The organism is Sphingomonas kyeonggiensis (assembly GCF_014204495.1).
GTDB lineage: Bacteria > Pseudomonadota > Alphaproteobacteria > Sphingomonadales > Sphingomonadaceae > Sphingomonas > Sphingomonas kyeonggiensis_A.
The window spans coordinates 345,287-1,253,269 of sequence record NZ_JACHLN010000002.1 but is presented as its reverse complement, the minus strand read 5'-3'; the positions used below and the strand labels follow the sequence as shown (position 1 = coordinate 1,253,269).

Here is a 907,983-nt window from a genome sequence, read left to right as displayed (position 1 = left end):
TGATGGCGCCCAATGTCGGCGCCAAGGGCAACCAGGTCGCCGTGCCGTCGCTGCCTGTGCCTGCGGGCGAAGCGGGGATTCCGGCCGAGGCGGTGAAGGCCGCGATGGCGGTGCTCGCCGACATGCAGGCCAAGGTGCTGGAGGGCTCGAAATGGGTCGGCTCGGCCTTTGCCGACAAGGCGCGCGCCATGCATCTGGGGGAGACGCCGCACGCGCCGATCCACGGCCAGACCAGCCTTGCCGAGGCGCAGGCGCTGATCGAGGAAGGTGTGCCAGTCGCGCCGCTGCCGCTGCCGGTGGTGCCGCCCGAGGCGTGCAACTGATCGCCTGCACGAGGCAGTTCCCCGGCGAAGGCCGGGGTCCAGCTTCGGCGCATCCGGTTAGGCGCGCGAACCTCTCGAACGACATTGCAACTGGGCCCTGGCCTTTGCCGGGGAACTGAGTTGGATCGGCTTCGGTCCCTTTCCGCCTTCACCGTTGTAGCCCAGTGGTACACTGGTTAAGCTCCCCGGGAATCGGGGGAATCTTGCAATGGATGCTTTGCGCCTGGACGGCGTGGTCAAGCGCTTCGGCGACTTCACGGCAGTCGACAATCTGAGTTTCGCAGTGGCGCCCGGGGAGGTGTTCGGCTTTCTCGGCGGCAATGGCGCGGGCAAGACGACCTCGCTGCGCATGGTGCTGGACATCCTGCGCCCCGACGCGGGGAACATCTCGGTGCTCGGCCGCGCGCCGGGCCGCGCGAACAGCGCGATGCTGGGCTTCCTGCCCGAGGAACGCGGCCTCTATCGCTCGATGACCGCGCTCGACACGATCGTCTATTTCGGCCGGCTCAAGGGCATGACGCCCTCGGATGCGCGGGGCGAGGGCAAGGCGCTGCTTGAGCGCTTCGGCCTGCAGGATTTCGCCAAGACCACGGTGGACAAGCTCTCCAAGGGCATGGCGCAGAAGGTCCAGCTGGCGACCGCGGTGGTCAACCGTCCGCAATTGCTGATCCTCGATGAGCCTTTCTCAGGCCTCGATCCGGTCAACCAGGGGCTGCTCGAGGACGAGATCGTCCGCGCGGCCAAGGGCGGGGCGGCGGTGGTCTTCTCCACCCATGTCATGCAGCATGCCGAGCGGCTCTGCGACCGGCTGCTGCTGCTCGCGCGCGGCAAGAAGCTGTTCGAGGGCACGCAGGACGAGGCCCGCGCGACGCTTCCCGTCGAGCTTCACCTTTCCGCGAAACAGTCACCCACGGGTCTGCCGGGTGTGATCGACGCGCAGCCGTTGGGCGAGGCGGGCGCTTGGCGCGACTGGTCGGTGCGGCTCGCGCCGGGTGGCGATCCGGGCGACCTGCTCGAACATTGCACCGCGCAGGGCTTCGCGCTGCGCCGCTTCGAACAGCGCCGGGCGAGCCTGCACGAAGTCTTCCTTCACATCGTCGGCGGGGAGGCACGCTAATGCTCCAGCACATCCTCCTCGTCGCCGGCCGCGAATATCGCCAGATCGCGATGACCAAGAGCTTCTGGATCACGCTGCTGATCCTGCCGCTCGCCTTTGCGCTGGGGCCGCTCGCCTCGCGCTTCATCGACAAGTCGGACACCGAGACGGTGATGCTGATCGACCAGGCCGGCGGCGCGCCCTCGGCGGCGATCCGCCAGCGGCTGACGCTCGACGAGCAGCGTGCCGCGCTCGATGCGCTTGCCCGCTATGTCCGCCGGCATGAGCTGCAAAAGGCGAACCCCAACGCGCTCTGGGCGCAGCAGGGCCGTTGGTACAGCGACGCCGATGTCGCCCGCTTCCTCGCCGAGGGCGGGGTGGAGGGCGCGCGCAAGCAGATCGCCGCGGTGTCGAAGGAAGACGCCGCGGGCTTCAAGGCGCCCGAGGCCAATTACCGGATCGTCGAGACCCCGGCCAATGTCGCCACCGCCGCGCCGGGCCAGATCGACAAGGCGCTCCAGCCGCTCCTCCATCCGGACGACAAGTCCAGCGCCAAGCCGATCGACTATGTCGTGCTGATCCCGCGCGAATTCGGCGCCTCGCCGGCGGTGCGGCTCTGGGCCAACGGTCGTCCGCGCGCTTCCTTCGTGGGGACGTTGCAGACGGTGCTGACCCAGGATCTGCGCACCCGCTATCTCCAGGCCAATGGCGTCGCGCCGGCCGCCGCAGCGACCGTGGGCGCGATCGCTCCGGCGATCCAGGTGACCACCCCGCCCGAGGGCAGCGGCCGCGAGCGCGTGCTGGTCCGCTCGATCCTGCCGCTGGCCTGCGCCTATATCCTGATGATGTCGCTGATGCTGTCGGGCAGCTGGATGCTGCAGGGCACCGTGGAGGAGCGTGGTAACAAGCTGCTCGAGACGGTGCTCGCCTGTGTCTCGCCCAACGAGCTGATGTACGGCAAGCTGGTCGGCACCGTGGCGATCGGCCTTTCGATGATCCTCACCTGGGCGGCCTGCGGGATCTTCGCCGCCTATGCCACGCACGGCGCGATCGCGGACATCATCCGTCCGGCGCTGGAACCGGTCTCCACGGTCGGCAGCGTCGCGGCGATCCTCTATTTCTTCGTCGCCGGCTATCTGATGGTGTCGATGCTGTTCCTGGTGATCGGCGCGATGAGCGACTCGATGCGCGATGCCCAGGGCTATCTGACGCCGGTGATCCTGCTGATCATGATGCCCTTCACCCTGCTGGTCCAGGCGGTGGTGAACGGTGCGGGTGGGATCGGCGTGCAAGTGCTCACCTGGGTACCACTCTATACTCCGTTCACCGTGATGGCGCGGCTGGGCAGCGGCATCCCGTTCTGGGAGATGATCGGATCGGGCATCACCCTGGCGCTGTTCATCGCACTGGAGATCTGGCTGCTCGGCCGCGTGTTCCGTGCCAGCCTGCTCAGCGGTGGACGGCGCAGCATCGGCGAGATCATCGGCCTGATGCGGCGGGAGGCCTAGCCGGTTGACCCTCGGGCGCGGCCCCGATACCAACCGCGCCCGTGCCTCCGTAGCTCAGCAGGATAGAGCGACGGTTTCCTAAACCGCAGGTCGTGAGTTCGAATCTCGCCGGGGGCACCACCGAAACCCGCGGAATTCCGCGGGTTTCGCGATTGTGCGGACCGAATCCCGATCGTTGCGTTCGTGTATCCACGGCCTGCCTGGCGTCGGCCTGGTGAGGCCGGTCGCGGTCGCAACCGCGTCGATCAGGACGCAGCGATTCATTTCAGCATTCCTCGTCTTTTGGAAAGAAGGCCGGCGCGCTGGGCAGCTAGCGCCTCGTGGTCGATGTCTCGGCGCAGCAGCGTTGACCGGGTTAAATTATATTATATAAGTGATTTAATAAGATTAAGTGCCTTGGGAGAGTGGCCGGTGGCTGACGAAGCGAGAGGGATGAACCGCCGTCAGGCGTTGAAGGGCGGCTTGTCGCTTGGCGCGATGGCGGCCGCGGCGTTCGGTGCGGGCAAGGGGCTCGCCTGGGCGAGGCGCCGCGATACTCGGCCCAACATGATCGTCATCATGGGCGACGACATCGGCTATTCGGACCTTGGCGCCTATGGCGGGGACACCGACACCCCGCATCTCGACGCGCTGGCCGGCAGGGCGGTGCGGTTCGACAATTTCTACAACATGTCACGCTGCTGCCCATCGCGGGCGAGCCTGCTCACCGGGCGCTATCCGCACCGCGTGAACATGACCGGCAATGGCACCAGCCTGTCGCTCGACACGCCGACGGTGGCGGAGCAGCTGCGAGCGGGCGGCTATGCGACGGCCATGATCGGCAAGTGGCACCTGACCGCCGCCGAGCCGCTCACGCCGCCGGCCGAGCATCTCAAATGGCTCAACCACCAGGGCCATTTCGACCGCGATTTCGGGGACAGGCGCACCTATCCGGTATCGCGGGGCTTCGACTATCACTGGGGCATCATCTGGGGCGTCTGCGATTATTACGACCCGTTCTCGCTGGTCGAGAACTACACACCGGTTCGCGAGGTGCCCAAGGACTTCTACCTGACCGATGCGATCAGCGATCACGCGGTCGAGCAGGTGAACACGCTCGGCAAGGGCGACAAGCCCTTCATGATGTACCTGGCCTATACCGCCGCGCATTGGCCGCTGATGGCGCCCGAGCATGTCATCCAGAAATACCTGCCGCGCTTCGAGGATGGCTGGGATGCGATGCGCAAGCGCCGCTATGCGCGCCAGGTGAAGCTGGGCCTGGTCGATCCCAGGATTGATCCCTTGCCGCCGCTCGACGACGACTATGCCGAGAATGCCAGGACCACGTGGGAGGCGCTCACGCCCGAGCACCGCGCCGAGCAGGTCCGCAAGATGGCGACCCATGCCGCGATGATCGACATCATGGACCAGGGCATCGGCCGGGTGGTCCAGGCGCTCAAGGACAGCGGCGCCTATGAGAACACCGTCATCATGTTCCTGGTGGACAATGGTGCCTCGCCCGAGATCATGGTGCGCCCGGGCTATGACCGCCCGAGCGAGACGCGCGACGGCCGCAAGATCGGCTATGGCGAATATCCCGGGGGCATCGGCACCGAACTCAACCAGACTGGGATTGGCGCGCATTGGGCGAGCGCCGCCAACACGCCGTTCCACTGGTGGAAGGCCGAGAGCTATCAGGGTGGCACCCATACGCCTTTCTTCATCAGCTGGCCTGCCGGGATGAAGCGGCGCGAGGGCAGGGTGGTCGCGCAGGGCACCCATATCGTCGACGTCACGCCGACCCTGCTCGAGCTGGCGGGCATCGCACCGTCGCAAAAGGGCGCGCCGATGGACGGCAGGTCCTTCGCGGGGGCGCTGACCGGGAAGGCGCTGCCGAATCCGAGACCCTTCTTCTTCGAGCATTATGGCGCGCGCGCGGTGATCGACGGACAGTGGAAGATCGTCTCGCTGGCGCCGCATGGCGGCGATCAGAGCTATCGCCAATGGGCGCTGTACGATCTCGCCAGCGACCGTACCGAGACGAACGACCTGGCGGCCCGGCATCCCGAGATCGTCGGGCGCCTTGCGAAAGCGTGGCGTGACTGGGCGATGTCGGTGGGCCTGAAGCTGCGTGCCGAGGGGGGCGTCGGTGGCGGCTCGCCCGACAAGGCGGACACCTTTTCGGACTAGCCCGGGCAGTCGTCTCCCGCAGCGCATGGCGCGAGATCCGGTTCCACCTGGGTTGAGATAGGGCGCCGGGACATGCATCCCGGCGCCCTTCGTGTCGGCGGTTACTTCTTCTGCAGCGCCTTGTAGTCGTCGATCCAGGCATAGTTGAACGCCGAGCTGCCGTCCGCATTGGGCTTCACGGTGCGGCCGGCGAACACGCTGTTGAGCAGCCAGGGCGTCGAATCCGGCCCGAAATTGTTCACCATCGAGCTGCCCTGCTTGAAGCCATAGGTGGCAACCGCGAGACGGCCGGTGTCGCGAAAGAGCTTCATCTGGTTCCGGAGATAATGTTTCCGGCTTTCGAACCATGGGCTCTGCGACAGGAACTCGTCCCATTGCGGCTTGGAGAAGGGCGTCTCCAGCGCGGCCTTGATGACCTGCCAGGTCTGGGCGTTGGCGGGAGCGCCATATTTGGCGGCGAACGCGGCAGGGACGGGATCCTTGAGGTGCTGCTTCCACCACCAGACCAGCGAGAATTCCAGCACGAGGAACTTCTGGTCGGAGCGCATCCGCGGCAGGATATAGTCGAGGAACGCCTTGGACTCCTCGATCGTCGTGATGTGCGGATGGATGTCGAGCCCTTCGAGCTCGGGCGTCTGCTGGATGAACGCGAGCCAGCGATCGGTGGTCTTGTTCCGCCACACCGGGTTCTGGGTCTGGTTGAGCGCGCCCATGTAGAGATGGGTCTTGCAGGCGCTGCCGCCGCAATGTTCCGCTCGATACTGGATCGCGGCCTTGGCCAGCGCTTCGTAATAGGCGTTGAAATTGGGGTTCCAATCCTGCTGGCGGCTCTCGATGAAGGGCTCGTTGCCGATCACCAGGATGTCGACCTTGCCCATTACCAGCGGCAGCACCGCCTCCAGCCGGGCGAGGTCCTTCCTGAAGGTTTCGCTGTCGGCCTTGGGGAAGGCTACGCGATTATAGGGGAATTTGAGCGTCAGCACGGTCTTGTATCCGTGACTTGCGACGTCGAGGATCGTCTTGACCGCGCCGTGATCGGCGGCGGGGCCGCGATCGAGCTGGAACATCGGCAGGAAGATCCGGACCCACTGCGTGTCGCTCTTCTGGAGGTCGCGATAATCGACATCCTCGAAATGCTCATTGTAGTTCGCGCCGAGCGCGCCCTGCGCCAGTGCCGCGCCGGGCAGGCTGAGCAGCGCCGCAGCGCCGATTGCCAGAAGTTTACGCATGATTTCCCTCTTCCCTGTCTTCGCCCTCGCATGGGTCAGTTGGCTGGTAGTTGTCGTCCGCTCAGGGGCGGCTGCGGCCATCGCGTTCGATCTTGTCGAGCCAGGCGGCCATGCGCGCGGTGCGCTGCGGCTCCTTCCCGGCGAGATTGACCTTCTCGGCCGGGTCGTTGGCGACGTTGTAGAGCTGGTGGACGGGCAAGGTGCCGATCGGATTGCCGTGGAACTCGTGCGGCTCCACGCTGGCGCGGATCAGCTTCCAGTCGCCGGCGCGGATCGCGAAGATGCGCGCACCGCTGCCCGCCACCTTGGTGCCGGTGGTGACCATCAGCTTGGTGTCCTCGACCACATGGTCGCGCCCGCGATCGGTCTGGCCGAGCAGGGGGGCTAGCATGTCGAAGCTGTCCACCGCCGCATCCCGGGGGAAGGTGCCGCCGACCAGCTTCGCCAGCGAAGCGAGCAGGTCGACATGGTCGACGACCGCGGCCGAGACCTTGCCGGCGCGGACATGGCCTGGCCACCAGCTGATCATCGGCACGCGGGTGCCGCCTTCGTAGATGCTGTACTTGCCGCTGGTGAACGGGCCGGCCGGACGGTGCTTGCCGGCAAGCTCGACAGCCTTGTCCTGATAGCCGTCGAACAGGATCGGGCCATTGTCGCTGCTGAACACCACCAGCGTATTGTCGGCGATGCCGAGCGTCTCGAGCTGGCGCATCAGCTCGCCCACGGTCCAGTCGAGCTGGAGGATCGAGTCACCGCGTGGTCCCATGCCCGACTTGCCGACGAAGCGCGGATGCGGCGCGCGCGGCACGTGCGGTTCGTTGACGGCGTAGTAGAGGAAGAACGGCTTGTCCTTCCGGGCGCGCATGAACTCCACCGCCTTGCCGAGCAGCACGTCGCTCAGCTCCTCGTCCTTCCACCGCGCCTTCTTGCCGCCGGTCATGTAGCCGATGCGGCTGATGCCGTTGACGATCGTGTTCGAATGTTCGGGATCGGCGCCGAACTTGAGCATCTCGGGATGGTCGAATCCGGTCGGCTCGTCGCCGATCTTGTCGTGATAATTCACTTCGATCGGGTCGGCGGGGTCGAGGTTCACCACGCGCCGGTTCTCGATCAGTACGGTCGGCACCCGATCGAGCGTCGCCGGCATGTAGAAGCCATAGTCGAAGCCGATGTCGAGTGGGCTGGGGGCGATGTTGCCGTTCCAGTCGACCTTGCCGTCGCCCAGGCCGAGGTGCCACTTGCCGACCAGCCCGGTGGTGTAGCCGGCGCTCCGCAACATCGTCGGCAGGGTGAACTTGCCCGGCCGGATCAGCGCCGGCGCGTCGCCCGGCAGGATCTGCACGCCAGAGGCGCGCCACGCATAGTCACCGGTCAGCAGCGCATAGCGCGACGGCGTGCAGGTGGCGGAAGGCGAATGGCCGTTGAGGAAGCGCGTACCGCCCGCGGCCAGCCGATCGATGTTCGGCGTGTGGATCGTCTTCGATCCGTAGCAGCTCAGGTCGCCATAGCCGAGGTCGTCGGCATAGAGGATGATGATGTTCGGTCGGCTCGGGCCCGCGAGCGCAGCTCCCGGCATGGCCAGTGCCGCGGCGCCGGCCAGCAACATGCCGCGACGCGTTATTGCTGCCTTCATCGTCTATCCTCCCAATATTCATTCGTTCTGCCGCCTATCTAAGGATAGGATTTATCAGATCACAAGCAAATTATCGCATTGAAGGAAAGCTTGCTTGGGCGGGCGGAGCGGGATCGGCAGATTGGTCTCTCCACGCTCATGCATAAGCGAAGCGTGAACTCGTGATGGCAGGACGCCGAGCCAAGGAGCGTCAATCGCTCGGATCGGTGTCTGCGTGCCTTTCGGCATGCTAACGCGGTAGCCTTGGGGAGTCGCCTTGGCCAAGGCGGCCCGGCCAACTAATGCAACCTGTTGAGATCATGCGGAACTTCTGGTCCGAAATGGGTCGGCTTGTCATATGGATTCTGGTATGATAATTCAGATAGATAAGTTTGAAAAAGAATGATAATGGGGAGGCATAAGTGATTAATCTCAATCGTTATTTCCTGTTCGCAACCAGCTCCGCGGTGGCCCTGGCAACGATGCCGGTCGCCGCGATGGCGCAGGATAGCGCGCCGGACACCGCCGAGATCGGCGTGCAGGAGCAGGAAGATCCGGCCACGAACCAGATCATCGTCAGCGGTATCCGCCGCAGCCTCGAGTCCGCCCAGTCGGTGAAGCAGGACTCCGATCAGATCATCGATTCGGTCGTCGCCGAGGACATCGGCAAGCTGCCTGACGTCACGGCCTCGGAATCGCTGGCCCGCATCCCCGGCGTCACCGTGACCCGCGATGCCGGCGTGGCGCAGGGCGTGCGCATCCGCGGCCTGCCGGATCTCGCCACCACCTATAACGGCCGCGAAGTGTTCACCGCGGAAGGCCGCTTCGTCCAGCTGCAGGACTTCCCGTCGAACAGCATCGCCCGCATCGACGTCTACAAGTCGGCCAGCGCCGATCTGCTCGAGGCGGGGCTGGCCGGCCTGGTCGACGTGAAGTCGCGCAAGCCGTTCGACTTCAAGGGTACCCGCGTCACCGGTTATCTCGGTGGCGTGCACTGGTACCAGTCGCAGCGCCTGGGCATCGAGGCCAACGGGCTGGCCAGCACCCGCTGGAAGACCGGCATCGGCGAGATGGGCTTCCTGATCGAGGGGTCCTACGCCGACACCAAGTACATCGATTCCTCGCGCGCGGTCGCGCAGGACATCCGCAACCGCACGAACATCACCGGCTATCCGCAGCTGCGCTACCCGAACTTCGTCAACACCGACTATGCCTCGGCGACGCGCTGGCGCCCGAATGTCGATGCGGCGTTCCAGTGGCGGCCGAGCAGCACGCTCGAAATCTATCTCGACGGCCTGTACCAGGGCTATCGTGGACGCGGCGACGGCCACAACCTCCAGGTCGTGTCGGGGGATGCCGCCACGCTGACCAACATCACGCTGATCCCGGGCACCAACCAGGCCGCGAGCTTCGACGCGGCGGCGGGCACCGGTGCGGCGCCGACCGGCGCGCAGCAGATCAACGACCAGTCGACCGACACCTATCAGGCCGGCGGCGGCTTCATCTGGAAGAGCGGCCGGCTCAAGCTGACCGGTGACGTTGCCTATACCGAGTCGACCTTCATCAACCGCAACGTCGCGTTCAACTACACGCTGACCTCGTCGCCGGCGCGCCATTTCGAGTTCGACACGTCTGAGGGCGTGGGCGGCGGCACCGTCAACCTGATCAACTACGACCTCTACAATCTCGGCAACTATCGCTGGACCGGCCTGACCCAGAGCGGCAACCGCGGCCATGGCCAGAGCTGGCAGGGGCGCCTGGACCTCGACTACAAGCTCGACAACTTCATCCTGACCAACCTGCAGGCGGGCCTGCGCTTCTCGAACCGCGACGCGGATTCGTACAGCTATGCCCAGTCGACCTATGCCGCGCCTGCGGGGCAGACCTATTCCGTGCTGGCGTCGATGCTGAACATCCAGCCGGCGGCGGGCGGCTTCCGCAACGACAGCGCCGCGTCGATCCGCACGTGGCTCTCGCCGACGCGGGAGAGCCTGATCGCCAATCTCGATACGCTGCGTTCGATGACCACGCTCACTGTCAACGGCGTGACCACCACGCTGGCCAAGGGTGACCCGACCTGGGGTTCGCCGGTCTATACGAGCAACGAGAAGCTCTACACCGGCTATGTCCAGGCGCGGTATGCGTTCGAGATCGCGGGCGTTCCGTTCGACGGCCTGATCGGCGTGCGTGCCACCCAGGCCGATGTCGCGATCAACGGCCTGCGCCGCTCGACCACCGGCACCGGTGCCACGGCGGTGACCACGGTGACGCCGATCTCGACATCATCGAGCAACAGCGACTTCCTCCCGAACGTCAGCATGCGGATCAAGCTCGATCCGAAGCTGCAGATGCGCATCGCCTATACCGAGACGCGGACGCGTCCCGGCTTCGGCCAGCTCAACCCGACGATCACGATCGGTGCGCTGCCGACCGGCAACACCTGCGCGGATCCGAACGGGGCGGACTGCATCCGCTCGGCCAGCTCGGGCAATCCCGACCTGAAGCCGACCACCTCGAAGAACTATGACGCGTCGGTGGAATATTACTTCAGCCGCAGCGGCGCGCTTACGGTCGGCGGGTTCTACAAGGACGTGAACGGCTTCATCAACACGTTCACCACCGACGTGGCGGATGCCGAGTTCGGTCGTCTGCGCATGAGCCAGCCGCAGAATGGCGGTGCGGGCCGGATCAAGGGCATCGAGGCGGGCGTCCGCAGCTTCCTGCGCGCGCCGTGGCTGCCGGACTGGATGAGCAACTTCGGCGGAATGGTGAATTACACCTATCTCGACGCGAAGTCGGTGCTGGCGCCGAGCCTTGCGGCGACGCTGCCTGGCCTGCAGCGCATCGCCGGTACGTCGAAGCACACCATCAACACCTCGGCCTGGTACGAGAACAAGGTACTCTCGCTCCGTCTGTCGTATAATTGGCGCAGCGACTTCATCGACAGCTATGGCCAGGTTGCCGATCCGGCGCTGGGCAACCCGGCACCGCTGGGCCCGACGCTGCCGATCACGGTCGATGCCCGCGGCACGATGGACTTTGCCGCGACGCTCCAGCCGACCGACAACATCACACTAAGCTTCAACGTCAACAACCTGGCCGGCGGCGCCTACCGCAACTACCGCACGTTCAATGCGGCGGGCCAGGCCTATGCATGGCAGACGCGCTTCCTGGAGAGCGTCTATCGTGCGGGCATCCGCTTCCGGTTCTGATCGCCGGGACGACGTAAGCCTGACCTAATGGGCGGCGTCGCGACGGAAGGATTTTCCCGAGCGCCGCCGCCCTTTGTTTTGACGGACACGAGGACGACATCGTGAAGCATTTCCTGGCCGCGGCGCTCGCCGCGACTTCGCTGATCCCGGCACAGGCGCTCGCCCAGCAGGCGGCGCCGGCCAACCGGCCACCGGCGGACGACATCTTCATCGACCACCCCTCGCAGGACCGGAACGCCACGGTGATGCCGGCGGCGGACGCGATGCCGGTGAAATCCTTCTTCGCCGCGCATGCGATCACCGATGCCTCGGTGGCCCAGGCCGCGGACGGGCGCTGGTTCGTCACCGGCACGGTGATCCGTGACGGTCGCCGCGATGGCATCCAGCTCTGGTCCTCGTCCGATGACGGCAAGAACTGGACCGCGCTTGGCGTCGTCCATGGTGCCGGGCACCGCTATGTCGCGCCGGACATCCAGATCCGGGGCGATCTGGTCCAGCTCGCCTTCGCCGACGACAATGGCTGCGCGCACATCGCCCGCGGCTCGCTCGCCAATCTCAAGGGCGGTTTCACCGAGAGCCCGTGCCTGGTGAGTGACGTGGCCGACGTGTCGTCCTTCATCGACACCGACGGCACCAGCTACCTGCTGTGGAACGGCGGCATGATCGCCAAGGTGGCCGCCGACGTCTCGAAGCTCGCCGACGCGCCGCGCTTCCTCAAGCCCGATCCCGCGCTGTTCAAGGTCGATCCGCCGGCGGGCAAGGACTGGCCCGTACGGTTGCGCGTCGGCAAGGCCGGCGCCTCGATGTTCAAGGACGGCGATCAATATGTGATCACCGCCAGCGAAGTGACGGGTCGGATGCGCACCGCCACCGACGATCTCTACATGGCGACCGGTCCATCGCCCTATGGCCCGTTCAGCAAGCGCATGCTCGCCGTGCCGCATGCGGGGCAGGGCAATGTCGTGCGCACCAGGGCCGGCGGGCTCGTCGCCAGCTACAATCCGCGCTGCGAGGACGATTTCGCGATGTTCTGCGAGCAGGTCGGCCTCGTCCCCCTGGAGCGCGCCGAGGATGGCCGCATCCGCCAGGCCGCTTCGGTGCTGACCGAGAATAGTGCCGTGGCGGATCGGCGGCCGTTGGTGACAACCGAGATGATGCGCGACCCTTCCGTGATGATGGGTGGGGATGGGGCCTATTATCTGGTCGGGACCCAGAAGGGGTTCGGCTTCCAGTATCCCGAGGGTGGGGTTACCCTGTATCGCTCCACCGACCTGAAGAGCTGGTCCCCTTCGAAGATGATCTTCGACTGGAAGGGGCTGGGCTACGAGTTCAAGAACGTCGCCGAGCTCTGGGCGCCGGAGATCCATTGGTCGGCCCGGGACAAGACCTATTACCTCGCCTTCTCGGTGATGGAGCGCGGGGTGGGGGGCAAGTCGTGGCTGTTCAAATCGACCAGCGGCAACGCCATCGGGCCGTACGTCAACACCCGCTCGAGCTACTTCTTCGAGGGTATCGATGCCTTCCCGTTCGAGGATGAGAGTGGCTTCTACCTGCTTTGGGGTGGTGGCAAAATCGGCAAGCTGGGCGCGACACGGGAGGGATTCGAAGGGCCGGTGAGGAAGCTGGTCGATACCGACGGCGAAAATGTCGGTTACGAGGGCAACGGGCTCATCAAAGTCGGCGATACCTATTTCCTGACCGGCGCCGAATGGAACGGGCCGCTGCGCACCGACGGCACCTATGACATGATGTACGGCACCTCCAAGTCGCTGTTCGGCCCATACACCAAGCGCCGCCTCGCCGTACCGCATGGCGGCCACGGCACCGCCTTCCGCGACGCAACGGGCCAGTACTGGTACACGATGTTCGGCAACGACACGACCGCCCCCTGGCGCCGCCATTTCGGCCTGGTGCCGATCCTGATCGGCGAGGACAGCATCCGCGTGCCCCCGATCGAGCGCTGATCTTTCTGGGGTGGGGATTCCTACATTGCAAGCGGAGGCGCGGTGCGGGGAAAGCGCCGCATGAGATCCCGGCTTTCGCCGGGATGACGATAAGGGCCTAGAACGCGAACGCCTCGATCTCGCGGCGCTCGGCCAGCAGGAACGCGTCCGCCACGAGGCGCATCGGGCGCAGGTCGACATCGCTGCCGCCGGTCGCGAGCAGCTCGGCGAAACGGGCATAGAGGCGCGGATATTCCTGGTCCGGCTCGGTGCACTCGGCCTCGCCCGGCAGCTGGAGCACGCTGCCGCCCAGCGACAGGCGGAGCGTGCCGGCATCGGTATCGACTTCGATGTCCCAGGTCTGCGGGCCGGTCTGGAGGAAATCGAACGAGGCATGGCCCCTCGCACCGCCGCAGCGCAGCTGCAGCTCGGCGGCGAGCGGACCGGCGCGGCCGGCGGGCACGTCCATCGTCGCCGCTTCGACGAAGAGCGGGGCGGGGAGGATCGCCGTGGCGATCGACAGGGCGTTGATGCCCGGATCGAACACGCCGAAGCCGCCGGCGGCAAGGATCCACTCCTGGCCCGGGTGCCAGCGGCGGATATCCTCGCGCCAGTGGATGCGCACGGCCTTGATCTCGCGGCGCGACAGCCAGTTGCGGGCGGGGCCGACACCGGCGGCTTCGCGCGAATGCCAGCTGGTGAACAGCGTCACGTTCCGCGCGCGGGCGAAATCGGCCAGCGCCTCGATCTCCGAAAGCGTCGCCGCCGGCGGCTTCTCGAGCATCACATGCTTGCCGGCCTCGATCGCGATCCGCGCCAGCTCGTAGCGCCCCTCGGGCGGGGTGCAGAAGGAGACCGCATCAAGTGCGGTCCCCGCGATCATCGCCGCGGTATCGAGGTAATTCGGCACGCCATCGACCTGGCCATGACGGCTGGCGATTGCCGCCAGCGTAAAGCGGTCGTTGCTGGCGACGGCCGGAAGATGCTGATCCCGTGCGATTTTTCCAATGCCAACCAGGCCGAGCCTAAAGCGATCCACCCCTAACTCCCTTTTATACGATATATATGCTTCCTATCCGCCGTGATCCGCTCTATCAAGTGCGCCGTTACGTGCGAACGCGCCAGTGAACGGCTGCGGTTTCAGGAAGAGGGTTTTGTATGTCCGGCGGTGGTAAAGTCGAGGGTGAGCGCCCGAATCTGCGGTCGCGCGCCTGGTTCGACGATCCCTCCAACCCCGACATGACCGCGCTCTATGTCGAGCGCTACCTGAACTTCGGCATCAGCCTGGAGGAGCTGCAATCGGGCCGGCCGATCATCGGCATCGCCCAGACCGGCAGCGACCTGACCCCGTGCAACCGCCACCATCTCGAACTCGCCAAGCGCGTGCGCGAGGGCATCCGCGACGCGGGCGGCATCGCGCTCGAATTCCCGACCCACCCGATCCAGGAGACCGGCAAGCGCCCTACCGCCGGGCTGGACCGCAATCTCCAGTATCTCAGCCTGGTCGAGGCGATCTTCGGCTACCCGATGGACGGCGTCGTCATGACGATCGGCTGCGACAAGACCACCCCGGCCTGCCTGATGGCCGCCGCCACGGTGAACATCCCGGCGATCGCGCTGTCGGTCGGCCCGATGCTCAACGGCTGGTTCAAGGGCGAGCGCACCGGCTCGGGCACGATCGTGTGGAAGGCGCGCGAGATGCTCGCGGCCGGCGAAATCGATTACAAGGGCTTCATCGAGCTGGTCGCCAGCTCGGCGCCGTCGACCGGCTGGTGCAACACCATGGGCACCGCGACGACGATGAACTCGCTGACCGAGGCGCTCGGCATGTCGCTGCCCGGCTCGGCGGCGATCCCGGCGCCGTACCGCGACCGCGCCGAATGCGCCTATCACACCGGCGTGCAGATCGTCGAAATGGTGCATGCCGATCGCAAGCCTTCGGACGTGCTGACCCGCCAGGCCTTCCTCAACGCGATCCGGGTGAACTCGGCGATCGGCGGCTCGACCAACGCGCCGATTCATCTCAACGCCATCGCCCGCCATATCGGCGTCGAGCTGAGCCTGGCCGACTGGGAGGAGCACGGCGCCGAGATCCCGCTGCTGGTGAACCTGCAGCCGGCGGGCAAGTATCTGGGCGAGGACTTCTACCGCGCTGGTGGCGTGCCCGCGGTGATGGGGCAGCTGCTCCGCGCCGGGCTGATCGACGGCAGCGCGCTGACCGTCAACGGCAAGACGATCGGGGAGAATGTTGGGGCCGCGACGGTGGAAGATGCCGATGTGATCTTCCCGCTCGATGCGCCGCTGAAGCAGGCCGCGGGCCTGACCGTGCTTTCGGGCAATCTGTTCGACAATGCGGTGATGAAACTCTCGGTGCTCTCCGAGGAGTTCCGCAACCGCTATCTATCCGATCCCGAAAATCCCGATGCGTTCGAAGGCACGGCGATCGTGTTCGACGGGCCCGAGGACTACCACAGGCGGATCGACGATCCGGCGCTGGGTGCCGATGACCATTCGATCCTGATCATGCGCGGGGCAGGGCCGGTCGGCTATCCGGGCGGCGCCGAAGTGGTGAACATGCGCCCGCCGGTCGCGCTGATCCGCGCCGGGGTGCATGCGCTGCCCTGCCTGGGCGATGGCCGCCAGTCGGGCACCAGCGGATCGCCTTCGATCCTCAACGCGGCGCCGGAAGCGGCCGTCGGCGGTGGCCTGGCACTGGTGAAGACCGGCGACCGTATCCGTATCGACCTGAAGAACCGCACTGCCGACATGCTGGTGGACGAGGCCGAACTCGCCGCGCGCCGCGCTGCGCTCGCCATCGATTATGTGCCCGAAGCGCAGACCCCTTGGCAGGAAATCCATCGCAGCCTGGTCGGCCAGTTCGATGGCGGCGCGGTGTTCGAGAATGCGGTGAAGTATCAGCGCATCGCCCAGAAATACGGCGTGCCGCGGGACAGCCACTGATGAGCCTGGTCCGCATCGTCGAGCGTGACCGTCGCGATGTCCTGGGCGAGGGGCCGCTCTGGTCGGCGCGCGAGAACGCGCTCTACTGGACGGACATCCTTTCTCGCCGGCTCAACCGGCTGTCGCTTGGAACCGGTGCGATCAGTGCCTGGGTGTTCGACGACTATCTCGGCTGGGCAATCGAGCGCGAGCGGGGCGGGTTCGTCATCGGGCTGGGGCGCCGCCTGCTTCGCTTCAATCCCGAAACCGGCGCCACACGCCTGCTCGCCAATCCCGAGCCGGACCGGGTCGAGAACCGGATCAACGATGCCAAGGCCGATACGCAGGGCCGCATCTGGGCCGGCACCATGTCGATCAACTGCAGCGATCCGACCGGCAGCTTCTACCGGCTCGATACCGACGGCACAGTGACGCGCGTTGACGGGCCCTATACGATCGCCAACGGTCCGGCGGTCGCCGCCGATGGCAGCTTCCTGCTCCATACCGACACCGCGCTGGCGACGATCTTCCGCTTCGACATCAACGACGACGGATCGCTGGGGCCGCGCACGCCCTTCATCGCGTTCCAGCCCGAATGGGGCAATCCCGACGGCATGACCTTCGATGCCGAGGGCTGTTTGTGGGTCGGCTGCTGGGGTGCGGGCTGCGTCACGCGTTTCTCGCCCGAAGGCGCGCGGATGCGCAGCATCGCGCTGCCGGCGAGCCAGATCACCAGTTGCACCTTTGCGGGCGAGGGGCTCGACCGCATGTTCGTCACATCGGCGGGCGATGGGGTGGACGAGCCCCATGGCGGCGCATTGTTCGAGGTCGATCCAGGCTGCCGCGGCCTGGCGACCCAACTCTATCGCGGTTGAGGAGAAGAGGGATGACGCTGAACAAGAGCGCGCTGCTGCTGGGCGCAGCGCTCGTCTGCGCACTGGCGAGCAATGCCGAGGCGGCGACCGCCAAGCGCGGCACCTTCGGCAAGCTGCCCGACGGGCGCACGGTTGAATCGGTGACGCTGACCAACGGCAAGGGCGTTTCGGCGAACATCATCGGCTGGGGCGCGACGATCCAGTCGCTCATCATGCCCGATCGCAACGGCAAGAAGGCCGATATCGCGCTCGGCTATGACAATCTCGAACAGTATCTCGCCAAGCCGCAATATTTCGGCCCGATCGTCGGCCGCTTCGGCAACCGCCTGGCGGCGGGCAAGTTCACGCTCGACGGCCAGACCTACCAGACCCCGATCAACAACGGGAAGAACGCGCTGCACGGCGGCACCACCGGCTTCGACAAGGTGTTGTGGACCATCACCTCGGTGAAGGACGGCCCGACCGCCTCGGTCACGCTGCGCTATGTCAGCCCGGACGGCGACATGGGCTATCCCGGCACGCTGACCGTCGACGCGACCTATTCGCTCGACGAGCAGAACCATCTGACGATCGACTATCGGGCGACCACCGACAAGACGACGATCGTCAACCTGACCAACCATGGCTGCTGGAACCTGTCGGGCGAAGGCTCGTCGAACGGCGCGATGGGGCATGTCGTGACGATCCCGGCGCAGACCTATCTGCCGACCGACGACGGGGCGATCCCGACCGGCGAGTTCCGCCCGGTGGCCGGCACCGTGTTCGACTTCCGCACCCCGCGCGCGATCGGCGACCGGGTGCGCGACGCCAGCGACCAGCAGATCATCTGGGCACGCGGCTACGACCATAACTGGGTGATCGGCCGCGAAGTGACCAAGGACCAGCATCTGATGGCCAGGGTCCGGGATCCGGCATCGGGCCGCGGCTTCGAGCTGTGGTCGAACCAGCCGGGGCTGCAATTCTATTCGGGCAACTTCCTGGACGGCACCTCGCACGGCAAGGCCAAGAAGGTGTACCGCGAGGGCGACGGCTTCGTGATGGAGCCGCAGCTCTTCCCGGACTCGCCCAACCAGAAGGGCTTCACCAGCGCCCGGCTGGAGCCGGGCCAGACCTATCACAACGTGATGACCTATCGCCTGACCACGGGTCAGGCCGGCCGCTAAGGGGAGCAGCAATGAAGGCTATCGTATTCCTGGCCGCCAGCACGATGCTGGCGGCGACGCCGGCGCTTGCCCGCGATCAGTGGACCGCGGCGCAGGCGAATGCCTGGCACGCCAAGCAGCCCTGGCAGGTCGGCGCCAACTACACGCCGGCAACCGCGATCAACCAGCTCGAGATGTTCCAGGCCGAGACCTGGGATCCCAAGCGCATCGACCTGGAGCTCGGCTGGGCCGAGGCGATGGGGATGAACGTGATGCGGGTGAACCTGCACCACCTGCTGTGGGAAACCGATGCCGCCGGGCTCAAGCGCCGGATGGACGAGTTCATGACGATCGCGGCGAAGCACAAGATCAAGACCCTGTGGATCTTCTTCGACAGCTGCTGGGATCCGAACCCGGTCGCCGGGCCGCAGCATCCGCCGATCCCCGGCGTGCACAATTCGGGATCGGTCCAGTCGCCGGGCGAGGCGCGGCTGAAGGACGCGTCGCAGTACGACAAGCTCGAAGCCTATGTGAAGGACCTGGTGACGACCTTCGCCAGGGACGAGCGGGTGATCGGCTGGGACGTCTGGAACGAGCCGAACAATGGCGGCGGCGGCAACTACAAGCCGACGGTCGACAAGAAGAAATATGTCGCGACCTTGCTCCCGCGGATGTTCGCCGCGGCGCGCTCGGCCGATCCGATCCAGCCGCTCACTTCGGGCGTGTGGATCGGCAATCACTGGGACGACCAGACCAAGCTCGATGCGGTCGAGAAGATCCAGATCGCCGAATCCGACGTGCTGAGCTTCCACGACTATAGCTGGCCGGAGAAGTTCGAGGCGCGGGCCAGGCAGATGCTCAGCTATGGCCGCCCGGTCTGGTGCACCGAGTACATGGCGCGCGGCAACGGCTCGACCTTCGAAGGCTCGCTGCCGATCGCCAAGCGGCTCAACATCGCGATGTACAATTGGGGTTTCGTCGACGGGAAGATGCAGACGCGGCTGCCCTGGGACAGCTGGAAGAAGCCCTATACCTATGAGGAGCCGACGATCTGGTTCCACGACATCCTCTATCTCGACGGCAGGCCCTATCGCCAGGCCGAGGTCGACCTGATCAAGCGCATGGCGACGGCACCGAAGGGCGTGGTTCCTGCCACGCCGATCGCCAAGTGATGCGGCGGGGGATTGCCGCGGCGCTGGCGGGGCTCGTCCTCGCCGCGCTGCCGGCGCATGCCCAGGACGCGCCGTCCTTCTTCGACGGCGCCGATCCCGATTTCGAAGTCGCGGAGGGGCAGTACTGGCTCTACCCGACCTTCGGGGGGAAGACGCTGGTCGCCTGGCATTCGCTCGACATGCGGAAATGGGAGAAGGGGCCGGTCCTCCTCGATCATTCGATGATCCCGTGGATCACGGACGACAAGGCGCCCGAGCACCGCCTGTGGGCGCCGGACATGGTCCGCGCGAACGGGCGCTATTATTTCTATTACTCGATCGGCCCGCAGAACCCGACGCCGAGCCGCATCGGCGTGGCGACCTGCGAAGGTCCGGCGGGTCCCTGCAAGGACAGCGGCAAGCCGCTGGTGAACGATGGCGGGCACGGCTTCGAGGCGATCGACCCGGCGGTGTTCACCGATCCGCGGACGGGCCGGAGCTACCTCTATGCCGGCGGCAGCGCCGGGGCGACGCTGCGCGTCTGGCAGCTCAGGCCCGACATGGTCAGCATCGACCATGAGGTGAAGGTGCAGACGCCGGCGCACTTCACCGAGGGCTCGTTCATGTTCGAGCGCAAGGGTACCTATTACCTGTCCTATTCCTCGGGCAATTTCCGCGACACGACCTATTCGGTCCACTACGCCACGGCGAAATCACCGGTGGGGCCGTGGAAATATCGCGGGGCGATCCTGGTCAGCGACGCCAGGTACAAGGGGCCGGGCCACCATGCGTTCCTGCGCGATCCCCGGGACGGGCGCTGGTACATCGCCTATCACCGCTGGGAAGGGCAGCCGCATGACGGCCCCTATACCGGCTCGCGCCGGGTGGCGATCACGTCGGTGGCGTTCGGCAAGGACGGGTCCATCCTGCCGATCAGGATGGACTGAGGATCAGGCCGGCGTGTTCTCGTGGGCGTCGATCAGCTCGAGCACGTCGGAGATCAGCGCGCGCATCGCGACGCGTGCCGAATTGGGGTCGCGTGCCTGGATCGCATCGAGCACGCGGCCGTGATCCGCGACATTGGCGGTGCGCCCCTTCACGCGGTTGGTGAAGCGGATCGAGGTGCGCAGCGCCGTGCCCACCACGTCGCGGAACTGGACGTAGAAGGGGTTGCCCGAGGCGCGGAGGATCGAGACGTGGAAGGCGATATCCGCCTCCAGCGTGTCGTCCATGCCCTTCTCGGCGGCTTCCATGCGGGCAAGGCCTTCGCCGATCGCCTCGATATCGGCACTGGTGGCGAAGCGCGCGGCGAGCGCGGCGGCTTCGGGCTCGATCGCGACGCGCAGCTGGTTGAACTGCTTGAGCAGCTCGACCGAGAATTGCCGCTCGAGCAGCCAGCGCAGCACGTCGGTGTCGAACAGGTTCCAGGACGTGGTCGGCTCGACCACCGTGCCCTGGCGCGGACGGGCGCTCAGCAGGCCCTTGGCCGTGAGCATCTTGACCGCTTCGCGCGTCACCGAACGGCTGACACCGTGCTGGGTGGTCAGCTCGGCCTCGGTCGGGAAGGGCTTGTTCTCGTAATGGCCGGTGACGATCGCGCGGCCCAGCCGGTCGAGCAGGCCATAGGTGAGGTTGCGGCCAAGCTGCGGACGGAGTTCGTCTGACGACTTGGATAGAGACGTTGCCACGCGCGGGTATTCCTTTTCTGTCGAGGCGACGGTCGTCGCTTGCCCTCTGATTTCTAGCTGTATCCCAAACGCGTGGCTAGACAAGCCCAATTAATAAGATAAATGAACCATTCGACCGCCCCGTTTGAGCGCGCGGTACCTAAGGGAGGGATAGCGTGACGAGCCTGTCGCAGATCGACCTGATCGTGGTCATCATATACGCCATCGGCATATTCGGCCTGGCGCAGTGGGTCAGCCGGGAAAAGGCGGGCCACGCCAAGGACACGTCCGACTATTTCCTCGCGTCCAAGTCGCTGCCCTGGTGGGCGATCGGCGCGTCGCTGATCGCGGCGAACATCTCGGCCGAGCAGATCGTCGGCATGGCCGGCTCGGGCTACAAGATCGGCCTCGCCATTGCCTCGTACGAGTGGATGGCGGCGCTCACGCTGTTGATCGTCGGCAAGTACTTCCTGCCGATCTTCCTCAAGAACCAGATCTACACGATGCCGCAGTTCCTCGAGCAGCGGTACGGCAAGGTGCTGCCGGTGCTGATGGCGGTGTTCTGGCTCGCGCTCTACGTGTTCGTGAACCTGACCTCGATCATCTGGCTCGGCTCGATCGCGGTGCACAAGGTGGCGGGTATCGACCAGAACGCGGCGCTGATCGCGCTCGGCCTGTTCGCGCTGCTCTACCAGCTCTACGGCGGCCTCAAGGCAGTGGCGCTGACCGACATCGTCCAGGTGACGCTGCTGGTGATGGGCGGCCTGATCGTCTCGTATCTGACGCTCGACCAGATCGGCGGCGGGCAAGGCGTGTTCGCCGGCTTCCACACGCTGATGAACGCGCATCCCGAGAAGTTCGACATGATCCTCTCGCCCGACAATCCCTATTACAAGGACCTGCCCGGCATCGCCGTGCTCGTCGGCGGCATGTGGATCGCCAACCTGAGCTATTGGGGCTTCAACCAGTACATCATCCAGCGCGCGCTGGCCGCGAAGAACCTGGGCGAGGCGCAGAAGGGCATCACGCTCGCCGCGTACCTCAAGCTGCTGATGCCGGTGATCATCGTGCTGCCGGGCATCGCCGCGGTGATGCTGGCGCCGAACCTGGCGGTGGGCGACGAGGCCTATCCGACGATGCTCAAGCTGCTGCCGCCGGGCCTGCTCGGCCTGGTCTTCGCGGCGCTGGTCGCGGCGATCATCGCGTCGACCGCCTCCAAGATCAATTCGATCGGCACCATCTTCACGCTGGATCTTTACGCCAAGGCGCGCGGGATCAACACGCGCGGCGAGAATGGCGAGGGCAAGACCGGCCAGGAGAAGCATCTCGTCCTCGTCGGCCGTATCGTCGCGGCCGCCGCGGTGGTGATCGCGATCCTCGCCGCCAGGCCGCTGATCGGCCAGTCCGACCAGGCCTTCCAGTTCATCCAGGAATTCTCGGGCTTTTTCACGCCCGGTATCACCGTGATCTTCCTGCTCGGCCTGTTCTGGAAGCCGGCGACCGAGAATGGCGCAATTACCGCGGCGATCATGTCGGTGTTCATGTCCTGGTTCATGTGGGTCAACTGGGCCGTGCCGCATGACTTTCTTGGCATGCACATCCCGGTGAACGTACTGGGTACCAGTGTGGCGGCTTTCCAGGATGCCCTGGGGCTGACGGGCATGCCGTTCATGAACCGGATGATGGTGGTCTTCTTCGTCAGCCTGGGGCTGGCAGTGGTTGTCAGCCTTGTGTTCAAGGGTAGTGGCAACGCCAATCGCGTGACCATGGAGGGTGTCAGCTTCAAGACTCCGAACGTGTTCAACATCGCCGGCATCGGCGTGATCCTGATCCTCATCGCGCTGTACTCGGTCTGGTGGTGAGCTTCTCCGGCACCTTCCTCGCCATCGACTGGGGGACGACCAACCGGCGCGTCTTCCTGGTCGAGGGCGGCCAGGTCGTGCGCACCGAGCGCGACGACCGGGGCGTCACCTCGGTCAGCGACTTCGCGGCCGAGGCGGCGGGCATCCGGGAGCGGTTCGGCGACCTGCCGATGCTGATGGCCGGGATGGTCGGGTCGAACATCGGCTGGCAGGCGGCACCCTATGTGCCGGCGCCGGCCGGGGTCGAGGACCTTGCGGCAAACCTGCTGCGGATCGACGAGCGCACGGCGATCGTCCCCGGCGTCTCGGTGACCGGGCCGGCGGATGTGATGCGGGGCGAGGAGGTCCAGCTGCTGGGCGCGGTCGCTGCCGGGCTGGTGCCGCACGACGCGCTGCTCGCCCAGCCGGGCACGCACTGCAAATGGGCGCTGATGGAAGGCGGGCGGATCGCCGGCTTCACCACCGCGATGACCGGCGAGCTGTTCGCCATGCTGCGCAAATATGGCCTGCTTTCCTCGCAGCTTACCGAGGAAGTGACGCTGGGCCAGGCGTTCCTCGACGGGGTGGAGGAGGGGCGCAAGCGCGACCTCGCCGCTTCGCTGTTCGGCATCCGCGCGGCCAAGCTGCTGGGCGAGCGCGAGGACGCCGACGCGGCGAGCTTCGCCAGCGGCCTGCTGATCGGCAGCGACGTCGCGGCAAGGCTCGAGCGGGTGGGGCATGACACGGTCCACATCCTCGCCGACCCGGTGCTCGGGGCCCTCTATGCCGCCGCGATCGAGGTGCATGGGCGCCGCGCCGTGCGGGTCGACAGTCACGCCGCCTTCGTGGCCGGCATCATCGCAATCGGGAGTATCATGTGAGCCATATCGCCGCCTTCGACGCCGCTTTCAGCCGTTGCCCGCTGGTCGCCATCCTGCGCGGCGTGAAGCCCGACGAGGTCGAGGAGATCGGCGAAGCACTTGTTTCGGCTGGCTTTACCCTGATCGAAGTGCCGATGAACTCGCCCGAGCCGCTCGACAGCATCGCGCGGCTGGCCAAGCGCTTCGCGGGCCGGGCCCAGATCGGCGCCGGCACGGTGCTGACCGAGGCGCAGGTGGCCGCGGTCGAGGCGGCCGGGGGCACGATGATCATATCGCCTAACGCCAACCTCAAGGTCATCGCCGCCAGCGCCGCCCGGGGGCTGGTGTCGCTGCCCGGCATCTTCACGATGAGCGAGGCCTTTGCCGCGCTGGAGACCGGCGCCACGGCGCTCAAGCTGTTCCCCGCCGAGGCGGCGAGCCCCAATGTTCTCAAGGCGATGCGGGCGGTGCTGCCCAAGGACGCGCGGGTGCTGCCGGTGGGCGGCATCGCGCCCGACACCATGGCCCCGTGGCGGGCCGCCGGAGCCCCCGGCTTCGGGCTCGGCTCGGCGCTGTACAAGCCCGGCATGACCGCCGAGCAGGTGGGCTCCAATGCCCGCGCCTTCATCGCCGCGCTCGCGGACTGAACCAGATACGAACCGTGGCAAAGGTTGCGCGCTGAGGCTTGTTTTGCGCCCTAAATTATATGATAAGTCATCTCATATAAATGGGAGAGAAGCCTTGAAGAAGCGTGACCTCTGGAGCGGGGCAGTGATCGCCGCTGCCCTGTGCCTCGGCTCCGGAAGTGTATCCGCGCAGACGGCTCCGGCCGCGGAAGCTGGCACCTACACCAATCCGCTGCTCCCTTCGGGTCCCGATCCCTGGATCACCCAGGTCGACGGCACCTATTATTACATGCACACCCAGCGGACGGGCATCACGCTGTACCGGACGCGGAACATCGCGGACCTGGCCCATGCGGAGCAGAAGCAGGTCTGGACGCCGCCCAAGGAGGGGCCGAACGCCCATCTGATCTGGGCGCCCGAGCTGCACCGTATCGGCAAGAGCTGGTTCCTCTACTATACCGCCACCGCGAGCGGCTTCGGCGACGACGCCCACCGGGCCGTGTTCGCATTGGAGAACAAAGCGTCCGATCCGCTCAGCGGCACCTGGATCGACCGCGGGCGGATCAACACCGCCCATGCCGGGATCGACGGCACCAGCTTCGAATATCGCGGCAAGCGCTACTTCGTCTATTCGCCCTATCTGGGCCCGGACAGCGGCCTGGCGATCGCCGAGATGGCGAACCCCTGGACGCTCAAGGGCAAGGAGCAGGTGATCGCCATGCCCGACCAGCCCTGGGAGCGGCTCGACGGGCGCCAGATCCTGGAAGGGCCGGAGTTCCTGCTGGGGCCCAAGGGCGACCTGTTCCTGACCTATTCGGCGAGCCCCTGCTGGTCCGACGATTACGCGCTCGGCCTGCTGCGCGCGGCGCCCGGCGCCAACCCGCTCGATCCCAAGGCCTGGAGCAAGTCGCCGACGCCGGTGCTGCACAAGGGGAATGGTGTGTTCGCAACCGGCCATAACGGCTTCTTCAAGTCGCCCGACGGCAAGGAGAACTGGATCATCTACCACGCCAATGCGGCGGCGGGGATGAAGTGCACGCTGAAGCGTGCACCGCACATCCAGAAGTTCGGCTGGACGGCGGATGGCCGGCCCGATTTCGGCCTGCCGGTGCCCGAGGGCGCGCCGCAAAAGGTGCCGTCGGGAACACGCTGATTAGGATACGATAACCGTCAATAGCCTGGAGGGGACCTATGCACTGGATGTCACGTGGAGCCTTGATTGCCGCTTTCCTGATCGCGGCCCCCGCAGGGGCACAGCCGGGACCGGACGGCTGGACGCCGGCCTGGACGGCCAGCATGTGGCAGGCGAACCAGCCCGCCCAGCGCGTTTCGGTGGAGAATGCGACGCTGCGCATGCAGGTGCGCGTCGGCGCGGCGGGCAGCAAGGTCCGCATCCGGCTGGCCAACGACTATGGCCCGGCGATGCGGATCGGCGCGGCGAGCGTGCGGATCGCCGGCGGCAAGCCGGTGCGCGTCACCTTTGACGGGCACGGCCAGGGCCAGCTGCGCAACGGCGCGCCGCTGGTGAGCGATCCGGTGGCACTGCCGGTCAAGGCGTTCGACCTGATCGACGTGTCGCTCTACATGCCCGACAAGGTCGATATCGACACGGTGCACGGCGCGGGCGGGGCGAAGACCGCGATCTCGCCGTCGGGCGACTTCACCGACAAGGACTTCACGCCGCTCCTCCAGTCGGGCCCGCGCCCGCTGCTCGCCGAGGTGGATGTGCTGGGCGCGAAGCAGCGCCCGGTGATCGTCGCCTATGGCGACTCGATCACCGACAATACCGGCTGCGCGAACGACGCGGTGCCGGCGTGCCGCTGGGGCGATGTGCTCGGCCGGCGGATCGCCGCGGCGGGGATGCCGCATGTCGTGGTGACCCAGGCGATCTCGGGCAACCGCATCCTGTCGAGCGGCGCGGGGCCCAATGCGCTCGCGCGCTTCGACCGCGACGTGCTGGCGCTGCCGGGCGTGACGCATGTCGTGGTGCTCGAGGGGATCAACGACATCGGCGGATCGGGCCGCAACAATGGCCCGGTGGTCAGCGCCGACGACCTGAAGTCCGGTTTCCGCCAGCTCGTCCAGCGCGCGCATGCGCATGGCATCAAGGTGATCGGCATGACGATCCTGCCGTTCGAGGGCGCGGGTTACCAGACCCCGGCGGGCGAGGCGCTGCGGAGCGAGGTCAATGACTGGATCCGCACCTCGGGCGTTTTCGACGCGGTGGTCGACATGGAGAAGGTCGTCGCCGATCCGGCCAATCCGAAGCGGCTCGCCTCGGCACTGCAGGGCGGGGACAATCTCCACCCGAACGGCGCGGGCGAGACCAGGATGGGCGAGGCGATCCCGCTCAAGCTGTTCAAATAGGCTTCGCGTTCCCGCAAGGGGAGGCACGCGGCCGCCGGCACCGGGACATTCCCGTGCCGGCGGCCGCAATCATGTCGGGGAGACCACGCGGCGGAAATAGACCACAAAGGCTTCGCGCACGCGGCCGGTGCCGAAGGTCGTGGCGTCGCGCGCCAGCCCCTCGGCCTCGAGGCTGGCGCTGGCGGTGTCGCGCTCCAGCGTTTCCCAGGCCGGGTTCATCGACCCGCCGGGATCTTCCTCCGCCAGGCCCGAGACTTCGCACAGGCTGGTCGTGCACCGGGCGGTGAGCGAGCGGGTGTCGACATGGGCGAGGCCGCGCATGAAGGCGAGAAGCCGGGTCTCGCTGCGGCTTGCCCAGGCGCGATCCCGCGCCTCGCGGGTGACCAGATACTGGTTCGCGTCGGCCAGCTCCGAATTGCGCTGCGGGGTGAGTGGCGGGCGTTTCGTGGCGGGGGGCGCCGGAAGGGGCGCGGCTGCCGGCTGCGGGGTGCCGGCAGCGATCGTCACCACGCCGGCTTCGCTGGATGGGGGTTCGGACGGCCACGCCATCCAGGCCAGCGCGAGCCCGGCAGGCAATGCGAGTGCCGCACTCCCTATCCAGCGGCGGCCGCGCGTCTCGTTCGTCAGGCCAGGCATGATTGCTCCTCCTGCGATGGATCGTGATGCGACAGGGGACCGGCCGCCGGCGGGCGGCGGCCGGTCCCGATTTGCGGGCCTCAGTTGCTCGGGCCGCTCGCGAAATAGACGTTGCACACGCCGTTCACGTTGCGGGTCTGCAGCTCGACAAAGGTCGCGCCGGTGCCCACCCATTGCAGGCCGGGCGAGAAGCCCTCGCAGCCATTGGTGACCGGCGCCGGCAGCGTGACCGGTGCGGCCAGCGTGGTCCAGGGGCCGTTCGGATTGCCGCTCGCGCTCTTGAACATCACGGTGCCGTTCAGGCCCGAGGGCGAGCCGTCGGCGACGCGCATATACTGGCCGATCCACAGGATCGAGCCGTCGGGCAGCACCTTGTTGACCGGGGTGTTCGAGAAGAACCGGTCGAGCGAGTCCTTCATCCGCGTGCCCATCACGTTGACCGGGCCATAGTTCCAGCCGTCGGTCGAGGTGCGGTAGTAGCTCGCGCAGTTGAGCGGCGCGGCCTGGCCGCAGATCTCATAGGTCATCAGCCGCGTGCCGTCGGCCAGGTTCGACACGACCGGCATGCCGGGGCGAAGCGGCCAGGTGGCGTCGGCATTGCTGTTGGACAGCTGGACGTCGTTGGTCTGGTCGATCCAGTGGACGCCGTCATAGGTGCGGCGGCGGGCGATCTTCTGGCTGCAGCAGGGGCTGCTCTCGTCCGCATAGTGCATCACGATCGCACCGTCGGTGGCCATCGAGAAATCGGGCTCCCACAGGCCCTGGCTGTTGGCCGACTGGACCGCGATCGACACGAAGCTCCAGTTACGGCCGTTGTCGGTGCTCTTGTAGATGTTGATCTTGGCCAGGCTGGTCGCGGTCTTCTGGGTATCGACCACGACGCCGAGGATCAGCGTGCCGGCGGTGAGCGAGCCGATCGTCTGCGGCACGCGGAACAGGCTGGGGCTGCTTGCCTTCAGCGTCTGGAATTCCGGATCGTTGATCGTGCCGACCTGGGTGAAGGTGGCGCCGCTGTCGGTGCTCGAGAAGATCTTGATGTGATCGTCGCCGGTGAACGAGAGGACCGAGGCGACGAGCTCGCCGCTGGGGAGCAGGCGGATGCGGGGATAGCGTGAATTCGCAGCAAGCAGGGTCTGGGCCTGGGCGACGACGGTCGTCATGCCGACCAGGGCCAGGCCGGCGAGGAGCCGCGTGGTGCGGCCGAGCATGCGCTTATGGATGTGCTGATTCTGTGATCGCCTAATCATATCGCTCTCCTGTTTCCCGCTGTTCACATCGGGCGGCAGGAGCGGGGGCCTGGCGCCTGTCCTTGAAATCACCTGGGTCTGGTCACCTCATTCTCGTGCCGGGCGCGCGGGCCCCCTGCGCCGGAAGCGCGGGGCTTCGGCGGGGTTCGGGTTTCTGGAAAGGACGCCGCATGGAGGAGGCCCCATGCGGCGCCAAAGTTACCGACGGGGAGTCGGTTCTCAGAAGCGGAAGCGGACCCCCATGCGATAGACGGTCTCGAGATAGCGGACCTGCGCGGCGTAGGTGTCGCCCTTCGCGTTGAATGCACGGTAGGTGCGCTGCTGCGAGCCGAGCAGGTTCGCGATGGAGAAGTTCAGCGAGACATTGTCCGTCGGATTGAGCGAGCCCGAGAAGTCGAGCGTGCCGCGGCCCTTCTCGACCGTGGGCAGGGTGAGCTGGGTGGTCACCGCCGGATCGGTCACCACGCCATAGGTCTGGAAGCTCGAACGGTAATTGTACGAGAGGCGCAGCGACAGCGGCTTGCTGTCATAGAAGAACTGCGCGTTGGCGAGGTGCGACGACACGCCGCTGAGCGGCTGAATGCCGGGCAGCGTGGCGGCGGCGCTGGGCGACAGTTCCGAGCCGTGGTCGAGATAGGTGTAGTTCGCCAGCACGCCGAAATTCTGCATCCATTGCGGCAGCGACGGGATCTTGAAGAAGGTGCGGAAGCCCGCCTCGATGCCCTGGATATAGCCCTTCTGCCCGTTCTCCGGCCGGTCGACGCGCAGCGGGCCGAGCTCCGGGTCGTTGAGGAAGACGGTGGCGTTGTTGATGAAGCCGATGATGTCGCGGCGGAACACCTGGACGGTCGCCGAGCCCGAGCGCGAGAAATAATATTCGAGCGAGGCGTCGTAGTTGGTGGATTCGACCGGCTGGAGATCGGGGTTGCCGCCGCTCGCGGTGCGATAGTTGCACACCGGCGGGGTGACGCTGTTGTCGCAGGCCAGGGTGGCGTTGACGGTCAGCGTCGGGTTCAGCGAGCCGAAGCCGGGGCGGGTGCGCGTCTTGGTGAAGGACATGCGCGCCTGCAGCGTGCGCGACAGCTTCAGCCGGGCGCTGACATTGGGCAGATAGTCGAGATACTCGTTGGTCTTCGCATAGGGCGTGCCGGCGCCCGAGCCGATCTTGAGCGTGCCGCTGATGTCGTTGGTGGTGCGGACGACGCGCAGGCCAAGCTGGCCGTCGAGCTCCATCGATCCGATCGGGAACTTGTAGTGCGTCTGGAGATAGGCGGCATAGGCCTTCTCGTTGGCGCTGTAGACCCAATCCAGCTTCGGATAGCCGGCCGGCTGGCCGACCAGCATGCGGAGATAGTCCGCATTGTGGATGATGCTCTGCCGGGTCGGCGTGATCCAGGTGCGGGGATGGGTGGTCGGGTCGCCGCGGAAGCCGATCATCGACATCTCGAAGTCGAGCGGCAGGTTGACATACTGGATGCGCGGATCGGTCGCGCCCAGGGTCGGCGTGCGGTTCTCGGCCGGGTCATTGTAGGAATCGGCGTCGCGGTTGCTGTAGCGGACGCCGGCCTGGAGCCGGTCGAAGATCGCGAAGTCGATCGGCAGGTCGGCGTCGAGCCGGCCCTGGAAGCTGCGGCCGTGATTGTCCGCGCCGTTCTCCGCGAAGTTCAGCATGCGCCACGAGGCGGGATCGGCCAGGTTGATGTCGGTCACATAGGCCGAGGCGCCGCCGCCGCCCGACCGGTCGTCGAAGTTGAAGACGCGGGTGCCCAGCGAATTCGTGAAGATGTTGAACTGCATGTTGCGGTTCCAGTTTCGCGAATCGGTGAGCGCGACGTCGCCGGTGATGCGGCCGCCGCCGGGCACCTTCCAGATGAAGCCGGTGCCGCCCTGATAGGTGTCGGTCTTGTTCCACTGGGCGACCTGGTAGCCGGTGATGCCGTTGCCGGCGCCGCGCATGGTCATCTGGCAGACCAGGTCGGTGCTGCCCTCGCACATGGTCACGTCGTAGAGCGGCGCGTTGCTGCCCGTGTCGAAGTGCAGCGCGCTCGACTCGCCGGCGGCGCGGAAGCCCTGGAACAGGAAGTCGGCGTAGAATTCCAGGCTCTGGCTGGGGCGCCACTGGAGCGCCGCCGAGGCCGAGGGGCGGAAGCGGTTCGAGCTCGGATACTGGAAGGAGACTCGGGTCGGGTAGCGGACATTGGGATAGTTCGCCACGCCGCCGACCACGACGTTCGCCGCGTGGCGCAGGATCTGGGTGTTGTTGTCGCGGTAGGAATCGACGAACTTGTTGTCGGTGTAGCTGCCCTCGACCAGCAGGCCGATCTCGCCGATGCCGGTCTCCCAGCGGTTGCTGATCAGCAGGTTGGCGTCGATGCCGAACTCCTGCGACTGGCGCCAGTGCAGCCCGGTGATGCCGCCGACGATGCGGCTGCCCTTGAAGTTGAACGGCTTGTTCGACTTCACGTCGATCTCGCCGGCGATGCCCGCCTCGACCAGGTTGGCGCCCGCGGTCTTGAACACGTCGAAGCGCGAAACCGAGGCGGCCGGGAAGTCCTGCAGCGCGACGTTGCGGCCCTCGGCGGTGAAGATCTCGCGGCCGTTATAGGTGGTGGTGATGTCGGGCAGGCCGCGCAGGCGGACGCCGCCGGCCTCGCCGTTCAGCCGGTCGACCTGCACGCCGGTGATGCGCGCGAGCGATTCCGCGCCGGTGGAATCGGGCAGCTTGCCGATATCCTCGGCGACGAGCGAATCGACGATGTCGTCCGAGTCCTTCTTGATCGCCTGCGCGGTCTCGAGGCTGCGGCGGAAGCCGCTGACGATGATCTCGTTGGGATCGATCTCGGTATCCTGCGTGGCTTCCGGAACGCTGGCCGCGGGCTGCTCCGCGGTCTGCGCGGCGGCGATGCCCGGCAGCGCGGTGAGCGCGAGCGCGGAAGCGCCGATCAGGAACCGATTGTTGCGACGATTCATTCTTTCCCCTCCCATATCGTCCGAGTTTCTTACTCGGGGCTTATCTATCCGAATTATCATATCAAAATTGGCCTGACAATATCCCGTTGGAGGCCTGACCTGAATCGGCGCAAGTCCTTCATGTCGGGCGTAGATTCAGGATTTACCCGCCAAGGGGTGCTTCGACTCGGGTTGGCCGGACCTGTCGTCGGGGGTGAAAATGCCGGTGACGATGCCGTGCATCGCCGCCCGCGCCTGCTCCCAGTCGCCGCTGGCGATGGCGCCGCGGACCGTCGCATAGGCGGCCAGTTCGTCGGCCGGATCGCCGGTCCTGCGCCGCATCCGGTTCGCGATGCGCAACGCGGCTTCCACCGCGTCCTGGAACTGGGCGTAGAAGGGATTGCGCGCTGCCTGGAGGACCGCGGCGTGGAAGGCGATCCGGGCGTCGATCGGATCCTCGTCACGCCGTTCGCAGAGCTGCATGTGCTCGAGCGCGTCGGAGATGCGCTGCACGCCGCGCGGCCAGGCAAAGCGCGCCGCGAACTCCGCCGCCGCCGGCTCGATCGCGACCCGCAGCTGGTTGAACTGGCCCAGCGCGTCCGCCGCATGGCGCCGCTGGAGGAGCCAGCGCAGCACGTCGGTGTCGAGCAGGCTCCAGCAGGAGAGGGGTTGCACGTTCGTGCCCAGACGCGGGCGACTCGCCAGCAGGCCCTTGGCGGTGAGCATCTTCACCGCTTCGCGCGTCACCGAGAGGCTGGTGCCGTAATGCCGGGCCAGCTCGGCCTCGGGCGGGAAGGGCTTGTCGTCATAATCGCCGGCGGCAATCGCCCCGCCGATCGCGTGCAGCAGCCCGAAGGTGAGGCTGTGCCCGAGCTGCGGGCGATCGGGCGCGCCGCCCCTTGGCAGCCCCGCGAAGCCGAGGCCCGGCTGGGCGACCGCGAAGTTCGCGCGGGCGTTCACGGCCTGGTCGCCCGGGTGAAATTTCGCGGCATCCAGCACTCCCCCTTTTTCCCGACATCCGATCGGTGCACGATTTCGGTAGATTGGTCAGATAAATGTTACTATATTGGCCTGACCAAAACAAGGAGGGGGACCGAATGGGTACCGAAAAGCGCCGAGTGCATGTTTTCCTGGCGGGCGCGGGGTTCGCGGCAATGCTGGCGGCGCCGTTCGCCGCGCTTTCGCAGCAGGCGCCGAAGCAGGATCCGGCGGTTCGGGAGGCGAAGCTCGTCGCGACCTATTCGGACACCAGCCGGCTGGGCACGCCCTGGGCCAAGGACCCGTCGGTGGTCCGCTTCAACGGCAAGTTCCTGATGTATTATACGGTGCCCGCGCCGCGCGAGAATCCGGTGGGGGTGAAGGACTTCCCCAAGGGGCTGGCGATCGGCATCGCCGAGAGCACCGACCTGAAGACCTGGACCAAGGTCGGCGAGATCCTGCCCAGGCAGCAGGTCGAGGCGAACGGCATCGCGGCGCCGGGCGCCGTGGTGATCGGCGGCAAGGTCCACCTGTTCTACCAGACCTATGGCAATCGCGAGAAGGACGCGATCAACCATGCCTGGTCGTCGGACGGCATCGTGTTCGAGCGCGATCCCGGCAACCCGGTCTTCCATCCCGATCCCGCCACCGCCAAGTGGAGCGTCGGCCGGGCGATCGACGCCGAAGCATTCGTCCAGGGCAACCGGCTGATGCTCTATTACGCTACGCGCGATCCCGAATTCAAAGTGCAGAAGGTCGGGGTGGCGAGCGCGCCGATCGGCTCGAAGTTCACCAGGGGCGACTTCACCAACCTCAACAACGACAAGTCGATCCTGGAGCCCGAGCTGGCCTGGGAGCGCAACTGCATCGAGGCGCCGAGCGTCATCCGCCGCGGCGGCAAGCTCTACATGTTCTACGCCGGCGGCTACAACAACGAGCCGCAGCAGATCGGCGTCGCGGTGAGCACCGACGGCGTGAAGTGGAAGCGGCTTTCCGACAAGCCGTTCCTCGCCAACGGGCCGAAGGGCAGCTGGAACGCTTCGGAATCGGGCCATCCCGGCATCTTCCAGTTCGGCAACCGCACCTTCCTGTTCTTCCAGGGCAATAACGATCGCGGGAAGAGCTGGACGCTGGCCGCCACCGAGATCGGCTGGAACGCCAAGGGACCGTATCTGAAGTAACTCCGGCCACGCCGCGCATAAACATAAGAACAGGAGAGTAGAATTGGCCCTTGTCCGCATCCTGGCCGCGCTGAGCCTTGCCGCCATGGTCCCCGGCCTGGCCCCGGCCGAGGCGCTGGCGCAGCAGGCGCCCGCCGCATCCGCATCGTTCGACCTGGTCGCGGAGGGCGCGGCGCCGACGATCTTCGTGAGCGCCGGCGACGCCCCGGTGGTCGGGATCGCGGCGCGTGCCTTTGCCGGCGATGTCGAGCGTGTGTCGGGCGTGAAGCCGCAGGTTTCCGAAGCGGCGCCGAGCGGGCGCCTGGCGATCCTGGCGGGGACGATCGGCGGCTCGCCGGTGATCGACAGGCTGATCGCCGACAAGCGCATCGCGGTCGACAAGGTGGCGGGCCAGAGCGAGGCCTATACGATCGCGCTGGTCGACAAGCCGGTGCCCGGGGTCGATCGCGCACTGGTCGTGGTCGGGGCGGACCGGCGGGGCACCGCTTATGGCATCTTCCGCCTTTCCGAGCAGATCGGCGTCTCGCCCTGGGTGTGGTGGGCCAATGTAACTCCGGCCCGGCGCGGCAGCGTGCGACTGAACGCCGGCACGGTCGTCCAGGGCTCGCCCTCGGTCCGCTATCGCGGCCTGTTCATCAATGACGAGGACTGGTCGATCCGCCCCTGGGCGACCCGGATCGACCCGACCGGCGACATGGGGCCGACGACCTATGCGCATGTATTCGAACTGCTGCTGCGGTTGCGCGCCAATTTCCTGTGGCCGGCGATGCACAAGGTCAGTTCGGCGTTCAACCAGGTCGCGGGCAATGCCGAGATGGCGGACCGCTATGCGATCGTGATGGGCGCCAGCCACGCCGAGCCCATGCTGCGCGACAATGTCGCCGAGTGGAATTTCGAGCAGCGCGGCGAATTCAACTACGCCAAGAACGGCAGGAACATCCTCGACTATTGGCGCGACCGGGTGAAGGCCAACCACCAGTATGAGAATGTCTACACCGTCGGCATGCGCGGCATCCACGACAGCCCGGCGGAGATGAACAAGGGCTTCGACGGCGTCCGGCTGCTCGAGAAGGTGGTAAGCGACCAGCGCGGTCTGCTCAGCGAAGTGGGGCAGGACCCCACAAAGGTCCCGCAGATCTTCGTGCCCTACAAGGAAGTGCTCGACATCTACCGCAAGGGCATGAAGGTGCCCGACGACGTCACGCTCGCCTGGGTGGACGACAATTACGGCTATATCCGCCAGCTCTCGACCAAGGCCGAGCAGCAGCGCCCCGGCGGCGGCGGCGTCTACTACCATATCTCCTATTGGGGCGTGCCCAACGACTATCTGTGGCTCGACACCACGCCGCCCGCGCTGATCGGCGAGGAAATGGGCAAGGCCTATGCCACCAATTCCCGCCGCCTCTGGGTGGTCAATGTCGGCGACATCAAGCCGGGCGAGAAGGGCCTGAACTATTTCCTCGACCTGGCCTATGACTATGAGGGCACCGCGAAGCTGGGCCAGCAGGGCTGGCTGAAGCGCTGGGCGACCGGGAATTTCGGGCCCGAACAGGCCGATGCGATCGCGGCGCTGCTCGGCGATTTCTACCGGCTCAACTATGACCGCAAGCCCGAGCATATGGGCTGGAACGACGCCGAGACCGCGCCGCGGCCGACCGAGTTCTCGCCGGTCGCCTATGGCGACGAGGCGGGCCGGCGCACCGCCGAGTTCCGCGATCTCGACAAGCGCGCCGAGGCGATCGCCGCGAAGCTGCCGGCGGAGAAGCGCGACGGCTTCTACCATCTCGTCCTCTATCCGGTGCGCGGCAGCGCGATGATGAACGTGAAGATGCTGAACGCGGATCGCAGCTTCCTCTACGCGCATCAGGGGCGGGCCAGCGCCAATCTCCACGCCGATGCCGCGGTTGATGCGTACAAGCGGATCAAGCAGGCGACCGAGGCGTATAACGCCGTGGGTGGCGGCCAATGGTCGCACTTCATGAACGACGAGCCGCGCATGCAGGCAGTGTTCAACATGCCGCCGCTCGGCCGGGTGACGCCGTCCGCCACGCCGGGGCTGGGCGTTGCGGTCGAGGGATCGATCGACGCCTGGGCGGAGCATCCCGCCAGGGCCGCCGATGCCGCGGACGCCAGCCTGCGCGTGCAACGCTGGCGGACCGCCGCGGCTCCCGCCGACCGGCTCCCGGTGTTCGAGCGGGCGACCGATGCGCGCCACTTCATCGATGCGTTCAACACCGGCACCGGTACGCTCGATGTGTCCGCCACGGCCTCGGCGCCGTGGATCCGGATCGAGCGCGAGGACCAGCCGGGCGGCGACCAGCGGCTGTGGGTGTCGATCGACTGGCGCAAGCTCAAGGCCGGCGAGAGCGCGAGCGGCAGCGTGACCGTCTCCGCCGCCGGCGCCAGCCGCAGCATCGCGGTCTCGGCCCGCAATGTCGCGGTGCCCAGGGGCATGCTGGTCGAGGACAATGGCATCATCGCCTTCTCGGCGCAGCGTTATGCGAAGCTCCAGCCGGTCGGCGGGCTCGGCTGGCAGGTGATGCCGGAGCTCGGCCGATCGGGACAGGCGCTGCAGAGCAGCGTCGCACTGGCCAGCGCGGCGGACCCGGCCGGAGCGCCCTATGCCGAATATCGCTTCCGGGTGACGCATGCGGGCGATGCGAAGCTGCGCGCGACGCTGATGCCGAGCTTCGCGCTCACTGCCGAGAACAAGCTGCGCTACGCGGTGTCGATCGACGGCGGGCCGATCCAGCTGGTCGATGCCGAAGCCAGGCGCGACTGGAGCGACGGGGTGGAGCGCAATGCGATCACCTCGGTCACCAGCTGGCCGGCGCTGGGGGCGGGCGAGCATCGCCTGCGCATCTATGCGCTCGATCCGGGCGTGGTGCTCGATTCGCTGGTCCTCGATCTGGGCGGCCTCGCCACCGCCTATCTCGCGCCGCCGGAGACCGTTGCGAAATGAGCCGCCGGATCCAGGGGTTGCTCGCGCTCGGCGCGGTGCTGCTCGGCACGGGCGCGGCGCAGGCGCAGGGCGCGCTGGGCGCGAACTACAACGAGCATTTCGAGGATGTGGACTATCGCGATCTCGACAAGGCCGGCGCGCACTGGGTCCGGCTGTTCCTCACCATGCCCGAGCTGGAGCGGAGCCCGGCCGCCGGGCACGGCGCGGTCCGGACGATCCTCGACGTGGCGAAGCACGGCTATGGCACGATCCTCTCGCTGAAGTTCCCGCGCAACCGGCAGGATTTCCCCAAGCCGGGCAGCGCCGGGATGGCGCGGGAGATGGCCTGGCTCGACCAGGTGCTGCCGCTGGTGATGGGCAAGGTCGATATCCTGGTGATCGGCAACGAGCCCTATATCGAGAGCCGCCGCGAGGATCGCGACCTCGACCTCAACGCCTATTACGAGGTGATGGCGAACCGGGCGATCGCGTACCGGAGGGCGCATTGCGCCAAGGGGTGCCGCACGCGGCTGTACATGGGGGCGCTCAACCGGCTCGACCTGGAGATCAACCGGACGCCCTCGACCGAGCGCTGGATGGCGTTCGTCAAGGCGACGCCGGAGATCGACGGGGTCGACATCCACCCGCATCTGCCGGCGATCGAGGGCTCGCAGGTCTTTGTCGACTATGTCGTCGCGCGGATGCGGCCGGACCAGAAGTTCCTCGCCACCGAATTCTCGATCGTCCGCTGGTGGGAGCAGAACATGCAGGCGGCGATCCCGCCGGGCTTCGCCGATGCCCGGCACCTGCCGCGCGAGACGAAGAACTGGCAGGTGATCAAGGCGGCGCTGGAGAGCCCATTCCCCAAGGCGGAATGGGACGCGTTCCTGGCGCAGAGCCCGTGGTTCGAGAGCCGGAAGCACTATCTGCGCAACCAGATGGCGATCTTCCGCAATTCCGGCCGGCTGGCGGTCGCCAATTACGGGTTCAGGCAGGGCAGCTCGATGAGCCGCAATTTCGGGCCGGCTACCACGCCCTGGCTGCTCAACAGCGTCTTCGCCGCGCGCACCGTCCGGCCCAATCCGGATGGCAGCGCCGCGTTCAACTATGCCTGGATCGAGGATTTCAGGGCGCTGCAATAACCGACCGCGGATCGCGCGGCTTCTCGACGTCATCGCAAAAGGGGGAGGCAACATGTTGAAGGTCCTGACGATCGGCGCCGCGCTGCTGGGCGCCGCCACCGCCGGTGCGGCGCATGCCCAGGGCGCGCTGGGCGCCAGCTACAACGACCAGTTCGGCGAGCTCGACTATCGCGACCTGGAGAAGTCCGGGGCGAAATGGGTGCGGATGTCGCTGCCCTTGCCGCAGCTCGATCGCGGCGTCGGCAGCAACGGCGTGCTCAACAGGATCCTCGAGGCTTCGGAGCGGGGATACAGCACCGTCCTGTCGCTCAAGTTCGGCTATGTCGGCACCATTCCACCGCAGGTGGGGAGCGATGCGTATCTGAAGGACGTGGCGCGGCTCGATGCGGTGCTGGGGCTGGTGACGGGCAAGGTCGATGTGCTGGTGATCGGCAACGATCCCTTCCTTGAGGTCCCCGAGAAGAACCGGGACGACAGCTTCAACGCCTATTACGAGGCGGTCGCGCGGCAGGTGATCGCGCACCGAGCGAAGACCTGCGCGACGAACTGCCGGACGCGCCTCTACATGGGCGCGCTGGTCCGGCTGGAGATGCCGGCGGAGCGGAACAAGGTGGTCGAGCGCTGGATGAGCTTCGTGAAGGCGACCCCGGAGATCGAGGGGGTGGCGATCCAGACGCATGTCGCCGAAGTCGAGGACTCGAAGGCCTATCTGAAATACATCCTGCCGCGCATGCGCCCCGAACAGAAGTTCGTCGTCACCGACTTCTCGCTGGTGAAGACCTGGACGGAGAACATGCAGGGGGCGATCCCCAAGGCGTTCGCCGAGAAATATGGCGCGCCGCGGACCGCGCAGAACTGGCAGATCGTCAAGGCGTCGTTGGAGACGCCCTTCTCCAAGGTGCAGTGGGACGAGTTCCTGTCGCAGAGCCCCTGGCTGGAGAGCCGCAAGCATTTCCTGGCGAACCAGATGCAGGTCTTCCGCGACACCGGGCGGCTCGCGGTCGCCACCATTGCGTTCACACAGGGCGCCGCCCCGGCGGACAAGCTCAGCCCCGGCGCGGCCGCCTGGCAGCTGAACAGCGTCGTCGTCCGGCGCTCCGCCAAGCGCAATCCGGACGGCAGCGCGGCGTTCAACTATGCCTGGATCGACGACTTCAAGGCGCTGCAGAAATAATGGACATGGACCTCACCCGCCGGACCCTGATCGCCGGATCGGCGCTGGCCGCGACATTGCCGCTCGGCGCGGCGGCGGCGGCACCGATCGAACGCTTCCCGATCTGGCCCGGATCGCCGCCGGGCGGAGAGGGGCTCAGCGTGCGCGACGAGACGGTCCGGCGCTCGGTCAACGGGCCGGCGGACGACATCGCCTGGCCGCATGTCGCGACGCCGATGCTCAATGTCGTGCCCGCGACCCAGCCCAATGGCGGCGCGATCCTCTATGTCCCCGGCGGCGGCTATGCCCGGGTGGCGGTGGGGCGCGAGGGATCGGGGATCGCCCGTGCCTTCGCCGCCCGGGGCTTCACTGTGTTCGAACTGCTCTACCGCCTGCCGCGCGACGGCTGGGCGGCGGGGCCGGACGTGTCGCTGCAGGACGCGCAGCGCGCGATGCGGCTGATCCGGGCGGGAGCTGGCAAGTGGCGGATCGACCCGGCCCGGGTCGCGGCGATGGGCTTCTCGGCCGGAGGGCATCTCACTGCCCGGCTCGCCAGCCGCGCGGCGCTCAGGACCTACGACCCGGTCGACGCCGCCGACGCGCAATCGGCGCGCCCCATCGTCGCCGGGCTGTTCTTCCCGGTGATCACCATGGCCGATCCCGTGGCGCACGCCGCCTCGAAGCGCGAGCTGCTGGGGAGCGATGCCAGCCCGGCGCGGATCGCGCGCTTCTCGGCGGAGAACGACCTGCCGGCGGACATGCCGCCGACCCTGGTCGCGCATGCCGCCGACGATCCGGTGGTAAGCCCGGGCAACAGCCTGGCGATGTTCGCCGCGTTGCAGGCGGCCAGGATCCCGTCCGAGCTGCATATCTTCGAGAAGGGCGGCCACGGCCTGCCGCTCAAGGAAGCGGGCAGGGACCATCCCTGGCCGGCGCTGTTCGAGCGCTTTGCCCGCAACCACGGGATGTGATCCGCCGGGCAAGGAGCATGCGCGAGAAGGCGGTGGCCTGGGTAATAGGAGGATGGGCCATGCGCCCGTCCAGTACCGCTCCGGATCGCCCGAGCCCCGCCAGAGTCCGCGCCCTCTATGCGATGCTGACGCTCGTGATGCTGCTCTGGGCGGGCAATTCGATGGTCGCCCGTGCCGTTCATGCCGAGATCCCGCCCTTTGCCCTGGCGCTCGGGCGCTGGGCCGGTGCCTTGCTGGTGGTCGCACCCTTTGCCTGGCGGCGCGTGATCGCCGACTGGCCGGTGGTGCGGCAGCATTGGGGGAAGATCCTCCTGCTCGGGCTGATCGGCATCGGCGCGTTCAACGCGCTGCTCTATTCGGGCCTGCGCTACACGACCGCCACCAACGGGCTGCTGATCCAGGCAGCGATACCGGCGCTGGTGCTCTGCTTCGACGGGCTGTTGTTCAAGGCCCGGCCGCGCGCCGCGCAGATCGCCGGCGTCTCGATCGCCGCGATCGGCGTGCTGACGATCATCCTCAAGGCCGATCCCGCCGCGCTGCTGTCGCTCAGCTTCAACATCGGTGACGTCCTGGTGCTGTGCGCCGTCCTCGCCTGGTCGCTCTACACCGCCCTGCTGCGCCTGCGGCCTCCGATCGATCCGCTGAGCTTCCTCGCGCTGACCTTCGCGATCGGCGTCCTGGCGATGCTGCCGTTCGCGATCGCGGAGCTGCGGAGCTTCCCGCTGCACTTCACGCCGCGCGTGCTGGGGGCCTATGCCTATGTCGCGGTGCTGCCGTCGGTGGTGGCCTATTTCCTGTACAACAAGGCGGTGAGTGAGCTCGGCGCCGGCGCAGCGGGGCAGGTGATCAGCCTGCAGCCGCTGTTCGGCGCGTTGCTGGCGGTGCCGCTGCTGGGCGAGGCGCTGCACGGATATCACCTTGCGGGGATGGCGATCATCCTTGCGGGAATCCTGATCCCGGCGATGGCAGGGCGGCGCAGCCGGCAGGCGACCGCGAGCCCATAGTCCGCGCCGCTAGCCGAGCCGCTTCGTGCTGGACCGGATGACGAGTTCGTGGGGGAGGGTGATCTGGCTCACCGGACTGTCGTCGCCGCGCAATATGTCGACGAGCAGCTCGACCGCCTGCTGCCCGATATGCCCCTTGGGCTGGGCGATGGTGGTGAGGCCGGGCTGGAAGAAGCGGGCGAGCGGCAGATCGTCGAAGCCGACGACCGAAATGTCGTCGGGGCAGATGCGGCCGGCCTGGCGGATCGCGCTGATCGCCCCCATCGCCATTTCGTCGCTGAAGCAGAACAGCCCGGTCACGCCCTGCGCGATCAGGTCCGGCACATGGTCGGCGGCGGACTGGGCGGAATAGTCGCCGACATGGATCCGCAGCCGGTCGGCAAGGCCATGGCGTTCGGCCGCCTGCATCGCGCCGGCGAGGCGATCGCGGCTGATCGGGCTGACATGCGGACCGGTGATGACGCCGATGTCGCGATGCCCGAGCGCGATGAGATGCTCGAGCGCGTCGCAGCCGGCGGCGGCATTGTCGATATGCACGCTCGGCACGCCGATATCGGGGCTGTACTCGCAGCCATTGACCACGGGCGCGTGAGCGCCCTGCTTCGACATCAGCGGGCGCAGATTGTCCGGCAGGCGGTGCCCGAGGAAGATCAGTCCGTCGACCTCTCGGCTGGAGAGCATGGCGGCATATTGATCCTCGATCGACGGATCGTGCCGCGTGTCGCCGACGACGACCGCATAGCCGGCGTCGCGCGCCGCTTCCTCCGCGCCGCGGATCACGCTGGCGAAGAAGGGGTTGGAGATGTCGGGGACGGTGACGAGGATCTTGGCGGCGCGGAGCGTGCGCAGCGTCCGGGCGGCGACGTTCGGCTTGTAGCCGAGCGACTCGACCACCTCGAGCACGCGCAGGCGGGTCGGCTCGGCGACGCGGTCCGGGTGGCTCAGGACGCGCGACACGGTGGCCGTGGAGACGCCCGCCATCGCGGCGACCTGGATGATGGTCGGCATTGACATTGATGTAACTCGTTACAGCGACATGTCGAGTAATGTAATCCTTTACATCGGCTTTTGACCTGCGTAGCCTGAGTCCCGACAAGCAGGAAAACTGCAGCAAAAAATGGGAGAGGGGCTTCGTGGCCACTTTGGGCAATGACGCGCTTGCGGCATCGCAGCGCCCGGTATCGGGGCTGCTCATGGGGCGTCTCAGCGCGCTCATGTTCATGCAGTTTTTCGTCTGGGGAGCGTGGAACGTCACGCTTGGCCTGGTCATGCAGACCGTCGGCATCGGCAGCCTCATCGCCAACGCCTTCTCGGTCGGCCCGATCGCCTCGATCGCCGGTTCCTTCCTGCTCGGCATGGCGGCGACCCGCTATCTGAGCCCCAGGGCGCTGATGGTGATCCTGCACCTGGTCGGCGGCGCGATCCTGCTGGTTATGCCCGCGCTGGTGACGCCGGAGAACGGCACCACCTTCGTCTGGGTGCTGCTCGGCTACATGATCCTCTACATGCCGACGGTCGGCCTTGCGAACACGATCGCGCTGAAGAGCTTCGGCGAGCGGGCGGACCGCTTCCCCTTCGTCCGCGCCTTCGGCACGCTCGGCTGGATCGTCGCGGGCCTGATCATCGGCTGGGTCGGCCTGTCGGCCAGCCCCGAGATCTTCCGCGTCGCCGCGATCGTCTCGATCGCGCTCGGCCTGTACAGCCTGACGCTCCCCAACGTGGCGCCCGATGCGCCGCGCGACGAGAGTCTGGTCCGCCAGGTGCTGTGCGTCGAGGCGTTCGGCCTGATGCGGCAGCGTTCCTATCTGATCTTCATCCTGGCGGCGACGCTGATCTCGGTCCCGCTGGCGATGTATTATGCCTATGCTTCGGCCTATCTCGGCGTGGCGGGGATCGAGAATGTCGGCGGCACCATGGCGATCGGGCAGATGTCCGAGCTGGTGTTCATGTTCTCCATGCCCTGGCTGTACCGCCGCTTCGGCGTGAAGCCGCTGCTGCTCGTCGGCATGATCGCCTGGGCGCTGCGCTATGCGCTGTTCGCGATCGGTGACGGCGGCAATTCGCTCTGGGCGATCTATCTCGGCGTGGCGCTGCACGGCGTGTGCTATGACTTCTTCTTCGTCGCCGGCGCGATCTACACCGGCACCATCGCCTCGCCCAAGGGCGTCAACGCGCAGGCGCAGGGCATGCTGACCCTGTTCACCTACGGCGTCGGCATGCTGCTCGGCTCGCAGATCGGCGGACTGCTCTATGCTCAGTTGCCCGAGGCTTCGACCATCGCCGACTGGCACCAGATGTGGTGGTATCCGGCGATCGCCGCCGCGGTCATCGCGGTGCTGTTCCAGCTCTTCTTCCGCGACGACAGCCGGACGGAGGCCGCGGCATGAAAGCGATGAAGGGTCCCGCAATCTTCCTGGCCCAGTTCCTGGGCGACAGCGCGCCGTTCGACACGCTCGACGGCCTGGCGGAATGGGCCGGCGCGCTCGGCTATGTCGGCGTCCAGATCCCCTGCGACCCGCGGCTGATCGACCTGAAGCTCGCCGCCGAGAGCAAGGCCTATTGCGACGACCTGCGCGGCAGGCTTGCCAAGTTCGGCGTCGAACCGACCGAACTCTCGACGCATCTGCAGGGCCAGCTCGTCGCGGTGCATCCGGCCTATGACCAGCTGTTCGACGGCTTCGCGCCGGCCGCGCTGCACGGCAAGCCGGCCGAGCGACAGGCCTGGGCGGTCGACCAGGTCAAGCTTGCCGCCAGGGCGAGCGCCAATCTCGGGCTGAACGCGCATGCGACCTTTTCCGGCGCGCTCGCCTGGCCCTATGTCTATCCCTGGCCGCAGCGGCCGGCGGGGCTGGTCGAGGAAGCCTTCGCCGAGCTCGGCCGGCGCTGGACCCCGATCCTCGACGTGTTCGAGGAAGCCGGCGTCGATTGCGCCTATGAGATCCATCCCGGCGAGGACATCCATGACGGCGCGACCTGGGAGCGGTTCCTGGAGGCGGTCGGCAATCATCCCCGCGCGCGCATCCTGTTCGATCCGTCGCACTATGTGCTGCAGCAGCTCGACTATCTCGATTTCATCGATCGCTATCACGACCGGATCTCGTGCTTCCACGTCAAGGATGCCGAGTTCAACCCGACCGGGCGGACCGGCGTCTATGGCGGCTATGAGAGCTGGGTGAACCGCGCCGGCCGCTTCCGCTCGCTGGGCGATGGCCAGGTCGATTTCGTCGGCATCTTCAGCAAGCTGGCGCAATATGGCTATCGCGGCTGGGCGGTGCTCGAATGGGAATGCGCGCTCAAGCGATCCGAGGACGGTGCGCGCGAAGGCGCCCCGTTCATCCGCGATCACATCATCCACGTGACCGACCGGCCCTTTGACGACTTCGCCGCGAGCGGAGTCGATCGGGCGGCGATCCGTGCGCTGCTGGGGCTTTCGCCGCAGCGGGACTGAACTCGAACTCGTCGGTTGAGGGAATAGGCGTTCCATGGTTCGACACGCGCTTCGGCTCGGCATGGTTGGCGGCGGGGAGGGTGCCTTTATCGGCGCGGTCCACCGCATGGCGGCGGCGCTCGACGGCGACTGGCGGCTCGTCGCGGGGGCGTTCAGCACCGATGCGGGGCGCAACCAGCGGACCGGCGATGCCCTCGGCCTGGCGCCGCAGCGCGTCTACGCCTCGTTCGATGCGATGCTTGCGGGCGAGCGGGCGCTGCCCGAGGGCGAGCGGATCGACGCGGTTGCCGTCGTGACGCCCAACCATCTCCATGCCCCGATGGCGATCGCGGCGCTGGAGGCGGGCTTCCACGTCTTCTGCGAGAAGCCGATGGCGATGAGTGTCGCGGAGGCGGAGGCGATCGGCGCGGCGGCCAAGGCCAGCGGGCGCCATTTCGCGCTCGCCTTCACCTATAGCGGCTATCCGCTGGTCGAGGAGGCGCGGGCGCGGATCGCGCGCGGCGACCTTGGCGCGATCCGGCTGGTCCAGGTCGAGTATCTCCAGGGCTGGCTCAGCCGGCCGATCGACGAGCAGGGCAACAAGCAGGCGGAATGGCGCACCGATCCGGCGCGCGCCGGGCTTGGCGGGTGCCTGGGCGATATCGGTACCCATGCCTTTCAGCTTGCCGAGCATGTCTCGGGGCTGCGGGTGGACTCGGTGTCCGCCGATCTCGCCATCCATGTGCCGGGCCGCCGGCTCGACGACGATGTCAGCGCGCTGCTGCGCTTCGCCGGCGGTGCGCGCGGCGTGCTCAAGGCGAGCCAGGTCGCGGCGGGCGAGGAGAATGGGCTCAAGCTGCGCATCCATGGCGAGCAGGGCGGGCTGGAATGGGCGCAGATGGAGCCGAACACGCTGACCCTGCGCTGGCTCGACCGCCCGGCCGAGATTGTGCGCGCCGGCGGGCCGGGCCTGCAGGACAGCACGGCGGCGCTGCTGCGCACGCCGTCGGGCCATCCCGAGGGTTATGTCGAAGCCTTTGCCAACCTCTATCGCGCCTTTGCCGCGGCGATCCGCGGCGGTGGCGACCGCTGGTTTCCCGGCGTCGCCGATGGACTTCGAACAATGCGTTTCATCGAGGCCGTCGTCGCCAATGCGGCGTCGGACGCGAAATGGACAATGGTTGATCCGGGAGAGAAAGAATGAAGCTTCTCGTGTGCCTGGGAGCGTTGAGTGCCGCTGGGGCGGCCCAGTTCTTCGTCAGCGTACCCACTGTCGCGCAGACCGCGGCCCCCACCGCGCCGCCGCCGGCATTCAATGCCTGCCGCGCCTGCCATACCGTGGAGAAGGGCGGCAAGAATGGTGTCGGCCCCAATCTCTATGGGGTGGTCGGCCGGACCGCCGGCACCACGCCGGGTTTCAACTATTCGCCGGCGATGAAGGCCTCGAAGCTGCGCTGGGATGAGGCGACGCTCAACGAGTATCTCGCCGGGCCGGGCAAGAAGGTCCCCGGATCGCGGATGCCGATCGGCATGCCCGATCCGGCCAAGCGCGCCGCGATCATCGCCTATCTCAAGGCGGGAAGCGGCAAGTGACCGGCGCGGTCACCCGCAGGACGGTGCTCGCGGCAGGGGCCGCGGGCGCTGCATCCTCGGCGATGGCGATGGGCGGAAGCGCGGGCGGCCAGGGCTCGAACGCCGCCTATTTCTCGCTCGGCTATGCGCCGCACGAGGGCAGCTTCGCCAGCCGTGGCGGCCTGTTCGAGCAGATCGCCTATGCCGCCGACCAGGGCTTCAGGGCGTGGGAGGACAATGAGGCGCGCAGCCGGCCGGTGGCCGAGCAGGAGAAGATGGCCAGGGCCTTTGCCCAGCGCGGCATGAAGATGGGCGTCTTCGTCGCCAGCATGCCGAAATGGGCGCAGTCGCGTCCGCTGCTCGGCGGCAATGACGATGCCGAGCGCGAAGCGTTCCTGGCGGACATCCGCACTTCGATCGACGTCGCCAAGCGGCTCAACGCCACGCGCATGACGGTGGTCACTGGCTTCCTCGATCAGAAGGTGCCGCTCGACATCCAGACCGCGCGGGTGATCGACGTGATGCGCAAGGCCGGCGACATCGTCGCGCCGCACGGGATCGCGATGGTGATGGAGCCGCTGAACACCCGGACCAACCATCCGGGCGTCTACATGCAGACGATCGCGCAAGGCTTTGCGGTGGCGCGGGGGGTGAACAGCCCGGCAGTGAAGATCCTGGCGGATCTCTATCACGAGCAGATTCAGTCGGGGAACCTGATCCCGGCGCTGGAGATGTGCTGGAGCGAGATCGGCTATCTGCAGTTCGGCGACAATCCGGGCCGCAACGAGCCGGGGTCGGGCGAGATCAACTATGCCTCGATCGTCCGGTGGCTCCGCGCGCGGCGCTATGACGGCGTGATCGGCATGGAACATGGCAATTCGGTGAAGGGCCGGGCCGGCGAGGACCGGTTGATCGCGGCCTATCGCAGGATCGATACACAGGGAGAGGGACTATGACGCGCATGCGCATGGCGGGATGCGTTGCCGCCGGCTTGATCGCGATCACGGGCGCATTCGCCTTCGCGCAGGAAAAGCCCGGCTTCAAGGACACGCCGCAACTGCCGGACGGCAAGTGGCTCGTCCATGACGCCGACCGGCCCGCGCCGACGGTGACCACGCCGGCGGCGGCGCCGGGCGGCGCGCCTTCCGACGCGATCGTGCTGGCGCCCGATGCCTGGCAGGCCGAGACGGCGCCCTGGCAGGTCGCGGGTGGCGTGATGACGGTGCCGGCGCGCGCGGACGGCGCGAAGGAGAGCAACCTCGTCTCGAAGCAGAGCTTCGGCGACGTCCAGCTCCATCTCGAGTTCCGCTCGCCCAATCCGCCCAAGGGCAATTCGCAGGATCGCGGCAACAGCGGCGTCTGGTTCATGCAGCGCTACGAGGTGCAGATCCTCGATGGCTATCAGAACCCGACCTATGCCGACGGCACGGTCGGTGCGGTCTATGGCTGGAAGCCGCCGCTGGTGAATGCCGCGCGCAAGCCCGGCGAGTGGCAGAGCTACGACATCATCTTCGAGCGGCCGCGCTTCGCGGCGGACGGCAAGCTGGTGCGCCCGGCCTATGTCACCGCGCTCCTGAACGGCGTGGTGGTGCAGAACCACCAGGCGCTGCTCGGCACCACGATCTGGCGCAAGGTCGCCAGCTACCAGGCGCATGGCGACGCGGCGCCGCTGCAGCTGCAGGATCACGGCTCGCCGGTCTCCTACCGCAATATCTGGGTGCGCCCGCTGCCCGAGGCGGCGATCGCGCAGGACCTGCCGGGAGGCGCGAAGTGATCGACCGGAGAACCGCGCTTGCCGGGGTCGTCGCCATGTTCGGCGCGGCGGCCTTCGCGCCGCTCGCCCGCGCCGCCGGTGCGGGCAAGGCTTCGAACATCCCGGTGATCAGCGAGGGGCCGCCGAGCGTGGCGGTGTTCACGCCCGCGCAGCGCGCGCTGATGACCGCGCTCAGCGAGCGCATCCTGCCGACCACGGATACGCCGGGCGCGATCGCCGCCGGGGTTCCGGCGTTTATCGAGAAGATGCTGGCGGACTGGGCGCGGCCGACCGACCGGGTGCCGATCCTCGCCGGGCTCGACGCGATCGAGGCGCGCAGCCAGCAGGACTACAAGGTTGCCGGCGCGCAGGCGACGGCGGAGCAGCAGGACGCGCTGCTCACCCTCGCGATGAACGGCCAGCTGCCTTCCGGCGGCGTGTTCTTCGAAGCGTTCCGGCAGCTCGTCATCGCCGGCTACTACACGTCCGAAGTCGGCATCACGCAGGAGCGCGAATATTTGCCGGTGCCGGGCGAGTATAACGGCCAGTTTCCCTATTCTCAGGTCAACAAGGTGTATTCCGCATGATGATCAGCCGTAGGAATCTGCTCGCCGGCGCGGGCGGTGTCGCAGCGCTTTCGCTTGCCGACTTCGCGATCGCACCGGCATCCGCCGCGCAACTGAAGGCGATCGGCCTCCAGCTCTACACGGTCCGCGACATCTTCCAGAAGGACCCGGTCGGTACGCTCGAGCAGGTCGCCCGGATCGGCTATCGCGAGGTCGAGTTCGGCGGTGGCGGCTATGACGCCATGGATCATGCGCTGCTGCGCAAGACGATGGACCGGCTCGGCCTCAAGTCGCCCTCGCTGCACATCGGCTATGACGCGCTGCTCGGCCAGTTCGACAAGTCGGTGACGATGGCGAAGACGCTCGGCGCCGGCACGGTAGTGCTGCCTTATATGACCAACGAGCACCGCACCGAGCAGGGCTGGAACGCGGCGCTGCCGAACTTCAACCGTTTCGCCAAGGACTTGAAGAAGGCCGGGCTCGGCTTCGCCTATCACAACCATGATTTCGAGTTCACCATCAAGCCGGGCGGGGTCAGCCTGTACGAGCGCTTCCTCAAGGAGACCGATCCGGCGCTCGTGAAGGTCGAGCTCGACCTCTACTGGGCGGCGCATGCCGGCGAGGATCCCGGCGCGCTGATCGATCGCCTGTCGAAGCGGCTCTACGCCTATCATGTGAAGGACATGCGTGCCGATCGCAGCATGACCGCAGTGGGACAGGGGACGATCGATTTCGCCGGGCTCTTCAAGCGGAAGGGTAGTGCGGGCGTGCAGCATTTCTATGTCGAGAATGATCAGGCGCCGGCGCCCTATCTGCCCGACATCACCACCAGCTTCCAGACGCTGCGCGCGCTGCGTTTCTGATCAGGGTTCGGGAGGGAAGAACATGGCTTCGACCAACAGGTTCGATGCGATCGTCATCGGTTCCGGCGTAAGCGGCGGGTTCGCCGCCAAGGAGCTTACCGAAAAGGGACTGCGCGTGCTCATGCTCGACCGGGGCGTGATGGTCGAGCATGGCGAAGGCTATACCTATGACGGCAAGCCGGCGTTCGAGGTGCCGGCGCGCAACATGATGCCGCCGGGCCTGCGCGACAGCGACTATTTCATCGCCAAGCACGGCTATGTGCAGCCGAGCAACCGGGCCTTCTACAATGACGACCGGCTGAACCCCTATGCCTTTGACGAAGGCAGCAAATTCTACTGGATCCGGCCCGGTGCGGTCGGCGGAAAATCGCTGATCTGGGGGCGGTGGAGCTTCCGCTGGAGCCCGGCCGATTTCGAGGCGAACAAGCGCGACGGCATCGATGGCGACTGGCCGATCCGCTATGACGACCTCGCGCCCTGGTACAGCTATGTCGAGAAATATATCGGCGTGTCCGGATCGCGCGAGAACCTGCCTTACCTGCCGGACAGCGAATTCCAGCCGCCGATGCCGATGAACATCGCCGAGAAGTGGCTGAAGCAGCGGCTCGAGACCGAGTTTCCGGGGCGCAAGCTGATCAACACGCGCCTGTCCAACATGACCGAGGACAAGCCCGATCAGAACCGGACCAAATGCCAGTTCCGCAACCAGTGCGGCAATGGCTGCTCGTTCGGCGCCTATTTCTCGACCCAGGCAGTGACGCTGCCGGCGGCGCGGGCGACCGGACGGCTGACGCTGCGCGCCGACGCCGTGGTGACCAACCTAGAATATGACGCCGCGAAGAAGCGCGTCACCGGGGTCCGGTTCATCGACGCGAAGACCGGGCAGGCGGAAGTGGTCAATGCCGGGCTGGTCTTCCTCTGCGCCTCGGCGATGGCGTCGAACCAGATCCTGCTCAACTCGCGGCCGGCGGGCAGCGGGCGCAGCCATTTCGACAGCAGCGGGACGCTCGGCAAATATGTGATGGACCACATCTTCCGGGTGTCGATCGACGGCGACATCCCGGGGATGGAGGAGTTCATCGAATATGGTCGGCGGCCCGGCGGCGTCTATATTCCCCGCTTCCGCAACAATGGCGGGGACGAGGGCGTCGGCTTCAAGCGCGGCTATGGCTATCAGGGGAGCGCACGGCGCGAGCCGTCGCCGCCGGTGGGCTTCGGCGCCTCCATGAAGCACGGGATGCGCAAATATAGCGGGTGGAAGTTCGGCATGGGCGCGTTCGGCGAATGCCTGCCCTATGAGGACAATCACGTTTCGCTGCACCCGGACAAGGTCGATCGCTTCGGGGTGCCGCTGATGCGCTTCGACGTGCGCTTCCGCGAGAACGAGCTGCGGATGATGGCGGATGCGCGGACGCAGGGTGAGGCGATGCTCAAGGCCGCGGGGCTGACCAACGTCAAGAGCTATGAGGACGAGCATGTCCCCGGCGACGCCATCCACGAGATGGGCGGCGCGCGCATGGGTGCCGATCCGCGTTCCTCGGTCCTCAACAAGTGGAGCCAGGCGCACGACGCCGAGAATCTCTACGTGACCGACGGCGCCCAGATGGCGTCCGTATCCTGCGTGAACCCCTCGCTGACCTTCATGGCGCTTACAGCGCGGGCGGCGGATCACGCCGTCAAGCAATTCGCGAGCGGGTGAGGTTGCTCCCTTCCGGCTCGCGTTGAGGGCCGGGAGAACTCTGCCAATCTAGTTGATCTGTGCCGGCGCGCTTCCCTGGAGCGTGCCGGCGGGGATCGTTTTGGGATGCGGCCAGGCCGGCCGCGCCGAATCTCGCGCGTCCCTTTGCGACGGATGCTTTGCGCCATTCGATCCGGCAGGAAGTGGCCGAAATCCGATTTTCGCCGAAGCCGAAAACCAGCGGCGAAAATGTCCGTCGCGGCGCGATTGGGCATCGATCTGATTTATCAGGAGAATTGGCAAAGCGGATAACCGGGGGCGCCGGCCTGCGTCTCGAGTGTGCGAGTTCATTTGACAAAATGATTTATTTAATCGAAGTTCCGACTCGTTACCGCCGCAAAGGCGGAACGCAATGAACGGTGGAGATGCCGTTCTCTTGGAGAGGATAGATGGGGCCTTCCGTTCTGCGGGCCGGGGATCGCGTATGTCGCCGCGCGATCGGCATTCTCGTACATCGCCGTGTAACGCGTTTCGCCGCATTGGCCGGAGCGGCATCGCTGCTGGCCATCGGGTCATCGGGGATGGCGCAGGATTCCGGACGTGCGGATGCGGGGCAGGCCCCCGTGGACATCGCCAACCCGCTGGTGGGTACGGCGCCGCTGGACAATCCCGAGTTCATTGGCAACGCGCCGCCCGCAGGCGAGCCACTCTATTCCGGCCTGACTTCGCCCGGTGCGCGCCTGCCGCACAGTGCAGTCGAGGCCGCACCGGTCAATTCCAATGTCGAGCTGAGCTATCCCTGGGGCGTAGCGACCCCGTACTATTACACCAATCCCACGATGATCGGTTTCACCGGCGGCGGCGGCCCCACCTATGGTGCGCGCGCCACGCCGATGCTGATGCCGATCGTCGGCGACTGGACGGTGCCGCCGGTCTATACCGAGGCCTGGTACGACAAGGCGCATGAAGTCGCGGCGCCGGGCTATTATTCGGTGTTCCTCGACAGCTTCAAGACGAAGGTCGAGCTGACCGCGACCCAGGCGACGTCGCTGATGCGGTTCACCTTCCCGGCGACCGAGCGGGCGCATGTGATCCTGAACCTGCAGGGGCGGGGCGGCCAGGTCGAAGTGGTGGGCGACCGTACGGTGCGCGGCATCATCGGCGACCGCAACGACAATGATGCGCGCGATGGACGCTATTTCGTCGCGGAATTCTCCAAGCCCTTCAAGCGCTTCGGCACCTTCCGCAAGGCGCCGGGCAACGCCCGTGGCTATGGCATCGGCGACAAGGATGTGCAGCCCGATACCCGGCCGATCGAAGGCGCGTTCGCCGGCAGCTATGCCGATTTCACCACGCGTGACGGCGAGCAGGTGCTGGTCCGCATCGCCTATGGCCCGAGCTACGAAGCGGCGACGCAGCGGCTGCGGCAGGAAAGCCCGGACTGGAATTTCGACCGCATCCGCGGTGCCGCGCGCGCCGAATGGGCAAAGCTGCTCGACCGCGTCCAGGTGAGCGGCGGCACCGAGAAGCAGCGGATGCTGTTCTATTCGACGCTGTTCCAGTCCTTCGCCAGCCCCCGGCTGGTGGCGCGCAAGGGCGAGCATTTCACCGATACGAACGGCAAGACCCAGGTCGCCAGCTATGATCGCTACGGCCCGGTGCCCTTCTGGGATACTGGCCGCAACCAGATCGTGCTGCTTGAACTGCTCGAGCCCGAACTGACCCGCGACGTGATGCAGTCCGAGCTCGACATGGCCCGCGAGCGCGGGTTCATGAACACCTCGTTCCACGGCGACAATGCGGTGTTTCTCTATCTCGGTGCGATGCGGCGCGGCATCGCGTTCGACTATGCGGCCGCCTATGAGTATCTGCGCAAGAACGCGCTGGATCCCAAGGGGCCGCGCCACTTCCTCGACGAATATATGAAGCGCGGCTGGATCTCGGACGTGGTGCCGGATCACGACCCGAGCCCGCCCCATGCCGATGGCAAGGCGGGGGCTGCCAAGACGCTGGAATATGCCTGGGACGACGCCGCGCTCGCCGATCTCGCCGATCGGCTGGGCAAGCCGCAGGACGCCGCGCTGTTCCGCAAGCGCGCGGGCAACTGGCGCAACGTGTTCGACCGCTCGATCGGCTTCGTCCGCGGGCGGACCGAGGACGGCAAGTGGTTCACGCCCTTCGATCCGGCCGAGCCCTATTACAACCACATGATGAAGGAAGCCTCGGGCTGGTCGACGCTGTGGCTGGTGCCGCAGGACGTGCAGGGGCTGATCACCGCGCTGGGTGGCCGGGCCGCGTTCAACGCCAAGCTCGATGCATTCTTCACCAAGCCCTACAACCCCAAGGGCATCTGCCGCGACTGCACCGGTGTGATCGGTCAATATGTGCAGGGCAACCAGCCCGACCAGCAGGCGCCCTATCTCTATGCCTGGAGCGGCCAGCCCTGGAAGACCCAGGAGCTGTCGCGCCGCATCCTGCGCGATCTCTATGGCAGCGACGCCGCCGGCTATGGCTATCCCGGGATGGACGACCAGGGCGCGACCTCGTCCTGGTACGTGCTGAGCGCGCTGGGCTTCTACACGGTCGATCCGGCGAGCGACGTCTATGTGCTCGGCAGCCCGATCTTCGATCGCGCCGCGCTCAGGATGGGCAATGGCAAGACGCTCGAGATCGTCGCGAAGAACAATTCGGCGACGAACCTCTACATCCAGTCCGCCACGCTGAACGGCAAGCGCTGGACCAAGCCGTGGTTCCGCCACGCCGACATCGCGAACGGCGCCGTGCTGGAACTGACCATGGGCGCGAAGCCCAATCCGGCCTGGGGCAGCAGCCCGGCCGATGCGCCGCCTTCGCTGAGCCGGCGCTGAGGAGTTTGATGATGCGTACCATGATGCTCGCCCTGTTGCTGTCGGGTGCCGCGACCGAGGCGCTGGCCCAGCAGGCGCCGGCTGCCCGTGCAGATGCGACCTATACCGGCGGTGCGATGATCACCCGCTGGGGGCGCGAAGTGACGCCGGAGAATGCCTGGCGCAGCTATCCGCGCCCGCAGCTCGAGCGCGAGAAGTGGCTGAACCTTAACGGCCAGTGGGACTATGCGATCACCAGGGCGGCGGCGCCGATGCCGCAGCCGACGCAGATGGACGGCAAGATCCTGGTGCCCTTCGCCCTCGAATCCCGCCTGTCGGGCGTGGCGCGCAAGGTGCAGCCCGAGGACCGGATCTGGTATCGCCGCAGCTTCACCGTGCCGGCCGACTGGGCCGGGCAGAATGTGATGCTCAATTTCGGCGCGGTCGATTTCGAGGCGCATGTCTGGGTGAACGGCGCGGTCGTCGGGGCGCACAAGGGTGGATCGAGCCGCTTCGGCTTCGACATCACTCCCTATCTGAAGCCCGGCGCCAACGAGTTGGTCGTGCAGGTGGCGGACCCGACCAGCGCCGGCAGCCAGCCGCGCGGCAAGCAACTGCTGAACCCGGACGGCATCTGGTACACGCCGGTCAGCGGCATCTGGCAGACGGTGTGGCTCGAGCCGGTGCCGGCGCTCCACATCGCCGATGTGCGTGCGACGCCGGACATCGACCGCGGCACGGTGGAGGTCGATGTCGCGCTTTCGGCCTGGGCAAACGATACCGATGCAGTGCGCCTGAGCGTGCGTTCGCAGGGCAAGACGATCGGCTCGACGATCATCCGCGCCAATCGCCACGCCAGCATCGCCATCCCCGACGCGCATCTCTGGTCGCCCGAGGATCCGTTCCTCTACGACCTGGTCGCCGAGCTGGTGACGGTGCGCGATCCCTATGCCGACCGGAAGGAGCGCGACCGGGCCGCCTATGACTCGCGCTTCACGGTGGGCGAGGGGCAGGCCTATGCCGCCGCGCAGGTGGAAGGCGCCGCGCGCGACACCGCCAAGGCCTATTTCGCGATGCGCAAGGTCTCGGTCGGGCCGGGCAAGGTGCATGGCCAGCCGGCGCTGCTGCTCAACAACAAGCCCTATTTCCACAATGGCGTGCTCGACCAGGGCTGGTGGCCGGACGGGCTGCTGACTCCGCCCTCCGAAACCGCGATGCGCTATGACCTGGAGTTCCTGAAGAAGGCGGGCTTCAACATGGTCCGCAAGCACATCAAGGTCGAGCCGGACCGCTATTATTACGACGCCGATCGCATGGGCATGCTGATCTGGCAGGACATGCCCTCGGGCGGCGGCGAGGACCAGTTCCTCGCCGGTACCAGCCAGAGCCAGGCGGTACTGTCGTCGGAGGTGATGGCGCAGCAGCAGTTCGAGCTGTCGCACATGATCGGCGACCTGCGCGCCTTCCCGTCGATCGTCCTGTGGGTCGTCAACAATGAGGGGTGGGGGCAATATGACTCCGCCACGCTCACCAGGTTCGTGCGCGGGATGGACCCGAGCCGGCTGGTCAATTCGGACAGCGGCTGGCTGGACGTGGCGGGCCGCGATTCCGACGTGTTCGACATCCACACCTATGAGGACGTGCCGCACACGCCGGCGCGCCATAGCGACCGCGCCATCGTGCTCGGCGAATATGGCGGGGTGGGCTGGCCGATCGAGGGGCATCTGTGGCGCGACGACAAGCGCTGGAGCTACCAGGTCACCACCGATTCCAACGACTATCTCGCCCGCTATCGCCGCAAGTTCGACGAGGTGGTGCGACAGGCGAAGGAGAATGGCCTGAGCGCCTCGGTCTACACCCAGACGACCGATGTGGAGGGCGAGATCAACGGCCTGCTCACCTATGATCGCGCGGTGGCCAAGGCCCCGGCGGAGGCGTTCGCCCGAATGGCCGCGCCGCTGTGGGACAAGCCGGAGCCGGCGGCAAGGGATGTGCCGCCGCCCAGGAAGCGCAAGCGCGGCTCATAAGGGCGCAAACGCGCAACAGCTGGTCGGGATAACGCCACGACTGCAACCGGATACAATTGACAAATTGATTTTAGTATTCTGATTTTGAAGCGCCTCAAGGGAATACCCAGGGCGCATAACATCGGGCCAGCGCCTGGCCCGAACTTGGAGAGGGAATAGGGGATGACTTTTCGCGCACGCACGCCATTGGCCGGTCGTAACCGGCTGATATGCCAACTGCTTGCATCGGCCAGCATCGCGATCACGATGAGCGGTGTGGCCCATGCCCAGGATGCCGCCCCGGCCGCACAGGACGCGGGGCAGGCACAGCAGGATGCGGGTGCCCAGGGTGGCGACATCATCGTCACCGGCTATCGCGGCTCGATCGAGAAGAGCCTCAACCAGAAGCGCGAGGCCAACGCCTTTGTCGACGTGATCACGGCCGAGGACATCGGCAAGTTCCCGGACAAGAACGTCGCGGACTCGCTGCAGCGCGTGCCGGGCGTCATCATCGATCGTGACGGCGGCGAAGGCAGCCGGGTCAGCATCCGCGGCCTCAGCTCCGACCTGACGCTGACCGAGCTCAACGGCAACTTCATCGCTTCGGCCGACAGCGGGGACCCCTCGCGCTCGTTCAACTATCTGCTGCTGCCCTCGACGCTGATCGGCAGCGTGGAAGTGTACAAGTCGCCCGAAGCGCGCCTCGACGAAGGCGGCGTGGGCGGCGTCATCATCAACCGCACGCGCAAGCCGTTCGACCTCAAGCCCTGGTCGGGCACCGTCTCCGCCGAGGGCACCTATTCGGACGTGACCAAGAAGGTCGAGCCGAACGTCTCGGGCCTGCTCTCCTGGCACAATGAGGACAAGACGCTGGGCTTCCTGGTCGGTGCCACCTACCAGGTGCGCACGAACCGCTCGCTCAGTGCGTCGGGCGACAGCTGGCACTGGTGGACCGACGACAAGGCCACCGATCCGGCGACCGACGTCAACGGCAAGACCTTCGCCAATGATTCCGCCATCGACTATTGGAACAGCGGCAACAACGCCGGCACGACCACGCGCGACGGCAAGCATTACAGCGGCTATTGGGCACCCCAGTCGGTCAGCGAAACGATCATGGAGCAGAAGCGCAAGCGCCTGGGCATCCAGGCGACGGCGCAGATGAAGCCGTTCGACAATCTCGAGATCACGGCGAACTATTTCCGCTTCCAGCTGAACGGCGACTACACCCGCAGCAGCATCAAGATCCCCGAATGGGGCTATGGCAATTTCTTCACCGGCGCGACGTTCGACAAGAGCGGCACGGTCCTGACCGGTGCCACCTTCGAGGTTCCGCCCGAAGGCACGGGCTGCCGCGTTCCCGGCAACATGTGCACGATGGAAACCCCGGCACCGCAGGACACCTATGTCCGCGAGAAGAGCGTTTCCAACACCTATGAAGTGCGCGGCAACTGGGAACTCGGCCACCTGAACGTCGACTTCGTCTTTGGCAAGACCAAGGCGACCGGCGGTCCGTCGTTCCAGTTCTATGCCCAGGCCAAGCCGCGCAACGGCTCGGTCAACGGCAACTCGCTCAGCGCCTGGAACTTCACCGATCAGTCGATCGCGATGAACTTCTCGCCCAACGTGATCCAGAACATGCTGAACGGCGTGGCGCAGATCGACCTGGGTTCGACGGGCTCGGGCTTCACCAACAGCTCGCTCTCGCAGCGCTATGCCCAGGTCGATCTGACCCGGAAGTTCGACTCGCCCTTCTTCGACTCGATCCAGGTCGGTGCGAAGTGGCGCGATGCCGCCATCCACCGCGAGACCGGTCGCTTCGAATGGTATTCGGACGCTGCCAACACCCTGCGCTTCCAGGATACGCCGGGTGGCGCGCTGGCGCTGCCGGAGATCTTCTACCCGAGCTCGCTCGGCAACATCGCCGGCGGGTTCCAGACGAGCGCTTTCCCGGCGATCAACATCCGCAACTATATCGACTATCTGAACAAGACCTATAACGGCCCGGTCCGCGTTCCCGAGCCGCAGAACGTCTACAACATCGGCGAGCGCATCTGGGCCGGCTATGGCCAGTTGAACTTCAAGACGAGCACGGTTCGCGGCAATATCGGCCTGCGCGTGGTGAACACCAAGCAGGACGGCACCTCGACCGACCGCATCACCTACGAGAACGAGTATTGCGTCAACGGACCGGGTGGCGCGTTCGATCCGAACAAGCCCGTGGGCGCGGACGGCAACTGCTCGGTGATCCCGGAATCGCAGCGCCAGGTCCGCGTGTTCAGCCCGAACTCGGAGAGCAAGACCTACACGGACTTCCTGCCGAGCTTCAACATCTCGTGGGACGTGACGCCGAACCTGCTGCTGCGTGCGGCGGCGTCGAAGGTGATCGCGCGGCCGGGCTATGGCGACCTGGCGGGCTCGCGCGGCCTGACCTTCAACTCGGATGCGTTCGTGTTCGACCGTGCCCAGTTCGGCGCGCGACCGGGCTGGTTCGGCGATGGCGGCAATTTCGACCTGAAGCCGTTCAACGCCTGGCAGTATGACTTCGGCGTGGAATGGTATTTCCACCGTGGCTCGGTGCTGGGTGCGACCCTGTTCCGCAAGGATGTGAAGGACTTCATCGTGCCGGTTGTGATCGACCTGCCGCAGGAAGTCGCCGGCCAGACCGTCACGGTCCAGCAATATGCGACCCAGGCCAATGGCTCGAGCGCCGTGTCGCAGGGTGTCGAAGTCTATGCCCAGCACACGCTGGACTTCGGCCTCGGCGCGCAGGTGAACTTCACCTACAACGACACGTCGATGGCGGACGTCGCGCTGAACGGGAAGAAGCTTGGTGAATCGCCCCTGGTGGGCAGCGCCAAGACCCAGCTCAATGCGTCGATCTTCTACGAGCACGGCCCGATCCTGGTGCGCGCTTCGTACAATCGCCGCGGCGAGGTGGTGCGCGGGCTGTCGTCCGGCCTGAACGTCTATGACGATCCCTATGAGCAGGTCGACCTCAACGCTGCAGTCGACGTCTTCAAGAACTTCCAGATCACCGGCTCGGTCATCAACCTGACCAAGTCGGAGCAGCGCCAGCACCTCGGCAACGACACGAAGGACCGGTTCATTTCGAACGTCTATTCGGGCCGTCGCTTCTATCTCGGCATGGCATACAAGTTCTGATCATCGAATGAGTCAGCCCCCTGACTCAGGAGGTGGCCCTTTCCCCCCGGGCCACCTCCACCCCCCGTTTCAGTGGGAGGCAGGGGAGAGGGCGACACTCATGCAGCCGCCGGGTCCTTCGCGGTCCGGCGGCCCATGACTTCGGGGTGGAGGAATAAGGGGACGGTCGCGTGAACAAGATCCGGGCAGGCATCATCGCCGCCGCTGCCACCATGATGACCGCGGGTATCGCCTGGGCGGCGAATCCGATCGTGAAGGGCTGGTACGCCGATCCGGAGATCCGCGTGTTCGGCGGGAAATACTGGATCTACCCGACCTATTCCGACGATTACGGCGCGCCCGACGTGACCAGGCGCTTCACGCCGCACCAGATCGAGCTGCGCAAGCAGAAGACGGTGCGTCCGTCCTATGTGCAGCAGACCTTCTTCAACGCCTTCTCGTCGCCCGACCTGGTCCACTGGACCAAGCACAGCCATGTCCTCGACGTCGAGAACATCGCCTGGGCGGGCTATGCGATCTGGGCGCCCTCCGTGCTTGAGCACAAGGGGCGCTATTACATGTTCTTCAGCGCCAACGACATCCAGAGCGATGCGGAGGTCGGCGGCATCGGCCTGGCGGTTTCGGACAAGCCGGGCGGGCCGTTCAAGGACGCGCTGGGCAAGCCGCTGATCGGCAAGTTCCACAATGGCGCCCAGCCGATCGACCCGTTCGTCTACCGCGACGACGACGGGAAGGTGTACCTCTTCTACGGCGGCTGGAAGCACTGCAACGTGGTGCAGCTGAGCGACGACCTCCGCTCGGTCGTCCCCTTCGCGGACGGCAGCACCTACAAGGAAATCACGCCGCCCGGCTATGTCGAGGGATCGTTCCTGATCAAGCGCAAGGGCGTCTACTACCTGATGTGGTCGGAGGGCGGCTGGACCGGCCCCGACTACAGCGTCGCCTATGCCACCGGGCCGACCGCGCTCGGGCCGTTCACCCCCAAGGGCAAGATCCTCGAGCAGGACTTCAAGATCGCGCGCGGCGCGGGCCATCACTCGGTCGTCAACGTGCCCGGCACCGACGACTGGTACATCGTCTATCACCGCCGCCCGCTGGGCGACGACAAGGGCGAGCATCGCGAGATGGCGATCGACCGGATGGAGTTCGCCGCGGACGGCTCGATCAAGCCGGTGGTGATGACGAATGAAGGCGTGAAGCCGCGGCCGTTCAAGGCGCGGTAACGGACACAAGCAGCTACGAAATCGAGCAGGGGAGTATTGGGATTGTGAGGAAGTTCATCGGCGCGTGCTGCATCTCGGCAATGCTGCTCACCAGTGCGCTCGGCACGACCATGGCGCCGGCACTGGCGCAGACGGCGGAGCCCGCCCTGGTCGACCTGATCAACCCGCTGATGGGCACCGACAGCAGCTATGAGCTGTCCTATGGCAACACCTATCCGGCGGTGGCCGTGCCCTGGGGCATGAACTTCTGGACGCCGGTCACCGGCAAGATGGGCAATGGCTGGGGCTACACCTACAGCGCGCACAAGATCAACGCGATCAAGCAGACCCACCAGCCCAGCCCCTGGATGAACGACTATGCCGCGTTCGGCCTCTTCGCCGAGACCGGCCCGCTCAAGGTCAAGGAAGACGAGCGGGCCTCCTGGTACAGCCACAAGGCAGAGGAAGCGCGCGCCTATGGCTACAAGGTCTATCTCGCCGACTATGACGTGACTGCGGAGGTCACGCCGACCAACCGCGCCGCCAGTTTCCGTTTCACCTTCCCCAAGGCGGATGACGCGCACATCCTGATCGACGGCTATGCCGGCGGCTCGATGGTGAAGATCGACGCCGCGAACCGCCGCATCATCGGCTATGTCCGCAACAATCACGGCGGCGTGCCGAGCAACTTCCACAATTACTTCGTTGCCCAGTTCGACAAGGATTTCGAAGTCACCCGCACCTGGGACGACAACGGCCAGGTCTCGGGCGCCAACGCCAGCGAAGGCGATCATGTCGGCGCGGTGGTGAGCTTCAAGACGCGTGCGGGCGAGCAGGTGAACGTCAAGGTCGCCTCGTCCTTCATCAGCCCCGAACAGGCCGCGCTCAACCTCGATCGCGAGCTGGGCAAGGACAGCTTCGACCAGACCCAGGCCAAGGCGCGGGCGGAATGGGAGAAGGAACTCTCCAAGGTCCAGGTGAGCGATCCGAACCTCGACAACCGCGGGACCTTCTACTCGGCGATGTACCGCATGCTGCAGTTCCCGCGCATGTTCCACGAGGTCAATGCCGCCGGAAAGACCGTCCACTACAGCCCCTATGACGGCAAGGTGCACGACGGCTTCCTCTACACCGACAACGGCTTCTGGGACACGTGGCGCGCGGTCTTCCCCTGGTTCGCGCTGATGAACCCGGAGCGCGACAGCGAGATCATGCAGGGGCTGGTCAACACCTACAAGGAATCCGGCTGGCTGCCCGAATGGGCGAGCCCGGGGCACCGCGACGTGATGATCGGCTCCAACTCGGCCAATCTGATCGCCGACGCCTATCTCAACGGCGTGGGCGGCTTCGACGTCGAGACGCTGTACGAGGCGATGGTCAAGAACGCGACCACCTCGGAAGGACGTCCCCGGGACAAGCGCGGCAACGTCGTCGGCGCGGTCGGCCGTGAGGGCGTCGAATATTACAACAAGCTCGGCTACGTCCCCTATGACGTGGGCATCAACGAGAATGCCGCGCGCACGCTCGAATATGCCACCGCCGACTTCTCGCTCTCCCGCCTCGCCGCCGCGCTGGGCAAGACCGAGGACGCGAAGAAATACGCCGCGCAGGCGCAGAACTATCGCAAGCTGTTCGACCAGGAGAGCGGCTGGATGCGCGGCCGCAACCAGGACGGCAGCTGGTCCAAGCCGTTCAATCCCTACAAATGGGGCGATGCGTTCACCGAGGGCAATTCGCTGCATTACAGCTGGTCAGTGATGCAGGACGTGCAGGGCCTGATCGACCTGATGGGCGGCGACCGGAAGTTCACCGACCGGCTGGACTCGATCTTCTCGACCCGACCGATCTTCGACGACAGCTATTATGGCCAGGTGATCCACGAGATCCGCGAGATGCAGATCGTCAACATGGGCCAGTACGCCCATGGCAACCAGCCGATCCAGCACATGATCTACCTCTATGACTGGGCCGGCCAGCCATGGAAGGCGCAGGCGCATGTCCGCGACGTGATGAAGAAGCTCTATTCGGCAGCGCCCGATGGCTATCCGGGCGACGAGGACAATGGCCAGACCTCGGCCTGGTACGTCTTCTCGGCGCTGGGCTTCTACCCGGTGACGCCGACGGTGGGCCAATATGCCATTGGAAGCCCGCTGTTCCGCAATGTCCGTCTGACCATGCCGGGCGGCAAGGTGCTCAACATCGAGTCCGCCAACAACAGCGACAGGAACGTCTACATCCAGTCGGTCACGCTGAACGGCAAGGCGCATGACAAGCCGTTCTTCACGCGTGAGCAACTGCAGGGCGGCGGCACGCTGCGCTTCGTGATGGGGCCGAACCCGAACACCAAATGGGGCATCGCGAAAGCCAATGCGCCCTTCTCGATGAGCGCGCCGGCGGCGCGCTGAACAACAAGAACAGGAGAGGGTGATGAAGCGTCGTGAGGTGATGATGGGGGCAGGGGCGCTGGCGATGTCGGCGTCCCTGCCGGTGCGGGCACTGGCGGCCGGGCAGGTGGAAGGTTTCGCGTCGAAGCGCCCGCCGGTCGGCCAGCGTGGGTTCGTCAGCAAGGCGGTGGAGGCAGAGATCAAGGCGGTGAAGGCGAAGATCGCCGATCCCGAACTCGCCTGGCTGTTCGAGAATTGCTACCCCAACACGCTCGACACCACCGTCCGGCTCGGCACGGTGGACGGCAAGCCCGATACCTTCGTCATCACCGGCGACATCGATGCGATGTGGTTGCGCGACAGCTCGGCCCAGCTCCAGACCTATGTCCACCTCACGCCCAGGGACGCGGACCTCCGCCGCGTCTTCCAGGGCGCGATCCAGCGCCAGGCGCGCTGCATCCTGATCGATTCCTACGCCAACGCCTTCACCCCGGACCCGACCGCCAAGTCGAACCTGTCGGCGGTGAACGACAAGACCGATATGAAGCCCGGCGTCGCCGAGCGGAAATGGGAGATCGACTCGCTCGCATATACGATGCGCCTCGCCCACAGCTACTGGACCGCGACCCGCGACAAGACGCCGTTCGACGCGCTCTGGGCCCAGGGCGCGGCGCGGGCGGTGGCGACCTTCCGCGAGCAGCAGCGCAAGGACGGACCCGGCCCGTACCATTTCCAGCGCGTCGATCCGTCGCCGACCGAGACGCTGATGTTCGGCGGATTTGGCGCGCCGACCCGCAAGGTCGGGCTGATCCATTCGGGCTTCCGCCCGTCGGACGATGCCTGTGTCTTCCCCTTCCTGATCCCGTCCAACCTGTTCGCGGTCTCCGCGCTCAAGATGCTCGCCCAGGTGCACCATGAAGCACGCGGTGACACGGCCGCGGCGCAGGATGCGCTGGCGCTCGCCGCCGAAGTCCAGGCCGCGCTCGACGCGCACGGCAAGATGCCCGACGGGAAGGGCGGCGAGGTCTGGGCCTTCGAAGTCGATGGCTATGGCAATGCCATCTTCATGGACGATGCCAACGTCCCCAGCCTGTCGGGCCTGCCGCTGCTCGGCGCCGCCGACAAGCGCGATCCGCTCTATGTCCGCACCGCCGCGCTCGCCTGGAGCGAGCGCAACCCCTATTTCTTCAAGGGCAAGTTCGGCGAAGGCATTGGCGGGCCGCATATCGGCATGGACATGATCTGGCCGATGTCGCTGATCACCCGCGCGCTGATCCACGACGATGACGCGACGGTGGCCCAGTGCCTCAAATGGCTCAAGGCCTCGCATGGTGGCACCGGCTTCATGCACGAGAGCTTCCACAAGGACGATCCCGCCAACTTCACGCGGAGCTGGTTCGCCTGGGCCAATGGCCTGTTCGGCGACCTGATCCTCGACATCGCCCGGCGCAAGCCGGCGCTGCTCGCACAGAAGCTCTAGGGAAGGGCAGGACCCGCATGATCACCGCAAATCGCCGCCAGCTGCTCGCCGGAGCCGGCACCATCGCGCTCGGCTCCGCGCTCCCGGGGGCCGCCGCCGCCCAGGGCGCCGCGCCGGGCAAGCCCAATCTGTTCGTCGGCACCGGCGGGCACGGCCACACCTTCCCGGGCGCCTCGCTGCCCTTCGGCATGGCGCAGCTGAGCCCGGATACCGACAATGCCCGCTGGGATGCCTGTTCGGGCTATCACCGCGGCGACACCTCAATCATGGGCTTCTCGCACACCCATCTCTCGGGCACCGGCATCGGCGACATGCTCGACGTGCTGGTGGTGCCGACGCGCGGGCCGCTGCAGCTCGATCCCGGCACGCTCGAGAACCCGGACCTCGGCTATCGCCAGCGCTTCTCGGAGGAAGCGGCCGAGCCCGGCTATTACCGGGTGAAGCTGGAGAGCGGGGTGCTCGCCGAGCTGACGGTGACCGAACGCACCGGCCTGCACCGCTATCATTTCCCTTCAGGCGCCGGGCACATCCTGGTCGACTTCGCGCACATGATCCGCGACGTCTGGGACAAGGGCGTGACGCTCGACAATGCCTCGCTCCAGCTTGACGCGAACTTCATGCTCACCGGCAGCCGCCGCGTGCACCGCTGGGCGAAGGGGCGGATGATCCACTTCGCGATGCAGCTGTCGCGCAAGCCCGACCGCGTCGAGTTCTTCGGCGACGACAACAAGCCGGCGGCCAAGGGCGCCCGGTCGATCGCCGGCAACCGGCTCAAGGTCGCCCTGTTCTTCGACGACGCGGGCGGCGAGCCGATCCAGATCAAGACGGGCATCTCCGCGGTCGATGTCGCCGGCGCGAAGGCGGCGCTGGCGGGCGAGGCGCCGGGCTGGGACTTTGACGGCGCGGCGAGCAAGGCGCGGCGGCTCTGGGCGAAGGAGCTCGACCGCGTCCGCGTGGCGGGCGGCAGTGCGGACCAGCGCACGATCCTGGCGAGCGCGCTCTATCACTGCTTTCTCGCGCCGACGCTCTTCACCGATCGCGACGGCCGCTATGTCGGGATGGACCAGCAGGTGCATAAGGTGCCGGCGGGCGAGGCCTCGTTCAGCACCTATTCGCTGTGGGACACCTATCGCGCGCTGCATCCGCTGCTCACTTTGGTGCAGCCCGATCGCGCCGCCACCTTCACCCGCGACCTGATCCGCCAGACCCAGCAGAGCCCCTATGGCCCGCCGGTGTGGCAGCTCCAGGGGATCGAGACCGGCTGCATGATCGGCTGGCATTCGGTCTCGGTGCTCGCCGAGGCGCATGCCAAGGGCATCAAGGCCGATTATGCCGCCGCCTGGCCGAACATCCGCCGGCGCGCCTTCGATCGCGACTTCAAGGACAGCGACGGCTCGCTGGGCCGCGGCTATTATTACGACCTGGGCTATATCCCCGCCGACAAGATCTGGGAGTCGGTCAGCCGGACCCAGGAATATGCCTATGACGACTGGGCGATGGCGGTGCTCGCCGATGCCGCGGGCGCAAGGGACGACGCAGCGGCGCTGCGCAAGCGCAGCCTCAACTATCGCAACGTGCTCGATGCCTCGACGCGCTTCGCCCGGCCGAAATTCTCGGACGGGAAATGGTGGGCGGCCTATGATCCGATCCAGATCGGCCATGATCCCAAGCTACACCGCGACTATACCGAGGCGAATGGCTGGCAGGCGACCTTCCTCAACCAGCATGACGTGCACGGCCTGATCGCGCATTTCGGCGGTGACGCCGCCTTTGTGGAAAAGCTCGACGCACTGTTCAACGCGCCCTCGACGCTGCCCGACAATGCGCCGCCCGACATCTCCGGCCTAGTCGGCCAGTACGCGCATGGTAACGAGCCGAACCACCATGTCGCCTATCTCTACGCCTATGCCGGCGCCCCGGCGAAGACCCAGGCGATGGTCCGCCGCCTGTGCCTGGAGATGTACAAGAACGATCCCGACGGCGAGATCGGCAATGACGATTGCGGCCAGATGAGCGCCTGGTTCGTCTTCTCGGCGCTCGGCTTCTATCCGGTCGATCCGGTCAGCGCGCTCTATGTGTTCGGTTCGCCGCTGTTCGACCGTGTCGAGCTCGATCTGGGCGGCGGCAGGACGCTGCGGGTGGTGGCGAACGGCAATGGTGCCGACCGTCCATACATCCAGTCGGTCCGCTGGAACGGCAAGCCGTGGACCAGGAACTGGATCGCCCATGTCGATCTGGCGAAGGGCGGCGAGCTGGTGTTCGAGATGGGCGACAAGCCGTCCAGCTTCGGCACCGCCAGGGCCGATCGCCCACCTTCGTTCGGGCACACCGGTTAGGGCATCTCGGTTCCCCGGCGAAAGCCGGGGCCCAGGGTAACAAAGCGATACGGCAGAGAAACCCTGGGCCCCGGCTTTCGCCGGGGAACGGCTAAACCAGCCGCTGCACCTGGACGGCGGCCAGATTAGGCGTCGATTCCGTCCATCTCCGCATCGGCGCTGCCTTGCGCCTTCCACAGCGCGCCCGGCTTGGGCAGCAGGAAGTGGCTGAACGGCAGGATCGCGGCACCCACGGCGGGCGCGTCTTCCGACAAAGCGGCGCGGGCGACCGGCGCCACGGCCGGCAGTTGCGGCGCCCGCTCGCGCATCAGCGCGTCGGTGCGGGCCGCCAGCGCATCGAGCTGCGCGGTGGGCAGCCGGCCGCCGAGCAACACGACCGCGGGGTTGATCAGGCAGTTCACCGCGTCGAGCGGCACCGTCAGCTGATGCGCCGCGCGCTCGGTCCAGTCGGCGATGCAGTGCTGCACCGATGCCTCGGGCGTCCGGCTGCGGGCGTCGGCCAGGCTGTGGCCCGCCGCCTCGAGGCTGCGGGTCAGGCCGGAGAGCGACACCAGGCTCTGGATCTGCTCGCCGGTCTCGCCCTGCGCGCGCATGAAGCCCAGCTCGCCGCTGCGCCCGTCCGCGCCGCGGATATAGGTGCCGTCGATCACCAGGCCGCCGCCCAGGCCCGAGGACAGCAGGATGTAGAAGAAGCTGTTGTTGCTCTGGCCGTGGCCAAGCTGCATCTCGCCCATCGCGGCGGCCGCGGCGTCGTTCTCGACGAACACCGGCAGGTTGAACGGCTCGTCGAACAGCGCGGCGATGTCCGTCTGTTCCCAATCGGCATAGTTGGCCGGGCGGCCCGGCAGGTCGACCAGCCCAAGATCGTCGGGCATCGCCACGCCCAGCCCGACCACCTTGGCCACGTCGACATCCGCCCGGCGCAGCATGTTCTTGATCGAACGGCGATAGAGCGCGCGGACCTGGCCGGGCAGGGCGAAATCGACATCCTCGGTGGTGCGCATCAGCGTCTCGCCCGAGAAGTCGACCAGCACGATAGTGATATGGTCGCGGTCGATATTGACCCCGATCGAATAGCAGGCGTCGCGCTTCACGATCAGCGCGGTCGGTGGCTGGCCGCGGCCGCCACGGCGCTGGCCGGCTTCCTCGATCAACCCGTCCTGGAGCAGGCGCTTGGTGATGTTGGCGATCGCCGGGCCGGTGAGCCCGGTGATCCGTGCCAGCTCGACGCGGGTCAGCGGCCCGAGCACGCGGATCGCGTGCAGCGTCACGCGCTGGTTGTGATCGGCGGCACGTTCGAGATTAGTACCGGAAAGGCGCGGCCTGGCGCGGCGGGCACTGCTCGTCATGCCAAGCTCATCTCCATCACGTGCCCTCATTTCCCTTCGAGCGTTCCTTCCAGCCGCTCGAGCGAAATGCCGCGCGTTTCAGGGAAGTATCGCCATACTATGACAAACTGCACCAGCATTGCACCGGCGAACAGCCAGAAAGGCAAGGCCTGCGTATATTGCGCGACGATCGGGAAGCCGAAAGCGAGAAGCGCATTCATTCCCCAATGGGTCGCGCTGCCGATCGCCTGGCCGCGGGCGCGCACCGCGGTGGGGAATATCTCCGACAGATAGACCCAGATCACCGCGCCCTGCGAGACCGCGAAGAACAGGATGAAGGCGATCAGCGCGGGCAGCAGGAACATCTGCCCTTGGCCCAGTGTGTAGATCGTCGCGACGGCGGCGAGCGCCAGCGCGGTGCCGATCGCGCCGATCAGCAGGAGAAGCTTGCGGCCGACCTGATCGATCACCGCCAGGCCGAGCAGGGTGGCGAGCAGGTTGGCGACGCCGATCGCCACCGCCTGCAGGTCCGCCGATACCGCGCTGAACCCGGCGGCGGCGAAGATGTCGCCCAGATAATAGAGGATCGCATTGATGCCCGAGAGCTGGTTGAACAGCGCCAGCGCGAATGCGAGCAGGATCGGGCGGCGGTGGAGCGTCCAGCTAAGCCGGGCGGCGCTGCCCGGCACGGACGCCGCGCTGAACTGGGTGAGCAGCGTTTCGGGATCGCCCATCCGCAGCGTGCGGATCGCGTTGCCGGCCTCGGCGAGGCGGCCGCGCTGCGCTAGCCAGCGCGGGCTGTGCGGGATTCGCAGGAGCAGCAGCAGGAAGAGCAGGGCCGGCGCCGCCGCCACCGCCAGCTTCACGCGCCAGGCCAGCTCGCCGTCGATCGCGCGGGCGATCAGGAAGTTGCTCACATAGGCGGCGAGGATGCCGATCACGATGCTGAGCTGGAACAGGCCGACCAGTGCCCCGCGCCGCTCGGCCGGGCTGACCTCGGCGATATAGACCGGCGCCAGCACCGAGGAGCCACCGATCGCGAGCCCGCCGATGAACCGGAAGGCGACGAGCATCGCCAGGCCGTCCGCCGCCGCCGAACCGATGGCCGAGAGGATATAGGCGCCGGCGATCCAGTAGAGCATCGTGCGGCTGCCGAAGCGGTCGCCCGGCGGTCCCGCGCCCAGCGCGCCGACCAGGGTGCCGACCAGTGCGGCGGACACGGCCGCGCCCAGTTGCGCCGGGCTCAAATGGAAACTGTGCCGCAAGGCGTCGGTTACGCCGGCGATCACCGCCGTGTCGAAACCGAACAACAGGCCGCCCAGGCTGGCGGCGCCCACGGCCGATCGATTGAGCGTGCTCGCTCCCTTATCCATCGCAGACCCCTCTCCGGATCATTGAATTATCTAATTTGAAATATTAATGCAGCGGAAGCGCGTGACAAGAGACTCGTATAGATACGTGCCAAGTTATTGATGGGAGAGGGGAATGCAGTCGCTATCTGGTCCGTGCGCAGCAGCGTGGACGCTCTCGGCGTGACGATTCCCGATGGAAAGTCGACGCTTCGGGCCGGAATCGAGCTAGGCGGAACCAAGTGCGTCTGCACGCTGGCGAGCGGTCCGGACGACATTCGCGACCAGCGCACCGTGCCGACCACCCGGCCGGAGGAGACACTGCCGGCGATCCTCGCGATCCTGCGCGAATGGGATGCGGCGCACGGCTTTGCCGCGCTCGGCATCGCCTCTTTCGGCCCGATCGACATCAATCCGCAATCCGCCACCCATGGCCAGATCCTGGCGACGACCAAGGCGGCATGGCCGGGCACCGACGTGCTCGGCATCCTGTCGGCGCCCTTCGATGTGCCCGTCGGGTTCGATACCGATGTGAACGGTGCGGCGCTCGCCGAGATGGCCTGGGGCTCCGCGCAGGGGATGGATGACTTCGCCTATGTGACCGTGGGCACCGGCGTGGGGGTCGGCCTCGTCGTGCACGGCCTGCCGACGCGCGGCTTCGCGCATAGCGAGCTTGGCCATATCCGGGTGCCGCGCCTGCCCGGCGACGACCTGCCGAGCTTCTGCAGCTTCCACGACGATTGCGTGGAGGGGCTGGCCTCGGGCTCGGCGCTGAAGCTGCGCCTGGGCGGTCGATCGGTCGGCGAAGTGGCGGAGGACGATCCCGTCTGGGCGCCGATCGCCCATACGCTGGCAATGATGTGCCATGCGATCGTCTCTTCCACCGCGCCGCATCGCATTGCGATCGGCGGCGGCGTGGTGACCGGTCAGTCGCATTTGCTCGGCCGGATCGAAGCGGCGCTCCGTGCGAGCCTCAACGGCTATATGACGTTGCCGGACGACGGGCCGTACATCGTGGCACCTGCGCTGGGCGACAAGGCGGGGCCGCTTGGCGCCATCGCCGTCGCCGACCTCGCGCTTTCCAAGGCAGCTCCTGCCAGTTGAGCGGGCCGGGGCGGTCTTCGGCGGCCGCCCGCAAGCTCCCATCGATAGCCGTTCTGAGCCTGTACTTCGTGTACTTTCGATCTCAGAGCGCCACGCCGAACCCGCGGCCGATCGCCCGCACCCGGCCGATCAGCGGCGAGATCAGGCGGTCGGGGTCATTGGCGGGCAGGTGCACACTCTCCGGCAACACGCCCATCGCCTCGCGCATCGTCACCGCGCCCTGGCGGAGCGCCGGTCGAGCGACCAGCCACCACAGCCTGGCATGCTCGCCGTCCACCTCGATCCGCTCCTGCGGGGTCAGCGGGGTGCGGGCGACATGGTCGGCATGCAGGGTTGCCAGGATGCGCGACAGGCGGCTCAGCGTCTCGAGATCCGGTGCGGGGTCGCGCTGCATGAAATAGCGGACCACCAGCGCGGCATTGGCGGCTGCCTCGTCGCCGAACACCGGCAGATAGCGCTCGGTCAGCACTCGGCCGGCGCTGGCCGCCATCATCTCGGCAAAGCGCTTGGAGGCACCGCCGGGGTGGCAGCGATAGAGGAGCTGGGCATCGTCGAGTCGGGCGATCTGCCCGAAGCGGCCGAGCCGGTGATAGAGGTCGAAGTCCTCGGCATAGCGCACTTGGGGGCGCTCGAAGGGGTCGAGCAGCCGTGCCGCCTCCGCGCGGAACATGACGGTCGACCAGACCAGCGGGTTCTGGGTGAGCAACAGCCAGTCGATCATCGCCGGCGTGAGCGGGCGGTCGCCTGGCCAGGGGCTGACAATGCCGTTCTCGAGAAACTCGGCGGCGGTGCCGACCAGCACGGTCCCGGGATTGGCATCGAGATAGCCGACTTGCGTGGCGAAGCGGCCGGGCTTGCAAAGATCGTCCTGGTCGAGCCCCGCGATGTAGCGCCCGCGCGCCGCGGCGAAGCCGATATTGCGGGCGACGACCGGGCCGCCATTGGTCTCGGCATGGAGCACGGTGATGCGCGGATCGGTCAGCGTGGCGAGCAGGGCGCGCGTGTCGTCGGTCGAGCAATCGTCGACGATCACCAGCTCCCAGTCGCTGAAGCCCTGGGCGAGGACGGAGTCGATCGTCGCGCCGATCCAGGCCGCGCCGTTATAGGCGGGCATGACGACCGAGACAGTGGGAGCAGGCAGGCCGTTCACGCGGCGAGGCTCACGCTCTGCCCAAGCAGCTGGTCGACGATCAGCTGGCCGACATCGTTCTGCCACTGCCACAGGCCATTGGCCTTGCCCTTGAAGCTACGTTCGCCGCCGAGGCGCCCTTCGGGCACGAAGCCGGCGGCGAGGCCGATGCCATAGGCGCCGGGGATCGGCTGGCCCTCGGCATCGGTGACGCGGCAGAGCTGGTCGGCGAGGCGCGGCCGGCCCGGGGCGTGGGCGCTGAGCGCAATGCGCTGGCCCTCGGCATCGAGCAACGGCAGCGCGTGGGGACGATAGCCGAGCGCGGCGACGACGACGTCTGCCTCGGCGAGGATGCGGCTGGTCTCGGGATCGGGACCGCTGAGCTGCTGCAGCCGAACGCGCGGATCGGGCGTGCGCCCGCCGATGCGGAGCATGCGCAGGACCAGCTCGCGCGCCTCAAGCCGGAAGCCGGCAAGGCGATAGACGAAGCCGGAAAGCGAACAGATGTCGTCCGGGCCGAAAGCGGTGAAACCGTCTTCGCGGGCAGCCTCGGCCGAGGGGTACCAGGGGCGCAGGTCCTCCCGGTGGAGCAGGCTCAGGCTCTCCGCGCCAAACGCGATGTCCGACTTGAGCAGCAGTACGGCGGAGGCGATGGCCGAGGTGGAGGCGCCGATGATCGCGATCCTGGGCGCGCGCTTGCCGGCGATGCGGGTGCGCAGCCGGTCCATGCCGCCGGTACGCAGCATGTCGTCGCACAGCATCAGCCGCTCGCCGACCAGCTCGCCGAGCGGCGTGCCGGCGACGGGTGCCGCGGCGATGTCGCTGGCGGATTGGTAGCCACCGGTGGCGATGACGATGTTCTCGGACAGCAGTTCGCGTTCGGCGCCGGTGGCACGATTGCGAATCCGGGTGTGCCACAGGCCGGTGGCGGAGCGGCGGCTGTCGATGACCTCATGGCCGGTCAGCATCTGGCCGCCTGCTTCCGTCACGACGGCGCCGACGCGCTGGCCCATCGCCTCGAGGAATGGGCCGGTGCGGTGCAGCGGCACGCCGAGCTTGCCGATATAGGCGGCGATCTCGCGGGCAGCTGGGTGGTCGATCAGCGCGGCGATGCCGGGCTCGGGATTGTCCTTTACCGCGCTGAGGAAGGTCTCGGCGGTGCTGTCCGACGTGATGGCATAACCCGGCAGCTCGCCGGCGCCGAGACAATCGCCGCGCTCGACCAGGGCGAGGCCCGCGCCAAGCTCGCGCAATTTGCCCTTCTTGCTGGCCGAGATGAGGAAGGCGATGCCTGCCGGGCCGCCGCCGACAAGTACGGTGTTGAGGATGGGCTCGGGTGCGGACGGCACGACGATGCGCGGCTTGCGCAGCGCGGCATGCAGTGCGTCGCAGATGGTGGCGACGTCGCTTTCGCTCATCCGGTCGGTGACCGGGAGCGAGAGCATGCGGGCGGAGAGATCGTCGGCGACCGGAGTCGGTCCGGTGATGCAGGCTTCGCGGAAATAGGGCTGCTGGCCGATGTGCGGGCTGAAATAATGGCCGGAGCCGATACCCTGTTCGGCCAGGCTGGCCATGACCGCGGCGCGGTCCGTGCCCGCTGGGAGCAGCATCGGCATGAACTGCGCGACTTGCCTGCGGGCGTTGCCGCGCTGGAAGGTGACCGTGTCGCCGAGTTGCTCGCGATAGGCGCGGTCGAGCGCGGCGCGGTGCTCGGCCACGGCATCGATCTCGCTCAGCTTGGCGCGGGCCATCAGGCCGAGCAGCTCGGGAAGCTTGGCGTTGATGCCTTCCTGCGTCGCGGTGCGCGGGGCGCCGAAGCCGAAATTCTGCATGCGGCGCAGGATCTGGATGCGGTCCGGATCGGCGCTGTAGATCAGCCCGCCTTCCGCCGTGGCGAAGGTCTTGGTGGCGTGCATCGAGAAGATGCAGGTGAGGCGGCTGCCGGTGCCGAAGCCGCGGCCGGCGCAGTCGAGGCTGCCCAACGAGGCGGCGGCGTCGATCACCACGCCGACATTGTGGCGTTCGGACAGGGCCTCGTAATAGCCCAGATCGATGCCGGTGCCGAAGGTGTCATAGGGGACGACCACCGCCACTTCGTCGCCGTGGCGGGCGAGCTGGGCTTCGATTGCTTCCGCCGAGGCGGCCCAGTCATGCGGATCGCTGTCGACCAGGATCGGAGTGAGCCCTGCCCAGATCGCCGCATGCGCCGTGGCGGCGAAGGTGAAGGCCGGGACCAGGGCGTAGCGGCCGGATCTGCCGGCCTTGGCTTCGCGGATCGCCAGCAACAGGCCCAGGGTTGCGTTCGACACTGCCAGTGCCAGGCCTTCGCCGCCGAAGAGCTGGGCCACGGCCCGGCGCTCGAAATCGCGGACGATGGGGCCGCCGTTGCTGAAATAGCCGCTTGCCTCAAGCGCGCGCAGCTCTTCGGCCATTTCACTCAGCCTTGGCGGCTGTGGAGCGATCAGCGGTAGTTTCAGCATAGGTCCCTCATCCCCGATGCGGAACTATGCCTGCACGTCTCCTAAGATTAGGTAAGTCGCTTCAACGCGACCAGCTCACGGTCCAGCGCCTGCAAAAAATTCGAGCGGTCCGCGCTAGAGAAGGGATTCGAACCTCCGACCTGATCGCCGCCCGCACGCAGGTCCGCCATGATCGCGCGGGTGGCTATCGCCGCGCCGATCGAGTTCGCCGTGAAGGGCCGGCCGTTGGGCGCCAGCACCTTCGCGCCTGCCTTCAAGGCGCGATCCGCGAGCAGGATATCGGAGGTGATCACCACCGACCGCGCATCCGCGGCTTCCGCGATCCAGTCATCGGCGGCGTCGAAGCCGTCGCTGACCACCTGGCGGCTGACCAGCGGATGCTGGGGCACGCGCAGCCACGAATTGCTCACGATCACCACCGGCACCGCATGGCGCCAGGCGACCTTATAGACCTCGTCCTTCACCGGGCAGGCGTCGGCGTCGACGAGGATCCTCACCGGTGCGAGGGACCCCGGGCCGGCGGCGCCTTGCGATAGGGCCGGGCCTGATGGCGCGGCGCGCCCGGGCCACCCGGACCCCCGGCAGGACGGTTCGGACCGTTACGCTGCGGACGGGCACCCTGCGCCGGAGGCGCATCCGACGCCTCGATGCGGACGTCCTCGTCGCCCTCGGCGGTGCGTGCCACGGCAGCCATGAACTTGCTCGCCAGCGCGCGCGGAATCTGGAACGCGGTCTCGTTCGGCCCGATGCGGATCGCGCCGACCTCGTTCTTGGTGATGTGCCCGCGACGGCAGATCAGCGGCAGCACCCAGCGCGGATCGGCATTCTGGCGACGGCCGATATCCATGCGGAACCAGACGACGTCGTCGAACCCGGCGCGGTGTTGCCCGGCCTGGCGCTCCTCGCGGCGATCGCCCTGGCTGCTGAGCTCCTCGGGCGCCGGCATCGACGCACGGTGCGCACGCACGAGCGCGGCGGCGATCTCGGCGGGCGTCCGCTCGGCGAGCAGGCGCTCGGCGATGGCGGCATCCTCCTCGTCGACCTCGACCGGGGCAAGCAGTGCGGCGATCAGGCGCTCGCGGTCCTGGGCGCGGATCGCTTCGGGGCTCGGCACCTCGGTCCACTCGACCGGGATGCGGGCGCCCTTGAGCATCGATTCGACACGGCGGCGGCGCTGATAGGGGACGATGAGCACCGCGGTGCCCTTCTTGCCGGCGCGGCCGGTGCGGCCCGAACGGTGCTGGAGCGTCTCGGCATCGCGCGGCAGCTCGACATGGACCACCAGCGTGAGCGTCGGCAGATCGATGCCGCGCGCGGCGACGTCGGTGGCGACGCAGACCCGGGCGCGCTGATCGCGCAGCGCCTGCAGGGCGTGGTTGCGCTCGTTCTGCGAATGCTCGCCCGACAGCGCGACCGCCGAGAAGCCGCGCTCGACCAGCGTGGCATGCAGGTGGCGGACATTGTCGCGCGTCGCGCAGAACAGGATCGCCGTCTCCGCTTCGTGGAAGCGCAGCAGGTTGATCACCGCATGCTCGATGTCCGACGGGCTGACGGTGACCGCCTGATAGCTGATGTCGCCGTGGCCGCGATCCTCGCCCACGGTCGAGATGCGCAGCGCGTCCTTCTGGTAGCGCTTGGCCAGCGCCACGATCGGCTTGGGCATGGTCGCCGAGAAGAGCAAGGTGCGGCGGGTATCCGGCGCCCCGTCGAGGATCGCCTCGAGGTCGTCGCGGAAGCCCATGTCGAGCATCTCGTCGGCCTCGTCGAGGACGACGGCGCGCAGCGCGGTCAGGTCGAGCGCGCCGCGCTCGAGATGGTCGCGCAGACGCCCCGGGGTGCCGACGACGATATGCGCGCCATAGCTGAGCTGGCGGCGTTCCTTGGCGGCGTCCATGCCGCCGACGCAGGTGGCGATGCGCGCGCCGGTGGGGCCATAGAGCCAGATCAGCTCGCGGCTCACCTGGAGCGCCAGCTCACGGGTGGGGGCGATGATCAGCGCGTGCGGTTCGCGCGTCGGGATGATGCGGCCATCCTCGCCGAGCAGCTCGGGATGCATGGCGAGGCCGAAGGCCACGGTCTTGCCCGAGCCCGTCTGGGCGGAGACGATGAGGTCGCGGCCGGCGGCTTCCGGTTCGATGACGGCGGCCTGGACGGCGGTGGGCGCGGCATAACCACGCGCTGCGAGCGCTTCGGCGAGAAGCGCAGGGAGATCGGCAAATGACATGAGACCCCGCACATGGGCTCGCAAAGGCCGTATCGCAAGGGAAAAGAGGGTTGATTTGTCTCGACGTGGCTTTGTGTCGTGTGGGGAGAGGGGTGCGCAACTTAATGGCGGGATTGCGGGGTTTTTGGTTGCGCTATCATTTCGTCATCCCCGCGGAGGCGGGGATCCATTGGCGCTGAGCTGGTTGAGACTCGCTCCTGCCAGCCGGAATGGATCCCCGCCTTCGCGGGGATGACGGTCGGGGATGAAGTCTTTTGCGCTTCGTTACGGCGCTTGAGGGCGGTTGGGTTGCGAGGCCTCTTTCCCCGGCGAAGGCCGGGGCCCAGTCCCGGCGCACTATCGATGGCGCTGGAGACTCACCAACGAGGTTGCAACTGGGCCCCGGCCTTCGCCGGGGAACTGCTGAGTATTAGTGCCGCACTCGGCTCTCCCCCTCCCTGCAGGGAGGGGGAGTTATGGTCAGCCGATCAGCGCCTTTACCGCGTCCGCGAGGCTGATCGTCGGGTGGCCGGTCAGCTTCGACAGGGTGTGGCTGTCGTCGAACAGCACGTCCTTGGCGATTTCCACGTCCATCGCGGCGAGCAGTTCGGCGAAATGGGCGGGAACGCCGGCGCCGAGCAGGGCGGCGCCGTATTCGGCCGGGGCGAGGTTGTGGAACGGGATGTCGCGGCCGGTCTGGCGCGAGATCTCGGCGGCGAGATCGGCGAGGGTGAAGGCGGTGTCGCCGGCCAGCTCGTAGGTCGCGTTGTCATGGCCGGTGCCGGTGAGAACGGCGACCGCGGCATCGGCATAGTCGGCGCGCGACGCGGCGGCGATGCGGCCTTCGCCCGACGCGCCGATCAGCGCGCCATGCGCGACCGCGCCTTGCACGCCGGCGGCGTAGTTCTCGGTGTACCAGCCGTTGCGCAGGAAGGTGTAGGGCAGGCCCGAGGCGGCGATCGCCTTTTCGGTGAAGAGATGCTCGCCGGCCAGGCCGAGCGTGCTCGTGTCGGCGTGGAGCAGGCTGGTATAGACGATGCGGCCGACGCCGGCCTGCCTGGCGGCCTCGATCACGGCGGCGTGCTGGGCTTCGCGCTTGCCGATCTCGCTCGACGAGATGAGCAGCAGCGTATCGATCCCGGCAAGGGCGGCGGCCAGCGTCTGGGGCTGGTCATAGTCGAAGGCGCGGGCGGGAACGCCCAGGTCGGCGGCCTTTTCGGGGCTGCGGACCAGCGCGACGATCTGCTCGGCGGGCAGCTTTGGCTTGAGCTTCTCGACAGTGAGGCGGCCGAGCTGGCCGGTGGCTCCGGTGATGGCGATGGTCATGTGTCCGTTCCTTCTTGGCGGGTGACGGACATCCAGATATTGGCCTTGCTTACTATTCGTAAGTACATACATTCAGGTAAGTATGGAAAAAAGCCCGGAGCCCTTCTCGACCCGCGTGCGCCGTGGCGCATTGCTCGAGCGCAACTGCCCGTCGCGCGAGGTGCTGAAGCATATCTCCAGCCAATGGGGCGTGCTGATCCTGATCGTGCTGGAAGGCGGCACGCACCGCTTCAGCGAGCTGCGCCGCAAGGTGGACGGGGTGAGCGAGAGGATGCTGGCGCAGACGCTGCAATGGCTGGAAGGCGACGGGCTGGTCGAGCGGATCGCCTATCCGGTGGTGCCGCCGCATGTGGAATACAGCCTTACGCCGATCGGGCGCGAGGCAGCGGGGCATATCCGCGCGCTGGCCGACTGGATCGAAGTGCGGCTGCCGGACATCTGCGATGCGCAGGCGGCGCGGGCGGCGGCGGAGTAGGGGGGGGGCTTCTTTCACTCCCCTCCCTGCAAGGGAGGGGCTGGGGGTGGGTTGCGAGCGTAGCGAGCCCAGCTGACCGGTGGGGATAAAAGAAAAGGCCGGGCATCGAGCCCGGCCTTTCCTAACCCACCCCTAACCCCTCCCTTGCAGGGAGGGGAATCTGAAGGTGGCATCTCCACGCAATCAGAAGCTGGCCCAGTCGTCGCTGGAGGCCGGTGCCGCCGGGCGGGCCGCGGCGAGCGGCTTGACCGGGGAGACATAGCCGCGCTGCTTTTGCGGGCGCGACGGGACCTTGGCCGGCGTGCGGGCGCGGACGGTGGTGGCGCCGACGTCGAACTTGCCGGCCTGCTCGCTGAGCGCATCGACTTCGCTGCTCAGGTTGCGGGCCGCCGCCGAGGATTCCTCGACCATGGCAGCATTCTGCTGGGTCGACTGGTCCATTGTGTTGATCGCCAGGCTGATCTCGGTGATCGCGTTGGCCTGGGCCTGGTTGTCGCTGGCCATCTCGCCGAGCAGGGTGTGGACCTCGGCGACATCGCTCGAGATGTTGGCGAAGGCGCCGTCGACCTTCTGGACCATCTCCACCGCGGCGACGATGTCGGTCTGGGTGGCGGTCAGCTGGTCACGGGCGCGGCCGGCTTCTTCCTCGGCGCGCATCGCGAGCGCGGAGACGAGATCGGCGACGACCGCGAAGCCACGGCCGGCTTCACCGGCACGGCCGGCTTCGACGGCGGCGTTCATCGCGAGGACGCGCGTCTGGAAGGCGATCTTGTCGAGGCCTTCGATGACGCTGTCGATGCCCTTGGCGCTCTCGCTGACGCGGGTCATCGCCTGCACCGCTTCCTCGGCGATCTCGCGGCCGCCCGAGACGGTGGCGATGGCGCCGTCGGCGCGCTCGACAGTGCGGCCCGCGGCGGCGGCGGTCGCCTTGAGGCGGCCGTCCATCTGGCTGACCGCGGCAGTGGTCTGCTCGAGGCTGGAGGCGTTCGCCTCGGTACGGCGGGCAAGATCTTCAGAGGCCGAGGCGATCTCGGCCGAGCCGGTCTGGATCGTCTCGGCGCTCTGCATCACCGAGCCGATCAGGTCGCGCAGCGCGCCCAGCGCGGCGTTGAAATGGTCCTTGAGCTCGGCATAGCCGGCCGGGAAGCTGTCACCGATGTTCGCGGTAAGGTCGCCGCGGCTCAGCTGCTCGAGGCTGGCGCCGAGATGCGAAACGGCGATCGACTGCTCCTCCGCCTGGCGCTGCTGCTCGACCGCGTTGTCGCGGAAGGTGTGCATCGCCTTGGTCATGCGGCCGACGCAATCCTGATAGTTGGTGAACTCGATCGGGCTGTTGAGGTCGCCGGCGGCAAGCGCTTCCATGCGGACCACGGTGGCGACATAGGGATTGGCGATCGCGGCGCGGTAGCGGACGCACTGGATGGCGGCGCCGCCAATCAGCAGCGCGACCAGCGGCAGCGCGACCATCAGCGGCGCGAGGAACGCGACGAGGGCGACCAGCGTCATCACGCCGATCAGCGAACTGAATGCTACGTAGAGCTTGAGACGAATAGGTGCCGTGGCTTCAAACCAATGCATCGAAAGACCTCCTGAAGGTTCCAAAAGGCTCGAAGCCGGGAACCATGTCCCCGCGTGGTGCAAAGTCTGCACGATCGGGCAATGATCCCTTTGTAGAGGACACAATGGCGCAACATTCGTCATTGGCGAATATTTCAATACGTGAAAATACCGTAATAAAACCGCCACGATGGTGCGAACTGGCGGTTTCCGCTACGGAAACTGCGCAAAATTACCCGCAATATGTGATAAATCAGGCGGTTGGGGAGAGTGCCAGACCGGCCGCGCGGCCGCTCGCCCAGGCCCATTGGAAGTTGTAGCCGCCCAGCCACCCCGTAACGTCCACGGCTTCGCCGATCGCGTAGAGGCCGGGCAGCTTGCGGGCCTCCATCGTCTGCGAACTGAGTTCGGCGGTGCTGATCCCGCCGACGGTGACTTCGGCCTTGGCATAGCCTTCGGTGCCGTTCGGGCTGAAGCGCCAGTCGGCGAGGCGGCGGGCGGCGTCGTCGAGCTTGCGATCGGGGGTGTTGGCGAGCTCGGTGGCGAGGGCGAGCTTCTCGGCCAGCGCGTCGGCCAGGCGATCGGGCAGGGCTTCGCCGAGCAGCTTGCGCAGGGTGACGCGCGGGCGCGCACGCTTGGCGGCGAGCAGCCAGCCGGGCTCGGCTTGCGGCAGGAAGTCGATGCCGATGCTCTCGCCGTGGCGCCAGTAGCTGGAGACCTGGAGGATCGCCGGGCCCGAGAGGCCGCGATGGGTGAACAGGGCGGCTTCGCGGAAGGCTGCCTTGCCGGCGCGGGCGACCACCTCGGTCGAGACGCCGGAGAGCTCGCGGAACAGGGCTTCCTCGCCGCTGAGGGTGAGGGGCACGAGGGCGGGGCGGGGCTCGACCACCTTGAGGCCGAAGCGGCGGGCCAGGTCATAGGCGAAGCTGGTCGCGCCGAGCTTGGGGATGGAGGGGCCGCCGGTGGCGATCACCAGCGCGGGCGCCTCGGCGGTGCGCTTGCCGCAGGTGACGCGGAAGCGGGCGTCGGCATGCTCGACCTGGGGCGCGTGGCCAAGCCAGAGCTCGACGCCGCCGCGCTCGCACTCGTCGAGCAGCATGTCGACGATCTGGCGGGCGGAACCGTCGCAGAAGAGCTGGCCGAGGGTCTTTTCGTGCCAGGCGATGCGGTGCGCCTCGACCAGGTCGAGGAAGTCCTGCGCGGTGTAGCGGCCGAGCGCCGACTTCATGAAGTGCGGGTTCTGCGAGAGGTAGCGTGCCGGATCGGTGCCGATATTGGTGAAGTTGCAGCGGCCGCCGCCGGAGATCAGGATCTTCTTGCCCGGCGCCTCGGCATGGTCGACGAGCAGCACGCGCTTGCCCCGCTGGCCGGCGGTGAGCGCGCACATCAGCCCCGCGGCGCCGGCTCCCAGGATGATCGCGTCATACATTGCGCTGCGCCTAGCAGGTGTTCAGGCTGCGGCAAGCCGGGGTGGGGGATGTTCCGGGCCCGGAAGGAGATTGGGGATGCATCTTCTGCTTGGGTTTGCGCTGGTGGCGGCACCCTTGGTCCAGGACGATCCGATCTGTGCGGACCTGCAACGGTTGTCCGCGGCGGTTGCCGATCCGGTGGCGTACAAGGCGCTGTACCGCTCGGACTTTGCGCCGCGGCTGTTGCGGGCGTGCTATCGCAGCCAAGGCTATGCCTGCCACCAGAGCATGCTGCCGCCCGAGATCACCCACGAGACGATGGCCCAGCGGATCGCTGCGTGCCTGCCGGGGGCGGTGGTGACGCCGGGCGCGCCCTGGCCCGGGCTCAAGCGCAGCGTGGTCACCGGGGGCGGGCTGGTGTTCAAGCTCGAGGAGAGCGGTAGCGAGCGCGCCCATGTCGGGCGGATCCTGCACATCGAGATCGGGCCGAAGCCCAAGCTCTAGTGGAGCTTGGCGATGCTCAGCCCGTCGAGCTTGGCGCGCTCCTTCACCGATTCCTCGCTGCGGGTGAGCGCCTTCGCGATCGCCTTCAGGGCCATGCCCTTCTTGGCGAGGGTGTGGAGCTTCTGGATCTCGTCGGCGCGCCAGGGCTGGCGGTGACGCTCGAAACGTTCGGCCATTCTAGTCCTTCCTAAGCAAAGGGGCGGGCTCCGTCCGGAACCCGCCCCAAGCGCTTTCAGCGGCGGGGCATGCGCCCCGGCCCGGCTTACTTGACGTGCTTCGCGATGTGCTTGTTCATCTCGAACATCGTCACCTTGTCGGCGCCGAAGATCGGACGCAGCACGTCGTCAGCGAGGATCTCGCGCTTGTTCGCCGGGTTCTGCAGGTTGTTCTTCTTGATGTACTCCCACAGCTTGCTCACGATCTCGCTGCGCGGGAGGTCCGCAGTACCAACGATCTTGGCCAGCTCGGGCGAAGGGGTCACCGGCTTGGCGATGCCGCCGCGTGCTTTGGTCTCGGCCATAAAGTCTTCTCCTGTTCCTGCCCTGGACGGGCCATGCCTTCGTCTGCGCCAGCGGCTTGTGCGAACCGTTCCGCCGCCTTTTGCGCCTACGATGTTCCGTGGTGAGGGCGTTACTCCTCACCTGACAACCCTTTGATCGTGCCAAATCGCGTCTGTCTAGAGAGCAGATGCGCCGAGACGCCCCCTGAGAGCGACATTTTGGGGATAAGTCGGGTTAAACGGCCGGTAGGAGAGGGGAAACTGCCATGCTAAGGAGCGTTTTCACGGCAAAAGGGGAGAGCGGGATGCGCGTTCTGGTGGTTGGCGGATTGCTGATTCTGGCAGGCTGTGGCGGCAGCGGCACCACCGGCACCAACTATTCCGATCCGCCGCCCATGGCCGAGATCGTCGCCACGCCGAGCCCCAAGGCCAGCGAGACGCCCGAGGCCGATGCCGTGGCGGTCAATGCAGCGGAGGCCATGGGCGAGACCGATGAAGCGACCGCCAATAGCGACGCTACGGCAGTCACAAACGTAATGTGAGTGGACAAGGCGGCGCGGGCTTGTCTAAAGGCATGCCCAACATGATGACCCGCGCACTTCTCGGCCTGCGACTTATCCGCCCTTAGGGGCCGGACGCACATGCGCACGCCCCTAAGGGCACTTCACAATTGAAATCGAAGTCTCCAGCCGAGAGAGAGCTGTCATGTTGCGCGATCCGTCCATCAAGTACCGTCCCTTCCCCCAGGTAAACCTGCCCGGCCGCCAATGGCCGAGCCGGACCATCACCAAGGCGCCCCGCTGGCTGTCGACCGACATGCGCGACGGCAACCAGGCGCTGATCGATCCGATGGACGCCGAGAAGAAGACCCGCTTCTTCGAGCTGCTCTGCAAGGTGGGCGTGAAGGAGATCGAAGTCGGCTTCCCCAGCGCCGGCGCCACCGAGTTCGACTTCATCTCGGGCCTGGTCCAGCAGGACAAGATTCCGGACGACGTGATCGTCCAGGTGCTGACCCAGTCGCGCCAGGACCTGATCGAGACCAGCTTCCAGTCGCTCAAGGGCGCGAAGAAGGCGATCGTCCACCTCTACAACGCCGTATCGCCGGCGTGGCGCCGCATCGTGTTCGGCATGAGCCGCGAGGAGATCAAGCAGATCGCCATCGCCGGCGCCAAGGTGCTGCGCGACGAAGCCGCCAAGCAGCCCGATACCGACTGGCATTTCGAATACAGCCCCGAGACCTTCTCGACCGCCGAGCTCGATTTCTCGGTCGAGGTCTGCGAGGCGGTGATGGACATCCTGCGGCCGACCACCGACAAGCCGTTGATCCTCAACCTGCCGGCGACGGTCGAGGCGGCGACGCCGAACATCTATGCCGACCAGATCGAGTGGTTCTGCCGCAACATCCGCAGCCGCGACACCGTCGTCATCAGCCTGCACACGCATAACGATCGGGGCACCGGTGTCGCCGCGTCGGAGCTGGGCCTGCTCGCCGGCGCGGACCGTGTCGAGGGCTGCCTGTTCGGAAACGGCGAGCGCACCGGCAATGTCGACCTGGTGACGCTGGCCCTCAACATGTACACGCAAGGCGTTGATCCGGGGCTGGATTTCTCGAACATCGACGAGGTGATCCAGACGGTCGAATATTGCAACCAGATCCCCGTCCACCCGCGCCACCCCTATGCCGGCGATCTGGTGTTCACGGCGTTCTCGGGCAGCCACCAGGACGCGATCAAGAAGGGCTTCACGGCGCAGGAAGCGCGCAACGACGAGCTGTGGGACGTGCCCTATCTGCCGATCGACCCCAAGGATCTCGGCCGCGATTACGAGGCCGTGATCCGGGTGAACTCGCAGTCGGGCAAGGGCGGTGTCGCCTGGGTGATCGAGCAGGACAAGGGCCTGAAGCTGCCCAAGCGGATGCAGGCCGATTTCTCGCGCCATGTGCAGGCGCTGGCCGACGAGACCAGCCGCGAGCTCAACGCCGCCGACATCTGGGGCCGGTTCGAGCAGACCTATCTGCCGGGCGACAAGGACCGCTTCGTGCTCGAGGATTATGAGGAGACCGGCGCCGCCGGGCAGCGCGTGTTCGTCGGCCGCATCGCGGTGGACGGCGAGACCCGTTCGATCTCCGGGCGCGGCAACGGCCTGATCTCGGGTGTGATCGACGCGCTTGCCGGCACCACCGGCCCGGCGCTCGACGTGGTCGACTATAGCGAACACGCGATCGGCCACGGCGCCGACGCGCAGGCCGCCGCCTATGTCGAATGCCGCACCGCCGATGGGCGGACGGTGTTCGGCGTCGGCATCGACGCGGACATCGCGACCGCTTCGGTGCGCGCGGTGCTCAGCGCGGCGAACAGGGTCTGAGCGAACTCAGTCCCCTTCGCGGTCCTTGTCTTCCCCGAGAGTGATCAGCGCGATCGCTTCGTCGATCTTGCCCTCGTCGATCAGGGTGATCACTTCTCGCGGGATGTTCCGGTCGCGGCGGCGGTGCGGTGCAAAGGCAATCGGCTGGAGCAGGTCCCGGGCAGTGGCGGCGTCGCGCTCGATAAGCTTCTGCCGCGCCGCCGCGTGGCGGATGTCACGGCTTTCCGGCGCCAGCACCGCCGCGCGTAGCAGCGCATTGACTGCCCCGGCGCTGGGCTTTTCTTTTGCTGCGACGAAGCTCGAATAATAGAGATAGAGGGGCATCACGGCGTTGGGCTCGGCGCGATTGGCCTTGAGGAACCAGCTTCGCGCTGTGCTCCATGCCTTGGCATCGGCGGGCTTGACGCCCGCGGCGCGCTCGCTGGCGATCATGCCCTTACGGACCAGTGCATCGATGCCGTTCGGCTGGATAGCAAGTGCGCGATCCGCGGCTGCGTCGGCTCGATCGAGACGGCCGGCATATTGCTCGATCTCTGCCAGTTGGGTCTGCACCACTGCATCGTCCGGGTAGCGGCTAGCGATCTTCGCCGCAGTCATCGCGGTTCCCAATCGATAATTCCTGGCGATGCCGTCCTTGATGAGAAGATAGCTTGGCAGGATCTCTGCCGCGCCCGGGGAATATGGGGTGATGGTGACGTTTAGCGGGGCAGCCGGCGGCGGAATCCGCAGCGGCGCGGCCAGTGTACCCTTTCGATAGGATTCCAGTTCGTCCCGCAGCGTATCGAGGTTGCCGAAAGCTTGCTGCGCGGCGGCATAGCTGCGAGCGCCTTTGTTCATTGCTGCGAGATAGGTAGCCAACTGGCCCTTACGCTGTGGTCCCAGCATGAGATAGTTGGTGAGCAACCAGCCACGACCGTAAAGAAGGTCCATGTCGTCCGGATAGCCATAGGTATCCGGTTCGAAGAGCTGCTTCATCCCCAGGCCGCCGCTGCGCAGGCCTTCGGCGCGATAGTTGGCGGGATAGCCGATGATCAGCGAGCCGTCCTTCTCGTAGGACGCATTGGCGTTGAACTCGGCAAAGCCTTCCGAATACCAGAAGGGATAGGCGAGCGGGAAATTCGAATACATGAAATGATGGCTGTATTCGTGACGCAGGAGCGTCTGGGTGCTCCATCCGCCGATCTGCGACTTTTGATCCACCTTCGGCACATATTGGGTGAGGATGAACGAGCCTGTCGCGCGAGGGCTGTAATAGGCAAGGGTGAGGCCGCAGCGGCAGGTCTCGGCGAAAAGCTGCTGCGACAGGGCATAGACATGGATCGGCCGCGATCGCCGATCTGGCGTGTCGGTTACGCCGTAAAGCAGTTGCAGCCCCTGATCGAACTGCTCGAGCCGGAGTGCGAAGGCGCGCGCATCTTCCTCGCTGGCGTCGATCGTAAGGACGAAATGGTCAGTACGGGCCTCAAGCCAGGCGGCATTGGCCAGAGCCGGCGCAAGGAGCGACACGGCCAGTGAAAAGATCACAGCAAAGATCCGCATCCAATCCCCCCGAAGCGAACTTCCCGGCGATATCCTCCAATCGCATGGCTTCGCAACTGCTCCCTGCCTTCGCGAAAACTAGCGCAGGAGGGATTGAGGGGGATGGGATGTTATTCGGGAACTACCGGCTCGGGTCGATCAGGTATTTCTCGCCGGTCGCCTTCTTCGCATAGGCCTGGACCACATCCGGATCGAGCGCTTCGGCGAGCGAGATCGTCTGGGTGTAGGTGCTGGCGAAGGTGGTGGTCAGCTCGGCGGCGACGCGGGCGCGCAGGCGCAGCGTGCCTTCGAGGCCGAGCTTCATCAGGAAGGGCGTGACCAGGAAGCCGCTGACGCCCCAGGCGAGGCCATAGCCGCGATCGAGCTCGGTCGGCGCGGTGTCGAGCATGCCGTAGATATAGACCTGCTTCCAGGTCGAAGAGCCGTAGCGGCTATAGGCGGTGGCGGTGCGGTTGGCGGCCGCTTCCATCGCGTGGAGGATCGAGTTGACGATCTTGCCGCCGCCGATCGCGTCGAAGGCGAGGGTGGCGCCGGTCTCGGCGATCGCATCGGTGAGCGCCTCGCGGAAATCGGGGGCGCTGCTGTCGACGATGTACTTCGCGCCGATGTCACGCAGGATCTGCGCCTGGGCTTCGCTGCGCACGATGTTCACCAGCGGCACGCCGTCGGCGATGCAGACGCGGTTGAGCATCTGGCCGAGGTTGGAGGCGGCGGCGGTGTGGACCAGCGCCTTGTGGCCCTCCATCCGCAGCGTCTCGACCATCGACAGGGCGGTCAGCGGATTGACGAACATCGAGGCGCCGTCGGCGGCGGTGGCGCCTTCGGGGAGCGCGATGCAGTCGCGCGCGGCGAGCTTGCGATACTGGGCATACATCGCGCCGCCGAGCATGCCGACCTTCTTGCCGAGCAGATGGGCGACGTTCGTGCCGGCCTCGACCACCGTGCCGGCGCCTTCGTTGCCCACCGCCATCGACTCATCGAGCCGCGGCTTCATCGCGCCCATCCGGCCGGCGAGGATATCGGCGGTGAGGGTGGGGCGGTCCGGCGTGCCGCCGGTGGCGAGCGTCGCCATATCGGCCGGGCCGAGCAGCAGGCCGAGATCGGACGGGTTGATCGGCGCGGCCTCGACCCTGACGATGACTTCGTCGGGGCCGGGGGCTTCCAGCGTCACGGGCTCGAGCGAGAGCGTGAGCTTGCCGTCGCTCGATACCGTGGAGCGAAGTTCGAGGCTGGTCAGCGGGGCCGTCATTGCACTCTCCTGTGATCGATCGCGTCCGATCCGTGTCGGGCCCCAGATATCGATCTTCCCGCTCGCGCGCAAAGCCGGTGCTGCGGGAAAATACGGAGGGCGATAAGGGCCTCGTTAACCCCTTTCCGGCCATGTTCGGGGCTCGGGGGTATCGGGATTGTTCGTCAGCCTATCACTGGTGCATGCGTGCGTCTTTGCGACGCTGGCATTGCTTGTCGGCGCGATCCGGATCGGCATGCGGAGCGAGTCCGCGCTGTCCTGGATGGTGGCGGCGCTGCTGTGCGGCACCACCGAGATGCTGGTGCTCTCGCTGGCGCAACATGGCGAGAGCGAGCTGCTCGCCGCGACCCTGCTCGTGCCGCCGGCCTATCTCTGCTTCAGCCAGGCGGTGCGCATCTCGACCGGGGGAAAGCAGAACTGGCGGGTGATCGGCACGAGCATCGCGCTGGTGATCTGCTCGCTGGCGCTGCTTGCGGTGCGGGCGCCCTTCGTGGTGATGACCATGCCGTTCCAGCTGGCCTGCGCGCTGTCGCTGGGCGACGGGATCGTCCATCTTTCGCGGCGGCCGCGGGGCTGGGTCGATCGTGCGCTGCTCGGCTGCATGGTGGTGATCGCGACGCTGTTCCTGGTGCGCATGCCGCTCTATCCGGCGCTGTTCGGGTTCGAGGTGCAGTATGCCGAGATCATGCCGACTGCGTTCGAGCGCGGGCTGTTGCTCGTGTCGGCGCTGCTGACGCCGCCTTCGGTGTTCCTGCTGCTTGCCAAGATCATCGCCGGGATCATCACCGAATATCGCCTGCGCTCGGAGCGCGACCATTTGACCGGGGTGCTCAATCGCCAGGCGTTCGAGCAGGCGGTGCGGGGCGAGGCGCCGCGCGGCGGCGCGGTGATCTATTGCGACATCGATCATTTCAAGCGGGTCAACGACCGCTACGGCCATCATGTCGGCGATGAAGTGATCCGGCTGTTCGCCGATGTGCTGGCCGCGACCGGCTTCAAGGTCGGACGGCTGGGGGGTGAGGAGTTCGCGATCTTCCTGCCGGGCAACAGCGCGAACGACGCGGCCGGGCTGGCCGAGGTGCTGCGGATGCATTTCCATGCCAGCACGCATGCGGCGATGGCGCCGGACCATCGGCTGAGCGCGAGCTTCGGGGTGGCCGACTACGGCCCCGGTGAGCTGCCGAACGAGGCGCTGATCCGGGCGGATGTGGCGCTCTACCGGGCGAAGGGCGAGGGGCGGAACCGTGTCGCGCTGTTCCATGCCTTCGGGCTGGTGCCGGTGGTGTGGCAGCCGCCCCGGGCAGTGGCGGCCTGATCAGCGCTCCCGGACGATCTCGCAGCCGATGCGGGCGTCGGGATAGATGTCGAGCTTCATCGAGCGGACGGTGACCTTCGCGACGCGCGGGTCCTCGAACGCCAGCGCGGCGACCTGCTCGCACAGGGTTTCCTGCAGCTCGAAATGCTTCGATTCCACCAGCTTGCGGATGCCAGCTCGCAGGAAATCGTAATCGACGACCGCGTCGATCCGGTCTTCGGGCGGGGTGGGGTAGCGGCAGGTCATCGCGACGTGCAGCGTCACCCGCTGGGGCGCGGCGCGTTCCTCGGGGTGGATGCCGAGGCCCATCGCGACCTCGAGGCCGTCGAGCAGGATCGTGTACTCAGCCAATGGGACGCTCCCGGCCTTCGAACATCACGTCGCCGTCGCGTGCAAGGAAGCGCTGGCCGCAATCGACGAAGATGTTCTGCCCGGTGATGCTCGGCGTCGTGAGCAGCATCTCGACCGTGGCGGCGATGTCCGCCAGCGCGACCGGGCGCTGGAGCAGGTTCTGCCGGGCATGCTCGGCGAATTCCTGCGCGGTCTGGTCGAGGCTGGGCAGGGTGAGGCCGGGCGACACGGCGTTGACCCGGATGCGCGGGGCGAGGCCGCGGGCGAGCAGCTCGGTCGCGGTGGCGAGCGCGGCCTTGCTCAGCGTGTAGGTGAGGAAGTCCGGGTTGAGATTGGCGAGCTTCTGGTCGAGCAGGTTGACCACCGCGCCCTGGTCGAGATCGTCCTGCGCGGCGAGGGCCGAGGCGAGCGCGACGGGGGCGCCGCAGTTCACCCGCATATGCTGGTCGAGCAGGGCGAAGTCGGCGAGCGGCAACGCGTCCCAGGCGAATTGCGAGGCGTTGTTGACCAGGCCCTCGATCGGGCCGCCGAGCCCTTCGCGGGCGGCGGCGATCAGGGCGGGAGCAGTGGCGGCTTCCGCCAGCTCGCCGGTCACCACGCAGGCGGCGCCACCCTCGGCCGCGATCTGGGCGCGCAGGGCCTCGGCTTCGTCAGGGGCGTGGTGGTGGTGGATCGCCACCTGGTGGCCGCGCAAGGCGAGCCGGCGGGCGATCGCCGCGCCGATCCTCTTCGCGCCGCCGGTAACCAGTATGCGCATCAATAGCCCATCAGCTTGAGCACTTCCTGGCGGCTGCGCTCGTCGTCGCGGAACACGCCCATCATGCGGCTGGTGACCATGCCGACGCCGGGGGTGCGCACGCCGCGGGCGGTCATGCAGCCATGCGTCGCTTCGATCACCACGGCGACGCCCTGGGGCTGGAGCCGCTCCCAGATGCAGTCGGCAACCTGCGCGGTCAGGCGCTCCTGCACCTGCAGCCGGCGGGCGAAGCCGTGGAGCACGCGGGCGAGCTTGGAGATGCCGACGACGCGGTCCTTGGGTAGATAGGCGATCGAGGCCTTGCCGGTGATCGGCGCCATGTGGTGCTCGCAGTGCGACTGGAAGGGGATGCCGTTCAGCAGGACGATGTCGTCATAGCCGCCGACTTCCTCGAACACCCGGCTGAGATGGTGCGCCGGGTCCTCTTCATAGCCCGCGCAATATTCCTTCCAGGCGCGGGCGACGCGCTGGGGCGTGTCGAGCAGTCCTTCGCGGCCGGGATCGTCTCCGGCCCAGCGGATCAGCGTGCGGATCGCGTCGGCAACTTCCTCGGGGACCGGAATTTTGGGCGGCGATGCGACAATATCGCCATCTTCGGGATCCTCGTGATCATGCACCATTTTCGTCTCTTCCTGACCGCGTTCGGCCTTTACGCTACGGCATCTGCGCTTCTTGCAGAAACCGGGTGTGGCTCAACTGTATCTCCCCGGGAAAAAGGGCCGAAAACCGCAGAGTTCCGACGCTTATCCCCGTTGACGGGCTCAAAAATGCAGCGTTAGTTTCGTCCCCGATAAAAGCAACGTCGCGACCGGTACAAGCCGGCCGGCACCCAGAGGAGGGGGATTGCACCCGATGAAGAAGCTCGACTTGCTCGCGGCGACTGCGCTTACGCTGTTTTTCGCGACGCCCGCCTTTGCCCAGCAGCAGACCACGCCGGCGCCCGCGCCGTCGGACGACAGCCAGGAATATCAGTCCTCGAACGAGATCATCGTGACGGCTACCCGCCGTAACGAGACCGTGCAGGACGTGCCGATCGCGATCACCGCCATCGGTGCGCAGGAACTGCAGAATTCGGGTGTCGACAACGTCCGCGACCTCGAGCAGCTCGCTCCGTCGATCCAGAGCTCGACCGGCCAGTCCTCGGCGACCGGCACCACCATCTATCTGCGCGGCATCACCACCGGCGGCGACAATCCAGGCTTCGAGCCGGCGGTTGGCGTGTTCATCGACGGCGTGTTCCGCGCCCGCGCCGGCGTCGCCATCTCCGAGCTTCCCGAGCTGGAGCGCGTCGAAGTGCTGCGCGGCCCGCAGGGCACGCTGTTCGGCCGCAACACCTCGGCCGGCGCGCTGAGCATCTACACCGCGCTCCCGCAGTTCGAGACGCACGGCTATGTCGAGGGCTCGTACGGCAACTACAACGCCTATGGCGTCAAGGGTGCGATCACCGGGCCGGTGAGCGAGTCCCTCGCGCTGCGCCTCGACGGCAGCTACCGGAAGCGCGACGGCTATATCAAGGACGCCAACAGCAACCGCCGCTTCAACGACGTCGATCGCTGGGCACTGCGTGGCCAGGCGCTGCTCGACAAGGGCGACATCACCTTCCGCCTGATCGCCGACTATTACCAGACCGACGAAGTCTGCTGCGCCACCGTGTCGGTGGTCCGCGGGCCGATGGCACAGGTCATCAACGGCATCGCCGCCTCGCAGGGCCGCACCGGCATCTATACCGGCCCGCCCAGCGACCGCATCCAGGCGGCCTCGCCCAACCGCAACTATGGCGAGAAGGTGAAGGACTGGGGCTTCTCGGGCGAGCTCAACTGGGATCTGGGCGACGTCAAGCTGACCTCGATCACCGCCTATCGTGACTGGCGTGCCCTGCGCAGCCAGGACATCGACTTCTCGGGCATCGATCGCGCCTATCGCGACAATTACCGCACCGAGCTCAAGGACTTCACCCAGGAAATCCGCCTCCAGGGCTCGGCCTTCAACGGCAAGCTCGACTGGCTGGTCGGCGGCTTCTACCTGAACGAGAAGAACGACCTGACCGACACGGTGCGCTTCGGCAACGACGCCAACCTCTATGTCGACTCGGTGTTCAACGCGCTGGCCGGCCCGTCCTTCGGCGGCAAGGTGCAGTTCTACGGTTCGCTCGGCCCGACGGTGCCGACGCCGGGCGCGGTGTTCCTGAACCCGGCGGTGCCGAACTCGCTGGCGGCGCTGACCTCGGTCTATGGCGCGACGCTGGCTCCGCTGGTCGGCTGCTTCCGCGCCCAGGCGGGCACGGCACCGGCCGGGCTCTGCGTGATCCCGGGCTTCCCGTCCACGCCGATCCCGGGCCTGGCGGCGCTCGCCGCCTCGCCGCTGCCGGGCGCTACGCCTGGCCAGGGCAACAATAACGACGTGTTCGGCGTGAAGACCGACGCGATCGCGCTGTTCACCCACAACATCGTCAACGTCACCGACAATCTGTCGCTGACCCTCGGCGCGCGCTGGAATCACGAGCGCAAGACGATGAACGCGTCGATCAACAGCAACACCGGCAGCTGCACCTTCTTCAACAATGTGCGCGCGGGCCAGCCGGCGGCGACCGCCTATGCCAACCTGCTCAAGCAGCTCGGCATCTTCAACAACCTGTACCTGCTGAGCTGCAACCCGGCCGTGAACAGCGAGTTCAACGGCAACTATACCGACAGCTTCACCGACGACGAGATCACCGGCACCGTCAAGCTGGCCTACAAGTTCTCGCCGAAGCTGATGGTCTATGGCAGCTACGATCACGGCTACAAGTCGGGCGGCTACAATCTCGACCAGGCGACCTTCGACTCCGTGCTGCTCGGCGGCAACGGCGCCCAGGGCCGTGACCTGCGCTTCGGCGCGGAGACCAACGACGCCTTCGAAGTCGGCTTCAAGGCGAGCCCGAGCCGTGCGTTCACGCTGAACCTCGCGGCGTTCTACATGAACTTCTACGGGCTGCAGTCGCTGGTCTTCTCGGGCAACAACTTCGTCGTCCAGAATGTCGACAAGAGCATCTCGAAGGGCGTCGAAGTCGAATCGACGATCCGGCCGACGAGCAAGCTGACCTTCCAGCTCGCCTACAGCTATATCGACGCGCAGTACGCCAAGTCGAACAACTTCACCGGCACGCCGCTGCAGGGCCAGGAAGGCCGCCAGTTCCAGAACCAGCCGAAGCACACGGTGACCGGCGCGGTGACCTGGGAGCCGCGGGTTTCGGACAACCTGAAGGGCCTGATCCACCTCGACTTCCGCTACAACAGCGAAGTCAACATCCCGTCGAGCAATCCGGACCCGGCCAGCGGCCGCACCGCGATCCGCAACGAGGGCTATGGCCTGCTCAACGGTGCGATCGGCCTGCAGACCAATGACGGCAAGATCCGCGGCGAGATCTTCGTCGAGAACATCACCAACACCTTCTACTTCATCTCGGGCTTCGCCGTGCCGGAGCAGACCGGCAACTATAACGGCTATCCGGGCTATCCGCGCTTCTACGGCGCGCGGTTGCGCTTCGGCTTCTGATCGAGACGCCTGCGGGCAGGGATGGGGCGCTCCGGGAAACCGGGGCGCCTTTTCTTTTGGGGGGGGGCGCATTTCCCTCTCCCGCTTTTGCGGGAGAGGGAGGGAGCCGCGAAGCGGCGGAAGGGTGAGGGGCAGTGGGAGCGGCAAGCGCCGTATGTGCGTCCAGCACTCACCCTCACCCTGGCTCCCCCGGCATTCGCCGGGAAAGCCGTCCCTCTCCCGCAAAAGCGGGAGAGGGAGATTAGATATCTACCCTCCGAACAGCGCGTCGATCGGGCCCTTGGGGAGGAACCACAGCACTGCGACCAGCGCGGCGCAGGCGAGGCCTGCCCAGGGGCTGGAGAAGGTGAGGGCGATGCCGCTGGCGTAGATGGCCGAGGCGACCAGCCCCTTGCGCAGCGAATGCTGGTGATAGTCCTGCGCCGCCGCGTCCTGCCGACCGGTGCGGCGGATCACGGACTGGAGCCACACATAGGCGAAGCTCGGCAGCATCATCACGCACATATAGACCAGGGTCGCATCATGGCTGAAATGCTGCTCGCCGAGATAGGCCGTGGCGAAAGGGACCAGCGAGAGCGTGAACAGCAGCGCGATGTTCGACCAGAGCAGTGCGTTGGTGATGCGGCTGGCATGGGCGAACAGCCGGTGGTGGTTCACCCAGTAGATCGCGACATAGGCATAGCTGAGCACATAGGCCGTGAAGACCGGCCAGAGCGACCAGAGATGCGCCAGGCCATGTTCCTCCGGTGCCTTCATCTCGAGCACCATGATCGTGATGATGATGGCGATCACGCCGTCGGAGAACGCCTCAACCCGATTGACGCCGCCCCGACCTTCTTCCGTCTCGCTCATTGCCCCTCCGTCGATAATGGAGGGCATGATGCAGCCGAATGCGCGCCGGCTCAACTATTCCGAAGATGAGGGGGGCAGGGTGCCCGCCCAGCCACGCACCGCCGCCGCGCAGAGCCGCAGGATCCTCGCCTTGTCCGCGCATTGCTCGAGGAGCGGCCGGTTGGTTTTCTCATTCTCTCCCCAATAGCTGCCGCCGTCGCGCCAGCTGTCCTGCTGGGCGGGGTAGATGAACAGATATTCCTTGAACAGCTTGGCACCGGCTTCGAGCGGGCCATCCACTTCGTGCCCGCGAATGCGATACTCGTCCGGCCAGTCGTCTTCGAACCAGCTGCCGGACTGCTCCTGCTTGCGCACCAGCTTGTCCAGGCGGACGGTGAGCGCCTGCAATTCCTCGGCTGCGGCCTCCAGTTGCGCGGCCGCCGCCATGGCAGTTCGATAGTCATCGATCATCGAGATGCTCCCGCGGCACCGTATATCATGCGCCACGGGAGCAGTCGATTGGATCGGAAGGGGGTTACTGCGCGGTGAATGCCGCGTTGATCTCGAGCGCGACTTCGTCCGAGACGAAGGGGACATACTTGTCCATGCCGAAATCGCTGCGCTTGATCTTCGCAGTCGCCGAGAAACCGAAGTTGAGCTTCTTGGTCATCGGATTGTCGCCGGCGCCGACGAACTTCGTGTCGAGCACCACCGGGCGGGTGACACCGTGCAGCGTGAGGTTGCCGGTGATCCTGGCGCTGGTGCCCTGAACGGCCACGCTGGTCGAGATGAAGCGGATATCCGGATATTTCGCGGCGTCGAAGAAGTCGGCGGTGCCGAGATGCTCGTCGAGCGCCTTGACGGTGGTGACGATGCCCGAGGCCGGGATGGTCACGTCGAGCTTGGCGTCGGCGGGCTTCTTCGGATCGATGGCGAGCGTGCCGGTGGCCCCGCCGGCCTGGCCGGTGAACTTGCTGAAGCCGAAGTGATCGACGGTGTAGCTGACCTGGGTGTGGCCGCCATCAACGGCATAGGTGCCGGCCGCGATGCGGGCGGTGTCGGGCTGGCCGGGGAGCTGGACCGCCTGCTGGGCGGCGTAGGCGGCGAGCGGGGTGGCGGCAAGCAAGGCAACGGCGATGAGAACGCGCATGGAAACTCCTCTGTGGGGAAGGAGTGCGCTTTGTGGGGATGCCGGCGTGGCGGGAAAATCCCGAAGGCGGCAACGCATGGTTTCCGAAACGGAGCGGGCGGCGCGGGGACAGGGTGAACAGAAGGCTAAAAGCGGGTTCCGGAAGCCTCCCAACCGGGGAGTTCCGCGCTGGCGCCGGCGCCATGCCGGTGAGACGCTGTCCCGACGCTTTCGGGAGATGCGCCATGGGATACTTCTTCCACTTGCCCCAGCCCCGCCATGACAGCACGCAGGCCTGCCTGGCAGCGATTGCCGCACGCATTGCGGCACCGGAGAAAAGGGCCGAGGCCGGCGCGCACCGCCGACCTCGGCAAAGCGATTAGTTCTTGGTCTGATCGACCAGCTTGTTGGCGCCGATCCACGGCATCATCGCGCGCAGCTCGCTGCCGACCTGCTCGATCTGGTGACGCTTGGCGGCGATGCGGCTGGCCTTGAGCTCCGGCTGGCCGGCGCGGTTGTCGAGCACGAAGTCCTTCACGAAGCGGCCCGACTGGATGTCGGCGAGGACGCGCTTCATTTCCTTCTTGGTCTCTTCGGTGATGATGCGCGGGCCGGTCTTGATGTCACCATATTCGGCGGTGTTCGAGATCGAGTAGCGCATGTTGGCGATGCCGCCTTCATACATCAGGTCGACGATCAGCTTGAGCTCGTGGAGGCACTCGAAATAGGCCATTTCGGGCGCGTAGCCGGCCTCGACCAGCGTTTCGAAGCCGGCCTGGACCAGCGCGGTGGCGCCGCCGCAGAGCACAGCCTGCTCGCCGAACAGGTCGGTCTCGCATTCCTCGCGGAAATTGGTCTCGATGATGCCCGAGCGGCCGCCGCCGACGCCCGAGGCATAGGCCAGCGCGATGTCATGCGCGTTGCCCGAGGCGTCCTGGTGGATCGCGATCAGGCAGGGCACGCCGCCGCCGCGGGCATATTCGCTGCGCACGGTGTGGCCGGGGCCCTTGGGGGCGATCATGATCACGTCGACATCCGAGGGCGCCTCGATCAGGCCGAAGTGGATGTTGAGGCCATGGGCGAAGGCGAGGGCGGCGCCGGGGCGCAGGTTGCCCTTGATGTCGTTCTCATAGATCGCGGCCTGGTGCTCGTCCGGCGCGAGGATCATCAGGATGTCGGCCCAGGCGGCGGCTTCCTTGTTCGGCAGCACCTTGAAGCCGGCACCTTCCGCCTTGGCGGCCGAGGGCGAACCCGGGCGCAGCGCGATCGCGACTTCCTTGACGCCGCTGTCGCGCAGGTTCTGCGCATGGGCATGGCCCTGCGAGCCATAGCCGAGGATGGCGATCTTCTTGTTCGAGATCAGGTTCAGATCGGCGTCGCGATCATAGTAAACGCGCATTGATTTTATTCCCTTTTTCGATCTCCGCTCCCCGCTCGTGCAGGGTGGCGGCTAAGATGTTCAGGCCGCTTCCGCGCCTCTCGCAATCGCGACGATGCCGGTGCGGGCGATCTCGACCAGGCCGAGGTCGCGCATCAGCTCGACGAACTTGTCGATCTTCTCGGTACCGCCGGTCACTTCGAAGACGAAGCTGGAGGTAGTCGCATCGACCACCCGGGCGCGATAGACCTCGGCGAGGCGCAGCGCCTCGATCCGGTGTTCACCGGTGCCCGCCACCTTAACCAGCGCCAGCTCGCGCTCGACATGCTGCCCGAAGGCAGTGAGGTCGGTGACCTTGTGCACCGGCACCAGCCGCTCGAGCTGGGCGATGATCTGCTCCATCACCGGCGCCGAGGCGTGGGTGACGATGGTGATCCGGCTGATCAGGTCGTCGTCGGTGATCTCGGACACGGTGAGCGAGGAGATGTTGTAGCCCCGCGCGGTGAACAGGCCCGCGATCCGGGCGAGGATGCCCGGCTCGTTGTCGACGATGACCGCGAGCGTATGCCGCTCGACTGCTTCTTCCTTGATATGCATGGGTTCAGACCAGTGCCTTGGCTTCATCGTCCATCTCGCCCGAGACTTCGGCCGACTGGAGCAGCATTTCGGTATGGGCCGCGCCCGACGGGATCATCGGGAAGCAGTTGGCGAGCTTGGCCACGCGGCAATCGACCACCACCGGCCCATCATAGGCGAGCATCTCGGCGATGCCGGCGTCGAGCTGGTCGCGCGTCTCGATGCGGATGCCCTTCCAGCCATAAGCCTCTGCCAGCCTTACGAAATCCGGGAGGGCGTCCGAGTAGCTCTCCGAATAGCGCGACTGGTAGGTCAGCTCCTGCCACTGGCGGACCATGCCCATATATTCGTTGTTCAGGATGAAGATCTTGACCGGCAGCCGGTACTGGGTCGCGGTGGCCAGCTCCTGGATGTTCATCTGGATCGAGGCTTCGCCGGCGATGTCGATGACCAGCCGGTCCGGGTTGCCGAGCTGGGCGCCGATCGCGGCCGGCAGGCCATAGCCCATCGTGCCCAAACCGCCCGAAGTCAGCCACTTGTTGGGATCATCGAAGTGGAAGTGCTGCGCCGCCCACATCTGGTGCTGGCCGACTTCGGTGGTGATGATCGGGGCCTGGTCCTTGGTCGCCTCCCACAGCGCGCGGATGGCGCGCTGGGGCATGATGACCTGGGGATCGCTCTCCTGGAACTCGAGGCAACCGACCTGGCGCCAGCCATGGATGCGGCTCCACCATTCGGACAGGTCCGGCTTCGGATGTTTGCGAAGGTGCCACGTATCGAGCATCGCCCGCATCGCCGAACCGACGTCCGCCACGATGGGCAGGTCGACGCGAACGTTCTTGTTGATACTCGAACGGTCGATATCGACGTGGATCTTCGCACTGTTCGGCGCGAAGGCATCGAGACGGCCGGTCACCCGGTCGTCGAAACGGGCGCCGAGCGCGATGATGAGGTCGGCCTGGTTCATCGCCAGGTTGGCCTCATAGGTGCCGTGCATCCCCAGCATTCCCAGCCACTTGTCGTCGGAAGCTGGGAAAGCGCCGAGGCCCATCAGCGTCGATGTAACAGGCGCGCCCGTTACATCGGCGAGCTGGCGCAGCAGGCGCGAAGCTTCGGGTCCGGAATTGATGATTCCGCCGCCGGTGTAGAAGATCGGGCGCTCGGCCGCGGCCAGCATGTCGACCGCCTTCTCGATCGAGACCATGTCCGGCTCGGTCTGCGGGCGATAGGTCTTGTGCGAGATCGGCGCATTCTCGCCGCGCCGCGCGGTGGCGACCTGGACGTCCTTGGGGATGTCGATCACGACCGGGCCGGGACGGCCGGACGTGGCGATATAGAAGGCCTCACGGATCGTCGGCTCGAGCCGGGCGGGATCCTTCACCAGGTAATTATGCTTCGAGCAGTGGCGGGTGATGCCGACCGTGTCCGCTTCCTGGAAGGCATCGGTGCCGATCAGCGCCGTCGGCACCTGGCCGGTGATGACGACCATCGGGATCGAATCCATCAGCGCATCGGTGATCCCGGTAACGGCGTTGGTCGCGCCCGGGCCCGAGGTGACGAGGACGACGCCCGGCTTGCCGGTGGCGCGGGCATAGCCCTCCGCCGCGTGCGTCGCCGCCTGCTCATGGCGGACAAGAATATGTTTGATGCGGTCCTGCTTGAAGATCGCATCATAGATCGGAAGCACCGCGCCGCCCGGATAGCCGAACACGACTTCCACACCGAGATCGCTCAGCGTCTCGATCAGGATGTCTGCTCCACTCTTCTCGGTCGTCACATCGGCCTCCGTTTGTTGCGGTGCGGGAAACACCGCCGAAGGGCGCTGCTACCCGCACGAAAACTACGCGTCAAGCCGAATTATAGTAATTTTGTTTCGAATTGCTCGACGAGTCTGTTTGTTTGTGTCTCGTCCGTGCGCTCCCACTCCGGCGGAGGCTGGCGGCGGAACCAGGTGTATTGCCGCTTGGCGTACTGGCGGGTGGCGAGCGAGCCGGCGAAATGTGCTTCGTCCATGTTGCTCTCGCCGGCGAGCGCCAGGCCGATCTCGCGCACCCCGATCGCGCGCAGCACGGGGGCGTCGTCGGGCACGTCGGTGCGGGCGAGCAGCGCCTCGACCTCGCCCTTGGCGACATTGACCATATGGCGGAAGCGGCGATCGATCCGGTCGGCGAGCCAGGTGCGGTCGGGCAGGAGGATCGTCGCGGCGACACGGATCTCGTGGCCGATCCCGCCATGCCGCTCGGCCTGCCACTCGGCGAGCCGCTTGCCCGTGGAGCGGACGACTTCGAGCGCGCGCGAGATGCGCAGCGTGTCGATCGGGCCGAGGCGAGCGGCGGCATCGGGATCGAGCCGCATGAGCTCGGCGCGGGCCTGTTCGACGGTAAGGGCGCGGACCTCGCTGCGGATCAGCGAATCGATCTCGGGCACCGGGGCGATGCCGTCGAGCAGGGTGCGCATGTACATGCCGGTGCCGCCGACCAGGATGGGGAGGCGGCCGGCTGCATGCGCTTCGTGGATCGCAGCCCGCGCCTCCGCTGCCCAGCGCCCGGCCGAATAGGCTTCGGCGCCGTCGACATGGCCGAACAGCAGGTGCGGCGCGCGCTTCTCTTCCTCGACGCTGGGCCGGGCGGTGAGCACGCGCAGATCGGCATAGACCTGCATCGAATCCGCATTGATCACGACGCCGTCATGTTTTTCCGCAAGGGCGAGCGCGAGCGCGGACTTGCCGCTCGCGGTCGGCCCTGCGATGAGCGCCACCATTGGCAGTTCAGGGGATCCGATGTTCATCGCGACGCTTATAGCAGATGGTCTGGCCGCAGGGCAGCTTTCGGAAGCCGCTGATCGGCTGGCTTCGGTGCATTGCGGACCCGGAAGCGTGCGCTGGATCGATGAGGGCCGCGCGGCGGACCTGGAATTCAGGATGCATCCCGATGCGGCGCGAGCGGCGCTGGAGGGGGCGTTTCCCTTCACCGATGTGGCGGTGCAGCCGGCCGAGGGGCGCGCGAAGAAGCTGCTGATCGCCGACATGGATTCGACGATGATCACCGTCGAGTGCATCGACGAGCTGGCCGATTTCGCAGGGATCAAGGCGCAGGTCGCCGAGGTGACCGAGCGGGCGATGCGCGGCGAGCTCGATTTTGCCGAGGCGCTCGATGCGCGGGTGGCGCTTCTGAAGGGACTTTCGGAAAGCGCGATCGAGCAGTGCCTGCGCGAGCGGGTGAAGCTGATGCCGGGCGCCAAGGCGCTGGTGCGGACGATGCGGGCACGGGGCGCGACCTGCGTGCTGGTCTCGGGCGGGTTCACGCGGTTCGCCGAGCCGGTGGGCAGCGAGATCGGGTTCCACCGGATGATCGCCAACAAGCTGGTGATCGCGGATGGCGTGCTGACGGGCGAGGTCGAGAAGCCGATCGTCGACAGCGCGACGAAGCTGGATACGCTGCTGGCGGTGCGGGACGAACTGGGGCTGAGTGCTTCGGACACGCTCGCGGTGGGCGACGGCGCCAACGACCTGGCGATGATCCGCGAGGCGGGGCTGGGGGTTGCGTACCACGCCAAGCCGATCGTCGCGGCGGCGGCAGGGGTTCGGGTGGATCATGGCGACCTGACCGCGCTGCTGTATGCGCAGGGGATTGCGAAGGCGGAGTGGGTGGAGGTTTAGGAAATTCCCCTCCCTGCAAGGGAGGGGTTAGGGGTGGGTTAGAAAAGGTCGGGCTCGATGCCCGGCCTTTTCTATTTCGCGGGCCGGTAGCTCGGCTCGCTGCGCTCGCAACCCCTCCCTTGCAGGAAGGGGAGTAAGCGGGATCAGCTCCAGCGTGGCTTTCTTGTCCTTCCTTCTCTAGAAGGCATGGGTTCCGGATAGACGCCATCCAAACGCTCTGCCGTCCGTTCCAGAATATGCTGAACCGCGCCTTCCGGATTCGACAGCACCTCGGAATTCCAGAGACGGATGATGCGCCAGCCTTCTGCTTCCAGATATGCCGTGCGGCGCTCGTCCTGCTTGGCGTTTGCGATGTGCTGGCTGCCGTCGAACTCGACGCCAAGCTTCGCTTCCCGACAGGCCAGATCGATGATGAAAGGCGCGAGTATATGCTGGCGCGTGAAAGCTGGGCGATAGCGCGAAATCAGGTGCCAGACGGCGAGTTCGGTGAGAGTCGGATTGTTACGCAGCTCCCGGGCGCGGGCGAGCAGCGCTGGATCGATGCGGCGGACCATAGGGCGAGCGTATCAGAAGCGAGCTGTGCTCGCTAACCCACCCCTAGCCCCTCCCTTTCAGGGAGGGGAATCAGGTTGTGCCGCACGAAAGCGGGAGAGGGCTAAGAAGGCAGAAGAGGTTGCTCAGCGCACACCCTTGCCGAAGGTGAAGCTCAGGCCCAGGCCGCCGGAGAACTGGTCGCGGCTGCCATAGGGCTTGGTGGTCAGAGGGCTGTCGGCGCCGTCGCCGGTGAGGCGGTCGTAGCGGGCATAGCCGTAGACGCCCCAGTGGCGGCTGAACTGGCGGGTGGCGGTGCTGCTGACCCCGAGCGCGTGGACCGCGCTGCCGTCTGCCCGGTAGACCGGCAGGCCGGTGCGGGCCGCGACCGCGGGGGTGACGTCGAAATAGGCGCGGCGGTATTTCGCGTCGGACAGGGTGACGCGCGGGCCGATCGCGACCAGCCATTTGTCGCCGTCGCGCATGACATAGTCGAGGCCGGCGCTGCCGATCAGGCCCTTGTGGCCGTTGATACCCTGGCGCAGCTCGGTGTGGAGGCGCAGCGAGCTGGCCAGCCAATATTGAGCATAGCCGCCCAGCTCGACCGTGGTGCCGACCTCGTCGATCTGGGCGCCGGCTTCCTTGCGGTGGCGCGAGCCCTGGAAATTGGCGGCGGGGCCGATCTCGAACCCGCCCGACTTGAACGCCGCGAAGCCGAAGCTGTCATCTGCTGCCTCGAAGGGGAAGGGATCGTCGCCGCGCGCGATCGCGACATCGACCAGCGGGCTTAGCTGGACCTTGTCCGAACCCGGATAATTGGGCGAGAGCTGCGGGCCGAGCGAGACGCGGTAGCGCTTGGGCGGCTTGCTCTCTCCCTCCTGCGCATGGGCGGGAAGGGCGAGGACGAGCAAAGGCGCGAGCGCAAGGAAGCGGATCATGGCGCCCTAACGCCACGATCCGGCTTTTGTTGCAACTGCGATATGACCGAAGCGGTGTGGGTTTGCGGTGGGGCGCACTCTCGAGGGTGTCGTTTCCCAAATCTCCACCGTCATCCCCGCGAAGGCGGGGATCCAGGGTAATGGAGCGATGTTCCTTGCAACTCTGGATCCCCGCCTTCGCGGGGATGACGGAGAATGGAAGGGGCAGGAAGGCCCTAGTTGCTGACCGGCACGCAGGGGCTGATGCCGCGACAGGCACCCGCTGCCTCGGCGCGGCTGGCGAACGGGCCGACCAGCACCTTGGTGAGGCTGCCGGCCTTTACATAGCTGACCGAGCGGCCGGGGAAGCGGTTGCCGACCTGGCTCCACAGCTTGCGGGCATTGCCGGGATCGCCGAACGCGCCGAGCTGGAGGCGCCAGCCGCCGTCGCGGATCGCGGTGGTGGCTGGCGCCGGCTGGGTACGGACCGGCACGGGCACCGGGCTGGGCGTGGCGCGCGGCGGCGTGCGGACCGGGACGGTGCGAGGCGGCTGGGCGCTGGCGACCTCGACCGGCGGGTTGCTGCCGGGCAAGGGCGCGCGATTGGCCTCTTCCTCGTATTTGCGTGCGAGGGCGAGGCCGGCCTGGCGGTCCTGCACGGTCATGTACTTGTCCATCTGGGCGATCGCGCCCGAGGCCTCGGCGAGGCCCGACTGCGAGGAGCGGGTGACCAGCGCATAGGCGCGGATCCAGTCCTTCTGGACGATGTCGCCGTTGAAATACATCGTGCCGAGCACATACTGGGCGCGGGGATCGCCGCGGCCGGCGGCGCGCTGGAGCCACGACGCCGCGGCATCGCGCTTGCCATTGGCGAAGAGGGCGAGGGCATAGCTGGCCTGGGCCTGCTCATGGCCCTGGGCGGCGGCCTTGCCATACCAGGTCTCGGCCTGGTTGAGATCGGCCTTGACGCCGCGGCCGAGCTTATAGGCCTGGCCGAGATTGAACTGCGCGTCGGCATCGCCCTTCATTGCCGGGCCGCGCCAGCGATCGACTGCGGTCTTGTAATCGCCGCGCTCCCAGGCCTCCACGCCCGCCTTGACCGGATTGTCCTGCGCGAGCGCAAGCGGGGTGGCCAGCGCCAGCCCGGCAACAGCGATCAACCCCAGCAGCTTCATGCGACCTTCGACTCCCACCCCGGATGAATGGCTAAATGGCAGTTAACCATCATTTGTGAAAGAAATCCTTAGCCCGTCTTCTCCGGAGAATCCCGGGGCGGAACGCTGTTAACGCATTCTTAGACGACCGCATGGCATCCCCACGCTCGGGTAACTGGTATTTCGAGGGGGTTCATGCGCGTTCTCGCGTTGGCATCGCAGAAAGGCGGATCCGGCAAGACGACCTTGTCGGGCCATCTCGCCGTGCAGGCGGAACGGGCGGGCTGCGGCCCGGTCGTGCTGATCGACATCGACCCCCAGGGCTCGCTGGCCGACTGGTGGAACGAGCGCGAGACGGATCTTCCGGCCTTCGCGCAGACCACGGTCGCGCGGCTCGCCTCGGACCTCGAGATCCTGCGCCAGCAGGGTTTCAAGCTCGCGGTGATCGATACCCCGCCGGCGATCACGATGGCGATCCAGAGCGTGATCGCGGTGGCCGAGCTCATCGTCATCCCGACCCGCCCGTCGCCGCATGACCTACGCGCCGTGGGCGCCACGGTCGACCTGTGCGACCGCGCGGGCAAGCCGCTGATCTTCGTGGTCAACGCCGCGACGCCCAAGGCGCGGATCACCAGCGAGGCCGCCGTCGCGCTGTCGCAGCACGGCACGGTCGCGCCGATCACGCTGCACCACCGCACCGATTTCGCGGCCTCGATGATCGACGGCCGCACCGTGATGGAAGTCGACCCGAACGGGCGCTCGGCCGGCGAGGTCGAGGCGCTGTGGACCTATATCAATGACCGGCTGGAGAAGAACTTCCGCCGCACCGTGTTCGCGGCTCCGACCGCGGTCAACCAGTTCGGCGCGGCGCGCCCGGGTGGCGGCTTTGGCCGCCGGGTGGTGAGCTGATGTTCGGCACCCCGAAACCCACCGCTTCGCTCTCCTCGAGCTTGCTCGCCCGCAAGGGCCAGGCGCGGCCGGCGATGCGCCCGCAGGGCTTTGTCGGGATGAACCCGGCGACCGCCCAGGACGATCTCGGCTGGAACGACATGGGCGACGAGAGCGCCCAGCCGCAGCAGTTCGTGCCCGAGCCGGCGCCGATGCCCGCGCCCAAGCCGCAGGTGCTTCGCCAGATCGAGCAGCTCGACGAGCGGTTCAGCCAGCCGGCCCCGGTCCCCGCACCGGTGCCGGTGACCCGGCCGCGCGTGCCGGCACTGCCGCCGGTGGTGGAGGAGGTCGCCGAGCCGGCTCCGGTCGTGGCTTCGGTTCCCGCTCCGCAGGCTCCTGCGCTGGCTCCGGCCGCTGCCGAGCGGCTCGCCCGCGAAGTGGCCAAGAAATCCAAGGCGGCGTTCACGCTCCGCCTCGACAATGACCGGCATTTGCGACTGCGCCTCGCATCGGCCGTAACCAACCGTTCGGCGCAGCAGATCGTGACCGAGGCGCTCGACGCCTTTCTCGAATCGCTGACCGAGGTCGAGACGCTCGCGCGTCAGGTCGGCCCGGCCGGGAACCGGTAAGGACTGGATGATGAAGATCCGTAGCAAGCTCGTGATCGGCCTTTCGGCGCTGGCCGCCGGCGGTACGCTGGCAGCCGGCATTACGACCCAGGGCTTCGCGCTCTCGGCCTTCGCGACCGACGCGCCCAACGCCAAGAAGGCCGCGCAGGAAGCCGGGGCCGCGCGCAAGGCGATTGCCAAGCGCAAGGCGGGCGATGCCGTCGCCCATGCCGAGGCCGCGGTGGCCAACGACCCGCAGAACGCCGAATATCGCGCGCTGCTGGGCCAGGCCTATCTGCTCGCCGGCCGCTTCGCCTCGGCGAACCAGGCGCTGGCCGACACGCTGACCCTCAACCCGGGCGACGGGCGCGCCGCGCTCAATCTCGTGCTCGCCAAGATCGCCGGTGGCGACTGGCCGGGTGCGCGCGCGATGCTCGACAGCCATGAGGATACGATTCCCGCCGCCGATCGCGGCCTGGCCTATGCGCTGGCCGGCGACCCGGTGAAGGCCGTCGAGATCCTGGGCCCGGCCGCTCGCGCCGAGGACGCCACCGCCAAGACCCGCCAGAACCTGGCGCTCGCGCTTGCGCTTTCGGGCCGCTGGGCCGAGGCCAAGCAGGTCGCGTCGGTCGACGTCGCGCCGGATCAGCTCAACGCGCGGATGATGCAGTGGGTGAACTTCGCCCGCCCGACCAACGCCTATGACCAGGTCGCCGCGCTGCTCAACGTCACGCCGGTGCAGGACCTCGGCCAGCCGGTACGCCTGGCGCTGGCGCAGCAGAATGTGATGCTCGCCGCCGCGACCGTCCAGCCGGTGCAGACCGCGCCGGCGCCGGAAGCGGTCGACACCTATATGCCGGGCGTGCCCGCCAACGCCGAAGCGGTTGCCGCCGAGGCCGGCGTCTCGACCGCGGTTGCTGCGGCGGCTCCTGCCGTGGCGGTGACCGAGGCCAATCCGGTCGCCGGCACCAATGCCGGCGTCGTGTTCGGCCCGCGCGCGGAAGTGGTGCAGTCGGTTCCCGTCGCCGCGGTGCGGGCCTCGGCGCCCAGCGTCGCCGTTGCCGCCAAGGCGCCGCGCCTGATCGAGAAGAGCGCGGTGGCCGCCAAGCCGTCGCGCGGCAATTTCTATGTCCAGCTCGGCGCCTATGTGAGCCCGGCGGTGGCGCGCGATGCGTGGAACCGCATGGACGACCGCGTTCCGGGCCTTGCCGGTCAGACGCCCTATGGCGCCAAGGTCTCGACCAAGGCGGGCAATTTCTATCGCCTGTCGGTGGGCGGCTATGACCGCAGCGGCGCCAACGCGCTGTGCCAGCAGATCAAGTCGAGCGGCCAGACCTGCTTCGTCCGCGCGGGCGCGGGCGATGCGACTGCCGCCTGGGTGAAGCCGGGCACGCGCCTCGCCGCACGCTAACGAATTTTCCCACTCCCATCGGGAAATAGGAAAGGCCGGGGCGGCGACGCTCCGGCCTTTTTCGTTGGGCTTGACGAATGCATAACCCGATGGTTATGAGAAATGCATAGCCGGAAGGTTATGTATTCGAGGGAGGATATGCCATGCTACGTCAGGTCCACCGCTGGAGCGGGTTCATTTTCAGCATCGCCGCGGTCGTGAACATCATCGCGGTGATCCTGCAGGCCAACGCGCAGTGGCTGGGGCTGCTCGCGGTGCTGCCGCTGCTGGTGCTGTTGCCGACGGGGCTCTACATGTTCGCCAAGCCCTATTTCGCGAGGAACGCATGAGCGAGGACAAGACCGCCGCCGAGCAGATCGACGCCCGCATCGCGGCGCTGGACGACTGGCGCGGCGCGACGCTGGCGAAGGTGCGCGCGATCATCCACGCGGCCGATCCGGAGGTGGAGGAGACGTGGAAATGGCGCGGCGTGCCGGTGTGGGAGCATGCCGGGATTATCTGCACCGGCGAGACCTACAAGGCGGCGGTGAAGCTCACCTTCGCCAAGGGCGCTTCGCTCGGCGATCCGAGCGGGCTGTTCAATTCGAGCCTGGACGGGAATGTGCGGCGTGCGATCGACATCCATGAAGGCGAGGCGATCGACGAAGCGGCGCTGACGGCGTTGATCCGCGAGGCGGTGGCGGCGAATCTGGCGAAGCCGGCGCGGGCGAAGAAGTAGGGGAGGCGCTGTTTCTCCTGTTCCCCGGCGAAAGCCGGGGGCCAGAGCCAAGCAGGACATCGCCAGTGACCCTGGGCACCGGCTTTCGCCGGGGAACAGCCAGGCAATCATCGCCGCGCGGCGTCGGCCTCGTCGTACATCGCGCCGATCCGGCGGCGGAAGCCCTTGAAGCCCGCTTCACGCGTGGCGCGGTCGATACAGGCTTTGGCGATCGGCTCTAGGGTGGCGAGATCCTGGCGGGCCAGTGCCAATGCCTGCTTCGCCTCGGGCGTTTCCAGCGTGCGCTCGGGCAGGCGCTGCGTGTACCAGGAATTGCCGACGAAGAACGCGCGCCGCGCCTCGGCGGGGGCATTGGTGCGCTCGGCATTCTGGCCGGCGACGCCCAGCACGACCGCGCAGTGGAGCTTGTTCTTCGGGTTGAGACCGTCGGCTCCCCCGGAGGCGCAGCCCGCAGCGAAAAGCGATCCCGTGAGCAGTGCGGCGGTTTTTATAGGAATAGCCATGACAGGCTGCCTAGGCCGAGGCGATTAATGCATGGTTGCACTGTGCGCCGCCTGATAGGACCAGAGTACAGGTTTACGGGAGTCTTCAGGTGCAGATCGCGGTGCTGACATTCGACGGGTTCAACGAGCTCGACAGCTTCGTCGCGGCGGCGATCCTCAACCGGATGAAGGCCAAGGGCTGGATGGCCCACATCACCTGCCCAAGTGCGCAGGTCACGTCGATGAACGGCGTTACGGTCACCGCGCAGAAGCCGCTGGCGTTCGCGGCCGAAGCGGATGCGGTGCTGATCGGCAGCGGCATCCGCACGCGCGAGATCGCGGCGGATGCGGAGATGCTCGCGCGGATCCGGCTCGATCCGGCGCGCCAGCTGATCGGGGCGCAATGCTCGGGCACGCTGCTGCTCGCGAAGCTCGGGCTGATCGGTTCGCTGCCGGCCTGCACCGACCTTACCACCAAGCCCTGGGTGATCGAAGCGGGCGTCGAGGTGATCGACGCGCCGTTCGTGGCGCATGGCAATGTCGCGACCGCGGGCGGCTGCCTGGCCTCGCAATATCTGGCGAGCTGGATGATCGCGCGCGGTTCCTCGCTCGCCGATGCCGAGGCGGCGATCCATTACGTCGCGCCGGTGGGGGAGAAGGAACTCTACGTCGAGCGGGCGATGGGGGTGATCGCGCCGTTTGTCGAGGCGGGCGAGAGGGTTGCTGCGTAACCGTCATCCCGGCGAAAGCCGGGATCTCGTGCGGCTCTTTCCCCGCGCCTTCGCCTGAGATCCCGGCTTTCGCCGGGATGACGGGGAGGGCCGGGGTCTACGGCTATTGCGTCACTCGATCTCGCGCCCGCCCTTGAACACGCGGTGGACCTTGCCCTGGACGGGCAGCCCGTCGAACGGGGTGTTGCCGGCGCGGGCCTTCATCTTCGTGCCGTCGACCAGCCAGGGGGCGTCCGGGGCGAAGAGGATGAAGTCTGCGGGCTTGCCGGGCTCGAGCGTGCCGGCGTCGAGGCCCAGGATCCGCGCCGGATTGGCGGCGAGCAGTTCGAACAGCCGCTCCATCGTCAGCGTGCCGTCGCGGACGAGGCCGAGCGAGAGGGCGAGCAGGGTCTCGGCGCCGGACATGCCTTCGTCGGCGTCGATGAAGGGCAGGCGCTTGCCTTCCGGCCCGCGCGGGTCATGGCCCGAGGCGATCACGTCGATCGTGCCGTCGGCGAGCGCGGCGAGCACCGCCTGGCGATCGCTTTCGGCGCGCAGCGGCGGCGAGACGCGGGCATAGGTGCGATAGTCGCTGACCGCGATGTCCGACAGCAGCCAGTGCGCCGGGGTGACGCCGCAGGTGACCTTGACGCCGCGGCGCTTGGCCTGGCGGACCAGGTCGAGACCGGCGGCGGTGGTGACCTGGCGGAAATGGATCCGAGCGCCGGTATCCTCGGCGAGCATCGTGTCGCGGGCGATCGCCAGTGCCTCGGCGATGGCGGGGGCGGCCGCCAGGCCCAGGAGCGTGGCGGTGAGACCTTCGGTGGCGACGGCGTCGCCCGCGAGGCCACTATCCTCGGCATGGATGATCACGGTGAGGCCGCAATCCCTGGCATAGGCGAGGACCTTGCGCATCACGCCCGCATTCGCGATCGAGCGGCGGCCGGTGGCGACAGCCTTGGCGCCGGCGCTGGCGTTGATCGCCATTTCGGCAAGGTCGGTGCCCTGGAGCCCGCGCGTGGCGGCGGCGAGGGGGTGGACCCAGAGGTCCGGCTTCCCCATCAGCGCGGCGCGGCGGATGATGCCGGGATCATCGAGGATCGGTGACTGATCGGGCATCAGCCCGACGCGGGTAATGCCGCCGGCGCGGCAGGCGGCGCGATCGACCGCGAACACGCCGAGATCGATGATACCGGGAGCGAGGGTGAGGCCCTTGCCGTCGATGGTCTCGATGCTGTCGGTTGGCGTGGCGATGGTCTCGCCGGAGAAGGCGAAGCTGGTGGCGCCGCCGAGCACGCGGACGTTGTTGAACAGGCGGGTCACGCGGTAATTCCTTCGGCCTTCCAATTACCTTCGTCATCCCCGCGAAGGCGGGGATCCAGGGTCATTGAAGACGTCGCTTTGTTACCCTGAATCCCCGCCTTCGCGGGGATGACGGGGAAGGGGGGCGGGGTGACGGAGGGGAGAAGGATGCAGGTCATGCCCAGCCCTCCACGCCGCGTTCGGCTCGGGTCAGGACGTCGAGGCAGGCCATGCGGACCGCCACGCCCATCTCGACCTGCTCGGTGATCGCGCTGCGATCGGGATCGTCGGCGACCGAGGAGTCGATCTCGACGCCCCGGTTCATCGGGCCGGGGTGCATGACCAGCGCATCGGGCTTGGCGCGGGCGAGGCGCTCGGGCGTCAGGCCGTAGCGGGCGTGGAACTCGCGGGTCGACGGGATGAAGCCGCCGGCCATGCGCTCATTCTGGACGCGGAGCATCATCACGACATCGGCGCCCTCGAGCGCGGCGTCGAAATCGGTGAACGGCGTGACGTAGAGCCCCTCGATCGCCGGGGGCATCAGCGTGGAGGGGGCGACGACGCGGACCTCGGCGCCGAGTGCGGTCAGCGCCAGCATGTTCGAGCGGGCGACGCGGCTGTGGAGCAGGTCGCCACAGATCACCACGCGCTGGCCGGCCACCGAACCGCGACGGCGGCGGATCGTCAGCGCGTCGAGCAGTGCCTGGGTCGGGTGCTCGTGCCAGCCGTCGCCTGCGTTGAGCACCGGGCAATCGACCTTGTCGGCGATCAGCTGCACCGCGCCCGAGGCCATGTGGCGGATGACGATCACGTCGGCGCGCATCGCGTTCAGCGTGACCGCGGTGTCGATCAGCGTCTCGCCCTTCTTCACCGAGCTTTGCGCCGCGTGCATGTTGACCACGTCAGCGCCCAGCCGCTTGCCCGCGATCTCGAAGGAGAGGAGCGTGCGAGTGGAGTTCTCGAAGAACGCGTTGATCTGGGTGAGCCCCTCGAGCCGGCGGTCGCTGCGGGCGCGCGAGCGGTTCGCTTCGATCCATTGTTCCGCTTCGTCGAGCAGGAACATGATCTCATGGGGCTGGAGACCCGCAATGCCGGTGAGGTGCCGGTGCGGGAAGACGGCGCGGCCCTGTATCTGGGCCGCGGGGCGATGATCTGAGGCTTGCATTAAAGCCGTCGCCTAGACCCCCGGACGCGGTGGCGCAAGGAGTCTCGCATCTGCCGCAAATCGCAGATAGGAATGCGCCCGCGTATCGTTTCGGGGGGAGCGTTCGTGCAGGGCTGGTGGGTTTCGTTTCTCGGCTGGATGACGCGCGATCCCGCGTGGTGGGCGGCGTTCCAGGCCGGGGCCTTCTTCTTCGCATTGGGATTGGTGCTGGTGCTTGCGCTGCTGCCCTGGTGGCTGGCGCGGGTCGAGCGGGCGCGCTGGCGGCCGATGCGGCGCATGCTGGCGCTGGCGGCGCTGCAGGCGCACCGCGATTGCGGGGAGAATGTGCTGGCGCTTTCGCGCGAGTTCTTCCGCGAGAATGGCGCCGCGCCGCTCGACCGGCTGGTCCGTGCACGGGCGACGATCGAGCGGCAGGCGGCGGACGGAGCGCGGTTCGGGCGGACGATGGCGGTCTATGCGCCGGCGGTGGATGCCCGGCATGCGGCCCTGCTCGCCGATACCGCGGCGCTGGCGGAGCTGGCCGGGCGTACGCTTGCGGGGCTCACGCGCCTTTATCTGGGGCAGGCGACGGTGCGGGTCGGCGCCAATGCGGTGCATGGCGACGATGCGCTGGGCTATGCGCCGGCGCAGCTGGTGTCGCTGTCCTATGTCGCCGAGATGGAAGCGCTGGCGGACGGCTTTGCCGAAGCGGCGGCCGGGCATCGCATGGGCCTGGAGAAAGTACTGGGGCGGCGGGCGCGCAAGGCGGTGCGGCCGGAGCTGGAGCGGATCGATGCCGATGTCGCGATGCTGAGCGCGGACGTGCAGCGCTTCTGCGGCAGGTTGCAGCCGGTCGATGCGGGGGACGTGACCTACAAGACCCGGGCACAGGGCGAGCGCGGGAACCGTACGCTCGACGCGCTGATCGCCCGGTTCGACCGGCGCTAGACGTTCACCAGCGCGTCGATCGCCGCCTGCAGGATGTGCGCGGCGGCCATGTTGTCGATCATCTCGGCACGGCGGGCGCGGCTGAAATCCTGCTCGATCAGCGTGCGTTCGACCGCGACGGTGGACCAGCGCTCGTCCCACAGCAGGATCGGCATGCCGATATCGTCCATGTTGCGGGCAAAGGCGCGGGTGGACTGGGTGCGCGGACTGTCGGTGCCGTCGAGATTGAGGGGGAGGCCGATCACCAGCCCCTTCACCTGCTGCGCGGTCATCAGCGCCTGGAGCGCCGCCTTGTCCTTGGAGAATTTGGTGCGGCGGACGAGCTCGGCGGGGCTGGCGAAGCTCCAGCCGGCATCGCACAGGGCGGTGCCGATCGTCTTGGTGCCGACGTCGAGGCCGATCAGGCGGCCGCCGGCGGGCAGGGCGGCGCGGAATTCGGCGGAGGCGGTGGTGATCATCGCCCCCCTCTACGCCGCGCCGATCAGAACGGCCAGAACTTGCGCTTGGCCTTGAGCCGCCGCTCGGCATCGGCGCGGACATTGGCCCAGAACAGGCTGTAGTCGAACACATGGTAGTTGTTGCCCGGCAGCACATAGGGGCCGAGGTCCGGCGGGCTGTTGCCGATCATCAGGATGCCGCGGCCCTCGCAGCGGGCGGGGACGAGGTTCTTGCGGAGGACGGCGCTGGTCAGGTCCTTGCTGGGGAGCAGGCCGCCGAGATTGGCCTCCGCGCCGACGCTGTCGTCCGGTTTTCCGGTGAGCGGGTTGGTGCAGAGCATCGGCGTGCCCTTGCGCGGCTGTCCGGTGAAGCCGCTGCTCTGGTCGAAGGTGTCGAGGATCAGCGAGGGATCGGCGGGATCGGAGAAGCTCTGCCAGGAGAGGATGCAGCCGGTCTCGTCCGGGCCGGAGCAGGCGGGGAGGCCGAGCTTCGGCAGGTCCGCGGTCATCGAGACGGGCCAGCCGACGACATAGGCCGCGACGATGCGCTTCGCGAGCGGCTTGCCCGCCACGCGATCGACGAGCAGCCGGGTGAGGTGGAGCGCGCCCTGGCTGTGGCCGGCCAGGATGATCGGGCGGTTGCCGGCTTCCTTGAGGAACTGGTCGAACGCCGCCAGCACGTCGCGATAGGCGAAGTCGAGCGCCTGGTGCGCCTGTTCCTTGCTGGTGAGGAAGGCGCCGAAGGTCGCCTGGCGGTAGCGCGGCGCCCAGACCAGCCCGGCGCCGTTGAAGGCGCTTGCCTGGCCGCGCAGGAACAGCTCGGCGCGGGCGTTGGCGGCCATGTCGCTTAGCGGCGCGTTCCAGGCCGAGCGATCGAGGAACGAAGTCGGGTGGACGAAGAACACCGCGGCGGGCGGGTTCTCGGCGGGTTTGAAGCCTTCGGGCGTCCACAGCGCGGGGTTGCCGGGCTTGTCCGGCCGGGCGAGCCACAGGTCGGGCCTGGTGTAGTCGCCGGGGGCGGAGAGCTGCACGATGTTCGCGCTGGGCACCATGGCCTGGCGGAGCAGTTCGATGCCCCAGAATCGATAGGCGAAGGTGGCGGCCAGTGCGAGCACGATAAGTCCTACGATGACGTAGAGGAATTTACGGGCCAAGCCCCACTCTCCATTGTGCAATGCAGCATAAAGCCATTTTGTTGCAATCGCATTCCCGGCGGGCGCGATTTCGCCCGGCGCAACTGCGCTTGCAGGCACCACCATAAAGCACCGGAAATTCACTTTACCACCCCGCACGGACGGGAGCCGCGCAAGCCAGCGCTTGAAGGCGCGGGGCGCGGCTGTTAGGCGCCTCCCATGTCCGTCGATACCGCAACCGTGAAGAAGGTGGCGAGCCTGGCTCGCATCGCGATCAGCGATGCCGATGCCGAGCGCCTCGCGCCCGAGCTCAACAACATCCTGGGCTGGATCGAGCAGCTCGGCGAGGTCGATACCTCGTCGGTCGAGCCGATGACCGCCGTGATCCCCAACAAGCTGCGCCTCCGCGAGGACGTGGTGACCGAGGGCAACCAGCGCGACGCCGTGCTGCAGAACGCACCGCAGGGCGAGCACGGGTTCTTCACCGTGCCGAAGGTGGTCGAATAATGACCGAGATCACCGATCTGGGCGTAGCCGCCCTGCGCGACGGCGTGCGCGCCGGCACCTTTTCGGCCCGCGAAGTCGCCGATGCCTTCATCGTCAAGGTGAGCAAGGCCAAGGCGCTCAACGCCTTCATCGTCGAAACCCCCGAGCATGCGCTCGCCGCCGCTGCCGCCGCCGACGAGGCGCTGGCCAGGGGCGAGGCGCTCAAGCCGCTCGCCGGCGTGCCGATCGGCATGAAGGACCTGTTCGCTACCAAGGGCGTGCAGACCACCGCCGCCAGCCACATGCTGGAAGGCTTCAAGCCGGTCTATGAATCGACCGTCTCGCAGAAGCTGTGGGACGCGGGTGCCGGCATGCTCGGCAAGCTCAACCTCGATCAGTTCGCGATGGGTTCGTCGAACGAGACTTCGTATTTCGGCAACGTGATCTCGCCCTGGCGGCGTGGCGGCGGCGACAATGCCCCGCTGGCCCCCGGCGGCTCTTCGGGCGGCAGCTCGGCGGCGATCTCGGCGCGGCTGGTGCCGGGTGCCACCGGCACCGACACCGGCGGCTCGATCCGCCAGCCCGCGGCGTTCACCGGCATCAGCGGCATCAAGCCGACCTATGGCCGCTGCTCGCGCTGGGGCGTGGTCGCCTTCGCCTCGTCGCTGGACCAGGCCGGGCCGATGGCGCGCGACGTGAAGGACTGCGCGATCCTGCTTGAGAACATGGTGGGTTTCGATCCCAAGGACTCGACCTCGCTGAACCTGCCGGTGCCGAAGTGGGAAGAGCTGCTTTCGGGCGACCTCAAGGGCAAGAAGATCGGTATTCCCAAGGAATATCGCCTCGACGGCACGCCCGAGGAGATCCTGAAGCTCTGGGACCAGGGCATCGCCTGGGTGAAGGACGCCGGCGCCGAGGTGGTGGAAGTCAGCCTTCCGCACACGAAGTACGCGCTGCCGACCTATTACATCATCGCGCCGGCAGAGGCTTCTTCGAACCTCGCCCGCTATGACGGCGTGCGCTACGGGCTGCGCGAGCTGGCCGATGGCCAGAACCTGCAGGAAATGTACGCGGCGACGCGCGCGGCGGGCTTCGGCCCCGAAGTGCAGCGCCGCATCCTGATCGGCACCTATGTGCTGTCGGCGGGCTTTTACGATGCCTATTTCACTCAGGCATCGAAGGTGCGCACGCTGATCGCGCAGGATTTCGAGAACGCCTTCACGCTGTGCGACCTGCTGCTGACCCCGACGGCGCCGAGCGCGGCGTTCGCGCTGGGCGAGAAGTCGGCCGATCCGCTGGCGATGTACCTCAACGACGTGTTCACCGTGCCCGCCAGCCTGGCCGGCCTGCCGGCGATGAGCGTGCCCGCCGGGCTCGACAGCGCCGGGCTGCCGCTTGGTCTGCAGATCATCGGCAAGCCGCTCGACGAGCAGGGCGTGCTGGGCGCCGGCCTCGCGATCGAGCAGCGCGCCGGGTTCACGGCGCGGCCGGAGCAATGGTGGTAAGATGAGTTGGTTCGCCGACATCCTGATCCAGGAGATCGCCAGCTGGTTCGGCGATCTCGGCAGGAAGCGGCGGGATATGGCGCCGGACCCGGATTTCAGGTCCCGGCACAAGCGAATGAAGCGCTCGCCACGGCGGGCGGAGAAGGTCGGTAAATGAGCGAATCCACGTACCGCATCCAGGGCGAAACCGGCGAATGGGAGGTCGTGATCGGCCTTGAAGTCCACGCCCAGGTCACGTCCAACGCCAAGCTCTTCTCGGGCGCGGCGACGGCGTTCGGCGCAGAGCCGAACAGCCAGGTGAGCCTGATCGACGCGGCGATGCCGGGCATGCTGCCCACGCCGAACCAGGAGTGCATCCGCCAGGCGGTGCGCACCGGCATGGCGATCGGCGCGGTGATCAACAAATGGTCGCGCTTCGACCGCAAGAACTATTTCTACGCCGATCTGCCGCAGGGCTATCAGATCAGCCAGCTCTTCCACCCGCTGGTGGGCGAGGGGCAGATCGAGATCAGCCTGGACGACAAGGATCCCGAGGCCAACGTCAAGACGATCGGCATCGAGCGCATCCATGTCGAGCAGGACGCCGGCAAGCTGATGCACGACCAGCATCCGACGCGCTCGTATGTCGATCTCAACCGCGCCGGCGTGGCGCTGATGGAGATCGTGTCGAAGCCCGACATGCGCTCGCCGCAGGAGGCTGGGGCCTATCTCAGCAAGCTGCGCGCGATCCTGCGCTATGTCGGCTCGTGCGACGGCAACATGGATCAGGGCTCGATGCGCGCCGACGTGAACGTCTCGGTCCGTAAGCCGGGCGCCGAGTTCGGCACCCGCACCGAGACCAAGAACGTCAACTCGGTCCGCTTCGTCATGCAGACGGTGGAGATCGAGGCGCGGCGCCAGGTCGAAGTGCTCGAGGCCGGCGGCAAGATCGTCCAGGAAACCCGGTTGTTCGATCCGGACAAGGGCGAGACCCGGTCGATGCGCTCGAAGGAAGACGCGCACGATTATCGCTACTTCCCCGATCCCGACCTGCTGCCGCTCGAGCTGGACGATGCCTTCCTCGAGGAGTGCCGCGCCAGCCTGCCCGAGCTGCCCGACGCCAAGCGCCGCCGCTATGAGCAGGCGCTGGGGCTGAGCGCGTACAATGCCGCGACGCTGACGGCCGATGCGGACACTGCCCGCTGGTTCGAGGCGCTGCTCGCCGAGGGCGCGCGCATCCAGAAGAAGGGCGAGCAGGAAGTCGCCCGTGCTTCGGCCAACTGGCTGCTGTCGGACCTGTATGGCGCGCTCAACCGCCTGAACAAGGATCTCGACACCTCGCCGGTGAGCCCGGAGCAGGGCGCCGAGCTGCTGGCGCTGGCCGCAGACGGCACGCTGTCGGGCCCGCTCGCCAAGCAGGTGTTCGAGATCATGCTCGAGACCGGCGATGCCGCAGGCAAGATCGTCGAGGAGCGCGGGCTCAAGCAGACCAGTGACACCGGCGCGATCGAGGCGGTGATCGCGGAGATCCTCGCCAAGAACCCCGGCCAGCTCGAGCAGTATCGCGGCGGGAAGGAAGCGCTGTTCGGCTTCTTCGTCGGCCAGACGATGAAGGCGATGGCGGGCAAGGCCAATCCGGCGGTGGTCAACGAGTTGCTCAAGAAGGCGCTCGCGGGCTGAGGTTGCGAAAGGGGAAAGCGATGATCACGATCCTTTCGGCATTGCTTTTCCTTTCTCCCGCGCAGGCGGCGGACTGCAGCTATGACCGCGCGGCACTGATCGCGCTCGATCAGGACCGGTTCGACCAGGACCTGGACGGTGGCTGGCGGGCGCTGGCGAATCGGGGCTGCGAGCATGCGGCGGCCGAGGCGATTCGCGACTGGCGCGAGGCGCACAAGGCGGAGCTCTCGACGCTCTTCTGGCATGAGGGGCAGATGCGCGCCAATGCCGGCGAGACCGATGCAGCGATCGGGCTGTTCCAACGGGCGCGTAAGCGCACCGGCGGGGACCAGGGGGGTGCCTGGGCGCTCTATGTCGATGGCAGCATCGCGTTCCTGCGCGGGGACAAGGACGGGCTGGAGGCGGCACGCGCGAAGCTCGCCGCCACGCCCAAACCTGCCGATTTCGACGAAGTGGCGCGCGACGACAAGGGCAAGCCGATCCTGATGCCGGACGGCAACCCGTGGCGCATCCAGTGGCCGCTCAACCTGAACGTGCTCGATGCCTTGCGCCGCTGCTGGGGCCAGACCTACAAACAGGCCTATGCCTGCCCGCGGGTCGCTGCGACGAAACAGGAGGGATCATGATCCGGACGCTGACCGCCTGCCTGCTGACCCTGTCGGCGCTTCCGGCCATGGCGCAGACCGCGCCGGCCCCGGCTCCCGCGCCAGTGCCGTCGGCGACGCCCGCCAAGCCGCTGCCGCGCGTGGCGCTGACCACCAGTGCCGGGGTGATCACGGTCGAGGTGGACAATGTCCACGCGCCGATCAGCGGGGGCAATTTCCTGCGCTATGTCGACCAGAAGCGGCTCGATGGCGCGCCCTTCTACCGGGTGGTGAAGGTGCAGGACCATTTCGGCTTCGTGCAGTTCGGCGTGAACGGCGCGCCGGGCAAGGTGCTGCCGCCGATCAAGCATGAGCCGACCACGGTTACCGGCATCAAGCATACCGATTTCACGCTTTCGACCCCGCGCCGCGCGCCGGGGACCGCGCGGGGCGACTTCACCATCCTGCTCGGCGACCAGCCCTCGTTCGATGCCGATCCGAGCAAGCCGGGCGACAATCTGGGCTTCGCGGCCTTTGCCCATGTCGTCGACGGCAAGGATGTCGTTCTCAAGATCTTCGACGCGCCCAACTCGCCCACTGCGACACTGACCGGCGGCTATTTCAAGGGCGAGATTCCCGCCGCGCAGGTGAAGATCCTCACTGCGCGGCGGGTGGCAAACTAGACCGCATTCGCCACCAGAAGGCGCAGCCGCCGGCGATCCCTGCTGCGGCATACCAATAGGGCGTTGCGACAAGCGGGTGGCTGGCGAACGGATCGTCTAGCCAGAACATGCCGCCGATTCCGGCGAGCAGCCCTGCCAGCGGCGCTATCCAGCCGCGTTGGATGCCGAATCGGTGGAGCAGCCAGTAGAGCGGCAATGCCACCAGCGCGCCGATCATGGCGGTTGGTAGATAGGCGATCGGGAAGACGACAAGGCCGAACGTCCCGAACGGGATGCTGAGGACGAGCGACGCTGCCAGCGCGGCGAGCAGCACGCCACCAATGACGCGGCCAAGCGGGAAGGATGTTCTCATGCATGCGCCTCCACCAGTTCGGCGCGGGGCGGCAGGCTAGCCGGGGTGCGGATGTCCCAGGCCAAGCCGAGCGTTTCGAGCAGGCGGATGAAGAGGAAGCCGGGATCGCTCTGGCCGGGATAGAGGCCGATCCGCGCCGAGCCGGGAAAGGCGTGGTGGTTGTTATGCCAGGCCTCGCCCATGGTGATGAAACCGGCCCAGGGCACGTCATGCGCCTGTACGCCGGCGCCCTGGACGATCCAGCTCTGCGGGCCGCGCGTATGGGCGAGGTGGCCGACCAGCCAATGGCCGTGGACGCAGATGAACACCCGGGCGCAGACGCCCCAGACCACGAAGCCCCAGCCGCCGGCCCAAAAGAGCACGGCTGTGATCGGAAGCTGCTGGGCCATCCAGCTCGCCTCGAGGAAGCGATAGAAGCGGTCCTGCCCGGCGCGGCCAAGATCGAAACGGGGCGGGTGAGCAAGTTCGAGCCGGCAATGGAGCTGCCACCAGGCGTCGCGGACGATGCCCCCGGCATGACTGAGATAGGGATGGCAGTGCGGCTGGCGCTGGGCCCAGTCGCGCAGGTCGTGGGTGCGGATGATCCAGTGCGGGCCGCTCATCCCGACCGCGGTGCCGAACCAGACCAGCACGCGCTCCAGCCAGAGCGGGCAGGCGAAGCTGCGATGGATCAGGCGGCGGTGGAAGCCGACCGAATGGCCGAGCAGCAGCGTCGCACCGGTAGTGAGGGCGAACGCTGCGAAGGCAGCGGGTGTGAAGGTGAGCGGCCCGAGCACCAGCGCTCCCGCCATCATCCCGCCGTTCCAAAGCGAATGGGCGGGGTCCCAGACCACGCGTCCGTGCTTAGGGTCGGCGTCGGGCGTCTCGATCAAGCTGTTGACGGCATGGGCGTCGCTTCGGGCGGCATCGATTGCGGCTTCGGACATGGAATCACCTTTTAGGTAATTAAGTCACTGCCTAATCGATATCGTGATTCGGCTGGAAAGCAATGAAGAAATCACTTAAATAGTCCGATATGCAACGCGTCTTCGAAGCCCTGTCGTCCACCGTTCGGCGCAAGATCCTCGCCTATCTCAGCCATGCGGAGCTGACCGCGGGCGAGATTGCCGCGCGGTTCGAGATTTCCAAGCCGGCGGTTTCGCAGCATCTGGCGGTGCTGGAGAATGCCGGGCTGGTGACCAGCGAGAAGCGTGGCCAATATGTGCATTACCGGCTGGTGCCGGACAGTCTGGCCAACACGCTCAACTCCTACCTTCAGGAAGTCTGCCCGGTGTCGAAGCCGCTCAAGGGCGAAAGCGCCGAGATCGCGCGCAAGCGGGGCGAGGGCGCCGCCGAAGACTAGACGGGGCATGCCTCCAGGTGTTCCCCGGCATGGGCCGGGGAACGTGGATTCCGATCAGTTCGCCGGCTTGTCGAGATAGAGGTACAGCGCGTCGAACTCGGCGAGTCCTTCCAGCGCACCCCGATCATGGACGGTTACCTTGCCGCCGCGGAAATCGGCCAGTCCGGCTTCGCGCAGCTCGCGCAGCACGCGGTTCACATGGACCCCGGTCAGGCCCAGGCATTCGGCGAACTGGTTCTGGGTGATCGGCAGGCGGAAGCTGTTGCCTTCCGCCGCGCCGACCACGAGCAGGCGCGACTGGAGCTCGCACAGCAGGTGCGCCGCGCGCTCGATCGCGTTGCGCCGGCCCAGCGACACTTCCCATTCACGGTGGATGCTCGCGTCGAGATTGGTCGAGAACCAGAAGGCGCGGGTGAGGCTGGGGAAGCGGTTGGTCAGCTCGAGCACGCGGACGTGCGGGGCGCGGGCGAGGCGGCACGGCGTCAGCGTCATCACATTGTGATCGAGATAGCCGAGCGTATAGCCGTGCAGGTCGGCGAAATCGCCGGGCACGTGGATGTGGGTGATCTGGCGCTGGCCGTCGCTCAGGTCCTTGTACCGCGCGAGCAGACCGTCGAGCAGCAGGATCGAGCTGTTGAGCCGCTCGCCCCGACGCACCACCACGGTTTCCGCAGGGAAGTCGATCGGGCCGATCAGCGCAGCGCGCAGGGCTTCTTCCTCCGGCTCGCCGATTTCGCAGCGCAGCCGAAGCTTTTTCATGTGCTTGTCTATCATGGGCGCCCGGGCGTTACTGCGCGTCCGCGTCTTGGTTCCTGACGTCACCGGCGGTGCCGCCGACTCCGTCCGGGGCTCCGGCATCCGCCAGCGGCGAATGGCCGTCGCCGCCTTCGCCGCGCTTCACGGCGTCAGCGCGCGCCTCGACGATCTGCTGGAGATCGGAGCGCGGGTCGTCACGATTGCTGTTGCTGTCGTTCATCCTCTCTCTCCTTGTTCTAAGCGATGGGCTGCCCCGGCGCCGGGACGGTCGGCGTGGACGGCTGGGGCGAGGGCACGTCGATATCCGGCGCCGGCGGATCGAGTTCCGGTGGCGGGCTGATCGGCTGGCCCGGCTGCGGCGCGGGCGGCTGCTCGGGGGGCGGCACGGTCGGCTGGACAGGGGGCTCAACGGGCACGTTCGGTCTCCTTGTTTCGCCTGACCAACGCTTCGTGTCGCGATGAAGTTTCTTGCGCCCTTGCGATGAAGCCCCTGACTGCTATAGAGCCCGCCGACCGGCGGTGCCCTGTGCGGGCGTGGCGGAACTGGTAGACGCGCCAGATTTAGGTTCTGGTATCGAAAGGTGTGGGGGTTCGAGTCCCTTCGCCCGCACCAGCATCGCCGCTCGTTTGCCCGCGTCACCGGACGCCGCGACTCCTTTTCTTGAAGTTTGGAAGCCTGAGAAAAATGCAGACTGTCGAGACGTTGAACGAGGGCCTGAAGCGCGCCTACACGCTCAAGATCACTGCCAAGGACATCGACAAGAAGGTCGATGCCGAGGTCAAGCGGGTTGCTCCGCAGGTGCGCATGCCGGGCTTCCGCCCGGGCAAGGTGCCGACCAACCTGATCCGCAAGATGCATGGCGAGGCGATTGCCCAGGACGCGCTCAACAGCTCGATCCAGGAAGGCGTGCAGAAGCTGATCGCCGACAACAAGCTGCGCCCGGCCGTGTCGCCGTCGGTGAGCCTGGAAGGCGAGTATGCGCCGGGTGGCGACGCCGAGATCAAGGTCGAGCTGGAAGTCCTTCCGGACGTTCCGACTCCTTCGATCGACGGCCTGAAGCTCGAGCGCCTGACCGTTCCGGTCAGCGACGACGAGGTGAACGAGCAGCTCAAGCAGCTCGCCGGCCAGCAGAAGGCATGGACCGACGCTCCGGCCAAGCACAAGGCCGCCACCGGCGACCAGGTGACCATGGACTTTGTCGGCACCGTCGACGGCGTCGCCTTTGACGGCGGCACCGGCGAGGGCATGTCGGTCGAGATCGGCACCGGCCGCCTGATCCCGGGCTTCGAGGACCAGCTCGTCGGCGTGAAGACCGGCGACGAGAAGACGATCGACGTCACCTTCCCGGCCGATTACGGCGTGGCCGACCTGGCCGACAAGCCGGCGCAGTTCGCGCTCAAGATCACCGCGGTGAAGACCGCCGGCGAGACCGAGATCAACGACGACTTCGCCAAGACGCTCGGCCTGCAGAGCCTCGAGCAGCTCACCGGCCTGCTCAAGGGCCAGCTCGAGCAGCAGCTGGGTGGCCTGACCCGCACCTATATGAAGCGCAAGCTGCTCGACCAGCTGGCCGCCGGCCATGACTTCGAGGTTCCGCCCTCGATGGTTGAGGCCGAGTTCGACCAGATCTGGCACCAGCTCCAGCACGAAGCCGAGCATGAGGCCGATCCGGCCGCTGCCAAGGCCGAGCTGGACGCCGAGCGCGAGGACTATGTGAAGATCGCCGAGCGCCGCGTGCGCCTGGGTCTTCTCCTGTCGGAGATCGGCACCGCCAACGGCGTCGAGGTCACCCCGAACGAGATGAACCAGCTGATCGCCCAGGCCGCTGCCCAGTACAGCCCGAACGATCGCGAGCGCTTCTACCAGTATGTCCGCAACGAGCCGATGGCCGCCGCCCAGCTGCGCGCGCCGCTGTTCGAGGACAAGGTGGTCGACTTCCTGTTCGACAAGGCCGAGATCTCGGATCGCGAAGTGACTCGCGAGGAGCTGGAAGCCGCGATCGAGAGCGATGACGGTTTCGACACCGGCACGCACACCCACGACCACGACAACCACAAGCCGCGCAAGTCGAAGAAGGCTGACGCAGGCGAGAAGGCCGAGAAGAAGCCGGCCAAGGCCAAGAAGGCCGACGCCGAGCCGGCTGCTGAAGCCGAGGCCGAGCCGGCCAAGAAGCCGGGCGCCAAGAAGGCGCCGGCCAAGAAGGCCGAAGCTGCCGAGGGCGAGGCGGAAGCCAAGCCCGCCAAGAAGGCTCCGGCGAAGAAGAAGGCCGACTAAGGCTTTCCGCTTCGGAAAAGTTCAGGCCCTCGCTCCCGGGTGGAGCGGGGGCCTTTTTCTTGCGCCGCAGATTGCTGTCGAAACGCAGCCGTTTCGGCCCTATGGCTGGCGCATGACCATGCCCAAAGTCGCCGTTCTCCTGCCCTGCTACAATGAAGAAGCCGCGATCGCCCAGACGATCGAGGGGTTCCGCAAGGCGCTGCCGGACGCGACCATCTATGTCTATGACAACAACAGCCGCGACCGCACGATCGAAGTCGCGCGGGCGGCGGGCGCGGTGGTGCGCAGCGAGCGGATGCAGGGCAAGGGCAATGTCGTCCGCCGGATGTTCGCCGATGTCGATGCCGACATCTATGTGATGGCCGATGGCGACGCGACCTATGACCCGGCCTCGGCGGCGGCGATGGTCGCGCGGGTGGCGGAAGAGGGGCTCGACATGATCGTCGGCACCCGCGTCCACGAGGCGGCCGAGGCGTATCGCCGCGGGCACGTGCTCGGCAACCGGATGATGACCGGCATCCTGGCCAGCCTGTTCGGCCGCAGCTTCACCGATATCTTCTCGGGCTACCGCGTCTTCTCGCGCCGCTTCGTGAAGAGCTTCCCGGTGCTCTCGGCCGGTTTCGAGATCGAGACCGAGATCAGCGTGCACGCGCTCGAGCTCAAGATGCCGGTGGGGGAGGTGGAGACCCGCTATTTCGCCCGGCTCGAAGGCTCCGAATCGAAGCTCAACACCTATCGCGACGGCTGGCGCATCCTGAAGACGATCGCGGTGCTCTACCGGATCGAGCGGCCGATGCTGTTCTTCGGCTGGATCGCCGCGCTGTTCGCGCTGCTGGCGATCGGGATGAGCATTCCGCTGGCCTTCACCTGGTTCGAGACCGGGCTGGTGCCGCGCTTCCCCACCGCGATCCTGGCGACGGGGCTGATGATCCTGGCGTTCCTCAACCTGTTCACCGGACTGATCCTGGACACGGTGGTGCGCGGACGGCGCGAGGTGCGGCGGCTGGCCTATCTCGCCCAGCCCGGGCCGCTGAAATAACATCCGTCATCCCGGCGAAAGCCGGGATCTCAGGCGATGGCGGGTAAGGAGCCGCATGAGATCCCGGCTTTCGCCGGGATGACGGTTACTGGTTCTGGACCAACCCCAGCTCGATCAGGCTCTTCGCGGACGCCAGGATCGCCTCCTCGTTGCTCCGCGGCTGCCAGCCGAGCAGCTTGCGCGCCTTGGCGTTGCTGGCGTTGGACTGGATGCCGAGGCGCGGTGCCGCCTCGCGGGCCATCGGGTTGAAGATCGCCATGATCCGCACCAGCCAGCTTGGGATCCGGCGGCGGGTGATGCGGGCGCCAGCCGCGCCGAGGTTGGCGCGCAGCACATCCGCCATCTGCGGAATCGACATCGCCGGGCCGGCGACTGCGAGGAAGCGTTCGCCCGAAGCATCGGCATGGGTCATCGCTTCGATCTGCAGGCTCGCGACGTCGCGGACATCGACCACGCCGAACCACAGGTCGGGCAGGCCGGGCATCTTGCCTTCGATCATCGACTTCACCAGCCAGATCGAGGTCGAGAGATCGTCATTCAGCGCCGGGCCGAAGATGCCGACCGGATTGACCACCGCCAGCTCCAGCCCCTTGCCCCCGGCCGCGACAAAGTCCCAGGCGGCACGCTCGGCGAGCGTCTTGGATTTCATATAGGGCTGGACGGCGGGGCCGTTCACATCGGTCCAGTCCGCTTCGCTATAGTCGCCGGAGCGGTTGCCATGGCCATAGCCGATCGCGGCGAAGCTGGAGGTGACGACGGCGCGCTTCACGCCCGCCGCATGGGCGGCGCGCAGGACACGGAGGGTGCCGTCCACCGCCGGGCGGATCAGCTCCTGTTCGTCCTCGGGCTGGCTCTGCGGAAAGGGCGAGGCGACGTGCTGGACATAGTCGCAGCCGGCCACGGCCTCGGCCCAGCCATCGTCCTTCTCCAGATCGGCGGCGAAGAAGCTTAGGCGGCTGGTATCGGCACCTGCCTTTTCGAGCGTGGCGCGGACCTGGGGCTCGCGGGCGAGGTTGCGCACGGTGGTGCGGACATTGTGCCCCGCCGCCAGCAGCTGGAGGATGACATGGCTGCCCACAAAGCCGGAGCCGCCGGTGACCAGGATCGTGTGCGTCGTCATTGCGCCATCATGGGTGTGCGCCCCCGCGCCTGCAAGCGGGCGAAGATTCCGACGAGCAGGCCGGCGGCAAGAAAGGCGAGCAGCGGCCAGACGGCATAGGCGTATCGGGGCACGGGCTGGACCAGCGCATAGGGCAGGCCGGCGACCGCGATGTAGAGCGCGAACAGGCCGTGGAAGCGCCGGCGCCGGATCAGGCCGACGAGCAGGCCGGCCAGCCCCAGCGCGGCGACCAGCCGGATCATGTCGATCCGCGGCGTGGGAAATGCCTCCCAGTTGGTCAGCGCGCCCTGCCAGCGATCGGGGAAGTAGAATTGGCGATAGTGCCGCAGCGCCAGCCGGGCGAAGTCGAGCGGGTTGGCGCGAATCCAGGCGCCGGTTTCCCGGGCAAGTGCGCGCGAATAGGCGGCTTCGCCGCCGGCGGCGCGCAGCCGGGCCTGGGTCGCTTCATTGTCGTTGGGGTGGATCGCCTGCATCCGCGCCTGCGATTCGGCGAGCGGATCGGCGGGATCGAGCGCGCCGGGATAGTTGGCCAGCGCCATTTCCAGCCCGACATTGTCGCGCAGCAGGATCGGGCTGCCCATCACCTGCGCGTTGCGCAGCACCCAGGGCGCGAGGACCAGCGCCAGCGCGGCCGCGGCGGTCGCCGCGAAGGCGAGGGTTCGGCGGAAGGGCAGGCGGCGCAGCGCGAGCCACGCCCAGCAGGCATCGACCGCCAGTCCGGTGGTGGGGCTGACGAAGAAGGTCGCGGCCGACAGCGCGGCGCCAACCAGCAGCGGCTGGCTCGCGATCGTCTCGCGCTGGTCCAGCGTGACGATCAGCCAGAGATTGGCGAGCGCGAGCAGCGTGGCGAGCCCGCCTTCCCAGACACGGAAGTCCGCGGCTTCCTGCACGATATGGCCGGGCAGCAGGCAGAGCAGTGCAAGCCCGCCGATCAGCGCGGCGGGTTGCCAGCCGGCCCGTTCGAACAGCTTGCGGGCAAGCAGCCAGGTCGCGCCGAGCAGGGCGAGGGTCCACAGGCTGAGGATCAGGCTGGCCGCCGCCGAATCGCCGAACACGCGCGCCACCGCGGCGGCGCCGACGATCGTCGTGGGCATCAGATGCGCGGTCGGGCCGGTGCCCGGTCCGAAGGCATCGGCCAGCGTGCCGGTCCGGGCGAGCGCGGTTACCGCGCTGCTTGCCTCGCCCAGGTCGAACGGGGCGAACAGGCCGCGCACCAGCACCAGCCAGGCGAGGCGGATCGCCAGCCCGGCGATCACCAGCCAGATCGCCGCGTCGCGCATCGTCACGCGCGCGCTTCCTGCTTCGTCTCCGCTGATGCCGTGTCTCCCCTGGCCGGTGTCGAACCCGCTTGTCACAGACTAACCATAACCAAGGCTTGAACTCCGCTCGTCAAGCGCCGATGTTGCAGCGGGCAAACAGACATAATGAGACATTCACCCATGCATCCGCTTTCCGGTCAGATGACCATCGACCCCGTCACCGGCGGTCTCGTTCCCATCGTCATCGAGCAGTCGAGCCGCGGTGAGCGCAGCTTCGACATCTATTCGCGCCTGCTGCGCGAGCGAATCGTTTTCGTGACCGGCCCGGTCGAGGACCATATGGCCTCGCTCATCACTGCCCAGCTGCTTTTCCTCGAGTCCGAGAACCCGAAGAAGGACATCTGGATGTACATCAACTCGCCGGGTGGCGTGGTGACCGCCGGCATGGCGATCCACGACACCATGCAGTATATCCGTCCGCGCGTCGGCACGGTCTGCATCGGCCAGGCAGCGTCGATGGGCAGCTTCCTGCTCGCAGCCGGTGAGCCGGGCCTGCGCGTGGCGCTGACCAATGCCCGCATCATGATCCATCAGCCCTCGGGCGGTGCGCAGGGCATGGCGTCGGACATCGAGATCCAGGCCAAGGAAATCCTGCGCATCAAGCGCCGGATGAACGACCTGTACGTGAAGTACACGGGCAAGTCGCTCGATGAGATCGAGCGTGCGATGGACCGTGACACCTTCCTCGAGGCCGACGAGGCCAAGGCTTTCGGCCTGGTCGACGAGGTTTACGAGAAGCGTCCGATGCCGACGGATGGTGAGGCTCCGGCAGCCTGATCCGTCAGTAGGTACTTAAGGAGTCTGGCGTAATAGCCAGATTCCAGTTTGCCGGATAATCTCCCGCGTGTAGGATAGCGGGTGGCGTAACGTGCGCGCGACGCACGAAGGATGGAATTGAATGACCAAGCTTAGCGGCGGAGACTCGAAGAGCACGCTCTATTGCTCGTTCTGCGGCAAGTCGCAGCACGAAGTGCGCAAGCTCATCGCAGGACCCACCGTGTTCATCTGCGACGAGTGCGTGGAGCTCTGTAACGATATCATTCGGGAAGAGACCAAGTCCGCGCTCGTCAGCAAGAAGGACGGCGGGGTTCCGACGCCGCAGGAGATCTGCGACGTCCTCGATGACTATGTGATCGGCCAGAAGCGCGCCAAGCGCGTGCTGTCGGTGGCGGTGCACAACCACTACAAGCGGCTGAACCACGGCGCCAAGGGCGCGGACGTCGAGCTTTCCAAGTCGAACATCCTGCTCGTCGGCCCGACGGGCTGCGGCAAGACGCTGCTGGCCCAGACGCTGGCGCGCATCCTCGACGTGCCCTTCACCATGGCGGATGCCACCACGCTCACCGAAGCCGGCTATGTCGGCGAGGACGTGGAGAACATCATCCTCAAGCTGCTCCAGGCTTCCGACTATAATGTCGAGCGGGCGCAGCGCGGCATTGTCTACATCGACGAGATCGACAAGATCAGCCGCAAGGCCGAGAACCCGTCGATCACGCGCGACGTGTCGGGCGAGGGCGTGCAGCAGGCACTGCTCAAGCTGATGGAAGGCACCACGGCTTCGGTTCCGCCGCAGGGCGGCCGCAAGCACCCGCAGCAGGAATTCCTGCAGGTGGACACGACCAACATCCTGTTCATCTGCGGCGGTGCCTTTTCGGGCCTCGAGAAGATCATCGGCGATCGCCTGCAGGGCAAGTCGATCGGTTTCGGCGCGCATGTCGCCTCGCCGGACGAGCGCCGCACGGGCGAGATGCTCAAGCAGGTCGAGCCGGAGGATCTCCTCAAGTTCGGCCTGATCCCCGAGTTCGTCGGCCGCCTGCCGGTCATCGCGACGCTCGAGGACCTCGATGTCGAGGCGCTGATCAAGATCCTCACCGAGCCGAAGAACGCGCTGGTCAAGCAGTACCAGAAGCTGTTCGACATGGAGGGCGTGAAGCTCGGCTTCAACGACGACGCGCTTACTGCCGTCTCGAAGAAGGCGATCGAGCGCAAGACGGGCGCACGCGGTCTCCGCTCGATCCTGGAGGGCATCCTGCTCGACACGATGTTCGACCTGCCGTCGATGGACGGGGTGGACGAGGTCGTGGTCGACAAGGACGTGGTCGCCGGCACCAAGGAGCCGGTCCGCGTCTATGCCAAGAAGGAAAAGGCGGGCTGAGCGTAGCACGCTAGCTCCGGCTGGAATTTGGAAGGCCCTTTCCGCGAGAGCGGGGAGGGCCTTCTGCTATCTGCCTTCCCGTTCCCCGGCGAAAGCCGGGGCCCAGGGTCACAAGCGAGACGTCGGAGAAACCCTGGCCAGGCTTTCGCCGGGGAACTTGTACTCTTTGTGCGATGCGCCATCATGCTGCCCGATGGCGATCGGGGGCACGCTTTGACCAGCACGGACGCGCATGCCCGGCGCCGCAACGTTCGTTTCTGGCATGCCTTTGTCTGGCTGCTGGTCGGGGCGGTGACCTATGCGGTGGCGCTGGCGGTCGCGGTGCTGCTCTATCCCGATCCCAAGGACGTGCTGGCGCCGGTGATCGGGCCCAGCCTGTATCTCACGCCGTTGTTCGGCATGCCCTATCTGTTCGCCAGCGCCCGGCAGCGCGGCTGGGTGCGAAGGGTGGTCTATTTTTCCGTGGTGCTGACTTGCGCGCATGTCGCGGCCAACTATCTCGCGTGGCGGCATGCGATGCTGAGCTACTCGTTCGAGCCGGGCACCCAGACCTGGGTGCGCGACCTGGGCACCGGGGCAGTGGGTGGCTTTGCCGGCGGTGTGCTGGCGCTGATGCTGCTGGTGTCGTTGCGCCTGGCGCCGTTCACCGCCGCGAGCCGGGCGATCATCCTGTTCGGGATCGCGGCGCTGACGGCTTTGGGGGCGCTGGGCATGGCTGAGGGGCTGCAGCTGACCAATGCGCTCGAATATGAGCTCAGGTCCTCGCGTTTCGTCTTCTGGTTCGAGTGCGTGCATCTGCCCTGGCAGGCCTGTCTGGCGTTTTTCCTCGCCTGGCTGATGCGGCTCGGGCGGCGGGCCTAGTTGGTGTGATAATGATGGAGAAGGAAGCGATTCCACCCGCGTTTCGTCCGGCTCTCCACCGCAAAGTCGAATCCCTCCCCCAAGCCGGGCCAATATGCAAAGCGCGCCAGCCCGGCCGGCATCTCCGCCTCAAAGGCGATGGCGTCGGGATGGATATCGCTGGCGTCGGCGAGCTTTCCCTGGGATCGCTTGCCGTCCGAGGTGAACGACCAGAAGGCAAGGGTGCCGTCACTATCCTTGCCGAACAGCGCCATCTCCTCATAGCCCATGCCGCTCCACTGTGCGTCGAGGCGGATGAAGGCGCCGTTCCAGATCCGCTCGAAACGGCGGGTGCACTTCGCCTGGCTGGCGGGTTCGGGGCCGCCCGGCCGTGCGGTCCAGCTGCCGATCAGCGGCGCGAGGACGCCCAATGCGCCGCGACCCTTTTTCCAGCCGTTCATCCCCGCTTCCGCATCAACAGGGTGTAGATTGCCAGGGCGATCGCCAGGCCGATGAACCAGGCCCAGGTGTAGATCGCCATCCACAGCGCCCCTGCCGAGAAGATCGAAGGCGCGGCGGTGGCCAGGAAGCCGGGCAGGTTGGGCAGCAGGCCGGCCGCGAAGGCGATCAATGCCGCCGGGTTCCAGCCGCCGCGATAGCGATAGGCGCCGTCGGTGCGGTAGAGATCCGGGACCACCAGCTCGGTGCGCCGGATCAGCCAATAGTCGGCGATGAGGATGCCGGCGATCGGGCCGAGCAGCGCCGAATAGCCGGTTAGCCAGACGAAGATATAGCCGCCGCTGGAGGCAAGCAGCTTCCAGGGCATCATCAGGATCGCAATGGTCGCGGTGATCATGCCGCCAGCGCGGTAGTTCACCTTTGACGGCCAGACCGATGAGAAGTCGTAGGAGGCGGAGACAAGGTTCGCGGCGATATTGCACGAGATCGTGTCGATGCTGATCACCAGGAGGCCGAGCAGCACCAAAGGCCCTTCGAATCGGCCGGCGAGCGCAACCGGGTCCCAGATCGCCTCGCCATAGATGGTCACGGTCGCGCTGGTGGTGATGACGCTGGCGAGCGCGATCAGGCCCATCATCGGCGGCAGGCCGATCGACTGGCCGATCAGCTGGTCGCGCTGGGAGCGGGCGAAGCGGGTGAAGTCCGGGATGTTGAGCGCCAGCGTTGCCCAATAGCCGACCATCGCGGTGAGTGCGGGCCAGAACACCGTCCAGAACTGGCCCTGCTTCGCGCCGCCGGGAGCGAAGGCGGAGGGCGCATTGAAGATCGGGCCGAGGCCGCCCGCGGCGTCCACGGCCCACCAGACCAGCGCGATGCAGACCAGGATCTTCACCGGCGCCGTCCAGGTCTCGAGCCGACGGATGGTCAGCAAACCCTTGCGCACGAAGAAAAGCTGGAATGACCAGAAGGCAAGGAAGGCGATCAGCTGGCCGATCCCGATGCCGAGCAGCGGTAGCTGAGCGCCGCGAAGGTCGCTGCCGAGTGCCACGCCGAGCAGGGTGAGCAGCGCCTCGCCACCGATCCAGGTCTGGATGCCGTACCAACCACAGGCAACCAGAGCGCGTGCAAGGGCAGGAAGCCGCGCGCCGGCGGTGCCGAAAGAGGCGCGGACCAGCACCGCATAGGGAATGCCGTGGCGGGCGCCGGCATGCCCGATCAGCAGCATCGGAATGAGGACGACAACATTGCCCAGCAATACGGTTAGCGCGGCCTGGCCTGCGGACATGCCTTGCTCGACGAGCCCGGCTGCGAGCATCCAGGCCGGTACCGCGACGATCATTCCGATCCACAGTGCGGCATAGTGATACCAGGCCCAGCTGCGCTGTTCCGGCCCGGTGGGCGCAAGGTCACTATTCCAGAGCTTCTCGTCCGCCACGCTTCCCCCCGAAATGCTGGCTCCAACGCGCTGGAATGTCGCCCGATCTTCGCTGCGCTGCAAGATCGACTTTTGTTGACGCGACTCAAGATGAGGCGCACCCTCGCTGTATTAGCCGGATAAAGGAGTTGTCCTATGTCTGATGCTGCAATCCTCGCGGACGAAGACCCCCGCGAGTATCATTCGTCGTTCAATCTTGCGCTCGATTCCGCTGCGGGCACGGCTTTCAAATGGCTCGTCCTTGGCCATCTGTTCTTCATAGCGGCGTTGTGCGTGCTCACCTTGGCGAATGTCGCCAACGGAGCGGTGTGGATCACGCCGTTGCTTACCTTGCCCCTCGTCTGGGCCGGGCGAGGCCACAAGCTGGTGATGAAGGTCGCCGTGCTGATCGTCGGGCTCACCTTCGCACATTGGGCAGCCGCCCAATTGGCGAACCAGGTCAGCCTGTCGACCGATCCGATGCGGTTCGGCCTGATCGGCGGCGGTGTCGGCTCCGGGTTGGCGCTGCTGTTCGTACTGGGCAGCGGACTTGGCCGGCCGGGGATCGCCACGGCAATCTTCGCGGTGTTCGGCACTGCGTTGCTTGCGGGCCTCGGTGCGCTGGTCGTCTATCTCTACATGACGACCGTTACGGCAAACCAGGGCTTCCCGGGTGACTGGCTCCAGCTGCTCAAGATCTATGTGCCCTGGCAGATCGCCTTCGGCTTCGTGCTGGCCAAGGTGCTGCGGCCCGACGGCGGACTGATCGAGGAGTAACCTTCCCCCGGGCTCAAAGGAGCCCGGGTACGAAGCGCTTCACGCGCGCGGCATAGGCGTCATAGTCGGCTCCGAACTGCGCGCGCAGAAGCGCTTCTTCGCGCCGCACGCGCATCCAGGTTCCGATCCAGTAGAGCGGCACCGCGATCAGCAGGCCGCGCCAATGGCCGAGTGCCAGCGCCATGACGAGAATCCAGGCGAACAGCGCGACATAGATCGGGTTGCGGATCACCGCGAACGGCCCCCAGGTCACGAGCTGGTGATCGTCGCGGGTGCGCGCGACGATCGCCCAGTTGCGGCCCATCGCTCGCGAAGAGGCGAAGAACAGCGCCAGCACGGCGCCGGCAAGCAGCAGTACCGCGATCACTTCGGCGATCGCGGAGCCGTCCGGCGCCCCGAGGATCAGCTTGAGCGGACCAAATCCCACCGCGAAAAAGGCGAGGCCCTGGACCGCCACGCCCAGCATTGAGCCCGAATCGCGTTCGCTGGTGACCTCGCTGCCCGCCGGGCCGCGCCTGGCCTTCGCAATCAGCAGCATCACGATCCAGACGAGCAGACTGCCGGATAGGATGGCGACCGCATAGACGCTGGTGGGCTCGGGATGGACCAGTCCGATCATCGATTACCTCCGATAGGCGTAACGCTGAAACGCATCGACCGCGGCCGAATATTTGAGGATGCGCGAATCCGGATCGACGATGACATGCGCGCCGGCGGGCACGGTCAGCGTCGCGGTGCCGCCCGGCATCTCGACCTTCTTCACCTTGCCGTCGATCGACACTTCGACCGGCAGCGGGAAGGACTTGTTGTTCTGCACTTCCCATTTGAGCGTCAGCGTGTCGCCCTGGCGCTGCTCGATCAGCTTCGGCAACTCGGCCTGATAGAGATAGACGTCGAAGAACCATTGCAGGTCCTGGCCGGTAATCTGCTTCACATAGCCGATGAACTCGGGCGTGGTCGCGAAGCGCGGCTTGAAGTTGCCCGGCTTGGGATCGGTCCGGCCATAGACGAGCAGGCGCGTGGCATCGAGGAACTTGTCGTCGCCGATCAGGTTGCGCAGCGTGTGGAGGATCCAGGCGCCCTTGACATAGATGTCCTGGCCGGGGCCGCCATTCTCCTCCTCATAGACCTGCTCCTCGGTGCGGATCTGGCCCGAGACGATCGGCGCATGGTTGGTGATTGAGAGACGGAAATCCTCCATCATGATCGCATAGCGCGCCTCGCCCTCGCGCCAGCGGCCATAGAGCGGCTGCATGTACTGGGCGAAGCCCTCGTGGAGCCAGTAATCGTCCCAGTTGCCGGCCGACATCTGGTTGCCGAACCACTCATGGCCGAGTTCGTGCTGGAAGATTTCGTCGAAGCCCGACGGGTATTGCTTGTAGTTGTTGCCGTACGCGTTGATCGTCTGGTGCTCCATGCCGAGATGCGGGGTCTCGGCGACGCCGACCTTCTCGTCGCCCCAGGGATAGGGGCCGATCACGCTCTCGTAGAAGTCGAGCGACGGCGCGAACTCGTCGAACAGCTTCTTGGCCTTCTCGTCGCGGCCCGGCAGATACCAATATTGCATCGGGATCGTATTGCCGAAGCGGCTCTTATAATCCGCCTGGAGCAGCTTGTAGGGTGCGATCTGCAGCGTGACCGAATAGGGATTGGGGCTGCGGGCGGACCAGTTCCAGGTCGAGCGGCCATCGGCAAGCTCGTCCACCTTCACCAGCTTGCCGTTGCCGGCAGCCTTCAGTCCCTTGGGCACGGTGATGTGCAGATCGACCGTGTCCGGCTCGCCGCGCGGGAAATCGAGGCAGGGCCAGAACAGGTCGCAGCCATAGCCTTCGGCGGTGCTGGCGATCCAGGGCTGGCGGTCCGCCCCCGGCGTCTTCGCCCAGACCATGCCGTCATCCCAGGGCGCGCGCACGGCGACGTGCGGCGTGCCGCTATAGGTGATCTTCACGACCGCCTTGCCGCCGGCCTTGAGCGGGTGGGGCAGGGTGATGCTGAGCCGCCCTTCCGGATTGCTCCAGTCCGCGGCGGTCAGCGCCTTGCCGTCCACGCTCACCGCGCTGACCGGCAGGTTCCTGTCGAGATCGATCTGCAGAGCCTTCTGCGCGATCGCGCTGGTGATTGTCAGCGTGCCGGTGCCCTCGATGCGCTGCTTGTCGGGAAACACTTCGATCGCGAGATCGGCATGGTCGAGGTGCAGCGCGGCGCGCTCGGGGCTGATCGGGCCGCCCGATTCCTGGGTAGTCGGGGTGATCGGCGGCTCGCCGGGCTTGATCGTCTGCGCGCCCGCGGAAGTGGCGGCAAGCGCCAGGGCTGAGGCGGCAAGGAACAGGGACGTACGGATGAGAGCCTCCTTCAGGCGAGTTCGACGTCAAAGGCGTCGATCCGGAGATCAAAATCAAATGCTTTTTGCAGCACCTGGATGCGGGCAGGCCACGCGATCCCGGTTGACGAGCGCACGCGACCCTCGAAGATCAGGTTCTCTTCGATCGGCGGGCCTCCGTCGGGAGACACGACCTGGTAGGTGCCCGTGGCAGGGCGGCCGTCGGCGCCCAGCGTGAAGCGGATATCGGGGAAGCCCTCTCTCCGTGCGATCACATCGCTACCCTCGGCGCGTAATCGTGCACCGACGAGAAGCAGATAGCCGTAGATGCCGAACTGCTGCAGCTCGTGCAGCGCCTGAGCAGCGGGCAGGGGTGTCCGCTTTCCCGCCTGTTCCACGAACCCGCCGCTCGGTTCGACCGTCATCGTCCTGGCGGTCCAGGAGCCGTGGAGGGGCAGCCAGCTGCGGGAAATCGCCTGGCTAAAGGGGATGACTCTCGTCTCGACTGCGATTTCCACAGGATTGTCCCGCATGCCAGTGTAGATGGTTGCCCGGCCATCCCACTTTAACATCCTGACTCGGCTCAATAATTTGCGTCCGCCCATTGCTTCGATGGCCTGTTCGGCCAGGTCGGGGGCAGGAAAAATGCTTGCCCGTGCCGCAATGGGAAGCAACACTCCGCATCCTAAGAGCGTTCGCCGATTGATGCGGGCTCCGCGGCCACCATATAATGGAGGATAGGAGCCCTGTACGGGCTCAGGAGTATTCATGAAGCAGTCCTACCCCGTTCTTCCCCTTCGGGACATTGTCGTCTTCCCGCACATGATCGTGCCGCTGTTCGTGGGCCGCGACAAGTCGGTCGCCGCGCTCGAGGCAGCGATGGCCGACGACAAGGAGATTTTCCTCGTCGCGCAGCTCGATCCGGCAGAGGATGATCCCGGCCGCGAAGACCTGTATGATACCGGCGTCTCTGCCGAAGTCCTCCAGCTGCTCAAGCTGCCCGATGGCACCGTGCGTGTGCTCGTCGCCGGCAAGGAGCGCGGCTCGCTCGTCACGATGCAGGAGGGCGGCGCCTTCCTGACCGCCGAGGTCGCGCCGATCGACGACGATGCCGTCGAAGGCAGCGAGATCCAGGCGCTGATGCGCTCGGTCGTCGACCAGTTCGAGAATTACGCCAAGCTCAACCGCAAGCTGCCGGCCGAGACCGCGGTGCAGCTCGGCGAGCTGGATGACGCGTCGCGCCTGGCGGACGCGGTTGCCGCCAATATCGCGGTGAAGGTTTCCGATAAGCAGTCGCTGCTGGTCGAGACCAATCCGATGAAGCGCCTCGAGATGGTGTTCGCCTTCATGGAGGGCGAGCTCGGCGTGCTGCAGGTCGAGAAGAAGATCCGCAGCCGCGTGAAGCGCCAGATGGAGAAGACGCAGCGCGAATATTATCTCAATGAGCAGCTCAAGGCGATCCAGCGCGAGCTGGGCAATGAGGGTGAGGAAGGCGATGGCGACGAAGTCGCCGAGCTGACCCAGAAGATCGCCACGCTCAAGCTGTCGAAGGAAGCGCGCACCAAGGCCCAGTCGGAGCTCAAGAAGCTCAAGACCATGGCGCCGATGAGCGCCGAGGCGACGGTGGTTCGCAACTATCTCGACGTGCTGCTCGGCCTGCCCTGGGGCAAGAAGTCGAAGCTCAAGAAGGACATCGCCGAGGCGCAGGGCGTGCTCGACGAGGACCATTACGCGCTTGAGAAGGTCAAGGACCGGATCGTCGAATATCTCGCGGTCCAGGCGCGCACCAACAAGCTGAAGGGGCCGATCCTGTGCCTCGTCGGTCCGCCGGGCGTCGGCAAGACCTCGCTAGGCAAGAGCATCGCCAAGGCGACCGGGCGCGAGTTCATCCGCCAGTCGCTCGGCGGTGTGCGTGACGAGGCCGAGATCCGCGGCCACCGCCGCACCTATATCGGCTCGCTGCCGGGCAAGATCGTCACCAACCTGAAGAAGGCCGGCACGAGCAACCCGCTGTTCCTGCTCGACGAGATCGACAAGCTCGGCCAGGATTTCCGCGGCGATCCCGCCTCGGCGCTGCTCGAGGTCCTCGATCCGGAGCAGAACAACAAGTTCAACGATCACTATCTGGAGATCGACATCGATCTTTCGGACGTGATGTTCGTGTGCACCGCGAACTCGCTGAACCTGCCCCAGCCGCTGCTCGACCGCATGGAGATCATCCGTCTCGAGGGCTATACCGAGGACGAGAAGGTCGAGATCGCCGAGCGGCACCTGATCGAGAAGCAGATCGAGGCGCATGGTCTCAAGGAAGGCGAGTTCACCCTCACGCCCGAGGGCCTGCGCAAGCTGATCCAGAACTATACCCGCGAGGCGGGCGTGCGTACGCTGGAGCGCGAGATCGCCAAGCTCGCGCGCAAGGCACTGCGCAAGATCCTGGAAGGCAAGGCCGAGAGCGTGACGATCACGCCAGAGAACCTGGCCGAGTTCGCCGGGGTGCAGAAATATCGCCACGACATGGGCGAGGAAGAGAACCAGATCGGTGCGGTCACCGGCCTGGCCTGGACCGAAGTGGGTGGCGAATTGCTGACCATCGAGAGCGTCACCGTGCCCGGCAAGGGGTCGATCAAGACGACCGGCAAGCTGGGCGACGTGATGAAGGAATCGGTCGAGGCCGCGTTCAGCTTCGTCAAGGCGCGTAGCCCGGCCTATGGCATCAAGCCGAGCCTGCTCCAGCGCAAGGACATCCACGTCCACCTGCCGGAAGGCGCGGTGCCGAAGGATGGTCCGTCCGCCGGCATCGGCTTGGTCACCGCGATCGTCTCGACGCTCACCGGCGTGTCGGTGCGCAAGGACATCGCGATGACCGGCGAGGTCACGCTGCGTGGCCGCGTACTGCCGATCGGCGGTCTCAAGGAGAAGCTGCTGGCGGCTCTGCGGGGTGGCATCAAGACCGTGCTGATCCCGGACGAGAACCAGAAGGATCTCGCCGAGATTCCGCAGAACATCCGTGACGGGCTGGAGATCGTCCCGGTCAAGCATGTCGACGAAGTGCTGCGCCTGGCGCTCACCGAGCCGCTCACGCCGATCGACTGGACCGAAGCCGATGAACTGGCCACCCAGCCGCCGGCTGCTCCCACCGGAATGGGGGACCCCCTGCATCATTGATGCAGGGCAACCCCAGCCGTTCGCTGACCGTAACCTTTTCGTCACTTCGAGGGAAAAGCGGGCCGAAACGTTTTGACAGCCCGGGCGGCGGCGTGCTGACGTGATCGCTCGGCCTGCCGCCGCGACTCACGTATTTGTGCGAATTTCATGAGGGGGAAAGTCACGAAATGAACAAGCAAGAGCTGATCGGACAGGTCGCCGATACCTCGGGCCTTGGTAAGGGCGATGCGAGCAAGGCTGTAGAGGCCGTGTTCGATGCCATCCAGGCCGCGCTCAAGAAGGGCGATGAGGTTCGCCTGGTCGGCTTTGGCACCTTCTCGGTCAGCAAGCGCAAGGCGTCGACGGGCCGCAACCCGCGTACGCGCGAGCCGATGACCATCAAGGCGTCGAACCAGCCCAAGTTCAAGGCGGGCAAGGGCCTCAAGGACGCAGTCAACTAAGACTGCACAAAAGCGGGTTTGGGGCTGGACAGCTGGGGCTGTGCCGCCTAAAGGCCCGCTTCCCATTTCGGCCGCAAGGGTTTTCGAACCTGGCCAATGGGCGCGTAGCTCAGTGGTAGAGCACACCCTTCACACGGGTGGGGTCGTAGGTTCAATCCCTACCGCGCCCACCATTACAAGCCCGTTGGTCCCAGTGACCGGCGGGCTTTTTGGTTTGTTCGTGTTTCGGAGTGTTGCGGCTTCGCGTAAGGATATTGCGCAGCCCCTCGCGCCGTGACAACTTGCCCCCAGACGCGCCTAAACGTCTCAATTCGGGGGACCTCCATTGAAGAAATATCTGCTGCTCGCATCGGCCATGGCCGCGCTTGCCGTGCCTGCGATCGGTTTCAGCCAGCAATCCGCCGCGCCTGTTGCTGCGGGTGCCGCCGCTGACGCCGGGGCCACGCGCTATGGCGTCTGGGGCTTCGACCTGACCGGCATGGACAAGAGCGTGAAGCCGGGCGACGATTGGTATCGGTTTGTCAACGGTGCGTGGAACGATCGCACCCAGATCCCTGCCGATCGTTCGTCCTTCGGCGCCTTCGCGGTACTGCGCGACCTGTCCGAAGTGCGCCTGCGCAGCCTGATCTCGGGCTACAGCGCCACCGACACCGCGCATCCGGACCGCATGAAGGCGGCGATCCTCTATAGCGGCTTCATGGACGAGGCGCTGGCCGAGAAGCTCGACGCACAGCCACTCACCGAGCGCCTGGGCGCGATCCGCGCGGTTTCGTCGAAGAGCGAGATGAGCGGGCTGATGGGCCGCTCGCTTGGCGGCTTCGGCGCCAGCTTCTTCGGCGCGGGCGTGAGCGACGATGCCAAGAACCCGGACGTCTATGCGCTCTACCTGCGCCAGTCGGGCCTGGGGCTGGGTGACCGCGACCTCTATCTCGATGCCAAGTTCGCGCCGCAGGTTGCTCGCTACAAGCAATATGTCGCGCAGATGCTCGGCATGGCCGGCTGGGCCGATGCCGATGCGGCGGCCGACAAGGTGGTCGCGCTGGAGACCAGCATCGCCAAGGCGCACTGGACGCGCGTGCAGAGCCGCGACCGTGACAAGACCTACAATCCGGTGTCGCCCTTCGAGCTCAAGGCACAGGCGCCGGGCTTCGATTGGGATGCGTTCTGGGCAGGCGCGGGCCTGTCCAGCGCCGATCGCGTGATCGTTGCGCAGAACACCGCGATCCCGGCGATCGCCAAGGTGTTCGCGGATACCGATCTCGATACGCTCAAGGCGTGGCAGGCCTTCCGCACCGCGGACGATATCTCGCCGCTGCTCTCGAAGCGCTTCGTCGACGCGCAGTTCGACTTCCGCTCGAAGTTCATGAACGGCCAGCCCCAGCAGCGCGATCGCTGGAAGCGCGCGGTGGCGTTCACCGAGCGTGGCATCGGCGAGGGCGTGGGCCGCGACTATGTCGCGCTCTATTTCCCGCCGGCTTCCAAGGCGAAGATGGACACGCTGGTCGCGAACCTGCGCGTCGCGCTTGCCGGGCGGATCAACAACCTCGCCTGGATGAGCCCCGCGACCAAGGAGCAGGCGCAGGCGAAGCTGAAGGGATTCACGGTCAAGATCGGCTATCCCGACAAATGGCGTGATTATTCGGCGTTCGAGGTGAAAGCGGGCGACCTGGTCGGCAATGCCGAGCGTTCCGGCCGCTTCGAATGGGAATATCGCCGCAAACGGCTTGGCGGTCCGGTCGACAAGGCCGAATGGGGCATGACCCCGCAGACCGTGAACGCCTATTACAACTCGGTGAAGAACGAGATCGTCTTCCCGGCGGCGATCCTGCAGGCACCGTTCTTCGACCCGCAGGCGGACGACGCGATCAACTATGGCGGCATCGGCGGCGTGATCGGGCACGAGATCAGCCACGGCTTCGACGACCAGGGCCGCAAGTCCGACGGCAACGGCGTGCTGCGCGACTGGTGGGCGCCGGAAGACGCCGCCAAGTTCGAAGCCCAGGCGGTGCGCTTCGGCGCGCAGTACGAGGCCTATACCTTCGAGGGGCTGCCGGGCGTCCACATCAACGGCCGCGCCTCGATGGGCGAGAATATCGGCGATCTCGGCGGTGTCCTGATCGCGCTCGACGCCTACCACCAGTCGCTGGGCGGCAAGAAGGCCAAGGTGATCGACGGCTTCACCGGCGACCAGCGCTTCTTCCTCGGCTGGGGCCAGGTGTGGCGCACGCTGTTCCGCACCGAGGCGCTGCGCCAGCAACTGGTCGGCGACCCGCACTCGCCGGGCCAGGTCCGCGCGGTGAACCCGCTGCGCAACGTCGATGCCTGGTACGAAGCCTGGAAGATCACGCCCGACCAGAAGCAATATGTCGCGCCGGCCGACCGCGTGCGCATCTGGTGATATGATCGCCTGAAAGGGAATGAGCCCGCCGGTGGGACGACCGGCGGGCTTTTTCATGTCCCGTCGCGTCAATGGACGAGCATGAACGCGGCTTCCTTGCCTTTCTCACCGAGCGAAGCAGCCGGGTATCGCCACGCTGCTGGAACTTGGCCCGAAGCGTCGAGCGGACCTTCGCGCGCTGCTCGATCACGCTGTCGAGTTCGATCCAGGCCATGCAAGGCCGATCATTTGGCCTTGCCCGCCTTCTCGTCGGCTAGGCGCTCCGCTAATGCCTTTGCGGAGCGGGCGGCATAGGCGCGGCAGGCGCCGGGATCGAGATAGGGGTTAGGGCGCACGCCCCTGGCGAAGCGCGCGTACTTCTCGACACCGCCCGAATTGTCGGGATGGGCGCTGAACATGATGTCGCAGGGCATGGCGCGGAACCTGGCATGGGAGGCGCGGAAGCTCGCCACGACCTCGGGGTGCTTCGTGAACCGATAGCCGTTGGCTGCGACCGGATTGATGCTCGAGGCGAACACTATCGTCCTGCATGCACCGCCCTCGCAGCTGCGCCAGGTCCAGCTCATGCTGCCCGGGGTATGACCCGGCGTGGCACGGGCGGTGACGGTGACATTGCCCAGCCGGATCGCCTCGCCATCCTTGACCGCGCGTACCCGCGATACGGCGGGGAAGGGGACCAGCCAGGCGGCCTGGGGATCGTCCGGCGTGCTCATGCCCTGCTTGAGCGCGGTCACCGCCCAGGCTCCCGCCAGCACGGTCGCGCCGCTGTCGCGGGCCAGCGCGGCGAGCCCGCCTGCATGATCGAAATGCGGCTCGGTGCTGAGGATCAGCTTCACGTCCTCGATCCGGAAGCCGAGCTTCCCGAGGTTCGCCTCGACCGAGCGGACCGATTGCGGCACCGCGCCGTCGATCAGGATCAGCCCCTTGCCGGTGTCGATCAGCGCGACGTTCATCCCCGCGAACCCGACCAGATAGGTTTTGCCATGGACGCGGATTGGCGCTTGCGGGCCGATCCACTTGGCGGCGGCCTCGGGCGCGATCGGGCGGGTGAGCGGATCGTCCTGCTGCGGGGCGGCGGCAGTGGTGAGCAGGGCGAGGGCAGCGGGGTGGATCGACTTCATCCGGGGCTCCTTGGTTGGCGCCACATGAAATGATCCATGAGCCGGGATACGCACAAACCACCATTTCTGGGAGGAGCCATTAGCGGGATTGATGGCTCGCGTGGGTCTGCCTAAGCGCGGCTCGGGTATCGATCGGGAGTAAATGCGTGCTCTGGGCAGTGGCGACGGTGGCGGCGGCGGGATTTCAGGTGGGCCGCAATGCGCTCCAGCGGGGCATGATGTCGAACACCGGCCCCTGGGGCGCGACGCTGGTGCGCTTCCTGTTCGGCCTGCCTTTCTCGCTGGTCTTCACCGCGATCGCGTTCGCACTCAGCCCGCATCTCGATCCGCAGTTCGGCTGGGAATTCTGGTGGCCGGCGCTGACCGGCGCGGCGGCACAGGTGATCGCCACCGCCGCGCTGCTGCTCGCCATGCACCACGCCGGCTTCGCAGTGGGCACCGCGCTCCAGCAGAGCTCGGTGCCGCTGGCGGCCACGGTCGGGCTGATTGTGTTCGGCGACAACCTCTCCACGCTCGGCTGGGTGGGCGTTGCCGTGACGACGCTGGGCCTGGCCCTGCTGGTCTGGCCGAAGAAGATCGAAGGCGCGCATCACCCGGTGCTGGGCGTCACCTATGGTGTGATTTCGGGCCTGTTGTTCGGCTTCGCGCTCAACGCCTTCCGCCATGCCGGGCTCCGGCTCGAGCCGCATCATCCCTGGTTCTCGGCAATGGCATGCGTCGCGATCGTCCAGGCGGTGCAGGCGGGCGGCCTCGGGCTCTACCTTGCCATTCGCGATCGCGCCGCGCTGGTCGCCGTGGCGAAGGGCTGGCGCCAGTCGCTGGGCGCGGGCCTGTTCGGTGCGCTGGCCTCGTCGGGCTGGTTCCTGGCGCTCAACCTCGCGCCGGCCGCCGCGGTGCGGGCGCTGGGCGTGATCGAGATGCCGATCGCCGCCGCTGCCGGTCACCGGCTGTTCCGGGAGAAGCTGAGCCTGCGCCAGACCTTGGGTGTGCTGGTGATCGCCACCGGCGTGGCGATGACAGCGATGTATTGAGACGGAGCGGTACCTGTTCGCCGGGGAGCAGAGATGGAACCGGGCTGGTCTAAGGCAGGCGCCTTTGTCAAACTCCGGCGATGACCAAGCTCCGCCGCCTGCTCGCCATCGCCGCGCTTCTCCTGCCCGGCACCGCTCTTGCGCAGAAGGTGCCGGTGCTGCTGGTGCCCGACCGCGTGTTCACCGCGACCGATCGCGTGGTGCACGAGGGCTGGAAGGTGCTGGTTGCCGATGGCCGGATCGTCGCGGTCGGTCCCGACGTCACCGCCCCGGCCGGGGCCGAAACCCGGGTGTTGCCGGGGACCACGCTGCTGCCCGGCCTGATCGACCTTCACGTCCATCTGTTCCTGCATCCCTATAATGAGACGAGCTGGAACGACCAGGTGATGAAGGAGCCGCTGGCGCTCCGTACCGCCCGCGCGGTCGCGCATGCGCGCGCGACGCTGATGGCGGGCTTCACCACGGTGCGCGACCTCGGCACCGAAGGGGCGGGGGACGCCGATGCCGGGCTCAAGATGGCGATCCAGCAGGGCATCGTACCGGGGCCGCGCCTGCTCATCGCCAGCCGTGCGCTGGTCGCCACCGGTGCCTATGGACCCAAGGGCTATGCGTTCGACGTGCCGCAGGGTGCGGAGGAAGTGAGCGGGGAAGGGATCGTCGCCGCCGTCCGCCGCCAGATCGCGCATGGGGCGGACTGGGTGAAATTCTACGCCGATTATCGATGGGGGCCGGGGGAGCCGAGCCGCGCCACCTTCAGCCTCGACGAGCTCAAGGCCGGGGTCGCCGCCGCGCATGACGCCGGGCGCAAGGTCGCGGTGCATGCGAGCACGCCCGAGGGGATGCGGCGCGCCGTGCTGGCCGGGGCCGACACGATCGAGCACGGCAATGACGCGACGGATGCGGTCTTCGCGCTGATGAAGGCGAACAAGGTCGCCTTCTGCCCGACGCTCGCCGCCACCGATGCGATCACCCGCTATGGCGGCTGGAACGGCGCGGCACCCGAACCGGAGGCGATGCGCGCCAAAAGGGCGAGCTATGCCGCCGCGCTCCAGGCCGGCGTGACGATGTGCGTGGGCGGCGATACCGGCGTGTTCGCGCACGGTGCCAATGCCCGCGAGATCGAGCTGATGGCCGGCTGGGGCATGGCCAGGAATGACGCGCTCTGGACCGCTACCGCCGGCAACGCCGCTATATTGGGGATGTCCGACCGCATCGGCAGCATCGCGCCCGGCCGGATCGCCGATCTGGTCGCGGTTGCCGGCGATCCGCTCAAGGATTTGTCGGCGCTCGAAAATGTCCGGCTCGTGATGCAATCGGGCAACATCGTCACCAATCCGTGAACCGTTTCCGTCCCATACGCTGACATTGTCATAATCGAGTCACGCAAGTGTCTCGAAACCTTCTTCGAAGTCGCGCCAACGCGTAACAGACCCCGCCTAGCGCCCCCCTTGCGGCCGACGGGGGACAGCCGAGTCGATCCCGCACCGTAATTCGATGCAACCCGGCGTCCGCCGGAACGGAGATCCTATGGCCAGCTTCAAACGCGTCAGCCTTATCATGATGACTGCCGCTGCATGCACCGCCCTTGCGGCGTGCGACGGCGCGAACGACATCGCCTCGCCGGGCACCGGCGGCAACGTCATCATCAACAACCCGCCGGCGCCGACGCCGACCCCGACCCCGACGCCGACCACGGCGCTCGTGAGCCCGGCCACCGGCTGCCCGACCATCGGTGACCCGAAGGGCCTGACCAACGACGGCACCATCAAGGGCCCGACCGGCGAGTGGCGCGTCTGCACGCTGCCGTCGATCCTGTCGGCCAGCGTCACGCTGCCGAAGATCGCCGGCCTCGTTTATCAGCTCAAGGACCGCGTGAACGTCGGCTGCGACGGCGGCTTCACCGCGCCGACCACCGCTGCGCCGCGCGCCAGCACCACCGTGGGCTGCACCGCTGCGAACGGCTTCACGCTGAACGGCTCGGGTCAGCTGACCGCCGACACCAACGTGACGCTGACGATCGCGCCGGGCGTGATCCTGTTCGGCGGCACCGGCACTTCGTGGCTCGCCGTCAACCGCGGCAACAAGATCGCCGCCAACGGCACCGCGACCGCGCCGATCATCTTCACCAGCCGCGACAACCTGCTCGGCCTCGCCGACGACACCTCGATCGGCCAGTGGGGCGGTGTGGTGCTGATGGGCCGCGCCAAGATCACCGACTGCAACACCGGCAGCACCGGCGCCGGCACCTGCGAGCGTGAGACGGAAGGCGCCTCGGGCACCGGTCCGGCTACCTTCGGCGGAAGCGACGACACCTATAACGCCGGCAGCATCAAGTACACGCAGATCCGCTACTCGGGTTATGTGCTCGGCGCGAACGTCGAGCTCCAGGGCCTGACCACCGAGGGCACCGGCAGCGGCACCACGCTCGACTCGGTCCAGAGCCACAACAGCTCGGACGACGGCGCGGAGTTCTTCGGCGGCACCGTCAAGTTCAAGCACTACATCGCCACCGGCGCCGATGACGACAGCCTCGACATCGACACCGGCCTGCAGGGCTTCTTCCAGTACGTCCTGCTGCTGCAGCGTCCTGGCCAGGGCGACGCCCTGATGGAAGTCGACAGCAACAACAACGAAGGCGACACCCCGCGTCAGGTGACCCGCGTCGCCAACTTCACGGCGATCCAGAGCCAGACCAGCGCGAACAACGAAGCCAATGACCAGGCTTCGATCCTGCTGCGCGGCAACGCCGACCTGACCCTCGTCAACGGCCTGGTCATCAGCCCGGCGAACGAGTGCCTTCGCATGAACAAGTCGGGCGGCGCCAACTCGGCGAGCCTGGTTGCGCGTGCGGTCGCGATGCAGTGCAACACCACCAAGTACATCGGTACCGGCGAAACCGGCTTCACTGCGACCCAGGTCGCGGCGTTCTTCGGCACGGGCGCGAACGGCAACAACGACGCGTTCACGCCGTCGCTGACCAGCCTGTTCATCAACGGTGCGAACGAGACCGCGCTCACTGCGATCGATCCGAAGACGGTGGATGCCACCGGCTTCTTCGAGACGACGACCTATGTCGGCGCGGTCAAGGACGCGAACGACAACTGGTACAAGCAGTGGACCTGCAACTCCGGCTACGCCGCGTTCGACGATGCGACGAACGCCAACCGTCGCTGCACCTCGCTGCCGACGAACTGAGGCTAGCCTGACCTGAGACTGGGGCGGGGCGTAGCCAACCGGCGACGCCCCGCCCTTTCAGGATTTGATTGGGGGTTACCATGACGAAGCCGCTCCGGCTTGCCAGCCTGTTCCTTTTCACTTCTGCGCTTGTTGCGCCTTCCCTTGTCTATGCGCAGACAGCGCCTTCGACGCCGGACACCACCGGCACTCCGTCCGACGCTGCAGCCGTGCCCCAGGACCAGGCTGCACCGCAGGAAGAGCAGGCTCCGGACGTCTCGGTTCCGGGCGGCGACGCCATCGTCGTGACCGGCCGCCGCGTCAACGTCGCGCGTGACACCCCGCAGGTGGTCTCGGTGCTGTCGAGCGCCGATATCGCCCGCACCGGCGAAGGCGATATCGCCGGCGCCCTGAGCCGCGTCACCGGCCTGAGCGTGGTCGGCAACGGCTATGTCTATGTCCGCGGCCTTGGCGACCGCTATTCGCTCGCGCTGCTCAACGGTTCGCCGCTGCCCAGCCCCGAGCCGCTCAAGCGCGTCGTGCCGCTCGACATCTTCCCGACCAACGTGGTCTCGTCCTCGCTGGTGCAGAAGAGCTATTCGACCAACTTCCCCGGCGAGTTCGGCGGCGGCGTCATCAACCTGACGACCAACTCGGTGCCGAAGGAAAGCTTCCTCACCGTCAGCGGCGGCGTGGGCGCGAACCTCGTGACCACGGGCCATGTCGGCTATGTCTATGCCGGCGGCGGCCATGACTGGACCGGCTATGACGACGGCTCGCGCGATCTGCCCCCGGCGCTCGCGGCCTTCTTCGCCAGCGGCGAGAAGATCAGCTCGGGCAATGTCGATACCCAGGCGATCGCGGGCCAGCTCATCAACGCCAACAACGCGCTGGTCCAGCGCCAGTCGCGCATCGGCCCGAACTGGTCGGCGACGCTCTCGGGCGGCACGTCCTTCCCGATCGGCGACGACATGACGCTCGGCGTGGTCGCCACCGGTGGCTACAGCAACAAGTGGACGACGCGCGACGCGATCCAGCAGACCTCGCTCAACAGCGATCTCTCGTCGCTCGAGAACGATTTCCGCCGTGTCTCGACCGACAACCGGATCGTCGCCAACGGGCTGCTCGGCCTCGGCCTCGAATATGGCGACAACAAGATCCGCTGGACCAACCTCTACATCCACGACACGCTGAAGCGTGCGCGTCTCGGCCTCGGCAAGACCAACAACAATGCCGTCACCGACGTCATGCAGCAGGACACCGCCTGGTACGAACGCCAGCTGATCAACACACAGCTGGTCGGCGAGTTCAAGTTCAGCCCCGAGTGGAGCCTCGATCTTCGCGGCAGCTATGCCAATTCGAAGCGCAAGGCCCCGAACGAGCTGACGCTGGAATATGTCCGCACCAACGTGGCCTCGGACCTGTATGGCGCGTACTTCGTCAATCGCCTCAACAACGGCAACAACGGCGACGCGCATATCAGCTATTCGGACCTGAACGAGAATCTCTACTCGGCCGGTGCCGACCTCACGTTCAAGCCGGTCACCGATCTCGCGCTGACCGCCGGCTATGCTTATCTCAAGACCGAGCGTACCAGCTCGCGGCGTGACTTCCAGTTCACGGCGCCGAGCAGCTTCCCGACCGCGGTCGGCATGCTGCGCCCGGACCTGCTGCTCGGTTCGGCGATCATCGACTATTACAACATCGCGCTGATCGACACGAACGAAGGCGCTCCCGCCTTCCGCGCCGAGCTGAAGAACCATGCCGGCTACGGCAAGGTGAACTGGCAGGTCTCGCCCGAGCTCTCGCTCGACTTCGGTGTCCGCTATGAGACGGCGAAGGAAACGGTGGTTCCGGTCCAGGTGTTCAACACGCCCACCGGCAGCACTGCGGCGACCAACCTCGACAACGACTATTGGCTGCCGGCCGCCACGCTGACATGGCAGTTCCGCCCGGACATGCAGGTGCGCCTCAGCTCGTCGAAGACGATCGCCCGCCCGCAGTTCCGCGAGCTGATCTACCAGTTCTATTTCGACCCGGACAGCAACCGCCAGTATCGCGGCAACCCGTTGCTCCAGGACAGCACGCTGGTGAACTCCGAAGCGCGCTACGAATGGTATTTCGCACCGGAGCAGCGCCTGACGGTCGCGGGTTTCTACAAGCGGATCAAGAATCCGATCGAGACCTTCATCACCGGCAGCGATTTCGTCACCAGCTTCGCCAACGCACCGCGCGCCGACCTGTACGGTGCCGAGGTCGAAGCCGTGAAGAAGTTCGCGCTGGCCGACTGGTCGGGCTCGAACTTCTTCGCCGAGCGCTACCTGATCGCGATCGCCAACTACACCTACACCCAGTCGGAGCTGAAGGTGAAGGCAGGCGACCAGACCCGGATGTTCGCGGCGTCGTCGACGCTGGCGACCGACTATTTCCAGGACGGTTCGCCGCTTACCGGACAGTCGGACCATCTGGTCAACTTCCAGTTCGGCATGGAAGACAAGGCCTCGCTCTCGCAGCAGACCTTCATTCTTTCCTATGCCAGCAAGCGCGTCACCAGCCGCGGCCTGGCCAATAGCGGCCAGCCGGACATCTACGAATATCCGGGCCTGAACCTGGACTTCGTGATGCGCCAGGGCGTGAAGATTGCCGGCCGCCAGCTCGATCTGAAGCTGGAAGCCCGCAACATCACGAACCGGAAGCAAAAGGAAACCCAGACGCTGGGCAAGAACACCGTGATCTACAACAACTACTCGGTGGGTCCGACGTTCACCTTCTCGCTCTCGACCACCTTCTGATCGCGAGCATGCGCAACTGAAAAGGGAGCGGCCCGCCTGGCGGTGCCGCTCCCTTTTTCATGTCACCAGGGCAGAGGGGTCACCAGCCCCAGGGGTATTCCCGGTACCACTGCGTGACCACGTACTTCAGTCCCGCGCGCACTTTCATCGCGTGGTGGATGGTCGACGGGTTGGTCGTGCCGTCGGGGCGGAGGTTGTTCCAGGCGACCACCTTGCCCACTTCGGGCTGGATGATCTTGTCGACGGCCTTGAAGCGGGTTGCGCCGCCGGCCTCGACTTCGTTGAGATAGAGCATCACCGTCCAGGTGCGCTGCCCGGCGATGCCGCAATATTTCTGATAGTCGCGGCCCTGCGGCTCGAAATAGTCGGTATGCGCCTTGAACTCCTGGCCGATCTCATAGCGCTGGCCCTGCATCGGTTCGCCATGCGTCGGGTCGAGCCCGGTCAAGAGCGTCATCCGTCGCTTCAGTTCCGCCACGACCGGATCTTCGCCATTGAAATCGCAGGTTTCGCTGGTGCGGAACGCATAATCGTCATTGGCGTCGGCGATGGTCGAAGGGCGGCGCTCCGCATCGATCTTCGCCATCAGCTGCTCGCAGAGCTCCGGCTCCAGGAAGTTCTTGGCGATGAACATCTGGATCTTGGGGTGCGGCACGCGCTGCACGCCCGGCCAGCGCAGGATCTGGTCGACGATCGGTTCGGGAGGGAAGCCGGAGCCGAGAACAGGAAGAGGGGAAGCGGCACTTTGCATGGCGGCGTTCTGCCAAAAGCCATGGCGTGGCGCCAGAGTGACCCGAAATCGTCACAAAACCGCAAGCGGGATGTCACATGATCTGCCTAGCGGATGACACACCGCAACGAGGAACCCGATGGACATGGAAGCCGAGGCGCTGGCGCCGGTTGCCGAAACGTCGCAGCAGCCGTTGCTCTTTTCAGGTTCCCATCCCGATTCGGCGGGCGAGGCGCTGATTGCCGAGGCGCGCCGGCGCCGCGCCTCGCACATCCATCTCGAAATCGGTGCGACGGCCATCGTGGTGCGCATGCGCATCGCCGGCCAGCTCACCGAAGCGCGCCATTATCATGCCGACCCTTCGCTTGCTCGCGACTTCCGCGCGATGGACGGCGCGTCGGTGCTGGAACAGGGGGAGGGCGAGCGCATCGTCCTGCGCCTCGACGGTGGCGAACGGCGTGAGCGCTCCCTTGAGGCGATCGGCATGAGCCGCGTGCTGGTCGACGCGTTGCTTCCTGCGTTGCGGCGGGGCGGGCTGGTGCTGGTCGCGGGGGCCGCGGGATCGGGCCGCAGCACGACCCTTGCGACGCTGCTCAGGCATTTCTCCGGCTCGCCTCGACACATCGCGACGATCGGCACGCTTCCGGTGGAAGGGGCTACTCGTATCGAGGACTGCACCGGTGCCGCTGCGATCCACGCCGCGATCGAGCAGGATCCCGACATCATCGCGCTGGATGGCCTGGAGGGGCGGGAGGCTGCGGCCGCCGCTGCCGAGGCGGCCGAGCGCGGGCATCTCGTCCTGGCCACGATCGACGCGCCGGACGCGGTTTCGGCGATCCGGCGGATGCGCGACTGGCGGGTCGAGCCATTCCGCCTGGCGTCCAACGTCGCCGCGGTGCTTGCCCAGCGGCTGGTGCGGCGGCTCTGTCCCGATTGCCGCCGTCCGGTGCAGGCGCAGGGTTCAGTCTCCGCGCTGCTCGGCTTTGATTCGGGTGCGATCGTCTTCGCCCCGGTCGGCTGCGAGAGTTGCGAAGGCATGGGCTTTGTCGGCCAGACTGGCGTGTTCGAGGCAATCGTTGCCGATGGCGCGATTCGCCGGCTGATCAACGACGGCGGCGACGAAGCGATCCTGGCGCGCCATGCTTTCCTGCGCGCACCCAATCTCGGATCGGCTGCACGGGCGCTTGCGCGAGAGGGTATCACCACGCCGGAGGAGGCTGTGCGAATTTCCCGCGGATAGCGCCAATATTTCTGGCGTAATTATCTTGCCCTTCGCATCGACCCCCGCTAAGCGCGCCTTCTTCACGGCGGTTGTAGCTCAGTTGGTTAGAGCATCGGTTTGTGGTACCGAGGGTCGCGGGTTCAAGTCCCGTCATCCGCCCCATTTCTTCCCCTTGTGACCGCACGCGGCCCACAGACGTGTGGCACTCTCCGCAGGAATGTAGCGCGTGATCACCGACTGGGGTTTCCCTGATTTCGACGACCATGAAGGCGTCCATCTGTTCAGCGACCGCGAATCGGGCCTGAGCGCCATCATCGCAGTCCATTCGTCCAAGCTCGGCCCGGCGGCCGGCGGCGTGCGCTTCTGGCATTATGCCGATCACCGCGCCGCGATCACCGACGCGCTGCGCCTGTCGCGCGGCATGAGCTACAAGAACGCGATGGCCAACCTGCCGCTCGGCGGCGGCAAGGGCGTGATCCTGGCCAGCCAGCCGGGCGCCACCGTCACCACCGAGCAGCTCCAGGCATTCGGCCGCGCGGTCGAATCGCTGGGCGGCAAATATGTGACCGCCGAGGATGTCGGCATGTCCGAGGAGCGGATGAAGGTCGTCGCGACCCAGACCCGCCATGTCTCGGGCCTGCCTGTCGCCGAAGGCGGCGCTGGCGGCGATCCCGGCCCGGTAACGGCGCGTGGCGTTTATCTGGGCGTCAAGGCGGCGGCGAAGCGCGGCCTCGGTGCCGATTCGATGGCCGGTGTGCGCGTCGCGATCCAGGGTGTCGGCTCGGTCGGTGGTGGCGTTGCCCGCCTGCTCGCCAAGGACGGCGCCAGGCTGGTGCTGGCCGACGTCAATGCCGAGCGCGCCAAGGCGCTGGCGGCGGAGCTGGGCGGCGAGGCCGTCGACGCTTCCGAGATCCTCGGCATCGAGACCGATATCCTCAGCCCTAATGCGCTGGGTGCGATCTTCACCGAACAGTCGATCGCCGCATTGAAGACCACCGTCGTCGCCGGCGGCGCCAACAACCAGTTGGCGACCCGCCAGGACGGCCACCGTCTCCACGATCGCGGCATCCTCTACGCGCCCGATTACGTCATCAACGCCGGCGGCATCATCAATGTCGGCCTGGAATATCTCGGCCAGGGCAACATGGCCGAGGTGCAGGCGCGCGTGGACAAGATCCCCGATCGCCTGATCGAAGTGTGGGACGAGAGCGCCCGCACCGGCGATCCCGAGAGCGAAGTCGCCGATCGTATCGCCCAGCGGCTGATTGGCCGGGGCTGATCGGCCGCCCTGTTCCCCGGCGAAAGCCGGGGCCCAGGGAAACAAAGCGAAACAGCAGAGAAACCCTGGGCCCCGGCTTCCGCCGGGGAACAGATAGTATGTGCATCGACTGGCTGAGCCCGGGGCTTGCGCCAGGCATGTGCGCTCAATAGCGTCGCGTATCCTCGCTTCCCCGGAGCCTCATGCGCACTTTCCTTCTCGCCACCGCCGCCCTGCTGATCGCGGCGCCGGCCATCGCCCAGTCGATCGATCCCTCGACCGTGGCTGTCCTTGTCGATCAGGGCACCAGCCATTCGGAGGTGATGACCACCGCCGAATATCTCGCCGACGTGATCGGCCCGCGCATGACCAACTCGCCGGCGATGCGCGAGGCGGAGAAGTGGACGCAGGAGAAGTTCACCGGCTGGGGCCTCACCGACGTCCACAAGGAAGGCTTCGACTTCGGTCGCGGCTGGTGGATCGAGAAGTCGAGCGTCCGCATGGTCGCGCCGCGCCCGGTCCAGCTCACCGCCATTCCGATCGCCTGGACGCCGGCGACCAACGGACCGGTCACCGCGCCGGTGATCGTCGCGCCGCTGCGCAGCCCGGGCGACTTCGCGCAGTGGAAGGGCAAGCTAGCCGGCAAGATCGTGCTGACTTCGGCACCGGGCACCGGCTCCGAGCCCAAGGAAGCCGCCTTCCAGCGGCTGAGCGACGAGGACCTCGCCAAGCTCGACGTCTATGAGGAGCCGACCTGGGATCCCGGCAAGCTCGACCAGTCGCTCGCCCGCGCCAAGTTCGAAGGCCAGCTCGCCAAGTTCCTCGCCGAGGAAGGCGCGGTCGCCTATGTCACCCGCTCACGCAGCGACGGCAAGCTGATCCACGGCGAAGGCTATCTCCACCATGTCGGCGAGACGCCCAAGGTGCCCGGCATCGAGATGGCCGCCGAGGATTATCGCCGCCTCGTCCGCCTGGCCTGGACGGGCAAGGTGCCGACGCTCGAGATCGACAGCAATGTCCATTTCGATGACAGCGACACCAAGGCCTACAACATCCTCGCCGACATCAAGGGGCGCGATCCCAAGGCCGGCTATGTGATGGCCGGCGCGCATCTCGACAGCTGGGTGGCGGGCGACGGTGCCGCCGATAATGGCGCGGGCAGCGCCGTGGTGATGGAAGCCGCGCGGATCATCGCCGCCAGCGGGATCAAGCCGAAGCGCACGATCCGCTTCGCGCTCTGGGCGGGCGAGGAACAGAGCCTCTACGGTTCGATTGCCTATATCGAGCAGCATCTCGCCAAGCGTCCGGCCTGGGATCACGTGCCAAGTGCCGACGAGTTCTACTATAGCTGGGCGACCCGCTTCCCGATCACGCCGTTGGCCGGGCACAAGGAGCTGACCGCCTATTTCAACCTCGACAATGGCTCGGGGAAGATCCGCGGCATCTATGCCGAGAATAACATGGCGGCGGTGCCGATCTTCCGCGAATGGCTCGCGCCCTTCGCTTCGATGGGTGCATCGACGGTGGCGATCCAGAAGACCGAGGGCACCGATCACCAGTTCATGCAGGCGGTCGGCATCCCGGCGTTCCAGTTCATCCAGGATCCGCTCGATTACGAGAGCCGGGTCCATCACACCCAGCTCGACACCTTCGATCACCTGAAGGCGGCGGACATGCGCCAGGCGGCGATCATCCTGGCAGCGTTCCTGCTCGACGCGGCCAACGCCGACAAGCCGCTGCCGCGCCTGCCGATTCCAACCCAGCCGGCGGTGACCGATCCGTTCGCGGCGCCGAAGGGGGAGTAGGGCCTTATCCGTCATCCCCGCGAAGGCGGGGATCCAGAGTCACGCAGGGCATCGCTTTGCCACCCTGGATCCCCGCCTGCGCGGGGATGACGGTGAAAAAAGGGGGAGGGGTTGATAAAAAAACGCTCTCCATGTCACATCCCGCGGCGCCATCTCGTCATGCATGCATCCAACCAAGGAGATGCAAGATGACTGGCCGCCTCGACCTCTTCACCGCCGCCCCCGCCGAGATGAAGGCGTGGTATGAAATGTCGCTCAAAATCGCGCCGAAGCTGGAGCACAGCCTGCTCGAACTGGTGAAGATCCGCGCCTCGCAGATTAATGGCTGCGCCAATTGCCTCAACATGCACACCGCCGATGCCCGCAAGGCCGGCGAGACCGAGCAGCGCATCTATCTGCTCAGCGCGTGGCACGAAGCGCCCTGCTATACGCCGCGCGAGCGCGCAGCGCTGGCATGGACGGACGCGATGACTCTGGTATCCACCGCACGGGCGCCCCAGGCGCTCTATGAGGAACTCGCCTTCGAGTTCACGCCGGAGGAACAGGTGCAGCTCACGCTCATGATCAACGTGATCAACGGCTGGAACCGCTTCGCGGTCGGCTTCGACCTGTTCTACGACGCCAAGCCGGCGGTGGCCGCGGCATGACCGGCGCGGACGCAGCGGCGAGCTTCGACCCGCTGCGTCCGCGGCTGGCGCGCATCGCCTATCGCATGCTCGGCTCGGTCGCGGATGCGGAAGACGTGGTGCAGGATGCGTTCCTGCGCTGGCTCGATACCGATCGCGACCAGATCCGCGAGCCCGAGGCGTTTTTGCGCCGGGTGGTGACGCGGCTCTGCCTCGACCAGCTCAAGTCGGCGCGTGCGCGGCGCGAGACCTATGTCGGCCCCTGGCTGCCCGAGCCGGTGGTCGAGGAGGAGGACGAGGTGGAGGATGTCACGCTTCCGCTGATGATGGCGCTCGAACGCCTGTCGCCGCTCGAACGCGCCGCCTTCCTGCTCCACGACGTGTTCGGAGTGAGCTTCGACGAAGTGGGCGAGACGATCGGCCGCGATCCCGCGGCCGCCCGCCAGCTCGCCAGCCGTGCCCGCAGCCATGTCCGCGCCGCGCGCCCGCGCTACGAGATGCCCAGGGAGAAGGGGCTGGAGATCGCGGCTGCCTTCTTCGCTGCCTCACGCAGCGGCGACATGGGGGCTCTGCGTGGGCTGCTTGCCGGCGATGTCGCAACCTGGTCGGATGGCGGCGGCAAGGTCCATGCCGGCCTGCGCCCGATCCACGGCATCGACGACAATATGAAGCTCTACACGTCGCTCGCGCGCTTCTTTGCCAAGGAGATGTCGCGGATCGTGCGCTACGGCATGATCAACGGCCTGCCGGGCTTCGTCTCGGTCGAGCCGGGCGGGGTGCTCCAGACGACGGCGCTGGCAATCGAGGACGGCAGGATCACAGGCATCTACGTCACCCGCAATCCGGACAAGCTGGGGCACCTTGCTGCAGTGCATTAACTCTCGCCGTTATGAGGCTGGCAACGTCGGTTAATCCAAGGTTCCGCCCATGCGATCCGTGCTTCTGCTCCTCGCCCTATCGGCACTCTCCTCCTGCAACCAGTCCAATGGCAAGGCGGCCGACGGGATTATGGGCCATCGCTGGGCGCGCGCCGCCGCAGATTGCGGGGATACCTATTTCCGCTTCTCGCGCGACATGATCGATTTCGTCGAGAATGGGCAGCCGGTGAACTCGCTGCCGGTGCGCCGTATCGTCAGCCAGGCGTCGGATCCGTCCACGGTGATGTTCGTGATCGAAGTCGACAGCGCGCTCGCCGCCCGGTCCGACGCACCGAACGCCGCTTCCGATGTGGCGATGGCATTCCGGATCGAGGGAGACAGCCTGCGCCTGGTCGGACAGGGCGCGCCGGACAAGCTGCTGCCGGTCTCCCCGGGCACGGCGCGCTTCCCGACCATGGCGCTGCGGCGCTGCCCCAGAGCCTATTGAATCGGGCGGGAGATATCGGGTTCGGGAACTAACGGAACCTGACAACTCTCACGATGGACCGGGGCCCGGAACCTCGCTAGTCGTTACGCGTGCCTGCGCTTCATGCCCTCGCCAATCCTGCGCGTTTCCTTCGAATCGCGCGCCCGCTCACGCCGATCCTGTTCTGGCTCGGCGTGGTGCTGGTGGCGTTCGGTTGCTGGGCCGGGCTGATGCTGACGCCGCCCGACGCGCTGCAGAAGGAAAGCGTGCGCATCCTCTATATCCATGTCCCCAGTGCCTGGTTGGGGATGGGCGGGTGGAGCGGGCTGGCGATCGCCTGCCTGAGCTATCTGATCTGGCGGCACCCACTGGCCAGCGTCGCCGCCCGGGCGATCGCGCCGGCGGGGGCGACCTTCGCGGCGCTCTGCCTGCTCACCGGCTCGATCTGGGGCCGCCCGACCTGGGGCACCTGGTGGGAGTGGGACGGGCGGCTGACGTCGATGCTGCTGCTGTTCTTCGTCTATATCGCCTGGATCGCGCTCGACCGCGCGGATGCCGACCGGTCCGGTGACGGACGGGTGCCGGCGCTATTCGGCGTAGCGGGCAGCGCGCTGCTGCCGATCGTCCATTATTCGGTGATCTGGTGGAACACGCTCCACCAGGGCGAGAGCGTGGTAACGGGCAAGATCGCGCCGTCGATGCTCTGGCCGCTTTTCTTCACGCTGGGGGGCTTCACCCTGTTCTTCGCCGGCGTCGTGCTGATGCGGATGCGGGCGATCCTGGCGAACCAGAAGGTCGAGGCACGGCTGCGGCGGATGGCGGCGGCATGAACCATTGGCCGTTCATCACCGCTGCCTATCTCGTCGTGCTGCTCGGCACGGTGGGGCTGGCCGCGCTCAGCTATGCCGCGATGCGCCGGGCAGAGGCTGCGGCCAATTCGCTCAAGGGCAATCGCGAATGAAGGCCAAGCACCAGCGGCTCGTCCTTGCGCTGCTCGCGTTGGGTGCGATCCTCGGCGCCTCCGCGCTGGCGATGTCGGCGCTCAAGGACCAGGCGGCGTTCTTCTATGCGCCCGCGGACGTGAAGGGGAAGCCGCTGCCGCTCGACCGGCATGTGCGCCTTGGCGGCATGGTCGAGAAGGGGTCGATCCAGCGCCAGCCGGATGGCGTCTCGATCCGCTTCGTGGTGACCGACGGGCAGGCCAAGGTGCCGGTGGCGTTCCGCGGGGTTACGCCGGACCTGTTCAAGGAAGGGTCGGGCGTGGTCGCTGAAGGCAGGTTCCAGCCCGACGGCAGCTTCATCGCCGACAATATCCTGGCGAAGCATGACGAGCGCTACATGCCGCCCCAGGCGGCGGGCAACATGCACGAGACGAAGTCGCTCGAGCAGTGATCGCCGAAGCCGGTCTTGCCGCCCTGTGGCTCGCGACGGGCTTTGCCCTGGTGCAGGTGATGCTCGCCTGGGGCGCGGCACGAGGCGCCGCGCAGGGTACCGGCATCGAGGTGATGACCGCGCTGCGCCTGGTGGCGGTGGTACAGGGCTTGCTCGCGCTGGTGGCGTTCGGCGTGCTGATCGCGCTGTTCGTGGTGTCGGACATGTCGGTCGCGCTGGTCATCGAGAACAGCCACTCGATGAAGCCCTTGCTCTACAAGATCGCCGGGGCCTGGGGGAATCATGAAGGCTCGATGCTGCTCTGGGTCACCGTGCTCGCGGTGTCCGGGGCGGGGGTGGCGCTGTTCGAGAAGCGCTTGCCCCAGGGCACGCTGGCAGCAACCCTGGGCGCGCAGGCGGCGATTGCGATCGGTTTCTACGCTTTCCTGGCCTTTGCCTCCAACCCGTTCGTCCGGGTGGATCCGGCGCCGCTGGACGGGCAGGGGCTGAACCCGCTCCTGCAGGACCCGGGCCTCGCCTTCCATCCGCCGACCCTCTATCTCGGCTATGTCGGCCTCTCGGTCGCCTTCAGCTTCGCGGTCGGCGCGCTGCTGATGCGCGATGTCGGGCCGGCCTTTGCCCGGGCGATGCGGCCCTGGGTGCTCGGGGCCTGGATCTTCCTGACCATCGGCATCACCGCCGGCAGCTATTGGGCCTATTACGAGCTGGGCTGGGGCGGCTGGTGGTTCTGGGATCCGGTCGAGAATGCCTCGCTGATGCCCTGGCTGGCGGCGACCGCGCTGCTCCACTCGGTGACCGTGCTCGCCACCCGCGACGGGCTGCGCGCCTGGACGGTGATGCTCGCGGTGGTAGCATTCTCGATGTCGATGATCGGTACATTCCTGGTGCGTTCGGGCATCCTGATCAGCGTCCACGCCTTTGCCGTCGACCCGACCCGGGGCGGCTTCATCCTGGCGCTGCTCGGCATCTATATCGGCGGCGCGCTGGCGCTGTTCGGGGCGCGGATCGGCACGGTGAAGCAGGGTGCGACCTTCGAGCTGGTCAGCCGCGAGGGCGCGCTGGTGCTCAACAATTTGCTGCTCTCGGTGATCCTCGGTGTCGTCTTCATCGGTACGCTCTATCCGCTGGTGGCGCAGGCCGCCGGGGTACAGCTCTCGATCGGCGCGCCTTTCTTCGAGAAGGCGGCGGCGCCGGTCGGGCTGGCGCTCGTGGCCGCGACCGCTGCCGGGCCGCTGCTCAAATGGCGCCGGGACCAGTGGAATGCGCTGTTCGGCAAGCTGCTGGTGCCGGTGGGCGTCGGCGGGCTGGCCTTCGCGCTCGTCTTCGCCCTGGGCGGGGCGCATTGGGTGCCTTCGCTGGCGCTGGGACTGGCCGCGATGCTCGCCGTCGCCAGCGTCATCCCGCTGATCCGCCGCAACCTGCGCCGCACGCCGCTGCATATCTACGGCATGGTCGTCGCGCATTTCGGCATCGCGGTCAGCATTGCCGGCATGGCCGCGGACGGCGCCTTCAAGACCGAAAGGCTGGCGGCGATCGCGATCGGCCAGAACGTGACCGTCGGACCGTACCGGATCGAACTGGTCAAGGTGCAGCCGGCTGTCGGCCCCAACTGGTCGGCGCTGGAAGCGCATCTCAAGGCAACCCGCAGCGGGGGCGCGCCGTTCGACCTGTTCCCGCAGCAGCGTTTCTTCGCCAACCCGACCACGACCACCAACGAAGCCGCGATCGCCACCGAGCTCGACGGCCAGCTCTACACCGTGATCGGCCCGGGCGACGGGCAGGGGCGCTGGCAGGTGCGGCTGTGGTGGAAGCCGTTCGTCACGCTGATCTGGGCCGGTGGTTTCCTGATCGCCCTGGGCGGGCTGCTCTCGCTGATCGGCCGCATCCGTCGCGAGCGGCGCGATGCGGAGAATGACGCATGAGGCGCCTGCTGATCTGGGCGCCGCTGGCGCTGTTCGCGCTGGTCTTCGCGCTGGTCGCCAGTGGCCTGCTCAAGCCGGGCGACCGCACCATCCATTCGGCGATGGTCGGCAAGCCGGTGCCCGAACTGGCGATGAAGCCGCTGCTGGCCGACCGGCCCGGCGTTGCCAGCGCCGAGCTGCACGGCAAGCCGCGGCTGCTCAACGTCTTCGCCAGCTGGTGCATCCCCTGCATCGCCGAGGCGCCGCAGCTGCTCAAGCTCAAACAGGCCGGGGTGGAGATCGATGCCATCGCCATCCGCGACACGCCTGAGGCTGTGCAGGCCTTCCTGGCGCGCAACGGGGATCCCTATGCCCGGATCGGGGATGACCCCACCGGCAAGGCGCAGATCGCGCTGGGCTCGTCGGGTGTGCCCGAGACCTTCCTGATCGACGCACAGGGCAGGATCATCGACCAGCATATCGGCGATATCCGTGCCGACGACATCCCGGCGATCCTTGCCAAGCTGGAGGCGGCGAAGTGAAGCGGGCCGCGCTTGCACTCCTGCTGCTTGCGGCTGGACCTGCCGTCGCGGATTCCAATCTCCCGCCGGCCCGGCTTGCCTATACCCAGCTGCCCAATGCAGCGCAGGAGGCACAGGCCAAGGCGCTGATGGAGACGCTGCGCTGCCTCGTCTGCCAGGGCCAGTCGATCGCCGACAGCGACGCCGAGATGGCCGGGGACATGCGTGCGCTGGTCCGCGAGCGGATCGCAAGGGGCGAGCAGCCGGCGGCGATCCGGAGCTATCTGATCCAGCGCTATGGCGACTATGTCACCTATGACCCGCCGTTCAGCTGGGTGACCGCGCCGCTGTGGATCACGCCGCTGGTGCTGCTGGCGATCGGGCTGCTGCTCGCGCGGCGGCTGTTCCGCAAGGGAGGCGCGTGATGGGCTGGCTGATGCTTGCCGCAGTCGCACTCCTGGCGGGTCTCGCGCTGGTGCTGCTGCGCTACCCGCGCAAGCTGTGGAGCGTGCCAGCGACCGCGATCATGCTCGGTGCTGCCGGCTATGCCTGGCAGGGGAGCCCGGGCTTGCCCGGCCATCCGATCGAGGCCGATGCCAAGCCGATCAAGGTCGACCAGGAACTGATCGACATGCGTGACGCGATGTTCGGCAAATACGGCACCTATGCCTGGAGCTACGCCAACCTGGCCGACGGTATGCTGCGCCAGGGCGACCGGCCGCGCTCGGTGATGGTGTGGCAGGGGGCGGTGCGCCAGGTGCCGAACGACGCCGCGCTGTGGACGGGCTTTGGCGGCGCGCTGGCGGAATATGACGGCAACCAGATGTCGCCGGCCGCGCAGTTCGCCTTCGACAAGGCGCTGGAGCTGGCGCCGCAGCATCCCGGGCCGCCCTTCTTCTACGGCCTGGCGCTGGTCCGCGCGAACCGCTTTGCCGAGGCCAAGCCCTGGTGGGAGAAGGCGCTGGCGCTGACTCCGGAAAAGGCGAGCTACCGCCAGCAGATCGCGACGCGGCTGCTGATGCTCGACATGTTCCTGCAGGATGCTGCGCAGCGGCAGGGGCCGCAACCGGCCAGGCCCTGATTTCCTACGCCGCTGCGAAGGGCGACTCGCCAAAGTACACAAAGTACAGGCCAAGAGCGTGTTTTCGGGTGCCTTAAGTTGACATGGTTCCCGCGTTGGCCGCGCATCTCGCAATATCCTTACGCGTGCGCGATCCTATCTTTCCTACAAAACAAAGAGCGGCCGGGACCAGGGTCCCGACCGCTCCAGCGAAACATGCGAAATCCTACATTGCAAGGCGCGGCGTTCAGCCCGCCCATGCCTCGTAGGGAAGGTCGAGATCGTCGGCGACGGCCTTGAACGCGATCTTGCCCTTGTAGACGTTGAGGCCGTTGGCGAGGTGCTTGTCGACCTTCATCGCGCCCTCGGCGCCGAGATTGGCCAGCTTGAGCACGAAGGGCAGCGTCGCGTTGTTGAGCGCGAAGGCCGAGGTGCGGGCGACCGCGCCCGGCATGTTGGCGACGCAGTAATGGATCACGCCGTCGACTTCATAGACCGGGTTGTCATGCGTGGTGGCGTGGCTGGTCTCGAAGCAGCCGCCCTGGTCGATCGCGATATCGACCAGCACCGAGCCGCGCATCATCGTCTTGAGCATGTCGCGGGTGACGAGCTTGGGCGCTGCCGCACCCGGCACCAGCACCGCGCCGATCACGACCTGCGAGGTCTTCACCGCCTCGGCGATCGCGGCCTTGGAGGCATAGGCGGTCTTGATCTGGCTGCCGAAATGCATGTCGAGCTCGGCCAGGCGCTCATTGTTGATGTCGTAGATGGTGACGTCGGCGCGCTGGCCGGTGGCCATCTGCGCGGCGTTGATGCCCGAGACGCCGCCGCCGAGGATCGCGACCTTGCACGGTGCCACGCCCGGCACGCCGCCGAGCAGCTCGCCGCGGCCGCCCTGTTCCTTCTCGAGATAGTGCGAGGCGACCTGGACCGACATGCGGCCGGCGACTTCCGACATCGGCTTGAGCAGGGGCAGGGCGCCCGAGTTGGAGGTGACCGTCTCGTACGCGATGCAGGTCGCGCCGGACTTCATCAGGCCTTCGGCCTGCGGCTTGTCAGCGGCGAGGTGGAGATAGGTGAACAGCACATGGCGCGGCTCGAGCAGCGCGATTTCCTGCGCCTGCGGCTCCTTGACCTTCACGATCATGTCCGAGCCGGCGAAGACGGCGGCGGCGTCCGGAGCGATCTTCGCGCCGACGGCGGTGTAGGCCGAATCGTCGAAATCGATGCCCATGCCGGCCTTGGTCTCGACCAGCACTTCGTGGCCGGCATGGACCAGCTCGGCGACCGAAGCGGGGGTCAGGCCGACACGATATTCGTGATTCTTGATTTCCTTGGGAACGCCGATGCGCATGGAAGCCTCTCCGTGAATTGGGTTGGCGCGCACGATATAGCATGGATCGTGGCAAATCCCTGCAAAGATGTGACAGGTGGACCGCGTTCGCGCATGAATTCACTGTATTGAACGTTGAAACCGGCTATTCATGCAGGATGGACAGGATTGACGCAGCTATCCTCAAGTCGCTCGCCGCCGATGCGCGGGCACCGGTGAGCACTATCGCCACCCAGGTGGGGCTTTCGCAGTCTGCCTGCACCAGGCGCATCCAGGCGCTGGAGGCCTCGGGCCATGTCCAGGGCTATGGCGCGCGACTCGGTCATCGCCGGCTGGGCTTCCGCATCACCGCGCTGGTCGACATCACGCTGGGGACGCAGGTGGAGGAAGACCTGGCGCGGTTCGAGGCGGCGGTGGCACAGATCGACGGGGTGGTGGAATGCGCGCTGGTCTCGGGCGGGCAGGATTATCGGCTCAAGATCCTGGCGCGTGACCTGGACGATTATGAACGACTCCACCGCGAGCATCTCGGGCGGCTGCCGGGCGTGGTGACGATCAACTCGAGCTTCGTGCTGCGGTCCATTCCGACGCGGAGCGAAGCGGAGGCGCTATTCGGCGGGCGATAAAGGCGGGTATCGCCCGAAGAAGCGGTTCGGCGGAGAGGCCGCTATGCTCCTTCGGTCGCGCCCATTTCCGCGGCGGCGGCCATCGCGCGAAACGTCGGGACGAGCCAGTCGCGGAACCGGGCGATCTTGCGCGTATGCCTGCGGTTTTCGGCATAGACGAACCAATAGGCGGTGCCTTCATCGGCCATGTCGGCGAAAGGACATACGAGGCGCCCGCTCGCGAGTTCCGGACGCCATAGCATCGGAGTCATCAGCGCGATTCCGTGCCCCGCAAGCGCCGCCTGGCCCTCGGTCGCCTGGGAGTCCATGCGAATGCCGCCGCGCCCGGGATCGTCCCCGATCTCCACGCCGGCACTTCGGAACCATATCGGCCACCACCGATCCTGCGGACTGATCCTCCGCATTTCCAGGGCCTTGCCCGCGTCCAGCGGCAGGTCGCGCCCCTCGAGCAGCGCCGGGCTGCACATCGGGGTGAAGTCGACCTTCGCCAGATGCTCGGATTTCAAACCCGGCCAGTCGCCGCGGCCGGATCTTATGGCGACATCGATGCGGGCTTCCGCAAGGTCGATCACCGTACCGCTGACTTCAAGTTCGATCTCGATATCCGGATGCGCGGCCTGGAAGGCGCCGATATTCCCCGCCAGCCAGTTGTTCGCGAAACTCGCCGTCGTGGCGATGCGCAATACCGTCTCGCTCTCGCCGGTGAGCTCATCGAACGCCATCTCGATCTCATCGAAAGCGGTCGCCAGCCGTGAGGCGACGCGGGCCCCACCGGCAGTCAGTTCGGCGCGTCTTCCCCGCCGGACGAAGAGCGGCTCGCCGACCCGCTCCTCGAGTATCTTGATCTGATAGCTGATCGCGGCCTGGGTCATCCCCAATTCGGAGGCCGCCGCCGTGAACGTGCTCCTGCGCGCGACCGCTTCAAATGCCCGAACTGCGGGAAGCGGGGGGAGCCGTCGCATGGCGCTTGATAAAGCCTGTTGATAAGGCGTGTCGATCCCTTTGTTGGACGCGGCAGCCGAAGATACGCATTTCTTCCGGGCCAGCTTCAAGTCCGGAGGGCAGCCATGATCGATGAGATGTATGATCGCGCCTGGGGTGAACATCGCCAGCGCTTCAGCCAGGATGTTCACGCTCTGCTGCGAAAGGCCGGGCGCGCGTTGCGGCCCGCATTCAGGCGCCGAATGGCTTCGGAGGGGAGGTCGGATATCCCCGGTTCGGCGCGAGGTGGCGAAGAACGCGTTGACGCGGTGGCGCGCTCCGCGGCAGCGGATGTCGGATGAGAGATGGCGAGGCCCGCCACGACGCGCGGCCGGCTCTCGCTATTTCGCCCCGGGCAGCTTGATGCCGAGCAGGACCAGCCGCTCCCCGGTGATGCCGAACCAGTGCGGCACGCCGGCCGGCACCAGGATTACGTCGCCCGGGCCGAGCGTGCGGGGGGTGCCGCCTTCGATCCGGCTGCCATCGACCAAGCCGGGGTTGCGGGTCGTCGGATCGGCGAGGGTCCCTCCCGAGATCAAGGTGCCGGTGCCTTCGAGCACGATCGCATATTCCGCCTCGGCCGGATGGACGGCGGGGCGGCCCGGCTTCTTCCAGATCTCGATCGCGGCCACACGCGCGCCGTCGCGGACCAGCGGGCGCCACATGAAGCCCTGATCGGGCTTCATCTCGGCGAGCATCGCGCGGGTCTGGGCCTGCACGTCCGCGCCGCCGGCGAAGGCGGTGGGATCGGTGGTCGTCTGGGCGTAAGCGGCAGGGATGGCGGACGAGAGCGCGAGTAGCATGAGGGCTTTGCCAAGGGTCTTCACCGTGTCTCTCCTCCTGCCGATCTATCCACGCCAAGACATAAGAAGCGCGACCCCGGGTCAAGCCCGGGATGGAGGGGAGGGGCTACGACCTTAGCCGTGCTTGCGGCGGCGGCGGTTTCGCGCAACGCACGCGGCAGGGAGAGTCGGACGATGCGGATTGCTCATGTGCTTGGCCTGGTGGCGATCGTGCTGGCGCCGCTTCCCGTTGCCGCCCAGTCGCTGGCGACGGTCGAGCGCAACGGCGCCTTTGTCGCGGTCGAGCCCTATGCGCCGAATATCGTGCGGGTGACGATCTCGCTCGACCGGGCGCTGAGCGACGCGGCGCCCGGCCATGGCATCTCGGGCAAGGCTGATGCGAAGGGCTGGACGCACAAGGCGGATGGCAGCGGCGATGTGTTCGCATCGCCCGCGCTGACGCTTACCGTCGATCCGCAGCCCTGGCCCAAGGCGCCGAGCCAGATGGAGCGCTATTTCGTGCCCTCGCTGCCACGGGTCTCGCTGTCGGTCCGCGGCGCGGACGGGCGGCTGCTCACCCGGATGAACGGCTGGGAACTGGCGCCGCACACGGTCAATGGCGAGAAGACGTTCAAGGCCGGGGCGAGCTTCGCCGCGCCGCAGGACGAGCATTATTACGGGCTCGGCCAGAACCAGGAGAGCATTGGCCCGCTCGACCTGCGCGGACGGACGATCGACTGCCGGCATTATTACGACGCGCCGGCGGGCGAGACGGTGTGCATCCCGTTCCTGGTGACCAGCAAGGGCTATGCGGTGGTGTGGGACAACCCTTCCGCCACCATCGTCTCGCCGGGGCTGCACGGCAGCACGCACTGGCAGTCCGAAGTGGGCGAGCGCGTTTCCTTCTTCGTCATCACCGGCACGACCACCGACGAGATCTATGCCGGCTATGCCCGGCTGACCGGCGACACGCCGCTGCCGCCCAAGGCTGCGTTCGGGCTGGTCCAGAGCAAGGCGCGCTACGAGAGCCAGAAGGAGCTGCTGGGCGTGGCCGAGGGCTATCGCAGCCGCGGCTATCCGCTCGACGTGATGGTGCTCGACTGGTTCTACTGGACGCGGATGGGGCAGCTCGACATCGATCGGACCTATTTCCCGGACCCGGTCGCGATGAACAGGCAGCTCCACGAGCAGGGCATGCACAGCATCATCAGCGTGTGGCCGCGCTTCGAGCGGGAATCGCGCTATTTCAACATGCTGAGCGCCAAGGGCTGGCTGCTGAAGGACAAGGACGGCAACACGGTCGACGGGTTGCCGGTGCGCGCGGATAGGGCAGGGTCGCTGCTCGACAGCACCAATCCGGAGGCGCGTTCGTGGTTCTGGGAGAAGATCCGCGACAATATCGCCAGTCAGGGCTTCGACTGGTTCTGGCTCGACGAGACCGAGCCCGACCTGGTGCCCGACGGCAATTTCTATTCGATCGGATCGGGCGATCGCTATCACAACCTCTATCCGCTGGTGCACACGTCGAGCGTGGCGGAGGGATCGGCGCGCGACCGGCCGGATTTCCGCAACCTGATCCTCGCCCGCGCCGCCTATCTCGGCACCCAGCATAGCGGTGCGATCTTCTGGTCGTCGGACGTGCAGGCGACCTGGGAAGCGCTGCGCCGCCAGGTGCCGGCCGGGCTCAACTTCACCGCGAGCGGCCATGCCTATTGGAGCAGCGACACCGGCGGCTGGCAGTGGCCGAACGGCCCGGCGGCGGAGCGGCCGGTGCTGCTCGATCCTGCCGGCGCCACGGCGATGGGCGCGGACTACAAGGATTATCCCGAGCTGTTCACGCGCTGGTTCGCATACAATGTCTTCACTCCGACGCTGCGCATCCACGGCCAGCGCCCGGGAACCGCGATCTGGGAATATGGCGCGGCGGCCGAGCCGGTGCTCGCCAAGTTCCTGCGTCTGCGATACGCGCTGATCCCCTATCTCTATTCGCTCGGATACCGGACCCACGAGACCGGCGCGCCGTTCATGCGCGGGCTGTTCATGGACTTCCCGGACGATCCCAATGTCGCGAACCTGGGCGACGAATATATGTTCGGCCCCGCCTTCCTCGTCGCGCCGGTGACCGAGCAGGGGGTGACCTCGCGCCGCGTGTACCTGCCGGCGGGCACCGACTGGTATGACTACTGGACCGACGAGAAGCATGCGGGCGGCCAGTGGGTGGCCGTGGCGGCGCCGATCGACCGCATCCCGCTGTTTGTCCGCGCCGGATCGATCGTGCCGCTGGGCGCGCAGGTGCCGAACACCGCCGCGCGCCAGCCGCTCGAGAGCATCCGCGTCTATCCGGGCCGTGACGGCAGCTTCACCCTGTTCGACGATGACGGCGTGACCAATGCCTATCGCAAGGGCGCGGGCGCGCGAATCACCTTGCGCTGGGACGATGCGGGCAAGCGGCTTTCCGCGTCGGGCAAGCTTCCGGGCGGGCAGGATATCCAGTCGCTGGTGCGACTCGCGGGGGCCTCGCCGGCGCCCAGGTGACCGGCGGATCTTTTCGTACGGGAACCAGCCGGCCCCCTTGCGCGTCGAGCCCTGCGTAACGACATTCGTTGATTGCCTTTGCTGCGCGTGCTAACGGCCCGCCCGCAATTAGAAGATCGAGAACGCAGGTCGCATGACCAGGTCCGTTTCCTTTCCGACGCGACACCCGCGCCCGTGAACATCCCGAAAGAAGGAGCCGATGAGTCGGCTCCGGCTCATCTCGACGCGCATGCCGCGCATGGCCACAGCCTCGACGGCACGTGGAAGCTTGCGATCGGCGCGATCGGTATCGTCTTCGGCGATATCGGCACGAGCCCGCTCTACGCCTTCCGCGAAACCTTTGCGGGGCACCACAAGCTCGACCTCGACACGCTGCACATCATGGGCGTCATCAGCCTGATGTTCTGGTCGATGATGGTCGTGGTGACGCTGAAATACGTCACGATCATCATGCGGGCGGACAACAAGGGCGAGGGCGGCAGCCTGGCGCTGCTCGCGCTGATCTCGCGCAGCAGCGGCAATGCCAAGCGCTGGACGCAGGGCATCGTGCTGCTCGGCGTGTTCGCGACCGCGCTCTTCTATGGCGACTCGATGATCACGCCGGCGGTGTCGGTGCTGTCGGCCGTCGAGGGCCTGTCGGTCGCGGCGCCCGCCTTCGCCAAGCTGGTCCTGCCGATTGCGGTGGTCATCCTGGTGCTGCTCTTCTCGATCCAGCGGACGGGCACGTCGCGGGTCGGCGCCTTTTTCGGCCCGATCATGCTGTTCTATTTCCTGACGATCGCGACGCTGGGCACGCTGAGCCTGGTGCAGACGCCGACGATCCTCAACGCGCTGCTGCCGCATCACGCGATGATGTTCTTCGCCGCCGATCCGTTCCGCGCCTTCCTCGCGCTCGGCTCGGTCGTGCTGGCGGTCACCGGCGCCGAGGCGCTCTATGCGGACATGGGGCATTTCGGGCGCAAGCCGATCCGCATCTCCTGGCTGTGGTTCGTGCTGCCGGCGCTGATCCTCAACTATATGGGGCAGGGCGCGCTGCTGATGCGCGACCCGTCGGCGCTGCACAGCCCGTTCTACGAGCTGGCACCGGAAGTGCTGCAGTTCCCGCTGGTTATCCTGGCAACGATGGCGGCCGTCATCGCCTCGCAGGCGGTGATCTCGGGTGCCTTCTCGGTCACCCAGCAGGCGATCCAGCTCGGCTTCGTGCCGCGCCTGCGCATCGAGCATACCAGCGCCTCGACCGCCGGGCAGATCTACATCCCGCTCATCAACTGGGCGCTGATGATCATGGTGATCCTGCTCGTCCTCACCTTCCAGACCTCGTCGAACCTCACGGCGGCCTATGGCATCGCGGTTACCGGCGCGATGCTGATCGACAACTGCCTGCTGGCGGTGGTGCTGTTCTCGCTGTGGAAGTGGAAGAAGCGCTATGCGATCCCGCTGCTCGCGCTGTTCTTCACGGTCGACCTGGCCTATTTCGCCGCCAACCTGACCAAGGTGCCCGATGGTGGCTGGTTCCCGCTGTTCATCGGCTTCGTGGTGTTCACCCTGCTGACCACCTGGTCGAAGGGCCGCCAGCTGATGATCAATCGCCTCCGCGAGAGCGCGATGCCGATCAAGATCTTCATCACCTCCGCAGCCACCACCGCCACCCGCGTGCCGGGCACCGCGGTGTTCATGACCTCGACGCCCGAGGGTGTGCCGCACGCGCTGCTGCACAACCTCAAGCACAACAAGGTGCTGCACGACCGCGTCATCCTGCTCACCGTCAAGATCAAGGACGTGCCCTATGTCCCTGACGAGAATCGCATGATGCTCGAGGACCTGGGGCAGGGCTTCCACCGCATGATCCTGGCTTATGGCTTCATGCAGGAAGCGGATGTTCCGGCGGCGCTCAAGTCGGTCAATGCCTGCGGGGCCGAGTTCAAGATGATGGAGACCAGCTTCTTCCTCGCCCGCCAGACGCTGCTGCCCTCGGCCCGGCCGGGGATGATGATCTGGCGCGAGAAGCTGTTCGCCTGGATGCTGCGCAACGCCGAAAGCGCGATGGAGTTCTTCCGCCTGCCGACCAATCGCGTGGTCGAGCTGGGCAGCCAGGTCGAGATCTGAGCGCCTACGCTCCCCTGATCGTCACGGCGCTGTTCGGGCGCCAGGACCAGGCCTGGTTCAACGCCTTGCGCCGCGAGCATTATCCGCCCGAGCGCAACGTGCTCGACGCGCATCTGACGCTGTTCCATCAGCTGCCGCCCTCGGTGGCGGACGAACTCAAGCACCGGCTGTCGGTCGAGACGCGCGGGGTTCGCGCGCCGCGGGCGCGGGTGACCGGACTGATGTCGCTGGGCGGAGGCGTGGCCTACCGGATCGAGGCACCCGAACTGGTGGCGATTCGCGAGGGGCTGGTCGATGCCTTTGCCGGCCTGCTGACCCCGCAGGATGCCGGGCGCTGGCGCCCGCATGTGACCATCCAGAACAAGGTCCGGCCGGTGCTGGCCAAGGCTGTGATGGCCGCATTGGCGCGGGATTTCGTGCCGCGCGAGGTGGAAATCGCCGGCCTGGCGAGCTGGCATTATCGCGGTGGGCCCTGGGAAGCACATTCCCGGCATATGTTCGCTTGACCTCGGGCGAAGCCGGACCTATTGGGCCCCCTCGCTTCGGCGACACCCTGTTTGGGGCGGAGTAGCTCAGTTGGTTAGAGCAGCGGAATCATAATCCGCGTGTCGGGGGTTCAAGTCCCTCCTCCGCTACCATCATTACCCCCGATCATCGTTGATTCCCGCCAGGTGGAGCTGCTCGCGTCTGCTGTCGCGATGCGCCGCGTGGGCGGGTACGTCGTGCTGGGGACCCGGCGCACCCGCCCGTCGCAGCGCGGAGGGGCAGGGCGCTGCGCGTGAGCCCGGCCGGGGGGATGTCCGGGCGCCATGTTCTTGCTGATTTGCGCAGGTTTCACGATCCCCGCACGGGCGCCGATGGGCTCACCCTTTTGGGGAGGCTTGCGCCGACTCGCCTTTGGCGCGCCGCCGGGCATGATGGCGGTTCTGCGAATCGGGGGATCGGGGGATGCTGAGCCGGCGGGAGATCATCGGGCTGCTTGCGGCAGGCATCGCCGCGCCTGCCTTTGCCCTGGATGCACCCACGCAGCCGCGCCTGCCCTGGGCGGCATTCCGCCATGGTCCCGACTATCCGCGCCTGGTGGACGCGGTGCGGCGGATGAAGGCCAATCGCGACGAGAGCGATCCGGCGAGCTGGAGCTTCTGGCCGCTGGTCCACATGCACCACTGCCCGCATGGCAAGCCCTATTTCCTCGCCTGGCATCGCGGCTATCTCCACCTGTTCGAGGCGACGCTGCGCGAGATCTCGGGCTCGCAGACCTTGCGCGTGCCCTATTGGGACTATTTCAGCGACCCGCGCCTGCCCGCGGAGTTCACCAGCGGCAATTCGGCGACCAACCCGTTGTTCGAGCCGCGTATCGGCGGCGAAGTGGGGCAGGCGTTGGGCTTTGCGGCCTTCGCGCCTGAGCTGACCGGCTTCCAGCGCACCGCCGGCGCCGACTGCTTCGAGGCCCAGGTCGAGGCGTTCCACAACAAGGTCCACAACCTGGTCGGCGGGCGGATGGCGAGCATGATCTCGCCTTCGGACATGATCTTCTGGGTGCACCACGCCAATGTCGACCGGCTGTGGAGCGGCTGGACGGCGGCCGGGGAGGGGAGGACCATGCCTGCTGCGGGCGATCCCTATTGGGGTGGCCGTTTCGACTATGCCGATGGGATGGGGCTCGACCGGGCGGTGGCGATCGACGGAGCCGGGCTCGGCTATCGCTATCCTGATCTCAGGCTGCCGGTGCGCGAAGGTGCAGCCGGTGGGGCGATCCGCCCCGGCGCGGTGCGGGTACCGCATCCGCCGGCACCCACGCGTGGTGCACCGACCGCGGCACCGCCGCCGGTCGCCCTGCCGCCCCCTCCGGCAGAGGCTGCGCCCATGGCGATGGCACCACCGCCTGCCGCTGCCGCGCCTGCCCCGGTGCCCTATCGCGGCATCTGGCTGGGTGGCGCCCGCTACCAGCGCGAGCCGCTGCGCCGGATGCGTGACGCTGCCTATGTCCCTGACGAAGTGACGATCGTGCTCGACCAGGTCTCGCTCAGCGGCGCCGGGCAGCTCGGTGGCTATTATTACGACCTCTACCTCGATCTCGACGGGGAGGGACGCACGTTGCCCGAATGCCTGCTCGGCTCGATCGGCCCCTTCCAGATCTCGGCCGCACGGCATCACAGCGAGGACGGCATGGCGCGGATCGAACTGCCGGTGGGCGAGGTGATCCGCCGAGAGGCGCAGGGGCTGGACCTGGCCGATCTTGGCGTCGTCTTCCGCCGGGTGGAGGTTGCCGGGGCCGCGGCGGGCGAGACGATCGCGATCGGATCGATAGAGGTGGCGGGCTAGCAACGCTTGGGCTACCCGAGCAAAAGCTGTTGTCCACAGCCATTGCTGGCCGTGCGACACCACCCATGTTGCCTCAAGCCTTTCCCAGCCCCTAGATGCGGGGCTCAGCCATTTCGGAAGCCATGATGACCGCCACCCATTCGACTCGCATGCTGATCCTCGGTTCCGGCCCCGCCGGCCTCACCGCCGCCATCTATGGCGCGCGTGCGGGCATGGCGCCGATCGTGGTGCAGGGCATCCAGCCCGGCGGCCAGCTGATGACCACCACCGATGTCGAGAACTACCCCGGCTTCCGCGACGTGATACAGGGGCCCTGGCTGATGCAGGAGATGCAGGCCCAGGCCGAGCATGTCGGCGCGCAGATGATGTGGGACACGATCGTCGAGGTCGATGTGACGCAGCGCCCGTTCCGCATGGTCGGCGACAGCGGCACCGTCTATCTGGGTGATGTCCTCGTGATCGCCACGGGTGCCCAGGCCAAGTGGCTCGGCCTCGATTCGGAGCGGCTGCTCCAGGGCAAGGGCGTGAGCGCCTGCGCGACCTGCGACGGCTTCTTCTTCCGCGGCAAGAAGGTCGCGGTGATCGGCGGCGGCAACACCGCGGTGGAAGAGGCGCTCTACCTCACCAACCACAGCCATGACGTGACCGTGATCCACCGCCGCGATTCGTTCCGCGCCGAGAAGATCCTGCAGCAGCGCCTGTTCGCCAATGAGCGGATCAACGTGCTGTGGAACAAGAAGGTCGAGCGTTTCATCGGCGGCGGCGAGCCCGAGGGCCTCGTTGCGATCGAGCTGAAGGACATGGAGACCGGCGAGCTGTCGACGATCGACGTCGATGGCGGCTTCGTCGCGATCGGCCACCACCCGGCGACCGAGCTGTTCCGCGGCCATATCGAGCTGGACGACGACGGGTACATCAAGGTCGAGACCGGCACGACCAAGACCAGCGTGCCCGGCGTGTTCGCCTGCGGCGACGTGATGGACAAGCATTACCGCCAGGCGGTCACCGCCGCCGGCACCGGCTGCATGGCCGCGCTCGACGCCGAGCGCTTCCTGGCCGAGGCGGACTTCGAGACCGTCGTCCAGCACGCAGCGGAATAAGGTCAGGCGAGGCGCTCCAGCACGCGCTGGAGCAGCCAGTCCTTGTCGGCGGCGGCGGCGAAGCTGTGGCTGGCGCTGTCGAGCGTCTCCACCTTTGTCCGCGCGCGGGCGGCCTCCCAAGCGGCGCCCTTGAAGGCGTCGGCGAAGGCGATGGCGGTGTTGTCACCCTTTGCGAGCAGGATCGTCACCGGCACCTGGGCCCCGCCCAGCGCCGTGGCGAGGCGCGCGGTCAGCCCGGCCGGCGCTTCGGATGGCTTCTGCGAGGCCTTGCGCAAACCCCTGAGCAGCTTGGCAATGTTCACACCGCCACGCAGCAGTCGCAGCCATTCCCTCGGGTCGCGCAGCTTGGCGGCATAGTGCGAGCGGATCGCGGCGGCGGGCGGCAGCGCGTCGGTCGGCTCGATCGCCCAGGGATTGGCGAGCAGCAGCGCGTCGATACCCGCACTCGCGTGGAAGAAGGCGAGGGCGGTGGCGGCGTCGCAATTGCCGAAGGCGAGGATCCGCTCGGCGCCCGCGTCGCGCAGGGCCCGGGCGGCGGCGGCGATGTCCTCCGCGCTGCTTTCATAGCCGCCATTCTCGCCGGTCGAATCGCCGATGCCACGGCGATCGAAGCGCAGCACCGGATGGCCTGCCTGGGTGACACGGGCAGCGAGCAGGGCCATGCCGCGATGCGCGCCGATCCGGATTTCGTTGCCGCCCGAGACGATCAGCAGCCCGGTCTTGCCCGCTGCCTCGTCGAGCGTGGCGGCGAGGGTTTCGCCGGCGCAGGGGAAGGAGATCAGCCTTCGCATGCGCGCACCCAGGCGGCGATATCGTCGGCAAGCAGCGCGGCGAGCGCGGGGTCGTTGTCGGGGTCGCTGCGGCGCCAGAGCGGGGCGCCGGGCACCTGGTGGTCGGCGGGCCGGGGATCGCTCTCGAGCCGTACCACCCGGCGCGGCGTGACCGATTCGGCGAAGGGCTGCTTGCCCTCGAGCTCCACCAGCAGGTCGGCGGAGATCAGATTGCCGGCGATCTCGACCCGGGCGGCCGATGCGGGCCAGGGGCTGCCATGGACGCGCTTCAGCTCGCGCAGGAGGTCGCTGCCGTCCTGCGGCGCCAGGTGCCAGCGGCCCGAGGCAAGGGCATGGGCATCGAGCAGCGCGCCGCTGCGGATGCCGAGCGCATAGGCCGCGCGGCCCTCGTCGAGGATATGATCGACCACGCCGCCAAATGCTTCCTGGATCCGCAGAAAACTAAGCGTTTCCAGTGCCATCAGGCTCTCGCCCTGGCCCGGCATGTCCGGCAGCGCGCCTGCCATCCCGCGCTCGGCGAGCAGGCGGAGGAGCGTGACCGCGAAGGTGCGGGTGCGGTTGGCTTCCTCGAACAGCGGCAGCGCCGCGACCACGACCGGGCCGTTCGACGGACCGAAGCGAAGCATCGCCTCCTGTCCCCCGGCCCAGTCGTAGCGATCGATCATCCGAGCGCCTTGGCCGCGGCGAAGCGGGTGAGGGCACCGAAGCTTTCGAGCATCTCGCCATCGACCTCGTCATCCTCGATCAGGATGCCGAGCCGGTCCTCCAGCTCGGTGAGCACGCCCGCCACCGCGAGCGAGTCGAGTTCGGGCAGCGCGCCGAACAACGGCGTGTCCGCACGGAATTCCGCGACTCTGTCGGCACTTAGGCCCAGTACGTCGCGCAGGACTGCGCGGACGGTGTCTTCGACTTGGAGCGACCCATCGGGCTGCAATGATCTTCCCCTGACCGGTTTTTCGCCCCCGTAAGGCTTGGCGCGGGCGCTGCCAAGTATAAGGGTGGATAGGTGATCGTCCTCGACTCGCTTCCCCGGCCGCTCGACACCCTGCCATCGCGGGGCAAACCCGATGCCATTGCCCTGGAAGACAAAGCCGGGACAATGACTTACGCCGACCTGGAGGCGGCCGTTGGACGGATGGCCGCGGCCCTGCGCGATTTGGGGCTGGAACCCGGCGACCGGGTGGCGACCTGGCTGCCCAAGACGCGGACCGCCTGCCTGATGCCGCTGGCGGCGGTCAGGGCGGGGCTGGTGCATGTGCCGGTCAACCCGGTGCTCAAGCGGGCGCAGGTGGCGCATATCCTGGCCGATTCGGGGGCGCGGGCGCTGGTCAGCCAGAGCGTACGCCTGCAGGCACTCGAAGTTGGCGATGTTCGCGCCCAGTGCCGGGTTGTCGAGGAAGCTTCGCTCACCTCGGACCGGACGCTTCCAGCCTCGGATGTTGACACCGACGCCCTTGCGGCGATCCTCTACACCTCGGGATCGACCGGAAAACCCAAGGGCGTGATGCTGAGCCACGCCAATTTATGGTTGGGGGCCATAAGTGTAGCGTATTATCTTGAGATCGAACCCGACGACCGGGTTCTCGGCGTGCTGCCGCTCAGTTTCGATTACGGACAGAACCAGTTGCTGTCGACCTGGGCAGCGGGCGCCCGCGTTGTACCGCTCGACTATCTGACCGCACGCGACGTCATCAAGGCGGTCGAGCGGTTCGACATCACCACGCTCGCCGGCGTGCCGCCGCTCTGGGTGCAGTTGCTCGAAGCCGAGTGGCCAGTTGAGACTGCGTCCAAACTAAAGCGCCTAACCAATTCGGGTGGAGCGCTTACCCCCAGGATGATCCGCGACCTGCGGACGCGTTTCCCCCGGGCCGACCTCTATCCGATGTACGGGCTGACCGAGGCGTTCCGATCGACCTATCTCGATCCCGCGCTGGTGGACAGCCATCCGGACGCGATCGGCAAGGCGATCCCGTTCGCCGAAGTGCTGGTGGTAGGACAGGACGGGGCGGCTGCGGAGCAGGGCGAGCTGGTCCATGCCGGCCCGCTGGTCGCCCAGGGCTATTGGCAGGACCCGGAACGCACCGCCCAGCGCTTCAGACCAGCCCCTGCATACGCGGAAAGTGGCGGCATGGCCGTTTGGTCCGGCGACACGGTGCGGCTGGGTGCGGATGGGCTGCTGCGCTTCGTCGGACGCGACGACGAGATGATCAAGTCCGCCGGCAACCGGATCAGCCCGACCGAGATCGAGGAAGCCGTGCTCTCCGGCGGGGAGACGGGCGAGGCGGCAGCCTTCGGCGTGGCGGACGAACGGCTGGGCCAGGCGATCGTGGTGATCGCGCGCGGCGACGGCAGCGCGGAAGAGGCGCTGCGCAACCGGTTGCGGCGCGACCTGCCGAGCTTCATGCAGCCTGTGCGCTACGATTGGCGTATGGAACTGCCCAGAAACGCCAACGGCAAGCTGGACCGGACGGCGTTGCGGGCGAGCCTGGGGGATAAATGACCGTCACCGCCAAACCCTTTGGCCCGATTCCGCCCGAATTCGCGGAGCTGCGCCAGCTTCCGTGGCTGGATGTGTCCACTCCTGCCTATGTCTATGACTTCGCGGTAATCGAGGCCCGGATCGCGCTGCTGCGGGCGGCGCTGCCCGCGAAGGTGGGCGTGCATTATGCGATCAAGGCCAACCCGTTCCTGGCGCTGCTCGAGCGCATCGCGCCGCTGGTCGATGGAATGGACGTGGCCTCGGCGGGTGAGATGGGCCGGGCGCTCGACGTCATGGCGGCGAACCACATCAGCTTTGCCGGGCCGGGCAAGCGCGATGCCGAGCTGGAAGCGGCGATCCGCGCCGGGGTGACGATCAACCTGGAATCGATCGCCGAGGGGCAGCGTGCCCTGGGGATCGGCAAGGCGCTGGGCGTGACGCCGCGACTGGCGGTGCGGGTCAACCCCGATTTCGAACTGCGCGGCTCGGGCATGAAGATGGGCGGGCGGGCATCCCCCTTTGGAATCGAAAGCGCGCACGTGCCCGAACTGGTGCGGCAGCTGCGCGGCGAGGGCGCCGAGTGGCGCGGGCTGCACATCTTCGCCGGATCGCAGTCGCTCGATACCGAAGCGATCATCGCGACCCAGGCGGCGACGATCGACCTTGCCGCGCGGCTGGCCGACGAGATCGGCGCGGTGCCGCCATTGATCAATCTCGGCGGCGGCTTCGGCATCCCCTATTTTCCGGGCGACACGCCGGTGGACGTCGGCGCGATCGGCGCGGCGCTGGCGGGGGCGGTTTCGCGGCTCGACAGCGAATATGCGATCGAGCTCGGCCGCTGGCTGGTCGGCGAGGCGGGCGTATACCTCGCCCGCGTGGTCGACCGGAAGGAGAGCCAGGGCGAGACGTTCCTGATCGTCGAGGGCGGGCTCAACCACCATCTCGCCGCGACCGGCAATTTCGGCACGGTGGTGCGGCGGAACTACCCGATCGCGGTGGCGCACCGGATACAGGACCCGGCGGAGGAAGTGGTGACGGTGGTCGGGCCGCTCTGCACCCCGCTCGACCGGCTGGCGGACCGCGTGGCGCTGCCGCGCGCCGAAGTGGGCGATGTGATCGCGGTGTTCGCGTCCGGGGCGTACGGCGCGACGGCGAGCCCGAGCGCGTTCCTGGGGCATCCGCCGGCGGGGGAAATGGTGATTTGAAAGAGAAACGGATTTCGATCATCTGAAGCTCGATGGATAGGGGGGTGATGTGTCGAACAATGATGGTCCGAAGGCGAAGGCGGAGCCGATCAATCGCAACGATGCGTTCTGGCTGACGGACCTTTACCCCGACGCCTCTGCGCTTTTCCGGCATCAACAGGCGAGCCTTGCCGATATCAGCAAGAATTGCCTCGTCATTCTCGACGCAAACGTGCTGCTTTGGCCCTTCGAACTGGGCGCTGCATCCGTCGAGGACATCGCCAAGGTGTACAAGAAGCTTGCAGGAGAGGGGCGTCTGCTGGTGCCCGGGCAAGCGGCACGCGAGTTCTACAAGCATAGGAGCCGAAAGGTGGCTGCGCTGACCGAGGTCATTGACGGCGCTATCACCCGAGCGAAGCGACCGCCCCTCGACAGTGACATTCCGCTGCTTTCGAACGATGCCGACTATATCGCGGCGAAAAAGTTTAATGCGCAGATCGTGAATGCCGGAAAGGGGATGGCGAAGCGGCTAGCCGCCGCTAGTCAGAAGCTCAAGGACGAGATCGGCAGCGACAGGGTGTCGCTGATCTACCGAAATGTACTCTCAGACTGTGTGATCGAAATCCCCGATGGTGCGGAGGAGCGTAAGGCGATCATCGACGAGGCTGAGAAGCGCGCGCGGCTGCACATAGCCCCGGGCTACAAGGACCAGCACAAGGAAGATGGTGGACTCGGCGACCTGATCATCTGGATGACAATCCTCCAGGTTGGCAGAGAGCGGAAGCTGGACTGCATTTTTGTCTCGAACGAGGAAAAGGCGGATTGGTGGGTGAAATCGCGCGGCGCATTCCAGCCGCGCCCCGAGCTGATTGAAGAATATCGCCGAAATACTGAGGGGAGATCAATTCACTTCCTTCCCCTGTCGGCACTACTGGCGAACTTTGAAGCTGCCCAAGAAACTGTCAGTGAGGTCCAGAAGCTGGAAGAAGTCCGGCGCGACAACGATCAACCAAACGCTGATGGGGCCACTAAAATACTATCCAATTTTCAAGAAGATTTCCTGCGAAGGCGCAATCGTATAGCGCTTATTCGTCAAGAGTTGAGATTAATAGAGGAGCGAATGTATGAGACTAGATCTCGCATTGACAGTGAGGATATTGCTGATCAGTCCGAGTGGGATGCTCTAAATGATCTAAAAAATAACCATGCATTTCTTTCAGATCAGCTGAAGATGGAAGAGCGGAATAACGAGAATATCATGAGTGGTGTCCGGTATATTAAAGGTCGACGTGCTACTTTCTAGATTTGGGGTTATCGACCACTCAGCAAGAGGCTGCGGATAAGCTCTTATGCTAGTTCAACTGGGTACAGCCCGCTGCACCCCCAGCACCGTGAGGTAGCGATCGGGCCAGAGGATCGACTGGCCGGTGCGCAGGCCGATCAGGGCGGCGCCGACGGGGGTGAGGATCGAGATCCGGCCCCGGGCGATGTCCGCATCCGGCGGGTAGACCAGGGTGACGGTGCGCGGCTTGCCGTTGCTGTCGTCGACGAATTCCACGGTGGAACCCATCGTCACGGTGTCGGGCGAGATGGCGGCGGCGCTGTGCAGGCGGGCGCGCTCGGTCTCGCGCAGCAGCAGGGCGCTGACGGCGGGGAAGCGGCGGGCGACGCTGAGCGCCAGGCCGGCGAGGCGCTCGGCTTCGGAATCGATCATGTCGATCGGCGGCCGGCTGGCCGCCTTGCGGGTCTTGCTCATGTTATGGAACTCCCAGGCAAAGGCGGCGGTGCCGCCGGGGCGCCTAACGACGGCGCGCTGCTTGGCCCCGAGCCTCCCGGGACATGCCTGAGGAGAACCCGGGGCTAGTTGCCTGCCAGGAGCTGTCCCGCATGGACGCGGTATCGCAGCAAGGATGCGCGAGCGGTCATGCGGCGAGGATGGCCGCCGGGGTGCGGCTTGTCAAACCGGGTCAGAGGCTTTCGGCGAGCAGCAGGCAGGCCAGCATCGCCAGCACCAGCGCGATCAGCGCGATGCCGAGCGCGGGCCAGCCCCAGGCGGCGACGACCATGCCGGCGAGCGGCGGGCCGAGCAGCGCGCCGCCGGCGCCGAACTGGGTGATGAGGCCGTTGGCGGCGGCGATGCGGGGATCGTCGGGCGTGGTCGCGCCGGACTGGGCGGGCAGGCGGGCGAACATCAGCGGCGGGACGAGGCCGCTGACCAGCGTGGCGGCGATGGCGAGGGCGGCGCTGGTGGCGAGGCTGGCCCCGCCGGCCTGGTAGAGCCAGAAGACCAGAGGCAGGGTGGCGAGCAGGGCGAGGGTGGAGACCAGCATCATCCGCCGGCTGCTCAGCTGCCCGCCGCGCATCAGCCACATCGCGGCGGCCGAGCCGGGCAGCGCGGCGAGCGAGGCCAGCGCGGTGACCAGCCCGACCTGCTCGATCGGGGCGCCGCTGCGCTCGACCAGGAAGCTCGGCAACAGCATCAACAGCGCGCAGACGAACAGCGTGTAGAGCCCGAAGGCGAAGGTGGCGACCCAGGCGGCGGGGGCGGGCAGGGTGATCCGCCGGCCGCTGGCGCCGGGGAGGGGGAAGCGGGTGAGCAGCACGGTGATGCCGGCAAGCGCCACCGCCCAGGCGAGCATCACTCCGCGTGGCCCGGCGAGGGTGACGAGCGAGGCGGTGACCGCGCTGCCGAGCGCGAGGCCGACGGGAACGAAGGTGCTCCACAAGGCGAGCGCGCGGCCGCGGCTTTCGTCGGTGGCGATGGCGGCGATCGCGGTGGGGCAGACGATGACCATCAGCAGATAGCCGACGCCTTCCACCGCGCGGGCGGCGAACAGGATCGCGGGACTGGGGGCGATGGCCTCGACCAGGCTGGCGGCGGCGAGGGTGGCACCGCCGGCAAGCAGGAAGGCGCGCATGCCGAAGCGGGCGAGGCCGAGGCCGGCGACGAAACCGAACAGCCCGCCGCCGACTTCGAGCAGCGAGATCAGCAGGGCGATCTGGGGAAGCGAGAGGTGGAAGCTCTCGCGCAGGATCGGCGCGATCGCCGAGATCTTGGCGAGCTGCGCGGCGGCGAGGATGCCGACCAGCCAGAGGATCAGGATTCGAGACCATTGGGTAGGCATGCCGCCCTGCTAGGGACGGGCGCCGCCGATGGCCACGAATAGATTATACGGGGTCGGAAGCGATCGTCGTGGTGATACGGCCGATCCGGCCGTCGGCGAGCGGCACCGTCTCCCAGCGCATCAGGCTGGGCAGCACCGCGACCACCGCGCTGCCGTTATGGCCGGTGTGGAATTCGAGCCGCTGGAACGGACGGTCATACCAGCCGCGATCGGCGAGGCTTTCCTCGGCGGCGATGATCTCGGGGCTGGCGAAGGCCCAGAGCGAGCGGTTGAGGAACGCATCGGCGCTGCTTCCCCAGCCCTGGGTCCGGGCGGGCGAGGCGGCGAGCAGGCGGTGGGTGGCGTCGCAGACGAGGTGGACGGGGGCGCTGGAGGTCTCGATCAGGCGCTTGAGCGCGGCGTCGGCATCGTTGCCGGCATTGGCGGCGATCATCGCGAGGATGCGCTCGCGCATCGCCGGCTCGGGTTCGTGCATGCCGCTTTCCCAGCGCGACACGCTGGCCTGGGTCACCGCCAGGTGCTCGGCGACATGGCCCTGTTTGATCCCGTTCAGGACACGGAAGCGGCGGAGAGCCCTGCCCACGGGGAGATCGTGCAGCATGATTGGGAAAATAGGCTGCCGTGCCGGTAGGTCAATGCACGGCCAGGGCAGCCTGCAGCCTGGCGATCATGTCCTGCACCTCGGCACTGCGCAGCTGGTGCGCGGCTTCCAGCGCGGCGAGGTCGCCGCCGCAGAAGTCGCAGGCTTCGTTCTCGATGCGGACGAAATGCTGGCAGCCGCGGCACAGGCGCAGCGGCACGGGGATGCGCCCGGGTTCAGGCATGAACCGGGGCGTCGGCAAGGGCCTCCACGACGATCTCGAACTCGCCATGATCGAAGGAGCGGCCCTCGGCATCCTTCACCTTGACCAGCCGCTCGCGCAGGCCGCGCGACTGGAAGTCGAGCGCGCGGTGGTGGCACATCGGGTTGTTGCCGGCGCGGCCCATCAGCGCGTGCGCGGTCCAGGTGCAGCCGGCCATGCAGGTCTCGGCATAATAGCAGCCGCGGCAATAGCCCCAGAGATCGTCGAGCGTGCGGCGGCGGTTGAACGCCATCGGCTCGGCATTCTCCCAGATGTCGCGCAGGCGGCGCTCGCGGACATTGCCGCCGGCATAGGGGCTGGGCAGGCCGGGGCAGGACTTGATCGTGCCGTCCGCCTCGATCCCCATCACCGTATCGCCGGCGTTGCAGCCGTGGAAATGGATCTCCTCGTTCATCACGTTGCGCAGCGCGCTTTCGTGCGGGCCGAAATAGCCGATATTGCTGGCGGGCTGGAGGAACAGCCCGCGCTCGCGGCCCTTGCGCGCGAGATCGGCGAGCAGCGGCATCACCTCGAGCATCTGCCAGGGCTGGAGCAGCATGTCGGGGTGATCGGCGGCATTGCCCATCGCGGTGGTGATCGCGAGCTGCCAGTTGCGGCAGCCGGCATCGATGATGATGTCCATCAGCTCGGGCAGCTGGGCGAGGGTGAGGGCGTTGATCTGGGTGTTCACCCCGACTTCGAGCCCGTGCGCGCGGACATGGCGCATCGCGGCCAGCGCCATCTCGAACGAGCCGATCACGCCGCGGAGGCGATCGTGCGTGGCGCCGATGCCGTCGATCGAGATGCCGACGGCGTTGAGCCCGGCGGCGGCGGCCTGGGCGACGCGGTCCTCGCTGAGGTTGCGCCCGCCGGTCTGCAGGTCGCACTCCATGCCGGCGGCGCGGATCGCGGCGATGATCTGGAGCCAGTCCTTGCGGAGATAGGCCTCGCCGCCGATCAGCCCGACGCTGCGCGCGCCGAGCTCGGCGATCTGATCGACCAGGTCGAGCGCTTCGGCGGTGGAAAGCTCGTCGCGGCGGCGGCGGCCGGCGCGCGAGCCGCAATGCTGGCAGGCGAGGTCACAAGCCAGCGTGATCTCCCAGACCACGCTGACCGGGATGCGGCCCATTATGTCGTCGAGACCGGAATAGCGGACAGGCAGGGTTTCGCTTGTCCGCGCCCCGGTCACTTGGCGGTAGCCTTTCGCAGCACGCCTTCGGCGGCATGGATGATGCCGTCGAGATCCTTGTACTCGGCCTTCAGCTCCTTGGCGCCGGTGATCAGCGCCTTGAGTTCCGCGGCATTGGCTCTTTCGAGAATGTCGAAGACGACGGGACGGTAATAGACCCGGCCCGGATCAAGCAGAAGATGGAGTCGTTCGAGAGTCAGCGCTTCGCGCTGTATCTTGGGAATTGCCATAAGCCGTCTCCCGTATAACGCGACGTCGAGTCGCAAGGAAAACGTACCGGATTCGCAAGTTATTTGGAAGTGACTACAAGTTTAGTTGAGTTGATGTGCTTTGGTATTGATGATTATAAATCCATTTCGGATTGTATTCGGATTAATTTCAAGAATACCATTATCCGGTGCCGTCGGGGAATTCGTGCGGGCATAGATATTTGCGCGGTGCTCTGCATATCCCCGGGGTGCAGGCGGCACCCCGGGGCAAGGGCGTTCAGAGCGTGATCCGCAGCGAGGCGCGGACGGTGCGCGGGGCGCCGGGGAAGATCCAGACCGGGCTGTACGAGCTTTGCGCGTAGCGGGCGTCGAACAGATTGTCGGCCTCCAGGCGCAGGCCGAGCGCCGGCGAGAAGGCGTATTCGACCGCCGCCTTCGCCTTCACATAGTCGGGCAGGACAAGGCCACTGCCGTCGATCGCGCCGGCGCGGTCGCCCATGTAACTGGCGCCGGCGCTCAGCGAGAGGCCACGGCCCGTCGCATCCTGGAAACGGCCGAGGACGAAGAGCGTGCCGGCATGCTCGGGCACGTCGAGCACGCGATCCGTGGCGAAGCTGGCGTCGTCGGTGCGGGCATGCGTCCAGGCATAGTTGGCGACGATCTGCCAGTGCGGGGCGAGCTTGATCGACGCATCCGCCTCGATCCCGCGGCTGCGCAGGTTGCCGACGGGGGCGAGGAAGTTCGGATCGGTGGGATCGTTGGTGAGGATGCCCTGCTTGCGGATGTCGAACCAGGTGACCGCGACGTCGATCCCGGCCCAGGCGCCGGTGACGCCGAGCTCATAGCCCTTGCCGCGCTCGGGCGCGAAGCCCTGGCCGAAGCGATCGGTGCCGGAATTGAGCAGGAAGCTTTCGCCCCAGTTCGCATGGAGCGCGATACGCTCGTCGAGCTTGTAACGGGCGCCCGCGCGGAAATTGACCGGCTGGTCGACCGCGCGGCCGGTGGCGCCGGTGTTGTTGTTGTGGATGCGCTGGCGATAGGCGTCGAGGCGGACGCCGCCGGTCAGGGTGAGCCTGTCGCTCACCTCCCACATGTCCTGCACATAGAGCGTGCCGGACCAGCGCTTCTCGTGATTGTTGGTGAAGGGGAGCAGCACCGGCGGAGCGCCGCCATAGACGGGGTTGAAGATGTCAATCGCATAGGGCGCGGCCGCCGTCGGGTTCCGGCGCATCCAGCGCTCGGCATAGTCGAGCAGATAGCCCTTGGCGCCGAAGCTGAGGCGATGCGCGCCGATCTGGCCCGACAGCTCGATCCGGGCGGAGAGATCGTCGACGACGAAATCGCGCGAGCGGCGCTGGCGCCACAGCGTGGTGCCGCCGACCAGGCGCGACTGATCGGAGGAGAAGCCCTTGAGCGAGCCGGTGCGCCAGGCGATGCCGGCGTTCAGGCTCCAGCTGTCGCCGAGATCGGCGAGCGCGGTGAGCTGGTGGCGCTCGTTGCGGAAGCGGGTGACGCCGTCATTCGGCTCCCCATAGAAACGGGAGCGGGGCAGGGCGTTGGCATCGCCGTTCAGCGCCGGGATGCCGCGATCGAAGGGCGCGTCGAAGCGGGTGATCTCGCCGACATAGGTGAGGCGGAAAGCGTCGCTCGGGCGCCAGGTGAGCGAGGGCGCGACAGTACGCCGGCTGAGCGTCACATGATCGCGCCAGCCATCGCTGTCTTCCCCGGCGACGACGATGCGGCCCGCAAAGGTGCGCGAGATCGGCATGTTGGCGTCGAGCTCGACCCGGCGGGTGTTGAACGAGCCATAGGTGAGCACCGCGCTGGCCGAAGGGGTGAAACCGGGCGTCTTGCTGACGATGTTGACGCGGCCGCCGGGATCCACGTCGCCGAACAATGCGCCTGCGGGCCCCTTGAGCAGTTCGATCCGCTCGACCGTGGACGGATCGCGGGGCGGGCCCATGCCGCGATTGGCGAGGAAGCCGTCGACATAATATTCGGCGCCGCCGTCCGGCGTGCCGAGAAAGCCGCGGATGGCGAAATTGTCGAGGAAGCCGCCGCGATTGTTCTGGTTGCTGACGCCGCTGACCAGCTCGAGCGCGTCGGACAGGCGATAGGTGCCCGCCGCGACGAGCAGGTCGCGCTCGATCGATCGGCTCGACTGCGACATGCGCTCGGTGACCGGGCCCGAGGACAGGGTCGGATCGGCGCCGGTGCGGCGGGTGCCGAGCACGACGATCTCCTGGCCGTCCTCGACGGCGGGCTCCTCCTTTTCCGGCTCGGCAAAGGCGGGGAAGGTGCAGAAGAGCAGCGGCGAAAGCAGCGCTGCCGCCGGAAGATGTCGGAACAAGGGGCTTGCCTTTCAGGTGATGATGTAACATCGCATGTGGCGAAAGGAAGCCGATGCTGTCAACCCTGAAGCCCGATGCCGAAACATTTTCACATAGCGGCGCGAAGCCCGCGCGGATCGTATCGATCGATGCGCTGCGCGGGCTGGTGATCCTGCTGATGCTGGTCGATCACACCCGGGAGTTCTTCTTCCGCTACGTGCCGGTGAGCGATCCGATGGACGCGGAGGCGACCTCGCCGGCGCTGTTCTTCACCCGGCTCTCGGCGCATCTCTGCGCGCCGATATTCGTGCTGCTGACCGGTGTGGGGGCGTGGCTCTATGCGGCGCCGCGCGGCGGGGCGCGGGCGGCTTCGGACTTCCTGTGGAAGCGCGGGCTGTTCCTGGTGGTGCTGGAGCTGACGGTGGTGAGCTTCGCCTGGAGCTTCGAGCTGCTGCCGGACCGGTTTTTCCTGCAAGTGATCTGGGTGATTGGGCTGTCGATGCTGGCGCTGGCGGCGCTGGCGCATCTGCCGCGCTGGGCGCTGATCGCGATCGGCCTTGTGCTAGTGCTTGGGCATAATCTGCTGGACGGGGTGCATGTCGCGCCGGGCGGGCCGCTGCATGTGCTGTGGGCGGTGCTGCACGAACGCACGCTGCTGCCGCTGCCCTGGGGTGGCGATGTGCGGACCTCCTATCCGCTGCTGCCGTGGATCGGGGTGATCGCGCTCGGCTATGGCATCGGGCCGTGGTTCGCGCGCGGCGTGGAGCAGGGCTGGCGGCTGCGGGCGCTGGTGGTGAGCGGGACGGTGGCGCTGCTCGGGTTTGCCGTGCTGCGGACGGTCAACGTCTATGGTGACCCGACGCCTTGGCAGGTGGGAAGTGACGGACTTCACACCGTCATGGGTTTCCTCAACCTGACCAAATACCCGCCCTCGGCCGACTTCCTGCTGCTGACCTTGGGCGTGGGCGCGCTGCTGCTTGCGGCGCTGGAGAAACTGCCGGCGCGGCCGGTCGCGGTGCTGGCGGTGTTCGGTTCGGCGCCGTTGTTCTTCTACATCCTGCATCTGTATTTGCTGCATGCGATCAACCGGGTCGCGGCGCTGGCGACGGGCGCGGAGGGGCTGGCGACGCTGCCCAATGTTTGGAGCCTGTGGCTGGTGGCGGCGGTGGTGGCGGTGCCGTGCTGGTTCGCCTGCCGGTGGTTCGGCGGGGTGAAGCGGGCGAGCGGGGCGTGGTGGATGCGGTACTTGTAGGGGAGGTCCCTTTTCCTCGTTCTTCGTCATCCCCGCGAAGGCGGGGATCCAGAATTTCTCCGCCGTTTCGCTCGTGACTCTGGATCCCCGCCTTCGCGGGGATGACGGCAGGGCGATGTTTCCCTTCTTACGGTGATGGCCCGTGCGCCGTTACGATGCCGTTCGAGAGGTTTCCGCGCCTAACCAATTGGGCCGAGACTGGGCCCCGGCCTTCGCCGGGGAACAGCCCCGCACAAAAAAAACGGGAGCGGCGTTGCTACCGCTCCCGAGCGCAGGGAAATGCAGTTACCAGTTCAGGCCGATGCGGGCGTAGATGTAGCGTCCGCCGAAGCCGAAGGGCGAGTAATAGGGGAAGCCGACCACGCCGGTGCTGTTGTTCGCGGCGATCGTGTAGTCGGGATATTCGTCGAACAGGTTGTTCACGCCGAGCGCGATCTGGGCGCCCTTGAGCGCCTGGTAGCGCAGCTCGAGGTCGGCGATCGTGTGCTTGCCGGTGTAGATGTCCGCCGCCGGCGTGGTGCCCGGCTGGATGACGTTGCCGTAATAGCTGGCGCGCGCGGTGATCGCGAGCTTGTCCAGCGACCAGTCGATCGTGCCGGTGAGCTTCTCGCCGGGCGTGCCCTGCTCGATCGAGTAGATGCGGCTGCGGGCGAACAGCGTCGGCGCCGGGTTCACCGTACCGGTCGAGGTCGGGATCGAGCTGCGATCGACCTTGGTCTGGTTGAGGTTGCCAGCCAGGGTGAAATCGAAGGTGCCGGCATCGTCGGCGCGCAGCTTGTAGTGCGCGACGACATCGACGCCGCGGACGCGCGAGCGCAGGCCATTGATGAAGAAGCGCGCGGCCGAGACGTTATAGGGCAGCAGCAACGCCGCGACCTGGGGGCTGAAGCTGGATGCGATGTTCTCCGACAGCGCGAGCTGGTTGCGCAGGCGGATCTGATAGGCGTCGACGGTGAGGTCGAACCCGCCCGAGCGGATCACCGTGCCGAGCGACAGGTTGGTCGAGCGCTCCGGCTCGAGCGGCAGGCCGCCAAGTGCGGTGGCGACCGGGCTGACCGACGGGAAGGTGCCGGTGAGGATCGGGTTGCCGTTCTGGATCACCGAGGCGACCGAGGTGAAGTATTGCTGCTGGAGGCTTGGCGCGCGGAAGCCGGTGGAGGCGGTGCCGCGCAGCGCGAACCAGGGCGTGACGTCATAGCGCAGCGAGACCTTGCCGGTGCCGGTGTCGCCGAAATCGGTGTAGTGCTCGGCGCGGCCGGCGAGGCCGACCAGGAACTTGTCGGTGACCTGGGCTTCGAGGTCGACATAGCCCGACACGTTCTTGCGGCCGCGCTCGATCGCATTGGCCGGCGAGAAGCCGCCAAAGCCCTGCGCGCCCGGGGTGCCGGTGGTGACGCCGGTCGGGTAGCCATAGGAGGCCTGCTCGCCCGGGGTGATCTTGAAGCCCTCGCGGCGGCCTTCGACACCGAAGGCGACGTTGAGCGACTGGAACACGTCGAAGCTGCGCGACACGTCGAGGCCGGCGACCCACTGGTCATAGATCAGCGCGCCGTCGTAGAAATTGGTCGGCGAGGCGTTGCCGTAGGCGTAATTGGCCGAGTTGCGGGTGTAATAGGCGATCTTGTTGCGGCCGTATGCGACGTTGAGGTCGACGTTCCAGCCGGCGAGATCGCCCTTGAGGCCGAGCGCGCCGTTGGCGTTGGTCGACTTGGTGTTGATGATCGGCAGGAAGCCGTTCGGGTAGATGCCCGAGACCGCGGTGGCGGCGCTGGCAAGGCGAGGGAAGGCGGCGCTGCGGCTGTCGCGGTCCTGATAGCCGAACCAGCCATAGAGCTTCCAATTGTCGCCGATGCCGGTGCCGGCGTTGATATAGCCGGTATACTGCTCGACCTCGGGATCGCCGAAGCGGCCGGTGACGCGGGTGGGGGTGACGCGCGGATCGAAGTCGGCGCGGTTGGTCGGCTCGCGCTTGGTATATTCGCCCGAGAGGGTGACATAGCCGTCATTGCCGAAGCCGAGGCCCTGCCAGGCCGAAGCGGTGAAGGTCGGCTCGCCGGTGACCGAGCGGCTGCCGCGGGCGGTGTCGATATCGGTGGCGTAGAAGCCATAGGTGGCGGTGACGCCGCCGCCCGAGCGGGCCTCGCGCAGGCGGACGTTGATCACGCCGGCGATCGCATCCGAGCCGTACTGGGCCGAGGCGCCGTCGCGCAGCACTTCGATCCGCTCGAGCGCGGTGGCGGGAATGGTGTTGAGGTCGACGGCGGCCGAGCCGCGGCCGACCGAGCCGTTGATGTTGAGCAGCGCCGAGGCATTGGCGCGCACGCCGTTGATGAGGACCAGCGTCTGGTCCGGCGACAAGCCGCGCAGCGTGGCGGGGCGGATCGCGTCGGTGCCGTCGACTGCCGAGGGGCGCGGGAAGTCGATCGAGGGCGCGACGGTGGACAGCGCCGCGCCGAGCTCGGTGGTGCCCTGGTTGCGCAGCGCGGTGCCGCTCAGCACGTCGACCGGCGAGGCGGTGTCGAGACGCGAACGGCCCTGGGCGCGGGTGCCGGTGACGACGATCTGGGTGTCTTCGGCCGGAGCTGCCGGTTCGGCCTGCGGTTCCGCGGTGGGCGTGGTGTCCTGCGCGAAGGCGGGAGGGGCGGCGACCGCCAGCGTGGTGGCGATGGCGAGGAGCGAGGATGTACGGAAACGCATGTGATGGCCCACCTTTTCTTATGGTGAGCAGAATTCACACCAATTCGATAGGAATTGGTACAAAGGAAAGCTTGGCGAAGGCAAAAGCGGGTTTTCGCGGTGTTGCGTGATAGCAACACACTTGGTCCGATAACGCCGGCCGGCGCGATTGGTTCCGCGACACTGCGGCGCGGCTCTTATGCGTCGGCGATATAGCCGCGCAGGAGGTCGGCGCGATCCTTGGCGGTGAAGCGTCCGGTCTTGATGACTTCCCAGACCACTTCCTGCAGCACCTCGACGCGCTGGCCGTCGCCCTTGAAATCCTTGTCCGCCATGAAGGCGTAGAGTTCGGCAAGGCCGGCATGCTGGCTGACCGGCCCGATCGAATATTGGCCGCCGCCCTCGGGAATTTCGCGGTCCTTGTTGAGGCAATAGACGTGCAGCGGGATATTGACGATGTCGGTCGGCTTGCCCTTCTCGTCGAGCAGGCGGCCGGGGCCGCCATTGGTGGTGGGCGGGATCCTCAGCACCTGCTGCTCGACCAGCAGGCCGTTCTGGAAACCTTCCGATGCGCTGACGATGACCAGGCCGGCGGGGAAGATCACGGTTACGGGGGCGCCGGTGCGGTTGCGGACCGGCACGCAGCGGCGGACCATGAGGCCGCTGCCGACGGTTGCCGTCCGTGCCCTGGGGCAATTGCCGTCGTCATCGGCGGGGAACAGCGGGCCGGCGAGCTCGATGCCGGCCGGCAGCGCGAAGGGAGTTCCCTTCGGTGCGCGCTTGTCGGTGCCGAAGCCCGGCGTGGCGGTCTGGGCATGCGCCGGTTGCCCCTCAAGGGCGGCGAGGGTGATCGCCAGCAATGCGTGGAAAAGCGATTGCCGAATCTTCATGTGGTTCCTCCCGATAATTCGGCGGTGCCGGGCAGGCTCGCGGGCCGCCAGCATGGGGCGACTGGCGATGACCTGGCTGCGACCGGCATCGCTGTCCCGCCCCGGAACGCGTGCGCAATCGGGATGAATCGATTGCACACGCCCGACCCCTAACCCGATATTTACCTCTCAAGCGCATAGCTGACCCTGATCCTGCGCGGGTTGCTGTCGAGACGTCGGCGGCTTCCGGCCCGGCAGGAAAAGGAGCTCGGTATGCGTTTGATCGGTTTCGGCAGGACTGTTCTGGCTCTCGGCATGGCGGCTGCGCTTGCCGCGTGCGGTGGCGGCGGGGGCCGTCCGGAACTGCCGCCCGCGGCCGCGGTGGCGGAGCGCGAGGTGCCGAGCGAGGAATATGTCATCGGCCCGATGGACCAGCTCCAGGTGTTCGTGTGGCGCAACCCCGAGCTGTCCTCGAAGGTGCAGGTGCGCCCCGACGGCCGGATCACCGTGCCGCTGATCAGCGACATGCCGGCGGTGGGCAAGACCCCTGCGATGCTGGCCGACGACCTGAAATACGCGCTCAGCGAGTATATCAAGGATCCGATCGTCTCGGTGATCGTCGAGAATTTCAACGGCACCTACAGCCAGCAGATCCGCGTCGTCGGCGCGACCGAGAAGCCGGCGTCGATCCCGTATCGCGCCAACATGACCGCGCTCGACGCGATGATCGCGGTGGGCGGGCTCAGCGAGTTCGCATCGGGCAATCGTGCGCGGCTGGTGCGCTACGACCGGCAGACCGGCAAGCAGACCGAATACAAGCTGCGCCTTGGTGCCCTGCTGGGCGGCGACATCAAGGCCAACGTCAAGCTCGAGCCGGGCGACGTGATCATCATTCCCAAGAGCATGTTCTGAGGTAGCGCGGGTGGGGAACCTCTACGAAGAACTGCGCGGCGCACTGCACGCGGTCTGGCAACGGCGCTGGATCGCGCTGGCGGTGGCGTGGTGCATCTGCCTGGCCGGCTGGCTGGTCGTGTCGCAGATGCCGAACAAATATGAATCGCGCGCGCGCATCTTCGTGCAGCTGCGCCAGATCATCCCGACCGACGGGACGACCGCGCTCAACCAGCAGAAGGACCTTGACCGGATCCGCCAGACGCTGACCAGCGCGGTGAACCTGGAGAAGGTGGTGCGTGGCACCGACCTGGCGCGGACGGTAGCGACGGACCGCGACGTGGCGGACCGCGTGGCCGGGCTGCAGGCGGCGATCAAGCTGACCGCGCAGCAGGACAATCTGTTCGAGATCACGGTGACGACGCAGAGCGGCAAGCTCGCCAAGCAGATCGCCCAGAAGCTGATCGACATCTTCGTCGAGACCAACCTTTCCGACAATCGCGACCAGTCGAGCCAGTCGCTCGACTTCATGGACCAGCAGCTCGCCGAGCGGCAGAAGCAGCTGCAGGACGCGGACAGCAAGCGTGCGGACTTCCAGGCGAAGTTCCTCGGCTCGCTGCCGGGCACGGGATCGATCGAGGATCGCGTCTCGGCCGCGCGGACGCAGCTGGCGCAGATCCAGGGCGACCTGGCGGCGGCGCAATCGGGGCTCAACGTGGTCAATGCCCAGATGGCGGGCACGCCGGCGAACATCGCGGGCTCGGGCGGCGGCGCGGTCGCCGGGCCGGCACGGGCGCGGCTGCAGGCGATCCAGGGCCAGATCGCCGATGCGCGGGCCAAGGGCTATACCGACAGCCATCCGGACATGATCGCGCTCAAGAACCAGCTGGCAGCGGCGCAGAGCGCCGCGGCGCGCGAGCCGGTGGTGAGCGGCGGTGCGGCGGGGGCTTCCAATCCGGTCTATATCGGCCTGCAATCGATGCGGGCGGACAAGCAGGCGACGGTGGCCGCGCTCGTCCAGCGCAAGGCGCAGATCGAAGGCGACCTGAACGCGCTGAGCGCCAAGATGGCGGAAGCGCCGGGCGTAGCGGCAGAGCAGGGCGAGATCGAGCGCCAGTACCAGGTGCTCAAGACCCAATATGACCAGCTGCTCGCCCAGCGCGAGCAGATGAAGATTTCGAGCCAGGCGCAGAATGTCGCCGATGCCGACAAGTTCAACGTCGTCGATCCGCCGACCCAGCCGCGCGCGCCGACCTCGCCCAATCGTCCGCTGCTGCTGACCGGCGTGCTGATCGCCGGGCTGGGCGCTGGCGTGGCCCTCGCGTTCGCGCTGGGCAAGCTGACCGCGACCTTCCCGACCGCCGCCAAGCTGGAAAAGGCGAGCGGCATGTCGGTGATCGGATCGATCGGCGAAGTGGTCACCGCGACCCAGACCGCGATGCGCCGCAAGAAGCTGACCCTGTTCGCAGGCGGGGTGGCGGCGCTCGGCGTCGCCTATGTCGGGCTGATCGGCGTCGAGTTCCTCCAGCGGGGCATGGGAGCCTGAAATGAACGACCATACGCCCCGCCGCCTGAAGGGATCGCTGCTCGAGCGCGCCGCGCAGGGCTTCCACTATGCGCCCGCGCCGATCGAGGACGTGCCGCCGGCGCCCGTTGCCAAGGCTGCACCGAAGCCTGCGGTGAAGCCGCCTGTCGAGGCGCCGGTTGCTGCGCCTGCGCCGCAGCCGCGCGTCGAGGCTCCTGTTATCGTGCCGGCGCCGATCGTGGCGCCTGCGCCGGTTGCTGCGCCCGTTGTTGTTGCTCCCGAGCCTGTGCCCCAGGCACAGCCGGTCCCCGGCGAAAGCCGGGCCCCAGAGCCCGGCAGCGAGTCGCCCGTGACCCTGGGCCCCGGCCTTCGCCGGGGAGCAGAGATCACCGAGAGCGCGGCCCCCGAGCCGCAGATTTCGACCGCCCGCACACGCGATCGTGTCGCGCCGATCGATCGGGGCGTGCTCGAACAGGGCGGGATGCTCATCCCCGGCGGGGCGATCACCCCGCTGGCGGAGGAATTCCGCATGGTGAAGCGCCAGCTGCTGCTCACCGCGCGCGCGGTCGCCGCCAAGGATACCGTCAAGGCGGCCGATCGCGCCCGGATGATCCTGGTCTGCTCGGCCCAGCCGAACGAGGGCAAGACCTTCTGCGCGATCAACCTCGCGCTCTCGATGGCGACCGAGCGCGACGTCGAGGTGCTGCTGGTCGACGCCGATTTCCCGAAGCCCGACGTGCTGCCGCGGCTCGGCCTGCCGAACGGCCCGGGCCTGCTCGATGTGCTTGCCGGTTCGGTGGCCAATGTCGAGGACTGCATCATCGATACCGATGTGCCGCAGCTTTCGGTGCTGCCGGCTGGTGCCCGCTCGATCAGTGATACCGAGCTGCTGGCCAGCGATCGCGCGCGTGCGGTGATCGACGGGCTGGCCGAGGCCAATCCGCGCCGCATCGTGATCTTCGATTCGCCGCCCGCGCTCGCGGCATCGCCCGCTTCGGTGCTGGCGCTGCATGTCGGGCAGGTGATGCTCGTCGTGCGTGCGGACAAGACCAGCGAGGGCGACCTGCGCCAGGCGGTCAACACGCTCGATGCCTGCGAGCATATCCAGCTCGTGCTCAATTCCGTCTCGTTCCAGCCCGGCGGCCGCCGGTTTGGCAGCTATTACGAATATGGGGAGGAAAGCCGGTGAAGCGGCTTGTCGTTACCGGTGCGGCGCTGCTGGCCGCCACCGCCATCACGCCGGCGAGCGCCCAGCGCGCCCGGATCACGCCCTATGTCGAGGCGAGCCAGGTGGTTGCGGCCGACCTGAACGGCGGCGACGTGCTGACCTACTCGACGCTTGGCGCCGGCATCGATGCGCAGGTGCAGTCCCGCCGCGTCGAGGTGCAGGTGAGCTATCGCTACGAGCATCGGTTCGACTATCAGAACAAGCTCAACAACGATCACACGCATAGCGGCCTCGCGACCGTGAAGGCGGCGGTGGCGCCGGGCCTGTCGATCGAGGCGGGCGGTATTGCCACGCGCACCCGTTCGGACGTCCGCGGTGACGTGCAGACCAGCAATGTCGGCAATTTCAGCAACTCGGCGCAGGTCTTCTCGGCCTATGTCGGCCCGAACCTCGCGACGCATCTGGGGCCGATGTTCGTCAACGGCGCCTACCGCTTCGGCTATACCAAGGTGGAAGCGCCGGGTTCGACCGGATTGGCCGCCGGCCAGCCGCGGCTCGATTACTATGACGATTCCAAGGTGCATGTCGCGACCGCCAGCGTCGGCGTGAAGTCGGGCACGGTGCTGCCCGTCGGCATCACGGTGAGCGGCTCGTACACGCGTGAGGACGCCGGCCAGCTCGACCAGCGCTTCGAAGGGAAGTGGGGCCGCGGCGACGTGGTGCTGCCGATCATGCGCGGCCTCGCCCTGGCAGGCGGCGTCGGCTATGAGCAGATCAAGATCAGCCAGCGCGATGCGCTGCTCAACGGTGCCGGCCAGCCGGTGCTCGACGGGGCAGGGCGCTTCCGCACCGATCCCAACTCGCCGCGCCGCATCGCCTATGACCTGGACGGCGTGTTCTGGGATGCCGGCGTGATCTGGAAGCCGAGCCGCCGCACCTTCTTCGAGGCGCGTGTCGGCCGCCGCTATGGCTCGATGAGCTATACCGGTTCGCTCAGCTACCAGCCGACCCCGGGCAGCGGCATCCAGATCGGCGTTTATGACACGGTGCAGACTTTCGGCCAGCAGCTGAACGGCGGCCTCTCCAACCTGCCGACCAGCATCGCGAGCAGCACCGATCCGTTCGGCAACCAGTTCCAGGGCTGCATCTACGGGACGACCAGCGCGGCGACCGGCGGTTGCATGAACGCGGTGCTCGCTTCCGCCACCACCTCTGCTTACCGGGCGCGCGGCGTGACCGGCGTGGCGGTGATGGGCCGTGGCGGCACCCGCTTCGGCATTGGCGGCGGCTGGGCGAAGCGCGACTTCATCGCGCCGACCGGCGGTACCGGCTTCACCACCAACGGCACCAGCGACACGACCATCTACGGCCAGCTCTTCGCCTCGACCGATGTCGGCGCGAACGGCTCGCTACAGGGCAGCGTGCTGGGCAGCTATTACAACAGCGACATCCCGGGGAATGACGGCATTTACGGTTGGGGAGCGAATGCCGCCTATACCCATCGCTTCGGACGACTCGGTGCCACGCTTTCGACGGGCATCTTCGGGTTCGAACGGGATGGCGAGAGCTCGGCCAGCGCTCAGGCGCTGCTGGGCCTGCGCTACGGCTTCTAAGGGTCGGGACGGGAACATGTACGACGATCACTACGGATTGACCGGCCGGCCCTTCCAGCTGACCCCCGATCCGAAATTCTGGTTCGACACGGCGACGCACCGCAAGGCGATGGCCTATCTCGGCTATGGGCTGAGCCAGGGCGAGGGCTTTGTGGTGATCACCGGCGATCCCGGCGTGGGCAAGACCACGCTGATGGGGCATCTGCTCGGCGAGATCGATCGCGAGCGGCTGAACGTGATCAAGATCGTCTCGACCCAGCTGCGCCCCGAGGACCTGCTGCGCTTCGTCTGCCAGGGGCTGGGGATCGAGAGCTCGGGGCTGAACAAGGCCGAGATGCTGGGCGAGATCGAGCGCGGGCTGCATGCCGTGGCGCGCACCGGACGGCGCACGCTCGTCGTGGTCGACGAGGCGCAGTCGCTGCCGATCGAGAGCCTGGAGGAGCTGCGCATGCTCTCCAATTTCCAGGCCGGCGGCTATCCGCTGCTGCAGATCTTCCTGCTCGGCCAGCCCGAGTTCCGCATGACGCTGAGCGATCCGCGGCTCGAGCAGCTGCGCCAGCGCGTGATCGCGATGCATCATCTCGATCCGATGCAGGCCGACGAAGTCGAGCCCTATCTGATCCACCGCCTGTCCTGTGTCGGCTGGCGCGGCAAGCCGCGCTTCACCAATGACGCGGTGGCGGCGATCCATCGCTGGTCGGGCGGATCGCCGCGCCGGATCAACCAGCTCGCCAGCCGCGTGCTGCTGTTCGGTGCGGTCGAGGAAATGGAGACGTTCGGCGCGAACGAGCTGGCGGCGGTGATCGCCGACCTCAACCAGGATACGCCGCTCTCGACCTATCGCCCGGCGCCGATCGCGACGCCGGCTGCCTTTGCGCCGCCGCCGGTTGCGCCGGTGGCTGAGCCGGAACCCTATGAGCTGACCGATGTCGCGCCGATGGGGATGGGGGCTCCGGTGCCGCCGCCGCATCCGACCGATCCGGTGCCGCTGCGCCCGGTCTTTCCTGCACCGGCTCCGGTGGCGCCGGTTGCCGACGATACGCTCCAGCGCCGGATCACCGACCTAGAGGCGCAGCTGCGCGATCAGGACGAGGCGCTGCGCCGCGTGCTGGGGCTGCTGGTCGACTGGGTCGAGCAGGGCGATGCGCAGGGTCGCCGTCCCGACCTGTCGCCCGTGCGCGGGAACGTGGCCTGATCGCGATGGTGGTCAACGCGCTCTCGGTCGATGTCGAGGACTGGTTCCAGGTCGGCGCCTTCGAGAACACGATCGCGCGCGATGATTGGGATTCGCTCGAGCACCGGGTGGAAGCGAACACCGACAAGGTGCTGGCGCTGTTCGATGCGGGCGGGGTCAAGGCGACCTTCTTCACGCTGGGCTGGGTGGCGGAGCGCTATCCGGCGCTGATTCGCCGCATCGCCGAAGCGGGGCACGAGGTCGCCAGCCATGGCTGGGATCATGCCCGCGTCTTCACCCTCGATCCCGAGCAGTTCCGCGCCGATATCGGCCGGGCGCGCAAGGCATTGGAGGATGCGAGCGGGCAGAAGGTCACCGGGTACCGGGCGCCGAGCTTCTCGATCGATCGCCGCACGCCCTGGGCGCACGAGGTGCTTGCCGAGGAGGGCTATGCCTATTCGTCGAGCGTCGCGCCGGTGAAGCACGATCATTATGGCTGGCATGATGCGCCGCGCGGGGCCTTCTGGCCGGTGCCGGGCGCCGAGCTGATCGAGGTGCCGATCACGCTGGCGATCTTCTTCGGTCGCGAGGTGACCACCGGCGGCGGCTTCTTCCGGTTGTTGCCCGGCGAAGTGACCTATCGCGCGGTGCGCGCCGCCAATGACGCGGCTCGTCCCGCGATCTTCTACTTTCATCCCTGGGAGATCGACCCGGGCCAGCCGCGCGTGCAGGATGCGCCGTTCAAGTCGAAGCTGCGCCATTACAGCCGGTTGGGCGCAATGGCGGGCAAGCTCGAAACGCTGATCGCGGGGCATGAATGGGGCCGGATGGACGCAGTCGCCGCACGCGAGGCGGAGAAGCTGAAGGCGGAGTGCGCCAAGTGAACGCGCCCCTGCTCGCCAAGCCGGTGTCGCTGCGCATCGCCGACCTGGGCGACGAGATCGAGCGCGCGCGGATCGGTGCGTTCGTCCATGATCATCCCGAGGGCACGCCCTTCCATCTGCCTGCCTGGAGCATCGGGGTGGCGCGGGGCTGCGGGCAGAAGAGCCACTATCTCGTCGCCGAGAACGCCAAGGGCGACCTGGCCGGCGTGATGCCGCTGACCGAGATCTATTCGCCGATCTTCGGCAAGGTGCTGGCCTCGGCGGGTTTCGGCGTGGGCGGCGGCATCCTGACGCATGACGCGCGGCTGGTCTCGCAGATGGCGGACGCGGCCTGGACGCTGGCGCAGAAGCTGAAATGCCCGGTGATGGAAGTGCGCGGCGGCCCGCTGCCCGGGCCGGAATGGAGCGTGGACGACACGCGCTACCTGGGTTTCGTACGCGACCTGGCCGCGGACGATGATGCCGAGCTGCTCGCCATCCCGCGCAAGCAGCGCGCCGAGGTGCGCAAGGCGCTGGAGAACGACCTGCAGATCTCGATCGGCTGTAATCCCGACGACATCGCCGCCCATTATGCCGTCTATGCCGAGTCGGTCCGCAACCTCGGCACGCCCGTATTTCCCCGGAGTCTGTTTTCCGAGGTTTTGCGCGAATTTGGCAATTCGGCGGATGTGCTTATTGTCCGCTATGGCGGGGTGGCAGTGTCGAGCGTTTTGAGCCTTTACTGGAAGGGGGCGGTCTACCCCTATTGGGGCGGCGGCACGCGCGCGGCGCGTGGGCTGCGCGCCAATGACCGCATGTATTTCGAGCTGATGCGCCATGCCCGTGAACGCGGCTGCCAGCGTTTCGACTTCGGCCGTTCGAAGACCGGCACCGGACCGGCGGCGTTCAAGAAGAACTGGGGCTTCGAGCCGAAACCGCTGACCTATTACGACCGCATCGCCGAGGGCGCCAAGCCGCGCGATGCGAGCCCGGTGAACCCGAAATATTCGCTGCAGGTGCGCGTCTGGAGCAAGCTGCCCTTGTGGATCGCCAATCGCGCCGGTCCGCTGATCGCGAAGGGCCTTGGCTGATGGGCGATATCCTGTTCCTGGCGCACCGCGTGCCCTATCCCCCCGATCGGGGGGACAAGATCCGCGGCTTCCACGTCCTCAAGTACCTGTCGACGAAGCAGCGGGTGCATCTGATCGCCTTTGCCGACGATCCCGCCGATCTGAAGCAGAAGGGCGGGCTGACCAAATATACGGGCAACCGCTCGATCGTCTGGCGCGCCAAGTCGCAGATGGTCGCGGGCTTCCAGGCGCTGATGCAGCACCGCCCGGTGTCGCTCACGGCGTTCGACAATGATGCGCTGCGCCAGTCGGTGGAGAATATCCTCCAGCGGCACCGGATCGATACGATCTACGTCTTCTCCAGCCAGATGGCGCAGTATCTGCCGCCGCGGCCGCGCCAGCGCGTGATCATGGATTTCGTCGACATGGATTCGGCGAAGTTCGCGGCGTACGCGAAGAGCTCCAAGGGCCCGATGCGCTGGATGCTCGGGCGCGAGGCGCGGATGCTGCTCGCGCATGAAAAGGCGATCGCGCAGCGCGCAGATGCGAATCTGTTCGTGAGCGAGGCGGAGGCGGAGCTGTTCCGCCAGCGCACCGGCGCCGACCGCGTCCATGTGCTCGAGAACGGCATCGACACCGAGTATTTCGACCCCGCATCGACCTTCAAGCGCGTCGATGTGATGGGATCGACGATCGTCTTCACCGGTCAGATGGACTATCGCCCGAACATCGAGGGCGTGACCTGGTTCGTCGAGACGATCCTGCCCCATATCCGCCTGGTCCATCCCGATGCCCGCTTCATCATCGTCGGTCGCAACCCGACCGACGCGGTGAAGGCGCTGGGCAAGCATCCGGGCGTCGCGGTGATCGGCGAAGTGCCGGATGTGCGTGGCTGGCTGGCGCAGGCGGCGGTAGTCGTGGCGCCGCTCAAGCTGGCGCGCGGCATCCAGAACAAGGTGCTGGAAGGCATGGCGATGGCACGGCCGGTGGTGGCCAGCGAGGCGGCCGCGACCGGCATCGACCATGGCGGCACCATCCTGGTCGGCGCCACCGTGGGCGAGATGGCCGAGCATGTGACGCGGCTGCTCTCCAACCGGCGCAAAGCGACCGAACTGGGCGAGGCGGCGCGCCAGCGGGTGATCGATCGATACAGCTGGGAAGCGCGACTGAGCCCGCTCGACGAAGTGCTCGGCCAGCCGCTGCGCCCCGCCAAGGAAGAACGCGTCGCCCGCGTGACCGACGTGCCCAAGAAGCCGCGGCGGGCGGCGTGAGCCCAGAAAAGGGCGCGGCGTTCACTATTTCTCCGTCATCCCCGCGTAGGCGGGGATCCAGGGTACAAAGCGAGTCCTTCGTGGCTCTGGATCCCCGCCTACGCGGGGATGACGAGGTTTGGTTTTGATGGCCGATGTAGCGATCCCCGCGCAGGCTCCCATGCCCGCCACCGCCACCTTCGACGCGCGCTGGAAGCGGCATGCCGCGATCCTGGCCGGCGCCTGGGTGGCGCTGCTGGCGATCTTCCACCGCGACACCGCCGATCTGGCGACGATCTACTGGACCAACACGACCTTCGGGCATTGCCTGTTCATCACCCCGGTGATCGCCTGGCTGGTTTGGCAGCGCCGGGTGGAGCTGAGCGAAGTCGTGCCGCAAGGCTGGTGGCCCGGGCTTGCGATCGTTGCGTGCGGCGGGCTCGGCTGGATGGTCGGCGATGCCGCGGGCGTCGCGCTGTTCCGTCATGCGGGGCTCGTGCTGATGCTGCAGGGGGCGGTGGTGAGCGTGCTGGGGCCGAACGTGTCGCGCGCCGTGCTTTTCCCGCTTTGCTACATGGCGTTCCTGGTGCCGTTCGGCGACTTCATGGAAGGGCCGTTGCAGGACATCACGATCACGATGATCATGCCGATGCTCCATGCATTCGGGGTCCCGGCGAGTGTGGACGGAGTGCTGATCACCACTTCCAACGGCTATTTCGAAGTGGCCGAGGCGTGCTCGGGCGCCAAGTTCGTGATCGCGATGATCGCGTTCGGCGTGCTGGTGGCGAATGTCTGCTACGTCTCGTGGCGCAAGCGCGCGGCGTTCATGGTCGCTGCGATCGTCGTGCCGATCCTGGCGAATGGTTTGCGCGCCTTCGGGACGATCTATGCGGCGTGGTGGACTTCGGTGGAGGCGGCGACCGGCTTCGATCACATCGTCTATGGCTGGGTGTTCTTCGCGCTGGTGATGGCCGCGGTGCTGGCGATCGGCTGGAAATGGTTCGACCGCGACCCCGATGCGCGCTGGTTCGACGCTGGAAAGCTCCAGGCGGTGCCGACGCGCCGTGTAGATGCGCCGATCGCGGGCGTGCTGGTGTTGCTGGTCGCGAGCCTGTTCCTGGGGTGGTCGAGCCTCAACGACGCGCGTGCCTCGAAGCTGCCCGCCCAGATCGCGTTGCCGGAGGTGCCCGGCTGGCACCGCGTCCCACCGGCGACGCGCGCGGCCTGGTCACCCAATTTCCCGGGCGCCGATCACATGCTGATCGGGCGCTATGCCGACGACAATGGCCGCAGCGTCGATCTGGCGGTGGCGGTCTATGCGACCCAGCATGAGGGGCGCGAGCTGGTCGGCTTCGGCATCGGCGCGATCCGTGAGAATGACCGCTGGGTGAAGATCGAGGACCTCGGGCCGGTGCGCCGCGGTGCCGCGCTGCGGATGACCGGGCCAGGGCGCGTCGAGCGAGAAGTCGTCACCTGGTACCGGATCGGCGGCGTGCTGACCGGCAGCGAGAAGCGGGTGAAGCTGGAGACGCTCAAGACCAAGCTGCTCGGCGGCAACCAGTCGGGCGTGGCAGTGCTGCTCTCAGCCGAGCAGGGCAGCGAGAATGGCGCGCATGCCGCGATCCAGGACTTTCTGGGGGCGATGGGACCGGTCGAGGGGCTGACCGATCGCATGACGGGGACGCACTGATCTTGCCAATTCCCGTCATCCCGGCGAAAGCCGGGATCTCAGGCGAGGGTGCGGGAAAAGAGCCGAGCGAGACCCCGGCTTCCGCCGGGGTGACGACTAGAGATTTGGGGGACACTCCGTAGCATGTGCGGCATCGCCGGCCTTTATTATCCCGCGCTGGCCAAGCCGGTGGACCCCGCGCGCATCGTGCAGATGACTGATGCGCTGGTGCATCGTGGGCCGGACGGATCGGGCGTATGGGTCACCGCCGGCGTGGGGCTGGGGCATCGGCGCCTGGCGATCATCGACCTGGAAGGCGGCGTGCAGCCTATGGCGACACCGGACCAGGGCGTGGTCGTCACCTACAATGGCGAAATCTACAACTTCCAGGAGGTCCGCGCCGAGCTGGAGGCCAAGGGCGCGCGCTTCGCCACCGATAGCGATACCGAGGTGCTGCTCCATGGCTGGCGTGCCTGGGGGCCGCGGATGCTCGAGCGGCTGAACGGCATGTTCGCCTTCGCGCTCTATGACGCAAGCAGCCAGAGCCTATTCCTCGCGCGCGATCGCTTCGGGGTGAAGCCGCTCCATTATGCCGAGCTGTCGGACGGGGCGGTGGCGTTCGCCTCGGAGCTGAAGGGGCTGCTGGCGCATCCGCTGTTCCGCCGCACGCCCGATTTCCGCGCGGTCGAGGATTATCTGGGTCTCGGCTATGTGCCCGACGACGCCTCGATCCTGAGCGGTGTGAAAAAGTTGCCCGCAGGGCATTTCCTGCTGCTCGAACGCGGCAAGCCGGTGCCGGCGCCGCAGCGCTGGTGGGACATCGACTTCTCGAAGCGCGCGACGGGCAAGGTCCGCGATCTCGAGGCCGAACTGCTCGACATGATGCGCAGCGCTGTGCGCTCGCGGATGATCGCCGATGTGCCGCTGGGCGCGTTCCTCTCGGGGGGCGTCGACAGCTCGGCGGTGGTCGCGCTGATGGCCGAGGCGAGCAAGGCGGCGGTGAAGACCTGCACGATCGGCTTCGACGAGGCCGATCATGACGAGACCGGCTATGCGCAGATGGTCGCGGAGCGCTTCGCCACCGCGCATCAGGCGCGCAAGGTCGCGTCGGACGATTTCGCGCTGATCGACACGCTGGTCCATGCGTTCGACGAGCCCTTTGCCGATGCCTCGGCGCTGCCGACCTACCGGGTGTGCGAACTGGCGCGCGAGAGCGTGACGGTGGCGCTGTCGGGCGATGGCGCGGATGAGGCGCTGGCCGGATACCGTCGCTACAAGTTCTTCGCGGCTGAGGAGCGGATGCGGGGGCTGCTGCCGCCGGAGCTGCGCACCAGCCTGTTCGGCACGCTGGGGCGGCTCTATCCCAAGGCCGACTGGGCGCCGCGCCCGTTCCGTGCCAAGACCACCTTCCTGGCGCTCGCCGAGAATGGCGAGCAGGCCTATCCCAAGGCAGTGGGTGTTACCGGGCCGGCACTGCGGGCCGCGCTCTACAGCGATGCAATGAAGAAGGCGCTGGCCGGTCACACCGCCGAACAGCGTTATACCGATACGATGCGCCAGGCGCCGGCGCGCGATGGGCTCGACCGGGCGCAATATGCCGATATCCAGCACTGGCTGCCGGGCGACATCCTGACCAAGGTCGATCGCGCCAGCATGGCGGTGAGCCTGGAGGCGCGCGAACCGCTGCTCGATTATCGACTGGTCCAGTTCATGGCGACGTTGCCGCCCTCGCTCCGTATCCGGGCGGGACAGGGCAAGTGGCTGATGAAGAAGGCACTGGAGCCGTATCTGCCCAAGGACGTGCTCTATCGGCCCAAGATGGGCTTCGTGACCCCGATCAGCGCCTGGTTTCGCAAGGCGCTGGCCGATGAAGCCGCGGCGCTGGGGCGCTCGAAGCTGCTCCAGAGCACGGGCTGGTTCGACCTGCACGCGATCGAGCGGCTGGCGGCGGACCACAAGGCAGGCCGTGCCGAGCATGGCCGGACGCTGTGGCAGTTGCTGATGCTCGAGCGCAGCCTGAATAGGCTGTTCGCCTAGTTGTTCCCGTCATCCTGAACCTGTTTCAGCATCCAAGGTGCAACAAGCGACGGTGTTGCCCGAGCAAGGTTGGACCCTGAAACAAGTTCAGGGTGACGGTGGTGACCTGGCCTAGCGATCGTACACGGCCGCCGTCGTCTCGATCGGGGTAGGGGTGGCGTGATCGATCACGATCGCGATGCCGGCGTGCAGCGTTAGCGCCGCCAGCGCGAGCGTCGACAGCAGGAACAGCGCGAAACGGGTCGACACCTTGTTGAAGGTCGCCTGCACCAGGCTGTGGGCGATGCGCAGGATCACATAGGCCCAGGCAAGCCAGAGGTTGATGCCGTCACCCCGATCGAGCAGCGCGAGCGTGAGCGCGATGGCGTAGAACAACGTCGGCTGCTCGTGGAGGTGGTTGTAGTTATGGGCTTTCCACTGCGCTTCGGCGGGCAGGATCTTGTCCGCGTCGGAACCCTTCGAGCCGATCAGCTTGCCGAAATCGACGCCGGCCTTGACCATCGCGGGGATGCGCAGGACCAGCATCCAGGCCAGCATCACCAGGGTCCAGGCGACAAGCGCCACCACCGGCACGAGAATTTCGCTGTGCATTGCAGTCCCCCTCCACCGCGTTGTGCGGGGAAGCTGCCGGAAACCTTTCGGGAGCGCAACTAAACCGGGGCGAGCAGGCTTTCGAACAGCAGGTGCGTGGCGCGGCGGAGCGCCGCCTCGTCCTGCGCGGGCCAGACGGCGTTGCGGCAGAGCACGCCCATCACATGCGCCTGGGCGAGCCAGCCCACTGCTTCCGCATCGGCATCGGGGCGCGCCTTGCCGGCGGCAACCAGGCTGCGTACCGCGGCTTCGATCGCCATGCGCAGGCGCTCGAGATTGGCGGTGTTGCGTTCGCGCAGCCCCAGGTCACCGGCGCTGGCGGCCGTGATCTCTATGCCGAAACGGGCGTTGGCGGGGGGCAGGGCAGGGGCGATCTGGCGCTCGAACACGGAATCGGCGAGCGCGGCGATGCTGCTGTCGTCCACCGGGCCAAGCTCGGCCGAGAGCATGTCGGTCACGGCGTGAATCAGGGCCTCGCGGCTCGGGAAATGGCTGTAGAAGGCGCCCTTGCTGATCCCCGCCTGCGCGCAGACATCATCCACCGAGGTGGCGAGCAGACCGCGTTCGAAAAGGCAGTGCGCGGCGGCCTGGAGGATGTGCATGCGCCGCTTGGCTGCGGTCGCTTCGGTCAGACGGGGCATTCAACTCTCACTGATACGTCAACCATGAGACTGCAACCCGATTGATGCCCGCATGTTGCAGCTTGCGACTTCACAGAAGACCGCATGGTCTCTTTTTCCCGGAGCGGGACAGATTTCGTACCCGCAGCAGAGGGCGAGGCCGCAGCCCTAGGCTGTCGGCGCGCCGAGCCAGCGCTTGATGGCGGGGCTGGGATCGGCTTCCGCCTGCGCCGCGGAACTGGCCCAGGCGACGATGCCGTCAGGCCGGATCAGCATGGCATCGACTCCCAGCCGGTTATCGGCTTCAGCCGCCAGATAGGCCAGTTGCCCCGGCCAGCGATCGGCGATCGCGCGCAGCGCGGCGCGGGCGTTGAAGTCGAGCAACAGGCTGTTTCCGTCATGAAGGTGCCGGTTGAGGCGGGTTGCGTCCGCCAGCGCGAAGTCCGGTGCGCTCCTGCCGACCAGCGGGTGCGCGTCGCCGAGGTCGTAGCGCAGTCCCACGCCCCAGACCCGCCCGGCAAAATAGGTCGCGCCGTCGTGCGTCGCGATCATGTCGCGTACGATCGCCTCGAGCGCGCGCGATGCCGGCTCCGGCCGCATCAGCGCGACCTGCGCGCGCGACCAGTCGAGGATCTGCGCCGCTACGGGCCGGCGCTCGCGTGCATAGCTGTCGAGCAGATCGGCGGGGGCGCGGCCCCGGATGGCAGCGGCGAGCTTCCAGCCCAGGTTCATCGCATCGCCCAGGCCGAGGTTGAGGCCCTGGCCGCCGAGCGGCGAATGGACATGCGCGGCATCGCCGGCGAGCAGCACGCGGCCCTTGCGATAGTCGGCCGCGAGATAGGCGCGGTCGGTCCAGGTGGTGGCGAGTTCGAGGCTGGTCACGGTGACCGGGGCGCCGGAGACCTTGCGCAGCACGGCCTCGACATGCTCGCGCGTCGCCGGGGTCCGATGGCTGGCGCCGCCGTCGAAATCGACCATTGCGATCGTCCCGGGTGCGATGAAGGTGTACATGCCCGTGGCGGTGTAGTGGCGGCCCGGCGCGAGCAGCGCGGGGTCCTCAAGCTCGACCAACGCCGAATAGCCGGTGAACTCGGGCGCGGTGCCGGTGAAGCCGATGCCCATGGCCTTGCGGACCGCGCTGCGGCCGCCGTCGCAGCCGACCAGCCATTGCCCGAGAAAGGCCTGGCCGCCGGCATATACGGTTACGCCCTCGTCCGACTGCGCGACGGCTTCCACCGGGCGGCCCCGGCGGATCTCGACTCCCAGCGCCTCGGCGCGCTCGTACAGTACCGCCTCGATGCTCGCCATGTCGGCTGCGAGCGTTTCGACCGGATCGGGCAGGCGCCATGGCCATTGGCCGGGATCGACCTGGTCGTGGAAGAACTGGATGCCGGCGAAATGCCCGCCGGCGCGGCGGGGCTGTTTCATCCAGTGCGCGGCGCCGGGAATATCCTTGCGGGCGGCGCGGTCCTTCAGCGGCTGGAGGAGCCCGCGGCGGTCGAGGCTTTCGATGGTCGGCACGGAAAGCCCGCGCAGGCCGAAGGGCAGGGCCTTGAGCGGCGCATGCGGATCGGCATCGCGTTCGAGGACCAGGACCGAGCAACCCGCGAGCCGCAGCTCGCAGGCGAGGAACAGGCCGACCGGCCCGGCACCGGCGATCAGGACGTCATGGGAAGGGGAAATCGAAGGCATGGCAAGCTCCACAGTCGAGGGTTCGACCGGAGCGTTCCCCAAGCCTGGGACCACCTGCCGACGAACCGGAGGACGCCATCAGGCGTCCGGCGTTCGTCGTGGGGATCCAGGGCACGAGGCCAAAGACCAGAGCTTCCGTTACCAGAAGGGCTTGGGCTGACCAGACCAAGCCTGCCTTTTCCGACGCGGTCGCTCTAGCGCTTCGATGCCCAAAAGAAAAGGGCGGCCGGGGATGTCCCGGCCGCCCTGTTTCCTTGCGATCCGCGAAGGGATCAGGCGAAGAGCTTCGCCCAGCCGCGCTTCACGCGCTCGCGCCAGTGGCCGCGGTGATAGGCGTCCGATGCCAGCAGCGGCATGACCGAGCCCGCTTCCGCGAACACCATCTGCTCGATGCCGGTGTTGACCTTGCCCCACGAGGCGGCTTCCTGGAGCGTCGAGGACGAGCAGGCGCCGTCGCGCACGTCGGCGACGGTGATCTGCACGGCGTACTTGTGCACCTCGACATCGTCATGGCCGAGGATCTCGGCGCAGACGACGGTGTCCTGGATGAAGTTCTTAGGTACGCCGCCGCCGATCATCAGCAGGCCGGTGGTGCCCGCCTGGATCTTGATCTCGGTCAGCTCGCGGAAGTCGGCGATCGCGTCGAGCAGCAGGTAGGGCTTGCCCTCCTTGGCGCGGTCCACCTGGTGCTTGACCAGGCCGAAGCCAGCCGACGAGTCGACGAATGCCGGGCAGAAGATCGGCACGTCATGCTCATAGGCGAGCTTGACCAGGCTGTTGTCCTTCTTGCCATGCTCGACGAGATACTTGCCCATCTCACGGATGAACGCGCGGCTCGAATAGGCCTTGGGCTCGAGCGTCTCGGCGATCTCGAAGATCGTGTGGTCGACGTTCTGGAGCGCTTCCTCGTCGATGTACGTGTCGTAGATGCGGTCGATGTAGAGCGAGCGCAGCGTGTCGTCGTCGGGGATCTCGAGCGCCTGATAGTGCTTGTGGCCAAGACCCTCGAAGAAATCCATGTCGACGATGGTGGCGCCGGTGGCGACGATCACGTCGACCATGTTGTTGCGCACCAGCTCGGCATAGAGGTCCATGCAGCCGCCGGCCGAAGTCGAGCCGGCGATGACCAGGACGACGGTGCAGTCCTTGTCGGCCAGCATCTCGTTGTAGATCTTGGTCGCGCGGCCGAGGTCGCGGCTGGTGAAGCTCATATCCGCCATCGCGTCGACGATCGGGCGCGCATCGAACGACGTGATGTCGATGTGCTTGACCTGCTTCGACAGCAGTTCCGCCTTGCGGGTGTCGTTGATCGGGGCGTTGGCGCTCGCCTGCTTGTTGAGCGTGTTGGTGTCGGTCATGGGGTTGCTCCCATCTTTCTTGGCCGCCGTCATTTCGAAAAGGGGACGCGGAAACCCAAAGCATTCGTCACCCCGGCCCTGAGCCGGGGTCCCGCCTGTTTGCGCCTGTAGAGGCAGCGGGACCCCGGCTCAAGGCCGGGGTGACGTGGTAGTAGCGTGTGTTGCGTTACAGCTTGACGACGTTCCACGCCGGCTGACGTTCCGCGAGCTCGACATACATCGAGGCCATCGGTTCGTCGGCTACGACGACAGTCGCGTCGGTACCGAAGCCGTTGAACGCGGTGCGCATCGCCGAGCCATAGGCGCCGAGCATGCCGATCTCGAAATAGTCGCCCGAACGGGTGTCGGCCGGCAGAAGGAACGGGCCCTTCATGTAATCGAGATCGTCGCAGGTCGGGCCATAGAAGCTGAACTCGACGTCCTTGGCGTTCGATTCCGGCTCGCGCAGCAGCTCGACCGGGAACTTCCAGTCGATATGCGCGGCGTCGAATAGCGCGCCATAGGCACCGTCGTTGATGTACAGCTCGGCACCGCGGCGGCGCTCCACGCGCACCACGATCGAGCTGTACTCGGCGCACAGCGCACGGCCCGGCTCGGCCCAGAGCTCGGCCGAATAGGAGATCGGCAGGCTCTCGAATGCGCGGTGGATCGTCTCGAAATAGGCTTCGAGCGGCGGCGGGGTCATACCCGGATAGACCGAGGGGAAGCCGCCGCCGACGTCGATCACGTCCACGGTGACTGCCGACTCGATGATAGCGGCGCGCACGCGCTCCATCGCGTTCGAATAGGCTTCGGGCGACATCGCCTGCGACCCGACATGGAAGCAGATGCCCAGCGCGTCGGCGACCTGGCGGGTCTCGAACAGCAGCTTGGCGGCTTCACCCGGGCCGGCACCGAACTTCGACGCGAGGCTGAGCTTCGAATGGTCCGACGAGACGCGCAGGCGCACGCAGAGCGTCAGGTCGCTCGCGGGCACGCCGTCGCGGCTGGTGGCGCGGACTATCTTCTCCAGCTCCTCGAGGCTGTCGAGCGAGAAGGTGCGGACGCCGTGGGTGAAGTACGCCTCTTCGATCGCTTCCTCGGCCTTGACCGGGTGCATGAAGCAGAGCGTGGCTTCGGGCAGCGTGCGGGCGACCAGGCGAACTTCGCCGATCGACGCCACATCATAGGTGGTGATGCCGTTATCCCACAGAATCTGCAGCAGTTCGGGCGAAGGGTTCGCCTTCACGGCATACATTGCCTTGCCCGGGAACTTCTCGACGAAGAACTGGGCGGCCCGTGCCGCAGCATGCGGACGGACGAGCGTGACCGGCTGAACCGGACCCTGCTTAGCGATGTCGATGCCGGTGACGTTGATGCCGGCGGTCGAAAGGGGTGCTAACCCCAGCGCGCGATGATGCTGGTGCAACTCAAGGGACCTCCAAGTGCCTTACGGCGATCGTTGACAATTGCTGCCTTGCGGTTGGAAGTCCCATGGGGCAGCGGGAGAGCGGCACATAAGGACGTTGGTCCGGTGTGTAAAGCGATTCGCGCGTCCGGATTTTTACGGCGGGGGTGAAGTGTGACGATTGTGCGACAGCCAACGCGGGCTGGGGTCCGGGATGCCGCTGCCAAGGTTGCTGCGATCCTGCCGCAAACCCCTTTGTTCGTTCAGGAAATTCGGGGCGTGCCGGTGTGCTTCAAGGCCGAGTGCCTGCAGCCGATCGGCGCGTTCAAGATCCGCGGCGCATGGCATCGGCTTAGTGCATTGGACGATGATGCGCGCGAGAAGGGCGTGGTCGCCTTTTCCTCCGGAAACCATGCCCAGGGAGTCGCCTGGGCGGCGAAGAAGCTGGGTATCCCGGCGGTGATCGTGATGCCGGCCGACGCCCCGAAGGTGAAGCGGGACGCGACGCTGGCGATGGGGGCCGAAGTGGTCTCCTATGACCGGATGACCGAGAGCCGCGAGAAGATCGCCGCGCATCTTGCCCATGCCCGGGGTGCCACCCTTGTGCCGAGCTTCGACGATCCCTGGATCATCGAGGGGCAGGGGAGTGCCGGAATCGAGGCGATGACCCAGATCGTAGAGGCGCGGCTGCCCGATCCCGCCAATGTCATCGTGCCGTGCGGCGGTGGCGGGCTGGCGGCCGGCCTCGCGCTGGCGCTGCCCGATTCCGAGATCATCGTGGTCGAGCCCGAGGGCTGGGACGACATGACCCGCAGCCTGGAGGCGGGCTGGATCGAACCGGTGGGCGACAATCCTCCGCCGACCGCTTGTGACGCGCTGCAGACCACGCGCGTCTCGCCGTTGACCTTCGACGTGCTGTCGCGGCGCGGCGCCACTGGCGTGGCGGTAAGCGAGGCCGAGATCCGGACGGCGCAGCGCTGGGCGGCGGCGAAGCTGCGCGTGGTGGTGGAGCCGGGCGGCGCGGTGGCGCTGGCGGCGTTGCTGGCGGGCAAGATCGATGTGAAGCCGGGCTTGCTCGTGATCCTTTCCGGCGGCAATGCCGATCCCGATGCCTATGCCCAAGTCCTTGCCGGGAAAGACTGACCCCGTGTCCAACCGCTTCGGAGCCGTGATCGCCAATGTGATGAGCGTCGGCGCGCGCGGGCTCGGCTATTTCCTGTGGGGCCTGCTGCGGATCATCTATCGCGGCGACCTGAAGATGATTGCGCTGTTCGGCGGCGTGATCGGGGCGATAGTGCTGGTGATCTGGCTGCTCGTCCGCTGATGCTGAACCCGGCGCTCGAACCGCTCTGGCTGAGTATCGCGGTGATCGCGATGGGCGTTCTCGTATGGGGTGGCTGGAAGCAGTTCCGTGCCGACCGGACCAAGGCGATCCTGATGTGGGTCTGCGCGCTGGTGATCCTGGGCAACCTGCTGATCCTGCGCGCCTGAAATCTCGTGCGGGACCGAAGGGTTTCGCGGGGCTCACCGTTAGACAGGTCGATTTGGTTCGATCCGAGGTGCCCGATGCGCAAGTCCCTGTTCCTGTTCCCCCTGTTGCTGCTCGCCGCTGCGCCTGCGCTTTCGCAATCGGTGCCGGCGCGCGAGATCGCCTATGGCGCGGCCGAGCTGCAGAAGCTCGATTTCTACAAGGGTGCGAAGGCCGATGCGCCGCTGGTGGTGTTCATCCATGGCGGCGGCTGGAAGCGCGGTGACAAGGGTAATGCCACGGGCGCGGAGAAGGTGGCGCATTTCACCGGGCGCGGCTTCGCCTTCGCCAGCATCAACTATCGGCTGGTGCCCGGTGCGACCGTGGAGCAGCAGGCACAGGATGTCGCCGACGGGCTGGCATATCTGGTGCAGCATGCCCGTGCGCTGGGCTTCGATCCCGGCAAGGTGATGGTGATGGGACATAGCGCCGGTGCGCATCTCGCGGCGCTGGTCGCCACCGATCCGCGTTACCTGCAAAAGGCGGGCTGGGGGCTCGACCGGATCGCCGGCGTCGTGCTGCTCGACGGCGCCGCCTATGACGTGCCGCGCCAGATGGACGAGGGTCCGCGGGTGATGGGCAAGACCTACCAGGCGGCGTTCGGCAGCGATCCGGCGCGCCAGCGGGCGCTGTCGCCGACGCTGCAGGCCGCGGCACCCAATGCACGGGACTTCCTGATCCTCCATGTGCAGCGCGAGGATGGCACCCGCCAGTCCGAAGCGCTGGGGCGTGCGCTCAAGGCGGCGGGGGCAAGGGTAACGGTGCAGGGTTTTGAGGGGCGCGGCTTGCGCGGGCATATGCAGATCAACCGGCAGCTTGGTGACCCCGGCTACCCCGCAACCGCGGTGGTGGATCGCTGGATCGACGCGGTACTGGCGCGCTGAGCATTGGCGAGCGGGCCATCACCCCCTAGATGGGTTGCATGTCTCCTATTGCCGAACTCCATTACGACGCGTCCGACTTCGACGTGATCCGCCCAGGCACCCATGTCGTCTGCGCCGTTAGCGGCGAACCGATCCCGCTCGACCGGCTCAAATATTGGAGCGCCGAGTTCCAGGAAGCCTATCGCGGCGCGCATGAGGCCACCGCCGCGATCCTGGCGGGCGGAGCGAAGAACCTCAAGAAGGACTGACGGCCGCCCCGTTTCGGGTTAGCTTCCCGCGAAACAGGGGGAAAAGATGCGGCTGAGCGATCTCAAGTGCGGCGGGCCGGCCTGGCTGTTCGGCTGGGCGACGGCGGTGTTCCTGCCGGGGCTGTTGATCGCATTCGAGCGCCACGGGCTGGACCGGTTGCCGGCAAATGTCTGGAAGATGGGCGACGATATCGGACCGGCGGCCAAGCTGCTGCTCGGGGCGCTGCTGATCCTCTGCTTCTGGCTGGCAACGCGGATCCGGATCGGGCAGCTGAACCTGCGTGCGGCACTGGGCGGGCTGGCGGCGATGCTGCTCACGCTAGGGCTGATCCCGGCGGCATATTCGCGCGGCTTCGGGATCGGGCTGACCGGTGCCCGCTTCGATCTTGCGGTGCTTCCCTGGTATGCCGTGGGAGCGGTGGCGGCCGGACTGGTCTTCGCGCTGTCGCTGGCGCGGTGCCGGGCGCGGAACCCGGCCCCGCGCCCGTAAAACCTCAGCGGATCGGCGAATTGGGGTCGAGCCGCATGTCCAGATACTTGTCCACGCTCTTCATCAGATCGTCCATCTCGTGCTCGAAGAAGTGGTTCGCGCCCGGGATGGTGTCGTGATGGATGGTGATGTGCTTCTGGGTGCGCAGCTTGTCGACCAGCTTCTGGACCGCGCCCGGCGTGACCACCTCGTCATTCTCGCCCTGAATGATGATGCCCGAGGACGGGCAGGGGGCGAGGAAGGTGAAGTCGAACATGTTGGCCGGCGGGGCGACCGAGATGAAGCCGCGGATCTCCGGACGGCGCATCAGCAGCTGCATGCCGATCCAGGCGCCGAAGCCGAAGCCGGCGACCCAGGTCGAGCTGGCTTCCGGGTGGAAGCTCTGCACCCAATCAAGCGCCGAGGCGGCGTCGGACAGTTCGCCGATGCCGTTGTCGAAGGTGCCCTGGCTCTTGCCGACCCCGCGGAAATTGAAGCGGAGCGTCGCGAAGCCCCGGCGCTGGAAGGTCTTGTAGAGTTCCTGGACGATGCGGTTGTTCATCGTGCCGCCCGCATTGGGATGCGGGTGGAGGATCATGGCGACCGGCGCGCGCGGCTTGGGCGCGGGTGCGAAACGGCCTTCGAGGCGTCCTTCGGGGCCGGGGAAAATGACTTCGGGCAAGGCGTGTCCCTGTAGAATTTGAGGCGCGCAGTGGAGCGCGGTGAGTTGGGCGCTATATAGGCACCGCGCCGCTTTACGCAATTATTACGAGAGCAACTTGGCCGAGCGAATCTATCTGGATCATGCCGCGACTACCCCGATGCTGCCCGAGGCAATGGCGGCGGTTGAGGCAGGAATGCGCCATTGGGCCAATCCCAGCTCTCCCCATGCCGAGGGGCGGGCCGCCCGTGCCGCGCTGGAAAAGGCGCGGGCCGAGGTCGCGGCCGCCTATGGCTGGGCGCATGAGCTGGTGTTCACCGGCGGCGCAAGCGAATCGCTGCATATGGCGCTGACGCGGTCGATGGCCGAACGGCGGCTGATCAGCGCGGTCGAGCATGATTCGGTCCTGCGCCATTCGGAAGGCGCGCAGGTGCTGCCGGTGGATGCAAACGGGGTGCTCGATCTCGACGCGCTGCGTGCCGCGCTGGCGGAGGGGCCCCGTGCGCTGGTCGGGGTGCAGCGGACCAACAGCGAGACCGGCGTCATCCAGCCGATCGAGGCGATCGCGGAGATCGTGCACGCGGCGGGCGGGATATTGCTGGTCGATGCGGCCCAGATGCCGGCGCGGGCATCGGCGGCGGTGCTGCGCCATGCCGACCTGGTCGCGGTTTCGGCGCACAAGCGCGGCGGGCCGCCGGGGATCGGGGCATTGCTGGTTCGCGACTTCGGCACGCTGCTGCCGATGGGCGGACAGGAAAAGGGCTATCGCGCCGGGACCGAGAACCTTCCCGGTGCGCTCGGCTATGCGGCCGCGGTGTCCCTGCCCGAGGATCTGGAGCGGATGGCAGCGCTTCGTACCCGGCTGGAGACAGTGATCGTGGCGGAAGGCGGGGAAGTCGTGGGTGCTGCCACCTCGCGTAGCCCGCTGATCGGAGCGTACCGGATGCCGGGTGTCTCCTCCGCGGCGCAGCTGATCCGTTTCGACATGGCCGGCATTTCGGTTTCGGCGGGCAGCGCCTGTTCCTCGGGCAGCATGCGGCCGAGCCATGTGCTCTCGGCGATGGGTTGGGAGGAGCCGGCCCTGCGCGAAGTGGTGCGGGTCAGCTTCGGGCGCGGAACCACCGAGGCCGAGGTCGATGCCTTCACGACGCTCTGGCGTCAGATCGCGATCGAGGCCAGAACCAGAGCTGCATGACCTATCTCGACTATCAGGCGACCACGCCGCTCGCTCCCGAAGCGCTGGCCGCGATGCTCCCGCTGCTGGAAGGCAATTTCGCCAATCCGCATTCCGCGCACGCCCTGGGCCGCGCAGCCAAGGCAGCGGTGGAAGTGGCGCGCGACGATGTCGCCGGGCTGCTGCCGCCGGGCGGGACGGTGAGCTTCACCAGCGGTGCGACCGAGGCGCTCAACTGGGCGATCAAGGGCAGCACCGGCGGGATCGTGACGATCGCCACCGAGCATGCCGCGGTGCTCGATACGGTGGCTGCCGAGGCGCGCCGGGGCCGGGACGTGACCGTGCTGCCGGTGGGGCCGGAAGGGCTGGTCGACCTTGCCGCGGCGCGCGCGGCGATCAAGCCGGGTGTCGGGCTGGTCGCCGCGATGCTGGTCAACAACGAGATCGGCGTGATCCAGCCGATCGAGGAACTGGCGCATCTCGCCCACCAGGCAGGCGCGCTGTTCCTGTGCGACGCGGTGCAGGGCTATGGCCGGGTGCTGATCCCCGATGGCTGCGACCTGATCGCGGTCTCGGCGCACAAGATCCACGGTCCCAAGGGCGTGGGTGCGCTTTGGATCCGTGACGGCGTGACGCTGGAACCGCTGCTGCATGGCGGCGGGCAGGAGCCTGCGGGGCGGTCGGGGACGCTGTCACCGTCACTGTGCGCGGGTTTCGGTGCGGCGGCCCGGGTGGCCAAGCAGCGTTTCGGCGCCGATCACGCGCATGCCGAGCAGCTCTATCGCGCCGCGCTTAGCCGAATCGCTGGCGACTGGACGCTGAATGGCGCGCAGGAGGACCGCTATCCGGGCAATCTCAACCTGCGTCATGACGGGCTCGATGTGGCGCGGCTGATCTCGGACCTGCGCGATATTGCCTTTTCCGCCGGCTCGGCGTGTGCCAGCGGCTCCGGGCGGCCCAGTCATGTGCTGCAGGCGATCGGGCTGAGCGATGCGCAGGCGCGATCGAGCATCCGCATCGGCTATGGCCGCTACACTAGCGAGGATGCGCTGATGGGGGCGATAGACCGGATCGTCGCGGCTGCCCGCGCGCAGAGTCGCGCCGCATGATCCGCGTTACCTTCGTCAGCGCCGATGGCATCGACCGGCATGAGGTCCAGGCCGAGGAGGGGCTGCGCCTGCTCGAAGTCGGGCAGAATGATGGCCAGCCGCTTGAGGGCACCTGCGAGGGGCAGATGGCCTGCTCGACCTGCCATGTGATCGTCGATCCCGAGCATTTCGCCCGGCTGCCCCGTGCCGCCGAAGAGGAAGAGGATATGCTCGACCTCGCGGTGGGCGCGGTGCGAACCAGCCGGCTCGCCTGCCAGATCCTGCTCACGCCCGAGATGGACGGGCTGGTGGTGCGGATGCCCACTGGGCACCGCGACATGCAGGGGCGCTAGAGCGTCAGCGCGTAGAAGCGCGTGTCCACCATCATCCGGGGGAAGGTGGGCGGCAGCAGCGTGTGGTCGATCAGCGCGAAGCCGTTGCGCGCATAGAAGCGATGCGCGGCGAGGAAGCGATCGGTGGTGCCCAGATAGATGCGGGACAGCTTCAGTGCCCGCGCATGCGCCAGCAGCGTGTCGAGCAGTGCCCGGGCCAGGCCGCGCGCGCCACGATGTTCGGGATGGACGAACATCTTGCGCAAGGCAGCCGCGCCGTCGCCGATGTCCCTGAGCGCGATCGTGCCGACCACTTCGCCATCCGGGGCTTCGGCGACCCAGAAATCGCCCGAGTCGCGCTGGTAGAATTCGGGAATCTCCTGGAGGTCGGGCTGGTCCTCGGCGGTGATCGCGATCCCGAACTCCTCATTCTGGATCGATACGATCAGCGTGGCCACGCCGTCCTGGTCGGCGGGTTCGAAGCGCCGGATTTTCACCTTGTCCATCCGCGCCGGCTAGCATCCCGGGGCCGGGGAAGCGACCGTGCAGGGCCCTGTCGCCAGATTTTACACATTCCAGCAATGCGCCAGACATTCAGCCCGGCGCAATCCGTCCTGTTTCAGGATCGCGCATGGAACCGAAACGATCGTTCCGGTTTCCGCCCATGCGGGTTTTCTCCCGCCAGCAGGAGAGAGAAACTATGAAGCTTCTTCCGATCCTTGCGGCCGCTGCCGCCGCGACGCTTGCCATCCCGGCCGCCAGTGCCGCCGCCGCGCCGACCGCTCCCGCGGTCGCGGCACAGCCGGACTTCCAGCACCATCGGCCGCATCATGTCCGCAAGCGCTCCTATTATCGCAGCGTCTGCAAGACCGTGTGGCGCCATGGCCATCGCCAGCGCGTGTGCCGCCGGGTGCGCTATTATCGCTGATTGAACAGGAGCGGGAACGTGCGCCGCGTTCCCGCTCTTGCCTAACCGTCTGACTTTGCCCATATGCGCCGCGGGAGTCGGGCGGACGTAGTCGTCGCCAACCTGGTCAGATCGGGAACGAAGCAGCCACAACGATTTCGCTGCGGGTCGTTCCGGCTCCCACCTTTCCGCACATCGACAGCCTCTTTTAACCGCCTTTGCGGCGTGCATCGCCTTGGACGTGGCGGTTGGAACACGCTAGGAACGGATGGCATGTCCGATTCCTTCCTTGGCCTCGACGAACCCGCGCAGCCGCGTGACAACGCCTATCGGGTGCTCGCGCGCAAATACCGTCCGCAGACCTTCTCCGAGCTGATCGGGCAGGATGCGATGGTCACCACGCTGGGCAACGCGATCAAGCGCGACCGGTTGGCCCATGCCTTCCTGCTCACCGGGGTCCGCGGGGTCGGCAAGACCTCTACCGCACGCCTGATCGCCAAGGCGCTCAACTGCATCGGGCCGGACGGGCAGGGTGGGCCGACGATCGATCCGTGCGGTGTCTGCGAGCCTTGCCGCGCGATCGCCGAGGGCCGTCATATCGACGTGATCGAGATGGACGCCGCGTCGCATACCGGCGTCGACGATGTCCGCGAGATCATCGAGGCGTCGCGCTACTCGGCGGTCTCGGCGCGCTACAAGATCTACATCATCGACGAAGTCCACATGCTGTCGAAGAGCGCGTTCAACGCGCTGCTCAAGACGCTGGAGGAACCGCCGGCGCATGTGAAGTTCCTGTTCGCCACGACCGAAGTGAACAAGGTGCCGGTGACGGTGCTGTCGCGCTGCCAGCGCTTCGACCTGCGCCGCATCCCGGCCGAACTGCTCGCCGAGCATTTCGCCAGGGTGACCCAGGCCGAGGGCTTCGAGGCGGAGCCGGAAGCGCTGGCGCTGATCTCCCGGGCGGCCGAGGGCTCGGCGCGCGACGGCTTGTCGATCCTCGACCAGGCCATCGCCCATGCGGGCCTGGAAGGCGAGGGCGTGAAGGCGGAGGCCGTGCGCCAGATGCTCGGCCTGTCCGATCGCGGCGCGATCCGCACCCTGTTCGGGTTGCTGCTGGAGGGCGACGCGCGGGGCGCTCTGGCTTCGCTGCGCGGCCAGTATGACTTGGGCGTCGATCCGCAGGCCGTGCTGCGCACGCTGCTGGAGACGGTGCATGCGGTGACGCTCGCCAAGCTGGGGACGGATGCCAATTCGGGCCAGTCGGCCGAGGAGCTGAAGTCGCTCGAGCGCTGGGCGGCGGGGCTGAGCTTCCCGGCTTTGCACCGGCTGTGGCAGCTGGTGCTGCGCGGGCATGACGAAGTCGCCAGGGCGGCGCTGCCGATCGAGGCGGCGGAGATGGCGCTGCTGCGCGTCATTCACGCCTCGCAGCTGCCCGATCCGGGTGAACTTGCCCGCCAGATCGCCAGCGGCAGCGTGACCATCTCGGGCGGCGCCGCGACCGCTCCCTCCGGTGCAAATGGCTCGGCGATGCCGACCTCGCTCGGCCAGCTCGCCGATTATCTGGAGGAGAAGAAGCGCTACCAGCTCGCCACCCAGGTGCGCGACTATCTGCGGCCGGTGCGTTTCGAGGGCATGGAAGTCGAGTTCGCCGCTGCGAAGCCGCTGCCGTTCGATTTCATGAAGGAGCTGGGTGCCGCGCTCAAGGAGCTGACCGGCACTAACTGGAAGCTTGCCTGTGTCGATGTGCCGGCGCAGGCGATGACGCTGCGCGAGGAGCAGGCGGCGAGCGAGCAGGCCGAGCGTGATGCGGTACTCGCCTCGCCGCTGGTTGCCGCCGCAATGGAAGCATTTCCCGATGCCGAGCTGATCGGCTGGGCCAAGACTGGAAGCTAGGAAGTATAATGGATCTCGAAAAGATGATGGCCATGGCGCAGAACGTCCAGGCCGAACTCACCAAGGCGCAGGCCGATCTCGACAATATCGAGGTCGAGGGTGTCTCGGGCGGCGGGCTGGTCAAGGTCCAGGCGTCGGCAAAGGGCCGGATCATCGGCCTGAACATCGACGATTCGCTGCTCAACCCGGCCGAAAAGGGCATGCTCGAGGATTTGCTCGCAGCCGCCTTCAACGATGCGCGTGCCAAGGCGGATGCGGCGTCGCAGGAAGCGATGTCGAAGATGACGGCGGGCCTGCCGCTTCCGCCGGGCTTCAAGCTGCCCTTCTGATTTCCGGAACCATTGCAAGGCCTTCTCGGTTGCTGACGGCATAATCGAGGAGGATGCAATGGTGGAACGAGTTACCGAGCGTACCGATGGCGTGACGGCCGAGCGTGTCACCGAGACGGGTGGCGGCGGCACGGTCGTGGTCGAGCGCGGCGGCAGCGGTGCGGGCCTGTTGATCGGGTTCGTGCTGCTGATCGCGGTGGTGATCGGCGCGGTCTATCTGTTCAACCAGAACAATCGCGAGAACGCCAAGACCGATGCGGTGACGCAGGCGGCCAAGGATGTCGGCGGCGCGGCGAAGGACGTGGGCGATGCCGCCCAGGATGCCGCCAAGAAAGTTCAGTAACGCGCGATCAGTTCCAGCGCGATCGGCAGGACATGGGTGCGGGTCATCGGGGCGAGCGGCAAGGCCGCGGCCTCGGCGATCGGCACCCAGCGTGCTTCCGCGATTTCGGCGGCGGCGCTCGGCTCGTGCGGGGCAGTGAGGTGGAACAGTTCCGCCTCGACCACGCGGCCGGGCTCGTTGGCGGCGGGAGACTGGAAGCGGCCGAGCCGGCGCGCTTCGGTGATCGCCAGGCCGATCTCCTCCGCCAGTTCGCGGCGGAGCGCTTCGAGCGGGGTCTCGCCCGGTTCGATCTTGCCGCCGGCCTGCATATAGGCCGAGGTACCTGCCTTGCGGACCAGCAGCATGTTTCCCGCGCCATCGTCGATCAGCGCGGCGGCGATGCGGATCGGCGCCATCAGCGGATGCAGCTATCCAGCCCATCGCCGCGCACTGTGCCGATGCGCGCCGTGATTGCATTGCCATAGCGGCGGGTGAAGCCGCGCGGATCGATGCCGGCCCGCTTCTTGGGCAGCGGCAGCACCGCAGCGACTTGTGCCGCCTCGCGTGGGGAGAGATTCGAAGCGTCGTGCTTGAAGTAGCGTAAAGCGCCGGCATTCACGCCATAGGTGCCGATCCCCGTCTCCGCGACGTTGAGATAGACTTCCATGATTCGGCGCTTGCCCCAGATATTCTCGATCAGCACCGTGAAATACGCCTCGAGCGCCTTGCGGGCATAGCCGCCGCCCTGGAACAGGAAGACGTTCTTCGCGGTCTGCTGGCTGATCGTCGAGCCGCCGCGGATCTTCTTCTTGCCGGTGGCATTGCGGGCATAGGCCTGCTCGATCGCCGTGAAATCGAACCCGTGATGCGAGCAGAAGCGCGCATCCTCGGCGGCGATCGCGGCGCGCGGCATGTTCGGATCGATCCGGTCGATCGACATCCAGCGCTTGGTGACCCCGTGGCCCGAGAAGATGTCGCCGATCTGCGTCCAGGTGATCGGCGGGGGCACGAACTTGTAGATCACCACCATGCCGACCGAGACGGCGATGAAGAGCAGGATCGCCTTGAGGATCCAGAACAGGATGCGGCGGAGCAGCGGCTTGCGCGGGCGCTGCGGCTTGATTTCTTCCTGCGCCGGAATGGGGCGAGGCGCTTCTTCGCGGCGAGACGCAAAGGGATCGGGTTCTTCGCCGAGCGGGCGCAGGTCTGGCATCGGCGAGACGCCAAGTTCCTCCGGCTGCCCGGCCGTGGTCGCGCGCGGCGTCCAGTCGCGCGGGCGCGGCGCAGACGCGGAAGGCGCCGGCGGGATGTCCGCCGACGCCTCAGGCTGGCGCGGAGCCTCCGCGCCGGTATCGCGATCCTGATCCCCCACGTCGTCCGTCAGGCAGTGAGCAGGCGCTTCTCGCCGGCGATGCGCATCATCGCCTTCTGCAGCTTCTCGAACGCGCGCACCTCGATCTGGCGCACGCGCTCGCGGCTGACGTCATAGACCTGCGAGAGTTCCTCGAGGGTCTTGGGATCGTCGGTCAGGCGGCGCTCGGTAAGGATGTGACGCTCACGCTCGTTGAGGTCTTCCATCGCCGACACGAGCATCTCGTGGCGGACATCGGCTTCCTGTGCCTCGGCAACCTGCTCGTCCTGGAGCGCGCTGTCGTCAGCGAGCCAATCCTGCCACTGGCCCTCGCCATCCTCGCGCATCGGCACGTTGAGCGACGTATCGCCGCCCATCGCCATGCGACGGTTCATCGAGGTGACTTCCTCCTCGGTGACGCCGAGATCGGTGGCGATCTTGGTGAGGTGCTCGGGGCTGAGATCGCCGTCCTCGAACGCGTCGAGCTTGGCCTTCATCCGGCGCAGGTTGAAGAACAGCTTCTTCTGCGCGGCGGTGGTGCCCATCTTCACGAGGCTCCACGAACGCAGGATGAATTCCTGGATCGAGGCGCGGATCCACCACATGGCATAGGTCGCCAGGCGGAAACCCCTTTCGGGCTCGAACTTCTTCACGCCCTGCATCAGGCCGATATTGCCTTCCGAGATCAGCTCGGAGACGGGCAGGCCATAGCCGCGATAGCCCATGGCGATCTTCGCCACGAGACGCAGATGCGAGGTGACCAGCTGGGCCGCGGCATCGGTGTCGCCATGCTCCTGGAAGCGCTTGGCGAGCATATATTCCTGCTCGGGGCTCAGGATCGGAAACTTCTTGATCTCGGCCAGATAGCGGTTGAGGCTCTGCTCACCACCAAGAGCGGGGATCGTCGCCGGGACGTTGCTTCCGCTTGCCATGATCATTTCTCCCTTTCACTAAGGCGCACATAGCCGAAGCCAGTGCCGCCTGAAATCATACGATGAGGTTATCGAACAGTTCCTGCATGTCGGCAGGGATTTCGCTTTCGAACGCCAAAGCGATACTATTGATGGGGTGGATGAACCCCAGGTGAGCCGCGTGCAAGGCCTGGCGCCGGAAATTCAGGGTTTCCAAAAGTTCACGGTGCGCCTTGCGCGTGCTGCCATACACCGGATCGCCGACCAGCGGATGACCCAAAGAGGCCATGTGAACCCGCACCTGATGGGTACGGCCCGTCTCCAGCCTGCATTCGACCAGCGCGGCCTCGTACAGATCCCTGACCTTGCGCCAATGGGTGACCGCGCGCTTGCCGTTCTTCACGATCGCAACCTTCTTGCGATTGTGTGGCGAGCGGGCGAGTGGCGCATCGACCGTGCCTTCCAGCAGACGGACCTGCCCCGACACGATAGCCTTGTAGCGCCGATCGATCGAGTGCGCCTTGAACTGGCGGGCCAGCCCTTCATGCGCCCGGTCATGCTTGGCGGCGACCATCAGGCCCGACGTGTCCTTGTCGATCCGGTGGACGATCCCGGGGCGTGCTTCGCCACCGATGCCCGAAAGCGAGCCTTGGCAGTGATGCAGCAGCGCGTTGACCAAAGTCCCGTCGAGGTTGCCGGCGGCGGGATGAACGACCAGCCCGGCCTGCTTGTCGATCACGATCAGATGCTCGTCTTCATAGACGATGTTGAGCGGGATCTCCTGCGCCTCGTTGTGCGCGGGGGTGGGGGCAGGCACCGCGACGCTGAACAGCGCCCCGCCGGCCGCCTTCTTCGCCGGATCGCGGACAAGGCCCTGGGGGCCGGTGACCGCGCCGGACGAGATCAGCACCTTCAGCCGTTCGCGCGACATTGTCGGCACGGCGTCGGCGAGCGCACGATCCAGACGCCAGCCATCGGCTGTGTCCGCGATGCGTGCTTCGATGATGGAAACCCCCGGATTCATGTTTTATCGTAGATGGGCATGAGGATCGAGATTTCAAGATATGTACTGATCGGTATTCGGCAGATTTCCGCGGATGCGGCGCCGAACGAAGCGTGCGGGCTGCTGTTCGGTTCCGAAGATCGGATCGATAGCTTTCAAGCTGTTGAAAATGTTCACGAAGCGCCGGATCGGCATTTCGAGATAGACCCCGCAGCCCTGTTCGCCGCGCTGCGTGCCGAGCGGGCGGGCGGGCCCAGGCTGGTTGGGTACTGGCATTCGCATCCGAGCTGCGATCCCACGCCGTCGCTTGTCGATGCCGAGATGGCGGCGCCCGACGGCAAGCTGTGGCTCATCGACGGGTTCAACGCGATCACCGCCTGGCGTTCCGTGGAGCGGGGTGGGCTCCACGGACGCTTCGATATGATGGTGGTGGAGCTGGTTTAGGGAGCCCGCCATCGCGCTATCCCGTTCCCCGGCGAAAGCCGGGGCCCAGGGTGTCTCTGCCGGCTCGCTTGTGACCCTGGGCCCCGGCTTTCGCCGGGGAAGCAGGTCTGTCGAGCCGGCGGATAGGCAAGCTCAGTTGCCCGGTGCAGGCGCTGCCGGAGCGGGTGCATCGGCGGGCGGGGGCGGCGGCGGGCCCATGCGGTGGTGACCGGGGCCGCCCGGCCCCTCACGGCCGGGACCGAAGCCGGGGCCGCCATGCGGACCGCGCTCGGGGCCGCCGCGACCGCCGCGGTGGAAGCCATGGCCGCGGCCGTGCATGCGGTGCTGTTCGAAGCGGCCGAAGCGGATTTCCTCGCGGGAGAGCTTGCCGTCCTTGCTGACGTCGAACTTCTCGAAGCGGGCGGCGGCGGCCTTCATCCACTCGTCCTTGCTGACGAAGCCGTCCTTGTTGAGGTCCATCGGGTTGTGACGCGGGGCGCGCTGTTCCGCCTTGGGCGGGGTGCGGTCCTGCGGAGCCGCCATCGCGGCGCCGGTGCCGAAGGTGAGGGCGCTGGCTGCGAGCAGCGCGGCGAATTTCAGTTTCATCATGCCTTTTCTCCGCTCCAGTGATGTCTGGATGAGGAAGGATTAGGCCCAGGCTGTCGCGCGGGTTTCTCGGAACGGGGGCGAAATTGTCGCAACTTGTCGGGCGCGGCGCTGCGTTGCCAATAGCGATGATAGCGGTATCATCGCCGCAAAATCGAGCAGGAGAGGGCAATGCGGGACTGGGCGTTCGACAGGCGCGGGGCGATGGGGCTGTTCGCGGTCGCGGGGGCCGCGCTGGCAGTTCCGAGGGCCCGGGCGAAGCGCGCGGCCGCTGCTGCGAACCTGCTCTGGTATGAACAGCCAGCGAAGGAATGGACCGAGGCGCTGCCGATCGGCAATGGCCGGATCGGCGCGATGGTGTTCGGCGGGATCGGCGAGGAGCGGCTGCAGCTCAACGAGGATACGCTCTGGGCCGGTAGCCCCTATGATCCGGTCAATCCGGCGGCGAAGGCGGCACTGCCCGAGGTGCGTCGGCTGATCTTCGAGGGCAGGTTCGCCGAGGCGGAGAAGCTTGCGAACGAGAAGCTGATGGCGACGCCGCTCCGGCAGGCGGCGTATCAGACGATCGGCAGCCTGGGGATCGCGATGCCCGGGCTCGATGCGGCACGGGCGACCGGGTATCGGCGCAGCCTCGACCTCGATGCGGCACTGGCGGAGACGGTGTTCGCGATCGACGGCGTGACCCATCGCCGCCGGGTGATCGCCTCGCCGGTCGACCAGGTGATCGCGGTGGAACTGGGCGCCAGCCGGCCGGGCGCGGTTTCCTGCCGGCTCTCCTTCACCTCGCCCGAGAAGAAATGGACCGTGCGGGCCGAGGGGAACGCGCTGGTATTGAGCGGGCAGAATGATCCGCATGGCGCGATCGCGGGCGCGCTGCGCTTCGAGGCGCGGGTGGAAGTCGAAGCCCGAGGCGGGCGGGTGCGTGCCGAGGGCGATGCGCTGGTGGTCGAGGGTGCGGACGGCGTGACGCTGCGGATCGCGATGGCGACCAGCTACAAGCGCTATGACGATGTGAGTGGCGACCCGGTGGCGATCACCACCCGCCAGATCGCGGCGGCGCGGGGCAAGGGCTTTGCCGCGCTCGCCGCGGCGACGGCGGCCGAGCATCGCCGGCTGTTCCGGCGGGTGACGCTCGACCTGGGCAGCACGCCGGCGGCGGCGCTGCCGACCGACCGGCGCATCCGCGAGTCCGAGAGCAGCGACGACCCGGCGCTGGCGGCGCTCTACTTCCAGTATGCGCGCTATCTGCTGATCTGCGCGTCACGGCCGGGAACGCAGGCGGCGAACCTCCAGGGCATCTGGAACGACAAGCCGAGCCCGCCCTGGGGCAGCAAGTACACGATCAACATCAACACCGAGATGAACTACTGGCCGGCGCACACGACCAACCTGGCCGAGTGCGCGGAGCCGCTGGTCCAGCTGGTCCGCGAGATCGCCGAGACGGGGGCGAAGACGGCACGCGACATGTATGGCGCGCGCGGCTGGGTATGCCATCACAACACCGATCTGTGGCGGGCGACCGCGCCGATCGACGGCGCGAAATACGGGCTGTGGCCGATGGGCGGGGCGTGGCTCTGCACGCATCTCTGGGAGCGCTATGAATACGCGCCGGACCGGGCATATCTGGAGTCGATCTGGCCGATCCTGGCGGGCGCCTGCCGGTTCTTCCTCGATACGCTGCAGGTCGATACCGCGACCGGGCATCTCGTCACCAATCCCTCGCTCTCGCCGGAGAACGGGCATGGCCATGGCTCGTCGCTGATCTTCGCGCCGACGATGGACAGCCAGATATTGCGCGACCTGTTCGACCAGACGATCGCGGCTGCCGGCGTGCTCGGGCGCGACGCGGCGCTGGTACGCGAGATCGAGGCGGCGGGGGGCAAGCTGCCGCCGATGCGGGTGGGCAGGCAGGGCCAGCTGCAGGAATGGCCGTTCGACTGGGACGGCGATGCCGAGGACGTCCACCATCGGCATGTCTCGCACCTCTACGGGCTCTATCCGAGCCACCAGATCGATCCGGAGCGGACGCCCGAACTCGCGGCGGCGGCGAAACGCAGCCTCGAGATACGCGGCGACAAGGCGACCGGCTGGGCGACGGCGTGGCGGATCAACCTGTGGGCCCGGCTGCGCGACGGCGACCATGCGCACGGGATCCTGAAGTTCCTGCTCGGGCCCGAGCGCACCTATCCCAACATGTTCGACGCGCATCCGCCCTTCCAGATCGACGGCAATTTCGGCGGCGCGGCGGGGATCGTCGAGATGCTGGTGCAGAACCGCGGCGCGCGGATCGACCTGCTGCCGGCGCTGCCCGGGGCATGGCCGGAGGGCAGGGTGAGCGGGCTGCGCACGCGCGGTGGCTGCACGATCGATCTCGCCTGGCGGGATGGGAAGCTGGAGCAGGCGCGGCTGCGCGGCACCCTTGCCGGAACGCGGGAGGTCCATCTGGGCGGCAAGGTGCGGTCGGTGCGGATCGTGCCAGGGCGGGAGGTCCGCCTGTCGGCGCGCGACTTCGCCTAGCCTTCGGGCGTGTCGCCGCCCTCGAGCGTCGGCAGGGTGAAGGTGAACACCGCGCCGCCCGCCGGATCATTGGCGGCGGCGAACACGCCGCCATGCAGCTCGACGATGCGCTTCGAGATCGACAGGCCGATGCCCATGCCCTCGCTCGTGCTGTTGGCCGAGAAGCGCTGGAACAGCTGGTTCAGCGTCTCCGGCGGCAGCCCGGGGCCGTTGTCGCGGCACTCGATCTCGATCATCTGGTCGTCCGCGGCGCGGGCGGTGATCCGGATCCGCGGGTCCTCGGTGCCCGCCTTGCGCAGCGCCTCGAGCGCATTGCGCAGCAGGTTGACCAGGACCTGCTGGACCTGGACGCGATCGACAAAGGCGCTGAGATTGTCCGGGTCGACCTGATAGTCGATCTGGGCGGCGAGGCGGCCGGAGCCGACCAGCACAAGCCGCACCGCGTCCTCGATCAGCGGGCGCATCGGCTCGACGCTGCGCTCGGTATCGTTGCGCTCGGTGAAGCTGCGCAGGCGGCGGATGATCTCGCCGGCCTGCATCACCTGCTCGCGGGCGTTGCCGACCAGCTCGGTGCCCGGCCCCTGGGTGCCGCTGACCTTGGCGACCATCGCGGCGGCGGAGAGATAGTTGGCGGCGGCGGTGAGCGGCTGGTTGAGCTCGTGCGCGAGATCGGCGGCGGCCTCGCCCATGGCGCTCTGGCGGGCGAGATGGGCGAGCTCGGCGTTGAGCTGGGCGACCTGGTCGTCGATGCCGAACTGGGTGGACATGTCGCGGATGAAGACGGTCAGGCACTCCTCGTCCCCGGTCTCGACGCGCCCGGCGCGCACTTCGACCGGGAAGGTCGAGCCGTCGCGGCGGAGCCCGACCGCGCTGAGCGGCTCGGCGTCGGCCGGGCGCAGCTCGCGCCCGCGCAGGCCGGCAAGCTCGCCTTCGTAGCGAATGCTGTTGGCGGCGGGGGCGAGCATGGTGACCGGCTGGCCGACGACTTCGTCCGCCGAATAGCCCCACAGCTTCTCGGCCGCCTTGCTGAAATCGAGGATCGTGCCGCTTTCGTTGATCAGCACCACCGCGTCGGGCACCATCGCCAGCACCGCGCTCAGCTTCGCCTCGCGGATGGCGAGCGCGCGGCTCTGCGCCTCGGCATGGCGGACCGCGCGGGCGAGCACCCAGGCGAGGATCACCACGTCGAGCGTGAGAACCAGGAACTGCGCCGCATTGAAGCCGAGCAGCCCGGACTGGACGGTGACGAAGCCGAGCAGGGACGGGATGACCGGAAGGATGATGATCGCGGGTGCCAGCTGCGAAAGCAGCGACCAGCTTCGCTCGCCGGGCTGGCGGCGCATCGCGTAGAGGATCAGCGCGGTGGCGGGGGCGAGCGCCAGCATGGTCGAGATCGCCGAGCGCCCGAGAAACCCGGGCGTGGCGCCGCCCGCGGCGAGCAACGCGGCGGTTGCCAGCAGCGTAAGCGCGATCGTCGCACTGGCGAGGATGACGCCGATGATCTGGTGAATGCGCCGGTTCGAGGTGACGCCCAGCGCAGCCAGCGCACCAGCGGTCTGCATCGCGGCGGTACCGCCGGGAAGAACGCCGTGGTTGCGCACGCCCATCCGCAAGACGGTGTCGTAGAAGAACAGCCGCTCCAGGGCGACCGCGCCGGTCAGATACTGCACCACCGCAAGGCCGAGCAGCAGACCGGCGGGGATCAGGGCGATCCGCGCCAGCCTGGGCTGGCCGATCACCACCAGGAAGGTGGCAAGCGTCACGCTGCAGCCGATGAACGCGACGAGCGGCGCGACCGCATAGTTCGGATCGCCGAAGCCGCGCAGCACCGGAATGCCGAGCAGCCAGCCGATCGTGGGCAGCGACAGGATCAGGCAGCTGATCCCGGCGAGCCAGGAGGGCAGGCGCGACGCGCCGAGAGCCGCCCAGCGGCCCCCGGATAGCGTCTCAGCCTGTCTTTGTGCGGCCCTGCCTACCATGATCCTTCCGGATGCCGGGCCCATGCCCGTCCGGGCCCGTCATAGCAGGAAGCAGCCAAACTGGCGTAATCCGGAAAAACCGCAGGTCGCTGGAACGTTTCGCTCGCGCAACCCGTTGATGGGAAAACCCTAAATGGAGAGCGTGCCGATGCTTTGGACCGTCGTTGTCATCCTGCTGGTCTTGTGGCTGCTGGGCTTCACCTTCCACGTCGCCGGTGGGATCATCCATCTGCTGCTGGTGATCGCCGTCGTGGTCGGCCTGATCCAGCTCTTCACTGGCCGCCGGGTCGTCTAGCCTAGTCTCCGGGCGGTCCCAGATACGCTTCACCGTAGACTGCCTTGCGGAAGTCGCGGTGGAGCGAGACCTGGAAGGGCTTGGTCTGGACGAAGAACACGGCCGCCAGCTTGTTGGCGGGATCGACCCAGAACAGGGTCGAGGCCGCGCCGTCCCAGAAGAACTCGCCGACCGCACCGCGCTGTTCGTCAGGCGTCAGCGGCTGGCCCACGCGCACCGCGAAATCGAAACCGAAGCCGACATTGCCCTTTCCGGGCAGCCAGCTCCGCTCCTTGATCCGCGGATCGAGCTGGTTGGTGGCCATCAGCCGCACGGTGGCGGGCTTGAGGATGCGCACGCCGTCAAGGCTGCCCTGGCCCAGCAACATGCGGGCGAAGCGCATGTAATCGTCGATCGGCGCGACGATTCCGGCACCGCCCATGGTCATCGCCGGCTTGGGGAAATTGCGCTGGCGGGTGATGGAGTCCGCTTCGCGCGTCAGCTTCTTGTCGGCGCCGAGGATATAGGTCGCGGCAAAGCGATCGAGCCGCTCCATCGGCTGCGTCCAGGCCGCTTCCTTGATGCCGAGCGGCTGGAGGATGTGTTCGCGGACATAGTCCTCGAACTTCTGGCCGGAGAGCTTCTCGACGAGCAGCGCCTGCACGTCGACTGCCGAACTATACCGCCATTCGCTGCCGGGTTCGAAGATCAGCGGCGCATGGGCGAGGCGATGGCCGAACTCGGTCAGGTCGTGATCGAGGCCGAGCGGATCGGCGGCGGCAAAGGCCTTTTCCGCAGCGCTCGGGCCATCGCCATAGGCGAATCCGGCGGTGTGGCGCAGCACATCGCGGATCGTCACCGGGCGCTTCGATGCGCGCCATAGCGGCTGGCCGCTCGCATCGGTGCCGTCCTGCACCAGCATCGTCGCGAATTCGGGGAGATAGCGGGAGAGGGGATCGTCGAGCCCGAACCTGCCCTGTTCCCAGAGCTGCATCAGCGCGACGCCGGTGACCGGCTTGGTCATCGAATAAATCTGCACCAGCGTGTTGCGGCTGAACGGCCGGTTCGCCTCGCGATCGGCCAGGCCGGTGGCGCCGAAATAGACTTCGCGCCCGTCCTTCCAGACCAGCGCCTCGACGCCGGTGGCGCGGCCGCTGGCCACCATGTCGGCGAGCGCGCGATCGATGCGCGCCTTGTCGATCCGGAACGTTGCGGTGGCGGCCGGTTTCTCCTGCGCCAGGGCGGGCAGGGGCTGCACGACCAGCAGCGCGGCGAGGATGGGCAGGACCTGTCGCATATGCTCTCCCACATTCTATTTTCCGTCGGTGGTAGCGCTACCCGGGTGGTGCGTACAGCTACGACCTTGGTCGCGTGTCAGGCACGCGCTTGCAGCATGGCGCGCCCTGCGCCAAAGAGGTTCGACCTTGCGGGGAGCCTTCATCTTGAACATCAGCCCGACCGACTTCGCCAGCCTGCTCTGCTCGCGGCTCTGCCACGATTTGCTGAGCCCGGTGGGGGCGCTCAACAATGGGCTGGAGCTGCTCGCCGACGAGCATGATCCCGAGATGCGCGCGCGCTGCCTGGAACTGCTCAACGAGAGCGCCAAGGCGAGTGCCAACAAGCTGAAGTTCTTCCGCCTGGCCTTCGGCGCGGCCGGTGGTTTCGGCGAGACGGTGGACACGCGCGAGGCACAGGCGGCGATCGAAGGGCTGTTCGGCGAGAACCACCGCGTCAATGTCGGCTGGATGGTCGAGGATCCTGTCCTCCCGAAGCAGGCGATCAAGGTGCTGATGAACCTGTCGCTGATCGGCGGCGACGCACTGATCCGTGGCGGTCAGCTCGATATCGGCGCCGAGATCGTCGACGGGAATATCGAGATCGTGGTGCGCGCCGACGGCCCGCGCATCGTGCTCGATCCCGAGCTGCGCAGCGCGCTGGCCGGCGGCAAGGACGATGTGCCGATCACCCCGCGCGCGGCGGCGGCCTATCTTGTCCATGCGCTGGTGACCCAGGGCGGCGGCGTGCTCCAGGTCAGCCCGCCGGATGCAGAGGTGCTGCTGTTCGGGGCGAGCTTCCGCGTTGCCTGAGATGTTCGACTACAGTTGTAGTTGAACGATCCGCATCGCCATGACATGCTTGCGAGGTTCGCGGGCATGGGAGTGGCGTATGCGGGGCTTGAAGATCGCGGGGACGGTGCTGGCGCTTGGCTTGGCGACGCCCTGTACCGCGCAATCCTATCATGACCTGGTCGATGCCAGCGATGGCTTCAACGGCGTCGCGCTGGTCGGCACCGGCAAGCAGGTCCGCTTCGTCGAAGGGATCGGCCGGGCGGATGCCGCGAATGGTGTGCCGATGCTGGCGAGTACGCGGTTCGAGACCGGATCGGTTTCCAAATGGGTCGCTTCGATCGTGATCCTCAAGCTGGTCGATCAGGGCAGGCTCGACCTCGATGCACCGATAACCCGCTACCTGCCCGACTATCGCGCCGATACCGGTGCCCGGCTGACGCTCCGGCGGCTGATGAGCCATTCGAGCGGCGTGCCCAACGATATCCAGGCGGCGCGCAAGGATCCCGCCACGCGCGGCATCGAGATGGAGCAGATGGCGGCCGTACGGCGCTACGCAAGCGGCGACCTGGCTTTCGCGCCCGGCACCGAATGGGACTATTCGCACTCCAACTGGCTGATCGCAAAGGCCGTTGCCGAGCGCATCAGCGGCAAGCCCTATGCCGCCCTGGTCGAGCAGCTGCTGGTCCGGCCGCTGGGGCTGAAGGACAGCGGCGTCTATCGCGGCGATTCCGGCGCGGTGCGGGGCATGGCGCAGGGCTATGCGGCGCTTGTCCCCGAGCCGGTGCGCAAGCCCAACCCGGTGCCCGATTTCATGGCGATGGCTGGCGGTTTCTATACCAGCGCGCCCGATCTGCTGGTGCTGATGAACGCGGTGCTGGACGGCAGATTTCTCAGCCCGGCCTCGCGCAAGGCGCTGACGACCACGCTGATGCCCGACCAGCATTATGCGCTGGGTGGCCGGGTGCGGATCGAGAAGATCGGGGGGAGGGACCGCGAGGCGGCGTGGGAGGATGGCTCGAACGGCGGCTTCCGGATGCTCGCGCGCCGCGTGCTTGCCGACGGGCACACGGTAATCGTCCTCACCAACGCGAGCTATGACTATCAGAAGCTCGGCGACCTCGGCACAGCGCTGCTCGATGCCAGCTATGCGGGTGGCGAAGCCCGTTAGGCCTCGTCGAAGTCAGTTGCCCTCGACCGACCAGATCGTGCAGCGCGCGAGCCAGGTTTCGAGCTGTTCGATCAACTCGGTATAGGACCGCGTTTCGATGCTGTGCATCAGCTTTGCATTGGCGTCGAAAGCGAAAGGGGCATCGTTCTGGCGCCTGCCGCGTGCGTCGCGTGGCCAGGGTTGATATTGCACCGCTAGCTCGAAATGGCCGTCGGGGTTGTGCTCAGGCCGGAATTCCACGTCGATCACGAAGCGCCTGCCGGGGTTCGTGGCGTAGAACACGCTGGAGCCGCCAAAATCGCCGTCCTCCACGCGCTTGTCGCGGTGGAGCTGGTTCCAGCCGATGCTCCAGCCTGCCGGTATCCGCAGCGGAGTCAGCTCGGCATAGTCGGGTGCTTTCTCGCAATTGGCGAATGCTCCGGCTGATTTCGTGAAAGCGCGCGTACCGTCCATGCAGGACAGGGTTCCATGGACGATCGCGGTGCGCAAGCCGGCGTCTTTCGTCGGAGCAGCTAACGCCCTTTTAACCACCCATCCCGCACAAGACCCCCGCAAATTTGCTTTCCGGGGCCCCATGGACGACCTGCTGCAGGAATTCATCGCCGAGACGCGAGAAACGCTCGAAGCGCTTTCGGGCGAGATCGTCGCGTGGGAAGCGCATCCCGCCGATCGCGCGCGCCTCGACGCCATTTTCCGCTTCGTGCACACCGTGAAGGGGAGCTGCGGCTTCCTCGACCTGCCGCGCCTCGGCCGCCTCAGCCATGCCGCCGAGGACGTGCTGGCACAGGTGCGCGATGGCAAGCGCGCGCCGGACCGCGCGCTGGTCAATGCCGTGCTCGCGGTGGTCGACCGGATCGGAGAGCTGGTCGAGGCCATCGAATCGGGCACCGGGCTGGATGACAGCGGCGACGAGCTGCTGGTCGCGGCGCTTGCCGAGGGCGCCGAGGAAATCGCCCATGCCGGCCCGATCGTCAGCCGCGCTCCGGCGCGCAGCGTGCGCCTGAACGTCGACCTGCTCGACCGGATGATGTCCGGCATGTCGGACATGGTGCTTGCCCGCAACGAGCTTGCCCGGCGCCTGCGCCAGGGCGAAGTCGATCCCGCGATCGAGGCCGCGCTCGAGCGCCTGTCGCTCACTGTCGGCGAGATGCGCGACACGGTGACGCGCACCCGCATGCAGAAGATCGACGCGCTGTTCTCCGCGCTGCCGCGCATGGTGCGCGACACGGCGGCGGGGCTGGGCAAGTCGGTGATGCTCCAGGTCGAGGGCTCGGACGTCGAGCTCGACCGCGAGATGATCGAAGTGATGCGTGACCCGCTGGTCCACATCATCCGCAATTCGATCGACCACGGCATCGAGGCGCCGGCCGAGCGCCGCGCCGGGGGCAAGCGCGAGAATGGCCGGCTCTCGGTCTCGGCGCGCCAGTCGGGCAACCAGATCATCATCGAGATCGCCGACGACGGCCGAGGCATCGATACCGAGCGGCTGATCCAGAAGCTGGTCGCGCAGGGGCGCGACGAAGCCAAGCTGCGCAGCCTGTCGAACCGGGCCAAGCTCGACCTGGTCTTCGAGCCGGGCCTGTCGTCCAAGGACGTGGTGAGCGAAGTCTCCGGACGCGGCGTCGGCATGGACGTGGTGCGCGCGGCGATCGAGCAGATCGGCGGTCGCGTCGAGCTCGACAGCAATCCGGGCAAGGGCCTCCGCCTCGCCATCCATGTGCCGCTGACCCTGTCGATCATCTCGACGATCGTGGTCGGCGTCGACGGCCAGCGCTTCGCGATCCCGCGCCAGTCGATCGAGGAGATCGTCACCGAGCGCGGCGATGCGATCCGCGTCGACACGATCGGTGGCTCGCCGGTCGCCACGGTGCGCGAGCGCCGCATGCCGCTGATCCATCTCGCCGACATGCTCGGCCTGCCGGCCACCACTGCGCGCGACGAGGGCGGCCAGATGCTCGCGATAGTCAGCGTGAGCGAGGGCAGCTATGCGCTCGCCGTCGATACGGTGCTCGACAATGAGGAGCTGGTCATCAAGCCGGCTTCGCCCGCCGTCATGTCCACTGGCCTCTATGCCGGCCAGACGCTGCCCGACTCGGGCCTGCCGATGCTGCTGCTCGATTGCGCCGGCATGGCCAAGGCGGCGAGCCTGGATTTCAGCCGCGACAGCCAGCAGCTGTTCGAGGAAGAGGAAGAAGTGGAAGCCGCGCAGGGCCTGCCGGCGCTGCTGTTCCGCGATCTCGACGGCGTGCGCCGTGCGGTGCCGCTCGCGGCGGTCGATCGCGTCGAGCAGGTCGATGCCGCCAATGTCCGCTTCGCCGCCGGCCGCTTCCGCGTGACCATCGACGAGCGCATCCTGCCGCTTGCCGCGCATGGCGATCTGGATGGGCTCGAGCGGATCAATGTGCTGCGCCTCAAGGACGGCACCAACGAAGTCAGCTACGCGATCGACGAAGCCGCCGACATCGTGCTGCTGCCCGAGGAGATCGCGCCCGCCCGCGAGCCGGGGCCGATCGCCGGCGTGGTGCTGGTCGAGGGCGAGCAGATCGAGCTGGTCGACATGCTGTGGATCTTCGACGAGCATGCCGAGCGCGAAGTCGAGGATGCGCCGCCGCTCTGCCTGATCTCGGGCGACAATGACGGCTGGATGGCCTCGTTCGTCAAACCGCTTCTGGAGGCCTCGGGATACCGCGTCGCGCTGCGCCTGGCGCCGGGCGAGACGCCGGCCGTGGTGCTCTCCACCGAGGAGAACCAGGGCGCCATGGGCAGCCCCGCGCCGGTCGTCCGGCTGAGAAAGAAGCGCGCTTCGGGCGGCTCGGGCGACGATAGCGTCTATAGATATGACAGGGCGGGACTGCTTTCCGCGCTCGAAGCCCGGGTTTCCGGCAAGGCAGGTCGCTGATGTCGCATCTCTATCTCATCGCCCAGATTGCCGGGCGTGCCGTGGCGATCGACTCCGAACAGGTCGAGTCGGTGGTGGATATCGGCGAGGTGACGGCGGTGCCGCGCGCCTCGCAGCATGTCCGCGGGCTCGCCGCGCTGCGCAGCCGCGTGGTGACGGTGGTCGATACCCAGTCGGCGCTTGGCATGGCGGGCGGCAGCCCGGCGCGCCGTGCGGTGATCACCCATGTCGAGGGGCATCATTACGCGATGCTGGTCGACGCGCTCGACGATGTCGCGCCGTTCGACCTGCTGCCGCTGGCGCATGGCGTCACGCTCGATCCCGCCTGGCGCGGGGCAGGGCGGGGGATCGTCGAGCGCGACGGCGAACCGATCCTCGCGATCGATCTCGCCAGCCTCGTCCCCGGTCATGCCGGAATCAATTAGTTCGCAAGATTAACGTCGCACTCACATCTTTCGTGCACTGTCCACTCCCAACCTAGACACCTGAAAGCGGGGAACAGGGGAAAATGAAGACTTGTCTGGTAGTCGATGACTCCAAGGTGATCCGGAAGGTCGCCCGGCACATCCTGGAAACGCTCGACTTCGAAGTGCGCGAGGCTGGTGACGGCCGCGAGGCGCTGGACTCCTGCCTCCAGACCCCGCCGGACGTGATCCTGCTCGACTGGAACATGCCCGTGATGAGCGGCATGGACTTCCTGCGCGCGCTCAAGGATTCCGGGCTTCCGCAGCGCCCCAAGGTGGTGTTCTGCACCACCGAGAACGGCATGGCCTATATCCGCGCCGCCATCGAGGCCGGCGCCGACGAATATGTCATGAAGCCGTTCGACCGCGAGACGCTGGAAAGCAAGCTGCAGATCGTCGGCGTCGCGTAAGCGACGCAGCCAAGGAGCCCAAGGTGGCGCACGCAACTCTTGCGGAAACCGGGTTCAGCGGCACCACCGCCGGGCCGGCGCAGGTGCTGATCGTCGACGATTCGGTCGTCGCACGCTCGGTGCTGGGGCGCATGGTGGAAGGCACGCGCCGCTTTCGCGTTGCCGCCGCCTATAGCGACGTGCGGGCCGCGCTCGATTATCTGAAGACCAACAGCGTCGACATCATCCTGCTCGACATCGAGATGCCGGGCATCGACGGCATCACCGCGCTGCCCGACGTGATCGCGGCAGGCAAGGGCGCCAAGGTTCTGATCGTTTCCTCGGCGGCCGAGCAGGGCGCGGCGGTGACCGTGCAGGCGCTGGCGCTCGGCGCGGCGGACACGCTGGTGAAGCCCGGCATCGGTGCGTTCGGCGGCCGCTTCGCCGAAGTGCTGGAGGAGCGGCTTTCGCGCCTGCTCGAAGCCCATGTGCACCCCGTTCCCGAACCCGTGCTCCCCGCGCATGCCGAGCCGGCCGCGGTGGCGCATCACCCGCATTACCAGTTCCCGGTCCAGGCTCCGGACAATTTCGACCTGGTCGCGATCGGCGCCTCCACCGGCGGCATCCACGCGCTCAGCCAGCTGCTCCGCGCGATCCCGGCCAGCTTCCGCGTGCCGATCCTGGTGACCCAGCATCTGCCCGTCTCGTTCATGAGCTATTTCGCGACGCAACTCGCCGTGCTCGGCGGGCGTCCCTGCGAGGTCGCGACCGATCGCATGCGTATCCGGCCTGGCCGGATCATCGTGGCGCCGGGCGATGCGCATATGCGCGTGGTCCGCATGTCCGACGGCGCGGCGATCCGCCTGACCCATGAGAAGGCCTCGAGCGGCTGCATGCCCTCGGTCGACCCGATGTTCGAGAGCGTCGCCGAAGTGTTCGGCGCGCGCGCGCTCGGCGTGGTGCTGAGCGGCATGGGCCGCGACGGCTGCGAAGGCGCCAAGGACCTGATCGACGCCGGCGCCAAGGTGCTGGCGCAGGACCGGGCAAGCTCGGTGGTGTGGGGCATGCCCGGCGCCGTCGCCAATGCCGGCCGGGTCAGCGCGATCCTGCCGCCGGACGAGATCGGCCGGCTGATCGCGCGCGGCGGAGGCGGCGCATGATCCCGGGCAGCACGCCGATCGCATCGGCAGGCGCGATGAACATGATCGCGGCCTTGCTCGAGCAGCGCGCCGGCCAGCAGATCGCAGCGAACCGCACCTGGCGGATCGAGACCGCGCTCAAGCCGATCCTGCGGGAACGCGGCCTGGGCAGCCTCGACGAACTCGTTGCCCAGCTCATTGCGGCGCGGACCGGGGAGCTGGCCGACCAGGTGGTCGATGCGCTGCTCAACCAGGAAACCAGCTTCTTCCGCGACGTGGCGGTGCTCGACATGATCGCCGATGCGGCGCAGGCAATGCAGGCCGAGGCCGGCCATCGCCGCCTGCGCATCTGGTCCGCCGGCTGCTCGACCGGGCAGGAGCCGCTGAGCCTCGCCATGCTCTTTTCCGAGCGGGAAATGCCCGATCCGGAGATCGTGGCGACCGACGTTTCGCCGGCGGCGCTGGCGCGCGCGCGCAGCGGCCGCTTCTCGCAGTTCGAGATCCAGCGCGGCCTGCCGGTGCGGCGGATGATGACCTGGTTCGATTCGGTGAACGCCGATTGGGTCGCCAAGCCCGAACTGGTCCGCAAGCTGCAGTTCCGCCAGCACAATCTTACGCTCGATGCGGCGCCGGCGGGATGCTTCGACATCATCCTGTGCCGCAACGTGATGCTCTATTTCTCGGTCGCGGTGCGGCGCAAGGTGTTCGACACGCTGGCATCGGCGATCCGTCCGGGCGGCCTGCTCGCGCTTGGTGCGGGCGAGACGGTGATCGGCCAGACCGACCATTTCACCCCGTGCGAGAAGTATCGCGGCTTCTATCGCCGGGTCGAGGCGCCCGGGACGTTGCTCGCAACGGCTTGATCGCCATGGCCAAGCAGGGGTAGCGTCGGCGACGATGCATACCGGCCTGGTCTTCCTCGATGCGCCTTCGCCGAATTTCGACGAGCGTGCGCTCCCGGTCACGATGATCGTGCTGCACTATACCGGCATGGAAAGCGCCGAGGCCGCATTGGAGCGGATGCGCGATCCTGCCGCCAAGGTCTCGGCCCACTACATGGTCGACGAGGACGGCAACATCACCCGGCTGGTTCCCGAGGACAAGCGCGCCTGGCATGCCGGCCGCTCGCACTGGCGCGGGATCACCGACGTCAATTCGGCCTCGGTCGGCATCGAGATCGTCAATCCCGGCCATGAACATGGCTATCGTCCCTTTTCGGCCGAGCAGATGGGCTCGGTGATCCCGCTCGTCGCCGAGATCAAGGAGCGCTACGCGATCACCCGCGGCAACGTGGTCGGCCATTCGGACGTCGCGCCGGCGCGCAAGCAGGATCCGGGGGAGCTGTTCAACTGGCACGCGCTGGCCCGGCTGCGCCTGGCGCTGCCGCGGCCGACCAGGAACCTGCTCGATCCGGGCTGGCCCGATGCCGGCTTCATCATGGCGCTCGAACGCTTCGGCTATGACGTGAGCGACGAGACCGCCGCGGTCACGGCCTTCCAGCGCCGCTTCCGTCCCGAGCTGGTCGATGGCGAGATCGACATGGAGTGCCGCTGCCTCCTGCTCGCCTTGCTGCTCCCCAAGCCCCAGGGCGATGACTGAGCCGGATTTGGTTACGCAGGCGTGCACTAAATTCATGCGGAACTCCGCAAGTATAGGATGATCTATAGGAAGGCGGAGGTTTTCGCCTTGAGCAATATCGGTTCGACACCCCTGGGTCCTGTCCAGGCCTATCTTTCCGGCGTGGCGCGCGCCGATGCCAAGGGCGAAGTACCCTCGTCCGTGAACATTCCCACCGTCAGCGAGGCGACCGACGCGGTTCGGCGGATCGCGGAGGTGCGCGGTGCCGACGATGTGGTGGGCATGGGATCGGACTATCGCAGGATCGCGCTGGCGTCCGGGCTGAACGTCACCTGGAAGGTGGAAGTGATGGCCTGGGGCACCGCGATGCGCACCGTCGATCCGGAAGACGGCGCCTGAACGCTTGCAGTTGCGCGCGGCGGCGCTAGACGGGGCACCGCCAGAGGATCGGGCGGCCGCGGGTGCGCAAGCACGCGAGGAAAGTCCGGGCTCCACGGAAACACGGTGCCGGGTAATGCCCGGCGGGGGCGACCCCAGGGAAAGTGCCACAGAGAGCAGACCGCTAAGTCCTTCGGGACCAGCAAGGGTGAAAGGGTGCGGCAAGAGCGCACCGCGCGACCGGTAACGGAAGCGGCATGGTAAACCCCACCGGGAGCAAGACCGAATAGGGGCGGCATATGGGCCTGGTTCCGGCCCGTCGCCCGGGTTGGTTGCTGGAGCGGCGGAGCAATCCGTCGCCTAGAGGAATGGTCGCACATCGCCGAAAGGCGAGGACAGAACCCGGCTTATAGATCCTCTGGCATCATTTTACGGGACGGCGCCAGGCGCGCACCCGCTTGCGCCTGCGGGCCGAGTGTCTATCTGGGCGGGATGGCACGATCGACACGTTCTTCCGACTGGGGCTTTCCGCGCTGGCGCGCCTATGGCGCCGAGCGTGAGGCCGTGCAGGTGCGGATGTGCGATCGCCATGGCTGCGACCAGCCGGGTGACCGGCCCGCGCCCAAATCGCCGAACAGCCGCGAGCGCTGGTATTTCTGCGAGACGCACGCTGCCGAGTACAACCGCAACTGGGACTATTTCGCGGGCCTTACCGCCGAGGAAGCCGCCAAGCGCGAAGCCGATGAGCGCCGCGATGCCTCGGGCTTTGCCGAGGCGAAGTACAACGGCTGGGCCGGCCCCGGCGACGGCAGCCGTTCGCGCGACGAGATCCGCGCCCTGGAAGTGCTCGAGCTCGAGGTCGATAGTGATTTCGAGGCGGTGCGCCTCGCCTGGCGCCGGCTCGCCAAGGTCAATCATCCCGATGTGAAGCCCGGGGATGCCGAGGCCGCCAAGCGCTTCCAGGCGATCCAGGCGGCGTACGACGTGCTCAAGGCCGCCGAGGAGCGGCGCACCTGGAAGGGCGATTGAGCAAGCTTCGCGTCCATTCCAACTGGGAACATACCGTCCTGGTCTGCACCAAATGCTCGAAGAAGCTGGACGGCGGCTTCGGGCCGAAGGGCAAGCAATCGCTTGCCAAGGCATTGCGCAAGCATCTCGGCCTGAAGAAGGGGCGCAAGGCCGAGGCGGGGATCGTCGAGGTGAAATGCATGGGCGTCTGCCCGCGCGGTGCGGTAACGGTGATCGATGCCGGCGGACCGGGCGAATGGCTGCTGGTGCCCAAGGGCGCCGATCTCGACGGCGTAGCCGAAGAGCTGGGGCTCGGGCGCGGCTGAGGCTTCCTACATCGATGGGATGGCGACTCGCGGAAGTACACAAAGTACAGGCCAAGAGCGGGTTTCGGGCGAGCCTATTTTCCCTAATTTCTCGGGAATGCCGCGCATCTCGCAACATGATTGCGCGTGCGTGATCCTATTTTCCGACAGGGTCAAAGAGCGGCTGGCCAAGCGACCGGCTGCGTGAGCCCAGCAGGCGAAATCCTACATTGCAAGGGCAGGGGTGAGGGCGCGGTATCGAGCTTTTCTTTCCCCGGCGAAGGCCGGGGTCCAGCACTTGAAAGTCACGCGCCTTGGCGTGTCTTCGCCGCGCACTGCTTGGTCTGGGTCCCGGCCTTCGCCGGGGAAAGAAAAGGGGCCTCAGCCGGCTACGTAACGCTGCGCCGTCTCGCGAACGAGGGCGATCATGTTGGGGATGCCCTGAGTACGGTTCGAGCTGAGCTGGTTCTTCAGGTCGAACGGGGCGAGGGCGCCTTCGATGTCGCTGGCCAGGATCTCGGCGGGGGCCTTGTCCTGCACCGTGAGCAGCACCAGCGCGATGATGCCCTTGGTGATCGCCGCGTTGGAATCGGCGAGAAAGTGGAGCGAGCCGTCTTCTCGCCTCGTGGGGTAGACCCATACCGAGGCCGAGCAGCCGCGGACCAGGGTAGCATCGGTCTTGAGCGCTTCGGGCATCTCCTCGAGCCCGCGGCCCAGATCGATCAACAGGCGGTAGCGGTCATCGGCTTCGAGGAACGCATATTCGTCCTGCAGGTCGGCGAGGCTGGTCATGCAGGGCGCTATAGCGCTCCTGCGCCGCTCGCCTAGCCCCTCCCCGCCGGGGAGGGGCCTGAGCAAGTCAGAGGTCCACGCCGGCGGCGATGGCTTCGAGCTTGCGGATGCGCTCCTTGAGATCGGCGATCTCGATCCGCGAGGCGGCGGTGGGCATGGCCGCTGCCACTTCGGGGCCGTGATGGGCATCGAGTTCCTGGCGCTTCAGGGCCAGCCAGCCGCGCCAGCCCGAGAGCCCGGCGGTGGTGATCATGGCGATCCCGGCGAGACCGGAGACGGCGAGGGTGAGGTACAGTGTCGGATCTTGGGTCACGTCATGCCTCCCTTGGTCTGACGTCAGTTCTTGTCGCGCAGCGATTCGATCTCGCGGTCGAGACGGACGCTGCCTTCGGTGTCGGTAACCACGCGCTCGAGGACCTGGACGCGCTCCTTGAGCGCACGGACCTCGTCGCGGAGCCGGGCATTCTCGGCGACGGAGGCCGCGTCGGCAGTATTGCCGCGATAGACCTCGTTGCCGTCCTTGTCCTTGTGGATGCCGTAGCGCGCCTTGAGCACGCTGCCGATCGTGACGATCACGATAATCGCGACAACCATCTCGAACGGGTTCATTCCACTACTCCTTCAAACGCGCTTTGATCGATCAGTTCTGCTGGTTGGCCTTGGCCAGCCGCGCGGCGCGGCGAACAGGGCGGTCCCGCATTTCGGCGAGGACAATACCGCCCCCGCACAGTGCCGTCAGCACTGCGAGCATCACGATGGCAATCATTTCGGACTTTCCTCTTACTGGCGGGCCTTGTCGGCGCCGCGTGGGAACTTTCAGTTCAGCGGGGGGGCATCCCGCAGCTGTTCGATCTCGTTGGCGAGATCGACGCCCTTGTCGGTGACGATCCGTTCCAGAACCCGGACCCGCTGTTCGAGCCTCTCGGTCTGGGCGGCATATTGCGCGGCCTTTTCGGCGACCATCTGCGCCTCCAGCTCCATCTTGCGCTGCTGAAGCGCGAACCAGGGCTTGAGGAACACGCCGCCGAAGATGGCGACCAGACCGCAGGAGATACCCAGGATCGGAATGAGCAGGGGACTGATCATCGCTTCAACTCCTCAGTTACGCTGGCCGCGCAGGCTCTCGATCTCGCGATCGAGCATGTGCGAGCTGTCGGTCACGATCCGCTCGACATTGGCGAGTCGGTCCTTGATCGAGCCCAGTTCGGCACGGAGCTGGGCGTTCTCCTGGCTCAGGAGCTTGATCCGCTCCATCGCCGCGTCGTCATTCTTCGGATAGACCGCCTGGCCCCAGGCCCCGTCGAGCGGATAGCCATGCTTGATGCGGAGCCAGGTGATGAAGACCCAGCCGGCCACTGCGAGTACACCGACGACCATGGCGACCGGGGCGAATGCGGTGAAGGGAAAGCTCATCTCGTCACTCCTCAGCGCAGGCTGTCGATTTCGCGGGCCACCCGCTCGGCGGGATCGGTGGCGATCCGCTCGAGCACTGCGATCCGCTCTTCGAGCCGGCTGATCTGGCCGGTCAGGCGCTCATTCTCGGTGGAGAGGAGTTCGATCTTGCGCTCCGCGGCGGGGTCCGCCTTGTGGCTCAAGCCCTTGAACTCGTTCTCCATCGGATAGCCGTGACGGGCGCGGATCCAGTTGTTGATCAGCCATCCCGTGGTGGAGATCGCGATAATCAGCAGGACGAAGATCATACCACCTTCATGCATTGCCGTTTTCCCTCTTAAGTCTGGCCTCTTGTGCCGGGACCGCCCTGCTTAGCGCAGGCTGTCGATCTCGTCGGCGAGGCGCGTGTTGCGGCTCGTATAGTACATCTCGATGTCGGCCAGGCGGCGATCGATGTCGCGGAACTTCGAGCGGACCTCGGCGGTCGAGCGCGTCGGGTTCGAGCGGACACCCTGCCAGAACTTGGCTTCTTCAGGGCCCTGGTAGAGCCCGTAGGGCTTTGCCGGGGCCAGCCAGGCGATCAGCATGTAGGCGATCAGGCCCATCGGGAAGGTGCTGAAGGTGACCAGCACCATGCCGAGGCGAAGCCAGATGACGTCGATGCCGGTGTAGTCGGCCAGCCCCGAGCAGACGCCCAGCCACTTGCCATTTGCCTTGTCGAGGTAGAATTTCGTGCGGCTCGACATGATCAGTTCCTCCGCGAGATGTCGTAGGGGCTCTGTTCCGGACGGGCGTCGCGGACAGGGCGGAAATCGGGGTTGTCGGCGGCGATGATCCGCTCGACGGTGAGCAGGCGCTCTTCAAGCAGGCGTGCAGTATAGTGCAGCTCGTCGAGCAGCTTCTCGTCCTCGTTGGTGATCGTCCCGGACTGCTTCCACTTGGTGATATAGTGCATGATCACCCAGGGCAGCCCGATGAAGAGCATTCCGACGATGACGATCGGAAGGAAGACTTCCTCCATCGCTTAGGCTCCCTTGTTGAGGCGGGCCTTCAGGGCCTCGAGCTCGGCATCCACCTTCTCCGACGAGCGGAGTTCGGCGATTTCCTCGTCGAGCGTCTTGGGCGCGGCGCCCAGGCCGGCTGCTTCCGCGCGACCCTCGGCGAAGTCCACCCGGCGCTCGAGGACATCGAAGCGCGAGAAGGCATCCTGCACCCGCGAGCCGTTGGTGATCTCGCGCAGGCGCACCCGGTTGCTGGCGCTTTCCAGCCGCGTGACGATCGAGTTCTGGCGGGCGCGGGCCTCGCGCAGCTTGGTCTGGAGCTTGTTGATGTCCTCTTCCGAAGCCTTGAGCGCTTCGTCGAGCACTGCAATCTCCTCGTTCAGCTGGTCGCACATGTCGGCGGCCTTCTGCTTTTCGACGAGCGCGGCCTTGGCCAGGTCCTCGCGGCCCTTGGAGAGCGCCAGCTCCGCCTTCTCGGTCCAGCTCTCCTGGAGCTTTTCGAGCTTGGCGATGTGGCGGCGCATTTCCTTCTGGTCCGCGATGGTGCGGGCCGCGGAGGCGCGGACCTCGACCAGCGTTTCCTCCATCTCGAGGATGATCATGCGGATCATCTTCGCGGGATCTTCCGCCTTGTCGAGCAGGTCGGTGACGTTGGCGGCAATGATGTCGCGGGTTCGAGAGAAGATACCCATTTCGTCGTTACTCCTTCGTGTTCTGTTTCCCGGCGGGAGGGGTCTAGGGGGTGACCCCTCCCGTCAGGTTTCCGCTCGCGAGGGGAAGCGAGCGGGGGACCCTGTTCTCAGGCCGTCACCAGGCCGGCCGTGCCGACCATGATGATCAGGCTGGCGGCTACCGAAAGTGCCACCGAGAAGAAGGCGTTGCGGTAGTAGGCGGCGTTGGCGTTCATGTTCCTGTTTCCCTGAACCTTGGTGTTTATCCAGGCCCGTCAGCGGGCTTGCCATATGCATTGCAGGCGGCGTGCCAATTTCAGAAAACCGTAGAAATCTGCCGTTTTTGCCGTTCATAAGGCATTCAGGTGGCGGATTTAACTTGCCAAGTGTTGGGAAAATACACCAAGGATTTGGCATGGAGCGCATAACCCAGGTCATCGGCCAATCCTCGGCATTCCTTGACGCGCTGGAGCGCGCCAGTCGCGCCGCCGCGCTCGATCGCCCGGTACTGGTGATCGGCGAGCGCGGCACCGGCAAGGAGCTGGTCGCGGAGCGTCTCCACCGCCTGTCCCCGCGCTGGGACCAGCCGCTGGTGACGATGAATTGCGCGGCGCTGCCCGAGACGCTGATCGAGGCCGAGCTGTTCGGCCATGAGGCCGGTGCCTTTACCGGTGCGACCAAGGCGCGGATCGGCCGCTTCGAGGAAGCGCATCGCGGCACGCTATTCCTGGACGAATTGGGTACGCTCTCGATGGGCGCGCAGGAACGACTGCTGCGCGCGGTTGAATATGGCGAAATCACCCGGATCGGATCGTCGCGGCCGGTGACGGTCGATGTCCGCATCGTGGCGGCGACCAACGAGCATCTGCCCGAGCGGGTCAACAAGGGTAGTTTCCGCGCGGATCTGCTCGACCGGCTGAGCTTCGAGGTCGTCACCCTGCCGCCGCTTCGCCACCGCGGCGGCGATGTCGAGGTGCTGGCGGATTTCTACGGCCGGCGCATGGCGAGCGAGATCGGCTGGGTCGACTGGCCGGGCTGGGGCCCGCACGCGCTCGACATCCTCACCAATTACGACTGGCCGGGCAATGTCCGCGAGCTGCGCAACGTCGTCGAGCGTGCGGTCTATCGCTGGGAACAGGACGGGCCGATCGACGCGATCGAGATCGACCCCTTCCAGTCGCCCTATCGCCTGCGCGCGATGCAGGGGAGCGCTTCGAGCGCGACAACGCCTATCGCGGCGGCGGCGGCGCCGGTGGTGCTCGAGGAGCAGCCGGCGGCACTTTCGGGCGCAACCGATTTCAAGGGTCGGGTGGCGCGGTTCGAGAAGGAGCTGCTCCAGCGCGCGCTTGCCGATCACCGCTTCAACCAGCGAGCGACGGCGGAGGCGCTGGGGCTCACCTATGACCAGCTGCGCCACGCGCTGAAGCGGCATGAACTGCTGCAGGTGGGCGGCTGATCCCAGCCTCTCCATTTCCTTTTTCGCCGGGATGACGGTGTTTAGCGATGGCGAGAAGAAGCCCAATAATTCCAGGCTATTGATTAGCGTTTGCAATAGTAATTCCGCCAATCGCGCCCGATCGAAATTTTCATTTGCGCGACGCAACGATTTTTCCGCGACAGCGATGAATTTTGCGGGCTAGGGGAGGGACCGCATCGCCCGGCGGTTCGTTGCCCGGGTGACCCCCCTGGTGAACCTGGAGAGACCAAATGGCCTTCGAACTTCCCCCGCTTCCCTTCGACAAGGACGCGCTGGCGCCGCACATGTCGGCCGAAACGCTCGAGTTTCACCACGGCAAGCATCACAAGGCCTATGTCGACAAGACCAACGGCTTCATCGCCGAGAAGGGCCTCGAGGGCCGCAAGCTCAGCGAAGTGATCGCGCACGCCAAGGAAACCGGCGACAAGGGCCTGTTCAACAACTCGGCCCAGATCTGGAACCACAGCTTCTTCTGGCAGGGCCTGACCGGCGAGAAGACCGCGCCGAGCGGCAAGCTCGCCGAGCTGATCGCTTCGCAGTACGGTTCGACCGACGAGCTCGTGAAGAAGCTGGTCGCTGAATCGACCGCGCACTTCTCGAACGGCTGGGGCTGGCTGGTGCTCGACGGCGACCAGCTCAAGGTCACCTCGCTGCACGACGCCGACACGCCGGTGGTCTATGAGGGCATGAAGCCGTTGCTCACGATCGACGTGTGGGAGCATGCCTATTACATCGACTATCGCAACCTGCGTCCGAAGTATCTCGAGACGATCACCGCGAACATCATCAACTGGGACTTCGTGTCGCAGAACCTCGACGGCGCCGGCGTGGGCCGGGCTGACCAGGACAGCTGATCTTTCGCGACAAGCGTTCAGAAAGGGGCGTCCGAGCGATCGGGCGCCCCTTTTGCGTTCTTGCAGTTCCCCGGCGAAAGCCGGGGTCCAGGGTTTCTCTGCCGGCCCGCTTTTGACTCTGGGCCCCGGCTTTCGCCGGGGAACAGTGTACGACCTACATTCAGGAGAGGTTCAACCGGTCGGGGTGAGCTTCCGTTTGGACACTGCTTTGGGGAAAGTCGTGATGCGCCGCTATCTGATCCTTGCACCCGTGCTGCTGCTCGCCGCGCCTGCCTCCGCGCAGATCTGGGGCGGGCCGAGCCTGAAAGGGCCTTCGGGCGGCGCGATGAGCCGAGACCGGAGCGCGGCCGAGACCGCCAAGATCCGCAGCGATATCCGCGATGGGCGCAGCGGCGGCCAGCTTACCCGGCGCGAGGCGAAGCAGCTGCGGCGTGAGGCGTATCAGGTCGATACGCTGGAGGAGCGGTTTGCCGCTGGCGGGCTCAGCCCGTCCGAAGAGGCGGAGCTGTTCGCGCGGCGTGAGGCGCTGCGGAATGATGTGGTGGCCAAGCGCAGTGGCCAACGGAAATAGCCCTCTCTTACCCCGGCGAAGGCCGGGGCCAGCGCAGCCTTAAGGATCGGCCTCAGGCCTCGCCGTACAATTCCCGCTGCGAGCGTTCCAACTCCTCCGCATAGCGTCGGCGAGCATGGCGCTCGGTGATCAGGCCGATGACATTGCCTTCGCGATCGACCACCGCGAGATCGTCGGCCGCGACGCTGTCGAACATCTCCAGCACCTCACCGATCCCCATTTCCGGTGACAGCTTCGCCTGGGGCAAGCGGGCGAGGGAGCCGATCTCGGCGACCGGCTCGACTTCGGGCGACCAGGCGGCGGCGGTCTCGACGATGCCGGCATAGCGGCCCTTCACGTCGAGCAGCACGACGCGCGTGGTAGAGCCGAGCGGGAAGCGCTCGCGAAAGGCGGAGACACTCGAATAGGCGGGTATCTGCGGCACGTCGCGACGCATCATCTGGACGGCGGTGAGCGCGCGCATCCAGCCCACGTCACGGCCGCTGCGCAGCGTCTCGCCGCGCAGGTGGAGGCGCCAGGTGGAGAAATTATAGCCGAAGGTCGAGCGCGCCACGGTCGAGGCGATCAGCGTGGCGGCGAGCGCGACGCCGGTGATGCTGAAATCATGGGTCACCTCGAGGACCAGCAGCGACATGGTCATCGGTCCACCGACCACGGCGACGGCAAGTGCCGCCATGCCGACCACGGTGGCATCGTCGGGCGCCAGCACGTGCAGGCCGGGCACCTGTGCGAGCATCACCTGGTAGAGCCGCCCGACCAGTGAGCCGAGGAACAGCGAGGCGAAGAACAGGCCGCCGCGAAAGCCGAAACCGAGCGATATCGCCGAGGCGAGCATCTTGAGCAGGATCGTCAGGGCGAGCCCGGCGATCGTCACTTCGGCCATCAGGTTGAGGTTGAGCGCGCCGTGGCCCCCGGACAGCGCCTGGGGCGAGATCATCGCCAGTGGCACCAGCAGCAGCCCGCCGACCAGCGGCGCCCAGTGCATCGGCAGCTTCGAGCGATGCACCGCGTGCTCGACCAGCGAGACCAGCCGCATCAGCACGATACCGAGCCCGGCGCAGAGCACGCCCAGCACGCCGTAGAGGATATAGTCGGCGGTCCCGATCGGGTGCATGCCGCCCGCCGCGATCACATAGGGCGTCATGCCAAGCCCTCGTGCCAGCACCGCGGCGGCGAGCGCGGCGAGCATCACCGGGGCGACCATGGCCGGGCTATAGGCACCGAGCACGACTTCGAAGGCGTAGAAGGCGCCGGTGAGCGGTGCGCCGAATGCCGCGCTCACGGCGGCGCCCGCGCCGGCGGCCATCAGCGTGCGCAGGTCGCCGCGGCGCAGCTTCACCTTCTGGCCGAGCAGCGAGGCCAGCCCGCCGCCGGCCTGGGCATAGGCGGCCTCAAGCCCCACCGAGGCGCCGAAGCTGTTGGAGAGCAGCGTCGTGCCGACCACGGTGGCGGTGTCGCGCGCCGGGATGCGGCCGCCGTGCAGCGCATTGGCTTCGACGATGTCGACCGCCTTGCGTCGGCGCAGGAACCAAAGGACCAGCCCGAGCAGCGCGCCGCCGGCGGGCAGGGCGACCAGGCGCCAGGGCTCGATCTGACTGGCGGCGCTCAGATGCTCGCCCTGTGCCAGGCCGAACAGCAGCCGCTGGGTGCCCCGCGCGAGCTGGCCGAGCGCGATCGCGCCGGCGCCCGCGCCGATGCCGACGAGCATCGAGAGCGCAAGGAACCACAGCGAATTGGTGCGCATCTGGCGTCGCAGCCAGTTGGTGGCGCGCACCGCGCGATAGAGGTTGCTCGACACCGCCGCTTACTCCTGCGGCGGGATCGGCGCCTCCTCGGGCTTCTCGAGCTGCAGGCCGTGCTTGAGCAGCAGCGGGATGTTGAGCATTGCGAATACGAGCGTGACCGGAATCATGATCCAGGTCTTGAAGAACACCCACTGGTCCCAGCTGACGAAGTGGCGGACGACTTCGTTGACCACTGCGGCGGCGAGGAAGAACAGCGCCCAGTTGATCGTCAGCAGCCGCCAGCCACGCGCCGAAAGTCCGGGATAGGCTTGTTCGAGCAGCATCTGGAGCAGCGGCTTGTCGGCGATCACGCCATATCCGAGCACCACCGCGAACATCGTATAGATGATCGTCGGCTTGATCTGAATGAAGGTCTGATCGTGGAAATAGAGGGTGAGCCCGCCGAACAGCAATACGAACGCGGCGGTGATCCACAGCATCGGCGAGACATGGCGGGTCTTCCACCAGCTCAGCGCAATCGCGGCCGCCATCGCGACCATAAATGCCACGGTCGCTGCGAACACGCGGGCGAGCACCGGGCCCTGGGCGATCGCATTGACGCCGAAGAACACCGCGAGCGGGCCGTAATCGATCAGCATCCGCACGCCAGGCGAGGCGGCCTGTTTCTCAGCCATTGGTAAGCTCCTCCACGCCCGCGATGATGCGCGCCACTTCCTGCGCATTGAACGGACGCAGATCGTCCACCTTCTCGCCCACGCCGATCGCATGGATCGGCAGGCCGTATTTCTCGGCTGCCGCGACCAGCACGCCGCCGCGCGCGGTACCGTCGAGCTTGGTCATCACCAGCCCGGTGACGCCGGCGACTTCCTTGAACACTTCGATCTGGTTGAGCGCGTTCTGGCCGGTGGTGGCGTCGAGCACCAGCACCACGTCGTGCGGCGCCGCCGGATTGAGGCGACCGAGCACGCGGCGAATCTTGGCCAGCTCGTCCATCAGCTCGGTCTTGTTCTGCAGGCGGCCGGCAGTGTCGACGATCAGCACATCGGTGCCGATCTCGGTCGCCTTCTTCACAGCCTCGAACACGATGCCGGCGGCATCGCCGCCCTCGGCGCCCGATACGATCGGCACGCCAATTCGCTCGGCCCAGGTACGCAGCTGGCCGATCGCGGCGGCGCGGAAGGTGTCGCCGGCCGCGAGCATCACCGAATAGTCCTGCTCCATCAGCAGGTTGGCGAGCTTGGCGATCGTGGTGGTCTTGCCCGATCCGTTGACGCCGATGACCAGGATCACCTGCGGACGCGGGAAGGCCTCGATCTCGAGCTTCTTCGCGACCGGCTCGAGCGCCTTGGCGACTTCGTCGGCCACGATAAGGCGGATGCCCAGCTCCTCCATGTTGCGCTCGAACTGGCCGTCGGCGAGCCGCTGACGCACGCGCGCGGCGGTGGCGGGGCCGAGGTCCGAGGCGATCAGCGCTTCCTCGATCTCGTCGAGCGTCGCATCGTCGAGCCGCGCCAGGCCGAGGCCGGCGAGGTTGCCGATCAGCCGGTCGGAAGTCTTGCGGAAGCCGCCGAGAAGGCGCTCGTGCCAGCTGGGGCCGCTCATGCGATCAGCTTCCCGTCCCGGACATCCACGATCTTGACGCTCACAATCTCTCCGACTTCATGGGGGGCGAGGCGAACCTCGGCGAAATTGCCGGCATGGCCCCGCTCTCCGGGGCGCTCTACCAGCACTTGTTGGGTGCTGCCTACCAGGCTTTGCAGCCAATTGTCCCTGACGCGTGCGGCCTCGGCGCGCAGGCGGGCGGCGCGGGCCTTCACCACTTCGGGCTCGACCAGCGGCATCCTGGCCGCCGGGGTGCCAGCGCGGGGCGAATAGGGGAAGATATGCGCGTGGACGATGTTGCACTCCGCGACCAGCGCGAGGGTGTTCTCGAACATTGCCTCGGTCTCGGTCGGGAAGCCGGCGATCAGGTCGGCGCCGATAGCGATGTCAGGACGCTCGACTGTTAATCGAGTTGCCAGTGCGACCGACTGGGCCCGACTGTGGCGACGCTTCATGCGCTTCAGGATCATGTCGTCGCCCGCCTGCAGCGAGAGATGGACGTGCGGCATCAGGCGCGGCTCCCCGGTGAGCAGGGCAAACAACCGGTCGTCGACTTCGATCCCGTCGAGCGAGGAAAGTCGCAGGCGCTGGAGCCTCGGCACATGCGTCAGGATGCGCTCGACCAGCTGGCCCAGGCTCGGGCTGCCGGGCAGGTCGGGGCCGTAGCTGGTCAGGTCGACCCCGGTCAGCACGACCTCGGCATGGCTCTCGGCGAGCTGGGCGACGCGGTCGATCACGGCCCCCGCCGGAACGGAGCGGCTGTTTCCCCGGCCATAGGGAATCGCGCAGAAGGTGCAGCGATGGTCGCAGCCATTCTGCACCTCGACGAACGCACGGGCATGCGTCGAGAAGCTGGCGGCAAGATGCGGCGCGGTCTCGCGCACCGCCATGATGTCCTGCACCAGCATCGGCTCGGGCCTGGTCCAGGCTTTGCCATCCAGCTTCTCGGCATTGCCGATCACCCGATCGACCTCGGGCATCGCCGCGAAAGCCTGCGGATCGATCTGCGCCGCGCAGCCCGTCACCACCAGCTCGGCGTCCGGCCGCTCGCGGCGCGCGCGGCGGATCGCTTGGCGCGTCTGCTTGACGGCCTCGTTGGTCACCGCGCAACTGTTGATCACGACAGTGTCACGATCCGTCAGCAGCGCGCGGATCGTTTCGCTCTCGGCGAGGTTGAGACGGCAGCCCAGACTGATGACGTGAGGGGATGACATTTGACCGGTGATCTAGGCGCAGCGACCCTGGATGTCCACGCGAAGGCCCGCGAAGTGCTGGGCTTCTGGTTCGCGCTTACGCCGGAGCAGCATTTCGCGCGCTCGGCGAAACTCGATGCGGAGATCAAGGCGCGCTTCGGCCCGTTGCGCGACCTCGTGCTGGGGTCGGGCGCGGCGGGCTGGCGCGACGATCCTGAAACCCTGCTCGCGGCGATCGTCCTGCTCGACCAGTTCAGCCGCAACCTTCACCGCGACAGCGCCGAGGCCTATGCCGCCGATCCGCTCGCCCTGCAGCTGGCGCTGGAGGCGATCGACCGAGGCTGGGAGGTGGCGATGACGGCGGAGGAGCGCCAGTTTCTTTACCTGCCGCTCGAGCATGCCGAGGACCCGATGATGCAGGCGCTGAGCGTCGAGAAGTTCGGATCGCTGGGCGACGCCTACATTCTCGATTTCGCGGAGAAGCATGCCGAGGTGATCCGGCGTTTCGGCCGCTTCCCCAGCCGGAACGCCGCGCTGGGGCGGGAATCGACGGCGGAGGAGGTGGCGTTTCTCAGTGACGAGGGTTCGGGCTGGTAGGCGCCGCAAGTATCAACCGTCACCCTGAAACAAGTTCGGCATGACGAACCAGGCTCAGCCCGCCAGTCTCTGCCCCGAATCCGGGGCTTCGGGAGTAGCCGCGCCTGAGCCCGGGTGGATCAGGCGGCGCTCGGCGAGCAGGCGCCGCACGCCGCTCACCGAGAGCGGCTTGCCGTAATACCAGCCCTGCGCCTTGGCGCAGCCCGCGGCGCGCAGCCGCTCCTCGATCGCGGCGTCCTCCACGCCTTCAGCGGTGATCGGCAGGTTCAGGCTCTCGCCGAGGCTGATGATCGCGTTGACGATCGCCGCCGAATCCGCGCTGGTGTTGAGGGAGATGATGAAGCTCTTGTCGATCTTGATCCGGTCGAAGGGCAGGGCGCGCAGATGCGCCAGCGACGAATAGCCGGTGCCGAAATCGTCGAGCGCCAGCTTGGCGCCCTGGTTCTTCAGGCTGCCGACGATCGACTGGGCGAGCGCCAGATTGTCGAACAGCGAGCTTTCGGTGATTTCCACTTCCAGCCGGCTCGCCGGGAAGCCGGTTTCGGCCAGCACCTTGATGATTTTCTGCGCCAGCCAGGCGTCGCGCAGCTGCCAGGGCGAGATGTTGATCGACAGGGTGAGCGTGGGGTCCCAGTCGCGCGCGGCGATGAACGCCTGGCGCATGATCGACAGCGAGAGATCGGCGATCATGCCGGTCTCCTCCGCGATCGGAATGAACAGCTCGGGGCTGATCAGCCCGCGCTGCGGATGCTCCCAGCGCGCCAGCACTTCGAAGCCGTGCAGGCGGTTGGTGCTCAGGTCGATCTGTTGTTCGAAATAGGGGACGATCTCGCCGCGCGGGATCGCGGTGCGGAGACCATTTTCCAGCTCGTTGCGGATCTGGAGTTCGCGCTCCATCGAATGGTCGAACCAGGCATAGCGGTTGCGGCCCGATTTCTTGGCCGCATACATCGCGATGTCGGCGGAGCGCATCAGCGCATCGATGCTGGCGCAATCGAAGTCCGAGCGGGCGATGCCGAGCGAGCAGGAGATATGCAGACGAAGGCCTTCGGCTTCGAAGGGCTGGGCCATGCGGCTCACCAGCCGTTCGGCAATGCGCTCAACGACGGTGGGCTCGGTGGGATCGAACAGGAAACCGCAGGCGAACTCGTCACCGCCCAGCCGCGCGGTGAGCGCGATCGGCGGCATGACATGCGCGATCTCTGCGGCGACGGCGCGGAGCAGCGCGTCGCCCACGGCATGGCCGTGCATGTCGTTGATCGTCTTGAAGTGATCGAGGTCGAGCATCAGCATCGCCATCGCCTTGCGGCGGCGCTGGGCCCGGACGAACATCGCCGCGCCTTCCTCGGCCAGGCTGCGACGGTTGAGGAAGCCGGTCAGCGGGTCGCGGTTGGCGAGCTGCTGGGCGCGCTCCTCGGCGGCGGTGCGTACCTGCACTTCGAGACTGAGCTCGTTGTGGCGGCGCCAGCCGAACAGGATCAGCGCGACGTTGAGCAGCAGCGCGATCACCAGCGTGCGGTCCGCCGGCTCGCCGCCCTCGAAATAGAATTGCAGGGTCTTGGACAGCACGGCGCTGCCGATGCCGACGAACAAAAGGATCGCGGCAACGCTGATCGCACCCGAAAGCAGGTTCGGGCGCTGGGCGCTTTGCGATACGGCTTGTTCTTCGAAGTCCAGCGGCATGCCGGCGACGATCCCCAACTGTGATCGGGGCGTTTTCTCACGGGCAGGGTATAGAACGGGTTAAGCCCGTGACACCTTCGTGCAATATTTTGCGTCCGTGCCCCGGGCTTGCCTCGCGCGGGCGGATCGGGTAGGGGCCGCCGCGACCGTTCTCTTTGAACGCGAGACATTTGCCACCCCAAGGGGTGACGCCGGCCGACGAGGTTTCGTCCGCCGGCGTGTTTTGCGTTTGGTGATTCGCGGTCGGGAATTGGAGTGTCTGGGTTCATGTTCGAAAGTCTGAGCGAACGGCTGGGTGGCGTATTCGATCGCCTGCGTGGTCGTGGCGCGCTGACCGAAGCCGATGTCCGCACCGCCATGCGCGAAGTGCGGATCGCCCTGCTGGAGGCCGATGTCGCGCTTCCGGTGGCGCGCGACTTCGTCGAGAAGGCGACCGAACAGGCGATCGGCCATGAAGTGCTCCGCTCGGTCACGCCGGGCCAGCAGGTGGTCAAGATCGTCCATGACACGCTCGTGGACATGCTGGGCCCGGACACGGCCGAGCTCAACATCGCGGTCACTCCGCCCGCCGTCATCATGCTCGTGGGTCTCCAGGGCTCGGGCAAGACGACCACCACCGCCAAGCTGTCCAGGCTGCTCAAGAGCCAGGGCAAGAAGGTGATGATGGCGTCGCTGGACGTGAACCGTCCGGCAGCGCAGGAGCAGCTCGCGGTGCTCGGTACCCAGACCGAGGTATCGACGCTTCCGATCGTTGCGGGCCAGCAGCCGGTCGAGATCGCCAGGCGCGCGCTCAATGCCGCCAAGCTGCAGGGCTATGATGTCCTGATGCTCGACACTGCCGGCCGACTGCATGTCGACCAGGCGCTGATGGACGAGATGAAGGCGGTGGCGGACATCGCCACGCCGAACGAGATCCTGCTCGTCGTCGACTCGCTCACCGGCCAGGACGCCGTGAACGTCGCATCGAGCTTCTCCGAGCAGGTGCCGCTCACCGGCGTGATCCTCACCCGCATGGACGGCGATGCCCGTGGCGGCGCCGCGCTGTCGATGCGCGCGGTCACCGGCAAGCCGATCAAGTTCGCCGGCATGGGCGAGAAGCTCGACGCGCTCGAGCCCTTCCATCCCAAGCGCGTTGCCGGCCGTATCCTCGGCATGGGCGATGTCGTCAGCCTCGTCGAGAAGGCGGCGGCTGCGATCCAGGAGGAAGACGCCGAGAAGATGGCGGCGCGGCTGGCCAAGGGCCAGTTCGACATGAACGACCTGCGCAACCAGCTTGCCCAGATGCGCCGCATGGGCGGCCTGGGTGCGCTCGCCGGCATGATGCCGGGCATGAAGAAGGCGCAGGCGGCGGTCGACCAGGTCGGCGGCGACAAGGTGCTGATCCGCATGGACGCGATGATCACTTCGATGACGCCGAAGGAGCGCGCCAAGCCCGACCTGATCAACGCCAAGCGCAAGATCCGCATCGCCAAGGGCTCGGGGACGACCGTGCAGGACGTCAACAAGCTCCTGAAGATGCATATGGAAATGCAGACCGCGATGAAGCGGCTGAAGAAGATGGGCGGCCTGAAGGGCATGCTGGGCATGCTCGGCAAGGGTGGCCCCGGCGGCGGCATGGGCGGCATCGGCAATGCGCTGGGTGGCGCCGGGCTGGGCGACATGATGGGCAAGCTGGATGGCCCCGGTGGCGGGCTTCCGGGCCTTGGTGGCCCCGGTGCGCCGCAGCTCCCGCCCGGTTTCGAGAATTTGCTCAAGAAGAAGTGATTACCCCGCCCAGCCGTCAGGCGGCGGGGCAGCAACCAAAGCAGATCCGGTCGTGGCCGGGCTGACGAATACGAAGAAGGAAGATTGTAATGGCTATTTCCCTGCGTCTGTCGCGCGGCGGCTCGAAGAAGCGTCCGTACTACCGCATCGTCGTTGCGGACGCCCGTTCGCCCCGCGACGGCAAGTTCATCGAGAAGATCGGCACCTACAACCCGCTCCTCGCCAAGGACGATGCCAAGCGCGTCGTGCTCGACGGTGAGCGCGCCAAGTACTGGCTGGGCGTCGGCGCGCAGCCGACCGACCGTGTCGCTCGCTTCCTGGACGCCGCTGGCCTGAAGGAGCGCGCCGCGCGCAGCAACCCGAACAAGGGCAAGCCGGGCGAGAAGGCCGTCGAGCGCGCTGAAGAGCGTGCCGAAAAGGTGAAGGCCGCTGAGGAAGCCGCTGCCGAGGCGAAGGCTGCCGAGGCCGCTGCCGCCGCTGCTCCGGCCGAGGACACGCAGGCTGAGGCCGAAGCCGTGATCGCGGCCGAGGTCGAGGCTGCCACCGAGGAGCCGACCGCGGAAGCCGAGCAGGTCGCCGAGGCGACCGCCGAAGAGACCCCGCCGGCCGAGGCATAAGCCTTGTCGAGCGATCAGCCCGTCACGCTTGCCGTCGTCATTGGTGCGCACGGCGTGACGGGCGAGGTCCGCCTGAAGGTCTTCGCCGAGGACCTGTCTACGCACCGCCAGTTCAATGGCGGTGCGCTGACGCTCAAATCGGTACGCGGCGGGCCCAACGGCACGATCGCGCGCTTCGCAGAGGTTGCCGACCGCAATGCCGCCGAGGCCCTGCGTGGCACCGAGCTGCGCGTGCCGCGCTCGGCACTGCCCCCGCTGGGCGAGGGCGAATATTATCATGTCGACCTGCTGGGCCTCCCTGCCGTCTCCGATGAAGGAGAAGTGCTGGGCAAGGTCGTCGCGATCGACGATTTCGGCGCGGGCGACGTGATCGAGATCGAGCGTCCGGCCGACGAGAATGGCAAGATCAAGCGCTTCATGGTGCCGATGAACGCCGCGGCGGTGCCCGAATGGGATGCTGAGCGGCTGGTGGTGAGCGCCGCCTTCGTCGAATGACGAAGATCGCCGTCCTTTCCGACATTCACGGCAACCTGCCGGCCCTGATCGCGACCGTCGCCGATGCCGAGGCGCGCGGCTGCACGCGCTTCCTCAATCTTGGCGACATATTGTCGGGCCCGCTCTGGCCGGCAGAGACCGCCGCCTGGCTGATGGCGCGCGAGTGGCCGACCATCGCCGGCAATCACGAGCGGCAGGTGCTGACCGACCCGCCTGAGCGGATCAACGCCTCCGACGCCTTCACCCGGGCGGTGCTGGGCCCCGAGGCGCTGGCCTGGATGGCGAACCTGCCCGAAACGTTGGCGCTGGATGGCCTGTTCCTATGCCACGGCACGCCGACGAGCGACGTGACGCCGCTGACCGACACGCTCGAAGGCGACCGGCTGCGCGTCGCCAGCGAGGACGAGCTGGTCGAGCGGCTGGCGGGGCAGGGGGCATCGCTCACCCTGTGCGGGCACACGCATGTCCCGCGCTTGCTGGCGCTCGCCGACGGCCGCCGCGTGCTCAATCCCGGTAGCGTTGGGCTGCAAGCCTATGATGACGATCATCCGCGGCCCTACCGGGTCGAGAATGGCGATCCGCTGGCGCGCTATGCGGTGATCGATGGCGAGGCGATCAGCCTGTTTGCGGTCGCCTACGATCATATGGCCGCCGCACGGAAAGCGGAGGCGGAAGGGCGCTCGGACTGGGCAATCGCACTGGCCAAGGGACGGATGTGCTGAACCCCTGACAGCTCCCCGGCTTTCGCCGGGAACCCGTTCTGCTCAGACGCACGCGTGACGCGGCCCGGTCGGCCGGCTATCCTTCCCGCAGATATCGGGGGAAGCACATGAACTGGTTCGGCACCGCACTTTCCGCAGCCGCATTCTGCAGCCTGGCGGCACCCGCGGCGGCGCAGACGAAGGCTGCTGCGTTGCAGCCGCAGTTCGACGCGATCGATCGCCAGTTCGAGAGCTTCCAGCGCGATACGCCGACGCCCGGGCTGGTCTACGGCATCGTTGCCGAGGGCAAGCTTGTCCATGTCCGTGGCTTCGGCGTGCAGGACCTCGACCACAAGCGATCGGTCACGCCCGATACGCTGTTCCGCATCGCCTCGATGACCAAGGCCTTCACCGCGCTGTCGATCCTGGCGCTGCGCGATGCCGGCAAGCTCTCGCTCGACGATCTCGCTGAGAGATACGTGCCCGAGATGCGTGGCTGGAAATACCCGACCAGTGACAGCCCGCGCATCCGGATCCGCGACCTGCTCTCGCACGTTGCCGGCTTCGTCACCGACGATCCCTGGGGCGATCGCCAGACGCCGATGCCCGAAGCGGAGTTCATCGGGCTCCTCCGGACCGGTGTGCCGTTCAGCCGGGTGCCCGATACGGCGCATGAATATTCGAACTTCGGCTATGCGCTGCTCGGTCACATCGTCGCGAAAGTGTCGGGCATGCCCTATCGCAGCTATGTCGAGCGCACGATCCTCAAGCCACTCGGTATGACCTCGAGTGGCTTCGAAGTGAGCGAATGGCTGATCGAACGCCGTGCGATCGGCTATCGCTTCGAAAAGGGGGCGTGGACGGAAGAGCCGACCATGCGCAACGGCGCCTTCGGTCCGATGGGCGGTCTGCAGGTTAGCGCGAACGACTATGCCAAGTGGATCGCCTTCCTGCTCTCCGCCTGGCCACCGCGCGACGGGCCGGACGCAGGGCCGGTAAAGCGTGCCACGGTGCGCGAGCTGGCGCAGGGGCTGAACTTCGTGCGGATGACGCCGCGCTACGGCGCCACCGCCAAGACCGGCTGCATCCAGGGTACCGCCTATGGCAAGGGCCTGCGGGTTTCGCAGGATTGCGAGCTCGGCATGATGCTGCATCACGGCGGCGGCTATCCCGGCTATGGATCGCACATGCTGCTGGTGCCGGAGGCGGGGGTGGGGATTTTCGTCTTCACCAACCGCACCTATACCGGCGCGGCGGGCATCGCCTGGGATGCGATGTTCGGGCTAGACAAGGCCGGTGCTCTGTCCTTCGCCGAGACCCCGCTCAGCCCCGACCTCGCTGCTGCGCTCGATACCGCACGCGCGATCTATGCCGCCGGAGACGTGACGGTTGCCCGATCGTCGCTGGCGATGAACTTCCTCATGGACCGCTCCGCGGCCGACTGGCGGAGTGACCTCGCCGCACTTCGCACGCAGCTCGGTGCCTGCACCGGCAAGGGCGAGCCGCCACATCCCACCGGCCGGCTCTCCGGCGCGTTCCGCTGGCAGTGCGACAAGGGCATGCTCGACGGCACGCTCCTGCTCGCGCCGACCACGCCGATCACGATCCAGTCTCTGAAGCTCACACCCGTGCCTAAGCCTTGACAAATTAAACCTACTATGTTAGTGGGAATTTAGATGAGCAAGGCCCCCGGTCTGTCTCGACCCCCTGCCGACCACCCGGTCTGGATAGCGCTTTCCCATTATTCCATCGGCCCGGAGGACGCGGAGCTCAGCTTCGCCCAGCGTCTGGCGCGCGAGAACGGCTGGAGCCCTGCCGAGGCGGAACGGGTGATCGAGGAATACCGGCGCTTCTGCTTCCTCGCAGTGACGGCGGAGCATCCGGTCACGCCTTCGGACCAGGTCGATCAGGCCTGGCACCTGCACCTGACCTATACCCGGGATTACTGGGAGCGTTTCTGCCCCCAGGTGCTCGGCCGCGCGCTCCATCACGGCCCCACGGCCGGCGGGCGCGAGGAGGGGCATCGCTACTTCACCCAATATGCCGAGACGCTGCGCAGCTACGAGCGCGTCTTCGGCACGCCGCCCGCGGATCTGTGGCCCGACGCGGGGCGGCGCCTGTTGCAGGACCACAAGGCGCGCCGCGTGCATCCGCGCGACGCATTTATCGTGCCCCGGAGGCCATTCCGGATCGCGCTGCTCGTTGCGTTCGCGGCGCTCTTCCTGCTGGTCCTGTGGGCCTTTCTGAGGAGCTAGGACTTTATGTCGCTCGGACCCTTCGACCTTACCGGCGGGCCGTTTCTCATCCTCTATGGCGCCCTGCTGGTAGTCACCATCATCGCCGGTTTCACCATAGCGCGCTGGCTCCGGCCCGAAGGCCGCACCCCGCGCAACATCGATGCCGACCATCTCGCCTTTCTAGCCGGCGGGAGTACCCGCCTTGCCGAGACCGTCGCCGCCCGATTGCTCGCCAGCCGTCAGCTCGTGATGGACGGCAAGGATCGCTACACGCCAGGCCATCTCGGTGGCTCTACGCCAATGGAGCGCAGCGTATTGGCGCTGCCCGACAGTTCGAACTGGGGCCGGGTCGCCGGGGCGATCGGCAAGCATGCCGACGCCATCCGCCAGCGGCTGATCTCCGACCAGTTGCTGATCGGCACCGGCGAGGCGCTCCAGCTGCGCTTCTTCCAGACCTTGCCCTATTTCCTGCTGCTCGGCTTCGGCTACACCAAGCTGCTGATCGGCGAGGCGCGGGGCAGGCCGGTCGGCTATCTCACGCTCTTCCTGATCCTCACCGCGATCCTGGCCTTCATCCGCTTCGCCGCGCTCGACCGGCGAACCCGCGCCGGGCAGGAAGTCCTTGCCGAAGCGCGCGACCGTCACGAACGTCTCCGCCGGGCACCGGCCAGCGGGGAGGCCGACCTCGGCGTGGCGCTGTTCGGCACGGTGGTGCTGGTCGGCTCGGACTGGGGCGGCTTCCACCAGGCGCGGGCAGCAAGCTCGGGCGGCGATGGCGGGAGTGGCAGCAGTGGCGGCGACGGCGGTGGCAGCAGCGGCTGCGGCGGTGGTGGCTGCGGCGGGTGCGGCAGCTAGCGCCGGATCGGCTTCTGCTCGGCCAGCAGGTTGCGGATGGTGGTGGCGGCGACGCCGGCCTCGCCCATCGCATGGCTGATCTGGTCGAGCCCCCGTGCCACGTCCCCGGCCGCGAACAGGCCGGGGACGCTGGTGCGTTGATGATCGTCCACCTCCAGGCAGCCATTCTCATCCGCCCGCGCCCCGACCTGAATCGCCAGGCCCGAGCGGATAACCGAGCCCAGCGCGGGATAGACGGTGTCGAAATTCAACCGTCCCTCCGCCGTATCGAGCGCCAGCTGCCCATCTTCGATCGCATAGCCGCCGCAAGGCCCATCGACCCGGGCGATGCGGGCATCGTCCAACGTCGCCGCCTCCTCGTCCGACAGCGCATGTGCTTCCGGTGCGATCAGCGTCACCTCCGGGCTGTAACCGCGCAGGAACAGCGCTTCGGCCATACCGTGGCTGCCGGTGCCGATCACGCCGATCCTTTTGTCGGTCACCTCATAGCCGTCGCAGATCGGGCAATAGCGCAGCAGCCCTCGGGCGAGCGCTTCGTCATGGAGCGCCTCTGGCATGGCCGGCCGATTGTTCACCACGCCCGTGGCGAGCAGCACGGTGCGCGCAGCATGCTCCCGCTCGCCGACCCGCACGCCGAAGCCGCCCTCGATCAACCTTAGCCCCTCGACCTCGGCCAGTTCGCGCACTGCGCCATATTTCTCGGCCTGCGCCAGCATCCGCGCGAGCAACTCCTTGCCCGAGATGCCTTCCGGAAACCCGGCATGGTTGCGTGTGCATGGGATCTGCGCCGCCCGGCTCGATCCACAATCGAACAGCCGGATGTCGAGATGGAACCGCGCCAGGTAGATCGCTGCGGTGAGGCCGGCAGGGCCGCCGCCGATGATGATGCAATCGTCCACTTGCCAATCGCGCTCCCGGAGGGGAAAGGCTCCCATGCCTTTCGCCGCAACCGTTCTAACGCTTTACCCCGAGATGTTTCCCGGGCCGCTCGGCATATCGCTCGCCGGCCGTGGGCTTCGCGAAGGGCTGTGGAGCATGGAAGCCGTCCAGATCCGCGACTTCGCGACCGACAAGCATCGCTCGGTCGACGACACGCCGGCCGGGGGCGGAGCCGGGATGGTGATGCGGGTGGACGTGCTCGCCGCCGCGCTCGACAGCGTGGCGCCTGGTCGCCCGATCCTGGCGATGACGCCACGCGGCAAGCCGCTCAGCCAGGACCGCGTCCGGGCTTTGGCAGAGGGGCCTGGCGTGGTCGTGATCTGCGGCCGGTTCGAGGGGATGGACGAGCGCCTGTTCGAGGCGCGCGAGATCGAGCAGGTCTCGATCGGCGACTATATCCTGTCCGGCGGCGAGATGGCGGCGCTCACCATGCTTGACGCTTGCATTCGCCTCATTCCCGGAGTAATGGGCGCGCCTTCCAGCGGCATGGACGAGAGCTTCGAAACGGGGCTGCTCGAATATCCGCAATATACCCGACCTGTTGAATGGGAAGGGCGCACGATCCCCGAAGTGCTGCGATCGGGGGATCATGCGAAGATCGAGGCCTGGCGTAGAAGCCGTGCCGAGACCGACACACGGCTACGGAGGCCGGACCTTTGGGAGCGCCATGAGGGCGCTCGGGTCCAACCTCCCTCTGGCGCGCGGCGACGAAAACAGGACGACAAGAAATGAACCTGATCCAGAAGCTCGAAGCCGAGCAGATCGCCAAGTTCAACGAGGCGAAGAAGATTCCGGAGTTCCGCCCGGGCGACACCCTCAAGGTCGGCGTGAAGGTCGTCGAAGGCGAGCGCACCCGCGTGCAGAACTATGAGGGCGTGTGCATCGCCCGTGCCAACAAGGGCATGGGTTCGAGCTTCACCGTCCGCAAGATTTCGTTCGGTGAGGGCGTCGAGCGCGTCTTCCCGCTCTATTCGCCGAACATCGACAGCATCGAGGTGGTTCGCCGCGGTGTCGTGCGTCGCGCGAAGCTCTATTACCTGCGTGGCCGCACCGGCAAGTCGGCGCGTATCGCCGAGCGCCGCGATCCGCGTCCGACCGAGGTCGCAGCCGCCGAGTAAGCTCTGGCTTCACGGTATTGAAAAGGGCGCGGTGGCGATGGCTACCGTGCCCTTTTTCATTTCCGGCGCCGCGATAGCCAGCGGACAAGCGCCCCGATCGCATCGAACAGCGCGTGCCGATGCTCCACCCATTCGCGGCCGTAGAAATCATCCATCGCCGTCGCCCTGCTCGACGCGGCGCCAGATCGAATAGGCGGTCGTCCCGTTACCCGAGGCGCTGGCCGGCACGGCATAGCGCAGCAGCCCGTCCTGCAGCACATAGTCGCGCACCTGCCGCCGGCCTTCCCAGTTCGGAAAGGAAGCACCCTCGATATCGAAGATGAGCTGCTTCGCGACGGCATCGATCCGGACGCGGCCGAAATGGGTGCTCGATCCCAGCGCTGCGGCGCGGAACTCCTCGGGTGTTCCGCGCGCCTTGTCGCCGGTGGCGAAGGCTGGGCGGTCGCGACGGAAGATCTGCAGGCTGTAGCGGCCGGCAGGATCGACGATCAGCAAGCCCAATGGATGCTCGCCATAATTGGTCACCCGCCGCCCATCGGCGAGGACTTCATAGGCCGAGTCCATCACCCAGGTTCCGGCCAGGCTAGGCTCTCCATCGCTGATATGCGCGTCTCCGCTGCTCGCCGCGGCGACCATGCCGGCGGCGAGGATGAGGTGTTTCACCATCTCTCGTTTCTCCATGTAACCTGTCGAGTCGGTTACAAGAGTGTGTTGCGGCGACGTCAGTAACCTGTCAATGGGGTTTCATGAGCACGCAGGAATTCCAGAACGGCGAGTTGCGCGACGGTTTTCACTTCCGGGGCGGCCATCCCGCACTCGATCTGGTGGCGACGGTAACGGGGCGTCTGAAGCCGGCGCAGCGGGAGCTGCTCGCCGGGCCCGATGATCTGGCGCGTTGGCTGGTCGCGGCGGGTTTCGCCGGATCGCCGCTTGCTGCCACGCCCGGGGATCTGGAGCGGGCGCGAGCACTCCGCGAGGCGATCCATGCGATCGTCGATGCGCGGCTGGCGGGTGGAGAGGGCACTCCGGCCGACATCGACCAGATCAATGCCGCGGCTGCCGGGACGCCGGCTATACCCCAGATCGGAGAGGACGGCCGCGTACGGTTGCAGGGCGGGGCATCCGCGCTGCTCGCCACGCTGGCGGGGGAGGCGGCATTGCTGCTGGGCGGCGATCAGGCCTCGCGCATCCGCCGCTGCGAGGCGGACGGATGCGCGATGCTGTTCCTCGATACTTCACGCGGCGGCGAGCGCCGCTGGTGCTCGATGAAGCGCTGCGGCAACAAGGCCAAGGTCGCCGAGTTTCGCAAGCGGCGGCAGGGAGTAGGGGCCTAGTCCGCTGCCTGCAGCAGGTCCCGCAGCTTCTTCGTCGTGTCGTGTCCGCGCAGCACCGAGGTGTAGCATTCGCGGACCACGCCCATCGCGCCCGGCGACATGCGCTCGTCCGCCAGCACCCGGTCGAACTCCTGCTTCAGATAATCCTCGCCACGCTCGATCTCGCTCAGGATCGCGGCATCGCCACCGCCCAGCACTCGGCGGAAATCCTCCACCCGGCGGTGGATCGTCGCCGCCGTCGAGCCATATTCGGCCGGCGTGCCGCCCAGTTCGCGGCTTTTGGCGGACAGCGCGTCGATAACCCGGCGACGCTCGTCGGCCATGTCCTCGAAGAACTGAACGAAGCGGCCGGCATCGGCGTGCTTGGCTGAATGTTCATAGCCGCGCACACTGTCGATGGTGGTGACGATCAGGTCGTCGAGTTTGGACACGTCATGGTTGGTGGTCACGCGGGCTCTCCTCGTAAACTGGTAGCGAAGAGAACCCCGCGCACCACCCACGGGTTGCCGAAAATGAAGGTTAGCCAGACATTTACGCGTAGCTGACGATCTCGAATTCGGTGCCGTCGTGATCCAGGAAATAGAAACGCCGCCCAGGATCGTAATCGGCATGGGCGAACGGGATCAGCCCGGCCTTCACCACCCGCTGTTCGATCTCGTCGAGATCATCGACCAGGATTCCGACATGGTTGAGCGGTCGGCCCTTCTCGAAGGTCGCCTGGTCGGGCGTCTCGGGCGGGGTGTAGACCGCGAGATAGGTGCGCTCATCGCCGACATGGATGGTGCGCCCGCCGTCGCGCGCCGGGCCTTCCCAGCGGACATGCCAGTCGAACAGGTCGCCAAGCAATTTCGCGGCGCGCTCGGGGCTGCGCACGGTCACGTTCACATGCTCGATATAGGGCTGGGACATGGATTTCCTTTCCTCATTGGATGCCATGCCGCGAGCAGCTACAACCTCAACCTAAGTTGAGGTCAAGCGGGAAATTGCGGTGCGCGGGAACGAGCTTCTGACGATCGGCGAACTGGCAGCGCGGACCGGAATCGCGGTGTCGGCGGTGCGCTTCTACGAGGGGAAGGGGATCGTCCATCCGATCCGCACCAGCGGCAACCAGCGGCGGTTCCTGCGATCGGACATCCGCCGCATCTCCTTCGCGCTGATCGCCCAGCAGCTTGGTCTCACCTTGCCGCAGATCGCCGAGGAACTGGGTAAGTTGCCTGAGGGGCGCACGCCCACCAGCGCGGATTGGGCGCGGATCAGCCGCGGCATTCGCAAGCGGATCGAAGTCCAGATCGCCCAGCTCCAGCGCACGCTCGACGATCTCGATGGCTGCATCGGCTGCGGCTGCCTGAGCCTGAAGAAATGTGCGCTCTACAATCCTGACGACCGCGCTGCGCGCAACGGCGCGGGCCCGCGCTTCATCCTGGTCTCACGCAAGGTGGCGCTCGGCTTGGACTGAGCGCGTGATTTTGTTGCGGGGCAGCGCAAGATTCCTTCGGCCTGCGGCTTTACCCCGCGCCCGTACCCCGCAATAACGCGGCCCCAAGGAGATCGGGGTTTATGCGGAAATACTTGGTTGGGCTTGCAATGATGGGAGCGCCGCTGATGGCGAATGAAGCGCTGGCGCAGAACAAGGACCTCACGCTCGAGCGCGTGTTCGCCAGCCCCGATCTGAACGGGCCGCAGCCGCGCGCCGCCAAGCTCTCGCCCGACGGCAAGTTCCTCACGCTGCTGCGCAACCGCGCCGACGAGAAGGAACGCTTCGACCTGTGGGCGATGGACACCCGCACCGGCGAATGGCGGATGCTCGTCGATTCGAAGAAGTTCGGCAGCGGCGCCGAGATGTCCGAGGCCGAGAAGATGCAGCGTGAACGCGCCCGCATCGCCGGCACCAAGGGCATCGTCGCCTATGACTGGGCGCCCGACGGTAAGTCGGTGCTCGTGCCGCTGGACGGCGAGCTCTACCGCGCCGGGCTCGACGGCAGCGTCGCCAAGCTGCCCGCCAAGGCAGGTCCCAAGCTCAATGCCGAGATCAGCCCCGCGGGCGGTTATGTCTCGTACGTGCAGGACCAGAACCTGGTGGTGATGGGCCTGGCGAACGGCAATCCGAAGCCGATCACCGACGATGGCGCCGGTACCGTCCATTGGGGCGAGGCCGAGTTCGTCGCGCAGGAGGAAATGGCTCGGTTCAAGGGCTATTGGTGGGCCCCGAACGATCGCTATGTCGCGGTCGAGCGCTTCGACGAGGCGCCGGTCGGCGTCGTCACCCGCGCCGCGATCGGTGCCGAGGGCACCCAGCTGTTCCAGCAGCGCTATCCCAAGGCGGGCACGCCCAACGCCAATGTCGAACTCTACGTCATGGACCCGAACGGCGACCACAAGGTCGGCGTCGATCTGGGGACCGACAAGGACATCTACCTTGCCCGCGTCGACTGGTCGAAGGACGGCAAGACGCTCTACGTCCAGCGCGAGAATCGCGAGCAGACCGTGCTCGACCTGCTCCAGGTCGATCCGGCCACCGGCAAGTCGGTCGTGCTGTTCAGCGAAAAGGCGCGTGCCAAGAGCTGGGTGAACCTGTCGACCGCGCTGACCCCGCTCGACGACGGCAGCCTGCTCTGGTGGTCCGAGCGCGATGGCCACGGCCATCTCTATCGCTTCGCCAAGGGCAAGTTCGCCCAGATCACCAAGGGCGACTGGGAAGTGACCCCCGACGTCGTCGGCGTGGACGAGGCGAAGAGCCGCGTCTTCTTCCTCGGCAACAAGGACGGCGTGCTCGAGCGGCACCTCTATTCGGTCGACTACAAGAAGGGTGGGGCGATCACCCGCCTGACCGAGACCGGCTGGTGGAACGAGGCGACGATGGATCCCTCGGGCACCCGCGCGATCGTCAAGCGCTCGAATACCGGACAGCCCGCCCAGACCTATCTGGCCGACGCGACCGGCAAGCGCATCGCCTGGGTGAACGAGAACGCGGTAACCGCCGCCGATCATCCCTATAACGCCTATCTCGCCGGGCATCGCGAGCGGACCTTCGGCACGATCAAGGCGGCCGACGGCTCGACGCTCAACTGGGAGATGATCACGCCCAAGCTGGAGCCGGGCAAGAAGTACCCGGTGTTCTTCCAGCACTATGGCGGCCCGCATTCGCAGACGGTGAGCAAGGCCTGGGGCGGCGCGCTCCAGCAATATCTCGTCTCGCGCGGCTATATCTGGTTCCAGATCGACAATCGCGGCTCGGCCAATCGCGGCGTCGATTTCGAGAGCCAGATCTGGCACGCGATGGGCACCGTCGAGGTCGAGGACCAGGTTGCCGGCGCCAACTATCTGAAGACGCTTCCCTATGTGGATGCCGGCAAGGTCGTCACCTATGGCTGGTCGTACGGCGGCTACATGACGCTGAAGATGCTGGAAAAGGCGCCGGGCGTGTTCGCCGCGGGTGTCGCCGGCGCGCCGGTGACCAAGTGGGAGCTGTACGACACCCATTATACCGAGCGCTACATGGGTGACCCGAACAAGGTGCCCGAGGCGTACAAGGCGTCCGACAATATCGGCGAGGCGGCGAAGATCGCCGATCCGATGCTGCTGATCCACGGCATGGCGGACGATAACGTCGTGTTCGAGAACAGCACCGCGATGGCGGCCACGCTGCAAAAGGCGGAAGTGCCGTTCGAGATGATGTTCTACCCCGGCCACACCCACCGCGTCGGCGGCCCGGGGATCAGCGTCCATCTGTGGAACACGATCCTCGACTTCCTCGATCGCAAGACCAAGGCGAAATAACCGGATATCTGCGTCTCGACGCAGATATCTTGCTGACCTATCCTTCCCCTCGCTTTGGCGGGGGGAAGAGCGATGACGGATGCGACGGGAGCGGCGTTCGCGCCGGTGCACGGCAAGGCACGGATCGACGTGCTCGACATGCTGCGCGGGCTGGCGATCCTCGGCATCTTCTTCATGAACATCCCCTTCATGGGGGCACAGCTTTCCAAGCTGTTCCGTGATCCGCGGCTGATCGGCTGGGATCCGCTCGACCAGGCGAGCTGGTGGGGGATCCAGGTGGTGCTGGAGGGCACCCAGCGCGGGCTACTCGAAATGCTGTTCGGCGCGGGGCTCATGGTCTTCGCCCGGGTGGCGATGACGCCCGACGGGCCAGTCGCGGTCGCCGATCTCTATCTGCGGCGCAACCTCTGGCTGCTCGGCTTCGGCATCTTCGATCTCTTCATCCTGCTCTGGGCCGGGGACATCCTCCACATCTATGCGCTGGCGGCGCTGCTGCTTTTCCCGTTCCGGCGGCTGAGCGCGAAATGGCTGGTGGTGCTCGGCCTGGGCTTCGCGCTCTACACGGCAGGCAATGGCGCGCTGCGCTATGCCGAGCGTGCCGCGCTGGTCGAGCGCGTGCAGGTCGCCGAGCAGAAGCTCGCCGCGCACCAGCCGGTGACGCCTGCCGAGAAGAAGGCGCTCGAGGAGTGGCGCAAGAAGGTCGAGAAACTGCGCACCGGTGGCGATGAGATCAAGGGCATCGCCGAAATGGAGGCCAAGGGGCACGGCGGCAGCTTCCTGGCTTATGCCGGGATGCAGATCGGCTTCTACCAGATGTTCCTCTGGCCCGAGATAGTGAAGAGCGTCGCCGAGGCCTTCTGCATGATGCTGATCGGCATCGCGCTATGGAAATGGGGCGTGATCCAGGGCGAGCGCAGCGCGCGCTTCTACCTGCTGCTGATGCTCGCCTGCTACCTGCCCGGCATGGCGCTGCGTGTGGTGGCGGGCCATGAGTTCCTGTCCAACGTGCCCGGCCCCAAGCTGTTGTGGATGACGCAGGAATTCGCCCGGATGGCGGTGTCGATCGGCCATGTCGCGCTCGTCAACCTGGCGGTGAAGAGCGGGGCGGGGCGGGCGATCTTCGGCCCGTTCAAGGTGGCGGGACGGACGGCCTTCTCGCTCTATTTCCTCCAGCAGATCATCGGGATCTACATCCTCTACGCGCCCTGGGGCCTTGGGCTGTGGGGGCGGCAGAGCTGGTCGGACCTGGCGGGCACGGTGCTGCTGGTGATCGGCGGGCAATTGCTGCTCGCCAATCTCTGGCTGCGCTTCTTCAGCACCGGCCCGCTCGAATGGCTGTGGCGCAGCCTGGCCTATCTGCGCTGGCAACCCTTCCTGCGCCGCGCGAGCCCGGCGGCGGAAGCCTAGCGCCGCCCCACCGCGCCCGGCATCGTCCCGTCGGGCCGCCGGCACACCGCCCGCGTCTCGGTGCCGTCATAATGGCACAGGTCGATCCAGGGCTCTCCACCGGTCGCTCGGTTGCGGCCATAGTCCATCATGCAGCGCATGAATTCGGGGATGAACATCGCCCCGCGCCTGGCTTCCTTGAGCGGGCCGCAGGTGATGCTGCCGTCATAGGTCGGCCGATAGTTGCGATAGCCGTCCGCGCTGACGAACCAGATCGCGCCGCCCGGCCGGCTGAGCCGCAGCGCGGCGATCGAGCCGATTTCGAGCTGGTTGACCATGATCGCCTGCCCGCGCTGGGCGGCGCGCAGTGCGTCGGCCTTCTTGTCGATCTCGGCGGGATAGCCTGGCATCACATCCTGATCGGGCGGTAGCCAGGTGGAGCCGTTGCGGATGACATAGATATCGCCTGGTTTGGCCGGTGCGGCTTCAAGCTGGCGCCCGGTCAATCGCGCGCGCTCCCGGCGGACGATCTCGCTCGCCACCCGCTGCGCATCCGCCACCGAGGCGAGGAACACCGACTGGCGCACGCCCCCGTCATAATAGGTTCTACCGTCGACCCGTACCTGCTGGTAGAAGACCGGCACCGCCGCCGAGGCCAGCGCCGCGCCGGCCAGGCACTGGGTCGCCTTGGTCAGGTCCGCGTCGGAGTTGCCATAGGGCGCGAGCAGCTCCTGCACGTCGACATAGCCGAACTCGCCCGAATTCGCCTCGATCAGCCCGAGCAGCACCTTGCGCGTCTTGCTGTCGCGCAGCGTCTTGACGATGCACACGCCGGCTTGACCCTGCGGCGACTTGGGATCGTAGATCGCCGGGCAGATGCGCTGCTCGAAGCGGCGGCGCAGCGGCTTGAGATTGGCGAGCGCGCCGTTGATCGCCGCCATCGCCTGCAGTCCCTCGCGATCGACGATGTCGCTTTCCTTTACCGGGGAATAGGCGGCGGTCAGCGCCGCGCGGATCGCCGCGCCTTCATCGTCCTGCCGATCGAGCCCCGCGCCAACGAACAGCGATTGCAGTGCGCCGGTACTCACCCCGGTCACCACCCCGAAATCGGGGAACTGCCGGTTCTCGACCAGCTGGTTCATCAGCCCAACGCCGAACGCACCCCATTGCCCACCGCCGGAAAGCAGCAGCACCGGCCGCTCGGGGGCAGGGGGCGCGGCAGGATCGGCGGCCAGCCGCGCGAGCTCGGCGGCCGCGAGCCGGTCGGCCAGCTCGCGCTCGGCCGGCGGCAGTGTCTCCAGGTCGAGCGCGCGGATCTGGCGTTCGAGCGGGGTCAGCTCGATCGGATGGATGAAGCTGGCGAAATTGGCGCAGTCCAGCTTCAGCGCGCCCTTGAAGGCGCAGCTGCCCAGGCTCAGCCCCATCAGCACGATCATCAGGATCCGCCGCATCATCCCCTCCGTCCTTCCCGGCAGGGTAACAAAATTGCGCCAAACGCGTCTTGCGCGAAATCGACAAAAAGCCCAGCCATCGCGCGAAACAAGCAGCGCTTGCTTGCACAGGCGGTGGGATGCGCGTAGCGCGGCCGCAGTTTCCACCCTGGAGTAAGTGATGGGCTACCGTGTCGTCGTCGCAGGCGCCACCGGCAATGTCGGGCGCGAAATGTTGAACATCCTGGCCGAGCGGGAATTCCCGATCGACGACCTGGCCGTGCTGGCCTCGTCGCGCTCGACCGGCGATATTATCGACTTCGGCGAGACAGGGAAAACCTACAAAGTCCAGAACATCGAGCATTTCGATCCGACCGGCTGGGATATCGCCCTGTTCGCGATCGGTTCGGATGGCTCGAAGCTCTATGCTCCGAAGTTCGCCGCCGCCGGCTGCACGGTGATCGACAATGCGTCGCTCTACCGCATGGATCCGGACGTGCCGCTGATCGTGCCGGAAGTGAATCCGGAAGCGATCGACGGCTACAAGGCGCGCAACATCATCGCCAACCCGAACTGCTCGACCGCGCAGATGGTCGTGGCGCTCAAGCCGCTCCATGATGCCGCGAAGATCAAGCGCGTCGTCGTCGCGACCTACCAGTCGGTTTCCGGCGCGGGCAAGGCGGGCATGGACGAGCTGTTCGAGCAGTCGCGCAACATCTTCGTCGGCGACCAGGCCGAGCCGAAGAAGTTCACCAAGCAGATCGCCTTCAACGTGATCCCGCACATCGACAGCTTCCTGGACGACGGCTCGACCAAGGAAGAGTGGAAGATGGTCGTCGAGACCAAGAAGATCCTCGATCCGAAGATCAAGGTGACCGCCACCTGCGTGCGCGTGCCGGTGTTCGTCGGCCATTCGGAAGCGATCAACATCGAGTTCGAGGACGAGATCTCGGCCGAGCAGGCCAAGAACATCCTGCGCGAGGCGCCGGGCATCATGCTCGTCGACAAGCATGAGGACGGCGGATACGTCACGCCGATCGAATGCGTCGGCGAGTATGCCACCTTCATCAGCCGCGTCCGCGAGGATTCGACGGTGGAGAACGGCCTGTCGATCTGGTGCGTCTCGGACAATCTCCGCAAGGGCGCCGCACTCAACGCGGTGCAGATCGCGGAGCTGCTGGGCCGCCGCCACCTGAAGAAAGCGTAACCCGGTGATAGCGGGCGGCTGCCGCTGCGGCGCCGTCCGCTACACCCTGGCGATGGACGACCTGCCGGCCGTCTATTGCTGCCATTGCCGCGACTGCCAGACGGGTTCGGGCAGCGCCTTTGCCGAGCAGGCGCCGGTGCGCGAGGCCGCGCTCGCGATCGTGAAGGGTGCGGTGGTCGACTTCACCCTGCCGACCTCGAACGGCGCGATCTCGCGCCACTTCGCCTGCGGCACCTGCCACACCCGGCTCTACAATGTGAACAGCGGCCGGCCGGGCCTGGCGATCGTGCGTGCGGGCACGCTCGACCGCAGCGATGAGCCCAGCCCGCGCCTGCACATCTGGACCAGCCGCAAGCAGCCCTGGATCGTCATCGCCGACGATGTCCCGCAATGGCCGGAAAGCGCGCCGATGGACGCGTTCGCGGCGTTGTTCTTGCCTGGACAAGCGGCGGAGTAGCGGTTCCCCGGCGAAAGCCGGGGCTCAGGGTTTCTCTGCCGTGTCGCTTGTGGCCCTGGGCCCCGGCTTTCGCCGGGGAACCAGAGATCAGAAGCTCGCCCAGGCCTCGGCGTCGCCGATCGGCTTGGCCGGCACAGGACGGGTGCTAGCCAGTGGCTTGAACCCGCGCGGAGCCGATGCGGCGGCCGGGCGGCGCCCGCCATCGTCGATGCGGAAGGTACCGGCCTGCGCGTCGAGGCGGCTCACCTGGTCGGTCAGCGCACGCGCCGCCGCCGAGGTTTCCTCGACCATCGCCGCATTCTGCTGGGTCGCCTGATCCATCGTGCCGATCGCGGTGCTGATTTCGCCGATCGCGGTCGACTGGGCCTGGTTGTCCGAAGCGATCGTGCCGAGCAGCTGGTGCACTTCGCCCACCGTGTCGACGATCTCCGAAAGCGCGCCATCGACGCGCTCGACGGCGCCCTTCGCAGTCTCGACTTCAGCCTGGGTTACGGTCAGCTGGTCGCGAGCCCGCTTGGCTTCCTCCTCGGCGCGCATGGCGAGGGCGGAGACGAGGTCGGCGACCACCGCGAAGCCGCGGCCCGCCTCGCCGGCACGGCCGGCTTCCACGGCCGCATTCATTGCAAGGACGCGCGTCTGGAAGGCGATCTTGTCCAGGCCTTCGATCACCGAGTCGATGCCCTTGGCGCTCTCGCTGACCCGGCTCATCGCCTGCACCGCCTCGTCGGCGGTCTCGCGGCCCGAGCCGACTACCGCGATCGCCGCATCGGCGCGGGTGACGGTCTGGCTCGCGGCATCGGCGGTGGCGCGCAGGCGCTGGTTCATCTGGGTCACGGCGGCCGACGTCTCTTCGAGGCTTGCGGCATTGCCCTCGGTGCGGCGGGCAAGGTCCTCCGACGCGGCAGCGATTTCCATCGAGCCGGTCTGGATCGCGCCGGTGCTTTCCATCACCGTGCCGATCAGCGCGCGCAGGCTGGAGAGGGCGCCGTTATAGTTGCCGCCGAGCTCGGCATAGTCGCTCGGGAAATCCTTGCCGACATCGGCGGTCAGGTCGCCGCCGGCCACGCGCTCCAGCGCGCCGCCCAGCATTGCCATCGCCTTTTCGCGTTCGATCTCGCCCAGCCGGTGCTTGGCCTCGGCCGCGGCCTTGTCGTTGGCGGCGACGCGGAAGCGCTCGAGCGCGCGCGCCATCTTGCCGATCTCATCCTCGCTGCGGCGATCCGGGATCGTCACGGCGGTGTCGCCGGCCGAGAGATGTTCCATCGCCTCGGTCATCTGGGCGAGCGGGCGGAACATCGCCCGGCCGATCAGGAAGCCGATCGCGGTGACGAGCAGGGTGATCAGCGTCGCGGTGATCGCCATCGACGAGCGGACCGACTGGATGGCCGAGAGCACGTCGCTGCGCGGAATGCCGACATAGAGTACGCCCACCACCTTGCCGCTGGCGTCCTTGATCGGATCATAGGCGGTGAAGAACTGCTTGCCGAGGATCTCTGCGGTGCCGCGATAGGGCTTGCCCTGACCGAGCACCGCGTCCTTGGCAGGACCGGCGGCGAGCGGTGTGCCGACCGCGCGGCTGCCGTCGGGCTTCAGCACATTGGTGGTGATGCGGGTGTCGCCCGCGAACACGGTCGCGGTGCCGCCGACCAGCCGCTTGATCTCGTCCACCGGCTGGGTCCAGCCGTTGAGCTTGTGCTCGCCGACATAGAGATCGGTGCCGTCGGCGCGGAAGGCGCCTTCGTCGTTCAGCACCTTCCAGGCGACGCGCATGTTGGTCTCCTGGCGCTCGGCCGCGACGCGTTCGGCATCGGCGGTCAGCACCCGGTCGCTCAGCACGAAGGTGGCGAGCGCGAGCACCAGCAAGCTGGAGATCGTAATGATCGTGGTCTTGGTGGCGAGGGGGAGGTTGGCAATTCGTTCGCGCATGGAAATCTCGTTTGGCCACGCCAGGACGGCGCCGGAAAAAGCGGAATTTCCATCATTATAGGGCGGTTACACGGTTACATGTTGCGGGTGCGAAGTTACGCAGGTGTAATAATTTGTTGCGCGTGCCGGCGCAGCGGAAATCAGCCGCCGCAGCTATAGTCGGGCGGGTAGATCGAGCGGCCCAGGTCCTTGCGGACGCGGCGGGCGAGGTCGGCCGCTTCGCGGTTGCCGAGCTTCTCGGCACTGTCCAGCACATCGGCGAGCGGGCCCGAGCAGCCGCCGGCCTTGTTGAGCATCGCGACCATCCGCGATGCGCGGATCGCGCCGGCTTCCGGCCCTTCGCGCGCCGGCGGGAACCAGCCAAGTTGGAATGCCGGGCGCGCCTGCTCCTCGTAGCCGAAATCCTTCTTGTCTGTCGGGTCGATCACCTTGGTGCCGAGCAGGATCGCGCCGGCTGCCGCAACCGTGGTTCCCACGCGCGAAGGGCTGGTGGTGATGCGCGGGGGATCGGGCATAGCGAAATAGCTGAGGAGCATCGCGGCGAGCGCACGGGCGCTTTGGCGATCCTCGACCAGCGCGAGCGCGTCGGGATCCACTTCGATGCGGTCCACCCGTGCGCGGGCGAAGGCGCCGCGCTCGTCGGCCGGGATGGTGGCCAGGGTGAAGTCGCCGCCATTGGGGGTGAGTTCGTGCAGCGCCACGTCGAGCTGCTCGATCGGGGCAGGGCGCGGCGGGGCGGCGGCCCCCAGCACGAGCGCGGCGGAAACCATGGCAAGCATCTTGATCCGCATCTGCATTCCCCTCTGTTGCCCGATCCTATCCTGAATCGACGCGCAGGACGAGACGTTGCGGCGGCACGTGAACCGCATCGCGCTTCTTTACCGGGAATTGACTGATCCAGATTAGACCGGTCCCTTCTCTGGGGTGGGTCGCGACGCGTGGTGGAAACGGGCAATGCCGGATTGGCGCCGGTGCGCGGCAAGGCCCGCATCGATGTGCTCGACATGCTGCGCGGGCTGGCGATCCTCGGCATCTTCTACATCAACGTGCCGTACATGGCCGCCAGCGTCTGGACCTTCTCGGCCGATGTCCGGCTGATCGGCTGGACCGCGGCGGACCGCGATGCCTGGTGGGCGGTGAACCTGTTCTTCGCCGGCACCCAGCGCTGCCTGCTCGAATTCCTGTTCGGTGCGGGCATGATGGTGCTGGCGCGCAAGGCGATGGAACCCGACGGGCCGGTCGCGGTCGCCGACCTCTATTATCGCCGCAACCTCTGGCTGCTGGCGTTCGGCCTGTTCGACGTGTTCGTGCTGCTCTGGCCGGGCGATATCCTCCACATCTACGCGCTCGCGGCGCTGTTCCTCTTCCCGTTCCGCACCTTGGGGCCGAAGACGCTGGTCGTGCTGGGGCTGGGCTGGGCGGTGATCACCGGGCTCGGCATCCCCGAATACGGCGCCCGCGAATATGTCGCGCGGACCGAGCTTGTGCAGAAGGTCGAGGCGGGCGATCCGGCCGCGCTGACCGAATGGCGCAAGCTCGAGACCCATGTCCCCGATGCCCAGGCGGTTGCCCGCGAGCATGCGGCGCATCAGGGCGGTTGGCTGCCCTATGCGAAGAACGCCTGGCGCTATTGGAGCTATCTCGCCAGCGAATGGCTGGTCTGGGACGTGCTGGAGGCGTTCTGCACGATGCTGATCGGCGTCGCGCTGTGGAAATGGGGCGTGATCCATGGGCTGCGGAGCGCGCGTTTCTACCTGTGGCTGATGGTGGCCGGCTACGGGTTCGGGCTCACCGCGCGCTGGATCGGGCTGGCCGAGACGCTCAGCTTCTCGCCCGGTCCGCGCAGCTTGTGGATCACCGGCGAGTTCGCCCGGATGGCGATCGGCCTGGGGCATCTTGCCCTGGTCAATCTCGCGGTGAAGGGCCGCACCGGCGCCGCGGTGCTCGGTCTGTTCAAGGCGCCGGGCCGCATGGCCTTCTCGCTCTACTTCCTCCAGCAGATCGTCGGCATGTACATCCTGTTCGCGCCCTGGGGCTTCAACCTCTGGGGGCGGTTTGGCTGGGCCGAGATGGCGGCGATCTCGACGATCGGGATCGTCGCGCTGGTCGCCTTCGCCAATCTATGGATGCGCCACTTCGTCAGCGGCCCGCTAGAATGGGCGTGGCGCAGCCTGGCCTATGTCAAGCCGCAGCCCTTCCGGCGGGCGGAGCTCAGTGCCCCGCCGCAGCCGGATCATTCTCCACTTTCCCGCCCGGCTTCTGCAGCAGCACCACCAGCGGCACGCTGATCGCGGTCACGATCGCCATCAGCCAGAAGTCGTTGAGATAGGCGATCATTGCCGCCTGGCGGTTCACTTCGGCGTCCATCATGCCGGTGATCATCGCGCCCTGCTGGCCCATGCCCTGGATCAGCGAGCCCATGCCGTTCATCGTCGTCGCGGTGACGTGCTCACCCAGATACTGGTGGCTGCGCTGGATGTTCTGCGCCAGGATCGCGCTCACCGCCGAGATGCCCACCGACGCGCCGATATTGCGGGTCAGGTTGAGCAGGCTCGAGCCCTCGGTACGAAAATGCGGGGGGAGGCCGGCAAAGGCCAGGCCGTTGAGCGGCATGAACACCAGGCCGAGGCCCAGGCCCTGGACGAAGCCCGAGACGATGAAGGGCGTGCTGCCCATCTCGATCGTCCAGCCCGACATCTCCCACAGCGAGACCGCCGCGATCGCCAGGCCGATGCCGACGGACCAGCGCGGATCGAGCCAGCCGCGCTGGATCAGCTGCGCACCCGCGAACATCGTGATCACCACGCCCACGCCACGCGGCATCAGCAACAGGCCGGTGTCGAACACCGAATAGCCGTACAGGCTCTGCAGCATCGGCGGCAGCAGCGCCATCGTCGCCATCATCACCAGGCCGATCACCATCATGAAGAAGATGCCGGTGACGAGGTTGCGATGCTTCCACAGCTCGCGCTCGAACATCGGGTTCTTGCCGGTGAACAGGTGCACGAAGAACATCCAGAAGGCGATGATCGACACCAGCATCTCCACCCAGATCTCGGTGGAGGAGAACCAGTCCTGGTCCTGCCCGCGATCGAGCATCAGCTGCAGCGAGGCGATGGCGATGGCGAGCAGCGAGAAGCCGAACGCGTCGAACTGGCGCTTGCGGATCGGCCGCGAGGGGAGGAGCCACCACAGGATCGCGAAGCAGACCACGCCCACCGGCAGGTTGACGTAGAATACCCAGCGCCAGTCGAAATTGTCGGTCAGGTAGCCGCCGATCAGCGGGCCCATGATCGGGCCGACCATGATGCCCATGCCCCAGATCGACATCGCCTTGGGCTGGTCCTCGGGCTTGTTGATGTCGAGCATCACTGTCTGGCTCAGCGGGTTGAGGAACGCCGCGGTGATGCCCTGCAGGATGCGGAAGGCGACCATCTCCTCCAGCGTCTGCGCCGCGCCGCACATCGCGGAGGCGATGACGAAGCCGACGGTGGAGATCAGGAACAGGTTGCGCGAGCCGATCCGGTCGGAAAGCCAGCCGGTGATCGGGATCGCGATGGCCGAGGCGACGATATAGCTCGTCAGCACCCAGTTGATCGTGTCGCGGGTGGCGCCGAGCGACGCCTGCATATGCGGGATGGCGACATTGGCGATGGTCGTGTCGAGGATCTGCATGATCGTCGCCATCATGACGCCGAGCGTGAGAAGGCCCTTGTACTTTACGGGCAGTGCAGCGCCGCCCCCCGACGGGGGAGCGGCTTGCGGGCGGGGAGGCGTAGAGGGAGACGCCTCACCCGCCCTGGTGGCGCGGCCGGGGGCTGCCGACGCCATGTTACTTGCAGGGGCCGTTGAACACGACCTTCACGTCGGCCGAGATGCCGGCGATCAGCGCGCGCGGGCTCTTCTCGTCGATCGCGATGCGTACCGGTACGCGCTGCGTCACCTTCACCCAATTGCCGTTGGCATTCTGGGCCGGGAGGACGGAAAATTCGCTGCCGGTGCCTGCGCCGAGGGATTCGACATGCCCTCGCAGCTCGAGGCCCGGATAGGCATCGAAGCCGACAATCGCGCACTGGCCGACCCGCATCTTGTTGAGATCGGTCTCCTTGAAGTTCGCATCGACCCATGCCGGCTTGTCCGAGACGATCGTCACCGCCGCGAGGCCGGTGATCATCTGCTGGCCGACCTGCAGGCTCTTGGTCTGGCTGACCACGCCGCTGACCGGCGCGACCACCGTGGTGCGCTGCAGGTCGAGCAGCGCCTTGCTCAGCTGCACCCGCGCCGCCGCGATCTGCGGGTTCTCGCCGGGCACCGCCGCGCCGGTGGCGATCTTGGCCCGCGCCTCATTGGCACTGGCCTGGGCATTCTGCAGCTGGGCCCGCGCCTGCTCGAGCGCATGCTGGGCCGACTGGAAGTTCGCCCGCGTCGTGAAGCCCTGCTTCATCAGCGCGTTCTGCCGGTCGTAATTCTCCTGGGCGTTCTGGATCGCGTCCTGCGCCGCCTGGATGTCGGCGCCCTTGCCCTGGAAGCTCACCTGGTCGGTGTTGAGCTGCACCTGCGCCGCGGCGATCGCGGCCTGGGCCTGGGCCACCGCGATCTTGTAGGGCTCGGGATCGATGCGGAACAGCACGTCGCCCGCCTTGACCGCCTGGTTCTCCTTCACCCCGACATAGACGATGCGCCCGGCGACGTCGGTCGAGACCGAGCTCTTGTCCTGCTGCACATAGGCATTGTCGGTCGACACGCTGTGGCCGCCGGTGAAGTAGAAATAGCCCACGATGGCGAGCAGGATCGCCGGCACGCCGAACATCAGCAGCGGACGCAGCAGCCCGCGCTTCGGCTTGGCCGGTGCCTCCGGCGCGGCCGTGCCTTCGCTCTCGATGGTGATCCTGGTCTCTTCGGACTTCTCGATCTTGGGATCTGCGTCAGCCATTTGCGGCCTCTTTGCCCTCTTGAACGTTGCTCAGGTTAGCGCGGATCGCCTGGAGCGATCCGACCAGTTCTTCACGCTGCACGGAGCTCAACCCCTGAAGCGCATCTTCGATCATCACCCCGGCCAGCTCCTGGAGCTCGTCGAGCACCGGATCGGCCTTTTCGGTGAGGTGGATCCGCCAGGCGCGGCGATCGGCGGGATCGCGGCGGCGCTCGACGAAGCCGGCTTCCTCCAGTCGGTCGACCATCCGGCACGCGGTGATCGGCTCGACTTCGAGCTGCTCGGCCAGTTGGCCCTGATTGAGGCCGGGCTGGCGCGAGAGGATCTTGAGCGCGCGCCACTGCGCCACGCTCGCGCCGCTGCTGCGCGCCCGCTCGTCGAAACGGCGGCGCAGCAGGCGAGCGGTATCGCTCAAGAGGAATCCAAGACTCTCGGTCATAGCGCGCACATAATAAGCACACTTATAGATTGCAATCTGCAACCTGAGTGCATTGTGCGTCGCAATAATTGCAAGGAGTGCAACCATGGAAACGCAGATGACCGGCGGCTGCCAGTGCGGCCGGGTGCGCTATTCGGTGACGGTGCGCGATGACGAGGCCTATCTCTGCCATTGCCGCATGTGCCAGCGCGCCACCGGCGGCGTCTCGATCGCGTTCAAGAATGTCGCCAGGACGGATGTACGCTGGGAGCGGGAGCCCGAGCGCTACCCGTCTTCCCCGATCGCCCGGCGCGGCTTCTGCTACCAGTGCGGCACGCCGCTGACCTATGAAGCGCACGGCCATGACCGGCTCGACCTGACGATCGGCAGCTTCGACGATCCGGGCGGTTTCGTCCCCACCGAGCATTCGGGATGCGAAAGCTGGCACCGCGCGTGGCTTGACACGAGCCACCTGCCGGCATCACGGACCGAAGAGAACCCGAGCCTCGTCAAACGCTGGATGGATAAAGTTGGCCGACTTCCCGATTGAAACGCACCGCTTCACCAGCTTCGACGGCGCCGAGCTTGCCTGGCATGTGATGGGCGAGGGCAGGGACGCGGTGCTGGTCCATGGCTACGCCTCCACCGCGGAGATCAACTGGATCAAGTACGGCCATGCCGCCAAGCTCGCGGAGAAGGGCTTCCGGGTGATCATGCCCGATCTGCGCGGGCATGGGATGAGCGCCGCGCCGCACGAAGCCGCCAGCTATCCGCCGGACGTGACCGCGCGCGACGGCCTGGCGCTGGTCGAGCATCTGGGCCTGACCGATTATGACCTGGGCGGCTATTCGCTCGGCGCGCGGACCACGGTGCGGATGATCGTCGACGGCGGCGCCACGCCGCGCAAGGTGATGCTCGCCGGCATGGGGCTTTCGGGCCTCACCGCCGCCTCGCGCACCGGCACCTATTTCCGCCGCGTGCTCACCAATCTCGGGACGTTTGAGCGCGGTTCGAGCGAATGGCTGACCGAAGCCTTCCTCAAGACCTCCAAGGCCGATCCGCTGGCGCTGCTGCCGGTGCTCGATACCTTTGTCGATACCCAGGAAGCGCATCTCGCCCGGCTGACCGAGGAGACCTTGGTCGTCGCCGGCGTGGAGGACGATCATAACGGCTCGGCGCATGAACTTGCGGACCTGCTGCCCAACGCCACCTTCGTCGAGATTCCCGGCAACCACATGAGCGCCGTCACCCGGCCGGAGCTGGGGCGCGCGATCGCCGATTTCTTCGCGGCTTGACCGCCCGGGAACGCATCTCCATCGTCGGCCCCATCCAGATATAAGAGGGGCCTTCCCATGATCCGTACCGGTATTTCGGCGCTCGCGCTTGCGGCCGCCCTAGTCGTCGCGCCCGCCGGCGCGCAGGACAAGACGCCGACCGCTGCCGAGGCCAAGGCGTTCGTCGCCGATGCCGAGGCGAAGCTCGGCGCCCAGGGTGTCGTCGCCGCGCGCGCCGACTGGGTCTACAGCACCTATATCAACCAGGACACCGAGGCGATGACGGCGCGCGAAGGCGCCAAGCTCACCTCGCTGCAGGTCGATCTCGCGCTGGGCGCGGCCAAGTACGCCAATGTGCCGGGCCTCGACTATGATACCAGCCGCAAGCTCGCGATGCTCCGCAACAAGATCGTGCTGCCGGCGCCGACCACCCCGGGCGCGGCGGAGGAGCTGGCCGGCCTCTCGGCCAAGATCACCGGCATCTACGGTGCGGGCAAGGGCACGCTGAACGGCAAGCCGATCAACGGATCGGACATCGAGGCGGCGATGGGCGAGGAGCGCGATCCCGCCAAGCTCAAGGAAATGTGGGTCAGCTGGAACGACAATGTCGGCGCGCCGATGCGCGGCGACTATGCCAAGCTGGTCGGCATCGCCAACAAGGGCGCGACGGGCCTCGGCTATGACGATGTCGGCGCGATGTGGCGTTCGGGCTACGACATGGATCCGGCCGCCTTCGCCGCGACCACCGACAAGATCTGGAACGACCTCAAGCCGCTCTACATCGCGCTGCACACCTATGTGCGCCGCAAGCTCAACGAGAAATATGGCAGCGCCGTCCAGCCCGCCAAGGGCCCGATTCGCGCCGATCTGCTCGGCAACATGTGGGCGCAGGAATGGGGCAATATCTATGACATCGTGGCGCCCGCCGGCGCCGGCAGCGTCGGCTATGACGTGGGCGAGCTGCTCAAGGCCAAGGGCTATGACCATCTCAAGATGGTGAAGGCCGGCGAGGGCTTCTACTCGTCGCTTGGCTTCGCGCCGCTGCCGGGCACCTTCTGGGAGCGCTCGCAGTTCGTGAAGCCGGAGGACCGCGAAGTCGTCTGCCATGCCTCGGCCTGGGACATCGACAATGTCGACGACCTGCGCATCAAGATGTGCATCAAGGTCAATGCCGACGACTTCGTGACCATCCACCACGAGCTCGGCCACAACTATTATCAGCGCGCCTACAACAAGCAGTCGACGCTGTACCTCGACGGCGCCAATGACGGCTTCCACGAGGCGATCGGCGACTTCATCGCGCTGTCGATCACGCCGGACTACCTCGTCCAGATCGGCCTGCTCGACAAGTCGCAGGTGCCGAGCGCGGACAAGGACATCGGCCTGTTGCTGCGCCAGGCGATGGACAAGGTGGCGTTCCTGCCGTTCGGCCTGCTGGTCGACAAGTGGCGCTGGGGCGTGTTCTCGGGCCAGATCCCGACGAACGGCTACCAGGCCGGCTGGGACAAGCTGCGCCTGCAATATCAGGGCATCGTACCGCCGGTGGCGCGCGACGAGACCCGCTTCGATCCGGGCGCCAAGTTCCACATCCCGGCGACCACGCCCTATACGCGCTATTTCCTGGCGCGGGTGCTCCAGTTCCAATTCTACAAGGCGGCGTGCGACCAGGCCGGCTGGAAGGGCCCGCTCCATCGCTGCTCCTTCTACGGCAACAAGGAAGTGGGCGCGAAGCTCGACAAGATGCTGGCGATGGGCGCGTCCAAGCCCTGGCCGGACGCGCTGCAGGAATTCACCGGCTCGCGCGAAATGTCGGGCAAGGCGATGGCGGAATATTTCGCCCCGCTGAAGAAGTGGCTCGACGAGCAGAACAAGGGGCAGCCGCAGGGCTGGTAAGTCGGCTTTGTTCAAGGCCGCTGCCCTGACGCCATGTTAGGGCAGCGTGTCTTAAAGGGGGGATCTAAATGCGAATCAGGATGTTGCGGGCAGCTCTTCTCGCCTTGCCCTTTACTGCCTTCGCGCTGCCGGCGGCAGCGCAGGAAGTGCGCCTCAAGATTGTCGGCGACGGGGTGATCGATCGCCCGGCCAGCGTGATCACCGCCACCGCTACCTTCTGGGGCGAGAATGGCGATCCGAAGGCCATGGAGACCGCGCGCGAAGAGAAGTACCGCGAAATCGTCCGGATCGTGGCCAAGGCAGGCCTGCCCGCGAGTGCGGTGGTGCGCGGAGACTGGCCGCCATTGATGGCCTCGGTGGCTGTTCCGGTAGTTGTGCCGCCCGCACCACCCGCACCACCGCGATCCGCACCCCTGGCGCCGCCGGTCATCACAACGACGCCGAGGGTGCCGCTTCCGCCGGCGCCCCCGCGATATTCGCCGTTGCCGCCACGCCTAGGCGGTTCGGTGATCATCACCTTCACCTCTCCAGCGCAACTCGCCGAGGTGCGTGCCGGACTCCAGCAGATCAATGTCGGGCTGGGCAGCGAGCAGTCGCAGATCGATGACGAGCCGGGCCTGCGACGCGAGGCGAAGACCCGTGCGCTTGCGGCCGCGCGTGCCGATGCCGACGCCTATGCACGTTCGCTCGGCTACAAGACCATAAAGCTGGTGGCGATCGACGAGGCTGGCCAGCTCCTGCCGCCCAGTGTGCAGCGACTGTTCGAGAATGCGCCGTTTGGCCGAGCCAAGCCGGCGCCAAAGCCTGGCCTGGTGCACATTGAGGAGAGCGTGATCGTGGAGTTCGTGCTCACGCCTTGAGCGGGATTCAGGCGGGCGGATCGCTGTCGGGGATCATGCCCTCGTCGGCGATCTGCGCGTCCCATTCGGCCGAGCTGTCGGTGCCGTCGGACTGGTGCGCGTGCGGCGCCTCGGCTTCGGGCTGTTCCTCGGGGTCGATCATGGTGGCTCTCCTCAACAGGGCTGAACGCACCGCCGAGATAGGATGTCCGCCCGGTCCCGTCATCCTACCCGAAGGAAGGATGACGGCGGACAGTCTTAGCGGAACGGCGGCTCGTTGAACGCGCGCAGCTTGCGGGAGTGGAGCTTGGCGCCTTCGCGGCGCAGCTCCTCGCAGGTCTCGATACCGATCTTGAGGTGCTCGGCGATCGCGCGCTCGTAGAACAGGTTCGCCTGGCCCGGCAGCTTGAGCTCGCCGTGGAGCGGCTTGTCCGAGACGCAGAGCAGCGTGCCGTAGGGCACGCGGAAGCGATAGCCTTGCGCTGCGAGCGTGGCAGACTCCATGTCGATGCCGACCGCGCGGCTCAGCGAGAAGCGCAGCGCCGATTGCGAATAGCGCAGCTCCCAGTTGCGATCGTCGGTGGTGACGATCGTGCCGGTGCGCAGCCGCTGCTTGAGCTCGTCGCCCGACTGGCCGGAGATGGTGCCGGCGGCGCGGGCGAGGGCGAGCTGGACTTCGGCGATGGCGGGAATCGGGATCTCCGGCGGCAGCACGTCGTCCATGATGTGATCGTCGCGCAGATAGGCGTGGGCGAGGACATAGTCGCCGATCCGCTGGCTCGGACGCAGGCCGCCGCAATGCCCGATCATCAGCCATGCCTCGGGGCGCAGCACCGCGAGGTGATCGGTGATCGTCTTGGCGTTGGACGGGCCGACGCCGATGTTGACCAGCGTGATGCCCGAGCCGTCCTTCGCCATCAGGTGATAGGCCGGCATCTGGTGGCGCCGCCATGCCGAGGTGTCGTTGAGCAGCCGGTCGGTATCGTCCCCGGCCTCGACCAGGATGCCGCCCGCGCCGGAGACGCCGGTGAAGCGCGACCCTTCGCCGAGCTGGTCGACCGCCCAGCGGACGAACTCGTCGACATAGCGGTGATAGTTGGTGAACAGGATGTACTGCTGGAAATGCTCGACCGGGGTGCCGGTATAGTGGCGCAGGCGGGCGAGCGAGAAATCGGTGCGCAGCCCGTCGAACAGCGCGAGCGGGCGGGTCGAGTCCGAGGACATCCACAGGCCGTCGGCGATCTCGTCGCCGATATGCGCCAGCTCGGTCGCCGGGAAGTGGCGGCCCAGCTCGGTGACCGAGATCTGGTCCATCGCGGCGATGTGGCCCGGATCGAGCACGTACGGGAAGGGGATCTCCTGCCGGCCGGTGACGGCATGGACCTCGACGTCATAATCCTCGATCAGGAAGGTCAGCTGCTCGATCAGGTAGCGGCTGAACATCGCCGGGCGGGTGACCGAGATGCGATACTCGCCTTCCTCGACCAGCCGGCCGAACGAGCGGCGCGGGGTGGGGCGGTTGCGGTCGGTGCCGCCGCGATAGGTTACGCGCAGCTCGGGATAGGCGAAGCTGCCGTCGGTCCGGTCCTCCGGGCTCGGCGGCGTGCCTTCGCTGATATAGCGGTTCAGGGCGGCTTTGAGGCGATCGACCGAGGCGTTGTAGAGGCGCTCGAGATCGGCGACGATGTCGGATGCTTGAGTCATCTTGCAGGGCTAAGCGCCAAAAATGACTCTGGCAAGACCATGGGCCGGGGGAAGCCCCGGCCCAGGCTGGCCCTCCCCATAGGGGAGGAATTTTTTCCGGCTTATTTCTTGGCCGGCTTGGCCGCGGGTTCCTTGTCGCCGCCCAGCTGGGTGGCGGCATAGGCGGCCCCGCCCACTGCCGCCGCGACTCCGGCGGCGATGCCGGCCGCGGCGATCGGATGCTCCTTCACCGCGGCAACGGTCGCGTCGACTGCGTCGCCGATCGCTTCCTGCGCCTGAGCGAGGAAGCTCTTCGCCTCGTCCCTGGCTTCTTCGATCGTTTCGGGAAGTGCGTTGGCAGTTTCGGTATCGGCCATGTCGGTCCCTTTCTGAAAAGCTCGCCAGATCAACTCCGGCGAGCCTTCCAAGGTTCCGTTACGCTGCCGTGTTCAGCTCACAGCTTGCCGAGAAGATACTCGGCCGAGCTCACTTCGAACTGGCCCGGCGCCTCGACGTTGAGCTGCTCGACCACGCCGTCGTTTACCAGCATCGAGAAACGCTGGCCGCGCGTGCCCATGCCGAACTTCGAGCCGTCCATGGTCAGGCCCAGCGCCTTGGGGAAATCGCCATTGCCGTCGGCGAGCATCGTCACCTTGCCCTCGACGCCGCTGGCCTTGCCCCAGGCGCCCATCACGAAGGCGTCGTTGACCGCGGTGCAGGCGATCTCGTCCACGCCCTTCGCCTTGATCTCTTCGGCCTTCTCGACAAAGCCCGGCAGGTGCTTGGCCGAGCAGGTGGGGGTGAAGGCACCCGGCACCGAGAAGATCGCCACCTTGCGGCCGGCGAAATAGTCGTCCGAGGAAATCTGGTCGGGGCCAGCCTCGGTCACCTTGACGAAGGTTACGCTGGGAATGCGGTCGCCAACCTGGATGGTCATTCTTCTCTCCTGGAAATGAGTCGTGCCGCTCCATCGGCTTGTGGCGGGTGATTTTCAAGCGTGCGGAGCCGAAGTGGTGCGGCTACGTTGATCGGGCATGGACTCGACACCTTTCCTTACCGGCCAGTTCCTCCTCGCCATGCCGGGCATCGGCGATCCGCGCTTCGAACGCGCGGTGATCGCGATGTGCGCGCACGACAATGAGGGGGCGCTCGGCATCGGCATCGGCGACACGATCGAGGGGCTGACCCTCCATGACCTGCTCAAGCAGTTCGAGATCGAGCCGGGCGACGCGCCCGACACGCCGGTGCATTTCGGCGGCCCGGTCGAGCCGCGTCGCGGCTTCGTCCTCCATTCGCCCGACTGGGGCGGGCAGGACACGATCGATGTCGATGGCCGCTGGGCGCTGTCGGGCACGATCGACGTGCTGCGGGCGATCGCCGAGGGTACCGGCCCCGCCAAATATCTGGTCGCGCTCGGCTATGCCGGCTGGAGCGAGGGGCAGCTCGACAGCGAGATGGCGCGCCATGGCTGGTTCAACACCACCGGCACGCCCGACCTGATCTATGACATCGACGCCGAGGACCGCTGGGCAGTCGCCTTTGCCGGTGCCGGCATCGATCCCCGCCTGCTCTCGAACAGCGCGGGGACCGCCTGACGCCCTAGTGCGTCGGGTCCGCCGGCGTCTCGTCGTCGCCGCGGACATAGACCTTGCCCTCCAGCACCTTGATCCGCACCACCGTGTCCTGGTGCGGGGTCGAGCAGAAGCTGCCGGTGGTGTTGACGTCCATCCTCTCGTGCGTGTCGCGCTGGCGCAGCACGAAGCGCACCGGCAGCGCACAGGTCTTCGGCCCGCCATTCTTGAAGCGCAGCGTCGCCTTCAGCGGCTCCAGCGCATTGCCCATCTGGTTGTCGCTCCAGCGCGGCGAGCGGCCCGGGCTGGCGGAATCGACATAGAAGCCGACCACGTCGTAATTCGCGGTCTCGTTGATGATGACCATGCAGCCGAGCTTCCAGCAGTTGACCTTCACCTGCTCGGGATAGTTGCGCATCATCGCCGCCCAGGCCCGCGCGTCGCCGCCGGGATCGCCGACATCGCGGATGATGCCGGCGCTGTCCTGCGCAAGGGCGGGCAGGCTGGGGGCGAGCGAAAGGAGCAACGCAGACGCAAGGAACCTGAGCATGGGTGAACTCGCAATGTGGATTGTGACGCGAGCCACGATTTGCCCGGTCCCGCGGCTTTCGTCACCGCCCAAAAATTGGGGTACCACCATTTCCGGCGGAGTTACCGCCCGACCGTACCATGGCCGGGCGGTACCAATCGTCAGGCCGGCTCGGCCACGCGGACGCGCAGCGCCCGTGCCGCCGCGACCATCGCGTCGATCGCCGGCTTCACTTCCTCCCATTTGCGGGTCTTGAGCCCGCAATCGGGGTTCACCCAGAGTTGCTCCGGCGCGAGGTGCGTCTGGGCGAGCCGCATCAGCTCGACCATCTCGTCCTGCGCCGGCACGCGCGGTGCGTGGATGTCGTACACGCCCGGCCCGATCGCGCTCGGATAGCGATAGGCGGCAAAGCCTTCGAGCAGTTCCATCTGCGAGCGTGCCGTCTCGATCGAGATCACATCGGTGTCCATCGCGCCGATCGCCGGCAGGATGTCGTTGAACTCCGAATAGCACATATGCGTGTGGATCTGCGTCGCGTCGGCCACGCCCGCCGCGGTCAGCCGGAAGGCATCGACCGCCCAGTCGAGATAGCCATCCCAGTCGCGCCGCCGGAGCGGCAGGCCCTCGCGCAGCGCCGCCTCGTCGATCTGGATCGCCTTGCAGCCGGCGGCCTCCAGGTCGAGCACTTCGTCGCGGATCGCCAGCGCGATCTGCTGGCACGATGCGGCGCGCGGCTGGTCGTCGCGCACGAAGCTCCAGTTGAGGATCGTCACCGGCCCGGTGAGCATGCCCTTCATCGGCTTGTCTGTCAGCGACTGGGCATAGCGCCACCATTCCACCGTCATCGGCGCGGGCCGCGAGACGTCGCCATAGAGGATCGGCGGCCGCACGCAGCGCGAGCCATAGGACTGGACCCAGCCATTCACGGTGAAGGCGAAGCCGGCGAGCTGCTCGCCGAAATACTGGACCATGTCGTTCCGCTCGAACTCACCGTGCACCAGCATGTCGAGCCCGGCTTCCTCCTGCCAGCGGATCGTCCGCGCGGTCTCCTCGCGCAGGAACCGCTCATATGCGGCGCTGTCGAGATTGCCGCGATTATGCTCGGCCCGGGCATGGCGCACTTCGGCGGTCTGCGGGAAGGAGCCGATCGTGGTGGTGGGGAAGGGCGGCAGGTCGAGCACTTCCGCCTGCACCACGGCGCGTGTGGCATAGGGCGAGGTCCGCTCGCGCATCGCAGCGCTCACCGCCGCCATCCGCGCCGCGACCTTCGGATCGTGGATGCGCGGCGAGATCTTGCGCGCCGCGGCCGCCGCGCCCGACGCGGCCAGCTTCGCGGCCACCCAGTCGCGCCCGCCATTGAGCGCATCCTTGAGCGTCGCCAACTCGTCGATCTTCTGCACGGCAAAGGCGAGCCACTGCTTCACTTCGTCATCGAGCTTCGGCTCCAGCGCCAGGTCCACCGGCACATGAAGCAGCGAGCAGGACGGCGCGATCACCAGGTCCCGGGTCGCCGCGATCGGCTCCAGCCGGTCGAGCAGCCTTTCCAGGTCGGCGCGCCAGATATTGCGCCCGTCGATCACGCCGAGCGAGAGCAGCAGCCCCTTGGGCGCGGCGACCAGTATCTTGTCGAGCTGGTCCGGCGCGCGGACGAGATCCAGGTGCAGCCCGGCCACCGGCAGGTTCACCGCCAGGGTGAGATTATCCTCCAGCGCGCCGAAATAGGTGGCGAGCATGATCTTGAGGCCCAGGCGCGGCAGCTTGGCATAGGCGCGGGTGATCGCGGCGCGCTGCCGCTCGCTCAGGTCGGTGACGAGGATCGGCTCGTCGATCTGCACCCATTCGGCGCCGGCATGCTGGAGCTGGGTCAGCACCGCCGAATAGAGGCCGAGCACTTCGTCGAGATAGTCGAAGGGATCGACGTCGCGGCCCTTGGCCAGGCTCAGCCAGGTGACCGGTCCGAGCAGCACCGGGCGGGTCTCATAGCCGAGCGCCCTGGCCTCGCGATATTCGTCGACGATCTTGGCGGAGGAGAGGGCGAGCTTCTGCCCCGCGACCAGTTCGGGCACCATGTAGTGATAGTTGGTGTCGAACCATTTGGTCATTTCCTGCGCGGTGTGGCCATGGCCGTGCGCGCAGCTCGCGCTTTCACCCGTGGTACCGCGCGCCATCGCGAAATAGGTGCCGAGGTCCGCGGTGCCCGCGGCGACGCCGTAGCGCTCCGGGATCGCACCCAGCATCAGGCTGGTGTCGAGCACATGGTCATAGAAGGAGAAGTCGTTGGACGGCAGCCAGTCGACTCCGATCGCGGCCTGGCGGGCCCAGGCGGCGGCGCGCAGCCCCGCGGCGGAATCGAGCAGTTCGGCTTCGGTGGACTTGCCGCTCCAGAACTTCTCCAGAGCGAATTTCAGCTCGCGCCGCGGGCCGATCCGCGGAAAGCCGAGCGTGGCAACAGTGACGGTCATGGTCTTCATACCCCGATGAAGGGCGGGGGAGACCGGCATGGACACGCACACGCGCCGCGAACGGACGGATAGCCCGGCCGCGGCAAGCAGGCGGCCAGACCGGGCACCCCGCCGGTGGACGTTATCGCGTCAAAGGCAGGTCTCCTGGCTCACGGGTCAGCGCGGACGATCCGTCTTCCCAGGGTTGCCCCCAGTGACATGCTGGACCGCCGCTCGCCGCTTACAGTTGCGGGGGCAGCGCCGGAATCGCACCGGCTTCCCGTCTTAGCTTCCGCGCGGATTTGGCCCGGCGGAAGAACCTCGACCGCTTAAGCATCCGCCTGTCGGGTTGGTTCGTCAAGGGTGATATAAAGAATTCTTTATGTCTTTATATCATGCTCATTGCTAACCCTTCACTGTTCCCCGGCTTTCGCCGGGGAACGGGCAGGACTAGGGCTGGGCTGTTTCCCGCCCAAGCCGGTCCACCCGCAGCCACCGCCCGCCGGCGTACCAGTGATGCTCGCCATCCCCGGTCAGCGTGCAGCCCCTGCAAACCTCGGCGCGTCCCTTCTCGAACGGCATCGCCCCGTCATACCGCCGCGCGATCACCAGGTGCAGGCCGCGGTCGATATAGCCGATCTTGCCGTTCCATTCGGAGCGGGCACGCCCGTCGACGAAGGGATCGGCGCCATTGTCCATCGCCATCACCGGCGCGCTGCGGCCGTCGCGGGCGACATAATGGAAGCTCTTGCCGACATGGACGGTAGCCAGTCCGTCCCGGTCATGGTCGAGCTTCATCCGATGCGCCGGCGCCAGCCGGATCGTGCCGTCGGCGTCCTGCGCCGCGCAGTCCGGGAAGGTGTCGAGCTCGCCGCCGCGCGGAGCGTAGAAGCAGGGGAGGGGGTAGCGCCGCTGTGCCGGTTCGGCGGGTGCCGCGAGCGTCACGAGCGGAAGGATCAGCCAGTGCATGGGGCGAGGCTATCATGACGCTGTGCCCCGCACAAAGACCGGCTCGCCGTGACATATAAAGATATCTTTATATCGGGATTGCGCGGCCAGGGCGAAGCCTGTAGGGCGCCCCAATCGCGGCCGGCGATTCCCGGCGCGCAACTGATTCACATCTGGAGACAGCTCGTGGCTACCGTGCTCGACAAGGACTATGTCATCAAGGACCTCTCGCTTGCCGCCTTTGGCCGCAAGGAGATCGAGATCGCCGAGACCGAAATGCCGGGCCTGATGGCGCTCCGCGCCGAGTTCGGTGCTTCGAAGCCGCTCAAGGGCGCGCGCATCACCGGCTCGCTGCACATGACGATCCAGACCGCCGTGCTGATCGAGACGCTGAAGGAACTCGGCGCCGAGCTGCGTTGGGCGACCTGCAACATCTACTCGACCCAGGACCATGCCGCTGCCGCCATCGCCGAGGCCGGCATCCCCGTCTTCGCCGTCAAGGGCGAGACGCTGGAAGAGTATTGGGACTATGTCATCCGCATCTTCGACTGGGGCCAGGACCAGACCTGCAACATGATCCTCGACGACGGTGGCGACGCCACCATGTTCGCGCTGTGGGGCGCGCGCGTCGAGGCGGGTGAGGAACTGTTCACCCCGTCGAACGAAGAGGAAGAGATCTTCGTCGCCACGCTGAAGCGCTTCCTCGCCGAGCGTCCGGGCTACCTGACCAAGACCGTCGCCACGATCAAGGGCGTGTCGGAAGAGACCACCACCGGCGTGCACCGCCTGTACGAGCTGTCGAAGAAGGGCAAGCTGCCTTTCCCGGCGATCAACGTGAACGACAGCGTCACCAAGTCGAAGTTCGACAACCTCTATGGCTGCAAGGAATCGCTGGTCGACGCGATCCGTCGCGCCACCGACGTGATGCTCGCCGGCAAGGTCGCCTGCGTCGCCGGCTTCGGTGACGTCGGCAAGGGCTCGGCCGCGTCGCTCCGCAACGGCGGCGCCCGCGTTCTGGTCACCGAGATCGACCCGATCTGCGCGCTGCAGGCGGCGATGGAAGGCTATGAAGTCGTGACGATGGAAGAGGCCGCCACCCGCGCCGACATCTTCGTCACCGCCACCGGCAACGAAGCCGTGCTCACCGTCGATCACATGCGCGCGATGAAGAACATGGCGATCGTCTCGAACATCGGCCACTTCGACAGCGAGATCGAGATCGCCGGCCTGGCGAACTTCAAGTGGACCGAGATCAAGCCGCAGGTCGACGAAGTCGAGTTCCCGGACGGCAAGAAGATCATCGTGCTGTCGAAGGGCCGCCTGGTGAACCTCGGCAACGCGACCGGCCACCCGTCGTTCGTGATGTCGTCGTCCTTCACCAACCAGGTCCTCGCCCAGATCGAGCTGTGGACCAAGTCGGACGAGTACAAGAACGACGTGTACGTCCTGCCGAAGCACCTCGACGAGAAGGTCGCGGCGCTGCACCTCGACAAGCTCGGCGTGAAGCTGACCAAGCTGACCCAGAAGCAGGCGGACTATATCGGCGTCACCGTCGAGGGGCCGTTCAAGCCGGATCACTATCGCTACTGATCCTTCGCCGTCAGGCGAATGAAAGGGCCGCGCTTCCCCCGGGAGGCGCGGCCTTTTTCGTTGCAGGGGTGGACTGCTCTACTGTTGTAATCTCGCAACACGCCGCAACAAACTGTTGTCGCAAGGCAACCAAAACCCGCATTTCGGCGTCCTGGCAAAGTCAGGGACAAAAGCCGGCAACAATCGGCCCCGAGGTCGCACGGTCAGTTTATTAAAGGGGATGTATCATGCGTAGCTCTTGTGCGCTCACCCGGCGCGGCCTGTCCTTTACCGCGTCGGTCGCCGTTCTTGCTCTAGCCCAGATCGCCACGCCGGCGGCCGCGCAGACCGCGGACCCGACGCCCGCACCCGCCGAGGCGCAGGCCGCGGTTCCGGAACAGGCCGATCAGGCCGCTCCGCAGGAAGGCGCCATCGTCGTCACCGGCTCGCGCATCCGCCGCCAGGATTTTGAGACGCCGAACCCGGTCGTGACCCTGGGCGCCCAGACGCTCCAGGAATCGGGCACCACCAACCTCACCGACTTCCTCACCGGCTATCCGGCGCTGCAGGGCTCGGCGACTTCGGGCAACAACTCGGGTGACCGCGCCGGCATCGGCTATACCGGCCTCAACCTGCTCGACCTGCGCAATCTCGGCACCCAGCGCACGCTGGTGCTGGTCGACGGCCGCCGCCACGTCTCGGGCGTGCCGGGCACCGCGTCGGTCGACATCAACACCATCCCCAACGACCTGGTCGAGCGCATCGAAGTGCTCACCGGCGGCGCCTCGGCCATCTACGGTGCCGACGGCGTCAGCGGCGTCGTCAACTTCATCATGAAGAAGAACTTCCAGGGCATCAGCGCCCGCGCCCAGGCGGGCATCTCCGAATATGGCGATGCCGGCCAGCGCATGTTCTCGATCACCGCCGGCAAGAACTTCGCCGACGGCCGCGGCAACATCGCCATCGCCTATGAATATGGCGAGGAGGATCGCCTCGATTCGCATGATCGCGAGCGCTACAGCGGCACCAACCAGGTCGGCTTCTATCGCAACCCGAACGGCACCACGCCCACCTATGTGCCGCTCAACGACATCCGCTATTTCGACACCGCGCGCCAGGGCGGCATCGATCTCGATTTCGACGGCCTGCCCGACTATTTCGTCGGCGCCAACGGCCTGACTCCCTATGACCCGGGCAAGTTCGTGCGCACCGCTTTCCAGCAGGGCGGCAGCGGCACGCTGGTCTCCGACTATGGCAACGACCTGCTGCCGGAAGTGAGCCGCCACGTCGTCAATGCGATCGCGCATTTCGACGTCAGCCCGGCCTTCTCGGTCTTCGCCGAGGCGAAGTATGCCCGCACGCACAGCTATTCGCTCGCCCAGCCGACCTTCGACTATTACCTCCTGATCCCGGAGGATAACCCCTATATCCCGGCCGCGCTGCGGCCGCTGATCGCCGCCACCGGCAATGGCGGCGTGCTGATGAACCGCGACAATTTCGATTTCGGCCAGCGCGGTGAGGACATCACCCGTGAGACCTATCGCGGCGTGTTCGGCGTGCGGGGCGACCTGAGCAGCCACCTCAACTACGAAGTGTCGTACACCTATGGCCGCACCGACGTGTCGAGCCGCTACCTGAACGACATCCTCGACGACCGCTTCTATGCCGCGATCGACGTGGTGCAGGGCGCGAACGGCCCCACCTGCCGCGTCAACGTCAACCCGGCCTGGACGCCCGACCAGCCCTATGCGAGCCGCGACGTCTTCTCGCCGACCACCTTCCGTCCGGGCGAGTGCGTGCCGCTCAACCTGTTCGGCGAGGGTGCCGGCAGCCAGGCGGCGTATAACTGGATCAAGGCCGACACGCTCGATCGCGCCCGCATCCAGCAGCATGTCGCCACCGCCTATCTGTCGGGCGATCTCGGCGGCCTGTTCACCATGCCGGGCGGCGGCCAGGTCGGCTTCTCGGTCGGCGCGGAATACCGCAAGGAAAAGAGCAGCTTCACCGCCGATCCGCTGGCGGCGCAGGGCCTGACCTTCGCCAACTCGCTCAGCAATGACGGCGGCCAGTATGACGTGAAGGAAGTGTTCGGCGAGCTCAACGTGCCGCTGCTTACCGACACCATCGTCCACCGCCTCGAAGTGGGTGGCGCGGTGCGCTTCTCCGACTATTCGTCGATCGGCCACACCACCACCTGGAAGCTCGACGGCAAGTTCGCGCCGGTGCGCGACATCACCTTCAACGGCACCTATTCGAAGGCGGTGCGCGCGCCGAACATCGGCGAGCTCTATGCGGGCAACTCGCAGACCTTCGAGTTCATCACCGATCCGTGCCTCCCGGCCGAGATCCAGTTCGGCACCCAGTATCGCGCGGCCAACTGCCAGGCGCTGCTGAGCGGCCTGGGTGCCAACCCGGCGACCTATACCGACTCGCGCTCGACCAACCTGCCGGGCTTCGCGGGCGGCAACCCGAACCTGAAGCAGGAAGAAGCGACGACCTGGACCGCCGGCGTGGTGCTCCAGCCGAGCTTCATCCCGGGCCTGTCGCTGCGTGCCGACTGGTATGACATCAAGCTGAAGAACGCGATCAACCAGGTCACCTCGCAGCAGCTCGCCGAGCTCTGCGTCGACCAGCCCACGCTCAGCAATCCGTTCTGCGCGGGCATCACCCGCCAGAACGGTGCGGCCGGCAATGCCTCGGCGGGCAACATCGTCAGCTTCAACGTCGTGCCGCAGAACGTGGCGCAGTTCCGCACCGCGGGCCTCGACGTGAACTTCAACTACCGCCTGAAGACCGACAATGCCGGCACCTTCAACCTGAGCGTGGTCGGCAACTATCTCGATCGCCTCGAGTTCATCGGCACCCCGGGCGCCGATGTGACCAACTCGCGCGGCCAGACCTATTCGCCGAAGTACACGGTCAACGCCGATCTCACCTGGCAGCTGGGCGGGTTCACCGCGAACTACGGAATCCTGTGGTTCGACAAGACCTCGCGCTACACCAACCAGCAGATGGCCGGCGATCCGACCATCGTGGCGGAGGAGTACAAGTACCTCAAGCAGCGTTGGCAGCACGATATCTACCTGAGCTACGATATCGACCAGCGCTTCCAGATCTATGGCGGCGTGCGCAACCTGTTCGGCCAGATGCCCGAGCTCGGCACCCGCATCTATCCGGTCAACGCCGTCGGCCGCTTCGGCTATGTCGGCGCCAAGGTGAAGCTGCCGAACCTGTTCTGATCGGCGACTTCGCCTCGAAGCGAAAAAAGGAAGGGCCCGGCGGCATGCCGGGCCCTTTTCGTTTGGCGACAAACTGTCCTAAGGGACGGGGATGATCCCCCGGAACGGCGCGCTTTGATCCACATCACGCAATCGGCCGCGGTGCTCGCGGGCGCGGCGCTGGCGTTGCTGGTGATCGGCGGCGTCTGGGCGCTGTTCGCCGGCCTGCGTGCCCGTGCCGACGCGACCTCGATCGCCGAGGCCAATGCCCGGCTCGCCGCGCTGGTCAGCGGTTCGCCGGCCCAGGCGATGCTGGTCCGCGCCGATGGCCGGCTCGAGCTGTCGCGCCGGCTGGGGGACTGGCTCGGCTTCCAGGATCTGCCGCGCGAACTGGACGAACTGACCGGGGCAGGGACGGGACTGCTGCCCGAGGATGCCGATGCCCTCGGCGCGCATGTCGCGGCCGCGCAAAAGGCCGGCAAGCCGTTCAGCCTTTCCGTCCGTGCGCTCGGCTCGGAACGTGCGCTGCTGGTGATCGGCGAGCGTGCGCCGCAGACCGTCAACGCCCCTGGCGGCGTCGTGCTGTGGTTCCTCGACGCGACCGAGAGCCAGGACGAGATCAACCGCCTCCAGCGCGAGGCTACCCGGTTGCGCGCCGCCTTCGACGCGCTCACCGCGCTGATCGAGGCTGCGCCGATGCCGATGTGGTATCGCGGCGGCGACCTTCGCCTGCTCATGGTCAACTCGGCCTATGTCGAAGCCGTGGAGGGCAAGGATTCCGAGGATGTCGTCGAGCGCGGGCTTGAGCTGATCGAAGGCGTCGGCCTGGGCGGGCCGCTCGCCAATGCCGCGATCGCCCGCGACACCGGTGAGCCGCAGACCGCGGCGATGCCCGCGACGATCGGCGGCAAGCGCCGGATGCTGCGCCTCCACGACATGCCCTTGCCCACCGGCGGCGTCGCCGGCTTCGCGGTCGATATCGAGGAGCTGGAGCAGGCGCGCGGCGGTCTCAAGCGTTTCGCCGCTGCCCAGCGTGCGATGCTCGATCGCATCTCCGCCGGCGTCGCCCAGTTCGGTGCCGATCGCAGCCTGATCTTCTCCAACCAGCCGTTCCGCCGGATGTTCGCGATCCGCAACGAGTGGCTGGCCGATCGCCCCGAATTCGATCGCGTGCTCGATCGCATGCGCGAGGCCAATCGCCTGCCCGAGGTGCGCGACTATCCGGCCTGGCGGGCGGAGCGGGCGCACTGGTTCGTGTCGCCCGACGCGGTCGAGGAGACCTGGAGCCTCGGCGCCACCCATATGCGCGTCGTTGCCCAGCCGCTCCCCGAAGGCGGGCTGCTGCTGCTGTTCGAGGACCAGACCCAGCAGTTCGAGCTGCAGCGTGAGCATGGCGAGATGCAGCAGGTGCGCACCGCCACGCTCGAGAGCCTTGCCGAAGCGGTCGCCGTGTTCGGCAAGGGTCGGCTCCAGCTGTGGAACCGCAAGTTCCGCCAGGTCTGGGGTTTCGAGGACAGCTTCCTCGACAGCCATCCGCAGGTGCCGCAGCTGGTCCGCGCCTTCGGGCCGAAGCTGGTCAAGGCGTCGCGCGGCGAGATCATCGGCGACCTGATCCGCATCGCCGCGCAGGAGCGCCAGTCGCGCGGCTCCAGCATCGCCTTCGCCGATGGCCGCCATTTCGACGTGACCGCGGTGCCGTTGCCCGACGGCAATGCGCTGGTGACGATGCTCGATACCACCGATCATCACCGCGCCGAGCGCGCGCTCAGCGCTCGCAACGAAGCGCTGGAAGCGGCGGACCGGGTCAAGACCTCGTTCCTCGCGAACATGAGCTACGAGCTGCGCACCCCGCTGACCTCGATCAAGGGCTTCGCCGAGATGCTGAACGGCGGGTTCGCCGGCCCGCTTTCGGAGAGCGGGCAGGAATATTCGGATGCGATCCTGATTTCGGTCGATCGGCTCGGCACGATGATCGACGAAGTGCTCGATCTCACCCAGAGTGAAGGTTCGCCGCTCGAGAAGGCGCCGGTCGATATCGAGCATGCCGCGCAGAATGCTGCCGAAGCGATCGCGCCGCTGGCCAAGGCCAAGCATATCGAGCTGGTGGTCGAGAATGCCGGCAGCGCTGGCAGCATCACCGGCGATGCGCGTCGCGTCCGCCAGGTGATCGAGCATCTCCTGCGCCACGCCGTCTCGCAGACGCCGGAACAGGGCAGGGTGCTGCTCCATCTCGATGGCAACAGCCGCGTCGCCCGCGTGATCGTCTCGGATAACGGGCCGGGCATGACGCCCGAGCAGGTTGCCACCGCCTTTGATCGCTTCGCCCAGTTTGGCAACGCCCGCGGCAGCCAGCGCTCGCTGGGCCTGGGCCTGCCTTTGGCGAAGCAGTTCGTCGAAGCCCATCGCGGCCGGATCGAGCTGATCTCCGAGCCGGGCGAGGGGACGCTGGTCACGGTGGAGCTGCCGCGGCGATGATCCTCACCAGCCTGGACCAGTCGCTCGAACTCGGCCGCAAGCTGGCGGAGCTCGCCCGTCCCGGCGATGTCATCGCGCTTTCCGGCCCGCTTGGTGCCGGCAAGACCAGCATCGCCCGCGGCCTGCTCGCCGCGCTGGGGCTCGAGGGCGAGGCGCCGTCGCCCAGCTTCGCGATCGTCCAGCCCTATGAGCCGCCCGAGGTCCGTTTCCCGGTGCTCCATGTCGATCTCTACCGGCTCGATGCGCCTGAAGAGGCCGAGGAGCTGGGCCTCGACGATGCCCGCTATGATTCGCTGCTGATCGTCGAATGGCCCGAGCGGCTGGGCGAGGCGGCATGGCACGATGCGCTGTGGTTGTCCCTCGATGTGGCACCGGACGGCGCGCGCGTCTTGACAGCGAAGGTACCGGCGGCATGGAAGGACCGATGGTTTCCGACATGAATCCGCCCGCCGCGGCGCCCGACTTCCTTGTTGCCGCTGGTTGGGGCGGAGCCGAGATCCGCCCGCTCGCCGGCGATGCCTCGTTCCGCCGCTATTTCCGGGTGGTCGAGCATGACCGCACCGCGATCCTGATGGACGCGCCGCCCCCACACGAGGATCCGCGCCCCTTCATCAACATCGCCCGCTGGCTGACCAGCCACGGCTTCGCCGCGCCCGAGATCCTCCACGAGGACCTGACCGAGGGCCTCGTTCTCATCCAGGATTTCGGCGACGCCCGCATGCGCGAGACCGTCGACGCCGCGCCCGAGAGCGAGCTGCGCCTCTACGAGGAGGCGATCGACCTGCTCATCCGCCTGGCCGAATATCCGGCCGCGGACATCCTCAAGCCCTACAGCCTCGCCGAGTACCACCGCGAGGCGGACCTGCTCCCCGAATGGTATTGCCCCGCGGTCGGCCTGGAGGTCGACATCGACGGATACCGCAAGGCCTGGGACGAAGCGCTTGCGCCGGTCCTCGCGGGTCACACGCCTGTCACGGTGCTGCGCGACTACCATGTCGAGAATCTCATGCTGATCGACGGTAGCGCGGAAACCTTGGGCCTGCTCGACTTCCAGGACGCCCTGGCGGGCCATCCCGCCTATGACCTCGTCTCGCTGCTGCAGGACGCCCGCCGCGACGTGCCCGAAAGCCTCGAGACCGCGATGCTCGATCGCTACAAGCGCATCACCGGCGCCGGCGACGCGTTCGACGTCGCCTATCACGTGCTCGGCGCGCAGCGGAACGCCAAGATCGTCGGCATCTTCACCCGGCTGTGGCAGCGCGACGGCAAGCCGCGTTACCCCGGCCTCTGTCCGCGCGTCTGGACCTATCTCAACCGCGACCTCCAGCACCCCGCGCTCAAGCCGGTCGCCGACTGGTTCGCAGCCAATATCCCCGCCGACATGCGCGGCGATCCCCTCGCACTGACCAAGGCATAAGACCGGGGCAATGAAACCCTCCGCCACCTATTCGCTGCGCCCGAACCCGGCCGTGGCCATGCCCGAGACCGCGATGGTGATGGCCGCCGGCCTCGGCAAGCGCATGCGCCCGCTCACCGTGACGCGCCCCAAGCCGCTGGTCGAAGTCGCCGGCAAGCCGCTGCTCGATCACACGATGGATCACCTGCGCGAAGCCGGGATCAAGCGCGCCGTGGTCAACGTCCATTATCTTGCCGACCAGGTCGAGGCGCACCTCAAGGCCCGTGCCGGCGGCATCGACGTGCAGATCTCGGACGAGCGCGCCCAGCTGATGGAGACCGGCGGCGGCATCGTCCAGGCGCGCGACATGCTCGGCGACGCGCCCTTCTTCACGGTGAACAGCGACACGCTCTGGGTCGACGGCCCGATCGGCTCGCTGAACGCGCTCGCCGCCGCCTGGGACGACGAGAAGATGGACGCGCTGCTGCTGCTCGTGCCCCTGGCGCGCGCCTATAGCCACAAGGGCATGGGCGATTTCCGCCTCGACCCGCTCGGCCGCATCACCGAGCGCCGCAAGCCCGGCCGCCTGGCGCCCTTCGTCTATGCCGGCGCCCAGATCATCCACCCCCGCGTGATCCGCGACTGGCCCGAGGGCCCGTTCTCGACCAATTTGTTCTGGAACCGCGCGATGGAGCAGGGGCGGTTGTGGGGCACGGTCCACCAGGGCCTGTGGTTCGATGTCGGCACCCCCGGCGCGGTCAAGGAAGCCGAAGAGATATTGGCGACGGTATAGACCCCGTCATCCCCGCGCAGGCGGGGATCCAGGGTTTCTCTGCCGTATCGCTCGTGACTCTGGATCCCCGCCTGCGCGGGGATGACGGCGTTGGGGCGATACTCTAGGCTTCATCCAAGCAATGCCCCAAGCCCTCCACCTCTACACCATCCCCCCGCACCGCGCCTTCGCGGATGCGCTGGCGAACGGGCTGATCCAGCGCTTCGGCAGCGACCCGATGGGCCTCGCCCGGGGTCTCGTCCTCCTCCCCAACAACCGCGCCAAGAAGGCGATCCAGGACGCCTTCGTCCGCGCCAGCGGTGGCGGCTTGCTGCTGCCCCGCCTCGTCGCGGTCGGCGATCCCGAGCTTGACGAAGCGGTGTTCGATGCCGCCGCCGATCCCGATCCCGTGCCCCCCGCGGTCAACCCGCTCCAGCGCCAGCTCATCCTCGCCCGCCTCATCCAGCAGGCCGAACCCCGCCACGACGCCGCCGAAGCCATCCGCCTCGCCGGCGACCTCGCCGAAACGCTCGACCAGCTGCTGATCGAGGAAGTCCCGCTCACTCGCCTGACCGACCTCAAGTTCGAAGGCGAGCTGCAGAGCCATTGGGACAAGTCGCTCAACCTGTTCCGCATCGTCCTCGAGCGCTGGCCCGGCGAGCTCGCCCGGCTCGGCCGCATCGATCTCGCCGATCGCCGCCGCCGGCTGATCGACAAGGTTGCCGATCGCTGGACCGCCAACCCGCCGCAAGGGTTCGTCTGCGCCGCCGGCATCACCGCCAGCGCGCCCGCCATCGCCCGGCTCCAGCGCGTCGTCGCCGGGCTGCCCCAGGGCATGGTCGTCCTCCCCGATCTCGCCATCGCCATCTCGGAGGCCGAATGGGACATGCTCGGCCCGCACGCGCCCGATCCCGTCACGGGCCGCCGCAAGCGCAACCTCGAGACCCATCCGCAATTCCACCTCAAGCTGCTGCTCGAGCGCATGTCGGTCCACCGCAGCGAGTTCGATCCCTGGATGTTCGCCAGCGAGCATGACGCCGCGCCCTCGCGCAGCAAGGCGATCGCCTCGGCGATGCAGCCGCCCGAACTCACCCATGGCTGGACCACGCTGCCCGAGCATGAGCGCCGGCTCGACGGCGTGCGCGTCCTCGAAGTCGCCACGCCCGCAGAGGAAGCCCAGGCGATTGCGCTAGCCCTGCGGCAGGTGCTGGAAACCCCCGAGCGCACCGCCGCGCTGGTCACGCCCGATCGCGCGCTCGCCCGCCGCGTCGCCGCGCACTGCGCCCGCTGGGGCATCGCCGTCGACGATTCCGCCGGCCAGCCACTGTCGATCCTGCCGCCGGGCACGTTGCTGCTCGCGCTCGCCGACGCTGCTGCCCAGCGCTTCGCCCCGCTGCCGCTGCTAACCCTGCTCAAGCATCCGCTGGTGATGCCCGAGGCGCGCACCGAATGGCTGGAAGGTGCCCGCCTGCTTGACCGCGCGCTCAGAGGCCCGCGCCCGGCGCCTGACCTCGCCGGCATCGATCGCCATCTCGCCGAGCAGGAGGGTAGGGACGGCCCCATTCGCAAGGCCGCCCAGGCCTGGTGGCCCACGGCCAAGGCACTGCTCGCCCCGCTCGAAGCCGCGTTCGGCGCCGGCGCCCAGCCGATCCCCACACTCCTCGCCGCGCTGCGCGAAACCGCCCAGGCGCTCGGCGGCGACGCGCTATGGAGCCGCGCCGAGGGCCGCGCCGCCGCGACCCTGCTCGACGATCTCGAACGCGAAGCGGTGGACGGCCCCCAGCGCGCCGAACCCGACACGCTCGCGCCGATGCTGCGCACCCTGATGGACGGCATCGCGGTGCGCCCGCCCCAGGGCGGCCATCCGCGCCTCGCCATTCTCGGCCAGCTCGAAGCGCGCCTGCAGACCGCCGACCTGATGATCCTGTCGGGCCTCAACGAAGGCGTCTGGCCAAGTCTGCCCGCGCCCGACCCCTGGCTCGCCCCGCGCATCCGCGCCGAGCTCGACCTGCCGGGCCTGGAACGCCGCATCGGCCTCGCCGCGCATGACCTTGCCGGCGCGCTCGGCGCCCCCGAAGTGCTGCTCACCCGCGCCCGTCGCGACGCCACCGCGCCGACGATTGCCTCGCGCTTCTGGCTCCGCCTCGAAGCCTTGTCCGGAGGCCTCGACCGCGCGCCCGATCTCGCCGCCTGGCTCCACGCGATCGACAATCCCGGCGCCCATGAACCCGCCGACCGCCCGGCGCCGCAACCGGCGGTGGAAGCCCGCCCCAAGGCGATCTCGGTCACCGAAGTCGATCGGTTGAAGGCCGATCCCTATGCCTTTTACGCCCGCCGCATGCTCAAGCTCGCGCCGCTCGATCCGGTCGATGCCGATCCCAGCGCCGCGTGGAGGGGCACGGCGGTACATGACGTTCTTCAGAAATGGTTCGAGCTCGATAATTGCGATCCGGCCAGGCTCCGTGCCCGCGCCGAGGCGATGCTGGTCGATGAGCGCACCCATCCGATGATGCGCGCGCTCTGGCAGCCGCGCCTGATGGAAGCGATCGACTGGATCGCCCGCCAGATCGCCGAGAACCCGGACCGCAAGGTGCTCGCGGTCGAACTCGACGGCGATATCGAGTTCGAAGGCGTCAAGCTGCGCGGCAAGTTCGATCGCATCGATCGCCTGCCCGATGGCAGCCTCGCGATCATCGACTACAAGACCGGCCAGCCCCCCAGCACCCGCGCCGTCCGCGCCGGGTTCAGCCTCCAGCTCGGCCTGCTCGGCCTGATCGCCGAGCGGGGCGGGTTCCAGGATATCGAGGGCATCGCCCGCGCCTTCGAATACTGGTCGCTCGCCCGCTCCCCGCGCACCGGCGGCTTCGGCTATGTCGACAGCCCCGTCGATCCGAAGAAGAAGGAGCCGATCCCGGCCGAGGAATTCGTCGACCTCGCCGCACACCATTTCGGCGACGCCGTGCGGCAATGGCTGACGGGCGACGAACCCTTCACCGCCAAGCTCCACCCCGAATACGCGCCATACGCAGAGTATGACCAGCTGATGCGGCTCGACGAATGGTATGGCCGTGAGTGAGGTCAGCGCCCAAGCCCCACACTGCTCCCCGGCGAAAGCCGGGGCCCAGGGCTTCTCTGCCGTGTCGCTTGTGACCCTGGGGCCCGGCCTTCGCCGGGGAGCAGCTGCACCTCAAACCCACACCCTAACCCGTCATCCCCGCGAAGGCGGGGATCCAGGGTTTCTCTGCCCCGCCAGTCCTGCTTGGCTCTGGATCCCCGCCTGCGCGGGGATGACGAGTATAGAAAATGTCTGAAGTCCGTCAGCTTCATCCCCTGAAGGGTAACCAGAGCCGGGCGAGCGACCCGGAGCGCCATATCTGGCTGTCCGCGTCCGCAGGCACCGGCAAGACGCAGGTGCTGGCGGCACGGGTCTGGCGGTTGCTGCTGCACGGTACTGATCCGGGTGCGATCCTCTGCCTCACCTTCACCAAGGCGGGCGCGGCCGAGATGTCGGAACGTATCACGAGCCGCCTCGCTCGATGGGTGCGGATCGATGAGAGTAGCCTGCGTGCCGACCTCGCTTCGCTGGGCGAGACTGCGACAGAGCAGATGATCGGCAAGGCCCGCCAGCTCTTCGCCAAGGTGCTCGATGCGCCCGGCGGCGGCATCCGCATCCAGACGATCCACAGCTTCTGCCAGTCGCTGCTCGCCGCCTTCCCGATGGAAGCCGGCCTCGTCCCCGGCTTTCGTCCGCTCGACCAGCGCGAGGAAGCCGTGCTCTCCCGCGAGGCGCTGGCCGAAATGCTGGTCGATGCCGAGCGCGACGGGCGCGGCTGGATCGTCGATGCAGTCGGCGCGCTGTCGCTGCGGCTGGGCGAGGGCAAGGCCGAGGATTTCCTCAAGGCCTGCGCCCGCGAAGGCGAAGCGCTCGCCGCGCTGCCTCAACCGATCCAGCTCCATCTCCGTAAAGCGCTGAAACTCCCCGAAGGCGACGTGGACGCCGAGATCGCCCGCCGCTGCGCCGACGACAGCTTCGACCTCGCCAGCCTGCGCGCGCTCACCGTGATGAACGCCGATTGGGGCACGGGCAGGGGGCTTGAGCGCGCCGATATCGCCGCTGCCTGGCTCGGCCGCAGCCCGGAAGCCCGCGCCGCCAGCCTGGCCGATCTCCATTCAATCTGGGCCACCGCCAAGGGCGAGCCGCGCTCCTTCGGCAAGGGGCAGGCGCCGCAGGAGTCGGCCTATGCCGATTACGCCATGCGGCTGTTCGAGACCTGCGGCCAGCTGCTCGGCATGAAGACCCAGGCCGCCTATGCCGATCTGCTCGCCCGCGGGCTGGAGGCAGGCCGCGTCTATGCCGAGACCTATGCCCAGGCGAAGCGCCGCCTCGGTGCAGTCGATTTCAACGACCTGATCCACCGCACCGTCGCGCTGCTCGCCGAGCCCGGCATGGGCGAATGGGTGCGCTTCAAGCTCGATACCGCGACCGAGCATGTCCTGATCGACGAGGCGCAGGACACCAATCCCCAGCAATGGGCGATCGTCAGCGCGATCGCGGACGAGTTCTTCGTGGGCGAGGGCGTCCGCGCCACGACGATGCGCACGCTGTTCACCGTCGGCGACTACAAGCAGGCGATCTTCGGCTTCCAGGGCACCGATCCGATCTTCTTCCGCGCCGCCTTCGAGCGCTTCCTCGCGCTGTCGCGGGTCGAGGCCGATCCGGACTATGAATTCGACGAGGACAAGCCCGAGCCCCGCGAAGTCGAGGAGCTGTCGCTCACCCACAGCTTCCGCTCGACCAAGCCGGTGCTCGAATTCGTCGATGCCGCGCTCGGCGCCTTGCCGCTGCCCGGCATGGGCGAGCTGTCGGACAGAGAACTCCACGACAGCCGGGTGCCGGGCCCCGGCAGCGTCACGCTCTGGCCGCCGGTCACCGAGGGCGGCAGCGAGGCCGACGAGGAGGAATGGGTCAGCGACGCCACCCGCGAGCTGGCCGGGCGCATCGCGCGGCAGGTGCGCGACTGGTGGCAGGGCGGCATGATGCTGGAGAGCAAGGGCCGCCCGCTCCAGCCCGAGGATGTGATGATCCTGGTCAAGCGTCGCGGCGAGCTTGCCTCGCTGATCGTCGCGCGGCTCTATGCCGAGGGCGTGCCGGTGGCGGGCGTCGATCGCCTGCGGCTGAACGCGCCTTTGGCGGTGCAGGATCTGCTCGCCGCGATCCGCTTCGCCTTGCAGCCCGAGGACGATCTGTCGCTCGCATCCCTGCTTGTGTCCCCCTTGATAGGCTGGTCGCAGGAGGAGCTAATGGACGCTTCGGTCCGCACCAGTGGCGGACTCTGGCGTCACCTGCGTCGGACGCAGCCCGAGGAGCGTCTGGCGCCGCTCTACGCACTCCTCGCACGCGCTGACATCGCCACCCCCTATCGCTTTCTGGAAGAACTACTTTCCGGTCCTTTGGACGGTCGCCGCAAGCTGTTGCGCCGGTTGGGCGAGGAAGCCCGCGATCCGATCGAAGAACTGCTCAACGCGACGCTTAATTTCGAAAAGGTTGCGACCCCGTCGCTGCAACGCTTCCTCGACTGGTTCGATCGCGGCGATGTCGAGATCGTCCGCGATTCGGCCCAGCCCCAGGCGGCGGTGCGGGTGATGACCGCGCACGGCGCCAAGGGCCTGCAGGCGCCCTTGGTCATCCTGGCGGACGCCACCGTCGATCCCACGCGCTCCCCGCGCGACTTTCTGGGCTGGGAACCGTCTGTTGCGTCCGGAAAGCTGCCGATCTTCCGGCCCCGGTCCTCTGAGCGCGGCGTGCTGGCCGAAGTCATCGAAACGGCCGACGCGCGCGAACTTAGCGAACATTGGCGTCTCTTCTATGTCGCAGCCACCCGCGCCGAGGAGAAGCTGGTCGTCGCCGGGGCTTTGGGGCCGATGGCCAAGGGCGTGCCCCCGGCCAGGAGCTGGTACGCCGCCAGTGCCGCCGCCTTGGATGCCCTCGGTGTGCCCGAGGGAGAAGTACGCGAATTCAGGGGCTTGAACCCCCAGCCACCGGTCGCCGTGAAGCCGCGCCCGGCCGAGGTCGCCGCCGAAGTCGCGGTCCTGCCCGACTGGGCCCGCCGCCCGGCGCCCGAGGAAGCCCGCCCGCCGCGCCCCCTCGCGCCGTCGTCGCTGGGTGACGACGCGGTCGCCGATCCGCCCCCCACGCCGGCGCTGCGCGCAGCCGCCGAACGTGGGCGGCTCCTCCACGCGCTTTTCGAGCGATTGCCGTCGGTTAGCCCTTCGGACCGCCAGGCCGCGGCTGAGCGCTGGCTGGCCGGGGCAGGCGGCGTAGCCGAGGCCGCCCTCAGGGCGGAACTGGTCGCGGCAGCCCTGGGCGTCACCGAAAACCCGGACTTCGCCGCGCTGTTCGGCCCCGATTCCCTCGGCGAGGCTCCGATCGCGGCGGTGGTGGGAGAGGGCGTGGTCGTCTCCGGTACGGTCGATCGGCTGGTGGTCACGCCCGATCACGTCCGGGTGATCGACTTCAAGACCGGCCGCCGTGCACCCGCGACACTGGCCGAGATCCCGCCCTATCACCTGCGCCAGATGGCCGCCTATGTCGCTGCGCTCAGGGTGATTTTCCCCGGCCGCACGGTCGAGGCCGGGTTGCTCTACGCGGCGGGCCCGGTCCTCCATCTGCTGCCCGAGGAATTGCTGGCGGCGCACAAGCCCGGCTTCGTGCCCACGGAGCAAAGCTTGGCCTTGCGCGCTTGACCCTGCGCGGGTCGATCATAGATTAGGCCCCGACATCGTATCAGGAGTTCTTCCATGGCCACCAAGGCTACCACCGACGCCACCTTCGCAACCGACGTTCTTGAGTCCGGCAAGCCCGTGCTCGTCGATTTCTGGGCGGAGTGGTGCGGCCCCTGCAAGATGATCGCCCCCGCGCTCGAGGAACTCGGCGAGGAGCTGGCCGATCAGGTGCAGATCATCAAGATCGACATCGACGAGAATCCCGACGCGCCGACCAAGTACGGCGTGCGCGGCATCCCCACGATGATCCTGTTCAAGGACGGCCAGCCGGCCGCCACCCAGGTCGGCGCGATGCCGAAGAGCGCGATCAAGCAGTGGGTGCAGAGCAAGCTCTGAGCTGATTGCATCCCGGTCCGGCAGTCGCTGGACCGGGGGCCTGCCGGTCAGTTCCGCCAGATCAACTGCGATAGTCGGCGTTGATCGAGATATATCCATGCGTCAGGTCGCAGGTCCACACAGTGGCGCGGCCTTCGCCAAGCCCGAGCTCGACTCCGACTTCGATCTCGCGGCCCTTGAGGTGCTCGGCGACCGGCGCCTCGTCATAGCCCTCCACCGCCAGCCCGTCGCGGGCCACCTGGGTGGCGCCGAAGCGGATCGCGAGGCGGTCGCGCTCGGCGGGCTCGCCGGCCTTGCCCACGGCCATCACCACGCGGCCCCAATTGGCGTCCTCGCCGGCGATCGCGGTCTTCACCAGCGGCGAATTGGCGATCGACATCGCGATTCGGTGCGCGCTGGCATCGCTCTCGGCGCCCTCCACCGTGATCTCGATCAGCTTCTGCGCCCCTTCGCCGTCGCGCACGACGAGCAGCGCCAGCTGGTGACAGAGGTCCTTGAGCGCGGCCCGGAACGCGTCGGCGCCGTCATCCTCGTCGCTCGCCAGCACCGCGTTGCCCGCGCTGCCGGTGGCGAAGGCCAGCACCGTGTCGCTGGTCGAGGTATCGCCGTCCACGGTGATGCACGAGAAGCTCTTGCCGTTGGCGTCGCTCAGCGCGGTCTGCAGGAAGGCAGGATCGACCGCGGCATCGGTGAAGATGAAGCCGAGCATCGTCGCCATGTCCGGCGCGATCATGCCCGATCCCTTGATGATCCCGGCGAGCTGCACGGTCTTGCCGCCCACCACCGCGCGGGTCACCGCGCCCTTGGCGAAGGTGTCGGTGGTCATGATCGTCGCGGCGGCGTCTTCCCAGCCGCACGGCTCGGCGGTGAAGGCATTGTCGAGCCCGGCCTCGGCCTTGTCGATCGGCAGCGGCACGCCGATCACGCCGGTCGAGGCGACGAACACGTCGGAGGGCTGGCAGCCGAGATGCGCGGCGGCGCGGGCGGCGATCGCCTCCACGGCGGCGCGGCCGCGATTGCCGGTGAAGGCGTTGGAGTTGCCGGCATTGACCACCAGCGCGCGGGCAGTGCCCAGCGGCAGCGCCTTGCGGCACCATTCCACTTCGGGCGAGGGGCATTTGCTGCTGGTCAGCACGCCCGCCACCGTCGTGCCCGGCGCCAGCTCGACAAAGGTCAGGTCGCAGCGGTCCCAGTTCTTGTAGCGCGCCCGCGCCACGCGGGTGGTCACGCCGGGGATCACCGGCAGGGCGGGGAAGGGCAGCGCGAGCGGGGAGCGTTCGATGGACATGGGCTAACCTGTTGCTAAGTTGCCGTCCGCTTCGGGCAAGCGGGGGGAAAGATCAATGGTTTTGGGAGCAAGTGTGTCGGTGATCCTGGCGATGGCGTTCGCCGGGCAGGATGCGGGGGCAAGCGCCGAGCCGAGGCCGACGCCGATCACGCCGCTGAGGTGGCTGAGCGATGACGATTATCCCACAAAGGCATTTGCCCAGCACGCCAATGGGACAACGGGCTTCCTGCTCCGCGTGGATGCGACCGGCAAGGTGACGGACTGTCGCGTCGCCGAGACCTCGGGTTTCATAGAGCTGGATCAGACCACCTGCGGGGTCCTGCTGGCACGCAGCAAGTTTCAGCCGGCCCGTGATGCAGGCGGCGTGGCCATCGTCAGTATCTACAAGGGCAGCTTCACCTGGAAGTTCCCCGGCGACAGCGACAAGCGCATCAAGGAAATGCGGCCGGAGCCGCTCGGGATTGAGCTGAACCTCAAGAAGATCCCGACGGGTTATGCGCGCCCCGCCTTGCTGCGCGTGCATTTCACCGCCGAAGGCAAGCCCGATTCATGCCGGGCGGAGGTCAGCAGCGGCAGCATCCCGCTCGACAAGGTCGCGTGCGACCAGGCGATGGCGCAGGCTGTGCGTCCCGATCCCCGTCCGGACGGGCTGCGGCCGGATACCCGCATGGTGCTGGTTTCCGTCGACGTACCCAAGGCCCCCTGACCAATCGCGGTTAAGTGTGCCGAAGGTACGAAGGAGCGCGTAGACAAAGGTCCGGTACCCGTTACCAATGCGCGGGTACCTAGAGAATCGAGAGGAAAAAGATGATCTTCGCTACCCTGCTGGCGCTTGCCGGCCAGACTGCTGTGCCACCGATCATGACGATTACGGTGCAGAAGCTTCCGGCCACCTATACCAAGGCGCCGATTGTCCATCTCGACTTCACCAGCAAGGGCACGGTCTCCACGTGCACGCTCGAGCAGTCGAGCGGCAGCCCGGGCATCGACAAGGTCGCCTGCCAGCAGGTGCAGAGCCTCACCTTGCCGGTCGAGAAGGGCAAGGCGCCGGAATCGCGCTCGGCTGCGGTCGAGTTCGTCACGGGAGCTCCGGCGAAGTAACGCAGAAGTCAGTTCCGTGCGGAAGTCCAATTGGGGGGGCGACGGCAGGGAGAATCTATGCGTACCGAACTTCAGAAGATCGAAGGTGAATTCACGCAGCGTGCCGCGACCGAATCCGATAACGACGCGAAGCTCCACGCCCTGGCCAGGGCGCGCTTTGCCGAGGGCGGATTCGGGCCGCAGTGGAACTATCATTCGATGGTGTTCCTCAAGCGGCAGGTAATCTCGCGGATCCTCTATCAGGACATGCTCTATCGCCAGATCCTCGACGTGCCCGGGGTGATCTGCGAATTTGGGGTGCACTGGGGCGCGACCATGTCGTTGCTCGTCAATCTGCGCGGCATGTATGAGCCGTTCAATCACAGCCGCCGTATCGTCGGCTTCGATACGTTCAGCGGCTTTGTCGATGTCGACGCCAAGGATGGCGGCTTTTCCAATGCGGGCGACTATTCGACGTCGCAGGGATACGAGGCGCAACTGGCCGAGCTGCTCTCGCTGCATGAGAGCTTTTCGCCGATCCCGCAGATCCAGAAGTACGAGCTGGTGAAGGGCGATGTGAGTGCCACGCTGCCGGACTGGCTGGAGAAGAACCCCCAGGCGGTCGTCTCCATGGCGATCTTCGACATGGACGTGTTCAAGCCGACCCGCGACGCGCTCGAGCTGGTGCTGCCACGCCTCACGCGCGGTTCCCTGCTCGTGTTCGACGAACTCAATTGCCCGCATTTCCCCGGGGAAACGCGAGCACTCGATGAGATCGTCGGGCTCGGCAATCTGCGCCTGCGTCGCTTCCCGCATCAGCCCTATTGCGCCTGGGCGGTATGGGGCGAGTGACCCGGCTGCGGCGAGGCGACACGTCCGGCCGAGCTTTTAGTTAGACGAATGCCATAGCAGTCACTATGTCTGTGTTGCGCCCGCCTGGCTGGCGGGCGCTAGTCACGTCACAGAGATTGCTTTGGAACTGCTGCTTCTCCTGACTGCCTTCCTCGCGAGCCTGACCGGCATCGGTCAGGCCGATCGCGGTGGAATCCGGCAGGTCCAGGGCATCGCGGTGGTCCAGGCGGCCCAGTCGGCCCAGGCTGCGGTGCTTCCGGCCCGCCGCGCTGCGCCGGCGCCCGCGGTGCCGCTCCTTCGCCCCGAAAAGGCCAGGCCGCTTGCGGCCGTGCAGACCGCGCTTGCCGCGTCGCACCTGCCTTTCGAGCGCCGGCTCGAATGAGCTTTTTTGCGGCCCGCTGAAACGCGGAGCCGTACTTTTCCGTTTCCGCATCCAAACGGGCGCTGGCCATTGCCTGCGCGCCCGTCCGACCACCTTAAGACATAGACTGGAAAATCCATGCTCGGCGGTTTTGCCAAGACCCTGTTCGGTTCCTCGAACGATCGCTACGTCAAGTCGCTCGACGGTATCGTCAAGAAGATCGCCGGCTTCGAGCCCGCGCTGCAGGCGATGAGCGACGAGGAGCTCTCGAACCAGACCGTGAAGTTCCGCGAGCGCCTCGCCAATGGCGAGAAGCTCGACGCGCTGCTCCCCGAAGCCTTCGCCACGGTGCGCGAGGCTGCCAAGCGCGTGCTCGGCCAGCGCCATTATGACGTGCAGATGGTCGGCGGCATCGTGCTCCACCGCGGCGAGATCGCCGAGATGCGCACCGGCGAGGGCAAGACCCTGGTCGCCACGCTCGCGACCTATCTCAACGCGCTGCCGGGCGATGGCGTGCACGTCGTCACCGTCAACGACTATCTCGCTTCGCGTGACGCGGACTGGATGGGGCGCGTCTATCGTTTCCTCGGGCTCACCACCGGCGTGATCATTCCGAACCTGTCGGATCATGAGCGCCGCGAGGCCTATGCCGCGGACATCACCTACGGCACGAACAACGAATTCGGCTTCGACTACCTTCGCGACAACATGAAATATGATCGCGCGTCGATGACGCAGCGTCCCTTCAACTTCGCGATCGTCGACGAAGTCGACTCGATCCTGATCGACGAGGCGCGCACTCCGCTGATCATCTCGGGCCCGACCGACGACAAGTCCGAGCTCTATATGGGCGTGGACGTGGTCGTGAAGCAGCTCGTGCCCGAGGATTACGAGAAGGACGAGAAGCAGCGCACCATCGTGCTGACCGAGGACGGCACCGAGAAGGTCGAGCGCATGCTCGAGGCCGCCGGTCTGCTCCAGGGTGCCAATCTCTATGACTTCGAGAACACCCAGGTCGTCCACCACCTGAACCAGGCGCTGCGCGCGAACGTGATGTTCAAGCGCGACATCGACTATATCGTGAAGGACGACAAGGTCGTCATCATCGACGAGTTCACCGGCCGCATGATGGACGGCCGCCGCTGGTCGGACGGCCTGCACCAGGCAGTGGAAGCCAAGGAAGGCGTCAACATCGAGCCCGAGAACCAGACGCTCGCCTCGATCACCTTCCAGAACTATTTCCGCATGTACCCGAAGCTGGGCGGCATGACGGGCACCGCGGCGACCGAGGCGCCGGAATTCTTCGACATCTACAAGATGAACGTCGTCACCATCCCGACCAACCTGCCGGTGCAGCGCGTCGACGAGGAGGACGAGTTCTACAAGACGCTCGACGAAAAGTTCGCTGCGATCGCCAAGAAGATCAAGCTGCACTCCGCCAAGGGCCAGCCGGTGCTGGTCGGCACCGTCTCGATCGAGAAGAGCGAGATGCTCTCCGAGTTCCTGGAGAAGGAAGGCGTGGAGCATAGCGTGCTCAACGCCCGCCAGCACGAGCATGAAGCGCATATCGTCGCGCAGGCGGGTCGCCTGGGTGCGGTGACCATCGCCACCAACATGGCCGGCCGCGGTACCGACATCCAGCTGGGCGGCAACCTTGAATTCCGCGTCCATGACGAGCTTTCCGAAATGGAGGAAGGCCCCGCCAAGGAAGCGGCGATCCAGCAGATCAAGGCCGAGATCGATGCCGAGAAGCAGAAGGTGAAGGAAGCCGGCGGCCTGTTCGTGCTCGGTACCGAGCGCCATGAGAGCCGTCGCATCGATAACCAGCTGCGCGGCCGTTCGGGCCGCCAGGGCGATCCGGGCCTGTCGCGATTCTACCTCAGCCTGGACGATGATCTGCTGCGCATCTTCGGTTCGAACACGCTGTTCGCCAAGATGATGCGCAACAATATCGAGGATGGCGAGGCGATCGGCTCGAAGTGGCTGTCCAAGGCGATCGAGACCGCGCAGCGCAAGGTCGAGGCGCGCAACTACGACATCCGCAAGCAGGTCGTCGAATATGATGACGTGATGAACGACCAGCGCAAGGTGATCTACGAGCAGCGCGCGGACATCATGGATGCCGAGACGGTGGGTGACGTCGTCGCGGACATGCGCGCGGAAACGGTCAACGCCATCGTCGGCGAATATTGCCCGCACGGCTCCTACCCCGAGCAGTGGAAGGTCGAGGAGCTCAAGGAGAAGCTGGTCGGCACCCTCAATGTCGAGGCGCCGGTCGATCAGTGGATCCGCGACGAAGCGCAGATCGAGCCGGAAATGGTCGAGGAGCGCATCCGCACCGCAGCCGACCAGCTGGTCGAAGCCAAGGCGGCCGACCTCGAGCCCGAGACCTGGAGCCCGATCGAGAAGTCGATCCTGCTGCAGAATCTCGACCATCACTGGAAGGAGCATCTCGCGATGCTCGATGCGCTCCGTCAGGTCGTCCATCTGCGCGCCTATGCCCAGAAGACGCCGATCAACGAGTACAAGCACGAAGCGTTCGCGATGTTCGAGCGCATGCTCGGCCAAATCCGCGAGGACGTGACGCGCACGCTCGCCTTCGCCCAGTTCCGCATGGAGCCGGCACCCGAGCTGCCGCAGCTGCCCGACTTCCTGACCACGCATATCGACCCGCTGACCGGCGACGACGATACCTATGACTATGACGGCGGTGCTGCCGGCCTGGTCACCACGCGGCTGCCGCAGCTGGGGATTCCCCAGCCGTCGCCTGAGGATCTCGGCACCGATCCGGCGCAGTGGGAAGGGCTGGTCAGCCGCAACGCGCCGTGCCCGTGCGGCTCGGGCCGCAAGTACAAGCATTGCCACGGCCAGGTGGCCTGATCCGGTTGGGGCGGACCTTGGGTCCGCCCTCCCAAATCCCGTCATCCCCGCGCAGGCGGGAATCCAGGGCAAAGAGCGCATCGCCTGTAACCCTGGATTCCCGCCTGTGCGGGGATGGCGATTCCTGGGGGCGCGGCGAATCCGGGAAGCTTGTCAGCTTCAGTGCCGCGGAAACCAGCTCTTGGCGTGTACTTCGTGTACTTTCGCGAGTGGTCCTCGCCGCCGGTGTTGGAACGGGCCCGGTCTCAGGCAAAAGAAAAGGGAGGGCTGACTGGCCCTCCCTCTCGAAGTCCTTCCCGCGCGGGCAGGAAGGGTTTTCGTGCCCGCTTACTTTGCGGTCGGCATCTGGATCGACGGGCCAAGGCGGTTGACCACTTCGTGCGCGTCGAAGGCGCGGACATTGTCGGCCGGCTTCGGACCCTTGCCCATTACTACTTCGGCCATCGCTTCATATTGGGTGACGGTGCGATAGTCCCAGTCGCGATCGCGCCAGAAGGGATCGTCATAGAAGGGATCCCAGCTGCGCCAGCCCCAGCGCGGGCCGCGATAGAAGCGCCAGGACGGGCTCCAATATCCCCAGGGACCGCCGCCCCAGCCGGGGCCGCCCCATGCGCCCGGCGTACGGACGACGTCGGTCTTCTTCTCGGTGTCGCGATCCGCGAGCACGAAATAGTCGAAGCCCTGCTGCAGGGTGAGCTCGGCCGCCCGATAGAGCAGGTAGCGCTCGACCGTCTCGCGCGCCGTCAGGCTGTTGCCCGCGAAGCTGACGCGGAAGCGATTGCTTTCGATCTGGGTGTCCGAATAGCCGTTGCGCGCGGCGGTGCCGTTGCCCGTTGCCGGCTGATAGGGGGTCGCGGTCATACAGGCGGACAGCGAGATGCTGCCGGCGAGGATGAGAGCCAGCGCTGCGATCCGGGGGCGCTTGGGAGTTCTCAACATGCTTCTCTCCGAGGGTTAGGTCTGGTCACTGCTATGACGGAACGAACGCGTGCCGACAGGGATGTGTCCGCGACGGAGCGTGCCATAAGTACGATTGACAGCGCCTGAACGGTCACGGGCAACTCACGCGAGTCGTTCGGGAACTTCCATGGCGTCTTCCGCCAGCGTGTCGCGCGGGGCCATCGCCTCCCAGGGGAAGACGAACCAGTCCTTGTCGATCGAACGGTCGATCCGGCGCGAGCGATAATCGACCTGCTGCGACGAGCGGATATTGTCGAGCAGCACGGCGAAGCGGATGCGGCTGGCGATCGCGCCCTCGGCAGCCAGTTCGGCGCGAAGCTCGCCGATCGTCTTGCCGCTGTCGTTGATGTCCTCGACGAACAGCAGCCGGTCGCCGTCGCGCGTCCGCCGGGCGAGCACCGATACCAGTTCCTCGCCGAACTGGGCGATCTTGGTCGAATAGTCGATCGAGACCAGCGGCAGGCCCATGCGGTGCGACAGGAATACCGCCGGCGTCAGCCCGCCGCGGCCGATGCCGACCAGAAGGGTGGGGTTCCAGGCCTCGGCATCGCCGGCGATGGCGTGGATGCCCGCGACCATCTCCTCGTGGGTGAAATGGGTGAAGACGATGCTCAAGCGTGTTCCTCCGCATAGGCGTCTACCCGGGCGAGGTGGGTGGCGACTTCGTCGTCCGAAAGGAACGAGCCCAGGAAAGAGTTCCGCGCCAGCGTCACCAGGTCGCGGCGGCTGAGATCGCGGCCCTGCGCGATCGCGCGGTAATTATCGGCGACATAGCCGCCGAAATAGGCCGGGTCGTCCGAATTGACTGTCGCGCGCAACCCGAGCTCGAGCATCCGGTCGATCGGATGCACATCGACCGAGGCCACATTGCACAGCTTGACGTTGGAAAGCGGGCAGACGGTCAGCGTCATCGACGAGCGGGCGAGACGGGCGACCAGCGCCGGGTCCTCGAGGCTGCGATTGCCATGGTCGAGCCGGTCGACCGCGAGCAGGTCGAGCGCTTCCTCCACATAGGCGGGTGGGCCTTCCTCGCCGGCATGGGCGACACGCTTGAGGCCCATCGCGGCGGCGGCGGCGAAGACGCGCTCGAACTTGGAGGGCGGATGGCCGACTTCCGAGGAGTCGAGGCCCACGCCGGCGATCCGGTCGATCCAGGGCTGGGCCTGGGTCAGCGTCTTGAAGGCGTCTTCCTCGTCGAGATGGCGCAGGAAGCAGAGGATCAGCTTCGAGGTGATGCCGAGCCGGCTCTCGGCCTCGTCCATGCCGGCGAGCAGGCCGTTGGCGACTACCCCGAAGGGGATGCCGCGGTGCGTGTGGGTCTGCGGATCGAAGAAGATCTCGGCATGGACCACGCCGTCCTTCGCCACGCGCTCGAAATAGGCGAGGGCCAGGTCGCGGAAATCCTCCTCGGTGCGCAGCACGTCGGCGCCGGCATAATAGATGTCGAGGAAGTCCTGCAGGTTCGAGAACTCATAGGCCGCGCGCACTTCCTCCACCGAGGCGAAGGGGATGGCGACGTTGTTGCGCTGGGCAAAGGCGAACATCTGCTCGGGCTCGAGGCTACCTTCGATGTGAAGGTGCAGTTCCGCCTTGGGCAGGCCGGCGATGAAAGTGTCGAGGTCTCGCATCGCGGGAACATCGCAGGCGCGCGAGAGAGTCGCAAGGGGAGGGCGTGTCGGTTGCCCTCAGAGGGGATGTGGCGCGGATAGTCCCTGTTGGCCGGCCCGCCCGGACTCGTCTTCCTCCGGTGGGTCGGCATCCTTGTGATCATCGTTGCTCGAACGTCGCCACGCGCTGGGCGACATGCCGAATTCCGAACTGAACCAGCGGGTGAACGCGGCCGGCGACGTATAGCCCAGCATCTCGCCGACGGTGGCGAGCGAGTGGACATTGTTGAGCAGGTGCCGGACCACCAGCTCCTTGCGGACGGCGTTCAATACCGCGCTGAACCCGGTGCCTTCGGTTTCGAGGCGGCGCTGGAGCGTGCGCGGGGAAACGCTGAGATGGCGCGCCACGCTCTCGATCGAAGCGTTGCCCGAGGCGAGCAGGAGATAGAGCGCCTGGCGGGCGCGGTCCGTCTGGCTCTGTGGCGGGGCCGAAGGGAATTGCGCCTCGAAATAGCTGTTGGCGTAGGCGGCGAGGTTGGCGCGGTAGCTCGGATTGCGCGCCCGCAGCGCCTCGCGGCTGTAGACGATCCCGTTCACATCGCTCCCGAAGACTACCGGGCAGCCGAGTATGCGGTGATGGAATTCCAGCGAGCGGGGGGCGGCATGCATGAAGTGCAGGCAGTCCGGCTTCCACCGTTCGCCGCCGATCTCGGTAAAGGCGCGGGACAGGATCGAGCCTACCGCTTCATGCGCCTGGCGCGGCACGAAGTCGATGTTGCTGATGATCTGGGTCCGCACCAGTGCGCTGTCGCCGCCGAGCTCGAAGTTGAAGGTCAGCAGGTCGCCGAGCAGGTGCTGGTAGCGGACCAGCATGCGGATGGCGTCCTCCAGCGTTTCCTGCTGCTGCAGAACCAGGCTTATCGGGCCGAAGGAGGACAGATCCTGCCGTTCGGCGAGAAGCATCGCGAAATGCGGGCAGTTCCCCTCGATGGCCGAGCGTTCGAGGATCGATGCGATCGCGCCCCGGGGCAGTCTTTCCTCAGGATTGCGAAGTTGTGATGGGCTGACTCCGGTGTCGGCAAGTATGCGATAAGGATCGAGGCCAACGTCCAGGGCGACCGAAACATAGTTCCTCAGTATGGCCGCACGTGCAGACGCCATGCAGGACCCTCCCCATGCCCGGAGTGCATCCGGAACATTACGAATCCTATGCGTGGTGGCGTGAACTGCCAAGTAGCTGGCGCGAAATGCAAAGCAGTCAGGCGCAGGTTGTCGTATTAATATCTGGGACACCGGTTTCCATGGGCAGGAAACCAGGGGCACGGAGAAAAAAATGGGGTTCGATGGGGTTTCGGCCGCCAGGCGTAACGCTGGCGCCGAAGGTAATGGGCTGCCTGAAGCGCCCGAGTCGGTTCGCTTTCCTGCAAATGATTCGCCCCCCGAGCCGTGCTCGCCAAGCGATCCTTCCGCACGTGCGCGCCTTACCGCGATGAGCGCGATGGCGGCGGCAATGGCGCATGAACTCGCCCAGCCGCTCACCGCGGCCAGCAACTATATGCTGGGCTGCGCTTCGGTCATCCGCCAGCGCATCCATGGGCTGGAGGAACTGCTGGGCTTTATCGAGGACGCGGCGGCCCAGACCGCGCGGGCTTCGGATATCGTGCTGCGGATGCGCACCTTCGTGAAGACGGGTCGCGTCGATGTGCGCCCGGAGTGCCTGGTCGAGATGCTTGATGCCGTCAGCGCCCGGCTTTCTTGCCTTGAAGATGTCGAGGTGGTTCGCAGCTTCGATCCGGGATCGACCTGCGTGCTTGCCGATCGCATCCAGATCGAGATGGTGCTCTCCAACCTGTTGCTCAACGCCGCGCAGGCCATGTGGAACAGCCCGGTCCGCAAGATCGAGATTTCGAGCTGGACCGAAGGCGAGCGCGTCCGCATCCGCGTGGCGGACACGGGGCCTGGTATTCCCGTCGGCGTGCGGGAGCATCTGTTCGAGCCGATGGTCAGCACAAAGGTGGACGGCACCGGCCTCGGCCTCGCCATCTCGCAGACGATCGTCGACGCGCATGACGGCACGCTGACCATCGAGCCGGCCGAGCCGGGGGAGGGCGCCGTGTTCGTTCTCGCCCTGCCGCGTGGACCCGAGTTCATCTGAGTTACCCCCCGAGAGGCCCATTCCCCACCGGGCCTCTGAAGCCCCGCCCGTCCCCTCACGGGCGGGGCTTTTTCGTTGGAGTCGGGAAACGATCTCGGGCGTGCGGATACGCGAAACGCCGCATGCGCGATTGCGCTGCGGTTCAAATTTCTTTGTTTTTGAAGAGTTTGTGGTGGCTCCCTGAGTAGGATTCGAACCTACGGCCGCTCGATTAACAGTCGAGAGCTCTACCGCTGAGCTATCAGGGATCACCATCTTTCCGCGCGGTGAACCGCAGCGGAGGCGGCCCTATGCAGCGGGTTTTCGAGGATTGCAAGGGGTCAGGCGACGAATTGTTCCATCGTAATGCGATCATCGAGCGCATGCTCGGGATCGAAGAGCAGGGTGAGGTCGCGGTGATGGTCGATCTCGATGTCCACCCGCGCCACATCGCGCACTTCGCGCTGGTCCGCGACCGCGCTGACCGGGCGCTTGTCGGCCTCCAGCACGCGAATCGTGATTCGCGCCTTGTCGGGCAGGATGGCCCCGCGCCAGCGCCGGGGACGGAAGGGGCTGATCGGCGTCATCGCCAGCATGCCCGAGCCCAGCGGCAGGATCGGCCCCTGGACGGAGAGGTTGTACGCGGTCGAGCCCGCGGGCGTGGCGATCAGCATGCCGTCGCACACCAGCTCGGGCAGCACGACGCGATCGTTGACCGTCACCTCGAGCTTCGCGGTCTGGCGCGTCTCGCGCAGGAACGAGACTTCGTTGATAGCCGGCAGCTCGAATCGCTCACCCGTGGTGTTGACCGCGTGCATCTTGAGCGGGCTGACCTTGAACGGCTTGGCCCGGGCCAGCCGCTCGTCCAGCCCCTCGCGGCGCCAGTCGTTCATCAGGAAGCCGACCGTGCCGAGGTTCATGCCGAACACCGGCAGGTTGCGGCGGCCCTCCAGCAGCGTGTGGAGGGTCTGGAGCATGAAGCCGTCGCCGCCCAGGGCGACGATCGATTCGGCCTGGTCCAGCGGCACCCATTCATAGGCCTCGCGCAACTCGTCTGCGGCGAGCTGGGCGGGTTCGGTGGGGGAAGCGAAAAGCGCGCGCAACTGGCTCATCCGCCGGTGACACTCATGTGGCGACGCGTGGCCGGAGCAGCCCCGGCTGCGATGCGGAAATCATGGCGGGCAGGCTTTCGGCGAAGCGAATCATCTATCGCCGCGTCCAGGGCGAGGGATTCGGAACTGCGGAGGGCGGCTTTCAAATCCACGCCTTCATCGTGGCCCAGGCACATATAGAGCTTTCCGTCGGTGGCGAGGCGGACGCGGTTGCAGCCGTCGCAGAAATTGGCGGTGAGCGGGGTAATCAGGCCCAGCCGCGTATCCGAGCCCGCGACGCGCCAATAGCGCGCGGGGCCGCCGGTGCGATGCGTATCGGGCACGAGATCGAAGCGATCGCGCAGATCGGCGAGCACCCCGCTCAGCGGCAGGAAGCGATCCACCCGATCCTCGTCGATCTGGCCGAGCGGCATCGTCTCGATCAGGGTGAGGTCCATGCCGCGCTCGACCGCCCAGGCGAGCATCGGCGCGACCTCGCCCTCGTTCAGCCCCTTGAGCGCGACCATGTTGAGCTTGACCGCAAGCCCGGCATCCTGCGCCGCGGCAATGCCCGCCAATACCTTCGCCACGTCCCCATGCCGGGTGACATGGCGGAAAACCTCGGGATCCCGGCTGTCGAGACTCACATTGACCCGGCGCACCCCGGCATCGCGCAGCGCCACGGCATGCTCCGCCAGCCGCGTGCCGTTCGTCGTCAACGTGACTTCGTCCAGCCCCTGGCCGAGATGCCGCCCGACGCGACGGACCAGCTCGATCGTGTCGCTGCGCACCAGCGGCTCGCCGCCGGTCAGCCGGATTTTGCGCACGCCGCGGGCAATGAAGCGATCGGCGATCAGCGCCAGCTCATCGAGGCTCAGCAATTCATTTCGGGGCAGGAAGCGCATGTCCTCCGACATGCAGTAGCGGCAACGCAGATCGCAGCGATCCGTCACCGAAATCCGCAAATACTGGATCGCGCGGCCATGGGCATCGATCAAGGCGGACGCGGCTGCCATGTAAAGGCAGGTAAGCATGAAGATAGCGGTGGGCAAGCGTTCGCGTTATCGAGGGCGGAATGTCTGAAGATTTCACAGTCATCGAAGGCGCCAATGCAGACGCTGCACCGGTGTTCGTCCTCAGCTTCCGCCAGCGCGACGAAGTCGCGGCGGCAGCGGCGGGAGGCGGCTGGCGGGTCGTAGCGGCCCGGCGATCGGACGCGCTGGAGCGCCGCTTCCTGGGCAGCGGCGCTGCCGTCGCGGTGATCGACGCGCGCGGCGCGCTTTCCGAGGGACTGGATGCCGCGAAGGTCCTGGGCCCGACGATCGAGGCGCATGGCGCGGCGATGCTGATCCTCGTGTCGCAGAGCGACACGGTGCACATGCGCTATTTCTTCGACGCCGGCGCGACGCATTTCCTGTCGAGCCCGATGTCCTCGGCGGCGATGGCGCATGCGATCCGCTTCGCCCAGCGCCATGTCGAGCGGCTCTCGGGCTGGCATGGCCAGGAAAAGGGGCCCGCCGAGCCGCTCGGCTGGCGCTTCGATCCGGGCATGCGCTCGCTCCAGGTGACGCCGGCGCTGGCGAGCCTGCTCGGCCTGCCCGAGGCACCGGGCACCCGCAGCTTCTTCGCCAAGCTCGACCTTGCCGACCGGGTGCTGGCACGCAGCGCGCTGCGCCGCCTCAATGCCGAGACCCCGTCCACCGCGTTCGCGCATGACCTGGCCGGTGTCGGGCGGGTGGTGCAGCACCTGCAATATGATGCGCAGACCAACCGGCTGCACGCGCTGGTCGAGGCGCTGGGCGTGGCGCCCGACGCCAATGCGGCGGTGCGCGACGCGCTGACCGGCGCACGCGACGGGCCCAGCGCCCGCCGCTGGATCGACCGCCGGCTGGCCGAGGGCGGCAAGGTGGGCATCGTGCTGATCGGGCTGACGCGGTTCGAGACGGTCAACACCGCCTATGGCCGCACCGTGGGCGACGAGCTGCTGCGCAGCGTCTCGCGCCGCGTGGGCGAAGTGGCGCGCGAGGCGCTGGGCAAGGGCGCGATCGTCGCGCGGATCGGCGGTTCGGAATTCCTGGTCGCCAGCGACGATGCGGATGCCGCGCGGATCGGCACCGCTGCTGCGCGGCTGGAGGATGCGCTGGCCCGGCCCTTCGTCGCGGGCGGCGACATCGCCCCGCTGGGCGCGCGGCTGGTGACCGGGGCGAGCCAGGCGGGGGACACCGCCGCCGCGATGCTGCGCCGGGCGAGCGAGGCGCTGCTCGGCGACGTGCCGCTGGAAAAGGGCGCGCCGCCGGTCGATGTGCTGGTCGACAGCCTGCACCGGGCACTGGAGCGCAGCGAGATCGGCGTGCTGTTCCAGCCCCAGGTGGCGATCGCGACCGGGCAGATCATCGGCGTGGAGGCGCTGGCGCGCTGGAACCACCCGGAATTCGGCGAGCTTGGCGCGGAGACCCTGTTCGCGACTGCCGAGCGTGCCGGGCTCGACGCGACCTTGTCGGACCATGTCCAGCGCCGGGCGCTGGCGGCGGCGGCCAACTGGCCGATGTCGCTGAGCAAGTTGCGGCTGTCGATCAACGTCACTGCCGGGGATGTCGCGCGATCGGGGTTCCTCGACGCGCTGCTCGGGCGGATCGATGCGAGCAACTTCCCGCGCAACCGGCTGACGGTGGAGATCACTGAGAGCGGCATCATGTCGGACCTGGGCGAGGCGGCGCGGCTGCTCACCATGCTGCGCGCGGCGGGATGCCGGGTGGCGATCGACGATTTCGGCACGGGCTATTCGAGCCTGGCCTATCTCAAGGCGCTGCCGCTCGACTATCTGAAGATCGACCGCAAGCTGAGCCAGGACATCACGGGATCGGCGCGTGACCGGGTGGTCGTGCGCGGGGTGATCGACATGGCGCGCTCGCTGGGGCTGTCGGTGGTCGCCGAGGGCGTGGAGACGGCCGAGCAGCTCGACCTGCTCGCCAAGGAAGGCTGCCAGTATTTCCAGGGCTATCTGTGTGCCGGTCCGGTGGACGTGCCGGCGCTGGCGCAGCTGGTGAGCCGGGCATGAGCGATCCGCGCGAGATGAGCGGCGTCTGGTATGGCCGCTATGCCAGCACCGGAGGCGACCAGGACAATGGCTTCATCGCCGTGCTCGAGGAAGCGGGCGGGTTGTTCTCCGGATCGATCAGCGAGCCGGACGGGCAGGGCGGCATCCGCAACGCATCGGTTGCCGGGCGGCGGAGCAGCGGGCTGATCCAGTTCGTGAAGCAATATCGCGGCCGGTGGCACCATGCGGTGTTCTACGAGGGCCAGATCGACGGCCAGGGCACCGAGGCGAATGGGCGCTGGCGGCTCGACGAAGGCACCACCGGCGGATTCAGCATGGAGCGGGAGAAATTCTCGGTCGAGGAGCTGGAGGCCGAGGAAGAGGAAGTGCTGGAGGTCCGGTAGGGGCGGTTGGGCTAAGCATCCCTGCTGTTCCCCGGCGAAGGCCGGGGCCCAGTTGCCACGTCTTTCGAGAGGTTCCCGCGCCATCGATGCTGCGCCGAGACTGGGCCCCGGCCTTCGCCGGGGAACTGGTTGGGGTGGGTGTCAGGGACAATTTCAGTGGCGGCTGAACGGCCCCATATCGTCATCCCCGCGCAGGCGGGGATCCAGGGCCAGTTTACCGAGGGCCTGTTGTCCGCGTTGCCATTTCCGGAAAGCACAGGTTCGATTGCGTCGATCACCCCGAACTACCCTGGATCCCCGCCTGCGCGGGGATGACGTGGTGATGGGGAGGGCGCGCGCCGCGAGTCTGGTGGTTCCCGGCGAAGGTCGGGGTCCAGTTGCCACGTCCTTCGAGAGGTTCCCGCGCCATCGATGCTGCGCCGAGCCTGGGCCCCGGCCTTCGCCGGGGAACTGGTTGGGGGCGCTAGGTCCATTCAATCCTCCCCCGGAGGGGGAGGGGGAGGGGGACCGCGTCGCGAAGCGGCGTGGTGGAGGGGGCTTGCCACAAGCGATATCGCCTGTGGCGTTCCCTCTCCACCACCGCCTTCGGCGGCGGTCCCCCTCTCCCTCCGGGAGAGGATTTGGAAGATTGTCACCCCTCCGGGTCGGCGCCGCGGCCTTCGGTTACGCGGTTGAGGGTGACGCCGGCATAGCGTGCCAGGCTGGCGAGCAGGGCGTTGGTCGCCGGATCGGCGGCGCCGGCGTCCTTCCAATAGGCGCCCATCGCCATGCTGGGGCCCATCAGCCCGATCGGATACATCGACATGCTGCGCACGAAGGTGGGGCGATAGGCGTCCACCGGCACCCGATCATCCTCATATATGTCGGGAATGTGGATCGGGCGCGCCTCGAGGATGGCCAGGCCCGAGATGCAATTCTCGATCGGGAAATCCGAGCCCGCCCAGAGCGGGGACATCGCGTCTTCGGCGATATAGGCCACGCGACTGCCGGTGCGACGGATCACGGTGACCCCGTCGCATCGCGCAATGGTGCGCGCGCAATCCCTCAGCACAGTGACCAGCTCGTCAATGGAGCTTGCATGCGACAGCCGGGCCATCGCTTCGGTCAGCAGTCGACGTTGCTCGAAACCATCCGGCTCCCTCAAGCCAAGCTCCTCGCGAGCGGCCCCGTTCAGGGGCGCGCCTGATTCAATCACATCCGTCACGGCCAGATACGCAGCCTTATGATTATCGGTTCAACACGAGACCTGCCAAAACGGGTCGGCTTCAAAACAAAGAAGCCACGCCAAGACCGAACCTCCCCCGAGGTCTGGCCTTTCGCCGAGCGACAGAATCTCACCCTGCATCCTGAACGCAGTTGCAGCATGCGCAATTACGCAAAAATACAGGTCGATCTGCCCTGTCTCAGTTCGGGGCGCGCAGGGCGGAGACCGCCGCCGCCGGCAGGTTGCGCACCACGCCGCTGACGATCGGGTGGCGACCGTTCGCGCGTGCGGGAGCGGCGGCGGCATCCGTGCGGAAGGCGCTGGTGAGCTCGGCCAGGGTTTCGGCTTCCTGTTCGAGCGTGCGGGTGGCGGCGGAGGTTTCCTCGACCATCGCGGCGTTCTGCTGGGTGCCGCGGTCCATCGCACCGATCGCGGTGCTGACTTCGCCGATCGCGACGGCCTGCGCCTTGTTGTCCTGCGCCATGGTGCCGAGCAGGGCGTGGACTTCGCCGACATCGCTCGAGATGTTGGCGAGCGCGCCATCGACCTTCATCACGGCATCGACGGCGGTGACCACTTCGGCCTGGGTGGTGGTGAGCTGGTCGCGGGCGCGGCCGGCCTCTTCCTCGGCGCGCATGGCGAGCGCGCTGACCAGGTCGGCGACCACGGCGAAGCCGCGACCCGCCTCGCCGGCGCGGCCGGCTTCGACGGCGGCGTTCATCGCGAGGACGCGGGTCTGGAAGGCGATCTTGTCGAGACCCTCGATCACCGTGTCGATGCCCTTGGCGCTTTCCGACACGCGGTTCATCGCCTCGACCGCCTGATGGGCGACGCTGCGGCCGTCATCGACAGTGGCGATCGCCTGGTCGGCGCGGGCGACGGTCGACTGGGCGGCGCGGGCGGTGTTGCTCGAGCGGCTGTCCATCTGCGAGACGGCGGCGTTGGTCTCCTCGAGGCTGGCGGCATTGGCCTGGGTGCGGCGGGCGAGATCGTCCGATGCCTGGGCGATCTCGTGGATCGTGCCGTTGATCCGCTGCGAGCCGGCGGTGACCGCGCGGATCATGTCCTGCATCTTGGCGAGCGTGTGGTTGTAGCTGCGCTCGAGCGAGGCATAGGTGGCGGGCATGTTGGCGAGCTGGCGGGTGAGGTCGCCATCGGCGAGCGCGGCCAGCGCCTCGTCGAGCGCCTGCACGGCCTTTTCGCGGGCGACCTGCTCCTCCTCGAGATAGATCGAGATGGAGAGCTCCATGTCGAGCAGCGCGGCCTTGCTGAGCGCGGCGGGCAGGGCGGCGGCGGCGCGGGGGCGGAAGGCGCCCACCAGGCGGCGCCACAGCGGGGTGCGCGCCATCGTGGCTTCGATCAGGTGCTCCAGCACCAGCGCATAGCCGCCGACATACCAGCGCGGCTCGAGCCCGATGCGCGAATGGGTGGCGCCGATGCGGCGGACGCTCTGATAATATTGCTCGTCGAAATTGCCGTCCATGATCCGGCCCCAGTGCTTTTCCTGGGCCGACTGGGCGCCGCGCATGTGATCGGCGTTCGAGAAGAAGCGGGCGGTCTCCGGCGTGGCGCGGACGCGGGTGTAGAAACGATCAAGGGCCTTGCCGATCACCGAGCGGATCAGCGTGCTGTTGGCGGAAAGCGTGGCACGCTGCGCGGGTCCCATCTCCATGTACGCGAGACGGGACGAGAGATGATCGGTCACTTGGGGGATTCTCCTTGGGATGCCCCCCTATTCTAGGAGAGCGAACCCAAGGGCGGTGCCGCCGCGCGCAGGATATTGATCCGGATCAAAAATTTAGCCGGCAGCCTTGGCAAGCCCGCGCGAAAGCTGGAGCGCGCCGTTGAGTCGGGCCTGGGGCGTGGCCCAGGCGCGGGTGATGACCAGCTTCATGTCCGGGCGCAGCTTGGCGGTGCCTTCCAGCTTGTCGACATAGGCGAGCAGGCCCTCGACGTTCGGGAACTTGTCGTCGTGGAAGCTGACCAGCGCGCCCTTGGGACCGACATCGATCTTGGCGATGCAGGCCTTCTTGGCGTTGAGCTTGGTCTCGATCAGGGTGATCAAATTCTCGGTCGCCTCGGGCAGCTTGCCGAAACGGTCGATCAGCTCGGCGGCGAAGGCCTCGATGCCGCCGCGGTCCTCGACGTCGTTGAGGCGGCGGTAGAGGCCCATGCGCAGGTCGAGGTCGGGGACATAGTCCTCGGGGATCATGATCGGCGCGTCGACGGTGATCTGGGGCGACAGGTCGCGCGGGCGCTCGTCGCGCAGGCCGCCGGCCTTGGCGTCCATGATCGCCTCCTCGAGCATCGACTGGTAGAGCTCGTAGCCGACTTCCTTGATATGGCCGGACTGTTCGTCGCCGAGCAGGTTGCCGGCGCCGCGGATGTCGAGATCGTGGCTGGCGAGCTGGAAGCCGGCGCCCAGGCTCTCCAGGTCGGAGAGCACCTTGAGCCGCTTCTCCGCCGCCTCGGTCATCAGCCGCTGGGCGGGGGTGGTCATGTACGCATAGGCACGCGTCTTGGAGCGCCCGACGCGGCCGCGCAGCTGGTAGAGCTGGGCGAGGCCGAACTTGTCGGCGCGGTTGATGATCAACGTGTTGGCCGAGGGGATGTCGATGCCGGACTCGATGATCGTCGTGGAGACGAGCAGGTCGTACTTGCGGTCGTAGAAGGCGGACATGCGCTCCTCGACCTCGGTCGGCGTCATCTGGCCGTGCGCGACGACGTAGGAGATCTCGGGGACGTCGTTGCGGAGGAACTCCTCGATCTCGGGCAGGTCCGAGATGCGCGGGGTGACGAAATAGGCCTGGCCGCCGCGATAATGTTCACGGAGCAAGGCTTCGCGCAGGACGACGGGGTCCCAGGGCATGACATAGGTTCGCACCGCGAGGCGATCGACCGGCGGGGTCTGGATCACCGAAAGCTCGCGCAGGCCGGACATCGCCATCTGCAGCGTGCGGGGGATCGGGGTGGCGGTGAGGGTGAGGACATGGACGTCCGCCTTCATCGCCTTGAGGCGCTCCTTGTGGGTGACGCCGAAGCGCTGCTCCTCATCGACGATGACCAGGCCGAGGCGCTTGAACTCGACATTCTTGGCGAGCACCGCATGGGTGCCGACGACGATGTCGATCGTGCCGTCCGCCGCGCCGTCCTTGGTCGCCTTGGTCTCGGTGGTGCCGACCAGGCGCGAGAGGCGGCCGACCTTGATCGGGAAGCCCTCGAAGCGCTGGGTGAAGTTGTTGAAGTGCTGGCGGGCGAGCAACGTGGTCGGGCAGACCACCGCGACCTGCATCCCGGCCATCGCCGCGACAAAGGCGGCACGCAGCGCGACTTCGGTCTTGCCGAAGCCGACATCGCCGACGATCAGGCGGTCCATCGGGCGGCCGGCCGCGAGATCCTCGAGCACGTCACCGATCGCGCGGTCCTGGTCGTCGGTCTCCTCGTACGGGAAGCGATCGACGAATGCGGGGTAGCCGCCGGCATCGGGCTCGGCGACTTCGGCGGGGCGGGTGGCGCGCTTGGCCGCGGTGGCGATGAGCTCGCCCGCGATCTCGCGGATCCGCTCCTTCATCCGGCTCTTGCGCCGCTGCCACGCCTCGCCGCCGAGCTTGTCGAGCGTAGCGCCCTCTTCGCCCGCGCCGTAGCGGCTCAGGACCTCGAGATTCTCGACCGGCACATAGAGCTTGTCGCCGCCGGCATAGGTGAGCGCGACGCAATCGTGCGGTGCCTTCTGCACCGGGATCTGGGTCAGCCCCTCATAGCGGCCGATGCCGTGATCGACGTGCACGACGAGATCGCCAGGCGAGAGCGTCGCCAGCTCGTTGAGGAACGCGTCGGTCGACTTGCGGCGCTTCGCGCGGCGGACGAGGCGGTCGCCGAGCATGTCCTGCTCGGTCAGCACCGACACGTCGGGCGCGGCGAAGCCGTGATCGAGCGGCAGCACGATCATCGCGACGGCGCTGTCGGCGATGCCCATCGCCTCGTGCCAGCTGTCCGCCTTGCGCGCGGTCTTGAGCCCGTGATCGGCGAGCAGCCCGGTCAGGCGCTCGCGGGCACCGCCCGAATAGCTGGCGAGGATCGGCTTTCTGCCCGATTTGCGCAGCTTGGCGATGTGCTCGACCACCGCCTCATAGACATTGGTGCCGGCGGCGCGCTCGGGCGCGAAGTCGCGCGGGCCGTCGACGTTGAAATCGAGGACGGTCGCGCTTTCGGGCTCGTGGAACGGCGTCGCAACATGTGCCGGCCAGTCTGCCAGCCGCTTTTCCCACTCGCTGGCGACCAGGTAGAGCGCATCGGCGGCAAGCGGGCGATAGCTGCCCGGATCGGCCGACTGGGCGCGGACGCGGTTCGACTGGTAATCGGCGATCGCTTCGAAGCGCGCCTCGGCGGCGCCGGCATCGCCCGCGTCGCGGATCAGGATCGCATCATCGGGGAGATGCTCGAACAGCGTCTCCAGCCGCTCCTCGAACAGCGGCAGCCAATGTTCCATGCCGGCGAGGCGGCGGCCGTCGCTGATCGCCTGGTAGAGCGGATCGCCGGTCGCGGTGGCGCCGAACTTCTCGCGATAGCGGGTGCGGAAGCGCTTGACCGATTCCTCGTCGAGCAGGGCTTCGGAAGCTGGGAGCAGGGTGAAGCCATCGACTCGGCCGGTGGTGCGCTGGTCCGACGGATCGAAGGTGCGGACGGATTCGATCTCGTCACCGAAGAAATCGAGGCGCAGGGCCTGTTCGGCGCCCGAGGGGAACAGATCGACGAGGCCGCCGCGCACCGCGAACTCGCCGCTATCGTTCACCGTGTCGACGCGGACATAGCCGTTCGCCTGGAGCAGCACCGCGAGCTTGTCCAAGCCGATGCGCTCGCCTGGGGCGAGGCGGGCGACGAGCTGGCGGATGCGGAAGGGCGTGAGCGTGCGCTGGGTGACGGCGTTGACGGTGGTGACGAGCAGGCGCGGCTTGTCGCTCTTGCCCTGGAGCGCGTGGAGCGTGGCGAGCCGCTCGGCCATGACGCGCAGCGTGGGGCTGGCGCGGTCATAGGGAAGACAATCCCAGGCGGGGAAGCTCAGGACCTCAAGCTCGGGCGCGAAATAGGGCGCGGTGCCGGCCACGGCGCGCATCGCGGATTCGTCGGGCGCAACGAACACGGCCATCCGCCCGGTGCGCGCCAGATCGGCCAGCATCCAGGGAAGGAAGCCGGCGGGGGCGCCCGAGAGGGTGAGGGGCTTTTGCGCGGAGAGGATGGTCTTGAGGTCGGGCATCTTGGCTCTTGGTTCGTCATCCCGGCGGAAGCCGGGATCTCAGGCGAAGGCACGGGGAAGGAGCCGCACGAGATCCCGGCTTCCGCCGGGATGACGGCTACTCGCTGATCGGCACGTAGTTCAGTTCCTTGAGCGCGGTCATCAACGTGCCGGCAAAGCGTTCGGGCGCGGGCTCAACACCCATTGCCCAGGCCATGATGTCGACGTCCTGCTCCTCGAGCAGTTCCTCGAACAGGTCCATCTCGGCATCGCTCCAGCTGGCGCCATGCTTGTCGAAAAAGCCGCCGATCAGCAGGTCGGCTTCCTTCACGCCGCGGTGCCATGCGCGGAAGTGCAGGCGCTTGAGACGGATTTCGCGGTCCATGCGGGTCCTCAACGGCAAATGGCCGGCAGCGCGAAACGGCGCAGTCGGCGAGGGGAACAGGGATGTGCAGATAGGTCGGTGGGGGGCGAAACGCCAGTCCACAACTTAATCGCGCCATTATCGGGCGATTGCAGCCCGATTGGCCGGCGATCTTCCTATGATGGGGGATACATTGGGTAGGGGTAGTTCCAAATGCGTTTCGTGATGCTGAAGTCGATCAATGGCGATCCGATCCTCGTGAACATCGCCGAGGTTCGTACCGTGGCGACGATCAACATGGCGGGCGACGATGTGGGCGTGCTCTCGTTCGACGGCGCGCATGAAGTGGTGGTCGGCTCGACCGTCAACGAAGTCCATGCCGCGATCGAGGCGGCCGGCCAGGCGATCGCGCCGGCGCGCAACGCGGCCTGAGGCGCTAGATTTTCCATTTCGGTTGCCCGCGAAGGCCGGGGATCAGCTCTGGATTTAAGGCTGGCCATAGAGCCTGCACGAGTCTTCGGAATTACTCCCGTCATCCCCGCGAAGGCGGGGATCCATTGCCGCTGCGGGCAATGGGACTGACTTCGGGCAGCCAGAATGGATCCCCGCCTTCGCGGGGATGACGATAAGAACATGCGTTCCCGACCCAGGTTCGGGCTTTGCATCCCGAATGTCCGGCTGGCTCATATCGCCCCCTAGCGGCGCGCCGTTGCAGCGATTAGGTCGGGGCCAATGCGGCCCGACATTCTCAATCCGCTTTTCGCCGAAGTCACGGCGCTGAAGGGCATTGGCGCCGCGCTCGCCAAGCCGCTGGAGCGGCTTGGGCTGGCGCGGGTGGTCGATGTCGCCTTCCATCTGCCGACAGGTTTCATCGACCGCATCCCGCGCGACGAGCTGATGGCGTCCGATGTCGGCCGGATCATCGCGATCGAGCTGACCGCAGCCAATTATCGCTTCGGCAGCAGCCCGCGCTCGCCCGCCCGGGTGCAGGCGGTCGACACGCATGGCAATTTCGTCAGCCTGGTCTTTTTCGGCGGCAATTCGGGCTGGGCGAAGAAGCTGCTGCCGCTCAACGAGAAGCGCTGGGTGTCCGGCCGGCTCGACCAATATGGCCAGGAATTGCAGATCGTGCACCCCGAGGTCGTCGTGCCCGAAGAGGCCGAGGGCGGCGGGCGCGAGGCGGTCTATCCCTGTTCGGAAGGCATCACCTCGAAGCGTATCGCGGCGATGGCCGCCCAGGCGATCGAGCGCGCGCCCGACCTGACCGAATGGATCGAGCCGAGCCTGAAGGAGCGGCACCAATGGCCGGGCTGGAAGGAAGCGCTGACCCGCATCCATGCCGATCCGGCCGACGCCAAGGCGCGCGAGCGGCTCGCCTATGACGAGGTGTTCGCCAACCAGCTCGCATTGATGCTGGTGCGCGGCGAGGCACGAGCCAAGCGCGGGCGCTCGCTGCAGGGGGACGGGCGGCTGCGCGACAGGCTCCAGCTGCCGTACACGCCGACCGGCGCCCAATCGCGGACGATCCGCGAGATCGAGGGCGACATGGCGCAGAGCCAGCCGATGCTTCGCCTGCTCCAGGGCGATGTCGGCGCGGGCAAGACGCTGGTCGCGACGATGGCGCTGCTGATCGCCGCCGAGGCGGGGGCGCAGGGCGCGATGCTGGCGCCGACCGAGATCCTGGCGCGGCAGCATTACGAGAATCTGTCGCGGATGCTTGCCGGGCTCGATGTGCGGATCGCGATCCTGACCGGACGCGACAAGGGCAAGGCGCGCGAGGCGACGCTGATGGGGCTCGCCGCCGGCGAGATCGACATCCTGGTCGGCACCCATGCGATCTTCCAGCAAGGCGTGACCTATCGCGACCTGGGGCTGGTGGTCGTCGATGAGCAGCATCGCTTCGGCGTGGCCGAGCGGCTGATGCTCCAGGCCAAGGCGCAGGTGCCGCCGCATCTGCTGGTGATGACCGCGACGCCGATCCCGCGTACCCTGCAGCTCGCTTCGCATGGCGAGATGGATGTGAGCCGGCTCGACGAGATGCCGCCGGGCCGCCAGCCGATCCAGACCACGGTGATCGCCGAGGACAAATTGGACGCGGTCGTGGCCGGGCTCGGTCGCCACCTGGAGGCGGGGAAACAGGCCTATTGGGTGTGCCCGCTGGTCGAGGAGAGCGAGAAGACCGATCTCGCCGCGGCCGAGCATCGTGCGGCGACGCTGACCGCGAAGTTCGGCGCCAAGGTGGGGCTGGTCCATGGCCGGATGAAGGGGCCGGAGAAGGACGCGGTGATGGCGCGCTTTGCCAGCGGCGAGCTGGGCGTGCTGGTGGCGACCACGGTGATCGAAGTGGGCGTGGACGTGCCCAATGCGACGCTGATCGTGATCGAGGCGGCGGACCGGTTCGGCCTTGCCCAGCTCCACCAGCTGCGCGGGCGCGTTGGGCGGGGCGGGGGGCAGTCGCACTGCATCCTGCTGCGCGGCGACAAGCTTAGCGAGACGTCCCGCGCGCGGTTGGCGCTGATGCGCGACACGACCGACGGCTTCCTGATCGCCGAGCGTGACCTGGAGCTGCGCGGCGCGGGCGAGATCCTGGGCACGCGCCAATCGGGCGAGCAGACTTTCCGGCTGGCGACGCCGGAGAGCCTGGCGACCTTGATCGCGGCGGCCAATGGCGATGCGCGGCTGCTGGAGGATCAGGACCGGTCGCTGCAATCTGCGCGCGGGCAGGCGGCGCGGGTGGCGCTGTACCTGTTCGAGCGGGATGCTGCGGTGAGCCTGTTGCGGGCGGGGTAGGCGCCAATCGCATGAGATCCCGGCTTTCGCCGGGATGACGACTATTCTTCTACTTCGCCTTCACCATCACCGAGATCAGCTCGTAATAGCTGGCGAGGTCGATCGCGCGCTCGAACTGGCAGCCGATGCGGCCGCCCAGCGCCCAGCGGACTTCCGCCACCACCGTGCCTGCATGCGGCAGGACCACGCGGATGCGGTCGCCGGTCTGGAACTCGTCTTCGCAGCGCGCCATCAGGCCGTGCGGCGAGATGTTGACGATGATGAAGTTCAGCTGCTTCGCGTCGGGACCGAATGCACGCGCGCGGTAGTAGACGTCTTCGCGTCCTTCCCGCCGGGGCTCCGAATAAGCCAGGTTCGATCCAAAACTCACGCAACGCCTCACAAAACGCTTGAGGTACGGTTGCGGTGATACCGTTACCGCGTGAATCTCATTGCAACGAAGCTGCTTAACACCGACTTATCGGAGCATCCGGAAGGTTACGCAGGTACGAGCAGGCCGTGCTTCTTCTTGCCGAAGCTGAGCTTGACCTGGTTCGTCACCGCAATGTCATGGGTCGGGTCGCTTACGACCTGATCGTCGACGCGGATCGCGCCCTCGGCGATCTTGCGGCGGGCCTCGCCCTTGGAGGCGCAGAGCTCGAGCGCGATCAGGGCGTCGACCACGTTGATGCCGGCGCCCTCGACCGCGAAGGTCGGGAGCGAACCGCCGGCCGAGCCTTCCTCGAACACCTTGCGGGCGGTCTCGGCGGCTTCGTTTGCGGCTGCGCGGCCGCGGCACATCGCTGTGGCTTCGTTGGCGAGGACCTTCTTGGCCTCGTTGATCCCGGCGCCCTCGAGTGCCTCGAGGCGGGCGATCTCTTCGAGCGGCAGGTCGGTGAACAGGCGCAGGAAGCGGCCGACATCGCGGTCGTCGGTGTTGCGCCAGAACTGCCAGTAATCGAAGGCCGAGAGCTGGTCGTCGTTGAGCCAGACGGCGCCCGACATGGTCTTGCCCATCTTGCCGCCGTCCGCCGTGGTGATCAGCGGGGTGGTGACACCGTAGACCTCGGTGCCGTCGACGCGGCGGGCAAGCTCGATGCCGTTGACGATGTTGCCCCACTGGTCCGACCCGCCCATCTGCAGGCGGCACGCGGCGCGGCGTGACAGCTCCAGGAAGTCATAGCCCTGGAGGATCATGTAGTTGAACTCGAGGAACGACAGCGACTGCTCGCGGTCGAGGCGCAGCTTGACCGAGTCGAAGCTGAGCATGCGGTTGACCGAGAAATGCCGGCCGATGTCGCGCAGGAACGGGATGTATTCGAGCTTGTCGAGCCACTCGGCATTGTCGACCATCACCGCATCGGTGGGGCCGTCGCCGAAGGTGAGGAACTTCTCGAACACGGTCTTGATCGAGGCGACGTTCTGCTGGATCACCTCGTCGGTCATCAGCTTGCGGGCCTCGTCCTTGAACGAGGGGTCACCGATCTTGCCGGTACCGCCGCCCATCAGGACGATCGGCTTGTGCCCGGCCTGCTGGAGGCGGCGCAGCAGCATGATCTGGACGAGGCTGCCGACATGCAGCGACGGCGCGGTCGGGTCGAAGCCGATATAGCCGGGAACGATCTGCCTGGTCGCAAGGGCGTCGAGCGCCTCCGGGTCGGTGACCTGGTGGATATAGCCACGTTCGGAGAGCAGGCGGAGCAGATCGGACTTGAATTCGGTCATAGTGGCCGCCGCATAGCCGAGCCGAACGGTCCTGTCATGCCTTGGGCGTATCGCAGTCCTTGTTGCCCGCATAGGCATTGAGGATCGCCGCGAGCAGGCCGGGGAAGCGGGCATCGACTTCGCCGCAGCGCGTGGTGTTGCGCATCTCGACGCCCTGGCGCTCCGAATGGATCAGCCCGGCGTCGCGCAGCACCTTGAAATGCTGGGACAGCGAGGACTTGGGGATGTCGCGATCGCCGACCCGGGCGAAGGTCGAGCAGCCCTGGACGCAGCCCTGGCCGGCGACTTCGGCAAAGATCGCCGCACGCGTGGGATCGGACAGCGCGTGGAGGATCGCCTCCACCGACACGTCTTCGATCGAAGGGTGAAACAGGGGTCGCATGAATTTTATCTAGGGGCTCTTGAAGCTTGGTTCAACAGTTCCGAAATCCTGAACTATGGGAATAAGGCAGCCATACCGGCGACCGGCCCATGGAGAATTTTCAGTCATGTCGAAGCTCGCAGACAAGGTCGCGATCGTTACCGGGGCATCCAAGGGCATCGGTGCCGGCATCGCCAAGTCGCTGGCGGCGGAAGGCGCCGCGGTGGTGGTCAATTATGCGTCGAGCAAGGCCGGCGCGGATGCGGTGGTGAAGGACATCACCGATGCCGGCGGCAAGGCGATCGCCGTGCAGGCCGATGTCGCCAAGGCCGACCAGGCGCAGGCGCTGGTCGATGCCGCGATCAAGGAATTCGGCCGGCTCGACGTGCTGGTCAACAATTCGGGCGTCTATGAATTCGCCTCGCTCGATGCGACGACCGAGGAGCTGTACCGCCGCACCTTCGATGTGAACGTGCTCGGCGTGCTGCTCACCACCCAGGCGGCGGCCAAGCATCTCGGCGAGGGCGCCAGCGTCATCAACATCTCGTCGGCGGTCACCAGCCTCTTCCCGGCCGAATCGGCGGTCTACACCGGCACCAAGGGCGCGGTGGACGCGATCACCGGGGTGCTCGCCAATGAGCTTGGCCCGCGCAAGATCCGCGTCAACGCGATCAATCCGGGCGTGGTCGAGACCGAAGGCACGCATGCCGCCGGCTTTGTCGGCTCGGAATTCTTCGACGCGATCATCGGCCAGACCCCGCTCGGCCGGGTCGGCTATCCGGACGACATCGCCTCGATCGCGGTGTTCCTTGCGTCGGACGATGCGCGCTGGCTGACCGGCGAGAAGCTGACCGCCAGCGGCGGCCTGCGCTAGGCGAAACGCGGGATGGGGCGACCCGGCCTCATCCCGCAACCCGCTTCGGCACGGACGGCCGCGTCACCATCCAGATGCCGGCGCAGACCAGCAGCAGCGCGGCGAGATAGCTCCAGTGGAGCAGCGACTCGCCGAGGAAGATCGCCGAGAGCGCGACGCCGAACACCGGGATCAGGAAGTTGAACGCGGCGATCAGGCCGACCGGGTTGTGCTTGAGCAACAGGCTCCACAGCGCGAAAGCGACCGAGGACAGCAGCGCGAGATAGAGCAGCAGCACGCCAGCGGGCAGGCTGGGCGCGGCGATATGACCGCTGCCACCAAGACCGACCGAAGTGAGGATCAGTCCGCCGATGCCGAGCTGCCAGCCGGTCATCACCAGCGGATCCATGTCGCGCGAGATGCGCTTGCCGTAGATCGAGGCGGCGGCGAGGACGAAGGCGGCGATGATGACAAAGCCTTCGCCGAGCAGGCTGAAATCGAAGTCGAGACGGCCGTTGCCGCCCAGGTTGACCACCACCACGCCGAGGAAGCCGACCAGGCAGCCCAGCGCCTTGCGGCTGCTCAGACGGTCGTCGGCATAGAGGAAATGGGCGATCACCACGCTGAAGAACACGCCCGTCGCGTTCATGATCGAGGATTTCACGCCCGACGCATTGGCGAGGCCGACATAGAAGAACACATACTGGATGCCGGTCTGGGTGAGGCCGAGCAGCGCCACCTGGCGCCACTGGCCGGCGCCAAGGGCGAAGACCCGCTTGCCGGTTGCCGCAGCGAAGGCGAGCAGGATCGCACCCGCCAGGACGAAGCGATAGCCGGCGAACAGCAGCTGCGCGGCGGTATCCGCCTTGGCGATGCCCAACAGCGCATAGCCGTTCTTGATCGCGGGATAGGCGCTGCCCCAGAGCACGCAGCAAAGCGTGGCGAGCAGGAAGACACCGGTACGGGACTGGTAGAAAGGACTGGACACGCGCGGCCCGTAACGCATCTTCGCGCGCGTACAAACCGCCGCCAGGTCGCCATGCACCTTCGTGTTCCACTTTACCCGCATCCTGATTTCCCGAGTGCGATCGATCGCATCGCAGTGAAGGTGACGCGCTTTGCCCCGCAGTTGCTGGGCCTGCGCTATTTCGTCTTCGGTCCGCTGGACCAGCTGGTGCTTCCGCCGGCCACGGAGGCGCCGGCGCGGCGGGACGAACTGTGGAAGTCGACCTGCTTTGAAGCGTTCGTGCGCGGGGAGGGCGAGGGGTATCTCGAACTCAATTTCGCGCCCTCGGGCGACTGGGCGGCGTACAGCTTCACCGGCTACCGCGAAGGCATGGCCGATGCTCCGGTTACCAGCCCGCGCGGCACCTGGATGTCCGGCGGCGTGATGGCGGCGGAGGTGGAATTGCCGCTTCAAGGCCCTTGGCAACTGGCGATCACCGCGGTGATCGAGGAGCGCGACGGGACCAAATCCTATTGGTCCTCCGAGCATGGTCCGGGAAAGCCGGACTTCCATGCCGAGGCGGGATTTGTGGTGGAATTGCCGGCACAGGCACAGGCGAGCGCCTTCTGACGGAACGCAGGCGGTGAGACCGGTTGCGCTCTCCCTATAGGATAGCAAGCTAAACCGATGAGGGCGGGCGACGATCCGGCTTGCGTCATGCTCCAACTCCCCGCATCCAGCAGCGCATGAAATTCGGCATCGACCGGCTGCTCGCCGACCCTGAGCTTCGTCGCCCCCTCGAAGGCAAGCGCATCGCGCTGCTCGCGCACCCCGCCTCGGTGACGGAGGATCTGACGCACTCGCTCGATGCGCTGGTTGCGACCGGGCTCAACGTCTCGGCGGTGTTCGGTCCGCAGCACGGCGTGCGCGGCGACCTGCAGGACAATATGATGGAGTCGCCGGACTATACCGACCCGACGTACGGGATGCCGGTGTTCAGCCTCTATGGCGAGGTCCGCCGTCCGACCGGCCAATCGATGGGCACGTTCGACACGATCCTGATCGACCTTCAGGACGTGGGCTGCCGCATCTACACCTTCGTCACCACGCTGCTCTACGTCCTCGAAGCCGCGGCCGAGCATGGCAAGAGCGTGTGGGTGCTCGATCGCCCCAATCCCGCCGGCCGCCCGGTGGAAGGCACGACGCTGCTTCCGGGCTGGGAGAGCTTCGTCGGCGCCGGGCCGATGCCGATGCGGCACGGCATGACGCTGGGCGAGATGGGCCACTGGTTCATCCGGCAGTTCAACCTCGACGTCGATTATCGGGTGATCGAGATGGAAGGCTGGCAGCCCGACGCCGCGCCCGGCTTCGGCTGGCCGATCGAGCGCCCCTGGATCAATCCGAGCCCCAATGCCGCCAACGTCAACATGGCGCGTGCCTATGCCGGCACGGTGATGCTGGAAGGCACATTGCTCTCCGAAGGCCGGGGCACCACGCGCCCGCTCGAGCTGTTCGGCGCACCGGACATCGATGCGAAGAAGCTGATCGTCGCCATGTACACGCTGGCGCCGCAATGGCTGGCGGGCTGCACGCTGCGCGACTTCTGGTTCCAGCCCACCTTCCACAAGCATGTCGGCGCGCTGTGCTCGGGCGTGTTCATCCATGCCGAAGGCGCGGCCTATGACCACCAGGCGTTCCGGCCGTGGCGGCTGCAGGCGCTGGGCTTCAAGGCGATCCGCAAGCTATACGGCGATTACCCGCTGTGGCGCGATTTCCCGTACGAATATGTGTTCGACAAGCTGGCGATCGACGTCATCAACGGCGGCGGCGACCTTCGCGAATGGGTGGACGACGCGGCGGCGGAGCCGGGCGATCTCGACGCGCGGACGCTGCCCGACGAGGCTGCCTGGATCGAGGCACGGCGGCCGCACCTGCTCTATTGAACGAACGGGTTCCGGCGGGCGGGAGGGAGAACACCACCCGCCGGAATTCCGTCAGGCGTCCGCCAGTTCCGCCTTTGCAATCGCCGGGATCAGCCCCAGCGACAGGGTCTGGCCTTCCGCACCGCCGATATAGGCGGTGACGCCGTTGACCTCATATTGCATCGCGAAATACTTGGTGTTCCCGTAGTCGGGGTCGCCGCCAAAGGTTTCGTTGGTGAGCGCGAGCTGGAAGTTGGTCGTGCCCTGGTCGACGATCAGGCCGCCCTGGTTCAGGATCGCCTGGCAGATCGCCGTCACGTCGAAGCCGTTATTGGACGAGCCATAGATCGCGCGCTTCACCTGGAACGGCGTGTTCGCGGACTGCGCCACGCTCGGCTGCGGCGCGGTGTTGAAATAATAGGCCGGATAGCCGGGCGAGGGGATCAGATCGACCGTTGCGTTCTCGACCGCGGCGAGACCGATCGGGTTGCCGCTGTTGAGGCCGGTGGCGGTGTACCAGGCCAGGAAATATTTGGTCGCACCGGAATCGGGATCGCCGAAGCTGCCGTTGTTCACGGCAACGTCGTCATTGCCGCCGGCAACCATGGCCGCCACTTGCGAGGTGACGTCTTCCCCCATGGAATTGGACGCGTAGACGGCGAGAAGGATCGATATGGTCATCGCAAATCTCCATTTTCGAAAAACAAAGCCGTACTTTGCGCTGATATGCGGCGACTTGCTTCATTTCGGACGCAAAATGCCCCAGCGTGGCGATTGTGCGCCGCGACTCGAAAGTTCTGACCAAGCAAATCTGTGAATAGGCTGCGACTTGATTTAAGAAGGTTCAAGTGAATTTGCTTCGCAAATGGCGATGAAATTTATACGTGACTTAATATTGTAAATTACGATGTGATGACAATTTTGTTATATTATAAAATGGATTTGACGTAATCCGAGGCGCCATATGCCCCGCGCGAAACGCGGTGCGTTGCCGCACCCGTCTCGGCATTTGCCTCGCAACGGCAATCCGCCTAACCACCGCATCATGTTGGCGGGGCTGATATTTGCGGTCGAGGAGGCGGAGGGCCGCCCGGGGACTTTGATGGCGACGCTGCCGTTCGGCGGCATGACGCTGCTCGAATATCAGGCGCGGCTGCTGTTCGGCGCCGGTACCGAGCAGGTGCTGGTAGCGGTCGGCAAGATGACCCCGGCGCTGCTTGCGGCGGTCAATCGCGCCGCCAAGCGCCATCCCCGCATCGAGATCGTCCGATCGGCAGAGGAAGCCGCCGAGAAGATCGCGCCTGGCGCGCAGGTGCTGGTGATGGCTGACGGACTGGTCACCACCGATCCGGTGATGGACCGGATGGCCAAGGCGGGCGGCGAGGCGCTGCTCGTCACCGATGACCCGACATCGCCCGCCGCGATCGAGCGGCTCGACATGCGGGACAGCTGGGCGGGGATCGCGCGCATTTCGCTGGAGCAGCTCACCCAGATCGCCCAGATGCCCGAGGACTATGACTTCCAGTCGGCGCTGCTGCGTGTCGCCGCGCAATCGGGCGCCGAGCATGTCGGGTTGACCGCGGGCTGGCTGAAGGGCGGTCATGCCGTCGAGCGCAGCGTCGAGGGGTTGGCTGCGCGCAACACCGGTGTGCTCGCAGCGCTTACCGAGCGCCGCACCGACTGGGCGGATCGTTGGGTGTTCACCCGCGCCGCGCGAATCGTCCTGCCGGAACTGGTCGGGCGGAACGTGCCGGGCTGGGCAGTGAGCGTCGGTGGCGGCGTGGTTTCGGCGATTTCGCTGGTCTGCACCGCGATGGGCTGGGTCGGCGCGGGTAGCGTCGTCGCGCTGCTTGGTACCGCGACGCTCGCCACCGGCGCGGCGATGGCGGTGCTGCGCGGCGAGGAAAAGCGTGCCGGGCTGCTCGAATGGGCGATCTTCGCGCTGTTCGCCCTGATCGTGCTGCTTGGCGGCTGGGTGGAATTCGCTGCGACCGGCAGCACCACGCCGCCGGTGCTCGCGGTGGTTGCCGCGGCTGCGCAATGGCTGGTCGAGCGTGTGCCGAGCCGGCCTAAGCGCTGGTGGTCGAGCCCCTCGGCGCACCTGCTGGTTTTTTCGCCCTTCGCGTTGTCCGGATTCGCGACAATCGGGCTTGCTGCAGTTGCGATATATTCCTTCGCCACGCTCGCTGCGGCAGTTGAGGGTACGCGCGAAAAAGCTTAGTCTCGTCTTAAGGACATTTCCGTTAGCTTGGGGTCGATGTCGGAGAATCCCATCGACATGCGCGATGGCCTGGCTGTCAGCGCCCGGGAGCTGCTCGCACGTGCGGCGGCTGCGGAGTTGCGCGCCTATAAGGGTCTGATGGTCGCCGTTGATGATTTCTTCCTGCCCGAAGAGGCCCGGCTCGACGAGCATAGCCGCGCAGGCCTGGCCGCGCTGTTGCGCGGGCTCGTGGAGACGGTGGAAGGCGAGATTCGCGAGCATGCCGTACGGTTGCTGACCGGGCGCAGCGAGACCCTGCTGGTCGCCAAGCTGATCGAGCCGGGCAATTCGGTGCTCGCACGACTGTGGAATTCCGGGCTGCTGCGCGACGGCGCGCTGATGGGCGAGCTGATCGCGCGGGTGCGCCAGGAGATGCTGGGCGCGGCGTTGCCGATGAGCGCGCCGGACGATCCCGAGCGGCCGAGCCTGATCAACCGATTCGTCCAGCATCCGGACCGGGTGGTCGCGGCGAGCGCGATGGCGGTGCTGATCGCGGAAAGCCGGCGTCGGGGCAGTCCCGAAGTGGGACAATTCCAGACGGAGCTACCCGCCGAGCTGCACCACCGGCTGGTGTGGTGGACGGCGGCGGCGCTTCGGGAACGGGTGGTCGATGCCAGCGAATCGCTCGATCGCGTCTTGTGCGACGCGGCGCAGCGCAGCCTTGCCGCCTATGACGAGGGCGATCGGCTCGAAGCCGCCGCTATGCGCTTTGCCGCCGCGATCGATGCCCAGCCGGGCGAACTCCCGGCCATGCTCGTCGAATCGCTGGGGGACCGGCGGATCGTATTGTTCATCGCGCTGCTCGGGCACGGCATGGGTGTGCCGTACGAGCTGGCGCGCGACCTGGTGCTGGATCCGGCGGCCGACCGGCTGTGGCTGGCGCTGCGGGCGCTGGATATCGGTCGCGAGGGTGTCGCCCAGGTCGGTTACGCGCTGAGCGAAGCCGATCCGCGCCGGGACCTCGAGAAATTCGCCGACACGCTCGATACGATCGCCGCGATCGCCCCGGCCGAGGCGCGCGCCGCGCTGGCGCCGCTCAAGCTCGATCCCGATTATCGCGCCGCGCTGATCGCCCTCCAGCGGGGAGGCGCGAAGTGAACATCATCGATCCCTCGCTGCCGCTGTCGATCGCCCGGCTCGATGCCGAGGGGCGGCTGATCGATGCCGAGGCGCGGCTGTTCGAGCTGAACATGCGCGCCGGCGGCAATATCGGCACGCCGCTGGCCGTGCCGCAGATCGCGACGCTGGCGCGCCTCGCGCAGCGGCTCGGCATCGCCATCTCGCGCAATGTGATCGCCGCGGACGGCGAGGACGATCTGGAGCTTTGGGTGCGGGCCGAGCCCGAACAGGGCGGGGTGCGGCTCGAAGTGAGCGGCTGGCGGCTGCGGCCGGGCTGGCGCGCGCCGGCGAGCGAGCCCGAGCGCGACGGTGATTTCTTCCGTTCGGCGGCCGACTGGCTGTGGGAGACCGACGCGTCGCTGCGCATCACCTTCCTCTCGATCGAGGCCGGCGCGCGCTATGGGTTCGACAGCTCGACCATGCTGGGCCAGCCACTCACCCGGTTGTTCCGGCTGGAGCAGGACGAGGCCGGCGAACTGCCGATCCTGACCGCGGTGGCGGCGCAGGGCCGCTTCGACGGGCAGAAGGCCGAATTGCGCGGGACGGGGCGGATGGTCCGGCTCGCCGCGACGCCGCGCACCGATCCGGGCGGGCGCTTTGCCGGGTTCGTCGGCGCGGCGCATATGCTCGACCAGGTGGGTCCCGCCGCGCCCAAGATGGATGCGCCGGTACCGGCTGCCGCGGTGCCGTTCGGCGGCTTCCCCGATTCCTTCAGCCAGCGACTCGATCGTGCGCTGCGCGGGCCGCTCGGCAAGATCATCGCTAACGCCGATTCGATCAGCGCGCAGACCGAGGGGCCGCTCAAGCCCGACTATGCCGAATATGCCAGCGACATCGCCAATGCCGGGCGGCACCTGCTCGGGCTGGTCGATGACCTGGTCGACCTGCAGGCGATCGAGCGCGACGATTTCGACACGGCGGACGAGGAGATCGACCTGGCGGATGTCGCGCGTCGTGCCGCCGGGTTGCTCGCGGTCCGCGCGGCCCAGGCCGAGGTGCGGATCGACCGGCCGGCGATGGACGAGCACGTGCCCGTGCACGGCGAGTTTCGCCGGGCCCTGCAGGTGCTGGTCAACCTGATCGGCAATGCGGTGCGCTATTCGCCGACGGGGGCGATGGTGTGGATCCGGCTCGAGCGCGACGACAGCCACGGCCATGTGATCGTCGCCGATCAGGGCAAGGGCATCGCCGAGGCGGACCAGGAGAAGATCTTCGAGAAGTTCGGCCGGGTCGATCCGACCGAGCCGGGCGGTTCGGGCCTGGGCCTCTACATTGCCCGCAGGCTTGCCCGGGCGATGGGCGGCGACCTGATGGTCGACAGCGCGCCGGGGCAGGGTGCCCGCTTCGTGTTCAGCTTGCCGATCCGGCAATAGGGCGCCCGCCGGTCCGGCGGACGCCCCATCACTATTCTGGGTTAGCGACGGCAGACCGTTACGCGGTGGCCACGGCGCCACTCGTTCCAGCAGACGCGGCGGCTGTGATAATAGCGGCGGTCATAGCCATAGCCACGACCACGATCCCAGCCGCGGTGGCGGCCGCGATCCCAATGGCGGCGATCATAGTGACGATCCCGATAGCGCTCGCGGTAGCGCCAGTCCTGCGCGGCGGGCGCCGCTGCGGCGAGCGCGATCACGCTGGTGGTCGGTGCCGGCGCGGCGGCGGCCGGTGTGGCGGCGCTGGCGATGCCGACAGTGGCAAGCGCGGCCGCGGCGATCAGCTTGGCAAGGTTCATTGCAACTCTCCATTCCTCTCTTCCCGCATGAGAGAATGATAGAGCGGCGATCGAGTCGCGTTGCTGAACCCGTTGGTAGGCGGAGGTTAAGGTAGATCGCGCTCCGCCCGGCGCGCGGCCCGGCGCTCGGCGCGGGTGGGGACGAGGCGGACGCCACCGACCAGGATCGCGCTGAGCAGCGCGATGATCCCGCCGCGCACCACCCAGGTCTGGCTACCGATCATCGGGCTGGAGATGGGGGCACGCAGCACGCCCAGGCCCTGGAGCATGAACACCACGCCGGCGATGAAGCCGAGGATACCGATCAGGATCAGGAGGTTCTGGCGCATTCGGGCGACTCCGGTGGGATGGTCGCCGATTGGTTAACCGAAAACGCCGCCCCCGCGAAGGCGGAGACGGCGTGATCTCTATATCATCATCCCGGTTTTCGCCGGGGTGACGGTATTTCTTAGCGCTGGCCGACCGGCACGTAATCGCGCTGCACCGGGCCCGTGTAGAGCTGGCGCGGGCGGCCGATCTTCTGCTCGGGATCCGAGATCATCTCGTTCCACTGCGCGACCCAGCCGACGGTGCGGGCAAGGGCGAAGAGCGCAGTGAACATCGTGGTCGGGAAGCCGATCGCCGAGAGGATGACGCCCGAATAGAAGTCGACGTTCGGGAACAGCTTCTTCTCGATGAAGTACGGGTCGTTGAGCGCCATTTCCTCGAGCTGCAGCGCGACCTCGAAGACGGGATCGTTGACCTTGAGCGCGTCGAACACTTCGCGCACGGTCTTCTGCATCACGGTCGCGCGCGGATCGTAGTTCTTGTAGACGCGGTGACCGAAGCCCATCAGGCGGAACGGATCGTTCTTGTCCTTGGCGCGGGCGATATATTCGGGGATGCGCTCCGGACGGCCGATTTCGCGCAGCATGTTGAGCGCCGCTTCGTTGGCGCCGCCATGCGCCGGGCCCCACAGGCAGGCGATGCCGGCCGCGATGCAGGCGAACGGGTTCGCGCCCGACGAACCGGCGAGGCGCACGGTCGAGGTCGAGGCGTTCTGCTCGTGATCGGCATGGAGGATGAAGATGCGGTCCATCGCCTTTTCGATGACCGGGTTCACCTCATATTCTTCCGCCGGCACGCCGAAGGTCATGCGCAGGAAGTTGCCGGTGTAGCTGAGCTTGTTGTCCGGATAGAGGAACGGCTGGCCGACGCTGTACTTGTAGGCCATCGCCGCGATCGTCGGCATCTTCGCGATCAGGCGATGCGACGCGATCATGCGCTGCTTCGGATCGGTGATGTCGGTCGAATCATGGTAGAAGGCCGAGAGCGCGCCGGCGACGCCGCACATCACCGCCATCGGGTGCGCGTCACGGCGGAAGCCGCGATAGAAGGTCGCGAGCTGCTCGTGCAGCATGGTGTGGCGGGTGATCGTGTTCTCGAACGCGGTCAGCTCTTCCTGGTTCGGCAGTTCGCCGTTCAGCAGCAGATAGCTGACTTCCATGAAGCTCGAATGCTCGGCGAGCTGGCCGATCGGATAGCCGCGATGGAGCAGGATGCCCTCGTCGCCATCGATATAGGTCAGGCCCGATTCGCACGACGCGGTCGAAGTGAAGCCGGGGTCATAGGTGAACTTGCCGGTCTGCCCATAGAGCTTGCGGATGTCGATGACGTCCGGTCCGACGCTGCCCGAAAGGATCGGATATTCAACATCCTTCCCCGGAACCTGCAGCTTCGCGGTGTCGCTCATAAACGTCGTCCTATGTTTGGGCCGGGCCTGGGATCAGGCCGGCACGGTCATCTGGTCTGCGATGCGAGCCAGACTCTCTTCGCGTCCAAGCAGCGCTAGGACGTCAAAGATGCCCGGAGATGTCCGACGCCCGGTGAGCGCCGCGCGCAGAGGCTGCGCAGCCGCACCGAGCTTGACACCCGCATCTTCCGCAACGGTGCGTACCGCTGCTTCGAGCGCCTCCGTATCCCAGCTTTCCACGCCGTCAAGCGCGGTATGCAACTGGGCGAGGAGAGCCCGCGCGTCGCCCTCTAGCAGAGCCTTTGCGCCCTCGTCCAATTCCAGTGGGCGAGTGCGAAAAAGGAAACCCGCTCCCTCGGCGAGTTCGAGGAGATTCGCAGCGCGCGGCTTCAGGGCTGCCATGCTGCGGCGCAGAAGATCGGCCTGCGATTCCGAAAGTTCGAAACCGAGTCGCGCGGCAACCAGGCTGGCCAGTCGCGCATCGTCAGACGCGCGGATGTAATGGCCGTTCAGGCTCTCGAGCTTCTTGAGGTCGAAGCGCGACGGGCTGCGGCCGACGCCGGACAGCTCGAACCACTCGATCGCCTGTTCGCGGCTGATGATCTCGTCGTCGCCATGCCCCCAGCCGAGGCGGAGCAGATAGTTTGACAGCGCCTCGGGCAGGATGCCGAGCTGGTCGCGATACTCGTCGACCGCCACCGCGTTCTTCCGCTTCGACATCTTGGTGCCGTCCGGATTGAAGATCAGCGGGATGTGGGCGTATTCGGGCTCTTCCCAGCCCATCGCGCGATAGATCGGCAGCTGGCGGAAGGCGTTGTTCAGGTGATCGTCGCCGCGGATCACATGGGTCACGCCCATGTCGTGATCGTCGACCACCACCGCGAGCATATAGGTCGGCGTGCCGTCCGAACGGAGCAGGACGAGATCGTCGAGCTCGGCATTGTTGACGGTAACCGGGCCCTGGACATGATCCTCGATCGTCACCGCGCCTTCGCGCGGCGCCTTGAGGCGGATGACATAGGGCGCGCCCTCGGGGGCCTCGCTCTCGTCACGGTCGCGCCAGCGGCCGTCATAGCGCAGCGGCTGCTTGTTCGCCTTCTGCTCGGCGCGCATCGCCTCGAGCTCCTCGGCGGTGGCGAAGCACTTATATGCATGACCGTTGGCGAGCATCTCGCGCGCCACTTCGGCGTGCCGCGCAGCGCGGGAGAACTGATAGACTTCCTCGCCGTCCCAATCGAGGTTCAGCCAGCGCATCCCGTCCAGGATCGCCGAGATCGCCTGATCGGTCGAGCGCGCGCGATCGGTATCCTCGATGCGCAGCAGGAACTTGCCGCCATGATGGCGGGCGAACAGCAGGTTGAACAGGGCAGTGCGCGCACCGCCGATGTGAAGGAAACCCGTAGGCGACGGCGCGAACCGCGTGACAACCTGTTTCGCACCCGTATCAGATGTTGCGCCCAACCGAGCTTGCTCCCAAACTGTGTTTCCGATGGCCCATTCAGCCACCGAGGGCGCCCCTAGCACGGGGTTCACCTCCCTTCAAATGGGGGGAGGGGCAGTGTTTCGCCAGATCGGAGCGGCAATCGAGCATTGGCTCGAGGCCGAGCGCGCGCAATTGCCGCTCTGGCTGCCGGTGGCGCTGGGCGGCGGGATCGCCGCCTGGTTCCTGCTGCCGGACGCGCCGCGCTGGATCGGTTTCCTGCTGGCTTCCTGCGCCGTGGCGGTGCTGGGATTGGCGCTGCCGGGGCGCCTGGGACGGGCGTTGCTGCTTGGCGGGCTTGGCATGGCAGCGGGCTGCGCCCTGATCTGGTGGCGCGCGGAGCGGGTGGCGGCGCCGGTGCTGGCGCGTCCCGCGGTGGTGGAGCTCACCGGGCGCGTGGTGCGGGTGGAGCGTATGCCGGCGCGCGAGGTGGTGCGGGTGACGCTGCTGCCCGGGCGCACAGACCTGCCGCCGCGGGTGCGGGTGAACCTCGAGACGCGGGACGTGCCTGCGGGCCTGGCGCCGGATGCGGTGGTTAGGCTGCGTGCCCGGCTGATGCCTCCAGCCGAGGCCTCGGTACCAGGCGGCTATGATTTTGCGCGTACGGCGTGGTTCGCCGGACTTGGCGCTACCGGCAAGGGCTTCGACCCCGTCGAGGTGGTGACGCCGGCGCGGGCGGCGGGCGCCGATCTGCGAGCGTCGCTTTCGGCGCATATCCAGTCGCGAGTCGAAGGCAGCGCGGGCGGAATCGCCAGCGCGCTCGCCACGGGTGACCAGGGGGCGATCGCGGAGGGCGATGTCGAGGCGATGCAGCGGTCGGGCCTCGCGCACCTTCTTTCGGTGAGTGGGCTGCATGTGACTGCGGTGACCGCGGCGGCAATGCTGCTGGTACTCAAGCTGCTCGCCCTGAGCCCGACCCTGGCGCTGCGTTGGCGGCTGCCCCTGGTTGCGGCGGGGGCAGGCGCGCTGGCGGCGATCGGCTATACGCTGCTCACCGGCGCAGAGGTGCCGACGATCCGCTCCTGCGTGGCCGCCTTGCTGGTGCTGCTGGCGTTGAGCCTTGGACGTGAGGCGATCACGCTGCGGCTGGTTGCTGCGGGTGCGGTGATCGTGCTGCTCCTGTGGCCCGAGGCGCTGGCGGGCGCGAGCTTCCAGCTGAGCTTTGCTGCGGTGACGGCGATCGTCGCGCTGCACGAGAGTCCGTTCATGCACCGCTGGTTCGGCAAGCGCGAGGAGGGGCGCGGCGCGGCGTTGCTGCGCGGCATCGGTTCGCTGCTGCTCACCGGGGTGGCGGTGGAGCTCGCGCTGATGCCGATCGGACTGTTCCATTTCCACCAGGCCGGGCTTTACGGCGCGCTCGCCAATATTGTCGCGATCCCGCTTACAACCTTTGTGATCATGCCCCTGGAAGCGCTGGCGCTGCTGCTCGATGTGGCGGGGCTTGGCTGGCCGGCCTGGTGGCTGACCGATCAGGCGCTGCAACTGCTGCTCTGGATAGCAAGGACGACTGCTGCTGCGCCGGGCGCGGTTGCGGCGTTCCCGACCATGCCGGCCGGCGCCTTTGCGCTGATGGTGGCGGGCGGGCTGTGGCTGGCGCTTTGGCGGACGGGCGCGCGTTGGGCGGGGGCGGTGCCGCTTGTCATGGGGTTAGGCTGGATGCTCGCCACGCCGGTGCCGGATCTGATCGTGACCGGCGACGGACGACATCTCGCGATCCGCATGGCCGATGGCAGCATGGCGCTGCTGCGTGACCGGGCGGGTGACTATACCCGCGACATGCTCGCGGAAACCGGCGGCAGCGATGTCGAGCCGGTTGCCTTGTCCGGCCAGCCGGGTGCTGCATGCAACCTCGATTTGTGCCTGATCGAGCATCGCGCCGCGGGGCGGGTGTGGCGGGTTGCAGCGACGCGGAGCGGCTACGCCTTGCCCTGGGCCGAATTCACTACGCTGTGCCGCAAGGTCGATGTGGTGATCAGCGACCGGCGCCTGCCGGCGGGCTGCGCGCCGCGCTGGCTCAAGCTCGATCGGCCGCAGCTGGCCAGGACCGGCGGGCTGGCGATCGCCTTTGCCAGCGGTCGGGTGGCGATGGTGCGTGGCGGAGGGCGGCATCCCTGGCGTCACCCGCCGAAAGTGCAGCCGGTCTATGTGCCGGAGCAGGGACTTGCACCTGTCCGGACACGAAATCGCTGGCGCTGACAGAGGCTTCGGGGTCTCCTCGGAGCATGATCCGGAACCCGAAGAAAAGCGACACGATCGAAGTGCGGCTGCCTCATGCGGTGAAGCGCGCCTTCATGGAGCAATGCCGGGCCGAAGGGCGGACGGCGAGCGATGTAGTGCGCGGCTATGTCGATGCGCATCTCGCCGGCGACGCGCCTGCGCCGGGCCGGTTGCGCCGCTGGTGTCGCCCGCTGGCGGCTGCGGGGATGATCGGGGCGATCGGGCTGGCCATGCCTGCCGCGGTGACTGCCGCACCGGATTTCCGGCCGAGCTATGCCGCGTTCGATCGCAACCATGACGGGGTGCTCACCCCCGACGAATTCGGTCCGAAGCGCGCCGAGCCGCGGATCTGGTGCGGAGAGCATCGGGTGATGGCGCTGCCGCTGCGTCGGGCTTCGATGCCCGATATTCGCGGGCTGCGGCCCTTTGCGATTTCCGCGTCCGACTTCACCTTGGCCAAGGCCGATGCGAACCGGGACGGCAGGGTCAGCTTCGCCGAATTCGCCGCGCACCGCCTCAGAATGTTCCGCGCCGGCTTCGACCTGCTCGATGCCGATCATGACGGCACGCTTTCGCCCGCCGAATATGCCGCCGCCTGGAACCTGTTCCGCTTCCAGGGACAGCAGCCCGATGTCGCACCGTTCCAGGAACTCGACCGCAGTGGCGACGGCAAGGTCGCCTGGAGCGAGTTCCTGGCCTGAGCCTCAGTACTTGCGCAGCAGGCCGGCAAGCCGACCCTGAACGCGGACCTGATCGGGACGGTAGCGCTGCGCGTTGTAGTCGCGATTGGCCGGATCGAGCCGGATCATCGCGCCTTCCTTGCGGAAATACTTCAAGGTCGCCTCGGCATCGTCGATCAGCGCCACGACGATCTCGCCGTCGCGCGCCGTCTCGGTACGGCGGATCAGCGCATAGTCGCCGTCGAGAATGCCGGCCTCGACCATCGAATCGCCGGCCACCTCAAGCGCATAATGTTCCCCCGAGCCCAGCAAGGCCGCCGGAACCGGGAGCATCGACGAGCCTTCCAGCGCCTCGATCGGCGTACCCGCGGCGATGCGGCCGTGGAGCGGAATCTCGATCACATCGTTCGCGGGAGATGGCAGGGGCGTGGAGGGGGAGGGATTCGAAACGGCGACCGTGGGGGCGGCGGACCTGGCCGCAGCGGCCGGCTTCGCATCGCCGCGCTCGGGCATGCGGAGCACTTCGAGCGCGCGGGCGCGGTTCGGCAGGCGGCGAATGAACTCGCGCTCTTCCAGCGCCGAGATCAGCCGATGCACCCCCGACTTCGACTTGAGATCGAGCGCTTCCTTCATTTCCTCGAACGAAGGCGAGACGCCGGTCTCGGCAAGCCGATCGGCAATGAAGCAGATGAGCTCGTGCTGCTTGCGCGTGAGCATCCGGTTTCTCCTGGCGTGGAACAGACTGCGAACGTTTATGCAATGTTCCGCGCGCTTGTCAAGCGATGTCGAGGATTTCCGCCGAGTCGCCCGTTTTCGCCTCCGGCGCCCCGGCCGGGCGCACGATCAGGCAGGTCGCCCGCGCCAGCGTGCGCAGCATCGAGCTGTCCTGGATCGTCGCGGCGAAGGCGCTGCCCCCGACCAGCTCGGCGCGGAGATAATCGGCCCGCGGCCCATTGGCCGGCAGGGGCTCGCCCAGCGGCACCATATGGCTGCGCGGCAAGGGATCGGCGGCGCCCGCGAGATGCGCGACCAGCGGCCGCACGAACAAGGTCGCGGTGGCGAACACCGACACGGGATTGCCCGGCAGGCCGAGCAGCATCGCATCGCCCAGCCGGCCCGCCATCATCGGCTTGCCCGGGCGCAGCGCGATCTTCCAGAAATCGATCTCCGCCCCCGCCGCGAGCAGCGCCGGGCGGACCAGGTCGTGATCGCCGACCGAGGCCCCGCCCGTCGTGACGAGCAGATCGCAATCGAGCGCGCGGAACGCCGCCTCCAGCACGTCCAGGCGATCGGGCAGGATGCCGAGATCGATCAGCTCGACCGGAAGATCGGCGAGCATCGCGGCGAGCAGCAGCCGGTTGGTCTCGGGGATCTGGTCGGGCTCGAGCGGCACGCCCGGCGCGACCAGCTCGTCACCGGTGGAGAGCAACGCCACCCGGACCTTGCGGCGGACGGGCAGGGTCGCGTGGCCGGCCAGCGCGGCAAGCGCGAGGGCGGCGGGGGTGATCCGCGCTCCGGCGCGGAGCAACACATCGCCCTCAACGAAATCGAGCCCGCGCGCGCGGACATTGCCGCCAAGGCGCAGCGGGCCTTCGCCGGCCAGTGCGAGATGATCGCCCTCCCGCGCGGCTTCCTCCTGGACGAGGATGGTATCGGCGCCGGGCGGCAGCGGGGCGCCGGTGAAGATGCGCACGGCCTGGCCCAGGGCGACCGCCCCGGCAAAGCCGCGCCCGGCAGCGCTCTCGCCGATCACCTCCCACGGGCCGGGCAGGTCGGCGAAGCGGATCGCATAGCCGTCCATCGCCGACAGGGCAGAGGCGGGTTGGGTGCGGCGGGCGAGGATGTCCCGAGCGGCCCAGCGCCCGGCGGCCAGGGCGATCGGCACCTCCTCCTCGGCGAGCGGGGCGGCGCGCGCGAACAGGCGCTGCTGGGCTTCGGCGACGGGGAGGAGAGCGGCGGCCATGGTTGGTGCCTAGGGCAAGGGGGCGGGGGTGCCAATGATTGCGTATCGAGAGCGCGCTCGTGGATGGCGCACGCTAGGGTGGAGCGGTAGCTATTTGATGAACTTTGCCATTAGTCCTTGAAGTTCTTGAAGTTTCCTTCTGATTTCTTCTCGATGCAGGCTTGTTTCATCCAAGGAGTATACTTCTAAGGATTCTCGATATGCGGTCTCTGCTAAAATAAAATTCTCAAGAACATCATCGCCTATACTGAGTTCTGCTGAAATTGGTGCGCTTGGCCGAGGTTTGCCATCGTAAGAGCCCATGAAAAGGGAATGTGTTCTCGAGTTCGAACAGCTAATGACGAACGAAAAGAAACTATAGCATCTTGAATGAGGCGCAAACCAGCGTGGCCGCCAAGGCGAGCACCTCGCGTCATCAGGGTTGCGCCTAGATTATTTTGCACCATGGCCCATTCAATCGGTAGTTCTGATCGAGTGTAGACCGAGAATGTTAAGCGATATGCGACGATTGCCTCGGCGAGAAGTCGAGAACCGGTAGGATCGCCGACGCGTTCGCCTGTGGCCCGCAATGCATTTGCCAAATTATTTTGCGCCAGCGCCCAAAGCATAGGTGCGTTCTCGCGCGTGTGTACGCTTAATGCCTCTCGAAAGGCCAGAATACTCTGATTGAGAAGTTCTGGTCCCTTGGGCTGAGACAGTCTTGATCCGGCAGCCTTCAAGGCTGCACCCAATCCGGTTTGGGACATAGCCCATTCGTTTGTGGAAGTATCGCGATCATATATGGATACTGCGATTCGAAAGGCGTCCGCGGAGGAAGTTAAAAAATCTAATCCTGCGTCACCGCCCGTTGATTCGCCGAGTTGCTTAAGAAGGTACCCAATGTTGTGATGGATGGATGCCCAAAGGCCAGGGGTTGATTCCGGAGAGGAATGTGTGAGGGCGCCACGGTACGCTTCCATTGCGCGCTTAAACATTATTCTGCGTTCATCTATTGGGGCTCTGTTGCCGATGGATTTGAGAGCATTTCCAAGATTATTCTGGGCAACTGCCCAGTCGTGCATCAGGCCATTTCGAAAGAAAACGATGGAAGCCGCTTCAAATTTATCCGCCGCTTCCTGAAGCATTTGGGCGCCTTCGGTACCGGCGATCCTTTCGCCAGTCTCGATCAGGGCCGCGCCCAAGCGAACCCTCAGCCGGGCGGCTTCATTACCAGGATCTCCATCGATGGAGTCTGCCGACGCTACGAGAAGCCGCCACCGTCCGATCGCTGCGCGCAGGGCGGCGGTAATTCCAAAAACGCGCCCATGCTCGTGGAGCTTGCTTGCCGCGTCAAAGATCAAATCTTCCGCTGCTGAGGCGTCATAAGGCCCAAGAGCCGCGGTTGCTGCGCGCCAGTTAGAGTCGGCGCTGATCCAGTCGAAAGCCAGCAAATCCGCGTTTGCGACTTCCGCTACCGTGGCGGCATAGTCGTGCGCGGAATCCATTGCGCTTTCTCGCCGCTTGGAAGCTGCCTCAGCCAAATGTTGCCGGGCGCTTCCGAGGTCACCTGCGTCAAGCGCTTCCGCGGCCGCACGTTGAGCACCGCGCACCTGATCATCATCGGAATCGAGTTTCTTGACGCGCTCGCGCATGGCCTCGAATTCGGGGATGAACCTCTCGATTGCATCCACAATGTCCGGAATTGTTGCTTCCGGTCTGAGCAATATGAAACGCGATACAACGCCTCGGAGGGCTTGCTCTGAAAGGCGGCTAAGGCTTTGGTCTATCTTGGTGCCGACCGCTATGAATCCAGCGTCAACTCGGTCTTGCAGCTCGGAAACAGCATCAATGGTTTCACGGATCGCTCGTCCCAGCTCTATGGTCATGTCCAGCGTAAGCAACGTGGCATATTCTGGGTCGTTCATCGCCGCGGTTAGCGCGCGTACTATGACTGCTACAGCGAACTGGCGCTCCAAGCTTGGCGCTGTTCCTGTAATCGTTCGGAACATTGAGTCATGCTTCCCAAGTTCGTCAGCAATTTTGCGAGCGACAAGGGAAGGATAGTGCTCGCCACGATCTGCAGATTCAGTTGCTGTCGCGGCCAATTCGGCGCGTGACATCATGATTCTGGGTAGCAACCGGGACATCGCTGCATCAGCAAGCGTGCGCGCATCGTGCATCTCTGGAGTGTCGTCCCAGCGATCAGCCTCCCGAAGCACCTCCATCTGCATTCTTGCAAACAGGGCTTTGTCGTCGAGATCAGCCCCCTTCATTGCCTCCGAAACACGGGATAGGAGTTGTGCGCCGCCGACTACAGCGCCTCCGATTAAACCGGCCTCCATTCCGGCAAGTGCGCAAGCGCCTATAGCAAATCCAATTGCGCTGAGCGGTTCAAGACAGGCAAGTTTACGCATCGGAAACCAAGATGTCTTGATCACCCAACCTTCGCAAGGTTCATAGTCCCGTCCACTGGGTAAATTGACTGGAATCTACGGAAGCAGTTGTCGGTCAAGATGCGAGAGCAACTACCGAAGGACAGGCCTCTTCGTTCTTATGTACGGAGAATGCGTCCACATTTCATGCCTTTGTCATAGCGGGAGCGGCAGCTAGCGATCCACCGTCCGACAGTGCCGAACGGGGGCGAGCTCGACAACCTTGTCCTGCGATCCGTCCCGAAACCGCACCTTGCGCGGTAGACGGAACCCGCGGAGGCAGCAGTGCTGCTCCCCGGGCTCGACCCCCGACACCGGGGCGCCTCGCGGGCCGGCCGGGACATTGCCCACCCGGCCCGCGCGTCTCTCACGCCGTCAGCAGCTCCACCTTGTCCTCGGGCGTGTCTTCGACCTTCTGCATCGTGTTGATCGAGATGTGCGGCCATATGATCCGGCCGGGCAGGCCGGTGGTCCGGGGATCGAAATCGATCATCACGATCTGGAGATATTGGAGGCGCAGCTTCGGCTTGCCCCGCGCATCCTTCTCGGCGAGTTCCTGGATCCAGAAGGTCGATCGCATCGACGATGCGTTGGCATGCTTGACCACGAAGGGGATGTTGTGGATCCCGCCGGTCTCCGCCTCGGTATCGACGTCGAGGACGGTGGTGCGGACGATGTCGACGCCCTGATTGGCGGCAGTGAGCAGCGCGGCGGGGTGGACCGGATCGAACAGGCCCATGAACGGCTTGTCGTGGAAGTGCCTGTAGGGTGCGAGATAGCGGCCATCGAGGTCCTGCTTCACCTTGAGCGGCAGTCCGCTGACATCGGGAATGACGGGCGGGCCGTCGATCGGCGGGACGCTGCGCCCGAGCGCGAGGACCGCGTCGCCATGCGGCACGGTCGAGAGCCGGGCGATGTCGAAGCCGTCGGTGAACTGATCGAGCATGTTGAGCCACAGGCCGGGCTCGTGGTGGATGGTGTTGCCGGGCGGGCTGGTCGGCCCGAGGACATTGCTGTGGGGAAAGTCCGCCGTCGCGATCTGGTCGGTGACCTGCTCGTAATCGAGCGCCATCAGCGACTGGTCGGCCTGCTTCCCCAGCGCGTTGAGCCCGCGATTGGGGACGCCCTTGTCGACAAGGTCGAAGACGAGCGTCTCGTTATACTGGTTCATCAGCAGGCGATAATCGAGGATCGAGCCGGGCTCGGACTCGAACGGCAGGGCGATCATGTTCCAGCCATGGCCTTCCAGCCCGCCTTCGTTCTTCCAGACTCCCGGCAGCAGGCCGAGCGGGCCGAGAAGGGCTTCGCCCTCCTGTGCCGCGCGGATGACGCGGCCGCCGCCCTTGAGGGCCATGAGCGTCTTCTTGCTGAATGCCATCGCTGTTCCCCTTTTCCCGGATGATCGGATTGGTTGCGGCTAGATGCCTTCGACCAGCAGCCTGGTGTCGGGCAGCTTCTCGAGGCGCGGGATCTCGAGGTCGGGCCGCGCCATGCGGGTGAGCGCGTTGAGCGCCGCGGCGATCGCGCCTTCCTGCCAGCCGGGCAGCGAGGACAGCTGGTCGCCGACGACGAAGAACACCGGATCGGAGAGCTTGCCCTTGGCGTCGTGGATGCCGGTGCCCTGGCTCAGATTGTTGAAATGGTCCGCGGCTTCCCTGGCGGGGCCGACCGACTGCCAATAGGCCCAGCCGCCCTTGATATAGGGCATGTTCTGCCACGCGATGGCGAGGCCGTCGTGCAGGCCGTTGCCGAACTTCACGCCGAATTTCCGTGCGCCCTCGCGCGCCAGGTCGAGCCGGTCGCTGACCGTCATCTTGCCCCATTCATGGGCGACCTGGCCGAAATTATAGGCGCCGGTCAGCACGCCCTTGCGGTCGTGATAGGCGGTCGAGGGATACCAGATCTGGACGATCTCGTGGGACGTCCAGCTGATCCCGCCGAAGATCGGCACGACGCCTTCCTCGGCATCGGGCGCGACCAGGGTGGTGAGCTTGAGGTCGTCGGTGTGCCGGGCGGTGATCAGCTTGCCCTGCCACAGCGTGCGGTCGCCCTGCCAGCCGACCTTGGTGGTCGCGGCGAGGAACTTGTCCTGATACTCGCCCTTGTCGTTGATGCGGGGGCGGGCCTGGGCGGCATAGACCGCCTTGAGCCCCTGCTTGAACGGCACGTCGAAGCCGCTCTTGTCGCCGCCGCCCTGCAGGTCCTTGGACAGCAGCTTCTCGAGGAACGGGATCGCGATGTTCGAGAAGCAATAGTCGGCGCGGTACTCGATCGTCTCCCTGCTGCCGATCCTGGCGACCTGGACGACGAATTCCCTGGTCTTCGCATCCCAGGCAATCGAGGTCACCGGGCTGTTCAGGTGGATCGTCCCGCCCAGCGTCGACACCTGGCGGGCGAAGGCGCGCTGGACCTGGTCCATGCCGCCAACCGGCTGGAAGATCGTCTGCTGCCACAGGAAATCGACGGGCTGGTAGAAGCGGGTCTGCGCCCAATATTCGGACTTCAGCAGGTCCTCGAGCTTGATCGCCTTGGAGATCTCGCCCGCCGCGACGCCGGGAAGCACGTCGAAGCCGGCGCGCGAGATCGCGTTCTCGAAGCCCGGATTGCCCGAGGTGGGCGCATAATTGCCGTTCTCGTCGAGCTCGCCGAAGCTGATCATCAGCGACTTGAGCTTCGCCGCCAGCCCCCGGCGCTCGTTCGTGGGGATATCGAGGCTGGTCGCCTCGAGAAGCTGGGCCGCGTTCTCATGCACCAGCTGCGCGATCCAGCCGCGCAGATTATGGTCGATCTGGCGATAGACGCGGGGCTTTCCCCGCAGCGCGCCCTTGTCCATCTGGACGAGGTTCGACATCGAGTTCATCACATAGACCTCGACCGCGACGCCGAATTCGCGAAGATAGCTGAGCAGCCGCTTGTGCGCCGAGGGGATGCGCCCGGGGCCTGCGTTCAGATAGGGCTCGGCGTCGCCGACCGGCCATTCGAAGCGGACGACCTGCGTCTCGCCCGGCTCGGACCCGAACAGCGCATCGTCCTTGTCCTCGGTCAGCGTGTCGCCGGTGCGCAGCGACATGCAGCGCCCGCCGGTGCGGTTCTGCGCCTCGAGGATGGTGACGTCCATCCCTGTCTTGTGGACCAGCAGCTCATAGGCGGTGGTCAGCCCGCCGACGCCGGCGCCGAGGATCAGCGCGCGCTTGCCCTTGAAGCTGCCTTCGTCCAGCCGGACCGGGCCGGGGGTGATCCGCAGCTGCTCGTTGGTCGCGTCGTCCAGCGCGGCCCATGCGGTGGCATCGGGATGCGATCGCAGAAAATCCGCGCGGCTGATCTTGGTCGACATGTCGCTCTCCCCCAGGATCCGTCGGACAGGATCCGCCAGTGAATTTCAAAATCCCGGGCGGCTGGCGACCAAGGATCACCGCCGGTTCTTGTTGCGCCAGGGGCCAGATACTGGCGGTCCTGCCCAGATCATCTGCTGCGACTCGTTGACCAAGCATGCATTATTGGGAAGAAGACAAAACAGTTTTTGGAACCGATATGCAGTTACACTGTGCCTTTTGGTGCAAAGTGCGGGCGAAATCCGCCTAACTGCTTGCGGCAGAAGCTTTCGATAAAATTCCTGGCCGGTTATTTAGCACGAGGCGTGCGTGCTTCTCGCGCGCCAGGGCCTGCGCTGATGTCGATGCCGATGGCGGGCGCGCGGCATCCCGCTCGCGCAAGCAGCGCGCACGATGAAGATGCCGGCCTTAGGGAAGGGGACTAGGCCCCGATGCGCTGCAGGTCCCCGGCCTTGAGCGGCAGCCGGAATTCGCAGAGGAAGCGGTGGCGGTCGTCGGTTTCGATCACCGAGGCCGGGCCGCCGCCGATATTGGGCAGCGAGATCCACAGCTGCGCGCCATTGGCGAAGGGCGCGCGGCTTTCGAACTCGACGAGCTGGGGGGTGATCCCGCGCAGCTTGACGTTCCACCAGCGCACGCCCTCGCGAACGCGGGCCGGGACGTCGAGGCGGATCGCCTGCTTGTCCGGGATCAGGCCGGTCGGCTCCTGGATCACGGCCATGCGGGTGTGGTGCGACGGGGTCTGCTGGGCCTGGCGCAGCCAGGGCATCAGCACCTGCCAGGGCAGGTCCTCGCCGAAGGCGACGCCGGCAAAGCTGCCCTGCGACCATTTCACCACGCCGTCGAGCGGGCGCAGACCGTCGAAATTGATCTGGACCGGATCGCCTTCCTGCAGCGCGATGTCGGTCTCGAAGCCGCAGCCGCCCTGGGAGAGGTTGCGGCTGCGGGTGAACTCGACCTGGTTGCCGCGGCGCACGCAGATCGTCTGGTGCAGCTCGACGCGCGGCACGCTGCGGCGCTCGGCGGGGAGGCAGGCGAGGTTGCGGGCGAGCGTGCTGACCACGTCGATCGGCGTCTCGAACAGGAAGCCGGCAGCGCCTTGCTCGGTCCAGGCGATGCGGCCCGGCAGCGACTGGCCGTTGGCGAGCGCGAGGTGGAGGCCTTCGGACTCGACGATCTCATCGTCGAGATGGAGCATCGCGCCGGCAGCGCTCAGCTTGCGCAGCGAACAGGGCAGGCGAGTGGTCTCGCCGACCAGCACGGCGGAATCGAAGGCGGCGTGATCGCCCGGCTCCGCAAGCATCTGCGCCCCTGGGGCTTCGCCCGAGAGGCTGAAGATGGTGGAGGACGCAAGTCCCTGTCGCATAAATGTTTTTTCCCGACCCCGCTCGACGGCGATAGTGCGGGGCCGGGTCTGAAGGCGGGGTTAAGCCGCAGGGTTGCGAAATCCCTAATATACCCCCGAAACGATCAGTCGCGATCGGGTGCGCCGAGCGGGAAATAGTGGCGATAGGGGCGGGCATCCTCGACGCAGCGGACGACCGAGGGGCGAGCGAGCAGGCGGGCGCGATAGGCGCGGAGGCTGGCCAGTGCCTCGGGGATCGGGCGGACCCAGTCGGCATAGAAGAGCGAGGGCGCGGCGGCGCAGTCGGCAAGGGTGAAGCTGTCACCGACGGCCCATTCCCGACCGGCGAGATGGGCGTCGAGCCAGGCATAGATCGTGTCGAGCCGGGTCATGGCCTGGTCGAGCGCGATGGGATCGCGGCGCTCCGCCGGCAGCATCGCGTCGATCACGGGCTTCTGCATCATGCCCATGACGTAGTTGTCGAAGATCCGGTCGAGCATCCGCGCCTGGACGGCGAGATCGGGGTCGGCGGGGATCAGCGCGACCGGGCCGGGGTGGTGGACGTGGAGATATTCGATCACCGCGGTCGCCTCGACCACGGTGCGGTCACCCTCGGCGAGGACGGGGAAGAGCTTGAGCGGCCAGCGGGCCTCGAGTTCCTGCGCGGCGCCGGGCTCCTCGAGGTTGCGGAAGGTGAGGGGGATGTCGTTCTCGTAGAAGGCGATCAGCGCCTTCCAGGTGTAGGACGAGAAGGGGTGGCCGAAGAGCTGGAGCGGCATGGCATCCTCTTATAGTTAGGTATTAGACTAAGTATATCGGCGTGGGGGTGCTGTCACGCGAATTTTCGCTGCGGCCCTTCTTTCTCCCCTCCCTGCAAGGGAGGGGCCGGGGGTGGGTTGCGAGCGTAGCGAGCCCAGCGAGCCGGTGGTGACAAAGAAAAGGCCGGGCATCGAGCCCGGCCTTTCCTAACCCACCCCTAACCCCTCCCTTGCAGGGAGGGGAATTTGAAGCCCCTCAGGCCACCCAGTCGCCCGACTTGCCGCCCTTCTTGGAGAGCAGGCGAATCTCGCCGATGGTCATGCCCTTATCGAGCGCCTTGGCCATGTCGTAGAGAGTGAGCAGCGCGGTGGAGACGGCGGTGAGCGCTTCCATCTCGACGCCGGTCTGGGCCTCGGTGGCGGCGGTGGCCGTTACGGTGACGCCGGTTTCGTCGGGGGCGAGGTCTACCGCGACCCTGGTCAGCGGCAGCGGATGGCATAGCGGGATCAGCTCGGCGGTGCGCTTGGCGGCCATGATCCCGGCGATGCGCGCGGTGGCGAGGACGTCGCCCTTCTTCACCGCACCGGCGCGGATCGCGGCGGCGGCTTCGCGCGACATCTCGATCCGGCCGCTGGCGACCGCCTCACGCGCGGTGACGGCCTTTCCCGCGACATCGACCATGCGCGCGGCGCCGGTCTCGTCGAGATGGGTGAGGTCGCTCACCCGACCAGCGCCCGGGTTGCCGCCTCGACATCGTCCTGGCGCATCAGGGACTCGCCGACGAGGAAGCAGCGGATATCGTGCGCGGCCATCGCGTCGAGGTCGGCGCGGCTGTTCAGCCCGCTTTCGGCGACGAAGGTGCAGTCCCTGGGCGCCTGGCCGACCAGGTCATAGGTCTTCTGGACGTCGACCTCGAAGGTCTTGAGGTTGCGGTTGTTCACCCCGATCAGGCGCGAGCGCAGCTTCAGCGCGCGCTCGAGCTCGTCGGCGTCATGCACCTCGACCAGCACGTCCATGCCGAGGCCGAGAGCGGCATCCTCGATCTCGGCCATCTGCGCGTCTTCCAGCGCGGCGACGATGATCAGGATCGCATCGGCGCCGATCGCACGCGATTCGAGTGCCTGCCAGGGATCGACCATGAAGTCCTTGCGGATCACCGGCAGATCACAGGCGGCGCGGGCGGCGATCAGATAGTCCTCATGCCCCTGGAAATATTCCAGGTCGGTCAGCACCGAGAGGCAGGCGGCGCCGCCTGCCTGATAGGCGCGGGCATGGGCCGGGGGATCGAAATCGGCGCGGATCAGCCCCTTGGACGGGCTGGCCTTCTTGATCTCGGCGATGAGGCCATAGCCGCCGGCGGCTGCCTTTGCGTCCAGCGCGGCCTTGAAGCCGCGCGGGGGCGTGCGGGTGAGCGCCAGGGCCTGGAGATCGGCCAGCGAGGTCGCCTTGCGCCGCGTGGCGACTTCGCCGTGCTTGGTGGCGATGATGGTATCGAGGATCGTGGACATCAGAAGGCGATCCAGCAGGCGAGCAGCGCCTTGGCAAGGCCCTTGTCGATCGTCTCGGCAGCTTCCTCGGCACCGGCGCGCAGGTCGCTGGCCTCCCCGGCGATGACAAGGGCGGCGGCGGCGTTGAGCAGCACGGCGTCGCGATAGGGGCCAGGCTCGCCTTCGAGTAGGTGGTGCAGGGCGAGGGCATTATACTCCGGGCCGCCGCCGCGGATCGCGACCAGCGGATGGCGGGGAAGGCCGGCATCCTCCGGGGTGATGCGCTTGGGCAGGCCTGAGCTGCCGATGCTGACCACGACGCTGGCATGCTCGGTGGAGAGTTCGTCCAGCCCTTCCTCGCCCGAGACGATCGCGGCGCTGTCGACGCCGAGCTGCTCGAGTGCCTCGGCATAGATCGGCGCGTAATCGGGGCGGGCGATGCCGATCAGCTGGCGGCGGACATGGGCGGGGTTCGCCAGCGGGCCCATCAGGTTGAAGATGGTGCGGCGTCCGATCCGGCGGCGCAGCGGCCCGATCCGGGCGAGCGAGGGGTGGTGCGCCTGGGCGAAGAGGAAGGCGATGCCGAGCTCGTTGAGCGATTCCTCGGCGCGGGCGCCGGCGCGGTCGAGATCGAGGCCGAGCGCTTCGAGCGTGTCCGCCGCGCCCGACTTGGACGATGCCGCGCGGTTGCCATGCTTGGCGACCGGCACGCCAGCTGCGGCTACGACCAGGCTGACCGCGGTCGATACGTTGAGCGTGTGATGCCCATCGCCGCCGGTGCCGCAGACGTCGATCGCACCTTCGGGTGCCGAGATCGGGATCAGGCGCGCGCGCATCGCCCGGGCGGCCTCGGCGATCTCGATGCTGGTCTCGCCGCGCACCGACAGGTCGATCAGGAAACGCTCGATCTCGGGCTCGGCCACCTTGCCGTCGAGGATGTCGGCAAAGGCCTGGGCGGCGGACTCGCGCGCGAGCGGGGACGCGGGATCGGGGAGGAGGGTGAAATTGGTCACAGGGGCTCTATTGATACCCCAATATGGGATGTCGAGAAATTCCTGCTTTACCGAGCTAACTGCTCCCCGGCGAAAGCCGGGGGCCAGGGTCACAAGCGACACGGCAGAGAAACCCTGGGCCCCGGCCTTCGCCGGGGAACTGGATTGGCTGATGTTGAGGGGGTCACCCCTGCTCGATCAAATGCCGCCCCTCGGGGCTGATCGCCAGGTCGCGCCAGTCGAGCTCTTCCTGGAGCTGCTCGTAGAGATCCTGGCCGATCACATCGGTGTCGCGCAGCTCGTCGAGCTTGTCGCGCTGGGCGGCGACGGCGCAGAGCTGGAGGCGCTGGCGCGCGTCGAACTCGGGGCAGACATTGTCGGCGCCGTTGCGGTCGATCTCGAACTGGCGGCGGGTCTCGTCGGCGACCTTGCCCTGCTCGACTTCCAGTGCGGCGATGGCGGCTTCGGCTAGCTTGCGGCGCGCCTTGTTGAGCAGCTCCTCGCCGTCGCCCTTGCCGGCCAGGCCGAGCAGCTTGATCAGCGGGGCGAGAGTCAGGCCCTGCAGCACCAGCGTCGCCAGCACCACGGCGAAGGCAGAGAGCACGATCAGGTCGCGCTGGGGGAAATCGTGCGGCAGCGCGAAGGCGGTTGCGAGAGTCACCAGCCCGCGCATCCCGCACCAGCCGACCACGACGCTCTGCGCGAAGCTGGGCGGGGGCAGGTTGCCGCGGATCATCGGGAAGGCGCGGACGATAAGGTTATAGGCCAGCGACCAGGCCATGCGGGTGACGATCACGCCGAGTACCACCAGCCCCGCGAAGATCGCGGCCTCGCGCAGGCGATCGGGCTCCATCTCGGCGACGATCTGGCGCGCCTGCATGCCCATCAGCAGGAAAGCGACGACATTGAGGACGAAGACGCCGACGCCCCATACCGCGAAGGACTGGACGCGGTTGCGCGCGCTGATCGTCACGTTGGGCGAATTGGCGACGTACATCGCGCAGGTGACGACGCAGAGCACGGCGGAGAGGCCGAGCCGCTCGGCGAGGATCCAGGCGATCCAGGTGTTGACGAACTCGAACAGATTGCCGCCGAACGAGCCACGGACGAAGGGCATCAGCCTGCCCATCGCCCAGCCGCAGAACAGGCCGAGCGCGATGCCGCCGGGCACCGCGAGGCTCAGCCGGGTGGCGACCATGGCGTCGATCCCGCCATGGCTCTGCACCGCGAGCGCGGCGCCGAAGAGCAGGAGTGCCGTGGCGTCGTTGAGCAGGCTCTCGCCGGTGAGCACCTGGACGGTGCGCCGGGGCAGCGCGGCGGACTGGAGGACGGTGGTGGCGGCGGCGGCGTCGGGCGGGGCGACGATGGCGCCGAGTGCGATCGCGGCGGCGATCGGCAGTCCGGCGAACGCCCAGCCGATCCAGGCGACCACGGCGGTGGAAAGCAGCACCGCGACCACGGCGAGCGAGACGAGCGGGCGCCACAGCCGGCGGATCGCCGCCAGGGGAAAGTCGAAGGCGGCATCGAGCAGGACGGGGGCGATGAACAATGCCATCGCGGTGTGCCCGTCGAGCGCGATATTGGGCGAGCCCGGAATGGTCGCGACGATCACGCCGGCGGCGGCGAGCATCGTCGGATAGGAAATCGGAGTCCGTCGCGAGACCTGCAGCAGCAGGACCGCCAGCGCGAGCAACGCGACGAGGCTCTCGAAGAAGGTCACGGAAGAGAGGCTAGCTCGTTGCGCTCCCGCGTCAAATCCTACTGATGGATGAGCGGCCTTCCGTCACCCCGCACCAGGTTCGGGGTGGCGGAAGCCGGTGGCTCAGTTCGCGTTGCCCGGCTGGGCCTGTGCCGGCGGGGCGGCGGGGGTGGCATCGTCCGGCCCGTCTTCCGGACCATCGAACCCGTGCGGTCCGTGATGGCGGCCATGGCCGCGCGGGGCGGGCGGGATCTCGCCGATGACCAGCTTGCCGTCATGGTTGGTATCGAAGGTGTCGAAGCGGGCGTTCGCCGCCGTGACCCATTCGGCACGGGTGACGACGCCGTCGCCATTGGCATCGGCGCGGGCGAAGGGGCCCATCGGGCCGCGGCCCATGCTTGCCATCGCGATGCCGCCCGCGGCGACCGTGACGAGCACGCCGGCCAGCGTCGCGGCGACCAGCTGCAGCTTGTGGTTCATTTGCACTCTCCATCGGGCCCGGGATCGGGCCATGGTGGAGACAGTGGCGGCGCGACGTCGCGCGGCTATGTCACCGCGCGCCCGAAATTGTCGCAAAGATTTGCAGGTTCAGGCCAGCGCGTGCGCCTCGATCCCGGCGAGCTTGAGGAAGTTGGCCAGCATCGCATGGCCATGCTCGGTGGCGATGCTCTCGGGATGGAACTGCACGCTGTGGATCGGCAGCTCCCTGTGCCGGAAGCCCATGACATGCCCGTCGTCCGAGGTGGCGTTGACCACCAGCTCCTCCGGAATGTCGGTGACGATCAGCGAGTGATAGCGGGTGGCGGTGAAGGGGGAGGGGAGGGATTCGAACAGGCCGGTGCCGTCATGCGTAACCGGGCTGGTCTTGCCGTGCATCAGGCCTCCGCGGACCACAGAGCCGCCGAAATGCTGGCCGATCGCCTGGTGGCCGAGGCAAACGCCCAGAAGCGGTTTCCGGAGATCGGCGCAGGCGGCGACGAGGTCGAGGCTGATCCCCGCTTCATTGGGGGTGCAGGGCCCCGGCGAGATCAGGAACGCCTGGGCATTGCTGGCAACGGCGTCGCGCGCGGTAAGCGCGTCGTTGCGCACCACGTGCACGTCGGTGCCCAGCTCCATCAGATAGTGGACGAGGTTCCAGGTGAAGCTGTCGTAATTGTCGATGACGAGGATCATGATGCCTGCGCTACTGCTTCTGGAGCGCCACGACAATCGGCCCGATGGGCACGCCGCCGTCGAGGCGATCCGATACGGGATCCCAGAGCCGCGAGACGGCGCCGTCGAGATAGAGGGCGTCGGGCGCGGCGAGCTTGTCGCGGAACAGCCGGGCGAAGCGGCCGAACGACACCGGCTCGTTGCTGATCGCGAACCAGGCGCTGCCGTTCAGCCCCACACCGACGGCGTTGCGGATGGTCAGCGACGTGCCGTTGTCCGCCAGCTTCGGATGGAGCTGGCCGTTGATCAGCAGCATCGGCCCCGACTGGGTGGCGAAGCGGACGTGATCGGGCTTGTTCGCGGCGAAATCATCGGTGGTGGCGACGTGCCAGCCTTTGGCATCGCCCCAGAACACGCCGTTGGGCTGCATGTGGAAATTGCCCGGGCCGGGGCGGCGGTTGAGCGGCTTCTGCTCGGCGCCGTCCTCGACATAATAGCCGATCGGCAGGCCGGCGGCGTCGAACATGCCGGCGTTCATCGCAAAGGCGATGCGGGGGTAGCGATCGCCGAGACGGGGCTGGAGGCCGGTGAAGTCGCGCATCGGGCGGCCATCGGCGGCCTTGTCGACCAGCAGCACGTCATGCTTCTGCGGATCGGCGCGGCAGACGGTGAAGCTGGTGCCCTCGAAGCTGATCTTGCGGCAGGCGTCGTCAACGCGTCCACTGGAAGCGCAGGCAGTCAGCGTCAGGAAGGCGCCGGCAACGGCGATCGGCCGGATCATGCGTGCCACTTAGGATGAAATCGCGTTCAGGCAAGCCACGCGCTGCCTTGGGCTTGCCACAGTGCGGCGGCACGTCCAGCGGCGAGGGGCGTTGTTACGCCAGAAGGAGTGTTCATGATCGTTCGTTTGCTCGCCGCCGCCGCGCTGCTCGCGACGCCTGCCATCGCGCAGGATGCCAAGCAGTCGTCGCAGGACAATCAGGGCCCGCCCAAGCGGGTTCGCAGCGTGCTGCTCTATGGGCAGGAACAGTGCCCCAAGCCGCAGAGCGAGGACGAGATCGTGGTCTGCGCCAATGGCGGCGAATCGCCCTATCGCATCCCCAAGGAATTCCGGAACCAGCCGAAGAACGACGCGGCGTCGCAGGCCTGGACCAACCGGGTCGAGATGGTCGAGGACGTCAACCGCGCCGGGCTGCCGAACAGCTGCTCGCCGGTGGGCACCGGCGGCCAGACCGGCTGCACCCGCGCCGCGATCCGGCAGTGGTATCAGGAGCGGCTGGAGCAGAAGGCCAAGAACGCCGCGATTCCTTGAGGCGCTAATTCCTCCCCCAGCAAGCTGGGGGAGGATTTTAGAAGTTACTGCCCGAAGCCCGCTTCGCCGGCCTGCTTCACCGCTTCGCGTGCCGCAGCGAACAGCGCGCCGGCCTTGGCCTCGCATTCGCGCTGCTCATAGGCCGGGTCCGAATCGGCGACGATGCCGGCGCCCGCCTGGACGTGCATCATGCCGTCCTTCACCAGCGCCGTGCGCAATACGATGCAACTGTCCATCGATCCGTCCGGCGAGAAATAGCCGACGCCGCCGGCATAGGGTCCACGCGTCTCGGGCTCGAGTTCGGCGATGATCTCGCAGGCGCGGACCTTGGGCGCGCCGCTGACCGTGCCCGCCGGGAAGCCGGCGAACAGCGCGTCGAGCGCGTCCTTGCCCGGTGCCAGCCTGCCGACCACGTTCGAGACGATGTGCATGACGTGGCTGTAGAACTCGACCGTGTAGCTGTCGGTCACCTTGACGGTGCCCGCGTCCGCCACCCGGCCGACATCGTTGCGGCCGAGATCGAGCAGCATGAGGTGCTCGGCGCACTCCTTGGGATCGGCGAGCAGGCTGGCGCGGTTCTCCTCGTCCTCGGCGGCGGTCTTGCCGCGCGGACGGGTGCCGGCGATCGGGCGGATCGTGACTTCGTTATCGCGCACCCGCACCAGGATCTCCGGGCTCGAACCGGTCAGCGCGAAGCCCGGCAGGTCGAGATGGTAGAGGAAGGGCGAGGGGTTGATCCGACGCAGTGCGCGATACAGCTCGAAGGGCGGCAGCGCGAACGGGGTGGTGAAGCGCTGGGCGAGCACTACCTGGAAGATATCGCCGGCCGAGATGTATTCCTTGGCGGCGGCGACCATCTCGCCATAGCGGCCCGGGCGCAGCACCGGCGTGAGCTGGACTTCCTCCGGCTCGGCGCGGACCGGGGCGGGCAGGGGCGCGCTGGCGAGCTGCGCGGCGACGGTCTCGATCCGCTCGGCGGACAGGTCGACATCGCCGTCGGGCCAGACCGGCGCGACGAGGAACAACGCATCGGCGAGCCGGTCGAACACCAGCACCACCGTGGGGCGGACGAACATCATGTCCGGCACGCCGATCGGGTTCTCGGGCGGGCGGGGCAGCTTCTCGACCAGCCCGACCGTCTCATAGCTGAAATAGCCGACCAGGCAGGCGAGCGCCTTGGGCAGCTCGGGCGGCACCTCGGTGCGGCAGCGCGCGGCGAGCGCGCGCAGCGCGTCGAGCGCGGGCTCGGCGCAGGGCTTGAAGGCGTCCCGGTTGGTCAGCCATTCCGGATTGATCGCGGCTTCGTTGCCGGTGGCGCGGAAGACCAGGTCGGGGGCGAGCCCGATCAGGCTGTGCCGCCCGCGGACCGAGCCACCCTCGACCGATTCCAGCAGGAAATCGCCGCGGCCCGGCTCGATCAGCTTGAGCGCGGCGGCGACCGGCGTTTCGGTATCCGCGATCTGGCGCCGCCAGAGCAGCGCCGGCCGCCCGGCGGCCAGCGCCGCGCGGGCGGCTTCGATCCCCTCGATGCCCTGCGGCACGCCCTTAACGGACGCCCTGGCGGGTCAGGTCCGCGCGGAGGCGGGCGATCGCCGCTTCGTTGCGGGTGATCTTCAGGTCATTGCGGATCGCGCGGATGAACTCGCGGGCATATTCCGCCGGGATCTGCTGCTGCAGACCGCTGCGCATGTTCGCCATCGCCATCGGATCGCCCGAGGCATCATGCGGCTCCACCTTGTCGAGGAGCACGACGTAGAAGCCCTTGCGATCGGGCGCTTCGAGCAGGCGGGCCTTTTTCGGCTGCATGCTGAAGGCCATCTTGATGAACTGTTCCTTGTCCGCGATGTCCTTGCGCTGGAAGTCGAACGGCTTGGGCGGCGGACCCTTGGCACCGGCATCGGCCAGGGCCTTGTCCATCGGCACGCCCTTGTTGAGCGCGGCGACCACGGCATTGGCGGCGACCTTGGCCTTCTCCAGCGCCTTGTCGACCAGATAGTCGGTCTTCACCTTGTCGCGGATGCTGGCGAGCGGGCGCGGCGCGGCCGCCACGATCCGGTCGAGCTTGACGATCGCGAAGCCGCCTTCCGGCGAGACCTGGGCGATCTGGATGTCGTCGTCCGGGTTCTCGAAGGTGAAGCCGCTGCGCATGATCGCCACCATCGCGGGATCGGGCTTGTAGGCTTCATTCTCCGGATCGGTGCCGCCGGCGGCGAGCGCCGGAGTGACCTGCGCGGTCAGCTTGGCATCGCCGAGCAGCTCGGCGAAGTTCTTGCCGTCGCCGACGCCGTCCTCGATCTTCTGGCGGAGATCGGCCAGCGCCTGGGCGGTCTTGCGCTGGGTGACTTCCGAGGCGAGTTCGTCATGCGCCTGGGCGAGCGACTTGGCGGCGATCTTCTCGATCTTCTCGACGACCAGGATATGCCAGCCGAGCTGCGACTTGACCGGGCCGACCAGCGCGCCCTGCGCAGCGGCAAAGGCCGTGTTGGCGATTTCGGCAGTGGTCTGGCGCGCGAGCTCGGGCTTCTCGATGCCTTCGAAATTGGTCGCGTCGAGGCCGGCGGCCTTGGCGGCGTCGGCCAGCGGCTTGCCGCCCTTCACTTCGGCGGCGACCTTGTCGGCAGTCGCCTTGTCGAGCACGACGAGCTGGCGCACGCCGCGCTTCTCGGCGGCGGCATAGCGGGCGCCGGCCTTCTTGTAGGCATCGGCGATCTCGGCTTCGGTCGCGGTCTGCTGGGCGCGGATCTGGTCCGGCATCACCACGGCGTAGCGCACGACGCGGCGCTGCGGCACGAGATAGCGGGCGCGGTGGCTGACATAATAGGCGTTCAGCGCCTTGTCGTCCGGATCGGCGCCCGGATCCATCTGCGCGGTGTTGATCATGCCGACCACGCCGGTGCGGCGCTCGAGCAGCAGCGAGGCATAGGGCGCGACGACACCGTTCGGCACGTCGGTGCCGATGGTGGCGCGGTTGACCAGCCAGTTGCCGTAGCGCTCGCGGATCATGCTGTCGCGGAACAGCGCCGGGGCCAGGCGATTGTCGGCGAGCAGCTTCTCGAAGGTCTGCTGGCTGAACTTACCGTCGATGCCGGCGAACGCCGGGTTGCTGGCGATCTCGGTGTCGATCAGCTTCTTCGACACCGACATGCCCGACTTGCGGCCGAATTCGACCAGCGCGGCCTGGTTGATCATCTCGTCGATCGCGATGTCGAGGCCGCCTTGGGCGAGGAACTGCTCCATCGTCACCGTCTGGCCCTGCTGCTGCAGGTTGCGGATGAAGCGCTCGATCCGGTCCTTCACTTCGGTGTCGGAGATCTTCTCGCCGCCCACCGTGGCCAGCGTGCTGCTCGTCGCGCCACCACCGTTGCGGATGCCGGTGATGTCGCCGGCCGCGAAGGCGATGGCGATCAGGCCGAGGAACAGGAACACCGCAATCAGGCCGTAGCGCGACTTGGTGAAATTGCGGAAGAAGCTGAGCATGAAGTGCCGATCGTTGGAATGGTTTGCGGGTGCTTTAGGGCGGCCCGGCGCAGCCGACAAGCTTGTGCGAACGCCGCCGCCTGCTATCCGCGAACGAAATAAACAAAATTGGAGGTTGGGGTGATGCGGCGCAAGCTGGTGGCGGGGAACTGGAAAATGCACGGGCTGCGGGCGCAGCTGCCGGAGGTCGAGGCGATTGCTTCTGCTGCTGCGGCGAATCCGTCGGTCGATGCCGCGCTCTGCCTGCCCTTTACGCTGATCCATCCCGCCGCCCAGGTGGCGGGCAGCCTGCCGATCGGCGCGCAGGACCTGCACGAGGCCGACAAGGGCGCGCATACCGGCTGTATCTCGGCACCGATGCTGGTGGAGGAAGGGGCGACCCTGACCATCGTCGGCCATAGCGAGCGGCGCGGCGACCAGCATGAGACCAGCCACGACGCCTATATGAAGGCTGCCGCCGCGCACCGGCACGGGCTCAAGGTGATCCTGTGCTGCGGCGAGCTCGAGGCCGAGCGCGCGGCCGGCCGCGCCGAGCGAATCGTCCAGTCGCAGATCGAGAAGTCGCTGCCCGACGATGCCGATCCGAGCTGGCTGACCATCGCCTATGAACCGCGCTGGGCGATCGGCACCGGCAAGACGCCGACGGCGGACGAGATCGCTTCGATGCACGCGATCATCCGCGCCAAGCTGCGCATGATGATCGGCGACGACAAGGCCGACGGCATCCAGATCCTCTATGGCGGGTCGGTGACCGGGGCCAATGCCGCGCAGATCCTGGCACTCGACAATGTCGACGGCGCGCTGGTCGGCGGGGCGAGCCTTACCGCCGAGAAGTTCGTGCCGATCATCGAGGCTGCGGCTTCGGTTTCTTGACTTCCCCAAGAGTGAAAAAGGCCGTCACGCCAGAGAGCGCGGCGGCCGCCGCTCCGACCAGCGCGCCCATGTGGAAGGCGCTGACCAGTCCCGCACCGGCCGATGCGATCACCGCGCCGGCGATGGCGGTGGCGATCAGGCCGCCGGTGCGGGCGATCGCGCTGTTGAAGCCCGAGGCGGTGCCGGTGTGCGTGTCGTCGACCGAGGCGAGCACCGCGGTGGTCAGCGGCGCGGCGACGCTGGCCATGCCGATCGCGATGGCGAGCGCGCCGGGGAAGACCGAGGTCCAATAGGGCGCGTCCTCGTCGACCAGCAGGAGCAGCGCGAAGCCGATCGCGACGATCATCGGCCCGATCGTGAGCGGCCAGCGCGGACCTACCCGGGCGGTGATCCGGCCCATGATGCGGCTGGCGATCCCCATGCCGAGCGGCATCGGCAGCAGCGCGAAGCCGGCGTGCAGCGCCGAATAGCCGCCCGCCTCGATCAGCACATAGGGCAGGAGCAGCAGCACGCCGCCGAGCGCGCCGTAGAGCAGGAAGGTGAGCAGGGTGAGCCCGGCAAAGGCGCGCGAGCCGAACATCGCGACGGGCATCATCGCGCGGCTTCCGCGGTGGTGCTCGATCCAGAGGAACAGGCCGATCGCTGCCAGGCCCGCGGCGAGGCCGATCGCGACGGTGGCGTCGATCGCGTGGTGGCTCGACCAGAGGGTCAGCGCCCAGGTCAGCGCGCCGAGCGCCAGGGTGGCGGTGAGGGCGCCGGGCAGGTCGAGCGGCAAGTCGCCTTCCGAGCTTTCCTCGACATAGAAGAGCGCGATGGCGATCGCCGCGAGGGCCACCGGCACGTTGACGTAGAAGATCGCGCGCCAGCCGATCATATCGACCAGCCAGCCGCCGAGCGGCGGACCCACCGCGCCCGCGATCGCGCCGACGCCCGCCCAGGTGCCGATCGCCTTGCCGCGCGCCTCGCCGGTAAAGGCATGGCCCAGCGTCGCGAGGCTGTTGGGCAGCAGGATCGCGGCGCCGATCCCCTGCAGCGCGCGGGCGGCGAGCAGCAGCGTCAGGTCGGCGGCGACGGCGCAGGCGACCGAGGCGATGGTGAACAGCGCGATGCCGAGCACCAGCAGCTTGCGCCGTCCGAAATGATCGCCGGCCGCGCCGCCGATCAGCAGCAACGCCGAGAGCGGCAGCATGTACGCGTTGATCGTCCATTGCAGCTCGGCCGGGGTGGCGTGCAGGTCGGCGCCGATCGCCGGCAGCGCGACATTGGTCACCGATCCGTCGATGAATGCGAGGCTCGACGCCAGGATGCAGGCGGTGAGGGTCAGGTTCGGGTGCCGGGCCTGCATGACACCGCTCTAGCAGAGCCGGCCGCGGTCCGGGAGGGTGGGCGAACGGAGAGGATGCACCCATCCCGGGGGCTAAGGTAATATACTGAAATTACGCAAATCTTCCGCCGTTCGCAGGCATCGGCTTGCTATATATGGATATGCCGAGGCTCTCGCTTCCCGCCTGGCCTGTCGATGCCGATCGGAATCAGATGATTCTGGTCGAGCAGTTCCGTGCGCTGCGGCGGCAGGTGCCGCTGATGTACCTGATGATGTTCGCGGACTCCGCGTTTCTCGCCTTCACGGCCTATGACACGGTGAGCCCCTGGTGGAGCCTGGGCATGCCGGCGCTGCTGGCCATGCTCTCGGCGGTCCGCGCCGCGTTCTGGCTCAAGCGCCGGGGCGATGTTCCGCGGCCGGAGCTGATCCCCAACTATCTGCGCGGCACGATCCTTGTCGCGGCGACGCTGAGCTTCGCCTTTGGCGGCTGGGGGCTGCTGCTCTATGCGGAGGGCGACCTGATGCGCCGCGCGTGCATCGCGCTCTACATCTTCATCGGTGCGATCAGCTGCTGCTACTGCCTGCAATCGGTGCCGCGCGCTGGCCAGGCGGTGCTGCTGTGCGGCGCCGCGCCGGTGACGGTCTGCCTGATCCTCTCGCCTGACTGGTCGCTGCGCGGGCTGGGCTTCAACATCCTGGTGGCGGGCTTCGTGGCGGTACGGATGATGCGCACCAGCCATGCGGGCTTCGTCGAGATGCTCGCCTCGCGCTCGCACATGGCCGCCGAACAGGCCCGCGCCCAGGGCGCCGAGCAGCGTGCGCACCAGCTTGCCTATCACGACCCGCTGACCGGCCTGCCCAATCGCCGCGCGCTCGCCGAGGCGCTCGAGCGACGGATGGCGCCCGACGGCAGCGGCGCATCGCTGGGGCTGCTGATCATCGATCTCGACCGTTTCAAGTCGATCAACGACGTGCACGGCCATCCCGCCGGCGACCAGCTGCTGCGCGACGTCGCTGCCCGCGTCAGCGCCGTGGTGGGCGAGGAGGGCATTAGCTATCGCCTCGGGGGCGACGAGTTCGCCGTGATCCTTGACGGGGACGGCGAAGGCGCGCGACGCATCGCCCATGCCATCGTCAACGCGGTGATGAAGCCCTTCACCGGATCGGAGCTGGTCCATCATATCGGCGCCAGCGTGGGCATCTCGCTCTATCCGCAGGATGCGCTCGACCTCGACACGCTGATGCGCAAGGCGGACATCGCGCTCTACAAGGCCAAGCATAGCGGGCGGAACCAGCATTGCGCATTCGAGCCGATGCTCGACGCCGAGATCCGCCGCCGCGCCGAGATCGAGCGCGAGATGCGCGAGGCAATGAAGACCGATGCCTTCGTGCCCTATTACCAGGCGATCGTCTGCCTCAAGAGCCATGAAGTGGTCGGCTATGAGCTGCTCGCGCGCTGGCGGCGGGGAGAGGGCGAGGAGATCGGCCCCGAGCAGTTCATCCCGATCGCCGAGGAATGCGGGTTGATCGACACGCTGATGCTGCGCCTGCTCCGTCGCGCCTGCCGCGAGACGCGTGACTGGCAGGTGCCGATCTCGATCAACGTCTCGCCGACCCAGCTCAAGGATCCGTGGTTCAGCCAGAAGCTGCTCGGCGTGCTGATCCGCGAGCGCTTCCCGGCGCGGCGGCTGACGGTGGAGATCACCGAGAATGCGCTGATCGTCGATGCCGGGAGCGCGCAGGAAGCGATCGCCTCGCTGCGCAACCAGGGCATCCAGCTGGCGCTCGACGATTTCGGCACCGGCTATTCCTCGCTCCAGCACCTCCAGATGCTGCCGTTCGACCGGCTCAAGATCGACCGGTCCTTCGTCGCGGCAATGGGCCGCGATCCGCAGGCGATGCGGCTGGTGCTGGCGATCGTCACCCTAGCCAACACGCTCGAGCTGCCGGTGGTGGCGGAGGGCATCGAGAATGCGGCGACGGCCGAGGCGCTGGCCCGGCTCGGCTGCGCGATGGGCCAGGGATTCCATTTCGGCCATCCGATGCCGGTGGAAGGAATCGCGGCGGTCGGCGGCGGAGTCGCGGCCTGAGGCCCAAAAGGAAAAGGCCGGGCCTTGCGCCCGACCTTTCCTCAAACCGTTGCGGGCCCGAAGCGGGCCTTACTTCGCGTAGCGGTCCTTCAGCACCTTCCACACGGCGCGAAGGCTCACCGCCTCGGCGCCCTTGGGGCGACCCGGCTTGTGGCTGCCGTTCCAGCAGAAGATGTCGAGATGCGCCCACTGCGCCTTCTCGGGCACGAACTCCTTGAGGAACAAAGCCGCGGTCAGCGCGCCGCCGAACGGGGCCTCGGCCGCGTTGACCATGTCGGCTACGTCGGACTTCAGCATCTCCTTGTACGGATCGTAGAGCGGCAGGCGCCACATCGGATCCGCCTCGGTCTCGGCCGCGGCCATCAGCTCGCTCGCCAGCGTGTCGTCATTGGCGAACAGCGCCTGGAGGTCGGCGCCCAGCGCGACACGGGCGGCGCCGGTGAGCGTGGCATAGTCGATCACCAGCTCGGGGGTCTTTTCCTCGGCCTTGGTCAGCGCGTCCGCCAGGATCAGGCGACCCTCGGCGTCGGTGTTGCTGTTCTCGACCGTGATGCCCTTGCGCGAGCGCATGATGTCGCCCGGGCGGGTGGCTTCGCCGTTGATCGAGTTCTCGACCGCGGGGACGAGCATGTGCAGCCGTACCGGCAGGCGCGACGACATGATCAGCTCGGCCGTGGCCAGCGCGTGCGCGGCGCCGCCCATGTCCTTCTTCATCAGGCGCATGCCCGAGGCCGGCTTGATGTCGAGACCGCCCGAATCGAAGCAGACGCCCTTGCCGATGATGGCGACGCGGGGATGCTCGGGATTGCCCCATTCGATCTCGATCAGGCGCGGCTCGCGGCCCTTGCCGGCGGCCTTGCCGACTGCCCAGAGCAGGCCATAGCCCTTTTCGACCTCGTCGCCCTTCACGACCGAGAGCTGGCCGCCATAGGCCTTGACCAGATCGGCGGCCGCAGCCTCGAGATCGGCCGGACCCATGTCGTTGGCGCCGGTGTTGATCCGGTCGCGCAGCTTGTAGGTGGCATTGGCGATGCGGACTGCTTCCTCGATCCGCGCGACGTCGGTGGTGAGCAGTACGCGTGCGCCGGTCGGCGCCTTCTCGTCCTTCTTGTAGGTGTCGAACTTGTACTGGGCGACGAGCCAGCCATGGATCGCCTTGCCGGGCTCGACGCCCTCGACGCGGTACGCGCCCTCGGGCAGCGTCTCGGCGAGCTTGGCGAGGCACCAGGGCGACAGCTTCTCGGCATTTGCGACGACCGTCACCACCGACCAGTCCTCGGGCCCGTCGCCCGGCAGGATCGCGCTCGAATAGGCGCTGGGCGCCAGCTTCTGCGCGGCGGCCGCAGTGCGGTGGCGCGGCGGCTGGGCGTTGAGCCAGGCATCGAAACCCTTGGCGTCGATCACATGGATGGTGCGGGCGGACTGGCCCTTGTCGGGCTGAACGAGCGTGTTGGGATCAGGCATGTGCATTGATCTAGGTAATGGGGGCGGCGAGGGCTAGCCCCTTCGCGGCACATGAATTTTCGTTCATGAAGGAACCGTCTCGTTTCGCAACCGGTTTCCCGAAGGTCCGCAAGCACCTCCCGGGAGAGACCGATGACCGACACCCGCTATGAAGGGGAACGCATCCCCTATCTCGAGCCGGTGGAGGAGGCGCCCCGACCGCGCTGGAGCATCGCCGCCATCATCGTCGGTGCGCTGCTCGTCCTGATCGGCCTGCCGATCGCTGCCGGCGGCGCGTACCTGATGACGCTGGGCGGCTCCCTCTACTACTTGATCGCCGGCGCTCTGATGACCTGGTCGGGCGTGTTGCTGATCCGCGGGCGGATGAGTGGCGGCTGGATCTATCTCGCGCTCGTTGTCGCGACGATCCTGTGGGCGTGGTGGGAAGTCGGCGCCAATCCCTGGGCGCAGGTGCCGCGCGTCATCGCGCCGGTGGTGCTCGCCATTCCCGTGATCCTGATCCTGCCGACGCTGACCCGCTCGGCCGGCCGCTGGCGGCTGGCGCTGGGCGGGGTGGTCGTCGCGCTGGTGCTGACCGGCATCAACTTCTGGGTGGCGATCGCCGGCCAGCCCAACCCGGTGCTCGCCGCGCTGCCCGCGCCGGGCACCGCGGGAATGCTCGATCCCTCGGGCCAGCAGACCGGCGCCGACTGGCCCGTCTATGGCGGCACCGCCAGCGCGCGCCGCTACTCGCCGCTCGTCCAGATCACCCCGGCCAATGTCTCGAAGCTCAGGCAGGTGTGGCTGACGCATACGGGTGACCTGCCCAAGTCCAAGATGATCCTGAAGACCTATGGCGCGGAGAACACCCCGCTCAAGGTGGGCGACAGCCTCTATATCTGCACGCCGAAGAACATCCTGCTGGCGCTCGACGCGGCCACGGGCATGGAGAAATGGCGCTACGATCCCAAGGTACCTGACTCGGCGATACCCTACACCGCGGCCTGCCGCGGCGTGGTCTATTATGCCGTGCCGAACGCGCCGGCCGACCAGGCCTGCGCCACCCGGATCATCGAGGGCACGCTCGATGCCCGGCTGGTCGCGGTCGATGCCAGGAACGGCCGGCCCTGCGCCGATTTCGGCACCAATGGCCAGATCGATGCCAAGCAGGGCATGGGCAAGGTTCCCGACGGCTTCGTCTCGATCAACTCGCCGCCCACGCTGGTTCGCGGGGTGCTGGTCACCGGACACCAGGTGCTCGACGGGCAGGATCGCTGGGCGCCTTCGGGCGTGATCCAGGGCTTCGACGCGGTCACCGGCAAGCTGCGCTGGGCGTGGGACATGATGCACCCGAACTGGAACGGCGCGGCGCCGGCGGGCCAGGAATGGGCGCGCGGCACGCCGAACATGTGGACGCTGGCGAGCGGCGACGAGCAGCTTGGGCTGGTCTATCTGCCGATGGGCAATGCCGCGGCCGATTATTACTCGTCGCTGCGCCGGCCCGAGGAGAATTTCTACGCGACCTCGCTGGTCGCGCTCGACGTGACCACCGGCAAGCCGAAATGGCGCTTCCAGGCGGTGCGCAACGATGTGTGGGACTATGATTTCGGCGCGCAGGCGACCTTGGTCGATTACAAGGGCGCGCCAGCGCTGGTGCTGCCGTCCAAGCAGGGTGACATCTACATCCTCGACCGCCGTACCGGCCAGCCGCTTACGCCGGTGGGCGAGATGAAGGTGCCGGGCGGCGGCGTCGAGCCGCAGCAGCGCGCCGCCACCCAGCGCGTCTCGCTCTGGCATACGCTGCGCAAGCCTGACCTGACCGAGCGCGACATGTGGGGCATGTCGCCGATCGACCAGCTGATCTGCCGCATCCAGTTCCGCCGGGCGAGCTACAAGGGCTTCTTCACCCCGCCCGAAAGCGATCGCCGCTCGATCGAATATCCCGGCTACAATGGCGGTACCGACTGGGGGGGCGTCGCGGTCGATCCGCAGCGCGGGGTGATCGTCGCCAACTACAACGACATGCCCAACTATGTGCGGCTCGTGCCGCGTGCCGAGGCGGACAAGAAGGGCTGGGCGCCGCGTGACCAGGCGCGCGGCCAGATCGGCGGCAATGAAGGCGCGGGCGATCCGCAGGCGCACACGCCCTATGCGATCGACGTCAATGCCGGCTGGCGCAACAAGTTCTGGCCGTTCGACGGACCCAAGTCCGAAGGCACCGGCATGCTCTGCAAGCAGCCGCCCTATGGCGGGATCCGCGCGATCGACATGGCGACGGGCAAGACGATCTGGGACCGCCCCCTCGGCGAGGCGCGGACCAACGGGCCGTTCGGCATCCCCTCGCATCTGCCGATCACCATCGGCACGCCGAACAATGGCGGTTCGGTGGTCACCGCGGGCGGGCTGATCTTCGTGGCGGCGGCGACGGACAATCTGATCCGCGCGATCGACCTCAAGACCGGCAAGACGCTCTGGAAGGCGGTGCTTCCCGCCGGCGGCCAGGCGACCCCGATCACCTATGAGGCGAACGGGAAACAGTATCTGGTGATCTATGCCGGCGGGCATCACTTCATGGAGACGCCGGTGGGGGATGAAGTGGTGGCCTACGCGTTGCCTTGAAGTTTGAAAGGAGAACCTGCTCCCCGGCGAAAGCCGGGGCCCAGGGTTTCTCTGCCGTCTCGCCTGTGACCCTGGGCCCCGGCTTTCGCCGGGGAATAGCTTGGGTCAGGAAGGAAGCCCCCTCACATAATCGATGAACGCCCGCAGCGGCGCAGGCACCAGTCGCCGTCCGGGATAATAGAGGAACGGCCCGGGGAAGCTTTCCCACCAGTCTTCCAGCACCGGGACCAGCGCGCCGCTGGCGAAGCTTGGCTTGAGCCAGTCCTCGAACAGGCAGACGATCCCACCATCTGACGCAGCCACGTCGAGCAGCAGGTCGATCGCGCTGCCGACGGTGACGATCAGCGCGGGCGGCGGTTCGACCACCAGGATCTCGCCGTCGCGCTCGAACTCCCAGGGGATGAGTCGCCCGCTCTCGAAGCGGCCGCGCAGGCAGCGGTGCTCCAGCAGGTCACGCGGATGCACGGGCGTGCCGTGCGCGGCGAGATAGGCGGGGGAGGCGGCCGCCGCGAAGCGCTGGACGCGCGGGCCGATCGGCACCGCGATCATGTCCTGCTCCAGCCGCTCGTCATAGCGGATGCCGGCGTCGCAGCCCGCCGCGAGCAGATCGACGAAATTGTCCTGCGCGACGATCTCGACCTGGATGTCGGGATAGGCGGCGAGGAAGCCGGGCAGGATCGCCGGCAGCACGATCCGGGCGGCGCCGATCGGCACGTTGAGCTTCAGCGTGCCGGCGGGCCGATCGCGGAAGATGTTGACCACGTCGAGCGCTGCCTCGACTTCGCCGAGCGCCGGGGCCAGCCTCTCGATCAGCCGCGCGCCCGCCTCGGTCGGCGCGACGCTGCGGGTGGTGCGGTTGAGCAGGCGCACGCCCAGCCGCGCCTCGAGCCGCCGCACTGCCTCGCTGAGTCCCGAGGCGCTGGCGCCGGTGGCGCGGGCGGCATCGCGGAAGCCGCCGGCCCGGGCGACGGAGAGAAAGGCGTTCAATTCGCCGAGGTCGAGATCCATTGTTCGAAATTCCGCACAGCCCGTGCGGATTGTGCCTGATTATCGCGCGATGCCGCAAGGCCTAGATGGACGTTGTGCTTCCAGACGGAGAACAGCGATGACCGACTTCCCGATGACCTATCAGCTTGGCGACCGCGTGGTGAATCGCGTGGGCTATGGCGCGATGCAGCTTGCCGGCCCCGGCGTGTTCGGCCCGCCCAGGGACCATGACCAGGCGATCGCGGTGCTGCGCGAAGCAGTGGCCTCGGGGGTCAACCATATCGACACCAGCGATTTCTATGGCCCGCATGTCACCAATCGGCTGATCCGCGAGGCGCTGCATCCCTATCCGGACGATCTGGTGATCGTCACCAAGGTCGGCGCACGGCGTGGCGACGATGCGTCCTGGCTGCCGGCCTGGACGCCCGACGAGATCGAGGCGGCGATCCACGACAACCTCGCCAATCTCGGGCTCGAGGCGATCGATGTGGTCAACCTGCGCATCATGGGCGACATCCACGCGCCCAGCGAAGGCCCGATCGCCCCGCAGTTCGAGCGGCTGGCACGGCTGCGCGAGCAGGGCTTGATCCGCCACCTGGGCCTGAGCAACGCGACGGCGAAGCAGGTCGAGGAAGCGCGCGGCATCGCGCCGGTGGTTTGCGTGCAGAACCAGTACAACCTCGCCCACCGCGAGGATGAGGCGCTGTTGAAGACGCTGGCCGAGGCGGGCATCGCCTATGTGCCCTTCTTCCCGCTCGGTGGTTTCTCGCCGATCCAGTCGGGCACGCTCGACGACGTGGCGAAGGGGCTGGGCGCCACGCCGATGCAGGTCGCGCTCGCCTGGTTGCTCCAGCGTTCGCCGAACCTGTTGCTGATCCCGGGCACTTCCTCGCTCGGCCATCTGCGCGAGAACCTCGCGGTGCGCGACCTCAAGCTGTCGGCAGAGGCGGTGCGGGTGCTCGATGGGATCGCCGGCTAGCGTCCGACGGACTTCACCTTCGGCGCGCACATCGCGATCGCATGGTCGATCATGAAGCTCAGCCGATCGCGGGCAAGCGCGAGCTCGGCCGGGGCCAGGCCCCGGTCGAGCGTCTCGAAGTTGAGATAGGATAGGCCGTGCAGGACCGCGTAGTTGGACAGCGATCCGTCGCTGGTCACCACGCGCTCCTGCACCACGTTGAAGTCCGCGCCGACCATCGCATCGCGGCAGAAGGCGTCGCTCGGCTGGTTTCGGGCGAGATAGGTGGCGAAGGCGACGGTGTCGTCATCATCGAACGGATAGGCCTTCGACAACGAGGGGCTGGGGTTGAGCGTGTCGTCGCAGAAGCGGATCGAGATCACGCCGCTGCCCTCCGGATCGCCCTTGTTGCAGCGCGACGAGCCGGTCTCGAAGCCCTTGGCATTGGTGTGCAACGCTATGATCGGCCAGGCGCCCTTCGCCAGATCGGCCAGGATGTTATGGGCATAGCCGGGCAGGGCGGTATCGAAGTTGCGGTTGGGATCGATCGGGCGGCCATAGTCCACTGCCCGGTTGTAGCGGATCCCGTCATTGCCGGGGGAAACGCCGGAATCGACCGCGATCAGCACGCCGCCATATTTGCGCAGCGCGACCAGACCCGCTTCGAACCCGGCATTCTCATTGTCGTGGGGGACGAAGAACAGCGGCCCCTTGGGATGCTTCACATTGGCGATCCGCCACAGCCGCCAGGGCGCGCGCTCCTCGCGGAAGGTCAGTTCGGAGACGTGGAGGCCCTTCCACTCCGCCGGATCGCGGTGTCGGGCGAAGTCATCGTCCTGCACGGTGAGCGGATCGACCGGACGCACCGTCACTGCATCGGGGGCGGGCGTGGCGGTGAACAACGCGGCGGCGGCGAGGGCGATCAGGCGCATCAGTCCCTCGGCTGGATCAGGAACTGTTCGAACTTCCCGTTCATCCCGGGCTCCGCATAGGTGATCGCGATCAGCTTCTGCCCATTGGCAAAGGCGATGCTGTAGTTCCGATTGACGAATCCGCCACGCAGCCGCGGCTTGCCGAGTGCCGTGAAGCTTACCGGATCGCCGAGCGGGGCCAGGCTCGTGTGATAGTCCTCGGTTGCCTGGGCGGTGAAATAATAGTTGGCATCCTCGGTCAGCTTCTCGCGGTCGAGCGTGCCGGCGCGAAGCTGGCCAAAGACCAGGCTCGCCAGTGAATCGCGATATTCGTCGAGCGTCATCGGCCGGCTTGGGGGCGGGGCCGCCGGCAGGAGCAGGTCGGTGATGCCGCCGGTGATCGCGTCCTGCGCGCCGCCGAAATCGGCATTGACCAGCGCGACGACGGCGAAGCGCTTCTTGGGGATCACGAAATTGTCGGAAAGAAAGCCCACCGCCTCGCCGCCATGCTCGACGGTGCGGACGCCGTCGCGGCCGCCGAGCGAGACGCCCAGACCGTAGCGGGTATTGCTGCCGTCAGCGAGCAGCACCGGCGTCTCCTGGGTCTGCCAGTCCTCGGGGCTCAGGATCTTGCGGTCGATCCGCGCGATGTCCCACTTCGCGAGGTCGCTGGCAGACATGGCAAGCTCGCCCGCTGCCCAGAGCCAGCCCGGCGCGGCAGGCCTGGCGGCGCGGACCGGGCCGAGTGCGAAACGGTGATTGCCCTGCGGGAAGCCCTTGCCCACCGCGATGTCCTGGTCGATCGCATCGATGCCGAGCGGCTTGAAGATCTTCGCCTTCAGGTAATCGAGCAGCTTCATGCCCGAAGCCTTCTCGATGATCATCCCGGCCACGACATAGCCGGTGTTCGAATATTGCCAGGCCGTGCCGGGGCGGAAGTCGAGCGGCTTCTTCGCCCAGCGATCGAGGATCTGCTGCGGCGTGACCGGCTTCGACATGGCGGCGAAGTCATAATCCTGCGGCCAATAGTCCTGGATGCCGGCGGTATGGCTGAGCAGCTGGCGGATGGTGATCTGGTCGGCGTCGGTGATGTCCGGCACCCATTTCGATACCTTGTCGTCGAGACTGAGCTTGCCGGCATCCTCGAGCAGCAGGATCGCGGCAGCGGTGAATTGCTTGGAGATCGATGCGATCTGGTACTTCGCCGCCGGACTCGTCGCCTTCATGCCCGGCCCCTGGTCGCCATAGGCCCTGGCGAACACGATCTTGCCGTCGCGCACGATTGCGACCGAGGCGGAGGGCGCACCGGAGGATTTCAATGCGTCGGCGACGATAGTGTCCACCTTGGCGGTCTCGTCGGCAGTGAGCTGCTGCGCGGCGGCGGGCGTGGCGATGAGGAGCGTGGCGGCGAGGGCGGAACGGAACATCGGGCCTCCGGAATGGGATGATGCGAGCTTAGGCGGCGGCTAGCCGCCCGTCATCCCCCGGCATCGTCTTCACCTATGCCTCAGGGTTCTGGCTAATCGGCGCCAGAACCTCCCGTCGGAATATTTGGGTAGATGTGGAAACGACTTGGCTGTTGCCATTCAAACAAGAAATGTAACAATTCTTATGCAGGGATGTGCGGAAAAGGGGGAGTAGAAGATGCGCGCAATATTTGTCGGCGCGGTTTGCGCTGTGCTGGCGGCTTGCAATTCGGGCGGCGGTACACCGGCGCCCAGCCCCACCCCTACCGCGACACCCAGTCCCACGCCGACTCCGGCAACGCTGTTGACGCTGACCAGCGATCAGGTCTTCGCCACCGCCTCGGCACGGGTGATGAACCCCTATGGTCCCGACTTCACCTATGTGCCGAGTTCCTCGCTCGACAGCTATGGCAACACGATCACCTTCAATTACGGGGTGACGGGCAACTACGCGATCAACGGCGACGACACCAATCCGCCGGCCTTTCCGGCTTCCAGCCTCGTGGCGGGCAGCGATCCGGTGTTTGCCAGCTACAATGTCAGCCCCACCGGCGATTCAAATCTGCTGACCCTGTTCCGGCCGGGTTCGGCGAATACGCGGCTTGCGCTCAGCTATGCGAGCTACGGCATTCTTGACGATATGCGGTTCTTCAGCTCGCACTATAACCGCCATTACTATCGATCGTTCGCCTATGGCCTCGCCGCGCCGCTGAGTGGGGTGCCGAGCACCGGCAATCTCGCTTTTGCGAGCAGCGTCGATGGCTATTGGGCGCGGCTGCGGACCATCGATCCGATCAACGGCTATATCGCGCTGCGGCTGTCCGGGCCGGTGACGATGTCGGTCGACTATGCGGCGCGCACCGTCAGCCTCTCGATGCAGCTGAGCGGTACCGACAACAATGCCGGTGGCCTGGGGACCGTGGCGCTCGGCACGGTGCAGGGCACGGGCAATTTCTCGGCGACCAGCAACACGATCAGCGGCACGCTCACCGGCGCAGGCTTTACCGGCAGCTTCTCCGGCAGCCTGTTCGGGCCGCAGGCGACCGAGCTTGGCCTGGCCTTCCGCGTCACCAGCACCAGCCCGTCCCAGCAGGACGTGGCCGGCGTGGTCGTCGGCAAGCGCTGACCGAGGCTCAGCCGGCGAGCGGGACCCCGTAGAGGTCATGCTCGTCGGCGTCCTCGATCTCGACCATGACGATGTCGCCCTGGCTGAGATGGCCGGCGTCGCGCAGGAACACCTCGCCGTCGATCTCCGGCGCATCGGCCTGGCTGCGGCCCGTGGCGCCGCCTTCCTCGCCGACCTCGTCGATGATCACTTCGAGCGTGCGGCCGACCTTCGCCTGGAGCTTCGCGGCGGAGATCGCCGCGGTCTTCTCCATGATCCGGGCATAGCGCTCTTCCTTGACCTCTTCCGGCACCGCGCCGGGCAGGTCGTTGGCCGCCGCACCCTCGACCGGTTCGAACCGGAAGGCGCCGACCCGGTCCAATTGAGCCTCGTCGAGCCATTGGAGGAGGTATTCGAAATCCTCTTCGGTCTCGCCGGGAAAACCGACTACGAAGGTCGATCTTATCGTCAAATCGGGCGCGATCTCGCGCCACTTGCGCAGCCGCTCGAGCACCTTGGCTTCGTTGGCCGGGCGCTTCATCGAACGCAGCACCGACGGGCTGGCATGCTGGAACGGGATGTCGAGATAGGGGAGGATCAGCCCCTCGGCCATCAGCGGGATGACCTGGTCGACATGCGGATAGGGATAGACATAGTGGAGGCGCACCCAGGGCGCGATCTTGCCGAGCTCGCGCGCCAGATCGGTCATGTGCGGCACGACCTCGCCGCCCTTCCAGGCGCGCGGCTCCTTGCGGATGTCGACACCGTAGGCCGAGGTGTCCTGGCTGATGACCAGCAGCTCCTTCGTTCCCGCCTCGACCAGCTTCTCCGCCTCGCGCAGGATCGCGTCGGGACGGCGGCTGACCAGGTCGCCGCGCAGCGCCGGGATGATGCAGAAGGAGCAGCGGTGGTTGCAGCCTTCCGAGATCTTCAGATAGCTGTAGTGGCGCGGGGTGAGCTTCAGCCCCGCATCCGGCACCAGGTTGACGAAGGGCGAGGGCGGCATCGGCGCCGCGTCATGCACCGCGCCGACGACTTCCTCATATTGATGCGCGCCGGTGACGGCGAGCACGTTCGGGAAGCGGGCGCGGATGACCTCGGCTTCCTTGCCCATGCAGCCGGTGACGATGACGCGGCCATTCTCCGCGATCGCCTCGCCGATCGCCTCGAGCGATTCTTCCTTCGCCGAGTCGAGAAAGCCGCAGGTGTTGACCAGCACGACGTCGGCCCCGGCATAGTCGGGGGACATCGCATAACCATCGCTGCGCAGCTTGGTGAGGATCCGTTCGCTGTCGACCAGGTTCTTGGGACAGCCGAGCGACACCATGCCCACGCGGGGCGCCTCGGGAAGTTTAGTTGCCATGATTGGCGGGCGACATAGGCTTTTTCGGCGAAAAAGCTAGGCCGGGGCTTTTCCGGGGGCAAGTTTGACCGCCGACAAGGTGCGCGAGGCCGCTTGCGGGCATGGAAGATCGGGCGCCGCGCCCCATATCCGCGGCACCGGTATTTGCGAGGAGGTTTCGATGGCTGCCGAGCTTGCGGAAGAGACGACTCTCACCACGCGTTCGGGCGTGACGCTCGACGTTCGTCCCGCCACCCCAGGCGATGAAGGTGCATTGCGCGACCTGTTCGAGAGCGTCTCGAGCGACGACCGCCGCTTCCGCTTCCTCACCGCCTGCGACCAGCTTTCCAACGCCCAGATCGCGGCGATGACCCAGGTCGACCACTGGCAGACCGACAGTCTGCTGGCCTTTGTCGATGGCGAGCTGGTGGCGAGCGCGGTGCTCGCCTGCGACAAGCCGATGACCAGCGCCGAAGTGGCGATCTCGATCCGATCGGACCGCAAGGCGCAGGGGATCGGCTGGTCGCTGCTCGATTACCTGACCGACGAGGCCGAGCGCCGCGGGGTGAAATCGGTGATGTCGATCGAGAGCCGCGAGAACCACCAGGCGATCTCGCTGGAGCGCGAGATGGGTTTCGAGGCCCGGCCGGTGGAGGGTGATTCCACCCTCGTCCTGCTGGAGCGGCGGTTCTAGACCTTAAACCCTCCCCCTCCGGGGGAGGATTGTTTTGAATATCGCTCCTTTGAGGCGTAGCTTCACACCCCTGCAACTAAACAGGGGAGAGGCAAGATGCAGATTCACTGGCTGGCGATCCTCGCCGCGGCGGTGGCGGGCTTTGTGGTGGGCGGAATCTGGTATGGACCGCTGTTCGGCAAGGCCTGGATGAAGGCGCGCGGGCTGAGCGAGGAGGAGCTCAAGTCCGGCGCGAACATGGGCAAGATCTTCGGCACGACCTTCGTGCTGAACCTGATCGCCGCCTTCGCGCTCGATCACCTGTACAACACCTATGACACGCATGTCGGGCTGCACCATTCGCTGGTGATCGCCGGGATCATCGGGGTGGGCTTCATCGCCACTTCGGTGGGGGTGAACTATCTGTTCTCCCGCTTGCCGCGATCGCTGTTCCTGATCGACGCGGGCTACTGGATCGTGATGTACTTGGTAATGGGCGCGATCTTCGGGGTGATGGTCTAGGGGAAGCTCCGCCTTTCTCCCCTCCCTGCAAGGGAGGGGCGGGGGTGGGTTGCGACCCCGGCGAAGGCCGGGGGAGCCCAGCTGATCGGTGGTGAACTAAGAAAAGACCGGGCATCGAGCCCGGCCTTTTCTAACCCACCCCTAACCCCTCCCTTGCAGGGAGGGGAATTTATGGCGCCTTGAAGATGAACCAGGCGCCGGCCGCGATCAGCGCGAAGCCGATCAGGTGGTTCACCGTGATCTTCTGGCCGAGATAGAGGATCGAGAAGCCGACGAATACGGTGAGGGTGATGACTTCCTGCATCGCCTTGAGCTGCGCCGCCGAATAGACCGCGCTGCCCCAGCGATTGGCCGGCACCGCCAGGCAATATTCGACCAGCGCGATGCTCCAGCTCGCCAGGATCACGAGCAGCAGCGGCGCGCTCTTGAACTTGAGATGCCCGTACCAGGCGATCGTCATGAAGACGTTGGAGCCGATCAGCAGCAGGATCGGCAGAAGGCGGGCGAAGAGCATCTCGGACATGGCGCGACCTTGGCCGGGATGGCATCAAGGTCAAGATGGAGACGATTTCGAAAGAGACGCTGGTCGGCCAGCTGCGGGACCTCGGCGTGCGCGCGGGCGGGGTGCTGCTTGTCCATATGAGCTTCCGCGAGGTCCGGCCGGTCGAGGGCGGGCCCGAAGGGCTGATCGCGGCGCTGGGCGAGGCACTGGGGCCGGAAGGGACACTGGCGATGCCTTCGGCGACGGGCGACGACGAGACCGTCTTCGACCCGGCGACCACCGGCAATCGCGACGATCTGGGGATCGTCGCAGACCTGTTCTGGCGGATGCCGGGGGTGGTACGCAGCCCGCATTTCGATGCGGTCTCCGCGCGCGGGCCCAAGGCGGAATGGATCACCGGCGGGCCGTTCGTGCTGCCGCCGGCGGCGCCGGAAAGCGCGATCGACCGCATCCGGCAGGCGGGTGGGCAGGTGCTGCTGCTCGGCGTGGGGCATCATGCCAACACGATGCTGCACCTCGCCGAGCTGGTCGGCGGCGCGCCTTATCGCAGCGATTTCCACTACATCGATGATGCGGGCCGCGAGGTCCATTATGGCGAGAATGACAGCTGCTGCGAGAAGTTCGAGCTGGCGGACGGCTGGCTGCGCGCCGAGGGGGCATTGCGCGCCGGGCGGGTAGGGCATGCCGAGGCGCGGCTGATGGAGGCGGAGGACCTCGTGCGGATCGCGGCGGCGAAGGTGAAGGCCGATCCGCTGATATTCCTGCACGGCGCCGACGAGGACTGCGAGGAGTGCGACGAGGCTCGGGAGAGCCTTTGAGGCTGACGACTGGGCGCCTTCTTCCTCCCCTCCCTGCAAGGGAGGGGTTGGGGGTGGGTGGCGAGCGTAGCGAGCTCAGCTAATCGGCTTGAGGAAAAGAAAAGGCCGGGCATCGAGCCCGACCTTTTCTAACCCACCCCTTGCCCCTCCCTTGCAGGGAGGGGAATATCCGACCTTCCTAGTTCAGCCCTACCGCGTCACGATCTCCAGGATCGTGTCGCCCGCGAGCAGCGCCTGCGCCTCCGGGGCCTTGTGGCTGTGGGGCAGGCCGTCGCGGTAGATCTGGACGCCCAGGCCGGTGGCGATCGCAGAGAGCGGCTGGCCGATCTCCTCGGGGCGGACCTTGCGCTCGGACAGCTCGACCTGGCCGTGGATCGAGGCGAGGTCCATCAGATAGTCGGAGAGGTGCGGGCCCTGGCAGGAGCTGGCGAGCAACAGTCCGGCGAAGCTCACCGGGTTGACCACGGTGGTGGCCCCGGCGGCGCGGGCGGGGAGCTCATTGTCCTCGTTGCGCACGATCACGCTGATCGGCAGCGCGGGCGCCAGATGGCGGGCGGTCAGGGTGATCAGGATCGAAGTGTCGTCGCGTCCGGCGCAGACGATCATCGACTCGGCGGTGCCGATGCGGACGTCGTTCAGCACCTGGTCGCGGGTGGCGTCAGCCTGGAGGACGATGCAGCCGCATTCCTTGGCGCGGGCGATATTGCCCTCATTCTGGTCGATCACGACGATGCTGCCGGGATCGCGGCCGCGGGCGATCAGCTCGTCGACCGTCTCCGAACCGGTGGTGCCATAGCCCGCCACGATGATGTGGCGCGCAAGGTTCCGCTGGATCACTGCCATATGCCATTTGTCCCAGGTGCGCTTGAGCACGAAATTATAGGCGGTGCCCAGGAAGAGCAGCACCACGAAGACGCGGATCGGGGTGACGACGAACGCATCGAACATCCGCGCCGAATTGCTGACCGGCACGATGTCGCCATAGCCGGTGGTCGTCACCGAGATCGACGTGAAATAGAGGATGTCGAGGAAGCTGACATGGCCGTCGGCCGTGTCCTTGAGCCCGTCGCGCTCGATCCAGTGGACGCCGACGGCAAGCGCCAGCAGCCCGACCACGGCGAGCACGCGCCAGCCGATCGAGGCCCAGACGGGCATGCTCGACTTGCGCTTGAGCGTGGCGGGGGGCTTGAGCGCCATCAGCGGGCGGACGGACCCGGCAGCGGATCGGCGGCAGTGCCGTAAAGCGCGATCATCCGGCCCTTCTCACTGGCTGGCCGCGAACGGCCGGTCAGCGGGACCATACACGGTCATCGGACCGTGGCCATGGCGAATATGGCCGGGAGGGCGCTGCCGCTCCCGGGCCAAGTGGGGACGAGCCGGGCTCGCCCCCGAAATGTGGCTCAGAGGCCGTCGACGCTCTTGCTGACCAGGATGTTCACCGCGACGCGACGGTTCTGGGCCTTGCCCTCCGGCGTGTCGTTGCTGGCCAGCGGATCGGCGGTGGCCATGCCGGTCGGCGTCAGCATGCGGTACGGCTTCCAGCCGCAAGCCTGCTGCAGATAGTTGATGACCTTGGCCGCGCGCTTCTCGCTGAGCGCCTGGTTGAGGTCCTCGCCACCGGTCGAGTCGGTATAGCCGACCACCAGCATCAGCGCGTTCTCGGTCTGGGTGGCCTGGTTGGCGGTGCTGCAGAGCTGCGCCTTGTCCTGCGCCGAGATGTCGGCACGGCCCACATCGAAGTGCACATTGGTGGTGCTCTTGATGTTGTACTTGTCGATATCGCCCATGCGGCCGCGCAGGGCCTCGGTCGCCGCGGCCTGCTCGTCGAAGCGCTGCGAGGTACCGGTCTGGATCATCGTCGCGGTGCGCAGGTCGTTCTTCTTGAGGCTGATCTGGCTGGCGACCAGGTCACCGCCCCCGGGCGACTGCATCGTCTTGACGGTGATCGGCAGGCCGTTGAGCAGCTGGTTCGACGCGAGCTTGTTGCCGCCGCCGAACAGGCCGCCACCGGTCTTGATGCGGGTGGCTTCGGTGATCGCGACGGTGGTGGTGGCGCCGTCGGCCGTGGCGATCTTCACCCGGTCGCCGCTGCGCGCGGCGATGACGCCCTTGATCTCGGGACCCTCGGTCATCGGACCCTGGGCCGCGCCGTTGACGACGATGTCGTCGCGGCTGGTATTCTGGTCCTGCTGCGCGAATGCACTGGGCGCGGCCGAGATGGCCAGCATGGCGACCAGGAAGCGAACCCCGGTTTTTTTGGAAACAACACGCATTGAGGCAACCTCCTCTAAACTGACTGCCCCCGCCGGCTTGCCTCATGCCTGTTCGGGGGAAGCTGTCCCGCAGATGAACGTACCCGGCAAGGGTCGTGCCGGAGCGGGTGGTTCGGGCCTGGGGCGCGACGAATGGAGCCGGCGGAGGGTGTCCGCCGACGCGATTCGCAGTCGGGACGAGGGCTTAGCGGGCGGGAAGCCGGGGCAGCGGGTCGACCGGGGTACGGCCCTGGCGGATCTCGAAATGGAGCTCCGGACGGTCGGCGAAGCCTGAATTTCCGGACAGCGCGATCATCTGGCCCTTCTTCACCGCCTGGCCACGCTGGACGAGCAGCTGGCCGGCATGGCCGTATACGGTCGTCCAGCCGTCGCCATGGCGCAGGATGACGAGGCCGCCGAGCGCCGGGATGTCCGAGCCGACATAGGCGACGACGCCGTCGGCCGAGGCGAGCACGGGGGTGTCGAGCGGCGTGGCGATCTTGATGCCGTCGTTGCGCTCGCCGCTCGCGCCGGGGCCGAAGCGCTTCACGACATTGCCCTTGAGCGGCCATTGGAAGCCGCCGGCGAGTCGCGCGGGTGCGGCGACCGGAGTGGTCGGCGACAATATGCGGGCCGAGGAAGCGGTCGGCGCGGCGGGCTTCGCCTTTTCGGCGATGGCGGGCTGGCCGCCGGTGACGATGTCGTCGACGCCCAGATCGAGATGGAAGCGCGCGGCGCGCTGCTCGATCGTCTCGGGTCGGCCGGAGGGCGGGATCGCGTCGTCCGGGATCAGCAGGCGCTGGCCGGTGCGCAGGATATACGGCTCCTCGAGGTCGTTGACCGCGATGATCCGCGACCAGGCGACGCCGTAGGCCACCGCAATGGCGATGCCGGTCTCGCCGTCGCGGACCAGGTGATAGCGGCCGCCCGGGATGACCAGCTTCTGCCCGACGCGGATGACGAAGGGCGAGGGGATGTTGTTGGCGCGCGCGATCGCTTCCGATCCGGCGCCGGTCTTGCCCGAGATCGAGCGGAGCGAGTCGCCGGGCTGGACGGTGTAGGTGCGCCCCGAGATGACGCGCGAATCCGCCTGGACCTTGCGCGCCTGCCAGGCCGGCGGCGGGGCGGGGAGGCGGCGCACGTCCTGCTCGTTGCCGAGCGCGGGGCGTTCCCAGCGCTCCTGCTGCGGCTGGGGATAGCGATCCTGGCGCGACGGCGGGGCGGGGCGGTAGCCGGGCTCTTCATAGGCAGTGCCGCGCTGTGGAATACAGGCAGCGAGCAACAGCAGCGCCACCGGCGCCATCCGCTTTACCGCCATCGAAACGACCCCCGCATTAACTATACTCCGACGCTCCATAGCGCGCATTTCCGCGCGCGTCAGGTACGTCTGAATGCGGAGGTGTCTCAGTTTGCCGGTGCGAGCACTTCCAGGCCGCCCAGATAGGGCTTGAGCACGTCGGGAACGCGCACCGAACCGTCTTCCTGCTGATAGTTCTCCAGCACCGCGACGAGGGTGCGGCCGACCGCGAGGCCCGAGCCGTTGAGCGTGTGGACGAAGCGCGTGCCCTTCTCGCCGGCCGGGCGGAAGCGCGCGTTCATCCGCCGCGCCTGGAAATCGCCGCAGGTCGAGCAGGACGAGATCTCGCGGTAGCGGGCCTGGCCGGGCAGCCACACTTCGAGATCATAGGTGCGCGCCGCGGTGAAGCCCATGTCGCCGCTGCACAGCTTCATCCGGCGGAAGGGCAGGCCGAGCGCGGTGAGGATGCCCTCCGCGCACTGGGTCATGCGCTCGTGCTCCGCCTCGCTCTGCTCGGGCGTGGTGATCGACACCATCTCGCACTTCTCGAACTGGTGCTGGCGGATGAAGCCGCGCGTGTCGCGGCCCGCCGAGCCGGCTTCCGAGCGGAAACAGGCAGTGAGCGCGGCGAAGCGCAGCGGCAGCTCCTCCTCGGACAGGATCTGCTCGCGGACGATGTTGGTCAGGCTCACTTCGGCGGTGGGGATCAGCCAGCGGCCGTCGGTGGTCTGGAAGCTGTCCTCGGCGAACTTGGGCAGCTGGCCGGTGCCGAACATCGTCTCCTCGCGCACCAGCAGCGGCGGGATCGCCTGCTCATAGCCATGCGCTTCGAGCGTATCGAGCATGAACTGGCCGAGCGCGCGGTGGAGCTTGGCGGCAGCACCGCGGACCAGGGTGAAGCGCGTGCCGGAGAGCCTGGCGCCGGTCTCGAAGTCCAGGCCGAGCGCCGGGCCGAATGCGTCATGCTCCTTGGCTTCGAAGGGGAGGACGGTCGGTTCGCCGACAGTGGCGACCAGCTGGTTGTCTTCCTCGTCGGCGCCCTTGGGGACATCGGCGTAGGGAATGTTGGGGAGCGCGGCGAGCAGCGTGGTCAGCTCCGCGCCGACGGCCTTCTCCTCGGCGTCGATCTGCGGCATCCGCTCCTTGAGCTCGGCGACTTCGGCCATCAGGTCGGTGGGGTCGTCGCGGCGCGCCTTGGCGGCGCCGATCGCCTTGGATGCCTCGTTGCGGCGGGTCTGCGCGGCCTGCGCCTCGGTGATCAGCGCGCGGCGCTTCTCGTCCAGCGCCAGCAGCGCGGCGGACTGCGGTTCCAGCCCGCGGCGAGCAAGGCCGGCGTCAAAGGCTGCGGGGTTCTCACGGATGGCGCGGATATCGTGCATGGCCGGGCGTATGGCTCCGCTCCCGTCGCGGCGCAACCCTGGCGCGCATGGGGGCGTTTACGGAGATATCAAACCAGAGGAGAATCGAGATGCAGGTTCCGCATGACGCAGTCGTGGTGGTGGCGGATGGGCGCAAGATGCTGTTCCTGAGGAACGAGGGCGACGCGCAATATCCGAACCTGCAGGTCGAGAAGAAGGTCGTCGACAAGCACAATCCCGCGCATCACGATCAGGCGACCGACCTAGCCGGCGGCGCGATGGGCACGCGGACCTCGGGCGCGCAATGGGGCGGCGGCAACATGGACGAAGTCGATTTCCACCAGCTGGAGGAGGACCGCTTCGCCGCCGACACCGCCGCGCTGCTCAAGGAGCGGGCGCTTCGCCAGGACTTCGAGTCGCTGATCATCATCGCGCCGCCCAAGACGCTGGGCGAGCTGCGCAAACATTATCACAAGGAAGTGAGCGACCGGCTGGCTGGCGAGCTTGCCAAGGACCTGACCGATCATCCGGTCTCGGAGATCGAGCAGGCGCTGCTCCGGGCGGAGTAACCTCTTTCCGTCATCCCGACGAAAGTCGGGATCTCAGGCCGCAGGCGCCATCGCACGAGATCCCGGCTTTCGCCGGGATGACGGTTGTTTTTGCGGTTATTCGCTGGTCGAGTCGTCCGGCTTCTTCTTGGCGAAGCGCTTGCGGGCGACCAGCGCCGCGGCGGCGCCGCCGAACAGCAGGATCATCGGCGGTGCCGGCACGGGAGCCGGGCCGCCCGAGCTGCTGCCGCCGCAGCCGCGACCGCAGCTGCTGCCGCCCCAGCTGCTCGAGCCGTGATGGCCGCTCGATCCCCAGCCGCTCGAATTGCTCCAGTGGCTGCTGGAACCGTTCGACGAGGACGAGGTCGACGACGAGTTTGACGAGCTGGTCGACGAGGAATTGGACGAGGAGCTCGACACGTCGCCGCTCGATGAGGAGCTGGTGGACGAGCTCGTCGAGGACGAGACATCGCCGCTGGACGACGACGAGGTCGACGAAGACACGTCGCCGCTCGACGACGAGGTCGAGCTCACCTGGCCGCTCGAGGTCGAGCTGGACGAAGTCGAACTGATCTCGCCCGAGGACGAGGTGGAGCTGACCTGGCCGCTCGACGTGGAAGTCGAGGAGCCACCGGTCGACGTCGAAGTCGAGGAACCGCCCGTCGAGGTCGACGAGCCACCGGTGGAGGTGGAAGTCGAGCCGCCCGACGAGGACGAGTTGGACGACGAGATCTCGATATTGATGCCGCTCGAGCCGCCGGAGCTGCCCGACGAGGAAGAACCGCCGAAGAACCCACCGGCGAAGAAGCCGCCCATGAAGCCGCCGCCGCCCGAACCGCCGATCACGGCGCCGGAGGACGAACCGCTGCTGCTCGACGACACGACCGGCATCTCGCCGCCGAAATAGGGCGGGGGCGTCGGGATCGGCGCGCCCTGTGCCGTGACCACGACGACCTGGGGCTGGCCCTGGGTGGTGGTGGTGACCGTGCGCTTGACGACTCGCTTCACGGGGCGTGCCACCGTGCGCTTCACGACTCGCTTCTTCGCGACGGTTACCTGCTTGACGACACGCGGCTGGTGGATGCGTTCGGTGACATAGACGCCACCGCCGCCAATCACCGCGCCCCCGCAAGTGCAGGCGCACAGTTTAGCCAAGGCCATGCGAACCGACATTGTCCCCACTCTTCCTGTTGCTGGCGTGCCGCTCCCCACAGGATCGTCAGCAGCTTCACGCCTCTCAATGCCGGAAAAGTGCAAAACAAACTGTTAAGTGCAACGCGGTAAGTGATGCTTAACCATATTTACGGTCGATTTCGGGGCGGTGGATTTCTTCTGCGATGGTTAATGTTCAACTTCGGTACGATCGAGCAGTTTCCTGCACGGCCAAGTGTGAACATTCATGGTGAATCCCCGCCGGTTTCCCGCGCGGTTCAGCCCCCGGTAATTTCCTTCCATTTACGGGCAATTAGACCTGTGGATTAAAACAACCACACGCTTGTTAACGTCCTCGCGCGAAAGTATAGGGCCGCGCAGGGCAAACGGTCTCCGTACGGCTCGGGCCGAATGGGACCGGAGTGGAGAGTGGGGATGGCTACTGTTTTGGATCGCTTCGACGAACCGGGTAAACGCGTTCCTCCCGCCGCAAATGACGGCGATAACGGCTATCGGCCGAGCAACGACGAACCCTTCATGAACCCGCGTCAGCTGGAATATTTCCGTGACAAGCTGAACGCGTGGAAGGACGATATCTTCCGCGAAGCCGCGGGCACGCTCAATCAGCTCCAGACGGATTCCCTGCGCGAGGCCGATCTCACCGATCGCGCTTCGAGCGAGACCGACTGGTCGATCGAGCTGCGCACCCGCGATCGCCAGCGCAAGCTGATCTCCAAGATCGACGCGGCGCTGCGGCGGATCGAGGACGGCGAATATGGCTATTGCGAGGTGACCGGCGAGCCGATCAGCCTCGGTCGCCTTGAAGCCCGGCCGATCGCGACGATGACGCTCGAGGCACAGGAGCGGCACGAGCGCAACGAGAAGGTATCGCGGGAAGAATAGCAGGGGGCTCACGGCCTCCTTTTTTGTGCCTCCGCGGGACAGCCGTGGGGGCACATTTTCGTCTTTTGTTTACGCTTTCGACAAGGTTTGCGGGTGTATTCTCCGCGCGTAACCCCCTTGCGTTTCGAGCGACACGATGGACCAGTTTTCCTTTGATCCCCTGACGGCGCTGTCGGCGGACGATTTCTCCAGCCAGCGCAGCGGCTCGCGTGACAGCCTGATGCTGGCGGCGCAGTTCCGCGTGGCGGGACGGCCGGTCGAGCAGGTGCGGGTCCGCAACCTCTCCCAGGGCGGGCTGATGGCCGAATACGCCCTGCCGATCGAGCGGGGCGCTACCGTCGAAGTCGAGGTCCGCGGCGTTGGCTGGGTCAGCGGCCGCATCGCCTGGGCAACCGATGGCCGGGTAGGCGTTGCCTTCGATACACCGATCGACCCGATGCTGGCGCGCAAGCCGGTGGGCGGCGGCACGCATACGCCGGCCTTCGTGAAGCCGATCTTCACCCGGCGCTGAGTCGCGCCTGCGGCTTTCGCTGTTCGGGATTTTCCATTCAGGTCGTCATCCCCGCGAAGGCGGGGATCCAGAGCCCGGCGCGATTGACGCAGGGCTCGCTTTGCCGTCTCCGAAGAGGGCGGCGTTCCATTGCTTACCAGGTCCCAAGCTACCCTGGATTCCCGCCTTCGCGGGAATGACGGGTGAAGGGAGCATGGGCGAAGGGGTGGCCCTCACCTTGGAGCGTGCTTTTCCGATGATCTCGCGCCGTCGGGGTGCGGCCTGGCCACACCCCTGTTTGCGCGGCGCTGCCTAGGGGCGCGCCATCTCTTCCTTGAGCCGAAGCTTCTGCTTCTTCAGGGACGCCAGGACCAGATGGTCCGGCTGGGGCCTTTGCGATTCGGCGGCGATTCGCTGGTCGAGCACGGAGTGCTTGGCCGAGAGTGCCGAGAAATGCGCGTTCTGCATGGAAGCAGTCTCCTTCATCGGTGGCCGGAACCTGCGAATAGATCACTTTTCCACAGCTTTGTCGCGGGTGAATCTTGCCGAATCGACGATATGCAAAATTAGCGCGATGATCCGTTGCGGAGCTTTCCGGCGTGGTGCAGGGAGATCTGAGTACGGGGGCGTTCGCGATGGACGAGAAAGAGATTGTGCGTCGGCTCGAAGCGGTGCGGACCGAGCATCGCGATCTGGATGCGGCAATCGATGCACTGCTCGCCACCGGCACCTCCGACCAGCTTCAGGTTGCCCGGCTCAAGAAGCGCAAGCTGATGCTGCGCGATGAAATCGTGCAGCTGGAGGACCAGCTTATCCCCGATATCATCGCCTGATTCGGCCCTGATCCGGATCGGGACGAAATCACTGCGAAATTAAGCATTTCGTTACCATCGAGGCTGTGGCAGCGTTGCCATATGGGGAAACAGGGCACCGCGCAGATTCACCGAAAGCTGATCGACTCGCTCTATGTCGAGGCCATGCTGCTGGCCGACGAGGCCCGCGGCTATTTCGACGAGCTGGGCCGGGACGAGCGCGAGTCACTGGAAGCGCTCAATCGCGTCGCCTTCTCCTGCGAGTCGCTCAAGGTGACCACGCGGCTGATGCACATCATCGCCTGGCTGCTCACCCAGCGCGCGGTCGACGCCGGCGAGATCCAGCCCGGGGACGCGCTGATGCCGTCGCGCCGGCTGGGCGACGCACCGGAGACCGAGGAGGCGCTGCTGGACGCAATGCCGCCGAACGCGGTGGGGATCATCACCACCAGCATCGACCTGTATCGCCGCGTCGCCCGGCTCGACGAGACGCTCGACGAGAATGTCGTGATCGAAAGCCCGGCGCGCAGCATGATGGACCGGCTGGCGGCTGCTTTCTAAATCCGTTTCCCTCCTCTGGGAGGGGTAGAGCGACGTTCGTTTCTTCTCAGTTCCCCGGCGAAGGCCGGGGCCTAGTCTCGGCGCGCTATCGATGGCGCGGTAGCCTCTCGGAGCGCACGGCAATTGGACCCCGGCCTTCGCCGGGGAACCGCTGCCAGAACGCGGCTAGCCGCAGAGCGCAGCCTTGGCCGCGGCGTATTCCGCCTTCATCCGCTCGATCTTCACCGCGGCCGGCTCGATCGCATGGACCGCGCCGATGCCCTGGCCTGAGCCCCAGATGTCCTTCCAGGCCTTGGCGCCGCCGAAGTTCATCGCGCTCGGATCGCTCTCGGGCAGATTGTCGGGATCGAGCCCGGCATTGACGATCGACGCCTTGAGGTAGTTGCCGTGCACGCCGGTGAAGAGGTTCGAATAGACGATGTCGTCGGCGGTGCCGTCGACGATGCCCTGCTTGTAGTCGGGCTGGGCATTGGCCTCGTCGGTCGCGATGAAGGGCGAGCCGATATAGGCGAGGTCGGCGCCCATCGCCTGGGCGGCCAGCACCGAGCGGCCATTGGCGATCGCGCCCGACAGGATCACGGGCCCGTCGAACCATTCGCGCACTTCCTGGACGAGCGCGAAGGGGCTGAGCCGGCCGGCATGGCCGCCGGCGCCGGTGGCGACGAGGATCAGGCCGTCCGCGCCCTTTTCCACGGCCTTGTGGGCGAAGCGATCGTCGATCACGTCGTGCAGGGTGATGCCGCCCCAGCTGTGCACCGCGTCGTTCAGTTCGGGCCGGGCGCCGAGCGAGGTGATGACGATCGGCACCTTCCACTTGGCGCAGGCGGCGACGTCATGCTCGAGCCGCGGGTTGGAGCGGTGGACGATCTGGTTGACCGCGAAGGGCGCGGCCGGGGTGTCCGGATTGTCGCGGTCCCAGGCGGCCAGCTCCTCGGTGATCTGGTGCAGCCATTCGTCGAGCCGGGTGTCCGGCCGGGCGTTCAGCGCCGGGAAGGATCCGACGATCCCCGCCTTGCACTGGGCGATGACCAGCTCGGGCACCGAGATGATGAACAGCGGCGAGCCGATGACCGGGAGCCGGAGGCGATCGAAGAGCGGAGGCAATGCCATGGATCAGTTTTGTAGCGAAACCGGAATGGCCGTCCAGCCCGGTGCAGGCGACGCTACGTAAGCGCGGCTTGCGCGCGCATGCTGCAGTGCAGCGATAGGGCCGACTCGGACCGAATCGCATTGAAGCCTGCCCGAGGCTTCCCCATTTCCAGGGCACGCAACGGTTCCGGGGAGCGCCATGGTCACCAACGAGATCTACATCATCGTCCGCGACGCGATCAAAGCCGCCGGCCAGCAGAGCGGCCAGCTCTACGAGCCGGGGCAGGAGAGCCATTACCAGGCGCTGGCCGCGGTGATGGCGCTGCGCAAGGCGGGCTATGAGGTGACCAAGCGGCTCGACAATTAGTCGAAGGGCCGCTGCCAGACGACGAAGGTATCGACATCGGTCGAGCGGATCGCGGCGGCATACATGTCGTGGTGGAAGTCGGGCAGGGCAGCGATCTTCTCCGCCATCGCGCCTTCGCCGCTCGCGCCGCCGGGCAGGGTGAAGGCGACGTCCTCGTCCGGGCCGTAGAACAGCCACCAGAAATCGTCGCCCAGCGGGCCGGTGTCGCTGGTCTCGATCGCGACCGCGTGGAGATGCGAGAGCGGCAGCGTGTGGCGCTTGCCCTCGGGATCGAGCACCCAGAGCGTTTCGCCTTCGCAGCCGGTGTGCCAGCCGCTCTCCGGCTCGGATGCAGGCACGGGCGGGGTGGGCTCCGCCGCAGCGGTGGCGGGTGCCTTGGCGAAGCGCTTCAACCAGTCGAACAAGCCCATCGCGCACCTCCCGAAACCGAATCCAGGGCTTGGGCTAGACCGGCAATGTGACGGTTGTCGGTAAGCGGCTCAGTCGATCCGCTTCAATCCGGCGGCATATTCGCGCTGCTTGGCGGCGTAGAGGGCGGCGCTGGCCTTGAGCATCGCCTTCTGCATGTCGTCGAGCGGGCGGATCGCCTTGGCGGGGCTGCCGACGATCAGATGGCCTGCGGGGAACTCCTTGCCCTCGGTGACCAGCGCGCCGGCGCCGACCAGGCAATCCTCGCCGATCACCGCGCGGTTGAGGATCGTCGCGCCCATGCCGATCAGCGTGCGGTTTCCGATGGTGCAGCCGTGCAGGATCGCGTGATGGCCGACGGTGACGTCTTCCCCCACGGTGCAGGGGGTGCCGGGATCGGAATGGAGCATCGCGCCGTCCTGGATGTTCGAACGGGCGCCGACCAGGATCGGGGTGTTGTCGGCGCGGATCACGGCGCCGAACCAGACCGAGGCGAGCGCGGCGAGATGGACGTCGCCGATCAGGTCCGCGCTCGGCGCGATCCAGGCATCCTCGGCGACAAGCGGGCGGCGCCCGGCAAATTCGTATAGCGGCATGCCGCTCAGAATAGCGGCGCTTCGAAGCCCTGGGGAAGCGGAATGTTGGCGCCCATCGCCAGTGCCAGCGCAACCGCACCGAGCAGCACCGCCAGCGTCGAGGAGAGCGAGAACAGGCCCCAGCCGACCATCGTCACCACCTGCGAATTGGCACGCTGCTCGCGATGGTTGCGCGCCATCGACTGGATCACGAACATGGCCAGCATTGCATATGCGAAGACGAGAAACTCGGTCATCAACCCACCCCAAAATCCCCGGGGGACTCTAGGGGACGAGGGTTAACGCTTCAATGCCGGGCACCTCCGGTTTATCGCAGTGCAGCAAGGTTTCGCCGCCGCCGAAACGACCTAGTGATGCGCCGTCGCGGGGGCCGATTTGCAGCTGCACGTGCAGGCGCAGGGCACCGGCGTGCAGACATGGCAGGGCTGCGGCGTCACGCAGTAGCAGAGCTGCGCGGCGGCCGGCTTGGGCTCTTCCTTCTTCTTCGGCTTCTCGGGCGGATCGGGCAGCGGCAGCAGATCGCGCGCATTGGCGCCGGCATAGGCGCTGTGCGGGCCACCGCCACAGGCCGGGCAGCCATGGTCGTGCTCCTCGTCAGGATCGTGGCCGGCGCCGCCGAACTTGAAACCGCCGGGCTCTTTCTTCAGCACTTTCTTTGCCGCCTCGCACACGGCGATGGCGTGGTTGCCGAGCGTCGAGACGGTCTGGCCCATCGCGACCTGCTCGGTGGCGTAGAAATGGACGAGCATCGCGTCGCGGTGCGCGTCGACCGGCTCGCGGACAGCCGGATAGCTCAGCATCTGCTGCATGTCGGCGAGCTGCGATTCCATCGCCGCGATCTGCCCGCTCCAGTTGTTGAAGGCGGCGAACAGCTCGTAATCGGGCCAGCTCGCCGGGGCGTGCGGGCGCATCTGCTCGACGAAATTGACCGGACCGGCAATGTCCTCGCGCAGCAGGCGGAGCAGCACGCGCAGCGTCACCACGTCGCGCTGCGGCTGGCGCAGGCGCTGGGCGAAGATGTCGGTGACCGTCGCGGTGTGCTTCCACACCTGTCGGGCCAGCATCCGGGTGAATTCCTCATCGCGCTTCTTCGGCTTGGCGAGCAAGGCGGCCTTGAGCGAGGTGAGGATGCCGATCACCGCGAGCAGCGCGAGCAGCACGCCGCCGACCAGGATCCAGGCCGGCCAGTAGATCGCATCGGCGCTGATCGGCTGGGCGGCGGCGGCCTTGGTCGCGCTCGTCGCCAGGTTGCCGATCGAAGCCAGAATAGTCGCCACGTCATCCCCCCTGAGTCGCGGAGGATATGGTTAACAGAAATGGAGCGGGCGCACAGTCATGACTCGTCCGTTCCGAAACGGGTGAGGCTAATTCAGAGCGTTACGCCGCGCTTCCAGATCGCGATTTCGCGCTCGCCATTGCGCTCGGCGGCGGTTTCCTTGCCTGATGCGATCGCGGCGATCGTATCGAGCAGCGCATCGGCGGCGCTGTCCATGCCGTCTTCGAGCACCTGGCCCGCGTCGAAGTCGATCCAGCCGGGCTTGCGGGTGGCGAGATCATGGTTCGAGGCGATCTTGATCGTCGGCACCGGGAAGCCCAGCGGGGTGCCGCGGCCGGTGGTGAACAGGATCGCGGTCGCGCCCGCGGCGGCCAGCGCGGTCGAGGAGACGGCGTCGTTGCCGGGCGCCTCGAGCAGGGTCAGCCCCTTGCGCCGGACCTGCCCGCCATAGGGGATCACGTCCGTGACAATGGCATGCCCGGCCTTCTGCACCGCACCCAGCGACTTCTCCTCGAGCGTGGTGATGCCGCCGGCGATGTTGCCGGGCGAGGGGTTCTCCGAGACCGGCTCGCCGTTGCGGACGAAATAGTCTTTGAAGTCATTGACCAGGTGGACGATGCCGTCGAACACCGCTTCGTCGCTGGCGCGGGCCATCAGCAGCTGCTCGGCGCCGAAGATCTCGGGGATCTCGGTGAGGATCGCGGTGCCGCCGGCGCCGGTGACCGCATCGGCCATGCGCCCGACCAGCGGATTGGCGGTGAGGCCCGAGAAACCGTCCGAGCCGCCGCACTTCACGCCGAGCACCAGCTCGGAAAGCGGGGCGGGGGTGCGCTCGGCCTGGGCACCGGCGACGAGTTCCTCGACCAGCGCCAGGCCTTCCTCGATCTCGTCGCTTGCCATCTGGGCGCCGAGGGTGCGCAGGTTCGGGTGGTCGATGCCTTCCAGCATCCCCTTGATCTGGTTGTTCTCGCAGCCGAGCCCGACGATCAGCACGCCGCCGGCATTGGGATGGTTGGCAAGCGCCGACAGGATCGCGCGGGTGCCCTGGAGATCATCGCCGAGCTGCGAGCAGCCGAACGGATGCGGGAACGCGTGGACGCCGTCGATCTTGCCGGCGTGCAGCACCGCGGCGCGCTCGGCGATCTTCTGGGCGGTGCGCCCGACACAGCCGACCGTGGGGATCACCCAGATCTCGTTGCGGGTGCCGACCCGGCCATTGGCGCGGCGATAGCCCAGGAAGCCCGGGCCCTCGAAGCCGGCATCGTCGTGCATGGAGGGCGCGAAGACATAGTCGCCGCTGCCCCTGAGCGCGGTCGAGACATTATGCGTGTGGACATGCTCGCCCGGCGCGATGTCGCGGGTGGCGACGCCGATCGGGAAGCCGAACTTGAGCACGGGTTCGCCCGCCGCGATCGGCTTGACCGCAACCTTGTGCCCCTTCGCCACCGGGGCGGCGAGCGTCACGCCCAGCGCCTGCTCGCCGGCTTCGAGGTCGCGCAGCGCCGTGGCGGTGCTGTCATTGGGGGCAATGCGGAACAGGGCGAGCGTCATGTGCGCCGATATAGGTCCGCGCCGGCCGCATGGAAACCGGTTTCCACTACGTAGCGTCAGCCGGCCGCCAGCCAGGCGAAGCGGATCACGAACAGCCCGGCAAGCACCAGCAGCAGCCAGTCTCCGGCAGTAATCTTGCCTCTAATCAAGCGGATGAGCGCATATGCTGTGATCCCGAAGGCCAGCCCGTTGGCGATCGAAAAGGTGAAGGGGATCATCGCGACGGTGAGGAAGGCCGGTATTGCGATTTCGGCATCGTCCCAGTCCACGTCCGCAAGCGGCGCCATCATCAGCCCGCCGACCAGCACCAAGGCCGGCGCGGTCGCCGCCAGCGGCACCAGCTGCGCCCAGGGCGCGACGAACATCGCGAGCAGGAAGAGGATGCCCGTGACCACGGCGGTGAGGCCCGTGCGTCCGCCCGCCTGCACGCCGGCAGCGCTCTCGACATAGGAAGTGACGGTGCTGGTGCCGGCGAGGCTGCCGGCGATGCTCGCCACGGCATCGGTGAACAATATGCGGTTGAGCCGCGGAATGCGCCCCTGTTCGTCGATCAGCCCGGCGCGGCGGGTGACGCCGACCAGCGTGCCGACATTGTCGAAAAGATCGACGAAGAGGAAGACGAACAGGATCTCGAACAGCCCCAGGCCATGGCTGCCCGACAGGCCGAACACGCCGGCAAGGTCGAGATGGAAGGCGACCTGGCCGATCGCGGTTAGGTCATAGGGTTCGGGCTTGAAGGAAACCTGGCCGGTTGCCCATCCGGCCAGCGTGGTGGCGGCGATGCCGATCAGGATCGCGCCGCGTATCTTCCACGCCGCCAGCCCGGCGGTGAGGACCAGCCCGAACAATGCGAGCGCCGCGCCGGGGGCATGGAGGTCGCCCAGCGTCACCGAAGTCGCCGGGCTGGTGACGATGATCCCGGCGTTCTTCAGGCCGATCAGGCCGATGAACAGGCCGATGCCGCCCGCGACCGCCGCGAACAGCTGGGGCGGGATCGCGGCGATGATGAGCTGGCGGATGCCGGCAAAGGTGAGCAGCAGGAAGGCAATGCCGGACAGGAACACGCAACCCAGCGCGACCGGCCAGGGCACCCCCATGCCCTGCACCACGGTGAAGGCGAAATAGGCGTTGAGCCCCATGCCCGGCGCCAGTGCGAGCGGCACATTGGCCGTGAGCCCCATCAGGATGCTGGCAAGCCCGGCGGCAAGGCAGGTCGCGGCGGCGACCGCGGCCACCGGCATGCCCGCCGCGCCGAGGATCGCGGGGTTGACCACGATGATATAGCCCATGGTGAGGAAGGTCGTCCCGCCCGCCAGCACTTCGGTGCGCACCGTGGTGCCGCGCTCGGCCAGCGCGAAGTGGCGCTCGATCCGGCTTTCCGCCATTTTCCGTCCCCCAATAGCCCGGAGACGAGCATAGCGCGGGCGCGCGCATCGGCCTAGGCTGGCGCACATGACCGCACCGCTCTTCCACCTTGCCATTCCCGTCAACGATATCGAGGCGGCGCGCGCCTTCTATGGCGGCACGCTCGGTTGCCCGCAGGGGCGCGAGGACCCGGGCCACTGGATCGACTTCGATTTCCGCGGTCACCAGCTCGTCGTCCACAAGGCTGAAGGAGCCGGGGTGAGGGCGCGGAACGCGGTGGACGGCGATGCCGTGCCGGTGCCGCATTTCGGGCTGGTGCTCGGCTGGGCGGAATGGGAGGCGCTGGCAGAGCGGCTGCGCGCGGCGGGGACCGAGTTCGTGATCGAGCCGCATGTCCGCTTCGTCGGCAAGCCGGGCGAGCAGGCGACAATGTTCTTCTTCGATCCCGCCGGCAATGCGCTGGAGTTCAAGGCGTTCCGGGATCTGGGGCAGCTGTTCGCGGTTTGATGTAGTCACCCAAATGCTCGTCACCCTGAACTTGTTTCAGGGTCCAACCCTCCACTGGCGACGGCTTCGGTTGGGGAGGTTTGGATGCTGAAACAAGTTCAGCATGACGGAGGTAAGGGCGCTCCCCACCTAGCGCTGATACTTGTCCTTCTTGCGCTTGCCGAACAGCATGCCGCGTTCCAGCCGCTGGCACAGCGCGGTGTAATAGGCCTCGAGGAAGGCGTGGTCGCCGCCGCCATCATCTTCCATGCCCAGCCGCTCGCGGATCGTGCGGGCGACGACGATCATCGAATATTCGTCGTTCCGCCGCAGCACTTCCTCCAGCTTCTGCAGCTCGAACTCGCCATAGACGCTGAGCTGGGCGTCGCTGAAGCTGTAGCGCGCCTCCTCGGACACGACGCGCGCTGCGACGCTGTTGCTCAGCGTCCGGCGTGGCATGCGGACCACCCAGGTGCCGGCGATCAGGTCGCCCACGCGCAGCCGGTCGCGGTTGAAGAAGGGGAAGAAGGCGAAGATGCCGGTCCAGAGCAGCCCGAACAGGCCGGTGGCGAAGCTCGCCATGCCCTGCGCGCTCTGATAGCCGAGGAAGGAGAGTGGCAGGAACAGCTCCAGCTCGCGCATCGCGTTGCGGGCGACGATCTGGTGCCCGCGCAGCCGCGCGCCGTCGCGCGACACCACCCGCATCTTCATCAGCCGCTTGCCCGGGGTAGCGGCGCGCGGGCCGAGCTCGAACGCTGCGAAATAGCCGTTCCGGAGCGCGAAGAAGCCGAGCAGCCAGACCATGATCAGCGCCTGGGCAAGCACGGCGCCGGTGCCGGCAAGGATGAACAGCAGCGCGATGGTGAACAGCACCAGCGTCAGCACGATCAGCACCAGGTCCATCATGAACGCGCCGATGCGCTCGCCCACCGTGGCGATGTCGAGCTTCAGGTCCACCCCTTCGGGCGTGACGAAGGTGCGGCGATTCCTGTCCTGGTCGTGCCCCTTGCCGGACGCCGTGCGAACCTCAGCCATCCAGCGCCTCGCCGCGTACGGGGATCAGGTAGAAATAGGCGAGCCAGCCGAGCAATGCCGTGCCGCCGATCGCGACGCGGATCACGTCCGAAGTGATGACCTGGCGCCCGACGCCTTCGAGCACGCCGGCGACGGCGAGCATCAGCACCACGCCGATCATGGCGAAGGCGGCGGTGCGGCCGGCCTTGGCAGTGGCGGCGGTGCGCGAGAGCTTGCCGGGAAAGGCGAGGGCCATGCCGATGCGGATGCCGGCGGCACCGGCGATGGCGATGGCGAACAGTTCGGTGGTGCCATGGATCGCCAGCCAGGCGGAGAGGGGCAGGGCAAGGCCCTTTGACGCGAACACCGCCATGAATGCCCCGAGAATGCAGCCGTTATAGACGAGCAGCAGCAATGTCGGCACGCCGAACGCGAAGCCGAGCGCGAAGCACATCAGCGAGATCTGGGCGTTGTGCGTGAAGAGATAGGTGGCGAAGGCGCCGAGCAGGCCGGAGCCGCCGCCGTCATACAGGCCCTGGCGCAGCTCGGCCGCGCTCGATTGCGGGCCGCGGCCGCCGGCAAGCCCTTCGGGCACGATCGAATGGTACCAGCTCGGATCGCTGGCGACGAGGCAATAGGCGGCGACCGCGCCCAGGGCCATCATCAGCACCGCGATCAGCGTCTCGCGCGCGATCGACCGCATCGCCAGCGGCCAGCCCGAGAGGAAGAAGGCCGCGATGCGCCGGCGGAGCGGCGGCTGGACGCCGTAGAGGACGAAATAGGCGCGGGCGCACAGCGCCTCCAGATAGGCGACCAGATCGGCGTCGAGCGAAGTCTCGCGCGCCACCGAAAGCGAGGAGAGCGCGGCGCGATACAGCACCGGCAGCTCGAGCAAATCCTCGTCCGACAAGGTGCGGGCGCGGCCGCGCTCGATCTCCAGAATGCGCTGCTCCAGCTCCAGCCAGTCGACCGTGCGCTCCTCGCGGAAGCGTGCGCTGGCGAACTGCCTCGATGCGGCGCTGCTCACAGCAGGTTCCTCCGCTTGAAATCGAGATATTGGCGGACCAGCGCGGCGCCGACCTGGTCGTGCTTCGCCTCCAGCACATGGATACCGGCATGGCGCAGCCGCGCGGCGACGATCCGGCGTTCGCGCAGCATCGAAGCGGCGATCACCGCACGCGAGACATCGTCGATCGCTGCCGGCTCGGCGCCGGCCAGGTCTTCCAGCTCGTCATCGGCGAGGATCACGAACAGCACGAGATGGCCGCGCAGCAGGTTGGTCGCGGCGCGGATCATCAGCTCGGCGCCGGTGGGATCGGTGAACTCGGTGAAGATCACCACCAGCGAACGCCGGGTCAGGTCGCCGGCCAGGGTGGCAAGGGCGAGCGTGTAGTTGGTCTCGACACTGCTGTAGTCGAGCTGCCCGGCGAGGCGCTGCATCAGCGGAAAGGCGCGGGTGCCCGAGACTGCGCCCGAGGCGACGCGTGGTTGGGAGTCGAAGCCGAACAGCGCCACCCGGTCGCCGAGCTTGAGCGCGGCATAGGCACCGAGCAATGCGGCGGTGATCGCGCGGTCGACGCGGGGCAGCCCGTCGATCGGCTCGCACATCACCCGGCCGGTATCGATCGCGAAGACGACCTGATTGTTGCGCTCGATCCGGTTCTCGCGCGCGAGCAGCTTGAGGTGGCGGGCGCTGTGGTTCCAGTCGATCGTCCGGCGCTCCATGCCGGATTTCCATTCGGCCAGCGCCTCGAATTCGCTGCCCTCGCCGCGATCCACGCGGGCCATCTCGCCCATCTGGGCGTCGCGGAGCAGCAGGTGCGCCGAGTTGCGCACCGGGCGGATATCGGGCGTGATCACCACCGTCCGGTCGAGCTTCTCGACACGCTGGCGCCAGATCATGCCGAACGGGCCGGTCCAGCGGCTCCACAGCGCCTCGACCTTGTCGGTGCCGCGGCGCACGGGGAGGAAGGCGATCGCCGCGTGGTTCTCGCGCTTGCCCAGGCGGATGCGACCTTCGGCGCGCGGTGCGAGCTTCGGGCCGGTCGCCACGGCGAGCTCCAGCCCGTCGATGGGCCGGTCCGCCACGGTGATCTCGACGATCAGCGGCGCACCGATCTCGATCGAGCCCGGGCAGCTCGTCCTCAGCGCCGGCGCGCGCGGGGCCAGTGCGGCGTCGATCGCGGCGAAGGCGAGGATCATCGGCACCCAGGCCAGCCCGGCAAACCAGAACTGCGGCGCGAACACGCCGACGAGCAGCGCCAGCGGCGCCCCCGCGGCCATCAGCAGCACGCAGCGGATGCTGGGTCGGATCAACGCGGTGCCTCGACCTGCTCGATCAGGCCGGCGATGATCGCATCGGCGGTGCGCCCGTCGATCTCGGCGGCGGGAGAGAGGATCACGCGGTGGCGCAGCGCCGCCGGGGCGAGCTTCTTCACATCGTCGGGCAGCACGAAGTCGCGCCCGTCGAGCGCCGCATGGGCGCGGGCGGCGGCAGCCAGGGTGGCTGCTGCGCGGGGGCTGGCGCCGATCTGCAGGTCGCCGGTCGAGCGGGTGGCGCGGATGAGGCGGACGACATAGTCGACCACTTCATCGGCAAGCCGGGCGCCGGCCACCGCATCCGCCGCGGCGCTGATCGTGGCGTGGTCGGCGACCCGGCTCACGCCCCATTCGTCGGGCTTGGGCATGCCGAAACGCGCGCCTTGCTGGGCGACGATCTTCAATTCCTGCTCCAGGCTCGGATAGCCGACCTCGAACTTGAACAGGAAGCGATCGAGCTGTGCCTCGGGCAGCGGATAGACGCCCTGGCTCTCGATCGGGTTTTGCGTTGCGACCACCATGAACCGGTCGGAGAGCTTGTGGTCGATCCCGTCGATCGTGACGGTGCGCTCCTGCATCGCCTCGAGCAGCGCCGCCTGCGTCTTGGGCGGGGTGCGGTTGATCTCGTCGGCGAGCAGCAGCTCGGTGAAGATCGGGCCGCGGGTCAGCGTGAACTGGCTGGTCTGGAAGTTGAACAGGTTCGAGCCCAGGATGTCGCCAGGCAGCAGGTCCGGCGTGAACTGGATGCGGCCATAGTCGAGCCCCGCCGCGCGGGCGAAGCACTGGGCAAGGAAGGTCTTGGCGGTGCCCGGCGGGCCTTCGAGCAGGATATGGCCCGAGGCGAACAGCGCGACGAGCATCAGCTCGACCGCCTCGTCGAGCCCGACCACGGCCTTGCCCACTTCGGCGCGGATCGCATCGCCCAGCGCCTTCACTTCCTCAATGTTCACGCGTGACGGTCCTTTTCCATTGATAGAGGGCGCGGGCGGCATCGAGCAGCGCGCGCGTGTCCTGGGCATGGCTCGCCCGTTCGGCCATGGCGGTGAAGGGTTCGCCGTCCTTGTCGAGCCGGTCGAGATAGCGGTCGAGCGCCTCGGGCGGCAGGTTGGGCGGCGCGCCGGTGGCGCCGGCGGCACTGTCGCGGATCAGCGCGGCATAGCGGTCGCCCGTGCGGTGGCGGCGGCCGGCGAGGCGGAGCAGCGCCGCGCCGTTCTCGGCGATCGCGCGCTTGCCGAAGGCGACGCCGCGCAGTTCGGGCAAGGCGGGGCCGAAGCGCAGCAGCGCGTGCCAGCCGGCGAGCAGCGCGGCGACCAGCAGGCACAGGGTCAGCGGCAGGAACGGCGCCTCGAAGGCGAGCTTGAGCAGGTTCGGATTGCTGGAGAAGCCGTGCAGGGTGAGGTCGAAGGCGATGCCGCGCTGGCCGTCATCGAACCAGTCGAGCACTTCCATCGCGCGCTTCGCATCCTTGAGCGTCTTCAGCCCCTGATTGTCGAGCAGGTCGGGATCCGCGACGATCAGCGTCGGCTGATCCTTCATGGTGACGACCAGCGCCTTGCCGCTGCTGTCCTCTAGCACCGGCTCCAGCCCTGTGCCGCTGATCGTGCGCAGGTCGTTCGGGGTTTCCGAAATGCTGGCGTCCGCCACCTTGGCGATCTGCTGTGCCACCGTCCGGGTCGGGATCGTGCCGAAGGACGTCACCCAGGCGGGCTTGCCGCGCCGCGGCATGGTCAGCCATTTCGGCAGGACCAGGATCGTCGGCTGGCTCGCGCGGCGCTTGATCAGCTTCTCGACCGTTTCCGGATCGGTGGTCGGCTCCAGCGTGATTACCAGCGTGTCGGAGGTATCGAGAGCTCCGTCGCGCCGCACCATGCGCGCCGATCCATGCACCTGCCGTACCAGTTCCGCCGCGCCGAAGAAGCCGATCGCCGACGTGGCGAGCGCGTGGTTGCCCGGGCGCTGGCTTGGCTGCAGGTCCTCGCCATAGGCGGTCATCAGCAGGAACGACAGGAAGCCGACCACGCCGAGCGCGACCAGCACCAGCACGGTGCGCATCGTGAAGGGCGAGGCGGTGGTGTCCGCGCTCATTTCCAGGCCTTTGGCAGCGCGAATTCGCCATAGGCGGCGCGCGCCTCTTCCCAGTCGCTGCGCACCAGACTGCGGCCGCCGAACAGGCTGCGCTCGACCGGCGCCGCCATCGCGGCGAAGGCCCGGCGGACGATGTCGGGCATCCAGTCCGATCCGGCGATCTCGCGGCTGGTGAGGGCAGGGCGGAGCAGCCGCGGGCGGTGGCGCTGGATATCCTCCAGGCTGCGCTGGAGCAGCAGGTGGACGGCTTCCGCATAGTCGCCGCGCCCGGCCAGCGCCTCGGCCTCGGCCAGCAGCGCGCGGGCCGCCGTCTCGGTCGGGCGCCAGCCCGCGGCGTCCTGCGCCGTCTCGGCCTGGGCATCGCGCGAGGCGCGGCCGCGCACGAAGGTGGTGAACAGCATGAACAGGAAGATCGCGAGGACGAGCAGCAGCACGCCCAGCAGGATCCAGCCCAGATAGGGCGAAACCTCGGCCAGCTGCCGCCCCAGCCAGCGCATCCAGGGCGGAATCTCGGGCGGCTTGGCCGTCGCCATCTCGAACTGGATATCGGATCGCGCCCGCAGCGCCTCATGCGCCCTGGCGACGGACTGTGCAGCCGGTCCCTGTACGCTCACGCCGAATCCCCCACACTCGTAGTGCTACCGGAAGCCTGTGTCGCAGGAAAGCCCGCCGACACTGGACTTTAGAACCGTTTTTGGTCAGCTTTTCTCCGGCGTCGAAGGACTTCGATGAAAGAGGGGAACATGGCTGACTCTGAATTTGGTGAAGCGCGTTTCGAGATTGGCGCGGTCATATCGCGCGCGTTCGAGACGATCGGATCGAATATCGTGCTGTTCTGCGGGCTCGCGCTCGTGCTGGCCGGCATTCCGCAATTCCTGCTGGGCTTCTGGCAGGCGACCAATATCGGCCTGAACGCCAATCTGGTCGATGGCTCCTATTTCTTCACGTCCGCCTATTGGACACCCATCCTGGTCGCCATGCTGGTCGGCGTCGTGGCCAATGCCATCCTCCAGGCCTCGCTCACCCGCGCGACGGTGATGAGCCTGTCGGGGGAAACCCCGCAGTTCGGCCCGTGCCTGGCGGTGGGCATCAGCCTGATCCTGCCGATGATCGGCATTGGCATCCTCATGGGCATCGGCCTGATCGTCGGCTTCGCGCTGCTGATCGTCCCCGGCATCATCCTCTGGCTGGTCTGGAGCGTCGTCACCCCGGCCTATGTCCAGGAGAAGATCGGCGTCTTGGAGGCATTCAGCCGCAGCGCCGCGCTGACCAGCGGGTCGCGCTGGCGGATCTTCCTGACGATGCTGATCGTCCTCGTCCTGATCTGGGTGCTCAGCATCCCGGTGAGCTTCCTCAACGCCGCGATGACCGCGACGGGCAACCTCTTCCTGGTCGCCCTGGTCGGAGGCGCGGTGAATGCGCTCTACAGCATGCTGATGGTGGCGGTGCAGGCCAGCGTCTATGTCGAGCTGCGCCAGCTCAAGGAAGGCATTGCGCCTTCCGATCTCGAGGCGATCTTCGCCTGACCCGTTCGGCGCCGGTGCGGGACCGTCCCGCGCCGGCGCCAACCGGCAAGCCTCAGAACCTGAGGCTCAGCGTGGCGCGGCCGCCATGCTCATGCACGCCCGCTCCCTGCACGCCGCTATAGCCGAGCCGCAGGCTGAGCTTGTCGTTGACATCGACGGTCAGGTTCAGGTTCGCCACCGCGGAGAAGCGATCGATCTCCGCCGAGCGGATGTTGAACGCCAGGCTGGGTGCCGCCGCCAGCGCGATCGCCGGATCGGGCGCGCGGTCGCCGAATGCGGTGCGCAGGCCGATATTGCCGCCCAGTCGCACGCTGCCCTTGTCGCCACCCACCAGCGCGGTCTCGCCGCGCAGGCCCAGCTCGCCGATGCCGAGCACGCTCTTCTGGTCATGGACCAGCAGCGCCACCGGGCCGCTGCTTTCGGCGAACTGCCCGAAGGTCACCCGCGTCGCGCTGCCCGCCAGATAGGGCTCGACGAACGCCTTCCCGCCGGCATCGATGCGGTAGCTGATCTCGGCGAAGCTCTGCAGCATCACGCCGCGCGCCTTGCCGCGCTCGCTGGTGGTCAGGCCGGGCACGGCGATCGCGCGCCGCGCCTTCATGTCGAGCAGCGACAGCGAGGCGCCGGCGCGGATCCGCCAGTTGTTCACCGCGACGCCGGCATAGACACCGCCGCCGGTGCGATCGATCGTCGCGCGGCTGCCGCGCGCGTCGGCGGGCAGGGTGATGCGGGTATAATGGCCCATCACGCCGGCGCGCCACGATCCGGTGTCGGTCTCCGCGCCATTGTCGATGCCCATCATCATGCCGGTGCGATCCACGTCATAGCCGGCGGCATTGCCGTCGCTGTCGACACCACCCCAGCTGCCGATCACCTGGCCCCAGCTGCCCGTGCCGGCGAGCCCAGTATCGGCGGCTTCGCCGAGCCGCCCGAGCACCGCCTCGCGCACCACCCGCTCGTCCTCGAGCGCGGCGCGCGTCGCATCGGCGTAGATCTCGCCGGAGAGTTGGTCGAGCGCGGCGGGGATCGCCGCGGGGGCGAGGCTGTAGAGCGCGCTGAGCGCCGACGGATCATAACCGCCGGAGACGACCGCGGCATCGAGCCGGCTGATCGCGCTCGCCTGGTTGTAGGTCAGCGCCACGCCGGTGCCGAGCACCGCGGAAAGCTGGTTGGCCGCGAGGAACAGCTGCACCTCGTTGGCGGTGTAGATAATCTTCGGGCGGTAGGCGAGGCCGAAGCTGGCCAAGTTGGTCACCGCGAAGGTGCCGCTGACGCCGGCATCGGCATGAAGCAGCACATAGGTGCTGTTGATCGCATAGCTGCCGCCCAGGTTGAGCACCTGCAGTGTGCCGCCGAGCTGGGCGGTGCCCGTCGCCTGCACCTTGTCGGCACCGCTCGCCTGGACTTCGGCCGCGAAGAGCGAGCCGGCCTGGAACAGCACATTGCCCGCGACGTTGAGCGTGCCGACCCCGTTGCCCGGCGCCAGCGTGCCGCCGCTCTGCACCGTGATGCCGCCGACCGTGCCGGTGCCAACCAGCGTGGCGCCGCTGGAGACGGTGACGAGCGAGCGGGTGAGCAGTCCGTTCACCGCCAGCGTGCCGGCCAGCACATTGCTCGCGCCGCTAAAGGTCGCGCTGTTGCCGGTAAGCGTCAGCGTGCCGGTGCCGGTCTTCTCGAACAGCCCCGCGCCGGACAGGCTGCCGGCATAGGTGCCGGCACCGGTCTGGGCGAACTCGAGCGCGCCGTCGATCCGGATCGCGCCCTGGAGCGAGGCGACATCGCCGCGCAGCCGGCCGGCCGAGACGAGCGTGCCGCCGCTATAGCTGTTGGCCCCGGTAAGGGTGGTGGTGCCGCTGCCCGCCTGGACGAAGCCGCCGGTGCCCGACATCACATTGGCCAGCGTCACCGCGTCGCTGCGGCTGATCGCGAGCACGCCGTTGTTGGTGATCGCGCCGGCAAGCGAGCCGGTGGTGCCGCCATTGCCGATCTGCAGCGTGCCGCCCGAGATCGTCGTGCCGCCCGTCTGCGTCGCGGCGCCGGTGAGGACGAGCGTGCCGGTGCCGGTCTTGGCCAGGCTGCCCGCGCCCGCGATCGTGCCGGCGAAGGACGAGTTGCCGTTGCCCGCGCCGATGCTGAGCGTGCCGCTGCCCAGGGTGATCGCGCCCGAACCGGTCAGCGTGCCGACCGATGTGCCAAAGCCGGCCAGGTTGAAGCTGCCCGCGGCGGCCTGCTGCAGCGCCGCGATCGAGGTCGTGCCGCTCAGGCTGATCGTGCCGTTGTTGACGATGCCGGTGCCGATCGTGCCCGTCAGCGTCGCGGTGCCGTTGTTGAGCAGCCCACCGGCGAGTGTGCCGGTGCTGGTCAGGGTGCCGGCGTTGGTGACGAGCCCGGCGACCGTGCCGCTATTGCTGAACGTCGTGTTGTTCTGGACCGCGCCCGATAGCGTGCCGGTGTTGGTCAGTGTGCCCGTATTGGTGACGGCCCCCGCAACGGTGCCGGCGTTGTTGAACGTCGCATTGTTCTGGACCGCCCCGGCCAGCGAACCGCCCGCGGTCAGCATAAGGGTGCCGGCGGAGACGGTGGTGACGCCGGCATAGCTGTTTGCGCCGCCCAGGCTGAGTGTGCCGGTGCCTGTCTTGGTCAGACCGCCCGTACCGGAGATGGTGGCGTTGATCGTGGCGCCGATCCCGGTTGCGACGTCGATCACCGAGAAGCCACCGGTCGTCGCCAGCCCTGCGGCTGCCGTCGCGCCGCTGATCGTATAGCCGCCGGTGGTGAAGCGCAGTTCCTGGAAGACCTGGCTGCCCTGGACAGTGACGGCGCCGCCGGCCGTGCCGCCGAATACCGCGACCTGGCCGTGCCAGCTGTCGTTGACGCCATAGCCGGTCGGCGCGGTCCAGTTGGTGCTGGTGCTGCTCCACACGCCCGCGCCGCCATTGCCTCCGCTCGCGGCGGAGCTGCCGGTCAGGTCGCTGCCATCCCAATATTGGATCGCCTGCGGGCTGCTGGCGAACAGGATGTTCACCTGGCCGCCGATATTGGTGAGCAGCGTGCTGCTATAGCCGCCCGGCAGCGCGCCGAAGAGCAGGCCGTTGTCGGTCAGCGTGCCGCCATAGTTGAACAGTCGGTAATAGCCTTCGCCGAACCCGGTCAGCGCCGCGACGTTAAGCGTGCCGTCGAGCGTCAGGTTGCCGCCGACATTGACCAGGTCGTTATTGGCGCCGCCCACGGTACCGGCTTCGCCCAGCTCGAAGTTGAGGATGGTGCCGGCGCCGAGGGTCAGGTTGCCGGCGATGCTGAGCGTGCCCGGGCTGTTGCCGGGATTCAGCGAGGCGGCTCCCAGGGTCATGTCGCCATGGAAGGTGCCGCCGCCGCCCAGCGTGCCGCCGTTCAGCGTCAGGCTGGCGGTGTTGCCCGTCACGTCGCCGAAATCGCCATTGAGCACCAGTTTGCCGGCATCCACGGAGACCGTGCCGGTGAAGTCGCTGCCCGCCGCGTTCGAGCCGGAGAGAGTTACCGAGGCGCCGCCGGCGGTGTTAACGCCGATATGCCCGTTGCCCGAGATCACGCCGGCATAGCTGTAGTTCGCGCCGTTGGTGAAGTTGATCGTCGCGCTGCTGTCGGCCAGGACGAGGTTGCCGGTGCCGAGCGTCCCGCTGGCCAGGTTCACCGTGGCGCCTGCGCCGATCTGGGTGCCGGCATGGCTGTTGGTACCGGTCAGCGTGAAGCTGGCGCTGCCCGCGCCCGATACCCCGAAGCTGACATTGCCGCCGGTGATCGGCCCGCCCAGTACCGTGCTCGATCCGCCCACACCCTCAAGCGTCGCGGTCCCGGAGACGATGGCGATGCTATTCGCCAGCGTCACGGCGCCCGCCTGGACGTTGCGCAGCGCGGTGCCGTCGGACAATTCGACGCCGCCGCCGCCGAGCGACTGGCCGTTGTTGAAGCCGATCGTACCGCCGAGAACCTGGGTACCGCCGCCATAGGCGCTGGCGCCCGTCAGCGTCACCACGCCACTGTCGTTCTTGGTCAGCTTGCCGGTGCCGGTGATGCTGTTGGCGAAGACGCGGTCGGTCGCCCCGCTGAGGTCCAGCGTGGCATTGTTCGAAATCGCGCCGCTGCCGATCGTGCCCGACAGCGAGAGCGTGCCGCCGCTGATCGACGTCGTGCCGCCATAGTTGCTTGCGCCGCCCAGCGTCAGCGTGCCGGTGCCGGTCTTGGTCAGACCGCCGCTGCCGTTGATCGCGCCTTCGAAGCTCCAGTTGCCGTTGCCGCCGTCCACCGTCAGGCGGCCGCTGCCGAGGTCGATCTCGCCGGTGCCGGCAAGGCCGCCGACCTGGGTATCGATGCCGGCGAGGTCGAAGGTGGCGCTGGTCCCGCCCTCGTAACGGGTGATGCCGGTAACCGCCGCGGTCAGCGTTGCGCTGGCGCCGGTGCCCAGATTGAGCAGCGCTCCGTTCAGCTGGCCTTCGAGCTGCATCGTCCCGAAGTTGCTGAGGTCGCCGTTGATGATGCCGGCGCTGGTGAAGCTGGCGAAGTTCTGGACCGCGCCGTTGATGGTGCCGGTGGCGTAGTTGGTGGCCGTGCCGCCCAGCGAGATCAGCGGACCCATCGTGCCGTAATTGTCGACAGTGCCGAAATTCTGGGTGGTACCGTTGATCGTTCCGACGGCGCCATTGGTCACCGTGCCGAAGTTCTGCAGGGTAGCATGGGCATTGATCATGCCGCTGTTCTCGACCGTCGCGAGGTTCTGGACCTGGTCAACGCCGAAATTGCCGGTGCCGGTGATCTGGAGTGTGCCGGCATTGATCTGGGTGAAGGACTTCAGGGCGCCTCCGCCGTTGCCCAGCGCCACGGTGCCGCTTACGGTCAGCGTGCCGATGCCATTCTTGATGAGGGTGGATTCGCTGCCGTCGGCGCCCGTCATCGTGCCGCTGAAGATGGTCGAGCTGTTGTCGTAGCCCGTCTCGAGCTGGCCGCCGCCTAGCAGGATCGCGCCCGCGCCGGCGATCGATCCGGACTTGGTGTCGAAGCCGGCCAGGTCGAGCGTCGCGCCCGACTGGACGTTGAGCGCGGATTGCTGGGCGATCGCGTTGTTGGCGCCCAGCCGCAGCGTGCCCGCCGCGACATCGGTCGCGCCTTCATAGCTGTTGGCCGCCGAGAGGATCAGCGTGCCGGTGCCGGTCTTGTCGAGGCCCGCATTGCCCTGGATCACCACGCCGATATCGGCGGTGACGCCGCTCGCGACGTCGATGATCGAGAAGCCGCCAGTGGTGTTCAGCCGCGCGCTCGCGTCGGAGGGGCGCAGCACATAGCCGTCGGTGACGAAGCGCAGTTCCTCGAAGGACGGGGTGCCGAAGACGGTGACCGTGCCGCCCGCCGCGCCGCCGAACACGCCGACCTGGCCCTGCCAGGCGTCGTTGATCGCGAAGCCGGTCGGGCCGGTCCAGTTGGTGTTCGCGCCCTTCCAGTCGCCGGTGCCGCCCGCCACGCCGGTGGTCGAGCCCATGTCGGCGCCGTCCCAGTACTGGATGGCCTGTGCCCCGCCCAGGCGGATGTTCACCTGGCCGCCGATATTGGTCAGGAGCTGCGGGGCGAGGCCGCCGGCGATCGTGCCGATGTCCAGCCCCTGGTCGTCCAGGTTGCCGCCATAGTTGAACAGCCGGTAATAGCCCGGCCCATAGCCCGCGCCCCAGGCGGCGACGTTGAGCGTGCCGTCGAGCCGCAGGTTGCCGCCGACGGTGACGAGGTCGTTGCTCGCCCCGCCGACCGTGCCCGGCGCGCCGAGCTCGAAGTTGAGGATCGTGCCCGCGCCGAGCGTCAGATTGCCGGCGATCGCCAGCGTGCCCGGGCTGTTGCCGGGGTTGAGCGCGGCATTGTCGATGTCCACGCTGCCATGGAAGCTGCCGCTGCCCCCCAGCGTGCCGCCGGCGATGCTGAGCGTGGCGCTGTTGCCGACCATGTCGCCGATAGCGCCGTTCAGCACCAGCGTGCCCTGGAGCAGGTTCAGCGTCCCGGTGAAGTTCTCCGCCGCGCTGTTCGAGCCGGTCAGCGTCACCTTCGCCGCCGCGTCCGGATCGATGTCGACGATCCCGCTGCCGACGATCCTGCCGCCGAAGCCATAGTCGCTGCTGTTCTCGAAGCGGACCTTAGCCGGCGAGCCCGGATCCGAAGGCGCCGCGTCGAAGACGAGGTCGCCGGTGCCCAGCGTGCCGCCCGCCAGCACCAGCTCGACATTGGCGCCGATCCGGGTGGCGCCATAGCTGTTCGCGTTGGTCAGCGTGAAGGTGCTCGCGGCGCCCGGGCTGCTGCCCGCGCTGAAGCTGACATCGCCGCCGCTGATCGCGCCGGTCAGGTCGATGTCGCCGCCGTCGCCGCTGATCGTCGCGGTGCCGCCAGGCGCGACCTGGATCGCATTGCCCACCGTCAGCAGCCCGCAGCCGCAGCTCAGCAGCGTCGTGCCGTCGGCCAGCTTGATCGTGCCGGTGCCCGCCGCGAAGTCGCTGCCCAGCCCGAGCGTACCGGCGATGACGTTGATCCCGCCGCTGCCGGTGCCTTCCTCCGGGAAGTCGACGAGCAGCAGCGTGCCCGAGCCGGTCTTGGTCAGCTCGCCCTGGAAATCCACCCCGCCGAACGCCTCGAGCGTATAGGCGCCGGTATCGATCGTGCCACCGCCCGAGAGGATCGCCATGCTGCCGGCATAGCTGTCCTCGAGCAGCTTCACCTGCGCGCCATTGTCGATCTCGAGCAGCTCGCTGGCGCCCAGCGCGAACTGGGTGATCGCCAGCGTGCCGCCCTGGACCGAGACGGTGCCCGCGAACGGCCCGTAGCTGCCGTTGAGATTGTCGCCGCTCAGCGTCAGCGTGTTCGCGCCCAGCTTGGTGATCCGCCCGTCGCCGGCGATCTCCTGCGCGACGGTGATGTCGTCGGAGCGGTTGAACACCAGCTGGCCCATGTTGAAGACCGTGCCGGCGCCCAGCGCGCCGCTGGTGCCGCCATCGCCCACCTGCAGGATGCCGTCGGGATTGAGGATCACCGTGCCGCCGGCATTGCTGTTGTTGCCGGTCAGGATCAGCGTGCCGCTGCCGAACTGGCCGATCAGGCCGTCGCCCGAAACCTCCGCCGCCAGCGTGACCGTGTCCGATCGGTCGAACGCCAGCATCGCCAGGTCCTCGACCGTGATGCTGCCGGTGCCGAGCGTGCCGGTGGTGCCGCCTTCGCCGACGACCAGCGTCGCCAGCGTGCCCACCACGGTGTCGCCATAGCTGTTGTCCGCGGTCAGGGTGATGGTGCCGCCGCCGCTGCTGTCGGCGAAGCGGATACCGCCGCCGGTCAGCGGGCCGTCGAGATAGGTCTGGCCGCCGCCGCTGTCGATCGTCGCCGTGGTGATGACGTTTATGGCATTGGCCAGCGCCAGCCCGCAGCCACAGCTGCCGGCGTTGAGCAGGGTGGTCCCGCTGGCCAGCTCGATCGAGCCGGTGCCCGCCGCGAAGTCGTCGCCCAGGCCCAGCGTGCCGGCGGAGACCAGGGTCGTGCCGGTATAGCTGTTGGCTGCGGTCAGGATCAGCGTGCCCGCGCCGATCTTCTCGAAGCCGCGGCTCTGCAGGTCCTCGTAGATCGCGCCGCTCTGGGTGGCGACATCGGCGCCGAGTACTTCGAACTGGGTGGTGTCGGAGCCGAGCCCGATCGCCGTGCCATTGTCGACGCCGTCGGCATAGCTGATCACCGATCCGGCGGTGAAGATCGTATTGCCGGCGCCGCCGGCCGCGCCGCTTTCGCCGATCACCAGCCGGCCGGCCAGGGTGATGCCGCCGGTCAGTGCGTTGTTGCCGAGCAGCGTCAGCGTGCCGCTCGGGTCGATCGTCAGCATGACATCGGAGTCGATCGAATTGCCCGTGCTGCCGAACGTTACCGTCTGGCCGGCGCCGACATTCAGGCTGCCGGTGCCGGAAGCGGCGATCGTGCCGTTGCCGCTGCCCAGGCGGGCGAGGTTGAAGGCGATATCGCCGACATCGAGCGTGCCGCCGTCGAGCAGGATGCTGCCGTTGCCAAAGGCATTGGCGCTGCCAAGCAGCAGCGTGCCCGCGCTGATCGTGGTGTTGCCGAGATAGTTGCTGTTGCCGCTCAGGGTCAGCATGCCGGCGCCCAGCTTGGTCAGGGTGCCGGTGCCGCCGATAGCGTTGGCGACGGTGATGTCATCGGCCCGGTTGAAGACCAGGTTGCCGGAATTGGAGACATTGCCGGATCCAAGCGAGCCGGTGGTGCCGCCATCGCCGACCTGGAGGGTGCCGCTGGTGATGGTGGTGGTGCCCAGATAGCTGTTGTCGCCGGTCAGGATCGCCGTGCCGCCATTGGTCTTCCGCACGTCTCCGGAACCGCTGATTTCGTTCGAGACGGTCACCGTGTCCGACCGTCCGAATACCAGCAGGCCGTTATTGGTGACGTTGCCGCTGCCCAGCGTTCCCGAAGTCGTGACCCCCACCCGCAGCTGCGAGTTGCTGTCGATCGTGGTCGCGCCGTAGCTGTTGGTGTTGAGCAGCGCGACCAGGCCGGAGATCGTCAGGTCGCCGCCGCCGGTGACCGCGCCGTTGAAAGCGGCGCCGGCGCTTGTGTTGCCGTTGATGGTCGCGCTCTCGCCGGCGTCGATCCGGATCGCATTGGCGTAATAGGGCGTGCCGCTCGTCACCAGATTGCGAAGCGTGGTGCCGTCGCGGAGCCAGATCGTGCCCGTGCCGGCCGCCGTGGCGTTGTTGAGCGCCAGCGTGCCGGCGTCGACGATCGTCCCGCCCGTATAATTGTTCCCGCTGTTGCCGAGCGTCAGCGTGTTCGTGCCGAGCTTGCGCAACTGGCCGTCGCCGGTGATCTGGTGGGCGACGGTGATGTTGTCGGAGCGGTTGAAGGCCAGCTCGGCGCCGCTGGAAATGCTGACCAGCCCGCTGCCGAGCACGCCGGTGGTGCCGCCATTGCCCATCGTCAGCGTGCCGCCGCGGATTTCGGTGCCGCCGGCATAGCTGTTGTTGCCGCTCAGCGTCAGGTTGCCGATGCTGCTCTTGATCAGCTTGCCGACACCGGAAATGTCGTTCGACAGCGTCTGGTTGTTGCCCTGCACGAATTCCAGGCTGGTCCCTGCGATCTCGATGCCGCCGACCAGGCCCCAGCCGCTGGCGAGCGCGATCTGGTTGACCCCGCCCAGTCGCATCGCAAGCGCGCGCGTAACGCCGTTACCATTGAGGCCGCCACTGATCGTGGCATGAAGGACAATGGCCACATCGCTGCCGACCAGGCCGATTCCGCCCGCACCGTTCTGGCCGACCGCGCAGCAGCCGGCGGCCGAGAAGCCACCGCGCACGCCGCCATTGCCGCCGGTGATCGCGCCACTGATCGAGGCGGTGGCGCCGGTGCCGGTGAACACCAGGCCATAGCCGCCATCACCGCCGCTGCCGCCATAGAAATAGCCGCCGCCGCCATCGCCGCCATTGCCGCCGGTGATCGCATAGTTGAAGAATATCGTGCCGGTACCGGTCGCCACCGCGCCATAGCCGCCCGCACCGCCGCCGCCGCCGTCGCCATCGCTCGAGGTGCCGCCCGCGCCGCCCTTGCCGCCGCTCACTGCCGAGCCTGGTGCGCCGGAAAGATAGGCGCCATGCGCGCCGCCGCCGCCGCCGCTCGCGCGGCTTCCGATGCCGCCACCCACGCCGTCGCCGCCCGCTGCGCCGGCGGTGGCGCCGCCTGCGCCACCCAGGCCGCCATCCGAAGCGTTGCCGCCATTTCCGCCGGTCACGCCGGCACCGCCGCCGGCGGCGCCCTCATAGCTTTCGCTGGTGCCTGCGCCGGCACCGCCCGCGCCGGTGCTGCTGCTGGTGCCACCGATTGGTCCAGGCGCGCTGTTGCCCTGGCCGCCGCCGCCGCCGCGCGTATCCTGCGCCATCGCGGGCACCGCGAGGAGGATGGTCGCGGCCAGGCCGCCGGCCAGCGCCGTCGCGCTGCGATAGCGTCCCGGACGGACGCCCTTGTGCGATTTCCGCCCCGCGATGCTCAGGATCCCGGACGACTCGATGCTGCTGGCCATGAAAATTCCCCCTTTCAGGGAGCCATTACCCACGGCGAACAGGAGTCAATACGCCATATGGGGGTGAGTCGAGGGCGCCGTGCCGCACCCATGGCCGGCACGGCGCTCAAGTTATTGGAACCACGCGCACATCTTGGACGGCTTGGCGTCACATTTGCGGTGCGGGTTTTCGCGACGTCCTTGATTTTCCGGGCAGAAGTCAGAGCAGCCCGAGCAGGTGCAGCGCGATGCCCGCCGCCGATGTAGCCGCCAGCGTCACGATGACGCCGGCCCGCAGCACGAACACCGCCACGATCGCCGCACCGGCCAGCACCAGCGCCCACAGATCGATGCTCGCGGCCACGGGTGCGGCGAAGCGGATCGGCCCAAGCTCGACCGGCAGCGTCTGGCGGAACAGCGTGTGGATCGCGAACCAGATGGCAAGGTTGAGCACCACGCCCACCACCGCCGCCGTGATCGCCGAAAGCGCGCCCGATACGGCCGCGTTGCCGCGCAGCCGCTCGATATAGGGCGCCCCCAGGAAGATCCACAGGAAGCAGGGCAGGAAGGTCACCCAGGTCGCGAGCAGCCCGCCCAGCGTGCCGGCGAGCAGCGGAGAGAGCATGCCCGGTGTGCGATAGGCGCCGAGGAAGCCGACGAACTGCAGCACCATGATCAGCGGCCCCGGCGTGGTCTCGGCCATGCCGAGCCCGTCGAGCATCTCGCCCGGGGTGAGCCAGTGATATTCCTCCACTGCCTGCTGCGCGACATAGGCGAGCACCGCATAGGCGCCGCCGAACGTTGCCACCGCCATCTTCGAGAAGAAGATCGCGATGCTGGAGAAGGTGTTGGTCGGCCCGAGCAGCAGCACCAGCGCGGCGACCGGCACCAGCCATAGCAGCAGGCAGGTCACCACCGTTCGCGACGTTTCGCGCCACGAGGCATGGGCGTGTGCCGGCAGTTCCTCGCCCAGCAGGGTATCGGCATCCGCGACCACGGCACCTCCTTTCGGCCCGCCATGCCCGCCGCCCTTGAACGCATTCGAACCGCTGCGCCCGGTCCACCAGCCGATCAGGCCGGCGGCGAGGATGATGAGCGGGAAGGGCACGCCCAGGAAGAAGATCAGGACGAAGGCGGCGGCCGCCAGCGCCCGTGACGCGCCGCTGCGCAGCGCCCGTCCGCCGATCCGGACGACCGCCTGGAGCACCACCGCCAGCACTGCGGCCTTCAATCCGAAGAACAGCGCCGCGACGAAGCCGAGCTTGCCGTACAGGACATAGATCCAGCTCAGCGCCATGATCGAGACCATGCCCGGCAGCACGAAAAGCGTGCCGGCGATCACGCCGCCCTTCGTCTTGTGCAGCAGCCAGCCGATATAGGTGGCGAGCTGCTGCGCCTCGGGGCCGGGCAGCAGCATGCAATAGTTGAGCGCGTGCAGAAATCGCTGCTCGCCGATCCAGCGTTTCTCCTCGACCAGGATGCGGTGCATCACCGCGATCTGCCCGGCCGGTCCGCCAAAGGAGAGCGCTGCGATCCGCAGCCACACCCAGAAGGCCTGACCAAGCGTGACGGGAGCAGGTCGGGCCGGGGCTGCGGCCCCGTCGAGAGCCGCCGCGCTCATGCCTGCACCGCGCGCGGCTTGTGCGAGGTCCAGTCGTGCGTTTCCGATCGCGCGTCGCGGCACCAGCGGTAGAGCGCGTCGTAGATCGGCATGCCGGCCTCGAGCTGCTCCAGGTCGTCGGCATGGACGCGGGAGAGGCCAAGCGAGAGGGCGAGCAGGCCGGCTGCCTCGGGCACGATGTCGGGCCGGGCGGTGTCGGCGCCGCGCACGATCGTCGCCAGATGTTCGAGTGCGGGGAAGGCCGTGAGGCCGAAGGTCTCGACCATCAGGTCGAAGGTGCAGCGCTCGCCGCGATGGCTCCAGAACACGTCGTCATGCGCCACGTCGAAGGCGGCGGCGTCGAAGCGCCGGGCGGTCTCGATCACGTCGCCGGGGGCGACGAACAGGAAGCGTGCGGCGGGGTCGACGAAGCGCCGGATCAGCCAGGGGCAGGCGATGCGGTCGACCTTGGGCCGCGCGCGGGTGACCCAGAGCGTCCGGCCCTGGGCGTCGCGCCCCGGGAGCCGCTCGGTCGCGAGCAGGGGCAGGGTGGCGGCCTGCCAGGCGGCGAAACCGCCCTCCAGGATTTCGGCATCGATCCCGTCGCTGCGCAGCCAGGCGGCCAGGCCGGGCGCGGTGCGCGTGCCGTCCTCGTCGATGATGATTGCGGCGCGGCCGGTCAGGCGGGCGGTCCATTCTCCGATCGCGCCGGCGGGGACGGGGAGGGAGGCGGGTATCAGCGTGGTGCCGCGATCCTCGCGCAGGTCGAGGAGCATTGGGGCGGCGGCGGTGCCGATCAGGCGTGACAGCTTGTCAGCGGCTATGCTGTTGGGCGTGGGCATGGGGCGTCCTTCATTGCGGAACAGGACGCGATGCTTCGGCTGACGCCTCGTGGGGAGATCGCGTTCCCCATGGCTCGAAAAGAGCCCAGCGGGCTGGCGCTGTCAAGCGGCGGCGCGAGGGTTGGGCGGGACGGATCGAGGCGGAGGGGCACGTGTAAGTAAGACTACCAATCGCCATATGTTCGGTGCTCGCCTTAGGCTCGTGTGGCGTATCGGGACCGGTTTGGTGCATTGCCCTGTTCGCCACCTCCCCGAAGGCTGATATGGTAACCGGGCGCGGGAATCGCGCGAAGCCCGTTGCAGTGTCGAACCCGCTAGCTAGGCGCAGGTTGTAATGACGTCGTCGCGGAAGAAGAACATGCCGCCGCTGCTCCTGATCGAGGATGATGCCTCGGTGCGCCGGGGGCTGCAGCTCATGCTCCAGGGCGCGGGATATCAGGTCATCGCCTTCGCCAGCGCCGCCGCCGCGCTCGCCGATCCCGTATCGGTCGAGGCAACACATCTCGTGGTCGATTATTCGATGCCCTACTGTGACGGTATCGAATCCCTCCGCACGCTCCAGGAGAGGGGCTGGGACGGCGTTGCGGTGCTGATCACCGCGCATTTTTCCGAAAGCCTGCGAAGCGAAGCGATCTCCGCCGGTTTCGTCGAAGTGCTGCCCAAGCCGTTTCGCGATGACGTACTGCTCGAGGAACTAGCCCGAGTCGCCGAGCCGATAGTCTAACTGCGTCCCATTTCGCGGCATCGGTCGCGCGATTTGGTGTGTCCGGATGGTTTCCAAACCATTTCCGACCAATTTCTTTCGTGCTATCGACATCCGACCCGCTGAACGAGGGAACCCACTATCGGGTGTGGCTCGGGTGCTTCAGCGGCGGAGATTGCGGTGGCCGGTGCCCCACGCACATCGGCGCGCGACCTCGCTGCCGCCTATGGTCTGGCGGTAGGCTCGGTCGTAGTCGCCACGCTTCTGCGCTGGGCCCTCGAGCCCTGGCTGAGCGGTCACGGACATTATCTGCTCTATGCGGTGGCGGTGCTCGTCACCGGGGCCTTTGCCGGCTCAGGGCCCGCCTTGGCAGCCGCCCTCGCATCGGTGGCGGCGGTTGCCCTGATGGGCTGGGCAAGCGGCGAGGCCGCCATTCTCGAGCGAGTCGTCTTCCTGTTCGCCTGCTCGGTCATCATCCTCGTCGTATCCTATATCATGCGCCTGCAATGGCGGTTGCGCGCCAGCGAGCAGGTGGCGGAACGCCGGGCAAATCGCGCGCATGATCTGGCGGAGACGCTGAACCTGCTGATCGACGGTGCCGAGGGATATGGCATCTACATGCTCGATCCGGATGGGCGGATAACGATCTGGAACAAGGCGGCCGAACGGCTGAAGGGTTGGAGCGAGCGCGAAGTCGTCGGCAGGCACTGTTCGATCTTCTATCCCGACACGGCGCTGGCGCTCGACAAGCCGCAGCATGACCTCGATCGCGCCCGCGCCGAGGGGTGCCTGGAGGAGGAAGACTGGTGCGTTCGCAAGAACGGCTCGGAGTTCCTTGCCCACACCATGCTTACGCCGCTCTATGACGAGCAAGGCGCGCTGCGGGGCTTTGCCAAGGTCGTTCGCGACGTGACCGAGCAACGCGCGGCGGAACGGCATCTCCAGGCGAGCGCGGCGCAGTTCCGCTCCATCCTGGCGGCGGTGCCCGATGCGATGGTGGTGATCAACGAGACGGGCAAGATCCTGTCGTTCAGCGCCGCGGCGGAGAAACTGTTCGGCGTGTGCGAGGCCGATGTCGTCGGTTCCAATGTCAGCCGGCTGATGCCGGCCCCGGACCGCGATCGGCACGACGACTATCTTCGGCGATATCTCGAGACGGGCGAGGCCCGGATGATCGGGGTCGGCGGGATCGTGCTGGGGCAGCGCCACGACGGTACGACCTTCCCGATGGACCTGTCGGTCGGCGAGGCCACGTCCGAGGGCGGCCGCGTCTTCATCGGCTTCATCCGCGACCTTACCGAGAAGGTTGCGGACGAGGAGCGGATCGAGGCGCTGCGTTCCGAGCTGGTCCATGCCGCACGCGTGAGCGCGATGGGTACCATGGCATCCACGCTGGCCCATGAATTGAACCAGCCGATAACCGCCGTGGTCACCTTCGTGCGCGGTGCCCGGAACATGCTGCGTGACGGCAATGCCGAGGACCGGGAGACGATCGAGGAGGGCCTGGACGAAGCGTTCGAGGAAGCGCTTCGGGCCGGCAGCATCGTACGGCGGCTGCGCGAGTTCGTGGCGCGCGGTGAGGTCGAGAAGTCGATCGAGGCGCTTTCCGCGCTGGTCGAGGACGCTTCCGAGCTGGCGCTGATCGGCGCGCGAGAAAGGGGCGTGGAGGCGAGCTTCCGGCTGGACCTGTCGGTGGACAGCGTCCTCGTCGACCGCATCCAGATCCAGCAGGTTCTGATCAATCTCATGCGCAATGCCATCGAGGCGATGATCGGGGCGCCCCGGCGCTCGCTTACCATATCGACCGCGCCCGACGATCCCGGCTTTGTCCGCGTCAGCGTCGCCGATACCGGACCCGGGGTTCCGCCGGGGATCGCCGAGAATCTGTTCCGCGCCTTCCACAGCACCAAGAGCAGTGGAATGGGGCTGGGGCTGTCGATCTGCCGGACGATCGTCGAAGCCAATGGCGGACGCATCTGGCTGGAGCCGGACAGCGGCGACGGCGCCCGTTTTCATTTCACCCTTGTTCATGCCGATGCGGAGTCTCTGGAATGAGCGACAAACCGTTGGTCCATGTCATCGATGACGAAGAAAGCGTGCGCCGCGGCGCCAAGTTCTTCCTGAGCGCCTCCGGCTATGCGGTTCGCGTATGGTCGTCCGGCATCGCCTTCCTGAAAGAGGTTCGCCACGTGGAGCCCGGCTGCATCCTGCTTGATATCCGCATGCCTGAAATGGACGGCATCGAGGTGCAGCAGCAGCTCGGCGCGCGCGGCGTGACGATGCCTGTCATCGTGCTGACCGGCCATGGCGACGTGTCGGTTGCGGTGAAGGCGATGAAGGCGGGCGCAGTCGATTTCCTCGAGAAGCCCTTCGACACCGATGCGCTTCTGGACGCGATCGGCCGGGCTTTCGACCGGATCACGGCAGGCAAGGACATCAGTGCCCGGGTCGCCGAGGCCGGCGTGGTGCTCGGTATCCTGAGCTGCCGCGAGCGCGAGGTGCTCGAGCGGCTGGCGCAGGGGCTGCCCAACAAGACGATCGCGTTCGACCTCGGCATAAGCTGCCGCACCGTCGAGGTGCACCGCGCCAACATCATGGCCAAGCTGCATGCGCGCAGCCTGTCCGAAGCGTTGCGCATTGCCTTCGCGGCCGGAATGGGCCAGGGGCGGCCAGTGCTTTCCGTGGCGCCGAGAGCGTAGCAATCCAGCCACACTCCTCCCGAAACCCGCAGAATTACGCCGTTACGCACCCGATGCGTCGGGTTACGGAGGCCGGGTTTAACCGGACATCAACCGCTTTCGTTGAAGAAAGAACCGTTCTGGCGGGAGTTCTTCAACATGCAGTACAACAACAGCGTTTCTTCCTTCGTGCGCCGGGTTGGCGCAGCGGCCGCTTTCGGCGCACTGATCGCGGCGACGCCGGCGGCCTTTGCCGATCCGTCGCAGGACGGCTACCGGCTGACGGTCAGCGGCTATGTGCCGGTGGTCTGCCGCGCGAACCTCGACAACTCGGTTGCGGCGTCGAACGGCAACCAGGTCGATCTCGGCACGCTGCACGAATTCTGCAACAGCGCGAATGGCTATCAGGTGACGGTCGATCACTCGCCCGAGCTGGCTGGCGCGACCCTGATGATCGACGGCAATGCCGTGCGCCTCTCGGACGCCGGTTCGACGGTCATCTCGGGTGCCGCGCAGCCGGGCATCGCGGCGCACAAGGTGTCGCTGGTCACCGAGAACGGTCAGGCCAACGGCACGCTGTCGATCCGCGTCACGGCGCTCTGATCCAGCCCAGGCTGGATCAGGAGCAGATCGTTCCCGGCGTACCCGCGGCCAGCGGGGAGATGGTGACGGTCAATATGTCCTGATAATTGGGGGCGGGCGTTCGCGTCTGCCCCCCTTGCAGCAGGCGTACATCGACCGGCAGCAGAATGCCCTGGTTCGGCGGCGATCCGGCCAGGCCGGCGCGGGTGCAGGTCCGCGTGATCGGGGTCGTATTGGACGGGTTGCGCGTCTGCCCGACAAAGGTCGCCGAATATCCCATCGACTGGGTCGCATTCGCCGGGTTGCCGCCCGGGAAGGTCAGCCGATACCCATTCTGCGATGTGACATCGATGGAATAGGGACCCGAACTTGCGACCCGGACATAGCCGGTGCGGATGATCGGCGTGCTCGTCACATCGGCATCGGTCTTGTCTCCGACTTCCCCGAAATCGAGCGCGGGGCCCGCGTAGCTTGCCTGCAGCGCACTCAGCACATTGACGTTGATATGGATCGCGCTCGACAGCTTGGTCGGCGTGACCACATCCGCCATGCCGCCGGTGCCGTTGCAGACATAGAGGATGTCGAAGTCGATCGGCAGTCCAGCCGACAGATCGACATTCGCCGGCACCGTGACGACCAGGTTGAACGGCGTCGACTGGTCGGGCTGCGAGGCGCCACCGAAATTGTAGTTGATCTCACCCGCCGACTGCGAGTTGATCGTCGGGTGCCCCATGGTGTTGCCCTCTGTGTAGAGGATGCTCGTGCCATTGTAGAGGATCTGGTAGTTGGGGGTGCCCACCGGCTTGGTCAGCACGAAGTTGACCGTCTGGGTCTTCGCCGCGCCGGTTCCGAAGCGGGTCAGGATCAGCGGGATCGTCACCTGGGTCAGCCCGGTGGGCGAGAAGGGGTCATAGGTGATTGTCGGCGAGGCCAGTGCCTGGCCGGACACACCGCAGGTTCCCTTGCCCTGCGCCCAGGCTGGCGCGGCCCCGGCGACGCTCAGGACGCCGCAGATAGCTGCGAGCAGCGGTATCTTCTTGCTCATGGCTTGGTTCCGTCCTTAGCTGCAGGCGTGAGCTCGCCAAGGCGGACTACGCCTTCGGCCTTCTCCGCAATATCAATGACGTAGCTGCTCTTTTCGGTGTCGAGCATGTCGATCCGCCAGCGCCCGGCGGCGAGGCCGGTGGCGGCGAAGCGTCCCTCCCGGTTGGTGAACACCACCACGGGCTCGCGTTCCGGATGCGCCAGCTCGGTTGCCTTGCCGGTGACCAGCGAAACGGGATCGCCGTTGCGATCGGTCATCCGGCCCATTGCCGTCAGGTTGTAGCCCGAGCCGACTTCCAGCCGATATCCGCTGCGATAGGGCGGGAAGAGGCGATAGGCGCCCTGGCCAAGATCATATCCGGCGGGTGCGTTCGGCGAGTCGATCTTGACCGTGCGCTCCGCATAGGAGCTGAGGCTCGGTTGCAGGGCGGTGCCGAGCGCGCCGGTCGAGGCGGTGTAGCCGAACTCGGTCGGATCGACGCGGATATTGGCGCCCTTCAGGCTCTCATGGCCCTTGACCACCGCGAAGCTGTCATAGATCGGCCGGCCGATGGTGAGCGCGCCGTCGGCGAGCGCGATCGCGGTGCCGAAGCGGAACGAAGTCCGCTGCCCGGTGGAGCGGCCGAAATCGTCGTCGAACGTGCCGAAATGGCTGAAGCCGAGATCGGCGCGGTTGCCCACATAATTGCCGGCGACGCTGACGCCCGCACCATTCCTGTCGCGCTCGATATCGGCCGCGATGTTATAGGAGCCGACGCCCTGGCCGTGCATCATGTTGTACGACAGGCGTGCCCGTTCGGTCCGCGTGTCATAGTCGGCACGGAAGTTGGAATAGCGGCCGAGGCGCAGGGTCAGGCTGAGCAGTCCGCCCAGCCCCTTGCGGACATTGTCGCGCTCGTAGCGCAGGTCGCCGGTCAGGGTCAGGCGATCATTGATCCGCCAGCCCATGGTGGCGCGCGCCGTGTACAGGTCGCGCTGGCTGTCGCGTCCGCGGGAGTACCGCCCGTCGATGCCGCCGTAGAGATAGTCGGTGAAGGTGTGCGAATAACCGCCGCCTGCTTCCCAGCTGAAGGGGTTGCGCGGGATCACCGTGCCGATCGGCCCGAAATTCCTGCTGCGGCTTTCGAAGAAGAGCGTGATCGAGTCCGAGCGGCCATTGGGACGCTGGATCAGCCGCTGGAAGGTTGCCAGCGCGGCGCGGCCGTGGCCGATGCCGTCGATCTGCGACAGCGAGAGGCTGCCGGAGAAGGTGCCGAGCTTCGTGCCCCACACCGCCTCGACGCCGCCCATCACAACCCGGCTGTCCGCCTGGATATTGGCTCCAAGGGTGAGCGCGTCGCTCATGCCGTGCCGGAAGAAGGCGGAGACCGCGGGCTTGCTGGTGTAGTTGGGGCCGTGCGCCTCGAGCGGCGCCATCACGCCCGCATACAGGCCGAACTCGCTCAGGCCCGATGCCAGTTGCGACTGGTCGAGGAAGACGTTGAACCGCAGGATCTCGCTGCGCCCGGCATCGTCGAGGATCGACAGGCGCACGTCGTTCGCGCCCTGGGTGAACGGGAAGTCGCGCAGGTTATAGGTACCCGGGGCGAGCTGGAGCCGCCGGACGAGCTCGCCGTTGACATAGACTTCGACGGTCGACGGGCGGGTGAGCTGGAAGCTGCGATCGCCGCGCGGACGGACGATCTCCTGCGGTTGCAGCACGCTGTACGAGCGGAAGACCGACAGGCCGGCGATATCGGGGACCGACTGGAAGCCGCGCGTGACCGGCTGCAGGTCGCCCAGCGTCCAGCGGACCAGCCGCTTGGGATCGTCATAGACGAGGCGGGTACCGAGCCGCTGGAAGTCGGTGGCGTTGCTGCCCGGCTGCCAGACGGCCTGGCTCTCGAGCACGGCGCCGAGCGCCCGCATTGCGCCGTCCAGGAACAGCACCGGCGATTGCACGCCCTTGTCCGGGCCGCTCCACAGATAATCCACGTTGCCGCGGATATTGAGATAGGCGCTGAATTCGGCGGGTTTGACATAGGTGCCGATCCGATCGCGATCCAGCGGGCTCACCATCACGGTGCGCGTGGCGCGACGCTCGCTGGCGATGTCCAGCGCGATCGCCAGCTGCTGCGGATCGTAGCGGATCTGGATACCGGATGCCTGGAACGCGTCCGGCCCCAGCGCGGTCTTGCCTGCGAAGCTCGCCTGCAGATTGCGCAGCACGTCGGGGTCGAGCACGTTGGAAAGCAGGTCCATCAGCCGCCGCGACGAGAACTCGATCGAGTCATCCGGCTGGATGGTGACGACGATGTCACCAAGATAGACCGGGCCGTCCTTGGCGGCGACCGTCAGCGTTATCGCCTTGCCCGTCGTGTTGATCCGGGCTTGCGGCTCGCCGCTGGTCGCGGGCTTGGGCAGGACGATGTGGCGCTCCTGCTCCTGGCTGGTCTGTTTGGGCCCATCCTCATTGGCGTGGGCCGCCGGTGAGAGGATGATGGGCGCGCAGCCCGCCATCAGGACGATGGCGAACCAGCGCAGGGGGCGCCTAGCCCTCGGGCGTGAATTGGGCATCGATCGTGCCTTCACTGGTGGGGAGCTGGATGGGGATGAGCAGCCGGCGGGTCTGACCCGCGCCGACCAGGCCGAAGCCTACGGTCTGCTGGATCTCGGGCCCGGCGAGCGTGCGACGGAACACTTCCTTGCCGCTGCGATCGCGCTCGACGATCCGCAGCCGGCCCTTGGAGAGATAGCCATGGGCGGGGCTGTCGTTGGTCAGGGTGATCGCGGCGATCGCCTGCCCCTTTTCGTCGAGCGCGACTTCGCTCTTGGCGATCTTGAGTTCGGGCTTGGCGCCGGCCGGCTTCACGCTCACCAGCACCTGGAAGTTGTACAGGATCTGGATGGCGGACTGGCCCTGGGGCAGCTGCACCGGCAGCTGGGCGACGGTGACGTAATAGTGCTTGCTGCGGGCAAGGGCGGGGTCGCCGATATATTGCACGCGGAAGGACTGGGTCTGGCCGGGCTGGATGATCGCCTGGGGCGGGAAGATCAGCAGGTCGCCGGAGTCCTTGCCGGTGCCGTGAAGCCCGGCCTGGTCGAAGGTGAGTTCCTCGACGCGCAGCTCCACCGGAAGCGGCTGGGTGAAGGTGTTCTCCACCGTGATCGTCTGGCTCATTCCGCTGCCGGTGGGCGTCAGGTCGACGACGACCGGTTGCACCGTTTCCGCCTGTACCAGCGGACTGCTCGCGAGCATGGCGGCGGCCAGTGCCGGACCAAGAGCGAGACCACGGACCCATTTCTTCATCTGTTTTCCTCCCGGTATGCGTGGGGTGCGTCAGTCGGCGACCTGGATCTCCAGGACGATCTCGTCGGTGTAGTTGCCCGCCACGAGGGGGGCGCCGCCGCTGGCGAGGGTGAAAAGGACCGCAAGGTCGCCCGAGCGGGCGCTACTTGCGTCGATGGTGATCGGCGTGCCGTCATCGGTGCCGCGCTCGGCCTGGTCGGCGCCCCAGCGGACACCCAGCCGATAGGGCAGCAGCTGGCGGAAGGGGGCGACGCTCGCCACCGCCGCGCCGTCCCGCCGCAGTCCGCCATTGCCGCTGCGCAGCACGATGCGATGGGGCGCGTTGCAGATGACCGGCAGCTCGACCCGGATCGCCGCCGCCAGGGGCGTCGCATCGTTCAGGCTCGCCAGCTGGTCGATCCGGATGCGGCCGGTACCGGACGACACCGGATCGAAGCTGGCATTGGTGCCGCTGGTGCCCGCGGGCGATTTCATCAGGCAGGCGGCCGGCGCTTCACCGATGATGTCGAGGTGGCCGGTGACCGGCTGCGGCTGGTTCTGGGCCAGGGCGGCTGCCGGAAGCATTGCCAGCGCGACGGGGATCAGGATCCTCTTCATTGCTGCGGCTCCAGGGTAATGCGCAGCGTGTCGCCATAGGTGCCGGCGACAAGCGGCGCGTTTGCGCGGTGATTGGTGGCACCGGCATCGATCTCGAGGCGGAGCTGCAGCGTTCCGGTCGCGGTTTCGCTGACGAAGAGGCTGGTCTCGGCCATGCGGCGCAGCCGGGCATCGGCGAACAACGCGAGGGTCTGCGATGCCCAGTAGAGCGTGGCGCGGTAGGGGACCGCGTCGCCGAACCCTTCCGGGGCGTTGCCCACCCGCTCGCTGGTGCGCCAGAGCCCGTTGTTCTGGCTCTCCACCCGCAGCAGGTGCGGGAACGCGCAGACCGCGTCGAAGCTGATCTCGGCCGATGCCGGGCGGGTCGACAATGTCGTCCCGTCGACCAGCTGATCGATCGGCAGGCTGTTGCCGTTGATCCCGCGGAAATTGGCCTGGGCGCCACCCAGCCGCGGAGCGCCGAGCGTGCAGGTGCCTGGCACCTGGCCGGTCACGTCCATTGCCCGGACCTCGCTGATCGTCTGCGCGACGGCGGGGAACGGGAGCAGGACCGCGATCGCGAACAAGGGGTGGCTGCGCATGTCGTGCACTCCCTCAATCGGCCACCGACAGCGTCACCGTGACCGCGCCGCGATACAGCGGATCGGAGACGAGCCGCAGCCCGGTGCCTCCGCCGGTCAGGAAGTTGTCGAGCGTGATGGTGATGTCGCTCTGGAACGCGGTGGCGCGGTTCTGCGAGGCGGCCGGGTTGCTGGCGGCGCCCGTGGTGAAGACCGCGGATGTCGGGGTCCAGCCGCTGGCGGCGGCGCGGTAGTTCACCGTCCGCGAGAAGCCGGCCGGCGGCGTGCCCGTCGCGTTCTGCGACAATAGCGGCGTCGCCTCGACCGAGATCACGCTGCGGGTGCTGCAGAACGCCCCGGTCAGGGTCCGGGTCGGCGCCGGCAGGTCGGTGCGCAGCAATCCGGTCGACGTGTCGATGAGCACGCCGAGATCGATGTTACTGCCGCCCGTCAGCGTCCCGCCGAAGCAGAGCGAGGGTACCGTGCCGGTCACCGTAACCGTACCGCTGGAGGTGGTGCCCGTGGTCTGGGCCCATGCCGGCGCGCAGATGACCATCGAGGCGGTCAGGGCAGCGCGGAAAACCATATGCTTGTTCATGCTAGCCTCCCAATTCGGTCGGGTGAGGTGCCTGGCGGGATCAGTCTCCGCCGCCACTGAAGTTGGGCGTGAGGGTGACGATCACCTGGCCGCCATAATTGCCGGCGACGAGCAGGCCGCTCCCCGGCGTCGAGGACTGGGACAGCGTCACCCGGATGTTGCCCGAGAAGAGCCCGACATTGACGGCGCCGCCCGGACCCGGGCTCGCTGCCAGCGAACTGTCGGTCGTCGAGGTGCTGTTGGCCGCCGCCGTGGCGAGATAGTCGACCCGGGTGTCGAAACCGGAGATGGCGGGGCCGCCATAGTCGAGGTTGAGCAGCGGCTGCGCCTCGACCGTCATGGTCGCCGCGGTGCCGTTGCACCAGCCGACCAGATCGCGGAACTGGTTGTCGACGCGGGCGGTGTCGAGCCTGCCGGCAGCCGCGCCGGTGCCGCTCTGCGAGATCTCCCCGAGCGCGATGACCGCGGAGGGGACGGTGAAGAGGCAGCGATCGGCGACGGATCCGTTCACGTTCACCGTGCCAGTCGACTGCGCCAGCGCCGGAGTCGCGACCAGCGCGGCCGGAACGGCGAGCAGGAAAGAGATGCGCATGGTCGTTCTCCAGCAGAAATGTCTGGACGAGGGAGGAGAGGGGGCGGCCTCCCTCGCCCAGCACGGGTCAGGCGGACGGGCTCACGGTGAGCGCGATCACACCCGAGTAATTTCCGGCCTCCAGCATGTCGGTCGCGGTGGTGGTGTTGCCGTTCGAGACCGTGAGGACGATGTTGTTCGGCGCATTGGCCAGGTGATCGCCGACAAGCGCGGTGGTCGCGCCGGCGACGTTCGAGGTGTCGATCGCCGAGGTCGTGCCCCCGGCCGCTTTCGAGGCGACCATCGTCGCGGTGTAGTGCACCGTGTTGGTATAGCCGGCGGTCGGGGTCACGATCGCGGAGTTGACCAGGGCCGAGGCATCCACCGAGATCTGCGGATTGGCACTCGTGCAGGTGACCGTGAACGACCGGCTCAGGCCACCCACATTCGCCGAGAAGGTCGGATTGACCTTGCCGTCGGCAACGGCGAGTTCGCCCAGGTTGATGCTGCCGTTCAGGCCGCCCGCGGAAGTGCATTTGGCGGCGACCGTGCCGGTCACCGTGACATTGCCCGACACGCTCTGCGCGGCTGCCGGGACCGCCGCCAGCGCCGAACCGGCGAGAAGGGCGGTGAACAGAAGCTTCTTCATAATGCTCTCCTATTTGAAGTCGGGCAGGTCAGGCCGGAGCGGCGCGGCTGCCATTTTTCACTTGGGGTAGAAGCCCGGGGTATCTGGCGCCGGCCGCCGGGCCGAACCGGCAGGTCGCCGTCAGGGCGATGCGCTGAGCGTCACCGTCAGGACGTCGGAATAGGTACCGTTCACCAGCGCCGATGCGCCGGCATAGGGTGGGGCGGATACGCGCAGGTACGAGCCTGCCTGCAGCGTCGATGCGGCGGATAGGCGCAGCCCCTGCGCGGTGCTTGCCGGGCCGAGGAAGCTGCAGGTGGAGCCGGTGGGCAGCGTCGATGCGGCGCAGGTGGCGTCCGCCGTCGTCCCGCCGCCATTGGCGACGAGATGCAGGCTCACATCATAGGGCGCGCGAACGGTATAGCCGGTCGGCGCGGTTCCCGTGGTGAGCAGGCCGCCATTTTGCGACACTACCGCGACGCGCGAAGGGCCGGTGCAATCGAGCACGAAGGCGAAGTCGTGCTGCAGCCCGTTCACGTCGAAATCATTCTGGTTGTAGGAGCCGCTCGGCGTGCCGCCCGTGCCGAAGCCGCATCGGCCGCCGACTGAGGCCGTGACCGGGATCGACAGGACGATCTGATTGGGCGTGCGGCCCGAATCGGGGGAATATGCGGTTGTTTGGGCAGAGGCGGCGGAGACCCACCCCATGCAGACCGCGAATGCCAGATGCGTCCTTGTGCGCATGTCCTCACCCTTCTGGTTCGCGACACTCTCGGCATCGCGCCTTGCTCAGAAGGATGGTGAACAAACCGTTAGGTAGAACTTGTGGTCTTCCACATGTCGGTAATTGCGTATTACATCGATAATACACAGATCAATGATCTGATATCATTCGCTTTATTTTCGTCCGAACTTTCGCCGGCCGCGCATCGTCTCGATTCGGAGCATTGCCGGACCCAGAATCGTCGCGGATCGAGGTGATCCGCATTCTCTGGACGGCCCTTCGGAGGAGAAGGGTCGTCCAGTGCCCGGGCTTGCGAACCGCGCGGATCGTGTCGGTCCTCGGGCTCCCGATAGGGCGATTTTTCCTGAAAAACGTAGGGTAAATGCGTCTCAACGCGGTCGATTTAGATTGCGTTAACACCTTGTGCCGCACCGGGACATCGAACGTTTCACCCATGTCACGAGTGCCTCTCGAACGAACTGTGTGATGGGCGGTCCCCACGATCGTCCCAGTCTTCCCGGCTTGCCGCGGAGGACGCGTTTGCATGTCCGCGTAGCGTCAGGAGGGTAATGATGTTCACGACCGCAGGATCGATCTGCAAGGCCTCGAATGTATCTCCGGCTCGCCGCCGGAAATTGCTCGCGGGTGCCGGCGGCGCGGCGCTGACCCTGGCGCTTTTCCTTCCCTCGGCGGCCTGGGCCGACGACTATGTCGTGACCAGCGAAGCGGAGCTGCAGGCGGCGCTGACCGTCATTGCCGGCAATGCGGACCCCAATCCCCGGATCGTGCTCGGCGCGAGCTTCAGCGTGTCGACCGCGACCTTCACGCTGCCGAACAAGCCGGTCACCATCGATACCCAGGGCTTCGTCCTGACCGGCCCGACCAGTGGGCAGGGCACGCTCATTGCGGGGCCCTCGGGCAGCAATACGCTGGTCCTTGCGGGCAATTTCGGCGGTAATAACGGGATTACCTCGGGCACATTGTCGCTGAACGGCACGGGCACCGTCACCAGTACGGCGACGATCCGTGGCAGCTCGATGGGCAGCGCGGGTCAGGACCCGGGCATCGCTCTCAGCCTGAACGGTACCGGTACCTTCGTGAACAACGGCTCGATCCTGGCCGGCGACTCGATTTCCTATACGCTGACCCCGACCGGCGACAATTCGGGCACGGCCGTATCGATCCTGAGCGGCGGTACGCTGATCAACAACAACCTGATCCAGGGCTCGAATGGCCAGAGCGGCAGCGATGGCTTTGCGGTCTACTCGCGCAACATCGGCCAGACGTCCTTCATCATCAACAACGGGACGATCCGCGGCGGATCGAACAGCGATCCCGCCTTCACCGGCGGCGCGGCGATCCGCGGCTTCGGCTCCTCGCTGCTGACCCTCACCAATGCGGGTACGATCGAAGGCGGCAACGGGGCCGCGGCGATCCAGGCCTTTGACCAGGCCTGGTCGGTCAAGATCATCAATACGGGCACGATCCGGGCAGGCGCCGGCGGTACCGATGCGATCCGCATGGACACCAATGGTGGCACGCGCCTGTACCTCGAGCTGTGGGCGACCTCGAACATCGAAGGGAATGTGGTCGCCAGCGTAAGCGGCACCGAAGTCCTGGGCTTTGGCGGCCCCACCGACGCGAGCTTCGACATCTCCCAGGTCTCGCCCACGGGCAAGTACCGCAACTTCACCAGCACCGATCGGTACGAGAAGAACGGCACCAGCACCTGGACGCTGACCGGCACCAACGCGATGGCGATGGACTGGACCATCAGCCAGGGCACGCTGCGGGTCGGCGATGGCGGTGCCGCCAGCGTGGCGTTCCGCCAGGTGGTCAATGACGGCACGCTGATCTTCAACAGCAGCATCGCGAATTCCGTAAGCGGCGCGCTCAGCGGCACTGGGTCGATCCGCCAGATCGGCACCGGCACGACGACGCTGGTCGGGAATACCAACACCTATAGCGGCGGCACCCTGATCACCGCCGGCACGCTGTCGGTTGCCTCGGATGGCGGCCTTGGCGACGTCTCCGGCGCGCTTACGATCGACGGCGGCGTGCTGCAGTGGACCGGAACCGGCAGCATCGCCCGGACGATCAATTGGGGAACGAATGGCGGCGGCTTCGAAATCACCGCAGGCGCTGGCCTGACGATCGCGCAGCCGCTGCTAGCCGGCGGCGCGCTGGTCAAGTCGGGCAGCGGCGGGCTCACCCTGTTGGGCGACAACACCTATACCGGCGGCACGACGATCGCCGCCGGCGCGCTGAACATCGGCAATGGCGGCACCACCGGGTCGGTCCTGGGCAACATCGTCAATAACGGCGCGCTGAGCTTCAGCCGGTCGGATGATTACAGCTATGCCGGCGCGATCACCGGCACCGGCACCTTGACCAAGAACGGCCTCGGTGGACTGACGCTCACAGGCCAGAGCAGCTATGGTGGCAACACGAGCATCTCGACCGGTCAGTTTCTGGTGGCCGCGGGCGGTACGGTCGTATCCGGTGGCCTGACGGCGATGACCAACAACAGCGCCACCCTTGCCGTCGATGGAACCGGCTCCAGCTTCAGCACCGCGTCGTTGAACGTGGCGGGAAGCAACGCCAGCCGGGTCATGGCCGTCAACCTCAGCAATGGCGGCCATCTCGCGCTGACGGCCGGCGGCCTGACGCTCCGCACCGTGCTCGGCACGGCCCGGCTCAATATCGACGGCGCGGGCTCGCTGTTCGACATGACTGGCGGTCTGAGCCTCGCCACCGCCGCGACCGGCGGCGGCGCGGTGACAATCAGTGGCGGCGGCACGCTTCGCACCGCGAGCGCCAGCACGATGGGTGCGGCGACCGGCAATGTCCAGAATGGCGGCGCCCGCCTGCTCGACGTGACGATCACCGGTGCGGGCTCGAACTGGACGAGCACCAGCTCGCTGCTGGCGACCAATGGCAATTTCACCTTGGCACAGGGCGGTGCCGCGAGCTTCACCAACGCCACCTTCGGTACGGTGTCCTCATCGTCCAGGGCGAAGCTGAGCATCTCGGGCGCCAATTCGAGCTTCACCACCACCAGCGGCGACCTGGTTATCGGCAGCGGCGCGGGCACCGGCGAACTCGTTCTCAGCGATGGCGCCTCGGTGAACCTCGCCGGGTCGCTGGTGCTTGCGGACAGCGCCACGGCGACCGGCGTACTCAGCATCGGCGCGGCCGAGGGTCAGAACGGTGTCGCGGCGGGTGCGTTCACCGCGCCGGCGGTCATCCTGGGCAGCGCCACCTCGCGCCTCAGCTTCAATCACACCGCCGGCGACTATCTGTTCAGCGCCGCGATCTCGGGCGCGGGCGTGATCAACCAGCTGGAGGGCACCACCAACCTCACCGGCAACAGCAGCGCCTTTGCCGGCACCGTGAACGTCTCGAACAGCACCGGCAACGGCAGCACGCTTCGCGTCAACGGCACACTGGGTAATGCGACCAGCCTGGTCAATGTGTCGAATGGCGGCCGGCTGGGCGGCGCCGGAACGATCGGCGGCAATGTCGTCGTCACCGACGGCATCCTGGCCCCGGGCAACAGCCCGGGTACGCTCACCATCGCGGGCGATCTCAGCCTTGGGAACAATTCGCTGCTCGATTACGAGTTCGGCCATTCCGACGTGGTCGGCGGCCCGCTCAACGATCTCACGCAAGTCGGCGGGAACCTGACGCTCGACGGTACCATCGACGTTACCGTCACGCCGGGTGGCGAGTTCGGCATCGGCGTCTACCGGGTGCTGAGCTATGGCGGGTCGCTCACCGACAATGGCCTGAATATCGGCACGGTGCCGGCAGGCGGCATCGTCGTGGCCCAGACCTCGGTCGCCGGGCAGGTCAACCTGGTCAACTATGCCGGTGCCGCGCTCAATTTCTGGGACGGCAACGGTGCGCGCGGCGACAGCGTGATCACCGGCGGCAACGGCGTGTGGCAGGCCGGTGGCGGCAACGACAACTGGACGCTCGATACCGGCGCGGCCAACAGCGCCTATACCGACGGCAATTTCGCGATCTTCATGGCTGCGCCGGGCACGGTGACGGTCGATGCCGGTCTGGGCGCGGTGAACGCGTCGGGCATGCAGTTCGCCAGCAGCGGCTATCTGGTCACCGGCGACGGGATCGGGCTGGTCGCGCCGCAATCGATCGTCCGGGTGGGCGACGGCACTGCGGCGGGGGCGGGCTACACCGCGACGATCGCCAGCGCGCTGGGCGGATCTGGCCAGCTGGTGAAGACGGATCTCGGCACGCTCGTGCTGACCGGGGCCAACAGCTATGCGGGCGGCACCGCGATCAACGGCGGCACGCTGCAGGTGGCGAGCGACGCCAGCCTGGGCGACGCGGCGGGCGGGCTGAGCTTCAGCAACGGCACGCTGCGGGTCGCCGGCGACATGACCTCGAACCGCGGCATGGTGCTGGCGGGGGCGGGGACCGTGACCACCAGTGCGGGATCGGACTGGGTGCTGACCGGCGATGTCGGCGGGGCCGGCGCGCTCACGATCAGCACCGACAACACCGTGACGCTGACCGGGGACGTCGCGCACACCGGCGGCACCACGATCACCGGTACCGGCTCACTGCTCATCGGCAATGGCGGCACCAGCGGCACGATCGCGGGTAGCATCGTCAACAACGCCAATATCCAGTTCAATCGCGCGGATGCCTCCACTTTTGCCGGTTCGATCACCGGTTCGGGCAATTTCAGCAAGCTCGGCGCCGGACAACTGAATCTCTCCAGCAACAGCACCTGGACCGGCTCGGCGCTGATCCAGAACGGCGAGCTTCGGGTTGCCAGTGGCAACAGCGTCACCGCGGCGAACCAGACGGGGATCACCAACGGCGGAACGCTCACCGTTTCCGGTGTCGGATCAACCTTCACGACCGGGTTCGTCAACGTAACGGGTAGCGGCAACGGCGTATCGACCATCAACGTAGAAAATGGCGGCGTGCTGCGGACCACGCTGGGCGGTCTTGCCCTCCGGTCCGGTCCGCCGGCGCCCGCTGCCGCAGCGAACCTCAACATCACTGGCGCTGGCTCGCTGGCCGACCTGCTCGGCCCGCTGACCGTCGCCAGCAGCGCAGGGACGTCGATCGGGAACGTCACGATCAGCGGCGGCGGTGCGCTGCGTTCCACCGGCGCCAACCTGGTAGGCGCAGCGGTGGGCAACGTCATCGTTCCCACGCTCACGATCACCGGCACCGGTTCGAACTGGACCAGCACCGGCACGCTGGCGATGACCAATGGCAACTTCTCGCTGCTCGACGGCGGCGCGGCGAGCTTCACCTCTGCGGTGATCGGATCGGCCACCACGCGGCCGGCCGCGATGCTGGTCTCGGGCCCGGCCTCCGTCTTCACCACGAGCGGCGACCTGACGGTCGGCACCGGGGCGGGTACCGGCGTGCTCACCCTTGCCGATGGCGGCAGCATCGCCGTGGGCGGTACCTTCACCCTGGCCGACAATGCCGGGGCCACCGGCGTGCTCAACATCGGCGGCGGCGAGGGCGCGGCGGCGGCCGCGGTGGGCCTGTTCGGTCCGGGGGCGCTCAACCTGGGCAGCACGACCTCGCGGATCAACTTCAACCATACCGATCCGGCTTATGCCTTCGCCACGTTGCTGAGCGGCACGGGAAGTCTCAACCAGACCGCCGGCACGACGATCCTGAGCGGCGCCAACGGCTATAGCGGCGTCACCAACGTCACTGGCGGCACGTTGCTGATCAACGGCGACCAGTCCGCGGCGACCGGCCTCACCACGGTGGGTGCGGCGGGCACGCTGGGTGGCACCGGCATCATTGGCGGCGGCGTCGACCTGGCCGGCACGCTGGCGGCCGGTTCGAACGGCGTCGGCACGCTGACGATCAACGGCGACCTCAACCTGGCTTCGAGCGCGCACCTCGCCTTCGAGCTGGGCCAGGCCTATACGGTGGGCGGACCGCTCAACGATCTGGTCAATGTCGGCGGCAATTTGGTGCTCGATGGCACGGTCGACGTAGCGACCTCGACGGGCGGAAGCTTCGACGTCGGTATCTACCGTATCCTCAACTATACGGGTTCGCTTACCAACAACGGGCTCGTCATCGGCAGCCAGCCGGCGGGGGCGGACACCTTCGTCCAGACTTCGGTCGCGGGCCAGGTGAACCTGGTCAATATCGGCGGGCTGACGCTGAACTTCTGGGACGGCGCTGCCGGTCCGAAGTTCGACGGCGCGATTGCCGGCGGTAACGGCGTCTGGCAGGCGCATAGTGGCAACGACAACTGGACCGAGCTGAGCGGCGCGCTCAACGCCGGCTTCTCGGACGGCGCGATCGCCATCTTCACCGCAAATGCGGGTACGGTAACGGTTGACAACAGCCAGGGCGCGGTGACCGCCTCGGGCATGCAGTTCGCCACCAACGGCTATGCGATCACCGGCGATGCAGTAACGCTTACCGGCACCCAGGCGGTGATCCGCGTGGGAGACGGCACTGCTGCGGGCGCGAGCTATACTGCGACGATCGCGAGTGCTCTGACCGGCGCGAGCCAGCTCGTGAAGACCGATCTCGGTACGCTCGTGCTGACGGGCGCCAACAACTATGCGGGCGGTACCCGGATCGAGGGCGGCACGCTCCAGATCGGCAATGGCGGCAGCATCACCGGCGACGTGGTGAACAACGCCGCGCTGGCGGTGAACCGCACCGGCACGCTGGCGCTGGACGGGGCGATCTCGGGCAGCGGCACGCTAACCCAATCGGGCGGCGGCACGCTGATCCTGAACGGTGTGAACAGCTATGCCGGCGGCACCACGATCACCGGTTCGAGCATCCTGCAGATCTCGAGCGACGCCAATCTCGGCGCAACCACCGGCCTGCTGGCGCTACAGGGCGGCACGCTACGTGCCGGTGCCTCCTTCACTTCGAACCGTGCGATCACGCTCGGCAGCGGCACTTCCAACCGGATCGATGTCCAAGGCTTCGATGTCACGCTGGGCGGCGTGATCGGCAACGGCGCTGGCAACATGACGGGTAACTTCCTCGACAAGCTGGGCACCGGCACGCTGACGCTCACTGGCGTGAACAGCTATTCGAACCGCACCCTGATCGCGGCGGGCACGCTGGCCCTGTCGGGCGCGGGTACGATCGGCGCGGGCAACCTGATCGTCGGCGCGGGCACCGTGTTCGACATTTCGCAGGCGAACACGGGCGCGCGGGTTATCCAGCTGAACAGCGGTGCGGCGGGCACGATCGCGCTTGGCGCCAAGGTGCTGACGCTTGGTGCCACCCTCTCGTTCAGCGACTGGTCGGGTAGCATCGCCGATGGCGGCATCGCCGGCGGCACGGGCGGCAGCGTGGTGATCCAGGCGCCGAGCGGCGCGGTGCGCTTCTATACGGCGCAGAGCTACTCCGGCGGCACCACTGTCAATGGCGGCACGCTCGCGCTGATCGGCGATGGTGCGCTCTATGCGGGCGGGGCGGTGGCGGTGAACACCGGCGCGGCGTTCGACATCAGCGGCGTCACCGGCCCGGGCACCGTGATCGGCGACCTGTCGGGCGCGGGCGCGATTGCGCTCGGTGGCAACGTGCTGAGCTTCGGCACCGCCAACAGCACCAGCTTCGCCGGTACGATCTCGGGCAGCGGCGGCCTGGTGAAGTCCGGCGGAGGCACCATCACCTTCTCGGGCGCGAACAGCTATACCGGTACCACCAGCGTCACCGGCGGTACGTTGCTGGTCAATGGCAACCAGTCGGCGGCGACCGGCTTCACCAGCATCGGTAGCGGCGCGACGCTGGGTGGCTCGGGCATCCTCGGCGGCGACGTTCTGATAGCGGACGGCGGTACCCTCGCACCGGGCAACAGCCCGGGCACGCTCACCATCAATGGCGGGCTGACCCTGTCGACGGGTTCGACCCTGGCCTATGAGTTCGGTGCGGCCAACGCGGTCGGCAGCCCGCTCAACGACCTGGTCAATGTCGGCGGCAACCTGGTGCTCGATGGCACGATCAACGTGGCGGTTAGCGCGGGCGGCGCGTTCGATATCGGTCTCTACCGGATCGCCAACTATGGTGGCGCGCTGACCGATAACGGCCTCGTCATCGGGACGATTCCGGCGGGCGCCGAGCTCAGCGTGCAGACCGCGATCGCGGGCCAGGTCAACCTGGTCAACACCGGCTCGGCGGTGCTCAACTTCTGGGACGGCGCTGCCGGCCCGAAGTTCGACGGCGTGATCGCCGGCGGCAGCGGCGTGTGGCAGGCGACCGGCGCCGACAACTGGACAGATGTAAGCGGCGCGGTGAACGCGGCGTTCGACAACGGTGCAGTCGCGATCTTCGCCGGCACGGCCGGCACGGTGACTATCGACAATAGCCAGGGCGCGGTGACTGCCGCCGGCCTGCAGTTCGCGGCCACCGGCTCCTATGTCATCCAGGGTGGTGCGATGACCCTCACCGGCCCGCAATCGGTGATCCGCGTCGGCGATGGCAGCGCGGCGGGCAATGGTTTCATTGCCGACATCCAGTCGGTGATCGCCGGCAACACCCAGCTGGTGAAGACCGATATCGGCCGGCTCATCCTGGGCGGCACCAATATCTATACCGGCGGCACCGCGATCAACGGCGGTGTGCTGCAGATTGCCAGCGACGCCAATCTGGGCGCGGCTTCGGGCGGCCTCAGCTTCAATGGCGGCACGCTCAACACCACCACCAATATCAGCTCCGCACGCGCCGTCGCCCTCGCTGGGCAGGGTGTGTTCTCCACCGATGCGGGCACGACGCTGACCTTGACCGGCGCGATTACCGGCACGGGCAACCTCGGCAAGACCGGCACCGGTACGCTGGCGCTTGGCGGCACCGGCAGCTTCACCGGTGGCATCCAGGTCGCGCAGGGAACGTTGCTGGTGAACGGCAACTATGCCGCTGCGACCGGCACTACCAGCATCGCCGCTGGTGTAACACTCGGCGGTACCGGCACGCTCGGCGGTAACGTGACCTTGAACGGCACGCTGACGCCTGGTGCCGGCGGTGCGGGAACCCTGACGATCGGCGGCAACCTGTCGATCGCCCAGGGCGCGACACTTGGCTATGAATTCGGCTCGGCGAATGTCGCAGGCGGCACCCTCAACGATCTGGTCAATGTCGGCGGCAACCTGGTCCTCGACGGCACGATCAACGCAAGCCAGACTGCGGGCGGTCTGTTCAGCGCCGGGGTCTATCGCGTCTTCAACTATGGCGGCACGCTCACCGACAATGGTCTGACGCTCGGCGCGCTGCCGGCCGGCAGCAATGTCGCGGTGCAGACTTCGATTGCCGGCCAGGTCAATCTGGTCAACTTCGCCGGCCTCACGCTGAACTTCTGGGACGGCGCCGCCGGCCCCAAGAACAATGGCGCGATCAACGGCGGCACCGGCACCTGGCAGGGCAGCACCGGCAACGACAACTGGGCCGATGCCTCGGGCGCGGTCAACGCACCCTATAGCAACGGCGCCTTCGCAGTGTTCGGCGGCACCGCCGGTACAGTCACGGTCGACAACGGTCTTGGCCAGGTCGCTGCTTCGGGCATGCAGTTCACGGTGGGCGGCTACACTGTTGCCGGCGGTGCGATCCTGCTCACCGGTGCCCAGGCGGTGATCCGCGTCGGCGACGGCAGCACCGCGGGTGCGGGCTATACCGCGACGATCAATGCTGCGCTCACCGGCGCGAGCCAGTTGGTCAAGACCGATGCGGGTACGCTCGTCCTCGGCGGTACCAACAGCTACACCGGCGGCACGCTGATCACCGGCGGAACCGTGCAGATCGTAAGCGACGCCAATCTGGGCGCGGCTTCGGGTGGCGTCACTCTCGATGGCGGCACCCTTGCCACCAACGCGACGCTCGCCAGTGCCCGCAACCTCGTCCTCCAGGGCGCGGGCACGGTTTCGACAGCCACCGGAACGAGCTTCACCCTGAGCGGCCTGCTTTCGGGCGCGGGCAATCTCACCAAGGCCGGGGCCGGCACGCTGGTTCTGGGCGGCACCAGCACCGGTTATGCAGGCACCACCCGGGTAGCGGCGGGCACACTGGCGGTAACGGGCGCCCTTGGCGGCACCGTCAATGTCGACGCTGCCGGTCGTCTCGAGGGCACCGGCACGGTAGGCGTGGTCACCAATGCGGGCACGATCGCGCCGGGCCTTTCCGGGGTCGGCACGCTCACCCTTACCGGCAACTATACCGGCGCCAATGGCACGCTTGAGATCGAGGCCGAGCTTGGCGGCGACGGCGCGCGGGCTGACCGCCTCGTCGTCGGTGGTGCCACCGCGGGCACCACATTGGTCAAGGTTACCAATCTGGGCGGTACGGGCGCACCTACTGTCGAGGGCATCAAGATCGTCGATGTCGCGGGGGCCTCGAACGGCGTGTTCACGCTCGACGGCGACTATGTCTTCGAGGGTGCCCCGGCGCTGATCGCTGGTGCCTATGGCTATCGGCTCTACCAGAACGGCGTCTCCACGCCGACCGATGGCGACTGGTATCTCCGCTCGAGCCTGCTGAGCCCGGTGGCGCCGCCGGCGACGCCGCTCTACCAGCCGGGCGTTCCCGTCTACGAAGCCTATGGCCAGACGCTGGCGACGCTCAACACTATCGGCACGATGCAGGAACGCGTCGGCAATCGCCGCTGGAGCGCGGGCAGCGATGGTACCTCGGGTATCTGGGGCCGGATGGAGAGCGCTCGCTCGCGCCCCAATGCCGTGCAATCGACCAGCCTCTCCGGCGTGAATGTCGACAGCTGGACGGTTGAGCTCGGTGTCGACAGGACCGTCAGTACCCGCAGCGATGGCTCCACCCTCGTGGTCGGCCTGCTCGGCGGCTATGGCGAAGCGCGGGCGAATATCGCTTCGCCCTTCGGCAACGGCAGCATCAAGACGCAGGGCTACAGCGCCGGTGCGACGCTCAGCTGGTTCGGCCCTGAAGGCTTCTATGTCGACAGCCGGGCGCAGTTCACCTGGTTCGATAGCAAGCTTAAATCGACCGTTCTTGGCAAATTGGCCGATAGTAACAACGGCACCGGCCAGGCTTACAGCGTCGAAGTCGGCAAGCGCTCGCCGCTGTCGGGGAGCCTGTCGGTGACGCCGCAGATCCAGATGGCCTATTCGACCGTCGGGTTCGATCGCTTCACCGATCCGAACGGCGCAACGATCTCGTCGCGCCTCGGCGACAGCTTGAAAACGCGCTGGGGCATCTCGCTCGATCGCCAGGACGCCCGCAGCCACATTTATGGCGTGGTCAACCTCAGCTACGAGTGGCTCGATGGCACCGTGACCGAGGTCTCGGGCACGCCGATCGCGCGCAGCAACGAGCGGCTGTGGAGCGAACTCGGCCTGGGCGGCAGCGTGGCGGTGGGCCGCGTCACCTTGTTCAGCGAGCTCTCCGCCAACACCGCGATCCACGACTTCGCCAAGAGCTACAGTCTCAAGGGCGTTGGCGGGCTTCGCCTGGCATTCTGACCGGGCGGCGGGTCACTTGATCATCACGCGGAAACGCAGGGTGAAATTGCTGCCCGCCGTCTGGTTTCCGGTCGGCTGGACGCGGATATTGGTGACCGCCGCGTCGCAGCCATCGGCGTCGAGCGAGGGGATATAGGTCCAGGTCGCGCCATTGTCCGAGGAGAAGGACAGGCTGTCGGACATGTTCCCGCGGCCGAGAAAGGAATAGGTGAGCCCGGTGCCGGGGACGATGCTGCCCGTGAACACCATCGGGCCACTGTTGTTGCCGTTCAGATCCGCCACATAGAGCTTGGTCTTGGCCGGCACCGCGTCCTTGAAGTCGATCGTCTTCACCGTCGTCAGCGAATTGGCCGCCGGATTGGTGATCGTGATCGTGTAGTCGACCAGCGCACCGGGGATCGCCTTCGGAAAGAGCTGATTGGTCGGATCCGAGACGACGCTCGATGTCTTGGTGATCGTCAGCGGCACTGCGGCGACCAGCAGGACGAGCATGAGGGGCAGGGAGAGAAGGCGCCGCATCACTTGCCTCCGAACAACTGGCCGGCCTGCTCGAACAGGGACTTGTCGAGCCGGACGCGCATGGTGAGATAGGGGCCCTGGCGGGTGTAGCGCGAATCCTCGAAATCGCGGTCGCGATAGCCCGAGACATTGTAGCCCGCGCTGATCCAGGTGTTGCCGCCCGGCGAGAAGCCGAGTGAAGGGCCATAGGAGAAGGTGGCGTTGCCACTCGACCAGCTATGCTGGACGCTGGCGGAAACGCCGATGTCGAGGTTGCGGCGCAGATCCTTGCGAACCTCGACGCCAACCACGTCGATGAACCCGTCGATCGTCTCATCGGCATAGCGACCGCGGACGAATTTCGCACCGTAATAGAGGCTTGCCTCGAAACCATGCGACGCACCCTCAGGTCCGGTGCGGTAGCTGAGCGCGACGTTGTTCACCGCGCGGAGCGTCGACTGGTCGCCGATCGCGAAGGTCGGCACCGCCAGCACGTTGCGCGAGGAGACACCGGCATCGGCCTGTTCGTGGCGGAGCTGGAAGCGCTCGAGCACCGCCCAGCGGCTGTCGGCCGGACGGATGGCGAGGGCGAGGTCGGCGGTGGCGTAGGATACGGTGGCGCCGTTCTTGTCGGTGACGCGATAGGCGTTGACGCTCGATGCGAGCGTGCTGCCTTCGCCGAGCGTGCGCAGCAGGCTGCTGGTGAGACCCACGCGGCGGCTCAGGTCCGAATTGCGATATTCGGCACGGCCGGTCCACGACCAACGATTGCCGCGATAGGTCGCGCCCAGCGTTACCGCGACGAAATCGCCGTCGCGGCTGTCCTGGCCGAGGACGCCGCCAGTGGCACGCGGCTGGAACGGGCTGATCGTCGCCGCGGGATCGATATGCCCCGAAAGCGTGCCGCTGGCATCCAGCGTGGCATCGATCGTCCAGCGCTTGCTCACCGGCAGCGACTGGCTGAGGCCATATTGAGCATAGGTGCGCGTGCCGTTCTCGCCCATTGCCTGCTGGTTGATGCTCGACATCAGCCGGGCGCCGGCCCAGGGCGCCACGTCGAAGCCCAGTCGCGCGGCGTGCGCGGTATAGGTGTCGCCCCTGGCGATCTCGTAGAGACCGAGCAGGCGGATATCCCTGGTGATCTTCCAGGTGGCGCCGATCTGCTGGCGGGCCGGGAAGTCGGTGCTCTCATCCTTGCCGCCCAGCGCGACCTGGCCCTGGCCCTGCAGCTCGACATCGCCGCCGAACAGTTTCTGGGTCGCGCCCACGGTGAACAGCTGCGAGACACGCCGCTTGCCGTCGGTGCCGACGTCCGAAGCGAACTGGCCGCCGACGAAGACGGTGCCGTTGTCGCGGCGATATTCGATACGGCCATCGGCGGCGACACGGCTGGCACCGGTCACCAGGTCGTCCTGGACCCAGGCGGAGAGCGATGCGCTGAGCCGCTCGCCGATGCGCAGCCGGCCGTCGGTGCCGATCTTGCGCGTTCCGGCTTCGCCGAAATTCTGCTGGCCGAGGCCGAAACCGGCATCCTGCTGGTGCATATAGGCGAGGAGATCGAGGCTCTTGCCATGATGCTCGATCTCCGCGGAGAAGGCCTGGCCGGCCTTGAGTCCACCCTTGCCGCCGGTCGCCGCCTCGGCGCGGATCTCGGTGCCCTGGAGCGGGCGGACCTTGAGATCGATCGCGGCAACGGTGGCGCTGCCGATCGTCTCGTCATGCAGGATGGTTGCGCCGAATTCGGCCTTCCCCTTGGCGGCGGTGACCGACGCCCGCGCGCCGCCGACGCGCTTCTTGCCCGGACCATAGGTTTCGTAATCCACCACGATGAACACCGGGTTGAGCGCGCCGTCGCGGCTCAGCACCGGCTCGTGGAACCGGATCGTGCCGGCGATGGGATCGATGTCGTAATCGATATGGCGGGTCAGCGTGGTGCTCTCCAGAACCTGGTCGGGGCGATAGCGGTTGCGCGTCTCGAGCCGCAGCTTGTCGCTGTTGGGCACGATGTCCTGCTGCGACAGGCGATAAGGTCCCGACAGGCCGTTGCCCTGGATCTCGTCCCGGGCATAGCGCTCGTCGACATTGGCGGCGAACACGGTGACGTGTGCGCCGTCCCGGGCATATTCGGCCTTGGCGCCGTTCAGCGTGCGGCTGTAGCGGGCGAGGCGGGTGTCGGTGAAGCCGGTCTCGAAATCGCCGAACAGCGCGTAGAATGCCTTGTGCTCCAGGCGGAGATAGAGCTTGCCGCGGGTGGCGGCGTCATAGCCCTGGGCGGTGCCGTCGCCATAGACGGTGTAGTAGCGGTCCGGGTCGATCTTGCCGAGCAGGCCGCGATCACGATCGAAGCGGTGATCGCTGTCGTAGGCGAGGGTGAGCAGCCAGCTGCCCTTGATCCGGCCCTTGGCATAGAGCGCAAGCTGACCGTCGGTGACGACGTCATGGGTGCGGACCGCCGGATTGCTGTGCTTGCTCAGCGTCTGATAGCCGATCGTGCCCTTGCCGAAGCCGACGATCACCCAGTCGCGCGCCGGCGCCGAGAGCCAGGGGCGGATCTCGGTTACATGCTTCTCGCCGTCCGCACCCTGCAGTGTGACCGCGATGCGGGCCGTGCCGGCCTGGGTGGTCGGCGCGAGCGCAAGCAGGGCGATGCCCTCGTCGCCGGTGACGCGGGCGGTCGCCTCGGCGCGGTCGAACCCGGCCAGCTGGCGCGTCTGTTCGGCGGCGCCGGCCTGGGCAGCGGCATAGGGCTGATCGACGCGGAAAGCGACGATCGCCCCGGCGCGCACGGGCTTGCCGTCGCGATCGGTGACACGGACGGCGATCTGCGGCTGGCGGAGGCCGTCCGCGGCGAGCTGCGAGCGTTCGGCGACATAGGTCAGCTGCACAGGCGTGTTGGCATAGTGGATGGTGCGGTCGAGCGTCGCGACCAGATTGCCCTGGGCATCGAGCACGCGGGCCTGGAGATGATTGTCGCCTTCGATCAGTGGCAGGCCGGTCCAGCGCGAGACCGTGACGCCGCGCGCGACATCCTCGTCGCTGCCGTCATAAGCCAGCGGATCGGTCCGCTGGCCGTTGAGCGTCAGCGCGACTGCCTGGCCCGGCGCATGCTGGATCACGATACGCAGTGCCGGCGAGCGCGGATTGTGGATGGCATCGGGGAACAGCCAGGCAGGTGCGCCGGGTTGCGCGGCTGCAAGCCAGTCGATGCCGCTGCCGGCGGCGGTGGCGTCGTCCAGCACTGCCGGCTGCGTCACCTGGCCGGTATCTGCGGGCGGGGCGATCCGGCGCAGCTGGAAGTCGGCACGTTGCAGGCTGCCGCCCATGCCCTCGACGAATCGCGAGGTGCCGTGGCTGCCGGCGCTGCGCGTGTCGCGGTCGCAAGTCACCGGGGCATAGCCGGGCGGCAGCGCGCCGGTGTCGAGCTGGATGACATGCGTACCCGGGCGGATACCTTCAAAGTGATAAAGGCCATCCTTATCACTGAGTGTGAAGGTTCCGTCCTCCAGCAGCACGCGCACGCCGGCTACGCCCTTGCGATTGCGGTCGGGGTTGCGGCAATCCCCTTCAGTGATGCGGCCGATCAGCGTCATGGCGTCGGTGAACAAGGCCGCGTGGATGCGCACGGCGGCACTCGCCTCGGGACTGCTCACCTGTCCGTCCGTTGCCGAAGCGCGGTTTACTGCCTCGCCCTGCGGCGTGTCGGGACCTACCGAAGTGACATAGGACACCGTGCGTGCGCTATTTGAAGAAATGCTTGCGAGAGTAAATCGCAAGATACTGCCATCACTTGAAATTTGTGGTTCAGATGCCCCTCTGGTGGTGCCCGGGCGATAGCGCAGGCCGCGCGGCAGCACGTCCGTCACGACCGGCGCTTGCGCAGTGGCGCCGCCGACATTCTTGAGTTCGAGCGCATAGGCGATGAAGTCCCCTGCGCTGGCGTCGTTCACCGAAGCCGTCTTGGTCAGTACCAGCTTCGCGGTCACGGCTGCCCGGGCCGGCGGATCGAGCGGCACGTCGATGTGTACGGGTTCCGGATTCGCCAGCAGGAAATCGCCGCCATAGGAAGCGTCGCTGATCCGGTACCTGCCCGGCGGACCGTTGAAATCGGCCAACTCGGCCGGCGTGCGGGCCGAAGGCGCGGTGTAGCCGGCGGGTGGAGTGACCTGCAGCCGGTAGCTGCCAGGGGGGGCCAGCGGGAAGCGGAAATTGCCCGGGGTGAAGGCATAGACGGTGCCCCCCGCATCGGTGACGGTCGAGCCGCTGATCACCGTGTTCGGATAGGCGCTGATGCCGTCGTCGCCATAGACCCTGGCGGCGGCCTTGCCTGTAGCGTTGTCGATCAGCGTGATCGTCGCGCCATCGATCACGGCGCCGGTCTCGGAATCGAAGACATAACCTTCGGGATCGATCAGCAGCGTCGCGTCCGACGGAAAGCTCAAGTCGTCGCCGTCATAGCTGACATAGAGCTTACCGATGCCGGTCAGGCGAATGTTGCAGGCGGCGAGATCCGGACGCGTGCCGGAGGCAGGCACCGCGCCGGCGAACATGCCGGTATCCGCGCCGGTTTCCATCAGGGGCAGGCGCACCGAGGCGGTGCCGATCGTGGCGGTGATCCAGGCCCATTCGCGCACATTGGGATCGCGGTTCTCGGCCTCTGCCTCGAGCGTCACGATCATCGCGTTCTGCACGTCATGCGACTGGAGCTGGGGCGCGGCGGCAAGCTGCGCGGCGGTCACTTCGGCGGGAGTGAACTGAAGGCTGGGGCTCGTCTCGCACTTCATGCCGACGAACTGGTAGCCGGAAGGGAGCTGGCGGAAGCCCAGCACGGTCGGCTTCTTGAGGCGATCCAGCGTCACTTCATTGGATGCGATCGCGCGGGTGCCGGAGCCGTCGGCAAATTGAAGCGTGGCCGTGTTGCGAATCGTCTGCGCCTCCGCATTCCCCAGGAATGCGGAGCCAAGCGCCGCGAGCGCGAGGGCGCCGGTGAACAGGCGCGAGAGACGAGACGGTGGGTTCATTGATCTTCCCGATCCGGTGCGCAGCGCGAAGTTGCGCACCGGTATGGGTTTTCAATCACTTGTACGGATCAGTTGATCGTGACTCGGAACGCGACGGCGTAAGCGCCGAGCGGCGCTACCGACGGGATCGTGCCCCGCACCGTAGTGCCGTCGAACGAACCGCCGTAAAGGTCGGTCTCGTCCGCGCCCGTGTTGTTGTCGTCCTCGGAGGTGCCGACCAGGATGCAGCCGCCACCGCCGGCGGAAGTGCCGACCTGGATCGAGCCCGGTACGAAGGTGGTGTTCGCCGGCACATTGTCGGTCACGGTGAGATTGGTCGCCGTGCCCGGGCCCGCATTGTTGATCGTCATGCAATATTCGATCGTCGCGCCGGGGATGGCATGCGGGTTGGCCAGGAAGTTGATCGGATCGCTGATCACGCGCGAGGTCTTGCCCAGCGTCACCACCGCGGTGGAGATGTGATAGGCGTCGAACGCGCGGGCCTGGCCGTTGCGGGCGAGATCGAGCGCGCCCGAGCCGTCGGCGAAGACGATTTCGACGGTGCCGGCGGAATCCGGCACGAGCGTCGAGCTGGCGATCAGGTCGGCGCCGAGCGCGCCGCCCGTGCCGCCGGTCGCTGCCACGACGTTGAGCGAGACGATTGCGGTATCGATGCCCGGGGTGTTCGGGATGTCGGCGACGATGAACACGGTGACCGAGGCATCCGGCGCGAGCTCGTCGATATAGGTCGCGGTGTCGATACCGGCGTCGTAGGTGCCGTTGCCGTTGCTATCGACATAGGCATGCATGTTGGTGACGTTGAAATTGTCACTGCCGAGCAGCGGGATCGACACGCTCTGCTGGTCCGGATCCAGGCGGAAGTCCTGGGTCGCGTTGGTCAGGTTGGTAACGGTGAAGGTCGTGACCTGGGCGGTGGCGCCGATCGCCGTCTGCGTCACTGCGCCGCCGACTTCGGCGACCGCCAGATTCACTTTCTTGTCGACCACGAAGCTGGCGACGTTCGACGAGACCGACTGGGTCGATCCGCCGACGTCATAGCTGACGCTGGCCTGGTTGTTGACGGTGGTGCCAGACGCGGTCTGCGACTGGGCGAAGGCAGGTGCTGCCAGGGTCGTTGCCGCGAGTGCGCTGCCCCCCAACAATGCCCCCCGCAAAGGATGGATGCTCATGAGAAAATACCTCAATTTCTGATGTTAAATCACTGATATCACTTTAGAAGTGCACGAAATGCGACCTGCTGCGCACCGCCGGCGGGCACCGGCTGGGCCAACCGCCAGCGCACCACGCGCACATCGGCCGCGGTGGCGGGGCGGGCCCGTCCATCGGCGGTGGCGATGCGAAGCGAAGCGAGCTGGCCGAAGCTCTTCCCGTCGACCGACACCTCGGGCGCGGGGGAATTGGCGGCGGGCCCGGCATATTGCATGCCGGCCGGCACCGGATTGGCGATCACCACGCCGCTGGCGGGCTTTGCGCCGCTGTTGGTGACCTTGATCTGGTAGACGACATGGTCGCCGGGCACGACGCGCCTGACCGGCACCAGTCTGACCTGGGTGGTGCCGTTGGCGGCCTCGGCGCGTGTTTCGGCGAGCACGGTCGTGGTGATGTTCACCGGCCCGGAGGGCGCGGCGACGGCGGCGGTCGCAGTCGTCAGCAACAGACTGCCGAGCAACAAGGCATGGCGCATGGTGAAACTCCTCGTCATTGGATGGTGACCTTGAACTGGATGCTGTGGGTGGTGGCCGCTGGGACATCGCCGAGCGCGACCCGGATCCCGGTGCCGTCGAAGCTGCCGGCATCGCCGTCGCTGGCATCGCTGAGCGCGGTGCCGTCGAGCATGAGGCTGCCGGGGAGGTAGCGCGTCCCCGCCGGGATCGGATCGATGACCGCGGCATTGGCGGTGAGGCCGGGGAAAGTGGCGACCAGCGTATAGGTCACCACTGCGCCATGCGCGGGAATGGTCCCGCCCCAGGGATCGAGCACCGACTGGCTCTTGGTGAGCGTCGGGTCGCCGCCGCCCGCCATGGGCTCGATGGTTACGACGGTGGAGACGGGGCCCGTGCCGATGGAGCCGCCGCTGCTGCCCTTGGGATGGGCGATCAGGGTCAGCGTATGGACCGTACCCAGTCTGCTGCGGAAGAACGCGAGGAAGTCGACCGACTGGCCGGGCTCCAGTTCTTCGGTGCAGCCGTCAGGCAGCATCCTGTCATGCGCGGGATCGTAGAGCCCGTCGCTGTCGCCATCGATCGCGAAGCCCTCGACCGTGCCGTCGGGATAGTCGGCGCTGAGGCAGAAGGCCTGGCGGCCATTGCCAATATTGGTCAGGGTGAAGGGCAGGGGCGTGAGGTGGCCCGGTACCACCGCCATGCGCAGCGCGCGCGCGACGATCCGGCTGCCGATGAATTCTGCGACCTGCAACGTCGAGGGGTTGGAGCTGACCTGCTCGGGGGCGCCGTCCATGGAATAGTCAAGGCGCGCGGTATTGGTAATCCAGGTTCCCGCGCGCGTCTGCGCGAAGGCGGGCGTCGTACAGATACAAGAAAGGGCTACCGCGGACAGTAATACTGCCCTGCGCTCCCTTTCATGTCTGACACGAATAACCTGCAAGCAATTTTCCCCCTGAAATCGCAAGGGTAAATTGCGCTCGACGAATTAATTTAGGCTGTAAGTCTATATCGTGGTTAACCCCTAGACGTGATCTTTCTGATAGGTACATCAACATAGAAATTACGTAATTTAATGTAGAAATTACGTAATAACGTCGTGGCTGTCTGTAAATTGTATTCGGATTTATCGCTATTTGCGGAGTGCGGCAGATCGTGCGGATCTGCCCGCTCGTCCGGGATCCTGAGCAGGTTCATGATTGGATAGTGGTTCGCCGAGACCGATATCGGGCGCCGTGCCTGCTTGTCTCGTGCTTTGCGGCGACTTCCGCTTCCCGGCTTTGTTATCTGGCTCAGGCCTGCCGGTAGCGAAGAGCCTCGATGAACAGCCTGAATGCCGGCGACACCAGCCGGCGGCTTGGATAGTAAAGATGATAGCCGTCGAAAGGCGGGCACCAATCCTCAAGTACCCGCACGAGCGATCCTGAGCGCAGTTCTTCAGTCGCCCGGTCTTCCATGACGAACGCGATGCCGTGCTCCGCCACCGCGGCCTTGAGGATCAGCGGAACCCGGTCGAGCACCAGCTGGCCGTCCACTTTCATGCGGAGTTCGCGTCCGTCCTTCTCGAACTCCCAAGCATAGATGCCGCCCGCACTGGTCATGCGCAGATTGATGCAGCGATGCTGAGCGAGATCCTGGGGTGTTGCCGGCATGCCATACGCGGTGAAATAGCCGGGCGCACCGACTGCAATCATCCTGACCTGTGGACCAATGCGGACCGCGATCATGTCCTTGGCGAGCGCTTCGCCGAGCCGGACGCCGGCATCGAAGCGGCCGGCGACGATGTCGGTCAGGCCGGACTCCACGTTCAATTCGATGTTTATGTCCGGATAGGCGCGGGCAAACCGGTCGATCGCGGGCCAGAGGATCGTTTCGGCGGCATGTTCGGACGTCGTGATGCGGACCGTGCCGGCCGGCCGCTCGCGTAGTTGGGTCAGCGAGGCCAGCCGCTGGTCGATTTCCTCCAGGGCCGGGCGGAGCGTGTCGAGGAGGCGTTCGCCCGCTTCGGTGGGGGCCACGCTGCGGGTGGTTCGGGTCAGCAGCCTGAGGCCAAGCCGGGTTTCAAGCCGGCGGACGGTATGGCTGAGTGCGGATTGCGAGATGCCCAGTTTCTTCGCGGCGGCCGTGAAGCTCGCTTCCTCGGCGACTGCCAGGAACATCGTGAGGTCCGCCATGTCCTCGCGTTTCATGCCGCTTCCTCAAAGTTTCATGACTGATATTCATAGGCTCAAGTTCCATTGCCTGTCTAATCGGCAACGGTCCGGAGGCGTAAATGGGCGGTGACCAGGAATGCTGCGGCCGTGGCCGCCGTCCTGCTCGCGAAGGACCGCGACATGACGATGCAAGTAACCTCCCCGTCGATCACGCTCCCGTCGGAGGCGGCAAGTACCGCTCGCAACCCTCTGCGGATACTGGCGGTGCTGGCGACGCTGATGGCGTTCGGTTCGATTTCCACGGACCTGTATCTGCCTGCAATGCCCGCGATGGCGATCGACCTGCATAGCGGCCCGGGCGCGCTGGAGCTGACGGTGTCCACCTATCTGGTCGGCTTCAGCCTTGGCCAGCTCTTCTGGGGCGCGGTTAGCGACCAGATCGGAAGGCGGATACCCGTCGCGATCGGCATCGCGCTCTTCATGATCGGTTCGGCCGGCTGCGCACTTTCCTCAAGCGTTCCCGAAGTGATCGCATGGCGGCTGGTGCAGGCAACCGGTGCTTCGGCCGGCGTCGTTCTTTCCCGCGCGATGGTGCGCGACTTGTTCGCTGGTGACCGGGCGGCGCAAATGCTCTCCACCCTGATCACGATCATGGCGGTGGCGCCCCTGGTCGGCCCGCTGATCGGTGGCCAGCTGTTGTCGATCGGATCCTGGCATCTGATTTTCTGGCTGCTCGTCGGCATTGGGGCGATCACGATGGCGGCACTGTTCACCGTTCCCGAAACGCTCGCATCCGAGCGGCGGGACGCGAACGCGGTCCGCCACGCCCTTTCGCGCTACGTCGCCCTGCTGGGCGACCGGCGGATCCTCGCAGCGGCAGGCGTGGGCGGTTTCTTCTATGCCGGTGCCTTCGCCTATATCGCCGGCTCGCCCGACGCATACATCCGCGTCCACCACGTCTCGCCACAGCTCTATGGCCTGCTGTTCGGCCTGGCGATCCTGGCGATCATGCTGATGAACATGCTCAATGCCCGGCTGGTACCGCGCATCGGCATGGATCGTCTCATCCGTTCGGGGGCGGTGATCGCGGCAATTGCCGGGCTGGCATCGGCGGTAGCGGGCTATACCGGCTTCGGTGGGCTCGCCGGCCTGGCCCTCCCGCTGATCCTGTTCAGTGGCATGAACGGACTGATCGTCGCCAATTCCATCGCAGGCGCGCTGGATGCGTTTCCCGAGCGGGCCGGAGCCGCCTCCGCGCTTATCGGCGCGTTCCAATATGGCGGCGGTATCCTGGGTTCGGCGCTGGTGAGCCTGCTGGCGGATGGAACACCGGGGCCGCTGGGCCTGGTGATGGCGCTCACCGGGGCGGCTTGCCTGCTCTGCACCTGGCTGCTGCCACGCACGGCCCGCACCTGATTTCAAACCGACAAACCGGAGAATTTCGATGAAAACACGTACGCTTGGTCAGGGCCTTCAGGCCTCGGCACTCGGATTTGGCTGCATGGGCCTCGACTTCGGCTACGCGACCCGGGTGAGCAAGGATGAGGGCGTCACCCTGATCCGCCAGGCCGTGGATCGCGGCGTCACCCTCTTCGACACGGCAGAAGTCTATGGTCCCTTCACCAATGAGGTGATGGTCGGCGAGGCCCTGCGGCCGGTGCGGGATCAGGTGGTGATCGCCACCAAGTTCGGGTTCGACATCGATCCGGAAACAGCCGAGAACCGCGGCGTCTCCAGCCGTCCCGAAGCCATCCGTGGCATCGTGGACCGTTCGCTCCAGCGGCTCGGGATCGAGACCATCGACCTGCTCTATCAGCACCGCGTCGATCCCAATGTGCCGATCGAAGATGTCGCAGGCGTCGTTCGCGATCTGATCGCCGAGGGCAAGGTCAAGCATTTCGGGCTTTCCGAGCCCGGCGCGCAGACGCTGCGCCGCGCCCATGCGGTACAGCCGGTGACGGCCGTCCAGAATGAATATTCGCTGTGGTGGCGTGCGCCGGAGACCAATGGCATTCTCGCAGCCTGCGACGAGCTCGGCATCGGTTTCGTGCCGTACAGCCCGCTCGGCAAGGGGTTCCTGACCGGCGCCATGTCGAACCAGGCGCTGCCGCAGGGCGATTTCCGCGCGACGACTCCGCGCTTCCAGCCGGACGCGCTGGCGAAGAACGAGGCATTTGTGGATCTGCTACGGCGCGTCGCCGGCGAGAAGGGCGCTGCGCCTGCCCAGATTGCGCTGGCATGGTTGCTGGCGCAGCGCCCCTATATCGTGCCGATCCCGGGCACGACCAAGCTCCATCGGCTGGAGGAGAATATTGCAGCGGCCGACGTGGCGCTGGGCGACGATGAACTGCGCGATATCAATGATGCCGCATCCCGGATCGAGCCGGCGGGCGAGCGCTACGCACCCGCGCAAATGGCAATGGCCGGCCGCGAGGCACCTGCCAGGCAGGAGGTAGCGGAATGACCGGGCAACCGAAGATCGGCCGCCGCGCCTTGCTGGCCGGAGGCGCGCTCGCCGTGGCTCCGCTGATTGCGCCCGGGACCATTGCGTCGGCGCAGGTCTCCGGCGTCCCCGACGCTTCCGGGGCGGACAGGCGCAGGCTCGGCTCGCTGGAAGTCTCGAGCGTCGGGCTGGGCGTCCAGAACATGAGCCGCACCTACCAGACCACTATCCCCAACCGCCCGGAGATGATCCGCATCATCCGTGCCGCCTATGATCAGGGCGTGACCTTCTTCGATTCCGCCGAGGCCTATGGCCCGTTCGAAGTCGAGCGGATCCTTGGCGAGAGCGCGCAGCCCTTCCGCGACAAGGTCGTCATCGCAACCAAGTTCGGCTGGAATATCGATCCCGAGACAGGCCGCCGGCTGCCCGGTTTGAACAGCCGGCCCGATCATATCAGGACCGTGGTCGATGCGATGCTGAAGCGGCTGCGGACCGATCGCATCGATCTGCTCTACCAGCACCGCGTCGATCCGCAGGTGCCGATCGAGGATGTTGCCGGCACGATCAAGGAGCTGAAGGCGCAGGGCAAGGTGCTGCACTGGGGATTGTGCGAGATGGGGCTGAACACGCTCCGTCGCGCGCATGCCGAACTTCCGGTTGCCGCGGTGCAGAGCGAATATTCGATGCTGTGGCGTGGGCCGGAGGCGGAAGTGCTGCCGCTGTGCGAGCAGCTTGGCATCGGTTTCGTACCGTGGAGCCCGTTGGGGGTCGGCTTCCTGACCGGAGCGATCGATATGCGGACGGCCTATGCGGAGGGCGATATCCGCAAGAACGAGACTCGCTTCTCCGGGGAAAACCTGACGGCCAATCTGGCACTCGTTACGCTGTTGCGGTCCTGGGCGGAGCGGAAGCAGGCCTCTCCCGCGCAGGTCGCCCTTGCGTGGCTGCTCGGTCAGAAGCCTTGGATCGTCCCGATCCCCGGGACCACCCAGATGGCGCACATGCGGGAGAATAGCGGGGCGATGCGCCTGCATTTCACGCCGGATGAACTGAATGCGCTGAACAAGGCGGTGGCGGCGATCGCGATCAAGGGCGATCGCCTGCCACCGGCGGTGCAGGCGTTTTCCGGGGCGGAAGCCCCGATGCGACCGTGAAGGGGAAGGGCGATGCCTTCTCCTGTCGCGCGATGCTTGCCGCGCCGGCGGTCCTCGCGTTCGCGAGCACGGACGCTTGTGCGAAGGAAGGGGGCGCGGCGATGACCGGTTCCAGGGTGCTCGTCGCCTATTTCACACGCTCGGGCAACACGCGCGTCATTGCCGAGACGCTTCACCGGGAGCTCGGCTGCGGACTGTTCGAGATCCGACCGGCCCGCCCGTATCCCGAGGATTATGAGCAGCACGTCGCGCAGGCGACAAGGGAGCGGGATAGCGGCTTCGAGCCCGCGCTGGCGGCGAAGATCGAAAATCTGGCGGATTGCCGGGCGTTGTATCTCGGCTTTCCCATCTGGGGCGAAACCGTGCCTCCACCGATCCGATCGTTCCTGAAGGTACATGATCTGCGGGGGCGCACGATCCGGCCGTTCATCACCCATGGCGGCTACGGCATCGGCAATGCTGCATCGGTGCTTGAGAGCCACGCGCCTGCTGCCCGGATCGAGACGCCTTTCGTGATGGAGGCGGATCAGGAACGGCGAACCCTGAACCAGGTCAGAAGCTGGCTCGGCCAGTTGAAAGGATGACGGCATGAAGATGCGCTTGTTGGGCAACGGCCTTGAGGTCTCGGCGCTGGGGCTCGGCTGCATGGGCATGACCGGTGTCTATGGCTCGCCCGTCGACAAATCGGAGATGATCTCCCTGATCCGCGCGGCGCACGATGAAGGCCTGACCTTCTTCGACACCGCCGAAGCCTATGGGCCCTTCGCGAACGAGGAACTGGCGGGTGAGGCATTGCAGCCGATCCGCGATCAGGTCGTCATCGCGACCAAGTTCGGGTTCGACATCGATCTCGAGACAGGCGCGCGCCGTGGCGGCACCAATAGCCGGCCCGAGCATATCAAGGCGGTGGCGAATGCCGCCCTCAGGCGCCTGAGGACCGATCGTATCGACCTGTTCTACCAGCACCGCGTCGATCCGGACGTGCCGATCGAGGAAGTGGCGGGTGCGCTCAAGGACTTGATCGCCGAGGGCAAGGTGAAGCATTTCGGGATGTCCGAGGCGGGCGTGGCCACGATCCGTCGTGCCCATGCCGTGCAGCCGGTTACGGCAGTGCAGAGTGAATATTCGCTGTTCTGGCGCGGGCCGGAGACCGAGTTGCTTCCGGCGCTGGCGGAGCTGGGCATCGGCTTCGTCCCGTTCAGCCCGCTCGGGGCCGGCTTCCTCACCGGCCAGATCGACGAGAACACGAAGTTCCCCGAGGGCGATTTCCGCAACCTGGTGCCGCGCTTCTCGCTCGAGGCGCGCAAGGCCAATATGGCGCTGGTCGGCATTGTTCGCGCGGTCGCGGAACGCAAGGGCGTGGCCCCGGCACAGGTAGCGCTCGCCTGGTTGCTGGCCCAGCATCCGTGGATCGTGCCGATCCCTGGAACCACGAAGCTGACCCGGCTGCGCGAAAACCTCGGTGCGATCGATCTCGAGCTTACCGCAGCCGATCTCGCCGAGATCGAGGCTGGCACCTCCGCGATCATCGTCGAAGGCGAGCGGTTGCCCGAGGCCGTGCTGAAAATGACCGGGCTCTGAAGGCCTGGCCCTTTGCATCGTCACGGATATTTCGGAGAGCCGGGGGGGGCTCTCCGAAATTCGATAAATCGAGTTTTGTGAGTGCATTAATCCTGAAGTTTCATTTTGGTTGTCAGAACTTCAGCCGCACGCCCGCTGTGTAGTAGCGGCCGCGCGGGTCATCGCCGAGCGCGAAGCCATCGCGCAGCCCCGCCCGCGTGCCGTTGCCGACATAGGCGGCGAGTGGCGGCGTGGCGTCGAACAGGTTCTGCACGTTGACGTAGAACTGATACTGGCCCTTCGATCCCGGCACGTTGAACGCCAGGTTGAGGTTCGTCGTGGCGAAGGGCGCGATCCGGTTGTTCTGGATCACGCCGGTGCCGTCGGCGCCCAGCTTCATCGCATTGCGCCAGCGCTCCATGATATCGACCGAGATGCCCTCGATCGGCTCGACATGGAGATAGCCGGTGAGCCGCACCGTCGGCGTGGCCGAGAAGCCCAGCGCGCCGAAGCCGACGCCGGCCATGTCGATGTCCGCGATGCCCGGCTGGCGGAAGATCAGGTCGGGCTGATAGGCCGCGAGCAGGCGGATGCTCATCGGGCGATCGAACAGGCGGCCGGCATAGTTCGCCTCGACATCGATGCCCCAGGTCTCGACATTCGAGATGTTGAGGTAGCGCGCCGACCAGCTCGTTGCCTGGTTGGCGGCGGTGGTGTTGCCGTTCAGGCCCTGCGGCCGGCTCTGCAGCGCGCAATAGGGCGAGCTGCCGCCGCTGGCATAGCAGGCGAGCTGGATCTCGGCGGTCTGGCCATTGATCTGGGTGATCGCGTCGGAGATCTTGATCCGATAGGCGTCGACCGCGAGGCTGAAGCCGCGGAAGGGCTTGAGCACCACGCCGCCGGTAAGCGTGTTGCCGATCTCCGCCGTCAGGTTCGGGTTCGAGTAGTTCGGGTTCGGAACCGTCGGCGTCGTGTTGGTATAGAGATCGAGCGCGCGCACCTGGACGATCGAGAGCGGCGCGTAGAGATCGAACAGGGTTGGCGCGCGGATGTCGCGCGAGCGCGTGGCGCGCAGGCTGATCCAGTCGTTGAGGTGCCAGTCCGCCCCCAGCTTCCAGGTCACATAGTCGCCGCTGACATTGTACTTGGTGTAGCGCGCGGCCCCGTTGATATTCAGCGACTTGAAGAACGGCACGTCGCGCAGCAGCGGCAGGTCGAACTCGCCGGCGACTTCCCACACCGACAGGCTGTGCCCGGCAAGATCCTGGCCGAAGCTCGATTCATTGACCGTGTTGGTCGCGACGCAATTGTAGCGAAGCCCGGTGCAGCTGACGAAGTCGGCCGGGGTGGAGCTGCTCTTCGAGGAATAGCTCGTCTTGCGCCATTCGCCCGACAGCGCGACCGAGACCGGGCCGGCCCAGGTGCTGAACGGCGAGCCCGAGATTTCGCCCGAGACCGCGTCCATCTGGGTGACCGAGGAGAAATAGACCGTGTCGGTGACGTAATCGATCGCCGCCGCCGACGCTGCGTTGGGGCCGAACACGTTGATCGGCACGCAACCCGGCATCAGGCCGGGATTGGTCACGGTGATGTTGCAGACGATCTGCCCGCCGCTGTTGACCGCGTCGAGCGCGGCGGAGAGCTTCTGCCGGTTGATGACGTTGCTGAGTGCCGTGTCGAGCTCCGAGCGGCCGTGGGTGTAGTTCACTGCCCATTTCGCCCCGCCCAGATTGCCGTCGAGCCCGGCCGCGACGACCCATTGCTTCGAGTCCGCGACCGCGGTGTTGCGCGGGATGTCGCTCATGAACTTCGAGAAGGTGAAGGTCGGCTGGGTGGTCGGGATCAGCGCCTGATAGGCTGCTGGCAGGAACGCGTTGGTGCGGCTGATCGTAACGTTGTTGAGCTGGCTGGTCTCGGCATAGCTGGTGTTGGTCTTGAAGTTGGCCGAGCCCTGGACATAGGCGTGCACGCCGCCGCCGGGCGCGTCATAGTCGAGCCGGCCGAAGAGCTGGTGCCCCTCGAGCTTCGCGATCAGCGATGAGTCCCAATACCCGCCGCTGCCACCGATCTCGATCGACGAGGTGCCGGTCGAGGTGCCGTGCACGAACGGGCTGAGCACGCCGTTGCTGGCGAAGGTCTGGCCGTTGAGTGCGCCGCTGGTGATCAGGCCACCGAACGGGAAGCTGTTCTGGCGCAGGTTGGTCTGCAGCACATAGGGATTGGCGGTGGTGCCCGCGCCGGTCACGCCCACCTGGTTCAGCCAGGGGCGCGACGAGCGGTTATCGATCCCGTCTTCCTTGCGATACTCGTAGCTCAGCTCAAGGTGCAGGCCGCTGGCCAGATTGCCGCCCCAGGCAAGCGCGAGGTCGGTCTTGGCATCGTCGCCATATTCGGAGATGCCGCGGCTCGCCTCGGCCCGGATGCCGTTGAAATTGTGGTTGAGGACATAGTTGACCACGCCCGACATCGCGTCCGAGCCATAGACCGCCGAGACGCCGCCGGTGACGATGTCGACGCGCTGGACGAGCATCTGCGGCACGATGTCGACATCGACCACGCCGTTGAACAGCGTCGGCGGGATGCGCTTGCCGTCCATCAGCACGAGCGTGCGGGTCGCGCCCAGGTTGCGCAGGTTGAGCTGGTTGGCCGAACCGTTGCCGCCCGCGGCGCTACCCACCGTGGTCGGGTTGCTCGACGAGCCGCGCGAGCCGGCAAAGGCGGGCAGGGTGTTGAGCGCGTCGGCCAGGGTGGAGCCGGGATTGGAGGTCAGCACGTCCTCGGTGGAGATGACGGTGACCGGCGACGGGCTGTTGTCGCCGTTGCGGATGACGCGCGAACCGGTGACGATGATCTGCCCCTCGGTGGTGAGCGGCGCGTCTTCGGCCTGGGCGGTGGTGTTGGTCGCGTCGGGCGCGGTCTGCGCCAGCGCCGGCGATGACAGGATCAGCGTGCTCGTGCCTGCGAGCAGCGCGCAAAGGAACTTCGGGCTCAATCTATCCTCCCCAATCATTTTCTATTCGATTTGGGTATTCTCCGCCCCCGCTCTTTTGGCGGGTGGCCGGGCCGACGCTCGATGGGGCCGGCGAGGCTAGCTGTTAGGCGCGGCACGGCGATCGATCCGCATTGGTTTGGCCGGGGCGATGATAGATTTTGCGCTACGGCATGCGTGGCGCCCGAATAGAAATGATCGGGGCATGCGGTTTTGTGATTGGACCGGAAGGCCGCCCCGGCGAAACTCGCCGCCAGGATGACCCGCACCATTGCGGGCGAGCGGGAGAGTTTGGATGCGTCGTCGTGATTTCCTGTGGGCGCTGCCCGGCACCGCGCTGGTCGCGCGCTCGGCGCTGGCAGAAGACTGGGCGGGGCCGGTGACGACGCCGGGCAAGAAGGGCGTGATGCTGATGAACCGCATCGCGCCCTCGGTATCCGAACTCTACATCGCCGGGCTCGATGGCTCGAACGAGCGCAAGCTGCTCGCCGATACGCGCTTCGAATATAACGGCGTGTTCGCCCCGGGCGGCGGGTTCATCTTCACCTCGGAGCGCAATGGCGACGGCCAGTCGGACATTTTCCGCGCCACCGCCGACGGCAAGCTGGTCCAGCCGCTGGTGACCGGTGCCCCGGTGGACGATGCCGGCGTGCTGTCGCCGGATGGGCGGACACTGGCCTTCGTCTCCACTCGCAATGGTTACCGCGCGAACATCTGGCTGATGGACCTGAAGACCGGGCGTACCCGCCAGCTGACGGGGATCAACGACGTGCGGGGCGAGGACGGCAAGCCGGACTGCTATTACCGCCCGGCCTGGTCGCCGGATGGCAAGTGGATCGCCTTTTCGAGCGACCGCAACACCGCCTGGACCGGGCATGACAATGGCCATGGCTGGGAGCACACGCAGGAACTGTCGATCTATGTGATCGGCGTGGACGGCAAGGGCTTCCGCAAGGTGGCGACCAAGCCCGGTTATTGCCTGGGTTCGCCCAAATGGTCGCCCGATGGGCGCCGGATCGTCTTCTACGAGATGACGGTCGAGGCGACCTGGGGCGCGCGGCGCCCCAACTATATCGGCAAGACGCCCAGCAAGATCGTCTCGGTCGATGTCGCGAGCGGCGAGCGGGTCGAGCATCAGGCCGACAATGAGCTGAAGCTGCAGCCGCAGTTCCTGTCGAACAGCGAGATCGGCTACCTGGTCAAGTACGGCCCGAACGAGGGACTGGCCTATACGAGCGACCGGCCGGCGGTGAAGCAGGCGATGATCCGCTCGCCGCACTGGTCGGACGATGGCAAGTCGGTGATCTACGAGAAGGTGAAGTTCCAGCCGGCCCGGCCGGTGTGGAAGCCGCTCTACAGCTGGGACAAGGACTGGGAGTATCGCGAGACCGATGTCTTCCCGCTGATGTCGAAGCAGGGATGGATCGTCTATACCGACAAGCAGACCGGCAACGCCTCGATCATGGTGATGCGGCCGGACGGCAGCCAGAAGCGCAAGGTGTTCGATATAGAAGGGCGCGGGCTCGATCCGGACCTGGTGAAGAAGGGGCTGGCGGGCGCGTTCCAGCCGGCCTGGTCGCCCGATGGCGAGTGGATCAGTTTCGGGCTGGGCGCGTGGTTCTTCCTGCGCGACAAGGCCAATGCGGCGGTGTGGCGGGTGCGCGCGGACGGCACCGGCGCGGAACAATTGACCGACGGCAAGCAGCATTGCGGTTTCCCGAGCTATTCGGGCGACGGCAAGGAGATCGTCTATCGCTTGTGGAGCGACGACGAGAAGGGCCTGCGCATCCTCAATCTCGAGACGCGCCAGACCCGGGTGCTCACTCAGGGCTATGACAATCTCCCCGGCTGGTCGCCCGACGGGAAGAGCATCGTCTTCACTCGCAAGCGCGCCGAGGACGGCAATTTCGACATCTATACGATCAGCCCTGACGGCTCGAACCTGTTCCGCGCGACCACGCACGGATCGAGCGACGGCCATGCGGTGTGGACGGCGGACAACCGCATCTTGTGGAGCGGATCGCAGCACGGTTTCCGTGACGAGGCTGCGCTCTACGACCAGACCTTCCAGCAATATGGCCAGATCTACGTCATGAACCGCGACGGATCGGGCAAGAGGATGCTGACCGACAGCAAGTGGGAAGATTCGATGCCGCTGTATCTGCCCGCGAAGCGCTGAGACGCTGCGCCAAAACTATCGGCGGCTACGGGTTTCTGATCGGACGAAAGCCGCGCCGCCGAAGTAATCATCCTCGTCGAAACTAATAAGGTAGGCGCGATCCGTGGGGCGGATCGGACAGCCATCGACGACAAGCGCCGGCAAGACCGGCGAAAAGGGAGGGAAGTTTGATGAGCTATCGCAACCGCGTGGCGCGAACGGTCGCGCGTACTGCCCTGCTGGCGAGTGCCGCCGCCTGGACCATGCCGGCCTTCGCGCAGGAAACCGCCACGCCGCCGGCGCCTGCCACCACCGACGCCCAGGCAACGGACAATGGGCTGGTCGACATCGTGGTCACCGCCCAGAAGCGCCAGGAAAGCGCGCAGAACGTGCCGATCGCGATCACCGCGCTGAACAGCGAGCAGCTGAGCGCGGCGGGCACCAACGAGACGATGGACCTGAAGGCCAGCGTGCCGGCGCTCAACGTCACCACCGCCACCGGCGGCATCGGCCTGCCGCGCATCCGCGGCGTGGGCGCCACCGGCCAGGGCCCGGGCATCGAGAACCCGGTCGCCGTCTATGTCGACGGCTTCTACTATGGGGCTTCGTTCGGCGTGCTCCAGTCGCTGTTCGACACCGATCAGGTGGCCGTGCTCAAAGGGCCGCAGGGCACGCTGTTCGGCCGCAACGCCACCGGCGGCCTCATCCAGATCAGCACCATGGCGCCGAGCTTCGAGACCAAGGCCAAGGGCCAGATCGGCTTCGGCAATTATTCGACGCTGAACGGCGGCCTGTTCCTGACCGGCGGCATCACCGACACGCTGGCCGCCAGCATCTCGGCCCAGGTCGAGGATCGCGGCAACGGCTTCGGCAAGAACGTGTTCACCGGCAAGGACATCCAGGCCGGCCGCACCTGGGCGGGCCGCGCCAAGCTGCTGTTCCAGCCTGACGCCGACACTTCGGTGCTGCTGAGCGGTGACTTCAACGGCCGCTATGCCTCCGAGCCGGCCTTCCGCAACTTCCGGCTCAACGCGCTCGGCCAGAATGTGCCCAACCAGATCATCGCGGCCGGCGGCGACCCGGACCGCGACATCTATTCGGACATCGATCCGCGGATGACGACGCGGCAATGGGGCACCGGGCTGACGATCAGCCATGATTTCGGCGGCTTCACGCTGAAGAGCATGACCGGCTACCGCAAATCGGACTTCACCTATTATTTCGATCCGGACGGCACCGCGCTGCGCCGCCTGGTGATCGACAACATCCAGTACGACAAGCAGTTCACCCAGGAGATCAACCTGATCTCCGACAGCGCCGGTCCGTTCAAATGGGTGCTGGGCGGCTTCTACATGCATGACAGCGCCGGCAGTGCACAGAGCCGGTCGAGCGGCCTGCTCACCTTTGGCGGCAACGGCTATACCGACCAGGTGAACAACGTGAAGCTCGACTCCTATTCGGGCTTCGCGGAAGGCACCTACACCTTCGGCGAGAGCACGAACTTCACCGCGGGCATCCGCTACACCAGCGACACCCGTTCGCTCACCGCCCAGTCGATTTCGTTCAACGGCGCCACCAATGTGCGCACGGTCACCAATTCGGCCGACGACCATGTCTTCAACAAGCTGACCTGGCGCGCCTCGCTCGATCACCGCTTCTCGCCCGAGCTGCTGGCCTATGCGAGCTACAATCGCGGCTTCCGCAGCGGCACCTATATCGCCCAGGTCTCGCCGATCATCCTGCTCCATCCGGAAGTGGTCGATGCCTATGAACTGGGCATCAAGTCCGACCTGTTCGATCGCCGCGTGCGGCTGAACGTCGCGGGCTATTATTATGACCAGTCGAACATCCAGGTGCAGCAGGTCATCTCGGGCGCCAACAGCATCTACAACGCCGACGGCGCGCATATCTATGGCATCGATGCCGATGTGACGGTGCAGGTGAGCCGCAACTTCAAGCTGTTCGGCGGCGTGAACTACACGCATGCTCGCTATACCAACTTCACCAATGCGATCATCTCGGTGCCGTTCCCGCTGCCTGCGGGCTTCGTGATACCGACCGGGCAGACCTGCCTGGGAACCTTCGGCAGCCCCTTTGCCCAGCTTGGCGGCAACTGCCTGCTGCGCGGCGATGCCTCGGGCAACAAGCTGCAGAACACGCCGGAATTCACCGCAAGCGTGGGTGGCTCGCTCGACATCCCGACGGCGAGTGCCGGCACGTTCACGATCGCCGGCAACTATTACTACAATGACGGCTATGTCGGCACGACCGACGAACGCGTGTTCCAGGGCCATTACAGCCTGCTCGATGCTTCGATCGCCTGGAAGATGCCGGGCGATAAATGGACGATCCGGGTGTGGGGCAAGAACCTGACCGACACGCATTACTGGAGCCAGCTCGGCGCCACCAACAGCGGCGACAACGGCACGAGCAACGCGCCGCGCACCTATGGCGTGTCGCTGGGGTTCAGTTTCTAGCCAGTCCCTCCAGCCTTGAACGGCGCGCCCTGGTGGCGCGCCGTTTTCGTTTCCGGGTCATCCCATCCATTTGCTTACGGGTACGGCCGACTGCTCGAGCGGCTGGCTGATCACATCGACCAGGCTCGGTCCGTCGTGGCGGATCGCCGCGGCGATGACGGCATCGACCTCCGCCGGATCCTCGACGCGCCATGCCTTCAGCCCGAAGGCCTCGGCAATGCGGGCGTGGTCGGATCGGTTGAAGTCGACCGAGAAGAAGCGGCTGCCATAGCCGTCCTTCTGGCTGGCCTTGATCCACCCGTACGACGCGTTGCTGAACACGATCAGCGTGATCGGCAGGCCCTTGCGCACGATCGTCTCGAGCTCGCCGACCGCGAAGCCGAAGCTGCCATCGCCCATCGCCGCGACCACCTTGGCGCCCGGCCGGCCATAGGCCGCACCCAGTGCCGCGGGCAGCGAGAAGCCGAGCGCGCCGTGCGCCCTATTGGTGATGAAGCTGCGGCCGGTGCTGTCGAAGTCGAAATAACCGGAGAAATAGGGGCAGGGAGTGCCCGGATCGGCGACGATGATACCGTCCGCGGGCAGCGCCTTCTGGATTGCCGCGAGCACGCGTTCGGGGCGGATCGGGCGCTCGTTCGAATGGGCCAGCGCCTCGAAGCGCGCGCGCTTCGCGGCGCGCAGGCCGGCGAGGCGACGCGCGGCGTCGGTGTTGCGCGGGCCGTCCACGCGCCGGGTGATTTCGGCGAGCAGCGCGGACAGGCAGAGGCGGGCATCGCCGACCAACCCCGCTTCGACCTGGTAATTCGCGCCGACCACCATCGGATCGATATCGATATGGACGATTGGCACGCCGCGGCCGGGCACGCTGCCATGCTCGGTCGTCGTCGAGCCGGCGCGGCAGCCGATGAAAGCGACCGTGTCGGCGTCCGCCAGCGCCTCGCGGGTCTCGTCGGTGCCGCCGTTTGCACCGACCACGCCGATCGCGAGCGGATGGTTGTCCGGGATCGTGCCATGCCCGCTGACCGTCGATGCCACGGGCGCATCGAGCAGCTCGGCAAGCGCGATCAGTTCCGTGCAGGCGCCCGATAGGATAACCCCGCCGCCGCAGACCAGCACCGGGCGGCGGGCATTGAGCAGCATGCTGGCGGCGGCCTCGACCAGCGTCGGATCGGGCGCGGTGCGATAGGCGGGGAAGCTGCCATGCTCAGCCTGGCCCCACACTTCGGATGTGTCGAGCTGTTGCTTCTGCAGGTCATAGGGCAGGCCGATATGCGCCGCCCCGGGGCGCCCGGTGCTCGCGGCGCGGAAGGCGGTGCGGAACAGCAGCGGGATATGGGTGACATGATCCGCCACGCCGTTCCACTTGGTGAGCGGGGCGAATAGCGCTTTCTGGTCGAGCGCGGTCAGCGGGTACCGGCCGCGTGCCGCCACGGGCACGTCGGAGGTGATCGAGACGAGCCCGACCGAGCTCTCGTTCGCTTCGATCACGCCGGGCAGGATATAGGTGGCGCCGCCGCCGCTCGGCCCTTCGCAGATGCCGATCCGGCCTGTCACCCGGGCATAGGCATCGGCCATATAGGCGGCACTGCGCTCGTCGCGGGTGAGGATATGTTCCATGCCGTGATCGAGCCGCGCGAGCGCGTCGTAAAAGGGCAGGCTGGTGTCGCCGCACAGCCCGAAGATATGCTTCACCCCGTGGAGCTGGAGCATGCGGACGGCGGCCTCGGCGCCGGTGATATGGTTCTCGCTCATGGCTTGAGCCTAGGGGTGGCGCGGCCCCGCGCGGCTATCGATCCGGACCGCAGGGTAATCGGAAAGGCGCACGGACTTTCCGTTCGGTGCGATCATGTTTCCGATGGCTCCGCCGATAGGCCCGAGCGTTAGGCGAGGGGCATGGACCAGCCCAAGCAACCTTTCGCCTATCGCGACTATCGCCTGTTCTGGATCGGCCGGCTAGCCTCCAACCTGGCGCAGAACGCGATGGTCGTGGTGATCGGCTGGCAGGTCTACGACATCGCCCGGCTTACCATGGGAACCAAGGCGGCGGCGCTGCAGCTCGGGCTGATCGGGCTGGCCCAGTTCCTGCCGATCTTCGCGCTGACCCTGATCACCGGCTGGACCGCCGATCGGGTCGACCGGCGGCTGATCGGAAGGATCTGCCTAGGGCTGCAACTCGTCTGCGCAAGCATGCTCGCCTGGGCGACGCTGGCGGATGGGCGTACGCTCGCGCCGCTGTTCGCCGGCGCGGTGCTGCTCGGCATCACGCGTGCCTTCTCGATGCCGGCGCTCAATGCGCTGGCGCCGAACCTGGTGCCGGCCGAAGTGCTGCCCCGCGCGATCGCCACCAATGCGATCGGCAACCGGGTGGGCGGCATCCTTGGGCCCGCGCTGGGCGGATATCTCTATGCGATCTGGGCGCCGCTTCCCTATCTCACCAGTGCGGTGGCGTACGGCGTGGCGCTGGCCTGCCTGATGCTGATCCGCCCGATCGCCAGGACGATGCTCGACGGTTCGCGCAATCCGTGGCGCCAGATGGTCGAGGGGTTGGCCTATGTCCGCGACAACAAGCTGGTGCTCGGCGCGATCTCGCTCGACCTGTTCGCTGTCCTGCTCGGCGGGGCGACGGCGATGCTGCCGATCTTCGCGCGCGACATCCTGCATGTCGGCGCGTCCGGGCTGGGCCATCTGCGCGCCGCGCCGGCAGTGGGCGCGATGGCGGTGGCGCTGTGGTTCAGCTGGCGGCCGCTGCGGCAACATGTCGGCATGAAGATGCTGGCGGCGGTAGCAGTGTTCGGCATTGCGACGATCGGCTTCGGCATGTCGCGCTGGCTGCCGCTGTCGCTCGCCTGCCTCGTCATATTGGGCGGAGCGGATATGCTCTCGGTCTATGTTCGCCAGACCCTGATCCAGCTCTACACGCCGAACGAAATGCGGGGGCGGGTAGGCGCGGTCTCCACCCTGTTCGTATCCGCCTCGAACGAACTGGGCGAGGCGGAGTCCGGCTTCCTCGCGGCACTGATCGGTCCCGTTGCCGCCGTGGTTGCGGGTGGGGCTGGGGCGATCGGCATTACCCTGCTCTGGGCGCATTGGTTCCCGTCGCTCCGCCTCGCCCGGACCTTCGAAGTGAAGCGTTAGAGGAAGGCAAGGCTGGTCGGCTTCTCCACCGCCAGCGACTGGCTTGCCGGGGCGATTACGCCGGTCCCCGGATCGCGTGCATGGACGGTGACGGTCCCCGCGCCTTGATTGGTGGCGAGCAGCCAGCGGCCCCCGGGTGCCAGGGTGAAGCTCCACGGCGTCCTGTCGGTCTTCACGCGCGTGATTTCGCGAAGCTTGCCGTCGGGCGCGATCGCATAGCCCGCGATGCTGTCCTCGACACGGTTCGAGACATAGGCGAAGCGGCCATCCTCGCTGAGGCGCAACTCGGCCCCGCTCGCCTTTTCGAGCGGGGCGGTAAGGGTGGAACGCGTCTCGACCAGCTCAGGCCTGCCGCCGTTCCAGCGATAGACGCGCAGTTCCGGCACCAGCTCGGTGATCAGGAACAGGAACTTGCCGGCGGCATCGAAGGCGAGGTGGCGGGGGCCATGGCCGGCTGGGACTTCGATGGCCGTCGGGTTCGGCGAAAGCGCGCGCGTCTTGCGATCGAAGGCATAGAGGAACACGCGGTCGGCACCGAGATCGGCCACCGCGAGGACCTTGCCCGAAGGATGCAGGGCCGAGCCATGCGCATGTGGGCTCTTCTGGCGCGGGCTGGGGCCCGAGCCGGTGTCGGCCTGGATCGAGGCGACCGCACCGGGTGCGCCGCTCGCGCCGATCGGCAGCGCCGCGATATGGCCGCTGCTGTAATGGGCCGCGAACAACGTGTTGCTCGCCATGTCGAGCGCCAGATGCGTCGGCCCGGCGCCGCCCGAATCCGGGCTGGCAAGCTGGCGAAGCGCGCCAGTGCCATCCACGGCGAAGCCGAACACCTTGCCCTGGCTTGCCCCGACTGCGCCGGTCTCGCTCACTGCATAGAGCAGGGGGCGGGTAGGGTGCGCGAGCACCCAGGTCGGGCGTTCGACCTGCGCAACGGTGTCGAGCGCGGAAAGCGCGCCGGTGCGGCTATCGAAGCGAGCCGAGACGATCGCCTTGCCCTGGGTCCCGATATAGATGCGCGTCCCGCGCTTGGCCGGACGGGCAGCAGCAGGCAGGGCGAGCGTGAGCAGTGCCGCGCCAGCGAAGCGGCGGCGCGTAAGGTCGATGGACATGGGGTTCAGCTGGCTTTCTTGAGCGGATGGACGCCGACTTCCGCCATGTGGCGGCGGAGCAGTTCGATGAAGTCGAGGTGGAGCCGGGTCGGCAGCCAGTCCGCACGCATGGTGATACCGATAGACGGCGCGGGTTCGATCTCGCCGAAATCGATCGGGACCAGCGTGTCGTCCTCATGCTTGAGCTCGTAGGACGTAACGAGGGTAAGCCGGTCGCTTCGTGCAAGCAGATGGCGGATCACCGGCAGCGAACAGGTGGCGATCGATGCCTTGGGGCCGGGGCCACCGGCGAACAATCGCTCGAAACAGGCGCGCCGCGCGGCGCCGGGCGTGCCGACCACCCACTCATATTCGAGCAGGTCGTCCAGCGTGACCTTGCCCTTGCGGGTGAGCTTGTGGCCGCGACGCGCGACGATCGTATAGGGCGTCTTCGCCAGCGCCCGGTTGGTCAGATCCTCGGCAACGGTCTCCTGGACCAGGCCTATGACGAAATCGACATTGCCGGCGCGCAGGCTCTTGAGCATCTCGGGCGCGCTCTCGTTGACGATCTTGACGTCGGCGCGGGGATGCGCGGTGACGAACTCGTCGAGCACCGACGCGAGCAGCACCGAGCCGCCGAACGGCATCGCGCCGATCGCGATTTGGCTGCTGGCATTGCCCAGTGCCGCGTCGATCTCCTTGATGCCCCACTCGATCTCCTGCGTCGCCAGCTTGATCTTGCGGCCGAATTCCACGCCCGCTGGGGTGACCATCACCCCGGCGGCGGTGCGATAATAGAGCGACTTGCGGAGGTTGCCCTCCAGGTCGCGCGCGGCGCGCTGGAGCGAGGCCTGGCTGAGCCCCAGCGCCTCGGCGGCCTGAGCGAAGGAGCCGGTCTCGACGATCGCGATCAGGCTGCGCGCCTGGCTCTTGGAGATGCGACGGGCGATCACCGCAGCGCCGGGCTGGCCGCCGGGCACGGCGAGGTCGACCAGCGCCTGCTCGATCTGGGCGAAGACGCGGGTGACACGGCGATGGAAGATGTCCCCCAGCTCGTTGAGATAGGAGCCGCTGGCGCGCCGCTCGAGCAGGGTAACCCCTACCTGATGCTCGAGCTTGGCGAGCGCCTGGGTAACGGCGGGCTGCGACAGGTTGCACTCTTCCGAGGCGCGGCGGACGCTGTTCAGCCGGCCGACGCTCTCGAAGAGCTTCAATTGCCGAAAACTCAGGGCTTCGGCGCGCGATCCCGGGTCGATGTCTGTCATTGTGGTTCCTCTCCCGAGCGCTTTTCTTATCGCGGATCGGGAGGGGGATAAATCCCCGGCACGGACATGTTTCTTATCGCTCGCTTGGGGCGCTTGCGGCAAAATTACCAGGCTTGGGTGCGGTTCTCGGCGTTGAGTGCTCGATCCTGTCAAGGCTTGGTGTGGATGTAAGTGTATTAGAATAAATGGAAAACATGCAGAGGGTCGTTGCCGGCGCCTGTGGGCCTGATGGCCATGCTGCGTTGCGGCGATCGTAACGCGCAAACATGCAACTTATCGCAACATTCGGCGCAAAACTTATAGGGTGGTGCGGCAAATCTATCGGCCGGAGCGATAGGAAATGATCCCGCCACCCCAAGATTTGGTCCGGGCGCGTTGACCTTGTGCCGGGATGCGCGGCTTCTGGCGGCGAATGGGCATCCCATGCCAGACAGTTTCCAGGAGAGCGAAGAAGTGGCGGGCAAGGTACATCTGAAAATGGCGATCGCGGAGCATCCGCATACCAGCGCCATTCGTGACGGCAGCATCGAGATCGAAGGCGTCGAGGCCGAGATCGTCACGGTCAAGCCGCAGATCGGCGCGTTCCGCCGCATGGTCCGCGACGTCGAGTTCGACGTCTGTGAGCTGGCGCCGACCACCTACATCATTGCCCGCGCTTATGGCGCACCGTTCGTGGCGCTGCCGATCTTCGTGGTTCGCCGCTTCCATCATTCCGGCATGCTCGTCCGTCCCGAACTGGGCATCAAGGTACCCAAGGACCTCGAGGGCAAGCGCGTGGGCGTTCGTGCCTATTCGGTGACCACCGGCGTATGGATCCGCCAGGTATTCATCGACGAATATGGCCTGGACAACTCCAAGGTCACCTGGGTGGTCGACGACGAGGAACATGTCACCCAGCTCAAGCTGCCGTCGAATGTGATTCATGCCCCCGAGGGTACTTCGCTTGCGGAAATGATCGCCAAGGGCGAGCTCGACGCGGGAGTAGAAGCGGCGGCAGGCATCGGCCGCACCGGCGCGCCGACCGGCGGCTGGCAGGAAGTCGAAGCGAACTATCCGGACCTGATGCCGAACGCCGAAGTTGCCGAGGCCGAATATTATGCCCGCACCGGCGTCTATCCGATGCACGGCACGATCGTGGTGAAGGACTCGATCCTGGCCGAGCATCCCTGGGTCGCGCGTTCGCTCAACGACGCCTTCACGCGCGCCAAGGACGAGTGGCTGGCCAGGCTCAACTCGGGCGAGGCGACCGGTGCGGGCGCGGACAAGTATCGCGCGCTGCAGAAGATCGTGGGCCCTGATCCGCTGCCCTATGGCATCGAGGCGAACCGCCCGACGATCGAGGCGCTGGAGAAGACTGCCTTCGAGCAGGGGCTGACGCCCCGCCGCATGTCGATGGACGAGCTGTTCGTCGACCCCGCCAAAGCCCCCGCGCGCCAGGGCGCCTGATCATGATCATCGATTGCCATGGCCATTTCACCACCGTCCCCAAGAGCTTCCGCGAATTCCGCGAGCGCCAGGTGGCGGCTGCCAACGACCCCGTAAACGCGCCGGGCCCGGCCGAAGCGCGCGTCAGCGACGACCAGATCCGCGAGGGTATCGAGGGCGGACAGCTCAAGCTCCAGCAGGAGCGCGGCAGCGACCTCACCCTGTTCTCGCCGATCGCCGGGCTGATGAGCCATCATCTCGGCAACGAGCGCACCAGCCTGGAATGGGCGGCGATCTCGAACGATCTGGTGAAGCGGGTCACCGAGATGTACCCCGATAACTTCGTGCCGGTCGGCATGCTGCCCCAGTCGCCGGGCGCGCCGCCAGCCAACTCGATCCCCGAACTCAGGCGCATCGTCGAGATGGGCTTCGTCGGCGTCAACGTGAACCCGGATCCGACCGGCGGCTACTGGACCGGCAAGCCCTTCACCGACAAGGAATGGTACCCGCTGTTCGAGGCGATGTGCGATCTTGACGTGCCGGGCATGGTGCATGTCGCCGCCTCCTGTAACCCCAATTTCCACGGGACGGGCGCGCATTATCTCAATGCAGACACCAGCGTGTTCATGCAGATCCTCCAATCGGACCTGTTCAAGGACTTCCCGACGCTGCGGCTGGTTATCCCGCATGGCGGCGGTGCGGTGCCCTATCACTGGGGGCGCTATCGCGGCATGAGCCTGGAGATGCGCGACCGGCCGCTCGAGGGGCTGCTCGACAACATCTTCTTCGATACCTGCGTCTATCATTTGCCCGGCGTCGAATTGCTGACCAAGGTGATCCCGGCGGACAATGTGCTGTTCGGATCGGAGATGATTGGCGCGGTGCGCGGGCGCGACCCCAACACCGGCGAATATTTCGACGATACCAAGCGCTATGTCGATGCGCTGCCGTTGAGCGCCGAGGACAAGGCCAAGATCTTCGAGGGCAATGCCCGGCGCGTCTATCCGGCGCTGGACAGGCTGCTGAAGTCGCGGGGGCTCTGATCTGAAACCGTCATCCCGGCGAAAGCCGGGATCTCGCGCGGCGCTTCTCCTGCAAGTCGCCTGAGATCCCGGCTTTCGCCGGGATGACGATTCCGGGAGGCCGCCGGATTGCCCCGTCACCCCTAAACTTATGGCCCACCACGCAGCTTCAACTGTTCCGCGCGCGTGATCGGGTCGATGCATTCTTCCCAGAAAACAGATTTCCGGGAGTGGGCATGTCCCAGTTTATCGATATCCATCCGCACGTCATTTCGGACGATGAGAGCCGCTATCCACCGGCGCCGTTGTTCGGCAAGCGTTCCGACTGGTCGCAGGAGCGGCCGTCCACCGTCGATACGCTGATCGAGCAGATGGACGCGGCCGGCGTGGCCAAGGCGGCGGTGGTGCATTCGTCGACCACCTATGGCTTCGACAATTCCTATGTGGTGGATGCCTGCAATCGCTTTCCCGACCGGCTGATCGCGGTCGGGTCGGTCGATGTGCTGGCACCGGATGCGGTTGCGACGATCAAGGACTGGGTCGCCAGGGGCCTTGCGGGACTGCGGGTTTTCACCGGCGGCTCGACCAAGGAGTTCGATCCCAGCGAGCTCGACGATCCGCGTGCCTATCCGGCCTGGGAGCTGCTCGGCGAGCTGGGACTGACGATGTGCATTCAGACCGGCCCGGTCGGGCTGCCTGCGGTCACCGCGCTGGCGAAGCGCTTCCCGAACGTACCGATCATCCTCGACCATCTCGCTCGCCCCGATGTGACCGACGGCCCGCCCTATGCGGCGGCGGCCGGCCTGTTCGAGCTCGCACCGATCGAGAACATATTCATGAAGCTCACCCCGCGGATCATGGGCGACAGCGCCAAGGGCGCGGCGACGCCCGAGACCTGGTTCCCCAAGCTGATCGAGGTGTTCGGCGCGAAGCGACTGGCCTGGGGTTCCAACTATCCGACCTCGCCGGGCACGCTCGCCGAGATCAAGGCGACAGCCGAGGCGCGGCTGGCGAGTGTCTCAGCCGAGGATCGCGAATGGGTCTTCGCGCGCACCGCGCAGTCGCTGTATCCCCAGTTGCGAGACGTCGGCGCCAGGACGGAAGCGGCATGAGACCGCGGTTTGCCGAGACAGGAGAGTAGAATGGCCCAGGCGATCAATCCGGCCGACGCACCGCCTGCAGCAGCCAGGGCCAGGCCCGTGGCTCTCAATGCCGCGACGCGCTGGTCGATCCTGTTCCTGCTCGCGATCGGCGTACTGATCGCGTTCGTCGATCGCACCAGCATCTCGACCGCGATGGCCGATCCGCCGTTCAAGGCGCATTTCAACCTGAGCGACACCGATCGCGGCATGATCGGCGCGATGTTCTTCTGGTCCTATGGCCTCGTCCAGATCCCGATGGGCTGGCTGGTTGACCGCTACGGGGTGAAGACTCCCTACACGATCTGCTTCGCGCTCTGGTGCGTGGCGACGGCGTTGACCGGGCTGATCAGCACGCTGTTCGCGCTGATCCTGATGCGGATCATCGTGGGCGCGGCCGAGGCGATCGTGATGCCGGCGAGCTATCGATGGATCCGCAACAATTTCAGTGAGGGCGAGAGCGGCACCGCTGTCGGCATCTTCACCATGGGCAACAAGTTCGGTCCCGCCATCGGCGCGCCGCTCGCGTCCTGGCTGATCGTCAACTACGACTGGCGGCTGATGTTCATCCTCACCGGCGCGATCGGGCTGGTCTGGCTGGTGCCCTGGCTGCTGATGGTGAAGAACGACCTGCCCAAAGGCGGCGAGGCCAAGGCGGCGGCGCGCAAGGCGGCATCCTCGGTCAGCTTCGCCTCGATCCTCCGCAGCCCGGTCGTGTGGGGGGCGATGGTCGTCAACTTCTGCTACGGCTATTTCACCTTCTACTGCATGACCTGGATGCCGGCCTATCTGGTCGAGCAGCGCGGGCTGAGCCTGGAGAAATCAGGGCTCTACACCTTCTTCAGCTTCGCCGGGATCGCGATCGTCGCGGTGATCGCGGGCTGGACGGCGGACCGGATCATCGCTCGCGGCGGCAACCCGGTGCTGGTGCGCAAGGCCTTCGTGATCGCCGGGTTCATCGGTGCCTGCACCGTGCTGCTCGGCGCCTGGGCGACATCGCTTGGCTGGGCGCTGTTCTGGAACGTGTTCTCGCTGTCCTTCCTCGGCCTGGCGACTGCCAACAACCTCGCGCTCTGCCGCCTCACCCTGATCCCCAAGCCGGCGATCGGGCTGGTGACCGGCGTACAGCAGGTGGCGACCAGCCTTGCCGGCGGCGTGGCGGCGAGCCTCTCCGGCTGGCTGCTGCATGTGAGCGGCGACTACGAGCTGCCGATGCTGGTGATCTTCGTGTTCCTTCTGATCGGCGCGGCAGCGTGCTGGATTTTGCTGCGGCCCGAATGGGCGCCGCGCGTGACCGAGACTGTGGAGTAATCTCGTGGCGAAGATCGTATTCGGAATGTGCGTGCCGCATAGCGGCATGCTGGGCCAGGCCCCGGAGGACTGGCTCAACAATGGCGAGCGGGACCGCAAGAACCCCGAGCTCTGGTACCGCAACCGCACCTGGAGCTATCCCGAGCTGGAGGCCGAGCGCAAAGCCGCGTTCGAGCCTTTCCTGACCATCGAGGAGCGGACCGAGCGGGCCGGGCGCTGCCGCAAGGCGCTCGACGAGATGGCGGAGGCGTACAAGCGCGCCGCGCCCGACGTGGTAATCGTGCTGGGCAAGGACCAGAAGGAGATCTGGCCCGACCAGTCGCCGTCGATCACCGTCTATACCGGCGAGGAGGTCCATAACGGCCCGCCCCAGCGCCCGGTCTATGCGCCCGACCACCATGTCGTGCACCAGGCCTATCCCCAGCTGGCGACCTATCTGATCGAGACCTTCCAGGAGCAGGGCTTCGACCTGAACGACCTGCAGGCCTGGCCGCAGAACACATGGATGGCCTCGCGCCAGGGCTATGCGCCGGACTATCCGGTCGTGCCCCATGCCTACAGCTTCGTCTATCACCAGATCATGGGCGACCAGGTGCCGCGCCATGTGCCGGTGCTGTTCAATCTCTTCTACCCGCCGACCCAGCCTTCGATGGCGCGGTGCATCCAGTTCGGCCGGGTGTTGCGCGACGCGATCGAGGCCTGGCCCGAGGATGTACGCGTGGCGGTGATCGCCTCGGGCGGGTTGTCGCATTTCGTCAATGACGAGGAGTTCGACCGGCGCGTGATGGGGATGCTCGCCAGCTACGACTATGACGGCCTCGCGGCGATCCCGAACGGCTACTACCAGTCCGGCACCTCCGAGGTGAAGATCTACTCGATCGTGATGATGGCGCTCCAGCACACCGGCGCCGAGATGACCCTGGTCGATTACATCCCCTGCTGGCGCACCGCCGCCGGCACGGGCGAGGGCATGGGCTTCATGTACTGGGACCCGGCGGTCACCGCAGCGAGCAAGAAGGAAGCGGCATAATGGCGGCGGAACGTCTCAATGGAATCATTCGCGCGTTCGAAGCGGGCAAGCCGGCCTTCACCTGCTTCGCCAAGGTCGACAAGCTCACCGCGCAGGAAATGACCGACGCCCCTTATGATGGCGTGGTCTTCGAGATGGAGCACAACCCGTACGACGTGGCGGGGCTGGGCGATGCGCTCCAGTATATGCTCAACCGCAAGAAGATCGCCGAGACCGGATCGATCGCGCCCTCGGTGACGCCGATCGCGCGCATCCCGGCAAACGGCGCCGAGATGAACCAGTTTCAGGCCAAGCAGGTGCTGGATCGCGGCGTGTACGGCGTCATCACCCCGCATGTCTCGACGGTGGAGCAGGCCTACAACATGGTCGCCTCGTGCCGCTATGCCAGGCCGACCGGTGCCGCACTGTACGAGCCCAAGGGCGTGCGCGGCGACGGCCCGGCGACGGCGGCGCGCTACTGGGGCCTGTCGATGCAGGACTATTATGCGCGTGCGGACGTGTGGCCGCTGGCGCCGCATGGCGAGATCCTGGTCGGCATGATGTGCGAGAGCCCGGAGGCGATCGAGAATCTCGACGACATCCTGGCGAACGTGCCCGGCATCGGACTGGTGCTGATCGGCGAGGGCGACCTGAGCCAGGCGCTCGGCTATCCGCGCCAGTATGAGCACCCCGAGGTGGTCAGCGCGATGAACCGGATCGTCGAGGTCTGCCACAAGCACGGCGTCGCGGTCGGCAATCCCCATACCAACGCGAAGAATGTCGAGCGGCTGATCGGGGAGGGCTACAAGTTCCTGATGTCCGCGCCCACGCGGAGCTATGGCGTGGTCGGCCAGGGTCGCGAGCTGGCGGGGTACTAGCCGCCCCAAGCAACCATCGTCATCCCCGCCGTCGCGGGGATGACGGTTTTGGGAGAAGGGACGCGAACTTATCGCCCCCCAATCCATTCCGATTGCGCCGCCTGGGCCCGGAAGTGGCAACCCCGCCAAATGACAGCGGGACCCCGAATGAATGGCGCCGAAGCGCTCGTGAACACGCTTGCCGACCAGGGCGTCGAAGTGTGCTTCGCCAACCCCGGCACATCCGAGATGCACTTCCTGGCGGCGCTCGAGAATCCGCGGATGAAGAGCGTGCTCTGCCTGTTCGAAGGCGTGTGCACCGGCGCGGCGGACGGCTGGTACCGGATGAAGGACAAGCCGGCCTCGACCTTGTTGCACCTCGGGCCGGGGCTGGCGAACGGCCTCGCCAACATCCACAACGCCAAGCGCGCCAGCATCGGCATGGTCAACATCGTCGGCGAGCATTCGGCGAGCCACCTGAAATATGATCCACCGCTGACTTCGGACATCGAGGGGCTAGCCCGACCACTGAGCCACTGGGTCCGCCGTGCCGAGAGCGCACGCTCGATCGCCTGGGACACGGCCACCGCCGTCGCCAAGGCAAGCGAGCATCCCGGCCAGATCGCCACGCTGATCCTCCCCGGCGACACGGCCTGGCAGGATGCGGGCGAGCGTGTGCTCCCCGTCGCTCCGGTGCCGGTACGCCGCGCGCCGGACCAGGCGCGGATTGACGAAGTTGCCAAGGTGTTGCGCTCGGGCGAGCCGGCCTTGCTCATCCTCGCCAACAAGGCGACGCGCGGGCGGGCGCTCGAGCTGGCGGGCAGGATCGCGGCCGGAACCGGATGCCGCCTCGGCAGTCAGTTCTTCACCGCGCGGATCGAGCGCGGGGCAGGGCGCGTGCCGATCGAGCGCATTCCCTATGCGGTCGCACCGGGGAGTGCCTTTCTCAAGGACTTCAAGCATCTGATCACGGCGGAGACGCGGGAGCCGGTCGCCTTCTTCGCCTATCCGGACAAGCCGAGCCTGCTCAAGGCACCCGGCACGCTCGTCCACGGGCTGGTCGATGCCGATGAGGACAGCGAGCTCGCCTTCGAGATGCTGATCGACGCGCTCGGCCTCAGGGACACCGCGCCGCTGATCCAGCAGCGCATCGAAACGCCCGTGCCGCAGGGCGCGCTCAATCCGATCAGCATCGCCCATGCGATCGCGGCGGCGATCCCGGAGAACTGCATCGTCGTCGACGAATCGCTGACCACCGGGCGTGAGTCGATGGGGCTGACCATGGGGGCGCTGCCGCACGACCTGATCAACAATATGGGCGGCTCGATCGGATATGGCACGCCCGTCGCTACCGGCGCCTCGATGGCCTGCCCCGACCGGCGGACCTTCTGCATGGTCGGCGACGGCAGCGCGATGTACACGATCCAGTCGCTCTGGACGCAGGCGCGCGAGCAGCTGCCGGTCACCACGATCATCTACGCCAACCACCAGTACGCGATCCTCAAGGCGGAATACGCGAACATGGGCGCCGGCACCGAGATCGGGCCGCAGGCGATGGCGATGATCGATATCGACAATCCGCGGATCGACTGGGTCGCGATGGGCACCAGCATGGGCGTGCCCAGCAAACGCGTCACCACCGCGGAGGATTTCCACAAGGCACTGACGGATTCGGTTCGCGCGGACGGACCGGTGCTGATCGAAGTGCTGCTGAAGTGAGGGGCCCATGGGGACGACGACCGACGTGCTGAAGCTGAAGACCAACCTGGCCGACTATCCGGTCACCAAGGCGATGCGCGAGGGGCGCGTCACGTCGGATATCGTCGAGCTGGATTTCTGCGGGCCGCCCCAGGCGCATAACGGCTTCAAGGCGATGCTGCGCGAGGGGGCTTATGATTGCGGCGAACTGGCGATCGTCACGCTCCTGCAGGCCAAGATCTACGGCAAGCCCTGGGTCGCGCTGCCGATCCCGGTCAATGGCCGCTTCCAGCACCATTGCGCCGGGTTTAACCGCGACTTCGGCCATCTCGATCCCAGGGACATCGAAGGCAAGCGCGTCGGCGTACGCAGCTATGCGCAGACCACCGGGTTGTGGATCCGCGGCATCCTCCAGCATGAATATGGCGTCGATCTCGACAAGGTGACCTGGTGCAAGGTCGGCGAGGGGCATCTGCTCGAATATAGCGATCCGGCGAATGTCGAGGCTCTGCCCAAGGGATCGGACATCGGCCAGATGATGCTCGACGGCGAGCTGGCGGCGACGCTCCAGGGCGTCGATCTGCCCAAGGATCCGCGCGTCGAATATCTGGTGCCGAACCCGTTCGAGGCGGCGAAGGACTGGTATGCCCGCGAAGGCGTGGTGTGCATCAACCACATGTTCGTGGTGCATGAGAGCCTGTCGCGCGAGCGGCCCGACGTGGTGCGCGAGATCTTCCGTATGCTGGTCGAGAGCCGCGCCGCGACCGAGGGCGGGGTGCCGACCATCTATCCGCCCATCGGGCTGGAGGCGAACCGCAAGGGCATCCAGCTGGCGATCGACTGGGCGCTGGAGCAGAAGATCATCCCGCGCCGGATCGCGGTCGACGAACTGTTCGACGACCTGACGGCATCGCTCGGTACGTGAGATAGCGGTCTTGGGCCGGAAACAGGCCCGACGTCCCGCGCGCCAACCTGTTAAATCAGGCCCCGGGGGGCAGGTTGGGAATCGCCTGCCAGAGGACCTATCTCATACCAGTGATACCACATCCGGTTGGCAAGACCGCTGGACAGGGCTACGCCCGTAACGATGTCGCCCGCCCCTCGAACCGAAACTGCTTCCCGAAGCTATTTCGGCACCTTCTCCGATCCGGACGCGATGGCATCGGCGATCGGGGGGATCAATTCGGGGAGCAGTCCCAATCCGCTGGGCGGCAATGGCCGGAACTTCCATGCGATGCTCGCCCGGGCGGTGTTCGACGGGCTCAATATCGGCATCGGCAAGTTCGCGCGCGGCATCCCGCAGACCGCGGCGATCCCGAATGTCCACACCTTCATGTTCGCCACCGAGCCGGGCATCGTCCGCCAGGTCTCGGGGCGGAAGCTGTTCGGCCGGCGCATCTTCCATTTCCGCCCGGACGAGCGGACCGTCACCGGCTCGCCCGCCGGCATGCCCTGGGCCTTCGGCATCATCGCCATGCCGTTCGACCTGCTCGCCGGCCACGCACCCGACCTGATCGGGGTCGACCATGGCGTGCCGCTCGACGATGATCGGATGTTCCACGCCCCCGAGGCCGCATTGGCCCGCCTTACCGGGCTGATGGCCGACATCGCCAATGTGATCCGCGATACACCGTGGATCGTCGAGGCGCCGCACCCGGCAAGGGCGCTTTCCGGCGCGATCCTCGACAGCTTGCTCGCCTGCCTCGCGCACGGCCGGGTGAGCGCCGACCGCGCCGCGCTCGGCCGCCACCGCGATATCGTCGCCCGGTTCGAGCGCGCGGTGGAGGAGCGGCCGGAAGAAATGCTCTCGCTGGGTGCAATCTGCGCGGCGGTGGGCGTGCCGCAGCGCACGCTAAACCTCGCCTGCCAGGAGTTCCTGGGCGAGAGCGCGATGCACTATGCCCGCAACCGCCGGCTCGACCGGGTGCGCGCGACCTTGCTGGCTTCGGACCCGGCCAGCACGCTGATCACCGGCGTCGCCATGCATTACGGCTTCTGGGAGCTCGGCCGCTTCGCCCAGGCCTATCGGCTGCGCTTCGGCGAGCGCCCCTCCGATACGCTGCGCAGGAACGCGCACTAGGACGTACCGGCATTCCGCTTATTCAGTTCCCCGGCGAAAGCCGGGGAACCGACGGGTTGCGGGTGGTGTCTTCCCCGCCCTCGGGCATTCATGCCGGAATCGCATAGTGAGCCGCCGCACCCGCGTGGCAAGCGCCGGCCGGGCCATCGCCGCCGGTCCGGGGAACCGCGGCGATCTGGCTCCGACCTTCAAAATGCAATTCCGGCCCGGCGAGACGGGTCGCCATCGGGGTGAGCCATGCAGCATCAGTTTCTCAAGGCACGTTCGGCGCGTCTGGTTCGCGGTTCGGCTTCGCTGGCGGCGCTCGCCGTGGCGATCAGCCTCGCGCCGTCGATGGCGCATGCCCAGCGGATCACCCAGGGCGGCGGCAGGGGCGCCTGGATCACCGGCCAAACCATTGGACAGGGCGGCATCGCCGGCGGCGGCGGCGGCGCCAGCAGGGGCACCGGTGGTTCGGCGGCGCAGACCCCGGATGGCACGGCGTCAGCAGGCGGCATCAGCTCGGGCGGGGCCGCGGGCGGCCAGCCCGGCACACCCAACGATATCGCGGCTGGCGGCGGGGGCACGGGCGGCAGTAGCGCCGGGGCGACGGGCGGCGATGGCGGCGCCGGCAATCTGGTCACGGCCACCGGCAACTTCGCCTTCTCGATCGACTATGTGGGCGGTGACGGCGGCATCGGCGCCGGTTCCGGCTCCGGCGCTTCGGCTGGTGGCGGTGGCGCTGGGCTCGTGCTGACCGGCACCAATGTCCAGGTCACGACCCAGGGGTATGACGTGACTGGCGGCAATGGCGGTCGCGGTTCGGGCCAGGGCAGCGGCGGCGGCGGCGGTGCAGCTTTGGTGTTGCTCAATGGCGGCAGCGTCACGGTCGCTGGCGGCGCCGGCGGTGCATTCAGCACGATCACCGGCGGCATCGGGCAGGAATATGGCGGCTCGGGTGCCGGTATATTCCTCTACAACGGCGGCACGCTGACGATCCGGAACGGCAACAAGGTGACGGGCGGCGAAGGCGGCACCTTCACCGCCGACGGTGGCACTGGCGGTGGCGGCGTGCTCAGCAATCTCGGCACGGTGGTCAACGAAGGCGCGATCGCCGGCGGCGAAGGCGGCTATGGCTATTCTCGTGGCGGACGCGCCGGGGACGGCGTGCAGGCCTGGGGTGGCACCATCGAGAACCGCGCGACGGGTACCATCGTCGGCGGCCGCGGCGGCTACAACAACAGCAGCATCGGCAGCAACTATACCGGGAACGGTGGAGCGGGCGTGCGCCTCCTCGATGGCCAGGCCGCCACGCTGACCAATGCCGGCGAGATCAATGGCGGCGCGGGTGGCCCACGCTATGCGTTCGGCACCGGGGTCGGCGCCGGCGGTATGGGCGTGGTGGGCGCCGCGGGTGGCGGCTCCACGATCATCAATTCGGGGATCATCCGGGGCGGTGTGAACGCATCGTCGCAGCGCAATCTCGCGATCGGCCTGTACGGCAGCAACAACCGGCTCGAGCTGCGGGCGGGCTCCTATATGGACGGGGGCGTCGTGGTTGCGCCAGGCGGCACCAACAATGTGTTCGCGCTCGGCGGTAGCACCGATGACAGCTTCGACGTCTCGCAGATCGGCGAGCCCGTCATCTTCATCTACTACAAGGGCTTCGACACCTTCGAGAAATCGGGGACGAGCACCTGGACGCTGACCGGCACCGGCAATCAGGACTGGCGGATCGCCGGCGGCAATCTGGCCGGCGACACCAACAGTCTGGGCGGCAACCTGACCTTCACCTCCGCCCCGCTCACCAGCGTCGTGGCGTTCAACCAGAATTTCGACGGCAGCTATGCCGGCACGATCTCCGGCACCGGCACCATGCTCAAGATGGGCAGCGGCACGGTCACCCTGAACGGCAGCTCCTCGGTCGACTGGGCGATCAACCAGGGCGGCGTGATCGCCGATGCGGGCGGTTTCACCGGCAATGCCAAGATCCTGGCCGGCGCATCGCTGACCTTCAACCAGGCGGGCAACGCCAGCTATGCCGGCACGCTGCTGGACGCAGGCGACCTGCACAAGACCGGCAGCGGACGGCTGACGCTGACCGGCGATTCGTCCTTGTTCACCGGCACGACCTTTGTCGATGCCGGTACGCTGGTGGTGAACGGCCGGCTCGGCGCACTCGGCTCAAGCGTCACCGTGGCGTCCGGCGCCACGGTTGGCGGCTCCGGCACCATCGGCCGCACGACCGTGCAGAGCGGCGGCCATCTCGCCCCGGGCAACTCGATCGGCACGCTCAACGTCGTCGGTGGCCTCACCGTCGCGGCGGGTGGCAATCTCGATTTCGAGCTGGGCCAGCCCGACAATAACGGGCCCACCTTCAGCATCAGCGACCGGATCATCGTCTCGGGTGGCGACCTCGCGCTCGACGGCACGATCAACCTGAGCCAGAGCGGCGACCCGGCCGATGGCGCGGCAGGGATCGGCTATTACCGGCTGATCAGCTATTACGGCGCGCTCACCAGCAACACCGCGGTGCTCGGCACCACGCCTGGGCTCAGCAACGTCAATTACGAGCTGCGGTTCTATGGCGGCGCGGTGGACCTGTTCATCAGCCCGTCGCTGATCGTCGGCGACGATACGCTGCAGCACTGGCAGGGCGGCGACGGTAGCTGGGATGCCGTGACCACCCAGTGGCTCAACCAGGGCGGCACTGCCCCGGCGAGCTGGGCGGGCAATTATGCCGTGTTCAAGGATGACAATGGCTATGCCGGCGGCACGATCACCGTCGCGGGCGCGCAGTCGTTCCTTGGCCTCCAGTTCGTCGACAATGGCTATGTCCTGCAGGGCAGCGGCCAGCTGGTCACCGATCCGGCCGGCAGCGAGATCCGCGTGCTCGCCGACAGCGCCGAGATCGCCAGCCAGATCACCGGCCCCGGCGGCATCGTCAAGACCGAGGCGGGGACGCTGATCCTTACCGGCACCAACAGCTATTCGGGCACCACCATCCAGGCCGGCACGCTGCAGATCGGCAATGGTGGGACGACCGGCTCGATCACCAACAACGTCGTCAACAACGGCACGCTCGCCTTTGCCCGGTCCGACGAGACCAGCTTTGACGGCATCATCTCCGGCACCGGTGCCGTGCGGGTCCTGAGCGGCGACGTCACCCTCACCGGCGACAGCAGCTATTCGGGCGGCACCGGCATCGCCACGGGCGCGACGCTGCGGATCGGCAGCGGCACCAGCGGCTCGATCGGCGGCGACGTCGCCAATGACGGCACGCTCGCCTTCACGCGCTCCGATGCCACCAGCTTCGGCGGCACCATCTCCGGTGCGGGCGCCGTGCAGTTCCTGAGCGGCAGCGTCACGCTCACCGCCAACAATGGCTATACCGGCGGTACCGGCATCGCCAACGGCGCAACCCTGCAGCTGGGTCGCGGCAGCACGACGGGTTCGATCACCGGCAATGTCGCCAATGCCGGCACGCTCGCCTTCGGACGCTCGGACGAGATCGGCTTCGGCGGCGTCATCTCCGGCACCGGCGCGGTGCGCATCCTCAGCGGCGGCGTCGCGCTTACCGCCGACAATGGCTATACCGGCGGCACCAGCATCGCCAACGGCGCGATCCTGCAGATCGGCAATGGCGGGACGACCGGCTCGATCGTCGGTACCGTGGCCAATGACGGCACGCTCGCCTTCGCCCGTTCCGACGCCGGCAGCCTGGGGGGCAGGATCACCGGCTCCGGCGCGGTGCAGGTCCTGAGCGGCAGCCTCACGCTCACCGCCGACAACAGCTATACCGGCGGCACCGGCATCGCCACCGGCGCCACCCTGCAGCTGGGCAGTGGCGGCACCACCGGCTCGATCACCGGCAATGTCGCCAACAGCGGCACGCTCGCCTTCGCCCGTTCCAGCTCCAACAACTTTGCCGGCACGATCACGGGCTCCGGCGCGGTGCGCATCCTGACCGGCAGCGTCACGTTCATCTCGGACAGCAGCTATACCGGCGGCACCAGCATCGCCGCGGGCGCCACCTTGCAGCTCGGCGATGCCGGCACCACCGGCGGGATCACCGGCAATGTCGCCAACGCCGGCACGCTGGCCTTCAACCGCGCGAACAATCTCGTCTTCGCCGGCGTGCTCAGCGGTGCCGGCAGCATCCGCCAGGCGGGCTCGGGCAAGACCGAGCTGACCGGCGATTCGAGCGGCTATACGGGTACGACCAGCGTCGCGGCCGGCACGCTGGCGGTGAACGGCAAGCTTGGCGGCACGCTGACCGTGCTGGCCGCTGGCCGTCTGCAGGGCACCGGCACCGTAGGCAACACCATCGTCTCCGGCACCATCGCGCCGGGCAACTCGATCGGTACGCTGAACGTCGCCGGGAACATCGTGTTCAACACCGGCTCGACCTATGAGGTCGAAGCCGATGCCGCGGGCCTGGCCGACCGCATCGTCGCCACGGGCACCGCCACGCTCAATGGCGGCACCGTGTCGGTGCTGGCCGGCGCCGGCAACTACCGGCCGGAGACCAGCTATCTGATCCTCCACGCCGATGGCGGCATCGCGGGCACCGGCCGGTTTGGCGGCGTCACCTCGAACCTCGCCTTCCTCGATCCCTCGCTCAGCTATGACGGTAACAACGTCTATCTGCGGCTGCGGCGCAACGACATCAGCTTTGCCAGTGTCGGTGCCACGCCGAACCAGGTCGCGACCGGTACCGCGACCCAGGGCCTGGGCTGGAACAGCCCGGTCTTCGCGGCGGTGGCCAATCTTTCGGCCGAGCAGGCACGTGCCGCGTTCGACCAGCTTTCCGGCGAAATCCATGCCTCGGCACGCACCGCGATGATCGAAGACAGCCGCTTCCTGCGCGATGCGGCCACCGATCGCCTGCGCACGGCGGACGCCGGCTTCGCCATCTGGGGCAATGGCTTCGGCTCCTGGGGCCATTGGGCAGGCGACGGCAACGCCGCCCGCCTCAATCGTTCGGTCAACGGCTTCGTGCTCGGCGCCGACGCCCCGGTCCTCGGCAAGGCGCGGCTTGGCCTGGTCGGCAGCTATGACCGTGCCAGCTTCGACACGCGGGCTCATGGTTCGTCCGGCACGCGCGACAGCTACGGGATCGGCATCTATGGCGGCGCGGACCTGGGCGCGGCAGCCGTGCGGATCGGCGTGTCCCATGGCTGGCACAAGCTCGACACGACGCGCCTGGTCGCGTTCCCGGGCTTCACCGACAGCCTCAAGGGCGAGCAGGATGCCCGCACCACCCAGGTCTTCGGGGAGCTCGCCTATCGCATCGCGCTGGGCGCCACGCGCGTCGAGCCCTTCGCCGATTTTGCCCATGTCTGGCTGAACACCGACGGCGCCACCGAAAAGGGCGGGGCGTCCGCGCTCCGGATCGCCTCGGGGGAAAGCGGCACCAGCTTCACCACGCTGGGCCTGCGCGCTGCGCCGTCCGTCTCGCTGGGCAGTGCGAAGTTCACCGCCCGCGGCGCGCTTGGCTGGCGCCATGCGTTCGGCGACGTGACGCCGCTATCGGCGATGCAGTTCGCGAGCGGTGGCGACAGCTTCCGGATCGCCGGCACCCCGATCGCGCGCAATGCCGCCGCGCTCGATGCCGGGATCGATGTCGCACTGACGTCAAGGGCAACGCTCGGCATCGCCTATGGCGGCCAGTTCGGTTCGAGCGCTTCCGACCAGTCGGTGCGCGCCAGCTTCAGGCTGAGGCTTTGAAGGCGTGCGGCTGATGTTGGGGGCTCAGCCGCACGGAATCGCGTAAGGCCGGCAAGCCATTGTGGCTGCGATCGAAAGGAAAGGGGCTGCCGCGCCGCGGCGGCCTCACGGCCCGCTGCGCCCGTTTGCAGCCTCTTGGTGCCAATGGCGCGCTGCTTCGCCTCCCAACCACTTTAGAAATGCAGATAGTATTTGATGGCGGGAGAGGGGGCTGAAAATCGGATGTTCAGCTCGCGTTTATGCGAGCACATTCGGTTCTGAAGCCTTCAAGAACACTCTCCGCCTTCTCGGCAAATGCCACGAGGGCGTCATACGCGGGAAGGTTCAAGAGGGGTGCGCTGCCACGGAAAAATACTCCATAGGAAACCTGCGGATGATCGCTCAGGATCGCGTCACGTGCGCGAAAGACCTCAACCTCTTTCTTTACTGGATCCCAGACTGGACGATTGATGTATAGAAATGGTCGATCGTATCCGAAGTCAACGCGATCGAATTTCACCGTACCTACCTGCACCCGCGGCTCAAATCCAACCGAGTGCTTCGAATTTGCAAGTTTAGCAACTTCGCGGACGATAGTATCTCCGCCGGAGTACCCGGCGCCTGATGGATATGGTTCCTGACGTCTAATCTCGTTCCAAAGCGATTTGGGGATTGTCGGCGTTGGTCGGGTTCCGGCCAGTCTGTGATTCAAATCCGCGCCAGGATTGTCCGCCCAAGGATAGTTGGCTTTCCGGGGTTCGTTGATAGCTTGGCACGCCGCGAACATTGCTTGGTCGAATGAGTTTCGGAGATTGTTCAGCGCTTCGGTCCACCGACGTTCAATGCCGTCGGGAAAGTCCTTCAGTTGCACAACCTTGTAGATGTATGTTCCAGGATCACTGCTCTCAACGATTTGACGGGCAAAGCTACCTTCATCTTTCCCAAATTCTAGAAGCTCCGCCAGCCCTTCATCGATGGCTCGCTTCGCCCATTCAATGCTCTTTCTAGCGGGCTGGAAAGTATCAGGCATGGGGATGGCGCTACGATAGCAGTGCGATTACGATCGAGATCGCCGACAGAGCCGCGGAGGCCATCGCGATCAGGTTAGCTCGCCGGGCGAGCGCGGATCCGCGTCTGGAGACTTCCGCGTCGAGCATCGATTTGAATCCGGTGCTGGTTGGCCCGGAATTGTCGTGCAGCATGACGGATAGATACTCGTGACTTACGCTCTGAAGCAGACGAGCTTCCTGAAATGGGTTCGTCTTTGCGTTCGACGCGTCGCGCCAGCGGATATCGCCCTTGGTGGGTTTGTAATTGCGCATGCCAAATCCCCAATTTGGGGAAACTTGCCCGCGAATCTGATCTGATGCAAATTAGGTAACGGCTGTAGGCTATCGGACTCGTTGGCGGTGGATTGGCGTCCATTGTCGGCTTTTGCCTTGGCAGGGCCGTTCTCTACCCACGACGAATTCCGGAAAGCTGCTGCATGATGCGAACTCGCACCTAGCTTCGGCACTTAAGTGTCAGATTTTATCAAGGGAATGGTGGACGCACTAGGGCTCGAACCTAGGACCCGCTGATTAAGAGTCAGCTGCTCTACCAACTGAGCTATGCGTCCATTCCGGGTTGTTTCGGCGCCCTTGGTGAGTGCGCCTCCGCAGTGGAGGTGGGCCTTTAGCTGCGAGGTTCGCGGCTTGTAAACCCCCTATTTTGAAAAAATCACCAACGCTGCGTGCGGCGGCTGTTGCGGTCGATCGAAAGCAGGATTCCGAAGCAGATCATGAAGGTCATCACGGCGGTGCCGCCGAAGCTGATCAGCGGCAGCGGCACGCCCACCACCGGTGCCAGGCCCATCACCATCGCCATGTTGATCGCGCAGTAGAAGAAGATCGTCGCGGCAAGGCCGGAGGCGGTCAGCCGGGCGAAGCGGCTCTGCGCGCGCATGCTCACGCCGATCGCCCAGCGGATCAGGATGCTGAAGCCGATGATCAGGAAGAAGCCGCCCATCAGGCCCCATTCCTCCATCATCGTCGCCAGTGCGAAGTCGGTATGCCCCTCGGGCAGATAGTCGAGATGGCTCTGCGTACCCTGCAGGAAGCCCTTGCCGAACACGCCGCCCGAACCGATCGCCACCTTGGACTGGCTGATATGATAGCCGGTGCCCAGCGGGTCGCTTTCGGGGTTGAGGAAGATCAGCACGCGGTTGCGCTGATAGTCGTGCAGCACGAAGTTCACCGCGAAGGGGATCGCCAGCGCCAGCGCCAGCGCGCCGCCGATGAACAGGCGCAGTGGCAGGCCGGCCAGGAACATCACCGCGACGCCGCCGAAGCTGATCGCCAGCGCGGTGCCGAGGTCGGGCTGCAGCATCACCAGCGCCGCCGGAATGCCGATCAGCACGCAGCCGGGCCAGAGCGCGCCGAACTTGCGGATCTCGCCGGCGGGCAGGATCTCGTAGAAGCGCGCCATCGCCATGATGATCACCGGCTTCATCAGCTCGGACGGCTGCAATCGTATGAAGCCCAGGTCGAGCCATCGCTGGCTGCCGCCGGCGACGGCGCCGAGCAGCTCCACGCCCACCAGCATCAGCACGACGACGATGTACATGGGGAAGGCGCCCAGCGCCCAGAAGGTCTCCGGCACGCGCGACATGCCGATCGCCATGGCGAGGAACACGAAGAAGCGCAGCCCCTGGTTGAACGCCCAGGGCGTCATGCTGCCGCTCGCCGCCGAATAGAGCACGACCAGCCCGAACATGCCGATCGCCACCACCAGGCCGATGATCCGCCACGGAAGCTGGGCAAGCGGGCCGGGGACGATGCCCGAGGGGCCGAGGCCCGAGGATTGGAGCGTGGACATCAGTCTGCCTCCACGCTGCCGCGTTCGGCCGCGCTGCTGTCGATGGTGTTGCTGGTCGTGGCGTTGGCCGCTTCGGAGGCGACGGTGCTCGCTGCCTCCGCCGCGTCCTCGGGTGCCTCGGGGGGCGGGGCGCTCTGCGCCGCCTTGAAGGATGCGGACTGGGCCGCCATCCGGGTGCGATAGTCGCCGCCCCAGGTCGGCTCCTCGGCGTGCAGCGAGTCCATCGCGCGCTTCCGGTCGAACAGGAAGGTCATGATGTCGCGGCCGATCTGCGGCGTGTCGAGGTTGCGGATCGTGTGGCCGTTATGCTCAAGCACGATGCCCGCGGCATATTTCGGATTGTCGGCCGGCGCGAAGCAGACGAGCAGCGCGTGGTCGCGCAGCTTGAACGGCAGCGAGGCGTTCTTGAGCACGCCCGAGCGGCGCTCGGCCATGGTGATGCGGCGCACCTGGGCGGTGCCGGTCTTGCCCGCCAGCGAGATGCCGGGGACTAGCATGCGCGCCGCGCCACCGGTGCCGCCGCCGTTGATCACGCCGAACATCGCGTCGCGGATGATCGCCAGCTGCTCCGGCGTGGCGGCAAGGGGAGGGGCCTCGATGCGCGGGGCATCGGCGATCAGCCTCGGGATCAGCTCGCGGCCCGAGGCGAGCCGGCTCGCCATCACCGCCAGCTGCAGCGGATTGGCCAGCACATAGCCCTGGCCGATCGATGCGTTGAGCGAATCGGCGACGGTCCATTGCTGCTTGTAGCGCTTCAGCTTCCAGGCGCTGTCCGGCACCGTGCCGAAGCGCTGGGTGGAGAAGGGCAGGTCGAACTTCTGGCCTAGCCCCATGGCGCGGGCCATCGGCGCCACCGCGTCATAACCCACGCGGCGCACCATTTCGTAGAAATAGATGTCGCAGCTCTGCATGATCGCATGCTTGAGGTCGAGCGGGCCATGGCCGCCGCGCTTGTGGCAGTGGAACACGCCATTGCCGACGCGCATCGCGCCCGAGCAGACGACGCGGGCATTGGGATCGACCCCGGCATGCATCAGCGCCAGGCCGTTCATCGGCTTCACGGTGGAGCCCGGCGGATAGAGACCCTGCAGCACCTTGTTCATCAAGGGGACGTGGTCGTCCTCGCTCAGCATCTTCCATTCGTTGCGGCTGATGCCGTCGGAGAAGCTGTTGGGGTCGTAGGCCGGCATCGAGACCATGGCGAGGATGTCGCCATTGCTCACGTCGATCACCACCGCCGAGCCCGAATTGGTGCCCAGCCGCCGCGCGACATATTCCTGGAGCAGCGCGTCGATGGTCAGCTTCACCGTCTCGCCGGGCTGGTCCGGGCGGGTGGCGAGCTCCTTGACCAGCCGTCCGTGCGCGGTGACTTCGACGCGCTTGGCGCCCGGCGTGCCGCGCAGGCGGTCCTCGAGCACCTTCTCCAGCCCGTCCTTGCCCAGCTTGAAGCCGGGGGCGACGAGCAGCGGGTCCTTTTCCTTCTTGTATTGCTCGGCCGAGGCGGTGCCGACATAGCCGACCAGATGCGCGACGCCCGCTGCCAGCGGATAGTTGCGCGAGAAGCCGCGGGTGGGCTGCACGCCCGGCATCTCGGGCACGCGCACGCTCACCGCGGCGAAATGCTCCCAGTCGAGCTTGTCGGAGACCTGCACCGGCTGGAAACCCGACGCGCGCTTCAGGTCGGTGCGGATGCGCGCCATCTCCTCCTCGCCGAGGCTCAGGATCTGCTGGAGCATGCCCAGCGTCTTTTCCTTGTCCTCCATCCGGTCGGGGATCATGTCGACGCGGAACGCGGTGCGGTTGTTGGCGATCGGGATGCCGTTGCGGTCGACGATCCACCCGCGGCGCGGCGGGGTGAGCGTCAGGCGCACGCGGTTGCTCTCGGCGGTCAGCCGGTAGCGCTCGTTCTCGAACACGGCGAGCCAGGTCATCCGCCCGGCCAGCACCAGCGCGGCCGTGCCCTGAAGCCCGCCGAGCACCAGCGCGCGGCGGGAGAAACTATAAGCCTGCGCTGCTTCGGTGATCCGGGCCATTATTGTCGCTTCTTATCCCGATCGAGCCATGCGCAGAACCGGGCAATCACTGGAAAAAGTGCCGCCGAGACGACGATCTGGAGCAGCAGCGCGGTATCGACATGCGCGCTGAACGGCGTCGCCAGCAGCCGCCCGCCGATCAGCACCAGCCCGATCGCCGCCGAGGCGATCAGCCAGTCCTGCCAGAAATCGCGCCACACCAGCCGCGTGTCGAGCACGTCGACCATCAGGATCGCCAGCGTCCACAGCACCATCGCGCTGCCCAGCGGCTGGCCGCTCAGCATGTCGTCGACAAAGCCCAGCGGCACCGGCATCCACACCTTCATCGCATCGCCGCGCACCAGCCGCCAGCCGAGCAGCATCATCAGCCCGAACGGCGGCAGGAACGGCACGGTCGCGATGATCGGCAGCAGCACCGTCATCGATCCCAGCACCACCGAGAGCGGCGCCAGCCAGACGCTGCGCGGGATCTTCTCGCTGCGGCCGAGAGGAATATAGTCGGTCACCGCTATTTCTTCTGCGCCGCCGGCTTCGCGCTGGGCGAGGCGCTCGGCGTAGGCGTAGGCTCGGGCAGGAAGGTCTGCTGGACCAGCGCGAAGTCGAGCGCGTCCGGATTGGCCGAGGGCGCCGCCACCGCGATGTCGCGCGCGGTGCGGATCACCCGCGCCACCGGGATGTTCGGCGGGAAGATGCCGCCGGTGCCCGAGGTGACGAAGCTATCGCCCGGCTGGAAGATCATCGTCGCCACGCTGGCCGAGCGAATGTCGAGCAGTCCGTCGCCGCGGCCCGTGGCGATGCCGGGCAGGCCGTCGCGGGTGCGGCGCACCGGCACGATGCTCTCCGAATCGACGATGAGCAGCACGCGCGCGGTGTTCGGGCTGGTTTCCACCACCTGGCCGATCAGCCCGTCGGGCTGGCGCACGGGCTGGCCCGACTTCACGCCCTGCCAGCCGCCCGCGTTGAGCGTGGCATAGCGGCGGGTGCTGCCGATCGAGCTCGCCACCAGCCGCGCCACCGCCACCGCATCGGTGGAGACGTCGCGCAGCTTGAGCATCTCGCGCAGGTGGCGATTCTCCTGGTTGAGCGTGCGCGCGCGATCGACCAGCAGCGCGTCATCCGCCATCTGCTTCTTCAGCCGCGCGTTCTCGCCGCGCACGTTCCAGTAGCTGGAGACGCCGCCGGGCACCCCGGCCACGCTGGTGCGCACCCAGGTGAGGCCACTGGCGACGGGCGTGGTGATCTCCGAGAAGAAGCCGCGCACCGCCGCGAAGGCCGGCGGGTTGAACGTCGAGAGCAGCAGCAAGGCCACGCCGATCAGCATGCCGCCGACCGCGCCCACATAGCCGAGGAAGAGCCCGTATTGCGCCCGCCGCGAAAAACCCGGGCGCCGGTTGCGTGGCGGCGCCATCTCCCCTTATCCTCGCTTAGACTTGGATGAGCACGCCGCGGAACACCGGATCCTCGAGCGCGCGGCCCGTGCCCAGCGCGACGCAGGTCAGCGGGTCTTCGGCGATCGTCACGGGCAGGCCGGTCTCGTCGCGCAGCACTTCGTCGATGCCCTGCAGCAGCGCGCCGCCGCCGGTGAGCACGATGCCCTGGTCGACGATGTCGGCGGCCAGTTCCGGTGCCGTGTTCTCGAGCGCGATGCGCACGCCTTCGACGATCGTGCCGACGGGCTCGGACAGTGCTTCGGCGATCTGGCCCTGGTTGATCTGGATTTCCTTGGGCACGCCGTTGACCAGGTCGCGACCCTTGATGTGGATCGTCTGGCCGATGCCGTCCGCCGGCGGCTTGGCGATGCCGACTTCCTGCTTGATGCGCTCGGCCGTGGCTTCGCCGATCAGCAGGTTATGGTTGCGGCGCACGTACGAGACGATCGCTTCGTCCATCTTGTCGCCGCCGACGCGGACCGAGGTGGAATAGGCGAGGCCGCGCAGCGAGAGCACGGCGACTTCGGTGGTGCCGCCGCCGATATCGACGACCATCGAGCCGATCGGCTCGGTCACCGGCATGTCGGCGCCGATCGCCGCCGCCATCGGCTCCTCGATCAGCCACACCTGCGAGGCGCCGGCGTTCGAGGCGGCGTCACGGATCGCGCGGCGCTCGACCGAGGTCGAACCCGACGGCACGCAGATCACGATCTGCGGCCAGCGCATGAAGCGCCGCTGGCCATGCACCTTGCGGATGAAGTGCTTGATCATTTCCTCGGCGATGTCGATGTCGGCGATCACGCCGTCGCGCAGCGGGCGGATCGCCTCGATGCTGCCCGGGGTCTTGCCCATCATCAGCTTGGCGTCGTCACCGACCGCCTTCACGCGCTTGACGCCGTTCAGCGTCTCGACCGCCACCACCGACGGCTCGTTGAGGACGACGCCGCGGCCGCGCAGATACACGACGGTGTTCGCGGTGCCGAGGTCGATCGCCATGTCGTGGGACATGAAATTGAACAAGCGGGGAAATGCCATCTATGGTTCCGTCCTGCGGCGCGGGCGCCCGCCGCGCAGCTCTTCAAAAAAATCTAGTCCGGCCCCTTCCGGGACGGACTGAAGAATCCGGCCTGGTGCGGTGCGGTTGGGGTCGCGGGATGCCGTCGCTTGGGCTAGAGCAACGACCATGTCAATACGCCGTCTACCCGAACATCTTGTCAACCGGATTGCTGCAGGCGAAGTGGTCGAACGCCCCGCCAGCGCGCTGAAAGAACTGGTCGAAAACGCCATCGACGCCGGGGCGACCCGGATCGCCGTCAAGCTATCCGGTGGCGGCACCGATCTGATCGAAGTCACCGACGACGGATGCGGCATGTCGCCGCCCGAAATGGCGCTCGCGCTGGAGCGGCACGCCACCTCCAAGCTGCCCGATGACGAGATCGATCAGGTCACGACGTTGGGTTTCCGGGGCGAGGCGTTGCCCTCGATCGCCAGCGTCGCGCGCATGTCGCTCGAAAGCCGGGTGCGCGGCGCCGAGGGGTGGCACCGGATCGTCGATAATGGCGAAGTCGTCTCCGAAGGCCCCGCCGCACTGCCGCCGGGCACCCGGATCCGAGTCGAGAGCCTGTTCGCCCGCGTGCCCGCCCGCCGCAAGTTCCTGCGCTCGCCGCGCGCCGAATATGCCGCCAGCCTCGATGTGATGAAGCGGCTGGCGATGGCGCGGCCCGATATCGCCTTCTCGGTCGAGCATGACGGGCGCAAGGCGTTCCATGTCCAGGGCAATGAGAGCGGCCCCGAGCGCGTCGCCGGCCTGACCGACCGGGCGCTGGCGGAGAACAGCGTCGCGGTGGATTTCGAGCGCGAAGGGCTGGTGCTGGGCGGCGTCGCCGGCCTGCCGACCTTCAATCGCGGCGTCGCCGATCACCAATATCTCTTCGTCAACGGCCGCCCGGTGAAGGATCGCCTGCTGATCGGCGCCCTGCGCGGCGCCTATGCCGAGATGCTGGCGCGCGACCGGCATCCGGTGGTCGCGCTGTTCCTCGACGTCCCGCCCGACCAGGTCGACGTCAACGTCCACCCCGCCAAGACCGAGGTTCGCTTCCGCGATCCGGCACTGGTGCGCGGGATGATCGTCTCGGGCCTGCGCCGTGCGCTCGACGAGGCCGGCCACCGCAGCGTCCAGCGCCCGAGCGAAGCGGCGCTGGGGATGTGGACCAGCGAGGCTCCTGCTAGCCCCTCCCCCTCGGGGGAGGGGTTGGGGTGGGGCAGTGCCGTCTCACCGAGCCCGGCTCTGGATTTGTGGACAGGCCCCACCCCAAACCCCTCCCCTGAAGGGGAGGGGCTTAGATATGGCTATGTCTCCGACCGCCGCCCCAGCTTCAGCGCTCCGCCGCCGCTCGCTCGCGCCGAGCCGGCCATCGCGCCGGTGCCGCAAAGCGTCCAGCATCCGCTCGGCGTCGCGCGTGGCCAGGTCGCCAAGACCTATATCGTCGCCGAAGCCGAGGACGGCCTGGTCCTGGTCGACCAGCACGCCGCGCACGAACGCCTCGTCCTCGAGCGGATGCGCCGGGCGATGTCCGAAGGCGGTGTCGCCAGCCAGGGCCTGCTCGTCCCCGAAGTCGTCGAACTCGACGAACCCGGCTGCGACCGGCTCGAGGCCCGCGCCGGCGAGCTCTCCGACTTCGGCCTCGACATCGAGCGCTTCGGCCCGCACGCCGTGCTGGTCCGCGCCGTCCCTGCCGCGCTCGGCAAGGGCGATGTCCACGCCTTGGTCACCGATCTCGCCGACGAGCTGGCCAGCTTCGATGAAGCGCTCAGCCTCAAGGAAAAGCTCGACCATGTCGCCGCGACCATGGCCTGCCACGGCTCGGTGCGGGCAGGGCGGGTGCTCTCGGTCGCCGAGATGAACGCGCTGCTCCGCGAGATGGAAGTCACCCCGCATTCGGGCCAGTGCAACCACGGCCGCCCGACCTGGGTGAAGCTGGCGCATGGGGATATCGAGAAGCTGTTCGGGCGGAAGTGATGCGGCCGGGCTTCAACCCAGCGCGCCGGAACCGCAACATCGGCACGGCCAGCCAGGGCCATGGGCAGGACAACCGCATGGTCGTGCCCAATCCGGGGCGCCTGATCTCACCGATCGAGCGGATCGGTGCGCATGTCGCGGCCCAGTGGCGCGTCGGATCGGGGGAAATCCGCTTCGTTGTCGAGGAGTTGCGGGCGAACTGGCTGCATCCTTGTACGATCGGCGATGTGATCCGCCTGCTTGAGCGTATCCCGCAGTCCGATTGGGCGGGTATCAGGACGATCGTCTTCCGCCAGCCTAGCCGGAAGCAGAGCCTTCTGAATCCGAGCTGGGGCCGGCTCTTCTACTTCGGAGAGATCGTCACGGCCCGCGGCAGGGTGGTCGCGGACGGCCCTATGCTCCTGCTCGACGCCATCGAGCAGGGCCATCACTTCACTTGGCCAACCGGGCTGGCGCTGGATGACCAGGCCGAGCTGGCTCGTCTCGAGGCGGACGGCCATGGCGTCGAACGGTCGGGCAATCGCTATATCATTCGCGTCACGCCGGAGTCGGCAAGAGCCACCCAGCTCTATCGCACGGTGCCGCACGAGGTCGGGCATTGGTTCGACTGGCTGGAAAAGGTGGAGACGCCGGCGGCACAGGGCGAGGATTTCTCGATGCTGCGGGATCGCTATTTCGCTCGTCCGCGGGGCGAGCGCGAGGCATTCGCCCATCGCTATGCCGATGGCGTGCATGCCTCGCTCACCGCGACTGGTGCAATTCCCTTCGAGCCGCAGAATTGGGCGGCTCCGGATTGATTGCGCCCTACCGCCGCACTTTCCCGAAATGCCAGGCGCAATAGCTGCCCAGCACCAGCCAGCCGGCGATCACCGGCCACACGCCATAGTCGTGCAGCGAGTAGCTGAGCAGCGCCGAGATCCCGATCAGCAGGTTCGCGGTGCCCCAGTAGAAGTTCATCAGCGGCGAGGAGAGTCCCACACCGCGCGGCCGGGCAAAGGGGGTGGGAAAGGGCTCCCCGCGCAGGCCGGCGGCAAGGTGCGGGATCGCGTTGCAGAGCAAGGCGCCGGCGAGGAAAAGCACGAGATACCCCATCGCGCGCGATCCTCACCGATATGGGGGCATCTGGCAATCTACCTTGTTCCCCGGCGAAGGCCGGGGCCGGGTCTGTCATCCTTCAAATTCCCCTCCCTGCAAGGGAGGGGCTAGGGGTGGGTTAGAAAAGGCCGGGCTCGATGCCCGGCCTTTTCTTTTCACGGCTACCGTCTCGCTGGGCGTCCCCGGAAGACCGGGGCCGCAACCCACCCCCAACCCCTCCCTTGCAGGGAGGGGAGCAAAGAGAGGCGATGTCTAAGCTTTTGCGCCCTCAGCGCTTGGTGGTATCCCGCATCCGGAACACCTGCCCGCCGCGCGCCTTGGCCCAGCCCGGCACCACCGGCGAGCCGTCGGCGGTGCCGCTGAAATCGACCACGCAGATATTGCCGAAGCGGCGATGCGTGCCGCAGCCGACGCCGGCGAAGCGGAAGTCCGCCTGGAACAGCAGCGCCCGGTGCCCGCGCGAGCGCACCCCGTCGTCGACGATCAGGCTGCGCACCACCGCGCCGGCGTCGCCGTTGCCGTACCAGATGCCTTCGCCGACATAGATGTCGCCGCCGCGCCGCTTCACCCGGTCGCCCGGGCTCATCCCGTTGCGCGAGACATGGCCGCTCGCGCCGCTCATCCCCTGGTCGTCGGCATGGTCCTGCGCGGCGAGTACCAGCAGGTCGCCGCGGCTGAGCGGGGGCAGGGGTTCCTGGCGCTCGAGGAAGTCGATCGCCTCGTCCACCGCGTCGAGCCCTTCATTGGTGATAACGCCATTGGGATCGCCGGGCAGGAACAGCACGCGGCCGTCGAAATAGCGGCGATAGTCGCGCAGCGTCTCGGCATAGTCCTGCGGATGCTGGCGGGCATAGTTGATCTCGGTGAGCACGTCGCGCTCGAGCCGCGAGACGGTGGTGGCGCGCTCGCCCGCCTGGGCGGTGGCGCCGGCGAAGAACATGGCGCACGCGCCCAGCGCGGCGGTCAGTCGGCCCTTGGCAGTCACGTAGAGCTCCCCCCGGAGCCGGTCCGGGCCCCGCGCCCGTCCGTTGTGTCACCGGTAGCGCATTCCGCTTAACCGGCTGAGAAGGCAAGCGGATATTCGGGAGTTAACCTTAGGGGGCGGTTGATCTGGCAGTTCCCCGGTGAAAGCCGGGGCCCAGGGTTTCTCTGCCGTGCCGCTTGTTACGCCGGGGTCAGGGCTGGCCGTCCGGCTTGCGGCCCAGGTCGGCGACGCACATCGTCCGGTAGCCATTGTGCGGGCCGCAGGCGACGCCGGCATAGCGCATCTCGGCGGCGTAGAGCGTCTTGCGGTGCCCGCGCCCCGGCACGGCGTCGTCGACGATCAGCTGGCGGACCACTTCGCGGGCGCTCGGTGGGCCATAGGTGATGACTTCCGCCACATAGGGGCCGCCGCCGCGCTTCTGCACCCGGTCGCGCGGATCGGCGCCGTCGGCGGAATAATGGCCGGTGCCGCCGCGCGGGCCCTGTTCGCGGACATGGTCGCGCGCGGCGCGGGCGAGCAGCGGGGCGGGGGCGATCGGCTCCAGCGGCGTCTGGCGTTCGAGGAAGCGGATCGCCTCGTCCACGGCGCGGGTGCCTTCCTCGGTGCGCAGCCCGTCGGGGTTGCCCGGGTACCAGACGATCTTGCCCTTGAAGTACTTCCGGTATTCGCGGAGCCGCTCGGCATAGTCGCGGGGGTGGGTGCGCGCGAAGTTGATCTCGGCGAGCACCGCGGCCTCCAGCCCGGCCTGGGGTTGGGCGGGGGCGGGCTCGGGTACGGCCAGCGTCAGGGCGAGGGGCAGGAACGGCAGCATCGCCTGCCTATAGAGCAGGGCGGGATGAATGGTCTCCGAACAAAAGATTAACGCGCGCTGCAACCTTGCTCGACTGGGCTCGTTTCATACCCCGAGCGACAACAAAGGTTCGGGTTGCGATGAACAAGGTTCTGCCAGTGGTATTGGCCCTCATCCCGCTCGCGGCGGTGATCGGCGCCTGTGTATCTTGCCCCTGACCGGGCCGGTTTTCCTCCCCGATGCTGGCGGGGAGCCGCGATTTACTTGGTTTCGGCCGCGAATAGCCTGAAGTTTCGAATCCCTCCCCCAATTCCCCCGGAGGGTCGCACAAGAAAAGGGCCGCCCCGGTATCCCGGAGCGGCCCTTTCACTTAACCGTTGCGAAGGGCTCAGCCCTCGGCGGTCTCGCCTTCGTCGGCGGCCGGAGCCTCCTCGCGGACCTCGGCGGTCGCGCCCGGCTCGGCGTTGGGATCATAATCCTCGACGAAGCCCGTGGTGTCACGGCCTTCCTCGAACATCTGGGCCATCACGTCGACGCCCTGCGCCTGCATGTCGGCCTCTTCCGGCGAACGCGCAACGTTGACCTTGATGGTCACCGACACTTCCGGGTGCAGCTGCACGCGCACTTCGTACACGCCGATCGCCTTGATCGGCTTGTCGAGGACGACCTGCGACTTGGTGACCTTGTGGCCGTCGGCGACGAGCGCCTCGACCAGGTCGCGCACCGCAACCGAACCATAGAGCTGGCCGGTGTTCGAAGCCTGGCGGATCAGGGTGACGGACACGTCGTTGAACGTGCCGGCTTCCTTCTCGGCGTCGGTGCGGCGAGCGGCGTTGTCGGCCTCGATGCGCGCGCGGTTGGCCTCGAAGACCTTGCGGTTGGCGGCGTTCGAGCGGAGCGCCTTCTTGTTCGGGAGCAGGTAGTTGCGGGCGAACCCGTCCTTGACCTTCACCACGTCGCCGATGGCGCCGAGCTTCTCGACGCGCTCAAGCAGAATGACTTCCATGGGTCGAGCCTCCCTTACTTAACGATGTAGGGCAGCAGGCCCAGGTGACGGGCGCGCTTGATGGCCTGGGCCAGCTCGCGCTGCTTCTTGGCGCTCACCGAGGTGATGCGCGACGGGACGATCTTGCCGCGCTCAGAGACGAAGCCCTGGAGCAGACGGACGTCCTTGTAATCGATCCGGGGAGCGTCCTTCGCGGAGAAGGGGCAGCTCTTGCGGCGGCGGAAAAACGGGCGTGCCATGGTCTATATCTCCTTATTCGCCGCCGAAACCGGTGTTGCCGCCGGCTTCGTCGCGATCGCGACGGCCACGGCCACGCTCGCGGTCACCCTTGCGCATCATCACGCTCGGACCCTGCTCCAGCTCATCGACCTTGACGGTCATGTAGCGGATCACGTCTTCGTTGATCTGCGTCTGGCGCTCGAGCTCGGCGACGACACCCGCCGGGGCATCGATTTCGAGCATCACGTAGTGCGCCTTGCGGTTCTTCGCGATACGATAGGCAAGCGAACGAAGACCCCAGGTCTCGGTCTTCACGACCTTGCCGTTGTTGTCCTCGATGATCTTGGTGGCGGCTTCCGCCAGAGCGTCCACCTGCGCCTGTGCCAGATCCTGGCGCGCAAGGAACACGTGCTCGTAAAGAGCCATGCGTCTTTCTCACTGTTGGCCGATCGCTGACGCCACCCCGTGTGACGCCCCTCCGGCTGTCGTCTCAATTCAATGGTCGCGCGAGCGGGAATCGCGTCCCCACTCGAACGAAGGCGGGCCCTTAGCTCAGGGCGGGGCTGCTGGCAAGCCTAGTAGCGATCCCCATTCCCACGCGGACGCGGCACGGGGCGCGTGTCGCTGGGCACGATCGGGGCCGGGCTGCGCGAAAGCCAGCCGCCGTCATCGTCGAGCCTCGGCTTGGGGAAATCCGCCGGCGGGTGGATCGGGCCGCAGGGCTCGTCATCCCATTGGAGGCAGCGCAACCGCTCATTGTAGATCACGCCCCGGATATTGCCGGTGCTGCCGTCAGGCCGGCCATAGCTGCTGTCGAGGTACCATTCGCGGTTCTTCTTGCGCTTGCCCGACTGCACTGGCTCCGAAACCCGCCCCATGTCGATGCCGCGGAAGTGGCGCGAATAGCTGTCGAGTTCGATCGCCGCGCGGAAGCGACCTTCCGCGCCGCCCACGCCATCGAGCTTCTGGGTCAGCCAGTTGATCCGCCGGTCGCGGCGTGCCTCTTCCTCGCCCAGCCGGGTGATCCAGCCGGTGTCGCGCACGAACATGCCGACGGTGGAGAAGGTCACTTCCGACTGTTTGGGGATGCCGCGCACCGAGACGATCTGGCCCTGGAATCCCTTGCTGCCGCAGGTCGTCGCCTGCCACATCGTGCCGTCGGCCTCGTAGAGTTCGCAGCCCACCGGGGTGCGCCGGCCGATCAGCGTGCCTTCGCGCAGTCCATTGGGGCCCTCGAACCCGCCGACCGAATAGTAGAAGCCGGTGATATGCTCGCCATCGAAGCTGAGCACCACCTTCACGCCACCGCCGACGACCTGCTGGTAGCAGCGCTGGTCGGGATAGGGGCAGGGGGTCTGCTCGCGCCGGCGCAGATCGGCGGTGACCGAGGTCTTGCCGGTATAATTGCCGAAATAGGCGACCTGGCCTTCGAAATCCGGAGCCAGGGCGGGATCGTCGCGATCCCGTGGAGTCGGCTGGGCCTGTGCGGCGAACGGCATGAGCATGGCCACGGAAAGGGCCGTAAGGGTTGCCCGGAACATCCTGCACTCCTCCCAGTCGAACGCGTTAACCATAACACTAACGCTAGCGAAACGAGGAGTCGGATTCGTGTTGCAGATGTAAAACGGCAGGGCATGGCCCTGCCGTTTCATGGTGCCTTTCGGCGTTTTGCTTAGCGGATCGCGCCCGCGATCACCGCGGCGATGATGCCGGAGGTGATGCCGACCAGCACCGCGTCATTGCCCGACTGGACATAGCGATAGCCGCGCGGCGGGGCCTTCAGGCCGCGATACTTGCGATAGTCGATCTGGCGGTAGTTGCGCGCCTGGCGGCTGTCGAAGCGCTCGCCCTTGCGCCAGTTGCTGCGATAGGCCTGCTTGGTGACGACCACCTTCTTCTTGGTGACCACCTGGTGCGCCGGCGGGCGGCCATGCTGCTGCGGGGCAGCGGCGAGCACCGGGGTGGCGACCATCGACATGGCGACGGCGGCGAGAATGAACTTCTTCATGATTGCGCTCCTCTTTCTTTCTTCTGGCGCCGGGTTGCTTCGGCGTTGAGGGCAATCTGGGGGCGGCGTGTCGCAGACGTTTGTCTCCGGCATTGCGAAATGGTCGCAATGTTTCGCAATCCTGTCCGGTCCGTTCAGCTTGGCGCTTGCCTCGCGGATGGTGCAGGCCTAACGCGCGGCCCCAATCGCACGCAGCCGCTGACAGGAGACACACATGCGCGCCTTCATCTTCCCCGGCCAGGGCAGCCAGGCCGTCGGCATGGGCAAGGCCCTTGCCGAAGCAAGCGCCACCGCCCGCGAAGTCTTCCAGGAAGTCGATGACGCGCTGGGCCAGAATCTCTTCAAGCTGATGAGCGAAGGCCCCGAGGACGAACTGACCCTCACCGCCAATGCCCAGCCGGCGATCATGGCCAATGCCATCGCGGTGCTGCGCGTGCTCGAGAAGGAAGGCGGCATCCGCCTCGCCGACAAGGCCGATTTCGTCGCCGGCCACAGCCTCGGCGAATATACCGCGCTCTGCGCCGCCGGTGCCTTCGATCTCGCCACCACGGCGAAGCTGCTGCGCATCCGCGGGGACGCGATGCAGGCGGCGGTGCCCGTCGGCGTCGGCGCGATGGCCGCGATTCTCGGCGCCGACCGCGAAAAGGCCCAGGCCATTGCGGACGCCGCGGCAGAGGGCCAGGTCTGCACCGTCGCCAACGACAATGATCCGTCGCAGGTGGTGATCTCGGGCCACCGCGAGGCGATCGAGCGCGCGCTGCCGATCGCCAAGGAAATGGGCGCCAAGCGCGCGCTGCTCCTGCCGGTCTCCGCGCCCTTCCACTGCCCGCTGATGCAGCCCGCTGCCGATGCGATGGCCGAAGCGCTCGCCGCCGTGACGCTCCAGGCGCCGCTGGTGCCGGTCTATGCCAATGTAACCGCTGCCCCGGTCGCCGACCCCGACACGATCCGCGCGCTGCTCGTCGAGCAGGTCACCGGCATGGTCCGTTGGCGCGAATCGGTGCTGGCGATGTTCGCGGCGAGCGTGACCGATTATGTCGAGTTCGGCGGCAAGGTGCTGGGCGGCATGGTCAAGCGCATCACCCCGGACGCGGCCCCGGTCAGCGTGGTGACGATGGACGACATCGAGGCGCTGGCGAAGAGCCTGTAATTTTGGCCGTCATCCCGGCGAAAGCCGGGATCTCGTGCGATGGCACGAGATGGCCTGAGATCCCGGCTTTCGCCGGGATGACGAAATAGGAGAAAGACCATGTTCGACCTCACTGGCATGACTGCCCTCGTCACCGGCGCTTCGGGCGGTATCGGTTCGGCGATCGCCAAGGCGCTGGCCGCCCAGGGTGCGCGGCTCGCCGTATCCGGCAGCAATGTCGAGAAGCTCGAGGCATTCCTTGCCGAGCTCGGCGGCGATCATGTCGCGCTGCCTTGCAACCTGTCCGATCCGGCGCAGGTCGATGCGCTGGTCCCGCAGGCCGTGGAAGCGCTCGGCAAGCTCGATATCCTCGTCAACAATGCCGGTGTCACCCGCGACAACCTCACCATGCGGATGAAGGACGATGAGTGGGATCAGGTGATCTCGGTCAACCTCGAAGCCGCCTTCCGTCTGATCCGTGCTGCCGCCAAGCCGATGATGAAGGCCCGATTCGGCCGCGTGATTTCGATCACCTCCGTCGTTGGCGCGACCGGCAACCCGGGCCAGGCCAATTACGCCGCCTCCAAGGCCGGCCTGGTCGGCATGTCCAAGGCGGTTGCCCAGGAGCTTGCCAGCCGCAACATCACGGTCAACTGCGTCGCTCCCGGCTTCATCCGCTCGGCGATGACCGATGTGCTGCCCGAGGCGCAGAAGACCGCGCTGCTCACCCGCATCCCGGCGGGCGACCTCGGCACGGGCGAGGATATCGGCGCCGCCGTCGTCTATCTCGCCAGCAAGGAAGCCGGCTATGTCACCGGTCAGACCTTGCATGTGAACGGCGGCATGGCGATGCTGTAAACCGTGTCCGGGGGCTGGAGTTTGAATTCTATGCGTATTTTCGGATTCGCGGCCCTTGCGGCCGTAGCGCTCGCGGCCCCGGCACATGCCGCCGACCTCGCCACCATCGATTGCGTGATCGGCAAGCTCAAGCCCGCGCTCCAGGCGCAGATCTCCGGCGATGTCACGCGCAACATGGGGGAGGGCGTCGCCGTGCGTCCCACCTATGATGCGGCGGTGGGCAGCGGCATCTCGATCGCCGCGAAGGAATGCGCGGACGCGAACAAATGGTCCGAAGCGGCGCTGGAGGCCGCCCGGGTCTATACGCTCGCCAAGCTCGGCCTGCCGATCGCGGAAACCTTTGTTTCGGCACAGGGTTTCAACGTCGGCGAGCTGGAATCGCAGTTCGACGCGCTGCCCGAAGATGCCCGCAACCGCCCGCTTACCACTCAGGAAATGCAGCAGCTGGTGATCGCCTCGGTCACCGACGAAGCGAAGCAGACGCGCGCCAACGCCGCGCTGCTCAACAAATATTTCCTGTTTCTCAGCACCGTGCGCTACTCGGTCTGGCAGTTTTCCGAAGCCTGACGTCGAAGCCGGTGCGCGCACCCTCTTGCAACGGCACCATGTGCGATCTAGGTGCGTTCCAACGATATTGAGCCCCTAGCTACAAAGGAAAACAGGGACCATGGCCACTCAGGAAGAGATCACCACCCGCGTGACTGCGCTCGTCGTCGATCACCTCGGTGTCGACGCAGGCGACGTTTCGCCGACGGCGAGCTTCATTGATGACCTGGGCGCCGACAGCCTCGACATCGTCGAGCTGGTGATGGCGTTCGAAGAGGAATTCGGTGTCGAGATCCCCGACGACGCGGCTGAGAAGATCAGCACCGTCGGCGACGCGGTCTCCTACATCTCCGAGCACCAGGCGGGCTGATCGCCCTCCAGGCGATCGTGCCCTTATGGGCCGAGCTTGAGAATCCAGCGGCTCCCCGTCCCGGGCTCGAAAAGAGTTGGGCGGGGAGCCGTTTTGTTTTGGCGGTGAAAACAGGCATTTAGGCTGCTTTCATGCGCGATAGTTTGAAGTTTGACGGAGAAATCGGATGCGCCGTGTAGTCGTCACCGGCCTTGGCCTCGTCACCCCGCTGGGCGCGGACGTCGAGACTGCCTGGAAGAATATCATCGCCGCCAAGTCCGGCGCGGGCACGATCACGCGCTTCGACGCGACCGATTTCCAGAGCAATTACGCCTGCGAAGTGAAGGGTCCGGACCATGAATATGGCTTCGATCCCGGCAAGCGCGTCGATCACAAGATCCAACGCCAGGTCGATCCCTTCATCATCTACGGCATCGATGCCGCCGGCCAGGCGATCGAGGATGCCGGCCTGCTCGACATGGACGAGGCGACCCGATTCCGCGCCGGTTGCTCGATCGGTTCGGGAATCGGCGGCCTGCCGGGCATCGAGAGCGAATCGCTCGTCCTCGCCGAAAAGGGCCCGAAGCGCGTCTCGCCGCACTTCGTCCATGGCCGCCTGATCAACCTGATCTCGGGCCAGGTCAGCATCAAATACGGCCTTATGGGCCCGAACCACGCCGTGGTCACCGCCTGCTCGACCGGCGCCCACTCGATCGGCGACGCCGCGCGCATGATCGCGATGGACGATGCCGACATCATGCTCGCCGGCGGCGCCGAGAGCACGGTCTGCCCGATCGGCATCGCCGGCTTCGGCCAGGCCCGCGCGCTCTCCACCGGTTTCCGCGACGATCCCACCAAGGCCAGCCGCCCCTGGGACCAGGGCCGCGACGGTTTCGTCATGGGCGAAGGCGCCGGCGTGGTGGTGCTCGAGGAATATGAGCATGCCAAGGCTCGCGGCGCGAAGATCTATTGCGAAGTGGTCGGCTATGGCCTGTCGGGCGACGCCTATCACGTGACCGCGCCGCACCCGGAAGGCTCGGGCGCGTTCCGCTCGATGCAGATGGCGGTGAAGAAGTCGGGCCTGGCGCTGTCGGACATCGATTACATCAACGCCCATGGCACCTCGACTCCGCTCGGCGACGAGCTTGAGCTCGGTGCGGTCCGCCGCCTGTTCGGCGACGCGATCGGCGGCCTGTCGATGAGCTCGACCAAGTCGGCGATCGGCCACCTGCTCGGCGGTGCCGGCGCGGTGGAGAGCATCTTCTGCATCCTGGCGCTGCGCGACCAGATCGTGCCGCCGACGCTCAACCTCGACAATCCGAGCGAGAATTGCGCGGGCGTCGATCTCGTCCCGCATGTCGCCAAGGAGCGCAAGGTGAAGGCCGTCCTGAACAACTCGTTCGGCTTCGGCGGCACCAATGCCAGCCTGGTGATGAAGGCTGTCTGAGGACACGCCAACGCCGGCACCTGCCGCGAATCCCGCCCGGAAGCCGCGCAAGCGGCGTCTGGGCGGCTGCGCGCTGCTGGTCGCGATCCTGGTGCTGGTCGCGCTCGGCATGGCCGTGCTCCAGCTCTGGGGCGGGGCGGGGCCGGCGAAGCAGAATGTCTCGGTCCTGATTCCCGAGGGCTCCAGCCTGTCGCGCGCCGCGACCGAGCTGGAAAAGGCCGGCGCGATCGGCTCGGCCCGCCAGTTCCTGATCCTCGCCAAGGTGCTTGGCGGCAGCGATCCGATCAAGGCCGGCGAATATCGCGTGCCGGCGCATCTCAGCCAGTCCGACATCCTCAAGATGATGCAGGGCGGCAAGACGCTCCAGCGCTTCGTGACCATTCCCGAGGGCACGCCTTCGATCCTGGTCTATGAGGCGTTGATGAAGGCGCCGCAGCTCAGTGGCGAGATCCAGGTGCCCGCCGAAGGCTCGGTGCTGCCGGACAGCTATGCCTATAATCGCGGCGACACCCGCCAGTCGGTGCTCGATCGCATGCAGAAGGCGATGACGACCTATCTCGCCAAGGCGTGGGAGGCCCGCAAGCCGGGCATCGCGGTCAACACGCCCGAAGAGGCGATCAACCTGGCCGCGATCGTCGAGAAGGAAACCGGCAAGCCCGACGAGCGCAAGACGGTTGCCGCAGTCTATTCGAACCGCCTGCGCCAGAACATGATGCTCCAGGCGGACCCGACCTTCATCTATCCGATCACCAAGGGGAAGCCGCTGGGCCGTCGTCCGCTGCTCTCCGAAGTGCACGCGAAGAACGAGTACAACACGTACGAGAAGACCGGCCTGCCGGCTGGTCCGATCACCAATCCGGGCCGCGCCAGCATCGACGCGGTGCTCGATCCGGCGACCTCCTCGGCGCTGTATTTCGTCGCGGACGGTACCGGCGGCCATGTGTTCGCCGACACGCTCGAGCAGCACAATGCCAACGTCCAGAAGTGGTACGCTATCCGGAGGGCGCGCGGGGAGATGTGATCCGCTTTCCCTCTCCCGCTTTCGCGGGAGAGGGAGGGAGCCGCGAAGCGGCGGAAGGGTGAGGGCACCTCGGCCACGCATCGCTTGCCGCTCGGTCAGGCCCTCACCCGGCTCGGCTGCGCCTCGCCACCCTCTCCCGCTTTCGCGGGAGAGGGCTCAACATGCTTCCACCCCAGCTTGCCTCCCCCGCAGCCCCATGCGAACCTCGTTTCGCAATCATCACGAAACCGGGGAAATCACCGCATGCGCCGCCTTGTCCTGACCAGCCTTTTGCTCGCCACTGCCGCGCCCGCCTGGGCGCAGGACAAGGCCGAGCAGCCGGCGGGGAAGGGGCAGGGCTATCGCGAGCAGATGAAGGCTGAGGCCGAGGCGGCATGGGCCCGCCCGCCGGTCGAGGAAGCCAGCGCGGTCAGCCACGGGAACGTGACGGTCGGCGGCCAGAACATCGCCTATACCGCCACCGCCGGCACGCTCACAATCCGCGATGACGAGGGCAAGCCGACCGCTTCCTATTTCTACACCGCCTATACCCGCGACGGCGCGAAGGGTGCGCGCCCGGTCACCTATTTCTACAATGGCGGGCCCGGCTCGCCGACGATCTGGCTGCACATGGGGAGCTTCGCGCCGGTGCGCGTGACCACCGCCAATCCCGAATATATCCGCCCCGCACCCTATGGCTTCGGCCCCAATCCCGATTCGCTGATCGACAAGACCGACATGGTGTTCATCGACGCGATCGGCGCAGGCTGGTCGCGGCCGCTCGGCGACAAGACCGGCAAGGACTTCTGGGGCGTCGACCAGGATGCCGATGGCTTTGCCCGCGCGATCCTGCGCTACACCAGCAAGTATAATCGCTGGGCCTCGCCCAAATTCCTGTTCGGCGAAAGCTATGGCACGCTGCGCAACCCGGTGGTCGCGGCCAAGCTGGAATCGGCGGGCCTGAGCCTCAACGGCATCGTCCAGTTCTCGACGATCATGAACTATGGCGTGCGCCAGCCGGGCTATGACCAGAATTTCCTGACGCTGTTCCCGACGATGGCGGCGACGGCCTGGTATCATAACCGGCTGCAGAACCGCCCGGCCGACCTGCGCGCCTTCCTCGACGAAGTCCGCGGCTTCACCAGCGGCGCCTATGCCGCGGCGCTGGCCAAGGGATCGACGATCTCGCCCGAGGAAAAGGCGGCAGTCGCGAAGAAGATGGCCGAATATACCGGCATCAGCGAAGCCTATATCCTGCGCGCCGACCTGCGCCTCACGCTGCCGCGCTTCCAGACCGAGCTGCTGCGCGAACGCCGCGTCGCCGTGGGCCGGCTCGATTCGCGCTATCTGCTGAACGTCACCGATGCCAATGCCGATAGTCCCGAGGATGATCCCTCGTCGACCGCGGTCTCGGGCGCCTTTGTCGCGACGTTCCAGGATTATGCGACCCGCGTGCTCGGCTACAAGACCGACATGCCCTATCGCATGAGCGCGCGGGGGCCCGGCTTCGAGTGGGACTGGAAGCACCGCGCACCGGGCGACGGCACCCATCTCGCACCGGACAGCGCCGTTGATCTCGCCTATACGATGCGCACCAATCCGTACCTCAAGGTGCTGTTCATCAACGGCTATTATGATTTCGCCACGCCCTTTTACGGCGCCGAATTCGATGTCAGCCACATGCTGCTCGACCAGCAGCTCCAGAAGAACATCCGGTTCACTTATTATGACGCCGGGCACATGGTGTATCTGAACCCGGAGACGCTGCCGCAGATGCACCGCGACCTGACGAGCTGGTATGACGATGCCCTGCGCGCTGCGGCCTCGAGCAACCCGCCGGCGCGTCCGGAGGCCAAGGCCGGCAAGAACTGACGCCCCTGCCGTGCAAAGGGCTCAGGCGAAGCCTTCGCCGGGCCCCAGGCCCATCTTGCCGTGATGGTGGATGGCGATGCCGTTGAGGAAGCTGTTCGCGATCATTCGCGCGCGCTCATGGACATGCTCGGCGGCATCCCCGCCGCCGATCTCGGCCAGCGTCGCGCCGAACAGGTCGAGCCAGCGCGCGAACATCGGCTTGTCGAGCCCGGGAATGGCCAGGTGCAGCGGCATCGGCCGCCCCAGATACTCGCCGCTGCTGAACAGGATCGAGCGCCAGAAGCGCTTCATCTGGGCGAGATGCGGCGCCCAGTCCGTGATCCGTTCGCCGAAGACTGGGCCCAGCACCGGATCGGCCTGGATACGCGCATAGAAGCGCTCGACCAGTTCGGAGACGAACGCATCGTCGATCCCCATCTCCGCCGCCGCGCGCCGCTTCTCGTCGCGCATCTGGATGGCATGGGGCGAGGGCGTGTCGGTCTTTTCCATGGCGGCTATCTGGGGATTCCGGTCCGCGATGAGAATGGGACATTCGGTCCCAGCAACAGGCACCGCCAAATGAAGAAAAGGGCGGGCCGTTTGTGACGACCCGCCCCAAATCTCGAACTGAGCTTGGGCTCAGCGCCCCAGCGAAGCCGCTTCGCGTGCCAGCGTCTCGACCTGCTCGTAGCTCGCACCCTTGGGCGTGACCCAGGAGCCGCCGACGCACAGGATCGGGTCGAAGCCCAGCCATTCCGGCGCGGTCGCCGCCGTGATGCCGCCGGTCGGGCAGAAGTTGCACTGGTAGAAGGGCGCGGCGAGCGCCTTCAGGGCCTTCAGGCCGCCCGAGGTCTCGGCCGGGAAGAACTTGAAGTGGGTGAGGCCGAGGTCGAGCCCGCGCATGATGTCACCGGCATTGGCGACGCCGGGGAGGTAGGGCACGCCGCTGCGGGTGATCGCGTCGCCCAGGCGATCGGTCAGGCCCGGCGAGACGATGAATTCGGCATCGGCCTTCATCACCTGTTCGAACTGGTCGGTGTTGACCACCGTGCCGGCGCCGACGATCGCGCCCTCGACCTTCTTCATCTCGGCGATGGCTTCCAGTGCCGCTTCGGTGCGCAAGGTCACCTCGAGCACGCGCAGGCCGCCCTTCACCAGCGCTTCCGCCAGCGGCTTGGCCGTGGCGGCGTCTTCGATCACGAGCACCGGGATCACCGGCGCGGTCTTCATGATGGCTTCGATATTCAAAGGGCATGCTCCTGCGCGAATGCCGCGGCGGCGCCGTAGAGGCCCGGCTGCGGGTGCGTGATGAGCTTCACCGGAATGGAAGACATCAGCCCCTGGAACCGGCCCTTGGCGATGAACCGCTGGCCGAAGCCCGACTGCAACAGATGGTCCTTGAGTCGCAACCCCAGACCGCCGGCAATCACCACGCCCTTGGGGCCGTGGCTCAGCGCCAGGTCGCCCGCAACGGCGCCCAGGCTCAGGCAGAAGCGGTCGAGCGCGGCCACCGCCAGCTCGTCCTTGCCTTCGAGCGCGAGGCCCCAGATCGCCTTGTCGTCGAGTCGGGTGATCGGCTTGCCTTCCAGCTCGGCCAGCGTCTCGTAGAGCGAGACGATCGCCGGGCCGGCGACCACGCGCTCCTTGGAGACGCGGTTGTAGATCTTGCGCAGCCGCTTCACGAGCGCGTCCTCGATCGGGTCGAGCGGCGCGAAGTCGCTATGGCCGCCTTCGGTGGCGATCACGTCATAGCCGGCGCGGTGGCGGAACACCTGCGCGACGCCCAGGCCCGTGCCCGGGCCGCACACGGTGATCGAGCCCCGGTCGGGCAGCGACTGGTCGGGGCCGCACAGGTGCAGGAAATGCTCGTCGCCCATCTGCGCGACCGCGTGGCCGATCGCCTCGAAGTCGTTGACCACTGTCCAGGTGTCGGCGCCCAGTCGATCCGGGATCAGCGCGGGGCGGATGATCCAGGGATTGTTGGTGAGCTTGATGATCTCGCCGCCCACCGGGGAGGCCACCGCCAGCGCCGCCGCCTTGGGCAGCGGCCGGCCGAGTTCCTCGCCATAAGCCTGCCAGGCGAGCTGCAGGCTGGGGTGCTCGGCGACCTTCTGCGTGACCGGCTCGCTGATCGAGACGACGCGGCCCTCCGCTACTTCGGCAACGGCAAAGCGGGCATGCGTGCCCCCGATATCGACCGCGACGACTTCCATTCGGGCTCCTGATCCTCTCATCCGCCTGGGTCTGTCAACGTTGCCATACCCGGCCGCGCCCTTCTTCCCGCGTGCGACGCAGAAGTAAAGGATAACCGTCACCCCGGCCGTGGCCGGGGTGCGGCCGGGGTCTTACAGCCCGGCTTCCGCCAGCATCGCCGACGCGCCCTTTTCGGCTTCGTCGCAGTGGTGGCGGAGCATCGCGAACAGCTCGCGGCCGGTGCCGATCGCCGGCGGCGGCGCGGCGACATGCTCGCGGGCTTCCCATTCGGCGGCATCGACCAGCGCGCTCAGCTCGCCGCTCTCGGCGCACAGCCGCACCACGTCGCCGTCGCGAAGCTTGGCGATCGGGCCGCCACCCAGCGCCTCGGGGCTGAGATGGATCGCGCACGGCACCTTGCCGCTCGCGCCCGACATGCGCCCGTCGGTGACCAGCGCGACCTTGAACCCGCGGTTCTGCAGCACGCCCAGCGGCGGGGTCAGCTTGTGCAGCTCGGGCATGCCATTGGCCTTGGGCCCCTGGAAGCGGACCACCACGATCACGTCGCGCTCCAGCTCGCCGGCCTTGAACGCTTCCTGCACCTCGAGCTGGTCGGCGAAGACCCGGCACGGCGCCTCGATCGTCCAGCGCTCGCGCTCGACCGCCGAGACCTTGATGCACGCCCGGCCCAGATTGCCCTTGAGGATGCGGAAGCCGCCCTCGCTCGAGAAGGGATCGGACGCGGTGCGCACGATCGTGTCGTCGCCGCTCTTCTCGCCATGCTCGGTCCACACCAGCGTGTCGCCGGCCATCTCGGGCTTGCGGCCATAGTCCGCCATGCCACCCTTGCCGACGGTCAGCGTGTCGCCATGCATCAGCCCGGCGCCGAGCAGCTCGCGGATCACGAAGCTCGGCCCGCCGGCATCCTCGAAGCCGTTCACATCGGCCGAGCCGTTCGGATAGACCCGCGTCAGCAGCGGCACGATCCGCGAAAGCCGGTCGAAATCGTCCCAGTCGATCGTGATCCCCGCCGCCCGCGCGAACGCCGGCACATGGATCAGGTGGTTGGTCGAGCCGCCGGTCGCCAGCAGCACGATCGCCGCGTTCACGATCGCCTTTTCATCCACCACATGGCCGATCGGGCGATAGTCGTCGCCGTTCCAGCCGATCTCGGTCAGGCGGTGCACCGCGGCGCGGGTCAGCTCCTGGCGCAGCTTGGTGCCCGGATTGGCAAAGGCCGCGCCCGGCATGTGCAGGCCCATCGCCTCCATCATCATCTGGTTGGAATTGGCGGTGCCGTAGAAGGTGCAGGTGCCCTTCGAATGGTACGCCGCGATCTCGGCATCGAGCAGCTCGTCGCGGCTCACCTTGCCCTCGGCGTAGAGCTCGCGGATCTTGGCCTTTTCCTTGTTGGCCAGGCCCGACTTCATCGGCCCGCCCGGGATCAGCACCATCGGCAGGTGGCCGAAGCGCAGCGCGCCCATCAGCAGCCCCGGCACGATCTTGTCGCAGATGCCGAGCAGCGCCGCGCCCTCGAAGGTACGGTGGGAGAGGGCGACCGCGGTGCTGAGCGCGATCGTGTCGCGGCTGAACAGCGACAGCTCCATGCCCTGGTACCCCTGGGTCACGCCGTCGCACATCGCCGGCACGCCGCCCGCCACCTGCGCGGTGGCACCGGCCTCATGCGCCCAGATCTTCATCTGCTCGGGGTAGCGATAATAGACCGCATGCGCCGAGAGCAGGTCGTTATAGGCGCTGACGATGCCGATGTTCATCGAGCGCCCGGCCTTCATCTGCTCGCGCTGCTCGTCGGTGCCGGCATAGGCATGGGCGAGGTTGGCGCAGCCCAGCTTCGGCCGGTCGTTCCCCGATTCGCGCTCGGCATCGAGCAGCGCGAGATAGGCGCGGCGCCTGGCCTTGGAGCGCTCGATCACCCGGTCGGTGACGGCGGCGATTTCGGGGTGCAGGGTCATATACTCATTCCATTTACACTACCGTTCCCCGGCGAAAGCCGGGGCCCAGGGTTTCTCGGCTGCTTCGCTTGTGACCCTGGCCCCCGGCGTTCACCGGGGAACAGGCAAGCCTCAGTTCGCCCAGTGGATATCCACCGGCAGCTCGACATCGGCGAGCACGCGGCCGACCGGGTAGCTCGACGAGGCACCCTGTTCGATCGCTGCCTCGAGCACGTCCTTCTTCGCCTCGCCGGTGAACGCGATCATCAGCGCGCGGGCCGAGACGATCGCGGCGCGGCTCAGCGTCACGCGAGCAACCGGCGCCTCGGGCGGCAGCGGATCGGGCATCACGCCGAGCGCGCGGCGCTCCTTGGGGCCGTTCAGCGCTTCGTCGTAATCCGGGCCCGGGAAGATCGAGGCGCAGTGCCCGTCGCCGCCCACGCCGAGCAGGCAGAGGTCGAGCGGCCAGTGCACGTCCTGGAGCAGCGCATCGGCCGAGCGGCCGGCGGCCTTGTAGTCGGGTGCCTTGTCGCTCACGAGCGGGAGCACGCGGGCCCCCTTGGGGATGAAGATCTTGCCGATCGCGGTGACGTTCGACAGCGGGTCGCCCAGCGGCACGATGCGGTCGTCGCCGGGGATGATCGTCACGCGCTTCCAGTCGATCTTGGCCTTGGCGAGCTTCTCGTAGATCGGCAGCGGGGTCTTGCCCCCGGCCAGCGCGATCACCGCCGCGCCGCGCGCATCGATCGCGCTCTCGATGATGAAGCCGATATCGCCGGCGACGGCATCGGCCATCTCGTCGGCGCTCTCATAGTCCCACCATTCGATTTCGGTCGTCATGTTCGTTCCTGCTTCTTTCTCCCTCTCCCGCTTTTGCGGGAGAGGGCAGGGGTGAGGGCACTTCTTCTCTAACGCACCGCATAGACAGGAAGGGCCCTCACCCTCCCGCCTTCGGCGGGCCCCTCCCTCTCCCGCGAAAGCGGGAGAGGGGTACAGGCCATCACTCGTTCCACGTCACCCCGTCGCGCTCGGTCAGCGCGATCGCGGCGCTCGGGCCCCAGCTGCCCGAGGCATAGGGCTTGGGCTTCACATTGCCGGTCTTCCAGCCTTCGCGGATCGCGTCGATCCACGCCCATTGCGCCTCCACTTCATCACGGCGGACGAACAGCGTCGGGTCGCCCTCGATCAGGTCGAGGAACAGCCGCTCATAGGCGATGCGGCGGCGGCTGCCGGCGAACTCATGTTCCAGGCTCAGGTTCAGCGGCACTTCCTTCAGGTGGATGCCGTCGCGGTCGAGGCCCGGCTCCTTCGCCATCACCAGCAGCTGGATATATTCCTCGGGCTGCAGGCGGATCACCAGCACGTTGGGCTTCAGCGCGCCACCGCGATCCTCGAAGATCGAGTGCGGCACTGGCTTGAAGGTGATCACGATCTCGCTGCGCCGCTCCGCCAGCCGCTTGCCGGTGCGCAGGTAGAAGGGCACGCCGTGCCAGCGCCAATTGTCGACATGCGCCTTGATCGCGACGAAGGTCTCGGTGTCCGAGCTCTTCTCCAGGTCGGTGTCGTAGGAGCGCACGATCTCGCCCTTCACCGCGCCGCCGCCATATTGGCCGGTCACGGTCAGGTTCGGCACGTCGGCCCCGGCGATCGGGCGGAGCGAGCGCAGCACCTTCACCTTCTCGTCGCGCACCGAAGTGCCGTCGAAGCGGGCTGGGGGCTCCATCGCGATCAGCGCGAGCAGCTGGAGCATATGGTTCTGCACCATGTCGCGCAGCGCGCCGACATCGTCATAATAGCCCGCCCGGCCTTCGAGGCCGACGGTCTCGGAAACGGTGATCTGGACGTTCTCGATGCCCTGGGCGTTCCACACCGGCTCGAACAGCGAATTGCCGAAGCGCAGCGCCAGGATGTTCTGCACCGTCTCCTTGCCGAGATAGTGATCGATCCGGAAGGTACGGTCCTCGGGGAAGGCTTCGGCAACGATATCGTTGACGATCCGGCTCGATGCGAGGTCGACGCCCAGCGGCTTTTCCAGCCCGATGCGGACATTGTCGCCGGTCAGCCCGGCCGATTGCAGCCCCTTGATCGTCGGGCCGAACAGCGAAGGCGCGGTCGACAGGAAGATGGCGAGCCCGTCCGAGATATCGCCCAGCTTCTCGGCCAGCGCGGCGAATCCCTCGGTCTTCGAGGCATCGAGCCGCTGGTAGAAGACCCGCTCCAGGAAGCTGGCGACAGCGCTGTCATCCTTGCGGTCGGCCGGCAGGAATTTTTCGAGCGATTCCCGGGCGAAGCCACGGAAGCCGGCATCGTCATATTCGGAGCGCGCGGTGCAGGTGATCGTCAGGCCGTCGGGCAGCAGCCCATCGGCATGCAGGCCGTAGAGCGAGGGAAGCAGCATCCGCTGGGAAAGGTCGCCGGTGGCGCCGAACAAAAGCAGTTTGCCCGCGGGCTGTCGCATGGATCGCCTCTTAATCGTCGTTTCGGGCCCGCGAGACACCAATGGCGCGCAAAGATCAAGGCCGGGTGGAGCGCTCTAGATAGGGTAACCGGTGGCAGCGGCAAGCGGAGTGGCGGAAGATTGCTCGCGGCGGGGCAGGGAGGAAAGAAATCGTGCGCGCGGACGGTGTGGTGCGCTCGCCGCCGCCCATCGGAAAACCGTCATCCCGGCGAAAGCCGGGATCTCGTGCGGCTCCTCCCCCCCGCTACGGCATGAGATCCCGGCTTTCGCCGGGATGACGAACTTGTCGGGCCGCCAACCCTTCATGTTCCCCGGCGAAAGCCGGGGCCGAGGGTTTCTCTGCTGTGTCGCTCGTGACCCTGGGCCCCGGCTTTCGCCGGGGAACTGCCGGATTGAATGCCGGAAACAAAAAGGCCGGACCAACGGCCCGGCCTCTTCAAAATCAAAAGCCAGACAGGCCCCTCAGAGCACCAGCCCCTCGGTCTGTTCGAACCCGGCCATGATGTTGAGGTTCTGCACCGCGGCACCCGCGGCGCCCTTGCCGAGATTGTCGAGCGTCGCCACCAGTCGTGCCTGGCCGGTCTCGGCATTGCCGAACACCCGTAGCGAAAGCCGGTCAGTGCCCGCGTCCTCCTCGATCGTCACCGCGGAGACGTCGCCCGGCAGCACGCGGACGATCGGCGAATCCTTGTACGCCTCGCGCAGCGCATTCTCGATCGCGTCGAGCGAAGGCCGGCGGGTAAAGGCGTGGAGGGGCAGGGGGATCTCGACCAGCATGCCGCGATAGGTCCGCACCACCGCCGGCTGGAAGATCGGCGGATGCACGATGCGCGCATGCTTGGTCATCTCGGGCACATGCTTGTGGCCAAGGTTGAGCCCGTAGTTGCGGAACGCCGTCTCGGTATAGGTCGCGCCCTTGGCGTCCTCGAATTCGGCGATCATGTTCTTGCCGCCGCCCGAATAGCCCGAGACCGCGTTGACGCTCAGCGGATGGTCGTGCGGCACTAGGCCGGCGCGAATCAGCGGGCGGACGAGCGCAAGGAAGCCGGTCGGATAGCAGCCGGGATTGGAGACGCGCGCCGACTCGGCGATCTGCGCGCTCTGTCCGGGCTCCAGCTCGGGAAAGCCATAGGTCCAGCCATCGGCGACGCGGTGCGCGCTCGATGCGTCGATCACGCGGACCTTGCTGGCCTTGATCATCTCCACCGCTTCGCGGGCGGCGTCGTCGGGCAGGCACAGGATCACGAAGTCCGCCGAATTGAGCGCGTCCTCGCGCTTGGCGGCGTCCTTGCGGTCCTTGTCGTCCAGGATGATCTGCTCGATCCCCGCGCGGCCATCCAGCCGCTCGCGAATCTCCAGGCCCGTGGTGCCCACGGCGCCGTCGATGAACACGCGAATCGTCATGCCGCCGGGCGCTCCAGGACCGCGGCCGGCACATAGCCGACCAGATTATGCCCGGGTGCCACGCCCCAGGCATGATCGCCGGCGAATTCCAGCACTTCGAACGATTCGCCGGCGGCCAGTTCCACCAGCGTGTCCGAATCGGGCTTGGGGCCGGCGCGCAGGGGCACGGCAGAGGCGATCATGCGAGGCATAGGCGCCGCATAATGGGGTGCGAAAACGCGATCCGCCAGACGCACGTCTGCCAGATCACGACGAACCGCATCGACCCTGGGATCGATGGGAACCGAACGGCCCTTCAGCGCGAAACGCTTACGCGCTGGCCCTGCGGGCGACTGGTTCGGCGATGTGCCCCCCAGCGAGGAAATGCCCGAATTCTGCAAGAAACTCTGCCCCTTCCGCGGTCTTGGCGACGAAGATGTTCCGCTTGTCGGTGTCGTCGCGCTGGCGGCGCAGATAGCCGAGCGTGCCCAGTCTATTCAAGGCACGCGTTACAACGGGCTTGGATACGTTCAAAGCCCGGGCCAAACCGCGCACGGTATGGGGGCCAGGTTCCAGATAGACGAGCATAAGCAGGGCCATCTGCCGGTTGGTCAGGTCCGGTTCTCCCGATCGCACATAGTCGATCAGCGTGTTCTTCCACGAAGAAAGCGAGCTGTCGGTCATTGCGTTCACGGCATCTACTCTGTTGTTACGCCCCCGATACGCCAGGGCCACACGTCATAACGCGCGTGAACCGATCCGGTTTCAGTCCGGCTGCGAAATGTTACAGCTTTGTTGATTAACCGAGATGAGTGGATGCCTCTCGAAGGTTGATCGGAGCGGGTTGCTCCCCTATGTGCCGCCTTTCTCCAAGAGGTCCGCACATTTCATGTTCACCTTCCTGCTCATCGTTCAGGCATTCATCGCCGCTGGTCTCGTCGGCGTGATCCTCGTGCAGAAGTCGGAGGGCGGCGGCCTCACTTCGAGCGGCAGCCCGTCGGGCCTGATGTCGGCGCGCAGCGCGGCCGATTTCCTGACGCGCACCACCGCGATTCTCGCGACCGCGTTCATCGCCATGTCGATCCTGCTCGCCTTCCTGGCGGCGAATCGCCACGGCGCGACGATCGACGCCTCGCTCCAGCGTTCGGCTCCGGCCGCGGCGCCCCAGGCGCTGCCGACCAGCGCGCCCGCGGGCGGTGCGGTTCCCTTCGCGCCGGGCAACAGCTCGGCCCCGACTGGTACGGCGCCGGCTCCGGCCGCGCAGGGCAACAGCTCGGTTCCGCTGGCCCAGTAAATCCGCCGGTCCCGGCCTGGTCCGGGTCTGTCCACATAAATTTGTGCCCGGTTGCGTGATTCGCACGCTTCCGGCGCGCGTCCATTCACGTTAGGCGTTTTCTCCCATGGCGCGGTATATCTTCATCACCGGCGGCGTGGTCTCCTCGCTAGGCAAGGGTCTCATGGCAGCGAGCCTCGCGGCTCTGCTCCAGGCGCGTGGCTATCGGGTCCGCATCCGCAAGTTCGATCCCTATCTCAACGTCGATCCCGGCACGATGTCGCCGCACCAGCATGGTGAGGTCTATGTGACCGACGACGGGGCGGAAACCGATCTCGATCTCGGGCATTATGAACGCTTCACGGGTGTCGCCTCGCGGCAGTCGGACAACATCACATCGGGCCGGATCTACAAGACGATCATCGAGCGCGAGCGCCGCGGCGACTATCTCGGCGCCACCGTCCAGGTGATCCCGCACGTGACCGACGCGATCAAGGCGTTCGCCCAGGCGGACACCGAGGATCTCGATTTTGTCCTCTGCGAAATCGGCGGCACCGTAGGCGATATCGAATCCCTCCCCTTCGTCGAGGCGATCAGACAGCTTCGCAACGATCTCGGCCGCAACCAGTCGGTCAGCGTCCACCTCACCCTGGTGCCGTACATCGCGGCCGCCGGCGAGCTGAAGACCAAGCCGACCCAGCACAGCGTGCGCGAGCTTGCCTCGCTCGGCGTCCATGCCGACGTCATCGTCTGCCGCAGCGAAAAGCCGCTGCCGGCGAGCGACCGCGCCAAGATCGCGCTGTTCTGCAATGTGCCCGCCTCGTCGGTCATTCCCGCGCTCGATGCGCAGACCATCTACGGCGTGCCGCTCCAATATCATGCCGAGGGTCTCGACGTCGAAGTGCTCAAGGCATTCGGCATCGACGTCGCCGGTTCGCCCGATCTCACCCGTTGGGAAGAGATCGAGGACCGCGTGCTCAATCCCGAGGGCGAAGTCACGATCGGCGTGGTCGGCAAGTATATGGGCGTGCCCGATGCCTATAAGTCGCTCACCGAAGCGCTCACCCATGGCGGCATCGCCAACCGGGTGAAGGTCAATATCCGCTGGCTCGACGCCGAGCTGTTCGAGCATGACAATGAGGAAGAGATCACCGCGCAGCTCGAACCGCTGCACGGCATCCTCGTCCCCGGCGGCTTCGGCGAGCGCGGCAGCGAGGGCAAGATCGCCGGCGTGAAGTTCGCCCGCGAGCGCAACGTGCCGTTCTTCGGCATCTGCCTCGGCATGCAGATGGCCTGCATCGAAGGCGTCCGCGCCGGCGGTGTTGCCAATGCCTCGACCACCGAGTTCGGCCCGACCGAGGAGCCGGTGGTCGGCATGATCACCGAGTGGATGACCGCCGAGGGCCTGCAGAAGCGGGAAGAGGGCGGCGATCTCGGCGGCACGATGCGCCTCGGCGCCTATACCGCGAAGCTTGGCGGCAATTCGGTCGTCTCGTCGATCTACGGCTCGGACGAGATCAGCGAGCGCCATCGCCACCGCTACGAGGTCAACACCGCCTACAAGCCGGTGCTCGAGCAGGGCGGCCTGGTCTTCTCCGGCATGTCGCCCGACGGCTCGCTGCCCGAGATCGTCGAGCGGCCCGACCATCCCTGGTTCGTCGGCGTGCAGTTCCACCCGGAACTCAAGTCCAAGCCCTTCGAGCCGCACCCGCTGTTCGCCAGCTTCATCGAAGCGGCGGTGCGCCAGAGCCGGCTGGTCTAAGGCCAGAGCCGGCTGGTCTAAGTCAGTAGAGAGGCCGGGCCGCAACGCCCGGCCTTTTCTTTTGCCCGTCCCTCGCGCTAACAGCCGGGCAGGGGGACAAGCCGCATGTCGGATTTCGAGTTCATCTTCGCGCTTTACGGGCTGTTGCTCGGGCTTTCGCTTGCCGAGGTGCTCGGTGGCCTCGCCCGGGCGATCGAAGCCCGTCTGCGTCCCGGCTCGACGATCCGGATCGGCTGGCTCACTCCGCTGCTCGGCGCCTTTGTGATCCTCGACCTGCTCTCCTTCTGGCAGGCGGCCTGGACGGTGCGCGACCTCGTCCTCGTCTCGGGCAAGGCGCTGATGGCGATCACCGTCTTCGCCAGCGCCTATTATCTCGCCGCGCACCTCGTCTTCCCGCGCGAGGTGCAGGAGGAGGCGGGCTTCGACGCGCATTTCTTCCGCGTCCGCCGCATCGTCATCGGGGTGATGCTCGCGCTGCTGATCTGCCAGCTCGGCTTCTACGCCGGCCTGCCCAAGATCGCGCCGCACCTGTTCCGCCCGCTCGCGCTTACGCTCACCGTCATCCTCGCCGCGCTGATGCTCGCCGCGATGTTCGTGCCCAGCAACCGCTGGGCGAGAGTGGTGATGGCCGCCCTCGTCGCGCGGTACGTGGTGGTCTACCTGCTATAGGGCCTGCCCCTTCGCCACGATCAGCCCCCTGAGCTTCGCCGCCACCTCGGCCGTGGCGGGATTATAGACCATCAGGTTCAGCTCCGGCCGCCCCTCCACCGCGAAGGTGGAGAATTCCAGGTCGATCGGCCCGAGCTCGGGATGGAGCAGCCGCTTCACCCCGTCGCCATGCCCGGCGACATCGTTGTTCCGCCACAGCGCGTCGAACTCGGCGCTGGTCCGCGACAGCTCCTCCACCAGCTCGGTGATCTCGGCGGTCGCACCCGCCCGCGCGACATCCGCACGGAATGCGGCCACGACATAGCGCGCCACGCTCTGCCAGTCGGCCTGCGCCGCGCGGGTTGCCGAATCGGAGAACATCCGCCGCAGCACGTTCCGCTCGCTTGCCGGCACCGCGCCATAGTCGGTGAGCGTCACCGCCGCTGCCCGGTTCCAGGCGACGATATCCCAGGTCGCCGTCCGGATGACCGCCGGCACGAACTCCATCGCATCCAATACCCGCTGGAGCCGGGGCGAGATGCCCTCGGTCCCGCGATATCTCGCCTCGGGCGCATGGCCGAAGGCGAGCATGTAGAGGTGCTCGCGCTCCGGTTCGGTCAGCATCATCCCGGATGCGATGCGGTCGAGCACATCGGCGGAGGGCGCGCCGCCACGTCCCTGCTCGAGCCAGGTATACCAGGTAGCGCTGATGTTCGATCGTTGCGCTACCTCCTCGCGCCGGAGGCCCGGCGTGCGCCGACGTCCGCTTCCGAAACCGAAACTGGCCGGATCGAGCCGCGTGCGCCGGTCGCGCAGGAACCTGCCAAGGGGCGTGCCAGTCTCTTCGTGCATAGCCTGTTGATCGTTATACTAGGATAAGATCACTACTTTAACAGGAAATGGCGAGGGCCCACAACTGTTTCCGAACCACCAACGGAGCAGTTCAAATGCGTGTATTCCTCACCGGCGCCACCGGCTTCATCGGCGCGCGGATCGTCCCGGAGCTGATCGCGGCCGGCCATCAGGTGCTCGGTCTCACAAGGTCCGATGCCGGCGCCGCCGCGCTCGAGGCGCAGGGCGCCCGGGCGCATCGCGGCACGCTGGAGGATCCCGCCAGCCTGGCGGCCGGCGCAGACGCTTCGGACGCGGTCATTCACACCGCCTTCGATCACGACTTCTCGAACTTCGTCGCGAACTGCGAGAAGGACCGCCGGGTGATCGAAGCGATGGGGGAGGCGCTCAGGGGCAGCGACCGCCCGCTGCTGATCACCTCGGGCACCGGCATGGGCGGGGTTGGCCATGGCAGGCTCGCCGATGAGGATGTGTTCGACGACAGCCATCCCAATCCGCGCATCCTCTCCGAGCAGACCGGGCAGAGGCTGCTCGATGCCGGCGTCGATGTCCGCGTGGTCCGGCTGCCCCAAGTGCATGACACGCACCGCCAGGGGCTGATCAGCCCCTATGTCCAGATCGCGCGCGAGAAGGGCGTTGCCGCCTGGGTCGGGGATGGAAGCAATCGCTGGCCGGCGGCGCATGTCGACGATGTCGCCCGGCTGTACGTCCTCGCGCTCGACAGGGGTGTGAAGGGCGCGCGGTACCATGCGGTGGATGAGGAGGGTGTCGCCGCCCGTGCGATCGCCGAAGCGGTGGGTGCGGGCCTTGGCGTGCAGACCCGCTCGCTCCCGCCCGAGGAGGCGCAGGCGCATTTCGGCTGGCTCGCGATGTTCATCACGCTCGACATGCCGGCCTCCAGCGCCAGGACCCGGCAGCGCCTGGGCTGGGAGCCGGTCGGCCCCGGCCTGATCGGGGACCTGCGCGCCATGGACTATGCCGCGCCGGCCTGGCCCTGGTGAGGCGACTGGACGCACCAGACGCGTAAGATGGCGTGCCCCACGGATTCCTCTCCCGGCCTGCCGGGGGAGGATTTGCGTTGTCCATCCGCTTTCGACTAGCGGGGAGGGCATGCGTATCCTGGTCGCCGTCCTCGCCCTGTTCCTCACCGCCGCCGCCGGCCCGCAACAGCCTGCCACCGTCCGTGTCCGCCTGGTCACCTCGGCGGGCAACATCGTCCTCGCGCTCGACGCGCGGCGCGCGCCGAAAACGGTGGCCAACTTCATGGCCTATGTCGATGACGGGCGGCTGGATGGCACCCAATTCTATCGCTCGGCCCGCCGCAAGGGAAACCCGGGCCAGGGCTTTGTCCAGGGGGGTATCGGCACCGATGCGCGCCGCATGCTGCCCTCGCCCCCGCTCGAATCGACGCTGCAGACCGGCATCCGCCACCTCGACGCGACGATCTCGATGGCGCACGGCCCCAATCCCGACGGGGCGAACTGCAACTTTTCGATCATGGTGGGGCCCAATCCGGGTCTCGATGCCAAGCCAGGCTATCGCGGCTTCGCGGCCTTCGGGAAGGTCGTCACCGGCATGGACGTGGTCAAGCGCATGCTCGCCATGCCCACCGGCGGCGGCCGCGATGCGATGAAGGGCCAGATGATCCTCAAGCCCGTCCAGATCCTCCGCGCCGAGCGTCTCGACGGCGTCGCCAGGCCCACCGGCTATGTGAAGCCCTGGCTCATCGGTGCACCCAGATAATCGGGCTGTCCTACACGGGCGCGTTCTGCAAATGTTCCTGCGTCCCGCAAGGGCCGCTCCTTGAACCCGTAAGGCAGCAAAGCAAACTTCCGCGCGTGGAAGTATCCACTCGTGCGACCGTTCCGCTCTCAGTGCGGCAGAACGAAACCCGCCGCGTCAAACCGTGGCGGGGCGTAACGGATGCGAACATCCGCGTATCAAACCGTCCGTTCGATGGCGCGCAAACACAAAGGGCGCCCGGACCATCGCCCGAGCGCCCCCCGCTGCGACGTCCAAAGGGAGGAAGACGTCGCTAGCCGTGGTGGTTCAGTTACGCGGCATCGGCCTCGCGATGCTCGATCGGGCTCGGCGTGGAGCCGCCGTTCACCGCGATCTTCTTGGGCTTCATCGCCTCGGGTACTTCGCGGACCAGCTCGATCACCAGCAGGCCGTCGGCAAGGTCGGCGCTCTCGACGCGGACGAAGTCGGCCAGCTCGAAGCGGCGCTCGAAGCTGCGGGTGGCGATGCCCAGGTGCAGGTACGCGCCCTGGTTGTTCTCGTTCTCCTCGCGCTTCTTGCCGGCCACCAGCAGCAGGTTCTGCTGCGCGGTGATGTCGATCTCGTCAGCCTTGAAGCCGGCGACGGCGATCGTGATCCGGTAGCGGTCCTCGGCAACGCGCTCGAGGTTGAACGGGGGATAATTCTCGGATGCCTGCGCGCGGGCACTGGCCTCGAGCAGGTCGAACAGCCGGTCGAACCCGATGGTCGAGCGGCGGAAGGGCGTGAAATCGAACTGGCGCATATCAAGACCTCTATTCTTGAGCGAATTGATGAACTTGCCGGCGCCCGGATGCCCGCGACGCCGCTGTTTCCGCGGCCCGTTACGGCGCCGCTTGATACAGATTGTGTTGGAGATTCCGCCTTTCAAGATGCGGCGAAACGGGCCCCGCAAGCGCCGGCCAACTCAGGCTAGGTATCGCTAAACATCTCCTTGCTCGCTAATATCCCCCAATTGAGTGGAGATTAAGCGCAACACGGCCAGAGGGGATAATCATGAGCCTTGCTTCGCTTTCACTGCTACTCCTAGCCAGTACGGCGCCGGCACCTGCCGGCGTTCTGCGTGACGATCCGGCGCCCGCCGCCGCCAACACCAACGCCAATGCGGATGAGCAGGAAAAGGCGAGGCCTCAGGATGGCGGCGAGATCGTCGTCACGGCCCGTCGGCGCGAGGAAAAGGCGCAGGACGTGCCGATCGCGATCTCGGTGATCGGCGGCGCGACCATCGAGAACACCGGCGCGACCAACCTCAATCGCCTGCAGACCGCGCTGCCCGCGGTGCAGTTCTATTCGAGCAACCCGCGCAATTCCGCGATCAACATCCGCGGCCTGGGCGCACCGTTCGGTCTCACCAATGACGGCATCGAGCAGGGCGTCGGCTTCTATCTCGACCAGGTCTATATCGGCCGCATCGGTGCCTCGACCTTCGATTTCGTCGATGTCGAGCGGGTGGAAGTGCTGCGTGGCCCTCAGGGCACGCTCTACGGCAAGAACACCACGGCCGGCGCGATCAACATCACCACCCGCGCGCCCAGCTTCACGCCGGAGACCAAGGTCGAGCTGAGCGTCGGCAATTACGACCTGATCTCGGCCAAGGCATCGGTCTCGGGTCCGCTCAGCGACAAGCTTGCGATCCGTATCTCCAGCGCGCTCACCAGCCGCGAGGGGACGATCGAGAATGTCCGCACCGGGGAGGATCTCCACAAGCAGCGCACCAGCAGCTTCCGCGGCCAGCTCCTCTGGAAAGTGAACGACGATCTCGATTTCACCCTGGCCGGCGACTGGAACCTCCAGAACCCGCTGTGCTGCGTGCAATATTATGCCCGGGTCGGCGCCACCCAGCGTGCCACCGCGCGCCAGTACACCGCCCTGGCGGCCGCGCTCGGCTACACGCCGCCGAGCACCGATCCGTTCGATCGCAAGGTCGATCTCGATGCCCAGATCAACTCGCGCCAGGAAATCGGCGGCGCCTCGCTGGTCGCCAACTGGAACCTCGGCCCGGCGACGCTGACCTCGGTCTCGGCCTGGCGCTATTGGGATTGGCAGCCGAAGAACGACCGTGATTTCATCGGCTTGCCGGTCACCACCGTCTCGCAGAACCCGTCGCAGCAGAAGCAGTTCAGCCAGGAGCTGCGCCTCGCCTCGAACGGGGACGGCCGGCTCGACTACACGCTCGGCGCCTTCTTCTTCCACCAGACGATCGACACGCAGGGCTCGCAGGTCCAGGGCTCGGCGGCGAGCCGCTGGCTGCTCTCGGGCACCGACGCGCTCAATCCGAACGTGCTGAACGGGCTGACCTCGACCAACACGATCAACTTCGACAACACCAGCTTCGCGCTGTTCGGCAAGCTCAACTGGGAGCCGGTGGACGGCTTCCACATCGCGCCGGGCCTGCGCCTGAACTATGACAAGAAGTCCGGCTTCTACGAGTCCGTCGTCAGCATCGCCAATGCGCAGTACAACTTCACGGCCACCGCGGACAATGTCGCGGCGCTGCTCGCGGCGACCACGGGTGCGGCGCGGACGACCTTCCAGAACCAGATCAACACCCTGGCGCCGCAGCGCTACAGCCCCAAGTTCAGCGACTGGAACGTCTCGGGGGATATCACCCTGTCGTACGACTTCTCGCCGGACGTCCACGCCTATGCGACCTATGCGCGCAGCTTCAAGTCGGGCGGTATCAATCTTTCGGGCCTGCCGCTCAACTCGACCAGCACCGGCGTCGATCTTTCGACCCAGACGGTGAAGCCGGAGAAGGTCGATCACTTCGAGATCGGCCTGAAGACCCAGTTCCTCGACCGCAAGGTGACCTTCAACACCGCTGCCTTCTGGACCGAGATCCGCGACTATCAGGCGACGGTGAACAACAACGCCATCAACGTGATCCGCGGCTATCTGGCCAATGCCGGCAAGGTTCGGGTGAAGGGGTTCGAATGGGATATCTCGGCGCGGCCGAGCCAGAACGCCAATTTCTACTTCAACGGCGCCTATACCGACGCGAAATACGCCGATTTCAAGAACGCGCCGTGCCCGCCCGAGCTTTCCGGCGGCACCGCGACCGCGCCGGGCGGCGTCACCGATCCGGCGGGTACGCCGGGCGGCCGCAGCCCTGCCTATTGCGACATTTCGGGCCAGGTGCTGCCGGGCATCTCGAAATGGTCGCTCAGCTGGGGCGGCGAGATCCGCCAGCCGGCCGGGGATGGCACGGTCTATCTCGGCTATGACGGCAACTGGCGCTCGAAATTCTCGTCCAACCCGTCGCCCTCGGCCTATACCTGGATCGACGCCTATTCGCTGTCGAACGTCCGCCTCGGCTGGCGGCGCGCCGACCTGAACATCTATGGCTGGGTCCGCAACGTGTTCGACAAGCAGTATTTCGAGCTGCTCTCGGTCCAGTCGGGCAGCACCGGACTGATCGTGGGCCAGCCCGGCGACCCGAGGACTTATGGCCTGACGATCAGCAAGAGCTTCTGATCTTCGCGATACTGACCTCCTGCCATGGCCGGGGGAGGTTGGGGAAGGGAGGCGGCGCCCGCACCGCCTCCCTTCTTGTTATCTGTTCATTCCGGAGGATTTGCCGTGTCTTAACCGGAATCGAATAGTACGATCTTCTACATTGAGAAGATCATGCGCGTTTCGCCGAACACCATGCCGAGCTTCAGTGGCGCAGGCCTTCTGGCCGCGCTGGTCGCGGCATGCCAGATCGCCGGCGCGCTGGTCTGGGTGAACTCGCCGGCGTTCACGCCGGGCGGCTATGCCAATATCGCGCTGATCGCCTCGCTCTGCATCTCGGTGCTGGTGCTGTCGCGGCTCACCCTCCCGAGCTTCGTCCGCATCGCGCTGATCCTCGGGATGATCGCGGCGCTGCTCGGCGTGGCGGTGCGCAGCGACGTGTCGGGCGTGAAGCAGGTGGGCGACATGGTGTCCGCCGCGATGGGCGCCCGCCCGAAGGGCGTTGTCCAGCCCGAGGACCAGGCCGCCGACCCGCGCCTGCGCCGTGGGCCGGGAGCGGCGCGTATCGATCTGCGGCCGGGCGAGGGCGGGGACGGCGGCTGGGCCACCCGCCTCAACCAGGCCGCCCTGACCCGCATCGACGACGGTGCGCCCGCGGAGATCCACGGCAATGTCACGCTGGAGGGGCACAACATCGAGCGCCCGCGCATCGGCTGGGCGGTGACCTGGGCGGGAGTCACCCTGTCCTGCGGCCGCCTGACCGGGATGACGCGCCGGCCCGACGAGCTGACCAATCAGGTGGTGGATACGTTCAAGCGCGCCGTGTCGCGCACCGCCGCGCTCAAGCGCCCGTCCTGCTACTAGGCCGCCTCGGTGCCCGGATCGAGCGTGACGATCACCACGGCGCCGCCCACCGCATAGCCGCTGGCGAGCGGCGCGATCGAGATGCGCGCGCCGATCTCCTCGGCGCCCCCGCACAACAGCCTGGTGTCGAAGGCTTCGGCCTCGGAGCGGCCGCTGAGCACCCGTTCGATCGCGTCGCGCGCGATCGCCCGGTCCCGTACCGCCAGCAGATCGACGAAGCGCAGCCCCAGGATCCGGTCCCGCGGCAAGCCGACCAGCCGGGCGAACTCCGGCTCCACCATCGTCACCGTCCCGCGCACGGTGAGCCGGATCACTTCGATCCGCCCATGCGCGGCCCGCGCCTTCTCCAGGGCGGTCTGCTCGGCGAGCCGTGCTTCCTCGTCGCCCTCGTAGCTGACCCGGACGAGCAGGGCGAGGCCTTCCACCCAGGGCACGGCGCGCACGCGCAGCCGGGTGCCGTTCTCCTCGTCGAGCGTCAGCTCGAACTGCGCCTGCTCGCCGCTGCGCAGGACGTGGCGCAGGCTCGAGAGCAGCGTGGAATGCGTCGTCGCGGGCAGCGCATCGGCGACGGGCGTGCCCACCAGCGCCGCGGGAGCCCGTCCCAGGATCATCGCGGCGGCGCTGGACGCGTCGGTGATCTTCAGCTCGGGATCGATCACGAGCAGGCCGCCGTCCATATGCTCCACGAGGAACTGGTATTCGAGATCGCGCTGTGTCGTGTCCCGCTCGACGACTGCCTGTTCGGCATCCCAGCTTTCCGCGGCGAGCAGAACATAGCGGGGGCGGCCATGATAAGTAATGGTCACCGGGCCATGCATGGCCCTGTCCTGCCAATACGCAAAATTGCGGGTAAGTTCAGCGGAGGAAACGGTCTGGGCCGATGGTCGTTGCATAACTGAAAACTCTCGAATGTTTTCGGGCGTCGGCAGTTGTTACGGCTCGGTCGCGACAAGTTCGAGCAATTACGTATTTTGACCAATGTGTTTTCTACGAGGACAATATAGCACCGTTAACGTAAATCAAGCCGTGCTGTGTCGAAAATGGAGCGAAAAATCAAGAGTATCGTTCGAATCCAGGTGCTTTTGGCGCTCCTTGCCTATGTCCGATCTTTACTGAAAATCCGAATATCGCGCTTCGCTGCCTGGGAGCAATTTGGAAGCTACGACATGCGAAAAGATGCGCATGTGCTCGCGTTGGTTCCTTTCCACTTCGAGGGCGGCCTGTTCCGGCCGGCGGTTGTGGGCGGACAGGCGCGGCGCGGCGGCGATCGAGATGGCCTTCTCGCTGCCGATATTGCTTCTGCTGGTCAGCGGCATCGTCACCTATGGCGGCTGGTTCCTTTGCGCCCATAGCGTGCAGCAGGCGGCCAACGAGGCGGCGCGTGCCGCCGTTGGCGGCCTGGATCCCACGGAGCGGGCGGCGCTGGTCCGCACCGCGCTCGACGCCAATATCCGCAAGACCGGGGCGCTCAAGCCGGACCAGATGAACGCGCTTGTCGACGATGACGGCAGGACGGTGACGGTGCGCCTTTCCTACGATGCGTCGAATGACCCGCTGCTTTCGATCAAGCTCGTGCCGCCGCCGAGCAAGGTGATCGAGCGCAGCGCGACGGTCACGCTGTCGGCGCCGTGAGGCTGGCGGTGCGCGCGCCCTTGTTCCTTCGTGCCCTTGCGGGGGATCGCCGCGGCAACATCACCATGTTGTTCGCCGGCGGCTTCGTGATGCTCGCCGGGTCGGCGGCGTTCGCGGTGGATACCGGATCGCTCTATCTTGAGAAGCGGCGGCTCCAGGGCGTGGCGGATGCCGCGGCATTGAGCGCGGCGAACAGCCAGGGAGCGGATGCAGCGGCGCGTTCGGCCATGGCGGCGAATCAGGCCGGCGACGCCAGCATCGAGAAGCTGGAGCAGGGCGCCTATTCGCCCGACAGCGACATCGCGCCCGCCGCGCGTTTCGTCGCCTCGGGAACCGGGGGCAATGCGGTTCGCCTCACCGTCGGGCGCGATGTGCCGCTGTTCTTCGGCAAGTTCCTGACGGGCAGGCCGACCGCCCGGGTATCGGTGACGGCCATGGCCGCGCGTGTCGACCTGGCCTCCTTCTCGATCGGCTCGCGCCTGGCTTCGGTGAGCGGCGGGCTGCCGGGGCAACTCCTGTCGGGGCTGGCCGGGACCGAGCTCAACCTCACCGCGATGGACTCGCAGGGGCTGGTCAACGCCGACATCGATATCCTCGCTTATGCCGATGCGCTGCGCACCCAGGCCAATCTGCAGGGGCTGACCTTCGGGGAAACGCTGGCCACGCAGGTGCCGCTGCCCAAGGCACTGGCCGCGATGGCCGCCGCAACCGGCAATTCAGCGGCGCAAACGGCACTCCGCGCCATCGCGGCGCGCGTTCCGCCGGTCACGGTACAGCTCTCGAAGATCATCAATCTCGGCCCGCTGTCCGGTGAGACGCAGAGTGATCCCGCCCGTCCGATCAAGGCGGATGGCTATGCGCTGGTTCGTGAAATGCTCGAGATCGCGACCGGCAAGCGCCAGGTCGATCTCGATCTGGGAGCGGGTATCCCGGGCGTTGCCTCGACGAAGGTGACGCTCGCGATCGGCGAGCGGGCGGCGCAATCGCCCTGGCTCACCGTTGCGAAGGACCAGAGCGTCAAGCTGCATACCGCGCAGTCGCGGCTGTATGTCGATGCCAAGGTGGGCGGATCGGGATTGCTTTCCGCGACCCAGGTGCACCTGCCGCTGTTCGTCGAGCTCGCCACGGCGGAGGCGTCGCTTCGCAGCGTCTCCTGTCCCACGCCGTCCACCGCCACGGTGAGCCTGAATGTCACCACGGCGGTGGGCCAGGTCGCCATCGGCGACGTCGATGCCGCCGTGCTTGGCAATTTCAACACCCCGGTCGCGCCGCGGCGGGCCACGCTGGTCAAGCTGCTCGGGCTGGGTGAGGTCACGGGCGAATCGAATATCAAACTGGGCGGGGCCAGCCCGCAACAGGTGAGCTTCACCGCCCAGGAGATCGCCGCGGGCAAGACCCGCACCGTATCGACGAACGATCTGGCGGGTGGAGTCGCCGCCTCGCTGGTCCGCGATCTCGATGTGCAGGTCGGCTCGCCGGGGTTCGGCATCAACCTCTCGTTGGTGACCTCGACGGTGGGAACGGTGCTGCAGGGGGCGGCGGCGCCGCTGGATTCGCTTCTGAACGATCTTACCGGCCTGCTCGGCGTGAATGTCGGGCAGGCGGATGTGCGGGTGAACGGCGTGCGGTGCGGCAAGCCGATATTGGTTGGGTGAGGGGAGTGAGCGTGGGGCGTGATGATGCGTGGCGATCGTAGAGGATTGAAGATTACCCAGGGTGTGGACCGGCGCGAGGCGATGCGCTGGCCGGTTTCCGTGCTGATTGCGGTGAAGGAATCGCGCTTCTGCTTCCAGGATGTGCGACTGGTGGAAATCTCGCGACTGGGCTGCCGGATCGAGACAGGCTTTCTGCTTGCGCCGGGGATGGAGACGGTGGTCCGTCTTCCCGGCTTCAAGCCGCTCGCCGCTCGGGTTGTCTGGAGCAATCGCGATGCGGCCGGGCTGCAGTTCCTCGAGCAGCTGCACCCGGGCGTGGTCAACCACATCATTAACCTGCCCACGCCGGAGCAGCAGGCGGAATGGCGTCCGCTTTCGGCGTTGCGATGAATCCGGTGCGGTTCCAGGGGCTCTGAAACGGCAAACGCCCGGACCGTTTCCGATCCGGGCGCCTGCGTGACGAATGCTCGTCAGCCCCCTTTGTCAGGCCCAGCCCACACACTCGTACTTGCCTACGAGCGGGGCTTGGAGCCTCCCCGAACCACGGCCTTTCGCCTGCGTTTCGACAAGAGTTTTGCTAGGCTCCCGGACCGGCTTTGTCACTTGCATTACAAGGGGTAGCCGCAGTTTGGTGTCACCCTGTGTTGAATCGGCAACATGTCGGTTGGCAGTAGGAATTCGCCGCCATCTACCCTAGATCGGCGTCAGAGCTGTTTTACGGGCGAGTTACCAGACCCCCATGCTATTGATTTCACGCTACGAGCGGATGATCGCCCGCCGTTACCTGCTGCCGGGGCGGAGCGAGGCGTTCATCGCCGTCGTCGCCGGGTTCAGCCTTGTCGCCGTCATGCTCGGCGTTGCCGCGCTGATCGTGGTGATGAGCGTCATGAACGGCTTCCGCGCCGAGCTTTTCAACAAGATCACCGGGCTGAACGGCCATGCCGTGATTCAGGGCTATGGCGGCCAGCTGCGCAACTGGCGCGAGGTGCTGGAGGAGGCGCGCAAGACGCCGGGCATCACCAGTGCCACCCCGCTGATCGAGCAGCCGCTTTTCGCCACCTATAATGGCCGGGCCGAGGCCCTCCAGCTGCGCGGCATGCGCATGGAGGAGATCCTCAGCAACCCGACGCTCAAGGGCAAGGAAGTGATCGGCTCGCTCAAGAGCCTGAAGCCGGGCGGCCAGCAGGTCGCGATCGGCTCGCGCCTGGCGGAATCGCTGGGTGCCACGGTGGGCAGCGAGATATCGATCCTCAATCCCGCCGGCGCCGCTACGCCCTTCGGCACGATGCCGCGCATCGTGAAGTACAAGGTGGCGGTGATCTTCGAGGTCGGCGTCTATGATTACGACAAGGTCTTCGCGATCATGCCGATCGAGGATGCGCAGACGCTGTTGCTGCTCGGCGATGGCGTCTCGATGATCGAGCTGGAGACCAGCAACCCGGACAAGGTCGGCGAGATCCTCCAGCCGCTCGTCGACAAGGTCAGCCAGGTCGGCCAGATCACCGACTGGCGGACGATGAATTCGGAGCTGTTCGAGGCGCTGGCGGTGGACCGCACTGTCTCCTTCACCATTCTCTCGATCATCCTGGTGGTGGCGGCGTTCAACATCGTCTCCTCGCTGATCATGCTGGTGCGCGCCAAGACGCGGGATATCGCGGTGCTGCGGACGATGGGCGCGACACGCGGCGGGCTGATGCGGATCTTCGTCACCGTCGGCACGACGATCGGCGCGCTGGGCGTGGCCGCCGGCGGCGTGCTCGGCTTCCTCTTCATCACCTTCCGCGAATCCGTGGTGAAGTTCATCGGGCTGGTGAGCGGCCAGAACATCTGGGACCCGTCGATGCGCTTCCTCACCGAGCTGCCGGCGAAGACCGATCCGTTCCAGACGATCGGCATCTGCGTGATGGCGCTGGTCTTCTGTTTCCTCGCCACGCTCTATCCGGCCTGGAAGGCCGCCAATACCGATCCTGTCCAGGTGCTTCGCTATGAGTAGCTTTGAAGGGGGCGCCGTGAACGGCGCTGGGCCGGTTCTCCAGACGCGCGGCCTCAAGCGCAGCTTCAGCCAGGGCGGCGAGACGATCGAAGTGCTGCGCGGCGTCGATCTCGACGTGCAGCCGGGCGAGATCGTCGCGCTGCTCGGCCCTTCGGGTTCGGGCAAGTCGACCCTGCTCCAGGCCGTCGGCCTGCTCGAAGGCGGGTTCGACGGATCGATCCGCATCGCCGGCAAGGAAGCGGCACAGCTCGACAGCCCGGGCCGCACCGCGGTGCGCCGCGATCATCTGGGCTTCGTCTACCAGTTCCACCACCTGCTGCCGGACTTCAACGCGCTCGAGAATGTCGTGCTGCCGCAGATGATCCACGGGTCGCTGCGCGCCGATGCCGACAAGCGGGCGGAGGAGCTGCTCACCGCATTGGGTCTCGGGCATCGGCTTACCCATCGGCCGAACCAGCTTTCGGGCGGCGAGCAGCAGCGCGTTGCTGTTGCCCGCGCGCTCGCCAACAAGCCGGCGCTGGTGCTGGCGGACGAGCCGACGGGCAATCTCGACGAGCTGACCTCGGACAAGGTGCTCGCCGAGTTCCTCAGCCTGGTTCGCACCCAGGGATCGGCCGCGCTGATCGCCACGCATAACGAGCGGCTCGCTGCTCGGATGGACCGGGTGGTGCGGCTGCACGAAGGGCATCTCGAATGAAGCCGTGGCGGGAAGTGCCGACCCTGGCGGGGCGTCACGTCACGCTGCGGCCGATGGTGCGCGAGGATCGCGCGGGGCTGCTCGATGCCTTTGCGGGGCTTCGGCATCTGTTCCACACCACGGTGCCGAGTGATGCGAGTATCGATGCGTGGATGGACCGGATCGACAATGACGTCGCGGCCGGGCGCGGCCTGCCGTTCACGGTGCTCGATAGTGAGGGGCGGATTGCCGGCGCGACGCGCTTCCTGCGCATGAGCAAGGGGCATCGCCGGGTCGAGATCGGCGGCACGCTCTATGCGCCGCGGGTCCAGCGCACCGGGCTCAATACCGAAGCCAAGTTCATGCTGCTCCGCCACGCCTTCGAGGTGCTGGAGGTCAATTGCGTGCAGATCCGCACCGATTTCCTCAATGTCGCCTCGCGCCGCGCGATCGAGCGGCTGGGTGCGCGGATGGACGGGGTGTTGCGCGGGCATCTGATCCTGAACGGCCATCACCGCGACAGCGTGGTCTATTCGATCCTCGCGCATGAGTGGCCGGGGGTTCGCCGCAACATCGAGCTGCTGATGGCCCGGTACGAGGGAGCGCCCGCATGACCGTGATCACCGATATCCCCGTGACCCGGGCCGATGGGGAGCAGGTCACGCTCGCCGATCATGCGGGCGAGGTATTGCTGATCGTCAACACCGCCTCCAAATGCGGCTTCACGCCGCAATATGCGGGGCTCGAGGCGCTGTATCGCAAGTACAGGGATCGCGGCTTCTCGGTGCTCGCCTTCCCGTGCAACCAGTTCGGCGCGCAGGAACCGGGCGATATGGCGGAGATAGCGAGCTTTTGCGCGCTGACCTATGACGTGACCTTCCCGGTTTACGCCAAGATAGACGTAAACGGCGAAAACGCCGCACCGCTCTTCGAATCCCTAAAGCAAGCCGCCCCGGGCGTTCTGGGCTCCAAGGGGATCAAGTGGAACTTCACCAAGTTCCTGGTCGATCGCTCGGGCCGGAAGGTCGAGCGCTTCGCGCCAACGACTAGCCCCGACGCGATCGGGCCAGAGATCGAGAAGCTTCTCTAGCGGCTGGTGGCGGTGTGGGGCGACGGATTCGATCCACGATGGTGTCGAGCACGAATTGGCCGGTAAGTTCGAGCAAAGCGCTGCGGCGCGGGCGAATGCGGCGCTGACCGCGCCCAACTTCCGCAGAAATGGCGTTGCGGGGCGCGTGCCGGCGCGGGGCAGGGGGCAGCTGCATGCGCGCCGCCACCGCCGAGGCGCTGGAGCCGACATCGCGCCGCCGCCAGTCGATCGCCTCGCCGGCCGGCACCTCCACCCACTCCTCGTCACCGAGCGGGCGCTGCAGGTCCGCGCCGCAACGGACGCACATGGCGAATTCATGCTCGCCGTCGCGAAGCCGCCCGGGCATCGCGGCGTGTTCGAGCAGCCGGCAGCGTAGCGAGCGCATCAATAGCGTGCCGGGCGGGACCGACGCGAGCCGCCGCGCGGCGGGTGGCGCCAGGTGACCGGCGGAAACGCGTATGCACCGGCGCTGACGCCGTTCTGGGCAGCTGCAAGCTGGGGATTCCAGATCTCGAACCGGTCGCCGGCGCCGACGACAAGCGCGACGCTCTCGATTCGGCCATGATGGCGCATCGCCGCGGGAAGGGTGAGACCCTGCGCGCTGCGCGGCGCGACATCGACGATGCCGAGGATGCGGCGCATGCTTGCGTCGCCAACCTGCGCATCCACGCCCGAACGGGTGCGGATTTCCTGCAGATCGGCGCGTGCATAGCCGACCAGGCATTGATCGCGTTCATGCGCGGAAAGGACCAGGGGCTCGTCGGTCGCGGGTAGGCCAAGGGCCTGGGCGGTGCTTTCGGTCAGGAGCAGATTTCCCTCTGCATCAACCTCGCAAAGTGCGCATCCGCGAAACAGCGACCCCATGTTTTACCCCTCTAACGCAACAGGTTACCCCAACTGATCGCGAACTTATCCACAGGGTTAATTCACATCAACCAAAATATCCGGACATGATGGTTAACGCGCGCGGTCCCTGTCGAAACACTTCATTACGTGCCGGGAAGGAGCCAGCCTGTTAAACGCGCGTTCATCGCAAACGCGGCATCGGCTGCGGTGATCGGCTTGAACGGCGCGAGAGGGGCAACTAGAGGTGCCCCGAAAGCCCCCGCTCTTTCCCCGTTTAGGAGAGTTTCGCATGAACTTCGCTTCCAAGCTCGCGCTGGCCGCCGTGCTGTCGCTGGGCACCACTGCGCTCACCGTGGCCCCGGCTGCCGCGCAGAAGAAGGATGATAAAAAGGCCGATCCCAACGCGCTCAAGGTGAGCGACGAGTTCCGCAAGCCGGCCGGCCTCGCCGAGGCTGCGGTGAAGGCCAAGGACTGGGCCACCGCCGAGCCGCAGATCGTTGCTGCCGAAGCCGCCGCGAAGAATGACGACGAGAAATATTATTCGTCGTGGCTGCGCCTCCAGCTCGAGCTGAGCCGCGGCAATGAAGCTGCGCAGATCCCGGCGCTGCAGACGCTGAGCGTCAGCCCGCGCACCAACCCGGACGCCAAGGCCGCCTATGCCGCGCGCCTCAACTTCCTGATGGGCAAGGCAGCCGCGTCGCAGAAGAAGCATGCCGATGTCATCAGCTACATGACCAAGGCGCGCGAAGGTGGCGAGAAGAACGTCGATATTCCGCTGATGATGGCCAACGCCTATGCCGCCACCGGCAAGAACGCCGAAGCCGCCGCGGAAGCGCGCAATGCGATCGAATATGCCAAGTCGACCGGCCAGAAGGCGCCGGAAGCCTGGTACCAGTTCGCGATCCCGAAGGTTGTCGCCACCGGCAACCGCGAGGGCACCTATGACTGGCTGGCCTATTACCTGAAGGACTATCCGACGGTGAAGAACTGGCGCTGGGCGATCGAAGTGCTCGGCCAGGGTGCCAAGGGGACCGACCGTGCCGCCAAGACCGAGCGTATCGATCTCTATCGCCTGCGTCGCATCACCAACTCGCTCGCCGATCGCGGTGACTATGCCGACTATGCCTATGCCGCCCAGTCCTCGGGTCTGCCGTGGGAAGCGATCTCGGTGATCGAGGAAGGCCGCAAGAGCGGCAAGCTGCCGGCGACCGATGCCGACGGCAACCGCACCTACACGGCGGCCCAGGCCGGCGTGAAGAGCAGCCCGGCGCTCGACGCGCTCGCCAAGCAGGGCGGCGCGGGCAACGGCGACGCGCTGCTGGCCGCCGGCGACAACGCCCGCGCGCTCCAGCTCTATGACGCGGCGCTCGCCAAGGGCGGTGCTGACACCAATGAGATCAACCTGCACCGCGGCATCGCGCTCCAGCGCCTCGGCCGCAAGGAAGAGGCGAAGGCGGCGTTCCAGGCGGTGAAGACCGGCCCGTTCGTCAATGTCGCGCTGCTCTGGCAGGTCTCGCTCGATACGCCGCCGCTCAGCTGAGCGCGGCCTTCGGGCCCGAAACAGGAAAGGGGCGGCTTTCGGGCCGCCCCTTTTTGTTTCTCCGCCTGGATGCAGTGGATCAGGCGACCGGCACGCCGGGCAGGGCCTTGGAGGTGCGGATCGTCAGCGAAGTCTTCACATGCTCCACGTTCGGCGCCGGCGTGAGCCGCGTCGTCAGGATATGCTGGAAGCTCTGCAGGTCGGGCGCGACGATCTTGAGGATGAAGTCGATCTCGCCGTTGAGCATGTGGCATTCGCGAACCTCGGGAATGTCCGCCACCATCTGCTCGAAGGCACGCAAATCCGATTCCGCCTGGCTCTTCAGGCTGACCATCGCGAACACGGTGAGATTATAGCCAAGTGCGGCCGGATCGAGAGCGGCATGATAGCCGGTGATGGCCCCCTGTTGCTCAAGCGCACGCACACGGCGCAGGCACGGCGGCGCCGTCAGCCCAACGCGTTCGGCAAGCTCGACATTGGTCATCCGGCCATTATCCTGAAGCAGGCCTAGAATCCGTACGTCGATATCGTCGAATCGCATTTATGTTCCTTCTGTCTTTTGATTCGTTTCCGTGTGTTGCGTTTAGACATAATATTATTACGCCGCAACGCAATTGTCCCACAATGCGACGTGCCGAAATGGACGGTTTCGAACGGGCGGCCGGCGCATTAAGGAATCGTTACGGCCCGCGTCGCGGTGCCGGGTAAAGGGTGAGCACGCGTTGCGCTTCGACGATACATTGGAGACGGTGCTCGCCTCGGACCTGAGCACGCCATATGGCGTCCAGTCCGCATGGCGACAGCTCGTCGACCTGATCGGTCGCCGTCGCGCCGTCGCCGGGCATCGCGCGATGAGCGTGCTGCGCTCGATCCGCGACTCGGTGCCTTTGCCGGTACGCGCTGCCAGTGCGCGTGCACTCGAATTCGCCGATCCCCCGCCGCCGCTCGTTCGCCTGTTCGCGCTTGACGAGCTGCAGGTTGCGCTGCCGGTGCTGCGCAGTGCGCGGATGAATTCCAGCGAATGGATCCAGCTTCTTCCCGAGCTCGCGCCGGCATCGCGCGCGGTTCTCCGCAACCGGCGTGACCTGAGCCCGGTGGTGCGCCGCGCGCTCGAGAGTTTCGGGCCGATCGATTTCGTGCTGCCGGACGAGACGGTCAAGGAAGTGCCCGTCGAGTTGCCGGTGCCTGAGCCGGAAGTGGCGGCGGATCCAGAGCCTGTGCTCGCCGAGGAAGCGGTCAGCGCGATCGCAATCGACTGGTCCGAGGTCGTCGACGCACCGCCGGCCGAAGCGGCTTCGGTTGAAATCGACGACGAACCCCTTGCGGACGCTGTTGAGCAGGTTGAGCAGCTGGTCGAGCCCGAGCTCGAGCAGGCGCCTGAGGAGGCGGAGGCCGAAGACACGGCGCTTGTCTATTGGAGCGCCACTGCCCCGCAGCGCCTTCCGTCGCAGGAGGCGAGCCTTGCCGCCTTGCTGGCGCGCCTGCCCGAGGCGATGCCAGCAGCCGAATCGGTGCCTGCCGCCGTCGAGATCGTCGATGCGGAACTGGCCGAAGCGCCGGAGCCCGTCGCCGAGCAGGTGCTTGAGCCGCTGGTTGAGCCCGAGCCTGTCGTCGCAGGCGGCGAGGATGAAGATTTCTCCTTCATTGCGCTTGCCGGTCTTGCGCCGTCGATGATTGCCGATGCGGCGCAAGCGGTAGAAGCGCCCTCAATTCCGGTCCGTGCGGTCCAATCCGGGACAGACGAGTCACCGCTTCCCGTCGAAGCGATTGCGCCACTGGAAGCCCGGGCGCAGGGTTCGGCGATGGAACATAGCGATGTCCTGGTCGCCGAAGTGCGGCAGATGGCGGCAGAAGCCGCGGGCGAGGATGACGGCACCTTCGAGATTGCCGATGTCGTCGCGAGGATCGATGCGTTCTGGCGCCATCGCGAGGAAGCCGGGCCGCAGGAATTGCCGGCGCTTCGTCCTGCCGATGAATTCCGTTTCGAGACCGACGCCAAGGGCATGATCCGTTGGGTCGATGGTGTCAGCCGTGCACCGCTTGTGGGCGTGTCGCTCGACAGCCAGTCCGTGCCGGGTGGCCCGGAGAGCTCGCGTGTCGATGGCGTTGCCGGCGGTGCTTTCCGCCGCCGCGCCGGGTTCTCCAATGCCCGCCTCTCGGTCGAGGGCGAGTCGGATGCCGCGGGGGATTGGCTGATCTCGGCGATCCCGGTGTTCGATCCCTCCAACGGCCGTTTCACCGGCTATCGCGGCACGGCGCGCCGTCCGCGTGTCGATGAGCGTGCCGAGCCGCTGCGTCCGCTCGCCGGCCCGGCAATGCCCGCCGATTCCCTTCGCCAGCTGGTCCATGAACTGCGCACGCCGACCAACGCGATCGCCGGTTTCGCCGAGATGATCGAGGCCCAGATGCTCGGCCCGGTCGGCGATGCCTATCGCGATCGTGCCCAGGTGATCCGTTCGCAGGCGCGCGAGCTGCTGGGGGCGATCGACGATCTCGATCTCGCCGCCCGTATCGACAGCGCCGCGCTGTCGCTCGTGCCGGGACAGATCGCGCTTCGCCCGGTGCTGGCGATGATCGTCGACGACCTTGCACCCCTTGCCGAATTGCGTGGCTCGGTGGTCGCGCTGCCGATCGCGGATCTCTCGGTCATGGGAGATCGCCGTGCGGTGGAGCGGTTGCTCGCCCGCCTGCTTGCCACGCTCGTCTCGGCGAGCGGGCAGGGCGAGCGGATCGGCGTGCACGTAGCGACCGAGGGCAAGGACATGGTGGCGATCACGATCGATCGTCCGCAGGCGCTTGCCGATTATCCCGGCGATTCGGTGCTCGATATCGATGACGAGCGCGAGGATATCACGCTGCTCGGCACCGGCTTCGCGTTGCGGCTCGCCCGCAATCTCTCCCGCGAACTGGGAGGCGCGCTCGTCATTGGCCGGGAAAGCTTGACTTTGCGGCTTCCGGCCGCCGTAAACGAGCAGGTGGGCCAAGCGCATCTGAGCTGAAATGGGGAACGGGGACCAGCAGGGCAGCGGCTATCGCGTGCCTGCGCCCGGTCCGGATGCGCGCGTGCAGTGGCCGGACGATTTCGGCACCCGCTTCACCATCTTTGTCGACACCGAGGAAGAGTTTGACTGGGGGGCGCCGCTCAGCGCCGATGCGGATGGCACGCGCCATATGGCCGCCCTGCCGCCGGTGCATGCCCGTTTCGCGGCGGCGGGCGCCGCGCTCACCTATCTGATCGACTATCCGATCGTGACCTCGCCGCTCGCGATCGAGGTGTTGCGCGAAGTGATCCGCGACGGCCGTTCCGCGATCGGCACCCAGCTTCATCCCTGGGTCAATCCTCCGCACGAGGAGGCGGTGAACGGGTTCAACAGTTTCGCCGGCAATCTCCCGCTCGAGCTGCAGCGGGCCAAGCTGGTGGCGCTCACCGAAGCCGTGGAACGTGCAGCCGGGCGCCGGCCGCTTGTCTATCGTGCGGGGCGCTATGGGATCGGGCCGGATACGCCGGCGCTTCTGGCCGAGCTTGGCTATCGGATCGATAGCTCGATGCGCTCGGCCTATGATTATTCGGACGAGGGCGGTCCTGATTTCTCGGCGGTGCCGAATGATGCCTTCCGGATCGGTTCGCTGATCGAGCTGCCGTTCACCACGGTGTTCACCGGCCGAATGCGGCGGGGCGGGGCGGCGCTGCACCGCGGGCTGGGGCGGTTGCCGCATGGCATCGGCGTAGCGTCCCGGCTTGGGCTTCTCTCGCGTGTCGCGCTGACGCCCGAGGACATGCCGCTCGGCGAGGCCAAGGAAGCGATACGGGTCGCGGTGGGTGAGGGGCTGCGGCTGCTGAACTTCGCCTTCCATTCTCCATCGGTAGAGCCCGGTCATACGCCTTATGTCCGGACCGAAGCCGATCTGGCGGCGTTCCTGCGGTGGTGGGACGAGGTGCTGGCGCTGCTCGACAGGCTGGGGGTGCGCTCGGCATCTGTGGACGAGATTGTCGCGGCGGCTTGCAGGCCGGCCTGAGGTTCCGCTAGGGCCGTCTTGCTGGGGGCCTGTAGCTCAATTGGTTAGAGCTGGCCGCTCATAACGGCTAGGTTGCGGGTTCAAGTCCTGCCGGGCCCACCAGCAACTGCTTGCGTGCCCGGCCCCAAGGCCCTAGGGCCGCGATCCGCGTCGGGGAGTGGCGCAGTCTGGTAGCGCGCCTGCTTTGGGAGCAGGATGTCGCAGGTTCGAATCCTGTCTCCCCGACCATTTTCCTGGATTTCAGTCCGGATCCGCTTCGGCCGCGACCCGCGCCGGACCGCTGTCCGCTTTGCCGTCGAGTGCGCGTTGCAGCGCGTCGCGGTCGAGCCGTCCCTCCCAGCGCGCCACCGCGATCGTCGCCACGGCGTTACCGATGAAGTTGGTCAGGCTGCGGCATTCGCTCATGAAGCGGTCGACGCCGAGGATCAGCGCCATGCCGGCAACGGGGATCGAGGGCACGACCATCAGCGTCGCCGCCAGCGTCGCGAAGCCGGCGCCGGTGACGCCGGCGGCACCCTTGGAGGTGAGCATCGCGGTGCCGAGCAGGATCAGCTGTTCGCCCAGCGACAGGTGCACGCCCGTGGCCTGGGCGATGAACAGCGCGGCCAGCGTCATGTAGATGTTGGTGCCGTCGAGGTTGAACGAATAGCCGGCGGGCACGACCACGCCGACCACTTCCTTGTCGCAGCCGGCGCGCTCGAGCTTGTCGATCAGCGCGGGCAGGGCGGCTTCGGAGGAGGAGGCGCCGAGGACGAGGAGGAGCTCGGCCTTGAGGTAGCGCAGCAGCTTGAGGATCGAGAAGCCCGCCAGCCAGCCGACAAGGCCCAGGACGACGAGCACGAACAGCGCCGAGGTGGCATAGAAGGTCGCGACCAGGCCGCCGAGGTTCCACAGCGCGCCCAGGCCGTGCTTGCCGATGGTGAAGGCCATGGCGCCGAACGCGCCGACGGGCGCCGCGCGCATCAGGATCGCGACGAGGCGGAACACGACGGTGCCGAGCTGGTCCAGCAGGTCGACCAGCGGGCGGACGCGTTCGCCGAGCCCAGCCAGTGCCACGCCGAACAGGATGGCCACGAACAATACCTGCAGGATCGAGCCGCTCGTCAGCGCGGAGGCGAGGGTGGTGGGGATGATTGCGAGCAGGAAGCCCTGGACCGTCGTCTCGTGCGCCTGTTTCTCGAAGCCAACCACCTTGGCCTCGCTCAGGCTGTGCGGATCGATATGCATGCTCGCGCCGGGCTGGACGAGATGGGCGACAATCAAGCCGAGGATCAGGGCCAGCGTAGAGAAGAACAGGAAATAGGCGAGCGCCTTGATCACCACCCGGCCGAGCGAGCCCAGCTCGCGGGCGCCGGCGATGCCGGTGACCAGGGTAAGGAAGATGACCGGGGCGATGATCATCTTGACCAGGTTTGACGAAGGCGATGCCCAGCCACTCCAGCGACGCGCCGAATGCGGGCCAGATCGCGCCGACCAGCACGCCCGCCGCAATCGCGATCAGCACCTGGACATAGAGCATTTGCCACCAGCGCTGCGGCCTGGCTGGCTGTTCGGCAAAGCTGGTCGTGACTGCGCCCATTCTCAATCCTTCCCCCACATCCGCACCGGCATAGCGGAGCGCGCGATAGGCCCAAACGGAAAAGGACGCCCCCTTGCGGGAGCGTCCTTCTATCTCTCGGTCCGGCCAGAGGCCGGGTGCCGAACAGAGATTAGTGAGCGTTCGTCTCGGCGACGTTGCCTTCGACAACGGCGTTCTCGAGGACGTTCGCCGCTTCCACGTTGGTGGTCTCTTCGGCAACGTTGTCGTACGCAGCTGCGTTCGCGACTTCGGTGGTGTTCTCGGTGGTGTTGGTGGTGGCGCCACCGCAAGCCGCGAGCGACATCAGGCCGGCGGTCGCAGCAACAATGAGGATCTTCTTCATGTGGTGCTCCTAGAGGAACTCAAACGTTTCGCATCCGGCCCGATTAGCCGCCGCGAACCGTTGGCATAGCGGTCGTTGCGTTTGCGTCAATCGCAAATTCACCCACTGGCAAAATTTAGGACATTTTTTTGCCTAAATCTTGCCAGCTAGCGGCCATCAATGGGCAAGGTCGCCCGTCGGTTCCCTTACTCGCCCTCACCCTTGGGGATCGGGCCGATATCCTCGGGAGCGTTAGCGGTCACCGCGAGCATCGCGGTCCAGGCTGCCACATTCTGGCGCAGCTGCACCGGATCGATCTTGTCGAGCGTGTCGTCGGGCGTGTGGTGATAGTCGAAATAGCGCAGGCCCGACTGGGACAGATCGACCACGCCGACACCGGTATTGATCACGGGGCCGACATCGGTGCCGCCATGCGCGGTGCCGCGTCCGCGCGAGATGCCGAGCGGCGCGAGCACGGTGGCGAGGCGATCGGCGATCGGCTTGGCACCCGCGGGCAGGTTGGTTTCGAACTTCCAGACGCGGTCGGCGCCGAAATCCGATTCCTGGGCCAGGACGTGGCGCTCGTTTGCGTGCGCCTTGGCATAGGCTGCGCCGCCGAAGCCACCCGGTTCCTCCGCGCCGAACCAGACGACCCGGATCGTGCGCTTCGGCTGGCCGGCATCCATGATCCGCTTGGCGGCGGCGGTGGTGATCCCCACGCCCGAGGCATCGTCAATGGCGCCGGTGCCGAGGTCCCAGCTGTCGAGATGGCCGCCGATCAGGATGATCCCGGCCGAAGGATCGCTGCCCGGAACATCGGCGATGACGTTGCCCGATTCGGCCTCGCCCTTCATGCCGGCGGTGATCTGCACGCGCAGTTTCACCGGTCCACGCTTGAGCAGCCGCTCGAGCTGATCGGAATCCGGGAGGCTGAGGGCGGCGGCGCCGATGGGATTCACACCTGCGACCCAGCTTGTCACGCCGGTGTGCGGATTCCGGTGATAATCGGTGCCAATCGAGCGGATAAGGATCGCCGCGGCGCCCTTGCTCGCCGCAATGCTCGGACCCGCGCGGCGGGCACCGCCGAAAAAGCCGTATTGCGAGCCATCCTGCGTCGGCGTCATCGAATTGCCGACATAGACGATCTTGCCCTTCACCGCCGCGGCAGGCGCCGCCTGGAGATCGGCGAGCGTCGCAAAGGCGACGACTTCCGCCTCGATCGGCTTCGGACCCGTCGAGCCCGAATTGCCGAGCGCCGCGATGGCGAGCTTCTGCGCGGCGCCGCCCAGCACTTCGGCGGTCTCGATCCCACGCTCCCACAGCGGCATCTTGTACGTCTCGATATGGACGTTCTTGAAGCCGAGCGCCGTGAGCTTCTTCACCGCCCAGGCACGCGCCCGCGCCTCGGCCTCGGTCGCGGCGAGGCGCTGGCCGACTTCGGTGGTAAGCCCCTCGGTGATCTCCCAGGCGAGATTGTCGCTCAAGGCGGCGTCGCGCAGCGCCACGGGATCGTGCGCGGCACTCTGGGCCAGAGCGGGGAAGGGCAGGGCGAGAGCGGCGGCAGCCGCGAGCAGGGTGCGCTTGTTCATGGCCGGCGACGCTAACCGCCCCCGAAACATTCGGCAATGCGCCGACGGTTTCCGGTGCATTTCTGGCCAATGCGACTCCTCGTGATCCGGACTGGCCTTTGCCGCCGCGGCCGCTCGACCAGATCGGACGAAATCCAACATTGCAAGCCGCGCCTCCGAACATGCCGAGCGCGTTGCCATTTGGCCGGGTGATCGCTACATCGCCGCCAAACTTCCTGCATATCCAGACCTGCGAACGGAGACCGCCACGTGGCCGCCCAATACGCCTTCGTCATGAAGGACATGACCAAGACCTTCCCCGGCGCTCCCAAGCCGGTGCTCAACAACATCAACCTGCAATTCTACCAGGGTGCCAAGATCGGCATCGTCGGCCCGAACGGCGCCGGCAAGTCGACCCTGATGAAGATCATGGCAGGCATCGACAAGGACTTCTCGGGCGAGGCGTGGCCGGGTGAGAACATCACCGTCGGCTACCTGCCGCAGGAGCCCGAACTCGATCCGACGAAGAACGTGCTCGAGAACGTCAAGGACGGCGCCCGCGAGGTCGCCGACATGGTCGATCGCTTCAACGCGATCTCGGCCGAGATGGGCGATCCCAAGGACGACACCGATTTCGACGCCCTGATGGAAGAGATGGGCACGCTCCAGGAGAAGATCGACGCGGTCGACGGCTGGACGCTCGACAACCAGCTCGAGATCGCGATGGAAGCGCTGCGCTGCCCGCCGTCGGATTGGGAAGTCGCCAATCTTTCGGGCGGTGAGAAGCGCCGCATCGCGCTTACCCGCCTGCTGATCCAGAAGCCGTCGATCCTGCTGCTCGACGAACCGACCAACCACCTCGACGCCGAGAGCGTCGAGTGGCTGGAAAACCACCTGAAGGAATATGCCGGCGCGGTGCTGATGATCACCCACGACCGCTACTTCCTCGACAATGTCGTCGGCTGGATCCTCGAGATCGACCGCGGCAAGTACTTCCCGTACGAGGGCAACTACTCGACCTATCTCGAGAAGAAGGCCAAGCGCCTCGAGCAGGAGGACCGCGAGGAGTCCGGCCGCCAGAAGGCGATCAAGGACGAGCTCGAGTGGATCCGCCAGGGCCCGAAGGGTCGCCAGACCAAGTCGAAGGCGCGTATCGCCAAGTTCGACCAGCTGGTCGAAGCGCAGCAGAACCGCGCGCCCGGCAAGGCCCAGATCGTCATCCAGGTGCCCGAGCGCCTGGGCGGCAAGGTGATCGAGGTGGAGAACATCTCCAAGGCGTACGGCGACAAGCTGCTGTTCGAGAACCTCTCGTTCACGCTGCCCGCCGGCGGCATCGTCGGCGTGATCGGCCCGAACGGCGCCGGCAAGTCGACGCTGTTCAAGATGATCACCGGCCAGGAAACCCCGGACACCGGCACCATCGAGATGGGCTCGACCGTGCGCCTGGGCTATGTCGACCAGAGCCGCGATCACCTCGATCCGACCAAGAATGTCTGGGAAGAGATCTCGGACGGCCTGGATTACATGAAGGTCAACGGCCACGACGCCTCGACCCGTGCCTATGTCGGTGCCTTCAACTTCAAGGGCGCCGACCAGCAGAAGAATGTCGGCAAGCTGTCGGGCGGTGAGCGCAACCGCGTCAACATCGCCAAGATGCTCAAGAAGGGCGGCAACGTGCTGCTGCTCGACGAACCGACCAACGACCTCGACGTCGAAACGCTGGGCGCGCTGGAAGAGGCTATCGAGAATTTCGCGGGCTGCGCCGTGGTCATCAGCCACGATCGCTTCTTCCTCGATCGTCTCGCCACCCACATCCTGGCGTTCGAAGGCAACAGCCATGTCGAATGGTTCGAGGGCAATTTCGAAGCCTATGAGGAAGACAAGCGCCGTCGCCTGGGCGATGCCGCCGATCGTCCGACCGCGCTGGCCTACAAGAAGCTGACGCGCTGATCGGCGTGCCGATCATTTATGAACGCTTCGAGGGCGCGGTGGCAGATGCCGCCGCGCCCTTGCTGCATCTGTGCCGGGCGGTCTTTCCCGATTTCACCGACAGCTACCTGCTCGACCGGCTGGGGCGGCTGGAGGAGCCGCTGCTCTGGCTGGCGATCGAGGACGGCAGCTGGAAAGGGTTCAAGCTCAGTTACCGGCGCGGCGATGCGTTGCTCTACAGCTGGCTGGGCGGGGTGATGCCCGAATTGCGGGGGCAGGGCGTCGCCTCCGAACTGATGCGGCGCCAGCATGCGGACGCCGCCGCGCTGGGCTATCGTTTCGCCGAGACCCGCACCCGGGCGGCGAACAATCCGATGATCCTGCTCAATCTGCGGCACGGATTCCAGATTTCGGGCTTCGAAAACGACACGAACGGCATGCCGGTAGTGATCCTGCGCAAGCCGTTGGGTTAATACGTAAAATACGGATTTTCGGAGGGGCGTGCCACCGGCGGGGGCACGGATTTCTCGTTTCAGAAATGTTTCGCAACAGAGCCGGGGCCGCAAGAATTCCTATAAATTCCGGGAAACATCTTATTTTCCGGAGTTCAACCATGACGCTGAAGCAGAAGCTGCTTTCCGCCCTGGTGATGTTGGGGGTCGTGCTCGGCGCCGTCATCGCAGGCTTTTCCTGGTCCGCGGCCACCAGCCGCCAGGCGCTGCACACGGTGCTTGCGGACCGCGTGATCCCGCTGAAGGACCTCAAGCTCGTCGCCGACAGCTATGCGGTGCACATCGTCGATGCGGCGCACAAGGCGCGCAACGGCAATATCAGCTACGCGCAGGCTCTGGAGAATATCCAGAAGGGCAAGACCGACCTCGATTCGGCCTGGAAGCGCTATGCGGCGACCGATGCGACGCCCGACGAGGAAGCGCTCGCCAAGCAGGCGGAAGACGCCATGGCCAAGGCCAATGAAGGCATCGGGCGCCTGGAAGCGATGCTGCGCGCCGGCGATCGCGAAGGCGTCGACAAGTTCGTGGCGACCGAAATCTACACCGATGTCGATCCGGTCTCGGATACCGTCGGCAAGCTGGTGACCATGCAGATCAGCATCGCCAGCGACGTGACTACCGATGCGCTGGGTTGGGCGAATGTCGCCACCGGCATCGTGGTCGCGCTCGGCCTGATTGCGCTCGCGGTTCTTGGCGGCGCCTTCTACATGGTCACCCGCAAGGTGGTCGCGCCGATCAAGGGCCTGGCCGAGGTGATCCATGGCATGGCGCGCTCCAGCGGGACGACCCAGGTGCCGCATACTGACCAGGCTGACGAGATCGGCGACATCGCCCGTGCGGTCGATGCCTATCTCGAATCGGTGATCGCCAAGGAGCGCGACGCGGCGGCGGCCGCTGCCGAGACGCAGCGCATCGTTACCACGGCGCTGAGCCAGGGGCTTTCGGCACTGGCCGAAGGCGACCTGACCGAGGAAATCCGCGTGGCCTTCCCGGAGAGCTATGCGACGCTCAAGACCAACTTCAACAGCGCGCTGACCGCGCTGCGCACGCTGATCTCCACGGTCAACGAAGGCGCGGCGGCGATCCAGACCGGCTCGCACGAGATCGCCCAGGCTTCGGAAGACCTGGCGCGACGCACCGAAGGCAATGCGGCGAGCCTCGAGGAGACCTCGGCCGCGCTCAGCCAGATGGACGAACGCCTGCGCGGCACCGCCCGGGCGGCGAACGAGACGGTGCGCAGCGCCGACGAGGCGATCCGCGTGGTCGGCGACGGCCGCTCGCTCGCCGAGCAGGCGGTCACGGCGATGGGCCGGGTGAGCGAAAGCGCCCGCGGCATTGACGACGTGATCGAGGGCCTCGACAAGATCGCGTTCCAGACGCGGGTGCTTGCGATGAACGCGGCGGTGGAAGCCGGGCGCGCGGGCGAGGCCGGTCGTGGCTTCGCGGTGGTCGCCGACCTGGTCTCGGCGCTGGCGATGCGGGCGGAAGAAGAAGCCAAGCGTGCCCGCGAGCAGCTGACGCTGACCCAGGACGAGGTCAGCACCGCGGTCGATGCGGTGCAGCGCATGGATACGGCGCTGGAGGCGATCTCGGGCGGCGTGGGCGCGGTCCACAAGCTGCTCGACGCCATGGCGGCGGACAACCAGGCCCAGTCGACCGCGATCACCCAGATCGTCACCGCGGTGAACGAGATGGATACGTCGACCCAGCAGAATGCGGCGATGGTCGAGGAAACCTCGGCTGCCTCGCGCAACCTGGCCGAGGAAGTCGGCAACCTGGCCGAGCAGGCCGGTCGCTTCCGCACCGGGAGCGGTACGTCGGCTTCCGCGCCGCGCGGCAAGGTGGTCCAGCTCCACAGCGTGGCCGCCTGAGGATCCACCCGGGGGATCGTTCGCCGCCTAGAAGCGGCGGGCGATCCCCATATAGAGTTCGGCATCCGGGCTGGCATGGTTGAGCCCGGCGACGGCGCCGATGTCGAACTGCAGGTTCGAGCGAGGCTGCCAGGCGAAGGACAGGCTGGCAAGCGCCTGGGTGGCGTGTCCGGCGGCGTCCTCGTCTCGGATCGCCTGGAATTCGAGCGCGCTGGTCAGCGACTTGGCGAGCGTGGCGCTGATGCCGGCCGCGCTGCCATAAGCGAGATGGCGGCCATACCGGTCGCTGTCGACCGCGGCATCGACTTCGGGCGTGAGCGACAGGCTCAGCGTGTCGTTCAGGCTGTAGCTGAGCGGCACGACCAGGCCGGCACCCCAATCGCCCGCGCCGATCGTCGCGCCACCGGTCGGCAGGCTGGCATAGGGCATGATCGCGGCGGCGAAGCCCGAACCATCGGGATGCGAGAGATTGTGGCGGACCGCGAGGGTGGTGTCGCCCACGCCGCTGCCATGGGTGACGGTGCCGGCGATACGATCATGCGTGCGCACGGTGCCGAGCGCGGTCCAGCCGAGCTGGACTTCGGTGTTCGAGGTGATGCCGTAGCGGAGCAGCAGTTCGCCGAAGGTGAAACTGTCGGTGCGCTGGCTGGGGTCGCGGTCGAGCGACCAGTCGGCCAGGCCGCTCTCGACGATCAGGTGCCCCTGGTCGACGGTGCAGGCGGGCGTGTCGAGCCCGGGCCGGTCCGGGCAGAGCGGGCGCAGGTCCTGCGCATGGGCGGCAGTGGCGGCGAGCAGGGCCGCGGCTAGACTCATCGGAAGGCGCATGGGAGATCCATAGCGCCTTCCGAGAGAACAGGACACCGGCCGTGGCGATCGCACACGGCCAGTGCCGGACGGGATCAGCCCTTCTTGGCGGTCAGCGCGTCCACGCTCCACGAACCGCCGCCGGCGGCCGCGAAGAACAGGAAGATGAAGCAGTAGAGCATGATCGCCTCGCCGCCGTTCACCGCGGGGAAGAAGCCCTGCGGCGCGTGGACGAGGAAATAGCCGACCGCGCACATGCCCGAGGCGATGAACGCGACCGGACGGGTGAACAGGCCGATCAGCAGCAGCGCGCCGCCGACCAGCTCGATCACGCCGGCCGCAGTGAGCAGGCCGTTGAGCGGATAGGGGAAGGGGGGCACGCCGAAGAACTTGGAAAGGCCATGCTGCAGGAAGCCGAGACCGGCGACGATGCGCAGGACGCTCAGCAGCTTGTCGGACCAGCTTGCGGGAACGGGCATGAGGTTTTCTCCTCGACCGGCGCGCGTCCTTGCGAGCCGTTTCGAGGCTGAAATGTTTCACTTCATGTCCGAACGGTCAACCGACGCCCGGGAAACCATCCGTTTCCGAAGTGGCTCAGGCCGTGAAGCGCTTGGTGAAGCCCTTGGCGTGCTTGTCCTCGGCCGTCTGGAAGGCCTCGACATGGTCGACGACCGCCAGGGGCGGCCCTTCGCGACAGGCTTCGGTAAGCGAGGTCAGCGCCTCGTCATCGCCCTCGGCGAGCAGCTCGACCCGCCCGTCCTTGAGATTGCGGACCCAGCCCTTCACGCCGAGCAGCTTGGCGGTACGCACCGCCCAGTCGCGATAGCCCACGCGCTGCACGCGGCCCGACACATAGATACGCTGTGCCGTCATATATCCCCAGCTCATTATTTTACCCGGCCGCAACCCTTCGGCCTGGCTGCACTTGTATCAACTTGCAGATTCCAGGGAATCCTCGGGCGCGGCGACTCGTCGCGACTTAGGGGTAAGTGATCGCAATCACTTCATATTCGCGCTCGCCGGCGGGCAGGTTGACCCGGCGGAGGTCGCCGATCCCGGCGCCGCGCAGGGCACGGGCGAGCGGAGCGTTCCAGCCGACCAGGCCCTTGGCGGCATCGGCCTCGTCATCGCCGACCAGGGTGAGGGTGCGGTGGTTGTCGTCCTCGTCGGCGATCGTGACGGTGGCGCCGAAATAGGCGCGGCTCTTGTCCTCCTGCTGCGCCGGATCGACGACCTTGGCCGCCTTCATCCGCTTCGACAGCCAGCCGAGCCGGCGATCGATCTCGCGCAGGCGCTTGCGGCCGTAGATATAGTCGCCATTCTCCGAGCGATCGCCATTGCCGGCGGCCCAGCTGATCGTCTCGACCAGGGCGGGCCGCTCCTTGGCGAAGAGGAGCTCATACTCGGCCCGCAGCGTCGCATAGCCGGCGGGGGTGATGTAGTTGGGGCGGTCCATCGTCCGCCCGGACTATCAGCCCGGCTTGTTCTTGCCCAGATACCAGCTGGTGTTCGCCGGGCCCCGCGAGCGCGAGCGCTCGGGGTTGAGCAGATCGTAGACCACGGCGTTCTCGATCACGCGCTGGACGTAGTTCTTCGTCTCGAAGATCGGGATCTGCTCGATCCACTGGACGATGTCGCCGCCGGGCAGGCGGGGGTCGCCATTGGCGCGGATCCACTTGTTCACATTGCCCGGACCGGCATTGTACGCCGCGATCGCCAGCGGATAGCTGCCGTAGAGATTGTACATCCGCTGGAAATAGGTCGAGCCGAGCTGGATGTTGTAGTCGGTATCGGAATTGAGCGTGCCGGGGCTGTAGCTCATGCCCAGCTTGGTCGAGACCTCGCGGGCCGTGCCCGGCATCAGCTGCATCAGCCCGCGCGCACCGGCATGGCTGACCGCGTCGCGGTCGAACTGGCTCTCCTGCCGCGCGATGGCGTGTACGATCGTCCAGTAATCCTGCTGCGAGGCCGGCACCGCCACGGTCGGATAGCCCGCCGCGGTATAGTCGGACAGGCCGTTCTGTAGCGCGCTCTTGCCGACCAGCACGCCCAGGTCCGGACGGCCGATCGCGCGGCTCAGTTCGGCGGCGAGGATGTGATCGCTGTCCGACGTCGCGTCATTGGCGATCTGGCGGATGAACAGGCCCTGGTCCTGGCGATTGCCCATCGTGCCGAGCAGTTGCGCCGCACGGACCGTCTCCTTCTTGAAGAAGGCGTCGCGCACTGCCGGATCGCCGACCCGTGCATTGAAATCGGGCGGGCGCTTGAGCGGATTGCCGAGGCGTTCGGTGGCAAGCTGGCCGTAGAAGACGTCGGGGAAGCCCGCTGCCTGGGTGTAGAACTTCGTCGCACCGGCCTGATCGCCCGAGACTTCGGCGGCGCGACCGGCCCAGTAGAAGCCCTTGGACTGGGTGGTCGGCGTCTTCGAGCCATGCCCATAGCGATCGAACATGCCGACCGCGTCGCGGCTGCGGCCGAGATTGTTGAACGCAACGGTGCCCGCCAGCCAGGTGAGGCTGGTATAATCATCGCGCTCGCCGAGCGGCTGGGCGCTGATGTCGGTGCCCGCCGGGAAGGCGTCATCGACCTGGCTGGCGATCTGATAGGCGAGGCTGAACTGCCCGTCCGACTGGGCGCCGCGCGCAGCGGTGAGCAGCACTTCCATCCACTCCTCGGCATCGCCGGGCGTGGAGGCGAGCTGGCGTGGCTGGGCGAGATAGGCGCGCATCGCCGGGCTCTGGCCGGTATCGCGCAACCACATCGCGCGATCGGCGATGAAGCCGGGATTGGAGCGGCCGAGCGCAAGCGCGTTCGAGCCCTTCACATCGGCGTCCGCCGCCTTGGTGCGGAAGGCGATGCGGGCATCGAACACCGGACGCATCGCCGGCGAGACATAGGCGAGCTGGCGCTGTGCGGCGCTGAGCGAGCCTGCCCAGAGCAGCCGGTCCATCCGCGCATCATGATCCGTCGGGGTGAGCGCGGCGGAGAAGCCGGCGAGCAGCGCGGTTTCGTCGCGCGGGCGCAGCACGCCGTGACGCCAGGCCTGGCGTGCCTGCTGTTCGGCCTCGGCGCGCTTGCCGGAAGCCGCGAGCGCTTCGGCATAGCGGATGCGGCCGGCGGCGGTCAGCGGCGGGAAGCGCTCGAAGAAGCGGATGACCAGGCCAGGAGCCCAGGTGCCGCTTTCCAGCACCGTCTCGGCCGCGGCGCGGCGGCTTTTCTCACCGGGCCAGCCGGGATGCATGAGCAGGAAGTTGGCGTAGTCGGAAAAGGGATAATTGTCCGACTGCTGCAAGCGCTTCCATTCGATCAGCGCGTCGCCGAGCTGATCGGCCTGGATATAGGGCGGGGGCACGCGGGGAACGCCGGCTTCGAGCGCCACCTTGTACCACTGGATCTGTTCCTGCGTGAGCTGCGACGAGACGGCGAGCCCGGAAACGCCCGCGAACAGCAACGCACTTTTGAGCAGCGGAGCAAGCATACTGGACATGATACGCGTGTCGCTCCTATCTGCCAGCCCCGAATTGGGGAATTAGGGAAGATTTTGAGACCATGTTTTCCGGCTCCATTCCCGCGCTTGTGACGCCGTTCCGTAGCGGCATCTTCGCGGATGAAGATTATCGTGCGTTCGTTGAATGGCAGATTGCTGAGGGCTCTGCCGGGCTGGTGCCGTGCGGCACCACCGGCGAGGCCGCGACGATGCCGAAAGACGAGCATTTCGAAGTCGTCCGCGTCTGTGCCGACCAGGCGAAAGGCCGCGTGCCGGTGCTCGCCGGTGCTGGATCGAACGACACGCTGGTCGCGATCGAGAATGTGAAGGCATCGCACGATGCCGGCGCCGATGCGGTGCTGATGGTCCCGCCCTATTACAACCGGCCGAGCCAGGAAGGCATCTTCCAGCATTTCGCGGCGATCGCCGAGAAGGCAGAGCTGCCGATCGTGCTCTACAATGTGCCGGGCCGCACCGTGACCGACATCCAGCCGGCGACGATGGCGCGGATCGTCAAGGCGTTTCCGGGCAAGTTCATCGGCGTGAAGGATGCAACGGGCGCGCTCGCCCGCGTTTCGGAGCAGCGTGCCGGCTGTGGCCACGACTTCACGCAGCTTTCGGGCAATGACGAGACGGCGCTGGCATTCAATGCGATGGGCGGCACCGGCTGCATCTCGGTGACCGCCAATGTCGCGCCGAAACTGTGCGCCGAGTTCCAGGCGGCCTGGGCGGCGGGCGATCACGCGCTGGCACTCGAGCTGCACGACCGGCTCTATCCGCTGCACATCGCGATGTTCACCGATGCCTCGCCCGGCCCGGTGAAGTACGCGATGACCCGCGTGCGTCCGGGCTTCCCCGAGGAACTTCGCCTGCCGATGACGCCGGCGGGGGAAGCGAGCCGCAAGGCCGTGGACGCCGCGCTGGAGTTTGCGGGGCTGGTCTGAGACCATATTCTGGTTCCCCGGCGAAAGCCGGGGCCCAGGGTTTCTCTGCCGGATCGCTTGTGACCCTGGACCCCGGCTTTTGCCGGGGAGCAGGTAAATTCGCAGCTTGGCGCCCTAAGTCCGCTGCTCGCCGCCGGCGTAGTAGGTCGGCACATGGCCGCGGATCCAGGCGTTCTCGCGGAACCACTTGGTCACGATATACTTGGTGCCCTCGAGCACGCGCATGCCCTCGTGCAGCGTGTCATAGTTCGGCGTGCCGTCTTCCATCATGTTGTTCCACATGAGCATCAGCCCCTTCTTCGGGCGGAAGCGGACGCCGGCGCGCGGGAACCAGGTAGCGCCGCCTTCCTCGACATCGTTGAGGTAGATCATCGCGGTCCAGGTGCGCTGCCCGCCGAATTCGAGCATCTTCTCCCAATATTCCGCGCCTTCATGGAAATAGTCGCAGTGGGCGCGGAACTGCTGGCCGGGGGCGTAGCGCTGGCCCTGCAGCGTCTCGGCATTGGCCGGCGGGAGGCCCAGCACATTGGCGATGTGGTCGTCGATCCGCCAGACATCGGCAGCCCAGCGATCGAGGTCGGTGGAGCTGCTCGTGCGGAATTCGGGATCCTCATGCGCCGCGAGCAGCGTGGAGGGCCGGGCGGACTCATCGATCATGCCGACCAGGATGTCGCAGTCCGCGTCGCTGAGGAAATCGGGATAAGTGAAGATCTGCGCGGTCTCCACCTTCGCGCGCTTGACCGCGGGATTGGCTTCCAGCTTCGCCACCACTTCGCGGCCGATGCGCGCGCGATTGGGGGACGGGGTTCCCGAAACTTTGCCGACTTGCTTGCTCACACCGGCCAATTCGCGCCTGCGGGCTGCAAAAGCAAGAGGCCCGGTCCTTGCGGGCCGGGCCTCCTCTGTCTGGCAAGATGCGGGCTGGCTTACCAGAAGATGTCGTAGATCACGTCGACCACTTCGCCGGTGTCCACATCGACCAGAAGGGCGTCGTTGTAGTAGCGCACCCAGCGATAGGGGCCGTACGCGTCCGGCAGGCGGTAATAATAGGGATCGTTGATCCAGTATTGCGACGAGAACAGGATCGAGTTCAGCGTGAAGCCGATCCCGAAGCGACGATAGCCATAGCCCCAGCCCGACGGCGCATAATAACGCGGCAGGCGGTAGAGGCTGCGGTTCGAAGTGCGGTAGCCGCGCCAGTCATAGCGGCGATCGTTGCGCCAGCTGTTGCTCCAGCTCCCGCGATTGCCGCCCCAGCCGCGATTGTTGTCCCAGCCGCGGTTGCGGTCGTTCCAGCCGCGATCGTTGTTGCGGTTCCAGTCGTTGCCGCGGCGATCATTGTTCCAGTTGCGATCACGGTTGCGATCGTTCCAGTTCGGGTTGCCGCGATCCCACTGGCCGCCGCGATTATTGTCGCGGTTCCAGTCGCGCCGGTCATTGCCGCCGCGATTGCCGTCCCAGCGCTGCTGCGGCTGGGCCTGGGGCGGGGCAACCTGCTGGCCGCCGGGCTGGCCGCCGCCACGGTTCCAGCCGCCACGGCCCCAGCCGTTGCCGACATTGCCGCCGCCATTCCAGTCGCGACGCGGCTGCTGCTGGGGTTGCGGTTGCGCCTGCTGCTGCGGCGCCGAGGACTGGCCCCAGCCACCACGGTTGCCGCCGCGATCACCACGATCCCCGCGGCTCCCGCGATCGCCACGATCCTGGGAAGGCTGCGAGGCGCCCGAATTGCCGCCATTACGGTCGCCGCCACCCCAGTGGCGGCCACGGTCCTGCGCCAGTGCCGGCGGGACCAGAGCAGTTGCGGCGATGATCGCCGCGAGCAAGGTCTTCTTCATCTAGTGTCTCCGCTGGACCGGCACACACGCCGGGCTTCGAGGGTAAACACTCTCTAAAGCCCGGTGGCTGACATGACTCTGAATTCATCTGTCAGCTTATTGAAAGCATCTGAAATAGTTCAGGGTTCCGCCGGCTGGTCCTCCTGGGCGGCGGGCGCGGGGCCGGGCTCGGGCGCATCGCCCCGTGCGATGCGGGCGGCGTTCTGGATGGCCTCCATCAGCCGGGGATAGATGCCGCATCGGCAGATGTTCGGGATCGCCTCCTTGATGTCCGACTCGCTGGGATTGCGGTTGGCGCGCAGCAGGACCGAGGCGGCCATCACGACGCCCGGGATGCAATAGCCGCATTGGGGCACGTTGGCGGCGATCAGCGCCTGTTGCACCGGATGGCTGCGATCCTTGGACAGGCCCTCGATCGTGGTGACGAACGTGCCTTCAAGCGCGCCGATCGTCACTTCGCAGGCAAGCCGCGCGGTGCCATCGACATCGACGGTGCAGGCGCCGCAATCGCCGGTGCCGCAGCCATATTTGGTGCCGGTGAGGTTCGACGCGTCGCGCAATGCCCAGAGCAGGGGCGTGCGCGGGTCCATCTTGTAGGCAACCGGCTGGTTGTTGACGGTGAAGCGAGTCATGGGAGGGGTGTAGCGGGAAACCAGCCGTTTCCGAAACCGGCATTGCGCGGGGCCGTGGCGCACGCGACATCCGATGCATGACACTTCCCACGCTCTTCGTGCCCCATGGCGGCGGCCCCTGCTTCTTCATGGACCCCAATGGCGGTCCTCCGGATCCGATGTGGCAGCCGATGCAGGCCTATCTGGCCGGGCTGATCGACTCGCTCCCGGAGGAGCCCAGGGCGATCCTGCTGATCTCGGGCCATTGGGAGGAGGAGCAGGTCACGGTGCATGCCGGCAACGGCCAGCCCCTTCTGTTCGACTATTATGGCTTCCCCGAGCACACCTATCGCCTGCGCTGGGATGCGCCCGGCTCGCCCGATGTGGCGGCGCGCGTGAAGGAACTGCTCGAAGGTGCCGGTTTCCCGGTGGGCGAGGAGCGGGAGCGCGGCTGGGATCACGGCGTGTTCATCCCGATGATGGTCGCGGTGCCGGGGGCGGACATCCCGCTCGTCCAGCTCTCGCTGCGCAAGGACCTGAACCCTGCTGACCACATCGCACTGGGCAAGGCGCTGGCGCCGTTGCGCGACGAAGGCGTGCTGATCGTCGGATCGGGCATGAGCTTCCACAATCTCCGCACGCGCGGGCCGCAGGTGACGCCGGTCGCCGATGAATGGGACGATGCGCTCACCGCCGCGGTGACCGATGCCGATCCGGCGCGCCGGGCCGCGCGCGTCGCCGCCTGGGACCAACTGCCCCACGCCCATTTCGCGCATCCGCGCGAGGAGCATCTCCTCCCGCTGATGGTCGCGCTCGGCGCGGGCGGCGAGGGGCCGGCGGTGCGCGATTACCGTGACCATGTGATGGGATGGACGGTGTCGGGCTACCGGTTCGGCTAGCTCCGACACCCAAGGCGCTACTCCCTCCAGCTCTTGTCCGTCCGGTCGACCAGCCGGACCATCGCCGCGAAGTCCGCCGCGCCCGGGCCGCCGGGAACCTGGGCCATGTGGAGGTCGCGCTGGTGCACCGCGACGACTTCGTCCGGAACGACCAGCGGCTCGCCCATCGAGGCGGTGGCGATCTGGATCTCGCAGGCGCGCTGGAGCGACCAGTGCTTGATGAACGCCTCGGGCACGGTGCGGCCCATTACCAGGATGCCGTGGTTCTTGAGCAGCATCACCCGCTTGTCGCCGAGATGCTCGAGCAGGCGCTCACCTTCCTCGTCACGCACGGTCACGCCCTCGAAGTCGTGATAGGCGATCTGGCCGGCGAAGTTGCAGGCATAGAAATTGGTCGGGCGCAGACCGCCCTCGACGCTGGCGACCGCCATGCCCGCCGTGGTGTGGGTATGCGCGATGCAATGCGCGTCGGGCAAATGCCGATGGAACAGCGCGTGCTGGACGAAGCCGGCGCGGTTCACCGGATAGGGTGAGTCGTCGAGCTTGTTGCCGTCGATGTCGATCTTGATGAGGTTGGAGGCCTTCACCTCGGAGAAGTGGAGCCCGAACGGGTTGATCAGGAACGCGCCTTCCTCGTCCGGCACCTTCAGCGTGATGTGGTTGTAGATCATCTCGGACCAGCCGAGCATGTCGAACACCCGGTAGCAGGCCGCGAGCTGCTGGCGCGCCTCCCATTCGGCTTCGGTCATTACTTTGCTTGCCAGCGCGGTGGCCATGTTACCTCTCCCAAGGCTTTTTCGTGGATCGGGTATGCCACGTCGGGAGGTCTAGCGGAAGGCGTAAGGCACCACGCTGCGCCGGTCCGGATCGATGGCGATGGCGGAAGCAGCGGGCGGGAAGGCGCGCTGGTCGCAATCGGTGCGCGGGCAGATGCGGCAGCTGGCGCCGATTGGTGTGGCCGCGCCGCCGGGCTTGAGGTCGTCGGCATAGACGAAGTCGGCCGCGTGCAGCTCCTCGCAGCCCAGCGCCACCGCATAGCGGCGCGGTGGGCGGGCGTAGCTGCCCGAAGGCTTCACCAGCCCCTTTGCCATCGAGACATAGCGGGTGCCGTCGGGCATCTCGGCGTGCTGGACCAGGATCCGGTCGGGTATCGCGACGGCTTCATGCACCACCCAGAGCGGGCAGGCGCCGCCAAGGGCCGCGAACTGCAGGCGGGTGGCGGAGTGGCGCTTGGTGATGTTGCCGGCCATGTCGACCCGGCAGAAGAAGAAGGGCAGGCCCGCCGCGCCGGGGCGCTGGAGCGTCGAGAGGCGATGACACGCCTGTTCGAAGCTCACCCCGAAGCGCTGGCGCAGGCGATCGATGTCGTGGCGGACGTCGCGCGCGGTATCCCTGAACGCGCCATAGGGCATCAGCAGTGCGCCGGCGGCATAGTTGGCCAGGCCGATGTTGAGCAGCTCGCGAGCAGCGGGCGAGGCCAGGCCCGCATCGTCGACCACCTGACGCATCTCGTTCTCGAACTCGTAGCGGACCAGGCGGTGCGCGAGCAGGAAAGCGCGGCTCTCGGGCGGAAGCGCGCTGTTGACCGCAAGGGTGCGGTCGCGCGGATCGAAACGGCTGAGCTGGCTGCCGTCGCCATCCTCGCCGACCACGCGTACACCGTGCCAGCGCAGGCGATCCTCCAGGCCCCGGGTGGGGCGATCGGGATCGAGGTCGCCGGCGAGCGTCTCAGCCGAGCGATCGACGGCGTCGATATAATTGCCCTCGGCCTGGAACCAGTCGCGCACTTCTTCCCAGGGGAGCGGTGCGGCATCGGTCGAGCCGCTGTCATAACGGTCGTCGAGGACGCGAAGCTGCTCCTGGCTGCGGCGCCACGCTTCGTGGAGTGCGACCATGCGGCGGGCGAGCAGGGGCTGTTGCTCGATCCCGCGGCGCACATCGCTTTCCTCCATCCGCTCGGCGGGGACGCTGGCGTCGGTAGCGGCATCGATCGTGCGGAGCAGGGAGGTGCTGGTCTCGATGTCGCCGAACGCCTCGAGCGGGAATTCGCGGGACAGCGCCACCAGCACGATATCGGTGATCGGCCGGTCGTTGTTCTCGATCTGCGAGAGATAGGAAACCGAGATGCCGAGCCGCGTGGCCATGGCCGCCTGGCTGATCCCCGCGCGCTTACGCAGCTCACGCAGGCGGAAGCCTTCGAAGACGCGACGGCGGGGAGTGCTGCTCATCCGTGCAGTATATCTGCAAACCCGCACGATACAACTTTGCAACATTGCATTTGCGAAGGACGCATGTCCCGATGCAGAGGCAGCCAATTCCAAGGGGAACCGCATGTCGTCGACGATCGAGGAACTGGAACGCCGCCGCGCTGCCGCCCGCCTGGGCGGGGGGCAGAAGCGGATCGACGCGCAGCATGCCAAGGGCAAGCTCACCGCGCGCGAGCGGATCGAAGTGCTGCTCGACCAGGGATCGTTCGAGGAGCTCGACATGTATGTCGAGCACAACTGCGTCGACTTCGGCATGCAGGACCAGATCGTCCCCGGTGACGGCGTCGTCACCGGATCGGGCACGATCAACGGCCGCCTCGTCTTCGTGTTCAGCCAGGACTTCACCGTGTTCGGCGGCTCGCTCAGCGAGCGTCACGCACAGAAGATCTGCAAGATCATGGACATGGCGATGAAGGTTGGCGCGCCCGTGATCGGGCTCAATGACAGCGGCGGCGCGCGCATCCAGGAGGGTGTCGCGTCGCTCGGCGGCTATGCCGAGGTGTTCCAGCGCAACGTGCTGGCATCGGGCGTGGTGCCGCAGCTGAGCCTGATCATGGGCCCGTGCGCCGGCGGCGCGGTCTATTCCCCCGCGATGACCGACTTCATCTTCATGGTGAAGGATTCATCGTACATGTTCGTCACCGGCCCAGATGTAGTGAAGACCGTTACAAACGAGATCGTCACGCAGGAGGAACTGGGTGGTGCGGTGACGCATACCACGAAGTCGGGGGTCGCCGACGTGGCCTTCGATAACGATATCGAGGCGCTGCTCGCGGCCCGCGACTTCGTGGACTTCCTTCCCGCCTCGAACCGTGAAGAGGTGCCCGAGCGGCCGAGCGACGATCCCTGGGATCGCCTCGAGCCGAGCCTCGACAGCCTGATCCCGCCGAGCGCCAACCAGCCCTATGACATGCACGAGCTCATCAAGAAGACGCTCGACGAGGGCGAGTTCTTCGAGTTGCAGCCTAGCCATGCCGGCAACATCCTGATCGGCTTCGGCCGGATCGAGGGACGCACGGTGGGCGTGGTCGCCAACCAGCCGATGGTGCTGGCCGGGTGCCTGGACATCAATTCGTCGAAGAAGGCGGCGCGGTTCGTGCGCTTCTGTGACGCGTTCGAGATCCCGATCGTGACCTTTGTCGATGTGCCGGGCTTCCTGCCGGGGGTCGGCCAGGAGCATAGCGGCATCATCAAGCACGGCGCCAAGCTGCTCTATGCCTATGCCGAGGCAACGGTTCCCAAGATCACCGTGATCACGCGCAAGGCCTATGGCGGCGCCTATGACGTGATGGCCTCAAAGCATCTGCGCGGTGACCTCAACTATGCCTGGCCGACCGCCGAGATCGCGGTGATGGGCGCCAAGGGCGCGGTGGAGATCATCTTCCGCGGCAAGACGCCCGAGGAGATCGCCGAGCGGACCGCCGAATATGAGGCACGCTTCGCCAATCCGTTCGTTGCGGCATCGAAGGGTTTCGTGGACGAGGTCATCATGCCGCATTCCACCCGCCGCCGCATCGCCCTGGGGCTTCGCAAGCTGCGCAACAAGCAGCTCGAGAACCCGTGGAAGAAGCATGACAATATTCCGCTCTAGGCTGAATGCCGCCTGCCGCGTCCTGGGCGTCGCGGCAGGACTTGGCTTCCTTCTGTGTGCGGGAGCCAATTTGGAGGCGCAGGCGCATCTGCTCGGGCGTTCCGACCTCCGACAGCCAGCGCATGCGCGGGCGGCCGAAGTGCATGTGAAGGGCCACAGCTTCTTCGTCGGCCCGGCTTATGGAGGCTGGCTGAATTGGACCGGCTATTTGGCCCTGCCGCTGCTGATCGGCTTATTCCTGTCCGTCGCAGGTGAAACCTATACCCGGGAGGGATCGCGAAAGTGAAACTCGGCCGCCTCAACCATGTCGGCGTCGCGACGCCTTCGATCGAAGCGTCGATCGCCTTTTACCGCGACGTGATGGGCGCGGAGGTGATCCGCGAACCGTTCGACCTGCCGGCGCAGGGCGTGAAGGTCTGCTTCGTCGACACGCCGAACAGCCAGATCGAGTTGATCGAGCCGCTGGGCGAAAGCTCGCCGATCCACGGCTTCCTGGCCAAGAACCCGGCGGGTGGCCAGCACCACCTCTGCTACGAGGTGCCCGACATCCACGAAGCCAAGGCCTGGTTCGAGGCCAAGGGTGCCAAGGTGCTCGGCGAGCCGCGCATCGGCGCGCATGGCACGCCGATCTTCTTCGTCCACCCCAAGGACATGGGCGGGGTGCTCACCGAGATCATGGAGACGCCGAAGGGAGAGGGGCATTGACCTCCTTCTTCGTCATCCCCGCGCAGGCGGGGATCCAGAGCCACGCAGGTCGTCGCTCTGTTACCCTGGATCCCCGCCTTCGCGGGGATGACGGTGAGAATTTACGATGACCGACAAGCCCACCCGCGACCAATGGTCCGCCGCCGCTTCGAAGGAAGTGAAGGGCCGCGACCTGACCTGGCACACGCCGGAGGGGATCGAGGTCAAGCCGCTTTATACGGCCGAGGACGTGGCCGGGATCGATCCCGGCCTGCCGGGCTTCGCACCGTTCACGCGCGGCGTGCGCGCGTCGATGTATGCCGGGCGGCCCTGGACGATCCGCCAATATGCCGGCTTCTCGACCGCGGAGGAATCCAATGCCTTTTACCGCCGCAACCTTGCGGCGGGGCAGAAGGGGCTGAGCGTTGCCTTCGATCTCGCCACCCACCGTGGCTATGACAGCGACCATCCGCGCGTCACAGGCGATGTCGGCAAGGCAGGCGTGGCGATCGACAGCGTCGAGGACATGAAGATCCTGTTCGACGGGATCCCGCTCGATCAGATGTCGGTCAGCATGACGATGAACGGCGCGGTGATCCCGATCCTCGCCTTCTTCATCGTCGCGGGCGAGGAGCAGGGGGTCGACAGGAACCTGCTCGACGGGACCATCCAGAACGACATCCTCAAGGAGTTCATGGTCCGCAACACGTACATCTATCCTCCCGAACCGAGCATGCGCATCATTTCGGACATTTTCGCATATACCAGCGCGAACATGCCGAAATTCAACAGTATTTCGATTTCCGGCTACCATATGCAGGAAGCCGGGGCGACGCAGGTGCAGGAGCTTGCCTTCACCATCGCCGACGGCATGGAATATGTGAAGTACGGCGTCGCCAGCGGCCTGGATATCGACAAGTTTGCAGGGCGTCTGAGCTTCTTCTTCGCAATCGGTATGAACTTCTTCATGGAAGTGTCGAAGTTGCGGGCGGCGCGTGTGCTCTGGCACCGGGTGATGACGAAGCTCGGGGCGCAGGACGAGCGCTCCAAGATGCTGCGCACGCATTGCCAGACCAGTGGCGTTTCGCTGACCGAGCAGGACCCGTACAACAACGTCATCCGCACCACGATCGAGGCGATGGCGGCGATGCTCGGCGGCACGCAGAGCCTGCACACCAACGCACTCGACGAAGCGATCGCGCTGCCGACCGACTTCTCGGCCCGCATCGCGCGCAATACCCAGCTGGTCATTCAGGAGGAGACCGGCATGTGCAATGTCGTCGATCCGCTGGGTGGCTCCTACTATATCGAGAGCCTGACCCAGGAACTGGTCGACAAGGCCTGGGAGATCATCGAACGTGTCGAGGCCGAGGGCGGCATGGCCAAGGCGGTGGCGGCCGGCTGGCCCAAGGCGATGATCGAGGAGGCTGCGGCGGCGACCGCGGCGCGGATCGATCGCGGCGAGCAGGTGATCGTCGGCGTCAACAAGTATCGCAAGGCCGAGGAAGAGCCGATCGACATTCTCGATGTCGACAACCATGCCGTGCGCGAGGCGCAGATCGCGCGGATCAAGCGGGTGAAGGCATCGCGCGACGAAGCCGCCTGCCAGGCGGCGCTGTTCGCGCTGCAGGAAGGCGCGCGGGGCAGCGACAATCTCCTCGCACTGGCAGTCGAGGCAGCGCGTGCGCGTGCCACGCTCGGCGAGATCAGCGCGGCGATGGAGGCGGGCTTCGGGCGCTATGCCACCAAGCCGACGCCGGTGCAGGGCATCTATGGCGGCGCCTATCAGGACGACGTCACCTGGGAGCGCCTCAAGGATGGCGTGAATGCCACCGAACGCCGCCTCGGCCGCAAGCCGCGCATGCTCGTCGCCAAGATGGGCCAGGATGGGCATGACCGGGGCGCGAACCTCGTCTCCTCGGCGTTCGGCGACCTCGGCTTCGAAGTGGTGCCGGGCCCGCTGTTCCAGACCCCGCAGGAAGCCGCGGCGCTGGCGATCGAGAGCGATGTCGATGTCGTCGGTGCCTCCAGCCTCGCCGCGGGGCACAAGACTTTGATCCCCGAGCTGATCCGCGAGCTGCAGGATGCGGGCAGGGCGGACATCAAGGTGATCGCGGGCGGAGTGATCCCCGCGCAGGACTATGAGTTCCTGCGCGAAGCCGGCGTGCAGGCGATCTTCGGGCCGGGTACCAACCTTGTCAAAGCCGCCGAAGAAGTGCTCAGGCTCCTAGGGCACAATATGCCCCCTGTGGAGGAAGCCGCCGAATGAGCGAAATCGAGGAGGAGCTGGTGGAAGCCGGCGACGGCGAGACCCTGCTCTACGACTATTTCAAGCACCTGACCTCGCTGTGCATCGTCTCGCTGGGCGGCGTGCTCGCGCTGGTATCCGGTGGCAAGAACCTGCCGCCCAATGCGGTCATCGCGGTGCTGCTGGTGCTTGCGCTGGCGGGGCTGCTGTCCTTCTCGGGCGCCGGAGAGATCGTCCGCGCGCGCTTCCAGCGCAGGCCAGTGCACAAGAGCCTGAACCTCTGCCGGATCGCCGCACCCGTGCTGCTTTCCGTCGGGGTCGGCATGTTCGTTTATCTTTTTACCCGGACCCTGCAACCATGACCCGTAATGACTGGACCCGCGACGAGATCGCCGCGCTGTTCGACCTGCCGTTCACCGAACTCGTGTTCCGCGCCGCCGAGGTCCACCGCGCCAACCACGCGCCGAACGAAGTGCAGCTCTCGACGCTGCTCTCGATCAAGACCGGCGGCTGCCCGGAGGATTGCGGCTATTGCAGCCAGTCGGTCTCGGCCGAGACGGGCCTGAAGGCGACCAAGCTGATGGACGTGCGCCAGGTGCTGCAGGCTGCGGCCCAGGCCAAGGATCACGGCTCGTCGCGCTTCTGCATGGGCGCCGCCTGGCGCAATCCCAAGGATCGCGACATGCCCGCCATCGTCGAGATGGTGCAGGGCGTCCGCGCGATGGGCATGGAAACCTGCATGACGCTGGGCATGCTCAGCGAGAAGCAGGCCCAGATGCTCGCCGATGCCGGGCTCGATTACTACAACCATAACATCGACACCTCGCCCGAGCGTTATGCCGAAGTGATCACCACCCGGACGTTCGAGGAGCGGCTCGAAACGCTCGAGCATGTCCGCGAGGCGGGGATCAACGTCTGCTGCGGCGGCATTGTCGGCATGGGTGAGACCCGACCGGACCGCGTCGGCTTCATCCATGCGCTGGCGACGTTGCCGGTGCATCCGGGCAGCGTGCCGGTGAACGCGCTGGTGCCGATCAAGGGCACGGTGCTCGGCAACATGCTGGCCGATACGCCGCTCGCCCAGATCGACGATATCGAGTTCGTCCGCACGATCGCGGTGGCGCGGATCACCATGCCCGAGAGCATGGTCCGTCTCTCGGCGGGCCGCGAGAGCATGAGCGACGCCACTCAGGCGCTGTGTTTCCTGGCGGGCGCCAACTCGATCTTCACCGGCGACAAGCTGCTCACCGCGGGCAATGCCGGCGACGACAAGGACTCGGCGCTGTTCGCCAGGCTTGGCGTGGTGCCGATGCAGGCCGAGGTGAAGGTGGAGCTGGAGGCGGCGGAGTGATCCTGACCGCGATCTTCTTCGCGCAGGCGGTGGCGTCAGGGCCGGATTGCGGCAAGGCTGTCGGCATCATCGCGCAGGATCAGTGCCGACTTGCGGAGTCGCTAAAGGTGCGTGGGGTCGATTGCGAGACGCAGAGGACCCAGTCCGAAATGAATATCTGTTCCTACCGGGACTTTCTGAGCGCGGATATCGCGATGAACCAGGCCTGGAGCAGGGCAGCGGGGTTTGCGAAGCGCGGAGCAACCGAGGTTCTGGGCGATCCCAAGGAGCATGGCAGGCTCCTGGTCGCGCAGCGTGCCTGGATCACGTTCCGCGATGCGCATTGTGCGGCGACAACGGGGCCGCGCGAAATCGGCGGATCGATGTGGCCGCTTATGCACAACGGTTGCCTGACCGAACTTACTCAGGAACGAACCAAGCAGCTGCGTGAATACGTGGAGCCAAATAACTGATGTTCAAGAAGATCCTGGTCGCCAATCGCGGCGAGATCGCGTGCCGCGTGATGCGCACCGCCAAGAAGATGGGGATCGCCACCGTGGCGGTCTATTCGGATGCCGATGCCCGTGCCCCGCACGTGCTGATGGCGGATGAGGCGGTACGGCTCGGGCCGGCGCCGGCGGCGGAGAGCTATCTCAAGGCCGAGCTGATCCTGCTCGCCGCGAAGGAGACCGGGGCCGATTGCATCCACCCGGGCTATGGCTTCCTTTCCGAGCGTGAGAGCTTCGCGAAGGCGTGCGCCGAGGCCGGGATCGCTTTTGTCGGCCCGCCGCCGAACGCCATCGCGGCGATGGGCGACAAGATCGAGTCCAAGAAGCTCGCCAAGGCCGCCGGCGTCAACGTCGTGCCCGGTTTCGTCGGGGTGATCGAGGATACCGAGCATGCCGTGCGCATCTCGAACGAGATCGGCTATCCGGTGATGATGAAGGCCTCGGCCGGCGGTGGCGGCAAGGGCATGCGGCTTGCCTGGAGCGAAACGGATGTCCGCGAGGGCTTCGAGGCGACCAAGCGCGAGGGGCTGGCGAGCTTCGGTGATGACCGCGTTTTCATCGAGAAGTTCATCGAGAGCCCGCGCCATATCGAAATCCAGGTGCTGGGCGATCAGCATGGCAACATCGTCTATCTCGGCGAGCGCGAATGCTCGATCCAGCGCCGCCACCAGAAGGTCGTCGAGGAAGCGCCGTCGCCCTTCGTCAGCCCTGAGATGCGCAAAGCGATGGGCGAGCAGGCCGTCGCGCTGTCACGGGCAGTGGGCTATTTCAGCGCCGGCACGGTCGAGCTGATCGTCTCGGGTGCCGACAAGACCGGGCAGGGCTTCTACTTCCTCGAGATGAACACCCGCCTGCAGGTGGAGCATCCGGTGACCGAAGCGGTGACCGGGCTCGATCTGGTCGAGCAGATGATCCGCGTCGCCTATGGCCAGAAGCTCGCCTTCACCCAGGAAGACATCAAGCTGACCGGCTGGGCGATCGAGAACCGCGTCTATGCCGAGGATCCCTATCGCGGCTTCCTGCCGAGCACGGGGCGTCTGGTGCGCTATCGGCCGCCGGCGAGCGAGGAGACGCCCTATGGGGCTCCGGGGACCCGTGGCGACCATGGCTATGTCCGGGTCGATGACGGCGTGACCGAGGGCAGCGAGATCTCGATGTTCTACGACCCGATGATCGCCAAGCTGATCACCTGGGGTGAAACGCGCGACGAGGCGGCTGACCTCCAGGTGGCGGCGCTCGACCGGTTCCGGATCGACGGGATCGGCCACAATATCGATTTCCTCTCGGCGCTGGTCCAGCATCCGCGTTTCCGCGAAGGCGCGCTGACCACCGGGTTCATCGCCGAGGAATATCCCGAGGGCTTCCACGGCGCGCCGGCATCGGACGCGCTGAAGCGCAAGCTGGCGGCGCTGGCGGCCGTGATCGACCTGGAACGCGCCGAGCGCGCTGCGGCGACCTCGGGGCAGCTCAACGGCCCGGTCGACATCGGCGAGGAGCGCGTGGTGCTGATCGGGAGCGATCGCTTCGCGGTCGTGGTGGGCGAGGAAGTCACCGTCGATGGCCAGCCGATTGAGATCGACGGCGAATGGCAGGCGGACAATCTGATCCTGACCGCCAAGGTCGATGGCGCGCCGCTCAGCGTCGGGGTCGCCCGCAAGGGTGCGGCCTGGAAGCTGACTGCGCACGGCGCCTCGCATCTGGTCGAAGTCTATCCGCCGCACATCGCGCAGTTCCGGCATCACATGATCGAGAAGGTCCCGCCGGACATGAGCCGGTTCCTGCTCGCGCCGATGCCGGGTCTGCTCACCCAGCTTCATGTTGCGCCGGGCGACAAGGTCGAGGCCGGCCAGCCGCTCGCGGTGGTCGAAGCGATGAAGATGGAGAACATCCTGCGCGCCGAGAAGGCCGCGGTGGTGAAGGCCGCCAATTTCGGCCCGGGCGACAGCCTGGCGGTGGACGCGGCGATTCTCGAGTTCGAATAAGGGAAGGGCGGCGCCGCGGAACCACACGCGGCGCCGCCCTTTGCCGGGCTGGGAACAATGGCTCCTGCGGGCAAGGCGGGGTCATTTGCCCGTCCGCAGGGTTGCAGCAGCCTTTGCTGAAGGCCCGGACGGACAATCGATGCCGCCGGGGCGCCTTAGCGGCAATGTAGCTGCGACGAGGATGACGAACAGCGCGACGGGCTCGTTGTCGCGACGCCGGATCAACCGGCGTTTGGGCGGGCCGACAAGACGATTTCGCGCTTGATCCTGCTTTCAAGGCCGAGGTTCCATGCTTCGTCGGGAGCGTGGTCGACACGGTGGATCGGATCGACGCGACGAATTCTGCTGCTCGCGGGGCGGAAGCGTTGCTTCGACGCCGGGGATCTAGGCCTGCCGATCCCGCTTCGGCGGCATGGCGCCGACTTGCCGGGCCTGGGGCCGGGCGGAAGAACAAGGCGATGGCGCAGGATCGCACGGCGCTTGCATCGCTTCCGGTGGAAGCTGGTGACCCCTACGAGAATCGAACTCGTGTTTTCGCCGTGAGAGGGCGACGTCCTGACCGCTAGACGAAGGGGCCGTTAGCGCTGCGGAAGCGGGCAATTACGGGTAGGTGGCCGAGCCGTCAAGCACCAAAGCGGAATAATATTTCGCCCTGGCTTTTCGGGGGCGGATCCGGGCGGGCGGCGGCCACGGATGGCAGGCGGAGGAGGTATTTGCGCGGTATCCGCTATTGCCGCCGAGCGCCTCGGTACGGCCGGCGGACTAGCCGGTGACGGGCAGGCGCAGGGTGCCGTCCGGCTCGTAGCCGACCTCGCTATAGGCGGTCACGACATCGAGCGGCAGCGGCGCGTAGAGGTGCGGGAACAGCTGGCCGCCGCGCGATGGCTCCCACTGCACCGCGTCGCCCATCGCCTCCAGGTCGACCGCGGCGAGCCACAGGCCGGTCTGTCCGGCGAAATGCTTGTCCAGCGTCTCCTCGACCTGCGCAGCGGTGGAGAGGTGGATATAGCCGTCAGCCAAGTCGATCGGCGCGCCCGCGAACACACCTTCATGCTCGAGGACGTGCATCTGCTCGGCGGTGAGGATCTTATAGGCGGTGTTGTCGGGCATGGCGCGCCTCCTGGTGTTTCCGGTTCCCCGGCGACGCCAGGGCCCAGGGTTGCTTTGCGATGTCCTGCTCGACCCTGAGTCCCCGGCTTTCGCCGGGGATCCGCTGCCTTACTGCCCATCCTCCGGACCACGGGCGAGATCCTCGCTCGTGGTGGCGTCGGGCGTGGCTTCGCCGACGGTGGGGCCGTCACCCAGCTCCGCCTCGGCATCGCCTTCGCTTTCCTCGATCCGCGCGGCGGAAACGACATGCTCGTTGTCCGCCACGTTGAACAGGCGCACGCCCGCCGATCCGCGGCCGATCACGCGCAGGTCGCCCAGCGACATGCGGATCATCTTGGCCTGGTCGGTGACCAGCATCAGCTGGTGCCCCTTGCTCGCCGGGAAGCTCGCCACCACCGGGCCGTTGCGGCCGATATTGTCGATGTTGGTGATGCCCTGGCCGCCACGGCCGGTGCGCCGATACTCATAGGCCGAGCTCAGCTTGCCATAGCCATTGGCGCAGACGGTGAGGATGAACTGCTCGCGGTCCTTGAGCTCGTCGAAGCGCTCGGGTGCCAGATCGGGCTGGCCTTCCTTCTCGGCCTTCCACGGCGCGAAGCGGAGATAGGCCTCGCGCTCCTCGCTGGTGGTGCCCACGCGATGAAGGATCGACAGCGAGATGACCTCGTCGCCCTCGGCCAGCTTCATGCCGCGCACGCCGGTGGAGTTGCGGCTCTGGAACTCGCGAACGTCATCGGCGGCGAAGCGGATCGCCCGGCCCTGGCGGGTGGCGAGCAGCACGTCGTCGCCTTCCTCCAGCAGCGCCACGCCGATCAGGCGGTCGTCGGCATCCTCGCCTTCGAACTTCATCGCGATCTTGCCGTTCGAGGGCACGTTGTTGAACGCGTCCATCGCATTGCGGCGCGCCGAGCCCTTGGCGGTGGCGAACATCACGTGGAGATTGGCCCACTCGCTCTCATCCTCGGGGAGCGGGAGCACGGTCGAGATGGTCTCGCCTGCCGCCAGCGGCAGGATGTTGATCATCGGCCGTCCGCGCGTGGCCGGGCCGCCTTCGGGCAGCTTCCAGACCTTCATGCGGTAGACCTTGCCGAGGGTCGAGAAGAACAGCACCGGCGTGTGCGTCGAGGTGACGAACAGCTCGGTGACGGCGTCCTCGTCCTTGGTCGCCATGCCGGCGCGGCCCTTGCCGCCGCGGTTCTGGGCGCGGAAGCTGTCCAGGCTGGTGCGCTTGATATAGCCCTGCACGGTCACGGTGACGACCATGTCCTCGCGCTCGATCAGGTCCTCGTCCTCGATGCCGTCGGCGGCGGGGGCGATCTCGGTGCGGCGCGGGGTGGCGTAGAGGGCGCGGACCGTGGTCAGCTCCTCGACCATCACTTCGTAGAGCTTGGCGCGGTTGCCCAGGATCTCGAGCAGCTCGGCGATCGAGTCGGCCAGTTCCTTGAGCTCGTCGCCGATCTCGTCGCGGCCGAGCGCGGTCAGGCGGTGCAGGCGCAGATCGAGGATCGCGCGGACCTGGGCGTCAGACAGGCGATAGATGTCGCCGGTGACTTCGGTTTCGACTGCCTCGACCAGCTTGATGTATTGGGCGATCTCCGCAATCGGCCATTCGCGTGCGAGCAGCTTGTCGCGGGCGTCCGCCGGGCTCGACGAACCGCGGATGATGCGGACGACTTCGTCGAGATTGGTGACCGCGATCACCAGGCCGAGCAAGATGTGCGCGCGCTCGCGGGCCTTGGCCAGCTCGAACTTCGAGCGGCGGGTGATGACCTCCTCGCGGAACTTGACGAAGGCCTCGATGATGTCCTGCAGGTTGAGCAGTTCCGGGCGGCCGCCGCGGATCGCGAGCATGTTGGCCGGGAAGCTCGACTGGGCGGGGGTGTTGCGCCAGACCTGGTTGAGGACGACTTCCGGGGTCGCATCGCGCTTGAGGTCGATGACGATGCGAACGCCTTCGCGCGACGATTCGTCGCGGATGTCGCTCACGCCCTCGATGCGCTTGTCCTTGGCGGCCTCGGCGATCTTCTCGACCAGCGCGTTCTTGCCCTGCTGGTACGGGATCTCGGTGAGCACGATCGAGCGGCGCTCGCCGCGCTGCTCGAACTCGTGGCGCGAGCGGACCATGATCGAGCCGCGGCCGGTCGAATAGGCGTTGCGGCAGCCGGTGCGGCCGAGGATCAGTGCGCCGGTCGGGAAATCCGGACCGGGGACGATCTCCATCAGCTCCTCGAGCGTCAGCAGATCGCGCTGGCCGAGCATCGCCTTGATGTGCTCGAGGCAGGCGTCGATCACTTCGCCGAGATTGTGCGGAGGGATGTTGGTCGCCATGCCGACCGCGATGCCGCCGGCGCCGTTGACCAGCAGATTGGGGAAGCGCGCGGGGAGGACCGCCGGCTCGCTCTCCGACCCGTCATAGTTCGGGACGAAGTCGACCGTGTCCTTCTCGATATCGTCGAGCAGCGCCGAGGCGACCTTGGCAAGGCGCGCTTCCGTGTAACGCATCGCGGCGGGCGGATCGGGATCCATCGAGCCGAAATTGCCCTGGCCGTCGATCAGCGGCACCCGCATCGCCCAGTCCTGGGCCATGCGCGCCATCGCGTCGTAGATCGAGCTGTCGCCGTGCGGGTGGTACTTACCCATCACGTCACCGACCAGGCGGGCCGACTTGCGATAGGCGCGGCCGGCGACATAGCCGCCTTCCTGCGCGGCGTAGAGGATGCGGCGGTGGACGGGCTTCAGGCCATCGCGAACGTCGGGGAGCGCGCGCGCCACGATCACGCTCATCGCGTAATCGAGGTAGCTCGTCTTCATTTCATCGACGATCGAGATCGGCGTGATGTCGGAGGGGTCTTCGGCGAGGATGGTCTCGTCGGTCAAAGTGTTCACCGCTTTCGGGTTCTTGAGTGTGTCTTACGGCTCTAACGCTGCCGACGCATCCTGCCAACCCCGCCCGCGCGCGCGTGCGTACGCGAGGGAAAGCTGGGGATAAGTCGGGAGGTGCTCAGTACGCGAAGGGCATTTGCCTGTCAGTCCGCTGGTTCCAGTATGACGAGCACGCCGTCGCTCGGAGGGCCGTCACGATCCACAACACGCTGGGCAAGTGCCTGGACCTCGTCGACGGCCGCGGATGGTATCTGGTCCGTTAGACTGAGTTGGTTAGGGCTGTAGCTCGAAAGGATCTTGGCCCAGATTCTGGTGGCGAGGTGCAGTTCGAGCGCATCGGCATCAATCGCGCCTTTGAAGACCCAGGTCTTTCCTGCGCTGTGCGGTTCGATCTGTTTAGAGATCCGAACTTCCGGTCGATGATCCATATGCCCTCTCCAATCTTGGACAGGGTCATAGTTGCGCTCGGAATGGGTGCAAGCTTCCCGGCGGACGAACTGGCGTGGGAGTGCCGAGGGATCGATCTAGCATCGGAAACAAGGAGGCCGGTGGCGGGGCGGGAGGAGGTGCACCCCGCCACCGGGTCCGGGACCGCGCGTACTACCGGTACGCTATGCGGATGCGCGGTCCTTAATGGGTCGTGCCGGTGTGCGGCAGGCGGATGACATACTGGCCGCTGGCCTCGATGCCGGAGGTGTCGTCTTCGACATCACTGCCGACCAGCTTGCCGAGATTGGCAAGCGCGCCGACCATGCCGAAACCCGCCGAGAACGGGCGACCGCGCGCATCACGGCGCGGCTTGGGGCGGGCGTTGCGCGCTTCGCGGCGGCGGGGCGGGGGCGCCATGCGGGCCATCCGGTCGGCGACCGAGGCGGCGTCGCCGGTCCGGCCGAATTCGCGCCACACCACCTGGAAGCCCTCGGGCACTTCGCTCCACTCGCCACCGTCGGGGCGGATCAGGTCGCAACCGCAATGGTGGCAGGTCGCGAAATCGAGGCCCTGGTTGTGGTGATGGGTCGTGCCGGCGGTGTGGCCCATCATGTTGCAGCGGATACTCATCTCAATGCACTCCCTTGGACTTGGTGCCGCGCGTCCGCAGCCGGAATTCGGCCAGGGCGCGTAAATGCTCGTCGTCGCTTTCGAGCGCGAGCACGGGGTTCCAGATTTCGAAGCTGTCTCCGGCACCGACGAACAGCGCCAGATCGTCGATGCGGCCGAGATGGCGCATCGCCGCGGGGATGCGCAGGCCCTTGCCTTCGCGCTTCATCCGCTCGGAAAGGCCGAAGGTGCCGCGCATGCGGTGATAGTGGCTGCGGGCTTCCTCGCCCCGGACTTCCTCCGCCAGCCGGCGGCGCTCGGCGCGCTCGGCGAGGGTGGCGAGATGCTCGCGGCCATAGCCGACCAGGCAGCTGTCGCCCTGATGCATGGCGACGATGATCTCGGGACTGGTTTCGGGGGGCAGGGTGGCTTCGAGAAAGGCCGGGATGGCGACGTTTCCGTCCGCATCGACCTCGCAAAGTTCGCTACCATGGTAAAGAGCGTTCATGGGTTTCGACTCGTCAGAAAACGGGGGTTTCGCGCTGGTAAGTCACTGAAACCTCATTAGGTTTCCCTGCTTGCCTTATAGTTGCCATAATAACGCCCAATTCTGATCCGCCGATGAACCGTTCCGTTCCATCGACGAAATGTTTACTGCCATTAACTATGTTCTGAACCAGCTCGGCGCGGGCTTCCATTCAGGAGAGCACCCGTCCGAGTCCGCGCGTAGGGAAGAATCCTGAGCCCAAACGCTTGAAAATTGTGGAAAACGCTCCCCACGGGTAGCGCCACGGAGAGCGGCCCCCTAATATCGGGCGATGCATTCCGGCTTCGTTCCGCTTCGGGTCTTCTCGTCCTTCACCATGCTGGAGGGCGCGATCGAACCCAAGGCGATCCCCAAGCGGGCGAAGGAGCTCGGTTTTCCGGCGATCGCGGTGGCCGATCGCAACGGCCTCTATGCCTCGATGAGCTTCGGCGATGCCGCGATGAAGTCGGGCATCCAGCCGATCATCGGTACGCTGCTTGCGGTCAAGCGCCCGAACATGCCCGACGGAGTCGCGGCGCCGATCGACTGGCTGGCGCTCTATGCGCAGGACGATGCCGGCTATCTCAACCTGTGCGATCTTGTCTCGATGGCGCATCTCGATCGCCCGCTCGAGGAAGAGGCGCATATCCCCTTCGATACGCTCGAGGGGCGCACCGACGGCCTGATCTGCCTGACCGCGGGGCGCGAGGGTGCGCTGGCGCGGCTCTATGCCGAGCAGCAGGACAGCGCGGCGGCCTATTATGCCAGCCGGCTCGAGTCGCTGTTCGGCGACCGGCTCTATATCGAGATCGTCCGGCGCCTGGACGAGATCGAGGGCAGGGCGGAGCCCAAGTTGCTCGACCTGGCCTATGACCGGAACCTGCCGCTGGTCGCGACCAATCCGAGCTGCTTCGCGGAACCAACCTTTCACGAAGCGCATGATGCGATGCTGTGCATCGCCAACAGCTCGTACATCGCGACCGACGATCGCCCGCGTTCCTCGCCCGATGCCTGGATCAAGCCGGCGAACGAGATGAAGAGCCTGTTCTCGGACCTGCCCGAGGCCATCGCGAATACGCTCGTCATCGCCCAGCGCTGTGCCTGCACCGCGCCCAAGCGCAAGCCGATCCTGCCCAGTCTTGCCGGCGACCGTGAGGGCGAGGCTCAGGCATTGCGCGATCTCAGCTGGCAGGGGTTGGAAAAGCGCTTCGAGAAGGCCGGGATCACCGATCCGGAAGAGCGCAAGGCATATAACGAGCGGCTCCAGTTCGAGCTCGACATCATCATCCAGATGGGTTTCCCGGGCTATTTCCTGATCGTTGCCGACTTCATCCAATGGGCGAAGGCGCACGACATTCCGGTGGGCCCTGGCCGCGGCTCGGGCGCGGGTTCGGCGGTCGCCTGGGCGCTGACCATCACCGATCTCGACCCGCTCAAGCTCGGCCTGCTCTTCGAGCGCTTCCTGAACCCGGAACGCGTCTCGATGCCCGACTTCGACATCGATTTCTGCGAAACAAGGCGTGGCGAAGTGATCCGCTACGTCCAGCAGAAATACGGCGCCGATCACGTCGCGCAGATCATCACCTTCGGTACGATGAAGGCGCGCGCGGTGGTCAAGAACGTCGGCCGCGTGCTGCAGATGAGCTATGGCCAGATCGACCGGCTGGCCAAGCAGATCCCGAACCACCCGACCGATCCCTGGACGCTCGAGCGCACGCTGAACGGCGTCGGCGAGTTCCTGGCCGAATATAACAACCACAAAGAGATCAAGTACCTCGTCGATCTCTCGATGCGGCTGGAAGGCCTGCCGAGCCACTCGTCGACGCACGCCGCCGGCGTGGTGATCGGCGACCGCCCGCTGTCACAGCTCGTCCCGCTCTATCGCGATCCGCGCTCGGACATGCCGGTCACCCAGTTCGACATGAAATATGTCGAAGGCGCCGGGCTGGTGAAGTTCGACTTTCTCGGCCTCAAGACGCTGTCGGTGCTCAAGAAAGCAGTCGAGCTGCTTGCCGATCGCGGGCTCGACGTGGATCTCGATGCGCTGCCCTGGGACGACACCGAAGTCTATGATCTGCTCCAGCGCGGCGACACCGTCGGCGTGTTCCAGCTGGAATCGGAAGGCATGCGGCGCACGCTTACTGCAGTGCGTCCGACCAATTTCGGCGACATCATCGCGCTCGTGTCGCTCTATCGTCCGGGCCCGATGGACAACATCCCGAGCTTCGGCCACCGCAAGGCCGGGCGCGAGGAGATCATCTATCCGCACGACCTGCTCGAGCCGATCCTGAACGAGACCTACGGGATCTTCGTCTATCAGGAGCAGGTGATGCAGGCCGCCCAGATCCTGGCCGGCTATTCGCTCGGCGGCGCAGACATGCTGCGTCGCGCGATGGGCAAGAAGATCAAGGCGGAGATGGACGCCCAGCGCGAGACCTTCGTGAAGGGCTGCGCCGAACACAACGGCATCAAGCCGGCCAAGGCCAACGAGCTGTTCGACTTGATCGACAAGTTCGCGGGCTACGGCTTCAACAAGTCGCACGCGGCCGCCTACGCGCTGCTCGCCTACCAGACGGCGTGGCTCAAGGCGCATCATCCGCACGAGTTCTTCGCCGCGTCGATGGCGTACGATATCCACCAGACCGACAAGCTGGCGATCTTCGTCGACGACATGAAGCGGCTCGGGATCAGCTATCTGTCGCCTGACATCAATCGCAGCCAGGCTGATTTCTTCGTCGAGAAGACCGAGGAGGGGCTGGCTGTCCGTTATGCACTCGGCGCGCTCAAGGGCGTGGGCGAGGGCGCAATGGAAGAGCTGGTGCGCGATCGTGAGGAGCGCGGCATCTACAAGTCGCTCGACGACTTCGCGCTGCGCACCAATCCGCAGCTGATCAACAAGCGGCAGCTCGAAACCCTGGCGGCCTCGGGCGCCTTCGACTCGATCAACGACAATCGCGCCGGCGTCTATGGCGCGGCCGAGCTGATCATGGCGGTCTGCCAGCGCTCGCACGGCGAGCGGAACAGCTTCCAGGCGTCGTTCGACATGCTCACCAAGCCGGCCGGGGACGAGATCCGTGTTGCGGACGATGTCTATTGGTCGACGTCCGACCGGACCGGGTATGAACGCGAAGCCTTTGGCTTCTATTTCCAGGCACATCCGCTCGATCGCTTCCAGCATCTCGCCAGAACCTTCGGTGCGATCGATATCGTGTCGCTGAATGAGGTGGATGTGCCGCCCGGCACGCGCGTGGGCGCTACGCTAGCGGTGCTGGTCGAGGATTGCCGCCCCCGCACCTCGGCGCGCGGCAATCGCTATGTGATGGCGTCGATCTCGGACAAGTCGGCCCAGACCATCGCCAGCTGCTTCGAGGACAGCGCCGTTCCCGATCTGGAGCGCTGCGCCCGGGAGGGTGGCTGCGCGGTGCTGACGGTGGAGCTGGACAAGCGGGCTGGCGAGGATACGCCGCGCGTCTCGATCAAGCGCGTCCAGAGCATCGAGAGCCTGGCGAACACCGCGAGGCTGGTGCTCGACGTGACCATCGATGATGTCCAGGCGGTTTCGATCCTGGCGGGCATCATCGGCGATCAGCGCGGCGGGCGCGGCGAGGTGGTCGTCCATGTCGGCATTCCGGGCGGCACGGCGGATATCGTGCTGGGCCGCGACTTCCGGCTCGATGGCGAGCTGCGTCAGAAGATCGAGAATGTCCCGGGCATCCGCTGGGCAACGCTGAAGAGCGCGGCGGCGAAACTGGCCGAGGCGGCTTAGCCCGCCGCAAATCCCGTCATGCTGAACTCGTTTCAGCATCCAAGGTGCGGCAGGCGGTAACGCCTGAGCCTCCTGTCCTTCGTCTGCGGAGAGTTGGACCCTGAAACAAGTTCAGGGTGACGGGGACGCATGTGACGTCGGCTTCTGCCCGAAACCCTTCCTTACACGCCCCGCTCTCGACACCCGCGCCGTCCGCGGGTTACGCTATCGAAAAATCGGTATGGAGAGCCAGGATGCTGGGTGGAATGCAGGATTTCGAGCTGCGCGTTACCACGCTGCTCGATCACGCGGCGCGCGAGCATTGGGGGCGGGAGATCGTCACTCGCTGGGCGGACGGCAGCGAGACGCGGACCACCTGGGCCGGCATCGCCCGGGACAGCCGCAAGCTTGCCCAGGCGCTGGAACGGCTCGGGGTGAAGAAGGGCGACCGCGTCGCCACGCTGGCGATGAACCATGGCCGCCACCTCGTTGCCTGGTATGGCACCGCCGGCATGGGCGGGCTGATCCACACGATCAATCCGCGCCTGTTCGAGGACCAGCTCGCCTTCATCGCCAACCATGCCGAGGACAAGGTGCTGTTCTACGATCGCGCCTTCGCGCCACTGGTCGAGAAGCTGAAGCCGCAATGGACGACGATCGAGCATTATTACTGCTTCGACAGCGACGGTCCGGACGGGTTCGAGGCGCTGCTCGCGGCCGAGGACGGCAATTATGAGTGGGTGAAGGGCGACGAGCGCGAGCCCTGCATGATCTGCTATACCAGCGGCACTACCGGCAATCCCAAGGGCGTGGTCTATACCCACCGCTCCAGCGTGATCCATGCGATCGCCGAGATGCAGCCCGACGTGTTCGACCTGTCGGCGCGGGCCGTGGCGATGCCGATCGTGCCGATGTTTCACGCGGTCGGCTGGGGCCTGCCCTGGGCCGGCGCGGCTGCCGGGATCAAGTTCGTCTTCTCGGCGGTCAACGACCCGCTGGTGCTGTGTGACCTGATGAACCGCGAGAAGGTGACGCACACCGCCGGCGTGCCCACCGTCTGGTTCGCGATGTTCCAGCATATGGACGCGACCGGCGAGGAGCCGAAGCATCTCAAGATCGTCACCATCGGCGGATCGGCCGCGCCGCGCGCGATGATCGAGCGGCTGATGAAGATGGGCATCCGCGTCAATCACGCCTGGGGCATGACCGAGACTTCGCCCATCGGCACGATGGGCGCGCCTTCGTGGAACTGGGACGATCTCAGCTTCGAGGAGCAGGTCGACCAGGTCTGCAAGCAGGGCAAGGTGCCGTACGGCGTCGAGCTGCGCGTGGTCGATGACGAGGGCAATGTGCAGCCGCGCGACGGCAAGAGCTCGGGCCGGCTCCAGGTGCGCGGTCCGTGGATCGTCGAGCGCTATTTCAAGGCGGATGAATCCGCGGTCGATCCCGACAACTGGTTCGACACCGGCGACGTCTCGGTGCTGCACCCGGACGGCACCATGCAGATCACCGATCGCGCCAAGGACGTCATCAAGTCCGGCGGCGAGTGGATCAGCTCGGTCGACCTGGAGAATGCAGCGGTCGGCTGCGCGGGCGTGGCGGAGGCGGCGGCGATCGGGGTCTATCACCCGAAATGGGAGGAGCGGCCGATTCTGCTGGTCGTCCGCAAGCCGGGCAGCGACGTGACCGCCGAGCAAGTGCAGGCGCATCTCGCGAGCCAGGTCGCCAAATGGTGGCTGCCCGACGAAGTCCATTTCGTCGAGAGCCTGCCGCACACCGCCACCGGCAAGCTGCTCAAGACCGCGATCCGGGCGCAGTACAAGGACTTCAAGCTGGCGGCCGCCTGATTTCGGGTGACTCCTTCCATCTGGTGTGGTGTAATAATAACACACCAGGGTGGAGGGGCTTGTGAAGCGTAAGATCCTGCTGGGCATGGCGGGCGCTCTGATCTCGCTCGCGGCCCCTGCGGTTGCGAAACCGGCTATGTATCCGGTCGCCACGGCCAGGGTGGATTTCGACGCGACGCTTACCCGCCAGAAGGATGGCAGCTGGGTTCTCGACTATCGCTTCCGCCGGAAGGCCCCGGCATGGTTCTTCCTGCGCTCCTTCCCCAAGCTCGACGGCACTTCCTGGCGGCTCGACAGCTGGACAGTGGAGACGCCGGGCGTGAAGCTGGAGCGGCAAGGCAATTACGATGTGCTCGCCGCCGGCAAGGGGATGCTGCAGCGCGTTCGCATCCGGATCAGGCCCTATGGCCAGTCGCTCAAGGCCGACTACACGCCCTATCTGCTGTTCTCGGACGGTGGCGTCGCGGTCTATGACGCGCATTACGGGCTGGTGCCGCTCAAGGCGGCGGCCGATGCCGCGGCGCTGCCCTCGGACCTCAACGACCTCAAGATCGAGAACCCGCGCGGCACGCTGGCCATCGCCAATCCGGGCGGGACTTTGCTCTACAAGGGGATGACGACCCCGGGCCAGGCACGGGGCGATTTCGAGGGGGCGGGTGCCTATGCCTATTCGGGCCCGGCCCGGCCGATCGAGACGGCGGCGTTCGCCGGTATCCTCGATCCCGGCCTGCCGGCATGGATCCGGACAGAGCTCAACGATTTCACCCCGCGCCTGTTCGCGCTCTATCGCGACCGTCTCGGCCCCAATGCTTCCGGCCGACCGATGGCGCTGGTTGCCTGGGGTGGCGCGGACATGCCAGGCCAGTCCTATGGCGGCAGCGTGCTTGAAGGCACGGTGGTGATGCGGATCAGCGGGACGAAGACAGCGGATTCCTCGCCCGCCGGCCTGTCCAGGCTGCGCTGGTTCATCGGGCATGAAAGCGCGCATTTCTGGATGGGGCAGACGGTCAGCTATGAGCGCCGCGCCGATGCCTGGATCACCGAAGGCACGGCCGACGTGCTGGCGATCCGCGCGCTGCAGCAGCTGGTGCCCGGCTATGATGCGCGCGGGGAACTGCAGCGCGAAGTCGATGACTGCATCAAGAACAATGGCCCCGGACTGCCGCTGTCGGGGGCTTCGGCACGGGGCGACATGCGCACCAACTATGCCTGCGGGGCGACCCTGTTGCTCGCAGCGGAAGCGGCGGCGCGGAAGCGCGATCCCAATGCCGACGCCTTCACCTGGATCCGCGGGCTGATCGACGCCAACCGGGCGGATGGGAAGGTCAACCAGGCCGACTGGCTGGCGGCCTTCGCGGCGGTAAGCGATCCGGCGCTGACCGCGAAGGTCCGAGACTATCTCGACAAGGGCGTGGACGACCCTGCCGCCTTCCTGGCCAGTCTGTTCGAGACGACGGGTGTAGCCTTCACCCGCAAGGATGGGCGGCTGATATTGGCCTGATCTCCTCCCCGGGGGTGCCCCGGGGAGGAGGCTGGATCGTCACATCCCGGCAAAGGCTGCGGTGACTTCACCCGCCTTGGCGTCCTTGAAGCGGGCGCAGTTGCGGATGCCTTCCACCGCGCGGTCGAGCGACAGCGTGCTGCCGCCCTCCGCCCGCAGCTTGGCGTCGACGGTGTCGGCCGCGGCAAGGCTGCACTGCGACTTGAACATCTGCGCCGAGCGGCCCGAGAAGATGCCGCCGCCGCCGGTGAGCTTCGCGAACTCGTCGAAATGGGCGAGCATATAGTCGAGCGCGGCATCGCGGGTGTCGGCATCGTTCATGAAGGTCGCCGCCGCGAACAGCCGCTCGCGCGGGGTGTAGCGCGCGTCGTTGAACTCGGTGAAATACCATTTCGCGACATCGGCATTGCCCGAAGAGGCGATCGCGCGGAACGCCGCCTGGCGCAGGCCCGGCGTCTTGCCGGCCAGCGCCGTCTCCGCAAGCGTCTTGGCGAAGGGCACGCCGCGATCCTGCACCGTCACCGCCAGCGCGAGCGGTGCGTAATCGCCGTCGAGCGCCTTGGCGTCACCCGCCAGCCGGGCATCGGCGGCGGCGCTCAGCTTCGCGCGCAGCGCCGCGTCATGGCCGTTGTCGGCGACGAAGCCGACCAGCTGCTCGCGCAGCTCGGCGGTGTCGGCATTGTCGCCCTCATGCGCGCCGGCCTTGGGATCGAAGCCGACCTTGGCGAGCATCGGGCCGTAGATATCGACGAACAGCTTGCGATAGGCGGGCTGGGCGGCCGCGCCGATCAGGCCGCGTTCGCGCAGGCCGGCAAGGCGCGCGCCGTTGTCGAGTTGCATCTTGGTCTTGGGATGGGCAGCCATCGCGCGGGCGAGCGACACCAGCTGCGCGGTCTTCGCCTTGCCGGCATAGAAGCTGGCCCACAGGCTGTCGTCGAGCGCCAGCGCCTCGCCGGTCGGCAGCGTCGGCGCGGCGGTGATCAGGGAATCCCAGTCGGCCGGATCGAGGTCGAAGCGATAATAGCCCCACCCGCCGGCATTGGGCACCAGCGTGCCCGTGCCATTGGCGACGATCGGCGCGCTCGGCTTGTCGAGCAGGGTGCAGTTCTTGGTCTCGCCCTGGCGGACGCAGACCGGCACGATCCACTGCTCGGCAGGCGCATTGGTGCCGAAATAGGCGAAACGCTGCTGGCTGGCGGTCAGGATGCCGTTCTGGCGGTGGAAGGTGACCACCGGCACGCCCTGCTGGTCGACGAAGCTCTTGAGCGACGCGAGCACGCGCGGGTCGTGCGCGGCGTCGGCGAGCGAGCCGAAGAACTGCTCGGTGCTGGCATTGCCATATTTGTAGCGCGACATGTGGAGGCGGACGCCAGCCTTGAACTTGTCGTCGCCCATATAGGCGGCGATCATGCCGACGACCTGGCCGCCCTTGCCATAGGTGATCTGGTCGAACGCCGCGTCGATATCGGCGTCATTGGTGATCTTCTGGTGGATCGGGCGACCGGCGACCAGCGCGTCGAGATCCATCGCGTCGAAGCCTTCGGAGATGGCATCGACGCCGATATCGAGGTCCGGGCGCCATTCATTGCCGATCCGGTAGCCCATCCAGTTGGCGAAGCTCTCGTTCAGCCAGATGTCGTCCCACCAGGCCGGCGTGACGAGATCGCCGAACCACTGGTGCGACAGCTCATGCGCCACGACCATGCCGAAGGTCTGCTTGCGCGAGGTGGCGTCGCTCTCGTCGACGAACAGGATGCCGTCGCCATAGATGTCGGCGCCCGCATTCTCCATCGCGCCCGGCATCACCGGCGATCCGATCTGGTCGAGCTTGGGGAAGGGGAAGGGCTGGCCGAAATACTTCTCCAGCAGTGCGACGATCGGGCCCGAATTATCGAGCGCGAACTGCATCTCGTCCTTGTAGGGCTTGGTGCCGACGATGCGCAGCGGCAGCGGGGCCTTGCGCTGGGCGGTGGCGGGCACCTTGCCGGCAAGCGTCTCGAACGGGCCGACGACAAAGGCGACCAGATAGGTCGGCAGCGGCTTGGTGGCGATGAAGCGATGCTTGACCAGCTCGCCGACCTTGGTTGCCTTGCCCGTCTCCGGCGCATTGGTCAGCGCGACGAAGCCCGGCTTGGTGGTGAGCGATACGGTGAAGGGCGTCTTGAACCCCGGTTCGTCAAAGCCCGGGAAGGCCGCGCGGGCGTCGATCGACTCGAACTGGGTCCAGCTGTACCAGTCGCCCGCCACGTTGATGCGATAGGGGCCCGAGGCACCACCGCCGAACGCCGCGTCATAGTCGAACTTCAGCGTGATCTTGCCCGGCTGCACGGTCTTGCCGAAATCGATCTGGGCAAGGCCATAGGGGCTCTTCTGGGTGAAGGTGAGCGGCACTTCCCGGCCGCCGACCAGCGCCACCGCCTTGGTCACGTTCAGGTTGCGGCCGTGCATCCAGACCGTCTGTGCTGCCTTGTTCAGCTTCACATCGATCTCGGTATGGCCGCTGAAACGCGGCTTTTCCGGAATGATGGTGAGGTCGAGCCGATAGGCGAGGGGCGTCACCGTGTCCGGCAGCTTGCCGGTAGGCTGGGCGTCCTGGGCATAGGCGATGGCGGGAAGCGTGAGAGCGAAAGCAAAGGCAAGCGCGCGCATGGGGTATCCTTGTGGTCTGGCGATGGACTAGGCCTGCGGCCGAAGCAGCGCAATCGGCGTGTTAGGTGGTTTCGGTTACTGTATGTTTCCGTAATGTGTCAGTGTGCGAAACAGGGATATTGTCCCTTCAGATCTTCGGATCTCCGGGCGGCGTTGGATCCCTCTTTCCGCCGTCCGGTCTTATCCTTCTCAGGCCACCCGTTGCGGTGGCCGTTTTTTTATCCGCTCTTTCCCGAGAAGATCGCCATTGCGCCTTGGTATGGGGTGGGTATGGTAGCGCTATCATAATAATGGGCTAGGGAGAGGGATATGGGGCTGATCGCGCGCCTTGCGGCGCTGGTCCTGTTGCTGGGCGCCGCGGCGCCGCCGGGCGAGCGCTGGGTAACGGCATGGGCGACGTCCCAGATGATCCCGGGCAACAATGCGCTTCCCGCCGAGGATCTGAAGGACGCGACGCTTCGCCAGATCGTCCGGATCCAGATTGCCGGACAGAAGCTCCGCGTCCGCCTGACCAATGCCTATGGCACCCAGCCGCTGCGAATCGGTGCGGCCACGATAGCGCGGAGCGCTGACCTCGCCTCGGCGCGGATCGATGCCGCCAGCCTAGCCACGCTCAGCTTTGGCGGCGCGAAGAGCGTCACCATCCCGGCAGGCGCCGACTATTGGTCCGATCCGATCGACTTGCCGGTCAAGGCCGGGGCGAATCTCGCGATCACCCTATATTTGCCCGAGGCGCCCACGCAGCAGACCGGCCATCCGGGTTCGCGCGCGACAAGCTATTATGTGCATGGCGACCGCACGCGTGACGCCGATCTCGCGGACGCGAAGAAGGTCGATCGCTGGTTCCAGATCGGCGCGATCGAACTGGCATCGCCCAAGGCTTCGGCGGTGGTGATCCTCGGCGACTCGATCACCGATGGCTATGGCGTACCAGCCAACAGCAACGCGCGCTGGACCGACGCGCTGCAGCTCCGCCTGCGCGCCAACCCGGCACTGGCGGACATGGCGGTGCTCAATGCCGGGATCGGCGGCAACCGGCTGCTCAATGACGGGCTCGGGCCCAATGCGATGGCGCGGTTCGACCGCGAGGTGCTCAGCTATCCGGGCGTCACGCACCTGGTGATCTTCGAGGGCGTCAACGATCTCGGCACGCTGACCCGCGATGCTCCGGCGACGCCCGAGGCGCATGCCGCGCTGGTCGAGGGGATGATCGGCGCCTATCGCCAGATGGTCGCGCGGGCCCGTGCGCACGGGATCAAGGTGATCGGCGCGACGATCACGCCCTATGGCGGTTCGGGTTACTATCACCCCGATGCCCAGAACGAGGCCGATCGCGCCGCGGTCAATGCCTGGATCCGTACCCCCGGCAATTTCGACGGGGTGATCGATTTCGACGCGGCGATGCGCGACCCTGCTGCACCGACGAAGCTCCTCAAGGCCTATGACAATGACGGGCTCCACCCTTCCGTCGCCGGATACCAGGCGATGGCGGATGCGGTGCCCTTGTCACTGCTGTCGGCCAGGGTGACCGACAAGGGGAAGGTGGCCGCCGCGCCTTCCACCCCGGCGCCGATGATCGCCTTCACCTTTGACGACCTCACCGCGCATGCGCCGCTGCCCCAGGGATATACCCGTGTCGGCATTGCCGAGCAGATCATCGCCGCGCTCAAGGCCGGTGGGGCGCCGGCCATCGGGTTCCTCAACGGTATCCAGCTCACCAACGAGCCCGCCTCCGCGCCGGTGCTCGACAAGTGGCGGGCTGCCGGGCTGGCGCTGGGGAACCATGGCTGGAGCCATGCCAATCTGAACGACCTGACCGACCAGCAATTCCTCGCCGAGCTCGAGAAGAACGAGCCGATCCTGAAGGCCAGGGCCGGCACCAGCGACTGGCACTGGTTCCGCTATCCCTTCCTGTCCGAAGCCAGTGCCGATCCGGAACGCCGCGCCCGCATCCGCAAGCTGCTGGCCGGCAAGGGCTACAAGGTCGCCGCGGTGACCATGGATTTCTCGGACTGGGCCTATAACAACGCCTATCCCCGCTGCATCGCCAAGGGCGACAGCGACGCCATCCTCGCCATGGAGCATGCCTGGCTCGGCGCCGCATCGGTCCAGGCCGATCGCTCGCGCGAGCTGGCCCGGAAGCTGTACGGCCGCGACGTGCCCTATGTGCTGCTGATGCACCTGGGTGCGTTCGATGCGCACATGATGCCCAGGCTGATCGCCCTGTACCGCGAGAAGGGCTATCGCTTCGTGTCGATCGAGGAAGCCCAGCGCGATCCCTATTATGCCGCGGACATGAACCCGGCACTGCCGCCGCAACCCCAGAATTTTGAGCAGGTCGCGACAGGCAAGGGATTCGAACTGCCCAAGGCGCCGCAACTGCTTCCGCTCGATACGATGTGCAAATAGCGCTCAGAACAGCTCCCCCTGCGGACCGCTCGGCGGCCTGAACAGGTCGGTCCGCAGCCGCAGCACTTGCTGGTCTAGCCCGTAGCGCCTCGCCGCCATCCGGAACCGCGTGCGCAGCAGCTCGGCCCAGGGGCCGTGGCCGCGGAAGCGGGTGTGGAAATTGGGATCATTGTCCTTGCCGCCGCGGATCGACTGGATCGTCGCCATCACCTTGCCCGCACGATCGGGGAAATGCGCATCAAGCCAGGCGCGGAACAGCGGCGAGACCTCGTGCGGCAGCCGCACCGGCAGGAAGAAGGCCGTCCGCGCCCCCGCCGCCGCCGCCCGCTCCAGGATATGCTCGAGCTCGTGGTCGGTGACGTGCGGGATCACCGGCGACAGCGAGACGAACACCGGCACCCCGGCATCGGCGAGCTGCCGCACCGCCTGCAGGCGCTTCTCCGGATGCGGCGCGCGCGGCTCGACGGTCATCGCGATCCTGGGATCGAGCGAGGTGACCGAGACCATCACCGCCGCCAGCCCCTTCGCCGCCATCGGCGCCAGGATGTCGAGGTCGCGCGTCACCCGGTTGGACTTGGTGGTGATCGTCAGCGGATGGTCATGCTCGGCCAGCACCTCGATGCAGCCGCGCGTGATCCGCCACTCCGCCTCGATCGGCTGATAGGGGTCGGTGTTGGTCCCGAAGGCGATCGGCCGGCAGACATAGCCGCGCTTGCCGAGCTCGGCGCGCAGCAGCGCCGGCGCATCGGGCTTGGCGAACAGCCGGCTCTCGAAATCCAGCCCCGGCGACAGGTCGAGATAGGCGTGGGTCGGCCGGGCGAAGCAATAGATGCAGCCATGCTCGCAGCCGCGATAGGGATTGATCGAGCGATCGAAGGAGATGTCGGGCGACTGGTTGCGGGTGATGATCGTCCGCGCCCGCTCGACCGTTACCGTGGTGCGCAGCGGGGGCGGGGCATCGTCCAGGTCCGCGCGTGCATCGAGCCAGTCCCCGTCCGCCTCGCGCCCGGGGAGGTTGAAGCGGCTGCTCGCCTCGTTGAGGGTGGCGCCGCGCACCGGCCGACTCTTTGCCATTGACAGAAGTTAGGCGCGACATCAGAACATAGCAAGAACATTGGAGGATTTCATGGCACGGATCAGCTATCTCGAACTGCCCTCGAAGAACGTCGCCGGCACCCGCGATTTCTACGCCAGGGCGTTCGACTGGCAGTTCACCGATTTCGGCCCGGACTATGCGGCGACCACGACGGGCGACACCGATCTCGGCATCAACGGCAGCACCGACCATGTGATCGAGCAGCTGCTGCCGATCATCGAGGTGCAGGACCTGGAAGCCGCGCTCGAGGCGGTGAAGGCGGCGGGCGGCGAGATCGTCGTGCCGATCTTCAGCTTCCCCGGCGGCCGCCGCTTCCACTTCCGCGATCCGGCGGGGAACGGGCTGGGCGTGTTCGTGAACGAGCCGGACGCGGAATGATTGCCGAACGCCTGCGCCGTGTTAGGGTGGCTCGATAAAGCCAGGGCGAAGCACATCATTCTTCGCCGACGCAGGGGGGATTGTATGCGTGGGATGTTGATCGCGGCCGCACTGGCGGCCGGCCTGTCGGCGGCACCGGCGATGGCGCAGAAGGGCGATACGGCGCGGCTGGTCGACATCTCGCGGCCCGAGGAAGTGGTGAAGCTGCTCCAGAGCGAAGGCTACAAGGCCGAGCTCAAGAAGCATGAGGACAGCGGCGATCCCTATATCGGCAGCGCCGCCAACGGTTCGCCCTTCACGATCGAGTTCTATGATTGCAGCGCGGCCAAGGGCTGCACCTCGATGCAGTTCTTCTCCTGGTACAAGAAGAAGCCCTGGTACGATGTGGCGATGGCCAATCGCTGGAACGCCAAGAAGCGCTTCCTGCGGATCGTGATCGACAAGGACGGCGACCTGTCGACCTGGATGGACGTCACCACGATCGGCAAGGTCAGCTACGCCAATTTCGCCGACACGATCGACTGGTGGTCGTCGATGACCGGGGACCTGTTCACCTTCATGGACGACGAGGAAAAGGCGTTCACCGAGAAGAAGTGAGGTGGCTGCCCGCGCGTGACGATGCGTGGCGGTCCTGCGGCGGGCATGCTGTCAGCAAGTGCGCGGCGGCGGGTCCGGACCGGAACGATCGGAATGGGAGCAGCGAGGGGGGATCGATGCGCAATTTGATGATCGCGGCGGCAGTGCTGACCGGTGCCTGGACGATGCCGGTCACGGCGCAGACGGCAGGCCAGCCACCTTGCGGCAAGGACCTGGTCTGCGCCAACGCGCCGCAGACCGTGCTCGCGGCGATGGAGAAGGCGGGTTTCAAGCCCAAGATGTCCGCCGACAGGGACGGCGATCCGATGATCGAGGGTCAGGGCATCTTTCGTTTCAACGTCTTCTTCTATGGCTGCGACAAGCAGCACGTGAATTGCGATTCGCTGCGCTTCGAGGCGCTGTTCGTGAAGGCGCCGGAGAACACCCCGGCCTTTGCCAACAAATGGAACGCCGGCAAGCGCTTCCTCCAGGCGTCCGTCCATGCGGATGGGCAGCTGGGCGTCGCCTATGACGTGGCAATGGTCGGTGGGCTCAACCAGCGCAATTTCAGCGATGTGCTCGATTGGTGGAATTCGCAGCTGGAGGAGCTGGCGGCGTTCTTCAAGGCGGAGCTGACGCCGGCGGCGCCGAAGAAATAGGGCTTCGCGAAATTCTCCGGCGCGGCCTGCCTGCTCTCCTCCCTTTCAGGGGGGAGGATCAGTCCCGGTTCCCGTTCCCCGGCGAAGGCCGGGGCCCAGTTGCAACGGAGTTCGAGAGGCTCCCGCGCCATCGATAGTGCACCGAGCCTGGGCCCCGGCTTTCGCCGGGGAAGCGGGAGGGTATTCGCCGGGGGCGCCGGGAGGAAGTGGCGGATGGTCCGATGCCCATTCCTGTCACGCTGGACTTGTTTCAGCATCCAATTTTCCTCCAGCGATATCGCCTGAGGCACCTTGGACCCTGAAACAAGTTCAGGGTGACGATGGGGGTGGGTGGGGGGAGGTCTCTCCCCTCAGCGCTCCTCCAGCCGCGGCAGCAGCTCGACGAAGTTGCAGGGCTTGTGGCGGATGTCGAGCTGGGTGGCGAGGATGCCGTCCCAGGCGTCGGTTACCGCGCCGGTCGAGCCGGGCAGGGCGAAGATATAGGTGCCGCGGGCCACGCCGGCGGTAGCGCGGGACTGGATCGTCGAGGTGCCGATCGACTGGTAGCTGAGCCAGCGGAACAGCTCGCCGAAGCCCGGGATCTCCTTTTCCTGCACGCGGGCCAGCGCCTCGGGCGTGACGTCGCGGCCGGTGACGCCGGTGCCGCCGGTGGTGAGGATCACTTCGACCTGGGGATCGTCGATCCAGCCGGTGAGCCGGGCGGCGATACGGTCAGCATCGTCGGTGATGATCTCGCGGGCGGCGAGGATGTGGCCGGCGGCGGAGAGGCGCTCGACCAGGCGGTCGCCCGAGCGGTCGTCGGCCAGGGTCCGCGTGTCGGAAACCGTGAGCACCGCGATCCGCACCGGGCGGAAGGCGATCGCGTTATCGATTGGCATTGCCGTCCTGGTGGAAGGCGAGCTTGCGCGCGCTGAGCTTGACGGCGGCCGGGCCCTGCATGCCGGGGAATTTCGGCCACATGCCCTGGGCCAGCGCCTCGCGGCTGCTCGACTTGCGGCCCTCCTGGTTCTCGTACATCCAGTAGTTGCGGAGCACGACCATCACATAGCCGCGCGTCTCCCAATAGGGGATGCTCTCGATATAGAGCAGCGGATCACCGCCGTCCTTGATCAGCGCGTTCCAGTTGGCGACCGGGGTGGGGCCGGCATTGTAGGACGCGATTACCTTGGGCAGCAGGCCGCCGGTGAAGGGCTGGTCGCGCAGCTGCTCGAGATAGGACTGGCCGATCTCCATGTTGACCGACGGCTTGGTCAGATCGCTGGCGGCATAGTTGACGCCGTGGCGGCGGCCGATGTCGATCGCGGCGCCCGTCTTGACCTGCATCAGGCCCATCGCGCCGGCGGCGCTGCGGATCTCCGAGTTGAAGCGCGATTCCTGGAGCGTGTGGGCGAAGACCAAAGCCTTGTCGACGCGCCAGCCGCCGGCCGGGGTCCAGTTCGGCGCCGGATAGCGGGCGGCGGTGAGCGGCTGGGTGCCCTGGGGGCAGTTATGGGTGAGCCAGAGCTGGGTGGAGGGCAGGCTCAGCCGGCCGGCGAGGCGGGTGAGCGCGACATGCTCGGAAGGCGAGCCGATCTTGGCCTGGTAGCGCAGCACCTCGTCGGCCAGGCCGTCCTCGTCGATCTCGACCAGGGCGGCGGCGACGCGGACGTTCGGGCGGCGCTCCAGCGCGCGCCAGTCCTCGGCGACGAACTTCTCGGCCTTGGCGGGCTTGTCCTCGATGCCGAGCGCCGACTTGGCGAGCAGGCCGTAGAAAGTCTCGCCATATTGGGTGGCGGCACGCAGCTTGACCTCGACCTTGTCGGGATGGCCGCACGCCATTTCGGCGCGCGAGCCCCAATAGAGGCCGGCGGAGCGCAGCTCGGTATCGGCGGCGCGGGTGGCGACCCGCTCGAAGGCGGCGGTGGCACCGGCGCAATCCTGCTCGCGCCAGGCGGCGAGGCCGGCGACCCAATCGGCCTGCGGAGCCCAGTCGCCCGCGCCGTCCTGCGCCTTGGCGGCGACGCGGCGGGCATTGTTGTCGTCGCCCGCGACATAATAGATCCAGGCGACCTTCTGCTGCCACTCGGTGCGGGCCTCGGGCGTGAGATCGGCTTCGAACCTGCTGACCACGCCTTCGGCCTCGAGGCCCTGGTCCGCCTTCACATAGGGCTGGATGGCGAGCGCGATCTCGGTGGCGGCGGTGTCGCTCTTGATCGAGCGGGCGCGCTGGCGGACCGGGGCGCCGTCATACCAGACGAGGCGGGCGGCGGCGGGAATGGCGGGGGTGGAAAGCGCGCCGCGGGTCTTCGCCATGCGGCTGAGCTGATCGGCCTGGGGCAGCTCGGGCGCGTCGCCGATCAGCTGGAGCAGCGGCGCGAGCTCGACCTTGGGCGAATTCTTGGCGGTGTAGAGCTCGGCGCGGGCGATCGCGTGGAGCGGGCCCGGCTTCATCGAATCGAGCTGGATCTGCGCGTCCTGCCAGCGCTGGGCGCGGATCGCGGCGAATACCTTGCGGTATCCGTCCTTCTGGTCGCTGTCGAGCTGCGAGGGGATGCCGTCGCCTTCGCGCAGGGTAGGGGCGCCGGCGCCGTCCTCGGCGGGCGTGGAATTGGGGTTGGTGCTGCCGCCCGGAAGATCGGCGGGGTTCGCAGTGTCGCCGCCCGAAACATCGGCGGGGCTTGCAGTGTCGCCGCCCGAAACATCGGCGGCGTGGGCCAGCGCCGGCGACACGAGCAGCGCGGCGGCAAGCAGGATACGCATGGTCACAGGCTCCCCCGGGTCAACAGCAACAAATGCTTCCAGGCTTCGCTTTTGGCGGCCGGCCGATCCAGCAGGAAGCGTGGATGCAGGCTCGCAACAGCCTCTGTATGTCCGCCAAAATGGTTAACATCCACTAAACCATTTGCCGGTGGGCCGTCATTCGTCTCGGCTACTGCACGGCTCGCCGTTTGACCCAGAATCAAGAGCTTAGCGGGCTGGAGCAGCTTGAGATGGTGGCGCGTGATCTCGATCAGCCGCGCCTCCTGGTCGGGCGGGATGCGGCCGGCCAGCGGGCGGGCGACGGCGAGCGAGACGAAATAGACCGAATCGCGCGCGACTCCGGCGGCGGTGAGCATGCGCGAGAACAGCTTTCCGGCCGGGCTGTCGCCCAGAAGCGCGTCCTGGTCGTCGCTTTCCGGCATGTCGGTGAGCACGACGAGCGGGGCGTTGAGCGGACCGGTTGGCGCGATTTTCGGGGTGAGCCAGCCAGCCTCGGGCACGGTCTCGCCGGTGCGCCAGGCGGTGAAGGCGGCGAGCGTATCGGGCAGGACCTCGGGCTGAGGCGACGTTACGGCAGCCTGCGCAACCTGCACGGGCGCGGGCCGCGCGAGCCAGTCGCGAGCCTCGTCCTCCTGAAGGGTTTCGACACCCGCATCGCGCCACCATTCGAGTGCGCTCGCGAGGGTACGCCCCCAATCTGCTGTGTATTCGCCTCCCACCGCTCCTAAGAGTCACGGCTTGACGGGCGGGTCAATCTGCCTTCATCGACCAAGGGACAGGACGTTGCCAGCTTGCGACGAGACAGGCGTGCGGCGTGTGCCAGACCAAGATTAGAAGGATGCGATGATGAGCGAACGGGAGTCGATGCCCTATGACGTCGTGATCGTCGGGGCGGGCCCTGCGGGCCTTTCTGCGGCGATCCGGCTGAAGCAGCTGGCCACGGAAGCGGGCAGTGAGCTTTCGGTGTGCATCCTGGAGAAGGGCTCGGAAGTGGGCGCCCATATCCTCTCGGGCGCGGTGATCGATCCCAAGGCGCTCGACGAGCTGCTGCCGAGCTGGCGCGAGGATGGCTGCCCGCTGGCCAGCACGCCGGTGACCGAGAACCACCACTGGGTGCTGAGCGAGAAGGGCAAGTCGGGCTATCCCGAGTTCATCACCCCGCCGTTCCTGCACAACAAGGGCACCTATACCGGCTCGCTGGGCAATCTTTGCCGCTGGCTGGCGGGCAAGGCCGAGGAACTGGGCGTCGAGATCTTCCCGGGCTTCGCCGCGGCGGAGATCCTCTACCACGACAATGGCAGCGTGAAGGGCGTCGCGACCGGCGACATGGGCGTGGCGCGCGACGGCGAGCACAAGGGCGATTACCAGCCCGGGCTCGAGCTGCATGCCAAATACACCTTCTTCGCGGAAGGCTGCCGCGGGCACCTGACCAAGCAGCTGATCCGCAATTTCGAGCTCGACAAGGACAGCCAGCCGCAGATCTATGGCATCGGCATCAAGGAGCTGTGGGACATCGATCCGGCCAACCATGTGCCGGGGCGCGTGATTCACACCCAGGGCTGGCCACTGACCGACGGCGCCAATGGCGGCGGCTTCCTCTATCACCAGGCCGACGGGCAGGTGGCGCTCGGCTTCGTGACCTGGCTCAACTACAAGAACCCGTACCTCTCGCCCTTCCAGGAGATGCAGCGCTGGAAGACGCATCCGGAGATCGCGGCGATCCTCAAGGGCGCCAAGCGCGTTTCCTATGGCGCGCGGGCGATCTCGGATGGCGGCTGGCAGTCGGTGCCCAAGCTGGTCGCGCCGGGCGCGGCGCTGATCGGCGACGCGGCGGGCTTCCTCAACGTGCCGCGGATCAAGGGCACCCACACTTCGATGAAGAGCGGCATGATGGCGGCCGAGGCGGCCTTCGCCGCGGTCGGCGCGGGTCGCGAGGCGGACGAGCTAGCGGCCTATCCCGAGGCGTATGAGAAGAGCTGGGTCTACAAGGAGCTGCGCGGCGTCCGTAATGTCGCGCCCCTGGTCAAGAAGTTCGGCGACACCTGGGGCACGATGCTCGCCGGCGTGGCGATGTGGAGCGAGCTGCTCGGCATCCGCTGGCCGTTCACGATGAAGCACAAGCCCGATAACGAGGGCATGTGGCACGCATCGGTGGCTCCGAAGATCGACTATCCCAAGCCCGACGGCGTGCTGACCTTCGACCGGCTCTCCTCGGTGTTCCTGTCGAACACCAACCATGAGGAGGACCAGCCGGTCCACCTTACGCTGAAAGACCCGGAAATTCCGATCGGCTACAATCTTCCGGTGTACGCCGAGCCTGCCCAGCGCTACTGTCCGGCGGGTGTCTATGAAGTTGTCGGCGAAGGCGACGATCTGCGCTTCCAGATCAACGCGCAGAATTGCGTCCACTGCAAGACGTGCGACATCAAGGACCCTACCCAGAACATCAACTGGGTGGTGCCCGAAGGTGGCGGCGGCCCCAATTACCCGAACATGTAGTCTCGCGCTCGCGCTGCTGCTGGCCCTGCCGGCGGCGGCGCAGCAGCAGCAGGTGGTGCCAGAGATCGACCTGCGCGATTATGCCCGTGCCCGCGCCGCCGATGCGGCGGGGGAGCCGGTGCTGGCCGCGCCCGGCTATGCCCGGGCGCTGTCGGCCGTGCCTGACGACAAGGTTCTGGCGATGCGCGCCTATCGCCAGGGGCTGGCGGCCGGGGACTATGCGCTGGCCAACCGTGCCGCCGCCACGCTGGTAGGCGCCAAGGCAGCGCCCCCCGATACCGATATCCTCGCCTTCGCCATGGCGCTGCACGGCCGCGACCGGCTGGGCGCGGAAAAGGCGCTGGAGCGGATGTCGAAGGCGCAGCTCGACTTCCTGGTGCCGGTGCTCGCGGCATGGCTGGCGATCGACCGGGGCGAGGACCCGCTGCCGTTGCTCGACACCGCGCGCGGCAACCCGCTGGCTGCCCGCTTCACCAATCGCCACCGCGCGCTGCTGCTGATCGCCACCGGCAAGCCCGACCAGGGCCTGTTCGCGCTTGCCGCGGCGCGAGGCACCGAGGACGCCCCCGATGTCCGGATCGACGCGGGCATCGCGCTGCTCCGCACCGGCCGGAAGCGCGAGGCCGACCGCGTGTTCGGCGACTTTGCCGGCGCCACCCAGGCCTGGCGCAAGCGCGAGGCCAAGGCCGGCAAGCCCGATGCCGCGTTCGGCGCCGCCCATGCCTTTCTGAACCTTGCCGGTGACCTGGGCGGCGAGGAAATGGCGCCGCTGTCGATCCTGCTCACCCGCGCCGCGCTGTTGCTCGATCCGCAGGAAGAGCGCGCCCGGCTGCTGCTTGCCGAGGCCCTGTCGAAGAGCGGGGCGACCGACCTGGCGCTGCAGACGCTTGCCGGCATCCGCGCCGACGGTCCCTTCGCCCGCGGTGCCGCGGCCGGCCGGATCTCGGCGCTGAGCCGGGCCGATCGCCTGCCCGAGGCACTGGCCGAGGCCAAGGCGCTGGCGGCGGCGGGCAATGCCAGTGCCCAGGAAGTCACCGTCTATGGCGAGCTGCTGTTCAAGGCGGAGCGCTATGGCGATGCCGCCGAAGCCTTTGGCCGCGCGCTGGGCAAGTCCGACGGCGATGGCGGCTGGGAACTCAATTACCTGCACGGCGCCGCGCTCGACCGGGCCGGCAAATGGGACGCGGCATTGCCCGCGCTCCAGCGCGCGGTGCAGCTGGCCCCCGACGAGCCCGAGGCGCTGACCTGGCTCGGCAATGCCCAGGCCGAGCGCGGCGTCGATCTGCCCGGCGCGCAGGCGCTGCTCGAGCGGGCCCGCAGGCTCAAGCCCGAGGACCCCGAAGTCATCGATTCGCTCGGCCGCGCCTATTATGCCGATGGCGACCTGCAAAAGGCGCTGCCGCTGCTCGAGAAGGCGGTGCAGCTCGATCCCGGCGGGACCAGGCCCAACGAGCATCTGGGCGACCTCTACTGGAAGATCGGCCGCAGGATGGAGGCGCGCTATGCGTGGCGAGCGGCGGAAGTCGCCGCCGAGGCCGAGGATGCCGAGCGGATCAAGGGCAAGCTGGCGAACGGGCTGAACTGATGGTCACCGAAATCGCCAAGGCCAAGCTCAACCTGGCGCTGCACGTCCGCGCGCGGCGCCCCGATGGCTATCACGAGCTGGAGACGTTGTTCGCGTTCGTCGCGGACGGGGACGTGGTGCAGGTCGAGCCCAGCGAGGCCGACAGTTTCACGATCACCGGGCCGTTCGGCGCGCTGCTGAGCGGGGAGGGCGACAACCTCGTCACGCGGGCGGCTTCGGCGTTCCGCGAGCGCTTCGGCGGCGGCGCGCATGCGATCACGCTCGACAAGCGGCTGCCGGTCGCCTCGGGGATTGGCGGCGGTTCGGCCGATGCGGCGGCGACCCTGCGGGCGCTGGGCGTGCTGCACGGAGTCGCGGTGGACGAGATGTTCGACATTGCCGACCGGCTCGGCTCGGACGTGCCCGCCTGCCTGTTCGGCCGCAGCGCGATTGGCCGGGGCAGGGGCGAGCAGCTCGAGCCGGTCGCCGGATTGCCGGGGATGCCGGTGCTGCTGGTCAATCCGGGGGTGGGGGTTTCCACCGCCGAGGTGTTCCGGCGCTGGGACGGTGTCGATCGCGGGCCGCTGCCGGTTGATCCGCGCGCGGGACGCAATGACCTGGAGCCGCCGGCGCGCGCGATCGCGCCGGTGATCGATGACGTGCTGGAGGCCTTGGCTGCGTCGCAAGGGGCCGGGCTGGTGCGGATGTCGGGCTCGGGGGCGACGTGCTTCGCGCTGTTCGAGGATGTGGCGAGCCGGGATGCTGCGGTTGAAGCGTTGGCCGGTCGCGGGTGGTGGATGCTGGCGAGCTATCTCACCTGATTACCCAAGGCGGCTCCCTGGCAGTCAGCAACTCCCCGGCGAAAGCTGAGGAAGTGAATTAACCAGTCTCGCGAACCGCTCCTTCGCAGTTTCCGAAGTACATAGTCCCCAGCGGATCGACTGCCGGGAGCAGAACGTCTGTCGGTGGCGCGGGCGCAAGCCCGCCCCATCCCTCCGCTTTCCCGCCCCCTTAACAGCGCCGCTTCAATCGGGCACAGCCGGGGCATGATCCAGCTCACCCGCAACGGCCCCGTCGCCACGATCGCGCTCAATCGTCCCGAGGCCAGGAACGCGCTGCCTACCGCCGCCTGGCAGGCGCTGGCCGCCGCCGCGCGCGACGTGGGCGATGCGCGGGCGGTGATCCTCAAGTCCGATGTCGCGGGTATCTTCTCCGCTGGTGCCGATGTCCGCGAGTTCGAGCAGCTCCAGGGCGATCCGGCGCTGCGCACCAGGTTCCGCGAGGCGATGCGCGAGGGGATCGAGGCGATCGCCGCGTTGCCGATGCCGGTGATCGCCGCGATCGACGGCGGCTGCTTCGGCGCGGCGGTGGCGCTGATCCTGGCGGCCGACATTCGCATCGCCGGCAAGCTCTCCGAATTCGCGATCACCCCGGCGCGGCTGGGCCTGGGCTATCCGCGCGCGGATGTCGCGCGGCTGGGGGCGCAGGTGGGCAAGGGCATGGCGTCGCTGCTGCTGTTCACCGGCGACAAGCTGCGCCCCGACGAAGTGCACAAGATCGGGCTGGTCGAGCTGAAGACCGGCAAGGCGATCGAGACCGCCACGGCGATGGCGGGCGCGATCGCCGGCAATGCGCCCGAGGCGATCCGGCTGCTCAAGCGGACGCTGCGCGGGGAGCAGACCGACCAGGGTTTCGAGGACGCGTTCGGCGGGGCGGAATTCGCCGAGGGGCTGGCATCGTTCCGCGCGCGGCGGAATCCGGTCTGGTGAGCGTGGCCGAGATCATCCCGGGCAGCGGCCCGGTGCTGCTGCTCGGCGATCATGCCTCCAATGCCGTGCCGGCGGATATCGATCTCGGCGTGGATCCCGCGCTGATGGACAAGCATATCGCGGTGGACATCGGCAGCGCCGCGGTGGCCCGGAGCCTTGCCGCGCGGCTGGGCGCGCCGGCGATCCTGGCCAATGTCTCGCGGCTGGTGATCGACCTCAACCGCGAGCCCGATCATGTCGGGCTGATCCCGCACCGGAGCGACGGGCACCTGATCCCGGGCAACGACACCGTCGATCGCTTCGCGCGCATCGCGCGTTTCCATGCACCCTATCACCGGCTGATCCGCGACCGGATCCGGGCGCAGCGGCCGCGGCTGATCCTTTCGGTGCACAGCTTCACGCCCTGCCTGGAGCATGGCGGCACCGATCGGCCGTGGCAGGTGGGGGTGCTCTACAATCGCGATACCCGTGCCGCATTGCCGACTGTGGACTTCTTTCGGGCGCGCGGCTTCGTCACCGGCGACAACGAGCCCTATTCGGGCCGGCTGCTCAACGCGACGCTCAACCGGCATGGCGAGGGGCAGGGCATTCCCTCGGTCGCGATCGAGATCCGCAACGACCTGATCCGGGAGGAGGCGGGGGCGGAGGAGTGGGCAGGGGTGCTGGCGGAGCTGGTGGGGCAGCTTCTTTAATTCCCCTCCCTTCCAGGGAGGGGAGCGAAAGAGGCTTTGCGCGCCCCGATAATTTCTTTGCGCAATAGTCTTGCGTAAAAGTGCCTTCTGGCGACATAGGCTTGCGCATCATGACCAAGCGATTCGACAAGTCCAAGCTCCCCAGCCGCTACGTTTCCGTCGGCGTCGAGAGCGCCCCGCACCGCAGCTATTATTACGCCATGGGCCTCACCGAGGAGGAGATCGCCCGGCCGTTCGTCGGCATCGCCTCGGCGGGCAATGACAGCGCGCCGTGCAACACCACGCTCGATCAGCAGGCCGACTGGTGCCGCATCGGCGTGAACGAGGCGGGCGGCATGCCGCGCCGCTTCAACACGATCACCGTGACCGACGGCATCGCCATGGGTCACCAGGGCATGAAGTCCTCGCTGGTCAGCCGCGAGGTCATCGCCGACTCGGTCGAGCTTTCGGTGCGCGGCCATTGCTACGATGCGCTCGTCACCTTCGCCGGCTGCGACAAGTCGCTGCCGGGCATGATGATGGCGATGCTGCGCCTCAACGTGCCGTCGATCTTCGTCTATGGCGGCTCGATCCTGCCGGGCCGCTACCAGGAGCGCGACCTCACCGTCATCGACGTGTTCGAGGTGGTCGGCCGCTATGCCGCCGGCAAATGCCCGCTCTCCGAAGTCACCGCGATCGAGAAGGCGGCGTGCCCGGGCCATGGCGCCTGCGGTGGCCAGTATACGGCGAACACCATGGCCTGCGTTGCCGAGGCGATCGGTTTGTCATTGCCGAACAGCAACATGGCACCTGCTCCTTACAAGTCGCGTGAAGAGATCGCGATTGCCGCGGGCCGCCAGGTGATGACGCTGATCGAGAAGCAGATCCGCCCGCGCGACATCTGCACGCGCGAAGCGTTCGAGAATGCCGCGCGCATCGTCGCGGCGACCGGCGGCTCGACCAATGGCGCGCTGCACCTGCCGGCGATGGCGAACGAGTGCGGCATCGATTTCGACCTGTTCGACGTTGCCGAGATCTTCAAGACCACGCCGTACATCGCCGACCTCAAGCCCGGCGGCCGCTATGTCGCGCGCGACATGCACGAGGCCGGCGGCATCTACATGCTGATGAAGACGCTGGCGGCGGAAGGCTTCCTCCACCTCGATTGCCTGACCGTCACCGGCAAGTCGCTGGGCGAGAATATCGAGCAAGTTACCTGGAACCCCGACCAGAAGGTCATCTATGACGCCAAGACGCCGATCACCCCGACGGGCGGCGTGGTCGGGCTGCGCGGCAGCCTGGCGCCCGAGGGGGCGATCGTGAAGGTGGCGGGCATGAAGCGCCTGCAGTTCACCGGCACCGCCAAGGTGTTCGAGCGCGAGGAGGATGCCTTCGCCGCGGTCGAGGCCAATGCGATCACCGAGGGCACGGTCGTCGTCATCCGCTATGAAGGGCCGAAGGGCGGCCCGGGCATGCGCGAGATGCTGTCGACCACTGCGGCGCTCTACGGCCAGGGGCTGGGCGAGAAGGTGGCGCTGATCACCGACGGCCGCTTCTCGGGCGGCACGCGCGGCTTCTGCATCGGCCATGTCGGCCCCGAGGCGGCCGAGGGCGGCCCGATCGCGCTGGTCGAGGACGGCGACGAGATCAGCATCGATGCCGAGGCCGGCACGGTCGACCTCAACGTCCCCGAGGATGTGCTGGCCGAGCGTCGGGCGAAGTGGCAGCCGCGGATGAACGACTATCAGGCGGGCGCGCTGTGGCGCTTCTCGCAAAATGTCGGCCCGGCCTATAAGGGGGCGGTCACGCATCCCGGAGCCAGCGCCGAAACCCATGTCTTTGCCGATATCTGATCAAGTTCGCCCTCTCGGTGGAGAGAGGGCTGGGGAGAGGGGAAGGGCACGACGAGCAACCATGCTCGCGGCCCTTCTTTCCCTGACTGCCTGCAATACCCAGGTCCGCGACAAGGCCGCCGAGGCTCGCAACGAGATCCATGCCGAGAAGATGGAAAAGGCCGAGGGCCGCGTGGAGTGCGCGCCGCCGGGCGCCGAAAGCTTCTCCTATGCCTGCACGATCGACCGCACCCAGTCGCAGGACGGGCTGTTCCTGACCTTGCGCCACCCGGACGGCGGGTTCCGGCGGCTGCTGGTCACTACCGATGGCCGCGGGGTGATCGCCGCTGACGGTGCCGAGAAGGCCGAGGTGACGATCCTCGCGCCCGACCAGATCGAAGTCGCGATCGGCGGTGCGCGCTACCGCTTGCCTGCGACGGTGCGCGGGGCCAAACCGGGCAGATGATCCCGCCCGGCGCACCGATCGTAACCGCTGCCCAGATGCGCGCCGCCGAGGAGGCGGTGTTCCGGCGCGAGCCCCAGGAAGACGTGATGGAGCGCGCGGGTGCCGCCGTTGCGCGCGAAGTATCCCGCTTCGCGCAGGGCGCGCCGATCCTGGTGCTGGCCGGGCCGGGCAATAATGGCGGGGACGCCTATGTCGCCGCGCGCCTGCTGAAGGCAGCCGGCCATGACGTCGCCATTGCCGCCTCGGGCGAGCCGGGCACGGGCGCCGCGCGGGCGATGCATGGCCGCTGGGACGGGGAGGTGGGCTCGCTCTACCAGGCGCGGCCGCGGCCGGTGCTGGTCGACGGGCTGTTCGGCACCGGGCTCAGCCGCCCGCTAGAGCGCGGTATCGCGCCGGTGCTGGCCGAGCTGGTTGCCGCCTCGCGCTTCTCGCTGGCGATCGACCTGCCCTCGGGGCTCGCAACCGACACGGGCGCCGATCTCGGCGCGCCCAGGGGGATCAGCGCGACGCTGGCGCTGGGCGCGCTCAAGCCGGCGCATGTGCTCGACAAGGGGCTGGAGCGCTGCGGGCATGTCCTGCTCGCGGACATCGGCATTCCGGTGGAGAGCCAGTGGCGCAGCGTGGCGCGGCCGCAACTGGCGCCGCCGGGCGCGCGGGCGCACAAATACAGCCGCGGCCTGGTCGTGGTGGTCGAGGGCGACATGCCCGGTGCCGCCCGGCTGGCTGCCCATGCCGCGATGGCGGGCGGGGCGGGCTATACCGTGCTGGCCAGCGCCGGCGATACCGGCGGCGGGCCCGACGCGCTCGTTCGCCAGCGCATCGCGAGCGGGGACGATCTCGCCGATTTCCTCACCGAGACCCGCATAGGCGCGGTGGTGGTCGGCCCGGGCCTTGGGCGGGATCGCCGGGCCGAGGGACTGCTCAAGGCGGCGCTGAACGCCAATCTGCCGCTGATCCTCGACGGCGACGCGCTCACCCTGCTCGGCAAGTCCGCCGCCGCCTGGCTCCAGCGCCGCACCGCTGCGACCTGGCTTACCCCGCATTCGGGCGAATTCGACCGGATGTTCGAGGGGGCCGAAGGCGACAAGATCACCCGCACGCTGATGGCCGCGGCCGAGGCGCGCGTGACCGTGATCCACAAGGGCGCCGACACGGTGATCGCCACCCCGCGCGGCGAAGTGCGGGTGCTGTCGCGCGCTTCGTCCTGGCTCTCGACCGCCGGCACCGGCGACGTGCTCGCCGGCACGCTCGCGGCGCAGGTGGCGGGCGGCAACAAACAGGCCGCCGAAGCCGCCGCCTGGCTGCATGCGCGTGCGGCGGCACTTGCAGGACCGGCCTTCATCGCCGATGCGCTGCCGATGCATCTTCCCCAAGCGATCTCCGAATGTCTGTAAGCGAAGTCCTCCGCGTCGCGGGGCGCGGCGAGGGCGTTACCGCCGATGGCCGCTTCGTGCCCTTCACCGCCCCCGGCGACATGGTCGACGCGCACGGCGCGATCACCCGCGGGCCGCACCACCAGGAGCCACCCTGCCGGCATTTCCCGGAATGCGGCGGCTGCCAGCTCCAGCATCTCGATGACATCGCCTGGAGCGGGTTCATCGTCGATCGCATCGCCGGCGCGCTCGCCCAGCACAAGCTGGTGACCGAGATCCGTCCGCCCGCGCTCTCGCCGCCCCGGACCCGCCGCCGCGCCACGCTCCATGCCGAGCGTCGCGGTCGCCAGGTGCTGCTCGGCTTCACCGGGCAAGGCAGCCATACCCTGATCGACCTGGCGGAGTGCCATGTCCTCGATCCCGAGCTGTTCGCGCTGCTCGCGCCGCTGCGGGGGCTGCTCGCCGCGCTGCTGCCGACCTCGCGGCGGATCAACGTCCATCTCGCCAAGGCCGACCAGGGCGTCGACGTGCTGCTCGATGGCCTCGAGGCCGAGGGACTGGCGGCGGCCGAGGCGATCACCGCCTTCGCCCATCGCCACCAGCTCGCGCGCTTCTCGATGGACGAAGGGCTGGGCCCGACGGCGCGCTGGGAGCCCGATCCCGTCACCATCACGCTGGGTGGGGTGCCGGTGCCGTTCCCCCAGGGCAATTTCCTCCAGGCGACGCCCGAGGGCGAAGCGGCGCTGGTCGCGGCGGTGCGCGAAATCGCCGGGGATGCCGGCACGGTCGCCGATCTGTTCGCAGGGCTTGGCACCTTCACCTTCGCCTTCCCCAAGGCGAAAGTCTATGCGGCCGAGGCGGCGCGGGACTCGATCCTGTCGCTCAAGGCCGCGGCCGGCAGCGCGCGCCGCATGGTCTTCGCCGACCACCGCGACCTGTTCCGCCGCCCGGTGACCGCCGCCGATCTCGACAAGTTCGAGGCGCTGGTGATCGATCCGCCGCGCGCCGGCGCGCGCGAGCAGGCCGCCGAAATGGCGAAGGCCAAGGCGCCGGTTATCGCCTATGTTTCCTGTAATCCCAATACGTTCGCACGGGATGCGGAGATGTTGTGCGAAGGCGGCTATCGGCTCGACTGGATCCAGCCGGTCGGCCAGTTCCGCTGGTCGACGCATGTCGAGCTGGCGGCGAAGTTCAGTCGCTAATTCCTTCTCCCACCTGCGGGAGAGGGCTTTATGCGGCGGGATAGTCCGCCCGCAGGAAGAAAAGCCCATCCGACGGCGCGTTGAGGCCGAGGGCGGCGCGGTCGCGCGTCTCCAGGGCGGTGGTCATGTCGTCGGGCGTCCAGCGGCCCTGGCCGACCAGCACGATGCAGCCGACCATCGAGCGCACCTGGTGATGCAGGAACGAGCGCGCCGAGGCGAAGACGCTGATCCGCTCGCCGTCCGCCACCACCTCGAGCCGGTCGAGCGTGCGCAGCGGGCTGTCGGCCTGGCAATGGGCCGAGCGGAAGGTGGTGAAGTCGTGGCGCCCCAGCAGCCGCGCCGCACCCTCGGCCATCAGCGTGGCATCGAGCGGCGGGATCACCCGCCAGGCAAGGCCCTTCTCCCAGGTGAGTGGCGCTCGCCTTGTTGAGATTCTGTATTCATAATGGCGTGCAACACACGAGAAACGCGCATGCCAATCATCCGGCACTTCGACACAGTCGAGGATCGCCACCGGATTGGGTCGTACCCGCGCATTGAGCGCTTCCATCAGGCGGAAGGCCGTGATCGGCTTCTCGATATCGATATGCGCACGCATGCCGAGGCCGTGGACGCCGGCATCGGTGCGCCCGGCGGCGTGGACCGTGGCGCGCTCGCCGGTCACCGCGAAGGCGGCATCCTCGATCGCCTGCTGGACGCTCGGGCCGTGATCCTGCCGCTGCCAGCCCATGAAGGGCCGGCCGTCGAATTCCACCGTCAGCGCGAACCGGGTCAAAGCCGGGTTCCCTCGGGGATCTTCAGGCCATTGAGCAGCTCGCGTGACGTCATGACGCCACGTCCGGCACGCTGGACGAGGGTGGGACGGATCGCGCCCTCGGCGCAGGCGATGGTGAGTGCCTCGTCAAGGAGCACGCCCGGTGTGCCTGCGGCTTCGACGATCTCGGCTGCGTGGACCCGGAAGCGTTCGCCGGCGAACTCGAAAAATGCGCCGGGCGCCGGATTGAAGGCGCGCACCTGTCGCTCGACCTCCACCGCCGACCGAGTGAAATCGAGCCGTGCCTCGGCCTTGTCGATCTTCGCGGCGTAGGTGACACCTTCTTCGGGCTGCGCCACCGCCGGATGCCCGTTCAGGTCCGCCAGCACCGTAACCATCAGCCGGGCGCCCATCGCGCTCAGCTCGGCGGTGAGTTCGCCCGCGGTCTTGCCGTCGATCGGGGTGCGCTCCTCGAGCCGCACCGGGCCGGTATCGAGCCCGGCCTCCATCTGCATGATGCCGACGCCCGTCTCGGCATCGCCGGCAAGGATCGCCCGCTGGATCGGCGCGGCGCCACGCCATCTCGGCAGCAGCGAGCCATGGACGTTCAGGCAGCCCTGCTTCGGCGCGTCGAGCACCGCCTGGGGCAGGATCAGGCCATAGGCGGCGACCACCGCGACATCGGCGTCCAGCGCCCGCAGGGCCGGCAGCGCCTCGGGATCCTTGCGGAACGACAGCGGGGTGCGGACCTCTATCCCCAATTGCTCGGCCCGTGCGTGTACCGGCGACGGCGTGAGCGCCTTGCCCCGGCGCCCGCCGGCGCGCGGAGGCTGGCTGTAAGCCGCCACGACGTCGTGCCCGGCTTCCACCAGCGCATCGAGCACCGGCACGGCGAATTCGGGCGTTCCCATGAAAATCACTCGCATGGCCGGGTCTCTAACTCCGCAACACCCTCCCGTCATCCCCGCCTGCGCGGGATGACGGAGGAAGGAGCGGGATGACGGCCAGTTTCCTTTTCGTTCCCGGATAGCTACATCCCCTGCATGGCATCTCCCGAGATCGAAGCGCTCACCCAGGCCCTGTCGCGACTGCCCGGCCTCGGGCCCCGCTCTGCCCGGCGCGCGGTGCTCCATCTGCTCAAGAAGCGCGAGACGGCGCTCGATCCCTTGCTCTCGGCGCTGGGAGCGGTGAGCCGCAACCTCGCGACCTGCGGCACCTGCGGCAATGTCGATACCTGCGATCCCTGCCAGATCTGCGCCGATCCGCGCCGCGACGTGCGCTCGCTCTGCGTGGTCGAGGAAGTCGCGGACCTGTGGGCGCTAGATCGCTCGCGGCTGTTCCCGGGGCGTTTCCATGTGCTGGGCGGCCGCCTCTCGGCGCTGGAGGGGGTGCGGCCCGAGGACCTGGGGATCGACAGGCTGGTCGCGCGCATCGCCGCCGGCGGGATCGACGAGGTCGTGCTGGCGATGAACGCCACGCTCGAGGGGCAGACCACCGCGCACTATATCGCGGAGCGGATCGAGACCTATCCGGTGCGCGTAACCCAGCTTGCCCACGGTCTGCCGGTGGGGGGCGAACTCGACTATCTCGATGAGGGCACGCTGGCCCAGGCGCTGCGGGCGCGGCGGCCGGTGGCATAGAGCGGAAGGTGCATTGCTTTCGCTGTTCCCCGGCGAAGGCCGGACCCCAATTGCAACGCAGTTCGTGAGTCTCCCGCGCTATCGGCAGTTCGTCGATACTGGGCCCCGGCCTTCGCCGGGGAACTGAAAGGCGGTAAGCCACACCTAGGGCTTTTCCCCTCTCTTGCCCGAAAAGCCGTACGGGCCTAAATTACCCCCATGGCAATTCTACCCATCGTCGAGATACCCGATCCGCGCCTGCGCCTCATTTCCGAACCCGTTGCGGAGGTGACGGACGAGCTGCGCGACCTGATCGCGGACATGTTCGACACCATGTATGACGCGCCGGGCATCGGCCTTGCGGCGATCCAGGTCGGCGTGCCCAAGCGCCTGATCGTGATGGACCTCCAGGAGCGCGAGGACGAGGAAGGCAAGCCGATCCGCGAGCCGCGCGTCTTCATCAATCCCGAGATCCTCGACCCGGCCGAGGAGCAGTCGGTCTATACCGAAGGCTGCCTGTCGATCCCCGAGCAGTTCGCCGATGTCGAGCGCCCCGCGCGCTGCCGCGTGAAGTGGCTCGACGAGAAGGGCGCCGCGCATGACGAGGTGTTCGAGGGCCTGCTCGCCACCTGCATCCAGCACGAGATGGACCACCTGCAGGGGATCGTCTTCATCGATCACCTTTCGCGCCTGAAGCGCGACATCATCCTCAAGAAGCTCAACAAGGCGCGCAAGGCCGCCGCCTGATCGCGAGGACGAGGGACGCAATCGAGCCGCGGGTGGCAACGCCCGCGGCTTTTGTTTGCGCGGGGCAAATTCGCGCTGTCCTCCCGCGATCGTTCGAGTTATGTTCCGTGCCCGCGGGTGTTGGCGCGCTTTTCTGGATATTGGAGGCTGGGTTTGGATTTGGTGGCGGTTGTGATCGCGGTTGCCGCGCTCGTCATCGGGCTCGGGCTCGGCATGTTCCTGGGTGGGCGCCCGGCGGCGCAGATGCGGGCCGAGCGGGATGCGCGCGAGGCGCAGTTCAAGGCGGCGATCACCGAGCTTGCCGCGGCCGAGGAGCGGGCCAGCCATGTCGAGGCGCTGCGCACCCAGGCCGAGATGCTGCGCGACGAGCGCGACGATGCCCGGCTCCAGCTGACCGAGCTGCGCACCAAGGCGGAAGCCTTCGAGGAGCGGCTCGCCGAGTTCAAGGGCGCGCGCGAGGCGATGGCGGGCCAGTTCCGCGAACTGGCGGGCACGATGCTGACCGAGACGCAGGAAGCGTTCCTCAAGCGAGCCGAGGAGCGGTTCAAGGAGTCCGAGCAGACTTCGGGCCAGAACCTCAAGGCGCTGCTCCAGCCGGTCAACGAGCGGCTCCAGCGCTATGAAGAGGGCGTCGCCAAGGTCGAGGCCGAGCGGCGCGACGCGTTCGGCGACCTCAAGGGCCAGATCGAGCAGATGCGGATCGGGCAGGAGCGGGTGAGCGCCGAGGCGGCCAAGCTGGTCAATTCGCTGCGCAACGCGCCCAAGGCGCGCGGCCGCTGGGGCGAGCAGCAGCTGCGCAACGTACTCGAGACCTGTGGCCTCTCCGAGCACACCGATTTCAACACCGAAGTGAATGTCGCCGGTGAGGATGGCGCCCGGCTGCGGCCCGACGCGATCGTCCAGGTGCCGGGCGGTCGCGCGCTGGTGATCGACGCCAAGGTCTCGCTCAACGCCTATCAGGACGCGTTCGGCGCGGTGGACGAGGAGGAGCGCCGCATCGGCCTCGCCGCGCACGCCGCTTCGATGAAGGCGCATATCAACGGGCTCGGCAACAAGGCGTACTGGACCCAGTTCGAGGAAGCGCCCGACTATGTGATCATGTTCGTGCCGGGCGAGCATTTCCTGTCGGCCGCGCTCGAATATGATCCCGGGCTGTGGGACTTCGCCTTCGAGAAGCGCGTGCTGCTCGCCACCCCGACCAATTTGATCGCGATCGCGCGGACGGTCGCGGCGGTGTGGCGGCAGGAGAAGCTGGCCAAGGAAGCGCGGCAGATCGGCGAGCTCGGCAAGGAGCTGTACGATCGCCTGGCCAAGGCGCTGGGCGACCTGCGCGTGGTCGGCTCGGGGCTCAATACCGCGGTGAAGAACTTCAACACCTTCGCCACCAGCCTGGAGACGCGGGCGCTGGTCTCGGCGCGCAAGCTCAAGGAGCTGAACGTGGAAACCGGTGCGCGCGAGATCGAGGCGGTGCCGCCGGTCGAGCTGCTCGCCAGCCATGCCGGCGAACCGGAGGCGGAGGCCGCCGAATAAGCCGGGCTATGGCGAAGCCGGCAATTGCCGCTAGGCTGGTGCTGGATCGAAACGGAGGGGAATTCGATGAAGCTGGCATTCGCACTCATGCTCGCCGCAGCACCGGTCGGCCCGGCCCTGGCACAGGATGCGGCGGAGACGGCACGCAATGACAAGCTCGGCCAGGCGGTTCGGCTGATCCAGGGCGGCCAGCCGCAGCAGGCGATCGACCTGCTCAATCCGCTGATCGTCGAATATCAGGGCCTGTATCGCGGCGAGAAGCAGAAGCTCTGCCAGGTCGAGGATTATGAGACCGCTGCCTATGCCAGCCTGCCGGGCGGCAAGGACGCGATGCTGGTCGATGGCGGCTGGTGCATCGCGCTATGGGGCAAGGGGTTCGCGATGATCGACCTCAACCAGCTGGACGGCGCGATCCTGTTCCTCGAGCGTGCGGTGACGATGGCGCCGCTCCACCCGCATTACCTCTCCGAGCTCGGCTATGCCTATCAGGCGCAGAAGCAATGGCAGCGCTCCTACGACCTTTATGCGCGTGCCGCCGATGCGGCGAAGCGCGAGAGCGGTGAGCGGCAGAAGAAGTCGCTGCGTCGCGCCTGGTTCGGCATGGCCTATGACCAGATCGAGCTGGGCCGGCTCGACGAGGCGGAGGTGCTGTTCCGCAAATGCCTGGAGCTGACGCCCGACGACCAGAAGATAAAGGACGAGCTGCAGTATATCAGCGAGCAGCGAGCGAAGAAAAAGGCGAGCTGAGGCCGCCGACCGCCGGGTCGGGCGATCGGCGGCGAGGGTTCAGGGTCGGCCGCGGACCAGTGTCATCGTCCGGCCACGAGCGCCGGTCAGCACGAGCCGGTTGCCGCCGCGATTGCCGGTCGACACGACCAGCCGGTCGCCGAGCAGGCCGAGGATCGCCTGTTCCTGCTGGTTCCGCGCGCGATCGACACAGGCCATCCGGGTGCTGGCGACGCGATCGGTGGTCAGGCGCCCGCGCGCGAAGGTGAAGCTGCCGTTGAAGCGGTTGCAGCTGGCATTGCCCGAGACGCGGCCATTGTCGAACGCGATCGTCGGGCTGGTGCCGCGCGCCACCGGGCGGCCGTTCAGCGCCTCGATCCGCCAGCTGCCGTCGATCAGGCTGACCCCCGCGGAGACGGCAGGCTCCCCGCCGCAGCCCTTGTAGGTGCGGCCATCGACGGTGACGGTCACCGTGTCGGGATAGCTACGGTCGCTCATCCCGTCGCTGCACTTGATGTGGTTGGTGTTCACGTTGATCCGGCGGGTCTGCCAGATCTCGCCGGCGAAGCCGTGGATCACCTTCGGCGTCGCCACGCTGACCGGCTGGCGGCCCGGCGCCTCGAAGCGCATCGTCCGCGCGCCGATCGTCAGGCTCCAGAACGGCTCGGTGCCGCTCGCGCGATAGTCTGGCTGTGCCTGGGCCTGGGCGGCGGCGGGCAGGGCAGTCAGCGCGATCAGGCTGGCGGCGGCGATGGTCGAAAGTCGCATTGGATCACTCCCTCTATGCGAGGCACAATGCGCGGCCCGGGCTGAACGCTCCATGGCCGTAACGATTAGCTCCTGTTCAGCTTCGCTGCTGGCCGAGCACCTCATAGGCCATGACCGCGGTGGCGATCGCGGCGTTCAGGCTGTCCGCCTTGCCGAGCATCGGGATCTTCACCAGCAGGTCGCAGGCCTCGGCCATGAAGCCTGGCATGCCCTGCGCCTCGTTGCCGGTGAGCAGGAACGTCGGGGCTTCGTAGTGCGGCGCGCGATAGTCATGCTCGGTATCGAGGCTGAGGCCGACCAGCTGGCCGGGGCCCTTGCGCAGCCAGACGAGGAAATCGCCCCAGCTCGACCGCGCCACCGGCACGGTGAACAGCGCGCCCATGCTGGCCCGCACCGCTTCCACCGAGAACGGGTCGACGCAATCGTCGATCAGGATCAGGCCGCCGGCACCCACTGCATCGGCGGTGCGCAGGATCGTGCCCATGTTGCCGGGATCGCGCAGCCGCTCGGCGACCAGCCAGATGCCCGACCTGCTGCGATCGAGATCGGCCAGGGTGACGGCAAAGTCGGGATAGACGCCGACCACCGCGCCCGGATTGTCCTTGCCCGACAGCTTGGAGAGGATGTCGTTGTTGGTCTCGACCGCCCAGCCGCCCGCGGCCTCGGTGGCGGCGATCAGGGGGCGGACCAGCGCATGGCCGGCCATGTCCTTCGAGAAGAACAGATATTCGGGCACGCGACCCACCTCATGCGCCTCGGTGAGGATGCGGAGCCCCTCGGCGAGGAACAGCCCTTCCTCGCGGCGATGCTTCTTGTCGCGCAGGTTGCGGACGCGCTTGATGAGCGGATTGGAAAAGGCGGTAATTTCGCGAGGCATGCGGCATCCCTGCGCCAGGAACGATACGAAGTCACGACCGGAATGACTTGCCCGGCCGCGTCGGCCATTCCTATGCTTGGGGAGAGATAGGGGGAAGGGCAGTCATGATCGGTGCGATGCTACTAATGTACGTGGCCGCGGCCGCGCCGGATTGTTCATTCCCCAATGGCGACAGGACCAGCGCGAAGGAAATGACCGCCAATATCAGGCGGGAGAAGGGCCTGTGCGGCCTGCCCTGGCGGGCATTGAAGCGCGTGGTCGCCGAGCCGGCGGGCCGCCAGCAGATCGACGCCGCCTATGATGCGCTGGCGAGCGAACATCCGGAGAGAAGCGGTTCCGCCGCTACGCAGAAGGCCTATGTCGCCGCCGCCGCCGGGCATCCCGAGGCGATGCTGTCGATCGCGGACGCCAATGTCCGCGATCACCCCGAGGACAAGAGCCTGGCAAACATGTCGTGCTTCGCCCGCGGCCGCTATGGTTTCGATGTCGACAACGCCATGCCCTATTGCAACGCGGCGGTGGACGGCACCGGCCGGCAAGGCTGGACCCTGGTCAATCGCGGCCGTGTCGAGCTGGCGCTGGGCCTCTACAAGGAAGCGCTGGCGGATTTCAACGAAGCGCTCGGCAACCGGGAAATGCGCGAAATGCAGCACAAGATGCTGGTCGACGCAGCCTATGGCCGCGGCATCGCACGCCTGAAGCTGGGCGACGCGGGTGGCGCGGCGGATACCAGGGCGGCGATCGCCGCGCGGTCAAGCGTGGTGCTGGATTTCGAGGATGCCGGCATCCGCCCCTGAGCGGGGAAGGGCTATTCCTCGTTGAACCGCGCTTCGACGAGCTCGACCAGCGCCTGCACCGCGCCGTCCGCGCCGTCGCCCTCGGCGCTGATCGAGATCGTGTCGCCCTTGGCGGCGCCGAGCATCATCAGGTCGAGGATCGACGTGCCCGAGGCGGTGTTGCCGTCCTTCTCGACGGTGAGTTCCACGGATTGGGCGGTGGCAAGCGTCACGAAAGCCATGCTGGCGCGCGCGTGCAAGCCGCGCTTGTTCTCGATCGTGACGGTTCGGATCGTGCGACTCAAGCGGCAGCCTCTCCCAGGACTTCGGATGCGACGGTGATGTACTTGCGGCCCGCATCGCGCGCCGCGGCCACCGCTTCGGTGACCTTCATCGTCTTGCGCGCGCTGCCCAGGCGAATCAGCATCGGCAGGTTGATCCCGGCGATCACCTCCACCTTGCCTGCTTCCATCAGCGAGATGGCGAGATTCGAAGGCGTGCCACCGAACAGATCGCTCAGCACGATCACGCCGCGGCCCGAATCCACGCCCTTGATCGCCGCGGCGATGTCCGCGCGGCGACCTTCCATGTCATCCTCGGGGCCGATGCAGATCGAGGCGATCTGCTCCTGCTTGCCGACTACATGCTCCATCGCGACTACGAACTCCTCCGCGAGTCGTCCGTGCGTCACGAGCACCAAACCGATCATCTCAAACTCCGCCCCCTGCCACGGTCACCGGTAGCCCCTCCAGCGAGTCCTGCGGCGCGGTCTTGGTATCACGATGCGTCACCGTGGGCGAAAAACCCGCGTCGCGCAACCGGGCGGCCATCCGTTCGGCGACATGCACCGAGCGGTGACGGCCCCCCGTGCATCCGAACGCTATCGTAACATACGCCTTTCCCTCGGCCTGGTAACGCGGGAGCAACAAAAGCAGCAGCGACTCGATCTGCTCCATTGCCGCCGGATAGGCCGGGTCGGCGGCGATATAGGCCGACACATCGGCATCCTTGCCGGTGCCCGGGCGCAGTTCCGGCACCCAGTGCGGGTTCCGGAGGAAGCGCATGTCGAACACCAGGTCCGCGTCGCGCGGCAGGCCGCGGGCGAAGCCGAAGGAAAGGACGGAGATCACCGTCTCGCCCAGGCCCTCGCCCGAGAAGGTCCTGCGAATCTGCTGGGCCAGTTCGTTCGCGCTGAGATCGGTGGTGTCGATCAGCCGGTTCGCCCAGCGGCGCAGTGGGGTGAGCAGCTCGCGCTCATGGGCGATGCCGTCCTGTGCCGGGCGGTCCTGCGCCAGCGGGTGGCGGCGGCGCGTCTCCGAATAGCGTCGCTCGAGCTCGGCGCCCGAACATTCGAGGAAGAGCGTGCCGACATCATGGCCATGCTCCTCGCGCAGCTTCTTGATGCGGCGGACGATGCTCTCGGGATCGAAGCCGCGCGTCGTGCTGCCGATGCCGATCGCCAGCGGGCGGTCGTCATCCGCCTCGGCGGGCGCGGTATCGAGCAGGCGGTTAAGCAGCAGCAGCGGGAGATTGTCGACAGTCTCCCAGCCGAGATCCTCGAGCGTGCGCAGCACCGTCGACTTGCCGGCGCCGGACATGCCGGTGACGAGCAATATCTGTTTCGGCCGCGCCTTGCTCATTTGGCGAGCGCCTTGAGCGCATATTCGACCTTGATCGGCGCGGACGGCTCATTGGGCCCCAGCGCGATCACCGGCACGTCCACCCCGGCGATGCGCCGGGTACGGCGATCCTCGGGCAGGCGCGGGGAGGCATCCAGCACCACCGCGACCAGCGCGACGGGCGCTTCCTCGAGGTTCGGCATCGCCACCGGGCCGATGCCGCGAATCTCGACCTTGCCGCCCAGGCCCGCCGGCACGGTGGCGTAGAGCGCCTTGCCCCGGCGCACGCAGACCGTGCGCGGATCGACCACCAGCGTGGCGCCGCGATCGAGCAGCCGGAGCAGCAGGTCGACGCGCTGCGCATCCTCGCGCGCCTCGATCAGCACGCCGCGCCCATCGATCGCCACGCAGGCGGCCAGGATCGATTCAGAAGACAGCTCTGCCATTAATTGCGTCCCGCCAAAGGCAGTCGCACCACGAAACGCGCCCCGCTCAATCGATCCTCCCTCGATTCGACTGAAATGCTCCCTTGGTGGCCCTCGACGATCGTTCGGGCGATGGCAAGCCCCAGTCCCGAGTGCTGGCCAAAGGCCTCTTGCTGCGGCCGCACCGAGTGGAAGCGGCGGAAGATATTCTCGCGCGCTTCCTGGGGCACGCCGGGCCCCTCATCCTCCACGCGGATGGTCAGGTCCTCCTCGTCGCTCGAGGCGGAGATCGCGATCAGGCCTCCGGTCGGCGAGAAGGAAATCGCGTTCTCGATCAAATTCTCGAACACGCGCTCCAGGCGGGCGCCTTCGCCCAATATGGTGAGCTCGGTCCCCGCCGCGCAATCAAAGGCGATGCGGATGCCGTTCGGGATGCCGCGCGCCTCGCGCTGGTCGAGCAGCGCCCGGATCATCGCCCCGATGTCCACCGGTTCGAAGGTCGCGCGGCTGAGCTGCGCGTCGAGGCGGGAGGCCTCGGAGATATCGGTGATCAGCCGGTCGAGCCGCAGCACGTCGTCGCGGACGATCTCGAGCAGCTGGTCGCGATGTTCCTGCTTCTTCACCGCCGCCAGGCTGTCGACGGCGGAGCGGAGCGAGGCGAGGGGGTTCTTCAGCTCGTGCGTCACGTCCGCTGCGAACGCCTCGGTCGCGTCGATCCGGGCGCGCAGGGCGCCGGTCATGTCCGAAAGCGCGCGGGCGAGCAGGCCGATCTCGTCGCTGCGATCGGGCAGGCGCGGGACCACCACTTCGCGCGCGCGACCCAGCCGCACGCGGATCGCGGCGCGGGCAAGCAGGCGCAGCGGCCGCACGATCGTGCGCGCCAGGAACAGCGAGAGCAGGATCGAGAAGACCGAGACGAACAGCAGCACCATGCCCAGCCGGAAGCGCTCGGCGCGGACGGTCTGGGTGATGTCGCGGGCGTTCACCGTGGTCATCACCACGCCCAGCTCGGTGATCGGCGCGGCAGCGGTGATGACGGGCGTACGATCGGGCGCCCGCCACACCGTCGCCGGTGTGCCATGCGCGGACATGGCAGTGCGCACGTCCGGCCATTCGAGGCCCTGGTCGACCGGGCGCTCGCGATAGAGCGGGGCGCGGTCCGCACCCGCCACCGTGTCGATCACCGCGTCGAGAACGCGCGCTGCCTCGAGCCCCCAGGGATCCTTGTCCGGATCCCGCAGCACCACATTGCGCAGGCCCAGCGCCTTGCTGTCCGCCAGAAGCTTGCCCTTCTCGTCGAACAGGCGGATGCGCGTACCGGTGTCGCGCGCCAGGCTGAGCACCAGCAGGTCGCGGCGCTTCTCGTCCTTGGCGGAGGCGAGCGCCTGGGCGATCAGCTGGACCTCGCGCCCGGCCTGCTCCACCCGGCTGTCAACGATGCGGCTGCGGTACGAATCTAGGTACGAGAAGCCGCCGCCCAGCAGCGCGAGCGCGAAGATGTTCACCGCGAGGATGCGCGGCGTCAGGCTGACGCGATTGGACCATTTGAGCGCGAGGTCGCGCTCGTCCCTATTCGTCCGAGAACCGGTAGCCCGCGCCATAGAGCGTCTCGATAGCATCGAATTCCGAATCGACTTGCCGGAATTTGCGGCGGACGCGCTTGATGTGGCTGTCGATCGTTCGGTCATCGACATAGATGTCGTCCTGATAGGCGGCATCCATCAGCTGGTTGCGGGTCTTCACGATGCCCGGGCGCTGCGCCAGCGTCTCGAGGATCAGGAACTCGGTGACGGTCAGCGTCACGTTGGTGCCGTTCCAGGTCACGCGGTGGCGCGCCGGGTCCATGGTCAGCCGGCCGCGCTCCAGCGCCTCGGCGGTGACTTCCTCGCCCCCCTCGGCGCTCGGCTGCGCGGCTTCGGTGCGGCGCAGGATCGCGCGGATGCGGGCGATCAGCAGGCGCTGGCTGAACGGCTTGGCGATGTAGTCGTCCGCGCCCATCGCCAGGCCTAGTGCCTCGTCGAGCTCGTCGTCCTTGCTGGTCAGGAAGATCACCGGGATCGTGCTCTTCTCGCGCAGCTTCCGCAGCAGCTCGAGCCCGTCCATCTTCGGCATCTTGATGTCGAGCACCGCCAGGTCGGGCGGATTGTCGATCAGCGCCTTCAGCGCACTCTCACCGTCGGAATAGACGCGCGTCAGGAAACCCTCGGTCTGCAGGGCGATCGAGACGGAAGTGAGGATGTTGCGGTCATCATCGACCAGCGCGATCGTAGCGGTCATGCGTTTGCGACACTCGGAACCATTGATTTGACGGCGTAACCGAAACTTCTTCGCCGCTCAATCGGCTGACAACGTTTACTCGGGTTGACCCTCCTTTCGGCAGGGGCTTATGGCCACGCAATAATATTGCACCGGGCGGCAACAGCCCGGGCAGATCACCCAAAGGGTGTTTGGAGACGGAGGCAAATTTGACTGAGCGCACGCCGCGCCACGGTCTCGATGCTATGGGCATCGGGACCGGGGCCGATATTTTCTGGAATCTCGAAACCGCCCAGCTGGTCGAGCAGGCCGTGAGCCGCGGCGAAGGCAAGCTGGCCAAGGACGGCCCGCTGGTCGTCACCACCGGCAAGCACACGGGCCGCAGCGCCAAGGACAAGTTCATCGTCCGCGACGCCACCACCGAGGACAGCGTCTGGTGGGGCAAGGTCAACAAGGACATGAGCCCGGCGCATTTCGCGGCGCTCAAGGCCGATTTCCTCGCCGAGGTCGCCGCGCGCGACACGCTGTTCGTGCAGGACCTGTATGGCGGCTCGCAGCCCGAGCACCGGGTGAACGTCCGCGTGATCAACGAGCTGGCCTGGCACAATTTGTTCATCCGGACGATGCTGGTCCGCCCCGAAGGCGCCGAGCTGGCGGGGTTCACGCCCGAATACACGATCATCGACCTGCCGAGCTTCCGCGCCGATCCCGATCGCCACGGCACGCGCAGCGAGACGGTGATCGCGGTGAACTTCACCGAGAAGCTGATCCTGATCGGCGGCACCGCCTATGCCGGCGAGATGAAGAAGAGCGTCTTCGGGCTGCTCAACTATCTGCTGCCCGTCGACGGCATCATGCCGATGCACTGCTCGGCCAATATCGGGCCCGACGGCGACACCGCGGTGTTCTTCGGCCTGTCGGGCACCGGCAAGACCACGCTCTCGGCCGACGCCAGCCGCACGCTGATCGGCGATGACGAGCATGGCTGGTCGGACACCGCCGTCTTCAATTTCGAGGGCGGCTGCTATGCCAAGATGATCAACCTCTCGGCCGAGGCAGAGCCGGAGATCTTCGCGACCACCAGGCGCTTCGGCACGGTGCTCGAGAATGTGGTGATGGACGAGGCGAGCCGCACGCTCGACCTGGCGGATAACAGCCTCGCGGAGAACAGCCGCGGCGCCTATCCGATCGACTTCATCCCCAACACCTCCGAGCACAATCTCGGCCCGGTGCCGCGCAACATCATCTTCCTGACCGCCGACGCCTTCGGGGTGATGCCGCCGATCGCCAAGCTGACGCCGGACCAGGCGATGTACCACTTCCTCTCGGGCTACACCGCCAAGGTGGCCGGCACCGAGATCGGCGTGACCGAGCCCGAGGCGACCTTCTCCACCTGCTTCGGCGCCGCCTTCATGCCGCGCCACCCGGCGGTGTACGGCAACCTGCTCAAGGAGCGGATCGCAAGGGGCGGAGTCGATTGCTGGCTGGTCAACACCGGCTGGAGCGGCGGCCGCGCCACCGATCCAGGGATCAAGCGCATGCCGATCAAGGTGACGCGCGCGCTGCTCAATGCCGCGCTCGACGGCAGCCTGGCCCAGGCCGAGTTCCGCAAGGACCCGAATTTCGGGTTCATGGTGCCGGTGGCGGTCAACGGGGTGGACAGCGCCATCCTCGATCCGCGCGCGACTTGGAACAACAAGGCGGATTACGACGCCACCGCCGGCCGGCTGGTCGACCAGTTCGTCGAGAATTTCGCCCAATTCGCGGATCACGTCGACCAAGGGGTGCGCGAAGCAGCCCCCAAGGTAACCGCAAACGCCTGACTGGCCCGGTCATCGATCGGGCGATAGGAGCCCGATCGATGACCGAGTTCACGCCAAGACTGTTCGCCACTGACGCCGAGATCGTCCATCTCGGCGAAGGACTGCTCGCCTGTTCGCTCGCGAAGGAGGAGTGGACCCATGAGGCGCATCTCGCCGCCTGCCTGTATCTGGTCGCCGAGCGCCCGGATGTGGACGTGGATGCCGAGATCGCCGGGCTGATCTCGCGCTTCAACGAGAGCGTGGGCGGCGTGAATGACGACAAGGGCGGCTATCACGACACGATCACCCGGGCTTATGTCGCCGGCGTGCGCCTGTTCCTGGCGCAGACCGGCGAGACCGGGCTGGTCGAGCGCGTCAACGGTCTGCTGCGCTCGCGGGTCGGGCGGCGCGACTGGCCGCTCGGTTTCTACAGCCGCGAGCTGCTCTTCTCCGTCCCGGCGCGCCGCGGTTTCGTTCCGCCGGACCGGGCACCATTGCCGTTGGGCGCGGACGAGTCGGCGTGCTAGATACGATGCCGTTCCAATCACCCATCGGGAGGTAATAGTATGAGCATCCTCGACGGCATCCTCGGCCAGGTCACGCAGAATGTGGACATCGCCAATCTCGCGGCGAAGGTCGGGCTCTCGCCCGAGCATGTCGAGCAGGCCGTGCAGGCGCTCGCCAAGTTCCATCCGATGGACACCGACACCGCTGAAGGCGCCGCCGGCGCCACCGGCCTCCCGGTGGAGAAGCTCCAGGAGATCATCGGCCATATCGGCGGCGAAGGCTCGCTCGGCCATTTCGCCAATCTGCTGAAGGGCGACGGCGAAGGCGTGCTCGGCCAGCTCGGCGGGCTCGCCTCGGGCTTCCTCGGCGGCAAGAGCTGATCCGTAGCCGGGGCTCGTCGCGAACCGGCGAGCCCCTGCGCTCAGCGCACCGCGGGCAGGATGTGCTCGGGCGTGTATTTCTCCTGGGGCACGTACATCACCTTGTCCCCGTAATTGCCGCCGAAGATCGCGACGACCAGGTCGAGCTTCGGCACCACGATCACCACCTGGCCGCCATTGCCGGCCGCATAATAGGCCGGCAGCGTCTGGGCCTGCCAGGGCAGGTCGATCCCCCACCAGAGATAGCCGTAATGCAGCCCGCGCAGCTGTCCGCGCGGCGCGGTGGAGCGCTGCACCCAGTCGGCACTCAGGATGCGCTTGCCCTGCCAGGTGCCGCCATTCAGCATCAGCTGGCCGAGCTTCATGAAATCGCGCGGCCGGAACTGCGCGCCGCCGCCCATATAGACCTCGCCCGTCGGCTGGAGGTTGAGTGCATAGGGTCCGAACTGCATCGGCCGCGCGATCAGTCGGTCGAAACTGTCCTCGATCGGCTCGCCGGTCACCTTGGCGAGGACCCCGCCGGCGAGGTTGGGATTGGTGCTGCAATAGACCCGCTCGCCGCCCGGCTGTGCGACCATCGGCAGGTCGAGCGCATAGCGATACCAGTCCGGCTGCGCGTCCTGGCTCTGCATCACGTCTTCATTGCCCGGTGCCTTGGGATCGCGATCGTCGCAGTGGAAGCCCGAGGCCATGCTGAGCAGGTCGCCCAGCGTCATCGCCCGCTTGCGCGGATCGAGATCGGCGGGGAGCGCCTTCTCCAGCGTCGCATAGACCGGCGTCTCCGGCCCGATCCGCGCGCCATCCTGCATCGCTGCGCCGACCAGCACCGATGTGAGGCTCTTCGCCGCCGAGCGCGTGTCGTGCAGCGCATCGCCATCGGTGCCGTGGAGATATTCCTCGAGCACCAGTCTGCCGTGCCGGGCGACGAGCACCGCATGGATCTCCTGCGAATGGACGTTGGCCATCGGCTCGTCGATCAGCATCTGGACGAAGCGCTCGATCGCCGCCCGGTCGATCTTCTCCGCCGCCAGCGTCGAGACCGGCCAGCCATCGCCCTTCGCCAGCGGCGCGCGCCAGGCATAAGGGGCAGGGAGGCCGGGACGCGGATAGAAGTCGCTCAGCGCGTCGGCGGGTTCAAAGTCATAGGTGTTGCCGCGCCCGGGGATGACGATCGAGAGCAGCTTGTTCTCCGCATCGAAGCTGCCGGTGGCGATCTCGACTTCCTCGGCCATGCCGCCGGGCTTGCCGAGCAGTCGCACCCGCCCGTCCTTCAGCTCGATATGCTTCAGGTCGACATTGCGCCCGACATTGCGGTCCGGGTTGCGCATGAACACGCCGAGCCGGCCGTCCGCCTCGCGATCGACTTTCAGATAGAGGGTGAAGCTGTCGTCGAGAGGTCGCACCTCGCCGCGCCATTGCGACGGGCCGGCGGCTTCCAGCACCACCGGCGTCGAGAAGCGCATGCCGCTGGTCGCCATGCGCGGCTGGACCCAATGGCCGCGGATGCGCGTGCCTTCGATCCGCCCGCGAAAGCTGCCGCGCTCGCCGGGCAGGGTGAAGCGCAGCGTGTCGCCCGCCTGCTCGACCGCAGCTTCGCGCCCGGCGATCTCCGCCCGCCATTTCGCGCCGTCGCGCACCAGGGTGAGGGTGCCCCGCACATCGGGGCCGAAGCGCTTCTTCGCGGCCCACAGGCCGACAAGCTCCGGCTTCGCGTCCTGCGCGGCAAGGGAAGTGGGAAGGGTCATCGCGCAGGCGAGCAGGGCGGAGGCAAGGGCTTTACGCATCGAAACGCTTTCATCTGTTGCGTCAGCCGCTCTGCGATGCGGACGCGCCGCCGTCTTGTATCCGCGCAACCTCTCGCCGCCAGCGCGAGGGCGTGGCGCGGAATGCGTCGCGAAAGGCATGGCTGAGATGCGCCTGGTCGACGAACCCGGTGGCATAGGCGACTTCCGCCAGCGAAGCGGTACCGTCCCCCAGCATCGCCGCCGCGCGCTCGAGCCGCCGCCCGCGCAGATGTTCGCCCGGCGTGCAGTGGAGATAGCGGCGGAAGACCCGCGCCAGGTGCACCGGATGCACCCCCGCCTCGGCGGCGAGGTCGGCGACGCTCAGTTCGGGATCGTCGGCGGTGAAGGTCATCTCGAACACGCGTTTCAGCCAGCTCGGCGGCTTGCTGGCGTTGCGGGCCTCGTCCGAGGAGAGCGGCTGCATGGTGGCGACCAGCTGGTGCGCCCGCCCGTCAAAGGCGAGCGGGGAGGGCGCCGATCGGTCGAACTGCGCCGCCACCGCATGCGCGGTCCAGATCGCATAGGGATCGAGCACGCGCACCGCCGGGCCTTCGCCTTGCTCATAGCCGCCCGAAATGGCGAGGAAGCTGCCCTGGCCCTCATGGAAACGGTCGCGGTGGGTGGTGCCGGGCGGATTGAACACCAGCAGCGGCGTGCGCGACACCGCCGGTGCGTCCCTGGCCTAGGATTTGTAGCCGCCCGACAGGACGAGCACGAAATGCGCCTCGTCATGCGTGTGCGTCTCGACTTCATGCTCGGGCGCGGTGGCGGCGAGGCGGTGGTAGGTGAAGCCGCCGATCGCGCGATAGGCGGGGCCGTCGCCCCAGAATTCATGCCGCGCCCGACGCAAAGCCACTGTTGCCGATCCCCGATCCGGTTTCTTGCTGTGTTATCTGGATAACACGCGCTGATCAACCACCAGTGCGATCCCGGCGCCGGCGGCATAGGCCAGGAAGTCGAGCCACTCGAAGCTGCCGCCCAGCACCACGCGGATCACCCGGTTCTGCACCCCGAGCAGGTCGAGCACATGCACGGCCTGCCCGATCTCGATCGCCGCGCCGATCGCGAAAGCGCTCAGCGCGGCGGGCAGGGGCCGGATCGGCAGCACCGCCCGCAGCCCGCAATAGACCAGGATCACCGCCAGCACGTCGCCCAGATAGGGCCGCACGAAGCGATCGCGCACATAGAGCGCGATCGCCACCTCCACCGCGAACAGCAACGCCGCCGCGGCCGCATGGCGCGGGCGCCAGGTCAGGCTTTACGCTCGGCGATATGCCGGTCGATCACATGGCCGAGCACCGTCATCGGCACGTTGCCGCCGAGCACCACCGCATCGTTGAACGCGCGGAAGTCGTAGCGGTCGCCCAGCGCGCCCTTGGCCTTGTCGCGCAGGCGATTGATCTCGCTATGCCCCACCTTGTAGCCGCAGGCTTGGCCCGGCCAGGAGCAATAGCGGTCGACCTCGCCCGAGACTTCCTCGACCGAGGAGCCATTGGCGGTGACGAACCAGTCGATCGCCTTCTGCCGGCTCCAGCGCTTGGCATGCAGCCCGGTATCGACGACCAGGCGGCAGGCGCGGAAGCCCAGCGACTGGAGATAGCCGAGCTTCTCCGCCGGGTTCTCGGCATAGACGCCCAGCTCGTCGGCCAGCTGCTCGGCGTAGAGCGCCCAGCCTTCCGAATAGGCGTTGAACGCCAGGATGCTGCGGATCAGCGGCATCCGGTTGGCATATTCGCCCTGCCAGACATGTCCCGGAATGCCCTCATGATAGGCAAGGTCGGGCAGGCTGAACTTCGTGTGCAGCGCGGTAGTGCGCAGGTTGAGCCAGATCTTGCCCGGCACGGTGCCGTCGATCGAGCCCGCGCCGCCATAGGCGCCGGGTGCGCCGGGCTCCTCTTCCAGCGGCAGGCGGCGGACCTCGAGATTGCCCTTCACCAGCGTGTGGAACGCCTGCGGCATTCGCCCGCGAATGTCGTTCACGCGCTCCTGCATGAACTTGATGATCTCGGCACGGCCGGCGTCATTGTCGGGGAAGGTGAAGCGCGAATCCTTGCCCAAAGCTTCCATCCGCGCGCCGACCGAGCCCTGAGAATAGCCTTCCTTCTTGAGGATCGCGTCCATCTCGGACTGGATCCTGGCCAGCTGGTCGAGGCCCATCTGGTGGACTTCGTCGGGCGTCATCGCCGTGGTGGTGCCGGCGCTCAGCGCCCAGGCGTAATAGGCGTCGCCGTCCCTGGACTTCCACACGCCGGCATCGCTGGTCGCGCGCTTGCGATGCTTCTCCAGCTCCGCGATCTGGCGATCCAGGGCCGGCGTGAGCTTGTCCTTGGCGAGCAGCCAGGCACGCTCGCCGAAATCGCCGTCCATCCCCGCGGTGCGGTTCGCCAGCGAGGTGACCACGCCCCAGCCGGCCGGATCGCCGCTGCGCGCCTGCCTGATCTGCTTCAGGCATTTGTCGAGCAGGAAGTCGGGTGCGATCACGCCCTTGCTGGCGGCGATCTTGAGCCGCTCGGTCTCGCCGTCCAGCTGCTCGGCATAGCTCTCCAGCCGGTCGAGATAGCCCTCCGCATCCTCGGGCACGGCGATCTGGTGGTCGCTGTCGAGCATGCGCGGGGTATCGAGGAAGGCGCCGACATTCTGCACCACCACATAGGGCGAGTTGCGCCAGCTGCCGGTCGCGACATCGCCATAGCCGAAGCCGAAACCCTTGAGCGCGTTGGAGAAGCTCGCCTGGATAACGTCGATATTGGTGCGCATCGCCGGGCTCAGCGCGTTCAGGTCGAGCCTGGCGATGTCCGCCAGCGCCCTTTTCAGGTTCGCGGCGATCTTCGCCTGACCCTTCACCGATCGGTCCATCAGCTGGTGCTTGAGGTTGGCGCGCTTGTCCTTGTCTACGCCGAGCGTGGTCGCCGTCTCGGGATAGTCGCGCAGCATCTGCTCGGCGACCCGGTCGAGCAGCGCCTGGGCAGGGGCGTCATTCTGGGCGGCGAATGCGCGGGCCGTGGCGGGCATGCCGGCGAGCGCGAGAGTCGAGCCTGCGCCGAGCAGCAACTGGCGACGAGTGGTATCCATGCAATTTTCCTCGAAACGAAAGTCTTCAGGCCGGCTCGACGTCGAGCGAGCCGTCGCGGGCGCCGGTGATGCGGACATGCGCGCCGGCGGGGGTGTCCGGGCCATTGGCCGGCCATTCGCCGTCGCCCACCTTCACCCGGCCCTGGCCGGCGGTGATCGGCTCGACCACGGTGACGACCTGGCCGACCAGCCGGGCGACGCGGTCGTTGAGCAGCGGGTCGGCGCTCGGCACCGGGTTGCTGCGATACCAGCCGCGCCCGAGCGCCACCGCCGCCGCCGATGCCGCGGCGAACAGGAACACTTCGAACACCAGGTCGAAGCCCGGCACCAGCAATGTGACGATGCCGGTGATCGCGGCGCCGGCGGCGATGAACACCAGGAAGATGCCCGGCGCCAGCAGCTCGGCGATGGCCAGCAGCGCCGCCAGGATCAGCCAGGCGAGGCCGGTGTTCACGGTGAGCAGCTCCTGCAGGTTCATCTCAACCCTCCTTGGGCTCGAACGGACGCGGGCGCGGCGGGGCGGGCGGTGCCGGCGGGCGCGGGGCGCCGCCATTGCCGCCACCGCCACCAGCCAGCGCATCCTTGGCCAGTTCCCCGATCCCGCCCAGCGTGCCGATCAGCTGGGTCGCCTCGACCGGGAACAGGATCGTCTTGGCATTGGGGCTGGTCGCGAACTTGCCGACCGCCTCGACATATTTCTGCGCGATGAAATAGTTGAGCGACTGGCTCGATCCCGCCTCGATCGCGTCGGACACCAGCTGGGTCGCCTTGGCTTCCGCCTCGGCCGAGCGCTCGCGTGCCTCGGCGTCGCGGAAGGCGGCTTCGCGCCGGCCCTCGGCCTCGAGGATCTTCGACTGCTTCTCGCCCTCGGCGCGCAGGATCGCGCCGGCGCGGCTGCCCTCGGCCTCGAGGATGTTGGCGCGCTTCTCGCGCTCGGCCTTCATCTGGCGGGCCATGGCGTTGACGATGTCGGCCGGCGGGCGGATGTCCTTGATCTCGACGCGGGTGATCTTCACGCCCCAGGGCGTCGTCGCGTGATCGACCACCGAGAGCAGTCGCGCATTGATCTCGTCGCGCTTCGACAAGGTCTCGTCCAGGTCCATCGCGCCCATCACGGTACGCAGGTTGGTCGTCACCAGGTTGAGCAGCGCGATGTAGAGGTCGCTCACCTCATAGGCCGCCTTGGCCGCGTCGAGGACCTGGAAGAACACCACGCCGTCGGTGGAGATCATCGCATTGTCCTTGGTGATGATCTCCTGCCCGGGGATGTCGATCACCTGCTCCATCATGTTCACCCGGCGGCCGACCCGGTAGAAGAAGGCGGGGAAGAAGTTGAAGCCCGGCCCGGCGACGCTGGTGAAGCGGCCGAAATGCTCGATCGTGTACTGATAGCCCTGGCGGACGATGGTCACGCTGGAGAAGAGGTAGAGCACGACGACCACGGCGACCGCGCCCAGGAAAACATTGAGTACGAGCATCCGACTCCCCCTTCACGATTTGCCTCTTGCTAGCATAGAGAGGGGGCATGACCACAGCCCGTCTCGCACCGCGCACCGCCCTGTTCCTGCCGGCCTCGAACCCGCGCGCGATCGAGAAGGCGCGGGGGCTCGGCGCCGATCTGGTGATCCTCGACCTCGAGGATGCGGTGAAGCAGGCCGACAAGGTGAGCGCCCGCGTCGCGGCGGTCGAAGCGGTGGGGCAGGGCTTTGCCGCCAGCCTCTCGGCGATCCGGATCAACGCGATCGACACCGCCGAGCATGGCGAGGATGTCGCGGCGATTGCGGGCTCCAGCGCCAACTTCGCGGTGCTGCCCAAGGCGGAAAGTGCCGAAGAGGTCGCGCAGGTCGCCAGGGCGCTCGGCAAGCCGTTGCTGGTGATGATCGAAACCCCGCGCGGCGTGCTGGGTGCCGCCGAGATCGCCGCGGTGCCGGGCCTGGCCGGGCTCATCATCGGCACCAACGACCTGGCCGCCTCGCTCCGCCTCCCGCCCTCCAGCGGGCGTGCGCAGATGGGCGTATCCCTGCAAAGCGTCGTCCTCGCCGCCCGCGCCGCCGGCGTCTGGGCGCTCGACGGCGTGTTCAACAAGCTCGACGATCCCCAGGGTCTCGCCGCCGAATGCCGCGAGGGCAGGGCGCTCGGCTATGACGGCAAGTCGCTCATCCATCCGAACCAGATCGCCATCGCCGGCCAGGCATTCGGCCCCAGCGAGGCCGAACTGGCCGAAGCCCGCGCCCTCGTTGCCGCGGCGACGGGCGGGGCCGAGCGCTATGACGGCCGGATGATCGAGGCGATGCACGTCGATCAGGCCCGCGCGCTGCTCGATCGTGCGATGGATTATGCCGGATCGGATGATTTCCTTGCCTAGGTAGGACCACCTAGGCCCGGCAGCGTCTATTATAGCTACATGCCCGGACTGCCCAAGCTTCACAGCGATCTGCTCGCCGCGCTCGACGAGCTCGAACATCTCCTCGCGCAGCCCGCGCTGGACCAGCTGCGCCTGTCGCGCGTCCGGCTCTATATCTCCAAGGTGAATGGCGAGCGCCGCAACACCGTCGACCGGCTCTGCGAGGCGCTGGAACGTGAGGCGACCGGCGTCCATGCCCAGCAGATCGCCGCGCTGCGCCAGTCAAACATCGAGAAGCGCATCGAATATACCGTGCACGTCGGCAACTGGGGCCTGCGCGAGGTCGCTGCCGACTGGCCGGGCTATTGCCGTGCCTCGGTCGAGCTTTCGCGCAGCATCCGCCAGCAGGTCATGGTCGAGCAGGCGCTGCTTTGCGACCGACAAGATGACGCCGACCCCCTAGCGCTTTCCGACCCTCGCGGTTACATGGGCCGCCAACTTCCGAATCAGGACATTGGCGCACCCCATGGACATCCCCCTCGGCCTCACCTTCGATGACGTTCTCCTCTATCCGGGGGAATCCGAAGTCCTGCCGAGCATGGCCGACACCCGTACGCGGGTAACCCGCGGCCTCTCGCTCAACATCCCGATCCTCTCCTCGGCGATGGACACCGTCACCGAAGCCGACATGGCGATCGTCATGGCGCAGCTCGGCGGCATCGGCGTCCTCCACCGCAATCTCGACATCGAGGAGCAGGTCGAGGCGGTCCGCGCGGTCAAGCGCTTCGAGAGCGGCATGGTCGTCAACCCGATCACCATGGCGCCCACCGGCACCCTGGCCGAGGCCCGTGCGCTGATGGCCCAGCACCGCATCAGCGGCATCCCGATCGTCGAGGCGTCGGGCAAGCTCGCCGGCATCCTCACCAACCGCGACGTCCGCTTCGCCGAGCGGCTCGACCAGCCGGTCGCCGAGCTGATGACGCACGACAACCTTGCCACCGTCCGTGCGGGCGTCAGCTCGGAAGAGGCGCGCCGCCTGCTCCATTCGCGCCGCATCGAGAAGCTGCTGGTCGTCGACGATGCCTATCGCTGCGTCGGCCTGATCACGGTGAAGGACATCGAGAAGGCGGTGAACTATCCGTCGGCCACCAAGGACGCCGCCGGCCGCCTCTGCGTCGCCGCCGCCACCACCGTGGGCGACAAGGGCTTCGCCCGCACCGAGGCGCTGGTCGACGCCGAGGTCGACCTGATCGTGATCGACACCGCGCACGGCCACAATGTCGAGGTCAGCCGCGCGGTCGAGCGGGTGAAGAAGCTCTCCAACCGCGTCCAGGTGATCGCCGGCAACATCGCCACCGCCGAAGCCGCCAAGGCGCTGATCGGCGCCGGCGCGGACGGCATCAAGGTCGGCATCGGGCCGGGCTCGATCTGCACCACCCGCGTCGTCGCCGGCGTCGGCGTGCCGCAGCTCACCGCGGTGATGGAAGCCGCCAACGAAGCCGCCAAACATGACGTGCCGGTGGTCGCCGATGGCGGCATCCGCACCTCGGGCGACGTCGCCAAGGCGCTCGCCGCCGGTGCCTCCACCGCGATGATCGGCTCGCTGCTTGCCGGCACCGAGGAAGCACCGGGCGAGACCTTCCTCTACCAGGGCCGCGCCTACAAGTCGTACCGCGGCATGGGCTCGGTCGGCGCGATGGCGCGCGGTTCGGCCGACCGCTATTTCCAGCAGGACGTCAAGGACCAGCTCAAGCTCGTCCCCGAGGGCATCGAGGGCCAGGTGGCGTTCAAGGGCCCGGCCAAGGACGTGATCCACCAGCTGGTCGGCGGCGTGAAGGCGTCGATGGGCTATGTCGGTGCCGCGACCATCGACGAGTTCCAGAAGAAGGCCCGCTTCGTCCGCATCACCAATGCCGGCCTGCGCGAGAGCCACGTCCACGACGTGACGATCACCCGCGAGGCGCCGAACTACCCGACGCGCTAAGCGCGACACCGCCGGCCGCGTCGTCCTTCTGGGCGACGCGGCCCGTCGGGCGGTAAAGCTCTGGCAAGACATTTGCGCCATTATGAAGCGATGTCACGGCGCATCGATATTCTCACCCGGCATCATGATCGACTGATCGAGATCATGGCCACTGCCCGCACCCAGATCACCGACTCCGTGAAGGATGCCGATCTGGATGCGCTGCGCCATCTCCGCCGCGAGATGGTCGAGGCGCTGGCCGCCTATCAGCGCTTCGTCCATGAAGAGATTTACGAGCCCGCCCAGCAGGGCATCGGCTCGGCCGAAGCGCAGCGGGACGCGCAGGCGCTCAAGATCGACTGCATCCAGCTCCAGCGCGACTATGACGATTTCGGCCTGCGCTGGGCGCGGCGCCACGTCCTCGAGAACTGGCCGGAATATCGCCTGAGCGCCAATCTCATGATGAAGCGGGTGAACGACCACATCCTGCACGTCTGCGAGCTGCGCAAGGGCTGGAGCGGCGGCCAGGCCGCCTGAGAGCCGTTTTGCCCCAGCCCCGGGGCGGGACGGCGAGCCGTCTTCTATCCGATTGCGCCGGCTTGGTAATTCGCTACGCTCCGCCCGGTGCCAAGTTTCGTTCGTGCCCGGCTCGCGCCAGGCCCCGCCATTTTCCCGACGCTTCCCGATGTAGCGCCCAACCGACCCGCCGGATCTTTCGCCGGCTTCCGGCCCGCGCAGCTGTGGGGCGCGATCGGCCTGAGCATAGCGATCTGCGCGGCGCTGATGTGGAAGGCCGGGCTGCGCATCGATCCGCTGCTGCCATCCAATCTTGCCTATGTCGCGGCGCTGCTCCTGCTCTTCTCCGTCCGTCCGGCTCTGTCCCGCACCAGCCGGCGCTGGGCACCCGGCCTGGCCGATCTCGCCGAGAATGTCGGGCTGTTCATGGCGATGGCGCTCACCGGCGCGGTCGCCACCTATCCGCTGGCGGCGCTGTCGCATGGCTATGCCGACGCCCCCCTCCAGCGGATCGACGAGGCGCTGCATTTCCATTGGCTCGCCTGGTACGAGACGGTCGTCGCGCATCCCAGCCTGCAGAAGCTCGGCGTCGCCGCCTATCAGTGCATCTATGTGACGCCCGCCGCGCTGCTCATCGCCTTCGCGGTTCGCGGCCAGCGGGGCGAGGCGCACCGCTTCCTCGCCAGCTTCTGGCTCGCGGCGATTATCACGCTGACCCTGTACCTGTTCATGCCCGCCGTCGGCCCGCTGACCTATCTCTGGAAGGGCCCGATCCCCTATATGCCGACCAGCGCGATCTGGCAGGAACAGCTCATCCCGGCGCTCCGCGCGCACCAGATCGGCCAGGTAAACCTCAACGAGCTGCGCGGCCTGGTCTCGGCGCCCAGCTTCCACACCGCCTCGGGCGTGGTCTACATCGCCACCGCCTGGCGCTGCGGAAACCTGCGCTGGCCGCTGACCTTCCTCACCCTGGCGATGCTGCTGGCCACCCCGATCGAGGGGACGCACTATCTGTCGGACATGATCATCGGGGCAGCCGTGGCGCTGGTGGCGCTGGTGCTGGCGGCGAAGCTGGTCGGGCGGTTCGGCAGCAACGCGGTGCCCCACGGATAAGGCTCAGCCTTTCACTTTCCATTCCACCGTATATTGGGTCTCGCTCTCGACGGGCGTGCCCATGATGTCCGTCGCCGGATAGAAGCGCGCACCGTCGCGCAATTTCTCGCAGGCCGAAATCCGGTCGGGCACCTTGCCGCGCTGCGCAACCAGGTCGCATTGCTTGACCAGCCCGTCACGGCCCACGGTTACCTGGAACGTTGCGCTGCCAGGGTTCTCGTCGTCCATGTCGAACGGATTGAAGATGAGCGGCCTGGATGCCGCATTGCCCCTGAAATCCATTGCCACCGGCGTTTTGCCGGGTTGGAGCTTGCGCAGCACGTTGCGGCTGGGAAAGCGCGTCATCCCGTCGCGCAGCGAGGCGGGGAGCGCCAGGCACGCGGTCGCGAATTCCTCGGGCGGCAATTGCTTGGGCACGAACTTCACGGTCAGGCGCCGTGTGCCCTTCCACCAGATCTCGAATGCCCGGGAAGGCACCAGAAGGTCGATGAAATCGGCCTCGACGAAGAGCGTAACCGTCGCATCCTTCGGAAGGATGTCGATGCGGTCTCCGACGAACCAGGTCTCGCCGATCTTCGCCAGCGGCGCCTCGCGCATATAGGCCGGCTTCGGATCACCTGTCTTTTCCAGGCGATAGTCTCGCGGATCGGTCTGCCGTGCCGAGATGAAGGACGAGCCTAACTGCGCGGTGCTCGCACTGTGGGACCCCGCAGCGATCATGGGATCGGGCAGGGGGCCGTCGAAGTCGAGCGAAATATCCACACTACCGCCGGCGGAGCTCAGTCTCGCATCCGCGATGCTGTACAGCTTGCCGTCCGGGCCAGTGACTTCATAGCCGAACAGGCATTGGTTGCCTGGCCGGGCTTTCGCCGGTGCCGCCTGCCCAAGCGCCGATGGTGCCGCGACGACAAGGCCCAGCGCGGTAACGGCGCCCAGCATGGATCGGCTATGCATTCCTGATATTCCCCCGAAGACGAGGAAAGTTCTATTTCCTCGTCCGCGAAGGGCAATGCATTTGCACCATTTCGGTGAGATCAGTCCCCGTATCCGATCCGCACCTTGCCAGCCGCCTCGGCCGCTACGCGCCGCGCCGCGTCGGTATCTCCCGCCAGCGCCAGCGCCACGCCCATCCGGCGATACGGCCGCGAATTCGGCTTGCCGAAGATCCGCACATCCACTTCGCCGCCCTCGGTCGCCAGCGCCTCGGCGAGCCCTGCATAGGACAAGGTCTCCGAAGCCCGATCCGCCAGGATCACCGCGCTCGCCGAGGGACCGCGCAGCGCGATCGCCGGGATCGGCAGGCCCATCACCGCGCGGGCGTGCAGGTCGAACTCGCTGAGGTTCTGCGAGATCAGCGTAACCATGCCGGTGTCGTGCGGGCGGGGCGAAAGCTCGGAGAAGATCACTTCCTCGCCCTTCACGAAGAACTCCACGCCGAAGATGCCATAGCCGCCCAGATCGTCGACCACCTTGCGGGCCATGTCCTGCGCGTCGGCGATCGCCTGGGCCGACATCGCGGCGGGCTGCCAGCTCTCCTGATAGTCGCCGCGCTCCTGGCGGTGGCCGATCGGCGGGCAGAACAGCACGCCGTCGCGGGTGCGGATCGTCAGCAGGGTGATCTCGTAATCGAAGTCGACGAATTCCTCGACGATCACCCGCTTGCGGTCGCCGCGCATGTTGGCGACGGCATAGTCCCAGGCGGCCTCCAGCGCGCCGGCGTCACGCACCGTGCTCTGGCCCTTGCCCGAGGAGGACATGACCGGCTTGATCACGCAGGGCAGGCCGGTGTGCTCGGCGCCCGCCAGCACTTCCTCCAGGCTCTCGGCATACCGGTACCGAGACGTACGCAGGCCCAGCTCGACGGCGGCGACTTCGCGGATGCCGTCGCGGTTCATCGTCATCTGGGTGGCGCGGGCGGAGGGAACGATGGTGAAGCCCTCGGCCTCCAGCTCGGCCAGCACTTCGGTGCGGATCGCCTCGACTTCGGGGACGACATAGTCCGGCTGGTGCTTCTCCACCGCGGCGCGCAGCAATTCGCCGTCGAGCATCGAGAACACCTCGAAGCCGTCGGCAACCTGCATCGCGGGCGCACCCTCATAGGCGTCGCAGGCGATCACATAGGCGCCCAGCCGCTTGGCGGAGATCACGAACTCGCGGCCGAGTTCGCCCGAGCCGAGGAGCAGGATCTTCGCCGTGAACGCCATGTGCTTGCCTTCCTGATTGGGTTGGCGCGGCTGTGGCGGGAACGGGCGGGCTTGTCCATTGCTCTGCGGTTGATAAGCGCTTCGAAGGCCAGCCTAAGCTGCTCCCCGGCGAAAGCCGGGGCCCAGGGTTTCTCTGCCGTGTCGCTTTGTTACCCTGGGCCCCGGCTTTCGCCGGGGAACTGGAAGGAAAGGCGGCCACCGCAATTTCCGCTACCAATGTAGGCGATGTTCTGCTTCTGCTCCGGCCATGCCGAGCGCGATTTCCCTGCCTCTTGCTCTCCCGCGCACCCGTGTGGGGATTCAAGGGATTCAACATTTTTCGCCCCGCGTTGTAGGCGCGTCATGAACCCCGCCGCTCGCATCCAGGCCGCAATCGACCTGCTCGACAAGATCACCGCCGCCGCCCGTGACCAGGGTGGATCGGCCGACACGATCATCGCGAAATGGTTCGCCGAGCGTCGCTATGCCGGTTCCAAGGACCGCCGCGCGATCCGCGAGCTGGTCTATGACGCGATCCGCATGCTCGGCGAGCGCCCGGAAACCGGCCGCGCCGCGATGCTGGCGCTGGCCGGGCGCCGCCCGGAACTGGCCGAGTGGTTCGACGGCTCGCCCTATGGCCCGGCACCGATCGCTCCGGGCGAACCAATTGCCGAAGCCGGCGTGCTGCCGCGCTGGCTGGCCGAGGCCTTCGCCGCATCGGGCCTCGACAGCGACGAGCAGGAAGCACTGCTGGAGCGCGCGCCGCTCGATATCCGGGTCAACACGCTCAAGGCCGATCCCGCGGTCATCCAGGCCGAGATCTCTGGCTCGGTGCCGTTGCCGTGCCTTCCCGCCGGCCTGCGCGCGCCTTCGGATGCGCCGATCGAGCAATTGCCGTCGTACAAGGACGGCAAGCTCGAGGTCCAGGATGCCGGCAGCCAGTTCGTCAGCCTCGCGGCGGGTGTCGAGCGCGGCCAGCATGTCATCGACCTGTGCGCCGGCGGCGGCGGCAAGACGCTGGCGCTGGCGGCGGCGATGGCCAATCACGGCAGCATCCTCGCCTGCGATATCGACCGGCCCCGGCTCTCCCGGCTGATGCCGCGCGCCGAGCGGGCAGGGGTGAGCATCGCCGAGACGCGGTTGCTCAATCCGAACCAGGAGCGCGCGATGCTCGCCGACCAGACCGGCCGCGCCGATGTCGTGCTGGTCGATGCGCCCTGTTCGGGCACCGGCACCTGGCGCCGCAATCCGGAGGCGCGCTGGCGGCTCAATCCGCAGCGGCTCGATCGCTATGTCGCGACGCAGGCTGCGTTGCTCGACATCGCCGCCGATCTGGTCCGCCCCGGCGGGGTGCTGGTCCATGTCGTCTGCTCGCTGCTCGATGCCGAAGGGGCGGGGCAGGCCCAGGCGTTCCTGGACCGCAATCCCGGCTGGACCGTCGAACCGCTGGCGCTCGGCGCCGGTACGCCGCGCGGCCCCGGCGTGCGCTTCACCCCGCTAAGGGACTCGACCGACGGCTTTTTTGTCGCGAGGATGCGGCGGCCATGATAGCGACCGGCAAGATTTCGGAGAATGTGATGCGTTTCACTGCGATTGGGGCGGCCGGTGCGTTGCTTCTGCTCTCGGTTTCCACTTCGCTGATGGCGCAGCGTGCCGACGACCAGATCGATCCGCGCTCGGTGGAAATGGTCAAGCAGGGCCGCGCGATGCTCGCCGCGGGCAATGTCCAGGGCGCCGGCGATGTGCTCGAAAGCGCGCTGGCGGTCGATCCCCGCAACCGCGACGCCTATCTCGTCCTCGCCGATATCGCCCGCAAGGTGAACCTGTCCGGCAAGGCGATCCGCCTCTATCGCGAGGCGCTGAGCCTCGAGCCCAACGACACCGCCGCGCTGCGTGGCCAGGGCGAGGCGATGGTCGCCAAGGGCGCGATGGAGCGGGCCAAGGAAAACCTCGCCAAGATCGAGAAGCTCTGCGCCAAGGGCTGCGCCGACGCCACCCAGCTCTCCGCCGCGATCGCCAAGGGCCCGCCGGTGGTCACCGCCCAGGCCGAACCGGCCCCGGCCCCCGCGGCGTCGCCGACGGCCAAGCCCTGATCGGCTTGTAATGTAGGATTTCGTCTGATTGGAAAGGGCGGTCCGGCAAATGCCGGGCCGCTCTTTGACAATCAGGACAGCGCCGAAAACGGGTTCTTGGCGTGTACTTCGTGTACTTTGGACAGCTCAGCCCAGCGTTCGGGCAAGGGCGACGAACTCGGCGACGGTCACCGTCTCGGCACGCCGGGCGGAGTCGATGCCCAGGCTTTCCATCGCCTCCAATGCGCCGGGCACGCCCTTCAGGCTCTGGCGCAGCATCTTGCGGCGCTGGCCGAAGGCGGCGGCGGTCAGGGTCTCCAGCGTCTTGAGCCGCACGCCCTCGGGCGCCTCGGCGGGGACGATATGGACGACGGCCGACATCACCTTGGGCGGCGGCGTGAAGGCCGAGCGGTGGACGTTCATCGCGATCCTGGGCGTGGAACGCCACTGGGAGAGCACGGCGAGCCGGCCATAATGCTCGGTGCCAGCCGCTGCGACGATGCGCTCGGCGACTTCCTTCTGGAACATCAGCGTGAGGCTGGCCCACCACGGCTCCCACTCGGCCGAAAGCCAGCCGACGAGCAGCGCGGTGCCGACATTATAGGGCAGGTTGGCGACGACATGCGGCTTGCCCTCGAACAGCGCTGGGGCATCGACCTCAAGCGCGTCGCCCTCGATGACGCGGAGCTTGCCGGGGAAGAAGCTGCCGAGCTCCTCCAGCGCCGGGATGCAGCGCCGGTCGCGTTCCACCGCGGTTACGCTGGCGCCGCCCTGGAGCAGTGCGCGGGTCAGGCCGCCGGGGCCAGGGCCGACCTCGAAAACCTCGGCGCCGTCGAGCTTGCCCGGCACCTTGGCGATGCGGGCGAGCAGCTGGTGGTCGAACAGGAAATTCTGGCCCAGCGCCTTGCTCGCGCTGAGACCATATTTGCTGATGACGTCCCGGAGAGGTGGAAGCTCGGTCACGCCGCCGCGTCTGCCCTGCGCTGTGCGGCGCTGGCGGCCATCTTGATCGCGGCGATCATCGCGCCGGGATTGGCCTCGTCCTTGCCGGCGATGCCGAACGCGGTGCCGTGGTCGGGCGAGGTGCGGACGATGGGAAGCCCGAGGGTGATGTTCACGCCCTCGTCGAAATGGAGCGTCTTGATCGGGATCAGCGCCTGGTCGTGCGTGGGGCAGAGCGCGGCGTCATAGCCGGCGCGGGCGCGGGGATGGAACATCGCATCGGCGGCGAAGGGCCCGATCGCGTCGATGCCTTCCTCGCGGAGCTGGGCGATGGCCGGCTGGAGGACGTCGATCTCCTCCCGTCCGATCTCGCCGCTCTCCCCGGCATGCGGGTTGAGGCCGGCAAAGGCGAGGCGGGGCCGCTCGATGCCGAAGTTGCGCAACAGCCCGCGGGCTGTCGCCCGTGCCTTGGCCAATACCAGCTCAAGCGTGAGCAGGCCCGGCACGCTGGCGATCGAGACGTGCACGGTGATCGGCACCACGCGCAGCGTCGGGCCGGCGAGCATCATCACGGCGTTCTCCGGCGCGATGCCGCAGCGCTCGGCGACGAACTCGGTCTGGCCGGGATGCCGGAAGCCGATCTTGTAGAGCTGGACCTTGGAGACCGGACCGGTGACCACGCCTCCCGCCGCGCCGGCATTGGACAGGCCGACCGCCAGCTCGAGCGACTGGAGCGCCGCCTTGGCACTGGCCTCGTCGGGGCTCCCCGGCGTCACCGCGCAGGTGTCCCCGACCGGCAGTACCGGCAAGGCAGTGGCAAAGGCAGCCGCGGCCTGGTCGGGATTGGTGATCCGGGCGATCGGCCCGTCCCACACCTTCTCGACCGCATCCGGACAGCCGATGGCGAAGAAGGGCGCAAGCGAATGCAGCTCGCGCGCCTTCCATGCCTTGGCGGTGATTTCCGGGCCGACTCCGGCCGAATCGCCCATCGATATGGCGAGCGGCCGGATCACCTCAGCGATATTCGATCAGCGCGTCGCGGCGGATGTCGCGAAGCATGCGCTGGGCGCGCAGGTTCGTGCGCTGCTCGGCAACCTGGTCCTGGATCTGGTCGCGGGTCGGCAGGCCGGGGGGCGGCGGATCGTCGCGACCGCAGACCACGAGCACGCGGACGCCGTCCTCGATCGTGCCGAAGGGCTGGGTCACCTGGCCGACCTGGAGCGGCAGGATGATCTGCTGCAGCGCAGGCGGCAGGTCGCCGATCACGACGCCGTCCTTCTCCACTACTTCCGCATTCTGCGCGGCGGCGACATTGGCCGCGTCACCGCAGCCCTTGATCGCCTGGGTTGCCTGGGCGAACTGGCCGGCGCGGGCCTGGGCCTGCGCCTCGTTCGTGCCCTTGGGGAAGGTGATGGTGATCTGGCGCAGCGAGAGCTTGGCGCCGCGCGGATCGGCCATGCCGATCTTGCGCTTGTCCGCCAGGTACACGATCGAGAAACCGGTCGACAGCGGGATCGGGCCCGCGACCTGGCCGGCCGACATCTCTTCCACGGCCTTGGCCATCTCGTCGGGCAGGATGCCCGGCGCCAGGCGGACCCAGCCGAGATCGCCGCCCTGACCCTTGGTCGAGCTCTCCGAATAGGTCTTCGCGAGATAATCGAAGGGCGCGCCCTCCTTCATCTGCTGGATGATGCGCTGCATGCCCGCATAGACTTCCTGCTTACGGTCGTCCGTGGCGTTCATGTAGATTTCGTAGACGTGATATTCTTCGCTGCCCTGCGCGGCCTTGAGGCGGGCGATGATGGCATCGGCCTCTTCGTCGCTCACGTTGATGTCGACCTTGCGACGCAGCACGCGACCCCAGGCGACTTCGCCCTCGATCTGCTTGCGGATCGTGCGCTCCGAGGCACCGGACTGGCGCAGGAAGACGCGGAACTGCTCCGGAGTCATCTTCAGGCGGCGGGCGACGCCGCCGAAGCTCTGGTCGATCTCCTTGGGATCGACATTGATCTCGTTGGCCTTGGCCTCCTGGATCTGCAGCGTCTCGTCGATCAGCTGGCGCAGGATCATCATGCGATACTGATCGCGCTCTTCCGGCTTCAGGTTGAGCTTGTTGAGCGCGATGATCAGGTTGAGCCGCTGGTCCACGTCAGTGCCGGTGAGCACCGTGTTGTTCACGATCGCGGTGGGCTTGCGGATGTTGGGATCGGCCTTGCCGAACAGCTTGAGATCAGGCGGAAGATCGAGCTGGGCAGCGAGCGCGGCGGCAGCGTCTTCCTGCTGCGCGGGCGTTGCCTGCTGCTGGGCCGGGGCCGGGGCCGACTGCTGCGGGGCCGGAGCGGCCGGCTTCGGCGCAGGGCTGGTCTGTGCCGTCTGCGCCACAACCCCCGGCGCTACGCTGGAGACGACGAGCGCGAGAACGGACAAGCGGCCTGCGCGGATCGCCTTGCTAACACCAATGTTCACGTGATTCCGTACCCTCAAATCTGCCGGAGAGTGGCGCATAATGTTCAATTGTGCCTGAACTTAGGCTTACCGGCGGTTCCCCTCTAGCGGCGCAGCCTAGCGCCCCAGATTCTTGAACGCCAGCGTCAACAGATAGGAGTTGCCGCGCGAAGCGTCGCCGGTGGTGGCATAGTCGCGCTTCCAGGTCAGGCCCAGCCGCAGGCAATCGTCCTCATAGGTGATGCCCAGGCGGTGACGCACCGGCTCGAACCCGTCGGCGAGCGAGGTCGGATCTTCCTTGCGATCGGTCAGGTCGACCAGCGTCGAGCCCGAGATCGACCAGAAACGGGCGATCTGGACACGGGCGCCGAGGCGAAGCTCCTCGCGGTCCTGCAGGTCTTCCAGCGAAGCGTTGATGTTCCGGTTGAGGCGCAGATAACCGATCTGGGCATAGGTGGAGCGCGAACCGAGCGTCATGTCGACTTCGTTGCGGCGGAAGGCCAGGCTGTCCTTGTCGAGCCGGTAACGGTGCGTGAAGCTGACGAAATCGCGGAAGCGCACGACGGTGCGGCCGACAATGTCCGACACCCGGGCGTTCAGGCCTGTCCCATCCGGGAACAGCGTCGGACGCGAGGAGATGCGGTAGCTCTGGCCGACATTGGCGTCGATCGAGAAGCCCGGCAGATAGAGCGCGTAATCGAGGCCCCAGGTGAAGCGGGTCGAATCCTCGAACCGGTCATAGCCGGGGAAGCGATTGAGCGCGAAGAGGTTGGAATCCTCGAGATCGACTGCGCGCGCGTCTTCGTTCGGCACCTCGAGATTGGCGATCTTGGGCGAGGCAACCATCTGGAAACGCGGGGTAATGCGCTGCGTACCGCCGAACAGGCTGCCGACCAGCGGCCATTTCACGTCCACCGCCAGCGCACCGATGCCGCGCCCGTGGAAGCCTTCCTCGCCGCGATAGCTGGCGATCGTCGTCAGCATCGTGTCCGAAGCATTGTAGACGTCGCCGCGGGCATAGGCGGTGAGGGTGACTTCCTGGCCCCAGTTGGTCAGGCGGCGCAGGTCCCAGCGGGCACTGGCGAAGGCGCGCTGCGAATCCTGGCCGTCGGACCGGCCGATCGCCAGCGTGTTGACCTGGAACTCGAAACGGCCGCCGATGATGCTGTCGTCCATGCGCCGGCGATAATCGATCTCGGGCAGGGCATAGGGCTGGAGGCCCTGGCGCTCGCCGACGCGCAGCGTCTGCACGACCCAAGCGTTTATCGAGAAATAGCTATCTGCATCAATGCGTTCGACGCGGAAGTTATTACGCAGTCGATCGTCGCGCGAGATGTCGTACCGGCGCAGGAAGGTCCGGTCCGTGGTCAGGCGCATCGAGGCGCTGGCGCTCCAGTTCGGATCGAGCTGGAAATTGCCGACCGCATCGAGATAGCCACGGAAGTCGTTCTTCGACGTGGTCGGCGTGACCGGCACGGTGAGATCGTCGGCGCGGCGGCTATAGGTACCATAGGCGCTGACCCGGAAGGCGCCGAGCGAGTTGAGCTCGCGGTAATCCGCCTGCAGCATCGGCAGCACGCTGGAATAGACGCGCGGAGTGACGGTCAGGTCGCGATTGGGCGCGAAGCTGAAATAATAGGGCAGTGCGAACTGCACGCCGTTCGCGCGGTTGTAGCGAAGATCGGGCGCGAGGAAGCCGCTGGCGCTCTGGCCGCCGACCGGGTGCGAGAAGACCGGCAGCGGGATCGTCGCGAAGCCGAATACCGAGATGCGCGCGCCGGTGTAGCGCAGCCGCTTCTTGGCGGGCTCATAGACCACGCGATTGGCGGTGATCTTCCAGCTCGGCTCCTTGGGGCAGCCGTCCGAATTGGTGACCGAGCAGGGGGTGTAGGCGGCGTTCTCGACGGTGAAGCTGCCATCCTCGTGCATCTGGCCCTGCGCCGCGGCGATGCGGCCGCCGGCGTCGAGCACGACCAGCATGTTCTGGACGACGCCTTCCTTCAGCGTGTCGGTCAGCTCGACCTTGTCGCCATAGGCCGAATCGCCCTGCGGATTGACGACGACGACATTGCCCTCGGCGAAGACCTGCCCGCTCTTGCGGTTCCAGGTCACCTTGTCGGCGCGCAGCCGCTCGCTGCGGCGATAGAGGCGGACATCGCCGGTAGCGGTGACCACGTCCTGATTCTCGTCATATTCGAGCTGGTCGGACGTGAACTGGATCTGGTCGTCACCCTCGGGCAGCGCACTCGGCGAAGGCGGCGGCGGCTCGACCGCCGGGGTCTGCAGGTCAGGGCCAGCGGCGGGCGTGGGCGCGGGTGACGGCGCCGGAGTCGCGGGCTGCGGCGCGGTCTGGGCCGGCGCGGTCGTCTGCTGCGCGCGCGCCTCTGCCGACAGGCACAGGCCGACAGCGGCCGACAGCAGCAAGGCCTTGCGCGTCACTTCGATTCCCACCTTTGTTTCTCACTCCCGTGCACGCGGCAATTATTTGCCCTATCGCAGCGGTTGCGGCTCCGCAACGTCACGTGCGTTGGCCCGAACGCACGGAGGCGCTAACAGGAGCCAATGCAGGTCGATTTCTACCATCTGACGCAGCTCCCCCTGGAACGTGCGCTGCCCCGGATCGCCGAACGCGTGGTCGAGACCGGCGGGCGGCTGCTGATCGTCGCCGGCGAGGCGAGCCAGCGGGCCAGGCTGGACCAGCTGCTATGGACCTATACGCCCGAAAGCTTCCTGCCGCACGGCCAGGCGGGCGGGCCGGACGACGACCGCCAGCCGATCCTGATCGCCGGCGAGCCGGGAACGCCGGCCAATGGCGCGCGCAACATCGCGCTGGCCGACGGGGTATGGCGCGAGGAGGCTTTGGGCTTCGACCGGGCCTTCCACTTCTTCGACGAAGACCGCATCGCCGAGGCGCGGGCCGCCTGGAAGGGACTGGCCGGACGCGAGGGGGTGGAGCGCAACTACTGGAAGCAGAACGAGCAGGGGCGCTGGGAGAAGGCGGCCTGAGTGTACGCTTTCGTCCGCGGATGTTGGCGTAGGTTGCGCGTCAGGCGGTTTTCGAAGCCCCTGTTTCGATATGCTTTTGCGTACGCTCCCTTCCCGTGGCGGTGTTGCGCGCGCAGACGGTTCGTACGCGGAAGGTTGCATTGCTCTGTTCGTCGTAACCCCGGCGCAAGGCCGGGGTGACGAACTCAGGATATGCGGAGGCGTTTCCGCGTTTGCGGATTCGGGTTCTCGTTCACGGTTCAAAGAGCATTTCCGAGAACAATAGCGGAACGCCCCCTTGTAGGACAGCACGCCGCGCTTGCATCCGGCGCAACGCGGGACTAGGGAGCCGCGACTTTTCCACAACCATAAAGCAGGAGCCGCACGGCCATGGCCGCGAACCGGACCTTTTCGATCATCAAGCCCGATGCCACCCGCCGCAACATCACCGGCGCCGTCACCAAGATGCTGGAGGAGGCCGGCCTGCGCGTCGTCGCTTCGAAGCGCATCCAGATGACCCGCGAGCAGGCCGAGGGCTTCTACGGCGTCCACAAGGAGCGCCCCTTCTTCAACGACCTGGTCGAGTTTATGATCTCGGGTCCGGTCGTGGTGCAGGTGCTCGAGGGCGAGAACGCCGTGCAGCGCAACCGCGACATCATGGGCGCCACCAACCCGGCCAATGCCGACGCCGGCACCATCCGCAAGGAGCTGGCCGAATCGATCGAGGCGAACTCGGTGCACGGTTCGGACTCGGACGAGAACGCCGCGATCGAGATCGCGTTCTTCTTCAAGCCGGAAGAGATCGTCGGCTAAACGCTGACTTTCTTGCACCGATTTGGATGCGAAGGGCCGGGGCGAAAGCTCCGGCCTTTTTCGTGTCTGGGGGTGCGCGCGAGCTTTGGCGTTCAGAGCGATCGCTGGCGTCTGAATGGGACTGATTACGCAGAACCGTTCCCCGGCCTTCGCTGGGGATCCGCCAAGGCACTGAGGTGAACGCCGGGATCAGCTCCGCGGCAGGGTGATGGTTGCCACCAGCCCGCCGCCTTCACGGTTGGCCAGGCCGATCTCGCCGCTTGCGTCGCGGACGATCGCACGGGCCAGTGCCAGGCCCAGGCCGGCGCCGCCGGTCTCGCGATTGCGGGATTCCTCCAGGCGGGTGAAGGGATCGAAGACTTTCTCGAGCTTTTCCGGGGGGATACCGGGGCCGCGATCGCAGACTTCGATGCGGACATGGCGCTCGTCCGAGCGCAGGCGGACCTCTGTGGCACCGCCGCCATATTTCACCGCATTCTCGATCAGGTTGCGCACCGCGCGGCGCATCAGCGTGGGGCGGAGATGCATGCGCAGGCGCGGCGCTTCCTCGAAGGTGACGTCCTGGTCGAGATCGCGAAAATCCTCGACCACGGCGTCGATCAGGGCGGACAAGTCAACATCGGTGGCTGGTTCGCTCGGACGTCCGAGCCGGGCGAGGCTGAGGATGTCGTCGAGCGTATGGTTCATCTCGTCGATCGTGTCCGCCATGCGGGCGCGATCCTCTTCATCCTCTACCGACTCGATTCGTACGCGAAGTGCAGCAAGCGGCGTGCGCAGGTCGTGGCCGATCGCACCAAGCATGCGATCTTTCTCGTCGAGCATCGCGGTGACGCGGGTGCTGAGCGAATTATACGCGGCGATTACCGCGCGGACGTCGCTGGGGCCGCTCTCCTCGACGGGGTCGGCATCGTCGTTCGGATGGAAGGCACTGGCGGCGGCGGCGAGCTTGCGCAGCGGGCGGGCGATACGGTGGCCGGCCCAGAGCACGGGCACGAGCACGACGATGTAGAGGATCAGCGTCTGGGCGAGCAGTTGCCAGATCAGCGCGCGCTCGGAGCGGGGCCAGGCCGAGCTGAGCGAAAGCCAGCCCTTGCCGGGCAGCTCGACCGCGATCATCAGCTCGGCGCCGAGGCGACGCATGCGATCGGCGCGGGCCGGGTCCATGCGCTTGAGCAACGGGCGGTTTGGATCGATCGGGCGGACCACCGCGATCACCTGGCCGACCTGCACGCCGCCATCGGTGAGGCCGCGGCGCAGGTCGCGCTCGATATCGGCGCGGCGGCCAAGCTCGGCGGGGATCGGATTGGCGGGGACGAAATCGACGCGGCCGCCGCGTGCCTGGCGGCGGCCATCCCGACCATCGCGATCGCGCCCGTCGCGGCGATCGGCGCCGGCGGGGGTGTCGGGGCGCGGGTTGATCGGGGTGCCGAGCCGTTCGGCGGCGTCGATCAGCCGGGTGACGGTGGGCACGATCACCTGGGCGAAGCGGGCATTCTGGCGCTCGCGGACGAGCAGGCCGAAGTTGATCGCCTGGGCGACGAACAGCGCGACCGCGACGAGCAGGGCGATCTGGCCGGTGAGCGAGCGGGGGAAGAGGCGGGTCACTGGAGTTCCCGTCCCTGGAAGGGAGGGGTTAGGGGTGGGTGGAGGCTTGGCGATACTGCGAGTGCGCGCGACTGACGGGCCGTATCGCGGGCAAATACCCACCCCCAGCCCCTCCCTTCCAGGGAGGGGAGCAAGAAGGTACGAGGCCTCAAAGCCGGGTCACTTCGGCGGCCAGGGTGTAGCCGCCGCCCCAGACGGTCTTGATGATCGCGGGGTTCTTCGCATCGACCTCGATCTTCTTGCGCAGCCGGCTGACCTGGTTGTCGATCGCGCGATCGAAGGCGGCGGCTTCGCGGCCCTGGGTGAGGTCGAGCAGCTGGTCGCGGGTGAGCACCGCGCGGGGGCGGGTGACCAGTGCGTGGAGGAGGTTGTACTCGCCGGTCGAGAGCGGGACCGAGACGCCTTCGCGGTCCACCAGCGCGCGCTCGCCGGTCTTGAGCACCCAGCCGGCAAAGGCGAAGCTGCCCGCGTCGGGGGCGTGCTGGCGGGTGCCGCCGGCCTGGAGGCGGCGCAGCACCACCTTGATCCGGGCGGCGAGCTCGCGCGGGGAGAAGGGCTTCACGACATAATCGTCGGCGCCCATCTCGAGGCCGACGATCCGGTCGGTCTCCTCGCCGCGGGCAGTGAGCAGGATCACCGGCGTGTCGCTGGTCTCGCGGATATGGCGGCAGAGCGACAGGCCGTCCTCGCCGGGCATCATGATGTCGAGCACCACCAGATCGATCGCATAGGCGGCCATGCGGGCGCGGGCGCCTTCGGCATCGCCGGCCTGGGTGATGCGGAACCCCTGCTTGGTGAGATATTGCGCGAGCGGTTCGCGGATCGAGCGCTCGTCCTCGACGAGCAGCAGGTGCGGCGTTTCCGACATATCGGGTTCGTAGGTCATGGGCGGGCCGCAAGACAAGAGGGGGTGCCCGGGCAGGCGAGGAGGCAAGTGCCCGCCCGGGCGAGTTTCCGGGGGCTCAGTTGTTTTCCGAGCCGCCCGGCGGGGGACCCTGGCGGTTGCCCATTCGGGCCATCACCGCGTCGATCTCTGCCTTGTCGATCTTGCCGTCGTGATTGGCGTCGATCCGGTCGAAGCGCTGGGCGGCCTGCGCCTGCATCTGGTCGAGCGTGACGTCGCCGGTCATGCTGCGCATGCCCATGCCGCCGCCGCGCCCGGCGGCTTCGCGCTCGGCCTCGCTGACCTTGCCGTCCTTGTTGGTATCGAGCGTGGCGAAGCGCGCGGCGATGCCGGCGTTATATTCTTCCTTGGTGACGATGCCGTCGCCATTGGTGTCGAGCCGGCTGAGCATGCCGCCGCCGCGCTGCGGGGCGTCCTGCGCGAAGGCCGGAGCGGCGATGGCCGATGCGGCGAAGGCGACGAGGAGGAACTTCTTCATCGGGTGCGAACTCCTTGGTCTCGGAGGTCCCAAGCCCCCGACAGGGTTCGCTTTTCAGTGGCAGCTGTCGCACGGGTTTGTCACCCATGCGGGAAACTGTCGCAACTTGTATCAGCCGAAGATGGCGACGCCCTGCATGGCCTCGGCGACGGGCTCGCCCGCGGCATTCCAGATCGACATGCGCTGGGTGGAATAGCCGTCGCGCGCCGTGTCGGCATTGGCGTGGAGCAGCCACCAGCCGTCGGTGGTGGCGGGCGCGGCGGTCTGGAAGTTGATCTGCCAGTTGAGCGAGCTGAGCGGGGTGCGTTTTTCCTCGAGCAGCTTGAAGGCGGCGGGCGGGAGGGCGTCGCCGATCGCCATCAGCTCGACGAAGGGATCGAGGCCAGCATGGTCGCGCAGCCGGGCCCAGCGGAGCCACTCGGCCGGGCCGGTGCCGTCCTTCTCGTCGAAGAAGTTGAAGTTGCCGGTGAAGAAGTCCTCGGGGCCGGTATAGAGTTCGGCCCCGGCCGGCGGGGGCGTTACGGGTGCGCGCTTCGCCGTGTCATGCGCGATGCTCGAGGCGAGCGGGGCCATGAAGACGAAGGTGGCGCGCAGGCCGAGACCGGCTTCCGACGTCACGTCCGACTGGAGGAAAGCGGCGTTGCGGCCGCGGCGCAGCTTCGTGGCGGTGACGGTGATCGGGCCGGCGAGCGGGCCGATGAACGCGACCTGGGCCGAGCGGAGCGGTGGCAGGTCGGGTTCAACCTCGAGCGCCGCCTGGAGCGCGAGCGCGGCGGATAAGCCCCCGTACGCAGTACGCCCCTGCATCCAGTCGGTGTGGACCGTGCTGGTGAAGCCGGATTCGGTGCGGACGGCCTCGGCCAGGATCGTGGCGAGCGGGGTCACGCGGCGATCCGGTCGCGCAGCTCGCGCTTGAGTACCTTGCCGATCGCGCTGCGGGGCAGTTCGTCGAGCTTGTGGATATCGGCGAGGCGCTGGGTCTTGCCGACCTGCGCGTTGAACCATGCCAGCACGTCGGCGGGGGCACCGGGGCCGGTGAAGAAGCCGACCGGGGTTTCGCCCCATTGCTCGGACGGCACGCCGATCACCGCACAGTCGGAGACTTGCGGGTGGGTGATGAGGATCGCCTCGAGGTCCGAGGGGTAGATGTTGAACCCGCCCGAGATGATGAGGTCCTTCTTGCGATCCATCAGGATCAGGAAGCCGTCCTCGTCGAAGCGGCCGACATCGCCGTGGCGGATGTAGCGGTTGCCGTCGCTGTCATGCCAGGTGGCGTCGGCGGTGGCATCGGCGCGGCCGTGATAGCCGGTCATCATCGCGCCCGAGCGGCCGACGACTTCGCCCATCTCGCCCCGGGGAACTTCCTTGCCGTCCTCGTCGATCAGGCGGAGGTCCTGGCCGGGGAGCGGCACGCCGACGGTATGGAGCTTGGTCGGGTTGGCGTTGCACACCAGCACGGTGGTGCCGCCGCCTTCGGTCATGCCGTAATATTCGACCAGCAGGCCGGGCCAGCGGGCGAGGATGTCAGCCTTGAGCACGGCGGAGAAAGGGGCGCTGGTGCAGGTCTTGAGCTGGAAGCTCGACAGGTCGAAGCGGTCGAAATCGGGCAGCGCCATGATCCGCTGGTACTGGACGGGCACGAGCATCGCGTGGGTGGCGCGGTGCTTCGCGGCCTGGACCACGAAGGTGCGGGCGTCGAACTTGCCGAGCAGCACCGCGGTGCCGCCCCAGGCGATCGTCGGGATGAAGCTGACCAGGGTGGTGTTCGAATAGAGCGGCGTGGCGATCATCGTCACCGCGCTGCCGAAGCCGCCGGGGGCGCGTGCGATGTGGATCCAGCGCATCGACTGGGGCTGGACGATGCCCTTGGGCGTGCCGGTGGTGCCCGAGCTGTAGATGATGTTGAAGGGGTCGTCGGGACCGATCGTCACCGGCGCGGGCTTCGCGCCTTGGGGGGCGAGGAAGTCTTCCAACGCCTCGAGGCGGACGGGCTTCGCCGTGACCTGCGCGTCGCCGAGCGCCTTGATGCCGGTCTCGTCGAGGAAGAGGATCCTGGCGCCGCTGTCGGCGACCATTGCGGCGAGCTGGGCGGGCGTGGCCGAAGGCTGGAGCGGCGCGGGGACACCACCGGCGCGCAGGATGGCGAAGAAGGAGGCGCCATATTCGATCGAGGAGGCGGCGAGGATCGCGACCGCATCGCCCTTGCCGACGCCTTCGCGCTGGAGCGCGGCGGCGAGGCGATCGAGCAGGGCGTCGAGTTCCGCATAGGAGATCGACTTGTCCTCGAAGATCATCGCCGGCTTGTCCGGCCGCTCGGCGGCGTGGCCGCGGATCAGGTCGGAGACCGTGGCGAATTCGCCCGCCAGCATTTCCTCGGTACGCATGCATCCTCCCGGTTACCGGCAGGACTAGAAGAGCACCCGCGCGAACGCCATACGCAATTTTCGAAAAATCACTCGGGCGCGGGTTCGGGCTCCGGCGCGCGCAGATGGACGAACAGCGCGATGATGAGGGCGGCGATCGCCATCAGCGCGCCGGCGACGAGGAAGGCGGCGCCGTCGAAGCCGTGATGCGATCCGGCGGCCAGCGCCTGGGTGGCGATCAGCGGGCCGAGGATCGCCGCGACATTGTTCATGCTCGACACGCCACCCTGCAGCGCGCCCTGGTGCGACGGGCCGACCATGTTCGACAGCGTGCCGTTGAGCGCGGGATAGGCGAAGGCCCCGAACGCGCCGATCAGGAAGAAGGCATAGACCTGCCAGCCCTGCTGGATGAAGGCATAGGCGAACAGGGTGAAGGAGGCGCAGCCCAGCGCGATCAGCGCGGCGTTGCGCTCGCCGACGCGCTTGATGACGCGGCCGGTGAGCAGCGCCTGGACCAGCACCGTCAGGAAGCCGACATAGGCAAGCGACCAGCCGATCGCGGTGGCGTCCCAGCCGAAGCGGATCGCCGCCCAGAAGGACCAGGTGGAAGGGTAGACGGTGCCGGCGAGCTGCCAGAAGAACCAGGCGAGCAGCAGCGGGCCGGCATTGCCGGCATGGAAGAGCGGGCGGAAGGCGCCGATGATGTGCGCGTCGGACCAGCGGAACGGGCGGCGGTTTTCCTGGGCGAGCGTCTCGGGCAGGAAGAAGAACATGACGACTGCGTTCAAGGCGGCGCAGATCGCGGCGATCAGGAAGGGTGCGCGCAGGCCGAGCCCGGCGCTGATCCCGCCGAGCGCCGGGCCGAGGATGAAGCCGACGCCGAACGCCGCACCGACGAGGCCGAACACGGCGCTGCGCTTCTCGGGTGGGGTCACGTCGGCGATCACCGCGCTTGCGGGGCCGAAGGTCGCGCCGGCGATACCGGCGATGACGCGGCCGACGAACAGCCAGGCGAGGCTGGGCGCCGCGGCCATCAGCGCATAGTCGATCGCAAAGGCGATCATCGAGAGGATGAGGACCGGGCGGCGGCCGAACCGGTCACCGAGATTGCCGAGCACCGGGCCGGCGAAGAAGCCGGCGATCGCGAAGGCGGCGAGCATCCAGCCGGCGATGCGGGTGGCGTCGTCCAGCCCGACATGGCCGAGCTCGGTGACCAGCGCCGGCAGCACCGGCATGACAATGCCGAAGCCGATCACGTCGATAAGCACGGCGACGAGCACGATCGGCACCGCGCGATGTTCGAACTTCATGATTATCCCCTCTTGGGGGATGCTTAGCAGAGGTTGGGACGACGCGTCATCCCGCTTCCCGCCGTCATCCCCGCCTGCGCGGGGATGACGAGGTTGGGGTGATGGAATGGCTTGACGGCGCCTGAGCCATACCGCAAATTCGAAACAAGCAAGAAGACTATCCCGGGAGAGAGTGATGGCGACGGCCCCCGATATCGATGCGCCGGCGAATCCGCTGGATGCTTTCCGCAATGAAGCGCGCGCGTGGATCGCCGCGAACTTCCCGCCGAGCCTGAAGGGCAAGGACAATGCGATGTCCGCGGTCGAAGGGCCGCACACCAACTCGCCCGAAGAGGATGCCTGGCAGACGGCGATGGGCGAGAAGGGCTGGGGCGTGCCGACCTGGCCGAAGGAATATGGCGGCGGCGGACTTAGCCGGGCCGAGGCACGGGTGCTGCAGGAAGAGATGCAGCGCGCGGGCGCGTGGAACCCGATCGGCGGCATGGGCGTGATGATGTTCGGCCCGACGCTGCTCGAATATGGCACCGAGGAGCAGAAGCGCGAGCATATCCCGGCGATCGCCAAGGGGCTGGTGCGCTGGTGCCAGGGCTATTCGGAACCGGGCGCGGGATCGGACCTGGCTTCGCTCCAGACCTTCGCCGAGGATCATGGCGACCACTATGTCGTCAACGGCCAGAAGACCTGGACCAGCGGCGGGCAATGGGCGGACAAATGCTTCATGCTGGTCCGCACCGACAAGACCAAGAAGCACGAGGGCATCACCTTCGTGCTGTGCGACATGGATACGCCGGGCGTGGAAGTGCGGCCGATCCAGCTGATCTCGGGCAGCTCGCCCTTCTGCGAGACCTTCTTCACCGATGTGAAAGTGCCCAAGAGCAACCGGGTAGGGCAGGAAGGCGAGGGCTGGACGATCGGCAAGCGACTGCTCCAGCACGAGCGATCGAGCCTTTCGGGCGGCGGATCGACGGCGGGGCGGATGTTTGCCGGCGCCTCGCTCGGGCAACTCGCCAAGAAATATGTCGGCGTCGATGCCGAGGGACGGATCGCCGATACGGACCTGCGCTCGCGGATCGCGCGGCACGAGATGGACCTGCGCAGCTTCATGCTGACGCTGCGCCGCACCGCGCTGGAGGCGAAGTCGAACCAGGGGCCGAGCGCGGCGACGTCGATCATGAAGAATGTCGGCGCACGGATCATGCAGGAACGCTCCGAGCTGCTGATCGAGATCCGCGGGCTCGCCGGCCTTGGTTGGGACGGCGAAGGCTTTGAGGAGGACGCGCTGAAGGACGTGCGCAGCTGGCTCTTCGGCAAGGCGGTGTCGATCTATGGCGGCTCCACCGAGATCCAGAACAATGTGATCGCCAAGCGCATCCTGGGGATGCTGGATCATCAATAGTGCCGTCGCCCCGGCGAAAGCCGGGGTCTCTCTCCAATTAGCGTGCGCTCGCGGCACGAGATCCTGGCTTTCGCCGGGATGACGAGGTGAAAATGGCTATCCTGACCGAAGAACAGACGATGCTGCGCGACATGGCGCGGGAGTGGGCGGATAACGAGGCGCCGGTTGGTGCGTTTCGCCGGATGCGCGATGCGGCGCCGGCCGCCGGCTATGATCCCGAGATGTGGCGCGCCCAGGCCGAGATGGGCTGGGCCGGCATCCTGGTGCCCGAGGCGCAGGGCGGGGCGGGCATGGGCTATGTCTCGCTGGGCCTGGTGCTCGAGCAGCTGGGTCGCAATCTGGTCGCGACGCCGCTCGCCAGCACGGCTGCGGCGACCAGTGCGATCCTTCTGGGCGGTTCGGAAGAGCAGAAGGCCGAATGGCTGCCGAAGATTGCGGCGGGCGAAGTGGTTGCGACGCTGGCGATCGACGAGGGGCCGCGCTTCGATCCCGTGAAGATCGCCACGACGGTGAGCGGCGGCAAGTTGAGCGGCGTGAAGGCGTTCGTGCCCGAGGGCGACAGCGCGCAGCTGTTTGTCGTCGCGGCGACCGACGGGCTCTATCTCGTCGTTGGCGATACCGGGGTGACGCGTTCGCCGCGCCACCTGACCGATAGTCGCAGCCATGCACAGGTGACGTTCGACAATGCCCCGGCCGAGGCGCTCGGCGGAGGTGCCGAACTGATCGGCCATGTCGTGGATCGCGCGGCGGCGGCGGCTTCGGCGGAGATGCTCGGCATGGCCGAGAGCGCCTTTGCCCAGACCAACGACTATCTGAAGACGCGCGTCCAGTTCGGCCAGGTGCTGGCAAGCTTCCAGGCGCTGCAGCACCGCATGGCGAAGATGTTCACCGAGCTCGAGCTGTGCCGCTCCGCCGTGGAAGGCGCGCTGGAGGCGATCGACAGCGGGCGGGCCAATGTCGCGCAGGAAGTCAGCCTGGCCAAGGCGGTGGCGAACGAGACGCTGCACCTGGTGAGCCGCGAGATGATCCAGCTGCACGGGGGCATCGGCATGACCGACGAGCATGATGCGGGCTTCTATCTGAAGCGCGCGCGGGTGCTGGAAGCGCAGTGGGGGAATGCGGCCTGGCATCGCGAGCGGTTTGCGCGGTTGAACGGGTATTGAGGAAACAGCGGAGGGGAATCCCTTCGGTCGTCATCCCCGCGAAGGCGGGGATCCAGGGTGGCAGAGGGATGTGCTTTGTGACTCTGGATCCCCGCCTTCGCGGGGATGACGAATTATATGAGCCGCGGATTCTATAAGAGCTGCGAATTCGCTTTTCGAAGATCGATTCGGCCAAGGGCATCGGAAACGCCCCTGCAACATATGACATTTGCGCAACACTGCTAGTTCAGTCCCCTTTTGCAACCTTTGTTCTGCTTGACGTCCCTCGGGGAAGTGTCAGTATTCGAGGATAGGGTATGGAGCCGTAAAGTGCTCTGGCCCGTGGTGGGAGAGATGATGATGATGCGGTTACGCCTTTTGTCGTGCGTTGCTGTTCCGGCGCTTTCGATTGCGCTTGCTGCCCCGGCCTTTGCCCAGAACACCCAGACACCGCCGACGGACGCAACTACCCAGGATCAGGGCGTCTCCGACCCCAATGAGATCGTCGTCACTGCACAGGGCCGCGCCCAGGTGCTGGCCGATGTTCCGCTCGCCGTCTCGGCGGTGACTTCCACGCAGCTCGAGCGCACCGGCGCCAACGACATTCGCGCGCTCAACCAGGTCGCGCCGTCGCTGCTCGTCTCCTCGACCGGCAGCGATGCCAACACCTCGGCCCGTATCCGCGGCGTCGGCACGGTGGGTGACAATCCGGGCCTCGAAAGCTCGGTCGCAACCTTCATCGACGGCGTCTATCGCTCGCGTACCGGCCTCGGCCTCAACGACCTGGGCGAGATCGAGCGGATCGAAGTGCTGCGCGGTCCGCAGGGCACGCTGGGCGGGCGCAACGCCTCGGCCGGCATGCTGAGCGTCACCACCAAGCAGCCCGAGTTCACCTTTGGCGGCATGGCCGAGGCGACCTATGGCAATTACGATGCGTGGCGCCTGCAGGGCGCGGTAACCGGCCCGCTTTCCGAGCAGGTCGCGTTCCGGCTGGACGGGCTCTATTCGAAGCGCGACGGCTTCTACCACGACGTCAATACGGGCCGCGACATCAACAATCGCGACCGTTACCTTGTGCGCGGCCAGCTGCTGTTCCAGCCGAGCTCGGACATCTCGGTTCGCCTGATCGCCGACTATAGCCACCGCAAGGAGGATTGCTGCGCCGCTGTCTATGCGACGGCCGATGTCTCCTCCACCAATGCCGGGCTGATCGCGCCGGGCACGCCGGTGGCGACGGTGCTGACCGGGATCACCGGTACGACCTTCGCGCAGTATTTCCCCGGCTACAACAACGCCTATTCGCGCCGCATCGCGACCAGCGCCAACCGTTCCTATACCGGCAAGACCAAGGACTGGGGCTTCTCGGGCGAAGTGAACTGGAACCTGGGCGACGTCGAGCTGACCTCGATCACCGCCTATCGCGACTATGACAACACCCAGGCGTCGGATGCCGATTACGGCCTGGCCGACATCCTCTATTTCGGCCCGAAGAGCGGCCGCCATTTCAAGACCTTCACCCAGGAACTGCGTTTCCACGGCGATGCGTTCGGCGGCAAGCTCGACTGGCTGGTCGGCGGCTATTACGCGCATGAGGACCTCGACACCAAGAGCGAGCTCAAGTTCGGCAACGACTATGGCCGCTTCGCTGCGTGCCGCGTGGTCTATGGCTCGTTCAGCGCCTTCTATAATCCCAACAATGTCGGCTGCCTGACGCCGACCGGCGTTGCGGTGCTGAGCAACACGCTCGGGCCGCTCGGCGCGGCGGGCTCGGCGATGGTGCAGGGCCTGCAGCGGCTCGACACGGTGCGCAATGTCGGCGACGACACCGCGAACTTCGACCAGACCAGCTCGAACTTCGCGTTCTTCACGCACAATATCGTGCACATCGCCAAGGGCTTCGACCTGACCTTGGGCGCGCGCTACACCAACGAAACCAAGAAGCTGAACGCCAACTTCAACAACACCAACACGGTGTGCCCGGCGCAGCAGGCGGCGCTGCTGCCCTATATGGGCGTCGCGGCGCTGGCGCCGCTGGCGGGCGGCATCATCACGCTGAGCTGCCAGGGCGGATCGTCCTCGGCACTCAACGCGCTGACGCTCAACGACACGCGCAAGGAAGACAAGTTCACCGGCACGGCGATCCTGTCGTACAAGCCGAGCGACGACGTCATGATCTATGCGAGCTACTCGCGCGGCTACAAGGCGGGCGGCTTCAACCTGGACCGCTCGGCCTTCAAGAACCCGAGCGCGGCCCAGCCGCTGCCGATCTTCCCGATCAGCACGGCCAATGCCGGCTACTACGCCGATGTGCTGCAGTTCGACGAGGAAACGGTGAACGCCTATGAGGCGGGCATGAAGTACTCGACGAAGGGCTTCAACCTGAACGTTGCCGGTTTCCGACAGGAATTCAGCAACTTCCAGCTGAATACCTTCAACGGCACGGTCTATCTCGTCCAGAACATCAATGGCTGCAAGACGAGCCTGGGCGGCGGCGATCGCGACCTAAGCGCGACGACGGGCGCCTGCCCGGCGGGCCAGACCAAGCCGGGCGTGGTCTCGACCGGCTTCGAAATCGAAATGGGCCTGTCGCCGGTGCGCGCGCTCAACTTCAACTTCGGCCTGACCTACGCGAAGACCAAATACGCCAACAACCTGGTGGGCTCGAAGACGGGTGCGCCGCTCGACCCGGCGCTGCGCCTGCTGCCGGGGCAGCTGCTCTCGAACGCGCCGGAACTGGTAGCGACCGGTTCGGCGGCCTGGACACCGTCGCTGGGCGGTGGGCTGCGCGGCCTGCTCTATGTCGATAGCCGCCTGGCCGACAACTACAACACCGGCTCGGACCTGTTCCCGCAGAAGATGCAGGACAGCTTCGTGGTGGTGAATGGCCGCATCGGCATCGGCAGCGAGGACCAGAAATGGGCGCTCGAACTGTGGGTGCAGAACGCGACCAAGGCCAATTACATGCAGGTTGGCTTCAACTCGCCGTTCCAGGCGGTGAGCACGACGCCGACCCCGGGCTTCCCGGGCGGTTCGCAGATCTTCTCGGCCTTCCTGGCCGAACCGCGGACTTACGGCATCACGCTGCGCTCGCGCTTCTGATCCTGCAAGGCAGGGGTGTGGAACGGGCTCGCGGGGAAACCCGCGGGCCCGTTTCCGTTCGGGTGTCGCGTGCCCGGGCGGGCGGAGGCGGTGAGAAGCCAGGAGGCTTTCAGACCGCGTTCAGGCGGGCGGAGCGACGAGAAGGCATCGACTTTGGAGATACCCGATGCGTTCGCTGCTTCCTGCCCTTGCCCTGACGATCCTGGCGCTGCCGGCTGCGGCGCATGCCCAGGGCAGCCCCGCGCAGCAATGTGCCGTCAGCGTGCAGTTCGCCAGCTATGCGATGGGGATCGACCGGCCCGCCTTCGACCGGGTGCAGGCGCTGCTGAAGCGCGACCGCGGCGTGCGGAGTGTCGAGGTGCAGCGCTGGGGGCGGGAAGGGGAGACCAATCTCTGCGTGCAGACCCGCAAGCCCAGCGACGTGCGGCGGATCTTCGGGCGGGTGAAGGCAGCGCTGCCGGCCAAGCCGCGCGGCCCGATCATGGTGGAGACACGCGGCGGACTGCGGTTTGAGGCGCCGCGAGCACGCTAAATCGTGTATGATCGTGCGATTTGACTCGCATGATCGTGCACGATAATGCGGATTCATGACTGTTGATCCTCCCAATGCCCGCCGCGACGTGATTGCCGCCCGGCTTGCCGATGGCCATCCGGTGTCGGCCGGCGCACTCGCCACGGAGTTCGAAGTTTCCGAGGATGCGATCCGGCGCGACCTGCGGGCGCTGGCGGCCGAGGGGAGGTGCCGGCGCGTCTATGGCGGTGCGCTGCCGGTCTCGCCGGTTGCCTTGCCGATGGCGGCGCGGATCGAGGGGGATCGGGGGCGGAAGCGGGCGCTGGCCCGTGCGGCGGTGACCACGATCCGGCCGGGCGAATTCCTGTTCCTCGACAGCGGAAGCACCAACCTCGCGCTGGTGGAGTTCCTGCCGGAGGATGCGGACCTGACCATCGCCACCAACTCGGTGGATATCGCCGCGGCGATGCTGCGGCGGCAGGACCTGCGCCTGATCGTGCTGGGCGGGCAGGTCGATCCGATCATCGGCGGTTGCGTGGACGCGGTGGCGATGCAGGCGCTGGTGCAGATGCGCTTCGACCGGGCGTTCATCGGTGCCTGTTCGGCCTCCGACGATGGGGTGGGGGCTTTCCAGCTGGATGATGCCACCTTCAAGCGCGCGGTTATCGCCGGGGCGAAGCGGACCGTGGTGCTGGTTACCGATGACAAGCTGGAGCGCGAAGCGCCGTACCGGGTCGCGGGGCTGGGCCAGATCGACATGCTGGTGGTGGAGGCAAGCGCGACCGACACGCAGCGCGGCGCACTCGATGCCGCGGGTTGCCGCACCATCCTGATCGCCGATCCGGCTTGAGCAGGGGGAGGCATGACGACTTCCGTCGATAGCCCGGCCACGCGGCTGGCCACGCGTCTTTCGTTCCTGGTCGCCGGGTTCGGAATCTCCTGCTGGGCGCCGCTGGTGCCCTTTGCCAAGGAAAGGCTCCAGATCGACAGCGCGATGCTGGGGGTGCTGCTGCTCTGCATCGGTATCGGATCGATCCTGGCGATGCTGGCGACCGGGCCGATCAGCGCCCGCTATGGCGGCAAGCCGGTGATCGTGACGAGCGGCATCGCCCTGGCGCTGATCCTGCCGCTGCTGACCATCGCGGCGACTCCGGTGACACTGGGCGGTGCACTGTTGCTGTTCGGCGCGGCGCTGGGTTCGCTGGATGTGGCGATGAACGTGCACGCGGTGGAAGTGGAGCGGGCGGCACCGGTGCCGCTGATGTCGGGATTCCACGCGCTGTTCAGTATCGGCGGCTTTGCCGGCGCGGCGCTGATGACGATTTTCCTGTCGTTCAAGGTGAGTGCGCTCGGCGGCAGCCTGGTGTGCGCGGCGATCATGCTGGTGGCGATGCTGGTTGCCTGGCCGCGGCTGCTGCCGGCGGTGCGGGTCGAAGAGGGGCCACTGTTCGTGCGGCCGCATGGCGTGGTGGTGTTGCTGGCCGTGCTGGCCATGGCGACCTTCCTGGCCGAAGGGGCGATGCTCGACTGGAGCGCACTGCTCATCACCCAGATGGGGCTGGTGGGCGCGACCCAGGGTGGGCTTGGCTATATCCTGTTCGCGATCGCGATGACGACCGGGCGGTTGTTGGGCGATGGGCTCACTGCGCGGCTGGGGGATTATCGCACCTTGCTCGGTGGCGGCCTTCTTGCGGTCGCGGGCTTCGTGGTGCTGCTGAGTGCCCCGATCGCGCCAGTTGCGCTGGCGGGCTTCCTGCTGATCGGGCTGGGCGCATCGAACATCGTGCCGGTGCTGTTCCGCATCGCCGGGGCACAGACCCATATGCCGCCGGCGCTGGCGATCGGCGCGATCACCACGCTTGGCTATGCCGGCATTCTTGCCGGGCCCGCAGGGATCGGCGTGGTGGCGGAGGCGGTCGGGCTGAGAACCGCGTTCTGGATGCTGGCGGTGTTGCTGCTGCTGGTACCGTTCACTGCCCGGCGGACAACGGCGGCGGCGCAAGCGGGGTGAATGCAGCTATTGCGACTGGCTTGCAATAGCACCCTCCGGCTGCTAGCGGCCCCCTGAACCAGCCGTTGCCCGTGCAGGCGCGGCGCTTACCTCAGGGGTCTCCTTTTCATGTCCGTGCGTTCGCGCCTTTCGCTGCTTTCCCTGCCGTTGCTGGCGCTCACCGTCGCGATGCCGCAGGTCGCATTCGCCCAGCAGGCCGAGCCGCAGAAGGATGCGGAGGACAGCGAGGAGATCGTGGTCACCGCGGCGCGCACGGTGCTGCCGCCCAACGCGCTGCCGCTGACGATCGACGTGATCGACAAGCAGCGGCTCGACCAGCAGATCGCCATCTCGGGCTCGGTGACCGATGCGGTGGCGAACCTGACCCCGTCCTTCTCGCCGACCCGGCAGAAGCTGTCGGGCGCGGGCGAGACGCTGCGCGGACGCTCGCCGCTCTACGCGATCAACGGCATCCCGCAGTCGACTCCGATGCGCGACGGCAGCCGCGACGGCTTCACGATCGACGGCTTCTTCGTCGACCGGGTGGAGCTGATCTACGGTTCGAATGCGCTGCAGGGGATCGGCGGCACCGGCGGCATCGTCAACCAGGTTACGGTGGGCGCACCGAAGACCGAGGGCTTCAGCGGGCGCGTGCTGCTGCAGGGCACGGCGGACAATGACTTCAGCAAGGACGGGCTGGGCGGCAAGGCAGCCGGACTGGTGCAGTGGAAGTCGGGCCGCTTCGATGCGACCTTCGGCGCGGCCTATGAGAAGCGCGGTGTGTTCTATGACGGCGACGGGCGCCGCGTCGGCCTGAACCTGACCCAGGGCGAGACGCAGGATTCCAAGACCGTCTCGCTGTTCTCGCGCATCGGCTATCAGGTGGGGGATACCGGGCGGATCGACCTGATCGCCAGCCGTTTCGAACTGAAGGGCGATGGCGACTATATCGCGGTGGTGGGCAACCGCGCCACCGGCCTGCCGACCAGCGCGACGCGCGGCGACGCCCCGGGCAAGCCGGCTGCGAGCCGCACCGAGAGCGTTGCGCTGACCTATACCGACACGTCGCTGGGCGGCGGCAATTTCGTCGGCCAGATCTTCTTCAACCGCACGCACGACACGTTCGGCGGCGAAATCCTGCCGATCGCGACGTTCCAGGATCCGACGCTCGACCCGACCGAGAAGCTGTTCGACCAGTCCGAGAACCGTTCGCGCAAGCTGGGTGCCAAGCTGAGCTATGAGCGCGCGGTGCCGGGCTTCGAAGCGCTGACCGCGACGATCGGCTTCGACGCGCTGGTCGACAAGACCGAGCAGCGGCTGATCGCGACCAATCGCGTCTGGGTGCCGCCCAGCGATTTCCGCAGCCTCGCGCCGTTTGTGCAAGGCAATCTGAAGCTGTTCGGCGGCAAGCTGCGCCTGGCCGGCGGTGCGCGCTACGAGAATGTCGCGATCAAGATCGACGATTACCACACGCTCGCTTCGACCACCTATGTCGCGCCGAACAAGGCGACCTATGGCGGCGTCGCGGTCGCGGGCGGCAAGCCGAAGTTCGAGGACCTGCTGTTCAACGGCGGCGTGATCGTCGAGCCGGTGACCGGCATCCGCGCCTATGCGAGCTATGCCGAGGGCTTCACCGTGCCCGATATCGGCCGCATCACCCGGGCGATCCGCGTGACGGGCGTCGATCTCGACAATTATCTCGACATCTCGCCGATCGTCTCGAACAACCGCGAGATCGGCGTGGAAGTGAAGCGCGGGCCGCTGGACGGATCGGTCACTTATTTCTGGTCGTCGAGCGACAAGGGGCAGCTGCTGATCGCGCGTGCGGCCGGCATCTTCGACGTGCAGCGCCAGCGGGTGGAGATCCAGGGGCTCGAGGTCAATCTGGGCGTGAAGCTGCCGGTGCCGGGGCTGAAGGCGAGCGTGGGCTATGCGACGCTCCATGGTCGCTATGATGCGGACACGGTGCCGGACGGCAAGGTCGATACCGATCTCGACGGCACCAATATCTCGCCGGACCGCGTCAACCTGGCGGCGGACTATCAGAACGGTCCGTTCAGCGCCCGGGTGCAGACGCAGTTCTACCTGTCGCGCCACTTCAACGGCAAGGCGCGGGCGATCGACGATGCCAACCCGCTGCATCCGCAGAAGCTCTATATGAACGACTTTGGCGGCTATGTGCTGACCGACGCCTATGTCCGCTACCAGACGAAGCTGGGCGGGCTGAGCCTCAGCGTCGCCAACCTGTTCGACAAGATGTACATCGACTACGCGTCTGACACCCGCCTGCCGAACGACAATACGGTGTTCTATGCGGGCCGCGGGCGGACCTTCACCCTGAGCTGGGACTATCGCTTCTGATGCAGCGCGGCGTGATGGGATGGCTGGACCCGGTTCACCGCTGGACCGGCGGCGTGCTCGGGCTGGTGCTGGCGATATTGGGGCTGACCGGCGCGATCCTTGTCCATGAGGATAGCTGGCTGGGCTGGACGTTGCCGCATGCGGCGGACGTGCGCGTGGCCGATCCGAACGTGATCGCGGCGACCACCGCGAAGCTGATGGCGGCCGAACCCAAGGCGCAGGGCATCACCTACGCCAGCGACGGGCTCGGGCTCCACCAGGTGCGGATGGCCAAGGGCGCCGGCGCCTATGCCGACCAGGCGGGCAATGTCGTGACGCGGTGGGACAGCCAGTGGAGCCGGCCCGAGCATTGGCTGTTCGACCTGCACCATCATTTGTTCACTGGCGATTTCGGCGAGACGATTATCGGGATCGCCGGGCTGGCGGGCATCCTGTTCGTGATCACCGGATCGATTCTGTGGTGGCGGACGCGCAAGACCTTCAAGTTCCGGCTTTGGCCCAAGCGGCTGAGCCGGCCGATGATCGTGATGCAGCACCGCGACCTGGGCATTGTGATGGCGCCCTTGCTGCTGCTCTCGGCGGTGACCGGCACGATGATGATCTTCAAGCCGTTCGCGCAGCTGATCACCATGCCCTTCTCGTCGCCCTCGGCCGATGCCGCGGCGATGAAGCCGCCCAAGGTGAAGAGCGGTCCCCTGGCCGCGCATCCGGACTGGCGCGCGATCATCGCCGCCGCCCATGCCCGCTTCCCGGACGCACAGATCCGCATCCTCTCGCTGCCGCGCAAGGCGGGTGACCCGATCCTGGTGCGGATGAAGCGGGCCGGGGAGTGGTTGCCCAATGGCCGCTCCAACATCTGGTTCGATGCCGCGGACGGGCACATGCTCGGCTCGATCGATGCGCTGGCGCTGCCGAAGGGCGCGCAGGTGTTCAACGGCGCCTATCCGCTACACGCCGCCAAGGTAGGTGGGCTGCTCTACCGGCTGGTGATGACTTGCTCGGGCCTGGCGATGCTCCTGCTCGGCAGCCTGGCGGTGTGGACCTTCTGGTTCAAGCGACCGAAGCCGAAGAAGATGCGCCGTTAGCGTCTAGGGCTGGGCGGCGACCATATGTACGATGTCGTCGCCGACCCACTCGATCAGCGGGGCATCGTAATTGCCCAGCGCCACGACGGTGTAGCCGCTTTCCCAGACGATCCGGGCCATGGAGTTGATGCCGGAAAAGGCGCCGCCGCCATTGTGCCCGCGCACCGTCTTGTCGTCGATCTTTCGATGCAGGAAGCCATAGCCATATTGGTTGTAGCCTTTCTGCAGGCCGGTCATCTCCTCGGCCATGGCGGGTGACAGCAGCTTGCCCATGCGCAGCGCCTGCAGGAACCGCGTCATGTCTCCGGCCGTGGTGTAGGAGCCGCCGCAAGAATTGCCGCGATAGCCGCGACCCTGGAAGGTCGAATTGCCGATCCGCGTACCGAAGCCGAGAAAATCGGAGTCCGGAAAGCGATACCCCTCTGCCCGAAGCGGCGAGATTTCGTCGACACGATAATAGATCGTGTTCTTCATGCCGGCGCGATCGAATACGCGGCTCTGCACTGCGTCATAATAGCTCTGTCCGGTCAGTTTCTCGACGATCGCGCCCAGCAGGATGAAGCCCTCGTTGCTGTAGCCGGCCTGTGTCCCCGGGGTGAAATCGAGTGGCTTGGCGGCGAAGCGCGGCAGGAGCTCGCTGACCCGCTCGAAGGGCCGGAAACGGTCGATCTCGGGGTCTCCGAACGAGGACGCGACACCGGACTGGTGGCTGAGGAGATGTCGGATCGTGATGGCCCTGGCGGCATCGGCATTGGGATAATCCGGCAGCACATCGATAACGCGCGTATCGAGCGTCAGCCGGCCCTGCTCGATCAGCTGGCCGATCAGCACCGCGGTGAACATCTTGTCCATCGAACCGGTATGGAAGCGGGTGTCCATGGTATTGGGAACGTTGAAATTCTTGTTCGCTTGGCCGAAGGCGCCGCTGTAGATGAGCTCGTCGTTCCGCATGACCAGCACCGAACCCGAGAATTCGTCGCGTGCCGCAGCGAAGCGCAGGCGTTCGTCGATTGCCTTGCGGAGGATGTCGCGGGACACCGGCTGTGCGATGAGCGGCGTGGGGTAGGTCGAGGGGCGGGCGTAGGCGTTGAACCGGGTTACCCCATTCAAGGGCGACCCGTCGGTATCGAGCAGCAGCTTGCCGGTCTTGCCGTTCGCCGCGCGCAGGTCGATGCGGAGCCAGCCATTCTTGCGATCGTTCCCAGTTGTCGTGACGCCGTGGCTGATCTGCGCGATGTCCTCGAGCATCTTCACAAGGTCGGCTTCGCTATAGGCCCCCTGCCGCTGCGAATGATATTTCGCGGCCCATAGGGCGCGGGCGCGCGCATCCGCGTTGACCGCCGCCACGAGATCGCTGGCCAGCAGCTTGTCCCTTTCGATCGCGGCGGGATCGATTGCGGCCTGCGTGGTCTGCGCAACGGACGCGTCCGGGAGTGTCAGCGCGGCGGCCATCCAGAATGCAAAGTGGATCCGCCGCATCTTGTTCTTCTCCATTCCGGCCATTTCGGATGGATTAGGAACTTGGGCAGGCGGGAATAGCGATATGCGACGAAAGCCGACTACCCCGCCAGCACGCGATCGTCGAACAGGCCGAAGGCGATGGTCGAGGCATAGTACGCCACCGCGCGTTCGCGCGGCATGGTGCTGGCCCATTTGCGCATGTCGAAGGCGGCGTTCTGGAGGGCCATCAGCGTCTGCGAGGCGACCAGCGGGTCGATCGCGCGGATCGAGCCCTGGGCGATGCCGTCGGACAGCATGCCGGCGAAGCGGCGGGCGATGCGGTTCGAACGGTCGATCATCGTCGAGCGGACCTGGGGCGGCAGACCGGAGAGCGCGGTGGTGCGCAGCAGCGGGCCGCGTTCGCTGAACTGATAGTCGAGCAGCGTCGCGATCGTGCTTTCCAGCTGCTCCCAATGGGTGCCGCCGGCATTCTCGGCCAGGCGCTGGGCATCGGTGATGATGTCGAAGCTGCGCTTGTAGCAGGCGATCACCAGATCGTCCTTGGCATCGAGGTGGTGGTAGAAGCTGCCCTTGGTGACGTTGAGCTCGCTGGCGATCTTCTGGACCGAGGCGCCGCGATAGCCGAGCTCGTTGATGAGGCGCGTGGCGGCGAGCAGGAAGGCTTCCCGGCCGGGCTCCGGCTCGTCATGCTCGAGGTCGAGCATATGCGGGGTCCAGGCCTCGCCGGGCGCGGCGATGCCGGTGCGGAACACGTCCATCAGCCGCGCCTCGACGCGGGTATATTCGTCCACCTCGTAGCGGGGCAGCCAGGCGGTCAGCCAGAATGTGTTCTCGAGCAACACATGCGCGCGGGCACCGTGGAGATCGGTCTCGGCGCGCGTGGTCGCGGGCCCCCACAGCGTGCGCGTCTTGCGGAACACGCCCCGCCAGCGATCGAGCAGCTCGCGCTTGATCGGATCTTCCATGGCGCGGAGATCCGAGAGGATCGCGAAGTCGCGTTCCTCGCCCCGGCGGATGCGAGCGAGCCGTTCCATGTTGATGTTGAGATAGCGGGCGACGCGCGCCTCGGGCGTCGGCTCCTTGCCGGCATCGTCGAGCATCGCCTCAAGCCGATCGAGCGTCTGTTCGAAGGCGGCGGCGGCAAGGTCTTCCTTGCGCTTGAAGTAATAGGTGACCGACGTGGTGTTGAGCCCGACGCGGCGGGCCACGTCGGCAAAGGTCATCCCTTTGGCGCTCTGCTCGTTGATCGCGTCCGCGGCCGCGGCGAGGATCGCATCCCGCTTGGCCTGGAAGCGTTTCGTCGCGCTTGCGGTTTCTAGTTTCCCCGGTGCATTCATTGCAACCAGTCTAGCGGATTTGACGGCTAGCCAAAGCGGTTTTTTGAATCGAGGTTGTGCCGATTTTCGCGCCGGCCCGACTTTACCGAATATCCGGTATGCTCTACGCCGATCCGTGAAGCAGAAAACGGAGAGGATGCGCCATGGATTTCACGCTGAGCGAGCGCGAGACCTATTTCCGCGACCGCGTGAAGGCCTTTATCGACACCAGGATCCGGCCCCGCGACGGCGACTATCACGCCCAGCAGAAGGAGGGTGATCGCTGGAAGGTGCTGCCGGTGATCGAGGACGTGAAGGCCGAGGCCAAGGCCGCGGGACTGTGGAATTTCTTCATGCCGCCGCATTCGGGCCAGGCCCATGTCGACGACAGTTTCGAGTTCCAGGGCACGCAGCTGACCAACCTCGAATATGCGCTGTGCGCCGAGGAGATGGGACGGCTGGGCTGGGCTTCGGAGTGCTTCAACTGCTCCGCGCCGGACACGGGCAACATGGAGGTGCTCCACCGCTATGGTACCCGGGCGCAGAAGGACCAGTGGCTCAAGCCGCTGATGCAGGGCGAGATCCGCTCCGCCTTCCTGATGACCGAGCCGGCGGTGGCGAGTTCGGATGCGACCAACATCCAGACCAGCATGGTGCGCGACGGCGATCACTATGTGATCAACGGGCGGAAATGGTGGAGTTCGGGCGTGGGCGACCCGCGCTGCGCTGTCTCGATCGTGATGGGCAAGACCGACACGGGCGCCGCCAAGCACGCCCAGCAGAGCATGATCCTGGTGCCGATGGACGCCCCCGGCGTGAAGATCGAACGGATGCTTTCGGTTTTCGGGTATGATCACGCGCCGCACGGGCACGGGGAAGTGGTTCTCGAGAATGTTCGGGTGCCGGTCGAGAACATGCTGCTCGGCGAGGGACGCGGGTTCGAGATCGCGCAGGGCCGGCTCGGGCCAGGCCGCATCCACCATTGCATGCGCACCATCGGGGTTGCCGAGGAAGCGATCGAGGCGATGGCCAAGCGTCTGGTCAGCCGCGTGGCGTTTGGCAAGCGCCTCTCGGACCATTCGGTCTGGGAGCAGCGCATCGCGCGCGCGCGCATCGATATCGAGATGACGCGGCTGCTCTGCCTCAAGGCGGCGGACATGATGGACAAGGCAGGCAACAAGGCCGCCCAGCTCGAGATCGCGATGATCAAGGTGCAGGCCCCGCAAATGGCGCTGCAGATCATCGACGATGCGATCCAGGCGCATGGCGGCGCAGGCGTGTCGGGCGACTTCCACCTTGCGCATGACTGGGCCGGCATCCGTACGCTGCGGCTCGCCGATGGTCCGGACGAGGTCCATGCCCGGGCGATCGCCCGCAACGAGTTCGGGAAGTATGCCGACTTCAAGGCGGACCGGGCGAGCAGCGGGGATATCGGGGTGAGCCGCTGAGTTTTGGTTCCCCGGCGAAAGCCGGGGAGCGGAGAGGGAGAGTGATGAAAGCAGCCGTTCTCTACGAAGCGGGCAAGCCGCTCGAGATCACCGAGGTTCGTGTTTCCAATCCCGGCCCGCGCGAGGTGCTGATCCGTACCGCGGCGGTGGGGGTATGCCGGTCGGACCTGCACTTCGTCGATGGCGCCTTCCCGCATCCGGTGCCGACCGTGCCGGGGCATGAGGCGGCAGGCGTGATCGAGGCGGTGGGTAGCGATGTCGCGCACCTGAAGGTGGGCGATCATGTCATCACCTTCTTCACCGTCTTCTGCGGCAGCTGCGAGATGTGCGTGACCGGGCGGCCGTCGCTGTGCATCGATCCCTCGACCCGGCGCCCGGCTGATGCGGAACCGCGGCTGTCTCTGCAGGATGGAACCGGGCTGGCGCCGTTCCTCAATCTCTCGGCCTTTGCCGAGCAGATGCTGGTGCATGAGAATGCCTGTGTGGCGATCTCGAAGGAGATGCCGCTGGATCGTGCGGCCTTGCTGGGGTGCGCGGTGATCACCGGGGCAGGGGCGATCTTCAACGACAGCCGGGTGCGGCCGGGCGAGAGCGTCGCGGTGATCGGCGCGGGCGGGATCGGGCTTGCCGCGATCAACGCCGCCAAGATTGCCGGGGCAGGGACGATCCTGGCGATCGACCCGGTGCCCGAAAAGCGGGAGCTGGCGCTCAAGCTGGGCGCAACCCATGCACTCGATGCGATGGCCGACGGGCTCGCCAAGGACGTTCTCAAGCTGACCGGCGGCGGTGTCCATTATGCGATCGAGGCAGTCGGCCGGCCGAACACCGCCGAGCTGGCCTGGAACATCCTGCGTCGCGGTGGCACCGCGACGATCCTCGGGATGATCGCGCCGGGCGGCAATGTCAGCCTGCCCGGGCCGACCTTCCTGACGGGCAAGAAGATCCAGGGCTCGCTGCTGGGCAGCACCCGCTTCCCGATCGACATGCCGCGGCTGGTGCAGATGTATCTCGACGGGCTGCTCGACCTCGACACGATGGTCGCCGAGCGGATCAGGCTGGAGGACGTGAACGATGCACTCGACAAGCTGCGCAAGGGCGACAGCGTGCGCTCGGTGATCGAATTCGCATGAGCGACCTCGACGAAGCGAAACTGGCGGACTGGCTGGCTGCGAATGTGGCGGGCTTTGCCGGCCCGATCGCGGTTACCAAGTTCCCCGGCGGGCAGAGCAACCCGACCTATCGGATCGATGCGGGGAGCGCTTCCTATGTGCTCAGGCGCAAGCCGTTCGGTCCGATCCTGCCCTCGGCCCATGCGGTGGAGCGCGAATATGCGCTGATCGCGGCGCTGCACCCGACGGGCTTCCCGGTCGCGCGACCCTATGGGCTGTGCGAGGACCCGGAAGTGCTGGGCGCGCCCTTCTACATCATGGAGATGGTCGAGGGGCGGACGCTCTGGGATGGCGGGCTGCCCGGCATGACGCCGGCGGAGCGGACGGCGCACTATCATGCGATCATCGACACGCTCGCGGCGCTGCATTCGGTGGACTATACGGCGGTTGGGCTGGGCAGCTACGGCAAGCCGGGTAATTATTTCGCTCGGCAGGTCGAGCGCTGGACGAAGCAGTATCGGGCGAGCGAGACCGATGCGCTGCCCGAGATGGAGCAGCTGATCGCGTTCCTGCCGCGCACCGTGCCCGAGCAGACGCGGACGAGCATCGTCCATGGCGACTTCCGTATCGACAACATGATCTTCGCGCCCGCCGAGCCGCGTATCCTGGCGGTGCTCGACTGGGAGCTGTCGACGCTTGGCGACCCGCTGGCGGACTTCTCCTATTTTCTGATGAGCTGGGCGACCGAGCCCGAGGGGCGTTCGGGGGTGAAGGGGCTCACCGGGCCGGAGACCGGCATTCCGACGATCGAGGATGTCGTGGCGCGCTACTGCGCAGCGACCGGGCGCGACGGTGTGCCCGATCTCAACTGGTACTTCGCCTATAACCTGTTCCGGCTGGCCGGGATCGTCCAGGGGATCAAGAAGCGGATGATCGACGGCAATGCCTCCTCCGCCAATGCTGCCGCGACGGTGGAGCGGTTGCCGGGGCTGGTGGCACAGGCTTGGCATTTCGCGCGGGAGGCGGGAGCATGAGCGGGTTGTTCGACCTGGCCGGCAAGGTGGCGATCGTCACCGGCTCCTCGCGAGGGATCGGCAAGGCTTCGGCCGAGGCGCTGGCGGATGCGGGCGCGAAGGTGGTGATATCGAGCCGCAAGCAGGATGCGTGCGACGAAGTCGCGGCAGAGATCAACGCGAAGCATGGCGAAGGCACTGCGCTGGCGGTGGCGGCGAGCATCTCGGACAAGGAAGCGCTACAGCATCTCGTTGACGAGACGCGGCGGGTGTTCGGGCGCGTGGACGTGCTGGTCTGCAACGCCGCCTCCAACCCCTATTACGGGCCGCTCGAGGGGATAGCGGACGACCAGTTCCGCAAGATCCTCGATAACAACATCCTTTCCAACCACTGGCTGATCCAGATGGTGGCGCCCGAGATGCGCGCGCGGCGCGATGGATCGATCGTGATCATCTCGTCGATCGGGGGCTTGCGTGGATCGCCGGTGATCGGCGCGTACAATGTCTCCAAGGCGGCGGACCTGCAGCTCGCGCGCAACTATGCGGTGGAATTCGGGCCGGACAATGTGCGGGTCAACTGCATCGCGCCGGGGCTGATCAAGACCGATTTCGCCCGTGCGCTGTGGGAGGATCCCGAGCGCGCCAAGGCAACCAACGCGACCACGCCGCTGCGGCGGATCGGGGAGCCGGAGGAGATTGCCGGAGCCGTGGTGTATCTCGCCAGCCGGGCGAGTGCGTTCATGACGGGCCAGGCGATGGTCATCGACGGAGGAGTGACGATCTGATGCAGTTCGCGGGCAAGGTTGTGATCGTTACCGGGGCGGGCTCGGGGATCGGACGCGCGACGGCGCGGGCATTTGCCGATGCAGGCGCCAAGGTGGTCGCCGCCGACCTGAGCGAGGCAGTCGAAGAGACGATCGCCGGGCGCGAGGGCATGATCGCGGTGCACATGGATGCCGGTGACGAGGCCGATGTCGAGCGGGTGGTCGCCACCGCGGTCGATAGCTTTGGCGGGCTCGACATCTTCTACGCCAATGCCGGAATCTCGGGCGGTGCGACGGGCATCTTCGACACGCCGACCGAGCTCTGGGCCGAAGTGTTGCGCGTCAACCTGATTGGGCCGGCGCTGGCGATCAAGCATGCGGGACCGCGAATTGTGGAGCGCGGCGGTGGTGCCATTCTTTGCACCGCCAGCGTAGCCGGGCTGCGTTCGGGCGCTGGCGGCCCGGCCTATTCGGCGAGCAAGGCGGGTGTCATCAACCTGGTCCAGACCGCCGCGCAGCAGTTCGCGGGATCGGGCGTTCGCGTGAACGCGATCTGCCCGGGGCTGATCGAGACCGGCATGACCGAGCGCGCCTTCACCTATGCCCGCGAGACCGGCAAGGAAGACAAGCTCGGCCGGTTGAACCCGCTGCGGCGGGCTGGACAGCCCGAGGAGATCGCGCGGGTGGCGCTGTTCCTGGCCTCCGACCAGGCGAGCTATGTCAACGGCCAGGCCTGGGTGGTGGATGGCGGACTTTCGTCCAGCCATCCGGTGACGCGCCAGGAGTTTGGCAAGCCGGCCTTCTAGAGCGTCACCTCGCCGCGGAACATCGGCACGCAGCGACCGGCGACACTGCTGCGGATGCCGTCGGACGTACGACGGGCAGTGACGGTCAGGTTGCTGGGGCGGCCCATCTCGACGCCCTGGCGGACCTGGAAGCGCGCGGTTTCCGCCTCGCCCAGCGACAGGAGCAGCGCGCCGAGCGTGGCATTGGCGCTGCCGGTGGCTGCGTCTTCCCAGGTGCCGGTGAGCGGCGAGAACATGCGGGCGCGGATGCGCTGTTCCTCGCGGGCATAGAGGAAGATCGACAAGCGCTCGGCCTGATCGCGCTCCGCATCGGCGAGACGGCGATAGGCGGCGATATCCGGCTGGGCGAGGCTCAGCGCTTCCTCGGTCACCTCGACGAAGACGAAGTCGACGCCGGTGGTGGCGCGGGTCGGGAGGTGCGACGCGGTGACCAGGTCGGCGACATCCAGGTTCAGGCAGGCGGCGATGCCTTGGACGGGCAGCGTGCCGAGCAGCTGGAGTGGCTGGGGCGCGTCGATCTCGGCACCAATCGCGGTGCCGGAAGCATCGCGCTCGATGCGGATCTCCACTAGGCCGGCGACCTCCTCGAAGTGGAGCGTGTCGCCTGCTTCGGGGCGCAGCCCGGCAAGGACATAGCCGGTGCCGACATTGGGATGGCCGGCAAAGGGCATCTCGGCAGTGCGGTTGAAGATGCGGACGCGAGCGGTGTTGGCCGGATCGGTGGCAGGCAGGACGAAGGTCGTCTCACTATAGTTCATCTCGGCCGACAGCGCCTGCATCTCGGCGTCGCTCAGCCCGTTCGCATCGGGGAAAACCGCGAGCGGATTGCCGCCGAAACGGGTCTCGGTGAACACGTCGAGCGTGACATAGGCGAAGCGGCGCGGTGCGGTTTCCATTGCGCCGGTCTAGCGGCTGGCGGCTCAGGCGCAATTGGGATCGGCGACCGGATTGCCGGTGGCGCGGTAGAGCCCGTCCTTGCCGGGAGCGACTTCGATCGGCTTCACGCTGAAATAACTGCCGCCGCCAAGCGCGCGATCGAGGATGCAGAGCTTCAGCGCCTTGTCGCTCCGGTCGAGCAGGCTGACGCGGAAGGTCCAGCTCTTGTCGGCCAGCTCGAACACCGCCGAATTGCCGTCGCGGGTCGGGTTGGTGAACCCGTAATCCGCCAGGGTGCGCAGCCCTTCCTTGCGGCGCGGGCCGGTGGAGTTGGGGAAGCTGGTGACGTCCAGCTTGCTGGCGATCTCGACCGGATCGGCTGCGTCGGCGGTGACCGTCGCCAAATCCTGTGAGAACAGTGCCAGCACCGTGGCGATCATCATGGCTGCGAGCTCCCCGCGATATGTCCTGCCCTGCCAACGCGGGGGAAAGCCCGTGCGTTCCTAGTCCTTTACGCGGATCAGCCCTTCCTGGGTGACGCTGGCGACGAGGCGACCGTCGCGGCTGTAGATGCGGCCGCGATTGAAGCCGCGCGAATGGCCGGCCCAGGGGCTGTCGGTGGTGTAGAGCAGCCACTCGTCGAAGCGGAACGGCTCGTGCAGCCAGACTGCGTGATCGAGGCTGGCGGTCTGCACCCCGCCGGTCATCCAGCTGACGCCATGCGGAAGCAGGCAGGTGCCGAGCAGGGTCATGTCGGTGGCGTAGGTGAGCATCGCGCGGTGGAGCGCGGGATCGTCGGGCAGGGGCGCGACGACCCGGAACCAGCTGTGCTGGACGGGCTCCTGCGCCACGGGCCTGAACCAGTTGCGCGGGTTGACCGGGCGGATCTCGATCGGGCGGGCGCGCAGGAAGAAGCGGCGGAATTTCTCCGGTACCTCGTCGCGGATCGCCTCGCGCAGGTCGCGTTCCGAGACCAGGCTGTCCGGATCGGGCACGTCGGGCATGTCGAACTGGTGGTGCAGGCCCTCGGCCGGGAGCTGGAAGCTTGCGGTCATATTGAGGATCGGCTGGCCGCCCTGCATCGCGATGACCCGGCGATTGGCGAAGCTGCGCCCCTCGAAATCGCGGACCACGCGGTAGATGATCGGGTGGTTCTCGTCGCCCGGGCGCATGAAATAGGCGTGGAGCGAGTGGGCGAGCTTGTCGTCCTCGATCGAGCGCTGGGCGGCCTGGAGCGCCTGCGCCACGACCTGGCCGCCGAAGACGCGGCCGACCCCGCCGGGCTGGCGAGGGCCGCGGTAGAGGTCGGTATCGATGCGCTCGACATCGAGCAGCGCGGTGAGCTGGTCGACCAGGCCCTGGGGGTCTTCGGCGCGTTCGGGCGGGGTGGTATCCATCAGTAGCCGGACGCCTCGGCCAGGGCATTGGCGTGGTAGTTGGTGTCGCCGAACATCTCGGCCAGGACGCGGGCGCGCTTCATGAAGAAGCCGATGTCGAACTCGTCGGTCATGCCGATGCCGCCGTGCATCTGCACGCCCTCCTGCACCGCCAGCGTCGTGGCGAGGCCGGTCATCGCCTTGGCGACCGCCACCGCCTCGGCCGCGTCCTGCCCCGCGTCGAGCAGCTGCTGGGCCTTGAGCACGGCGGCGCGGGCGACTTCCATCTCGCTGTAGAGGTGCGCGGCGCGGTGCTGCAGGGCCTGGAAGCTGCCGATGGCGACGCCGAACTGCTTGCGATCCTTGAGGTAATTGACCGTCATGTCCATCGCCCCGCCGCCGACGCCGACCAGCTCGGCCGAGGCGCCGGTGCGGCCTGCCGCGAGCAGGCGACCCAGGGGACTATCGCCCTGGTCGACCTCGCCGAGAACCGTATCGGCATCGACTTCGACATTCGCAAAGGTGACGTGGGAAGCCAGGCTGGAGTCCGCCAGGCGTTCGGTACGGACCTCGATTCCGGCGGTTTTCGGATCGACCACGAAGAGCGTTACGCCCGAACTGGACGCTCCAGCCGCAGAAGTTCGCGCGGCGACGATCATCAGGTCGGCGACATGGGCGTGCGCGACGAAACGCTTGGCGCCCGACAGCCGAAAACCGTTGCCCGCGCGCTCGGCGGCGAGCGAAACCTGACCTGTGAACTTCGGCGTCTCGTCGATCGCCAGCGCCGCCACCGTATCGCCGGCGAGAATGCCGGGGAACCAGCGCGCTGCATGGCCGGTGCCCTTCAATGCCTCGACCGCCGCCACCGCCGTGGCGAGGAAGGGGGAGGGCGACAGGTTGCGGCCGATCTCCTCGAGCACCACGCCCGCTTCGACATGGCCGAGGCCGAGGCCGCCGTCGCCTTCCGGGATCAGGATGCCGGTGAAACCCATTTCAGCGAACTGCTTCCAGAGTTCCTTGCTGAAACCGGTGGGATCGTTCGCGTCGCGCAGCGCGCGCATGTGCGCGACGGGGGCTTCCGCGGCGACGAAGTCCTTCGCGGTGTCGCGGAGCATGGTCTGGTCTTCGTTGAGGTAGAGGGGCATCGGTTCGTTCCGTTTCTGCTCCCCTCCCGCTTTCGCGGGAGGGGCTGGGGGAGGGCCTTCTTCTTCCTTGAGACGAAGTGCCCTCACCCTTCCGCCGCTGCGCGGCTCCCTCCCTCTCCCGCGAAAGCGGGAGAGGGTTGTTCTGGCTCAGCTCGGCAAATCCAGAATCCGCTTGGCGATGATGTTGAGCTGGATCTCGCTGGTGCCGCCCTCGATCGAGTTTGCCTTGGTACGCAGCCATGACCGGGCCGCGGCGCCCTGGTGCGAGTCCTCGCTCTCCCATTCGAGCGCGTCGCTGCCGCCGGCGGCCATCTGGAGCTCGTGGCGGGTCTTGTTCAGCTCGGTGCCGTAATATTTCATCATCGAGGGCTGGGCGGGGTGCGCCTGGCCGGCCTTGAGCTCGTCGATGAACTTCTCGGACATCGCCGCGAACGCCTTGGAGCGGACCTCGAACAGCGCGATCTGGGCGCGCAGGATGGGATCGACGCCCTTGCGCGCGGCCTCGACCAGCGGGTCCTTGCCGGCACCGCCTAGGCCGAAGCCCGAGATCATCTCGCGCTCATGGCCGAGCAGATATTTGGCGACGTCCCAGCCCTTGTTGAGCGTGCCGAGCAAATTGGCCTTGGGTACCTTCACATCGTCGAAGAAGGTCTCGCAGAAGGGCGAGTTGCCGCTGATCAGCAGGATCGGCTTGGTCGATACGCCCGGCGAGGCCATGTCGAACAGCAGGAAGCTGATGCCGGCCTGCTTGACGGTCTTGTCGGTGCGGACGAGGCAGAAGATCCAGTCGGCCTTGTCGGCATAGCTGGTCCAGACCTTCTGGCCGTTGACGACGAAATGATCGCCCGCATCATCCGCGGAAGTTTGCAGGCCCGCCAGATCCGAGCCGGCATTGGGCTCCGAATAGCCCTGGCACCAGCGGATTTCGCCGCGTGCAATCTTCGGGAGATGTTCGAGCTTCTGTTCCTCGGTGCCGTATTTGAGCAGCGCCGGGCCGAGCATCGAGATGCCGAAGCTGTTGAGCGGATTGCGCGCCTTGATGCGCTTCAGCTCCTCGCGGAGGATCTTGGTCTCCGCGGGGGAGAGACCGCCGCCGCCATAGGCGCTGGGCCAATCGGGCACGGTCCAGCCGCGCGCGGCCATGCGATCGAGCCAGACCTTCTGGTCCGGATGCGCATATTCCGGGTTGCGGCCGCCCCAGGTGGTTTCCTTTTCCGACTTGGGCGGGGTGCGCATCTCGGCCGGGCAGTTTGCCTCCAGCCAGGCGCGGGTTTCGGCGCGGAATTGGTCGAGGTCGGTATCAGGCATCTCAACTCTCCAATTCCTCTCCCGCTTTTGCGGGAGAGGCGCGAGACTTGGCAGCTTTGCTGCCTAGTCGCAGCGGTGAGGGCTCTTTCTGGTTCGTCGAAGAAGAAGAAGTGCCCTCACCCAACCCTCTCCCGCGAAAGCGGGAGAGGGCTAGAAGGGTGCTTACTTGTTGAACTTCTCGCCCTTCTCCGCCTTTTCGCGGAGCAGGGGGGCGACTTCGAAGCCGTACTTCTCGAGGCCCTCGACGATCTTCTTGAGACCCTCGGTATCGGCCCAGAACATCGGGCCGCCGCGGTACGGGGGCCAGCCATAGCCGTACACCCAGACGACATCGATGTCTGATGCGCGCTGGGCCATCTTCTCGGCGAGGATCAGCGCGCCTTCGTTGACCATGGTGTAGAGCGTGCGGACGACGATCTCCTCCTCGGTGATCTCGTGCTGCGGGACGCCCAGCTTCTCGCGCCACTCGGCGATCAGCTCGGCGACGCGCGGCGAGTTCGAGGGGGTGCGCTTCTCGTCATAATCGTAGAAGCCGGCGCTCTTCTTCTGGCCCCAGCGGCCCTCGGCGGCGAGCGCGTCGCGGATGTTCTCGATCCGGTTCGGGTCGCGGTGCCAGCCGATGTCGACACCGGCGAGATCGGCCATCTGGAACGGGCCCATCGGCATGCCGAAGGCGACATGGACCTTGTCGATCTGCTCGGGCGTGGCGCCTTCGAGCAGCATCTTGTTGGCCTCGACCTGGCGGGGCATCAGCATGCGGTTGCCGATGAAGCCGTAGCAGACGCCGGCGATGACAGCGACCTTCTTGATCTTCTTCGACACGGCCATGGCGGTGGCGAGCACGTCGTCGGCGGTCTTGGCGCCGCGGACGATCTCGAGCAGCTTCATCACGTTCGCCGGCGAGAAGAAGTGCAGGCCGAGCACGTCCTGCGGACGCGAGGTGGCCGCGGCGATCTCGTCGATATTGAGGTAGCTGGTGTTCGAAGCGAGGATGGCGCCCGGCTTTGCGATCTTGTCGAGCTTACCGAAGATGTCCTTCTTGACGTCCATATTCTCATAGACGGCCTCGATGATCAGGTCGCACTCGCCGAGCGCGTCGAAATCGAGCGTCGGGTTGAGCAGACCCATCGCGCCTTCCACCTGCTCGGCGGTCATGCGGCCCTTGGCGGCGGTCGCTTCGTAATTCTTGCGGATCACGCCGGTGCCGCGATCGAGCGCTTCCTGCGCCATCTCGACGATGGTCACCGGCACGCCGGCCGACAGGAAGTTCATCGAGATGCCGCCGCCCATCGTGCCGGCGCCGATCACGCCGACGCGCTTGATGTCGCGCAGCGCGATGTCCTCGGCGATGCCGTCGATCTTCGCGGCCTTGCGCTCGGCGAAGAAGATGTGGCGGAGCGCGGCGGACTGGGTGCCCATGATAAGCTTCATGAAGCCCATGCGCTCGGCCTGGACGCCCTCTGCATAGGGCTTGCCGGCAGTCTGCTCGATCAGGTCGAGGATCGTGTTCGGCGCGTCCATGCCGCGGAAGCGCTTGGCGTTCTTGGCGCGGAACGCCTCGAACACGGCGGCGTCGACGGTGACCGGGCGCTCGGAGGAGCGCGAGACCGGCTGGCCGATCACTTCCTGGGCGAAGGCGACGGCATCGGCGACGAGATTGCCCTCGGTCGCGAGGCGATCGACCAGGCCGGCGGCCTTGGCCTGCTCGGCCGAGATCGGATCGCCCTTGGTCGCCATTTCGAGCGCGACTTCGACGCCCGCGACGCGCGGCATGCGCTGGGTGCCGCCAGCGCCGGGCAGGATGCCGAGCTTGACTTCGGGCAGGCCGAACTTCGCCGAGGGCACGGCGATGCGATAGTGCGAGGCGAGCGCGACTTCGCAGCCGCCGCCGAGCGCGGTGCCATGGACGGCCGAGATCACCGGCTTGTCGAGCGCTTCGATCTCATCGACCAGCACGGGGAGCGACGGCTCCTGCATCGGCTTGCCGAACTCGGTGATGTCGGCGCCGGCGAAGAAGGTCTTGCCCGCGCAGGTGATGACGACGGCCTTGATGCTGTCGTCGTTTTTCGCTTCCTGGATGCCGGCCTGGATGCCCTGGCGGACCGCCGCGCCGAGCGCGTTCACCGGCGGATTGTCCGAGGCGATGATCAGGACGTCGCCCTGGCGGGTGGTGGTGATGGGGGAGGTCATTTTCGTCTCCAGTTGAATGCCGGCCGTCATCCCCGCGAAAGCGGGGACCCATCTCGTGCGCTAACCGAACAATACGACAGCTGTCGTACCTGCGGCGCGTTCCGGAGATGGGCCCCCGCTTTCGCGGGGGTGACGAAGAAGGGGTGGGCGGCGGCGGTCATCAATCCGCCAATGCCGAATAGATCATCGTCTTCAGCTCGCGCCGGATCGGGTAGAGCATGGACGGCGAAAGCTGCGTCATGAAGACCATCGAGATGCGCTCGACGGGATCGATGAAGAAGGCGGTCGAGAACATGCCGCCCCAGTAGAACTCGCCGGCCGAGCCGGGCATCAGCGTCTTCGCGACATCGGTGGTGATCGCGAAGCCCAGGCCGAAGCCGGTGCCGGCATTGGTCGTCTCGCTGAACAGCGACTTGGACAGGCTGGCGAGATCGCCGCCGGCGGGCAGGTGGTTGGTCGTCATCAGGTCGACCGTCTTGCGGCTGACCAGCCTTGTGCCGTCGAGCTCGCCCTTGTTCAGGAAGAAGGTGCAGAAGCGGTGATAGTCGAGCGCGGTGGAGACGAGGCCGCCGCCGCCCGAGACGAGGCGCGGCGGCTTCGACCAGGCACTCTCGGCGCCGCGATCATACATCACCCGGCCCTTGCCCTGGACCATCGTCCAGCAATCGGCGAGGCGATCGGTCTTGTCCGCCGGCACGGTGAAACCGGTGTCGTGCATGCCGAGGGGCATGAAGATGCGCTGCTCGAAGAAATCGGCGAGGGGCATGCCCGAGACACGCTCGACCACGGCGCCGAGCACGTCGGTGGACACCGAATAGTTCCATTCGGTGCCGGGCGAGAATTCGAGCGGGATCCGCCCCAGCGCCGCGACGAACTCGTCGAGCGTCAGGTTGCCGTGCCAGTTCTCGATCTTGCCCTCGCGATAGGCGGCATCGATGTTGGTGCGGTTCTGGAAGCTGTAGGTAAGGCCCGACGTGTGGCGGAGCAGGTCGACCATCCGCATCGGCTCGCCGGTGGGGGTCGTCTGGAAGGGCACGCCGCCGCCGCCGGCCTTGAACACGCCGAGAGTCTTGAACTCGGGCAGGACGTGGTGGACCGGCGTGTCGAGCGCGACCTTGCCCTCTTCGACCAGCATCATGAAGGCGAGGCTGGTGACCGGCTTGGTCATCGAGGCGATACGGAAGATCGTGGCCTGGTCGACCGCCGCTCCGCCTTCGCGAGCGGCACCCTGGTGCGAGAAATGGACGATCTCGCCGCCCCGGGCGATCAGGATCTGGGCATGGGGCAGCTTGCCCGAGTCGAGGTAGCGCGCCTTCACATAGGCATCGATCCGCGCCAGCCGGGCCGCGTCGAAACCGTGGTTTTCGGGCTTGGCAATCTTCATGCGGCTGGCATACCTCTCATTCGAAAGCGATGACTCGCGTCTTCTCAAGGACACGCTTCCCCTATTGCCTTGAGCGCGCGATGAATCAACACTAACGTTGTTTACGGTACGGCATCCGATGCCAAACCCAACATTCTAGAAACATAACGCACATAGATTTGGAGAGAATCGCCTTGGCCCCCGAACCGATCGTGCCGCTCGACCCCAATTGGCCTGCCATGTCGCTGGAGCAGGTGAAGGGGGCACTGACCGCTCCGGGCCAGCGCTTCGAGATGGACGAAGTGGAAATCCGCGGCGTGCCGACGCGGGTGTGGAAGGGCGCGCCGCCCACCCTGGGCGTGCTGGCGCAGCTGGCGCGGCTCTATGGCGACCGGGTGTTCACCGTCTATGAGGACGAGCGCGTCACCTATGACGCGAACTACCGGGCGGTGTGCCATCTGGCGCAGAAGCTGAGCGAGATGGGCGTGGGGAAGGGCGACCGCGTCGCGCTTGCCATGCGCAACCTGCCCGAATGGCCGACGATCTTCTTCGCCGCGACCAGCCTGGGGGCGATCATCGTGCCGCTCAATGCCTGGTGGACGGGTGGCGAGCTCGAATATGGCATGAAGGATTCGGGCTCGAAGATACTGTTCGTCGATGCCGAGCGGCATGCCCGGCTGAAGGACTGCTATGCCCGTCTGCCCGACCTGGAGCGGGTGGTGGTGAGCCGCTGCGACGAAGAGCTGGACGGCAATGCCAGCCGGCTCGAGGTGCTGATCGGCACGCGGCATGACTGGGCGAGCCTTCCCGATATTCCCTTCCCGCAGGTGGCGGTGACGCCCGAGGACGACGCGACGATCTTTTATACCAGCGGCACGACGGGGAACCCGAAGGGCGCGCTGGGCACGCACCGCAACATCTGCACCAACATCCTGTCGAGCGGGTACAGCGCGGCCAGGGCGATGCTGCGCCGGGGCGAGATTCCGCCGGCGATGATCCCGCACAAGGTGGGGCTGCTGGTCATTCCGCTGTTCCACGTCACCGCGTGCAGCGCGGCGCTGATGGGCGGCATCGCCACGGGGCAGACGGTGGTGTTCATGCGCCGCTGGGACGCCGAGAAGGCGATGGCGATCATCGAGCGCGAGAAGGTGACCTTCACCGGCGGCGTGCCGACGATCGCCTGGCAGCTGCTCGAGCATCCGGCGCGCGAGAAATACGACCTCTCCAGCCTGGAGGCGATCTCCTATGGCGGCGCGCCCTCGGCGCCCGAGCTCGTCAAGCGCATCTATGAGGAGTTCGGCGCGCTCCCCGGCAATGGCTGGGGGATGACCGAGACGATGGCGACGGTGACCCAGCATAGCGGCGAGGATTACCTGACCCGCCCGACCAGCGCCGGCCAGCCGGTCGCGACGGCGGACCTCAAGATCATGACCGTCGAGGGCGATCGCGAACTTCCCATTGGCGAAGTCGGCGAACTCTGGGCCAAGGGGCCGATGATCGTGAAGGGCTATTGGAACAAGCCCGAGGCGACGGCGGAGACCTTTGTCGACGGCTGGGTGCGCACCGGCGACCTGGCGCGGCTCGACGAGGAGGGGTTCCTCTACATCGTCGACCGGGCGAAGGACATCATCATCCGCGGCGGCGAGAACATCTATTCGAGCGAAGTCGAGGACGTGCTCTACGCCTTCCCCGGCGTGATGGACGCCGCGCTGATCGGCGTGCCGCACAAGACGCTGGGCGAGGAGCCGGTGGCGGTGGTCCATCTGGCGCCGGGCACCAATGCGAGCGAGGCGGAGCTGCAGGACTTCGTCCGCGCCCGGCTGGCGGGGTTCAAGGTGCCGGTGCAGGTGCGCTTCGTGGCGGACACCCTGCCGCGCAACGCCAATGGCAAGATCCTGAAGAAGGACCTGCGCGAGCTGTTCGTGGGCGAGGCGGCGGCCTGAGGCGCAATAGCGCTGGCCGAAAGGGCGGAGCACGCTAAGCTCGGCGTCCGAAGGGAGACCTACGGATGCATGTCGACCGCAGGGCGTTTTTCGGTGCCACGGCCGCAGCGCTGACCCTGCCGCAGCTCGCCCGGGCGGCGGGCTGGTGGCAGTCCGCGCCGGCTTTCCCGCCGGTCGATGCGCGCAGTGTCTGGCTGGTCGGCGATTCCGCGCCGCCCGATCCGGTTGCGATATCGGCGCGGCTGACGGAGCTGGCGGGCAGCGGATCGGTGCGCGACGGCTATCTCAACGGCGGTGCGGTCGAGGCACTGGAAAAGGCGTTCGCGGCCCATCTGGGCAAGGAGGCCTGTGCCTTTTTCCCGACCGGAACGCTGGCCAACAATGTCGCGCTGCGGGTGCTGTGCGGCGATGCGCCGCATGCGCTCTGCCAGCAGGACAGCCATCTTTATCGCGACGAAAGCAACATGGCGCAGCGCATGGCCGGCATCAACCTGGTGCCGCTTGGCGCGGGGCGGGTGACGCCGACGCAGGAGGAGCTGGTCGCGGCGTTCGATGCCGCGGAGAAAGGGCCGTACGCGCTCAAGGTCGGCGCGATCTCGCTCGAGAGCCCGGTGCGCCGGCTCGAGGGCGGCCTGATCCCGTCGCAGCGGATCGCCGAGATCGCGGCACTCGCGGCGGCGCATGGCACGCGCATGCATCTCGACGCCGCGCGACTGCTGCTCGCGCCGCCTTCGCTCGACCGCAAGGCCTATGTTGCGCCGTTCGAGACCGTCTATGTCTCGCTCTACAAGTATCTGGGCGCGCCGTTCGGGGCGGTGCTGGCGGGACCGGCGGCGACGATCGCCAGGGCGCGCGAGTGGCGGCATCTCTATGGCGGGCTGATCTACCAGGGATGGGCGCCGGCGTTGCTCGCGCTCGATGGACTGCAGCATTTCCCCGAGCGCATCGCCAAGGCGCACGGCGTTGCGGAGACGCTGTTCGCCGCGCTCGAGCACAGCGGCAAGGTCAAGCGCGTGGCGAACCCAGACGCGTCGAACATCTACCGGCTCGAAATGCCGCAGGCGCTGGCCGAGGCAGCGTTCGAGCGCGGCCGTGCCGCCGGCGTGCGGATCGGGCGATGGGAGAAGGGATCGATCCCGTTCTTCGTCAACGAGACGCTGCTGCGCCGCCCGGTCGAGGACTATGTGAAGCTGTTCCTGGGGTAGGCCACACTATCGTCATCCCCGCGAAAGCGGGGACCCATCTCCTGGGCTATCCCGGAACACGGCCGTGGTATTCGCGGCGTCGGTACGAGATGGGCCCCCGCTTTCGCGGGGGTGACGGATAGGGTTTCTCGGGATGACGGATTGGGTGTCAGCAATTCAGCTCATAGAACAGGTCTCGCCAGTTCGGGTTCGATTCCTCGATCAACGCGATCTTCCATGCCCTACGCCACTTCTTGATGCGCTTCTCGCGGAGGATGGCGTTGTCGATCTCGTCATGGAATTCGACGTAAACGAGGCGATAGAGCCCGTATTTGGCTGCGAACTTGCTTCCGGCGCCATCTCGATGTTCCAAGGCACGGCGGGACATTTCTGAGGTGACACCGGTGTAGAGTGCGCCGTTTTTTCGGTTGGTGATGATGTAGGTGTAGCCCGCCATTTCACCATTCCGCCTGTGGCTAGTTCGGGAGATGGGGCCCCGCTTTCGCGGGAGTGACGACAGAGAGGACGGCCTGGCGCCACCCCGTGAGGCGGGCTTTGCGGCTTTCAGTGTCCAGCTTCGGCTCGAACGTCAGGCCCGCGCCGCGCATCTTCGCGGCGTCTTCCAGCCCGCCGAACATCCCGCAGCCGATGCCGGCCAGCATTGCCGCACCGAGCGCAGTGGTCTCGGCGAAGTCGGGGCGGTCGACGGGGATGGCGAGGATGTCCGCCAGGTCCTGGGCGATCCAGTCGTTGGTGACCATGCCGCCGTCCACGCGCAGGCGCGACCAGTCGGCGCCGTCGGCGGCGAAGGCGGTCTTCAGGTCGTGGCTCTGGTGCGCCATCGCCTCCAGCGCGGCGCGGACTATATGGGCGCGGGTAGCGGCGAAGCTGAGGCCGGAGATCGCCGCACGCGCCTCCGGCTCCCACCAGGGCGCGCCGAGGCCGGACAGGGCCGGAACGAGATAGACGCCGCCATTGTCCTTCACCGAGCGTGCCAGCGGCTCGGTATCCTGCGCTTTCTCGATCAGTTGCACCGAATCGCGCAGCCATTGGACCAGGCTGCCGGCGACGAACACCGAGCCCTCGATCGCATAGGTGCGCCGCCCGCCCAGCTGCCACAGCACGGTGGCGAGGAGGCGGTTCCTGGAGGAGGGCGGGGCGGTGCCGGCATTGGTGAGGACGAAGGCGCCGGTGCCATAGGTCGCCTTGGTATCGCCGCGCTCGAGACAGGCCTGGCCGATCGTCGCGGCCTGCTGGTCGCCGGCAAGGCCGCAGATCGGGATCTCGCCGCCGAACAGCTTCGTCGTGCCGAACTTGCCGGCGCAATCGACGATCTCGGGCAAGGCGTCGCGCGGGGCGGAGAACATCTCGAGCAGGCCATCGCTCCAGCCGCCCGAGCCGAGGCCCATCAGCAAGGTGCGCGAGGCATTGGTGGCGTCGGTGATGTGCAAGCCGCCGATGAGCTTCCAGACCAGCCAGCTTTCGATCGTGCCGATCGCAAGCCGGTCGCCCACGCCCTTGAGCTGGGGCCAGTGCTGCATCGCCCAGGCGATCTTGGTGCCGGAGAAATAGGGATCGAGCAGCAGGCCGGTGCGCGCCTGGACGCCCGGCTCCTCGCCGGCGTCGCGCCACGCACGGCACATCGCGGCGCTGCGCCGGTCCTGCCAGACGATGGCGGGGGCGAGGGGCTCGCCCGTGGTCTTGTCCCAGAAGACGATCGTCTCGCGCTGGTTGGTGATGCCGATCGCGGCGATCCGGTCTGCGCCGCCGGCCTCGCGGACCATGGCATGGGCACATTCCAGGGTGCGCTTCCAGATCTCGTTGGCGTCATGCTCGACCAGGCCGGGGCCGGGATAATGCTGGGTGAGCTCGGCGCTATGGCTGCCCAGGCACTTGCCCGACGGCGCGAACAGCATCGCGCGGGTGGAAGTGGTGCCCTCATCGAGGACCAGGATGTTCTCGCCCATATTCGCAACGCTAGCCGGGATTACATCCAATGCAATCCGCGCTAGGGTTTCCGCGAGCGAGGGAAGGGACGACGTGAGCGAGACGAACGGCATCATCGGCGGGGAAGACGAACGGGACGGCGAGGGACTTCCCTCGGGACCGGCACGGGCGCCGCTGCTTGGGCCGTCCACCCAGGAGAGCATGGGCGACGGGCAGAAGCGCGACCGGCTGATGGCGGCGCTGACGCTGATCGCCGGGCTCGGGCTGGTGCTCGCGCTGCCGTTCGCGCTGCAGGCGGGCGCGGTGTTCTTCCTGCCGCTGACCACCGCGCTGGTGATCGCGATTGCACTCGTGCCGCTGCTCGAATGGCTCGAGCGGCACCGGCTGCCGGCGCCGATCGCGGCGTTCATCTGCGTGCTGCTGTTCCTGATCGCGGCCAATGTCGCGCTGGCCTCGATCGTCGTCCCTGCCTGGCAGTGGATCCGCGACCTGCCCGCCAAGATCCCGCAGATCCAGGAAAACCTGAAGCCGTTGATCGAATTCTACGCCAATCTCGATTCTTTCGTGAACAAGACGGTGATGAACTTCGCCTCGGCGCCGATGAAGCAGCCCGAGGTGATGGCTGCCACGCCGCCGCGTTCGCTGATCGACCTGTTCGCCACCTCGGCGCCGTCGGCGCTGGTCGAGATGTTCTTCGCCATCCTCGTCATCTACTTCTTCCTCTCCGGCTGGACCCGCCTGCGCCGCAACGCGATCACCAGCCGGGCGAGCTTCGGCGGCGCGATGGCGACCGCGCGGGTGATCCAGGACGTGGTCGACGACACCTCGGCCTATCTCGGCACGATCACGGTGATCAACATGACGCTGGGCCTGATCGTCGCCGGCGTGCTGTGGGCGATCGGCATGCCGACCCCGCTGATGTGGGGCGGCATCGTCGCGCTGCTCAACTATATCCCCTATTTCGGCCCGGTATTCGCCGCGCTGCTGCTCGCCATGGGCGGGCTGATGACCTTCCCGGACCTGGGCTGGGCGTTCGTGCCGCCGATCGTGATGATCGCCTGCCACCTGATCGAGGCGAATGTCGTGACCCCGCTGGTCGTCGGTCACCGTCTGACGATCAGCCCGATCATGATCCTGATCTCGCTGAGCTTCTGGGGCTGGGTGTGGGGCACCACCGGCGCACTGCTCGCGGTGCCGCTGCTGATCATCATCCAGACCGTGGTCAACGCCGCGGGCAAGCCGGATATCGCCGGTTTCCTGTTCGAGCACGGCACCTTGGTGAACGATCCTGTGGATAATCGACCGCTGCGGCGAAAAAGTCGCGACCAATCCGGTTGACACCCCCAAAAGTCGCGTCTAGTGCCCGCCTCCTCGCTTCGAGAGAGCGGGTGTAGCTCAGTTGGTTAGAGCGCCGGCCTGTCACGCCGGAGGTCGCGGGTTCGAGCCCCGTCACTCGCGCCATTCCCCATGGTCTGACTGTCAGGGTGCGCCCCGTGCGTGCTTCGACCGGACGATTGGATACGGGGAGCGGTCTTCTCTCATACGCAGATGCGGGTGTAGCTCAGTTGGTTAGAGCGCCGGCCTGTCACGCCGGAGGTCGCGGGTTCGAGCCCCGTCACTCGCGCCATGCATCGCATGGCCACCCCTTCCCAGACGAATCGCTGCTTTCCCGATGCCGAGGCGCGCTGCTCAGGCGCGCCGCCAGCGACCGGTTTCCATCCAGCGCAGCACGCCACCGAGCGGCAGGATCCAGACGATCCCGGTGATGACGTAGATCGGCAGCTGGGCAAGGATGTGCAGCCGGCCGATCCAGCCCGAGAAGCTGGCAACCAGGATCACCCAGGCGAAGACCCAGGCGACGATGCCCAGTGCACCGGCGGGCTTGCGCCAGCTCGGCTCTATGCTTCCGCGTGCCACGTCATGCCTTTCTCGGTGATCACCGCATTCAGCGGCACGTCCCAGATGTCGCTGGGGATGGCAGGCACTTCCTGGACCGACCAGGCCACGCCGACGCGCCAGGCATCGGGATAACGGGCAAAGGCACGGTCGTAATGGGCGGCGCCCTGGCCGAGTCGATTGAGCCGCGCATCGAAGCCGACCAGCGGGGTGAGGATCACGTCCGGAGCGACTTCCGGGCTGTCTGCCTGGGGCTGGCGCAGGCCGAAGGGGCCGTCGACCAAAGGCTCGCCCATCCGCCAGGCGAGGAAGCGCAGCGGCTCGGCGCGGCCGATAACGAAGGGCAAGGCAAGCGTGCAGCCGGCCTGCGCTGCCGCGGCGGCGAGCTGGGTGGGGTCCGCCTCGCTGCCGATCGCGACATAGGTGGCGACCGTCATGCCCGGCTGGAGATGCTCGATGAAATGCTCGGGGGCGAGGATCGCCTCGCTCGCTTCGATGGCGAAGGCGTCACGCTCCGCACGGAGCTGCGCCCGAAGGGCTAGCTTGTCGATCATGCGTCGCCTTTTACGGGAGCGGTGGCGGAACCACCATGGGTCGTTTGCCTGAAGTATCCTCTGACGCCCGTTACGTCAGGTGGGGACCATATGCCGCGGACCAGGATCCGCACAGGGACAGCCCCCATGGATGATGAATAGCCTCAGGGATAATTGCAACGGCTCGTGCCGGGCAGTTCCGCCGCTGATGGATGTAGGGGGTTCGGTGGGGGTTCGCAACGGGTTGCCAGACACTTCTTGTTCCCCGGCGAAGGCCGGGGCCCAGGGTCACGAGCGATGCGGGAGAGAAACCTCGGGCCCCGGCCTTCGCCGGAGAACACGAGGGTTGAAGGGTTACGCTTCGCTGGCGTCTTCCTCGAGCGCGGCAGCCACGGCCTCGAGCCGGTCGGCGATGCGCTCGAGCAGTACCGGCGACACGCCTTCCGGCGGGTTGCGCTCGGTCTCGTCGAGCAGGTCGGCGAGGATCAGCGACAGATAGACCAGAGTGCGCTCGGCATTAAGCCCGCCCGAGGCGCGCAGTGCCGTGTCGGCGTGGCGCTGCAGGATCGACTCGAGGTGCCGGATATGGGCTTCGTCGCCTTCGCGGGTGGCGACCGAATAGCTGCGGCCGGCGACGGAAATATCGATGTCGGCCATCAGTCCTGGTCCGCCTGGGTTTCACGCGCGATCAGCGCATCGAGCGACGATACCGCATCCTCGATGCGGGACCGCAGCTTGGCGTGGCGCTGGGTGATGCGTTCGCAGGCATAGGCCCGCGCTGCAGCGGCTTTCTCGATGCGGACGAGGGCCTGTTCGATACGATCGGCGGGCGTACTTGCCATGGATCAAGCGTTACGCACCCCATCCGAACCTCGCAACCCCTGAATGGCACCGGTTCCATGACGGGTTCGCCGAGCTGATGCGAAGCAGCGCCGGTTCGAGTCCTGCACGGTTTCGCAGTGCCGAGGCGGTTGACGTAGGCCCCCAAGGGCACCAAAGGCGTCCGCGCCAGCATCAGGGGACTCCAAGTGACCGCAAGCTTCACCGACTGCGCCAATGCCATCCGGGCATTGTCGATGGACGCCGTGGAGGCGGCCAATTCGGGGCATCCGGGCATGCCGATGGGCATGGCCGACGTCGCCACCGTGCTGTTCCAGAATTACCTGAAGTACGACCCGGCCGATCCGAAATGGGCGGACCGCGATCGCTTCGTGCTCTCGGCCGGCCATGGCTCGATGCTGCAATATTCGCTGCTCCACCTGACCGGCTATGCCCGCCCGACGCTGCAGGACATTCGCGACTTCCGCCAGATCGGCAGCCCCTGCGCCGGCCACCCCGAGAATTTCGAGCTGGAAGGCGTCGAGTGCACCACCGGCCCGCTCGGCCAGGGCCTGGCGATGGCCGTGGGCTTCGCCGCCGCCGAACGCCACCTCAACGCCGTCTATGGCGACGACCTGGTCGATCACCGCACCTGGGTGATTGCCGGTGACGGCTGCCTGATGGAAGGCATCAACCATGAGGCGGTCGGCCTCGCCGGGCATCTGAAGCTCGGCAAGCTGATCGTGCTGTGGGACGACAACAAGATCACGATCGACGGCGCGGTGTCGCTCTCGTCGAGCGAGGACATCCCGGCACGCTACCGGGCATCGGGCTGGCAGGTCGTCGAGTGCGACGGCCATGACGCCGCGGACATCGCCCGCGCCTTCGACGAGGCGATCGCGAGCGACCTGCCGTCGCTGGTCAAGTGCCGCACGATCATCGGCTTCGGCGCGCCGAACAAGCAGGGCTCGTCCAAGGTGCACGGCTCGCCGCTGGGCGCCGACGAAGTCGCCGCCGCGCGCGTGCAGCTGGGCTGGAATCACCCGGCCTTCGAGATTCCCGGCGATATCCGCGAGACCTGGCTCGAAGCCGGCAAGCGCGGTGCAACGCCGCATGCCGAATGGAAGCAGCGCCTCGCGGAGCATGAGGACCGCGCCGAGTTCGAGCGCCGGATGCGCGGCGAGCTGCCGGCCTGGTTCTCGCTCTCGGATCATATCCAGGGCCTGATCGACGCGCCGCAGAAGGTCGCGACCCGCAAGGCGAGCGAGATGGCGCTCGAAGCGATCAACGCGCAGATCCCCGACACCGTCGGCGGCTCGGCCGACCTGACCGGCTCGAACAATACCCTGACCAAGGGCCTGGGCGCGTTCAACGCCGACAACTACGCCAGCCGCTATGTCTATTACGGCATCCGCGAGTTCGGCATGTCGGCGGCGATGAACGGCATGGCGCTGCACGGCGGCGTGATCCCCTATGGCGGCACCTTCCTGGTGTTCGCGGACTATGCCCGCGCGGCGATCCGCCTGTCGGCGCTGCAACAGGCACGCGTGATCTATGTGATGACGCACGACTCGATCGGCCTGGGCGAGGACGGCCCGACCCACCAGCCGGTGGAGCACCTGACCAGCCTGCGCCTGATCCCCAACCTGGACGTCTATCGCCCGTGCGACGTGGTCGAGACCGCAGAGTGCTGGGAACTGGCGCTCCAGCGCGCGGACGGCCCCGGCCTGCTCGCGCTCAGCCGCCAGAACCTGCCGCAGCTGCGCCTCGAGGCCGGCGAGAACCGCTCGGCGCGCGGTGCCTATGCCATCCGCGAGGCCGAGGCGCCGCGCCAGGTGGTGCTGATCGCCAGCGGCTCGGAAGTCGAGATCGCGGTCGCCGTGCGCGACGAGCTGGAAGCCCAGGGCATCGGTGCCGACGTCGTCTCGATGCCGTGCTGGGAGCGCTTCGATGCGCAGGACGCGCAGTACAAGCGCGACCTGCTGCCGGCGCATGCGCTCAAGGTCTCGATCGAGGCCGGCACGACGCTGGGCTGGGAGCGCTATACCGGCATTGATGGATTGAACTTTGGAGTGGATGGATTTGGCGCCTCGGGCCCCTATCTGAAGCTCTACGAGCATTTCGGGCTCACTGCGGGAGCCATCGTTCCGCAGATCGTCGAAAAGTTGAACGGAGAACAGGCATGACGAAGGTTGCGATCAACGGGTTCGGGCGCATCGGTCGACTGGTCGCGCGCGCGATCCTGGAGCGTCCGGATAGCGGGCTCGAGCTCGTCACGATCAACGACCTGGCCGATGCCAAGTCGAATGCGTGGCTCTTCTCGCGCGACAGCGTGCACGGCAAGTATCCGGGCACCGTCACCGCCGAGGGCGACGACCTGATCATCGACGGCACCCGCATCAAGGTGACCAAGGAGCGTGATCCCGCCAACCTGCCGCACGCCGAGAACGGCGTGGAGCTGGTGCTGGAGTGCACGGGCTTCTTCACCGACCGCGCTTCGGCCCAGAAGCACATCGACGCCGGCGCCAAGAAGGTGCTGATCTCGGCTCCGGGCAAGAATGTCGACCTGACCGTCGTCTACGGCGTGAACCATGACAAGCTGGAGGCCGGCCACACGATCGTCTCCAACGCATCGTGCACCACCAACTGCCTTGCGCCGGTCGCCAAGGTGCTGAACGACACCGTCGGCATCGAGCGCGGCCTGATGACCACGGTCCACGCCTATACCAACGACCAGAAGATCCTCGACCAGATCCACCCGGACCTGCGTCGTGCGCGCGCCGCCGCGATGAGCATCATCCCGACCACCACCGGCGCCGCGCGCGCCGTGGGCGAGGTGCTGCCGGAGCTGAAGGGCAAGCTGGACGGCTCGGCGATCCGCGTTCCGGTTCCGGACGGCAGCCTGGTCGACCTGACCTTCACCCCGAAGCGCGATACCAGCGTCGAGGAAGTGAACGCGATCCTGAAGGCGGCTTCGGAAGAAGGCCCGCTCAAGGGCATCCTGCTCTTCTCGGACGAGCCGCTGGTCTCGATCGACATCGTCCACACCCCGGCTTCGTCGACCGTCGACAGCCTGGAGACCGCGGTGATCGACGGCAAGCTGGTGCGCGTCGTCAGCTGGTACGACAATGAGTGGGGCTTCTCGAACCGCATGGTCGACACGGCCACCGCGATGGCGAAGCTGGGCTGATTTGCGCGTCATCCCGACGAAAGTCGGGATCTCGTGAGGCATAAGGGTCGCTCTATCTCCTGAGATCCCGGCTTGCGCCGGGATGACGGGGATAGGGCGACCGCTCGATTTGTGAGGGACGAAATGGCGCGCAACTTCAAGACGCTCGACGACATGGGCGATATCGCCGGCAAGCGCGTGCTGGTCCGCGAGGACCTCAACGTGCCGATGGCCGATGGCCAGGTGACCGACGACACCCGGCTGCGCGCCGCCGTGCAGACCGTCGCCGAGCTGGCGGACAAGGGCGCCAAGGTTATCGTCCTCGCGCATTTCGGCCGCCCCAAGGGGCAGCGTAACCCCGAGATGAGCCTGTCGCTGGTCACCCAGCCGTTCGCCCATGTGCTGGGCCGCGAAGTCCGCTTCGTCGACACCGATGGCGCGGCCGAGGCGATCGCGGCGATGGGCGAGGGCGATATCGCTCTGCTCGAGAATACTCGCTTCGATCCGGGCGAAGAGAAGAACACGCCCGAGGCGATCGACGCGCTTGCGGCACTCGGCGACCTCTACGTCAACGACGCATTCTCGGCCGCGCACCGCGCCCATGCCTCGACCGAGGGCCTGGCGCACAAGCTGCCTGCCTTCGCCGGCCGCCAGATGGAAGCCGAGCTCGACGCGCTCGACAAGGCGCTCGGCAATCCCGAGCATCCGGTCGCGGCGGTTGTCGGGGGTGCCAAGGTCTCCTCGAAGCTCGACGTGCTGCGCCATCTGGTCGAGAAGGTCGATCACCTGATCATCGGCGGCGGCATGGCCAACACCTTCCTCGCCGCGCGCGGCGTGGATGTGGGCAAGTCGCTGTGCGAGCACGACCTGACCGGCACCGCCGAGGAAATCCTCGACGCGGCCGACCGCGCCAACTGCACCGTGCACCTGCCCTATGACGTGGTCGTGGCGAAGGAGTTCGCGGCGAACCCGCCGAGCCTGCGCACGGTCAACGTCCACGAAGTCGCGGCCGACGAGATGATCCTCGACATCGGCCCGGCGGCGACCGAAGCGCTTGCCGATGTGCTCAAGACCTGCCGCACCCTGGTGTGGAACGGCCCGCTCGGCGCGTTCGAGACCCCGCCGTTCGACACCGCGACGGTGTCGCTGGCGAAGACCGCCGCGGCGCTGACCAAGGAAGGCCAGCTCGTCTCGGTCGCCGGTGGTGGTGACACGGTGGCGGCACTCAACCAGGCCGGCGTCTCGGGGGATTTCACCTTCGTCTCGACCGCGGGCGGTGCCTTCCTCGAATGGATGGAAGGCAAGGAGCTGCCCGGCGTCGCCGCGCTGGCAGGCTGAAACCGGCCCTGGGGGCGCCCTGCGGCGTCCCCGCCCGGGCTATTTCACTTTCTCGTTGAGCAGCGGCACGAGCAGTTCGTTCAGCCGGTCGAGGTCCAGCGCCGCGGCCTTGGCGTAGCGGACGACGCCGTTCCGATCGATGATGATGTTGGTCGGCACGGCGTTCCCCACCACGTCATACGGCCCCTTGATCGAGCGCACCGGATCGATGTGCATCACGTCGAACAGCTTCTTGAGCTGATAGACCGGCAGCGAATCTTCCGTGGCGACGGCGTAGACGCGCAGCCCGGCATCCTTGCGCAGCTCATAATAGCGATCGAGCGTCGGCAGCTCCTTGCGGCAGGGCGCGCACCAGGTCGCCCAGAAGTTCAGGACGATGACGTTGCCGCGGAGCTCGTCGAGCGAGACCTTGTTGCCGCCGCGGATCAACCGGAGCGTGAAGGGCGGGGCGGGCTGGCCGACCTTGACGGCTGCGACCATGGGTGCCGGCGCCGGTGCGGCCCCGAGCAGCGAGAATGGCAGCGCAGCAAGCGCCAGCCGCGTGCAAAGTGCAGAAATCCCCATGGCTTTTCCCCCTCTAGCCGAGGCCATGCTGTCTCCGGCCCACGGCGCCGTCAAGCGCGGGATCGGAACCGCTCATCGTCGCTTGCAGAAAAGCTTGCACGGTGGCAGCGTTGTCAGGCTTTTCGCCTGCAAATCCGGGCGATAGGGGCTCCCCAACACCAGATATGCAAGGGGATACAGATGTCGATCACGCCGGCCGTAAAAGCCATTCTCGCGAACTATGAATCCGACAATCCCGGCGTGAAGGCGAACCTCGCCCGCATCCTGATGCAGGGCAGGCTGGGCGGCACGGGCAAGCTGATCATCCTGCCGGTCGATCAGGGCTTCGAGCATGGCCCGGCGCGCAGCTTCGCGGTGAACCCGGATGCCTATGATCCCCATTACCACTACCAGCTGGCGATCGACGCGGGCCTGAGTGCCTATGCCGCGCCGCTGGGCATGATCGAGGCGGGTGCCGACACCTTTGCCGGCCAGATCCCGACGATCCTCAAGGTCAACAGCTCGAACAGCTGGGCGACCAGCAACAACCAGGCCGTGACGGGCGGCGTGGACGACGCGCTGCGGCTGGGCTGTGCCGCGATCGGCTTCACCATCTATCCGGGCTCGGAAGACGTGTTCGAGATGATCGAGGAGATCAAGGAACTGCGCGCCGAGGCGGCCTCGGTCGGCATCGCGACGGTGATCTGGTCCTATCCGCGCGGCGGCAAGCTGAGCAAGGACGGCGAGCTGGCGCTCGACGTCGGCGCCTATGCCGCGCACATCGCCGCGCTGCTCGGCGCGCACATCATCAAGGTGAAGCTGCCGAGCGCGCATATCGAGCAGAAGGACGCGCAGAAGGTGTATGAAGGCACCGACTGGTCGAGCCAGGCCGACCGGGTGAAGCATGTCGTGAAGAGCTGCTTCAACGGTCGCCGCATCGTGGTCTTCTCGGGCGGCGCGGCCAAGGGCGCCGACGCCGTCTACCAGGACGCGATCGACATCCGTGACGGCGGCGGCAACGGCTCGATCATCGGGCGCAACACCTTCCAGCGCCCGCGTGCGGAAGCGCTGGCGATGCTCGACAAGCTGGTCGGCATCTACAAGGGCGAGCAATAAGCTTGGCCGCGAGCGAACACCCCTATCATCGCAGCCTCGCGCCGATGATGTGGGTGTTCGCCGCGCTTGCCGGGCTGGAGCTGGCGGTCGTCCATTTCCTGCTGGCGCTGTGGGACTGGCGGGTGGCGATGGTCGTCACGCTGGCCAGCCTGGCGGGCGTGGTGTGGCTGGTGCATGCGATCCGCTCCTTTCGGCGGCTGCCCGTGCTGGTGGATGGCGAGCGGCTGGTCCTGCGGGCAGGCCATATCGCCGGGGTCGAGGTTCCGGTGGCGCGCGTCTCGGCGGTACGCACCAGCTGGGAGGGCGCGGAGATCAAGCGGCGCGACGCGCTCAATCTCGGCCTGATCGCCTACCCGAATTTGCTGGTCGAGCTGGACGAACCGATCTTACGGCGGCGCAGGGCGATCCGGGCAGTGGCGCACCGCTTCGACGATCCGGCAGCCTTCATCGCGGCGCTGGAAGCGGCTAGGGTGGCCGCATGACCATTGCCCGCAGACCCGTTTTGGCCGGCTTCGCACTCGCGTTGCTGGGCACGCCCGCCTTGGCCAGGGAGTTCCGGATGGAAGACGCGCTTTACGGGATGATCGGCAAGATCAAGGCCCAGCCGGGCAAGCGCGCCGAGCTGATCGCGCTGCTGAGCGGCGGCGCCGCCGACATGCCCGGCTGCATCGCCTATCTGATTGCCGAGGACCTGGGCGATGCCGACGGCATCTGGATCACCGAGGTGTGGAAGTCGAAGCAGTTCCACGCCGACTCGCTCAAGCTGCCGGCGGTGCGGGACGCGATCGCGAGGGGACGGCCGCTGATCGCCGGGTTCGAGACGCATGTCGAGACGCGACCGGTGAACGGCGCGGCGCGCTGATGGAGCGGCGCTGGGCCGAGGTTGACGGTTATATCGCCGACAGGCTGCTTGGCGACGATCCAGTGCTTGATGCCGCGCTGGCGGCGAATGCTGCGGGCGGGCTGCCGCCGATCGACGTGTCGGCGGCGCAGGGCAGGATGCTCGAGCTGCTGGCGCGGATGTCCGGCGCGCGGCGTATCCTCGAAGTGGGTACGCTGGGCGGCTATTCGACGATCTGGCTGGCGCGGGCCTTGCCCGAGGACGGGCGGCTGTTGACGCTGGAGCTGGAGCCGCATCATGCCGAGGTGGCGCGGACCAATCTTGCCCGGGCGGGCTTTGCCGACCGCTGCGAGGTTCGGGTCGGGCCCGCGGTGGATACGCTGGCGGCGATGGTCGCGGCGGGCGAGGGGCCGTTCGACCTGGTCTTCATCGATGCCGACAAGCCGAGCAATGTCGCCTATCTCGAGGCAGCGCTGGCGCTCACCCGGCCGGGCAGCGTGATCCTGGTCGATAACGTGATCCGCGAGGGAAACATCCTCGATCCCGACAATGCCGACCCGCGGGTGATCGGCGCGCGGGCGCTGTTCGATGCGGTTTCCGTCGAGCCCCGCCTCGACGCCACCGCCATCCAGACGGTCGGCGACAAGGGCTGGGACGGCTTCCTGATGGCGGTGGTGCGCGGCGGCTAGGCCTTGCCCGGCGGGACATGCTCGCGAAGCTCACGCATCTGCCGTTCATAATGTTCGCGCGATTCCCAGCCGAGTGGGTGCGGGCCATAGGCGTTGGGACCGAAGGTGCCGGGCCAGAACAGCAGCGCGAGCCACAGGACGAGCGCAACGACGATGAGGATGCTGAGCCCCGGCAAGGCGGCGAGGCCTGCCAGCGCGACGAAGCCGAGGAGCCACCAGCCCGGCTTGCCGATGTCGTGGAGCCGGGCGATGGCGACGACGATCAGCGCCAGGTTGAACGCTGCCTCCAGCGCGACATACCAGAGCGGAAAGGCCGCCGGATGCGTGAGCGCGCCGGAGCGGAAGCCGAGCTGGATCGCGCCGATGTCGATCTGCTGGAAGGCGAAGAACTTGATCGCCGAGAAGCCCAGGCTGCCGAGCACCAGCCACAGGAACATCGCGCCGCGACCGCAGCGCCCGATCGGCCATTTGAACATGCTGAACATGCGAATCCCCCTTTTTCGCCTGCTAACCGGGGTGATCCTGCCTTGGCGCGGGACGGGCTGTCACGCCCTTTCGATCGAGAGTGGTGCAGTCAGGCGGCTTTCGCTAAGGCAGCCGGGATGACCGACCTTGATGAAGACGGCCTGCCGCCGCTCGACCCGAATTTCGCCGACCAGTTCGTGCGCGACGTGCGCCGGCCGAAGTGCCAGCTCTATCTGATCTCGCCGCTCGATGTGGCGGGCGCCTTCCCGGAGCGCCTCAAGCGCGCGCTCGGCGCGGGGGCGGTCGCCGCCTTCCAGTTCCGGGTGAAGGGTGTCGATCAGCATGAGGCGGCACGGCTTGGCGAGCCGCTGCGCCAGATCTGTGCGGATGCCGACGTGGCGTTCATCGTCAACGACGACGTCAGCCTGGCCAAGCGGCTCGGCGCGGACGGCGTGCATCTGGGGCAGGGCGATGGCGATCCGCGCGAGGCGCGTTCGGTGCTCGGCCCGGAAGTGCAGATCGGCGTGACCTGCCATGACAGCCGCCATCTGGCGATGGAAGCGGGCGAGGCGGGCGCGGACTATGTCGCGTTCGGCGCCTTCTATCCGACCACGACCAAGGAGACCAAGCATCGGCCCGAGCCGGTGATCCTGAGCTGGTGGTCGGCGCTGTTCGAGCTGCCCTGCGTCGCGATCGGCGGGATCACGCCGTACAACGCCGCGCCGCTGGTCAAGGCGGGGGCGGACTTCCTGGCGGTTTCCAACGCCGTGTGGGGCGGGGACGAGGAAGCGGCTATCAAGGCGTTCGCGGCGGTGCTGGCCTAACGAAACCAACCCGGAGTTCCAGCCGTTGTTCTTGCGGAACGTCGTCTGCAGGAGCTTGATTTGGTGCGGAAATTCCTTGGGTTGTCGGCTTGCCTCGCCTTTGCCTCGCTCGGTCCCGGTGCATTCGCGCAGGCGGGAACTTCGGGCAAGCCGCCGATCGACTATACCATCCTCCATGCCCAGGTGATCCTCGATCATCTCGGCTTCTCGCCGGGCATTCTCGATGGGCGGGAGGGGCAGTCGCTCACGGCGGCGCTCAAGGGCTTCCAGACTTCGCGCGGGATGACGCCCAGCGGCAAGCTGGATGCGTCGACGCTCAAGGCGCTGGCACCCTATGCCTCGCTGCGACCCGTGCGAAAGCTGACGCTCGATGCGGAGACCCTGAAGGGGCCGTACGTCAATCCGATCCCTAAGGATCCGGAGAAGCAGGCGAAGCTGCCATCGCTTGGTTACACCCGTCCACTCGAGAAGCTGGCCGAGATGTTCCACACCACGCCGGAGGTGCTGGTGGAGCTGAACCCGGGCGGCAAGGCGATCGGGCCGGGGGCGGAGTTCATCTTCCCCAACGCGCTGCCTGCCTCGCGCGACTATCCGGCGGACATCAAGCCGGAGTGGCGCCAGACGCTCACCATGCTCAATGTCGAGGCCAAGGTGCCGGAGGCGGACCATCTCGTCGTCGACAAGAGCGAGAAGGTGCTCAAGGTGTTCGACAAGCAGGACCGCCTTGTCGCACAGTTCAACGCGACGATGGGCAGCGCGCATGATCCGCTGCCCATCGGTATCTGGAAGATCTATGGGGCGGACACCAACCCCAAGTTCCACTACAACCCCAAGCTGTTCTGGGACGCGAAGAAGGGCAGTGACCCGGCGATGTTGCCGCCGGGACCCAATGGCCCGGTGGGGGTGGTGTGGCTGGACCTGTCGAAGGAGCATTACGGCATCCATGGCACGCCCGAACCGCAGACGATCGGCCGCACCGAAAGCCATGGCTGCATCCGCCTGACCAATTGGGATGCCACCCGGCTCGCGCTGATGGTCAAGCCGGGCACCAAGGCCGTATTCCAGGAATAGGGGCGATGCTGGTCTGGGCGAAACGGATCGGCTGGGGGATGGGTGCGCTGCTGTTGCTGCTTGCGCTGGCCTTTCTCTCGCTGGTCCGGATCACCGTCCAGCCTGCGGCGTCTCCCGCGTCGCAATCGGTCGGAACGGAGCCTGCGTCGGCGCCAGCTGCGGGCAACGGCGACCCGGTCGCCCTGATCATCCCGGTGGAGGGTGTCGCGGCGCGGCAGCTCAGCGACACCTGGGGGCAGAGCCGGGGCGGGGGCACTCGTGAGCATCATGCGATCGACATCATGGCGCCGCACGGTACGCCGGTACTCGCGGCCGCCTCGGGCACGGTCGAAAAGATCTTCGAGAGCGTGAATGGCGGGCATACCCTCTATGTCCGCACCCGCGATCGCACGACGATCCACTATTATGCGCATCTCGATACCTATCTGGTCGCCGAGAAGCAGGTCGTGCGGCAGGGCGAGCAGATCGCGACGGTGGGCAATACCGGCAGCGCGCAGGGCGGGGCACCGCATCTCCATTTCGAGATCAAGCTGATGCAGCCGGGCGAAGGCTGGTGGCAGGGCCGGAACATAAATCCCTATCCGCTGCTGCGGGATGCCGATCGATAGTCCGTCATCGCTGTGAAAGCCGGGATCTCGCGCCGCAAAGGGACAGCGTGCGGCACGAGGCCCCGGCTTTCACCCGCGCGGGATGGCTTGCCGAAGACGCCGCACGCGGCTAAAGGCGCGCGCTCAGCTCTTTCTCAGTTCCATAGGTCTCGACCATGAAGATCAGCGGCGTGGACATCCGTCCCGGCAACATCATCGAATATGAAAACGGCATCTGGCGTGCCGTGAAGATCCAGCACACGCAGCCCGGCAAGGGCGGTGCGTACATGCAGGTCGAGCTCAAGAACCTTCGCGACGGCCGCAAGAACAACGTCCGCTTCCGCTCGGCGGAAACGGTCGAGCGCGTGCGCCTCGACACCAAGGACTTCCAGTTCCTGTATCCGGAAGGCGACACGCTCGTCTTCATGGACAAGGAAACCTATGACCAGACCACGCTGCCGCGCGACCTGCTCGGCGACGCGGCTGCCTTCCTGCAGGACGGCATGGACGTGGTGATGGAACTCTATGACGAAGAAGCCATCAGCGTGCAGCTGCCCGACACGATCGAAGCGACGATCGTCGAGGCCGATGCCGTGGTGAAGGGCCAGACGGCCTCGTCGTCGTACAAGCCGGCCGTGCTCGACAACGGCGTGCGCATCATGGTGCCGCCGCATATCGCTTCGGGCACCCGCATCGTCGTCGACGTGTACGAGCAGGCCTACGTCCGCCGCGCGGATTGATTTGCATTCTTGGCCCTCTCCCGCTTTCGCGGGAGAGGGTTGGGTGAGGGCGTTCTTCTGCCGGCGAAAGCCCGAAGAAGAAGGCTCTCACCCTCCCATCGCTAAGGCGATGGGTCCCTCCCTTTCCCGCAAATGCGGGAGAGGTGTTCGTGTGGAGCATTTGAATTGGTAGCCCATTCCGGCCTCATCACCGTCATGGAGCGCGCCTGCCGCAAGGCCGGCCCGCGCCTGCGTCGCGACTTCAACGAGGTCCAGCACCTCCAGGTCAGCCGCAAGGGTCCGGCCGACTTTGTCAGCATCGCCGACAAGCGCGCCGAGGACACGTTGATCGAAGAGCTGCAGAAGGCGCGTCCTGACTGGGGCTTCCTGGTCGAGGAGCGCGGCGAGATCGCCGGCGATCCGGACAAGCCGCGCTGGATCATCGATCCGCTCGACGGCACCAGCAACTTCCTCCACGGCATCCCGCATTTCTGCATCTCGATCGCGGTCGAGGATCCGCGTGGCGCCCAGGGCAAGCCCGAGGTGACGCACGCCTATATCTACCAGCCGCTGACCGACGAGAGCTTCTGGTCGGAAAAGGGCCGCGGTGCCTGGCTGCAGGACCAGCGCCTGCGCGTTTCGGCCCGTCGTCACCTCGACGAAGCGCTGATCGCGACGGGCATCCCGTTCCTTGGGCACAGTAATTTCGCCGAGTGGAGCCGCATCTTCGGTGCCGTGGCGCCGGAAGTGGCGGGGATTCGCCGGCTTGGCGCGGCCGCGCTCGACCTGGCCTGGGTCGCCGCGGGCCGCTTCGACGGTTTCTGGGAATCGGACCTCAAGCCCTGGGACGTGGCTGCCGGCATGCTGCTGGTGAAGGAAGCCGGCGGGTTCGTAACCGATTACCGTGGCCAGGACCTGGCGCGCGAGCGCAACCAGTATCTCGCGGCCAATGACGTGCTGCACTCCAAGCTGCACAAGCTGGTGGCTGGCGCGCTGCGCTGAGCGCCGCTCCCGTAAAACATCGCATTTCAAAGGATTTACCCGGCCGCGTTGCCGGGTTTTTCCGTTTGGGCTCCGCGCGGACTTATTGCGAGTGATTCTCAGGGGTTAGAACCCTTGCCGCACTCGGCTCATCGTCCTAAAGCCCCCGTCAGATTCCGCAGTCGCGAGAAGAGAAGGCCATTGGTCGACCTGTCACAATATCTGCCGATCCTGTTGTTCCTCGGGGTCGCCCTCGCGCTTTCCAGCGCCTTCGTGTTCCTGCCCATGCTGGTCAGCCGGCTGACGGGCTCGCACAAGCCGACGGAAGCAAAGCTCAGCGAATATGAGTGCGGTTTCCCCGCATTCGAGGATTCGCGCAGCCAGTTCGACGTGCGCTTCTACCTCGTCGCCATCCTGTTCATCATCTTCGATCTCGAAGCTGCGTTCCTGTACCCGTGGGCCGTCTCGGTCTTCTCGCTGGGCTGGACCGCCTGGATCTCGATGATGATCTTCATCGCCGAGCTCACGCTCGGCCTCGTCTACGCCTGGAAGAAGGGAGCGCTCGAATGGGAGTAGAGCTCACCACGACGCCGCCCCCGCCGGGAACCCTCCCGGACGTCGGCTTCCTGAACGACATCAACGCCGAGATCGGCGACAAGGGTTTCCTGGTCACCTCGACCGAGGAGCTGTTCCAGTGGGCCCGTACCGGCTCGCTGTGGTGGATGACCTTCGGTCTCGCCTGCTGCGCGGTCGAGATGATCCACGTCAACATGCCGCGCTACGACATGGAGCGCTTCGGTGCTGCGCCGCGCGCATCGCCGCGCCAGTCGGACGTGATGATCGTCGCCGGTACGCTGTGCAACAAGATGGCTCCGGCCCTCCGCAAGGTCTATGACCAGATGTCGGAGCCGAAGTACGTCATCTCGATGGGCAGCTGCGCCAATGGCGGCGGCTATTACCACTATAGCTACAGCGTCGTGCGCGGCTGCGACCGGATCGTGCCGGTGGACATCTATGTCCCGGGCTGCCCGCCGACCGCCGAAGCGCTGCTGTATGGCATCATGCAGCTGCAGCGTAAGATCCGTCGCGTCGGGACGATCGAACGATGAGCGCCGTGAAGACCGTGGCGCCGCGCTATGCGTCGAACGAAGGCGTGATCGACGCGGCCAAGGCCGCGTTGGGCGACATTCTGGTCCATGCCGAGGACAAGGTCGGCGAAGTGAACCTGACGCTCGACCGCGCCCGCGTGGTCGAGGGCATGACGCTGCTGCGTGACACGCCCGGCCTCGAGTTCCAGCAGCTGATGGAAATCGCCGGTGTCGACTATCCAGAGCGCCCCGAGCGTTTCGAAGTGGTCTATTGCCTGCTCAGCCTGACGCGGAACCACCGCATCAAGGTGAAGGCGATCACCGACGAGGAGCAGGCTGTTCCGTCCGTCACGGGCATCTGGCCGGTCGCCGGCTGGCTCGAGCGCGAAGTCTACGACATGTACGGCGTGCTCTTCTCGGGCAACACCGACCTGCGCCGTATCCTGACCGACTATGGTTTCGTCGGGCACCCGCAGCGCAAGGACTTCCCGCTGACCGGCTTCGTCGAGCTGCGGTACTCCGAGGAAGCGAAGCGCGTGGTCTATGAGCCCGTCACGCTGGCCCAGGACTTCCGCACGTTCGACTTCATGAGCCCGTGGGAAGGCGCCGAATATATCCTGCCGGGCGACGAGAAATATGTCGCGCCGACGCCGCCGGCTCCGCCGCCCGCGCCTGCTGCGAAGCCAGCTCCCGCGCCTGCTCCGGCCGTTGCGCCGCAGCCCGAGGCAAAGGGTGCGCCGACGCCGCTGACCGCCGACGAGATCCGCAAGGCTCCGGCGGCCAAGCCGGCCAGGGCCAAGGTGACCAAGCCGAAGACCAGCGACAGCACCGCCGACACCGGCGCGGGCAAGTCGGGTCCCGAGGCCGGGCCGGAGCCCGCCGAAAAGAAACCCCGCAAGCCGCGCGTCAAGAAGGCGCCGGAGGGTGAAGCGTAATGGCTGATTATCTCGACGAGATCGAAGGCGTCATCGACGGCGGCAAGCCGGAGAAGGGCGACACGGAGATCGCGAACTACACGATCAACTTCGGCCCGCAGCATCCGGCGGCCCACGGCGTGCTGCGCCTGGTGACCGAGCTGGACGGCGAGATCATCGAGCGCGTCGATCCGCACGTCGGTCTGCTCCACCGCGGCACCGAGAAGCTGATCGAGTACAAGACCTACACCCAGGCGCTGCCGTATTTCGATCGCCTCGATTACTGCTCGCCGCTGGGCATGGAATACAGCTATGTGCTGGCGGTTGAGAAGCTGCTCGACCTCGAGGTTCCGCTTCGTGGCCAGTACCTCCGCGTGTTCTTCGCCGAGCTGACCCGCATCTGCAATCACATGCTGAACCTCGGTTCGCACGTGATGGACGTCGGCGCGATGACGCCGAACCTGTGGATGTTCGAGATCCGCGAGGACTGCCTGAACTTCTTCGAGCGTGCTTCGGGCGCGCGCATGCACTCGAACTATTTCCGCGTGGGCGGCGTCCGCCAGGACGTGCCGCTCAAGCTGCTGACCGACATCGCCGAGTGGCTCGACACGCGCCTGCCGCGCCTGTTCGGGGATGCTATCAGCCTGGTGGCCGAGAACCGCATCTTCCTGCAGCGTAACGTCGACATCGCGGTGGTGAGCCGCGAGGACGCGGTGGCCTGGGGCTTCTCGGGCCCGATGATCCGCGGCGCGGGCATTCCGTGGGACCTGCGCAAGTCGCAGCCCTATGACGTGTACGACCGCATGGACTTCGAGGTGCCGGTCGGCACCCGTGGCGACTGCTATGACCGGTTCATGGTTCGCGTCGAGGAAGTCTATCAGTCCGCGCGCATCATGAAGCAGTGCCTCCAGCAGATGCCGGAAGGCCCCGTGCTCACCCTCGATCGCAAGGTCGCGCCGCCCCGTCGTGGCGAGATGAAGCAGTCGATGGAAGCGCTGATCCACCATTTCAAGCTCTTCACCGAAGGCTATCACGTGCCTGCCGGCGAAGTGTATGTCGCGACCGAGAGCCCGAAGGGCGAGTTCGGCGTGTATCTGGTCTCGGACGGCACCAACAAGCCGTATCGCTGCAAGATCCGCCCGACGGCGTTCAGCCACTTGCAGGCGATGGACTTCATGTCGAAGGGCCATATGCTCGCCGACATCACCGCCATCCTGGGTGCGCTCGACATCGTGTTCGGGGAGTGCGACCGGTGAGCGCCGACCGTATCGCCATCACGCATCAGATGATCGCGCACTACAATGCGCAGGACGCTGACGCCTATGTCGAGCTGATGACCGACGGTGCCTGCGAGGCGGGCTATCGCGGCGCGGTGCTGCGCGAGGGCAAGGAAGGTGTGCGCTCGGGGCTCAAGGCGATGTTCGCCGAGTTCCCGCAGAACAGCGCCGAAATCCTGACCAGCTATGCGCTGGGCGACACCGTCGTCCTGCACGAGAAGGTCGCGCGGTCGCCCGAGAGCGATCCGTTCGAAGTTATGTCGATCTATTCCTTTGCCGACGGCAAGGTCGATCGCGTGGAGTTCATTCGTTAATGGCTGACGCACCCCAACTCCCCGATGAAGCGGAGGTCCGCGCGCGCTGGGGCAATTTCCAGTGGACGCCGGAGAATGCCGAGAAGGCACGCGAGATTATGGGCCGCTATCCGGCGGGCCGGCAGATGTCGTGCACCATCCCGTATCTGGATCTCGCCCAGCGCCAGGTCGGCGCCGAGACCAATACCCAGGGCTGGTTGCCGATCCCGGTGATCGAGTTCATCGCGAAGCAGCTCGACATGCCGTATATCCGCGTGTTCGAAGTCGCGACCTTCTACACCATGTTCAATCTGGTGCCGGTCGGCCGCTTCCACGTGCAGGTCTGCGGCACGACGCCGTGCATGCTGCGCGGTTCGGACGACGTGATGGCGGCGTGCAAGGCGCGCGGGCTCAAGAAGGGCCACACCACCGAGGACGGCCTGTTCACGCTGACCGAAGTCGAGTGCATGGGCAATTGCTCGTCCGCGCCGATGGTGCAGATCAACGACGATAACTTCGAAGACCTCACCTATGATCGCACGCTGACGATCCTCGACGCGCTGGCCAAGGGCGAGAGCCCCAAGCCCGGCACGCAGGAGCCCGGCCGCCACACGGTCGAGCCGCTCGGCGCGCCGACCAACCTGGCCGCGATGGAAACCGCGAACCACGATTATCGGGGCGAGTGGTGATGAAGCAGGAGACCAAGAACCTCGTCTTCGTCATCCTCGCGATCATCGGCGGCATCGTCGTGCTCGGCTGGGCGCTCAAGCTTGCGTTCAAGCTGGTCGGCATCGCGATCGTGCTCGGCCTGGCCGTGCTCGCATATATTTTCATTCAGAACATGGTGGGGAAGGGTCGATAGATGCTCGCGGATAAGGACCGCATCTTCACCAATGTCTACGGTTTCCAGCCGTGGAACCTGCCGGCTGCCCAGAAGCGCGGCGATTGGGACAAGACCAAGGATCTGATGTCGATCGGCCAGGACGCCATCATCGACAAGATCAAGGCTTCGGGCCTGCGCGGCCGCGGCGGCGCGGGCTTCCCGACCGGCATGAAGTGGAGCTTCATGCCCAAGGAACCGCGCCCGGACCGGCCGAACTTCCTGGTGATCAACGCCGACGAGTCCGAGCCGGGCTCGTGCAAGGACCGCGAGATCATCCGCCACGATCCGCACAAGCTGATCGAAGGCGCGCTGATCGCCGGCTTCGCGATGCGCGCGCGTGCGGCCTATATCTATATCCGCGGCGAATATATCCGCGAAGCCGAGACGCTCTTCGCGGCCGTGAAGGAGGCATATGACGCCGGCCTGCTCGGCAAGAACGCGTGCAAGTCGGGCTATGACTTCGACGTGTTCGTGCACCGCGGCGCGGGTGCGTACATCTGCGGCGAAGAGACCGCGATGCTCGAGAGCCTCGAGGGCAAGAAGGGCCAGCCCCGCCTGAAGCCGCCGTTCCCGGCGGGTGCGGGCCTGTATGGCTGCCCGACCACGGTGAACAACGTCGAGTCGATCGCGGTTGTCCCGACGATCCTGCGGCGTGGCCCCGAGTGGTTCTCCAGCTTCGGCAACGAGAACAACCGCGGCACCAAGCTCTTCCAGATTTCGGGCCATGTCGAGAAGCCGTGCGTGGTCGAAGAGGCCATGTCGATCCCGTTCCGCGAGCTGATCGAGAAGCATTGCGGCGGTATCCGTGGCGGTTGGGACAACCTGCTCGCGGTGATCCCGGGTGGCTCCTCGGTGCCGCTGGTTCCGGCGGCGCAGATCATGGACTGCCCGATGGACTTTGACGGCCTGCGCGCCCTCGGTTCGGGTCTGGGCACTGCCGCGATCATCGTGATGGACAAGTCGACCGACGTCGTCCGCGCGATCAGCCGCCTGTCGTACTTCTACAAGCATGAGAGCTGCGGCCAGTGCACGCCGTGCCGCGAAGGCACCGGCTGGATGTGGCGCGTGATGGAGCGCCTGCGCACCGGCGACGCCGACATCAGCGAGATCGACACGCTGCAGCAGGTGACCAAGCAGGTGGAAGGCCACACGATCTGCGCGCTCGGCGACGCCGCCGCCTGGCCGATCCAGGGCCTGATCCGGCACTTCCGCCCCGAGCTTGAGCGCCGCATCAACGAGCGCCAGGCCGGCAACGGCATGCAGGAGGCGGCGGAGTGAAGGCCGCACTGGCCTTTATCCTTGCAGCGGGTTGTGCCCTCGGCGCGGTCGCGCCTGCGCATGCGCAGAGCGACGGTGGTGCCGAGGCGCGGAAGAACCGCGACGCCGAACGGAATGCCATCGAGCTGATGGGCTGCCTTGCGCGCAGCGAAAAGCGCCAGGCCGCCGCGGTGATCGGGCTCGAGCCCGGTTCCGAGGCCGAGGGCAAGGCATTCATGGGCCTGTTCGACAGTGCCCGCATGTGCGTACCGCGCGGCAAGAAGGTGAACACGCAGGGTGTGAACCTGCGCGGCGTGCTTGCCGAGGCGCTGTATGTGCGCACCTTCCGTGATGCCGGCCCCGCTTCGGGTGCCGCGCAGCCGGACTGGCTCAAGCAGCCGACGCACGCGGCCTATGCGGTCGTCCAGTGCGCCGCTGAGAAGGATCCGGTTGCGGCCGATCGCCTGCTCCGCACCCAGTGGCATTCGCCCGAGGAAGTCGCGGCCGCGGATGCGCTGCTGCCCACGCTCCAGACCTGTGCCAATGGCCGCCAGGTCAATTTCGATCGCGTCACCCTGCACGGGCTGATCGCGGAAGCATTGTTCAGGGCGCGCGGCGGCTTGTCCGCGTCCGAGGGAAATAGCTGAGATGCCAAAGCTAACCGTCGACGGAATTGAAGTGGAGGTGCCCGCGGGCGCCACCGTGCTCCAGGCCTGCGAGGCCGCGGGCAAGGAAATTCCGCGCTTCTGCTATCATGAGCGCCTGTCGATCGCCGGCAATTGCCGCATGTGCCTCGTCGAGGTGAAGCCCGGGCCGCCCAAGCCCCAGGCTTCGTGTGCGCTGCCCGCCGCCGACAACCAGGAAATCCGCACGGACTCGCCGATGGTGAAGGCCGCACGCGAAGGCGTGATGGAGTTCCTGCTGATCAATCACCCGCTCGACTGCCCGATCTGCGATCAGGGCGGCGAGTGCGACCTGCAGGACCAGTCGGTCGCCTATGGTCGCGGCCACTCGCGCTATACCGAGAACAAGCGCGCGGTGACCGAGAAGTATATGGGTCCGATCATCAAGACGATCATGACCCGCTGCATCCAGTGCACCCGCTGCGTTCGCTTCGGCGAGGAAGTGGCCGGCGTGGAGGATATCGGCGCGATCTATCGCGGCGAGAACATGCAGATCACGACCTATCTCGAGAAGGCGTTCAAGAGCGAGCTCTCGGGCAATGTCGCCGACCTCTGCCCGGTCGGCGCGCTGACCCACAAGCCGGTCGCCTTCGAGTATCGCTCGTGGGAGCTCAAGAAGAACCTCTCGATCGACGTGATGGACGCGGTCGGCACCAACATCCGCCTCGACAGCCGTGGTCGTCAGGTGATGCGCGTGCTTCCGCGGATCAACGAAGACGTCAACGAAGAGTGGGCGCACGACAAGACCCGCTATCACGTTGACGCGCTGGTTCGCCGCCGTCTCGACAAGCCCTATGTCCGCAAGGACGGCAAGGTGGTCGAAGCGAGCTGGGACGAAGCGTTCGATGCGATCGCGGCTGCTGCCAAGGCTGCCGGCTCGAGCGTTGCCGCCGTCGCCGGCGATCTCGTCGATTGCGAGACCATGTTCGCGGCCAAGTCGCTGGTGAAGGCACTGGGTTCGGACCTGCTCGAAGGGCGCCAGACCGGCCTGTCCTATGACGTGTCGAACCTCGGCTCGGTGGCGTTCAACACGACCATCGCCGGGATCGAGGAAGCGGACGCGATCCTGCTGGTCGGCTCGAACCTGCGTTTCGAAGCCCCGCTGATCAACACGCGTATCCGCAAGGCGATCAAGAAGGGCGCGAAGGTCTTCGCGATCGGCGAAGAGACCGACCTGACCTACAAGGTCGAGTGGCTGGGCAACGACCTGGGCCTGCTCGCCAAGCTGCCGGCTTCGGCCGCCGAAGCGATCGACGCGGCCAAGAAGCCCGTCCTGATCGTCGGCCCGGCCGCGCTCAAGGAAGGGCAGGGCGCCACGCTCGCCATGGCTTCGGCCTTCCAGCGTGATGGCTGGAACGGCTTCAACGTCGTCCATACCGCTGCTGCGCGCATGGGCGGGCTGATGCTTGGCTATGCCCAGAAGGGCGGCATCGCGGATATCATCGCGGCTGCGCCTAAGCTCGCTTTCTTCCTCGGTGCCGATGAAGTGAACTTCGAAGGCTTCAAGGACAGCTTCAAGGTCTATGTCGGCCATCACGGCGACAATGGCGCGCATCATGCGGACGTCATCCTGCCGGGGGCGACCTATGCCGAGAAGCCGGGCACCTATGTGAACCTGGAAGGCCGCGTGCAGCGTGCTGACCGTGCCGTGTTCGCGCCGGGCGATGCTCGCGAGGATTGGACGATCCTGCGCGCGCTTTCGGATCGCCTGGGCCACACGCTGCCGTTCGACACGTTCGAGCAGTTGCGCGCCCAGATGGCGAGCGAAGTGCCGGCGCTGGGCCAGGAAGGCCTTGCCGGCTACGCGTTCTCGCCGCCGAAGCTTGCCGCCAAGGCATCGGGCCCGGTCGGCTATGCCGTCGCCGATTTCTATCTCACCAACGCCATCTGCCGTGCTTCGCCGACCATGCAGCGCTGCTCGGCCGAACTGATCCACGGCGAAGACTTCGCAGAGGCCGCAGAATGACGTCCTGGTTTACCTATCTCGGCCTCCCGTTCGGCCTGGCGTGGTTCGTCGCCACGCTGATCGACATCCTGGTCATCGCGCTGCCGCTGATGCTGGCCGTGGCGATGGTCATCTATGTCGACCGCAAGATCTGGGCGGCCATGGCGCTGCGCCGCGGCCCGAACGTGGTCGGCCCGCTCGGCTTGCTCCAGTCGTTCGCGGACGGCCTCAAGGTCTTCCTGCAGGAAACGATCATTCCGTCGGGCGCAAACAAGACGCTGTTCCTGCTCGGCCCGATCATCACCTTCACGGTGGCGCTGATCGTGTGGGCGGTGGTGCCGTTCCAGTTCGGCGTGGTGCTGGCCAACATCAATGTCGGCCTGCTCTACGTGCTCGCGGCCTCGTCGCTCGGCGTCTACGGCATCATCCTGGCCGGCTGGGCGTCGAACTCGAAATACCCGTTCTACTCGGCGATCCGTGCGGCCGCGCAGATGGTGAGCTACGAAGTCTCGATCGGCTTCGTGCTGATCTCGATCGTGCTGTGGACCGGCTCCTTCAACATGACCGACATCGTCGAGCATCAGAAGGGCCATGTCCTCGGCATCTTCAACTTCTATGCGCTGAACCCGCTGCTGTTCCCGATGGCCGTGGTGTTCTTCATCTCGTCGCTCGCCGAGACCCAGCGCGCGCCATTCGACCTTACCGAGGCCGAGAGCGAGCTCGTCGCGGGCTATCAGACCGAATATTCGTCGATGGCCTTCGCGCTGTTCTGGCTCGGTGAGTACGGTAACGTGCTGCTGATGAGCGCGCTCAACGCGACTTTGTTCTGGGGCGGCTACCTGCCGCCGCTGGATATCCCGATCCTCTACTGGATCCCGGGCATCATCTGGCTGCTGCTCAAGATCAGCTTCGGCTTCTTCCTGTTCAGCTGGGTCAAGGCCACGGTGCCCAGGTACCGCTATGACCAGCTGATGCGCCTGGGCTGGAAGATCTTCCTGCCGCTGTCGCTTCTCTTCGTCTTCCTCGTTTCCGGGTACCTCATGCTGACCCGGGTTGGAGTGCCCGCATGAGCACCGTCGCCCATTTCATCAAGACCTGGACTCTCTGGGAGTTCGTGAAGGCGCACGCCCTGACCTTGAAGTATTTCTTCAAGCCCAAGGCGACCATTAACTACCCGTACGAGAAGAACCCGCTCTCGCCCCGCTTCCGCGGCGAGCATGCGCTGCGTCGCTATCCCAATGGCGAAGAGCGCTGCATCGCGTGCAAGCTGTGCGAAGCGGTCTGCCCGGCGCTGGCGATCACGATCGAGGCCGAGCCGCGCGAGGACGGCAGCCGCCGCACCACGCGCTACGACATCGACATGACCAAGTGCATCTATTGCGGCCTGTGCCAGGAAGCATGCCCGGTCGACGCGATCGTCGAAGGGCCGAACTTCGAGTTCGCCACCGAAACCCGTGAGGAGCTGATCTACCAGAAGGAGAAGCTGCTCGCGAACGGTGATCGCTGGGAGCGCGCGATCGCCGCGAACCTTGCCGCCGATGCACCGTATCGTTAAGCGCACGCCAATCTACAGGGGCCATCAGATTCCGTGATCCAGCTTCTAGCCTTTTACCTGTTTGCGGCAGTGGTGTGCGTCTCCGGCGCGCTTACCATCCTGTCCCGCAACCCGGTCCATTCCGTCCTGTGGCTCATCCTGGCGTTCTTCAACGCTGCGGGTCTGATGGTGCTCGCCAATGCCGAGTTCATCGCGATGCTGCTCGTCATCGTCTATGTCGGCGCCGTCGCCGTGCTGTTCCTCTTCGTGGTCATGATGCTCAACATCGACTTCGCGGAGCTGCGCGCGGGCGTGATGAAGTACGCGGCCGTCGGCTTCGCGCTTGCCATCGCGCTGGTCGCCGAGATCCTGATCGCGGTGGGCGCCTATAGCGCCGGCACGCTGCAGCTGGGCCGCCGTATCGCGCCGATCGATACCAAGGTGCCCAACATCGAGGCGATCGGCCAGCTCCTCTATTCCCGCTACCTGTTCGTGTTCGAAGGCGCCGGCCTGGTGCTGCTCGTCGCGATGATCGGCGCGATCGTGCTGACGCTGCGTCCGCGCACCGACGTCAAGCCGCAGAAGATCAGCCGTCAGGTCCAACGCCGCGCCAAGGACGCGACCCGCAACGTGAACCAACCCGTGGGGCAGGGGGTCGAGCTGTGATCACCCTTACGCACTATCTCGTCGTCAGCGCGATCCTGTTCACGCTCGGCGTGCTCGGCATCTTCATGAACCGCAAGAACCTCATCGTCATGCTGATGGCGATCGAGCTGATCCTGCTGTCCGTGAACCTGAACCTCGTCGCGTTCTCGAACGCACTCGGCGACCTGGTCGGCCAGGTCTTCGCGATGTTCGTGCTGACCGTCGCCGCCGGTGAGGCCGCGATCGGCCTCGCCATTCTCGTTATCTACTTCCGCGGCCGCGGCACGATCTCGGTCGAAGACGTCAATCGGATGAAGGGCTGATGTCGGCGATCTATTTCATCGTATTCCTGCCGCTGCTCGCGGCAGCCGTTGCCGGGCTTTCGAACAAGGCCTTCGGCAAGACCTTCCCCAAGGTCGTCACCACGGGCTCGCTCTTCGTGGCGTGCGCCCTGTCGTGGCCGATCTTCATCAGCTATCTCGGCGGCAATGCCGAGCCGAGCGTGTCCCCGGTCTTCACCTGGATGCTCAGCGGCTCGATGCAGGTCGACTGGGCCCTGCGCGTCGACAGCCTGACCGCGGTGATGCTCGTGGTGGTGACCAGCGTCTCGGCGCTCGTCCACCTCTATAGCTGGGGCTATATGTCGGAGGAGCCGGATCAGCCGCGCTTCTTCGCGTACCTCTCGCTCTTCACCTTCGCGATGCTGATGCTCGTGACGGCCAACAACCTGGTCCAGATGTTCTTCGGCTGGGAAGGCGTGGGTCTCGCGTCCTACCTGCTGATCGGCTTCTGGTTCCGCAAGCCGAGCGCAAACGCCGCCGCCATCAAGGCGTTCGTGGTCAACCGCGTCGGCGACCTTGGCTTCATGCTCGGCATCTTCGGCATCTTCCTCGTGTTCGGCACGATCGACATCCCGACGATCCTCGCCGCCGCGCCGAACATGCATGGCTCGACCATCGGCTTCCTCGGCCAGCGCTTCGACACCGTGACGGTGCTCTGCCTGCTGCTGTTCGTCGGCGCGATGGGCAAGTCGGCGCAGCTCGGCCTGCACACCTGGCTTCCGGACGCAATGGAAGGCCCGACCCCGGTGTCGGCGCTGATCCACGCCGCGACCATGGTGACCGCCGGCGTGTTCATGGTCTGCCGCATGTCGCCGCTGTTCGAGCAGAGCGCCGTTGCGATGACCGTGGTCACCGTCGTCGGCGCCGCGACCTGCTTCTTCGCCGCGACCGTCGGCACGACGCAGACCGACATCAAGCGCGTGATCGCCTATTCGACCTGTTCGCAGCTGGGCTACATGTTCTTCGCTGCCGGCGTCGGCGCCTATGGCGCGGCGATGTTCCACCTGTTCACGCACGCCTTCTTCAAGGCGCTGCTGTTCCTCGGTGCTGGCTCGGTCATCCATGCGATGCACCACGAGCAGGACATGCGCTACTATGGCGGCCTGTGGAAGAAGATCCCGGTCACCTACTGGACGATGATGGCGGGCACGCTCGCGATCACCGGCGTGGGCATCCCGGCGCTGTTCGGCAACCCGGTGGCGTTCGGCTTCGCCGGCTTCCACTCGAAGGATGCGATCATCGAGGCGAGCTATGCCGCCGGCCACACCAGCGTGTTCTGGGTGGGCGTGTTCGTGGCGCTGCTCACCAGCTTCTACAGCTGGCGCCTGGTGTTCCTGACCTTCCACGGCAAGCCGCGCTGGGCCGCTTCGGAGCACATCCAGCACGCGGTGCATGACGCGCACGGCCATGGTCATGACGATCATGCGCACGACGCGCACGCTCACGATGCCCATGGCCACGACGACCATCACCACGATCACGCGCATGGCGACGGCACGGCGGGCTATCACCCGCACGAGAGCCCGATCGTGATGCTGATCCCGCTGCTGGTGCTCACCATCGGCGCGATCGCTGCGGGCTTCATCTTCCACGGCGCGTTCATCGAGCCGACGGCAGGTGAGACCTATTGGCACGGCGCCATCGCCTTCAACGAGCATCTGATGCACGCGATGCACGAGGTGCCGGTATGGGTGAAGCTCAGCGCGACGATCGCGATGCTGAGCGGCCTGGCCATTGCGTATGGCGCGTACATCGTGTCGCCGAGCTTCCCCGCGAAGTTCGCCGAGGCGTTCCGCCCGCTGTACCTCTTCTCGCTCAACAAGTGGTATTTCGACGAGCTCTACAACTTCCTGTTCGTGCGCCCGGCCTTCTGGATCGGTCGTCAGTTCTGGAAGAAGGGTGACGAAGCCACGATCGACCGGTTCGGCCCGAATGGCGCCGCTGCGGTCGTCCAGCTCGGCAGCGTCGGCGCTTCCAAGCTGCAATCCGGATATGTCTACGCCTATGCCTTCATCATGCTGATCGGCCTTACTGCCGCACTGACCTGGGTGATCGCGCGATGAGCGGCTTCCCGATCCTAACCGTCATGCTGGCGGTGCCCGCGATTGCCGCAGTCGCCTGCCTGTTCCTCAACGCGCAGGGCGCACGCTGGCTGGCGCTTGCCGCCACCTTCGTGGACCTGGCGCTCGGCATCCTGCTCTGGGCCAACTTCCAGACCGGCGAGGGCGCTGCCCAGTGGCAGTTCGTCGAGCATGTCCGCCTGTTCGGCATCGGCCAGGCCGAGTTCGCCTGGGCGCTGGGCATCGATGGCTTCGCGCTGCTGCTGATCGCACTGTCGGTGTTCCTGATGCCGATCTGCATCGGGGCGAGCTGGCTCTCGGTCACCAAGCGCGTGCCGGAATATATGGCTGCGTTCCTCGCCACCGAAGTGCTGATGATCGGCACCTTCGCGGCGCAGGACCTGATGCTGTTCTACGTCTTCTTCGAAGGCGGCCTGATCCCGATGTTCCTGATCATCGGCATCTGGGGCGGCGCCAACCGCATCTACGCGTCGTACAAGTTCTTCCTGTACACGCTGCTCGGCTCGCTGCTGATGCTGATCGCGATCATCTACATGATCCTGACCACCGGCACGACGTCGATCCCGGCGCTGATGCAGCACGACTTCCCGGCGCATGTGCAGACATGGCTATGGCTGGCCTTCTTCGCTTCGTTCGCGGTGAAGATGCCGATGTGGCCGGTCCACACTTGGCTTCCCGACGCGCACGTCCAGGCGCCGACCGCCGGTTCGGTCATCCTGGCGGGCGTGCTGCTGAAGCTCGGCGGCTACGGTTTCCTGCGCTTCTCGCTGCCGATGTTCCCGGAAGCCTCGGCCCAGTTCCTGTGGCTGGTCTTCGCGCTCTCGGCCGTCGCGGTGGTCTACACCTCGCTCGTCGCGCTCGTGCAGAGCGACATGAAGAAGCTGATCGCCTATTCGTCGGTCGCCCACATGGCGATCGTGACCTTCGGCCTGTTCGCGCTCAACGCGCAGGGCATCGAGGGCGCGATGATGGTGATGCTCGGCCACGGCGTGGTCTCGGGCGCGCTCTTCCTCTGCGTCGGCGTGATCTATGACCGCCTGCACACCCGCGAGATCGACCGCTATGGCGGCCTCGCGATCAACATGCCGCGCTATGCCGTGCTGTTCCTGCTGTTCACCATGGCCTCTGTCGGCCTGCCGGGCACCAGCAACTTCATCGGCGAGTTCCTGAGCCTTGCCGGCCTGTACCAGGTCTCGACGCTCTACGCGCTGCTCGGTACCACCGGCATCATCCTGGGCGCGGCATACATGCTGTACCTCTACCGTCGCGTCGCCTTTGGCGACCTGACCAAGGACGATGTGAAGGCGATGCCGGATCTCGACCTGCGCGAGTTCGCAATGCTCGGCGCGCTGGCCGCGGTGACCCTCTGGATGGGTGTCTATCCGGAGAGCTTCATGAAGCCGATGCGCGGCGACGTGGAGAAGCTGGTTGCCCGCCTCGAGCGTGCCGCGCCTGCCGGTGACTCGGCTCCGACTGCCGGCAAGCCTGCGCCTACCGCTGCTGAACATGGCGAACACGCCGCTGCCCCTGCTGCGCACGGGGAGGCGCACTGATGAACTATTCGCTGCAACTGATGATGGCCCTTCCTGAGCTGGTGCTCAGCGTCGGCGCCATCGCCCTGATGCTGGTAGCTGCATGGGGCGGCCACCAGTCGACCAAGCTGGTCAGCTGGGCCTCGATCGCCGTGCTGATCGGCGCCGGCGTCGCGCTGGCCGGCCCGGCTTCGGCCGGGGGTGAGGCCTTTGGCGGGCTCTATCGCCCGGACATGTTCGCCGCCTTCTCGAAGGCGCTGATCTTCCTGGCCGCCGGCGTCTCGATCCTGATCGCACCGCGCTTCTTCCAGCAGACCTCGGGTGACGATCTGCGTCCGGAATATCCGGTGCTGATCCTGCTCTCGGCCGCCGGCATGGGCATGATGGTTTCGGCGGGCGACCTGATGTCGCTCTATGTCGGCCTTGAGCTGATGAGCCTTGCTTCGTACATCCTCGCCAGCTTCATGCGCCGCGACACGCGCTCGGCGGAAGCGGGCCTGAAGTATTTCGTACTGGGCGCGCTGGCCTCGGGCATCCTGCTCTACGGCATCAGCCTGGTGTACGGCTTCTCGGGCACCACTTTGTTCTCGGGCATCGCCGACGCCTATGCCTCGGGTGACCAGAAGACCGGTCTGCTCTTCGGTCTGGTGTTTGTCTTCGCCGGGCTCGCCTTCAAGATGTCGGCCGTGCCATTCCACATGTGGACGCCGGACGTGTACGAAGGCGCGCCGACCCCGGTCACTGCCTTCTTCGCTTCGGCGCCGAAGGTTGCCGCTATGGCGCTCGCCACTCGCGTCGCCATTGACGCGATGGGTCCGGCGATCGCCGACTGGCGCCAGATCGTGATCTTCGCCTCGCTGGCTTCGATCGTCTTCGGCTCGGTCGCGGCGATCCGCCAGAGCAACATCAAGCGACTGCTCGCTTATTCGTCGATCGCCAATGTCGGCTTCGCGCTGGTCGGCCTCGCCGCTGGTGGGGAAGCAGGCGTGTCGAGCGTGCTCTACTACATGGCGATCTACGTCGTGATGACCGTCGGCAGCTTCCTGATCGTGCTGCAGATGCGCGATGCGGAAGGTCGTCCGGTCGAGACGATCGACAGCCTCGCGGGCATGTCGCGTACCCGCCCGGGTCTCGCGGTGGCGATGGCGATCTTCATGTTCAGCCTTGCCGGCATCCCGCCGCTGCTCGGCTTCTTCTCGAAGTTGCAGGTGTTCCTGGCTGCGGTGCATGCGGGCCTGTACGTCTTCGCCGCGGTTGCTGCCGCTGCCTCGACGATCGGTGCCTATTACTATCTCCGCGTCGTCAAGGTGATGTACTTCGACGAGCCGGCACCGGCCTTCCCGGGCCGCACCGATCCGATCGAGGGGGCGCTGCTCGTGCTCTCGGCGGTGGTGATCTCGCCGCTGGGCTGGCCGCTGCTCGGCTACCTTGAGGTGTGGACCGGCGCCGCCGCGAAGGCGCTGTTCTGATCGCCACCGTACGGACCGTCGCCGAGACGGGATCCACCAATGCCGACATGGCCGAGCTCGCCCGCAGCGGGGCGAGCGAGGGCCTGTGGCTGAGAGCCGAGCGGCAGACCGCGGGCAAGGGCCGACAAGGCCGCGCTTGGCAGTCGCCGCTCGGCAATCTCTACATCTCCACGCTGGTCCGCACGCGGGCAGGGGAACCCAGCCCGGCCACGCTGGCGCTGGTCGCCGCCGTCGCGCTCGACGAGACGGCACGGGTGTTCGGTGTCGAGCCGATGCTCAAATGGCCGAACGACCTGCTGGTGAACGGCGCCAAGCTCTCCGGCATCCTGCTCGAGCGGGTGGGGGATGCGGTGATCCTGGGCTTCGGCGTGAATCTGGCGCACCACCCGCAGGATCTTGATCGCAGGACCACAAGCTTCGCAGCGCACGGTCCGGCGCCTGACCCGCAGATCTTCGCCGAAACGCTGGCCGAAAGCTTCGCCCGCTGGGTTTCCCGCTGGCGGGAAGGGATTGCGCCCATTCGCGAGCGCTGGCTTGCTCGCGCGCACCCGATCGACACCGCGCTCACCGCCCGGCTTGCCGACGGATCGAGCATCGACGGGCTGTTCGGTGGGCTCGACAGCGAAGGCGCGCTCATCCTGCGCTTGGCCGATGGCACCAGCCATGTCATTCACGCCGCAGACGTGTTCCTGCTCTGAGAGGCCCGGAAATGCTGCTCGCCATCGACGCCGGCAACACCAATGTCGTCTTCGCCCTGCTGGAAGGCCAGGACGTGCGCGCGCGCTGGCGCATCGCCACCGATCCGCGCCGCACGGCGGACGAATATGCGGTGTGGCTCAGCCAGCTGCTCAACCTGGAAGGCTATGACCGCGCCGATGTGACCGGCGTGATCATCGGCACCGTGGTGCCCCGCGCGCTGCACAATCTCCAGGTGCTGAGCAGCAAGTACTTCAAGACCGACGCAGTGATCGCCGGGCAGGGCAAGGCCGAATGGGGCTTCCCGCTCGATGTAGAGGAGCCGCAGGGGCTGGGCGCCGATCGCGCGCTCAACATGATCGCCGGCCATGCCCGCCATCCGGGCGACCTGATCATCATCGACTTCGGCACCGCCACCACTTTCGAGGTGGTCGACTATCGCGGTGCCTATAAGGGCGGGATCATCGCGCCGGGCATCAACCTGTCGCTCGACGCGCTGGTGACCGCCGCCGCCAAGCTGCCGCGCATCGCGATCACAGCGCCTGAGATCACCAGCGTCATCGGCCGCAACACCGTCGACCAGATGCATATCGGCATCTATTGGGGCTATGTCGCGATGATCGAAGGGTTGATCGCGCGGATGAAGGCCGAGATCGGTCGTCCCGTCAAAGTGATCGCAACCGGCGGCCTGGCCGTGCTTTTCGAGAAGCACACCCCCATATTCGATGTCATCGAACCCGATTTGACCATTCAAGGGTTGGCGATGCTGTGGGAACGCAGCCGTTGACCGAGGAAACCAAGTGACCCCTGAAAAAGAACTCCTCTTCCTCGCGCTCGGCGGCTCGGGCGAGATCGGCATGAACGTCAATCTCTATGGCTGCCAGGGCAAGTGGCTGATGGTCGATTGCGGCATCACCTTCGGCGATGCCAACTATCCCGGCATCGACGTGATCCTGCCCGACCTGCAGTTCATCGAGGAGCGCCTCGACGACCTGCTCGGCATCGTGCTTACCCATGGCCATGAAGACCATATCGGCGCGCTGCCCTATCTCGCCGGCGAGCTGGGCGTGCCGCTCTATGCCACGCCGTTCACCGCTGGCCTGATCCACGGCAAGCTCGAGGAAGAGGGCATCGAGGAGAAGGTCGAGCTCAACGTCGTCAACGAGGAAGGTCCGTTCAACCTCGGCCCGTTCCGCATCACCTACACGCCGCTTGCCCACTCGATCCCCGAGGGCAACGCCGTACTGATCGAGACGCCCTATGGCAGCGTCTTCCACACCGGCGACTGGAAGCTCGACGAGAGCCCGGCGCTGGGCGGCGCCTCGACCGCGGCGGAGCTGACCGCGATCGGCGACAAGGGCGTGCTCGCGCTGGTCTGCGACAGCACCAATGTGTTCAACCCCGAGGCATCGGGCTCCGAAGGCGCGGTGCGCGCGGGGCTCGACGAGGTGATCGGCGCCGCGAAGGGCCGGGTGCTTGTCACTACCTTTGCCTCCAACGCCGCGCGGCTGCAGACGCTGGGCGAAGTCGCCCGCGATACCGGGCGCGAGCTCTGCGTTGCCGGGCGTTCGCTCGACCGCATCCTGCGCGTTGCCAAGTCGACCGGCTATCTGCGCGACTTCCCCGATACGATCGACTTCGAAGCGGCGATGGACCTGCCGCCGCACAAGGTGCTGATCGTGGCGACGGGCGGGCAGGGCGAGCCCCGCGCCGCACTCAACCGCATTGCCGAGGGCAGCCATGTCCTCAAGGTCACCGAGGGCGATACCGTCGTCTTCTCCTCGCGCCAGATCCCGGGCAACGAGATCGCGATCGGGCGGATCATGAACACGCTGGCCGCCAAGGGCGTCGAGCTCATCACCGACCGCCAGGCCTTTATCCACGTCTCCGGCCATCCGGGTCGCCCCGAGCTGGCGGCGATGTACAAGTGGATCCGCCCCGAGATCGTCGTGCCGGTGCATGGCGAGGTGCGCCACATGTACGAGCAGGCCCGCTTCGCACTGGAGCAGGGTGTTCCCCAGTCGATCCGCCAGGTGAACGGCGACATCATCCGCCTCGCGCCGGGCAAGCCCGAGAAGATCGGGGAGGCGCCGGTCGGACGCCTGGTGCTGGACGGTGACATCATCCTGCCGGCCGACGGCACCACGATCAACGAACGCCGCCGGGTGGCGCTCTACGGCCAGATCAGCGCCGCGGTGGCGATCCGCAACGGCAAGCTCGCCGGCGAGCCGCAGATCCGCCTCCAGGGCATTCCGGTGGAGGAAGACCGCGAGGACTTCATCGCCGAGGCGTCCGACGCTGCGCGCGAAGCCGTGAAGAAGGACGGCAAGGGCGATCTCGAGAAGCTGCGCGAGTCGGTGCGGCTCGCGGTACGCCGGGCGGCGGTGCGCTATACGGGCAAGAAGCCCGTGGTGGACGTGCTGATCATCGAGCAATAGCCGCATTGGCCGTCATCCCGGCGAAAGCCGGGATCTCGTGCCGTATAGCGCCGCCACCTGAGATCCCGGCTTTCGCCGGGATGACGATAATGCATGTGGATGGCGGACTGGTTTCGCGCGTGATCTGGCCCTATCACATTGCCATGCCTTGGAAGTCCGCGCTCGCCATCTATTTCCTGTTCTGGGCCTTTTCGGTGTTCCTCGTCTTGCCGTTCGGCGTGAAGACGAGCGAGGAAGCGGGCGTCGAGCTGGTTCCCGGCCAGGCGCCGAGCGCGCCGCATGAGTTCAACGTGAAGCGCATCGCCGCGCGCACCACGATCGTCGCGACGATCCTGTTCGGACTGTTCTACCTCAATTACGTGAATGGCTGGGTGACCACCGAGATGCTCGACTGGTGGGCGCACATGCACCCCGAAAAGGCGTCGTAGCTTCCTACGGCGTGGGGTGGCTGGCTCGCGAAAGTACACAAAGTACAGGCCAAGAGCGGGTTTTCGCCGCCGGAATTTTGACCCTATCAACGGGAACCAAGCGCATCTCGCAAGGATATTGCGTGGGCGTGATCCTATTTTTCCTACAGGCCAAAGAGCGGCCGGACAGGCGCCGGACCGCGGGAGCCAAGCAGGCGAAATCCTACATTGCAAGATAAGCGACAGGCTCCAGCCAAGCCCGTGCCCTGGCGAAGGCCGGGGCCCAGTTGCCATGTAGTTTGAGAGGCTCGATCGCCACCTTCAGGTTCGTCGAGACTGGCCCCCGGCCTTCGCCGGGGAACCAGGAGGTGCGTGAAGCGGCGTGGCTAGGTCCGCAGCCGCTCGATCGCCTGGGCCAGCGCGACGTACAGCTTGCCCATGTCCGAGGAGAGCAGGGTCACGCTCATCGACGAGCCGTCGCGGAGGGCGAGGATCTGGCGGAGCATGGATTCGAAATCGTGGATGTAGCGGTTGACGTTGTCGCGGAAACCCTCGTCATCCTCGTAGATCCGGTGGATTTCGCGGGTATCCGAGGGATCGAGCAGCCGTACCGCGCGGCGCGTGAAGACGCCGCGATCGCCCTTGAGATAGGCGGCCCAGGCGCTGTCGGTGACATCGGCCGAAAAGGCCTTGGTGATGTCGATCGACGCCGAGTTGAGCGCTTCGATCAGCAGCGAGACGCGGCGCGCGAAATTGTCGCTGTCCGACTCTTCGCGCTCCTTGCGGCCCTCGGCGATGCGCGCCTCGACCTGGGCGGTGGTGTCCGCCAGCGCCACCATCTGCTGGGTCAGGCGCTCCGACGCGCGGGTGGCGGCGACCACGGCCGCCTCGGTCGTCTCGGCAAGGTCGGTGAGCTGGCGGCGGATCGAAGCATCGACCGCCCGGCGCAGCGCATCGCCCGCGGCTTCCTCGATCGCGCGCTCGGCATGCGGCACGATGGCCGACAGCGCCTCGCGGGCATGGCCGGCAGCGGCACTCGAGGTCTCGCGGACACTGAGCAGCGCATCGACCAGCTGCGGCGCGGCGCTTTCGGCGAAGCGGCGGGTGGTGGCGATGGTCTCATCGACGATCGCGCTGAGCTGCTCGGCCTGCTCGCCGCCGGTCGCCAGCGTTTCGAGCAGCGAGGCCTGGGTCTTGGCGAGCGTATCGCGCTGCTGGCCGACCACGTCGGCGATGGCCTCGATCGCGTCGTGCGTGCTCTCCGCGGCGGTGACCAGCGCGAGCAGCTCGGGCTTGGAGGCGGCAACGACCTGGCGGCTCGCCAGGATCCGGGCATCGAGACGCGCCAGTGCCTCGGGCAAGGTCTCGTCGATCTCACGGGCGGAGGCATCGAGCGCGGTGAGCAGCTCCTCGGAGGTGCCGATCACCTTCTGGGCGGTCTCGTCGCCGACGGTCAGCGCGATCGTCATCGCCTCGACCGAGCCGTGGAGCGCGCTCATCGAGGCGGCAAGGTTACGCGTGCGCTCGGTGCCCGCGACATGCAGGTCGTCCATCGCGCGGTCGAGCCGATCGACGCCGCTCGCCAGCCCCTCGAACAGCTTGTCGCCGCGGCCCTGTTCCTCCGAAAGGCGATTGCCGATGCGGCCGATCGCTTCCTCGATCGACGCCATGCGGGCGCCCATCGCCTCGGCACTGTCGCGGCCCGCGCGGTCGAGCGCGGCCTGGTTGGCGGAGAGCATGGCGAGGATCGCCTCGCCCTGGGTAGCGATGCCCTTGCGTGCCTCGTCCACGGCATTGGCGGCGCGATCGAGCACGGCATCGACCTGGGTCGACATCTCGCCGGTGACCTGTTCGAGCCGGGCACTGGCGGTCTCACTGGTCGCTTCCATGCGGGCGATGTGCGCTGCGAGGCGATCGGCGGCGCCCCCGGCGATCTGGTCGGCCTCGCGGCCGCGCTCGGCGAGCGCGGAGAGCTGGGTATCGAGCGCGGCGGCACGCTCGCTGGCGAGCAGCCCGGCGGCATCGACCCGATCGGACAGGCCACGCATTTCCTCATGCGCCTTGGGCAGCGAGGAGAGCACCACGGCTACGCGATGCTCGGCATCGGCGGTGGCCTCGCCGAAATGGCGGGTGCTGGCGTCAATCGAGCGGGCATGCTGGGCGGCGCTGCCCGCGGCGCTTTCGAGCTTCTCCGAGGCACGCTCGCCCATGGCGATCAGGATGTTGGTCTGCTCGGCAAGCGCGGCGCGGTTCTCCTCGATCTTGCGCGAGAGGGTGGCGACCACGCGCTCCAGGCTTGCCGCCTCGGCGCGCATCGCCCGCGCCGTGGCGCCGAAGCGATGGGCCTCGGCCCGGCTCGTGCGCAGGGCGAGGAGGTAGAGGATGCCGATCAGGGCAGGGGGGACGCAGAGCGCGGCGATCAGCTGGACCAGCGCGGCAGGCGCCATGGGGGCGGCAAAGGCGCCGCGGAGCAGCCAGCCCATCGCGCCGAGCCAGCCCAGGACAGCGACGATCGCAAGCACGGGCAGCACCCAGCCGGCGCGCCGGGGCGTGTCCTCTTCTTCCGCAGCCTCGTACCAGGCTTCGGGCTCCGCCGGCGCAGCCACTGCTGCGGCGGTTTCGGACAGGACCAGCTCTTCCGCGTCATTATGCGCGGGCAGCGGTTCGGCAGGTTTTCCCCCAATCATGACGCGCATTTACCACATTTCGGCGCCGGTCCAACAGCGACAAGGAAACGGGGCGTTAACGCTCGTTCGGCTATGGCCCTGAACCATGGCGTATGATCCGGGTGCAATCGATGCGACTCTCGCGGCGGCAGTGGGTGACGAGCCCGCGCTGATCGCAGAACTGCGCGAAGCGTTTCTCGACGGGGTGCAGCGGTGCCTCGAAGCGATGAAATCCGCTGACAATCCGGATGGCTGGGCCGCGGCGGCACTGCGGCTCAAGGGCCTTTCGGCGAGCTTCGGCGCGATCCGCCTGATGGCGCTGGCCAGTGAAGCGGCCAATGGCCAGGCGAATGACGGCGCGATCCTTCGGCGCCTGCACCGGGCGGTCGATCGCCTCTGATCCCCGTAAAATCGGCTTCGTTGCCCCGTGGACTTTCGCCGGCGCCCCGGCGAAGGTCCGGCGGAATATGGGGAATCGACCGATGCACAAGATGGTTACGGGCCTGACTTTCGTGCTGGCGGGGCTGGCGGCGATGCCTGCCCAGGCGCAGGACGCGCCCGCCGGCGGCCATAGTTCCGGCATCGTCGTCGAGGGCCGCAAGCAGGGCCCCCGCAAGGAAACGCGGACCTTTGTCCGTCAGGTTATGACCACGACCAAGGAACAGCTCTCGCGCTTCGAGGATCCGGTGTGCCCGGTCGTGCTCGGGCTCCCGCCGGCCTATGCCAAGGCCGTCGCCAAGCGGTTTATGGAGGTTTCCACCGAAGCAGGCGCGCGGGTCGATCGCGACGAGAAATGCAATCCGAACATCTTCGTGATCGTTGCGGCGGATGCCAGCAAGTTCATCGCCGAGCTGCGCCAGAAATATCACGGCTTCTTCGACGACCTCGCCTATGACGACAAGCGCACGGCGCTCGACGAAGGACCCGTGCGCGCCTGGCGGGTAGCCGAGGAGCTCGACCAGGACGGTCGCCGCGCGCTCGAGAGCAATGGGCCGCGCAGCTTCAACGGCGTTGCCCAGCCTTCGCGCATTTCGCTTTCGACGCAGCAGGCGACCTTTGGCGCGGTGGTGGTGCTCGACGCCAATGCGGTCGACAACAAGTCGGTGGGGCAGATCGCCGATTATGTCGCGATGCGCACCCTGGCCGGTGCGCGGCCGCCAAAGGCGAGCACCAGGCTCGACACGATCCTTTCGCTCTTCGATGCCGAGGGGGACGCCCCGGAAGGCCTGACCGAGGTCGATCGCAGCTTCCTGAAGGGCGTCTACGAGATGCAGGCCAATGGCAGGAGCGGGAGCCAGATCGGCACTATCGCGGACCAGATCCTGCGGGACCGCGACAAGGCCGCGGCGGAGAAGAAGCCCAACTAGCGGTATCGCGGTCGCGCTCGATGGACAGCGGCGACAGGGCGCGATACGCCTTGGTTTCCATCGGGCAGTCGACCGACTCCAAGAAGACGGCGCATGCGGGGTCCCGAAGAATGTGAGGGGATCGATCGTTATGCGCATGCGCTGCTGCCTGAATTCGCTTGTCCTGCTTTCCGCCTTCGCCGCCGTGCCGGTTGCGCACGCGCAGGATGGCGCCACCAGCCCCAGGCCACCCGCCCAGGACGGGGGCATCGTCGTCACCGGCAAGGCGCAGCCGCCGATCAAGAAGGCACAGCGCTATATCCGCCAGGTGCTCGACACCGAGGACGGGCAGCTTGCGCGCTTCGTCGATCCCGTCTGCCCGCTGGTGCTGGGCCTGCCGGCGCGGTTCAAGGGCGCGATCGAGGACCGGGTGCGGATCGTCGGCGCGGCGGCATCGGTCCGCATGGGCAAGGACAAGTGCGAGCCGAACCTGATGATCGTGTTCGCCGACAATGCCGATTCGCTGCTCGACACGATGCGCAAGCAGGGCAATGCGGCCTTCACCAACCTGGACGACAATGCCCTGCGCGATGCCTTCGCGGCGGGGCCGATCCATGCCTGGCGCCTGGTGGTGACCCGTGACGAGGTCGGCCATCTCTCCACCGGCAATGACGATCCCGATTATCCGCCGGTGATGGAGGGCGAGACCCAGGCGGTGACGATCAATGCGGTGGTGGTGATGGACCGCCATGTCGCGCTGGGTAAATCGGTGCGTCAGTTGGGCGACTATGTCGTGATGCGGACGCTGGTCGGCGCGCGGCCACCCGCCAAGGGGTCGATCGCCTCGGCATCGATCCTGTCGCTGTTCGATCCCAATGTCGCGCCGCCGCCCGCCGAGATCACCGACATGGACATCGGGCTGCTCGCCGGCCTCTACCGGATGCGAAATCCCTATGAGCAGGGATCGGATCAGGCCTATCGTATCTCCAGGACCATGGTTGGTGGGAAGCAGCATTGATGCGGATTGCCCTTCTGGCGCTTGCCCTGCTTGCCGGTCCGGCGCTTGCCCAGGACAAGCCGGCGCAGCAAAAGCCGAAGGACGACAGCGATATCGTCGTGGTCGGCGCCAAGGGCGTGCCGCCCAAGGCGGCCAAGCGCTTCGTCCGCCAGATCAGCTCGAGCGTGGAAGGCCAGCTTGCCCGCTTCGCCGAACCGGTCTGCCCGATCGTGGCCGGGCTCGGCCCCGATGCCGCCAAGGCGATCGAAGCGCGGTTGCGGGCTGTGGCGCTCGATGCCGGCGCCACGGTGGGCGAGGCCGGCTGCCGGCCCAATATCGCGCTGATGGTCGCCCATGACGCGGATGATTTCGTGAAGGCGTTGCACAAGCGCTTCCCGGGCTTCTTCGGCAACCTCAAGATGGTCGATCTGCGCAAGGCGCTGCGCGACGGCCCGGTGCACGCGTGGAGCACGATCGAGGTGCGCGACGAGCTGGGCAACCAGGTCGGCGGCAATGATGACGGCATCAAATATGTCGAGCGGTTCAGCGCCTCGGCCATCACTATGGGTACCCAGCAGGTGACGGTGAAGTCGATCGTGGTGATCGACGACAAGGCAGTGATCGGCAAGTCGGTGGTGCAGATCGCGGACTATCTGGCGATGCGCACGCTGGCCGGCGCGCGGCCGCCGCGGGACGGCAGCGCCGTCGACTCGATCATCACGCTGTTCGACCAGGGCTCTACGTTCAGCGATCCCGAACTGACCGCGCTCGACCAGGGCTTCCTCCAGGGGCTCTACAAGAGCCGCGCGGACGTCAATTCGATCAAGCAGTCCGGCGAGATCGCACGGCGGATCGTCAAGAACTCGAAGGACGCGGGCGAGGAGAAGAAGCCCTAGCGCTTGCGGCTGAGCTCGCGCATCGCCTCGTCCAGGCCGCCCAGGGTGAGCGGGTACATGCGGTCGCTCATCAGCTCGCGGATGATCTTCACCGACTGGGTATAGCCCCATTGCTCGCGCGGGATCGGGTTGATCCACACCGCGGCGGGATAGGTGTTGAGCGCGCGCTGCATCCAGGCGGCGCCCGCTTCCTCGTTGAAATGCTCGACCGAGCCGCCGGGATGGGTGATCTCGTACGCGCTCATCGAGGCATCGCCGACGAAGATCAGCTTATAGTCGTGGCCGTATTTGTGGAGGATGTCCCAGGTCGGCGTGCGCTCCTGGAAGCGGCGGCGATTGTCCTTCCACACGCCTTCGTACAGGCAGTTGTGGAAATAGAAGAACTCGAGGTTCTTGAACTCGCTTGTCGCGGCCGAGAACAGCTCCTCGCACAGCTTGATGAACGGATCCATCGAGCCGCCGACATCGAGGAACAGCAGCAGCTTCACCGCATTGTGCCGCTCCGGGCGCATGCGGACGTCGAGCCAGCCCTGCTTGGCGGTGCCTTCGATCGTCGCGTCGATATCGAGCTCGTCGGCGGCGCCTTCGCGGGCGAAGCGGCGCAGGCGCCGCAGCGCGACCTTGATGTTGCGGGTGCCGAGCTCGCGGGTGGAGTCGAGGTTGCGGAACTCGCGCTGGTCCCACACCTTGATCGCGCGCTTGTGCTTGCCTTCGCCACCGATGCGGACCCCCTCGGGGTTGTAGCCGCCATTGCCGTAGGGAGACGTGCCGCCGGTGCCGATCCACTTGCTGCCGCCCTGGTGGCGCTCCTGCTGCTCCTCGAGCCGCTTCTTGAGCGTCTCCATGATCTCTTCCCAGGAGCCGAGCGACTGGATCTTCGCCATCTCCTCGGGGCTGAGATACTTCTCGGCGATCGCACGCAGCCATTCCTCGGGGATCTCGGCGGGCGCCACGCCGTAGCTGGTGGCGATGCCCTTGAAGACCTTGGCGAAGACCTGGTCGAACCGGTCGAGCAGCCCCTCGTCCTTCACGAAGGTGGCGCGGGCGAGATAGTAGAAGGCTTCGGGCGTCTGCTCGATCACGTCGCGGTCGAGCGCTTCGAGCAGGATCAGATGCTCCTTCAGGCTGGCGGGGATGCCCGCGGCGCGCAGCTCGTCGAGGAAGGAGAGGAACATGGCGCCGTTCTAGGGCCGGACGCACGCCAGCGTCCAGTGGCCTCAGCGCGCGGCGTAGGCGTCGATCAGCGAGCCGACATAATCGGGCTGGCGGGAAGTCAGCTCGGCGGAGGGGCGGGCCTTGCGGACGCTGGCGGGGGCATCGCGGGCGGGCGTGCCGTAGATGAAGCCGTGCGCCGGGTAGATCGAGCTGCCCAGCCCCTTGCGGTCGCGGTACCAGACCTTGACCAGGCTCCAGTCGCCGCGCTCGGAGACGTCGAACAGCGTCACGTCCTGCTCGGCATGGCCGCGTTCGCCATCGAAGCGCGACCAGTTGGCATGGGTAATCATCAGCACGCGCTTCTCGACGATGCGGCTGACCACGGCGACATGGCCGAGCCGGAGCTGCGGGCTCTTGGAGAAGGCGAGGACGGCGCCGACCTTCGGCACCTGGCCGCGCTGGTAGCGGCCCCTGGCCTGGTCCCACCAGGTCCAGGCATCGCCATAGATCTGGATGCCCGAAGCCTGGCGCGCAAAGGGCACGCACTCACCGACATATTCGAGAAGCGATTGCGCGCCTGCAGGCACCGCGGCGCAGAGCGCGGTGGCGAGAAGGGCAGGGAACGCAAAACACGAACGCATACTCGGGACCCATACAAGGTCCCCCCCAAGCGAACCGTAGCCATGGGTGGTTTAAGAGGGGTTAACTGCGTTTCGAGTCAGGCTTTGGCCGGCGCGGGCGCCGGGGGCTGGCGCGCGAAGCGTTCCAGCGCGGGATCGATATGCGCCCAGGCGGGGGCGTCGTCGGTCCAGATCGCGACCTGGGGCGCCAGGCCATGCGGCTGGTCGAGAAAGCCGATGCGCATCGTGCGGAACTGCGGGCGCGCCGAGCTCTGCGCCAGCACCGGCGTGCCGCACAGACCGCAAAAGCTCTGGGTCAGCGTGTTGCCGCTCTCCGCGACATAGCTGGTGGTGGTCAGCGTGCCGCTCAGCTCGACATCGTCGGTCGCGAAGATCGCGTTGGTGGTAGGCGAACCTGCGGCGACGCGCTGGCACTGGCGGCACCAGCACTGGCGCACCGCGACCGGCTCGCCGGCGATCGTGGCGGTGACGGCCCCGCAGGCGCAACTTCCGGTGTACGGCATCAGGCCTTGCCCTGCTGGCGGCGGGCCATGAAGGCGAGCCGCTCGAACAGCATCACGTCCTGCTCGTTCTTGAGCAGCGCGCCGTGGAGCGGCGGGATCGCCTTGGTCGGATCCTTGTTCTGCAGCACCTCGAGCGGCATCTCCTCGTGGAGGAGCAGCTTGAGCCAGTCGAGCAGCTCGCTGGTGCTCGGCTTCTTCTTCAGGCCGGGCACTTCGCGGATCTCGTAGAAGATATCCATCGCCTTGCTGACCAGCAGCTTCTGGATGCCGGGAAAGTGCACATCGACGATCGCCTGCATCGTCTCGCGGTCCGGGAACTTGATATAGTGGAAGAAGCAGCGGCGCAGGAACGCGTCGGGCAGCTCCTTCTCGTTGTTCGAGGTGATGACGACGATCGGGCGCTCGATGGCGACAACGGTCTCATGCGTCTCGTAGACATGGAATTCCATCCGATCGAGCTCCTGGAGGAGATCGTTGGGGAACTCGATATCGGCCTTGTCGATCTCGTCGATCAGCAGCACCGGGAGCTGGGGCGCGGTGAACGCCTCCCACAGCTTGCCCTTGCGGATATAGTTGGAGATCTCATGGACGCGCGGATCGCCGAGCTGGCCGTCGCGCAGCCGTGCCACCGCGTCATATTCATACAAGCCCTGCTGTGCCTTGGTCGTCGACTTGACGTTCCACTCGATTAGCGGCGCGCCGACGGCCTTGGCGATCTCGTACGCGAGTACAGTCTTGCCGGTGCCGGGCTCGCCCTTGACGAGGAGGGGACGCCGCAACGTGACGGCGGCATTGACCGCGACCTTCAGGTCCTCGGTCGCGACATAGCTCTGGGTGCCTTCGAAGCGCATGACGTATTCGTAAAGGGGGGCGGGGCCGGGAGGCAACCACTATGTTCCCGTCCGCTTGGAAGGACGGGAGCCGTATCGAGGTTCAGCCTTGCCGGTTCCCCGGCTAGAACAAAGGAAGCAGGGGCAGGTTTACTGCTTGTCGCGGGCCGAAGCGCGGGCCTCGAGCAGGTCCCACAGGCCGCGATGCTGGGCAAAGAGCTGCTGGGCGCCGAACAGCATGGCGCGTTCGAGCGAGCCTTCGCGGACGAGCGTATCGACCACGGTGACGGTTTCCTCGGCGAGCGGCAGCTGCGAGGGCGGCGCCGCGATGCCGAGCCGTTCGGCGGCGGCGTCCAGCGTCTCGCGGATCACGGCCCAGTCCATCGCCATTGCGATCGATGCGCCGGTGGCGCAGCCGGCACGGTCCGACTGGGCGAGCATGTCCACCGCGTGGCGCTGCGCCGCGGTGGCGGCTTCGGTCTCGGCATGGCCCGGGGTGCTGGGCAGCGGGCCGGCAGCGGCGACGATGCGGACCAGATAGGCGCGCTCGATCACGAAGGCGTCGGCGGCGGCTTCCAGCCAGTCGCGCTCGATGCCGAGCCGGGCATGGCCCAGCGCGTGATCGATCACGCCGGGATGGCGGCCGTGAAGCAGGCAAATGTGATGCGCCGCGTCCGAAAGGTCGCGCAGCGGCTCCTCGTTGCGGGCGAGGCGCTGGAGATAGGGATGATTGGCGCTGCCATCGGAGGCGATGAGCGCCCCCATCGAGCCCCAGGCACCGCCCAATCGCGCAACTTGTACGGAATCAAACGGCATAAGCCCCCACATCCTCCAGCCGGCCCCGTGCCGACGGGCAGTGTTTTGCAACTCGGGGATATACCGAAGCACGTAAAGACAAGGTAAATCACAAATTTACTGTGGATAAACCACATGTCGCCGTGTCGTTCCGCTCAACATACGACAATGCGGCGGAAACAAATATCGTCGTCATCGAATAGTATTTACGTGCAGATTTCGAAGTTGCCGCGCGCAATGCATGCCGCAAACGGAAAGAGCGCGGCGGCGAGGCTGAACGCTCCCGCTGGCTTGTTCCCGACCCAGTCGCCATTCAAAGAGCATTTCCAAGAAATGCCCATATCCTTTCCGGAATACCTGCATGGTTAGGTCAAGAAATGGTCCTTGATACCTTAATGGATGGGGATGGATACCCGGAGGAATATGCCGTAAAATGTCAATCCGCGTGAATAGCTCACTACAAGGGGGAGTGATCTATGATCTGGAATATTCTGGTAGGAGATGCCGGGCCAAGGCCAGTCATCAGAAAGCTACTCATCGGCTTTCTTCTGGCGGTGGTCGGTTGCCTGGGAACGCTTGCAACGCAAGGACTTTCCAAGAACATTTACAACCATTTTCGTCCCTCGCCCCACCGATATCTTGAGGGGGCCTATTCCGGATATTGGGTCTGGACGGATCAGAACAATCGCAAGAGCTCGACCAGGGACACGGTATATTTCGAGTCGATCGAGGATGGTAAACTGATTGGCCGCGGGGTCGACCCGGCGCTTGGGAACTACAACTTCAAGGGTAGCGTGAAGACCCTCAGGAACAGGGTGCGGAATGCGCGCATCATCGCTGCCTATCTGAACGATGCGGGGACAGCGCAGCCCGCCCAGTCAGGCAGCTTCGAGCTTGAGGTGGCGCAATCGGATCCCGTGATCCTCAAGGGGAAATGGACGGGATTCCTGGACGGGGCCCGGATTTCAGGCACCGCGGTGTTGACCAAGGAACAGGAGTGAACGCGGGGCGGGCGATCGGCCCGCCCCGCGAAACTGGTCATTACTGGTCGAGGAACGACCGCATCTTGCGGCTGCGGCTCGGGTGCTTGAGCTTGCGCAGCGCCTTCGCTTCGATCTGACGGATGCGCTCGCGGGTAACCGAGAACTGCTGGCCGACTTCCTCGAGCGTGTGATCGGTGTTCATGCCGATGCCGAAGCGCATGCGCAGCACGCGCTCCTCACGCGGGGTGAGCGAGGCAAGGACGCGGGTGACCGTTTCCTTGAGGTTCGCCTGGATCGCGGCATCCACCGGGATCACGGCGTTCTTGTCCTCGATGAAGTCGCCCAGGTGGCTGTCTTCCTCGTCGCCGATCGGCGTTTCGAGCGAGATCGGCTCCTTGGCGATCTTCATCACCTTGCGCACCTTCTCGAGCGGCATGCTCAGGCGCTCGGCCATTTCCTCCGGCGTGGGCTCGCGGCCCTGCTCGTGGAGGAACTGGCGGCTGGTGCGGACCAGCTTGTTGATCGTCTCGATCATGTGGACCGGGATACGGATCGTGCGCGCCTGGTCGGCGATCGAGCGGGTGATCGCCTGGCGGATCCACCAGGTCGCATAGGTGCTGAACTTGTAGCCGCGGCGATATTCGAACTTATCGACCGCCTTCATCAGGCCAATATTGCCCTCCTGGATGAGATCCAGGAACTGCAGGCCGCGATTGGTGTACTTCTTGGCGATCGAGATCACGAGGCGGAGATTGGCCTCGACCATCTCCTTCTTCGCGATGCGTGCCTCGCGCTCGCCCTTCTGCACCATGTTCACGATGCGACGGAACTCGGCGAGCGCCATGCCGGTCGACTGCGAGATCTCCGAGACCTCGACGCGGATGCGATCGACCGAACCGGCCTCATTGGCCGCGAACGCCGCCCACTTCTTGTCGATGCCCTGGACCGACTGCAGCCACTGCTCGTCGAGCTCGTGATCGACATAGCGATCGAGGAAGTCCTTGCGACTGACCTTGTGGCGCTCGGCAAGGCGCAGCATCTGGCCGCCCAGCGCGGTGAGGCGCCGGTTGAAGCTGTAGAGCTGGTCGACGAGATATTCGATCTTCTGCTGGTGGAACTGGACCGACTCGACTTCGGCGGTCAGCTCCTCGCGCAGCTTCTGATACTTCTTCTCCTCCGAAGCGGCGAGTTCGCCGCCGGCAGCCATCGCATCGAGGCGCTGGAGCTGCATCTTGGAGAATTTCTTGTAGATCGACGTGATGTTGGCGAACTTCTCAAGCGCCTGCGGCTTGAGCGTCTCTTCCATCTGGGCGAGGCTGAGGGTGTTGTCCTCTTCCTCGTCGTCCGACTGCCGCGGGGTGCGGCGCTCGGTCATCGAGTCCTCATCGTCCTCGTCCTGGACTTCCTCGACTTCCTCTTCTTCCTTGAAGGAAGTGCCGGCGGTCTTCTCGCTGATCTCGCCCGAATCATCATCCTCGGCGCCTTCGACCTGCTCGGCCGAAGGACCCTTGGAGAGCATGGCGTCAAGATCGAGGATCTCGCGCAGCTGCATCGTGCCTTCGTTGAGCGCGTTCGACCAACCGATGATCGCGTTGAACGTGATCGGCGACTCGCACAGGCCCAGGATCATCGTGTCGCGGCCGGCCTCGATGCGCTTCGCGATCGCGATTTCGCCTTCGCGGCTGAGCAGCTCGACGGCGCCCATCTCGCGCAGGTACATGCGCACCGGATCGTCGGTCCGGTCGACGGTTTCCTTCTTCTTGGTCTCGAAGGCAGGGGCCGAATCGTCGCCGCTGTCGTTCGAATCAGCCTCGTCCTGGCTGTCGTCCTCGGGCTCGGCGTCCTCGCCGGCTTCCTCGTTCTCGACGACGTTGACGCCCATATCGTTGAGCGCCGCCATCACGTCCTCGATCTGCTCCGAGGACATCTGGTCCTGCGGAAGCATCTCGTTGAGCTGATCTACGGTGATGTAACCGCGCTTTTTGGCTCGCGCGACGAGCTTCTTGATCGACCCTTCGTTGAGATCGATCAGCGGCGCATCACCCGCTTCGCCGGTGTCGGTGACGTCCGCCATGTTCGCCTTGGCCATTCAAATCCTCGAAACTTGGATGGCGGCAATTATACGCCGCCCTAATCCTCGAAATCTTCTTCGTCCGCAAGCATCAGATTCGCGAGACGCGTTTCCAGCTCCTGCCGCTCCCGCAGCAACGCCGTCTGCCGCGCGAACGACTCATCGTCGAAACGCTCCAGCATCGCCGCCGTTGCCTCCGCCAGCGCCGCGTCCACCGCGGGCCGTGCCACCATCACTGCGATCGCCTCATTCAGGTCCTCGCGCGCCTTTCTTTCCTCGGCCTGGGGCCGGGTGAAGGAAAAGGGCAGGGTATCGGCCCGGAGCAGCTCGCTCGCCATCTGATCGAAACCGGACTTCGCCAATATGGTGAGTACTTTGCCCTGATCAAGCTGCCGGTCTTCGAGCGCGACGTCGACGACCGCCTCGAACAATTTGCCGAGCGCGCCCGATGCACCGCGAAGACTGCCGAGGACTTCCATGTGGCGGGCGATTTCGGCCGGATGACGGATCAACCCTGCGAGAACCGCCTTGGAGAGGATCGGGTCAAGCCCGCCGGCCTGGACCGCGCGGGTCTGCTGGGTGAGCGGCGGCTCGGGCGGGAGCCAGTTGCCGCGCTTGTCCCGCTTGCCGCGGGCCGGGGCAGGGCCCGCGCCGCCGCTGCGCCGGGGGCCGCTCTCGAAATTGCGCGGGCCGCGGCCGAAATGCGTGTCGGCACGCTCGCGGAACTCGGCGAGATATTCGTGCTTCACATTGGGGTCGCCGATCCCGCCGGCGAGTTCACCCAGGCGCCGCTTGAGGCCCGCGCGCTGCTCCGGCGTGTCGAGCGGCTCGGCGGCGAGTTCGCTTTCCCAGAGAAGATCGACCAGCGGCCGGGCCTTGCCGAGCAGCGCCTCGAACGCCTGCGGACCCTGGGCGCGGACCAGGTCGTCGGGGTCGAGCCCGTCGGGCAGGGTGACGAAGGCGAGGCTGCGGCCCGGCTCGAGCATCGGCATGGCGCGGTGGGCGGCGCGCAGCGCGGCCTTCTGGCCCGCCGAGTCGCCGTCGAAGCAGAGCAGGGGCACGTCGGCGATTCGCCACAGCCGCTCGAGCTGGTGCTCGGTCATCGCGGTGCCGAGCGGCGCCACCGCTTCGCCGAACCCGGCCTGGGCGAGCGCGATCACGTCCATATAGCCCTCGACCGCGATGACCCGCCCGGTCTTGCGCGCGGCCGCCTGAGCGCGGTCGAGATTGTAGAGCGTGCGGCCCTTGTCGAAGAGCGGCGTCTCCGGGGAATTCAGATATTTCGGCTCGCCCTCGCCGATGATCCGCCCGCCAAAGGCGATCGTACGACCACGCACGTCGCGGATCGGGATCATCAGGCGGCCGCGGAAGCGGTCGTACGGATCCTTCTTCTCCACCGAGATCAGCAGCCCGGCCTCGACCAGCATCGCATCGCCGTAGGTCTTCAGCGCTTCCTTCAGCCGCCCGCGCGAATCGGGGGAATAGCCGATGCCGAAGGTGCGCGCGGTCTCGTCGCTGATCCCGCGCTTCTTGAGTACCGCCCGTGCCTCGGCACCCTCGATCGCGCCCAGCTTCTCGACGAAGAACCTGGCCGCGTCCTCCATCGCCTCGTGCAGGCCCTTGGCGCGCTCGGCCTTCTCGGCGCTGCGGCGGTCCTGCTCGGGCATCTCCATGCCGGCGGCCTGGACCAGCTCCTTCACCGCATCGATGAAGGGCAGGCCGCGCTGGTCGGTCATCCAGCGGATCGCGTCGCCATGCGCGCCGCAGCCGAAGCAGTGGTAGAAGCCCTTGTCGTCGTTGACGTAGAAGCTCGGCGTCTTCTCGTTGTGGAACGGGCAGCAGGCGCGGAACTCACGCCCCGCCTTCTGGAGCTTGGTCGTCTTGGCGATCAGCCCGGACAGCAGGGTGCGGGCGCGGAGTTCGTCGAGAAAGGCGGGGGTAAGGGACACCCTGTCCCAATGCGCCCCGCCGCCCCGTCCCGCAAGCCGGGCGGGGTGTGGATAATGTGGGCTATCCCGCCCTCAGCCCAGCGCCGCCTTCACCAGCCCGCTCGCCTTGCTCATGTCGAGCGTCGTCGCGTGGCGCGCCTTGAGCTCGGCCATCACGCGGCCCATGTCCTTCATGCCGCTCGCGCCCAGCTCGGCCTTGATCGCCTCGATCGCCGCGGTCGTCTCTTCGTCGCTCATCTGGGCGGGGAGGAAGCGCTCGATCACCGCGACCTCGGCCTTCTCGTTGTCGGCCAGCTCCTGGCGGCCGCCCTTCTCGAACATCTCGATCGATTCGCGGCGCTGCTTGACCATCTTCTGCAGCACCTCGATCACCAGCGCGTCGTCGTCCATCTGGACCGACTTGGTGCGCTCCTCGATGTCGCGGTTCTTGATCGCGCTCTGGATCAGGCTGATCGCGCCGCGGGTCTCCTTGTCGCCGGCCTTCATGGCGGTGATCTGGGCGGCCTTGATATCGTCTCGGATCATTTCATCTCTCGTGAATCGGAATTTGAACCCGCAATAGACCCGCGAACCGGTTGACGCGAGGGGGGTAGGGGTCTAGCGGGCGGCACTTAGCGACATTGCTGCACCTCAAATGGAGAGCCACCCCTCAATGGCCGACGCCACGCCTACGCCCATGCCTGCCGGAGCTACCGGTGTTCTGGTTTTGGAGTCGGGGGACGTGATCTGGGGCCGTGGCTTTGGCGCCGAAGGCCAGGCCGTCGGCGAAGTGTGCTTCCACACCGCGATGACCGGCTATCAGGAGATCATGACTGATCCGTCGTTCGCGGGCCAGATCATCAACTTCACCTTCCCGCACATCGGCAATGTCGGCGCCAACCCCGACGATATCGAGGCCGACGATCCCCATGCGCTGGGCATGATCGTCCGCGAGGACGTCACCGAGCCGAGCAACTTCCGTTCGACCGAGCATCTCGATGCCTGGATGAAGAAGCATGCCCGCATCGGCCTGTCGGGCATCGACACCCGCGCGCTGACCCGCCGCATCCGCCTCGCCGGCGCGCCCAACGGCGTGATCGCGCATTCGGCCGAGGGCAAGTTCGACATCCCGCTGCTGCTCGAGATGGCGCGCGCCTGGCCGGGCCTTGAGGGCATGGACCTGGCGATCACCGTGACCGCCGAGACCCATTATGGCTGGGAAGGCGGCGTCTGGCGCCTCGGCTTCGGCTATGATGCAGGCGGCCAGGAGGACACGCGTCCGCATGTCGTCGCGCTCGACTATGGCTCGAAGCGCAACATCTTCCGCAACCTGGTCCAGGCCGGCGCCCAGGTGACCGTGCTGCCGGCACAGGCGACCTATGAGCAGATCATGTCGTTCAACCCGGACGGCTTCTTCCTGTCGAACGGCCCGGGCGATCCCGCCGCGACCGGCGAATATGCCGTGCCGGTGATCCGCCAGCTGCTCGAGACCGGCAAGCCGCTGTTCGGCATCTGCCTCGGCCACCAGCTGCTGGGCCTCGCTGTGGGTGCCGAGACCACCAAGATGTTCCAGGGCCATCGCGGCGCCAACCATCCGGTTAAGCGGCTGGAAGACGGCGCCGTGGAGATCACCAGCATGAACCACGGCTTCGCGGTCGAGCGCGAGACGCTGCCCGAGAACGCCCGCGAGACGCATGTGTCGCTGTTCGACGGCTCGAACGCGGGCATCGAGCTGACCGACCGCCCGGCATTCAGCGTGCAGTATCACCCCGAGGCGAGCCCGGGTCCGCAGGACAGCCTGTATCTGTTCGAGCGGTTCGTCGGGATGATCCGGGCGGCGTGATGGTGGGGAAAGCCCTCACCTCGGCCGATCGGTTCTTCATGGAGGCAGTCGACAGCGTCCCCGACGCTGACGGCCAGCGCGTGGATCTCACCACGCTCGCCAGCGAAGAAGGCTTTGGCGAGGTCGAGGCGAGCGCCAGGGCATGGGAAGCCGCGGGCTATGGCCGGCATGAGCGCGAGACCGGTGCCGGGCGCCTGTTCTTCGCCTTTTCCGAGGCCGGCTATGCCAAGGCCCGCAACCAGGCCGACCAGATGCACCAGGGCTCCGTCCGGCGCTGGCGCATGCCGACCATCGACGGCACTTCGGGCTGGCTGGCCGGCGGCGCGTTCCTGATCGCGCTGCTCTACAGCCTGATGACGTTTTTCTGGGGATGAGCTTGGACAGGGCTCTCCACTTCCACCATCACGACACTTCGGTGCCGTGGTGTCCGCAGGGCAGCATCGCTGCGCTTCCGATCCGATCGTTCTTGAAGGCCTGACATGCCAAAACGCACCGACATCTCCTCCATCCTCGTCATCGGTGCCGGTCCGATCGTGATCGGCCAGGCTTGCGAGTTCGACTATTCGGGCACGCAGGCGATCAAGGCGCTCAAGGAAGAGGGCTATCGCATCGTCCTGGTCAATTCGAACCCGGCGACGATCATGACCGATCCCGAGCTGGCCGACGCCACCTATGTCGAGCCGATCACGCCGGCGATCGTCGCCAAGATCATCGAGAAGGAGCGCCCCGATGCGGTGCTCCCCACGATGGGCGGCCAGACCGCGCTCAACACCGCGCTCGCGCTCGCCAATGACGGCACGCTGGAGAAGTTCGGCTGCATCATGATCGGCGCCGATGCCGAGGCGATCGACAAGGCCGAGGACCGGCTGAAGTTCAAGGACGCGATGACCAAGATCGGGCTCGAAAGCGCCCGCAGCCATATCGCGCATACCGAGGCCGAGGCCCTGGCCGGGCTCGAGCATGTCGGCCTGCCGGCGATCATCCGCCCCAGCTTCACCATGGGCGGTTCGGGTGGCGGCATCGCGTACAATCGCGAGGAATTCATCAACATCGTGCGGACCGGCCTCGACCTGTCGCCGACGACCGAGGTGCTGATCGAGGAATCGCTCCTCGGTTGGAAGGAATATGAGATGGAGGTTGTCCGCGATCGCAAGGACAACGCCATCATCGTGTGCAGCATCGAGAATGTCGATGCGATGGGCACGCACACGGGTGACTCGATCACCGTCGCCCCGGCGCTGACGCTGACCGACAAGGAATACCAGATCATGCGCAATGCATCGATCGCGGTTCTCCGGGAAATCGGCGTGGAAACCGGCGGTTCGAACGTGCAGTTCGCAGTGAATCCGAAGGACGGCCGCCTGATCGTCATCGAGATGAACCCGCGCGTATCGCGTTCCTCGGCGCTGGCGTCGAAGGCGACCGGCTTCCCGATCGCCAAGGTCGCGGCCAAGCTGGCGGTCGGCTACACGCTTGACGAGATCGACAACGACATCACCGGCGCCACCCCGGCGTCGTTCGAGCCGACGATCGATTACATTGTCACCAAGATCCCGCGCTTCGCCTTCGAGAAGTTCAAGGGCGCCGAAGCGACGCTCGGCACCGCGATGAAGTCGGTCGGCGAAGTCATGGCGATCGGTCGCAGCATCCACGAATCGATGCAGAAGGCGCTGCGCGGCCTGGAGACCGGTCTTTCGGGCTTCAACAATGTCGACAAGCTCGCCGGCGCGCCGCGCGACGAGATCGAGGCCGCGCTGGCGATCCGTTCGCCCGACCGGCTGCTGATCGCCGCCCAGGCGCTGCGCGAGGGCTTCACCGTGCGCGAAGTCTGCGCGATCGGTCAGTACGACCCGTGGTTCATGGAGCGCCTGGCCGAGATCATCGCGGCCGAGGCCGAAGTGATGGAGCAGGGCCTGCCCCAGGATGTCGCCGGCATGCGCCGCCTCAAGGCGATGGGCTTCAGCGACAAGCGCCTGGCCTTCCTCGCGCTCAAGTCGGCGAACCTGCGCTCGGGCACCGATGCGATGGCGAAGAGCTCGGGCCTGATCGGCGAAGTCGTCAAGGCGATGACCGGCGGCGTGACCGAGAATGATGTGCGCGCTCACCGCCACAAGCTGGGCGTCCGCCCGGTGTTCAAGCGGATCGACACCTGCGCGGCCGAATTCGAGGCGAAGACGCCGTACATGTACTCGACCTATGAGGCGCCGAGCTTCGGCGAGCCCGAGAACGAGGCGGCCCCGAGCGACCGCAAGAAGATCGTGATCCTGGGCGGCGGTCCCAACCGCATCGGCCAGGGCATCGAGTTCGACTATTGCTGCTGCCATGCCTGCTTCGCGCTGGCGGATGCCGGCTATGAGACGATCATGGTCAACTGCAACCCGGAGACGGTGAGCACCGACTATGACACCTCGGACCGCCTCTATTTCGAGCCGCTGACCGCCGAGGACGTGCTGGAGATCCTGCATGTCGAGAAGTCGAAGGGCGAGCTGGTCGGCGTGATCGTCCAGTTCGGCGGCCAGACCCCGCTCAACCTCGCCAAGGCGCTCGAAGATGCCGGGATCCCGATCCTCGGCACCTCGCCCGACGCGATCGACCTCGCCGAGGATCGCGAGCGCTTCGCCGACCTGGTCGAGAAGCTCGGCCTCAAGCAGCCGGCCAACGGCCTTGCCCGCACCCGTGACGAAGCGGTGAAGATCGCCGAGCGGATCGGCTATCCGGTGCTGATGCGCCCGTCCTATGTGCTCGGTGGCCGCGCGATGGAGATCGTCGACTCCACCCAGCAGCTCGACGACTATATCCAGACCGCGGTGCAGGTCTCGGGCGATAGCCCGGTTCTCATCGACCAGTATCTGCGCGACGCCGTCGAGGTGGACGTGGACGCGATCGCCGACGGCACCGATGTGGTCGTCGCGGGCGTGCTCCAGCATATCGAGGAAGCCGGCGTCCATTCGGGCGACAGCGCCTGCTCGATCCCGCCCTACAGCCTGCCGGCCGAGATCATCGCCGAGATCGAGCGCCAGACCGATGCGCTGGCGCGCGCGCTCAAGGTCAAGGGCCTGATGAACATCCAGTTCGCGGTGAAGGACGGCGAGGTCTACCTGATCGAGGTCAACCCGCGCGCCTCGCGCACCGTGCCGTTCGTCGCCAAGGCGATCGGCGCGCCGGTGGCGAAGATCGCGAGCCGCGTCATGGCGGGCGAAAAGCTGGCCGATCTGCCGAAGATCGATCGCGACATCGACTATATCGCGGTCAAGGAAGCCGTCTTCCCGTTCAACAAGTTCCCCGGCGTCGATCCGGTGCTGAGCCCCGAGATGAAGTCGACCGGCGAAGTCATGGGTATCGACCTCGATTTCGCGACCAGCTTCGCCAAGGCGCAGCTGGGGGCGGGGACGGTGCTGCCCAGCACGGGCCGCCTGTTCGTCAGCGTCAAGGATACCGACAAGCCGGTGGTCCTGCCGGGCGTGCAGCTGCTCGCCGCGATGGGCTTCACCATCGTCGCCACCGGCGGCACCGCGGACTATCTCGAGGCCGAGGGCATCGCGGTGGAGCGCGTCAACAAGGTCGCGCAGGGCCGTCCGCACATCGTCGATCGTATCCTCGACGGCGATATCGCGCTGATCTTCAACACCACCGAAGGCTGGCAGTCGCTCAAGGACTCGTCGGACATCCGCCGCTCGGCGCTCAACCTCAAGATCCCGTACTTCACCACGGCGCAGGCAAGCGTCGCGGCGGCGCGGGCAATCGAGGCGCTGTCGAAGCACAGCCTGGACGTGCGGCCGCTGCAGGACTTCTACGCCTCGCGCGGCTGATCGATAATGTTGCTCCCCGGCAGGGTCTGGGGAGCATTATTATCGCAGCTTCCACAGCGACGTAACTTTCCTAGCCTTGCAGTGCGGCATTGGCAGGCTTATTATTCGCGTTCGCACAATTGATCTCCCCCATTCAGTATCCATGTGCGGGCGTCTCCATCCGGAGGCGCTTGTGGGACGGGGCGTTTTGAAGGACTTGGTGGATGGCGACGGTCGATAAGATGCCGATGCTTCAGGAAGGCTATGAGAAGCTGACCGCGGAGCTGAAGCGCCTCAAAATCGAGCGCCCGCTGATCGTGGATGCGATCGAGGAGGCGCGCGCGCATGGCGATCTCTCGGAAAACGCCGAATATCATGCCGCCAAGGAGCAGCAGGGCCAGAACGAGGCCACGATCGCCGATATCGAAGGCAAGCTGAGCCGCGCCCAGATCATCGATCCGAAGGAGCTTTCGGGCGACAAGGTCGTGTTCGGCGCGACGGTGACGCTGCTCGACGAGGACGACAAGCCGCTCAAGTACCAGATCGTCGGCGAGACCGAGGCGGATGTGAACAAGGGCCGCATCTCGTACAACTCGCCGATCGGCCGCGCGCTGATCGGGCGCAAGGTGGACGAGGAAGTCGAGGTCTCGGTGCCCGCCGGCGACCGCTATTATCTGGTGTCCAAGATCGAATTCATCTGAGCGTGAAGTTTCGTGACTTCCCCGCGACGATCCTGATTTCGGCGATCACGGCGCTGGTTGGCGCCGTGATCCTGATCACCGGCAATCTGCAGGAAGCCGCGGTGCTCGGCGGGTTCATCCCGGCGCGGGCCGGTGCGGAGCTGTTCACCCCGGGCACCCCGGCGGTACCCGCGATCCTCACGCCGCTGACGACGCTGTTCATCCATGTCAGCGCGCTGCAGATCTTCTTCAACGTGCTGATCCTGGTGATCACCGGGCAGAAGACCGAGCAGGTGATCGGCTGGCCGCAGTTCCTGCTGCTCTACGTCATCGGCGCCTTCGCGTCGGCCGGGGTCTATTATCTGCTGACCCCCGATGCGCTGTGGCCGCTGCTCGGCATGAACGGCGCGGTGTCGGCGGTGCTGGGTGCCTATGCGCTGCTCTACGGGCAGCCGCGCACTGCGGCGGTGGGCCCGTTCTCGGCAAGGACCGTTCACGTCGCCTGGCTCGCCGCGGCCTGGGCGGTAATCTCGATTTTGACCGGTTTGCTGCAGCCGACGCCCCAGGGCGTCTCTCTCTTCGAATCCCTCGCCTGGAGCGCCGCGGCTCCCATAGGCGGATTCCTGGCGGGGCTGGCAGCTGCGCGCCCGCTGTTCATGTGGCACTGGCGCAAGGCCTGACCCGCCATCCCCGCATCGGCGGGGACAGCGGTCCGGGATAGGCTCAGGCCTCGAGATCGGGCTCGAGCAGGCGGTGGAGATGGACCACCACATAGCGCATCTCGGCATCGTCCACCGTGCGCTGGGCTGCGCTGCGCCAGGCATTTTCCGCCGCGGCATAGTCGGGGAAGATGCCGACCACGTCCAGCTTGGTGGGATCGACGAAATCAAGCGTCATCGGGTCGGTCACGCGACCGCCGAAGACGAGGTGCAGTTTGCTCATTGGGCCTCCGAAAAACACTTTATGGTTTTATAGAGGCCCTTAGGAAGCAGGCGCGCCGGCCTCAAGCCTTTTGCGCTGCATCCCTGGCTGCATCCAGCACATTCCCGAACAGCGCACCGACGCGATTTTTTGCCTCGTCGCGGCCGGGGAGGAGGGATTCGATCTCGGCTCGGCCGGCTTCCTTGACCGCGGCAACCGTGCCCGTAACCCTGCCTGCGAGCTGCTTTCCGGTGGCATCGAGCAGCTCGCGCTCCTTCTGCGAGCGCGGGACCAGCATGCCGATCACCACGCCGAGCGCGATGCCGCCGGCGACCAGCGCATAGGGATTGGACGCAAGGCTCTCGCCGGCGCCCTGCTTCTCGTTCGCGGGATTGGTGCTCATCACGAGGATCCTTCTTTCTTGCCTTTACGCTTCAAACCCGTGGCCGGGTCGCGAGTTTCATGCCTTTTCGCCAGGATGTCGCCGATCCAGCCGCGCGCCATCACCAGCCCAATCGTCGCCACGACGCCCGCAGCGGCCAGAGGACGGCTGCGCACCGCCTCGGCACCCTTGCGCGCCACGCTGGCGACGCCCTGCGCCGCGCTCTCCACCGCATCCTGCGCCAGGTTCGACGGGCTCAGCCGTGACTGGACCTGGCCGAGCGTGCCGAACAAAGCCGCCCGGGCCTCCGCGATCCGAGCCCGCGCCGCCTCGACATCATGCGGGTTCTCGCTCACGGCTTTTCCTTGAAGATACGCTTCACATGCGTCCAGGCGAGCCAGCCCATCAGGCCCGAGATCGCCAGGAACACGCTCACCACGATCAGCGTCGCGAAGCCGGGCCCGACCAGCGGCGCCAGCGTGAGGACCAGCCCCATCACCAGCGCCACCGCAGCGGCGAAGGCCAGCGCGATCGCCACCGCGCCCATCCACAGCATCGAGCGCGCATCGCGCAGCTTGGAACGCAGCAGGGTGCGATAGAAGCCGATCTCGGCATCGGCATAGGCACGGCCGTTATCGACGAGCTGCTGGAGCAACTCGCCGATGCTGGGCTCGCCCGCCGGCGCACCGGGCGGCGGCAGTTCAGGCTTTGGTTCGTCCACCCCCCGTCAGGCCCCTCAGGCCTTGTCGGACGGGGTTTCGGGCGCGTCGCCGGCGTCGGACGCCGCATCGATGCCCGACTTGATGATCCGCGCCAGCACGAAGCCCAGGCCCGCCGCGACGCCGACCGCCACCGCGGGGCTCTTGCGGACGAACGCCGTCACGTCGTCGATCAGATCGTCGACTTCCTTGCCGCGCAGATTGTCGGCGAAGCCGGCGATGCCGTCCGCCGCCGAGCGCGCGTACTTGCCGTACTGCTCGCCGAGTCGTTCATCGACGTCAGCCGCGGCCGACTGCATCATCTTGGCGACCTCATCGAGCGCGCCGGTGGCCTTTTCCTTGCCTTCGCCGGCAAAGGCCCGTGCGCGCTCCGCCGCCTGGGTGCCCAGCTCATTCGCCTTTTCGCGGATCGTATCGCCGGCGTTGCGCTTCGCCTCGGCGGTGGTTTCCGCCGCGCCCTCGATCACTTCGCCCGTCGTTTCGTCAGCCATGCCAAAAACCCTCCATGCCTTTTGCGAAACAACAACGGCCACGTTTGCGAGTTCCATCAGTAGCCGTTAGAGGCCGCGTCGCGCCCTCATTACCCCATATCTAGGGAGACCGTTTCGTGACCGCAATCATCGACGTCCATGCTCGCCAAATCCTCGACAGCCGGGGCAACCCCACCGTCGAAGTCGACGTGATGCTGGAGGACGGCAGCTTCGGCCGCGCCGCAGTTCCCTCGGGCGCCTCGACCGGCGCGCATGAAGCCGTGGAACTGCGCGACGGCGACAAGTCGCGCTGGCTCGGCAAGGGTGTCGACAAGGCAGTCGAGAACGTCAACGGCGAGATCTTCGAGGAAGTCGTCGGCATGGAAGCCGAGGACCAGGCCGATCTCGACACCGCGATGATCGAGCTGGACGGCACCGAGAACAAGGGCCGGCTGGGCGCCAACGCCATCCTGGGCGTGAGCCTTGCCGCAGCCAAGGCCGCAGCCGACGCGCGCGGCCTGCCGCTCTATCGCTATGTCGGCGGCGTCAACGCCCATGTGCTGCCGGTGCCGATGATGAACATCATCAACGGCGGCGAGCATGCCGACAACCCGATCGACTTCCAGGAATTCATGATCGTGCCGGTGGGCGCGGAGAATATCGTCGAGGCCGTGCGCTGCGGCTCGGAGATCTTCCACACGCTCAAGAAGAAGCTGCACGAGAAGGGCCTGGCCACCGGCGTGGGCGACGAGGGCGGCTTCGCGCCGAACATCGCCAGCACCACCGAGGCGCTGGACTTCATCATGAGCTCGATCGAAGCCGCCGGCTACAAGCCGGGCGACGACGTGATGCTCGCGCTCGACTGCGCTGCCACCGAATATTTCAAGGACGGCGCCTACAAGATGGTGGGCGAGGGCAAGACCTTCTCCTCGCTCGAGAACGCCGACTTCCTCGCCGGGCTGGCCGCCAAGTACCCGATCTTCTCGATCGAGGACGGCATGGCCGAGGACGATTGGGAAGGTTGGAAGGCGCTGACCGAGAAGCTGGGCGGCAAGGTCCAGCTGGTGGGCGACGACCTGTTCGTGACCAACCCGAAGCGCCTGGCGCGCGGCATCGAGGGCGGCTACGCCAACTCGCTGCTGGTGAAGGTCAACCAGATCGGCACGCTGACCGAGACGCTGGAAGCGGTGAGCCTGGCGCAGCGCTCGTCCTACACCGCGGTGATGTCGCACCGCTCGGGCGAGACCGAGGACGCGACGATCGCCGACCTGGCGGTCGCCACCAACTGCGGCCAGATCAAGACGGGCTCGCTGGCGCGCTCGGACCGGCTTGCCAAGTACAACCAGCTGATCCGGATTGAGGAGGAGCTGGGCGACGCTGCGGTTTATGCCGGACGGAGCGTGCTGAAGAAGTAAGCCTTGGTTCTGCCCCTCCTGCCTTCGGGCGGGAGGGGTTGAACGCGCTGCCATGCTCAAACGAAACTCTAGGCGAGAGTGTCTCAGTAGACTATATGCGATGTAGGAAACCGAGGATTTTTCGATGTCCAGAAAAGGGCAGCACGTTGTCCCGTCAGCTAGCGGGTGGAGCGTCAAAAAAGCAGGTTCGACACGTGCTTCGAGCAACCATGCGACGCAAAAAGAGGCTGTTGCGGCCGCCACGCAAATTGCGCGCAATCAGCGGACGGAGCTTTACATTCATGGGCGTGATGGACGCATTCGTGAACGGAACTCCTATGGCAACGACCCCCACCCGCCGAAGGGATGACTACCCCACCCTTTGATCGGTCGGTTTTCGTCAACTGCCCGTTCGATGAAGAGTTTGCACCTCTTCTTCAGGCTATTGCCTTTTGCATTACGAATCTTGGATTTTTTCCGCGCCTCGCTCCGGAGAATGCCGACAACGCTGCAAACAGGCTGGATCGGATAGTTGAACTCATCCGCGGGTCGAAGTTCGGTATCCACGACCTGAGTCGGTGCAAGTCCGCTGCTGCGGACGAGTATGCCCGCTTGAACATGCCATTTGAACTGGGCCTCGATCACGCTTGCGCACGGTTTGGCGGTGATCAGATGAGTCAGAAGACGATTCTGATTTTGGAAGAGACGCGATACGACTATCAAAAAAGTCTTTCCGACATTTCAGGATGGGATATCCAAACCCACGAAGCTGACTACGTAAAGATAGTTCGAATTATTTCGAGCTGGCTGATTAGTCACGCCGGAGCCGACCCGATCGGGCCTAGTAAAATTCAGGGAGATTATTTGACCTTCCAAGAATGGTACTGGGAGCGTGAGTTGGATCGGGGTGCTTCCGATGACGACATCAAAGCTTATCCAACCGCGCAATTCATCGCCGCAATGCGTGAGTGGGTAGAGGCGGGTAGACCAGACTAAGGATTGAGTTAGGCCTTCGCATATTCGTCGGCCTCCGCACCAATACGGGCCTTGCGCCCGGGGCGTGGTTAAGCGAAAAACACCATATGCGATCGCGTGCTGCTTCTCCGTTCCAGACCCTTTTGCGCCGGGCCGGGCTGCCGGCGGTGACGCTGATCGCCATCGGCTTTTTCGGCTATAACGCCGTGCTCGGGCCTACCGGCGTGATGCAGACCAAGCTGATCAAGGCCGAGTACGACCAGAAGCAGGCCGATTATGCCGCGCTCGACAAGCAGCGCGCCGCGCTGAAGAACCGCGTCGAGCTGCTCGACCAGAAGCGCGGGGTCGATCCCGACCTGGCCGACGAGCTGGCGCGCAAGCAGCTCAATGTGGTGCGGCCGGACGAGGTGGTCATTCCGCTGCAGAAGCATGGAGCGGGGACTACCGGGCGGTAATCTTTTTTATTCCCCTCCCTGCAAAGCGAGGGGCCAAGGGTGGGTTAGAACAAGGCCGGGCTCGATGCCCGGCCTTTTCTTTTTCGATGCCGTCTCGCTGGGCGCCCCCGGAAGACCAGGGGCGCAACCCACCCCCGACCCCTCCCTTGCAGGGAGGGGAGTAGGAAGGGCGGGAGCCTCTCGAACGACATTGCAGCTGGGCCCCGGCCTTCGCCGGGGAACCAGTTGGGCGAGCGGGTAGGGGCGGGCGAACCGCGCGCTGTGGCCTCCGCTCTCCTACGCCGCAGCGCCCCTAAATCATGCTGCATTGCAACTTTCGCAACTCGCATCTCTGGTTGCAGAGAGTGCAATTGCCGTTGCGTCAGTGGCACGGCACGCGAAACCGCGCGTTGTTGCGCGGCGGGCGAAAACGCGCTTATAGGCACCCGCCTTTCCCCCTCCCCGGACGAGGATTTCCTGTGGCCAAAGCACCGGCACGCAAAACGACTGAACCCGCAAAGACCAACCGCGAGCGGCCCGAAGAGCCCAAGCGGTTCGAGGCTTCGAAGGAGCAGCTGCTCGAATTCTACAAGCAGATGCTGCTGATCCGCCGCTTCGAGGAGAAGGCCGGCCAGCTCTATGGCCTCGGCTTCATCGGCGGCTTCTGCCACCTCTATATCGGCCAGGAAGCCGTTGCGGTCGGCCTGCAGTCCGCGCTCGACGGCGAGAAGGACTCGGTGATCACCGGCTATCGCGACCATGGCCACATGCTCGCATACGGCATCGATCCCAAGGTCATCATGGCCGAGCTGACCGGTCGCGCGGCGGGCATCAGCCGCGGCAAGGGCGGCTCGATGCACATGTTCTCGACCGAGAAGAAGTTCTACGGCGGCCACGGCATCGTCGGCGCGCAGGTCGCGCTCGGCACCGGCCTGGCGTTCGCGCACAAGTATAACGAGGATGGTGGCGTCGCCATGGCCTATTTCGGCGATGGTGCGTCGAACCAGGGCCAGGTCTACGAATCGTTCAACATGGCCGAGCTGTGGAAGCTTCCGATCATCTATGTGATCGAGAACAACCAGTATGCCATGGGCACCTCGGTCAACCGCTCGTCGTCGGAAGATCAGCTCTATCGCCGCGGCGAGAGCTTCCGCATCCCCGGCATCCAGGTGGACGGCATGGACGTGCTCGCCTGCCGCGGTGCCGCCGAGGAAGCGCTGGCCTGGGTCCGCGCGGGCAAGGGCCCGATCATCCTCGAGATGAAGACCTACCGGTACCGTGGTCACTCGATGTCGGATCCCGCCAAGTACCGTTCGCGCGAGGAAGTGCAGTCGGTCCGCGACAAGTCGGATCCGATCGAGCAGGTCAAGCGCGAGCTCGAGGACATGAAGGTCACCGAGGCCGAGCTGAAGGCGATCGAGGCCGAGATCCGCAAGGTGGTGAACGAGTCTGCCGACTTCGCCGAGCAGACGCCCGAGCCCGATGCTTCCGAACTGTATACCGACGTGCTGGTGGAGTCCTACTGAGATGGCGATCGAACTGAAGATGCCGGCGCTGTCGCCCACCATGGAGGAGGGCACGCTCGCCAAGTGGCTCGTCAAGGAAGGCGACACGGTGAAGTCGGGGGACATCCTGGCGGAGATCGAGACCGACAAGGCCACGATGGAGTTCGAGGCGGTCGACGAGGGCACGATCGCCAAGATCTTGGTCGCCGAGGGCACCGACAATGTGAAGGTCGGCACCGTGATCGCGACGATCGCGGGCGAGGGTGAGGATGCCTCCGCGGCTCCGGCTCCTGCCGCTGCACCGGCCCCGACGCCTGCGCCTGCCGCGGCCGAGCCGGCTGCCGGCGAGGATGGCGGCCCGAAAAAGGCCGACAGCGGCACCAAGCAGCTCGCCAGCGAGAAGGCCGCCACGGTCCAGGACCCGGCGATCCCCGAGGGCACCGAGATGGTCAAGGTGACTGTCCGCGAGGCGCTGCGCGACGCGATGGCCGAGGAGATGCGCAAGGATCCGCGTGTCTTCGTGATGGGCGAGGAAGTCGCCGAGTACCAGGGCGCCTACAAGGTGACCCAGGGCCTGCTCGAGGAGTTCGGGCCGAAGCGCGTCATCGACACGCCGATCACCGAGTACGGCTTTGCCGGCCTGGGTGCGGGCGCGGCGATGGGCGGGCTCAAGCCGGTCATCGAGTTCATGACCTTCAACTTCGCGATGCAGGCGATCGACCACATCGTGAACTCGGCGGCCAAGACCAACTACATGTCCGGCGGCCAGATGCGCTGCCCGATCGTGTTCCGTGGTCCGAACGGCGCGGCGAGCCGCGTCGGTGCGCAGCACTCGCAGAACTATGGCCCGTGGTATGCCAGCGTCCCCGGCCTGATCGTGATCGCCCCCTATGACGCGCAGGACGCCAAGGGCCTGCTCAAGGCGGCGATCCGCTCGGAAGACCCGGTCGTGTTCCTCGAGAACGAGCTGATGTACGGCCGTCACTTCGAGATCCCGCAGCTCGACGATTATGTCCTGCCGATCGGCAAGGCGCGTATCGTCCGCTCGGGCAAGGACGTGACGATCGTCAGCTACTCGATCGGCGTGGGCGTTGCCCTGGAAGCCGCCGAGACGCTGGCGGGCGAGGGCATCGACGCCGAAGTGGTCGACCTGCGCACGCTGCGCCCGCTCGACACGGCGACGGTGCTCGAGAGCCTGAAGAAGACCAACCGCCTGGTGGTGGTCGAGGAAGGCTGGCCGGTCTGCTCGATCGCGTCGGAAATCGCCGCGGTCGTGATGGAGCAGGGCTTCGATGACCTCGACGCGCCGGTGCTGCGCGTGACCAACGAGGACGTGCCGCTGCCTTACGCGGCGAACCTCGAGAAGCTGGCGCTGATCACCGCCGACAAGGTGGTCGCGGCAGTGAAGAAGGTCACCTATCGCGGCTGATCCGCTGCGAAACGAACACGGAAAAGGCCGGGGGAGACCCCGGCCTTTTCTTTTGCCTGCCCGGTCGAGGGAGAACGACCGGCAGGCGCGAAGCGGTGATGCCTAGGTTTCGAGATAGGCCTGGCCGGCGGAACACATCGAGGGGCTGACGCCGCTCACCTTGTAGATGCCGCGCGGATGCGTCGCCGCGCTGCCCAGATTGCTGTCGTCGGTGGTATCGCGGCGATCGCGTACCATCATCGAGGCGATCTCGTTCATCTCGCTGGTGGGAGAGAGCGAGGTCTTGATCAGCGGCGTGTACTGGAAGCGCACCTCGACGAACATGGTCACGCCATTGTCCGGCGCGGCGACCTGACGGGTCGAAGGGCCGACCCCCGCGAGGTTCTTGTCGCCCTGTGCGCCATAGGTCGAGCTCAGCGCGGTCTTGCTGCCCTGGCAGCGCTGCCAGCGGATGCGAGACTTGCCGGTGTTGGTGGGATCCGGCTCGATGCTCGAAATGGTCACGCGGCCATTGGTGAGCAGCTTGAGCTCGCCAGACTGCATGTCCGCGCCGGTGAGCAGGTCGTTGATGTCGGCCTCGCTGATCGTCTTGGCCTGGAGCTGGGTGCCCGAGCCAATACGCGCGGCATTGTCCGCCAGGTGGAGCGCGATCTGGCTCACCCGCATCTTGGTGATGATATAGTTGGTGAGCTCCGCCCCGGTGAGGCTGAGCGTCAGCACGATCGGCAGCGAGAAGGCGAATTCGAGCAGCGCAACGCCGCTCTTGTCGTCCCGCAAGCGCCGGAGCAGGGGCAGGCGGCTCATGGACAGTTCCTCACGGTCGGAGCGCCCTGATCGCCATAGGGCTGGTTGCGCAGCACGGTGGAGGCCGTGACCGTGGTCTGGTTCGAGCCGCCGATGATCCGGTAGATCGGGAAGAAGCGCGGATAGCTGACCGACACGGTGTAGACCACGGCATCCTTGGCGCCGCCCGCGCCAGTGTTGCCGCCGCTCGCATCCCATCTGCTGTTGCCGTTATTATCCTCGTACAGTTCACCCGGCGTGCCGCCCGAAGGACCGTCGCAGGTGCCGTTGCCATTGGTATCGGTGAACGGCTCGAACTTCGCCGCGGCGGCATTGCTGAACGTGCGATACCATTTGCGGGTGATCGTCACCGTCCCGTTGTTTGCAAGCGCCTTTGCCTGGCCGGTGACCTTGGCATCGAGCGTTGCCTGGGTGTTGGCGTCGAGGCCGCTTTCCAGCGTGGAGTCGCGGGCGACCTTCTGGACGACGCCTTGCAGCGCCGCGCGCATGTAGAGCGTGTGCGCCACGTCGAAGGCGCCGAGCAGCAGGATGCCCATCACCGGGGCGATCATCGCGAACTCGACGATCGTGGCGCCGCGCTCGTCCCGGACAAGACGGGGAAGGGGACGCCGGATCATTTGGTGAGCCTCAGCTGCGAAATCTGGTCCGCGATCGAGCGGAACTTGGCCTGGAGATCGGCGGAGTCCGTCGCCTTGAAATAGCGGCCGGTGGTGGCGCAGGTCTTCAGCCGGCTCTCGGTGGTGGTGGCGAGGTTGCCGAAGGCGATCACCCACAGCGTGATCTTGCTGTTCTTCACCGCTTCGCAGAGAGCCGTGTAGCGGGCATTGACCTGGGTGGTGAGCGTGCCGGTGTCGGTGCAGCCATCGGTCGGAGCCGACGAAGCGTCGGTGGTACGACGATCGAACCAGGACACGCCATAGGCAGTATAGTTGTCGGTGCCGGTGCAGGTGTCACCGTCGGTCATGAAGATCAGGTGGCGCTCGATCTCGCCGCCCTGCGGGGTATAGGCGTTCTCCGACTTGAAGATGCCGGTGGGCGAGAGCAGCCGGGCGCCCCAGAGCAGGCCGATGTCGTGATAGGTGTTGCCCTCGGGCGTGAGGCTGTCGACATAATCGTCGAAATCGCTCGCGGTCCATGCCTGGAGCTTCTTCGCCACCGTCGGGCAGGCGTAGTAGGAGGTGTTGTTGTAGATCGCGTCGGTGTTGTTCACTGCCGCCAGATCATAGCTGCCGCCGTTGCGCGCGCCGGTCTTGCGCGTGAAGATCATGCCGGGAAGGGCCGGCCCCCAGCGGGTGGCATCGGAATCCGGCACCGCGTCGATATCGAGGTCCTTGGCACCGCTCGGGATCGGCTGATAGCTGGACTGGCGCACGGTGGTGCGCTCCTCGATGCAACCGTCCCAGCTCAGCGTGGTCTGCGCACCGCCCGAGCCGATCGGCAGGGTGAAGCTGGCATTCCAGTTGGTGCCGTTCTTCAGGCCCGAGATCGTCTGGCTGAGCGCGCCATAGTTCCACTTGGCGGCGGTGCCCGACCAGTTGCGGTAGCGATAGGTGCAGTTGCCCCAGCGATCGCGGCTGTCGATCGTGTACTGGCGCGATTCGGTGTCTTCCGGGATGTTGCTGCACGAGGTGGACTGCTGATTGGTCCAGTTGCCCCAGCTGCCCGAGGGCGTGTTGGCGAGCTTGCGCGTCTGGTAGGTCCAGCTGTCCGGCATCCACTCGGTCTTGAGCAGGCGGCCGACATTGACGTTGGTGGCATAGGGCACGAACCCGAAGCGGATCTGCACCTGGTTGCCGGTGCCGCCGCTCGGCGCGCCGCCCGAGCAGGTCGCGTCGGTATCGAGGCGGGCGACGATCTCGTAGAAGCACTTCACCGCCGTCTTCAGGCCGGTGATCTTCTTGGTGCCGGCGCCGTCGTCCTGGTCCATCGAGCCCGTGGTATCGAGCACGAACATCACATCGGTGTTGGGCAGGCGCATTTCGGCGTCGCAGGTGACGCTGAGCGTCTCGGAGGTCTTGCCGAAGATGCGCATCAGCGTCATCGGCAGCACCGCCGACGCGGTGCCGCTCACCTTGCCGGCATTCTCGCTGAACGTCTTGGTGATGGTGCCCGCGCCATAGGCATCCTTGTTGTAGTTCGCGTCGAAATAGTTCTTCGCGGTGACTTCAGGGAAGTTGGCGGTGCCGTTGACGGTCTGCGACCAGGTGCCGCCGCCCATCGTCTTGCGGCCGGCGAGCGCGCCAGCGTCGCATGCATGTTGCAGACGCGTCTTGACGATGTACATGCGGCTGATGTCGATGCCGCCGCCCACCATGCCCGCCAGCGGGATCAGCGCGATTGCCATGATGGCAAGCGTGTTCGCACGCGTATCGCGCGCCAGCGCGCCCAGAAAAGCGCGTATGGAACCACCCGCATTCGGCCGGCCGTCACTCATTTTTGGGCCCCTCATCCCCCAACAACGAGACTGCTTGGCTCAGTTGTCGCTAAATACGTATAAATCCGGAAGGTTAATGCCGGCCTTAAGACCGTTGGGACTCGCGGCATGACGGGGATCGTGGAGCAGCCGGAACGAGATCTGGCGCTGAGCTATGCGCCGGTTGCCGGCAGGCCGGGGCTGGCGGCCTTGCTGGCACTGGACGACGCGCTCGCGCTGTTGCTGCGCACCACCCGCGAGCCGGCGGTGGGCCAGATGCGGCTGGCCTGGTGGCGCGAGGCGCTGGAGAAACTCGATCGCGCGCCGGCGCCCGCGGAGCCGGTGCTGCGCGCGATCGAGGCGGAAGTGCTGCCGCGAGGCGTTACCGGCGCGTCGCTGGTGCCAATCGTCCATGGCTGGGAAGTGCTGATCGAGGAGGAAGTGCTCGACGCCGATGCGATCCGGCGCTTCGGCGAAGGGCGCGGGCACCTGTTCGTGGCTGCGGGATCGCTGCTGGGCGCCAAGGGCGACCCGCTGGCAGCTGCGGGGCAGGGCTGGGCGATCGCCGATCTCGGCCGGAACCTGGATGCGGAGGACGAAAGGGCAACTGCCCGCGATCTCGCGGTTCCGCTGCTCGCCAAGGCCACCGGCACGCGCTGGAGCCGGGCCGGGCGCGCACTGGGTGCGATGGCGCATCTGGCGCGGATGGACCTGGCCGAGGCACCCAAAGCGGCAGGTGCGCCGGGGCGCGTCGGCCGTCTGCTCTGGCACCGGCTGACTGGACGCTGACCCCGCTGCCGCGTTAGCCTCGCTCTTCTCAGAGGGGAGAGCGGAAATGTGGCGCTATCTGGTGGGAGCGGGCGGTGCACTGCTGCTGGTCGTGGCGGGTCTTTTCCTGTTTCGCGGGGCCGCCAGCACCGGAAACAGCCTTCCAAAGGCGCCCGTGGCGGCAATCGCGTCCGAAACGGAGCAGGATGTTCCGGGGGAGCCGCCGAGCGCCGCGGCGAAGACGCGCGAGCAGAAGCGCTTCGACCGGATCGACAAGGACAAGAATGACGGCATCAGCAAGGACGAGTTCTTCGCCCTGCGCCGCAAGCTGTTCGCCCGGCTCGACACCGACCATGACGGGAAGCTGAGCTTCGAGGAATGGTCGGTAAAGGCCGTGGAGCGCTTTGCCGGGGCCGACAAGGACAAGTCAGGCGTGCTGAACCGCGCCGAATTCGCCACCACCGCCGTGAAGCGCAAGCCCAAGCCGCGCTGCGTCTGCGCGCCCGCCGGAGCGAAGGCGCAGACGCCGGTGGCTCAGGACGCGGCGGACGACAGCGAAGGCTGAGCCATCCAGCCGGTCTTCGCCTCCCGGGCGCGATCAGTGTACATCAGCTTGCGATCGGCCTTCTTGGTCTTGCCCGGGATCGGCGGGAACAGGCCGAAATTGACGTTCATCGGCTGATAGGTCTCGGCTTCCGCCTCACCGGTGATGTGCGAGAGCAGCGCGCCCAGCGCCATCTCGCGCGGCGGCGCGGTCAGCGTCTCGCCGGCGAGTTCGGCCGCGGCGAAGCGCCCGGCGAGCAGGCCGATCGCCGAGCTCTCGACATAGCCTTCGCAGCCGGTGATCTGGCCGGCGAAGCGGATATGCGGGGCGCTGCGCAGGCGGAGTTGGCCGTCGAGCAGCTCGGGCGACTTGATGAAGGTATTGCGGTGCAGGCCGCCCAGGCGCGCGAACTCGGCATTCTCGAGCCCCGGGATCGTGCGGAACAGCGCAACTTGCTCGGCATATTTGAGCTTGGTCTGGAAGCCGACCATGTTCCACAGCGTGGCGCTGGCATTGTCCTGGCGGAGCTGGACCACCGCATAGGGCCAGCGGCCGGTCTTCGGGTCATCGAGGCCAACGCCCTTCATCGGCCCGAAGCGCAGCGTTTCCAGGCCTCGCTCGGCCATGACCTCGATCGGCATGCAGCCTTCGAAATAGGGAACATCCTCCCACTCGCGGAACTCGGTCTTCTCGCCGGCCATCAGCGCGGCGTGGAAGGCGTAATATTGCTCCTTGGTCATCGGGCAGTTGATATAGTCCTTGCCCGTGCCGCCCGGGCCGACCTTGTTCCAGCGCGACTGGAACCACGCCACGTCCATGTTGATCGACTCGCGATGCACGATCGGGGCGATCGCGTCGAAGAAGGCGAGCTGGTCCTTGCCGGTGGCGGTGCCGATGCTCTCGGCCAGGCCGGGGGCGGTGAGCGGGCCGGTGGCGATGATCGTCAGCCCGCTCTCGGGCAGCTTGTCGACGCGCTCGCGGACGATCTCGATATTGGGGTGCGCCATCAGCGCGGCGGTGACGCCGTCCGAGAAACGGTCGCGATCGACCGCGAGGGCGGAGCCGGCGGGGACCTTGTGGATGTCGCCCTGCGCCATGATCAGCGAGCCGAGGTCGCGCATTTCCTGGTGGAGCAGGCCGACCGCGTTGCTCTGGGCGTCGTCCGAGCGGAAGCTGTTCGAGCAGACCAGCTCGGCAAGGCCCTCGGTCTGGTGCGCCGGCGTCATCGTGCCGCTGCCGCGCATTTCGGAAAGGCGGACCTTGAAGCCCTTGTTGGCGAGCTGCCATGCGGCTTCCGAGCCGGCCAGGCCGCCGCCGATGATGTGAATGTCGTGCATGGGGACGTCCGGTAGCGCCAAGCTTGGCAATGCGCCAGTCACACGGCATCAAGGGCGAATGGACCGCACCCGTATCGACCCGCTCTTCGCGCTCGCCCTGATCGCCGGCGCTACCTATTACGCCAATGTCTGGCTGGAGGCGGGCGGCACCGCCGCGGTGGTGTGGAAGGGCGCGGGCGTGGCGCTGCTCGCCTTCTGGGCGCGGGGCAAGGCGGCGAGCGGCGATGGCCGGGTGCTCGGCGCGGTGCTGGCGCTGGGCGCGCTGGGCGACGTGCTGCTCGAGCTGCAGGGCATGGCGGCGGGCGGGCTCGCCTTCCTCGCCGGGCACTTCCTCGCTTCCTATCTCTACCTGCGCCACAAGCGCGTGCCCGCCGCCCAGTGGATCGCGCCGCCGGTGGCGATGGCGGCGGCGCTGCTCGCCTGGTGGGTGTTCAAGGGCGGCTATCAGGTCGAGCTGCTCGCCTTCTATGTGTTCGGCCTGTCGCTGATGGCGGCATCGGCGATGCTCAGCCGGCTCGGCACGCTGGTCGCGGCGGGTGCGCTGCTGTTCTTCGTGTCCGACTGGCTGATCTTCCTCAACGAAGGGCGGATGCTGCCGCCGCTGGTTGCGTCGCTGCTGGTGTGGCCGACCTATTTCATCGGCCAGGCACTGATCGCCTGGGGCGGCGTTCATGCCCTGAACCAGGAGGCGCCCAGGCCATGAAGATCTTCACCATCGGCTATGAAGCGACGACGATGGACGAGTTCATCGCGGCGCTGCGCAAGGCCGGGGTGGAGCGGGTGATCGACGTGCGGGCAGTGCCGCTGTCGCGGCGGCCGGGCTTCTCGAAGAACATCCTCGCGGCGAGCCTGAAGGACGCCGGGATCGACTATGTGCTGCTAAAGAACCTCGGCACGCCCAAGCTCGGGCGCGATGCCGCCAAGAAGGGCGATGTGAAGACGCTGCGCGGCGTCTATGCCGGCCAGCTCGAGCTGCCCGAGGCACAGGCGGAAGCAGCGATGATGCGGGCGCTGGCGGCGGAGAAGCCGAGCGCGCTGCTCTGTTTCGAGCGCGATCCGGCGCATTGCCACCGCACCCTGCTGCTCGCCGCGGAAGGCGAGGGTGCCGAGGTGGTGGATCTGTTTCCCTAGGGCCCGGAAAGGCCGGGGCGGCCGTAATGTCAGGGGGAGATTCGGCCGCCCCGTAGGTTTGGGGGACCGGCGTCACAGAGGGGCAAGGCGCCGGCCCGCTCCCCTCTGGGGGCCGGGTCTTGCAGCGGTGTTTCAGTTTGTTGCGCGGTGCCTCAGGCTGTTACGCTGGCCTCGACGCTCGGCAGCGCGAAGCTGAACATCGCGCCGCCCTCGGGCCGGTTCTCCGCCCAGAGCCGCCCGCCATGCGCCTCGACGATGGTCCGGCAGATCGGCAGGCCGAGGCCGGTGCCGCTTTCCTTGGTGGTGCGGAACGGCTCGAACAGATTGTCGAGGATCGCGTCGCTGAGGCCCGGGCCGGAATCGGCGATCCGGACGATCACCTCATGCTCCTCGGTCCGTGCCGTCACGCTCACTTCGCGCAGCGGGCTGTGGCTGGTCGCCTCGACCGCGTTGCGGATCAGGTTGGTCAGCACCTGCTCGATCTGGAGCGCATCGCCGATCAGCTCGGCCTCACCGGTGTCGCAGTCGCACTCGATCGTCACTTCGCGCGAGACCTTGAGCTGGCGCACCGCGGTGCAGGCGGTGCGGATCACGCGATCAAGGTCGAGATGCGCCTGGTTGACCTCACCGGTGACGGTGAAGGAGCGGATCTTGCGGATGATGTCGCCGGCCCGCAGCGCCTGCACCCGGGCCCGGTCCAGCGCATCGAGGATGTCGTGATCCGGATCGCCGCGCGAGCGGGTAAGATAGCGGCAGGCCTCGAGATAGTTGGTGATCGCCGCCAGCGGCTGGTTGAGCTCGTGCGCGAGTGTGGATGCCATTGCACCCATCGCATTCAGGCGGGCGAGGCGGAGCAGCTTCTCATGCGCCTCGCGTAGTTGTGCCTCGGCCTCGATGTCATGCGTGATGTCGATGATGAGGCCGAGCAGCCGCGGCTGGCCATTGTGCGGATCATAGCGCCCCTGCAGCGTCACCCAGCGGATCTCGCCATCGGCCATGGTTAGGCGCAGCGTCATGTCGAGCGGCCCCTGGGCCCGCCGCGCATGGACGATCGCCTTGCGCAGCTCGATGACCTGGTCGATCCCGAGCCGATCAGCGACATCCGCCAGGCGATATTCGCCCTCGTGCCATTCGAGCCCGAACAGGCGCGCGCTTTCCGGCGAATGGCGCGAGCCGCCACGGATCAGATTGATCTCCCAGACCCCCACGCCAGCGGCTTCCTGGGCGAGGCGGAGCAGCTTCTCGCTCTCCTCGAGCGCGCGCTGGGCAGCGATGCGGCGCGACACGTCGAGGATCACCACCGCGATATAATCCGGCGCGCCGTCACCCGCCCGCACCATGTTGGCGGTGCAATGCACCGGACGCAGCTGACCATCGGGCAGCCGCAGCATGCGATCGTCCGAATAGAGCGGGATTTCGCCACGGGCGAGCGCCTGGATGCCTTCCTCGGTCGATGGCCATTGCTCGGCGGTGCCGACCTTGCGGCAATTCTGCCCGAGCAGTTCATTGCGGGGATAGCCGGTCATCTCGCAGATCCGGTCATTCACTTCGAGGAAGACGCCCTCGAGCGAGAGGCGGGCAACGCCGACCCCGGCCTGCTCGAACACGGCGCGATAGCGGCGCTCGGCCTCCTCCAGCCTGCGCCGCGCTTCCATTTCGGCGGTGATGAACTCGCTGGTTATCACGACGCCGGCGATCTGGCTGTCCTCGTCGCGCCACGGGTGGAAGCTCCAGCGGACATAGTCGACGGTGCCGTCCGGATGATGCAAGGCATCGCCATTGCCCGAAAGCGTCTCGCCCGCCAGCACGCGCGCATATTGCTGTCGACGCTCCGGAGCGCAGGTCGGAAAGACCTCGAAGTGGCTGCGCCCCTCTATCGACACGCCCTCGGGCAAGCGGAAATCGGTGATGAAGCGCTTGGACGTGGCGACGAAGTGCAGATTCCGGTCGAGGATCGCCACCGCCGAAGTCGCATCGCGGACCATGTTGGTCAGGTTCAGCCGCGCGATCTCCAGCCGCCGCGCCGCCAGGCTGAGCTTGTCCTCCGCATGGCGCTCATCGGCATAGGCTGCGAGCAGGAATATGGTCGCGCAGGTCACCGCGACGAATATCTGCGCCAGGAGCTGCCGATGGTCGGACGCCGCAGTGGAGAAGGGGCCGGTTTCGATCTCGGTGCTCCACAGCACGATCAACGCGCTGATCGCCACCGACGTCGTCGCGCCCCGCAGGTGCCATCCCAGCGCGGCAAGCACCAGCGGTGGGAAGATCGCCCAGCTCATCGGGCTGCCGGTGGTCGTAAGGAAGGCATGGGCGGCGATGGCGCCGCAGAACAGCATGACCGCAACGAAGCCGACCCAGCGCAAGGGCGACCAGCGCTCGCGCGGCGGCGTCGCCCACACAAGCACCAGCGGCGCGACGAGGATCATGCCAAGCCCTTGCTGGGCGAACCTGTCAATGAAAGTAGCGGGCTGCCCCACCACCGTAGCGCCAAGCGCGACTATCGCGGCAGCAACCAGCGAGCCGGCAACCGCGGCCAGGAAAATCCAGAGGATCGAACGCGGATCGAGCAGTTCGTTCGGGTTGATGCCGCGGCGCTTGATGAGCATCGCGGTGACCAATGCACCGAGCGCCAGCCCTATTGCGCGGAAAAGCTGTTCGATCAGCGGGAAGGGAGACTGGAACAGCCAATAGGTGAGCAGCACCGCCACGGCGAGCAGTGGCCAGAATCGCGTGCTGGTCAGCAGCAATCCACCGACGGAAACGCCGATGGCGAGCCCGATGGGAGGACTATGGCCGGTAGAGCGATGCCAGAGAGCCCAGGCGATGCAGCCGGCCAGCGCACCGACGAACAGCTGCAGCGCCGGGCGCACCGACGCAAACCAGTTCTCTGGCAGACGCTCCCTCACCGTTGCCAAGCAAAACTCCGCGCAAAGCGTAGCCAATCCAGGATGCTGACAGCGATGTAAATCCGTTAATTAACGGAGCGGTTCCGTAATATTCGATCAAGCAGCTGCTTTTCTGCGTTCAGCCATTTCCTCGTTGAGCATTTCCGCAAGCAGGAAAGCGAGCTCCAGGCTCTGTCCCGCATTGAGACGCGGGTCGCAATGCGTGTGGTAACGATCGGCCAGGCCCTGCTCGGTGATGTCGATCGCGCCGCCGGTGCATTCGGTGACATTCTGCCCCGTCATCTCGGCATGGATGCCGCCGGCGAAGGTGCCTTCCGCCCGGTGGACGGCGAAGAAGCCGCGGACTTCGGCAAGGATTCGATCGAACGGGCGGGTCTTGTAGCCATTTGCCGCCTTGATGACGTTTCCGTGCATCGGATCGCAGCTCCACACCACCGGATGGCCCTCGCGCTTCACCGCGCGGACGAGTTTGGGCAGACCCGCCTCGATCTTGTCGTGGCCGTAGCGCGTGATCAGCGTCATCCGCCCCGGCGTGCGGCTGGGGTTGAGCGTGTCGAGCAGGCGCAGCAGCGCGTCCGGCTCGAGGCTGGGCCCGCACTTCATGCCGATCGGATTGCCGATGCCGCGCAGGAACTCGACATGCGCCGAACCCTCGAACCGCGTACGATCGCCGATCCACAGGAAGTGCGCCGAGGTATCGTACCAGTCGCCGGTCAGCGAATCCTGGCGGGTCATCGCTTCCTCATAGGGGAGCAGCAGCGCCTCGTGGCTGGTGTAGAAGCTGGTCGCCTTCAACTGCGGCACGCTGTCCGCATCGATGCCGCAAGCGGCCATGAAGTCGAGCGCCTCGCCGATCCGGTCGGCGACATCGGCGTACTTCTTCGCCCAGGGGCTGCGGCCCATGAAGTCGTGGGTCCATTTATGGACCTGGTGCAGGTTCGCATAGCCGCCCTGCGCGAAGGCACGGAGCAGGTTGAGCGTCGCCGCCGACTGCGAATAGCCCTGGAGCATGCGCTGCGGATCGGGGATGCGCGCCTCGGGGGTGAAGGCGATGTCGTTGACATTGTCGCCGCGGTAGCTGGGCAGCTCGACGCCGTTGATCGTCTCGGTATCGGCCGAGCGCGGCTTGGCGAACTGGCCGGCCATGCGGCCGAGCTTCACCGTCGGCAGCTTCGAGGCGAAGGTGAGCACCACCGCCATCTGGAGCAGCACGCGGAAGGTGTCGCGGATGTTGTTCGGGTGGAACTCGGCGAAGCTCTCGGCGCAATCGCCGCCCTGGAGCAGGAAGGCCTCGCCGCGCGACACCTTGGCCAGCTCGCTGGTCAGCTCGCGCGCCTCGCCCGCGAAGACGAGGGGCGGGAAGGAGGTCAGCTGGTTGGTCGCCGCGTCGAGCGCGCCCTGATCGGGGTAATTGGGCAGCTGGCGCGCCTCGGCGGCCTTCCAGCTCGAGGGGCTCCAGCTTGCATGCATGTCATTCTCCGCGTCGCGCACAGTCACATTCCAGTCGGCATGGCCGGCAATGCCATGCGCGGCGATCAGGTTCGCCACCTTGGCATTGGCGCGCTTGCCATCCTTTTCCCAACCCTGGACCGTCGAGCCCGGGATATCGAACCACGCGCCAAAGGCAGCGCGGGTGAGGGAGCGTTCCTCGCGGAAGCGGCGGATCTTGGTGCCTGCAAGTGTCGTCATAGTGCAGGCGCCTTACCCCTGCTGGGTAAAATCCTGCAAGCGAAAAATTTCCCCGGCAGGGTAATTCATGCGCGCTTGCAGTCGGCGCGGTCTCTGATAGCCTCACCCATGCCGGAATCGCAGGCCGGCAGCGACGCGGCCATGCGTCGCAAGGAACGTACATAGCGGCATGCACCGTCCGACGGCCCCAAAGGGCGCGGACCGGGAAGCGCGCCGCGACGGGAGAGGCAGGAAGCTCAGCGGGAGAGTTTCGTGCCCAAAGTTCTTTTGCGCGTACCCAGTCTCGAAGGAAGTGCCCGGTGACCGCGGTTGCCGGGATAGAAGCGCTCGCGGCCATGCTTGCCGCCGGGCTGGTGGCCGGGTTTGCCGGCGGGCTGTTCGGCATCGGCGGCGGCTTCGTCGTCGTGCCGGCGCTGTTCGCGGTGCTGCCGCTGCTGGGCGGCAGCCCGGACGAACTGGCCCATGTTGCGATCGGCACGTCGCTGGCCACCATCGTCGCGACCTCGATCCGGTCGGTCCACGCCCATGCCAAGCGCGGCGCGGTGGACTTCGACGTGCTGAAAAGCTGGGCGCCGTGGATCGTGCTCGGGGTCGGCGGCGGGGTGTTGCTGGCGGCACGGGTGCCGGGTGCGGGGCTGGCCGCGATCTTTGGCACCGGCGTGCTGATCATGGCCGTGCATTTCCTGTTCCCGCTGCTCTCCGAGCGCCAGCTGGCGACTGCCATGCCGGGTGGCGCCGCGCGGGCGGGGATCGCGGGCGGGCTCGGCGCCTTTTCCTCGCTGCTCGGCATCGGCGGCGGCACCATCGCGATCATCGTGATGACGCTGTGCGGCAAATCGATCCACCGCGCGATCGCCACAGCCTCGGGCATCGGCGCGATCATCGCCATTCCCGGCGTGATCGGCTTCATCGCGATCGGGCTGGGCAAGCCTGGGCTGCCGTTCGGCTCGCTGGGCTTCGTCAACCTGCCGGCGGCGCTGGTCGTCACCTCGACCACGCTGATCTCGGCACCCTGGGGCGTCGCCGCCGCGCATGCGCTCAGTCCGTCGCTGCTGCGTCGGATCTTCGGATTGTACCTCGTGCTGATCGGGATCGTGATGATCCGCAACGGACTCAAATGAAGGAGGCGAAGATGGTCGAGCTTTCGAGAAGGACGCTGATCCGCGGCGGTGCCGCAACCGCGGCCTGTGCCGCATTCCCGCCGCGCCTTGCCTATGCCGCGTCAGGGGCCGAGGCGCCGCTGTTCGGGCCGGCGGCGGATATCGCGCTGCTCTCGCGCAACGAGAACCCCTATGGCCCGGCACCGAGCGCGATCGCGGCGATCGCCGAATGGTCGGCCAAGGGATGCTATTACGCCGACACCGCCGCCAGGAAGCTGACCGCGATGATCGCCGAGCGCTTCGGGGTGACGCCGGATCATGTCGCGCTCGGCAGCGGATCGACCGAAGTGCTGAGCGCGGCGGGGCTCGCGCTGAAAGGCAAGGGTGCGATCCTGTGCCCCGAGCTGTTCTGGGATACGACCGCGCTTTATGCCGAGGCCAAGGGCGCGAAGCTGAAGCGCGTGGCGCTCAAGCCGGACCTGGACATCGATCTTGACGCGATGGCTGCGGCGGTAGGCCCCGATGTCGGGCTCGTCCATATCTGCAACCCGAACAACCCGACCGGGCGGCTGCTCGACGGCGATGCGATGCGCGCCTTTGTCCGCAAGGTCGGCCCGAGCGCGACGGTGCTGGTCGACGAAGCCTATATGGAGCTGACCGACAGGCCCGACTACAGCTCAGTCTCGGCGCTGGTGAAGGAGGGGCACAACCTGCTCGTCTGCCGCACCTTCTCCAAGATCTACGGCATGGCCGGGCTGCGCGTCGGCTTCGCGATCGGCCAGCCCGAGACGATCGCGACGATCCGCAAGTACGAGATGAGCTTCGGCGGCAATACCGCAGGGCTGGCGGCGGCGATCGCCTCGTACAACGACACGGCGTTCACCGGCTTCTCGAAGAACCGGATCCTGGAAGGGCGCGGGCTGATCCTCGACGCGGTGAAGAAGGCGGGGCTGAGCGCCGCGCCGAGCCAGGCGAACTTCGTGTATGTGAAGGTGCCCGATGCCGACGCGGTGCAGAAGGCGATGGCGGCCAAGGGCATCCAGATCCGCGGCGCCTATGGCAAATGGTCGCAATGGTCGCGCGTCTCGACCGGCAGGATCGAGGATGTGAAGCGCTATGCCGCGGCGCTGCCGGAGGTGGTGGGGGCCTGATCGCGGGGAGGGCGGGGCATGCCCGGCTCAGTCGGGCAGCGTCTCGCCCAGCTTGTCGTACTGCAGGCTGATCCCGTGGAAGCGGGAGCCATTATCCTCATAGCCGTCGAGATAGATGCCGTGCTCGGTATGGAGCAGGCGCGTGCCGGCGCCGTCGGGCTGAAGCTCGATCGAACAGAGGCTCACCGAGATCGGCTTGCCGTTGAGCTTCATGCGATAGGCATAGACGATCCGGCTGTCGGGCACGATGTCGTGATAGGAGGCGTCGAAGCGGGTGACCGTGCCGCTCTTCCACTGGCCCTCCAGATGCTCGGTGCCGCCGACCCGGAAGTCGAAATGGCGATCGACCATGTCCCAGAGTTCGTTCGGGCCCGAGAACCAGCGCGCCTTGCCTTCCTCGCTGGCGAAGGCAGCGAAGACCCGGGCCGGGGACTGCTTGAAGCGGCGCTCGATGACGAACTTGTCGTGGACGGCTTCGGCCATGCTCAATTCTCCTGGTCCTCGGCGTCGAGGAATTTGGCGAGGCGATCGTAGCGCGCCTCGGTCGCGCGGCGGCGCTCGATGATCCATTGCTCGACCGCCGCCAGGGCGAGCGGCTCGAGCGTGCAGGTGCGGACGCGGCCTTGCTTCTCGGTACGCACCAGACCCGCGCCCTCGAGCACACGAACATGCTGGAGGAAGCTCGGCATCGCCATGGTGAAGCCCGATGCGAGATCGCTGACGCTGGCCGGGCCATCGCCCAGCCGCTCGACCACCGCCCGGCGGGTGGGATCGGCAAGCGCAGCGAAGGCAGCGTCGATTTGGTTAGGCATGGAGCTAAGTAATATGCGATGTGCCACTGCGGCAAGCGGCAATTGCGCATGCCGCGTTCAACCCATCCTGTTCCCCGGCGAAGGCCGGGGCCCAGCCGCAATGTCGTTGGAGAGGTTGGCCCGTCCTATCGAGCTGCGCCGAAACTGGGCCCCGGCCTTCGCCGGGGAACAAGTGGGGCCACGTCTCCGGTCTAATAGCCCGCCACGAGGTCCACTTCGTTCTTCAGCGGGCGCCCCTCGACGAACGCGTTGATGTTCTCGACGAACAGGGCCGCGGCGCGGAGGAACATGCGTGTCTGGCTGCGGCCCGACAGGTGCATCGAGTGGATGACGTTGGGCGTGGTCCATAGCGGATGCTCGGGCGGCAATGGCTCGGGCGTGACGGTGTCGAGAAAGGCGCCGGCGATGCGCCGCTTGGTGCAGGCCTCGATCAGCGCGTCCTGGTCGATCAGCTCGCCACGGCCGACATTGATGATCCAGGCGCTCGGCTTCATCGCCGCCAGCTCCTCGGCGCCGATCATCGCACGGCTGGCATCGGTGGATGGAGCGGCGAGGAACACCCAGTCGGTCTCGGGCAGCAGCGCGCGCCACGCATCCGGGCCCACGGTGCCTTCGGCGCCTGAACGGGTGACGCCGGTCACTTCGACACCGAAGCCCTGCAGTCGCGCGCCGATCAGCCTGCCGATCGTGCCATAGCCGATCACCAGCGCCTTGCTCTCGAACAGCTCGAGCTTGCCGGGCGCGTCGGTGGGCCATTCCTGGCGATCAGCGGCGCGGACGACCTGGTCGAAGCGCTTGGCGGCGACCAGCGCACCCATCACCGCATATTCGGCGACGGTATGCGCATTGACCCCGCTGCCGTTGGTCACCCGGGTGCCGCGTTCGCGCAGCAGCCCGGTATCGAGCACGTCGAGCCCGGCATAGATGGTCGACAGCCATTGGAGCCGCGTCGCCGCGGCTACATTCTCCGCCCAGACCTGCGGATTGTTGTGATCGAGCCAGGCGATATCGGCGTCGGCGACCGCGACGCGCGCTTCCTCGGGAGTGGCGAACCAGACGATATCGAGGCCCGCCGGCAGATGCGGTTCGACGAGCGGCCGGGCCAATGCGGGCAGGACGGCCTTCATCGGGCGAATCCTACGCTTGCCGGATCGAGCTGCCGTTTCCGCATCACCTTGCTCCTGTTGCTCAGGCCCATATCTGGCGAAAGCAGGCGGAGGGATGCAAGGGCGGAGCTGCAAGAAATCCGGTCGCTCGATGGGGACTATTGCCGGATCACGTAGCTGTTGAAGATGCCGTCGGGCTCGCGTTTCTGCCGCTCATTGGTGGCGCGGGTCAGCTGGGCGCAGGCGCCGAGCGCGATATTGTCACACTTGTTCCCGATGCTCTCCTGCTCCTCGGCGTGCCGCGCATAGGCCGCGTCATAGGCCTGCTTATAGCCGGGCTTCATGTCGAGAAACGGCTGGTGCCAGTGGATCCAGCGGTCGATCTTGTTGCGCGCCTGCTTGGCGGCGAATGCGGCTTGCGCGAGCCCGCGCACGGCCTTGCGATGGCGCTCTTCCGCCACTTTGTAGTTCTTGTAGATCTGCGGCGGGACGAGCGGCGCCAGCAACTTCAGGGCCGACCCAGGGGTCAATTGCGGCGGAACTGCCAGTTCACTCCACCGGAACCGCGAACCGAGAGGGCGCCGCCAGCCAGCGAATAGCGATAGGTCTCGGTGATGGCCGCAACGGTGCCGGTGCCGCTCTTGCCGCAGCTGCTCCGCCAAGCCTCGGTGCCGCTGTTCGTCGCGAAGCTGATCTTGTCGCCCGCGATCGAAACCCGACCGTGTTTTTCCTGCTCTATGGTGCGTGTGCAACGCGCGCCCTCGGGCTGCGTCTTGGTAATGCGCCAGCTATAGCTACCGTCAGGGCGGATCGACAGGCTCATGCGGCGATCGACGCGCATCGGCGTCGCCTCGGTGACGATCGTGGTATTGGTATAGGACCCGGTGCCGACAGTCCCGCCCAGGCTGGTACCGTAATTGGGGGTCATGCTCGGCTGAAGCTTGAACTTCGGCGCGATCACCAGTTCCTGTCCGGTCGAGGCCTGGGACCAGTTTCCGGCGAGCTTCGGCTCGTCGCCATTGGCCCAGACCGTCGCGGCGGCGAAGAGGGCAGGGACGACGAGCAGCGTGACAAGGACAGGGCAGGACTTCATCGGGGCATCTCCGGACACGGGGGATGCCTGTCCGGTGCAGTCATGGCGACCGAAACCCAGCCGGCATCGACCAAGCCGGCCGGCGACGCTGCGAAACCCGCCCGCTGCGATTAAATCGCCGGCTTCCAGTCCCAGCCGAGCGGATCGCCGTCCATCACTTCCACGCCAGCGGCAGTCAGTTCGTCACGGATCATGTCCGAGCGCTGGAAGTCCTTCACCAGCCGCGCTTCCTTGCGCTCGACCAGGCGATCCTCGATCTCCTCGGCGCTGATCGTCGCATTGGCCGGGCGGACGCGGAGTTCCTCGCGGGTCAGCTCAAGCAGGCGCAGGCCGAGCACCGCGTCGAACGCGGCGAGACCGGCGAGGCGGTCGACAGGCGACAGCTTCTTCTCGGCGAGCATCTCGTCCAGTGCGGGCAGCGCCTTGGGCGTGTTGAGATCGTCCGACACCGCCTCGTCCAGCCGCTCCAGCCAGTTGACCGGCACAGTGCCGTCGCCCTCGGCACGCGCCTTGAGCGCGCTCACCGTCATCACCAGCCGCTTGAGGCGGGTGAGGGCGGCGGCGAGGTTCTCGGCCGAGAATTCCAGCTCGCTGCGATACTGGGCGGAAAGGCACATCAGGCGATAGGCCAGCGGATGCACGCCCGCGTCGATCAGCGACTGCAGCGTGGTGAAGCCGCCCTTGGACTTCGACATCTTGCCCTGGCGGTCGACCAGGAAGTTGTTGTGCATCCAGAAATGCGAGCCGGTATCCGAGCAGCCGCAGAACGCCTGGTTTTGCGCGATCTCGTTGGGGTGATGGATCTCGCGGTGATCAATGCCACCGGTGTGGATGTCGAACGGCGCCCCGAGATACTTGATGCTCATCACCGAGCATTCGAGGTGCCAGCCCGGCGCGCCCTTGCCCCAGGGGCTGTCCCATTCCATCTGGCGCTGCTCGCCCTCCGGCGATTTCCGCCAGATCGCGAAGTCCTGCGGATGGCGCTTGCCCGCAACCGGATCGATCCGCCCCTCGGCAGCATCGTCCTGGTTGCCGGCGAGACGGCCGTAATCGGGCACGCTGGTCGTGTCGAAATACAGGCCCGACTCGAGCTCGTAGCAATGTTCCGGCGCGATCTTCTCGGCGAAGTCGATCATCTCGGCGATGTGATCGGTCGCCACCGACCAGCGCGTGGGCTGGCGGATGTTGAGATCGGCGATGTTCTGCTTGAACGCCGCGGTATAGTGCGCGGCGATGTCCCAGATGCTCTTCGCCTGGGCCTTGGCCGCAGCTTCCATCTTGTCGTCGCCGGCATCGGCGTCGCTGGTCAGGTGGCCGACATCGGTGATGTTGATGACATGGGTGAGGGGATAGCCCTTCCAGGTCAGCACACGGCTGAGCGTGTCGGTGAAGACATAGGCGCGCAGATTGCCGAGATGGGCGTAATTGTAGACCGTGGGCCCGCAGGAATAGACGCGTACGCCTTGCTCGGGGTCGAGCGGCTGGAAGGATTCCAAACTGCGGGTGAGCGAGTTGTAAAGCGTGAGCTGGGCGCCGGTCATTCCGGAGGCATTAGCGGCTCGCGCCCCGGCTGCAAGCCTCAGGCGGGTTCGGCCACCGTATCCACCGTCTCCACCGCTTGTTCCAGCGCGGCGCGGACCATCGCGTTCCAGATCAGCGCCGGATCATCTCCCGCTTCGCGCCCGGCCTCGACCATCTCGCGAGTCGGCTCGCGCAGGGTGCGCAGGATCGCCATCGCCCGCTCGACCTCGACCGGCCAGATCCGCTCGACCATGAGCCCGACCGGCTCCGCCGGCTCCTCGAACGCCTCGCCATTGGGGCTCAGCATCTCGGCGGCGATCACGCGCGCGATCCGCTCGACGGGCGAGGTAACGGAAACATCGGTCATAAGCGTTCCTGTTCGCGGAGTTCAGACCCGCGGAAACGCATGAGCAGGCGGGAGGTTCAGGCAGCCAGCGCCGCCTCGCCCTGCCGACGGATGACACCATTGCCGGAACTGCCCCCCGCCATCAGCGGCAATGCCGTCGCGCAGAACGCGCATTCAGCGGTCAACCGGCCGATGACCCAATGAGACCCCCCGCAGCCCGGACAATAATTCTGCTGCTGCGGACGATACGCGACACGATAGCCGGTAAGAGCGTGTCGGATGCCGAAATCGTACATGCCTCGTCTCCCGATAATCGGGAGGTCAACGGCACGGAATCGTGATTTGTTCCGCGTGCGGGTCGGTACGCAGCCGACGGGCCGTGCGAATCCGTAGATGAGTTGCAGGAAAGCCACACCGGCACGGCCAGCAAGGTGACGCGTCATGGTGGAGAAATGGAGTGGAGGCCCGAGCCGGAATCGAACCGGCGTGCAAGGATTTGCAGTCCTCTGCGTCACCACTCCGCCATCGGGCCTCGGAGCGAGGGGCGGCAATGCGCAGGTGCTTGCGGTCCTGTCAACATTGCAGTGCAAAAATAGCTGCGCGCATTGCTTGGCGAAGCCATATGAAGGGGATACAAGCCGCCTACAGAAACAGTGTATTGCACAACTAATACGGTTGTGCCAGATATCCGGAGTGATGATGGCTCTTTCGGTCGATACCGCGCCTGCCGAGGCGAACCGCTTCGAAGTGATGCGCCACGCGATGGTCGCCAGCCAGCTGCGCACCAACGCGGTCAATGATGTTCGCGTGGTCGAGGTGATGGCACGCGTTCCGCGCGAGGACTTCCTGCCGGAAGAGAATCGCGCGATCGCCTATCGCGACACGCTGCTGCCGCTGCCGGGCGGTCGCAGCCAGAACCTGCCGCTGGCGACGGGCCGGCTGCTGACGGTCGCGAATGTCCGCCCGACCGACAAGGTACTGCTGATCGCCGCCGCCGGTGGCTATGCCGCCGCGCTGCTCGCCGATCTCGCTACGTCGGTGGTCGCGGTCGAGGAGGAGCCGGCCCTGGCCGCGCTCGCCCGCACCGCGCTGGCCGGCTATGCCAATGTCGAGCCGATCGAAGGTCCGCTGGCCGCCGGCCACGCCTCGGAAGGCCCGTATGATCTTCTGGTGGTCGATGGTGCGGTCGAGGAGCTTCCCGCCGCGCTGCTCGACCAGCTCAAGCCCGATGGCCGCGTGGTCACCGGTATCGTGGATCGGGGCGTCACCCGCCTCGCCACCGGTCAGCGGACCGAGGGGGGCTTCGGCCTCACCGACTTCGCCGACATCGAATGTGCAGTGCTTCCTGGTTTCGAACGCCTACGAACCTTTAAATTCTGATCTGAAGAAGAGGCTCATGCGAATTTCCTCTCTGTTCCTGGGCGTCAGCCTTGTTGCGATCGCCGTGCCTGCCGCCGCGCAGACCACGACGACGCGTTCGGGCACCAGCACGCCCGTGCGTGTCGAAGTCGGCACTGCGGCTCCGGCCGAGGCCGCGCAACCGACGACGACGCTGCGCGATGCACTGGTTCAGGCGTACAACACCAATCCGGGCCTCCAGTCGGACCGCGCCACCCAGCGCGCGAACGACGAGAATGTCCCGATCGCACGAGCCGCGGGCCGTCCGGGCCTGAACGGCACCGCGTCGGTCACCGACAGCATCTATGACAGCGACGCGCTGTCCGGTCCGTTCGCCGGGCCGACTCGCCAGGGCCGCGCCGGCCTCAGCGTCTCGGTGCCGGTCTATTCGGGCGGCGCTGTGCGCAATTCGGTGCGCGCGGCCGAAACCCGCGTCGATGCCGGCCAGGCCAGCCTGCGCGGTTCGGAAGCCCAGCTCTTCACCGATGCGGTGACGTCCTATGTCGACGTGCTGCGCTTCGAGGCGATCGTTCGCCTCAACCAGCAGAACGTCCATGTGCTGGAGGTCAACCTTCAGGCGACTCGCGACCGGTTCGAGGTCGGCGACCTGACCCGCACCGACGTCGCCCAGTCGGAAGCGCGCCTCGCGCTTGCCCAGAGCCAGCTGCGCACCGCCGAAGCCGGGCTGATCGGTTCGCGCGAAAATTATATCCGCATCATCGGCGCGCCTCCGGGCGTGCTCGCCCAGCCGCCGGCACTGCCGAACCTGCCGGGCGACGTGCAGGACGCCGAACAGGCAGCGATCGCGAGCAATCCGGATCTTGAGGCGGCGCAGAAGCAGCGCGATGCCACCGCGTTCGACGTGCGTGCCGCCAGGGCGACGCGCTCGCCCCAGGTCGCGCTGACCGCGAGCAGCAACTATTATAATTATCTCGGCTCGCTGAGCGACCAGCTGCACGCCGCGAACGGCATCAACGCCAACGGCATCGCGAACAGCGTCGGCGCCCAGGTGACGCTGCCGATCTTCCAGGGCGGTCGCCCGGCCGCGCAGGTCCGCCAGGCCCAGGCGCGTCGCGCCGCGGCGATGGAGACCGTCACGCTCACCGAGCGCGGCGTGATCGCCCAGGTCCGCTCGGCCTATGCCAACTACCAGTCCTCGCTGCGGGTGATCGAATCGACCCGCATCGCGGTCGATGCCAACAAGCTCAGCCTCGAGGGCGTCCGCGCCGAGAACAGCGTCGGCACCCGCACGATCCTCGACATCCTGAACGCGGAGCAGGAACTGCTCAACAGCCAGGTCAATTATGTCACGGCGGAGCGCGACGCCTATGTCGCCGGCTTCCAGCTGCTGGCGGCGATGGGCCGGGCCGAGGCACGCGACCTTAACCTTGATGGCGGGCCGCTCTACGACCCCGAGATCAACTACAAGCGCGTGAAGAATCGCTGGTCGGACCGCAACGACGATCCCGAGCCGCAGACGGTGGGCACCCGCACCAACCAGACGCCGGTGCAGACGCCGGACGTCAGCGGCACGTCGCTCGACCCGGTGCTCCAGCGCAGCGACACCACGCGGCCTGTTGACATTAACCGTAAAAAGCCGTGATTACCCCACCCCGGGGCTTGCAGGAGTAGCCGGTTGATGGGGGACATCAGTAGCGAACCGTCGATGGAGGAGATTCTTTCCTCCATCAAGCGCATCATCGCCGAGGAAGGCGATGCTGCCATCGCGACGCGTACGCGTCGTGCCGGTCGCGCGACGACGACGGTGGCGGACAAGTCCGCCACGGTTGACGAGATACTTGAGCTGAGCCAACCGGTCGAAGAAGACAGACTGGAGACGCCGACGCCGATGTCGATGGGTTCCCCTACGCAGCCCGAAGCTCCCGCCAAGAAGGCGGCCGCGCCCGCAGCCGCGGCACCGGCAGAGCAGCCCGCCGATCCGATCGTGTCGGAGAGCGCCGTCCAGGCGACTCGCGGCCCGCTCGAGGCGCTTTCCCGGATGGTGGTGAAGCCCGAGGTGACCGGTTCGGACACGCTCGAGGGCATGGTCCGCGAAATGCTCAAGCCGATGCTGCGCGACTGGCTGGACGCCAATCTGCCGCGCCTGGTCGAGGACATGGTCGCGAAGGAAATCTCGCGGATCACCGGGCGGTAATAGCGAAATCCCGTTCCCGTCATCCCGGCGAAAGCCGGGATCTTGTACGGCTCTTTTCCCGCCTTCGCCTGAGATCCCGGCTTTCGCCGGGATGACGATATTTTGTTGCGCGCGACAGATTGTAACGCCCGCAACCTTCCGGCTATCCTCGTGGCCATGAAGCACATCCTGCTCGCGAGCGTTGCGCTCGCCGCCACCACCGCGCCCGCGCTGGCGCGTGACCTCACCATCCAGGACGTCGCCACCTTGTCGCGCGTCGGTGCGCCGGCGGTATCGCCCGACGGCCACTGGCTCGTCTGGCAGCAGCGCGAGACCGATCTCGCCGCCAACAAGGGACGCTACGACCTGTGGCGCCTCGACCTGACGGTGAAGGGCGCCAAGCCCGAGAAGCTCGTGGCGGAAGCGGACGTCAACGAGACCAGCCCGCAATTCTCGGCCGACGGCAAGACCGTGTGGTTCCAGTCGGACAAGGGCGGCGACGATGCCGTGTGGGGCGTGGCCGTCACCGGCGGTGCGCCGACCCAGCTCACCCATATCCCGGGCGGGTTCAGCGGCTTCAAGGTTTCGCCCGACGGCTCGAAGCTGCTCGTCTGGGCCGATCGCAAGCCCGGCGCGCCCAGCCTCGAGCCCGCGATGGTCAAGAAGGACCCCAATGCCGGTTCGGGCCGCACCTATGACCAGCTGTTCGTGCGCCACTGGGATACGTGGTCGAACGGCGAACGCTCGCAGCTGTTCGTGCTGCCCTTCGGCCCGAACGGCGCCACCGGCAACGGCACCCCGATCATCGGCAGCCTGATCGGCGACACGCCTTCCAAGCCGTCCGGCGGCGGCGAGGAAGTATCGTGGAGCGCGGACGGCAAGACCGTCTACTTCGCGCTGCGCGAGGCGGGGCGGATCGAGTCCAAGTCGACCAATCTCGACATCTTCGCGGCGCCCGCCGACGGCAGCTCGGCGCCGGTGAACCTGACCAAGGCGAATGAGGGGATGGACAATCTCCCGACCGTTTCGCCGGACGGCAAGTGGCTCGCCTATTTCTCGATGGCGCGGGCAACCTATGAGGCCGATCGCCAGGTGCTCCAGCTGCGCAACCTCGCCACCGGCGAAGTGAAGGCGCTGACCCAGGCCTGGGACCGCTCGGTCGGCTCGATCGCCTGGGCGCCGGACTCCAGGACGATCTACGTCACCGCCGAGGATACGCAGGAGAACCCGATCTGGTCGGTCGATCCGAAGACCGGCAAGGTCACCCGGCTCACCCAGCTCGGCAATGTCTCGGCGATCGTGCCGACCAAGGGCGGCATCGTCTATTCGATGAACAGCCTCACCGCGCCGGACGATTTCTACGCGCTCAAGGGCAAGGCCAGCACGCGGCTGACCTCGGTCAATGCCGAGAAGCTTGCCGGCATCGACCTGCCCAAGGTCGAGCGGTTCAGCTTCACCGGTGCGAACAACGACACCGTCTGGGGCTATTCGGTGCGCCCGGCCAGCCTGGCCGAGGGCAAGAAGGCGCCGATCGCCTTCATCGTCCATGGCGGCCCGCAGGGTTCGAGCAACAACAGCTGGTCCTATCGCTGGAACCCGGCCGTGTTCGCCGGCGCCGGCTATGCGGTGGTCGCGGTCGATTTCCACGGCTCGACCGGCTATGGCCAGGCCTTCACCGACGCGATCCGCAACAATTGGGGCGGCTGGCCGCTCGAGGACCTGCAGAAGGGCCTCAAGGCCGCGACGGACAAGTTCGCATACCTCGATGCCGACAATGCCTGCGCGCTCGGCGCTTCGTATGGCGGCTACATGATGAACTGGATCGAGGGGCAGTGGCCCGACCGGTTCAAGTGCATCGTCCAGCATGACGGCGTGTTCGACGCCCGCGCCATGGCCTATGAGACCGAGGAGCTGTGGTTCGACGAGTGGGAACATGGCGGCAAGGCCTATTTCGAGGACCCCGCCGCGTTCGAGAAGTGGAACCCGGTCAATCATGTCGACAAGTGGAAGACCCCGCAGCTGGTGATCACCAGCGAGAAGGACTTCCGCATCCCCTATACCCAGGGCCTGGCCGCGTTCACCGCGCTCCAGCGCCGCGAGATCCCGTCCAAGCTGCTGGTGTTCCCGGACGAGAACCACTGGGTGCTCAAGCCGAAGAACTCGATGCAGTGGTATGGCAATGTGCTCGGCTGGCTGGACCAGTATACCCGCAAGGCCGCGCAGTAACTTCGCTCGGAAATGGCTTGAAGTCCGTTAGCTAGCGGGCTGCGTATCGGGTAGTTGGTCCCCCTTGTCTTTGGGGGAGACACTTGATGCGCAGCCTGCTCGCCATTCTGTTCCTGCTGTCCACCAATCTGGTCGTCGGGCCAGCGCTGGCGCAGGACGGTGTCCTTGTCGCCAACGAACAGGACGGCGTATTCGTCGCCAACGAGACAGCCGCGCCGGCGGATACGGCCGCGCCGCAAGCCGCCGTTCCACCCCAGGCGAACCAGGCCGGCGCCGATGCGGGGGATCCGGAAGCGCCGCAGGTGATCACCGAATCGGGCAAGGCGCTGATCGTGCTGTTCGTGCTCGCGGCGATCCTCGAATCCGCGCTGGCATGGTTCTTCAACCTCGGCTTCGTCGCGGCCTTCTTCAACGGGCGGAACATCAAGCCGATCCTCTCCTGCCTGTTCGCGCTGGCGGTGACCTTCGGCTTCCAGTCGGTGCTGCTGATCGAGCTGTTCGCGAACTATGGCTATGACACCGGCGGTGCCGATGCGCATTTCCTCTGCCGGCTCATCGAATCGCTGGTGCTCGCGGGCGGCAGCGCGGGGGTGAACCGCCTGCTGCGCAACTTGGGCATCCGCCCCGTCGACCCGGTTGCCGAGCGCAACCCGGTGCCGCAGCCGCTGGATGCCTGGATCGCGGTGGAGCATCGCCGCATCGACGCCAGCGGTCCGGTGGACGTCGAGATCGGCACGGCGGGGGAGGGCGGCGCCACCAGCTGGATGATCGCCGGCCAGATCACCGGCGCAAGACCGCTCACCGGCTTCGCGAAATGGCTGCTGCGCGACCGCAGCCGCTTCCCGGCGAGCGGGGGCTATGTCGTGACGCCGGGCGTTCCGATCAGCGTGCGCCTGGCCTGGACCAAGGCCGACGGCACGATCGTCCACTCGCCGGTCTGGGGGCCGAACGCGCTGGCCGACCGCGCCATCGTCGACATCGATCTCGCACTCTAGCGGCGGGGCGCCTACCCCAGGAGGGTGTTCGCCCCGATGCCGAGTGCCAGCGACGGCCACAGCATCATCAGGATGCCGGCCAGGCTGGCCAGGAACACGATCGTCCGCAGCACCGGGACACCCGCGGCGTACAGCGGCAGGTAGACGATCCGCCCGCCCAGCCAGAGCAGAGCGCCGAGCTGAGTCCAGAAGGTCTGCGTTCCGGTGATGCTGAGCGCGACCACCGCGATGATCGCCAGCGGGAAGGTCTCGAAGAAATTGGCCTGGGCGCGGCTCATCCGCCCGACGATCGGGGCGGGGGGCGGCAGTTCCTCGTCACGGGCGCCCATGTTCCATTTGGTGCCATATTGCCGGGTCTTCACCTGCGCGGCACCGAAGATGTGCACCAGCGCCAACAGGCAGCTCCACACCAGCACGGTCATTTCCAGACGCATCATCGCCTCCCTCCTCGGCTTGGTCGTTACGCATTTGTATCAACAACCTGCATTATCCGCGAGTTTTGTATCGACCCGGGGCCCGGCTCGCCGCTAAAGCCGCTCGATCATGAGCGAACTCCCCAAGACCTTCGACCCCGCCGAACTCGAATCCCGCTGGTACCAGCATTGGGAAGCCAATGGCCTGTTCCGCCCCGAGCGGGACGGCGCCGATCCCTGGACGCTGGTAAACCCGCCGCCCAACGTGACGGGCAGCCTGCATATCGGCCATGCGCTCGACAACACGCTGCAGGACATCCTGGTCCGCCATGCCCGGCTGAAGGGCAAGGACGCGCGCTGGGTGGTCGGCACCGACCATGCCGGCATCGCGACCCAGATGGTCGTCGAGCGCCAGATGAACCTCAAGCAGCAGAAGCGCACCGACTTCACGCGCGAGGAATTCGTCGCGAAGGTCTGGGAGTGGAAGGAAGAGAGCGGCGGCGAGATCACGCAGCAGCTCCGCCGGCTCGGCTGCTCGATGGACTGGTCCGAAGAGCGCTTCACCATGGACGAGGGCTTCTCCAAGGCCGTCCTCAAGGTGTTCGTCGAGCTGCACCGACAGAAGCTGCTTTATCGTGACAAGCGCCTGGTGAACTGGGATCCGGGCCTCGGCACCGCGATCAGCGACCTCGAGGTCGAGACCAAGGACGTCAAGGGCAGCTTCTGGCACTTGAAATACCCGCTCGCCGACGGATCGGGCTTCATCGAGGTCGCGACCACCCGCCCCGAGACGATGCTGGCCGACATGGCCGTGGCGGTGAACGCCGAGGACACGCGCTATACCGCGCTGGTCGGCAAGATGGTCAAGCTGCCGATCACCGGCCGCCTGATCCCGATCATCACCGACGAGCATGCCGATCCCGAACTCGGCTCGGGCGCGGTCAAGATCACCCCGGGGCATGACTTCAACGACTTCGAAGTCGGCCGCCGCGCCGGGATCGAGGCGCGCGACATGCTCAACATGCTCGACGCCAAGGCCCGCATCACCCAGACCTCCGACGGGCTGATCCCCGCCGAACTGCTCGGCATCGATCGGTTCGAGGCACGCAAGCTCGTCGTCGCGCGGCTGAAGGAAGAGGGCTTCCTGATCCCGCATGTCGACAAGGACGGCGAGGAGCATGACGCCGAGCCGCGCACGATCGCGACGCCGTTCGGCGATCGCTCGGGCGACGTGATCGAGCCCTGGCTGACCGATCAATGGTATGTCGATGCCGCGACGCTCGCCAAGCCGGCGATCGAGGCAGTCCGCTCGGGTGCGACCAAGATCGTGCCGAAGAGCTGGGAAAAGACCTATTTCAACTGGATGGAGAACATCCAGCCCTGGTGCGTCTCGCGTCAGCTCTGGTGGGGCCACCAGATCCCGGCCTGGTTCGACGCAGACGGCACCGCCTATGTCGCCGAGACCGAGGCGGAAGCCCAGGCGCAGGCGGGCGAGGGCGTTGCGCTCACCCGTGATCCGGACGTCCTCGACACCTGGTTCTCCTCGGCGCTCTGGCCCTTCGCGACGATGGGTTGGCCGGAGAACCCCGATCCCACGCTCGGCGGGCGCTATCCCAATGACGTGCTGATCTCGGGATTCGACATCCTGTTCTTCTGGGATGCCCGCATGATGATGCAGGGTTTGCACTTCATGAAGGCAGTGCCCTTCAAGACCTTGTATCTCCACGGCCTTGTCCGCGCGGCGGACGGGGGGAAGATGTCCAAGTCGAAGGGCAATGTCGTCAATCCGCTCGGGCTGATCGACGATTACGGCGCCGATGCGCTGCGCTTCTTCATGGCGGCGATGGAAAGCCAGGGCCGCGACATCAAGATGGATGAGAAGCGGATCGAAGGCTATCGCAACTTCGCGACCAAGCTGTGGAACGCCGCGCGCTTCGCCCAGTCGAACGGCATCTCGGCCTCGACCACGATCGAGGCGCCCGAGGCGAACCTGGCGGTCAATCGCTGGATCATCGCCGAGACGGTCGCCACCGTGCAGGCGCTCGACCTGGCGCTGGCCGATCTGCGCTTCGACGAAGCCGCGAACACGATCTACCAGTTCGTCTGGAGCCGCTTCTGCGACTGGTATCTCGAGCTGATCAAGCCGGTGCTGCAGGGCGAGGGCGCCGAGGGCGCAGAGGAGACCCGTGCGGTCGCCGGCTGGGTGCTCGACCAGATCCTGGTCATGCTCCACCCGTTCATGCCCTTCATCACCGAAGAGCTGTGGTCGAAGATGGGCCCGCGCGATCATGAGCTGATCGTCGCCAAGTGGCCGATGGCCGATGCCCGCGCGCTCGATCCCTCGGCCGCGCAGGAGATCGACTGGCTGATCCGGCTGGTCAGCGAGATCCGCGCCGCCCGCACCGAGCTCAACGTGCCACCGGGCGCGCGCCTGCCGATCTTCGTGCGCGATGCTTCGGCAGAGACCACCGCGCGCCTCGGTCGCCAGGACGCGGCGCTGGCGCGTCTCGCCCGTGTCGACCAGGCTTCGGGCGAAGTGCCCGCCGGCGGTTCGCTGCAGATCGTCGTCGACGAGGCGACCTTCGTGGTGCCGCTCGGCGACGTGGTCGACATCGAAGCCGAGAAGACCCGCCTCGCCAAGGCGATCGCCGCGGCGGAGAAGGAGCGGGACGGGCTTGCCGGTCGCCTCAACAACCCGAGCTTCGTCGAGAAGGCCAAGCCCGAGGCAGTCGAGAAGGCCCGCGCCGACCATGCCGAAAAGGCCGCCGAGGCCGAGCGCTTGAGCGCGGCGCTGGCCCGTCTAGGCTAATCTCTGTTACGTCATCCCCGCCTTCGCGGGGATGACGATGTTTGGGTTGGGATGACAGTCTGGGTCGGGGATGAGTGTCGTTTCGTTGCTGCTCCCGATACGGGACGCCGTTAACCAAGCTTCGCAATTTCCCTGCTGCGGTGCAGCGTCTTTAACCAACTTCGAGTCGTACCCCCCTCGGAGTTCTCCATGAGCCGCTTCCTGATGTCCGCCGGCGTCGCTGCCGTGGCGCTGTTCGCCGCTGCACCCGCTTCCGCCCAGTCCGTTGCCGGGCTTGATGCACTGCGGACCTGGAACCTGGTGGTGCTCGGCGACCTGACCTCGTCGTCGGAAGTCGAGGGGCGCACCTTTGTCGGCGGCAACCTCAACGGCAATTCGTCCAACTACCAGATCGCCAATCCGACCCCGAGCCCGCTCGGTATTCCCGGCCTCACCGTGGTCGGCGACGTCAACGGATCGACCAAGAACCTCAACAACGGTTCGGGCGCGGTGATCGGCGGCAACGTCAACAGCGGCTTCAACCTGAACGGCGCGGCGCAGACGGTGAAGGTCGGCGGCACGATCGCCAACACCAACGTCAACCAGAACACGGTCCAGTCCGGCCTGGCGGCGAGCGACCCCAGCTTCTCGGTAAACCTCAAGCAGCAGGGCAGCCTCCTAAGCTCAAGCCTGACCGATCTTTCGAAGACGCTGGGCGGCCTCGACGCGAACAGCAACCTGGTGATCGCCGGCAATCGCGGCACGTTCAACGCCGTGCCGAACGCCGACGGCGTCGCGGTGTTCAACATCAGCGCGGCCGATCTCGACAAGATCGGCGAGATCCAGTTCAATCTGAACGGCGCCGACACCGCGATCGTCAATGTCAGCGGCGCGAACATCAACCTGAACGACAATTTCCTCGGGGGCACCCAGGGGCTGGGCGAGCATGTCATCTGGAACTTCCCCGACGCCACGACGCTGAACGCCAGCACGGCCTGGGGCGGCTCGGTCCTCGCGCCCACGGCCGCGGCGACCACGGGCAATTACATCCAGGGTTCGGCGGTGTTCGGCAGCCTCACCCAGAATGGCGAGTTCCACCTCGGCACCTATACCGGCACCTACAACCCGCCCAGCACCGGCAACCCGGGCGGCGGCGGCCCGAGCCCGATCCCGGGCGAGGCAGTCGGCCTGTTCGCTCTCGGCGCGATCGGGCTCTGGGCTACCCGCCGCCGGCGCACTCGGGTAGCTTGACCTGATCGCTGGCCAGTGCTGGTGAAGGGCAGGCGGGAAGGCATGCTTCCCGCCCAAGTGAAGCGAGCATCATGGCCGGCCCTCCTCCCAGACACGACCTGACCCAGGGCCCGATCGGCCGCACCCTGCTTCTGTTCGCGCTGCCGACGCTCGGCTCGAACATCCTCCAATCGCTCAACGGCTCGATCAACACGATCTGGGTCGGCCGCTTCCTCGGCGAGCAGGCGCTGGCCGCGACGGCCAATGCCAACATCATCATGTTCCTGATGTTCTCGGCGGTGTTCGGCTTCGGCATGGCCGCGACGATCCTGATCGGCCAGTCGATGGGCCGCCGCGACGTGGAGGCCGCGCGCCGGGCCTTCGGCTCCGCGATCGGACTGGTGATGGGCGGTGCCTGCCTGATCGCGATCATCGGCTGGGTCTTCGCGCCGCAGATCCTCCGCCTGCTCGCCACGCCGGGCGAAGCGCAGCAGATGGCGCTGGCCTATCTGCGCGTGATCTTCCTCGGCCTGCCATTCTCGATGCTCGGCGTGCTGATCCAGATGAGCCTGCGCGGCACCGGCGACTCGGTCACCCCGCTCTGGTTCATGGTGCTGAGCGTGATCATCGATGCGGGGCTCAACCCGCTGCTGATCGACGGGATCGGACCATTCCCGCGCATGGGCATCGCCGGCTCGGCCACCGCCACGCTGATCGCGGGCGTGGTCTCCAGCCTCGGCCTGCTCGCCTATGTCTATTGGCGCGACCTGCCAGTGCGGCTGCGCGGCCCCGAGCTGCGCTACCTGATCCCCGAAGGCGCGCTGGTCCGCACGATCGTCGCCAAGGGCCTGCCGATGGGTGCGCAGATGCTGGTGATGTCCACCGCCGGCCTCACCATGGTCGGGCTGGTCAACCGGCTCGGCGTCGATACCGCCGCGGCGTACGGCGTCTCGCAGCAGCTCTGGACCTATATCCAGATGCCGGCGATGGCGATCGGCGTCGCGGTGTCGGGCATGGCCGCGCAGAATATCGGTGCGGGCAAATGGGACCGCGTCGGCGCGATCACCCGATCGGGCCTGGTCTTCAACACCATCGTCACGCTGATCGTGATCGTCGCGATCATCCTGTTCGATCGTCCGGTAATGGCGCTGTTCGTCGGCTCGGAGAGCCCGGCCATCCCCATTGCCCGCCATATCCAGCTGCTTGCCAGTTGGACCTTCCTGATGTTCGGCGCGACGATGGTGCTGTTCTCCACCGTGCGCGCCAATGGCGCCACCGTGCCGCCGCTCGTCATCCTGGCGTTCACGCTGTTCCCGATCCGCTTCGGCTTCGCGTTCTTCGGCCAGCGCTGGTTCGGCACCGATGCGCTGTGGCTTTCCTTCCCGATCGGATCGGCCTTCTCGCTGCTCTTCGCCGCGCTCTACTATCGCTATGGTCGCTGGCGCTCGCAGGTGCTGGAGGTGCCGCCCGAGCCGGAAAAGGTCGAGGAAGAGACGCTGGCGACCACCGAACCCGCCGGGCGCTTGCAACCCAATTGCTGAGGGCGCATCAGCCCCAGCATGAGTCAGTATCCCGCACTCCGCCTCCGCCGCACCCGCGCCTCCGAATGGAGCCGCCGGATGCATGCGGAAACCGTGCTCACCCCGGCCAACCTGATCTGGCCGCTCTTCGTCACCGAAGGGGAAGGGGAGGAGCCGATCGCCTCGCTGCCCGGCGTCTCGCGCTGGGGGCTGAACGGCATCGCGGACCGCGCTCGCGAAGCGCGCGACCTGGGCATTCCCTGCCTGGCGCTGTTCCCGAACACGCCGCGCGAACTGCGCACCGATGACGGGCGCGAGGCGCTCAACCCCGACAACCTGATGTGCCGGGCGATCAAGACGATCAAGGACGCGGTGCCCGATATCGGCGTGCTTACCGATGTCGCGCTCGATCCCTATACCGCGCACGGCCATGACGGCATCGTCGATGCGAACGGCTATGTCCTCAACGACGAGACCAGTGCGGTGCTGGTCGACCAGGCGCTGGTCCAGGCCGAGGCGGGGGCCGACATCGTCGCCCCGTCGGACATGATGGACGGCCGTGTCGGCGCGATCCGCGCGGCGCTGGAGGCGAACGGCCACGTCAACGTCCAGATCATGGCCTATGCCGCGAAATATGCCTCGGCCTTTTACGGCCCGTTCCGCGACGCGGTCGGCTCGCGCGGGCTGCTCAAGGGCGACAAGAAGACCTATCAGATGGACCCGGCCAATGCCGAGGAAGCGTTGCGCGAAGTCGCGCTCGACATCGCCGAGGGTGCCGACAGCGTGATGGTCAAGCCGGGCCTGCCCTATCTCGACATCATCCTGCGGGTGAAGAGCGAGTTCCAGGTGCCGGTCTTCGCCTATCAGGTGAGCGGTGAGTATGCGATGATCGAGGCCGCGGCAACAGCAGGCGCCGGCGAGCGCGAGGCGCTGGTGCTCGAGACGCTGATGGCCTTCCGCCGCGCCGGCTGCTCGGGCGTGCTCACCTATCACGCGCCGCTGGCGGCGAAGCTGCTCGCCCGGTGATCGAGACCGCCCGCCTGCGCCTTCGCCCCTGGGTCGAGGCCGACAAGCCGGTGTTCCATGCCCTCGCCAATACGCCGGCGATGATGGAGCATTTCGGCGGCCCGGTGCCCCAGGCCAAGCATGACGCGATCATCGACAAGATGATCGACCAGCAGGCGCGCCACGGCCATTGCATGTGGCTGGTCGAGATCCGCGAGACCGGCGAGATGGCGGGGGTCTGCGGCGTCCGCATCGGCGGGCATCCGAACACGCCGGTATCCGACGAGCTCGAGATCGGCTGGCGGATCGGCGAGAAATTCTGGGGACAGGGTATCGCGCGCGAGGCGGCCGAGGCCAGCATCGCCTGGGGCTGGGCCAATACCGATCGCTCGCGCATCGCCGCCTGGACGGTGATCGGCAACACGCGCAGCTGGGGACTGATGGAGCGGCTCGGCATGCGCCGCCGCACCGATCTCGACTTCCGCCACCCCGATTTCGCGCCCGAGGACCCCTTCGGCGCGATGATCGTCTACGCGATCGACCGCCCGGCATGATCGAGACGGAGCGTCTCCGCCTGCGGCCCTGGAGGCCGGAGGACCGCCCGGCGTTCGATGCGATGCTCAATACCGGGCCGATGATGCGGCACCTGGGTGGGATCCAGCCCCCGGCGAAGATGGACGCGATGTTCGAGCGCCGGCTGAACGATCATGCCCATTTCGGCCATTGCTACTGGGCCACCGAATTGCGCGAGACCGGCGAGCTGATCGGCAGCTGCGGCATCCGCATCGCATCGGACTATCCCCCGGGTGCGCTGGTCGCCGGCATGCCGGAGATCGGCTGGCGGATCGCGGAGCCGCATTGGGGCAGGGGCTATGCCCGCGAGGCGATCGAGGCGAGCATCGCCTGGGGCTGGGCCAATCTCGATGCGCGGGCAATCGGGGCCTGGACCACGATCGAAAACCAGGCGAGCTGGGGCCTGATGGAGCGGCTGGGCATGACCCGCCGGCCCGATCTCGATTTCCACCACCAGGGCTATCCGCCCGAAGATCCCGTCGGCGCGCAGATCGTCTATATCCTGACGCGCCCCGGAACGACCGATCAGGACGCATGATGATCGAAACCACCCGCCTGATCCTCCGCCGCTGGCAGGACAGCGATCGCCCTGCCTGGCACGCCATGGGCCGGGATCCGGCAGTGATGGAATTCCTCGGCCCGCCGCTCAGTGCCGAGGATGCCGATGCCGCAATGGCGCGCCAGAACGCCTTCCTCGACACGCATGGTCATTGCTTCTGGGCGATCGAGCGCAAGGAAGACGGTGCCTTTCTCGGCTTTTGCGGGCTCAAGCCAGGGCCCGAGGGCACGCCATTGTTCGGGCAGATCGAGATCGGCTGGCGCCTCGCCGCCGCCGGCTGGGGCAAGGGCTATGCCCGCGAAGCCGCGCAGGCCAGCCTGGACTGGGCATGGGCAAATCTCGATACGCCGCAAGTCGCGGCGATGACGGTGCTGGGCAACACTCGCAGCTGGGGCCTGATGGAGCGCCTTGGCATGGCCCGCGCGCACGACGAGGACTTCATCCACCCCAATGCGCCCGACTGGCTCAACCCGCACATCACCTATCGGATCGCGCGCCCGGCGGACTGATGGCGCGGCGCAAAAGGTAGCGGAAACATCCTGGCCCTTTACTAGCGGGGCGTCCTCTGCTTGCCTCCGCGGCATGTTCGTTACGTATCCTGCACAATCCTTCCCCCAACCTCGGTTCAGCGATCGGCAAGCCGAATCGGCCCAGAGCGGCACGGGGCGCTGACGGGATGGAGGGCAGCATCGAAGACGTGACGCCACAGGCCGGATCGCGCACCACGCGCTGGCTGTTCGTGGCAGCGATCCTCACCGGATCCTTCCTGCTCTTCCTCGTCCAGCCCATGGTCGCGCGCATGGCACTGCCGCGGCTCGGCGGCGCGCCGGCGGTGTGGAACAGCGCGATGCTGGTCTACCAGGCGCTGCTGCTCGGCGGCTATGCCTATGCGCACTGGCTCGGCCGTGTGCCGCCGCGCATGCAGGCGAGCATCCATATCGGCGTACTGATCGTCGCCGCGCTCTGGTTGCCGATCGGCGTGAGCGCCACCGAGTTGCCGGGCGACGCCGAGCCCGCGATCTGGGTGCCCTGGCTGCTCATCGCCTCAATCGGCCCGCTCTTCTTCGCCATCTCGGCCCAGGCGCCCTTGCTCCAGCGCTGGTACAGCCTGGCCAGCCATGGCCGGGATCCGTACGCGCTCTACGCAGCGTCCAATATCGGCAGCTTCGGCGGGCTGATCGCCTATCCGCTGATCGTCGAGCCGACATTGGCGCTCAAGGGGCAGAGCTGGCTGTGGACCGCCGGCTATGTCCTGGTGCTCGCACTGGTCGCCACCTGCGCCGCCCGCCTGCCGCGCCAGGCCGAGGGCGAGCCACATGTCGCGCATCACACGCCCGCGCCGCCGCGCCGCCGGGTGCTGCACTGGATCATTCTGGCCTTTGTCCCTTCGGGACTGATGCTGGCCACCACCACCTTCCTCACCACCGATATCGTCGCGGTGCCGATGCTGTGGGTGCTGCCGCTCGGCCTCTACCTGCTCAGCTTCTCCGTCGCCTTCGGCGACAATGCGGTGCTGCCCGACATCCTCACCCGCTTCGCGCCGGTGATCATCCTGATGTTCGGTGCCACGCTGATCGCCGGGCACCAGCAGCTTGCCTATCTCAATGCGCTCATCGGCCTGCTGCTGCTGTTCACCGTCTCGGTGACGCTGCATGCACGCATGTATGCCCTGCGCCCGGCACCGGACCGGCTGACCGGCTTCTACCTCGCCATGTCGTTCGGCGGCGTGCTGGGCGGCGTGTTCGCGGGTCTGCTTGCACCGATCCTGTTCGACTGGACCTATGAATATCCGCTGCTGGTGTTCGCCGCCGGCGTCCTCAGCCCGCAGATCTTCCTGCTGCCGGTGATCCGCGATTTCTGGCGGCACGGTGCCAGCGGCAAGACGATCCTGGTCGGCGCACTGGTGGCGCTGCTGGTCTGGATCGGCATCGCCAATCCGGGGCAGCTGCTCGGCGAGATGCATGAGCAGATCGCCTTTGTGCTGGTCGCCGTGCTCGGGCTGGTCGCGGTGGGGCGGCGTCCGGCCTATCTGGCGGCACTGGCGGGCGGGCTGATCCTGTTCGGCGGCTATCGCTCGATCCAGCTCTCGCTCTCCGACGCGCGCACCCGCAGCTATTTCGGTGTCTATACGGTCACCGAATACCGGAACGAGAACCAGCTGGCGCACGGCACCACGTTGCACGGCATCCAGCTCAAGGGCGCGCAGTCGACCCAGCCCACCACCTATTATGTTCCCGGATCAGGCGTGGGGCAGGCGATGCAGGCGCTGCCCGAGCTTTACGGGCCGGCGGCCCGTGTCGGCGTGGTCGGCCTCGGGACTGGCACGCTCGCCTGCTATGCCAAGCCCGGCCAGGCGTGGCGCTTCTTCGAGATCGACCCGGCGATCGTCCAGCTCGCCCGCGATTCGGGGAAGTTCACCTTCCTGCGCCAATGTGCGCCGCAGACCCGGATATCGATCGGCGACGCCCGGGTGCGCCTTACCGAATCGCAGACCGCCAGCCTCGATCTGCTCGCGCTCGACGCCTTTTCGTCCGATTCGGTGCCGATGCACCTGCTCACCCGCCAGGCTTTCGCCACCTATAGCCGGGTGCTGGCGCCGAACGGGTTGCTGCTGGTCCATATCTCGAACCGCTTCATGGCGCTGGCACCGGTGGTGTCCGCGGCGGCGCGTGACGGAGGATGGAAAGCGATTCGCCTCTCCTATGAACCTGCGCCGCATTTCATCGCCACGCCGCTGCCGGGCGGAGGCACCAAGGTGGATCAGGTCGAGCCAAGAGCCGAATCGGCTTCGGAATGGATTGCGCTCAGCCACGATCCCGCGGTGCTGCAGCGGCTGGCGGCACGGGGCGGGGGTTGGCGGCAGCTCAAGAGCTGGCCGGAGTTCCAGCCCTGGACCGATGACTATGCGTCGGTGATCCCGGTGCTGCGCGTGCTGCACCCGGATCTGACGGAAGACTGACCCCTAGTTGCCGGTGCCGCCCAGCGCGGCTTCGAGCGAATCGATTCGGTTCTGCTGCTGGGTGGCCGCCTGGTCGGCTTCCGCGACCGCTGCATCGAGCGCGGGGTAGGGCGGCAAGCCGTCCACACCGCGCTGCGTCGCCAGTTCCTCCAGCTCGGAGAGCACCGAGACCGCCGGGCGGCGCAACTCGGCTAGCGACCCCATCGCCACCTGCGCCTGTAGCCATGCCTCGGAGCCCTGCGGGAGCCCGCGCGAGACCGCGATCTTGGCCTCCGCATCCTGGGCGCCGGCGGTGAATGCCTTGATGCCCTCGGCCAGCGTCCCGCGAATCTCGGCGATTCGCTTGTCGAGTGCCGCGTCGGGCGTTGCCACCACGGCCGGGCGCTCGGGCTCGGCCAGGCTGGTCGATTCAATCGGCCGGGGCAGCAACGAGGGGTAGCGCCCCGTGGATTCGGTGCATCCGGCGAGGGCGGTAAGGCTGAGCAGCAGAATAAATCGCATGAAAGTGCCTTATGCCTGTGGAAAAGTGCACGCAACGGCTTGCGCGATCCAAAAAGCGCTTCTAAAGGCTCCCCTCCACAGCGCACCCGTAGCTCAGCTGGATAGAGCATCAGACTACGAATCTGAGGGTCGGACGTTCGAATCGTTCCGGGTGCGCCAATTAAAACCCCGCTAGGCCAATGGCTTAGCGGGGTTTTTCTGTTTTGGGCTTCTGGCGCCCCTGCGGCGCCTACCAGGCCTCCCGGAAGCCCGCGCAACGAGAAAGCCCCGCCAGACCGGGGTCGGACGGGGCTGGTGTCTGTCGGCCTCTACAGGGCAAATCAGGCGGTAGGCGGGTTGCCTGGGAGGATCACCGTCACGCGCAGGCCGCCGATCGGCGAGCGGCTCGCTTCGATCCGCCCATGGTGCGCCTCAACGATCGCACGCGCCGTCGCCAGGCCAAGGCCGGAGGCGGCCGATTCGTCCGAACGGTCCGAGCTGCGATAAAAGGGCTCGAACAGCCGCTGGGCGAGCATCACGTCGACGCCCGGGGCATTGTCGTCGATGATCAGACGCCAGGCATCGCGCGAGCTCTCCAGGCCAAGCACGATTCGGCCGTTCTTCGGCGTGTAGCGCAACGAATTGTCGATCAGCGCGCCGAACAGCTGCTCGATGCGCGCGCCGTCCCATTTCACGATCACGGTATATTCGGGCAGCGTGCTGGTCTCCAGGCGAACGCCCTGCGCCTCGGCGCGCTTCCTGTCGGCATAGATGGCGTTGTGGATCAGCGCGCGCGGATCGACCTGGGCGAAGCTGACCGGCAGGCGACCGAGATCGGCCAGCGCCACTGCGTTCAGGTCCTCGGCCATGTGGATCAGCCGGCGGGTATCCTCCTCGATCGCGCCGATCAGCTCGGGCGGGAGCGGGGGATCCACCTCGCACAGCTTGATGAAATGCTCGCCCATATTCTCGGTCGGCGTCTTCAGCTCGCCCGAGATCGACACCAGCCAGGTGCGGCGCGCGGTCTCCAGGCGGCTGAACTGGCTGGCGATGCGGCGCAGGTTGCGCATCGTCGCCACCACTTCGGCCGGGCCTTCCTCGTCGAAATAGAGGTCGAGATCGCCGTTCACCACATCGCGGCTCATCCGGTAGAGCTGGAGCTGCGGCTTCGTCCAGCGCCGGGCGAAGACATAGGCCATCACCAGGAGCAGCACGAACAGCACCAGCACGATCGCCGCCACGCCGATATATTGGGTGGCGAGCACCCGGCGATCCTGGTCGTTGAGCTCCGGCGGACGGACGATCTTGGCGGTCGCCACGGTGCGGCCATCGACCTGGACCGGGCGTTCGGCACGCGTGGCGAGGCTGGTGGTCGGGCCGGCGATGGCCTGGCCCTGCGGATCGACGAGCAGCACGCGCCCGGAAAGCGGCCCGGGGAGCTGCGCCACCTGGTCGAGCGGGCGCCCGGCGCGCGCTGCTTCCGCGGCGGTCTGCACGAACGCATCGAGCCGCTCGCGATCACGCTGGGCCAGTTCGGCCTGCTGGCTCTCGTGCATCACGAACACCATCAGGCCGCCCGGCACTACGGCGGCGAGCAGCGCCTGCGCTGCGAGAGAAGAAAATATACCCCGGAACAAACGCACGCGCTCAAAACCTCCCCACAGGCCAGCCCGACGGCCGCTAAACCCCGATCGTTACAGAAACAATTCGCTGGTCAATCCGGAACATCGAAGCTGTCCAGGATCTTGGCGCCTGCCATGAATACAGCAATCGGGCAGAGTGCGAAGAGCATCCAGCCCTCCCACCCGGGAAACTTGCCGAGATAGTGCACGCCGCGCTCCGTCGCGCCGCAGGCAAGGCCGTAGATTACGAGGAACGCCTCGAACTTGGACTTGATCGTGAACAGGCGGCCGATGCGGTAGAACATGCCAGGGGTTAAGCAAGCCCCGGGCCAAGCGCGAAAACGCGTAGTTTCGCGTTAAATTAAGTGGTTACCTGTAAGTAAATCCGACAGGTCCAGCGCTTCCAGCAACGCAGCCCGCGCCGCTTCCACCTGGGCGATCAGCGCGGGATCGGCGATCGAGCCGTACGGGATCGCCTCCGGCCAATGCGCCTCGATCACCGATGCGATGCGATCAAGCTTATCGTCATCGACCAGGAAGCGCGGATCGACCGTCGACGGATCGCAGACCACGCGCAGGCGCAGGCAGGCCGGGCCGCCGCCATTGGCCATGGACTGGCGGACATCTACCACCTCGAGCCGCCGGATCGGGCCATTGCCCGCGACATGCTCCTGCAGCCAGTTCCACACGCTCGGCGTCGCCTGTGCCTCACCGGGCAGCACCAGCGCCATCTCGCCCGAGGGCAGCGTCACCAGCTGTGCGTTGAACAGGTACGACTTGATCGCATCGGCCAGGCTGACCTTCGCCGCGGGCACCTCTACGATCTCGACCTCGGGCAGCATCGCGCGGAGGTCGGCGTAGAAGCGGTCCTTGTCGGCAAAGGCCTGCTCATGCGCAAACAGCACCCGTCCGTTCGCCACTGCGACCACATCGTTGTGGAACGCGCCGGCGGCGATCGCCTCCTCGGACTGCTGGACGAACAGCACGCGTTCCAACCGGTGCTTGCGCGCCACCGCCGCGCTGGCATCGGGATGCTGGCGTGCAGGGAAGGGGCCGCCCGAGATGCCGTAGACGAACACCTCGACACCCGGTGCGCCATGCTCGACGGCAAGCCGCATGTGATTGGCTGCGCCCTCATCCCCGAACGGCGCCGGCACCGGACCGTGCACCGCGAAGGCCGAGTTCGCAAAGGCGAGGCGGAGCTGGGCCAGCGTCTCGGGCCATTCGTGGCTGCGATGCGGCATCGTCACCAGGTTGGCGACGCTCAGATGGCATTTCCCGTCGCCGGTATCGGGCGCCGGCGAGACGGTCGCGGCGTTGGCGGCCCACATCGGCGAAGCGGAGAGCGCCTGTGCCTGGGTGTGCGGCGGCGCGTCCTCGAAACGGGTGCCGAGGCTGGCCAGCCAGCGGTGATCGGGCCGGGCATGGGGGAGGAGGATGCCCTGGGTCAGCCCCAGCGCGATATTCGCGCGCATCTTGGCAATGCCCTGCAGCGCCGCGGCGCGCGGGAACGAGGTCTCGCCCCGGTTGCGCGTCGCCGCCAGGTTGCCATGGCTCAGCCCCGCATAATTATGGCTGGGGCCGATGATCCCGTCGAAATTGATCTCGGTAAGCATCAGCGACCCACATGCATGACTTCGTCGCCCACGCCGACCCCGAGCAGCTCGGAAGTGCGCGGATCGATGACGACGCCGTCACCCTGCGCAGTTACCCGCCCCTGCGTCACCCGGAACCCGGTGAGCCGCCCGGTCGCGACCAGTGCCGCCTCACCGCCCGCCTCGATCGCCGACACCCTGGCGGTCCTGGCATCGCGCACCGTGTTCACCTGGTCGGTCCGCGCGGTCATCGTCGGGCCGCCGTCGAAGATGTCGACATAGCGTTCCCAGGCGAAGCCTTCGCTCTCCAGCATCCGCATCGCGGCCCGGCCCGAGGGGTGCGGCAGGCCGATCACCCCGCGCGCGCTTTCGGAAAGCATCGCGGTATAGATCGGGTGCTTGGGCATCAGGTCGGCGATGAACTGGTTGCCATGGATCGCATTGAAGCTGTCCGCTTCCTGGAAGTTCATCCCGAAGAAGCGCCCGGCGACACCGTCCCAGAAGGGCGAACCGCCTGCCTCGTCGATCACCCCGCGCAGTTCGGCCAGGATCCGCTCGGCGAAGCGCGCGCGGTGGCGGGCGATGAACATGTAGCGGCTACGCGCCAGCAGCATGCCCAGCCCGCCGGCGCGCTCGCCCGGATGCAGGAACAGTCCGCCGACCTCGGAGCAGCCCTCCAGGTCGTTGACCAGGCTCAGCGTCTCGGCACGGAAAGTGCGGCCCAGCTCTTCGCTATGCTTGGTCTCGGTGGCGAGGCGATAGGAATAGAAGGGCCAGCGCTGCCCGACTGCAGTGAAGATCTGGCAGGTGCCGCGCACTTCGCCGGTATCGACATTCTCGAGCACCAGCACGAACACGTCGTCGCCGCTCTCGTCCTCGGCGCGATCGAACGCCGCGTGGCTGCGCGCGAGCTTGGCGCGCAGCACATCCTTCTCGGGCTGCAGATTGGTGAAGCCGCCGCCGGTCAGCTTCGCCATCTCGTAGAGCGCCTGCAGATCTTCGTCGCGGGCGGCACGGATCACGAAACTCATAACTTCCCCTTTTCGGCGATACGCAACATGGTGACAGCGGAAAGCGCGGCGCGCTCGGCCAGGCTTTCCGGGATCAGGAATTCGTCCGGGCTGTGGATCAGGCCGCCGCGCGCGCCCATCGTGTCGACCACCGGCACCCCGCAGGCGGCGATGTTGTTGCCGTCGCACACCCCGCCGGAGAATTTCCAGGCGACCGGAATGCCCAGGTCGGCGCCGGATGCGCGCACAAGTTCGAACAATTTCTCAGCGCCAGCATCCAGCGGCTTGGGCGGGCGGTTGAAACTGCCATGCACATGGATGCGTACGTCATGCTTCACGGAAACGATCGCCACGGCCTGGTCGATGGCGATCCGGGCGCGAGTGATTGCCTCGGCATCCTTGGGCCGGAAATTGACCCGCAGGATCGCCAGTTCTGGCACGACATTGTTGGGGCCGCCCCCGTCGATCTTCGCCGGGTTCACCGCAAGCCCGGGAGCCTTGGCGTCATTGAGCCGCATCGCCAGGTCCGCGGCGGCGACCAGCGCGTTGCGCCCCTCATCGGGGTTACGCCCGGCATGGGCGGACTTGCCGTGGACCACGATCGAGAAATTGCCGGTGCCCCCGCGCGCGCCCGCCAGCGTGCCATCGGGCAGGGCAGGCTCATAGGTGAGCGCGGCAATCTTGCCCTTGGCCGCGCCGGCGATCAGCCCGGCCGACGAGAAGGAGCCGGTCTCCTCGTCCGAATTGATCAGCACCTCATAGCCGATATGCGAGGCGAGCGCACTGCCCTCCACCGCCTCCAGCGCCGCGAGCATCAGGGCGAGCCCGCCCTTCATGTCGGCGGCACCCGGTGCATTGAGGTTGCCATCGGGCAGCCAGGTGTTCGCCTGGAACGGATGATCGGCGCCATAGACCGTGTCCATATGGCCGGTCAGCAGGATCTGCGCCGGCGCGTCGGGACGCACCGCGAGGTGAAGATGATGGCCATGGGCGAGCGGCAGCACCTGGCCGTCAGCGGTCACGCTGTCGGCGGGTTCGGGCTCCACCAGCGTAACTGGGCCGGGCAGGACGGAGAAGGCGTCGGCCAGCGCATCGGCCATGCGGGCGAGCCCCACGATGTTGCGGGTGCCGCTGTTGATCGCCGTCCAGGCCTCCGTCCGCGCCAGCATCGGCGAGACCGCGGCCCTCTCCACTGCCGCGCGTTCTATCTTGGAAAGCTCGGTCATCCACTGGACCTAGCGCGAAATATTATTGCCGTCAGCCCCGCCCAGCAGGGAAAGCCATGCAATTCGGGCATATCGTTCCCCGGCGAAGGCCGGGGCCCAGGGTTTCTCTGCCGGATCGCTTCATGACCCTGGGCCCCGGCTTTCGCCAGCGAACACGCAGGGAAGCAGCCGGCCGAACCCTCAGGTCAGAAATCGACGACCAGTGCCGCGCGGCTGGTGGAGTCGGTGCTCTTGCGCCCGATCGCCGGGGTGCTTTCATATTGCAGCGAGTAGCTGAACTGCGCCGAGAGCGGCCCGAACAGCTTGGTGAGCAGCGCCGACTTGGACGAGACGGTGCTGTTGGCATTCTGCAGATAGGCCGAGGCATTCTGCGTCACCGAGATGCCCTTGGTGATCTTCCAGCCGAAATCCACGCTTCCGCGCGCCGCGGCATTGCTTTCGGCCGGCTGGTCGATGAAGCGGGTGTACCGGAACGCCGGACCCACTTCGAGGTCGAGCTTCACCGCCGGCGACTTGACCGCGCTATAGCCGATCCCGCTCGACAGCGAGACGCGGTCGGAAAAGCCCGAGAAGCGATCACTCTCATATTGCGCGGCGCCGTAGAGATAGGCGCGGTCGTCGAACTTCCAGTTGGGTTCGTACGCTGCGAGATAGCGTTCGCGCGTGGTGATCCCCAGGCTCTCCTGGTAGTCGCCCTGGATACGCAGCTTGTGGCGCCATTCCAGCCCGTCGCGCTTCAGCTCCATCGCCGCCGCGATGCCGACATTCTCGGTATTGCCGGTGGTCACATAGCCGCCAAGCTCGGCATGGCCCTTCACCAGCGCGAAGAAATCGGCGCTGCGGATCTTGGCCTGCGCCTTCTTCGTCCGGGAATCGCGCCAATCGGCCGCGATCCTCACCAGCTGGTCGGCGCCGTCCGGTGCCGCCGTCCGCGCATATTTCACGATCACGGCAACGTCATTCTCGTTGCCCGATTCCATCGCCGCCTCGAGCATCAGCTTGAGTGCCTGCGGAACATTCGCCGTGGCGAGCGCCGCGGCGACACCGTCATCATCGTCATCCAGTGGCATGGCCATCGCCGGCAGGGCAGCAAACAGCAATGGCAGGGCAAGGAGCGAGGCGCGCATGACAGGGTCCGTATCGCCGTTATGGGAGCGAAACTAGGGCAGGATCAGACGAGATGTTGTCCAAAGACGGTCAACAGTTCCTTATATAGCGCCCGCTTGAACGGCACGATCAGCTCGGGGAGATCTTTCGGCTCGGCCCAGCGCCAGGCGCGGAACTCGGGCTCGGCGGTCTGGATGTTGACGTCGCCGTCCTCGCCGAGGAAGCGGAACAGGAACCAGCGCTGGCGCTGGCCGCGCCACTTGCCCTTCCAGATCCGACCGGCGAGGTCCTCGGGAAGGTCATAGAACAGCTCGTCCGGGGCCTCGGCCACCAGCTCGGCAAGCTCGCGGGCCACGCCCGTCTCTTCCCACAGTTCGCGCCAGGCTGCCTCGAGTGCATCCTCGCCAGGATCGATCCCGCCCTGCGGCATCTGCCAGGCCTCGACCACGGAATCGAGCCGCTGCCCGACGAACACCTGGCCATGGCGATTGAGCAGCATCGCGCCCGCGCAGGGGCGATAGGGAAGAGAGGCGATATCGGTCATGGGCGCGCATTACCCCTATCGTCATCCCGGCGGAAGCCGGGATCTCGTGCGGCTCTTTTCCCGCGCCTCCGCCTGAGATCCCGGCTTTCGCCGGGATGACGCGATACTTACGTTGGACAAGTGATCCACATCGTCCACCACCCCGACTATGTCGCGCCGGCACCTGCCCGCAGCCAGTATCAATGGAACAAGAACGGCCTGGTCCGCGACCTGCTGCGCGAGGAAGGCGCCGCCTTCACCTGGCACCAGCCCGACCCGATGCCGCGTGGCTGGCTGGAGGCGGTCCACGACCCTGACTATGTCGAGGAAGTGCTCAGCGCCGCGGTGCCGCCCGAGAAGGAACGCCGCATCGGCTTCCCGGTCACGCCCGAAGTCGCTCGCCGATCCCAGGCCGTTCCCGGCGGCACCTGGCTCGCCGCCCGGCTCGCACTCGAACATGGCTTCGCCGCGAACACCGCCGGTGGCAGCCACCACGCGCTCGCCAATACCGGCGCGGGCTTCTGCGTGTTCAACGATCTCGCCATCGCCGGCGTGCGCCTGGCGGAGGAGGGGCATCGCGTCCTGATCGTCGACTGCGACGTCCATCAGGGCGACGGCACCGCCGCGCTGACCGCGGGGCGCCCGGAGATCGCAACCTATTCGATCCATGCCGAGAAGAACTTCCCCGTCCGCAAGGCGCGCTCCACACTCGATGTGCCCTTGGCCGACGGGGTGGGCGATACGGAATATCTGGAAGCGCTCGAGCGCACCCTCATCCCGCTGCTCGAAAGTTTCGCACCCGATCTGGTTCTATATCAGGCGGGTGTCGATCCGCTCGCCGGCGACCGGCTTGGCCGCCTCGGGCTCAGCTACGAAGGGCTGATCGAGCGCGACCGGTGGATTTCCGGCGCCATGACGTCACGTGGCATCCCCTTCGCCAGCGCATTGGGCGGCGGCTATGGCGAGGATGCGCTCGAAGTCTCGCGCCGCCACGTCGCCTCGATCCTGGCGCTGGGGGAGGGCGTGTCCCGGCGCTGATCCGCATTTTCCGCTTTGGGTTGAGGGAGATTGGAGCGTAGACATCTGCACAACGATATAAAATTGCAGGAGACAGGCTGTGGCGACTGCCGCGCATACGCTCACGCCCGAAGAGGCGTCGGCGCATCCCGCACCTGAAGCGATCGTGGTTCGTTTCGCCGGCGACTCCGGCGATGGCATGCAGCTCACCGGCGGCCAGTTCACCCTCTCCACCGCGCTGGCCGGCAACGACCTCGCCACGTTCCCCGATTTCCCCGCGGAGATCCGCGCGCCCCAGGGCACGTTGTTCGGTGTCTCCGCCTTCCAGATCAACTTCGGCTCGGCCCGGATCGATACGGCGGGCGACCAGCCCGACGTGCTCGTCGCGATGAACCCGGCGGCGCTCAAGACCAATGTCGAGGCGCTCAAGCCCGGTGGCCTGATCATCGCGGACGAGGGCGAGTTCGGCCAGCGCAACCTCGACAAGGCGAAATATCCCGCGAACCCGCTCGAGGATGGCAGCCTCGCCAAGTGGCAGCTGCTCCGGCTCGATATCTCGCAGCTCACTCTCGACGCGGTGAAGCCCTTCGGCCTGGGCAACAAGGAGGCGCTGCGCTGCAAGAACATGTGGACGCTGGGGCTGGCGCTCTGGATGTTCGACCGCGATCGCCAGCCCTTGGTCGACTGGCTCAAGGCCAAGTTCGCCAAGGCCCCCGATCTGGCGGATGCCAATATCGCCGCGCTGAACGCCGGCCATGCCTATGGCGAGACCGCCGAGCTCGGCGCGATGGGGATCAGCCAGCGCCAGGTCGCCGCCGCGCCTGCCGAGCCGGGCCTGTACCGAACCGTCACCGGCGCGGAGTCGATCTCGCTGGGTCTGGTCGCGGGGGCCCAGCTCGCGAACCTGCCGATGTTCTTCGGCGGCTATCCGATCACCCCGGCCAGCGCGATCCTGCACACGCTGTCGCGCTACAAGGAATACAACGTCACCACCTTCCAGGCCGAGGATGAGATCGCCGCGGTCGCCTCGGCGCTGGGCAGCGCCTATGCCGGCAGCCTTGGCGTCACCTGTTCCTCGGGGCCGGGCATCGCGCTCAAGACCGAGGCGATCGGCCTGGCGATCATGACCGAATTGCCGCTGGTCATCGTCAACGCCCAGCGCGGCGGTCCCTCGACCGGACTTCCCACAAAAACTGAGCAGTCCGACCTATATCAGGCTGTCTACGGCAGAAATGGTGACGCGCCGGTGCCGGTGCTCGCCGCCCGCTCGGCCGCCGACTGCTTCGACGTCGCGATCGAGGCGGTGCGCATCGCCACCCAGTATATGACCCCGGTGATGCTGCTCACCGACGGCTATCTCCAGAACGCCGCCGAGCCCTGGAAGGTGCCGGACATGAGCAGCTACGAGCCATTTCCGGTGGCGTTCCACACCCAGGTCCCGCCGGAGGGCGAGAAGTTCCAGCCCTATGCCCGCAACGACAAGCGCGCACGGCCCTGGGTGAAGCCGGGCACGCCGGGCCTGCTCCACCGCATCGGCGGCATCGAGAAGGCACAGGGCACCGGCAATATCGACTATTCGCCCGCCAACCATCAGGCGATGACCGACATGCGCCGCGACAAGGTGATGGGCATCGACGTGCCCGACCAGCCGGTCGAGCAGGGGCAGGCGGGTGGCAAGCTCGTCGTCGTCGGCTGGGGCTCAACCTATGGGCCGATCGCCCAAGCCGTACGGCGGGCGCGGTCAAAGGGGCATGACGTCAGCCATGTCCATATCCGCCACATCTGGCCGCTTCCGAAGAATCTTGGTTCGCTGCTAAAGAGTTATGAGCATGTCCTCGTGCCGGAAATGAACACCGGCCAGCTCAAGACGCTGCTGCGCGATCAGTACCTCGTCGATGCCAAGTCGCTCACCAAGGTCTCGGGCCAGCCCTTCCGCATCGCCGAGATCGAAAAGGCCATCGCCCGGCATATCGGCGTGGACTTCGACGAGGAACTCCCGCCCAGCAATAGCCAGCTCCCGAGCCCGGAGGCGGTGAACCCGTGATCCGCGCGACGAGTTTGCTGATCGGGCTACTGCTCACGGCCTCTCCCGCTGCGGCGCAGAGGACCGTGATGTCCCCGAACGTGGTGGCCCATATCAAGGCGTTGCCCACGCAGCTGGCTGGACTCTCGCCCGATTACGGCGACAGCAGCAGCGGATATGGAGGCCCGATGCGGGCCTATCGGGGCAACACCCCCCTCGATCCGGTCATCGCCGTCGTCCTTGCCGACGCTCCGCGGATGAGCGACTGGCACGCCTTGGCCGAGGATGGCCGCGCCGGCCCGCGCCAGGCCGGAGTGATCGACACGCTGTTCGAGGGCAAGTTCAGCCTCGACGGCCGCCCGCCTGGCCGCAACTTCTTCGGCGACTATCTGACGAAGCAGGGCATCAAGCAGAGCTGGATCGCCGATGTCGATGGCGTCCGCGTCACCGTGCTCGCCACCATCTACCGCGCCGAAGACCGCCGCCGGGTGTTCGACGCCATCCGCCGCGACCTGCTCGGCGGCGTGACGATGGAGAAGCTCTCCATCGCCGAAGCGAATTGAGGGAGATCGCATGAACGAGATCACGGCCATCCGCCCCAGCACCCCCAAGGACTGGGAGACCGACCAGGAGGTCCGCTGGTGCCCCGGCTGCGGCGACTATGCGATCCTCAAGGCGGTGCAGCGCACCATGCCCGAACTGGGCGTCGCGCCCGAGAACACCGTGTTCGTCAGCGGCATCGGCTGCTCGTCGCGCTTTCCCTATTACATGGAGACCTATGGCTTCCATACCATCCACGGCCGCGCGCCGGCGGTGGCGACCGGGGTCAAGCTCGCCAACCCCGATCTCGACGTGTGGATCATCACCGGCGACGGCGACGCGCTGTCGATCGGCGGCAACCACACGATGCACCTGCTCCGGCGCAACCTGAACTGCCAGTTCCTGCTGTTCAACAACGAGATCTACGGCCTCACCAAGGGCCAATATTCCCCGACCAGCCGCGAAGGCACCCGCAGCCCGTCCACGCCCTTCGGCTCGGTCGACCACCCCGCCAAGCCCTGCGCCTTCGCGCTCGGGGCAGGGGCGCGCTTCGTCGCCCGCGGGATCGACGTCCACAAGAACCTGCCCAGCGTGCTCAAGGCCGCCCATGCGCACCAGGGCGCGGCGTTCGTCGAGATCTTCCAGAACTGCATCGTCTACAATGACGAGGTCTTCGAGCCCTTCACCGCCAAGCCCAATGCCGCGGCCAACCAGCTCTGGGCCGAGCATGGCCAGCCCTTGCTCTTCGCCGGCGGCACCCGCGGCCTGGCGCTCGATCCCGAACGGCTCGTCCTCAAGGTCGTCGAAGTGACCGATGGCGACTGGCAGGGGGCAGGGGTGATCGTCCACAACGTCACCAACCGGGCGATCGCGCACATGCTGGTCGAGATGCCCTTCGGCCCGTTCCCCATGGCGCTCGGCGTGCTCTACGACGATCCCGCGCCGACCTTCGAGAGCGCCGTCATCGCCCAGAACAGGGCGGCGAGCGAAGGCAAGGCCGCCGATCTCCAGAAGCTGGTGTCGAAAGGCCAGACCTGGATGGTCGACAAGGAGCCGCACAAGCTCTGACTGTTATCGCTATCGGCTTGCATTGGCGGCGAACTGGCCTATCGCCCCGTTCATGTTGACCCGCGCATCCGCCGGCCTTTTTCCGCGTGAACTTGCGCCGGCGACAAGCGTCTTGTCCCGATGACCCCAGGCGACGGCACCTTCCGCACCCCCGCCGAGCGCGCCCGCCGCCACGACCTCGACGCGCTGCGGGCTGTGTTCCTGCTGTTCGGCATCCCGTACCACGCCTCGCTCACCGCGCGCCCGGGGCCGTGGATCGCCAATTTCCACGATCGCTCGATCGATTTCATCTACCTGGCGGACTATCTCCACCTGTTCCGCATGCCGGGCTTCTACATGATCGCCGGCTATTTCGCCGCGATGCTGCTCCAGAAGCGCCCGGTGGCGAGCTATCTGCCCTCGCGCCTCCACCGGCTCGTCCCGCCCTTCCTGGCCGGCACCTTCCTGCTCGTGCCGCTCATGCATTTCCTGCTGCTGTGCATCACCGGCAATCCCGACCCGCTCGGCCGCTGGTGGGAAATCATGACGATGACCGAGCGCAACCCGTTCGAGCATCTCTGGTTCGTCCAGGTGCTGCTCTACTGCACCGCCGGGCTTGCCGCTTTGGTCTGGATCTTCCCCGCGCTCGCCCATGCCGAGCTCAAGGGCGAGCAGCGCAACCTGGTCCGCTGGTTCATTCCGCTCACCCTCGCCACCGGCCTGGTACTCGGCCTGTGCGGCCTGGGCGCGCTCCAGCTCGAGCGCTATCGCTACCTGAACAATTTCGCGGTCAACTTCCTCTCGGCCCGCTACGCGCTCGACTATCTGCCCTGGTTCCTGCTCGGTGCGATCCTCCAGCGCATCCCGGCACTCGACCGGCGCTTTGCCCGCTTCTCCTGGATCCTGTTCCTCACCGGCCTGGCCGCGAGCATCATCGTCGCCTTCTATCCGCGCACGGTGCCGTTCCTCTGGCGTCCGGTACTCACCGGCGTCGCCGCGCTCTGCCTCACCCAGGCCTCGCTCGGCGCGCTGGCGCACTTCATCCATGGCGAGCGCCGCTGGGTGAAGGCACTCGTCTCCGCCTCCTTCGTGATCTACCTGTTCCACGAGCCGCTGATCGTGCTGGTCACGCCGGTGCTCGACCAGCTGCCGATCCCGCTCTGGCCGCGCTTCATCCTGCTCTGCCTGACCGCCTTTTTCGGCTCCTACGGCATCTGGAAGCTGATCAAGCTGAGCCCGGCACTGCGCTACCTGTTCAACGGCGAGCGCCCGAAGAAGCGTAGCAAAAGCTAGCTTGCCCGACTCACCGGCGCGTGCATTGTGCGCGACGCAATGCACGCGCCCCTGAGCCAGCCCAATCCCGACAAGCCGCGCCACTGGTCCGCACGCGCGCTCGCCCCCTTGTTCCGTGGCCAGCTCGACAAGATCGACGCCGGTATCGCCCGGGGCAGCCTGTCGCTCGGCCTGCCCGACGGCACTGCCCGCCTGCTCGGCGGCCGCGCAGAGGGACCCGCCGCGATCGTCGACCTGCGCAGCTGGCGCGCGCTGCTCCGCCTGGCGATCGGCGGCTCGATCGGCTGGTACCAGGCCTGGGCGCTCGGCGAATGGGCCAGCCCCGATCCGGTCCAGCTCTTCGCGCTGTTCGGCCTCAACCGCGCCGAACTCGCCCGACAGGCCCGCGCCACTGGCTTCTCCAAGGCGATCAAACGCCTGCTCCACTGGCGCAACCGCAACCATCGCGGCGGCTCGCGGCGCAACATCCAGTTCCATTACGACCTGGGCAACGACTTCTACCGGCTCTGGCTCGATCCCGGCATGACCTATTCGAGCGCGCTGTTCACCGCGCCCGGCCAGACGCTCGAACAGGCCCAGTACGAAAAGCTCGCGGCGATCCTGGCACGCACCAACACCAGCCCCGGCGACGAGATCCTCGAGATCGGCTGCGGCTGGGGCAGCTTCGCCGAACTGGCGGTGGCGCAGGGGCGCAAGGTCCACGGCATCACCCTGTCCACCGAGCAAAAGGCCTGGGCCGAAGCGCGGGTGCCGTACGATGCCCGCTTCACCCTGACCGACTATCGCGATGTCGCCGGCAACTATGACGCGGTCGCCAGCATCGAGATGGCCGAGGCGGTGGGCCAGGCCTATTGGCCCGCTTATCTCGATGCCGTTGCCGGCGCGCTCAAGCCCGGCGGCCATGCGGCGCTGCAGGTCATCACCTTCGATGACGCGTTCTTCGAGGACTATGCCGCGAACGTCGACTTCATCCAGGCCTATGTCTTCCCAGGCGGCCTGCTGCTGTCCGAGCAGCGCTTCGCCGCCCTCGCGGCCGCGCGCGGCCTGCGCACCCAGGACCGCACCGGTTTCGGCCTCGACTATGCCGAGACGCTGCGCCTGTGGCGCGAGCGCTTCGATACGGCGGTCGTGGCGGGCACGCTGCCTGCCCAATTCGACAGCAAGTTCATAGACTTGTGGCGCTATTATCTGATGTATTGCGAAGGTGGGTTCAGAGGCGGCGGTATCGACGTCGTCCAGCTCACCTTGGTGAAGGAGGAGGGGATATGAGGAAGTTGCTGCTGGCCGGCGCGCTCGCGCTCGGAACATTCGCGGGGCAGGGGGCGATCGCCCAGGCGGTCCAGTCGTCCGACGTGAAGCTGCAGACGGGCGACAATTCGGGCCTGCGCAAGGTCGGCGCCGAAGTGCTGTTCTGGAGCCAGGCCCAGCGCGACGCCAATTTCCCGCACATGGAACGGCTCTTCCCGGGCCATATCGTCAAGGCCGGCACCAGGGTCCGCGCGCTCCCCGCCGGCAAGCCGCTGGCGTTCCCCGATGCCGATCTCGACGCCTTCATCGCCCAGCAGAACATCGCCGGGCTGATCGTGCTCAAGGACGGCAAGATCATCCTCGAGCGCTATGCCCGCGGCTATTCGCGGGAGGGCCGCTGGACCAGCTTCTCGGTCGCCAAGTCGTTCACTTCGTCGCTGGTCGGCGCCGCGATCAAGGACGGCTATATCAAGTCGGTCGACGAGCCGGTGACCAAATACATCCCCGAGCTCGCCGGCAGCGGCTATGACGGCGTGACCATCGCGCAGCTGCTCACCATGACCTCGGGCGTGAAGTGGAACGAGGATTATACCGACGCCAGGTCCGACGTCGCCCGCATGTTCCTCGAGCCGGTTCCGGCGGGGGAGGACCCCACCGTCTGGTACATGAAGAAGCTCCCCCGCGAGTTCGCCCCGGGTGCGAAGTGGGTCTACAAGACCGGCGAGACCAACCTGATCGGCGTGCTGGTGATGCGCGCGACGAAGAAGCCGCTCGCCACCTATCTCAGCGAGAAGATCTGGCAGCCCTATGGCATGGAGCAGGACGCGTTCTGGATGGTCGATCCGTCCGGGCACGAGGTCAGCGGCTGCTGCCTGTCGGTGTCCCTGCGCGACTATGCCAGGCTCGGCCAGTTCGCGCTCGAGGGCGGGAAGGGCGTCGTCCCCGCCGACTGGTATCGCCAGTCGACCACCGCCCATGCCGATATCGGCGTGCCCGGCTACGGCTATGGCTATCAGTGGTGGACCTATCCCGAGGGCCGCTTCGGCGCCCAGGGGATCTTCGGCCAGACGATCCGCGTCGATCCGAGATCGAAGGTGGTGATCGCGGTCTCGGCGGCAGCGCCCAAGGCCAGCGACAGCGATTATGGCAAGGCGCGCACCGCGTTCCTCAACCGGCTGTTCGAGGCTGCGGCGAGATAGCGCGGGCCTGGCAAGTTAAACTGCTTCCCGGCGAAAGCCGGGGAGCAGGGTTTCTCTGCCATGTCGCTTGTTACTCTGGGCCCCGGCTTTCGCCAGGGAGCAGGAAGAGCCGAGAGCTCTCAGCCCTCGACCCGCTCGAAATGCCCAGCCTCGAACCCCGAGGCAGCCAGCGCTGCGATCCGCTCCGCCACAACCTCGGGCGCCTTCACCGTCGCCGGATCCTCGCCGGGGAAGGCGCGGGCGCGCATCTTGGTGCGGGTGGCACCGGGATCGAGGATGCCAACGCGGATACCGCTGATATGGGCGACTTCCTCGCCATAGGTCAGCAACAGGTTCTCGAACGCCGCCTTGGACGAGCCGTATACGCCCCAATAGGCGCGCGCGGTGCGGCCGACGCTGGAGGTCACCCCGATCACCCGCGCGCCGCTCGATGCCTTGAGCATCGGGTCGAACGCCGCGAGCATCGCCGCCTGGGCGGTGACGTTGAGCGTCAGGATCTTGGCATATTCCTTGAAATCGATTGCCGGCACCGCGCTCAGCGTGCCGAGCTGGGCGGCGTTGAGCACGAGCACGTCCAGCGCCGTCCAGCGGCTCAAGATCGCCTCGGCGAGCCGGGCGATGCTGTCATTCTCGGTCAGGTCCAGCGGGGCGATCGTTGCCGAGCCGCCCGCGGCGAAGATCGCTTCCTCGACTTCCTCGAGCCCGCCCGCGGTGCGCGCGGTCAGGATGACATGCGCGCCCTGGCTGCCCAGTGCGATCGCGGTCGCCGCGCCGATGCCCCGGCTCGCGCCGGTGACGAGCGCGGTGCGCCCCGAAAGTGCCCCCTCGCTCATCCCGGTCTTAGCCCACGCGCTCGTGAAGCAGCGCGAACTGGTCGGTCGGCGGGCCGTTCTCGTCCTGGTCGGTCAGCGTCGTCGGATATTCGCCGGTGAAGCAGGCATCGCAGTATTTCGGATGGATATCCGCGCGGTGCGCCTCGCCCAGCGCCTTGTACAGGCCGTCGATCGAGATGAAGGCCAGGCTGTCGGCATGGATGAAGTCGGTCATCCCGCCCACGTCCAGCTTGGCCGCGAGCAGCTTGGCGCGCTCCGGCGTGTCGACGCCGTAGAAGCAGCTGTGCCGGGTCGGCGGGCTGGCGATGCGCATGTGCACTTCGGCAGCACCCGCTTCGCGCATCATCTGCACGATCTTGAGGCTGGTGGTGCCGCGGACGATCGAATCGTCGATCAGCACCACGCGCTTGCCCTTGATCAGCTCGCGATTGGCGTTGTGCTTCAGCTTCACGCCCAGGTGGCGGATCTGGTCGCCGGGCTGGATGAAGGTACGGCCGACATAGTGCGAGCGGATGATGCCAAGCTCGAACGGGATGCCGCTCTGCTGGGCATAGCCGATCGCCGCCGGCACGCCGGAGTCTGGGACGGGGACGACCAGGTCGGCCTCGACCGGTGCCTCGATCGCCAGCTGCGCGCCGATCGCCTTGCGCACCGAATAGACCGAGCGGTTGTCGCTGATCGAATCCGGACGGGAGAAATAGACATACTCGAAGATGCAGGGACGGGCGCCGACGGGCGCGAACGGCTTGTGCGAGCTGATCTCGCCGCCCTTCACGATCACCAGCTCACCCGGCTCGACGTCGCGGACATAGTCGGCGCCGACCACGTCGAGCGCCACCGTCTCCGAGGCGAAGACGATCGTGTCGTCGAGCTTGCCCATCACCAGCGGGCGGATGCCCAGCGGGTCACGGCAGGCGATCATGCCCTCGGGGGTCATGACGATCAGCGAATAGGCGCCCTCGACCTGCTTGAGCGCGTCGATGAAGCGGTCGATCAGCGTGCGGAACTGCGAGGTCGCGACGAGGTGGATGATCACTTCGGTGTCGCTGGTCGACTGGAAGATCGCGCCGCGGCGGATCAGGTCGCGGCGCAGGCGCATCGCGTTCGAGATGTTGCCGTTATGCGCGATCGCGAAGCCGCCGCTGGCCAGCTCGGCATAGAGCGGCTGGACGTTGCGCAGCGAGGTCTCGCCGGTGGTCGAGTAGCGGACATGGCCGCAGGCGGTGTCGCCGTGCAGCCCGCGGATCACGTCGTCGCGGTCGAAATTGCCGGCGACATGGCCCATTGCGCGGTGGATGTGGAACTGGCGGCCGTCGAAGCTGGTGATGCCCGCCGCCTCCTGTCCACGGTGCTGCAGCGCATGCAGGCCAAGCGCGACCGCGGCGGCAGCGCCGTCCATGCCGGAAACGCCGAAAATGCCGCACTCTTCGCGCAGCTTGTCGTCATCGAACGGGTTTGTGGTAAGCATCAGCCCTCAAGGGGTTTTGAACTATCGAGCGGGCATATAGGCGCTTCGTCCCGGTTTGTCGCCCGCTTGTCACAAAGAAATGAACTTGCTGGCTTTTCCGGTGGTTTTTCAGGGCGAAAGGAGCCGTTCCCATGCCCGGACACGACCATGGACCCCAGATCAAGAACGACGAACTCTACGAGAAACTCCGCGATGAGGGGAACTCGAAGGAGAAGTCGGCGCGAATCGCCAATGCCCAGGCGGCAGGCACGCTCGACCATCCCGGCGGCACGCTCGAGAGCCGCTCGAAGGACCAGCTCTATGACGAGGCGCAGGAGATCGGCATCGAGGGCCGCTCCAAGATGGACAAGGACAAGCTGATCGAGGCCATCCGCGATCATTGAGGCCCGGCCCGCGCCGCGCTAGACAGCGCGCGTGGACAACGAACGCGAAACGGGCCTCGTGCTCGACCCGAAATATGACGCCGCCGGCCTGATCACCGCGGTCTGCACCGCACCCGACGGCACGGTGCTGATGCTCGCGCACATGAACGGCGAGGCGCTCCAGGCCACGCTCGACACCGGCGAGGCGACCTTCTGGTCGCGCAGCCGCGGCAAGCTCTGGAAGAAGGGCGAGACCTCGGGCCATATCCTCAAGGTCCTCGAGGCCCGGATCGACTGCGACCAGGACGCGGTCTGGCTCAAGGTCGAGCCGCACGGCCCCGCCTGCCACACCGGCGCGCCGAGCTGCTTCTACCGCATCGTCGAGGGCGGAAAGCTGGTCCGCGGATGAAGCGCGCCGGGCCGCTCCTCGCGCTGCTGCTCGCCGCCTGCTCCTCGGGCACGGCGCAGGAAAACAAGGCCCAGCCGCCCCAGGACCTGGAAAAGGCCGCCATCGAGCGCGGCCTCGTCCGCAACCCGGCGGACACCGACATCGCCGGCCTCTACGCCCGCGACACCGACCGCGTCTGCATCGTCCCCGACGCCGAGCTCGGCTACCGGATCGGCGCGTTCGTCGACTATGGCGACCGCATCACCTGCAGCGGCACCGGGCGGGCGAGCCGGGTAGGGGAGTCGCTCCATGTCGAGTTCGGCGAGGACGGCAGCTGCTCGTTCGATGCCAAATATGATGGCGACAAGATCGCCTTCCCCGGCGCGCTGCCGGACGGCTGCAACAAATATTGCGCAAAGCGCGCGTCCTATGCCGGCCTCGAAGTGACCCGGCTCAGCGAGTCGGCCGCCGAGGCCGCCGCGATGCGCGATGCGAACGGCAAGAGGCTCTGCGGCGGCGGCAACTAAGCATCATCCCGGCGAAAGCCGGGATCTCAGGCGAAGGCGCGGGACGGGCGCCGCACAAGCGCCCGGCTTTCGCCGGGATGACGGAAAGGTCGATTTCGGCCGCGCAAGCAATTGACGTTCACGTAAGGGGAAAGTATTTTATGCCCATGAACGCACCAGCTTTCCCGCTCGAAGCCCTGGCGCCGATCGAGCCGCGACCGGACCGCGACAGCTTCACCATCTCGGACCTGTGCGCCGAATTCTCGGTCACGCCCCGCGCGCTTCGCTTCTATGAGGACGAGGGCCTGATCGCCCCCGAGCGCCGCGGCACCGCCCGCATCTATTCGCACCGCGACCGCGCCCGGCTCGCCTGGATCCTGCGCGGCAAGCGCGTCGGCTTCAGCCTCGCCGAGATCCGCGAGATGATAGACCTCTACGATGTCGGCGACGATCGCAGCACCCAGAAGCAGGTCACGCTCGAGCGCTGCCTCGAACGCATCGACCTGCTCGAGAACCAGAAGCGCGACATCGACGCGCACATCGCCGAACTCCAGCAATTCGTCGAACTGCTCAAGAGCAGCGACTAACCCCGAGGAACCCTGAAATGCCCCAGTACACTCCGCCGGTGCGCGACACCCGCTTCATCCTCGAGCAGGTGATCGGCCTCGATCGCTACGCCAATCTTCCCGGTTTCGAGAACGCCACCCCGGATACGGTCGACGCCGTGCTCGAGCAGGGCGGCCAGTTCGTCGCCGAGGTCCTGTTCCCGATCAACCATTCGGGCGACCAGGAAGGCTGCAAGCGCCATGACGACGGCAGCGTCACCACGCCCGCCGGCTACAAGGAAGCGTACAATCAGTTCGTCGAGAGCGGCTGGGGCACGCTCAGCTTCCCCGAGGCGTTCGGTGGCCAGGGCATGCCGCACGTCATCTCCACCGCGTTCCAGGAGTTCATGATCTCCTCGAACATGGCCTTCGCCATGTATCCGGGCCTCACCCACGGCGCGGTCGCGGCCTTGCTGGTCAAGGGCTCGCCCGAGCAGCAGGAGAAGTACGTCCCCAAGATGGTCGCCGGCACCTGGGGCGGCACGATGAACCTCACCGAGCCGCAGTGCGGCACCGATCTCGGCCTGATCCGCACCCGCGCCGAGCCGAATGCCGATGGCAGCTATTCGATCACCGGCACCAAGATCTTCATCTCGTCGGGCGAGCATGACCTGACCGAGAACATCATCCATCTCGTCCTCGCCAAGACGCCGGGCGCGCCGGAGAGCAGCAAGGGCATCTCGCTGTTCGTCGTCCCCAAGTTCCTCGTCAACGACGACGGCTCGCTGGGCGATCGCAACGCCGTCACCTGCGGCTCGATCGAGCACAAGATGGGCATCCACGCCAACTCGACCTGCGTGATGAACTATGACGGCGCCACCGGCTGGCTCGTTGGCGAGGAGATGAAGGGCCTCGCCGCGATGTTCATCATGATGAACGCCGCGCGTCTCGGCGTCGGCCTCCAGGGCCTCGGCGTCGGCGAAGTCGCGCTGCAGAACGCTGTCCAGTACGCGCATGACCGCCGCCAGGGCCGTGCGCTCACTGGCCCGCAGGAGCCGAACGAAAAGGCCGATACGCTGTTCGTCCACCCGGACGTCCGCCGCATGCTGATGGAAGCCAAGGCGCAGACCGAGGGCATGCGCGCGCTCTGCCTCTGGGGTGCGCTCCAGGTCGATCTCGAGCATGCCGCCGCCACCGAGGAGGAGCGCCAGCTCGCCGCGGACCTGATCGGCCTGCTCACGCCTGTCATCAAGGGCGTCGGCACCGATATCGGCTACAAGGTCGCGACCGACAGCCAGCAGGTCTATGGCGGTCATGGCTACATCGCCGAATGGGGCATGGAGCAGTACGTCCGCGATGCCCGCATCTCGATGATCTATGAGGGCACCAACGGCGTTCAGGCGATGGACCTGGTCGGCCGCAAGCTCGCCATGAACGGCGGCCGCGCGGTCCAGGCCTTCTTCAAGCTGGTCGCCGAGGAAGCCGCCGCCGCCAAGGGCGACGAGAAGCTCGCCGCGCTGGCCGAAGGACTGGAGAAGACCCTCGGCCATCTCCAGGGCGCGACGATGTGGCTCGCCCAGAACGGCTTCAAGAACCCCAACGACGTCGGCGCCGGCGCCTATCCGTACATGCAGCTCACCGGCACGGTGGCGCTCGGCCTGATGTGGCTCCGCATGGCCAAGGCCGCCGCCGCCGCGCTGGCCACGGGCGAGGGCGACACCAAATTCTACGAAGCCAAGCTGGTCACCGCCCGCTTCTTCGCCGAACGCTTCTTCCCGGACGCCAGCGGCCTGCGCCGCAAGATCGAAGCCGGCAGCGAGACAGTGATGGCGCTCGACCCGGACCTGTTCCGGGCGGCCTAACGTCTCCAGCTCCCCTCCCTGGAAGGAGGGGAGCAGAATAGCGTTGAAGCGCTGAACGACGCCTTCAATCGTCATGCTGAACTTGTTTCAGCATCCAAACCACCACACAGGATATCGCCCGAGGCGCGTTGGACCTGAAACAAGTTCAGGGAGACGGTGGAAGCGAGGCCACCGAACCCCAAGGCAGCGTTGCGTCTACCCTCCAGCTTCCCCGGCGAAAGCCGGGGCCCAGGGTTTCTCCGCCGATCCGCTTGCGACCCTGGGCCCCGGCTTTCGCCGGGGAGCAGCAAGAACGCGCTGCGCTCGCGATCCACTGCCAATTCCTCCGGCCTCCGCCGGGAAATGGGAGTGGCAACAATGATCCCATCACCGCCGCTATGGTGCAGTAATACACTTGAGCCATACCCCGGGGAAGGCGATAGTGTTTTCATGACCTTGGCCATCGTACCGCTCACGCCGCTCGAGCGTGGGCAGCTTCACGTGATCCGCCTGCGCGCGCTGCGCAATGCGATCGTCCTGCTGGTGGCAGCCGGGGCGGCCGAGTGGTTCGTGCCGAACCTCCCCATGCCGGGCCTGTTCCTCGCCCCGGTCATCCTTCTCGCGCTGTGGATGGTCGTGCTCGCGCCGCCGCGCCGCTGGCGGCGCTGGGGCTATGCCTTCACCGGCACCGAGCTCCATGTCGAGCATGGCCTGTTCACCCGGGTCCACACGATCGTGCCGGTGCTGCGCGTCCAGCATATCGACGTCCAGCAGGATGTGCTGGAGCGGCTGTTCAAGGTCGCCACGCTTGTCCTCCACACCGCCGGCACCGACGACAATGTCGTGATCCTGCCCGGCGTCGCCCGCGCCACCGCCGAGGCAATCCGTGATGCGATCCGCGAGCGCATCGGCAGCGCCGCGCATGACTGAGGCCGAAGCGCGGCCCCAGCGCCTGCACGTCCTCACCGTGATCCTGCGCTTCATCAAGCGCGCGCCCTCGACGCTCGTCGTCCCGCCGCTGGCGCTGGGCTTTGCCGGCAAGGAATTCCATCCGGTACTGGCCTTCGGGGCCTTTGGCGCGATCGCGGCCGCCGTGATCCTGATGACCTTTCTCGACTGGTGGTGCTTCACCTACCGGATCGGCGCGGAGGAAGTGCTGATCCAGCAGGGCGTATTGCGCCGCAGCCGTCGCTCGATCCCGCGTGCGCGCATCCAGGACGTCTCGATCGAGCGCGGCCCGTTCGCCCGGATCGTCGGCCTGGCGCTGGTCAAGCTCGAGACCGGCGGGGGCGAGAAGGAGGAGGCCCATCTCGACAGCGTCTCGCTGGCCGAAGCCGAGCGGCTGCGCGCCTTGCTCCGCAGCCATTCGCCCGCCGCCGTGGCGCAGGCCGGCGATGCCGCCGCGCCGGAACCTGCCCCGGAGCGCCGCACGATCTTCGCCATGTCGCTCGGCCGCGTGCTGATCGAGGGGGTATTCGGCTTCTCGCTCGTCTGGATCGCCGCGATCTATGGCGGTCTCCATTATCTCGGCGAGATCCTCCAGCTCGATTGGGAGGAGCTGTTCGGCGAAGCCCAGCGCGTCGCCGTCGCGCGGTTCAGCATCGTCGCGCTGGTGCTGGTCGCCGGGCTTGCGCTGCTGGTCAGCCTGGTCGCCGGCATCGTCCGCACCCTGTTGCGCGACTATGGCTTCACGCTCACCCATGAAGCCGGGCGCTTCCGCCGGGTGCGCGGCCTGCTCACCCGCTCCGAAGTCGTGATCGCCGATCGCCGCATCCAGCTCGGCCTCGTCCATCGCGGCATGATCTCCGGGCGGCTGGGCTGGAACAGCGTCGAGGTGCAGACGCTCGGCGGCAGCACCGATCCCTCGGGCCGCCAGGGGCTCGCGCCCTTCGCCACGAAGGAGGAAGCGGCGGAGGTGCTCGCCGCCACGCCGCTGCCGACCTTCGAGCGCGTCGGGCTGCGCCCGGTGGCCCCGGCCCATATCCTTCGCTCGGCGCTGCGCCACGGCATGCCGGTCGCGCTGGTCTTCGCCATCGCGGGCTGGTTCCTGCCGCTGCTCTGGTGGGGGCTGCTGCTCGTGCCGGTCCCCGTGATCGTCGCGCTCTTCCAGCGCGCGCATCACCGCTATGCGCTGCGCGACACCAGCCTGCAGGTGATGCGCGGCGTGCTGTCCCAGCGCGACTGGGTGGTGCCCTTCGACTCGATCCAGACGCTTACCGTGCGCCAGGGCCTGCTCCAGCGCTGGCTCGGCGTGGCGACAGTCTCGGTCGATACCGCGGGCGCCAGCGGCTGGCACCGCCCCAATGTCAGCGACGCCCCGCTGGACGCCGCGCTGGCGCTGGCCGAGGCGCTGGCGGCGAAGGTGGACTAGCAGCAATCCCTCCCTCGATTCCCCTCTCTTCCAAGGAGGGGAGCAAAAGGGGCACGCCCCCTTGCAATGTAGGATTTCAGATGTTCCCCTGACCGGGCCGGCTTCTCGCCGGCCGCTCTTTCAACCGGTCAGGGAACGGGCGTCGGCCGCGGGGTCGGCGAGGGCCGGGGCACCGGCAGGCTGAAGCTCACCGCGCCCTTGCCCTGCGCGGGGACATTGGCGGGCGCGGTCGCCGGCGGGGCAACCGCGTCGACCTTGCGGCGCACGCCGGCCAGCGGCGCGGGCGCGCTCAGCGGGCCGGTGCCGGGCAGCGGCGTCGCGGCGGGCGCGGGGGCCGCCTCCGGAGCGGCGGCGATCTGGGCGCGCATGCACTGGACCGGGCTCGGGCGGCGGAACTGCTGGCAGTTCCACAGCGCCTTGGCGAAGCCCTGCGCCTCGTCGCGCAGGTAGCTGAACGACATGGTCGACACCTGGCTGCTGCCGAGCGGCAGCTTTGCCGGGGTCTGCTTGGGGTCGGCCCAGGCCATGAACTTGCAATAAGGGCGCTCGCCGCAGGTGCGGATCGCGAGCGCGGCAAAGGCGTCGGGGTTCATGCCGGCGGGCAGGGTGAGCATGAAGTTGTTCGATTCGCCGCCGCCTTCGACCGCCATCGGCGCGGGGATCGCGCTGGTCGGGATCGATGCGGGGTCGATGAACGCGCCGTCGCCGCCCGCCGCGCCGGGCAGCAATGCGTCGAGGGCCGGGTCGCTCTTGAAGTTGGCGGGGGACAGGCGGGCCATCAGGCCGATGTTCGGTTCGACGCCGGCATAGGTCCGGTTGAAGGCGGGCGGGGTGCCCCACCAGCCGCTCCAGCGGAAGAACAGGTGGGTATGGACCTCGGTGATCTTCTCCAGGCTGGCGCTCCAATAGGGGACGACCCAGTCGGTGTGGTAGTGGGTGGCGTGGCCGACGGGCTTGTACACCGATCCGGTCAATGCGCTGCGGGCGACATAGCGCGCGCGCTCCCAGGCCGCGGTTGTCGGCGTATAGCGCAGCATCGCCCCGTCACAGGTGAAAGTGAACTGGCAGCCGGTCGAGCGTTCGAATCCCTGGAACACGACGCCGCAGATGGTTTTCGGGAAAGCGGGATGCCTCGCGCGGTTGATGATCACCTGCGCCACGGCCCTTTCCCCCACGGCATCGTCGCCGGCCTCGTAATAGACCGCGGCAGCCAGGCAATCGACCGCACGTTCGCGACTGTCCTCGGTGCCGAAGATGTTGAACGGCCGGGCGGCGGGGTTGGGCAGGGTGGAGAAGGGGACCGAGGCGTTCCAGGCCCGCGCGTCATCCGGCGTGACGACCTGCAGCTCGACCGGTTCCACGGCCGGCAGCTCGTCCTTGGGCACCACCCGGTGCGAGACCTTCACCGGCGCCTTGGTCTTGCCGATGACGGTTCGGGGCGTGTGCGCGACGAGCCAGACCGGCCCCGCGATCGCCAGGAGCATGACAAGCCCGAGCACCGCCACGATCACGGGCGAGACGGGGCGCGAAGAGCCTGCAAAGCTGCGAGGAAAGGAAAGGGTCGCCATGGGGTCGCCGCCCATAACGCAGAAGCAGGCAGGTTGGAACCATTGCGGCGCCGAAACGCCGCAGGCTTCGGCTCAGCGCGGGACGGCGGGGTTCAGTCCGGCCAGAAGCCGGTGGCCTCGCACATGTCCCAATGGTCCGCCGCACCCAGCTTGCAGGCCGCCGCGGTGCTCTCGCCGATGCAGAGCTTCACTTCGCGCTGGTAGCGCTTGTAGCAGCTCTCCGGACGAGCCGGTGCCGCGGCCGCCAGCGCCACCGGCTTGTGCTTGATGGTGGAGACTGGGGCGGCCGCCACACCGCGCGCTTCGGCCGGCGTTTCCAGCCCGCGCTGCTTCCCCCCGAAAGCCAGCGGCCACCCCAGATAAATGGCAAGCATCACGCTCACCAGGATCATTGCATTGCGCACGACGAATTCCCCCCGGAAACGACGTTTTCCCCGACTCGGGAAAACTAGCGTTAATCGGGAGTTAATTCCAGTGCCTCAGCTCTCCGGAAGGAAGTCTGGAACGCTCAAATAGCGCTCACCTGTATCATAATTGAACCCGAGCACCCGGACGCCCTCCGGAAGATCGGGCAATTTCTGCAGAATCGCAGCCAGAGTCGCCCCCGAAGAGATGCCAACCAGCATGCCTTCCTCGCGTGCTGCACGACGCGCCATGTCCTTGGCGACACCGGCATCGACCTTGATCACGCCGTCGATCGCATCGGTGTGGAGGTTGCGCGGAACGAAGCCCGCGCCGATGCCCTGGATCGGGTGCGGGCCGGGCTGGCCGCCCGAGATCACCGGCGAAAGCTCAGGCTCGACCGCATAGACCTTCACCTTCGGCCACGCCTTCTTGAGCGTCTCGGCAACCCCGGTGATGTGGCCGCCGGTGCCGACGCCGGTGATCACCACGTCGATCGGGGTGTCGGCGAAGTCGTTGAGGATCTCCTGCGCCGTGGTGCGGTGATGCACGTCGATGTTCGCCGGGTTCTCGAACTGCTGCGGCATCCAGGCGCCCGGAGTCGTCTCGACGATCTCCATCGCACGCTCGATCGCGCCCTTCATGCCCTTTTCGCGCGGCGTCAGGTCGAAGGTCGCGCCATAGGCGAGCATCAGGCGGCGGCGCTCGAGGCTCATGCTCTCGGGCATCACGAGGATCAGCTTGTAGCCCTTCACCGCCGCGACCATCGCCAGGCCGACGCCGGTGTTGCCGCTGGTCGGCTCCACGATCGTGCCGCCCGGCTGCAGGCTGCCGTCCTTCTCGGCTGCCTCGATCATCGCCAGCGCGATGCGGTCCTTGATCGAGCCGCCCGGGTTGGTGCGCTCGGACTTGATCCAGACTTCCGCGTCCGGGAACAGCTTGCCTACCCGGATGTGCGGCGTGTTGCCGATCGTTTCGAGGATCGTATTGGCCTTCATGTCGTCATCTCCTTAGGAGGAATCTCAAGATTGGCCGGAGGATCGAAGGTTCGAGCCCGCCTCAACTCCGGAAATAGCTTGGCCCAGGCGATCGTGACAAGGATCGCGCCGATGCCGCCGCCAACCACAGCGGCGACCGGACCGATGAGCGCGGCGAGGAAACCCGATTCGGCCTCGCCCAGCTCGTTCGAGCCGGAAATGAACAAGGTGGACACCGCACCGACCCGGCCTCGCATCTCGTCCGGCGTATAGAGCTGGATCAGCGACTGGCGGACATAGACCGAGACCATGTCGGCTGCGCCGAGCACGAACAGCGCGAACAAGGCGATCAATACCGCCGGCGCGGTATCATGTCCGATCGCGCTCGGCCCCAGCACCGGTACCAGCAAGGGCGCAGAGAGGCCGAAGATCACCGTTGCGAAGCCGAACAGCGCCACCGCGAGCAGCATCTTCACGCCCACATCGCTCCTGAGCGGCCGCCAGGAGAAGAACACCGCCGTCAGCACCGCGCCCACCGCCGGCGCCGCGCGCAGATGCCCGAGCCCGGCCGAGCCGACCTCGAGGATGTCGCGGGCATAGACTGGCAGCATCGCCGTCGCGCCGCCGAGAAGCACCGCGAACAGGTCGAGCGAGATCGCGCCAAGCACGAGCCGGTTCCGCCGGACATAGTGCAACCCGTCGACCATCTGCGCCCAGGGGCTGCCGCTGAACTTGCGCGCGGTACGCGGCACGGGTCCGATCAGCATGAGCATGACCAGGGACAGCAGGAACAATCCCCCCGCCACCGCGTAGGAGAGCCAGTCCGCCGCCGCATAGAGATAACCGCCCATCGCCGGCCCGATCACGGTGCCGATCTGCCACGAGAGCGAGCTCAGCGCGATCGCGGTCGGCAGGATCGCCTTGGGCACGAGGTTGGGCGAGAGCGCGCTCAGTGCCGGGCTGGCAAAGGCACGCGCGACGCCGAGCAGCGCGGCAATGCCGAACAGGGCCGGCAGGCTGATCGTGTCGGTATAGGTCAGCACACCCAGGCTGATCGCGCAGAATGCTTCGAGCGCCACCGAGGCACGAGCGATCCAGCGCCGGTCGAGCCGGTCCGCGACCCAGCCGGCGAACAGCGATAGGAAGAGCAGGGGCAGGAACTGTGCGACGCCGATCAGCCCGAGCTGAAAGGCCGCTTCCTTCACCGTCATCGTCCGCCGGGCGATGTCATAGACCTGCCAGCCGATCACGATCACCATCGCCATCTGCCCGAGCGTGGCCGAGAGGCGCGCCAGGAAATAATAGCGGAAGTTGGGAACGGCGAATGGATGCGTTGCTTCGGCGGCCATGGAAGCGCCTCTAGGCCTTTCCGCGACGGAACCGCAACGAACGATTGCAGGCACGGCCGCCAATCACATCAAGATATGTTCGATCAGCGCAGCTTTGCCGGCTGGACGTCCTCGGTCTCGGCACTGCGGGGGTTGCGGATCGCTGGGCGCAGCCGCGCGAAGCTGCACAGCCCGGCAATGGTCGCCAGCCCGGCCGCGACGAGTGCGGGCACCGTCCCGCCGCCAATGCTCAGCGCCAGCAGCGCAGCCACCAGCGTCGCGCCCGTCGCCTGCCCCACCATCCGCGTCGTGGAGACCAGCCCGCCTGCCGCCGCCGCCCGATCAATCGGCGCCGAGCCGATGATCAGCCGGGCATTGGGCGACAGGAACATGCCGAAGCCGGCACCCGTGAGCGACATCCGCCAGGCGACGTCGAACCAGCTTGGGTCCGCAGGCAGGAATGCGAGGAAGATCAACCCGGCCACCGCGATCACCATGCCGATCGCGCCGAGCGCGCCCGCCGGATAGCGATCGGACAGCGAGCCGGCGAGCGGCGCGACGATCATCGTTGTGAGCGGCCAGGGCGCGATCACCGCGCCGACTTCGGAAGGCGCGAAGCCATAGCCGTGCTGGAGCCGGAAGGGCAGGGATAGCAGCAGCGTCATCGTCGCGATGAACGCGGTGAAGGCCCCGACCACCGACAAGGCGAGCACCGGACGCGCCAGCAGATCGACCGGCAGGATCGGCTTGGGCTCGCGCAATTCCCGCCGGACGAACAGCAGGCCGATCGTCGCGCCCGCAATCACCACCGCGCCCGAGACCACCGGGCTGTCGCCATGCACGGCGCTTTCCAGCCCACCGATCACCAGCCCAAACATGCCGGCACAGAGCAGCGCGCCCAGCACGTCGAACGGCTCGTCGCGCGGCTCGCTCCCAGGCAGGGCACGCCCGAACAACAGGCTGGCGATGGCGAAAGGTACGGCGGAGGCAAACACCCAGGGCCAGGGACCTATGGCCAGCACGAGCCCGCCAAGGGTGGGCGCGAGCGCGGCCGAACTGGAAACCACCACCGAGTTGATGCCCAGCCCGCGTCCGAGATGCTTGGCCGGATAGATCTGGCGGATCAGCGCCGAAGATACGCTGAGCGCTGCCGCCGCACCCGCCGCCTGCGCGGCGCGGACAATGAGCAGGAAGGGCAGGCTCTTGGCGAAGAAGCAAAGGACCGTCGCAACGGTGAAGACGAGCTGCCCGATCTGGTACATCCGCTTCAGGCCGATCCGCTCGCCTAGTCCGGCGAGCGGCAGCAGCAGCATGACCAGCACGAGCTGGTAGACCGTCACGATCGAGACCGCGGCAGAGCTCTCGATGTGCAGGTCGCGGGCGATGGTGGGCAGAGCCACGGTTGCGATGGCCCCGTCGATCACCACCAACGCCGATCCGAACGAAACGGCAGCGATCGCCAGGGTGCGGCGGGGCTGGGGGAGGCCATCGGTCATCGCCGTTCAGTGCAGCAACAACGCGTCGGGTTCCAGCGGGAACTCTTCCTTACCCAAATGGGTTGTTTCGCAATCTAAACCAAAGACTTGGAGAGAGTGATGGGCAAGGGCATCCTGTTGTGGCTGCTGGGCATTCCGATCCCGATCATCCTGCTTATCCTGCTGTTCTGGCACTAGGCCTATCAGGCCGGGTCGGTCTTGCTCCGTCCCGCACCATTCTCGATGACAAGATTGTTGCCGGTGAAGATCAGCTCACGGATCTCCCACGCATCGGCGACATAGCGATGATCCGGCTTGCCGGGGCACGCGCCTTCGTCGTTCGTCGGAAGCTGGTGCATCAGGGGCAGGATATCGGCGGCCTCACGCTCGATTCGCTCGCGGATGCGCCCCATCAGCCAGCGGATCGAGCGCGCATAGGTTTCCCACTGCGCCTCGCTGGGCAAACCGTGCCAGCGGGTGACATGCTCGCGGAAATCGGCGACCAGTGCGGCCGTTTCCGCGCTCGCCTGGCTGGCCGCTTGCGCAACTTCGCCGCCAAGGCCGTCCATCAGGGGGCCATATACCTGGCCCTCCATCTTCGCGAAGTGCATCAGAAGGTCGCGGGTGAACATCCAGCGGCGGAATCCCAGCCCGTCGACACTGGCAGGCCGCGGCCCGGAAACCATCGTCTCCAGCGCATCGGCATTGGCAAGAATGTGGCTGTGCTGTCTCAGCACACGCTCCACGGGCATTACGCGACTCCTCATTCCCCCATTTTGGCGCAGTATGCCTGTCCAGGGGTGAAATCGCGGCTCAGGAGCTAACCCTATTGGGGAAGCTACGGAGGCCCCGGCGCAGTCGCGACAGGGCCTCCGGAACCGTTAGCGGCAGCGAACCTGGTCGCGGTCCACCGAGCTGCCGAGCGCGCCGCCGGCGATCGCGCCGAGCAGCGTACCGACGGTCTTGGAACGGCCGCCGGCAATCACGTTGCCGAACAGGCCACCGGCGGCGGCACCGACGATAAGGCCGGTCGTGCCGTCCGAGCGTTTGCAATAGTATTTGCCGTCATTGCCGCGATAGATGCGGTCGTCCTGGGTCAGGACGCGCTCCTGGTAACCCGGGGGCGGTGCGCGATAGTCACGCGACGCGTCATAATATTCCTCGTCGCGCGGATCGTAGCTCGAATAGCCGCCGCGGGGCGGCGGCGGTGCCACCGGGCGCTGCTTGTAGGCGCGATACCGCTCGAGCGCCTGCTGGAACTGGTCATATTCCCGCTCGAAGCGCTGCTGCGCCGCATCGAAACGCGCTTCCTCGTCCTGCGCGTAGACGGGCGCGCGCTGTGCCATCGCCGGCGTCGCGACCGCCAGGCTGGCCGCTGCGACTGCGGCGAGGGTTACCAGATGCTTCATGTTATTCTCCTTCCCGAAGGCCCATACGGCCGGGGGCGCTGAAACGTTCCGGACATCCGCGTGAAGCCGGGCTGAACGGACGGTGCAGATACGACGGAACCGTAATGAAGTGCGGCAGGACGCACCAGCGCGAAACCCGATCGGCCTTTGATAGTTGGCACGGAACCGATAGGCTCAACGACCGATTTGAAGCCGGAAAGCCTGCACTGAACGCCAAAAGCTTGCTGCGGCGCAGCAAGAGTTGCCATAAGGCCCCATGCTGTTGAGTAATGAAACCGATTCCACCGCCGCTCCCGCCCCGACCACGCCGATGGTGCTGGAAGGGATCGTGCGCCAGAAATGCCTGTCCGTGACGTATAACCGCACGGCGATGATCCTGGCGCCGCACATCCTCTACACCCGCCATGACGCGCTGCATGTCGATGGCGTGGTGGTGCTCAAGGAAGGCGCGCCGCCGCGCGAGGAGAAGATCGGCACCTTCAAGCTCGACGGATTGACCGGGATGACCGTGACCGACCGGGATTTCGTCAAGAGCGCGCTGTTCGATCCCGGCCTGGAGAAATATCAGGGCGAGACCCTGATGGCGGTGGCCTGATCCCCGGGGCTGTGCTGAAACGGCCCCATGAACTTCATGCAGTTCCTCAAGTCGCTCGACGACCTGCTGTACGAGATCATCACCTGGCTGGTCTTCTATCCGATCACCTTGTGGCGAACGATCCGGCAGCCGTTCGTGATGATGGCCTATGCCGACAGCGAATTGGAGGACACGGCCGAGCAGCAATATCCGGATGTGCTCAGCCCGCCGATCTTCCTGCTGCTCACGCTGCTGCTAAGCCACACGATCGAACTGGCGCTTGTCGGGCAAAGTTCGATCGTGGCGGATAGGCGCGGGCTGGCGGGACTGATCAGCGACGATACCAGCCTGCTGTTGATGCGGCTGCTCTTCTTCGCGATCTTTCCGCTGATCATGGCCGTCGCGCTGCTGCGCCGGCGGAAAGAGCCGCTGACCCGGGACAGCCTCAAGCCGCTATTCTATGCGCAATGCTATCCCGCCGGCGTGTTCGCGCTGGTGCTCGGGATCGGCTCGCTAGCGACGCAGATGCAGGGAGGCCCGGCCTTCCGCAGCGCCGGGCTCGCGATCATCCTTGCCGCCTTCCTCTGGTATGGCTCGCTGCAGACGCTGTGGTTCGCGCGCACCCTGGCCGTCTCGAAGCTTCGCGGCTTCGGTATTGCCACGATGACGATGGTGGAGTGTGTGATCCTGTTCGTGCTGCTCGCCGCCCTGCTGGCCTAGAAGCCGCCGCCGCCGCGCCAGTCCCCGGCATCGCAGCGCCCCGTGAAGTTGGTTGCGGCCCGGATGCGAATGATGCCGCTACGACGATCGATCTCGAACTTCGGCTTGTTCAACCCGTTCATGCGATACTCGCCGGTGATCCGGTCGGGTGTGACGACCAGGTTCTGGATGTCCCACCAGCCATTGTCGCCGCCGCTGTGGATCGGCGAGACCAGCTTGCCCTCGGGCCGGATGCGGCCGCGGCCATGCCAGATCTCGATCTGCAGGTCGGACGCGAAACCCTCGCGGCCGAGCGTGGTGCCATATTGCGGCTCGAAGCGGTGGCTGCGCGAATTATAGACATAGCCTGACTGATATTGCGCGGACGGGGCACTGCCACCGCCGAAACAGACCAACGTGATCGAGGGGCCATAGCGGTCGCCACCACCCGGCCCATTGCCATAGTCCGGGCGCGGCGGGCCATAGTCGGGACGCTGGGGCTGGCCGCCGCCCTGGCAGTTCGCGTCGGGCAGCCGCTGGATCGCCGAATAGCGCCCCTCACTGGTCGCCACCTGGATGCACTGGCGCTGGCGATCGCTCCACCATAGCGACCATTTCGTGTCGCGGACGGTATTCACGGTGACGAAGGCATAGCCTCGCGCTTGAAGCTGCGTCTCGCCACCCGCCGCGCGGGCGCCAACCAGATCGGCGACATCCGAAGGAGAGGATTGCGCGAAGGCAGGCGCGGCAAGCGTCGTGGTGGCGAGCAGGGCGGTCAGCATCAAACGCATGCGTCCAGGTCCTTCCGGAGTTGTTTCGGCCTCATTCTTACGCCGCATCAATGCACTCGCCCACGCCGATTTACATCCGCGAGCGAGTTTTCCGGGCCCCCGCCTTCACACAACCTAAAGGGTCCACGCGTAGGAACCCATCCGGATTGGTGTAAATCTCGGGCGAGGCGGAATGAGCGGTACGGGTGTCGGGACGGCGAGGGCGATCGGGAACGGCACGGCCATCCCGTTCATGCGCCGGAATGGCCCGGACCCGCTGGCCGCCGAACATCTCCGCCTGTTCCGCAACTACGAGGCCATGAACCTCGGCTGGTTCTGGGCAACCGATGCCGAAGGCCGGATCACCTATATCAGCGAGGGCGCCGCGCGTTCGCTTGGCCAGACCGGCGATGCGCTGATCGGCCAGGATCTGGTGTCGCTGTTCAAGAACCCGAACGACGAAGCGGACGCCGAGCGCCGTCGCACCATGCCCTTCCAGATGGCCCGCCAGGCCCGTTTCGACGCGATCCCGCTGCTGGTCGACATTGTCGGCGAGGAGCGCTGGTGGGCGCTTTCCGGCCAGCCGGCCCGTGACAGCCGCGGGGGATTCTCCGGCTATCTCGGCCACGGCGTCGATGTGACCAAGGAACAGCGCGCCACCCGCGAGAGCATCCGGCTCGCCATGTACGATCCGCTCACCGGCCTGCCCAACCGGCGCCGGATGGGCAATTTGCTCGACAGCACCATCGCCGCCTTCCGCAGCCAGGAGCGCGCCTGTGCCCTGATGCTGATCGACCTCGACCGATTCAAGGCGATCAACGACAGCCTTGGCCATCCAGTGGGCGACGCGCTGCTCAAGCAGGTCGCCGAGCGGCTTGCGACCATCGTCGGCAATCCCGAGCAGATCGCCCGGATGGGCGGCGACGAGTTCCAGGTGATCCTGCCCGATGCGCATAACCGGGTCGGCATCTCCGATCTCGCCAACCGCATCATCGAGTCGCTGTCCCACCCCTACACGATCAACGGCAGCCGCTGCCTGATCGGTGCCTCGATCGGCATCGCGGTGAGCCCGTTCGACGCCAGCACCAGCGACGAGCTGGTCCGCAATGCCGACCTCGCGCTCTATGCCGCCAAGGGGGGCGGGCGCGGTCGGGCACGCTTCTTTTCGTCCGACCTGCTCCAGGTCGCCGAGGATCGCCGCCAGCTCGAGCAGGACCTTATCGACGCGCTCTCCAATGGCGAGCTCGCGGTGCACTACCAGCCGATCCTCAGCGCCGGCAGCGAGGACGTCACCGGCTTCGAGGCGCTGCTGCGCTGGAACCACCCCAAGCGCGGCCGGATCTCGCCGGCGATCTTCATTCCGATCGCCGAGGATGCCAACCTGATCCCGCAGCTCGGCGAATGGACCTTGCGCCAGGCCTGCATGGACGCCGCCAAATGGCCCGGCGAGCTGCGCGTCGCGGTCAACGTCTCGCCGATCCAGTTCGCCAGCGAGGCGCTGCCCGCCATCGTGATGAGCGCGCTCGCCAATTCCGGGCTCAAGGCCGAGCGGCTCGAGCTGGAGATCACCGAAAGCGTGTTCCTCGGCGAAACCGCCGAGACCGACGCCCGCTTCGCCGCGCTCAAGCGGCTCGGCGTCCGGCTGGCGCTCGACGATTTCGGTACCGGTTATTCCTCGCTCGGCTATCTGAAGAGCGCGCCGTTCGACAAGATCAAGATCGACCAGAGCTTCGTCCGCGGCACCACCGAGGAAGGCGCCCGCAACCAGGCGATCATCGCCGCCATCGTCGCGCTGGCCAATGCGCTGGGCATGGAGACCACGGCCGAGGGCATCGAGAGCTTCGACCAGCTCGAGACCATGCGCCGCCTCAACGTCAGCCATATCCAGGGCTTCCTCTATAGCGGCGCTGTGTCCGCCGCCGACCTCGACAAGCACCTCGAGAACGGCAAGTGGGTACTCAAGCCCCAGGGGCCCGCCCGCCAGCGCCACATCCGCCACACCACCTTCCGCAAGGTCGGCGTGATCCACGACAATCACTACTATCCCGCCGTTCTCAAGAACGTCTCCGCCTCGGGCGCACTGATCGAGGGTATCGTCGACGTGCCGGAGGGCACCCAGTTCGTCGTCGACCTTGGCGAGGGCCAGATGGTCGTCGCCATCGTCCGCCGCGCCCTGCAGCACCAGCAGGGCATCGAGTTCGAGCAGCCGCTGGTCGAGGACAGCAACGGCGCGCTCACTACCCGGCACCGGGTCTCTCCCAAGGTGCTCGGCGAGGCCGGGCTGCAGCAGCAGGGCCACAACCTCGTCGCCAAGACGGGGGAGGGGCTGGCGCTCCCCGCCTTCCACACCACCACCGAGTGGAACGGGATCGAGGTCTAGCGCCGCACCGGCTTTACTCCCCCTTGGTTCCCCGGCGAAAGCCGGGGGCCCGGCTTTCGCCGGGGAACACAGATCGCCTGGCCCACCGCCTCAGGGCTGTTTCTGCAGCTTCTCCAGCACCTCCCTGCCATTGTCGTTGCCCGGATTGAGCTCGAGCGAGCGGCGATATTCCGCGATCGCGCCCGGCTTGTCGCCCGCCTCGGCCAGCGCTTCCGCCAGGCTGTCATGCGCGTTCCAGCTGTCGGGATAGGCCGACACGTTCCAGGCGAAGATGCCCCGCGCCGCCGCCGGGCGCTTGTCGCGCAGCAGGCGATAGCCCCAGGCGTTCACGAAATCCTCGTTGAGGTGCAGCTCCGGGAAGCGGGCCTTTGTCAACGCGATCGTGCCGGGCACATCGGCATAGTCGCTCTTCTCGAGCGCGGCCTCGAGCGCCACCAGCCCCTTGGGTGCGCCGAAAAGCGCTGCATGGATCGCATCGGCAAGCCCCTGCGCGGTGCTCTGCGCGCCGGAGCTGTTGGCGAGCACGACCACGCCGTAGCGCTGGGCGGGATAGAAGTCGCAATAGCTGGAGAAGCCGAGCGTGCCCCCGGAATGGCGCAGATAGGTCTGGCTGTCCGCCGTCTTGCCGATCACCCAGTGGAAGCCGATCCGCGCGGCATCGGCCGCGCCGAACAGGGGCTGGTGGGTGAGGGCGATGGCGGGATCGGTCGCGGCGATCTGGCCCGCGAGATAGCGCGCCATGTCCGCCGCCGAATAATGGAGCCCGCCCGCCGCACGGATCACCGGCATCGCCAGCGTCGGCCGCTCGGTGCCGTCCGTCGCATAGCCGATGGCGAACAGCGCGGGGGGCACCGACGCCCCGCCGGCGCGCATGCCCAGCGGCTTCTCGACGAAGCGGGCGAGCAGCGCGTCATAGGGAGCGCCATAGATCCGCTCGGCGACCACGCCCTGGAGCTGCGAGGCGACATTGCTGTGGCGCGGCAGGTGCCCGGGCACATCGACCAGCAGCGCGCCCTTGAGATCGGCGAGGAACTGCGGCTGGTCATAGCCGTCGAGCAGCTTCGCCACCGCGAAGGCCAGCTCGTTCGGCGGTAGCTTGCTGAAGCGGGCCATCCAGTCGGGCACATTGTCGGGCAAAGCGGAAGTGGTGGTGACCATGTCCGCCAGCCGCACCGGGCGGCCGTCGCGCACCAGATTGTCATAGCCCGCCGGAAGATATTTGCGGACATCGTCGTCGAGACTGGCCCGGCCCTCGCGGATCGCATGGGCTAGGATCAGCGAAGTGAAGGTCTTGGAGATCGAGCCGATCTCATAGACCATATGCTCGCTGGCCGGCGCACCGGTGGCGCGATTGGCGATGCCGGCATTGTGAAAGCGGGTGCGCCCGTCCCGGATCACCGCGACCGACACGCTGGGCGCCTTGCCGCTCTTCACGAATTCGTCGACCAGCGCCTGCACCGGATCGGCGGAGGTCGTGGCACGGGCGAGCGAGGGCAGGAGCGCGGCGCCGGCGGTAGCAGGCATCAGCGCGAGGAGCTGACGGCGGTTGAGACGGGGTCGGGTGGCGTTGTGCTGCATGGTTTGATCCCTTTCGCCTGCGAGGCTACATTTGTAGCGCGGCATGCGTCAAGGGTGTAATGATTGTGTAATACACATTGGTGTCGTGCGGGCCGCGAGAAGTTGACATAGTTCCCGCAAACGCTCTTCATCTCGTAACATTCTTGCGCAGTTGCGGAGGGACGGGCGGCATGCCGTTGAGCGCTGCCATGGCAAGGCGCCAATCGATCCGATGACGCGTGCCGACCTGCTTGCCCTTGTAAAAGCGCGGCGTCGTGATGCCGACCGTCGCGCGTTCGAGCGCGCGATCGAAGGCATCGCAATAGCCCATCGAGAGCGCGACATCCCAGGCTTCGGCGAAGCTTTCGGCCCCGGGCCGATCGCGAAGCTTGTACGCCGATTGCCGGGTCTTGCCGACGGCGCGGCAGGCGTGACGCACCGAGCCCATCGCGAGGAGAGCCTTGACGAAGTCGCGCTGTCGCTGCTCCGTCCAGCCGTCATGGCGAACATTGGCCAGCGGTACGGGAATGAAGTCGAGCCGGCTGGGCCCGTCATCAGGCGGATTGTCGAGAGTGTCGTCCATCTACGAGGGTAGATCAGACGATTTCCTACATTGGAAGGGTTTTTAGATCCGCTCGACGGGGATTCCGAGCTGCAGGGCGGCGTCGGCCATGCGGGTGTCGAACGTAACGAGCCGCAATCCGGCACTCTCGGCAATGGCGATATGAAGCGCATCTCCCGCGCGCAGGCCGAGATCAGGGCGGTCAAGGAAGCGCGCGGCGGTTTCGAAATGGTCAGGCGCGACGGAGATTTCCGCGAGATTGTCCTGCCGGAAGCGCCGCCAGTTGTTCCAGGCGGTAACCCGGTCTTCCATCGTATAGGCGCCGGTGCGGACCTTGATCGAAAGCGCGCTGGCAACTTCGGTTGCGGTCCAGCCGCTGCACAGGATCGGTTCGGCGGCATGCTCACCGAGCCACCCCCAGATCGCTTCGCTATGCGTCTCCTGCGCAATCGCGGCGACGGCGGCGGAAGCGTCCAGGTAGAACATCAGTAACCGCTGTCGCGCATCTTGCGGATCACCTCGGTCCCGCTCTCATGCTGATAGGGGACTTTGCTGGCAGCAACCCGGAGCGCCGCTACATCGACGGGCTTCTTCTCAGGCAGGGGTGGCACGAGCCGCGCAGCGGGCTTGCCGCGCCGGACGATCTCGATGCTCTCACCCGCCTCGACCCGATCGACGATCTCGCTGAGGCGCGCCTTAGCGTCGGCAAGGTTGATGCGTTCCATGGCAGCTGCGGGCTCCTGACTAGGTTGGTGACTATATCAAACCTAGAGAAGATGAGCAACCTTGGGTTGAGTACATATTGGGAACATGATATTCGGCGGAGCTAAATTGTGAGGGCGACATGTCATCATTTGATCAGAGTCGGCTTAACAGCATCAATCGAGAAATTGCTGACCTTCATCGTAAAATAGCTGACGAATCTAAGCGAGAAGCGGACCTCACTAAGAGGGGTCTGCAAGCACAGGGTCAGGCCTCTCGGGCTACCAGCATCTCCTCCGCCAAGTCGTATCTTTCCGCCGCTGAAAGATACATGGCTGATGCGCAGAAGGCCCGCGAGAGGCGGGCGGATTATACCCAAAAGTTAGCAAGAAAGACGGAGGAAGCTTCGAACCTTCAGCAGCGTATTCTCAAATCAGATTTGGAGAATAGGCAAAAGCAATTTTCGCAGGATCAAAAGAGACAAAGAGAAGCGGAGCGTCGGATTCAGGAATTGGAGAATCAGCTCGCCGAAAAGATTGCCACCGGTGTACCGATAGGGCGATTGGTAGCTGAAGGCGAGGCCGAAACATATGACGTCTTCATCTCGCACGCCTCTGAGGACAAGACTGATTTTGTTGCCTCCCTTGCCGAGCAAGCCAGATCGAAGGGGCTGCGGGTATGGTACGATGAGTTTTCGCTGAGTTGGGGCGATAAACTTCGAAGATCCATCGATCGTGGCCTCTCGGGATCTTATTTTGGTGTTGTCGTACTATCTGAGAATTTCTTTAAGAAGGAATGGCCTCAGATTGAACTGGACGCACTCTTGGAAAAAGAAGTTTCTGGAACGGGAAGAATATTGCCCATTTGGCACAAGCTTACTCGAGATGAGATCGCAAAGTACGCTCCAACGCTCTCGGGTACGCTCGCTCTTAGAACCGCTGATCTTTCCACCGAAGAAATCGCGGAACGTTTAGCTGAAATGGTTGCTAGAGTGAGAAGAGGCAGAGCTGAGATGGCGTAGAACTCACCCCACCGTCACAAAACTATCCATAACCCGCTTCCGCCCGGCCTGCTCGAAATCGATCTCCAGCTTGTTGCCTTCGATCTCGGCGATCACGCCATAGCCGAACTTCTGGTGGAACACGCGCATGCCCAGCGACAGGTCGTCGCGGGCCTTGGCGCCGAAGCTCACCGCCGAGGCGCGGCTCTCCACCACGCGGGCCGGCTCGCGGCTGAAGGTGCGGGAAGTGAAGGCGCCGCCGGGGTTCTTCATGTCGACGCCCGCGGCGCGCTGCCAGCCAGGTCCTCGGCCGGTCCCGCGCGAGACGTCGGCGAAGGGGTCGCTGCGTTCGCTCCAGTTCGCCTGCCACAGGCTCGCACCGCCGGTCATCGTGCTTTCGCTGTCGATATGCGCCTCGGGCAGCTCGGCGACGAAGCGGCTCGGGATCGACGAGTTCCACTGGCCGTAGATGCGGCGATTGGCAGCGTGGAGAATGAAGGCCTTCCGCCGCGCGCGGGTGATCGCGACATAGGCCAGGCGGCGTTCCTCCTCCAGCGACGCCAGGCCGCCTTCGTCGAGCGCGCGCTGCGAGGGGAAGATGCCCTCTTCCCAGCCGACCAGGAACACGGTGTCGAACTCCAGGCCCTTGGCGGCGTGGATCGTCATGATCGTCACCTTGGGCTCGTCGGCATTGGTCTCGTTGTCCATGACGAGCGAGACGTGCTCGAGGAAGGCGCCAAGCGTCTCATACTCCTCCATCGCGCGGACGAGCTCGTTGAGGTTCTCGAGGCGGCCTGCGGCCTCGGCGGTGCGGTCGGCCTGCCACATCGCGGTATAGCCACTCTCGTCCAGGACGATGCGGGCGAGGTCCGGGTGCTGAAGGTCGTTGCCCATGCTGCGCCAGCGCGCCATGTCGCCGACCAGATTGCCGAGCGCGCGGCGGGCCTGGGGCGTCAGCTCGTCGGTGTCGAGGATGCGTGCCGCCGCCACGGTGAGCGGCACCTGCGCCGCGCGGGCATATTGGTGGACCTTCGCCAGCGCCTTGTCGCCCAAGCCGCGCTTGGGCGTGTTGACGATGCGCTCGAAGGCGAGGTCGTCGGCCGGCTGGGCGATGACGCGGAGATAGGCGACGGCGTCGCGGATCTCCATGCGCTCGTAGAAGCGCTGGCCGCCCAGGATGCGGTGGGGCAGGCCGATCGCGATGAACCGGTCTTCGAACTCGCGGGTCTGGTGCTGGGCGCGGACGAGGATCGCCATGTCGTCGAACGACTTGCCGCCGCGGTTGAGGCCTTCCATCTCCTCGCCGACGCGCCGCGCTTCCTCGGGCCCGTCCCATACGCCGAGCACCTTGACCTTCTCGCCCTCGTCCTTGTCGGTCCACAAGGTCTTGCCGAGGCGGCCGCTATTGTTGGCGATCACGCCACTGGCCGCCGCGAGGATGTGCGGGGTCGAGCGGTAATTCTGCTCAAGCTTGATCACCTTGGCGCCGGGGAAGTCCTTCTCGAACTTCAGGATGTTCTCGACCAGCGCGCCACGCCAGGAATAGATCGACTGGTCGTCGTCGCCGACGCAGCAGATGTTCTTGCGCTCCTGGGCGAGCAGCCGCAGCCAGAGATACTGGACGGCGTTGGTGTCCTGGTACTCGTCGACCAGGATGTAGCGGAAGCGCTGCTGATAGCTTTCCAGCACATCGCGGTGGGTCCTTAGGATCACCAGCATGTGGAGCAGCAGGTCGCCGAAGTCGCAGGCGTTGAGCGCCTTCAGCCGCTCCTGGTAAAGAAAGTAGAGCGCGGCGCCGCGGCCACCCCCATAGCGCTCGGACTCGCCGGCACCGATCTCGGCGGGCGTCAGGCCCTTGTTCTTCCATTCGTCGATCAGCCCGGCGAGCTGGCGGGCGGGCCAGCGCTTCTCGTCCAGATCGGCGGCGAGGATCAGCTGCTTGATCAGGCGCAGCTGGTCGTCGGTGTCGAGGATGGTGAAGTTCGATTGCAGCCCGACCAGCTCGGCATGGCGGCGCAGCATCTTGGCGCCGATCGCATGGAAGGTGCCGAGCCAGGGCATGCCCTCGACCGCGGCGCCGACCAGGCGCCCGACGCGCTCCTTCATCTCGCGCGCCGCCTTGTTGGTGAAGGTGACCGCCAGGATCTCGGACGGGAAGGCACGGCGCGTCCAGAGCAGATGGGCGAGGCGGGCGGTGAGCGCCGCGGTCTTGCCCGTGCCGGCACCGGCGAGGACGAGCACCGGCCCCTCGGAGGTGAGCACCGCCTCGCGCTGGGGCGGGTTCAGGCCGCTCAGATAGGGGGCGTTGTTGTCGGTCTCTACGGGCAGGGTCATGGCGAACAACTAGGGAACGCTTTGGGCGGCCGCAAGCTCCGCGCGCGGGAGCAGTTATGCACAGGCATCGGAAATACAGTCGCAACAATGCACTAGCGCCTGCAACAAACCCGCAATAATACCTAATTGCCGTCAACCATCGGTTGGCGGCCAAATCCCGCAGCTGGGGAGCTGGGATAATGATGATTCGGGGGGCGGGTCTGATTGTGGCGGCGGGGGCGGTTTTCGCCTGTGCGCCGGCATGTGCTCAGGCGATTGCGGCGGCGCAGACCGCCTATCTGGTACTACGGCCGGAAATCCGGGTGAAGAACGAGGAGCATGTCTCCGGCCTGTGGCTGCGGACCAGCGCGACAGTGCGCGAGCCGAGCGAAGCCTGGCGGGCGGACGAGACCAAGGCCTCTTATGGCTTCTCCGTGCAGAAGGAAGTGCTGGGGCACACCTGGCTGGGGCTGAGCGCCGTGGCGCAGACGCCGCGCTTCGACGCGGATCGCGGCATGGTGCGCGATGCCCGCCATTATGCCGGCGCGCGGCTGAGCTTCGAGGCGTCGGACAAGGTCGAGCTGGGCTTCGCCTGGCTGCGGCGGCTGCGCGGGCGGGGCTTCATGAGCGCGCCGGGCGGCAATCGCGGGATCAAGCCAGGGCCCAAGGCCTATATGCAGCTGCGCTTCTGAACCTGATGGACACGCCGCGCTGACGGCGGCGGATGGAGACGGTTGCGCGATCCCGCCCAACCGTCTCGCCAGGAGCGGATCTAGACGTAGATCTCGCGGAGCGCGACCGCGTCGACCCGTGCGAAGGCACTGGGCGGAATCGGCGGCGGGGGCGGCGGATTGTCGGTGCCGCCTTCCTCGGGATTGCCGACCTCGTCGCAATTATCCTCGGGGTTCGGCGGCGGCGCGTCCGGGGTCAGCTCAGGCAGGCAGTTCGGATTGGTCTGCGCCATGGCTTGCGAAGAGGGAAGCATCGCGGAGCCCATCAGGGCAAGCGTTGCACAGGCGGCGAGCAATGAAAGTTCCTTCATTCTTGTCTCCTTGCCAACATCAGGCGCTCCGGTTGTCCGACGCCGCGCGGGTTTTGGCAAAGTGAGTTGGGCCCCTTTCGGTGCTAATCCGCCCCCGGCCGCGCGTGCCCATGATCGCGTGCCGAAATGACGCAAAACAGCCGATCCATGGCCCTGTCATGCGTTTGTCATATGGCTGTCACACCCTCCGGCCAGAGGCGCGCACATCATGGCATCACTCGCTCTGGACCAAGCCGCACCGGTTGACCAACCGCAGCCCGGCCCCCGATTCGACTACAAGACGCATCCCCTCGCCAAATTGCTGTTCGCGGCGATCATGGTGGGCGGGCTGGCCTTTGCCGGCTGGAGCGTTTTGACCGACACCAAGGGGGTAGGGGAGGAGCTGGCCACCGGCGTGTTCCTCTTCCTCGGCCTGGCGCTGCTGATCGCGCTCGGCTTCGAGTTCGTGAACGGCTTCCACGATACCGCCAACGCCGTCGCGACGGTGATCTACACCAATTCGATGCCTGCCCATTTCGCCGTCGTCTGGTCGGGCTTCTGGAACTTCCTGGGCGTGATGCTGTCGTCGGGCGCGGTCGCCTATTCGATCATCACGCTGCTGCCGGTCGAGCTGATCCTCAACGTGGGATCCTCGGGCGGGTTCGCGATGATCTTCGCGCTGCTGCTCGCGGCAGTGCTGTGGAACCTCGGCACCTGGTATATCGGCCTGCCCAACTCGTCGTCGCACACGCTGATCGGCTCGGTGCTCGGCGTCGGCTTCGCCAACCAGCTGATCAACGCCGGCTCGCGCGGCGGCACCGCGGGTGTCGACTGGAGCCAGGCGACCAAGATCCTCACCGGCCTGTGGATGGCGCCGCTGATCGGCTTCTTCGCCGCGATCGCGCTGCTGCTGGTGATGCGCGTCTTCCTGCGCAACCAGAAGCTCTACACCTCGCCGATGCCGAACACCGCGCCGCCGATCGGCATCCGCAGCGCGCTGATCTTCACCTGCACCGCGGTCTCGTTCAGCCACGGCTCGAACGACGGCCAGAAGGGCATGGGCCTGATCATGCTGATCCTGATCGGCTGTGCGCCCACCGCCTATGCGCTCAACCGCACCCAGTCGGCGAGCGCCACGCCCGCCTATGTCCAGACCGCCAATATCGCCGAGGCCGTGTTCGACGCGCGCAGCGGCGGCCTGCCGGACATGGCGCCGGCCCAGGCCCGCACCGTGCTCACCACCGCGCTCCAGCAGCGCAAGGCCGAGACGCCCGAGGTGTTCGCCGCGCTCGAGGGCCTGTCGAAGGACCTTACCGGCCGCGTCCAGGGCTATGGCGCGCTGAGCAAGGTGCCGGCGGAAGCCACCGGCAATGTCCGCAACGACATGTACCTGGTGCTCGACACCACCAAGCTCGCGACCAAGAAGCCCGAGGGCTACAAGGCCGAGGAGCTGACCGCGCTGGGCGACTATCAGAAGAAGCTGGAAGCCGGCACGCGCTTCATCCCGCTCTGGGTGAAGATCGTCGTCGCGCTCGCGCTCGGCCTCGGCACGATGATCGGCTGGAAGCGGATCGTCGTCACCGTCGGCGAGAAGATCGGCAAGCAGCACATGACCTATGCGATGGGCGCCTCGGCCGAGCTGGTCGCGGCCGGCACGATCCTGGCGGCCGATCGCTTCGGCCTGCCGGTGTCGACCACGCACATCCTGTCCTCGGGCGTCGCCGGCGCATCGGTGGCAAGCGGCGCGGGCCTGCAGGGCCGCACGGTGCGCAACCTGGCGCTCGCCTGGCTGCTCACCCTGCCTGCGGCGATGGCGCTCTCGGGCTGCCTCTACTGGGCGATGCTCAACGGCGTGAAGGTGCTGGGGCTCTAAGCCTCAACGCCGCGCGAACTTCTGCACGCGCTGGCCGGCGATATCGACGACATAGATATTGCCGGCCCGGTCCGCGGCGATGTCATGGGCGATCCAGAACTGGCCGTCCTGGTTGCCCATCCGCCCGAAATGCTCGACCTGACGGCCATCGAGACCGGCGATCGTCACGCCGTCATGATCGGGCACCTTGTCCGGGTTCGATCCCCCGTCGAGTATCGCCATCCGGTTGCCGGGAAGCAGCGCCAGGCCGAAGGGGCGGCCGATCGCCGGCGACTTCCATTCGGTTAGATAGCGGCCCCTGGGGTCGAAGACCTGGACGCGGTCGTTCACCCGGTCGGCGACATAGACGCGGCCCGATCGATCCACTGCCAGTGCATGCGGGATATTGAACTGGCCCGTCCCGGTACCGCGCGTGCCCCATTGGAACAGCAGCTTCCCATCAGCGGCGAACCGCGCGACGCGCGAATTGCCATAGCCGTCCGCGATGTAGAAGCTCCCGTCCGCCATCGGCGCGACATCGGTGGGGCGATCGAAATGCGTTGCATCCGCACCCGGCACACCCCGCTCGCCCAGCGTGCGGAGCAAGGTGCCGTCGGGGGCGAACTCGAAGACCTGGCTGGTACCGGTATCGGTGATCCAGACATGATCGCCGGGGCCCACGCTGATCCCATGCGGCACGACGAACAGCCCGGCGCCCCATTCGCGCTTGAGCTTGCCGGTCACCGCGTCGAACACTTCGACCACCGGCTCCTTCACCGGCACCAGCCCCTTGGCATCGGTACCGCGATTGCCCCGGTGGAGGACCAGCACTTCGCCCTTGCTGGTCACCGCGACGCCCGAACAGGGACCGAGCACGCGCCCCTCGGGCAGGCTCGGCCAGCCATGGACGACGGCGTAATGCGGTGCCGGGGCAGCGGAAGCGAGGAGGAGCGGGGCGAATGCCGCCAGGCCGGTGATGCGCATATTGTCCTCTCGATTTTCTGCGAGCCTATCGCCATCCCCTTATCGCGGCGAAGAGGATAAGGCTCGCCGATGTGCAACCTCCCTGTTCCCCGGGAAGGCCGGGGCCCAGTTGCAATGTCGCTCGAGAGGTTTGCCCGCCCTGTCCAGATACGCCGAAACCGGGCCCCGGCCTTCGCCGGGGAACAGTTGGACATGGGGTTTCTAATGTCGGTGTTGCTTAAAGCCGTTTTGCGCCCAGTTCGAGCAAATGGCTCGCCAGCTCGATGCTGAACTTGAATCCCTGGCCATCAGCCCGCAGATCCGCCTTGAAATGCTCGATCGGGTTCCAGAAGGCGACGAGCAGCCCGGCCAGGATTGCGAACAGCGTGGCATAAGCCAGCCGCCTGCCTGCCGATTCGCGCATCGCCCGTCTCCCTGACTTCCGGTCGCTGAGGATTTTCCGGTACGCGGGCGAAACTGTCCGGCCGATGAACGGGCTTCCCCTTTGCGGTCAATCGATCCAAGGAGAGGATCAAAGGGGAGAGGGCATGACCAAAGCCGCCGCATCGCACCGCCGCATCCTGTTCGCCAGCCTGGTGGGCACCTCGGTCGAATTCTACGATTTCTACATCTATGCGACCGCGGCGGCGCTGGTGTTCCCCGACCTGTTCTTTCCCGCCAGCGAGCCCTGGATCGCCCAGCTCGCCAGCTATGCCAGCTTCTCGGTCGCCTTCTTCGCGCGACCGCTCGGCGGGGTGCTGTTCGGTCATTTCGGCGACCGGCTGGGCCGCAAGTCGACGCTGGTCGCCTCACTGATGCTGATGGGCATCTCGACCGTGCTGATCGGCTTCCTGCCCGGCTATGCGCTGGTCGGCGTCACCGCACCGATCCTGCTGTGCCTGCTGCGCTTCGGCCAGGGGCTCGGGCTCGGTGGCGAATGGGGCGGGGCCAGCCTGCTTGCGGTGGAGAACGCGCCGCCGGGCTGGGCGAACCGCTATGGCAGCTTCCCGCCGATGGGCGCGCCGGTGGGCTTCATCTTCGCCAATGGCTTCTTCCTGGTGCTGGGCGCGTTGATGGACGAGGCGACCTTCCGCGAATGGGGCTGGCGCCTGCCGTTCCTGGCGAGCGCGGTACTGGTATTCCTCGGCCTGTGGGTACGCCTCAAGATCACCGAGACGCCCGAATATGTCGCGGCGACCGAGAAGGAAGCGCCGCCCGCCGTGCCGATCGGCGAGCTGTTCCGCACCAGCGCGCTCGCCGCTTTCGCCGGCACCGTAGGCACGATCGCCTGCTTCGCGCTGTTCTACATCTCGACCGTGTTCATCATCGGCTACGGCACCAAGACGCTCGGCTATGACCGCGAGACGTTCCTGGGGATCGAGCTGATCGCCATCCTGTTCATGGCTGCGGGCATCGCCGTCGCCGGGATCAGCGCGGACAAGCGCACCGCCAACAGCGTGCTGATGCTAGGCTGCCTGTTCACCGTGCCGGTGGGTCTGACGATGACCCTCATGCTCGGGCCGGACTCGCTGCCCAGCGTCGCGATCTGGCTCGCCTTCGCGCTGTTCGTGATGGGGTTCGTCTATGGCCCGCTCGGCGCCTGGCTGCCGAGCCTGTTCCCGGCGCGCGTGCGCTATACCGGCGTGTCGGTGACCTTCAACCTGGGCGGCATCCTCGGCGGCGGCCTCACCCCGCTGATCGCGGCCTGGCTGGTCCAGCAGGGCGGGTTGGAACTGGTCGGCTATTATCTCGCCGGGGCCGGGATGCTGAGCCTGGTCGGGCTGCTGCTCGTGCAGAAGCGCCGGCTTGCAATGTAGGATTTAGCCTGCTGGGCTCGCGCAGCCAGCCTTCGGGCCGGCTGCTCTTTGACGCGGTTGGCGAAAATAGGATCACGCGCACGCAATCATATTGCGCGGCACGCGACGCCAGCCTCGAATTGGGGTGATCGAGCGGCACTAAAACCGCATCTTGGCCTGTACTTTGTGTACTTTGGCGAGTCGCGGTCCAGGCACTGTAGGAAGTCGGCTCGTCAGTTCCCCGGCAAAGGCCGGGGAACGGTGGAGATGAGCGGTCAGGCCATCCGCAGCAAGGTGAGCCGCGCCTTGCCGTGGGTGCGGCTGACATCGACGGTGAAGCCCGCGATATCGGGCACTTCGTCCTTCGCCGTTTCGATGCTGATCCAGGTGGCCGGGCCGGCCCAGCCGAGACGGCCGAGCTTGTCGAGCGCGACGCTGCCCGCGCCGGTGCCATAGGGCGGGTCCATCAGGATCAGGTCGAGCGGCGCCCGCGCCGGGCCAAGCGCCATCACCGACCCGGCGCGCACCTCGGCACCCTTGGCGCCCAGCTTGGCGATATTGGCGCGCAAGGCATCGAGCGCTGCCTTGTCCTGCTCGACGAAAAGACAGGTCGCCGCGCCGCGGGAGAGGGATTCGAGACCCAGGGCGCCCGAACCCGCAAACAGGTCCGCAACCGCGAGTTCCTCGAAGCTGCCGAGGCGGCTGGCGAGCATCGAGAACAAGGCCTCGCGCGAACGGTCGGCAGTGGGGCGGGTGGTGTCCCCCTTGGGCGCGACGAGCGGGCGGCCGCGCCATTCTCCGGCGATGATCCGCATTACTTGCGCGTCCTTGGCGGGCGGGCGGGCTTGCCCGGTTTCCCACGACCGCCGGCAGGCCCGCGATCCGGGCGACGCGGCCCCTTGGGCCGATCGACGAAATCACCGGTCTGCGGCTCACGCGCCTCGCGGTGCGCACGCGCGCGGGCGGCGCGAGCCGGATTGGCCGGCGCTTCCTCGCGCGGCTTGCGCGGGCCGGGCTTGCCGGGACCGCGCGACCGCTCGCCGGGAGCCTCGTCGCGATTGCGGGCGAAACCCGGCTTGCCCGGGCCCCGCGGCCGCTGCTCGGCGCGGTCGCCACGCGGAGCGAAGCCGGGCTTGCCGGGCGCACGCGGACGCTCCTGGGCCTCGTCGCCGCGCTTCGCCTCAGGCGTGATGCGTGCGGTGAATACCGGCTTCTTCGGCGCCGCCACCGGCTTGGCGACCTTGCGGCGCCCCTCCGGCTCGACGCCGCCGGTCGGCACCGGCTTGGGGCGCGGCGCCGGCTCGACGACGCGCGAGCGCACCGCGAACTGCAGGTTCGAGGCCGCCTTGCCGCCGCCGGGCTTGGACATCACGGTGCGGAAGGTGATGAGATCGGCCTTGCGGATCTCGTCGACATCGCCCGGAGGCATGTCGCCAAGGTAGAAGGGGCCGTAGCGGGTGCGGATCAGCCGGTTCACCTCGAGCCCGAGATATTCGAGCACACGGCGCACTTCGCGGTTCTTGCCCTCGGTCAGGGTCATCTCGATCCAGACATTGGCGCCGGTGCGCCGCTCGATATTGGCGTTGATCGAGCCATAGCGGATGCCCTCGATCTCGACGCCGAGCATCAGCGATTCGAGCTGGGCCTGGGTGACGTTGCCATAGGCGCGGGCGCGGTAGCTGCGCTCGACACCGGTAGCGGGCAGTTCCAGCTCGCGCTTGAGCTCGCCATCTGTGGTGAGCAGCAGCAGCCCCTCGGTGCTGAGGTCGAGTCGGCCGACCGGCATCACCCGGGGCAGCCCCTCGGGGAGATTGTCATAGATGGTCGGGCGGCCCTTGGGGTCGCGCTCGGTGGTGAGCAGGCCGGCGGGCTTGTGATAGCGGAACAGGCGGGCGGGAGCGGGCGCGGCGACGGGCTTGCCGTCGACGGTGACGCCGCGCAGCGAGGTCAGCAGCGTGGCCGGCGTATCGAGCACCTTGCCGTCCAGGGCGATTCGCCCGTCGGTGATCATGCGCTCGATATCGCGACGGGACGCGATTCCTGCACGGGCCAGCAGCTTCGCGATGCGCTGCGCTTCTTTGGGATTGGATGGAGACACAGGGGCGATATAGCGATTGTCGCGGTCGCTTCAAAAATTATTGCGCCCTCGAAAGGGATTCGCGCGTTAGCGCAGTGGGTTCAGAGACTTGGCGGGCTTCAGGCGGCATGTTGTTCGGACGGAAAAAGCGGCGGATTGCGCGACTCCTGGTGGTGGAGGACGAACCGCTGCTCGCATTCGATACCGAGCATTTCCTGAGCGGTGAGGGTTTCGCGGTTGCCGCGACGGTCGATACCGTGGCCGAGGCGCTCCGCGTGCTCGCGGCGGACAAGGATCTCGACCTGGTGCTCGCAGATGTGCGGCTGGCCGATGGCAGCGGCATCGAAGTCGCGCGCGCCGCGCAGGGGCGGGGCCTTCCGGTGCTGTTCGTGACGGGAAGCTTCCCCGAGGAAGCCAAGGTGCTGGCGGCTGGATGCCTGGCCAAGCCCTATCCGCAGCGGGACCTGCTGGCGGCGATCGATGCGATCGAGGCGGTGCTGGAGGGAGCAAAGGCGCCGCGGCGGCTGCCGGGCAGTTTCAGCCTGTTCCTGAGCCCGGCTTAGGCGGCCGAGCCCGAATTGGAGCTCAGTGGCGCAGCAGCACCAGTGCGGCCGCGACGATGATCGCCCAGCTCACCGCGCCGATACCGAAGGCAATCATCAGGCCGGTGCCGCGCGGCAGGCGGTCTTCCTCGTTGACGTCCAGGAACTCGCGGGGTGGCAGCGGAAGCGGCATGGGATGATCCTCTCGAATACCCAATTTAGGTACGCCCGCGCGGGAACGGAGGATATACAGAGGAATTACCCTCAGGGCTCTACCGGAGATGTGCATTAACCGCATCGTGGAAGTGCCGGATGCCCAGCTCGAGCGTGCCCAGAGTGACCCGTTCGACCGCCCCCGAGGACAGGCCCTGCTGGCCGAGTTCGCAGGCACGGAAATCCTCCGATGCGAAGACGCCGCCGTCGAGCAGCTCCCAGCTCTTCTCCCAATGGGCGAGAGCCTTTTCGGTGCTGGGCAGCTCGGGGATTAGCATGAAATCCTCGACCAGCACCCGGCCTTCGGACTGGGGCATGAGCACCATGAGGTTGATGTAGTCGGGGCTGACCACCAGCACCGTGCCAGGGAACATCTGGTAAGTGTAGGTGATCGCCGCGCGCAGCGTCGCCCAGTCGCTGGAGGAGAGCGCCGCCAGCGCTGCCTCGCGCCCGACCGCCGAACGCTGATGCGCGCCGATCGTGTCGGCGGTCGACACGCCATCCTGGAAGAAGGGCGCGATCGTCGCGGCGTGGAGGCGCTGGACGTGGTACGCCTCGAGAAAGGCGTCCATGATCAGCTTCCAGTTGGCGTTGACGCTGTGGGTGCGCCGGCGGAACAGATGCTGGGCGGACAGGTCGAACGCCTCGAAGTCGCGGGCGAGCAGGTCGGCCTCGGCGAAATCGGCGTCCTCGGCGAAGGAGAACCAGATCAGCCCGCCGGCCTCGTGCGTGGGCAGGCGCCTGAGGCCGTACTCGCCCTTGTCGAGGCCGGGAAAGGTATCGGGGCGGGGCAGGCCGATCAGCCGCCCGTCAAAATTATAGGTCCAGGCATGATAAGGGCAGACCAGGCGACCGCCCTTTACCGCATCGCAGCCCTCTACCAGCCTGGTGCCGCGGTGCCGGCAGACGTTGAGGAAGACATGCGCCTGGCCCGCCTTGTCGCGGGTGATGAGCAGCGGCTTGCCGAAGCCGTCATGCGGGATCGCCATGTTCGCTTCGGGCAGCAGCGCGGAGGGCGCGATGACCAGCGGGACCCGCGAGAAGATACAGGCCTGTTCGTCGGCGAAGCGTTCCGGGCTGGTATAGACCGAGGCCGCGACATGGGCGATTTCGCCTTCGCCCTTCGATCCACCCCGCGCCAGCGCTCCGGCCAGCGCCAATTGCCCCTCGGTCGGCGCATTCATGGCATTCCTCCCTATGGCCTTCCTGGTATTTTTGGCTAGTTTCGCGCCGGAAGTACGTGGGGGCAAGAAGGAATGGAGCAGGTGAAGCGGCCGCAATGGACTTATCCGGCGGCGCAGCTGGCATTGGCGGTGGCCTTGGCGCTGCTCGCCTTGCCCTGGCTGACCGTGGCGACGCCGGGTTCGGCGCCGCTGGCGGTGCATGGCTATGACTTCCTGCTCGGCGTGGATGCGTTCAAGCCGTCGATGACCTTCGTGCTCGGCATGCTGGTCGTGGTCGCCAGCCTGGTGCTGAGCTTCGTATGGCGCCAGCGTGGCGGCGCGAGCCTGATGGTCGGCGGCGCCGCGGTGGGTGGCCTGCTGGTGATCCTGGCGGTGCTGTTCGCCGCCTTCTCCCCGCCCAAGGCGCTGGCGACGAGCGCGATCCAGCCCGCGATCGGCTATTGGCTGGCCCTTGTCGCCCTGCTCGCGGCCTTCTTCGCCGGGCGCAAGGCAGCCCCCGAGGACTGGCGCGCCGACCTGCCCGAGGGCGTGCGCCCCTATTTCGAGAATGCACCGCTCGCCTCCTTCGCGCTGGGGCTGAGCTCGGGCTTCCCCTTCGCGATGATCGGCGCGACGCTGACCAGCCGGCTGAAGCAGGACGGGATCGACAAGGCGACGATCACGGCGTTCGCGCTCGCCATCCTGGTCTACAACCTGAAGTTCCTCTGGGCCTGGATCATCGACGGCGTGAAGCTGCCGATCCTCGGCCGGCTGGGGCAGCGCGTGTCCTGGCTGATCGTCGCCGGCATCCTGGTGGTCGCCGCCGTCGCCAACATGGCGTTCACCCAGGCCGATCCGAACAATATCTGGCCGATGGTGACCGCCGCGGTGCTCGTCGGCCTGGCCGGCGCGACCTATGACATCGTCATCGACGGCTACCGGATCGAGATCCTCGAGCCGCGCCAGCTCGGCTATGGCTCGGGCATGTCGCAATATGGCTGGCGGATCGGCTCCGCCGGTGCCGGCGCGGTCGCGCTGGTCGTCGCGGCGCGGTTCGGCTGGGAAGCGGCCTATCTGGTCTGCGCGCTGTTCGCATTGCCCGCGATCATCGCCGGCCTGATCCTCGGCGAACCCGAGCGCCACCGCCCGCCCGCCGAACGCAAGGGCCTGGCGACCGTGCTCAAGTCGATCTGGGGACCGTTCGTCGAGTTCTTCCAGCGCCAGGGCGCGTGGATCGTGCTGATCTTCATCCTGGTCCACAAGATCGGCGACACGCTGGCGAACCTGACCTTCCGCCTGCTGTTCGACGATCTCGGCTTCACCAATGACGAGATCGCCTTCTACGACGTGGCGCTGGGCTTCTTCGCCTATATGATCGGCGTGTTCATCGGCGGCATGCTCTATGCGCGGATGGGGATGAAGCGTTCGGTGCTGCTCAGCCTGGTGCTGATGGCGATCTCGAACCTGAGCTTCGCGGCGCTCGCGGCGGCGGGCCATTCCAACCTGGGCATGGCCGGCGCGATCGGCTTCGAGAACATCGCCAGCGGCTTTGGTGGCGTGGTCGTCATCGCCTATTTCTCGGCGCTTACCGACCTGCGTTTCACCGCCGCGCAATATGCGCTGATCTCGGCGGGCGCGAGCATCCTCGGCCGCTTCCTGACCGGCACGACGGCGGGCAGCCTGATCGAGGCGATGGGCTATGTGAACTTCTACCTGCTGACCACGCTGATCGCGCTGCCGGGCGTGTTCATCTACTGGTGGATGATGCGCACGGGCCTTGTCGACCGCTCGATCGGCACGGCAGGCACCGAAGGCGAAGGCGGGGAAGCGAAGGCCTCCTGATGCCCTATCTCCTCGTAATCGCGCTGCAGGTGGCGTGCATCGTCCACCTGATGCGGCGGGGCGGAAACCCGCTATGGGTTACCGCGTTGATCTTCCTGCCCGTGGTCAGCGCCATCGCCTATTTCTTCGTCGAGATCCTCCCCGGCCTGGGGCAGAACCGGCATGTCCGCACCGCGCGGGCCAAGGCGGTGGCCGCGCTCGATCCCGAGCGCGAGCTGCGCGCCGCCCGGAGCGCGCTCGACCTCGCCGACACCGCCGGCAACCGGCTGCGCGTCGCCGATGCGCTGGCCGCGCTGGGCCGGCATGACGAGGCCGAGCCGCTCTATCGCGAGTCCCTGCGGATGACGGTGGGCGATCCCGACGTGCGGACGCAGGGCAAGCTTGCCAACACGCTGTACGAGGTCGGCAAGGGCGCGGAGGCATTGGCGCTGCTCGACGAGGTGCCCGCGCCGATGGGCCAGAGCGAACGCGATCGCCAGGCGCTGCTGCGCGCCAAGATCCTCGAGCACCTGGACCGCAAGGACGAGGCGCTGGACGTCTATGCCGATATCGTCACCCGCATGCCGGGCGAGGAAGCGCGCTGCCGCTATGCCGCGCTGCTGATCGACCAGGGCTGGGATCGCAAGGCGCTGGTGGTGCTTGAAGAGGTCGAGAAACGGATGAAGCGGATGGATCGCCAGCAACGCGCGGCGGAAGCGGACATGTATCGCTGGGCGACCGAGACGCTGGCCGGGCTGCGCTCGCGAGGCGTGACCGCGTGAGGAAGCGCTGGATCCTCGTCCTGCTGGTGGTGGCCGTGCTCGGCGCGGGCGGCTGGCTATGGGGTTCGCCCTATTACACGCTGTGGCAGATGAAGCGGGCGGCCGAGGCGCGGGATATCGATGCGCTGGCCAGCCATGTCGATTTCGACGCGGTGCGCGGCAGCGTGAAGAACCAGATCGCCGCGCATCTGCCGGGCGAGGGCGGCGGCGTGCTGGGCGCGCTGGTGCGCTCGGGGATCGGCGATACGGTGGTCGATGCCGCGGTCTCGCCCGAGGGGATGCGCTTCATCTTCGCCGCCGCGCCGCTGGCCGAGACCGAGCGCCCGGGGACGATCAAGCTCAAGGCGAACGAGATGCGCTACCACCGGATCTCGCTCAATCGCTTCGAGCTGACCCGGAGCGACGGGGCGGCACTGCAGTTCCGGATGCGGGGGATGGCGTGGAAGCTGGAGGCGATCCAGCTGCCGCCGGACGTGTTCTAGCCCGGCGCGACTTGCCGGCGAACAGCCAGGCCAGCACGGCCTTTTGAAATCGGTACAAGCTAGTCCTCGGCGTCGAGCGCCAGCCCCATGTCGGCGAAGCTGTTGGCGAGTGCATGGGCGGTGATCAGCACGCCGGTGGCGTCGCGCACGCCGAGCATGTCGGCGAGCAGCACCGCGGAGAGCTGGGGCTGGGTGCGGACGCGGCCGAGCACCTGGAGCAGCGCGGCTTCCGCGCCGGTCATCCGGGCGCAGCACCAGGGCGCGATCTGGATCGGCCCGGCGGAGAGCGCCGACATCTCCTGCATCAGCGCGCGCAGCAGCACCAGCGGGCGCTGGAAGCTCTTGCCGAAGGCGGTGACGAAGGCATGCGCGGTGCAGGCGTCATGGATGCCGTGCGCGCCCATCTGGCGGACGCCGAACAGCAGCAGCCGCGCGCCGGGATCCTCGGGCTGGAGTTCGGGCAGGGCGGTGAGGGTTGCGCTGACGGTCATGGGGACTCCGATCACTATGACCGGAAATCTTGCGCATCCGCTATTGATAGTCAATCGCATTAGCAAAGAATGCGGGATGCGACTGGTCGTGTTTGCTGAACCGTTCCCCGGCGAAAACCGGGAGCAGGATCAGCTGGGCAGCTCCTCGTTCGCCGCGAGCACGGTGCCGGCGAGGTAGAGCGAGCCGAGCACCAGCACGAGCGGTGCACCACCCTCGCGGGCGATCGCGGTGAGCGCGCGGGGCACGTCGGGCGCGACCGAGGCATGGGGGATGCCGAGCGCCTGCGCGACTTCGGCGAGCCGGGCGGGGGCGTGGTGCTCATGGCCGGGCACCGGTACCGCGTGCAGCCCGGAAGCCAGCTTCGCGAAGGGCGCGAGCAGGCCCTGCGCATCCTTGTTGGCGAGCATGCCGAGCACGAGCTGCACCGGGCGGCCCTGCGCGACCTGGGCGAGCGTGGCACTCACCGCGGCGGCGGCGGCTTCATTGTGCCCGCCGTCGAGCCACAGCTCGCTGCCCGGGGGCAAGAGGTGGAGGAGGGGGCCGTCGCCGAGCTTCTGCATGCGCGCGGGCCAGCGTGTGCCGCTCGCCGTGGCGGCGAAGGCGGCGTCCGGTACGTCCAACGCCTGCTGGTGGCGCAACATCGCGATGGCGAGCGAGAGGTTGGCGGGCTGGTGCGGCCCGGCCATGGCGGGAAGGGGTGTTTCCACCTCCCCGCGGGTATCGCGGTAGACGAGCCGGTCATCGCGCGTCTCGAAGTCCCAGGCGGTCCCTTGCGCGAACACCGGCGCGCCGGCAGCGGCGACGATCTCGGCGATATGCGGGGCATAGCGCATCGTCACCAGCGGCACGCCGGGCTTGGCGATACCGGCCTTCTCCGCCGCGATCTTCTCCAGCGTGTCGCCGAGGAAGAACTGGTGGTCGATGCCGAGCTGGGCGATGCCGGTCACTGCCGGCTGATCGATCACATTGGTCGCATCGAGCCGCCCGCCCAGGCCAACTTCGAGGATCAGCGCATCCGCCGGCACCCGGGCAAAGGCGAGGAAGGCGGCGGCGGTGGTCACTTCGAAGAAGCTCGCGCCGATATCGCCGCCCGCGTCGAGCACTTCCTCCAGCAACGGCGCCAGGATCGCATCGGCGATCAGCTCGCCCGACAGGCGGATACGCTCGTTGAAGCGGACGAGATGCGGGCTCGAATAGACATGCGCGCGCATGCCCGAAGCCTCGATCGCACCGCGCAGGAAGGCACAGGTCGAGCCCTTGCCGTTGGTGCCGGCGACGTGGAGCACCGGCGGCAGTGCAAGCTGCGGGCTGCCGACGCGCTCGAGCAGCCGGGTGATCCGGTCGAGCCCGAGAATATCGGCACCCGGCGAGAGCGCGGTCAGCCGGTCGAGCTGGCGCTGGACGTGCGGATCGGAGGAGACGGCGTGGTCGGCCACTTAAAGCCCCTCCCTTTCAAGGGAGGGGACGGGGGTGGGTGCGCGCGTCTGCGCGCTCAAAAGACTCATTGCCGCCATCCCGAAAAGCGATGGTCGAGGCATCGAGCCTCGCCCCTCGCAAACCCACCCCTCGCCCCTCCCTTGAAAGGGAGGGGTTAATTAGGATCACGCTGCCTTCTTGCCCTCGCAGAGCAGCCCGATCAGCTGGCCAAGCGTCTCGCGCAGGTCCTTGCGGTGGGTGACCATGTCGATCAGGCCGTGCTCGCGATAATATTCCGAGGTCTGGAAATCGTCGGGCAGCTTCTCGCGGATCGTGTTCTCGATCACGCGGCGGCCGGTAAAGGCCAGGGTGGCGCGCGGCTCGGCGATCTGGACGTCGCCCAGCATCGCATAGGCGGCCATCACGCCGCCCGAAGTCGGATCGGTCAGAACGACAATATAGGGCAGGCCGGCATCGTGGAGCATCTCGATCGCCACGGTGGTGCGCGGCATCTGCATCAGCGACAGGATGCCCTCCTGCATGCGCGCGCCGCCCGAGGCGGTGAAGGCGATGAACGGCGCGCGAGCCGCGATCGCCGCCTCGACGCCCTGGATGAACGCCTCGCCCACGGCCTGGCCCATCGAGCCGCCCATGAAGGCGAAGTCCTGCACGCCGATCACGGCCTTGCGGCCAAGGATCTTGCCCGAAGCGTTGATGAACGCGTCCTGCTCGCCGGTGCTGGTCCGCGCGGCCTTGAGGCGCGCAGGGTAGGGCTTCTGGTCGCGGAACTTGAGCGGGTCCTCGGCTACCTTCGGCGTGGCGAGCACGGTGTAGCTGCCCTCGTCGAACAGATAGGCGAAGCGCTCGGCCGGGCCGATGCGATCGTGATGATCGCAATGCGGGCAAACATGCTGGTTGGCTTCCAGCTCCTTCATGAAGGTCATCTGCCCGCAACCCTTGCACTTGTGCCAGAGATTGTCGGGGGTGTCCTTCTTGGGCGTGAAGGCCAGGACGTTGCGGACGCGATCGATCCAGCTCATGCGACTTCTTTCCTTGCGGCCTCCACGGCCGTCTTGAGGGAGTGGATATAGGCGCGGATAGCTTCCGGCGCATCCTTCCCGTGTTTTCCGACAAGTTCAACGATTGCGGAGCCGACGACGACACCGTCGGCCACGCGTGCGATCGCCTCGGCCTGTTCCGGCGTGCGGACGCCGAAACCGACCGCGACGGGGATATCGGTAGCGGCCTTGAGGCGCGCCACGGCATCCTCGATCGATCCCTGGGCAGCCTGTTGCAGCCCGGTGATCCCGGCGACCGAGACATAATAGAGAAAGCCCGACGCACCCTCGAGCACCGCCGGCAGGCGCCCGGCATTGGTGGTGGGGGTAGCAAGGCGGATCACGTCGATGCCGTTCGCCGTGAAGGGCGCGACTTCGGGTGCTTCCTCGGGCGGGATATCGACGATGATGACGCCGTCCGCACCGGCCTCGGCCGCCTTGGCGGCAAAGGCTTCGGGCGTGGGCCGGGTCATCGTGTTGGCATAGCCCATCAGCACCAGCGGCACGTTCGGGTGACGCGCGCGGAACCCGCTGGCGATGGCGAGCACATCGGCGGTGCGCGTGCCGGCACCGAGCGCGCGCAGGTTCGCCGCCTGGATCGCCGGACCATCGGCCATCGGATCGGTGAAGGGCATGCCCAGCTCGATCACGTCCGCACCGCTCGCGACCAGCGCGTCGAGATTGGCGGCGGTGTCGCCGTCACCCGCGGTGATGAAGGTGACCAACGCGGCGCGGTCAGCCGGGAAGGCGTTGGCGAGGCGGCTCATTTGGCGGCTCCGGCGCAGGGGAAAAGACGATCAAACATCGTTCCTGCCGTCAGCAGGGCCGCTGTGCCAAGCACGGCGCCCATGCCGCCTCCCCAACCGAGGAGCGGCAAGCCGATCACGATGCCAAGTACAATGCCCATGGCGACAAGGGTTATGATGAAGGCGATCCGAGCGACGCGACGGCTCACAGCGCCACCCCCAGCGCTTCCGCGACGGTAAAGATGTCCTTGTCGCCACGGCCCGAGACGTTGACCACGATGATCTTGTCCGGTCCCATTTCGCGCGCCTTGGTCTCCAAGGCGGCGAGGGCGTGCGAGCTTTCCAGCGCCGGGATGATCCCCTCGAGCTTGCAGCAGAGCTGGAAGGCGTCGAGCGCCTGCTGGTCGGTGATCGGGAGGTAGTCCACCCGGCCGCTCTCGTGCAGCCAGCTATGCTCGGGGCCGATGCCAGGATAGTCGAGGCCCGCCGAGATCGAGTGCGCCTCGGTGATCTGGCCGTCCTCGTCCTGGAGCAGATAGGTGCGGTTGCCGTGGAGGATGCCCGGGGAGCCGCCCTTCAGCGAGGCGGCGTGCTGGCCGGTCTCGATGCCGTGACCCGCCGCTTCCACGCCAATCATCGCGACATCCTTGTCGTCGAGGAAGGGATGGAACAGCCCGATCGCGTTCGATCCGCCGCCCACCGCGGCGATCAGCAGGTCGGGCAGGCGGCCTTCGGCCTTCTGGATCTGCGCGCGCGCCTCGATGCCGATCACGCTCTGGAAGTCGCGGACCAGCTCGGGATAGGGGTGTGGGCCCGCCGCGGTGCCGATGATGTAGAAGGTGTCGTGGACGTTGGCGACCCAGTCGCGCAGCGCCTCGTTCATCGCGTCCTTGAGCGTCTCGGCGCCTGAAGTGACGGGGTGCACTTCGGCCCCGAGCAGCTTCATCCGGAAGACATTCGGCTTCTGCCGTTCGACATCCTTCGCGCCCATGAAGATCACGCATGGCAGGCCGAAGCGCGCGGCAACCGTCGCGGTGGCGACGCCGTGCTGGCCCGCGCCGGTCTCGGCGATGATCCGCGTCTTGCCCATGCGGCGGGCGAGCAGGATCTGGCCGATGCAGTTGTTGATCTTGTGCGCGCCGGTGTGGTTCAGCTCCTCGCGCTTGAAGTAGATCTTGGCACCGCCGTAATACTCCGTCAGCCGCTCGGCGAAGTAGAGCGGGCTCGGACGGCCGACATAATGTTCGAGCAGGTCGTCGAACTCGGCCTTGAACGCGGGATCCGCCTTGGCCGCGCGATATTCGCGTTCCAGGTCGAGGATCAGCGGCATCAACGTCTCGGCGACGAAGCGGCCGCCGAACTGGCCGAAATGGCCATGCTCATCAGGCAGGTTGCGCAGGGAATTGGGCAGGGTTGCAGGGTCGGTCATTGCGTCTCTCATGATTTCGGATGGCGGGCGCTGGCGTGGGAGCGAGCGATCAACGCCATCGAAACTCGATGCGGACAGGGACAAACGGCCTCAACATTGCGCGACCGCTTTAAGGAATGCAGCGATCTTGGCAACATCCTTGACGCCCGGCGCGCTTTCCACGCCCGAGGAGACATCGACCAGTCTGGCGCCGGTCATCTGGATGGCCGGGATCACGTTCTGCGGATCGAGCCCACCGGCCAGCATCCACGGGCCGGGATGGCGATAGCCGCTCAGCATCGTCCAGTCGAAGCGCAGCCCCATGCCGCCCGGCAGCAGCGCATCGTCGGGCGTCTTGGCATCGTACACGATGCGGTCGACCGGGATGGCCGCGAAGCGCGCGGATTCGTCCAGGTCGGATGCGCGCTTCACCGAAATCGCCGGCCAGACATGGTGGCCGCGACCGTCCAGCTCGGCGACGCGCTCGAACGCGGTCTTGTGGAGCTGCAGCGTGCGGATGCCGGTCGCTGCCGTCACGGCGTCGATCAGCGCATCGTCGGGATCGACGAACACGCCCACCTTCGTGACGTGATCCGGCACCCGGGCCGCCAGCGCCCGCGCCTGCTCGATCCCGACATTGCGCGGGGAAGGCGGGAAGAAGACGAAGCCGACATGGCTCGCGCCGCCCTGCACCGCCGCATCGAGCGTATCGGGCGTGGACAGGCCACAGATCTTGGCGGTGACCGGCATCAGAGATCCTTGACCAGCACGACCATGAACAGGGGCGGATCGAGCGGCACCGGGAAATCGCGCTTCTCGCCCGAATTGCGATAGCCGCGGCGCTCGTAGAAGGCGATCAGCTCGGCACGCTTGTCGATCACCGTCATCTCCATCACGCTGGCGCCGAATGCCTCGCGCGCGCAATCCTCGGCGGCGGTGACGAGTTGCTTGCCGAGCCCGGCCGACTGGAGCGTCGGATCGACGCAGAGCAGGCCGAGATAGGCGAGGCCATCGCCCTTGCTGGTCACCTGGACGCAGCCGAGCAGGCCAGCGCCGCTATCCGCGATCAGCAGGCGCTGGGCCGGGTCGTCGACGATGGCGGCGAGCGTCGCGATATCGGTGCGCGGGCTGTCGATGATGAGGTCCGCCTCATGCGTCCATCCGGCGCGCGCGGTCTCGCCGCGATAGGCGCGTTCGATGATCGGGTGGATCGCGGGCAGGTCGTCGCGCGTGGCGGGGCGGATGGTCGGTTCGGGCATGGCGCTCCTGTCGGACGACAGGCCGTGTTTGGCAAGTACACCTAATCTGTTCCCCGGCGAAGGCCGGGGCCCAGTCTCGGCGCACTATCGATGGCGCGGGGGCCTCTCGAACGACGTGGCAACTGGGCCCCGGCCTTCGCCGGGGAACGGATTTCAGTCGATGGCGCGCGCGTCGAAGGCTTCACGCGAGCTCTCGATCCGCTCCAGGTTGCGCGCCGCCCAGACCCAGACGCCGCAGAACGCCTCGGCCAAGCTGCCGCCCAGCTCGGTGAGGCGATATTCCACACGCGGCGGGATCACCGGGTGGACGGTGCGGACCAGCAGCCCGTCGCGCTCCATCGCGCGCACCGTCTGGGTGAGCATCTTCTGGCTGATCCCGCCGCATTCGGCGCGCAGCTTCGAGAAGCGCAGCTCACCATGCTCGGTCAGCGCCTCGAGCACGATCATCGTCCATTTGTCGGCGACGCGGCCGATGATCTCGGTGACGAGCGCCTCCACCCGCGGGTCGAGATCGGGATAGTCGTGATGGGGATTGGTCGCCATGGTTTCCAAAAGGTGTGTATGAATATTTTGGGTGCCTACTCCCCAATGGGTACCATGCTACGATATCCGGCGTCCAGACATTCGAAAGGAGCTCGACCATGGACATCACCGGCAACACCATCCTGATCACCGGCGGCGGCACCGGCATCGGCCGCGCCCTCGCCGAGGCGCTGCATGCGCGGGGCAACAAGGTGATCGTCTCGGGTCGCCGCGCGAGCGCGCTCGAGGAAGTCGCCGCCGCCAATCCTGGCATCGCCACCGCGACGCTCGACGTCGCCGATGCTGCGGACATCGCCCGCTTCGCCCGCGAGATCGTCGCGGTGCATCCCGCGCTCAACGTCGTGATCCACAATGCCGGGATCATGCAGGCCGAGACGCTGATCGCCCCGGGGTCTGACCTGGCCATCGCCGAGGCGACGATCGCCACCAACCTGCTCGGGCCGATCCGCCTCAACGCCGCGTTGCTGCCACACCTGCTGGCCCAGCCCAAGGCGACAGTCGCCACCGTGAGCTCGGGCCTGGCCTTTGTCCCGCTCACCGCCACGCCCACCTATTCGGCGACCAAGGCGGCGATCCACAGCTGGAGCCAGTCGCTGCGCCACCAGCTCAAGGGCACCAGCGTCGAAGTGATCGAGATCGCCCCGCCGGCGGTGGCGACCGACCTGATGCCGGGCCACGCCCAGAACCCCAATTCGATGCCGCTCGCCGACTATATCGCCGAGACGATGGCGCAGTTCGAGGCGGGTGCCGCCGAGAACCTGACGGAGCGGGTCAAGTTCCTCCGCTTCGCCGAGGCGCGCGGGGACTATGCGCAGGTGTTCGCCATCCTCAACGACGGCACGCACTGATTGCCCTCGCCGGGGAGCCGGTAGTTTCGGGGGACCACCCTTATTGATTGCTGGCGACCCAGTTGTTGGCCGGCGTGAAATTGTCGCTCAGCACCTGGTTTGCCTTGCAGTAGCGCTTGCAACCGGGCGAGGCGACGGCCGCGATCTCGGTGACATGACCGGTCTTGTCGCGCTCCAGCGTGAAGTCGATCCGACAGGTGCCGGCGCTCCAGCTCGCCTTGTCCGGCGTGGTGAAGCGGGCGATCGCGCCCGCCTCGCCATCGTCGGCGGGGAGCTTGCACAGGATCTGGCCGTCGAGATCGCGGGTCAGGGTGAAGTCGAACTGCCTGGCATCGACATGGGTGATCGCGAGCCGCTCGATATCGGCGGTCTTGTAGCTCGCCTCCCACGTCTCCTCGTTGAAGCCGCGCAGCGAATTGCGCTGGACGGTATAGTCCGCCTCCACCGAAGCTGCATCGCACTTCCCGGCGCAGCGAGTGCGCAGGATCTGCTGCCAGTCGCGCTGCTGGCCGCGGAAGCCCTGCTTGTCGAACAGCAGGGCGAGCTTCGCCTTGTAGAGCGCCGCAACCTCGCCATCGAGCGCACGCAGCTTCGGACTGGCGCAGATCGTCTTTTCGAGCGGGTGGCTGGCCTTGGCGCAATCGAAACTCGCCTGTTGCGGCGGTGGTGGCGCGGCGGCGTGAAGGCCGAAGAATGCGAGGAAAAGGGCGAAGAGTCCGAAAGCCGCAATCCGCATCATCACTGCCTCCCGCGTCTATGGTCCTGGTCTTGCTCCCGAATGCATCGCGCTCAGGCGATGCTGCCGTTGAAGGCGAGATCGGTGATCCGGTCCTTCTCGACATCATATTCCAGCCCGAAAAAGACCGGGCCGCCATCGCAGACGATCATCGGCTCGGTCCGCCACTCGCCCCAGTCGCCATGCTTCGCGGGCAGGAAATTGCCGTAGATGAAGCGCTTTCCGCCGCGCACGATGCCGACATATTGGCGAAGCCAACCCTTCGGCGCGTCCTTGAGCTCGCTGCGGGACTTCGCGTCCCAGCTCGTCAGCTCCGCGGCCAGGGCGAGGAACCCGGGGATTCGCGCCTCCAGCCGGGCGATGTCGTCCTTGCCGGGCGTCCAGCCGCTCTCGCCGGGCTTGGGTGTGGCGCGGGAGCATTGCTTCAGCAGCCCGGCCGCCATGTCCGGCGGCAGGACCGTATAGTCTTCGGATTGCGGCGGGGCCGCTCCTATCAGCAGCGCCAGCAGGAGTGCGGCGCTGCCCATCGGCTCAGAGCGTCGCCTCGATCTCGCGCGCGGCGAGATCCGGGTCGGCGGCCTGGGTGATCGGGCGGCCGACCACCAGGATCGAGGCGCCGGCATCGAGCGCGGCGCGCGGGGTGACCACGCGCTTCTGGTCGCCGATCACGCCATTCGCCGGGCGGACGCCGGGAATGACGAAGAAGCCATCGTGCCAGATCTTCTTGGCCGCCGCGACTTCGTTGCCCGAACAGACGATGCCGTCGACGCCCGAGGACTTGGCCAGTTCGGTCAGCCGCATCACCTGCTCATGCGGATCGGGCTTGAGGCCGATCGAGGTCAGGTCACTGTCGTCGAGGCTGGTGAGCATCGTCACCGCGACGACCTTGGTGCCGGTCGGTGCCGCGGCCTTGGCGTCCTCCAGCATCGCGCGGCCGCCGGCTGCGTGCACGGTCAGGATCGCCGGCTCGAGCGGGCGAAGCGCCTGGATCGCCTTGGCGACGGTGTTGGGGATGTCGTGGAACTTGAGGTCGAGGAAGATCGGCAGGCCGATGTCATGCATCTCGTGCACGCCGGCGCGACCATTCGCCATGAAGAATTCGAGGCCGAGCTTGATGCCCCCAACATGCGCCTTCACGCGCTGTGCAATGGTTTTCGCGCGCTCCAGGTCGGGCGTGTCGATCGCGACATAGATCGGGCTCATCATGCGTCTCCCAGCGGCAGGCCGCCCTGGGGCGAAGCAGGAAGGGCAGGTACGGGCTCGGGCGTTACCGGCGCGGGCTCGGGCATCGCATTGATCGCACGCACATCGTTCAGCGCGCGCTCCAGCCCGGTGATCCGCTGGCGCATCCGCCAGCGCAGCGCATGATAGGCAAGCAGCACCGGCAGCAACCCGGCGAGGAAGACGAGGATCAGGAGCAGCGGCAGGCTGAAATCGGCGATCAACCCGCTCCACAGGTGCACGTTCACGCGCTCGTCGCCATTGTAGATCACGAAGCCTGCGACAAGGCCGCCCAGCAACAGCCAGAACAGCACCTTCAGAAACCGCATCCGTCTCCCTTCCCGCGTTAGGTGGTGATGGTTCTATGTCGGGAACGCCGGTTTGGCCAGCCTAGCAATCCCTGTCCCGCTTTTGCGCGAGGGGGAAAGGGAGCTACCCGATCTCCGCCCGCAGCTCCGCGAACAGCCCTGGGATCCTGGTCAGCCGCGGTTCCTCCTCGTCGAGGATCGCATGGAACATCCGCCGCTTGATCGCCGCCGTCCGCTCCTCCGACAGCCGCACCGCGGGGTCGAGGGTGGAGAGGACGATGTCGATCAGCCGGTCCGCGCCGTGCAGGCGCCCCCACAGATAGTCGTTCTCGCGGTATGCACGGCTGAAGAACGCGCCGAAGCTGTTGAACTGGATGCCCTTGAGTGTCGCCTCGGCGCCGCCGGTGCGGATCGCGGTAGCGTCATCGGGGGCGATGCGGTCCACCCGGATCGGGTCGAACTCGTCGACGCCCTCGCCCTGGAGCAGGGGCAACGTTGCGATGTCGTAGAAGGGGAAGCCGAGATGCGCGAGCAGCATCGGGCGGCGCAGCTCCTTCGACAAGGTGCTCAGCCCCTCGGCCAACCGCGCATCGGTCTCGCCGTCGAGCTTCTTGAGCTGCATCCGCTCCGCCAGCCGATCGAGGATCGGACCGGCATCGTCGGTCATCATCCGTATCTCGTCGCGCAGATCGGCGAAGGTGTCGGCGCGCTTGAGCTCGAGATAGCTGGCCAGCGAATCATAGATCGCCTCGCGCATCGGCTTCAGCTCGCCATGGCTGGTCGGCAAGTCGATCTCGGTCAGGCGGCGCGCGAGCAGCCGGAGCCGGCGAATGCGGAAGCCGAGGTCGTGCGCGCGCAGGAACTCCAGCGTCTCGGGCGAAGCGCCATTGGAATGCATCGCGCCGAACCGGTCCGCCCCGCGCGACTGGACCGCGGCGGCCAGCGCTTCGCGGATCTCGTGCAGTCGCTCGGGACCGTGCTGCTCGCCGACCGTATAGAGCAGCCGCGCGGTGCGATCGATCGCGCCCTCCACCTTGAGCAGACCATAGGCCGTGTGCCCATAGCCCGCCTTGGCCGCCGCCGAGACCTGGGCGCGCTTGCGCCAGGCGGCGAGCCGCTTTGGGTTGGGATAGTCGAGCCACAGCGTGTAGCCGAACAGCGCCTCGACCTGGGTTTCGACATCGGCGCGGATCTCGGCCAGGATGCCCAGCATCCGCTCGATCCGGTGCGAGCGCCGCGCGATCTCGTCGAGATTGTCGCGGATCGGCTGCTCGCGCGGCAGCTCGGACAGCGCGCCGATGATCGTCGCGAAGAAGCCGGGCGTCCCTTCGTCCCCACCGTAGAAATCGAAGCGGAAATTGGGGAAGGGGTCGACGAAGACGAAGCGCCGATCGACCTGGCGGCGGGCGGGGCGCTCCTTCAGCGCTTCCATCGCCGGGCGGAAGGGCGCGTTGGCGAGCACCGACCCGTCGATCAGCACCGCCTTCTCGGCCTTGTTCTCCGCCCATTGGCGCGGCAGCACCCGCTCAAGGAACGCGTTGCGCTGCGGCCAGGCCTGTTTCCGTTCGGCGAGCAGGTCGTCCATCTCGGCCAGGGTCATCGGCGGGAAGGCGCCCGGGAAGCTCGACGTGGCGCGCGCGGCGAAGGTCAGGCTGGGCGCGTCGGCGAACTTCTCGTCCGGATAGCCGCGATCGGTGAAGGAGAAGACCAGCCGGTGCTCATTCTCCATCACGCTGGCCGGCGAATTGAGCCGCAGCGCCTCGGGATGGCCGCGGAAATCGGTGACGGTGACGAACAGGTCGAGCGGCTGCCCCTCGGGCAGCAGGCGCTTCTCCTTCGGCCCCTTGGCCATCGCGCCAAAGGCGTCGAGGATCGTGTTGGCCAGCCGCTTGCCACCAAAGGGCGGCTCGAACCAGCGCGAGCGGACGAAGTGCTCAAGCTTGGTGCGCACTTCCTCACGCGCGCCGGCTTCCACTGTCTCGTCGACCGTCTTGGAGCGATTGGCGACCAGCCAGGCGATCGGCACCGCCCAGAGCTTGGCGAAGCGGTGCGACGGGCGCTGGCGCGGCTCCAGCAGAGCCTCGACATCCGCATTGTCCATCCACAGATCGGTCAGCGGATCGAGCGACTGGCCGGTGGCGATCGCCTGGGCCAGGAAAACCGTGTTGATCCCGCCGGCGCTGGCGCCGGCGAGGATATCGACCAGCACGCGCAGGTTCACCCCGCAGCTCTCGCGGATCTCCTCGAGCAATTCGCGATAGACATCGGGCCCGCCATTGGCGCCGTCGCGCTCGGCGCAGCTTGCTCGGGCGAGGCGCCAGATCTCCTTGGTGATGCCGTGCATGTACACGGCCAGGCTGATCCCGCCGTAGCAGACCAGTGCGAGCCGCAGTTCCTTGTCGCGCGTTTCGGCCATTAGACCTTTATAGTCGCCCAGATGGGCAGGTGGTCGGACGCGGTGCGCGCCTGCAGGCTGTCGTGCACCCCGGCATCGGTTATGGTCAACTCCGGACTGGCCATGATCCGGTCGAGCCGCGCCATCGGGCGGCGGGCATGGAAGCTCTTGCCGGTGCTGGCGAAGGCATAGTGGCTGGAGAAATCGCGCAGGCAGCCGGACTGGGCGCTCCATTCGTTCAGGTCGCCCATCAGGATCGTCGGATACTGGTGGGTGCTCGCCTGGAGATGCGTGATGATCGCATGCGCCTGGCGCCGCCGCCACAGGCCGGACAGGTCGAGATGCATGCCGACCACCCGCACCACCGTTCCGCCGGCGAGGCGCACATCGGCCATCACCGCGCCGCGCGGCTCCAACGCGGGCAAATGGATCGCTTCGCAATCGAGGACCGTCGCGTCCTTGCGGACCAGCAGCGCATTGCCGTGCCAGCCCATCGAGCGCGCCTTGGTGCCGAAGGGCACGGGCTTGTAGTCGCTATGCTCGGAGAGAAGGTGCTGGGTAAGCACCGCCGAACGCTCGCCGAAACGACGATCGGCTTCCTGGAGCGCGACGATGTCGGCGCCGATCTCGCAAAGCACCTGCAGCGTGCGCTCCGGGCGTCGACGACGGTCGGTGCCGATCGACTTGCGCATATTGTAGCTGGCGACCTTGATCATCGGCGCCCCTTATCGCGGGCGCGGGGGCAGGGGGTCAACATGGACGGCGACATGGGCTCAGCTCGGATGCGCCTCTGCGCTGCCCTGGCTGGCTGCTTCCTGCGCCGCCGCGACCAGCCGGCGGCCGGTTTCTTCCGCCGCCTGGGGCGTCATCGCGATGGCGACGCCGTTCGGTCCGTCGAGCAGCACCACGCCTTGCTCCGCGGTGGCTACGCCGGCCACTTCTTCCGGCTCCGCGGGCGAGATCTTCTGTCCCATGTTTCTTCCTTGTCCGCCGTTCCCGGCACAGGAGCGATGAATGGGGAAGTAACTCGGATGAACGGGAAAATATCCAAGATTTCCGGAGATTTCAGCGGCCGCCCGCCTCGAGCAGCCGGCGCGGCGCGGCGAGCTCCCAGCTCCGTGCGATCCGGTCGCCGACAAAGTCCCAGTCTATATCGGGCCCGCCGAGCGCGATGCCGACCCAGCCCACACCGAAATAGGCGACCTTCGAATAGGTCTCCGGCGCGATCCCGATCAGGTTCGGCCCTTCCTCGTCATCGGCGGTCTTCACCGCGACGATGGTGCGGCCGTCGCCATGATGATCGTGGCGGAACTGGGCGAACTGCTTGCCGGCAACGAAGAAGGTCGGCTGGCCATGGCTGGGCCGCTCCTCGCTTTCGGGAAGCTCCAGCGCGATCGCGCGGACCTGGGTAAGGGCGACGGCCGGATCGGGGCTCAACGGCATATGCGCTCCTTCATTCGGGGATTTGCCAGTTGATGGGCGCCCTGACGGAACTGGCAACGGGGTCGCCATATTCGTCCCGTGCCGGTTCGAACTGGGCACGCTGCAGGATGATCGCACAGCTATGGGCATCGAGATCGGGATAGCCCGTGCTCTGGGCGATCTCGCACCCGGTCGCCTGCCCGGAGGCGGAGATCTGGACGACGGCAATGACGCGGCCCTGCGCACCGGCACGAATAAGGGAGACGGGATAATCATCCGGCCCGATCGCCAGCCCAAGCAGGCGCGGCGAGATCGGTTCCTTCAGCGGACGCTTGGCGCGCTTGCGCGCCGCCGGCATGGGCACCGCCGGGCGCGCGGTCGGCGCCGTGACAAAGCCCCCGGGCCGGTTAGCGTCCCCGGTAGTGCGGGGCGGGGCGGTCTGGGCAGAAGCGACCGCCGGCGCGATCAGCGCGCAGGCAAGGCCAGCGATGGCGGAGATCAGGATCGAGTTTCGGTTCAGCGGCATAGGAACTCGGCGACTACCCTCGGGTAGAGCCGATGTTCCTCCTTCAGCACGCGCTGCGCAAGGCTTTCCACCGTGTCGCCGGGCAGGATCGCCACTTCGGCCTGGCCGAGCACTTCGCCGGCATCGAGCTCCTCGGTGACGATGTGCACCGATGCGCCGCCATGGCTGTCCCCCGCCGCGATCGCCCGGGCATGGGTATCGAGGCCCTTGTACTTGGGCAGCAGCGAGGGGTGGATGTTGAGGATCCGGCCACGCCAGCGCGCAACGAAATCGTCGGTGAGCAGGCGCATGTATCCGGCAAGCGCGATCGCCTCGACGCCGGCCTCGCGCAGCGCCGCGTCGATCTTCGCCTCATATTCGGCCTTGGCCATGCCCTTGGGGCTCTGCGCGAAGGTCGCGACGCCCTGCGCCGCCGCCCAGGCAAGCCCCTCGGCGGCCGGCTTGTCGCTGGCGACGAGCGCGACTTCGTACGGGCAGTCGGCAGCCTTGGCGGCCTCGACGAGCGCGGCCATGTTCGATCCGCGCCCGGAAATCAGGATACCGAGCTTCTTACGCATTGTGGGTGGCGGACCACTCCCCGCGCGCGCTCCAGGTCTCGCCGTCACCGAACACGGTGCAGCCGCGCTCGCCTTCGACGACTTCGCCGATCACGAACACTTCCTCGCCCGCATCGTAGAGTTCCGTCTTCACCGCTTCCGCCACGTCGGGCGAGACCACCGCGACCATGCCGATGCCGCAGTTGAAGGTGCGCGCCATTTCCTCGGGCTCGATATTTCCCTGTGCCTGGAGGAAGGCCATCAGGCGCGGCAGCGGCCAGGAACCGGCATCGATCTTCGCATGGCAGCCCTCGGGCAGCACGCGCGGGACATTCTCAAGCAGGCCGCCGCCGGTGATGTGCGCCAGGCCGTGGATCGTGCCCTTGCGAAGTTGCGGAAGCAGGCTTTGCACATAGATGCGGGTCGGTGCCATCAGCGCATCGAGCAGGATCACTTCCTGGTCGAACAGCGCGGGGCGATCCATCTTCCAGCCCTTGTCGGCGGCAAGGCGGCGGACCAGCGAGAAGCCGTTCGAGTGCACGCCGGTCGAGCCCAGGCCGAGCAGCACGTCGCCGGGGCGGATCTTGCTGCCGTCGAGCAGCTGGCTGCGCTCCACCGCGCCGACGCAGAAGCCGGCCAGGTCATAGTCCTCATCGGCGTACATGCCCGGCATCTCGGCGGTCTCGCCGCCGATCAGCGCGCAGCCGGCCTGGCGGCAGCCCTCGGCGATGCTGGCGATCACGCGCTCGGCGGTCTCTGGCACCAGCTTGCCGCTGGCATAATAGTCGAGGAAGAACAAAGGCTCGGCGCCCTGGACGATCAGATCGTTGGCGCACATCGCGACCAGGTCGACGCCGACGCCGTCATGCGCGTTGTAATCGATCGCGAGCTTGAGCTTGGTGCCCACGCCGTCATTCGCCGCGACCAGCAGCGGATCGGTGAACCCCGCCGCCTTCAGGTCGAACACGCCGCCGAACCCGCCGAGATCGGCATCGGCGCCGGCGCGGCGCGTGGACTTGGCGAGCGGGCCGATCGCCCGGACCAGCGCGTTGCCGGCCGCGATCGAGACACCCGCCTGGGCGTAGGTATAGTTCTTCTGGTCGCTCATGGCGCGCGCTTAGCGCCAACTTCGCCCCGCGTCACCCCGGCAGTGCCGCAACCGCCACCCAATAAGCGTCATCCCCGCGAAGGCGGGGATCCAGAGCCAGGCAGCGCAGACCTTTGTGACCCTGGATCCCCGCCTTCGCGGGGATGACGGGAAAGGCGTGTTGCGCTGCGCTCTGCACATCATGCTTGGATTTCCCCGCGCCCTTCGCCAAAAGGGCCGTCGCATGACCCTTGCCCGCAAATCCCTCACCATCGGCATTGCCTCCGCGCTCGCGCTTGCGGGGCTCGGCGCCGTGCTCGCCGAAGGGGAAAAGGCCGCGGGCGGCAGCGCCGTGCCGATCGACGCCTCGGGCAGCTTCGAAGTCTCGGGCGTCGATGTCGACGTCAAGGGCAAGGATGCCGATGCCGCGCGCTATGGCGGCTGGCGGCTCGCCCAGCGCAAGGGCTGGGAGATGCTGTCGCGCAAGCTGACCGGCAAGCCTTCCAGCATGTCCGATTCGGCGCTCGATTCGCTGGTAACCGGCATCGTCGTCGAGAAGGAGCAGATCGGCCCGACGCGCTATATCGCGCGCCTCAGCGTGCTGTTCGATCGCAACAAGGCGGGCAGCATCCTCGGCGTGTCGGTCGCGGTGAACCAATCGCCGCCGATGCTGATCGTCCCGCTCGAATATTCGGGCGGATCGGGCCTCGTCTTCGAGCGCGAGACCGCCTGGGCCAAGGCATGGAACCGCTTCAAGAGCGGCGGCAGCACGGTCGACTATGTCCGCGTGCAGGGCAACGGCCCCGATTCGATGCTGCTCAACGCCGGCCAGGTGCTGCGCCGCGGCCGCAACTGGTGGCGTTCGGTGCTCGACCAATATGGCGCCGCCGACGTGCTCATCGCCGAAGTGCAGATCCGCCGCGAATATCCGGGCGGGCCGATCATCGGCATCTTCTCCGCCACCCATGGTCCCGATCGCCAGAAGATCGCGGACTTCGCGCTCCGCGTCGACAATGGCGATTCGCTCGACACGCTGATGGACGCGGGCGTGCAGCGGCTCGACAAGGCCTATCAGCAGGCGCTGGCGCTCGGCCTGCTCCATACCGACCGGCTGCTCTCGACCCGTCCGCCTGCGCCCAAGACCGAGGAAGAGAAGCCCGAGGACGAGGCGACCGACATCGCGACGCCCACGCCCGATGCCGGCGCGATCAACACCGCCAGCACCAGCGGTGTGAACATCCAGTTCGACACGCCCAATGTCGGCGCGGTCAATGCCGGCGAGGCGGCGCTCCGCGGCATTCCGGGCGTGCGCTCGGCGGTCACTTCCAGCCTTGCGCTGGGCGGAATCTCGGTGATGCGCGTCTCGTTCGACGGCCAGATCGCCTCGCTGCGCGCCCAGCTCGAGGCACGCGGATGGAGCGTCCAGGAAGGGGTAGGGGTCCTCCGCATCCGCCGCCCGGGCAATAGCGGGGGCGGGGCAGGGCAACAGCCGATACCGGCCCCCACCGGCACCGGCACACCAGCTCCGAACGGCGGATGACGCAGCTTCGCCTGCCGCTTGGACTGCCGGAGGCGCGCGAGACGGAATTCCTGGTCAGCGACTCCAACGCCCGCGCGGTCCATCAGCTCGAACATTGGGGCACCTGGCCCGTCATGTCGGCGCTGCTCGTGGGGCCGCGCAAGTCCGGCCGCAGCCTGCTCGCGCGCATCTTCGCGGCGAAGACGGGCGCGCGCATCTTCGACGATGCCGATCTCGGCAAGGAAGCGGAAGTGTTCCACGCCTGGAACCAGGCCCAGGCCGATCATCGCCCGCTGCTGATCATCGCCCAGGCCGCGCCGCCGGCATGGGCGGTCAAGCTGCCCGATCTCAGGTCGCGCCTCGCCGCCTCGCCGCTGCTCGAGATCGGCCCACCGGACGACGAACTCATCCCCCAGCTGCTCGAACGCGCCTTCGAGCGGCACCTGCTCCACGCCAAGCCCGACGTGATCGCCTGGATCGCGAAGCGCATCGAGCGCAGCCATATCGCGATCCTGCGCGTTGCCGATGCGCTGGAGCTGGAGGAAAGCCGGCGCTTGTCGATCCCGAGCGTGCGCGCCACATTGATCGAAGCTGGTCTCATAACCGCAACGGAGGGCGACTAACGGCATGGTCAAGGCAGCGAAACAGCGTGCCGATGAAGGGGTTTCGATGACCGAATTGCCGGACACTTCCGTACGTTACTTCAATCGCGAGCTGAGCTGGCTGGCCTTCAACCGCCGGGTGATGGAAGAAGCGACCAACCCCGCCCATCCGCTGCTCGAGCGGCTGCGCTTCCTGTCGATCTCCGGCTCGAACTTCGACGAATTCTTCATGGTCCGCGTCGCCGGCCTGATGGGCCAGCAGCTGCAGAAGGTGGAGACCCGCTCGGTCGACGGCCTGACGCCCGGCCAGCAGCTCGATGCCATCTCGGCCGAGGCCGAGGCGCTGGCCGACAACCAGCAGGCGGTGTGGACGAGCATCCGCGCCGATCTGCTCGAGACCGATATCCATGTCCTCGATGCCAATGCGATCGAAGGCGAGACCGAGGCCTGGCTGGAAACCCATTTCCGCGACCAGATCTTCCCGATCCTGACGCCCCAGGCGCTCGACCCGGCCCACCCGTTCCCGTTCATCCCGAACCAGGGATCGAGCGTGATCTTCGATCTCGTCCGCAAGTCGGATCGCGAGCCGGTGCGCGAGCTGGTCCTGCTGCCCACCGCGATCAAGCGCTTCGTCCGGCTTCCCGGCAACCCGGCGCGCTATGTCGCGGTCGAGGCTGTGCTCAAGCATTTCTCGCACCTGCTCTTCCCGGGCTACACCTCGCTCGGCGCCGCCGCCTTCCGCGTGCTGCGCGACAGCGACATCGAGATCGAGGAAGAGGCCGAGGACCTGGTCCTGACCTTCCGCTCGGCGATCAAGCGCCGCCGCCGCGGCCGGGTGATCCGTCTCGAGATGGAGGAGAGCATCTCGCCCGAGCTGGAGGCGGTGCTCAAGGAGGAACTTGGCGGCAGCGAAGCGCTGCTCACCGAGACCGGTGGCTTCCTCGGCATCGGCGACCTGGCGATGCTGGTCGACGAGGACCGGCCCGACCTGAAGTTCACTCCCTATACGCCGCGCTTCCCCGAGCGGATCCGCGAATATGGCGGCGACTGCTTCGCGGCGATCAAGGCCAAGGACATCGTCGTCCACCACCCCTATGAGAGCTTCGACGTCGTCATCTCGTTCCTGCAGCAGGCGGCGTCGGATCCCGACGTGGTGGCGATCAAGCAGACGCTCTACCGCGCCGGCAAGCAGCCCGCCGTCATCAACGCGCTGATCGCCGCGGCCGAGGCCGGCAAGTCGGTCACCGCGGTGGTCGAGCTCAAGGCCCGCTTCGACGAGGAGCAGAACCTCTATTGGGCGACGGCGCTGGAGCGGGCGGGCGTCCAGGTCGTCTATGGCTTCATCGACTGGAAGACCCATGCCAAGGTCTCGATGGTCGTGCGCCGCGAGGGCAATGGCTATCGCACCTATTGCCACTTCGGCACCGGCAACTACCACCCGATCACGGCCCGCATCTACACCGACATCAGCTTCTTCACCGCCGATCCGCGGGTGGGCCGCGATGCCGCGCAGATCTTCAACTATGTCACCGGCTATGTGGAGCCGCACGGGCTGGAGCTGATCGGCATCTCCCCGCGCGACCTGCGCAACCGGCTGGTCGGGCTGATCGATGACGAGATCGCCCATGCCCGCGCCGGCCGGCCGGGCCAGCTCTGGGCCAAGATGAACTCGCTGGTCGATCCCGCGGTGATCGAGAAGCTCTACGAGGCGAGCAATGCCGGAGTGGAGATCGAGCTGGTGATCCGCGGCATCTGCTGCCTGCGCCCCGGCGTTCCCGGCATGTCCGAGAACATCAAGGTCAAGTCGATCGTCGGCCGCTTCCTCGAGCACAGCCGCATCTGGGCGTTCGGCAACGGCAAGGCCCTGCCCAATGACGGCGCCAAGGTCTACATCTCCTCGGCCGACTGGATGCAGCGCAACTTCGATCGCCGGGTGGAATTCATGCTCCCGATCCTCAACAAGACGGTGCACGATCAGGTGCTCGATCAGGTGATGGTGGCGAACCTGCTGGACAATGAGCAGAGCTGGGTGCTCCGCAGCGACGGGCACTATACCCGCATCGCCCCCGGCGAGGATGCGAGCTTCAACCTGCACCGCTATTTCATGACCAACCCATCGCTTTCGGGCCGCGGCGCCGCGCTCGACGCGCGCAAGCCAGTTCCCAAGCTCCAGCTGAAGCGCAAGGCGAGGACCAGGGCCAAGGCATGACGACATTGCCGTTCCGCAAGGCGCGCACGAAGCCATCCGTTGTCGACGATCGTACCGCGATCATCGATATCGGCTCCAACTCGGTGCGCCTCGTGGTCTATCAGGGCTCCGCGCGCCTGCCGGCGACGCTGTTCAACGAGAAGGTGATGGCCGGCCTCGGCCGCGGCCTGGCCGAGACCGGGGCGATCGAGCCCGCCAGCATGGCGGCCGCCCGCGGCGCGTTGTCGCGCTTCTCGGCGCTCGCCCGCGAGATGCAGGTCGGCGAGCTTCGCACCGTCGCCACCGCCGCCGTCCGCGATGCTTCCAACGGACGCGAGCTGATCGAGACGGCGCGCAACCTCGGGCTCGAGGTCGAGACGCTGTCGGGCGAGGAAGAGGCGATGGCCGCCGGCCTCGGCGTGCTCTCGGGCATTCCCGAGGCGGACGGCATCGTCGGCGATCTCGGTGGCGGCTCGCTCGAGCTGGTCCGGGTCGTTGCCGGCACGGTTACCGATCGCGTGTCCTTCCCGCTCGGCGTCCTGCGCCTCGGGGCGATCCGCGCGGAGGGCAAGGCCGCGCTGGAGCGCAAGGTCGCGAAGCTGCTCGGCGATGCCGGGTGGAAGGGGCGGGGGAAGGGGCTGCCCTTCTATCTGGTCGGCGGCTCGTGGCGCAGCCTGGCCCGGCTCGACATGCATCTTAAGCATTATCCGCTGCCGATCGCGCACCAATACCCGATGGCCGTGGCGCGAATTGGCGAGCTTGCGAGCTCGATTGCGGCCATGCCCAAGGCGGACCTCAAGGCAATTCCGAATCTCTCCAGCGCCCGCGCCGGCTCGCTGGAGGACGCCGCTCTGCTCCTGTCCCAGGTGCTCAAGCAGCTTGGCAGCAAGGGGACCATCGTCTCAGCCTATGGTCTGCGCGAGGGGCTGCTCTACCAGCGCCTGTCGCCCGAGTTGCGCCAGCAGGACCCGCTGATCGCCGCTACCCGCGACGAAGGCGAACGGCTCGGCCGTTTCCCCGAGCATGGCGACCTGCTCGACCAGTGGATCGCCCCGCTCTTCGCCGGAGAGCCGCCCGAGATGGCCCGGCTGCGCCATGCCGCCTGCCAGCTCGTCGATGTCGGCTGGCACGCCAACCCCGAATTCCGCGCCGAACGCGGCCTTGATGCCGCGCTGCACGGCAATTGGGTGGCGATCGACTCGATGGGCCGCGCCGCGCTCGGCCAGGCGCTCTACACCGCGCTCGGCGGCGGGCTCGACACGCCGGCACCGCTGCCCCAGCTCGCCGATGACGACACGCTGTGGCGCGCCAAGCTCTGGGGCCTGGCGATCCGCCTCGGCCAGCGCCTGTCGGGCGGCGTCGCCGCGCCGATCAAGCGCTCGGAACTGCACATCGACGAGGAGACGCTGGCGCTCTGCCTGGATCCCGAGGACGAGGCGCTTTACGGTGAAGCGGTCGAGAAGCGCCACAAGGCGTTGGCCGCTGCCTTCGGCAAGGAGCCGATCCTCGAGGTCTAGTAACATGGCGTTCATGTCGCCCCCGCAATGAATTCGCCCAGGTAAAGGCGTAGGGAGGGATGATCGGATGCTGATCGATAGACGCGCGCTGCTGCAGGGTGGCGCGGCCATGGGAATGACCGCGCTGGCACCGCTGCCGGCCTGGGCCAAGGGCCATCCGGACGATGCGAAGATCGACGCCTTCGTGAAGGCCAATGGCTTTGCCGGCACGATCCTCCGCGCCAAGGCCGGCAAGCAAGTCTATGTCCGCAATTTCGGGCTGGCGAACATCGCCACCAAGGCACCGGTCACCACCGACACGGTCTACGGCATCGCCTCGATCTCGAAGTTCCTCACCACGGTGACGATCCTCAAGCTCGCCGAGGCCGGCAAGCTCGCGCTCGACGCGCCGATCGCGACGCTGTTGCCCGGCTACCGCCCTGACACCGGGGGCAAGGTCCAGCTCGCGCATCTGCTGTCGAACACCAGCGGCATCCCCAACGGCTTCATGCCCGAGCTCAAGCTGGAACCCGACCTGGTCACCCGTGACATCGGCACCGCGGAATCAGTCCGCCGCTTCTGCTCGGGCGACCTGATCTTCGAGCCTGGAGCCAAGTTCGATTACCTGCTGACCAACTGGTTCATCGTCGTCGCGATCGTCGAGGCGGTGACCGGCAAGCCCTTCCAGCAGGCGATGCGCGAGATCACGCTCGATCCGCTGGGCCTCGCGCACACCACCGCTGCGATCGGTACCGAGAACCAGACCGGCTCGGCGCTGTCCTATCGCACCGTCGACCCGGTGGTCGAATGGCCCAATCCGCGCACGCCGGTGATGGCGGCCTCGGGCGGCTATTTCAGCAATGCGGGCGACCTGCTCCGCGTCGGGCATGCGGTGTTCGACAAGGGATTCGTATCGCCCACCTCGCTCAAGGCGCTGCGGACGGTGCGCGTCACCGAACAGGACTATTCACTCGGCGGACGCGTGCGGACGATGACGATCGCCGGCAAACCGGTCGAAGCGGCATGGGAAACCGGCCGCACCGCCGGCTATCGCAGCCTGCTCGCGCACCGCTACGACACGCAGGAAAGCATCGTCCTGCTCAACAACACCGGCATCTCGCAAAAGGCGATCGACCTGTTCGCCGACGACCTGTTCGGCGCCGCGCCCAGGGCCTGAGCGCCGCTAGACGCAGCGCAGCCCGCTGATCCGCCCGCGCTGGTTGACGTCCACCGTCAGCCGGTCGCGGCGGAAGTCCATCGTCACGGCCTCGCCTGGACGCACCACGCGGACGCTCGAGGCACCGCTGCGTGCCCGCAGCCGTGGCTGGAGCTGCGGCGACATCGGCGCGCCGATAAAGCGCTGCACCGCACCGGCATTGCAGATGCGCGGTCCCGGCATCGGCGTGGGCCTGCCGTCGTTCATGCAGCCGGCAACCAGCAGGGCAGTCGCGATCGTTCCGATGGCGCGCATGTCTCTCTCCTCGGTCGCCCCCCGGCACCGCGGCTTATAGCCCGGATGCGTAACGAAGGGGAGGGCGCGAGGTGCTTAACCCGGTGCTTACCCGCAGCGGGCCGAGCCGATCTTGCCGTCGGTGCCGAGATGCAGGTTCAGCCGGTCGGGCCGGAAATCCATCGTCATCATCGATTCCGGCGTCAGCCAGCGCACCGTCTTCGCGCCCGACAGCTTGCGCGCCTCGGCCTCGACTTCGGGGCTGCGCGTCTTGCCGACCAGGTCGCCCAGCTTCGACGCATTGCACTCCACGCCCGGGATCGCCTCGGGCGGCGTCTTCGGGGTGCAGGCACCGGTCATCACCAGGGCAACAGCGGCAGGCAGGACGAGGCGAATCATGCAGCAGGTTCCTCGGTACGGGTCATCTTGAGCTTACCATTCTTGACGGTGAACCCCAGCTGACCCTCGACCAGGTTGAGCGCGTCGCGGCCGAACTGCTCGTAGCGCCAGCCCTCCAGGATCGCGAGACCGTCGCGTACCCCGGCCGCCAGCGACTCGAGATCGTCCGAGCGCGCGAGCAGGCGCGGCGCCACGTTGATCTCCTTGGCACGGATCTTGAGCAGCAGCTTGAGCAGGTCCGCGACCAGCGCGCCGTCCTTGCCGAGCGAGGGCTTGCGATCATCGCGCGGCGGCATCTCGGCGGTCGACATCGGCTCGGAACCGTCGAGCGCCGCCATCAGCCGCCCGCCGATGTCGTTGCCCGCCCAGGCAGCCGAAAGCCCGCGTACCTTGCCCAGGTCGCTCTGCTTGCGCGGCGGGTTGCCGGCGAGGTCGGCCAGCGTCTCGTCCTTGACGATGCGGCCGCGCGGCAGGTCCTTGCCCTGCGCCTCGAGCTCGCGCCAGCGGGCGAGTGCCTTCAGGCGGCCCAGCACCTCGGGCTTGCGGCTGGAGACGCGCACGCGCTGCCACGCCTCGTCCGGGTCGTTATGATAGTTCTCGGGGTCGGCGAGCCGCTCCATCTCCTGGTCCAGCCAGGCGCCGCGACCGGTTTTCTTCAGCTTCTCCAGCATCTTGGGGAAGATCTTGGAGAGATGGGTCACGTCGGCGATGGCGTAGTCGATCTGGCGCTTGTCGAGCGGGCGGCGGCTCCAGTCGGTGAAGCGGGCGCCCTTGTCGATCGTGAAGCCCAGATAGGTGTCGACCAGGTTGGAATAGCCGATCTGCTCGCCGAGCCCGAGCGCCATCGCGGCAACCTGGGTGTCGAACAGCGGGTGCGGCGTCTTGCCGGTGAGGTTGTAGACGATCTCGATGTCCTGGCCGCCGGCATGGAAGACCTTCAGCACCTCCTCATTGTCGACCATCAGGTCGAGCAGGGGGGTGAGATCGATTCCCGGTGCCATGGGATCGATCGCCGCGGCTTCTTCGTCGTCGGCGATCTGGATCAGGCAGAGTTCGGGCCAATAGCTGTTTTCGCGCATGAACTCGGTGTCCACACACACGTAGGGCTTGTTGGCGAGGCGGGCGCAGAGGTTGGCGAGAGTCGCGCTGTCTTCAATCAGACCATGGATATGCATCCTAGGCCCATAGACCGGTCTTCGGGTTGACAAAAGTGGGGTCTGCAAGGAATGCGCGCCCACGCTAATTTATTCGTCATCCCCGCGCAGGCGGGGATCCAGAGCCCAAGGCAACATCGCTCGTGACCCTGGACCCCCGCCTTCGCGGGGGTGACGAGCAAGGGAAAGACCGGAAATGCACGCCTATCGCACGCACACCTGCGCCCAGCTCCGCGCCGAACATGTCGGCCAGGAAGTCCGCCTTTCGGGCTGGGTCCATCGCAAGCGCGACCATGGCGACCTGGTCTTTATCGACCTGCGCGACCATTATGGCATCACCCAGATCGTCACCGAAGTGGACGGTCCGGCCTTCCAGGTGATCGAGTCGCTGCGCAGCGAATCGGTGGTGACGATGACCGGCAAGGTCGTCGCCCGCTCGGCCGAGGCAGTGAACCCGAACCTGCCGACCGGCGAAGTCGAGATCCGCGTAACCGAGGCGAAGATCCAGAGCCAGGCGCAGGAACTGCCGCTGCCGGTGTTCGGCGATGCCGAGTACCCCGAGGAAATCCGCCTGCGGAACCGCTTCCTCGATCTGCGCCGCGAGAAGGTCCACAAGAACATCATGCTGCGCTCGAGCGTCATCGCCTCGCTGCGCCGCCGGATGATCGACCAGGGCTTCACCGAGTTCCAGACGCCGATCCTCACCGCGTCGTCGCCCGAAGGCGCCCGCGACTATCTCGTTCCGTCGCGCGTCCACCCGGGCAAGTTCTACGCGCTCCCGCAGGCGCCGCAGATGTTCAAGCAGCTGCTGATGGTCGCCGGCTTCGACAAGTATTTCCAGATCGCGCCGTGCTTCCGCGACGAGGACGCGCGCGCCGATCGTTCGCCGGGCGAGTTCTACCAGCTCGATTTCGAGATGAGCTACGTCACCCAGGACGACGTGTTCGCCGCGATCGAGCCGGTGCTGCACGGCGTGTTCGAGGAATTCGCCGATTGGGAAGGCATGGGCCGCAGTGTTTCCGCTCTGCCGTTCAAGCGTATCCCGTACCGCGAATCGATGCTGAAGTACGGCAACGACAAGCCCGATCTGCGCAACCCGCTGCTGATCACCGACGTCAGCGAGTTCTTCAAGGGCTCGGGCTTCGGTCGCTTCGCCTCGATCGTCGAGGGCGGCGATGTCGTCCGCGCGGTCCCGGCACCCAACACGCATGAGAAGAGCCGCAAGTTCTTCGACGACATGAACAGCTGGGCCCAGTCGGAAGGCTTCCCGGGCCTCGGCTACGCCACCCAGAAGGACGGCGTGTTCGGCGGCCCGATCGCCAACAACCACGGCCAGGAAGGCATGCAGGCCATTGCGCAGGCGATGGGCCTCGGCCCGAACGACGGCATCTTCTTCGCCGCTGGCAAGGAAGCCCAGGCCGCCAAGCTCGCCGGCCTCGCGCGCACCCGCGCCGCCGAGCAGCTCGAGCTGATCGACAAGAAGCGCTTCGAGTTCTGCTGGATCGTCGACTTCCCGATGTTCGAGTATGACGAGGACGCCAAGAAGGTCGACTTCAGCCACAACCCGTTCTCGATGCCGCAGGGCGAACTCGAAGCGCTGGAGACCAAGGACCCGCTCGACATCCTCGCCTATCAGTACGACATCGTCTGCAACGGCATCGAGCTGTCGTCGGGCGCGATCCGGAACCACCGTCCGGAGATCATGTACAAGGCGTTTGAGATCGCCGGCTACACCCAGGCCGATGTCGACACCAATTTCGCCGGCATGATCAACGCCTTCAAGTTCGGCGCCCCGCCGCACGGCGGCTCGGCCCCGGGCGTCGATCGCATCGTGATGCTGCTCGCCGACGAGCCGAACATCCGCGAAGTCATCGTCTTCCCGATGACGCAGAAGGCCGAGGACCTGATGATGCAGGCCCCGTCCTATGTCAGCGAGAAGCAGCTCAAGGAACTCAACATCCGCCTGGCACCGCAGGTCGCGGCGGACCTCGCCAAGAAGGGCACCGACGGCATCGTCGATCCCGCGGCGGGCTGAGTTTCGCGGTCGCGCAACCGCCCGCTCTGTTCCCTGGCGAAAGCCGGGGTCCAGGGTTTCTTTTCCGTGTCGCTTGTGACCCTGGGCCCCGGCTTTCGCCGGGGAACAGAATAGCCAGAGGCCTCTCGCCCGCTTGAAGTTATAAAACTTCAACGTACAGACATAAAACTACAACCAAGATCAGCAATCCGGCCGCCAGAGTCGGGACGCAGGAGTAGCAATGTCTGAAGACAACACCGCGCGGGCGCGTGCCCGGGCGGAGGCGACGATTGGGCTCGCCGACCTGTTCACCATCGGTATCGGCCCGTCGAGCTCGCACACTGTCGGCCCGATGCGCGCCGCCGCTTCCTTCGCGGAGCAGGCGCTGGACAAGGGCACGCCGACTGCCGTCTCCTGCGAGCTGTTCGGCTCGCTCGCGCTCACCGGGCGCGGCCACGCCACGGATATCGCGACGATCCTCGGCCTTGCCGGCTACCAGCCCGAGAGCGTCGATCCCGATGCGGTGAACACCATCGTCGAGACGATCCGCGCCGAGCAGCAGCTGGCGCTGGGCGGCCATGTCGTGGTGCCGTTCGTCGAGGGTCGCCACCTGATCTTCCGCGACGACAAGTTCCTGCCGGCGCACCCGAACGGCATGCGCTTCGTCGCCCATTATCCCGAGGGCGAGCCCTGGGAGACCTTCTATTATTCGATCGGCGGCGGCGCGATCGTCGAAGGTGGCTGCGAGCCGCCCCAGACCAACGTCAAATTGCCCTTCGCCTTCACCTCCGGCGCCGAGCTGCTCGCCGTGGCGGCGGCGCAGGACGCCAGCATCGCCGATATCGTCCGGGCCAATGAAGCCGCCTGGCGCGACGATGCCGAGACCGACGCCTTCCTCGACAGCCTGCGCGCCGCCATGTCGGCCTGTATCGATCGCGGCATGCGCGGGGAGGGGGAGCTGCCCGGCGGCCTCAAGGTCAAGCGCCGCGCCCGCGACCTGCACCAGCGGCTGATGGCACGCGGGCCCCGCAGCGATCCGTCGCTCGTGTTCGACTGGGTCAGCCTGTGGGCGCTCGCGGTGAACGAGGAGAATGCCGCCGGCGGCCGCGTCGTCACCGCGCCGACCAATGGCGCGGCGGGGGTGATCCCGGCGGTGCTGCGCTATTACGAGACCTTCTGCGCCAACCCCACGCCCGCGGGTTCGCGGACTTTCCTGCTGACCACCGCGGCGATCGGTTTCCTCTACAAGAAGCGCGCCTCGATCTCGGCAGCCGAGATGGGCTGCCAGGGCGAAGTCGGCGTCGCCTGCTCGATGGCCGCCGCCGGCCTGGCCGCGGCGCTCGGCGCAACCAACGCCCAGATCGAGAACGCCGCCGAGATCGGCATGGAGCATAATCTCGGCCTCACCTGCGATCCGATCGGCGGCCTCGTCCAGATCCCCTGTATCGAGCGCAACACGATGGGCGCGATCAAGGCGATCAACGCCGCCTATCTCGCCATGCATGGCGACGGCAGCCATGTCGTCAGCCTCGACGCGGTGATCGAGACGATGCGCCAGACCGGCGAGGACATGCGCTCCAAGTACAAGGAGACGGCCCAGGGCGGCCTGGCGGTGAACGTCGTCGCCTGCTGAGGCCGCTCAGTTCGGCCGGGGCGAGACGCGCAGCACGCGCCCGGTGCCGGTATCCTCGAGCACCCAGATCGCCCCGTCCGAGCCTTCGCGGACATCGCGGATGCGCGCGTGGAGCGGCAACCGGGCGACTTCGGCCGCGCTCGTCCCGTTGAACTTGACGAACACCAGCCCCTGCGACTGCAGGCCGCCCATGATCGCATAGCCGGCCCATTGCCGGAACATCTTGCCCGAATAGATGATCATGCCCGCCGGCGCGATCACCGGGTCCCAATAGGTCACCGGCGCCACATAGCCGTCGCCGGTCGCCGGCTTGGGGATCAGCCCGCCGTCATAGTTGTTGCCCCAGGAGACTTTCGGCCAGCCATAATTGCCGCCGGGAACGATCAGGTTGAGCTCGTCGCCGCCCTTGGGACCCATTTCGTGCTGCCACTGGCGCCCGGCGGCATCGAACGCGATGCCATAGGGATTGCGATGCCCGAGCGTCCAGATCTCCGGCATCGCACCGGGCGTCTTCACAAAGGGATTGTCCGGCGGGATCGTGCCGTCGGCGAACAGCCGGATCGTCTTGCCCAGCGTATTGGACAGGTCCTGCGCCGGATCGAAGGTCGCGCGCTCGCCGGTGGTGATGAACAGATATTTGCCGTCCGGCGAGAAGGCGAGCTTGCCGCCGAACTGGCCGGCAGTGGTCGTCTTGGTCTGCCTCCAGATGGTCTTGAAATTCTCGAAGCGCGGCTCGCCATCGGTCGGCAACACGAGCTCGGCCGTCGCCACGGCGAGCCCTTCCGCTCCGTTGGTACCCGGCTCGTCGAAGCTGATGACCACCTTGTGCGACGTGGCGTAATCGGCGCTCAGTATGATGTCGAACGCGCGGAAACCCTTGGGCAGGCCGGCAAGCGGCGCGGAATAGGACCCGTTCTGGGCAACCAGCCGGATCCCGTCAAAGGCCTGGGTCACCAGGAGGCGCCCGTCGGGAATGAAGTTGATCGCCCAAGGATATTCGAAGGCAGCGATCGGCGCGATGTCGACGGTCACGCCGTCGCTGGTGGTCGCGGTTTCCTTGGGCACCGGCGTGGGCGTGGGGGTGGGAGTCGGCGTCGGGCTGACCGTCGGCGCCGGGGTCGGGCCGGCAACGCCGCCGCTGGGTCCGGAGCCGGTGCCGCCACCGCCGCTGCAGGCGGCAAGCGCCATCACGCACGCGCAAGGGCCTGCGCCCAGACGCCACATCGAACCGATTTTCATGAAATCCCCCAAGAACGCTGAAACCCGGAGCGCAGCTCCGCAGCGAAAAAAGCATATAATTCAGCTATTATTCAAGGGAAGTTGCGACGATTTTCATTCGTCACGCGCCCAATTTCATCCGAAATGGTGTGGTTGACGCATGATAGGGCGCATGTCCGGGCACCACTGGCCGCCGCCGGGCCGCTGCGGTATCCGAAATGGCCGGCACATCCGGCGGGAGACATGCATGCGTATCGCGGTGTTCAACACCAAGTCCTATGACCGCCGCTTCCTGACCGAAGCGAACGCGGCATTCGGCCATGACCTGCATTTCCTCGAGCCCCGCCTCGAGCCCGCCACCGCATCGCTCGCCGCCGGGCACCAGGCGGTGTGCGTCTTCGTCAACGATGTCGTCGATGCCGAGGTGCTGGAAGTGCTGGCCGGGCAGGGGACGCGGCTGGTCGCGCTACGCTGTGCCGGGTTCAACAATGTCGATCTCGCCGCCGCGCATCGGCTCGGGATCGCCGTGGTCCGCGTGCCCGCCTATTCCCCCCATGCCGTTGCCGAGTTCACCATCGGGCTCCTGCTTGCGGTAGATCGCCATATCCCGCGCGCCTGGGCGCGGGTGCGCGACAATAATTTCGCGCTCGACGGCCTGATCGGCCGCAATCTCCACGGGCGCACCGTCGGCGTGATCGGCACCGGCAAGATCGGCGCGCTGGTCGCCCGCGGCCTCAGGCTCGGCTTTGGCTGCGAGGTGCTGGCCGCGGACCTCTATCCCGATCCCGAGCTGGAGCGCATCGGCGTCCGCTACGTCCCCCGCGACGAACTGCTGCGCACCGCCGAGATCATCACCCTCCATTGCCCGCTCACCCCGGACACCCGCCACCTGATCGATACCGCGACGATCGACGCCGCCCGTGACGGCCTGATGATCGTCAACACCAGCCGCGGCGCACTGATCGACACCGCCGCGCTGATCGAGGGGCTCAAGTCCCGCAAGATCGGCGCCGTCGCGCTCGACGTCTATGAGCAGGAAGCCGATTTGTTCTTCGAGGACCTGTCGAACGAGATCGTCTCCGACGACCTGTTCCAGCGCCTGCTGACCTTCCCCAACGTGCTGGTCACCGGCCACCAGGCCTTCCTTACCGAGGAAGCGCTGGCCGCCATCGCCGAGACGACGCTGCGCAGCGCCGCCGATGCCGAGGCGGGCAAGATGCTCCAGAACCGCGTCGATGCCGATCGGATCGCGACTTCGAAGTAAGCAGATCGACTTTCATCGCATAGCCATTCCCGGCACGTTCCCGACCCGGCTAGCCCGATTTCGGGCAGTCTTGCTCGTGTCGGGAGAGTTGGATGCGTTACCTGGCTGGTGTGGCCGCCATGGCCCTGTTCGCAGCGTCGCCCGCAGGCGCCGATGCCGTCGATGACTATGTCCGCACCCAGATGGAGGCCGGGCACATCCCCGGCATCGCCGTCGCCGTGGTCCGCAAGGGCAAGGTCGAGACGGTGCGCAGCTACGGGCTCGCCAATCTCGAATGGAATGCACCCGTCGGGCCGGATACGCGCTTCCAGACCGCGTCCGCCACCAAGATCTTCACCGGCATCGCGCTGATGCGGCTGGTCGAGGCCGGCAAGCTCCGCCTCGACGACACGCTCGATCGCTTCTTCCCGGATGCGCCCGCCAGCTGGCGCGAGATCACGATCCTCAACCTCGCGAGCCACAGCTCCGGCCTGTCCGAGAAGCTGCCCGAGCATAAGGACAATGTCGCCGACACGCTCGCCGCCGCGATGCAGGCCCCGCTCGCCTATGCGCCGGGCACCGAGAGCCGCTATGGCTTCACCGATTTCGTCGTGCTGCGCGCGGTGATGGAGAAGGTGGCGGGCAAGGACATCGCCGCGATCTTCCGCGACGAGATCTGCACGCCGCTCGGCCTGAAGGACACCGGCTTCAACTTCGAGCGCCAGGGCGGTCCCTTCCGTTCGTCGCTGCCGCTCCCGCACCGCGCCGCCATCCATGCCTGGCGCGACGGCGAGCAGCGGATGAGCAGCTTCGTCTATGGCGAGACCGGCTATGCCGCCGGCGGCCTGCACAGCTCGGCGCGCGATTTCGCCGCCCTGTTCGCCGCGCTCGATCGCGGCGAACTGCTCAGGCCCGAGAGCCAGAAGCTGCTCGAGACGCCCCCCTTGCTCAAGACCGGCAAGCCCGCCGGCTTCGGTGTGGGCTGGACCGTCGGCACCTATCATGGCGTCAAGGTAGTCGGGCACAGCGGCGGCCCCGCGCTCGCCGACATCCTCCATGCCGATGCCGAAGGGCTGACGGTGATCGTCCTCACCAACCAGCAGCGTTACTATCCGCTGCTGGCGCGCGGCATCGCCGATTTCTACCTGCCCAGGCCGGCCGCCCCCAAGGCGGTGCCGGATACGAAGCCCGAACTCACCGCGCTGATGCGCGAGGCGATGGCCGAAGCGGCAGCGGGCAAGCTCGATCGCAAGCGCTATGCCGAAAGCGCACTCACGGGGCCGGTGCCGTTCCTCGAGGATTACGGCCAGCCGCTGCTCGCCGCGCTCGGCCCGGTCCGGCGCGTCACCCTGGTCGCGGATACGCCCGGCAAGGACGACCATGTCCGCCTCTATGCGATCGCCTTCCAGAACCAGTCGATGACCTGGCGCTTCGGCGTCGACGCCGCCGGCAGGATCACCGACCTCCACCCACCTTCGGACGACTGACCGGGAGCCCTGCCATGAAGCGTCACCCCCGCATGCTTGCCCTAACCGCCGCCGCCCTGCTGCTCGCCCAGGCCAACGCCGCCGCGCAGGAGGTGCCCGCGCCGGCCACGCCGCCTGGCGCGCCGGGGGAGGATCCGGTCTGCACCAAGCTGCGCGCCGAAGTCGCCCAGGCCGAACGCGACATGCAGGCCGAGAGCATCGGCATGACCAAGATGGCCGAGGACATGCGCAAGAAGATGCAGGCGCGATCCAAGGCTGCGCGTACCGGCGGGCTGCTCTCCAGCCTGGCGGGACTTATCCCCGGCGTCGGCACGGCGGTGTCGATGGGTGGCTCGCTGATGTCGAGCGCGGCAACCGCCGGCATGGGCAGCAACGGCATGCCGAAGGAGATGGATCAGGCGATGGACCGCCAGTTCGCGCTCAGCGAGCGGATGCTCACCGCGTCGCAGGCACTGCACAACCGCTGCGGCGACAGCGGCTCCGGTCCGGACGCGCCGATGTCGCTCGAGGAACTCAAGGCCCTGCGCGCCGAGACCGCGAAGGTCGCGGCCGAAAACCCCGACTGAGGCGGTTGGCGCAGCCTTATCGTGCCTCTATCGTTCCCCCACTGAATGGAGGAACGGCGTGACGATCGATCTGTCGGACTATGAGAAGGGCGAGAAGCTCCACGGCGATTATGACAAGGCGCTGGCCAAGGTCCAGAAACGGCTGAGCCACATCCACTACGCGCACATCGTCCACCGCCGCCGCGCGATCGTCGCGTTCGAGGGGTGGGACGCGGCGGGGAAGGGCGGCATCATCCAGCGCCTCACCGCCGAATGGGACCCGCGCTATTACGAGGTCTGGCCGATCTCCGCGCCCACCCAGGAAGAGCTTGCCCATCATTTCCTCTGGCGCTTCTGGCGCCGGCTGCCCGCCCAGCACAATATCGCGATCTTCGACCGTACCTGGTACGGTCGCGTCCTGGTCGAGCGGGTCGAGGGCTTTGCCGGCAAGGCCGAGTGGGAACGCGGCTATGACGAGATCAACGATTTCGAGGCCCAGCAGGTCACGGCCGGCACCACCCTGGTGAAGGTCTTCGTCCACGTCACCCAGAAGACCCAGGACAAGCGGCTCAAGGACCGGCTCGAACACCCCTGGAAGCGCTGGAAGACCGGGCTCGACGATTATCGCAATCGGGCGAAGCGCCCCGAATATCTCGACGCGATGCACGAGATGTTCAAGCGCACCAATACCGAGCACGCGCCCTGGATCGTGATCGACGGCAACGACAAGAAGTCCGCCCGCATCGCTGCGCTCACCGCGATCGCCGATGCGCTGGAGAAGCATGTGCCGATGACCCCGCCCGAGCTCGATCCCGAGGTGGAGAAGGTCGCAAAAAAGGCACTCGGCCTTTGATCTGGTCGCGGCAAAGTTGAGTTTCGTCGCAAGGAAATCGCGTTCCGCGCCGAAGTGGTTTGTTCAAGCAACACACTTCACAGGTTCGGAACCCCGATGCGCTCCCTTGCCGCCGCTGCCCTGCTTCTGCTCGCCGCTCCCGTCTCGGCGGCACCCGATGACCTGACACCGGCCGCCGCTACCCGCGCGGTCGATGCATTGATCGCCGGGCTCGATACCTATTCCTATCCGGATGTCGGCACGCGCATCCAGGCGCTGCTCCGCAAGGAGCGCGGCCGCCTGATCGCGCTCCGCGACCGGGAGGCCCTGGTCACCCAGGTCAACGCGCTGCTCGCCGAGAGCCATGACCTGCATCTCAAGATCAGGATCAACACGATCACGCCGGATCGCACGCCGGTCCCGAATGAAGCCGCACTGCTCGAGAAGCATATCGCCCACGGGCTGATGGGCGTGCGCCGCCTGCCGGGCAATATCGGCTATCTCAAGCTGCGCTACTTCGCCCAGGACGCCGATGGCGCGGTGATGATCGATCGCGCGATGGAGATGCTCCGCGACACCAACGCCCTGATCATCGACCTGCGCGAGAATACCGGCGGCGGCGGCACCACCGATTCACGCCTGCTCGGCCATCTCTCGGCCACCCCGATCCCGATGGCGAAGATCACCTGGCGCAACCGGGACGGCACCACCGAAGTCGAGCAGCGCCATGCCGATATCCCGGCCACCGGATCGCTCTATCTCGACAAGCCGGTGTTCGTGCTCACCGCCAACCGCACCTTCTCGGCGGCGGAAGGCTTCGCCTATGACGTCCAGGCCGCGCACCGCGCCGTACTGGTCGGCGAGCCCACCCGCGGCGGCGCCAATCCGCAGAACCGCCCGGTCGAGCTCGGTGCCGGCATGAGCGCCTTCGTCCCCAATGGCCGGGTCGAGCATCCGACCACTCATGACAATTGGGAAGGCAAGGGCGTCCAGCCCGATATCCGCACCGAGCCGCGCGCCGCGCTGGTCGAGGCCTATCGCCGCGCGCTCGCCGCCGCGAAGCCGCTGGTCGCCACGCCCAGGTCCGAGCAGGAGCGCGCCGACGCGATCGCCGATCCGGAAGGCACGCTGAAGACCGACGCCGGGCTCTGATCGCCCGGGCCATTTGACCCTGCGCAAGGCGAAGCGGGAGAGGGCGGGGCAGGATCATGCCATGACCCGCATCCTCCTGCTCGATGGCCATCCGGACCCCGATCCCGCCCGCTACGGCCATGCGCTGGTCGATGCCTATGTCGAGGGAGCGGTTGGGGCGGGGCACGAAGTCCGCCGCGTCCGCATCGCCGATCTCGATTTCCCGATCCTGCGCACCCAGGCCGAATATCGCGAGGAGCCGGTCCTTCCGGTGATCGAGGCGATCCAGCGCGACCTGCTCTGGTCGGAGCATGTCGCGATCTTCTACCCGCTCTGGCTCGGCGACGTGCCGGCGTGGTTCAAGGCGTTCCTCGAGCAGCTTCTCCGCCCCGATTTCGCGTTCCGCTATGTGAAGCAGGGCTTTCCCGAGCCGTTGCTCCAGGGCCGCTCGGCGCGCGTCGTGGTGACGATGCAGACGCCCGCGCCGGTCTATAGCTGGCTCTACCGCGCCCACAGCCTCAAGAGCCTGGAGCGCAACATCCTGCGCTTCTGCGGGCTCGGCCCGGTCCGCCACAAGATCATCGGCAGCGTCGATGGCGGCTGGACCCCGCGCAAACGCTATCTGGAGGAAGTCGCCGACCTCGGCGCGGCGGCGCGTTAGCCGCTCAGGCCGGCGCGAACTCGCCGTCGTCGCCCATCACGTGCAGCACGCCGTCCGCGATCGCGAAATAGGCGCCGTGGATCTTCAGCCGCCCCTCGGCCAGCCGCTTGCTGACGAAGGGGAAGGTGGTGAGGTTGGTCAGTGAGACGCGCACCGTCTCCAGCTCGAGCGCACGCACCGCCTCGGGGCCGGTGCCATATTTGGCGACGACCTGCTCGCGCGCCGCGTCGAGCATGTCGACCCAGTGGGCGATGAACCCGCCTTCGCCGTTCGCCGCGCCCTTGAAGCGCTGCGACAGCGCCGCGCCGACACCGCCGCACGCGCCATGGCCGAGCACCAGGATCTCCGGCACCTCGAGCTGGTTCACCGCGAACTCCAGCGCGGCGGACACGCCGTGCCGGCTCGCATCGTCCTCGAACGGCGGCACCAGGTTGGCGACGTTGCGCACCACGAAAATCTCGCCCGGCACGGTATCGAAGATCTGCGCCGGATCGACCCGGCTGTCCGAGCAGGCGATCACCATCACCCGCGGGCTCTGGCCCTCGCTCAGCCCCGACCAGCGGTCGCGATGCCGCCGATATTCGCTGGTCCGGAAACGCTGATAGCCGTCGAGCAGGTCGGTGAAGTCGGTCATGACGGATGCCCTAGCGTCCGCTTTTCCGACTGCCAAGGTTTGTATCGAAGTGTTGCGGAGGCCACAGCTTGACGAAAGTGCAACCAGGGCTGGAAACGCCGGCCCAGCCGCTCTATCTGGCCCCCATGAACGATCTCTCCGCAGCACCACGCCCGGAACGCCAGCGCAAGCCCGACTGGATCCGCGTAAAGGCCCCGACCTCGGAAGGTTTCGCCAAGACCCGGGCGCTGATGCGCTCGAAGAACCTCGTCACCGTCTGCGAGGAAGCGGCCTGTCCGAACATCGGCGAGTGCTGGACGAAGAAACACGCCACGGTGATGATCCTGGGCGACGTCTGCACGCGCGCCTGCCGCTTCTGCAACGTCAAGACCGGCATGCCGCGCAAGGTCGATCCGCTGGAGCCGCAGCACGTCGCCGAGGCCGCCGCGCAGATGGGCCTCGAGCACATCGTCATCACCTCGGTCGATCGTGACGATCTGCCCGACGGCGGCGCCAGCCAGTTCGTCAAGGTGATCGAGGAGATCCGCAAGGCCAACCCGACCACCACGATCGAGATCCTGACCCCGGACTTCCGCAACAAGCATGAAGCCGCGATCGAAGCGATCGTCGCCGCCCGCCCGGACGTCTACAACCACAATCTCGAGACCGTCCCCAGGCTCTACCCGACGATCCGCCCGGGCGCGCGCTACTATGCGTCGCTGCGCCTGCTGGAGACGGTGAAGCGCCTCGATCCGACGATCTTCACCAAGTCGGGCATCATGCTCGGCCTGGGCGAGCAGCGCCTGGAAGTCCATCAGGTGATGGACGACATGCGCTCGGCCGACATCGATTTCCTGACGATGGGCCAGTATCTCCAGCCGACCCCGCGCCACGCCAAGGTCGAGGAGTTCGTCACCCCCGCCGCCTTCCAGGCATATGGCGCGATCGGCCGGGCCAAGGGCTTCCTCCAGGTCGCCTCGTCGCCGCTGACCCGCTCGAGCTATCACGCCGGCGAGGACTTCGCCGAGATGAAGGCCGCGCGCGAAGCGAAGCTGGCGAAGGCCGGAAAATGATACCCGTCATCCCGGCGAAAGCCGGGATCTCATGCGGCTCTTTCCCCGCATCATCTCCTGGGATCCCGGCTTTCGCCGGGATGACGAATTGATACGATGCCCAAGCATTCCGAAACCCGCCCGCTGCCCTATACGCCGGAGCAGATGTTCGACCTGGTGGCCGACGTCGCCAGATATCCGGAATTCCTGCCCTGGGTCAGCGCGATCCGCGTCCGCTCGAACAGCGACACGCAGATGCTCGCGGACATGATCGTCGGCTTCAAGGGCCTGCGCGAGACCTTCACCTCGCGTGTCACCAAGGCACGCCCGGCCAGCCTGCACATCGAATATGTCGATGGCCCGCTCAAGCACCTCAACAATGACTGGGGCTTCCGCAGCGACGGGCAGGGGGGCTGCCTGGTCGACTTCACCGTCGACTTCGCGTTCAAGAACCGCGTGTTCGAGATGCTCGCCGGCCAGATGTTCGACCGGGCACTGCGCAAGATGATCAACGCGTTCGAGGAACGCGCCGCCCGCCTCTACGGCGATTCGACGTCGGCTTCGTCCGCCTCGGGGGCCGCGGCACCGGGCATCAGCAGCTCGAGCGCGCACAACGCCGCCTGAAGGCGGATGCCGGCGCGGCCGTTATTCTCGAAATGGCGGGCGTCCGCGACGATGTGATCGGGATCGGCGTTGCGCACCGCCTGGGCGAACACCACCGTGCCCACCGGCTTCTTCTCGCTGCCGCCATCGGGACCGGCGATCCCGGTGATCGCCACCGCGACATCGGCATGGGTCCGCGCCAGCGCGCCCTGCGCCATGCTCCAGGCCACGGCGATCGAGACCGAGCCGAACGTCTCCAGCACGTCGCTGCCGACCTTGAGCACATCGTGCTTGGCTTCGTTCGAATAGGTGACGAACCCGGCGTCGAAGACGTCGGACGAGCCGGGGATCTCGGTGAGCGCGGCCGAGACGAGGCCGCCCGTGCAGCTCTCGGCCACGGCGACGCGGCGCCCGGCTGCGCGATTGGCTTCAAGCACCTTGCGCGCTGCGGCGACCAGCTCCGGCGGGAGAATCGTGTCCATAGGGCGGGGCATGTGCCACCGTAATGTTGCCGACGCGAGTCAGTTCGTTCCCTGAGGCGGTGGGGAGGGTGTCCCGCGCGCCGACACCCTGGGCCCCGGCTTTCGCCGGGGAACCGCAAGACATCACTCAGGCCGGCACCCGCACCGTCGCCACCGCTTGCGCAGCCATGCCCTCGCCGCGGCCGGTGAACCCCAGCCGCTCGGTGGTCGTCGCCTTCACGCTCACTTCGGAAACCCGCAGCCCCAGGATCGCGGCAATGCTCGCCCGGATCGCCTCACGGTGCGGGCCCACCTTGGGCGCCTCGCAGATGATCGTCACGTCGATGAAATCGATCACACCGCCCTCGGCTGCCACCAGCGAGGCCGCATGCTGCAGGAACTGCGCCGAGGCCGCGCCGCGCCATTTCGGGTCGCTTGGCGGGAAGTGCATGCCGATATCGCCCGCGCCGATCGTGCCGAGCAGCGCATCGGTGATCGCATGCAGCACCACATCCGCGTCGCTATGCCCCGAGAGCCCGCGCGAATGGGGCACCCTGATCCCACCCAGCCAGAGCTCCTCGCCCTCGGCAAAGCGGTGCACGTCATAGCCGGTGGCGGTCCGCACCCGCATCGACGCTCCGAACCGCGCCTCGGCGGCGGCGAAATCACTGGGGTGGGTGATCTTCTCGAGCATCGCGCTCCCTTCCACGACTGCAACCGTCTTGCCGAGCGCGCGCACCATCTGCGCGTCATCGGTCGCTTCCTGATCCGCCGGCCACGCAGCATGCGCCTCGGCGATATCGGCACCACGGAACGCCTGCGGCGTCTGCACCCGCACCAGCCCCTCGCGCGAAACAGACGCTCCGGACGCGGAAACAAGCGTATCCGCCACCGGCAGCCCCGGAATGGCCCCGACATGATCGCCCAGCGCCGCCAGCAGTCGGTCGATAACGGCGTGCGATAGGAAGGGGCGGGCGGCATCGTGGATCAGCACGCGGTCCGCATCCCCGGCCAGCACCAGTCCGTTCTTTACGCTCTCCCGCCGCGTCGCCCCACCGATCGCGAAGGGCACGTCGCCCAGCGCCGCGTGCAGCGCCGTTTCCTGGCCTTCGCCAACTACCACGACAACAGCGTCCACTTCGGGATGAGAGGTCAAGGCATCGAAGCTGTGCTGGAGCATCGGCTTGCCGGCCAGCGGCGCGAACTGCTTGGGCACGCTCCCCCCGGCCCGGGTGCCGCTCCCGGCGGCGACGATAATGGCGACAGTCCTCATCGCCAGTCGCCTAGCCTATGCCCCGTAGCGCTGCCACCATTTGATTTCCCCGACTGCACGCATAGTATCTGCCGGCATTGGAGGCCCGCATGCTCATCCTCACAGTGCTCGCACTCCTCGCCCAACAGGATGTCCCCGAGCAGGACTATGGGCGAAGCGAGATGATCTCGACCGGCGCGAGCCCCCTTCATCCCGAAAGCTGGATCACCGATCACGACTATCCAGCGGAAATCCGCCGAAAGCTCGGGCGCCGAAGCGTCAAGGTTGCCCTGGCTGTCGGCGAGCAGGGGCAGGTGGGGGGATGCAAGGTGGTCAGGTCCAGCGGATCGCGATGGCTCGATCGCGAGACCTGCAGGCTGCTGCTGAAGCGCGCCGAGTTCACCCCAGCCATCACGCCGATGGGCAATCTTGCCACGGAGTTTCGCATGATCCTCCATTGGCCGCCAAAAGCCCGCGAGCCTGAATAGGAGCCGGAAGGATCATGCGCCGACAGTTCTCGTTGCTGGCCATCGCCACGCTCGCCGCGCCGCTGCCCGGGCTTGCCCAGACCGTAACCGCTGCGCCCGATGTCGCCCCGGCCTCCGGCCTCGTCATCCGCGCCAGCCCCCGGATCGACCCGTCGCTCTGGTTCGCGGATGGCGATTATCCGCTGGCCGCCATGCGTGCCGAGCAGGAAGGGCATGCCGGCGTGCTGCTCGATATCGCCAGCGATGGGCGCGTCGATGCCTGCACCCAGCTCTCCAGCGAATATGAGTGGCTGGGCCGAGCCAGCTGCCGCATCCTGATCCGCCGCGCCCGCTTCACGCCGGCGCTGGGCCGCGACCGCAAGCCTGCGCCGGATCGCTGGAACGTCAGCATCGACTGGAAACTGCCGCCCTTTCCGCCGCGCCGGGAAGATCCGACCGTCCATCATGGCGTGTACGGCGATGTGCCGGTCATTGCGACGGAGCATCTCTCTGCGCCCGAGGCGCTTGGCGATCCCGATCTGTGGCTCCAGCCGGCCGATTATCCGCCGGAGCTGCTGAAGCGGGGCGGCAAGATCGAAGTGACCCTCAAGGTCGCGAAGAACGGGTTGGTCCGCTCGTGCCGGATCGATGTCTCGAGCAGCGTACGCAGATGGGATCGCCAGGTCTGCGCGCTCCTCCGCCGCCGCGCCCGCTTCCAGCCCGAGAAGCAGGCCGAAGAAAAATGGCGCAGCAATGAGTGGTGGCATCGCTATTCCTGGGGTCCCGCGACCGCACAATAGGCTTCCAATGTAGGAACTGCCCTGACAACCTCGAAGCTCAGCCGGTTCCCGCCGGCCGCTCTTTGAACTGTCGATACGCCGAAGCGAGCGCCGGATTTCCCGCGCCCGCGCAACCGCTTGCCGCAACGCTACGAGGGCACCGTGCCAACATCCGCGTTCAAGGCGTCAGGCAATGCGCGCATCGACTCCGCGGAAACCCGCGTGTTTCCGCCCTTCCTGGCCGTTTTCCATTCCCCGGAACGCCACCGCGCAACCCGCCTGGCGCGCAACCAACGCGAACTTCCGTGTCCGGAACCGTCCACTTGCCAATATCTGCTTGTACCTGTAGGTGCGCCTGCCTATTTTTCAGGCATAGTTATGAGCGAACTCGCCCCCATCCAGATCGGCCCGGTGACGGTCGAAGACCCGGTCATCCTCGCGCCGATGACCGGCGTGACCGACTTGCCGTTCCGCCGCGCCGTGCGCCGTTACGGCTCGGGTCTCAACGTCACCGAGATGATCGCCAGCGCCGCCGCCATCCGCGACACGCGCCAGTCGATCCAGAAGGCCGCCTGGGATCCGATCGAGGAGCCGGTATCGATGCAGCTCGTCGGCTGCTCGCCCGCCGAGATGGCGGAGGCCGCCAAGCTCAACGAGGATCGCGGCGCCGCTATCATCGACATCAACATGGGCTGCCCGGTCCGCAAGGTCACCAACGGCGATGCCGGCTCGGCGCTGATGCGCGACCTCAAGCACGCCGCCTCGCTGATCGATGCCTGCGTCAAGGCTGTCGACGTGCCGGTCACGCTCAAGATGCGCATGGGCTGGTGCCACGACAGCCTCAACGCGCCCGAGCTGGCCCGCATCGCCGAGGATCTCGGGGTGAAGATGGTCACGGTGCATGGCCGCACCCGCAACCAGATGTATCGCGGCTCGGCCGACTGGGCGTTCGTCCGCACGGTCAAGGACGCGGTGAAGATCCCGGTGATCGTCAACGGCGACATCTGCACGGTCGAGGATGCCCGCGAGGCGCTGCGCCAGTCGGGCGCGGATGGGGTGATGATCGGCCGCGGCGCGTACGGCAAGCCCTGGGTGCTGCGCCAGGTGATGGACACGCTGACCGGCAAGGGCGAGCGCGCCGATCCGAGCATTGACGAACAATATCGTGTGATTATCGAGCATTACGTCGATAGTCTCGAACATTATGGTGAGATGACCGGCGTCAACATGATGCGCAAGCATCTCGGCTGGTACACCAAGGGCCTCACCGGCTCGGCGGAATTCCGCAACAAGGTCAATCAGATAGCCGACGCCAAGACCGTGCTGGCGATGCTCGACGAATTCTACGCGCCGTGGCGTTCCCGCGCGGCGGCCTGAGGCGGCTGCGGCCTGCGCCGCCCGCCACCGGCCCCAGCTTCGCGGAGATGTTCGCCGCGCTCCCCGTCGCGGTCCTCGTCATCGATCCCGACGGCCGCATCGCCCATGCCAATGCCGCGTGCGAGGCGATGCTCAACCATGCCGAGACCACGATGATCGGCCAGCCCTATGACGCGGTGCTCAGCCCGCCCGACGGCTATGTCGATCGGCGTGACGGACACGGCTTCGCCGCCTTCGACATCGAGATCGAGGCGATCCGCGGCCCCCGCATCCGGGTCGATTTCGTCGAGACGATGGTCGCCGATCATCCGGGCTGGCGCATCGTCACCCTCCATCACGCGCCGCAGTCCCGGCGGGTGGCGCAGGGCGCCGACCGCAGCGCCGGCGCCCGTGCCGCGGTGGGTGCCGCCGCGATGCTGGCGCATGAGATCAAGAACCCGCTCTCGGGCATCCGCGGCGCCGCGCAGCTGCTCGCCAGCTCGGGCGAGGACCGTGAGCTCACCGGCCTGATCACCACCGAAGTCGACCGCATCGTCGCGCTGATCGACCGGATGCAGGACTTCACCGACACGCGGCCGCTCAAGCTCGAGCCGACCAATGTCTATCCGCTGCTCGATCATGCCCGCCGCGTTGCGTTGGCCGGCTTTGCCCGCGGCATGGTGATCGAGGAGCGCTTCGATCCCTCGCTACCGCAGGTGCTGATCGATCCCGATGCCTTCCAGCAGGTGATGATGAACCTGCTCAAGAATGCCGCCGAAGCGCTGGGCGGGCTCGCCCAGCCGCGCATCGTGCTGACCACCGCCTATCGCCACGGCATGTCGGTCAGCACCGGCGCCGGTCGCCCGCGCGTGCCGCTGCCGATCGAGATCTGCGTCATGGACAATGGCCCCGGCGCGCCCGAGGACATTGCCGAGCACCTGTTCGAGCCCTTCGTATCGGGCAAGCCGGAGGGGAAGGGGCTTGGCCTCCCGCTCGTCGAGAAGCTGGTCCGCGACATGGGCGGGATCATCCAATATGCCCGGGAACGCCCCCCTGAAATGACTGTCTTCCGCATTCTTCTCCCAAGGGCCAGGGCATGACCGGCTCGGTCCTCGTCGTCGACGACGACAGCGCGATCCGCACCGTGGTCGCAGCCGCCCTACGCCGCGAAGGCCATGCCGTCACGACGGCAGCCAGCCTCGCCGAACTACGCCGCGCTATCGGTGCCGCGCTACCCGACGTGCTGGTCACCGACGTGGTGCTGCCCGACGGCAATGGCCTCGATGAAGTCGCCAGGCTCACCGCCGAGCATCCCGCGCTCCCGGTGATCGTCTTCTCGGCGCAGAACACCTTGGCCACGGCAGTCCGCGCCACCGAGGTCGGCGCCTTCGACTACCTCCCCAAGCCCTTCGATCTCGACGTGCTCGGCCAGGCGGTGCGCAGCGCGATCGCCCGCGGCCGCCATGCCCCCGCCGAGCAGCCCGATGAAGAGCTGAGCGGCGGGTCCTCGCTGATCGGCCGCTCGCCGGCGATGCAGGAGGTCTACCGGGTCATCGCCCGCGTCGTCTCCAACGACCTTACCGTGCTGATCTCCGGCGAGTCGGGCACCGGCAAGGAGCTGGTCGCCAAGGCGATCCACGATCTCGGCCCGCGCCGCCGTGCGCCCTTCGTCGCGCTCAACATGGCCGCGATCCCGCGCGAACTGATCGAGGCGGAGCTGTTCGGCCATGAGCGCGGCGCCTTCACCGGCGCAGCCGCCCGCGTCGCCGGCAAGTTCGAGCAGGCGGCGGGCGGCACTTTGTTCCTCGACGAGATCGGCGACATGCCGATGGACGCGCAGACCCGCCTCCTCCGCGTCCTCCAGCAGGGCGAGTTCACCACCGTCGGCGGTGCCCGCGCGATCAAGGCCGATGTCCGCATCGTCGCGGCGACCAACAAGGACCTGGCGGCGCTCGTCCAGGCCGGGCAGTTCCGCGAGGACCTGTTCTACCGCCTCAACGTCGTCCCCATCGCGCTGCCCTCGCTGCGCGAGCGCCGCGACGACGTGCCCTTGCTCGCCCGCCACTTCCTCGACCGCGCTGCCGAGGACGGCCTGCCGCGCAAGAGCCTGGCCACCGACGCGGTGCGGGTGCTGGAAACCTATGACTGGCCCGGCAATGTCCGCCAGCTCGAGAACCTCATGCGCCGCATTGCCGCGCTCAGCCGCGACGAGGTCATCGACGGCGATGCCCTGCGTCGCGCCCTGGGCGAGGCCAGTGCCGCACCGGTCCAGGCGACTCGCGACGAAGGCATCGAGGCCGCTGTCCGCGCCCGCCTCGAGCGCATCGCCATCGAGGATCCCCGCGCGCTCGACGACGGCACGCTCTACGATCGCATCATCGGCGAGGTCGAGCGGCCGCTGATCGAGGCGATGCTCGCGCGCCACGGCGGCAACCAGCTCCGCGCCGCCCGCGCGCTGGGGATCAACCGGAATACGCTGCGGAAACGGCTCGATACGCTCGGCATCGATGTCGGCCCCAATCGCCCGGATGGTGCCGAATAGCGACAGACTGCGCACGATTATGTGTTCTTTTTGCCACAATCTCGATCTAGCTTGGCCACGATGGATGCCGTCACCGCCGATTCCCTGATCGAGGTAACGCCGAAAGGGCGGCAGTTGGCGCCTATCCGGCTGCTGGAGATCGTGGTGCTGGCGCTGGCCGTGGCCACGCCGGTCGCCACATTCCTGTTCGTCCGCAATTTCTCGCACCAGGTCTTCAATCCCGGCGTCGCCGCATCGCTGCTGCTGGCGAACCTGCTCCCCTATGTCGCGCTGATCGTGCTGATCGGTCGCCGCATCGCCATCCACCGCGCCGCCAAGTCGGCGCTGGCGGGGGGAGGGCGCCTCCATGTCCGCCTCGTCGCGGTGTTCACCCTGATGGCGAGCATCCCGATTGTGCTGACCGTGATCGCGGCATCGGTGATGTTCCAGTCGGGCGTCCAGCTCTGGGGCTCGGAGCGCGCGCGCAACGCCTTCGACGCGACGACGGACCTCGCCAAGGAGGGTCGCGGCCTCGTCGCCCAGCGCTGGGCCACCGAAGCGCGCACCATGGTCGATGACCTCACCGGCGATTTCCCCAAGATCCCGGTCAATTCGCAGGCGTTCCAGAGCAGCCTGCTCCAGCAGCTCTATTACCGCTCGTTCGACCAGGCGGTCGTGTTCCGCGTCGTCGGCGGCAAGCAGGTCGAGGCGATGTACGCCTGGGAAGCGCCTCCCGCGAAGACCTTCGCCGCGCGTGTCTCGGGCCAGGTCCTCAACCTGCTCAAGGACGAGCAGAGCTACACCAATTTCGACGCCGAGAAGCAGTGGGTCGTCACCCCGCTCGATCGCTCGCAGAACATCTTCCTCTACGTCGCGAACAGCGTGAACGTGGACTTCATGAACCGGCAGAATTCGGGCGCGGACCGGATCGTCGCCGAGTTCAACGCCCTGCAGGCGCGCTCGCGGGCACTCCAGCTCCAGTTCAACGCCGTCCTGTTCGGCGTGGCATTGCTGATCGTCAGCATCGCTACCTGGATCGCGCTTGCCGTGGCCGATCGGCTGGTCAAGCCGGTCGAGCAGCTCGTCACCGCGGCCCGCCGCGTTGCCGGCGGCGACCTCGCCGCGCGCGTCGACATCCCGCAGACCGGCGACGAGATCAGCACCTTGGGCGACGCCTTCAACGGCATGACCGAGCGTCTCGAGCAGCAGACCGGGGCATTGCGCACCGCCAACGCCCAGCTCGAAAGCCGCCGCGTCCTGATCGAAGCGGTGATGTCCGGCGTCTCGGCGGGCGTCATCTCGATCGACGCCCAGCGCAACGTCCGCCTGATCAACGAATCCGCGATCGAGCTGCTCCACCAGGGCGAACAGGAGCTGGTCGGCCACCCGTTGGCCGAGCTGGCGCCCGAGCTCAACGACCTGCTCGACACTGGCGACCGCGAGGCGGTGATCCAGCTCGGCACCGGCGGCGATGCGCGCACGCTCGCCGTGAAGGTCACCAGCGACGAGGCGGGCCAGGTCCTCACCTTCGACGACATCACCCAGCAGCTCAACGACCAGCGCCGTGCCGCCTGGTCCGATGTCGCGCGCCGCATCGCGCATGAGATCAAGAACCCGCTCACCCCGATCCAGCTCGCCGCCGAGCGCCTCAAGCGCCGCTATGGCAAGAAGATCGAGCCCGAGGACGGCACCTTCGCCCAGCTGACCGACACGATCGTCCGCCAGGTCGGAGACCTGCGCCGCATGGTCGACGAATTCTCCTCCTTCGCGCGCATGCCCAAGCCGATGTTCCGCCAGGAATCTCTGCTCGACATCGCGCGCCAGGCGATGTTCCTCCACGAAGTCGCCCATCCCACGGTCCATTTCGAGATGCACGCGCCCGATCCGGCCCCCGGCCTGATCTGCGATCGCCGCCAGATCGGCCAGGCCTTCACCAATATCGTCAAGAACGCCGTCGAGGCGATCGAGGCGCGCGGGGAAGGGGAGGCGCTGCCCCAGGGCCAGGTCGTCATGACGATCAGCCCGGAGGAAGGCGGCAGGATCACCCTGACGCTGGCCGACAACGGCATCGGCCTGCCGGTCGAGCGTGACCGGATCGTCGAGCCCTACATGACGACGCGCAGCCGGGGCACCGGCCTCGGCCTCGCGATCGTGAAGAAGATCGTCGAGGAGCATTTCGGCACCATCGCCTTCTCGGATCGTCCGGGCGGCGGCACGCTGGTGACGATCTGCTTCGATACCGATCAGCTCGCCGAAATGGTGAGCGCTCCTGAAGGCGAGGGCGGCGAAGAACCGCGTCCCGCCGTGCTTACGCGTAGTGGAAGTGGGAAGGCATGAGTCTCGATATCCTGGTCGTCGACGATGAGCGCGACATCCGTGAACTGGTCGCCGGCGTGCTGGAGGACGAGGGCTATTCGACGCGCGGCGCCGCCAACAGCGACGAGGCGCTGGAAGCGATCGCCGAGCGGCGGCCCAGCCTGGTGCTGCTCGACGTGTGGCTGCACGGCTCCCGGCTCGACGGGCTCGAGATCCTCGACGAGATCAAGCGCCGCGATCCCTCGATCCCGGTGCTGGTGATCTCGGGCCATGGCAACCTCGACACCGCCGTCGCCGCGATCCGTCGCGGCGCCTCGGATTTCATCGAAAAGCCGTTCGAGGCCGAGCGCCTGCTGTTCCTCGTCGAACGCGCGACCGAAACCGAGCGGCTCAAGCGCGAAGTCGCCTCGCTGCGCGCCTCGGCCGGCCGCGAGGAGGACCTGACCGGCCAGTCGGGCTCGATCAACACCGTTCGCGCCACGCTCAAGCGCGTCGCCTCCACCGGCAGCCGCGTGCTGATCACCGGCGGCGCCGGCACGGGCAAGGAAGTCGCCGCCCGGCTGCTCCACGGCTGGAGCCAGCGCGCCACCGCGCCCTTCGTCATCGTCAGCGCCGCACGCATGCAGCCCGAACGCGTCGAGGAGGAGCTGTTCGGCGTCGAGGAGGGCGGGGACCTGGTCCGCACCGGCCTGCTCGAACAGGCGCATGGCGGCACGCTGTTCCTCGACGAGATCGCCGACATGCCGGTCGCCACCCAGGCGCGCATCCTGCGCGTGCTGACCGACCAGAGCTTCACGCGCGTCGGTGGCACCCGGGTGGTCAAGGTCGATGTCCGTGTCGTCTCGGCGACCGCGCGCGACCTGATGAGCGAGATCGCCGAGGGCCGCTTCCGCGAGGACCTCTATTATCGGCTCAACGTCGTGCCGGTGACGATCCCGCCGCTTACCGATCGTCGCGAGGACATCCCGGTCCTGGTCGAGCATTTCGTCGCGCACTATGCGAACGAGCGCCGCGTACCGACGCCGGAAATCGCGCCCGATGCGATGGTCGCGCTGCAGAGCTATGAATGGCCGGGCAATGTCCGCCAGCTCCGCAACGTCGTCGAGCGCACCGTGATCCTGGCTCCGGGCGATCGTATCGGCCGCATCGACATCGACCTTTTGCCCCCCGAAGTGCTCGGCCGCCCGGCCGATACCAGCGGCGGCATGGGCACCAGCGCGATCATGGGTGCCCCGCTCAAGGAAGCGCGCGAAAGCTTCGAGCGCGAATATCTGCGCGTCCAGATCCGCCGCTTCTCGGGCAACATCTCGCGCACGGCGAGCTTCATCGGCATGGAGCGCTCGGCGCTGCACCGGAAGCTCAAGCTGCTCGGGATCACCGACAGCCGGGAAGAATAGGGCGGGGCCACGGCTCCAACCAACGTCTGAAGCATTCCCCGGCTGGACGATTCGGCCGCCAACGCATAAAAGGACGCCGCTGCGCACCACACGGGTGCGCGGACCCGACGCCGGAGAACGGCGCCAAGCGGGAAACTCCCGCCAACAAAGAGAGTCACATACGATGGCCGAAAAGCAGACCTCGCTTCAGGATCTGTTCCTCAACTCGCTGCGCCGGTCGAAGACCCCGGTCACGATGTTCCTCGTGAAGGGCGTCAAGCTCCAGGGCATTGTCACCTGGTTCGACAATTTTTCGGTGCTGCTCCGCCGCGACGGCCAGTCGCAGCTCATCTACAAGCACGCGATCTCCACGATCATGCCCTCGGGCCCGGTCGATCTTGCACCGCTCCTCGAAGCGGTGGGAGAATATCAGTCCAAGAACCCGGTATTGCAGGAGATTTTCCTGAACGCGGTCCGCCGCCAGCAGGAAAATGTCACGATGTTCCTGGTCAATGGCGTGATGCTCCAGGGCCAGATCGCGGCCTTTGACCTGTTCTGCATGCTGCTCCAGCGCGAGGGCATGGCCCAGCTGGTCTACAAGCATGCTGTCTCGACGATCCAGCCGGCGCACCCGCTGAACCTCGCCGAGGAACAGAATAGCGACGACTGAGCGATACTATGACTACCGGTTTCGAGCGCGACCCCGATGAATTCACCCGGGGCGCGCGAGCGGTCGTGGTCTATCCGGACCTCGGCGGCAGCTCGCGTGACGCGGACGCGCGTCTGGAGGAAACTGCAGGCCTTGCCGCCGCGATCGGCGTCGAGGTGGTCGAGCGGGTGCACTTGCGCATCCGCGCGCCCAAGCCCGGCACGCTGATCGGCTCGGGCCAGGTGGAAGCCCTGGCCGAGACGGTCCGTGACAGCGAACTGACGCTCGCGGTGTTCGACGCCAGCCTCACGCCCGTCCAGCAGCGCAACCTCGAAACCGGGCTCGGCTGCAAGGTGATCGACCGCACCGGCCTGATCCTCGAGATCTTCGGCGAGCGCGCACGCACCGCCGAGGGCCGGCTCCAGGTCGAGCTCGCGCACCTCGACTACCAGGCGGGTCGTCTCGTCCGCAGCTGGACTCACCTCGAGCGCCAGCGCGGCGGCTTCGGCTTCCTTGGCGGCCCGGGCGAAACCCAGATCGAGGCCGACCGCCGGCTGATCCGCGACCGCATGGCGCGCCTGCGTCGCGAGCTGGATTCGGTCAGCCGCACCCGCACGCTCCACCGCGACCGGCGCCAGCGCGCGCCCTGGCCGGTGATTGCGCTGGTCGGCTATACCAACGCCGGAAAGTCCACGCTTTTCAATCGCCTGACCGGAAGTGACGTCATGGCGGAGAATCTTCTCTTCGCCACGCTCGATCCGACCTTGCGCCAGATCTCGCTGCCCGGCATCGACAAGGCGATCCTCTCGGACACGGTGGGCTTCGTCTCCGAGCTGCCGACCCAGCTCGTCGCCGCCTTCAAGGCGACGCTGGAAGAGGTGGTCTCGGCCGACCTGCTGATTCATGTCCGCGACATCGCGCACCCGGACAGCGAGGCGCAGAAGGACGATGTCGAGGCCGTGCTCGCCGATATCGGCGTTGCGGAGACCACGCCGCGCTTCGAAGCCTGGAACAAGGTCGATCTGCTCGACGACGAGCACCGTGAGGCGCTGCTCGCCGAGGCCGCGAAGCGCGAGGACGTGATGCCGGTCTCGGCCGTGACCGGGGAAGGGGTAGACGCCCTCATCACCGCGGTCGCCGCCCGCCTCACCGAAGGCCACCGTCGCTACACTCTCCACCTCGACCCCGCCGACGGCGCCGCCGCTGCCTGGCTGCACCAGCATGGCGAAGTGATCGAGCAGGGGATGGACGGCGATCAAGCAGTCTACGAGGTGCGCATGGCACCGCGGGACTATGAGCGGTTCCTGACGCGGAGCTGAGGCTCAGGCGGGCGGCAGGTAGCGCGCCATCCGCGCGCGCAGCAGTGCGATCAGCTCGGGATCCATGAACGCATATTCGTCGGGAATGTCGAGAACGACGATGTTCTTGCCGTTCAGCGCCGACCGATAGCGCTTCCGGATCTTGCTGCGATGCTCGCGTTCCATCGCGAAGATCAAATCCGCCCATTCGATCAGTTCGGCATCGAGTGGATTCTCGGCGTCGTTGTTGGTCCCGGCGGAACTCGTCTCTATCGCCGGATGATCGGCGAAGATCTGCTCCGCCGTCGGGCTTCGCAGCTTGTTCTGGCTACAAACGAACAGAACATTCTTCATCGTGTGGTGATCTTTGCTCTCACCCAGAGTTCTTCCTTGGCATCGAGGCTCAGTCCTTCGAACGCATCCCCAGCTTCATCCTCCATGGCCTTGAAACGCTTCTCGAATTTCTTGTTAGCACCACGCAATGCAGCCTCGGGATCGACACCCAGCTTGCGTGCCCAGTTGACCACCGCGAACAGCAGGTCACCGACCTCTTCCTCGACCTCTGCCGGGGTGACCGCAGCCTCGACCTCGGCCAGCTCCTCGTCGACCTTGGCGCGGGCGCCACTGGGGTCTGGCCAGTCGAAGCCAGTGCGGGCGGCGCGCTTCTGGAGCTTTTCGGCGCGGAGCAGGGCGGGGAGGCCGATCGCCACACCGTCCAGCGCGCTTTCATGGCCCTTTTCGCCCCGCTCCGCGGCCTTGATTTGTTCCCAAAGGTGATGGCCGCCCTCGGCCGCGCCCAGGAAGATGTGCGGGTGGCGGCGCTCCATCTTGTCGCTGATCGCGTTGGCGACATCGGCCAGGACGAAGTCGCCGGCTTCCTCGGCCATGCGGCTGTGGAACACGACCTGGAGCAACAGGTCGCCAAGCTCGTCCTTCAGATCCGCCATGTCGCCGCGCGCGATCGCATCGGCAACTTCATAGGCTTCCTCGATCGTATAGGGCGCGATCGTGGCGAAGGTCTGGACCGTATCCCATTCGCAGCCTGTCTTCGGGTCGCGCAACCGCGCCATGATGGCGACGAGGCGGTCGATGGCGGGAGCAGGGTTGGTCAATTGGTCCTCCAGGAAATGCTCCGCGACCCTAGGCAGGCGGTCACGCGAAGGAAAGGCTCAGGGTCGATTGCGCCGGGGCGCGGCATTCTCATTGGGCACATTGGGCGAAGAACGCCGGAAAACCGCGGCGGGGGCCTCGGAGAGAGGTCCGGAACGCTCTCCGCGCTAGATCGATAATATGCATTATGTAAAATGTTGGCGGCTCTGCGGGCGCGATACTGGCCCCTCGGCCTATTCCCGGTCTCGCGAACGCGGGATCACCAGCTGGGCTTCGGCTTGCTTGCGCGGCTCGAGGATCAGCGTGCGATCCTCGACGCGCCACGACTTCAGCCGCGACAGGAAGTTCATGCCGAGCACGTCGAGGTCGCCAAAGCTCTCGCCCACCACCAGTGGCAGGTCCTGGGTCGAAAGCGGCCCGATCGCGACTTCCTCGGCACGCGCCGACTGCGCCTGGACCGTGCCATTGGCAGTCTCGATCAGCACGGGTGGTGCCAATGCGGGTTTGACGTCGGCGGCCTCGGCCGTGTCGCGCGAGATCGCGGTGATCGTGGCACCGCTGTCGACCAGCATGCGTCGCTCAACGCCATTGATCTGCACGCGCGCCCAGAAATGCCCGTCCGGACTCATCTTGATGCGCACCGTATCGCCGACGACGCTCTGCTGCTCATAGCCGAGCTTTTCGGACGCGCGAGCCAGCAGGCCGCCCAGTTCCTGGCGATGATAGAGCACGATCACCATGGTGACGCCGATGATGCCCCAAAGCAGCACTGTCTGGAGCAACCCGCGCAGGCTGATCCGCTGCGCTGACAGCGCCCGGAGCGCCAGCATCAGCGCGCCGAGCAGCAAGATCAGCTGGATGATGCGATCATCGGTCACAACGCGACCTCCATGCCGTCATAGCCCGGCGCCACGCCCTCGGGCAGCGTCGCGACGAGCGTGGCATAATCCATCGAATTGTCCATGTGCGACAACAGGGTCCGGCGTGGGCGGAGGTCGCTCACCCATTGCAGCACCTCGCCCAGATGCGCGTGCGTGGGGTGCGGTTCGCGACGGAGGCAATCCACCACCCACAGATCCAGACCCTGATATAGATTACGCATATTACTCGTCATCTCATTGAAATCTATAGCATAAGCTATTGATTTTCCGTTAGCGTCGAAGCGTAATCCGGCTGAGGTTATGCCGCCGTGCGGCTGATCGACTACCCTGATGTGGATATCGCCGATCGTGATTGCATCGGGCAGCGGCTCGATTGCGATCGTCGGCCGGTAGAGTGCGCGGCCGTGAAAGGCGTAGGAGAAGCGAAGGTCGAGCTGCTCGAGGGTGAATGGGCGGGCGAGGCCCCTTACCGGCTCGCCGTTTCTCGCGTGCATGATCTGGCGGAGGTCGTCGATGCCGTGGCAGTGATCGGCGTGGTCATGGGTCCAGATGACCGCATCGAGGTCGCTGAACCCGGCCGCGAGGGCCTGCTCGCGGAAATCCGGGCTGGTGTCGACCAGGATCCGGGTCGTTTCGGTCGAGACCAGGACCGAGGCCCTGGTCCGCCGGTTCCTGGGCTCGAGCGGATCGCAATCACCCCAGTCGTTTCCGATCCTTGGCACGCCGGAGGAGGTTCCGCAGCCCAGGATCCGGATTTTCATGCGCGGGTCTTGGCGAACAACGCGTGAAAATTGGCCTGGGTGGCCAAGGCGAGGGATTCGAAACTCTCTCCGCGCAGCCCCGCAAGAAAGCGGCAGGTGTCCGCGACAAAGGCCGGCTCGCCGGTCTTCCCGCGATGCGGCACCGGTGCCAGGAACGGCGCGTCGGTCTCGATCAGCAGCCGGTCCAGCGGCAGCTGCGCCGCAGTATCCTGCAGATCCTTCGCGTTCTTGAAGGTCACGATCCCCGAGATGGAGATGTAGAAGCCCAGATCAAGCGCGATCTCCGAAAATTCCCGGCTCGCGGTGAAACAGTGGATGACGCCCGGAAAGGCCCCCTTCCCCATCTCGTCGCGCAGGATCTCGGCGGTATCCGCCTCGGCATCGCGGGTGTGGACGATCAAGGGCAGCTGGGTCTCGCGCGACGCCGCGATATGCGCCCGGAAGCTCGCCCGCTGGCGATCGCGGTCGCTGTGATCGTAATAATAGTCGAGCCCGGTCTCGCCGATGCCGACGACGCGCGGATGCCGCGCCTTCTCGATCAGCCTGGCCGCGCCGATATCGGGATGCTCGTCCGCCTCATGCGGATGGATGCCGACCGAGGCCCAGACATCGGGCTCGCGCTCGGCGACCGCGATCACCTCGTCCCATTCGCGCTCGCGCGTCGAGATGTTGAGCATCGCCGCGACCCCGGCCGCACGCGCACGCGCCAGCACCTCGGGCTGCTGCTCGCCCAGCCCCTTGTAGATCAGATGGCAGTGACTGTCGGCGAGATTCACGCTTCCTCCTTGAGCTCCAGCCGCGGGAAGATGGGGGTCGGCGGCGCGATCCGGAAGTCCGCATCGCCTTCCGGCCCGAGCTGCGCGAGCAGCTTCTCGGCCGAACCCGGCACCACCGGCGCGATCGTGACGGCAAGACGCCGGATCGCGCGGAGCAGCGTGTTCAGCACCGCATGCATCCGCTCGGGATCGGTCTTGCGCAGGCCCCAGGGCGCCTGGGCATCGATATAGGCGTTGCAGGCGAACACGCCGGCCATCCACAGCTCGACGCCCTGGCTCAGCGCCAGATCCTCGAACGCACGGATGAACCCGCCACAGGCATTCTCGACCTCGGCGATCAGCACGCCATCGGCTTCCTCGACGCGCCCGGCCTCGACATGCCCCTCGCAATTCTTGGCGATGAAGGCGAGCGTGCGCTGGGCGAGGTTGCCGAAACTGTTCGACAGATCGGCGTTCGCGCGGGTGACGATCGCCTCGTCGCTGAACGTCCCGTCATTGCCGAAGCTGACATCGCGCAGCAGGAAATAGCGCAGCGCGTCGACGCCGTAATAATCGGCCAGCGCCATCGGATCGACGACATTGCCGACCGACTTGGACATCTTCTCCCCGCGGTTGAGCAGGAAGCCGTGCCCGAACACCTGCCTGGGCAGCGCGATCTTCGCCGACATCAGGAAAGCCGGCCAATAGACGGTGTGGAAGCGGACAATGTCCTTGCCGATCAGGTGGATATCCGCCGGCCAGTAACGCGCCAGCCTTTCCTGATCGTCGGGATAGCCCGCTCCGGTCAGGTAATTGGTCAGCGCATCGACCCAGACATACATCACATGGCCGGGCGAACCCGGCACCGGCACGCCCCAGTCGAAGCTGGTGCGCGAGACCGACAGGTCGGCGAGCCCGCCCTCGACGAAGCGCAGGATCTCGTTGCGGCGCGATTCCGGACGGATGAAGTCCGGGTTGGCGGCGTAGAAGTCGAGCAGCGGCTTCTCGTACTTGGAGAGCTTGAAGAACCAGGTCTCCTCGGCGGTCCACTCGACCGGCGTGCCCTGGGGCGAGAGCTTCACGCCCCCTTCCCCCTCGACCAGTTCCTTCTCTTCGTAAAAGGCCTCGTCGCGCACCGAATACCAGCCCTCATAGCGATCGAGGTACAGGTCGCCGGCATCGGCCATCGCCTGCCAGATCGCCTGGCTGGCCTTGTAGTGATCGGCTTCGGAGGTGCGGATGAAACGGTCGCACGAAATATCAAGCTTCTCGGCCATTTCACTGAAATAGCTCGACATCTCGTCAGCAAGCTCGCGCGCGGTCATGTCGCGGTCGCGCGCCGTCTTGACCATCTTGAGGCCATGCTCGTCGGTGCCGGTCTGGAAGAAGACGTCGCGGCCCTGCTGGCGCTGGAAACGGGCGATCGCGTCGGCGGCGATCATCTCATAGGCATGCCCGATATGCGGGCGGCCATTGGGATAGTGGATCGCGGTGGTGATGTAGAAGGGGTCGGCCATTTGGGGCCTTTAGGCGATCCGTTTCGCTGCGTCACCCCGGCTGTATCGTTGGCTTTGCCCCTCCCCAATCCATCGCCGCTCCCCGGCGAACGCCGGGGCCTAGGGTCACAAGCGACACGGCGGAGAAACCCTGGGCCCCGGCTTTCGCCGGGGAAGCGAGGCGCCTACGCCATCCCCGCCTTCGCGGCATTGCCGGAATGGGGTATGAAAGGGCCTGAAACAGGGAGACGAACCCATGCGGATCCGGGCACTCGCGGCACTGCTGATCGCCACGCCGGCGGCGGCGCAGACGGCTTCACCGGTCAGCGACGAGGCGATCAGGAGCTTCCTCGAAAAGGGCGAGGAAGTCGAAAGCCGCACCGATGGCGACCTGAACGGCGACGGCCAGCCCGATACGGTGCTGATCGGCCGGGGCGACGATACGCGCACGCTGAAGGTGCTGCTGCTCGCCAGAGGCGAGTTCGACATCGACCTGACGCCGGTGGGCACGCTCAAGCTCGACAGCTATCCGCTCGGCGCCGCCGAGGTCAGCATCGCCAAGGGCGTGCTCAAGATCACCGACCTGACCGGCGGCACCACCGCGGTGAATGCGGTCTATCGCTACCGGCTGGTCCCCGGCCCCAAGCCGCGCATGCGGCTGATCGGGATCGACGCGACGCTCTACAGCCGCACCTATGCCCATGACGGCGCGGAGATCAGCTGGAACCTGCTCACCGGCGACTACATCAGCCGCGAGATGAAGCTCAACAAGAAGGGCGGCAATGCCGCCTATGACCCGATCCTCGAGAAGAAGAGCAAGAAGCCGAGCAAGGTCGTGCTGATGGAGGATACGCCCGATCCCAACGAACTGCTGGGCTGGGGGGATAAATAGGGGGTTCTGGTCTGGTCCCTTTCCTGGAACTGAGCAGTTCCCCGGCGAACGCCGGGGCCCAGGGTCACAAGCGGATCGGCAGAGAAACCCTGGGCCCCGGCGTTCGCCGGGGAGCGCTTCTGGATTGGCGAACCGCCTGGGAGCGGATCAGCCGAACAGCTTTTCCGTCGGCACCGGGGAGTCGGGCATTGCGACGCCGGTCTTGCGTTCGTGGACCTTGCGCACCGCCTCGGCGATTTCCTTGTCGATCGCTTCCTTCTCCTTGGGCGGGAGCTTCTTGTAGTCCTCCTCGGAGAGATCGTGCTTCTTGAGCACCGCGTCGCGGGCGCGCTGTTCCGGGGTTTCGCTGGCGGCTTTCTTGAACGCCTCCAGGATCGCGTCGAAATTGAGGTCGCTGGAGCCGTTGGTCTCGGCGGCCTGCGTGGTGGCGCCGGCGCCGATGCCGGAAATGCCGGTGATCGCGGTCATGGTATCTCCCCTGTTTCGGGGGCGGAATAAGCTTTGTCGGCTAAAGCCTGGTTAAAATCTTGTTCGTCATCCCCGCGCAGGCGGGGATCCAGAGCCAAGCAGGACCGACTGGGCAGAGTAACCCTGGATCCCCGCCTGCGCGGGGATGACGGAGAGAAAGGTCGGGGACATGGTCCCGAATTCCGGTCAGGAGCGCCCGAGCCGGGCGAGGATGCCGCTCATCTCGAATACCGTGCCCGCGGCATCGAGCGACAGGCCGGTCGCGGCGCCGCCGAGCTCGCGGGCGGCGCCATAGGCGTCGAGCGCGGTGCGCAGCTCATCGCCCGACAGCAGCCTGGCGCGCTCGGCGATGAAGCTGGGCGCGCGCTCGAGAAAGGCTTCGTAGCGCGGCTGCGCGGCCTTGGTACCGAGCAGCTTGGCGAGACGCGCGCGGACCTGGTTGGAAGGGTCGCCGGTTTCGACCAGCGCCGCCATGTCGCTATCCAGCGCGGCGATATCGAGCCCGGCAAAGCCCAGCGCGCGGCCCGGCGAGCCCTCGCCCGCCCTGACCAGCGCCGCGATCTCGCTGCCGGTCGCATCGGGCAGCTGCTGGTGCAGGACCTCGGTCACATCGGCATCGGGCAGCGCCTCGAAGCGGAGCAGCCGGCAGCGCGAGCGGATCGTCGGCAGCAGCCGGCCGGGGGCGTGGCTGACCAGCAGGAAGATGGTGCCGGCCGGCGGCTCCTCGAGGTTCTTGAGCAGCGCGTTGGCACCGCCACGCTCGAGATCGTCGATCGCGTCGATCACGATGACCCGGCGCGAGGAGAAGCTCGGCTTTGTCGCGAACAGCGGCTGGAGCGAGCGGACCTGGGCGATCGTGATCGAGCGGGCCAGCGCCTCGTCGGGCTTGTCCGGATCCTTGGGCAGGCGGACCAGCTCGCGATAGTCCGGATGCGCGCCCGCATCGACCAGATGGACGGTCTGGCTTTCGGCGGGAACGTCCCAGCCGGGGGCGAGGTGATCGCGCCCGGCCGCCTCGGCAAGCAGGCGCAGCGCCGCCTGGCGGGCGAACATGCCCTTCCCCACCCCCTCGGGCCCGGCGATCAGCCAGGCATGGTGCAGGTTTCCGCCATGCATGGCGGCGGCGAGTGCCTCGCGGGCGGAGTCGTTGCCGATCAGGGGCATGGCTTCTCTTATTCCCCTCCCTGCAAGGGAGGGGCAAGGGGTGGGTTAGAAAAGGTCGGGCTCGATGCCCGGCCTTTTCTCTTCTCACAGGCCGGTAGCTGGGCGCCCCCGGAAGGCCGGGGGCGCAACCCACCCCCTACCCCTCCCTTGCAGGGAGGGGAGTTCAGTCTCAGGCTCCGAACAGCGACCAGAAGCCGCGCCAGGCGCGGCCGAAGAAGCCGGCTTCGGCGACGTCCTTCTCGGCGACCAGCGGCACGGTCTGCGACGGCAGGCCGGGCGAGTCGATGATCAGGTCGGCGATATGGTCGCCTGCCTTGAAGCCGGCCGGGACCGGGCCGTTATAGACGATGCGGCCCTGCATCTCGGGCGCGGTGCCTGCCGGAACGGTGGCGCTCAGGTCGCGCGGGGCGATCACGCCGACGCTGCCCGAGGTGCCGCCCTGGACCTGGACCTCGCCGACCTTGCGGCCCTTCTTGACCAGCGCCTTGGCCTGCCAGGCGCGGAAGCCCCAGTTCATGAACTTCACCGACTCATCGGCGCGGCCATTGTACGAGGTGAGCCCGGCGACGACCATGACGAGGCGGCGGCCATTCTGCTCGGCCGAGCCGGTGAAGCCATAGCCGGCCTCGTCGGTGTGGCCGGTCTTGAGGCCGTCGGCGCCCTGGACGCGGCCGAGCAGCGGATCACGGTTGGACTGGCTGATGTCGGCGCCGGCGCCGAGCGTCTTGCCCCAGGTGAAGCTGGGGAGCGAGTAGAACTGCTTGTAGAGGTCCGGATGGTCGAGGATCGTCGCCTTGGCGAGGTGCGCGAGGTCGCGCGCGGTCACATAGGTGCGGCCCTCGTCCGGCCAGCCGTTCGACGTGCCGAAATGGCTGTTGCTGAGGCCGAGCTTCTTCGCCGCCTCGTTCATCCGCTGGACAAAGGCTTCCTCGCTGCCGGAAATGCCCTCGGCAAGGACGACGCAGGCATCGTTGCCCGACAGCGTGACGATGCCCTTGAGCAGGTCGGACACGGTCGGCTTCTCGCCCACCGCGAGGAACATGGTCGAGCCCTGGCTGTGCCACTTCCGCCAGGTCTCGGGCTGCACCTCGATCTGCTTGTCGAGCTTGAGCTCGCCCTTCTTGATCAGGTCGAACGCGACATAGACCGTCATCATCTTGGCCATCGAAGCCGGCGGCATGCGCCGGTCGGCATCCTTGGCATAGAGCACCGCGCCCGAGGACAGGTCCTCCATATAGGCGACGGGCGCCGGGGTGTCGAAAGGCGGCGGGCCGGCGGCGTTCGTCGACTGGGCGGCGGCAAGCGCCAGGAACGATGCGGCGAGCAGCAACTTCTTCATGTGATTCGTCCGGCCTTTCAGTTGGCTTGGACGCGTGCATCTCCATAGCCCGCGCCCGCGGCGCGCCGCCGTGCCGCGTCGGCCTCGCCCGCCGTGGCGAAGGGACCGAGCTGGACACGGTGGAGCCCGCCACCCGGCTTTACGAACCCACCAAGGCTTTGGGCAAGCGCTTGTGCGCGCTGCGCGTTAGAAAGTGCGGCGACCTGGACGATAAACCTGCCGTTCGCGGCGGGCCGGGCCGGCGGCGGGGCGGTGCGTGCGGGGGCCGGGCGCGGCGCGGCGGTGCGCGGCGGGGTGTAGGCGGGCGGCGCGTAGCTCGGTGCCGCGGCATAGCTCGGGCGGTTCGGCAGGCGCTTGCGCAGCGCGGTGAGCAGCACCTGGGGCGCGTCGGCGCGGTCGCCGGCGGGGCGGCCGGCCTGGAGCGCGGCCTTGTCCATCGCGGGTGGGTTCACGCTGCGCAGGCGGACGCCGATCGTGTCGCCACTGGCGCCGAGCAGGCGGGCGGCGCCGGCGGAGAGGTCGATCGGGTGGTCGGCGCCGGGATCGGTGCCGGTGACCAGCACCAGGATCGTCCTGCCGGTGTCGAGCGAGGTGACCTCGACATAGGAGTTGGCGGGCAGCGCGCGGTGGACGGCGACCACGGCCTGGTCGGCCGCGCCGCTGACCGGGCGGATGCCGGCATAGCCGATCTCGTCATAGCGCGGCGTCTCGCCCGGGGCGGGCTGCGACGAGCCGCTCGGGCCCTGCGCGCCCGCTGTGGGGTCGGCATAGTCGGCGGGCGCCTGCTGCTGCTGGACCGGGGGCTGGTATTGCGGCTGGCGCTGGACCGGCGCGGACCGGGTGCCGGGCACGGCATAGGACGCGCCGGGCGTGCTCGCCTGCGGGGCGGGCTCGCTCCATTGCGGCTGGGGCTCGGGCTCCGGCGCGGCCGGCCGAGGCGGTGCGGGGCGCGAGCGCAGCGTGCCGTCGGCCGCGCGCCAGGTCTCGCCCGACTGGGCGTCCTGCGCGCCGCCATAGGCTTGCGCGGCGACGGAACCCCGCTGCTGCAGGGCATGGGCATGGCTCGGGGCTACGGCGACAACCGTCAGCGTGAGCGCGAAGATGCTAGCGTTCGACCTCATCGGCGAGCAGGCCTACCGACAAAGCGTAAAAATTCGAGCAATTATAGTCGAGGATCACACGATAATTGCCGGTGAGCAGGTAGCCGGTCTTCCCCGGGCCGTCCGGCTCGAGCAGGGTCGCCTGGACATTGTCGGCCGGCCAGGCGCGGGTCTGCGGCACCACGCCGAGCGCCCGCCACTCCGCCATCGTCTTCCAGCGGCTGTGCCGGTCGAACACGCGCGGGCAGCGCGGCGCGACGGTCCTGTTGGCGATCGCGGCGCGGTCGAGACTGGCCGGCACGCTCACCGCGAAGCCCCAGGGCTGGCCCTTGCGCCAGCCGGCATTGACGAAATAATTGGCGATCGAGGTCAGCGTGTCCGCCTCGCTCGTCCAGATATCGGCCATGCCGTCGCCGTCGCCGTCGCGCGCCAGGCGGAGATAGACCGAGGGCAGGAACTGCGGGCCGCCGAACGCCCCCGCCCAGCTGCCGATCAGCTTCTCGCGCGGCACGCCGCGGTCGATCATCTTGAGCGTGGCGATGAACTCGCCGGCGAACAGGTCGCGCCGGCGTCCTTCATAGGCGAGGCTGGCAAGCGCGCGGGGCAGGTCGAAATTGCCCATCACCCGACCGTAATTGGTCTCATGCCCCCAGATCGCGACCATGATCGATTCCGGAACGCCGGTCTCCGCCTCGATCCGCTGCAGGCGCGGGCGCTGGCGCTGATAGGCCGCCCGCCCCTGCCCGATCCGCGCGGCATCGACATGGCTGCGGCGATAGGGCTCGAAGTTCGAGATCGGCGCGTTGGGCGCGGTCTCCGGCTGCTGCCTGTCGAGCTGCACCACCCGGGCGTTATAGGTGAGCGTCGGGATCACCAGGTCGATCGTCCGCCGGCTCGCGCCCTGCGCCGCCGCCTGGCGCGACAGCTCGCCCAGATAGGTCTGGAACCCACTTTCATCCTGCGCGATCGCAGGCGCACCGACGGGCGCCGCCGCGATCACGGCAACACCCAGCGCCAACAGGCTACGCATCACACCACTCGATCCCCGCATGCGCCTTTTGTGCCACAGGGAGACTCGATCCTGAACCCCCCAGCGGCGGTTTTCGTCAACAAATTGTGGCGGATCGTCGCCAATCCGGATAGCGCGAGTCGCAACGCGGAAAGGTGGCCGAGTGGTTTAAGGCAGCGGTCTTGAAAACCGCCGTGCGTGGAAGCGCACCGTGGGTTCGAATCCCACCCTTTCCGCCATATTCTTCAAGGGGGTATGGGCATGCGTGGATATTTGGTCGCAACTGTCGCCGCCATCGCGTTGCTTTCGCCCGCCGCCGCCCTGGCCGGGTCCTGCGAGGACAAGGCGGCCTTCGCCGCCCGGGTCCAGCCCGATATCGACAAGGCGTTCGCGCTGATGAAGGCGCAGGACAAGCCGGGTTTCACCGCCCTGCTTCCCGCGCTGCAGAAGCATTATGCCACCCTGCCCGCCGCGATGCCCGCGGCCGAACGCTGCGGCGCCGAGGTGCGCGTCTATGACGAGCACCAGTATCTCGCCTATGACGCCGCGAAGAAGGCCGGCAAGGCGATCGACGGCTTCCCGGCCGACTCCAACTTCGTGCTGACCAACCTCCACTATGCCGAGCTCGCCTATGCGGTCGGCTGGATCCAGTATGAGATGCAGGACTTCGCCGGCGCCAAGGCAAGCTACGCCAAGGGGCTCGCCATCTCCCCCAACCAGCATGACCTGACCAAGGAATATGTCGCGACGCTGCTGAGCCTGTCCGCCTATGGCGAGATGCCGCCCTTCGTCGACCGGTTCCTGGCCAGCGACAAGGACCTGGCCGGCGCCGAGCGCGCCAACCTGATCGCCGCGAAGGGCATCGCCCTGGTCGCGCAGAACGACATGGCCGGCGCAACCAACGCCGCGAACCAGGCAAAGGCGCTGGACGCAAATAACGAATATGCCGAGCTGGTGCGCAAGCTCGTCGCGCAACGCCAGACCAAGCCGAACTAAGACGAGCTTCGGTTACTGTGGTTCCGGCGCAACACCCGCCGAAGAACCGCGACCCGTACACACCCTGTATTGGAAGAAAGCCTTGCTTCTCAGAGTCATGCTCTGATTTGTCAGATAATATAAATTTTGCGTAGTCTGACCGCGCTTCTCCCGACCCGACTATATTAACCGATGGGCCCACCGGCCCGCTGAGGGGGAAAGGAGCGCAGCGGTACAAGAGCCTCGCAAGAGGCCAGGGAAGTTCTGGCGGCCACGGCAGCGTTTCTGCCGTTCGGCGCATCGATGCGGAAAGCTCCGGGAGGGGGGCGGCTCCGCGAACGCATCACCCGCAATCATCTCGCCACCGGCTGCGCGATCCCGTCGCGTCGGGCCGAGAGCCTGCGCGTGCCCGACGTTCGCAAGCCATCGCCGGTCGATGCCCTCGGGTGCAGCCCCAGGCCGGAACCATCCAGACCGCAGAAATTCCGCTTCGTCCGCATGGCTGGCCCGGTCCCGCGCAACGGGGGCCCGCCATCGCCGAGGCAGCACCGGCAGCGCCGGTTTCCAGGGAAGGAACGACCCCGCCGAGGGTCACAAAATTTTCAAAGGTGGATCGTCTAATCATGAAGAAGCATTTCCTGTTGATCACTGCCGCGCCGTTCGCACTCGTCGCCCCTGCCATGGCGTCGGAGACCGCGCCGGCCGCTCCGGCGACCAGCAACACCGCACCGAAGCCCGAGGGCGAGGCCCAGAAGACCCCGGCCGCCAAGAAGACCGAGGAAGTCTTCTCGACCGGCGTCGCCAAGGGCCGCGACCGCCTGGACAGCGCCACCTCGACCAGCGCGCTGCGCGCCGCCGAGATCGACAAGATCGGCGCCCGCTCGATCTCCGAGATCCTGCGCGACATCCCGGGCATCCGCTCGGAAGCGTCGACCGGTGAAGGCAGCGCCAACATCACCATCCGCGGCCTGCCGATCGCCTCGACCGGCGCCAAGTTCCTGCAGCTGCAGGAAGACGGCCTGCCCGTGCTCGAATTCGGCGACATCGCCTTCGCCACCGCCGACACCTTCCTGCGCGCCGACCTGAACCTGGCGGCGGTGGAAGCGATCCGTGGCGGATCGGCCTCGACCTTCGCGTCGAACTCGCCCGGCGGCATCGTCAACTTCATCTCGAAGACCGGCGACACCGAAGGCGGCGCCGTGCAGCTCTCGGCCGGCCTCGACTATGGCATGCGCCGCATCGACTTCGACTATGGCGCGAAGATCACCCCGACGCTGCGCTTCCATGTCGGCGGCTTCTACCGCGACGGCGAAGGCCCGCGCGCGACCGGCTTCACCTCGACCCGCGGCGGCCAGATCAAGCTGAACGTCACCAAGGAGTTCGACGGCGGCTATATCCGCTTCTACGCCAAGTATCTGGATGACCGCACGCCCGCGTACGACATCACCCCGATCGCGGTGAGCGGCACCAACGCCGATCCGAAGTACAAGAACATCGCCGGCTATGACGTGCGTCATGACTCGCTGTTCTCGAAGTTCTACCAGACCCAGCTGACCCTGGACGGCAACAACCAGCCGGTGCGCGACGACGTGACCGCCGGCCAGCACCCGATCCAGAAGTCCGTGGGCCTCGAGGCGAAGTTCGACATCGCCGGCTGGGACGTGACCGAGAAGTTCCGCTACTCGAACATGACCAACCATTACATGGGCATCTACTACACCCAGTTCGTGCCCGCTGCGGCGATGCCGGCGGCGTTCGGCGCCCCGGGCGGCACGCTGCGCTATGCCAGCGGCCCGAACACCGGCACCGCGGTCACCAACCCGACCACGCTCAACGGCAATGGCCTCGGCGCGCTGATGATGCTCGCGGATACCGACCTGAACGACCTGAGCAACGTCACCAACGACATCCGCGCCAGCAAGGTGTGGAAGCTCGGCGGCCATGACCTGACGACCACCGTCGGCCTCTACAGCTCGCACCAGAACATCGATTCCGACTGGAACTGGGCGACCGTGCTCAGCGGCATCTCGGACAATGGCGATGCCCAGCTGCTCGACGTCGCCACCGCCGGTGGCGTGAAGGTCACCCAGGACGGCACGCTGCGCTATGGCGCGCCGACCCCGGGCCAGTTCCGCCGCGGCTACAAGCTCGGCTACACCACCAACGCGCCGTTCGCCTCGGTCAACCTCAAGGTCGGCGGCGTCTCGATCGGCGGTTCGCTGCGCTATGACTTCGGCAAGGCCGAAGGCACCGTGTTCGGCGCCGATCTGGGCGGTGGCCGCGTCGGCGTCGCCCCGCGCGACGTCAATGGCGACGGCGTGATCTCGGTTCCGGAAATGGCCGTGGCGATCACCCCGGCCACCCCGGGCGTGGTCGACTATACCTATGGCTATCTGAGCTATTCGGCCGGCATCAACTGGCGCATCGCCGAACCGCTCGCGGTGTTCGCGCGCTACAGCCGTGGCGGCCGCGCCAATGGCGACCGCATCCAGTTCAGCCCGCTGGTCAACCCGAACACCGGCAAGATGGTCGACAAGGACAATGCGGTCGACGTCGTCCACCAGGCCGAGGCGGGCGTGAAGTACCGCAACGACAAGCTGACCCTCAACCTGACCGGCTTCTGGGCCAAGGCCGAGGACAGCAACCTCGACTCGACCACCGGCCTGCCGCTGCTGCGCGACTACAAGGCGATCGGCGCCGAGTTCGAGGGCAGCTACCGCATGGGCATCTTCAGCCTGACCGCGGGTGCGACCTATACCGACGCGGAGATCACGAACGACGTGTTCACCCCGGCGAACAGCGGCAACACGCCGCAGCACCAGGCGAAGCTGATCTACCAGGTGACCCCGCAGATCACGACCGAGAAGTTCAGCGTCGGCGCCGTCGTCATCGGCACCACCGGCAGCTGGGCCACGGCCGCGAACACGCTGAAGGTGCCGGGCTACACGACGACCAACGCGTTCGTGCAGTTCCGTCCGCTCGACCGCGTGACGCTGTCGGTCAACGCCGCGAACCTGTTCGACGTCATCGCGATCACCGCGATCGACGACGCAGTGATCCCGGCGGTGGGCGTGGCGCGTGCGCATGTGCTCAACGGCCGCACCATCTCGGCGGCGGTCCGCTTCGACTTCTGATCCGGCGCAGGGTCCGGGCCATGCCGGGGGGCATGGTCCGGGCCCCGCTCCGTATCGGAAGCACCCCTGAGGTGGCGGCGCCCTGCGGCCGCAGGCGCCACCATCCCGATCAAGGCTAGGAAATATGTTCAAGGCCATGAAGATCCCCAGGAAGCTGGGCCTGTCGTTCCTGACGATCTGCGCGACGGCGGCGATCGTGATGCTGGTGTTCTACTCCAGCATCTCGTCGATTCGCGGCTCGACCGACGCCAACAATCTCAGCCAGTCGATCTACGCCAAGGCGCAGGCGCTGGAGACCGCGCTGCTGCGCCAGAACAGCCAGATGCGCGGCTTCCTCGTCACCGCCGACGAGACCTATCTCAAGTCGTACAACGAGGGGCGGGACGACTATGACAAGACCTCGGCCGAGCTGGAGACCCTGCTGAAGGATCCCAAGCTGAAGGACGCGCTGGTCAAGTCGCGCGAGGAAACGCTCAAGTGGCGCAAGGACTGGAGCGATCGCCTGATCGCCAAGGTCAAGGCCGGCCAGCGTGACGCGGCCGAGGCCGATGTCCGCGCCGCCGGCAAGGCCGTGCTGACCAGCGCCGCCGTGCTGCCGCTGCGCGAGATCAAGGACGCACAGACCGCCGCGATCGAGCAGAACGGCGCCCGCCAGGAATCGGCGATCGGCACCGCCCTGTTCGTGCTGGTGATCGGTGCGATCGCGCTGATCGGCATCGCGATCACCCTCGCCGTCGTGCTCACCCGGCTGATCGCCAGCCCGATCTCGGGCCTCACCCGTACCATGGCGGACCTTGCGGCCGGCCGGAACGACATCGCCGTGCCCGACGCGGATCGCCGCGACGAGCTGGGCGACATGGCCCGCGCCGTGCTGGTGTTCCGCGACGCCGCGGTGGCCAAGCAGGCCGCCGACGCCGCCAATGCCAAGGCCGAGGCCGCGCAGAAGATGGTCGTCGAGACCGTATCGGCGCAGCTCTCCGAACTGGCCGGCGGCAACCTCACCGCCGAGATCAGCCAGGCCTTCCCGGGCGAATATGAAGCGGTGAAGACCAACTTCAACGCGGCCGTGACCGAGCTGCGCACGCTGATCGCATCGGTGATGGAATCGACCGCGGCGATCAACACCGGCTCGAACGAGATCGCCCAGGCCTCCGAGGACCTGGCGCGTCGGACCGAAGCCAATGCCGCCAGCCTCGAGGAGACGGCCGCCGCGGTGACGCAGATGAACGGCCGCCTGCGCGCGACCGCCGATGCCGCGAACCGCACGGTCGCCCGCGCCGACGAGACGATCGCCACCGTCACCGACGGTCGCGAGACCGCCGACGAGGCGATGCAGGCGATGACCCGCGTCGCCGACAGCGCCAAGGGCATCGACTCGGTCATCGAGGGCCTCGACAAGATCGCCTTCCAGACCCGGGTCCTCGCGATGAACGCGGCGGTGGAAGCTGGCCGCGCCGGCGAGGCGGGCCGCGGCTTCGCGGTCGTCGCCGACCTGGTCTCGGCGCTGGCGATGCGCGCGGAAGAGGAAGCGGGCCGTGCCCGCGACCAGCTCACCGCGACGCAGACCGACATCGTCTCGGCCGTCGATGCGGTGCAGAAGGTCGATGGCGCGCTGGCCAACATCTCGACCGGCGTCGGCGAGGTCCACTCGCTGCTCGGCGAGATGGCGAGCGACAACCAGGCCCAGGCGACCGCGATCAGCGAAGTCAGCACCGCGATCGGCGCGATGGACCAGTCGACCCAGCAGAATGCCGCGATGGTCGAGCAGACCTCGGCCGCCGCGCGTCACCTGGCGAGCGAAGTGACCACGCTCTCCGAACAGGCGCGCCGCTTCAAGGTCGGCGAGACCGGTCGGGCGACGCCGCGTGCGGCTGCGCGGGGCGGGTTCGACATCTCGGCCAAGCCGCTGCCGGCGGCCGCGGTGACGGCGCTGACCCGTCCGGCCAACGGCGCCGCGCTCGACGACTGGCAGTCCTTCTGAGGCGCACCGGCCCGGCGGCGTCATGCCGTCGGGCCGGGCCCCGGGATGCCCGCATGTCTCCGCCTTCGGGTGGCAAGGAAAACAGAATGCGCATGATGGTGCCCACGCCGGTGGGCGAGCTCCACCGCCAGTCCCGGGTCGCCCGCAAGCTCGGCTCGCCCTTCGTCGCGGCGGTGCTCGAGGCGGGGCATCGCCAGCTCTATCTCGCGCCGCGGACCGCCGAGCTGATCGCCGGCTGGCCGCGCGACCCCTCCGCCTCGGCCCTGGCGATGCGCTTCAACGCCGCGCTCCACGCACTCGCCCGCCGCGGCGAGCCCGAGGCGCTGCGCGCGCTCTATCGCCGCGAGCATGACGATTATGACGGCGCGATCGGCGCCGCGCTTGCCGCCTCCGACAGCTTCATCGCGCGCTGGATGGAGGATACGCCGCAGACCAACGAAGTCGGCCGGGCCGCCGCGATCGGCGCCGCGCTGATGGTCGCGCGGCGCCGGTTCGGGCTGCCCTTCGAGCTGCTCGAGCTGGGATCGAGCTGCGGACTCAATCTCAATCTTGCCCACTATGGCTATGACCTAGGGGGCATTTCCGCCGGACAGGTCGATTCGCCGGTGCAGGTGGTGCCCCTATGGACCGGGCCGGAGCCCCTGCCCGCCCCGATCGAGGTCGCCTCGGCGCGCGGTGTGGATCTCAACCCGCTCGACCCGGGCGACGCGGAGACGCGCGAGCGGCTGCTGTCCTATGTCTGGGCCGACCAGCCCGGCCGCGCCCGCCGGCTCGAGCGCGCGCTCGACCTGGCGCTGCGCCACCCGCCGCGGATCGACCGGCAGGACGCCGCCTCCTGGCTGGTCGAGCGGCTCGCCGAGCCGCAGCTGGCCGGGCGGTGCCGCGTCGTCTTCCACTCGATGGTGCTGCAATATTTCACCGGCGAGGACCGCGCGACGGTGCTCAACGCGATCCACGGCGCCGGTGCCCGCGCCACGGCCGAGCGGCCGCTCGCCTGGATCGGCTTCGAATGGACGCCGACGCGCAGCGAAGTGCAGCTCACGCTGACCTGCTGGCCGAGCGGCGAGACGCGCAGGCTCGCGACCTGCCACGCCTATGGCAACTGGATCGACTGGCTGGGCTGAAACGGGCGCCGGGGGCTCAATCCCCCGGCATCGCCTTCCACAGGGCGGATGCGACACCGCCGCCGCCGACGCTGACCGGCGATGTGTTTTCCTTCCCGTCGATCTTGAGCACCAGCATGGTGCTCAGCGCCGAGCGGCGGAAGCGCGGTTTGCGATGATCGGAGAGCGTATCGTACACGGCCCAGCTGCCGCCACGGGCGCTGGTGGTGTTCTGGCTGTTCTCCACCACCGACAGATGCCAGTCCCGCGCCGACTTGAGCTCGGCAACGGAGGTGGCGGACTGCAACCGCACCGGCGGCTGCGAAACGGTCGTGGTCGAGAGATCGGCACGTTCGAGACCGCGATAGGCGATCGGCACGAAGCCGGCAGGCCGCGCCACCGCGGCCTTGCGGCCCGGCACATTGCGCGCAGCCCCATCGGCGGCGAGCATCGCCTTCAGGTTCGGAACGATCGGCAGGTCCTTATCGCCTGCCAGTACCGTCGTGGGCGCGGCACATGCCGCCGCGCAAAGCAGCAGACCCTTGAGCATCACCAGTTTCCCCAGCAGGTGAAGTTCGTGGAGGATGTCTTAGTTTGCGCCCATGCGCAATCACCCCGTGCATCCTTTCGGCGCACAGGGCCATCATTATGCCGTAAGTATCTCGAACGCTTCGGGCGTGAGCGAAGTCTGGAACTCGAGGCCGGCCTCGAAATCGTCCGACCAGACGACGCGAGCGGCGACATGCCCGATCCTGGGCAGCGCCAGCCAGATCATGGAGTTGGCCTTCACCACCGAATAGGTATGGATGCGGGCACCGTGGAGCGAAACGTCCACCACCTTGCAGAGCGCGCGGTCAAGGCCACCCCGCCCGATCTTCGCATCGAGCGAGACCGGTGCGCGCATGGACCTGCGCCGGCCAAGTTCCTCGGCCGGTTCGAATTCCGCTGCGAATGCTCGTGCTGCGCTTGCCATGCCGGGCAAGCTAGACCTTGGTGGCTAACGGCGCGTTAACAACGTAACGCGCCGAAAGCCCACAAGATTACTTCTTGCCGAGGTTGAGGCCGCCGAAGCGCTTGTTGAAGCGCGCGACCTGGCCACCCTGGTCAAGCAGACGGCCCTGCCCGCCGGTCCAGGCCGGGTGCGCCAGCGGATCGATGTCGAGCGTCATCAGATCGCCTTCCTTGCCCCAGGTGGAGCGAGTCTCGAAGACGGTGCCGTCGGTCATCTGGACCTTGATCATGTGGTAATCGGGATGCGTATTGGTCTTCACATCGAATTCCTTGGAAAGCCGCCGGTTTCCGACCGGCAGCGGAAGGCGCGCGCCTAGCAGAGACGTGGCCGCTAGGCAACGGCCAGCTCACATTATAGGCTGCGGGCGCAAACAAGGGAGAGAAGCCCCGTGGATGGTTTTCCCAGGATCAGTCGCCCCTGCCCCGTTGCCGATCGCCTGGACGAAGTGATGGACGGCGATTTCTGCCGGCAATGCAGCAAGCGCGTGCTCGATCTGGACCGGCTCGGCGCGCCGCAACGGCTGCGCATGCTTGCCGGCGCGCGGGAAGAGCTTTGCGTCAGCTACCGCCGTCCGGTGGCGAAGGCGGCGATCGTGGCGGCAGCCCTGGCAGCCGGTGTCGCCGCGCTCCCCGCCGCAGCCCAGGAGGCACCGGCAACCCAGGCCGCACCAGCGGATGCTTCGATGGACGAGATCGTTGTCGGCGGCATTCCGATCCTCACCCCCGCACAACGGGCGCGCGCGGAACGCGAGGCGCGCAGGATCGAGCGGCAGGAAAAGGCCGCCGCGCGGCGCGCGGAGCGGGAGAAGAAGCAGGCGGAGGGCCCGGCGGGCTAAGACATCTCCAGTTCCCCGGCAAAGGCCGGGGAACCAAAGGGGCTGAAACACCCCGAAGCCCATCGATCCAGCCAGACAGCGAAACGCCGGCCAGACAGGTTGCCCTGCCCGCCGGCGCTCCAAAATCCATGGCCGTGAAGCTCAATCCGAAGGCGGATCCGCGATCATCGCGGTGAATTCGCATTCGGTGGCGACTTCGCCGTTCAGCAGTGCCTTGCCCGCGAACTTGCAGACGCGGCTACGCTTCTGGATGAACTCGACCTCGAGGCGGAGCAGCACGCCGGGTTCGACCGGCTTGCGGAACTTCACCCCGTCGATCGACATGAAATAGACGAGCTTGCCCGAACCGGCGAGGCCGAGGCTCTCGACCGCGAGCACGCCCGCCGCCTGCGCCAGTGCCTCCACCTGGAGGACGCCGGGCATGATCGGCCTTCCGGGGAAATGCCCCTGGAAGAATTCCTCGTTCATCGAGACCGCCTTGATCGCGGCGATGCGCTGGTCCGGGACCAGCTCCTCGACGCGATCGACAAGCAGCATCGGGTAGCGATGCGGCAGCGCCGCCATCACCCGCTTGATATCAAGCGGGCCGATGTCGGCGCGTGCCGTTACTTCCTCGCTCACCGCGGCTCAGCAGGCTTCTTGCCGCCAGCCGGAGCGGCGGGCGCCGGAGCTGCCGGAGCCGGAGCGGCACCCTGGGCAGCGCGCTGCTGCTGGGCAGCGGCCTGATAGGCGCGGATCTGCTCGAGCTGGGCCAGCTGCTGCTGCATCGCCAGCGTCTCGCGGGCGGGCTGCCACTCAGCCGGCGGCTGGATGCTGACGGTCGGGGTGGTCTTGTCGAGCTCGGCGGTGATCGCGTCGCTGATGTCGGCCGAATCCGGCGCGTACATGAACACTTCCGGCGACAGGATCACGCCGATCTTGCGGGCGGTGACGACGCGCAGCTGGGCGGCGTCATACTGGCGCAGGATCGATTCGATCGCGAACAGCTCGGCGCGGGCGGCCGGGTTGCTCAGCTTCTGGACGTCCGCATTGGCGGTGTTCTGCAGCGCGGCGATCTTGTCGAGGACCGGGTTCTTGGCAGCCTGGGCAGCCTTGAGCTCGGCGTCGTCGACCTTCTTGTCCTTGTTGGTGTCGAGCTGGGCGAGAAGCGGCTCGGCTTCCTTCTGCGCGGCCTGGCGGCGTGCGTTGATCTGCTCGAAGGCCGACTTGTAGGTCGTCTGGATCTGCTGCTGGGCAGCGGTGAACGCCTTGGACGAATCGACGACGCGAACCGGGCTCGCGGTAGCAATGCTGCCGCTCACCTGCGCTTGTGCCGGAGCAGCAACTGCGAGCGCGGCAGGCGCCGCGAGCAGCGCGGCGAGAATGCGCTTCTTGGTAATCATCAGAATTGAGTCCCTACGTTGAAGGTTACAAGCTTGGTGTCGTCGCCCTTGGCGTGGAGCAACGTCTTGGCCACGTCGATACGCAGCGGGCCGAAGGGCGAATTCCAGTTCACACCGAAGCCGACCGACAGGCGCGGCGACGGGCTGTCGCCCACATAGCGCTCGTAGAAGGGCGTGATCGGCGAATTGGCGATGGCGTTGATCGAGGTACCCGAGCAGGCCGTGGTCGCGCTCGCCGAGTAACCGACCTTACAGGTGGTGTAATAACCCGAATAGGTCGGATCGGACGCGCTCACGATGTAGAGCTGGTTGCCCGACGAATCCTTGAGGAAATTGTCCTTCGGGAGCAGCGACGGCGAACCGTCGGCGTTGAACAGCAGCTTGCCGCCGCTGTCGCGCGCCTGCTCGAACTCGATCGTCTTGCCCGGGCGGGTGATGTTGAACAGGCTGCCCGCCATCACGAAGATCGACGGACGCAGGCCCATTTCGGCAGCGCCGGCACCCAGCGGGATCTC

Annotated in this window: 839 protein-coding genes, 15 tRNA genes, 2 other RNA genes, 1 pseudogene and 1 riboswitch (2 of these 858 only partly in view); of the genes and pseudogenes, 451 read left to right on the top strand and 406 right to left on the bottom strand. The window is 66.8% G+C overall.

Going from position 1 to position 907,983, the window contains the following annotated elements:
* The 5 genes from HNP52_RS13495 to HNP52_RS13475 form a co-directional block, all read left to right on the top strand.
* A protein-coding gene (locus HNP52_RS13495) for a DUF1178 family protein (RefSeq protein ID WP_184167898.1) crosses the window boundary here: on the top strand, window positions 1-323 show its 3' portion. The gene continues 139 nt to the left of window position 1, outside the view; 323 of the gene's 462 nt are visible here — the last part of the coding sequence; its start codon lies beyond the left edge, outside the window; it ends in the stop codon at window positions 321-323.
* A 208-nt stretch (window positions 324-531) separates the two neighbouring features.
* Window positions 532-1,440 carry an ABC transporter ATP-binding protein gene (locus HNP52_RS13490; protein WP_184167896.1) on the top strand — a complete coding sequence of 303 codons (909 nt, stop codon included), beginning with the start codon at window positions 532-534 and terminating at the stop codon, window positions 1,438-1,440.
* Window positions 1,440-2,927: an ABC transporter permease gene (locus HNP52_RS13485; protein ID WP_184167894.1), complete on the top strand. Its 1,488-nt coding sequence runs from the start codon at window positions 1,440-1,442 to the stop codon at window positions 2,925-2,927. Before HNP52_RS13490 ends, HNP52_RS13485 begins: the two co-directional genes overlap by 1 nt.
* A gap of 43 nt (window positions 2,928-2,970) precedes the next feature.
* Window positions 2,971-3,047, top strand: a tRNA-Arg gene (locus HNP52_RS13480).
* Window positions 3,048-3,359: 312 nt separating this feature from the next.
* Window positions 3,360-5,096 (top strand): arylsulfatase, encoded by a 1,737-nt coding sequence (locus HNP52_RS13475; RefSeq protein WP_184167892.1) that lies wholly within the window; start codon window positions 3,360-3,362, stop codon window positions 5,094-5,096.
* A gap of 101 nt (window positions 5,097-5,197) precedes the next feature.
* Here the strand turns inward: HNP52_RS13475 and HNP52_RS13470 are convergent, their stop codons facing one another.
* Window positions 5,198-6,325 carry a hypothetical protein gene (locus HNP52_RS13470; RefSeq protein WP_184167890.1) on the bottom strand — a complete coding sequence of 376 codons (1,128 nt, stop codon included), beginning with the start codon at window positions 6,323-6,325 and terminating at the stop codon, window positions 5,198-5,200.
* Window positions 6,326-6,386: 61 nt separating this feature from the next.
* Window positions 6,387-7,958: an arylsulfatase gene (locus HNP52_RS13465; protein WP_184167888.1), complete on the bottom strand. Its 1,572-nt coding sequence runs from the start codon at window positions 7,956-7,958 to the stop codon at window positions 6,387-6,389.
* A 401-nt stretch (window positions 7,959-8,359) separates the two neighbouring features.
* Here HNP52_RS13465 and HNP52_RS13460 point away from each other — a divergent pair, with 401 nt between their 5' ends.
* Window positions 8,360-11,149, top strand: coding sequence for a TonB-dependent receptor (locus tag HNP52_RS13460; protein WP_184167886.1), 2,790 nt, complete (start codon window positions 8,360-8,362; stop codon window positions 11,147-11,149).
* A 101-nt stretch (window positions 11,150-11,250) separates the two neighbouring features.
* The gene (locus tag HNP52_RS13455; protein WP_311768464.1) at window positions 11,251-13,113 is read left to right on the top strand and encodes a family 43 glycosylhydrolase; all 1,863 of its coding nucleotides are present in this window, start codon (window positions 11,251-11,253) and stop codon (window positions 13,111-13,113) included.
* A 97-nt stretch (window positions 13,114-13,210) separates the two neighbouring features.
* On the opposite strand, the gene HNP52_RS13450 is transcribed toward HNP52_RS13455, so the two are convergent.
* A complete protein-coding gene (locus HNP52_RS13450) occupies window positions 13,211-14,131 on the bottom strand; it encodes a Gfo/Idh/MocA family protein (RefSeq protein ID WP_184167884.1) in 921 nt (306 codons plus the stop codon).
* Between the two features lie 119 nt (window positions 14,132-14,250).
* On the opposite strand from HNP52_RS13450, the gene HNP52_RS13445 reads away from it, so the two are divergent.
* From HNP52_RS13445 to HNP52_RS13425, 5 genes are read left to right on the top strand one after another with little or no spacing between them, the layout of a single operon-like run.
* Window positions 14,251-16,053, top strand: a complete 1,803-nt coding sequence (locus HNP52_RS13445) for an IlvD/Edd family dehydratase (protein WP_184167882.1) — start codon at window positions 14,251-14,253, stop codon at window positions 16,051-16,053.
* Window positions 16,053-16,907, top strand: coding sequence for an SMP-30/gluconolactonase/LRE family protein (locus HNP52_RS13440; RefSeq protein ID WP_184167880.1), 855 nt, complete (start codon window positions 16,053-16,055; stop codon window positions 16,905-16,907). The genes HNP52_RS13445 and HNP52_RS13440 overlap by 1 nt, the downstream gene beginning before the upstream one ends.
* An 11-nt stretch (window positions 16,908-16,918) precedes the next feature.
* Window positions 16,919-18,070: an aldose epimerase family protein gene (locus tag HNP52_RS13435; RefSeq protein WP_184167878.1), complete on the top strand. Its 1,152-nt coding sequence runs from the start codon at window positions 16,919-16,921 to the stop codon at window positions 18,068-18,070.
* Window positions 18,071-18,081: 11 nt separating this feature from the next.
* Window positions 18,082-19,221: a cellulase family glycosylhydrolase gene (locus HNP52_RS13430; RefSeq protein WP_184167876.1), complete on the top strand. Its 1,140-nt coding sequence runs from the start codon at window positions 18,082-18,084 to the stop codon at window positions 19,219-19,221.
* The gene (locus tag HNP52_RS13425; protein ID WP_184167874.1) at window positions 19,221-20,147 is read left to right on the top strand and encodes a family 43 glycosylhydrolase; all 927 of its coding nucleotides are present in this window, start codon (window positions 19,221-19,223) and stop codon (window positions 20,145-20,147) included. The genes HNP52_RS13430 and HNP52_RS13425 overlap by 1 nt, the downstream gene beginning before the upstream one ends.
* Before the next feature lie 3 nt (window positions 20,148-20,150).
* Here the strand turns inward: HNP52_RS13425 and HNP52_RS13420 are convergent, their stop codons facing one another.
* Entirely contained in the window at window positions 20,151-20,888 is a 738-nt protein-coding gene (locus HNP52_RS13420; RefSeq protein WP_184167872.1) for a FadR/GntR family transcriptional regulator, read from the bottom strand.
* Window positions 20,889-21,043: 155 nt separating this feature from the next.
* Between HNP52_RS13420 and HNP52_RS13415 the strand changes: the two genes are divergently transcribed.
* The 5 genes from HNP52_RS13415 (at window position 21,044) to HNP52_RS13395 (ending at window position 26,561) form a co-directional block, all read left to right on the top strand.
* Window positions 21,044-22,729, top strand: coding sequence for a sodium/sugar symporter (locus tag HNP52_RS13415; RefSeq protein ID WP_311768463.1), 1,686 nt, complete (start codon window positions 21,044-21,046; stop codon window positions 22,727-22,729).
* Entirely contained in the window at window positions 22,720-23,589 is an 870-nt protein-coding gene (locus tag HNP52_RS13410) for a 2-dehydro-3-deoxygalactonokinase (RefSeq protein WP_184168348.1), read from the top strand. The genes HNP52_RS13415 and HNP52_RS13410 overlap by 10 nt, the downstream gene beginning before the upstream one ends.
* The gene (locus tag HNP52_RS13405) at window positions 23,586-24,215 is read left to right on the top strand and encodes a 2-dehydro-3-deoxy-6-phosphogalactonate aldolase (RefSeq protein WP_184167870.1); all 630 of its coding nucleotides are present in this window, start codon (window positions 23,586-23,588) and stop codon (window positions 24,213-24,215) included. The genes HNP52_RS13410 and HNP52_RS13405 overlap by 4 nt, the downstream gene beginning before the upstream one ends.
* Window positions 24,216-24,309: 94 nt before the next feature.
* Window positions 24,310-25,347 carry a glycoside hydrolase family 43 protein gene (locus HNP52_RS13400; protein ID WP_260396083.1) on the top strand — a complete coding sequence of 346 codons (1,038 nt, stop codon included), beginning with the start codon at window positions 24,310-24,312 and terminating at the stop codon, window positions 25,345-25,347.
* A gap of 62 nt (window positions 25,348-25,409) precedes the next feature.
* Window positions 25,410-26,561: an SGNH/GDSL hydrolase family protein gene (locus HNP52_RS13395; protein WP_184167866.1), complete on the top strand. Its 1,152-nt coding sequence runs from the start codon at window positions 25,410-25,412 to the stop codon at window positions 26,559-26,561.
* 69 nt (window positions 26,562-26,630) lie between these two features.
* Here HNP52_RS13395 and HNP52_RS13390 read toward each other — a convergent pair whose 3' ends face one another.
* The 4 genes from HNP52_RS13390 to HNP52_RS13375 form a co-directional block, all read right to left on the bottom strand.
* On the bottom strand, window positions 26,631-27,197 hold the full coding sequence (locus tag HNP52_RS13390; RefSeq protein WP_184167864.1) for a hypothetical protein: 567 nt from the start codon (window positions 27,195-27,197) through the stop codon (window positions 26,631-26,633).
* Between the two features lie 80 nt (window positions 27,198-27,277).
* Window positions 27,278-28,444 (bottom strand): sialidase family protein, encoded by a 1,167-nt coding sequence (locus HNP52_RS13385; RefSeq protein WP_184167862.1) that lies wholly within the window; start codon window positions 28,442-28,444, stop codon window positions 27,278-27,280.
* 219 nt (window positions 28,445-28,663) lie between these two features.
* Complete coding sequence (locus HNP52_RS13380; protein ID WP_184167860.1) at window positions 28,664-31,414, bottom strand: TonB-dependent receptor; 2,751 nt, start codon at window positions 31,412-31,414, stop codon at window positions 28,664-28,666.
* A gap of 135 nt (window positions 31,415-31,549) precedes the next feature.
* Window positions 31,550-32,353: an FCD domain-containing protein gene (locus tag HNP52_RS13375; protein WP_311768462.1), complete on the bottom strand. Its 804-nt coding sequence runs from the start codon at window positions 32,351-32,353 to the stop codon at window positions 31,550-31,552.
* 137 nt (window positions 32,354-32,490) lie between these two features.
* On the opposite strand from HNP52_RS13375, the gene HNP52_RS13370 reads away from it, so the two are divergent.
* The 6 genes from HNP52_RS13370 to HNP52_RS13345 are packed head-to-tail and all read left to right on the top strand — an operon-like array spanning window position 32,491 to window position 40,763.
* The gene (locus HNP52_RS13370; RefSeq protein WP_184167858.1) at window positions 32,491-33,552 is read left to right on the top strand and encodes a family 43 glycosylhydrolase; all 1,062 of its coding nucleotides are present in this window, start codon (window positions 32,491-32,493) and stop codon (window positions 33,550-33,552) included.
* 43 nt (window positions 33,553-33,595) lie between these two features.
* Complete coding sequence (locus HNP52_RS13365; protein WP_184167856.1) at window positions 33,596-36,514, top strand: glycosyl hydrolase 115 family protein; 2,919 nt, start codon at window positions 33,596-33,598, stop codon at window positions 36,512-36,514.
* A complete protein-coding gene (locus HNP52_RS13360; RefSeq protein ID WP_184167854.1) occupies window positions 36,511-37,635 on the top strand; it encodes a hypothetical protein in 1,125 nt (374 codons plus the stop codon). The genes HNP52_RS13365 and HNP52_RS13360 overlap by 4 nt, the downstream gene beginning before the upstream one ends.
* A gap of 52 nt (window positions 37,636-37,687) precedes the next feature.
* Window positions 37,688-38,809 carry a hypothetical protein gene (locus HNP52_RS13355; RefSeq protein WP_184167852.1) on the top strand — a complete coding sequence of 374 codons (1,122 nt, stop codon included), beginning with the start codon at window positions 37,688-37,690 and terminating at the stop codon, window positions 38,807-38,809.
* Entirely contained in the window at window positions 38,809-39,759 is a 951-nt protein-coding gene (locus HNP52_RS13350; RefSeq protein WP_184167850.1) for an alpha/beta hydrolase, read from the top strand. The genes HNP52_RS13355 and HNP52_RS13350 overlap by 1 nt, the downstream gene beginning before the upstream one ends.
* A gap of 59 nt (window positions 39,760-39,818) precedes the next feature.
* Window positions 39,819-40,763, top strand: a complete 945-nt coding sequence (locus HNP52_RS13345) for a DMT family transporter (protein ID WP_184167848.1) — start codon at window positions 39,819-39,821, stop codon at window positions 40,761-40,763.
* A 9-nt stretch (window positions 40,764-40,772) separates the two neighbouring features.
* Here the strand turns inward: HNP52_RS13345 and HNP52_RS13340 are convergent, their stop codons facing one another.
* Complete coding sequence (locus HNP52_RS13340; RefSeq protein WP_184167846.1) at window positions 40,773-41,771, bottom strand: LacI family DNA-binding transcriptional regulator; 999 nt, start codon at window positions 41,769-41,771, stop codon at window positions 40,773-40,775.
* A gap of 185 nt (window positions 41,772-41,956) precedes the next feature.
* Between HNP52_RS13340 and HNP52_RS13335 the strand changes: the two genes are divergently transcribed.
* The 16 genes from HNP52_RS13335 (at window position 41,957) to HNP52_RS13260 (ending at window position 66,041) form a co-directional block, all read left to right on the top strand.
* Entirely contained in the window at window positions 41,957-43,150 is a 1,194-nt protein-coding gene (locus HNP52_RS13335; RefSeq protein ID WP_260396081.1) for an MFS transporter, read from the top strand.
* Window positions 43,147-44,211 (top strand): sugar phosphate isomerase/epimerase, encoded by a 1,065-nt coding sequence (locus HNP52_RS13330; protein ID WP_184167844.1) that lies wholly within the window; start codon window positions 43,147-43,149, stop codon window positions 44,209-44,211. The genes HNP52_RS13335 and HNP52_RS13330 overlap by 4 nt, the downstream gene beginning before the upstream one ends.
* A gap of 34 nt (window positions 44,212-44,245) precedes the next feature.
* Window positions 44,246-45,394 carry a Gfo/Idh/MocA family protein gene (locus HNP52_RS13325; protein WP_184167842.1) on the top strand — a complete coding sequence of 383 codons (1,149 nt, stop codon included), beginning with the start codon at window positions 44,246-44,248 and terminating at the stop codon, window positions 45,392-45,394.
* The gene (locus tag HNP52_RS13320) at window positions 45,391-45,783 is read left to right on the top strand and encodes a cytochrome c family protein (RefSeq protein ID WP_184167840.1); all 393 of its coding nucleotides are present in this window, start codon (window positions 45,391-45,393) and stop codon (window positions 45,781-45,783) included. Before HNP52_RS13325 ends, HNP52_RS13320 begins: the two co-directional genes overlap by 4 nt.
* Window positions 45,780-46,718 (top strand): TIM barrel protein, encoded by a 939-nt coding sequence (locus HNP52_RS13315; RefSeq protein ID WP_311768461.1) that lies wholly within the window; start codon window positions 45,780-45,782, stop codon window positions 46,716-46,718. The genes HNP52_RS13320 and HNP52_RS13315 overlap by 4 nt, the downstream gene beginning before the upstream one ends.
* The gene (locus HNP52_RS13310) at window positions 46,715-47,536 is read left to right on the top strand and encodes a DUF1080 domain-containing protein (RefSeq protein WP_260396080.1); all 822 of its coding nucleotides are present in this window, start codon (window positions 46,715-46,717) and stop codon (window positions 47,534-47,536) included. Before HNP52_RS13315 ends, HNP52_RS13310 begins: the two co-directional genes overlap by 4 nt.
* The gene (locus HNP52_RS13305) at window positions 47,533-48,102 is read left to right on the top strand and encodes a gluconate 2-dehydrogenase subunit 3 family protein (protein WP_184167838.1); all 570 of its coding nucleotides are present in this window, start codon (window positions 47,533-47,535) and stop codon (window positions 48,100-48,102) included. The genes HNP52_RS13310 and HNP52_RS13305 overlap by 4 nt, the downstream gene beginning before the upstream one ends.
* Entirely contained in the window at window positions 48,099-48,944 is an 846-nt protein-coding gene (locus HNP52_RS13300; protein WP_184167836.1) for a sugar phosphate isomerase/epimerase, read from the top strand. Before HNP52_RS13305 ends, HNP52_RS13300 begins: the two co-directional genes overlap by 4 nt.
* A 22-nt stretch (window positions 48,945-48,966) precedes the next feature.
* Window positions 48,967-50,643, top strand: a complete 1,677-nt coding sequence (locus HNP52_RS13295) for a GMC family oxidoreductase (protein WP_184167834.1) — start codon at window positions 48,967-48,969, stop codon at window positions 50,641-50,643.
* 560 nt (window positions 50,644-51,203) lie between these two features.
* The gene (locus HNP52_RS13290; RefSeq protein ID WP_184167832.1) at window positions 51,204-53,489 is read left to right on the top strand and encodes a GH92 family glycosyl hydrolase; all 2,286 of its coding nucleotides are present in this window, start codon (window positions 51,204-51,206) and stop codon (window positions 53,487-53,489) included.
* Window positions 53,490-53,500: 11 nt separating this feature from the next.
* The gene (locus tag HNP52_RS13285) at window positions 53,501-55,495 is read left to right on the top strand and encodes a glycoside hydrolase family 2 protein (protein WP_260396078.1); all 1,995 of its coding nucleotides are present in this window, start codon (window positions 53,501-53,503) and stop codon (window positions 55,493-55,495) included.
* 246 nt (window positions 55,496-55,741) lie between these two features.
* Window positions 55,742-58,639 (top strand): TonB-dependent receptor, encoded by a 2,898-nt coding sequence (locus HNP52_RS13280; protein ID WP_260396077.1) that lies wholly within the window; start codon window positions 55,742-55,744, stop codon window positions 58,637-58,639.
* 170 nt (window positions 58,640-58,809) lie between these two features.
* Window positions 58,810-59,862 (top strand): glycoside hydrolase family 43 protein, encoded by a 1,053-nt coding sequence (locus HNP52_RS13275; RefSeq protein WP_311768460.1) that lies wholly within the window; start codon window positions 58,810-58,812, stop codon window positions 59,860-59,862.
* A gap of 44 nt (window positions 59,863-59,906) precedes the next feature.
* Window positions 59,907-62,246 carry a GH92 family glycosyl hydrolase gene (locus HNP52_RS13270; protein WP_311768459.1) on the top strand — a complete coding sequence of 780 codons (2,340 nt, stop codon included), beginning with the start codon at window positions 59,907-59,909 and terminating at the stop codon, window positions 62,244-62,246.
* A gap of 22 nt (window positions 62,247-62,268) precedes the next feature.
* Entirely contained in the window at window positions 62,269-63,705 is a 1,437-nt protein-coding gene (locus HNP52_RS13265) for a glycoside hydrolase family 125 protein (protein WP_184167826.1), read from the top strand.
* Window positions 63,706-63,722: 17 nt separating this feature from the next.
* Window positions 63,723-66,041: a GH92 family glycosyl hydrolase gene (locus tag HNP52_RS13260; RefSeq protein WP_184167824.1), complete on the top strand. Its 2,319-nt coding sequence runs from the start codon at window positions 63,723-63,725 to the stop codon at window positions 66,039-66,041.
* 125 nt (window positions 66,042-66,166) lie between these two features.
* Here the strand turns inward: HNP52_RS13260 and HNP52_RS13255 are convergent, their stop codons facing one another.
* Together HNP52_RS13255 and HNP52_RS13250 are read right to left on the bottom strand one after the other, a co-directional pair.
* Window positions 66,167-67,390: an ROK family transcriptional regulator gene (locus HNP52_RS13255; protein ID WP_184167822.1), complete on the bottom strand. Its 1,224-nt coding sequence runs from the start codon at window positions 67,388-67,390 to the stop codon at window positions 66,167-66,169.
* A gap of 26 nt (window positions 67,391-67,416) precedes the next feature.
* A complete protein-coding gene (locus tag HNP52_RS13250) occupies window positions 67,417-68,742 on the bottom strand; it encodes a sugar porter family MFS transporter (RefSeq protein ID WP_184167820.1) in 1,326 nt (441 codons plus the stop codon).
* A 132-nt stretch (window positions 68,743-68,874) separates the two neighbouring features.
* Between HNP52_RS13250 and HNP52_RS13245 the strand changes: the two genes are divergently transcribed.
* Window positions 68,875-69,822: an ROK family protein gene (locus HNP52_RS13245; RefSeq protein ID WP_311768458.1), complete on the top strand. Its 948-nt coding sequence runs from the start codon at window positions 68,875-68,877 to the stop codon at window positions 69,820-69,822.
* 82 nt (window positions 69,823-69,904) lie between these two features.
* Here HNP52_RS13245 and HNP52_RS13240 read toward each other — a convergent pair whose 3' ends face one another.
* From HNP52_RS13240 to HNP52_RS13220, 5 genes are all read right to left on the bottom strand, one after another.
* Window positions 69,905-70,972: a glycosyltransferase family A protein gene (locus HNP52_RS13240; RefSeq protein WP_184167816.1), complete on the bottom strand. Its 1,068-nt coding sequence runs from the start codon at window positions 70,970-70,972 to the stop codon at window positions 69,905-69,907.
* Window positions 70,969-73,383, bottom strand: a complete 2,415-nt coding sequence (locus tag HNP52_RS13235; RefSeq protein WP_260396076.1) for an aminotransferase class I/II-fold pyridoxal phosphate-dependent enzyme — start codon at window positions 73,381-73,383, stop codon at window positions 70,969-70,971. Before HNP52_RS13235 ends, HNP52_RS13240 begins: the two co-directional genes overlap by 4 nt.
* Window positions 73,384-73,478: 95 nt before the next feature.
* Window positions 73,479-73,928, bottom strand: a complete 450-nt coding sequence (locus HNP52_RS13230) for a YaiI/YqxD family protein (protein WP_184167812.1) — start codon at window positions 73,926-73,928, stop codon at window positions 73,479-73,481.
* Window positions 73,925-75,655: a DEAD/DEAH box helicase gene (locus tag HNP52_RS13225; protein ID WP_184167810.1), complete on the bottom strand. Its 1,731-nt coding sequence runs from the start codon at window positions 75,653-75,655 to the stop codon at window positions 73,925-73,927. The genes HNP52_RS13230 and HNP52_RS13225 overlap by 4 nt, the downstream gene beginning before the upstream one ends.
* Window positions 75,656-76,114: 459 nt before the next feature.
* Window positions 76,115-76,960: an SDR family oxidoreductase gene (locus HNP52_RS13220; RefSeq protein ID WP_184167808.1), complete on the bottom strand. Its 846-nt coding sequence runs from the start codon at window positions 76,958-76,960 to the stop codon at window positions 76,115-76,117.
* Between the two features lie 82 nt (window positions 76,961-77,042).
* On the opposite strand from HNP52_RS13220, the gene HNP52_RS13215 reads away from it, so the two are divergent.
* Window positions 77,043-77,435 (top strand): helix-turn-helix domain-containing protein, encoded by a 393-nt coding sequence (locus HNP52_RS13215; protein WP_184167806.1) that lies wholly within the window; start codon window positions 77,043-77,045, stop codon window positions 77,433-77,435.
* Between the two features lie 183 nt (window positions 77,436-77,618).
* On the opposite strand, the gene HNP52_RS13210 is transcribed toward HNP52_RS13215, so the two are convergent.
* Together HNP52_RS13210 and HNP52_RS13205 are read right to left on the bottom strand one after the other, a co-directional pair.
* Window positions 77,619-79,013: a methyl-accepting chemotaxis protein gene (locus HNP52_RS13210; protein ID WP_184167804.1), complete on the bottom strand. Its 1,395-nt coding sequence runs from the start codon at window positions 79,011-79,013 to the stop codon at window positions 77,619-77,621.
* Between the two features lie 232 nt (window positions 79,014-79,245).
* The gene (locus tag HNP52_RS13205; RefSeq protein ID WP_184167802.1) at window positions 79,246-80,421 is read right to left on the bottom strand and encodes an NAD(P)/FAD-dependent oxidoreductase; all 1,176 of its coding nucleotides are present in this window, start codon (window positions 80,419-80,421) and stop codon (window positions 79,246-79,248) included.
* Between the two features lie 76 nt (window positions 80,422-80,497).
* Between HNP52_RS13205 and HNP52_RS13200 the strand changes: the two genes are divergently transcribed.
* Complete coding sequence (locus tag HNP52_RS13200) at window positions 80,498-80,905, top strand: hypothetical protein (protein WP_184167800.1); 408 nt, start codon at window positions 80,498-80,500, stop codon at window positions 80,903-80,905.
* On the opposite strand, the gene HNP52_RS13195 is transcribed toward HNP52_RS13200, so the two are convergent.
* Together HNP52_RS13195 and HNP52_RS13190 are read right to left on the bottom strand one after the other, a co-directional pair.
* On the bottom strand, window positions 80,902-81,081 hold the full coding sequence (locus HNP52_RS13195; protein ID WP_184167798.1) for a hypothetical protein: 180 nt from the start codon (window positions 81,079-81,081) through the stop codon (window positions 80,902-80,904). The genes HNP52_RS13200 and HNP52_RS13195 overlap by 4 nt on opposite strands.
* An 86-nt stretch (window positions 81,082-81,167) precedes the next feature.
* Window positions 81,168-81,425, bottom strand: coding sequence for an SWIB/MDM2 domain-containing protein (locus HNP52_RS13190; RefSeq protein ID WP_184167796.1), 258 nt, complete (start codon window positions 81,423-81,425; stop codon window positions 81,168-81,170).
* Between the two features lie 284 nt (window positions 81,426-81,709).
* Between HNP52_RS13190 and HNP52_RS13185 the strand changes: the two genes are divergently transcribed.
* A complete protein-coding gene (locus tag HNP52_RS13185) occupies window positions 81,710-81,946 on the top strand; it encodes a hypothetical protein (RefSeq protein WP_184167794.1) in 237 nt (78 codons plus the stop codon).
* Between the two features lie 163 nt (window positions 81,947-82,109).
* Entirely contained in the window at window positions 82,110-83,768 is a 1,659-nt protein-coding gene (gene leuA, locus HNP52_RS13180; RefSeq protein WP_184167792.1) for a 2-isopropylmalate synthase, read from the top strand.
* 6 nt (window positions 83,769-83,774) lie between these two features.
* Here the strand turns inward: leuA and HNP52_RS13175 are convergent, their stop codons facing one another.
* Together HNP52_RS13175 and HNP52_RS13170 are read right to left on the bottom strand one after the other, a co-directional pair.
* Entirely contained in the window at window positions 83,775-85,307 is a 1,533-nt protein-coding gene (locus HNP52_RS13175; RefSeq protein WP_184167790.1) for a hypothetical protein, read from the bottom strand.
* A 121-nt stretch (window positions 85,308-85,428) separates the two neighbouring features.
* Window positions 85,429-86,556: a zinc-binding dehydrogenase gene (locus HNP52_RS13170; protein ID WP_184167787.1), complete on the bottom strand. Its 1,128-nt coding sequence runs from the start codon at window positions 86,554-86,556 to the stop codon at window positions 85,429-85,431.
* Between the two features lie 178 nt (window positions 86,557-86,734).
* Here HNP52_RS13170 and HNP52_RS23300 point away from each other — a divergent pair, with 178 nt between their 5' ends.
* Window positions 86,735-87,871, top strand: coding sequence for a diguanylate cyclase (locus tag HNP52_RS23300; RefSeq protein WP_184167784.1), 1,137 nt, complete (start codon window positions 86,735-86,737; stop codon window positions 87,869-87,871).
* Here HNP52_RS23300 and HNP52_RS13160 read toward each other — a convergent pair whose 3' ends face one another.
* Genes HNP52_RS13160 through folE form a run of 3 tightly spaced genes read right to left on the bottom strand, consistent with a single transcriptional unit; the run spans window position 87,872 to window position 89,599 of the window.
* Window positions 87,872-88,222 carry a dihydroneopterin aldolase gene (locus HNP52_RS13160; protein ID WP_184167781.1) on the bottom strand — a complete coding sequence of 117 codons (351 nt, stop codon included), beginning with the start codon at window positions 88,220-88,222 and terminating at the stop codon, window positions 87,872-87,874. It abuts the gene before it with no gap.
* Entirely contained in the window at window positions 88,215-88,979 is a 765-nt protein-coding gene (locus HNP52_RS13155) for an SDR family oxidoreductase (RefSeq protein WP_184167778.1), read from the bottom strand. The genes HNP52_RS13160 and HNP52_RS13155 overlap by 8 nt, the downstream gene beginning before the upstream one ends.
* Window positions 88,979-89,599: a GTP cyclohydrolase I FolE gene (folE, locus tag HNP52_RS13150; protein ID WP_184167776.1), complete on the bottom strand. Its 621-nt coding sequence runs from the start codon at window positions 89,597-89,599 to the stop codon at window positions 88,979-88,981. The genes HNP52_RS13155 and folE overlap by 1 nt, the downstream gene beginning before the upstream one ends.
* A 232-nt stretch (window positions 89,600-89,831) precedes the next feature.
* Here folE and HNP52_RS13145 point away from each other — a divergent pair, with 232 nt between their 5' ends.
* Window positions 89,832-92,513 (top strand): TonB-dependent receptor, encoded by a 2,682-nt coding sequence (locus HNP52_RS13145; RefSeq protein WP_184167772.1) that lies wholly within the window; start codon window positions 89,832-89,834, stop codon window positions 92,511-92,513.
* A gap of 249 nt (window positions 92,514-92,762) precedes the next feature.
* On the opposite strand, the gene HNP52_RS13140 is transcribed toward HNP52_RS13145, so the two are convergent.
* The 7 genes from HNP52_RS13140 to miaA all read right to left on the bottom strand — a co-directional run bounded on the left by HNP52_RS13140 (window position 92,763) and on the right by miaA (window position 99,214).
* The gene (locus HNP52_RS13140; protein ID WP_184167769.1) at window positions 92,763-93,365 is read right to left on the bottom strand and encodes a TMEM175 family protein; all 603 of its coding nucleotides are present in this window, start codon (window positions 93,363-93,365) and stop codon (window positions 92,763-92,765) included.
* Window positions 93,366-93,419: 54 nt separating this feature from the next.
* Window positions 93,420-93,815, bottom strand: coding sequence for a hypothetical protein (locus tag HNP52_RS13135; RefSeq protein ID WP_184167766.1), 396 nt, complete (start codon window positions 93,813-93,815; stop codon window positions 93,420-93,422).
* Window positions 93,816-93,879: 64 nt separating this feature from the next.
* Window positions 93,880-94,494 carry a YceI family protein gene (locus HNP52_RS13130; protein WP_184167762.1) on the bottom strand — a complete coding sequence of 205 codons (615 nt, stop codon included), beginning with the start codon at window positions 94,492-94,494 and terminating at the stop codon, window positions 93,880-93,882.
* A gap of 358 nt (window positions 94,495-94,852) precedes the next feature.
* A complete protein-coding gene (ilvC, locus tag HNP52_RS13125) occupies window positions 94,853-95,872 on the bottom strand; it encodes a ketol-acid reductoisomerase (protein WP_184167759.1) in 1,020 nt (339 codons plus the stop codon).
* Between the two features lie 60 nt (window positions 95,873-95,932).
* A complete protein-coding gene (gene ilvN, locus HNP52_RS13120; protein ID WP_184167756.1) occupies window positions 95,933-96,448 on the bottom strand; it encodes an acetolactate synthase small subunit in 516 nt (171 codons plus the stop codon).
* A 4-nt stretch (window positions 96,449-96,452) separates the two neighbouring features.
* A complete protein-coding gene (ilvB, locus tag HNP52_RS13115) occupies window positions 96,453-98,204 on the bottom strand; it encodes a biosynthetic-type acetolactate synthase large subunit (protein ID WP_184167753.1) in 1,752 nt (583 codons plus the stop codon).
* Window positions 98,205-98,284: 80 nt separating this feature from the next.
* The gene (miaA, locus tag HNP52_RS13110) at window positions 98,285-99,214 is read right to left on the bottom strand and encodes a tRNA (adenosine(37)-N6)-dimethylallyltransferase MiaA (RefSeq protein WP_184167750.1); all 930 of its coding nucleotides are present in this window, start codon (window positions 99,212-99,214) and stop codon (window positions 98,285-98,287) included.
* On the opposite strand from miaA, the gene serB reads away from it, so the two are divergent.
* The gene (gene serB, locus HNP52_RS13105; RefSeq protein ID WP_184167748.1) at window positions 99,207-100,085 is read left to right on the top strand and encodes a phosphoserine phosphatase SerB; all 879 of its coding nucleotides are present in this window, start codon (window positions 99,207-99,209) and stop codon (window positions 100,083-100,085) included. The two genes, miaA and serB, sit on opposite strands and share 8 nt — an antisense overlap.
* 143 nt (window positions 100,086-100,228) lie before the next feature.
* On the opposite strand, the gene HNP52_RS13100 is transcribed toward serB, so the two are convergent.
* The 3 genes from HNP52_RS13100 to HNP52_RS13090 all read right to left on the bottom strand — a co-directional run bounded on the left by HNP52_RS13100 (window position 100,229) and on the right by HNP52_RS13090 (window position 102,708).
* Window positions 100,229-100,639 carry an endonuclease domain-containing protein gene (locus tag HNP52_RS13100; RefSeq protein ID WP_184167746.1) on the bottom strand — a complete coding sequence of 137 codons (411 nt, stop codon included), beginning with the start codon at window positions 100,637-100,639 and terminating at the stop codon, window positions 100,229-100,231.
* A gap of 123 nt (window positions 100,640-100,762) precedes the next feature.
* Complete coding sequence (locus tag HNP52_RS13095) at window positions 100,763-101,554, bottom strand: MipA/OmpV family protein (RefSeq protein ID WP_184167744.1); 792 nt, start codon at window positions 101,552-101,554, stop codon at window positions 100,763-100,765.
* Window positions 101,555-101,769: 215 nt separating this feature from the next.
* Window positions 101,770-102,708: an SPOR domain-containing protein gene (locus HNP52_RS13090; protein ID WP_184167742.1), complete on the bottom strand. Its 939-nt coding sequence runs from the start codon at window positions 102,706-102,708 to the stop codon at window positions 101,770-101,772.
* Window positions 102,709-102,882: 174 nt separating this feature from the next.
* On the opposite strand from HNP52_RS13090, the gene HNP52_RS13085 reads away from it, so the two are divergent.
* From HNP52_RS13085 to HNP52_RS13065, 5 genes are all read left to right on the top strand, one after another.
* The gene (locus HNP52_RS13085; protein ID WP_184167740.1) at window positions 102,883-103,596 is read left to right on the top strand and encodes a ParA family protein; all 714 of its coding nucleotides are present in this window, start codon (window positions 102,883-102,885) and stop codon (window positions 103,594-103,596) included.
* The gene (locus tag HNP52_RS13080; protein WP_184167738.1) at window positions 103,596-104,204 is read left to right on the top strand and encodes a hypothetical protein; all 609 of its coding nucleotides are present in this window, start codon (window positions 103,596-103,598) and stop codon (window positions 104,202-104,204) included. The genes HNP52_RS13085 and HNP52_RS13080 overlap by 1 nt, the downstream gene beginning before the upstream one ends.
* 10 nt (window positions 104,205-104,214) lie before the next feature.
* Window positions 104,215-105,594: an SPOR domain-containing protein gene (locus HNP52_RS13075; protein ID WP_260396074.1), complete on the top strand. Its 1,380-nt coding sequence runs from the start codon at window positions 104,215-104,217 to the stop codon at window positions 105,592-105,594.
* A gap of 143 nt (window positions 105,595-105,737) precedes the next feature.
* Window positions 105,738-105,923, top strand: coding sequence for a hypothetical protein (locus HNP52_RS13070; protein ID WP_184167734.1), 186 nt, complete (start codon window positions 105,738-105,740; stop codon window positions 105,921-105,923).
* Window positions 105,920-106,312, top strand: coding sequence for a DUF1801 domain-containing protein (locus tag HNP52_RS13065; RefSeq protein WP_184167732.1), 393 nt, complete (start codon window positions 105,920-105,922; stop codon window positions 106,310-106,312). The genes HNP52_RS13070 and HNP52_RS13065 overlap by 4 nt, the downstream gene beginning before the upstream one ends.
* A gap of 107 nt (window positions 106,313-106,419) precedes the next feature.
* On the opposite strand, the gene HNP52_RS13060 is transcribed toward HNP52_RS13065, so the two are convergent.
* A complete protein-coding gene (locus HNP52_RS13060; RefSeq protein WP_184167730.1) occupies window positions 106,420-106,815 on the bottom strand; it encodes a hypothetical protein in 396 nt (131 codons plus the stop codon).
* An 89-nt stretch (window positions 106,816-106,904) separates the two neighbouring features.
* On the opposite strand from HNP52_RS13060, the gene HNP52_RS13055 reads away from it, so the two are divergent.
* Complete coding sequence (locus HNP52_RS13055) at window positions 106,905-107,525, top strand: DJ-1/PfpI family protein (protein WP_184167728.1); 621 nt, start codon at window positions 106,905-106,907, stop codon at window positions 107,523-107,525.
* Between the two features lie 111 nt (window positions 107,526-107,636).
* Here HNP52_RS13055 and HNP52_RS13050 read toward each other — a convergent pair whose 3' ends face one another.
* Together HNP52_RS13050 and HNP52_RS13045 are read right to left on the bottom strand one after the other, a co-directional pair.
* Window positions 107,637-108,818 (bottom strand): dihydroorotase, encoded by a 1,182-nt coding sequence (locus tag HNP52_RS13050; RefSeq protein WP_260396139.1) that lies wholly within the window; start codon window positions 108,816-108,818, stop codon window positions 107,637-107,639.
* Between the two features lie 163 nt (window positions 108,819-108,981).
* Window positions 108,982-109,971, bottom strand: a complete 990-nt coding sequence (locus tag HNP52_RS13045) for an aspartate carbamoyltransferase catalytic subunit (RefSeq protein WP_184167722.1) — start codon at window positions 109,969-109,971, stop codon at window positions 108,982-108,984.
* Window positions 109,972-110,109: 138 nt separating this feature from the next.
* Between HNP52_RS13045 and HNP52_RS13040 the strand changes: the two genes are divergently transcribed.
* Window positions 110,110-110,898, top strand: coding sequence for a hypothetical protein (locus HNP52_RS13040; protein ID WP_184167719.1), 789 nt, complete (start codon window positions 110,110-110,112; stop codon window positions 110,896-110,898).
* Here HNP52_RS13040 and ruvX read toward each other — a convergent pair.
* Both ruvX and HNP52_RS13030 read right to left on the bottom strand, forming a co-directional pair.
* Window positions 110,895-111,356 (bottom strand): Holliday junction resolvase RuvX, encoded by a 462-nt coding sequence (gene ruvX / locus HNP52_RS13035; RefSeq protein ID WP_184167716.1) that lies wholly within the window; start codon window positions 111,354-111,356, stop codon window positions 110,895-110,897. The two genes, HNP52_RS13040 and ruvX, sit on opposite strands and share 4 nt — an antisense overlap.
* Before the next feature lie 23 nt (window positions 111,357-111,379).
* Window positions 111,380-112,489, bottom strand: coding sequence for a DUF3089 domain-containing protein (locus HNP52_RS13030; protein WP_184167713.1), 1,110 nt, complete (start codon window positions 112,487-112,489; stop codon window positions 111,380-111,382).
* A gap of 198 nt (window positions 112,490-112,687) precedes the next feature.
* Between HNP52_RS13030 and gatC the strand changes: the two genes are divergently transcribed.
* The 6 genes from gatC to HNP52_RS13000 are packed head-to-tail and all read left to right on the top strand — an operon-like array spanning window position 112,688 to window position 117,385.
* Complete coding sequence (gene gatC, locus HNP52_RS13025) at window positions 112,688-112,975, top strand: Asp-tRNA(Asn)/Glu-tRNA(Gln) amidotransferase subunit GatC (RefSeq protein WP_183994508.1); 288 nt, start codon at window positions 112,688-112,690, stop codon at window positions 112,973-112,975.
* Entirely contained in the window at window positions 112,975-114,459 is a 1,485-nt protein-coding gene (gene gatA, locus HNP52_RS13020; RefSeq protein WP_184167710.1) for an Asp-tRNA(Asn)/Glu-tRNA(Gln) amidotransferase subunit GatA, read from the top strand. Before gatC ends, gatA begins: the two co-directional genes overlap by 1 nt.
* Window position 114,460: 1 nt before the next feature.
* Window positions 114,461-114,616 carry a hypothetical protein gene (locus HNP52_RS13015; protein WP_184167707.1) on the top strand — a complete coding sequence of 52 codons (156 nt, stop codon included), beginning with the start codon at window positions 114,461-114,463 and terminating at the stop codon, window positions 114,614-114,616.
* A complete protein-coding gene (gatB, locus tag HNP52_RS13010; RefSeq protein WP_184167704.1) occupies window positions 114,613-116,118 on the top strand; it encodes an Asp-tRNA(Asn)/Glu-tRNA(Gln) amidotransferase subunit GatB in 1,506 nt (501 codons plus the stop codon). The genes HNP52_RS13015 and gatB overlap by 4 nt, the downstream gene beginning before the upstream one ends.
* Before the next feature lie 20 nt (window positions 116,119-116,138).
* The gene (locus tag HNP52_RS13005; RefSeq protein ID WP_184167701.1) at window positions 116,139-116,744 is read left to right on the top strand and encodes a hypothetical protein; all 606 of its coding nucleotides are present in this window, start codon (window positions 116,139-116,141) and stop codon (window positions 116,742-116,744) included.
* On the top strand, window positions 116,741-117,385 hold the full coding sequence (locus HNP52_RS13000) for a peptidylprolyl isomerase (RefSeq protein ID WP_184167698.1): 645 nt from the start codon (window positions 116,741-116,743) through the stop codon (window positions 117,383-117,385). Before HNP52_RS13005 ends, HNP52_RS13000 begins: the two co-directional genes overlap by 4 nt.
* On the opposite strand, the gene HNP52_RS12995 is transcribed toward HNP52_RS13000, so the two are convergent.
* Window positions 117,360-117,737: a hypothetical protein gene (locus HNP52_RS12995; RefSeq protein WP_184167695.1), complete on the bottom strand. Its 378-nt coding sequence runs from the start codon at window positions 117,735-117,737 to the stop codon at window positions 117,360-117,362. The two genes, HNP52_RS13000 and HNP52_RS12995, sit on opposite strands and share 26 nt — an antisense overlap.
* Entirely contained in the window at window positions 117,734-118,663 is a 930-nt protein-coding gene (locus tag HNP52_RS12990) for an acyl-CoA desaturase (RefSeq protein ID WP_184167693.1), read from the bottom strand. Before HNP52_RS12990 ends, HNP52_RS12995 begins: the two co-directional genes overlap by 4 nt.
* A gap of 89 nt (window positions 118,664-118,752) precedes the next feature.
* Between HNP52_RS12990 and HNP52_RS12985 the strand changes: the two genes are divergently transcribed.
* A complete protein-coding gene (locus HNP52_RS12985) occupies window positions 118,753-119,079 on the top strand; it encodes a metalloregulator ArsR/SmtB family transcription factor (protein WP_184167690.1) in 327 nt (108 codons plus the stop codon).
* Window positions 119,080-119,133: 54 nt separating this feature from the next.
* Here the strand turns inward: HNP52_RS12985 and HNP52_RS12980 are convergent, their stop codons facing one another.
* Genes HNP52_RS12980 through HNP52_RS12970 form a run of 3 tightly spaced genes read right to left on the bottom strand, consistent with a single transcriptional unit; the run spans window position 119,134 to window position 120,251 of the window.
* A complete protein-coding gene (locus tag HNP52_RS12980) occupies window positions 119,134-119,838 on the bottom strand; it encodes a Crp/Fnr family transcriptional regulator (RefSeq protein WP_260396073.1) in 705 nt (234 codons plus the stop codon).
* Between the two features lie 28 nt (window positions 119,839-119,866).
* On the bottom strand, window positions 119,867-120,055 hold the full coding sequence (locus HNP52_RS12975; protein WP_184167684.1) for a hypothetical protein: 189 nt from the start codon (window positions 120,053-120,055) through the stop codon (window positions 119,867-119,869).
* Window positions 120,056-120,071: 16 nt separating this feature from the next.
* Window positions 120,072-120,251, bottom strand: a complete 180-nt coding sequence (locus tag HNP52_RS12970) for a hypothetical protein (RefSeq protein WP_184167681.1) — start codon at window positions 120,249-120,251, stop codon at window positions 120,072-120,074.
* Window positions 120,252-120,363: 112 nt separating this feature from the next.
* Between HNP52_RS12970 and HNP52_RS12965 the strand changes: the two genes are divergently transcribed.
* The 3 genes from HNP52_RS12965 (at window position 120,364) to HNP52_RS12955 (ending at window position 123,149) form a co-directional block, all read left to right on the top strand.
* Window positions 120,364-120,448, top strand: a tRNA-Leu gene (locus HNP52_RS12965).
* 72 nt (window positions 120,449-120,520) lie between these two features.
* Window positions 120,521-122,110: a trigger factor gene (gene tig, locus HNP52_RS12960; RefSeq protein ID WP_184167678.1), complete on the top strand. Its 1,590-nt coding sequence runs from the start codon at window positions 120,521-120,523 to the stop codon at window positions 122,108-122,110.
* 112 nt (window positions 122,111-122,222) lie between these two features.
* The gene (locus HNP52_RS12955) at window positions 122,223-123,149 is read left to right on the top strand and encodes a glycosyltransferase family 2 protein (RefSeq protein ID WP_184167675.1); all 927 of its coding nucleotides are present in this window, start codon (window positions 122,223-122,225) and stop codon (window positions 123,147-123,149) included.
* An 85-nt stretch (window positions 123,150-123,234) separates the two neighbouring features.
* Here HNP52_RS12955 and HNP52_RS12950 read toward each other — a convergent pair whose 3' ends face one another.
* On the bottom strand, window positions 123,235-124,269 hold the full coding sequence (locus HNP52_RS12950) for an aldehyde reductase (protein ID WP_184167672.1): 1,035 nt from the start codon (window positions 124,267-124,269) through the stop codon (window positions 123,235-123,237).
* A complete protein-coding gene (locus tag HNP52_RS12945; protein ID WP_184167669.1) occupies window positions 124,266-125,555 on the bottom strand; it encodes a hypothetical protein in 1,290 nt (429 codons plus the stop codon). Before HNP52_RS12945 ends, HNP52_RS12950 begins: the two co-directional genes overlap by 4 nt.
* A gap of 174 nt (window positions 125,556-125,729) precedes the next feature.
* Between HNP52_RS12945 and HNP52_RS12940 the strand changes: the two genes are divergently transcribed.
* From HNP52_RS12940 to HNP52_RS12930, 3 genes are all read left to right on the top strand, one after another.
* A complete protein-coding gene (locus HNP52_RS12940; protein ID WP_184167666.1) occupies window positions 125,730-126,365 on the top strand; it encodes an ATP-dependent Clp protease proteolytic subunit in 636 nt (211 codons plus the stop codon).
* Between the two features lie 121 nt (window positions 126,366-126,486).
* Window positions 126,487-127,743 carry an ATP-dependent Clp protease ATP-binding subunit ClpX gene (gene clpX / locus HNP52_RS12935; RefSeq protein WP_184167662.1) on the top strand — a complete coding sequence of 419 codons (1,257 nt, stop codon included), beginning with the start codon at window positions 126,487-126,489 and terminating at the stop codon, window positions 127,741-127,743.
* A 213-nt stretch (window positions 127,744-127,956) separates the two neighbouring features.
* Window positions 127,957-128,604, top strand: a complete 648-nt coding sequence (locus HNP52_RS12930) for a hypothetical protein (RefSeq protein ID WP_184167659.1) — start codon at window positions 127,957-127,959, stop codon at window positions 128,602-128,604.
* On the opposite strand, the gene HNP52_RS12925 is transcribed toward HNP52_RS12930, so the two are convergent.
* Together HNP52_RS12925 and HNP52_RS12920 are read right to left on the bottom strand one after the other, a co-directional pair.
* Window positions 128,601-129,044: a hypothetical protein gene (locus HNP52_RS12925; protein WP_184167656.1), complete on the bottom strand. Its 444-nt coding sequence runs from the start codon at window positions 129,042-129,044 to the stop codon at window positions 128,601-128,603. The two genes, HNP52_RS12930 and HNP52_RS12925, sit on opposite strands and share 4 nt — an antisense overlap.
* Window positions 129,041-130,477, bottom strand: coding sequence for an NCS1 family nucleobase:cation symporter-1 (locus HNP52_RS12920; protein ID WP_184167653.1), 1,437 nt, complete (start codon window positions 130,475-130,477; stop codon window positions 129,041-129,043). Before HNP52_RS12920 ends, HNP52_RS12925 begins: the two co-directional genes overlap by 4 nt.
* 135 nt (window positions 130,478-130,612) lie before the next feature.
* On the opposite strand from HNP52_RS12920, the gene HNP52_RS12915 reads away from it, so the two are divergent.
* Window positions 130,613-131,233: a hypothetical protein gene (locus tag HNP52_RS12915; RefSeq protein WP_184167650.1), complete on the top strand. Its 621-nt coding sequence runs from the start codon at window positions 130,613-130,615 to the stop codon at window positions 131,231-131,233.
* Between the two features lie 13 nt (window positions 131,234-131,246).
* Here the strand turns inward: HNP52_RS12915 and HNP52_RS12910 are convergent, their stop codons facing one another.
* The 3 genes from HNP52_RS12910 to HNP52_RS12900 are packed head-to-tail and all read right to left on the bottom strand — an operon-like array spanning window position 131,247 to window position 134,230.
* Window positions 131,247-131,852 carry an isoprenylcysteine carboxylmethyltransferase family protein gene (locus tag HNP52_RS12910; protein WP_184167647.1) on the bottom strand — a complete coding sequence of 202 codons (606 nt, stop codon included), beginning with the start codon at window positions 131,850-131,852 and terminating at the stop codon, window positions 131,247-131,249.
* Between the two features lie 3 nt (window positions 131,853-131,855).
* Window positions 131,856-133,562 carry a M1 family metallopeptidase gene (locus HNP52_RS12905; protein WP_184168340.1) on the bottom strand — a complete coding sequence of 569 codons (1,707 nt, stop codon included), beginning with the start codon at window positions 133,560-133,562 and terminating at the stop codon, window positions 131,856-131,858.
* Between the two features lie 23 nt (window positions 133,563-133,585).
* On the bottom strand, window positions 133,586-134,230 hold the full coding sequence (locus HNP52_RS12900) for a hypothetical protein (RefSeq protein ID WP_184167644.1): 645 nt from the start codon (window positions 134,228-134,230) through the stop codon (window positions 133,586-133,588).
* A gap of 91 nt (window positions 134,231-134,321) precedes the next feature.
* On the opposite strand from HNP52_RS12900, the gene lon reads away from it, so the two are divergent.
* From lon to HNP52_RS12880, 4 genes are all read left to right on the top strand, one after another.
* A complete protein-coding gene (gene lon, locus HNP52_RS12895) occupies window positions 134,322-136,718 on the top strand; it encodes an endopeptidase La (RefSeq protein ID WP_184167642.1) in 2,397 nt (798 codons plus the stop codon).
* Window positions 136,719-136,885: 167 nt separating this feature from the next.
* Window positions 136,886-137,158, top strand: a complete 273-nt coding sequence (locus HNP52_RS12890; RefSeq protein ID WP_086129015.1) for an HU family DNA-binding protein — start codon at window positions 136,886-136,888, stop codon at window positions 137,156-137,158.
* A gap of 98 nt (window positions 137,159-137,256) precedes the next feature.
* A tRNA-Val gene (locus HNP52_RS12885) sits at window positions 137,257-137,331 on the top strand.
* A gap of 152 nt (window positions 137,332-137,483) precedes the next feature.
* Complete coding sequence (locus tag HNP52_RS12880) at window positions 137,484-139,556, top strand: M13 family metallopeptidase (protein WP_260396072.1); 2,073 nt, start codon at window positions 137,484-137,486, stop codon at window positions 139,554-139,556.
* 224 nt (window positions 139,557-139,780) lie between these two features.
* Here HNP52_RS12880 and bla read toward each other — a convergent pair whose 3' ends face one another.
* A complete protein-coding gene (gene bla / locus HNP52_RS12875) occupies window positions 139,781-140,677 on the bottom strand; it encodes a subclass B3 metallo-beta-lactamase (RefSeq protein ID WP_184167639.1) in 897 nt (298 codons plus the stop codon).
* A 146-nt stretch (window positions 140,678-140,823) separates the two neighbouring features.
* On the opposite strand from bla, the gene HNP52_RS12870 reads away from it, so the two are divergent.
* The 4 genes from HNP52_RS12870 (at window position 140,824) to HNP52_RS12855 (ending at window position 147,674) form a co-directional block, all read left to right on the top strand.
* Complete coding sequence (locus HNP52_RS12870) at window positions 140,824-141,708, top strand: DMT family transporter (protein ID WP_184167636.1); 885 nt, start codon at window positions 140,824-140,826, stop codon at window positions 141,706-141,708.
* Window positions 141,709-141,788: 80 nt separating this feature from the next.
* Entirely contained in the window at window positions 141,789-143,048 is a 1,260-nt protein-coding gene (locus HNP52_RS12865) for an amidohydrolase family protein (RefSeq protein ID WP_184167633.1), read from the top strand.
* Window positions 143,049-143,235: 187 nt separating this feature from the next.
* Entirely contained in the window at window positions 143,236-144,903 is a 1,668-nt protein-coding gene (locus HNP52_RS12860) for a hypothetical protein (protein WP_184167630.1), read from the top strand.
* Window positions 144,904-144,983: 80 nt separating this feature from the next.
* Window positions 144,984-147,674, top strand: coding sequence for a TonB-dependent receptor domain-containing protein (locus tag HNP52_RS12855; protein WP_184167627.1), 2,691 nt, complete (start codon window positions 144,984-144,986; stop codon window positions 147,672-147,674).
* Window positions 147,675-147,753: 79 nt separating this feature from the next.
* Here HNP52_RS12855 and HNP52_RS12850 read toward each other — a convergent pair whose 3' ends face one another.
* On the bottom strand, window positions 147,754-148,425 hold the full coding sequence (locus HNP52_RS12850; RefSeq protein ID WP_184167624.1) for a 2OG-Fe(II) oxygenase: 672 nt from the start codon (window positions 148,423-148,425) through the stop codon (window positions 147,754-147,756).
* Window positions 148,426-148,543: 118 nt separating this feature from the next.
* Here HNP52_RS12850 and HNP52_RS12845 point away from each other — a divergent pair, with 118 nt between their 5' ends.
* From HNP52_RS12845 to HNP52_RS12785, 14 genes are all read left to right on the top strand, one after another.
* A complete protein-coding gene (locus HNP52_RS12845) occupies window positions 148,544-149,644 on the top strand; it encodes a GspE/PulE family protein (RefSeq protein ID WP_184167622.1) in 1,101 nt (366 codons plus the stop codon).
* Between the two features lie 67 nt (window positions 149,645-149,711).
* A tRNA-His gene (locus tag HNP52_RS12840) sits at window positions 149,712-149,788 on the top strand.
* Between the two features lie 64 nt (window positions 149,789-149,852).
* On the top strand, window positions 149,853-150,905 hold the full coding sequence (locus HNP52_RS12835; protein WP_184167620.1) for a Glu/Leu/Phe/Val dehydrogenase: 1,053 nt from the start codon (window positions 149,853-149,855) through the stop codon (window positions 150,903-150,905).
* A gap of 182 nt (window positions 150,906-151,087) precedes the next feature.
* Window positions 151,088-152,689, top strand: a complete 1,602-nt coding sequence (locus HNP52_RS12830) for a M20/M25/M40 family metallo-hydrolase (protein WP_184167618.1) — start codon at window positions 151,088-151,090, stop codon at window positions 152,687-152,689.
* A 188-nt stretch (window positions 152,690-152,877) separates the two neighbouring features.
* Window positions 152,878-153,336 (top strand): carboxymuconolactone decarboxylase family protein, encoded by a 459-nt coding sequence (locus HNP52_RS12825; RefSeq protein ID WP_184167616.1) that lies wholly within the window; start codon window positions 152,878-152,880, stop codon window positions 153,334-153,336.
* Window positions 153,333-154,193 carry a sigma-70 family RNA polymerase sigma factor gene (locus HNP52_RS12820; protein ID WP_184167614.1) on the top strand — a complete coding sequence of 287 codons (861 nt, stop codon included), beginning with the start codon at window positions 153,333-153,335 and terminating at the stop codon, window positions 154,191-154,193. Before HNP52_RS12825 ends, HNP52_RS12820 begins: the two co-directional genes overlap by 4 nt.
* A gap of 49 nt (window positions 154,194-154,242) precedes the next feature.
* On the top strand, window positions 154,243-154,680 hold the full coding sequence (locus HNP52_RS12815; RefSeq protein ID WP_184167612.1) for a hypothetical protein: 438 nt from the start codon (window positions 154,243-154,245) through the stop codon (window positions 154,678-154,680).
* Between the two features lie 89 nt (window positions 154,681-154,769).
* Window positions 154,770-155,489, top strand: coding sequence for a heme ABC transporter permease CcmC (gene ccmC / locus HNP52_RS12810; protein ID WP_184167609.1), 720 nt, complete (start codon window positions 154,770-154,772; stop codon window positions 155,487-155,489).
* Complete coding sequence (locus HNP52_RS23110) at window positions 155,486-155,620, top strand: hypothetical protein (RefSeq protein ID WP_260396071.1); 135 nt, start codon at window positions 155,486-155,488, stop codon at window positions 155,618-155,620. The genes ccmC and HNP52_RS23110 overlap by 4 nt, the downstream gene beginning before the upstream one ends.
* The gene (gene ccmE, locus HNP52_RS12805) at window positions 155,617-156,051 is read left to right on the top strand and encodes a cytochrome c maturation protein CcmE (RefSeq protein WP_184167606.1); all 435 of its coding nucleotides are present in this window, start codon (window positions 155,617-155,619) and stop codon (window positions 156,049-156,051) included. The genes HNP52_RS23110 and ccmE overlap by 4 nt, the downstream gene beginning before the upstream one ends.
* A complete protein-coding gene (locus tag HNP52_RS12800) occupies window positions 156,048-157,973 on the top strand; it encodes a heme lyase CcmF/NrfE family subunit (protein ID WP_184167603.1) in 1,926 nt (641 codons plus the stop codon). The genes ccmE and HNP52_RS12800 overlap by 4 nt, the downstream gene beginning before the upstream one ends.
* Window positions 157,970-158,494, top strand: coding sequence for a DsbE family thiol:disulfide interchange protein (locus tag HNP52_RS12795; protein WP_184167600.1), 525 nt, complete (start codon window positions 157,970-157,972; stop codon window positions 158,492-158,494). Before HNP52_RS12800 ends, HNP52_RS12795 begins: the two co-directional genes overlap by 4 nt.
* Window positions 158,491-158,898: a cytochrome c-type biogenesis protein gene (locus HNP52_RS12790; RefSeq protein ID WP_184167597.1), complete on the top strand. Its 408-nt coding sequence runs from the start codon at window positions 158,491-158,493 to the stop codon at window positions 158,896-158,898. Before HNP52_RS12795 ends, HNP52_RS12790 begins: the two co-directional genes overlap by 4 nt.
* A complete protein-coding gene (locus HNP52_RS12785) occupies window positions 158,898-159,554 on the top strand; it encodes a cytochrome c biogenesis factor-like protein (RefSeq protein ID WP_184167594.1) in 657 nt (218 codons plus the stop codon). The genes HNP52_RS12790 and HNP52_RS12785 overlap by 1 nt, the downstream gene beginning before the upstream one ends.
* Before the next feature lie 226 nt (window positions 159,555-159,780).
* Here HNP52_RS12785 and ald read toward each other — a convergent pair whose 3' ends face one another.
* Complete coding sequence (gene ald / locus HNP52_RS12780) at window positions 159,781-160,887, bottom strand: alanine dehydrogenase (protein WP_184167590.1); 1,107 nt, start codon at window positions 160,885-160,887, stop codon at window positions 159,781-159,783.
* A 137-nt stretch (window positions 160,888-161,024) separates the two neighbouring features.
* On the opposite strand from ald, the gene HNP52_RS12775 reads away from it, so the two are divergent.
* Window positions 161,025-161,492, top strand: a complete 468-nt coding sequence (locus HNP52_RS12775; RefSeq protein WP_184167587.1) for an Lrp/AsnC family transcriptional regulator — start codon at window positions 161,025-161,027, stop codon at window positions 161,490-161,492.
* A 41-nt stretch (window positions 161,493-161,533) separates the two neighbouring features.
* Here HNP52_RS12775 and HNP52_RS12770 read toward each other — a convergent pair whose 3' ends face one another.
* The gene (locus HNP52_RS12770) at window positions 161,534-162,625 is read right to left on the bottom strand and encodes a LysR substrate-binding domain-containing protein (protein WP_311768456.1); all 1,092 of its coding nucleotides are present in this window, start codon (window positions 162,623-162,625) and stop codon (window positions 161,534-161,536) included.
* A 189-nt stretch (window positions 162,626-162,814) separates the two neighbouring features.
* A complete protein-coding gene (locus tag HNP52_RS12765; RefSeq protein WP_311768455.1) occupies window positions 162,815-163,300 on the bottom strand; it encodes a cupin domain-containing protein in 486 nt (161 codons plus the stop codon).
* Between the two features lie 150 nt (window positions 163,301-163,450).
* On the opposite strand from HNP52_RS12765, the gene HNP52_RS12760 reads away from it, so the two are divergent.
* From HNP52_RS12760 to trxB, 6 genes are all read left to right on the top strand, one after another.
* Window positions 163,451-165,790 (top strand): glycoside hydrolase family 31 protein, encoded by a 2,340-nt coding sequence (locus tag HNP52_RS12760; RefSeq protein ID WP_184167584.1) that lies wholly within the window; start codon window positions 163,451-163,453, stop codon window positions 165,788-165,790.
* A 180-nt stretch (window positions 165,791-165,970) separates the two neighbouring features.
* A complete protein-coding gene (locus tag HNP52_RS12755; RefSeq protein WP_184168336.1) occupies window positions 165,971-167,896 on the top strand; it encodes a potassium transporter Kup in 1,926 nt (641 codons plus the stop codon).
* The gene (locus HNP52_RS12750; RefSeq protein ID WP_184168335.1) at window positions 167,893-168,402 is read left to right on the top strand and encodes a 2'-5' RNA ligase family protein; all 510 of its coding nucleotides are present in this window, start codon (window positions 167,893-167,895) and stop codon (window positions 168,400-168,402) included. The genes HNP52_RS12755 and HNP52_RS12750 overlap by 4 nt, the downstream gene beginning before the upstream one ends.
* 55 nt (window positions 168,403-168,457) lie before the next feature.
* Window positions 168,458-168,534, top strand: a tRNA-Met gene (locus tag HNP52_RS12745).
* Between the two features lie 310 nt (window positions 168,535-168,844).
* Complete coding sequence (locus HNP52_RS12740; RefSeq protein WP_184167581.1) at window positions 168,845-170,221, top strand: tyrosinase family protein; 1,377 nt, start codon at window positions 168,845-168,847, stop codon at window positions 170,219-170,221.
* A 125-nt stretch (window positions 170,222-170,346) separates the two neighbouring features.
* A complete protein-coding gene (gene trxB / locus HNP52_RS12735) occupies window positions 170,347-171,321 on the top strand; it encodes a thioredoxin-disulfide reductase (RefSeq protein WP_184167578.1) in 975 nt (324 codons plus the stop codon).
* A 2-nt stretch (window positions 171,322-171,323) separates the two neighbouring features.
* Here the strand turns inward: trxB and HNP52_RS12730 are convergent, their stop codons facing one another.
* Genes HNP52_RS12730 through HNP52_RS12720 form a run of 3 tightly spaced genes read right to left on the bottom strand, consistent with a single transcriptional unit; the run spans window position 171,324 to window position 173,046 of the window.
* A complete protein-coding gene (locus HNP52_RS12730; RefSeq protein WP_184167575.1) occupies window positions 171,324-172,112 on the bottom strand; it encodes a hydrolase 1, exosortase A system-associated in 789 nt (262 codons plus the stop codon).
* Window positions 172,100-172,777, bottom strand: coding sequence for a hypothetical protein (locus HNP52_RS12725; protein ID WP_184167573.1), 678 nt, complete (start codon window positions 172,775-172,777; stop codon window positions 172,100-172,102). The genes HNP52_RS12730 and HNP52_RS12725 overlap by 13 nt, the downstream gene beginning before the upstream one ends.
* Window positions 172,774-173,046, bottom strand: a complete 273-nt coding sequence (locus HNP52_RS12720) for an acyl carrier protein (protein WP_184167571.1) — start codon at window positions 173,044-173,046, stop codon at window positions 172,774-172,776. The genes HNP52_RS12725 and HNP52_RS12720 overlap by 4 nt, the downstream gene beginning before the upstream one ends.
* A gap of 72 nt (window positions 173,047-173,118) precedes the next feature.
* Here HNP52_RS12720 and HNP52_RS12715 point away from each other — a divergent pair, with 72 nt between their 5' ends.
* Genes HNP52_RS12715 through HNP52_RS12705 form a run of 3 tightly spaced genes read left to right on the top strand, consistent with a single transcriptional unit; the run spans window position 173,119 to window position 177,078 of the window.
* Entirely contained in the window at window positions 173,119-174,612 is a 1,494-nt protein-coding gene (locus tag HNP52_RS12715) for an acyl-CoA ligase (AMP-forming), exosortase A system-associated (protein WP_184167569.1), read from the top strand.
* Entirely contained in the window at window positions 174,609-175,796 is a 1,188-nt protein-coding gene (locus HNP52_RS12710) for a pyridoxal-dependent decarboxylase, exosortase A system-associated (RefSeq protein ID WP_184167567.1), read from the top strand. Before HNP52_RS12715 ends, HNP52_RS12710 begins: the two co-directional genes overlap by 4 nt.
* Window positions 175,797-175,845: 49 nt before the next feature.
* Window positions 175,846-177,078 carry a PIN domain-containing protein gene (locus HNP52_RS12705; RefSeq protein WP_184167565.1) on the top strand — a complete coding sequence of 411 codons (1,233 nt, stop codon included), beginning with the start codon at window positions 175,846-175,848 and terminating at the stop codon, window positions 177,076-177,078.
* A gap of 54 nt (window positions 177,079-177,132) precedes the next feature.
* Here the strand turns inward: HNP52_RS12705 and rnk are convergent, their stop codons facing one another.
* The 7 genes from rnk to HNP52_RS12670 form a co-directional block, all read right to left on the bottom strand.
* A complete protein-coding gene (gene rnk / locus HNP52_RS12700; protein WP_184167563.1) occupies window positions 177,133-177,531 on the bottom strand; it encodes a nucleoside diphosphate kinase regulator in 399 nt (132 codons plus the stop codon).
* A gap of 211 nt (window positions 177,532-177,742) precedes the next feature.
* On the bottom strand, window positions 177,743-178,900 hold the full coding sequence (locus HNP52_RS12695) for an MFS transporter (protein WP_184167561.1): 1,158 nt from the start codon (window positions 178,898-178,900) through the stop codon (window positions 177,743-177,745).
* Between the two features lie 43 nt (window positions 178,901-178,943).
* Complete coding sequence (locus HNP52_RS12690; protein WP_184167558.1) at window positions 178,944-179,501, bottom strand: helix-turn-helix transcriptional regulator; 558 nt, start codon at window positions 179,499-179,501, stop codon at window positions 178,944-178,946.
* Between the two features lie 31 nt (window positions 179,502-179,532).
* Window positions 179,533-179,724 carry a hypothetical protein gene (locus tag HNP52_RS12685; RefSeq protein ID WP_184167555.1) on the bottom strand — a complete coding sequence of 64 codons (192 nt, stop codon included), beginning with the start codon at window positions 179,722-179,724 and terminating at the stop codon, window positions 179,533-179,535.
* Entirely contained in the window at window positions 179,717-180,931 is a 1,215-nt protein-coding gene (locus HNP52_RS12680; RefSeq protein WP_184167552.1) for a radical SAM/SPASM domain-containing protein, read from the bottom strand. Before HNP52_RS12680 ends, HNP52_RS12685 begins: the two co-directional genes overlap by 8 nt.
* Complete coding sequence (locus HNP52_RS12675; protein ID WP_184167549.1) at window positions 180,928-181,161, bottom strand: hypothetical protein; 234 nt, start codon at window positions 181,159-181,161, stop codon at window positions 180,928-180,930. The genes HNP52_RS12680 and HNP52_RS12675 overlap by 4 nt, the downstream gene beginning before the upstream one ends.
* A gap of 256 nt (window positions 181,162-181,417) precedes the next feature.
* A complete protein-coding gene (locus tag HNP52_RS12670; protein ID WP_184167546.1) occupies window positions 181,418-183,490 on the bottom strand; it encodes a TonB-dependent siderophore receptor in 2,073 nt (690 codons plus the stop codon).
* 53 nt (window positions 183,491-183,543) lie between these two features.
* Between HNP52_RS12670 and HNP52_RS12665 the strand changes: the two genes are divergently transcribed.
* Window positions 183,544-184,722 (top strand): DUF1624 domain-containing protein, encoded by a 1,179-nt coding sequence (locus tag HNP52_RS12665; RefSeq protein WP_184167543.1) that lies wholly within the window; start codon window positions 183,544-183,546, stop codon window positions 184,720-184,722.
* Between the two features lie 285 nt (window positions 184,723-185,007).
* On the opposite strand, the gene HNP52_RS12660 is transcribed toward HNP52_RS12665, so the two are convergent.
* Both HNP52_RS12660 and HNP52_RS12655 read right to left on the bottom strand, forming a co-directional pair.
* Entirely contained in the window at window positions 185,008-187,419 is a 2,412-nt protein-coding gene (locus HNP52_RS12660) for a TonB-dependent siderophore receptor (protein WP_184167540.1), read from the bottom strand.
* A gap of 176 nt (window positions 187,420-187,595) precedes the next feature.
* Window positions 187,596-188,288: a hypothetical protein gene (locus HNP52_RS12655; RefSeq protein WP_184167538.1), complete on the bottom strand. Its 693-nt coding sequence runs from the start codon at window positions 188,286-188,288 to the stop codon at window positions 187,596-187,598.
* Between the two features lie 294 nt (window positions 188,289-188,582).
* Here HNP52_RS12655 and HNP52_RS12650 point away from each other — a divergent pair, with 294 nt between their 5' ends.
* From HNP52_RS12650 to HNP52_RS12605, 10 genes are all read left to right on the top strand, one after another.
* The gene (locus HNP52_RS12650) at window positions 188,583-189,179 is read left to right on the top strand and encodes an XrtA/PEP-CTERM system exopolysaccharide export protein (protein WP_409372633.1); all 597 of its coding nucleotides are present in this window, start codon (window positions 188,583-188,585) and stop codon (window positions 189,177-189,179) included.
* A 10-nt stretch (window positions 189,180-189,189) separates the two neighbouring features.
* The gene (locus HNP52_RS12645; protein WP_184167532.1) at window positions 189,190-190,704 is read left to right on the top strand and encodes an XrtA system polysaccharide chain length determinant; all 1,515 of its coding nucleotides are present in this window, start codon (window positions 189,190-189,192) and stop codon (window positions 190,702-190,704) included.
* 1 nt (window position 190,705) lies between these two features.
* Window positions 190,706-191,872: an AAA family ATPase gene (locus HNP52_RS12640; RefSeq protein ID WP_260396070.1), complete on the top strand. Its 1,167-nt coding sequence runs from the start codon at window positions 190,706-190,708 to the stop codon at window positions 191,870-191,872.
* Complete coding sequence (locus tag HNP52_RS12635; protein ID WP_184167529.1) at window positions 191,869-193,464, top strand: hypothetical protein; 1,596 nt, start codon at window positions 191,869-191,871, stop codon at window positions 193,462-193,464. Before HNP52_RS12640 ends, HNP52_RS12635 begins: the two co-directional genes overlap by 4 nt.
* A 16-nt stretch (window positions 193,465-193,480) precedes the next feature.
* The gene (locus HNP52_RS12630; RefSeq protein WP_184167527.1) at window positions 193,481-194,659 is read left to right on the top strand and encodes an XrtA/PEP-CTERM system-associated ATPase; all 1,179 of its coding nucleotides are present in this window, start codon (window positions 193,481-193,483) and stop codon (window positions 194,657-194,659) included.
* A gap of 5 nt (window positions 194,660-194,664) precedes the next feature.
* Window positions 194,665-195,522, top strand: a complete 858-nt coding sequence (locus HNP52_RS12625; protein WP_221416268.1) for an XrtA system polysaccharide deacetylase — start codon at window positions 194,665-194,667, stop codon at window positions 195,520-195,522.
* Window positions 195,519-196,592, top strand: a complete 1,074-nt coding sequence (locus tag HNP52_RS12620; RefSeq protein ID WP_184167524.1) for a FemAB family XrtA/PEP-CTERM system-associated protein — start codon at window positions 195,519-195,521, stop codon at window positions 196,590-196,592. Before HNP52_RS12625 ends, HNP52_RS12620 begins: the two co-directional genes overlap by 4 nt.
* On the top strand, window positions 196,592-197,842 hold the full coding sequence (locus HNP52_RS12615; protein WP_184167521.1) for a TIGR03087 family PEP-CTERM/XrtA system glycosyltransferase: 1,251 nt from the start codon (window positions 196,592-196,594) through the stop codon (window positions 197,840-197,842). The genes HNP52_RS12620 and HNP52_RS12615 overlap by 1 nt, the downstream gene beginning before the upstream one ends.
* A 160-nt stretch (window positions 197,843-198,002) precedes the next feature.
* Complete coding sequence (gene xrtA / locus HNP52_RS12610; RefSeq protein ID WP_260396069.1) at window positions 198,003-199,511, top strand: exosortase A; 1,509 nt, start codon at window positions 198,003-198,005, stop codon at window positions 199,509-199,511.
* Window positions 199,512-199,634: 123 nt separating this feature from the next.
* Window positions 199,635-201,527: an XrtA/PEP-CTERM system amidotransferase gene (locus HNP52_RS12605; RefSeq protein WP_184167515.1), complete on the top strand. Its 1,893-nt coding sequence runs from the start codon at window positions 199,635-199,637 to the stop codon at window positions 201,525-201,527.
* A 111-nt stretch (window positions 201,528-201,638) separates the two neighbouring features.
* Here the strand turns inward: HNP52_RS12605 and HNP52_RS12600 are convergent, their stop codons facing one another.
* From HNP52_RS12600 to HNP52_RS12580, 5 genes are all read right to left on the bottom strand, one after another.
* Complete coding sequence (locus tag HNP52_RS12600) at window positions 201,639-202,118, bottom strand: MAPEG family protein (RefSeq protein ID WP_184167512.1); 480 nt, start codon at window positions 202,116-202,118, stop codon at window positions 201,639-201,641.
* Between the two features lie 59 nt (window positions 202,119-202,177).
* Window positions 202,178-202,759, bottom strand: coding sequence for a TetR/AcrR family transcriptional regulator (locus HNP52_RS12595; protein WP_184167509.1), 582 nt, complete (start codon window positions 202,757-202,759; stop codon window positions 202,178-202,180).
* Window positions 202,760-202,906: 147 nt separating this feature from the next.
* A complete protein-coding gene (locus HNP52_RS12590; protein ID WP_184167507.1) occupies window positions 202,907-204,430 on the bottom strand; it encodes an FAD-dependent monooxygenase in 1,524 nt (507 codons plus the stop codon).
* Between the two features lie 272 nt (window positions 204,431-204,702).
* Entirely contained in the window at window positions 204,703-205,788 is a 1,086-nt protein-coding gene (locus HNP52_RS12585) for a 1,9-bis(guanidino)-5-aza-nonane synthase (RefSeq protein ID WP_184167504.1), read from the bottom strand.
* A 166-nt stretch (window positions 205,789-205,954) separates the two neighbouring features.
* The gene (locus HNP52_RS12580) at window positions 205,955-207,196 is read right to left on the bottom strand and encodes a type III PLP-dependent enzyme (RefSeq protein WP_184167500.1); all 1,242 of its coding nucleotides are present in this window, start codon (window positions 207,194-207,196) and stop codon (window positions 205,955-205,957) included.
* Between the two features lie 153 nt (window positions 207,197-207,349).
* Here HNP52_RS12580 and HNP52_RS12575 point away from each other — a divergent pair, with 153 nt between their 5' ends.
* From HNP52_RS12575 to HNP52_RS12550, 6 genes are all read left to right on the top strand, one after another.
* Window positions 207,350-208,318, top strand: a complete 969-nt coding sequence (locus HNP52_RS12575; RefSeq protein ID WP_184167497.1) for a threonine/serine dehydratase — start codon at window positions 207,350-207,352, stop codon at window positions 208,316-208,318.
* 4 nt (window positions 208,319-208,322) lie between these two features.
* A complete protein-coding gene (locus HNP52_RS12570; RefSeq protein ID WP_260396160.1) occupies window positions 208,323-208,499 on the top strand; it encodes a hypothetical protein in 177 nt (58 codons plus the stop codon).
* A complete protein-coding gene (locus HNP52_RS12565) occupies window positions 208,499-208,666 on the top strand; it encodes a hypothetical protein (RefSeq protein ID WP_184167494.1) in 168 nt (55 codons plus the stop codon). The genes HNP52_RS12570 and HNP52_RS12565 overlap by 1 nt, the downstream gene beginning before the upstream one ends.
* A gap of 75 nt (window positions 208,667-208,741) precedes the next feature.
* The gene (locus HNP52_RS12560) at window positions 208,742-209,587 is read left to right on the top strand and encodes an alpha/beta hydrolase (protein WP_184167491.1); all 846 of its coding nucleotides are present in this window, start codon (window positions 208,742-208,744) and stop codon (window positions 209,585-209,587) included.
* Between the two features lie 38 nt (window positions 209,588-209,625).
* Window positions 209,626-209,835 (top strand): DUF2093 domain-containing protein, encoded by a 210-nt coding sequence (locus HNP52_RS12555; protein ID WP_260396068.1) that lies wholly within the window; start codon window positions 209,626-209,628, stop codon window positions 209,833-209,835.
* Window positions 209,836-209,881: 46 nt separating this feature from the next.
* Window positions 209,882-210,325: a hypothetical protein gene (locus HNP52_RS12550; protein WP_184167485.1), complete on the top strand. Its 444-nt coding sequence runs from the start codon at window positions 209,882-209,884 to the stop codon at window positions 210,323-210,325.
* Between the two features lie 4 nt (window positions 210,326-210,329).
* Here the strand turns inward: HNP52_RS12550 and HNP52_RS12545 are convergent, their stop codons facing one another.
* Window positions 210,330-210,986: an alpha/beta hydrolase gene (locus HNP52_RS12545; protein ID WP_184167482.1), complete on the bottom strand. Its 657-nt coding sequence runs from the start codon at window positions 210,984-210,986 to the stop codon at window positions 210,330-210,332.
* A 97-nt stretch (window positions 210,987-211,083) separates the two neighbouring features.
* Between HNP52_RS12545 and HNP52_RS12540 the strand changes: the two genes are divergently transcribed.
* Genes HNP52_RS12540 through HNP52_RS12530 form a run of 3 tightly spaced genes read left to right on the top strand, consistent with a single transcriptional unit; the run spans window position 211,084 to window position 213,580 of the window.
* Window positions 211,084-212,160, top strand: coding sequence for a cysteine desulfurase family protein (locus tag HNP52_RS12540; protein ID WP_184167479.1), 1,077 nt, complete (start codon window positions 211,084-211,086; stop codon window positions 212,158-212,160).
* Window positions 212,157-213,248: a cysteine desulfurase family protein gene (locus tag HNP52_RS12535; protein ID WP_184167476.1), complete on the top strand. Its 1,092-nt coding sequence runs from the start codon at window positions 212,157-212,159 to the stop codon at window positions 213,246-213,248. The genes HNP52_RS12540 and HNP52_RS12535 overlap by 4 nt, the downstream gene beginning before the upstream one ends.
* A complete protein-coding gene (locus HNP52_RS12530; RefSeq protein WP_184167473.1) occupies window positions 213,245-213,580 on the top strand; it encodes a 2Fe-2S iron-sulfur cluster-binding protein in 336 nt (111 codons plus the stop codon). The genes HNP52_RS12535 and HNP52_RS12530 overlap by 4 nt, the downstream gene beginning before the upstream one ends.
* On the opposite strand, the gene HNP52_RS12525 is transcribed toward HNP52_RS12530, so the two are convergent.
* Window positions 213,577-214,065: a GNAT family N-acetyltransferase gene (locus HNP52_RS12525; protein WP_184167470.1), complete on the bottom strand. Its 489-nt coding sequence runs from the start codon at window positions 214,063-214,065 to the stop codon at window positions 213,577-213,579. The genes HNP52_RS12530 and HNP52_RS12525 overlap by 4 nt on opposite strands.
* 194 nt (window positions 214,066-214,259) lie before the next feature.
* Between HNP52_RS12525 and HNP52_RS12520 the strand changes: the two genes are divergently transcribed.
* From HNP52_RS12520 to HNP52_RS12500, 5 genes are all read left to right on the top strand, one after another.
* Entirely contained in the window at window positions 214,260-214,487 is a 228-nt protein-coding gene (locus tag HNP52_RS12520) for a hypothetical protein (RefSeq protein WP_184167467.1), read from the top strand.
* A gap of 69 nt (window positions 214,488-214,556) precedes the next feature.
* An RNA gene (ffs, locus tag HNP52_RS12515) (signal recognition particle sRNA small type) lies at window positions 214,557-214,654 on the top strand.
* Window positions 214,655-214,739: 85 nt separating this feature from the next.
* Window positions 214,740-216,359: a DNA polymerase III subunit gamma/tau gene (locus tag HNP52_RS12510; RefSeq protein ID WP_184167464.1), complete on the top strand. Its 1,620-nt coding sequence runs from the start codon at window positions 214,740-214,742 to the stop codon at window positions 216,357-216,359.
* A gap of 8 nt (window positions 216,360-216,367) precedes the next feature.
* Window positions 216,368-216,688: a YbaB/EbfC family nucleoid-associated protein gene (locus HNP52_RS12505; RefSeq protein ID WP_221416264.1), complete on the top strand. Its 321-nt coding sequence runs from the start codon at window positions 216,368-216,370 to the stop codon at window positions 216,686-216,688.
* A 58-nt stretch (window positions 216,689-216,746) separates the two neighbouring features.
* Window positions 216,747-217,031: a hypothetical protein gene (locus tag HNP52_RS12500; protein WP_184167461.1), complete on the top strand. Its 285-nt coding sequence runs from the start codon at window positions 216,747-216,749 to the stop codon at window positions 217,029-217,031.
* Here HNP52_RS12500 and HNP52_RS12495 read toward each other — a convergent pair.
* The 4 genes from HNP52_RS12495 to HNP52_RS12480 all read right to left on the bottom strand — a co-directional run bounded on the left by HNP52_RS12495 (window position 217,025) and on the right by HNP52_RS12480 (window position 220,296).
* Complete coding sequence (locus HNP52_RS12495) at window positions 217,025-217,426, bottom strand: NUDIX domain-containing protein (RefSeq protein ID WP_184167458.1); 402 nt, start codon at window positions 217,424-217,426, stop codon at window positions 217,025-217,027. The genes HNP52_RS12500 and HNP52_RS12495 overlap by 7 nt on opposite strands.
* A complete protein-coding gene (gene mtgA, locus HNP52_RS12490; protein WP_184168330.1) occupies window positions 217,426-218,223 on the bottom strand; it encodes a monofunctional biosynthetic peptidoglycan transglycosylase in 798 nt (265 codons plus the stop codon). The genes HNP52_RS12495 and mtgA overlap by 1 nt, the downstream gene beginning before the upstream one ends.
* 167 nt (window positions 218,224-218,390) lie before the next feature.
* Window positions 218,391-219,293 carry an RNA polymerase sigma factor RpoH gene (gene rpoH, locus HNP52_RS12485; protein ID WP_184167455.1) on the bottom strand — a complete coding sequence of 301 codons (903 nt, stop codon included), beginning with the start codon at window positions 219,291-219,293 and terminating at the stop codon, window positions 218,391-218,393.
* Window positions 219,294-219,348: 55 nt separating this feature from the next.
* Window positions 219,349-220,296 carry an RluA family pseudouridine synthase gene (locus HNP52_RS12480; RefSeq protein ID WP_184167452.1) on the bottom strand — a complete coding sequence of 316 codons (948 nt, stop codon included), beginning with the start codon at window positions 220,294-220,296 and terminating at the stop codon, window positions 219,349-219,351.
* Between the two features lie 18 nt (window positions 220,297-220,314).
* Between HNP52_RS12480 and HNP52_RS12475 the strand changes: the two genes are divergently transcribed.
* A complete protein-coding gene (locus HNP52_RS12475) occupies window positions 220,315-220,719 on the top strand; it encodes a M67 family metallopeptidase (RefSeq protein ID WP_184167449.1) in 405 nt (134 codons plus the stop codon).
* A gap of 132 nt (window positions 220,720-220,851) precedes the next feature.
* Here HNP52_RS12475 and HNP52_RS12470 read toward each other — a convergent pair whose 3' ends face one another.
* Entirely contained in the window at window positions 220,852-221,307 is a 456-nt protein-coding gene (locus HNP52_RS12470; RefSeq protein ID WP_184167446.1) for a hypothetical protein, read from the bottom strand.
* A gap of 168 nt (window positions 221,308-221,475) precedes the next feature.
* Here HNP52_RS12470 and HNP52_RS12465 point away from each other — a divergent pair, with 168 nt between their 5' ends.
* Entirely contained in the window at window positions 221,476-223,821 is a 2,346-nt protein-coding gene (locus HNP52_RS12465) for a glycoside hydrolase family 95 protein (protein ID WP_260396067.1), read from the top strand.
* Here the strand turns inward: HNP52_RS12465 and HNP52_RS12460 are convergent.
* Entirely contained in the window at window positions 223,818-225,800 is a 1,983-nt protein-coding gene (locus HNP52_RS12460; protein WP_184167443.1) for a sensor histidine kinase, read from the bottom strand. The genes HNP52_RS12465 and HNP52_RS12460 overlap by 4 nt on opposite strands.
* A 148-nt stretch (window positions 225,801-225,948) precedes the next feature.
* On the opposite strand from HNP52_RS12460, the gene HNP52_RS12455 reads away from it, so the two are divergent.
* Window positions 225,949-226,095: a lmo0937 family membrane protein gene (locus tag HNP52_RS12455; RefSeq protein WP_184167439.1), complete on the top strand. Its 147-nt coding sequence runs from the start codon at window positions 225,949-225,951 to the stop codon at window positions 226,093-226,095.
* 1 nt (window position 226,096) lies between these two features.
* On the opposite strand, the gene HNP52_RS12450 is transcribed toward HNP52_RS12455, so the two are convergent.
* Window positions 226,097-227,371, bottom strand: a complete 1,275-nt coding sequence (locus HNP52_RS12450) for a serine hydrolase (protein ID WP_184167436.1) — start codon at window positions 227,369-227,371, stop codon at window positions 226,097-226,099.
* A gap of 145 nt (window positions 227,372-227,516) precedes the next feature.
* Between HNP52_RS12450 and HNP52_RS12445 the strand changes: the two genes are divergently transcribed.
* Both HNP52_RS12445 and HNP52_RS12440 read left to right on the top strand, forming a co-directional pair.
* Window positions 227,517-228,161 (top strand): histidine phosphotransferase family protein, encoded by a 645-nt coding sequence (locus HNP52_RS12445; protein ID WP_184167433.1) that lies wholly within the window; start codon window positions 227,517-227,519, stop codon window positions 228,159-228,161.
* A gap of 79 nt (window positions 228,162-228,240) precedes the next feature.
* On the top strand, window positions 228,241-229,311 hold the full coding sequence (locus HNP52_RS12440) for a serine hydrolase (RefSeq protein ID WP_184167430.1): 1,071 nt from the start codon (window positions 228,241-228,243) through the stop codon (window positions 229,309-229,311).
* Window positions 229,312-229,323: 12 nt separating this feature from the next.
* Here HNP52_RS12440 and HNP52_RS12435 read toward each other — a convergent pair whose 3' ends face one another.
* Entirely contained in the window at window positions 229,324-229,764 is a 441-nt protein-coding gene (locus tag HNP52_RS12435) for a hypothetical protein (RefSeq protein WP_184167427.1), read from the bottom strand.
* A 121-nt stretch (window positions 229,765-229,885) separates the two neighbouring features.
* On the opposite strand from HNP52_RS12435, the gene HNP52_RS12430 reads away from it, so the two are divergent.
* The 10 genes from HNP52_RS12430 to HNP52_RS12385 all read left to right on the top strand — a co-directional run bounded on the left by HNP52_RS12430 (window position 229,886) and on the right by HNP52_RS12385 (window position 237,492).
* Complete coding sequence (locus HNP52_RS12430) at window positions 229,886-232,210, top strand: chemotaxis protein CheA (RefSeq protein ID WP_184167424.1); 2,325 nt, start codon at window positions 229,886-229,888, stop codon at window positions 232,208-232,210.
* Window positions 232,210-232,635, top strand: coding sequence for a chemotaxis protein CheW (locus HNP52_RS12425; RefSeq protein WP_184167421.1), 426 nt, complete (start codon window positions 232,210-232,212; stop codon window positions 232,633-232,635). Before HNP52_RS12430 ends, HNP52_RS12425 begins: the two co-directional genes overlap by 1 nt.
* 83 nt (window positions 232,636-232,718) lie before the next feature.
* Window positions 232,719-233,084, top strand: a complete 366-nt coding sequence (locus HNP52_RS12420) for a response regulator (protein WP_086129096.1) — start codon at window positions 232,719-232,721, stop codon at window positions 233,082-233,084.
* 131 nt (window positions 233,085-233,215) lie between these two features.
* Window positions 233,216-234,223 carry a chemotaxis-specific protein-glutamate methyltransferase CheB gene (gene cheB / locus HNP52_RS12415; RefSeq protein WP_409372632.1) on the top strand — a complete coding sequence of 336 codons (1,008 nt, stop codon included), beginning with the start codon at window positions 233,216-233,218 and terminating at the stop codon, window positions 234,221-234,223.
* On the top strand, window positions 234,220-235,065 hold the full coding sequence (locus HNP52_RS12410) for a protein-glutamate O-methyltransferase CheR (RefSeq protein WP_184167418.1): 846 nt from the start codon (window positions 234,220-234,222) through the stop codon (window positions 235,063-235,065). Before cheB ends, HNP52_RS12410 begins: the two co-directional genes overlap by 4 nt.
* Before the next feature lie 34 nt (window positions 235,066-235,099).
* The gene (locus HNP52_RS12405; RefSeq protein WP_184167415.1) at window positions 235,100-235,801 is read left to right on the top strand and encodes an N-acetylmuramoyl-L-alanine amidase; all 702 of its coding nucleotides are present in this window, start codon (window positions 235,100-235,102) and stop codon (window positions 235,799-235,801) included.
* 87 nt (window positions 235,802-235,888) lie between these two features.
* The gene (locus tag HNP52_RS12400) at window positions 235,889-236,179 is read left to right on the top strand and encodes a hypothetical protein (protein ID WP_184167412.1); all 291 of its coding nucleotides are present in this window, start codon (window positions 235,889-235,891) and stop codon (window positions 236,177-236,179) included.
* A 40-nt stretch (window positions 236,180-236,219) separates the two neighbouring features.
* An RNA gene (rnpB, locus tag HNP52_RS12395) (RNase P RNA component class A) lies at window positions 236,220-236,584 on the top strand.
* A gap of 66 nt (window positions 236,585-236,650) precedes the next feature.
* Window positions 236,651-237,187: a J domain-containing protein gene (locus tag HNP52_RS12390; RefSeq protein WP_184167410.1), complete on the top strand. Its 537-nt coding sequence runs from the start codon at window positions 236,651-236,653 to the stop codon at window positions 237,185-237,187.
* The gene (locus HNP52_RS12385; protein ID WP_184167407.1) at window positions 237,184-237,492 is read left to right on the top strand and encodes a (2Fe-2S) ferredoxin domain-containing protein; all 309 of its coding nucleotides are present in this window, start codon (window positions 237,184-237,186) and stop codon (window positions 237,490-237,492) included. The genes HNP52_RS12390 and HNP52_RS12385 overlap by 4 nt, the downstream gene beginning before the upstream one ends.
* A gap of 360 nt (window positions 237,493-237,852) precedes the next feature.
* On the opposite strand, the gene HNP52_RS12380 is transcribed toward HNP52_RS12385, so the two are convergent.
* The 10 genes from HNP52_RS12380 to pspA all read right to left on the bottom strand — a co-directional run bounded on the left by HNP52_RS12380 (window position 237,853) and on the right by pspA (window position 241,348).
* Window positions 237,853-238,263 (bottom strand): SufE family protein, encoded by a 411-nt coding sequence (locus tag HNP52_RS12380; protein ID WP_184167405.1) that lies wholly within the window; start codon window positions 238,261-238,263, stop codon window positions 237,853-237,855.
* Window positions 238,264-238,330: 67 nt separating this feature from the next.
* Window positions 238,331-238,516 carry a hypothetical protein gene (locus tag HNP52_RS12375; protein ID WP_184168327.1) on the bottom strand — a complete coding sequence of 62 codons (186 nt, stop codon included), beginning with the start codon at window positions 238,514-238,516 and terminating at the stop codon, window positions 238,331-238,333.
* An 83-nt stretch (window positions 238,517-238,599) separates the two neighbouring features.
* Entirely contained in the window at window positions 238,600-238,872 is a 273-nt protein-coding gene (locus HNP52_RS12370) for a hypothetical protein (RefSeq protein ID WP_184167402.1), read from the bottom strand.
* A gap of 31 nt (window positions 238,873-238,903) precedes the next feature.
* Window positions 238,904-239,029, bottom strand: coding sequence for a hypothetical protein (locus tag HNP52_RS23105; protein ID WP_260396066.1), 126 nt, complete (start codon window positions 239,027-239,029; stop codon window positions 238,904-238,906).
* 50 nt (window positions 239,030-239,079) lie between these two features.
* Entirely contained in the window at window positions 239,080-239,349 is a 270-nt protein-coding gene (locus tag HNP52_RS12365; protein WP_184167399.1) for a hypothetical protein, read from the bottom strand.
* Between the two features lie 12 nt (window positions 239,350-239,361).
* Window positions 239,362-239,676, bottom strand: a complete 315-nt coding sequence (locus tag HNP52_RS12360) for a hypothetical protein (RefSeq protein ID WP_184167396.1) — start codon at window positions 239,674-239,676, stop codon at window positions 239,362-239,364.
* An 11-nt stretch (window positions 239,677-239,687) separates the two neighbouring features.
* Entirely contained in the window at window positions 239,688-239,978 is a 291-nt protein-coding gene (locus tag HNP52_RS12355) for a hypothetical protein (RefSeq protein ID WP_184167393.1), read from the bottom strand.
* 48 nt (window positions 239,979-240,026) lie between these two features.
* A complete protein-coding gene (gene pspC, locus HNP52_RS12350) occupies window positions 240,027-240,404 on the bottom strand; it encodes an envelope stress response membrane protein PspC (protein ID WP_184168326.1) in 378 nt (125 codons plus the stop codon).
* Entirely contained in the window at window positions 240,404-240,676 is a 273-nt protein-coding gene (gene pspB / locus HNP52_RS12345) for an envelope stress response membrane protein PspB (protein ID WP_183994719.1), read from the bottom strand. Before pspB ends, pspC begins: the two co-directional genes overlap by 1 nt.
* A gap of 3 nt (window positions 240,677-240,679) precedes the next feature.
* The gene (pspA, locus tag HNP52_RS12340; protein ID WP_184167390.1) at window positions 240,680-241,348 is read right to left on the bottom strand and encodes a phage shock protein PspA; all 669 of its coding nucleotides are present in this window, start codon (window positions 241,346-241,348) and stop codon (window positions 240,680-240,682) included.
* Window positions 241,349-241,742: 394 nt separating this feature from the next.
* Here pspA and pspF point away from each other — a divergent pair, with 394 nt between their 5' ends.
* The 3 genes from pspF (at window position 241,743) to HNP52_RS12325 (ending at window position 244,229) form a co-directional block, all read left to right on the top strand.
* The gene (gene pspF, locus HNP52_RS12335) at window positions 241,743-242,783 is read left to right on the top strand and encodes a phage shock protein operon transcriptional activator (protein WP_184167388.1); all 1,041 of its coding nucleotides are present in this window, start codon (window positions 241,743-241,745) and stop codon (window positions 242,781-242,783) included.
* Window positions 242,784-243,034: 251 nt separating this feature from the next.
* Window positions 243,035-243,658, top strand: a complete 624-nt coding sequence (locus HNP52_RS12330; RefSeq protein WP_184167385.1) for a superoxide dismutase — start codon at window positions 243,035-243,037, stop codon at window positions 243,656-243,658.
* A gap of 223 nt (window positions 243,659-243,881) precedes the next feature.
* The gene (locus tag HNP52_RS12325; protein ID WP_184167382.1) at window positions 243,882-244,229 is read left to right on the top strand and encodes a hypothetical protein; all 348 of its coding nucleotides are present in this window, start codon (window positions 243,882-243,884) and stop codon (window positions 244,227-244,229) included.
* 52 nt (window positions 244,230-244,281) lie between these two features.
* Here HNP52_RS12325 and HNP52_RS12320 read toward each other — a convergent pair whose 3' ends face one another.
* The 4 genes from HNP52_RS12320 to mtaB are packed head-to-tail and all read right to left on the bottom strand — an operon-like array spanning window position 244,282 to window position 248,790.
* Window positions 244,282-245,973 (bottom strand): chloride channel protein, encoded by a 1,692-nt coding sequence (locus HNP52_RS12320; protein WP_184168325.1) that lies wholly within the window; start codon window positions 245,971-245,973, stop codon window positions 244,282-244,284.
* Window positions 245,974-246,033: 60 nt separating this feature from the next.
* Entirely contained in the window at window positions 246,034-246,648 is a 615-nt protein-coding gene (locus HNP52_RS12315; RefSeq protein ID WP_260396065.1) for a septation protein A, read from the bottom strand.
* On the bottom strand, window positions 246,641-247,576 hold the full coding sequence (gene ftsY, locus HNP52_RS12310) for a signal recognition particle-docking protein FtsY (RefSeq protein ID WP_184167379.1): 936 nt from the start codon (window positions 247,574-247,576) through the stop codon (window positions 246,641-246,643). The genes HNP52_RS12315 and ftsY overlap by 8 nt, the downstream gene beginning before the upstream one ends.
* Window positions 247,573-248,790, bottom strand: a complete 1,218-nt coding sequence (gene mtaB / locus HNP52_RS12305; RefSeq protein ID WP_184167376.1) for a tRNA (N(6)-L-threonylcarbamoyladenosine(37)-C(2))-methylthiotransferase MtaB — start codon at window positions 248,788-248,790, stop codon at window positions 247,573-247,575. The genes ftsY and mtaB overlap by 4 nt, the downstream gene beginning before the upstream one ends.
* On the opposite strand from mtaB, the gene HNP52_RS12300 reads away from it, so the two are divergent.
* Window positions 248,791-249,366: a DUF924 family protein gene (locus HNP52_RS12300; protein WP_184167373.1), complete on the top strand. Its 576-nt coding sequence runs from the start codon at window positions 248,791-248,793 to the stop codon at window positions 249,364-249,366. It begins immediately after the preceding gene.
* A gap of 54 nt (window positions 249,367-249,420) precedes the next feature.
* Here HNP52_RS12300 and HNP52_RS12295 read toward each other — a convergent pair whose 3' ends face one another.
* The gene (locus HNP52_RS12295) at window positions 249,421-251,049 is read right to left on the bottom strand and encodes a bifunctional diguanylate cyclase/phosphodiesterase (protein ID WP_184168323.1); all 1,629 of its coding nucleotides are present in this window, start codon (window positions 251,047-251,049) and stop codon (window positions 249,421-249,423) included.
* 267 nt (window positions 251,050-251,316) lie between these two features.
* On the opposite strand from HNP52_RS12295, the gene ffh reads away from it, so the two are divergent.
* The 7 genes from ffh (at window position 251,317) to HNP52_RS12260 (ending at window position 257,718) form a co-directional block, all read left to right on the top strand.
* Window positions 251,317-252,813, top strand: a complete 1,497-nt coding sequence (gene ffh, locus HNP52_RS12290; protein WP_184167370.1) for a signal recognition particle protein — start codon at window positions 251,317-251,319, stop codon at window positions 252,811-252,813.
* 89 nt (window positions 252,814-252,902) lie between these two features.
* Complete coding sequence (gene rpsP / locus HNP52_RS12285) at window positions 252,903-253,430, top strand: 30S ribosomal protein S16 (protein WP_184167367.1); 528 nt, start codon at window positions 252,903-252,905, stop codon at window positions 253,428-253,430.
* Between the two features lie 3 nt (window positions 253,431-253,433).
* Entirely contained in the window at window positions 253,434-253,925 is a 492-nt protein-coding gene (gene rimM, locus HNP52_RS12280) for a ribosome maturation factor RimM (protein WP_184167364.1), read from the top strand.
* Window positions 253,922-254,647, top strand: a complete 726-nt coding sequence (locus HNP52_RS12275; RefSeq protein WP_184167361.1) for a metallophosphoesterase — start codon at window positions 253,922-253,924, stop codon at window positions 254,645-254,647. Before rimM ends, HNP52_RS12275 begins: the two co-directional genes overlap by 4 nt.
* 107 nt (window positions 254,648-254,754) lie before the next feature.
* Window positions 254,755-256,269 carry a serine hydrolase gene (locus HNP52_RS12270; protein WP_184167356.1) on the top strand — a complete coding sequence of 505 codons (1,515 nt, stop codon included), beginning with the start codon at window positions 254,755-254,757 and terminating at the stop codon, window positions 256,267-256,269.
* A gap of 33 nt (window positions 256,270-256,302) precedes the next feature.
* A complete protein-coding gene (locus tag HNP52_RS12265) occupies window positions 256,303-256,881 on the top strand; it encodes a hypothetical protein (RefSeq protein WP_184167353.1) in 579 nt (192 codons plus the stop codon).
* Between the two features lie 6 nt (window positions 256,882-256,887).
* Window positions 256,888-257,718, top strand: a complete 831-nt coding sequence (locus HNP52_RS12260) for a TIGR04222 domain-containing membrane protein (protein WP_184167350.1) — start codon at window positions 256,888-256,890, stop codon at window positions 257,716-257,718.
* Here the strand turns inward: HNP52_RS12260 and HNP52_RS12255 are convergent.
* On the bottom strand, window positions 257,715-258,617 hold the full coding sequence (locus HNP52_RS12255; RefSeq protein ID WP_184167347.1) for an NAD(P)/FAD-dependent oxidoreductase: 903 nt from the start codon (window positions 258,615-258,617) through the stop codon (window positions 257,715-257,717). The genes HNP52_RS12260 and HNP52_RS12255 overlap by 4 nt on opposite strands.
* 34 nt (window positions 258,618-258,651) lie before the next feature.
* Here HNP52_RS12255 and trmD point away from each other — a divergent pair, with 34 nt between their 5' ends.
* Window positions 258,652-259,389: a tRNA (guanosine(37)-N1)-methyltransferase TrmD gene (gene trmD / locus HNP52_RS12250; protein WP_184167344.1), complete on the top strand. Its 738-nt coding sequence runs from the start codon at window positions 258,652-258,654 to the stop codon at window positions 259,387-259,389.
* Window positions 259,386-259,775 carry a 50S ribosomal protein L19 gene (gene rplS / locus HNP52_RS12245; protein ID WP_184167341.1) on the top strand — a complete coding sequence of 130 codons (390 nt, stop codon included), beginning with the start codon at window positions 259,386-259,388 and terminating at the stop codon, window positions 259,773-259,775. Before trmD ends, rplS begins: the two co-directional genes overlap by 4 nt.
* Before the next feature lie 147 nt (window positions 259,776-259,922).
* Here the strand turns inward: rplS and HNP52_RS12240 are convergent, their stop codons facing one another.
* Entirely contained in the window at window positions 259,923-260,441 is a 519-nt protein-coding gene (locus HNP52_RS12240; RefSeq protein WP_184167338.1) for a lipocalin-like domain-containing protein, read from the bottom strand.
* Between the two features lie 80 nt (window positions 260,442-260,521).
* Between HNP52_RS12240 and HNP52_RS12235 the strand changes: the two genes are divergently transcribed.
* Window positions 260,522-261,109, top strand: a complete 588-nt coding sequence (locus HNP52_RS12235) for an ABATE domain-containing protein (RefSeq protein WP_184167335.1) — start codon at window positions 260,522-260,524, stop codon at window positions 261,107-261,109.
* Here HNP52_RS12235 and HNP52_RS12230 read toward each other — a convergent pair.
* Together HNP52_RS12230 and HNP52_RS12225 are read right to left on the bottom strand one after the other, a co-directional pair.
* A complete protein-coding gene (locus HNP52_RS12230; RefSeq protein ID WP_184167332.1) occupies window positions 261,106-261,558 on the bottom strand; it encodes a PA2169 family four-helix-bundle protein in 453 nt (150 codons plus the stop codon). The two genes, HNP52_RS12235 and HNP52_RS12230, sit on opposite strands and share 4 nt — an antisense overlap.
* An 82-nt stretch (window positions 261,559-261,640) precedes the next feature.
* Window positions 261,641-262,018 (bottom strand): VOC family protein, encoded by a 378-nt coding sequence (locus HNP52_RS12225; protein WP_184167329.1) that lies wholly within the window; start codon window positions 262,016-262,018, stop codon window positions 261,641-261,643.
* A gap of 79 nt (window positions 262,019-262,097) precedes the next feature.
* Here HNP52_RS12225 and soxR point away from each other — a divergent pair, with 79 nt between their 5' ends.
* From soxR to HNP52_RS12210, 3 genes are all read left to right on the top strand, one after another.
* A complete protein-coding gene (gene soxR, locus HNP52_RS12220) occupies window positions 262,098-262,565 on the top strand; it encodes a redox-sensitive transcriptional activator SoxR (RefSeq protein ID WP_184167326.1) in 468 nt (155 codons plus the stop codon).
* A gap of 101 nt (window positions 262,566-262,666) precedes the next feature.
* A complete protein-coding gene (locus tag HNP52_RS12215) occupies window positions 262,667-264,886 on the top strand; it encodes a S9 family peptidase (RefSeq protein ID WP_184167323.1) in 2,220 nt (739 codons plus the stop codon).
* Window positions 264,887-264,958: 72 nt separating this feature from the next.
* Entirely contained in the window at window positions 264,959-266,293 is a 1,335-nt protein-coding gene (locus HNP52_RS12210; protein WP_184167319.1) for a DUF418 domain-containing protein, read from the top strand.
* Here the strand turns inward: HNP52_RS12210 and HNP52_RS12205 are convergent.
* Window positions 266,290-267,723, bottom strand: coding sequence for a patatin-like phospholipase family protein (locus tag HNP52_RS12205; protein ID WP_184167316.1), 1,434 nt, complete (start codon window positions 267,721-267,723; stop codon window positions 266,290-266,292). The genes HNP52_RS12210 and HNP52_RS12205 overlap by 4 nt on opposite strands.
* Before the next feature lie 160 nt (window positions 267,724-267,883).
* On the opposite strand from HNP52_RS12205, the gene HNP52_RS12200 reads away from it, so the two are divergent.
* The gene (locus tag HNP52_RS12200) at window positions 267,884-268,909 is read left to right on the top strand and encodes an aspartate-semialdehyde dehydrogenase (RefSeq protein WP_184167313.1); all 1,026 of its coding nucleotides are present in this window, start codon (window positions 267,884-267,886) and stop codon (window positions 268,907-268,909) included.
* A gap of 4 nt (window positions 268,910-268,913) precedes the next feature.
* Window positions 268,914-269,366: a GFA family protein gene (locus tag HNP52_RS12195; protein WP_311768453.1), complete on the top strand. Its 453-nt coding sequence runs from the start codon at window positions 268,914-268,916 to the stop codon at window positions 269,364-269,366.
* Between the two features lie 87 nt (window positions 269,367-269,453).
* Here the strand turns inward: HNP52_RS12195 and HNP52_RS12190 are convergent, their stop codons facing one another.
* Window positions 269,454-271,292: a methyl-accepting chemotaxis protein gene (locus tag HNP52_RS12190; RefSeq protein ID WP_184167310.1), complete on the bottom strand. Its 1,839-nt coding sequence runs from the start codon at window positions 271,290-271,292 to the stop codon at window positions 269,454-269,456.
* Between the two features lie 140 nt (window positions 271,293-271,432).
* Window positions 271,433-272,083, bottom strand: a complete 651-nt coding sequence (locus HNP52_RS12185; protein ID WP_184167307.1) for a hypothetical protein — start codon at window positions 272,081-272,083, stop codon at window positions 271,433-271,435.
* A gap of 147 nt (window positions 272,084-272,230) precedes the next feature.
* On the opposite strand from HNP52_RS12185, the gene HNP52_RS12180 reads away from it, so the two are divergent.
* On the top strand, window positions 272,231-273,580 hold the full coding sequence (locus tag HNP52_RS12180) for a DUF418 domain-containing protein (RefSeq protein ID WP_311768452.1): 1,350 nt from the start codon (window positions 272,231-272,233) through the stop codon (window positions 273,578-273,580).
* Here the strand turns inward: HNP52_RS12180 and HNP52_RS12175 are convergent.
* Genes HNP52_RS12175 through HNP52_RS12165 form a run of 3 tightly spaced genes read right to left on the bottom strand, consistent with a single transcriptional unit; the run spans window position 273,504 to window position 276,664 of the window.
* Window positions 273,504-275,123: a DHA2 family efflux MFS transporter permease subunit gene (locus HNP52_RS12175; protein ID WP_184167303.1), complete on the bottom strand. Its 1,620-nt coding sequence runs from the start codon at window positions 275,121-275,123 to the stop codon at window positions 273,504-273,506. The two genes, HNP52_RS12180 and HNP52_RS12175, sit on opposite strands and share 77 nt — an antisense overlap.
* Before the next feature lies 1 nt (window position 275,124).
* Window positions 275,125-276,225, bottom strand: coding sequence for an HlyD family secretion protein (locus HNP52_RS12170; RefSeq protein WP_184167300.1), 1,101 nt, complete (start codon window positions 276,223-276,225; stop codon window positions 275,125-275,127).
* Window positions 276,218-276,664 carry a MarR family winged helix-turn-helix transcriptional regulator gene (locus HNP52_RS12165; protein WP_184167298.1) on the bottom strand — a complete coding sequence of 149 codons (447 nt, stop codon included), beginning with the start codon at window positions 276,662-276,664 and terminating at the stop codon, window positions 276,218-276,220. The genes HNP52_RS12170 and HNP52_RS12165 overlap by 8 nt, the downstream gene beginning before the upstream one ends.
* A gap of 85 nt (window positions 276,665-276,749) precedes the next feature.
* Here HNP52_RS12165 and HNP52_RS12160 point away from each other — a divergent pair, with 85 nt between their 5' ends.
* From HNP52_RS12160 to HNP52_RS12145, 4 genes are all read left to right on the top strand, one after another.
* On the top strand, window positions 276,750-277,193 hold the full coding sequence (locus HNP52_RS12160) for a GFA family protein (protein ID WP_184167295.1): 444 nt from the start codon (window positions 276,750-276,752) through the stop codon (window positions 277,191-277,193).
* Window positions 277,174-277,938, top strand: a complete 765-nt coding sequence (locus HNP52_RS12155) for an alpha/beta fold hydrolase (RefSeq protein WP_260396062.1) — start codon at window positions 277,174-277,176, stop codon at window positions 277,936-277,938. Before HNP52_RS12160 ends, HNP52_RS12155 begins: the two co-directional genes overlap by 20 nt.
* A gap of 57 nt (window positions 277,939-277,995) precedes the next feature.
* A complete protein-coding gene (locus tag HNP52_RS12150) occupies window positions 277,996-279,810 on the top strand; it encodes a M2 family metallopeptidase (protein ID WP_184167293.1) in 1,815 nt (604 codons plus the stop codon).
* Between the two features lie 68 nt (window positions 279,811-279,878).
* Window positions 279,879-280,670, top strand: coding sequence for an SIMPL domain-containing protein (locus HNP52_RS12145; RefSeq protein WP_184167291.1), 792 nt, complete (start codon window positions 279,879-279,881; stop codon window positions 280,668-280,670).
* A 7-nt stretch (window positions 280,671-280,677) separates the two neighbouring features.
* Here the strand turns inward: HNP52_RS12145 and HNP52_RS23100 are convergent, their stop codons facing one another.
* The 4 genes from HNP52_RS23100 to HNP52_RS12130 form a co-directional block, all read right to left on the bottom strand.
* Window positions 280,678-280,812, bottom strand: coding sequence for a hypothetical protein (locus HNP52_RS23100; protein ID WP_260396061.1), 135 nt, complete (start codon window positions 280,810-280,812; stop codon window positions 280,678-280,680).
* Between the two features lie 95 nt (window positions 280,813-280,907).
* On the bottom strand, window positions 280,908-282,353 hold the full coding sequence (locus tag HNP52_RS12140) for an AMP nucleosidase (protein WP_184167289.1): 1,446 nt from the start codon (window positions 282,351-282,353) through the stop codon (window positions 280,908-280,910).
* A 101-nt stretch (window positions 282,354-282,454) separates the two neighbouring features.
* Window positions 282,455-282,709, bottom strand: coding sequence for a hypothetical protein (locus HNP52_RS12135; RefSeq protein ID WP_184167288.1), 255 nt, complete (start codon window positions 282,707-282,709; stop codon window positions 282,455-282,457).
* 77 nt (window positions 282,710-282,786) lie between these two features.
* Complete coding sequence (locus HNP52_RS12130; protein WP_184167286.1) at window positions 282,787-283,269, bottom strand: peroxiredoxin; 483 nt, start codon at window positions 283,267-283,269, stop codon at window positions 282,787-282,789.
* 97 nt (window positions 283,270-283,366) lie between these two features.
* On the opposite strand from HNP52_RS12130, the gene HNP52_RS12125 reads away from it, so the two are divergent.
* A complete protein-coding gene (locus HNP52_RS12125) occupies window positions 283,367-283,927 on the top strand; it encodes a YqgE/AlgH family protein (protein WP_184167284.1) in 561 nt (186 codons plus the stop codon).
* Window positions 283,928-283,931: 4 nt separating this feature from the next.
* Here HNP52_RS12125 and HNP52_RS12120 read toward each other — a convergent pair whose 3' ends face one another.
* The 3 genes from HNP52_RS12120 to HNP52_RS12110 form a co-directional block, all read right to left on the bottom strand.
* Window positions 283,932-284,453: a hypothetical protein gene (locus tag HNP52_RS12120; protein ID WP_184167282.1), complete on the bottom strand. Its 522-nt coding sequence runs from the start codon at window positions 284,451-284,453 to the stop codon at window positions 283,932-283,934.
* A gap of 140 nt (window positions 284,454-284,593) precedes the next feature.
* Window positions 284,594-286,894, bottom strand: coding sequence for a 5-methyltetrahydropteroyltriglutamate--homocysteine S-methyltransferase (gene metE / locus HNP52_RS12115; RefSeq protein ID WP_184168319.1), 2,301 nt, complete (start codon window positions 286,892-286,894; stop codon window positions 284,594-284,596).
* Between the two features lie 116 nt (window positions 286,895-287,010).
* Window positions 287,011-287,212, bottom strand: a riboswitch (cobalamin riboswitch).
* A 111-nt stretch (window positions 287,213-287,323) separates the two neighbouring features.
* A complete protein-coding gene (locus HNP52_RS12110) occupies window positions 287,324-287,842 on the bottom strand; it encodes a WG repeat-containing protein (protein ID WP_184167280.1) in 519 nt (172 codons plus the stop codon).
* Window positions 287,843-288,007: 165 nt separating this feature from the next.
* Here HNP52_RS12110 and ahcY point away from each other — a divergent pair, with 165 nt between their 5' ends.
* From ahcY to trxA, 9 genes are all read left to right on the top strand, one after another.
* The gene (ahcY, locus tag HNP52_RS12105) at window positions 288,008-289,411 is read left to right on the top strand and encodes an adenosylhomocysteinase (protein WP_184167277.1); all 1,404 of its coding nucleotides are present in this window, start codon (window positions 288,008-288,010) and stop codon (window positions 289,409-289,411) included.
* A 227-nt stretch (window positions 289,412-289,638) separates the two neighbouring features.
* The gene (locus HNP52_RS12100) at window positions 289,639-292,629 is read left to right on the top strand and encodes a TonB-dependent siderophore receptor (RefSeq protein WP_184167274.1); all 2,991 of its coding nucleotides are present in this window, start codon (window positions 289,639-289,641) and stop codon (window positions 292,627-292,629) included.
* Between the two features lie 114 nt (window positions 292,630-292,743).
* Window positions 292,744-295,083, top strand: coding sequence for a PAS domain-containing sensor histidine kinase (locus tag HNP52_RS12095; protein WP_184167271.1), 2,340 nt, complete (start codon window positions 292,744-292,746; stop codon window positions 295,081-295,083).
* Window positions 295,080-295,523, top strand: a complete 444-nt coding sequence (gene tsaE, locus HNP52_RS12090; RefSeq protein ID WP_184167268.1) for a tRNA (adenosine(37)-N6)-threonylcarbamoyltransferase complex ATPase subunit type 1 TsaE — start codon at window positions 295,080-295,082, stop codon at window positions 295,521-295,523. The genes HNP52_RS12095 and tsaE overlap by 4 nt, the downstream gene beginning before the upstream one ends.
* Window positions 295,520-296,500: an aminoglycoside phosphotransferase family protein gene (locus HNP52_RS12085; protein ID WP_184168318.1), complete on the top strand. Its 981-nt coding sequence runs from the start codon at window positions 295,520-295,522 to the stop codon at window positions 296,498-296,500. Before tsaE ends, HNP52_RS12085 begins: the two co-directional genes overlap by 4 nt.
* A gap of 10 nt (window positions 296,501-296,510) precedes the next feature.
* Window positions 296,511-297,272, top strand: coding sequence for a nucleotidyltransferase family protein (locus tag HNP52_RS12080; RefSeq protein ID WP_184167264.1), 762 nt, complete (start codon window positions 296,511-296,513; stop codon window positions 297,270-297,272).
* Between the two features lie 121 nt (window positions 297,273-297,393).
* Window positions 297,394-300,327, top strand: coding sequence for a double-strand break repair protein AddB (gene addB / locus HNP52_RS12075; RefSeq protein WP_184167261.1), 2,934 nt, complete (start codon window positions 297,394-297,396; stop codon window positions 300,325-300,327).
* A gap of 227 nt (window positions 300,328-300,554) precedes the next feature.
* Window positions 300,555-303,995, top strand: coding sequence for a double-strand break repair helicase AddA (addA, locus tag HNP52_RS12070; protein ID WP_184167257.1), 3,441 nt, complete (start codon window positions 300,555-300,557; stop codon window positions 303,993-303,995).
* 54 nt (window positions 303,996-304,049) lie between these two features.
* The gene (gene trxA / locus HNP52_RS12065) at window positions 304,050-304,370 is read left to right on the top strand and encodes a thioredoxin (RefSeq protein WP_184167254.1); all 321 of its coding nucleotides are present in this window, start codon (window positions 304,050-304,052) and stop codon (window positions 304,368-304,370) included.
* Window positions 304,371-304,431: 61 nt separating this feature from the next.
* Here the strand turns inward: trxA and argJ are convergent, their stop codons facing one another.
* Window positions 304,432-305,658: a bifunctional glutamate N-acetyltransferase/amino-acid acetyltransferase ArgJ gene (gene argJ / locus HNP52_RS12060; RefSeq protein ID WP_184167251.1), complete on the bottom strand. Its 1,227-nt coding sequence runs from the start codon at window positions 305,656-305,658 to the stop codon at window positions 304,432-304,434.
* Between the two features lie 73 nt (window positions 305,659-305,731).
* On the opposite strand from argJ, the gene HNP52_RS12055 reads away from it, so the two are divergent.
* The 5 genes from HNP52_RS12055 to secA all read left to right on the top strand — a co-directional run bounded on the left by HNP52_RS12055 (window position 305,732) and on the right by secA (window position 310,831).
* Window positions 305,732-306,364 carry an energy transducer TonB gene (locus HNP52_RS12055; protein WP_184167248.1) on the top strand — a complete coding sequence of 211 codons (633 nt, stop codon included), beginning with the start codon at window positions 305,732-305,734 and terminating at the stop codon, window positions 306,362-306,364.
* Between the two features lie 101 nt (window positions 306,365-306,465).
* Window positions 306,466-306,759 carry a hypothetical protein gene (locus HNP52_RS12050; protein ID WP_184167245.1) on the top strand — a complete coding sequence of 98 codons (294 nt, stop codon included), beginning with the start codon at window positions 306,466-306,468 and terminating at the stop codon, window positions 306,757-306,759.
* Between the two features lie 57 nt (window positions 306,760-306,816).
* Window positions 306,817-307,590 (top strand): class I SAM-dependent methyltransferase, encoded by a 774-nt coding sequence (locus tag HNP52_RS12045; protein WP_184167242.1) that lies wholly within the window; start codon window positions 306,817-306,819, stop codon window positions 307,588-307,590.
* A 121-nt stretch (window positions 307,591-307,711) separates the two neighbouring features.
* Window positions 307,712-307,972 carry a hypothetical protein gene (locus tag HNP52_RS12040; RefSeq protein WP_184167239.1) on the top strand — a complete coding sequence of 87 codons (261 nt, stop codon included), beginning with the start codon at window positions 307,712-307,714 and terminating at the stop codon, window positions 307,970-307,972.
* 117 nt (window positions 307,973-308,089) lie between these two features.
* Window positions 308,090-310,831 carry a preprotein translocase subunit SecA gene (secA, locus tag HNP52_RS12035; RefSeq protein ID WP_184167236.1) on the top strand — a complete coding sequence of 914 codons (2,742 nt, stop codon included), beginning with the start codon at window positions 308,090-308,092 and terminating at the stop codon, window positions 310,829-310,831.
* A 327-nt stretch (window positions 310,832-311,158) separates the two neighbouring features.
* Here the strand turns inward: secA and HNP52_RS12030 are convergent, their stop codons facing one another.
* The 4 genes from HNP52_RS12030 to HNP52_RS12015 all read right to left on the bottom strand — a co-directional run bounded on the left by HNP52_RS12030 (window position 311,159) and on the right by HNP52_RS12015 (window position 314,559).
* A complete protein-coding gene (locus HNP52_RS12030; protein ID WP_184167233.1) occupies window positions 311,159-311,770 on the bottom strand; it encodes a CC0125/CC1285 family lipoprotein in 612 nt (203 codons plus the stop codon).
* A 123-nt stretch (window positions 311,771-311,893) separates the two neighbouring features.
* Entirely contained in the window at window positions 311,894-312,406 is a 513-nt protein-coding gene (locus tag HNP52_RS12025) for a phosphoribosyltransferase family protein (RefSeq protein ID WP_311768451.1), read from the bottom strand.
* Window positions 312,403-313,419, bottom strand: coding sequence for an adenosine deaminase (locus tag HNP52_RS12020; RefSeq protein WP_184167230.1), 1,017 nt, complete (start codon window positions 313,417-313,419; stop codon window positions 312,403-312,405). Before HNP52_RS12020 ends, HNP52_RS12025 begins: the two co-directional genes overlap by 4 nt.
* A gap of 57 nt (window positions 313,420-313,476) precedes the next feature.
* Window positions 313,477-314,559 carry an AraC family transcriptional regulator ligand-binding domain-containing protein gene (locus HNP52_RS12015; protein WP_184167227.1) on the bottom strand — a complete coding sequence of 361 codons (1,083 nt, stop codon included), beginning with the start codon at window positions 314,557-314,559 and terminating at the stop codon, window positions 313,477-313,479.
* Window positions 314,560-314,908: 349 nt separating this feature from the next.
* Here HNP52_RS12015 and HNP52_RS12010 point away from each other — a divergent pair, with 349 nt between their 5' ends.
* Window positions 314,909-315,553: a sensor histidine kinase gene (locus HNP52_RS12010; protein ID WP_184167224.1), complete on the top strand. Its 645-nt coding sequence runs from the start codon at window positions 314,909-314,911 to the stop codon at window positions 315,551-315,553.
* A 173-nt stretch (window positions 315,554-315,726) separates the two neighbouring features.
* On the opposite strand, the gene HNP52_RS12005 is transcribed toward HNP52_RS12010, so the two are convergent.
* The 3 genes from HNP52_RS12005 to moaA form a co-directional block, all read right to left on the bottom strand.
* Window positions 315,727-315,801: transfer RNA gene (locus HNP52_RS12005), tRNA-Asn, on the bottom strand.
* A 72-nt stretch (window positions 315,802-315,873) separates the two neighbouring features.
* Window positions 315,874-316,644, bottom strand: coding sequence for an NAD kinase (locus HNP52_RS12000; RefSeq protein ID WP_184167221.1), 771 nt, complete (start codon window positions 316,642-316,644; stop codon window positions 315,874-315,876).
* Window positions 316,641-317,639, bottom strand: coding sequence for a GTP 3',8-cyclase MoaA (gene moaA, locus HNP52_RS11995; protein ID WP_184167218.1), 999 nt, complete (start codon window positions 317,637-317,639; stop codon window positions 316,641-316,643). Before moaA ends, HNP52_RS12000 begins: the two co-directional genes overlap by 4 nt.
* A gap of 59 nt (window positions 317,640-317,698) precedes the next feature.
* Here moaA and HNP52_RS11990 point away from each other — a divergent pair, with 59 nt between their 5' ends.
* A complete protein-coding gene (locus tag HNP52_RS11990) occupies window positions 317,699-319,681 on the top strand; it encodes a bifunctional diguanylate cyclase/phosphodiesterase (protein WP_184167214.1) in 1,983 nt (660 codons plus the stop codon).
* The gene (locus HNP52_RS11985; RefSeq protein ID WP_184167211.1) at window positions 319,678-320,064 is read left to right on the top strand and encodes a hypothetical protein; all 387 of its coding nucleotides are present in this window, start codon (window positions 319,678-319,680) and stop codon (window positions 320,062-320,064) included. Before HNP52_RS11990 ends, HNP52_RS11985 begins: the two co-directional genes overlap by 4 nt.
* 631 nt (window positions 320,065-320,695) lie before the next feature.
* Here the strand turns inward: HNP52_RS11985 and HNP52_RS11980 are convergent.
* The 4 genes from HNP52_RS11980 to HNP52_RS11965 all read right to left on the bottom strand — a co-directional run bounded on the left by HNP52_RS11980 (window position 320,696) and on the right by HNP52_RS11965 (window position 326,886).
* A complete protein-coding gene (locus HNP52_RS11980) occupies window positions 320,696-321,067 on the bottom strand; it encodes a hypothetical protein (RefSeq protein ID WP_184167208.1) in 372 nt (123 codons plus the stop codon).
* A gap of 400 nt (window positions 321,068-321,467) precedes the next feature.
* The gene (locus HNP52_RS11975; protein ID WP_311768450.1) at window positions 321,468-322,973 is read right to left on the bottom strand and encodes a globin-coupled sensor protein; all 1,506 of its coding nucleotides are present in this window, start codon (window positions 322,971-322,973) and stop codon (window positions 321,468-321,470) included.
* A 93-nt stretch (window positions 322,974-323,066) separates the two neighbouring features.
* On the bottom strand, window positions 323,067-326,522 hold the full coding sequence (gene mfd, locus HNP52_RS11970) for a transcription-repair coupling factor (RefSeq protein ID WP_184167205.1): 3,456 nt from the start codon (window positions 326,520-326,522) through the stop codon (window positions 323,067-323,069).
* Window positions 326,523-326,619: 97 nt separating this feature from the next.
* The gene (locus tag HNP52_RS11965; RefSeq protein WP_184167202.1) at window positions 326,620-326,886 is read right to left on the bottom strand and encodes a succinate dehydrogenase assembly factor 2; all 267 of its coding nucleotides are present in this window, start codon (window positions 326,884-326,886) and stop codon (window positions 326,620-326,622) included.
* 192 nt (window positions 326,887-327,078) lie between these two features.
* Here HNP52_RS11965 and HNP52_RS11960 point away from each other — a divergent pair, with 192 nt between their 5' ends.
* Together HNP52_RS11960 and recG are read left to right on the top strand one after the other, a co-directional pair.
* Window positions 327,079-327,297: a hypothetical protein gene (locus HNP52_RS11960; RefSeq protein ID WP_184167199.1), complete on the top strand. Its 219-nt coding sequence runs from the start codon at window positions 327,079-327,081 to the stop codon at window positions 327,295-327,297.
* A gap of 300 nt (window positions 327,298-327,597) precedes the next feature.
* Complete coding sequence (gene recG / locus HNP52_RS11955) at window positions 327,598-329,655, top strand: ATP-dependent DNA helicase RecG (RefSeq protein ID WP_184167196.1); 2,058 nt, start codon at window positions 327,598-327,600, stop codon at window positions 329,653-329,655.
* 49 nt (window positions 329,656-329,704) lie between these two features.
* Here the strand turns inward: recG and HNP52_RS11950 are convergent, their stop codons facing one another.
* From HNP52_RS11950 to HNP52_RS11940, 3 genes are all read right to left on the bottom strand, one after another.
* A complete protein-coding gene (locus HNP52_RS11950) occupies window positions 329,705-330,025 on the bottom strand; it encodes a PilZ domain-containing protein (protein WP_184167193.1) in 321 nt (106 codons plus the stop codon).
* 107 nt (window positions 330,026-330,132) lie between these two features.
* Window positions 330,133-331,359: a tyrosine--tRNA ligase gene (gene tyrS / locus HNP52_RS11945; protein WP_184167190.1), complete on the bottom strand. Its 1,227-nt coding sequence runs from the start codon at window positions 331,357-331,359 to the stop codon at window positions 330,133-330,135.
* Window positions 331,360-331,393: 34 nt separating this feature from the next.
* Window positions 331,394-331,741 (bottom strand): helix-turn-helix transcriptional regulator, encoded by a 348-nt coding sequence (locus HNP52_RS11940; RefSeq protein WP_184167187.1) that lies wholly within the window; start codon window positions 331,739-331,741, stop codon window positions 331,394-331,396.
* A gap of 106 nt (window positions 331,742-331,847) precedes the next feature.
* On the opposite strand from HNP52_RS11940, the gene HNP52_RS11935 reads away from it, so the two are divergent.
* A complete protein-coding gene (locus tag HNP52_RS11935) occupies window positions 331,848-332,594 on the top strand; it encodes a glucose 1-dehydrogenase (protein WP_184167184.1) in 747 nt (248 codons plus the stop codon).
* Between the two features lie 28 nt (window positions 332,595-332,622).
* On the opposite strand, the gene HNP52_RS11930 is transcribed toward HNP52_RS11935, so the two are convergent.
* Window positions 332,623-333,561 (bottom strand): DMT family transporter, encoded by a 939-nt coding sequence (locus HNP52_RS11930; protein ID WP_221416258.1) that lies wholly within the window; start codon window positions 333,559-333,561, stop codon window positions 332,623-332,625.
* 120 nt (window positions 333,562-333,681) lie between these two features.
* Between HNP52_RS11930 and HNP52_RS11925 the strand changes: the two genes are divergently transcribed.
* Window positions 333,682-334,149 carry a DOMON-like domain-containing protein gene (locus HNP52_RS11925; RefSeq protein ID WP_184167181.1) on the top strand — a complete coding sequence of 156 codons (468 nt, stop codon included), beginning with the start codon at window positions 333,682-333,684 and terminating at the stop codon, window positions 334,147-334,149.
* Between the two features lie 116 nt (window positions 334,150-334,265).
* A complete protein-coding gene (locus HNP52_RS11920) occupies window positions 334,266-335,462 on the top strand; it encodes an exo-beta-N-acetylmuramidase NamZ domain-containing protein (protein WP_184167178.1) in 1,197 nt (398 codons plus the stop codon).
* Window positions 335,463-335,513: 51 nt separating this feature from the next.
* Here HNP52_RS11920 and HNP52_RS11915 read toward each other — a convergent pair whose 3' ends face one another.
* The gene (locus tag HNP52_RS11915) at window positions 335,514-336,122 is read right to left on the bottom strand and encodes a hypothetical protein (RefSeq protein WP_184167175.1); all 609 of its coding nucleotides are present in this window, start codon (window positions 336,120-336,122) and stop codon (window positions 335,514-335,516) included.
* A gap of 364 nt (window positions 336,123-336,486) precedes the next feature.
* Between HNP52_RS11915 and HNP52_RS11910 the strand changes: the two genes are divergently transcribed.
* Genes HNP52_RS11910 through HNP52_RS11900 form a run of 3 tightly spaced genes read left to right on the top strand, consistent with a single transcriptional unit; the run spans window position 336,487 to window position 340,193 of the window.
* Complete coding sequence (locus HNP52_RS11910) at window positions 336,487-337,662, top strand: hypothetical protein (RefSeq protein WP_184167173.1); 1,176 nt, start codon at window positions 336,487-336,489, stop codon at window positions 337,660-337,662.
* A 36-nt stretch (window positions 337,663-337,698) separates the two neighbouring features.
* Window positions 337,699-338,799, top strand: coding sequence for a DUF2336 domain-containing protein (locus HNP52_RS11905; RefSeq protein WP_184167171.1), 1,101 nt, complete (start codon window positions 337,699-337,701; stop codon window positions 338,797-338,799).
* A complete protein-coding gene (locus tag HNP52_RS11900) occupies window positions 338,796-340,193 on the top strand; it encodes an ATP-binding protein (protein WP_269574971.1) in 1,398 nt (465 codons plus the stop codon). The genes HNP52_RS11905 and HNP52_RS11900 overlap by 4 nt, the downstream gene beginning before the upstream one ends.
* A 41-nt stretch (window positions 340,194-340,234) precedes the next feature.
* Here the strand turns inward: HNP52_RS11900 and HNP52_RS11895 are convergent, their stop codons facing one another.
* The 4 genes from HNP52_RS11895 to gltX all read right to left on the bottom strand — a co-directional run bounded on the left by HNP52_RS11895 (window position 340,235) and on the right by gltX (window position 343,745).
* On the bottom strand, window positions 340,235-340,552 hold the full coding sequence (locus HNP52_RS11895; RefSeq protein WP_184167169.1) for a hypothetical protein: 318 nt from the start codon (window positions 340,550-340,552) through the stop codon (window positions 340,235-340,237).
* An 86-nt stretch (window positions 340,553-340,638) separates the two neighbouring features.
* On the bottom strand, window positions 340,639-340,881 hold the full coding sequence (locus HNP52_RS11890) for a hypothetical protein (protein ID WP_184167167.1): 243 nt from the start codon (window positions 340,879-340,881) through the stop codon (window positions 340,639-340,641).
* Between the two features lie 119 nt (window positions 340,882-341,000).
* Window positions 341,001-342,284, bottom strand: coding sequence for a citrate synthase (locus tag HNP52_RS11885; protein WP_184167165.1), 1,284 nt, complete (start codon window positions 342,282-342,284; stop codon window positions 341,001-341,003).
* Window positions 342,285-342,317: 33 nt separating this feature from the next.
* A complete protein-coding gene (gene gltX / locus HNP52_RS11880; RefSeq protein ID WP_184167164.1) occupies window positions 342,318-343,745 on the bottom strand; it encodes a glutamate--tRNA ligase in 1,428 nt (475 codons plus the stop codon).
* 82 nt (window positions 343,746-343,827) lie between these two features.
* On the opposite strand from gltX, the gene HNP52_RS11875 reads away from it, so the two are divergent.
* Both HNP52_RS11875 and HNP52_RS11870 read left to right on the top strand, forming a co-directional pair.
* Window positions 343,828-345,960, top strand: coding sequence for a ComEC/Rec2 family competence protein (locus tag HNP52_RS11875; protein WP_184167161.1), 2,133 nt, complete (start codon window positions 343,828-343,830; stop codon window positions 345,958-345,960).
* Window positions 345,961-345,986: 26 nt separating this feature from the next.
* Window positions 345,987-346,682 carry an EF-hand domain-containing protein gene (locus HNP52_RS11870; RefSeq protein ID WP_184167158.1) on the top strand — a complete coding sequence of 232 codons (696 nt, stop codon included), beginning with the start codon at window positions 345,987-345,989 and terminating at the stop codon, window positions 346,680-346,682.
* Window positions 346,683-346,685: 3 nt separating this feature from the next.
* Here the strand turns inward: HNP52_RS11870 and lexA are convergent, their stop codons facing one another.
* The 14 genes from lexA to HNP52_RS11800 form a co-directional block, all read right to left on the bottom strand.
* On the bottom strand, window positions 346,686-347,378 hold the full coding sequence (gene lexA, locus HNP52_RS11865) for a transcriptional repressor LexA (protein WP_184167156.1): 693 nt from the start codon (window positions 347,376-347,378) through the stop codon (window positions 346,686-346,688).
* A 58-nt stretch (window positions 347,379-347,436) separates the two neighbouring features.
* Window positions 347,437-348,624, bottom strand: a complete 1,188-nt coding sequence (locus HNP52_RS11860) for a molybdopterin molybdotransferase MoeA (RefSeq protein WP_184167154.1) — start codon at window positions 348,622-348,624, stop codon at window positions 347,437-347,439.
* A 242-nt stretch (window positions 348,625-348,866) separates the two neighbouring features.
* Complete coding sequence (locus HNP52_RS11855) at window positions 348,867-351,017, bottom strand: hypothetical protein (RefSeq protein WP_184167152.1); 2,151 nt, start codon at window positions 351,015-351,017, stop codon at window positions 348,867-348,869.
* A 385-nt stretch (window positions 351,018-351,402) separates the two neighbouring features.
* Window positions 351,403-352,413, bottom strand: a complete 1,011-nt coding sequence (locus HNP52_RS11850; RefSeq protein WP_221416256.1) for a heme-binding protein — start codon at window positions 352,411-352,413, stop codon at window positions 351,403-351,405.
* 39 nt (window positions 352,414-352,452) lie between these two features.
* The gene (locus HNP52_RS11845) at window positions 352,453-354,369 is read right to left on the bottom strand and encodes an FAD-dependent oxidoreductase (RefSeq protein WP_184167150.1); all 1,917 of its coding nucleotides are present in this window, start codon (window positions 354,367-354,369) and stop codon (window positions 352,453-352,455) included.
* Between the two features lie 419 nt (window positions 354,370-354,788).
* Window positions 354,789-355,733, bottom strand: coding sequence for a PilZ domain-containing protein (locus HNP52_RS11840; RefSeq protein ID WP_184167148.1), 945 nt, complete (start codon window positions 355,731-355,733; stop codon window positions 354,789-354,791).
* A gap of 104 nt (window positions 355,734-355,837) precedes the next feature.
* A complete protein-coding gene (locus HNP52_RS11835) occupies window positions 355,838-356,491 on the bottom strand; it encodes a glutathione S-transferase family protein (RefSeq protein ID WP_184167146.1) in 654 nt (217 codons plus the stop codon).
* Between the two features lie 235 nt (window positions 356,492-356,726).
* A complete protein-coding gene (gene moaC, locus HNP52_RS11830) occupies window positions 356,727-357,194 on the bottom strand; it encodes a cyclic pyranopterin monophosphate synthase MoaC (protein WP_184167144.1) in 468 nt (155 codons plus the stop codon).
* A complete protein-coding gene (trpC, locus tag HNP52_RS11825; RefSeq protein ID WP_184167142.1) occupies window positions 357,191-357,979 on the bottom strand; it encodes an indole-3-glycerol phosphate synthase TrpC in 789 nt (262 codons plus the stop codon). Before trpC ends, moaC begins: the two co-directional genes overlap by 4 nt.
* Window positions 357,979-358,971: an anthranilate phosphoribosyltransferase gene (gene trpD / locus HNP52_RS11820; protein WP_184167140.1), complete on the bottom strand. Its 993-nt coding sequence runs from the start codon at window positions 358,969-358,971 to the stop codon at window positions 357,979-357,981. Before trpD ends, trpC begins: the two co-directional genes overlap by 1 nt.
* 163 nt (window positions 358,972-359,134) lie before the next feature.
* Window positions 359,135-360,670, bottom strand: coding sequence for a sodium:proton antiporter (locus HNP52_RS11815; RefSeq protein WP_184167136.1), 1,536 nt, complete (start codon window positions 360,668-360,670; stop codon window positions 359,135-359,137).
* A 102-nt stretch (window positions 360,671-360,772) separates the two neighbouring features.
* Entirely contained in the window at window positions 360,773-361,129 is a 357-nt protein-coding gene (locus HNP52_RS11810; protein ID WP_260396060.1) for a hypothetical protein, read from the bottom strand.
* 108 nt (window positions 361,130-361,237) lie between these two features.
* Complete coding sequence (locus tag HNP52_RS11805) at window positions 361,238-361,822, bottom strand: aminodeoxychorismate/anthranilate synthase component II (protein ID WP_184167134.1); 585 nt, start codon at window positions 361,820-361,822, stop codon at window positions 361,238-361,240.
* 10 nt (window positions 361,823-361,832) lie between these two features.
* Entirely contained in the window at window positions 361,833-362,582 is a 750-nt protein-coding gene (locus HNP52_RS11800; protein WP_184167132.1) for a phosphodiester glycosidase family protein, read from the bottom strand.
* Window positions 362,583-362,696: 114 nt separating this feature from the next.
* Here HNP52_RS11800 and HNP52_RS11795 point away from each other — a divergent pair, with 114 nt between their 5' ends.
* A complete protein-coding gene (locus HNP52_RS11795) occupies window positions 362,697-363,113 on the top strand; it encodes a hypothetical protein (protein WP_184167129.1) in 417 nt (138 codons plus the stop codon).
* Between the two features lie 44 nt (window positions 363,114-363,157).
* On the opposite strand, the gene trpE is transcribed toward HNP52_RS11795, so the two are convergent.
* On the bottom strand, window positions 363,158-364,642 hold the full coding sequence (gene trpE / locus HNP52_RS11790; RefSeq protein WP_184168311.1) for an anthranilate synthase component I: 1,485 nt from the start codon (window positions 364,640-364,642) through the stop codon (window positions 363,158-363,160).
* A gap of 16 nt (window positions 364,643-364,658) precedes the next feature.
* Window positions 364,659-366,590, bottom strand: a complete 1,932-nt coding sequence (locus tag HNP52_RS11785) for a peptidylprolyl isomerase (protein WP_184167126.1) — start codon at window positions 366,588-366,590, stop codon at window positions 364,659-364,661.
* 120 nt (window positions 366,591-366,710) lie between these two features.
* Between HNP52_RS11785 and tpiA the strand changes: the two genes are divergently transcribed.
* The gene (tpiA, locus tag HNP52_RS11780) at window positions 366,711-367,463 is read left to right on the top strand and encodes a triose-phosphate isomerase (protein ID WP_184167123.1); all 753 of its coding nucleotides are present in this window, start codon (window positions 366,711-366,713) and stop codon (window positions 367,461-367,463) included.
* On the opposite strand, the gene HNP52_RS11775 is transcribed toward tpiA, so the two are convergent.
* Complete coding sequence (locus tag HNP52_RS11775) at window positions 367,435-368,808, bottom strand: MFS transporter (protein ID WP_184167120.1); 1,374 nt, start codon at window positions 368,806-368,808, stop codon at window positions 367,435-367,437. The two genes, tpiA and HNP52_RS11775, sit on opposite strands and share 29 nt — an antisense overlap.
* A 191-nt stretch (window positions 368,809-368,999) precedes the next feature.
* Here HNP52_RS11775 and HNP52_RS11770 point away from each other — a divergent pair, with 191 nt between their 5' ends.
* Window positions 369,000-370,877 (top strand): bifunctional diguanylate cyclase/phosphodiesterase, encoded by a 1,878-nt coding sequence (locus tag HNP52_RS11770; RefSeq protein WP_260396059.1) that lies wholly within the window; start codon window positions 369,000-369,002, stop codon window positions 370,875-370,877.
* Between the two features lie 69 nt (window positions 370,878-370,946).
* On the opposite strand, the gene HNP52_RS11765 is transcribed toward HNP52_RS11770, so the two are convergent.
* Window positions 370,947-372,341: a M17 family metallopeptidase gene (locus tag HNP52_RS11765; protein ID WP_184167113.1), complete on the bottom strand. Its 1,395-nt coding sequence runs from the start codon at window positions 372,339-372,341 to the stop codon at window positions 370,947-370,949.
* 180 nt (window positions 372,342-372,521) lie between these two features.
* Here HNP52_RS11765 and HNP52_RS11760 point away from each other — a divergent pair, with 180 nt between their 5' ends.
* Window positions 372,522-374,939 carry a membrane-bound PQQ-dependent dehydrogenase, glucose/quinate/shikimate family gene (locus tag HNP52_RS11760; protein WP_311768476.1) on the top strand — a complete coding sequence of 806 codons (2,418 nt, stop codon included), beginning with the start codon at window positions 372,522-372,524 and terminating at the stop codon, window positions 374,937-374,939.
* Window positions 374,940-375,044: 105 nt separating this feature from the next.
* Here HNP52_RS11760 and HNP52_RS11755 read toward each other — a convergent pair whose 3' ends face one another.
* Window positions 375,045-375,947, bottom strand: coding sequence for a LysR family transcriptional regulator (locus HNP52_RS11755; RefSeq protein WP_184167107.1), 903 nt, complete (start codon window positions 375,945-375,947; stop codon window positions 375,045-375,047).
* 97 nt (window positions 375,948-376,044) lie between these two features.
* Between HNP52_RS11755 and HNP52_RS11750 the strand changes: the two genes are divergently transcribed.
* Window positions 376,045-376,905: an aldo/keto reductase family oxidoreductase gene (locus HNP52_RS11750; RefSeq protein ID WP_184167104.1), complete on the top strand. Its 861-nt coding sequence runs from the start codon at window positions 376,045-376,047 to the stop codon at window positions 376,903-376,905.
* On the opposite strand, the gene HNP52_RS11745 is transcribed toward HNP52_RS11750, so the two are convergent.
* Window positions 376,902-377,816, bottom strand: a complete 915-nt coding sequence (locus tag HNP52_RS11745) for a hypothetical protein (RefSeq protein ID WP_184167102.1) — start codon at window positions 377,814-377,816, stop codon at window positions 376,902-376,904. The genes HNP52_RS11750 and HNP52_RS11745 overlap by 4 nt on opposite strands.
* Window positions 377,816-379,222, bottom strand: coding sequence for a serine hydrolase (locus HNP52_RS11740; protein ID WP_184167099.1), 1,407 nt, complete (start codon window positions 379,220-379,222; stop codon window positions 377,816-377,818). Before HNP52_RS11740 ends, HNP52_RS11745 begins: the two co-directional genes overlap by 1 nt.
* A 217-nt stretch (window positions 379,223-379,439) precedes the next feature.
* On the opposite strand from HNP52_RS11740, the gene HNP52_RS11735 reads away from it, so the two are divergent.
* On the top strand, window positions 379,440-380,387 hold the full coding sequence (locus HNP52_RS11735; RefSeq protein WP_184167096.1) for a hypothetical protein: 948 nt from the start codon (window positions 379,440-379,442) through the stop codon (window positions 380,385-380,387).
* A gap of 7 nt (window positions 380,388-380,394) precedes the next feature.
* Here the strand turns inward: HNP52_RS11735 and rimO are convergent, their stop codons facing one another.
* On the bottom strand, window positions 380,395-381,729 hold the full coding sequence (rimO, locus tag HNP52_RS11730; RefSeq protein ID WP_184167093.1) for a 30S ribosomal protein S12 methylthiotransferase RimO: 1,335 nt from the start codon (window positions 381,727-381,729) through the stop codon (window positions 380,395-380,397).
* A 160-nt stretch (window positions 381,730-381,889) separates the two neighbouring features.
* Between rimO and HNP52_RS11725 the strand changes: the two genes are divergently transcribed.
* On the top strand, window positions 381,890-382,402 hold the full coding sequence (locus HNP52_RS11725) for a GNAT family N-acetyltransferase (RefSeq protein ID WP_184167090.1): 513 nt from the start codon (window positions 381,890-381,892) through the stop codon (window positions 382,400-382,402).
* Window positions 382,403-382,498: 96 nt separating this feature from the next.
* The gene (locus HNP52_RS11720; RefSeq protein WP_184167087.1) at window positions 382,499-382,903 is read left to right on the top strand and encodes a DUF1761 domain-containing protein; all 405 of its coding nucleotides are present in this window, start codon (window positions 382,499-382,501) and stop codon (window positions 382,901-382,903) included.
* Window positions 382,904-383,072: 169 nt separating this feature from the next.
* Here the strand turns inward: HNP52_RS11720 and HNP52_RS11715 are convergent, their stop codons facing one another.
* Window positions 383,073-383,417 (bottom strand): DMT family protein, encoded by a 345-nt coding sequence (locus HNP52_RS11715; protein WP_184168310.1) that lies wholly within the window; start codon window positions 383,415-383,417, stop codon window positions 383,073-383,075.
* A 44-nt stretch (window positions 383,418-383,461) separates the two neighbouring features.
* Here HNP52_RS11715 and HNP52_RS11710 point away from each other — a divergent pair, with 44 nt between their 5' ends.
* Entirely contained in the window at window positions 383,462-384,223 is a 762-nt protein-coding gene (locus tag HNP52_RS11710) for an AAC(3) family N-acetyltransferase (protein WP_184167084.1), read from the top strand.
* 189 nt (window positions 384,224-384,412) lie between these two features.
* Here the strand turns inward: HNP52_RS11710 and HNP52_RS11705 are convergent, their stop codons facing one another.
* From HNP52_RS11705 to serS, 4 genes are all read right to left on the bottom strand, one after another.
* The gene (locus HNP52_RS11705; RefSeq protein ID WP_184167081.1) at window positions 384,413-385,420 is read right to left on the bottom strand and encodes a TrkA family potassium uptake protein; all 1,008 of its coding nucleotides are present in this window, start codon (window positions 385,418-385,420) and stop codon (window positions 384,413-384,415) included.
* Window positions 385,421-385,623: 203 nt separating this feature from the next.
* Window positions 385,624-386,496, bottom strand: coding sequence for an OmpA family protein (locus HNP52_RS11700; RefSeq protein WP_184167078.1), 873 nt, complete (start codon window positions 386,494-386,496; stop codon window positions 385,624-385,626).
* 184 nt (window positions 386,497-386,680) lie between these two features.
* Window positions 386,681-387,793 carry a M23 family metallopeptidase gene (locus HNP52_RS11695; RefSeq protein ID WP_260396058.1) on the bottom strand — a complete coding sequence of 371 codons (1,113 nt, stop codon included), beginning with the start codon at window positions 387,791-387,793 and terminating at the stop codon, window positions 386,681-386,683.
* Window positions 387,794-387,879: 86 nt separating this feature from the next.
* Window positions 387,880-389,151, bottom strand: coding sequence for a serine--tRNA ligase (gene serS, locus HNP52_RS11690; RefSeq protein ID WP_184167075.1), 1,272 nt, complete (start codon window positions 389,149-389,151; stop codon window positions 387,880-387,882).
* Between the two features lie 89 nt (window positions 389,152-389,240).
* Here serS and HNP52_RS11685 point away from each other — a divergent pair, with 89 nt between their 5' ends.
* Entirely contained in the window at window positions 389,241-389,699 is a 459-nt protein-coding gene (locus tag HNP52_RS11685; RefSeq protein ID WP_184167072.1) for a host attachment family protein, read from the top strand.
* 96 nt (window positions 389,700-389,795) lie between these two features.
* Here HNP52_RS11685 and HNP52_RS11680 read toward each other — a convergent pair whose 3' ends face one another.
* Window positions 389,796-390,797, bottom strand: coding sequence for a PEP-CTERM sorting domain-containing protein (locus tag HNP52_RS11680; protein WP_311768449.1), 1,002 nt, complete (start codon window positions 390,795-390,797; stop codon window positions 389,796-389,798).
* A gap of 468 nt (window positions 390,798-391,265) precedes the next feature.
* Here HNP52_RS11680 and dksA point away from each other — a divergent pair, with 468 nt between their 5' ends.
* Window positions 391,266-391,733, top strand: coding sequence for an RNA polymerase-binding protein DksA (dksA, locus tag HNP52_RS11675; protein WP_184167067.1), 468 nt, complete (start codon window positions 391,266-391,268; stop codon window positions 391,731-391,733).
* Between the two features lie 136 nt (window positions 391,734-391,869).
* The gene (locus HNP52_RS11670) at window positions 391,870-392,244 is read left to right on the top strand and encodes a PilZ domain-containing protein (RefSeq protein WP_184167064.1); all 375 of its coding nucleotides are present in this window, start codon (window positions 391,870-391,872) and stop codon (window positions 392,242-392,244) included.
* Between the two features lie 291 nt (window positions 392,245-392,535).
* Here HNP52_RS11670 and HNP52_RS11665 read toward each other — a convergent pair whose 3' ends face one another.
* On the bottom strand, window positions 392,536-392,691 hold the full coding sequence (locus HNP52_RS11665; RefSeq protein ID WP_184167061.1) for a YdcH family protein: 156 nt from the start codon (window positions 392,689-392,691) through the stop codon (window positions 392,536-392,538).
* A 167-nt stretch (window positions 392,692-392,858) separates the two neighbouring features.
* Between HNP52_RS11665 and HNP52_RS11660 the strand changes: the two genes are divergently transcribed.
* Window positions 392,859-393,056, top strand: coding sequence for a YdcH family protein (locus HNP52_RS11660; protein WP_184167058.1), 198 nt, complete (start codon window positions 392,859-392,861; stop codon window positions 393,054-393,056).
* A gap of 81 nt (window positions 393,057-393,137) precedes the next feature.
* Complete coding sequence (locus HNP52_RS11655) at window positions 393,138-393,596, top strand: DUF1465 family protein (RefSeq protein ID WP_184167055.1); 459 nt, start codon at window positions 393,138-393,140, stop codon at window positions 393,594-393,596.
* Between the two features lie 165 nt (window positions 393,597-393,761).
* Here HNP52_RS11655 and HNP52_RS11650 read toward each other — a convergent pair whose 3' ends face one another.
* Window positions 393,762-394,706 carry a nitronate monooxygenase family protein gene (locus HNP52_RS11650; protein ID WP_184167052.1) on the bottom strand — a complete coding sequence of 315 codons (945 nt, stop codon included), beginning with the start codon at window positions 394,704-394,706 and terminating at the stop codon, window positions 393,762-393,764.
* Window positions 394,707-394,884: 178 nt separating this feature from the next.
* On the opposite strand from HNP52_RS11650, the gene HNP52_RS11645 reads away from it, so the two are divergent.
* On the top strand, window positions 394,885-395,052 hold the full coding sequence (locus HNP52_RS11645; protein ID WP_184167049.1) for a hypothetical protein: 168 nt from the start codon (window positions 394,885-394,887) through the stop codon (window positions 395,050-395,052).
* On the opposite strand, the gene HNP52_RS11640 is transcribed toward HNP52_RS11645, so the two are convergent.
* From HNP52_RS11640 to HNP52_RS11615, 6 genes are all read right to left on the bottom strand, one after another.
* Window positions 395,049-395,462: a hypothetical protein gene (locus tag HNP52_RS11640; protein ID WP_184167046.1), complete on the bottom strand. Its 414-nt coding sequence runs from the start codon at window positions 395,460-395,462 to the stop codon at window positions 395,049-395,051. The genes HNP52_RS11645 and HNP52_RS11640 overlap by 4 nt on opposite strands.
* Before the next feature lie 69 nt (window positions 395,463-395,531).
* Window positions 395,532-396,056, bottom strand: coding sequence for a gamma carbonic anhydrase family protein (locus HNP52_RS11635; protein WP_184167043.1), 525 nt, complete (start codon window positions 396,054-396,056; stop codon window positions 395,532-395,534).
* A 5-nt stretch (window positions 396,057-396,061) separates the two neighbouring features.
* On the bottom strand, window positions 396,062-396,292 hold the full coding sequence (locus HNP52_RS11630) for a hypothetical protein (RefSeq protein ID WP_184167040.1): 231 nt from the start codon (window positions 396,290-396,292) through the stop codon (window positions 396,062-396,064).
* A 111-nt stretch (window positions 396,293-396,403) separates the two neighbouring features.
* On the bottom strand, window positions 396,404-397,333 hold the full coding sequence (locus tag HNP52_RS11625) for a hypothetical protein (RefSeq protein WP_184167037.1): 930 nt from the start codon (window positions 397,331-397,333) through the stop codon (window positions 396,404-396,406).
* A gap of 92 nt (window positions 397,334-397,425) precedes the next feature.
* Window positions 397,426-398,883 (bottom strand): UxaA family hydrolase, encoded by a 1,458-nt coding sequence (locus HNP52_RS11620; RefSeq protein ID WP_184167034.1) that lies wholly within the window; start codon window positions 398,881-398,883, stop codon window positions 397,426-397,428.
* A gap of 56 nt (window positions 398,884-398,939) precedes the next feature.
* Entirely contained in the window at window positions 398,940-400,268 is a 1,329-nt protein-coding gene (locus tag HNP52_RS11615; protein WP_184167031.1) for an NCS2 family permease, read from the bottom strand.
* A gap of 67 nt (window positions 400,269-400,335) precedes the next feature.
* On the opposite strand from HNP52_RS11615, the gene HNP52_RS11610 reads away from it, so the two are divergent.
* Window positions 400,336-400,755 (top strand): VOC family protein, encoded by a 420-nt coding sequence (locus HNP52_RS11610; protein ID WP_184167028.1) that lies wholly within the window; start codon window positions 400,336-400,338, stop codon window positions 400,753-400,755.
* A 129-nt stretch (window positions 400,756-400,884) separates the two neighbouring features.
* On the opposite strand, the gene HNP52_RS11605 is transcribed toward HNP52_RS11610, so the two are convergent.
* From HNP52_RS11605 to HNP52_RS11580, 6 genes are read right to left on the bottom strand one after another with little or no spacing between them, the layout of a single operon-like run.
* Complete coding sequence (locus HNP52_RS11605) at window positions 400,885-401,769, bottom strand: RDD family protein (RefSeq protein WP_184167025.1); 885 nt, start codon at window positions 401,767-401,769, stop codon at window positions 400,885-400,887.
* Window positions 401,762-402,775 carry a stage II sporulation protein M gene (locus HNP52_RS11600; RefSeq protein ID WP_184167022.1) on the bottom strand — a complete coding sequence of 338 codons (1,014 nt, stop codon included), beginning with the start codon at window positions 402,773-402,775 and terminating at the stop codon, window positions 401,762-401,764. The genes HNP52_RS11605 and HNP52_RS11600 overlap by 8 nt, the downstream gene beginning before the upstream one ends.
* The gene (locus tag HNP52_RS11595) at window positions 402,772-404,064 is read right to left on the bottom strand and encodes a DUF58 domain-containing protein (RefSeq protein ID WP_184167019.1); all 1,293 of its coding nucleotides are present in this window, start codon (window positions 404,062-404,064) and stop codon (window positions 402,772-402,774) included. Before HNP52_RS11595 ends, HNP52_RS11600 begins: the two co-directional genes overlap by 4 nt.
* Window positions 404,061-405,017, bottom strand: a complete 957-nt coding sequence (locus tag HNP52_RS11590) for a MoxR family ATPase (protein ID WP_184167016.1) — start codon at window positions 405,015-405,017, stop codon at window positions 404,061-404,063. The genes HNP52_RS11595 and HNP52_RS11590 overlap by 4 nt, the downstream gene beginning before the upstream one ends.
* The gene (locus tag HNP52_RS11585; RefSeq protein WP_184167013.1) at window positions 405,007-406,152 is read right to left on the bottom strand and encodes a hypothetical protein; all 1,146 of its coding nucleotides are present in this window, start codon (window positions 406,150-406,152) and stop codon (window positions 405,007-405,009) included. The genes HNP52_RS11590 and HNP52_RS11585 overlap by 11 nt, the downstream gene beginning before the upstream one ends.
* The gene (locus HNP52_RS11580; RefSeq protein ID WP_184167010.1) at window positions 406,149-406,766 is read right to left on the bottom strand and encodes a hypothetical protein; all 618 of its coding nucleotides are present in this window, start codon (window positions 406,764-406,766) and stop codon (window positions 406,149-406,151) included. The genes HNP52_RS11585 and HNP52_RS11580 overlap by 4 nt, the downstream gene beginning before the upstream one ends.
* 129 nt (window positions 406,767-406,895) lie before the next feature.
* On the opposite strand from HNP52_RS11580, the gene HNP52_RS11575 reads away from it, so the two are divergent.
* Window positions 406,896-407,678, top strand: coding sequence for a hypothetical protein (locus tag HNP52_RS11575; RefSeq protein ID WP_184167007.1), 783 nt, complete (start codon window positions 406,896-406,898; stop codon window positions 407,676-407,678).
* Between the two features lie 52 nt (window positions 407,679-407,730).
* Here HNP52_RS11575 and HNP52_RS11570 read toward each other — a convergent pair whose 3' ends face one another.
* From HNP52_RS11570 to HNP52_RS11560, 3 genes are all read right to left on the bottom strand, one after another.
* A complete protein-coding gene (locus tag HNP52_RS11570; protein WP_184167004.1) occupies window positions 407,731-417,747 on the bottom strand; it encodes an autotransporter-associated beta strand repeat-containing protein in 10,017 nt (3,338 codons plus the stop codon).
* A 199-nt stretch (window positions 417,748-417,946) separates the two neighbouring features.
* Window positions 417,947-419,347 (bottom strand): chromate efflux transporter, encoded by a 1,401-nt coding sequence (chrA, locus tag HNP52_RS11565; protein WP_184167001.1) that lies wholly within the window; start codon window positions 419,345-419,347, stop codon window positions 417,947-417,949.
* Window positions 419,344-420,168 carry a chromate resistance protein ChrB domain-containing protein gene (locus HNP52_RS11560; protein WP_184166998.1) on the bottom strand — a complete coding sequence of 275 codons (825 nt, stop codon included), beginning with the start codon at window positions 420,166-420,168 and terminating at the stop codon, window positions 419,344-419,346. Before HNP52_RS11560 ends, chrA begins: the two co-directional genes overlap by 4 nt.
* 334 nt (window positions 420,169-420,502) lie before the next feature.
* Between HNP52_RS11560 and HNP52_RS11555 the strand changes: the two genes are divergently transcribed.
* The 4 genes from HNP52_RS11555 (at window position 420,503) to HNP52_RS11540 (ending at window position 424,152) form a co-directional block, all read left to right on the top strand.
* Window positions 420,503-420,892, top strand: coding sequence for a response regulator (locus tag HNP52_RS11555; RefSeq protein WP_260396056.1), 390 nt, complete (start codon window positions 420,503-420,505; stop codon window positions 420,890-420,892).
* A gap of 159 nt (window positions 420,893-421,051) precedes the next feature.
* Window positions 421,052-422,926 (top strand): PAS domain S-box protein, encoded by a 1,875-nt coding sequence (locus HNP52_RS11550; protein ID WP_184166995.1) that lies wholly within the window; start codon window positions 421,052-421,054, stop codon window positions 422,924-422,926.
* Entirely contained in the window at window positions 422,923-423,570 is a 648-nt protein-coding gene (locus tag HNP52_RS11545) for a response regulator transcription factor (protein WP_184166992.1), read from the top strand. The genes HNP52_RS11550 and HNP52_RS11545 overlap by 4 nt, the downstream gene beginning before the upstream one ends.
* Window positions 423,571-423,672: 102 nt before the next feature.
* Window positions 423,673-424,152 (top strand): hypothetical protein, encoded by a 480-nt coding sequence (locus tag HNP52_RS11540; protein ID WP_184166990.1) that lies wholly within the window; start codon window positions 423,673-423,675, stop codon window positions 424,150-424,152.
* 16 nt (window positions 424,153-424,168) lie between these two features.
* On the opposite strand, the gene HNP52_RS11535 is transcribed toward HNP52_RS11540, so the two are convergent.
* The 9 genes from HNP52_RS11535 to HNP52_RS11495 form a co-directional block, all read right to left on the bottom strand.
* Entirely contained in the window at window positions 424,169-425,176 is a 1,008-nt protein-coding gene (locus HNP52_RS11535) for a hypothetical protein (protein WP_184166986.1), read from the bottom strand.
* The gene (locus tag HNP52_RS11530; RefSeq protein WP_184166983.1) at window positions 425,173-427,731 is read right to left on the bottom strand and encodes a fimbrial biogenesis outer membrane usher protein; all 2,559 of its coding nucleotides are present in this window, start codon (window positions 427,729-427,731) and stop codon (window positions 425,173-425,175) included. The genes HNP52_RS11535 and HNP52_RS11530 overlap by 4 nt, the downstream gene beginning before the upstream one ends.
* Window positions 427,706-428,464: a molecular chaperone gene (locus HNP52_RS11525; protein WP_184166980.1), complete on the bottom strand. Its 759-nt coding sequence runs from the start codon at window positions 428,462-428,464 to the stop codon at window positions 427,706-427,708. Before HNP52_RS11525 ends, HNP52_RS11530 begins: the two co-directional genes overlap by 26 nt.
* Window positions 428,465-428,494: 30 nt before the next feature.
* Window positions 428,495-429,061 carry a hypothetical protein gene (locus HNP52_RS11520; protein ID WP_184166977.1) on the bottom strand — a complete coding sequence of 189 codons (567 nt, stop codon included), beginning with the start codon at window positions 429,059-429,061 and terminating at the stop codon, window positions 428,495-428,497.
* Entirely contained in the window at window positions 429,058-429,642 is a 585-nt protein-coding gene (locus HNP52_RS11515) for a hypothetical protein (protein ID WP_184166974.1), read from the bottom strand. Before HNP52_RS11515 ends, HNP52_RS11520 begins: the two co-directional genes overlap by 4 nt.
* Window positions 429,643-429,655: 13 nt before the next feature.
* Window positions 429,656-430,219: a hypothetical protein gene (locus HNP52_RS11510; RefSeq protein WP_184166972.1), complete on the bottom strand. Its 564-nt coding sequence runs from the start codon at window positions 430,217-430,219 to the stop codon at window positions 429,656-429,658.
* A gap of 40 nt (window positions 430,220-430,259) precedes the next feature.
* A complete protein-coding gene (locus tag HNP52_RS11505) occupies window positions 430,260-430,811 on the bottom strand; it encodes a hypothetical protein (RefSeq protein ID WP_184166969.1) in 552 nt (183 codons plus the stop codon).
* A 67-nt stretch (window positions 430,812-430,878) separates the two neighbouring features.
* Window positions 430,879-431,439, bottom strand: coding sequence for a hypothetical protein (locus HNP52_RS11500; RefSeq protein ID WP_184166966.1), 561 nt, complete (start codon window positions 431,437-431,439; stop codon window positions 430,879-430,881).
* Between the two features lie 120 nt (window positions 431,440-431,559).
* The gene (locus HNP52_RS11495) at window positions 431,560-432,162 is read right to left on the bottom strand and encodes a hypothetical protein (RefSeq protein WP_184166963.1); all 603 of its coding nucleotides are present in this window, start codon (window positions 432,160-432,162) and stop codon (window positions 431,560-431,562) included.
* Between the two features lie 552 nt (window positions 432,163-432,714).
* On the opposite strand from HNP52_RS11495, the gene HNP52_RS11490 reads away from it, so the two are divergent.
* On the top strand, window positions 432,715-443,607 hold the full coding sequence (locus HNP52_RS11490) for an autotransporter outer membrane beta-barrel domain-containing protein (protein WP_184166960.1): 10,893 nt from the start codon (window positions 432,715-432,717) through the stop codon (window positions 443,605-443,607).
* A gap of 12 nt (window positions 443,608-443,619) precedes the next feature.
* On the opposite strand, the gene HNP52_RS11485 is transcribed toward HNP52_RS11490, so the two are convergent.
* The 6 genes from HNP52_RS11485 to HNP52_RS11460 all read right to left on the bottom strand — a co-directional run bounded on the left by HNP52_RS11485 (window position 443,620) and on the right by HNP52_RS11460 (window position 452,973).
* Complete coding sequence (locus HNP52_RS11485; RefSeq protein ID WP_184166957.1) at window positions 443,620-444,126, bottom strand: hypothetical protein; 507 nt, start codon at window positions 444,124-444,126, stop codon at window positions 443,620-443,622.
* On the bottom strand, window positions 444,126-449,123 hold the full coding sequence (locus tag HNP52_RS11480; RefSeq protein ID WP_184166954.1) for a DUF11 domain-containing protein: 4,998 nt from the start codon (window positions 449,121-449,123) through the stop codon (window positions 444,126-444,128). Before HNP52_RS11480 ends, HNP52_RS11485 begins: the two co-directional genes overlap by 1 nt.
* A 68-nt stretch (window positions 449,124-449,191) precedes the next feature.
* Complete coding sequence (locus HNP52_RS11475; RefSeq protein WP_184166951.1) at window positions 449,192-450,262, bottom strand: DUF11 domain-containing protein; 1,071 nt, start codon at window positions 450,260-450,262, stop codon at window positions 449,192-449,194.
* A 68-nt stretch (window positions 450,263-450,330) separates the two neighbouring features.
* Window positions 450,331-450,807: a DUF11 domain-containing protein gene (locus tag HNP52_RS11470; RefSeq protein WP_184166948.1), complete on the bottom strand. Its 477-nt coding sequence runs from the start codon at window positions 450,805-450,807 to the stop codon at window positions 450,331-450,333.
* 14 nt (window positions 450,808-450,821) lie between these two features.
* Window positions 450,822-451,580, bottom strand: a complete 759-nt coding sequence (locus HNP52_RS11465) for a hypothetical protein (protein WP_184166945.1) — start codon at window positions 451,578-451,580, stop codon at window positions 450,822-450,824.
* A 496-nt stretch (window positions 451,581-452,076) separates the two neighbouring features.
* Entirely contained in the window at window positions 452,077-452,973 is an 897-nt protein-coding gene (locus tag HNP52_RS11460; protein ID WP_184166942.1) for a LysR family transcriptional regulator, read from the bottom strand.
* 111 nt (window positions 452,974-453,084) lie between these two features.
* Between HNP52_RS11460 and HNP52_RS11455 the strand changes: the two genes are divergently transcribed.
* From HNP52_RS11455 to HNP52_RS11435, 5 genes are read left to right on the top strand one after another with little or no spacing between them, the layout of a single operon-like run.
* Window positions 453,085-454,353: a multidrug effflux MFS transporter gene (locus tag HNP52_RS11455; protein ID WP_311768448.1), complete on the top strand. Its 1,269-nt coding sequence runs from the start codon at window positions 453,085-453,087 to the stop codon at window positions 454,351-454,353.
* Between the two features lie 28 nt (window positions 454,354-454,381).
* The gene (locus tag HNP52_RS11450) at window positions 454,382-455,401 is read left to right on the top strand and encodes an aldo/keto reductase (protein ID WP_184166939.1); all 1,020 of its coding nucleotides are present in this window, start codon (window positions 454,382-454,384) and stop codon (window positions 455,399-455,401) included.
* A complete protein-coding gene (locus tag HNP52_RS11445) occupies window positions 455,398-456,534 on the top strand; it encodes an aldo/keto reductase (RefSeq protein WP_184166937.1) in 1,137 nt (378 codons plus the stop codon). Before HNP52_RS11450 ends, HNP52_RS11445 begins: the two co-directional genes overlap by 4 nt.
* Entirely contained in the window at window positions 456,531-457,118 is a 588-nt protein-coding gene (locus tag HNP52_RS11440; protein ID WP_311768447.1) for a flavodoxin, read from the top strand. The genes HNP52_RS11445 and HNP52_RS11440 overlap by 4 nt, the downstream gene beginning before the upstream one ends.
* A 4-nt stretch (window positions 457,119-457,122) precedes the next feature.
* A complete protein-coding gene (locus HNP52_RS11435; protein WP_184166935.1) occupies window positions 457,123-458,115 on the top strand; it encodes an aldo/keto reductase in 993 nt (330 codons plus the stop codon).
* Between the two features lie 112 nt (window positions 458,116-458,227).
* Here HNP52_RS11435 and HNP52_RS11430 read toward each other — a convergent pair whose 3' ends face one another.
* Entirely contained in the window at window positions 458,228-461,086 is a 2,859-nt protein-coding gene (locus HNP52_RS11430) for a TonB-dependent receptor domain-containing protein (protein WP_184166933.1), read from the bottom strand.
* A gap of 292 nt (window positions 461,087-461,378) precedes the next feature.
* On the opposite strand from HNP52_RS11430, the gene HNP52_RS11425 reads away from it, so the two are divergent.
* Window positions 461,379-463,262 carry a PD40 domain-containing protein gene (locus HNP52_RS11425; protein WP_184166931.1) on the top strand — a complete coding sequence of 628 codons (1,884 nt, stop codon included), beginning with the start codon at window positions 461,379-461,381 and terminating at the stop codon, window positions 463,260-463,262.
* Between the two features lie 170 nt (window positions 463,263-463,432).
* Window positions 463,433-465,718 carry a TonB-dependent receptor gene (locus HNP52_RS11420; RefSeq protein WP_184166929.1) on the top strand — a complete coding sequence of 762 codons (2,286 nt, stop codon included), beginning with the start codon at window positions 463,433-463,435 and terminating at the stop codon, window positions 465,716-465,718.
* 57 nt (window positions 465,719-465,775) lie between these two features.
* On the opposite strand, the gene HNP52_RS11415 is transcribed toward HNP52_RS11420, so the two are convergent.
* Entirely contained in the window at window positions 465,776-467,470 is a 1,695-nt protein-coding gene (locus HNP52_RS11415; protein WP_184166927.1) for a thiamine pyrophosphate-binding protein, read from the bottom strand.
* Window positions 467,471-467,611: 141 nt separating this feature from the next.
* Between HNP52_RS11415 and HNP52_RS11410 the strand changes: the two genes are divergently transcribed.
* Complete coding sequence (locus HNP52_RS11410; protein ID WP_184166925.1) at window positions 467,612-468,853, top strand: MFS transporter; 1,242 nt, start codon at window positions 467,612-467,614, stop codon at window positions 468,851-468,853.
* Here the strand turns inward: HNP52_RS11410 and HNP52_RS11405 are convergent.
* On the bottom strand, window positions 468,850-469,962 hold the full coding sequence (locus tag HNP52_RS11405) for a lactonase family protein (RefSeq protein WP_184166922.1): 1,113 nt from the start codon (window positions 469,960-469,962) through the stop codon (window positions 468,850-468,852). The genes HNP52_RS11410 and HNP52_RS11405 overlap by 4 nt on opposite strands.
* A gap of 5 nt (window positions 469,963-469,967) precedes the next feature.
* Window positions 469,968-471,206 (bottom strand): LysR family transcriptional regulator, encoded by a 1,239-nt coding sequence (locus HNP52_RS11400; RefSeq protein WP_184166919.1) that lies wholly within the window; start codon window positions 471,204-471,206, stop codon window positions 469,968-469,970.
* A gap of 423 nt (window positions 471,207-471,629) precedes the next feature.
* Here HNP52_RS11400 and HNP52_RS11395 point away from each other — a divergent pair, with 423 nt between their 5' ends.
* From HNP52_RS11395 to HNP52_RS11350, 10 genes are all read left to right on the top strand, one after another.
* On the top strand, window positions 471,630-472,652 hold the full coding sequence (locus HNP52_RS11395; RefSeq protein ID WP_221416252.1) for an ABC transporter substrate-binding protein: 1,023 nt from the start codon (window positions 471,630-471,632) through the stop codon (window positions 472,650-472,652).
* 2 nt (window positions 472,653-472,654) lie between these two features.
* Window positions 472,655-473,674 (top strand): amidohydrolase family protein, encoded by a 1,020-nt coding sequence (locus HNP52_RS11390; protein WP_184166916.1) that lies wholly within the window; start codon window positions 472,655-472,657, stop codon window positions 473,672-473,674.
* 215 nt (window positions 473,675-473,889) lie between these two features.
* Window positions 473,890-474,765, top strand: coding sequence for an amidohydrolase (locus tag HNP52_RS11385; protein WP_184166914.1), 876 nt, complete (start codon window positions 473,890-473,892; stop codon window positions 474,763-474,765).
* A gap of 30 nt (window positions 474,766-474,795) precedes the next feature.
* Complete coding sequence (locus HNP52_RS11380; protein ID WP_184166912.1) at window positions 474,796-476,103, top strand: MFS transporter; 1,308 nt, start codon at window positions 474,796-474,798, stop codon at window positions 476,101-476,103.
* 4 nt (window positions 476,104-476,107) lie between these two features.
* The gene (locus HNP52_RS11375) at window positions 476,108-477,133 is read left to right on the top strand and encodes a protocatechuate 3,4-dioxygenase (protein WP_184166910.1); all 1,026 of its coding nucleotides are present in this window, start codon (window positions 476,108-476,110) and stop codon (window positions 477,131-477,133) included.
* The gene (locus tag HNP52_RS11370; RefSeq protein WP_184166908.1) at window positions 477,133-477,990 is read left to right on the top strand and encodes an HpcH/HpaI aldolase/citrate lyase family protein; all 858 of its coding nucleotides are present in this window, start codon (window positions 477,133-477,135) and stop codon (window positions 477,988-477,990) included. The genes HNP52_RS11375 and HNP52_RS11370 overlap by 1 nt, the downstream gene beginning before the upstream one ends.
* A gap of 129 nt (window positions 477,991-478,119) precedes the next feature.
* The gene (locus HNP52_RS11365; protein ID WP_260396055.1) at window positions 478,120-479,688 is read left to right on the top strand and encodes an acetolactate synthase large subunit; all 1,569 of its coding nucleotides are present in this window, start codon (window positions 478,120-478,122) and stop codon (window positions 479,686-479,688) included.
* Window positions 479,689-479,695: 7 nt separating this feature from the next.
* A complete protein-coding gene (locus HNP52_RS11360) occupies window positions 479,696-480,592 on the top strand; it encodes a phosphate ABC transporter substrate-binding protein (protein ID WP_184166906.1) in 897 nt (298 codons plus the stop codon).
* Window positions 480,593-480,754: 162 nt separating this feature from the next.
* On the top strand, window positions 480,755-481,747 hold the full coding sequence (locus HNP52_RS11355) for a helix-turn-helix domain-containing protein (RefSeq protein ID WP_184166903.1): 993 nt from the start codon (window positions 480,755-480,757) through the stop codon (window positions 481,745-481,747).
* A 237-nt stretch (window positions 481,748-481,984) separates the two neighbouring features.
* The gene (locus HNP52_RS11350) at window positions 481,985-487,456 is read left to right on the top strand and encodes an autotransporter domain-containing protein (protein ID WP_184166901.1); all 5,472 of its coding nucleotides are present in this window, start codon (window positions 481,985-481,987) and stop codon (window positions 487,454-487,456) included.
* Between the two features lie 226 nt (window positions 487,457-487,682).
* On the opposite strand, the gene HNP52_RS11345 is transcribed toward HNP52_RS11350, so the two are convergent.
* The 8 genes from HNP52_RS11345 to HNP52_RS11310 all read right to left on the bottom strand — a co-directional run bounded on the left by HNP52_RS11345 (window position 487,683) and on the right by HNP52_RS11310 (window position 494,789).
* Window positions 487,683-488,465, bottom strand: a complete 783-nt coding sequence (locus tag HNP52_RS11345) for a hypothetical protein (RefSeq protein WP_184166900.1) — start codon at window positions 488,463-488,465, stop codon at window positions 487,683-487,685.
* A gap of 10 nt (window positions 488,466-488,475) precedes the next feature.
* Window positions 488,476-488,757, bottom strand: coding sequence for a hypothetical protein (locus tag HNP52_RS11340; protein ID WP_184166899.1), 282 nt, complete (start codon window positions 488,755-488,757; stop codon window positions 488,476-488,478).
* A gap of 220 nt (window positions 488,758-488,977) precedes the next feature.
* Window positions 488,978-489,053: transfer RNA gene (locus HNP52_RS11335), tRNA-Lys, on the bottom strand.
* A 101-nt stretch (window positions 489,054-489,154) separates the two neighbouring features.
* Window positions 489,155-490,291 (bottom strand): rod shape-determining protein RodA, encoded by a 1,137-nt coding sequence (gene rodA, locus HNP52_RS11330; RefSeq protein WP_184166898.1) that lies wholly within the window; start codon window positions 490,289-490,291, stop codon window positions 489,155-489,157.
* A complete protein-coding gene (gene mrdA / locus HNP52_RS11325; RefSeq protein WP_184166897.1) occupies window positions 490,291-492,324 on the bottom strand; it encodes a penicillin-binding protein 2 in 2,034 nt (677 codons plus the stop codon). Before mrdA ends, rodA begins: the two co-directional genes overlap by 1 nt.
* Entirely contained in the window at window positions 492,324-492,830 is a 507-nt protein-coding gene (gene mreD, locus HNP52_RS11320; RefSeq protein ID WP_311768446.1) for a rod shape-determining protein MreD, read from the bottom strand. The genes mrdA and mreD overlap by 1 nt, the downstream gene beginning before the upstream one ends.
* Before the next feature lie 2 nt (window positions 492,831-492,832).
* Window positions 492,833-493,732, bottom strand: coding sequence for a rod shape-determining protein MreC (gene mreC, locus HNP52_RS11315; protein WP_184166896.1), 900 nt, complete (start codon window positions 493,730-493,732; stop codon window positions 492,833-492,835).
* Window positions 493,733-493,748: 16 nt separating this feature from the next.
* Entirely contained in the window at window positions 493,749-494,789 is a 1,041-nt protein-coding gene (locus HNP52_RS11310) for a rod shape-determining protein (RefSeq protein ID WP_116840784.1), read from the bottom strand.
* Window positions 494,790-494,937: 148 nt separating this feature from the next.
* Between HNP52_RS11310 and mutL the strand changes: the two genes are divergently transcribed.
* Both mutL and HNP52_RS11300 read left to right on the top strand, forming a co-directional pair.
* Window positions 494,938-496,773, top strand: a complete 1,836-nt coding sequence (gene mutL, locus HNP52_RS11305) for a DNA mismatch repair endonuclease MutL (protein WP_184166895.1) — start codon at window positions 494,938-494,940, stop codon at window positions 496,771-496,773.
* Window positions 496,773-497,570, top strand: coding sequence for a hypothetical protein (locus tag HNP52_RS11300; RefSeq protein WP_184166893.1), 798 nt, complete (start codon window positions 496,773-496,775; stop codon window positions 497,568-497,570). Before mutL ends, HNP52_RS11300 begins: the two co-directional genes overlap by 1 nt.
* Window positions 497,571-497,577: 7 nt before the next feature.
* On the opposite strand, the gene HNP52_RS11295 is transcribed toward HNP52_RS11300, so the two are convergent.
* The 8 genes from HNP52_RS11295 to HNP52_RS11260 all read right to left on the bottom strand — a co-directional run bounded on the left by HNP52_RS11295 (window position 497,578) and on the right by HNP52_RS11260 (window position 502,879).
* Window positions 497,578-497,865: a hypothetical protein gene (locus HNP52_RS11295; protein ID WP_184166890.1), complete on the bottom strand. Its 288-nt coding sequence runs from the start codon at window positions 497,863-497,865 to the stop codon at window positions 497,578-497,580.
* Between the two features lie 271 nt (window positions 497,866-498,136).
* Complete coding sequence (locus HNP52_RS11290) at window positions 498,137-498,853, bottom strand: CAP domain-containing protein (RefSeq protein ID WP_184166887.1); 717 nt, start codon at window positions 498,851-498,853, stop codon at window positions 498,137-498,139.
* Between the two features lie 190 nt (window positions 498,854-499,043).
* On the bottom strand, window positions 499,044-499,664 hold the full coding sequence (locus tag HNP52_RS11285; protein WP_184166884.1) for a CAP domain-containing protein: 621 nt from the start codon (window positions 499,662-499,664) through the stop codon (window positions 499,044-499,046).
* Window positions 499,665-500,031: 367 nt separating this feature from the next.
* Window positions 500,032-500,649, bottom strand: a complete 618-nt coding sequence (rplI, locus tag HNP52_RS11280) for a 50S ribosomal protein L9 (protein ID WP_184166881.1) — start codon at window positions 500,647-500,649, stop codon at window positions 500,032-500,034.
* 14 nt (window positions 500,650-500,663) lie between these two features.
* On the bottom strand, window positions 500,664-500,888 hold the full coding sequence (gene rpsR / locus HNP52_RS11275) for a 30S ribosomal protein S18 (RefSeq protein WP_010543816.1): 225 nt from the start codon (window positions 500,886-500,888) through the stop codon (window positions 500,664-500,666).
* Window positions 500,889-500,901: 13 nt separating this feature from the next.
* Window positions 500,902-501,294 (bottom strand): 30S ribosomal protein S6, encoded by a 393-nt coding sequence (gene rpsF / locus HNP52_RS11270; protein WP_184166878.1) that lies wholly within the window; start codon window positions 501,292-501,294, stop codon window positions 500,902-500,904.
* Between the two features lie 149 nt (window positions 501,295-501,443).
* The gene (locus HNP52_RS11265; RefSeq protein ID WP_184166875.1) at window positions 501,444-502,373 is read right to left on the bottom strand and encodes a hypothetical protein; all 930 of its coding nucleotides are present in this window, start codon (window positions 502,371-502,373) and stop codon (window positions 501,444-501,446) included.
* 167 nt (window positions 502,374-502,540) lie between these two features.
* Window positions 502,541-502,879: an RcnB family protein gene (locus HNP52_RS11260; protein ID WP_184168302.1), complete on the bottom strand. Its 339-nt coding sequence runs from the start codon at window positions 502,877-502,879 to the stop codon at window positions 502,541-502,543.
* A gap of 211 nt (window positions 502,880-503,090) precedes the next feature.
* Here HNP52_RS11260 and fabD point away from each other — a divergent pair, with 211 nt between their 5' ends.
* The 7 genes from fabD to HNP52_RS11225 all read left to right on the top strand — a co-directional run bounded on the left by fabD (window position 503,091) and on the right by HNP52_RS11225 (window position 510,077).
* Window positions 503,091-504,026 (top strand): ACP S-malonyltransferase, encoded by a 936-nt coding sequence (gene fabD / locus HNP52_RS11255; protein ID WP_184166872.1) that lies wholly within the window; start codon window positions 503,091-503,093, stop codon window positions 504,024-504,026.
* A gap of 99 nt (window positions 504,027-504,125) precedes the next feature.
* Window positions 504,126-504,863, top strand: a complete 738-nt coding sequence (fabG, locus tag HNP52_RS11250; RefSeq protein ID WP_184166869.1) for a 3-oxoacyl-[acyl-carrier-protein] reductase — start codon at window positions 504,126-504,128, stop codon at window positions 504,861-504,863.
* A gap of 30 nt (window positions 504,864-504,893) precedes the next feature.
* Window positions 504,894-505,430, top strand: coding sequence for a hypothetical protein (locus HNP52_RS11245; RefSeq protein WP_184166868.1), 537 nt, complete (start codon window positions 504,894-504,896; stop codon window positions 505,428-505,430).
* 100 nt (window positions 505,431-505,530) lie between these two features.
* Complete coding sequence (locus HNP52_RS11240; protein ID WP_086129474.1) at window positions 505,531-505,779, top strand: acyl carrier protein; 249 nt, start codon at window positions 505,531-505,533, stop codon at window positions 505,777-505,779.
* A 166-nt stretch (window positions 505,780-505,945) separates the two neighbouring features.
* Entirely contained in the window at window positions 505,946-507,205 is a 1,260-nt protein-coding gene (fabF, locus tag HNP52_RS11235; protein ID WP_184166864.1) for a beta-ketoacyl-ACP synthase II, read from the top strand.
* Between the two features lie 109 nt (window positions 507,206-507,314).
* The gene (mltG, locus tag HNP52_RS11230) at window positions 507,315-508,226 is read left to right on the top strand and encodes an endolytic transglycosylase MltG (protein WP_184168301.1); all 912 of its coding nucleotides are present in this window, start codon (window positions 507,315-507,317) and stop codon (window positions 508,224-508,226) included.
* Window positions 508,227-508,469: 243 nt separating this feature from the next.
* Window positions 508,470-510,077, top strand: a complete 1,608-nt coding sequence (locus tag HNP52_RS11225; RefSeq protein WP_184166861.1) for a S10 family peptidase — start codon at window positions 508,470-508,472, stop codon at window positions 510,075-510,077.
* A 21-nt stretch (window positions 510,078-510,098) separates the two neighbouring features.
* Here HNP52_RS11225 and HNP52_RS11220 read toward each other — a convergent pair whose 3' ends face one another.
* The 9 genes from HNP52_RS11220 to HNP52_RS11180 form a co-directional block, all read right to left on the bottom strand.
* Window positions 510,099-510,566, bottom strand: a complete 468-nt coding sequence (locus HNP52_RS11220) for a group III truncated hemoglobin (RefSeq protein ID WP_184166858.1) — start codon at window positions 510,564-510,566, stop codon at window positions 510,099-510,101.
* Window positions 510,567-510,695: 129 nt separating this feature from the next.
* Window positions 510,696-511,286: a bifunctional 4-hydroxy-2-oxoglutarate aldolase/2-dehydro-3-deoxy-phosphogluconate aldolase gene (gene eda, locus HNP52_RS11215; RefSeq protein ID WP_184168300.1), complete on the bottom strand. Its 591-nt coding sequence runs from the start codon at window positions 511,284-511,286 to the stop codon at window positions 510,696-510,698.
* A 14-nt stretch (window positions 511,287-511,300) separates the two neighbouring features.
* Window positions 511,301-512,269 carry a glucokinase gene (glk, locus tag HNP52_RS11210; protein WP_184166855.1) on the bottom strand — a complete coding sequence of 323 codons (969 nt, stop codon included), beginning with the start codon at window positions 512,267-512,269 and terminating at the stop codon, window positions 511,301-511,303.
* A 132-nt stretch (window positions 512,270-512,401) separates the two neighbouring features.
* On the bottom strand, window positions 512,402-514,222 hold the full coding sequence (edd, locus tag HNP52_RS11205) for a phosphogluconate dehydratase (RefSeq protein ID WP_184166852.1): 1,821 nt from the start codon (window positions 514,220-514,222) through the stop codon (window positions 512,402-512,404).
* Between the two features lie 111 nt (window positions 514,223-514,333).
* The gene (gene pgl / locus HNP52_RS11200; RefSeq protein WP_184166849.1) at window positions 514,334-515,041 is read right to left on the bottom strand and encodes a 6-phosphogluconolactonase; all 708 of its coding nucleotides are present in this window, start codon (window positions 515,039-515,041) and stop codon (window positions 514,334-514,336) included.
* 160 nt (window positions 515,042-515,201) lie between these two features.
* Entirely contained in the window at window positions 515,202-516,659 is a 1,458-nt protein-coding gene (zwf, locus tag HNP52_RS11195; protein WP_184166846.1) for a glucose-6-phosphate dehydrogenase, read from the bottom strand.
* 462 nt (window positions 516,660-517,121) lie between these two features.
* Window positions 517,122-518,063 carry an N-acetyl-gamma-glutamyl-phosphate reductase gene (gene argC / locus HNP52_RS11190; RefSeq protein WP_184166843.1) on the bottom strand — a complete coding sequence of 314 codons (942 nt, stop codon included), beginning with the start codon at window positions 518,061-518,063 and terminating at the stop codon, window positions 517,122-517,124.
* Entirely contained in the window at window positions 518,060-518,245 is a 186-nt protein-coding gene (locus HNP52_RS23295; RefSeq protein WP_311768445.1) for an SH3 domain-containing protein, read from the bottom strand. Before HNP52_RS23295 ends, argC begins: the two co-directional genes overlap by 4 nt.
* Window positions 518,246-518,372: 127 nt before the next feature.
* Complete coding sequence (locus tag HNP52_RS11180; protein WP_183996777.1) at window positions 518,373-518,726, bottom strand: MarR family transcriptional regulator; 354 nt, start codon at window positions 518,724-518,726, stop codon at window positions 518,373-518,375.
* Window positions 518,727-518,931: 205 nt separating this feature from the next.
* On the opposite strand from HNP52_RS11180, the gene secG reads away from it, so the two are divergent.
* The 3 genes from secG (at window position 518,932) to HNP52_RS11165 (ending at window position 521,746) form a co-directional block, all read left to right on the top strand.
* Window positions 518,932-519,336, top strand: a complete 405-nt coding sequence (secG, locus tag HNP52_RS11175) for a preprotein translocase subunit SecG (protein ID WP_184166839.1) — start codon at window positions 518,932-518,934, stop codon at window positions 519,334-519,336.
* 106 nt (window positions 519,337-519,442) lie between these two features.
* Entirely contained in the window at window positions 519,443-521,077 is a 1,635-nt protein-coding gene (locus tag HNP52_RS11170; protein ID WP_184166836.1) for a CTP synthase, read from the top strand.
* A 105-nt stretch (window positions 521,078-521,182) separates the two neighbouring features.
* On the top strand, window positions 521,183-521,746 hold the full coding sequence (locus HNP52_RS11165; RefSeq protein ID WP_184166834.1) for a hypothetical protein: 564 nt from the start codon (window positions 521,183-521,185) through the stop codon (window positions 521,744-521,746).
* Here HNP52_RS11165 and HNP52_RS11160 read toward each other — a convergent pair.
* A complete protein-coding gene (locus tag HNP52_RS11160; protein ID WP_184166831.1) occupies window positions 521,741-522,577 on the bottom strand; it encodes a helix-turn-helix transcriptional regulator in 837 nt (278 codons plus the stop codon). The genes HNP52_RS11165 and HNP52_RS11160 overlap by 6 nt on opposite strands.
* Before the next feature lie 95 nt (window positions 522,578-522,672).
* Here HNP52_RS11160 and HNP52_RS11155 point away from each other — a divergent pair, with 95 nt between their 5' ends.
* Window positions 522,673-523,578 carry an SDR family oxidoreductase gene (locus tag HNP52_RS11155; protein WP_184166828.1) on the top strand — a complete coding sequence of 302 codons (906 nt, stop codon included), beginning with the start codon at window positions 522,673-522,675 and terminating at the stop codon, window positions 523,576-523,578.
* A gap of 109 nt (window positions 523,579-523,687) precedes the next feature.
* Window positions 523,688-524,320, top strand: a complete 633-nt coding sequence (locus HNP52_RS11150) for a peptidylprolyl isomerase (RefSeq protein ID WP_184166825.1) — start codon at window positions 523,688-523,690, stop codon at window positions 524,318-524,320.
* 310 nt (window positions 524,321-524,630) lie between these two features.
* Here the strand turns inward: HNP52_RS11150 and HNP52_RS11145 are convergent, their stop codons facing one another.
* Complete coding sequence (locus HNP52_RS11145) at window positions 524,631-525,101, bottom strand: Hsp20 family protein (protein WP_184166822.1); 471 nt, start codon at window positions 525,099-525,101, stop codon at window positions 524,631-524,633.
* A gap of 251 nt (window positions 525,102-525,352) precedes the next feature.
* Here HNP52_RS11145 and HNP52_RS11140 point away from each other — a divergent pair, with 251 nt between their 5' ends.
* Both HNP52_RS11140 and HNP52_RS11135 read left to right on the top strand, forming a co-directional pair.
* Window positions 525,353-527,830 carry a TonB-dependent receptor gene (locus HNP52_RS11140; protein WP_184166819.1) on the top strand — a complete coding sequence of 826 codons (2,478 nt, stop codon included), beginning with the start codon at window positions 525,353-525,355 and terminating at the stop codon, window positions 527,828-527,830.
* Window positions 527,831-527,983: 153 nt separating this feature from the next.
* A complete protein-coding gene (locus HNP52_RS11135; protein WP_184166816.1) occupies window positions 527,984-528,673 on the top strand; it encodes a hypothetical protein in 690 nt (229 codons plus the stop codon).
* On the opposite strand, the gene HNP52_RS11130 is transcribed toward HNP52_RS11135, so the two are convergent.
* Window positions 528,670-529,479, bottom strand: a complete 810-nt coding sequence (locus HNP52_RS11130) for a PAS domain-containing protein (protein WP_221416248.1) — start codon at window positions 529,477-529,479, stop codon at window positions 528,670-528,672. The genes HNP52_RS11135 and HNP52_RS11130 overlap by 4 nt on opposite strands.
* 430 nt (window positions 529,480-529,909) lie before the next feature.
* On the opposite strand from HNP52_RS11130, the gene HNP52_RS11125 reads away from it, so the two are divergent.
* The 8 genes from HNP52_RS11125 to HNP52_RS11090 all read left to right on the top strand — a co-directional run bounded on the left by HNP52_RS11125 (window position 529,910) and on the right by HNP52_RS11090 (window position 536,095).
* Window positions 529,910-530,305 (top strand): TadE/TadG family type IV pilus assembly protein, encoded by a 396-nt coding sequence (locus HNP52_RS11125; RefSeq protein WP_184166810.1) that lies wholly within the window; start codon window positions 529,910-529,912, stop codon window positions 530,303-530,305.
* A 20-nt stretch (window positions 530,306-530,325) separates the two neighbouring features.
* Entirely contained in the window at window positions 530,326-531,960 is a 1,635-nt protein-coding gene (locus HNP52_RS11120; protein ID WP_184166807.1) for a pilus assembly protein TadG-related protein, read from the top strand.
* Between the two features lie 24 nt (window positions 531,961-531,984).
* Window positions 531,985-532,350, top strand: a complete 366-nt coding sequence (locus HNP52_RS11115; RefSeq protein WP_184166804.1) for a PilZ domain-containing protein — start codon at window positions 531,985-531,987, stop codon at window positions 532,348-532,350.
* 376 nt (window positions 532,351-532,726) lie between these two features.
* Window positions 532,727-533,953 carry a lipoprotein-releasing ABC transporter permease subunit gene (locus HNP52_RS11110; RefSeq protein WP_184168298.1) on the top strand — a complete coding sequence of 409 codons (1,227 nt, stop codon included), beginning with the start codon at window positions 532,727-532,729 and terminating at the stop codon, window positions 533,951-533,953.
* Window positions 533,946-534,650, top strand: a complete 705-nt coding sequence (locus HNP52_RS11105) for an ABC transporter ATP-binding protein (protein WP_184166801.1) — start codon at window positions 533,946-533,948, stop codon at window positions 534,648-534,650. Before HNP52_RS11110 ends, HNP52_RS11105 begins: the two co-directional genes overlap by 8 nt.
* Window positions 534,647-535,243, top strand: coding sequence for a GNAT family N-acetyltransferase (locus tag HNP52_RS11100; RefSeq protein ID WP_184166798.1), 597 nt, complete (start codon window positions 534,647-534,649; stop codon window positions 535,241-535,243). Before HNP52_RS11105 ends, HNP52_RS11100 begins: the two co-directional genes overlap by 4 nt.
* Window positions 535,240-535,719 (top strand): glutathione peroxidase, encoded by a 480-nt coding sequence (locus HNP52_RS11095; protein ID WP_184166795.1) that lies wholly within the window; start codon window positions 535,240-535,242, stop codon window positions 535,717-535,719. Before HNP52_RS11100 ends, HNP52_RS11095 begins: the two co-directional genes overlap by 4 nt.
* 55 nt (window positions 535,720-535,774) lie before the next feature.
* A complete protein-coding gene (locus tag HNP52_RS11090; protein WP_184166792.1) occupies window positions 535,775-536,095 on the top strand; it encodes a hypothetical protein in 321 nt (106 codons plus the stop codon).
* An 8-nt stretch (window positions 536,096-536,103) separates the two neighbouring features.
* On the opposite strand, the gene HNP52_RS11085 is transcribed toward HNP52_RS11090, so the two are convergent.
* Window positions 536,104-536,583 carry a hypothetical protein gene (locus tag HNP52_RS11085; protein ID WP_184166789.1) on the bottom strand — a complete coding sequence of 160 codons (480 nt, stop codon included), beginning with the start codon at window positions 536,581-536,583 and terminating at the stop codon, window positions 536,104-536,106.
* Between the two features lie 271 nt (window positions 536,584-536,854).
* Here HNP52_RS11085 and HNP52_RS11080 point away from each other — a divergent pair, with 271 nt between their 5' ends.
* A complete protein-coding gene (locus HNP52_RS11080; protein ID WP_184166787.1) occupies window positions 536,855-538,105 on the top strand; it encodes a tetratricopeptide repeat protein in 1,251 nt (416 codons plus the stop codon).
* Between the two features lie 79 nt (window positions 538,106-538,184).
* Here the strand turns inward: HNP52_RS11080 and HNP52_RS11075 are convergent, their stop codons facing one another.
* Window positions 538,185-538,646 (bottom strand): Lrp/AsnC family transcriptional regulator, encoded by a 462-nt coding sequence (locus tag HNP52_RS11075; RefSeq protein WP_183995261.1) that lies wholly within the window; start codon window positions 538,644-538,646, stop codon window positions 538,185-538,187.
* 73 nt (window positions 538,647-538,719) lie between these two features.
* Here HNP52_RS11075 and HNP52_RS23095 point away from each other — a divergent pair, with 73 nt between their 5' ends.
* From HNP52_RS23095 to HNP52_RS11055, 4 genes are all read left to right on the top strand, one after another.
* Complete coding sequence (locus tag HNP52_RS23095) at window positions 538,720-541,104, top strand: histidine kinase dimerization/phospho-acceptor domain-containing protein (RefSeq protein WP_260396052.1); 2,385 nt, start codon at window positions 538,720-538,722, stop codon at window positions 541,102-541,104.
* A gap of 1 nt (window position 541,105) precedes the next feature.
* The gene (locus tag HNP52_RS11065) at window positions 541,106-542,122 is read left to right on the top strand and encodes a polysaccharide deacetylase family protein (RefSeq protein ID WP_221416246.1); all 1,017 of its coding nucleotides are present in this window, start codon (window positions 541,106-541,108) and stop codon (window positions 542,120-542,122) included.
* A 25-nt stretch (window positions 542,123-542,147) separates the two neighbouring features.
* Window positions 542,148-542,224, top strand: a tRNA-Ile gene (locus tag HNP52_RS11060).
* 49 nt (window positions 542,225-542,273) lie between these two features.
* Window positions 542,274-542,350 (top strand) — tRNA-Pro (locus HNP52_RS11055).
* A 12-nt stretch (window positions 542,351-542,362) separates the two neighbouring features.
* Here HNP52_RS11055 and dctA read toward each other — a convergent pair.
* The 3 genes and pseudogenes from dctA to HNP52_RS11040 all read right to left on the bottom strand — a co-directional run bounded on the left by dctA (window position 542,363) and on the right by HNP52_RS11040 (window position 545,612).
* Window positions 542,363-543,701 (bottom strand): annotated as a pseudogene (gene dctA, locus HNP52_RS11050) (C4-dicarboxylate transporter DctA).
* 130 nt (window positions 543,702-543,831) lie between these two features.
* Window positions 543,832-544,044 carry a hypothetical protein gene (locus tag HNP52_RS11045; protein WP_184166784.1) on the bottom strand — a complete coding sequence of 71 codons (213 nt, stop codon included), beginning with the start codon at window positions 544,042-544,044 and terminating at the stop codon, window positions 543,832-543,834.
* 185 nt (window positions 544,045-544,229) lie between these two features.
* The gene (locus HNP52_RS11040; RefSeq protein WP_184166781.1) at window positions 544,230-545,612 is read right to left on the bottom strand and encodes a M28 family peptidase; all 1,383 of its coding nucleotides are present in this window, start codon (window positions 545,610-545,612) and stop codon (window positions 544,230-544,232) included.
* A 249-nt stretch (window positions 545,613-545,861) separates the two neighbouring features.
* On the opposite strand from HNP52_RS11040, the gene ettA reads away from it, so the two are divergent.
* The 3 genes from ettA to HNP52_RS11025 all read left to right on the top strand — a co-directional run bounded on the left by ettA (window position 545,862) and on the right by HNP52_RS11025 (window position 549,903).
* A complete protein-coding gene (gene ettA / locus HNP52_RS11035) occupies window positions 545,862-547,541 on the top strand; it encodes an energy-dependent translational throttle protein EttA (RefSeq protein ID WP_184166778.1) in 1,680 nt (559 codons plus the stop codon).
* 5 nt (window positions 547,542-547,546) lie between these two features.
* Entirely contained in the window at window positions 547,547-547,993 is a 447-nt protein-coding gene (locus tag HNP52_RS11030) for a GNAT family N-acetyltransferase (protein ID WP_184166775.1), read from the top strand.
* A 140-nt stretch (window positions 547,994-548,133) separates the two neighbouring features.
* On the top strand, window positions 548,134-549,903 hold the full coding sequence (locus HNP52_RS11025) for a methyl-accepting chemotaxis protein (RefSeq protein ID WP_184166772.1): 1,770 nt from the start codon (window positions 548,134-548,136) through the stop codon (window positions 549,901-549,903).
* A gap of 27 nt (window positions 549,904-549,930) precedes the next feature.
* On the opposite strand, the gene HNP52_RS11020 is transcribed toward HNP52_RS11025, so the two are convergent.
* From HNP52_RS11020 to HNP52_RS11000, 5 genes are all read right to left on the bottom strand, one after another.
* On the bottom strand, window positions 549,931-550,728 hold the full coding sequence (locus HNP52_RS11020; RefSeq protein WP_184166769.1) for a transporter: 798 nt from the start codon (window positions 550,726-550,728) through the stop codon (window positions 549,931-549,933).
* A 74-nt stretch (window positions 550,729-550,802) separates the two neighbouring features.
* Window positions 550,803-551,186 carry a DoxX family protein gene (locus tag HNP52_RS11015; protein ID WP_184166766.1) on the bottom strand — a complete coding sequence of 128 codons (384 nt, stop codon included), beginning with the start codon at window positions 551,184-551,186 and terminating at the stop codon, window positions 550,803-550,805.
* Window positions 551,187-551,301: 115 nt separating this feature from the next.
* Entirely contained in the window at window positions 551,302-551,580 is a 279-nt protein-coding gene (locus HNP52_RS11010) for an acylphosphatase (RefSeq protein WP_184166763.1), read from the bottom strand.
* Between the two features lie 106 nt (window positions 551,581-551,686).
* Window positions 551,687-552,163 carry a transcription elongation factor GreB gene (gene greB, locus HNP52_RS11005; RefSeq protein WP_184166760.1) on the bottom strand — a complete coding sequence of 159 codons (477 nt, stop codon included), beginning with the start codon at window positions 552,161-552,163 and terminating at the stop codon, window positions 551,687-551,689.
* 15 nt (window positions 552,164-552,178) lie between these two features.
* Entirely contained in the window at window positions 552,179-554,185 is a 2,007-nt protein-coding gene (locus tag HNP52_RS11000) for a lytic transglycosylase domain-containing protein (protein WP_184168295.1), read from the bottom strand.
* 71 nt (window positions 554,186-554,256) lie between these two features.
* On the opposite strand from HNP52_RS11000, the gene dapA reads away from it, so the two are divergent.
* Window positions 554,257-555,138: a 4-hydroxy-tetrahydrodipicolinate synthase gene (dapA, locus tag HNP52_RS10995; RefSeq protein ID WP_184166757.1), complete on the top strand. Its 882-nt coding sequence runs from the start codon at window positions 554,257-554,259 to the stop codon at window positions 555,136-555,138.
* A 114-nt stretch (window positions 555,139-555,252) separates the two neighbouring features.
* On the opposite strand, the gene HNP52_RS10990 is transcribed toward dapA, so the two are convergent.
* From HNP52_RS10990 to HNP52_RS10980, 3 genes are all read right to left on the bottom strand, one after another.
* Window positions 555,253-555,975, bottom strand: a complete 723-nt coding sequence (locus HNP52_RS10990; protein WP_184166754.1) for a 2OG-Fe(II) oxygenase — start codon at window positions 555,973-555,975, stop codon at window positions 555,253-555,255.
* Window positions 555,976-556,064: 89 nt separating this feature from the next.
* Window positions 556,065-556,973: an RcnB family protein gene (locus HNP52_RS10985; RefSeq protein WP_184166751.1), complete on the bottom strand. Its 909-nt coding sequence runs from the start codon at window positions 556,971-556,973 to the stop codon at window positions 556,065-556,067.
* Window positions 556,974-557,092: 119 nt separating this feature from the next.
* Window positions 557,093-557,605 carry a (2Fe-2S)-binding protein gene (locus HNP52_RS10980; protein ID WP_184166748.1) on the bottom strand — a complete coding sequence of 171 codons (513 nt, stop codon included), beginning with the start codon at window positions 557,603-557,605 and terminating at the stop codon, window positions 557,093-557,095.
* 77 nt (window positions 557,606-557,682) lie between these two features.
* On the opposite strand from HNP52_RS10980, the gene HNP52_RS10975 reads away from it, so the two are divergent.
* Window positions 557,683-558,483 carry a class III extradiol ring-cleavage dioxygenase gene (locus HNP52_RS10975; protein WP_184166745.1) on the top strand — a complete coding sequence of 267 codons (801 nt, stop codon included), beginning with the start codon at window positions 557,683-557,685 and terminating at the stop codon, window positions 558,481-558,483.
* A gap of 17 nt (window positions 558,484-558,500) precedes the next feature.
* Here the strand turns inward: HNP52_RS10975 and HNP52_RS10970 are convergent, their stop codons facing one another.
* Both HNP52_RS10970 and HNP52_RS10965 read right to left on the bottom strand, forming a co-directional pair.
* Window positions 558,501-559,259 (bottom strand): class II aldolase/adducin family protein, encoded by a 759-nt coding sequence (locus tag HNP52_RS10970; RefSeq protein WP_184166742.1) that lies wholly within the window; start codon window positions 559,257-559,259, stop codon window positions 558,501-558,503.
* A gap of 51 nt (window positions 559,260-559,310) precedes the next feature.
* Window positions 559,311-560,711, bottom strand: coding sequence for a short-chain fatty acyl-CoA regulator family protein (locus tag HNP52_RS10965; protein WP_184166739.1), 1,401 nt, complete (start codon window positions 560,709-560,711; stop codon window positions 559,311-559,313).
* 103 nt (window positions 560,712-560,814) lie between these two features.
* On the opposite strand from HNP52_RS10965, the gene HNP52_RS10960 reads away from it, so the two are divergent.
* The 8 genes from HNP52_RS10960 to HNP52_RS10925 all read left to right on the top strand — a co-directional run bounded on the left by HNP52_RS10960 (window position 560,815) and on the right by HNP52_RS10925 (window position 569,094).
* Window positions 560,815-562,341 (top strand): acyl-CoA carboxylase subunit beta, encoded by a 1,527-nt coding sequence (locus tag HNP52_RS10960; protein WP_184166736.1) that lies wholly within the window; start codon window positions 560,815-560,817, stop codon window positions 562,339-562,341.
* Window positions 562,322-562,627, top strand: coding sequence for a hypothetical protein (locus HNP52_RS10955; RefSeq protein ID WP_184166733.1), 306 nt, complete (start codon window positions 562,322-562,324; stop codon window positions 562,625-562,627). Before HNP52_RS10960 ends, HNP52_RS10955 begins: the two co-directional genes overlap by 20 nt.
* Window positions 562,624-563,046 (top strand): methylmalonyl-CoA epimerase, encoded by a 423-nt coding sequence (gene mce / locus HNP52_RS10950; RefSeq protein WP_184166730.1) that lies wholly within the window; start codon window positions 562,624-562,626, stop codon window positions 563,044-563,046. Before HNP52_RS10955 ends, mce begins: the two co-directional genes overlap by 4 nt.
* Window positions 563,047-563,152: 106 nt before the next feature.
* Window positions 563,153-565,294 carry a methylmalonyl-CoA mutase gene (gene scpA, locus HNP52_RS10945; RefSeq protein ID WP_184166727.1) on the top strand — a complete coding sequence of 714 codons (2,142 nt, stop codon included), beginning with the start codon at window positions 563,153-563,155 and terminating at the stop codon, window positions 565,292-565,294.
* A complete protein-coding gene (locus HNP52_RS10940) occupies window positions 565,291-565,635 on the top strand; it encodes a hypothetical protein (RefSeq protein ID WP_184166724.1) in 345 nt (114 codons plus the stop codon). Before scpA ends, HNP52_RS10940 begins: the two co-directional genes overlap by 4 nt.
* The gene (gene bioB, locus HNP52_RS10935) at window positions 565,632-566,624 is read left to right on the top strand and encodes a biotin synthase BioB (RefSeq protein WP_184166721.1); all 993 of its coding nucleotides are present in this window, start codon (window positions 565,632-565,634) and stop codon (window positions 566,622-566,624) included. The genes HNP52_RS10940 and bioB overlap by 4 nt, the downstream gene beginning before the upstream one ends.
* Window positions 566,621-567,076 (top strand): lysozyme inhibitor LprI family protein, encoded by a 456-nt coding sequence (locus HNP52_RS10930; protein WP_311768444.1) that lies wholly within the window; start codon window positions 566,621-566,623, stop codon window positions 567,074-567,076. The genes bioB and HNP52_RS10930 overlap by 4 nt, the downstream gene beginning before the upstream one ends.
* Entirely contained in the window at window positions 567,076-569,094 is a 2,019-nt protein-coding gene (locus tag HNP52_RS10925; RefSeq protein WP_184166719.1) for an acetyl/propionyl/methylcrotonyl-CoA carboxylase subunit alpha, read from the top strand. Before HNP52_RS10930 ends, HNP52_RS10925 begins: the two co-directional genes overlap by 1 nt.
* A 502-nt stretch (window positions 569,095-569,596) precedes the next feature.
* Here the strand turns inward: HNP52_RS10925 and HNP52_RS10920 are convergent.
* The 7 genes from HNP52_RS10920 to HNP52_RS10890 form a co-directional block, all read right to left on the bottom strand.
* Window positions 569,597-569,671, bottom strand: a tRNA-Glu gene (locus HNP52_RS10920).
* 185 nt (window positions 569,672-569,856) lie between these two features.
* A complete protein-coding gene (locus HNP52_RS10915) occupies window positions 569,857-570,204 on the bottom strand; it encodes a DUF952 domain-containing protein (RefSeq protein ID WP_184166716.1) in 348 nt (115 codons plus the stop codon).
* A gap of 108 nt (window positions 570,205-570,312) precedes the next feature.
* Entirely contained in the window at window positions 570,313-573,081 is a 2,769-nt protein-coding gene (gene gyrA, locus HNP52_RS10910) for a DNA gyrase subunit A (RefSeq protein WP_184168293.1), read from the bottom strand.
* A 149-nt stretch (window positions 573,082-573,230) separates the two neighbouring features.
* Window positions 573,231-573,515 carry a hypothetical protein gene (locus HNP52_RS10905; RefSeq protein ID WP_184166712.1) on the bottom strand — a complete coding sequence of 95 codons (285 nt, stop codon included), beginning with the start codon at window positions 573,513-573,515 and terminating at the stop codon, window positions 573,231-573,233.
* Window positions 573,516-573,717: 202 nt separating this feature from the next.
* Window positions 573,718-574,146, bottom strand: a complete 429-nt coding sequence (locus HNP52_RS10900) for a hypothetical protein (RefSeq protein ID WP_184166709.1) — start codon at window positions 574,144-574,146, stop codon at window positions 573,718-573,720.
* Between the two features lies 1 nt (window position 574,147).
* Window positions 574,148-574,633, bottom strand: coding sequence for a hypothetical protein (locus HNP52_RS10895; protein ID WP_184166706.1), 486 nt, complete (start codon window positions 574,631-574,633; stop codon window positions 574,148-574,150).
* Between the two features lie 13 nt (window positions 574,634-574,646).
* On the bottom strand, window positions 574,647-574,823 hold the full coding sequence (locus tag HNP52_RS10890) for a hypothetical protein (protein WP_184166704.1): 177 nt from the start codon (window positions 574,821-574,823) through the stop codon (window positions 574,647-574,649).
* A 120-nt stretch (window positions 574,824-574,943) separates the two neighbouring features.
* On the opposite strand from HNP52_RS10890, the gene dnaE reads away from it, so the two are divergent.
* The 3 genes from dnaE (at window position 574,944) to HNP52_RS10875 (ending at window position 581,744) form a co-directional block, all read left to right on the top strand.
* Window positions 574,944-578,417: a DNA polymerase III subunit alpha gene (gene dnaE / locus HNP52_RS10885; RefSeq protein ID WP_184166702.1), complete on the top strand. Its 3,474-nt coding sequence runs from the start codon at window positions 574,944-574,946 to the stop codon at window positions 578,415-578,417.
* A gap of 233 nt (window positions 578,418-578,650) precedes the next feature.
* A complete protein-coding gene (locus HNP52_RS10880) occupies window positions 578,651-580,243 on the top strand; it encodes a long-chain fatty acid--CoA ligase (protein ID WP_184166701.1) in 1,593 nt (530 codons plus the stop codon).
* Between the two features lie 61 nt (window positions 580,244-580,304).
* Entirely contained in the window at window positions 580,305-581,744 is a 1,440-nt protein-coding gene (locus HNP52_RS10875; RefSeq protein WP_184166699.1) for a hypothetical protein, read from the top strand.
* Between the two features lie 39 nt (window positions 581,745-581,783).
* Here the strand turns inward: HNP52_RS10875 and HNP52_RS10870 are convergent, their stop codons facing one another.
* Window positions 581,784-584,393, bottom strand: coding sequence for a M1 family metallopeptidase (locus tag HNP52_RS10870; protein ID WP_184166697.1), 2,610 nt, complete (start codon window positions 584,391-584,393; stop codon window positions 581,784-581,786).
* 309 nt (window positions 584,394-584,702) lie between these two features.
* On the opposite strand from HNP52_RS10870, the gene HNP52_RS23290 reads away from it, so the two are divergent.
* The gene (locus HNP52_RS23290; RefSeq protein ID WP_184166694.1) at window positions 584,703-586,802 is read left to right on the top strand and encodes a GDSL-type esterase/lipase family protein; all 2,100 of its coding nucleotides are present in this window, start codon (window positions 584,703-584,705) and stop codon (window positions 586,800-586,802) included.
* 3 nt (window positions 586,803-586,805) lie between these two features.
* Here the strand turns inward: HNP52_RS23290 and HNP52_RS10860 are convergent, their stop codons facing one another.
* Window positions 586,806-587,876, bottom strand: coding sequence for a PA0069 family radical SAM protein (locus tag HNP52_RS10860; protein ID WP_184166692.1), 1,071 nt, complete (start codon window positions 587,874-587,876; stop codon window positions 586,806-586,808).
* 52 nt (window positions 587,877-587,928) lie between these two features.
* On the opposite strand from HNP52_RS10860, the gene HNP52_RS10855 reads away from it, so the two are divergent.
* The 3 genes from HNP52_RS10855 (at window position 587,929) to HNP52_RS10845 (ending at window position 589,511) form a co-directional block, all read left to right on the top strand.
* Window positions 587,929-588,276 (top strand): VOC family protein, encoded by a 348-nt coding sequence (locus HNP52_RS10855; RefSeq protein WP_184166691.1) that lies wholly within the window; start codon window positions 587,929-587,931, stop codon window positions 588,274-588,276.
* An 84-nt stretch (window positions 588,277-588,360) separates the two neighbouring features.
* On the top strand, window positions 588,361-588,873 hold the full coding sequence (locus HNP52_RS10850) for a YbjN domain-containing protein (protein ID WP_184166688.1): 513 nt from the start codon (window positions 588,361-588,363) through the stop codon (window positions 588,871-588,873).
* A 116-nt stretch (window positions 588,874-588,989) separates the two neighbouring features.
* Window positions 588,990-589,511, top strand: coding sequence for a YbjN domain-containing protein (locus tag HNP52_RS10845; protein ID WP_184166686.1), 522 nt, complete (start codon window positions 588,990-588,992; stop codon window positions 589,509-589,511).
* 350 nt (window positions 589,512-589,861) lie between these two features.
* Here HNP52_RS10845 and moaB read toward each other — a convergent pair whose 3' ends face one another.
* The 3 genes from moaB to HNP52_RS10830 are packed head-to-tail and all read right to left on the bottom strand — an operon-like array spanning window position 589,862 to window position 592,969.
* Window positions 589,862-590,389: a molybdenum cofactor biosynthesis protein B gene (gene moaB / locus HNP52_RS10840; RefSeq protein ID WP_184166683.1), complete on the bottom strand. Its 528-nt coding sequence runs from the start codon at window positions 590,387-590,389 to the stop codon at window positions 589,862-589,864.
* Window positions 590,376-592,250 (bottom strand): lytic transglycosylase domain-containing protein, encoded by a 1,875-nt coding sequence (locus HNP52_RS10835; RefSeq protein ID WP_184166680.1) that lies wholly within the window; start codon window positions 592,248-592,250, stop codon window positions 590,376-590,378. The genes moaB and HNP52_RS10835 overlap by 14 nt, the downstream gene beginning before the upstream one ends.
* Before the next feature lie 2 nt (window positions 592,251-592,252).
* A complete protein-coding gene (locus HNP52_RS10830) occupies window positions 592,253-592,969 on the bottom strand; it encodes a uracil-DNA glycosylase family protein (protein ID WP_184166677.1) in 717 nt (238 codons plus the stop codon).
* 127 nt (window positions 592,970-593,096) lie between these two features.
* Here HNP52_RS10830 and HNP52_RS10825 point away from each other — a divergent pair, with 127 nt between their 5' ends.
* From HNP52_RS10825 to HNP52_RS10785, 9 genes are all read left to right on the top strand, one after another.
* Entirely contained in the window at window positions 593,097-594,749 is a 1,653-nt protein-coding gene (locus HNP52_RS10825; protein WP_184166674.1) for an electron transfer flavoprotein-ubiquinone oxidoreductase, read from the top strand.
* Between the two features lie 55 nt (window positions 594,750-594,804).
* A complete protein-coding gene (locus HNP52_RS23285) occupies window positions 594,805-596,334 on the top strand; it encodes a tetratricopeptide repeat protein (protein WP_184166671.1) in 1,530 nt (509 codons plus the stop codon).
* Entirely contained in the window at window positions 596,334-597,134 is an 801-nt protein-coding gene (locus tag HNP52_RS10815; RefSeq protein WP_184166668.1) for a 4-(cytidine 5'-diphospho)-2-C-methyl-D-erythritol kinase, read from the top strand. The genes HNP52_RS23285 and HNP52_RS10815 overlap by 1 nt, the downstream gene beginning before the upstream one ends.
* 225 nt (window positions 597,135-597,359) lie before the next feature.
* Window positions 597,360-598,082: an enoyl-CoA hydratase/isomerase family protein gene (locus HNP52_RS10810; protein WP_184166665.1), complete on the top strand. Its 723-nt coding sequence runs from the start codon at window positions 597,360-597,362 to the stop codon at window positions 598,080-598,082.
* Window positions 598,079-598,774: an N-formylglutamate amidohydrolase gene (locus HNP52_RS10805; protein ID WP_184166662.1), complete on the top strand. Its 696-nt coding sequence runs from the start codon at window positions 598,079-598,081 to the stop codon at window positions 598,772-598,774. Before HNP52_RS10810 ends, HNP52_RS10805 begins: the two co-directional genes overlap by 4 nt.
* 110 nt (window positions 598,775-598,884) lie before the next feature.
* Window positions 598,885-600,606, top strand: a complete 1,722-nt coding sequence (ilvD, locus tag HNP52_RS10800; RefSeq protein WP_184166660.1) for a dihydroxy-acid dehydratase — start codon at window positions 598,885-598,887, stop codon at window positions 600,604-600,606.
* 61 nt (window positions 600,607-600,667) lie between these two features.
* Complete coding sequence (locus HNP52_RS10795; protein WP_260396050.1) at window positions 600,668-601,051, top strand: hypothetical protein; 384 nt, start codon at window positions 600,668-600,670, stop codon at window positions 601,049-601,051.
* On the top strand, window positions 601,048-602,445 hold the full coding sequence (locus HNP52_RS10790; RefSeq protein WP_184166657.1) for an NAD(P)H-hydrate dehydratase: 1,398 nt from the start codon (window positions 601,048-601,050) through the stop codon (window positions 602,443-602,445). The genes HNP52_RS10795 and HNP52_RS10790 overlap by 4 nt, the downstream gene beginning before the upstream one ends.
* Window positions 602,436-603,626 (top strand): class I SAM-dependent RNA methyltransferase, encoded by a 1,191-nt coding sequence (locus tag HNP52_RS10785; protein WP_184166654.1) that lies wholly within the window; start codon window positions 602,436-602,438, stop codon window positions 603,624-603,626. Before HNP52_RS10790 ends, HNP52_RS10785 begins: the two co-directional genes overlap by 10 nt.
* Before the next feature lie 28 nt (window positions 603,627-603,654).
* Here HNP52_RS10785 and truA read toward each other — a convergent pair whose 3' ends face one another.
* Both truA and fmt read right to left on the bottom strand, forming a co-directional pair.
* Window positions 603,655-604,401, bottom strand: coding sequence for a tRNA pseudouridine(38-40) synthase TruA (truA, locus tag HNP52_RS10780; protein ID WP_184166651.1), 747 nt, complete (start codon window positions 604,399-604,401; stop codon window positions 603,655-603,657).
* Entirely contained in the window at window positions 604,398-605,306 is a 909-nt protein-coding gene (gene fmt, locus HNP52_RS10775) for a methionyl-tRNA formyltransferase (RefSeq protein ID WP_184166648.1), read from the bottom strand. Before fmt ends, truA begins: the two co-directional genes overlap by 4 nt.
* 117 nt (window positions 605,307-605,423) lie before the next feature.
* Here fmt and recR point away from each other — a divergent pair, with 117 nt between their 5' ends.
* The 4 genes from recR to HNP52_RS10755 all read left to right on the top strand — a co-directional run bounded on the left by recR (window position 605,424) and on the right by HNP52_RS10755 (window position 609,023).
* Entirely contained in the window at window positions 605,424-606,020 is a 597-nt protein-coding gene (gene recR, locus HNP52_RS10770; protein WP_184166645.1) for a recombination mediator RecR, read from the top strand.
* A 198-nt stretch (window positions 606,021-606,218) separates the two neighbouring features.
* Entirely contained in the window at window positions 606,219-606,746 is a 528-nt protein-coding gene (def, locus tag HNP52_RS10765; protein ID WP_184166642.1) for a peptide deformylase, read from the top strand.
* A gap of 213 nt (window positions 606,747-606,959) precedes the next feature.
* The gene (gene rmuC / locus HNP52_RS10760; protein WP_184168291.1) at window positions 606,960-608,276 is read left to right on the top strand and encodes a DNA recombination protein RmuC; all 1,317 of its coding nucleotides are present in this window, start codon (window positions 606,960-606,962) and stop codon (window positions 608,274-608,276) included.
* 66 nt (window positions 608,277-608,342) lie between these two features.
* The gene (locus HNP52_RS10755; protein WP_184166639.1) at window positions 608,343-609,023 is read left to right on the top strand and encodes a tetratricopeptide repeat protein; all 681 of its coding nucleotides are present in this window, start codon (window positions 608,343-608,345) and stop codon (window positions 609,021-609,023) included.
* 39 nt (window positions 609,024-609,062) lie between these two features.
* Here the strand turns inward: HNP52_RS10755 and HNP52_RS10750 are convergent, their stop codons facing one another.
* On the bottom strand, window positions 609,063-609,770 hold the full coding sequence (locus HNP52_RS10750; protein ID WP_184166637.1) for an META domain-containing protein: 708 nt from the start codon (window positions 609,768-609,770) through the stop codon (window positions 609,063-609,065).
* 76 nt (window positions 609,771-609,846) lie between these two features.
* A complete protein-coding gene (locus HNP52_RS10745) occupies window positions 609,847-610,647 on the bottom strand; it encodes an RNA methyltransferase (RefSeq protein WP_184166634.1) in 801 nt (266 codons plus the stop codon).
* A gap of 191 nt (window positions 610,648-610,838) precedes the next feature.
* Here HNP52_RS10745 and HNP52_RS10740 point away from each other — a divergent pair, with 191 nt between their 5' ends.
* Window positions 610,839-611,444: a hypothetical protein gene (locus HNP52_RS10740; RefSeq protein WP_184166631.1), complete on the top strand. Its 606-nt coding sequence runs from the start codon at window positions 610,839-610,841 to the stop codon at window positions 611,442-611,444.
* 11 nt (window positions 611,445-611,455) lie between these two features.
* On the opposite strand, the gene HNP52_RS10735 is transcribed toward HNP52_RS10740, so the two are convergent.
* The 6 genes from HNP52_RS10735 to HNP52_RS10710 are packed head-to-tail and all read right to left on the bottom strand — an operon-like array spanning window position 611,456 to window position 615,744.
* Window positions 611,456-611,728, bottom strand: coding sequence for an HPr family phosphocarrier protein (locus HNP52_RS10735; RefSeq protein WP_184166628.1), 273 nt, complete (start codon window positions 611,726-611,728; stop codon window positions 611,456-611,458).
* Window positions 611,725-612,132 (bottom strand): PTS sugar transporter subunit IIA, encoded by a 408-nt coding sequence (locus tag HNP52_RS10730; protein WP_184166625.1) that lies wholly within the window; start codon window positions 612,130-612,132, stop codon window positions 611,725-611,727. The genes HNP52_RS10735 and HNP52_RS10730 overlap by 4 nt, the downstream gene beginning before the upstream one ends.
* Window position 612,133: 1 nt before the next feature.
* The gene (gene rapZ / locus HNP52_RS10725; RefSeq protein WP_184166622.1) at window positions 612,134-613,063 is read right to left on the bottom strand and encodes an RNase adapter RapZ; all 930 of its coding nucleotides are present in this window, start codon (window positions 613,061-613,063) and stop codon (window positions 612,134-612,136) included.
* Window positions 613,060-613,488 (bottom strand): aldolase, encoded by a 429-nt coding sequence (locus HNP52_RS10720; protein ID WP_184166619.1) that lies wholly within the window; start codon window positions 613,486-613,488, stop codon window positions 613,060-613,062. The genes rapZ and HNP52_RS10720 overlap by 4 nt, the downstream gene beginning before the upstream one ends.
* Window positions 613,488-615,068, bottom strand: coding sequence for a stimulus-sensing domain-containing protein (locus tag HNP52_RS10715; protein WP_184166616.1), 1,581 nt, complete (start codon window positions 615,066-615,068; stop codon window positions 613,488-613,490). The genes HNP52_RS10720 and HNP52_RS10715 overlap by 1 nt, the downstream gene beginning before the upstream one ends.
* A complete protein-coding gene (locus HNP52_RS10710) occupies window positions 615,037-615,744 on the bottom strand; it encodes a response regulator transcription factor (RefSeq protein ID WP_184166614.1) in 708 nt (235 codons plus the stop codon). Before HNP52_RS10710 ends, HNP52_RS10715 begins: the two co-directional genes overlap by 32 nt.
* Before the next feature lie 188 nt (window positions 615,745-615,932).
* Between HNP52_RS10710 and HNP52_RS10705 the strand changes: the two genes are divergently transcribed.
* From HNP52_RS10705 to HNP52_RS10695, 3 genes are read left to right on the top strand one after another with little or no spacing between them, the layout of a single operon-like run.
* Window positions 615,933-617,546: a phosphoenolpyruvate carboxykinase gene (locus HNP52_RS10705; protein ID WP_184166612.1), complete on the top strand. Its 1,614-nt coding sequence runs from the start codon at window positions 615,933-615,935 to the stop codon at window positions 617,544-617,546.
* Window positions 617,547-617,584: 38 nt separating this feature from the next.
* Window positions 617,585-618,052, top strand: coding sequence for a hypothetical protein (locus tag HNP52_RS10700; protein WP_184166610.1), 468 nt, complete (start codon window positions 617,585-617,587; stop codon window positions 618,050-618,052).
* Window positions 618,053-618,091: 39 nt separating this feature from the next.
* Entirely contained in the window at window positions 618,092-618,412 is a 321-nt protein-coding gene (locus HNP52_RS10695; protein WP_184166609.1) for a hypothetical protein, read from the top strand.
* Window positions 618,413-618,453: 41 nt separating this feature from the next.
* On the opposite strand, the gene HNP52_RS10690 is transcribed toward HNP52_RS10695, so the two are convergent.
* The 7 genes from HNP52_RS10690 to HNP52_RS10660 are packed head-to-tail and all read right to left on the bottom strand — an operon-like array spanning window position 618,454 to window position 624,746.
* On the bottom strand, window positions 618,454-620,196 hold the full coding sequence (locus tag HNP52_RS10690) for a serine hydrolase (RefSeq protein ID WP_184166607.1): 1,743 nt from the start codon (window positions 620,194-620,196) through the stop codon (window positions 618,454-618,456).
* 22 nt (window positions 620,197-620,218) lie between these two features.
* On the bottom strand, window positions 620,219-620,860 hold the full coding sequence (locus tag HNP52_RS23280) for an AraC family transcriptional regulator (RefSeq protein WP_184166604.1): 642 nt from the start codon (window positions 620,858-620,860) through the stop codon (window positions 620,219-620,221).
* Between the two features lie 18 nt (window positions 620,861-620,878).
* Entirely contained in the window at window positions 620,879-621,052 is a 174-nt protein-coding gene (locus tag HNP52_RS10680; protein ID WP_184166601.1) for a hypothetical protein, read from the bottom strand.
* A 33-nt stretch (window positions 621,053-621,085) separates the two neighbouring features.
* On the bottom strand, window positions 621,086-621,415 hold the full coding sequence (locus tag HNP52_RS10675) for a DUF2809 domain-containing protein (RefSeq protein WP_221416242.1): 330 nt from the start codon (window positions 621,413-621,415) through the stop codon (window positions 621,086-621,088).
* Between the two features lie 32 nt (window positions 621,416-621,447).
* Window positions 621,448-623,268 carry a DUF885 family protein gene (locus tag HNP52_RS10670; RefSeq protein ID WP_184166598.1) on the bottom strand — a complete coding sequence of 607 codons (1,821 nt, stop codon included), beginning with the start codon at window positions 623,266-623,268 and terminating at the stop codon, window positions 621,448-621,450.
* Between the two features lie 25 nt (window positions 623,269-623,293).
* A complete protein-coding gene (locus tag HNP52_RS10665; RefSeq protein ID WP_184166595.1) occupies window positions 623,294-623,746 on the bottom strand; it encodes an NfeD family protein in 453 nt (150 codons plus the stop codon).
* Window position 623,747: 1 nt separating this feature from the next.
* Complete coding sequence (locus HNP52_RS10660; protein ID WP_184166592.1) at window positions 623,748-624,746, bottom strand: SPFH domain-containing protein; 999 nt, start codon at window positions 624,744-624,746, stop codon at window positions 623,748-623,750.
* 47 nt (window positions 624,747-624,793) lie between these two features.
* Between HNP52_RS10660 and HNP52_RS10655 the strand changes: the two genes are divergently transcribed.
* From HNP52_RS10655 to HNP52_RS10635, 5 genes are all read left to right on the top strand, one after another.
* Entirely contained in the window at window positions 624,794-625,633 is an 840-nt protein-coding gene (locus tag HNP52_RS10655) for a CoA ester lyase (RefSeq protein WP_184166589.1), read from the top strand.
* A gap of 39 nt (window positions 625,634-625,672) precedes the next feature.
* A complete protein-coding gene (locus HNP52_RS10650) occupies window positions 625,673-626,170 on the top strand; it encodes a hypothetical protein (RefSeq protein ID WP_184166586.1) in 498 nt (165 codons plus the stop codon).
* The gene (guaB, locus tag HNP52_RS10645; RefSeq protein WP_184166584.1) at window positions 626,139-627,596 is read left to right on the top strand and encodes an IMP dehydrogenase; all 1,458 of its coding nucleotides are present in this window, start codon (window positions 626,139-626,141) and stop codon (window positions 627,594-627,596) included. Before HNP52_RS10650 ends, guaB begins: the two co-directional genes overlap by 32 nt.
* Before the next feature lie 90 nt (window positions 627,597-627,686).
* A complete protein-coding gene (locus HNP52_RS10640) occupies window positions 627,687-628,112 on the top strand; it encodes a hypothetical protein (RefSeq protein WP_184166581.1) in 426 nt (141 codons plus the stop codon).
* A gap of 87 nt (window positions 628,113-628,199) precedes the next feature.
* Window positions 628,200-629,204 carry a phosphatase PAP2 family protein gene (locus HNP52_RS10635; protein ID WP_311768442.1) on the top strand — a complete coding sequence of 335 codons (1,005 nt, stop codon included), beginning with the start codon at window positions 628,200-628,202 and terminating at the stop codon, window positions 629,202-629,204.
* Window positions 629,205-629,207: 3 nt separating this feature from the next.
* On the opposite strand, the gene HNP52_RS10630 is transcribed toward HNP52_RS10635, so the two are convergent.
* Window positions 629,208-630,143, bottom strand: coding sequence for a hypothetical protein (locus tag HNP52_RS10630; protein WP_184166578.1), 936 nt, complete (start codon window positions 630,141-630,143; stop codon window positions 629,208-629,210).
* 95 nt (window positions 630,144-630,238) lie between these two features.
* Window positions 630,239-631,408 (bottom strand): formate-dependent phosphoribosylglycinamide formyltransferase, encoded by a 1,170-nt coding sequence (gene purT, locus HNP52_RS10625; RefSeq protein WP_184166575.1) that lies wholly within the window; start codon window positions 631,406-631,408, stop codon window positions 630,239-630,241.
* Between the two features lie 342 nt (window positions 631,409-631,750).
* On the opposite strand from purT, the gene HNP52_RS10620 reads away from it, so the two are divergent.
* Together HNP52_RS10620 and HNP52_RS10615 are read left to right on the top strand one after the other, a co-directional pair.
* On the top strand, window positions 631,751-632,935 hold the full coding sequence (locus HNP52_RS10620; RefSeq protein ID WP_184166572.1) for an RsmB/NOP family class I SAM-dependent RNA methyltransferase: 1,185 nt from the start codon (window positions 631,751-631,753) through the stop codon (window positions 632,933-632,935).
* A 29-nt stretch (window positions 632,936-632,964) separates the two neighbouring features.
* Window positions 632,965-633,480 (top strand): hypothetical protein, encoded by a 516-nt coding sequence (locus tag HNP52_RS10615; RefSeq protein ID WP_184166569.1) that lies wholly within the window; start codon window positions 632,965-632,967, stop codon window positions 633,478-633,480.
* Between the two features lie 126 nt (window positions 633,481-633,606).
* Here the strand turns inward: HNP52_RS10615 and rsmA are convergent, their stop codons facing one another.
* The 4 genes from rsmA to HNP52_RS10595 form a co-directional block, all read right to left on the bottom strand.
* Window positions 633,607-634,422 carry a 16S rRNA (adenine(1518)-N(6)/adenine(1519)-N(6))-dimethyltransferase RsmA gene (gene rsmA, locus HNP52_RS10610; RefSeq protein WP_184166566.1) on the bottom strand — a complete coding sequence of 272 codons (816 nt, stop codon included), beginning with the start codon at window positions 634,420-634,422 and terminating at the stop codon, window positions 633,607-633,609.
* Window positions 634,419-635,390 carry a 4-hydroxythreonine-4-phosphate dehydrogenase PdxA gene (pdxA, locus tag HNP52_RS10605; RefSeq protein WP_221416240.1) on the bottom strand — a complete coding sequence of 324 codons (972 nt, stop codon included), beginning with the start codon at window positions 635,388-635,390 and terminating at the stop codon, window positions 634,419-634,421. Before pdxA ends, rsmA begins: the two co-directional genes overlap by 4 nt.
* 25 nt (window positions 635,391-635,415) lie before the next feature.
* Window positions 635,416-636,867 (bottom strand): peptidylprolyl isomerase, encoded by a 1,452-nt coding sequence (locus HNP52_RS10600; protein WP_311768441.1) that lies wholly within the window; start codon window positions 636,865-636,867, stop codon window positions 635,416-635,418.
* 96 nt (window positions 636,868-636,963) lie between these two features.
* Window positions 636,964-639,285, bottom strand: coding sequence for an LPS-assembly protein LptD (locus HNP52_RS10595; RefSeq protein WP_409372622.1), 2,322 nt, complete (start codon window positions 639,283-639,285; stop codon window positions 636,964-636,966).
* A gap of 123 nt (window positions 639,286-639,408) precedes the next feature.
* Between HNP52_RS10595 and HNP52_RS10590 the strand changes: the two genes are divergently transcribed.
* Together HNP52_RS10590 and ndk are read left to right on the top strand one after the other, a co-directional pair.
* On the top strand, window positions 639,409-639,852 hold the full coding sequence (locus HNP52_RS10590) for a DNA polymerase III subunit chi (protein WP_184166554.1): 444 nt from the start codon (window positions 639,409-639,411) through the stop codon (window positions 639,850-639,852).
* Between the two features lie 369 nt (window positions 639,853-640,221).
* Window positions 640,222-640,644 (top strand): nucleoside-diphosphate kinase, encoded by a 423-nt coding sequence (ndk, locus tag HNP52_RS10585; protein WP_184166551.1) that lies wholly within the window; start codon window positions 640,222-640,224, stop codon window positions 640,642-640,644.
* A gap of 189 nt (window positions 640,645-640,833) precedes the next feature.
* On the opposite strand, the gene HNP52_RS10580 is transcribed toward ndk, so the two are convergent.
* The 6 genes from HNP52_RS10580 to HNP52_RS10555 all read right to left on the bottom strand — a co-directional run bounded on the left by HNP52_RS10580 (window position 640,834) and on the right by HNP52_RS10555 (window position 647,304).
* Window positions 640,834-642,249, bottom strand: a complete 1,416-nt coding sequence (locus HNP52_RS10580; RefSeq protein ID WP_184166548.1) for an ATP-binding protein — start codon at window positions 642,247-642,249, stop codon at window positions 640,834-640,836.
* Between the two features lie 148 nt (window positions 642,250-642,397).
* On the bottom strand, window positions 642,398-643,117 hold the full coding sequence (locus tag HNP52_RS10575) for a response regulator (protein WP_184168288.1): 720 nt from the start codon (window positions 643,115-643,117) through the stop codon (window positions 642,398-642,400).
* Window positions 643,118-643,211: 94 nt separating this feature from the next.
* On the bottom strand, window positions 643,212-643,631 hold the full coding sequence (locus HNP52_RS10570; RefSeq protein ID WP_184166545.1) for an EF-hand domain-containing protein: 420 nt from the start codon (window positions 643,629-643,631) through the stop codon (window positions 643,212-643,214).
* A gap of 111 nt (window positions 643,632-643,742) precedes the next feature.
* A complete protein-coding gene (locus HNP52_RS10565) occupies window positions 643,743-644,516 on the bottom strand; it encodes a thioesterase family protein (RefSeq protein WP_184166542.1) in 774 nt (257 codons plus the stop codon).
* A complete protein-coding gene (locus HNP52_RS10560; protein ID WP_184166539.1) occupies window positions 644,513-646,015 on the bottom strand; it encodes a class I adenylate-forming enzyme family protein in 1,503 nt (500 codons plus the stop codon). The genes HNP52_RS10565 and HNP52_RS10560 overlap by 4 nt, the downstream gene beginning before the upstream one ends.
* A gap of 68 nt (window positions 646,016-646,083) precedes the next feature.
* Window positions 646,084-647,304, bottom strand: a complete 1,221-nt coding sequence (locus HNP52_RS10555; RefSeq protein ID WP_184166536.1) for a TCR/Tet family MFS transporter — start codon at window positions 647,302-647,304, stop codon at window positions 646,084-646,086.
* A gap of 175 nt (window positions 647,305-647,479) precedes the next feature.
* Between HNP52_RS10555 and HNP52_RS10550 the strand changes: the two genes are divergently transcribed.
* The 8 genes from HNP52_RS10550 to HNP52_RS10515 all read left to right on the top strand — a co-directional run bounded on the left by HNP52_RS10550 (window position 647,480) and on the right by HNP52_RS10515 (window position 658,888).
* Entirely contained in the window at window positions 647,480-648,700 is a 1,221-nt protein-coding gene (locus tag HNP52_RS10550; protein WP_184166533.1) for an acyl-CoA dehydrogenase family protein, read from the top strand.
* Window positions 648,701-648,792: 92 nt separating this feature from the next.
* On the top strand, window positions 648,793-649,863 hold the full coding sequence (locus tag HNP52_RS10545; RefSeq protein ID WP_184166530.1) for an acyl-CoA dehydrogenase family protein: 1,071 nt from the start codon (window positions 648,793-648,795) through the stop codon (window positions 649,861-649,863).
* A 342-nt stretch (window positions 649,864-650,205) separates the two neighbouring features.
* On the top strand, window positions 650,206-652,941 hold the full coding sequence (locus HNP52_RS10540; protein ID WP_184166527.1) for a TonB-dependent receptor: 2,736 nt from the start codon (window positions 650,206-650,208) through the stop codon (window positions 652,939-652,941).
* A 166-nt stretch (window positions 652,942-653,107) separates the two neighbouring features.
* A complete protein-coding gene (locus HNP52_RS10535; protein ID WP_184166524.1) occupies window positions 653,108-653,473 on the top strand; it encodes a hypothetical protein in 366 nt (121 codons plus the stop codon).
* 55 nt (window positions 653,474-653,528) lie between these two features.
* Complete coding sequence (locus HNP52_RS10530) at window positions 653,529-654,302, top strand: DeoR/GlpR family DNA-binding transcription regulator (RefSeq protein ID WP_184166521.1); 774 nt, start codon at window positions 653,529-653,531, stop codon at window positions 654,300-654,302.
* A 12-nt stretch (window positions 654,303-654,314) separates the two neighbouring features.
* The gene (locus HNP52_RS10525; protein ID WP_184166518.1) at window positions 654,315-655,463 is read left to right on the top strand and encodes an MFS transporter; all 1,149 of its coding nucleotides are present in this window, start codon (window positions 654,315-654,317) and stop codon (window positions 655,461-655,463) included.
* A gap of 108 nt (window positions 655,464-655,571) precedes the next feature.
* On the top strand, window positions 655,572-657,803 hold the full coding sequence (locus HNP52_RS10520; RefSeq protein WP_184166515.1) for a TonB-dependent receptor: 2,232 nt from the start codon (window positions 655,572-655,574) through the stop codon (window positions 657,801-657,803).
* On the top strand, window positions 657,803-658,888 hold the full coding sequence (locus HNP52_RS10515; RefSeq protein ID WP_409372621.1) for a PepSY-associated TM helix domain-containing protein: 1,086 nt from the start codon (window positions 657,803-657,805) through the stop codon (window positions 658,886-658,888). The genes HNP52_RS10520 and HNP52_RS10515 overlap by 1 nt, the downstream gene beginning before the upstream one ends.
* A 3-nt stretch (window positions 658,889-658,891) precedes the next feature.
* Here HNP52_RS10515 and HNP52_RS10510 read toward each other — a convergent pair whose 3' ends face one another.
* Both HNP52_RS10510 and HNP52_RS10505 read right to left on the bottom strand, forming a co-directional pair.
* The gene (locus HNP52_RS10510; RefSeq protein WP_184166512.1) at window positions 658,892-660,391 is read right to left on the bottom strand and encodes a serine hydrolase; all 1,500 of its coding nucleotides are present in this window, start codon (window positions 660,389-660,391) and stop codon (window positions 658,892-658,894) included.
* A 56-nt stretch (window positions 660,392-660,447) separates the two neighbouring features.
* Window positions 660,448-661,686 carry a TetR/AcrR family transcriptional regulator gene (locus tag HNP52_RS10505; RefSeq protein WP_184166509.1) on the bottom strand — a complete coding sequence of 413 codons (1,239 nt, stop codon included), beginning with the start codon at window positions 661,684-661,686 and terminating at the stop codon, window positions 660,448-660,450.
* A 143-nt stretch (window positions 661,687-661,829) separates the two neighbouring features.
* Here HNP52_RS10505 and HNP52_RS10500 point away from each other — a divergent pair, with 143 nt between their 5' ends.
* From HNP52_RS10500 to HNP52_RS10480, 5 genes are read left to right on the top strand one after another with little or no spacing between them, the layout of a single operon-like run.
* Complete coding sequence (locus tag HNP52_RS10500; protein ID WP_184166506.1) at window positions 661,830-663,113, top strand: acyl-CoA dehydrogenase family protein; 1,284 nt, start codon at window positions 661,830-661,832, stop codon at window positions 663,111-663,113.
* Between the two features lie 44 nt (window positions 663,114-663,157).
* Window positions 663,158-664,243, top strand: coding sequence for a Zn-dependent alcohol dehydrogenase (locus HNP52_RS10495; RefSeq protein ID WP_184166503.1), 1,086 nt, complete (start codon window positions 663,158-663,160; stop codon window positions 664,241-664,243).
* Window positions 664,240-665,256 carry a phosphotransferase family protein gene (locus HNP52_RS10490; protein WP_184166499.1) on the top strand — a complete coding sequence of 339 codons (1,017 nt, stop codon included), beginning with the start codon at window positions 664,240-664,242 and terminating at the stop codon, window positions 665,254-665,256. The genes HNP52_RS10495 and HNP52_RS10490 overlap by 4 nt, the downstream gene beginning before the upstream one ends.
* Window positions 665,253-666,020 (top strand): SDR family oxidoreductase, encoded by a 768-nt coding sequence (locus tag HNP52_RS10485; protein WP_184166496.1) that lies wholly within the window; start codon window positions 665,253-665,255, stop codon window positions 666,018-666,020. The genes HNP52_RS10490 and HNP52_RS10485 overlap by 4 nt, the downstream gene beginning before the upstream one ends.
* Complete coding sequence (locus tag HNP52_RS10480) at window positions 666,020-666,805, top strand: SDR family NAD(P)-dependent oxidoreductase (protein ID WP_184166493.1); 786 nt, start codon at window positions 666,020-666,022, stop codon at window positions 666,803-666,805. Before HNP52_RS10485 ends, HNP52_RS10480 begins: the two co-directional genes overlap by 1 nt.
* On the opposite strand, the gene HNP52_RS10475 is transcribed toward HNP52_RS10480, so the two are convergent.
* The 7 genes from HNP52_RS10475 to HNP52_RS10445 all read right to left on the bottom strand — a co-directional run bounded on the left by HNP52_RS10475 (window position 666,802) and on the right by HNP52_RS10445 (window position 675,084).
* On the bottom strand, window positions 666,802-667,701 hold the full coding sequence (locus tag HNP52_RS10475) for a PhzF family phenazine biosynthesis protein (protein WP_184166490.1): 900 nt from the start codon (window positions 667,699-667,701) through the stop codon (window positions 666,802-666,804). The genes HNP52_RS10480 and HNP52_RS10475 overlap by 4 nt on opposite strands.
* Window positions 667,702-667,725: 24 nt before the next feature.
* A complete protein-coding gene (locus HNP52_RS10470) occupies window positions 667,726-668,124 on the bottom strand; it encodes a hypothetical protein (RefSeq protein ID WP_184166487.1) in 399 nt (132 codons plus the stop codon).
* Between the two features lie 60 nt (window positions 668,125-668,184).
* Window positions 668,185-669,078, bottom strand: coding sequence for an acyl-CoA thioesterase II (locus HNP52_RS10465; protein ID WP_184166484.1), 894 nt, complete (start codon window positions 669,076-669,078; stop codon window positions 668,185-668,187).
* Window positions 669,078-670,202 carry an acyl-CoA dehydrogenase family protein gene (locus HNP52_RS10460; protein ID WP_184166483.1) on the bottom strand — a complete coding sequence of 375 codons (1,125 nt, stop codon included), beginning with the start codon at window positions 670,200-670,202 and terminating at the stop codon, window positions 669,078-669,080. Before HNP52_RS10460 ends, HNP52_RS10465 begins: the two co-directional genes overlap by 1 nt.
* A gap of 147 nt (window positions 670,203-670,349) precedes the next feature.
* Window positions 670,350-671,510: an acyl-CoA dehydrogenase family protein gene (locus HNP52_RS10455; protein WP_184166480.1), complete on the bottom strand. Its 1,161-nt coding sequence runs from the start codon at window positions 671,508-671,510 to the stop codon at window positions 670,350-670,352.
* Between the two features lie 162 nt (window positions 671,511-671,672).
* On the bottom strand, window positions 671,673-673,700 hold the full coding sequence (locus HNP52_RS10450; protein ID WP_184166477.1) for a 3-hydroxyacyl-CoA dehydrogenase NAD-binding domain-containing protein: 2,028 nt from the start codon (window positions 673,698-673,700) through the stop codon (window positions 671,673-671,675).
* A gap of 160 nt (window positions 673,701-673,860) precedes the next feature.
* Entirely contained in the window at window positions 673,861-675,084 is a 1,224-nt protein-coding gene (locus tag HNP52_RS10445) for a serine hydrolase (RefSeq protein WP_184166473.1), read from the bottom strand.
* Between the two features lie 218 nt (window positions 675,085-675,302).
* Between HNP52_RS10445 and HNP52_RS10440 the strand changes: the two genes are divergently transcribed.
* Both HNP52_RS10440 and HNP52_RS10435 read left to right on the top strand, forming a co-directional pair.
* Window positions 675,303-677,006, top strand: a complete 1,704-nt coding sequence (locus HNP52_RS10440) for a class I adenylate-forming enzyme family protein (protein WP_184168286.1) — start codon at window positions 675,303-675,305, stop codon at window positions 677,004-677,006.
* 65 nt (window positions 677,007-677,071) lie between these two features.
* Complete coding sequence (locus tag HNP52_RS10435) at window positions 677,072-678,211, top strand: low specificity L-threonine aldolase (RefSeq protein WP_184166470.1); 1,140 nt, start codon at window positions 677,072-677,074, stop codon at window positions 678,209-678,211.
* 148 nt (window positions 678,212-678,359) lie between these two features.
* Here the strand turns inward: HNP52_RS10435 and HNP52_RS10430 are convergent, their stop codons facing one another.
* The gene (locus HNP52_RS10430; protein WP_184166467.1) at window positions 678,360-678,647 is read right to left on the bottom strand and encodes a GIY-YIG nuclease family protein; all 288 of its coding nucleotides are present in this window, start codon (window positions 678,645-678,647) and stop codon (window positions 678,360-678,362) included.
* Between the two features lie 19 nt (window positions 678,648-678,666).
* The gene (locus HNP52_RS10425; protein WP_184166464.1) at window positions 678,667-680,157 is read right to left on the bottom strand and encodes a glycerol kinase; all 1,491 of its coding nucleotides are present in this window, start codon (window positions 680,155-680,157) and stop codon (window positions 678,667-678,669) included.
* A 181-nt stretch (window positions 680,158-680,338) separates the two neighbouring features.
* On the opposite strand from HNP52_RS10425, the gene HNP52_RS10420 reads away from it, so the two are divergent.
* The 3 genes from HNP52_RS10420 (at window position 680,339) to HNP52_RS10410 (ending at window position 681,764) form a co-directional block, all read left to right on the top strand.
* Window positions 680,339-681,475 (top strand): AI-2E family transporter, encoded by a 1,137-nt coding sequence (locus HNP52_RS10420; RefSeq protein ID WP_184168285.1) that lies wholly within the window; start codon window positions 680,339-680,341, stop codon window positions 681,473-681,475.
* A gap of 46 nt (window positions 681,476-681,521) precedes the next feature.
* Window positions 681,522-681,598 (top strand) — tRNA-Asp (locus HNP52_RS10415).
* Window positions 681,599-681,687: 89 nt separating this feature from the next.
* Window positions 681,688-681,764, top strand: a tRNA-Asp gene (locus HNP52_RS10410).
* Between the two features lie 62 nt (window positions 681,765-681,826).
* Here the strand turns inward: HNP52_RS10410 and HNP52_RS10405 are convergent.
* From HNP52_RS10405 to HNP52_RS10390, 4 genes are all read right to left on the bottom strand, one after another.
* The gene (locus HNP52_RS10405; RefSeq protein WP_311768440.1) at window positions 681,827-682,054 is read right to left on the bottom strand and encodes a DUF2842 domain-containing protein; all 228 of its coding nucleotides are present in this window, start codon (window positions 682,052-682,054) and stop codon (window positions 681,827-681,829) included.
* Entirely contained in the window at window positions 682,036-682,587 is a 552-nt protein-coding gene (locus tag HNP52_RS10400) for a 5-formyltetrahydrofolate cyclo-ligase (RefSeq protein WP_184166461.1), read from the bottom strand. Before HNP52_RS10400 ends, HNP52_RS10405 begins: the two co-directional genes overlap by 19 nt.
* A 333-nt stretch (window positions 682,588-682,920) precedes the next feature.
* A complete protein-coding gene (locus HNP52_RS10395; protein ID WP_184166458.1) occupies window positions 682,921-683,223 on the bottom strand; it encodes a cell division protein ZapA in 303 nt (100 codons plus the stop codon).
* Window positions 683,223-683,408 (bottom strand): hypothetical protein, encoded by a 186-nt coding sequence (locus HNP52_RS10390; RefSeq protein WP_184166455.1) that lies wholly within the window; start codon window positions 683,406-683,408, stop codon window positions 683,223-683,225. Before HNP52_RS10390 ends, HNP52_RS10395 begins: the two co-directional genes overlap by 1 nt.
* 186 nt (window positions 683,409-683,594) lie before the next feature.
* On the opposite strand from HNP52_RS10390, the gene tkt reads away from it, so the two are divergent.
* The 3 genes from tkt (at window position 683,595) to HNP52_RS10375 (ending at window position 687,892) form a co-directional block, all read left to right on the top strand.
* Complete coding sequence (gene tkt, locus HNP52_RS10385; RefSeq protein WP_184166452.1) at window positions 683,595-685,571, top strand: transketolase; 1,977 nt, start codon at window positions 683,595-683,597, stop codon at window positions 685,569-685,571.
* Window positions 685,568-686,575, top strand: a complete 1,008-nt coding sequence (gene gap / locus HNP52_RS10380) for a type I glyceraldehyde-3-phosphate dehydrogenase (protein ID WP_184166449.1) — start codon at window positions 685,568-685,570, stop codon at window positions 686,573-686,575. The genes tkt and gap overlap by 4 nt, the downstream gene beginning before the upstream one ends.
* A 123-nt stretch (window positions 686,576-686,698) precedes the next feature.
* Window positions 686,699-687,892, top strand: coding sequence for a phosphoglycerate kinase (locus HNP52_RS10375; RefSeq protein WP_184166447.1), 1,194 nt, complete (start codon window positions 686,699-686,701; stop codon window positions 687,890-687,892).
* A 39-nt stretch (window positions 687,893-687,931) separates the two neighbouring features.
* Here HNP52_RS10375 and HNP52_RS10370 read toward each other — a convergent pair whose 3' ends face one another.
* Complete coding sequence (locus HNP52_RS10370) at window positions 687,932-688,456, bottom strand: TlpA family protein disulfide reductase (RefSeq protein ID WP_409372620.1); 525 nt, start codon at window positions 688,454-688,456, stop codon at window positions 687,932-687,934.
* 180 nt (window positions 688,457-688,636) lie between these two features.
* On the opposite strand from HNP52_RS10370, the gene HNP52_RS10365 reads away from it, so the two are divergent.
* The 4 genes from HNP52_RS10365 (at window position 688,637) to HNP52_RS10350 (ending at window position 691,081) form a co-directional block, all read left to right on the top strand.
* Window positions 688,637-689,551, top strand: coding sequence for a class I fructose-bisphosphate aldolase (locus tag HNP52_RS10365; RefSeq protein WP_184166445.1), 915 nt, complete (start codon window positions 688,637-688,639; stop codon window positions 689,549-689,551).
* Window positions 689,552-689,553: 2 nt separating this feature from the next.
* Complete coding sequence (locus tag HNP52_RS10360) at window positions 689,554-690,033, top strand: hypothetical protein (RefSeq protein WP_184166443.1); 480 nt, start codon at window positions 689,554-689,556, stop codon at window positions 690,031-690,033.
* A gap of 77 nt (window positions 690,034-690,110) precedes the next feature.
* A complete protein-coding gene (locus HNP52_RS10355) occupies window positions 690,111-690,413 on the top strand; it encodes a putative quinol monooxygenase (protein ID WP_260396048.1) in 303 nt (100 codons plus the stop codon).
* A complete protein-coding gene (locus HNP52_RS10350; protein ID WP_184166439.1) occupies window positions 690,413-691,081 on the top strand; it encodes an O-methyltransferase in 669 nt (222 codons plus the stop codon). The genes HNP52_RS10355 and HNP52_RS10350 overlap by 1 nt, the downstream gene beginning before the upstream one ends.
* Here the strand turns inward: HNP52_RS10350 and HNP52_RS10345 are convergent.
* Window positions 691,078-691,566, bottom strand: a complete 489-nt coding sequence (locus HNP52_RS10345) for a DUF805 domain-containing protein (RefSeq protein ID WP_184166437.1) — start codon at window positions 691,564-691,566, stop codon at window positions 691,078-691,080. The genes HNP52_RS10350 and HNP52_RS10345 overlap by 4 nt on opposite strands.
* A 117-nt stretch (window positions 691,567-691,683) precedes the next feature.
* Between HNP52_RS10345 and thiE the strand changes: the two genes are divergently transcribed.
* The 26 genes from thiE to HNP52_RS10215 all read left to right on the top strand — a co-directional run bounded on the left by thiE (window position 691,684) and on the right by HNP52_RS10215 (window position 715,232).
* On the top strand, window positions 691,684-692,370 hold the full coding sequence (thiE, locus tag HNP52_RS10340) for a thiamine phosphate synthase (protein ID WP_184166434.1): 687 nt from the start codon (window positions 691,684-691,686) through the stop codon (window positions 692,368-692,370).
* A gap of 63 nt (window positions 692,371-692,433) precedes the next feature.
* Window positions 692,434-693,441, top strand: a complete 1,008-nt coding sequence (locus HNP52_RS10335) for a L,D-transpeptidase (RefSeq protein ID WP_311768439.1) — start codon at window positions 692,434-692,436, stop codon at window positions 693,439-693,441.
* Between the two features lie 5 nt (window positions 693,442-693,446).
* Window positions 693,447-694,049 (top strand): M23 family metallopeptidase, encoded by a 603-nt coding sequence (locus HNP52_RS10330; protein WP_184166431.1) that lies wholly within the window; start codon window positions 693,447-693,449, stop codon window positions 694,047-694,049.
* A gap of 155 nt (window positions 694,050-694,204) precedes the next feature.
* The gene (gene efp, locus HNP52_RS10325; protein WP_184166428.1) at window positions 694,205-694,768 is read left to right on the top strand and encodes an elongation factor P; all 564 of its coding nucleotides are present in this window, start codon (window positions 694,205-694,207) and stop codon (window positions 694,766-694,768) included.
* Window positions 694,769-694,933: 165 nt separating this feature from the next.
* Window positions 694,934-695,749 carry an inositol monophosphatase family protein gene (locus tag HNP52_RS10320; protein ID WP_184166424.1) on the top strand — a complete coding sequence of 272 codons (816 nt, stop codon included), beginning with the start codon at window positions 694,934-694,936 and terminating at the stop codon, window positions 695,747-695,749.
* A gap of 180 nt (window positions 695,750-695,929) precedes the next feature.
* The gene (locus tag HNP52_RS10315; RefSeq protein ID WP_086129639.1) at window positions 695,930-696,304 is read left to right on the top strand and encodes an NADH-quinone oxidoreductase subunit A; all 375 of its coding nucleotides are present in this window, start codon (window positions 695,930-695,932) and stop codon (window positions 696,302-696,304) included.
* Window positions 696,295-696,837 carry an NADH-quinone oxidoreductase subunit B family protein gene (locus tag HNP52_RS10310; protein ID WP_184166422.1) on the top strand — a complete coding sequence of 181 codons (543 nt, stop codon included), beginning with the start codon at window positions 696,295-696,297 and terminating at the stop codon, window positions 696,835-696,837. The genes HNP52_RS10315 and HNP52_RS10310 overlap by 10 nt, the downstream gene beginning before the upstream one ends.
* Window positions 696,838-696,842: 5 nt before the next feature.
* Window positions 696,843-697,751, top strand: coding sequence for an NADH-quinone oxidoreductase subunit C (locus tag HNP52_RS10305; RefSeq protein WP_184168281.1), 909 nt, complete (start codon window positions 696,843-696,845; stop codon window positions 697,749-697,751).
* Window positions 697,751-698,986 carry an NADH-quinone oxidoreductase subunit D gene (locus HNP52_RS10300; protein ID WP_184166419.1) on the top strand — a complete coding sequence of 412 codons (1,236 nt, stop codon included), beginning with the start codon at window positions 697,751-697,753 and terminating at the stop codon, window positions 698,984-698,986. Before HNP52_RS10305 ends, HNP52_RS10300 begins: the two co-directional genes overlap by 1 nt.
* Window positions 698,983-699,321 (top strand): nuclear transport factor 2 family protein, encoded by a 339-nt coding sequence (locus HNP52_RS10295; RefSeq protein WP_184166416.1) that lies wholly within the window; start codon window positions 698,983-698,985, stop codon window positions 699,319-699,321. The genes HNP52_RS10300 and HNP52_RS10295 overlap by 4 nt, the downstream gene beginning before the upstream one ends.
* Entirely contained in the window at window positions 699,321-699,989 is a 669-nt protein-coding gene (locus tag HNP52_RS10290; protein ID WP_184166413.1) for an NAD(P)H-dependent oxidoreductase subunit E, read from the top strand. Before HNP52_RS10295 ends, HNP52_RS10290 begins: the two co-directional genes overlap by 1 nt.
* Window positions 699,989-700,162 (top strand): hypothetical protein, encoded by a 174-nt coding sequence (locus tag HNP52_RS10285; RefSeq protein ID WP_184166411.1) that lies wholly within the window; start codon window positions 699,989-699,991, stop codon window positions 700,160-700,162. The genes HNP52_RS10290 and HNP52_RS10285 overlap by 1 nt, the downstream gene beginning before the upstream one ends.
* Window positions 700,163-701,461 carry an NADH-quinone oxidoreductase subunit NuoF gene (gene nuoF / locus HNP52_RS10280; RefSeq protein ID WP_184166408.1) on the top strand — a complete coding sequence of 433 codons (1,299 nt, stop codon included), beginning with the start codon at window positions 700,163-700,165 and terminating at the stop codon, window positions 701,459-701,461. It abuts the gene before it with no gap.
* Window positions 701,458-702,087, top strand: a complete 630-nt coding sequence (locus tag HNP52_RS10275) for a hypothetical protein (protein WP_184166405.1) — start codon at window positions 701,458-701,460, stop codon at window positions 702,085-702,087. The genes nuoF and HNP52_RS10275 overlap by 4 nt, the downstream gene beginning before the upstream one ends.
* 1 nt (window position 702,088) lies before the next feature.
* A complete protein-coding gene (gene nuoG / locus HNP52_RS10270; RefSeq protein WP_184166403.1) occupies window positions 702,089-704,089 on the top strand; it encodes an NADH-quinone oxidoreductase subunit NuoG in 2,001 nt (666 codons plus the stop codon).
* Window positions 704,086-705,138 carry an NADH-quinone oxidoreductase subunit NuoH gene (gene nuoH / locus HNP52_RS10265; RefSeq protein ID WP_184166400.1) on the top strand — a complete coding sequence of 351 codons (1,053 nt, stop codon included), beginning with the start codon at window positions 704,086-704,088 and terminating at the stop codon, window positions 705,136-705,138. The genes nuoG and nuoH overlap by 4 nt, the downstream gene beginning before the upstream one ends.
* Window positions 705,135-705,623 (top strand): NADH-quinone oxidoreductase subunit NuoI, encoded by a 489-nt coding sequence (gene nuoI / locus HNP52_RS10260; protein ID WP_184166397.1) that lies wholly within the window; start codon window positions 705,135-705,137, stop codon window positions 705,621-705,623. Before nuoH ends, nuoI begins: the two co-directional genes overlap by 4 nt.
* A gap of 33 nt (window positions 705,624-705,656) precedes the next feature.
* Complete coding sequence (locus HNP52_RS10255) at window positions 705,657-706,268, top strand: NADH-quinone oxidoreductase subunit J (RefSeq protein WP_184166394.1); 612 nt, start codon at window positions 705,657-705,659, stop codon at window positions 706,266-706,268.
* Window positions 706,265-706,570: an NADH-quinone oxidoreductase subunit NuoK gene (gene nuoK, locus HNP52_RS10250; protein ID WP_184166391.1), complete on the top strand. Its 306-nt coding sequence runs from the start codon at window positions 706,265-706,267 to the stop codon at window positions 706,568-706,570. The genes HNP52_RS10255 and nuoK overlap by 4 nt, the downstream gene beginning before the upstream one ends.
* Entirely contained in the window at window positions 706,570-708,651 is a 2,082-nt protein-coding gene (gene nuoL / locus HNP52_RS10245; RefSeq protein WP_184166388.1) for an NADH-quinone oxidoreductase subunit L, read from the top strand. Before nuoK ends, nuoL begins: the two co-directional genes overlap by 1 nt.
* Window positions 708,648-710,222 (top strand): NADH-quinone oxidoreductase subunit M, encoded by a 1,575-nt coding sequence (locus HNP52_RS10240; RefSeq protein WP_184166385.1) that lies wholly within the window; start codon window positions 708,648-708,650, stop codon window positions 710,220-710,222. The genes nuoL and HNP52_RS10240 overlap by 4 nt, the downstream gene beginning before the upstream one ends.
* A complete protein-coding gene (nuoN, locus tag HNP52_RS10235) occupies window positions 710,222-711,670 on the top strand; it encodes an NADH-quinone oxidoreductase subunit NuoN (RefSeq protein WP_184166382.1) in 1,449 nt (482 codons plus the stop codon). Before HNP52_RS10240 ends, nuoN begins: the two co-directional genes overlap by 1 nt.
* Window positions 711,671-711,717: 47 nt before the next feature.
* Window positions 711,718-712,368: a biotin--[acetyl-CoA-carboxylase] ligase gene (locus HNP52_RS10230; RefSeq protein ID WP_184168280.1), complete on the top strand. Its 651-nt coding sequence runs from the start codon at window positions 711,718-711,720 to the stop codon at window positions 712,366-712,368.
* An 11-nt stretch (window positions 712,369-712,379) separates the two neighbouring features.
* Window positions 712,380-713,153 (top strand): type III pantothenate kinase, encoded by a 774-nt coding sequence (locus HNP52_RS10225; RefSeq protein ID WP_184166378.1) that lies wholly within the window; start codon window positions 712,380-712,382, stop codon window positions 713,151-713,153.
* A gap of 13 nt (window positions 713,154-713,166) precedes the next feature.
* Entirely contained in the window at window positions 713,167-714,804 is a 1,638-nt protein-coding gene (locus HNP52_RS10220) for a ribonuclease J (RefSeq protein WP_184166375.1), read from the top strand.
* A 143-nt stretch (window positions 714,805-714,947) separates the two neighbouring features.
* Window positions 714,948-715,232 (top strand): DUF1467 family protein, encoded by a 285-nt coding sequence (locus HNP52_RS10215; RefSeq protein WP_184168279.1) that lies wholly within the window; start codon window positions 714,948-714,950, stop codon window positions 715,230-715,232.
* Between the two features lie 365 nt (window positions 715,233-715,597).
* On the opposite strand, the gene HNP52_RS10210 is transcribed toward HNP52_RS10215, so the two are convergent.
* The gene (locus HNP52_RS10210) at window positions 715,598-717,907 is read right to left on the bottom strand and encodes a hypothetical protein (protein ID WP_184166371.1); all 2,310 of its coding nucleotides are present in this window, start codon (window positions 717,905-717,907) and stop codon (window positions 715,598-715,600) included.
* 76 nt (window positions 717,908-717,983) lie between these two features.
* Here HNP52_RS10210 and HNP52_RS10205 point away from each other — a divergent pair, with 76 nt between their 5' ends.
* From HNP52_RS10205 to HNP52_RS10190, 4 genes are all read left to right on the top strand, one after another.
* Complete coding sequence (locus HNP52_RS10205) at window positions 717,984-718,277, top strand: Hpt domain-containing protein (protein WP_184166368.1); 294 nt, start codon at window positions 717,984-717,986, stop codon at window positions 718,275-718,277.
* 82 nt (window positions 718,278-718,359) lie between these two features.
* Window positions 718,360-719,244 carry a hypothetical protein gene (locus HNP52_RS10200; protein WP_184166365.1) on the top strand — a complete coding sequence of 295 codons (885 nt, stop codon included), beginning with the start codon at window positions 718,360-718,362 and terminating at the stop codon, window positions 719,242-719,244.
* Window positions 719,245-719,380: 136 nt separating this feature from the next.
* Entirely contained in the window at window positions 719,381-720,241 is an 861-nt protein-coding gene (locus HNP52_RS10195) for a hypothetical protein (protein WP_184166362.1), read from the top strand.
* On the top strand, window positions 720,241-721,116 hold the full coding sequence (locus tag HNP52_RS10190; RefSeq protein ID WP_184166359.1) for a hypothetical protein: 876 nt from the start codon (window positions 720,241-720,243) through the stop codon (window positions 721,114-721,116). The genes HNP52_RS10195 and HNP52_RS10190 overlap by 1 nt, the downstream gene beginning before the upstream one ends.
* Here the strand turns inward: HNP52_RS10190 and HNP52_RS10185 are convergent.
* The 5 genes from HNP52_RS10185 to HNP52_RS10165 form a co-directional block, all read right to left on the bottom strand.
* A complete protein-coding gene (locus HNP52_RS10185; RefSeq protein ID WP_184166356.1) occupies window positions 721,113-722,291 on the bottom strand; it encodes a VWA domain-containing protein in 1,179 nt (392 codons plus the stop codon). The genes HNP52_RS10190 and HNP52_RS10185 overlap by 4 nt on opposite strands.
* 42 nt (window positions 722,292-722,333) lie before the next feature.
* Window positions 722,334-722,912, bottom strand: a complete 579-nt coding sequence (locus tag HNP52_RS10180; RefSeq protein ID WP_184166353.1) for a CHAP domain-containing protein — start codon at window positions 722,910-722,912, stop codon at window positions 722,334-722,336.
* A 77-nt stretch (window positions 722,913-722,989) separates the two neighbouring features.
* Complete coding sequence (locus HNP52_RS10175) at window positions 722,990-723,415, bottom strand: GFA family protein (RefSeq protein WP_184166350.1); 426 nt, start codon at window positions 723,413-723,415, stop codon at window positions 722,990-722,992.
* Window positions 723,415-724,266, bottom strand: coding sequence for a MoxR family ATPase (locus HNP52_RS10170; protein ID WP_184166347.1), 852 nt, complete (start codon window positions 724,264-724,266; stop codon window positions 723,415-723,417). The genes HNP52_RS10175 and HNP52_RS10170 overlap by 1 nt, the downstream gene beginning before the upstream one ends.
* A gap of 129 nt (window positions 724,267-724,395) precedes the next feature.
* A complete protein-coding gene (locus HNP52_RS10165; RefSeq protein WP_260396047.1) occupies window positions 724,396-725,010 on the bottom strand; it encodes a DUF6975 family protein in 615 nt (204 codons plus the stop codon).
* A 506-nt stretch (window positions 725,011-725,516) separates the two neighbouring features.
* On the opposite strand from HNP52_RS10165, the gene HNP52_RS10160 reads away from it, so the two are divergent.
* Complete coding sequence (locus HNP52_RS10160) at window positions 725,517-726,041, top strand: hypothetical protein (RefSeq protein ID WP_184166341.1); 525 nt, start codon at window positions 725,517-725,519, stop codon at window positions 726,039-726,041.
* Between the two features lie 40 nt (window positions 726,042-726,081).
* Here HNP52_RS10160 and rpoD read toward each other — a convergent pair whose 3' ends face one another.
* From rpoD to HNP52_RS10145, 3 genes are all read right to left on the bottom strand, one after another.
* Window positions 726,082-728,112 carry an RNA polymerase sigma factor RpoD gene (gene rpoD, locus HNP52_RS10155; RefSeq protein WP_184166338.1) on the bottom strand — a complete coding sequence of 677 codons (2,031 nt, stop codon included), beginning with the start codon at window positions 728,110-728,112 and terminating at the stop codon, window positions 726,082-726,084.
* 41 nt (window positions 728,113-728,153) lie between these two features.
* Complete coding sequence (dnaG, locus tag HNP52_RS10150; protein WP_184166336.1) at window positions 728,154-730,043, bottom strand: DNA primase; 1,890 nt, start codon at window positions 730,041-730,043, stop codon at window positions 728,154-728,156.
* Window positions 730,044-730,115: 72 nt separating this feature from the next.
* Window positions 730,116-730,568 carry a GatB/YqeY domain-containing protein gene (locus HNP52_RS10145; RefSeq protein WP_184166334.1) on the bottom strand — a complete coding sequence of 151 codons (453 nt, stop codon included), beginning with the start codon at window positions 730,566-730,568 and terminating at the stop codon, window positions 730,116-730,118.
* A 127-nt stretch (window positions 730,569-730,695) separates the two neighbouring features.
* Here HNP52_RS10145 and carA point away from each other — a divergent pair, with 127 nt between their 5' ends.
* From carA to HNP52_RS10120, 5 genes are all read left to right on the top strand, one after another.
* Window positions 730,696-731,865, top strand: a complete 1,170-nt coding sequence (gene carA, locus HNP52_RS10140) for a glutamine-hydrolyzing carbamoyl-phosphate synthase small subunit (RefSeq protein ID WP_184166333.1) — start codon at window positions 730,696-730,698, stop codon at window positions 731,863-731,865.
* Window positions 731,865-732,239: a hypothetical protein gene (locus tag HNP52_RS10135; protein WP_184166332.1), complete on the top strand. Its 375-nt coding sequence runs from the start codon at window positions 731,865-731,867 to the stop codon at window positions 732,237-732,239. The genes carA and HNP52_RS10135 overlap by 1 nt, the downstream gene beginning before the upstream one ends.
* 105 nt (window positions 732,240-732,344) lie before the next feature.
* Entirely contained in the window at window positions 732,345-735,674 is a 3,330-nt protein-coding gene (carB, locus tag HNP52_RS10130; RefSeq protein WP_184166331.1) for a carbamoyl-phosphate synthase large subunit, read from the top strand.
* A 203-nt stretch (window positions 735,675-735,877) separates the two neighbouring features.
* Complete coding sequence (greA, locus tag HNP52_RS10125) at window positions 735,878-736,354, top strand: transcription elongation factor GreA (RefSeq protein ID WP_184166329.1); 477 nt, start codon at window positions 735,878-735,880, stop codon at window positions 736,352-736,354.
* A gap of 2 nt (window positions 736,355-736,356) precedes the next feature.
* Window positions 736,357-737,013: a rhomboid family intramembrane serine protease gene (locus tag HNP52_RS10120; RefSeq protein ID WP_184166327.1), complete on the top strand. Its 657-nt coding sequence runs from the start codon at window positions 736,357-736,359 to the stop codon at window positions 737,011-737,013.
* A gap of 43 nt (window positions 737,014-737,056) precedes the next feature.
* Here the strand turns inward: HNP52_RS10120 and HNP52_RS10115 are convergent, their stop codons facing one another.
* The 5 genes from HNP52_RS10115 to HNP52_RS10095 all read right to left on the bottom strand — a co-directional run bounded on the left by HNP52_RS10115 (window position 737,057) and on the right by HNP52_RS10095 (window position 738,846).
* Complete coding sequence (locus tag HNP52_RS10115) at window positions 737,057-737,275, bottom strand: DUF4170 domain-containing protein (protein WP_184166325.1); 219 nt, start codon at window positions 737,273-737,275, stop codon at window positions 737,057-737,059.
* Between the two features lie 61 nt (window positions 737,276-737,336).
* Complete coding sequence (locus tag HNP52_RS10110) at window positions 737,337-737,657, bottom strand: hypothetical protein (RefSeq protein ID WP_184166322.1); 321 nt, start codon at window positions 737,655-737,657, stop codon at window positions 737,337-737,339.
* Window positions 737,657-737,992 carry a DUF3618 domain-containing protein gene (locus HNP52_RS10105; protein WP_184166320.1) on the bottom strand — a complete coding sequence of 112 codons (336 nt, stop codon included), beginning with the start codon at window positions 737,990-737,992 and terminating at the stop codon, window positions 737,657-737,659. The genes HNP52_RS10110 and HNP52_RS10105 overlap by 1 nt, the downstream gene beginning before the upstream one ends.
* Complete coding sequence (locus tag HNP52_RS10100) at window positions 737,989-738,357, bottom strand: phage holin family protein (protein WP_184166317.1); 369 nt, start codon at window positions 738,355-738,357, stop codon at window positions 737,989-737,991. The genes HNP52_RS10105 and HNP52_RS10100 overlap by 4 nt, the downstream gene beginning before the upstream one ends.
* 15 nt (window positions 738,358-738,372) lie before the next feature.
* Window positions 738,373-738,846: a hypothetical protein gene (locus HNP52_RS10095; RefSeq protein ID WP_184166314.1), complete on the bottom strand. Its 474-nt coding sequence runs from the start codon at window positions 738,844-738,846 to the stop codon at window positions 738,373-738,375.
* Between the two features lie 116 nt (window positions 738,847-738,962).
* Here HNP52_RS10095 and eno point away from each other — a divergent pair, with 116 nt between their 5' ends.
* The 6 genes from eno (at window position 738,963) to HNP52_RS10065 (ending at window position 744,562) form a co-directional block, all read left to right on the top strand.
* Window positions 738,963-740,240 carry a phosphopyruvate hydratase gene (eno, locus tag HNP52_RS10090; protein ID WP_184166311.1) on the top strand — a complete coding sequence of 426 codons (1,278 nt, stop codon included), beginning with the start codon at window positions 738,963-738,965 and terminating at the stop codon, window positions 740,238-740,240.
* A gap of 124 nt (window positions 740,241-740,364) precedes the next feature.
* Window positions 740,365-740,589 (top strand): DUF2188 domain-containing protein, encoded by a 225-nt coding sequence (locus tag HNP52_RS10085; RefSeq protein WP_184166308.1) that lies wholly within the window; start codon window positions 740,365-740,367, stop codon window positions 740,587-740,589.
* Window positions 740,586-741,215, top strand: a complete 630-nt coding sequence (locus tag HNP52_RS22945) for a hypothetical protein (protein ID WP_221416236.1) — start codon at window positions 740,586-740,588, stop codon at window positions 741,213-741,215. Before HNP52_RS10085 ends, HNP52_RS22945 begins: the two co-directional genes overlap by 4 nt.
* Window positions 741,216-741,301: 86 nt before the next feature.
* A complete protein-coding gene (locus HNP52_RS10075) occupies window positions 741,302-741,649 on the top strand; it encodes a septum formation initiator family protein (protein WP_184166305.1) in 348 nt (115 codons plus the stop codon).
* Between the two features lie 458 nt (window positions 741,650-742,107).
* Window positions 742,108-743,154, top strand: coding sequence for a pyruvate dehydrogenase (acetyl-transferring) E1 component subunit alpha (gene pdhA / locus HNP52_RS10070; RefSeq protein ID WP_184166302.1), 1,047 nt, complete (start codon window positions 742,108-742,110; stop codon window positions 743,152-743,154).
* A 1-nt stretch (window position 743,155) separates the two neighbouring features.
* Entirely contained in the window at window positions 743,156-744,562 is a 1,407-nt protein-coding gene (locus HNP52_RS10065) for a pyruvate dehydrogenase complex E1 component subunit beta (protein WP_184166300.1), read from the top strand.
* A 102-nt stretch (window positions 744,563-744,664) separates the two neighbouring features.
* Here HNP52_RS10065 and HNP52_RS10060 read toward each other — a convergent pair whose 3' ends face one another.
* The 3 genes from HNP52_RS10060 to HNP52_RS10050 are packed head-to-tail and all read right to left on the bottom strand — an operon-like array spanning window position 744,665 to window position 747,710.
* The gene (locus HNP52_RS10060; RefSeq protein ID WP_184166297.1) at window positions 744,665-745,366 is read right to left on the bottom strand and encodes a TadE/TadG family type IV pilus assembly protein; all 702 of its coding nucleotides are present in this window, start codon (window positions 745,364-745,366) and stop codon (window positions 744,665-744,667) included.
* On the bottom strand, window positions 745,363-745,983 hold the full coding sequence (locus tag HNP52_RS10055) for a TadE/TadG family type IV pilus assembly protein (protein WP_184166294.1): 621 nt from the start codon (window positions 745,981-745,983) through the stop codon (window positions 745,363-745,365). The genes HNP52_RS10060 and HNP52_RS10055 overlap by 4 nt, the downstream gene beginning before the upstream one ends.
* Entirely contained in the window at window positions 745,980-747,710 is a 1,731-nt protein-coding gene (locus HNP52_RS10050; RefSeq protein ID WP_184166291.1) for a pilus assembly protein TadG-related protein, read from the bottom strand. Before HNP52_RS10050 ends, HNP52_RS10055 begins: the two co-directional genes overlap by 4 nt.
* Before the next feature lie 198 nt (window positions 747,711-747,908).
* Here HNP52_RS10050 and HNP52_RS10045 point away from each other — a divergent pair, with 198 nt between their 5' ends.
* Together HNP52_RS10045 and HNP52_RS10040 are read left to right on the top strand one after the other, a co-directional pair.
* A complete protein-coding gene (locus HNP52_RS10045) occupies window positions 747,909-748,568 on the top strand; it encodes a hypothetical protein (RefSeq protein ID WP_184166288.1) in 660 nt (219 codons plus the stop codon).
* A 46-nt stretch (window positions 748,569-748,614) separates the two neighbouring features.
* Complete coding sequence (locus HNP52_RS10040) at window positions 748,615-749,112, top strand: EF-hand domain-containing protein (RefSeq protein ID WP_184166285.1); 498 nt, start codon at window positions 748,615-748,617, stop codon at window positions 749,110-749,112.
* Here the strand turns inward: HNP52_RS10040 and trmFO are convergent.
* Entirely contained in the window at window positions 749,082-750,428 is a 1,347-nt protein-coding gene (trmFO, locus tag HNP52_RS10035) for a methylenetetrahydrofolate--tRNA-(uracil(54)-C(5))-methyltransferase (FADH(2)-oxidizing) TrmFO (RefSeq protein WP_184166282.1), read from the bottom strand. The two genes, HNP52_RS10040 and trmFO, sit on opposite strands and share 31 nt — an antisense overlap.
* 58 nt (window positions 750,429-750,486) lie before the next feature.
* Between trmFO and HNP52_RS10030 the strand changes: the two genes are divergently transcribed.
* Both HNP52_RS10030 and HNP52_RS10025 read left to right on the top strand, forming a co-directional pair.
* On the top strand, window positions 750,487-751,131 hold the full coding sequence (locus tag HNP52_RS10030; RefSeq protein WP_184166279.1) for a lysoplasmalogenase family protein: 645 nt from the start codon (window positions 750,487-750,489) through the stop codon (window positions 751,129-751,131).
* Window positions 751,128-751,559, top strand: coding sequence for a DUF488 family protein (locus HNP52_RS10025; protein WP_184166275.1), 432 nt, complete (start codon window positions 751,128-751,130; stop codon window positions 751,557-751,559). The genes HNP52_RS10030 and HNP52_RS10025 overlap by 4 nt, the downstream gene beginning before the upstream one ends.
* A gap of 152 nt (window positions 751,560-751,711) precedes the next feature.
* Here HNP52_RS10025 and HNP52_RS10020 read toward each other — a convergent pair whose 3' ends face one another.
* Together HNP52_RS10020 and HNP52_RS10015 are read right to left on the bottom strand one after the other, a co-directional pair.
* Window positions 751,712-754,465 (bottom strand): PAS domain S-box protein, encoded by a 2,754-nt coding sequence (locus tag HNP52_RS10020; protein ID WP_184166271.1) that lies wholly within the window; start codon window positions 754,463-754,465, stop codon window positions 751,712-751,714.
* 96 nt (window positions 754,466-754,561) lie between these two features.
* Window positions 754,562-755,935: a class II 3-deoxy-7-phosphoheptulonate synthase gene (locus tag HNP52_RS10015; protein WP_184168277.1), complete on the bottom strand. Its 1,374-nt coding sequence runs from the start codon at window positions 755,933-755,935 to the stop codon at window positions 754,562-754,564.
* A 554-nt stretch (window positions 755,936-756,489) separates the two neighbouring features.
* Between HNP52_RS10015 and HNP52_RS10010 the strand changes: the two genes are divergently transcribed.
* Complete coding sequence (locus tag HNP52_RS10010; RefSeq protein ID WP_184168276.1) at window positions 756,490-757,275, top strand: sulfite exporter TauE/SafE family protein; 786 nt, start codon at window positions 756,490-756,492, stop codon at window positions 757,273-757,275.
* Between the two features lie 11 nt (window positions 757,276-757,286).
* Entirely contained in the window at window positions 757,287-758,405 is a 1,119-nt protein-coding gene (locus tag HNP52_RS10005; protein WP_184166268.1) for a histidinol-phosphate transaminase, read from the top strand.
* Between the two features lie 27 nt (window positions 758,406-758,432).
* Here HNP52_RS10005 and HNP52_RS10000 read toward each other — a convergent pair whose 3' ends face one another.
* The 9 genes from HNP52_RS10000 to HNP52_RS09960 all read right to left on the bottom strand — a co-directional run bounded on the left by HNP52_RS10000 (window position 758,433) and on the right by HNP52_RS09960 (window position 763,815).
* Window positions 758,433-758,888: an SRPBCC family protein gene (locus HNP52_RS10000; protein ID WP_184166265.1), complete on the bottom strand. Its 456-nt coding sequence runs from the start codon at window positions 758,886-758,888 to the stop codon at window positions 758,433-758,435.
* Between the two features lie 2 nt (window positions 758,889-758,890).
* Window positions 758,891-759,217 (bottom strand): helix-turn-helix transcriptional regulator, encoded by a 327-nt coding sequence (locus HNP52_RS09995; RefSeq protein ID WP_184166262.1) that lies wholly within the window; start codon window positions 759,215-759,217, stop codon window positions 758,891-758,893.
* Between the two features lie 191 nt (window positions 759,218-759,408).
* Entirely contained in the window at window positions 759,409-760,344 is a 936-nt protein-coding gene (locus tag HNP52_RS09990; protein WP_184166259.1) for an NAD(P)-dependent oxidoreductase, read from the bottom strand.
* A gap of 137 nt (window positions 760,345-760,481) precedes the next feature.
* Entirely contained in the window at window positions 760,482-760,829 is a 348-nt protein-coding gene (locus HNP52_RS09985) for a hypothetical protein (RefSeq protein ID WP_184166257.1), read from the bottom strand.
* A 20-nt stretch (window positions 760,830-760,849) separates the two neighbouring features.
* Window positions 760,850-761,416: a hypothetical protein gene (locus HNP52_RS09980; RefSeq protein ID WP_184166255.1), complete on the bottom strand. Its 567-nt coding sequence runs from the start codon at window positions 761,414-761,416 to the stop codon at window positions 760,850-760,852.
* Window positions 761,417-761,526: 110 nt separating this feature from the next.
* Complete coding sequence (gene cysS / locus HNP52_RS09975; RefSeq protein ID WP_184166253.1) at window positions 761,527-762,957, bottom strand: cysteine--tRNA ligase; 1,431 nt, start codon at window positions 762,955-762,957, stop codon at window positions 761,527-761,529.
* Window positions 762,958-762,995: 38 nt separating this feature from the next.
* Window positions 762,996-763,304, bottom strand: a complete 309-nt coding sequence (locus HNP52_RS09970) for a hypothetical protein (protein WP_184166251.1) — start codon at window positions 763,302-763,304, stop codon at window positions 762,996-762,998.
* 56 nt (window positions 763,305-763,360) lie between these two features.
* Window positions 763,361-763,579, bottom strand: coding sequence for a hypothetical protein (locus HNP52_RS09965; RefSeq protein ID WP_184166249.1), 219 nt, complete (start codon window positions 763,577-763,579; stop codon window positions 763,361-763,363).
* Window positions 763,580-763,741: 162 nt separating this feature from the next.
* A tRNA-Cys gene (locus HNP52_RS09960) sits at window positions 763,742-763,815 on the bottom strand.
* Window positions 763,816-763,979: 164 nt separating this feature from the next.
* Between HNP52_RS09960 and HNP52_RS09955 the strand changes: the two genes are divergently transcribed.
* From HNP52_RS09955 to HNP52_RS09935, 5 genes are all read left to right on the top strand, one after another.
* Complete coding sequence (locus tag HNP52_RS09955) at window positions 763,980-764,663, top strand: protein-L-isoaspartate O-methyltransferase (RefSeq protein ID WP_184168275.1); 684 nt, start codon at window positions 763,980-763,982, stop codon at window positions 764,661-764,663.
* 16 nt (window positions 764,664-764,679) lie between these two features.
* Window positions 764,680-766,284: a TolC family outer membrane protein gene (locus tag HNP52_RS09950; RefSeq protein WP_184166247.1), complete on the top strand. Its 1,605-nt coding sequence runs from the start codon at window positions 764,680-764,682 to the stop codon at window positions 766,282-766,284.
* 36 nt (window positions 766,285-766,320) lie between these two features.
* Window positions 766,321-766,836: a DUF2497 domain-containing protein gene (locus HNP52_RS09945; protein WP_184166245.1), complete on the top strand. Its 516-nt coding sequence runs from the start codon at window positions 766,321-766,323 to the stop codon at window positions 766,834-766,836.
* Between the two features lie 156 nt (window positions 766,837-766,992).
* Window positions 766,993-769,041: a S9 family peptidase gene (locus tag HNP52_RS09940; protein ID WP_184166243.1), complete on the top strand. Its 2,049-nt coding sequence runs from the start codon at window positions 766,993-766,995 to the stop codon at window positions 769,039-769,041.
* An 86-nt stretch (window positions 769,042-769,127) separates the two neighbouring features.
* A complete protein-coding gene (locus HNP52_RS09935; protein WP_184166240.1) occupies window positions 769,128-770,036 on the top strand; it encodes a hypothetical protein in 909 nt (302 codons plus the stop codon).
* An 11-nt stretch (window positions 770,037-770,047) separates the two neighbouring features.
* Here HNP52_RS09935 and HNP52_RS09930 read toward each other — a convergent pair whose 3' ends face one another.
* Window positions 770,048-770,470: an MAPEG family protein gene (locus HNP52_RS09930; RefSeq protein WP_184168274.1), complete on the bottom strand. Its 423-nt coding sequence runs from the start codon at window positions 770,468-770,470 to the stop codon at window positions 770,048-770,050.
* 109 nt (window positions 770,471-770,579) lie between these two features.
* Here HNP52_RS09930 and HNP52_RS09925 point away from each other — a divergent pair, with 109 nt between their 5' ends.
* From HNP52_RS09925 to HNP52_RS09890, 8 genes are all read left to right on the top strand, one after another.
* Window positions 770,580-773,258 (top strand): valine--tRNA ligase, encoded by a 2,679-nt coding sequence (locus HNP52_RS09925; protein ID WP_184166237.1) that lies wholly within the window; start codon window positions 770,580-770,582, stop codon window positions 773,256-773,258.
* Between the two features lie 189 nt (window positions 773,259-773,447).
* Window positions 773,448-774,488, top strand: a complete 1,041-nt coding sequence (locus HNP52_RS09920; protein WP_184166234.1) for a choice-of-anchor A family protein — start codon at window positions 773,448-773,450, stop codon at window positions 774,486-774,488.
* A gap of 71 nt (window positions 774,489-774,559) precedes the next feature.
* The gene (locus HNP52_RS09915) at window positions 774,560-776,008 is read left to right on the top strand and encodes an MATE family efflux transporter (RefSeq protein ID WP_184166231.1); all 1,449 of its coding nucleotides are present in this window, start codon (window positions 774,560-774,562) and stop codon (window positions 776,006-776,008) included.
* An 18-nt stretch (window positions 776,009-776,026) separates the two neighbouring features.
* Window positions 776,027-777,013 carry a porphobilinogen synthase gene (hemB, locus tag HNP52_RS09910; RefSeq protein WP_184166228.1) on the top strand — a complete coding sequence of 329 codons (987 nt, stop codon included), beginning with the start codon at window positions 776,027-776,029 and terminating at the stop codon, window positions 777,011-777,013.
* Window positions 777,010-777,546 carry a GNAT family N-acetyltransferase gene (locus HNP52_RS09905; protein WP_184166225.1) on the top strand — a complete coding sequence of 179 codons (537 nt, stop codon included), beginning with the start codon at window positions 777,010-777,012 and terminating at the stop codon, window positions 777,544-777,546. Before hemB ends, HNP52_RS09905 begins: the two co-directional genes overlap by 4 nt.
* Window positions 777,543-778,103, top strand: coding sequence for a GNAT family N-acetyltransferase (locus tag HNP52_RS09900; protein ID WP_184166222.1), 561 nt, complete (start codon window positions 777,543-777,545; stop codon window positions 778,101-778,103). Before HNP52_RS09905 ends, HNP52_RS09900 begins: the two co-directional genes overlap by 4 nt.
* The gene (locus HNP52_RS09895; RefSeq protein ID WP_311768438.1) at window positions 778,100-778,633 is read left to right on the top strand and encodes a GNAT family N-acetyltransferase; all 534 of its coding nucleotides are present in this window, start codon (window positions 778,100-778,102) and stop codon (window positions 778,631-778,633) included. The genes HNP52_RS09900 and HNP52_RS09895 overlap by 4 nt, the downstream gene beginning before the upstream one ends.
* Before the next feature lie 167 nt (window positions 778,634-778,800).
* Window positions 778,801-781,083 carry a fused MFS/spermidine synthase gene (locus HNP52_RS09890; protein WP_184166219.1) on the top strand — a complete coding sequence of 761 codons (2,283 nt, stop codon included), beginning with the start codon at window positions 778,801-778,803 and terminating at the stop codon, window positions 781,081-781,083.
* 3 nt (window positions 781,084-781,086) lie between these two features.
* Here HNP52_RS09890 and HNP52_RS09885 read toward each other — a convergent pair whose 3' ends face one another.
* On the bottom strand, window positions 781,087-781,584 hold the full coding sequence (locus HNP52_RS09885; RefSeq protein WP_184166216.1) for a hypothetical protein: 498 nt from the start codon (window positions 781,582-781,584) through the stop codon (window positions 781,087-781,089).
* Between the two features lie 82 nt (window positions 781,585-781,666).
* On the opposite strand from HNP52_RS09885, the gene HNP52_RS09880 reads away from it, so the two are divergent.
* Window positions 781,667-781,743 (top strand) — tRNA-Arg (locus HNP52_RS09880).
* A gap of 161 nt (window positions 781,744-781,904) precedes the next feature.
* Here the strand turns inward: HNP52_RS09880 and HNP52_RS09875 are convergent.
* From HNP52_RS09875 to HNP52_RS09845, 7 genes are all read right to left on the bottom strand, one after another.
* A complete protein-coding gene (locus HNP52_RS09875; protein WP_184166213.1) occupies window positions 781,905-783,206 on the bottom strand; it encodes a sensor histidine kinase KdpD in 1,302 nt (433 codons plus the stop codon).
* A gap of 71 nt (window positions 783,207-783,277) precedes the next feature.
* Window positions 783,278-783,490: a hypothetical protein gene (locus HNP52_RS09870; protein WP_184166210.1), complete on the bottom strand. Its 213-nt coding sequence runs from the start codon at window positions 783,488-783,490 to the stop codon at window positions 783,278-783,280.
* 51 nt (window positions 783,491-783,541) lie between these two features.
* Window positions 783,542-784,801: an N-succinylarginine dihydrolase gene (locus tag HNP52_RS09865; RefSeq protein WP_184166207.1), complete on the bottom strand. Its 1,260-nt coding sequence runs from the start codon at window positions 784,799-784,801 to the stop codon at window positions 783,542-783,544.
* Complete coding sequence (locus HNP52_RS09860) at window positions 784,801-785,811, bottom strand: arginine N-succinyltransferase (protein ID WP_184166204.1); 1,011 nt, start codon at window positions 785,809-785,811, stop codon at window positions 784,801-784,803. Before HNP52_RS09860 ends, HNP52_RS09865 begins: the two co-directional genes overlap by 1 nt.
* Window positions 785,808-787,016 carry a hydrolase gene (locus HNP52_RS09855; RefSeq protein WP_184166201.1) on the bottom strand — a complete coding sequence of 403 codons (1,209 nt, stop codon included), beginning with the start codon at window positions 787,014-787,016 and terminating at the stop codon, window positions 785,808-785,810. The genes HNP52_RS09860 and HNP52_RS09855 overlap by 4 nt, the downstream gene beginning before the upstream one ends.
* Before the next feature lie 185 nt (window positions 787,017-787,201).
* Window positions 787,202-788,092, bottom strand: coding sequence for a YdiY family protein (locus tag HNP52_RS09850; RefSeq protein WP_260396045.1), 891 nt, complete (start codon window positions 788,090-788,092; stop codon window positions 787,202-787,204).
* A gap of 95 nt (window positions 788,093-788,187) precedes the next feature.
* Window positions 788,188-788,667 carry an RNA pyrophosphohydrolase gene (locus tag HNP52_RS09845; protein WP_184166194.1) on the bottom strand — a complete coding sequence of 160 codons (480 nt, stop codon included), beginning with the start codon at window positions 788,665-788,667 and terminating at the stop codon, window positions 788,188-788,190.
* A 120-nt stretch (window positions 788,668-788,787) separates the two neighbouring features.
* Here HNP52_RS09845 and HNP52_RS09840 point away from each other — a divergent pair, with 120 nt between their 5' ends.
* From HNP52_RS09840 to HNP52_RS09810, 7 genes are all read left to right on the top strand, one after another.
* The gene (locus HNP52_RS09840; RefSeq protein WP_184166192.1) at window positions 788,788-789,684 is read left to right on the top strand and encodes a histone deacetylase; all 897 of its coding nucleotides are present in this window, start codon (window positions 788,788-788,790) and stop codon (window positions 789,682-789,684) included.
* A 79-nt stretch (window positions 789,685-789,763) separates the two neighbouring features.
* Complete coding sequence (locus tag HNP52_RS09835; protein ID WP_184166190.1) at window positions 789,764-791,707, top strand: 2-oxoacid:acceptor oxidoreductase subunit alpha; 1,944 nt, start codon at window positions 789,764-789,766, stop codon at window positions 791,705-791,707.
* Window positions 791,708-791,874: 167 nt separating this feature from the next.
* Window positions 791,875-792,249, top strand: a complete 375-nt coding sequence (locus HNP52_RS09830) for a hypothetical protein (protein WP_184166187.1) — start codon at window positions 791,875-791,877, stop codon at window positions 792,247-792,249.
* A gap of 10 nt (window positions 792,250-792,259) precedes the next feature.
* Complete coding sequence (locus HNP52_RS09825; RefSeq protein WP_184166184.1) at window positions 792,260-793,294, top strand: 2-oxoacid:ferredoxin oxidoreductase subunit beta; 1,035 nt, start codon at window positions 792,260-792,262, stop codon at window positions 793,292-793,294.
* Between the two features lie 120 nt (window positions 793,295-793,414).
* Entirely contained in the window at window positions 793,415-794,566 is a 1,152-nt protein-coding gene (locus HNP52_RS09820) for an acyltransferase family protein (protein ID WP_184166181.1), read from the top strand.
* A gap of 39 nt (window positions 794,567-794,605) precedes the next feature.
* A complete protein-coding gene (locus HNP52_RS09815; RefSeq protein ID WP_184166178.1) occupies window positions 794,606-795,835 on the top strand; it encodes a cyclopropane-fatty-acyl-phospholipid synthase family protein in 1,230 nt (409 codons plus the stop codon).
* Window positions 795,832-797,013: a serine hydrolase gene (locus HNP52_RS09810; RefSeq protein ID WP_184166175.1), complete on the top strand. Its 1,182-nt coding sequence runs from the start codon at window positions 795,832-795,834 to the stop codon at window positions 797,011-797,013. Before HNP52_RS09815 ends, HNP52_RS09810 begins: the two co-directional genes overlap by 4 nt.
* A 119-nt stretch (window positions 797,014-797,132) precedes the next feature.
* Here the strand turns inward: HNP52_RS09810 and HNP52_RS09805 are convergent, their stop codons facing one another.
* Both HNP52_RS09805 and purF read right to left on the bottom strand, forming a co-directional pair.
* Window positions 797,133-797,846, bottom strand: a complete 714-nt coding sequence (locus HNP52_RS09805; protein ID WP_184166172.1) for an SDR family NAD(P)-dependent oxidoreductase — start codon at window positions 797,844-797,846, stop codon at window positions 797,133-797,135.
* A 7-nt stretch (window positions 797,847-797,853) separates the two neighbouring features.
* The gene (gene purF / locus HNP52_RS09800; RefSeq protein WP_184166169.1) at window positions 797,854-799,314 is read right to left on the bottom strand and encodes an amidophosphoribosyltransferase; all 1,461 of its coding nucleotides are present in this window, start codon (window positions 799,312-799,314) and stop codon (window positions 797,854-797,856) included.
* Window positions 799,315-799,445: 131 nt separating this feature from the next.
* On the opposite strand from purF, the gene HNP52_RS09795 reads away from it, so the two are divergent.
* The 7 genes from HNP52_RS09795 (at window position 799,446) to HNP52_RS09765 (ending at window position 805,327) form a co-directional block, all read left to right on the top strand.
* A complete protein-coding gene (locus tag HNP52_RS09795; RefSeq protein ID WP_184166165.1) occupies window positions 799,446-799,697 on the top strand; it encodes a Rho termination factor N-terminal domain-containing protein in 252 nt (83 codons plus the stop codon).
* 31 nt (window positions 799,698-799,728) lie between these two features.
* On the top strand, window positions 799,729-800,085 hold the full coding sequence (gene hisI, locus HNP52_RS09790) for a phosphoribosyl-AMP cyclohydrolase (protein WP_184166162.1): 357 nt from the start codon (window positions 799,729-799,731) through the stop codon (window positions 800,083-800,085).
* The gene (locus tag HNP52_RS09785; RefSeq protein WP_184166159.1) at window positions 800,082-800,591 is read left to right on the top strand and encodes a hypothetical protein; all 510 of its coding nucleotides are present in this window, start codon (window positions 800,082-800,084) and stop codon (window positions 800,589-800,591) included. Before hisI ends, HNP52_RS09785 begins: the two co-directional genes overlap by 4 nt.
* Window positions 800,592-800,737: 146 nt before the next feature.
* Complete coding sequence (locus HNP52_RS09780) at window positions 800,738-801,157, top strand: MerR family DNA-binding transcriptional regulator (protein WP_184166156.1); 420 nt, start codon at window positions 800,738-800,740, stop codon at window positions 801,155-801,157.
* Window positions 801,158-801,174: 17 nt separating this feature from the next.
* Window positions 801,175-802,977, top strand: a complete 1,803-nt coding sequence (locus tag HNP52_RS09775; protein ID WP_184166153.1) for an acyl-CoA dehydrogenase C-terminal domain-containing protein — start codon at window positions 801,175-801,177, stop codon at window positions 802,975-802,977.
* A 429-nt stretch (window positions 802,978-803,406) separates the two neighbouring features.
* Window positions 803,407-803,886, top strand: a complete 480-nt coding sequence (locus HNP52_RS09770) for a PH domain-containing protein (protein WP_184166150.1) — start codon at window positions 803,407-803,409, stop codon at window positions 803,884-803,886.
* A complete protein-coding gene (locus HNP52_RS09765) occupies window positions 803,879-805,327 on the top strand; it encodes a PH domain-containing protein (RefSeq protein ID WP_184166135.1) in 1,449 nt (482 codons plus the stop codon). Before HNP52_RS09770 ends, HNP52_RS09765 begins: the two co-directional genes overlap by 8 nt.
* Window positions 805,328-805,455: 128 nt before the next feature.
* Here the strand turns inward: HNP52_RS09765 and HNP52_RS09760 are convergent, their stop codons facing one another.
* The 7 genes from HNP52_RS09760 to HNP52_RS09730 form a co-directional block, all read right to left on the bottom strand.
* The gene (locus HNP52_RS09760; RefSeq protein WP_260396044.1) at window positions 805,456-806,895 is read right to left on the bottom strand and encodes a cell wall hydrolase; all 1,440 of its coding nucleotides are present in this window, start codon (window positions 806,893-806,895) and stop codon (window positions 805,456-805,458) included.
* A gap of 92 nt (window positions 806,896-806,987) precedes the next feature.
* Window positions 806,988-807,299: a hypothetical protein gene (locus tag HNP52_RS09755; RefSeq protein WP_184166127.1), complete on the bottom strand. Its 312-nt coding sequence runs from the start codon at window positions 807,297-807,299 to the stop codon at window positions 806,988-806,990.
* A 75-nt stretch (window positions 807,300-807,374) separates the two neighbouring features.
* Window positions 807,375-808,295 (bottom strand): cysteine synthase A, encoded by a 921-nt coding sequence (gene cysK / locus HNP52_RS09750; RefSeq protein WP_184166125.1) that lies wholly within the window; start codon window positions 808,293-808,295, stop codon window positions 807,375-807,377.
* Window positions 808,292-809,623, bottom strand: coding sequence for an MFS transporter (locus HNP52_RS09745; protein ID WP_184166123.1), 1,332 nt, complete (start codon window positions 809,621-809,623; stop codon window positions 808,292-808,294). The genes cysK and HNP52_RS09745 overlap by 4 nt, the downstream gene beginning before the upstream one ends.
* Before the next feature lie 83 nt (window positions 809,624-809,706).
* On the bottom strand, window positions 809,707-811,098 hold the full coding sequence (locus HNP52_RS09740) for an MFS transporter (protein ID WP_184166121.1): 1,392 nt from the start codon (window positions 811,096-811,098) through the stop codon (window positions 809,707-809,709).
* A 182-nt stretch (window positions 811,099-811,280) separates the two neighbouring features.
* The gene (locus HNP52_RS09735; RefSeq protein WP_184166119.1) at window positions 811,281-811,829 is read right to left on the bottom strand and encodes a hemerythrin domain-containing protein; all 549 of its coding nucleotides are present in this window, start codon (window positions 811,827-811,829) and stop codon (window positions 811,281-811,283) included.
* 129 nt (window positions 811,830-811,958) lie between these two features.
* Window positions 811,959-812,486, bottom strand: a complete 528-nt coding sequence (locus HNP52_RS09730; RefSeq protein WP_184166117.1) for a glycine zipper 2TM domain-containing protein — start codon at window positions 812,484-812,486, stop codon at window positions 811,959-811,961.
* A 256-nt stretch (window positions 812,487-812,742) separates the two neighbouring features.
* On the opposite strand from HNP52_RS09730, the gene HNP52_RS09725 reads away from it, so the two are divergent.
* Both HNP52_RS09725 and HNP52_RS09720 read left to right on the top strand, forming a co-directional pair.
* Window positions 812,743-813,081, top strand: coding sequence for a hypothetical protein (locus HNP52_RS09725; protein ID WP_184166115.1), 339 nt, complete (start codon window positions 812,743-812,745; stop codon window positions 813,079-813,081).
* Between the two features lie 27 nt (window positions 813,082-813,108).
* On the top strand, window positions 813,109-813,780 hold the full coding sequence (locus HNP52_RS09720) for a hypothetical protein (protein WP_184166113.1): 672 nt from the start codon (window positions 813,109-813,111) through the stop codon (window positions 813,778-813,780).
* Here the strand turns inward: HNP52_RS09720 and HNP52_RS09715 are convergent.
* Complete coding sequence (locus HNP52_RS09715) at window positions 813,777-814,550, bottom strand: hypothetical protein (protein WP_184166110.1); 774 nt, start codon at window positions 814,548-814,550, stop codon at window positions 813,777-813,779. The two genes, HNP52_RS09720 and HNP52_RS09715, sit on opposite strands and share 4 nt — an antisense overlap.
* 172 nt (window positions 814,551-814,722) lie before the next feature.
* Here HNP52_RS09715 and HNP52_RS09710 point away from each other — a divergent pair, with 172 nt between their 5' ends.
* Window positions 814,723-816,909 carry a bifunctional diguanylate cyclase/phosphodiesterase gene (locus HNP52_RS09710; RefSeq protein ID WP_184166107.1) on the top strand — a complete coding sequence of 729 codons (2,187 nt, stop codon included), beginning with the start codon at window positions 814,723-814,725 and terminating at the stop codon, window positions 816,907-816,909.
* Between the two features lie 90 nt (window positions 816,910-816,999).
* Here HNP52_RS09710 and HNP52_RS09705 read toward each other — a convergent pair whose 3' ends face one another.
* From HNP52_RS09705 to HNP52_RS09690, 4 genes are all read right to left on the bottom strand, one after another.
* The gene (locus tag HNP52_RS09705; RefSeq protein WP_184166104.1) at window positions 817,000-818,487 is read right to left on the bottom strand and encodes a serine hydrolase domain-containing protein; all 1,488 of its coding nucleotides are present in this window, start codon (window positions 818,485-818,487) and stop codon (window positions 817,000-817,002) included.
* Window positions 818,488-818,614: 127 nt separating this feature from the next.
* Window positions 818,615-819,049 (bottom strand): hypothetical protein, encoded by a 435-nt coding sequence (locus HNP52_RS09700; RefSeq protein ID WP_184166101.1) that lies wholly within the window; start codon window positions 819,047-819,049, stop codon window positions 818,615-818,617.
* Window positions 819,050-819,091: 42 nt separating this feature from the next.
* The gene (locus tag HNP52_RS09695; RefSeq protein WP_184166098.1) at window positions 819,092-819,514 is read right to left on the bottom strand and encodes a type II toxin-antitoxin system VapC family toxin; all 423 of its coding nucleotides are present in this window, start codon (window positions 819,512-819,514) and stop codon (window positions 819,092-819,094) included.
* Complete coding sequence (locus tag HNP52_RS09690) at window positions 819,514-819,753, bottom strand: type II toxin-antitoxin system Phd/YefM family antitoxin (RefSeq protein WP_184166095.1); 240 nt, start codon at window positions 819,751-819,753, stop codon at window positions 819,514-819,516. Before HNP52_RS09690 ends, HNP52_RS09695 begins: the two co-directional genes overlap by 1 nt.
* Before the next feature lie 308 nt (window positions 819,754-820,061).
* Here HNP52_RS09690 and HNP52_RS09685 point away from each other — a divergent pair, with 308 nt between their 5' ends.
* A complete protein-coding gene (locus HNP52_RS09685; protein ID WP_184166092.1) occupies window positions 820,062-820,751 on the top strand; it encodes a toll/interleukin-1 receptor domain-containing protein in 690 nt (229 codons plus the stop codon).
* 3 nt (window positions 820,752-820,754) lie between these two features.
* Here the strand turns inward: HNP52_RS09685 and HNP52_RS09680 are convergent, their stop codons facing one another.
* Window positions 820,755-823,064, bottom strand: a complete 2,310-nt coding sequence (locus tag HNP52_RS09680; RefSeq protein ID WP_184166089.1) for an ATP-dependent helicase — start codon at window positions 823,062-823,064, stop codon at window positions 820,755-820,757.
* 179 nt (window positions 823,065-823,243) lie between these two features.
* Here HNP52_RS09680 and HNP52_RS09675 point away from each other — a divergent pair, with 179 nt between their 5' ends.
* Window positions 823,244-823,735: a hypothetical protein gene (locus tag HNP52_RS09675; protein WP_184166086.1), complete on the top strand. Its 492-nt coding sequence runs from the start codon at window positions 823,244-823,246 to the stop codon at window positions 823,733-823,735.
* An 80-nt stretch (window positions 823,736-823,815) separates the two neighbouring features.
* Here HNP52_RS09675 and HNP52_RS09670 read toward each other — a convergent pair whose 3' ends face one another.
* Window positions 823,816-824,085 carry a hypothetical protein gene (locus tag HNP52_RS09670; protein WP_184166084.1) on the bottom strand — a complete coding sequence of 90 codons (270 nt, stop codon included), beginning with the start codon at window positions 824,083-824,085 and terminating at the stop codon, window positions 823,816-823,818.
* A 208-nt stretch (window positions 824,086-824,293) separates the two neighbouring features.
* On the opposite strand from HNP52_RS09670, the gene HNP52_RS09665 reads away from it, so the two are divergent.
* Entirely contained in the window at window positions 824,294-825,937 is a 1,644-nt protein-coding gene (locus tag HNP52_RS09665) for an inorganic phosphate transporter (RefSeq protein ID WP_184166081.1), read from the top strand.
* Window positions 825,938-825,940: 3 nt separating this feature from the next.
* Here HNP52_RS09665 and HNP52_RS09660 read toward each other — a convergent pair whose 3' ends face one another.
* Window positions 825,941-826,900 carry a peptidyl-alpha-hydroxyglycine alpha-amidating lyase family protein gene (locus HNP52_RS09660; RefSeq protein WP_184166078.1) on the bottom strand — a complete coding sequence of 320 codons (960 nt, stop codon included), beginning with the start codon at window positions 826,898-826,900 and terminating at the stop codon, window positions 825,941-825,943.
* A gap of 217 nt (window positions 826,901-827,117) precedes the next feature.
* Window positions 827,118-827,303, bottom strand: a complete 186-nt coding sequence (locus HNP52_RS09655) for a hypothetical protein (protein ID WP_184166075.1) — start codon at window positions 827,301-827,303, stop codon at window positions 827,118-827,120.
* Between the two features lie 124 nt (window positions 827,304-827,427).
* Between HNP52_RS09655 and HNP52_RS09650 the strand changes: the two genes are divergently transcribed.
* The gene (locus HNP52_RS09650; protein ID WP_184166072.1) at window positions 827,428-828,696 is read left to right on the top strand and encodes an MFS transporter; all 1,269 of its coding nucleotides are present in this window, start codon (window positions 827,428-827,430) and stop codon (window positions 828,694-828,696) included.
* A 254-nt stretch (window positions 828,697-828,950) separates the two neighbouring features.
* Here the strand turns inward: HNP52_RS09650 and rsmD are convergent, their stop codons facing one another.
* Both rsmD and HNP52_RS09640 read right to left on the bottom strand, forming a co-directional pair.
* Window positions 828,951-829,490, bottom strand: a complete 540-nt coding sequence (rsmD, locus tag HNP52_RS09645; protein WP_184166069.1) for a 16S rRNA (guanine(966)-N(2))-methyltransferase RsmD — start codon at window positions 829,488-829,490, stop codon at window positions 828,951-828,953.
* Entirely contained in the window at window positions 829,490-830,773 is a 1,284-nt protein-coding gene (locus HNP52_RS09640) for a pseudouridine synthase (protein WP_311768437.1), read from the bottom strand. Before HNP52_RS09640 ends, rsmD begins: the two co-directional genes overlap by 1 nt.
* Window positions 830,774-830,880: 107 nt before the next feature.
* On the opposite strand from HNP52_RS09640, the gene HNP52_RS09635 reads away from it, so the two are divergent.
* Window positions 830,881-831,315 (top strand): response regulator, encoded by a 435-nt coding sequence (locus HNP52_RS09635; protein ID WP_184166066.1) that lies wholly within the window; start codon window positions 830,881-830,883, stop codon window positions 831,313-831,315.
* A 22-nt stretch (window positions 831,316-831,337) separates the two neighbouring features.
* On the opposite strand, the gene HNP52_RS09630 is transcribed toward HNP52_RS09635, so the two are convergent.
* Window positions 831,338-831,487, bottom strand: coding sequence for a hypothetical protein (locus tag HNP52_RS09630; RefSeq protein ID WP_184166063.1), 150 nt, complete (start codon window positions 831,485-831,487; stop codon window positions 831,338-831,340).
* Window positions 831,488-831,566: 79 nt separating this feature from the next.
* Window positions 831,567-832,691: an aromatic ring-hydroxylating dioxygenase subunit alpha gene (locus HNP52_RS09625; RefSeq protein WP_184166061.1), complete on the bottom strand. Its 1,125-nt coding sequence runs from the start codon at window positions 832,689-832,691 to the stop codon at window positions 831,567-831,569.
* A gap of 516 nt (window positions 832,692-833,207) precedes the next feature.
* On the opposite strand from HNP52_RS09625, the gene HNP52_RS09620 reads away from it, so the two are divergent.
* Genes HNP52_RS09620 through HNP52_RS09610 form a run of 3 tightly spaced genes read left to right on the top strand, consistent with a single transcriptional unit; the run spans window position 833,208 to window position 835,755 of the window.
* Window positions 833,208-834,512: an AmpG family muropeptide MFS transporter gene (locus HNP52_RS09620; RefSeq protein WP_260396109.1), complete on the top strand. Its 1,305-nt coding sequence runs from the start codon at window positions 833,208-833,210 to the stop codon at window positions 834,510-834,512.
* Window positions 834,512-835,273 (top strand): tetratricopeptide repeat protein, encoded by a 762-nt coding sequence (locus HNP52_RS09615; protein ID WP_184166058.1) that lies wholly within the window; start codon window positions 834,512-834,514, stop codon window positions 835,271-835,273. Before HNP52_RS09620 ends, HNP52_RS09615 begins: the two co-directional genes overlap by 1 nt.
* Window positions 835,270-835,755 carry a DUF2939 domain-containing protein gene (locus tag HNP52_RS09610; RefSeq protein WP_184166056.1) on the top strand — a complete coding sequence of 162 codons (486 nt, stop codon included), beginning with the start codon at window positions 835,270-835,272 and terminating at the stop codon, window positions 835,753-835,755. Before HNP52_RS09615 ends, HNP52_RS09610 begins: the two co-directional genes overlap by 4 nt.
* A 59-nt stretch (window positions 835,756-835,814) precedes the next feature.
* Here the strand turns inward: HNP52_RS09610 and HNP52_RS09605 are convergent, their stop codons facing one another.
* The 9 genes from HNP52_RS09605 to HNP52_RS09565 form a co-directional block, all read right to left on the bottom strand.
* Complete coding sequence (locus HNP52_RS09605; protein ID WP_184166053.1) at window positions 835,815-836,246, bottom strand: DUF6628 family protein; 432 nt, start codon at window positions 836,244-836,246, stop codon at window positions 835,815-835,817.
* A 129-nt stretch (window positions 836,247-836,375) separates the two neighbouring features.
* Window positions 836,376-837,683 carry a folylpolyglutamate synthase/dihydrofolate synthase family protein gene (locus HNP52_RS09600; protein ID WP_184166050.1) on the bottom strand — a complete coding sequence of 436 codons (1,308 nt, stop codon included), beginning with the start codon at window positions 837,681-837,683 and terminating at the stop codon, window positions 836,376-836,378.
* Window positions 837,684-837,848: 165 nt separating this feature from the next.
* On the bottom strand, window positions 837,849-838,703 hold the full coding sequence (accD, locus tag HNP52_RS09595) for an acetyl-CoA carboxylase, carboxyltransferase subunit beta (protein WP_184166047.1): 855 nt from the start codon (window positions 838,701-838,703) through the stop codon (window positions 837,849-837,851).
* Window positions 838,700-839,488 (bottom strand): tryptophan synthase subunit alpha, encoded by a 789-nt coding sequence (gene trpA, locus HNP52_RS09590; protein ID WP_184166044.1) that lies wholly within the window; start codon window positions 839,486-839,488, stop codon window positions 838,700-838,702. Before trpA ends, accD begins: the two co-directional genes overlap by 4 nt.
* On the bottom strand, window positions 839,485-839,676 hold the full coding sequence (locus tag HNP52_RS09585) for a hypothetical protein (RefSeq protein ID WP_184166041.1): 192 nt from the start codon (window positions 839,674-839,676) through the stop codon (window positions 839,485-839,487). Before HNP52_RS09585 ends, trpA begins: the two co-directional genes overlap by 4 nt.
* Window positions 839,673-840,896, bottom strand: a complete 1,224-nt coding sequence (gene trpB / locus HNP52_RS09580; RefSeq protein ID WP_184166038.1) for a tryptophan synthase subunit beta — start codon at window positions 840,894-840,896, stop codon at window positions 839,673-839,675. Before trpB ends, HNP52_RS09585 begins: the two co-directional genes overlap by 4 nt.
* A 90-nt stretch (window positions 840,897-840,986) precedes the next feature.
* Window positions 840,987-841,625, bottom strand: coding sequence for a phosphoribosylanthranilate isomerase (locus tag HNP52_RS09575; RefSeq protein WP_184166035.1), 639 nt, complete (start codon window positions 841,623-841,625; stop codon window positions 840,987-840,989).
* Window positions 841,625-842,134 (bottom strand): GNAT family N-acetyltransferase, encoded by a 510-nt coding sequence (locus tag HNP52_RS09570; RefSeq protein WP_184166032.1) that lies wholly within the window; start codon window positions 842,132-842,134, stop codon window positions 841,625-841,627. The genes HNP52_RS09575 and HNP52_RS09570 overlap by 1 nt, the downstream gene beginning before the upstream one ends.
* 153 nt (window positions 842,135-842,287) lie before the next feature.
* Window positions 842,288-842,677: a helix-turn-helix domain-containing protein gene (locus HNP52_RS09565; protein WP_184166029.1), complete on the bottom strand. Its 390-nt coding sequence runs from the start codon at window positions 842,675-842,677 to the stop codon at window positions 842,288-842,290.
* A gap of 98 nt (window positions 842,678-842,775) precedes the next feature.
* Here HNP52_RS09565 and HNP52_RS09560 point away from each other — a divergent pair, with 98 nt between their 5' ends.
* Entirely contained in the window at window positions 842,776-843,525 is a 750-nt protein-coding gene (locus HNP52_RS09560) for an SDR family oxidoreductase (RefSeq protein ID WP_184166027.1), read from the top strand.
* Between the two features lie 40 nt (window positions 843,526-843,565).
* On the opposite strand, the gene HNP52_RS09555 is transcribed toward HNP52_RS09560, so the two are convergent.
* The 11 genes from HNP52_RS09555 to purM all read right to left on the bottom strand — a co-directional run bounded on the left by HNP52_RS09555 (window position 843,566) and on the right by purM (window position 851,777).
* Complete coding sequence (locus HNP52_RS09555) at window positions 843,566-844,264, bottom strand: lysozyme inhibitor LprI family protein (protein WP_184166025.1); 699 nt, start codon at window positions 844,262-844,264, stop codon at window positions 843,566-843,568.
* A gap of 50 nt (window positions 844,265-844,314) precedes the next feature.
* Complete coding sequence (locus tag HNP52_RS09550; RefSeq protein WP_184166023.1) at window positions 844,315-844,788, bottom strand: hypothetical protein; 474 nt, start codon at window positions 844,786-844,788, stop codon at window positions 844,315-844,317.
* Between the two features lie 4 nt (window positions 844,789-844,792).
* Window positions 844,793-845,467, bottom strand: a complete 675-nt coding sequence (gene pyrF / locus HNP52_RS09545) for an orotidine-5'-phosphate decarboxylase (protein ID WP_184166021.1) — start codon at window positions 845,465-845,467, stop codon at window positions 844,793-844,795.
* Window positions 845,464-845,811: a lipopolysaccharide assembly protein LapA domain-containing protein gene (locus tag HNP52_RS09540; RefSeq protein ID WP_184166019.1), complete on the bottom strand. Its 348-nt coding sequence runs from the start codon at window positions 845,809-845,811 to the stop codon at window positions 845,464-845,466. The genes pyrF and HNP52_RS09540 overlap by 4 nt, the downstream gene beginning before the upstream one ends.
* Before the next feature lie 103 nt (window positions 845,812-845,914).
* Window positions 845,915-848,206, bottom strand: coding sequence for a patatin-like protein (locus tag HNP52_RS09535; protein WP_184166018.1), 2,292 nt, complete (start codon window positions 848,204-848,206; stop codon window positions 845,915-845,917).
* On the bottom strand, window positions 848,206-848,901 hold the full coding sequence (locus tag HNP52_RS09530; RefSeq protein WP_184166015.1) for an endonuclease/exonuclease/phosphatase family protein: 696 nt from the start codon (window positions 848,899-848,901) through the stop codon (window positions 848,206-848,208). Before HNP52_RS09530 ends, HNP52_RS09535 begins: the two co-directional genes overlap by 1 nt.
* A 57-nt stretch (window positions 848,902-848,958) precedes the next feature.
* Window positions 848,959-849,159 carry a hypothetical protein gene (locus tag HNP52_RS09525; RefSeq protein WP_184166012.1) on the bottom strand — a complete coding sequence of 67 codons (201 nt, stop codon included), beginning with the start codon at window positions 849,157-849,159 and terminating at the stop codon, window positions 848,959-848,961.
* Between the two features lie 91 nt (window positions 849,160-849,250).
* Window positions 849,251-849,628, bottom strand: coding sequence for an MmcQ/YjbR family DNA-binding protein (locus HNP52_RS09520; protein WP_260396043.1), 378 nt, complete (start codon window positions 849,626-849,628; stop codon window positions 849,251-849,253).
* Window positions 849,629-849,638: 10 nt separating this feature from the next.
* A complete protein-coding gene (locus HNP52_RS09515; RefSeq protein ID WP_184166009.1) occupies window positions 849,639-850,133 on the bottom strand; it encodes an energy transducer TonB in 495 nt (164 codons plus the stop codon).
* A complete protein-coding gene (gene purN, locus HNP52_RS09510) occupies window positions 850,124-850,690 on the bottom strand; it encodes a phosphoribosylglycinamide formyltransferase (RefSeq protein ID WP_184166006.1) in 567 nt (188 codons plus the stop codon). The genes HNP52_RS09515 and purN overlap by 10 nt, the downstream gene beginning before the upstream one ends.
* Complete coding sequence (purM, locus tag HNP52_RS09505; protein ID WP_184166003.1) at window positions 850,683-851,777, bottom strand: phosphoribosylformylglycinamidine cyclo-ligase; 1,095 nt, start codon at window positions 851,775-851,777, stop codon at window positions 850,683-850,685. Before purM ends, purN begins: the two co-directional genes overlap by 8 nt.
* A gap of 223 nt (window positions 851,778-852,000) precedes the next feature.
* On the opposite strand from purM, the gene HNP52_RS09500 reads away from it, so the two are divergent.
* From HNP52_RS09500 to HNP52_RS09480, 5 genes are all read left to right on the top strand, one after another.
* A complete protein-coding gene (locus HNP52_RS09500; RefSeq protein ID WP_260396042.1) occupies window positions 852,001-853,296 on the top strand; it encodes a heavy-metal-associated domain-containing protein in 1,296 nt (431 codons plus the stop codon).
* On the top strand, window positions 853,293-853,898 hold the full coding sequence (locus HNP52_RS09495; protein WP_184165998.1) for a DnaA ATPase domain-containing protein: 606 nt from the start codon (window positions 853,293-853,295) through the stop codon (window positions 853,896-853,898). The genes HNP52_RS09500 and HNP52_RS09495 overlap by 4 nt, the downstream gene beginning before the upstream one ends.
* A gap of 46 nt (window positions 853,899-853,944) precedes the next feature.
* Window positions 853,945-856,086, top strand: coding sequence for an RNA degradosome polyphosphate kinase (locus HNP52_RS09490; RefSeq protein ID WP_409372619.1), 2,142 nt, complete (start codon window positions 853,945-853,947; stop codon window positions 856,084-856,086).
* Window positions 856,083-857,582 (top strand): Ppx/GppA family phosphatase, encoded by a 1,500-nt coding sequence (locus HNP52_RS09485; RefSeq protein ID WP_184165992.1) that lies wholly within the window; start codon window positions 856,083-856,085, stop codon window positions 857,580-857,582. Before HNP52_RS09490 ends, HNP52_RS09485 begins: the two co-directional genes overlap by 4 nt.
* Window positions 857,583-857,649: 67 nt before the next feature.
* Window positions 857,650-858,738 carry a serine hydrolase gene (locus tag HNP52_RS09480; RefSeq protein WP_221416234.1) on the top strand — a complete coding sequence of 363 codons (1,089 nt, stop codon included), beginning with the start codon at window positions 857,650-857,652 and terminating at the stop codon, window positions 858,736-858,738.
* A 6-nt stretch (window positions 858,739-858,744) separates the two neighbouring features.
* On the opposite strand, the gene HNP52_RS09475 is transcribed toward HNP52_RS09480, so the two are convergent.
* The 3 genes from HNP52_RS09475 to rnd form a co-directional block, all read right to left on the bottom strand.
* Entirely contained in the window at window positions 858,745-859,032 is a 288-nt protein-coding gene (locus HNP52_RS09475; RefSeq protein ID WP_184165989.1) for an I78 family peptidase inhibitor, read from the bottom strand.
* Window positions 859,033-859,119: 87 nt separating this feature from the next.
* Complete coding sequence (locus tag HNP52_RS09470; protein ID WP_184165986.1) at window positions 859,120-859,410, bottom strand: I78 family peptidase inhibitor; 291 nt, start codon at window positions 859,408-859,410, stop codon at window positions 859,120-859,122.
* The gene (gene rnd / locus HNP52_RS09465) at window positions 859,407-860,585 is read right to left on the bottom strand and encodes a ribonuclease D (protein WP_184165983.1); all 1,179 of its coding nucleotides are present in this window, start codon (window positions 860,583-860,585) and stop codon (window positions 859,407-859,409) included. The genes HNP52_RS09470 and rnd overlap by 4 nt, the downstream gene beginning before the upstream one ends.
* A gap of 175 nt (window positions 860,586-860,760) precedes the next feature.
* On the opposite strand from rnd, the gene aspS reads away from it, so the two are divergent.
* Both aspS and HNP52_RS09455 read left to right on the top strand, forming a co-directional pair.
* Window positions 860,761-862,599, top strand: coding sequence for an aspartate--tRNA ligase (gene aspS / locus HNP52_RS09460; protein ID WP_260396041.1), 1,839 nt, complete (start codon window positions 860,761-860,763; stop codon window positions 862,597-862,599).
* 220 nt (window positions 862,600-862,819) lie between these two features.
* A complete protein-coding gene (locus HNP52_RS09455; protein ID WP_184165980.1) occupies window positions 862,820-864,211 on the top strand; it encodes an L-serine ammonia-lyase in 1,392 nt (463 codons plus the stop codon).
* A 6-nt stretch (window positions 864,212-864,217) separates the two neighbouring features.
* Here HNP52_RS09455 and HNP52_RS09450 read toward each other — a convergent pair whose 3' ends face one another.
* Window positions 864,218-865,399, bottom strand: a complete 1,182-nt coding sequence (locus tag HNP52_RS09450; protein ID WP_184165977.1) for a PQQ-dependent sugar dehydrogenase — start codon at window positions 865,397-865,399, stop codon at window positions 864,218-864,220.
* 277 nt (window positions 865,400-865,676) lie between these two features.
* Between HNP52_RS09450 and HNP52_RS09445 the strand changes: the two genes are divergently transcribed.
* From HNP52_RS09445 to HNP52_RS09420, 6 genes are all read left to right on the top strand, one after another.
* A complete protein-coding gene (locus HNP52_RS09445; RefSeq protein WP_184165974.1) occupies window positions 865,677-866,693 on the top strand; it encodes a 2-hydroxyacid dehydrogenase in 1,017 nt (338 codons plus the stop codon).
* Between the two features lie 92 nt (window positions 866,694-866,785).
* A complete protein-coding gene (locus HNP52_RS09440) occupies window positions 866,786-868,159 on the top strand; it encodes a serine hydrolase (RefSeq protein ID WP_184165972.1) in 1,374 nt (457 codons plus the stop codon).
* Between the two features lie 14 nt (window positions 868,160-868,173).
* Window positions 868,174-868,725, top strand: coding sequence for a hypothetical protein (locus tag HNP52_RS09435; RefSeq protein ID WP_184165970.1), 552 nt, complete (start codon window positions 868,174-868,176; stop codon window positions 868,723-868,725).
* A 58-nt stretch (window positions 868,726-868,783) separates the two neighbouring features.
* On the top strand, window positions 868,784-869,557 hold the full coding sequence (locus HNP52_RS09430) for a polyphosphate kinase 2 family protein (RefSeq protein ID WP_184165967.1): 774 nt from the start codon (window positions 868,784-868,786) through the stop codon (window positions 869,555-869,557).
* Between the two features lie 96 nt (window positions 869,558-869,653).
* Window positions 869,654-870,688, top strand: coding sequence for a S41 family peptidase (locus HNP52_RS09425; protein ID WP_184165964.1), 1,035 nt, complete (start codon window positions 869,654-869,656; stop codon window positions 870,686-870,688).
* Between the two features lie 61 nt (window positions 870,689-870,749).
* Window positions 870,750-871,328: an NAD(P)H-dependent oxidoreductase gene (locus tag HNP52_RS09420; protein WP_184165961.1), complete on the top strand. Its 579-nt coding sequence runs from the start codon at window positions 870,750-870,752 to the stop codon at window positions 871,326-871,328.
* A 4-nt stretch (window positions 871,329-871,332) separates the two neighbouring features.
* On the opposite strand, the gene HNP52_RS09415 is transcribed toward HNP52_RS09420, so the two are convergent.
* Entirely contained in the window at window positions 871,333-871,962 is a 630-nt protein-coding gene (locus HNP52_RS09415; protein ID WP_184165958.1) for a carbonic anhydrase, read from the bottom strand.
* A 125-nt stretch (window positions 871,963-872,087) separates the two neighbouring features.
* On the opposite strand from HNP52_RS09415, the gene lipA reads away from it, so the two are divergent.
* Both lipA and HNP52_RS09405 read left to right on the top strand, forming a co-directional pair.
* Complete coding sequence (lipA, locus tag HNP52_RS09410) at window positions 872,088-873,014, top strand: lipoyl synthase (protein WP_184165955.1); 927 nt, start codon at window positions 872,088-872,090, stop codon at window positions 873,012-873,014.
* Between the two features lie 96 nt (window positions 873,015-873,110).
* Window positions 873,111-873,617 (top strand): type II toxin-antitoxin system RatA family toxin, encoded by a 507-nt coding sequence (locus HNP52_RS09405; RefSeq protein ID WP_184165952.1) that lies wholly within the window; start codon window positions 873,111-873,113, stop codon window positions 873,615-873,617.
* Here the strand turns inward: HNP52_RS09405 and HNP52_RS09400 are convergent.
* Together HNP52_RS09400 and HNP52_RS09395 are read right to left on the bottom strand one after the other, a co-directional pair.
* Entirely contained in the window at window positions 873,533-874,078 is a 546-nt protein-coding gene (locus HNP52_RS09400) for a CinA family protein (RefSeq protein WP_260396040.1), read from the bottom strand. The genes HNP52_RS09405 and HNP52_RS09400 overlap by 85 nt on opposite strands.
* Window positions 874,079-874,205: 127 nt before the next feature.
* Window positions 874,206-875,330: a bifunctional 2-C-methyl-D-erythritol 4-phosphate cytidylyltransferase/2-C-methyl-D-erythritol 2,4-cyclodiphosphate synthase gene (locus HNP52_RS09395; protein ID WP_184165946.1), complete on the bottom strand. Its 1,125-nt coding sequence runs from the start codon at window positions 875,328-875,330 to the stop codon at window positions 874,206-874,208.
* 89 nt (window positions 875,331-875,419) lie between these two features.
* Here HNP52_RS09395 and HNP52_RS09390 point away from each other — a divergent pair, with 89 nt between their 5' ends.
* The 9 genes from HNP52_RS09390 (at window position 875,420) to hflX (ending at window position 886,092) form a co-directional block, all read left to right on the top strand.
* Window positions 875,420-875,797, top strand: a complete 378-nt coding sequence (locus HNP52_RS09390; RefSeq protein ID WP_184165943.1) for a TonB family protein — start codon at window positions 875,420-875,422, stop codon at window positions 875,795-875,797.
* A 14-nt stretch (window positions 875,798-875,811) separates the two neighbouring features.
* Window positions 875,812-876,576 (top strand): TonB family protein, encoded by a 765-nt coding sequence (locus tag HNP52_RS09385; protein WP_184165940.1) that lies wholly within the window; start codon window positions 875,812-875,814, stop codon window positions 876,574-876,576.
* A 357-nt stretch (window positions 876,577-876,933) separates the two neighbouring features.
* Window positions 876,934-877,932 carry a tRNA dihydrouridine synthase DusB gene (dusB, locus tag HNP52_RS09380; RefSeq protein WP_184165932.1) on the top strand — a complete coding sequence of 333 codons (999 nt, stop codon included), beginning with the start codon at window positions 876,934-876,936 and terminating at the stop codon, window positions 877,930-877,932.
* The gene (locus tag HNP52_RS09375; protein ID WP_184165929.1) at window positions 877,908-879,011 is read left to right on the top strand and encodes an ATP-binding protein; all 1,104 of its coding nucleotides are present in this window, start codon (window positions 877,908-877,910) and stop codon (window positions 879,009-879,011) included. Before dusB ends, HNP52_RS09375 begins: the two co-directional genes overlap by 25 nt.
* Window positions 879,008-880,453: a nitrogen regulation protein NR(I) gene (gene ntrC, locus HNP52_RS09370; RefSeq protein ID WP_184165925.1), complete on the top strand. Its 1,446-nt coding sequence runs from the start codon at window positions 879,008-879,010 to the stop codon at window positions 880,451-880,453. Before HNP52_RS09375 ends, ntrC begins: the two co-directional genes overlap by 4 nt.
* A gap of 60 nt (window positions 880,454-880,513) precedes the next feature.
* A complete protein-coding gene (locus tag HNP52_RS09365) occupies window positions 880,514-882,769 on the top strand; it encodes an ATP-binding protein (RefSeq protein ID WP_184165922.1) in 2,256 nt (751 codons plus the stop codon).
* On the top strand, window positions 882,766-884,145 hold the full coding sequence (locus tag HNP52_RS09360) for a sigma-54 dependent transcriptional regulator (protein ID WP_184165919.1): 1,380 nt from the start codon (window positions 882,766-882,768) through the stop codon (window positions 884,143-884,145). Before HNP52_RS09365 ends, HNP52_RS09360 begins: the two co-directional genes overlap by 4 nt.
* Before the next feature lie 94 nt (window positions 884,146-884,239).
* Window positions 884,240-884,794 carry an RNA chaperone Hfq gene (gene hfq / locus HNP52_RS09355; RefSeq protein WP_311768436.1) on the top strand — a complete coding sequence of 185 codons (555 nt, stop codon included), beginning with the start codon at window positions 884,240-884,242 and terminating at the stop codon, window positions 884,792-884,794.
* Between the two features lie 8 nt (window positions 884,795-884,802).
* Window positions 884,803-886,092, top strand: coding sequence for a GTPase HflX (gene hflX / locus HNP52_RS09350; protein WP_184165916.1), 1,290 nt, complete (start codon window positions 884,803-884,805; stop codon window positions 886,090-886,092).
* A gap of 3 nt (window positions 886,093-886,095) precedes the next feature.
* On the opposite strand, the gene HNP52_RS09345 is transcribed toward hflX, so the two are convergent.
* The 6 genes from HNP52_RS09345 to metG form a co-directional block, all read right to left on the bottom strand.
* A complete protein-coding gene (locus tag HNP52_RS09345) occupies window positions 886,096-886,425 on the bottom strand; it encodes a low molecular weight protein tyrosine phosphatase family protein (RefSeq protein ID WP_184165913.1) in 330 nt (109 codons plus the stop codon).
* On the bottom strand, window positions 886,422-887,183 hold the full coding sequence (gene mazG / locus HNP52_RS09340) for a nucleoside triphosphate pyrophosphohydrolase (protein ID WP_184165909.1): 762 nt from the start codon (window positions 887,181-887,183) through the stop codon (window positions 886,422-886,424). Before mazG ends, HNP52_RS09345 begins: the two co-directional genes overlap by 4 nt.
* A gap of 231 nt (window positions 887,184-887,414) precedes the next feature.
* Window positions 887,415-888,059 carry a TIGR02281 family clan AA aspartic protease gene (locus tag HNP52_RS09335; protein ID WP_311768435.1) on the bottom strand — a complete coding sequence of 215 codons (645 nt, stop codon included), beginning with the start codon at window positions 888,057-888,059 and terminating at the stop codon, window positions 887,415-887,417.
* Window positions 888,056-888,823, bottom strand: a complete 768-nt coding sequence (locus HNP52_RS09330) for an MBL fold metallo-hydrolase (RefSeq protein WP_184165906.1) — start codon at window positions 888,821-888,823, stop codon at window positions 888,056-888,058. The genes HNP52_RS09335 and HNP52_RS09330 overlap by 4 nt, the downstream gene beginning before the upstream one ends.
* Window positions 888,820-889,599, bottom strand: a complete 780-nt coding sequence (locus HNP52_RS09325; protein ID WP_184165903.1) for a TatD family hydrolase — start codon at window positions 889,597-889,599, stop codon at window positions 888,820-888,822. The genes HNP52_RS09330 and HNP52_RS09325 overlap by 4 nt, the downstream gene beginning before the upstream one ends.
* Entirely contained in the window at window positions 889,596-891,095 is a 1,500-nt protein-coding gene (gene metG, locus HNP52_RS09320) for a methionine--tRNA ligase (protein WP_184165900.1), read from the bottom strand. Before metG ends, HNP52_RS09325 begins: the two co-directional genes overlap by 4 nt.
* Window positions 891,096-891,330: 235 nt before the next feature.
* Between metG and HNP52_RS09315 the strand changes: the two genes are divergently transcribed.
* A complete protein-coding gene (locus HNP52_RS09315; RefSeq protein WP_184165898.1) occupies window positions 891,331-891,966 on the top strand; it encodes a hypothetical protein in 636 nt (211 codons plus the stop codon).
* Window positions 891,967-892,113: 147 nt separating this feature from the next.
* On the opposite strand, the gene HNP52_RS09310 is transcribed toward HNP52_RS09315, so the two are convergent.
* The 5 genes from HNP52_RS09310 to HNP52_RS09290 all read right to left on the bottom strand — a co-directional run bounded on the left by HNP52_RS09310 (window position 892,114) and on the right by HNP52_RS09290 (window position 897,067).
* Complete coding sequence (locus HNP52_RS09310) at window positions 892,114-892,434, bottom strand: hypothetical protein (RefSeq protein WP_184165895.1); 321 nt, start codon at window positions 892,432-892,434, stop codon at window positions 892,114-892,116.
* A 186-nt stretch (window positions 892,435-892,620) separates the two neighbouring features.
* On the bottom strand, window positions 892,621-893,598 hold the full coding sequence (locus HNP52_RS09305; protein ID WP_184165892.1) for a DNA polymerase III subunit delta': 978 nt from the start codon (window positions 893,596-893,598) through the stop codon (window positions 892,621-892,623).
* A gap of 169 nt (window positions 893,599-893,767) precedes the next feature.
* Window positions 893,768-894,937: a D-alanyl-D-alanine carboxypeptidase family protein gene (locus HNP52_RS09300; protein ID WP_184165889.1), complete on the bottom strand. Its 1,170-nt coding sequence runs from the start codon at window positions 894,935-894,937 to the stop codon at window positions 893,768-893,770.
* Between the two features lie 17 nt (window positions 894,938-894,954).
* Window positions 894,955-896,058 carry an SPOR domain-containing protein gene (locus tag HNP52_RS09295; RefSeq protein WP_184165886.1) on the bottom strand — a complete coding sequence of 368 codons (1,104 nt, stop codon included), beginning with the start codon at window positions 896,056-896,058 and terminating at the stop codon, window positions 894,955-894,957.
* Window positions 896,042-897,067 (bottom strand): lytic transglycosylase domain-containing protein, encoded by a 1,026-nt coding sequence (locus tag HNP52_RS09290; RefSeq protein ID WP_260396039.1) that lies wholly within the window; start codon window positions 897,065-897,067, stop codon window positions 896,042-896,044. The genes HNP52_RS09295 and HNP52_RS09290 overlap by 17 nt, the downstream gene beginning before the upstream one ends.
* Window positions 897,068-897,195: 128 nt before the next feature.
* On the opposite strand from HNP52_RS09290, the gene HNP52_RS09285 reads away from it, so the two are divergent.
* From HNP52_RS09285 to HNP52_RS09265, 5 genes are all read left to right on the top strand, one after another.
* Window positions 897,196-897,285: transfer RNA gene (locus HNP52_RS09285), tRNA-Ser, on the top strand.
* Window positions 897,286-897,307: 22 nt separating this feature from the next.
* Complete coding sequence (locus HNP52_RS09280; RefSeq protein ID WP_184165880.1) at window positions 897,308-898,042, top strand: hypothetical protein; 735 nt, start codon at window positions 897,308-897,310, stop codon at window positions 898,040-898,042.
* Between the two features lie 602 nt (window positions 898,043-898,644).
* The gene (locus HNP52_RS09275; protein WP_184165877.1) at window positions 898,645-901,155 is read left to right on the top strand and encodes a TonB-dependent siderophore receptor; all 2,511 of its coding nucleotides are present in this window, start codon (window positions 898,645-898,647) and stop codon (window positions 901,153-901,155) included.
* Between the two features lie 124 nt (window positions 901,156-901,279).
* Complete coding sequence (locus HNP52_RS09270) at window positions 901,280-903,136, top strand: methyl-accepting chemotaxis protein (RefSeq protein ID WP_184165874.1); 1,857 nt, start codon at window positions 901,280-901,282, stop codon at window positions 903,134-903,136.
* Between the two features lie 86 nt (window positions 903,137-903,222).
* Complete coding sequence (locus tag HNP52_RS09265) at window positions 903,223-904,260, top strand: DUF2332 domain-containing protein (RefSeq protein ID WP_184165871.1); 1,038 nt, start codon at window positions 903,223-903,225, stop codon at window positions 904,258-904,260.
* A 16-nt stretch (window positions 904,261-904,276) separates the two neighbouring features.
* Here the strand turns inward: HNP52_RS09265 and HNP52_RS09260 are convergent, their stop codons facing one another.
* The 3 genes from HNP52_RS09260 to rpmE all read right to left on the bottom strand — a co-directional run bounded on the left by HNP52_RS09260 (window position 904,277) and on the right by rpmE (window position 905,510).
* Complete coding sequence (locus HNP52_RS09260; protein WP_184165868.1) at window positions 904,277-904,789, bottom strand: hypothetical protein; 513 nt, start codon at window positions 904,787-904,789, stop codon at window positions 904,277-904,279.
* Between the two features lie 96 nt (window positions 904,790-904,885).
* Window positions 904,886-905,143: a PilZ domain-containing protein gene (locus HNP52_RS09255; protein ID WP_260396038.1), complete on the bottom strand. Its 258-nt coding sequence runs from the start codon at window positions 905,141-905,143 to the stop codon at window positions 904,886-904,888.
* Between the two features lie 136 nt (window positions 905,144-905,279).
* The gene (rpmE, locus tag HNP52_RS09250; RefSeq protein ID WP_184165862.1) at window positions 905,280-905,510 is read right to left on the bottom strand and encodes a 50S ribosomal protein L31; all 231 of its coding nucleotides are present in this window, start codon (window positions 905,508-905,510) and stop codon (window positions 905,280-905,282) included.
* A gap of 129 nt (window positions 905,511-905,639) precedes the next feature.
* Between rpmE and HNP52_RS09245 the strand changes: the two genes are divergently transcribed.
* On the top strand, window positions 905,640-906,086 hold the full coding sequence (locus HNP52_RS09245) for a hypothetical protein (protein WP_184165859.1): 447 nt from the start codon (window positions 905,640-905,642) through the stop codon (window positions 906,084-906,086).
* 141 nt (window positions 906,087-906,227) lie between these two features.
* On the opposite strand, the gene fabZ is transcribed toward HNP52_RS09245, so the two are convergent.
* The 3 genes in view from fabZ to bamA are tightly spaced (each overlapping or abutting the next) and all read right to left on the bottom strand, a layout consistent with a single transcriptional unit that may run on beyond the window.
* The gene (gene fabZ, locus HNP52_RS09240) at window positions 906,228-906,707 is read right to left on the bottom strand and encodes a 3-hydroxyacyl-ACP dehydratase FabZ (protein WP_311768434.1); all 480 of its coding nucleotides are present in this window, start codon (window positions 906,705-906,707) and stop codon (window positions 906,228-906,230) included.
* On the bottom strand, window positions 906,704-907,468 hold the full coding sequence (locus tag HNP52_RS09235; RefSeq protein WP_221416232.1) for an OmpH family outer membrane protein: 765 nt from the start codon (window positions 907,466-907,468) through the stop codon (window positions 906,704-906,706). Before HNP52_RS09235 ends, fabZ begins: the two co-directional genes overlap by 4 nt.
* Window positions 907,468-907,983, bottom strand: the 3' portion of a protein-coding gene (gene bamA / locus HNP52_RS09230) for an outer membrane protein assembly factor BamA (RefSeq protein WP_184165856.1). Its footprint extends 2,253 nt past the window's final position; only the last 516 of its 2,769 coding nucleotides appear in the window; the start codon falls outside the window, past its right edge; the stop codon is at window positions 907,468-907,470. The genes HNP52_RS09235 and bamA overlap by 1 nt, the downstream gene beginning before the upstream one ends.

Coding starts and splice junctions, on each gene's coding strand:
- HNP52_RS13490 (WP_184167896.1), top strand. CDS start 532: ATGGATGCTTTGCGCCTGGACGGCGTGGTCAAGCGCTTCGGCGACTTC.
- HNP52_RS13485 (WP_184167894.1), top strand. CDS start 1,440: ATGCTCCAGCACATCCTCCTCGTCGCCGGCCGCGAATATCGCCAGATC.
- HNP52_RS13475 (WP_184167892.1), top strand. CDS start 3,360: ATGAACCGCCGTCAGGCGTTGAAGGGCGGCTTGTCGCTTGGCGCGATG.
- HNP52_RS13470 (WP_184167890.1), bottom strand. CDS start 6,325: ATGCGTAAACTTCTGGCAATCGGCGCTGCGGCGCTGCTCAGCCTGCCC.
- HNP52_RS13465 (WP_184167888.1), bottom strand. CDS start 7,958: ATGAAGGCAGCAATAACGCGTCGCGGCATGTTGCTGGCCGGCGCCGCG.
- HNP52_RS13445 (WP_184167882.1), top strand. CDS start 14,251: ATGTCCGGCGGTGGTAAAGTCGAGGGTGAGCGCCCGAATCTGCGGTCG.
- HNP52_RS13440 (WP_184167880.1), top strand. CDS start 16,053: ATGAGCCTGGTCCGCATCGTCGAGCGTGACCGTCGCGATGTCCTGGGC.
- HNP52_RS13435 (WP_184167878.1), top strand. CDS start 16,919: ATGACGCTGAACAAGAGCGCGCTGCTGCTGGGCGCAGCGCTCGTCTGC.
- HNP52_RS13430 (WP_184167876.1), top strand. CDS start 18,082: ATGAAGGCTATCGTATTCCTGGCCGCCAGCACGATGCTGGCGGCGACG.
- HNP52_RS13425 (WP_184167874.1), top strand. CDS start 19,221: ATGCGGCGGGGGATTGCCGCGGCGCTGGCGGGGCTCGTCCTCGCCGCG.
- HNP52_RS13390 (WP_184167864.1), bottom strand. CDS start 27,197: ATGCCTGGCCTGACGAACGAGACGCGCGGCCGCCGCTGGATAGGGAGT.
- HNP52_RS13385 (WP_184167862.1), bottom strand. CDS start 28,444: ATGATTAGGCGATCACAGAATCAGCACATCCATAAGCGCATGCTCGGC.
- HNP52_RS13380 (WP_184167860.1), bottom strand. CDS start 31,414: ATGAATCGTCGCAACAATCGGTTCCTGATCGGCGCTTCCGCGCTCGCG.
- HNP52_RS13370 (WP_184167858.1), top strand. CDS start 32,491: ATGGGTACCGAAAAGCGCCGAGTGCATGTTTTCCTGGCGGGCGCGGGG.
- HNP52_RS13360 (WP_184167854.1), top strand. CDS start 36,511: ATGAGCCGCCGGATCCAGGGGTTGCTCGCGCTCGGCGCGGTGCTGCTC.
- HNP52_RS13355 (WP_184167852.1), top strand. CDS start 37,688: ATGTTGAAGGTCCTGACGATCGGCGCCGCGCTGCTGGGCGCCGCCACC.
- HNP52_RS13350 (WP_184167850.1), top strand. CDS start 38,809: ATGGACATGGACCTCACCCGCCGGACCCTGATCGCCGGATCGGCGCTG.
- HNP52_RS13345 (WP_184167848.1), top strand. CDS start 39,819: ATGCGCCCGTCCAGTACCGCTCCGGATCGCCCGAGCCCCGCCAGAGTC.
- HNP52_RS13340 (WP_184167846.1), bottom strand. CDS start 41,771: ATGCCGACCATCATCCAGGTCGCCGCGATGGCGGGCGTCTCCACGGCC.
- HNP52_RS13335 (WP_260396081.1), top strand. CDS start 41,957: ATGGGGCGTCTCAGCGCGCTCATGTTCATGCAGTTTTTCGTCTGGGGA.
- HNP52_RS13330 (WP_184167844.1), top strand. CDS start 43,147: ATGAAAGCGATGAAGGGTCCCGCAATCTTCCTGGCCCAGTTCCTGGGC.
- HNP52_RS13325 (WP_184167842.1), top strand. CDS start 44,246: ATGGTTCGACACGCGCTTCGGCTCGGCATGGTTGGCGGCGGGGAGGGT.
- HNP52_RS13320 (WP_184167840.1), top strand. CDS start 45,391: ATGAAGCTTCTCGTGTGCCTGGGAGCGTTGAGTGCCGCTGGGGCGGCC.
- HNP52_RS13310 (WP_260396080.1), top strand. CDS start 46,715: ATGACGCGCATGCGCATGGCGGGATGCGTTGCCGCCGGCTTGATCGCG.
- HNP52_RS13300 (WP_184167836.1), top strand. CDS start 48,099: ATGATGATCAGCCGTAGGAATCTGCTCGCCGGCGCGGGCGGTGTCGCA.
- HNP52_RS13295 (WP_184167834.1), top strand. CDS start 48,967: ATGGCTTCGACCAACAGGTTCGATGCGATCGTCATCGGTTCCGGCGTA.
- HNP52_RS13290 (WP_184167832.1), top strand. CDS start 51,204: ATGGCGCAGGATTCCGGACGTGCGGATGCGGGGCAGGCCCCCGTGGAC.
- HNP52_RS13285 (WP_260396078.1), top strand. CDS start 53,501: ATGCGTACCATGATGCTCGCCCTGTTGCTGTCGGGTGCCGCGACCGAG.
- HNP52_RS13280 (WP_260396077.1), top strand. CDS start 55,742: ATGAGCGGTGTGGCCCATGCCCAGGATGCCGCCCCGGCCGCACAGGAC.
- HNP52_RS13265 (WP_184167826.1), top strand. CDS start 62,269: ATGAAGCGTCGTGAGGTGATGATGGGGGCAGGGGCGCTGGCGATGTCG.
- HNP52_RS13260 (WP_184167824.1), top strand. CDS start 63,723: ATGATCACCGCAAATCGCCGCCAGCTGCTCGCCGGAGCCGGCACCATC.
- HNP52_RS13255 (WP_184167822.1), bottom strand. CDS start 67,390: ATGACGAGCAGTGCCCGCCGCGCCAGGCCGCGCCTTTCCGGTACTAAT.
- HNP52_RS13250 (WP_184167820.1), bottom strand. CDS start 68,742: ATGGATAAGGGAGCGAGCACGCTCAATCGATCGGCCGTGGGCGCCGCC.
- HNP52_RS13235 (WP_260396076.1), bottom strand. CDS start 73,383: ATGGCCGAAGAGCTGCGCGCGCTTGAGGCAAGCGGCTATTTCAGCAAC.
- HNP52_RS13225 (WP_184167810.1), bottom strand. CDS start 75,655: ATGTCATTTGCCGATCTCCCTGCGCTTCTCGCCGAAGCGCTCGCAGCG.
- HNP52_RS13220 (WP_184167808.1), bottom strand. CDS start 76,960: ATGACCATCGCCATCACCGGAGCCACCGGCCAGCTCGGCCGCCTCACT.
- HNP52_RS13215 (WP_184167806.1), top strand. CDS start 77,043: ATGGAAAAAAGCCCGGAGCCCTTCTCGACCCGCGTGCGCCGTGGCGCA.
- HNP52_RS13210 (WP_184167804.1), bottom strand. CDS start 79,013: ATGCATTGGTTTGAAGCCACGGCACCTATTCGTCTCAAGCTCTACGTA.
- HNP52_RS13205 (WP_184167802.1), bottom strand. CDS start 80,421: ATGTATGACGCGATCATCCTGGGAGCCGGCGCCGCGGGGCTGATGTGC.
- HNP52_RS13200 (WP_184167800.1), top strand. CDS start 80,498: ATGCATCTTCTGCTTGGGTTTGCGCTGGTGGCGGCACCCTTGGTCCAG.
- HNP52_RS13195 (WP_184167798.1), bottom strand. CDS start 81,081: ATGGCCGAACGTTTCGAGCGTCACCGCCAGCCCTGGCGCGCCGACGAG.
- HNP52_RS13190 (WP_184167796.1), bottom strand. CDS start 81,425: ATGGCCGAGACCAAAGCACGCGGCGGCATCGCCAAGCCGGTGACCCCT.
- HNP52_RS13185 (WP_184167794.1), top strand. CDS start 81,710: ATGCGCGTTCTGGTGGTTGGCGGATTGCTGATTCTGGCAGGCTGTGGC.
- leuA (WP_184167792.1), top strand. CDS start 82,110: ATGTTGCGCGATCCGTCCATCAAGTACCGTCCCTTCCCCCAGGTAAAC.
- HNP52_RS13175 (WP_184167790.1), bottom strand. CDS start 85,307: ATGCGGATCTTTGCTGTGATCTTTTCACTGGCCGTGTCGCTCCTTGCG.
- HNP52_RS13170 (WP_184167787.1), bottom strand. CDS start 86,556: ATGACGGCCCCGCTGACCAGCCTCGAACTTCGCTCCACGGTATCGAGC.
- HNP52_RS13155 (WP_184167778.1), bottom strand. CDS start 88,979: ATGCGCATACTGGTTACCGGCGGCGCGAAGAGGATCGGCGCGGCGATC.
- folE (WP_184167776.1), bottom strand. CDS start 89,599: ATGGTGCATGATCACGAGGATCCCGAAGATGGCGATATTGTCGCATCG.
- HNP52_RS13145 (WP_184167772.1), top strand. CDS start 89,832: ATGAAGAAGCTCGACTTGCTCGCGGCGACTGCGCTTACGCTGTTTTTC.
- HNP52_RS13140 (WP_184167769.1), bottom strand. CDS start 93,365: ATGAGCGAGACGGAAGAAGGTCGGGGCGGCGTCAATCGGGTTGAGGCG.
- HNP52_RS13135 (WP_184167766.1), bottom strand. CDS start 93,815: ATGATCGATGACTATCGAACTGCCATGGCGGCGGCCGCGCAACTGGAG.
- HNP52_RS13130 (WP_184167762.1), bottom strand. CDS start 94,494: ATGCGCGTTCTCATCGCCGTTGCCTTGCTTGCCGCCACCCCGCTCGCC.
- ilvC (WP_184167759.1), bottom strand. CDS start 95,872: ATGCGCGTTTACTATGATCGCGACGCCGATCTGAACCTGATCTCGAAC.
- ilvN (WP_184167756.1), bottom strand. CDS start 96,448: ATGCATATCAAGGAAGAAGCAGTCGAGCGGCATACGCTCGCGGTCATC.
- serB (WP_184167748.1), top strand. CDS start 99,207: ATGTTCATCGCGACGCTTATAGCAGATGGTCTGGCCGCAGGGCAGCTT.
- miaA (WP_184167750.1), bottom strand. CDS start 99,214: ATGAACATCGGATCCCCTGAACTGCCAATGGTGGCGCTCATCGCAGGG.
- HNP52_RS13100 (WP_184167746.1), bottom strand. CDS start 100,639: ATGGTCCGCCGCATCGATCCAGCGCTGCTCGCCCGCGCCCGGGAGCTG.
- HNP52_RS13095 (WP_184167744.1), bottom strand. CDS start 101,554: ATGATCCGCTTCCTTGCGCTCGCGCCTTTGCTCGTCCTCGCCCTTCCC.
- HNP52_RS13090 (WP_184167742.1), bottom strand. CDS start 102,708: ATGAAGCTGCTGGGGTTGATCGCTGTTGCCGGGCTGGCGCTGGCCACC.
- HNP52_RS13085 (WP_184167740.1), top strand. CDS start 102,883: ATGCGCGTTCTCGCGTTGGCATCGCAGAAAGGCGGATCCGGCAAGACG.
- HNP52_RS13080 (WP_184167738.1), top strand. CDS start 103,596: ATGTTCGGCACCCCGAAACCCACCGCTTCGCTCTCCTCGAGCTTGCTC.
- HNP52_RS13075 (WP_260396074.1), top strand. CDS start 104,215: ATGAAGATCCGTAGCAAGCTCGTGATCGGCCTTTCGGCGCTGGCCGCC.
- HNP52_RS13070 (WP_184167734.1), top strand. CDS start 105,738: ATGCTACGTCAGGTCCACCGCTGGAGCGGGTTCATTTTCAGCATCGCC.
- HNP52_RS13065 (WP_184167732.1), top strand. CDS start 105,920: ATGAGCGAGGACAAGACCGCCGCCGAGCAGATCGACGCCCGCATCGCG.
- HNP52_RS13060 (WP_184167730.1), bottom strand. CDS start 106,815: ATGGCTATTCCTATAAAAACCGCCGCACTGCTCACGGGATCGCTTTTC.
- HNP52_RS13045 (WP_184167722.1), bottom strand. CDS start 109,971: ATGCAAGCCTCAGATCATCGCCCCGCGGCCCAGATACAGGGCCGCGCC.
- HNP52_RS13040 (WP_184167719.1), top strand. CDS start 110,110: ATGACGCGCGATCCCGCGTGGTGGGCGGCGTTCCAGGCCGGGGCCTTC.
- ruvX (WP_184167716.1), bottom strand. CDS start 111,356: ATGATCACCACCGCCTCCGCCGAATTCCGCGCCGCCCTGCCCGCCGGC.
- gatC (WP_183994508.1), top strand. CDS start 112,688: ATGTCCGTCGATACCGCAACCGTGAAGAAGGTGGCGAGCCTGGCTCGC.
- gatA (WP_184167710.1), top strand. CDS start 112,975: ATGACCGAGATCACCGATCTGGGCGTAGCCGCCCTGCGCGACGGCGTG.
- HNP52_RS13015 (WP_184167707.1), top strand. CDS start 114,461: ATGAGTTGGTTCGCCGACATCCTGATCCAGGAGATCGCCAGCTGGTTC.
- gatB (WP_184167704.1), top strand. CDS start 114,613: ATGAGCGAATCCACGTACCGCATCCAGGGCGAAACCGGCGAATGGGAG.
- HNP52_RS13005 (WP_184167701.1), top strand. CDS start 116,139: ATGATCACGATCCTTTCGGCATTGCTTTTCCTTTCTCCCGCGCAGGCG.
- HNP52_RS13000 (WP_184167698.1), top strand. CDS start 116,741: ATGATCCGGACGCTGACCGCCTGCCTGCTGACCCTGTCGGCGCTTCCG.
- HNP52_RS12995 (WP_184167695.1), bottom strand. CDS start 117,737: ATGAGAACATCCTTCCCGCTTGGCCGCGTCATTGGTGGCGTGCTGCTC.
- HNP52_RS12990 (WP_184167693.1), bottom strand. CDS start 118,663: ATGTCCGAAGCCGCAATCGATGCCGCCCGAAGCGACGCCCATGCCGTC.
- HNP52_RS12985 (WP_184167690.1), top strand. CDS start 118,753: ATGCAACGCGTCTTCGAAGCCCTGTCGTCCACCGTTCGGCGCAAGATC.
- HNP52_RS12980 (WP_260396073.1), bottom strand. CDS start 119,838: ATGAAAAAGCTTCGGCTGCGCTGCGAAATCGGCGAGCCGGAGGAAGAA.
- HNP52_RS12975 (WP_184167684.1), bottom strand. CDS start 120,055: ATGAACGACAGCAACAGCAATCGTGACGACCCGCGCTCCGATCTCCAG.
- tig (WP_184167678.1), top strand. CDS start 120,521: ATGCAGACTGTCGAGACGTTGAACGAGGGCCTGAAGCGCGCCTACACG.
- HNP52_RS12955 (WP_184167675.1), top strand. CDS start 122,223: ATGACCATGCCCAAAGTCGCCGTTCTCCTGCCCTGCTACAATGAAGAA.
- HNP52_RS12950 (WP_184167672.1), bottom strand. CDS start 124,269: ATGACGACGCACACGATCCTGGTCACCGGCGGCTCCGGCTTTGTGGGC.
- HNP52_RS12940 (WP_184167666.1), top strand. CDS start 125,730: ATGACCATCGACCCCGTCACCGGCGGTCTCGTTCCCATCGTCATCGAG.
- clpX (WP_184167662.1), top strand. CDS start 126,487: ATGACCAAGCTTAGCGGCGGAGACTCGAAGAGCACGCTCTATTGCTCG.
- HNP52_RS12925 (WP_184167656.1), bottom strand. CDS start 129,044: ATGAACGGCTGGAAAAAGGGTCGCGGCGCATTGGGCGTCCTCGCGCCG.
- HNP52_RS12915 (WP_184167650.1), top strand. CDS start 130,613: ATGTCTGATGCTGCAATCCTCGCGGACGAAGACCCCCGCGAGTATCAT.
- HNP52_RS12910 (WP_184167647.1), bottom strand. CDS start 131,852: ATGATCGGACTGGTCCATCCCGAGCCCACCAGCGTCTATGCGGTCGCC.
- lon (WP_184167642.1), top strand. CDS start 134,322: ATGAAGCAGTCCTACCCCGTTCTTCCCCTTCGGGACATTGTCGTCTTC.
- HNP52_RS12890 (WP_086129015.1), top strand. CDS start 136,886: ATGAACAAGCAAGAGCTGATCGGACAGGTCGCCGATACCTCGGGCCTT.
- bla (WP_184167639.1), bottom strand. CDS start 140,677: ATGAAGTCGATCCACCCCGCTGCCCTCGCCCTGCTCACCACTGCCGCC.
- HNP52_RS12865 (WP_184167633.1), top strand. CDS start 141,789: ATGACCAAGCTCCGCCGCCTGCTCGCCATCGCCGCGCTTCTCCTGCCC.
- HNP52_RS12860 (WP_184167630.1), top strand. CDS start 143,236: ATGGCCAGCTTCAAACGCGTCAGCCTTATCATGATGACTGCCGCTGCA.
- HNP52_RS12855 (WP_184167627.1), top strand. CDS start 144,984: ATGACGAAGCCGCTCCGGCTTGCCAGCCTGTTCCTTTTCACTTCTGCG.
- HNP52_RS12850 (WP_184167624.1), bottom strand. CDS start 148,425: ATGCAAAGTGCCGCTTCCCCTCTTCCTGTTCTCGGCTCCGGCTTCCCT.
- HNP52_RS12845 (WP_184167622.1), top strand. CDS start 148,544: ATGGACATGGAAGCCGAGGCGCTGGCGCCGGTTGCCGAAACGTCGCAG.
- HNP52_RS12830 (WP_184167618.1), top strand. CDS start 151,088: ATGCGCACTTTCCTTCTCGCCACCGCCGCCCTGCTGATCGCGGCGCCG.
- HNP52_RS12825 (WP_184167616.1), top strand. CDS start 152,878: ATGACTGGCCGCCTCGACCTCTTCACCGCCGCCCCCGCCGAGATGAAG.
- HNP52_RS12820 (WP_184167614.1), top strand. CDS start 153,333: ATGACCGGCGCGGACGCAGCGGCGAGCTTCGACCCGCTGCGTCCGCGG.
- HNP52_RS12815 (WP_184167612.1), top strand. CDS start 154,243: ATGCGATCCGTGCTTCTGCTCCTCGCCCTATCGGCACTCTCCTCCTGC.
- HNP52_RS23110 (WP_260396071.1), top strand. CDS start 155,486: ATGAACCATTGGCCGTTCATCACCGCTGCCTATCTCGTCGTGCTGCTC.
- ccmE (WP_184167606.1), top strand. CDS start 155,617: ATGAAGGCCAAGCACCAGCGGCTCGTCCTTGCGCTGCTCGCGTTGGGT.
- HNP52_RS12795 (WP_184167600.1), top strand. CDS start 157,970: ATGAGGCGCCTGCTGATCTGGGCGCCGCTGGCGCTGTTCGCGCTGGTC.
- HNP52_RS12785 (WP_184167594.1), top strand. CDS start 158,898: ATGGGCTGGCTGATGCTTGCCGCAGTCGCACTCCTGGCGGGTCTCGCG.
- ald (WP_184167590.1), bottom strand. CDS start 160,887: ATGCGCATCGGCGTTCCCAAGGAAATCAAGAATCACGAATATCGTGTC.
- HNP52_RS12775 (WP_184167587.1), top strand. CDS start 161,025: ATGGACAGGATTGACGCAGCTATCCTCAAGTCGCTCGCCGCCGATGCG.
- HNP52_RS12760 (WP_184167584.1), top strand. CDS start 163,451: ATGCGGATTGCTCATGTGCTTGGCCTGGTGGCGATCGTGCTGGCGCCG.
- HNP52_RS12740 (WP_184167581.1), top strand. CDS start 168,845: ATGCTGAGCCGGCGGGAGATCATCGGGCTGCTTGCGGCAGGCATCGCC.
- trxB (WP_184167578.1), top strand. CDS start 170,347: ATGACCGCCACCCATTCGACTCGCATGCTGATCCTCGGTTCCGGCCCC.
- HNP52_RS12730 (WP_184167575.1), bottom strand. CDS start 172,112: ATGCGAAGGCTGATCTCCTTCCCCTGCGCCGGCGAAACCCTCGCCGCC.
- HNP52_RS12725 (WP_184167573.1), bottom strand. CDS start 172,777: ATGATCGATCGCTACGACTGGGCCGGGGGACAGGAGGCGATGCTTCGC.
- HNP52_RS12710 (WP_184167567.1), top strand. CDS start 174,609: ATGACCGTCACCGCCAAACCCTTTGGCCCGATTCCGCCCGAATTCGCG.
- rnk (WP_184167563.1), bottom strand. CDS start 177,531: ATGAGCAAGACCCGCAAGGCGGCCAGCCGGCCGCCGATCGACATGATC.
- HNP52_RS12695 (WP_184167561.1), bottom strand. CDS start 178,900: ATGCCTACCCAATGGTCTCGAATCCTGATCCTCTGGCTGGTCGGCATC.
- HNP52_RS12690 (WP_184167558.1), bottom strand. CDS start 179,501: ATGCTGCACGATCTCCCCGTGGGCAGGGCTCTCCGCCGCTTCCGTGTC.
- HNP52_RS12685 (WP_184167555.1), bottom strand. CDS start 179,724: ATGCCTGAACCCGGGCGCATCCCCGTGCCGCTGCGCCTGTGCCGCGGC.
- HNP52_RS12675 (WP_184167549.1), bottom strand. CDS start 181,161: ATGGCAATTCCCAAGATACAGCGCGAAGCGCTGACTCTCGAACGACTC.
- HNP52_RS12665 (WP_184167543.1), top strand. CDS start 183,544: ATGCTGTCAACCCTGAAGCCCGATGCCGAAACATTTTCACATAGCGGC.
- HNP52_RS12660 (WP_184167540.1), bottom strand. CDS start 187,419: ATGCGTTTCCGTACATCCTCGCTCCTCGCCATCGCCACCACGCTGGCG.
- HNP52_RS12655 (WP_184167538.1), bottom strand. CDS start 188,288: ATGAAGATTCGGCAATCGCTTTTCCACGCATTGCTGGCGATCACCCTC.
- HNP52_RS12650 (WP_409372633.1), top strand. CDS start 188,583: ATGGCGGCTGCGCTTGCCGCGTGCGGTGGCGGCGGGGGCCGTCCGGAA.
- HNP52_RS12640 (WP_260396070.1), top strand. CDS start 190,706: ATGAACGACCATACGCCCCGCCGCCTGAAGGGATCGCTGCTCGAGCGC.
- HNP52_RS12630 (WP_184167527.1), top strand. CDS start 193,481: ATGTACGACGATCACTACGGATTGACCGGCCGGCCCTTCCAGCTGACC.
- HNP52_RS12625 (WP_221416268.1), top strand. CDS start 194,665: ATGGTGGTCAACGCGCTCTCGGTCGATGTCGAGGACTGGTTCCAGGTC.
- HNP52_RS12615 (WP_184167521.1), top strand. CDS start 196,592: ATGGGCGATATCCTGTTCCTGGCGCACCGCGTGCCCTATCCCCCCGAT.
- xrtA (WP_260396069.1), top strand. CDS start 198,003: ATGCCCGCCACCGCCACCTTCGACGCGCGCTGGAAGCGGCATGCCGCG.
- HNP52_RS12605 (WP_184167515.1), top strand. CDS start 199,635: ATGTGCGGCATCGCCGGCCTTTATTATCCCGCGCTGGCCAAGCCGGTG.
- HNP52_RS12600 (WP_184167512.1), bottom strand. CDS start 202,118: ATGCACAGCGAAATTCTCGTGCCGGTGGTGGCGCTTGTCGCCTGGACC.
- HNP52_RS12595 (WP_184167509.1), bottom strand. CDS start 202,759: ATGCCCCGTCTGACCGAAGCGACCGCAGCCAAGCGGCGCATGCACATC.
- HNP52_RS12590 (WP_184167507.1), bottom strand. CDS start 204,430: ATGCCTTCGATTTCCCCTTCCCATGACGTCCTGATCGCCGGTGCCGGG.
- HNP52_RS12585 (WP_184167504.1), bottom strand. CDS start 205,788: ATGACCGACACCAACACGCTCAACAAGCAGGCGAGCGCCAACGCCCCG.
- HNP52_RS12565 (WP_184167494.1), top strand. CDS start 208,499: ATGCTGAACCCGGCGCTCGAACCGCTCTGGCTGAGTATCGCGGTGATC.
- HNP52_RS12560 (WP_184167491.1), top strand. CDS start 208,742: ATGCGCAAGTCCCTGTTCCTGTTCCCCCTGTTGCTGCTCGCCGCTGCG.
- HNP52_RS12555 (WP_260396068.1), top strand. CDS start 209,626: ATGTCTCCTATTGCCGAACTCCATTACGACGCGTCCGACTTCGACGTG.
- HNP52_RS12550 (WP_184167485.1), top strand. CDS start 209,882: ATGCGGCTGAGCGATCTCAAGTGCGGCGGGCCGGCCTGGCTGTTCGGC.
- HNP52_RS12535 (WP_184167476.1), top strand. CDS start 212,157: ATGACCTATCTCGACTATCAGGCGACCACGCCGCTCGCTCCCGAAGCG.
- HNP52_RS12530 (WP_184167473.1), top strand. CDS start 213,245: ATGATCCGCGTTACCTTCGTCAGCGCCGATGGCATCGACCGGCATGAG.
- HNP52_RS12525 (WP_184167470.1), bottom strand. CDS start 214,065: ATGGACAAGGTGAAAATCCGGCGCTTCGAACCCGCCGACCAGGACGGC.
- HNP52_RS12520 (WP_184167467.1), top strand. CDS start 214,260: ATGAAGCTTCTTCCGATCCTTGCGGCCGCTGCCGCCGCGACGCTTGCC.
- HNP52_RS12510 (WP_184167464.1), top strand. CDS start 214,740: ATGTCCGATTCCTTCCTTGGCCTCGACGAACCCGCGCAGCCGCGTGAC.
- HNP52_RS12505 (WP_221416264.1), top strand. CDS start 216,368: ATGGATCTCGAAAAGATGATGGCCATGGCGCAGAACGTCCAGGCCGAA.
- HNP52_RS12500 (WP_184167461.1), top strand. CDS start 216,747: ATGGTGGAACGAGTTACCGAGCGTACCGATGGCGTGACGGCCGAGCGT.
- HNP52_RS12495 (WP_184167458.1), bottom strand. CDS start 217,426: ATGGCGCCGATCCGCATCGCCGCCGCGCTGATCGACGATGGCGCGGGA.
- mtgA (WP_184168330.1), bottom strand. CDS start 218,223: ATGCCAGACCTGCGCCCGCTCGGCGAAGAACCCGATCCCTTTGCGTCT.
- rpoH (WP_184167455.1), bottom strand. CDS start 219,293: ATGGCAAGCGGAAGCAACGTCCCGGCGACGATCCCCGCTCTTGGTGGT.
- HNP52_RS12480 (WP_184167452.1), bottom strand. CDS start 220,296: ATGAATCCGGGGGTTTCCATCATCGAAGCACGCATCGCGGACACAGCC.
- HNP52_RS12475 (WP_184167449.1), top strand. CDS start 220,315: ATGAGGATCGAGATTTCAAGATATGTACTGATCGGTATTCGGCAGATT.
- HNP52_RS12470 (WP_184167446.1), bottom strand. CDS start 221,307: ATGATGAAACTGAAATTCGCCGCGCTGCTCGCAGCCAGCGCCCTCACC.
- HNP52_RS12465 (WP_260396067.1), top strand. CDS start 221,476: ATGCGGGACTGGGCGTTCGACAGGCGCGGGGCGATGGGGCTGTTCGCG.
- HNP52_RS12460 (WP_184167443.1), bottom strand. CDS start 225,800: ATGGTAGGCAGGGCCGCACAAAGACAGGCTGAGACGCTATCCGGGGGC.
- HNP52_RS12455 (WP_184167439.1), top strand. CDS start 225,949: ATGCTTTGGACCGTCGTTGTCATCCTGCTGGTCTTGTGGCTGCTGGGC.
- HNP52_RS12450 (WP_184167436.1), bottom strand. CDS start 227,371: ATGCGACAGGTCCTGCCCATCCTCGCCGCGCTGCTGGTCGTGCAGCCC.
- HNP52_RS12440 (WP_184167430.1), top strand. CDS start 228,241: ATGCGGGGCTTGAAGATCGCGGGGACGGTGCTGGCGCTTGGCTTGGCG.
- HNP52_RS12435 (WP_184167427.1), bottom strand. CDS start 229,764: ATGGACGGTACGCGCGCTTTCACGAAATCAGCCGGAGCATTCGCCAAT.
- HNP52_RS12430 (WP_184167424.1), top strand. CDS start 229,886: ATGGACGACCTGCTGCAGGAATTCATCGCCGAGACGCGAGAAACGCTC.
- HNP52_RS12425 (WP_184167421.1), top strand. CDS start 232,210: ATGTCGCATCTCTATCTCATCGCCCAGATTGCCGGGCGTGCCGTGGCG.
- HNP52_RS12420 (WP_086129096.1), top strand. CDS start 232,719: ATGAAGACTTGTCTGGTAGTCGATGACTCCAAGGTGATCCGGAAGGTC.
- cheB (WP_409372632.1), top strand. CDS start 233,216: ATGGTGGAAGGCACGCGCCGCTTTCGCGTTGCCGCCGCCTATAGCGAC.
- HNP52_RS12410 (WP_184167418.1), top strand. CDS start 234,220: ATGATCCCGGGCAGCACGCCGATCGCATCGGCAGGCGCGATGAACATG.
- HNP52_RS12405 (WP_184167415.1), top strand. CDS start 235,100: ATGCATACCGGCCTGGTCTTCCTCGATGCGCCTTCGCCGAATTTCGAC.
- HNP52_RS12390 (WP_184167410.1), top strand. CDS start 236,651: ATGGCACGATCGACACGTTCTTCCGACTGGGGCTTTCCGCGCTGGCGC.
- HNP52_RS12380 (WP_184167405.1), bottom strand. CDS start 238,263: ATGACCAGCCTCGCCGACCTGCAGGACGAATATGCGTTCCTCGAAGCC.
- HNP52_RS12375 (WP_184168327.1), bottom strand. CDS start 238,516: ATGATCACCACCGCCGGGCTCTCGGGCTGGCGCGGCTGGCTGGCCCTG.
- HNP52_RS12370 (WP_184167402.1), bottom strand. CDS start 238,872: ATGAACCCGTTCGAGATGGTTGTCGCGATTATCGTGATCGTCACGATC.
- HNP52_RS23105 (WP_260396066.1), bottom strand. CDS start 239,029: ATGATTGCCATCGTGATGCTCGCAGTGCTGACGGCACTGTGCGGGGGC.
- HNP52_RS12365 (WP_184167399.1), bottom strand. CDS start 239,349: ATGATCAGTCCCCTGCTCATTCCGATCCTGGGTATCTCCTGCGGTCTG.
- HNP52_RS12360 (WP_184167396.1), bottom strand. CDS start 239,676: ATGAGCTTTCCCTTCACCGCATTCGCCCCGGTCGCCATGGTCGTCGGT.
- HNP52_RS12355 (WP_184167393.1), bottom strand. CDS start 239,978: ATGCATGAAGGTGGTATGATCTTCGTCCTGCTGATTATCGCGATCTCC.
- pspB (WP_183994719.1), bottom strand. CDS start 240,676: ATGGAGGAAGTCTTCCTTCCGATCGTCATCGTCGGAATGCTCTTCATC.
- pspA (WP_184167390.1), bottom strand. CDS start 241,348: ATGGGTATCTTCTCTCGAACCCGCGACATCATTGCCGCCAACGTCACC.
- pspF (WP_184167388.1), top strand. CDS start 241,743: ATGGAGCGCATAACCCAGGTCATCGGCCAATCCTCGGCATTCCTTGAC.
- HNP52_RS12330 (WP_184167385.1), top strand. CDS start 243,035: ATGGCCTTCGAACTTCCCCCGCTTCCCTTCGACAAGGACGCGCTGGCG.
- HNP52_RS12325 (WP_184167382.1), top strand. CDS start 243,882: ATGCGCCGCTATCTGATCCTTGCACCCGTGCTGCTGCTCGCCGCGCCT.
- HNP52_RS12320 (WP_184168325.1), bottom strand. CDS start 245,973: ATGCGCACCAATTCGCTGTGGTTCCTTGCGCTCTCGATGCTCGTCGGC.
- HNP52_RS12315 (WP_260396065.1), bottom strand. CDS start 246,648: ATGGCTGAGAAACAGGCCGCCTCGCCTGGCGTGCGGATGCTGATCGAT.
- ftsY (WP_184167379.1), bottom strand. CDS start 247,576: ATGAGCGGCCCCAGCTGGCACGAGCGCCTTCTCGGCGGCTTCCGCAAG.
- mtaB (WP_184167376.1), bottom strand. CDS start 248,790: ATGTCATCCCCTCACGTCATCAGTCTGGGCTGCCGTCTCAACCTCGCC.
- HNP52_RS12295 (WP_184168323.1), bottom strand. CDS start 251,049: ATGCCGCTGGACTTCGAAGAACAAGCCGTATCGCAAAGCGCCCAGCGC.
- ffh (WP_184167370.1), top strand. CDS start 251,317: ATGTTCGAAAGTCTGAGCGAACGGCTGGGTGGCGTATTCGATCGCCTG.
- rpsP (WP_184167367.1), top strand. CDS start 252,903: ATGGCTATTTCCCTGCGTCTGTCGCGCGGCGGCTCGAAGAAGCGTCCG.
- HNP52_RS12275 (WP_184167361.1), top strand. CDS start 253,922: ATGACGAAGATCGCCGTCCTTTCCGACATTCACGGCAACCTGCCGGCC.
- HNP52_RS12270 (WP_184167356.1), top strand. CDS start 254,755: ATGAACTGGTTCGGCACCGCACTTTCCGCAGCCGCATTCTGCAGCCTG.
- HNP52_RS12265 (WP_184167353.1), top strand. CDS start 256,303: ATGAGCAAGGCCCCCGGTCTGTCTCGACCCCCTGCCGACCACCCGGTC.
- HNP52_RS12260 (WP_184167350.1), top strand. CDS start 256,888: ATGTCGCTCGGACCCTTCGACCTTACCGGCGGGCCGTTTCTCATCCTC.
- trmD (WP_184167344.1), top strand. CDS start 258,652: ATGCCTTTCGCCGCAACCGTTCTAACGCTTTACCCCGAGATGTTTCCC.
- rplS (WP_184167341.1), top strand. CDS start 259,386: ATGAACCTGATCCAGAAGCTCGAAGCCGAGCAGATCGCCAAGTTCAAC.
- HNP52_RS12240 (WP_184167338.1), bottom strand. CDS start 260,441: ATGGTGAAACACCTCATCCTCGCCGCCGGCATGGTCGCCGCGGCGAGC.
- HNP52_RS12235 (WP_184167335.1), top strand. CDS start 260,522: ATGAGCACGCAGGAATTCCAGAACGGCGAGTTGCGCGACGGTTTTCAC.
- HNP52_RS12225 (WP_184167329.1), bottom strand. CDS start 262,018: ATGTCCCAGCCCTATATCGAGCATGTGAACGTGACCGTGCGCAGCCCC.
- HNP52_RS12215 (WP_184167323.1), top strand. CDS start 262,667: ATGCGGAAATACTTGGTTGGGCTTGCAATGATGGGAGCGCCGCTGATG.
- HNP52_RS12210 (WP_184167319.1), top strand. CDS start 264,959: ATGACGGATGCGACGGGAGCGGCGTTCGCGCCGGTGCACGGCAAGGCA.
- HNP52_RS12205 (WP_184167316.1), bottom strand. CDS start 267,723: ATGCGGCGGATCCTGATGATCGTGCTGATGGGGCTGAGCCTGGGCAGC.
- HNP52_RS12200 (WP_184167313.1), top strand. CDS start 267,884: ATGGGCTACCGTGTCGTCGTCGCAGGCGCCACCGGCAATGTCGGGCGC.
- HNP52_RS12190 (WP_184167310.1), bottom strand. CDS start 271,292: ATGCGCGAACGAATTGCCAACCTCCCCCTCGCCACCAAGACCACGATC.
- HNP52_RS12185 (WP_184167307.1), bottom strand. CDS start 272,083: ATGCGGATCAAGATGCTTGCCATGGTTTCCGCCGCGCTCGTGCTGGGG.
- HNP52_RS12175 (WP_184167303.1), bottom strand. CDS start 275,123: ATGGCGTCGGCAGCCCCCGGCCGCGCCACCAGGGCGGGTGAGGCGTCT.
- HNP52_RS12170 (WP_184167300.1), bottom strand. CDS start 276,225: ATGGCTGACGCAGATCCCAAGATCGAGAAGTCCGAAGAGACCAGGATC.
- HNP52_RS12165 (WP_184167298.1), bottom strand. CDS start 276,664: ATGACCGAGAGTCTTGGATTCCTCTTGAGCGATACCGCTCGCCTGCTG.
- HNP52_RS12160 (WP_184167295.1), top strand. CDS start 276,750: ATGGAAACGCAGATGACCGGCGGCTGCCAGTGCGGCCGGGTGCGCTAT.
- HNP52_RS12150 (WP_184167293.1), top strand. CDS start 277,996: ATGATCCGTACCGGTATTTCGGCGCTCGCGCTTGCGGCCGCCCTAGTC.
- HNP52_RS12145 (WP_184167291.1), top strand. CDS start 279,879: ATGCGAATCAGGATGTTGCGGGCAGCTCTTCTCGCCTTGCCCTTTACT.
- HNP52_RS23100 (WP_260396061.1), bottom strand. CDS start 280,812: ATGATCGACCCCGAGGAACAGCCCGAAGCCGAGGCGCCGCACGCGCAC.
- HNP52_RS12140 (WP_184167289.1), bottom strand. CDS start 282,353: ATGACTCAAGCATCCGACATCGTCGCCGATCTCGAGCGCCTCTACAAC.
- HNP52_RS12135 (WP_184167288.1), bottom strand. CDS start 282,709: ATGGCCGATACCGAAACTGCCAACGCACTTCCCGAAACGATCGAAGAA.
- HNP52_RS12130 (WP_184167286.1), bottom strand. CDS start 283,269: ATGACCATCCAGGTTGGCGACCGCATTCCCAGCGTAACCTTCGTCAAG.
- HNP52_RS12125 (WP_184167284.1), top strand. CDS start 283,367: ATGGACTCGACACCTTTCCTTACCGGCCAGTTCCTCCTCGCCATGCCG.
- HNP52_RS12120 (WP_184167282.1), bottom strand. CDS start 284,453: ATGCTCAGGTTCCTTGCGTCTGCGTTGCTCCTTTCGCTCGCCCCCAGC.
- metE (WP_184168319.1), bottom strand. CDS start 286,894: ATGACCGTCACTGTTGCCACGCTCGGCTTTCCGCGGATCGGCCCGCGG.
- HNP52_RS12110 (WP_184167280.1), bottom strand. CDS start 287,842: ATGCACTGGCTGATCCTTCCGCTCGTGACGCTCGCGGCACCCGCCGAA.
- HNP52_RS12100 (WP_184167274.1), top strand. CDS start 289,639: ATGCGTAGCTCTTGTGCGCTCACCCGGCGCGGCCTGTCCTTTACCGCG.
- tsaE (WP_184167268.1), top strand. CDS start 295,080: ATGATCCTCACCAGCCTGGACCAGTCGCTCGAACTCGGCCGCAAGCTG.
- HNP52_RS12085 (WP_184168318.1), top strand. CDS start 295,520: ATGAATCCGCCCGCCGCGGCGCCCGACTTCCTTGTTGCCGCTGGTTGG.
- HNP52_RS12080 (WP_184167264.1), top strand. CDS start 296,511: ATGAAACCCTCCGCCACCTATTCGCTGCGCCCGAACCCGGCCGTGGCC.
- addB (WP_184167261.1), top strand. CDS start 297,394: ATGCCCCAAGCCCTCCACCTCTACACCATCCCCCCGCACCGCGCCTTC.
- addA (WP_184167257.1), top strand. CDS start 300,555: ATGTCTGAAGTCCGTCAGCTTCATCCCCTGAAGGGTAACCAGAGCCGG.
- trxA (WP_184167254.1), top strand. CDS start 304,050: ATGGCCACCAAGGCTACCACCGACGCCACCTTCGCAACCGACGTTCTT.
- argJ (WP_184167251.1), bottom strand. CDS start 305,658: ATGTCCATCGAACGCTCCCCGCTCGCGCTGCCCTTCCCCGCCCTGCCG.
- HNP52_RS12050 (WP_184167245.1), top strand. CDS start 306,466: ATGATCTTCGCTACCCTGCTGGCGCTTGCCGGCCAGACTGCTGTGCCA.
- HNP52_RS12045 (WP_184167242.1), top strand. CDS start 306,817: ATGCGTACCGAACTTCAGAAGATCGAAGGTGAATTCACGCAGCGTGCC.
- secA (WP_184167236.1), top strand. CDS start 308,090: ATGCTCGGCGGTTTTGCCAAGACCCTGTTCGGTTCCTCGAACGATCGC.
- HNP52_RS12030 (WP_184167233.1), bottom strand. CDS start 311,770: ATGTTGAGAACTCCCAAGCGCCCCCGGATCGCAGCGCTGGCTCTCATC.
- HNP52_RS12020 (WP_184167230.1), bottom strand. CDS start 313,419: ATGCGAGACCTCGACACTTTCATCGCCGGCCTGCCCAAGGCGGAACTG.
- HNP52_RS12015 (WP_184167227.1), bottom strand. CDS start 314,559: ATGGCGTCTGCACGTGCGGCCATACTGAGGAACTATGTTTCGGTCGCC.
- HNP52_RS12010 (WP_184167224.1), top strand. CDS start 314,909: ATGGCGCATGAACTCGCCCAGCCGCTCACCGCGGCCAGCAACTATATG.
- HNP52_RS12000 (WP_184167221.1), bottom strand. CDS start 316,644: ATGAGCCAGTTGCGCGCGCTTTTCGCTTCCCCCACCGAACCCGCCCAG.
- moaA (WP_184167218.1), bottom strand. CDS start 317,639: ATGGCAGCCGCGTCCGCCTTGATCGATGCCCATGGCCGCGCGATCCAG.
- HNP52_RS11990 (WP_184167214.1), top strand. CDS start 317,699: ATGTCTGAAGATTTCACAGTCATCGAAGGCGCCAATGCAGACGCTGCA.
- HNP52_RS11985 (WP_184167211.1), top strand. CDS start 319,678: ATGAGCGATCCGCGCGAGATGAGCGGCGTCTGGTATGGCCGCTATGCC.
- mfd (WP_184167205.1), bottom strand. CDS start 326,522: ATGCCCGACCTCAAGACCATCCTCTCCGCGCAAAAGCCCCTCACCCTC.
- HNP52_RS11965 (WP_184167202.1), bottom strand. CDS start 326,886: ATGGACCGCGAAATCCGTCTCAAGCGCCTGCACTTCCGCGCATGGCAC.
- HNP52_RS11960 (WP_184167199.1), top strand. CDS start 327,079: ATGCGTTTCGTGATGCTGAAGTCGATCAATGGCGATCCGATCCTCGTG.
- recG (WP_184167196.1), top strand. CDS start 327,598: ATGCGGCCCGACATTCTCAATCCGCTTTTCGCCGAAGTCACGGCGCTG.
- tyrS (WP_184167190.1), bottom strand. CDS start 331,359: ATGACCGAATTCAAGTCCGATCTGCTCCGCCTGCTCTCCGAACGTGGC.
- HNP52_RS11940 (WP_184167187.1), bottom strand. CDS start 331,741: ATGCGACCCCTGTTTCACCCTTCGATCGAAGACGTGTCGGTGGAGGCG.
- HNP52_RS11935 (WP_184167184.1), top strand. CDS start 331,848: ATGTCGAAGCTCGCAGACAAGGTCGCGATCGTTACCGGGGCATCCAAG.
- HNP52_RS11920 (WP_184167178.1), top strand. CDS start 334,266: ATGAAATTCGGCATCGACCGGCTGCTCGCCGACCCTGAGCTTCGTCGC.
- HNP52_RS11915 (WP_184167175.1), bottom strand. CDS start 336,122: ATGACCATATCGATCCTTCTCGCCGTCTACGCGTCCAATTCCATGGGG.
- HNP52_RS11910 (WP_184167173.1), top strand. CDS start 336,487: ATGTTGGCGGGGCTGATATTTGCGGTCGAGGAGGCGGAGGGCCGCCCG.
- HNP52_RS11905 (WP_184167171.1), top strand. CDS start 337,699: ATGTCGGAGAATCCCATCGACATGCGCGATGGCCTGGCTGTCAGCGCC.
- HNP52_RS11895 (WP_184167169.1), bottom strand. CDS start 340,552: ATGAACCTTGCCAAGCTGATCGCCGCGGCCGCGCTTGCCACTGTCGGC.
- HNP52_RS11890 (WP_184167167.1), bottom strand. CDS start 340,881: ATGCGCCAGAACCTCCTGATCCTGATCGGTATCCTCGGCTTCATCGCC.
- HNP52_RS11885 (WP_184167165.1), bottom strand. CDS start 342,284: ATGAGCGACACCGCGAAGCTGCAGGTTCCGGGGAAGGATGTTGAATAT.
- HNP52_RS11875 (WP_184167161.1), top strand. CDS start 343,828: ATGGGGGGAGGGGCAGTGTTTCGCCAGATCGGAGCGGCAATCGAGCAT.
- HNP52_RS11870 (WP_184167158.1), top strand. CDS start 345,987: ATGATCCGGAACCCGAAGAAAAGCGACACGATCGAAGTGCGGCTGCCT.
- lexA (WP_184167156.1), bottom strand. CDS start 347,378: ATGCTCACGCGCAAGCAGCACGAGCTCATCTGCTTCATTGCCGATCGG.
- HNP52_RS11860 (WP_184167154.1), bottom strand. CDS start 348,624: ATGGCCGCCGCTCTCCTCCCCGTCGCCGAAGCCCAGCAGCGCCTGTTC.
- HNP52_RS11855 (WP_184167152.1), bottom strand. CDS start 351,017: ATGCGTAAACTTGCCTGTCTTGAACCGCTCAGCGCAATTGGATTTGCT.
- HNP52_RS11850 (WP_221416256.1), bottom strand. CDS start 352,413: ATGGCATTCAGCAAGAAGACGCTCATGGCCCTCAAGGGCGGCGGCCGC.
- HNP52_RS11845 (WP_184167150.1), bottom strand. CDS start 354,369: ATGTCGACCAAGATCAGCCGCGCGGATTTTCTGCGATCGCATCCCGAT.
- HNP52_RS11840 (WP_184167148.1), bottom strand. CDS start 355,733: ATGCGACAGGGACTTGCGTCCTCCACCATCTTCAGCCTCTCGGGCGAA.
- HNP52_RS11835 (WP_184167146.1), bottom strand. CDS start 356,491: ATGCCGCTCCAGCTCTTCGGCCACCCCTTCTCGTCCTACACCTGGAAG.
- trpC (WP_184167142.1), bottom strand. CDS start 357,979: ATGTCCACGATCCTCGATACCATCATCGCCACCAAGCACGGCGAAGTC.
- HNP52_RS11810 (WP_260396060.1), bottom strand. CDS start 361,129: ATGAACCACAAGCTGCAGCTGGTCGCCGCGACGCTGGCCGGCGTGCTC.
- HNP52_RS11805 (WP_184167134.1), bottom strand. CDS start 361,822: ATGATCCTCGTCATCGACAATTACGACAGCTTCACCTGGAACCTCGTC.
- HNP52_RS11800 (WP_184167132.1), bottom strand. CDS start 362,582: ATGATCCGGCCGATCGCCGTTGCCGGCGCCTTCCTGACGCTGACTGCC.
- HNP52_RS11795 (WP_184167129.1), top strand. CDS start 362,697: ATGATCGTTCGTTTGCTCGCCGCCGCCGCGCTGCTCGCGACGCCTGCC.
- HNP52_RS11785 (WP_184167126.1), bottom strand. CDS start 366,590: ATGCTCAGCTTCTTCCGCAATTTCACCAAGTCGCGCTACGGCCTGATT.
- HNP52_RS11775 (WP_184167120.1), bottom strand. CDS start 368,808: ATGCAGGCCCGGCACCCGAACCTGACCCTCACCGCCTGCATCCTGGCG.
- HNP52_RS11770 (WP_260396059.1), top strand. CDS start 369,000: ATGATTCTGGTCGAGCAGTTCCGTGCGCTGCGGCGGCAGGTGCCGCTG.
- HNP52_RS11765 (WP_184167113.1), bottom strand. CDS start 372,341: ATGCCTGATCCCAACACGCTCGTTCAGCCCGACAAGGGCCAGTCCGCC.
- HNP52_RS11755 (WP_184167107.1), bottom strand. CDS start 375,947: ATGGATCTCGACCTCGGCGAATTGAACGCCTTTCTCTCCGTCGCCCGG.
- HNP52_RS11750 (WP_184167104.1), top strand. CDS start 376,045: ATGACCGACTTCCCGATGACCTATCAGCTTGGCGACCGCGTGGTGAAT.
- HNP52_RS11745 (WP_184167102.1), bottom strand. CDS start 377,816: ATGCGCCTGATCGCCCTCGCCGCCGCCGCGTTGTTCACCGCCACGCCC.
- HNP52_RS11740 (WP_184167099.1), bottom strand. CDS start 379,222: ATGTTCCGTTCCGCCCTCGCCGCCACGCTCCTCATCGCCACGCCCGCC.
- HNP52_RS11735 (WP_184167096.1), top strand. CDS start 379,440: ATGCGCGCAATATTTGTCGGCGCGGTTTGCGCTGTGCTGGCGGCTTGC.
- rimO (WP_184167093.1), bottom strand. CDS start 381,729: ATGGCAACTAAACTTCCCGAGGCGCCCCGCGTGGGCATGGTGTCGCTC.
- HNP52_RS11725 (WP_184167090.1), top strand. CDS start 381,890: ATGGCTGCCGAGCTTGCGGAAGAGACGACTCTCACCACGCGTTCGGGC.
- HNP52_RS11720 (WP_184167087.1), top strand. CDS start 382,499: ATGCAGATTCACTGGCTGGCGATCCTCGCCGCGGCGGTGGCGGGCTTT.
- HNP52_RS11715 (WP_184168310.1), bottom strand. CDS start 383,417: ATGCTCTTCGCCCGCCTTCTGCCGATCCTGCTGCTGATCGGCTCCAAC.
- HNP52_RS11710 (WP_184167084.1), top strand. CDS start 383,462: ATGGAGACGATTTCGAAAGAGACGCTGGTCGGCCAGCTGCGGGACCTC.
- HNP52_RS11705 (WP_184167081.1), bottom strand. CDS start 385,420: ATGGCGCTCAAGCCCCCCGCCACGCTCAAGCGCAAGTCGAGCATGCCC.
- HNP52_RS11700 (WP_184167078.1), bottom strand. CDS start 386,496: ATGCGTGTTGTTTCCAAAAAAACCGGGGTTCGCTTCCTGGTCGCCATG.
- HNP52_RS11695 (WP_260396058.1), bottom strand. CDS start 387,793: ATGGCGGTAAAGCGGATGGCGCCGGTGGCGCTGCTGTTGCTCGCTGCC.
- serS (WP_184167075.1), bottom strand. CDS start 389,151: ATGCACGATATCCGCGCCATCCGTGAGAACCCCGCAGCCTTTGACGCC.
- HNP52_RS11685 (WP_184167072.1), top strand. CDS start 389,241: ATGCAGGTTCCGCATGACGCAGTCGTGGTGGTGGCGGATGGGCGCAAG.
- dksA (WP_184167067.1), top strand. CDS start 391,266: ATGGCTACTGTTTTGGATCGCTTCGACGAACCGGGTAAACGCGTTCCT.
- HNP52_RS11670 (WP_184167064.1), top strand. CDS start 391,870: ATGGACCAGTTTTCCTTTGATCCCCTGACGGCGCTGTCGGCGGACGAT.
- HNP52_RS11665 (WP_184167061.1), bottom strand. CDS start 392,691: ATGCAGAACGCGCATTTCTCGGCACTCTCGGCCAAGCACTCCGTGCTC.
- HNP52_RS11660 (WP_184167058.1), top strand. CDS start 392,859: ATGGACGAGAAAGAGATTGTGCGTCGGCTCGAAGCGGTGCGGACCGAG.
- HNP52_RS11655 (WP_184167055.1), top strand. CDS start 393,138: ATGGGGAAACAGGGCACCGCGCAGATTCACCGAAAGCTGATCGACTCG.
- HNP52_RS11650 (WP_184167052.1), bottom strand. CDS start 394,706: ATGGCATTGCCTCCGCTCTTCGATCGCCTCCGGCTCCCGGTCATCGGC.
- HNP52_RS11645 (WP_184167049.1), top strand. CDS start 394,885: ATGGTCACCAACGAGATCTACATCATCGTCCGCGACGCGATCAAAGCC.
- HNP52_RS11640 (WP_184167046.1), bottom strand. CDS start 395,462: ATGGGCTTGTTCGACTGGTTGAAGCGCTTCGCCAAGGCACCCGCCACC.
- HNP52_RS11635 (WP_184167043.1), bottom strand. CDS start 396,056: ATGCCGCTATACGAATTTGCCGGGCGCCGCCCGCTTGTCGCCGAGGAT.
- HNP52_RS11630 (WP_184167040.1), bottom strand. CDS start 396,292: ATGACCGAGTTTCTCGTCTTCGCATATGCAATGCTGGCCATGTTCGTG.
- HNP52_RS11620 (WP_184167034.1), bottom strand. CDS start 398,883: ATGACGCTCGCCCTGTTCCGCATTGCCCCCAATGACAGCACCGCCACG.
- HNP52_RS11615 (WP_184167031.1), bottom strand. CDS start 400,268: ATGGCGGAAAGCCGGATCGAGCGCCACTTCGCGCTGGCCGAGCGCGGC.
- HNP52_RS11610 (WP_184167028.1), top strand. CDS start 400,336: ATGACCGCACCGCTCTTCCACCTTGCCATTCCCGTCAACGATATCGAG.
- HNP52_RS11605 (WP_184167025.1), bottom strand. CDS start 401,769: ATGGCTGAGGTTCGCACGGCGTCCGGCAAGGGGCACGACCAGGACAGG.
- HNP52_RS11585 (WP_184167013.1), bottom strand. CDS start 406,152: ATGAGCGCGGACACCACCGCCTCGCCCTTCACGATGCGCACCGTGCTG.
- HNP52_RS11575 (WP_184167007.1), top strand. CDS start 406,896: ATGGCTGACTCTGAATTTGGTGAAGCGCGTTTCGAGATTGGCGCGGTC.
- HNP52_RS11570 (WP_184167004.1), bottom strand. CDS start 417,747: ATGGCCAGCAGCATCGAGTCGTCCGGGATCCTGAGCATCGCGGGGCGG.
- chrA (WP_184167001.1), bottom strand. CDS start 419,347: ATGAGCGCGGCGGCTCTCGACGGGGCCGCAGCCCCGGCCCGACCTGCT.
- HNP52_RS11560 (WP_184166998.1), bottom strand. CDS start 420,168: ATGCCCACGCCCAACAGCATAGCCGCTGACAAGCTGTCACGCCTGATC.
- HNP52_RS11555 (WP_260396056.1), top strand. CDS start 420,503: ATGACGTCGTCGCGGAAGAAGAACATGCCGCCGCTGCTCCTGATCGAG.
- HNP52_RS11545 (WP_184166992.1), top strand. CDS start 422,923: ATGAGCGACAAACCGTTGGTCCATGTCATCGATGACGAAGAAAGCGTG.
- HNP52_RS11535 (WP_184166986.1), bottom strand. CDS start 425,176: ATGAGCAAGAAGATACCGCTGCTCGCAGCTATCTGCGGCGTCCTGAGC.
- HNP52_RS11530 (WP_184166983.1), bottom strand. CDS start 427,731: ATGCCCAATTCACGCCCGAGGGCTAGGCGCCCCCTGCGCTGGTTCGCC.
- HNP52_RS11525 (WP_184166980.1), bottom strand. CDS start 428,464: ATGAAGAAATGGGTCCGTGGTCTCGCTCTTGGTCCGGCACTGGCCGCC.
- HNP52_RS11520 (WP_184166977.1), bottom strand. CDS start 429,061: ATGAAGAGGATCCTGATCCCCGTCGCGCTGGCAATGCTTCCGGCAGCC.
- HNP52_RS11515 (WP_184166974.1), bottom strand. CDS start 429,642: ATGCGCAGCCACCCCTTGTTCGCGATCGCGGTCCTGCTCCCGTTCCCC.
- HNP52_RS11510 (WP_184166972.1), bottom strand. CDS start 430,219: ATGAACAAGCATATGGTTTTCCGCGCTGCCCTGACCGCCTCGATGGTC.
- HNP52_RS11505 (WP_184166969.1), bottom strand. CDS start 430,811: ATGCGCATCTCTTTCCTGCTCGCCGTTCCGGCCGCGCTGGTCGCGACT.
- HNP52_RS11500 (WP_184166966.1), bottom strand. CDS start 431,439: ATGAAGAAGCTTCTGTTCACCGCCCTTCTCGCCGGTTCGGCGCTGGCG.
- HNP52_RS11495 (WP_184166963.1), bottom strand. CDS start 432,162: ATGCGCACAAGGACGCATCTGGCATTCGCGGTCTGCATGGGGTGGGTC.
- HNP52_RS11490 (WP_184166960.1), top strand. CDS start 432,715: ATGTTCACGACCGCAGGATCGATCTGCAAGGCCTCGAATGTATCTCCG.
- HNP52_RS11485 (WP_184166957.1), bottom strand. CDS start 444,126: ATGCGGCGCCTTCTCTCCCTGCCCCTCATGCTCGTCCTGCTGGTCGCC.
- HNP52_RS11480 (WP_184166954.1), bottom strand. CDS start 449,123: ATGAACCCACCGTCTCGTCTCTCGCGCCTGTTCACCGGCGCCCTCGCG.
- HNP52_RS11470 (WP_184166948.1), bottom strand. CDS start 450,807: ATGCGCCATGCCTTGTTGCTCGGCAGTCTGTTGCTGACGACTGCGACC.
- HNP52_RS11465 (WP_184166945.1), bottom strand. CDS start 451,580: ATGGACGGCGCCCCCGAGCAGGTCAGCTCCAACCCCTCGACGTTGCAG.
- HNP52_RS11460 (WP_184166942.1), bottom strand. CDS start 452,973: ATGAAACGCGAGGACATGGCGGACCTCACGATGTTCCTGGCAGTCGCC.
- HNP52_RS11450 (WP_184166939.1), top strand. CDS start 454,382: ATGAAAACACGTACGCTTGGTCAGGGCCTTCAGGCCTCGGCACTCGGA.
- HNP52_RS11445 (WP_184166937.1), top strand. CDS start 455,398: ATGACCGGGCAACCGAAGATCGGCCGCCGCGCCTTGCTGGCCGGAGGC.
- HNP52_RS11435 (WP_184166935.1), top strand. CDS start 457,123: ATGAAGATGCGCTTGTTGGGCAACGGCCTTGAGGTCTCGGCGCTGGGG.
- HNP52_RS11425 (WP_184166931.1), top strand. CDS start 461,379: ATGCGTCGTCGTGATTTCCTGTGGGCGCTGCCCGGCACCGCGCTGGTC.
- HNP52_RS11420 (WP_184166929.1), top strand. CDS start 463,433: ATGAGCTATCGCAACCGCGTGGCGCGAACGGTCGCGCGTACTGCCCTG.
- HNP52_RS11415 (WP_184166927.1), bottom strand. CDS start 467,470: ATGAGCGAGAACCATATCACCGGCGCCGAGGCCGCCGTCCGCATGCTC.
- HNP52_RS11410 (WP_184166925.1), top strand. CDS start 467,612: ATGGACCAGCCCAAGCAACCTTTCGCCTATCGCGACTATCGCCTGTTC.
- HNP52_RS11405 (WP_184166922.1), bottom strand. CDS start 469,962: ATGTCCATCGACCTTACGCGCCGCCGCTTCGCTGGCGCGGCACTGCTC.
- HNP52_RS11400 (WP_184166919.1), bottom strand. CDS start 471,206: ATGACAGACATCGACCCGGGATCGCGCGCCGAAGCCCTGAGTTTTCGG.
- HNP52_RS11395 (WP_221416252.1), top strand. CDS start 471,630: ATGCCAGACAGTTTCCAGGAGAGCGAAGAAGTGGCGGGCAAGGTACAT.
- HNP52_RS11390 (WP_184166916.1), top strand. CDS start 472,655: ATGATCATCGATTGCCATGGCCATTTCACCACCGTCCCCAAGAGCTTC.
- HNP52_RS11385 (WP_184166914.1), top strand. CDS start 473,890: ATGTCCCAGTTTATCGATATCCATCCGCACGTCATTTCGGACGATGAG.
- HNP52_RS11380 (WP_184166912.1), top strand. CDS start 474,796: ATGGCCCAGGCGATCAATCCGGCCGACGCACCGCCTGCAGCAGCCAGG.
- HNP52_RS11370 (WP_184166908.1), top strand. CDS start 477,133: ATGGCGGCGGAACGTCTCAATGGAATCATTCGCGCGTTCGAAGCGGGC.
- HNP52_RS11365 (WP_260396055.1), top strand. CDS start 478,120: ATGACAGCGGGACCCCGAATGAATGGCGCCGAAGCGCTCGTGAACACG.
- HNP52_RS11360 (WP_184166906.1), top strand. CDS start 479,696: ATGGGGACGACGACCGACGTGCTGAAGCTGAAGACCAACCTGGCCGAC.
- HNP52_RS11355 (WP_184166903.1), top strand. CDS start 480,755: ATGTCGCCCGCCCCTCGAACCGAAACTGCTTCCCGAAGCTATTTCGGC.
- HNP52_RS11350 (WP_184166901.1), top strand. CDS start 481,985: ATGCAGCATCAGTTTCTCAAGGCACGTTCGGCGCGTCTGGTTCGCGGT.
- HNP52_RS11345 (WP_184166900.1), bottom strand. CDS start 488,465: ATGCCTGATACTTTCCAGCCCGCTAGAAAGAGCATTGAATGGGCGAAG.
- HNP52_RS11340 (WP_184166899.1), bottom strand. CDS start 488,757: ATGCGCAATTACAAACCCACCAAGGGCGATATCCGCTGGCGCGACGCG.
- rodA (WP_184166898.1), bottom strand. CDS start 490,291: ATGTCCACGCTCCAATCCTCGGGCCTCGGCCCCTCGGGCATCGTCCCC.
- mrdA (WP_184166897.1), bottom strand. CDS start 492,324: ATGGCCCGGATCACCGAAGCAGCGCAGGCTTATAGTTTCTCCCGCCGC.
- mreC (WP_184166896.1), bottom strand. CDS start 493,732: ATGGCGCCGCCACGCAACCGGCGCCCGGGTTTTTCGCGGCGGGCGCAA.
- HNP52_RS11310 (WP_116840784.1), bottom strand. CDS start 494,789: ATGGCATTTCCCCGCTTGTTCAATTTCATGTCCCACGACATGGCGATC.
- mutL (WP_184166895.1), top strand. CDS start 494,938: ATGTCAATACGCCGTCTACCCGAACATCTTGTCAACCGGATTGCTGCA.
- HNP52_RS11300 (WP_184166893.1), top strand. CDS start 496,773: ATGCGGCCGGGCTTCAACCCAGCGCGCCGGAACCGCAACATCGGCACG.
- HNP52_RS11295 (WP_184166890.1), bottom strand. CDS start 497,865: ATGGGGTATCTCGTGCTTTTCCTCGCCGGCGCCTTGCTCTGCAACGCG.
- HNP52_RS11285 (WP_184166884.1), bottom strand. CDS start 499,664: ATGCTGCCGTTCCTGCCCCTCGCCCTGACGCTGGCCGTACCCGAGCCC.
- rplI (WP_184166881.1), bottom strand. CDS start 500,649: ATGGAAGTCATTCTGCTTGAGCGCGTCGAGAAGCTCGGCGCCATCGGC.
- rpsR (WP_010543816.1), bottom strand. CDS start 500,888: ATGGCACGCCCGTTTTTCCGCCGCCGCAAGAGCTGCCCCTTCTCCGCG.
- rpsF (WP_184166878.1), bottom strand. CDS start 501,294: ATGGCTCTTTACGAGCACGTGTTCCTTGCGCGCCAGGATCTGGCACAG.
- HNP52_RS11265 (WP_184166875.1), bottom strand. CDS start 502,373: ATGCTCATGCCGTTCGCCGCACAGGCCCAGCCGACTCCACGGGATCGC.
- fabD (WP_184166872.1), top strand. CDS start 503,091: ATGCGCGCCTTCATCTTCCCCGGCCAGGGCAGCCAGGCCGTCGGCATG.
- fabG (WP_184166869.1), top strand. CDS start 504,126: ATGTTCGACCTCACTGGCATGACTGCCCTCGTCACCGGCGCTTCGGGC.
- HNP52_RS11245 (WP_184166868.1), top strand. CDS start 504,894: ATGCGTATTTTCGGATTCGCGGCCCTTGCGGCCGTAGCGCTCGCGGCC.
- HNP52_RS11240 (WP_086129474.1), top strand. CDS start 505,531: ATGGCCACTCAGGAAGAGATCACCACCCGCGTGACTGCGCTCGTCGTC.
- fabF (WP_184166864.1), top strand. CDS start 505,946: ATGCGCCGTGTAGTCGTCACCGGCCTTGGCCTCGTCACCCCGCTGGGC.
- mltG (WP_184168301.1), top strand. CDS start 507,315: ATGGCCGTGCTCCAGCTCTGGGGCGGGGCGGGGCCGGCGAAGCAGAAT.
- HNP52_RS11225 (WP_184166861.1), top strand. CDS start 508,470: ATGCGCCGCCTTGTCCTGACCAGCCTTTTGCTCGCCACTGCCGCGCCC.
- HNP52_RS11220 (WP_184166858.1), bottom strand. CDS start 510,566: ATGGAAAAGACCGACACGCCCTCGCCCCATGCCATCCAGATGCGCGAC.
- eda (WP_184168300.1), bottom strand. CDS start 511,286: ATGAAGACCGCGCCGGTGATCCCGGTGCTCGTGATCGAAGACGCCGCC.
- glk (WP_184166855.1), bottom strand. CDS start 512,269: ATGGAAGTCGTCGCGGTCGATATCGGGGGCACGCATGCCCGCTTTGCC.
- edd (WP_184166852.1), bottom strand. CDS start 514,222: ATGACCCTGCACCCCGAAATCGCCGCCGTCACCGACCGGGTGATCGAG.
- pgl (WP_184166849.1), bottom strand. CDS start 515,041: ATGACGACCGAAATCGAATGGTGGGACTATGAGAGCGCCGACGAGATG.
- zwf (WP_184166846.1), bottom strand. CDS start 516,659: ATGCGACAGCCCGCGGGCAAACTGCTTTTGTTCGGCGCCACCGGCGAC.
- argC (WP_184166843.1), bottom strand. CDS start 518,063: ATGACGATTCGCGTGTTCATCGACGGCGCCGTGGGCACCACGGGCCTG.
- HNP52_RS23295 (WP_311768445.1), bottom strand. CDS start 518,245: ATGATCGCCTCTGCCGTGCCCCTGCGCGCCGGCCCCAAGCCCGATTCG.
- HNP52_RS11180 (WP_183996777.1), bottom strand. CDS start 518,726: ATGACCGACAGCTCGCTTTCTTCGTGGAAGAACACGCTGATCGACTAT.
- secG (WP_184166839.1), top strand. CDS start 518,932: ATGTTCACCTTCCTGCTCATCGTTCAGGCATTCATCGCCGCTGGTCTC.
- HNP52_RS11170 (WP_184166836.1), top strand. CDS start 519,443: ATGGCGCGGTATATCTTCATCACCGGCGGCGTGGTCTCCTCGCTAGGC.
- HNP52_RS11165 (WP_184166834.1), top strand. CDS start 521,183: ATGTCGGATTTCGAGTTCATCTTCGCGCTTTACGGGCTGTTGCTCGGG.
- HNP52_RS11160 (WP_184166831.1), bottom strand. CDS start 522,577: ATGCACGAAGAGACTGGCACGCCCCTTGGCAGGTTCCTGCGCGACCGG.
- HNP52_RS11155 (WP_184166828.1), top strand. CDS start 522,673: ATGCGTGTATTCCTCACCGGCGCCACCGGCTTCATCGGCGCGCGGATC.
- HNP52_RS11150 (WP_184166825.1), top strand. CDS start 523,688: ATGCGTATCCTGGTCGCCGTCCTCGCCCTGTTCCTCACCGCCGCCGCC.
- HNP52_RS11145 (WP_184166822.1), bottom strand. CDS start 525,101: ATGCGCCAGTTCGATTTCACGCCCTTCCGCCGCTCGACCATCGGGTTC.
- HNP52_RS11140 (WP_184166819.1), top strand. CDS start 525,353: ATGAGCCTTGCTTCGCTTTCACTGCTACTCCTAGCCAGTACGGCGCCG.
- HNP52_RS11135 (WP_184166816.1), top strand. CDS start 527,984: ATGCGCGTTTCGCCGAACACCATGCCGAGCTTCAGTGGCGCAGGCCTT.
- HNP52_RS11115 (WP_184166804.1), top strand. CDS start 531,985: ATGCGTGGCGATCGTAGAGGATTGAAGATTACCCAGGGTGTGGACCGG.
- HNP52_RS11110 (WP_184168298.1), top strand. CDS start 532,727: ATGATCGCCCGCCGTTACCTGCTGCCGGGGCGGAGCGAGGCGTTCATC.
- HNP52_RS11105 (WP_184166801.1), top strand. CDS start 533,946: ATGAGTAGCTTTGAAGGGGGCGCCGTGAACGGCGCTGGGCCGGTTCTC.
- HNP52_RS11100 (WP_184166798.1), top strand. CDS start 534,647: ATGAAGCCGTGGCGGGAAGTGCCGACCCTGGCGGGGCGTCACGTCACG.
- HNP52_RS11095 (WP_184166795.1), top strand. CDS start 535,240: ATGACCGTGATCACCGATATCCCCGTGACCCGGGCCGATGGGGAGCAG.
- HNP52_RS11085 (WP_184166789.1), bottom strand. CDS start 536,583: ATGGGGTCGCTGTTTCGCGGATGCGCACTTTGCGAGGTTGATGCAGAG.
- HNP52_RS11080 (WP_184166787.1), top strand. CDS start 536,855: ATGAACTTCGCTTCCAAGCTCGCGCTGGCCGCCGTGCTGTCGCTGGGC.
- HNP52_RS11075 (WP_183995261.1), bottom strand. CDS start 538,646: ATGCGATTCGACGATATCGACGTACGGATTCTAGGCCTGCTTCAGGAT.
- HNP52_RS11065 (WP_221416246.1), top strand. CDS start 541,106: ATGGGGAACGGGGACCAGCAGGGCAGCGGCTATCGCGTGCCTGCGCCC.
- HNP52_RS11045 (WP_184166784.1), bottom strand. CDS start 544,044: ATGAAGAAGATCCTCATTGTTGCTGCGACCGCCGGCCTGATGTCGCTC.
- HNP52_RS11040 (WP_184166781.1), bottom strand. CDS start 545,612: ATGAACAAGCGCACCCTGCTCGCGGCTGCCGCCGCTCTCGCCCTGCCC.
- HNP52_RS11025 (WP_184166772.1), top strand. CDS start 548,134: ATGACGCTGAAGCAGAAGCTGCTTTCCGCCCTGGTGATGTTGGGGGTC.
- HNP52_RS11020 (WP_184166769.1), bottom strand. CDS start 550,728: ATGCGCCTTCCGATGAGTCTAGCCGCGGCCCTGCTCGCCGCCACTGCC.
- HNP52_RS11015 (WP_184166766.1), bottom strand. CDS start 551,186: ATGCCCGTTCCCGCAAGCTGGTCCGACAAGCTGCTGAGCGTCCTGCGC.
- HNP52_RS11010 (WP_184166763.1), bottom strand. CDS start 551,580: ATGACGGCACAGCGTATCTATGTGTCGGGCCGCGTGCAGCGCGTGGGC.
- greB (WP_184166760.1), bottom strand. CDS start 552,163: ATGGACCGCCCCAACTACATCACCCCCGCCGGCTATGCGACGCTGCGG.
- HNP52_RS11000 (WP_184168295.1), bottom strand. CDS start 554,185: ATGCTTGCTCCGCTGCTCAAAAGTGCGTTGCTGTTCGCGGGCGTTTCC.
- dapA (WP_184166757.1), top strand. CDS start 554,257: ATGTTTTCCGGCTCCATTCCCGCGCTTGTGACGCCGTTCCGTAGCGGC.
- HNP52_RS10985 (WP_184166751.1), bottom strand. CDS start 556,973: ATGAAGAAGACCTTGCTCGCGGCGATCATCGCCGCAACTGCTCTGGTC.
- HNP52_RS10980 (WP_184166748.1), bottom strand. CDS start 557,605: ATGACTCGCTTCACCGTCAACAACCAGCCGGTTGCCTACAAGATGGAC.
- HNP52_RS10975 (WP_184166745.1), top strand. CDS start 557,683: ATGACACTTCCCACGCTCTTCGTGCCCCATGGCGGCGGCCCCTGCTTC.
- HNP52_RS10970 (WP_184166742.1), bottom strand. CDS start 559,259: ATGGCCACCGCGCTGGCAAGCAAAGTAATGACCGAAGCCGAATGGGAG.
- HNP52_RS10965 (WP_184166739.1), bottom strand. CDS start 560,711: ATGAGCAGCACTCCCCGCCGTCGCGTCTTCGAAGGCTTCCGCCTGCGT.
- HNP52_RS10960 (WP_184166736.1), top strand. CDS start 560,815: ATGTCGTCGACGATCGAGGAACTGGAACGCCGCCGCGCTGCCGCCCGC.
- HNP52_RS10955 (WP_184166733.1), top strand. CDS start 562,322: ATGACAATATTCCGCTCTAGGCTGAATGCCGCCTGCCGCGTCCTGGGC.
- scpA (WP_184166727.1), top strand. CDS start 563,153: ATGACCGACAAGCCCACCCGCGACCAATGGTCCGCCGCCGCTTCGAAG.
- HNP52_RS10940 (WP_184166724.1), top strand. CDS start 565,291: ATGAGCGAAATCGAGGAGGAGCTGGTGGAAGCCGGCGACGGCGAGACC.
- bioB (WP_184166721.1), top strand. CDS start 565,632: ATGACCCGTAATGACTGGACCCGCGACGAGATCGCCGCGCTGTTCGAC.
- HNP52_RS10925 (WP_184166719.1), top strand. CDS start 567,076: ATGTTCAAGAAGATCCTGGTCGCCAATCGCGGCGAGATCGCGTGCCGC.
- HNP52_RS10915 (WP_184166716.1), bottom strand. CDS start 570,204: ATGCCCGACAACACCGCCTATAAGATCCTCACCGCCGAGCAGATGCAC.
- HNP52_RS10905 (WP_184166712.1), bottom strand. CDS start 573,515: ATGGATCATCGACCGGAAGTTCGGATCTCTAAACAGATCGAACCGCAC.
- HNP52_RS10900 (WP_184166709.1), bottom strand. CDS start 574,146: ATGAGTATCCGCTGCAACATGATGGGCCACACCGCCGGCACGACCCAT.
- HNP52_RS10895 (WP_184166706.1), bottom strand. CDS start 574,633: ATGAACGCTCTTTACCATGGTAGCGAACTTTGCGAGGTCGATGCGGAC.
- HNP52_RS10890 (WP_184166704.1), bottom strand. CDS start 574,823: ATGGAAGCCCGCGCCGAGCTGGTTCAGAACATAGTTAATGGCAGTAAA.
- dnaE (WP_184166702.1), top strand. CDS start 574,944: ATGCATTCCGGCTTCGTTCCGCTTCGGGTCTTCTCGTCCTTCACCATG.
- HNP52_RS10880 (WP_184166701.1), top strand. CDS start 578,651: ATGCTGGGTGGAATGCAGGATTTCGAGCTGCGCGTTACCACGCTGCTC.
- HNP52_RS10870 (WP_184166697.1), bottom strand. CDS start 584,393: ATGCGCGCGCTTGCCTTTGCTTTCGCTCTCACGCTTCCCGCCATCGCC.
- HNP52_RS23290 (WP_184166694.1), top strand. CDS start 584,703: ATGGGGCTGATCGCGCGCCTTGCGGCGCTGGTCCTGTTGCTGGGCGCC.
- HNP52_RS10860 (WP_184166692.1), bottom strand. CDS start 587,876: ATGGCAAAGAGTCGGCCGGTGCGCGGCGCCACCCTCAACGAGGCGAGC.
- HNP52_RS10855 (WP_184166691.1), top strand. CDS start 587,929: ATGGCACGGATCAGCTATCTCGAACTGCCCTCGAAGAACGTCGCCGGC.
- HNP52_RS10850 (WP_184166688.1), top strand. CDS start 588,361: ATGCGTGGGATGTTGATCGCGGCCGCACTGGCGGCCGGCCTGTCGGCG.
- HNP52_RS10845 (WP_184166686.1), top strand. CDS start 588,990: ATGCGCAATTTGATGATCGCGGCGGCAGTGCTGACCGGTGCCTGGACG.
- moaB (WP_184166683.1), bottom strand. CDS start 590,389: ATGCCAATCGATAACGCGATCGCCTTCCGCCCGGTGCGGATCGCGGTG.
- HNP52_RS10835 (WP_184166680.1), bottom strand. CDS start 592,250: ATGCGTATCCTGCTTGCCGCCGCGCTGCTCGTGTCGCCGGCGCTGGCC.
- HNP52_RS10825 (WP_184166674.1), top strand. CDS start 593,097: ATGAGCGAACGGGAGTCGATGCCCTATGACGTCGTGATCGTCGGGGCG.
- HNP52_RS10815 (WP_184166668.1), top strand. CDS start 596,334: ATGGTCACCGAAATCGCCAAGGCCAAGCTCAACCTGGCGCTGCACGTC.
- HNP52_RS10810 (WP_184166665.1), top strand. CDS start 597,360: ATGATCCAGCTCACCCGCAACGGCCCCGTCGCCACGATCGCGCTCAAT.
- ilvD (WP_184166660.1), top strand. CDS start 598,885: ATGACCAAGCGATTCGACAAGTCCAAGCTCCCCAGCCGCTACGTTTCC.
- HNP52_RS10795 (WP_260396050.1), top strand. CDS start 600,668: ATGCTCGCGGCCCTTCTTTCCCTGACTGCCTGCAATACCCAGGTCCGC.
- HNP52_RS10790 (WP_184166657.1), top strand. CDS start 601,048: ATGATCCCGCCCGGCGCACCGATCGTAACCGCTGCCCAGATGCGCGCC.
- HNP52_RS10785 (WP_184166654.1), top strand. CDS start 602,436: ATGTCTGTAAGCGAAGTCCTCCGCGTCGCGGGGCGCGGCGAGGGCGTT.
- fmt (WP_184166648.1), bottom strand. CDS start 605,306: ATGCGAGTGATTTTCATGGGAACGCCCGAATTCGCCGTGCCGGTGCTC.
- recR (WP_184166645.1), top strand. CDS start 605,424: ATGGCATCTCCCGAGATCGAAGCGCTCACCCAGGCCCTGTCGCGACTG.
- def (WP_184166642.1), top strand. CDS start 606,219: ATGGCAATTCTACCCATCGTCGAGATACCCGATCCGCGCCTGCGCCTC.
- rmuC (WP_184168291.1), top strand. CDS start 606,960: ATGTTCCTGGGTGGGCGCCCGGCGGCGCAGATGCGGGCCGAGCGGGAT.
- HNP52_RS10755 (WP_184166639.1), top strand. CDS start 608,343: ATGAAGCTGGCATTCGCACTCATGCTCGCCGCAGCACCGGTCGGCCCG.
- HNP52_RS10750 (WP_184166637.1), bottom strand. CDS start 609,770: ATGCGACTTTCGACCATCGCCGCCGCCAGCCTGATCGCGCTGACTGCC.
- HNP52_RS10745 (WP_184166634.1), bottom strand. CDS start 610,647: ATGCCTCGCGAAATTACCGCCTTTTCCAATCCGCTCATCAAGCGCGTC.
- HNP52_RS10740 (WP_184166631.1), top strand. CDS start 610,839: ATGACCGCCAATATCAGGCGGGAGAAGGGCCTGTGCGGCCTGCCCTGG.
- HNP52_RS10730 (WP_184166625.1), bottom strand. CDS start 612,132: ATGATCGGTTTGGTGCTCGTGACGCACGGACGACTCGCGGAGGAGTTC.
- rapZ (WP_184166622.1), bottom strand. CDS start 613,063: ATGAGCAAGGCGCGGCCGAAACAGATATTGCTCGTCACCGGCATGTCC.
- HNP52_RS10720 (WP_184166619.1), bottom strand. CDS start 613,488: ATGGCAGAGCTGTCTTCTGAATCGATCCTGGCCGCCTGCGTGGCGATC.
- HNP52_RS10715 (WP_184166616.1), bottom strand. CDS start 615,068: ATGGCGCGGGCTACCGGTTCTCGGACGAATAGGGACGAGCGCGACCTC.
- HNP52_RS10710 (WP_184166614.1), bottom strand. CDS start 615,744: ATGACCGCTACGATCGCGCTGGTCGATGATGACCGCAACATCCTCACT.
- HNP52_RS10700 (WP_184166610.1), top strand. CDS start 617,585: ATGACCGAGTTCACGCCAAGACTGTTCGCCACTGACGCCGAGATCGTC.
- HNP52_RS10695 (WP_184166609.1), top strand. CDS start 618,092: ATGAGCATCCTCGACGGCATCCTCGGCCAGGTCACGCAGAATGTGGAC.
- HNP52_RS10690 (WP_184166607.1), bottom strand. CDS start 620,196: ATGCGTAAAGCCCTTGCCTCCGCCCTGCTCGCCTGCGCGATGACCCTT.
- HNP52_RS10670 (WP_184166598.1), bottom strand. CDS start 623,268: ATGGATACCACTCGTCGCCAGTTGCTGCTCGGCGCAGGCTCGACTCTC.
- HNP52_RS10665 (WP_184166595.1), bottom strand. CDS start 623,746: ATGAACCTGCAGGAGCTGCTCACCGTGAACACCGGCCTCGCCTGGCTG.
- HNP52_RS10660 (WP_184166592.1), bottom strand. CDS start 624,746: ATGCTCGTACTCAATGTTTTCCTGGGCGCGGTCGCCGTGGTCGTCGTG.
- HNP52_RS10655 (WP_184166589.1), top strand. CDS start 624,794: ATGACCACAGCCCGTCTCGCACCGCGCACCGCCCTGTTCCTGCCGGCC.
- HNP52_RS10650 (WP_184166586.1), top strand. CDS start 625,673: ATGCCCGGACTGCCCAAGCTTCACAGCGATCTGCTCGCCGCGCTCGAC.
- guaB (WP_184166584.1), top strand. CDS start 626,139: ATGGACATCCCCCTCGGCCTCACCTTCGATGACGTTCTCCTCTATCCG.
- HNP52_RS10640 (WP_184166581.1), top strand. CDS start 627,687: ATGTCACGGCGCATCGATATTCTCACCCGGCATCATGATCGACTGATC.
- HNP52_RS10630 (WP_184166578.1), bottom strand. CDS start 630,143: ATGCTGGGCGCCGTTACCGCGCTGGGCCTTGTCGTCGCGGCACCATCG.
- purT (WP_184166575.1), bottom strand. CDS start 631,408: ATGGCGTTCACGGCGAAGATCCTGCTCCTCGGCTCGGGCGAACTCGGC.
- HNP52_RS10620 (WP_184166572.1), top strand. CDS start 631,751: ATGAACCCCGCCGCTCGCATCCAGGCCGCAATCGACCTGCTCGACAAG.
- HNP52_RS10615 (WP_184166569.1), top strand. CDS start 632,965: ATGCGTTTCACTGCGATTGGGGCGGCCGGTGCGTTGCTTCTGCTCTCG.
- pdxA (WP_221416240.1), bottom strand. CDS start 635,390: ATGGGCGATTCGGCCGGAGTCGGCCCGGAAATCACCGCCAAGGCATGG.
- HNP52_RS10590 (WP_184166554.1), top strand. CDS start 639,409: ATGCAGGTCGATTTCTACCATCTGACGCAGCTCCCCCTGGAACGTGCG.
- ndk (WP_184166551.1), top strand. CDS start 640,222: ATGGCCGCGAACCGGACCTTTTCGATCATCAAGCCCGATGCCACCCGC.
- HNP52_RS10575 (WP_184168288.1), bottom strand. CDS start 643,117: ATGTCGGAAACGCCGCACCTGCTGCTCGTCGAGGACGAGCGCTCGATC.
- HNP52_RS10570 (WP_184166545.1), bottom strand. CDS start 643,631: ATGAAGAAGTTCCTCCTCGTCGCCTTCGCCGCATCGGCCATCGCCGCT.
- HNP52_RS10560 (WP_184166539.1), bottom strand. CDS start 646,015: ATGCGTACCGAGGAAATGCTGGCGGGCGAATTCGCCACGGTCTCCGAC.
- HNP52_RS10555 (WP_184166536.1), bottom strand. CDS start 647,304: ATGAAGTTCGAACATCGCGCGGTGCCGATCGTGCTCGTCGCCGTGCTT.
- HNP52_RS10550 (WP_184166533.1), top strand. CDS start 647,480: ATGGCGACGGCCCCCGATATCGATGCGCCGGCGAATCCGCTGGATGCT.
- HNP52_RS10545 (WP_184166530.1), top strand. CDS start 648,793: ATGGCTATCCTGACCGAAGAACAGACGATGCTGCGCGACATGGCGCGG.
- HNP52_RS10540 (WP_184166527.1), top strand. CDS start 650,206: ATGCGGTTACGCCTTTTGTCGTGCGTTGCTGTTCCGGCGCTTTCGATT.
- HNP52_RS10535 (WP_184166524.1), top strand. CDS start 653,108: ATGCGTTCGCTGCTTCCTGCCCTTGCCCTGACGATCCTGGCGCTGCCG.
- HNP52_RS10530 (WP_184166521.1), top strand. CDS start 653,529: ATGACTGTTGATCCTCCCAATGCCCGCCGCGACGTGATTGCCGCCCGG.
- HNP52_RS10525 (WP_184166518.1), top strand. CDS start 654,315: ATGACGACTTCCGTCGATAGCCCGGCCACGCGGCTGGCCACGCGTCTT.
- HNP52_RS10520 (WP_184166515.1), top strand. CDS start 655,572: ATGTCCGTGCGTTCGCGCCTTTCGCTGCTTTCCCTGCCGTTGCTGGCG.
- HNP52_RS10515 (WP_409372621.1), top strand. CDS start 657,803: ATGCAGCGCGGCGTGATGGGATGGCTGGACCCGGTTCACCGCTGGACC.
- HNP52_RS10510 (WP_184166512.1), bottom strand. CDS start 660,391: ATGGCCGGAATGGAGAAGAACAAGATGCGGCGGATCCACTTTGCATTC.
- HNP52_RS10505 (WP_184166509.1), bottom strand. CDS start 661,686: ATGAATGCACCGGGGAAACTAGAAACCGCAAGCGCGACGAAACGCTTC.
- HNP52_RS10500 (WP_184166506.1), top strand. CDS start 661,830: ATGGATTTCACGCTGAGCGAGCGCGAGACCTATTTCCGCGACCGCGTG.
- HNP52_RS10495 (WP_184166503.1), top strand. CDS start 663,158: ATGAAAGCAGCCGTTCTCTACGAAGCGGGCAAGCCGCTCGAGATCACC.
- HNP52_RS10490 (WP_184166499.1), top strand. CDS start 664,240: ATGAGCGACCTCGACGAAGCGAAACTGGCGGACTGGCTGGCTGCGAAT.
- HNP52_RS10485 (WP_184166496.1), top strand. CDS start 665,253: ATGAGCGGGTTGTTCGACCTGGCCGGCAAGGTGGCGATCGTCACCGGC.
- HNP52_RS10480 (WP_184166493.1), top strand. CDS start 666,020: ATGCAGTTCGCGGGCAAGGTTGTGATCGTTACCGGGGCGGGCTCGGGG.
- HNP52_RS10475 (WP_184166490.1), bottom strand. CDS start 667,701: ATGGAAACCGCACCGCGCCGCTTCGCCTATGTCACGCTCGACGTGTTC.
- HNP52_RS10470 (WP_184166487.1), bottom strand. CDS start 668,124: ATGATGATCGCCACGGTGCTGGCACTGTTCTCACAGGATTTGGCGACG.
- HNP52_RS10465 (WP_184166484.1), bottom strand. CDS start 669,078: ATGGATACCACCCCGCCCGAACGCGCCGAAGACCCCCAGGGCCTGGTC.
- HNP52_RS10460 (WP_184166483.1), bottom strand. CDS start 670,202: ATGCCCCTCTACCTCAACGAAGACCAGACCATGCTCCGCGACACCGCG.
- HNP52_RS10455 (WP_184166480.1), bottom strand. CDS start 671,510: ATGCCTGATACCGACCTCGACCAATTCCGCGCCGAAACCCGCGCCTGG.
- HNP52_RS10450 (WP_184166477.1), bottom strand. CDS start 673,700: ATGACCTCCCCCATCACCACCACCCGCCAGGGCGACGTCCTGATCATC.
- HNP52_RS10445 (WP_184166473.1), bottom strand. CDS start 675,084: ATGAAGATTGCCAAGCCCGAAAACCACGGTTTCGACGCGGCCCGGCTG.
- HNP52_RS10440 (WP_184168286.1), top strand. CDS start 675,303: ATGTCGCTGGAGCAGGTGAAGGGGGCACTGACCGCTCCGGGCCAGCGC.
- HNP52_RS10435 (WP_184166470.1), top strand. CDS start 677,072: ATGCATGTCGACCGCAGGGCGTTTTTCGGTGCCACGGCCGCAGCGCTG.
- HNP52_RS10430 (WP_184166467.1), bottom strand. CDS start 678,647: ATGGCGGGCTACACCTACATCATCACCAACCGAAAAAACGGCGCACTC.
- HNP52_RS10425 (WP_184166464.1), bottom strand. CDS start 680,157: ATGGGCGAGAACATCCTGGTCCTCGATGAGGGCACCACTTCCACCCGC.
- HNP52_RS10420 (WP_184168285.1), top strand. CDS start 680,339: ATGGGCGACGGGCAGAAGCGCGACCGGCTGATGGCGGCGCTGACGCTG.
- HNP52_RS10400 (WP_184166461.1), bottom strand. CDS start 682,587: ATGATCGACAAGCTAGCCCTTCGGGCGCAGCTCCGTGCGGAGCGTGAC.
- HNP52_RS10395 (WP_184166458.1), bottom strand. CDS start 683,223: ATGGCCGACATCGATATTTCCGTCGCCGGCCGCAGCTATTCGGTCGCC.
- HNP52_RS10390 (WP_184166455.1), bottom strand. CDS start 683,408: ATGGCAAGTACGCCCGCCGATCGTATCGAACAGGCCCTCGTCCGCATC.
- gap (WP_184166449.1), top strand. CDS start 685,568: ATGACGAAGGTTGCGATCAACGGGTTCGGGCGCATCGGTCGACTGGTC.
- HNP52_RS10375 (WP_184166447.1), top strand. CDS start 686,699: ATGGCGCGCAACTTCAAGACGCTCGACGACATGGGCGATATCGCCGGC.
- HNP52_RS10370 (WP_409372620.1), bottom strand. CDS start 688,456: ATGGGGATTTCTGCACTTTGCACGCGGCTGGCGCTTGCTGCGCTGCCA.
- HNP52_RS10365 (WP_184166445.1), top strand. CDS start 688,637: ATGTCGATCACGCCGGCCGTAAAAGCCATTCTCGCGAACTATGAATCC.
- HNP52_RS10355 (WP_260396048.1), top strand. CDS start 690,111: ATGGAAGACGCGCTTTACGGGATGATCGGCAAGATCAAGGCCCAGCCG.
- HNP52_RS10350 (WP_184166439.1), top strand. CDS start 690,413: ATGGAGCGGCGCTGGGCCGAGGTTGACGGTTATATCGCCGACAGGCTG.
- HNP52_RS10345 (WP_184166437.1), bottom strand. CDS start 691,566: ATGTTCAGCATGTTCAAATGGCCGATCGGGCGCTGCGGTCGCGGCGCG.
- thiE (WP_184166434.1), top strand. CDS start 691,684: ATGACCGACCTTGATGAAGACGGCCTGCCGCCGCTCGACCCGAATTTC.
- HNP52_RS10330 (WP_184166431.1), top strand. CDS start 693,447: ATGCTGGTCTGGGCGAAACGGATCGGCTGGGGGATGGGTGCGCTGCTG.
- efp (WP_184166428.1), top strand. CDS start 694,205: ATGAAGATCAGCGGCGTGGACATCCGTCCCGGCAACATCATCGAATAT.
- HNP52_RS10310 (WP_184166422.1), top strand. CDS start 696,295: ATGGGAGTAGAGCTCACCACGACGCCGCCCCCGCCGGGAACCCTCCCG.
- HNP52_RS10300 (WP_184166419.1), top strand. CDS start 697,751: ATGGCTGATTATCTCGACGAGATCGAAGGCGTCATCGACGGCGGCAAG.
- HNP52_RS10290 (WP_184166413.1), top strand. CDS start 699,321: ATGGCTGACGCACCCCAACTCCCCGATGAAGCGGAGGTCCGCGCGCGC.
- HNP52_RS10285 (WP_184166411.1), top strand. CDS start 699,989: ATGAAGCAGGAGACCAAGAACCTCGTCTTCGTCATCCTCGCGATCATC.
- nuoF (WP_184166408.1), top strand. CDS start 700,163: ATGCTCGCGGATAAGGACCGCATCTTCACCAATGTCTACGGTTTCCAG.
- nuoG (WP_184166403.1), top strand. CDS start 702,089: ATGCCAAAGCTAACCGTCGACGGAATTGAAGTGGAGGTGCCCGCGGGC.
- nuoH (WP_184166400.1), top strand. CDS start 704,086: ATGACGTCCTGGTTTACCTATCTCGGCCTCCCGTTCGGCCTGGCGTGG.
- nuoI (WP_184166397.1), top strand. CDS start 705,135: ATGAGCACCGTCGCCCATTTCATCAAGACCTGGACTCTCTGGGAGTTC.
- nuoL (WP_184166388.1), top strand. CDS start 706,570: ATGTCGGCGATCTATTTCATCGTATTCCTGCCGCTGCTCGCGGCAGCC.
- HNP52_RS10240 (WP_184166385.1), top strand. CDS start 708,648: ATGAGCGGCTTCCCGATCCTAACCGTCATGCTGGCGGTGCCCGCGATT.
- nuoN (WP_184166382.1), top strand. CDS start 710,222: ATGAACTATTCGCTGCAACTGATGATGGCCCTTCCTGAGCTGGTGCTC.
- HNP52_RS10230 (WP_184168280.1), top strand. CDS start 711,718: ATGGCCGAGCTCGCCCGCAGCGGGGCGAGCGAGGGCCTGTGGCTGAGA.
- HNP52_RS10225 (WP_184166378.1), top strand. CDS start 712,380: ATGCTGCTCGCCATCGACGCCGGCAACACCAATGTCGTCTTCGCCCTG.
- HNP52_RS10215 (WP_184168279.1), top strand. CDS start 714,948: ATGCCTTGGAAGTCCGCGCTCGCCATCTATTTCCTGTTCTGGGCCTTT.
- HNP52_RS10210 (WP_184166371.1), bottom strand. CDS start 717,907: ATGCGCGTCATGATTGGGGGAAAACCTGCCGAACCGCTGCCCGCGCAT.
- HNP52_RS10205 (WP_184166368.1), top strand. CDS start 717,984: ATGGCGTATGATCCGGGTGCAATCGATGCGACTCTCGCGGCGGCAGTG.
- HNP52_RS10200 (WP_184166365.1), top strand. CDS start 718,360: ATGCACAAGATGGTTACGGGCCTGACTTTCGTGCTGGCGGGGCTGGCG.
- HNP52_RS10195 (WP_184166362.1), top strand. CDS start 719,381: ATGCGCTGCTGCCTGAATTCGCTTGTCCTGCTTTCCGCCTTCGCCGCC.
- HNP52_RS10190 (WP_184166359.1), top strand. CDS start 720,241: ATGCGGATTGCCCTTCTGGCGCTTGCCCTGCTTGCCGGTCCGGCGCTT.
- HNP52_RS10185 (WP_184166356.1), bottom strand. CDS start 722,291: ATGTTCCTCTCCTTCCTCGACGAGCTGCGCGCCGCGGGCATCCCCGCC.
- HNP52_RS10180 (WP_184166353.1), bottom strand. CDS start 722,912: ATGCGTTCGTGTTTTGCGTTCCCTGCCCTTCTCGCCACCGCGCTCTGC.
- HNP52_RS10175 (WP_184166350.1), bottom strand. CDS start 723,415: ATGCCGTACACCGGAAGTTGCGCCTGCGGGGCCGTCACCGCCACGATC.
- HNP52_RS10170 (WP_184166347.1), bottom strand. CDS start 724,266: ATGCGCTTCGAAGGCACCCAGAGCTATGTCGCGACCGAGGACCTGAAG.
- HNP52_RS10165 (WP_260396047.1), bottom strand. CDS start 725,010: ATGGGGGCGCTCATCGCCTCCGATGGCAGCGCCAATCATCCCTATCTC.
- HNP52_RS10160 (WP_184166341.1), top strand. CDS start 725,517: ATGATCTGGAATATTCTGGTAGGAGATGCCGGGCCAAGGCCAGTCATC.
- rpoD (WP_184166338.1), bottom strand. CDS start 728,112: ATGGCCAAGGCGAACATGGCGGACGTCACCGACACCGGCGAAGCGGGT.
- HNP52_RS10145 (WP_184166334.1), bottom strand. CDS start 730,568: ATGATCCGAGACGATATCAAGGCCGCCCAGATCACCGCCATGAAGGCC.
- carA (WP_184166333.1), top strand. CDS start 730,696: ATGGCCGACGCCACGCCTACGCCCATGCCTGCCGGAGCTACCGGTGTT.
- HNP52_RS10135 (WP_184166332.1), top strand. CDS start 731,865: ATGGTGGGGAAAGCCCTCACCTCGGCCGATCGGTTCTTCATGGAGGCA.
- carB (WP_184166331.1), top strand. CDS start 732,345: ATGCCAAAACGCACCGACATCTCCTCCATCCTCGTCATCGGTGCCGGT.
- greA (WP_184166329.1), top strand. CDS start 735,878: ATGGCGACGGTCGATAAGATGCCGATGCTTCAGGAAGGCTATGAGAAG.
- HNP52_RS10115 (WP_184166325.1), bottom strand. CDS start 737,275: ATGAGCAAACTGCACCTCGTCTTCGGCGGTCGCGTGACCGACCCGATG.
- HNP52_RS10110 (WP_184166322.1), bottom strand. CDS start 737,657: ATGAGCACCAATCCCGCGAACGAGAAGCAGGGCGCCGGCGAGAGCCTT.
- HNP52_RS10095 (WP_184166314.1), bottom strand. CDS start 738,846: ATGGCTGACGAAACGACGGGCGAAGTGATCGAGGGCGCGGCGGAAACC.
- HNP52_RS10085 (WP_184166308.1), top strand. CDS start 740,365: ATGTCCAGAAAAGGGCAGCACGTTGTCCCGTCAGCTAGCGGGTGGAGC.
- HNP52_RS22945 (WP_221416236.1), top strand. CDS start 740,586: ATGACTACCCCACCCTTTGATCGGTCGGTTTTCGTCAACTGCCCGTTC.
- HNP52_RS10075 (WP_184166305.1), top strand. CDS start 741,302: ATGCGATCGCGTGCTGCTTCTCCGTTCCAGACCCTTTTGCGCCGGGCC.
- HNP52_RS10065 (WP_184166300.1), top strand. CDS start 743,156: ATGGCGATCGAACTGAAGATGCCGGCGCTGTCGCCCACCATGGAGGAG.
- HNP52_RS10060 (WP_184166297.1), bottom strand. CDS start 745,366: ATGAGCCGCCTGCCCCTGCTCCGGCGCTTGCGGGACGACAAGAGCGGC.
- HNP52_RS10055 (WP_184166294.1), bottom strand. CDS start 745,983: ATGATCCGGCGTCCCCTTCCCCGTCTTGTCCGGGACGAGCGCGGCGCC.
- HNP52_RS10050 (WP_184166291.1), bottom strand. CDS start 747,710: ATGGCAATCGCGCTGATCCCGCTGGCGGGCATGGTGGGCGGCGGCATC.
- HNP52_RS10045 (WP_184166288.1), top strand. CDS start 747,909: ATGACGGGGATCGTGGAGCAGCCGGAACGAGATCTGGCGCTGAGCTAT.
- HNP52_RS10040 (WP_184166285.1), top strand. CDS start 748,615: ATGTGGCGCTATCTGGTGGGAGCGGGCGGTGCACTGCTGCTGGTCGTG.
- trmFO (WP_184166282.1), bottom strand. CDS start 750,428: ATGCACGACATTCACATCATCGGCGGCGGCCTGGCCGGCTCGGAAGCC.
- HNP52_RS10030 (WP_184166279.1), top strand. CDS start 750,487: ATGGACCGCACCCGTATCGACCCGCTCTTCGCGCTCGCCCTGATCGCC.
- HNP52_RS10025 (WP_184166275.1), top strand. CDS start 751,128: ATGAAGATCTTCACCATCGGCTATGAAGCGACGACGATGGACGAGTTC.
- HNP52_RS10015 (WP_184168277.1), bottom strand. CDS start 755,935: ATGCATGCAAGCTGGAGCCCCTCGAGCTGGAAGGCCGCCGAGGCGCGC.
- HNP52_RS10010 (WP_184168276.1), top strand. CDS start 756,490: ATGCTTGCCGCCGGGCTGGTGGCCGGGTTTGCCGGCGGGCTGTTCGGC.
- HNP52_RS10005 (WP_184166268.1), top strand. CDS start 757,287: ATGGTCGAGCTTTCGAGAAGGACGCTGATCCGCGGCGGTGCCGCAACC.
- HNP52_RS10000 (WP_184166265.1), bottom strand. CDS start 758,888: ATGGCCGAAGCCGTCCACGACAAGTTCGTCATCGAGCGCCGCTTCAAG.
- HNP52_RS09995 (WP_184166262.1), bottom strand. CDS start 759,217: ATGCCTAACCAAATCGACGCTGCCTTCGCTGCGCTTGCCGATCCCACC.
- HNP52_RS09990 (WP_184166259.1), bottom strand. CDS start 760,344: ATGAAGGCCGTCCTGCCCGCATTGGCCCGGCCGCTCGTCGAACCGCAT.
- HNP52_RS09980 (WP_184166255.1), bottom strand. CDS start 761,416: ATGAAGTCCTGCCCTGTCCTTGTCACGCTGCTCGTCGTCCCTGCCCTC.
- cysS (WP_184166253.1), bottom strand. CDS start 762,957: ATGACCGGCGCCCAGCTCACGCTTTACAACTCGCTCACCCGCAGTTTG.
- HNP52_RS09970 (WP_184166251.1), bottom strand. CDS start 763,304: ATGACCGATGTTTCCGTTACCTCGCCCGTCGAGCGGATCGCGCGCGTG.
- HNP52_RS09965 (WP_184166249.1), bottom strand. CDS start 763,579: ATGTACGATTTCGGCATCCGACACGCTCTTACCGGCTATCGTGTCGCG.
- HNP52_RS09955 (WP_184168275.1), top strand. CDS start 763,980: ATGATGGCTCTTTCGGTCGATACCGCGCCTGCCGAGGCGAACCGCTTC.
- HNP52_RS09950 (WP_184166247.1), top strand. CDS start 764,680: ATGCGAATTTCCTCTCTGTTCCTGGGCGTCAGCCTTGTTGCGATCGCC.
- HNP52_RS09945 (WP_184166245.1), top strand. CDS start 766,321: ATGGGGGACATCAGTAGCGAACCGTCGATGGAGGAGATTCTTTCCTCC.
- HNP52_RS09940 (WP_184166243.1), top strand. CDS start 766,993: ATGAAGCACATCCTGCTCGCGAGCGTTGCGCTCGCCGCCACCACCGCG.
- HNP52_RS09935 (WP_184166240.1), top strand. CDS start 769,128: ATGCGCAGCCTGCTCGCCATTCTGTTCCTGCTGTCCACCAATCTGGTC.
- HNP52_RS09930 (WP_184168274.1), bottom strand. CDS start 770,470: ATGCGTCTGGAAATGACCGTGCTGGTGTGGAGCTGCCTGTTGGCGCTG.
- HNP52_RS09925 (WP_184166237.1), top strand. CDS start 770,580: ATGAGCGAACTCCCCAAGACCTTCGACCCCGCCGAACTCGAATCCCGC.
- HNP52_RS09920 (WP_184166234.1), top strand. CDS start 773,448: ATGAGCCGCTTCCTGATGTCCGCCGGCGTCGCTGCCGTGGCGCTGTTC.
- HNP52_RS09915 (WP_184166231.1), top strand. CDS start 774,560: ATGGCCGGCCCTCCTCCCAGACACGACCTGACCCAGGGCCCGATCGGC.
- hemB (WP_184166228.1), top strand. CDS start 776,027: ATGAGTCAGTATCCCGCACTCCGCCTCCGCCGCACCCGCGCCTCCGAA.
- HNP52_RS09900 (WP_184166222.1), top strand. CDS start 777,543: ATGATCGAGACGGAGCGTCTCCGCCTGCGGCCCTGGAGGCCGGAGGAC.
- HNP52_RS09895 (WP_311768438.1), top strand. CDS start 778,100: ATGATGATCGAAACCACCCGCCTGATCCTCCGCCGCTGGCAGGACAGC.
- HNP52_RS09890 (WP_184166219.1), top strand. CDS start 778,801: ATGGAGGGCAGCATCGAAGACGTGACGCCACAGGCCGGATCGCGCACC.
- HNP52_RS09885 (WP_184166216.1), bottom strand. CDS start 781,584: ATGCGATTTATTCTGCTGCTCAGCCTTACCGCCCTCGCCGGATGCACC.
- HNP52_RS09870 (WP_184166210.1), bottom strand. CDS start 783,490: ATGTTCTACCGCATCGGCCGCCTGTTCACGATCAAGTCCAAGTTCGAG.
- HNP52_RS09865 (WP_184166207.1), bottom strand. CDS start 784,801: ATGCTTACCGAGATCAATTTCGACGGGATCATCGGCCCCAGCCATAAT.
- HNP52_RS09860 (WP_184166204.1), bottom strand. CDS start 785,811: ATGAGTTTCGTGATCCGTGCCGCCCGCGACGAAGATCTGCAGGCGCTC.
- HNP52_RS09855 (WP_184166201.1), bottom strand. CDS start 787,016: ATGACCGAGCTTTCCAAGATAGAACGCGCGGCAGTGGAGAGGGCCGCG.
- HNP52_RS09850 (WP_260396045.1), bottom strand. CDS start 788,092: ATGGCCATGCCACTGGATGACGATGATGACGGTGTCGCCGCGGCGCTC.
- HNP52_RS09845 (WP_184166194.1), bottom strand. CDS start 788,667: ATGACCGATATCGCCTCTCTTCCCTATCGCCCCTGCGCGGGCGCGATG.
- HNP52_RS09830 (WP_184166187.1), top strand. CDS start 791,875: ATGCGGGCCTATCGGGGCAACACCCCCCTCGATCCGGTCATCGCCGTC.
- HNP52_RS09825 (WP_184166184.1), top strand. CDS start 792,260: ATGAACGAGATCACGGCCATCCGCCCCAGCACCCCCAAGGACTGGGAG.
- HNP52_RS09820 (WP_184166181.1), top strand. CDS start 793,415: ATGACCCCAGGCGACGGCACCTTCCGCACCCCCGCCGAGCGCGCCCGC.
- HNP52_RS09815 (WP_184166178.1), top strand. CDS start 794,606: ATGCACGCGCCCCTGAGCCAGCCCAATCCCGACAAGCCGCGCCACTGG.
- HNP52_RS09810 (WP_184166175.1), top strand. CDS start 795,832: ATGAGGAAGTTGCTGCTGGCCGGCGCGCTCGCGCTCGGAACATTCGCG.
- HNP52_RS09805 (WP_184166172.1), bottom strand. CDS start 797,846: ATGAGCGAGGGGGCACTTTCGGGGCGCACCGCGCTCGTCACCGGCGCG.
- purF (WP_184166169.1), bottom strand. CDS start 799,314: ATGCTTACCACAAACCCGTTCGATGACGACAAGCTGCGCGAAGAGTGC.
- HNP52_RS09795 (WP_184166165.1), top strand. CDS start 799,446: ATGCCCGGACACGACCATGGACCCCAGATCAAGAACGACGAACTCTAC.
- HNP52_RS09785 (WP_184166159.1), top strand. CDS start 800,082: ATGAAGCGCGCCGGGCCGCTCCTCGCGCTGCTGCTCGCCGCCTGCTCC.
- HNP52_RS09780 (WP_184166156.1), top strand. CDS start 800,738: ATGAACGCACCAGCTTTCCCGCTCGAAGCCCTGGCGCCGATCGAGCCG.
- HNP52_RS09775 (WP_184166153.1), top strand. CDS start 801,175: ATGCCCCAGTACACTCCGCCGGTGCGCGACACCCGCTTCATCCTCGAG.
- HNP52_RS09770 (WP_184166150.1), top strand. CDS start 803,407: ATGACCTTGGCCATCGTACCGCTCACGCCGCTCGAGCGTGGGCAGCTT.
- HNP52_RS09765 (WP_184166135.1), top strand. CDS start 803,879: ATGACTGAGGCCGAAGCGCGGCCCCAGCGCCTGCACGTCCTCACCGTG.
- HNP52_RS09760 (WP_260396044.1), bottom strand. CDS start 806,895: ATGGCGACCCTTTCCTTTCCTCGCAGCTTTGCAGGCTCTTCGCGCCCC.
- cysK (WP_184166125.1), bottom strand. CDS start 808,295: ATGAAGGCCAATACGATCCTCGAAACGATCGGCAACACGCCGCACATC.
- HNP52_RS09745 (WP_184166123.1), bottom strand. CDS start 809,623: ATGGCCGCCGAAGCAACGCATCCATTCGCCGTTCCCAACTTCCGCTAT.
- HNP52_RS09740 (WP_184166121.1), bottom strand. CDS start 811,098: ATGACCGATGGCCTCCCCCAGCCCCGCCGCACCCTGGCGATCGCTGCC.
- HNP52_RS09735 (WP_184166119.1), bottom strand. CDS start 811,829: ATGCCCGTGGAGCGTGTGCTGAGACAGCACAGCCACATTCTTGCCAAT.
- HNP52_RS09730 (WP_184166117.1), bottom strand. CDS start 812,486: ATGAAGCATCTGGTAACCCTCGCCGCAGTCGCAGCGGCCAGCCTGGCG.
- HNP52_RS09725 (WP_184166115.1), top strand. CDS start 812,743: ATGCTGTTGAGTAATGAAACCGATTCCACCGCCGCTCCCGCCCCGACC.
- HNP52_RS09720 (WP_184166113.1), top strand. CDS start 813,109: ATGAACTTCATGCAGTTCCTCAAGTCGCTCGACGACCTGCTGTACGAG.
- HNP52_RS09715 (WP_184166110.1), bottom strand. CDS start 814,550: ATGCGTTTGATGCTGACCGCCCTGCTCGCCACCACGACGCTTGCCGCG.
- HNP52_RS09710 (WP_184166107.1), top strand. CDS start 814,723: ATGAGCGGTACGGGTGTCGGGACGGCGAGGGCGATCGGGAACGGCACG.
- HNP52_RS09705 (WP_184166104.1), bottom strand. CDS start 818,487: ATGCAGCACAACGCCACCCGACCCCGTCTCAACCGCCGTCAGCTCCTC.
- HNP52_RS09700 (WP_184166101.1), bottom strand. CDS start 819,049: ATGGACGACACTCTCGACAATCCGCCTGATGACGGGCCCAGCCGGCTC.
- HNP52_RS09695 (WP_184166098.1), bottom strand. CDS start 819,514: ATGTTCTACCTGGACGCTTCCGCCGCCGTCGCCGCGATTGCGCAGGAG.
- HNP52_RS09690 (WP_184166095.1), bottom strand. CDS start 819,753: ATGGAACGCATCAACCTTGCCGACGCTAAGGCGCGCCTCAGCGAGATC.
- HNP52_RS09685 (WP_184166092.1), top strand. CDS start 820,062: ATGGCTGATGCGCAGAAGGCCCGCGAGAGGCGGGCGGATTATACCCAA.
- HNP52_RS09680 (WP_184166089.1), bottom strand. CDS start 823,064: ATGACCCTGCCCGTAGAGACCGACAACAACGCCCCCTATCTGAGCGGC.
- HNP52_RS09675 (WP_184166086.1), top strand. CDS start 823,244: ATGATGATTCGGGGGGCGGGTCTGATTGTGGCGGCGGGGGCGGTTTTC.
- HNP52_RS09670 (WP_184166084.1), bottom strand. CDS start 824,085: ATGAAGGAACTTTCATTGCTCGCCGCCTGTGCAACGCTTGCCCTGATG.
- HNP52_RS09665 (WP_184166081.1), top strand. CDS start 824,294: ATGGCATCACTCGCTCTGGACCAAGCCGCACCGGTTGACCAACCGCAG.
- HNP52_RS09660 (WP_184166078.1), bottom strand. CDS start 826,900: ATGCGCATCACCGGCCTGGCGGCATTCGCCCCGCTCCTCCTCGCTTCC.
- HNP52_RS09655 (WP_184166075.1), bottom strand. CDS start 827,303: ATGCGCGAATCGGCAGGCAGGCGGCTGGCTTATGCCACGCTGTTCGCA.
- HNP52_RS09650 (WP_184166072.1), top strand. CDS start 827,428: ATGACCAAAGCCGCCGCATCGCACCGCCGCATCCTGTTCGCCAGCCTG.
- rsmD (WP_184166069.1), bottom strand. CDS start 829,490: ATGCGGATCATCGCCGGAGAATGGCGCGGCCGCCCGCTCGTCGCGCCC.
- HNP52_RS09635 (WP_184166066.1), top strand. CDS start 830,881: ATGTTGTTCGGACGGAAAAAGCGGCGGATTGCGCGACTCCTGGTGGTG.
- HNP52_RS09630 (WP_184166063.1), bottom strand. CDS start 831,487: ATGCCGCTTCCGCTGCCACCCCGCGAGTTCCTGGACGTCAACGAGGAA.
- HNP52_RS09625 (WP_184166061.1), bottom strand. CDS start 832,691: ATGAATGCGCCGACCGAGGGGCAATTGGCGCTGGCCGGAGCGCTGGCG.
- HNP52_RS09615 (WP_184166058.1), top strand. CDS start 834,512: ATGCCCTATCTCCTCGTAATCGCGCTGCAGGTGGCGTGCATCGTCCAC.
- HNP52_RS09605 (WP_184166053.1), bottom strand. CDS start 836,246: ATGACCGTCAGCGCAACCCTCACCGCCCTGCCCGAACTCCAGCCCGAG.
- accD (WP_184166047.1), bottom strand. CDS start 838,703: ATGAGCTGGATCGATCGCGTCCGCAACGTCCTGGCCTTCACGCCCAAG.
- trpA (WP_184166044.1), bottom strand. CDS start 839,488: ATGAGCCGCCTCGCCAACGCCTTCCCGGCTGACCGCGCCGCGTTGGTC.
- trpB (WP_184166038.1), bottom strand. CDS start 840,896: ATGACCGACCCTGCAACCCTGCCCAATTCCCTGCGCAACCTGCCTGAT.
- HNP52_RS09575 (WP_184166035.1), bottom strand. CDS start 841,625: ATGCCGGTCACCGCCAAGATCTGTGGCCTGTCCACGCCCGATACGCTC.
- HNP52_RS09570 (WP_184166032.1), bottom strand. CDS start 842,134: ATGCCCGAACCGACCATCCGCCCCGCCACGCGCGACGACCTGCCCGCG.
- HNP52_RS09565 (WP_184166029.1), bottom strand. CDS start 842,677: ATGGCGACCAATCCCCATCACGACTATCCCGATCTCGACCCGCGGGTG.
- HNP52_RS09560 (WP_184166027.1), top strand. CDS start 842,776: ATGGACATCACCGGCAACACCATCCTGATCACCGGCGGCGGCACCGGC.
- HNP52_RS09555 (WP_184166025.1), bottom strand. CDS start 844,264: ATGATGCGGATTGCGGCTTTCGGACTCTTCGCCCTTTTCCTCGCATTC.
- HNP52_RS09550 (WP_184166023.1), bottom strand. CDS start 844,788: ATGGGCAGCGCCGCACTCCTGCTGGCGCTGCTGATAGGAGCGGCCCCG.
- pyrF (WP_184166021.1), bottom strand. CDS start 845,467: ATGATGAGCCCGATCTATGTCGCGATCGACACGCCCGACCTGGAGCGC.
- HNP52_RS09540 (WP_184166019.1), bottom strand. CDS start 845,811: ATGCGGTTTCTGAAGGTGCTGTTCTGGCTGTTGCTGGGCGGCCTTGTC.
- HNP52_RS09535 (WP_184166018.1), bottom strand. CDS start 848,206: ATGGCCGAAACGCGCGACAAGGAACTGCGGCTCGCACTGGTCTGCTAC.
- HNP52_RS09530 (WP_184166015.1), bottom strand. CDS start 848,901: ATGATCAAGGTCGCCAGCTACAATATGCGCAAGTCGATCGGCACCGAC.
- HNP52_RS09525 (WP_184166012.1), bottom strand. CDS start 849,159: ATGGGACAGAAGATCTCGCCCGCGGAGCCGGAAGAAGTGGCCGGCGTA.
- HNP52_RS09520 (WP_260396043.1), bottom strand. CDS start 849,628: ATGCCGTTGAGCCCCGATCCGGCCGTCGCCCTTACCCAGGTCCGCGCG.
- HNP52_RS09515 (WP_184166009.1), bottom strand. CDS start 850,133: ATGCCGCTGAACCGAAACTCGATCCTGATCTCCGCCATCGCTGGCCTT.
- purN (WP_184166006.1), bottom strand. CDS start 850,690: ATGCGTAAGAAGCTCGGTATCCTGATTTCCGGGCGCGGATCGAACATG.
- purM (WP_184166003.1), bottom strand. CDS start 851,777: ATGAGCGACCAGAAGAACTATACCTACGCCCAGGCGGGTGTCTCGATC.
- HNP52_RS09500 (WP_260396042.1), top strand. CDS start 852,001: ATGACCCTTGCCCGCAAATCCCTCACCATCGGCATTGCCTCCGCGCTC.
- HNP52_RS09495 (WP_184165998.1), top strand. CDS start 853,293: ATGACGCAGCTTCGCCTGCCGCTTGGACTGCCGGAGGCGCGCGAGACG.
- HNP52_RS09490 (WP_409372619.1), top strand. CDS start 853,945: ATGACCGAATTGCCGGACACTTCCGTACGTTACTTCAATCGCGAGCTG.
- HNP52_RS09485 (WP_184165992.1), top strand. CDS start 856,083: ATGACGACATTGCCGTTCCGCAAGGCGCGCACGAAGCCATCCGTTGTC.
- HNP52_RS09480 (WP_221416234.1), top strand. CDS start 857,650: ATGCTGATCGATAGACGCGCGCTGCTGCAGGGTGGCGCGGCCATGGGA.
- HNP52_RS09475 (WP_184165989.1), bottom strand. CDS start 859,032: ATGCGCGCCATCGGAACGATCGCGACTGCCCTGCTGGTTGCCGGCTGC.
- HNP52_RS09470 (WP_184165986.1), bottom strand. CDS start 859,410: ATGATTCGCCTCGTCCTGCCTGCCGCTGTTGCCCTGGTGATGACCGGT.
- rnd (WP_184165983.1), bottom strand. CDS start 860,585: ATGCATATCCATGGTCTGATTGAAGACAGCGCGACTCTCGCCAACCTC.
- aspS (WP_260396041.1), top strand. CDS start 860,761: ATGCACGCCTATCGCACGCACACCTGCGCCCAGCTCCGCGCCGAACAT.
- HNP52_RS09455 (WP_184165980.1), top strand. CDS start 862,820: ATGTCTGAAGACAACACCGCGCGGGCGCGTGCCCGGGCGGAGGCGACG.
- HNP52_RS09450 (WP_184165977.1), bottom strand. CDS start 865,399: ATGGCGCTTGCCGCCTGCAGCGGCGGTGGCGGCACCGGCTCCGGACCC.
- HNP52_RS09445 (WP_184165974.1), top strand. CDS start 865,677: ATGCGTATCGCGGTGTTCAACACCAAGTCCTATGACCGCCGCTTCCTG.
- HNP52_RS09440 (WP_184165972.1), top strand. CDS start 866,786: ATGCGTTACCTGGCTGGTGTGGCCGCCATGGCCCTGTTCGCAGCGTCG.
- HNP52_RS09435 (WP_184165970.1), top strand. CDS start 868,174: ATGAAGCGTCACCCCCGCATGCTTGCCCTAACCGCCGCCGCCCTGCTG.
- HNP52_RS09425 (WP_184165964.1), top strand. CDS start 869,654: ATGCGCTCCCTTGCCGCCGCTGCCCTGCTTCTGCTCGCCGCTCCCGTC.
- HNP52_RS09420 (WP_184165961.1), top strand. CDS start 870,750: ATGACCCGCATCCTCCTGCTCGATGGCCATCCGGACCCCGATCCCGCC.
- HNP52_RS09415 (WP_184165958.1), bottom strand. CDS start 871,962: ATGACCGACTTCACCGACCTGCTCGACGGCTATCAGCGTTTCCGGACC.
- lipA (WP_184165955.1), top strand. CDS start 872,088: ATGAACGATCTCTCCGCAGCACCACGCCCGGAACGCCAGCGCAAGCCC.
- HNP52_RS09405 (WP_184165952.1), top strand. CDS start 873,111: ATGCCCAAGCATTCCGAAACCCGCCCGCTGCCCTATACGCCGGAGCAG.
- HNP52_RS09400 (WP_260396040.1), bottom strand. CDS start 874,078: ATGGACACGATTCTCCCGCCGGAGCTGGTCGCCGCAGCGCGCAAGGTG.
- HNP52_RS09395 (WP_184165946.1), bottom strand. CDS start 875,330: ATGAGGACTGTCGCCATTATCGTCGCCGCCGGGAGCGGCACCCGGGCC.
- HNP52_RS09390 (WP_184165943.1), top strand. CDS start 875,420: ATGCTCATCCTCACAGTGCTCGCACTCCTCGCCCAACAGGATGTCCCC.
- HNP52_RS09385 (WP_184165940.1), top strand. CDS start 875,812: ATGCGCCGACAGTTCTCGTTGCTGGCCATCGCCACGCTCGCCGCGCCG.
- dusB (WP_184165932.1), top strand. CDS start 876,934: ATGAGCGAACTCGCCCCCATCCAGATCGGCCCGGTGACGGTCGAAGAC.
- ntrC (WP_184165925.1), top strand. CDS start 879,008: ATGACCGGCTCGGTCCTCGTCGTCGACGACGACAGCGCGATCCGCACC.
- HNP52_RS09365 (WP_184165922.1), top strand. CDS start 880,514: ATGGATGCCGTCACCGCCGATTCCCTGATCGAGGTAACGCCGAAAGGG.
- HNP52_RS09360 (WP_184165919.1), top strand. CDS start 882,766: ATGAGTCTCGATATCCTGGTCGTCGACGATGAGCGCGACATCCGTGAA.
- hflX (WP_184165916.1), top strand. CDS start 884,803: ATGACTACCGGTTTCGAGCGCGACCCCGATGAATTCACCCGGGGCGCG.
- HNP52_RS09345 (WP_184165913.1), bottom strand. CDS start 886,425: ATGAAGAATGTTCTGTTCGTTTGTAGCCAGAACAAGCTGCGAAGCCCG.
- HNP52_RS09330 (WP_184165906.1), bottom strand. CDS start 888,823: ATGAAAATCCGGATCCTGGGCTGCGGAACCTCCTCCGGCGTGCCAAGG.
- metG (WP_184165900.1), bottom strand. CDS start 891,095: ATGGCCGACCCCTTCTACATCACCACCGCGATCCACTATCCCAATGGC.
- HNP52_RS09315 (WP_184165898.1), top strand. CDS start 891,331: ATGCGGATCCGGGCACTCGCGGCACTGCTGATCGCCACGCCGGCGGCG.
- HNP52_RS09310 (WP_184165895.1), bottom strand. CDS start 892,434: ATGACCGCGATCACCGGCATTTCCGGCATCGGCGCCGGCGCCACCACG.
- HNP52_RS09305 (WP_184165892.1), bottom strand. CDS start 893,598: ATGCCCCTGATCGGCAACGACTCCGCCCGCGAGGCACTCGCCGCCGCC.
- HNP52_RS09300 (WP_184165889.1), bottom strand. CDS start 894,937: ATGAAGAAGTTGCTGCTCGCCGCATCGTTCCTGGCGCTTGCCGCCGCC.
- HNP52_RS09295 (WP_184165886.1), bottom strand. CDS start 896,058: ATGAGGTCGAACGCTAGCATCTTCGCGCTCACGCTGACGGTTGTCGCC.
- HNP52_RS09290 (WP_260396039.1), bottom strand. CDS start 897,067: ATGCGTAGCCTGTTGGCGCTGGGTGTTGCCGTGATCGCGGCGGCGCCC.
- HNP52_RS09280 (WP_184165880.1), top strand. CDS start 897,308: ATGCGTGGATATTTGGTCGCAACTGTCGCCGCCATCGCGTTGCTTTCG.
- HNP52_RS09275 (WP_184165877.1), top strand. CDS start 898,645: ATGAAGAAGCATTTCCTGTTGATCACTGCCGCGCCGTTCGCACTCGTC.
- HNP52_RS09270 (WP_184165874.1), top strand. CDS start 901,280: ATGTTCAAGGCCATGAAGATCCCCAGGAAGCTGGGCCTGTCGTTCCTG.
- HNP52_RS09265 (WP_184165871.1), top strand. CDS start 903,223: ATGCGCATGATGGTGCCCACGCCGGTGGGCGAGCTCCACCGCCAGTCC.
- HNP52_RS09260 (WP_184165868.1), bottom strand. CDS start 904,789: ATGCTCAAGGGTCTGCTGCTTTGCGCGGCGGCATGTGCCGCGCCCACG.
- HNP52_RS09255 (WP_260396038.1), bottom strand. CDS start 905,143: ATGCGCGCACCGGTCTCGCTCGATGCGAAGATCGGGCGGGGTGGCCTT.
- HNP52_RS09235 (WP_221416232.1), bottom strand. CDS start 907,468: ATGATTACCAAGAAGCGCATTCTCGCCGCGCTGCTCGCGGCGCCTGCC.